Annotated in this window: 810 protein-coding genes, 4 tRNA genes, 1 other RNA gene, 15 pseudogenes, 2 riboswitches and 4 other annotated features; of the genes and pseudogenes, 517 read left to right on the plus strand and 313 right to left on the minus strand. The window is 68.3% G+C overall.

Features of this window, described 5'->3' with window-relative positions:
* Entirely contained in the window at positions 1 to 1,620 is a 1,620-nt protein-coding gene (dnaA, locus tag ACE11G_RS00005; protein WP_375003265.1) for a chromosomal replication initiator protein DnaA, read from the minus strand.
* A gap of 309 nt (positions 1,621 to 1,929) precedes the next feature.
* Here dnaA and rpmH point away from each other — a divergent pair, with 309 nt between their 5' ends.
* The 9 genes from rpmH (at position 1,930) to ACE11G_RS00050 (ending at position 8,918) form a co-directional block, all read left to right on the plus strand.
* Positions 1,930 to 2,073, plus strand: coding sequence for a 50S ribosomal protein L34 (gene rpmH / locus ACE11G_RS00010; protein WP_006896767.1), 144 nt, complete (start codon positions 1,930 to 1,932; stop codon positions 2,071 to 2,073).
* Between the two features lie 25 nt (positions 2,074 to 2,098).
* Positions 2,099 to 2,521, plus strand: a complete 423-nt coding sequence (gene rnpA, locus ACE11G_RS00015) for a ribonuclease P protein component (protein WP_062367451.1) — start codon at positions 2,099 to 2,101, stop codon at positions 2,519 to 2,521.
* Positions 2,518 to 2,835 carry a membrane protein insertion efficiency factor YidD gene (gene yidD, locus ACE11G_RS00020; RefSeq protein ID WP_082781294.1) on the plus strand — a complete coding sequence of 106 codons (318 nt, stop codon included), beginning with the start codon at positions 2,518 to 2,520 and terminating at the stop codon, positions 2,833 to 2,835. Before rnpA ends, yidD begins: the two co-directional genes overlap by 4 nt.
* A 3-nt stretch (positions 2,836 to 2,838) precedes the next feature.
* Positions 2,839 to 4,014: a membrane protein insertase YidC gene (yidC, locus tag ACE11G_RS00025; RefSeq protein ID WP_006896764.1), complete on the plus strand. Its 1,176-nt coding sequence runs from the start codon at positions 2,839 to 2,841 to the stop codon at positions 4,012 to 4,014.
* Positions 4,015 to 4,059: 45 nt separating this feature from the next.
* Positions 4,060 to 4,614 carry a R3H domain-containing nucleic acid-binding protein gene (locus ACE11G_RS00030; RefSeq protein ID WP_006896763.1) on the plus strand — a complete coding sequence of 185 codons (555 nt, stop codon included), beginning with the start codon at positions 4,060 to 4,062 and terminating at the stop codon, positions 4,612 to 4,614.
* A 628-nt stretch (positions 4,615 to 5,242) separates the two neighbouring features.
* Positions 5,243 to 5,947, plus strand: coding sequence for a 16S rRNA (guanine(527)-N(7))-methyltransferase RsmG (gene rsmG, locus ACE11G_RS00035; protein WP_062367449.1), 705 nt, complete (start codon positions 5,243 to 5,245; stop codon positions 5,945 to 5,947).
* A gap of 71 nt (positions 5,948 to 6,018) precedes the next feature.
* Positions 6,019 to 6,963: a ParA family protein gene (locus tag ACE11G_RS00040; RefSeq protein ID WP_081598115.1), complete on the plus strand. Its 945-nt coding sequence runs from the start codon at positions 6,019 to 6,021 to the stop codon at positions 6,961 to 6,963.
* A complete protein-coding gene (locus tag ACE11G_RS00045) occupies positions 6,960 to 8,045 on the plus strand; it encodes a ParB/RepB/Spo0J family partition protein (RefSeq protein WP_006896760.1) in 1,086 nt (361 codons plus the stop codon). The genes ACE11G_RS00040 and ACE11G_RS00045 overlap by 4 nt, the downstream gene beginning before the upstream one ends.
* A 111-nt stretch (positions 8,046 to 8,156) precedes the next feature.
* Positions 8,157 to 8,918: a hypothetical protein gene (locus ACE11G_RS00050; protein ID WP_045537124.1), complete on the plus strand. Its 762-nt coding sequence runs from the start codon at positions 8,157 to 8,159 to the stop codon at positions 8,916 to 8,918.
* Here ACE11G_RS00050 and ACE11G_RS00055 read toward each other — a convergent pair.
* The 5 genes from ACE11G_RS00055 to sigM form a co-directional block, all read right to left on the minus strand.
* Positions 8,873 to 10,024, minus strand: a complete 1,152-nt coding sequence (locus ACE11G_RS00055) for an N-acetylmuramoyl-L-alanine amidase (RefSeq protein WP_045537103.1) — start codon at positions 10,022 to 10,024, stop codon at positions 8,873 to 8,875. The two genes, ACE11G_RS00050 and ACE11G_RS00055, sit on opposite strands and share 46 nt — an antisense overlap.
* Before the next feature lie 163 nt (positions 10,025 to 10,187).
* The gene (trxA, locus tag ACE11G_RS00060) at positions 10,188 to 10,523 is read right to left on the minus strand and encodes a thioredoxin (protein WP_006896757.1); all 336 of its coding nucleotides are present in this window, start codon (positions 10,521 to 10,523) and stop codon (positions 10,188 to 10,190) included.
* A 48-nt stretch (positions 10,524 to 10,571) separates the two neighbouring features.
* Positions 10,572 to 11,516 (minus strand): thioredoxin-disulfide reductase, encoded by a 945-nt coding sequence (gene trxB / locus ACE11G_RS00065; RefSeq protein ID WP_006896756.1) that lies wholly within the window; start codon positions 11,514 to 11,516, stop codon positions 10,572 to 10,574.
* A 154-nt stretch (positions 11,517 to 11,670) separates the two neighbouring features.
* Entirely contained in the window at positions 11,671 to 11,946 is a 276-nt protein-coding gene (locus ACE11G_RS00070) for a hypothetical protein (RefSeq protein ID WP_375003271.1), read from the minus strand.
* A 105-nt stretch (positions 11,947 to 12,051) separates the two neighbouring features.
* Positions 12,052 to 12,615, minus strand: coding sequence for an RNA polymerase sigma factor SigM (gene sigM / locus ACE11G_RS00075; protein ID WP_006896754.1), 564 nt, complete (start codon positions 12,613 to 12,615; stop codon positions 12,052 to 12,054).
* 179 nt (positions 12,616 to 12,794) lie between these two features.
* On the opposite strand from sigM, the gene ACE11G_RS00080 reads away from it, so the two are divergent.
* Complete coding sequence (locus ACE11G_RS00080) at positions 12,795 to 13,115, plus strand: hypothetical protein (RefSeq protein ID WP_006896753.1); 321 nt, start codon at positions 12,795 to 12,797, stop codon at positions 13,113 to 13,115.
* A 21-nt stretch (positions 13,116 to 13,136) separates the two neighbouring features.
* On the opposite strand, the gene ACE11G_RS00085 is transcribed toward ACE11G_RS00080, so the two are convergent.
* On the minus strand, positions 13,137 to 13,826 hold the full coding sequence (locus ACE11G_RS00085; RefSeq protein WP_045537099.1) for a TetR/AcrR family transcriptional regulator: 690 nt from the start codon (positions 13,824 to 13,826) through the stop codon (positions 13,137 to 13,139).
* A 121-nt stretch (positions 13,827 to 13,947) separates the two neighbouring features.
* On the opposite strand from ACE11G_RS00085, the gene ACE11G_RS00090 reads away from it, so the two are divergent.
* Positions 13,948 to 14,835 (plus strand): sterol desaturase family protein, encoded by an 888-nt coding sequence (locus ACE11G_RS00090; RefSeq protein ID WP_375003273.1) that lies wholly within the window; start codon positions 13,948 to 13,950, stop codon positions 14,833 to 14,835.
* 4 nt (positions 14,836 to 14,839) lie between these two features.
* Here ACE11G_RS00090 and murJ read toward each other — a convergent pair whose 3' ends face one another.
* Genes murJ through ACE11G_RS00105 form a run of 3 tightly spaced genes read right to left on the minus strand, consistent with a single transcriptional unit; the run spans position 14,840 to position 22,201 of the window.
* Complete coding sequence (gene murJ, locus ACE11G_RS00095) at positions 14,840 to 18,490, minus strand: murein biosynthesis integral membrane protein MurJ (protein WP_375003275.1); 3,651 nt, start codon at positions 18,488 to 18,490, stop codon at positions 14,840 to 14,842.
* Positions 18,487 to 21,117, minus strand: a complete 2,631-nt coding sequence (locus ACE11G_RS00100; protein ID WP_174302290.1) for a DUF6049 family protein — start codon at positions 21,115 to 21,117, stop codon at positions 18,487 to 18,489. Before ACE11G_RS00100 ends, murJ begins: the two co-directional genes overlap by 4 nt.
* A complete protein-coding gene (locus ACE11G_RS00105; RefSeq protein WP_346074745.1) occupies positions 21,107 to 22,201 on the minus strand; it encodes an NUDIX hydrolase in 1,095 nt (364 codons plus the stop codon). Before ACE11G_RS00105 ends, ACE11G_RS00100 begins: the two co-directional genes overlap by 11 nt.
* Before the next feature lie 104 nt (positions 22,202 to 22,305).
* On the opposite strand from ACE11G_RS00105, the gene ACE11G_RS00110 reads away from it, so the two are divergent.
* The 4 genes from ACE11G_RS00110 (at position 22,306) to ACE11G_RS00125 (ending at position 27,012) form a co-directional block, all read left to right on the plus strand.
* Positions 22,306 to 23,757, plus strand: coding sequence for a CCA tRNA nucleotidyltransferase (locus ACE11G_RS00110; protein WP_082083886.1), 1,452 nt, complete (start codon positions 22,306 to 22,308; stop codon positions 23,755 to 23,757).
* A 32-nt stretch (positions 23,758 to 23,789) separates the two neighbouring features.
* Entirely contained in the window at positions 23,790 to 24,881 is a 1,092-nt protein-coding gene (locus ACE11G_RS00115) for an aminotransferase class V-fold PLP-dependent enzyme (RefSeq protein ID WP_375003278.1), read from the plus strand.
* Between the two features lie 56 nt (positions 24,882 to 24,937).
* On the plus strand, positions 24,938 to 25,573 hold the full coding sequence (locus tag ACE11G_RS00120) for a DedA family protein (RefSeq protein WP_006896745.1): 636 nt from the start codon (positions 24,938 to 24,940) through the stop codon (positions 25,571 to 25,573).
* Positions 25,574 to 25,827: 254 nt separating this feature from the next.
* Positions 25,828 to 27,012, plus strand: a complete 1,185-nt coding sequence (locus tag ACE11G_RS00125) for an MBL fold metallo-hydrolase (RefSeq protein WP_375003280.1) — start codon at positions 25,828 to 25,830, stop codon at positions 27,010 to 27,012.
* 13 nt (positions 27,013 to 27,025) lie between these two features.
* Here the strand turns inward: ACE11G_RS00125 and ACE11G_RS00130 are convergent, their stop codons facing one another.
* Positions 27,026 to 27,616: a YqgE/AlgH family protein gene (locus tag ACE11G_RS00130; RefSeq protein ID WP_045537089.1), complete on the minus strand. Its 591-nt coding sequence runs from the start codon at positions 27,614 to 27,616 to the stop codon at positions 27,026 to 27,028.
* Between the two features lie 70 nt (positions 27,617 to 27,686).
* On the opposite strand from ACE11G_RS00130, the gene ACE11G_RS00135 reads away from it, so the two are divergent.
* Positions 27,687 to 28,985: an MFS transporter gene (locus ACE11G_RS00135; protein WP_222110773.1), complete on the plus strand. Its 1,299-nt coding sequence runs from the start codon at positions 27,687 to 27,689 to the stop codon at positions 28,983 to 28,985.
* Here ACE11G_RS00135 and ACE11G_RS00140 read toward each other — a convergent pair.
* Genes ACE11G_RS00140 through ACE11G_RS00150 form a run of 3 tightly spaced genes read right to left on the minus strand, consistent with a single transcriptional unit; the run spans position 28,928 to position 30,946 of the window.
* The gene (locus tag ACE11G_RS00140) at positions 28,928 to 29,389 is read right to left on the minus strand and encodes a hypothetical protein (protein WP_222110772.1); all 462 of its coding nucleotides are present in this window, start codon (positions 29,387 to 29,389) and stop codon (positions 28,928 to 28,930) included. The genes ACE11G_RS00135 and ACE11G_RS00140 overlap by 58 nt on opposite strands.
* 47 nt (positions 29,390 to 29,436) lie before the next feature.
* Positions 29,437 to 30,423 (minus strand): bile acid:sodium symporter family protein, encoded by a 987-nt coding sequence (locus tag ACE11G_RS00145; protein WP_006896740.1) that lies wholly within the window; start codon positions 30,421 to 30,423, stop codon positions 29,437 to 29,439.
* 4 nt (positions 30,424 to 30,427) lie between these two features.
* Complete coding sequence (locus tag ACE11G_RS00150) at positions 30,428 to 30,946, minus strand: SdpI family protein (RefSeq protein WP_006896739.1); 519 nt, start codon at positions 30,944 to 30,946, stop codon at positions 30,428 to 30,430.
* A gap of 128 nt (positions 30,947 to 31,074) precedes the next feature.
* Between ACE11G_RS00150 and leuS the strand changes: the two genes are divergently transcribed.
* Positions 31,075 to 33,942, plus strand: a complete 2,868-nt coding sequence (gene leuS, locus ACE11G_RS00155) for a leucine--tRNA ligase (protein ID WP_375003284.1) — start codon at positions 31,075 to 31,077, stop codon at positions 33,940 to 33,942.
* A 13-nt stretch (positions 33,943 to 33,955) separates the two neighbouring features.
* Here the strand turns inward: leuS and ACE11G_RS00160 are convergent, their stop codons facing one another.
* Positions 33,956 to 35,011, minus strand: a complete 1,056-nt coding sequence (locus ACE11G_RS00160) for a DUF2804 family protein (protein WP_375003286.1) — start codon at positions 35,009 to 35,011, stop codon at positions 33,956 to 33,958.
* Between the two features lie 67 nt (positions 35,012 to 35,078).
* Complete coding sequence (locus ACE11G_RS00165) at positions 35,079 to 37,232, minus strand: FUSC family protein (RefSeq protein WP_375003288.1); 2,154 nt, start codon at positions 37,230 to 37,232, stop codon at positions 35,079 to 35,081.
* A gap of 71 nt (positions 37,233 to 37,303) precedes the next feature.
* On the opposite strand from ACE11G_RS00165, the gene ACE11G_RS00170 reads away from it, so the two are divergent.
* Entirely contained in the window at positions 37,304 to 38,494 is a 1,191-nt protein-coding gene (locus tag ACE11G_RS00170) for an acyl-CoA dehydrogenase family protein (RefSeq protein WP_062367442.1), read from the plus strand.
* 23 nt (positions 38,495 to 38,517) lie between these two features.
* On the opposite strand, the gene ACE11G_RS00175 is transcribed toward ACE11G_RS00170, so the two are convergent.
* Positions 38,518 to 38,859, minus strand: coding sequence for a YnfA family protein (locus ACE11G_RS00175; RefSeq protein ID WP_006896734.1), 342 nt, complete (start codon positions 38,857 to 38,859; stop codon positions 38,518 to 38,520).
* Positions 38,860 to 38,993: 134 nt separating this feature from the next.
* Between ACE11G_RS00175 and ACE11G_RS00180 the strand changes: the two genes are divergently transcribed.
* The gene (locus ACE11G_RS00180) at positions 38,994 to 39,389 is read left to right on the plus strand and encodes a nuclear transport factor 2 family protein (RefSeq protein ID WP_062367441.1); all 396 of its coding nucleotides are present in this window, start codon (positions 38,994 to 38,996) and stop codon (positions 39,387 to 39,389) included.
* 23 nt (positions 39,390 to 39,412) lie between these two features.
* Here ACE11G_RS00180 and ACE11G_RS00185 read toward each other — a convergent pair whose 3' ends face one another.
* From ACE11G_RS00185 to ACE11G_RS00200, 4 genes are all read right to left on the minus strand, one after another.
* The gene (locus tag ACE11G_RS00185; RefSeq protein ID WP_062367440.1) at positions 39,413 to 40,099 is read right to left on the minus strand and encodes an SDR family oxidoreductase; all 687 of its coding nucleotides are present in this window, start codon (positions 40,097 to 40,099) and stop codon (positions 39,413 to 39,415) included.
* 45 nt (positions 40,100 to 40,144) lie between these two features.
* Entirely contained in the window at positions 40,145 to 41,383 is a 1,239-nt protein-coding gene (locus tag ACE11G_RS00190) for an MFS transporter (RefSeq protein WP_045538192.1), read from the minus strand.
* Positions 41,380 to 41,820, minus strand: coding sequence for a MarR family winged helix-turn-helix transcriptional regulator (locus ACE11G_RS00195; RefSeq protein ID WP_375003291.1), 441 nt, complete (start codon positions 41,818 to 41,820; stop codon positions 41,380 to 41,382). The genes ACE11G_RS00190 and ACE11G_RS00195 overlap by 4 nt, the downstream gene beginning before the upstream one ends.
* Positions 41,821 to 41,967: 147 nt before the next feature.
* Positions 41,968 to 43,989 (minus strand): TPM domain-containing protein, encoded by a 2,022-nt coding sequence (locus ACE11G_RS00200; RefSeq protein ID WP_375003293.1) that lies wholly within the window; start codon positions 43,987 to 43,989, stop codon positions 41,968 to 41,970.
* A 53-nt stretch (positions 43,990 to 44,042) separates the two neighbouring features.
* Here ACE11G_RS00200 and ACE11G_RS00205 point away from each other — a divergent pair, with 53 nt between their 5' ends.
* The gene (locus ACE11G_RS00205) at positions 44,043 to 45,452 is read left to right on the plus strand and encodes a phytoene desaturase family protein (RefSeq protein WP_375003295.1); all 1,410 of its coding nucleotides are present in this window, start codon (positions 44,043 to 44,045) and stop codon (positions 45,450 to 45,452) included.
* A gap of 27 nt (positions 45,453 to 45,479) precedes the next feature.
* Here ACE11G_RS00205 and ACE11G_RS00210 read toward each other — a convergent pair whose 3' ends face one another.
* Both ACE11G_RS00210 and ACE11G_RS00215 read right to left on the minus strand, forming a co-directional pair.
* The gene (locus ACE11G_RS00210; protein ID WP_375003297.1) at positions 45,480 to 47,132 is read right to left on the minus strand and encodes a hypothetical protein; all 1,653 of its coding nucleotides are present in this window, start codon (positions 47,130 to 47,132) and stop codon (positions 45,480 to 45,482) included.
* Positions 47,133 to 47,196: 64 nt separating this feature from the next.
* The gene (locus tag ACE11G_RS00215; protein WP_006896726.1) at positions 47,197 to 47,991 is read right to left on the minus strand and encodes an LLM class F420-dependent oxidoreductase; all 795 of its coding nucleotides are present in this window, start codon (positions 47,989 to 47,991) and stop codon (positions 47,197 to 47,199) included.
* 96 nt (positions 47,992 to 48,087) lie between these two features.
* Between ACE11G_RS00215 and ACE11G_RS00220 the strand changes: the two genes are divergently transcribed.
* Together ACE11G_RS00220 and dinB are read left to right on the plus strand one after the other, a co-directional pair.
* Positions 48,088 to 48,714, plus strand: coding sequence for a bifunctional 2-polyprenyl-6-hydroxyphenol methylase/3-demethylubiquinol 3-O-methyltransferase UbiG (locus tag ACE11G_RS00220; RefSeq protein ID WP_006896725.1), 627 nt, complete (start codon positions 48,088 to 48,090; stop codon positions 48,712 to 48,714).
* A gap of 63 nt (positions 48,715 to 48,777) precedes the next feature.
* Positions 48,778 to 49,989: a DNA polymerase IV gene (gene dinB, locus ACE11G_RS00225; protein ID WP_375003300.1), complete on the plus strand. Its 1,212-nt coding sequence runs from the start codon at positions 48,778 to 48,780 to the stop codon at positions 49,987 to 49,989.
* A gap of 35 nt (positions 49,990 to 50,024) precedes the next feature.
* On the opposite strand, the gene ACE11G_RS00230 is transcribed toward dinB, so the two are convergent.
* A complete protein-coding gene (locus tag ACE11G_RS00230) occupies positions 50,025 to 50,963 on the minus strand; it encodes an NADP-dependent oxidoreductase (RefSeq protein ID WP_006896723.1) in 939 nt (312 codons plus the stop codon).
* Between the two features lie 36 nt (positions 50,964 to 50,999).
* On the opposite strand from ACE11G_RS00230, the gene ACE11G_RS00235 reads away from it, so the two are divergent.
* From ACE11G_RS00235 to ACE11G_RS00265, 7 genes are all read left to right on the plus strand, one after another.
* Positions 51,000 to 52,301 carry a TrpB-like pyridoxal phosphate-dependent enzyme gene (locus ACE11G_RS00235; RefSeq protein ID WP_006896722.1) on the plus strand — a complete coding sequence of 434 codons (1,302 nt, stop codon included), beginning with the start codon at positions 51,000 to 51,002 and terminating at the stop codon, positions 52,299 to 52,301.
* A gap of 171 nt (positions 52,302 to 52,472) precedes the next feature.
* The gene (gene gndA, locus ACE11G_RS00240) at positions 52,473 to 53,921 is read left to right on the plus strand and encodes an NADP-dependent phosphogluconate dehydrogenase (protein WP_006896721.1); all 1,449 of its coding nucleotides are present in this window, start codon (positions 52,473 to 52,475) and stop codon (positions 53,919 to 53,921) included.
* Positions 53,922 to 54,243: 322 nt separating this feature from the next.
* Positions 54,244 to 55,659 (plus strand): argininosuccinate synthase, encoded by a 1,416-nt coding sequence (gene argG / locus ACE11G_RS00245; protein ID WP_006896720.1) that lies wholly within the window; start codon positions 54,244 to 54,246, stop codon positions 55,657 to 55,659.
* A 5-nt stretch (positions 55,660 to 55,664) separates the two neighbouring features.
* Positions 55,665 to 56,312 carry a LuxR C-terminal-related transcriptional regulator gene (locus ACE11G_RS00250; protein ID WP_006896719.1) on the plus strand — a complete coding sequence of 216 codons (648 nt, stop codon included), beginning with the start codon at positions 55,665 to 55,667 and terminating at the stop codon, positions 56,310 to 56,312.
* Positions 56,309 to 57,514, plus strand: a complete 1,206-nt coding sequence (locus ACE11G_RS00255; RefSeq protein ID WP_006896718.1) for a sensor histidine kinase — start codon at positions 56,309 to 56,311, stop codon at positions 57,512 to 57,514. The genes ACE11G_RS00250 and ACE11G_RS00255 overlap by 4 nt, the downstream gene beginning before the upstream one ends.
* Positions 57,514 to 58,554 carry a hypothetical protein gene (locus ACE11G_RS00260; RefSeq protein WP_006896717.1) on the plus strand — a complete coding sequence of 347 codons (1,041 nt, stop codon included), beginning with the start codon at positions 57,514 to 57,516 and terminating at the stop codon, positions 58,552 to 58,554. The genes ACE11G_RS00255 and ACE11G_RS00260 overlap by 1 nt, the downstream gene beginning before the upstream one ends.
* 132 nt (positions 58,555 to 58,686) lie before the next feature.
* Positions 58,687 to 59,313: a helix-turn-helix transcriptional regulator gene (locus ACE11G_RS00265; protein WP_375003304.1), complete on the plus strand. Its 627-nt coding sequence runs from the start codon at positions 58,687 to 58,689 to the stop codon at positions 59,311 to 59,313.
* Positions 59,314 to 59,396: 83 nt separating this feature from the next.
* Here ACE11G_RS00265 and ACE11G_RS00270 read toward each other — a convergent pair whose 3' ends face one another.
* Both ACE11G_RS00270 and ACE11G_RS00275 read right to left on the minus strand, forming a co-directional pair.
* Positions 59,397 to 60,596, minus strand: a complete 1,200-nt coding sequence (locus tag ACE11G_RS00270) for a cation:proton antiporter (protein WP_222110765.1) — start codon at positions 60,594 to 60,596, stop codon at positions 59,397 to 59,399.
* Between the two features lie 58 nt (positions 60,597 to 60,654).
* Positions 60,655 to 61,710 (minus strand): DUF475 domain-containing protein, encoded by a 1,056-nt coding sequence (locus ACE11G_RS00275; protein WP_006896714.1) that lies wholly within the window; start codon positions 61,708 to 61,710, stop codon positions 60,655 to 60,657.
* A gap of 764 nt (positions 61,711 to 62,474) precedes the next feature.
* Here ACE11G_RS00275 and ACE11G_RS00280 point away from each other — a divergent pair.
* The 7 genes from ACE11G_RS00280 to ACE11G_RS00310 are packed head-to-tail and all read left to right on the plus strand — an operon-like array spanning position 62,475 to position 69,532.
* Positions 62,475 to 63,590 (plus strand): DnaJ domain-containing protein, encoded by a 1,116-nt coding sequence (locus ACE11G_RS00280; protein WP_006896713.1) that lies wholly within the window; start codon positions 62,475 to 62,477, stop codon positions 63,588 to 63,590.
* 42 nt (positions 63,591 to 63,632) lie between these two features.
* Positions 63,633 to 65,153 (plus strand): Hsp70 family protein, encoded by a 1,521-nt coding sequence (locus ACE11G_RS00285; protein WP_222110764.1) that lies wholly within the window; start codon positions 63,633 to 63,635, stop codon positions 65,151 to 65,153.
* 11 nt (positions 65,154 to 65,164) lie between these two features.
* Positions 65,165 to 65,644, plus strand: a complete 480-nt coding sequence (locus tag ACE11G_RS00290; RefSeq protein ID WP_006896711.1) for a nucleotide exchange factor GrpE — start codon at positions 65,165 to 65,167, stop codon at positions 65,642 to 65,644.
* Positions 65,637 to 68,369, plus strand: coding sequence for an FtsK/SpoIIIE domain-containing protein (locus ACE11G_RS00295; RefSeq protein WP_346074764.1), 2,733 nt, complete (start codon positions 65,637 to 65,639; stop codon positions 68,367 to 68,369). Before ACE11G_RS00290 ends, ACE11G_RS00295 begins: the two co-directional genes overlap by 8 nt.
* On the plus strand, positions 68,366 to 68,983 hold the full coding sequence (locus tag ACE11G_RS00300; protein ID WP_222110762.1) for a hypothetical protein: 618 nt from the start codon (positions 68,366 to 68,368) through the stop codon (positions 68,981 to 68,983). Before ACE11G_RS00295 ends, ACE11G_RS00300 begins: the two co-directional genes overlap by 4 nt.
* A 16-nt stretch (positions 68,984 to 68,999) precedes the next feature.
* Complete coding sequence (locus ACE11G_RS00305) at positions 69,000 to 69,260, plus strand: hypothetical protein (RefSeq protein WP_006896708.1); 261 nt, start codon at positions 69,000 to 69,002, stop codon at positions 69,258 to 69,260.
* Entirely contained in the window at positions 69,260 to 69,532 is a 273-nt protein-coding gene (locus ACE11G_RS00310; RefSeq protein WP_006896707.1) for a hypothetical protein, read from the plus strand. Before ACE11G_RS00305 ends, ACE11G_RS00310 begins: the two co-directional genes overlap by 1 nt.
* A gap of 229 nt (positions 69,533 to 69,761) precedes the next feature.
* Here ACE11G_RS00310 and ACE11G_RS00315 read toward each other — a convergent pair whose 3' ends face one another.
* Positions 69,762 to 70,856 (minus strand): inositol-3-phosphate synthase, encoded by a 1,095-nt coding sequence (locus ACE11G_RS00315; RefSeq protein ID WP_006896706.1) that lies wholly within the window; start codon positions 70,854 to 70,856, stop codon positions 69,762 to 69,764.
* Entirely contained in the window at positions 70,849 to 71,502 is a 654-nt protein-coding gene (locus tag ACE11G_RS00320; protein ID WP_006896705.1) for a PadR family transcriptional regulator, read from the minus strand. Before ACE11G_RS00320 ends, ACE11G_RS00315 begins: the two co-directional genes overlap by 8 nt.
* 149 nt (positions 71,503 to 71,651) lie before the next feature.
* Between ACE11G_RS00320 and ACE11G_RS00325 the strand changes: the two genes are divergently transcribed.
* From ACE11G_RS00325 to ACE11G_RS00335, 3 genes are all read left to right on the plus strand, one after another.
* Entirely contained in the window at positions 71,652 to 72,044 is a 393-nt protein-coding gene (locus ACE11G_RS00325) for a DUF5318 family protein (protein WP_006896704.1), read from the plus strand.
* An 89-nt stretch (positions 72,045 to 72,133) separates the two neighbouring features.
* Positions 72,134 to 74,392, plus strand: a complete 2,259-nt coding sequence (locus ACE11G_RS00330) for a transglycosylase domain-containing protein (RefSeq protein ID WP_006896703.1) — start codon at positions 72,134 to 72,136, stop codon at positions 74,390 to 74,392.
* Positions 74,392 to 75,900 carry a glycosyltransferase family 87 protein gene (locus tag ACE11G_RS00335; protein ID WP_045539790.1) on the plus strand — a complete coding sequence of 503 codons (1,509 nt, stop codon included), beginning with the start codon at positions 74,392 to 74,394 and terminating at the stop codon, positions 75,898 to 75,900. Before ACE11G_RS00330 ends, ACE11G_RS00335 begins: the two co-directional genes overlap by 1 nt.
* On the opposite strand, the gene ACE11G_RS00340 is transcribed toward ACE11G_RS00335, so the two are convergent.
* Positions 75,886 to 77,889, minus strand: a complete 2,004-nt coding sequence (locus ACE11G_RS00340) for a GNAT family N-acetyltransferase (RefSeq protein WP_006896701.1) — start codon at positions 77,887 to 77,889, stop codon at positions 75,886 to 75,888. The two genes, ACE11G_RS00335 and ACE11G_RS00340, sit on opposite strands and share 15 nt — an antisense overlap.
* Positions 77,890 to 78,050: 161 nt before the next feature.
* Here ACE11G_RS00340 and rpsF point away from each other — a divergent pair, with 161 nt between their 5' ends.
* From rpsF to rplI, 4 genes are all read left to right on the plus strand, one after another.
* Positions 78,051 to 78,332, plus strand: a complete 282-nt coding sequence (gene rpsF, locus ACE11G_RS00345; protein WP_006896700.1) for a 30S ribosomal protein S6 — start codon at positions 78,051 to 78,053, stop codon at positions 78,330 to 78,332.
* A 110-nt stretch (positions 78,333 to 78,442) separates the two neighbouring features.
* On the plus strand, positions 78,443 to 78,997 hold the full coding sequence (locus tag ACE11G_RS00350) for a single-stranded DNA-binding protein (protein WP_006896699.1): 555 nt from the start codon (positions 78,443 to 78,445) through the stop codon (positions 78,995 to 78,997).
* 40 nt (positions 78,998 to 79,037) lie between these two features.
* Positions 79,038 to 79,292: a 30S ribosomal protein S18 gene (gene rpsR / locus ACE11G_RS00355; RefSeq protein ID WP_006896698.1), complete on the plus strand. Its 255-nt coding sequence runs from the start codon at positions 79,038 to 79,040 to the stop codon at positions 79,290 to 79,292.
* A 20-nt stretch (positions 79,293 to 79,312) separates the two neighbouring features.
* Positions 79,313 to 79,762: a 50S ribosomal protein L9 gene (rplI, locus tag ACE11G_RS00360; protein ID WP_006896697.1), complete on the plus strand. Its 450-nt coding sequence runs from the start codon at positions 79,313 to 79,315 to the stop codon at positions 79,760 to 79,762.
* 87 nt (positions 79,763 to 79,849) lie between these two features.
* On the opposite strand, the gene ACE11G_RS00365 is transcribed toward rplI, so the two are convergent.
* A complete protein-coding gene (locus ACE11G_RS00365) occupies positions 79,850 to 80,428 on the minus strand; it encodes a hypothetical protein (RefSeq protein ID WP_051999650.1) in 579 nt (192 codons plus the stop codon).
* 397 nt (positions 80,429 to 80,825) lie between these two features.
* On the opposite strand from ACE11G_RS00365, the gene dnaB reads away from it, so the two are divergent.
* A complete protein-coding gene (gene dnaB, locus ACE11G_RS00370; RefSeq protein WP_006896695.1) occupies positions 80,826 to 83,039 on the plus strand; it encodes a replicative DNA helicase in 2,214 nt (737 codons plus the stop codon).
* Positions 83,040 to 83,305: 266 nt separating this feature from the next.
* On the opposite strand, the gene ACE11G_RS00375 is transcribed toward dnaB, so the two are convergent.
* Complete coding sequence (locus tag ACE11G_RS00375; protein ID WP_006896694.1) at positions 83,306 to 84,124, minus strand: hypothetical protein; 819 nt, start codon at positions 84,122 to 84,124, stop codon at positions 83,306 to 83,308.
* Positions 84,125 to 84,362: 238 nt separating this feature from the next.
* Between ACE11G_RS00375 and ACE11G_RS00380 the strand changes: the two genes are divergently transcribed.
* The 8 genes and pseudogenes from ACE11G_RS00380 (at position 84,363) to ACE11G_RS00415 (ending at position 95,530) form a co-directional block, all read left to right on the plus strand.
* Entirely contained in the window at positions 84,363 to 85,025 is a 663-nt protein-coding gene (locus tag ACE11G_RS00380) for a TnsA-like heteromeric transposase endonuclease subunit (RefSeq protein WP_228461459.1), read from the plus strand.
* Between the two features lie 377 nt (positions 85,026 to 85,402).
* Positions 85,403 to 87,217 (plus strand): DDE-type integrase/transposase/recombinase, encoded by a 1,815-nt coding sequence (locus tag ACE11G_RS00385; protein ID WP_020173033.1) that lies wholly within the window; start codon positions 85,403 to 85,405, stop codon positions 87,215 to 87,217.
* Positions 87,218 to 87,300: 83 nt separating this feature from the next.
* Complete coding sequence (locus ACE11G_RS00390; protein WP_223259049.1) at positions 87,301 to 88,272, plus strand: TniB family NTP-binding protein; 972 nt, start codon at positions 87,301 to 87,303, stop codon at positions 88,270 to 88,272.
* A gap of 32 nt (positions 88,273 to 88,304) precedes the next feature.
* Positions 88,305 to 88,643 (plus strand): annotated as a pseudogene (locus tag ACE11G_RS00395) (TniQ family protein); the annotation flags it as partial.
* A gap of 480 nt (positions 88,644 to 89,123) precedes the next feature.
* On the plus strand, positions 89,124 to 89,834 hold the full coding sequence (locus ACE11G_RS00400) for a hypothetical protein (RefSeq protein WP_223291355.1): 711 nt from the start codon (positions 89,124 to 89,126) through the stop codon (positions 89,832 to 89,834).
* A 63-nt stretch (positions 89,835 to 89,897) separates the two neighbouring features.
* Positions 89,898 to 90,275, plus strand: a pseudogene (locus tag ACE11G_RS00405) (TniQ family protein); the annotation flags it as partial.
* A gap of 1,443 nt (positions 90,276 to 91,718) precedes the next feature.
* The gene (locus ACE11G_RS00410) at positions 91,719 to 95,129 is read left to right on the plus strand and encodes a helicase-related protein (protein WP_006896687.1); all 3,411 of its coding nucleotides are present in this window, start codon (positions 91,719 to 91,721) and stop codon (positions 95,127 to 95,129) included.
* Positions 95,129 to 95,530: a hypothetical protein gene (locus tag ACE11G_RS00415; RefSeq protein WP_006896686.1), complete on the plus strand. Its 402-nt coding sequence runs from the start codon at positions 95,129 to 95,131 to the stop codon at positions 95,528 to 95,530. Before ACE11G_RS00410 ends, ACE11G_RS00415 begins: the two co-directional genes overlap by 1 nt.
* A gap of 15 nt (positions 95,531 to 95,545) precedes the next feature.
* Here the strand turns inward: ACE11G_RS00415 and ACE11G_RS00420 are convergent.
* Positions 95,546 to 96,792 (minus strand): IS3 family transposase gene (locus tag ACE11G_RS00420; RefSeq protein ID WP_223291304.1). Its coding sequence is split into 2 segments (ribosomal slippage): positions 95,546 to 96,507 and positions 96,507 to 96,792, totalling 1,248 coding nucleotides; the frame shifts between segments, so codons are not numbered across the junction.
* Positions 96,386 to 96,514 (minus strand) — a sequence feature (AL1L pseudoknot). It overlaps the preceding gene by 129 nt.
* Positions 96,793 to 97,136: 344 nt before the next feature.
* On the opposite strand from ACE11G_RS00420, the gene ACE11G_RS00425 reads away from it, so the two are divergent.
* Together ACE11G_RS00425 and ACE11G_RS00430 are read left to right on the plus strand one after the other, a co-directional pair.
* Positions 97,137 to 97,718, plus strand: coding sequence for a TetR/AcrR family transcriptional regulator (locus ACE11G_RS00425; RefSeq protein ID WP_020173037.1), 582 nt, complete (start codon positions 97,137 to 97,139; stop codon positions 97,716 to 97,718).
* Positions 97,719 to 97,839: 121 nt separating this feature from the next.
* Positions 97,840 to 100,881 carry an RND family transporter gene (locus tag ACE11G_RS00430; protein WP_006896682.1) on the plus strand — a complete coding sequence of 1,014 codons (3,042 nt, stop codon included), beginning with the start codon at positions 97,840 to 97,842 and terminating at the stop codon, positions 100,879 to 100,881.
* Positions 100,882 to 100,921: 40 nt separating this feature from the next.
* Here the strand turns inward: ACE11G_RS00430 and ACE11G_RS00435 are convergent.
* Positions 100,922 to 102,087 (minus strand): IS3 family transposase gene (locus ACE11G_RS00435; RefSeq protein WP_371308121.1). Its coding sequence is split into 2 segments (ribosomal slippage): positions 100,922 to 101,800 and positions 101,803 to 102,087, totalling 1,164 coding nucleotides; the frame shifts between segments, so codons are not numbered across the junction.
* A gap of 69 nt (positions 102,088 to 102,156) precedes the next feature.
* Positions 102,157 to 102,423: pseudogene (locus ACE11G_RS00440) on the minus strand (transposase); the annotation flags it as partial.
* On the opposite strand from ACE11G_RS00440, the pseudogene ACE11G_RS00445 reads away from it, so the two are divergent.
* The 4 genes and pseudogenes from ACE11G_RS00445 to ACE11G_RS00460 form a co-directional block, all read left to right on the plus strand.
* Positions 102,422 to 103,495: pseudogene (locus tag ACE11G_RS00445) on the plus strand (IS256 family transposase); the annotation flags it as partial. The pseudogenes ACE11G_RS00440 and ACE11G_RS00445 sit on opposite strands and share 2 nt — an antisense overlap.
* A gap of 49 nt (positions 103,496 to 103,544) precedes the next feature.
* Positions 103,545 to 104,767 (plus strand): IS3 family transposase gene (locus tag ACE11G_RS00450; RefSeq protein ID WP_085948520.1). Its coding sequence is split into 2 segments (ribosomal slippage): positions 103,545 to 103,824 and positions 103,824 to 104,767, totalling 1,224 coding nucleotides; the frame shifts between segments, so codons are not numbered across the junction.
* Positions 103,814 to 103,947: a sequence feature (AL1L pseudoknot), on the plus strand. Its footprint overlaps the gene before it by 134 nt.
* 32 nt (positions 104,768 to 104,799) lie before the next feature.
* Positions 104,800 to 105,189, plus strand: a pseudogene (locus ACE11G_RS00455) (ATP-binding protein); the annotation flags it as partial.
* A 395-nt stretch (positions 105,190 to 105,584) separates the two neighbouring features.
* Positions 105,585 to 106,340 carry an ATP-binding protein gene (locus ACE11G_RS00460; protein WP_003937311.1) on the plus strand — a complete coding sequence of 252 codons (756 nt, stop codon included), beginning with the start codon at positions 105,585 to 105,587 and terminating at the stop codon, positions 106,338 to 106,340.
* A 126-nt stretch (positions 106,341 to 106,466) separates the two neighbouring features.
* On the opposite strand, the gene ACE11G_RS00465 is transcribed toward ACE11G_RS00460, so the two are convergent.
* Complete coding sequence (locus tag ACE11G_RS00465) at positions 106,467 to 107,468, minus strand: AraC family transcriptional regulator (protein WP_008382041.1); 1,002 nt, start codon at positions 107,466 to 107,468, stop codon at positions 106,467 to 106,469.
* A gap of 120 nt (positions 107,469 to 107,588) precedes the next feature.
* On the opposite strand from ACE11G_RS00465, the pseudogene ACE11G_RS00470 reads away from it, so the two are divergent.
* Positions 107,589 to 107,705: pseudogene (locus ACE11G_RS00470) on the plus strand (2Fe-2S ferredoxin); the annotation flags it as partial.
* 27 nt (positions 107,706 to 107,732) lie between these two features.
* Here ACE11G_RS00470 and ACE11G_RS00475 read toward each other — a convergent pair.
* A protein-coding gene (locus tag ACE11G_RS00475) for an IS3 family transposase (protein ID WP_233500136.1) occupies positions 107,733 to 108,955 on the minus strand; the annotation gives its coding sequence in 2 pieces (ribosomal slippage) (positions 107,733 to 108,676 and positions 108,676 to 108,955; 1,224 coding nt in all).
* Positions 108,553 to 108,686 (minus strand) — a sequence feature (AL1L pseudoknot). It overlaps the preceding gene by 134 nt.
* Between ACE11G_RS00475 and ACE11G_RS00480 the strand changes: the two genes are divergently transcribed.
* From ACE11G_RS00480 to ACE11G_RS00525, 10 genes are all read left to right on the plus strand, one after another.
* Positions 108,893 to 109,210 carry a 2Fe-2S iron-sulfur cluster-binding protein gene (locus ACE11G_RS00480; protein WP_375003317.1) on the plus strand — a complete coding sequence of 106 codons (318 nt, stop codon included), beginning with the start codon at positions 108,893 to 108,895 and terminating at the stop codon, positions 109,208 to 109,210. The genes ACE11G_RS00475 and ACE11G_RS00480 overlap by 63 nt on opposite strands.
* Positions 109,211 to 109,233: 23 nt before the next feature.
* Positions 109,234 to 110,622: a cytochrome P450 gene (locus ACE11G_RS00485; protein ID WP_003937314.1), complete on the plus strand. Its 1,389-nt coding sequence runs from the start codon at positions 109,234 to 109,236 to the stop codon at positions 110,620 to 110,622.
* Complete coding sequence (locus ACE11G_RS00490; RefSeq protein ID WP_003937315.1) at positions 110,619 to 111,821, plus strand: NAD(P)/FAD-dependent oxidoreductase; 1,203 nt, start codon at positions 110,619 to 110,621, stop codon at positions 111,819 to 111,821. Before ACE11G_RS00485 ends, ACE11G_RS00490 begins: the two co-directional genes overlap by 4 nt.
* Positions 111,822 to 111,892: 71 nt before the next feature.
* Positions 111,893 to 113,353, plus strand: coding sequence for a cytochrome P450 (locus ACE11G_RS00495; RefSeq protein ID WP_003937316.1), 1,461 nt, complete (start codon positions 111,893 to 111,895; stop codon positions 113,351 to 113,353).
* Positions 113,350 to 114,075, plus strand: a complete 726-nt coding sequence (locus ACE11G_RS00500; RefSeq protein ID WP_003937317.1) for a transglutaminase family protein — start codon at positions 113,350 to 113,352, stop codon at positions 114,073 to 114,075. Before ACE11G_RS00495 ends, ACE11G_RS00500 begins: the two co-directional genes overlap by 4 nt.
* Entirely contained in the window at positions 114,072 to 115,601 is a 1,530-nt protein-coding gene (locus tag ACE11G_RS00505) for an aldehyde dehydrogenase family protein (protein WP_003937318.1), read from the plus strand. Before ACE11G_RS00500 ends, ACE11G_RS00505 begins: the two co-directional genes overlap by 4 nt.
* Positions 115,598 to 116,434 (plus strand): SDR family oxidoreductase, encoded by an 837-nt coding sequence (locus tag ACE11G_RS00510; RefSeq protein ID WP_003937319.1) that lies wholly within the window; start codon positions 115,598 to 115,600, stop codon positions 116,432 to 116,434. Before ACE11G_RS00505 ends, ACE11G_RS00510 begins: the two co-directional genes overlap by 4 nt.
* A 49-nt stretch (positions 116,435 to 116,483) precedes the next feature.
* Positions 116,484 to 117,551: a BtrH N-terminal domain-containing protein gene (locus ACE11G_RS00515; RefSeq protein ID WP_003937320.1), complete on the plus strand. Its 1,068-nt coding sequence runs from the start codon at positions 116,484 to 116,486 to the stop codon at positions 117,549 to 117,551.
* 74 nt (positions 117,552 to 117,625) lie between these two features.
* The gene (locus tag ACE11G_RS00520; RefSeq protein WP_003937321.1) at positions 117,626 to 119,257 is read left to right on the plus strand and encodes a long-chain fatty acid--CoA ligase; all 1,632 of its coding nucleotides are present in this window, start codon (positions 117,626 to 117,628) and stop codon (positions 119,255 to 119,257) included.
* A 531-nt stretch (positions 119,258 to 119,788) separates the two neighbouring features.
* Complete coding sequence (locus ACE11G_RS00525) at positions 119,789 to 120,349, plus strand: integrase core domain-containing protein (protein WP_003937322.1); 561 nt, start codon at positions 119,789 to 119,791, stop codon at positions 120,347 to 120,349.
* Between the two features lie 47 nt (positions 120,350 to 120,396).
* Here the strand turns inward: ACE11G_RS00525 and ACE11G_RS00530 are convergent, their stop codons facing one another.
* Complete coding sequence (locus tag ACE11G_RS00530) at positions 120,397 to 121,083, minus strand: TetR/AcrR family transcriptional regulator (RefSeq protein ID WP_008382024.1); 687 nt, start codon at positions 121,081 to 121,083, stop codon at positions 120,397 to 120,399.
* Positions 121,084 to 121,270: 187 nt separating this feature from the next.
* Between ACE11G_RS00530 and ACE11G_RS00535 the strand changes: the two genes are divergently transcribed.
* Positions 121,271 to 122,752, plus strand: coding sequence for an MFS transporter (locus tag ACE11G_RS00535; protein WP_050792883.1), 1,482 nt, complete (start codon positions 121,271 to 121,273; stop codon positions 122,750 to 122,752).
* 24 nt (positions 122,753 to 122,776) lie between these two features.
* Here ACE11G_RS00535 and ACE11G_RS00540 read toward each other — a convergent pair.
* Positions 122,777 to 123,999 (minus strand): IS3 family transposase gene (locus ACE11G_RS00540; protein WP_233500136.1). Its coding sequence is split into 2 segments (ribosomal slippage): positions 122,777 to 123,720 and positions 123,720 to 123,999, totalling 1,224 coding nucleotides; the frame shifts between segments, so codons are not numbered across the junction.
* Positions 123,597 to 123,730, minus strand: a sequence feature (AL1L pseudoknot). It overlaps the preceding gene by 134 nt.
* 264 nt (positions 124,000 to 124,263) lie before the next feature.
* Between ACE11G_RS00540 and ACE11G_RS00545 the strand changes: the two genes are divergently transcribed.
* Positions 124,264 to 124,605 carry a Pycsar system effector family protein gene (locus ACE11G_RS00545; RefSeq protein WP_223291356.1) on the plus strand — a complete coding sequence of 114 codons (342 nt, stop codon included), beginning with the start codon at positions 124,264 to 124,266 and terminating at the stop codon, positions 124,603 to 124,605.
* Positions 124,606 to 124,866: 261 nt separating this feature from the next.
* On the opposite strand, the gene ACE11G_RS00550 is transcribed toward ACE11G_RS00545, so the two are convergent.
* Complete coding sequence (locus tag ACE11G_RS00550; protein WP_006896937.1) at positions 124,867 to 125,325, minus strand: hypothetical protein; 459 nt, start codon at positions 125,323 to 125,325, stop codon at positions 124,867 to 124,869.
* Positions 125,322 to 125,996, minus strand: a complete 675-nt coding sequence (locus ACE11G_RS00555; protein ID WP_006896936.1) for an RNA polymerase sigma factor — start codon at positions 125,994 to 125,996, stop codon at positions 125,322 to 125,324. Before ACE11G_RS00555 ends, ACE11G_RS00550 begins: the two co-directional genes overlap by 4 nt.
* Positions 125,997 to 126,078: 82 nt before the next feature.
* Between ACE11G_RS00555 and ACE11G_RS00560 the strand changes: the two genes are divergently transcribed.
* The 11 genes and pseudogenes from ACE11G_RS00560 to ACE11G_RS00610 all read left to right on the plus strand — a co-directional run.
* The gene (locus tag ACE11G_RS00560) at positions 126,079 to 126,573 is read left to right on the plus strand and encodes an Asp23/Gls24 family envelope stress response protein (RefSeq protein WP_062367185.1); all 495 of its coding nucleotides are present in this window, start codon (positions 126,079 to 126,081) and stop codon (positions 126,571 to 126,573) included.
* Complete coding sequence (locus ACE11G_RS00565; RefSeq protein WP_006896934.1) at positions 126,573 to 126,914, plus strand: Asp23/Gls24 family envelope stress response protein; 342 nt, start codon at positions 126,573 to 126,575, stop codon at positions 126,912 to 126,914. The genes ACE11G_RS00560 and ACE11G_RS00565 overlap by 1 nt, the downstream gene beginning before the upstream one ends.
* Positions 126,907 to 127,089, plus strand: coding sequence for a hypothetical protein (locus ACE11G_RS00570; RefSeq protein ID WP_006896933.1), 183 nt, complete (start codon positions 126,907 to 126,909; stop codon positions 127,087 to 127,089). Before ACE11G_RS00565 ends, ACE11G_RS00570 begins: the two co-directional genes overlap by 8 nt.
* On the plus strand, positions 127,082 to 127,567 hold the full coding sequence (locus tag ACE11G_RS00575; protein WP_006896932.1) for an Asp23/Gls24 family envelope stress response protein: 486 nt from the start codon (positions 127,082 to 127,084) through the stop codon (positions 127,565 to 127,567). The genes ACE11G_RS00570 and ACE11G_RS00575 overlap by 8 nt, the downstream gene beginning before the upstream one ends.
* Complete coding sequence (locus tag ACE11G_RS00580) at positions 127,564 to 128,148, plus strand: DUF6286 domain-containing protein (protein ID WP_006896931.1); 585 nt, start codon at positions 127,564 to 127,566, stop codon at positions 128,146 to 128,148. Before ACE11G_RS00575 ends, ACE11G_RS00580 begins: the two co-directional genes overlap by 4 nt.
* Positions 128,145 to 128,699: a hypothetical protein gene (locus ACE11G_RS00585; protein ID WP_062367187.1), complete on the plus strand. Its 555-nt coding sequence runs from the start codon at positions 128,145 to 128,147 to the stop codon at positions 128,697 to 128,699. Before ACE11G_RS00580 ends, ACE11G_RS00585 begins: the two co-directional genes overlap by 4 nt.
* A gap of 33 nt (positions 128,700 to 128,732) precedes the next feature.
* Positions 128,733 to 128,933 (plus strand): CsbD family protein, encoded by a 201-nt coding sequence (locus tag ACE11G_RS00590; protein ID WP_006896929.1) that lies wholly within the window; start codon positions 128,733 to 128,735, stop codon positions 128,931 to 128,933.
* An 85-nt stretch (positions 128,934 to 129,018) separates the two neighbouring features.
* Positions 129,019 to 129,573, plus strand: a complete 555-nt coding sequence (locus ACE11G_RS00595; RefSeq protein ID WP_006896928.1) for a TetR/AcrR family transcriptional regulator — start codon at positions 129,019 to 129,021, stop codon at positions 129,571 to 129,573.
* The gene (locus tag ACE11G_RS00600) at positions 129,570 to 129,917 is read left to right on the plus strand and encodes a multidrug efflux SMR transporter (protein ID WP_006896927.1); all 348 of its coding nucleotides are present in this window, start codon (positions 129,570 to 129,572) and stop codon (positions 129,915 to 129,917) included. The genes ACE11G_RS00595 and ACE11G_RS00600 overlap by 4 nt, the downstream gene beginning before the upstream one ends.
* Entirely contained in the window at positions 129,914 to 130,225 is a 312-nt protein-coding gene (locus ACE11G_RS00605; protein ID WP_006896926.1) for a multidrug efflux SMR transporter, read from the plus strand. Before ACE11G_RS00600 ends, ACE11G_RS00605 begins: the two co-directional genes overlap by 4 nt.
* 226 nt (positions 130,226 to 130,451) lie before the next feature.
* Positions 130,452 to 130,739, plus strand: a pseudogene (locus ACE11G_RS00610) (ester cyclase); the annotation flags it as partial.
* A 70-nt stretch (positions 130,740 to 130,809) separates the two neighbouring features.
* Here the strand turns inward: ACE11G_RS00610 and ACE11G_RS00615 are convergent.
* The gene (locus tag ACE11G_RS00615; protein ID WP_006896924.1) at positions 130,810 to 132,006 is read right to left on the minus strand and encodes an acyl-CoA dehydrogenase family protein; all 1,197 of its coding nucleotides are present in this window, start codon (positions 132,004 to 132,006) and stop codon (positions 130,810 to 130,812) included.
* Positions 132,007 to 132,119: 113 nt separating this feature from the next.
* Here ACE11G_RS00615 and ACE11G_RS00620 point away from each other — a divergent pair, with 113 nt between their 5' ends.
* The 4 genes and pseudogenes from ACE11G_RS00620 to ACE11G_RS00635 all read left to right on the plus strand — a co-directional run bounded on the left by ACE11G_RS00620 (position 132,120) and on the right by ACE11G_RS00635 (position 133,932).
* Entirely contained in the window at positions 132,120 to 132,347 is a 228-nt protein-coding gene (locus tag ACE11G_RS00620) for a hypothetical protein (protein ID WP_039867638.1), read from the plus strand.
* Positions 132,348 to 132,470: 123 nt separating this feature from the next.
* Positions 132,471 to 133,163, plus strand: a complete 693-nt coding sequence (locus tag ACE11G_RS00625) for a GntR family transcriptional regulator (RefSeq protein ID WP_372452473.1) — start codon at positions 132,471 to 132,473, stop codon at positions 133,161 to 133,163.
* A gap of 95 nt (positions 133,164 to 133,258) precedes the next feature.
* Positions 133,259 to 133,309 (plus strand): annotated as a pseudogene (locus ACE11G_RS00630) (hypothetical protein); the annotation flags it as partial.
* Positions 133,310 to 133,322: 13 nt separating this feature from the next.
* A pseudogene (locus tag ACE11G_RS00635) lies at positions 133,323 to 133,932 on the plus strand (nitroreductase).
* 22 nt (positions 133,933 to 133,954) lie between these two features.
* On the opposite strand, the gene ACE11G_RS00640 reads toward ACE11G_RS00635, so the two are convergent.
* Positions 133,955 to 134,281, minus strand: coding sequence for a hypothetical protein (locus tag ACE11G_RS00640; protein ID WP_006896920.1), 327 nt, complete (start codon positions 134,279 to 134,281; stop codon positions 133,955 to 133,957).
* Between the two features lie 85 nt (positions 134,282 to 134,366).
* Between ACE11G_RS00640 and ACE11G_RS00645 the strand changes: the two genes are divergently transcribed.
* The 3 genes and pseudogenes from ACE11G_RS00645 to ACE11G_RS00655 all read left to right on the plus strand — a co-directional run bounded on the left by ACE11G_RS00645 (position 134,367) and on the right by ACE11G_RS00655 (position 137,889).
* Positions 134,367 to 135,422, plus strand: coding sequence for a hypothetical protein (locus ACE11G_RS00645; protein WP_375003327.1), 1,056 nt, complete (start codon positions 134,367 to 134,369; stop codon positions 135,420 to 135,422).
* 70 nt (positions 135,423 to 135,492) lie between these two features.
* Complete coding sequence (locus ACE11G_RS00650; RefSeq protein WP_006896918.1) at positions 135,493 to 136,641, plus strand: acyl-CoA dehydrogenase family protein; 1,149 nt, start codon at positions 135,493 to 135,495, stop codon at positions 136,639 to 136,641.
* Between the two features lie 23 nt (positions 136,642 to 136,664).
* Positions 136,665 to 137,889, plus strand: a pseudogene (locus ACE11G_RS00655) (acetyl-CoA C-acetyltransferase).
* A 243-nt stretch (positions 137,890 to 138,132) separates the two neighbouring features.
* Here the strand turns inward: ACE11G_RS00655 and ACE11G_RS00660 are convergent.
* Genes ACE11G_RS00660 through ACE11G_RS00680 form a run of 5 tightly spaced genes read right to left on the minus strand, consistent with a single transcriptional unit; the run spans position 138,133 to position 142,306 of the window.
* The gene (locus ACE11G_RS00660) at positions 138,133 to 138,588 is read right to left on the minus strand and encodes a MaoC family dehydratase (RefSeq protein WP_006896916.1); all 456 of its coding nucleotides are present in this window, start codon (positions 138,586 to 138,588) and stop codon (positions 138,133 to 138,135) included.
* A complete protein-coding gene (locus ACE11G_RS00665; protein ID WP_062367367.1) occupies positions 138,585 to 139,508 on the minus strand; it encodes a MaoC family dehydratase N-terminal domain-containing protein in 924 nt (307 codons plus the stop codon). The genes ACE11G_RS00660 and ACE11G_RS00665 overlap by 4 nt, the downstream gene beginning before the upstream one ends.
* Before the next feature lie 2 nt (positions 139,509 to 139,510).
* Entirely contained in the window at positions 139,511 to 140,257 is a 747-nt protein-coding gene (gene fabG, locus ACE11G_RS00670; protein ID WP_375003330.1) for a 3-oxoacyl-ACP reductase FabG, read from the minus strand.
* 55 nt (positions 140,258 to 140,312) lie between these two features.
* Positions 140,313 to 141,134 (minus strand): CoA ester lyase, encoded by an 822-nt coding sequence (locus ACE11G_RS00675; protein ID WP_062367202.1) that lies wholly within the window; start codon positions 141,132 to 141,134, stop codon positions 140,313 to 140,315.
* Positions 141,131 to 142,306 (minus strand): acyl-CoA dehydrogenase family protein, encoded by a 1,176-nt coding sequence (locus tag ACE11G_RS00680; RefSeq protein ID WP_006896912.1) that lies wholly within the window; start codon positions 142,304 to 142,306, stop codon positions 141,131 to 141,133. The genes ACE11G_RS00675 and ACE11G_RS00680 overlap by 4 nt, the downstream gene beginning before the upstream one ends.
* Before the next feature lie 191 nt (positions 142,307 to 142,497).
* On the opposite strand from ACE11G_RS00680, the gene ACE11G_RS00685 reads away from it, so the two are divergent.
* Genes ACE11G_RS00685 through ACE11G_RS00695 form a run of 3 tightly spaced genes read left to right on the plus strand, consistent with a single transcriptional unit; the run spans position 142,498 to position 145,726 of the window.
* Positions 142,498 to 143,328 (plus strand): enoyl-CoA hydratase/isomerase family protein, encoded by an 831-nt coding sequence (locus ACE11G_RS00685; protein WP_062367205.1) that lies wholly within the window; start codon positions 142,498 to 142,500, stop codon positions 143,326 to 143,328.
* Positions 143,325 to 144,512: a CaiB/BaiF CoA-transferase family protein gene (locus ACE11G_RS00690; protein WP_062367207.1), complete on the plus strand. Its 1,188-nt coding sequence runs from the start codon at positions 143,325 to 143,327 to the stop codon at positions 144,510 to 144,512. Before ACE11G_RS00685 ends, ACE11G_RS00690 begins: the two co-directional genes overlap by 4 nt.
* Positions 144,509 to 145,726: a CoA transferase gene (locus tag ACE11G_RS00695; protein ID WP_375003333.1), complete on the plus strand. Its 1,218-nt coding sequence runs from the start codon at positions 144,509 to 144,511 to the stop codon at positions 145,724 to 145,726. Before ACE11G_RS00690 ends, ACE11G_RS00695 begins: the two co-directional genes overlap by 4 nt.
* Before the next feature lie 24 nt (positions 145,727 to 145,750).
* Here ACE11G_RS00695 and ACE11G_RS00700 read toward each other — a convergent pair whose 3' ends face one another.
* Positions 145,751 to 146,641 (minus strand): universal stress protein, encoded by an 891-nt coding sequence (locus tag ACE11G_RS00700; RefSeq protein WP_006896908.1) that lies wholly within the window; start codon positions 146,639 to 146,641, stop codon positions 145,751 to 145,753.
* A 402-nt stretch (positions 146,642 to 147,043) separates the two neighbouring features.
* On the opposite strand from ACE11G_RS00700, the gene ACE11G_RS00705 reads away from it, so the two are divergent.
* Complete coding sequence (locus tag ACE11G_RS00705; RefSeq protein ID WP_045538555.1) at positions 147,044 to 147,913, plus strand: SDR family NAD(P)-dependent oxidoreductase; 870 nt, start codon at positions 147,044 to 147,046, stop codon at positions 147,911 to 147,913.
* Positions 147,914 to 147,948: 35 nt separating this feature from the next.
* On the opposite strand, the pseudogene ACE11G_RS00710 reads toward ACE11G_RS00705, so the two are convergent.
* Positions 147,949 to 149,432 (minus strand): annotated as a pseudogene (locus ACE11G_RS00710) (DUF222 domain-containing protein).
* Between the two features lie 215 nt (positions 149,433 to 149,647).
* Here ACE11G_RS00710 and ACE11G_RS00715 point away from each other — a divergent pair.
* Both ACE11G_RS00715 and ACE11G_RS00720 read left to right on the plus strand, forming a co-directional pair.
* The gene (locus ACE11G_RS00715; RefSeq protein WP_006896904.1) at positions 149,648 to 150,373 is read left to right on the plus strand and encodes a hypothetical protein; all 726 of its coding nucleotides are present in this window, start codon (positions 149,648 to 149,650) and stop codon (positions 150,371 to 150,373) included.
* Entirely contained in the window at positions 150,373 to 152,382 is a 2,010-nt protein-coding gene (locus ACE11G_RS00720) for a YhgE/Pip domain-containing protein (protein WP_006896903.1), read from the plus strand. The genes ACE11G_RS00715 and ACE11G_RS00720 overlap by 1 nt, the downstream gene beginning before the upstream one ends.
* 56 nt (positions 152,383 to 152,438) lie before the next feature.
* Here the strand turns inward: ACE11G_RS00720 and ACE11G_RS00725 are convergent, their stop codons facing one another.
* The 3 genes from ACE11G_RS00725 to ACE11G_RS00735 all read right to left on the minus strand — a co-directional run bounded on the left by ACE11G_RS00725 (position 152,439) and on the right by ACE11G_RS00735 (position 154,412).
* Positions 152,439 to 153,275 (minus strand): endonuclease domain-containing protein, encoded by an 837-nt coding sequence (locus tag ACE11G_RS00725; protein ID WP_062367215.1) that lies wholly within the window; start codon positions 153,273 to 153,275, stop codon positions 152,439 to 152,441.
* A gap of 195 nt (positions 153,276 to 153,470) precedes the next feature.
* Positions 153,471 to 153,824 carry a YidH family protein gene (locus tag ACE11G_RS00730; RefSeq protein ID WP_062367218.1) on the minus strand — a complete coding sequence of 118 codons (354 nt, stop codon included), beginning with the start codon at positions 153,822 to 153,824 and terminating at the stop codon, positions 153,471 to 153,473.
* A 42-nt stretch (positions 153,825 to 153,866) separates the two neighbouring features.
* The gene (locus ACE11G_RS00735; protein ID WP_062367221.1) at positions 153,867 to 154,412 is read right to left on the minus strand and encodes a DUF1697 domain-containing protein; all 546 of its coding nucleotides are present in this window, start codon (positions 154,410 to 154,412) and stop codon (positions 153,867 to 153,869) included.
* A gap of 32 nt (positions 154,413 to 154,444) precedes the next feature.
* Here ACE11G_RS00735 and rnhA point away from each other — a divergent pair, with 32 nt between their 5' ends.
* Complete coding sequence (rnhA, locus tag ACE11G_RS00740; protein ID WP_062367223.1) at positions 154,445 to 154,906, plus strand: ribonuclease HI; 462 nt, start codon at positions 154,445 to 154,447, stop codon at positions 154,904 to 154,906.
* A gap of 56 nt (positions 154,907 to 154,962) precedes the next feature.
* Here the strand turns inward: rnhA and ACE11G_RS00745 are convergent, their stop codons facing one another.
* The 6 genes from ACE11G_RS00745 to ACE11G_RS00770 all read right to left on the minus strand — a co-directional run bounded on the left by ACE11G_RS00745 (position 154,963) and on the right by ACE11G_RS00770 (position 163,702).
* Positions 154,963 to 156,891, minus strand: a complete 1,929-nt coding sequence (locus ACE11G_RS00745; RefSeq protein ID WP_062367225.1) for an ABC transporter ATP-binding protein — start codon at positions 156,889 to 156,891, stop codon at positions 154,963 to 154,965.
* The gene (locus ACE11G_RS00750) at positions 156,888 to 158,621 is read right to left on the minus strand and encodes an ABC transporter ATP-binding protein (RefSeq protein WP_006896897.1); all 1,734 of its coding nucleotides are present in this window, start codon (positions 158,619 to 158,621) and stop codon (positions 156,888 to 156,890) included. The genes ACE11G_RS00745 and ACE11G_RS00750 overlap by 4 nt, the downstream gene beginning before the upstream one ends.
* Before the next feature lie 63 nt (positions 158,622 to 158,684).
* Positions 158,685 to 159,482, minus strand: a complete 798-nt coding sequence (locus tag ACE11G_RS00755) for a family 1 encapsulin nanocompartment shell protein (RefSeq protein ID WP_006896896.1) — start codon at positions 159,480 to 159,482, stop codon at positions 158,685 to 158,687.
* Positions 159,483 to 159,586: 104 nt separating this feature from the next.
* Positions 159,587 to 160,594, minus strand: a complete 1,008-nt coding sequence (locus ACE11G_RS00760; protein WP_006896895.1) for a Dyp-type peroxidase — start codon at positions 160,592 to 160,594, stop codon at positions 159,587 to 159,589.
* 96 nt (positions 160,595 to 160,690) lie between these two features.
* The gene (locus tag ACE11G_RS00765; protein WP_006896894.1) at positions 160,691 to 161,647 is read right to left on the minus strand and encodes an alpha/beta hydrolase family protein; all 957 of its coding nucleotides are present in this window, start codon (positions 161,645 to 161,647) and stop codon (positions 160,691 to 160,693) included.
* A gap of 282 nt (positions 161,648 to 161,929) precedes the next feature.
* Positions 161,930 to 163,702 (minus strand): long-chain-acyl-CoA synthetase, encoded by a 1,773-nt coding sequence (locus tag ACE11G_RS00770; RefSeq protein WP_006896893.1) that lies wholly within the window; start codon positions 163,700 to 163,702, stop codon positions 161,930 to 161,932.
* A 211-nt stretch (positions 163,703 to 163,913) separates the two neighbouring features.
* Here ACE11G_RS00770 and ACE11G_RS00775 point away from each other — a divergent pair, with 211 nt between their 5' ends.
* Positions 163,914 to 165,590, plus strand: a complete 1,677-nt coding sequence (locus ACE11G_RS00775; protein ID WP_006896892.1) for an FAD-binding dehydrogenase — start codon at positions 163,914 to 163,916, stop codon at positions 165,588 to 165,590.
* Positions 165,591 to 165,638: 48 nt separating this feature from the next.
* Here ACE11G_RS00775 and ACE11G_RS00780 read toward each other — a convergent pair whose 3' ends face one another.
* Positions 165,639 to 167,183 carry a DUF3068 domain-containing protein gene (locus ACE11G_RS00780; RefSeq protein WP_006896891.1) on the minus strand — a complete coding sequence of 515 codons (1,545 nt, stop codon included), beginning with the start codon at positions 167,181 to 167,183 and terminating at the stop codon, positions 165,639 to 165,641.
* A gap of 42 nt (positions 167,184 to 167,225) precedes the next feature.
* Positions 167,226 to 168,614, minus strand: coding sequence for an AarF/ABC1/UbiB kinase family protein (locus ACE11G_RS00785; protein WP_006896890.1), 1,389 nt, complete (start codon positions 168,612 to 168,614; stop codon positions 167,226 to 167,228).
* Between the two features lie 179 nt (positions 168,615 to 168,793).
* Here ACE11G_RS00785 and nadB point away from each other — a divergent pair, with 179 nt between their 5' ends.
* From nadB to ACE11G_RS00845, 12 genes are all read left to right on the plus strand, one after another.
* Positions 168,794 to 170,419, plus strand: coding sequence for an L-aspartate oxidase (gene nadB, locus ACE11G_RS00790; RefSeq protein ID WP_375003341.1), 1,626 nt, complete (start codon positions 168,794 to 168,796; stop codon positions 170,417 to 170,419).
* Between the two features lie 35 nt (positions 170,420 to 170,454).
* Positions 170,455 to 171,543 (plus strand): hypothetical protein, encoded by a 1,089-nt coding sequence (locus tag ACE11G_RS00795; RefSeq protein ID WP_062367236.1) that lies wholly within the window; start codon positions 170,455 to 170,457, stop codon positions 171,541 to 171,543.
* Positions 171,544 to 171,729: 186 nt separating this feature from the next.
* Positions 171,730 to 172,065: a metal-sensitive transcriptional regulator gene (locus ACE11G_RS00800; RefSeq protein ID WP_045538118.1), complete on the plus strand. Its 336-nt coding sequence runs from the start codon at positions 171,730 to 171,732 to the stop codon at positions 172,063 to 172,065.
* Between the two features lie 64 nt (positions 172,066 to 172,129).
* Positions 172,130 to 172,336 carry a heavy-metal-associated domain-containing protein gene (locus tag ACE11G_RS00805; RefSeq protein WP_045538116.1) on the plus strand — a complete coding sequence of 69 codons (207 nt, stop codon included), beginning with the start codon at positions 172,130 to 172,132 and terminating at the stop codon, positions 172,334 to 172,336.
* Positions 172,337 to 172,356: 20 nt separating this feature from the next.
* Positions 172,357 to 172,503 carry a hypothetical protein gene (locus tag ACE11G_RS00810; RefSeq protein WP_197078061.1) on the plus strand — a complete coding sequence of 49 codons (147 nt, stop codon included), beginning with the start codon at positions 172,357 to 172,359 and terminating at the stop codon, positions 172,501 to 172,503.
* The gene (locus ACE11G_RS00815) at positions 172,500 to 174,761 is read left to right on the plus strand and encodes a cation-translocating P-type ATPase (RefSeq protein WP_045538114.1); all 2,262 of its coding nucleotides are present in this window, start codon (positions 172,500 to 172,502) and stop codon (positions 174,759 to 174,761) included. Before ACE11G_RS00810 ends, ACE11G_RS00815 begins: the two co-directional genes overlap by 4 nt.
* A 157-nt stretch (positions 174,762 to 174,918) precedes the next feature.
* Positions 174,919 to 175,407 (plus strand): ferritin, encoded by a 489-nt coding sequence (locus ACE11G_RS00820; RefSeq protein WP_082083933.1) that lies wholly within the window; start codon positions 174,919 to 174,921, stop codon positions 175,405 to 175,407.
* Between the two features lie 125 nt (positions 175,408 to 175,532).
* Complete coding sequence (locus ACE11G_RS00825; RefSeq protein ID WP_045538111.1) at positions 175,533 to 177,017, plus strand: FAD-binding protein; 1,485 nt, start codon at positions 175,533 to 175,535, stop codon at positions 177,015 to 177,017.
* 258 nt (positions 177,018 to 177,275) lie between these two features.
* Entirely contained in the window at positions 177,276 to 178,808 is a 1,533-nt protein-coding gene (locus ACE11G_RS00830; protein ID WP_045538109.1) for a Re/Si-specific NAD(P)(+) transhydrogenase subunit alpha, read from the plus strand.
* A gap of 6 nt (positions 178,809 to 178,814) precedes the next feature.
* Positions 178,815 to 180,263 carry a Re/Si-specific NAD(P)(+) transhydrogenase subunit beta gene (gene pntB / locus ACE11G_RS00835; RefSeq protein ID WP_006896880.1) on the plus strand — a complete coding sequence of 483 codons (1,449 nt, stop codon included), beginning with the start codon at positions 178,815 to 178,817 and terminating at the stop codon, positions 180,261 to 180,263.
* Positions 180,264 to 180,414: 151 nt separating this feature from the next.
* The gene (locus ACE11G_RS00840) at positions 180,415 to 182,178 is read left to right on the plus strand and encodes an HSP90 family protein (RefSeq protein ID WP_045538107.1); all 1,764 of its coding nucleotides are present in this window, start codon (positions 180,415 to 180,417) and stop codon (positions 182,176 to 182,178) included.
* The gene (locus ACE11G_RS00845; protein WP_045538105.1) at positions 182,175 to 184,991 is read left to right on the plus strand and encodes a hypothetical protein; all 2,817 of its coding nucleotides are present in this window, start codon (positions 182,175 to 182,177) and stop codon (positions 184,989 to 184,991) included. Before ACE11G_RS00840 ends, ACE11G_RS00845 begins: the two co-directional genes overlap by 4 nt.
* Positions 184,992 to 185,010: 19 nt before the next feature.
* Here the strand turns inward: ACE11G_RS00845 and ACE11G_RS00850 are convergent, their stop codons facing one another.
* Complete coding sequence (locus ACE11G_RS00850; RefSeq protein WP_045538103.1) at positions 185,011 to 185,760, minus strand: metallophosphoesterase; 750 nt, start codon at positions 185,758 to 185,760, stop codon at positions 185,011 to 185,013.
* 64 nt (positions 185,761 to 185,824) lie between these two features.
* Positions 185,825 to 187,060, minus strand: coding sequence for a helix-turn-helix domain-containing protein (locus ACE11G_RS00855; RefSeq protein WP_045538101.1), 1,236 nt, complete (start codon positions 187,058 to 187,060; stop codon positions 185,825 to 185,827).
* 168 nt (positions 187,061 to 187,228) lie between these two features.
* On the opposite strand from ACE11G_RS00855, the gene ACE11G_RS00860 reads away from it, so the two are divergent.
* Positions 187,229 to 189,067 carry an NAD(P)/FAD-dependent oxidoreductase gene (locus ACE11G_RS00860; RefSeq protein WP_006896875.1) on the plus strand — a complete coding sequence of 613 codons (1,839 nt, stop codon included), beginning with the start codon at positions 187,229 to 187,231 and terminating at the stop codon, positions 189,065 to 189,067.
* Between the two features lie 28 nt (positions 189,068 to 189,095).
* Here ACE11G_RS00860 and ACE11G_RS00865 read toward each other — a convergent pair.
* Together ACE11G_RS00865 and ACE11G_RS00870 are read right to left on the minus strand one after the other, a co-directional pair.
* Positions 189,096 to 190,409 (minus strand): annotated as a pseudogene (locus ACE11G_RS00865) (DUF222 domain-containing protein); the annotation flags it as partial.
* A gap of 114 nt (positions 190,410 to 190,523) precedes the next feature.
* Positions 190,524 to 191,138: a TetR family transcriptional regulator gene (locus ACE11G_RS00870; protein ID WP_006896873.1), complete on the minus strand. Its 615-nt coding sequence runs from the start codon at positions 191,136 to 191,138 to the stop codon at positions 190,524 to 190,526.
* 231 nt (positions 191,139 to 191,369) lie between these two features.
* Between ACE11G_RS00870 and ACE11G_RS00875 the strand changes: the two genes are divergently transcribed.
* From ACE11G_RS00875 to ACE11G_RS00925, 11 genes are read left to right on the plus strand one after another with little or no spacing between them, the layout of a single operon-like run.
* A complete protein-coding gene (locus ACE11G_RS00875) occupies positions 191,370 to 193,145 on the plus strand; it encodes a GMC oxidoreductase (protein ID WP_006896872.1) in 1,776 nt (591 codons plus the stop codon).
* Positions 193,142 to 193,915 (plus strand): ABC transporter permease, encoded by a 774-nt coding sequence (locus ACE11G_RS00880; protein WP_006896871.1) that lies wholly within the window; start codon positions 193,142 to 193,144, stop codon positions 193,913 to 193,915. The genes ACE11G_RS00875 and ACE11G_RS00880 overlap by 4 nt, the downstream gene beginning before the upstream one ends.
* 33 nt (positions 193,916 to 193,948) lie before the next feature.
* Positions 193,949 to 194,812, plus strand: coding sequence for an ABC transporter permease (locus tag ACE11G_RS00885; protein ID WP_006896870.1), 864 nt, complete (start codon positions 193,949 to 193,951; stop codon positions 194,810 to 194,812).
* Positions 194,809 to 195,975, plus strand: a complete 1,167-nt coding sequence (locus ACE11G_RS00890) for an MCE family protein (RefSeq protein WP_006896869.1) — start codon at positions 194,809 to 194,811, stop codon at positions 195,973 to 195,975. The genes ACE11G_RS00885 and ACE11G_RS00890 overlap by 4 nt, the downstream gene beginning before the upstream one ends.
* Entirely contained in the window at positions 195,972 to 197,009 is a 1,038-nt protein-coding gene (locus tag ACE11G_RS00895) for an MCE family protein (RefSeq protein ID WP_006896868.1), read from the plus strand. Before ACE11G_RS00890 ends, ACE11G_RS00895 begins: the two co-directional genes overlap by 4 nt.
* Positions 197,009 to 197,998, plus strand: a complete 990-nt coding sequence (locus ACE11G_RS00900; RefSeq protein WP_039867628.1) for an MCE family protein — start codon at positions 197,009 to 197,011, stop codon at positions 197,996 to 197,998. The genes ACE11G_RS00895 and ACE11G_RS00900 overlap by 1 nt, the downstream gene beginning before the upstream one ends.
* Entirely contained in the window at positions 197,995 to 199,116 is a 1,122-nt protein-coding gene (locus ACE11G_RS00905) for an MCE family protein (protein ID WP_006896866.1), read from the plus strand. Before ACE11G_RS00900 ends, ACE11G_RS00905 begins: the two co-directional genes overlap by 4 nt.
* Positions 199,116 to 200,216: an MCE family protein gene (locus tag ACE11G_RS00910; RefSeq protein WP_006896865.1), complete on the plus strand. Its 1,101-nt coding sequence runs from the start codon at positions 199,116 to 199,118 to the stop codon at positions 200,214 to 200,216. Before ACE11G_RS00905 ends, ACE11G_RS00910 begins: the two co-directional genes overlap by 1 nt.
* On the plus strand, positions 200,213 to 201,625 hold the full coding sequence (locus ACE11G_RS00915) for an MlaD family protein (protein ID WP_006896864.1): 1,413 nt from the start codon (positions 200,213 to 200,215) through the stop codon (positions 201,623 to 201,625). The genes ACE11G_RS00910 and ACE11G_RS00915 overlap by 4 nt, the downstream gene beginning before the upstream one ends.
* Entirely contained in the window at positions 201,598 to 202,173 is a 576-nt protein-coding gene (locus ACE11G_RS00920; protein ID WP_039867627.1) for a hypothetical protein, read from the plus strand. The genes ACE11G_RS00915 and ACE11G_RS00920 overlap by 28 nt, the downstream gene beginning before the upstream one ends.
* The gene (locus tag ACE11G_RS00925) at positions 202,170 to 202,781 is read left to right on the plus strand and encodes a hypothetical protein (protein WP_006896862.1); all 612 of its coding nucleotides are present in this window, start codon (positions 202,170 to 202,172) and stop codon (positions 202,779 to 202,781) included. Before ACE11G_RS00920 ends, ACE11G_RS00925 begins: the two co-directional genes overlap by 4 nt.
* Positions 202,782 to 202,809: 28 nt before the next feature.
* Here ACE11G_RS00925 and ACE11G_RS00930 read toward each other — a convergent pair whose 3' ends face one another.
* Entirely contained in the window at positions 202,810 to 203,424 is a 615-nt protein-coding gene (locus tag ACE11G_RS00930; RefSeq protein WP_006896861.1) for a CHAP domain-containing protein, read from the minus strand.
* 126 nt (positions 203,425 to 203,550) lie between these two features.
* On the opposite strand from ACE11G_RS00930, the gene ACE11G_RS00935 reads away from it, so the two are divergent.
* Positions 203,551 to 203,781: a hypothetical protein gene (locus ACE11G_RS00935; RefSeq protein WP_006896860.1), complete on the plus strand. Its 231-nt coding sequence runs from the start codon at positions 203,551 to 203,553 to the stop codon at positions 203,779 to 203,781.
* 146 nt (positions 203,782 to 203,927) lie between these two features.
* Here the strand turns inward: ACE11G_RS00935 and dps are convergent, their stop codons facing one another.
* From dps to ACE11G_RS00950, 3 genes are all read right to left on the minus strand, one after another.
* Positions 203,928 to 204,482 carry a DNA starvation/stationary phase protection protein Dps gene (dps, locus tag ACE11G_RS00940; protein WP_006896859.1) on the minus strand — a complete coding sequence of 185 codons (555 nt, stop codon included), beginning with the start codon at positions 204,480 to 204,482 and terminating at the stop codon, positions 203,928 to 203,930.
* A 55-nt stretch (positions 204,483 to 204,537) separates the two neighbouring features.
* Positions 204,538 to 204,867, minus strand: coding sequence for a hypothetical protein (locus ACE11G_RS00945; RefSeq protein WP_006896858.1), 330 nt, complete (start codon positions 204,865 to 204,867; stop codon positions 204,538 to 204,540).
* 63 nt (positions 204,868 to 204,930) lie between these two features.
* Entirely contained in the window at positions 204,931 to 205,518 is a 588-nt protein-coding gene (locus ACE11G_RS00950; RefSeq protein WP_006896857.1) for a type 1 glutamine amidotransferase domain-containing protein, read from the minus strand.
* Between the two features lie 136 nt (positions 205,519 to 205,654).
* Between ACE11G_RS00950 and ACE11G_RS00955 the strand changes: the two genes are divergently transcribed.
* Entirely contained in the window at positions 205,655 to 206,077 is a 423-nt protein-coding gene (locus ACE11G_RS00955; protein ID WP_006896856.1) for a nitroreductase family deazaflavin-dependent oxidoreductase, read from the plus strand.
* A 7-nt stretch (positions 206,078 to 206,084) separates the two neighbouring features.
* Here ACE11G_RS00955 and ACE11G_RS00960 read toward each other — a convergent pair whose 3' ends face one another.
* Both ACE11G_RS00960 and ACE11G_RS00965 read right to left on the minus strand, forming a co-directional pair.
* Positions 206,085 to 206,399, minus strand: a complete 315-nt coding sequence (locus ACE11G_RS00960) for an AzlD domain-containing protein (protein WP_006896855.1) — start codon at positions 206,397 to 206,399, stop codon at positions 206,085 to 206,087.
* Positions 206,396 to 207,109 carry an AzlC family ABC transporter permease gene (locus ACE11G_RS00965; RefSeq protein WP_039867626.1) on the minus strand — a complete coding sequence of 238 codons (714 nt, stop codon included), beginning with the start codon at positions 207,107 to 207,109 and terminating at the stop codon, positions 206,396 to 206,398. The genes ACE11G_RS00960 and ACE11G_RS00965 overlap by 4 nt, the downstream gene beginning before the upstream one ends.
* 18 nt (positions 207,110 to 207,127) lie before the next feature.
* Here ACE11G_RS00965 and ACE11G_RS00970 point away from each other — a divergent pair, with 18 nt between their 5' ends.
* Entirely contained in the window at positions 207,128 to 207,709 is a 582-nt protein-coding gene (locus ACE11G_RS00970) for a helix-turn-helix domain-containing protein (RefSeq protein ID WP_375003353.1), read from the plus strand.
* 6 nt (positions 207,710 to 207,715) lie between these two features.
* Here ACE11G_RS00970 and ligD read toward each other — a convergent pair whose 3' ends face one another.
* Entirely contained in the window at positions 207,716 to 209,680 is a 1,965-nt protein-coding gene (ligD, locus tag ACE11G_RS00975) for a non-homologous end-joining DNA ligase (protein ID WP_375003355.1), read from the minus strand.
* Positions 209,681 to 209,742: 62 nt separating this feature from the next.
* Between ligD and ACE11G_RS00980 the strand changes: the two genes are divergently transcribed.
* From ACE11G_RS00980 to ACE11G_RS00995, 4 genes are all read left to right on the plus strand, one after another.
* Entirely contained in the window at positions 209,743 to 210,603 is an 861-nt protein-coding gene (locus ACE11G_RS00980) for a Ku protein (protein ID WP_006896851.1), read from the plus strand.
* Between the two features lie 119 nt (positions 210,604 to 210,722).
* The gene (locus ACE11G_RS00985; protein ID WP_375003357.1) at positions 210,723 to 212,189 is read left to right on the plus strand and encodes a flavin-containing monooxygenase; all 1,467 of its coding nucleotides are present in this window, start codon (positions 210,723 to 210,725) and stop codon (positions 212,187 to 212,189) included.
* A 50-nt stretch (positions 212,190 to 212,239) separates the two neighbouring features.
* Complete coding sequence (locus ACE11G_RS00990) at positions 212,240 to 212,716, plus strand: DUF4334 domain-containing protein (RefSeq protein WP_045538085.1); 477 nt, start codon at positions 212,240 to 212,242, stop codon at positions 212,714 to 212,716.
* A 65-nt stretch (positions 212,717 to 212,781) separates the two neighbouring features.
* Positions 212,782 to 214,068 carry an alpha-hydroxy-acid oxidizing protein gene (locus tag ACE11G_RS00995; RefSeq protein WP_045538083.1) on the plus strand — a complete coding sequence of 429 codons (1,287 nt, stop codon included), beginning with the start codon at positions 212,782 to 212,784 and terminating at the stop codon, positions 214,066 to 214,068.
* An 18-nt stretch (positions 214,069 to 214,086) separates the two neighbouring features.
* Here ACE11G_RS00995 and ACE11G_RS01000 read toward each other — a convergent pair whose 3' ends face one another.
* Positions 214,087 to 214,950 carry an oxygenase MpaB family protein gene (locus tag ACE11G_RS01000; RefSeq protein ID WP_375003360.1) on the minus strand — a complete coding sequence of 288 codons (864 nt, stop codon included), beginning with the start codon at positions 214,948 to 214,950 and terminating at the stop codon, positions 214,087 to 214,089.
* A gap of 76 nt (positions 214,951 to 215,026) precedes the next feature.
* Here ACE11G_RS01000 and ACE11G_RS01005 point away from each other — a divergent pair, with 76 nt between their 5' ends.
* From ACE11G_RS01005 to ACE11G_RS01020, 4 genes are all read left to right on the plus strand, one after another.
* Positions 215,027 to 215,689 carry a TetR/AcrR family transcriptional regulator gene (locus tag ACE11G_RS01005; protein WP_045538079.1) on the plus strand — a complete coding sequence of 221 codons (663 nt, stop codon included), beginning with the start codon at positions 215,027 to 215,029 and terminating at the stop codon, positions 215,687 to 215,689.
* Between the two features lie 4 nt (positions 215,690 to 215,693).
* Complete coding sequence (locus ACE11G_RS01010; RefSeq protein ID WP_045538076.1) at positions 215,694 to 216,293, plus strand: TetR/AcrR family transcriptional regulator; 600 nt, start codon at positions 215,694 to 215,696, stop codon at positions 216,291 to 216,293.
* A gap of 91 nt (positions 216,294 to 216,384) precedes the next feature.
* On the plus strand, positions 216,385 to 217,593 hold the full coding sequence (locus ACE11G_RS01015) for an acyl-CoA dehydrogenase family protein (RefSeq protein ID WP_375003363.1): 1,209 nt from the start codon (positions 216,385 to 216,387) through the stop codon (positions 217,591 to 217,593).
* Entirely contained in the window at positions 217,590 to 218,609 is a 1,020-nt protein-coding gene (locus tag ACE11G_RS01020) for a phosphotransferase family protein (protein WP_375003365.1), read from the plus strand. The genes ACE11G_RS01015 and ACE11G_RS01020 overlap by 4 nt, the downstream gene beginning before the upstream one ends.
* 595 nt (positions 218,610 to 219,204) lie before the next feature.
* Here ACE11G_RS01020 and ACE11G_RS01025 read toward each other — a convergent pair.
* Positions 219,205 to 219,870, minus strand: a complete 666-nt coding sequence (locus ACE11G_RS01025; protein WP_006896842.1) for a histidine phosphatase family protein — start codon at positions 219,868 to 219,870, stop codon at positions 219,205 to 219,207.
* Positions 219,871 to 220,220: 350 nt separating this feature from the next.
* Here ACE11G_RS01025 and ACE11G_RS01030 point away from each other — a divergent pair, with 350 nt between their 5' ends.
* Positions 220,221 to 221,492: an ROK family protein gene (locus ACE11G_RS01030; RefSeq protein WP_375003367.1), complete on the plus strand. Its 1,272-nt coding sequence runs from the start codon at positions 220,221 to 220,223 to the stop codon at positions 221,490 to 221,492.
* Positions 221,493 to 221,516: 24 nt separating this feature from the next.
* On the opposite strand, the gene ACE11G_RS01035 is transcribed toward ACE11G_RS01030, so the two are convergent.
* From ACE11G_RS01035 to ACE11G_RS01045, 3 genes are all read right to left on the minus strand, one after another.
* Complete coding sequence (locus ACE11G_RS01035) at positions 221,517 to 222,260, minus strand: substrate-binding domain-containing protein (RefSeq protein WP_006896840.1); 744 nt, start codon at positions 222,258 to 222,260, stop codon at positions 221,517 to 221,519.
* 61 nt (positions 222,261 to 222,321) lie between these two features.
* Positions 222,322 to 223,221, minus strand: a complete 900-nt coding sequence (locus ACE11G_RS01040) for an adenylate/guanylate cyclase domain-containing protein (protein WP_375003369.1) — start codon at positions 223,219 to 223,221, stop codon at positions 222,322 to 222,324.
* On the minus strand, positions 223,214 to 224,392 hold the full coding sequence (locus tag ACE11G_RS01045; RefSeq protein ID WP_375003371.1) for a TetR/AcrR family transcriptional regulator: 1,179 nt from the start codon (positions 224,390 to 224,392) through the stop codon (positions 223,214 to 223,216). Before ACE11G_RS01045 ends, ACE11G_RS01040 begins: the two co-directional genes overlap by 8 nt.
* A 125-nt stretch (positions 224,393 to 224,517) precedes the next feature.
* On the opposite strand from ACE11G_RS01045, the gene ACE11G_RS01050 reads away from it, so the two are divergent.
* The gene (locus ACE11G_RS01050) at positions 224,518 to 225,729 is read left to right on the plus strand and encodes an acetyl-CoA C-acetyltransferase (RefSeq protein WP_006896837.1); all 1,212 of its coding nucleotides are present in this window, start codon (positions 224,518 to 224,520) and stop codon (positions 225,727 to 225,729) included.
* Between the two features lie 34 nt (positions 225,730 to 225,763).
* The gene (locus tag ACE11G_RS01055) at positions 225,764 to 227,962 is read left to right on the plus strand and encodes a 3-hydroxyacyl-CoA dehydrogenase NAD-binding domain-containing protein (protein WP_006896836.1); all 2,199 of its coding nucleotides are present in this window, start codon (positions 225,764 to 225,766) and stop codon (positions 227,960 to 227,962) included.
* Positions 227,963 to 228,041: 79 nt separating this feature from the next.
* Here ACE11G_RS01055 and ACE11G_RS01060 read toward each other — a convergent pair whose 3' ends face one another.
* From ACE11G_RS01060 to ACE11G_RS01070, 3 genes are read right to left on the minus strand one after another with little or no spacing between them, the layout of a single operon-like run.
* The gene (locus ACE11G_RS01060; protein WP_062367266.1) at positions 228,042 to 228,875 is read right to left on the minus strand and encodes an ABC transporter permease; all 834 of its coding nucleotides are present in this window, start codon (positions 228,873 to 228,875) and stop codon (positions 228,042 to 228,044) included.
* On the minus strand, positions 228,872 to 229,861 hold the full coding sequence (locus tag ACE11G_RS01065; protein ID WP_045538072.1) for a daunorubicin resistance protein DrrA family ABC transporter ATP-binding protein: 990 nt from the start codon (positions 229,859 to 229,861) through the stop codon (positions 228,872 to 228,874). Before ACE11G_RS01065 ends, ACE11G_RS01060 begins: the two co-directional genes overlap by 4 nt.
* 24 nt (positions 229,862 to 229,885) lie before the next feature.
* The gene (locus tag ACE11G_RS01070; RefSeq protein WP_222110831.1) at positions 229,886 to 230,728 is read right to left on the minus strand and encodes an SGNH/GDSL hydrolase family protein; all 843 of its coding nucleotides are present in this window, start codon (positions 230,726 to 230,728) and stop codon (positions 229,886 to 229,888) included.
* 132 nt (positions 230,729 to 230,860) lie between these two features.
* On the opposite strand from ACE11G_RS01070, the gene ACE11G_RS01075 reads away from it, so the two are divergent.
* The 5 genes from ACE11G_RS01075 to ACE11G_RS01095 are packed head-to-tail and all read left to right on the plus strand — an operon-like array spanning position 230,861 to position 234,275.
* Complete coding sequence (locus tag ACE11G_RS01075; protein ID WP_006896832.1) at positions 230,861 to 232,108, plus strand: alkane 1-monooxygenase; 1,248 nt, start codon at positions 230,861 to 230,863, stop codon at positions 232,106 to 232,108.
* Entirely contained in the window at positions 232,105 to 232,272 is a 168-nt protein-coding gene (locus ACE11G_RS01080) for a rubredoxin (protein WP_006896831.1), read from the plus strand. Before ACE11G_RS01075 ends, ACE11G_RS01080 begins: the two co-directional genes overlap by 4 nt.
* A gap of 1 nt (position 232,273) precedes the next feature.
* Entirely contained in the window at positions 232,274 to 232,462 is a 189-nt protein-coding gene (locus ACE11G_RS01085) for a rubredoxin (protein WP_006896830.1), read from the plus strand.
* Positions 232,459 to 233,643: an NAD(P)/FAD-dependent oxidoreductase gene (locus ACE11G_RS01090; RefSeq protein ID WP_222110832.1), complete on the plus strand. Its 1,185-nt coding sequence runs from the start codon at positions 232,459 to 232,461 to the stop codon at positions 233,641 to 233,643. Before ACE11G_RS01085 ends, ACE11G_RS01090 begins: the two co-directional genes overlap by 4 nt.
* Entirely contained in the window at positions 233,640 to 234,275 is a 636-nt protein-coding gene (locus tag ACE11G_RS01095) for a TetR family transcriptional regulator (RefSeq protein WP_222110833.1), read from the plus strand. The genes ACE11G_RS01090 and ACE11G_RS01095 overlap by 4 nt, the downstream gene beginning before the upstream one ends.
* A gap of 16 nt (positions 234,276 to 234,291) precedes the next feature.
* Here ACE11G_RS01095 and ACE11G_RS01100 read toward each other — a convergent pair whose 3' ends face one another.
* Positions 234,292 to 235,149 (minus strand): alpha/beta fold hydrolase, encoded by an 858-nt coding sequence (locus tag ACE11G_RS01100; RefSeq protein WP_045540643.1) that lies wholly within the window; start codon positions 235,147 to 235,149, stop codon positions 234,292 to 234,294.
* 52 nt (positions 235,150 to 235,201) lie between these two features.
* On the opposite strand from ACE11G_RS01100, the gene ACE11G_RS01105 reads away from it, so the two are divergent.
* Both ACE11G_RS01105 and ACE11G_RS01110 read left to right on the plus strand, forming a co-directional pair.
* Positions 235,202 to 235,513: a hypothetical protein gene (locus ACE11G_RS01105; protein ID WP_039867616.1), complete on the plus strand. Its 312-nt coding sequence runs from the start codon at positions 235,202 to 235,204 to the stop codon at positions 235,511 to 235,513.
* A 121-nt stretch (positions 235,514 to 235,634) separates the two neighbouring features.
* Entirely contained in the window at positions 235,635 to 236,741 is a 1,107-nt protein-coding gene (locus ACE11G_RS01110; protein ID WP_231650334.1) for an Ig-like domain-containing protein, read from the plus strand.
* Between the two features lie 17 nt (positions 236,742 to 236,758).
* On the opposite strand, the gene ACE11G_RS01115 is transcribed toward ACE11G_RS01110, so the two are convergent.
* Positions 236,759 to 237,727, minus strand: coding sequence for a R2-like ligand-binding oxidase (locus ACE11G_RS01115; RefSeq protein ID WP_062367376.1), 969 nt, complete (start codon positions 237,725 to 237,727; stop codon positions 236,759 to 236,761).
* 111 nt (positions 237,728 to 237,838) lie between these two features.
* Between ACE11G_RS01115 and ACE11G_RS01120 the strand changes: the two genes are divergently transcribed.
* Positions 237,839 to 238,423 carry a DUF3592 domain-containing protein gene (locus ACE11G_RS01120; protein WP_375003377.1) on the plus strand — a complete coding sequence of 195 codons (585 nt, stop codon included), beginning with the start codon at positions 237,839 to 237,841 and terminating at the stop codon, positions 238,421 to 238,423.
* A 32-nt stretch (positions 238,424 to 238,455) separates the two neighbouring features.
* Here the strand turns inward: ACE11G_RS01120 and ACE11G_RS01125 are convergent, their stop codons facing one another.
* The 3 genes from ACE11G_RS01125 to ACE11G_RS01135 are packed head-to-tail and all read right to left on the minus strand — an operon-like array spanning position 238,456 to position 243,321.
* The gene (locus ACE11G_RS01125; RefSeq protein WP_375003379.1) at positions 238,456 to 240,534 is read right to left on the minus strand and encodes an MMPL family transporter; all 2,079 of its coding nucleotides are present in this window, start codon (positions 240,532 to 240,534) and stop codon (positions 238,456 to 238,458) included.
* A gap of 59 nt (positions 240,535 to 240,593) precedes the next feature.
* Positions 240,594 to 242,576: a M13 family metallopeptidase gene (locus tag ACE11G_RS01130; protein ID WP_062367281.1), complete on the minus strand. Its 1,983-nt coding sequence runs from the start codon at positions 242,574 to 242,576 to the stop codon at positions 240,594 to 240,596.
* Between the two features lie 19 nt (positions 242,577 to 242,595).
* On the minus strand, positions 242,596 to 243,321 hold the full coding sequence (locus ACE11G_RS01135; RefSeq protein ID WP_197462929.1) for a pirin-like bicupin family protein: 726 nt from the start codon (positions 243,319 to 243,321) through the stop codon (positions 242,596 to 242,598).
* 130 nt (positions 243,322 to 243,451) lie between these two features.
* On the opposite strand from ACE11G_RS01135, the gene ACE11G_RS01140 reads away from it, so the two are divergent.
* Complete coding sequence (locus tag ACE11G_RS01140; protein WP_045540028.1) at positions 243,452 to 245,083, plus strand: NTF2-like N-terminal transpeptidase domain-containing protein; 1,632 nt, start codon at positions 243,452 to 243,454, stop codon at positions 245,081 to 245,083.
* Here ACE11G_RS01140 and ACE11G_RS01145 read toward each other — a convergent pair.
* From ACE11G_RS01145 to trmB, 5 genes are all read right to left on the minus strand, one after another.
* The gene (locus tag ACE11G_RS01145; protein WP_006896818.1) at positions 245,070 to 245,483 is read right to left on the minus strand and encodes a DUF3054 domain-containing protein; all 414 of its coding nucleotides are present in this window, start codon (positions 245,481 to 245,483) and stop codon (positions 245,070 to 245,072) included. The two genes, ACE11G_RS01140 and ACE11G_RS01145, sit on opposite strands and share 14 nt — an antisense overlap.
* 34 nt (positions 245,484 to 245,517) lie before the next feature.
* A complete protein-coding gene (locus ACE11G_RS01150) occupies positions 245,518 to 246,696 on the minus strand; it encodes a YbhN family protein (RefSeq protein ID WP_006896817.1) in 1,179 nt (392 codons plus the stop codon).
* A 33-nt stretch (positions 246,697 to 246,729) separates the two neighbouring features.
* Positions 246,730 to 249,840: an MMPL family transporter gene (locus tag ACE11G_RS01155; protein ID WP_375003382.1), complete on the minus strand. Its 3,111-nt coding sequence runs from the start codon at positions 249,838 to 249,840 to the stop codon at positions 246,730 to 246,732.
* 95 nt (positions 249,841 to 249,935) lie between these two features.
* A complete protein-coding gene (locus ACE11G_RS01160) occupies positions 249,936 to 250,589 on the minus strand; it encodes an NYN domain-containing protein (RefSeq protein WP_045540559.1) in 654 nt (217 codons plus the stop codon).
* Positions 250,586 to 251,374 carry a tRNA (guanosine(46)-N7)-methyltransferase TrmB gene (gene trmB, locus ACE11G_RS01165; protein WP_062367287.1) on the minus strand — a complete coding sequence of 263 codons (789 nt, stop codon included), beginning with the start codon at positions 251,372 to 251,374 and terminating at the stop codon, positions 250,586 to 250,588. The genes ACE11G_RS01160 and trmB overlap by 4 nt, the downstream gene beginning before the upstream one ends.
* A gap of 148 nt (positions 251,375 to 251,522) precedes the next feature.
* Here trmB and ACE11G_RS01170 point away from each other — a divergent pair, with 148 nt between their 5' ends.
* From ACE11G_RS01170 to ACE11G_RS01185, 4 genes are all read left to right on the plus strand, one after another.
* Entirely contained in the window at positions 251,523 to 252,299 is a 777-nt protein-coding gene (locus ACE11G_RS01170) for a hypothetical protein (RefSeq protein WP_375003385.1), read from the plus strand.
* Complete coding sequence (locus ACE11G_RS01175; RefSeq protein WP_062367291.1) at positions 252,296 to 253,438, plus strand: hypothetical protein; 1,143 nt, start codon at positions 252,296 to 252,298, stop codon at positions 253,436 to 253,438. The genes ACE11G_RS01170 and ACE11G_RS01175 overlap by 4 nt, the downstream gene beginning before the upstream one ends.
* An 8-nt stretch (positions 253,439 to 253,446) precedes the next feature.
* Positions 253,447 to 253,830, plus strand: coding sequence for a DUF6802 family protein (locus ACE11G_RS01180; protein WP_231650293.1), 384 nt, complete (start codon positions 253,447 to 253,449; stop codon positions 253,828 to 253,830).
* 119 nt (positions 253,831 to 253,949) lie between these two features.
* Positions 253,950 to 255,782: a phosphoenolpyruvate carboxykinase (GTP) gene (locus ACE11G_RS01185; protein ID WP_006897427.1), complete on the plus strand. Its 1,833-nt coding sequence runs from the start codon at positions 253,950 to 253,952 to the stop codon at positions 255,780 to 255,782.
* Positions 255,783 to 255,877: 95 nt separating this feature from the next.
* On the opposite strand, the gene gluQRS is transcribed toward ACE11G_RS01185, so the two are convergent.
* The 6 genes from gluQRS to ACE11G_RS01215 all read right to left on the minus strand — a co-directional run bounded on the left by gluQRS (position 255,878) and on the right by ACE11G_RS01215 (position 265,685).
* Positions 255,878 to 256,783, minus strand: a complete 906-nt coding sequence (gene gluQRS / locus ACE11G_RS01190) for a tRNA glutamyl-Q(34) synthetase GluQRS (protein ID WP_006897426.1) — start codon at positions 256,781 to 256,783, stop codon at positions 255,878 to 255,880.
* Positions 256,784 to 256,785: 2 nt separating this feature from the next.
* A complete protein-coding gene (locus ACE11G_RS01195) occupies positions 256,786 to 258,288 on the minus strand; it encodes a DHA2 family efflux MFS transporter permease subunit (RefSeq protein ID WP_375003389.1) in 1,503 nt (500 codons plus the stop codon).
* Positions 258,285 to 258,908 (minus strand): PadR family transcriptional regulator, encoded by a 624-nt coding sequence (locus tag ACE11G_RS01200; protein ID WP_375003391.1) that lies wholly within the window; start codon positions 258,906 to 258,908, stop codon positions 258,285 to 258,287. Before ACE11G_RS01200 ends, ACE11G_RS01195 begins: the two co-directional genes overlap by 4 nt.
* 99 nt (positions 258,909 to 259,007) lie before the next feature.
* Positions 259,008 to 260,978: an alkaline phosphatase family protein gene (locus ACE11G_RS01205; RefSeq protein ID WP_375003393.1), complete on the minus strand. Its 1,971-nt coding sequence runs from the start codon at positions 260,976 to 260,978 to the stop codon at positions 259,008 to 259,010.
* Between the two features lie 58 nt (positions 260,979 to 261,036).
* The gene (locus tag ACE11G_RS01210) at positions 261,037 to 262,134 is read right to left on the minus strand and encodes a Glu/Leu/Phe/Val dehydrogenase (RefSeq protein ID WP_375003395.1); all 1,098 of its coding nucleotides are present in this window, start codon (positions 262,132 to 262,134) and stop codon (positions 261,037 to 261,039) included.
* Positions 262,135 to 262,169: 35 nt separating this feature from the next.
* Positions 262,170 to 265,685 carry an indolepyruvate ferredoxin oxidoreductase family protein gene (locus ACE11G_RS01215; protein WP_375003397.1) on the minus strand — a complete coding sequence of 1,172 codons (3,516 nt, stop codon included), beginning with the start codon at positions 265,683 to 265,685 and terminating at the stop codon, positions 262,170 to 262,172.
* A gap of 153 nt (positions 265,686 to 265,838) precedes the next feature.
* On the opposite strand from ACE11G_RS01215, the gene ACE11G_RS01220 reads away from it, so the two are divergent.
* Genes ACE11G_RS01220 through ACE11G_RS01235 form a run of 4 tightly spaced genes read left to right on the plus strand, consistent with a single transcriptional unit; the run spans position 265,839 to position 269,485 of the window.
* A complete protein-coding gene (locus ACE11G_RS01220; RefSeq protein WP_006897420.1) occupies positions 265,839 to 266,354 on the plus strand; it encodes an Lrp/AsnC family transcriptional regulator in 516 nt (171 codons plus the stop codon).
* A gap of 4 nt (positions 266,355 to 266,358) precedes the next feature.
* Entirely contained in the window at positions 266,359 to 267,312 is a 954-nt protein-coding gene (locus ACE11G_RS01225) for an alpha/beta hydrolase (RefSeq protein WP_045539243.1), read from the plus strand.
* A gap of 60 nt (positions 267,313 to 267,372) precedes the next feature.
* Positions 267,373 to 268,425: an ATP-dependent DNA ligase gene (locus tag ACE11G_RS01230; RefSeq protein ID WP_006897418.1), complete on the plus strand. Its 1,053-nt coding sequence runs from the start codon at positions 267,373 to 267,375 to the stop codon at positions 268,423 to 268,425.
* A gap of 1 nt (position 268,426) precedes the next feature.
* Positions 268,427 to 269,485: a DNA polymerase domain-containing protein gene (locus ACE11G_RS01235; RefSeq protein WP_045539230.1), complete on the plus strand. Its 1,059-nt coding sequence runs from the start codon at positions 268,427 to 268,429 to the stop codon at positions 269,483 to 269,485.
* 19 nt (positions 269,486 to 269,504) lie between these two features.
* On the opposite strand, the gene ACE11G_RS01240 is transcribed toward ACE11G_RS01235, so the two are convergent.
* Positions 269,505 to 270,272, minus strand: a complete 768-nt coding sequence (locus tag ACE11G_RS01240; RefSeq protein WP_045539232.1) for an AraC family transcriptional regulator — start codon at positions 270,270 to 270,272, stop codon at positions 269,505 to 269,507.
* Positions 270,245 to 270,637, minus strand: coding sequence for a VOC family protein (locus tag ACE11G_RS01245; RefSeq protein WP_006897415.1), 393 nt, complete (start codon positions 270,635 to 270,637; stop codon positions 270,245 to 270,247). Before ACE11G_RS01245 ends, ACE11G_RS01240 begins: the two co-directional genes overlap by 28 nt.
* 118 nt (positions 270,638 to 270,755) lie before the next feature.
* On the opposite strand from ACE11G_RS01245, the gene ACE11G_RS01250 reads away from it, so the two are divergent.
* From ACE11G_RS01250 to poxB, 3 genes are read left to right on the plus strand one after another with little or no spacing between them, the layout of a single operon-like run.
* Positions 270,756 to 271,844: an HtaA domain-containing protein gene (locus tag ACE11G_RS01250; RefSeq protein ID WP_375003400.1), complete on the plus strand. Its 1,089-nt coding sequence runs from the start codon at positions 270,756 to 270,758 to the stop codon at positions 271,842 to 271,844.
* A 59-nt stretch (positions 271,845 to 271,903) separates the two neighbouring features.
* On the plus strand, positions 271,904 to 273,049 hold the full coding sequence (locus ACE11G_RS01255) for an AI-2E family transporter (RefSeq protein WP_006897413.1): 1,146 nt from the start codon (positions 271,904 to 271,906) through the stop codon (positions 273,047 to 273,049).
* Positions 273,046 to 274,779: a ubiquinone-dependent pyruvate dehydrogenase gene (gene poxB, locus ACE11G_RS01260; RefSeq protein WP_045539236.1), complete on the plus strand. Its 1,734-nt coding sequence runs from the start codon at positions 273,046 to 273,048 to the stop codon at positions 274,777 to 274,779. The genes ACE11G_RS01255 and poxB overlap by 4 nt, the downstream gene beginning before the upstream one ends.
* 114 nt (positions 274,780 to 274,893) lie before the next feature.
* On the opposite strand, the gene ACE11G_RS01265 is transcribed toward poxB, so the two are convergent.
* Positions 274,894 to 274,979 (minus strand) — tRNA-Ser (locus ACE11G_RS01265).
* Between the two features lie 59 nt (positions 274,980 to 275,038).
* On the opposite strand from ACE11G_RS01265, the gene ffs reads away from it, so the two are divergent.
* The 4 genes from ffs to ACE11G_RS01285 all read left to right on the plus strand — a co-directional run bounded on the left by ffs (position 275,039) and on the right by ACE11G_RS01285 (position 280,023).
* Positions 275,039 to 275,135, plus strand: an RNA gene (ffs, locus tag ACE11G_RS01270) — signal recognition particle sRNA small type.
* A 59-nt stretch (positions 275,136 to 275,194) separates the two neighbouring features.
* Positions 275,195 to 276,466: an aminotransferase class I/II-fold pyridoxal phosphate-dependent enzyme gene (locus ACE11G_RS01275; RefSeq protein ID WP_006897411.1), complete on the plus strand. Its 1,272-nt coding sequence runs from the start codon at positions 275,195 to 275,197 to the stop codon at positions 276,464 to 276,466.
* A gap of 9 nt (positions 276,467 to 276,475) precedes the next feature.
* Positions 276,476 to 277,741, plus strand: coding sequence for a glycosyltransferase 87 family protein (locus tag ACE11G_RS01280; protein WP_062366364.1), 1,266 nt, complete (start codon positions 276,476 to 276,478; stop codon positions 277,739 to 277,741).
* Between the two features lie 41 nt (positions 277,742 to 277,782).
* Positions 277,783 to 280,023 (plus strand): DNA polymerase III subunit gamma and tau, encoded by a 2,241-nt coding sequence (locus ACE11G_RS01285; protein ID WP_346074834.1) that lies wholly within the window; start codon positions 277,783 to 277,785, stop codon positions 280,021 to 280,023.
* 85 nt (positions 280,024 to 280,108) lie between these two features.
* Here the strand turns inward: ACE11G_RS01285 and ACE11G_RS01290 are convergent, their stop codons facing one another.
* On the minus strand, positions 280,109 to 281,377 hold the full coding sequence (locus ACE11G_RS01290) for a class I SAM-dependent methyltransferase (protein ID WP_006897408.1): 1,269 nt from the start codon (positions 281,375 to 281,377) through the stop codon (positions 280,109 to 280,111).
* The gene (locus tag ACE11G_RS01295; protein WP_062366544.1) at positions 281,374 to 282,795 is read right to left on the minus strand and encodes an FAD-binding oxidoreductase; all 1,422 of its coding nucleotides are present in this window, start codon (positions 282,793 to 282,795) and stop codon (positions 281,374 to 281,376) included. Before ACE11G_RS01295 ends, ACE11G_RS01290 begins: the two co-directional genes overlap by 4 nt.
* 84 nt (positions 282,796 to 282,879) lie before the next feature.
* Between ACE11G_RS01295 and ACE11G_RS01300 the strand changes: the two genes are divergently transcribed.
* The 6 genes from ACE11G_RS01300 (at position 282,880) to ACE11G_RS01325 (ending at position 286,217) form a co-directional block, all read left to right on the plus strand.
* A complete protein-coding gene (locus tag ACE11G_RS01300; RefSeq protein WP_062366369.1) occupies positions 282,880 to 283,317 on the plus strand; it encodes an SRPBCC family protein in 438 nt (145 codons plus the stop codon).
* Positions 283,318 to 283,384: 67 nt separating this feature from the next.
* A complete protein-coding gene (locus tag ACE11G_RS01305) occupies positions 283,385 to 284,251 on the plus strand; it encodes a pseudouridine synthase (protein WP_006897405.1) in 867 nt (288 codons plus the stop codon).
* Between the two features lie 40 nt (positions 284,252 to 284,291).
* Complete coding sequence (locus ACE11G_RS01310) at positions 284,292 to 284,654, plus strand: hypothetical protein (RefSeq protein WP_039867793.1); 363 nt, start codon at positions 284,292 to 284,294, stop codon at positions 284,652 to 284,654.
* Positions 284,647 to 285,003 (plus strand): YbaB/EbfC family nucleoid-associated protein, encoded by a 357-nt coding sequence (locus ACE11G_RS01315; RefSeq protein ID WP_006897403.1) that lies wholly within the window; start codon positions 284,647 to 284,649, stop codon positions 285,001 to 285,003. Before ACE11G_RS01310 ends, ACE11G_RS01315 begins: the two co-directional genes overlap by 8 nt.
* Before the next feature lie 11 nt (positions 285,004 to 285,014).
* Positions 285,015 to 285,626: a recombination mediator RecR gene (gene recR, locus ACE11G_RS01320; protein WP_006897402.1), complete on the plus strand. Its 612-nt coding sequence runs from the start codon at positions 285,015 to 285,017 to the stop codon at positions 285,624 to 285,626.
* Positions 285,627 to 285,629: 3 nt separating this feature from the next.
* A complete protein-coding gene (locus ACE11G_RS01325) occupies positions 285,630 to 286,217 on the plus strand; it encodes a uridine kinase (RefSeq protein ID WP_006897401.1) in 588 nt (195 codons plus the stop codon).
* On the opposite strand, the gene ACE11G_RS01330 is transcribed toward ACE11G_RS01325, so the two are convergent.
* The 5 genes from ACE11G_RS01330 to ACE11G_RS01350 all read right to left on the minus strand — a co-directional run bounded on the left by ACE11G_RS01330 (position 286,214) and on the right by ACE11G_RS01350 (position 290,700).
* Complete coding sequence (locus ACE11G_RS01330; RefSeq protein ID WP_062366371.1) at positions 286,214 to 286,927, minus strand: type 1 glutamine amidotransferase; 714 nt, start codon at positions 286,925 to 286,927, stop codon at positions 286,214 to 286,216. The two genes, ACE11G_RS01325 and ACE11G_RS01330, sit on opposite strands and share 4 nt — an antisense overlap.
* Positions 286,924 to 288,228: a MurT ligase domain-containing protein gene (locus ACE11G_RS01335; protein WP_062366373.1), complete on the minus strand. Its 1,305-nt coding sequence runs from the start codon at positions 288,226 to 288,228 to the stop codon at positions 286,924 to 286,926. The genes ACE11G_RS01330 and ACE11G_RS01335 overlap by 4 nt, the downstream gene beginning before the upstream one ends.
* Positions 288,229 to 288,297: 69 nt before the next feature.
* The gene (locus ACE11G_RS01340; RefSeq protein ID WP_045537268.1) at positions 288,298 to 289,680 is read right to left on the minus strand and encodes an MFS transporter; all 1,383 of its coding nucleotides are present in this window, start codon (positions 289,678 to 289,680) and stop codon (positions 288,298 to 288,300) included.
* A complete protein-coding gene (locus ACE11G_RS01345; protein WP_062366374.1) occupies positions 289,677 to 290,237 on the minus strand; it encodes an isochorismatase family protein in 561 nt (186 codons plus the stop codon). The genes ACE11G_RS01340 and ACE11G_RS01345 overlap by 4 nt, the downstream gene beginning before the upstream one ends.
* 28 nt (positions 290,238 to 290,265) lie before the next feature.
* The gene (locus ACE11G_RS01350; RefSeq protein WP_062366376.1) at positions 290,266 to 290,700 is read right to left on the minus strand and encodes a MarR family winged helix-turn-helix transcriptional regulator; all 435 of its coding nucleotides are present in this window, start codon (positions 290,698 to 290,700) and stop codon (positions 290,266 to 290,268) included.
* 124 nt (positions 290,701 to 290,824) lie between these two features.
* On the opposite strand from ACE11G_RS01350, the gene ACE11G_RS01355 reads away from it, so the two are divergent.
* A complete protein-coding gene (locus ACE11G_RS01355; protein WP_156479396.1) occupies positions 290,825 to 291,862 on the plus strand; it encodes an alpha/beta hydrolase in 1,038 nt (345 codons plus the stop codon).
* A gap of 52 nt (positions 291,863 to 291,914) precedes the next feature.
* On the opposite strand, the gene ACE11G_RS01360 is transcribed toward ACE11G_RS01355, so the two are convergent.
* A complete protein-coding gene (locus ACE11G_RS01360) occupies positions 291,915 to 293,369 on the minus strand; it encodes an MFS transporter (protein ID WP_062366380.1) in 1,455 nt (484 codons plus the stop codon).
* Between the two features lie 129 nt (positions 293,370 to 293,498).
* Here ACE11G_RS01360 and ACE11G_RS01365 point away from each other — a divergent pair, with 129 nt between their 5' ends.
* A complete protein-coding gene (locus ACE11G_RS01365; RefSeq protein WP_006897393.1) occupies positions 293,499 to 294,476 on the plus strand; it encodes a YafY family protein in 978 nt (325 codons plus the stop codon).
* Between the two features lie 288 nt (positions 294,477 to 294,764).
* Positions 294,765 to 296,264 (plus strand): Ig-like domain-containing protein, encoded by a 1,500-nt coding sequence (locus ACE11G_RS01370; protein WP_045537277.1) that lies wholly within the window; start codon positions 294,765 to 294,767, stop codon positions 296,262 to 296,264.
* A gap of 103 nt (positions 296,265 to 296,367) precedes the next feature.
* On the opposite strand, the gene leuA is transcribed toward ACE11G_RS01370, so the two are convergent.
* A complete protein-coding gene (gene leuA / locus ACE11G_RS01375) occupies positions 296,368 to 298,215 on the minus strand; it encodes a 2-isopropylmalate synthase (protein WP_045537278.1) in 1,848 nt (615 codons plus the stop codon).
* Between the two features lie 227 nt (positions 298,216 to 298,442).
* On the opposite strand from leuA, the gene ACE11G_RS01380 reads away from it, so the two are divergent.
* Positions 298,443 to 298,613 carry a hypothetical protein gene (locus ACE11G_RS01380; protein ID WP_156150441.1) on the plus strand — a complete coding sequence of 57 codons (171 nt, stop codon included), beginning with the start codon at positions 298,443 to 298,445 and terminating at the stop codon, positions 298,611 to 298,613.
* Positions 298,614 to 298,698: 85 nt separating this feature from the next.
* On the opposite strand, the gene ACE11G_RS01385 is transcribed toward ACE11G_RS01380, so the two are convergent.
* Positions 298,699 to 300,216: an MFS transporter gene (locus ACE11G_RS01385; protein WP_045537279.1), complete on the minus strand. Its 1,518-nt coding sequence runs from the start codon at positions 300,214 to 300,216 to the stop codon at positions 298,699 to 298,701.
* A gap of 223 nt (positions 300,217 to 300,439) precedes the next feature.
* Here ACE11G_RS01385 and ACE11G_RS01390 point away from each other — a divergent pair, with 223 nt between their 5' ends.
* Complete coding sequence (locus ACE11G_RS01390) at positions 300,440 to 301,609, plus strand: ABC transporter substrate-binding protein (RefSeq protein WP_375003410.1); 1,170 nt, start codon at positions 300,440 to 300,442, stop codon at positions 301,607 to 301,609.
* 13 nt (positions 301,610 to 301,622) lie between these two features.
* Here ACE11G_RS01390 and ACE11G_RS01395 read toward each other — a convergent pair whose 3' ends face one another.
* The gene (locus ACE11G_RS01395) at positions 301,623 to 302,810 is read right to left on the minus strand and encodes a hypothetical protein (protein ID WP_006897387.1); all 1,188 of its coding nucleotides are present in this window, start codon (positions 302,808 to 302,810) and stop codon (positions 301,623 to 301,625) included.
* A gap of 139 nt (positions 302,811 to 302,949) precedes the next feature.
* On the opposite strand from ACE11G_RS01395, the gene ACE11G_RS01400 reads away from it, so the two are divergent.
* The 10 genes from ACE11G_RS01400 to ACE11G_RS01445 all read left to right on the plus strand — a co-directional run bounded on the left by ACE11G_RS01400 (position 302,950) and on the right by ACE11G_RS01445 (position 312,791).
* Positions 302,950 to 304,215 carry an aspartate kinase gene (locus ACE11G_RS01400; RefSeq protein ID WP_039867782.1) on the plus strand — a complete coding sequence of 422 codons (1,266 nt, stop codon included), beginning with the start codon at positions 302,950 to 302,952 and terminating at the stop codon, positions 304,213 to 304,215.
* 12 nt (positions 304,216 to 304,227) lie between these two features.
* Complete coding sequence (locus ACE11G_RS01405) at positions 304,228 to 305,253, plus strand: aspartate-semialdehyde dehydrogenase (RefSeq protein ID WP_006897385.1); 1,026 nt, start codon at positions 304,228 to 304,230, stop codon at positions 305,251 to 305,253.
* A 94-nt stretch (positions 305,254 to 305,347) separates the two neighbouring features.
* Complete coding sequence (locus ACE11G_RS01410; RefSeq protein ID WP_006897384.1) at positions 305,348 to 306,646, plus strand: lipase family protein; 1,299 nt, start codon at positions 305,348 to 305,350, stop codon at positions 306,644 to 306,646.
* 60 nt (positions 306,647 to 306,706) lie between these two features.
* Entirely contained in the window at positions 306,707 to 308,116 is a 1,410-nt protein-coding gene (locus tag ACE11G_RS01415; protein WP_082083891.1) for a hypothetical protein, read from the plus strand.
* Positions 308,117 to 308,158: 42 nt separating this feature from the next.
* A complete protein-coding gene (locus ACE11G_RS01420) occupies positions 308,159 to 308,824 on the plus strand; it encodes a hypothetical protein (protein ID WP_006897382.1) in 666 nt (221 codons plus the stop codon).
* A 78-nt stretch (positions 308,825 to 308,902) separates the two neighbouring features.
* The gene (locus ACE11G_RS01425; protein WP_006897381.1) at positions 308,903 to 309,334 is read left to right on the plus strand and encodes an Ohr family peroxiredoxin; all 432 of its coding nucleotides are present in this window, start codon (positions 308,903 to 308,905) and stop codon (positions 309,332 to 309,334) included.
* Positions 309,335 to 309,367: 33 nt separating this feature from the next.
* Positions 309,368 to 309,826 (plus strand): hypothetical protein, encoded by a 459-nt coding sequence (locus ACE11G_RS01430; RefSeq protein WP_045537280.1) that lies wholly within the window; start codon positions 309,368 to 309,370, stop codon positions 309,824 to 309,826.
* Positions 309,823 to 311,289: a hypothetical protein gene (locus tag ACE11G_RS01435; protein ID WP_006897379.1), complete on the plus strand. Its 1,467-nt coding sequence runs from the start codon at positions 309,823 to 309,825 to the stop codon at positions 311,287 to 311,289. Before ACE11G_RS01430 ends, ACE11G_RS01435 begins: the two co-directional genes overlap by 4 nt.
* An 18-nt stretch (positions 311,290 to 311,307) precedes the next feature.
* Positions 311,308 to 312,663 (plus strand): DUF2252 domain-containing protein, encoded by a 1,356-nt coding sequence (locus ACE11G_RS01440; RefSeq protein ID WP_375003415.1) that lies wholly within the window; start codon positions 311,308 to 311,310, stop codon positions 312,661 to 312,663.
* 54 nt (positions 312,664 to 312,717) lie between these two features.
* Positions 312,718 to 312,791: transfer RNA gene (locus tag ACE11G_RS01445), tRNA-Pro, on the plus strand.
* A gap of 564 nt (positions 312,792 to 313,355) precedes the next feature.
* Here the strand turns inward: ACE11G_RS01445 and ACE11G_RS01450 are convergent.
* The 3 genes from ACE11G_RS01450 to ACE11G_RS01460 are packed head-to-tail and all read right to left on the minus strand — an operon-like array spanning position 313,356 to position 317,131.
* Positions 313,356 to 313,655, minus strand: a complete 300-nt coding sequence (locus ACE11G_RS01450) for a maltose acetyltransferase domain-containing protein (RefSeq protein WP_045537283.1) — start codon at positions 313,653 to 313,655, stop codon at positions 313,356 to 313,358.
* Between the two features lie 10 nt (positions 313,656 to 313,665).
* Positions 313,666 to 314,661 carry a metallophosphoesterase gene (locus ACE11G_RS01455; protein ID WP_222110847.1) on the minus strand — a complete coding sequence of 332 codons (996 nt, stop codon included), beginning with the start codon at positions 314,659 to 314,661 and terminating at the stop codon, positions 313,666 to 313,668.
* A 49-nt stretch (positions 314,662 to 314,710) separates the two neighbouring features.
* Complete coding sequence (locus ACE11G_RS01460) at positions 314,711 to 317,131, minus strand: transglycosylase domain-containing protein (RefSeq protein ID WP_051999668.1); 2,421 nt, start codon at positions 317,129 to 317,131, stop codon at positions 314,711 to 314,713.
* A gap of 287 nt (positions 317,132 to 317,418) precedes the next feature.
* On the opposite strand from ACE11G_RS01460, the gene ACE11G_RS01465 reads away from it, so the two are divergent.
* The gene (locus ACE11G_RS01465; protein WP_006897374.1) at positions 317,419 to 317,748 is read left to right on the plus strand and encodes a WhiB family transcriptional regulator; all 330 of its coding nucleotides are present in this window, start codon (positions 317,419 to 317,421) and stop codon (positions 317,746 to 317,748) included.
* Positions 317,749 to 317,808: 60 nt separating this feature from the next.
* Here the strand turns inward: ACE11G_RS01465 and ACE11G_RS01470 are convergent, their stop codons facing one another.
* On the minus strand, positions 317,809 to 318,909 hold the full coding sequence (locus ACE11G_RS01470; RefSeq protein WP_222110848.1) for an ArsA family ATPase: 1,101 nt from the start codon (positions 318,907 to 318,909) through the stop codon (positions 317,809 to 317,811).
* Positions 318,909 to 319,934 (minus strand): ArsA-related P-loop ATPase, encoded by a 1,026-nt coding sequence (locus ACE11G_RS01475; protein ID WP_006897372.1) that lies wholly within the window; start codon positions 319,932 to 319,934, stop codon positions 318,909 to 318,911. Before ACE11G_RS01475 ends, ACE11G_RS01470 begins: the two co-directional genes overlap by 1 nt.
* Positions 319,935 to 319,984: 50 nt before the next feature.
* Between ACE11G_RS01475 and ACE11G_RS01480 the strand changes: the two genes are divergently transcribed.
* Genes ACE11G_RS01480 through ACE11G_RS01495 form a run of 4 tightly spaced genes read left to right on the plus strand, consistent with a single transcriptional unit; the run spans position 319,985 to position 322,102 of the window.
* Positions 319,985 to 320,149 carry a DUF4177 domain-containing protein gene (locus ACE11G_RS01480; protein ID WP_006897371.1) on the plus strand — a complete coding sequence of 55 codons (165 nt, stop codon included), beginning with the start codon at positions 319,985 to 319,987 and terminating at the stop codon, positions 320,147 to 320,149.
* Positions 320,150 to 320,152: 3 nt separating this feature from the next.
* Positions 320,153 to 320,626 (plus strand): RidA family protein, encoded by a 474-nt coding sequence (locus tag ACE11G_RS01485; RefSeq protein ID WP_346074870.1) that lies wholly within the window; start codon positions 320,153 to 320,155, stop codon positions 320,624 to 320,626.
* Positions 320,623 to 321,237: a TetR/AcrR family transcriptional regulator gene (locus ACE11G_RS01490; RefSeq protein WP_006897369.1), complete on the plus strand. Its 615-nt coding sequence runs from the start codon at positions 320,623 to 320,625 to the stop codon at positions 321,235 to 321,237. The genes ACE11G_RS01485 and ACE11G_RS01490 overlap by 4 nt, the downstream gene beginning before the upstream one ends.
* Positions 321,238 to 321,265: 28 nt before the next feature.
* Entirely contained in the window at positions 321,266 to 322,102 is an 837-nt protein-coding gene (locus ACE11G_RS01495) for an MBL fold metallo-hydrolase (protein ID WP_006897368.1), read from the plus strand.
* Positions 322,103 to 322,189: 87 nt separating this feature from the next.
* Here the strand turns inward: ACE11G_RS01495 and ACE11G_RS01500 are convergent, their stop codons facing one another.
* Together ACE11G_RS01500 and ACE11G_RS01505 are read right to left on the minus strand one after the other, a co-directional pair.
* Complete coding sequence (locus tag ACE11G_RS01500; protein WP_006897367.1) at positions 322,190 to 322,864, minus strand: Crp/Fnr family transcriptional regulator; 675 nt, start codon at positions 322,862 to 322,864, stop codon at positions 322,190 to 322,192.
* 149 nt (positions 322,865 to 323,013) lie between these two features.
* A complete protein-coding gene (locus ACE11G_RS01505) occupies positions 323,014 to 323,268 on the minus strand; it encodes a hypothetical protein (protein WP_006897366.1) in 255 nt (84 codons plus the stop codon).
* A 193-nt stretch (positions 323,269 to 323,461) separates the two neighbouring features.
* Between ACE11G_RS01505 and nth the strand changes: the two genes are divergently transcribed.
* Genes nth through ACE11G_RS01525 form a run of 4 tightly spaced genes read left to right on the plus strand, consistent with a single transcriptional unit; the run spans position 323,462 to position 326,854 of the window.
* Complete coding sequence (gene nth, locus ACE11G_RS01510; RefSeq protein ID WP_231875670.1) at positions 323,462 to 324,163, plus strand: endonuclease III; 702 nt, start codon at positions 323,462 to 323,464, stop codon at positions 324,161 to 324,163.
* Positions 324,160 to 324,852 (plus strand): TlpA disulfide reductase family protein, encoded by a 693-nt coding sequence (locus tag ACE11G_RS01515; protein ID WP_045537286.1) that lies wholly within the window; start codon positions 324,160 to 324,162, stop codon positions 324,850 to 324,852. The genes nth and ACE11G_RS01515 overlap by 4 nt, the downstream gene beginning before the upstream one ends.
* The gene (locus ACE11G_RS01520) at positions 324,849 to 325,655 is read left to right on the plus strand and encodes a CoA pyrophosphatase (RefSeq protein ID WP_039867779.1); all 807 of its coding nucleotides are present in this window, start codon (positions 324,849 to 324,851) and stop codon (positions 325,653 to 325,655) included. The genes ACE11G_RS01515 and ACE11G_RS01520 overlap by 4 nt, the downstream gene beginning before the upstream one ends.
* On the plus strand, positions 325,652 to 326,854 hold the full coding sequence (locus tag ACE11G_RS01525) for a MarP family serine protease (protein ID WP_006897362.1): 1,203 nt from the start codon (positions 325,652 to 325,654) through the stop codon (positions 326,852 to 326,854). Before ACE11G_RS01520 ends, ACE11G_RS01525 begins: the two co-directional genes overlap by 4 nt.
* Before the next feature lie 36 nt (positions 326,855 to 326,890).
* On the opposite strand, the gene ACE11G_RS01530 is transcribed toward ACE11G_RS01525, so the two are convergent.
* The 3 genes from ACE11G_RS01530 to acs all read right to left on the minus strand — a co-directional run bounded on the left by ACE11G_RS01530 (position 326,891) and on the right by acs (position 330,423).
* On the minus strand, positions 326,891 to 327,826 hold the full coding sequence (locus ACE11G_RS01530; protein ID WP_006897361.1) for an alpha/beta fold hydrolase: 936 nt from the start codon (positions 327,824 to 327,826) through the stop codon (positions 326,891 to 326,893).
* A 15-nt stretch (positions 327,827 to 327,841) separates the two neighbouring features.
* On the minus strand, positions 327,842 to 328,366 hold the full coding sequence (locus ACE11G_RS01535; RefSeq protein ID WP_006897360.1) for a phage holin family protein: 525 nt from the start codon (positions 328,364 to 328,366) through the stop codon (positions 327,842 to 327,844).
* A 113-nt stretch (positions 328,367 to 328,479) separates the two neighbouring features.
* Positions 328,480 to 330,423 carry an acetate--CoA ligase gene (acs, locus tag ACE11G_RS01540; RefSeq protein WP_062366392.1) on the minus strand — a complete coding sequence of 648 codons (1,944 nt, stop codon included), beginning with the start codon at positions 330,421 to 330,423 and terminating at the stop codon, positions 328,480 to 328,482.
* A 209-nt stretch (positions 330,424 to 330,632) separates the two neighbouring features.
* Here acs and ACE11G_RS01545 point away from each other — a divergent pair, with 209 nt between their 5' ends.
* Entirely contained in the window at positions 330,633 to 331,382 is a 750-nt protein-coding gene (locus ACE11G_RS01545; protein ID WP_039867776.1) for a hypothetical protein, read from the plus strand.
* A 418-nt stretch (positions 331,383 to 331,800) separates the two neighbouring features.
* Here the strand turns inward: ACE11G_RS01545 and ACE11G_RS01550 are convergent, their stop codons facing one another.
* Positions 331,801 to 332,619, minus strand: a complete 819-nt coding sequence (locus ACE11G_RS01550) for an HAD family phosphatase (RefSeq protein WP_045537290.1) — start codon at positions 332,617 to 332,619, stop codon at positions 331,801 to 331,803.
* 356 nt (positions 332,620 to 332,975) lie between these two features.
* Here ACE11G_RS01550 and ACE11G_RS01555 point away from each other — a divergent pair, with 356 nt between their 5' ends.
* From ACE11G_RS01555 to ACE11G_RS01595, 9 genes are all read left to right on the plus strand, one after another.
* Positions 332,976 to 333,923, plus strand: a complete 948-nt coding sequence (locus tag ACE11G_RS01555) for a triacylglycerol lipase (RefSeq protein WP_062366396.1) — start codon at positions 332,976 to 332,978, stop codon at positions 333,921 to 333,923.
* A 68-nt stretch (positions 333,924 to 333,991) separates the two neighbouring features.
* The gene (ssd, locus tag ACE11G_RS01560) at positions 333,992 to 335,035 is read left to right on the plus strand and encodes a septum site-determining protein Ssd (RefSeq protein ID WP_375003424.1); all 1,044 of its coding nucleotides are present in this window, start codon (positions 333,992 to 333,994) and stop codon (positions 335,033 to 335,035) included.
* Positions 335,032 to 336,213: a TadA family conjugal transfer-associated ATPase gene (locus ACE11G_RS01565; protein ID WP_375003426.1), complete on the plus strand. Its 1,182-nt coding sequence runs from the start codon at positions 335,032 to 335,034 to the stop codon at positions 336,211 to 336,213. The genes ssd and ACE11G_RS01565 overlap by 4 nt, the downstream gene beginning before the upstream one ends.
* Entirely contained in the window at positions 336,210 to 337,010 is an 801-nt protein-coding gene (locus ACE11G_RS01570) for a type II secretion system F family protein (RefSeq protein WP_045538944.1), read from the plus strand. Before ACE11G_RS01565 ends, ACE11G_RS01570 begins: the two co-directional genes overlap by 4 nt.
* Positions 337,007 to 337,573, plus strand: a complete 567-nt coding sequence (locus ACE11G_RS01575; protein WP_006898135.1) for a type II secretion system F family protein — start codon at positions 337,007 to 337,009, stop codon at positions 337,571 to 337,573. Before ACE11G_RS01570 ends, ACE11G_RS01575 begins: the two co-directional genes overlap by 4 nt.
* Positions 337,574 to 337,673: 100 nt before the next feature.
* Entirely contained in the window at positions 337,674 to 338,240 is a 567-nt protein-coding gene (locus ACE11G_RS01580; protein ID WP_156479397.1) for a hypothetical protein, read from the plus strand.
* A gap of 120 nt (positions 338,241 to 338,360) precedes the next feature.
* Positions 338,361 to 338,582 carry a DUF4244 domain-containing protein gene (locus ACE11G_RS01585; RefSeq protein ID WP_062366405.1) on the plus strand — a complete coding sequence of 74 codons (222 nt, stop codon included), beginning with the start codon at positions 338,361 to 338,363 and terminating at the stop codon, positions 338,580 to 338,582.
* Positions 338,583 to 338,585: 3 nt separating this feature from the next.
* Positions 338,586 to 338,999: a TadE family type IV pilus minor pilin gene (locus tag ACE11G_RS01590; protein ID WP_082781251.1), complete on the plus strand. Its 414-nt coding sequence runs from the start codon at positions 338,586 to 338,588 to the stop codon at positions 338,997 to 338,999.
* A complete protein-coding gene (locus tag ACE11G_RS01595; RefSeq protein ID WP_062366407.1) occupies positions 338,974 to 339,345 on the plus strand; it encodes an Rv3654c family TadE-like protein in 372 nt (123 codons plus the stop codon). The genes ACE11G_RS01590 and ACE11G_RS01595 overlap by 26 nt, the downstream gene beginning before the upstream one ends.
* Before the next feature lie 20 nt (positions 339,346 to 339,365).
* Here ACE11G_RS01595 and ACE11G_RS01600 read toward each other — a convergent pair whose 3' ends face one another.
* On the minus strand, positions 339,366 to 341,678 hold the full coding sequence (locus ACE11G_RS01600; RefSeq protein ID WP_062366409.1) for a DEAD/DEAH box helicase: 2,313 nt from the start codon (positions 341,676 to 341,678) through the stop codon (positions 339,366 to 339,368).
* 306 nt (positions 341,679 to 341,984) lie between these two features.
* On the opposite strand from ACE11G_RS01600, the gene ACE11G_RS01605 reads away from it, so the two are divergent.
* From ACE11G_RS01605 to ACE11G_RS01620, 4 genes are all read left to right on the plus strand, one after another.
* Positions 341,985 to 342,188, plus strand: coding sequence for a cold-shock protein (locus tag ACE11G_RS01605; protein WP_006898129.1), 204 nt, complete (start codon positions 341,985 to 341,987; stop codon positions 342,186 to 342,188).
* 135 nt (positions 342,189 to 342,323) lie between these two features.
* Positions 342,324 to 342,899 (plus strand): hypothetical protein, encoded by a 576-nt coding sequence (locus ACE11G_RS01610; RefSeq protein WP_039868129.1) that lies wholly within the window; start codon positions 342,324 to 342,326, stop codon positions 342,897 to 342,899.
* 163 nt (positions 342,900 to 343,062) lie between these two features.
* Entirely contained in the window at positions 343,063 to 346,128 is a 3,066-nt protein-coding gene (gene topA, locus ACE11G_RS01615) for a type I DNA topoisomerase (protein ID WP_375003432.1), read from the plus strand.
* A gap of 146 nt (positions 346,129 to 346,274) precedes the next feature.
* Positions 346,275 to 347,297: a zinc-binding alcohol dehydrogenase family protein gene (locus ACE11G_RS01620; RefSeq protein WP_006898125.1), complete on the plus strand. Its 1,023-nt coding sequence runs from the start codon at positions 346,275 to 346,277 to the stop codon at positions 347,295 to 347,297.
* 3 nt (positions 347,298 to 347,300) lie between these two features.
* Here the strand turns inward: ACE11G_RS01620 and ACE11G_RS01625 are convergent, their stop codons facing one another.
* The gene (locus tag ACE11G_RS01625; protein ID WP_375003434.1) at positions 347,301 to 348,188 is read right to left on the minus strand and encodes a universal stress protein; all 888 of its coding nucleotides are present in this window, start codon (positions 348,186 to 348,188) and stop codon (positions 347,301 to 347,303) included.
* A gap of 106 nt (positions 348,189 to 348,294) precedes the next feature.
* Complete coding sequence (locus ACE11G_RS01630; protein ID WP_062366416.1) at positions 348,295 to 349,854, minus strand: adenylate/guanylate cyclase domain-containing protein; 1,560 nt, start codon at positions 349,852 to 349,854, stop codon at positions 348,295 to 348,297.
* A gap of 84 nt (positions 349,855 to 349,938) precedes the next feature.
* Between ACE11G_RS01630 and ACE11G_RS01635 the strand changes: the two genes are divergently transcribed.
* Together ACE11G_RS01635 and ACE11G_RS01640 are read left to right on the plus strand one after the other, a co-directional pair.
* Positions 349,939 to 351,210: a DNA polymerase III subunit delta' gene (locus tag ACE11G_RS01635; protein WP_039868125.1), complete on the plus strand. Its 1,272-nt coding sequence runs from the start codon at positions 349,939 to 349,941 to the stop codon at positions 351,208 to 351,210.
* A gap of 134 nt (positions 351,211 to 351,344) precedes the next feature.
* On the plus strand, positions 351,345 to 351,590 hold the full coding sequence (locus ACE11G_RS01640; protein WP_006898121.1) for a hypothetical protein: 246 nt from the start codon (positions 351,345 to 351,347) through the stop codon (positions 351,588 to 351,590).
* A 3-nt stretch (positions 351,591 to 351,593) separates the two neighbouring features.
* On the opposite strand, the gene ACE11G_RS01645 is transcribed toward ACE11G_RS01640, so the two are convergent.
* The 3 genes from ACE11G_RS01645 to ACE11G_RS01655 form a co-directional block, all read right to left on the minus strand.
* A complete protein-coding gene (locus ACE11G_RS01645; RefSeq protein ID WP_197462905.1) occupies positions 351,594 to 351,740 on the minus strand; it encodes a hypothetical protein in 147 nt (48 codons plus the stop codon).
* A 502-nt stretch (positions 351,741 to 352,242) separates the two neighbouring features.
* Positions 352,243 to 353,034 carry a dioxygenase gene (locus tag ACE11G_RS01650; protein WP_006898120.1) on the minus strand — a complete coding sequence of 264 codons (792 nt, stop codon included), beginning with the start codon at positions 353,032 to 353,034 and terminating at the stop codon, positions 352,243 to 352,245.
* 70 nt (positions 353,035 to 353,104) lie between these two features.
* Positions 353,105 to 353,698: a hypothetical protein gene (locus ACE11G_RS01655; RefSeq protein WP_045538958.1), complete on the minus strand. Its 594-nt coding sequence runs from the start codon at positions 353,696 to 353,698 to the stop codon at positions 353,105 to 353,107.
* Between the two features lie 223 nt (positions 353,699 to 353,921).
* Between ACE11G_RS01655 and ACE11G_RS01660 the strand changes: the two are divergent.
* Both ACE11G_RS01660 and ACE11G_RS01665 read left to right on the plus strand, forming a co-directional pair.
* Positions 353,922 to 354,073: pseudogene (locus ACE11G_RS01660) on the plus strand (IS481 family transposase); the annotation flags it as partial.
* 255 nt (positions 354,074 to 354,328) lie between these two features.
* Complete coding sequence (locus tag ACE11G_RS01665) at positions 354,329 to 355,528, plus strand: IS481 family transposase (protein ID WP_278125250.1); 1,200 nt, start codon at positions 354,329 to 354,331, stop codon at positions 355,526 to 355,528.
* Between the two features lie 43 nt (positions 355,529 to 355,571).
* Here ACE11G_RS01665 and ACE11G_RS01670 read toward each other — a convergent pair.
* The 3 genes from ACE11G_RS01670 to ACE11G_RS01680 all read right to left on the minus strand — a co-directional run bounded on the left by ACE11G_RS01670 (position 355,572) and on the right by ACE11G_RS01680 (position 357,770).
* Positions 355,572 to 355,644 (minus strand) — tRNA-Thr (locus ACE11G_RS01670).
* A 63-nt stretch (positions 355,645 to 355,707) separates the two neighbouring features.
* Positions 355,708 to 356,565 carry an arylamine N-acetyltransferase gene (locus ACE11G_RS01675; protein WP_375003438.1) on the minus strand — a complete coding sequence of 286 codons (858 nt, stop codon included), beginning with the start codon at positions 356,563 to 356,565 and terminating at the stop codon, positions 355,708 to 355,710.
* 47 nt (positions 356,566 to 356,612) lie between these two features.
* Positions 356,613 to 357,770 (minus strand): NADP-dependent malic enzyme, encoded by a 1,158-nt coding sequence (locus ACE11G_RS01680; protein ID WP_231875672.1) that lies wholly within the window; start codon positions 357,768 to 357,770, stop codon positions 356,613 to 356,615.
* Between the two features lie 393 nt (positions 357,771 to 358,163).
* Here ACE11G_RS01680 and ACE11G_RS01685 point away from each other — a divergent pair, with 393 nt between their 5' ends.
* The 3 genes from ACE11G_RS01685 to ACE11G_RS01695 are packed head-to-tail and all read left to right on the plus strand — an operon-like array spanning position 358,164 to position 360,961.
* Positions 358,164 to 358,802, plus strand: coding sequence for a GntR family transcriptional regulator (locus tag ACE11G_RS01685; protein ID WP_006897970.1), 639 nt, complete (start codon positions 358,164 to 358,166; stop codon positions 358,800 to 358,802).
* On the plus strand, positions 358,799 to 360,058 hold the full coding sequence (locus ACE11G_RS01690; RefSeq protein WP_375003440.1) for an MFS transporter: 1,260 nt from the start codon (positions 358,799 to 358,801) through the stop codon (positions 360,056 to 360,058). Before ACE11G_RS01685 ends, ACE11G_RS01690 begins: the two co-directional genes overlap by 4 nt.
* Before the next feature lie 48 nt (positions 360,059 to 360,106).
* Positions 360,107 to 360,961, plus strand: a complete 855-nt coding sequence (locus ACE11G_RS01695; RefSeq protein ID WP_006897972.1) for a hypothetical protein — start codon at positions 360,107 to 360,109, stop codon at positions 360,959 to 360,961.
* Here ACE11G_RS01695 and galE read toward each other — a convergent pair.
* Both galE and rfbB read right to left on the minus strand, forming a co-directional pair.
* A complete protein-coding gene (galE, locus tag ACE11G_RS01700; protein WP_045539640.1) occupies positions 360,946 to 361,965 on the minus strand; it encodes a UDP-glucose 4-epimerase GalE in 1,020 nt (339 codons plus the stop codon). The two genes, ACE11G_RS01695 and galE, sit on opposite strands and share 16 nt — an antisense overlap.
* A 17-nt stretch (positions 361,966 to 361,982) precedes the next feature.
* The gene (gene rfbB, locus ACE11G_RS01705; protein ID WP_006897974.1) at positions 361,983 to 362,987 is read right to left on the minus strand and encodes a dTDP-glucose 4,6-dehydratase; all 1,005 of its coding nucleotides are present in this window, start codon (positions 362,985 to 362,987) and stop codon (positions 361,983 to 361,985) included.
* A gap of 80 nt (positions 362,988 to 363,067) precedes the next feature.
* On the opposite strand from rfbB, the gene rfbA reads away from it, so the two are divergent.
* Together rfbA and ACE11G_RS01715 are read left to right on the plus strand one after the other, a co-directional pair.
* Positions 363,068 to 363,943 carry a glucose-1-phosphate thymidylyltransferase RfbA gene (gene rfbA / locus ACE11G_RS01710; RefSeq protein WP_375003443.1) on the plus strand — a complete coding sequence of 292 codons (876 nt, stop codon included), beginning with the start codon at positions 363,068 to 363,070 and terminating at the stop codon, positions 363,941 to 363,943.
* Positions 363,944 to 363,945: 2 nt separating this feature from the next.
* Positions 363,946 to 364,554 (plus strand): dTDP-4-dehydrorhamnose 3,5-epimerase family protein, encoded by a 609-nt coding sequence (locus ACE11G_RS01715; RefSeq protein WP_346076779.1) that lies wholly within the window; start codon positions 363,946 to 363,948, stop codon positions 364,552 to 364,554.
* Between the two features lie 73 nt (positions 364,555 to 364,627).
* Here ACE11G_RS01715 and ACE11G_RS01720 read toward each other — a convergent pair whose 3' ends face one another.
* Together ACE11G_RS01720 and ACE11G_RS01725 are read right to left on the minus strand one after the other, a co-directional pair.
* Entirely contained in the window at positions 364,628 to 365,986 is a 1,359-nt protein-coding gene (locus ACE11G_RS01720; RefSeq protein WP_375003445.1) for a M1 family metallopeptidase, read from the minus strand.
* A 75-nt stretch (positions 365,987 to 366,061) separates the two neighbouring features.
* A complete protein-coding gene (locus tag ACE11G_RS01725) occupies positions 366,062 to 369,940 on the minus strand; it encodes a Pls/PosA family non-ribosomal peptide synthetase (protein WP_375003447.1) in 3,879 nt (1,292 codons plus the stop codon).
* A gap of 234 nt (positions 369,941 to 370,174) precedes the next feature.
* Here ACE11G_RS01725 and fgd point away from each other — a divergent pair, with 234 nt between their 5' ends.
* The 7 genes and pseudogenes from fgd to ACE11G_RS01760 all read left to right on the plus strand — a co-directional run bounded on the left by fgd (position 370,175) and on the right by ACE11G_RS01760 (position 378,477).
* Positions 370,175 to 371,188: a glucose-6-phosphate dehydrogenase (coenzyme-F420) gene (gene fgd, locus ACE11G_RS01730; protein WP_006897979.1), complete on the plus strand. Its 1,014-nt coding sequence runs from the start codon at positions 370,175 to 370,177 to the stop codon at positions 371,186 to 371,188.
* Positions 371,189 to 371,404: 216 nt separating this feature from the next.
* Positions 371,405 to 372,682, plus strand: coding sequence for an amidohydrolase family protein (locus tag ACE11G_RS01735; protein WP_006897980.1), 1,278 nt, complete (start codon positions 371,405 to 371,407; stop codon positions 372,680 to 372,682).
* Between the two features lie 8 nt (positions 372,683 to 372,690).
* Positions 372,691 to 373,426 (plus strand): annotated as a pseudogene (locus ACE11G_RS01740) (ATP-binding cassette domain-containing protein).
* Position 373,427: 1 nt separating this feature from the next.
* Positions 373,428 to 375,308 carry a YhgE/Pip domain-containing protein gene (locus ACE11G_RS01745; RefSeq protein WP_006897982.1) on the plus strand — a complete coding sequence of 627 codons (1,881 nt, stop codon included), beginning with the start codon at positions 373,428 to 373,430 and terminating at the stop codon, positions 375,306 to 375,308.
* A gap of 48 nt (positions 375,309 to 375,356) precedes the next feature.
* Positions 375,357 to 376,739, plus strand: a complete 1,383-nt coding sequence (locus tag ACE11G_RS01750; protein ID WP_006897983.1) for a glutamate decarboxylase — start codon at positions 375,357 to 375,359, stop codon at positions 376,737 to 376,739.
* A gap of 77 nt (positions 376,740 to 376,816) precedes the next feature.
* The gene (locus ACE11G_RS01755) at positions 376,817 to 377,482 is read left to right on the plus strand and encodes a hypothetical protein (RefSeq protein ID WP_006897984.1); all 666 of its coding nucleotides are present in this window, start codon (positions 376,817 to 376,819) and stop codon (positions 377,480 to 377,482) included.
* Positions 377,479 to 378,477, plus strand: a complete 999-nt coding sequence (locus ACE11G_RS01760; protein WP_375003451.1) for a helix-turn-helix domain-containing protein — start codon at positions 377,479 to 377,481, stop codon at positions 378,475 to 378,477. The genes ACE11G_RS01755 and ACE11G_RS01760 overlap by 4 nt, the downstream gene beginning before the upstream one ends.
* Here the strand turns inward: ACE11G_RS01760 and ACE11G_RS01765 are convergent.
* The gene (locus ACE11G_RS01765) at positions 378,474 to 378,965 is read right to left on the minus strand and encodes a hypothetical protein (RefSeq protein ID WP_006897986.1); all 492 of its coding nucleotides are present in this window, start codon (positions 378,963 to 378,965) and stop codon (positions 378,474 to 378,476) included. The genes ACE11G_RS01760 and ACE11G_RS01765 overlap by 4 nt on opposite strands.
* Positions 378,966 to 379,267: 302 nt before the next feature.
* Between ACE11G_RS01765 and ACE11G_RS01770 the strand changes: the two genes are divergently transcribed.
* A complete protein-coding gene (locus ACE11G_RS01770; protein ID WP_006897987.1) occupies positions 379,268 to 380,338 on the plus strand; it encodes a helix-turn-helix domain-containing protein in 1,071 nt (356 codons plus the stop codon).
* Between the two features lie 18 nt (positions 380,339 to 380,356).
* On the opposite strand, the gene thiD is transcribed toward ACE11G_RS01770, so the two are convergent.
* A complete protein-coding gene (gene thiD / locus ACE11G_RS01775) occupies positions 380,357 to 381,169 on the minus strand; it encodes a bifunctional hydroxymethylpyrimidine kinase/phosphomethylpyrimidine kinase (RefSeq protein ID WP_062366550.1) in 813 nt (270 codons plus the stop codon).
* 47 nt (positions 381,170 to 381,216) lie between these two features.
* The gene (thiC, locus tag ACE11G_RS01780) at positions 381,217 to 382,908 is read right to left on the minus strand and encodes a phosphomethylpyrimidine synthase ThiC (protein ID WP_375003453.1); all 1,692 of its coding nucleotides are present in this window, start codon (positions 382,906 to 382,908) and stop codon (positions 381,217 to 381,219) included.
* Positions 382,900 to 383,013: riboswitch (TPP riboswitch) on the minus strand. It overlaps the preceding gene by 9 nt.
* 126 nt (positions 383,014 to 383,139) lie before the next feature.
* Between thiC and ACE11G_RS01785 the strand changes: the two genes are divergently transcribed.
* Positions 383,140 to 383,490 carry a GNAT family N-acetyltransferase gene (locus tag ACE11G_RS01785; RefSeq protein ID WP_006897990.1) on the plus strand — a complete coding sequence of 117 codons (351 nt, stop codon included), beginning with the start codon at positions 383,140 to 383,142 and terminating at the stop codon, positions 383,488 to 383,490.
* 28 nt (positions 383,491 to 383,518) lie between these two features.
* Here ACE11G_RS01785 and ACE11G_RS01790 read toward each other — a convergent pair whose 3' ends face one another.
* Genes ACE11G_RS01790 through ACE11G_RS01810 form a run of 5 tightly spaced genes read right to left on the minus strand, consistent with a single transcriptional unit; the run spans position 383,519 to position 386,648 of the window.
* Positions 383,519 to 384,301 carry an exodeoxyribonuclease III gene (locus ACE11G_RS01790; RefSeq protein WP_045540517.1) on the minus strand — a complete coding sequence of 261 codons (783 nt, stop codon included), beginning with the start codon at positions 384,299 to 384,301 and terminating at the stop codon, positions 383,519 to 383,521.
* A gap of 4 nt (positions 384,302 to 384,305) precedes the next feature.
* Positions 384,306 to 384,791 carry a barstar family protein gene (locus ACE11G_RS01795; protein ID WP_045540515.1) on the minus strand — a complete coding sequence of 162 codons (486 nt, stop codon included), beginning with the start codon at positions 384,789 to 384,791 and terminating at the stop codon, positions 384,306 to 384,308.
* A complete protein-coding gene (locus ACE11G_RS01800; protein ID WP_006897993.1) occupies positions 384,788 to 385,300 on the minus strand; it encodes a ribonuclease domain-containing protein in 513 nt (170 codons plus the stop codon). The genes ACE11G_RS01795 and ACE11G_RS01800 overlap by 4 nt, the downstream gene beginning before the upstream one ends.
* Before the next feature lie 30 nt (positions 385,301 to 385,330).
* On the minus strand, positions 385,331 to 386,047 hold the full coding sequence (locus ACE11G_RS01805) for a GCN5 family acetyltransferase (protein WP_101841518.1): 717 nt from the start codon (positions 386,045 to 386,047) through the stop codon (positions 385,331 to 385,333).
* Positions 386,048 to 386,057: 10 nt separating this feature from the next.
* On the minus strand, positions 386,058 to 386,648 hold the full coding sequence (locus tag ACE11G_RS01810) for a peptide deformylase (RefSeq protein WP_006897995.1): 591 nt from the start codon (positions 386,646 to 386,648) through the stop codon (positions 386,058 to 386,060).
* Between the two features lie 168 nt (positions 386,649 to 386,816).
* Here ACE11G_RS01810 and ACE11G_RS01815 point away from each other — a divergent pair, with 168 nt between their 5' ends.
* From ACE11G_RS01815 to ACE11G_RS01830, 4 genes are all read left to right on the plus strand, one after another.
* Positions 386,817 to 387,173 (plus strand): DUF3263 domain-containing protein, encoded by a 357-nt coding sequence (locus ACE11G_RS01815; protein WP_006897996.1) that lies wholly within the window; start codon positions 386,817 to 386,819, stop codon positions 387,171 to 387,173.
* Positions 387,174 to 387,230: 57 nt separating this feature from the next.
* Positions 387,231 to 387,752 carry a LytR C-terminal domain-containing protein gene (locus ACE11G_RS01820; protein WP_375003458.1) on the plus strand — a complete coding sequence of 174 codons (522 nt, stop codon included), beginning with the start codon at positions 387,231 to 387,233 and terminating at the stop codon, positions 387,750 to 387,752.
* 136 nt (positions 387,753 to 387,888) lie between these two features.
* Positions 387,889 to 388,491, plus strand: coding sequence for a superoxide dismutase family protein (locus tag ACE11G_RS01825; RefSeq protein WP_006897998.1), 603 nt, complete (start codon positions 387,889 to 387,891; stop codon positions 388,489 to 388,491).
* 25 nt (positions 388,492 to 388,516) lie between these two features.
* Entirely contained in the window at positions 388,517 to 389,647 is a 1,131-nt protein-coding gene (locus ACE11G_RS01830) for a glutamate--cysteine ligase (protein ID WP_006898000.1), read from the plus strand.
* A gap of 26 nt (positions 389,648 to 389,673) precedes the next feature.
* On the opposite strand, the gene mnhG is transcribed toward ACE11G_RS01830, so the two are convergent.
* Genes mnhG through ACE11G_RS01860 form a run of 6 tightly spaced genes read right to left on the minus strand, consistent with a single transcriptional unit; the run spans position 389,674 to position 396,226 of the window.
* Positions 389,674 to 390,006 carry a monovalent cation/H(+) antiporter subunit G gene (gene mnhG / locus ACE11G_RS01835; protein ID WP_006898001.1) on the minus strand — a complete coding sequence of 111 codons (333 nt, stop codon included), beginning with the start codon at positions 390,004 to 390,006 and terminating at the stop codon, positions 389,674 to 389,676.
* Entirely contained in the window at positions 390,003 to 390,263 is a 261-nt protein-coding gene (locus ACE11G_RS01840; protein ID WP_006898002.1) for a monovalent cation/H+ antiporter complex subunit F, read from the minus strand. Before ACE11G_RS01840 ends, mnhG begins: the two co-directional genes overlap by 4 nt.
* Entirely contained in the window at positions 390,260 to 391,045 is a 786-nt protein-coding gene (locus ACE11G_RS01845; RefSeq protein ID WP_006898003.1) for a Na+/H+ antiporter subunit E, read from the minus strand. Before ACE11G_RS01845 ends, ACE11G_RS01840 begins: the two co-directional genes overlap by 4 nt.
* Complete coding sequence (locus tag ACE11G_RS01850) at positions 391,042 to 392,679, minus strand: Na+/H+ antiporter subunit D (protein ID WP_006898004.1); 1,638 nt, start codon at positions 392,677 to 392,679, stop codon at positions 391,042 to 391,044. Before ACE11G_RS01850 ends, ACE11G_RS01845 begins: the two co-directional genes overlap by 4 nt.
* Positions 392,676 to 393,335 carry a Na(+)/H(+) antiporter subunit C gene (locus ACE11G_RS01855; RefSeq protein WP_006898005.1) on the minus strand — a complete coding sequence of 220 codons (660 nt, stop codon included), beginning with the start codon at positions 393,333 to 393,335 and terminating at the stop codon, positions 392,676 to 392,678. Before ACE11G_RS01855 ends, ACE11G_RS01850 begins: the two co-directional genes overlap by 4 nt.
* Positions 393,335 to 396,226, minus strand: a complete 2,892-nt coding sequence (locus ACE11G_RS01860; protein ID WP_006898006.1) for a Na+/H+ antiporter subunit A — start codon at positions 396,224 to 396,226, stop codon at positions 393,335 to 393,337. Before ACE11G_RS01860 ends, ACE11G_RS01855 begins: the two co-directional genes overlap by 1 nt.
* Before the next feature lie 83 nt (positions 396,227 to 396,309).
* Here ACE11G_RS01860 and ACE11G_RS01865 point away from each other — a divergent pair, with 83 nt between their 5' ends.
* Both ACE11G_RS01865 and ACE11G_RS01870 read left to right on the plus strand, forming a co-directional pair.
* Positions 396,310 to 396,729, plus strand: coding sequence for a hypothetical protein (locus ACE11G_RS01865; RefSeq protein WP_006898007.1), 420 nt, complete (start codon positions 396,310 to 396,312; stop codon positions 396,727 to 396,729).
* A gap of 156 nt (positions 396,730 to 396,885) precedes the next feature.
* The gene (locus ACE11G_RS01870; protein ID WP_375003463.1) at positions 396,886 to 397,479 is read left to right on the plus strand and encodes a hypothetical protein; all 594 of its coding nucleotides are present in this window, start codon (positions 396,886 to 396,888) and stop codon (positions 397,477 to 397,479) included.
* A gap of 123 nt (positions 397,480 to 397,602) precedes the next feature.
* Here the strand turns inward: ACE11G_RS01870 and ACE11G_RS01875 are convergent, their stop codons facing one another.
* A complete protein-coding gene (locus tag ACE11G_RS01875; RefSeq protein WP_375003465.1) occupies positions 397,603 to 400,875 on the minus strand; it encodes a (Fe-S)-binding protein in 3,273 nt (1,090 codons plus the stop codon).
* A 424-nt stretch (positions 400,876 to 401,299) separates the two neighbouring features.
* On the opposite strand from ACE11G_RS01875, the gene ACE11G_RS01880 reads away from it, so the two are divergent.
* A complete protein-coding gene (locus ACE11G_RS01880; RefSeq protein WP_346076807.1) occupies positions 401,300 to 402,712 on the plus strand; it encodes a hypothetical protein in 1,413 nt (470 codons plus the stop codon).
* Positions 402,713 to 402,949: 237 nt separating this feature from the next.
* Here the strand turns inward: ACE11G_RS01880 and ACE11G_RS01885 are convergent, their stop codons facing one another.
* Complete coding sequence (locus tag ACE11G_RS01885) at positions 402,950 to 404,359, minus strand: wax ester/triacylglycerol synthase family O-acyltransferase (RefSeq protein WP_278125208.1); 1,410 nt, start codon at positions 404,357 to 404,359, stop codon at positions 402,950 to 402,952.
* Between the two features lie 134 nt (positions 404,360 to 404,493).
* Between ACE11G_RS01885 and ACE11G_RS01890 the strand changes: the two genes are divergently transcribed.
* Together ACE11G_RS01890 and ACE11G_RS01895 are read left to right on the plus strand one after the other, a co-directional pair.
* Positions 404,494 to 405,120 carry a vancomycin high temperature exclusion protein gene (locus tag ACE11G_RS01890; RefSeq protein ID WP_278125206.1) on the plus strand — a complete coding sequence of 209 codons (627 nt, stop codon included), beginning with the start codon at positions 404,494 to 404,496 and terminating at the stop codon, positions 405,118 to 405,120.
* A gap of 64 nt (positions 405,121 to 405,184) precedes the next feature.
* Positions 405,185 to 405,886, plus strand: coding sequence for a hypothetical protein (locus tag ACE11G_RS01895; RefSeq protein ID WP_375003468.1), 702 nt, complete (start codon positions 405,185 to 405,187; stop codon positions 405,884 to 405,886).
* Positions 405,887 to 405,921: 35 nt separating this feature from the next.
* On the opposite strand, the gene ACE11G_RS01900 is transcribed toward ACE11G_RS01895, so the two are convergent.
* The 3 genes from ACE11G_RS01900 to ACE11G_RS01910 all read right to left on the minus strand — a co-directional run bounded on the left by ACE11G_RS01900 (position 405,922) and on the right by ACE11G_RS01910 (position 410,457).
* The gene (locus tag ACE11G_RS01900; RefSeq protein WP_375003470.1) at positions 405,922 to 407,136 is read right to left on the minus strand and encodes an acyltransferase; all 1,215 of its coding nucleotides are present in this window, start codon (positions 407,134 to 407,136) and stop codon (positions 405,922 to 405,924) included.
* Positions 407,137 to 407,237: 101 nt separating this feature from the next.
* Positions 407,238 to 409,388, minus strand: a complete 2,151-nt coding sequence (locus ACE11G_RS01905; RefSeq protein ID WP_375003472.1) for an acyltransferase family protein — start codon at positions 409,386 to 409,388, stop codon at positions 407,238 to 407,240.
* A 73-nt stretch (positions 409,389 to 409,461) separates the two neighbouring features.
* On the minus strand, positions 409,462 to 410,457 hold the full coding sequence (locus tag ACE11G_RS01910) for an alpha/beta hydrolase family protein (protein ID WP_375003474.1): 996 nt from the start codon (positions 410,455 to 410,457) through the stop codon (positions 409,462 to 409,464).
* Positions 410,458 to 410,648: 191 nt separating this feature from the next.
* Between ACE11G_RS01910 and ACE11G_RS01915 the strand changes: the two genes are divergently transcribed.
* From ACE11G_RS01915 to lon, 3 genes are all read left to right on the plus strand, one after another.
* Entirely contained in the window at positions 410,649 to 411,773 is a 1,125-nt protein-coding gene (locus ACE11G_RS01915) for an NDMA-dependent alcohol dehydrogenase (RefSeq protein ID WP_006898017.1), read from the plus strand.
* A 253-nt stretch (positions 411,774 to 412,026) separates the two neighbouring features.
* The gene (locus ACE11G_RS01920) at positions 412,027 to 412,701 is read left to right on the plus strand and encodes a hypothetical protein (RefSeq protein ID WP_006896043.1); all 675 of its coding nucleotides are present in this window, start codon (positions 412,027 to 412,029) and stop codon (positions 412,699 to 412,701) included.
* A 79-nt stretch (positions 412,702 to 412,780) separates the two neighbouring features.
* Complete coding sequence (gene lon, locus ACE11G_RS01925) at positions 412,781 to 415,153, plus strand: endopeptidase La (protein WP_375003477.1); 2,373 nt, start codon at positions 412,781 to 412,783, stop codon at positions 415,151 to 415,153.
* 54 nt (positions 415,154 to 415,207) lie between these two features.
* Here the strand turns inward: lon and ACE11G_RS01930 are convergent, their stop codons facing one another.
* From ACE11G_RS01930 to macS, 4 genes are all read right to left on the minus strand, one after another.
* Positions 415,208 to 416,152 carry a hypothetical protein gene (locus ACE11G_RS01930; RefSeq protein ID WP_375003479.1) on the minus strand — a complete coding sequence of 315 codons (945 nt, stop codon included), beginning with the start codon at positions 416,150 to 416,152 and terminating at the stop codon, positions 415,208 to 415,210.
* A 102-nt stretch (positions 416,153 to 416,254) separates the two neighbouring features.
* Positions 416,255 to 418,228, minus strand: coding sequence for a DUF2339 domain-containing protein (locus ACE11G_RS01935; protein ID WP_375003481.1), 1,974 nt, complete (start codon positions 418,226 to 418,228; stop codon positions 416,255 to 416,257).
* A gap of 84 nt (positions 418,229 to 418,312) precedes the next feature.
* Entirely contained in the window at positions 418,313 to 418,963 is a 651-nt protein-coding gene (locus tag ACE11G_RS01940) for a response regulator transcription factor (RefSeq protein ID WP_006896047.1), read from the minus strand.
* A complete protein-coding gene (gene macS / locus ACE11G_RS01945) occupies positions 418,960 to 420,156 on the minus strand; it encodes a MacS family sensor histidine kinase (RefSeq protein ID WP_375003483.1) in 1,197 nt (398 codons plus the stop codon). Before macS ends, ACE11G_RS01940 begins: the two co-directional genes overlap by 4 nt.
* A 134-nt stretch (positions 420,157 to 420,290) precedes the next feature.
* Between macS and ACE11G_RS01950 the strand changes: the two genes are divergently transcribed.
* On the plus strand, positions 420,291 to 420,881 hold the full coding sequence (locus ACE11G_RS01950; RefSeq protein WP_375003485.1) for a hypothetical protein: 591 nt from the start codon (positions 420,291 to 420,293) through the stop codon (positions 420,879 to 420,881).
* A 7-nt stretch (positions 420,882 to 420,888) separates the two neighbouring features.
* Here ACE11G_RS01950 and ACE11G_RS01955 read toward each other — a convergent pair whose 3' ends face one another.
* From ACE11G_RS01955 to ACE11G_RS01990, 8 genes are all read right to left on the minus strand, one after another.
* Positions 420,889 to 421,647: a nuclear transport factor 2 family protein gene (locus tag ACE11G_RS01955; RefSeq protein WP_375003487.1), complete on the minus strand. Its 759-nt coding sequence runs from the start codon at positions 421,645 to 421,647 to the stop codon at positions 420,889 to 420,891.
* A 126-nt stretch (positions 421,648 to 421,773) separates the two neighbouring features.
* Entirely contained in the window at positions 421,774 to 422,712 is a 939-nt protein-coding gene (locus ACE11G_RS01960; protein WP_375003489.1) for a hypothetical protein, read from the minus strand.
* A gap of 58 nt (positions 422,713 to 422,770) precedes the next feature.
* Complete coding sequence (locus tag ACE11G_RS01965) at positions 422,771 to 423,379, minus strand: signal peptidase I (protein ID WP_045539670.1); 609 nt, start codon at positions 423,377 to 423,379, stop codon at positions 422,771 to 422,773.
* A gap of 6 nt (positions 423,380 to 423,385) precedes the next feature.
* The gene (locus ACE11G_RS01970) at positions 423,386 to 424,036 is read right to left on the minus strand and encodes a SipW-dependent-type signal peptide-containing protein (RefSeq protein ID WP_045539672.1); all 651 of its coding nucleotides are present in this window, start codon (positions 424,034 to 424,036) and stop codon (positions 423,386 to 423,388) included.
* Between the two features lie 29 nt (positions 424,037 to 424,065).
* Positions 424,066 to 424,917, minus strand: coding sequence for a signal peptidase I (locus ACE11G_RS01975; protein ID WP_346077604.1), 852 nt, complete (start codon positions 424,915 to 424,917; stop codon positions 424,066 to 424,068).
* The gene (locus ACE11G_RS01980) at positions 424,914 to 425,450 is read right to left on the minus strand and encodes a hypothetical protein (RefSeq protein WP_045539676.1); all 537 of its coding nucleotides are present in this window, start codon (positions 425,448 to 425,450) and stop codon (positions 424,914 to 424,916) included. Before ACE11G_RS01980 ends, ACE11G_RS01975 begins: the two co-directional genes overlap by 4 nt.
* Positions 425,451 to 425,479: 29 nt before the next feature.
* Positions 425,480 to 425,989: an alternate-type signal peptide domain-containing protein gene (locus ACE11G_RS01985; protein WP_006896061.1), complete on the minus strand. Its 510-nt coding sequence runs from the start codon at positions 425,987 to 425,989 to the stop codon at positions 425,480 to 425,482.
* A gap of 184 nt (positions 425,990 to 426,173) precedes the next feature.
* On the minus strand, positions 426,174 to 426,824 hold the full coding sequence (locus ACE11G_RS01990; protein ID WP_375003493.1) for a hypothetical protein: 651 nt from the start codon (positions 426,822 to 426,824) through the stop codon (positions 426,174 to 426,176).
* 604 nt (positions 426,825 to 427,428) lie between these two features.
* Between ACE11G_RS01990 and dnaK the strand changes: the two genes are divergently transcribed.
* The 5 genes from dnaK to ACE11G_RS02015 all read left to right on the plus strand — a co-directional run bounded on the left by dnaK (position 427,429) and on the right by ACE11G_RS02015 (position 432,123).
* Entirely contained in the window at positions 427,429 to 429,273 is a 1,845-nt protein-coding gene (gene dnaK, locus ACE11G_RS01995; protein WP_346077607.1) for a molecular chaperone DnaK, read from the plus strand.
* Positions 429,270 to 429,881, plus strand: a complete 612-nt coding sequence (gene grpE / locus ACE11G_RS02000) for a nucleotide exchange factor GrpE (protein ID WP_006896064.1) — start codon at positions 429,270 to 429,272, stop codon at positions 429,879 to 429,881. Before dnaK ends, grpE begins: the two co-directional genes overlap by 4 nt.
* A 112-nt stretch (positions 429,882 to 429,993) precedes the next feature.
* Positions 429,994 to 431,172 carry a molecular chaperone DnaJ gene (gene dnaJ / locus ACE11G_RS02005; RefSeq protein ID WP_006896065.1) on the plus strand — a complete coding sequence of 393 codons (1,179 nt, stop codon included), beginning with the start codon at positions 429,994 to 429,996 and terminating at the stop codon, positions 431,170 to 431,172.
* A gap of 6 nt (positions 431,173 to 431,178) precedes the next feature.
* Positions 431,179 to 431,595, plus strand: coding sequence for a heat shock protein transcriptional repressor HspR (locus ACE11G_RS02010; protein WP_375003496.1), 417 nt, complete (start codon positions 431,179 to 431,181; stop codon positions 431,593 to 431,595).
* Positions 431,596 to 431,721: 126 nt separating this feature from the next.
* Positions 431,722 to 432,123 carry a DoxX family protein gene (locus tag ACE11G_RS02015; RefSeq protein WP_375003498.1) on the plus strand — a complete coding sequence of 134 codons (402 nt, stop codon included), beginning with the start codon at positions 431,722 to 431,724 and terminating at the stop codon, positions 432,121 to 432,123.
* A gap of 21 nt (positions 432,124 to 432,144) precedes the next feature.
* On the opposite strand, the gene ACE11G_RS02020 is transcribed toward ACE11G_RS02015, so the two are convergent.
* Complete coding sequence (locus tag ACE11G_RS02020) at positions 432,145 to 433,299, minus strand: FAD-binding oxidoreductase (protein WP_045539868.1); 1,155 nt, start codon at positions 433,297 to 433,299, stop codon at positions 432,145 to 432,147.
* 143 nt (positions 433,300 to 433,442) lie between these two features.
* Here ACE11G_RS02020 and ACE11G_RS02025 point away from each other — a divergent pair, with 143 nt between their 5' ends.
* A complete protein-coding gene (locus ACE11G_RS02025) occupies positions 433,443 to 434,558 on the plus strand; it encodes an amidohydrolase (protein WP_006896069.1) in 1,116 nt (371 codons plus the stop codon).
* A gap of 97 nt (positions 434,559 to 434,655) precedes the next feature.
* Complete coding sequence (locus ACE11G_RS02030; protein WP_006896070.1) at positions 434,656 to 435,525, plus strand: SDR family oxidoreductase; 870 nt, start codon at positions 434,656 to 434,658, stop codon at positions 435,523 to 435,525.
* On the opposite strand, the gene ACE11G_RS02035 is transcribed toward ACE11G_RS02030, so the two are convergent.
* Positions 435,510 to 436,085: a TetR/AcrR family transcriptional regulator gene (locus tag ACE11G_RS02035; RefSeq protein ID WP_045539864.1), complete on the minus strand. Its 576-nt coding sequence runs from the start codon at positions 436,083 to 436,085 to the stop codon at positions 435,510 to 435,512. The two genes, ACE11G_RS02030 and ACE11G_RS02035, sit on opposite strands and share 16 nt — an antisense overlap.
* Positions 436,086 to 436,175: 90 nt before the next feature.
* On the opposite strand from ACE11G_RS02035, the gene ACE11G_RS02040 reads away from it, so the two are divergent.
* Positions 436,176 to 437,015 carry a sulfurtransferase gene (locus ACE11G_RS02040; RefSeq protein WP_375003501.1) on the plus strand — a complete coding sequence of 280 codons (840 nt, stop codon included), beginning with the start codon at positions 436,176 to 436,178 and terminating at the stop codon, positions 437,013 to 437,015.
* Between the two features lie 5 nt (positions 437,016 to 437,020).
* On the opposite strand, the gene ACE11G_RS02045 is transcribed toward ACE11G_RS02040, so the two are convergent.
* Positions 437,021 to 438,658, minus strand: coding sequence for a (2,3-dihydroxybenzoyl)adenylate synthase (locus tag ACE11G_RS02045; RefSeq protein ID WP_045539862.1), 1,638 nt, complete (start codon positions 438,656 to 438,658; stop codon positions 437,021 to 437,023).
* A gap of 114 nt (positions 438,659 to 438,772) precedes the next feature.
* Between ACE11G_RS02045 and ACE11G_RS02050 the strand changes: the two genes are divergently transcribed.
* The 10 genes from ACE11G_RS02050 (at position 438,773) to ACE11G_RS02095 (ending at position 462,395) form a co-directional block, all read left to right on the plus strand.
* Positions 438,773 to 440,143, plus strand: a complete 1,371-nt coding sequence (locus ACE11G_RS02050) for a salicylate synthase (RefSeq protein ID WP_222111488.1) — start codon at positions 438,773 to 438,775, stop codon at positions 440,141 to 440,143.
* A complete protein-coding gene (locus ACE11G_RS02055; RefSeq protein ID WP_375003504.1) occupies positions 440,140 to 443,649 on the plus strand; it encodes an amino acid adenylation domain-containing protein in 3,510 nt (1,169 codons plus the stop codon). Before ACE11G_RS02050 ends, ACE11G_RS02055 begins: the two co-directional genes overlap by 4 nt.
* The gene (locus tag ACE11G_RS02060) at positions 443,646 to 444,962 is read left to right on the plus strand and encodes a SidA/IucD/PvdA family monooxygenase (protein ID WP_062366505.1); all 1,317 of its coding nucleotides are present in this window, start codon (positions 443,646 to 443,648) and stop codon (positions 444,960 to 444,962) included. The genes ACE11G_RS02055 and ACE11G_RS02060 overlap by 4 nt, the downstream gene beginning before the upstream one ends.
* Positions 444,959 to 445,585 (plus strand): GNAT family N-acetyltransferase, encoded by a 627-nt coding sequence (locus ACE11G_RS02065; RefSeq protein ID WP_062366506.1) that lies wholly within the window; start codon positions 444,959 to 444,961, stop codon positions 445,583 to 445,585. Before ACE11G_RS02060 ends, ACE11G_RS02065 begins: the two co-directional genes overlap by 4 nt.
* A gap of 834 nt (positions 445,586 to 446,419) precedes the next feature.
* Positions 446,420 to 447,193: a thioesterase II family protein gene (locus ACE11G_RS02070; RefSeq protein ID WP_062366509.1), complete on the plus strand. Its 774-nt coding sequence runs from the start codon at positions 446,420 to 446,422 to the stop codon at positions 447,191 to 447,193.
* Entirely contained in the window at positions 447,190 to 448,533 is a 1,344-nt protein-coding gene (locus ACE11G_RS02075) for a polyketide synthase (RefSeq protein WP_082781256.1), read from the plus strand. Before ACE11G_RS02070 ends, ACE11G_RS02075 begins: the two co-directional genes overlap by 4 nt.
* Positions 448,526 to 451,621: an SDR family NAD(P)-dependent oxidoreductase gene (locus ACE11G_RS02080; protein ID WP_062366511.1), complete on the plus strand. Its 3,096-nt coding sequence runs from the start codon at positions 448,526 to 448,528 to the stop codon at positions 451,619 to 451,621. Before ACE11G_RS02075 ends, ACE11G_RS02080 begins: the two co-directional genes overlap by 8 nt.
* A gap of 111 nt (positions 451,622 to 451,732) precedes the next feature.
* The gene (locus ACE11G_RS02085; protein ID WP_006896082.1) at positions 451,733 to 452,491 is read left to right on the plus strand and encodes a hypothetical protein; all 759 of its coding nucleotides are present in this window, start codon (positions 451,733 to 451,735) and stop codon (positions 452,489 to 452,491) included.
* A 77-nt stretch (positions 452,492 to 452,568) separates the two neighbouring features.
* Positions 452,569 to 457,878 (plus strand): amino acid adenylation domain-containing protein, encoded by a 5,310-nt coding sequence (locus tag ACE11G_RS02090; RefSeq protein ID WP_375003508.1) that lies wholly within the window; start codon positions 452,569 to 452,571, stop codon positions 457,876 to 457,878.
* A complete protein-coding gene (locus tag ACE11G_RS02095; protein WP_375003510.1) occupies positions 457,875 to 462,395 on the plus strand; it encodes an amino acid adenylation domain-containing protein in 4,521 nt (1,506 codons plus the stop codon). Before ACE11G_RS02090 ends, ACE11G_RS02095 begins: the two co-directional genes overlap by 4 nt.
* Positions 462,396 to 463,058: 663 nt before the next feature.
* Here ACE11G_RS02095 and ACE11G_RS02100 read toward each other — a convergent pair.
* Positions 463,059 to 463,376, minus strand: coding sequence for a GIY-YIG nuclease family protein (locus ACE11G_RS02100; RefSeq protein WP_045538273.1), 318 nt, complete (start codon positions 463,374 to 463,376; stop codon positions 463,059 to 463,061).
* Positions 463,377 to 463,771: 395 nt separating this feature from the next.
* The gene (locus ACE11G_RS02105; protein ID WP_231875673.1) at positions 463,772 to 465,484 is read right to left on the minus strand and encodes an FAD-binding dehydrogenase; all 1,713 of its coding nucleotides are present in this window, start codon (positions 465,482 to 465,484) and stop codon (positions 463,772 to 463,774) included.
* A gap of 297 nt (positions 465,485 to 465,781) precedes the next feature.
* On the opposite strand from ACE11G_RS02105, the gene ACE11G_RS02110 reads away from it, so the two are divergent.
* From ACE11G_RS02110 to ACE11G_RS02120, 3 genes are all read left to right on the plus strand, one after another.
* On the plus strand, positions 465,782 to 466,219 hold the full coding sequence (locus tag ACE11G_RS02110; protein ID WP_006896087.1) for an Hsp20/alpha crystallin family protein: 438 nt from the start codon (positions 465,782 to 465,784) through the stop codon (positions 466,217 to 466,219).
* 55 nt (positions 466,220 to 466,274) lie between these two features.
* The gene (locus ACE11G_RS02115) at positions 466,275 to 466,424 is read left to right on the plus strand and encodes a hypothetical protein (protein ID WP_156479406.1); all 150 of its coding nucleotides are present in this window, start codon (positions 466,275 to 466,277) and stop codon (positions 466,422 to 466,424) included.
* A gap of 306 nt (positions 466,425 to 466,730) precedes the next feature.
* Positions 466,731 to 467,069 carry a DUF1801 domain-containing protein gene (locus tag ACE11G_RS02120; RefSeq protein ID WP_006896088.1) on the plus strand — a complete coding sequence of 113 codons (339 nt, stop codon included), beginning with the start codon at positions 466,731 to 466,733 and terminating at the stop codon, positions 467,067 to 467,069.
* A 14-nt stretch (positions 467,070 to 467,083) separates the two neighbouring features.
* Here the strand turns inward: ACE11G_RS02120 and ACE11G_RS02125 are convergent, their stop codons facing one another.
* The 3 genes from ACE11G_RS02125 to ACE11G_RS02135 all read right to left on the minus strand — a co-directional run bounded on the left by ACE11G_RS02125 (position 467,084) and on the right by ACE11G_RS02135 (position 470,412).
* On the minus strand, positions 467,084 to 468,445 hold the full coding sequence (locus ACE11G_RS02125; protein ID WP_375003513.1) for a SagB family peptide dehydrogenase: 1,362 nt from the start codon (positions 468,443 to 468,445) through the stop codon (positions 467,084 to 467,086).
* Between the two features lie 4 nt (positions 468,446 to 468,449).
* On the minus strand, positions 468,450 to 469,427 hold the full coding sequence (locus ACE11G_RS02130; RefSeq protein ID WP_231650177.1) for an ABC transporter substrate-binding protein: 978 nt from the start codon (positions 469,425 to 469,427) through the stop codon (positions 468,450 to 468,452).
* 64 nt (positions 469,428 to 469,491) lie between these two features.
* Positions 469,492 to 470,412 carry a TIGR03564 family F420-dependent LLM class oxidoreductase gene (locus ACE11G_RS02135; protein WP_375003516.1) on the minus strand — a complete coding sequence of 307 codons (921 nt, stop codon included), beginning with the start codon at positions 470,410 to 470,412 and terminating at the stop codon, positions 469,492 to 469,494.
* 163 nt (positions 470,413 to 470,575) lie between these two features.
* Here ACE11G_RS02135 and ACE11G_RS02140 point away from each other — a divergent pair, with 163 nt between their 5' ends.
* The gene (locus tag ACE11G_RS02140; protein WP_375003518.1) at positions 470,576 to 471,790 is read left to right on the plus strand and encodes an oxygenase MpaB family protein; all 1,215 of its coding nucleotides are present in this window, start codon (positions 470,576 to 470,578) and stop codon (positions 471,788 to 471,790) included.
* A gap of 23 nt (positions 471,791 to 471,813) precedes the next feature.
* Here ACE11G_RS02140 and ACE11G_RS02145 read toward each other — a convergent pair whose 3' ends face one another.
* Complete coding sequence (locus ACE11G_RS02145) at positions 471,814 to 472,437, minus strand: TetR/AcrR family transcriptional regulator (protein WP_006896093.1); 624 nt, start codon at positions 472,435 to 472,437, stop codon at positions 471,814 to 471,816.
* Positions 472,438 to 472,556: 119 nt separating this feature from the next.
* On the opposite strand from ACE11G_RS02145, the gene glsA reads away from it, so the two are divergent.
* Genes glsA through ACE11G_RS02160 form a run of 3 tightly spaced genes read left to right on the plus strand, consistent with a single transcriptional unit; the run spans position 472,557 to position 475,217 of the window.
* On the plus strand, positions 472,557 to 473,585 hold the full coding sequence (gene glsA / locus ACE11G_RS02150; RefSeq protein ID WP_006896094.1) for a glutaminase A: 1,029 nt from the start codon (positions 472,557 to 472,559) through the stop codon (positions 473,583 to 473,585).
* The gene (locus ACE11G_RS02155) at positions 473,582 to 473,974 is read left to right on the plus strand and encodes an MFS transporter (RefSeq protein WP_006896095.1); all 393 of its coding nucleotides are present in this window, start codon (positions 473,582 to 473,584) and stop codon (positions 473,972 to 473,974) included. Before glsA ends, ACE11G_RS02155 begins: the two co-directional genes overlap by 4 nt.
* Positions 473,946 to 475,217, plus strand: coding sequence for an MFS transporter (locus ACE11G_RS02160; protein ID WP_006896096.1), 1,272 nt, complete (start codon positions 473,946 to 473,948; stop codon positions 475,215 to 475,217). Before ACE11G_RS02155 ends, ACE11G_RS02160 begins: the two co-directional genes overlap by 29 nt.
* On the opposite strand, the gene ACE11G_RS02165 is transcribed toward ACE11G_RS02160, so the two are convergent.
* Complete coding sequence (locus tag ACE11G_RS02165) at positions 475,214 to 475,807, minus strand: DUF4203 domain-containing protein (protein WP_375003521.1); 594 nt, start codon at positions 475,805 to 475,807, stop codon at positions 475,214 to 475,216. The genes ACE11G_RS02160 and ACE11G_RS02165 overlap by 4 nt on opposite strands.
* 288 nt (positions 475,808 to 476,095) lie before the next feature.
* On the minus strand, positions 476,096 to 476,428 hold the full coding sequence (locus tag ACE11G_RS02170; protein ID WP_039867294.1) for a hypothetical protein: 333 nt from the start codon (positions 476,426 to 476,428) through the stop codon (positions 476,096 to 476,098).
* A 41-nt stretch (positions 476,429 to 476,469) separates the two neighbouring features.
* Between ACE11G_RS02170 and ACE11G_RS02175 the strand changes: the two genes are divergently transcribed.
* Positions 476,470 to 478,494, plus strand: coding sequence for a LuxR C-terminal-related transcriptional regulator (locus tag ACE11G_RS02175; RefSeq protein WP_375003523.1), 2,025 nt, complete (start codon positions 476,470 to 476,472; stop codon positions 478,492 to 478,494).
* Positions 478,495 to 478,651: 157 nt separating this feature from the next.
* Positions 478,652 to 479,059 carry a hypothetical protein gene (locus tag ACE11G_RS02180; RefSeq protein WP_006896099.1) on the plus strand — a complete coding sequence of 136 codons (408 nt, stop codon included), beginning with the start codon at positions 478,652 to 478,654 and terminating at the stop codon, positions 479,057 to 479,059.
* 13 nt (positions 479,060 to 479,072) lie between these two features.
* Here the strand turns inward: ACE11G_RS02180 and ACE11G_RS02185 are convergent, their stop codons facing one another.
* Both ACE11G_RS02185 and ACE11G_RS02190 read right to left on the minus strand, forming a co-directional pair.
* The gene (locus ACE11G_RS02185) at positions 479,073 to 479,723 is read right to left on the minus strand and encodes an NAD(P)H-binding protein (protein WP_006896100.1); all 651 of its coding nucleotides are present in this window, start codon (positions 479,721 to 479,723) and stop codon (positions 479,073 to 479,075) included.
* An 87-nt stretch (positions 479,724 to 479,810) separates the two neighbouring features.
* Complete coding sequence (locus ACE11G_RS02190) at positions 479,811 to 481,058, minus strand: Glu/Leu/Phe/Val dehydrogenase dimerization domain-containing protein (protein WP_375003526.1); 1,248 nt, start codon at positions 481,056 to 481,058, stop codon at positions 479,811 to 479,813.
* 135 nt (positions 481,059 to 481,193) lie between these two features.
* On the opposite strand from ACE11G_RS02190, the gene ACE11G_RS02195 reads away from it, so the two are divergent.
* Entirely contained in the window at positions 481,194 to 482,126 is a 933-nt protein-coding gene (locus tag ACE11G_RS02195; protein WP_062366518.1) for a LysR substrate-binding domain-containing protein, read from the plus strand.
* Here ACE11G_RS02195 and ACE11G_RS02200 read toward each other — a convergent pair.
* Positions 482,108 to 483,082, minus strand: a complete 975-nt coding sequence (locus ACE11G_RS02200) for a D-2-hydroxyacid dehydrogenase (RefSeq protein ID WP_222111082.1) — start codon at positions 483,080 to 483,082, stop codon at positions 482,108 to 482,110. The two genes, ACE11G_RS02195 and ACE11G_RS02200, sit on opposite strands and share 19 nt — an antisense overlap.
* Before the next feature lie 77 nt (positions 483,083 to 483,159).
* Here ACE11G_RS02200 and ACE11G_RS02205 point away from each other — a divergent pair, with 77 nt between their 5' ends.
* The 3 genes from ACE11G_RS02205 to ACE11G_RS02215 are packed head-to-tail and all read left to right on the plus strand — an operon-like array spanning position 483,160 to position 488,869.
* On the plus strand, positions 483,160 to 484,446 hold the full coding sequence (locus ACE11G_RS02205; protein ID WP_222111081.1) for an aspartate aminotransferase family protein: 1,287 nt from the start codon (positions 483,160 to 483,162) through the stop codon (positions 484,444 to 484,446).
* A 4-nt stretch (positions 484,447 to 484,450) separates the two neighbouring features.
* Positions 484,451 to 487,372, plus strand: coding sequence for an FAD-binding and (Fe-S)-binding domain-containing protein (locus tag ACE11G_RS02210; protein WP_375003529.1), 2,922 nt, complete (start codon positions 484,451 to 484,453; stop codon positions 487,370 to 487,372).
* 24 nt (positions 487,373 to 487,396) lie between these two features.
* Entirely contained in the window at positions 487,397 to 488,869 is a 1,473-nt protein-coding gene (locus ACE11G_RS02215) for an NAD-dependent succinate-semialdehyde dehydrogenase (RefSeq protein ID WP_222111079.1), read from the plus strand.
* Positions 488,870 to 488,874: 5 nt separating this feature from the next.
* Here the strand turns inward: ACE11G_RS02215 and ACE11G_RS02220 are convergent, their stop codons facing one another.
* Complete coding sequence (locus ACE11G_RS02220; protein ID WP_375003531.1) at positions 488,875 to 489,579, minus strand: GntR family transcriptional regulator; 705 nt, start codon at positions 489,577 to 489,579, stop codon at positions 488,875 to 488,877.
* A gap of 14 nt (positions 489,580 to 489,593) precedes the next feature.
* On the minus strand, positions 489,594 to 491,066 hold the full coding sequence (locus ACE11G_RS02225; RefSeq protein ID WP_375003533.1) for an amidase: 1,473 nt from the start codon (positions 491,064 to 491,066) through the stop codon (positions 489,594 to 489,596).
* 106 nt (positions 491,067 to 491,172) lie between these two features.
* Between ACE11G_RS02225 and ACE11G_RS02230 the strand changes: the two genes are divergently transcribed.
* The 7 genes and pseudogenes from ACE11G_RS02230 to clpB all read left to right on the plus strand — a co-directional run bounded on the left by ACE11G_RS02230 (position 491,173) and on the right by clpB (position 500,611).
* On the plus strand, positions 491,173 to 492,570 hold the full coding sequence (locus tag ACE11G_RS02230; RefSeq protein WP_375004080.1) for a TrkH family potassium uptake protein: 1,398 nt from the start codon (positions 491,173 to 491,175) through the stop codon (positions 492,568 to 492,570).
* Positions 492,571 to 492,601: 31 nt separating this feature from the next.
* The gene (locus ACE11G_RS02235; protein ID WP_006896111.1) at positions 492,602 to 493,243 is read left to right on the plus strand and encodes a TrkA family potassium uptake protein; all 642 of its coding nucleotides are present in this window, start codon (positions 492,602 to 492,604) and stop codon (positions 493,241 to 493,243) included.
* Positions 493,244 to 493,675: 432 nt separating this feature from the next.
* The gene (locus ACE11G_RS02240; protein WP_006896112.1) at positions 493,676 to 494,317 is read left to right on the plus strand and encodes a hypothetical protein; all 642 of its coding nucleotides are present in this window, start codon (positions 493,676 to 493,678) and stop codon (positions 494,315 to 494,317) included.
* Positions 494,318 to 495,050: 733 nt separating this feature from the next.
* Positions 495,051 to 496,289, plus strand: a complete 1,239-nt coding sequence (locus tag ACE11G_RS02245) for a sensor histidine kinase (RefSeq protein WP_231650258.1) — start codon at positions 495,051 to 495,053, stop codon at positions 496,287 to 496,289.
* Positions 496,286 to 496,966 (plus strand): annotated as a pseudogene (locus tag ACE11G_RS02250) (response regulator). The gene ACE11G_RS02245 and the pseudogene ACE11G_RS02250 overlap by 4 nt, the downstream one beginning before the upstream one ends.
* Before the next feature lie 120 nt (positions 496,967 to 497,086).
* Complete coding sequence (locus ACE11G_RS02255) at positions 497,087 to 497,797, plus strand: hypothetical protein (protein ID WP_045538761.1); 711 nt, start codon at positions 497,087 to 497,089, stop codon at positions 497,795 to 497,797.
* A 261-nt stretch (positions 497,798 to 498,058) separates the two neighbouring features.
* On the plus strand, positions 498,059 to 500,611 hold the full coding sequence (gene clpB, locus ACE11G_RS02260; RefSeq protein WP_006896116.1) for an ATP-dependent chaperone ClpB: 2,553 nt from the start codon (positions 498,059 to 498,061) through the stop codon (positions 500,609 to 500,611).
* Between the two features lie 116 nt (positions 500,612 to 500,727).
* Here clpB and ACE11G_RS02265 read toward each other — a convergent pair whose 3' ends face one another.
* Positions 500,728 to 501,663: an alpha/beta hydrolase gene (locus ACE11G_RS02265; RefSeq protein WP_082781257.1), complete on the minus strand. Its 936-nt coding sequence runs from the start codon at positions 501,661 to 501,663 to the stop codon at positions 500,728 to 500,730.
* Positions 501,664 to 502,071: 408 nt separating this feature from the next.
* Here ACE11G_RS02265 and ACE11G_RS02270 point away from each other — a divergent pair, with 408 nt between their 5' ends.
* The gene (locus ACE11G_RS02270) at positions 502,072 to 503,427 is read left to right on the plus strand and encodes an HNH endonuclease signature motif containing protein (RefSeq protein ID WP_006896119.1); all 1,356 of its coding nucleotides are present in this window, start codon (positions 502,072 to 502,074) and stop codon (positions 503,425 to 503,427) included.
* 9 nt (positions 503,428 to 503,436) lie between these two features.
* On the opposite strand, the gene ACE11G_RS02275 is transcribed toward ACE11G_RS02270, so the two are convergent.
* Entirely contained in the window at positions 503,437 to 504,051 is a 615-nt protein-coding gene (locus ACE11G_RS02275; protein WP_045538765.1) for a hypothetical protein, read from the minus strand.
* Between the two features lie 311 nt (positions 504,052 to 504,362).
* Here ACE11G_RS02275 and ACE11G_RS02280 point away from each other — a divergent pair, with 311 nt between their 5' ends.
* From ACE11G_RS02280 to ACE11G_RS02310, 7 genes are read left to right on the plus strand one after another with little or no spacing between them, the layout of a single operon-like run.
* On the plus strand, positions 504,363 to 504,461 hold the full coding sequence (locus tag ACE11G_RS02280; protein ID WP_081598092.1) for a potassium-transporting ATPase subunit F: 99 nt from the start codon (positions 504,363 to 504,365) through the stop codon (positions 504,459 to 504,461).
* A gap of 12 nt (positions 504,462 to 504,473) precedes the next feature.
* Positions 504,474 to 506,162 carry a potassium-transporting ATPase subunit KdpA gene (gene kdpA / locus ACE11G_RS02285; protein ID WP_062366526.1) on the plus strand — a complete coding sequence of 563 codons (1,689 nt, stop codon included), beginning with the start codon at positions 504,474 to 504,476 and terminating at the stop codon, positions 506,160 to 506,162.
* Positions 506,162 to 508,258 carry a potassium-transporting ATPase subunit KdpB gene (gene kdpB, locus ACE11G_RS02290; protein ID WP_045538766.1) on the plus strand — a complete coding sequence of 699 codons (2,097 nt, stop codon included), beginning with the start codon at positions 506,162 to 506,164 and terminating at the stop codon, positions 508,256 to 508,258. Before kdpA ends, kdpB begins: the two co-directional genes overlap by 1 nt.
* A 4-nt stretch (positions 508,259 to 508,262) precedes the next feature.
* A complete protein-coding gene (locus tag ACE11G_RS02295) occupies positions 508,263 to 508,919 on the plus strand; it encodes a potassium-transporting ATPase subunit C (RefSeq protein ID WP_006896124.1) in 657 nt (218 codons plus the stop codon).
* A gap of 10 nt (positions 508,920 to 508,929) precedes the next feature.
* Positions 508,930 to 511,473, plus strand: coding sequence for a sensor histidine kinase KdpD (locus ACE11G_RS02300; protein ID WP_062366528.1), 2,544 nt, complete (start codon positions 508,930 to 508,932; stop codon positions 511,471 to 511,473).
* Positions 511,473 to 512,165 (plus strand): response regulator, encoded by a 693-nt coding sequence (locus ACE11G_RS02305; protein WP_006896126.1) that lies wholly within the window; start codon positions 511,473 to 511,475, stop codon positions 512,163 to 512,165. The genes ACE11G_RS02300 and ACE11G_RS02305 overlap by 1 nt, the downstream gene beginning before the upstream one ends.
* A gap of 29 nt (positions 512,166 to 512,194) precedes the next feature.
* A complete protein-coding gene (locus tag ACE11G_RS02310) occupies positions 512,195 to 512,572 on the plus strand; it encodes a PPOX class F420-dependent oxidoreductase (RefSeq protein ID WP_006896127.1) in 378 nt (125 codons plus the stop codon).
* A gap of 259 nt (positions 512,573 to 512,831) precedes the next feature.
* Here ACE11G_RS02310 and ACE11G_RS02315 read toward each other — a convergent pair whose 3' ends face one another.
* Positions 512,832 to 514,043: a M20 family metallopeptidase gene (locus ACE11G_RS02315; RefSeq protein WP_062366530.1), complete on the minus strand. Its 1,212-nt coding sequence runs from the start codon at positions 514,041 to 514,043 to the stop codon at positions 512,832 to 512,834.
* 69 nt (positions 514,044 to 514,112) lie between these two features.
* On the opposite strand from ACE11G_RS02315, the gene ACE11G_RS02320 reads away from it, so the two are divergent.
* From ACE11G_RS02320 to ACE11G_RS02330, 3 genes are read left to right on the plus strand one after another with little or no spacing between them, the layout of a single operon-like run.
* Positions 514,113 to 515,036: a hypothetical protein gene (locus ACE11G_RS02320; protein WP_006896129.1), complete on the plus strand. Its 924-nt coding sequence runs from the start codon at positions 514,113 to 514,115 to the stop codon at positions 515,034 to 515,036.
* 53 nt (positions 515,037 to 515,089) lie between these two features.
* Positions 515,090 to 515,656, plus strand: a complete 567-nt coding sequence (gene pyrE / locus ACE11G_RS02325) for an orotate phosphoribosyltransferase (protein ID WP_006896132.1) — start codon at positions 515,090 to 515,092, stop codon at positions 515,654 to 515,656.
* Complete coding sequence (locus tag ACE11G_RS02330; RefSeq protein ID WP_222111068.1) at positions 515,649 to 516,329, plus strand: RNA methyltransferase; 681 nt, start codon at positions 515,649 to 515,651, stop codon at positions 516,327 to 516,329. The genes pyrE and ACE11G_RS02330 overlap by 8 nt, the downstream gene beginning before the upstream one ends.
* Positions 516,330 to 516,359: 30 nt before the next feature.
* Here the strand turns inward: ACE11G_RS02330 and ACE11G_RS02335 are convergent, their stop codons facing one another.
* Together ACE11G_RS02335 and ACE11G_RS02340 are read right to left on the minus strand one after the other, a co-directional pair.
* Positions 516,360 to 517,238 carry a DUF559 domain-containing protein gene (locus ACE11G_RS02335; RefSeq protein WP_375003542.1) on the minus strand — a complete coding sequence of 293 codons (879 nt, stop codon included), beginning with the start codon at positions 517,236 to 517,238 and terminating at the stop codon, positions 516,360 to 516,362.
* A gap of 104 nt (positions 517,239 to 517,342) precedes the next feature.
* Positions 517,343 to 518,047 carry a DedA family protein gene (locus tag ACE11G_RS02340; RefSeq protein ID WP_006896135.1) on the minus strand — a complete coding sequence of 235 codons (705 nt, stop codon included), beginning with the start codon at positions 518,045 to 518,047 and terminating at the stop codon, positions 517,343 to 517,345.
* Between the two features lie 149 nt (positions 518,048 to 518,196).
* Between ACE11G_RS02340 and fbaA the strand changes: the two genes are divergently transcribed.
* Positions 518,197 to 519,231: a class II fructose-bisphosphate aldolase gene (gene fbaA, locus ACE11G_RS02345; protein ID WP_062366561.1), complete on the plus strand. Its 1,035-nt coding sequence runs from the start codon at positions 518,197 to 518,199 to the stop codon at positions 519,229 to 519,231.
* 92 nt (positions 519,232 to 519,323) lie between these two features.
* On the opposite strand, the gene ACE11G_RS02350 is transcribed toward fbaA, so the two are convergent.
* The gene (locus tag ACE11G_RS02350; protein ID WP_231875669.1) at positions 519,324 to 520,292 is read right to left on the minus strand and encodes a hypothetical protein; all 969 of its coding nucleotides are present in this window, start codon (positions 520,290 to 520,292) and stop codon (positions 519,324 to 519,326) included.
* Positions 520,293 to 520,532: 240 nt separating this feature from the next.
* On the opposite strand from ACE11G_RS02350, the gene ACE11G_RS02355 reads away from it, so the two are divergent.
* From ACE11G_RS02355 to ACE11G_RS02365, 3 genes are all read left to right on the plus strand, one after another.
* Entirely contained in the window at positions 520,533 to 520,976 is a 444-nt protein-coding gene (locus tag ACE11G_RS02355) for a DUF3151 domain-containing protein (RefSeq protein WP_006896138.1), read from the plus strand.
* 20 nt (positions 520,977 to 520,996) lie between these two features.
* Positions 520,997 to 522,151, plus strand: a complete 1,155-nt coding sequence (locus ACE11G_RS02360; RefSeq protein WP_006896139.1) for an aromatic acid exporter family protein — start codon at positions 520,997 to 520,999, stop codon at positions 522,149 to 522,151.
* 64 nt (positions 522,152 to 522,215) lie between these two features.
* Positions 522,216 to 523,148, plus strand: coding sequence for a cation diffusion facilitator family transporter (locus tag ACE11G_RS02365; protein ID WP_062366537.1), 933 nt, complete (start codon positions 522,216 to 522,218; stop codon positions 523,146 to 523,148).
* Between the two features lie 40 nt (positions 523,149 to 523,188).
* On the opposite strand, the gene ACE11G_RS02370 is transcribed toward ACE11G_RS02365, so the two are convergent.
* Together ACE11G_RS02370 and ACE11G_RS02375 are read right to left on the minus strand one after the other, a co-directional pair.
* Positions 523,189 to 523,968, minus strand: a complete 780-nt coding sequence (locus ACE11G_RS02370; RefSeq protein ID WP_006896141.1) for a site-2 protease family protein — start codon at positions 523,966 to 523,968, stop codon at positions 523,189 to 523,191.
* Entirely contained in the window at positions 523,965 to 524,624 is a 660-nt protein-coding gene (locus ACE11G_RS02375) for a hypothetical protein (protein WP_375004082.1), read from the minus strand. Before ACE11G_RS02375 ends, ACE11G_RS02370 begins: the two co-directional genes overlap by 4 nt.
* Before the next feature lie 89 nt (positions 524,625 to 524,713).
* Here ACE11G_RS02375 and ACE11G_RS02380 point away from each other — a divergent pair, with 89 nt between their 5' ends.
* Both ACE11G_RS02380 and ACE11G_RS02385 read left to right on the plus strand, forming a co-directional pair.
* Entirely contained in the window at positions 524,714 to 526,000 is a 1,287-nt protein-coding gene (locus ACE11G_RS02380) for an adenylosuccinate synthase (RefSeq protein ID WP_006896143.1), read from the plus strand.
* A 12-nt stretch (positions 526,001 to 526,012) separates the two neighbouring features.
* Positions 526,013 to 527,620 (plus strand): adenylate/guanylate cyclase domain-containing protein, encoded by a 1,608-nt coding sequence (locus ACE11G_RS02385; RefSeq protein WP_006896144.1) that lies wholly within the window; start codon positions 526,013 to 526,015, stop codon positions 527,618 to 527,620.
* Here ACE11G_RS02385 and ACE11G_RS02390 read toward each other — a convergent pair.
* On the minus strand, positions 527,542 to 528,183 hold the full coding sequence (locus ACE11G_RS02390; RefSeq protein ID WP_006896145.1) for a pyridoxamine 5'-phosphate oxidase family protein: 642 nt from the start codon (positions 528,181 to 528,183) through the stop codon (positions 527,542 to 527,544). The genes ACE11G_RS02385 and ACE11G_RS02390 overlap by 79 nt on opposite strands.
* 125 nt (positions 528,184 to 528,308) lie before the next feature.
* On the opposite strand from ACE11G_RS02390, the gene ACE11G_RS02395 reads away from it, so the two are divergent.
* The 3 genes from ACE11G_RS02395 (at position 528,309) to purT (ending at position 533,094) form a co-directional block, all read left to right on the plus strand.
* Positions 528,309 to 529,745 (plus strand): PLP-dependent aminotransferase family protein, encoded by a 1,437-nt coding sequence (locus ACE11G_RS02395; RefSeq protein WP_006896146.1) that lies wholly within the window; start codon positions 528,309 to 528,311, stop codon positions 529,743 to 529,745.
* 54 nt (positions 529,746 to 529,799) lie between these two features.
* Positions 529,800 to 531,278, plus strand: a complete 1,479-nt coding sequence (locus tag ACE11G_RS02400; RefSeq protein WP_375003547.1) for a DUF222 domain-containing protein — start codon at positions 529,800 to 529,802, stop codon at positions 531,276 to 531,278.
* A gap of 304 nt (positions 531,279 to 531,582) precedes the next feature.
* On the plus strand, positions 531,583 to 533,094 hold the full coding sequence (gene purT, locus ACE11G_RS02405) for a formate-dependent phosphoribosylglycinamide formyltransferase (protein WP_375003549.1): 1,512 nt from the start codon (positions 531,583 to 531,585) through the stop codon (positions 533,092 to 533,094).
* A 26-nt stretch (positions 533,095 to 533,120) separates the two neighbouring features.
* Here the strand turns inward: purT and ACE11G_RS02410 are convergent, their stop codons facing one another.
* Together ACE11G_RS02410 and ACE11G_RS02415 are read right to left on the minus strand one after the other, a co-directional pair.
* Entirely contained in the window at positions 533,121 to 534,185 is a 1,065-nt protein-coding gene (locus tag ACE11G_RS02410) for an iron chelate uptake ABC transporter family permease subunit (RefSeq protein ID WP_006896149.1), read from the minus strand.
* Complete coding sequence (locus ACE11G_RS02415; protein ID WP_006896150.1) at positions 534,182 to 535,168, minus strand: iron ABC transporter permease; 987 nt, start codon at positions 535,166 to 535,168, stop codon at positions 534,182 to 534,184. The genes ACE11G_RS02410 and ACE11G_RS02415 overlap by 4 nt, the downstream gene beginning before the upstream one ends.
* A gap of 176 nt (positions 535,169 to 535,344) precedes the next feature.
* On the opposite strand from ACE11G_RS02415, the gene ACE11G_RS02420 reads away from it, so the two are divergent.
* Positions 535,345 to 535,848, plus strand: a complete 504-nt coding sequence (locus ACE11G_RS02420; protein ID WP_006896151.1) for a hypothetical protein — start codon at positions 535,345 to 535,347, stop codon at positions 535,846 to 535,848.
* Positions 535,849 to 536,080: 232 nt separating this feature from the next.
* Here ACE11G_RS02420 and ACE11G_RS02425 read toward each other — a convergent pair whose 3' ends face one another.
* Positions 536,081 to 537,472: an FAD-dependent oxidoreductase gene (locus ACE11G_RS02425; protein ID WP_006896152.1), complete on the minus strand. Its 1,392-nt coding sequence runs from the start codon at positions 537,470 to 537,472 to the stop codon at positions 536,081 to 536,083.
* 203 nt (positions 537,473 to 537,675) lie between these two features.
* Between ACE11G_RS02425 and ACE11G_RS02430 the strand changes: the two genes are divergently transcribed.
* From ACE11G_RS02430 to ACE11G_RS02440, 3 genes are read left to right on the plus strand one after another with little or no spacing between them, the layout of a single operon-like run.
* Positions 537,676 to 538,158, plus strand: a complete 483-nt coding sequence (locus ACE11G_RS02430; RefSeq protein ID WP_045538260.1) for a hypothetical protein — start codon at positions 537,676 to 537,678, stop codon at positions 538,156 to 538,158.
* On the plus strand, positions 538,155 to 538,568 hold the full coding sequence (locus ACE11G_RS02435; protein ID WP_006896154.1) for a rhodanese-like domain-containing protein: 414 nt from the start codon (positions 538,155 to 538,157) through the stop codon (positions 538,566 to 538,568). Before ACE11G_RS02430 ends, ACE11G_RS02435 begins: the two co-directional genes overlap by 4 nt.
* 13 nt (positions 538,569 to 538,581) lie before the next feature.
* A complete protein-coding gene (locus ACE11G_RS02440; RefSeq protein ID WP_062366091.1) occupies positions 538,582 to 539,781 on the plus strand; it encodes an O-succinylhomoserine sulfhydrylase in 1,200 nt (399 codons plus the stop codon).
* A 2-nt stretch (positions 539,782 to 539,783) separates the two neighbouring features.
* Here ACE11G_RS02440 and ACE11G_RS02445 read toward each other — a convergent pair whose 3' ends face one another.
* Together ACE11G_RS02445 and ACE11G_RS02450 are read right to left on the minus strand one after the other, a co-directional pair.
* A complete protein-coding gene (locus tag ACE11G_RS02445) occupies positions 539,784 to 540,890 on the minus strand; it encodes an isochorismate synthase MenF (RefSeq protein ID WP_062366088.1) in 1,107 nt (368 codons plus the stop codon).
* 22 nt (positions 540,891 to 540,912) lie between these two features.
* Entirely contained in the window at positions 540,913 to 541,488 is a 576-nt protein-coding gene (locus tag ACE11G_RS02450; protein WP_231650172.1) for a hypothetical protein, read from the minus strand.
* Positions 541,489 to 541,786: 298 nt separating this feature from the next.
* Positions 541,787 to 541,900, plus strand: a riboswitch (SAM riboswitch).
* Between the two features lie 17 nt (positions 541,901 to 541,917).
* Between ACE11G_RS02450 and ACE11G_RS02455 the strand changes: the two genes are divergently transcribed.
* From ACE11G_RS02455 to ACE11G_RS02465, 3 genes are all read left to right on the plus strand, one after another.
* Positions 541,918 to 543,153, plus strand: coding sequence for an aminotransferase class V-fold PLP-dependent enzyme (locus ACE11G_RS02455; RefSeq protein WP_375003554.1), 1,236 nt, complete (start codon positions 541,918 to 541,920; stop codon positions 543,151 to 543,153).
* A gap of 152 nt (positions 543,154 to 543,305) precedes the next feature.
* Positions 543,306 to 543,782 (plus strand): MarR family winged helix-turn-helix transcriptional regulator, encoded by a 477-nt coding sequence (locus tag ACE11G_RS02460; protein ID WP_062366082.1) that lies wholly within the window; start codon positions 543,306 to 543,308, stop codon positions 543,780 to 543,782.
* Entirely contained in the window at positions 543,782 to 545,476 is a 1,695-nt protein-coding gene (locus ACE11G_RS02465) for an MDR family MFS transporter (RefSeq protein ID WP_006896161.1), read from the plus strand. The genes ACE11G_RS02460 and ACE11G_RS02465 overlap by 1 nt, the downstream gene beginning before the upstream one ends.
* A gap of 712 nt (positions 545,477 to 546,188) precedes the next feature.
* Here the strand turns inward: ACE11G_RS02465 and ACE11G_RS02470 are convergent.
* Complete coding sequence (locus tag ACE11G_RS02470; RefSeq protein WP_006896164.1) at positions 546,189 to 546,668, minus strand: inorganic diphosphatase; 480 nt, start codon at positions 546,666 to 546,668, stop codon at positions 546,189 to 546,191.
* A gap of 143 nt (positions 546,669 to 546,811) precedes the next feature.
* Between ACE11G_RS02470 and dacB the strand changes: the two genes are divergently transcribed.
* Genes dacB through tilS form a run of 3 tightly spaced genes read left to right on the plus strand, consistent with a single transcriptional unit; the run spans position 546,812 to position 550,231 of the window.
* Positions 546,812 to 548,158 (plus strand): D-alanyl-D-alanine carboxypeptidase/D-alanyl-D-alanine-endopeptidase, encoded by a 1,347-nt coding sequence (gene dacB, locus ACE11G_RS02475; RefSeq protein ID WP_222111792.1) that lies wholly within the window; start codon positions 546,812 to 546,814, stop codon positions 548,156 to 548,158.
* Positions 548,159 to 548,177: 19 nt separating this feature from the next.
* Positions 548,178 to 549,272: a zinc-dependent metalloprotease gene (locus ACE11G_RS02480; protein ID WP_062366076.1), complete on the plus strand. Its 1,095-nt coding sequence runs from the start codon at positions 548,178 to 548,180 to the stop codon at positions 549,270 to 549,272.
* Positions 549,273 to 549,277: 5 nt separating this feature from the next.
* Positions 549,278 to 550,231: a tRNA lysidine(34) synthetase TilS gene (gene tilS, locus ACE11G_RS02485; protein ID WP_222111789.1), complete on the plus strand. Its 954-nt coding sequence runs from the start codon at positions 549,278 to 549,280 to the stop codon at positions 550,229 to 550,231.
* A 1-nt stretch (position 550,232) separates the two neighbouring features.
* Here tilS and ACE11G_RS02490 read toward each other — a convergent pair whose 3' ends face one another.
* Together ACE11G_RS02490 and ACE11G_RS02495 are read right to left on the minus strand one after the other, a co-directional pair.
* Entirely contained in the window at positions 550,233 to 550,901 is a 669-nt protein-coding gene (locus ACE11G_RS02490; protein ID WP_222111788.1) for a hypothetical protein, read from the minus strand.
* 264 nt (positions 550,902 to 551,165) lie between these two features.
* Positions 551,166 to 551,909 (minus strand): hypothetical protein, encoded by a 744-nt coding sequence (locus ACE11G_RS02495; protein WP_222111787.1) that lies wholly within the window; start codon positions 551,907 to 551,909, stop codon positions 551,166 to 551,168.
* A gap of 250 nt (positions 551,910 to 552,159) precedes the next feature.
* On the opposite strand from ACE11G_RS02495, the gene hpt reads away from it, so the two are divergent.
* From hpt to ACE11G_RS02560, 13 genes are all read left to right on the plus strand, one after another.
* Positions 552,160 to 552,723, plus strand: coding sequence for a hypoxanthine phosphoribosyltransferase (gene hpt / locus ACE11G_RS02500; protein ID WP_006896170.1), 564 nt, complete (start codon positions 552,160 to 552,162; stop codon positions 552,721 to 552,723).
* A 217-nt stretch (positions 552,724 to 552,940) separates the two neighbouring features.
* Complete coding sequence (gene ftsH / locus ACE11G_RS02505) at positions 552,941 to 555,184, plus strand: ATP-dependent zinc metalloprotease FtsH (RefSeq protein ID WP_375003559.1); 2,244 nt, start codon at positions 552,941 to 552,943, stop codon at positions 555,182 to 555,184.
* A 50-nt stretch (positions 555,185 to 555,234) separates the two neighbouring features.
* Positions 555,235 to 555,885, plus strand: coding sequence for a GTP cyclohydrolase I FolE (folE, locus tag ACE11G_RS02510; RefSeq protein ID WP_006896172.1), 651 nt, complete (start codon positions 555,235 to 555,237; stop codon positions 555,883 to 555,885).
* A 53-nt stretch (positions 555,886 to 555,938) separates the two neighbouring features.
* Positions 555,939 to 556,784: a dihydropteroate synthase gene (folP, locus tag ACE11G_RS02515; RefSeq protein ID WP_045539927.1), complete on the plus strand. Its 846-nt coding sequence runs from the start codon at positions 555,939 to 555,941 to the stop codon at positions 556,782 to 556,784.
* Positions 556,777 to 557,175 carry a dihydroneopterin aldolase gene (gene folB, locus ACE11G_RS02520; RefSeq protein WP_006896174.1) on the plus strand — a complete coding sequence of 133 codons (399 nt, stop codon included), beginning with the start codon at positions 556,777 to 556,779 and terminating at the stop codon, positions 557,173 to 557,175. The genes folP and folB overlap by 8 nt, the downstream gene beginning before the upstream one ends.
* Positions 557,172 to 557,681 (plus strand): 2-amino-4-hydroxy-6-hydroxymethyldihydropteridine diphosphokinase, encoded by a 510-nt coding sequence (folK, locus tag ACE11G_RS02525; protein WP_062366066.1) that lies wholly within the window; start codon positions 557,172 to 557,174, stop codon positions 557,679 to 557,681. The genes folB and folK overlap by 4 nt, the downstream gene beginning before the upstream one ends.
* A complete protein-coding gene (locus ACE11G_RS02530) occupies positions 557,678 to 558,238 on the plus strand; it encodes a DUF3180 domain-containing protein (RefSeq protein ID WP_375003562.1) in 561 nt (186 codons plus the stop codon). The genes folK and ACE11G_RS02530 overlap by 4 nt, the downstream gene beginning before the upstream one ends.
* A gap of 62 nt (positions 558,239 to 558,300) precedes the next feature.
* A complete protein-coding gene (locus ACE11G_RS02535; protein WP_006896177.1) occupies positions 558,301 to 559,236 on the plus strand; it encodes a DUF6779 domain-containing protein in 936 nt (311 codons plus the stop codon).
* Positions 559,237 to 559,378: 142 nt separating this feature from the next.
* On the plus strand, positions 559,379 to 560,296 hold the full coding sequence (locus ACE11G_RS02540; RefSeq protein ID WP_052692387.1) for a Rossmann-like and DUF2520 domain-containing protein: 918 nt from the start codon (positions 559,379 to 559,381) through the stop codon (positions 560,294 to 560,296).
* On the plus strand, positions 560,293 to 561,186 hold the full coding sequence (gene panC, locus ACE11G_RS02545) for a pantoate--beta-alanine ligase (RefSeq protein ID WP_045537706.1): 894 nt from the start codon (positions 560,293 to 560,295) through the stop codon (positions 561,184 to 561,186). Before ACE11G_RS02540 ends, panC begins: the two co-directional genes overlap by 4 nt.
* Positions 561,187 to 561,193: 7 nt before the next feature.
* A complete protein-coding gene (gene panD / locus ACE11G_RS02550; protein ID WP_006896180.1) occupies positions 561,194 to 561,619 on the plus strand; it encodes an aspartate 1-decarboxylase in 426 nt (141 codons plus the stop codon).
* Positions 561,620 to 561,633: 14 nt separating this feature from the next.
* The gene (locus tag ACE11G_RS02555) at positions 561,634 to 562,440 is read left to right on the plus strand and encodes a type III pantothenate kinase (protein ID WP_006896181.1); all 807 of its coding nucleotides are present in this window, start codon (positions 561,634 to 561,636) and stop codon (positions 562,438 to 562,440) included.
* Positions 562,437 to 562,910, plus strand: a complete 474-nt coding sequence (locus ACE11G_RS02560; RefSeq protein WP_006896182.1) for a MaoC/PaaZ C-terminal domain-containing protein — start codon at positions 562,437 to 562,439, stop codon at positions 562,908 to 562,910. Before ACE11G_RS02555 ends, ACE11G_RS02560 begins: the two co-directional genes overlap by 4 nt.
* Positions 562,911 to 562,936: 26 nt before the next feature.
* Here the strand turns inward: ACE11G_RS02560 and ACE11G_RS02565 are convergent, their stop codons facing one another.
* The 4 genes from ACE11G_RS02565 to ACE11G_RS02580 form a co-directional block, all read right to left on the minus strand.
* Positions 562,937 to 563,524 (minus strand): TetR/AcrR family transcriptional regulator, encoded by a 588-nt coding sequence (locus tag ACE11G_RS02565; protein WP_006896183.1) that lies wholly within the window; start codon positions 563,522 to 563,524, stop codon positions 562,937 to 562,939.
* Positions 563,525 to 563,636: 112 nt separating this feature from the next.
* Positions 563,637 to 564,092: a hypothetical protein gene (locus tag ACE11G_RS02570; protein ID WP_375003567.1), complete on the minus strand. Its 456-nt coding sequence runs from the start codon at positions 564,090 to 564,092 to the stop codon at positions 563,637 to 563,639.
* Complete coding sequence (locus ACE11G_RS02575; RefSeq protein ID WP_375003569.1) at positions 564,067 to 565,065, minus strand: cytochrome c oxidase assembly protein; 999 nt, start codon at positions 565,063 to 565,065, stop codon at positions 564,067 to 564,069. The genes ACE11G_RS02570 and ACE11G_RS02575 overlap by 26 nt, the downstream gene beginning before the upstream one ends.
* Positions 565,062 to 566,831 (minus strand): chloride channel protein, encoded by a 1,770-nt coding sequence (locus ACE11G_RS02580; RefSeq protein WP_375003571.1) that lies wholly within the window; start codon positions 566,829 to 566,831, stop codon positions 565,062 to 565,064. Before ACE11G_RS02580 ends, ACE11G_RS02575 begins: the two co-directional genes overlap by 4 nt.
* 56 nt (positions 566,832 to 566,887) lie before the next feature.
* Here ACE11G_RS02580 and ACE11G_RS02585 point away from each other — a divergent pair, with 56 nt between their 5' ends.
* On the plus strand, positions 566,888 to 567,385 hold the full coding sequence (locus ACE11G_RS02585; protein ID WP_006896191.1) for a MarR family transcriptional regulator: 498 nt from the start codon (positions 566,888 to 566,890) through the stop codon (positions 567,383 to 567,385).
* A gap of 31 nt (positions 567,386 to 567,416) precedes the next feature.
* On the opposite strand, the gene ACE11G_RS02590 is transcribed toward ACE11G_RS02585, so the two are convergent.
* Positions 567,417 to 569,087 carry a TIGR03767 family metallophosphoesterase gene (locus tag ACE11G_RS02590; protein WP_375003573.1) on the minus strand — a complete coding sequence of 557 codons (1,671 nt, stop codon included), beginning with the start codon at positions 569,085 to 569,087 and terminating at the stop codon, positions 567,417 to 567,419.
* Between the two features lie 605 nt (positions 569,088 to 569,692).
* On the opposite strand from ACE11G_RS02590, the gene ACE11G_RS02595 reads away from it, so the two are divergent.
* From ACE11G_RS02595 to lysS, 3 genes are all read left to right on the plus strand, one after another.
* Positions 569,693 to 570,109 (plus strand): hypothetical protein, encoded by a 417-nt coding sequence (locus tag ACE11G_RS02595; RefSeq protein WP_375003575.1) that lies wholly within the window; start codon positions 569,693 to 569,695, stop codon positions 570,107 to 570,109.
* Positions 570,110 to 570,334: 225 nt separating this feature from the next.
* Positions 570,335 to 570,751, plus strand: coding sequence for a rhodanese-like domain-containing protein (locus tag ACE11G_RS02600; RefSeq protein WP_375003577.1), 417 nt, complete (start codon positions 570,335 to 570,337; stop codon positions 570,749 to 570,751).
* 46 nt (positions 570,752 to 570,797) lie between these two features.
* A complete protein-coding gene (lysS, locus tag ACE11G_RS02605) occupies positions 570,798 to 572,330 on the plus strand; it encodes a lysine--tRNA ligase (RefSeq protein ID WP_006896196.1) in 1,533 nt (510 codons plus the stop codon).
* A 57-nt stretch (positions 572,331 to 572,387) separates the two neighbouring features.
* Here lysS and ACE11G_RS02610 read toward each other — a convergent pair whose 3' ends face one another.
* Positions 572,388 to 572,786: a hypothetical protein gene (locus ACE11G_RS02610; RefSeq protein WP_101841655.1), complete on the minus strand. Its 399-nt coding sequence runs from the start codon at positions 572,784 to 572,786 to the stop codon at positions 572,388 to 572,390.
* 183 nt (positions 572,787 to 572,969) lie between these two features.
* Positions 572,970 to 573,842, minus strand: a complete 873-nt coding sequence (locus ACE11G_RS02615) for a LuxR C-terminal-related transcriptional regulator (RefSeq protein ID WP_006896198.1) — start codon at positions 573,840 to 573,842, stop codon at positions 572,970 to 572,972.
* 47 nt (positions 573,843 to 573,889) lie between these two features.
* Between ACE11G_RS02615 and ACE11G_RS02620 the strand changes: the two genes are divergently transcribed.
* Positions 573,890 to 575,425 carry an AMP-binding protein gene (locus ACE11G_RS02620; protein ID WP_006896199.1) on the plus strand — a complete coding sequence of 512 codons (1,536 nt, stop codon included), beginning with the start codon at positions 573,890 to 573,892 and terminating at the stop codon, positions 575,423 to 575,425.
* A gap of 60 nt (positions 575,426 to 575,485) precedes the next feature.
* Positions 575,486 to 575,839 carry a hypothetical protein gene (locus ACE11G_RS02625; protein ID WP_231650100.1) on the plus strand — a complete coding sequence of 118 codons (354 nt, stop codon included), beginning with the start codon at positions 575,486 to 575,488 and terminating at the stop codon, positions 575,837 to 575,839.
* Positions 575,840 to 575,858: 19 nt separating this feature from the next.
* On the opposite strand, the gene ACE11G_RS02630 is transcribed toward ACE11G_RS02625, so the two are convergent.
* Positions 575,859 to 577,403: a FadD3 family acyl-CoA ligase gene (locus tag ACE11G_RS02630; RefSeq protein ID WP_375003581.1), complete on the minus strand. Its 1,545-nt coding sequence runs from the start codon at positions 577,401 to 577,403 to the stop codon at positions 575,859 to 575,861.
* Positions 577,404 to 577,445: 42 nt separating this feature from the next.
* Between ACE11G_RS02630 and ACE11G_RS02635 the strand changes: the two genes are divergently transcribed.
* The 5 genes from ACE11G_RS02635 to ACE11G_RS02655 all read left to right on the plus strand — a co-directional run bounded on the left by ACE11G_RS02635 (position 577,446) and on the right by ACE11G_RS02655 (position 583,113).
* Complete coding sequence (locus tag ACE11G_RS02635) at positions 577,446 to 578,714, plus strand: acyl-CoA dehydrogenase family protein (RefSeq protein ID WP_375003583.1); 1,269 nt, start codon at positions 577,446 to 577,448, stop codon at positions 578,712 to 578,714.
* Positions 578,711 to 579,553, plus strand: a complete 843-nt coding sequence (locus ACE11G_RS02640) for an SDR family oxidoreductase (protein WP_222111778.1) — start codon at positions 578,711 to 578,713, stop codon at positions 579,551 to 579,553. Before ACE11G_RS02635 ends, ACE11G_RS02640 begins: the two co-directional genes overlap by 4 nt.
* A gap of 31 nt (positions 579,554 to 579,584) precedes the next feature.
* Complete coding sequence (locus ACE11G_RS02645; RefSeq protein WP_006896204.1) at positions 579,585 to 580,739, plus strand: acetyl-CoA C-acetyltransferase; 1,155 nt, start codon at positions 579,585 to 579,587, stop codon at positions 580,737 to 580,739.
* 156 nt (positions 580,740 to 580,895) lie between these two features.
* Positions 580,896 to 582,407 (plus strand): aldehyde dehydrogenase family protein, encoded by a 1,512-nt coding sequence (locus ACE11G_RS02650; RefSeq protein ID WP_006896205.1) that lies wholly within the window; start codon positions 580,896 to 580,898, stop codon positions 582,405 to 582,407.
* Positions 582,408 to 582,513: 106 nt separating this feature from the next.
* Positions 582,514 to 583,113 carry a TetR/AcrR family transcriptional regulator gene (locus ACE11G_RS02655; protein WP_006896206.1) on the plus strand — a complete coding sequence of 200 codons (600 nt, stop codon included), beginning with the start codon at positions 582,514 to 582,516 and terminating at the stop codon, positions 583,111 to 583,113.
* Between the two features lie 10 nt (positions 583,114 to 583,123).
* On the opposite strand, the gene ACE11G_RS02660 is transcribed toward ACE11G_RS02655, so the two are convergent.
* Positions 583,124 to 584,248, minus strand: a complete 1,125-nt coding sequence (locus ACE11G_RS02660; RefSeq protein ID WP_006896207.1) for a class I SAM-dependent methyltransferase — start codon at positions 584,246 to 584,248, stop codon at positions 583,124 to 583,126.
* A gap of 66 nt (positions 584,249 to 584,314) precedes the next feature.
* Between ACE11G_RS02660 and ACE11G_RS02665 the strand changes: the two genes are divergently transcribed.
* The gene (locus ACE11G_RS02665; protein ID WP_375003586.1) at positions 584,315 to 585,541 is read left to right on the plus strand and encodes a multidrug effflux MFS transporter; all 1,227 of its coding nucleotides are present in this window, start codon (positions 584,315 to 584,317) and stop codon (positions 585,539 to 585,541) included.
* A 15-nt stretch (positions 585,542 to 585,556) separates the two neighbouring features.
* On the opposite strand, the gene ACE11G_RS02670 is transcribed toward ACE11G_RS02665, so the two are convergent.
* Positions 585,557 to 586,435 carry a LysR family transcriptional regulator gene (locus ACE11G_RS02670; protein WP_375003588.1) on the minus strand — a complete coding sequence of 293 codons (879 nt, stop codon included), beginning with the start codon at positions 586,433 to 586,435 and terminating at the stop codon, positions 585,557 to 585,559.
* 71 nt (positions 586,436 to 586,506) lie between these two features.
* Here ACE11G_RS02670 and ACE11G_RS02675 point away from each other — a divergent pair, with 71 nt between their 5' ends.
* The 5 genes from ACE11G_RS02675 (at position 586,507) to ACE11G_RS02695 (ending at position 590,670) form a co-directional block, all read left to right on the plus strand.
* Positions 586,507 to 586,881 carry a nuclear transport factor 2 family protein gene (locus ACE11G_RS02675; protein ID WP_062366133.1) on the plus strand — a complete coding sequence of 125 codons (375 nt, stop codon included), beginning with the start codon at positions 586,507 to 586,509 and terminating at the stop codon, positions 586,879 to 586,881.
* A gap of 4 nt (positions 586,882 to 586,885) precedes the next feature.
* Entirely contained in the window at positions 586,886 to 587,416 is a 531-nt protein-coding gene (locus ACE11G_RS02680) for an MOSC domain-containing protein (protein ID WP_006896211.1), read from the plus strand.
* A gap of 109 nt (positions 587,417 to 587,525) precedes the next feature.
* Positions 587,526 to 587,966 (plus strand): VOC family protein, encoded by a 441-nt coding sequence (locus ACE11G_RS02685; protein ID WP_006896212.1) that lies wholly within the window; start codon positions 587,526 to 587,528, stop codon positions 587,964 to 587,966.
* Between the two features lie 51 nt (positions 587,967 to 588,017).
* A complete protein-coding gene (locus ACE11G_RS02690; protein ID WP_062366042.1) occupies positions 588,018 to 588,989 on the plus strand; it encodes a sigma-70 family RNA polymerase sigma factor in 972 nt (323 codons plus the stop codon).
* Positions 588,990 to 589,125: 136 nt separating this feature from the next.
* On the plus strand, positions 589,126 to 590,670 hold the full coding sequence (locus ACE11G_RS02695) for a DUF222 domain-containing protein (RefSeq protein WP_375003592.1): 1,545 nt from the start codon (positions 589,126 to 589,128) through the stop codon (positions 590,668 to 590,670).
* A gap of 36 nt (positions 590,671 to 590,706) precedes the next feature.
* Here ACE11G_RS02695 and ACE11G_RS02700 read toward each other — a convergent pair whose 3' ends face one another.
* The gene (locus ACE11G_RS02700) at positions 590,707 to 591,492 is read right to left on the minus strand and encodes a TetR/AcrR family transcriptional regulator (protein ID WP_006897352.1); all 786 of its coding nucleotides are present in this window, start codon (positions 591,490 to 591,492) and stop codon (positions 590,707 to 590,709) included.
* A gap of 142 nt (positions 591,493 to 591,634) precedes the next feature.
* Here ACE11G_RS02700 and ACE11G_RS02705 point away from each other — a divergent pair, with 142 nt between their 5' ends.
* From ACE11G_RS02705 to ACE11G_RS02725, 5 genes are read left to right on the plus strand one after another with little or no spacing between them, the layout of a single operon-like run.
* The gene (locus ACE11G_RS02705) at positions 591,635 to 592,852 is read left to right on the plus strand and encodes a DUF445 family protein (protein ID WP_346077371.1); all 1,218 of its coding nucleotides are present in this window, start codon (positions 591,635 to 591,637) and stop codon (positions 592,850 to 592,852) included.
* A 60-nt stretch (positions 592,853 to 592,912) separates the two neighbouring features.
* Positions 592,913 to 593,386, plus strand: a complete 474-nt coding sequence (locus ACE11G_RS02710) for a helix-turn-helix domain-containing protein (RefSeq protein ID WP_006897350.1) — start codon at positions 592,913 to 592,915, stop codon at positions 593,384 to 593,386.
* 9 nt (positions 593,387 to 593,395) lie between these two features.
* Positions 593,396 to 593,722, plus strand: a complete 327-nt coding sequence (locus ACE11G_RS02715; protein WP_006897349.1) for a DUF2516 family protein — start codon at positions 593,396 to 593,398, stop codon at positions 593,720 to 593,722.
* A gap of 19 nt (positions 593,723 to 593,741) precedes the next feature.
* On the plus strand, positions 593,742 to 594,518 hold the full coding sequence (locus ACE11G_RS02720) for a MerR family transcriptional regulator (RefSeq protein ID WP_006897348.1): 777 nt from the start codon (positions 593,742 to 593,744) through the stop codon (positions 594,516 to 594,518).
* Positions 594,515 to 595,594 carry an alpha/beta fold hydrolase gene (locus ACE11G_RS02725; protein ID WP_006897347.1) on the plus strand — a complete coding sequence of 360 codons (1,080 nt, stop codon included), beginning with the start codon at positions 594,515 to 594,517 and terminating at the stop codon, positions 595,592 to 595,594. The genes ACE11G_RS02720 and ACE11G_RS02725 overlap by 4 nt, the downstream gene beginning before the upstream one ends.
* On the opposite strand, the gene ACE11G_RS02730 is transcribed toward ACE11G_RS02725, so the two are convergent.
* Entirely contained in the window at positions 595,572 to 596,669 is a 1,098-nt protein-coding gene (locus ACE11G_RS02730) for a UDP-N-acetylmuramate dehydrogenase (protein WP_231875648.1), read from the minus strand. The two genes, ACE11G_RS02725 and ACE11G_RS02730, sit on opposite strands and share 23 nt — an antisense overlap.
* 24 nt (positions 596,670 to 596,693) lie before the next feature.
* Between ACE11G_RS02730 and ACE11G_RS02735 the strand changes: the two genes are divergently transcribed.
* The 6 genes from ACE11G_RS02735 to ACE11G_RS02760 all read left to right on the plus strand — a co-directional run bounded on the left by ACE11G_RS02735 (position 596,694) and on the right by ACE11G_RS02760 (position 601,476).
* The gene (locus ACE11G_RS02735) at positions 596,694 to 597,182 is read left to right on the plus strand and encodes a DUF2505 domain-containing protein (protein WP_006897345.1); all 489 of its coding nucleotides are present in this window, start codon (positions 596,694 to 596,696) and stop codon (positions 597,180 to 597,182) included.
* A gap of 22 nt (positions 597,183 to 597,204) precedes the next feature.
* Positions 597,205 to 597,717 (plus strand): DUF2505 domain-containing protein, encoded by a 513-nt coding sequence (locus ACE11G_RS02740; protein WP_006897344.1) that lies wholly within the window; start codon positions 597,205 to 597,207, stop codon positions 597,715 to 597,717.
* The gene (locus tag ACE11G_RS02745) at positions 597,714 to 598,502 is read left to right on the plus strand and encodes a hypothetical protein (RefSeq protein WP_006897343.1); all 789 of its coding nucleotides are present in this window, start codon (positions 597,714 to 597,716) and stop codon (positions 598,500 to 598,502) included. Before ACE11G_RS02740 ends, ACE11G_RS02745 begins: the two co-directional genes overlap by 4 nt.
* A gap of 107 nt (positions 598,503 to 598,609) precedes the next feature.
* Positions 598,610 to 599,479, plus strand: a complete 870-nt coding sequence (locus ACE11G_RS02750; protein ID WP_375003596.1) for a hypothetical protein — start codon at positions 598,610 to 598,612, stop codon at positions 599,477 to 599,479.
* 25 nt (positions 599,480 to 599,504) lie between these two features.
* Entirely contained in the window at positions 599,505 to 600,329 is an 825-nt protein-coding gene (locus ACE11G_RS02755) for a carbon-nitrogen hydrolase family protein (RefSeq protein WP_039867769.1), read from the plus strand.
* Positions 600,322 to 601,476, plus strand: coding sequence for an LmeA family phospholipid-binding protein (locus tag ACE11G_RS02760; protein ID WP_375003598.1), 1,155 nt, complete (start codon positions 600,322 to 600,324; stop codon positions 601,474 to 601,476). Before ACE11G_RS02755 ends, ACE11G_RS02760 begins: the two co-directional genes overlap by 8 nt.
* A gap of 31 nt (positions 601,477 to 601,507) precedes the next feature.
* Here ACE11G_RS02760 and deoC read toward each other — a convergent pair whose 3' ends face one another.
* On the minus strand, positions 601,508 to 602,185 hold the full coding sequence (deoC, locus tag ACE11G_RS02765; RefSeq protein WP_062366030.1) for a deoxyribose-phosphate aldolase: 678 nt from the start codon (positions 602,183 to 602,185) through the stop codon (positions 601,508 to 601,510).
* Between the two features lie 27 nt (positions 602,186 to 602,212).
* On the opposite strand from deoC, the gene purU reads away from it, so the two are divergent.
* The gene (gene purU / locus ACE11G_RS02770) at positions 602,213 to 603,100 is read left to right on the plus strand and encodes a formyltetrahydrofolate deformylase (protein ID WP_006897338.1); all 888 of its coding nucleotides are present in this window, start codon (positions 602,213 to 602,215) and stop codon (positions 603,098 to 603,100) included.
* A 17-nt stretch (positions 603,101 to 603,117) separates the two neighbouring features.
* Here purU and ACE11G_RS02775 read toward each other — a convergent pair whose 3' ends face one another.
* Complete coding sequence (locus tag ACE11G_RS02775; RefSeq protein WP_006897337.1) at positions 603,118 to 603,876, minus strand: SDR family oxidoreductase; 759 nt, start codon at positions 603,874 to 603,876, stop codon at positions 603,118 to 603,120.
* 81 nt (positions 603,877 to 603,957) lie between these two features.
* On the opposite strand from ACE11G_RS02775, the gene ACE11G_RS02780 reads away from it, so the two are divergent.
* The gene (locus ACE11G_RS02780; protein WP_006897336.1) at positions 603,958 to 605,091 is read left to right on the plus strand and encodes an ROK family transcriptional regulator; all 1,134 of its coding nucleotides are present in this window, start codon (positions 603,958 to 603,960) and stop codon (positions 605,089 to 605,091) included.
* Between the two features lie 270 nt (positions 605,092 to 605,361).
* Entirely contained in the window at positions 605,362 to 606,519 is a 1,158-nt protein-coding gene (locus ACE11G_RS02785; protein WP_006896665.1) for an IS30 family transposase, read from the plus strand.
* A gap of 339 nt (positions 606,520 to 606,858) precedes the next feature.
* On the opposite strand, the gene otsB is transcribed toward ACE11G_RS02785, so the two are convergent.
* The 5 genes from otsB to ACE11G_RS02810 are packed head-to-tail and all read right to left on the minus strand — an operon-like array spanning position 606,859 to position 611,504.
* Positions 606,859 to 607,623: a trehalose-phosphatase gene (gene otsB, locus ACE11G_RS02790; RefSeq protein ID WP_006897335.1), complete on the minus strand. Its 765-nt coding sequence runs from the start codon at positions 607,621 to 607,623 to the stop codon at positions 606,859 to 606,861.
* Complete coding sequence (locus tag ACE11G_RS02795; RefSeq protein WP_375003603.1) at positions 607,620 to 609,059, minus strand: trehalose-6-phosphate synthase; 1,440 nt, start codon at positions 609,057 to 609,059, stop codon at positions 607,620 to 607,622. Before ACE11G_RS02795 ends, otsB begins: the two co-directional genes overlap by 4 nt.
* Before the next feature lie 5 nt (positions 609,060 to 609,064).
* Positions 609,065 to 609,229, minus strand: coding sequence for a hypothetical protein (locus ACE11G_RS02800; protein WP_006897333.1), 165 nt, complete (start codon positions 609,227 to 609,229; stop codon positions 609,065 to 609,067).
* A gap of 23 nt (positions 609,230 to 609,252) precedes the next feature.
* Positions 609,253 to 610,044, minus strand: coding sequence for a MerR family transcriptional regulator (locus tag ACE11G_RS02805; protein WP_062366028.1), 792 nt, complete (start codon positions 610,042 to 610,044; stop codon positions 609,253 to 609,255).
* Positions 610,041 to 611,504 (minus strand): threonine/serine exporter ThrE family protein, encoded by a 1,464-nt coding sequence (locus ACE11G_RS02810; protein ID WP_039867752.1) that lies wholly within the window; start codon positions 611,502 to 611,504, stop codon positions 610,041 to 610,043. Before ACE11G_RS02810 ends, ACE11G_RS02805 begins: the two co-directional genes overlap by 4 nt.
* Positions 611,505 to 611,685: 181 nt before the next feature.
* Here ACE11G_RS02810 and ACE11G_RS02815 point away from each other — a divergent pair.
* A tRNA-Thr gene (locus ACE11G_RS02815) sits at positions 611,686 to 611,757 on the plus strand.
* A gap of 62 nt (positions 611,758 to 611,819) precedes the next feature.
* Here the strand turns inward: ACE11G_RS02815 and ACE11G_RS02820 are convergent.
* On the minus strand, positions 611,820 to 612,296 hold the full coding sequence (locus ACE11G_RS02820; RefSeq protein WP_006897330.1) for a GyrI-like domain-containing protein: 477 nt from the start codon (positions 612,294 to 612,296) through the stop codon (positions 611,820 to 611,822).
* Positions 612,297 to 612,371: 75 nt separating this feature from the next.
* Between ACE11G_RS02820 and ACE11G_RS02825 the strand changes: the two genes are divergently transcribed.
* The 6 genes from ACE11G_RS02825 to ACE11G_RS02850 are packed head-to-tail and all read left to right on the plus strand — an operon-like array spanning position 612,372 to position 618,309.
* Positions 612,372 to 613,943: a carboxylesterase/lipase family protein gene (locus tag ACE11G_RS02825; protein ID WP_006897329.1), complete on the plus strand. Its 1,572-nt coding sequence runs from the start codon at positions 612,372 to 612,374 to the stop codon at positions 613,941 to 613,943.
* A complete protein-coding gene (locus ACE11G_RS02830) occupies positions 613,940 to 614,374 on the plus strand; it encodes a RidA family protein (RefSeq protein WP_006897328.1) in 435 nt (144 codons plus the stop codon). The genes ACE11G_RS02825 and ACE11G_RS02830 overlap by 4 nt, the downstream gene beginning before the upstream one ends.
* Positions 614,371 to 615,567, plus strand: a complete 1,197-nt coding sequence (locus ACE11G_RS02835) for a winged helix DNA-binding domain-containing protein (protein ID WP_006897327.1) — start codon at positions 614,371 to 614,373, stop codon at positions 615,565 to 615,567. Before ACE11G_RS02830 ends, ACE11G_RS02835 begins: the two co-directional genes overlap by 4 nt.
* A 52-nt stretch (positions 615,568 to 615,619) precedes the next feature.
* Positions 615,620 to 616,327, plus strand: a complete 708-nt coding sequence (locus tag ACE11G_RS02840) for a response regulator transcription factor (protein ID WP_006897326.1) — start codon at positions 615,620 to 615,622, stop codon at positions 616,325 to 616,327.
* Positions 616,324 to 617,862, plus strand: coding sequence for a cell wall metabolism sensor histidine kinase WalK (locus ACE11G_RS02845; protein ID WP_006897325.1), 1,539 nt, complete (start codon positions 616,324 to 616,326; stop codon positions 617,860 to 617,862). Before ACE11G_RS02840 ends, ACE11G_RS02845 begins: the two co-directional genes overlap by 4 nt.
* Positions 617,863 to 617,883: 21 nt before the next feature.
* Positions 617,884 to 618,309 carry an HIT family protein gene (locus ACE11G_RS02850; protein ID WP_006897324.1) on the plus strand — a complete coding sequence of 142 codons (426 nt, stop codon included), beginning with the start codon at positions 617,884 to 617,886 and terminating at the stop codon, positions 618,307 to 618,309.
* A 17-nt stretch (positions 618,310 to 618,326) separates the two neighbouring features.
* Here ACE11G_RS02850 and ACE11G_RS02855 read toward each other — a convergent pair whose 3' ends face one another.
* Positions 618,327 to 620,423 (minus strand): ATP-dependent DNA helicase RecQ, encoded by a 2,097-nt coding sequence (locus ACE11G_RS02855; RefSeq protein ID WP_006897323.1) that lies wholly within the window; start codon positions 620,421 to 620,423, stop codon positions 618,327 to 618,329.
* A 107-nt stretch (positions 620,424 to 620,530) separates the two neighbouring features.
* Here ACE11G_RS02855 and ACE11G_RS02860 point away from each other — a divergent pair, with 107 nt between their 5' ends.
* The 6 genes from ACE11G_RS02860 (at position 620,531) to ACE11G_RS02885 (ending at position 628,368) form a co-directional block, all read left to right on the plus strand.
* Complete coding sequence (locus tag ACE11G_RS02860; protein WP_006897322.1) at positions 620,531 to 621,802, plus strand: bifunctional glycosyltransferase family 2/GtrA family protein; 1,272 nt, start codon at positions 620,531 to 620,533, stop codon at positions 621,800 to 621,802.
* The gene (locus tag ACE11G_RS02865) at positions 621,799 to 623,922 is read left to right on the plus strand and encodes a glycosyltransferase family 39 protein (RefSeq protein WP_006897321.1); all 2,124 of its coding nucleotides are present in this window, start codon (positions 621,799 to 621,801) and stop codon (positions 623,920 to 623,922) included. The genes ACE11G_RS02860 and ACE11G_RS02865 overlap by 4 nt, the downstream gene beginning before the upstream one ends.
* A 72-nt stretch (positions 623,923 to 623,994) precedes the next feature.
* Complete coding sequence (locus ACE11G_RS02870; RefSeq protein WP_169317722.1) at positions 623,995 to 624,912, plus strand: LysR family transcriptional regulator; 918 nt, start codon at positions 623,995 to 623,997, stop codon at positions 624,910 to 624,912.
* 93 nt (positions 624,913 to 625,005) lie between these two features.
* Positions 625,006 to 626,205, plus strand: a complete 1,200-nt coding sequence (locus ACE11G_RS02875; RefSeq protein WP_308128695.1) for a low temperature requirement protein A — start codon at positions 625,006 to 625,008, stop codon at positions 626,203 to 626,205.
* A 79-nt stretch (positions 626,206 to 626,284) separates the two neighbouring features.
* Positions 626,285 to 627,538 (plus strand): phosphoribosylamine--glycine ligase, encoded by a 1,254-nt coding sequence (gene purD, locus ACE11G_RS02880; protein ID WP_006897318.1) that lies wholly within the window; start codon positions 626,285 to 626,287, stop codon positions 627,536 to 627,538.
* A gap of 95 nt (positions 627,539 to 627,633) precedes the next feature.
* On the plus strand, positions 627,634 to 628,368 hold the full coding sequence (locus tag ACE11G_RS02885) for an LppP/LprE family lipoprotein (RefSeq protein ID WP_278124970.1): 735 nt from the start codon (positions 627,634 to 627,636) through the stop codon (positions 628,366 to 628,368).
* Between the two features lie 25 nt (positions 628,369 to 628,393).
* Here ACE11G_RS02885 and ACE11G_RS02890 read toward each other — a convergent pair whose 3' ends face one another.
* From ACE11G_RS02890 to ACE11G_RS02900, 3 genes are all read right to left on the minus strand, one after another.
* Positions 628,394 to 629,353 carry an alpha/beta hydrolase family protein gene (locus ACE11G_RS02890; RefSeq protein ID WP_006897316.1) on the minus strand — a complete coding sequence of 320 codons (960 nt, stop codon included), beginning with the start codon at positions 629,351 to 629,353 and terminating at the stop codon, positions 628,394 to 628,396.
* 276 nt (positions 629,354 to 629,629) lie between these two features.
* On the minus strand, positions 629,630 to 630,034 hold the full coding sequence (locus tag ACE11G_RS02895) for a DUF302 domain-containing protein (protein ID WP_006897314.1): 405 nt from the start codon (positions 630,032 to 630,034) through the stop codon (positions 629,630 to 629,632).
* 47 nt (positions 630,035 to 630,081) lie between these two features.
* On the minus strand, positions 630,082 to 630,342 hold the full coding sequence (locus ACE11G_RS02900) for a metal-sensitive transcriptional regulator (protein WP_006897313.1): 261 nt from the start codon (positions 630,340 to 630,342) through the stop codon (positions 630,082 to 630,084).
* A 110-nt stretch (positions 630,343 to 630,452) separates the two neighbouring features.
* Between ACE11G_RS02900 and purB the strand changes: the two genes are divergently transcribed.
* Genes purB through ACE11G_RS02915 form a run of 3 tightly spaced genes read left to right on the plus strand, consistent with a single transcriptional unit; the run spans position 630,453 to position 634,923 of the window.
* Positions 630,453 to 631,880 (plus strand): adenylosuccinate lyase, encoded by a 1,428-nt coding sequence (gene purB / locus ACE11G_RS02905; protein ID WP_006897312.1) that lies wholly within the window; start codon positions 630,453 to 630,455, stop codon positions 631,878 to 631,880.
* 9 nt (positions 631,881 to 631,889) lie between these two features.
* Entirely contained in the window at positions 631,890 to 632,786 is an 897-nt protein-coding gene (locus ACE11G_RS02910) for a phosphoribosylaminoimidazolesuccinocarboxamide synthase (protein WP_006897311.1), read from the plus strand.
* Positions 632,779 to 634,923 (plus strand): S9 family peptidase, encoded by a 2,145-nt coding sequence (locus ACE11G_RS02915; protein WP_006897310.1) that lies wholly within the window; start codon positions 632,779 to 632,781, stop codon positions 634,921 to 634,923. The genes ACE11G_RS02910 and ACE11G_RS02915 overlap by 8 nt, the downstream gene beginning before the upstream one ends.
* A gap of 76 nt (positions 634,924 to 634,999) precedes the next feature.
* Here the strand turns inward: ACE11G_RS02915 and ACE11G_RS02920 are convergent, their stop codons facing one another.
* Together ACE11G_RS02920 and ACE11G_RS02925 are read right to left on the minus strand one after the other, a co-directional pair.
* Positions 635,000 to 636,556, minus strand: coding sequence for a DHA2 family efflux MFS transporter permease subunit (locus ACE11G_RS02920; protein WP_006897309.1), 1,557 nt, complete (start codon positions 636,554 to 636,556; stop codon positions 635,000 to 635,002).
* Positions 636,557 to 636,568: 12 nt separating this feature from the next.
* Complete coding sequence (locus ACE11G_RS02925) at positions 636,569 to 637,072, minus strand: MarR family winged helix-turn-helix transcriptional regulator (protein WP_101841525.1); 504 nt, start codon at positions 637,070 to 637,072, stop codon at positions 636,569 to 636,571.
* A 57-nt stretch (positions 637,073 to 637,129) separates the two neighbouring features.
* Here ACE11G_RS02925 and ACE11G_RS02930 point away from each other — a divergent pair, with 57 nt between their 5' ends.
* The 4 genes from ACE11G_RS02930 (at position 637,130) to ACE11G_RS02945 (ending at position 639,939) form a co-directional block, all read left to right on the plus strand.
* Positions 637,130 to 637,630 carry a glutathione peroxidase gene (locus ACE11G_RS02930; protein WP_039867746.1) on the plus strand — a complete coding sequence of 167 codons (501 nt, stop codon included), beginning with the start codon at positions 637,130 to 637,132 and terminating at the stop codon, positions 637,628 to 637,630.
* Positions 637,631 to 637,710: 80 nt separating this feature from the next.
* Positions 637,711 to 637,950, plus strand: coding sequence for a phosphoribosylformylglycinamidine synthase subunit PurS (purS, locus tag ACE11G_RS02935; RefSeq protein WP_006897306.1), 240 nt, complete (start codon positions 637,711 to 637,713; stop codon positions 637,948 to 637,950).
* A gap of 7 nt (positions 637,951 to 637,957) precedes the next feature.
* Positions 637,958 to 638,638: a phosphoribosylformylglycinamidine synthase subunit PurQ gene (gene purQ, locus ACE11G_RS02940; protein ID WP_006897305.1), complete on the plus strand. Its 681-nt coding sequence runs from the start codon at positions 637,958 to 637,960 to the stop codon at positions 638,636 to 638,638.
* The gene (locus tag ACE11G_RS02945) at positions 638,638 to 639,939 is read left to right on the plus strand and encodes a M18 family aminopeptidase (RefSeq protein ID WP_375003614.1); all 1,302 of its coding nucleotides are present in this window, start codon (positions 638,638 to 638,640) and stop codon (positions 639,937 to 639,939) included. The genes purQ and ACE11G_RS02945 overlap by 1 nt, the downstream gene beginning before the upstream one ends.
* A gap of 10 nt (positions 639,940 to 639,949) precedes the next feature.
* Here ACE11G_RS02945 and ACE11G_RS02950 read toward each other — a convergent pair whose 3' ends face one another.
* Positions 639,950 to 640,807 (minus strand): SDR family oxidoreductase, encoded by an 858-nt coding sequence (locus ACE11G_RS02950; protein WP_375003616.1) that lies wholly within the window; start codon positions 640,805 to 640,807, stop codon positions 639,950 to 639,952.
* Positions 640,808 to 640,938: 131 nt separating this feature from the next.
* Between ACE11G_RS02950 and ACE11G_RS02955 the strand changes: the two genes are divergently transcribed.
* Positions 640,939 to 641,334, plus strand: a complete 396-nt coding sequence (locus ACE11G_RS02955; RefSeq protein ID WP_278124955.1) for a helix-turn-helix domain-containing protein — start codon at positions 640,939 to 640,941, stop codon at positions 641,332 to 641,334.
* A 13-nt stretch (positions 641,335 to 641,347) separates the two neighbouring features.
* Here the strand turns inward: ACE11G_RS02955 and ACE11G_RS02960 are convergent, their stop codons facing one another.
* A complete protein-coding gene (locus ACE11G_RS02960; RefSeq protein ID WP_375003618.1) occupies positions 641,348 to 642,658 on the minus strand; it encodes a hypothetical protein in 1,311 nt (436 codons plus the stop codon).
* 254 nt (positions 642,659 to 642,912) lie between these two features.
* Between ACE11G_RS02960 and ACE11G_RS02965 the strand changes: the two genes are divergently transcribed.
* From ACE11G_RS02965 to ACE11G_RS02975, 3 genes are all read left to right on the plus strand, one after another.
* The gene (locus ACE11G_RS02965; RefSeq protein ID WP_006897300.1) at positions 642,913 to 645,453 is read left to right on the plus strand and encodes an ATP-dependent Clp protease ATP-binding subunit; all 2,541 of its coding nucleotides are present in this window, start codon (positions 642,913 to 642,915) and stop codon (positions 645,451 to 645,453) included.
* Between the two features lie 361 nt (positions 645,454 to 645,814).
* Positions 645,815 to 646,546 carry a hypothetical protein gene (locus ACE11G_RS02970; protein WP_260868381.1) on the plus strand — a complete coding sequence of 244 codons (732 nt, stop codon included), beginning with the start codon at positions 645,815 to 645,817 and terminating at the stop codon, positions 646,544 to 646,546.
* 106 nt (positions 646,547 to 646,652) lie between these two features.
* Positions 646,653 to 647,555: an SGNH/GDSL hydrolase family protein gene (locus ACE11G_RS02975; RefSeq protein WP_278124949.1), complete on the plus strand. Its 903-nt coding sequence runs from the start codon at positions 646,653 to 646,655 to the stop codon at positions 647,553 to 647,555.
* A gap of 140 nt (positions 647,556 to 647,695) precedes the next feature.
* Here ACE11G_RS02975 and ACE11G_RS02980 read toward each other — a convergent pair whose 3' ends face one another.
* Positions 647,696 to 649,153, minus strand: coding sequence for an acyltransferase (locus ACE11G_RS02980; protein ID WP_082781236.1), 1,458 nt, complete (start codon positions 649,151 to 649,153; stop codon positions 647,696 to 647,698).
* 245 nt (positions 649,154 to 649,398) lie between these two features.
* On the opposite strand from ACE11G_RS02980, the gene ACE11G_RS02985 reads away from it, so the two are divergent.
* Positions 649,399 to 650,430, plus strand: coding sequence for an alpha/beta hydrolase (locus ACE11G_RS02985; RefSeq protein ID WP_375003622.1), 1,032 nt, complete (start codon positions 649,399 to 649,401; stop codon positions 650,428 to 650,430).
* Between the two features lie 24 nt (positions 650,431 to 650,454).
* On the opposite strand, the gene kstR is transcribed toward ACE11G_RS02985, so the two are convergent.
* On the minus strand, positions 650,455 to 651,081 hold the full coding sequence (kstR, locus tag ACE11G_RS02990) for a cholesterol catabolism transcriptional regulator KstR (protein ID WP_085950754.1): 627 nt from the start codon (positions 651,079 to 651,081) through the stop codon (positions 650,455 to 650,457).
* A 168-nt stretch (positions 651,082 to 651,249) separates the two neighbouring features.
* Here kstR and ACE11G_RS02995 point away from each other — a divergent pair, with 168 nt between their 5' ends.
* From ACE11G_RS02995 to ACE11G_RS03045, 11 genes are all read left to right on the plus strand, one after another.
* Complete coding sequence (locus ACE11G_RS02995; RefSeq protein ID WP_375003624.1) at positions 651,250 to 653,421, plus strand: acyl-CoA dehydrogenase family protein; 2,172 nt, start codon at positions 651,250 to 651,252, stop codon at positions 653,419 to 653,421.
* A gap of 116 nt (positions 653,422 to 653,537) precedes the next feature.
* A complete protein-coding gene (locus ACE11G_RS03000) occupies positions 653,538 to 654,629 on the plus strand; it encodes an acyl-CoA dehydrogenase family protein (protein ID WP_006897293.1) in 1,092 nt (363 codons plus the stop codon).
* Positions 654,620 to 655,786: an acyl-CoA dehydrogenase family protein gene (locus tag ACE11G_RS03005; RefSeq protein ID WP_375003626.1), complete on the plus strand. Its 1,167-nt coding sequence runs from the start codon at positions 654,620 to 654,622 to the stop codon at positions 655,784 to 655,786. The genes ACE11G_RS03000 and ACE11G_RS03005 overlap by 10 nt, the downstream gene beginning before the upstream one ends.
* A gap of 9 nt (positions 655,787 to 655,795) precedes the next feature.
* Positions 655,796 to 656,830: a bifunctional MaoC family dehydratase N-terminal/OB-fold nucleic acid binding domain-containing protein gene (locus tag ACE11G_RS03010; protein ID WP_375003628.1), complete on the plus strand. Its 1,035-nt coding sequence runs from the start codon at positions 655,796 to 655,798 to the stop codon at positions 656,828 to 656,830.
* The gene (locus tag ACE11G_RS03015) at positions 656,803 to 657,228 is read left to right on the plus strand and encodes a MaoC/PaaZ C-terminal domain-containing protein (RefSeq protein ID WP_045537494.1); all 426 of its coding nucleotides are present in this window, start codon (positions 656,803 to 656,805) and stop codon (positions 657,226 to 657,228) included. The genes ACE11G_RS03010 and ACE11G_RS03015 overlap by 28 nt, the downstream gene beginning before the upstream one ends.
* Entirely contained in the window at positions 657,228 to 658,406 is a 1,179-nt protein-coding gene (locus tag ACE11G_RS03020) for a lipid-transfer protein (RefSeq protein WP_375003630.1), read from the plus strand. Before ACE11G_RS03015 ends, ACE11G_RS03020 begins: the two co-directional genes overlap by 1 nt.
* Positions 658,407 to 658,446: 40 nt before the next feature.
* Positions 658,447 to 660,072, plus strand: a complete 1,626-nt coding sequence (locus tag ACE11G_RS03025) for an AMP-binding protein (RefSeq protein WP_006897288.1) — start codon at positions 658,447 to 658,449, stop codon at positions 660,070 to 660,072.
* A gap of 134 nt (positions 660,073 to 660,206) precedes the next feature.
* Entirely contained in the window at positions 660,207 to 660,575 is a 369-nt protein-coding gene (locus ACE11G_RS03030) for a DUF732 domain-containing protein (protein ID WP_045537488.1), read from the plus strand.
* Positions 660,576 to 660,610: 35 nt separating this feature from the next.
* Positions 660,611 to 661,024: an elongation factor Tu gene (locus ACE11G_RS03035; RefSeq protein WP_231650061.1), complete on the plus strand. Its 414-nt coding sequence runs from the start codon at positions 660,611 to 660,613 to the stop codon at positions 661,022 to 661,024.
* A gap of 572 nt (positions 661,025 to 661,596) precedes the next feature.
* Positions 661,597 to 662,292, plus strand: a complete 696-nt coding sequence (locus ACE11G_RS03040) for a hypothetical protein (RefSeq protein WP_006897285.1) — start codon at positions 661,597 to 661,599, stop codon at positions 662,290 to 662,292.
* Between the two features lie 135 nt (positions 662,293 to 662,427).
* The gene (locus ACE11G_RS03045) at positions 662,428 to 662,700 is read left to right on the plus strand and encodes a hypothetical protein (RefSeq protein ID WP_006897284.1); all 273 of its coding nucleotides are present in this window, start codon (positions 662,428 to 662,430) and stop codon (positions 662,698 to 662,700) included.
* Positions 662,701 to 662,710: 10 nt separating this feature from the next.
* On the opposite strand, the gene ACE11G_RS03050 is transcribed toward ACE11G_RS03045, so the two are convergent.
* The gene (locus tag ACE11G_RS03050) at positions 662,711 to 664,333 is read right to left on the minus strand and encodes an ABC-F family ATP-binding cassette domain-containing protein (RefSeq protein ID WP_375003633.1); all 1,623 of its coding nucleotides are present in this window, start codon (positions 664,331 to 664,333) and stop codon (positions 662,711 to 662,713) included.
* Between the two features lie 161 nt (positions 664,334 to 664,494).
* The gene (locus tag ACE11G_RS03055) at positions 664,495 to 665,133 is read right to left on the minus strand and encodes a TetR/AcrR family transcriptional regulator (RefSeq protein WP_006897282.1); all 639 of its coding nucleotides are present in this window, start codon (positions 665,131 to 665,133) and stop codon (positions 664,495 to 664,497) included.
* A gap of 117 nt (positions 665,134 to 665,250) precedes the next feature.
* Between ACE11G_RS03055 and ACE11G_RS03060 the strand changes: the two genes are divergently transcribed.
* Together ACE11G_RS03060 and ACE11G_RS03065 are read left to right on the plus strand one after the other, a co-directional pair.
* Positions 665,251 to 666,579, plus strand: coding sequence for a flavin-containing monooxygenase (locus tag ACE11G_RS03060; protein ID WP_375003636.1), 1,329 nt, complete (start codon positions 665,251 to 665,253; stop codon positions 666,577 to 666,579).
* Positions 666,576 to 667,718, plus strand: a complete 1,143-nt coding sequence (locus tag ACE11G_RS03065; RefSeq protein WP_375003638.1) for a serine hydrolase domain-containing protein — start codon at positions 666,576 to 666,578, stop codon at positions 667,716 to 667,718. The genes ACE11G_RS03060 and ACE11G_RS03065 overlap by 4 nt, the downstream gene beginning before the upstream one ends.
* Positions 667,719 to 667,725: 7 nt before the next feature.
* Here the strand turns inward: ACE11G_RS03065 and ACE11G_RS03070 are convergent, their stop codons facing one another.
* Positions 667,726 to 668,178, minus strand: a complete 453-nt coding sequence (locus tag ACE11G_RS03070) for a MarR family winged helix-turn-helix transcriptional regulator (RefSeq protein ID WP_006897279.1) — start codon at positions 668,176 to 668,178, stop codon at positions 667,726 to 667,728.
* Between the two features lie 97 nt (positions 668,179 to 668,275).
* Between ACE11G_RS03070 and ACE11G_RS03075 the strand changes: the two genes are divergently transcribed.
* A complete protein-coding gene (locus tag ACE11G_RS03075) occupies positions 668,276 to 668,659 on the plus strand; it encodes a DUF5313 family protein (protein WP_006897278.1) in 384 nt (127 codons plus the stop codon).
* Between the two features lie 5 nt (positions 668,660 to 668,664).
* On the opposite strand, the gene ACE11G_RS03080 is transcribed toward ACE11G_RS03075, so the two are convergent.
* The 3 genes from ACE11G_RS03080 to ACE11G_RS03090 form a co-directional block, all read right to left on the minus strand.
* On the minus strand, positions 668,665 to 669,267 hold the full coding sequence (locus tag ACE11G_RS03080) for a hypothetical protein (protein ID WP_006897277.1): 603 nt from the start codon (positions 669,265 to 669,267) through the stop codon (positions 668,665 to 668,667).
* A 100-nt stretch (positions 669,268 to 669,367) separates the two neighbouring features.
* A complete protein-coding gene (locus ACE11G_RS03085) occupies positions 669,368 to 670,219 on the minus strand; it encodes an SDR family oxidoreductase (protein ID WP_006897276.1) in 852 nt (283 codons plus the stop codon).
* A 58-nt stretch (positions 670,220 to 670,277) separates the two neighbouring features.
* Positions 670,278 to 671,825: an MFS transporter gene (locus tag ACE11G_RS03090; RefSeq protein WP_375003641.1), complete on the minus strand. Its 1,548-nt coding sequence runs from the start codon at positions 671,823 to 671,825 to the stop codon at positions 670,278 to 670,280.
* Between the two features lie 118 nt (positions 671,826 to 671,943).
* Here ACE11G_RS03090 and ACE11G_RS03095 point away from each other — a divergent pair, with 118 nt between their 5' ends.
* Positions 671,944 to 672,081, plus strand: coding sequence for a hypothetical protein (locus ACE11G_RS03095; protein WP_156150444.1), 138 nt, complete (start codon positions 671,944 to 671,946; stop codon positions 672,079 to 672,081).
* 39 nt (positions 672,082 to 672,120) lie between these two features.
* On the opposite strand, the gene ACE11G_RS03100 is transcribed toward ACE11G_RS03095, so the two are convergent.
* The 5 genes from ACE11G_RS03100 to ACE11G_RS03120 form a co-directional block, all read right to left on the minus strand.
* Positions 672,121 to 672,552, minus strand: coding sequence for a DUF6918 family protein (locus ACE11G_RS03100; protein ID WP_045537469.1), 432 nt, complete (start codon positions 672,550 to 672,552; stop codon positions 672,121 to 672,123).
* Positions 672,553 to 672,566: 14 nt separating this feature from the next.
* Positions 672,567 to 673,427, minus strand: a complete 861-nt coding sequence (locus ACE11G_RS03105; protein ID WP_062366007.1) for a MaoC/PaaZ C-terminal domain-containing protein — start codon at positions 673,425 to 673,427, stop codon at positions 672,567 to 672,569.
* A gap of 3 nt (positions 673,428 to 673,430) precedes the next feature.
* Positions 673,431 to 675,146: a 3-oxosteroid 1-dehydrogenase gene (kstD, locus tag ACE11G_RS03110; protein WP_006897272.1), complete on the minus strand. Its 1,716-nt coding sequence runs from the start codon at positions 675,144 to 675,146 to the stop codon at positions 673,431 to 673,433.
* Positions 675,147 to 675,280: 134 nt separating this feature from the next.
* Entirely contained in the window at positions 675,281 to 676,138 is an 858-nt protein-coding gene (locus tag ACE11G_RS03115; protein WP_062366005.1) for a class I SAM-dependent methyltransferase, read from the minus strand.
* Between the two features lie 48 nt (positions 676,139 to 676,186).
* Positions 676,187 to 676,984 (minus strand): VOC family protein, encoded by a 798-nt coding sequence (locus ACE11G_RS03120; RefSeq protein WP_375004085.1) that lies wholly within the window; start codon positions 676,982 to 676,984, stop codon positions 676,187 to 676,189.
* Between the two features lie 200 nt (positions 676,985 to 677,184).
* On the opposite strand from ACE11G_RS03120, the gene ACE11G_RS03125 reads away from it, so the two are divergent.
* Both ACE11G_RS03125 and ACE11G_RS03130 read left to right on the plus strand, forming a co-directional pair.
* Positions 677,185 to 677,808 (plus strand): ClpP family protease, encoded by a 624-nt coding sequence (locus tag ACE11G_RS03125; protein WP_006897265.1) that lies wholly within the window; start codon positions 677,185 to 677,187, stop codon positions 677,806 to 677,808.
* Complete coding sequence (locus ACE11G_RS03130; protein ID WP_006897264.1) at positions 677,805 to 678,392, plus strand: ClpP family protease; 588 nt, start codon at positions 677,805 to 677,807, stop codon at positions 678,390 to 678,392. Before ACE11G_RS03125 ends, ACE11G_RS03130 begins: the two co-directional genes overlap by 4 nt.
* A 2-nt stretch (positions 678,393 to 678,394) precedes the next feature.
* On the opposite strand, the gene ACE11G_RS03135 is transcribed toward ACE11G_RS03130, so the two are convergent.
* The 3 genes from ACE11G_RS03135 to ACE11G_RS03145 all read right to left on the minus strand — a co-directional run bounded on the left by ACE11G_RS03135 (position 678,395) and on the right by ACE11G_RS03145 (position 680,345).
* Complete coding sequence (locus tag ACE11G_RS03135) at positions 678,395 to 678,709, minus strand: helix-turn-helix domain-containing protein (RefSeq protein WP_006897263.1); 315 nt, start codon at positions 678,707 to 678,709, stop codon at positions 678,395 to 678,397.
* 86 nt (positions 678,710 to 678,795) lie between these two features.
* The gene (locus tag ACE11G_RS03140; protein WP_006897262.1) at positions 678,796 to 679,179 is read right to left on the minus strand and encodes a hypothetical protein; all 384 of its coding nucleotides are present in this window, start codon (positions 679,177 to 679,179) and stop codon (positions 678,796 to 678,798) included.
* On the minus strand, positions 679,179 to 680,345 hold the full coding sequence (locus ACE11G_RS03145) for a Rieske 2Fe-2S domain-containing protein (protein ID WP_039867754.1): 1,167 nt from the start codon (positions 680,343 to 680,345) through the stop codon (positions 679,179 to 679,181). The genes ACE11G_RS03140 and ACE11G_RS03145 overlap by 1 nt, the downstream gene beginning before the upstream one ends.
* A 157-nt stretch (positions 680,346 to 680,502) precedes the next feature.
* Here ACE11G_RS03145 and hsaA point away from each other — a divergent pair, with 157 nt between their 5' ends.
* From hsaA to ACE11G_RS03175, 6 genes are all read left to right on the plus strand, one after another.
* Entirely contained in the window at positions 680,503 to 681,687 is a 1,185-nt protein-coding gene (hsaA, locus tag ACE11G_RS03150) for a 3-hydroxy-9,10-secoandrosta-1,3,5(10)-triene-9,17-dione monooxygenase oxygenase subunit (RefSeq protein WP_375003646.1), read from the plus strand.
* 38 nt (positions 681,688 to 681,725) lie between these two features.
* Positions 681,726 to 682,640 (plus strand): iron-dependent extradiol dioxygenase HsaC, encoded by a 915-nt coding sequence (gene hsaC / locus ACE11G_RS03155; RefSeq protein WP_375003648.1) that lies wholly within the window; start codon positions 681,726 to 681,728, stop codon positions 682,638 to 682,640.
* Positions 682,641 to 682,766: 126 nt separating this feature from the next.
* Positions 682,767 to 683,342 carry a 3-hydroxy-9,10-secoandrosta-1,3,5(10)-triene-9,17-dione monooxygenase reductase subunit gene (gene hsaB / locus ACE11G_RS03160; protein ID WP_006897258.1) on the plus strand — a complete coding sequence of 192 codons (576 nt, stop codon included), beginning with the start codon at positions 682,767 to 682,769 and terminating at the stop codon, positions 683,340 to 683,342.
* Positions 683,333 to 684,529 carry a hypothetical protein gene (locus tag ACE11G_RS03165; RefSeq protein ID WP_375003650.1) on the plus strand — a complete coding sequence of 399 codons (1,197 nt, stop codon included), beginning with the start codon at positions 683,333 to 683,335 and terminating at the stop codon, positions 684,527 to 684,529. Before hsaB ends, ACE11G_RS03165 begins: the two co-directional genes overlap by 10 nt.
* A 26-nt stretch (positions 684,530 to 684,555) precedes the next feature.
* Entirely contained in the window at positions 684,556 to 685,338 is a 783-nt protein-coding gene (locus tag ACE11G_RS03170; protein ID WP_062366001.1) for an SDR family oxidoreductase, read from the plus strand.
* Entirely contained in the window at positions 685,331 to 686,467 is a 1,137-nt protein-coding gene (locus ACE11G_RS03175) for a sulfotransferase (RefSeq protein ID WP_062365998.1), read from the plus strand. The genes ACE11G_RS03170 and ACE11G_RS03175 overlap by 8 nt, the downstream gene beginning before the upstream one ends.
* 45 nt (positions 686,468 to 686,512) lie before the next feature.
* On the opposite strand, the gene ACE11G_RS03180 is transcribed toward ACE11G_RS03175, so the two are convergent.
* Together ACE11G_RS03180 and ACE11G_RS03185 are read right to left on the minus strand one after the other, a co-directional pair.
* Positions 686,513 to 687,997: a DUF222 domain-containing protein gene (locus ACE11G_RS03180; RefSeq protein WP_375003653.1), complete on the minus strand. Its 1,485-nt coding sequence runs from the start codon at positions 687,995 to 687,997 to the stop codon at positions 686,513 to 686,515.
* Between the two features lie 86 nt (positions 687,998 to 688,083).
* Positions 688,084 to 688,953: an alpha/beta fold hydrolase gene (locus tag ACE11G_RS03185; protein ID WP_006897253.1), complete on the minus strand. Its 870-nt coding sequence runs from the start codon at positions 688,951 to 688,953 to the stop codon at positions 688,084 to 688,086.
* A gap of 175 nt (positions 688,954 to 689,128) precedes the next feature.
* On the opposite strand from ACE11G_RS03185, the gene ACE11G_RS03190 reads away from it, so the two are divergent.
* A complete protein-coding gene (locus ACE11G_RS03190) occupies positions 689,129 to 690,355 on the plus strand; it encodes an Nramp family divalent metal transporter (protein WP_375003655.1) in 1,227 nt (408 codons plus the stop codon).
* Positions 690,356 to 691,024: 669 nt separating this feature from the next.
* Here ACE11G_RS03190 and ACE11G_RS03195 read toward each other — a convergent pair.
* The 10 genes from ACE11G_RS03195 to ACE11G_RS03240 form a co-directional block, all read right to left on the minus strand.
* Positions 691,025 to 692,182, minus strand: coding sequence for an IS30 family transposase (locus tag ACE11G_RS03195; protein ID WP_006896665.1), 1,158 nt, complete (start codon positions 692,180 to 692,182; stop codon positions 691,025 to 691,027).
* Positions 692,183 to 692,483: 301 nt separating this feature from the next.
* On the minus strand, positions 692,484 to 693,599 hold the full coding sequence (locus ACE11G_RS03200; RefSeq protein ID WP_375003657.1) for an acyl-CoA dehydrogenase family protein: 1,116 nt from the start codon (positions 693,597 to 693,599) through the stop codon (positions 692,484 to 692,486).
* Positions 693,596 to 694,561 (minus strand): acyl-CoA dehydrogenase family protein, encoded by a 966-nt coding sequence (locus tag ACE11G_RS03205; protein ID WP_375003659.1) that lies wholly within the window; start codon positions 694,559 to 694,561, stop codon positions 693,596 to 693,598. Before ACE11G_RS03205 ends, ACE11G_RS03200 begins: the two co-directional genes overlap by 4 nt.
* A gap of 3 nt (positions 694,562 to 694,564) precedes the next feature.
* Positions 694,565 to 695,767, minus strand: a complete 1,203-nt coding sequence (locus ACE11G_RS03210; protein WP_006895764.1) for an acyl-CoA dehydrogenase family protein — start codon at positions 695,765 to 695,767, stop codon at positions 694,565 to 694,567.
* On the minus strand, positions 695,767 to 696,678 hold the full coding sequence (locus ACE11G_RS03215) for an enoyl-CoA hydratase (protein WP_062365988.1): 912 nt from the start codon (positions 696,676 to 696,678) through the stop codon (positions 695,767 to 695,769). Before ACE11G_RS03215 ends, ACE11G_RS03210 begins: the two co-directional genes overlap by 1 nt.
* 59 nt (positions 696,679 to 696,737) lie before the next feature.
* Positions 696,738 to 697,187: a hypothetical protein gene (locus ACE11G_RS03220; RefSeq protein WP_062365986.1), complete on the minus strand. Its 450-nt coding sequence runs from the start codon at positions 697,185 to 697,187 to the stop codon at positions 696,738 to 696,740.
* Complete coding sequence (locus ACE11G_RS03225; protein WP_062365984.1) at positions 697,184 to 697,777, minus strand: metalloregulator ArsR/SmtB family transcription factor; 594 nt, start codon at positions 697,775 to 697,777, stop codon at positions 697,184 to 697,186. Before ACE11G_RS03225 ends, ACE11G_RS03220 begins: the two co-directional genes overlap by 4 nt.
* Before the next feature lie 5 nt (positions 697,778 to 697,782).
* Complete coding sequence (fdxA, locus tag ACE11G_RS03230; protein ID WP_006895755.1) at positions 697,783 to 698,133, minus strand: ferredoxin; 351 nt, start codon at positions 698,131 to 698,133, stop codon at positions 697,783 to 697,785.
* A 4-nt stretch (positions 698,134 to 698,137) separates the two neighbouring features.
* Positions 698,138 to 698,737: a DUF2249 domain-containing protein gene (locus ACE11G_RS03235; protein WP_006895753.1), complete on the minus strand. Its 600-nt coding sequence runs from the start codon at positions 698,735 to 698,737 to the stop codon at positions 698,138 to 698,140.
* Between the two features lie 77 nt (positions 698,738 to 698,814).
* Positions 698,815 to 699,696 (minus strand): IclR family transcriptional regulator, encoded by an 882-nt coding sequence (locus tag ACE11G_RS03240; protein ID WP_006895751.1) that lies wholly within the window; start codon positions 699,694 to 699,696, stop codon positions 698,815 to 698,817.
* Positions 699,697 to 699,747: 51 nt separating this feature from the next.
* Here ACE11G_RS03240 and cysD point away from each other — a divergent pair, with 51 nt between their 5' ends.
* Together cysD and cysC are read left to right on the plus strand one after the other, a co-directional pair.
* A complete protein-coding gene (gene cysD / locus ACE11G_RS03245) occupies positions 699,748 to 700,704 on the plus strand; it encodes a sulfate adenylyltransferase subunit CysD (RefSeq protein WP_062366114.1) in 957 nt (318 codons plus the stop codon).
* The gene (cysC, locus tag ACE11G_RS03250; protein ID WP_045539911.1) at positions 700,704 to 702,590 is read left to right on the plus strand and encodes an adenylyl-sulfate kinase; all 1,887 of its coding nucleotides are present in this window, start codon (positions 700,704 to 700,706) and stop codon (positions 702,588 to 702,590) included. The genes cysD and cysC overlap by 1 nt, the downstream gene beginning before the upstream one ends.
* A gap of 23 nt (positions 702,591 to 702,613) precedes the next feature.
* Here the strand turns inward: cysC and eccA are convergent, their stop codons facing one another.
* Entirely contained in the window at positions 702,614 to 704,407 is a 1,794-nt protein-coding gene (gene eccA, locus ACE11G_RS03255; RefSeq protein WP_375003664.1) for a type VII secretion AAA-ATPase EccA, read from the minus strand.
* Between the two features lie 164 nt (positions 704,408 to 704,571).
* On the opposite strand from eccA, the gene purL reads away from it, so the two are divergent.
* The 3 genes from purL (at position 704,572) to ACE11G_RS03270 (ending at position 708,941) form a co-directional block, all read left to right on the plus strand.
* Entirely contained in the window at positions 704,572 to 706,866 is a 2,295-nt protein-coding gene (purL, locus tag ACE11G_RS03260; protein ID WP_045539527.1) for a phosphoribosylformylglycinamidine synthase subunit PurL, read from the plus strand.
* Positions 706,867 to 706,941: 75 nt separating this feature from the next.
* Positions 706,942 to 708,639 (plus strand): alpha/beta-hydrolase family protein, encoded by a 1,698-nt coding sequence (locus tag ACE11G_RS03265; RefSeq protein WP_051999618.1) that lies wholly within the window; start codon positions 706,942 to 706,944, stop codon positions 708,637 to 708,639.
* A gap of 53 nt (positions 708,640 to 708,692) precedes the next feature.
* A complete protein-coding gene (locus ACE11G_RS03270; RefSeq protein WP_156479386.1) occupies positions 708,693 to 708,941 on the plus strand; it encodes a hypothetical protein in 249 nt (82 codons plus the stop codon).
* A 42-nt stretch (positions 708,942 to 708,983) separates the two neighbouring features.
* Here ACE11G_RS03270 and ACE11G_RS03275 read toward each other — a convergent pair whose 3' ends face one another.
* Positions 708,984 to 709,655, minus strand: a complete 672-nt coding sequence (locus tag ACE11G_RS03275; protein WP_062365982.1) for a TetR/AcrR family transcriptional regulator — start codon at positions 709,653 to 709,655, stop codon at positions 708,984 to 708,986.
* 55 nt (positions 709,656 to 709,710) lie between these two features.
* Here ACE11G_RS03275 and ACE11G_RS03280 point away from each other — a divergent pair, with 55 nt between their 5' ends.
* Both ACE11G_RS03280 and ACE11G_RS03285 read left to right on the plus strand, forming a co-directional pair.
* On the plus strand, positions 709,711 to 711,159 hold the full coding sequence (locus ACE11G_RS03280; RefSeq protein ID WP_006895743.1) for a carotenoid oxygenase family protein: 1,449 nt from the start codon (positions 709,711 to 709,713) through the stop codon (positions 711,157 to 711,159).
* Between the two features lie 41 nt (positions 711,160 to 711,200).
* Positions 711,201 to 712,280 (plus strand): diacylglycerol kinase, encoded by a 1,080-nt coding sequence (locus ACE11G_RS03285; RefSeq protein ID WP_039867120.1) that lies wholly within the window; start codon positions 711,201 to 711,203, stop codon positions 712,278 to 712,280.
* Between the two features lie 7 nt (positions 712,281 to 712,287).
* On the opposite strand, the gene ACE11G_RS03290 is transcribed toward ACE11G_RS03285, so the two are convergent.
* On the minus strand, positions 712,288 to 713,796 hold the full coding sequence (locus ACE11G_RS03290; protein ID WP_062365974.1) for a hypothetical protein: 1,509 nt from the start codon (positions 713,794 to 713,796) through the stop codon (positions 712,288 to 712,290).
* 72 nt (positions 713,797 to 713,868) lie between these two features.
* Here ACE11G_RS03290 and ACE11G_RS03295 point away from each other — a divergent pair, with 72 nt between their 5' ends.
* The 6 genes from ACE11G_RS03295 to ACE11G_RS03320 all read left to right on the plus strand — a co-directional run bounded on the left by ACE11G_RS03295 (position 713,869) and on the right by ACE11G_RS03320 (position 720,438).
* The gene (locus ACE11G_RS03295) at positions 713,869 to 714,735 is read left to right on the plus strand and encodes a PHP domain-containing protein (protein ID WP_101841659.1); all 867 of its coding nucleotides are present in this window, start codon (positions 713,869 to 713,871) and stop codon (positions 714,733 to 714,735) included.
* 80 nt (positions 714,736 to 714,815) lie between these two features.
* Positions 714,816 to 715,205 (plus strand): sterol carrier family protein, encoded by a 390-nt coding sequence (locus ACE11G_RS03300; protein ID WP_006895739.1) that lies wholly within the window; start codon positions 714,816 to 714,818, stop codon positions 715,203 to 715,205.
* A gap of 126 nt (positions 715,206 to 715,331) precedes the next feature.
* Positions 715,332 to 716,918, plus strand: a complete 1,587-nt coding sequence (gene purF, locus ACE11G_RS03305; RefSeq protein WP_375003669.1) for an amidophosphoribosyltransferase — start codon at positions 715,332 to 715,334, stop codon at positions 716,916 to 716,918.
* Positions 716,919 to 717,030: 112 nt separating this feature from the next.
* Positions 717,031 to 718,116, plus strand: coding sequence for a phosphoribosylformylglycinamidine cyclo-ligase (purM, locus tag ACE11G_RS03310; RefSeq protein ID WP_062365972.1), 1,086 nt, complete (start codon positions 717,031 to 717,033; stop codon positions 718,114 to 718,116).
* 193 nt (positions 718,117 to 718,309) lie between these two features.
* Complete coding sequence (locus ACE11G_RS03315) at positions 718,310 to 719,524, plus strand: trans-acting enoyl reductase family protein (protein ID WP_062365969.1); 1,215 nt, start codon at positions 718,310 to 718,312, stop codon at positions 719,522 to 719,524.
* Positions 719,521 to 720,438, plus strand: a complete 918-nt coding sequence (locus tag ACE11G_RS03320) for an oxidoreductase (RefSeq protein ID WP_045540954.1) — start codon at positions 719,521 to 719,523, stop codon at positions 720,436 to 720,438. Before ACE11G_RS03315 ends, ACE11G_RS03320 begins: the two co-directional genes overlap by 4 nt.
* Positions 720,439 to 720,465: 27 nt before the next feature.
* On the opposite strand, the gene ACE11G_RS03325 is transcribed toward ACE11G_RS03320, so the two are convergent.
* On the minus strand, positions 720,466 to 721,596 hold the full coding sequence (locus ACE11G_RS03325; protein WP_062365967.1) for a trans-acting enoyl reductase family protein: 1,131 nt from the start codon (positions 721,594 to 721,596) through the stop codon (positions 720,466 to 720,468).
* Between the two features lie 58 nt (positions 721,597 to 721,654).
* A complete protein-coding gene (locus tag ACE11G_RS03330; protein ID WP_062365965.1) occupies positions 721,655 to 723,256 on the minus strand; it encodes a succinic semialdehyde dehydrogenase in 1,602 nt (533 codons plus the stop codon).
* 82 nt (positions 723,257 to 723,338) lie between these two features.
* Between ACE11G_RS03330 and ACE11G_RS03335 the strand changes: the two genes are divergently transcribed.
* Positions 723,339 to 724,361 carry an AraC family transcriptional regulator gene (locus tag ACE11G_RS03335; RefSeq protein ID WP_062365963.1) on the plus strand — a complete coding sequence of 341 codons (1,023 nt, stop codon included), beginning with the start codon at positions 723,339 to 723,341 and terminating at the stop codon, positions 724,359 to 724,361.
* Here ACE11G_RS03335 and ACE11G_RS03340 read toward each other — a convergent pair.
* Positions 724,327 to 725,220, minus strand: coding sequence for an oxygenase MpaB family protein (locus ACE11G_RS03340; RefSeq protein ID WP_062365961.1), 894 nt, complete (start codon positions 725,218 to 725,220; stop codon positions 724,327 to 724,329). The genes ACE11G_RS03335 and ACE11G_RS03340 overlap by 35 nt on opposite strands.
* Before the next feature lie 164 nt (positions 725,221 to 725,384).
* Between ACE11G_RS03340 and ACE11G_RS03345 the strand changes: the two genes are divergently transcribed.
* Positions 725,385 to 725,960: a TetR/AcrR family transcriptional regulator gene (locus tag ACE11G_RS03345; protein ID WP_006895730.1), complete on the plus strand. Its 576-nt coding sequence runs from the start codon at positions 725,385 to 725,387 to the stop codon at positions 725,958 to 725,960.
* A gap of 136 nt (positions 725,961 to 726,096) precedes the next feature.
* On the opposite strand, the gene ACE11G_RS03350 is transcribed toward ACE11G_RS03345, so the two are convergent.
* The 3 genes from ACE11G_RS03350 to ACE11G_RS03360 all read right to left on the minus strand — a co-directional run bounded on the left by ACE11G_RS03350 (position 726,097) and on the right by ACE11G_RS03360 (position 728,504).
* On the minus strand, positions 726,097 to 726,276 hold the full coding sequence (locus ACE11G_RS03350; protein ID WP_006895729.1) for a DUF3073 domain-containing protein: 180 nt from the start codon (positions 726,274 to 726,276) through the stop codon (positions 726,097 to 726,099).
* A gap of 168 nt (positions 726,277 to 726,444) precedes the next feature.
* Positions 726,445 to 727,617: a folate-binding protein YgfZ gene (locus ACE11G_RS03355; RefSeq protein ID WP_062365959.1), complete on the minus strand. Its 1,173-nt coding sequence runs from the start codon at positions 727,615 to 727,617 to the stop codon at positions 726,445 to 726,447.
* 29 nt (positions 727,618 to 727,646) lie between these two features.
* Positions 727,647 to 728,504, minus strand: coding sequence for an SDR family NAD(P)-dependent oxidoreductase (locus ACE11G_RS03360; RefSeq protein WP_039867115.1), 858 nt, complete (start codon positions 728,502 to 728,504; stop codon positions 727,647 to 727,649).
* Positions 728,505 to 728,630: 126 nt separating this feature from the next.
* Here ACE11G_RS03360 and ACE11G_RS03365 point away from each other — a divergent pair, with 126 nt between their 5' ends.
* From ACE11G_RS03365 to cydC, 5 genes are all read left to right on the plus strand, one after another.
* On the plus strand, positions 728,631 to 729,485 hold the full coding sequence (locus ACE11G_RS03365; protein WP_045538368.1) for an aminodeoxychorismate lyase: 855 nt from the start codon (positions 728,631 to 728,633) through the stop codon (positions 729,483 to 729,485).
* A gap of 98 nt (positions 729,486 to 729,583) precedes the next feature.
* Entirely contained in the window at positions 729,584 to 731,143 is a 1,560-nt protein-coding gene (locus ACE11G_RS03370; protein WP_045538367.1) for a cytochrome ubiquinol oxidase subunit I, read from the plus strand.
* A gap of 12 nt (positions 731,144 to 731,155) precedes the next feature.
* The gene (cydB, locus tag ACE11G_RS03375) at positions 731,156 to 732,199 is read left to right on the plus strand and encodes a cytochrome d ubiquinol oxidase subunit II (protein ID WP_062365957.1); all 1,044 of its coding nucleotides are present in this window, start codon (positions 731,156 to 731,158) and stop codon (positions 732,197 to 732,199) included.
* On the plus strand, positions 732,196 to 733,923 hold the full coding sequence (gene cydD, locus ACE11G_RS03380) for a thiol reductant ABC exporter subunit CydD (protein WP_062365954.1): 1,728 nt from the start codon (positions 732,196 to 732,198) through the stop codon (positions 733,921 to 733,923). Before cydB ends, cydD begins: the two co-directional genes overlap by 4 nt.
* Positions 733,913 to 735,565 (plus strand): thiol reductant ABC exporter subunit CydC, encoded by a 1,653-nt coding sequence (gene cydC / locus ACE11G_RS03385; protein WP_062365950.1) that lies wholly within the window; start codon positions 733,913 to 733,915, stop codon positions 735,563 to 735,565. The genes cydD and cydC overlap by 11 nt, the downstream gene beginning before the upstream one ends.
* Positions 735,566 to 735,575: 10 nt before the next feature.
* Here the strand turns inward: cydC and ACE11G_RS03390 are convergent, their stop codons facing one another.
* On the minus strand, positions 735,576 to 736,193 hold the full coding sequence (locus tag ACE11G_RS03390; protein ID WP_006895720.1) for an FABP family protein: 618 nt from the start codon (positions 736,191 to 736,193) through the stop codon (positions 735,576 to 735,578).
* Between the two features lie 322 nt (positions 736,194 to 736,515).
* Here ACE11G_RS03390 and ACE11G_RS03395 point away from each other — a divergent pair, with 322 nt between their 5' ends.
* Entirely contained in the window at positions 736,516 to 737,211 is a 696-nt protein-coding gene (locus ACE11G_RS03395; protein ID WP_006895719.1) for a 3-oxoacid CoA-transferase subunit A, read from the plus strand.
* 50 nt (positions 737,212 to 737,261) lie between these two features.
* On the plus strand, positions 737,262 to 737,870 hold the full coding sequence (locus ACE11G_RS03400) for a 3-oxoacid CoA-transferase subunit B (protein WP_375004087.1): 609 nt from the start codon (positions 737,262 to 737,264) through the stop codon (positions 737,868 to 737,870).
* A 46-nt stretch (positions 737,871 to 737,916) separates the two neighbouring features.
* On the opposite strand, the gene ACE11G_RS03405 is transcribed toward ACE11G_RS03400, so the two are convergent.
* From ACE11G_RS03405 to ACE11G_RS03420, 4 genes are all read right to left on the minus strand, one after another.
* Positions 737,917 to 738,930 carry a hypothetical protein gene (locus ACE11G_RS03405; RefSeq protein ID WP_375003676.1) on the minus strand — a complete coding sequence of 338 codons (1,014 nt, stop codon included), beginning with the start codon at positions 738,928 to 738,930 and terminating at the stop codon, positions 737,917 to 737,919.
* A gap of 174 nt (positions 738,931 to 739,104) precedes the next feature.
* The gene (locus ACE11G_RS03410) at positions 739,105 to 739,410 is read right to left on the minus strand and encodes a DUF1416 domain-containing protein (RefSeq protein ID WP_045538354.1); all 306 of its coding nucleotides are present in this window, start codon (positions 739,408 to 739,410) and stop codon (positions 739,105 to 739,107) included.
* 48 nt (positions 739,411 to 739,458) lie between these two features.
* Positions 739,459 to 740,286, minus strand: a complete 828-nt coding sequence (locus tag ACE11G_RS03415) for a sulfurtransferase (RefSeq protein ID WP_006895709.1) — start codon at positions 740,284 to 740,286, stop codon at positions 739,459 to 739,461.
* 276 nt (positions 740,287 to 740,562) lie between these two features.
* Positions 740,563 to 741,477 carry a DUF2993 domain-containing protein gene (locus ACE11G_RS03420; protein ID WP_006895708.1) on the minus strand — a complete coding sequence of 305 codons (915 nt, stop codon included), beginning with the start codon at positions 741,475 to 741,477 and terminating at the stop codon, positions 740,563 to 740,565.
* Positions 741,478 to 741,569: 92 nt separating this feature from the next.
* Here ACE11G_RS03420 and ACE11G_RS03425 point away from each other — a divergent pair, with 92 nt between their 5' ends.
* The 8 genes from ACE11G_RS03425 to ACE11G_RS03460 all read left to right on the plus strand — a co-directional run bounded on the left by ACE11G_RS03425 (position 741,570) and on the right by ACE11G_RS03460 (position 750,308).
* On the plus strand, positions 741,570 to 742,295 hold the full coding sequence (locus ACE11G_RS03425) for a response regulator transcription factor (RefSeq protein ID WP_006895707.1): 726 nt from the start codon (positions 741,570 to 741,572) through the stop codon (positions 742,293 to 742,295).
* 37 nt (positions 742,296 to 742,332) lie between these two features.
* Positions 742,333 to 743,259 (plus strand): mycothiol synthase, encoded by a 927-nt coding sequence (mshD, locus tag ACE11G_RS03430; protein WP_006895706.1) that lies wholly within the window; start codon positions 742,333 to 742,335, stop codon positions 743,257 to 743,259.
* 135 nt (positions 743,260 to 743,394) lie between these two features.
* A complete protein-coding gene (gene pstS, locus ACE11G_RS03435; protein ID WP_045539831.1) occupies positions 743,395 to 744,465 on the plus strand; it encodes a phosphate ABC transporter substrate-binding protein PstS in 1,071 nt (356 codons plus the stop codon).
* Between the two features lie 113 nt (positions 744,466 to 744,578).
* Positions 744,579 to 745,541 (plus strand): phosphate ABC transporter permease subunit PstC, encoded by a 963-nt coding sequence (gene pstC / locus ACE11G_RS03440; RefSeq protein ID WP_231875653.1) that lies wholly within the window; start codon positions 744,579 to 744,581, stop codon positions 745,539 to 745,541.
* A gap of 11 nt (positions 745,542 to 745,552) precedes the next feature.
* Entirely contained in the window at positions 745,553 to 746,425 is an 873-nt protein-coding gene (gene pstA / locus ACE11G_RS03445) for a phosphate ABC transporter permease PstA (protein ID WP_006895703.1), read from the plus strand.
* A 2-nt stretch (positions 746,426 to 746,427) separates the two neighbouring features.
* Positions 746,428 to 747,204, plus strand: a complete 777-nt coding sequence (gene pstB, locus ACE11G_RS03450; RefSeq protein ID WP_006895702.1) for a phosphate ABC transporter ATP-binding protein PstB — start codon at positions 746,428 to 746,430, stop codon at positions 747,202 to 747,204.
* Between the two features lie 198 nt (positions 747,205 to 747,402).
* On the plus strand, positions 747,403 to 748,020 hold the full coding sequence (locus ACE11G_RS03455) for a TetR/AcrR family transcriptional regulator (RefSeq protein ID WP_006895701.1): 618 nt from the start codon (positions 747,403 to 747,405) through the stop codon (positions 748,018 to 748,020).
* Between the two features lie 47 nt (positions 748,021 to 748,067).
* Complete coding sequence (locus ACE11G_RS03460; protein WP_062365941.1) at positions 748,068 to 750,308, plus strand: CocE/NonD family hydrolase; 2,241 nt, start codon at positions 748,068 to 748,070, stop codon at positions 750,306 to 750,308.
* Between the two features lie 77 nt (positions 750,309 to 750,385).
* Here ACE11G_RS03460 and phoU read toward each other — a convergent pair whose 3' ends face one another.
* The 5 genes from phoU to ACE11G_RS03485 form a co-directional block, all read right to left on the minus strand.
* On the minus strand, positions 750,386 to 751,048 hold the full coding sequence (gene phoU / locus ACE11G_RS03465; RefSeq protein WP_006895699.1) for a phosphate signaling complex protein PhoU: 663 nt from the start codon (positions 751,046 to 751,048) through the stop codon (positions 750,386 to 750,388).
* Between the two features lie 99 nt (positions 751,049 to 751,147).
* Positions 751,148 to 753,373 carry an LCP family protein gene (locus ACE11G_RS03470; RefSeq protein ID WP_006895698.1) on the minus strand — a complete coding sequence of 742 codons (2,226 nt, stop codon included), beginning with the start codon at positions 753,371 to 753,373 and terminating at the stop codon, positions 751,148 to 751,150.
* A gap of 134 nt (positions 753,374 to 753,507) precedes the next feature.
* On the minus strand, positions 753,508 to 754,641 hold the full coding sequence (dusB, locus tag ACE11G_RS03475) for a tRNA dihydrouridine synthase DusB (RefSeq protein ID WP_197462897.1): 1,134 nt from the start codon (positions 754,639 to 754,641) through the stop codon (positions 753,508 to 753,510).
* Positions 754,642 to 754,736: 95 nt separating this feature from the next.
* The gene (locus ACE11G_RS03480) at positions 754,737 to 755,729 is read right to left on the minus strand and encodes an acyl-ACP desaturase (RefSeq protein ID WP_006895696.1); all 993 of its coding nucleotides are present in this window, start codon (positions 755,727 to 755,729) and stop codon (positions 754,737 to 754,739) included.
* A 263-nt stretch (positions 755,730 to 755,992) separates the two neighbouring features.
* Positions 755,993 to 756,505: a nuclear transport factor 2 family protein gene (locus ACE11G_RS03485; RefSeq protein WP_062365939.1), complete on the minus strand. Its 513-nt coding sequence runs from the start codon at positions 756,503 to 756,505 to the stop codon at positions 755,993 to 755,995.
* Between the two features lie 129 nt (positions 756,506 to 756,634).
* Here ACE11G_RS03485 and ACE11G_RS03490 point away from each other — a divergent pair, with 129 nt between their 5' ends.
* The 5 genes from ACE11G_RS03490 (at position 756,635) to ACE11G_RS03510 (ending at position 762,810) form a co-directional block, all read left to right on the plus strand.
* Entirely contained in the window at positions 756,635 to 758,419 is a 1,785-nt protein-coding gene (locus ACE11G_RS03490; RefSeq protein ID WP_062365937.1) for a serine/threonine-protein kinase, read from the plus strand.
* Positions 758,419 to 759,228: a hypothetical protein gene (locus tag ACE11G_RS03495; protein ID WP_062365935.1), complete on the plus strand. Its 810-nt coding sequence runs from the start codon at positions 758,419 to 758,421 to the stop codon at positions 759,226 to 759,228. The genes ACE11G_RS03490 and ACE11G_RS03495 overlap by 1 nt, the downstream gene beginning before the upstream one ends.
* A gap of 215 nt (positions 759,229 to 759,443) precedes the next feature.
* Positions 759,444 to 760,904, plus strand: coding sequence for a wax ester/triacylglycerol synthase family O-acyltransferase (locus ACE11G_RS03500; RefSeq protein WP_062365933.1), 1,461 nt, complete (start codon positions 759,444 to 759,446; stop codon positions 760,902 to 760,904).
* Between the two features lie 24 nt (positions 760,905 to 760,928).
* On the plus strand, positions 760,929 to 761,606 hold the full coding sequence (locus ACE11G_RS03505) for a nitroreductase family protein (RefSeq protein ID WP_006895691.1): 678 nt from the start codon (positions 760,929 to 760,931) through the stop codon (positions 761,604 to 761,606).
* Positions 761,607 to 762,042: 436 nt separating this feature from the next.
* Positions 762,043 to 762,810: an alpha/beta fold hydrolase gene (locus tag ACE11G_RS03510; RefSeq protein WP_062365931.1), complete on the plus strand. Its 768-nt coding sequence runs from the start codon at positions 762,043 to 762,045 to the stop codon at positions 762,808 to 762,810.
* Positions 762,811 to 763,003: 193 nt separating this feature from the next.
* Here ACE11G_RS03510 and ACE11G_RS03515 read toward each other — a convergent pair whose 3' ends face one another.
* Positions 763,004 to 764,587, minus strand: a complete 1,584-nt coding sequence (locus ACE11G_RS03515) for a GMC family oxidoreductase (RefSeq protein ID WP_062365929.1) — start codon at positions 764,585 to 764,587, stop codon at positions 763,004 to 763,006.
* 22 nt (positions 764,588 to 764,609) lie between these two features.
* Positions 764,610 to 766,313, minus strand: a complete 1,704-nt coding sequence (locus ACE11G_RS03520) for an aldehyde dehydrogenase family protein (protein ID WP_062365926.1) — start codon at positions 766,311 to 766,313, stop codon at positions 764,610 to 764,612.
* A 172-nt stretch (positions 766,314 to 766,485) separates the two neighbouring features.
* On the opposite strand from ACE11G_RS03520, the gene ACE11G_RS03525 reads away from it, so the two are divergent.
* The gene (locus ACE11G_RS03525; RefSeq protein WP_062365924.1) at positions 766,486 to 767,673 is read left to right on the plus strand and encodes a CdaR family transcriptional regulator; all 1,188 of its coding nucleotides are present in this window, start codon (positions 766,486 to 766,488) and stop codon (positions 767,671 to 767,673) included.
* 11 nt (positions 767,674 to 767,684) lie between these two features.
* On the opposite strand, the gene ACE11G_RS03530 is transcribed toward ACE11G_RS03525, so the two are convergent.
* Both ACE11G_RS03530 and ACE11G_RS03535 read right to left on the minus strand, forming a co-directional pair.
* Positions 767,685 to 768,596: an oxygenase MpaB family protein gene (locus ACE11G_RS03530; RefSeq protein WP_062365923.1), complete on the minus strand. Its 912-nt coding sequence runs from the start codon at positions 768,594 to 768,596 to the stop codon at positions 767,685 to 767,687.
* A gap of 468 nt (positions 768,597 to 769,064) precedes the next feature.
* Entirely contained in the window at positions 769,065 to 770,126 is a 1,062-nt protein-coding gene (locus tag ACE11G_RS03535) for an o-succinylbenzoate synthase (protein WP_006895682.1), read from the minus strand.
* A gap of 243 nt (positions 770,127 to 770,369) precedes the next feature.
* Here ACE11G_RS03535 and ACE11G_RS03540 point away from each other — a divergent pair, with 243 nt between their 5' ends.
* The 9 genes from ACE11G_RS03540 to ACE11G_RS03580 are packed head-to-tail and all read left to right on the plus strand — an operon-like array spanning position 770,370 to position 777,484.
* Positions 770,370 to 771,707, plus strand: a complete 1,338-nt coding sequence (locus ACE11G_RS03540; RefSeq protein WP_062365917.1) for a cytochrome P450 — start codon at positions 770,370 to 770,372, stop codon at positions 771,705 to 771,707.
* Positions 771,708 to 771,709: 2 nt separating this feature from the next.
* A complete protein-coding gene (locus tag ACE11G_RS03545; RefSeq protein ID WP_006895680.1) occupies positions 771,710 to 772,300 on the plus strand; it encodes a TetR/AcrR family transcriptional regulator in 591 nt (196 codons plus the stop codon).
* Between the two features lie 50 nt (positions 772,301 to 772,350).
* A complete protein-coding gene (locus ACE11G_RS03550; RefSeq protein ID WP_375003688.1) occupies positions 772,351 to 773,232 on the plus strand; it encodes an SDR family NAD(P)-dependent oxidoreductase in 882 nt (293 codons plus the stop codon).
* Positions 773,233 to 773,250: 18 nt separating this feature from the next.
* Positions 773,251 to 773,841, plus strand: a complete 591-nt coding sequence (locus tag ACE11G_RS03555) for a hypothetical protein (RefSeq protein WP_375003690.1) — start codon at positions 773,251 to 773,253, stop codon at positions 773,839 to 773,841.
* Positions 773,838 to 774,347, plus strand: coding sequence for a hypothetical protein (locus tag ACE11G_RS03560; protein WP_006895677.1), 510 nt, complete (start codon positions 773,838 to 773,840; stop codon positions 774,345 to 774,347). The genes ACE11G_RS03555 and ACE11G_RS03560 overlap by 4 nt, the downstream gene beginning before the upstream one ends.
* A complete protein-coding gene (locus ACE11G_RS03565) occupies positions 774,344 to 774,955 on the plus strand; it encodes a hypothetical protein (RefSeq protein WP_062365915.1) in 612 nt (203 codons plus the stop codon). The genes ACE11G_RS03560 and ACE11G_RS03565 overlap by 4 nt, the downstream gene beginning before the upstream one ends.
* On the plus strand, positions 774,955 to 775,551 hold the full coding sequence (locus tag ACE11G_RS03570) for a hypothetical protein (RefSeq protein ID WP_062365913.1): 597 nt from the start codon (positions 774,955 to 774,957) through the stop codon (positions 775,549 to 775,551). The genes ACE11G_RS03565 and ACE11G_RS03570 overlap by 1 nt, the downstream gene beginning before the upstream one ends.
* Positions 775,548 to 776,768 carry an NAD(P)/FAD-dependent oxidoreductase gene (locus ACE11G_RS03575; protein WP_375003693.1) on the plus strand — a complete coding sequence of 407 codons (1,221 nt, stop codon included), beginning with the start codon at positions 775,548 to 775,550 and terminating at the stop codon, positions 776,766 to 776,768. The genes ACE11G_RS03570 and ACE11G_RS03575 overlap by 4 nt, the downstream gene beginning before the upstream one ends.
* Positions 776,765 to 777,484: a DNA alkylation repair protein gene (locus ACE11G_RS03580; RefSeq protein WP_006895673.1), complete on the plus strand. Its 720-nt coding sequence runs from the start codon at positions 776,765 to 776,767 to the stop codon at positions 777,482 to 777,484. Before ACE11G_RS03575 ends, ACE11G_RS03580 begins: the two co-directional genes overlap by 4 nt.
* A 21-nt stretch (positions 777,485 to 777,505) precedes the next feature.
* Here ACE11G_RS03580 and ACE11G_RS03585 read toward each other — a convergent pair whose 3' ends face one another.
* The 3 genes from ACE11G_RS03585 to mftR form a co-directional block, all read right to left on the minus strand.
* Positions 777,506 to 777,892 (minus strand): hypothetical protein, encoded by a 387-nt coding sequence (locus ACE11G_RS03585; RefSeq protein WP_006895672.1) that lies wholly within the window; start codon positions 777,890 to 777,892, stop codon positions 777,506 to 777,508.
* 58 nt (positions 777,893 to 777,950) lie between these two features.
* Complete coding sequence (locus tag ACE11G_RS03590) at positions 777,951 to 779,009, minus strand: ferredoxin--NADP reductase (protein ID WP_006895671.1); 1,059 nt, start codon at positions 779,007 to 779,009, stop codon at positions 777,951 to 777,953.
* Between the two features lie 154 nt (positions 779,010 to 779,163).
* Entirely contained in the window at positions 779,164 to 779,775 is a 612-nt protein-coding gene (gene mftR / locus ACE11G_RS03595) for a mycofactocin system transcriptional regulator (RefSeq protein WP_006895670.1), read from the minus strand.
* A 140-nt stretch (positions 779,776 to 779,915) separates the two neighbouring features.
* Here mftR and mftA point away from each other — a divergent pair, with 140 nt between their 5' ends.
* The 4 genes from mftA to mftD all read left to right on the plus strand — a co-directional run bounded on the left by mftA (position 779,916) and on the right by mftD (position 783,239).
* On the plus strand, positions 779,916 to 780,008 hold the full coding sequence (gene mftA, locus ACE11G_RS03600) for a mycofactocin precursor MftA (protein WP_101841532.1): 93 nt from the start codon (positions 779,916 to 779,918) through the stop codon (positions 780,006 to 780,008).
* Positions 780,008 to 780,379, plus strand: coding sequence for a mycofactocin biosynthesis chaperone MftB (mftB, locus tag ACE11G_RS03605; RefSeq protein WP_006895669.1), 372 nt, complete (start codon positions 780,008 to 780,010; stop codon positions 780,377 to 780,379). The genes mftA and mftB overlap by 1 nt, the downstream gene beginning before the upstream one ends.
* A 4-nt stretch (positions 780,380 to 780,383) precedes the next feature.
* On the plus strand, positions 780,384 to 781,673 hold the full coding sequence (gene mftC, locus ACE11G_RS03610) for a mycofactocin radical SAM maturase (RefSeq protein ID WP_006895668.1): 1,290 nt from the start codon (positions 780,384 to 780,386) through the stop codon (positions 781,671 to 781,673).
* Between the two features lie 348 nt (positions 781,674 to 782,021).
* Positions 782,022 to 783,239: a pre-mycofactocin synthase MftD gene (gene mftD, locus ACE11G_RS03615; RefSeq protein ID WP_045536379.1), complete on the plus strand. Its 1,218-nt coding sequence runs from the start codon at positions 782,022 to 782,024 to the stop codon at positions 783,237 to 783,239.
* 103 nt (positions 783,240 to 783,342) lie between these two features.
* Here mftD and ACE11G_RS03620 read toward each other — a convergent pair whose 3' ends face one another.
* From ACE11G_RS03620 to ACE11G_RS03630, 3 genes are all read right to left on the minus strand, one after another.
* Positions 783,343 to 784,635 (minus strand): alkane 1-monooxygenase, encoded by a 1,293-nt coding sequence (locus ACE11G_RS03620; protein WP_006895666.1) that lies wholly within the window; start codon positions 784,633 to 784,635, stop codon positions 783,343 to 783,345.
* Between the two features lie 206 nt (positions 784,636 to 784,841).
* A complete protein-coding gene (locus tag ACE11G_RS03625) occupies positions 784,842 to 785,642 on the minus strand; it encodes a mycofactocin-coupled SDR family oxidoreductase (RefSeq protein WP_006895665.1) in 801 nt (266 codons plus the stop codon).
* A gap of 135 nt (positions 785,643 to 785,777) precedes the next feature.
* Entirely contained in the window at positions 785,778 to 786,890 is a 1,113-nt protein-coding gene (locus tag ACE11G_RS03630; protein WP_045536410.1) for a CaiB/BaiF CoA-transferase family protein, read from the minus strand.
* A gap of 184 nt (positions 786,891 to 787,074) precedes the next feature.
* On the opposite strand from ACE11G_RS03630, the gene mftE reads away from it, so the two are divergent.
* From mftE to ACE11G_RS03650, 4 genes are all read left to right on the plus strand, one after another.
* A complete protein-coding gene (gene mftE, locus ACE11G_RS03635) occupies positions 787,075 to 787,788 on the plus strand; it encodes a mycofactocin biosynthesis peptidyl-dipeptidase MftE (RefSeq protein WP_039867067.1) in 714 nt (237 codons plus the stop codon).
* Positions 787,785 to 789,200: a mycofactocin biosynthesis glycosyltransferase MftF gene (gene mftF, locus ACE11G_RS03640; RefSeq protein ID WP_278124821.1), complete on the plus strand. Its 1,416-nt coding sequence runs from the start codon at positions 787,785 to 787,787 to the stop codon at positions 789,198 to 789,200. The genes mftE and mftF overlap by 4 nt, the downstream gene beginning before the upstream one ends.
* Before the next feature lie 18 nt (positions 789,201 to 789,218).
* Complete coding sequence (gene mftG, locus ACE11G_RS03645; protein ID WP_006895661.1) at positions 789,219 to 790,529, plus strand: mycofactocin system GMC family oxidoreductase MftG; 1,311 nt, start codon at positions 789,219 to 789,221, stop codon at positions 790,527 to 790,529.
* 200 nt (positions 790,530 to 790,729) lie between these two features.
* Entirely contained in the window at positions 790,730 to 791,569 is an 840-nt protein-coding gene (locus ACE11G_RS03650; RefSeq protein ID WP_006895660.1) for a PIG-L deacetylase family protein, read from the plus strand.
* Here ACE11G_RS03650 and ACE11G_RS03655 read toward each other — a convergent pair.
* From ACE11G_RS03655 to ACE11G_RS03680, 6 genes are all read right to left on the minus strand, one after another.
* Positions 791,548 to 792,213, minus strand: a complete 666-nt coding sequence (locus ACE11G_RS03655) for a vitamin K epoxide reductase family protein (protein ID WP_006895659.1) — start codon at positions 792,211 to 792,213, stop codon at positions 791,548 to 791,550. The two genes, ACE11G_RS03650 and ACE11G_RS03655, sit on opposite strands and share 22 nt — an antisense overlap.
* Positions 792,214 to 792,219: 6 nt before the next feature.
* Complete coding sequence (locus ACE11G_RS03660) at positions 792,220 to 792,969, minus strand: thioredoxin domain-containing protein (RefSeq protein WP_006895658.1); 750 nt, start codon at positions 792,967 to 792,969, stop codon at positions 792,220 to 792,222.
* Between the two features lie 138 nt (positions 792,970 to 793,107).
* Positions 793,108 to 793,599, minus strand: a complete 492-nt coding sequence (locus tag ACE11G_RS03665; protein ID WP_045536388.1) for a hotdog fold domain-containing protein — start codon at positions 793,597 to 793,599, stop codon at positions 793,108 to 793,110.
* Between the two features lie 43 nt (positions 793,600 to 793,642).
* A complete protein-coding gene (locus ACE11G_RS03670) occupies positions 793,643 to 795,073 on the minus strand; it encodes a wax ester/triacylglycerol synthase domain-containing protein (protein WP_045536390.1) in 1,431 nt (476 codons plus the stop codon).
* Between the two features lie 14 nt (positions 795,074 to 795,087).
* Positions 795,088 to 796,251, minus strand: a complete 1,164-nt coding sequence (locus ACE11G_RS03675) for a peptidoglycan bridge formation glycyltransferase FemA/FemB family protein (RefSeq protein ID WP_231875644.1) — start codon at positions 796,249 to 796,251, stop codon at positions 795,088 to 795,090.
* Between the two features lie 150 nt (positions 796,252 to 796,401).
* On the minus strand, positions 796,402 to 797,769 hold the full coding sequence (locus ACE11G_RS03680) for a wax ester/triacylglycerol synthase domain-containing protein (protein WP_375003702.1): 1,368 nt from the start codon (positions 797,767 to 797,769) through the stop codon (positions 796,402 to 796,404).
* 452 nt (positions 797,770 to 798,221) lie between these two features.
* Here ACE11G_RS03680 and rpsJ point away from each other — a divergent pair, with 452 nt between their 5' ends.
* From rpsJ to ACE11G_RS03755, 15 genes are all read left to right on the plus strand, one after another.
* Positions 798,222 to 798,527, plus strand: coding sequence for a 30S ribosomal protein S10 (gene rpsJ / locus ACE11G_RS03685; RefSeq protein WP_003938093.1), 306 nt, complete (start codon positions 798,222 to 798,224; stop codon positions 798,525 to 798,527).
* 16 nt (positions 798,528 to 798,543) lie between these two features.
* Positions 798,544 to 799,200: a 50S ribosomal protein L3 gene (rplC, locus tag ACE11G_RS03690; protein ID WP_006895652.1), complete on the plus strand. Its 657-nt coding sequence runs from the start codon at positions 798,544 to 798,546 to the stop codon at positions 799,198 to 799,200.
* Positions 799,197 to 799,856: a 50S ribosomal protein L4 gene (rplD, locus tag ACE11G_RS03695; protein WP_006895650.1), complete on the plus strand. Its 660-nt coding sequence runs from the start codon at positions 799,197 to 799,199 to the stop codon at positions 799,854 to 799,856. Before rplC ends, rplD begins: the two co-directional genes overlap by 4 nt.
* Before the next feature lie 2 nt (positions 799,857 to 799,858).
* Positions 799,859 to 800,164 (plus strand): 50S ribosomal protein L23, encoded by a 306-nt coding sequence (gene rplW / locus ACE11G_RS03700; protein ID WP_006895649.1) that lies wholly within the window; start codon positions 799,859 to 799,861, stop codon positions 800,162 to 800,164.
* 32 nt (positions 800,165 to 800,196) lie between these two features.
* Positions 800,197 to 801,033 (plus strand): 50S ribosomal protein L2, encoded by an 837-nt coding sequence (gene rplB / locus ACE11G_RS03705; RefSeq protein ID WP_006895648.1) that lies wholly within the window; start codon positions 800,197 to 800,199, stop codon positions 801,031 to 801,033.
* 17 nt (positions 801,034 to 801,050) lie between these two features.
* Positions 801,051 to 801,332, plus strand: coding sequence for a 30S ribosomal protein S19 (gene rpsS, locus ACE11G_RS03710; RefSeq protein ID WP_006895647.1), 282 nt, complete (start codon positions 801,051 to 801,053; stop codon positions 801,330 to 801,332).
* Positions 801,333 to 801,334: 2 nt separating this feature from the next.
* On the plus strand, positions 801,335 to 801,742 hold the full coding sequence (gene rplV / locus ACE11G_RS03715; protein ID WP_006895646.1) for a 50S ribosomal protein L22: 408 nt from the start codon (positions 801,335 to 801,337) through the stop codon (positions 801,740 to 801,742).
* Positions 801,743 to 801,745: 3 nt separating this feature from the next.
* Positions 801,746 to 802,552: a 30S ribosomal protein S3 gene (gene rpsC / locus ACE11G_RS03720; protein ID WP_006895645.1), complete on the plus strand. Its 807-nt coding sequence runs from the start codon at positions 801,746 to 801,748 to the stop codon at positions 802,550 to 802,552.
* Between the two features lie 4 nt (positions 802,553 to 802,556).
* The gene (rplP, locus tag ACE11G_RS03725; protein ID WP_006895643.1) at positions 802,557 to 802,973 is read left to right on the plus strand and encodes a 50S ribosomal protein L16; all 417 of its coding nucleotides are present in this window, start codon (positions 802,557 to 802,559) and stop codon (positions 802,971 to 802,973) included.
* Positions 802,973 to 803,206, plus strand: a complete 234-nt coding sequence (gene rpmC, locus ACE11G_RS03730; protein WP_006895641.1) for a 50S ribosomal protein L29 — start codon at positions 802,973 to 802,975, stop codon at positions 803,204 to 803,206. Before rplP ends, rpmC begins: the two co-directional genes overlap by 1 nt.
* Entirely contained in the window at positions 803,203 to 803,484 is a 282-nt protein-coding gene (gene rpsQ / locus ACE11G_RS03735) for a 30S ribosomal protein S17 (protein ID WP_006895639.1), read from the plus strand. The genes rpmC and rpsQ overlap by 4 nt, the downstream gene beginning before the upstream one ends.
* Positions 803,485 to 803,692: 208 nt before the next feature.
* Positions 803,693 to 805,183 carry an ATP-binding cassette domain-containing protein gene (locus tag ACE11G_RS03740; RefSeq protein WP_045536400.1) on the plus strand — a complete coding sequence of 497 codons (1,491 nt, stop codon included), beginning with the start codon at positions 803,693 to 803,695 and terminating at the stop codon, positions 805,181 to 805,183.
* Positions 805,183 to 806,001, plus strand: a complete 819-nt coding sequence (locus ACE11G_RS03745; protein WP_006895637.1) for an ABC transporter permease — start codon at positions 805,183 to 805,185, stop codon at positions 805,999 to 806,001. The genes ACE11G_RS03740 and ACE11G_RS03745 overlap by 1 nt, the downstream gene beginning before the upstream one ends.
* Positions 806,002 to 806,048: 47 nt before the next feature.
* Positions 806,049 to 806,858 carry an ABC transporter permease gene (locus ACE11G_RS03750; protein ID WP_039867095.1) on the plus strand — a complete coding sequence of 270 codons (810 nt, stop codon included), beginning with the start codon at positions 806,049 to 806,051 and terminating at the stop codon, positions 806,856 to 806,858.
* Between the two features lie 202 nt (positions 806,859 to 807,060).
* Positions 807,061 to 850,344, plus strand: coding sequence for a non-ribosomal peptide synthase/polyketide synthase (locus tag ACE11G_RS03755; protein WP_375003731.1), 43,284 nt, complete (start codon positions 807,061 to 807,063; stop codon positions 850,342 to 850,344).
* A gap of 50 nt (positions 850,345 to 850,394) precedes the next feature.
* Here ACE11G_RS03755 and ACE11G_RS03760 read toward each other — a convergent pair whose 3' ends face one another.
* Complete coding sequence (locus ACE11G_RS03760) at positions 850,395 to 851,273, minus strand: glycosyltransferase family 2 protein (protein ID WP_062365893.1); 879 nt, start codon at positions 851,271 to 851,273, stop codon at positions 850,395 to 850,397.
* A 211-nt stretch (positions 851,274 to 851,484) separates the two neighbouring features.
* Entirely contained in the window at positions 851,485 to 851,808 is a 324-nt protein-coding gene (locus ACE11G_RS03765; RefSeq protein ID WP_006895632.1) for a hypothetical protein, read from the minus strand.
* A 357-nt stretch (positions 851,809 to 852,165) separates the two neighbouring features.
* Here ACE11G_RS03765 and ACE11G_RS03770 point away from each other — a divergent pair, with 357 nt between their 5' ends.
* The 5 genes from ACE11G_RS03770 (at position 852,166) to ACE11G_RS03790 (ending at position 856,981) form a co-directional block, all read left to right on the plus strand.
* Entirely contained in the window at positions 852,166 to 852,390 is a 225-nt protein-coding gene (locus ACE11G_RS03770; RefSeq protein WP_006895631.1) for an MbtH family protein, read from the plus strand.
* 67 nt (positions 852,391 to 852,457) lie between these two features.
* The gene (locus tag ACE11G_RS03775; RefSeq protein ID WP_045540000.1) at positions 852,458 to 853,657 is read left to right on the plus strand and encodes a sensor histidine kinase; all 1,200 of its coding nucleotides are present in this window, start codon (positions 852,458 to 852,460) and stop codon (positions 853,655 to 853,657) included.
* 41 nt (positions 853,658 to 853,698) lie between these two features.
* Complete coding sequence (locus tag ACE11G_RS03780; protein WP_308128707.1) at positions 853,699 to 854,712, plus strand: hypothetical protein; 1,014 nt, start codon at positions 853,699 to 853,701, stop codon at positions 854,710 to 854,712.
* Positions 854,709 to 855,869 (plus strand): ATP-binding protein, encoded by a 1,161-nt coding sequence (locus ACE11G_RS03785; protein ID WP_375003735.1) that lies wholly within the window; start codon positions 854,709 to 854,711, stop codon positions 855,867 to 855,869. Before ACE11G_RS03780 ends, ACE11G_RS03785 begins: the two co-directional genes overlap by 4 nt.
* On the plus strand, positions 855,854 to 856,981 hold the full coding sequence (locus ACE11G_RS03790) for a hypothetical protein (RefSeq protein ID WP_375003737.1): 1,128 nt from the start codon (positions 855,854 to 855,856) through the stop codon (positions 856,979 to 856,981). Before ACE11G_RS03785 ends, ACE11G_RS03790 begins: the two co-directional genes overlap by 16 nt.
* Positions 856,982 to 857,020: 39 nt before the next feature.
* Here ACE11G_RS03790 and ACE11G_RS03795 read toward each other — a convergent pair whose 3' ends face one another.
* Both ACE11G_RS03795 and ACE11G_RS03800 read right to left on the minus strand, forming a co-directional pair.
* The gene (locus ACE11G_RS03795; RefSeq protein WP_006895626.1) at positions 857,021 to 857,530 is read right to left on the minus strand and encodes a hypothetical protein; all 510 of its coding nucleotides are present in this window, start codon (positions 857,528 to 857,530) and stop codon (positions 857,021 to 857,023) included.
* Between the two features lie 57 nt (positions 857,531 to 857,587).
* A complete protein-coding gene (locus tag ACE11G_RS03800; RefSeq protein ID WP_278124784.1) occupies positions 857,588 to 858,346 on the minus strand; it encodes an acetoacetate decarboxylase family protein in 759 nt (252 codons plus the stop codon).
* Between the two features lie 170 nt (positions 858,347 to 858,516).
* Between ACE11G_RS03800 and ACE11G_RS03805 the strand changes: the two genes are divergently transcribed.
* From ACE11G_RS03805 to ACE11G_RS03845, 9 genes are all read left to right on the plus strand, one after another.
* Entirely contained in the window at positions 858,517 to 859,209 is a 693-nt protein-coding gene (locus ACE11G_RS03805; RefSeq protein WP_375003740.1) for a response regulator, read from the plus strand.
* 227 nt (positions 859,210 to 859,436) lie between these two features.
* Positions 859,437 to 859,721 carry a LuxR C-terminal-related transcriptional regulator gene (locus tag ACE11G_RS03810; protein ID WP_085950743.1) on the plus strand — a complete coding sequence of 95 codons (285 nt, stop codon included), beginning with the start codon at positions 859,437 to 859,439 and terminating at the stop codon, positions 859,719 to 859,721.
* Positions 859,722 to 859,786: 65 nt separating this feature from the next.
* Positions 859,787 to 860,965 (plus strand): ATP-binding protein, encoded by a 1,179-nt coding sequence (locus ACE11G_RS03815; RefSeq protein WP_375003742.1) that lies wholly within the window; start codon positions 859,787 to 859,789, stop codon positions 860,963 to 860,965.
* Positions 860,962 to 862,050, plus strand: coding sequence for a hypothetical protein (locus ACE11G_RS03820; RefSeq protein ID WP_222111233.1), 1,089 nt, complete (start codon positions 860,962 to 860,964; stop codon positions 862,048 to 862,050). Before ACE11G_RS03815 ends, ACE11G_RS03820 begins: the two co-directional genes overlap by 4 nt.
* 243 nt (positions 862,051 to 862,293) lie before the next feature.
* Positions 862,294 to 862,662 carry a 50S ribosomal protein L14 gene (gene rplN, locus ACE11G_RS03825; RefSeq protein WP_006895620.1) on the plus strand — a complete coding sequence of 123 codons (369 nt, stop codon included), beginning with the start codon at positions 862,294 to 862,296 and terminating at the stop codon, positions 862,660 to 862,662.
* A gap of 3 nt (positions 862,663 to 862,665) precedes the next feature.
* Positions 862,666 to 862,983 (plus strand): 50S ribosomal protein L24, encoded by a 318-nt coding sequence (gene rplX, locus ACE11G_RS03830; protein ID WP_006895619.1) that lies wholly within the window; start codon positions 862,666 to 862,668, stop codon positions 862,981 to 862,983.
* Between the two features lies 1 nt (position 862,984).
* Positions 862,985 to 863,563, plus strand: coding sequence for a 50S ribosomal protein L5 (gene rplE / locus ACE11G_RS03835; RefSeq protein ID WP_006895618.1), 579 nt, complete (start codon positions 862,985 to 862,987; stop codon positions 863,561 to 863,563).
* A 16-nt stretch (positions 863,564 to 863,579) separates the two neighbouring features.
* On the plus strand, positions 863,580 to 863,765 hold the full coding sequence (locus ACE11G_RS03840) for a type Z 30S ribosomal protein S14 (RefSeq protein ID WP_006895617.1): 186 nt from the start codon (positions 863,580 to 863,582) through the stop codon (positions 863,763 to 863,765).
* Between the two features lie 125 nt (positions 863,766 to 863,890).
* Positions 863,891 to 864,544: a DUF6629 family protein gene (locus tag ACE11G_RS03845; RefSeq protein ID WP_045537140.1), complete on the plus strand. Its 654-nt coding sequence runs from the start codon at positions 863,891 to 863,893 to the stop codon at positions 864,542 to 864,544.
* Between the two features lie 169 nt (positions 864,545 to 864,713).
* Here the strand turns inward: ACE11G_RS03845 and ACE11G_RS03850 are convergent, their stop codons facing one another.
* Entirely contained in the window at positions 864,714 to 864,953 is a 240-nt protein-coding gene (locus tag ACE11G_RS03850; RefSeq protein WP_006895614.1) for a hypothetical protein, read from the minus strand.
* A 161-nt stretch (positions 864,954 to 865,114) separates the two neighbouring features.
* Here ACE11G_RS03850 and ACE11G_RS03855 point away from each other — a divergent pair, with 161 nt between their 5' ends.
* The 4 genes from ACE11G_RS03855 (at position 865,115) to moaA (ending at position 867,763) form a co-directional block, all read left to right on the plus strand.
* Entirely contained in the window at positions 865,115 to 865,792 is a 678-nt protein-coding gene (locus ACE11G_RS03855; RefSeq protein ID WP_006895613.1) for a trimeric intracellular cation channel family protein, read from the plus strand.
* A 62-nt stretch (positions 865,793 to 865,854) separates the two neighbouring features.
* Positions 865,855 to 866,340, plus strand: coding sequence for a molybdenum cofactor biosynthesis protein B (locus tag ACE11G_RS03860; protein ID WP_039867092.1), 486 nt, complete (start codon positions 865,855 to 865,857; stop codon positions 866,338 to 866,340).
* Positions 866,337 to 866,765, plus strand: a complete 429-nt coding sequence (locus ACE11G_RS03865; protein WP_045537144.1) for a molybdenum cofactor biosynthesis protein MoaE — start codon at positions 866,337 to 866,339, stop codon at positions 866,763 to 866,765. Before ACE11G_RS03860 ends, ACE11G_RS03865 begins: the two co-directional genes overlap by 4 nt.
* The gene (gene moaA / locus ACE11G_RS03870; RefSeq protein ID WP_375003747.1) at positions 866,762 to 867,763 is read left to right on the plus strand and encodes a GTP 3',8-cyclase MoaA; all 1,002 of its coding nucleotides are present in this window, start codon (positions 866,762 to 866,764) and stop codon (positions 867,761 to 867,763) included. Before ACE11G_RS03865 ends, moaA begins: the two co-directional genes overlap by 4 nt.
* A 16-nt stretch (positions 867,764 to 867,779) precedes the next feature.
* Here moaA and ACE11G_RS03875 read toward each other — a convergent pair whose 3' ends face one another.
* The 5 genes from ACE11G_RS03875 to glp are packed head-to-tail and all read right to left on the minus strand — an operon-like array spanning position 867,780 to position 870,535.
* Positions 867,780 to 868,016, minus strand: a complete 237-nt coding sequence (locus ACE11G_RS03875; RefSeq protein ID WP_006895609.1) for a MoaD/ThiS family protein — start codon at positions 868,014 to 868,016, stop codon at positions 867,780 to 867,782.
* Positions 868,013 to 868,258, minus strand: a complete 246-nt coding sequence (locus ACE11G_RS03880; protein ID WP_082083889.1) for a DUF6457 domain-containing protein — start codon at positions 868,256 to 868,258, stop codon at positions 868,013 to 868,015. Before ACE11G_RS03880 ends, ACE11G_RS03875 begins: the two co-directional genes overlap by 4 nt.
* Positions 868,255 to 868,842, minus strand: coding sequence for a molybdenum cofactor guanylyltransferase (locus ACE11G_RS03885; RefSeq protein WP_045537148.1), 588 nt, complete (start codon positions 868,840 to 868,842; stop codon positions 868,255 to 868,257). The genes ACE11G_RS03880 and ACE11G_RS03885 overlap by 4 nt, the downstream gene beginning before the upstream one ends.
* A complete protein-coding gene (moaC, locus tag ACE11G_RS03890) occupies positions 868,839 to 869,312 on the minus strand; it encodes a cyclic pyranopterin monophosphate synthase MoaC (protein WP_006895606.1) in 474 nt (157 codons plus the stop codon). Before moaC ends, ACE11G_RS03885 begins: the two co-directional genes overlap by 4 nt.
* Positions 869,309 to 870,535, minus strand: coding sequence for a gephyrin-like molybdotransferase Glp (glp, locus tag ACE11G_RS03895; RefSeq protein ID WP_375003750.1), 1,227 nt, complete (start codon positions 870,533 to 870,535; stop codon positions 869,309 to 869,311). Before glp ends, moaC begins: the two co-directional genes overlap by 4 nt.
* Before the next feature lie 181 nt (positions 870,536 to 870,716).
* Between glp and ACE11G_RS03900 the strand changes: the two genes are divergently transcribed.
* Genes ACE11G_RS03900 through ACE11G_RS03915 form a run of 4 tightly spaced genes read left to right on the plus strand, consistent with a single transcriptional unit; the run spans position 870,717 to position 873,847 of the window.
* Positions 870,717 to 871,127: a molybdopterin-binding protein gene (locus ACE11G_RS03900; RefSeq protein ID WP_006895604.1), complete on the plus strand. Its 411-nt coding sequence runs from the start codon at positions 870,717 to 870,719 to the stop codon at positions 871,125 to 871,127.
* Complete coding sequence (gene modA, locus ACE11G_RS03905; protein WP_006895603.1) at positions 871,127 to 871,885, plus strand: molybdate ABC transporter substrate-binding protein; 759 nt, start codon at positions 871,127 to 871,129, stop codon at positions 871,883 to 871,885. The genes ACE11G_RS03900 and modA overlap by 1 nt, the downstream gene beginning before the upstream one ends.
* Positions 871,886 to 871,931: 46 nt before the next feature.
* Positions 871,932 to 872,717: an ABC transporter permease gene (locus ACE11G_RS03910; protein ID WP_045537156.1), complete on the plus strand. Its 786-nt coding sequence runs from the start codon at positions 871,932 to 871,934 to the stop codon at positions 872,715 to 872,717.
* Complete coding sequence (locus ACE11G_RS03915; RefSeq protein WP_375003752.1) at positions 872,714 to 873,847, plus strand: sulfate/molybdate ABC transporter ATP-binding protein; 1,134 nt, start codon at positions 872,714 to 872,716, stop codon at positions 873,845 to 873,847. Before ACE11G_RS03910 ends, ACE11G_RS03915 begins: the two co-directional genes overlap by 4 nt.
* On the opposite strand, the gene ACE11G_RS03920 is transcribed toward ACE11G_RS03915, so the two are convergent.
* Genes ACE11G_RS03920 through ACE11G_RS03945 form a run of 6 tightly spaced genes read right to left on the minus strand, consistent with a single transcriptional unit; the run spans position 873,815 to position 882,252 of the window.
* On the minus strand, positions 873,815 to 874,144 hold the full coding sequence (locus ACE11G_RS03920; RefSeq protein WP_006895600.1) for a cupin domain-containing protein: 330 nt from the start codon (positions 874,142 to 874,144) through the stop codon (positions 873,815 to 873,817). The two genes, ACE11G_RS03915 and ACE11G_RS03920, sit on opposite strands and share 33 nt — an antisense overlap.
* Positions 874,141 to 875,376 carry an MFS transporter gene (locus ACE11G_RS03925; RefSeq protein ID WP_062365881.1) on the minus strand — a complete coding sequence of 412 codons (1,236 nt, stop codon included), beginning with the start codon at positions 875,374 to 875,376 and terminating at the stop codon, positions 874,141 to 874,143. The genes ACE11G_RS03920 and ACE11G_RS03925 overlap by 4 nt, the downstream gene beginning before the upstream one ends.
* Positions 875,377 to 876,123: a respiratory nitrate reductase subunit gamma gene (narI, locus tag ACE11G_RS03930; RefSeq protein ID WP_045537162.1), complete on the minus strand. Its 747-nt coding sequence runs from the start codon at positions 876,121 to 876,123 to the stop codon at positions 875,377 to 875,379.
* A complete protein-coding gene (gene narJ, locus ACE11G_RS03935; RefSeq protein WP_045537163.1) occupies positions 876,120 to 876,827 on the minus strand; it encodes a nitrate reductase molybdenum cofactor assembly chaperone in 708 nt (235 codons plus the stop codon). Before narJ ends, narI begins: the two co-directional genes overlap by 4 nt.
* Positions 876,824 to 878,500, minus strand: coding sequence for a nitrate reductase subunit beta (narH, locus tag ACE11G_RS03940; RefSeq protein ID WP_062365880.1), 1,677 nt, complete (start codon positions 878,498 to 878,500; stop codon positions 876,824 to 876,826). The genes narJ and narH overlap by 4 nt, the downstream gene beginning before the upstream one ends.
* Positions 878,500 to 882,252, minus strand: coding sequence for a nitrate reductase subunit alpha (locus ACE11G_RS03945; protein ID WP_045537167.1), 3,753 nt, complete (start codon positions 882,250 to 882,252; stop codon positions 878,500 to 878,502). Before ACE11G_RS03945 ends, narH begins: the two co-directional genes overlap by 1 nt.
* A gap of 412 nt (positions 882,253 to 882,664) precedes the next feature.
* On the opposite strand from ACE11G_RS03945, the gene rpsH reads away from it, so the two are divergent.
* The 9 genes from rpsH to map all read left to right on the plus strand — a co-directional run bounded on the left by rpsH (position 882,665) and on the right by map (position 888,217).
* A complete protein-coding gene (rpsH, locus tag ACE11G_RS03950) occupies positions 882,665 to 883,063 on the plus strand; it encodes a 30S ribosomal protein S8 (RefSeq protein WP_006895594.1) in 399 nt (132 codons plus the stop codon).
* Positions 883,064 to 883,076: 13 nt separating this feature from the next.
* Complete coding sequence (rplF, locus tag ACE11G_RS03955; protein WP_045537169.1) at positions 883,077 to 883,613, plus strand: 50S ribosomal protein L6; 537 nt, start codon at positions 883,077 to 883,079, stop codon at positions 883,611 to 883,613.
* A 3-nt stretch (positions 883,614 to 883,616) separates the two neighbouring features.
* Positions 883,617 to 884,015, plus strand: coding sequence for a 50S ribosomal protein L18 (gene rplR / locus ACE11G_RS03960; protein ID WP_006895592.1), 399 nt, complete (start codon positions 883,617 to 883,619; stop codon positions 884,013 to 884,015).
* Between the two features lie 37 nt (positions 884,016 to 884,052).
* Positions 884,053 to 884,697 (plus strand): 30S ribosomal protein S5, encoded by a 645-nt coding sequence (gene rpsE, locus ACE11G_RS03965; RefSeq protein ID WP_006895591.1) that lies wholly within the window; start codon positions 884,053 to 884,055, stop codon positions 884,695 to 884,697.
* Positions 884,698 to 884,700: 3 nt separating this feature from the next.
* Positions 884,701 to 884,880, plus strand: coding sequence for a 50S ribosomal protein L30 (gene rpmD / locus ACE11G_RS03970; RefSeq protein WP_006895590.1), 180 nt, complete (start codon positions 884,701 to 884,703; stop codon positions 884,878 to 884,880).
* Between the two features lie 2 nt (positions 884,881 to 884,882).
* The gene (rplO, locus tag ACE11G_RS03975) at positions 884,883 to 885,323 is read left to right on the plus strand and encodes a 50S ribosomal protein L15 (RefSeq protein WP_006895589.1); all 441 of its coding nucleotides are present in this window, start codon (positions 884,883 to 884,885) and stop codon (positions 885,321 to 885,323) included.
* Between the two features lie 215 nt (positions 885,324 to 885,538).
* Positions 885,539 to 886,870, plus strand: a complete 1,332-nt coding sequence (secY, locus tag ACE11G_RS03980) for a preprotein translocase subunit SecY (protein WP_006895588.1) — start codon at positions 885,539 to 885,541, stop codon at positions 886,868 to 886,870.
* Positions 886,867 to 887,415 (plus strand): adenylate kinase, encoded by a 549-nt coding sequence (locus tag ACE11G_RS03985; RefSeq protein WP_006895587.1) that lies wholly within the window; start codon positions 886,867 to 886,869, stop codon positions 887,413 to 887,415. The genes secY and ACE11G_RS03985 overlap by 4 nt, the downstream gene beginning before the upstream one ends.
* 7 nt (positions 887,416 to 887,422) lie before the next feature.
* The gene (gene map / locus ACE11G_RS03990; protein ID WP_006895586.1) at positions 887,423 to 888,217 is read left to right on the plus strand and encodes a type I methionyl aminopeptidase; all 795 of its coding nucleotides are present in this window, start codon (positions 887,423 to 887,425) and stop codon (positions 888,215 to 888,217) included.
* A 182-nt stretch (positions 888,218 to 888,399) separates the two neighbouring features.
* Here the strand turns inward: map and ACE11G_RS03995 are convergent, their stop codons facing one another.
* The 4 genes from ACE11G_RS03995 to ACE11G_RS04010 form a co-directional block, all read right to left on the minus strand.
* Positions 888,400 to 889,665: a glycosyltransferase 87 family protein gene (locus tag ACE11G_RS03995; RefSeq protein WP_006895585.1), complete on the minus strand. Its 1,266-nt coding sequence runs from the start codon at positions 889,663 to 889,665 to the stop codon at positions 888,400 to 888,402.
* 64 nt (positions 889,666 to 889,729) lie between these two features.
* Positions 889,730 to 890,182, minus strand: coding sequence for a D-aminoacyl-tRNA deacylase (dtd, locus tag ACE11G_RS04000; protein ID WP_006895584.1), 453 nt, complete (start codon positions 890,180 to 890,182; stop codon positions 889,730 to 889,732).
* Position 890,183: 1 nt separating this feature from the next.
* Positions 890,184 to 890,348 (minus strand): hypothetical protein, encoded by a 165-nt coding sequence (locus ACE11G_RS04005; protein ID WP_156150438.1) that lies wholly within the window; start codon positions 890,346 to 890,348, stop codon positions 890,184 to 890,186.
* On the minus strand, positions 890,345 to 890,746 hold the full coding sequence (locus tag ACE11G_RS04010; RefSeq protein WP_045537174.1) for a phage holin family protein: 402 nt from the start codon (positions 890,744 to 890,746) through the stop codon (positions 890,345 to 890,347). Before ACE11G_RS04010 ends, ACE11G_RS04005 begins: the two co-directional genes overlap by 4 nt.
* A gap of 204 nt (positions 890,747 to 890,950) precedes the next feature.
* Here ACE11G_RS04010 and infA point away from each other — a divergent pair, with 204 nt between their 5' ends.
* From infA to truA, 8 genes are all read left to right on the plus strand, one after another.
* A complete protein-coding gene (infA, locus tag ACE11G_RS04015; RefSeq protein WP_005187701.1) occupies positions 890,951 to 891,172 on the plus strand; it encodes a translation initiation factor IF-1 in 222 nt (73 codons plus the stop codon).
* Between the two features lie 107 nt (positions 891,173 to 891,279).
* Positions 891,280 to 891,393, plus strand: a complete 114-nt coding sequence (gene rpmJ / locus ACE11G_RS04020) for a 50S ribosomal protein L36 (protein WP_009679193.1) — start codon at positions 891,280 to 891,282, stop codon at positions 891,391 to 891,393.
* Positions 891,394 to 891,564: 171 nt separating this feature from the next.
* On the plus strand, positions 891,565 to 891,933 hold the full coding sequence (gene rpsM, locus ACE11G_RS04025) for a 30S ribosomal protein S13 (protein ID WP_006895582.1): 369 nt from the start codon (positions 891,565 to 891,567) through the stop codon (positions 891,931 to 891,933).
* On the plus strand, positions 891,933 to 892,340 hold the full coding sequence (rpsK, locus tag ACE11G_RS04030) for a 30S ribosomal protein S11 (RefSeq protein WP_006895581.1): 408 nt from the start codon (positions 891,933 to 891,935) through the stop codon (positions 892,338 to 892,340). The genes rpsM and rpsK overlap by 1 nt, the downstream gene beginning before the upstream one ends.
* A 34-nt stretch (positions 892,341 to 892,374) precedes the next feature.
* Positions 892,375 to 892,980 carry a 30S ribosomal protein S4 gene (gene rpsD, locus ACE11G_RS04035; RefSeq protein ID WP_006895580.1) on the plus strand — a complete coding sequence of 202 codons (606 nt, stop codon included), beginning with the start codon at positions 892,375 to 892,377 and terminating at the stop codon, positions 892,978 to 892,980.
* Positions 892,981 to 893,078: 98 nt separating this feature from the next.
* Positions 893,079 to 894,131, plus strand: a complete 1,053-nt coding sequence (locus ACE11G_RS04040; RefSeq protein WP_006895579.1) for a DNA-directed RNA polymerase subunit alpha — start codon at positions 893,079 to 893,081, stop codon at positions 894,129 to 894,131.
* An 80-nt stretch (positions 894,132 to 894,211) separates the two neighbouring features.
* Entirely contained in the window at positions 894,212 to 894,706 is a 495-nt protein-coding gene (gene rplQ / locus ACE11G_RS04045) for a 50S ribosomal protein L17 (protein ID WP_045537180.1), read from the plus strand.
* Positions 894,707 to 894,760: 54 nt separating this feature from the next.
* Complete coding sequence (gene truA, locus ACE11G_RS04050; protein WP_062365878.1) at positions 894,761 to 895,648, plus strand: tRNA pseudouridine(38-40) synthase TruA; 888 nt, start codon at positions 894,761 to 894,763, stop codon at positions 895,646 to 895,648.
* Positions 895,649 to 895,664: 16 nt separating this feature from the next.
* Here the strand turns inward: truA and ACE11G_RS04055 are convergent, their stop codons facing one another.
* Complete coding sequence (locus ACE11G_RS04055) at positions 895,665 to 896,891, minus strand: AAA family ATPase (protein ID WP_375003763.1); 1,227 nt, start codon at positions 896,889 to 896,891, stop codon at positions 895,665 to 895,667.
* 243 nt (positions 896,892 to 897,134) lie between these two features.
* Here ACE11G_RS04055 and ACE11G_RS04060 point away from each other — a divergent pair, with 243 nt between their 5' ends.
* The 6 genes from ACE11G_RS04060 (at position 897,135) to ACE11G_RS04085 (ending at position 900,193) form a co-directional block, all read left to right on the plus strand.
* Positions 897,135 to 897,362: a hypothetical protein gene (locus ACE11G_RS04060; protein ID WP_231650027.1), complete on the plus strand. Its 228-nt coding sequence runs from the start codon at positions 897,135 to 897,137 to the stop codon at positions 897,360 to 897,362.
* A complete protein-coding gene (locus tag ACE11G_RS04065; protein WP_006895574.1) occupies positions 897,359 to 897,724 on the plus strand; it encodes a YbaB/EbfC family nucleoid-associated protein in 366 nt (121 codons plus the stop codon). Before ACE11G_RS04060 ends, ACE11G_RS04065 begins: the two co-directional genes overlap by 4 nt.
* A gap of 31 nt (positions 897,725 to 897,755) precedes the next feature.
* Complete coding sequence (locus ACE11G_RS04070) at positions 897,756 to 898,058, plus strand: hypothetical protein (RefSeq protein WP_278124724.1); 303 nt, start codon at positions 897,756 to 897,758, stop codon at positions 898,056 to 898,058.
* Positions 898,055 to 899,434 carry a hypothetical protein gene (locus ACE11G_RS04075; RefSeq protein ID WP_375003766.1) on the plus strand — a complete coding sequence of 460 codons (1,380 nt, stop codon included), beginning with the start codon at positions 898,055 to 898,057 and terminating at the stop codon, positions 899,432 to 899,434. The genes ACE11G_RS04070 and ACE11G_RS04075 overlap by 4 nt, the downstream gene beginning before the upstream one ends.
* Positions 899,435 to 899,473: 39 nt before the next feature.
* Positions 899,474 to 899,785 (plus strand): WXG100 family type VII secretion target, encoded by a 312-nt coding sequence (locus ACE11G_RS04080; RefSeq protein WP_006895571.1) that lies wholly within the window; start codon positions 899,474 to 899,476, stop codon positions 899,783 to 899,785.
* A gap of 111 nt (positions 899,786 to 899,896) precedes the next feature.
* Entirely contained in the window at positions 899,897 to 900,193 is a 297-nt protein-coding gene (locus tag ACE11G_RS04085) for a WXG100 family type VII secretion target (RefSeq protein WP_278124718.1), read from the plus strand.
* A 76-nt stretch (positions 900,194 to 900,269) separates the two neighbouring features.
* Here the strand turns inward: ACE11G_RS04085 and ACE11G_RS04090 are convergent, their stop codons facing one another.
* Positions 900,270 to 900,926 (minus strand): CE1759 family FMN reductase, encoded by a 657-nt coding sequence (locus ACE11G_RS04090; protein ID WP_278124715.1) that lies wholly within the window; start codon positions 900,924 to 900,926, stop codon positions 900,270 to 900,272.
* 1 nt (position 900,927) lies between these two features.
* Complete coding sequence (locus ACE11G_RS04095) at positions 900,928 to 902,070, minus strand: LLM class flavin-dependent oxidoreductase (protein WP_006895568.1); 1,143 nt, start codon at positions 902,068 to 902,070, stop codon at positions 900,928 to 900,930.
* A gap of 181 nt (positions 902,071 to 902,251) precedes the next feature.
* Here ACE11G_RS04095 and ACE11G_RS04100 point away from each other — a divergent pair, with 181 nt between their 5' ends.
* From ACE11G_RS04100 to ahcY, 3 genes are all read left to right on the plus strand, one after another.
* Positions 902,252 to 903,178: a cation diffusion facilitator family transporter gene (locus ACE11G_RS04100; RefSeq protein ID WP_006895567.1), complete on the plus strand. Its 927-nt coding sequence runs from the start codon at positions 902,252 to 902,254 to the stop codon at positions 903,176 to 903,178.
* 250 nt (positions 903,179 to 903,428) lie between these two features.
* Positions 903,429 to 904,943, plus strand: coding sequence for an APC family permease (locus ACE11G_RS04105; RefSeq protein WP_375004089.1), 1,515 nt, complete (start codon positions 903,429 to 903,431; stop codon positions 904,941 to 904,943).
* Positions 904,944 to 905,042: 99 nt separating this feature from the next.
* Positions 905,043 to 906,530 carry an adenosylhomocysteinase gene (ahcY, locus tag ACE11G_RS04110; protein ID WP_006895565.1) on the plus strand — a complete coding sequence of 496 codons (1,488 nt, stop codon included), beginning with the start codon at positions 905,043 to 905,045 and terminating at the stop codon, positions 906,528 to 906,530.
* Between the two features lie 107 nt (positions 906,531 to 906,637).
* On the opposite strand, the gene ACE11G_RS04115 is transcribed toward ahcY, so the two are convergent.
* Positions 906,638 to 907,270: a dTMP kinase gene (locus tag ACE11G_RS04115; RefSeq protein WP_375003770.1), complete on the minus strand. Its 633-nt coding sequence runs from the start codon at positions 907,268 to 907,270 to the stop codon at positions 906,638 to 906,640.
* 111 nt (positions 907,271 to 907,381) lie between these two features.
* On the opposite strand from ACE11G_RS04115, the gene mtrA reads away from it, so the two are divergent.
* The 6 genes from mtrA to secA all read left to right on the plus strand — a co-directional run bounded on the left by mtrA (position 907,382) and on the right by secA (position 916,165).
* Positions 907,382 to 908,068: an MtrAB system response regulator MtrA gene (mtrA, locus tag ACE11G_RS04120; protein ID WP_375003772.1), complete on the plus strand. Its 687-nt coding sequence runs from the start codon at positions 907,382 to 907,384 to the stop codon at positions 908,066 to 908,068.
* Positions 908,065 to 909,687, plus strand: coding sequence for an MtrAB system histidine kinase MtrB (gene mtrB / locus ACE11G_RS04125; RefSeq protein ID WP_006895562.1), 1,623 nt, complete (start codon positions 908,065 to 908,067; stop codon positions 909,685 to 909,687). Before mtrA ends, mtrB begins: the two co-directional genes overlap by 4 nt.
* On the plus strand, positions 909,684 to 911,405 hold the full coding sequence (locus ACE11G_RS04130; RefSeq protein ID WP_375003775.1) for an LpqB family beta-propeller domain-containing protein: 1,722 nt from the start codon (positions 909,684 to 909,686) through the stop codon (positions 911,403 to 911,405). Before mtrB ends, ACE11G_RS04130 begins: the two co-directional genes overlap by 4 nt.
* A gap of 62 nt (positions 911,406 to 911,467) precedes the next feature.
* A complete protein-coding gene (locus tag ACE11G_RS04135) occupies positions 911,468 to 912,172 on the plus strand; it encodes a ComF family protein (protein WP_278124703.1) in 705 nt (234 codons plus the stop codon).
* Positions 912,173 to 912,427: 255 nt separating this feature from the next.
* Positions 912,428 to 913,153: a ribosome hibernation-promoting factor, HPF/YfiA family gene (gene hpf, locus ACE11G_RS04140; RefSeq protein ID WP_006895559.1), complete on the plus strand. Its 726-nt coding sequence runs from the start codon at positions 912,428 to 912,430 to the stop codon at positions 913,151 to 913,153.
* Positions 913,154 to 913,393: 240 nt separating this feature from the next.
* On the plus strand, positions 913,394 to 916,165 hold the full coding sequence (gene secA, locus ACE11G_RS04145) for a preprotein translocase subunit SecA (RefSeq protein WP_006895558.1): 2,772 nt from the start codon (positions 913,394 to 913,396) through the stop codon (positions 916,163 to 916,165).
* Positions 916,166 to 916,168: 3 nt separating this feature from the next.
* Here secA and ACE11G_RS04150 read toward each other — a convergent pair whose 3' ends face one another.
* Entirely contained in the window at positions 916,169 to 917,245 is a 1,077-nt protein-coding gene (locus ACE11G_RS04150) for a 2,3-butanediol dehydrogenase (protein ID WP_006895557.1), read from the minus strand.
* Positions 917,246 to 917,301: the final 56 nt, after the last annotated feature.

Genomic DNA, 917,301 nt, shown 5'->3' on the forward strand with positions numbered 1-917,301 from the left:
TCAGCGGTTCGCGCGCTGCTTGATGCGCGCGGTCAACTCCTGCACTTGGTCGTAGATGTTGCGGTTCTCATGCATCTCCTTGCGGATCTTCTTGTCCGCATGCATCACCGTGGTGTGGTCGCGATCGAAGGTCTCACCGATCTTCGGCAACGACAGATCCGTCAGCTCACGGCACAGATACATCGAGATCTGCCGCGGCAGCGTCAGTGCACGGACCTTGCTCGGACCGCAGAGATCGTCGATCGAGAGATCGTAGAAGTCAGCGGTCACCGCCACAATGCTCGCGGCGCTCACGTCCATCGGACCCGAGTCCGGGATCAGCGCCTTGAGCACCACCTCTGCCAGGGTGATGTCGAGTTCTGTGTTGTTGAGCGAGGCGAACGCGGTCACTCGGATGAGGGCGCCCTCCAGCTCGCGGATGTTGCGCTCGATCTTCGACGCGATCAGTTCGAGGACGTCGTCGGGTGCCGCGAGCTTGTCCATCTGGGCCTTCTTGCGGAGGATCGCGATGCGCGTCTCCAGGTCCGGTGGCTGGACGTCGGTGATGAGGCCCCACTCGAACCGGGTGCGGAGCCGGTCCTCGAGTGTCGCGAGCTGCTTGGGCGGCCGGTCGGAGGAGACGACGATCTGCTTGTTCGCATTGTGCAGCGTGTTGAACGTATGGAAGAACTCCTCCTGGATGCCCTCCTTGCCCTCCAGGAACTGGATGTCGTCGATCAGCAGCATGTCGATGTCGCGGTACCTGCGCTTGAAGGCGACGCGGCGGTCGTCTCGCAGAGAGTTGATGAAGTCGTTGGTGAACTCCTCGGTCGACACGTACTTCACGCGCATGCCGGGGAAGAGTCGTTGCGAGTAGTGGCCCGCGGCGTGCAGCAGGTGGGTCTTGCCCAGGCCGGACTCGCCCCAGATGAACATCGGGTTGTAGGCGCGCGCCGGATTCTCGGCCACGGCCACGGCCGAGGCGTGTGCGAATCGATTCGACGCGCCGATGACGAAGGTGTCGAAGGTGTACTTCGGATGCAGTGAGGTGGTGCCGTTGTCTGGTGCGCTCGTCTCTCGCTGCTCGAAGTAGTTCGACCACTCGCGCGGTTCCACCGGACGCGACGGCGGCGCCGACTGCGGGTAGTTCAGCGCCGCGAGCTGCTCGTCGGACGGGATCGCGGGACTCGCGGGATAGGTCGGTGTCGGGATCGCCGGGCCGGCGGCGTTCGCGGCGTCGTACGGGGAGCTCGGAACGAATGGTTCCGGTGTGACGTTTGTTGCACCTGTGGCGCCTGAGTGTGGATGAGTATCCCCAGCCGCTTCCGCACCATCCACGGGCTGGGGAGAGATCTCCTCCGGCTCGGCGACGCGGACCGCGATGTCGACGCTCTGGCCGAGGTGTCGACTGAGTGTGAGGCGCACCGCGTCGCGCAGATTCCGTTCGATCTGCTCCTGCACGAGCGTGTTGGGGACGGCCAGCAGTGCGAATCCTTCGATCATCGTCAGCGGCTGGACCAGCGACAACCAGGCTCGTTGCTGTCGGGTGAGCGGCTCCACCTCGGCCGGACCGGTGTTGGCCGACAGATCAGCGACGACTGCGTTCCAGATGTCGGAGAATGACTCCCGGTCGCCGGTCACTGGCTCCCCCTCGTTTGGTCGAATCGGATCGTTTCAGACCTAGAGGGTGCCACGAACGCGGGTCTCGGCGCGAGTTGTCCACAAAGTTGTCCACACCTGTGGATTGTTCTGTGAACAAATCCCACAGGTGTAATTCGGGTCTGGAGATATCTGCAGGTAACCCGTCGTTTGATTTGGTTTCCGGGGGCCAGTACCCTCGAAAGGTCGCCTGTACATGGACTGCGGTAACGCGCGCTCATCACGAGCTCGGCCCCGGCCGATCCATGAGGGGCCGAAGACCGCCTGCAGTTCCAACACGAGGAGTTTCCAGTGGCCAAGGGGAAGCGCACCTTCCAGCCGAACAACCGTCGTCGCGCTCGCGTGCACGGCTTCCGTCTGCGTATGCGGACTCGCGCCGGTCGCGCCATCGTGAACGCACGTCGTTCCAAGGGCCGCGCCAAGCTGACCGCCTGAGTCGCGAATCCGGCCCGGGCAATCGGTGTCGGCCGACTCGGCGCGGATTTCTAGGAAGTCCGATTTCACCCGCACACTCTCCAAGGGTGTGCGGGTTTCGGCACGTGATCTGACAGTTCACGTGGCGCCGGTCGCACCGGCGTGGCCGGACGGGAGTCGATTGCGCCCGGACGTGGCCCTGCACGGTGGGCCGTGGCTCGGCCTGATCATCTCGAAGAAGGTCGGTAACGCCGTGATCCGTCACAGGACCGCACGACGCCTTCGTCGTGCCTTCGCCGAGAGTGCGCCTTCGGTGCTCCCGCCGGAGACCTTCGTGGTACTGCGAGCGCACCCCGGAATCGTGGATCGTTCGAGTTCCGAACTGGCCGAGACGCTGCGCGGCGCGTTCGCCCACCGCAAGGTGGCCGCTGCCTGTGCGCGTGCGGACCGGGGAACGGTCGTCCCATGAGTCTCGGACAGCGGCTCTATCGTCTCCCGCGGGCGAGCTTGATCTTCGTCATCGAGCTCTACCGGACGTGGATCTCGCCGACTCGAATGCCCACCTGTCGGTTCGAACCCACCTGCAGCGGCTACGCCGTCGAAGCGCTCGACAAACACGGATTCGTGTGGGGCTCGGTACTCGCGACGTGGCGCCTGCTGAAGTGCGGCCCGTGGCACAAGCCCGGTTACGACCCGGTCCCCGAACGAGGACCCGTGGAGTGGCTGCGCAGCAAGACTTCAAACAGTGGTGCCACCGCACCAACTTCAGATAGGGGTAAGTGAGCCGTGCTCAACTTCATCTACTACCCGGTGTCCTGGATCATGTGGGTCTGGCACTGGCTGTTCGACAGCATCATGCCGAACTCCCCCGGCTGGGACGGAATAGCGTGGGCCCTGTCGGTGGTGTTCCTGGTCTTCACCCTCCGCGCGATTCTGTACAAGCCGTTCGTCAAGCAGATCCGCACGACGAAGCAGATGCAGGAAATCAACCCGCAGATGCAGGCGATTCGCAAGAAGTACGCCAACGACCGGGTCAAGATGACCGAGGAGATGCAGAAGCTCCAAAAGGAGCACGGCTTCAATCCCCTCCTCGGGTGTCTGCCGATGTTCATGCAGATCCCGGTCTTCATCGGTCTGTTCCACGTGTTGCGTTCGTTCAACCGGATGGGTGCGGGCACCTCGATGCCGATCGGCGGTTCGGCCAGCGGCGGCATGACTGCCGAGCAGACCCGCAATACCGCCAACTACGTCTTCAGTGCCGACCAGGTGCAGAACTTCCTGGATGCGCGACTGTTCGGTGTTCCGCTCTCGTCGTACATCACCGAACCGGTCGACCAGTTCAAGGCGTTCGTCGATCCTGGCCAGCCCATCGACTTCTCGCGCTGGCAGATCGCCGCCGTGGTGATCCCGCTGATGATCGTGGCCTCGATCGCCACGCATATGAACTCGCGGGCCTCGGTCGCGCGGCAGAGTGCTGAGGCGATGGACAATCCTCAGACACGGATCATGAACAAGCTCGCACTGTACGTCTTCCCGCTGGGCATTCTGGTCACTGGTCCGTTCTTCCCGGTCGCCATCCTCCTGTACTGGGTCAGCAACAACCTCTGGACCTACGGCCAGCAGCACATCGTCTTCGGACGCATCGCACGTGAAGAAGAAGAGGCGAAGGCCGCGAAGGAAGAGCGGCTCAGGGCCGCAGCACCGAAGCCCGGCGCCCGACCCGACAAGACGAAGAGGGCACCGACCACGGTTGCGGTCGTCGACGGTGAAGTGGACGACGCGTCAGATGAGACGAAGTCCGCCGGCGGCAAGAAGTCGAGTCCAGCCAAGCGCCAGGGCACGACCAAGCCGGCGGCCAACAAGCCGTCTCCCGGGCAGAAGCCGAGTCAAGCGAAGCCGGGCGGAGCCAGGAAATCCGGCAGCAAGCGCAATAAGAAGAAGGGTCGGCCCGGCGGCCGTTGACGGCGCCGCGACTCATTCAGACGTTTCCATTAAGTGAGGTAGAAGATGACGGACCAGACTGTGTCGAGTGACGACACTGAACAGGTCGATCCTGTGGAGCCCATCGAGCAGGACGCTGATCTCGACGAGATCGATGAAGAGGATCAGTTGGTCGAGGAGGGCGAGATCGCCGGCGACTATCTCGAGCAGTTGCTCGACATTCTCGACTTCGACGGCGACATCGATCTCGACGTCGACGGTGACCGAGCGATCGTCAGCATCGACGGCGGCAAGGACCTGACCAAGCTCGTCGGTCGCAACGGCGAGGTGCTCGACGCACTCCAAGAGCTGACGCGACTGGCTGTGCAGCAGTCGACCGGTGACCGCAGCCGCTTGATGCTCGACATCAGCCGCTGGCGTGCTGATCGCCGCGACCGTCTCGCTCGCATCGGCAACGAGGTCGCCGAGCGTGTGCGGGATTCGGGCGAGAGTGAGTCGCTCGACCCGATGACTCCCTTCGAGCGGAAGATCGTGCACGACGCCGTCGCCGCGGTTGACGGAGTTTACAGCGAGAGTGAGGGGGCGGAGCCGAACCGCCGTGTGGTCGTCATCAAGGAATGACGACTCCCCTGATCCGGGGTTAGCCCCGGTTGGATATCCGCAGACGATCCCCGCAACGCTCTGACAACAGGGTGTCGCGGGGATCGTCTTTTCGACACAGTGACTTTATGGGTCCAGGGTCTAAGGCCTTGTCTGAAACTCTCCCATTCGGTTGTTTTGACTTACGTCAGTGTGATTCTCCGGGTCGGCGTCATCAGATGCTCTGAGCGCGTTTCACGTGAAACCCGCGCCCGCGTCCGACTGTCCAGCTCGATCAGCGCTGTTCGCGGCTGGCCCTGTGTTTCACGTGGAACAAGACCAGGGGCTGAAGCTCCGGTCGACGGGTGGCGTCAGGTTGTGGGTTAGATCGGCAACCTGTGGAAATCGGTTCCCGACGTCGGGTGGCGGGTCGGTGCGGACTAAACTGAATGAGGCTGTCCGGCTACGGTGCGAAGTCTGTCCTCAGATGTGTGCTTGCCCTGAGCGTGTCCGCTCCCCTAGCAGGGTGGCCGGTAGTTGTCTCGATCGTGGATCTGCTGCGTGCTTCAGGATCGCGGCTCGCGAGCGGAGCGGGTTTCACGTGAAACCACTCAACCGATCGGGCACCACAACGGCCGTGTTCCACGTGGAACATCGAAGGGATGAATAGATGTCAGAGGATGACCCGACGCCGGCGGCTGCCGAATCGACGCCGGAGATCGCTGCGGCCATATTCGGCGAACGACTGCCGCCGGCCGAGAAGTACGCGCAGATTCTGTCTGAGGAGGGCGTGGTCCGCGGACTCATCGGTCCCCGTGAACTGCCGCAACTCTGGACCAGGCACCTGCTCAACTGTGCCGTTGTCTCCGAGGAGATTCCGGATGGTGCGAGCGTCATCGACATCGGGTCCGGCGCGGGCTTGCCCGGTATCCCCCTCGCGATCGCTCGTCCGGACTTGGCGGTCACTCTCATCGAGCCGTTGCTTCGCCGGACCACCTTTCTTGAGGAAGTGGTCTCCGGGCTTCCACTCGACAACGTGACGGTGGTACGCGGTCGCGCCGAAGAGAAGGCGGTGCTGAAGGCCGTGGAGCCGGCGGATGTAGTCACGTCGCGGGCTGTCGCGCCGCTGGAACGGCTGGCGAAATGGTCCGCTCCCCTGATCCGAGGAGGCGGCAGATTGGTCGCATTGAAGGGGCAGTCTGCGCCTGACGAGATCGCTCGCGATTGGGAGAAGGTGATGAGGTCCGGGATCCGGGATCTGGCAGTGGCTCAATGCGGGACGATGCTGGAGACGCCGACCACGTTGATAGTCGGGCGGCGGAATGAGACAGCACGTGATGCGCGGGCGGCCCGTCGGGCTGCCCGCCGGAACTGATGGAGGCTCAAGAATTGGTGTCATTTCGCCGGAGGGCGCACAATGGAAGCACTGACCGAAGGAGTTCCGGGGTGCCCAACCACGAGCCCAGCGTTTCACGTGAAACGCCACCAGTACCGCCAGTGCAGAGCTACGACGACACCCCGATAGCGACCGCAGCAGCCCGCGCGAGCCAGGTTTTGACCCCCGGCGGCACCGGCAGGCTCCCCCGACCGCCACAGCCGCGGGTGATGACTATCGCGAACCAGAAGGGTGGAGTCGGAAAGACGACATCCGCCGTGAACCTTGCGGCCGGCCTCGCGCTGCACGGCCTCGGGGTCCTGGTCATCGATCTCGATCCGCAGGGTAATGCGAGTACGGCCCTGGGCATCGACCATCGCAAGCCGGGAATCGCGTCTGTATACGAGATGCTTCTCGACGACGTGCCGCTGCGGGAAGCGATCCAGAAGTCGCCGGCGAACGATCGGTTGTACTGCGTGCCGTCAACTCTCGATCTCGCCGGCGCCGAGATCGAGTTGGTTTCCGTCGTAGCGCGCGAGAGTCGCCTGCGAAATGCCCTCGATCCGGCCGTGCTGGCCGAGCTCGAGATCGACTACGTGCTGATCGACTGCCCTCCGTCGCTCGGGCTGTTGACGGTCAACGCGATGGTCGCGGCCCGTGAAGTCCTCATTCCGATCCAGTGCGAGTATTACGCGCTCGAGGGCGTGGGCCAGCTGCTGCGGAATATCGAACTCGTCCAGGCACATCTGAACAAGGAACTGCATGTGTCGACCATTCTGTTGACCATGTATGACGGCCGCACCAAGCTCGCGGATCAGGTGGCTGCGGAGGTTCGGAATCACTTCGGCGACAAGGTGCTGTCGACGATCATTCCCCGCAGTGTGAAGGTCTCCGAAGCTCCGGGCTTCGGTATGACGATCATCGAGTACGACCCGGGTTCACGTGGATCCATGAGTTATCTCGACGCCGCCCGTGAGCTGGCGGAGCGAGGCGCTGCTGTAGGAGGAACGGTATGAGTCAGCGAGACACTCAACGTCGCGGAGGTCTGGGACGAGGTCTGGCAGCACTGATTCCTACGGGGCCGAGCGATGACGATCACGGTGTGAATACCACGAAGATGGGTTCCGCCGCCGCGGACGTCGTCATCGGTGGCGGATCACCGAAGGTCGGTGCTGCGGTGGCGGAGAAGCCATCGTCGGATCTCCTCGCGCCGACCGGTCCCGCGCCCTCAGCGTCACAGGCCTCTTCCGCGAGCGGTGGAGCAGACGAGATCGGCGCCGTCTACCGTGAGATCGCACCGAGCGATATCGAGCCGAACCCGAAGCAGCCGCGCACAGTCTTCGACGAGGAGGCGCTCTCCGAACTCGAGCACTCGATTCGGGAGTTCGGTCTCATGCAACCGATCGTGGTGCGGGAGCTCCCCTCCCCCGGCGCGAATGGCGCGCGCTATCAGCTCATCATGGGCGAACGACGGTGGCGCGCCGGCAGCAATGTGGGCCTGGAGACCATCCCGGCCATCGTTCGGGAGACCCCGGATGGCGATCTGCTCCGAGACGCTCTGCTGGAGAACATTCACCGAGCACAGCTGAACCCACTCGAAGAGGCCGCCGCCTATCAGCAGTTGCTCGAAGAGTTCGACGTGACACACGAAGAGCTCGCCACTCGGCTCGGTCGATCACGCCCGGTGATCACCAACATGATCCGGCTGCTGCGGCTCCCGATTCCGGTCCAGCGCAGGGTTGCGGCCGGTGTCCTCTCCGCCGGGCATGCTCGCGCACTCCTCGCTCTGGAAGCGGGTGCCGACGCACAGGAGGCACTGGCGGCGCGGATCGTCGCGGAGGGACTGTCGGTCCGAGCCACAGAGGAAGCGGTCACTCTCGCGAATCGGGACGGCGTCGACGACAAGCCCGCCGCGAAGAAGCGGAAGCCGATGGAGATGCCGGGACTGCAGGATGTGGCGAACCGGCTGTCCGATCGTCTCGATACCAAGGTGACGGTGAGCCTGGGTAAGCGGAAGGGACGCGTGTCGATCGAATTCGGATCGGTCGACGATCTGGAGCGGATCGTCAACGTGATCGCCGAACAGACCGAAAAGTAGTCCCGCAAAGGGGTATACGAGAATACGCGGCTGTTTCGTCACTGTGACGGCGTCCCTGGGTGACGCGAAACCTTGACGATCTTCCGCCGCGAGAAGGAGGAGACCGCAGCGATGGGTCTGTCTGTGGTGCCACTGGAGCTCGAAGACTTCGAGACTCTGCCGCTGCATTCCCGTCGTTGCGTCTTCTGGGAGGTCGATCGGACCGGTGGGTCGCCCGCGATCGACACGGTGATCACCGGAGGTGATAGGCGCACCGACTCCGCCGGACCCGAGAGTGAGTTCGACAAAGAGGCGTGGCTGTCGGGACTGCTGCTGGAGTGGGGTGTGTGCTGTCAGGTCGCTGTGGAACCCACGACCGGACGAGTCGTCGGTGCCGCCTTCTACTCCCCGCCGGGACGGGTGCCCCGCGCGCAGCACTTCCCCACCGCCCCGGTCGGTGCGGATGCCGTTCTACTCACTACGATTCGCATGGAACCGGGCTTCGAGAGCGAGTCGACGGCGCTGCTCGACGCCGTCGTGGCCGACCTCGTCCGGCGCGGAGTGCGCGCGGTGGAGGCGTTCGGTTTCAGCGGCGACGACGAGTCCCTCGCGATGGATCTGGTGACGTTGCTTCTCGGCAGCGGCCTGGCCGCTGACGTGTGCCGCCGGTGCATTCTGCCGACCCGACTGCTGACGGACTTCGGGTTCGAGGTGGTCGCCGACGACCCGTACCTGCCGCGTCTGAGGCTCGAACTCGACGAGGGCCTGGGTTGGAAGAGCCAGGTGGAGCGTGCGCTCCGGAAACTGGTGGAGACCCCGCCGGCGGAAATGCTGGCGGACCCGATCAGTCAGCCGGTGACCTGTTCTGCCGCAAGGAGTTCGGCGAACGTGTAAGTTCCGGTCGGCCGGTCGTTCTCACCGAGCAGGTACAGTCGCTTGACTGCGACCAGGACGGCTTCGGCGATGGTGTCGCGGATGGCGGGGTCGCTCAGCTGCGCTGCGTCGTGAGGATTGGTGATGTAGCCGGCTTCGATCACGATGACCGGCATCCGCGTGGAGCGCAGGATGTTCCAGGTCCGCGGATGGCTGCGGCAGTCGAGGAAGCCGGTGCGTGCCACGATCTCCCGCTGGATGTACCCGGCGAGATTGCGCCCGATCGTGGAGTAGGAACCGTGCGTGTTGCCGAAGTAGAACGTCGCGAGCCCGCTGGCCTTCTCGTTCGGGTAGTGGCCGGTTCGCAACGAGATCATCAGGTCGACATCGGCGAGATTGGCCACCCGCACACGGTCGTCGTCGGTCGGAGTCGTCTTCGCGTCATGCGACAGGAATGTCTCCATACCCGCGGCGGACATGCGGCCCTCGAGACGGGCCGCCAGATCCCAGAGCAGGGTGTTCTCGTTCCCGATGGGGCTCTCGTCGCCGGGATCGATCAGAATGCGCTTGCCGGTGAGCTGCGGACCGGACTTGCGAACGTGCTCCTCCTCGCGGATCGCGTGCGGCGATCCGCCGGTGACGCGGGTGCCGAGACGTTCCAGTGATCGCAGCGTCGCGGGACCGCAGATGCCGTCGGACGAGAGACCGTACTCGGTCTGGTACAGGCAGACGGCGTGGTGCGTCACCTCGCTGAAGATTCCATCCACCAGTCCGTGGTAGTAGCCGAGATTCTGCAGGCGCGACTGGAGCGTGGCGACGTCGTCGCCCGTCATCGGCGCGGAGAGCCGGTAGAGCAGAATGCGGGCGCCCAGACGGTACGAGGCTTCGCGCAGGGCGGTGTAGGTGGCGTATCCGACGATCCCGTCGACGATCAGTCCGCGTTCCTGCTGGAAGGCGCGCACCGCACGGTCGCAGTCCTTGTCGAAGACCGCCTCGGGCGGCGACCAGGGGCCCTGCGTGGTGGACGGCGGGGTGGGTGCAGCGTCGGGCAGTAATCCACGGGTGGCCAGAATGGCCCTGATCTCGGCTACCGCAGAACCGTGGTCCCCCAGACGCAACACCTGCATACGTACTTCCCACTCTCTCGATACCGCCGACCCGGACCGAGGCATTGCTGATCCGAGACTCGCACCATTCTCTCAGCCAGCGCCGGGCGCGACAAATGATCGCGCCGTTCTGTGACGATCGGCCCACGGCCCGGGTGCGGGCGTGGGCCGATCGTCAGCGATGTCAGGCGAGGACGTCGGACAGTTCGCGAAGCAGAGCCGCCTTGGGCTTGGCGCCCATGATGGTCTTGACCGGCTTACCGCCGGAGAAGAGCATGAGCGTGGGAATGCTCATGATCTGGTACTCGCGGGCGACGTTCGGGTTCTGGTCGACGTCGACCTTCGCGACGGTCAGCTTGTCGCTGTTGTCGCGGGCGATCTCCTCGAGCACCGGAGCCACCATTTTGCAGGGGCCGCACCAGGTGGCCCAGAAGTCGACGAGGACGGGCTTGGACCCGGAGGCCTCGATCACGTCGCCGGCGAAGGTCGCGTCGGTGACTGCAACGGTGTTCTCAGACATTCTTCCTCCTGAATGGTCGTCGGCTCGGATGGCCGGCGTGAGGTTCGGTCAGGCGTGGGCCTGGTCGGCGAGCCATCGTTCGGCGTCGATAGCGGCCGAACAGCCGCTGCCGGCGGCGGTGATCGCCTGTCGGTAGGTGTGGTCGACGAGATCGCCGCAAGCGAAGACGCCGGGAAGGTTGGTGTACGTGGTGCGGCCGACGACCTTGACGTAACCGTCGTCGTCGAGCTGGACCTGTCCCTTGACGAGATCGCTTCGCGGATCGTGACCGATCGCGACGAACATTCCCGTCGCGTCGAGCGTCCGGACCTCTCCGGTCTCGGTGTCGGTGAGCTCCAGTTCGGTGACGGTGTTCTCGCCCTTGACCGCCGAGACGGTCGCATTGGTGATGAATCGGATCTTCTCGTTCTCGCGAGCGCGTTCGAGCATGATCTTCGAGGCGCGGAACTCGTCGCGGCGGTGGATCAGCGTGACCGACTTCGCGAACTTGGTCAGGAAGGTCGCTTCCTCCATCGCTGAGTCGCCGCCACCGACCACCGCGATGTCCTGGTCCCGGAAGAAGAAGCCGTCGCAGGTGGCGCATGCGGAGACACCGCGGCCGAGCAGTTCCTGCTCGCCCGGGACGTTCAGATAACGTGCCGCCGCCCCCATCGCGAGGATGACGCTGCGAGCCCGGTGGACTTCGCCTGCGACCTCGACCTCTTTGATCTCGCCCTCGAGCCGCAGGGCGTCGACCTCCTCCATGCGCAGGTCGGCTCCGAAGCGGAGCGCCTGCTCGCGCATCTCGTCCATCAGTTCGGGACCCTGGATCCCCTTCTGGAAGCCGGGGAAGTTCTCGACCTCGGTCGTCGTCATGAGGGCGCCGCCGAAGGAGATGCCCTCGAAGACCAACGGCGACAGTTCGGCCCGGGCAGCGTAGATCGCCGCCGTGTAGCCGGCAGGCCCCGACCCGACGATGATCACGTCATGGATCTGGTTCTGGTTGTCGCTCATCAATCCTCCGTTGTCGCGTAGTCCGCTCGGTGCGGCCTGCATCGTGCGATGACGCCGGGCAGACGCATCAGTCAACACCAGAGTATGGCGCGATGTTCCCGCGTGTGCGTTCCGGTGCGGCGCACCTCACCGAGGAGCCGTTCGGCGCGACGGTTCAGCCACCGATGAGTCGGTCGATCACCGAATCGAGACGGGCCGCGATCGCATCGGGCATCGGCGCCGCCGACTGCCCGTGTTCTCGCAGCTCGGTCTGCACGCGATCGAGCGCGGCGAGCACTTGAGCGGCGTGCGGATCGGCGGCGAGCCGACTCCGGACGTGTGCGGCGACCTCGGGCTCGAGTGCGTCCGCGTGCAGATCCGCCAGCAGCTCCGTCGAGTACGGCGGCTCAGGCGCGGGGCGGCCCGCCCGGTGCTTCGCTGAAGGAACCATGATCTTTGAGAATCGCCTATCGTCCGTCGTCGCCATCCACACTACTTAGACGCACGTGCCGACGAATCGGTTCCGGCGATGATCTCCGGTGAGTCGGTCGGAGCCCTAACAGTCATCGTCCAGATACTCGAGAACCATCGCGAGCTTGGCCCGGCCGCGGGAGCAGCGGCTCTTGACCGTCCCGCAGGCCACCGACAGGATCGCCGCGGCGTCACGGATCGAGTATCCGTGATAGTCGACGAGAATGACGGCGTCCCGCTGGTCGGGCGGCAGTACGTCGAGAGCTCGGCCGATCGACAGTCCGACGTCGATCCCGACCGTGTAGTCGCGTTCGTCGGCGAGCAGTGCCGACTCGAACTCGATGAGGGGCATGGTCTCGTGACAGCGGATGCGGCGCAGGCGGTCGAGGCAGGAGTTCACGACGATCTTGTGCAACCAGCTCGACACCGAGGCGTCGGCTCGGTAGGAGGTGGCCGTGCGGTAGATGGAGATCCACGCGTCCTGCATCGCGTCCGCGGCGTCGTCCTCATTGCCTGTGGTGCGTAAGGCGATGGCCCAGAGATGATTCCGGTGCCGTTCGTACAGTTCGCGGAACGCTCCGGCGTCGCCCCCGATGTGTGCGCGAAGCAAGTGCGCATCGGTCTTCTGATCGATGATCCCCCGAGTCATGCGACGACACTAAGCGCGAAACAGTGCCGGATTCGAGCTTTTCCTCACTTTGTGGATGGTTGTTGGCGAACCTGTGGACGAATCGCGCGGTGAAGCCGACTTATGCACATCAGAGTGTGTTCTCGAGGCTCTGTCCGCCTCGGTGCCGTTGTCGCCGCAGCTCTTACTAGGCTGGTCTCATGAGCGACGACAAGCCCTTGGCCGCTTGGCGGGCCGCCCGATCGATGGGCCGGATGGCCGTTCCCGGTGAGCTGGCGCTGACCAAGACGCACGTCGTCTTCGAGCCGAAGTCGAAGCGAGCCGCCGGCGCGCGGTTCTCGGTCGCGCTGAAGTTCGTGGCAGCCGTCGGGTCGGCGCCGGGAACCGGCAGACTGCTCTCCGGCGGCAAGGCCGATCGTCTGTGTCTCACCCTCGGTGATGGTTCGGAGTGGTTGTTCGTGATCGCGGAACTGGACGACGCGTGCACACGGATCCGTGAGCGTCTCACAGCGAACCGCTGACCGTCGCCCGATGCGACAGGCTCAGCCGAAGATCTTGTCGTAGGTGGCGACGAACATCTCGGTGACCACCTCGTGGACCGAGTCCACCTGGAACAGATCGGGGCCTGCCTGCTCGTTGATCGGGTCGGTCAGTGCCATCTGCCAGTCGACGAGCAACTGCGTGATGGCGCCGACGAGGCCGATGGCCGCGAGCTTCTGCTTCGGAGTGGTCGGCCGTCCGTTGCTCGCGAATCCGGCGATCAGATCGGCCCAGTCGTGAATGGCGCCGAGCCGCAACTTCTCGATCTCGGGTGCCACGCCGACCACCTCGATGAGGATGACCCGCGCCCGCCGCGGATCTTCCACGAGACTGTTGATGAAGCCGCCCAATGCCTCCTCGGCGAGGATCGGGATGACAGCCGCCGGAACCGGTCCGTCGGCCACGCCGGCACGATCGATGACCTCGGTGGCCGCGGCGATCGTCGCGCTGCGAGCGATGTCGACGCAATGCTGGTACACCGCTGCAAGAAGATTCACTCGGTCGGGAAACGACTCGTAGAAGTACCGCTGCGTCAGACCGGCTTCGTCGCAGATCTTCTTGACCGAGACGTTGACGTATCCCTCGGTGCCGAACAACTCCACACCCGCTTCGACGAGCGCGGATCGTCGTTGTTTCTGTCGCTCCGCGGCGGACACACCCCCGTATGTTCGCCCACCACTGTTTTTGTTCATCGAATCAGATTCTACCGCCGAGGCGATTCGGGCCAGGGGTTGGCACCGCATATCTGACACGGTACTGTGTCAAATAATTCGGACGAGAACAATCCGTCCGTGCGTTCTGGAGGGGTGGAGATTGCTGGACTTCCTGCCCGAACCGATGCGGGAGCCGACGGTGCTCGCGATCCCGTTCTTCGCGGTTCTGCTGCTGTTGGAGACCTACGCCGCGGCGAAGTTGGAGCGGGAGGACGGCGACGGCCGGCCGCCCAAGGGCGCCTATGAGCGCAGGGACGCGCGGACGTCGATCCTGATGGGACTCGTCTCGATCGGGACGTCGGCCTTCTGGAAGTTCGTCGCTCTGTTCGGGTACAGCGCGCTGTTCGCGTACGTCGCGCCGTGGCATCTGCCGGTCGACGCCTGGTACACCTGGGTGATCGGCTTCGTCGCCCTCGACTTCCTCTTCTACTGGGAGCACCGGATCGCCCACCGGGTACGCCTGGTCTGGGCCACTCACCAAGCCCACCACTCCAGCGAGTACTTCAATTTCGCGACGGCGCTCCGGCAGAAGTGGAACAACAGCATGGGCATCATCATGTGGGCGCCCCTCCCCCTGCTCGGCGTCCCGCCCGCGGTGGTCTTCGCCGTGTACTCGCTGAACCTCGTCTATCAGTTCTGGATCCACACCGAGCGAATCGACAAGATGTGGAAACCCTTCGAGTTCGTGATGAACACGCCCTCGCACCACCGAGTGCATCACGGCAGCGATCCGGAATACCTCGACCGCAATTACGGCGGCACCTTCATCGTCTGGGACCGGCTCTTCGGCTCGTTCCAGCCCGAACTCGACCGGCCGCACTACGGGCTCACCAAGCCCGTCGAGACCTACAACATCTGGACCCTGCAGACGCACGAGTACGTGAACATCGCCCGCGACGTACGCGAGGCCCCATCTCTGCGCGCCAAGCTCGGCTACGTCTTCGGTCCGCCCGGGTGGGCGCCGGCTCCGGAGAAGGTCTCGTCGTGAGCCGTCAGGAGACGCTGACCTTCGAGATCACGGCCTGGTAGTCGCCGCTCGGCCCCACGGGCAGAGTGGTGAGCCAGACGATGAAGTACGGCGCCGACGCCGGCTCGTCGACCTTGATCGTCGTGGACTTGGAGTCCACGGTTCCGCCGCCGACCTGCGTGGTCTGATCGAGGCTGGTCGGAGACCTCTGGTCCGACGTCCGCAGCTCCACTTGGAAGCCGGGAGTGGTGGTCGTGATCGTCACCGATCGCACGGTGTTGTCGCCGCCGGTGGCGAAGAGCAGCCCCATCCCCGACTTGAGACCGCCGAACTGCGGACTGCCACGGTAGGCGTCGGTCCGCCAGGCCGGCGGGGTGCCGGTGAGCACGTTCTGGATGTTCGGTGCGGAGTCGGGCGGTTCGCCGGACACGTCCAGGAGCGTCACCGACTTGAGGCTCACCGCCGGAGCCGCGGGAGTGCGAGCGGGTGCCGACGTCGCCGATGCGCTCTCACTCGGCAGGATCGAGTCGATATCGGACTCGGTGTTGCCCGAGCCGCCGAAGACGTTGGTCATCGCGACCACCACGGCGACGATCAGGAAGAGCACGAACAGACCGGCGCCCGCCAGCAGCGCGGTGTTGCGGCGACCCGCCTCACCCTCGCCCAGCAGGCGTTCCTTGCGCGTCCTCGACAGCGGCGCGACGGAGACCGGAGCCTCCCGGGACTCGACGCGCGGGATCATGTCGGTCTTGAGATCGACCACGGTCGCCTGGTCCAGGACGTGCTGGACGGTGGCCGCGGTGCGGATGCCCCGGTCGCCCTCGAGAGCGCGCGAGGCGACGGCCGAGATCTCGAACGGGATCTCGGGCTTCACCGCGCGCGGTGCGATCGGACGCGACGGATGCTCGGGATCGGGCTCGGCGGGCGGAATCCCGCCGACCGGCGCGGAACCCGCTGTCGCGACCGCACCGGTGGCGGCGTCGAGCGGCCAGCGGTTGAGCAGCAGTGCGTACAGGACCGCTCCGAGACCGCGGACGTCGCCGGTCCGGTCGTCACCGGGGATGACCGCCGGGAAGGCGAGGACCGCATCACCGTCGGTGCTGACGCGGATCCGGTCCGGATGGTCGATCGACAGGGTCGCACCGGTGCGGTGCGCTGCTTCGGCGCCCGCTGCCAGAGCCCGGACCGCGCGCGCGGCACCCATCGCCGACGGCGACGTGGCCGCGACCTCCTTGAGCGAGGAGCCGTGAATCCATTCGGTGACGATCACGCCGCCGGAGGCGCTGCGGACCACGTCGAGCACCCGGGCCACGCCGGCCGAGTGGAGCTGGCCGAGCCGACGGGTGCGATTCAGAATCGCGCGGGGACCGGTGTCGTCGTCGCGGTCGCCCGGCCGGATCGGCGGCGCCTTCTGTTCGGGGTCGACGAACGTGAGGCCGACTTCGCGGTCGAGTCCGGTGTCCTTGGCGCGCCAGAACTCCAGGCCGCGGGTTCCGCCCTCCTTCTCGAGGAGGCGGTAGCGCCCACCGGCGATGGCGGCGCCCGGAACCAGGCGAGGTCCGCGCGGCGGTCCCATGATGCGGGTGGCCTCACTGGACGGACCAGTCGGCGAACCGGCGGCCGGGCCGGTCGGACGGCCGCCCTTGTTGCCGTTCTGGCCCATCGGCGGAACTCCTCGTTGACGTGGTGGCCCGTAGGGCCGAGGTCGAGGACCGGGACCTCCCACAACCGGGAGGACCATGGTCTCGCCCACCGCCCCGCCGGACAACACCGAATACTCCTGCCACGTCGCGGTGCCTCGATCGAACCGGCGACGGACGTCTACTTGACCAGCGTACGGGACCGAATCGTCCGAGGTGATCCGCGGGATCTGGATGGTCATCGTCCGCGAGTCGGAGTCGTCGGCCGACGGTGTGGGTGCAGGGGCGAGTGCCGGAATGAACCGTCCGAGGAGACGCTGCACCGTGTTGCTGATGGTGACCATCTCGGGGATCTTCAGTGCGGTCAGCAGCAGGTAGGTGACGCCCAGGACGATGATCGCGGTGAATCCGAGATAGACCACCGAGCCGATCTTGCCCGCCTGCGTCGACATCTCGTCGAGTCCGGTGAGATCGGCGACGAGCCACACCGCGAGTGCGACGGCGAGCGAGACCCCGATCGCCTGATATGTCGTCCGAGTGACGTCGGAGAGCCGGGTGATGCCGAGGCGCTTGTGCAGCAGCATCTGACCGACGATCGCGCCCACCAGATAGCCCAGACCGTTGGAGAGCGAGAGCCACCGGACGATGAGCTCGGGATCGTCGAAGATCACCGGACCGAGATACGACGACGCGACCTTGACGGCCGTGATCCCGACGACCATGAGGGTCGGGGTCCAGGCGTCCTCGCGCGCATAGAACACACGCAGCTGCACGAGCGTCATCGCGTACGGAATCAACGTGAACGCGCCCCACGACAGCACCGACCCCAGCTGGGACGCGGTATCGGCGTCGAACTTGCCGAAATTGAAGATCGCGATGCCGATGGCCGGGCCGAAGAAGGTCATGAAGGCCACCGTCGGTACCAGCGCGATCATCGTCAGTCGTGTCGCGAGGGACATGTCGTCGATGACGGCGTCGGTGTCGTCGGCGGCCGCGTTGCGCGAGAGGCGCGGCATGATCGCGGTCAGGATGGTGACGCCGAGGACGCCGTAGGGCAGCTGGAGCAGTTGCCAGTGGGTCGCGTACACCGAGATTCCCGACGCGGTGGCGTGGGCGGCGATCCGGTAGGTGATCACGAGCCCGACCTGCAGTACCAGGACGTACGCGACGATCGCGACGGCCATGCCCCCGAACTGCCGCAGCCGGGCGTCGATACCCCACTCGAGCTTCAGGTGGACGCCGACCTTGCGGAGGAAGGGCATCAGGATCGCGGCCTGCATCACCACGCCGAGCGTGGTGCCGATGCCGAGGACGAGCAGTTTCGGCTCCGACATCCGGACCGGGTTCAGCGTCATCTCGCCCGGCATCGCCCAGTACAGCACCAGCGTGGTGATCTGAACGATGTTGTTCAGGACCGGCGCCCACGCACCGGGTTTGAACAGGCCCTTCATGTTCAGAATCGCGATGAACAGCGCCGACAGTCCGTAGAAGAGGATCTCGGGCAGCAGCAGATACGCGAGTGCGGTGGTCAGTGGCCGGTTCACCTGGCCGTCGCCGACGTTCAACAGGGTCAGCAGGGGCGCCGCGACGATCGCGATGAGACTGGCGACGCCGAGCAGCACCAGCGTCAGGGTGAAGATGCGGTTGATGAAGCCTGCGCCGCCGTCGGCGTCCTCGTTCTCGGCGCGCACCAGCACCGGGATGACGATGGCGGTCAGCACCGCGCCGAGGACCACTTCGGCGATCATGCTCGGGAGCACGTAGGCGGCCTGGAAGGCAGACGCGACCGCGCCGCCGAGCATCGCCAGGACCAGGACGGTCCTGATGAATCCGGTGATCCGGCTGATCAGGGTCGCGATGGCGATGGAGCCGCCGGTGCGCATGATGCCGACGTCGGAGTCGTCGGGCTTCACCGCCGGAGCGTCCGCTCCGCCGCCGTTCGCCGCCCCGGGGCTCACCGCCGCCGGCTCAGCCCTGGCGGCGCCCGGCCCGGCGTCGCGCGGATCTCCGGTGCGCTGGTTCGGACGATTGCTCATTCACGCTCCCCGCTGTCCCTCGGCCCACTGTCCCACGGCCCAGAGTCCCCCGCCGCGCGTTCTCCGGGCAACTCGCCGTCGAGTTGCCCCTCCGCGGCCCGTTCCGCCTCAAGTCTGTCCTGATAGCTCAGCGTCGCCTGTTCCAGGTCCTCCTCGTCCGGCTCCGGCCGGTCCTCGTCGGCGGGGTCGGGCTCGCCGCGGAACCGATGCCACAACCGGCGTGCGGTCAGCAGGATCAAGATGACGGCCGCACCGACGGTGATCCAGAACAGCGGCTTGCCGTACGCGTTCGCGTAGATCGAGAGTTCGATGGGCGTGCTCAGCGGCACGTCGCTGGAGGTGACCAGCGAGATGTGCACCGTCGCCGGTTCCGAGCTCGACGCGTGGGTGGGGATCTGGAGTTGCCGGGTTCCGGCGGCCGGGATCTCGACGGTGCCGACGTCGCCCACCTCCAGGGCGCTGGGTGCGTCGATGTCCAGCCGTACCCGGATCGGAAGCGCCAGATCGTTCCGGACCACCAGGAGCAGCGGGCTCCGCTCGGAGGCCAGGGTGTATCGGCCGCTGGGATCGAGCAGGGAGACCGCTTGCTGCATGTTGCCGAGAGTGATGCCCACCGCGGTCAGCCGATCGGTGCGCTGGCCGCGCGCCACCGCGTTATCGGTGGTCGACGCGCTCGACACCGCGCGCAGCAGGTCGTCGCGCAAGGGCGCCAGGTATTCGGCCGGCGTGGTGACGGTCTCGGCGTTTCCGACCAGGGCGGCCTGCATGTGGTCGATACGGTCCAGCCGCTGACGCACCGTCTCGGCGTCGCTCTGCGTGATCGGGTATCCCGCCGCCGCGTCGGGCGAGATGTCGCCGGGCACGTCGAGTTCGGCGGGGGTGGCAGCGGCAGGCAGCTCGTCCACCACGGTCGCGAGCGGCACCGGGCGGGCGGTGCCCGAAGACAGCATGAGCTCGGCGGTGTCGTGCAGTGCCTGTGCGTCCTGCACGGTCGGTGACCAATAGGTCGGCGGCATGATGAACGCCGACCGCCCGGTGGTCGGGAGCCTGGTCGAATCCGCTTCGGCCGACGCGGTGGGCGCCGGAGCGTCGAGCATCGGGAAGGCCAGGGCGGCGGCGGCCGCCTGCCTGCGGCTCACCGCCGACTCGCCCGAGAGGTTCGGCTGCTGCCAGTTGGGAACGATCGCAGGCACCACCGGCGTGAGCCCGGCGCCTCCGATGGCCGCGCTGATCGCGATGTCGTAGCTCTGCAGATGCGTCGCCTGGCTCCGGTAACGGCCGGACGCCGATCCCGAGGTGGGTGCGCGGTCGGCGCCGAGAGGAGTCAGCGACGTGGCTGCGATGGCCGCCGAGGTGACGCCGAGTTCGGACAGCAGATCGCGGCCGGCGTCGGTGAGCGTTCCGGTGGCGGGAATGGTGAGACCGCGCACGGTCTTGACGCCGAGGATCGCATCGACGGTGTCGTACGGATTCAGCACGGCGCGCCGCGCGAGCCCGGCGTCGTTGACGGTGCGGAGGGAGTCGAGGCCGGCCTGTGCGAAAGGCAGTGCGGTGACGCACATTCGGCTCGCGACCTGCGTGAGGCCGCGCAGCCACGACTTGGCCGCCGAGGCGCCCTGCCCGTCGTGGGTGCGGGCCTCGGGGTCTGCCGGATCGTCGGTGACGACGTAGCCGTCGGCCATTCTCGTGACTGTGAGCAGCAGGTCGGGGTCGACGGCGAGACAGGTCGAGTCGCGCACCGGGTCGTCGGGACTCGCCGCCGGTTCGGTGGTTCCGGGGCCGACGGTCGGCGGAGTGTCGGAGGACGCGGTGCCCGCGAGTTGCTCCAGCGCTTGCAACGACATCCCGAGGCGGCCGTCGGGCTGCAGGGAATGGCCCAGGGCGTCGCTCGTGAGCCGCAGCTCCGCGGTGCCGCCGCCGAGGATGCCCGCGGCTTCCTGCGGTGCGGCCGCGAGCGGCCAGATCATCGTGAACGGTGCGGGGCGGGAGGTGTTCGGCGCGATCGATCCGTCCCGGCCGAGCAGTGGAGCGCCGGGCGCACCGGTGGCCGGGTCGACGTAGTTCTGCGCGCGGGTGCGGCTGGCGGGCAGCGACAGCACCGGGAGCAGCGTGCGCGAATCCGCGATCGACACGGTGCCCGCGTCGCGCGGAGTGCCGATCACGTCGACCATCAGCGGATACACCCCGGCCTCGGTGAGATCGAGACCGGTGGGGCCGTTCACGGGGACCGAGATGGTGAAATCGGCCGACTCGCCGGTTCCCAGGGTGCCGGTGACGTGCCGCGAGGTGCTGCTCACCGAGTAGTCGGCCGAGGGTGAGGTCAGTGAGCTGCGCAGCTGGAAGGACTCGGTGAGCGCGTGACCGCGCTGCAGCCGCACGCTGACGTCGCTGATCGGTTTGCCCGCGGTGTTGACCACGCGACCGCGGACAGTCACACGATCGCCGGTGGAACTGGTGACGGTGGTCGGAGTGACCTCGGTCAGTCCGAGTGTGGCGTACGACGAGGTGGAAGCCGAATCAGCGTGCGCCACAGGCACTGCGCCGACGGTCAGGGCCAGCAGGACGGCGACCGCCGACAGCACGAACAGAAGTGACGAACGCCGCGACGGGATTCGGTCAGCTGTCACCGGATGCGGTGCGACGCGGGCGCCGCCGGCGTCGACGAGGTTTCGGCGCCGGCGGCGGCTCGTTGCGTCGCTGGTTGCGTGCGGCTGCGGCTTTCTCATAGTCGTTCGGCTCGGTGCGGAGGCAGCTGGCTTCTGACTGCGCCAACCGGTGTGGGTCGCTCTGCAGATCAGCGATCACCGATTCGGCCATCCGCGCCAGACGTCGCTCGTCAGAGTACGTCAGTCGACGGGGCAGCTCGCTCAACGGGACCCACGCCACGGCGCTGACCTCGTAGTCGGCGTCCGACAGCTCGCCGCCGGTGAATCGCAGGAGGTAGTGATGCACCGTCTTGTGGATGCGGCGACCCTCGCTGACGAACCAGTAGTCGATCTTGCCGAGCGGCGCGACGATGGTGCCTTCGATGCCGGTCTCCTCGGCGACCTCCCGGATCGCGGTCTGCTCAGCCGTCTCGCCGGTCTCGATATGCCCCTTCGGAAGCGACCACATCATGCGCCCGCGCCTGTCGATGCGGCCGATCAGCGCGGCCGACAGCTCTCCGAACGGAGCGTCGATGTCGGAGAGCACCAGGCCGCCGGCCGACGTCTCGCGGACCGTGTGCAGCCGCGGTCCGCCCTCGGCCTCGGGCTTGCGTGCGGTACGGCGCTTGGTGCGAGGCATGGCCGCGGGACTGTTGGACCCGCTGCGGCGCGCCCGGCTGGCGAGATCGGACGGCTTGGTCCGCCCGTCGTCGGCGCTCTGCTGCGACCCTGCCTTCGAAGTGAGGTTCTTCGGCGCCGCGTTCTTGGCGCCGCCGTTGCCCTTCGACCCCGCGTTTCGCGGTCCCGGTTTCGGTTTCGCCGATTCGCCGGACCCCCCTTCGGCCGCAGAGTCCGTGCTCTGCTGCTGCCCGCCTCCGCGTCCGGAACGCCTGCCGCGCCGGCGTCGGCCGCGCCGATTGTGCCGGGAACGTCCGGCCTGGGTGCTTCCGCCCGCGGCCTGCGCCGCATTATCCTGAGAGCCGGAGCCGTTCGGCCCGGAGGCACCCTCGGACACCGGAGCGTCGGAATCGACGTCCGGGCGCTGCAGCGAGGGTTCAGCGGACACACCCCGATGCTAGCCGCTTGTAACCGGGTGTTAGCCGAACAGGTTGAGCGGGTCGGCAGTCGGTAGTCTGTCATCCCATGACCGACACAGCGCCACGTGGACAGATGAGCGCCGCCGAGCGCTCCGAACGGCGTACGCGACTGCTGGCGTCGGCGGCGGTGACCTTGAACTCTCTCGGCGACGTCCTGACTCCGCTGGCGGACCGGTTCGCCGAGCGCGGGCACGAGTTGTATCTCGTCGGGGGCTCGGTGCGCGACGCCGTCCTCGGCCGACTGGCGGGCGATCTCGACTTCACCACCGACGCCCGGCCCGAGACGATCGCCGAGATCCTCTCGACCTGGGGGGACGCGGTATGGGACACCGGCATCGAGTTCGGCACGGTCAGCGCCGCGCGCGGGGGCGAGACGGTGGAGATCACGACCTTCCGCTCCGACATCTACGACCAGCAGAGCCGGAACCCCATCGTGACCTTCGGCGACACGCTCGAAGGCGATCTGATCCGCCGGGACTTCCGCATCAACGCGATGGCGGTCCGGCTGCTCCCAGGGGGCGGTCAGGAGTTCTGTGATCCGCTCGACGGCATGGCGGATCTGCTCGCCGGCGTCATCGACACCCCGGCCGCGCCGGAGTCGTCGTTCAATGACGATCCCCTCCGAATGCTGCGCGGCGTGCGTTTCGTCTCACAGCTGGGCTTCCGGCTCTCCGACCGCGTGCGCCGCGCCATCGGTGAGATGGCCGGGCAGATCGAGCGGATCACCGCCGAGCGGATCCGGGTGGAACTCGACAAGATGATCTGCGGCGAGCATCCGATCGAGGCCGTCGACCTGCTGGTGGACACGGGTCTGGCCGAGTTGATCATTCCCGAGATCCCGGGGATGAAGCTCACCATCGACGAGCATCACCAGCACAAGGACGTCTACCAGCATTCGCTCACGGTGCTCAAGCAGGCGATCGACCTCGAGACCGGCGACCCCGACCCGGTTCTGCGCTGGGCCGCGCTGCTGCACGACATCGGCAAGCCCGCCACCCGCAGGCACGAGGAGGGCGGCGGCGTCAGCTTCCACCACCACGAGGTGGTCGGCGCCAAGATGGTCCGCAAGCGGATGCGCGCGCTCAAGTACCCGAAGGCGGTCGTCGACGACGTCTCGCAGCTGGTCTTCCTGCACCTGCGCTTCCACGGCTACGGCGACGGCAAGTGGACCGATTCGGCGGTTCGCCGTTACGTCAACGACGCCGGTCCGCTCCTCGACCGGCTCCACAAGCTGGTGCGCGCCGACTGCACCACCCGCAACAAGCGCCGCGCCCGCCGTCTGCAGGAGACGTACGACGATCTCGAGCACCGCATCGCCGTGCTGCGGGAGGCCGAGGACCTCGATCGGGTCCGACCGGACCTCGACGGCAACGCGATCATGCAGCTGCTCGGTCTCCCGCCCGGCCCGGTGGTCGGTGAGGCCTGGCGGTACCTGAAGGAGCTTCGGCTCGACAGCGGGCCGATGAGCCGCGAGGACGCCGAGGCGGCCCTGCGCGCATGGTGGGCGGACCGCAACGGCGACTGATCGGGCCCGGAGCCACAGGGTAGATTCAAGGCATGTACTGCAGCGAACTCGGTGAACAGTGGCATGCAGCGAGAGTGGAACCCTCGATCGGGCATCTCGACGCCGCCTCGGCCGGGCGTTCGTCGAATGCGGTCATCACGACTCTGCACGAACACCTGATCCGCGAGGCCAGGAACGGTTCCTACATCGCCGCCGACGAACGCGCAGAGACCCTCGAAGCCGGCCGCCGCGCACTGGGCTCGCTGATCGGCCATCGCGCCGAGGAGATCGTCTTCCGAGACAGCGCGCGGTCGGCGCTGCGGGCGCTGCTCAACACCATGGCGCTCCCGCTCTCCCCCACGGTATGGGTCGCGAAGAATGAGTTCGGTCCCAACCTGCTGGAGTTCGAGCGCCGCGACTTCGCGGTCCGCACCATGCCCGAGGGCGACGTGTACGGGCACGTCGACGTCGACTCGCTGGAGAACATGCTGCAGTTCGAGCAGCCCGACTTCATCCATGTCTGCCACATCGGTTCGGCGAGCGGACTGGTGCAGCCGGTGGCGAAGATCGTCGAGGTGGCGCACAACGCGGGCGTTCCGGTGATCGTCGACATGGCGCAGTCGGTGGGGCATGTGCCCACCGTGACCGGCGCGGATGTGGTCTACGGCACCTCGCGCAAGTGGCTCACCGGACCCCGGGGCGTCGGATTCATCGCCATCCGGCCCGACTCGCGCATCGACGTGCGACTGCTGCCGTCGGAATCGTTCATCGCCGGTCAGCTGGCACTCTCGACGGCGGTCGCCGAGTTCCTCGACATCGGACAGCAGCGTGTGTACACCGAGTTGGCCGGTATCGGACGGATCGCGCGCGAACGACTGCACGGGATCGGCAGTTGGGAGGTCATGGAGCCGGTCGACGAGCCTTCGGCACTGGTGACCCTGGCGCCGCCGCCCGGATGGCGACCGGCCGACGTGCAGGCCGCGCGCGACCGACTGCGGGAGATCGGGCTTCTGGTCACGGCGGCGGACTCCTGGCGCGCGCCCCTCGCCGGTGAGGATTCGCTGCTGCGGATCAGCCCTCACCTCGATGTGCGCCCGGAACAGCTGGATCAGCTCGCCAACGCCATCCGGACCATGGGGTACTGAGCCGCCGGACCATTCGGCCGCTCGTCACGCGCGGTCTCGCCCCGAAAAGCGCGGATATGCACACATTGACCGATCGGCTGACCGATCTCGTCGACTCCGCCCCGGCATGGGCGGTCTACCTCATCGCGGGCGGGGTCGTCTATCTCGAGACTGCGGTCGCGGTGGTGGGACTGGTGGCCCCGAGCGAGGCGGTGCTCATCGCCGCGGGCGTGGTGGCGGCCGTCGGCAAGCCCGTCATCGGTGTGCTGATCGCGGTCTGCGCCGTGGCGGCCATCGCCGGCGACTCGACCGGCTACGCGGTGGGCGTGGTCACCGGCCCGCGGCTGGCCCGGACGCGGCTCGGCCGGAAGGTGGTCCGCCGCGCGATCGCCTCCGGCTATCGGGCGCCCGAGTCGGGCGACGCGGTCCTGGCGATCGCCTCGGCGCGCTGGGTGGGATACGTCCGGAGTGTGACGCCACTGCTCGCGGGGTCCCGGCGGATGAGATACACCCGATTCGCTCTCGCTTCCGCGATCGGCGGAATCAGCTGGACGATGACCGTGCTGCTGGTCTCGTACGGCGTGGGCGCCACTCTGGGCGCCGAGGTGGCATTGATCGTGGGTGTCGCCGTCGGTGTCGCGGCGTTCGGATTCCTCATCTTCCGCCGCGTCCGGGCCGGCCGGGCCGAACGCCGTCGGGGCAGCGGCGGCTAAGACATGGCTGACGATCGGAACTCGGCGGTGGGTCACCCCGCTCAGCGGTGATGCGGAACCGCACCGCAACATCGAAAACACCGGGAACTTTAGAAAGTCTCTTGACTATTCTAATTGTGACCGGGTACACATCATATGGGCGGCAGTACGGCGTCGAGGCCCTCCTCGTCCGCCCGGCACAGCACGCCCGCGACGCACGGACGCCGCTGTGACTCACGCCGTCTCTCTTCGCCACTGATCGAAAGGAATCCGCAATGAATTGCGGTTCACATCACGAGCACGACAGCCGGCCTGTGGCCGAGAAGGCTTCGTCGAATCTCGGCCGCCGGAACTTCCTCCGCGCCGCGCTCGCAGGCGGGGCGGCGCTTACCGGGGCCGGTCTGGTCGCCGCGTGCGGATCGACCCAACCGGCGGCCAGTTCGCCGACGCCGACGGCGATGCCACCGGATCTGCAGCAGTCGAAGTTGACGCTCGTTCTGCTCGGCACGAAGGCCGGACCGCCGCCGGCGACCGAGCGAGTGGGCATCTCGACGGCCCTGGTGGTGGACGGGAAGACTTACCTGATCGACTGCGGTCGCAGCTCGGTGACGCAGTACAAGAGGTCCGGACTGCACTACCGGGAAATGGCGGGAGTCTTCCTGACCCATCTGCACGCCGACCATGTCGCCGACTACTACAACTACTTCATGATGGCCGGTACCACCGGCGAGAAGAACGGAGACGTCGTCCCGACCGGTATCCCGGTCTACGGACCCGGATCCGCCGGAGGGCTTCCGGAAGCGCTGGGTGGCCGGCAGGTGACCACTGTCGCCCCGCAGAGTCCGACGCCCGGAACCCGCGAGATGACAGACAGGCTCCACGAGGCCTTCGCATACAACAGCAACGTCCTCATGCGCGATGCGGGTTTCCGTGACCCTCGCGACATCCCGGACATCCACGAGATCGCCATCCCGGCGGCAACCGGTGCGCGCTGGGACAACACTGCCCCCGACATGGCACCGTTCACCGTGATGGAAGACGATCGGGTCAAGGTGACGGCCACGCTCGTTCCACACGGCCCGGTGTTTCCCTCTTTCGCCTTCCGGTTCGACACCGACCACGGCGCCGTCACGTTCTCCGGCGACACTCGATACTCGGAGAACCTCATCAGGCTGGCGAACTCGTCGGACGTTCTCGTCCACGAGGCACTCCGCATCCCGCCGGATGCCGGGCTCACCGAGGACGTGATCGATCACCACCGCAAGTCTCACGTTTTCGTGAACGAAGTCGGTCCCATCGCCCAAAAGGCGAACGTGCCGTCTCTGGTCCTGTCACACATCGAAGAAACCGGGGGACGCACGATCGACCCCAAGGTATGGACCGAGGAAGCCCAACGCGGATACGACGGCCGGGTCACCGTCGGCGAGGACATGATGGTCGTCCCGGTGGCGAAGCGGTGACCGGCGACCTGCCCTAGTTCTCCTCGGGATGGCGAGGGTAGGTGGACAGCAGTGGCAGGGGCCACGGCTGCCGGGCGAGCACTCGCTGCCATACGTCGACGGAGGGTTCGGCCAGCAGATCGGTGGGCAGGCCCTGGGCGACGATCCAGCTGCCCTCCGCCAGTTCCTCGTCGAGCTGACCGGCATCCCAGCCGGCGTAGCCGGCGAAGATCCGGACCCCGGTGAGCACCTGTGCCAGTTCGTCCGGGTCGGCGTCGAGGTCGACCATCGCCACCGGACCGAGCACCTGGTGCAGACGCGGCTGCTTGCTGACGTCGACGCCGGTCTTCGCGACTCCGAGGCAGAGCGCCGACGAGGTCGCCACGGGACCGCCGACGAAGACCGCGCGAGGACTGGCGGCGAGCTCGGTCCACGCGGGCAGCACGTTGTACACCGCGGCGTCCGACATCCTGTTCAGAACCACGCCGAGAGTGCCCTGCTCATCGTGTTCGATCACGTAGATCACCGTGCGGGCGAACGTCGGCCCGGTGAGAGCGGTGGACGCTATCAGCAGGCTTCCCGCACTCACCTCGGGTTGATCGGTCAGATAGTCGGCGCCGGACACACCTCAATAATGACACTCAGCGCCCGGTGACGCCGCCACCCCGGCTCAAGATGAGCCGTAAACTCGACTGGTGAAGAGTTTGCAGTCGGTAACGCATGCCCCGGGGCTGTTCCGGCTGTTCGCGGTCCGTCTGCTGAGTCAGCTGAGCGACGGCGCTTTCCAAGCCGCGCTGGCCTTCTCGATCCTCTTCAACCCCGACAGGCACACCGATCCGATGGCGATCGCCGGCGGCTTCGCCGTGCTGCTGCTCCCCTACTCGCTCCTCGGTCCCTTCGCCGGCGCCCTGCTCGACCACTGGGATCGTCGACGCGTGCTCGTCTTCGTCAACCTGCTGCGGGCCGCGGCTGTGGTCGTGGTGGCGATCACCATGAGCACCGACACCGCCGAACCCGTCGTCCTGCTGTCGGCGCTGCTGGTGACCGGTTGCAGCCGGCTGGTGGCGTCGGGCCTGTCGGCGAGCCTGCCGCACGTGGCGCCGCCGCAACTGATCGTGGAGACGAATGCGGTGTTCACGACGGTGGGCGCCGCGATGCTCGCGGCCGGAGCGGGTGTCTCCGGTGCGCTGCGGATGATCTTCGGGGCCGACAACGGCGGTTCGGGCGCCACCCTGCTCGCGGGAGCGGTCTTCGCCGTGTGCTCGGCGCTGCTGGCCACCCGGTTCGCGGTGCGTCAATTGGGACCGGACCATCCAGACGGAGTCGGTCACACGGCGGCGTATTCGGTGGTCCGGGGGCTCTCGCACGGACTCGGCGCCGTGGTGCGCACGCCGAGTGTCGCCATCGTGCTGAGCGCGATCGGGACGCACCGGCTGGTGTTCGGGCTGAACACGCTGATGTTCCTCATGCTGGTGCGGAACACCGAACTCGGAGACGCTCTGGGCGCCGACGTTCGGGCCATCGCCATGATCGGCGCCTTCGTCGCTGTCGGAGCGCTGATCGCGGCCGGGACGACGCCGGTGTCGGTCCGGCGCGCCGGGCGTCGGGGCACAGTGGTCTGGGCCCTGCTGATCGGGGCGTTCGCGGAACTGATGCTGCTCTCGGTCCGTCCGGTCCCGGTGCTGATCGCGGCGCTGCTGGTCGGTCTCGCCGGACAGACGATCAAGCTCTGCGGCGACGTCGCGATGCAATGCGACATCGACGACTCTTATCGCGGGCAGGTGTTCGCGGTCCAGGACGCGCTGTTCAACACGGCCTTCGTGGCGGCGATCTTCGTGGCCGCACTCGTCATTCCGCCCACCGGCTTCAGTGTGCCGCTGATCTTCGCGGGTGCGGCGCTGTACGCCGTCGCCGCCGCCGGCGTCTGGCGGTCCGGTCAGCGGGCCGAGGGATCGGCTCGGCCCGTACTGCTGTCGGAGCCGGTGGCACGGTAGCCGACGCGCCGGTAGGCATCGGCGAAACCGTCGCCGTCGCCGTCGAGCAGGACGGTGTCGGGTCTGCCGTCGCCGTCGGTGTCGAGCGGTGTCTCGGCGGGAGGCCGGGCGGAGACGGCGCCGGTATCGGGCGGCGGGTCCGCGGCCGTCTCCCACAGTCCCCCGCCGCCGTCGGCGTAGAAGCTCTCGCGGACGCCGTCGTCGTCCAGATCGAGGGCTGCCAAGTCGGCGACGCCGTCTCCGTCGGTATCCCACATCGCATCGTCGCTACGACCGTCGCCGTCGAAGTCGAGAGCGACGGCATCGAGCCGGCCGTCACCGTCGAGGTCGAGGTCGGGCGCGGTCCACCAGTGTGTCGGCGGTGCGTGTCCGGTGCCGAAGCAGTACTCGATGACGGTGTCCATACCGATTGGACGCACCGGCGGCGACGCCGGTTCCGGGACACGCCGCCTCAGGCCTCGGTGACCGCCAGTGCCTGCTTCTCGTAACGGCTGGCCAGCATCGAGCACAGGATCAGCTGGATCTGATGGAAGATCATCAGCGGCAGCACGATGAAGCCGACGGCGCTTCCGGCGAACATCACCGATGCGAGCGGAAGTCCCGTCGCCAGTGACTTCTTGGTCCCGCAGAACTGGATCGCGATCGTGTCCTCACGGGAGAAGCCGAGACGTTTGGGCAACCAGCCGGTCAGAGCCAGCATGGCGATCACGAACACCAGCGACAGCAGGCAGACCGCGATCACGTCCCAGACGCTCACGATCGACCACATCCCCGAGACCACGCCCTCGCTGAAGGCGACGTAGACCACCACCACGATGGAACTGCGGTCCACGTACTTCGTCGGTGCCGCGTACTTCGTCAGGAATCCGGCCACCAACGGCCGGCACAGCTGACCGGCGATGAAGGGGACCAGGATCTCGAGCACGATCTTGGTGACCGACGCCGCGGTGATGTGGACGCCGGCCTCCGAACTCATCAGCAGTACCACCAGCAGCGGCGTCACGAAGACGCCGAGGAGGTTGGAGGCCGAGGCGCTCACGATCGCGCCGGCGACGTTGCCCCGGGCGATGGAGGTGAACGCGATCGACGACTGCACGGTCGAGGGCACCAGGGTCAGGTACAGCACGCCGTGTGCGAGCTGATCGCCGATGACCGGTGTCAGCGCGGGCAGCAGAACGAGCCCGATGATCGGGAACAGGACGAAGGTGAAGCTCAGAATCGTCAGGTGAAGGCGCCAGTGGGTGAGACCGTCGAGGGCCTCCCGCGGATGCAACCGGGCGCCGTAGAGGAAGAACAGCAGTCCGATCAGAATGGTGACGACCCAGTCCATGACGTCGGCGAAGGCGCCCCGCGCCGGGAAGACCGCGGCGACGACCACCGCGAGCAGTATCGACAGGACGAAACCGTCGATCGGGGAACGATCGAGAAGTCTGCGCATCGAGCTACCCGGCGTTGTGCGGGTTGTCCTCCGACAGGCACATGCCGCTCAGTGCGCACGTACCGCAGCTCGATTCGCCGCAGTCCGCGGCCGCCGCGTCGTCGTCGCCCGCGGTCTCCGAGCAGCCTCCCGCCGTCGTATCGGCGGCGCCGGAACAGCAGCCGCACCCGCCCGCGTCGGGCACCGGCACGCTCTGCGCGGCCTGGATGGCCATGCCCCCGACCGCCGAGATCACGCCGACCGCGACCACGATGCCGAACACCGCGAACAGCAGGCCCCAGCCGCCGAAGGCGAGTCCGAGACCGCCGGTGACGGCGAGGATCAGAGCGGCCCCGAGGAAGCCGGGCGCCGCGACCTTGTTGGCCACGGCGAAGGTCTCCTCCGACCGCAGCGTCTCCGGAGAACGCACACCGAGCCAGCGGTTGCGGCGGAGCGCACCGGTCAGGCCGGCTACGCCGACTCCGAGCCATCCGGCCGCAAGCACCAGCGCGAGAACTGAGACGACGGTGGACGCGATAGACACACGGTCACTGTACGACGGGCTCGTCGTCCGGGCGAAATGGATAACGGCGAGCGGGCCGCAGCGGGTTCACCTCGCGGTGGGCACTGGTCGCTTTTGGGCACCGGGACGCGAGGATTTACGCTGGTCGGGTGACTTCTGCTGATTCGACGAATCGTCCGGCCGACAGCGCCGCCCACCGGTACACCGCGCAGACCGCCGGCGAGATCGAGGCGCGCTGGCAGGAGTTCTGGACGCGGAACCAGACCTTCGCCGCCCCGAACCCGGTCGGCCCGCTGGCGGGCGACTTCTCGCACTTCTCCGGCGACTCCCCCGACGCCGAGGACAAGCTGTTCGTTCAGGACATGTTCCCGTACCCGTCGGGCGCCGGTCTGCACGTCGGCCATCCGCTCGGCTTCATCGCCAGCGACGTCTTCGCCCGCTACCAGCGGATGACCGGCAAGAACGTCCTGCACACCATGGGCTTCGACTCGTTCGGCCTGCCGGCCGAGCAGTACGCCGTCCAGACGGGCACTCATCCGCGCACCACCACCGAGGCGAACATCGAGCGGTACCTGCAGCAGATCCGCCGCCTCGGTCTCGGGCACGACGAGCGCCGCCGCGTCGCCACCACCGACATCGACTTCTACCGGTGGACGCAGTGGATCTTCCTGCAGATCTACAACGCCTGGTTCGATCCGGAGGCGAAGAAGGCGCGTCACATCTTGGAGCTGATCGAGGAGTTCGAGAACGGTTCGCGCGAGCTCGAGGACGGACGCGACTGGGTGGCGCTCAGCGCCGCCGAGCGTCGCGAGGTGCTCGACGAGTACCGCCTGGTGTACCTCAGTGACTCATTGGTGAACTGGTGCCCCGGCCTGGGCACGGTGCTGGCGAACGAAGAGGTCACCGCCGACGGTCGCAGCGAACGCGGCAACTTCCCGGTGTTCCGGAAGAACCTGCGTCAGTGGATGATGCGGATCACCGCATACTCCGACCGCCTGCTCGACGACCTCGAGCTGCTGGACTGGCCGGAGAAGGTCAAGACGATGCAGCGGAACTGGATCGGCCGCTCGCGCGGTGCGCAGGTTCAGTTCCCGGTCCCGGGGACGGACGCCTCGATCGAGGTCTTCACCACGCGGCCCGACACCCTCTTCGGCGCCAGCTACATGGTCCTGGCGCCCGAACACGAGCTGGTCGACGAGATCGTCGCCGACCAGTGGCCCGACGAGGTGGACGAGCGATGGACCGGCGGCGCGGCAACGCCTGCCGAGGCCGTCGCGGCCTATCGCGCGTCGATCGCCGCCAAGAGCGATCTGGAGCGTCAGGAGAACAAGGAGAAGACCGGCGTCTTCACCGGTGCGTTCGCGACCAACCCCGTCAACGGTCGTCGGGTGCCGGTCTTCATCGCCGACTACGTGCTCATCGGATACGGAACCGGCGCCATCATGGCCGTCCCGGCGCACGACACCCGCGACTACGAGTTCGCGCGCACCTTCGGGCTGCCGCTGCTCGAGGTGATCGGTTCGGAGCAGGGCATCGAGGAGTCGGCGTTCACCGGCGACGGTCCGCTGATCAACTCCGGCTTCCTCGACGGGCTCGGTGTGGACGAGGCCAAGGCCGCGATGATCGAGCGGCTGGAGACCGACGGCACCGGCACCGGCACCGTGCAGTACAAACTGCGCGACTGGCTGTTCGCCCGGCAGCGGTACTGGGGCGAGCCCTTCCCGATCGTGTACGACGCCCAGGGCGCCCCGCACGCGCTGCCAGAGTCGATGCTGCCGATCGCGCTGCCGGAGGTGGCCGACTACCAGCCCGTCTCCTTCGATCCCGACGATGCGGACAGCGAGCCGTCTCCCCCGCTGGCCAAGGCCACCGACTGGGTCACCGTGGAACTCGATCTCGGCAACGGTCTGCAGACCTACACCCGCGACACCAACGTGATGCCGCAGTGGGCGGGCAGCTCGTGGTACCAGCTGCGCTACATCGACCCGACCAACGACGAGACCCTGTGCGCCAAGGAGAACGAGGCATACTGGATGGGTCCGCGACCGGCGATCCACGGGCCGGACGATCCCGGTGGCCTCGACCTGTACATCGGCGGCGTCGAGCACGCGGTCCTGCACCTGCTGTACTCGCGCTTCTGGCACAAGGTCCTGTTCGACCTCGGCTACGTCACCAGCAGCGAGCCCTACCGCCGGCTGTTCAACCAGGGCATGATCCAGGCCTACGCGTACACCGATTCGCGCGGCGTCTACGTTCCGGCGGAGGAGGTCTCCGAGCGGGACGGCAAGTACTTCTACCAGGGCCAGGAGGTCACGCAGGAGTACGGGAAGATGGGCAAGTCGCTCAAGAACTCCGTCGCTCCCGACGACATCTGCCGTGACTACGGCGCCGACACCCTGCGCGTCTACGAGATGTCGATGGGTCCGCTGGACCAGTCGCGCCCGTGGGCCACCAAGGACGTGGTCGGTGCGCAGCGCTTCCTGCAGCGCGTCTGGCGCCTGGTGGTGGACGAGGAGACCGGCGGAGTCCGCGTCGTCGACGAGGCGCCGTCCGACGAGGCCAACAAGGCGCTGCACCGGACGATCGAGGGCGTGCGCGACGACTTCGCGAACCTGCGGACCAACACCGCCGGTGCGAAGCTGATCGAGCTGACCAACTTTCTCACCAAGAACTACCCCGGCGGCGCGCCGCGGGAGACGGTGGAGTCGCTGGTCCTGATGCTCGCTCCCCTCGCTCCCCATCTCGCCGAGGAACTGTGGAGCCGCTTGGGCCACGACGGTTCGCTGGCGCGGGGACCCTTCCCCGAGGTCGACGAGCAGTGGCTGGTGGAGGAGAGCATCGAGATCCCGGTGCAGGTCAAGGGCAAGGTCCGCAGCCGTATCCAGGTGGCCGCGGACGCCGACGAGCCGACGGTCGTCGGCGCCGCGCTGGCTGACCCGAAGATCGCCGCGCTGCTCGACGGCGAGCCGCGCAAGGTGATCTATGTGCCCGGCAAGATGGTGAACGTGGTTCCCTGACCGCGCTCGACGGTCACACCAAGATGCGCTTGGACTCCCCCACGCCGAACATGCCGTCGACCCTCAGCGTCGCATGCTGCGCGTGGATGGTGCCCTCGTACCACCCGTACGGCGCGTAGTATTCGGCGAGGATCTTGCGTGGTCCGACGTGCATCGTCGACTGCACGGTGGGTGTGAACGTCACGTCCACCGCGCCCCCCGAGTCGCGGATGTACCAGGTGCCCCATGGGCCGTCGGGGCGGTCGACGGTGACCGCGGGCAGGCGGTGCACCTGATCGCCGATCCAGATGGCGTTCTCGTTGTAGACACCCGGATTGCGGACCTGATTGTCGGTGAGGTTGAAGCCCTCGACCACGCCGGCGGGCGTGCGCCGGACACCGGTGACCCAGTCGTACTTCATCGGCCGGGGGTAGTCGCCGTGGTGGTCGTCGAGGATCAGGAAGCCGCGACCGTCGGCGAGACCCACGTCGGCTCCGCCGATCAGCAGCGAGCCCGACGCGGGCATCATCGCCTTGTGCGAGTACAGGGCCCGGTTCTCGTCGAAGGGATGCACGATCACCAGATGACCGGCCGCACCGGTCGCGCAGTCGCCCGTGATGTGCAGGTCGAGTTCGGGTGTCAGCGCGGTGCCGCGGTGCGTCGCGTCGACGGTGACTCGGCCGCCGGGGAGCTGGTTTCCGATCTCGATCTCCAGTCCCGCGAACTCCCCCTCGGAGACGGTGCCGTCGAGACCCCGCGCGACCGTCAGCAGCGGCGACGGGAGTTTGGTCTCCCAGCGCCGGATGGTCGCCGCGTGCTTGTCCACCACCAGGACCTGGAGCAGACCGAGGGTCTTCGCGTTGTAGACCGCACCCAGGACGAAGAGGTCGTCGTCCCCGAGTTGAAAGGCCTCCCACTCCTTCAACCCGAGGTTGCGCACGGCGCGCCGGGTGCCGGCGAGCGGACCGGAGCCGGCGGCGTCGAGCGGGTTGATGTCGGCGATCGGGCCGTCGTAGGTGCCGAAGTTGTATCGGCCGCGGGTCACCAGGGACGCGGGCGGTTCGGTGGCGACGGGCGGAAACAGTGTCATGGTCACCGATGATCGCGCAGTCGCCGATTCGTGGCAAAAGCCGCGACCCGATGACGAGGTCGAGGTGTCAGTCGCGCTCCCGCAGTCGTTCGATGTTCGCCATGGTGATGCTCAGATTCGACAGCGCCAGCATGGCCCGATACTGCGGCGTATGCGGTCGGCACGGAACCCGACGGACGGCGTCGAAGGTCTCGGACGCCTCGCTTTTGGCCGTATTGTCGCGTCTGCGGTGCAGCAACGAGCGGCATGCGGCGTCCGACTGGGCGACCACTGCGTCGATGCCGCGCCGCACCGCGTCGGCGGCGTCGCCGTGGAAGGCCGCGGTACCGCCCTCCTTTCCGAGGATCACCGATTCCTGGGCCAGCCGGTCGGCGTGAACACCGGCGTTCTTGAGCAGCGCGGTGGCCGATCGACGGAGGGTGCGGCGTTGACCGCCTGCGAAGGAGACCGCCATCGACGAGACGAAGGTCTCCAGTTCGCGGTGATCGGTGTCGAGCCGATGCGCCGCGTCGAGCACCGCCGTGGTCGGCCCGTGGCCGATGAGGACGTCGCCGGATCGGGTGAGGACCTCCTCGAGCGAGGCGAAGTATGCGCGGATGCGGGTGATCAGCTCGGGACGGGAACTGCTGGAGAAGATCAGGAAGGCGCACGCGACGCCGATCACCGCTCCGGTGAGGGTCTCCTCGAGCCGCAGTTCGAGGATGTGCCGGTTGAGGATCCCCAGAAGGCCGTACATGGACGACAGCAGGACGGTGACGAAGAAGGCCATCACCGCGTAATTGAGGGGCCCGAGGTACACCATGCAGAAGACGCTGACCGCGCACAGCAGCATGAGGGGCAACTCCGCGCCGTCGATCGCGATGCCGAAGCCGAAGCCGACGAAGACTCCGCAGACGGTGCCGATCACTCGGCGATAGGCCCTGGTCAGGATCGCGGCACGGGTGTTGACGCCCACGAACACCAGAAACGCCGTCAGCACCGACCAGTACCAGCGTGACGCCGAGATGGCCTCGCCGGCGACGGTGGCGAGGGTGGCCGCGAGCATCACCTGCACGGCCATCCGCGTGGTCGGAGTCCACTCGTGCCAGAAACGATGCGGACCGCCTCCGGCGTCTGGAGCCTCAGCGATCTCGGCATCGCGCGCGACCGCCGGTTCGGCGTCCGTCGGCTCGTCGCTCGAGACGTCCGTGTCGGGTTCGGCAGTCGCCGCCGGATGCGGTGACTCGAGCGCCTCGCGCAGAGCGATCTGCGATTCGACCGCGCGGGCGAGGAGCGCGACCGCGAATCGCCCGGGGACGTCGGGATCGACGGCCTCCAGCGTCCGGCGCGCGCGGGCGGACGCGGCCGACCGCTCGGACGCCGGCAGGTCCGTGTCCAGCACGCGATGCATGGCGTCCAGCAGTGCGGTCAGTTCCCGGTCGGCGTTCGGCTCTGGGACCTGCGCCAGATGCAGACATGCCTGCACAAGATCGGTGCGGGCGTCGAAGACCAACCGGGCCAGTTCGTGTGCTGTCAATCCGGTGCGGGCGGCGGTGTCGTATTGGCTCTGCCAGTCGGTGATCGCCATGGCGACGTCGCCGAGGCGGTCGAGCCGGGCCTGCAGTGTCGCGCGGGGCCGGCCGACGGAGCCTTCCGCCGCGCGCACGGCCGCGTCCCCGGCGCCGCGGAACTGGCGCATCAGCAGTCGCAGCGACCGGTCTGGTGCGTGCAGCAGTATGGTCGACTTGACGATCAGACTCGCCGCCACAGCGCCGACGCCGATGAGCAGCAGCGGGCCGAGATCGTCGACCGTCGGCCGCAGGAACAACGCGAAGAAGCTGGAGAAGAACGCGATCATTCCCACCGCCGACCAGCGCGGACCGAAGCGTCGCATCCAGGTGGCGACGCCGCCGATCACGACGAAGGCGGCGATCTCGACGTACCTGTTGTGTGCGAGCAATGTGGTGCCGGCGAGGCCGCCGACCACGGGAATCACCAACAGGGCCGTGGTGACGAGCCGGGCCGGCGCGGTGGCGTCGCGCACGCTCAGACCCGCTTGCATCGCGAGAAACGCTCCGACCGCCAGGTAGCCGCCGTCCGCGTGGGTCGCGTTCACGATCAGCCAGGCGCACCCGGTGCTGATCAGCACAGCCACCGCTACCCCGCTCGCGTTGAGCAGCCGGGTACGGCCGGGATCGGTCCCGGCGAGTGCACGCACGGGATTCGCCGTGAATCGGACCATTTCACGATTGTGCCGAAACGGGGAGACTGCAGACGCTTGGCAACGAACTTACTCAGTAGTAAGGTAGCGCCATGGCTATCAACCTTGAGCTCCCGGAGAAGCTGAACTCCACGGTCGAGCGCGCCCGTCTCGCTGCCGAGCACATCTTCCGGCCGATCTCCCGCAAGTACGACAAGGCCGAGCACGAGTACCCCGTCGAACTCGACGAGCTCGGGAAGATCGCCAAACAGGCCCGCGGGGGCGATAAGGACGCCGACAAGGCGGACGAGTCCGCGGAGGAGACCGTCAACGGCGCCAACCTCCGGTCAGTGCTCAACGCCCGCGAACTCGGTTGGGGCGACGTCGGTCTGATGCTGTCGATTCCGTACCAGGGCCTCGGAAACGCGGCGATCGCCGCGGTGGCGAACGACGAGCAGCTCGAGCGTTTCGCCGATGTCTGGGCCGCCATGGCCATCACCGAGCCGGGCTTCGGATCGGATTCGGCCGCCGTCTCCACCACCGCCGTCCTGGACGGCGACGAGTACGTGATCAACGGCGAGAAGATCTTCGTGACCGCCGGAAGCCGCGCCGACCACGTCGTGGTGTGGGCGACGCTCGACAAGAGCGTCGGCCGCGCCGCCATCAAGAGCTTCGTGGTGCCGATGAACGCCGACGGGGTCACCGTCGCGCGGCTCGAGCACAAGCTCGGCATCAAGTCGTCCGATACCGCGGTGGTCCGGTTCGAGGACGTTCGAGTGCCGGCCGAGAACCTGCTCGGCACGCCGGAGATCCAGGTGAAGACGGGTTTCGGTGGCGTCATGCAGACGTTCGACAACACCAGGCCGGTGGTGGCCGCGATGGCCGTCGGCCTCGGGCGGGCCGCTCTCGAGGAGTTGCGCCGGATGCTCGAAGAGTCCGGTCACGAGGTCGACTACGACCGTCCGGTCGCCGCTCAGCACGCCGCCGTCGCCGAGTTCATCCGGCTCGAGTCCGACTGGGAGTCGTCGTGGATGCTCACGCTGCGCGCGGCGTGGATGGCCGACAATAAGCAGCCCAACTCCACCGAGGCGTCGATGTCCAAGGCGAAGGCCGGCCGCACCGTCACCGAACTCACCAACAAGGCCGTCGAGATCGGTGCCACGGCGGCGTTCTCCGAGACCGAATTGCTCGAGAAGTGGGCTCGCGACTCCAAGATCCTCGACATCTTCGAGGGCACACAGCAGATTCAGCAGCTGATCATCGCCCGTCGGGTGCTCGGAAAGACCAGTGCCGAGCTGAAGTAGACCTGTTACGGCTGTGCCCCGGGCTAACCGTCCACCGCGCGCGGCATGTACATGATCACGGCGACGCCCACGAGGCAGATGAGCGCGCCGATGACGTCCCAGCGGTCGGGCCGGTAGCCGTCGGCGACCATCCCCCACAGCAGGGAGCCCGCGATGAAGACGCCGCCGTAGGCTGCGAGGATGCGGCCGAACTCGGCGTCGGGCTGCAATGTGGCGACGAATCCGTACACGCCGAGTGCGGCGACTCCGGCACCGATCCACAGCCAACCGCGGTGTTCGCGCACGCCCTGCCATACGAGCCAGGCCCCGCCGATCTCGGCGACGGCCGCTAGCGCGAACAGAATGAGCGAACGGGCGACGGTCATGGCAGTCGATCATGCCAGCGGACCGGGATCGGGGCTCGCGGACGCGGTCGCGGCAATCTTTCGCGGACCCTCGCGCCAGTGGGGCGCTCCTGTTAACCTTCCCACTAGAACATGTTTCAATTCAGGGAGTGGAAATGACTGCTGAGCAGCAGGAAACCGGACTTTCCGACAAGATCGCGGCCACCGTCGAGGCCTACATCGACGGCCTCAACTCGGGGTCGGCGGAGGACATCGTGAACCTGTACGCCGACGGCGCGACGGTGGAGGACCCGATCGGCGCACCGGTGCGCAGCACGCGTGACGAGCTCGTCGAGTTCTACAGCATCATCACCGGCCTCGAGAGCCGCGAAGCGACGCTGAAGTGGACCAAGATCGCCGGCGACACCGCGGTCTTCGAGTTCACGCTCGTGACCGGCACCGCGGGGATGAAGTTCGAGATCACCCCGGTCGACATCATGGTCTTCGACGCCGACGGCAAGATCGCCGGCATGCGGGCCGTGTGGGAGCAGTCGGACCTCAAGCAGCTGTAGGTCGGACGGTCGGCCGACGCCGGCTATCGGTTGCGCGGACCGCGCGGCCGGAGCACCACTTCGGTGGGGTGGGCGTCGGCCGGCGCGTTCACCGCTGACGCCACCGCCGCGGCGACGGTCTCCGCGCGCAGGTACTTCGACGGGTCGTACTCGGCGCCCTCGAAGGCGACGATGTCGCGCTGCATATCGGTGTCTATGCGTCCGGGGAAGATGGACGTGACCCGGAGTGCGGGTTCTTCGGCGCGCAGCCCGTCGGCCAGGGCCCGGAGCGCGAATTTGCTTGCGGCATAGGGCGTCCAATTGGCCCGCACGTTCATTCCCGCGCCGGAGTTGAGGAAGACGACGTGTCCGTCGGCGGCCCGCAACGCCGGGAGCAGCAGTCGGGTGACCTCGGCGGCTGCGATCACGTTGACATCCATCACCTGCCGCCATTCCTCGACGGGCGTGTCGGCGAGGGCCTCGAGGCTGCTCGCGACTCCCGCGCTGTGAACGAGCACATCGAGACGGGTGACGGTCTCCAGAGCGGTTTCCAGGGCGGCGTAATCGGTGAGGTCCACCGGAAGAGTCACGGCGCCGTCCAATTCCGTTGCTACACGGTCGAGTTCGGCCGACCCGCGGCCGCCCAGAATCAAGTCGTGGGTCGGTGCGAGCGCTTTCGCGATCTGCGCACCGACCCCACGACTGGCACCGGTGATCAAAGCGGTAGGCATACCGTCGATCCTATTGAATGCCGGCTCTGCATGACGTCTCTCGGCTCAGTACTCCTCGGCGCCGACCAGGACGGCCTCCGGGTCCACCGTGTGCTCGTCGGGCTTGCTGCCTCCGGCGAGCACCAGGGCGGCCACGGCCACCGCGCAGTAGCCTGCGGCGAACCAGAACGGGGCGGCCATGCCGAACCACTCGGCGAGGTAGGCGACCATCACCGCAGAGGCGGCGGCGCCCATCCAGCGCAGGAAGCTGTATCCGGCGCTGGCCACCGACCGCGGGGTGGAGTCGTCGGCGGCCGACATCGCGACCCCGGTGAACAGCGTGTTCAGCACACCGGAGGGAATGCCCGAGAGCACCACGGCCAGACCGATCAGCCACACCTGATGATCGACGACGCCGATCGCGGCGAGCACCATCGTCACCAGGTAGGCGCCGATGGCGGAGAGGACGCCGCCGCGAGCACCGATGGCCGAGGCGATGCGCGGCCCGACGAAGACGCCGGAGAGCGCGGTCAGCAGACCCCATCCGAAGAAGACCATTCCGGCGTAGATGGGGCGCAGGCCCATCGCGATCGGTGCCCAGGCGATGACGGTGAACAGTGCGCCGGTGTAGAAGGCCGAGCCGATCGAGTTGATGAGCAGGCTGCGGTTCTTCAGCGCCTTGATCGGATCGAGGAGTTTGACCGGTTGCCGCTGTTCACGAGGTCCGTCGGCGGGGAGCATGACGGCGCACAGGACGGCGCCCGCGAGCATGAGCAGTGCGGTGCCGGCGAACGGTGCGCGCCACGTCCACTCTCCGAGGACGGCGCCGAGCAGCGGACCGACGGCCAGTCCCGCTCCCAGTGCGGCCTCGTACAGCAGGATCGCTCCCTGCTGGCCGCCTGTGGCCTGTCCGACGATGAAGGCGAGCGCGGTGGCGATGAACAGTGCGTTGCCCAGACCCCAGATGACGCGCAGGGCGATGAGTTGGTCGATGTTTCCGGCGAAGGTCGACAGGCCGGCCGCGATGACGATGCACACCAGTCCGGTGGTCAGGGTCCGCTTGGGGCCGAACCGGTACGCGGACCATCCGGTCAGCAGCATGGCCACCACCTGGACGCCCATGTAGACGCCGAACAGCAGCGTGAGCTTGGTCTCGGGCGCGCCGAGCGCCTCGCGGATGGTGTTGAGGATGGGGTCGACGAGGCCGATCCCCATGAACGCGATGACCGCGGCGAACGCGGTCACCCAGACGGTCCGCGGTTGCCCTTTGAAGGCCGCGGTGAGGGAGTGGGAGTCAGTGCTCATGAAAGCTCCATTCGAGTCTGCAGTTCACGCAGGGCGGGCAGGGCGGCTGCCAGGGCTGCGCGGTGATCGTCGGACAGGGTCTGCAGTGCGCGCGTGACGCTGTCGTCTCGACGGGTCCGGATGTCGCTGACGATCTCGGAGCCGGTGTCGGTGGCTGCGATGATCACTGCCCGGCGGTCGTCGGGATCGGGTTCGCGGGATACGTATCCGCCCCGGTGCAGGCCGTCGATCAGTGCGGTCGCGGTCGGCATCCGGATCGATTCGCGTTCGGCGAACTCGCCCATCCTCATCGGCCCGTAGTCCACGAGTGAGGCCAGTCCCGAGGCCTGGGCGGCGCTGAGCTCACTGATGGGCGAGTTGCGTCGCAGGGTCAGGTACAACCGCGTCACCGTGTGCCGCAGTCCTGAGGCGAGGTCGGGGGCGTTCTCATCGGCCATACTTCGTAAGCCTAATACTTCGTAAGCCTAAATAAAAGACCGCGGAGCCATCGATCGCCCTGTGAACAGGGAGTTCACGTCAGGAAAATGGGGAACGTCACACGTCCGGGACACCTCGACCACCGGAGTGAGACGGACCGACGCCGGTCAGAAGCGACCGCCGGTCCCGATGCGGCCCGAACTCGACGACCCGCCGTAGGAACCGGGACTGCGTCCGCCGGAGCTGTAGCCGCCGAACGATCCCGGACGCATCGTGCCGCGCAGAACGCTGTCGACGAGGATGCCGGTGAGGACGGCACCGGCGATCGGAGGACCGGTCCGGTCGGCCGCGCCGGCCGCCCGTTGCTGGTCCTGCCAGGCGACGACGTCGTTCTGTGCCGCCATCAGCGCCTCGTCGGCGTTCCGGGACGCCTGCCGCGCCTGCTCCAGGGCCCGATCGGGGTCGGTGTCGGAGAGCCGAACCGCTTCGGCGCCGAGCTGCTGCGCCCTCGACAGGCGGGTCCGGGCGACGGAGCCGACGGCACCGCGCCGGGTCTCGATGAAGTCGGCCGCGGCCTGCGTCTTGGCTTCGGCCGTCTCGAGCGCATTGGTTATCAGCTGGGTGCGCCGCGACGTCTCGTCGGCGGTCCGATGTGCGGCGGCCAGTGCGGCATCGAGGTCCGCGTCGGCCTCCGAGAGGGCAGCGAAGGCGCCCAGCGGGTCGGTGTCGGCCTCCGAGTCCGCGGTGGCGAGCGCAGCCTTCGCCTTCCCGATCGCAGCCGTGAGATCGGATGGGGGAGCCGGCAGTCCCTCGGCCTGCGCCACCGCGGCCGTGACATCGGCCGTCAGCGGCGACAGGCCGTGACGAGCGCGGGCCAGGGTCGCGTCGGCCGAGTCGATCGCGTCGAGCAGTTTGGCAGCGGTCTCCAGCGCTCCCTCGGCCGACCGGATGTCGGCCACGACGGGTCCTTGCTGTCCGGCGGGCAGGGCGATCGCCTCGCGGCCCTGATCGGTGCTGTCCTCGGCGAACCGGAGTTGCTCACGCGCCAGGGCGACGTTCTGGCTGATCGAGGAGACCACGGTTCCGCCGTGCCGCTCGGTCAGCTCGGCCAGGGTGGCTTCGGATCGGGGCAGGCGGGCCGTGGTCTCCACGATCCGCCGTGTCAGCTCGTCGAGCCGTTCCTCGGCGTTGATCAGCAGGTTGCGCATGGCGTCGAATTTCTCCACCTGCTCGTCCAGCAGCGCATCCGCGTCCGAGCACGAGGTGATGATCTGCACCAGCATCGACCGCTGCTCGTCGGCGGTCTCCGGGATGTGATCGTCCAATCTCTGACGGAGAGCGAACGACGACGCCAGCGCGCGCTGGGCGGCGCCGAGCGCCGCGGTGAACGGCGCGGCGTCCGCCTCACCGAACTCGTCGATCGCGAGGACGAGTTCGTCGGCGCTGGTCTTGACGGCATTGTCGGTGTCGGTGAGCACCTCCCGCGACCATGCATGGAGTACTTCGAGGGGCTGCTCGGACAACTGGTCGACGGTCAACGAGTCGCCGGCTTCACGCAGATCGTCCACGTGCGCGGCGTGAGCCCGGCGTCGCCGCCTGCGGAGGTAGAGGAAGCCGCCGCCCGCGATCACGGCCGCGCCGCCGACCACCCCCGCGGCGATCGCTCCGGCGTGGGACTCATCGCCGGCCGCCGCGTCGATCTCGTCGACGGTGTCGAGCGCCGACGCCGCCCACCGTCCCCGCTTCAGATCCGGGACCAACGTGTCGGTGGCGATGCTGTTGATCTCGTCCTGGGTGAGACCGTCGATCGCGGCCGGCGCGGTGAGCCGGTAGCCGCGGTCCCCGGTGGCCACCGCCAGCAGTACGTCGCGGTCGCCGAAATCACTGAGGTCTTCGGTCTGGCGGGCCCAGTCGGCCGCCTTCATGCCGTCGAAGGAGTCGACGTAGACCACCCACATCTGGATCTTGTGGTCGTTATAGAGAGCGTCGATCGCGGAGGCGATCTTGTCGTGGTCGGCCTCACTGAAGACGCCGGCGGTGTCGACCACCTGATCGGCCATGCGCAGCGGCGCCTGAGCCCGAGCGCTGCCGGCCCCGGTGAAGAGCAGTGCCGCGAGGACCGCGAGAGCCGAGACCGTCACCATGAGTAGGCGGGCCCGGATCAGACGCTGGATGCTCGCGAAAACCATGGACTCAATCTAGCTTGTGAGTCTGACGGTTCTGGGTCGGTGAACGGGGCACGGTGGGTAACGAATGGGACGCGATCGTGATCGGTTCCGGTCCGAACGGATTGACCGCGGGAGCGGTGATGGCGCGTGCGGGCCGATCGGTGCTGGTCATCGAATCGGAGGACACGATCGGCGGCGGTTCGCGGACTGACGAGGCGTTCGGAACCGGAATTCGGCGCGACGTCTGCGCGGCCGTCCATCCGACCGGGTACGCGTCGCCGGCGTTCGCCGAACTCGGCCTGGCGGACCGGGTCGAGTGGCTGGTGCCGGAAGTCTCTTTCGCCCACGTCTTCTCGCGAGGTGATGCCCTGGGCGTGTACCGCGATCCGGTGCGACGGGCGAGTGAGCTGGGCGACGATGCCCGGGCGTGGCGTCGGACGGTCGCGCTCGGCACCGGGGCGGCGCATGACGCGTTACGGATGCCCGCGTTTCCCCGGCATCTGCCGCGAATGGCGCGTTTCGGTCCGCAGGCCCTGATGCCCGTCGACGCGTTGGTCCGGTGGGCTTTCCGTACCGAACGGGTGCGCACCGCGTTCGCGGCGGTGGCCGCGCACGCCATCCGGCCCTCGGACGCGCTCGGTTCGGCCGCCCCCGGACTTCTGCTGGGAACGCTGGCCGAGGCGGGTTGGCCCGTTGCCGCCGGCGGATCCCAGTCCGTCGTCGACGCGCTGGCCGCGATCATCCTCGGCAACGGCGGGCGGATCGAGACCGGCCGGCGAGTGCGCTCGGCTCGCGAATTGCCGACCGCCGGGCAGGTCTTCTTCGACGTCTCGCCCCGCGCGCTGGTGCAGATCATGGGGGAGCGGCTGCCGTCCCGGTATGTCCGGCGTCTCGAGCGTTTCGAGTACGGCGGCGGTGTCTGCAAGGTCGACTTCCTGCTGCGCGAGCCGATTCCCTGGTCGGGGGCGGGCGCCGAGGAATTGTTGTCGACGGCTACCTTTCACATCGCGCGCGACCGCGCGCAGATCAGCGGCGCGGAGGCCGACGTCGCGGCCGGCCGGGTGCCCGACCGACCGTGGGTGCTCGGCGGCGAACCCACGCGGGTCGATCCCTCGCGTGCGCCGGCGGGAACTCACCTGGCATGGGCGTACTGCCACGTCCCCGCGGGCTGCGGGAGCGACGTCTCCGACCGGATCGTCGCCGAGATCGAACGGTGCGCACCGGGTTTCACCGACACGATCGAGGGTCGGATCGTCACGACCGCGTCCGGCTACGAGGACTACAACGCCAACTGCGTCGGAGGCGACATCAATTGCGGCGCAGCCAATCTGCGGCAGCTGTTGGCACGACCGGTGCTGTCGGCGCGGCCGCATCGGACTCCGGTACCCGGCGTGTACCTGTGCTCGTCGGCGACGGCCCCGGGTGGCGGTGTCCACGGTATGTCCGGCTACCGCGCGGCGAAGACGGCGCTCCGGGACGGCTGATCCGGCGTCGCGGACCCGTGCGATGCCTCAGCGCACCACCAGGTCGGTGGTGGTGGCGCTCAGCGTGATCGGGGCGATCGACTTGCCTCGCATCCACGTGTCGACGAAGCGGCGCAGCTCCGGGTCCCGGTCGCGATTCGCGAAGGCCTCGCGGGGGATCTCCACGGCGCCGACCAGATGGCGCGGGGTGCGGGTGAGGCCGACGTGCCCGGGCGTCATCCGCATACCGTCGGCGGTGTGCAGGAGCACCGGAATCCGATGGCCGTCGGGAGTGGTGACGGTGGCCGGCCGAGTGGTGACCGCGGGATGGAAACTCGACACCGACAGTCGGTAGCCGGACGGCGCCGCGGTGAGTCCCACCTCGTCGAGCATCCGCGGGTCGATGACGCTGTACGGGATACCGATATCGATGAGTGTCTGCCCGTCGACGAGCGCGGAGCGGGAGGGGAGGGACGCCGACAGATTCCACGGCTTCTCGGGGGCGAGCGTCTCCGCGGACCGATCGCCGGGCGAGTTCTCCAGGAGCCGGCCCTGCAGCGTGCTGCCGGTCGGGGTGAACGTCCATGTCGAGGCGTGAAGGTCCTTGTGCCAGAAGCCCGTTCGGCCATTGCTCCGGCCTTCCACCCGGAGCTCGCGCTTCTCGGGGCCAGGACCGGTGGAGATCACGGTGATCGCGGAGGTGATCTCGCCGGGAATCTTGGGCTGGCGTGTCCAGTCGGGTGCGGGGAGCTGGACCGCGGCGGTCGACCGATCGAAGGCCTCGACCGTCAGGTTGGTGGCGCTGGGCTTCCCGGTCTGCGGGTCCCAGCTGTAGCGGAAGAACACCGAATCCGATCCGGAAGAGTCGAAATCAAAAGTGCGCGTGAACATGTCGCCGTACCGGTTGACGACGAAGGTGGTGGATCCGGCGGCCGAGAGGGCCACGGACTGAAACCGGCCGCCGAGCGGGCTGCCGATCTCGTAGCTGTCGTCGTTGGGCAGCCACGGATCGGCGTAGGTGATCCGGCTGCCGTCGCCGGTGAGCGCCGGGATCATCGTCATCTTCGCCTGACCGGAGGGGTGGACGCGGCCGGCGATATCCAGGTACGCCCGGTTGTCCGACGGCGAGGTCACGCTGAGCGCCCAGCCGCCGCGGCGGTCGTCCGGCAGCTTGCGGCCGGGCCCCGTCCACAGCATGGCGCCCCACGCGGAGGTCCAGTTCCACAGCAGAGGGGACTGGGTCACGTTGTCCATGGTGTAGATCCAGCCTTCTCGATCCACGCCGACCAGTTCGTCGTCGTCCAGTGAGATCGCGACGAGCCGTCCGCGCAGGCAGGACGGCAGGGGGACCGTCCGCCAGCGGCTGTCCGCTGCTGACCGCGGGGGACGCGGCCGGGTCACCAGCGTGCCGGCGTCGGTGAGTGCGAACTCCCAGAATCGATTGAACTGAGTCTTCTCGGTCCGCAGGTCCACGCGTGACGGCGCCTGCTTGCCCGTGTACTCGGCGAAGGTCGTCAGTCCGGTGCGATCACCGGTGGACGGAACGCCCGGCGGAATCTGTGCGGTGCCGAAGGGAACACACGACGCCGGTCCGGCGTGCGCGGCCGGGGCGCCGGACAGTGGCAGAACGATCGTCATGACGATGCCGGAGAGCGCCGTCGCCAGACGGATTCGGGAGAGCCGGTTCCGGGGTCGGGTCATGAATCCGGACTATATCGGGCGCGTCCCGGGCGGTGTCCGCTTCGGCCCATCGGGCCGGCACCGATTATGCGGTGCGCGAATCCCGCCAGCGCACCAGTTCCCGGACCGCCGTCAGGTCGTAGTCGGGTCCGCCGGTGGCGACCGTGAGGAGGGTGACGCCCTCGGCCGTGATGTCGTCGGCGAACCGAAGCATGGCGCCGACGTCGCCGTCGAAGCGGACCTCCGCCGACCGCTCGATCTCGGCCGGATCGCGTCCCACGTCGGCGCAGTGCCGAGCCAGGACACCAGACTTGTGGCGATAGGACTCGACGTCGACGAACCCGTGCCAGAGATCGGCGTGTTCGGCGATGAGCCGCAGTGTCTTCTTCTCGCCGCTGCCGCCGATCAGCAGCGGAATATGGCGCGTGGGTGCGGGATTCAGCTTCGCGAGCCGTTCGGTGAGTCGCGGCAGGGAGGCACCGAGGGCGTCGAGTCGGCTGCCCTTGGTGCCGAAGTCGTATCCGTACTCGGTGTAGTCGCGCTGGAACCAGCCGCTGCCGATGCCGAGGATGAGACGACCGCCGCTGATGTGGTCGACGGTGCGCGCCATGTCGGCCAGCAGCTCCGGATTCCGGTAGCTGTTACAGGTGACGAGAGCGCCGAGCTCGACGCGGGAGGTCTGCTCGGCCCAGGCGCCGAGCATGGTCCAGCATTCGAAGTGGGCGCCGTCGGGGTCGCCCGACAGCGGGAAGAAGTGGTCCCAGTTGAAGACGATGTCGACTCCCGCGTCTTCGGCACGCATCACTGCGTCCCGGATGAGGGAGTACTCCGGTGAGTGCTGGGGCTGGAGCTGGACGCCGATTCGGATGGGGTGACTCATGGCTCCAGTGTGCCGTGCGGTCCGCCGCGGCGCCGGTTCTTGCCGCGCGCGCAAGCCGCGTCGCGGCGTGGCCGGTGATTGTGGGAGCGTCGAGGAGTGAGTGAACATCAGCACGACCACGATCAGCAGCAGGCTCCCCGTCATCCCGTCTCCGCGGCCGAGTGGGACGAACTCTACGAGTCGTCGGACCGGCTGTGGACCACCAACGTGAACCCCGCGCTCATCGCGGAAGTCGGTGATCTGCCTGCCGGTTCGGCATTCGACCTCGGGTGCGGCGAAGGCGCCGACGCCCGGTGGCTCGCCGACCACGGCTGGACGGTGGTGGGAGCAGACATCTCCACCGTGGCTCTCAAGCGTGCGGCCGCGACTGATTCACGTGAAACAATCACCTGGCTGCCGTTCGACGTCACCGCAGATCAGTTCGACCGCACGTACGACCTGGTGGCCCTGAGCTATTTCCACATCGCGAGCGACGACGTCGCGGTCCTGCAGAAGATCGCCGATGCCGTGGGGCCCGGCGGCACGCTGCTCGTGGTGATGCACGACCCCGAGGGGATGCGCGCGCACGGGCGGAGCCCGGACGGGTTCCTCTGGCCCCGCGACATGGTACGTCTGCTGGGCGAGGGCTGGGAAGTGGTGACCGACGAGGCGCGCGACCGCGGCATCCCGGCGGGCGGCGGCCATCATGTGCGGGATGTGGTCCTCCGTATGCGCCGGGTCTGAGCTTTCCGCCGGTCGGTGGTGCCGCGGCGGGGAGATGTCGGACCCCGGTGAGACCCTCGCGGTATGAGAGTGGACGCGGGCACACGCAAGCAGGCATCGATCCTGCACGCCGACCTCGACTCCTTCTACGCGTCCGTGGAGCAGCGCGACGACCCGTCACTGCGCGGCCGTCCGGTGCTGGTCGGCGGCGGGGTGGTGGTGGCGGCGAGCTACGAGGCCAAGGCGATGGGTGTCCGCTCGCCGATGGCCGGCCGTGAAGCCCGAGCGCTCTGTCCTCGCGCGGTGATGGTGCACCCTCGGTTCGAGGCGTACACCGAGGCCAGCCGCGCGGTCTTCGCCATCTTCTCCGACTTCTCGCCGTTCGTCGAGGGCATCTCCGTGGACGAGGCCTTCCTCGACGTCGGCGGCATGCAGGCGATCGCCGGATCGCCCGTGCAGCTCGCGGCACGGCTGCGGGAGCGGGTGCGCCGCGAGGTGGGCCTGCCCATCACTGTCGGGGTCGCGAGCACCAAGTTCGTGGCCAAGGTGGCGAGCGCGGTGGGGAAGCCGGACGGTCTGCTCGAGGTCCCCGCGGGAGGCGAACTCGACTTCCTTCACCCGTTGCCCGTGCGACGGCTGTGGGGCGTGGGCGCCAAGGCCGAGCAACGCCTGGCCGACGCCGGGATCGAGACCGTGGGCCAGATCGCCTCGCTGGGCGAGGAACGGCTGTCGATGCTCCTGGGTCGCGGCCCGGGCAGGCACCTGTACGCACTGTCGATGGCTCGCGATCCACGGCGCGTTCAGACAGGCAGACGCAGACGTTCCATCGGGGCGCAACGGGCGCTGGGTCGTCGGTGGCGGTCGGAGGCGGATATAGAAGCAACACTCGTCGCGATCGTCGACGGCCTGGGCCGCCGTCTCCGGTCGGCGCAGCGGCTCGTGCGAACGGTGGTGCTGCGTCTGCGCTTCCACGACTTCGAGCGAGTGACGCGGTCGCGGACGCTATCCGAACCGACCGACCGCACCGATATCGTTCTCGCGGTGGCGCGGGGTCTGCTCGACGAGGCGATGCCGCTGATTCGTGAGCGCGGCTGCACGCTGATCGGGCTGTCGCTGACCAACCTCGCCGATCACGGCGCCGTTCAGCTCGCGTTACCGCTCGACGGCGCCGACCACGCCGGCGACCTCGACCTGGCCATCGACTCGCTGCGGTCGAGATTCGGGAAGGGTGCGGTGACGCGGGGAGTGCTAGTGGGTCGTCCACATCTGCCCGAGAGCCCGATGCTGCCGGATTGACGGCGCCCCGGTCTGGGGGTCACGGTCTGATGGGTTCACGGAATCAAGACCACTTTGCCGCCGGCGTGCCCGGCGGCCACCAGCCGCAGCGCCTCGACCGCACGATCGAGCGGGAAGGTGCGCGCGATCGGCACCGTCAGCTCGCCGGCCGCGAGCAGATCGAGGAGTTCGCCGCGCACACCGTCCCGGAACGCCGCGCTGGCGGGGTCGGCGCCCGAGAGCGCGTCGAAGCCGTACTCGCGCGCGGCTTCGCGGTCGACGACGGTGAGGATCCGATCGCGATCGGCCACCAGTTCCAGTGACGCGGCCGTCGCCTCTGGGCCTCCGGCCGCGTCGAGCGCTGCGACCACCGGACCGGGTGCGGCGTCGCGGACGCGCCGAGCCAGTTCGGGACCGTAGGTCACCGGAATACCGCCGAACCGTGCGACCGCGTCCGACCGACCGGGACCGGCCGTGCCGACGACGGTGACCCCGGCTCGACGCGCCAATTGCAGGAAGACGGCGCCGACTGCGCCCGAGGCGCCGTGCAGGAGCACCGTCTCGCCGGACACCGCACCGGACCGCGACAGCAGCTCGGCCGCCGTGCACCCCGCGAGAAGCAGCCCCGCGGCCTGGTCGTCGGGCACCGCATCCGCCAGGACGAAGGCCTTCTCGGCGGGGATGGTGATCGCCGACGCGTAGCCGCCGTGCACGCGGAAGGCCGCGACGCGATCGCCCACCGACACCGCCCCGGACCCGGCGCGGGTCCGCGGTCCCATGGCGGTCACCACCCCCGCGATCTCGTAGCCGATCGGCAGCGGCAGGAGAGCGGGGTCGGAGGCCCTGAGCGTGTGCTTGAGGTCGGCGGGATTCACTCCGGCGGCCGTGACGCGGACGGTGAGCTGTCCGGGGCCGGGAGCTGCGGGTTCGCAGGCGACGGCCCGGAAGTCGTCGAGCCCGCCGAAGCCGTCCGCCACCCACCTGATGCCCGTCATGACGTGCAGCCTACTGCGCACATTATGGTGACCTGCATGACAAGCAATGTTGACGCGTCCAACCCCGATCTGGTCACAGTGGACGTGCCCACCCACTGGTACAACCTCGCCGCGGAGCTCGACGAGCCGATTCCGCCGCACCTGCACCCCGGAACCAAGGAACCGGTCGGGCCCGACGATCTGGCCGCGCTCTTCCCCGCCGGTCTGATCGCCCAGGAGGTCTCCACCGAGGCCTACATCGAGATCCCTGAGCCGGTTCGTGAGATCTACCAGATGTGGCGGCCGTCGCCGCTGTTCCGCGCCCGCAGATTCGAGGAGGCGCTGAACACGAAGGCGCGGATCTACGTCAAGTACGAGGGCGTCAGCCCGGTCGGCAGCCACAAGACGAACTCGGCTGTCGCGCAGGCGTATTACAACAGCATCGACGGGGTCAAGAAGCTCACCACCGAGACCGGCGCAGGTCAGTGGGGCAGCGCTCTCTCGTTCGCGGGCGCGCAGTTCGGTCTCGACGTGGAGGTGTGGCAGGTGCGGGCGTCGTACGACTCCAAGCCGTACCGGGGCTTTCTCATCCGCACCTACGGCGGCACGCTGCACCCGAGTCCCTCCGACCTCACCGAGGCCGGACGCGCGATGCTGGCGAAGGACCCCGACACCACCGGCAGCCTCGGCATGGCGGTGTCGGAGGCGGTGGAGGTGGCGGCCGCGAATGATGACACCCGCTACGCGCTCGGCAGCGTGCTGAACCACGTCGTGCTGCACCAGAGCGTGATCGGCCTCGAGGCCGTCGACCAGCTGAACGCGGTGGAGCCCGGCGGCGCCGACGTCGTCTTCGGTTGCGCGGGCGGCGGATCGAACCTCGCGGGCCTGTCCTTCCCGTTCCTGCGCGAGAAGCTGCACGGCCGTTCCGATCCGCGGATCGTCGCGGCCGAGCCGTCGGCCTGTCCGTCTCTGACTCAGGGTGAGTACCGCTACGACCACGGCGACGTCGCGGGCCTCACGCCGCTGCTGAAGATGCACACGCTCGGTATGGACTTCGTCCCGGACCCCATCCACGCCGGCGGTCTGCGCTATCACGGCATGGCGCCCGCGCTCAGCCACACGGTGGAGCTGGGTCTGGTGGAGGGCGTCGCGATCGACCAGCGCGCCGCCTTCAGCGCGGGCATCACGTTTGCGCGCACCCAGGGCATCGTGCCCGCCCCGGAGTCGACCCACGCCATCGCCGCGTGCGCCGAGCACGTGGCGAACAGCGACAAGGAGGAGGTCGTCGTGATCGGGCTCTCCGGGCACGGTCAGCTCGATCTGCCCGCCTACGCGGAGTTCTTGAACGGCTCCTTCTGACGGCTGTCGGGCCCGCCGGTTCCGGATCCGGACGGGCGGGCCCGATGCGGTCCGTGCGCGTCCCGACTCCTGCGGTTCGACGAATGCTGAGACAATCGGGACGGTAGTACTGAGAGTGGTGGAATTGCCGGGTCGCCGCACGGCGCGACCGGGAGACAGAGAAGGAACTTCATGGTCGAAACAGGACAGCGTCTGGCGCAGATCGGCGTCACCGGGCTCGCGGTGATGGGCTCCAACATCGCCCGCAACTTCGCGCGGCACGGGCACACCGTCGCGCTGCACAACCGCAGCATCGCGAAGACCGATGCGCTCATCGAGGCGCACGGCGACGAGGGCGATTTCATCCGCACGGAGACCATGGAGGAGTTCGTCGGCGCGCTCGAGCGGCCGCGCCGCGTCCTCATCATGGTCAAGGCCGGCGACCCGACCGACGCCGTGATCGAAGAACTCGCGAACCTGATGGAGCCCGGCGACATCATCATCGACGGTGGTAACTCGCTGTACACCGACACGATCCGCCGCGAGGCGGCGATGGCCGCGCGGAACCTGAACTTCGTCGGCGCGGGCATCTCCGGCGGCGAGGAGGGCGCTCTCAACGGTCCCTCGATCATGCCCGGCGGACCCGCCGAGTCGTACGAGTCGCTCGGTCCGCTGCTGGAATCGATCTCGGCGCACGTCGACGGCGTCCCGTGCTGCACGCACATCGGTCCCGACGGTTCGGGCCACTTCGTCAAGATGGTGCACAACGGCATCGAGTACGCCGACATGCAGCTCATCGGCGAGGCGTACGACCTCATGCGCAACGTGCTCGGCATGGAGGTCGCCGAGATCGCCGACGTGTTCCGCGAATGGAACACCGGCACCCTCGACAGCTACCTGATCGAGATCACCGCCGAGGTGCTGTCGCAGGTGGACGCCGAGACCGGCAAGCCGCTCGTCGACGTGATCGTCGACGCCGCGGGCCAGAAGGGCACCGGCCGCTGGACGGTGAAGTCGGCACTCGACCTCGGCATCCCGACCACCGGCATCGCCGAAGCCGTCTTCGCGCGCGCCCTCTCGAGTTCGACGTCCCAGCGCGAGAGCGCGCGAGGGCTCGTCGCGGGCACCACCGGCGCGCAGGCCCCGGCCGACAAGGCGGCTTTCGTCGAAGACATCCGGAAGGCGCTGTACGCGTCGAAGGTCGTGGCGTACTCGCAGGGCTTCGACCAGATCGCGGCGGGAAGCGCCGAGTACGGCTGGAGCGTGGATCCGGGCAAGCTCGCCACCATCTGGCGTGGAGGATGCATCATCCGGGCCAAGTTCCTGGACCGCATCCGGGAGGCCTACGCCGAGAATCCGGAGCTTCCCGCGCTGCTGCTGGCTCCGTACTTCCGCGACGCGGTCGAGGACTCGGTGGAGAGCTGGCGGCGGGTCATCGTCACCGCGACTGCGATGGGTGTCCCGGTGCCGGCCTTCGCGTCGTCGCTGTCGTACTACGACGCGCTGCGGGCCGAGCGGCTGCCGGCCGCTCTGACCCAGGGGCTGCGGGATTACTTCGGTGCGCACACCTACCTGCGCGTCGACAAGCCCGGCTCGTTCCACACGCTCTGGAGCGGTGATCGCAGCGAGGTCGAGGCGTAGCGCTTCCAAGATCAGTCACTAGACGGGCCTTCGAGGGCAATGTTCCCTCGAAGGCCCGTCTGCGTCCTGAACTTGGCACAGCGGTCTCGGTATGCGTGCTGCCGGTGCGCTATGCCCACATCCCGTTCGTTGTCTCAGACCGCCCACAAGCGATCCTGCGCATCAACGGTGGACAGGTCATCGCGACAGCTTCGCCTGCCGGCGGATCACCCGGGGCGCCGATCCCAGCTCGTTCTAGCGGTTTTCGAATCGCTGCGCTTGCCTCGACCACCGGAGGGGACCGGGTTGTGACTGCGGCCGAAGTACTGTTTAAGCTGGACATATGTCGAAAGTGCTGAGCTCGTTGCCGAAGGGAGAGCGCGTCGGAATCGCGTTCTCGGGTGGTCTGGACACCTCCGTCGCCGTTGCATGGATGCGCGAAAAGGGCGCTATCCCTTGCACTTACACCGCCGACCTCGGCCAGGCCGATGAGCCGGACATCGCTTCGGTGCCCGGCCGCGCGGGTCAGTACGGTGCGGAGATCTCGCGCCTGGTGGACTGCCGCGCCGCGCTCGTGGAGGAGGGCCTCGTCGCACTGCAGTGCGGTGCCTTCCACATCCGCACCTCCGGCAAGACGTACTTCAACACCACGCCGCTCGGCCGCGTGGTGACCGGAATGCTCCTGGTCCGCGCCATGAAGGAGGACGGCGTCGACATCTGGGGCGACGGCTCCACCTACAAGGGCAACGACATCGAGCGGTTCTACCGCTACGGACTGATGGCGAACCCGAACCTGCGGATCTACAAGCCGTGGCTCGACACCCAGTTCGTGGAGGAGCTCGGCGGCCGCCACGAGATGAGCCAGTGGCTGACCGAACGCGATCTGCCGTACCGCGACTCCCAGGAGAAGGCGTACTCCACCGACGCCAACATCTGGGGCGCCACCCACGAGGCCAAGACCCTCGAGCACCTCGACCACGGTCTCGACGTGGTGGAGCCGATCATGGGCGTCGCCGCATGGCGGGACGACGTCGAGGTCGCCACCGAGGACGTCTCCATCCGATACGAGCAGGGCCGCCCGGTCGCCATCAACGGCGAGGTCTTCGACGACGCCGTCGCTCTCGTCCTGAAGGCCAACGAGATCGGCGGCCGCCACGGGCTGGGCGTCTCGGATCAGATCGAGAACCGCATCATCGAGGCCAAGTCGCGCGGTATCTACGAGGCACCGGGCATGGCACTGCTGCACATCGGCTACGAGCGTTTGGTGAACGCGATCCACAACGAGGACACGGTCGCGAACTACCACAACGAGGGCCGTCGCCTGGGTCGCCTCATGTACGAGGGCCGGTGGATGGACTCGCAGGCGCTCATGCTGCGTGAGTCGCTGGTGCGCTGGGTGGGCTCGGCCATCACCGGCGAGGTGACCGTCCGACTGCGCCGCGGCGACGACTACCACTTCCTCAACACCACCGGACCCGGCCTTTCGTACCACCCGGACAAGCTGTCGATGGAGCGCGTCGGCGACGCCGCGTTCGGTCCGTCCGACCGCATCGGCCAGCTCACCATGCGCAACCTCGACATCGCCGATTCGCGTGCGCGCCTGGAGCAGTACGCGCAGCTCGGCATCGTCGGTGGCGCGACCGCAGACCTGGTCGGCGAGCTGTCCGCGGGCGGTGCGCAGGCGATCGCCGGCGGCCAGCCGGAGGACGCGGCATCCGAGTCGCTCGACCGCGCGGCGATCGATTCCGGCGTCGACTAGCGCTCATGGCCGCCAAACGGATCGGGATCGTCGAAGATCACGAGTCGATGGTGCTGGGGGTCCGGGCGATGCTCGACGGCCACGTCGGCCTGTCGCTGATGGCGTCGTCGGACACCGTCGAAGGGCTGCTCGCGCAGCAGGTCTGCCTGGACCTGGTGCTGCTGGATCTGCGGCTGGCCGACGGGTCGTCGCCGACGGCCAACATCGAGGCCTTGCACGACGCGGGTCTATCGGTCCTTGTCTACACCGGTGCGGAGAACCCGTACCTGGTCCGTCTGGCGGCGAAGGCGGGGGTGCTCGGCATCGTGCGTAAATCCGCCCGGGTGGAGCGGGTCGTCGAGGCGATCGCCACGGCTGCGGAGGGCAACCCGGTCATCACCACCGAGTGGGCGGCGGCCGTCGACGGCGACCCCGACCTCGATGCCACCGGCCTGAGTCCTCGGCAGCAGGAGGTGCTCTCGCTGTACGCCTCGGGGGAGAAGGCCGACCGGGTGGGGCGCATGCTGGGGTTGTCGACGGAGACGGTCAACGACTACGTCGCGCGGATCCGGGCGAAGTACGCCGCAGCCGGTCGGCCCGCAGGCACCAAGGTGGATCTCTATCAGCGGGCCGTCGAGGACGGACTGCTGCCGATCCCCGAGCGCGACCAGTGAGCGGCGCCGTCAGATACGCCGCTCCCGAGCGGCGGCACGACAACCTGGACCGGATCAGGCGGATGTTCGCGTTGTTCGCGGCGGTCGGTTACGTGGGGTACTTGATCCTCCTGTTGCCGGCGATCCTCCAGCTCGCACCGCTGATGAGCTCCTGGTGGACGCCGGCGATGTGCGCGATCGTCTTCGTCCCCGGCCTGACGCTGGGAGTGACCGCTCTGATCGGCGTGCCGCGCTGGACGCGGGCGACGGCGGCCGTCGCCGCCCTCAGCTTCTTCGTCGCGGTCCTCACCTGGCCGATCGCCTGGGACGGCACCACCGTCCCGGCCGGCGACGGCGTATGGCTGGCGGCGTTTCCCGGGCTCGCCAGCATCGCCGCGGTGCTGGCGTGGCCGGCCTGGGCGGCCTTTGCGCACATGGTGTTCGGCTGCGTCTGCGTGCAGCTCATCAACTTCGTGATCCGCGGCGAAGTGGATCCGGGACAGCTCGCTCCCGAGATCGCCTTCGCAATCATGTTCTGCAGCTTATTCGTCGGTGCGGCCGTGATGGCGCTGCGCACCGGGAGGATTCTGGACGAGACCACCGATCGTGCCCATGCGGCGGCCGCGACCGCCGCAGCCGAGCGGGCCCGCGACACCGAACGCGAACGCTTCGACGCGCTGATTCACGACAGCGTGATGTCCACCCTGCTGACCGCCTCCCGGGGCGGGGCGCAGGAGCACGTGCCGCGGCTGGCGGCCGCCACCCTCGCCGAACTCGACGAGATCCGTTCGGGACTGCCCACCGACCGTCCGTTCGGCCTCGAGGCCGCCGTGGTGCACCTGCGTGCGACCACTACCGAGGCAGACCCGAGGGCGGAGTTCGCCGTCGACGCACCCGCTGCCGATTCTGATGCCGCACAGGCGGAGCTGCCGAGCGAGGCGGTGCGTGCGGTGAGCGCGGCACTGGCCGAAGCCCTGCGCAACAGTCGCCGACACGCCGGGGCCGATGCGCGGTGCACCGTGCGTGGCCGAGTGGACGCCGATTCGATCAGGATCGCGGCGACCGACGACGGCGTCGGTTTCGACCCGGGTGCGGTATCGGCCCATCGACTCGGCATCGCGGTCAGCATCCGGGCCCGGATGGACCGGGTCCCGGGAGGTTCGACCGCCATCGAGTCGTCGCCCGGCGCCGGAACCACCGTCCGACTGGGATGGACACGCTGATGGAGCAACTTCCGGCCGGCGGTGATATCGGTGATCTGATGGGCCTGCGGACCGCCGCCGCGAAGGCGCTCGTGGCGGTCTTCATCGGAACGTTTGCGCTGGTGGGAGTGATGACGCGCCCCGCAGGGAGCGGGGTGGCCGGATGGCTGGCGGAGATCGTCGCCTGGGGGGTGACGAGCGCTGCGGCAGTCGCACTGATCCAGGTGCCGGGAGATCCGTTACGGCGGTCGGTGACGGCAGTCGTCGCCGCCGCCGGCCCGGTGGCCACGGTGTCGGTGCTGCTGGTGGTCGACGATCCAGGGGTGCGCATCCTGACCTTCTGGCCTTTGTCGGCGACAACGGCGCTGTGCACCTACCTCTGTGTACGCGGCCGCACAGGCGTCGCGTGGCTCTCGATGCTGGTGGCGATCGGCGCGACCGCACTGTGGGCCGTCGGCATCGGCGAAGGCGCCGGGTACGGGATCTCGATCTCGCTGATCAACCTGGCGCCGCTTGTGATGTCGTCCTTCTTCGCCATCACGATCCGGCCGGCGGCGCGCGAGATCTTTCTGATGCAGGGGGCCGGCACCGAGGCCGCGGCTGCGGAGGCCGCGCGGCGCGCGGTCCTCGACGAACGCGACCGGCAACTCGGCCGACTCGACGACCAAGCGCGCCCCTTGCTCGAGCGGCTCGTCGACGCGGCGCCGCTCTCGGCGGACGAACGCGATGAGTGCAGTCTGGTCGAGGCGCGGTTGCGTGATTCGCTGCGGGCGCCGACATTCGACGTCCGCAGTGTTGCCGACGCGGCGCGGCAGGCACGACGTCGAGGGGTGGAGGTGATCTTGCTCGACGATCACGGGCTCGTCGGTGCGGACGATGACGTCCGCGAGCGGGTGATCGGCGGTGCCGTCACCGCGCTCGCCGCGGCTCGTGCGGGGACCGTCACGATTCGCATCCTGCCGCCGCGGCGTCGCGTGGTGGCGACTGTTCTGCAGGTCGCCGGCGACGTCGTCGTCCGCGAGGAGTACGACGGCGAAGGTCGTCTGGTCGGCAGCGACTGACCCCGGGAGCAGGCCTGACCTCTGTCGCCTCTTAGGAGGACAGAGGAATTGGGGTCTTTCTCGTGCGCCGATGTCGCCATACCGTCCGAAGGGAAGGCATGGCGGCGGGACATCGGCGAGGAGGCGAGGAGAATGACGGGCTCCGGGGCAGTGGCGCGGCAGTCGGGGACAGGCCAGTCGGTCGGGGTGTGGAGTGAGAATCCGTGGCAGCGGGAAGTGCTCATGGTGTGGATGAATCGGTTCGGGTATCCGGTGGTCGCTGTCGACACGGCCGGACTCCTGGCGGGGGCGACGCGCGTCGTGGTGGTCGGAGCCGGCGATCGTCTCGCGCTGCGTCGGTTCGGCCGCTCAATGGCCGGACGCGTCATCGTCGTCGGCGGTACGGTCGAGAAGGCCGATATCCGCTCCGGCGTTCATCATGTCACTGAAGGCCCAGACATCGACCACCGTCTTAACCTCCTGCTGACCAGAGCGCTGGGCCCGACGTCCGGCCGGACTCCGATGTCGGCGCGGGAACGGGAGATCCTGACCACGTATGTGATGGGTGCGACCGTCGAGGAGACCGCGACCCGGCATTTCGTCGCCGCCAGCACGGTTCGCACTCACTATCGGCGCGTCTCGGCCAGGTACGACGACGCCGGGCTGCCGGTGGCGAACAAGACCCACCTGTTGTTGCGGATGGTCGCCGACGGTTGGATTCAGCTCGACGGCGTGCTTCCCGAATCGGAGCCGGCCGCGTCCGCGGTCGAGGTGGCGTGAGGGGCGGGCCTCGACTGGAGTGAAGAGCCGACGGGCTCGATGACCGACGGGCGGCGTCAGGCACCCCCGCGACTAGCGGCGTCTCACTCTTCGACCACCGACGCCGCCGGACTCCGTTCGACCGACCCCGGGCGCAGTGCGCTCGCGGCGAGCGGGAACAGGAGCACCGACAGCACGCCGGCGCCGACGAGGACCGCTGCCTGCGTGCCGGTCAAGACGTCTTGGCGGACACCGATGTCGGTGGCGACCGCGATGATCGGAAGGCCGGTGGCGCCGTAGAGCCCGGTGGCGATTCGCTCGCGGCGGCCGGCGCCCTCGGGTGCGGCGAGCATCGAGGGCAGCCCGCGGACCAGGAGCAGAGCCACCAGGACGACGGGGATCCAGGCGAAGGCGAGCGGATGATCGAGCAGCGACTGCAGATCGAACTTCACACCCGTGTAGACGAAGAAGATCGGGACGAGGAAGCCGAACGCGACGGCGTCGATCTTGGCCTCCACCGACCGCTGCGTCTGTTCGTCGGCATCTCGGATGAGGAGCTTCCAGACGATCCCCGCGGTGAATGCGCCCAGCAGCATGTCGATGCCGAGCTGGACGGTCAGGAAGATCATCACGGCCAGAATGGCCAGCACGGTGCGGACGGCGAACTGCGCCGACGTGTGCAGGGTCGATTCGACGAAGGCGTGCAGGCGGCGATGAGAGGTGCGGCGCGCCCGGATCACGGCGGCCGCCGCGATGACGCCGAAGACCAAGAGCACCACGCTCGCCGTACCGAACGAGCGGCCGCCGAGGAATAGCGAGATGGCGATGATCGGCCCGAACTCGCCCGCGGCGCCGATCGCTCCGACGGCGACGCCGAACGGAGTGGTGAGGTCACCGGAATCGCGGAGGATCGGCAGCAAGGTTCCCAGAGCCGTCGACGCCAGACTGATCCCGATGATCACCGCGCCCAATCCGGGTGAGACAGCGAAGCCCGCCGCGATCCCGACCGCGATACTGATCAGCCAACCGAGCCAGGCGCGCCGAGCCGTGCGTCCGCGAACCGCCGACCGGGTGATCTCGGTTCCCGCGATGAAGAACAGCAGGTTGACACCGAAGTCGGAGAGCCGGCCGAACAGCTCCGATTCACCGACCCAGCCCAGCAGGGCAGGCCCGGCCACGACGCCGAGGCCGAGTTCGAAGACGACCACCGGAACCGCTGCCCAACGAGAGACGGATCTCGCCAGGAGCGGCGCTGCGAAGACCAGGAGGGGAACGACGAGCACGGTGGTCGCGGTGGGGCTCACCGGCTGATTCTAGAACGCGGTGACACGCGCGGGAGACGGTGCGGCGTCTGCGGTGGTCTCAGATGTGGACACCTTCGGTGTGGTTCCGTCGGCGGTACACGATGCTGGTCGCCAGGGAGGCGAGGATCAGCACCAGGCCGATGAGACCGGTCACCGTCTCGGGGACCTCGGTGCCGAGTGAGTACAGCAGAAGCAGCGCCAGCGCGCCGATCGCCCAGTGGGCGCCGTGTTCGAGGAAGACGTACTCAGACAGGGTTCCCCGGTGAACGAGGTAGATCGTCAGCGACCGCACGAACATCGCGCCGATGAGGCCCAGACCCAGAGCGATGATGATCGGGTCCGCCGTGATGGCGAAGGCCCCGATCACGCCGTCGAACGAGAACGACGCGTCCAGCACCTCCAGATAGAGGAACAGGAAGAAGCCCGCGCGCCCCGTCGCCTTGGCGAGTGCGGTCGGGCCGTCCCCCGACTCGGTCTCGATGTGGAAGAGACGGCCGAGCCCGTTGACCACGATGTAGGTGATCACGCCGAGGACGCCGGCAACCATCACCGTCGACGTATCGTGATCCGGCGCGACGAGCGTGGCCGCCAGCACCAAGATCGTCAACGCCACCACCACCGGTGCCTCGCGGAGCCGGCCGATGCGCAGCAGGGGCCGCTCGATCCACGACAGCCAGGTGAGCTCCTTGTCCTCGAACAGGAACCCGAGGAACAGCATGAGGAGGAACATCCCGCCGAACGAGGCGATCTGCGGGTGCGCCGCGGTCACGATGCTCTCGTAGGTCGGCGAGCCGTCCGTCGGCGGGTTGAGCGCGAGGTGAAGCGCGTCGACCGGGTCGAGGCCCGCGGTGAGCCAGACGATCCCCAGCGGGAAGGCCAGGCGCATGCCGAACACGGCGATGATGACACCGATCGTGAGGAACATCCGCTGCCAGAAGTCGCTCATCCGCTGCAGGACCGTGGCATTGATGACGGCGTTGTCGAAGGAGAGCGAGACCTCCAGCACACCCAGGACCAGGGTGAGCAGTACGGCCGTCGAACCGCCGTACAGGAACGCGGCGACCAGCGCCGCGATCGAGACGACGAACGACATCCCGAAGATGCGAAGCGTCACGCGGGGATCCCAACCTTCATGACAGGCAACGGTACCCGGGCGAGGCGTCGCTGGCGCTTCCCGGAGGCGAGCCGGCCAGGCCGTGGGGAAACGGGAACTGACTGACAGTTCGAGTCAGGAGGCACTCATGAAACTTGCGGCACTCAGTCCAGCAATCGGGCTCGGACACGCGATGGCATGCCTGGTAAGAAATTAATTGCTTTGGCCGACGCAATCTTCCGAGCTTTCAAAATATGCTTGTCTGACACCGAAGAAGGAGAATTGAGAATGGCTCAGTGCAACTGCAGTTGTGCATACTGCAAAGAGGCTAATGTGAACGACCGGAGCGTGCATCAGTGCAAGAACTTGCCGCGCTGTTCGGTTGCGTCCAAGAGCTGACGACCATGGCAGAGACTGGATCATCGTCGCGGTCAGGCGATTTCACGGAACCGCACAGATGCCGGAGTTGCAGCCGAGCTTTCTGGGGTAAGCGGTCGTGGAACCGGGTCACGGTGAACTGTCCGCACTGCGGCGCGGGGAACTGACGAATCGGAAGAATGGGCGGGTGTCGACCGAATGGTCGACACCCGCCCATTTTGCCTGGCAGTTGGATTGAACGTCTGACCCCAGAAATGGGACACGCGGTTCGGTCCACCAGAAACGGTTACTCGCAATGGACGACTGACACGGTCTGGGATGGCCGAATACCATCGACCGCGTATCTGATTTACCGGATTCTCCATGCGAACCGGAAGTCGTATCTCGAATTTGAGGAGAATTTCCTGATGGCAGTCAGTGTTGACTTCTATGCCGTGCTCGAGATCGCGCGCGATGCCGACGATGACACCATCAATGCGGCTTTGAAATCGAAACTGCGGTTGTGGCGCAAAGCGACGAACTCTCCGGACCTCAGTACTCGGCAGGAGGCGGAGACGTGGATGGCGCGGCTTCGTGAGGCCAGCGACACGCTGCTCGATCCGCAGCGCCGCGCGGCCTATGACCGCGAACTGCAGACCGCCGGCGTCGCGCAGCCGCAGACGCAGCAGGCGGCGGGCGAGGGCACGGACTGGGTGGCTCGGGCGCGGGAGGAGCTCGGCCGAGGCGATTACCACTCTGCGGCGTACTCGGCTCGCGAGGCCACTCACTCGATCGGCAACAGCGCGGAGTCGTGGGGTCTCCGCTCTCGCGCCAATGCCGGTCTGGGAAACCTTCAGGACGCTCTGTACGAGGCACGCCAGGCGACCACCATCGAGGCCAACAACCCGGAGTACCACTTCCAGCTGGGCATGATCTTCGAGAAGTTGGCGCAGTTCCAGGATGCGATCAACGCATACCAAGTGTCGATGCAGCTGGATCCTTCCGCGCCGCAGTACATGGTGGCGGTCGCCAACGTCATGTCCGACAACGGGCAGCTCGACGATGCGCTCGACTTCATCCGGCAGCACCTGCAGCGCTTCCAGGGCGCGCAGATCGTCTTCGACTACTACGCAACCCTCCTCGCACTCAAGGCGGAGAGCATCCCGCGATACAACGGGCGCGGTCAGTACATGATCACGTCGAAGTCCGAGATCGAGCAGATGCGACCGTTGATCGCCGAGGCGATGGCGCACAACCGAGATCCGGAGATGGCGAAGGAACTGGACAAGATCAGCCGCTTCCTCGATACCAGCGAGGAGCAGGTCTTCAGCGTCCCCGGCGACGGATGGGGTCAGAAGGCGCTGATCCTCGCCTCCCCGATCCTGTGCATCGTCATCGGCGCGATCATCGGCCTCACGGTGATCGGTGTGCTCCTCGCTGTCGCGGCCGGTGCGGGCATCTACTTCACCTGCTGGGTGCCGCGATACAAGGCCAACGACCGTGACGACCTGCGCAAGGGCTACCTGCAGGGATACATCGGCTGACCTGGCCGGCTGGGTACCGACTGCGACGAAAGGTTCATGGACATGGGTAGAGCCGTTGGAATCGACCTCGGGACGACGTACTCCGCGGTGGCAGCCATCGAGGCTGGGGCGCCGGAGGTGATCCGGAACGACGACGGCGACTACACGACGCCGTCGGTGCTGTACTTCGACGGCGAGGAGGTCTCCCTCGGCGTCTGCGCTGAGAACATGCGGGCGAAGGCGGAAGGCGATGTGGCGTCGCTCATAAAGCGCCAGATGGGCAACACCGACTTCGTCTTCGTTCCGGACAGCAACGACAACGAGTACCGCGCGGAGGACCTGTCCGCTCTGATCCTCACCAAGTTGGTCGCCAGCGCCGAGAACGTCCTGGGCGAGGAGATCACCGACGTGGTCATCACGGTGCCCGCGTACTTCGAGGACGAACACCGCAACGCGACGCGGACGGCCGCGGAGATCGCCGGCCTCACCGTGCTGCAGTTGATCAACGAGCCGACCGCAGCGGCTCTGAGCTTCGGAGTCGGTTCGGGATTCTCCGGAACCCTCCTCGTCTACGACCTCGGCGGCGGCACTTTCGACGTCACGGTGCTGCGCTGCCAGAACAATGACTTCACCGTCCTGGCCTCGCTCGGCGACCGCAACCTCGGTGGTTTCGACTTCAACAACGCCCTGTTCGGTGTGGTGAACGAGAAGTTCAAGGAGCAGACCGGTCAGCCGATTCCCACCGACCAGTATCTGCAGGTCATGGATGCCGTCGAAGACACCAAGCGCCGGTTGTCGCAGGCGGAGAAGGCGACCGTCTTCATCTCGACCCTGGGTCAGAACGTGAAAGTTCAGGTGACACGGCAGGAGTTCGAGTCGGCGGCGTCGTTCCTGCTCAAGACGACGGAGTTCCTGGTCGACGAATCGGTCGAGACGGCGGGGGTCTCGTACTCGGCGATCGACAAGGTCCTTCTGGTCGGCGGATCCACTCGTATGCCGATGGTCCAGAATCTGGTGGAACGGTTGACCGGTCAGACTCCGGACAAGTCGGTCCACCCGGATCAGGCGGTGGCGCTCGGTGCGGCGATCGTCGCCGACAAGGTGTCGGCGGACAGGGCCGGAGCGGCGCCGGACATGCCGGCCGGTGGCAGCATCGACTTCTCAGATGTCATCTCGCAAGGTGTCGGGGTGCTGGCGCTCAACGCCGCCTCACAGCTTGCCTACACCCAGTTGATCCCGCCGCAGACGTCCATTCCGGCTCAGGCGGAGCATGATTTCGGCCTACCCGTCGAGAATCAGCAGGAGATCAGGCTGCAGATCGTGTCGCATGACGTCGACGGGGTGCTTGAAGCGCAGGTCAAGAGTCTCGGTGAGAGCATGCTGAAGGTTCCGCCGGGCCGTGCAGCGGGCAGTGGCGTGCGGGTGATCTTCTCGGCGGACATCGACGGGATCATTCACGTCCAGGTCATCGATCTGACCGAAGGGATCAACCTCGGCGAGATGGAAGTGAAGCGTCCCGGCGAGATGGATCCCAAGCGGATGGCGCAAGCGCGCGAGCTGGTCGCGTCCGCGCAGTTCACATGATCGGAGAACCGGTGGATCAGACGCTCGCCGATGTCTCGAAGCGGCTCGACGACCTCACGGAGCTCTTCCGGAGACGGCTCCTCAACGACAACCGTGGCCAGGAGTTGCTCGGGGAGCTGCGGGCCAAGTCGGCGCTCGACGAGACCCTGCTGGTAGGGCGAGTGCTCCGGCCCGTCGCCACCCGGCTGATGAATGTCATCGACCGTGTCGACAACTGGGACGGTGAGGCGGACCCGCTCGCAGAGTCCGTTCGAGACGAGGTGATCCAGATCCTGGAGGACTTCGGGGTCGAGCAGATCGGCGTCGACGGAGATGTCGACCCGCGGAGGCATCGCATCGAGTCGGTCGTTGTCGCCGACGCCCCCGAAGGCGCTATCACCGGACGCACCGTCCGCGGTTTCGAACTGGACGGTCGCGTGCTGCGCCCGGCGGGCGTGGTCGTGGCTGCGGGACCGAGGGCTCCTGGACAGAACGGCGCGGCGGATGACTAGTGGCGGTACCGGCCGTGACGATCAGCAGGACGCTCGTCGCCGCCTCACCGACGCGATGGCCGCGACGATGGCCGAGGCCGGCGGCCTCACAGCCGAAGCCGGCAGGCTCCTCGGGGAGATCGACATCGCGCTGTCGATCACGCGGACAACGCTCGACGACGAGCTGGCGGCGCAGCGGCGTCGACTCCGGCGCGAGAAGGAAGAGGCGGAGGCGCAGCTGCAGGCTGATGCCGTGCGGCGGACGCGGGCTGTTGGGGCGGCGCTGCGGGCCGCAGCCGAGGAACTCGCGCCCGGTGCGGCCGGTGCCGGATGGGCTGCGCGGGCGCTGAGCGTGCCGCAGCCGGCGCGGGCGGTACCGTCGGCGGTCCGGGTCGGCACCCTCCCGGGTGGTGCGCCGGCGCTTCTTCCATTGATCGGCGTCTCCGGGTGGGTCGTCGGTGGCAGCGGTGCCGAGCAGTTGATCGCGGACACCGTGCTCAGACTGGCGCTGTCGGCGCCGCCGGAGTCCCTGCGGGTCTCGGTGTTCGATCCCATGCTCCGTGGGATCCTCGGCTTCACGTCGTTGTTCCGCGACACCGATCCGATCGGGTACCCGCCCGCGATCCAGACCGAGGACGGGTTGCGGAAGCTGTTGTCCGGGCTCATCGACAGAATCGGCCGGGCCGCGGAGTCGATGAGTACGGCGGGTGCGGCCGATCATCGGGACCTGCCGCTGTCGCAGGCGGGGCGTCTCGAACTCGCGGTCCTGCTCGACGCACCGAGCGGAGTCACCGAGACCGCCGCTGACGATCTCAATAGGATCGTCGAATCGGCGGCCGGGCGCGGGGTGTTTCTGCTGATCGCGAGCCCGGGGTACGTCGATGGCCCGATCCGCGTGAGTGATCGGGCACAGGTCGACGTCGACCGCGGGCTGGTCCGGGTCGACGCGGCCGGCGAGATCCGGTCGGATTCGTTCGCGGCGGTGCCCGGATTGACGGTTCGGGCTGATCCGTCGCCCACCCCAGCGGCGCGGAACAACTTGATCCACGCGAGGGCCGAAGCGATCGAGGCCGCGGCGCAGGGGACGATGACCTTGGAGGCGGTCCTCGCCGAGATCGATGCCGGATGGTCCGATCGCGGCGACGACGGGCTATCGGGCATCTTCGCGAGAATGCCCGGCGGACTCGGCGGCCTGGAACTCCGGAGTGCGAATCCGCCCGCGCCGAACGCGCTCATCGGCGGCGCCGTCGGCACGGGAAAGTCGAACCTGCTGCTCTGCTTGATCTACGGTCTCGCGAGCCGGTACTCGCCGCGGGAGGTTCGTTTTCACCTGTTGGATTTCAAAGAGGGCGTCGAGTTCGCGCGGCTCGCACCGATCGGCGACGAGACCTGGTTGCCGCACGTCGACTCCCTCGGCCTGGAGAGCGATCGAGCGTACGGAGTGGCAGTTTTGGAGCATCTCGCCTCCGAGTTCGACCGCAGGGCGGACGCTTTCAAGTCCGCGGGCGCGTCTTCGCTCGCGGACTATCGGGCGCTGACAGGTCGGGACATGCCGCGGCTGGTGTTGGTGGCCGACGAGTTTCAGGTGCTCTTCGAACCGGACGATGATGTCGCGCAACGAGCGGTGCAGCTGATCGAACACCTCGCTCGGAAGGGCCGCGCCTACGGGGTCCACCTGGTGCTCGCATCGCAGACGTTGTCTGGTATCCAAGCGCTCGCGCTCAAGCGTGACGCCATCTTCGGTCAGTTCCACAACCGGATCTCGCTGCGGAACACCGAACACGAGTCGGAGACGATCCTCGGTGCGGGGAACCTCGCCGCGGGAGATCTGCACGGGCGTGGTCAGGCGGTGTTCAACGATGATCTCGGACATCTGGCGGCCAATCGGATCGGTTCGGTGGTGTGGGCCGATCCCGCCTACCTGGACCGGCTGCAGACGGAACTGTTCAGCCGGGCGATGGCGGATGGCTTCACTCCCCGGCGTCCCAGCACCTTCGTGAGTTCCGCCTACGCCGAGTGGATCCCAGCTGACGATCGAGAGATCGCCACGGTCGGAGTCCCGATCAGCGTCGGTGGAACCGCGCAGGGATTCTCGCTGAAGCGCGGCCGACTCGGCAACGTCGCGCTGATCGGCGACGACCTCGACCGCACCAGGGCGGTGCTGTCGTCGATCCACGCATCCATTCGCGCGTCCGATCTCGCCTCCGCGCAGTGGACCGTCATCGACAGCTCGGGCGTTGGGCTCGATGACGTCGGTCCGTGGGCGAACGAAGCGGGAATCCAGCGGATCTCAGCGGAAGAGGCGGATAGCTTCCTGCGTACCCTGACAGCGCGGACGGCGGTGCCGAGCAGCCGCATCGAGCGGGTGATCATCCTCGACGACCCCGACGACATCGCGTCGCTGGTCGATTCAGACGAATACCCGCGTCCGATCGAGGCGGTGGAGCGCTTCATCAAGCGATCGATTGCCTGCGGCATGCTCTTCGTGATCAGGTTCCGCTCGATGAGCTCATACGACGCGAGGACGGCGGGCGAACTTCGCGACGGCTTCCGGACGATCGTCCTGACCGAACCCGGATCGCAGACCGACCTGCTGGCGCCGGGCACCGGGCGCATGGACTTCAGCGGACCGCGCGTCGTCGTCGTCGACAGGAGCAGCGGTCGGCAGGATCTGTTGGTTCCGTTCGATCCGGCTGCGTTGCCGCAGAACGGTATCGAGAAGACGGAGGTGAGCATCCCGATATGACGGGCACGGCATGGGACCGGTATCTGGGGGCGGTGAACGATCTCGCGGCGATCGACGGAGAGCTGATCGACGAGCGGCGGAGGTCGGATCACCTCTTCCAGGAACGGGAACGGAACGTGGCGGTCGAGGCTGCAGACCGCGAACAGTGCCTTGCCGGGCTCGACGGGCGCCGCGACGCACTGTCCGAGCAGCTGGATGCGGCGGCGCGGACGATCGGGCTCGATCGGGTGCCGGCCGCGGCCGTTCCACAGCAGGCCAGACACGCGCACGTGGTGCTGGCCGACCTCGAACTCGTCGTCGGCCGCCTCCAGAAGCACGCGTCGGTCGTGGAGGGGTACGAGCGCGCGAAGAAGCGAATCGCGCGAGACGAGACCGACCGGGCGGCGCGACGTGAAGAACTCACGGCGAAACAGGCCGAGCGCGAGCGAAAGCTCGCCGAGGCACGGGAACGTGCGGTCGACGAGCGCAGACGGCACGAGCCGACCCGCGTGGCGAAGCCGGTGGCCACCGATCCGCTGCCCGCACCGCCGGCACCGAGCCGTACGGGTGCGATCGTGGCGGGCGCGGTCGGGACGCTCATCGTTCTCATCATCGTGCTGGTCCTGATCCTTTAGAGACGATGGAGGCTTCATGAGTGAAGTACAGGCTGAACGACAGGCGGTCATGCAGGCGGTTTCGACGTTGCAGCAGTTAGAACGGCTGATTCGCAGCCAGCACGGGGAAGTCCGGAACCTGTCGAGCGAGGTCCGCAGGGTCGCCGGTTCGACCTCGACCAAGGCCGACGACCGGATGGTCAATGCTCTGCAGGCCAGTTCGGTGAGCCTGGATGCATTGCAGCAGCGCATCGCCGCTGCGATGCGGCAGGCCGAAGACATCGCCAGGAGGCTCTGATGTCGAAACACGAGGAACTCACCCGCCAGGTGAAACAGCTGGCACGGAAGTCGGAGGACGCGAATCGGCAGGCCGCCGGTCTGAAGCAGTCCCTGAACCGCAACATCAGACAGGTTCATGCGGTCCTCGGCCGCGGCGGTTCTGGGCCGATCGGACAACTCTCGTACGCGCTCGATCAGGCGAACCAGGACATCGACAGGCTGTCAGTGAACCTGCACAACACCAAGAAGGCCGCCGAAGAGTTTGCGCGGCACCTCGAATCGCTGAACTGAGGGGCGAGATTCACGTCGCGAAGCCATCTCCGCACGCCGCGGATCCGGGATCCTGTCCGCTCCTTCACGATCGCCGCAGTCCAGACCGGACAAGTCCGCGCAGGTCGCACATAGACCCCAGAGGAAGGAATCGAACACCGTCACCGTAGTACCCGACGGCCCGGAAGACGACGAAGGCCCGGCACTCCGAGGGGGAGTGCCGGGCCTTCGATTCGTCAGTACCGACGTCCTACTCGGCGCCGATGATGAACGCCTCGAGCTGCGCGCGCGCCTTGTCGTCGGCGATCTGCTCGGGCGGGCTCTTCATCAGGTAGGCCGAGGCCGGGAGGATCGGGCCGCCGAGGCCGCGGTCCTTGGCGATCTTGGCGGCACGGACGGCGTCGATGATGATGCCTGCCGAGTTGGGGGAGTCCCAGACCTCGAGCTTGTACTCCAGGTTCAGCGGCACGTCGCCGAAGGCACGGCCCTCGAGACGGACGTAGGCCCACTTGCGGTCGTCGAGCCACTGGACGTAGTCCGACGGGCCGATGTGCACGTTCTTGTCGTAGACCTTGCCGGCGAGCGGGCCGTCGAGGATCGAGGTGACGGCCTGCGTCTTGCTGACCTTCTTCGACTCCAGACGCTCACGCTCGAGCATGTTCTTGAAGTCCATGTTGCCGCCGACGTTCAGCTGGTAGGTGCGGTCGAGCTCCACACCGCGATCCTCGAACAGCTTCGCCATGACGCGGTGGGTGATGGTCGCGCCGACCTGGCTCTTGATGTCGTCGCCGACGATCGGGACGCCCGCGGCGCGGAACTTCTCGGCCCACTCGGGGTCGGAGGCGATGAACACGGGCAGGGCGTTGACGAAGGCCACGCCGGCGTCGATGGCGCACTGAGCGTAGAACTTGTCGGCCTGCTCGGAACCGACCGGCAGGTAGCTGACCAGGACGTCGACGTCGTTGTCCTTGAGGGCCTTCACGATGTCGACGCCTTCGCCGTCGGCCTCGGTGATGGTCTCGCGGTAGTACTTGCCGAGACCGTCGAGGGTGTGGCCGCGCTGGACGGTCACGTTCAACGGCGGGACGTCGGCGATCTTGATGGTGTTGTTCTCGCTGTTGACGATCGCCTCGGAGAGGTCGAAGCCGACCTTCTTGGCGTCGACGTCGAAAGCGGCGACGAACTCGACGTCACGGACGTGGTAATCGCCGAACTTGACGTGCATCAGACCGGGGACGGTCGCGTTCTCATCGGCGTCGCGGTAGTACTGAACGCCCTGAACCAAGGATGAGGCGCAGTTACCCACGCCAACGATGGCCACGCGCACTTTGTTGGTTTCACCCATGGTCGGGATCTCCTTCTTGTTGCAGCGGTACGGCGGAATGCTGTGCCGCCGAGTTCTTTCCTACTTCGTCCTGCGTCGTCGTCTCCGACGACGAGGAACGAAAATCCGGGGTGCCGACAGACCCGGAGGCCTCGTCGGCGATCAATTTGTTGAGCCACTGGACCTCGCGCTCGGAGGTCTCCAGGCTGAGCTCGTGCATCTGGCGCGTGTAGTGATCGTTCGAGCGCGTCGCACGGCCGAGCAGATCGCGCAGACCCTCGCGGCGTTCCTCGACCTGCCTGCGGCGGCCCTCGAGGATGCGCATGCGAGCCACCGCGGGCGTCCTGCTGAAGAAGGCCAGGTGCACACCGAAGCCGTCGTCGGTGTAGTTCTGCGGGCCGGTGTCCGCTACCAACTCGGTGAAGCGCGACTCGCCCGCCGGAGTGAGCCGGTACACGCGGCGTGCCCGGCGGACCTTGGTTCCCGTGGAGGTCTCGGGCTCGTCTTCGGCGATCAGCCCGTCGGCCTGCATGCGGCGCAGGGTCGGATACAGCGAGCCGTACGAGAACGCGCGGAACGCGCCGAGCAGCCCGGTGAGCCGCTTGCGCAGTTCGTACCCGTGCATGGGCGATTCGAGCAGCAGGCCGAGAATCGCCATTTCGAGCATGACTCGGCCCCCTTTCGATGCGTTATCGCGCCTTGATGCAGCATCTAATGTATCGCATCGATATAACTCGCAGTGAAGTTGCGAGTACGGCAGCGGCTTGATCTGCATCACAGGGCAGTCGTGGCGGGCTCGCGTCTAGGCTTGGGAACGTGCACCGGCAGATCGTGGACTACGCACTCGCGCGACGCGAGTGCCTAGCGCGTGTGCGGACGGGCCGCACGGCTCTGTCCCAGGTGTGCGACGCCGACCCCTACCTCTTGCGGGCGGCCAAGTTCCACGGAAAGCCGACCGACGAGGTCTGTCCCGTGTGCCGGAAAGAGCAGGTCACGGTGGTGTCCTGGGTGTTCGGAGAGCACCTCGGACACATCCACGGCTCGGCTCGTTCGGCGGGCGAGATCGAGGCCCTCGACGGGAGCGCCGGCGCCTTCACGGTTCACGTCGTCGAAGTCTGCCGAACCTGCCGGTGGAACTATCTCGTGCAGTCGTACGTTGCCGGATTGCCCGAGGGCGCCGGTCGACGGCGTCGCCGGGTCGCCAAGTGATGTGACCGGAGTTGGCGCAGCCGCAGCCATACGTCACAGTTGAGAGTGTTAGTTTCGTCCGCGCAACAGCGCAGAGAAGTGGGTGAGCGATGACCAGCGGTAAAGGTGCTGCGACGTCGGAGAAATCGACGGCGGTGAAGGCCACGGCGTGGACGCTGGGCATTCTTGCCGGAGCAGTGCCGCTGGTCGCCGTCTTCCTGGTGGTGGCCTTCCTGTTCACCTACTTGACGGTGGACGTGCCGTCGCCGGGCGACATCAAGCAGAACCAGGTCGCCACCATCACCGACAGCAAGGGCGGGACGATCGCCAAGATCGTGCCACCCGAGGGCAACCGGACCGACGTCAAGTACGAGGACATCCCGCAGTCCATGGTCGACGCGGTGAAGGCCGCCGAGGACCGAGACTTCGACTCGAACGCGGGTTTCTCGACCTCCGGCTTCACCCGGGCCGTGCTGGGCAAGGCCTTCGGCAAGTCCGGTGCGGGCGGCGGCTCCACCATCACCCAGCAGTACGTGAAGAACGCGATCGTCGGTGACGAGGTCAGCTACAAGCGCAAGTTCAAAGAACTCGCGATCGCCACCAAGATGTCCCGCCAGTGGTCCAAGGAAGAGATCATGGCGGCGTATCTGAACACCATCTACTTCGGCCGCGGCGCCTACGGCGTCGACGCCGCCGCGCGCGCGTACTTCAACAAGCCGCTCAAGAAACTCACCCCGTCGGAGTCGGCGCTGCTCGCGGGCATCATCCGCGGTCCGTCGATCTACGATCCCGCGGTGAACCCGGATCTGGCGGTCAGCCGCTGGAACTACGTGCTCGACGGCATGGTCTCGATCGGCGCACTCAGCAAGTCTGACCGCGACGCGCAGAAGTTCCCGAAGGTCGCGAAGGTCAAGGACCAGACGGCCGAGGCCAACGAAGGACCCAACGGCCTGATCAAGCGGCAGGTGCTGGCCGAACTCGAGAAGCTCGGCATCACCGAGCAGCAGGTGCAGACCTCCGGTCTGAAGATCACCACCTCGATCGATCCGAAGGTGCAGAAGGCGCTGGTCTCCGCCGCGCGCAACAAGCTCGACGGCGAGCCGAAGAACCTGCGCACCGCGTCGGTGTCCATCGATCCCGCGACCGGCGGCATCCAGGGCTACTACGGCGGCGAGGACGGACAGGGCTGGGACTACGCCTCGGCCGGCCTGCAGACCGGTTCGATCTTCAAGGTCTTCGCGCTGGTCGCGGCCCTGGAGCAGGACATCCCGCTCTCGAAGTACTACAGCTCGGCGCCGTACGAGGCGCCCGGCGGCCTGGTGGTCCAGAACTCCGACGGCGAGAGCTGCGGCAGCTGCAACCTGGCCACCGCGCTGAAGATGTCGCTGAACACCGTCTACTACCGGCTCATGATGGACCTGAACGGTCAGGCCGACGCGGTCGCCGACACGGCGCACCGGCTCGGCATCGCCGAGAGCTTCGGCGACATCCAGCACACCCTGCAGGAGAAGAACGGCCACAGTGAAGGCGGCGTGGTCCTGGGCCAGTACCCGTCCCGCGTGCTCGACATGGCCTCGGCCTACGCGACGCTCGCCGCGTCGGGCATCCACCGCGACCCGTTCTTCGTCCAGAAGGTCGAGACCTCGACCGGCGACGTGCTCTTCGAACGCCAGAAGGACAAGGGCAAGCGCGTGGTCTCGGAGGCCGTCGCGGACAACGTGACCTCGGCGATGATGCCGATCGCGGCCTACTCCAACGGCAACTCGCTGTACGACTCGACCTACGGGCCGCGGCCGTCGGCGGCCAAGACCGGTACCGCCCAGCTCGGCGACACGGGATACAACAAGGACGCGTGGATGGCCGGCTACACGCCGCAGCTGTCGACGGCCACCTGGGTCGGCACGGACAAGGGCGCGCCGCTGCGCAACTACTCCGGATCGTCGATCTACGGCAGCGGACTGCCCGCTCAGATCTGGAAGGCCTCGATGGACGCCGCCCTGGAGGGCGAGCCGATCGAGCAGTTCCCGACCCCCGAGGCGGTCGGCGGACAGGCGGGCGTCCCGTATGAGCCGCCGCCCACCACCTACACCCCGACCGAGACTCAGACCACCCGCGAGCGTCCTCGACTTCCGCGTCTGCCCGGGCAGAACGAGAACGGCGACGTGGTGATCGCTCCGGGCGTCACGATCCCGATCGGCGGCGGTGACGATGAGTCGCCCACCCAGGAGCCGGGCACCGGCGGTGACGACGGAACCGGAACAGGTCCGGGCAACGGAACCGGCAACGGCAACGGGACCGCGAACAACAATCGCGGCCGCAATCCGACCGATCAGCAACTCGCTCCAGCAGCACCGGTGCCCGCGACGTAGTGACGCAGCAGCCGACGTGGGACTCGCCGGAACCGCTCGCAGATGATCTGCGGGTGGAGACCGAGCGTGTGGTGCCGTCGTGGTCGAGCCCCCAGTTGGCGGCGGCCAGCGACTCGATCGGCGGGCCTGTCGGACTGCACGCCGCCGTCGGTCGCAGTCGGACCTGGACGCCGGTGCGGGTGGTCCTCCTGCTCGCCCTGGTGGGGCTGTCGATCAGCTGGTTCGGCAAAGCCGGCTGCATCCAGCAGGCGCCCGTCCAGGACGCACCCGGTCAGGTGCGTCTGAACTGGGACAACCAGCGGCAGTTCGTCGGCCTGTGCTACTCCGATCTGGTCGCGTCGTACGAGCAGGACAAGCTGACTCCCGCCGACCTGGCCAAGGGCGCCTTCCCGTACCGCACCCACTGGACGCAGAGCGACGGCGACGGCGCCCAGACCAAGGCTTATCTCGCCGAGCCGGCGCTGACTGGGCTGTTCATGTACGTCAGCGCCCAGGCCGCGCGGGGCTGGGGCCTGTTGGCCGACACCCTGGGGCTGCCGAAGACGCTCGACGTGGTGAACTACTTCAACATCAGCGCTGTGCTGCTGTCGCTGTTCTGGCTGCTCGCGGTGTGGGCCACGATGATGACCGACCGCCGCCGACTGTGGCTCGGCGCGCTGATGGCGCTCTCGCCCCTGCTGTTCTTCCACGCCTTCACCTCGACCGACGTCATCGCCATCGCGATGGTCGCCGTGGCGATGCTGTGCTGGACGCGCGGCCGCCCCGGCTGGACGGGTGTCTTCGCCGGCCTCGGCGCGGCCGCGGCGGTGTATCCGCTTCTGCTTCTGCCCGCGATCGCGGTCCTGTGCGTCCGGCAGCGAGAGCTCCGCAGGCTGGCGGTCGTCGTCGGAGCGGCGGCGGCGAGTTGGCTGGCGATCAATCTGCCGCTGATGATCCTGTACCCGACGGGATGGAGCCAGGCTTTCCGTGTCTGGCGCGACCGCGGCGTGGAACCGGACACCCTGTACCGCCTGATATCGATGGCGACCGGATGGAACCCGTCGACGGCCCTGCTCAACGGCATCGTCCTGCTGCTGCTGATCGCCGTGGTCGCCGCCGTCGCATACATCGGGCTGCGCGCGAGCGGCGAACCGACCCTGGCGCAGCTGATGTTCCTGCTGGTGGCCGGCTTCCTGCTGTTCGGAAAGGAATGGACACCGCAGTCGTCGCTGTGGCTGGTCCCGCTCGCCGTGCTGGCGGTCCCGTACCCGAGCGCGGTGCTGGCGTGGATGACCTTCGACGCGCTCGTCTGGATTCCGCGGATGGGCCTGTTCCTGGACCCGAGCCGCAAATGGCTTCCGCCGGACGTCTTCTACGCCGTCAACACGCTTCGCGGTGCGGTTCTGGTCGGCTTGTGCGCGGTGGTCGTGTGGCAGCTGCTCCGCGTCGACGACGACGAACCCTCATCGTCCCGGCTGATGCGTTCGCCGGTCGCAGGCGAAGCCGCGACCGGGTCACCGAGCGTCTGATCGAGCTCCGAGCCGCGCCGCGAGCAGATCCCGCGAGGCCGGCCAGTCGTCGTCGACGATCGCGAACTGGGCGGTGGTCCGCCATCCGCCGCGGAATCGGCGGTGCTTTCCCAGCTCGCCCTCCGGAACCGCGCCGAGTCTGGTGATCGCGGCGCGCGAACGGGCGTTCTCGGCGTGGGTGTGCCACACGATCCGCACCGCGTCGCACACGGTGAACGCGTACTCGCAGAGCAGGAGTTTGGCCGCCGGATTGACCGCGGTTCCCATCGCCGCGGGGCCGTAATAGGTGTAGCCGATCGCGAGGGACCGGTTCGCGGAGTCGACGTCGTAGAAGCTCGTGGTGCCGACGAGCCGTCCCTGCGCGTCGAGGACGGCGAACGGTATGCGCCGCGGATCCGAGAGCGCCGCGGTGATCCAGGCCGCGGCAGCTGCCGTGTCGCGCGGCAGGTCGCCGGTCCATTTGTACAGTTCGGGATCGCCGGCAACCCTGCCGAGCGCTTCGGCGTCCGCGGGCACGAGCGGTCGAAGGGTCACGTGCCGGTTGGCCAGCGTCGGCGCGCCGAGCCAGCTGCGGGCGCCGGCCGCATCGGCGACGGCGAGTCGGGTGAGCGGTCCCTTCGGCGGCACACCGCCGGTCAGATACGAGGCGAGCGGCTCGCGGGGCCGGGCTCTGACGAACACGAAGATGAGCGCCACGAGCAGGACGGCGTGGGTCCAGACGCCGAAGTTGACTCCGGCGAGGACCCAGGCGCGTGTGGTCGCCGAGTAGTTCATCAGGAGGTGGAAGATCGTCAGATCGAGGGCCGCGTCGGCCACCAGGTACAGCGCGATCAGCCACCAGCGGACCCGCTGCAGCACGAAGAACGGGAGGATCCAGAGGGTGTACTGCGGCGAGTGAACCTTGTGGAAGACCATGAATCCGGCGAGCATCGCGGCGCTGACGCCCAGCCACGGGAACACGCCGTCGCGCCGATAGACGCGCCACCCGAGCCAGCAGGCGAGGGCGAACGAGCCGATGATCAGCAGGGGTGACGCGACGTCGACGATGCTGTTGTAGGTCGAGGTCTCACCGCCGGTCAGGAAACGCAGCCCCCAGTACCAGATCGAGTTGGTGGAGAGATTCGCCTCGCGCTTGCTCTGGAAGTCGATTGCGGCCTTCCATCCCTCGTAGCCGGCGATCATGAACGGGACCTGCGTCACCGCGACCGTCACCACGGCCGACAGCGCCACATAGGCCGCACCGGCCCAGTCGAGCCCCCGCGGCCTGCGATCGGTCTTCTCTCCACGGGTGAGGACGTAGAGCATCAACGGCAGAACGAAGAGTCCGGGATAGATCTTCAGGGAGAACCCCACCCCGAGCGGGATCGCCGCCACGATCGCTGTGGTCCGCACCGACCAGCGTCGCAGGCCGGTCGCGGGATCCGCGGAGCCGCCCCAGGCCATGACGGCCACACCGGCTACCGCGGCGCAGACCACCGGGAGTTCCCAGTTGTGCAGGGCGTAGAGCATCAGCGGCGGGGTCGCGGCCCAGAGCAGCACCCACCAGCGCGTCATCAGCGCCAGGAGGATCGTCGTGATGAAGGCGAAGGGCAACAGAATGACGAGGCTGTGCCAGAGGAACTCGCGGTCGGTGTGGGCGCCGAGCGAACTGAACCACATGATCAGTCCCGACAGCACCGGGTACTCGACGACGCCGCCGAACAGTTCGCCGCTCGGCGTGATCCCGCCGTGGATGTACGGGAAGACGTGGTCGGCCAGGCCGCGGCCGTGCCACATCGTCATCAGATCCGAGTAGCAGGGGACGACGTCGTACGGGCTGCCGTAGAGCCATTCGCGTTTGGCGCCCGACGTCGGGGTGGTGCAGCGCACCTTCGTCGCATAAGAGGCCGCGGCCGACGCGGCGGTGAACAGCATCGCGGTCACGAGGATCACGGCGGTCTCACCGAAGTGAAGCCGCTTGGCGGCGAAGGCATTGCGGGCCGATGGCATGCGATGAGCCTAGTGCAGCCCGGTGACGTCCGCCGGTGCGGCCCGGCGGTGATTTCGCAGGTCAGTCCGCTCTCATGTATCTTTGACAGGTTGCCGACGCAGGCGACCCTCCTGCCACGGACCGTCCGTGGCCGAAAGCCCATAGGAGGTGATGTGGTCTTATGCGTCATTACGAACTGATGGTGATCCTCGATCCGAGCCTGGACGAGCGCACCGTCGCCCCATCCCTGGATACCTTCCTCAACGTTGTTCGCAACGAAGGCGGCAAGGTGGACGACGTCGAGATCTGGGGCAAGCGCCGCCTGGCCTACGAGATCGCGAAGCACAACGAGGGCATCTACGCCGTCGTTCAGCTGAACGCGACTCCGGCGACCGTGAGCGAGCTCGATCGTCAGCTGAAGCTGAACGAGTCGGTGCTCCGCACCAAGGTCCTGCGCAAGTAATCCACAGCCTGCGGAGCACGCTGACATTGTCGGTGCCCGCCTCTAGGGTGGTGTCAACCACTTCACAGGGCGCGCCAGTCAGCGTTCTTCGACACGATTAGGGGAGTCTCATGACGGACACGGTCATCACGGTCGTCGGAAATCTGACCGCCGATCCGGAACTGCGGTTCACCGCTTCCGGTGCGCCGGTCGCCAATTTCACGGTGGCCTCCACTCCGCGGACGTTCGACCGTCAGACGAACGAGTGGAAAGACGGCGAAGCGCTGTTCCTCCGCTGCAGCATCTGGCGCGACGCCGCCGAGAACGTGACCGAGTCCCTCACCAAGGGCACCCGAGTGATCGTGCAGGGCAAGCTCAAGCAGCGGTCGTACGAGACCCGTGAAGGGGAACGTCGCACCGTCGTCGAGCTCGAAGTGGATGAGATCGGTCCCTCGCTCCGTTACGCGACCGCCAAGGTCAACCGCACCCAGCGTGGTGGCGGCAACTACGGCGGTGGCGGCGGATACGGCGGCAATCAGGGTGGCGGAAACGCAGGCGGTGGCTTCGGCGCACCGCAGGGCGGACGCCCCCAGCAGGCCGCGAGCCAGCCGGCCGACGACCCGTGGGGCAGTGCGCCCGCAGCGGGCGGCGGCTTCGGTGGCGGGGACGACGAACCACCTTTCTGATTCCGGGCCGCCACCCGGAGACCATTGACTGGAGCAATACATGGCAAAGCAAAAGGGCCGCAAGCCCCGCGTGGAGAAGGTCACGAAGGCCAAGGCCTGCACCTTCTGCAAGGACAAGAAGACCGTCATCGACTACAAGGACACCGCGCTGCTGCGTCGTTTCCTCTCTGACCGCGGCAAGATCCGTTCGCGTCGCGTCACCGGCAACTGCGTGCAGCACCAGCGCGATGTCGCTGTGGCCGTGAAGAACTCGCGTGAGGTGGCGTTGCTGCCGTTCACGTCGACCGGACGCTGAGCGGGAAAGGACAGAAGACAATGAAGCTGATCCTGACCGCATCGGTTGAGAATCTGGGCGAGGCCGGTGACACCGTCGAGGTGCGTGACGGCTACGGCCGCAACTACCTGCTGCCTCGCGGACTGGCGATCGTCGCCACCCGCGGTGCGCTGAAGCAGGTCGAGGGCATCCGCCGCTCGCAGGAGGCTCGCGCGGTGCGCGACCTCGACCACGCCAACGAGATCAAGCAGGCTCTCGAGGGCCTCGACAACGTCTCGCTGACCGTCAAGACCCACGACTCGGGCAAGCTGTTCGGCTCCGTCTCGGCGTCGGACGTCGCGGGCGCCATCCGCGCTGCGGGCGGCCCCGTCGTCGACAAGCGCAGCCTGGAGCTGCCGAAGGGCCACATCAAGGCTCTGGGCGAGTACCCCGTCGTCGTCAAGCTGCACCCGAAGGTGGAGGCCAAGCTGAGCCTCGCCGTCGTCAGCTGACGTAGAGCATCGAAGGAGGCCGGTCACCCCACGGGGTGGCCGGCCTCTGACGTCGGTCCGGTGCGCCGCTCGCATCCGACACCGTCGTCACCGACGTGCGGGTTGCGGGTGACGTTTCGGGTTCGCGGAGTGCGCGGTATCGCCGGCGGGGTACAGGAACCGATGGCCGGCGCGGCTGAGGAGGAATCCGCGATTCCAGTTCCGGCATGCGACGACCCCGGCACGAGGCGCCGCGCAGGTGACGTTCGCGACCGTGATCCGGCTGCCTACCGGGAGCACGCGGGGCCGGTAGCCGCTCACCGGGCCCAGCTGGAACGACGTTCCCTTGCGCACCCAGTACGGACCCTGGCTCTCGCCGCTGACCGCCACGCCGATCGTCCCGGGCGGCGCGGTGGCGGGGCGTCCCCGGCAGGCCATCGCATTCGCCTGCGGACCGATCTGGCAGCGCCAGCCGCCCGCGGTGAAGTAGTGGCGTCCGTTGTCGACGTAGGCCACCGAGCGGTAGTCGTCGGCGTTCACCGAGCGGTACGGCGAGAAGTCGAAGTCCGACGCCCGCGGTGCCGCGTGTGCGATCGCGGGGACCGACGCGGCCAGCAGCGCGATCACGGCGACGACAGTCGCCCGGATGCTCGCTCGCGCAGGATGGGACACACGCACGTTTCCCATTTGAGCACGACAGCCCGTCCGGCGCGCGGAATCGGGCGGATCGCACCGGGTGCGCGACCGCGGATTCGGGTGCACGGTGGATCACCTGAAGTGCTGCTGGACGGTGTTTCGGCGTGGCGCAAGCCGACACGCCGGTGATTCCGCAGCCGGGTTCTGTGGATTTCGTCAACAAGCTCTGACCTGGGGTTACGACGTGAATTCCACGACATTTCCCCACCTGCTCCACAGGGTTGTGCACATGTCTTCCTGCAACGTCCACAGTTGTCCACACGGGCTCCACAGCCCTGTCCACAGGGGGTGGTTGGCAGCATCGCGCCCCTGGCCCTAACCTTTCTGAAGTGTTCGGTTTCCCTTGCGGAAATCACCGGTTGTCGTTGCTGTACCAGGGGGTGTGTGAGTGGCTATTGAGGCCGACCTCGGGCGCGAGCCCGATCTCCCGCCAGAACCTCCGACGGAGGAGTTCGGACGACAGCCACCGCAGGATCAGCAGGCCGAGCAGTCGGTTCTGGGCGGCATGATGCTGTCGAAGGACGCGATCGCCGACGTGCTCGAACGGATCCGTCCCGGCGACTTCTACAAGCCCGCTCACCAGGCCGTGTACGACGCGATCCTCGAGTTGTACGGCCGCGGCGAACCCGCCGACGCCGTCACCGTCGCCGCCGAGTTGGAGCGCAAGGGCGAACTGCGCAAGGTCGGCGGCGCGCCGTACCTGCACACGCTGATCTCGACAGTCCCCACCGCGGCGAACGCCGGCTACTACGCCGAGATCGTCGGCGAGAAGTCGATTCTGCGCAGGCTCGTGGAGGCGGGTACCCGCATCGTGCAGTACGGCTACGCCGGGGCCGACGGCCAGGACGTGGCCGAGGTGGTCGACCGAGCGCAGGCGGAGATCTACGAGGTCACCGAGCGTCGCACCACCGAGGATTACGTGCCGCTGGAGGAACTGCTCCAGCCCACGCTCGACGAGCTCGATTCGATCGCGTCGCGGGGCGGACTGTCGTTGGGCGTGCCCACCGGTTTCGCCGACCTCGACAAGCTGACGAACGGTCTTCATCCCGGTCAGATGATCATCGTGGCGGCGCGTCCGGGCGTCGGCAAGGCGCTGGCGCTCGACACGCCGCTGCCGACTCCGAGCGGGTGGACCACGATGGGCCGGGTCGCGAAGGGTGACCTGCTCCTGGGGGCCGACGGTCGTCCGACCACCGTCGTCGCCGCGACAGAGGTGATGACCCGCCGGCCCTGCTATGCGGTGGAGTTCGACGACGGCGGTGTGATCGTCGCCGATGAACAGCATCAGTGGGCCGTGGAGGTCGACGGCGAGGACCGGCTGCTGACCACCGAACAGCTCCAGATCTACGGCGGCCGCGCCAGCATCGCCAACGCTGCGCCGCTCGAACTGCCGTACCGCCCGCTGGCCTACGGCCCGTACACCGTCGGCGCGCTGGCCGGAATGGCGTATGACGACCCGGAGATCGGCGCGCGGATCGAGGCCGAGGGTCCGGTCGACGTCATGACGTTGATGACGGATCTGGGCGGCCGCATCCCGCACGAGTACCTGCGCGGTTCGGTGCCGCAGCGGCGCGCGCTGCTGGCGGGCATCCTGGACTCCCGCGCGCGTGTGGACGACGACGGCTGGATCACCGTGCCCGCGGCCACCAACCACATGTCTTCCGTGGTCGGGGATCTCGCCGCCGGCCTCGGCTACACCTTCCGCCGGGCCAGCAGCGGCTGGATCCGGCTCAACGCGCCCGACGACGTGTTCACCGTCTTCGAGAAGGCCCAGCGACACAAGGAACTGCGCAGCAGCGTGCGGGCGCGGCGGGTGGTGTCGGTGCGCTCGGTGCCGAGTGTCCCGGTGCGGTGCGTCGAAGTCGACAACATGAGCCACCTGTACCTGGCGGGTGAGGCGATGGTGCCGACTCACAACTCCACCCTCGCCATGGACTGGCTCCGTTCGGCGTCGATTCATCACGGGCTCACCTCGGCCATGTTCTCGCTGGAGATGAGCAAGACGGAGATTGTCATGCGACTGCTGTCGGCCGAGGCGAAGGTGAAGCTCGGCGACATGCGGTCGGGCAACATGAGCGACGACGACTGGAGCCGGCTGGCGCGCCGCATGGGCGAGATCACCGAGGCGCCGCTGTTCATCGACGACTCGCCGAACCTCACCATGATGGAGATCCGGGCCAAGGCCCGACGGCTGAAGCAGAAGCACGATCTCAAGCTCGTCGTCATCGACTACATGCAGCTGATGACGTCGGGCAAGAAGGTCGAATCACGTCAGCAAGAGGTCTCGGAGTTCTCGCGATCGATCAAGCTGCTCGCCAAGGAGCTCGAGGTGCCGGTGGTGGCGATCAGCCAGCTGAACCGTGGCCCCGAACAGCGGACCGACAAGCGTCCCCAGGTCTCCGACCTGCGCGAATCGGGATCGCTGGAGCAGGATGCCGACATGGTCATCCTGCTGCACCGTCCCGACTCGACCGAACGCGACGACCCGCGCGCGGGTGAAGCGGACATCATCGTCGGTAAGCACCGCAACGGTCCCACTGCGACGATCACGGTGGCGCACCAGTTGCACCTGTCTCGGTTCGTCGACATGGCGCGGGGCTGAGCTGTCGAGATGCAGCGAAGATTAGCAAGGTGGTCCCGCTTGTTTAACAAGCCTGATCACGGCGTAAGAATCGCCCTGACTAGGGCAAACATGGTCAGGCGAGCGTTGCCCGTAGCCCGCGTTTCGGTATGATTTCCTGCTAATTTTGCCGGGGAATCTATTCCTGGAAATCGCCGAGTGCGCGGGTGAAACCGGGCGACGAAGGGGCTGAAGTGACCGGCGGCTGGCGGCAGGCTATCGGCGATTGGCTTGTGGGATGAGCTCGTCTAATTCGCAGATGACGTTGGTGCTGGTTTTGGGGATGTGCTCGGCGGATTCGACGCTTGCTCGGTGACTCCGTGACCGGGCTTGGTCAGCGGAAGGGTTGCGAGGTGCTTCTGGAGCCGCTTCGACATCGGCATGAACGTGACGAAGGTCAGGCTTCCCGAGACAACCGCGCCTACCAGCGGCACGACCTTGGCTGCGCTCTTGGCGAAGACCTGCTTGGTCATCTGAATGCCCAGGAGCCCTGCAACCTTCTTGACCACCGGATATATCGCACCCTTGGTGAGAGCCTTCTGCGGCAGCTTCCTGGCCACTTCACTTGCGATCAACTTCGAGACTTGCGCCACGCCGGCCTGGGCCGCGTTCACGCCAAACATCACGCCGATGAACAGCGTGAGCATGCTTTCGGTCGCGGAGTCCATTCCGTCGGCGCTGTCGTCGAAGAGCTCCGGCCAGCTGTAGATGTAGGCGAGCTTCTGGACGACGCGAAGAAGGTGCCCATAGTACTGCGCGATATCAGCCGGGACCGTGCCGATCGCTGCGAGGCCTCCAGGGATGCCGGCTGCCGTGGAAAGTGTCGTCACCTTGCCGGTCTCGAACTTGATCACGCTGTTGGCGATCTTGTCGATCACTTGAGGTGTTACGCCTGCTTCGGCCGGTGTTGTGGCGATAGCGAGTTTGATCTGCTCGTCGGTGCAGTATCGCTTCAGCTCTCTGCGGAGGAAGGCCTCCCGGTTGATCTGCACACCCGGCAGCTGAGCCGATGCCTGCAGCGTCTGCTCGAACTTCGTCGACGGAGCGACCTGATTGCCTTTGGCCATGGGAGCAACCTATCGCAGCCTTCCGACACGGACCGCTGATGGGGCGAAGGAGACGTCGGCCTATCACCCGAAATGCCTCGCTGACCGATTGTCGACTTGCTCCCTTAGTAGCCCTTCGACCTCGATTTCTTGCTAGATTTGGTGCTAATTCCTGCGGAAGCGGAGGTGTCACTTGACCGAGAGTTCCCGCGCGGCGGTGACGTGGCGGTTCCGATTCGCTGGCGACAAGGTGTCCCGCGTGTTGAACTGGCGGTCCGACGGTCCGCCGGATCTCGCACGTGTAGTTCCGATTCGCAAGCCTCGATCCTCGGAACGTCACCGGCACATACCTGTCACTGCGTATTCACTGACCATGCGCGACCACCTAGAACTCGAGTCGGGCCTCGAGCATGACCTCTTGCGACGCCTGGACCGGCTCAACGATATCGTCGCGCTGATACCGCAACCGTGTCAGCTGAAGCGGGGCGGATCGTCCTCGGCGAAAAACACGCCCGACTTACTCAGCCTTGACGACACCGGGGCGGTAACGCTCTGGAATGCACGCCTGCCGCACAAGATGGACGACAAATTCAAGCTTCAGGTCGCAATGGTCGAGGCCGCCTGCGCGAATGTGGGATGGCGTCACGAGGTATTCAACGGACTCGACCGCGTAGAACGCCTAAACCTTCTGTGGCTGCACGGCTACCGCCGAAGGCCTTCCTGGTATGACCAGGTGGCTGGCGAGATCGGGAAGGAAGCAAGTAACGACGCCGCGACTCTGGGCTCCCTATTTCGTCTGGATACCGGAAACGGGGAGGCCATCGCCGTGGTCTGGCACATGGTCTGGTCCGGTGAGCTGGATACCAACCTCTCGAAGCGATTGACGATGGAAACGCCAGTGCGCGCGGGACTGGTGGCGTAGTGGACACAAGTCGCACAGTGGTTGAGGTCGGTGGCCGACTTCTGACTGAGTGGGGAACCGGTCTGGTGACAGCGGTATCAGCGGCCGGCGTAGACCTCCGCACCAGCGTCGGCGATTCCTTGCACGTCGATTGGCCCGAACTCGCAGAGGTGCGAGTCGTGGTCGATGGCGATGTAGCGCCAATCAGACCGGCGCTCCGCCCGTACTGGGATGGCCTGTCTGAGGAAACGCGCCGAGCCGCCCTCGACAAACTTGAAATCGTGCATGAGATACTGACCGGCTACCGGGACGGTCACGCCGAACTCGCGCGCGATGGCGAACCGCGCCCACCCTTCGGCGAAGGCTTCGGCGTCTCCGAGGCGGCGCGCTGTCGCGCGATGGCGGTCGCGTTGCAGCAAGAAGCTGTGGGAGATCGTGCCCTACAACGCCGCATCGCGAACGGTGAGATCAAGCGATCGGCTCCGGTCGACAGCACCATCCGCAACTGGGTGCGTGCATGGAAACGCGACGGACTACTCGGGCTCCTCGATGCCAGATCCCTGCGTCGCGAACAGACGTGGGAGCGAATCGATGAGCGCTATCGGACTGTTGCTGAGTTGGTCTTCGCCACCCTGGACGGAGATCGGGCGGACGCCAACATCAGCGAGCTTGATCGGCGGATCAAGGTTGAGCTCAAGCGTGCAGGGCACGTGGATGTCTCCACGCCGCAGCGTCTGACGGCAGAGTATCTCGCGCACCTCAAACGGGGCGCGGGCGCAACAACCCGCACCCAGAGAAGCCGGTCGCTACAGCGCGTGTCGGGCAAAGAGCACTTCCCCGCAATCAGGCCTGGGCAAATAGTCGCCATCGACGCCACGAGGGCGGACAACCTCGTATACGACCCGCTTCTCGGGCGACCCTTCAGCGTCGAAATCCTCACTGCAATCGACGTCGCCACCAGAGTGGTCCTCGCACTGCGCGTGGTGCCGAAGAGCGCCGATGGAATCGATGCCGGGCTACTTCTCTACGACATCTGCCGCCCGTTCTCGATGATGGTGGAGGGCACCACCATCAGTCACTGGCGCTGGGCCGGTTTGCCCCAAGTCGTCGACGCTTCTGATGTCGCGGTCAACGTTGGGCGCAGAAGTGTTGCACCCGATTTCACTACGCTTCAAGGAGAGCACCACATCCCTGGCGTCATGCCGGACGCGATCCGCGCCGACCACGGTTCGATCTTCGTGTCCGATCACTTCCGCGCGATTCTGCGCGACTTCGGGATTGACTTGTTGCTCAGTCGCGGGAAGAAGCCAACGGACAACCCCCACGTTGAACGCTGGCACGAGACGCTACAACGGGCCGTTCAACAGCTCCCCGGCTACAAAGGTCGCAATACCTCGGAGCGCGGTCGATTGGTCGCCGAGGAGGCATTGGTCACGGCCGCCGAACTGGAAGAACACCTTCGGCGATTCGTCGCCTTGGACTACCACCGGTCGTGGCACACAGGCTTGGTTATCGGTGGTGAGCCCACCGCTCGCACCAGTCCTTTGGAGCTCTGGGACATCATGCTCGACGTCACCGGCCGTATCGACGTACCGCAGCGTGCAGACATGATCTATCAGATGCTTCCGGTCAAGTGGGGCACAGTCGGAGTCGCAGGTGTCGAGTTTGCTGAGATGGTCTACGACGGCAAGCTGCTCGATGATTTTCGGAATGTCGCACGGGGCCAGTTCAGGGACGACGACAACAAGGTTCCCTTTCTTGTCGACCCGCACGACTTGTCGAGCATCTGGTTCCCGCACCCCGAGACCGGCCGTGTACGCCCCGTTGCGTGGCGAGGATCTTTCTTCACTGACGCGCCGATGACCGATACGATCGTTCAGGCTGTTAGGCGGCGCGTCCGCGAACGCGGCGGCAACCACATTCTGAGTCGGGGCTCAGCGCAGCGGCAGATCCTCGACGAGCTCACGGAACTCACCTCTGGGCCCGTTCCAACTGACTGGACTGCCAAACTGTCAGCCGCGCACCGCAGAGTTGAACAATCGCGCAAAGACCACGAAGAAGCTCAGGCAGCCCAAGGTGCAACCCGCGACGAAGCCACTCAGTCGGGCGGCAACGAAGCACGCACCAAGACGCCCCATACCGATTCACCCCAGGACGACGTTCCCTTGGACATCCTCGACGTCCCGTGGCCGACGATGCGGGCCGACTCCTGATGGACTCTCTCGCTTGGCATTTGGCTTGCACCAAAACGGAGTTGCCAGAACCACCTCTGTACACGTCGGCTGGTTGGGACAGGATGACATCCGAGGACCGCTCGCGGGCGGTCGATGCGCTGCGTCAATGGATGAATGGACTCTACGTCGAAACGGCCGAGACCCGCGCAGTCGCAGACCGACTCACTGAGATCGTGCAGGAGAATTCTGAAACGGGCCCCGGTGCGAAGGCAATAGCGTCGGTCACAGGCGCAAGCACGCTCGGGAAGAGCACGGCGGTCCGCCGCTGGGCCACAAGGAAATACGTGGAATGGATCGTAGGCGCACCGAAAGGCCCTGCAGAACTGCCCACGTGGAACCCTCAGCCAACGATCGACGCAGACCTATGCCCCGTCGTTTGGGTCAACCTGCAATCTGGCTCGATGGTCAAAGGATTCAACTCCCAAGTCCTTGACTTCTTCCGCTTATCCGCCAGCGGCGCCGCCCACCAGACGTCAACCGCCGCGGTCAGGGCATTGGCACGCCACGGCGTGCGCACCCTTCTCATCGACGACTTCCATCTACTGCGTACCAACTGGAAGGGCGGCCGGGAGGTCCTCGATCACGTGAAGTACATGAACACCGAGCTCGGCGAATTCAACGCCAGCTTAATTCTGGTTGGGACAGACCTCGAATCCAGTGAAGCCATGAGCGATGCCCAGCTTATCGGCCGCCTCCAGCCAATGAGCTTCAGTCCTTACGGAATCGAGACTTCGGAGGAGCAACACGCGTGGCAGCAACTGCTCTACGGGCTGGAAGGTTATCTCCTTCCGCATCTCCCTCGGGCAAGCGAAGGGCTTCTCACTTCACAGCTCGCGGGGCCCATCTGGAAGCGATCTCAGGGCTACGTCGGTGACGCGACACGCCTCCTCCGCATTGCGACACTTGCAGCGATCGCCGACGGCACGCACACGATCAACCCAGAACACCTGAAGGAAGTCCGCCTCAGTAAACGAGCGCACGCAGCAGAGGCGGAAATCGATCTTCGGCGCCGCAGCAAGCAGAGCAGGGTGTGATGTCACCGGCAGACAACGGAAGGGGGCTATCCATGCGAGAGCCTCGTATCGGCTATCTGCCTGCTCGACCGATTCCAGCCGACGATGAATCGCTGGAGTCCTTCGTATTGCGCGCGGCGACGGCGAATTGCACCACCGTCACCAAGATCCTTGGTCGAAGTCAGTTATCGCGATCAGCGTCTGACTACGAGCCGATTCTGCGGCACCTGGCCACGCTGACGCGCCAGCCATTCTCGCGCATTTCGGCGATGACCCTTGATGACTGCCATAGTCGAGTGCTCGCGAAGGAAGGCTGGCTGGCAAGTGAGTGGGGTCAGCATTGCCGTTGCGCCCCAAACGGAGTGGCACGGCGAGAGTGGGCTTTGGCTCTGTCTCCGGTCTGCTTCTACTGCGGGCACCTCATCGGGATGCCCGGTAGTGGCACTGCGCAGTTGACCAGAGTTCCCAATCGGATTCTGTCGGTCTGCAAGGAGGTCTCGTCCGCTGCACACAGATCTACGACTGACTTCGATGCACTCGACCGACTTGAGTGTCTCCGTGCGGAACTACCCTCGGTGGCTCGTCGGCTCAGTCGAGGATCTGCACACTGGATCCCAGCTGATGCTCAGTTGGTGACCACTGCGACGGCAGATCTTGCGACGAGTCACGAGTCCGAGGAAGAGCTACCGCGATCTCCTGCCGTTCGTGCACTGGCCATCGCAATGGCCTGGGAAGAACAGCGAACGTGGCTGACACCACGAGTATCTCCACATCCACGTCCCACTCCTGTCCGACCAGAGAATTCTGAAATACCCGATTCGCAGGTCTTCACTCGACGGGTACTCCGCACAGGCGCGAAGACTGTCAAGACCATGCGGTTACCGAAGAGCTCAGTCCGCCATCCACGCGGCGAAGATCTGATGCGGCTGGCGCTTGGCCATACGCAATTGACGCTTGACCACATCCCAGGGATCTACCGGCAAGAAGGCGAACCGTTCGTGCTCGACCCCGCCCAGTGGTTGTGGCGTTCCAGAGTCGCGCTACTTCTCAGTCAATGTGTTCGGTTGCGCGATCATTGGAGCCTTGCCGACGAGCCGACCTACCGTCTGACGAAAGCTGGTAGCTACTCGATTTGCATAGGGGCGTGGCCGAAATGGACTCCGATCTTCCACCGCGAGAGCGACATTGCCCATGCGATGAATCTGGCGCGAGCTCTATGCCTCGACGAGCTCGTCAACTACCGTGAGCGCCGCGACGCGTTAAGACGGATTGAAGCCGCCCCGCCGGACCTGGTCGGCACCCTGCCCGCAGCCGCCCGGAACTTCGATGGCTGCGCCCGGCTCGCCGCATCTTGGATGTGGTTCGATGCAACCTGTGATAGCCCGCGTACATGGCCAGACGCCGAACACCTGAAAGCATTTGACGCTGCGCTCAACCCCGAAGGCCGTCTCATCCTCCGCAGTGCCGCCGAAGCGATCTGCGTCGCCGACGAAGATCTTGTGCGTCAGGTTGGGAGTGGAGACTTCGGTGTGGTGGATTCGGACCGAGTCTCAGAAGAGGACCGGACTCGTGTGGGCGCGTGACTTCCAGTCGCTCGCCCACTGCGGGCGCTACCAAACCGCGACGGCGATGGAGCCTCTGAGCTAATGCTCCCCGCTCGAGTTGCAATCGATCCACGCGAGTCGCTTGATTCGTACCTCGAGCGGATTGCACTTGTGAACGATCTGACGACCAAGAGTCTTGTCCGCATGCTCAAGGAGAACCGGGACGGATCGTCGGTCTCGACGGCTTTCATGCTGGTCCGGCCTAGCGATGAGCTCGTCGGCCGAATAGTGGATCTCACTGGGCTGGGGGCATCGGCCGTCGAGAATTCGACCTTGTTGCGTTACGACGGAGGCGCGCCACTCAACCTCGACGGCTTCGACCCGCTCGATCGGGCGAGCTACCGCGCCATCGTTTGCCAGGGGTGGTTCCCGCAGCATGGGACGCAACTATGCCCACTCTGCCTATCGCACGACGGAATCTGGCAGCTGTCGTGGAAGCTACCGGTGTCGACAGTGTGTCCCGACCACGGCGTCTACCTGGTCGCTGAGTGTTCAAGATGTAGCCGGCGCTTTCGAACGCGACACCACAGTCCGCTGCGTCCTCGGCTCGATGAACACCAGCCGTGCGGGAATCCGCTCGGATTCTCGGCTCCCTGCCGACACTCCATCCTGAGAGAGAAACCGACGGCTGCATCCGAAGGTGCAATTCGGACCGCAACACGGGTTACGGCCGCTATCCAAGGCGAAGAAACGAGCGTTCTCGATGGCGCTCTCGCGCCCCCCGCGTACCTCGCAGAAGTCCGAAACTTAACCACTCTTCTACTTCACCTCGCATCCCGGTCTCGCGCAAGGGGTTTCGTCGAATGGGCCGGAGATCTCCAAGCCGAAGCCGCTGGTCGCACAACTGAGCTTCGAGGGCCTCGGTGGGGTATTCAGCCGCCGACAAGTGCAGTCACCCGCGGTGAAGCACTGGCGGAGGCGGATGGGATTCTGTCCAGTCCGGAGAGTGCGGACGCCGTCGCACGGTTGGCCGAGTGGTTCGATCTGATCCCGGACGTCCCGGGCGGCCCGAGAGGATGGATCGTCAATCGCGCGGCAAAGAGTCCGGTGTTGAGCTGGCTGGTGGTCCAGGTGCTTTCAGCCCGCCGCCATGTCGGCCTGCAGATCGATCATCACGACGCGTTGATCGATCTGCCGCTGTCTGCGATCCCTCAACTCCTCGATGAGCACACCTACCGTCGTCATTTCGCTGGGATGCTGACAACGCAGGAAAGCACGGGGCGGCTGTACGCCTCCCTGTGTATTGCGCGCGCACAACGGCCAGGGTCGACGTGGTCCACTGCTGCAGCGAGTATCGAACTCGACCCGGACATTGGCAGACGGACATCGCGAGCGGCGAGCACGCGACTGGCCGCGAGTCCTTCAGAGATCGCGGCAGCCGCCAGCGCGGCAGCGAGGGAACTATCGCGTCGACGGGATTTTCGGGCGCTCGAGCGACGAGTCATCGAGCTCGCGAGTACGCCCGACACGTGGTTCACCGATTGGGCGCGGTCGGCGAGTCCGAGGAGGCGCGCGGCCGCACTCCCGTACGCGGTGACATGGATGTGGTGCGAGGTTGCTCAGGGGGGGTTGGACACCAGCCCGGCGTGGCCGCCGCCGGTGACCCGACAATCGAAGGCGGCTTATCGGGTGTTTCGTGACACGCTTCCGGAGGAGTTGGGGCGAGCATTGCGCGAACTCGCCGATGGGAACTCGAGGTGACGGGCGTCGGGCGGCACCTCAGCGAAGTCTTCGACAGCTTCTCAGCAAGCGTTCGAAGGCCTGGCAATGCCACTCGGCTTGGTCTCGTTGAATTCCTGGCGATGGCGAACCTGTCAGTATCGGCGGGTAGCGTTCGAGGGCTGGCAATGAGGAGGTCCACGCGTGCAGCTTGAAGAGTTGAAGCCCGGTCTGCGAGTCGAGGGTCTCATTCCCGCAGAGGTGATCACTGTCATCGCTGCTCAATGGCATGGCACGGACGCACTCGCACTCACTTACCAGAACGGCTCAGGTGGACTTGGCCAACAGGTTGTGTTCCGCAAGGACCAGGACAACCTCAGCGTCGCCACCAGCGGTAGCCGCGCGTTTGACGCCACCGCCAGCGACTTCAAGCTCGTCGCCGAGGCCCAACGTATCTCGCTGGCCGGCCTTTTCGATCCAATGCTGGCCGTCGCCACGAGCGACGTGCAGCCGCTGCCGCACCAGATTCGCGCGGTGTACGGCGAACTCCTACCGCGGACCCCGCTTCGGTTCCTTCTCGCCGACGACCCCGGTGCCGGCAAGACGATCATGGCCGGCCTCTACATCAAGGAGCTGCTGCTCCGCGACGACGTCAAGCAGTGCCTGATCATCGCTCCCGGTGGACTGGTCGAGCAGTGGCAGGACGAACTGTTCTTCAAGTTTGGGCTGCGGTTCGACCTGCTGACCAACCAGCTCATCGATGCCAACATCAACCTCAACGTCTTCGAAACGAACCCACTCGTGATCGCACGCATGGATCAGCTCTCCCGCAACGAGGCACTCCAGGCCCAACTGAAGGAGACGGAGTGGGATCTGATCATCGTCGACGAGGCACACAGAATGGGAGCGCACTACTTCGGCGGGAAGCTGGAGAAGACCAAACGCTTCCTGCTGGGGGAGCTGCTCGGCCAAATTACCCGCCACCTCCTGCTGATGACCGCGACTCCACACTCGGGCAAGGAAGAGGACTTTCAGCTCTTCCTCACTTTGCTCGACCGCGATCGGTTCGAGGGCAAGCAGAAGAAGTCTGTCGACGTCACCGGAATCATGCGGCGCATGGTCAAGGAAGACCTGCTGACGTTCGAAGGTAAGAAGCTCTTCCCTGAACGCATCGCCGAAACTGTGCCCTACGAGTTGACCGAGCGGGAGAAGGGCCTCTACGAGGACGTCACTCGCTACGTCCGCGAGGGCATGAACCGTGCCGACAGGCTTGGCGGCAAGCGTAAGAACACTGTCGGATTCGCCCTGACTGTCCTTCAGCGCAGACTCGCCTCCAGCCCTGAGGCGATCTACAAGAGCCTCGTCCGCCGCACCGAACGGCTGGAGCGCAAGAAGACCGAGATCCTCAACGGCACCTACAAGGAACCCGACGACGTCATCGGCTCGGGCGACTTCGACGAAGATGAATACAACGCCGAAGAACTGGAGCAGCTTGAGGAAGACGTGATGGACGCGGCCACCGCCGCCCAGACCGTCGAGGAGCTCAACGCAGAACTTGTCGAACTCGCCGATCTGATTGCGACCGCCAAGAAGGTCCGCGAGGCTGGCACCGACCGCAAGTGGACCGAACTCTCCACGATCCTCCAGGACAATGCGCTGGTCACCGATTCGAACGGTTGGCCACGGAAGTTCATCATCTTCACCGAGCACCGCGACACCCTTGACTATCTCCAGTCCAAGATCGGCTCTTTGCTCGGCAAGCCCGACTCGGTCAAGGCGATCCACGGTGGCGTCCGCAGAGGTGAGCGGCGCGTGATCACCGAGGAGTTCACCAAGAACCGCGACGTCCAAATCCTCATCGCAACCGACGCCGCTGGAGAGGGGCTTAACCTTCAGGCCGCGCACCTGATGGTCAACTACGACCTGCCGTGGAACCCCAACCGCATCGAGCAACGCTTCGGCCGCATCCACCGCATCGGCCAAGAAGAGGTCTGCCGACTCTGGAACCTCGTAGCCTCCAACACCCGCGAGGGTGAAGTCTTCACCCGCCTGCTGGAGAAGCTCGACCAGATGCGTCAGACATACGGTGGCAAAGTCTTCGACGTCCTCGGCGAGGCGTTCACCGAGACCCCGCTGCGCAACCTCCTGCTCGATGCCATCCAGCACGGCGAGCGCCCCGACGTCAAGGCTAAAATGCATGAGGTCATCGACGCGTCGGTCGGGGATGGACTCAAGGATCTCCTCGACGAACGGGCATTGGCGTCGGAGAACCTGGCCGAGGCCGACCTGCATGCACTGCGCGCGGCAATGGACGAAGCACGCGCCCGCCGCCTTCAACCGCACTACATCGAGATGGCATTCAAGGCCGCCTTCGCCCGCCTCGGCGGCCGCATCGTGAGGCGCGAACAGGGTCGCTACGAGATCGCGAACGTGCCCCAGCAAATACGCGCCGCAGGCACAGGGCCGATCGCAACCAAGTACGACCGAGTCACGTTCGATCTTGGCAAGGTCCACGCCGACGAACTCAGCCGCGCCGACCTTCTCGCCCCGGATCATCCGCTGCACGACGCGGTCATGGACGAGTCCGTGCGACAGTTCGGTGGTTCCCTCAACCGAGGCACGATCTTGGTTTCCTCGACGCTGGAGGAGACACACCTGCTCGTCGGCGTGATCGAAGAGGTCGCCGACGCGACCGGAGAGTCCGTCGCACGCCGCTTCGGCTACGCATACGTCGACAGCTTCGGCACCGTGACGCCTGCCGGCCCCGCGCCCTACCTGGACTGCGTGGCGGCACCCGAGAACGCTGTCACCGATACAGCCCGCACCCTCCCGTGGCTGGCAGGTGCTGAAGACAAAACCACGAGCTGGATTATCGCCAACCAACTCCCCGACTACCTCGACGACGTTCAGCCGAGGCGCCTCGCGGAGTTGAGTAAGGCACGTGACCTGGTCATCAAGCGGCTCGAAGGTGAACGCGACCGCCTCATCCTCGATGCCGCCGTCGCGGCGGAAAAGGAACGCGCCGGTGAGAAACCGAAAGAATCATCGGAGAGCCTGAATCGTAAAGCCGTCGAACTCGACGCCCGTCTACGCAAGAGGCTCGCACTGCTTGACCACCAGCAGCTTATGTCGACCAAGCCACCACGCATCGTCACCGCAGCACTGGTGCTCCCCGTCGGGATACTGGAGACCGACCTACCCGCGACCGCGCCCATCCACGCGAAGGAGACCAAAGAGGTCGAACGCCGCGGTGTCGACTTGGTGATGGCCCGTGAACGTGAACTCGGACGCAAGCCCGTCGAGCAGGCCTTCAACAATCCCGGTTTCGACATCCTCTCCACAGACGCCAAAGGCGACACCTACCGCATCGAGGTCAAAGCGCGTATCGAAGGAGCGACCGACTTCTTCGTCACCCACAACGAGGTGATGGTTGGTAAGAACGCCGCCCCGCGTTACCGCCTCGCTCTCGTCCGCGTCGACCCGCGTGGCGCCCAGCACGACGAGGTCCGCTACCTCGACAACCCATTCGCCACCACCGACCTCGGTGACTTCAACGCCACCGGCATCCGAGGCGATTGGTCCAAGCAGTGGGCAAAAGGGAAGGCGCCGTTTTGATGGCATCCAAGTCCTCCCGAAAACGGCGGAACAAGAAGCGCCGCCAGGACGCTACTAAAGCCGGGCACGCCGACCAACACGTTCAGGTAGTGCTGGAGCGCGCCTTCGATACTGCTGGGTTGCTTTCAGACGTCTCGAAAGCGACCGACCCTGCAGCGGAGGTTGAGCGGCGCATCGATGATGCGGCGACGCAGTTCGTCGAGGGGTTCGCTGGCTACGACCCTCTGGGAACGCTTGAGGCCATTCGCATGATGACGTTGCCGTTCGCCCCGGCGGGCGTCTCGCCGCCCGCCAGCGCGCAGAGCGGCCCCGCTGTCGCAGAGGTCTTGGCCGTTGTGCTCCGGTGTGCGGAGTCAGAGATGGATTCCGGTGTCGAACCCAAGCGGGTCGATCAAGACTGAATCGCCCCGGGTTTGTCAGAGGCTCGCAAGTGCCGCGTCGGCGGGTACCGGTGCGGGGTGGTTGTGATGATAGGTGTCCTCGAGCTCGATGGGCGGGATCATGCCGATCTCGCCGTGCAATCGCCGGTGATTGAACCAGTCGATGTATTCCGCGGTCGCGATCTCGAGGTCGTCGATATTCTTCCAGGGCCCGCGGTTGCGGACCAGCTCGGCCTTGAACAGCGAGTTGAAGGCCTCGGCCAGGGCATTGTCGTATGAGTCGCCGGTGGAACCGACCGAGGCGGCCGCGCCAGCCTCGGCAAGACGCTCGGTGTAGCGGATGGCGACGTATTGAACGCCCTTGTCGCTGTGGTGCGTGAGCCCGGTGACCGACTGGCCTGCGCGATCGCGGGTCCAGATGCCCATCTCCAACGCGTCCAGCGCAAGGTCGGTCCGTAGCGACTTCGAGAGCTGCCAGCCGACCACGCGGCGAGAGAACACGTCGATGACGAACGCGGCATACACCCAGCCGACGAAGGTGCGGCAGTAGGTGATGTCCGCGACCCACAACTGGTTCGGAGCGGTTGCAGTGAAGTCGCGATCGACCAGGTCAGGCCGACTATCCGGGCCGCGACCGGAGATCGTGGTGCGCGGGCCCTTGGCTCGGCTAATCCCTCGTAACCCCGCAACGCGCATGAGCCGCTCGACCGTGCAGCGCGCGACGACGACGCCCTCGCGACGCAGTTGGGCGTGGACCTTCTTCGCCCCGTAGACGCCAAAGTTCGCCGAGTGGACGCGGTGGATCTCGATCAGCAGTTCCTCGTCGCGCAGTGCTCGCTTCGAGGGTGGTCGGGTCTTGAACGCGTAGTACGTGCTCGGCGCGATCTGCGTGCCCGCTGCGGTCAGCGTCCGACAGATCGGCTCGACGCCGAACTCATGCTTGTACTGGTCGATGTATTCCACGATCAACGCTGTGGGCGGTCGAGCTCCGCCGCGAAAAAAGCCGAGGCCGACCTCAGGATCGAGTTCGCCCTGCGCAGCTCACGCACTTCCTTCTCCAGCTCGACCAGGCGCTGGGACTCGCTGGTCGTGGTCCCGGGACGGTGCCCCTCGTCGACCTCGGCCTGCACAACCCAGTTCCTCAAAGTCTCGGGATTGATCCCCAGTTGCTCGCCCACACGGCGGAACGTGCCCGACCTCGTCGATGGATCGCGCCGTGACTGAACAGCCATCCTCGTGACTCTCTCCCGAAGCTCGTCGGGGTACTTCCTCGGTGCTGCCATGCTCCTCATCCTCCCGTGGATTCAGAGCCTCCACCAGACCCGGGGCGATTCACCCTTCAGCAGTACCCACCCCAGCCCTGCCGCCAAGCCCCGAATTGATCTACCAACCCTTCGCCGAAGGTACCCCGGAGGCGGGCACCGTGGCGCCGACCTTCCTGCCGGGTCGGGGTGTCGAACAGGTGAATTGCACGACTAGCCCGGCGGACACTCCTCGACTTTCGCTATTATCAGTAGCACTTCGTGCGAACCAAGATCGCCAGGCGCCCGAGAGCAGTCTCGGGGATGGGAGTGTGGGTGCGGTGATGGCGGCCAGGCGCGGCGCGGGTCCTCGGTCCAAGGACGTGATGGATGACAAAGACCCGCGTTTGGTTCGTTCACGCAACCGGTTGGTTGATGCGGCATCTGCCCTGTTGAAGACCGGCGGGGTTGATGCAGTCACGGTCGGGGCGGTCTCCCGGATGTCGCGGGTGGCTCGAACGACGTTTTACCGGCATTTCGACGGCACCACCGATTTGTTGGCTGCGGCGTTCGAACGATTGTTGCCCCACGCCGACGTCCCTGACGCGCACGGACCAATCCGCGACAGTTTGGTGCGGTTGGTCCGTGCTCAGGCTGCGTTGATCGAGCAGGCGCCACTGCAATTGACCGCCTTGGCGTGGCTGGCGATGGTGCCGGAGGAGCCCGGGGAGCAGCAGAACACCCTCGCGCCGCTGCGCGCTCGTGTCATCGCGCAGTACCGGGAACCGTTCGATCAGGTGTTGCAGAGCGCCGCCGCCCAGAAGGAACTCGACGAGTTCGATCCCGGCGTGGCCATCACCCAGCTCGTGGGCCCGCTGGTCTTCGCGCGGCTGTCCGGCCTTCGCTCGATGAGTGGCGCGGACTGCGAACAGCTTGTCGACGACTTTCTCGCCGCCCACCGCCGCTGATCCGATAGTCCCGCGTCGCCGAACAATACATTCCTTTCGCTACATGCTGTAGCGTAGTGATACCGATTGATTCATTTGTCGAAGGGTGTGCGATGCCAACGCAGCGATGGATGCGTGAGCAGTGGTGAAGCTTCGGCGATCGACCGGTCGCGGTGAGTACAGCCGGTCGCTGGGGCAGGTGGGACGCTTCGTCTTGTCGCACAAAGCGCTGGTAGCGGGCGTCTGGGTGGCTGTTGCCGTGGTGTTGGCTGTGCTGTTTCCCCAGTTGGAAACAGTTGTGCGCCAGCAATCGGTGGACCCAATTCCTAAGGGCGTGCCGTCGTTTCAGGCGCTCGATCGCATGGGCGAGGCGTTCGACGAAAAGGGCGCGAAGACCACGGTGTTCGTGGCAATGGAAGATCCGGCCGGACTCACCGAGCCCGCCCGCCAACGCTATGACGACCTCGTGGTCCGGCTCCGCGCCGACCGCGATGATGTGCAGGCCGTACGCGACCTGCTCGCCGACCCGATCACTGCCCGACAAGCGCTCAGCGAAGACGGCAAAGCCTGGTACTTGCCCGTCGGGGTCAGCGGCAGCCTCGGCGGGCCGACGGCGGCCCACGCTGTGGAATCGATCCGCGAGACCGCAGCAGAGGTCTTTACCGGCACCAGCACGACAGTCCACGTGACCGGACCAACAGCGACCTTCAGCGACCAAATCGTCACCGCTGAAAAGGATCTGGTGGTCATCACCATCGCCACCGTCGTGCTGATCGCCATAATCTTGCTGATCGTCTATCGGTCGGTGTTCACTGCGTTGCTACCGCTTCTGGTCATCGGTATCAGTCTCGCCGTAGCCCGCGGAGTCATGTCTGCGTTAGGCGAACTGGGCATGCCAGTCTCGCAATTCACCGTTGCGTTCATGACCGTCATCTTGCTCGGCGCCGGTGTGGACTATTCGGTCTTTGTGATCAGCAGATACCACGAAAGGCTGCGCCAAGGCGCCGCCGCGTCCGACGCTCTCATCGATGCCACCGCCACCATCGGACGGGTGATCCTTGCGTCGGCAAGCACTGTTGCTCTCGCGTTCTTAGCCATGGTCTTCGGGCAGCTCAGCGTCTTCGCCACCCTCGGCCCCGCCTGCGCAGTGGCGATCCTCATCGGATTCCTCGCCACCGTCACGTTGTTGCCGCCAGTGCTGCTGTGGGCTGCGCGATGGGGGTGGGGTGCCCCGCGCAAAGACCTCACGCGGCGCTACTGGAACCGCATCGCGGTCCTCGTCGTACGCCGCCCGGCGCCGTTGCTGGCCGTCAGCCTCGTCGGATTGACGATCCTGAGCGTCACCGCGCTGGGCATTCAGATCACCTACGACGACCGAGACGGTCAACCCACAACCACCGACAGCAACGAAGGTTACGCACTGCTCAACCGGCACTTCCCGCAAGACATCACCATCGCGGAATTTGTCGTCGTGGATTCGCCCACCGATCTGAGAACAACCAACGGACTTGCCGACCTTGATCAGATGGCAGCTCGGATTGCGCAGATCCCCGGCGTCACCCGTGTGGTCGGTGTCACTCGCCCGACCGGAGCCAAACTCGAACAAGCCCAACTCTCCTGGCAGAACGGGCAGATCGGCGATCGGGTGGCCGGCTCAGTGGGTGAGGGCCAAGCCCGCAAAGGTGACCTCGAACAATTGCGTTCTGGTGCAGACCAACTCGCCGACGGCCTCGAACAACTCGACATACAGATCCGCACCAATCTCACCCCACTGGCTGGCATTCTTAACCAAGTCACCACCATCGGGGCCGAAATAGGTCAATACCAACCACTTCTACAAACACTGACCGCCGCCGCACCCCAACTCGACCAAGCCGCGCAGAACGCCCCTCAGCTAGCAGCCCTGGCCGAACAGTCATCAGCCGCCATAGCCACAATCACCTCAGTGCTCCCGTTACTGGATAACTCAGCGCTGTGCACTCAACTACCCCAATGCAGCACCCTGCGCCAACAAGCCCGCGATCTCGCCGCACTCCGCGACAGCGGGTTCTTCACCCAGATCACGACACTGTCCACCCAGCTCGCGCAGATGGACACCCCCCTCACCGCGGTCACCAACCAACTCAACGCCACCGTCGCCACCCTCGAGACCACGCTGGGAACCATCGGGGCCCAAGACCTGCCAACCAAACTCGCCCAACTGCAGACCGGGGTCTCCCAACTCGCCGCCGGCTCGCGAACACTCGCCGAAGGCGTATCTGCACTCGTCGACAGCAACCTTCAACAACTCGCCGGCATGGCCACGCTCGCCGCCCAACTACAGACCACCGCGCGCGAAACCCGCGGCTCGGACTCGGCCACCGGCTTCTACTTACCCAAAGATGCTTTCGCTGACCAGCAATTCGCCGACGTTGCGCGCCAATTCATCTCCCCGGACGGACACACCGTGCGCTACGCCGTCCAGACAAGCTTCGACCCCTACAGCGCGGACGCCATGCGCCTGGCCAGCACCATCGCCACCGTCGCCAACGACGCAAAACCCAACACCACCCTGACCGACTCCACCGTCTCCGTCGCCGGCTTCCCCGCTATCAACGCCGACCTGCAACGACTGCTCACCAACGACTTCCGCCTCCTGGCCCTGGCCACCCTGGCCATCGTCGGCATCATCCTGATCATCCTGCTGCGCTCACTGGTCGCACCCATCTACCTACTCGGCACCGTCGTACTCAACTACACCGCAGCATTGGGCATAGGCGTCCTGATCTTTCAGCACATACTCCACACCGACATCGCTTGGCCTGTGCCCCTATTAGCGTTCATCGTCCTGGTAGCCGTCGGCGCCGACTACAACATGCTGCTGGTCTCACGATTGCGCGAAGAATCACATCACAACGTCCGAGTCGGAGTGCTCCGCACCGTCACCAACACCGGCTCAGTTATCACCTCAGCAGGCCTCATCTTCGCCGCCAGCATGTTCGGCCTCATCGCCGGTTCCATCGGCATCATGACCCAAGTCGGACTCATCATCGGCGTAGGCCTTCTCATCGACACCTTCATCGTCCGCACCATCGTGGTACCAGCCATCGCCACACTCCTCGGCAACGCAAGCTGGTGGCCCCAAAAGCCAACGACCCCTCCCACCCAACGCCGCCACCGACCCCACCCCGCAAAGCAAACATAAAGCCGGGGGACTGCTGCACGACCAGGTGACAGTTTCGGTGTCATGCCGCTGAGGCGGCTGTGTTGATGATCGTCTCGTATTCGATCGGGGTCAACCGGCCGAGGCGGGCCTGACGACGGCGTCGGTGGTAGGTCCGTTCGATCCAGGTGACGATCGCGATCCGCAACTGCTCGCGGGTGCTCCAGCGGTGCCGGTCCAGGACGTCCTTCTGGAGGAGCGCGAAGAACGATTCCATCGCTGCGTTGTCGCCGGCGGCACCGACTCTGCCCATGGACCCAACCAGGCCGTGTCGGTTGAGCGCGGACACGAACTTCCGCGACCGGAATTGAGAGCCCCTGTCCGAATGGACAATACAACCCGAAACATCGTCCTCTCGGCGGGCAACAGCGTTGTCCAGAGCGGTCACGGCGAGACGGGACTTCATCCTGGAGTCGATGCTGTAGCCGACGATCCGCCCCGAGCAGGCGTCTTTGATCGCGCAGAGGTAGAGCTTGCCCTCGTCGGTCCAATGCTCGGTGATATCAGTGAGCCACACTTGGTCCGGTGTGTCGGCGGTGAAGTCGCGTTCGACCAGGTCGTCGTGCACAGGCGGGCCCGGCTTCTTACCGTTCTTCCCACGTTTCTTGCCGAAGCTCGACCACCACTGGTTGGCCGAGCAGATCCGCCATGCCGTCCGCCCGCTCATCGGCTGACCAGCAGCTTCGGCTTCATCGGCGAGGAAGCGGTACCCGAATTCCGGGTCATCACGATGCGCGTCGAACAGGGCGTTCGCCCGCTCCGCTTCGACCCAGTCTGCCGCGGTGACCGCGTCCCTGAGCCACCGGTAGTAGGGCTGTCTGGAGAGCTTGAGTACCCGGCACGTCACCGTGACGGGGATTCCGTCGGCGGCGAGCTCTTTCACGAGCGGGTAGAGCCTTTTCCCGGAAGGTTCGCCTGCGACAGATATGCCGCAGCCCGTCGCAGGACCTCGTTCTCCTGCTCCAACAACCGATTCCGCTTCCGAAGCTCTCTCAGTTCGGCAGATTCGGTCGACGTTGTTCCAGGCTTGTGTCCGTCGTCGATGGCGACGCGGCGCATCCACTTGGCCAGGGTCATCTCATGGATCCCGAAGTCTTTCGCGACCTGCGCGAGTGTCACGCCAGGTTCACGGTCTCGGGCTACCCGGACCACATCGTCGCGGAACTCCTGCGGATAAGGCTTAGGCACGATAGTCATCCTTCCAGGCCCACCCTCGGGCAAGCCAGATCAGATGTCACCTATACGTGCAGCAGTCCCGTTAGCCCGCTTCAATTCAGTGTTCTCGCGTCTGAGTCGCTTGAGTTCGGCCGATTCCTCAGTCGTTGTTCCCGGCCGCTGGCCAGCATCGACCTCGGCCCGACGACACCACTTGCGGACCGTTTCTGGCGTACCTATCCCGAGTAGCTCAGCGACCTTGCCCATCGCTGCCCACTCCGAGTCATCCTCAGCCCGAATCTCAGCGACCATCCGGATCGCCCGCTCACGCATCTCGGCCGGGTACCTCTTCGTCCCACTTCCTGACATGACTCCATCCTTCCCAACGAACAGAGTCTCCGGACACGCCGGGGCGATTCACGATGAGGATGGGCGCCGGCTGGTGGTGCGTAACGGCTACCACAACCCGCGGGAGGTGATGACCGCCGCCGGTGCGGTTCCGGTGCGGGCACCAAGGGTCAACGACAAACGGGTCGACCCTGAAACTGGTGAACGCCAACGGTTCTCGTCGGGGATCATCCCGGCCTGGGCACGTAAAAGCCCCGAGGTCAGCGCGGTGTTGCCGCTGCTGTACCTGCACGGGTTGTCGTCGGGAGATTTTGGGCCGGCGCTGGAGCAGTTTCTTGGCTCGGGTGCGGGGTTATCGGCGGCCACGATCACTCGACTGGCCAGCCAGTGGCAGAAGGAAGCGGCCGCCTTCGACGACCGCGACATCACCAGCGATTATGTCTACCTCTGGGTCGACGGCATCCACCTCAAAGTCCGGCTCGAGCAGGAGAAGCTGTGTCTGCTGGTGATGATCGGCGTGCGTGCCGACGGCCGTAAAGAGCTCGTCGCCCTGGCCGATGGGTACCGCGAATCCACCGAATCATGGGCCGATCTATTGCGGTCGTGCCGACGCCGCGGCATGGCGGCCCCGAACCTGGCCGTCGGGGACGGGGCGCTGGGGTTCTGGGCTGCGCTGCGCGAGGTGTTCCCGGACACCCGAGAGCAGCGGTGCTGGTTTCATAAACAGGGCAATGTGCTTGCCGCACTGCCCAAGTCGGCCCATCCGAATGCGATCAAAGCGATGCAGGAGATCTACAACGCCGAGGACATCGGCTACGCCCGTAAGGCCATCGCCGCCTTCGAGAAGACCTACGGGGCGAAGTATCCCAAAGCGGTCGCCAAGATCGTCGACGACGCTGATGTGCTGCTGGAGTTCTACCACTACCCGGCCGAGCACTGGACCCACCTGCGCACGACCAACCCGATCGAGTTGACCTTCGCCACCGTGCGGTTACGGACCAAGGTGACCAAGGGACCCGGCTCCCGAGCCGCGGGACTGGCGATGGCCTACAAGCTCATCGAAGCCGCACAAGTGAAATGGCGAGCCGTCAACGTGAAGCGCCCTGGGTTCCGTTCCGAGTCTCAGCAAGGAGAATCGGAGTATGCCCAAGAAGTTCAGTCCAGAGCTGCGTGAGCGTGCCGTGCGCATGGTCTACGACCGCCAAGCCCGCGAGGGCGGCCCTCGCGCAGCATCGATCCGTGCCGTCGCGCCGCAGCTCGGTGTCGGCACAGAGACGCTGCGGATCTGGTGCAATCGCTACGGCGCCACCGAGCCGGTCGGACCGGGAGAGCCGCTCGAGGAGGAGAATCGCCGTCTCCGGCGGGAGCTCGCCGAGGCGCGACGTGCGAACGAGATCCTGAAGGCCGCCTCAGCGTTTTTCGCAGCGGAACTCGACCGCCCCACGACGAAATGATCGCGTTCGTCGACATGCATCGCGAGAAGTTCGGGGTCGAGGCCATCTGCCGCATCCTCAGTGCGACAGAATGTGGGTTCATCACCTCCCGCGGATACCGCGCTGCCAAGAACAGGCCGGCCTCCGCTCGCAGCGTTCGGGACGAGATGCTGGCGGAGGAGGTGCAGCGGATTCATCAGGCGAACTACAGCGTCTATGGGGTCCGGAAGATGTGGCACGCAATGCGCCACGCAGGATGGAACGTCGGTCGCGACCAGGTCGCGAGGCTGATGAAGATCGCCGGCCTGCAGGGCGTTCGCCGAGGTCGAAAGCCCGTCACCACCTGCTCCGCAGACGGAGATGACCAGCGCCCGGACCTCGTTGAACGGCGGTTCGTCGCGGATCGACCGCAGCAGCTTTGGGTCGCCGACATCACCTACGTCCGGATGCTCTCCGGGTTCTGCTACGTCGCATTCGTTACCGATGTCTTCAGTCGCAGAATTGTCGGCTGGGCGGTCGCGCCCACGCTCCACACGGAGTCTCTGCCATTGCTCGCACTGGAGCATGCACTGCAGTCCACCGGGGTGAGCAGGAACGAAAGCGGATTGATCCACCATTCCGACAGGGGTAGTCAATACGTTTCGCTCGCCTATTCGGACGCTCTGCTCGCCGCGGGAGTTACGGCTTCAGTAGGTACCGTCGGCGATAGCTACGATAACGCGCTGGCCGAGACAGTGAACGGCCTATACAAGGCGGAGTTGATCTACTCCAAGCGGATCTGGGAGTCAGTCAGCGAGGTTGAGCTCGCCACGATGGGCTGGGTCCACTGGTGGAACACCTCCCGGCTCCACGAAGCTCTCGGCTACCGCACCCCGGCGAACGTCGAAGCGACCTACACTCACACCACGACGACCGCGCCCGCGACCGTGTAACCACGGAACGAAACCCAGGGCGCTTCAGGCTGGGGATCGCCGCAGTGCACGCCGGGCACAAAGTGCGGTACTTCACCGCCGCCGACCTCGTGGAGACCCTGTATCGCGGACTGGCTGACAACACCGTCGGCAAAACCATCGACACCCTGCTACGCCAAGACCTGCTCATCCTCGACGAGATCGGATTCGCCCCGCTCGACGACACCGGCACCCAACTGCTGTTCCGGCTCGTCGCCGGCGCCTACGAACGCCGCTCCCTCGCGATCGCCAGTCACTGGCCCTTCGAACAATGGGGACGATTCCTGCCCGAACACACCACCGCCGCCAGCATCCTCGACCGGCTCCTACACCACGCCACCATCGTCATCACCGACGGCGATTCCTACCGCATGACACACCGAACGGAGGTACCACCCACCTAGAACATCCCGCACAGGGTGGGGACTTTTACCTGGCCACCAGCGGGGACATCAAACTGGCCGTTGACAGAGGCCCAGGGCTACCGCTCGTGCCAGAACATCCTCGCCCTGGGGAAGAGCGACAAACAACTCCTCGAGCGGGCTTGCGGGCAACTTGTCTCCGAACAGACCCGACGGGCGATCTCCTACACCGCGGTCAAGCAACGCCTGGCGGCGCTGCGGGCCCAGGCCGCCGCACGACCGACCACCGCGGCGGAACCAGCGACTGCTGCGTCGGTAGCGCCACCGGCGGGACAGCGCGACACCACCGGGGCGCATCTGGCCGGGCCCGAGCAGTTCAGCCTTTCTGCCTTGACCGGAGCCACCGGAGCCGACTTGACGGATGAGGGAGGGGCCAAGTGATCGATCGTCACCTCACCGACGCGGACATGCCGTTGTTCACGCAGCTGCGTATGACCGCGTTCGGGCAGACCGTCATCGAGCTGGCCAACGATCCCGCCTGCGACGAGTGGACCTTCTCCCAGAAGATCTTCCACGCGCTGGATAAGGAGATCACGGCCAGACAGGAACGTCGGACCCAGAAACTACTCAAGGCCTCCAGAACGCCAAACCCTGATGCCTGCGTAGAAGAGATCCGTTATCTGGCTGACCGCAACCTCAATCGGGAGCTAATCGCACGGCTTTCCAGCTGTCAATGGATCGAGTCGACCCGCAATCTTGTCGTGCTCGGTCAGTCCAGCGTGGGCAAGACCTATGTGGCTCTGGCACTGCTCAATGCCGCGTGCCGAAAGTACTACAGCGCGAGGTTCTTCCGGCTCGACGATCTGGCCAACCGGCTCGCCGTGTTGGAACCGACCTCGCAGCGGCGGTTGGATTTCCTGACGGATCTGCACAACTGTGACCTGCTGGTCCTGGATGACTTCCTGACGACGCCGGTGGCTGCGCACACCGCGGCCGAGTTGCTCAACATCCTGGCCGCTCGTGAAGGTCGAGGTTCGACTCTGGTGACCTCGCAGTTCGATCCGCCGGACTGGTACAAGTCGCTCCAGGACGCGGTCATCGCCGAATCGATCCTCAACCGGATCGTCGCCGGCGCCGAGATCATCGCCCTGGACGGGCCGAACATGCGCCGACATCTGGCGGACAGCCGATAGTTGGGCGCCGCGGTCGGGCAAGCTAGTATTCTCAATATGACTCGCTGATCACTGTGCATGTTCGAGGCTGATCCGAAGTCCACCACTTCGCGCAGCCTTTTTTATACCAGCGGCGGGACGGGTAGGTTATTCGTGCCGAAATTCGCGTGGAGAGCGACCAGTCCACCGCTTGAAGGCGTGAGAGAAGTTGGCGAGGTCGCTGTATCCGAGATCCGCAGCGATCTCACTCACCGACATCGATCGGTCGAGCAGCCGCAGCATCGCACGATCACGCAGGAATGATTCGCGCAACTCGCGAAAGGTGGTCCCCTCCTCGGACAGGCGCCGCTTGAGTGTGCTACGGGATATCGAGAGCTCGTGTGCGACCCAGTCGTTACTTCGTTTGCCGGGATCCTCCTCCAGGAGCCGTCGCACCTTCTCCGAGAAAGACGTGGTTCTGCTTCGCTGTTCGAGGGTTTGCTGCAGATCAACGATGGCGAGGCGATAGGCGACGGGATCGGAGAACCTACATACCTCGTTGAGGGTATCCGCGGGGACACGAAGGAATGACGTCGGAGCGTCGAAGTACAGGCGCCCAGCTAGGGCGTCCTCATGATTGGCCAGAAAGTTCGGCGCCGACCAGCTCAGATGGAGGGTGACGGTCGGCACATCGCCAGCGAGCATGTCAAGCAGGCGCAGGAGCGCCGACCCGCTGTACGCGACGACCAGGCAGTTCAGGGCCGGATCGCCTGTATGTGCGCTGAGCCCCACAGTAAGCCCCTCGTCTCTTGGGTGGAACTGTGGGCTGAGGGCCGTCGAGATCAAAGGCAGATAGGTGAGCAGCTCGACGATCTCGGCTACCGAACCTGCACTGACCAGAGGAAAGCTCAACGGGCCAAAGGACGTCAACTGAGCCTGCTCGGCGAACGCGAAGCCGAGCGTAGTTGCCTGGTCGACATCGAGTGCGGGGTACACCTCGCGAAACCACCGTATCGGGGCCTGGATGTTCCGCTGGATCAACGTCGTCTCGTCGATTCCTTCGCGAGCCATGATGTTGCGAAGCCGCGCGACAGCGTCTGAGTCGAGTGCTTGGCTCTCGAGCAATTGCGCGAACATGAGTGGAGGCACACCCTCCTCGTTGAGGTTCACCCTGGTCCCCTTTGAGCCGAATTCACAAGTTTCTGACTCTGCCGAACATAGCCGCCGCGCTCGTCTTCGACAACACTTTGACCAAGTTCACATTGAAGACGACGTATCCAGGAGTTGGCTATGGCAGTTGTCACCTTTGTCTCCCACGATGGCCAGAAGCACGAGGCGCCCATCGAGGAAGGGCAGTCGCTGATGCAGGTCGCGACCAACAACGCGGTGCCCGGCATCGACGGCGACTGAAGCGCCCTGGGTTTCGTTCCGTGGTTACACGGTCGCGGGCGCGGTCGTCGTGGTGTGAGTGTAGGTCGCTCCGACGTTCGCCGGGGTGCGGTAGCCGAGAGCTTCGTGGAGCCGGGAGGTGTTCCACCAGTGGACCCAGCCCATCGTGGCGAGCTCAACCTCGCTGACTGACTCCCAGATCCGCTTGGAGTAGATCAACTCCGCCTTGTATAGGCCGTTCACTGTCTCGGCCAGCGCGTTATCGTAGCTATCGCCGACGGTACCTACTGAAGCCGTAACTCCCGCGGCGAGCAGAGCGTCCGAATAGGCGAGCGAAACGTATTGACTACCCCTGTCGGAATGGTGGATCAATCCGCTTTCGTTCCTGCTCACCCCGGTGGACTGCAGTGCATGCTCCAGTGCGAGCAATGGCAGAGACTCCGTGTGGAGCGTGGGCGCGACCGCCCAGCCGACAATTCTGCGACTGAAGACATCGGTAACGAATGCGACGTAGCAGAACCCGGAGAGCATCCGGACGTAGGTGATGTCGGCGACCCAAAGCTGCTGCGGTCGATCCGCGACGAACCGCCGTTCAACGAGGTCCGGGCGCTGGTCATCTCCGTCTGCGGAGCAGGTGGTGACGGGCTTTCGACCTCGGCGAACGCCCTGCAGGCCGGCGATCTTCATCAGCCTCGCGACCTGGTCGCGACCGACGTTCCATCCTGCGTGGCGCATTGCGTGCCACATCTTCCGGACCCCATAGACGCTGTAGTTCGCCTGATGAATCCGCTGCACCTCCTCCGCCAGCATCTCGTCCCGAACGCTGCGAGCGGAGGCCGGCCTGTTCTTGGCAGCGCGGTATCCGCGGGAGGTGATGAACCCACATTCTGTCGCACTGAGGATGCGGCAGATGGCCTCGACCCCGAACTTCTCGCGATGCATGTCGACGAACGCGATCATTTCGTCGTGGGGCGGTCGAGTTCCGCTGCGAAAAACGCTGAGGCGGCCTTCAGGATCTCGTTCGCACGTCGCGCCTCGGCGAGCTCCCGCCGGAGACGGCGATTCTCCTCCTCGAGCGGCTCTCCCGGTCCGACCGGCTCGGTGGCGCCGTAGCGATTGCACCAGATCCGCAGCGTCTCTGTGCCGACACCGAGCTGCGGCGCGACGGCACGGATCGATGCTGCGCGAGGGCCGCCCTCGCGGGCTTGGCGGTCGTAGACCATGCGCACGGCACGCTCACGCAGCTCTGGACTGAACTTCTTGGGCATACTCCGATTCTCCTTGCTGAGACTCGGAACGGAACCCAGGGCGCTTCAGACTGCGGAGGCGAAGCCGCGTGCGGTACCTGTCATGTGATCGTCGATCCGCAATGGTCCGAGCAGGTCGGCCTCTCGGGTCCCGAGGAGGAGGAGATGCTCGCGATGAACCCCGAGCGCCAGCCGACCTCCCGGCTGTCCTGCCAGATGGCGGCGTCGGCGGCGTGGGACGGCTTGATCGTCGAACTACCCGAATTCCAGATGTGACGGCGAGAAACGGTTAAGACCTGATGAAGATTCCTGAAGCAATCACCGCCAAGGTTCAGTCGACCATCCCGATGGATCTGCAGATCCAGGGCGCGCATCTGTATGACAAGACCCGGCGATGGGTGACCGGGACGAACGGAGAGAAGCTCTTCGTCGAGAGTCCTATCCCGCCGGTCGAGGACGTCGAGCTCGCCGACATCGACCTCAGCAACCCTTTTCTCTATCGCCAGGGGCGCTGGCAGTCCTACTTCGAGCGCTTGCGCAACGAGGCGCCGGTCCACTACCAGCCCAACAGTGCGTTCGGTCCGTTCTGGTCTGTCACGCGGCATGCCGACATCGTGGCCGTGGACAAGAACCACGAGCTCTTCTCCGCCGAGCCGTTCATTGTCATCGGGGCCCCGCCTCGTTTCCTTGATATCGCGATGTTCATCGCGATGGATCCGCCACGCCACGACGCGCAGCGGGCCGCTGTCCAAGGCGTTGTTGCGCCGAAGAACCTGCGTGAGATGGAGGGGCTGATTCGATCGCGTGTGCAGGAGGTGCTGGACGACCTGCCCGTGGATCAGCCGTTCGACTGGGTGCAGAACGTCTCGATCGAGTTGACCGCTCGGATGCTTGCCACCCTTCTGGACTTCCCGTACGAGCAGCGTCGCAAGCTCGTCTACTGGTCAGATCTCGCGACGTCGCTGGAGCAAGCCAACGGCGGGCCCTCGGACAACGACGAGGTGTTCCCCGGCATGCGCGACATGGCGCGAGGTCTCAGCGCTCTCTGGCACGACAAGGCAGCGCGGATGGCTGCCGGGGAGGAACCCGGCTTCGATCTGATCACCATGTTGCAGAGCAACGAGAACACCAAGGACCTGATCGACCGCCCGATGGAATTCTTGGGCAACCTCGTGCTGCTGATCGTCGGAGGCAACGACACGACCCGCAACTCGATGAGCGGCGGTGTTCTTGCGCTGAACCGCTTCCCCGATCAGTTCGAGAAGCTGAAGGCAAACCCCGACCTGATCCCCAACATGGGCTCGGAGATCATCCGGTGGCAAACCCCGCTGGCTTATATGCGCCGGGTCGCCAAGGCCGACACCATTCTGAACGGGCAGTTCATCCGCAAGGGCGACAAAGTAGTGATGTGGTACGCCTCGGGCAACCGCGACGAGCGCGTGTTCGAACGGCCCGATGAGTTCATCATCGACCGGGCCAACGCCCGCAACCACATCTCCTTCGGCTTCGGCGTCCATCGTTGTATGGGCAACCGGCTGGCCGAGCTCCAGCTGCGGATCCTGTGGGAGGAGTTGCTTCCCCGTTTCGACAATATCGAGGTCGTCGGCGAGCCAGAGTACGTGCAGTCCAATTTCGTGAGGGGCATCAGCAAGATGATGGTCCGCCTCACCCCGAAATCCAGCGCATGACCTCGCAGCGGGCCCTCATCGTCGGGGCCGGCCATGCCGGGGCCCAACTCGCGGCCAGTCTGCGCCAGGAAGGGTGGACCGGTGAGATCGTCCTCATCGGCGAGGAGTCGGCGCTGCCCTATCAACGCCCGCCGCTGTCGAAGGGTTACCTGGCGGGGAAGAGCACGCTCGACGAACTCGCGATCCGCAGCGCCAAATTCTACACCGAGCAGGGGATCCAACTCCTGAATGCGAAGGTGGAGGCGATCGACCGCTCGGCTGGTCATCTCGTGTTGAGCACCGGCGACGCGCTGCCCTACGACAAGCTCGCGCTGTGCACTGGGGCCCGCCCTCGACGGCTTTCCATCCCGGGGGCCGACCTGGTCGGCGTCTACTACCTACGCACCGCTGCGGACGTCGAGATGATCCGAGAGGCCACCAGCCCCGGGTGTCGGGCTGTGATCATCGGCGGCGGCTACATCGGACTGGAGACGGCCGCCTCATTGCGTGCGCTCGGTCTGGAGGTCACTGTACTCGAGGCGACCGAGCGCGTCCTCGAACGGGTCACCGCCCCCGCTGTATCGGCGTTCTTCGACCGGATCCACCGGGAGGAGGGCGTGAACATCCGGACGGGCGCGCTGGTCGAAGCTCTATCAGGTGACGGCAGGGTCCGCGAGGTGTTCCTGTCCAGTGGCGAATCAATTCCCACCGACCTCGTCATTGTCGGTATCGGCGTTGAGCCGAACACCGAGCTCGCCGCCGCCGCGGGTCTGGTCGTCGACAACGGCGTCGTGATCGACGACCAGACCCGGACCAGCGACCCCGACATCGTGGCGGCTGGGGACTGCGCCAGCCATGACATGGCCCGTTACGGCCGTCGCATACGCCTGGAGTCCGTGCCGAGTGCGGGTGAGCAGGCCAAGGTGGCGGCCGCGACCGTCTGCGGCAAGTCCAAGATGATCGCGGCGCTTCCATGGTTCTGGTCGGATCAATACGATCTCAAGCTCCAGATCGCCGGTCTCAACACCGGGTACGACGAAGTCGTCCTCAGCGGCGACCCGACCCGGGACCGCGACTTCACCTGCTTCTACCTGCGTGCGGGCGAGCTCATCGCCGCCGACTGCATCAACCGGCCCCGTCACTTCATGTTCAGCAAGCGGGTCATCACGCAGCGACTCCCCATTGGCCGGACCGAACTGGTGCTCGCAGGCTCTGTCTGAGGTGATCGGTCCCTTGGCGGCGATGGTACGACAACAGCGAGTACGGGCCCACATTTCGGAAAGGAACGTCAGTGACGAACATCATCCAGCTCCCGCTGGCGAAGGGTCGTGAGCGGCTCTCGTCGGTATTCCTGGCACCATTGCCGAGTCGGGCCGACGCGACCCTGCTAGGGGTCAGCGACCAGTGGCCTGTTCGTGAGCTCGCCCCGCCCCCGGCGGGGTCGGGGCTCGAGCCCGTCCGAGGGACCGCGGGCATGCCTCTGCTCGGTCACACCCTGGACTACATCAGGTTCGGCTCCAACTTCACCCGGGCCAGGTACCAACGCTTCGGACCGGTCTGGTGGATGGGCGCCTTCGGCACGAGAATCGTGATGGTGGCGGGCGCGGATGCCACACAGGAGGCGCTGACGACCAAGGCGAAGTCGTTCTCCCAGGACGGGTGGACCTATCTCATCGATGCTTTCTTTCACCGGGGCCTGATGCTGATGAGCTTCGACGAGCACAGGATGCATCGGCGGATCATGCAGGAGGCGTTCACCCGCGACCGGCTCGCCGGCTACGTCGACCAGCTCGGCCCGACGCTGGAGACCAGCATCCGCAGGTGGACAGCGGGCCGGTCCACGCGCATCTACCCACTGTTGAAGGCCCTGACTCTCGACGTCGCAACGGAGGTCTTCATGGCAGGTCGGGGAGGGAGCGAGGACACTGACGCCATCAACGACGCCTTCGTGGCCACCGTGCGCGCAGCCAGCTCGATCATCCGTTTCCCGCTGCCGGGGACTCGGTGGCGCGCCGGAGTCCATGGGCGCACGCTCCTGGAGGACTACTTCACCCGGCATCTGCCGACGGCTCGAAGTGCCCAGGGAGACGACCTCTTTGCGGGGCTGTGCCATGCGCGCACGGCCGACGGTGAGGCGTTCACTGATGAGGACGTCGTCAACCACATGATCTTCTTGATGATGGCGGCCCACGATACCTCGACCATCACCACCACCGCTGCCGCCTACTTCCTCGCCAAGCACCCAGCCTGGCAGGAACGGGCTCGGGCCGAGTCCGACCGACTCGGTGAACGCCGCCCCGACATCGACGACCTGGACTCGATGGCGACTCTCGACCTGGTGATCAAGGAGACGCTGCGCCTCGTGGCGCCCGTGCCGATCGTGATGCGCAAGACGATCGAGAACGTGGAGATTGCCGGACGCCACATCCCGGCGGACACCCTGGTGGCCGTGGCTCCTGCGGTGAACCACTTCGACGAGTCGTGCTGGACCGAGCCCGACACCTTCGACCCCGACCGTTTCAGCGAGCCGCGCCATGAGGACCAGAATCACCGTTTCGGGTGGATCCCCTTCGGCGGAGGAGTGCACAAGTGCATTGGTCTGCACTTCGGCACCCTCGAGGTCAAGGCGATCCTGCACCACATGCTGCGCACTTACACCTGGTCGGTCCCCGACCAGTATGAAGTGAGATGGGACAACACCTCGCTCCCCATTCCTGTCGACGGGTTGCCGATCACCCTGGAGCGCAGATGAATCCGGCACCGGTGGCGTTCTTGGGGGCGACCGACTTCCTCGACATCGAGCACGAGTCCGTCCGGGCATTCACCGCCGCCGCGGTTGGGGATGCGAGCACCGACCGGGACAAGGCCAATCGCCTCTTCACCGCCGTCCGTGACCAGATCTGGTACGACCCCTACACGGTGTCGGACAATCCCGCCCACTATCGAGCCAGCTTCGTCCTCGAGTCCGGGCGCGCCTATTGCGTCCCGAAGGCGGTGCTCTTGACCGCGGTGTGCCGAGCGGCAGGGATTCCGGCGCTGCTGGGTTTCGCTGACGTCCGCAATCACCTGCAGACCGAAGCGCTGCGAGCGCTCATGGGCGGCACAGACCTGTTCGTCTATCACGGCTACAGCCGTCTCTACATCGACGGCCGGTGGTTGAAGGCGACGCCTGCGTTCAACACCGAGTTGTGTGCGCGTTTCGGTGTGCCGCCGGTGGATTTCGACGGTGATCGCGACGCACTCCTGCACGCCTTCACCGCCGACGGAGCCCAGCATATGGAGTACGTCCGCGAGCGCGGCATCTTCGACGATCTGCCTTTGAACGCGATCCTGACCGAGCTTCGGCATACCTATGGACCGTTGATGTTCAAGCGCGCTGACGTGATCGCTGACGCTTTCACCGACACACCCACCAGCCGCACCCAGCCCGACGGGATCTCCGGTGGGTTCCACTCACCCCTGGAGGACCGATGAGCACGGCGACCGCAGCGGACGCCTTGGACGTGTGCAACCCAGCCGATGGCCGGCTGATCGCAACCGTCCCTGTGGATGATCGCGAGACCGTGAACGGTGTCGCGGCTGACCTCCGCTGCGCCCAGGTCGGGTGGGTCGAGGCTGGCCCGCGGCAACGCGCCAGATGGTTGCATCGCTGGCGGGACTGGATCCTGGCTCACACCGACGAGCTCACCGATCTGCTGCAAGCCGAAACGGGCAAGGTGCGCCCAGATGCCCTCGTGGAGACGACCGCGTCGTGCGAATTCATCACCTACTACGCTGACAACGCCGAGAGGTTTCTCGCTGGCGAGCAGGTCAGGTCCTCGAGTCTGTTGAGTCTGCCGAAGCGGCTGTCCAAGACCTACCACCCATATCCGGTTGTCGGGCTCATCACGCCCTGGAACTTCCCGATCACCCTCTTCCTCATGGATGCAGCGCCCGCGTTGGCTGCCGGATGCGCGGTCCTGGCGAAGTCCTCGGAGGAGACGCCACTGACGTGTGCGCGGGTCGTCGAGGGCTGGCACGAGATCGGCGCCCCTCCGGTCTTGGCCCATGTTGTGGGTGCCGGCGAAGCGGGTGCGTCGGTGGTGGACGCCGCTGACTTCGTGCAGTTCACCGGCTCGACAGCCACCGGGCGTGCGGTCGCGATCCGCTGCGCCGAGCACCTGAAGCCGGTGAGCCTGGAGCTGGGCGGTAAGGATCCGGCGATAGTGCTGGAGGACGCCGACCTTGCTCGTGCGGTGGAGGGGATCGCGTGGGGCGGTCTGTTCAACGCAGGGCAGGTCTGCATCTCCGTCGAGCGGGTATACGTGGTAGCTGAGATCTACGACGAGTTCGTGGCCCGGCTGACGCAGAGGGTGCGCTCCCTGGCCCAGGGTGCGGCGACAGGTGACGACGTGGGTGCGATGGTCACTGCGAGGCAGGTCGAGATCGCCGATCGCCACGTCAGCCAGGCGGTGGCGGCGGGTGCGCGGGTCCTGGCCGGCGGAACCCGGAGTGCGGTCGGGAACTACTACGCTCCGACCGTCCTGGTCGGTGTCGACCACACGATGGCTTGCATGACCGAGGAGACCTTCGGCCCCACGATCCCGGTGATGCTGGTCGCGGATGAAGACGAGGCCATCCGTCTGGCCAACGACTCGGCGTACGGCCTGTCTGCGACGGTGTGGACCCGCGACCACGCTCGGGCACAGCGCATTGCGAAACGCCTGGACGCGGGTGCGGTCAACATCAACGACGTCTTCAGCAACCTCTTCGCCACCACACTGCCGCACAGTGGATGGAAGGCATCGGGTATCGGTGCGCGGCTCGGCGGTGCCTACGGGCTGCACAAGTACTGCCGGGTCCAGGCGGTGACCGAGCCGCGGATTCCTGTCCCGGCACGAGAACTCACGTGGTACCCGTACACCTCCCGGCGTGCGGCCATCGCCGAAAGAGTATTGCGCGCGGCAGCCGGCCGCGGCCTGTGGCAACGCCTCGGCCTGAACAAGGAGAACAGCAAGTGACGACGCACATCCCCCACACTGCCGCCAAGACTGTGGCGATCACCGGCGGAGCCCGCGGCATCGGCTACCAGACCGCGAAGGAGCTGATCCGACGAGGCCACCGCGTCGCCATCGGCGACGTCGACGAGGCACGTGCCAAAGAGGCCGCCGTCGAGCTCGGGGTGAAGGTCGTCACCCGCCTCGATGTCACCGATCCCGACTCGTTCCGCGAATTTCTCGACCTGGTCGAGGGGGGCCTCGGCCCCCTCGACGTGCTGATCAACAACGCGGGCATCATGCCCACCGGGCACGCCCACGAGGAAGCCGACGCGGTGACCCGGCGGCAGGTCGAGATCAACGTCCTGGGAGTCATCTTCGGGACCAAACTCGCCCTCCAACGGATGCTGCCGCGGCGTGCCGGGCACATCATCAACACCGCATCACTGGCCGGTGAGCTCGCCGTACCCGGTCTGGCGACCTATTGCGGCACCAAGTTCGCGGTCATCGGGTTCACTGAGGCAGCACGACAGGAATACCGCAAGTCCGGGGTCCAGCTGTCCACGGTCCGGCCTACGTTCACCAACACCGAGCTCGTCGCTGGGACGGCTGGGGCCAAGGGACTGCGCAACGCCGAGCCCGAGGAGATCGCTCGAGCGACAGCCGATCTGATCGAGAATCCGCGTTCTTTCGTGCGTGTCACCCGCCTCGCCGGCGGCATGGTCGCCGCGATGAAGTTCGTCCCCGGTCGGTTGGCTACCTGGCTCGGATCGGCCCTGGGCACGGACTCGGTGTTCCTCGACGACGTCGACATGAGGATACGCCAGGCCTACCTGGACAGAATCCGGAGCAACTGATCCAGTCTTCGAACCCCGTCGTGCGCCGATCCACCGAAGAGGAACTCCTATGCCCCGCAGAACCCTGATCAAGGACTACCCGCATCGGATGGCGGGGCATTGCGGCTCTGGCGCGATGCGCGATCTTCTGCACTGGCATGGTCTGGGGTGGGATGGACCGCCCGACGAAGGTCTGGTGTTCGCGCTCGGTGGCGCGGTGGGGCTATCCTACCTCCGGTCGAGCGACCTCGTCCCACCGCTGTACCTGGTGGGACGAGGTGCCGACTTCGAAGTCGATCTACCCCGCCGACTCGGCGGACAGGTCCACGTTCTCACGACCGACGATCCTCGCGAGGGATGGTCATGGGTTCTCGACGAGATCGAAGCAGGCAGACCCAGTCTGGTGTGGGGCGACATCGGTGAGTTGCCGTACCTGCGGGTCCAGTTGCGGATGAGTCGCCACGATATCGTCGTGATCGGTCACGACGAGGCCGAGGGGATCGCTTTTGTCGTGGACAATGACCGCGCCGAGGTGCAGGAGGTCCCGCTCGATGCGCTGGCTCGGGCGCGGTCCTCGAAGTCTTTCCCGGAACCGACGCGCCACTGCACCTACCGCATCATCTGGCCGGACGCGCTGCCAGACGTGGCGGAAGTAGCGGCAGAGGCATTTCGCCAGTCCGCGGCCAGTATGCGCCGCCCGTCGCAGCCCGGGATCGTCGATCTCACGACAGCGGCGGCCGGGGCCGAGGGCCTAGCTGCGGTCGTACAGCTGGCGGCCGACGTTCGGACCTGGGCCGATCTTCCGATAGACGACCTCGAGATCCTCCTGTTCAGCCTGAGCGCTTTTATCGAGAAGGCAGGTACCGGCGGCGGGCTGTTCCGCCGATTGCTCGCCGATGGCTGCGCGGATGTCGCACGCCTGACCGGCGACTTCGCCACCGCTCAACTCGCCGTCTCCGCCAGCCGTTGTGCGCAGGCATGGACCGAGACTGCACGTGCCGGTATCCGGCGCGACGTTGATGTGCGAGCGCGCGCGGCCGGGATGTCTTTGGCGGCTAGCCGGCTGCCAGAGCTGGAGTTGGACCTGGTCGAGTCCCTGGAGTCTGCTTCAAGCTCGCTTATGGCTGCAGATCGCTGACAGCCCCACTTTTCCCCGGACGCTCGGTCTCCGGATCGCTGTGTTCGAAGGCAACTCTCTCAACAAGGAATGCTATGCAGAGCACGATGATGAACGTCCCGTTGACAACTGCGGCGATTCTGCGCCACGGCTCGAGTGTGCATGGCTCGGCAACCGTGCGGACCTTGCAGCCCGACGGGAGCGTGAAGGTCGCCTCGTTCGCCGAGATCGGACGGCGGTCCGCCCAGTTGGCCAACGCGTTGCGCGGTTGCGGGATCACAGGCGATGAGCGCGTCGCAACCTTTATGTGGAACAACCAGGAACATGTGGAAGCCTACTGTGCGGTGCCCTCGATGGGCGCGGTACTGCACACTCTCAATCTACGCCTCGCCTCAGATCAACTCGTCTACATAGGCAACCACGCCGAGGACCGGGTCGTGATTCTCGACGGAAGCCTGGTCCCGCTGCTGGCCCCCGTGCTGCCGCACATCACCAGTGTGCACACCGTCGTCGTGACCGGGGGGGTGGACCTCACCCCGCTGCACCGTGACGGGCTCACAGTCGTGGGTTACGAGGAGTTCATCTCCGCTCAGCCCGAGACGTTCGACTGGCCTGACCTCGATGAGCAGTCAGCAGCCGCCATGTGTTACACCTCCGGTACCACCGGGACCCCCAAAGGCGTCGCCTACAGCCACCGGTCGACCTACCTGCATTCGATGGCGGCCTGCGCCGCCGACGGACTGCGAGTCGGCTGCGATGACCGGATCCTCGCTATTGTGCCGATGTTCCATGCCAACGCCTGGGGACTGGTCTATGCCGCCCTCATGGCAGGTGCCGACCTTCTCATGCCTGACCGGTTCCTGCAGGCCGAGCCGCTGGTACGGCTCATCGATGCCCAGAAGCCAACCGTCGCAGGCGCGGTCCCGACGATCTGGAACGACGTGCTGAACTTCGTGGAGGCCAACCCCAGCTACGACATCTCCTCTCTCGGCCTGGTTGCCTGCGGTGGCTCCGCCGTGCCCGTTCACCTGATGGAGATCTTCGAGGAGAAGTACGGCGTACAGGTTGTCCAGGCGTGGGGAATGACCGAGACCTCGCCGCTGGCCACCGTCGCGCGTCCGCCGGCATCGCTCGACACGCAGGAGCGGTGGCGCCTGCGAGCCACTCAAGGCCGTCCGGTTCCAGGTGTGGAATTGAGGATCGTCGGCGACGCGGGCAATGAGCTCCCGCACGACGGCGAAGCCGTCGGCGAGCTGCAGGTGCGCGGACCTTGGATCACCGGCTCGTACATCGGCGAAGAGGATGACGGGGAGAAGTTTCAGGACGGTTGGTTGCGCACCGGCGACGTCGGTCGGATCGATGAACGCAGTTTCGTCACGCTGACCGACCGCACAAAGGACGTGATCAAGTCTGGCGGGGAGTGGATCTCCTCGGTCGAGCTCGAACTGCTGCTCGCCGGACACCCCGATGTGCTCGAGGCATCTGTGATCGGGGTGCCGGACGAGAAGTGGCAGGAACGTCCCCTCGCGGTGATCGTCGTACGTGACGGGCGCGAGCCCACACCTGCCCATCTGCGTGACTTCCTCGTTGGCAAGGTCGCCAAATGGTGGCTGCCCGAGCGTTGGTGCTTCGTCTCCGAGGTGCCCAAGACCTCGGTCGGCAAGTTCGACAAGAAGCGCCTGCGCTCCCTGCATGCCGAAGGAGAGCTTGCCGTCGTCGAAATCTAGGAATCCTCTCTAGATCATCGAGCACGGGTCCCTGCTCACATCGTGGGGTTAGGATCCGCGGCGGACAGTCCGACTTCGAGTACCTTGCCCGGCCTTAGTGGTCACGCCTCTCTTCAGTCACGCCGCGAACGCAGACCGGGTGGTGCGACATACCCCACGCTGAGTCAGCCGAGAACCTCGCAGGCCAAACCTCGACTGCCGCGCGATCGCGGCCACTTGGCGGCCCTGGATACTTCCTGCTGGTACCTGCGAAAATTCCCACCTGCAGTGCTGGCGGCGGTCCGGTTCGACCATCGCAAGGTGTGGGCGATGTGCCGTTGCGACGGGCACCCGGTGTCGCAGGCGACCGTGCTGCGGTGCCTGCGAGACGAGGGTCTGCTGCCGCCAGCCGCAAGGCTGCGTTCGCCGCCGAGCCCACCGGCCCGAATCAGGTGTAGCGTTTGGACTTCAGTGAGTTCGAGACCACCGCTGGCGGGACGTGGCGTATCGCGGATTGCCGGGACTACTGGAGCAAATACGAGCATCCCTGGCATGTGTCGCCGACGGCGAACCAGCACGAACGCGATCACCGCGATCGAGCGCGCTTTGGCCGACTACGAGCAGTCGTACGACCACCCGCTGGCCGAAACGTGCCCACGCGAGCCCGGCCGTGGTCTCGAGCCCGCGGCGACGATCGTGACCTACAACGGCGGCCCGTTCCGGTCGTTCCGCTTCGAGGCGTTCGTCACCGCACACCCCGAACTGCGCCACGTCGGTACCCGAGTCAGGTCGCCGGGCCAGAACGGCTCGCGCGAACGCGGTTTCGGGTCGCTGAAGTACGAGCGACTGTTCCTCGAGGAGATCGATGACGTCTTGGCCGTGGTGAAGCACGCTGACGCCTACCGGGTCGAGCACAACACCGTCCGGCCGCACGAAGCCATCGCTTGGAACCGGCCGATCCAGATCCACCCTGGCCTGGTCGGCCCTCGGATCCCCAACTTTCCCCGAGACCGAAAACCTGCCAACTACTTGACACGGGACACGACGACGCAGCAGCGGCCTCGTCCAGGAGTGTTCGATCAACGGCTCTGGTATCCCTCACACCCGAATTGAGCCAGAGCCGTTGACCCGACCTCCGTACGTGCGGGCTTTTGTCGGTTTTACTTGCGGGTGTTGTGGTTGTGGTGGGCGGTGAGGAAATCGTCGACCAGGCGTGCGCAGTCGTGGTGGTCGATGCTGTGCAGCCCGGTGAGGCGAGCGAAGACGATCGGGCCCAGCAGCTGGATGATGACGAAGGTGGTGTCGAGGTCGCCGAGGTGGGCGCGGGCCTCAGGGCTGGTGAGGATGTGGTCGAACGGTTCGCGGTAGCGGCGGATGACCTGGGCGCGCAGGGAGGTGACCGCGCCCGAGTCAGGGGGTGCGCCGGGGTCGGGGGTAATGGATCCCATGGCCAGCCAGGACAGGGTGGTCAGCTGGAGGGGAGCGTTCTCGATCAGGTCGGCTTGGGCGGTGAGCAACGCGATCAACTGCTCGCGCACGGGCCCGTCGTCGGGTGGGGTGTCCACGCGTGGGAGTAGGCGTTCGAAGGTGGCCGCGAGCAGGTGGGTGCTGCTGCCGAAGTGCCGGTAGAGGGTGGTGCGCGCGACTTTCGAGGTGCGGGTGACCGCGTCGATGGTGACCGCGTCGATACCGCCGGTGGCCAGCAGATGGGTGGCCGCGTCGAGCAACCGTGCCCGCGAGCGCGCCAACCGCGGATCGGCCTGATCGAGATCCGCGTCCTGCTCGCCGGTGGCGGAGTGGGGCGCGGCGGGTCCGGTGCGGGTGTCGGCCTGGTCGCGGGTGGTCATGGTCGGGAAGACCTCCAAGGAAACGGGCGGCGGTGAATGTGTCCGATTTCGACTCTATCGCAACCACTCTCGCCTGTGATACTCATGGTAGCGAAGCGATACCGATGGTTTCGTCGGGTGGGAGGTGCCGGTGAACGCACCGGAAACGACTGACGGTCACAGTGTGCTGGCGCGGGCCGAATGGTGGATGCTGACGGTGTCGTGCCTGGCGGTGGCGCTGGTCGTCGCGGCGATGGCTGCACTGTATTCGGCGTTGCCGCTGATCGCGGTCGCGACCGGGGCGACCCAATCGCAGCTGACCTGGATCGTCGACGGCTACACCCTGATCCTGGCGTGCCTGGTCCTGCCCGCCGGCGCGGTGGGTGACCGCTACGGGCGCCGCGTCGTGCTGATCGCGGGCCTGGCGGTGTTCTCCGTGGCCTCGGCGCTGCCGCTGCTCATGTCGGGGCCGGTGTGGCTGATCGCGGCCCGCGCGGCGGCGGGCGCGGGCGCGGCACTGGTGATGCCCTCGACCCTGTCGATCCTGACCGCGGGGCTGCCCGAAGCGCATCGCGGGCGCGCGGTCGGGGTGTGGGCTGGGGTCGCCGGGTCCGGTGCGGTGCTCGGGATCCTCGGCTCGGGACTGCTGCTGGCGCGGTGGTCGTGGGAATCGGTGTTCGTGGGACTGACCGTGGCCGGGGTGGTGCTGGCCGCGCTGGCGTGCACCATCGCCGAATCCCGCGAGCGGGAACACCCGCCGGTGGACTGGGTGGGCGCGGTGGCGGTGGCGATCGCGATCGCGGCGATCGTGTTCGCCTGCGTCGAGATCCCCGCGCGCGGCTGGCTCGACCCGCTCGTGACCCCCACCCTCGCGCTCGGTGTCGCCGCGGCGGTGGTGTTCGTGATCATGGAGTTGCGGGTCGCCGCGCCGCTGCTGGATGTGCGGTTGTTCGCCCGGCGGGGGTTCGGGGCCGGGTCACTGTCGGTGACCATCCAGTTCCTGGTCACCTTCGGGGTGTTCCTGCTGCTGGTGCAATACCTGCAATTGATCCTCGGGTACGGGCCGCTCGGTTCGGCGCTGGGCCTGGTGCCGATGGCGGTGCCGCTGGTGGCGATCTCGGTGATCGCGCCGTGGCTGTCGAGCCGGGTCGGGCTGCGGGCGATGACCGTCACCGGGCTGCTCGCCATCGCGACCGGACTCTTCCTGGTGAGCCGGTTGACCCTGGCCGCCGACTACCCAGACCTGTTGTGGCCGTTGCTGATCCTGAGCGCCGGGCTGGGATTGTGCACCGCCCCGGCCACCTACGCCATCGTCGCCGACACCCCCGTGGCCAAACACGGTGTCGCCGCCGCCGTCAACGACGCCGCCCGCGAGATCGGCGCGGCCATCGGAATCGCCGTATCCGGCAGCGTGCTCGCCGCCGGATACACCCACCACATCCAACCCGCCCTGCCCCAGCTGCCCGAACCCGCTCGCGGCCCGGTCGCCGACTCCCTCGCCGCCGCCCTGCAGGTCGCCGACCGCGCCGGACCCGCCGCCCAGCCACTGGCCGAATTCGCCAAGACCGCGTTCGTACACGGCAGCACCCAGGCCGCGCTCGCGCTGGCGGCCATCACCGCGGCCGGAGCACTCGCGCTGGCCATCCTCGCCCCCGGACGCACACCCCGGCCCACCCCCACCACGACCTGAAGCGCCCTGGGTTTCGTTCCGTGGTTACACGGTCGCGGGCGCGGTCGTCGTGGTGTGAGTGTAGGTCGCTCCGACGTTCGCCGGGGTGCGGTAGCCGAGAGCTTCGTGGAGCCGGGAGGTGTTCCACCAGTGGACCCAGCCCATCGTGGCGAGCTCAACCTCGCTGACTGACTCCCAGATCCGCTTGGAGTAGATCAACTCCGCCTTGTATAGGCCGTTCACTGTCTCGGCCAGCGCGTTATCGTAGCTATCGCCGACGGTACCTACTGAAGCCGTAACTCCCGCGGCGAGCAGAGCGTCCGAATAGGCGAGCGAAACGTATTGACTACCCCTGTCGGAATGGTGGATCAATCCGCTTTCGTTCCTGCTCACCCCGGTGGACTGCAGTGCATGCTCCAGTGCGAGCAATGGCAGAGACTCCGTGTGGAGCGTGGGCGCGACCGCCCAGCCGACAATTCTGCGACTGAAGACATCGGTAACGAATGCGACGTAGCAGAACCCGGAGAGCATCCGGACGTAGGTGATGTCGGCGACCCAAAGCTGCTGCGGTCGATCCGCGACGAACCGCCGTTCAACGAGGTCCGGGCGCTGGTCATCTCCGTCTGCGGAGCAGGTGGTGACGGGCTTTCGACCTCGGCGAACGCCCTGCAGGCCGGCGATCTTCATCAGCCTCGCGACCTGGTCGCGACCGACGTTCCATCCTGCGTGGCGCATTGCGTGCCACATCTTCCGGACCCCATAGACGCTGTAGTTCGCCTGATGAATCCGCTGCACCTCCTCCGCCAGCATCTCGTCCCGAACGCTGCGAGCGGAGGCCGGCCTGTTCTTGGCAGCGCGGTATCCGCGGGAGGTGATGAACCCACATTCTGTCGCACTGAGGATGCGGCAGATGGCCTCGACCCCGAACTTCTCGCGATGCATGTCGACGAACGCGATCATTTCGTCGTGGGGCGGTCGAGTTCCGCTGCGAAAAACGCTGAGGCGGCCTTCAGGATCTCGTTCGCACGTCGCGCCTCGGCGAGCTCCCGCCGGAGACGGCGATTCTCCTCCTCGAGCGGCTCTCCCGGTCCGACCGGCTCGGTGGCGCCGTAGCGATTGCACCAGATCCGCAGCGTCTCTGTGCCGACACCGAGCTGCGGCGCGACGGCACGGATCGATGCTGCGCGAGGGCCGCCCTCGCGGGCTTGGCGGTCGTAGACCATGCGCACGGCACGCTCACGCAGCTCTGGACTGAACTTCTTGGGCATACTCCGATTCTCCTTGCTGAGACTCGGAACGGAACCCAGGGCGCTTCAACGCACCCCACGTCGTCGCCCTCGTCCGAGCCGGCAAGACCTTCGAGAAAGGCAAACTCGTCGAATCCGACACCCCATCAACATCGCAAGAGGAGGCCGCCTGAAACAACCTCATCCACAGGTCTTGACAATATCTCCGATACGAAGGCGCCATTTGCACTGACAATTGAGACCGCGCTCCTCGTGGGAGTTATCACGCTGTCGGGCGAGGGGCGGGTGCTCCATGACCTTGGGGGCTGGGCCGTAGTCTGGTACGTCGTTGGCATCCTCCTCTTAGTAGCTAGCGTCCTATGTGCGGCCTGGGTTGTGCGTCCCCGGCTACGGGCCTCCAACCTCGAGGTTGAGGCGCCGGACAACTTTGTCTATTTCGGACACCTGCGGCACCTGACGCCCGAAGCCGTTCAGGATCGGCTCGAGGGCCCGACTCTTCTTCCGGTACTGTCGAAACAGCTCGTGGAGATGAGCAAGATAGCGTGGACAAAGCACCGGCTTGTGCAGTTGTCTATGAGTCTTTCTCCGATTGGCGTTATGGCACTTGGCATATGTGCGACATGCTGACTTGTGTGAGGCGATGCTCGGTCGTCAGAGCAGAGGGGTTGCCGCTGCATGGGCGCCGCAAGAGATCGATCTACGCCAAATGTTCGCCGAAAGTGACTTGGATGGCCGACCACATGGAGAATCAAAATTGACACGACTCATCGAGGCACGCATGTTCTGTCAGACTTCCGGGGGTAGCGCTGCTAATCTCCGCTGCATCTCGACATGAGCGGCGCGGCGCGACGCGGGTTGTCGGGCTTGAGCCTCGCCCCAACCCCCTTCTCAGTTCAGCCACTCCCGGCTGTACACGTCCTGCCAACGGACATGCACCTGGGCGCCGGCCCGCCGTGCGCGGTCCGGGCCGAGGGTCTGGCCCAGAACCTGTTCGACGGCGTCGCGGACTCGGTCGGCCTCGGCGTGGAGGTCGTCGCGGTAGCGGGCGACGAGCCCGATCGTGAGGCCGGTGAGTTCATCGTCGTCGCCGTCCAGCCGGACGTGGACCACCAGGCGGCCGACGGCGTTCCGCACCCGCGTGGCCAAGAGTTGCTTGAGGACGCGGTCGTTGACGCGGACCCTCGGGTCGTCGGTGGCGAGGTCGCGGCCGGGCCGACGGAGCCGGGGCAGTCCGGACGCGATCGCCGAGACCAGGCGTGCGACGTCGCCGGTCGGCTCATCGAGGCGGCGGCTCGCGTCCACCAGCCAGGCGTCGGTCGGATCTCCGCCTACAGCCTCTGAATTCATGTCCGCGTCCTCCTCTCTCGACTCTGTCGCTGTGCTTCGGGTTCGCCGATGCGTTCCTCCGGGCTCGGCATCCCGCTACTCCCAGGCTTCCACGGCGCGAGGCGAGTGGTGAGGAAGGTCCGACTGCGCTGGAGGTGCCCACGCACCGAACCGTTGCTGATCTTCAGTACCGACTCGATCTCGCCGAGAGAGAGGCCCTCGACCTCCCGAAGCCACCACACCGCCCGCGGTACGGGCGGCAGGTGCGTCAGTTCGGTGCGGAGTGCTTCGACCAATTCGGCTCGCTCGGCGGCCTCGCTCGGCAGCGGCTGGGCCGACTCGAGGTCGGCGAATTGCTCGTTCTCAGTGGGCAGTTCCCGGCGGCGGCGATAGTGGTCGATCACCTTGCGATGAGCGATGCCGAGCACCCAGGTGCGGACCGCGCTGCGGAACTCGAAGTCCGGCAGTGCGCGCCACACCGCGATCATCGTCTCCTGCGCGACGTCCTCGGCGACCTGCGGATCGTCGATCATGCGCCGGACGAATCGCAGCAGGAGCGGCGCCGTTCGGCCGATCAGGACGTCGAAGGCCTCCGGATCACCGGCACCTGCGGCGGCGGCCAACTCCTCGTCGGAGAAGTCGTCCAGACCTGGGCTCGCCCGGTGACCGTTGGTGTGATTCAGATCATTCACCGATTCGCGTGCAACTTTCTGTTCGGCTGCGACTGACTATATACAACCCCGGAACCGACGGGGTCCCTTGGAAAGGACCAGCATGAGCGAACAGACCACCGCGAAGTCGACCGACGCAGGCACCGACACCGACGGTCCGCGCACCACCGGGCGCGACGTCCAACTGGCCCGGAACTCGACGACCGCGCTCAACGGCAGCCTCGGCACCACGTCGATCGCGGACGTCGTCGTCGCCAAGATCGCGGGAATCGCCACCCGCGAGATCGACGGTGTGTACGACCTCGGCGGTACCACGGAACGCGCTGTCGGCAAGGTCCGCGACGTGCTGCCGGGTACCAGCACCAGCGTGACTCAGGGAATCGACGTCGAGGTCGGGGAGCGGCAGGCCGCCATCGACATCTCGATCGTCGCCGAATTCGGCGTGGCCATCCACCAACTCGCCGGGGCCATCCGCCGCAACGTGATCAACGCGATCGCGCAGATGACCGGCCTGGAAGTGACCGAAGTGAACGTGACCGTGCACGACATCCACTTCGACGACGAGGACCAGGACTTCGGCGAACCGCGGGTCCAGTGATGGCGCCGCCTTCGGCCGACGACGCGCTGGTGAAGGACATCGCCGCCGCCGTGCTCGCGGTACCCGGAGTGGTGGAACTCGACGGCGGAATGTTCGGCGAGGTCGCCACGTATCTCCCGGGCGAACGGGTCAGCGGCATCCGGCTCTCCGACGAGGAGGGCTCGGTGCACATCGTGGTCGATCTACGCCACGACCTGCGCGAGGTGGCGGCGCAGGTGGCGGACACGGCCAGTGAGATCAGCGGCCGCCGGTTCTCGGTGACCATCGAGGACGTCACCACCGGAGAACCCGCCGCCGCCGGGACCGCGACGACCGAATCTGAAGGAGAACTCGATGACTAAAGCTGCGACGATCGGCCTGTTCGCGGGCCTGCTGCTGGCGTTGGCGGCCACCACCGGCGGATTCGGCGGTCTGATCCTGGCGCTGATCCTCGGAGCCGTCGGGCTGATCGTGGGCCTGCAGGTCGACGGCACCATCGATGTGCGCGCGATCGCGCGCGGACGCAGCCGTGGCTGACGTCTCGGCCCCGTCGGCCAACGTGCCGGACACCACCGCGCCCGGTCGGCTGACGATGGCGGACAGCGTCTTCGAGAAGATCGCGTTGGCCGCCGCGTTGAGCGTCGACGGCGTGGTCCGTCACGACGGATCGATGGCGGGTCGGCTGGGCGCGTTCGTCGGCGGTGAGGCGACCGCGGGCTCCGACTATCCCCGGGTGCGGGTGGAGAGCGCGGGCGGCGCCGCCCATGTCGTGGACCTCACGTTGGCGCTCGCGTGGCCCTCACCGATCTCCGCCACCTGCTCACGGGTGCGGCAGAAGGTCGGCGACGAACTCGACCGGCTCACCGGGAACCGCCCGGTGCGCGTGAACGTCGCGGTGGAGGCGGTGGTGCCCGGAGCCGCCGCGAGATTCAGGAAGAACGGCTTCGTGCAACTGCCCGATCCCGACGACGGGCCCGCTGCAGGCGAAGCCGTTGACGAAGGGGGAAGACCATGACACCGTCGGCCGCCGAAGACCGTGACGACGAGTTGCGGGACATCAGCGATGAACCGATTCGCGATCCGGCGGGGTTCCCCGGAGCCGCCATCGCCGGCGGGCTGCTCGGGGTGGCGCTGCTCGTGCTGTGCGGGGCGATGATCCGGGACTTGCTGGTGACCACCGGCGCCGTCTCCGGGGAGACCTGGACTCACCGTGCCGCCGACAATCTCGGGTCGTCCACCTGGAGCGGTTGGATGTGGGCGATCCCCGCCGTCTGCGCCGTGGTCGGCCTCGTCCTGCTCTGGCTCGCGGTGAAGCCCCGCCGGCGAACGCACCTCAACGTCGACGGCGTCCGCGTGGTGTGGACCCGCCCGGTCGACGTCGCGCGCCGCGCGAGCGCGGCGGTCTCCGAGGTGCCCAACGTTCGGCATGCGCTGACGACGGTGGGACGCCGCCGCATCAGGGTGACCGTCCGCACGTCCGGGCCCGTCGACCGCGATCGCATCGCGCAAGTGGCCGATGACGCGGTCGGGGCGGTGAGTTCCGGCAAGCACGTGGTGGTGAAGGTCCGGGGGCCGAGGAAAGAGTTCGTCGAATGAACCGCGGAGCCGCAGCCCTGCACCGACTGTCGATCGGTGTGATCGGGCTTCTGTGTCTGGTACTGGCCGCAGGGGTGATCCTGCACCAACTGTCGGTGCACCCGGTCGAGGGGTGGGTGGACCGAATCGACACCGGAGGCATCCGTGACGCGACCGCCGCCGGTTGGTTCGCCGCCGTCCTGGTCGCCGTCGCACTGCTCGCGTTGTATTGGGGCTGGAGGCTGATCCGGACCACGATCGCGCCGCGCCGACCCGAACTCCTGGTGCTGAACGGCAGCGGGCCCGAGGGGATGATGACGGTCTCGCTCAAGCAGGTGGCCTCGGCCGTCGAAGAACAACTCGCCACACAGACTGTCCTGCGCCAGGTGCGCGTGCAGGCGATCGACGACCGCGGCGAGGCGATCATCCGCATCACGGTCGACGTCGCACCCGAGCGCTCGTACGACGAGATCGTCGGCATTGTGACGCCGACGATCGAAGACCTCCGAATCGCGCTGGGGGATTCGGATGTGCACGTCCAGGTCTTCATTCACCTGGACGCGCTGCAATAACCGAAGTGAAATCCGAGAAGAGGAGTTGCCGCAATGGCGATGGAAGACAAGATGAGCAACAAGGCCGACGAGCTCAAGGGCAAGGCCAAGGAGGCCGGCGGCTCGCTGACCGGCGATGACGACCTCAAGAACGAGGGCAAGGCCGATCAGGCCGCGGCCGCGGTGAAGAAGGGCGTCGAAGAGGTCAAGGACGCGGCCGCCAAGGTGAAGGACAAGCTCACCGGCGACAAGTGATCGCACGCCGGCCCGTCGGGAACTCCCCGGCGGGCCGGCGCTTCTTTGTGTCCGCACTTTACCTTCTGGAAGGTAAAGTGGCCGGATGGAGTCCGAGACGCGGGTGCGCATCCTGCAGGCGGCCAAGGAACTGGCCCAAGAGAGCGAATCGGTGCAGGGGGTGACGATCTCCCTGGAGTCGGTCGCCGCTCGTGCCGGGATCACCAAACCCGGCCTGATGTACCACTTCCCGACCAAACGGGAACTCATGCTCGGTCTGGTGGAATACGCTGCGCGCCACTGGGACTCGCTGTTGCGCGCGCACGCCGGAGCCGGTCCCGCCGACCTGGCCGTCTTCGACCGCTACCGCGCGTACGTCACCGTCGCCACCACCGCCGACGTATCCCGGGCCGACTACTGGATCTTCACCGATGCGCTCTACCACCCCGAACTGACCGAACCCTGGGCTCGTGTCCTCGGACCGTGGTTCGCACTCGAGGACGTGCCCGTACCGGCGCGGGCACGGCTGACGGCCGCGCGTTTCTGCGCCGACGGGGCGTGGATGTCGGAGGCCACCGGCGTGTTCCCCGCCGACGATCTTCCCGCCGTCCGACGCCACGCGCTCGCGCTGATCGACGCCGCCGAGGGGGCGGAGCGGTGAAGTGGCTGCTGCTGGGCGGCGCCATCGCCGCCGAGGTGACCGGGACGCTCACCCTGCGCGCCACCGTCGACCATCCCGGCTGGATTCCCGTGGTGATCGTCGCCTACTGCGCGGCTTTCGCTCTGCTCGCGCAGACCCTGCGCGCCGGTATGCACATCGGCGTCGCCTACGGGATCTGGGGTGCTTCCGGCGTCGCACTCGTCGCAGTGCTCGGCGTGGTGATCTTCGGTGAGACGCTCGGGGCGCGGGCGATCATCGGAATCGCGCTGATCATCCTCGGTGTGGTCGTGGTGGAGACGGGGGCGAAGACCGTCGGCGCCGCGAGCGAGGAGCAGGTGCTGTGAGCTGGGTGTGGCTGCTGCTGTCGATCGCCTCGGAGGTCACCGGCACCTTGGGCTTGCGTGCGGCCGGTGCCGGTCGCCGTCGCTGGCTGATCCTGGTGGGGATCGGATACACCTGTGCCTTCGTCTTCCTCGGCTTCGCCCTCGACGCCGGCGTGCCGGTCAGTGTCGCGTACGGAATCTGGACCGCCGTCGGCATCGTGGCGATAGCGACGCTCGCCCGCGTGATCTGGAAGGACCCGTTGACCGGCCGGATGCTGCTGGGCATGGCCCTCATCATCGCCGGCGTGCTGCTGGTGGAACTCGGCTGACGCTCGTTTCGTCGACGTCCAGAATCTTGGACATTTCGCGTGCGGACTACCCGCGCATAGTGGGTTCACTCTCAATCAGCCAATCGAGGAGGACTCCTATGACCGCGTTATCCGACCATATCGTCGATGCCCACAACCGAGGACTTGCAGAGAAGGATATGGAATTGTTCGGCAGCATCTTCGCCGATGACGTCGCCGTGGAACTGCCGGGCGGGACGAGTTTCGAGGGCCGCGACGGGATCGTGCAGACAGCCGTCGCGTTCTACACCGCCTTTCCGACATCCGGCTCACGCCGCGCCAGATCTGGGCCGACGACAACGGCGTCGTGGTGGAGCAGGTCTTCACGGGGACGCACACCGGCCCGCTGGCCACGCCGAACGGGGAGGTGCCGCCGACCGGAAAGAAGGTGGAGTTCGGACTCATCGACACCTTTCTCGTCACCGACGGAAAGGTGAGCGCGCACCGCGTCTACTACGACAATCTCGCACTCCTGGGACAGCTCGGGCTGGCCTGACGGACAGACACGACGGCGGGGCGGATCACGGCGGTGTGCCGGGTCCGCCTTCCGCGTGTTCCGGAGCCCGTCACCGTTCGGAGTAGTTCTCCAGCAGCCGCCGGCCGATGATCATCCGCTGGATGTCGGCGGTTCCCTCGCCGATCAGGAGCATGGGGGCCTCGCGGTAGAGGCGTTCGATCTCGTACTCCTTGGCGAAACCGTATCCGCCGTGGATCCGGAAGGCGTCCTCGACCACGTCGCGGCAGTACTCGGAGGCCAGGTACTTCGCCATTCCGGCTTCGAGGTCGTTCCGTTCGCCCGCGTCCTTGACGCGGGCGGCGCGGACCACCATCTGATGCGCGGCTTCGACCTTCGTCCCCATCTCCGCGATGCGGAAGAGGACGGCCTGGTGCTCGGCGATCGGCTTGCCGAAGGTCTCGCGCTGCTGGGCGTACGAGGTGCCGAGCTCGAAGGCGCGGTGGGCGACGCCGACGGCGCGTGCGGCGACGTTGACGCGGCCGACTTCGACGCCGTCCATCATCTGGTAGAAGCCCCGGCCCGGCTCGCCGCCGAGGATCTCGGCGGCGTCGATCGAATAGTCGTCGAAGAGCAGTTCGGTGGTGTCGACGCCCTTGTACCCCATCTTCTCGATCTTTCCGGGGATCGTGAGGCCAGGTGCCGCCTCGCCGAATCCGGGCGTCTTCTCGATGAGGAAGGTCGTCAGGTTCTGATGCGGACGGTCGCGCCCCTCGGGAGTGCGGACCAGGACGGCCACGAGTGACGAGCTCGCGCCGTTGGTGACCCACATCTTCTGGCCGTTGACGGTGTACCGTCCTCGGCCGTCGGGGGTGGCGGACGTCGTGACGGCGGCGACGTCGGACCCCAGACCGGGCTCGGACATGGAGAAGGCGCCGGTGAGGTCGCCGGCTGCGAGGCGGGGAAGGTACTTCGCCCTCTGTTCCGGTGTGCCGTGCTGCTGCAGCAGGTAGGCGACGATGAAATGCGTGTTGATGATGCCGGAGACGCTCATCCAGCCACGGGCGATCTCTTCCACGACCAGCGCATAGGTGAGCAGCGACTCGCCGAGTCCGCCGTACTCCTCGTCGATGGTGAGGCCGAAGAGCCCCATCTGCTTCATCTGCGCGACGATCTCCGTCGGGTACTCGTCCGCGTGTTCCAGATGGGTGGCCATGGGCAGAATCTGCTGGTCGACGAAATCCCGGACCGTCGCGAGGATGTCTCGCTGTTCGGTGCTGAGGTTCTCGGTCGCACACAACTTGCCCATGGGTCCTCGTCTCTGTTCGCGGGCCCAACCATCGTGCATAATATGCGGTTCTGCCTCGGGGTGAGGCGGATCTGGTGACGTACGCCGCCCCGGAAGCTCTTCGACCTGCCGTGATGTCACTGGCAGAAGCGCCGGTGCACCCGCATCTCGTGGCACGTGAGACCTTCGTAGAAGTGGAGGGCGTACCGCAGCCGGCGCCCGCGCCGCGGTTCAGTCGGACGCCGGGCTCCATCTCGCGGCCTCCGGCCGAACCGGGTGAGCACACCGACGAGGTACTGACCGACTGGGGCTTCGACGCCGAGCGCCTCGCCGCACTGCACGCATCGGGTGCCATCAGCTGAACCGCGCACGGGTCAATCAAATTGCAACGCACGACGCGCCGGACACTCGAGTGCCCGGCGCGTCGTGCGCATTGTGTGAAAGATATTATCCAGGTGACAGAACCGACACCAGTGAGGCGGCAGATCATCGTGAGTGCACCCGTGTCGAGCGGCCGTGGACGGCATAAGCAGTTGCCGGACGCGGTCACGAGCTACGTCCGTGAACAGATCATGTCGGGCAACCTCAAGCCGGGCGAGTTCTTGCGGATGGAGCCGATCGCGGAGACGGTCGGCGTCTCGATCACTCCGGTGCGCGAGGGTCTGCTGCGCCTGTCGAACGAAGGATTCGTCACGGCCGTGCCCCGCCGTGGTTTCGTGGTCGCCGAGTTCACGCGGCAGGACGTGCGCGATCTGTTCTGGGCGCAGGCACAGTTGTCGGGGGAACTCGCCGCGCGTGCGGCCGAGCGGATCACCGATGTCCAGCTCCAGCAGCTCGAAGAAGTGATGGCGCAGTGCGATGCCGCGGTGAGTTCGGGCAATACCGAGGCCATCGGGGACCTCGGACACCAGTTCCACCGGCTGATCAATCTCGCGGCCGACTCCGACCGGCTCGCTCGACTGCTGGCGTCCATCGTCAAGCACCTGCCCAACTCGTTCTACGCGTCGATCGAGTCGCATGTGCGCACGGTGACGCCCGAACACCATCAGATGCTCGACGCGCTGACCGCGCACGACGCCCAGCGCGCACGCGAGATCACCGAGAAGCACATCGTCAACAGCGCCGACTACGTGGTCCAGATGCTCGAGGAGCGCGGACTGTGGAAGGACGCGGAGTAGGCGTTGCCGGTCACGACGTCCGTCGAGGCGTCCGCGCCGGTTGACATTCAAGTAGGTCGAAGCCGGATGATGTCCGGGTGGCAGATTCCAGGTTGATGTCGATCGGATCGTTCGCGCGGCGGAGCGGTCTGACGGCGAGTGCGTTGCGTTTCTACGCTGATGCAGGTGTGCTTCTGCCTGCACAGATCGATCATTACGAAACCCGGCACCGCGACGCTCGAGTCGCCGGACGAGGACGGTCGCGTCCTCGAGGCGCTGCTCGACAGCCGCTGGAGCTGCCGCGGCTATCAGGAGGGCCGGCAGGTTCCGCGTGCGGACATCGAGCGGCTGCTGTCGATCGCTCAGCGGTCGCCGTCGTGGTGCAACACGCAGCCGTGGCAGGTCATCGTCACCCGAGGGCGAGGGAACGGAGCGATCCCGCGCGGCTCTGACCGAGTGGGATCGGCGAAGCAGGCGATGGAGAACTTCCGGCTCTTCGGTGCGCCGCACGTCGCGATCGTGACGACCGACGCGGTGCACGATGTGTACGGTGCCGTCGATTCCGGGCTCTACGTGAGCAACTTCCTGCTGGCGGCGCGGGCACTCGGTCTCGGCGCCATTCCGCAGGCGGCCCTCGCGATGGCGTCTCCGCTGATCCGGTCGCATTTCGCGATCGCCGACGATCGCAAGGTCCTGCTCGGCATCTCGTTCGGCTACGCCGACCCCGACCAACACCTACCGCACCTCGCGTGCGGAGCTGTCGGACGTGGTGCGCTGGGTCGACGCCTGAGAGAGGCCCGGATGCGGCCCGCTCACTGCGCGGCCGCGCCTGCGTCGCGCTCGACCGGTGCGACCTTGACGTGATCCGGCCGCTTCAGCGTGCCCTCGCCGATCAGCTCCACATCGGCCTTGATGTTGAGGGCCGAGCGGATCCGGTCCTCGATGGCGGCCTTCACCTCGGGGTGGCGTGCGGGGTCGACGGCGTCGGCGACTTCGGCCACCACAGGCAGTGGACGCTGGGTGGAATGACCCTCGAAGTCGGGGCGGATACGGATGTGCCCGGTGGTGAGCGGCGCCATCTCCTCCACGAGTTGCTTCACCGCTGACGGGAACACGTTGATGCCGCGGACGATGAGCATGTCGTCGGTGCGCCCGACACACCGAACCTTGTATCCGGTCCGACCGCAGGCGCAGTCGGTGGCGGTGACGACGACGTGATCGCGGGTGCGGAAGCGCAGCAGCGGCGACGCCCGACGCCCGACGCCCGAGGGCGGTGTACACCACTTCCCCCTCGACGCCGGCCGCGGGGGCGAGCACCTGCCCGTCGGCGGGATCGATGATCTCGGCGATGATCAGATCCGGCGAGTGGAAGTGCATGCCCTCCCCGGCTTCGCATTCGCCCCAGTAGATGCAGCCGAGGTCGGTGCCGCCGAGCATCTCGCGCGAGGTGGCGCCCCACAGCGACTGCAGCTTGTCGCGGATCGCGGGCAGTCCGCCGCCCGGCTCGCCGCCGACGCTGATGCTGCGGACGCCCAATTCGGCGGCGGGCACACCGACGATGTCCGGCGCCTGTTCGGCGAGGTAGGCGAGGAAGTTGGGCGTGCCGATGAGCGCCTCCGGACGCTGGTCGGCCTGTACGCGCAGCAGACGCTCGGCACCGGCCTCCGCGCCGATAGGGATGTCGACGATGCCCATGTGCCTGGCGATCTGGACCACCGGGAGCCCGCCCACGAAGCCTTTGCTCATGCCGAATCCGTGCAACATGCGGTCGCCCGGCCGGAAGCCGTTGGCGTACAGGGCCCGGGCGCCGAGTTCGCTCCAGATCGTGATGTCCGATTCGGTGAGGCCGACGTACGACGGGCTGCCGGTGGTGCCCGACGACGCCTGGATCTGGACGATCTCCGACATCGGCGCCGCCACGTGCGAGCCGAGCGGAGGATGCTCCGCCAGACTGTCCCGGAGCTCCTGCTTCTCGGTGAAGGGGAGATCGGCCAGGTGGTCGAGCGTCGTCACTCGGTCGATGTTCACCGAGTGCTCGGCGAATTTCGCCCGGTAGAACTCGCTGTTGGCGGCGAGGTACGCGAGCTGCTCGGCCAGCCGCGACTCCTGCATCGCCCGCGCCTGGTCGGGGCCGATCACCTCGACGGCGCTCCAGTAGTCGGCGGAGAACGGTCGGGTGCTCATGCTGTCTCGGCTCCTCTTCAACGCGATCCGGGTCGATGCGATCCGGCCGGCGCACCGGGGCTGCTGCTGTGTCCCGGGCCACTGGGTCATCGGTAGCATAATATATTATGCTACCGATGATGGACGTGATCCAGACGACGATCCCGGCTAGAAAGGCTTTCAGCTCATGGCACTGACCAAGGACGAACAAGAGATGGTGTCGTTGGTCCGCGACTTCATCGACCAGCGGGTGGCCTCGCGTGTTCGGGAGTTCGAAGCCGACGACATCTATCCCGAGGAATTCATCGAAGAGATGAAGGAACTCGGCTTCTTCGGTCTGCTCGCGCCCGCCGAGTACGGCGGCGTCGACGTCAGCATGGCGTGTTTCGCCCGGGTCTGCGAGGAACTGGCGCGCGGGTGGATGAGCCTCGCCGGCGCGATCGGCGGACACTCGGTGATCACGTATCTGATCAAGACCTTCGGCACCCAGGAGCAGAAGGACAAGTACCTGGCGGAGATGGCCGAGGGCAAGATCCGCGCGACGATGGCTCTCACCGAGCCCGGCGGCGGCAGCGATCTGCAGGCCATGCGCACCTACGCGGCGCCCGGCGAGGACGGCTTCACCATCAATGGATCCAAGACCTGGATCTCCAATGCGGCGCACTCCGGACTGTTCGGCCTGCTGTGCATCACCGACCGTGACGCCAGCCCGGCCCACAAGGGCATGAGCGTCATCCTCGTGGAGCCGGGCGACGGCTTCACCGTCTCCAAGAAGCTCCCGAAGCTCGGCTACCGCGGCGTCGAGGCCTGCGAGCTGGTCTTCGACGGCATGAAGGTGCCCGCCGACGCCGTCCTCGGCGGAGAGCCGAACAAGGGCTGGGGCCACATGATGCGCGGCCTCGAGGTCGGGCGCATCCAGGTGGCCTCCCGTGCGCTCGGCGTCGGTCAGGCGTCGCTCGAGGCGGCCACCAAGTATGCGCAGGAGCGCGAGTCGTTCGGCAAGCCGATCTGGAAGCACCAGAGCGTCGGCAACATGATCGCCGACATGGCGACCAAGCAGCAGGCCGCCCGCCTGCTCACCGTCGACGCCGCTGAGAAGCTCGACCGCGGCGAGCGCGCGGACCTCGAGGCCGGAATGGCCAAGCTGTTCGCGTCGGAGACGGCGATGCAGCTGGCTCTCGACTCGATCCGCGTCCACGGCGGCTACGGCTACTCCAAGGAGTACGACGTGGAGCGCTACTTCCGCGACGCACCGCTGATGATCGTCGGTGAGGGCACCAACGAGATCCAGCGCAACGTCATCGCCGCGCAGCACATCGCGCGCAACAAGATCTGATCGAGAAGGAACTGGACTTCACCATGACTCAGCAGACCCTTCGCCGCGCGGCCATCGTGAGTCCGCTGCGCACCCCCCGTCGGCACGTTCGGCGGTTCCCTCAAGGATGTGCCGGTCGAGGATCTCGGCGCCGGCATCATCAACGCGGTCGTCGAGCGTTCGGGTATCGACCCGGAGCGCCTCGACGACGTGGTGTTCGCGCAGTCGTACGCCAACTCCGAGGTGCCGTGCGTCGGCCGATGGCTGGCGCTGAACGCCGGCCTGCCGATCGCCCTGCCCGGAATGCAGCTGGACCGTCGATGCGGCGGCGGACTGCAGGCCATCGTCACCGCGGCGATGATGGTGCAGACCGGTGCCGCCGATGCCGTGCTCACCGGCGGCATCGAGTCGATGAGCCGGATCGAGTACTACTCCACCAGCAATCGCTGGGGTTCGCGCGCGGGCAACTCGGTGCTCTACGACCGCCTCGACCGCGGCCGCGAGCGCAGCCAGCCCGAGCATCGCTTCGGCAAGATCTCCGGAATGATCGAGACGGCCGAGAACCTCGCGAAGGACTACGGCGTCTCCCGCGAGGCCGCCGACGCCTACGCGGCCCGCAGTCATCAGCGTGCGCACGCGGCGTGGGAGGCCGGGAAGTTCGACGACGAGGTGGTCCCGGTGACCGTCCCGCAGCGCAAGGGCGATCCGATCGTCTTCGCCCGCGACGAGGGCATCCGTCCCGGTTCCACCGTCGAGACGCTGAGCAAGCTGCGCACCGTGAGCCCGGGCGGCACCGTCACCGCGGGCAACGCCAGCCAGCAGAACGACGCGGCGGCGGCCTGCATCATCGTGGCCGAGGACAAGCTCGACGAGCTGGGTCTGGAACCGCTCGGCTTCCTCACCGGCTGGGCCGCCGCGGGCTGCGATCCGGCGCGCATGGGCATCGGTCCGGTACCCGCGGTCCAGCGGCTCGCCGCCCGGACGGGCGTGTCCGTGCACGAACTGCTCGACGCGCTCGATGTGGTGGAGCTCAACGAGGCGTTCGCGGTCCAGGTCCTGGCGGTCCTGGAGGGCTGGGACTGGCGGGACGAGGAGCGCGTCAACGTCAACGGCTCGGGCATCTCGCTGGGGCACCCGATCGGTGCGACGGGCGTCCGGATGGTCACGACGATGCTGCACGAGTTGCATCGCCGCGGCGGAGGCAAGGGCCTCGCGACCATGTGCATCGGCGGCGGCCAGGGCATGGCGGCCACGTTCGAAGCGGTCTGACAGAGCGGTTCCCGGGATTTCGGTCCCGGGTTCCGTTCCTTATTGTATATAGTATTATCAAGCTGTCATTGGGGATCGTCATGCAACAGCCGCCCCTCGAAGGCATCCGAATCCTGGAGATCGGCGGATACAAGACTCCAGCCTCTTCGACGTCCGAGCCGCCCACGGACTCAAGATGGTCGGCTTCACGGCGGCGGCGGGATCGGAGGCGGCACGTCGGCTGCCGCTGAGCGGATTCGCCGATCAGCCGGTGACGACCACCAGGAACTCGGCGATGCACGAGGGTTTGGCGGCGCCCTCCGCGGTGATCACGTACTTCGCGGTCACCGTCGCACCGGCCGGTCCCTCGGCGATGTCGGTGAACGTCACCGTGGCGGTCAGCGAGCTGCCGACCGGGACCGGCGCCGGAAACCGGACCTTGTTCAGGCCGTAGTTGAGTCGGGCCGAGCCGAACTCGATCGAATACAGATCCCGCCCGAAGAGCGGGATCAGCGAGAGCGTCAGGAATCCGTGAGCGATGGTCGTGCCGTACGGGCCGTCGGCGGCGCGCTCGGTGTCGACGTGGATCCACTGGTGATCGCCGGTCGCATCGGCGAAGGCGTCGATGCGCTCCTGTTCCACGACGAGCGGCGCGCTCGGGCCGATCTCCTCGCCGAGGGCGTCGCGGAGCTGATCGAGCGACGAGAACACGCGGGTCATGACCAGGCTCCCTGGTCGGTGGTGGTTCCGGTGGCGAAGGCGAGGTCGATCGCGGTGTGGACGTCGCCACCGGCGCCGACGAGTTCCACGCGGGCGTCGATGCCCGTGCCCGAGTACACCAGCGCGGCGTCGTCTCCGCAGAACAGCGGCTTGGAGTTGCGATGCGAGACGGTGTCGACCACGGTGCCGTCGGCCAGCAGGCGATGAGTCTCCGCCAGCGACAGCGTCATCAACGGTCCGTGCACCACCAGTCCCGGATAGCCCTCCACACGGGTGGCGTACGGCCAGTCGTAGTGGATGCGATGGGCGTTCGCGGTGGCGGCGGAGAACCGCATCAGGAGCGTCGGGTCGGTCAGGAAATCCCACCGGCGGGTCTCCGACGGCACGATCGGGCTGCCGACCGGGACGAAGGCCGAGGCCGGAGCGGGGTCGGCCGCCGGCTGCGCGGAGACGGGTGCCGCTTCCCGGTAGATGAGGTTCTGCTTCTCGCGCACCGCGGCGGTGCCGTCCGGCGCGTACAGCGTGGTGGCGACCACCACGATCACCAGCCGGCCGCTGCGACCGGTCTTGTCGGTCACCGACTCGACGGTCGACTCGCGGGTGATGGTGTCGCCGACCCGGATGGTTCCGGGGAACGAGACCGTGCCGCCGGCGAACATGCGCCGGGGCAGACCGACCGGCGGCAGGAACGAACCGAGCCGCGGGTGTCCGTCGAGACCGAGGCTGCTCGAGACGGACCACTCCGGGAGCGCGACCCAATGCCACAGCGGGGGCAGCGGATCGCCGATCTGCGGTACGGGCAGACCGTCGTCGAACAGATGCGCCAGGGCGCGGACCCGGCCGGCGTCGACCACTTCCTCGGTGGTGACGGTGTGAGCGGTCCAGCCCTCGAAGACGGGAGTGTCGGCGGTGCCGGTCATGGTCACATGAACCGCCCGCCGGTGACCTCCATGACCGTTCCGGTCATGTACGAGGACAGGTCGGAGGCGAGGAACAGCGCCACCTTGGCGATCTCGTCGACCTCGCCGGCGCGGCCCATAGGGATCTCGACCATCTTCTGATCCCAGACCTTCTGCGGCATGGCCTCGGTCATCGCCGTGCGGATGAGGCCCGGCTGAATCGCGTTGACGCGGATCCCCACGTGGGCGAGTTCCTTGGCGGCGGCCTTCGACAGACCGACGATGCCGGCCTTGGCGGCCGAGTAGTTGGTCTGGCCGGCCAGACCGATCTTGCCCGACAGCGAGGACATGTTCACGATCGCTCCGCTGCCCTGCTCGCGCATGATGGTGGCGGCCAGGCGGGTGCCGTTCCAGGTGCCCTTGAGATGCACGTTGATGACCTGGTCGAACATCTCCTCGGTCATCTTGCGCATGGTCGCTTCGCGGGTGATGCCCGCGTTGTTGACCATGACGTCGAGGGAGCCGAAGGTGTCGACGGCCGTGCGCACGAGCGTCTGGACGTCGTCGGAGGAGGTGACGTCGCCCGCGACGCCCACGGCGACCTCGGGACCGCCGAGCGCCTCGGCGGCCTTGGCGACCTGCTCGGGGTTGATGTCACCGAGCACCACGCGGGCGCCTTCGGCGATGAAGCGCTGAGCGATCGAGTAGCCGATGCCCTGCGCGGCACCGGTGATGACGGCGGTCTTGCCTTCGAGAAGTGGTCCGGACATTTTGCGGTGCTCCTGTGGGTTGAGGTTTGTCGAGTTTCGAGTTCGAGGTCGGGCGCTACGCGCGGTCGAGGATGCTGCGCGCGCGATCGACGACGGGTTTGTCGACCATCTGGCCGTCGACCACGGCTACGCCGTCGGTTCCCAGCGCTTCGATGATCCGCCGCGCCCACGCGATGTCGTCTGCGCTGGGGGCGAACGCCGACGAAGTGGGGTCGAGCTGCTTCGGATGAATGACGAGCTTGCCCGCGAAGCCGAGACGTCGCGCGTACGCGACGTCGGCGCGGACCCGGTCGGGATCGTCCACCGATCCGGTGACGCCGTCGACGGGACCGGTGAGACCGGCGGCCGCCGAGGCCAGGACCAGCGCGCCACGGGAGGCCGCGAGGGCTTCGGTGTCGGTCGGGTCGACGCCGAGTTGCGCGGCGAGGTCGAAGGTACCGATCGCGAGACGGACCACGCCGGGAGCCGATGCGATCGACGCGGCCGCCAAGACGCCGCGCGCTGTCTCGATCAGGGCGATCACCGCGCTGCCGGTGGTCTCGGTGAGCCGCGCGGCCGCCGCGGGATCCTCGGCCTTGGGCAGCATGATCGCGGCACCGCTGCCCGCGAGGGCGGACACGTCCGCGTCGAAGTGCTCGGTGTCGGCGGCATTGATCCGCACCGCGCACGTGTGACCGGCGGCGATCCACGCCGCGGCCTCGGCACGAGCCTTCGCCTTATTGGCCGCGGGCACGGCGTCTTCGAGGTCGACGACCACGAGATCGGCACCCGCGGCGGCGGCCTTCTCGAACCGCTCCGGGCGGTCGCCGGGGACGAACAGGAGGGTGTGAGCGCCGCGGGCGAGGTCGCCGGCGGCGTGGTGCGCAGCTGTCGTCACTGCTTCGTCGCATCCTTCTTGGCCTGGCGGACCAGCCCGCCGCCGATGATGAGGCGCTGGATCTCGCTGGTGCCCTCGTACAGGCGCAGCAGTCGGACGTCACGGTAGATCCGCTCCACCGGCATCTCCCGCATATAGCCGCTGCCGCCGTGGACCTGGACGGCCTTGTCGGCCACCTGGCCGACCATCTCGGTGCAGAACACCTTGGCGACCGACGGCGAGATGCGGCGGTCCTCGCCGCTGACGTACTTCGCGGCGGCGTCGCGCACCAGCGCACGACCGGCGGAGATGCCGACCTGCATATCGGCGATGTGGGCCTGCACCAGCTGGAAGTCGCCGATCGGGGTGCCGCCCTGGGTGGTCACGGCGACATGGCGCAGGGACTCGTCCAGCGCGCGCTGCGCCGAGCCGACGGCGAGGGCGGCGATGTGCACGCGCCCGCGGGCGAGGGAGGTCATCGCGGCCTTGTAGCCGACGTCGACGTTGCCGCCGACGAGTGCCGACGCAGGGACGCGGACACCGTCGAAGTGGACGTCGGCGGTCCAGGCGCCCTCCTGGCCCATCTTGCGGTCGTGCTCGGCGACCGAGACGCCTGCCGTCTCGGCGGGCACCAGGAACACGGCGATGCCGGGACCGTTCTCGTCGGCGGGACGGACCCGCGCGAAGGTGACGAACAGATTCGCCAGCGGTGCGTTGGTGATGAAGCACTTGGCGCCGTCGATGACCCAGTCGCCGTTCTCCTGCTCGACGGCCTTGGCGCGCAGACCCGCGGGGTTCGACCCGGCGCCGGGCTCGGTGAGTGCGAACGAGGCGACCACCTCGCCCGAGGCGATGCGCTCGAGCCACGCGGCCTTCTGCTCGTCGGTGCCGAAGTTCACCAGTACCTGTCCGGCGATGCCGTTGTTGGTGCCGAACATCGACCGGAGCGAGAGTGCGGTGTACCCGAACTCCTGCGCCAGTTCGACGTCCTGCGTCAGGTCGAGGCCGAGGCCGCCCCACTCCTGAGGAATCGCGTAGCCGAACAGTCCGATCTCCTTGGCGGTCGCGACCAGATCAGCGGGAATCGCGTCGTTGTCGGCGATCTCCCGTTCCCGCGGTACCACCCTGGTCCGGATGAACTCGTGAACAGCGTCCTTGATCTGGGCGAAGTCCTCGGGACTGACCTGTGACATGAAATCTCCTCGCGCTCGTTCGTGGCGACTGCCACCTACGCATAATATATTATTGATGATCTGAGTGGTAGGGCCGACGCGGCGCAGTCGCCGCTCGATGGTCCCGCGTCAACGCATAATGCATAATCCATAATCATGGCTCCGGGCGCAGTTCCCGGCCCCCTCACCTATAGCTGGAAGGTCGTCGGCCCATGCAGACGTATGACGATTTCGAATCCCTGACCATCGACCGCCCGTCGGAGGGCGTGCTCCGCATCGTGCTCGACGGGCCGGACATGCACGCGGTCGGCCCGCAGCGGCACAGCGACCTCGCCGACATCTGGACGCGTATCGCCCGCGACGAGTCGGTCAAGGCCGTGCTGATCCGCGGCGAGGGCGACCGGGTCTTCTCCGCCGGCGGCAGCTTCGACCTCGTCGAGGACATGGTCGGCGACTGGCACGACCGCACCCGCGTGCTCCGCGAAGCCCGCGACCTCGTCCGCAATCTCATCGACCTGCCGCAACCGTTGGTCTCGGCGATCAACGGTCCCGCGGTCGGCGCCGGCCTCGTGACCGCCATGCTGTCGGACATCTCGGTGGCGGGCCGTCGAGCCAAGATCATCGACGGTCACGTCCGCCTCGGGGTCGCTGCGGGCGACCACGCGGCGATCACCTGGCCGCTATTCGCGGGCATGCCGAAGGCCAAGTACCACCTGCTCCTCAACGAGGTGATGACGGGCGAGGAGGCCGAGCGACTCGGCATGGTCTCGCTGTGCGTCGACGACGACCAGGTGCAGGACAAGGCGATGGAGATCGCCGAGCGGCTGGCCGGCGGCTCGGCATCGTCGATCCAGTTCAGCAAGCACGCGCTGAACAACTGGTATCGACAGAACTGGGCGATCTTCGACGCTTCGCTCGGCTACGAGTTCTACGGATTCGGCGGACCCGACGTGCAGGAGGGCGTGGCATCGCACCGCGCCAAGCGCGATCCCGACTTCAACGTCCCCGGTCCGCTGTTCACCGGCAAGGTGGAGCGTCGATGACCGCGACTCGCTCGGAGGCGCCGCTCGCCGGGATCACCGTGGTGACGATGGAGCAGGCCATCTCCGCGCCGCTCGCCACCCGTCACCTGGCCGACCTGGGCGCGCGCGTCATCAAGGTCGAGAACCCCGGCTACGGCGACAGCACCCGGCACTACGACAGCGTCGTCAAGGGCACCTCGGCGCACTTCACCTGGCTGAACTACGGCAAGGAGTCGGCGGCGCTCAACCTCAAGGATCCCGCCGACGTGGAGATCCTCGTCGCCATGCTGGGCCGGGCGGACGTGCTCGTCAGCAACATGGCGCCGGGGGCCCTCGACCGGCTCGGCCTGGGCATCGACAGTCTCGCGGAGCGGTTTCCGCGGCTCATCATCGCCGACGTCTCCGGTTACGGCAAGGGCGGTCCCGCCGATCACAAACGCGCCTACGATCTGCTGATCCAGGCGGAGACCGGATCGTGCGCCATCACCGGCACCGAAGGCGCCCCGGCCAAGCCCGGCATCCCGATCGCCGACATCGGCACCGCGGTGTACGTCTACTCGACGGTCCTGGCGGCGCTCTACGATCGCGACCGCACCGGCGCCGGGGCGGTCATCGAGGTCTCGATGCTGGACGTGGTCTCGGAGTTCATGGGATTCGCGCTCAATCAGGTGATCCACACCGGCGTCGAACCGATCCCGGTCGGCATGGGATCGCCGATGATCGCGCCCTACGGCGCGTACCCCACCTCCGACGGTCAGACCGCGGTGCTCGGCACCACGAGTGATCGCGAATGGCAGCGGCTGTGCGAGATGATCGATCGGCCGGATCTGGCGGCGAACGAGACCTACGCGCACAACGACGACCGCGTGGTGCACCGGGCCGAGCTCGACGAGGCCGTGGCCGCGTGGACGCGGGAGCACACGCTGGACGAGATCGCCGCCGCGGGCGATGCCGCAGGCATCGGCAACGCGCGGTTCAACACCGTCGGCGATCTGGCGAAGCATCCCCAATTGTCCGAACGCGGACGCTGGCGCACCATCGGGACGCCGGGCGGCGAGGTTCCGGCGCTGCTGCCGCCGGCCGCCGCCCGCTCCTGGCCGCGACTGTCCGGGTCGGTGCCCGCGCTCGGCGAGCACACCGACGCCGTCCGCGGCGAGTTCAGCCAGGCCGCCGCGTCCGCGACCACTTCTGGGGAGGAAGCATGAGCACCGCTCTCGCACGTCCGCTCGACGGTATTCGAGTCGTCGAATTCGCGAGCTTCGTCGCCGGCCCCAGCGCCGGCATGGCACTGGCGCAGCTCGGCGCCGAGGTGATCCGCGTCGATCCGATCGGCGGAAACGCGGACTTCAAGCGCTGGCCGCTGTCGGTGCGGTCGGACGAGAGCCTGTACTGGAACTCGCTCAACCGCGGCAAGAAATCGGTCTCACTGAACCTGCGCCCCGATGCGGGCCGGGACCTGCTCCTGGCGCTCGCCACGGCCCCCGGTCCGGACGCGGGCATCGTCGTCGACAACGCCGTCGGACGCAGCTGGTTCTCGTACGAGGCGCTCGCCGCGCGTCGCGCCGACGTGATCGCGGTGCGGGTGGAGGGCCGGGCCGACGGCTCGGCCGCGGTCGATTACACGGTCAACGGCGGTTCGGGCGTGGCCTCACTGACCGGTCCGGCCGACACCGATCGGCCGGTCAACCACATCCTTCCCGCGTGGGATCTGCTGTGCGGGCAGGAAGTGGTGACCGCGGTACTCGCCTCGCTGCGCCGTCGTGACCGCACCGGTCAGGGCGCGCACGTGCAGATCGCACTCTCGGATGTCGCGATGGCGGCGGTCGCCAACCTCGGCTGGTTCTCCGAAGCGGCCGAGCGCGGCCCGCGCGCCCGCCACGGCAATCACCTGTACGGCAGTTTCGGCACCGACTTCGCCTCGTCCGAAGGCGACCGGGTGATGATCGTCGCGCTCACCCCGCGCCAGTGGAGCGCCATCGGGGCGGCGACCGGCACCACCGAAGTGCTGGCCGCCCTGGAGAAGTCGCTCGGCGCCGACTTCAACACCGACGAGGGCCGCTACGCCCATCGTGAGCTGATCGAAGCCGTCCTGCGGCCGTGGTTCGCGGCGCACACCACCGAGCAGGTGCACGCCGGCCTCTCGGCCGCCGGCGTCCTGTGGGGCCCGTACAAGACCACCGCCGACGTCGCCGCCGAATTCGCCGAGGACCCCTCGGCCGAGCCGGTCCTCACGGCGATCGACCAGCCGGGGATCGGTGAGGTCATCTCGGCGAACGCCCCGGCCCGCTGGGACTCCGAGTACTCGGGCACCGCGCCGGCGACCGACCTCGGACACGACACCGACGCGGTCCTCTCCGAGGTCCTCGGTCTCGACGCGCCCGCACTCGCCCGTCTGAGGGAGGACGGCGTCATCGCGTAGCCCTGGCCCGAGATCAGTGTGCGATCAGCGGTCTTCGTGAACGACCATCACCGGGCATCCCGCCACCTGCAGGACCGCCTGACTCGTCGAGCCGAGGAGGAGACCGCGGAAGCCTCCGTGACCGCGGCTGCCGATCACCACCAGCTGAGCATCCGCTGCAATCCGGTTGATCTCATCGGCGGGGGTGCCGGCGGTGATCACGGTGGTGGTCTCGACGCCGGGGAAATCGTCGGCGTAGGCGGCCAGATGCTCTGCCAGCGTCTCGTCGGCTTCCGTACGGGCGCGCTCCAAGACGCTGGGGTCGTCGTAGAACTCCTCGCCGGTCAGTCCGCCGTAGGCATGCACTGCGGTCAGCGAGGTGCCCAGCGACGCGGCTTGATCGAAACCGTGCGCGATGACCGCCTCCGACAGTGGGGAGTCGTCGACGCCGACCACGACGGGCCCGGTGCCGGGGCGGTCGTCCACCGCGTCGTCCCTGCCGGGCACGACGACCACCGGGCAGTTCGCGTGCGCGGTGATGTCGGTGCTCACCGAGCCCATCAGCAGCCCTTGGACTCCGCCGAGGCCGCGGCGTCCGACGACCAGCAGGTGCGCCCGCGTCGAAGCATCGCGCAGGACCAGCGCGGCCCTGCCCTCGACGATGTGCCGATGAGCGGTGACGTCAGGCGCGACCTCCGCCGCGAGGTCGGTCGCGGTCTGCGTCGCGGTCTCGGCGAATGCCCGGGCGGCACGGATGGCGGCGTCTTCCGCGGAGAGGCCGGCGAAGCTGAACTGTGGGCTGAACGGGTGGACGGCACTGACGATGTGCAGGTCGCGGTGCAGGCGAGCGGCGGCCAGTGCGGCCCAACGTGCGGCGTTCAGGGCCTCGACGGAACCGTCGACGGCGACTACGACGGGGGCATCGGCTGACGACATCTCGACATCCTCTCCTCTATTCTCCACCTCCGCCGGGGGCTGCGGCGGTGCTCGGACGACTCAGCAGCTTGACGTCGTCTCGCTTCGACTCTACTGACGGCCGATTGGCTGGGGCGGTGCCGTCGCAGCGAACGTCGGGTCAGGAATCAGCTGGCGCGTGGAGACAGATCGTCCTGGTGTTCTACGCGGTGACCGCGCAGGCGCCGGCCGGCGACACGATGAAGGTCTTCCGAGGTCTGTCGAACTCGAGGTGAGCCGACCGGCCGGGCTTCGAGTGTCCGAGAAGTGTCCAATTTCTTGGACAATCCGGTGCGGTCGGTCTCTTGAAGAATGGTGCCGTATGCGCGGACGCACGACCAGCGGCGTTCCGGCGAAGATCTCATCCGATTGGGAGGATTACCAATGCTGAGATTCGACGGCAAAGTCGCACTGATCACGGGTGCCGGTCGCGGCCTCGGACGGTCGCACGCAGAACTGCTCGCCGAGCGGGGAGCCGCTGTGGTGATCAACGACCTCGATTCGGCTGCGGCGCAGGAGGCCGTCTCCGCGATCACCGCGGCGGGCGGACGCGCGGCAGTGGCGACGGGCGACATCACCAAGGACGCGGAGGCGGTCGTGAACGCGGCGGTCGACGCCTTCGGGCGGCTCGACATCGTGGTGAACAACGCGGGCGTGGACAGCCCGTCCCCGTTCGGCCCCACGGCGGTCGACTCGATCAGGCGGCACATGGAGATCAACTTCCTCGGAACCGTCGCCGTCACCGCGGCGGCATGGCCGCACCTGGTGGCGAACAGCGGTCGGGTGGTCAACACCTGCTCGCCGACGCTGTCGGGCTGGGAGGGCGAGAGCGCCTACGTGGCGTCGAAGGGGGCCGTGTACGTCTTCACCCGGACGGTGTCGATCGCGGCGCTCAAGTCCGGAGTCCGCGTCAACGCGATCGCCCCGACCGCGTACACCCGGATGGCGTCCGAGGCGGATCTGCCGGATGCGCTGAAAGAGAACCTCAAAGCCAACTACACGACAGCGATGGTGTCGCCGGTAGTCGCCTACCTCGCGCACGAGGAGTGCAGCATCAGCGGAGAGACGATCCTTGCGCAGGGCGGACTGATCCAGCGCTTCTCGCTCGCGATGAACGACGGCTACACGAACACGGAGATCACTCCGGAGGACGTGAAGGATCATCTCGAGGAGATCCTCGACGACAGCTCGGCGAAGCCGCTCGGTGTGGTGGGGTCCGAGAGCGAGACCTCGCTGCTCGATCTGTTCGAGTGAGCTGTCCCCGTCACGACGTCGGCGGGGCAGTAGCGTCAGGCGGCGGTGAGGCGGGCCAGGTAGCCCTCGATGCGGGAGTCCTCCGGTCCGGGCGGGGCGTGTGGACCCTGATCGGGGAGCAGCTCCGCGTGGTGAATGTGGTTGACCCGCCACGCTTTCCGCCCGTGGCCAGTCGTGATCGGACGCCAGGCGACGCGTCCGGCGTGCGGGCCGTCGTTCAGGATCATGGTCTCCCAGTCGCCGAGCATCTTGCCGACCGACCGATTATGCCGTCCGCACGCGGCGCCGAGGTGATCGATGTTCGTCGGGCCGCCGTCGGCGGAATCCGGGAAATGATGGGCTTCTGTTCGCGCGAACGGCGCCGTGCAGCCGGGTGCGGTGCAGCCGCGGTCGCGGGCGAACAGCATCAGACGTTGAGCCTTCGAGGCGAGGCGCCGTCCCCGACCCAGGTAGAGCGGCTGACCCTGGCGTGGGAGAACACCGCCAGATGCGGCGTCGCGCCGGATGCCGCCTCGACCAGCTCGGCCACCGGCAACCTTGTTCCGGTCGCGGTGAGTGCGATTCCGGCGTGTTCGCGGAGTTCTTTGTCGGTGACGGTGATGACCAGCTGCGACGACAGCCGCCCACCGCCGGTGGTGCCTGCGGCGGTGAACGCCCGCTCAGCATCCAGCAGGGTGACGAGCGCGTCGTGGCCGCGTTGCCCGGCGGTGCGATCATCGCGCTCGGCGGCCGCGGCGAGCGCTGCTGGGTCGGCTGCCTCGCGTGCGCCGCATGGGGAGTCGGGGTCGGCGGGGTTGTTCATGCCGGGCGCGGCCCAAGACTCGAGCGTTACCTCCAACTTGGCCCGCAGAGCCGGGGTCAGGGAGGCGGTGACTTTGCTCATCAGCTGCCGGTCCTGCGGCATGAGCGCGAACTTCCGCCGGCGTTTGCGGTCCCGCTCGTCAGTGAGTGACCCGTCCGGGTCGAGATGGGCCAGGAGTCGGTGTCCGGCGGTGCGGACTCCTTCCGGGGTCAGCTCCCGGGCCACCGAAGCCAACTGGACTTCGGCGAGTTTGCGGGTCTGAGTGTCGACGGCGGCGGGGATCTTGTCCATGATCGCGTCGATCTCCAGCACATGCGCGGTACCGATGGCTCCGGCATTGACCGCCTCGGCCGTGGCCGGACACGCCGGCGTGAGAGTTTGGCCTTGCATGCCGGTGAATCGGCCGATCGCCGCGACAGAGGTCCGCCGACGACGGGCTTCACCGTCGCCGAGGTGAAGCCCCGACGACAGGTATTGATGCAGTGACAGGAAGCCGTCTTTGCGGTAGGCGCCGCGGTCGGAGACTTCCACCAGCAGGGCCGCGTCTACCCCGTCCAGCCGGCGATGCACGTGCTCGAGGGCTTCGGCGGTCTCCAGCAACTCGCGTTCGGTCACGGCGGCGAAGCGAGCGGCGGCGAGCCGGGTCGTAGCGGCTTCGATGACCGCGGCTAGCGCGGCCGGGTCCTCCGGCAACACCAGCGACGACTGTGCATCCATCCTGCTCACCGCCTCCCCGTGGTGCTCGACGACTGTGTGATCGTCGGTATGGGTGAACACTATCCCGGCCCTACGACAAAACGGCCTGACCTGCGTATGCACGGACCACCGCATCGCGTGGCCCTCGCCACAGCACCATCTGATAACGTGTGTTTGCACACTCGCGTGAGTGTGGAGACCTGCGAAGTGCTGCCATCCGACTACGCTCCTGGTTCATGACTGACTACCCCGAGACGGCCGCCATGGCCGTCGTCGCGCGCGGAATCGCCCAGAAGGGCCCGTGGGGACAGGTGTACGGTCCCCTCGACCTCGACATCCCGATGGGCGGGCTCACCGTATTGCGCGCCGAGCCGGGTCCCGGACGCACGGCGCTGCAGATGACGATCGCCGGCCGGATGAAAGCCAAGACCGGGCGGCTCGACGTGCTCGGCCGCACGTCCGCGCGAGCGATCTTCAAGGTCGCCTCGCTCGCGGGGGTCGCCGCCCTCGACGACGTGTACGCCTCGGTCCGAGTGGTCGACCTGCTGACCGAGAAGATGCGGTGGGACGCGCCGTGGTACCGGCTGATCCGGAGATCGACCGAACAGGATCTGGAGCGGATCTGCCGTCCGGTGTTCGGCGACCTGCCGTTGCCGGATCTCACCGCATACGTCGAGGAGCTCTCCGAACTCGACGGCCTGCTGCTGCGCGTCGCCCTGGCCAACACCCGGCGGCTCCCGTTGCTGGTGGTCGGCAACATCGACCAGGTGTCCAGCGACGACGATCAGCGCATCCTGATCTCCCGTCTGGCCGAGCTGGGAACCGGACAGACGGTCGTCACGACCACGGTGAACCGCATCGATCCCGCACTCGGGTACCGGGCGTTGATCGACGTTCCGTCGATGCTGCCGAGAGAGACTTTCCACGCGCCCGCAGGCGCCGACTCCGAGGGGGAGATCTGATGCTGGCGGGAATGTCGCTGGGCACCGAGCTGAAGCGCTACTCGAAGGGGGCGATGCCGCGCATCGCCATCGTCACGATCATCCTCATGCCGCTGCTCTACGGTGCGATGTACCTGTGGGTGTTCTGGAATCCGTTCGACGAGGTCTCGAAGGTCCCGGTGGCACTGGTGAACGAGGACCAGGGCGTGAAATCGGGCGCGTTCGAGATCAACGCGGGCGATCAGGTCGCAGACCAGCTGCTGACCTCCGGACAGCTCGACCTGCACGAAGTGAACGCCGATGAGGCGGCCACGGGCCTGGCCCACGGAGACTACTACTTCACCATCACCATCCCGCACGATTTCACGTCGGCGATCACGTCGGCGACCACACCGAATCCGCACAAGGCGAAGATCGAGTTCACCTTCAACGACGCCAACAACTACCTAGCGGGCATCATCGGGCAGAACGCCGCGGCGCAGGTGACCCAGGCGATCAACGACAAGGTCGGCCAGCAGGCGGTGGACCAGGTGCTGGTCGGACTCACCACGGCGGGCAAGGGCATCGAGAAGGCGGCGGACGGATCGGCGCAACTCGCCGACGGACTGCACACGGCGAACTCCGGCGCACACGAACTGGCCTCGGGATCACGCGAACTCGCGACCAACATGGTCACCGCCCGGGACGGCTCCGCCGAACTCGCCGCGGGGACGGCACAACTCGCGAACGGGATCGACGCGGCCACCACACCACTGCTCGGATTGCTCAACAGCGTGCAGTCGTCGGGGGTGAAGCCCTCTGCGTACGCGAACGACGCCGCGAAACTGTCGTCGGACCTCTCCGGCGTGCTCGACCTGATCAGCGCTGCCGGTGCCGGACAATCGCAGGCGGAGAAAGCCGTCTCACAGGTCGCCACCGCTCTCCGCAACAGTTCCGACCCCAACATGCGCGCCCTCGCGAACGGGCTCGCGCCGGTTCAGGACTTCCTCCGAACCCAGGGTGTGACGCCGTCGACCACCGCGACCGTGAATCGGTTGGCGAAACAGTCCGACGCCCTGTCGGCCCAGCTCGGGGACGCGAACTCACCGTTGCGCAGCACCTTGGCGATGCTCGAGAACGGCGGTCTGGCGAGCAAGGTGGGCGAACTGCGTGACGGTGCCGGACAGCTGAAAACCGGTGCGGCGCAACTGCACAGCGGACTCATCCAGCTCACCGACGGCAGTGAACGCCTGGCGACCGGGGCCGGTCGACTGGCCGACGGCACCACCGAACTGTCCTCGGGTGCCGACGAACTGTCGAGCGGGCTCGCCGACGGGGTGAAGCAGATCCCGAACTTCGGCGGCACCGAGCAGCGGCTCAAGACCGCGTCGAATCTGTCGCAGCCGGTCGCGCTGAGCACGTTCACCGAGAATCGCGCGCCCACCTTCGGCACCGGCTTCGCGCCCTTCTTCCTGTCGTTGGCGATGTTCATCGGCGCCATCATCATCTGGATGATGCTGAAGCCGCTGCAGTCGCGGCCGGTGATCGGCGGCCTCGGCGGTCTGCGATCGGTCCTCGCGTCGTACTGGCCGGCAGTGCTGATCGCCGTCGCGCAGGTCGTGGTCATGTTCGTGGTCGCGCACTTCGCGGTCGGACTCGACGCCTTCCATCCGCTGGGCATGGTCGGTTTCATGCTTTTGGTGTCGGTCACCTTCCTGGCGATGATCCAGATGTTCAACGCGGTCCTGGGAGCGGCCGTCGGCCGGGTGGTGTCGCTGGCGTTCCTGATGGTGCAGATCGTCGCGTCGGGCGGCATCTATCCGGTTGAGACCACAGCGACACCGGCTCAATGGTTCCACCCCTACGACCCCATGGGCTACGCCGTCACCGGTCTCCGCCAGGTCGTCAGCGGCGGCATGGATCACCGGCTGTGGGTGTCCGTGGCGGTCCTGGCCGGGGTGACGGTGGTGTCGCTCGCGATCAGTTCCTGGGCGGCCAGACGCAACCGGCAGTACACCATGACGCAGTTGTATCCGCCCATCGAAGTGTGAGCCGGGCCAGATTCCCCGGTGAGACGCGGCGTAGCTCGTGTCGAGGTCGCCGGTCCTCATCGGGGAATCTGATCCGTGAAGTGGCTGCGAAGGTGCGCGCCGCGGCGGATTGCCGTCATGATCCGGGCGTTGGTCTCCGGCCAGCGGAAGACCACATCGTCATAGGTGAATCGCAGTGGGTAGTAACCCAGTTCGAGAGCAATGGCATCGCGGGTTCGGTCGTTCTGGAAGTGCCTTCGGTCGCTGTGGAACTCCCATCCGTCGATCTCGATGCTCATCCAGCGGCCCACTAAGAGGTCCACGCGCCCCAGACCGTCGATCGTCACCTGTATCCGGACCTTGACGTTCTGGCTGTGCAGCCGGAATCTCGTCATCGTCTCCGGTCCTGACTCGGCCCGGCCGTCGCAGCGGTCGATGAGTTTCGTGATGTGCCGGGGCGCGGCGCGGAACTGATACTCGATCTGTTCGGCGGTCATGAGACGCTTGTTGAGAATCGAATCGCAGACCACGACGAAGCCCTCGTCGTCGAGGCATCGCGCGGCATGCCGGAGGGCAGTGGGGACGTCGTCGACGAGTCCGCACTCGGGCTCGGGCCGACCGAACTGGCGGCAGAACGGTCCCTTTCGGTTCCGGACCGCCGAGCTGTTCCCGCGGACATGGAACCGATGGTCCTCGGGCGTCCAGACCCCGTGCCGATTCAGTGCGGTGACGCAACTGATGACGCCGCCTCGCCGCACTGCGGCGATATCGGCGGCAGCGGGCTCGCCGACCGCGTACCAGCCGTGCCGTACTCGCCGCGCGGTCTTCTCGCGGATGAGGATGTCGAGGTCGGCGCGCCCGAGCATCGCGAGGAGATCGCGGTGCGGATACACCCCGTCCGGAATGCGTTCCATGTCGCCACGATCATCCGAATACGGATGCGGTACATGGCTTTCGGCCGCTCAAATGCAGATTGTGGACCGATCGGGGCTTCTCCACAGCATCGTGCCGGGCGGATCAGGTTCCCCGCTCAGCGGCACCATGCCCGTAGGGGAGGTGGTAGCGCTGAGCGGGGAAATCGGTCCGAGCCAACCCTGAACGGCGCGGGTTCAAACGAAGATGACGAAGCCCGCGGCGATCACGACCATGGCGACCGTGAGTGCCCACACCGCGGCGGGACCGGGCATCTGTCCGCCGTTGTCGAGGACGTGGTTGACCCGCTGCCACCGCCACGCACCGGTCAGGGCTGCCAGTGCGCCGAGGACGACGAGCGAGACGCCCAGGGCGGTCTTGGAACCGGTGACCCCGAAGTCGTCCACGATGTGCAGGACCGCGACGCCGGCCGCGATGAGTCCGAGCGCGGTACGGAGCCATGCGAGCATGGTCCGTTCCGCGGCGAGGGTGAAGCGTGCGTCGGTGGCGCCCGGGGGCGGCGGCGAGGGGGTTCGATCCTGCTCAGTCATAGCGGTGCCGGTTCATCATTCCGTGACGTCGTGGTCGTGATGTCACTGTCTTGACGTCTGCTGTGCGAGTTCGATCAGCTTCGCCGTCGTCCGAAGATTACGTCCGGTGCCGGTGACACCGAGCCCTTTGGCGATGCGCGCGGGCGTCAGCTTGGAATTGCCCACGCCGGCGGGCGCGGGATAGTCGATGTGAAGATCCCTGCCGATCACTCGCATGCGTTCGCCGTTCCCGAAGTCGCGGGCGCAGAACTCGGCGGCGGCGTCCGGATCGGGTACTCCGGTGAGGAAGTAGATGAGTCCGTGCGGCGGGTCGCCGAACGGATAGTCGGCCAGTGCTCGGGACATCTCGTCGGGGGTGCGGCCGATGGCTTCCCGGAAGTACCCGAATTCGTCGGAGATCGCCTGCTCCAGGGCGCGGTCGAACCCCTCGGGATCTCCCGGCGGTGTGCACAGGAGATTGCCGGAGGCGATGTACGTGCTGACGTCGTCGGCACCGAGTGCGGTGGCGATCTCGCGCAGGCGCGCCATCGGCAGCTTGGCGCCGCCGACGTTCACGGCGCGGATCAGAACGATGCGGCCAGCGGCCATTCGGATCTCCTCACCCGGTAGCGTTGGACGTCATGAGCGACGCCGGAACCACTTCGAAGATAGTGGAGATCTCGACTGATGGTGCGTGCCTCGGAAACCCGGGCCCCGGGGGCTGGGGAGCGATCCTGCGCTACGGCGACATCGAGAAGGAGATCTCCGGCGGCGAGGCCGACACCACCAACAACCGGATGGAGCTGACCGCGGCGATCGAGGCGCTCCGTGCGCTGAAGCGACCGTCGACCGTGATCCTTTACACCGACTCCAGCTACGTCCGGAACGGGATCACGAAGTGGGTCGCGGGCTGGCAGCGCAATGGCTGGAAGACGGCGAGCAAACAACCGGTCAAGAACGCCGACCTGTGGCAGGAGCTCATCGCCGCCGAGGACGTGCACACCGTCGAGTGGCGCTGGGTGAAGGGCCACGCCGGCGACAAGTACAACGAGATCGCCGACACCCTGGCCACGAGTGCGGCCCGAAGGCTGCGGGACGGCTAGGACAGGACCCCGCACCTCACCGCACCACACGAGGGAACGAAGAACGACGAGAGCGCTCACACGGGAGCGTCCACATCCTCGATCGGCGCCGAGAACTGGGCGTTGTACAGCCGGAAGTACGCGCCACGACGCTCCAGCAGCGACTCGTGGTCGCCCTGTTCGACGATCTGCCCGTTCTCCATCACCACGATCAGGTCCGCGTTGCGGATCGTCGAGAGCCGATGCGCGATCACGAAGCTCGTGCGGTCCTTGCGGAGATTCGCCATCGCCTTGCCGATGAGCAGTTCTGTGCGGGTGTCGACCGAACTGGTGGCCTCGTCGAGAATGAGGATCGTCGGCTTGGCGAGGAAGGCGCGCGCGATGGTGATCAGCTGACGCTCACCCGCGCTCACTCCGCCGCCCTCGTCGTCGATCACGGTGTCGTACCCGTCCGGCAGGGTGCGGACGAAGTGATCGACGTGGCTGATCCAGGCCGCCTCCATGACGTCCTCACGGCTGGCGGCGGGATCGCCGTAGGCGATGTTGTCGTAGATCGTGCCGCCGAACAGCCACGAGTCCTGCAGCACCATGCCGGTGCGCTCCCGCAGGTCATCGCGGGTCATCTCGGACGAGTCCACACCGTCGACGAAGATGGTTCCGCCGTCTATCTCGTAGAACCGCATGATGAGGTTCACCAGGGTCGTCTTGCCGGCACCGGTCGGTCCGACGATCGCGATCATGTCGCCCGGCTTGGCCTCGAGTGAGAGGTTCTCGATCAGCGGCTGGTCCGCGCGGTAGCGGAACGAGACGTCGTCGAAGACGATGTGTCCCTCGTCCACCGCGGGAGTCTTGGGCGCTGTCGGATCCGGCTGCTCCTCGTCCTCGTCGAGAACGTCGAAGATGCGTTCGGCGGAGGCGACGCCGCTCTGCATGAGGTTGAACATCGAGCCGATCTGGGTGAGCGGCTGGGTGAACTGGCGCGAGTACTGGATGAACGCCTGCACCTCGCCCAGGCTGAGCTGTCCGGAAGCGACGCGCAGACCGCCGACCACCGCCACCGCCACGTAGTTCAGGTTCCCGAGGAACATGATCGTCGGCATGACGATGCCGGAGATGAACTGAGCCCGCCACGACGAGGCGAAGAGCTTCTCGTTCCGGTCGTCGAAGACGCGTTCGACCTCGGCTCGCCTGCCGAAGGCGGTGACCAGTTCGTGGCCGGTGAAGGCCTCTTCGATCTGCGCGTTGAGGGCGCCGGTACTGGTCCACTGACCCACGAAGTGCGGCTTGGACCGCTTGGCGATCAGCGCGGTGGCGATCGCCGCGACCGGAACGGTCGCGATCGCGATCAGCGACAGCAGCGGCGAGATCGTCAGCATCATGATCAGAATCGCGACCACCATCAGCAGGGAGTTGAGCAGCTGGCTGATGGTCTGCTGCAACGACTGCGACAGGTTGTCGAGGTCGTTGGTGACGCGGCTGAGCAGATCGCCGCGCGCCGAGGCATCGTAGAACGACAGCGGAAGTCGGTGGATCTTGCTCTCCACCTCGGCTCGCAGCTTCGTCACGGTTCCGACGACGACCTTGTTCAGAAGGTAGGCACCGAGCCAGCCGAGCACCGCCGAGGCCGCGTACAGGGCCAGCACGGTCGCCAGAATCCGGCCGACGGCGGTGAAATCGACTCCGTGGCCGGGGATCACGTCCATCGACGAGACCATGTCGGCGAAGGTGTTCTGTCCCTTGGCGCGCAGGCCTTCGACAGCCTGCTCCTTCGAGATGCCCGACGGCAGTCGCGCCCCCACCACACCGGCGAAGAGTTCGTCGGTGGCGTCGCCGAGGACCCGCGGAGCGTACGCGGTCAATGCGACGGATCCCACGATGGAGCCCAGGACCACGAGCATCTTTCCTCGATGATCACCGAGACGACGAACGAGGCGCTTCAGCGACGGTTTGAACGACTTGGCCTTCTCCAGCGTGGGAGCGGCTCCGGGAGGTCCGCCGCGGGTCATGCGCCTGCTCCGATCGACAGCTGAGACTCCGCGATCTCAGCGTAGGTGGGACACGACTGCAGCAACTCGGTGTGGGTGCCCAGACCGACGATCGTTCCGCGGTCGAGGACCACGATCTGGTCGGCGGCGGTGATCGTCGAGATGCGCTGTGCGACGACGACCAGCGCCGCATCGCGGGTGGCGGGCACCAGGGCCTCGCGCAGACGCGAGTCGGTGGTGAGATCGAGCGCCGAGAACGAGTCGTCGAACAGGTAGATCGACGGCTTCCGGATGAGTGCTCGCGCGATCGCCAGCCGCTGACGCTGACCGCCGGAGACCGTGGTACCGCCCTGTGCGACCGGAGTGTCGAGACCGTCGGGCATGGCGCGGACGAAATCGGCGGCCTGCGCGATCGTCAGGGCCTCCCACATCTCGTCCTCGGTGGCATCCGGTTTGCCGTTCCGGAGGTTGCTCGCGATGGTGCCGGAGAAGAGGTAGGGGCGCTGGGGGACGAGACCGAAGTGCCTGCGCAGTGCGTCGGGGTCGGCGTCGCGCAGGTCGGTGCCGCCGATCGTGATGGATCCGCCGGTCACGTCCAGCATCCGCGGCAGGAGGTTGATCAAGGTGGTCTTGCCCGATCCCGTCGATCCGACGACGGCGGTGGTGGTGCCGGGCGCGGTCTGGAAGCTGATCCCGCTGAGCACGGGCTCGTCGGCGCCCGGGTAACGGAATTCGACGTCGTCGAGGCGCAGGACGGCCGGATCGCCGACGATCGGTTGCGGGGCGGCCGGCGCGGTCACGGTGGTCTCGGTGTCGAGGACCTCGCAGATGCGGTCGGCGCAGACGCCCGCCCGAGGCGCCATCATCGCGAGGAACGAGGCCATCATCACCGACATCATGATCTGCATGACGTAGCTGATCATGGCGGTGAGCGCGCCGATCTCCACCGATCCGTCGTTGACCGCGTGCGCGCCGAACCAGAGCACCGCGACCAGCGTCAGGTTGGTGATGAGCATGACGGACGGGAACATCAGCGCCATCATGCGGCCGACGCGGAGGGACGCCTCGGCGAGGTCGTCGTTCGCGCTGCCGAAGCGTTCGGTCTCGTGCTGTTCACGGACGAAGGCACGCACCACGCGAATGCCGGTGACCTGCTCGCGCATGATGCGGTTGACGTTGTCGATGCGCGTCTGCATCGCGCGGAACCCGGGGATCATGCGCGAGATGATGAGGCCCATCGTGATCCCGAGAACCGGGACGGCCACCACCAGCACCCATGAGATGGGCGCTGCCACCCGTACGCCCATCACGATGCCGCCGATGCCCATGATCGGAGCCGTCACCAGGATCGACATCGCCATGACCGCCAGCAGCTGTACCTGCTGCACATCGTTGGTGGTGCGGGTGATGAGCGAGGGGGCACCGAACCTGCCGACTTCTCGGGTGGAGAATCCGTTCACCCGGTGGAGCAGATCGTGCCGGATGTCGCGGCCGCCGCCGAGCGCGGCCCGCGAGCCGAAGTACATCGCGGCCACCGAACCCGCGATCTGCGCGAGCGACACCAGCAGCATCCAGCCTCCGGTGGAGAGGATGTAGCCGGTGTCGCCGTTGGCGACGCCGATGTCGATGATGTCGGCGTTCAGGGTGGGCAGATACAGCATCGCGGCGGTCGCCACCAGCTGGAGGCAGACCACCGCGACGACCGCGCCACGATAACGGAGGACATACGTCCGCAGTAGGCGAATGAGCACGGGTCCACATTACGTGCGGTGTGTGACACGCGCGATCGGGATTCGCGCGCCGCCCGTGCGGCGCTACGTGAGCGCGACCGCAGCCTCCGGGGTGTATGTCAGGTACGTGAAGGACTCGAAGAAATAGAGGTTCACCGTGTCGGCGTCGTGCGAGTCGTAGCCGATCGACACGTCCTGACCGATCGACAGTTCGAAGTCGCCACCCCGGGTGCTCAGCAGGAAGCCGCTGGAGATGGCCGGCGCCCAGACGATCTCGCCGTCGACCAGGATCCGGCGCAAGTGGTCGCGCACCGGGTTGCCGTGATCGGAGGTCTCGTTCACCTGCGTGTAGTGCTCCGCCGACAGCGCGAGCGAGTACGGGCCGTCGACCGACTCCAGACGCAGCTTGCTGATCGCCTGGCTGATGGCCTCCGGGTAATCGCGGACGTCGTCGGGCAGCGCGATCGAGTTCACGCCGGACTCGTGGGCGATGCCGTTGATCTTGGCGGCCGCGTAACCCTCGAAGATCGCGCGGTCCTCGGCCAGAGCCAGTTCGCGCGCGGCGCGAACCACGGGGTCCCAATCGGAATCGGAGGCGCCGCGGTCGACGTTGTCGATCGCCTCCCGGGTGACGGTGAACGGCACCTTGAACTCCACCAGCGGCTGAGTGTGGCGCAGGAAGGCGGTGATCCCGTCGGCCGGCGAGTCGATCTTGGTGCGGTGCCCGCGGGTGACGGAGTCGACGTCCAGTCCCAGCGGACCCTTCACGTCGACGAGACGACGACCGGCGATGTTCCGCTTGAACGAACGGGACGCCTCCTCCTCGATCTCGGCCCACGCAGCGGCGGAGATGGGAGCGAGTTCGCGGTGCAGATTGTTCATCGTGTTTCCTAACTCGGTGTGGTCGTGCGGTGGTCGGAGGGAACTGGGACTGTGGGAACTGTGACTGGGAACGCTGACCGGCCCGAGCGGCCGGTGATCGCCGGCTATCGGAGGGAGCCGATTCCGAGCGAGCCGTCCGACCGGGCGTCGGGCTGTTCCGGGGCGGTCTCGGGGACCGGGCCGGGGGCGGGCGGCTGTTCCTCGAGGAAGTCGCGGGTGGGCACGAAGAACTGCGCTCCGCTGACCGCGGTGGTGAAGTCGAGCAGACGATCGTAGTTGCCCTCGGGCTCGCCGATGAACATCCGGCGGAGCATCTCCTCGCTCACATCAGGCGCGCTCGAGTACGCGATGTAGAACGTGCCCTTCTCTCCGCTTCCGGAGATGTCGCCGTACGGCATGTTGTCGCGCACCACGTCGATCTCGTTGCCCTCGTCGTCGGTCACGACGTTGAGCGCGATGTGCGAATTGGCCGGCTTCACATCGTCGTCCATCTCGATGTTCTCGAGTTTGGTGCGGCCGATCGCGTTCTCCTGCTCGGGCACCGGGAGACCGTTCCACGACTCGAAATCGGTGACGTACCGCTGCGTGACGACGTAGCTGCCGCCGGCGAAATCCGGATCCTCGTCGCCGACGGTGATGGCGTCGATCGCCTCCTGCCCGACCGGGTTCTCGGTGCCGTCGACGAAACCGATGAGGTCGCGCATGTCGAAGTAGCGGAAGCCGTGAACCTCCTCGACGGTGGTCACGGCGTCGCCGAGGCGTTCGGTCCAGCGCTGGCCCACTTCGAAGCACAGGTCCATGCGGTCGGCCTTCACGTGCAGCAATAGGTCGCCCGGGGTGGCGGGCGCCGAGTGCACGGAACCGGCCAGCGCGGTGAACGGCCGCAGCGACTTCGGGCGCGGGCCGGCGAACAGCCGATCCCATGCCTGCGATCCGATTCCGACGATCGCCGTCAGCGCCGACTCGGGGGCGCGGGAGCCGACCGCCGTCGACAGTCCGGGCAACTCGGCCAGCGCGTCGCGCACCGCGGCCTCGCCGCCGTCGTTGACGGTGAACACGAGAAAGGCGGCGGCGCCGGTCTTACGGGTGAGGATCGTCTGAGGCGTGGGCACGGAACCAGCCTAACGCGGCGATCGGACAGTTTCCGGCGCAGACTCACGATGGCCGGCACCCTGGCGGGTGCCGGCCATCGTGAGCGGTGTGTCCGATCAGAAGAACGCGGGGCGGAACGTGGTGGCCCACGACTGCTTGAAGCGGTCCTGCCAGTAGTCCCACCAGTGCGCGCCGTCCGGAGTGATGTGCGTGGTGAGGTGCACGCCGGGGACGGTGGCGACGCGGGCGATGTACAGCTGGGAGCTGGTCGACGCCGCGACCTCCAGCGGAACCATCTGGGCGAACTTGACGGGGTTGAAGCTGCCGCTGCCCGGAGTCAGGCTCGAGTCGTACTTGCTGCCGACGCCGGTCCCGGAGGAGACGTACACGTAGTGCCCGGCCAGGTTGCCCGCCGACAGGAACGGGTCGTTGGCGAACCACTCGCCTGCGGGGTAGAAGCCCCACATGTTGGTCGGGTTGCCGCCCATCTCGGCCACCGAGGCCTGGATGCCCTGGGTGAAGCCGGGCATGGTGACGGTCGGGTAGCCGCTGTAGGACGCGACCGCCTTGTAGAAGCTGGGGTGCCGCGAGGCCAGGTTCAGGGCCGCGGTCCCCGACATCGACAGGCCGGCGATGCCGTTGCGTCGGTTGTCGCTGTTGTGGTGCTTCTTCATGTACGCGGGCAGCTCACGCGTCAGGAAGGTCTCCCACTTGTTGACGCCGAGCTTCGGGTCGCGCTGCTCCCAGTCGGTGTAGAAGCTGCCGCCGCCGCCGAACGGGATCGCGACGTTGGTGCCCTTGCCGACCATCCAGCTGTCGACCCTGGTGTTCTGCAGCCAGCCGCTGGTGTTGTTCGGGGCGCGCAGGCCGTCGAGCAGGTAGAGCGTCGGCTTCGGGCCGCTCCCGCCGCCGTCGACGATGCGGACCGGGACTTTGCGGTGCATCGCGTTCGAGTACACGTACTCGGTGGTGCCTGCGGCCTGTGCCTGCGGCGTGACGGAGACTGCGGTGCCGACGAGGGTCGCCAGGGCGGCGACCGCGATCGTCAAGCGCTTGCCGACGCTCTTTCGCATATGAATCCTTCGGTCTGTTCGGTCGCGGGAGCGACTGTCGTGTCACCGGATCGGGGCCGGAGCGGTGCCCCGATCTCGATCCGTGAGCCGATCGGCCCGAGTCGCTGCGGGTCGATCGACCCGCAGCACCCCCGCACGAGTGGTGAGATTAACGGACTCCCGACGCTGCTGCAAAGGCAAGAGGGCGATTCGGTGCTGGTCGTAGCCGTTTCGGGACCCGTTTGCGGCGGTCAGGTCACAAATCGATAAACCCCGCGGGATTTGTCGGCGACGGCGCCGGATTCAGGCCATCCGGACGTAGCCGTCATCGCCGAGCTCGTACACGGGGTCCGCGCCGGTATTCGCGTAGCCCTCCTCGCGGAGCGCAACGCGCTGATTCTTGAAGGTCGACGTGCGGGCCAGCGCCGGCACCACCCGGAGGTACAGCGGCACCGCGTAGTGCGGTAGCCGGGCGCGCAGCTCGGCTGCGACCAGCCGGGGGTCGAAGTCGTCCTCGACGACCACCGCGGCCATCCCGGCGCGACCGTCGGCACCCGGCACCGCCACCCCGTAGACCACCGACTCGGCGACGCCGGGCACCGCGTTCAGTGCGGCCTCCACCTGGGTGGTCGCCACGTTCTCGCCCTTCCAGCGGAAGGTGTCGCCGAGGCGGTCGACGAAGGCGACGTGCCGGAACCCGACGTCGGCCACCAGATCGCCGGTGTTGAAGTAGGAGTCGCCGTCCTTGAGGGCGTCGCGGACGATCTTCTTCTCGGTGGCGGCGGGATCGGTGTATCCGTCGATCCGGGCCAGCCGGGTGATCTTCCCGAGCAGCAGTCCGGGTGTGCCCTTCGGGACCTCGATCACGCGGCCGTCGGGGCCGCGGACCGGCAGTCCGGTCGCTTCGTCCGCTTCGACCACGATGTACGGCAGGGGACAGAAGCCGACGGTCTTGCGCTGATCGAGGATGTTGACGAACCCGATGTTCGATTCGCTCGCGGCGTAGAACTCGACGATCCGGTCGATCCCGAACCGGTCGGCGAATTCGTCCCAGATCTCCGGGCGCAGGCCGTTGCCCGCGGCCAGCCGGATCGAATGCGCGCGGTCGGTGGGCCGGGGCGGCTGAGCCAGCAGGTAGCGGCAGAGTTCGCCGATGTAGCAGAAGGCCGTCGCCTCGTTCTCGATGGCCTCGTCCCAGAAGCGGCTCGCCGAGAACTTCGGACTGATGGCCAGGCAGGCGCCGGCCGCGAGCGCCGTCGCGACACAGACCGTCAGCGCGTTGTTGTGATAAAAGGGCAGCGTGACGAACAGGACGTCGTCGGACCGCAGCCGCAGGCCCATCGAGAATCCGTTCATCGCGGTCTGCCAGCGCCCGTGGCTCATCACGCTGGCCTTGGGCCAGCCGGTGGTACCCGAGGTGAAGATGTAATACGCGGGGTCGTCGGCTCGCACATCCGCGGTCGCACGCGGGTCCGCTTGCACCGCGGGATTCCGGGCCGCGAGCGCGGAGCCCCGCGCGTCCATCTCGGCCAGGGCGATCGGATCGGTGTCGACGCCGGTGAGGGCGCCGAGTTGCTCGCCGCATTCGTCGTCGTGGAGTACGACGAGCCGGGCGCCGCGGCGGTTCGCGTCGTCGAGCACACCGAAGCTGTGATCCAGGGCGTCGCCCGGCTGCGTGTGGTTCACCATTCCCGTCACCGCGCCGAGCTTGACGATCGCGAGCATCGCGATCACGCATTCCGGACTGTTGTGCGCCATCACCGCGACCACGTCGCCGCGGCGGACCCCGTGCTCGGCCAGCACGGCCGACCACCGGTTGGCGCGGCGGTTGCACTCGCCGTACGTGTGGACGGTGCCGCCGGTGCGGAGGAAGGGACGATCGGGATGGCGTGCCGCCGCCGCGGCGAAGGCCCGGCCCACACTCCATCTCCGGTGTTCGTCGAAATGAATGAGCGACGGCCGTTGCCGGGCCAGGACCGGAACGTCGCGCAGCAGCCCCAGGACGCCCCGCGCCATCGACGCCCAGGTGACGGGATCGGCTGCCGCGGAATGAACGGTCGGGGTCGGTGCGGCCACGGGTGCCTCCTCGTCAGACGAATCGTGCGTGTCGTCTCAGTATCGGGCCGTGCGCGCCGCGGCGTGGCGAGTTCGGTCGCCGCGGGACGTCCCCGCTCTCGCCCGGTGCGCGTGGGACTTCCGCCCGTCGGCGGCCCCGGCCGGCGCGGGTAGTGTCAGTCCCGACGGCCTGTGCGATGGGCCACACATCTTCGCGGAGAGGACGAGTCGGGTGTTGAAGCAGACGCAAGCGGCGGACGCCATTGTGGTGGGCGCGGGGTTGGCGGGACTGGTCGCCACCTACGAACTGACCAAGGCGGGGCGCACGGTGGTCGTCGTCGATCAGGAGAATCGACAGAATCTCGGCGGCCAGGCGTTCTGGTCACTGGGTGGACTCTTCCTCGTCGACAGTCCCGAACAGCGTCGGCTCGGCATCAAGGACTCGCCCGACCTCGCTCTCCAGGACTGGATGGGATCGGCCGGCTTCGACCGCGACGACGAGGACTACTGGCCGCGGCAGTGGGCGCGGGCCTACGTCGAGTTCGCGTCGACGATCAAGCGGCAGTACCTGCACGATCTCGGTCTCCGTTTCACACCGGTGGTCGGATGGGCCGAGCGCGGGGGCGGATTCGCCGACGGCCACGGCAACTCCGTGCCGCGGTTCCACCTCACCTGGGGCACCGGGCCCGAGGTGGTCCGCATCTTCGCCGAGCCGGTACTCGAGGCGGAGAAGCGGGGACTGGTCACCTTCGCGTTCCGGCACCGGGTCGATGAACTGATCGTTGAGGACCGTGCGGCGGTCGGGGTGCGTGGGCGGGTCCTCGAGCCCACCGACGCCGAGCGCGGCGTACCGAGCTCTCGCACCGAGGTCAAAGACTTCGAGCTGCGGGCGGGGGCAGTGATCGTCACCTCCGGCGGCATCGGTCACAACCACGACCTCGTCCGCGAGAACTGGCCCACCGAGCGGCTCGGCCCCGCGCCGGAGTTCATGATCGCGGGCGTTCCCGACTACGTGGACGGACGCATGCTCGGGATCACCGAGGCCGCGGGCGGAAACATCGTCAATCGCGACCGGATGTGGCATTACACCGAGGGCATCATGAACTGGAACCCGATCTGGTCCGACCACGCCATCCGCATCATTCCCGGCCCCTCGTCGCTGTGGCTCGACGCGAACGGAAATCGTCTCCCCGCGCCCAACTTCCCCGGTTTCGACACCAACGCCACCATGAAGGCGATTCTGGACACCGGCTACGACTACTCGTGGTTCGTCCTCACCAAGTCGATCATCGAGAAGGAGTTCGCGCTGTCGGGATCCGAACAGAACCCCGACATCACGGAGAAGTCGCTGAAGACCGCGGCGAGGAGCCGCCTGGCCAAGGGGATGCCGGGGCCGGTGGAGGCTTTCACTCGGCACGGAGTCGACTTCGTGGTCCGCGACAATCTCTCGGATCTGGTGGCCGGGATGAACGAGATCGGCCGCGGTGGCCACGTCGATCTCCAGTCCCTCGAACGGCTCATCTCCGCGCGAGATTCACAGGTAGAGAACTCCTACAGCAAAGACGCGCAGATGATGGCGGTGCACAATGCGCGGAACTACCTGGGCGACAAGGTGGTCCGCGTCGCCAAGCCGCACCGTCTACTCGATCCCGCACACGGCCCGCTGATCGCGGTGCGCCTCAACATCCTCACCAGGAAGACGCTGGGCGGTCTCGAGACCAATCTCGACTCGCAGGTGATGCGTCCCGACGGCAGCGCCTTCGACGGTCTGTACGCCGCGGGCGAGGTCGCCGGCTTCGGCGGGGGCGGCGTTCACGGCTACAACGCGCTCGAAGGAACCTTCCTCGGCGGCTGCATCTTCTCCGGGCGCGCCGCGGGACGGGCGGTGGCCCGACAGTCGCGCCTCTGATCGCCGCCGTCCGGCCGGATCACGCATCCGGCCGGACGGGGCCGTCGGTCAGCGCTCGTGCCGGCCCGGCTGATCCTGGTCGGGGGTGCGGTAGCGCTCCACGTCGGGCATCGGGCGCGTCGGATCGGCGAACGGATAAGGCGAACCGGACTGCGCGCCCTCAGATCCCGGGATCGGGGCGAATCCGTCGGCGGGAGCCCCGAACGACTGGGTCTGGGCCTCATCCATCGGTGACGAGATCGCACCGTAGCCGCCGATGGCCTGGGTGGACGGCTCCTGCGGAGTCTGCGGCAGCACCGTCGTCGTCTCACCGGCGGAGTACTGCTCGTACGGCCCGCCCTGCGGCGTCGGAATCACCGTGGTCTGGGCCTCCGGGCTCGCGGCTTCGCCCGCACCACCGTCATCCGGCGTCGGCTCGTCGCCGCGGGTCTGGTCGGCGTCGTCCGGCCCGTCGCCGCGTCGGCGCCCCAGCCACACCAGCACGGCCCAGGCGATCAGGAACAGCGCACCGAGCACACCGAGGATGATCGGCGTGATCGTGCCGCCCCACTTGAGCTGGTCGAGGTAGCTCTGGGCCCGCTGCGCCTGGTGCGAGACCGTCTCGTCGTTCCACTTGAACGTGCCCTTCAGCGCATCCATGCGGAAGTCGCGGACGGCGCGCGGCGAGTCGTCGCTGTCGTCCGGCGACTTGAAGTACTGCTCCTGGTCCTCTTCGCCGTAGACGATGGTGCCGGTGACGGGCTCCACGTACACATTGCGCGTGGCCTTGGCGTAGCGGTGCATCGTGACGATGTCGTTCGGCTTGACGCCCTTGCCCTTGATGCCCCACCACTTGGCAGGCATGTCCAGGATGGTGCCGAGCGGTGCGTCGCCCTGCGGATTCGGGAGATTCGAGAGGTCGGTCTCGGGAACGTCGGCGACGAAATGGTAGGTCTTGACGCCGTCGATGGTCTTCTCGCCGACGTACTTGGCGATCGCGTCCTGACGGGTGGTGGTGTCGTAGTAGTAGTACTCGCGCTTGCCGACGTCGAATCCGAACTTGTACTGGAAGCCCTTGCGGTCCTCCAGCTTCACCGAGGCCTCCTCGACGTTGCCGCCCTCCGGGACCGCCTCCAGCTGCAGTTCGCTCACTGCACCGTTGGGCGCGGATGTCTTGCGATTCACCGACACTCGGTCGACTGTCGCGTTCAGCAGGCCGTCGTTGCACTTGCGGTCGGCGTCGCTCGACGCCATCGTCGGGTCGCTCTCCTTGCCCGCGGCGTCGCGGACGCGGTCGATCTGGACCGTCTGGCCGGACTGCACCGTCGCCTGGTCCTTGTTCGACGGCTCGACGATGACCGACCGCCGCTGCTGCGTCAGATGAGCCTCGAGAGTCGCAGCCTTGGACTTGGTGACCGAGCAACGGTCGAAGATGGTGGCCGGGAAGCGGTTCGCCGAGTCACCGTCGGTGGGAACGGTGGTCGCGACCGACGTGATGTCGAGGTCGAGGGGCACCACCTTCAGCCTCGGCACCAGGTAGGTGGGGACGGCGATGGCCGCGACGATGCACGCGACGCCGAGGAAGGCAAGCAATGCCAGCGCGGCACGTTTCATATCGGGTCGTCTCCTCTGTATCGGTCGATCTGCGTGCTTCGGTCAGCTCTTCGTCGTGTCGGACGCCGGCCGGCGACCACGTCGGTCGCGTTCGGCTTCCTTCATGATTCCCGCCATGTAGCCGTAGATCTCGCGATCGGAGATCGCCTTCCAGCGCGGAGCCAGCAGCTTCATGTATTTCTCTACATACAACAGTTGTTTGCCGACGAGCACCAACTCCCGCGGAAGCCGCGCGTCGTGGGCTTTCGCGACTGCGGCGAGCCGGCGCCCCAGATCGGTGTACGACATCGAGGCCATGTCGGTGGCAGACAACGGTGCGGCCACCTTCTCGATGTCGGCGCCGCCCTGGGCCGTCGACCCCGGATTGTGCACCGCGCCCAACAGGAAGATCGCGCGTCCGGCGGCATCGTAGTCCTGTTTGACGATGAGGTCGACGACCAGTTGCCGGAGGATGCGGCGGGTGCGCGCGTCGAACCGGCCGACGATGCCGAAATCGAGCATCACCAGCTTCCCCTGGTCGTCGACGAGGACGTTCCCCGCGTGCAGATCGCCGTGGAACAGTCCGCCGTGGAATGCCGAATCGAGAAGTGAGAGGAGCAGATTGCGGCACAGTGCCACACCGTCGTGCCCCGCGGCCCGGACGGCGCGGACGTCGTCGATCCGGGTGGCGTGGATCCGCTCCATGGTCAGCACCCGAGCGGTGGTGAGCTCGCCGTACACGCGCGGGACCCGGACTCGGTCGCCGAAGGGACCGGGCTGCAGACATTCGAACCACTCGGCCATGGTGGCGGCCTCGTTGCGGAAGTCGAGCTCGGAACCGAGTCCGTCGGCGAAGTCCTCGACCACGTGGCGCGCGCTGAGCATGCGGCCGTACTCGGACATCTCCACGAGCCCGGCCAGACGTTCCAGAATCGCGACGTCGGGCGCCAGCCGGTCGGCGATGCCCGGTCGCTGGATCTTGACGACCACCTCTTCGCCCGATGCCAGCGTCGCGGTGTGGACCTGGGCGATCGAGGCCGACGCGATCGGTACCGGATCGAACTGCGCGAAGACCGCTTCGGGCTCGGCGCCGAGTTCTTCGACGAAGACCTGCCGCACCAGCGCGGGGTCGGCCGGTCGGACTCGGTCGAGCAGGGTCTCGAATTCGTCGGCCATGGTGTTGCCGAACACTCCCGGGCTGGACGCGATCAGCTGACCGAGCTTCACGTAGGTGGGACCGAGGTGCTCGAACGTCCGGCGCACCTCATGGGCGACGTCGGAGGTGCCCGGCGGGCGCCCGCGCAGCAGTCCGGTCACCGCGCCGAGCGCCAGCCGCCCGGCGCCGGCCGCGGCGTGGCCGGCGGTGGTGGTGAAGCGGGTGACCTCGGTGACCGCCGAGACGCTGGGCAGGCCGGGGCGTGCCTGCGCGCTGGGGGATTCCTGATTGGTCATCACAGTTGCCCAAGTGTAGTGGGCGAATGGGCGCCGACCGCCGGGCCGACGCGGCGGTCGTCGTGTCGGGGTCGAGGCAGGGGGCCACTAGTGCTCCGGCTCACGGCGGCGTAGTCTCGACCGCATGTTTTCGATCGACAGTCGATAACCTGTCGATCGCCTTTCGTTGGGAGCTCAGCATGGTCGAGGAGAGTCGCGCCGACCTCGTGGTGGTCGGCGCGGGTGTGGCGGGGCTGACGGCTGCGCTGACGGCTGCGGCCCGCGGGCTGACGGTGACGGTGCTGACCAAGGGGCGTACATGGGCGCAGCCGGGCGCGGAGCACTCCGCGTCCACCTTCTACGCGCAGGGCGGCATCGCGGTGGTGGAGCCCGGGAACCCCGGCGACTCGGTGGCCCTGCATCTGGCCGACACACTGGCCGCCGGTGCCGGACTCACCGATCCGGTGGCGACGGAGCCGATCCTGGCCGGGGGCTGGCCGGCGGTGACCCAGTTGGTCGGCTGGGGCGCGGAGTTCGACTTGGGGGCCGACGGCCGGTTCCTGCGGACCAGGGAGGGCGGCCACAGCGTCCGTCGCATCATCCACGCAGGCGGCGACGCCACCGGCGCGCGGGTGCAGCAGGCGCTCGCCTCCGCGGTCGCCGCGGCGCCGATCCGAGTCATCGATCACGCCTCGGCCACCGCGATCCTCACCGGCGACGGTCGCGCCGCGGGGCTGGAGTTCGTCACCGCCGGCGGTCGCGGGGTGGTCCGGGCGCCGGCGGTGCTGCTCGCGACCGGCGGTCTCGGTCACGTGTACTCGGCCACCACGAACCCCGCTGCGTCGACCGGTGACGGTGTGGCGCTGGCGCTTCGGGCCGGAGCACAGGTCGCCGACCTCGAATTCGTCCAGTTCCATCCCACCATGCTGTACGTGCCCGGGACGCGGGGCAGGCGCACGCTGGTCAGCGAGGCCGTGCGCGGGGAGGGCGGCGTGCTGGTGGACGACCACGGCGCCCCGGTGACCGCCGGCGTGCACCCGCAGGGCGATCTCGCCCCGCGGGACGTTGTCGCACGGGCGGTCACCGCGGCGATGCGGCGGACCGGTCGGCCGCACGTCTGGCTCGACATCTCGGGAGTGGAGGACTTCGAGCGCCGGTTCCCGACTGTCACGGCCGGTGTGCGGGCCTCGGGGCTCGACCTCGCGGGCGGGCGGCTGCCGGTGGTCCCCGGCGCGCACTACCTCTGCGGAGGTGTGGTGACCGACAGCGACGGTCGTACCAGCGTGCCGGGTCTGCTCGCGGCCGGGGAGGTGGCGCGCACAGGGTTGCACGGCGCCAACCGGCTGGCGTCCAACAGCCTTCTCGAAGGGCTGGTCATGGGCCGGTCGGCGGCACTGGCGGCGGTCGAACTCGCGGCGGTCGAGCCGCCGCGAGTGCCGGCCTGCGCGCCGCCTGTCCTGCCCGCATGCGACAGGATCGAGTTGCAGGACGCGATGTCGGAGGCGGCCGCGCTCGACCGGAACGCCGAGGGCCTGGCGTCGGTCGGTGCGCTGCTCGAGGCCGCACCCCTTCGCGGTCTCGCGACCGTGGCCGACATCGAGGACGCCAACCTCACCCTGGCGGCGCGTGCGGTGGTCGCAGCCGCGCTCGAGCGCCGGGAGTCGCGCGGCTGTCACTACCGTTCGGACTTCCCCGGGAGCGAGGAGGCGCCGCAGCCGCGGTACTTCGCCCTCGTCGAAGGCCGGATGCGCAGCGTCCCGCGCCTCCGGCCGGTGACCTGTGCCGGATCTGCCGAGCCTATGGCCAGTGTCGGAGGGGCTCCGTAGACTCGATCGGGGAACTCACGGGAAGGTGATGTGCAATGCGCGGTGGTGGTTGCTGGTCGTCGATCGTCGCCACTCCCGATGAGCGCTCCGCACTGCATCTGACGCCCTCCCACGATTGGCTCGTGGCCTGCGTGCTGCCCGCCGGTCATGACGGCGCCCACGGATCCGACGGCGCGCAGAGCCATTCCGGTCGCCGTCGCTGGCTGATGTGGGACGACTACGCGCGCGGTGCGCAGACCCTCGCCGAGGAGTTCGAGTGTCCCTCGCAGGCTCTCGACGGTGCGCCGTGTCTGTTCTTCGCCGGTCACGGCGGTCCGCACCGGTACGCCGCGCCGGTGGGCCGCGACTTCCCGGCCGAGCCGGTCGTGGACAGCGCGCCCGCACCGGCGCCTGTGCCGGAGCCTCGGTCCGCCCCGGCATCACCGCCGCCGCTGCCGCCCGAGGACGAGTCGTTCAGCGTCTCGGCGCTCGACGATCTCTTCGCGGGGATGCCCAGCCTCCGGGATCTGCCGACCACGGATCTGCTGGTCTTTCCCGAGAGCAGTTTCCACCCGGCCGCACCCGCATGGCCGCAGTCGCGCGGTGACTACGTCGCCGAGCACCGTCCGGACGGTCCGCGCGCGCCGGAGGCGGTGGTCTCCGGTCCCGCGCGCTTCGAACCGGCGGAGCAGGTGATCGATGCGGAGGTGGTGGAGGCGCCGGACGCCGAACCGAAGCGGGGGCGTCGGCGGCGGCTGCGTGAGGACGCGGATCCGGCACCTCGGCCGGCCGAGGCCGGCCGCAGCAGGCATCGGGCGGCGCACGATGCGGAGGACTCCGCCGGTGCGGCCACTGTGGACCCGAACATGCTCGAGGTCCGGCCCGGCGCGGCCTCGGTGCTCACCACCCCGATGGTCGAGGTGATCTCCTCTAGTTGGGATCCCGTGCGGATGGGCATCCCGGTCGCGCGCCGACCACTGCCGGGCGACTCCGACGTGTGGTCGGTGGCGGAAGTCGTCGAAGACGCGGCCGCGCACGTGCGGTCGCTTCCCGAGGCCGCTCAAGACGGCGAGGTGTCGGCGGCGCTCCTCGATGTCGCCGAATCGCTGGGCCGTCTCGCGGACGCGCTCAAACCCTCCTGCTGAATCGACTCCGGCCCGTCGCCGGATTTTTTGGCTCCCGCACCGTTCTGTCAGCCCGGTCCGGAAGCCAAAGTTTTCGTGTACCGCGCGCCCTCCTGAAATTCGATACCCCTAGGGGGTAGATGTACGCCGAATTTCGGAGTAGAACTGTGACTGAGATACCCACCGGGGGTATCGAAGGGAGGCGGGATGACCACCGACGAGACGGCGACCGCCCACGACCATGCAGGCGGTGGGCACACCGGTCACGGATACCTGCCCGAGAAGGACAAGTTCATCCGTCGGCTCAAGCTGATCGAGGGTCAGGCCCGAGGTCTTCAGCGAATGGTCGAGGAGGAGGCGTACTGCATCGACATCCTCACGCAGGTGTCGGCGATGACCAAGGCGCTCGAGTCCGTGGGGCTCGGGCTGCTGCACGACCACATGAACCACTGTGTGGTCGAAGCCGCACGCGAAAGCGACGAGGCCGCCGCGGCCAAGGTCGATGAGGCCATGAAGGCCATCACCCGCCTGGTCAAGTCCTGACCGCGGCCGAGTCCGTTTCCCGACGGACGACATCAACCAGATCAGACAAATGAGGAGAGAATCCATGAGCACCACCACCACTGTCACCGTCACCGGCATGACCTGCGGCCACTGCGCAGCCTCGGTCCGGGATGAGATCTCCGAGATCGCAGGAGTGGAGAAGGTCGACGTCGATGTGGCCAGCGGTCGCGTCGACATCACCAGCGCCGCCCCGCTCGATCCGGCCGCCGTCGGCGCTGCTGTCGCCGAGGCCGGCTACCGGGTCCAGTGACCGCGTCGGCGAGACCGGGCGTGCGGATCGTCGCATTCGCAGCCGGTCTCGCGGTGGTCTTCGGGGCGATGTTCGGCGTCGGCCGGGCCGTCGGCCCCTGGGACACCGCGCCGCAGCCGTCCCACGGCACCCAGATGCAGCACGACCAGGAGGGAACGCACAGATGACGCAGCCTATCGCCGCCGACCGGGAACTCGATCTGGAACTGATCGGGATGACGTGCGCCTCGTGTGCCAACCGGATCGAACGCAAACTCAACAAACTCGACGGAGTCACCGCCACCGTCAACTACGCCACCGAGCAGGCGCACGTGGAATACGACGGCGACGTGACCTCCGACGATCTCATCGAGGCGGTCCGGGCGGCCGGATACGACGCCGAACCGGTGCGTCCGGTGGCCACGGACGCCGAGCAGGCCGATGAGGATCCGGCGCCGTCGCGGGCCGAGGCCGAGCTGGCGGCACTGCGCCAGCGCCTCATCGTGTCGGCGGTGCTGACGGTTCCGGTGATCGCGCTGGCGATGGTTCCCGCATGGCAGTTCACCTACTGGCAGTGGCTGTCGTTGACCCTCGCGGCACCCGTGGTCGTGTGGGGTGCGCTGCCCTTCCATCGGGCGGCGCTCGCCGGAGGCCGGCACGGCACCACCACCATGGACACCCTGGTCTCGGTCGGCACCCTCGCCGCTTTCGGGTGGTCGATCTACGCCCTGTTCTGGGGTGATGCCGGCGTCCCCGGCATGACCCACGGCTTCGACTTGATCGCCTCCCGCGGCGACGGATCGTCGAACATCTACCTGGAGGCCGCGGCGGGAGTCACCACCTTCCTGCTGGCGGGCCGCTATTTCGAGAAGCGCGCCAAGCTCCGCGCGGGTGACGCGCTGCGCGCGCTCGCCGAAGTCGGCGCCAAGGACGTGACCGTGCTGCGCGACGGGCGTGAGATCACCGTGCCGATCGGTGAACTGCAGGTCGGAGAGCGATTCGTGGTCCGGCCGGGTGAGAAGATCGCGACCGACGGCCGGGTGGTCTCGGGAGCTTCGGCTGTCGATCAGTCGATGCTCACCGGCGAGTCGATCCCCGTCGAGGTGGCGGTGAGAGACAAGGTCGTCGGCGGCACGGTGAACGCGCACGGCCGCCTCGAAGTGGAGGCGTCGGCGGTCGGCGCCGATACCGCACTCGCCCACATGGCGAAGATGGTCGCCGACGCGCAGGCGGGGAAGGCGCAGGTGCAACGATTGGCCGACCGGATCTCGGCGTACTTCGTCCCGGTCGTGATCGCGATCGCGGCGGGCGTGCTCGGTTTCTGGCTCGGTGTCGGCGGCGGCGCGACGCTGGCGCTGACGGCCGCGGTGTCGGTGCTGGTCATCGCCTGCCCGTGCGCGCTCGGTCTCGCGACTCCCACCGCGCTGATGGTCGGGACCGGCCGGGGAGCCCAACTCGGCATCCTGCTGAAGGGGCCCGAGGTGCTCGAGTCGACTCGCCGAGTCGATACCGTGGCGCTGGACAAGACCGGCACCGTGACGACTGGCGAGATGGCCGTCCGCGACGTGATCACCGCCGACGGCGTGGATGCGGACGATCTGCTGGCGCGGGCCGCGGCGGTGGAGTCCGGATCGGAGCACCCGATCGGCCGCGCGGTCTGCAAGCACGTCGCCGAACTGGGGCTCGACGTTCCCGAGACGGCGGACTTCCGCAATCTCGCCGGTGCGGGCGTGACCGCGTTCATCGACGGACTGCGCGTCACCGTGACCGGCCCCCGTGACGTCCCCGTTCAGCTCGGTGAGCGGATGCGTGAACGGATCGCCACGGCCTCGGCGGAGGGGGCGACGCCCGTCGTGGTCACCTATCTCGACGCGGTGGCAGGCGTGATCGTGGTGGCGGACACCGTCAAGCCCACGTCGGCGGCGGCGATCGCCGAACTCAAGCGGATGGGGCTGCGCCCGGTTCTGCTGACCGGCGACAACGACGGTGCCGCGCGGCATGTCGCGGCGCAGGTCGGCATCGACGAGGTGATCGCCGATGTGACGCCGGACGGGAAGGTGGACGCGGTCCGCCGCCTGCAGGAGTCCGGCCGCGTGGTCGCGATGGTCGGCGACGGTGTCAACGACGCCGCGGCACTGGCCTCGGCCGACTTGGGGTTGGCGATGGGAACCGGCACCGACGTCGCTATCGAGGCGGGCGATCTCACGTTGGTGAGCGGTGACCTGTGGGCGGTGGTCGACGCGATCGCGTTGTCGCGCAAGACACTCAGCACCATCAAGGGGAATCTGTTCTGGGCGTTCGCCTACAACGTGGCGGCGCTGCCGTTGGCCGCCGCAGCTCTGCTCAATCCGATGATGGCCGGTCTGGCGATGGCCTTCTCCTCCGTATTCGTCGTCGTCAACAGTCTGCGGCTGCGCGGATTCCGGTCTCGTCGCGTCTCCGCGTAAGCCGTAGTGGTTGTCGACAGAGTCTTAGGATTACCAAACCTCAGATCATTTCGGTAACCCTTTCCTCGCTGGTCAGAGACGGTTTACGGGCCTATTGTGGAATCATCGCGGCGAAGGTCTCGCCGAGGAATTCATATGCAGGGGAGCGGATATGAAAATGAATGAGGAACTCGAAGTCGAGTTCAGCAAGCAGATCACCCGGGAATTCGAATCGGCGATGCTCTACCGGCAGTTGGCAATCGAGTTGGAACTGCGCGACCTTCCCGGAATGGCTTCGTGGATGCGCAGTCATTCCTCGGAAGAACTCAGCCACGCCGACCGCCTCATCGAGCACATGACCAACCGCGACAACCGCCCGCTCATCGGCGACATCACGATTCCGTCGGTCAAGGCCGACACGGTCACCGAGATCTTCGAGGTGGCGCTCGACGCCGAGCGCGACGTCTCGGAAGCGATCCGCGCGCTGTACCGGCTCGCACAGGAGCAGGGCGACATCGACTCTCGGCCGACCATCGACTGGTTCGTCTCCGAGCAGGTCGAAGAGGAGGCGACGGTCGGCGAGATCGTCGGTCGCCTTCAACTGGTGAACGAGGACGGCTCCGGCCTCCTTCGGATGGATGCGGAGCTGGCGTCGTCGAACGTCTGACAGATGAACGAGCCGATGGCCCGGCGCCCCAACGGGGTGCCGGGTCATTCCGCTTATATAGGGGCCCGGAACCGGCCGGGCCAAGTCTCTAGAACACGTTCTATTTCTGGTCTAGGCTGTCTCCCATGAGTGGACTGGACCTCCCTGAAATCGTGAATGCCTCCGACGTCGCCGAGTACAGCGACACCGTCGACGTGCTGGTGATCGGCGCAGGCATCGGCGGCTGCTGCGCGGCGCTCGAAGCGGCGGAGGCCGGAGCGTCGGTGCTGGTGCTCGAGCGATCGGCCGCGGCCGGCGGCACCACCTGCATGGCGGGAGGACACTTCTACCTCGGCGGTGGCACCGCGGTGCAGACGGCCACCGGACACCAGGACAGCGCGGAGGAGATGGCCAAGTACATCACCGCCGTCTCGCGCGACCCGGAGCCGGACAAGATCAAGGCCTACTGCGACGACAGCGTGGAGCACTTCGGCTGGCTCGAGTCGCTCGGCTTCCAGTTCGAGCGTTCGTACTACCCGGAGAAGGCGGTCATCCAACCGCAGACCCAGGGACTGATGTACACCGGCAACGAGAAGGTGTGGCCGTTCTGCGAACAGGCCGTCCCGGCGCCGCGCGGTCACAAGGTGCCCGTGCCCGGCGACACCGGCGGCGCGGGCATGGTGATCGAGCTCCTGGTGAAGCGTCTCGGCGAGCGGGGCGTGCCGATCCGCTACGAGGTCGGGGCGCGCAGGCTCGTCGTCGACGACTCCGGTGCCGTGGTCGGCGCCTACTGGAAGGCCGGCGGCGAGGACGGTTTCATTCGCGCCTCCGCCGTGGTGATCGCCGCGGGCGGATTCGTCATGAACCCCGACATGGTCGCCGAGTACGTCCCGCAGCTCGCGGAGAAGCCGTTCACGCTCGGCAGCACCTACGACGACGGTCTCGGAATCCGAATGGGCGCCTCGGTGGGCGCCGGACTCAAGCACATGGACCAGGCGTTCATCACCGCGCCGGTGTACCCGCCGTCGATCCTCCTCACCGGCCTGATCGTGAATAAGGAGGGCAAGCGGTTCGTCGCGGAGGACTCCTATCACTCGCGGACGTCCGGATTCGTGATGGACCAGACCGACCGCGCCGCCTTCCTCATCGTCGACGAGGCGCACATGCAGCGGCCAGAGTTCCCGCTGGCGCCCTTCATCGACGGCTGGGAGACGGTCGACGAGATGGCCGACGGCCTCGGCCTCGATCGGGCCACGCTGCACGCGACCCTCGATCGGTACAACGAGTACGCCGCCAAGGGCGAGGATCCGGACTTCCACAAGAGCCCCGAGTTCCTGGCGCCGCAGGACACCGGGCCCTGGGCGGCGTTCGACATGAGTCTCGGGAAGGCGCTGTACGCCGGGTTCACCGTCGGCGGCATGGCCACTTCGCTGGACGGCCAGGTGCTGACCGAGGAGGGTTCCGTGATCGACGGACTGTACGCCGCCGGAGCCTGTGCGGCGAACCTCGCGCAGGACGGAAAGGGCTACGCCAGCGGCACCCAACTGGGGGAGGGCTCGTACTTCGGTCGCCGGGCGGGGCGTCACGCGGCACATGCAGCGACCGTGCGAAATCGGGTTACTGTCCGGTAAGTGACGTATCTAACCGGCCCCTGGTCCGCGTGGCAGGGCGTGCTAACGTCATGCCACGTTTTCCATCAGCAGGGTCGGTCACGTGGCCACCTGCGGCGTGTCGCGCGAGTTCGATGAAGCACTGGCCGACGCAGGCTTAGACGCCCGTACATCCCGTGGGGCTCCCGCCTGTCGTCTACAGCGTTGGCGTCGAATCATCGTGCGCCATGTTCTGTAAGACAAGGTGAAGCTGAATATGAGTGTGGGAGAGGCAGTGAAATGCTGATCGGTATCCCCCGGGAATCAAAGGCGGGCGAGACTCTCGTCGCCGCCACCGCTAAGACGGTGGCGCAGCTGCAGCAGCTCGGCTACGAGGTGATCGTCGAGGCCGGCGCCGGTGACCGCGCCGAGCAGCCGGATGCGGCATTCGCTGAGGCGGGCACCCGTGTCGGTTCGGCCGACGAGGTGTGGGCCGCTGACGTCGTGGTCAAGGTCAACGCCCCGACGGACGACGAGATCGCGCGTATGCGGCGCGGTGCGGTCCTCATCTCGATGATGGCTCCGGCCCGTAATCCGGAACTGCTGGAGAAGCTGCGCAGTGCGGGCATCACCGCGCTGGCGATGGACGCGGTACCTCGTATCTCGCGTGCGCAGTCCATGGACGTTCTCTCGTCGATGGCCAATGTCGCGGGTTACCGCGCAGTGGTCGAGGCCGCACATGAGTTCGGCCGGATGTTCACCGGTCAGGTGACCGCGGCGGGCAAGATTCCGCCCGCGCGTGTGTTCGTGGTCGGTGCCGGCGTGGCCGGTCTGGCGGCGATCGGTGCCGCTTCGGCGATGGGCGCCGTGGTGCGTGCCTTCGACGTGCGTCCCGAGGTGGCCGAGCAGGTCGAGTCGATGGGCGCCGAGTTCGTCAAGGTCGACTTCGAGGCGGAGAAGTCCGAGGACGGCTACGCCAAGGAGATGACGGCCGAGCAGGAGGCCGCGACCGCCTCGATGTACGACGAGGAGGCCCGCGCCGCCGACATCGTCATCACCACCGCGCTGATCCCGGGACGTCCGGCACCGAAACTGCTGAGCGCCGACACCGTCGCCGGAATGAAGAACGGTTCGGTGATCGTCGACATGGCGGCGGCCAACGGCGGCAACGCCGAGGGCACCGTGGCCGACGAGAAGGTCGTCACCCCCGGCGGTGTCACGATCCTCGGCTACACCGATCTCGCGGGCCGGCTGGCCGCGCAGACCTCGCAGCTGTACGGCACCAACATCGTCAACCTGCTGAAGCTCCTGACGCCGGAGAAGAACGGTGAGCTGACGCTGGACATGGACGACGTCGTCCAGCGCGGCATCACGGTGACGCGCGACGGCGAGGGCATGTGGCCGCCGCCCCCGGTGCAGGTGTCGGCGGCACCGAAGGCCGCCGCCGCGGAACCGGCCGAGGTCGCCCCGCCCAAGGAGCCGATGTCGCCCGCCAAGAAGGTCGCGCTCTCGCTGGTCGGGATCGTGATCTTCGGTCTGGTGGTGGCCTTTGCGCCGCCGCCGATCCCGCAGCACTTCACGGTGCTCATGCTGGCGATCGTGATCGGCTACTACGTCATCGGCAATGTGGCGCACGCGCTGCATACGCCGCTGATGTCGGTGACCAACGCCATCTCCGGTGTCGTCGTGGTCGGTGCGCTGTTGCAGATCGCGTCCGACAATGTGACCGTTCAGATCCTGTCGACGATCGCGATTCTGGTCGCATCGATCAACATCTTCGGTGGCTTCGCGGTCACCCGTCGCATGCTCGCCATGTTCAGCAAGGGGGCGTGATCACTCATGGGAATCACTGCAATCACCGTTGCGGCGTATGTCATCGCATCGCTGCTGTTCATCCTTTCGCTCGCCGGACTGTCGAAGCATGAGTCGGCCAAGAGCGGTCTGACCTACGGCATCGTCGGCATGGCGATCGCGCTGGTCGCCACCATCGTCCTGGTCCTGAAGAACATCGTCGACCTCGACTCGCTCGACATGAAGTGGGTGCCGATCGTCCTGATGTTCGGCGCCGTGGTCGTCGGCGCGCTGATCGGTCTGTGGCGCGCCAAGATCGTCGAGATGACCGGCATGCCCGAGCTCATCGCGCTGCTGCACTCGTTCGTCGGTCTGGCCGCCGTGCTCATCGGCTGGAACGGGGCGATCGAAGGCTTCGACGTCACAGGCGTCGATCCCGGAAACGTGCGGTCGCTGACCAACATCCACGAGGCGGAGATCGCGATCGGCATCTTCATCGGTGCGGTCACCCTCACCGGTTCGATCGTCGCCAACCTGAAGCTGTCGGCCAAGATGAAGTCGGCTCCGCTGATGCTTCCGGGCAAGAACTTCATCAACGTCGGTTCGCTGGTGGTGTTCGCGGTTCTGACCGGCGTGTACGTCGCGTCCGACACCCACGACAACACCACGTCGATGATCCTGCTCGCGGTGATCACCGCTCTGGCGCTGTTCCTCGGATGGCATCTGGTCGCCTCCATCGGCGGCGGCGACATGCCGGTGGTCATCTCGATGCTGAACTCGTACTCCGGTTGGGCCGCCGCGGCCTCGGGCTTCCTGCTCGGCAACGATCTGCTGATCGTCACCGGTGCGCTGGTCGGCTCGTCGGGTGCGTACCTGAGCTACATCATGTGCAAGGCGATGAACCGGTCGTTCATCTCGGTCATCGCCGGCGGTTTCGGCATCGAAGCCGGGCCGGCCGACGACACCGACTACGGCGAGCACCGCGAGATCAACGCGGAGGCTGCCGCAGAGCTTCTGTCCGGCGCCAAGTCGGTGATCATCACCCCGGGCTACGGCATGGCGGTGGCCCAGGCGCAGTACCCGGTCGCGGATCTGACGTCCCGGCTGCGCGCGAAGGGCATCGATGTCCGGTTCGGCATCCACCCGGTGGCCGGTCGTCTCCCCGGCCATATGAATGTGCTGCTGGCCGAGGCGAAGCTGCCGTACGACATCGTGCTCGAACTCGACGAGATCAACGACGATTTCCCCGAGACCGACGTCGTGCTGGTCATCGGCGCCAACGACACCGTGAACCCGGCTGCCGCGGAGGATCCGGGCTCGCCTATCGCGGGCATGCCGGTGCTGGAGGTCTGGAACGCCAAGGACGTGATCGTCTTCAAGCGTTCGATGGCGGCCGGCTACGCGGGCGTCCAGAACCCGCTGTTCTTCCGTGAGAACACGCAGATGCTCTTCGGCGACGCGAAGGACCGCGTCGAAGACATCATCGCTGCTCTGTAACCGGGCACCGAACCCGAGCACCCCGTCGATCCGTGCGGATCGGCGGGGTGCTCGTCGTCCCGGGGCGGTGCGGCCTCGGCTCGCCCGGGCGACTGGATTCGCCGATCCCGGGGCCCGGGAGTGTCACCGGCGACCCCTACCATCGACAGACATGGAGCAAACTGGGGTCTTCGATGTGGACCTGCGCGGACTCATCGATGTACTGGGGAACAATCTGTACACCAACCCGGGCGTATTCGTCCGGGAGCTGCTTCAGAACGCGATCGACGCCCAGACCGAGCGCCCGAGCGTCGATCAACCCATCGTCATCACGGCCGACGGGGCCGAGTTCGTCGTCTCCGACACCGGCGTCGGGATGCGGGCGGACCAGATCGCCGAGCTGCTGGGGACCATCGGCCGCAGCTCGAAACGGGACGAGCTCGGATTCTCCGAGCAGGCGACGATCGGCCAGTTCGGCGTCGGGCTGCTCAGCGGATTCCTGACCGGAGACCGGATCGAGGTCTCGTCGAAGGCCGAAGGACACGACCCGGTCCGGTGGGTGGGTGACGCGTCCGGAACCGTCGAGACCGGACCGGGAGACCGGAGCGAGACCGGCACCACCGTGCGGATCTGCGCACGTCCGGGTTTCGAGCAGTGGCTCGATCCCGACCGCGTGGCCTCGCTGGCCGCGCGATACACCGCCCTGCACCCGACCCCGGTCATGGTGAACGGGCGCCGAGTCAATCCACCGGTCGAGGTCTTCGCGGCGGAGGCGGGCCGCCGGATCGCCGCGCAGGTCGCCTACTGCCAGGACGAGTTCGGATTCACTCCGCTCGACACCTTTCAGGTCGACATCCCCGAAGCGGGTCTGCGCGGCGTCGCCTTCGTTCCGCCCAGCGGCGGAGACCTCGTGGCACGGTCGGAGCACCGCGTCCACGTGAAGGGACTCCTGGTCGGCGACCTCGCGGAGCTGCTCCCGGAGTGGGCGTTCTTCGTACGGGTCGTCGTCGATGCCACCGGACTGACTCCGACCGCGTCGAGGGAGAGCGTGGTGCGCGACGATCTGTTCCACGACGTCGTCGAGTCGCTCGGCGCGCAGGTTCTGGCCTGGCTCGCCGGGCTCGAGCAGCGGCCGGCCACACGAGCGAAGTTCCTCAGCGTCCACGAGCAGGGGATCAAGGCGCTCGCGGCCCACCGGCCGGAACTGCTGGGTTTCGTCGACCGGCACTGCGTCTTCGAGACCAATTACGGGCCGATGCCGCTCGCGACCTTCCGAGCGAGATTCGGCGACCTGCGGTACACCGGCAGCGTCGATGACTTCCGCGTCCTCGGCGACATCCTGGGCAGCCGGGGTTTCGGCCTGGTCAACGCCGGCTACGCCTTCGAGACAGGCGTGGTCCGCGCGTTGATCGCCGCCGACCCCGACATCACCGGCGAGTACGTGACGCAGGAGATGCTGCTGACCGCGCTGGGAGACGTCGGTGACGATGTGCGGACGCGGTTCGCCGGTGCCCTCGCCCTGGCGGGAACCGCGCTGGCGCCGTACGGCTGCGACGTGGATCTGACGGCCATCGAGCCCGGCGAACTCTCGGGTGTGCTGCTGACCGATGACTCGGCGAAACTCGCGGGCGACCGTCGCGAGATGCTGTCGGAGGTCGCCGGGGACCCCGACGCGTGGTTGGCCGCGGTCGCGGCGGTCGACGCGCACGACCATCAGGTGCCGAGCCGGCCGGTGCTGCTGCTGAACGTGGCGAACACGCTCGTGGGACGGTTGCCGTCGATCACCGATCCGACGGTGGCGGGCGCCCTGGTCCGGACGGTCTACAGCCAGGCGTTGGTGCGAGCGCACCGATCGTTGTCCTCGGATGCGGCCAGGGACGTGGACGAAGCCGTGATGCTGCTGGCGGATCTCGCTACGCGGGCGGGCGCCAGGTGACCGACCAACCGACGCACGATCCGCGTCTGGAGAGTTTCGTCAACGACCTCTGGCACGCGCGGTACGGGGATCCGCGGTTCGGCCATGAGGATTTCGGGGCCTTTCCCGCGCTGATCGCCCGGGCCGACGAACTGGGCGACGACTACTGGCGGTTCGTCGTCCGGCTCGAGGCCTCCTACGCCGCGCTGTGGTCGGGGACCGCGGCCGATGTGCTGACTCTGCTGGCGTGGATGCTCCGGGCCCACGACCGCCGGGCGGCGACGCTCGATTTGGAGCCGACACAGCTCGAACAGCTCAACACCACGCTCGTCGACTTCCTCGAATCGGTGCCCGACGTCCCCGAACTGTCGCTCGACCAAGTGCGAGATCTGCTCGACGACTGGATCCGGCGGACCCGCGGGACGGGCTACGAGTCGGATGCGCTGGTCGCGGTGGTGCGCGCGAAGATCGCACTGCACCGCGGCGACCCCGACGCGGCCCGCCGGTTCCTCGACGAGTGCCGGGACTTCGCTCCGCCGGCCGGCACCTGCCGGGAGGGTGCGCGAGCGATGGTCGCGGCGCTCTACAGCCGGTGCGGCGATCACGCGCGAGCGCTCGAGTTGTCGGAGCCGGATCTAGTGGACGACGGCGAGCGATGCGGGTTCTTCCCCGCCGAGACGCATGTCGCGCTGATCGGTGCTTACGCCGCCGCCGGCCGGCGCGACGACGTCGTACTGGCGGCCGAGCACATCGACCGGATCTACGGCGAGTTCCCGGGCTCCACCGGCCACGCCGAAGCCATTCCCGCGCTGTTGCGCGTCGGTGAGCTCGGGCGGGCACGGGATCTGGCGGTGAGCCGCCTGCCCCATCTGGACGCCTGCTTCACGCCGCTCGACCGGGCGCGGCTGGCGGCGGCGCTGTCGGCGGCGTTCGCTTCGGCGGCAGCGGTCGACGGGGACGCCGTGATCTCCCATCACACCGATCCGGGGCGTCCGGCCCGGTCCCGACCGGCGGCCGATCTGGCGGCCGAACTCGCCGATGTGGCGCACGACATCGCCCGCGGGTTCGACATCCGCAACGGCAACGGCGCGGTCTCGACGTGGGTCGAGCAGACCCTGGCGCTCCGCGCCGCGGGCCAGCCCGACGACCGGGTGAAGCCGGTCGCCGAACGGACGGCCCAGGAGTTGATGAGCGGTATGGCCGTGTTCTCCATGGTCTCGAGTCGCAGGGCGCAGGCGTGCGCCGAGGCACTCGCGGGCCGGATCGGCGAACTCACCGGCCGCAGCCTGGCGCGGGCCCGGATCATGCTGGCGTCCGACCTGCGCCGCAGCGATCGTCACGCCGCAGAGGCGGCACTGCGGGAGGCTGCGGCCGCGGCGCGCGCGGAGTATCCGGCCATGGCGGCGCAGGCCGAACTCATGGCCGATGTGGAGGCGGCGGCACAGGGCGTCCTCGATCCGCAGCGGCTCCTGTCGGCGCCGGACCCGGATCCGGCGTGGGCGGCGCTGTCTCAGGCGAACTACTGGCGTTTCGTCGCCGTGGCGAGCGAACCCGTGGACGGTGAGCGAGCCGGCCGTGCGGTGGACGCGGGGATCGAGACGCTGCGACGCGGCTTGGCGGGCGAGATCCGCCTCGTGGAGGACGAGACGGCGTCGCGCCCGGGCTCGGCGGAGGCCGATGCCTACTCGATCGCAGCGGCGCTGCACATCATGGCGGCGTCGATGCGGGCCGCCGCCGGATACTCTCCCGACGCCGAGATCGATGCGGCGCTCGTCGCAGCCCGCCGGATGGTCGCGGCCGCCTCGACGCCCGACCAACGCCTCGAAGCCCACGCCCAGCTGGCCGGCGTCCTGGGATTCGCCGCGCAACTGCAGTCGATGAGCGACGAGCAGGCGGCGTTGCGTCTGCTGGACGAGGCCGTCGAGAACTCCCGGTACGCGCAGCGTGCGCCGCTGCTCGCGCAGCGGGCCGAACTCCGGATCACGGCGGCCGAGGACTTCGACGGTGCGGTGACCGATCAGGAGCAGGCGATCGCCGTCTGGATGGTGGAGGGCCTCGATCATCAAGCCGATGCCGCGTTGATCGACTTGGCCCGGATGCAGCTCTCGCGAGGCGACGACGCGCGGCGGGTGATCGAGGCGGTACGGCCGGTGATCGACCGGATGTCCGAGCGCGGCGACGAGGATGCCGTCGCTGCCGGTCTCGCGGTGCTCGGCCGAGCGCAATCGTCGGCTCGGCTCCCGGACGACGCGGTGATCTCGTTCTCCCGAGTGCTCGACACGGTGGTGGGCGACGAACATCCCGGGTACCTCGCGCAGCTGTATCAGGCGCGTGCGGGCGAGCTGATGGATCTCGGACGGCACCCCGAGGCGATGGCCGACTTCGACCATGCAGCGGAGTTGTTCGCCGAGTTCGGCGCGCAGCACGATCTCGGCGAGGTACTCAGATCCGCCGCTCTGGCCGCTCACTTCGGGGGCGACGACGCCACGGCCGAGAGCCTGTTGGAGCGCGCCGAGCGCGTCTACGACGAGCTGAGCGTCGACGGTCCGGTCGATTTCGAGCGAACCCGGCTCGATCTCGCTCGCGCCGACATCCTCCGGTCCACGGACCCCGAGCGCGCCGAGTCGCTGCTGCAGTCGGTGGTGGAGCGGTCGTCGGCGGCCAACTGGCTTCCGCTGGCGTTGAGCGGACTGAATCTGCAGGCACTCATGGCCGTGGAGGCGGGCGGCGACGACGGGCGCGCACGGGCGTGGGACCTGGTGCTCGAAGGACTACGGCTCGACCCCGAGCATCCAGGGCTCAACCAGCTGGCGTTCGAGTTGAACGACGAGTGATCCGCGGTGGGCCGACGAGCTACACCGGCACTCCGCGGAAATGGGTCGTGAGCCGGTGGTCGTCGTCGATCAGGTGGAAGGCGACGCCGGGACGCTGAGCGATGTTGAGGACGTCGGTGCCCTCGAATGGAAGGTTCAGGGTCGAGGCGACGCCGGGTGCGATGACGTGCGGCCGCCCGGCGAAGGTGGTCACGGCCGGTGTGTGCGCGTGCCCCGCCACGCAGCCGACGATGTTCGGGTGCTCGCCGACGAACTCCGCGAGCAGGCCGGGATCGAGCTGTCTGCGGTCGTCGATGAACGGTATCCCGACCGGGACCGCCGGGTGGTGGAAGGCCACCAGCACATCGGTGCCCGGGCCGGCTTCGGCTATCTGCGCGCGCGCCCAGTCGAGGGTGCCGCGGGAGATGTAGCCGTCGGAGCGGCCGGGGATCGACGAGTCGAGCGCGAGCACCAGGAGTCCGGACAGACGGAGCGCCGAGTTCACCGGTTCACTGCACTCGGTCCCGGTCACCACCGAGTTGTACGCGGCGCGTTCGTCGTGGTTGCCGAGGGTCATCAGAGTCGGAATGTCGGTGACGAGCGCGTCGAGGGCCTCGCGGTATTCCTCGGGGAGCCCCTCGTCGGCGATATCGCCGGTCACCAGCAGTGCGTCCACGTTCCGCGGGCCGCCGCAGCGACCGTTGAGATAATCCATCAGCGCGGCCACCCGCCTGCGGTGGTCGGGGCTGCCGTCGAAGTGGAGATCGCTTATCTGTGCGATGACGAACATGCGTCTCCTTTGGGCATCGGCCGATACCTGATCCAGGCTAGACGACCGATGCACCTGAGTCAGATCACGCCGGCGCCGGTGACACTTCCACACTCACGATGTCGGCGAAACGGTACGGCGAGGCCACCAGCAGCCCGCCGAGCTTGCGCCGCAACCGGGACATCTCAGCGCGGACCGTGACGGTTCGATCCGCGGTTCCGAACAGGTGCGCCGACAGTTCGGCCGCGCTGAGTCCATCGGGATGAGTGGCGAGGAGCCGGAGGATCTGAAGATGCCGCGGTGACGGATGGAGAACCCATGCCGCATCCGAGGAGTCGACATGTACTGTCGCGGGCCTGTCGGTGCTTTCGACGAGGACGACATGCGTGACGGCGGCGGCCGTTTCGTCCGGATCGGTGACGCGCAGCAGCCACCCGCCGGGAAGGGGCTCGACGTCGCACGGTCCCAGATCCCCGATGTGTGCGCGCCCGGCGCTGAAGTCGCGCGGAAGCCAGACGCGGGTGCGGGGAGGCAGTCGGTCGACGGCGGCGACCCACCCGTGGGGGTCCACCGCGAGGGCCGGTGCTCCGGCGCGGGCCAGAATCGGTGCGGCGACGCTGCGGAGCAGGTCGAGGCGGGTGCGGTGGGCATCACGCAGTTGCGCTTGCGCGAGTCGTGCCACCGAGTCGACCAATGCGAGGGTCGCGGGATGAATCGACGGAGCAGGGCCGCTGACGTCGACGACGCCGATCACGTCGCCGGTCCGCGGATCGCGGATCGGCGCACCGGTGCACGTCCAGGTGTGGTGGGTGCGGACGAAGTGTTCGGCGGAGAACACCTGGACGGCTTGGCGTGAGACCAGCGCCGTTCCGATCGCGTTGGTCCCCACATTCCGCTCCGACCACGACGCTCCTTCGGTGAACCCGAGTCGGTCGGCGCGGCGCAGGACCTGCGGCCCGCCCGACCGCCAGAGAACGTGGCCGGAGGCGTCCGCGACCACGAGGAGATTCTCCCCGCCGGAGATCAGGACGTCGAGGTTGCCGGTGACCGATTCGAGGACGTCGGCCAGTCCGGATTCGGCGCGACGGCATTCCACCTCACCCGGATCGAGCGGGTCGTGTCCGGCTCCGCGATCGGGATCGACGCCCGCGGTGGTGACCCGGTCCCACGACTGCCCGATCACCGACCTCGGCCGGGCGGGCAGTCTGTCGCCCGATCGTGCGGCGTCGTACACCGCGCGGAGCACGGCCGCGAACTCGCGGGGATCGTCGCCGGAGGAGATCGCCGGTTCCGGCACCGGCCGGGTCGTCGCGTTCGACATCGGACTCCCTCATGCCGCTGTGGTGGTCGTCACATGACGGATTCAGCTTCGCCCCCACCCGCGCGGTCGTCAAGCCGGTTGCAACCCCCTGCAACGCTTGTCGGCCCCAACGGGAAGGAGTGTGCTGTGCATCACAACTTGGAATGACCGCAGTGAGAGGACACAGTCATGACGCAGACCATGGATCGGCCGGTGGACACCGGGCGGCGCACCCCGTCCGAACGCATCGACGCCTGGCTCGAGAAGTTCGATAGAGCCCTGGCCTCGGGGGATCCGGAGCAGGTCGCCTCGTTGTTCGTGACGGACTCGTTCTGGCGTGATCTGGTGGCGTTCACCTGGAACCTGAAGACGGTCGAAGGACACGACGAGATCGTCGCGATGCTCGCCGCGCGTCAAACGGATGCAGCGGCCGGCGGCTTCGCGCGCACGGACGAGGCGAATGAGGCCGACGGGGTTGTCGAGGCGTTCATCGAGTTCGAGACCCGGGTGGGTCGCGGTGACGGTCACTTGCGCATCAAGCAGGACGACGACGGCGTCGACCGAGCGTGGACCCTGCTCACCACCCTGCAGGAGTTGAAGGGCTTCGAAGAGCCCAGCGGCGTGCGCCGGCCGAGGGGCGCGGTGCACGGCAGTGACCCGGACCGCCGGTCGTGGGCGGAGAAGAAGGAGGACGAGGAGGCCGAACTCGGCCGAGCCGTCCAGCCCTATGTCCTCGTGATCGGCGGCGGTCAGGGCGGAATCGCGCTCGGTGCGAGGTTGCGGCAGCTCGGCGTTCCGTCGATCGTCGTCGACAAGCACGATCGGCCCGGCGACCAGTGGCGTGGCCGGTACAAGACGCTGTGCCTGCACGATCCGGTCTGGTACGACCACCTGCCGTATCTGCCGTTCCCGCCCAACTGGCCGGTGTTCGCGCCCAAGGACAAGATCGGCGACTGGCTGGAGTTCTACACCAAGGTGATGGAGGTGCCGTACTGGAGCAGGACCGAGTGCACATCCGCCGCCTACGACGAGGCGGCCGGACGCTGGACCGTCGAACTCGTCCGCGACGGTGAGCCGATGACACTGCACCCGACGCAGTTGGTGCTCGCGACCGGAATGTCGGGCAAGCCCAACGTCCCCGAGTTCCCGGGACAGGACGTGTTCGCCGGCGAGCAGCACCACTCCAGCAGACATCCGGGACCCGATGAGTATGTGGGCAAGAAGGTGGTGGTGATCGGCGCGAACAATTCCGCCCACGACATCTGCAAGGCGCTCGTGGAAGCGGGAGTCGACACCACGATGGTCCAGCGGTCGTCGACGCACATCGTGAAATCGGACTCGTTGATGGAGATCGGTCTCGGGGCGCTCTACAGCGAGCAGGCAGTGGCCGACGGGATGACGACCAAGAAGGCCGATATGACCTTCGCATCGTTGCCGTACCGGATCATGCATCAGTTCCAGATCCCGTTGTACGACCAGATCCGGGAGCGTGACAAGGACTTCTATGCGCGGCTTGAGGCCGCGGGATTCGACCTGGACTTCGGCGACGACGGCTCGGGTCTGTTCATGAAGTACCTGCGCCGCGGTTCGGGTTACTACATCGACGTCGGGGCGTGCGAGCTGGTGGCCGACGGGACCATCAAACTCGCCAAGGGCGGAGTGCAGGGTCTCACGGAGAACTCGGTGATTCTGGAGGATGGGACCGAACTTCCGGCCGACGTCGTGGTCTACGCCACCGGATACGGTTCGATGAACGGCTGGGCGGCGGATCTGATGGGCCAGGAAGTGGCCGATCGCGTCGGCAAGGTGTGGGGTCTGGGCTCGGACACCACCAAGGACCCCGGCCCTTGGGAGGGCGAGCAGCGGAACATGTGGAAGCCGACGCAGCAGCCGGGACTCTGGTTCCACGGAGGCAACCTGCATCAGTCGCGCCACTACTCGTTGTATCTGGCGCTGCAGTTGAAGGCACGGTTCGAGGGGCTGGACACACCGGTGTACGGACTGCAGGAAGTGCATCACCTGAGTTGAGCGGAACGACGGCGCCGGCGGCTCCGGGTCAGGCCGCACGATGCGGCGGGGCGCGGCGACCGGGTGCTGCCCGTGATGCGGGCGGTGGGTGCAGGTGGTGTGCCTGTCCGGCGTGGTGGGTGGGGTTCAGGCGCCACGGCTCGCTGCCTGTGGCCGGTCGCCAGGCCATGCGTCCGGTGTCGGGTCCGTCGGTGAGGACGGTGGTCTCCCACTGTCCGCGGCTGGTGCCGACGGCCCGATTGTGGCGTCCGCACGCGGCACCGAGAGCATCGATGTCGGTACGACCACCCGCGGTGATCCAGTCCGGCGAATGATGAGCCTGAGTCTGCGCGAACGGGCGGTCGCAACCCGGCGCCGTGCAGCCCCGATCACGCGCGAACAGGGCCAGTCGTTGCGCCTTGGCGGCGAAGCGTGCTCCGCGGCCTTGGTAGAGCACCTCGCTGGTGTGATTCCGGAACACGGCCAGGTGCGGCACCGCGTCGGCGGCGAGGCTCACGAGTTCACCGATCGGAACGCGGGTACCGGTCGCGGTCAGGGAGATCCCGGCGTGTGCGGCGAGTTCTTGATCGGTGACGGTGATGACCAACTCCGCCGGAATCCGGTCCGGCCGACCTAACCCCACGTGACCGAGTACCCAGTCGCACAACGCCAGCAATGCATCGTGGGTGCGCTGTGCGGCGCTGCGCAGGTCCCGGCTTCGTGCGCCAGCCAGAGCATCAGCGTCGATGTGGTTGCTGTCGATGGCTCCGGTGGGTGACTCCGGATCGGCGGGATTGTTCATCCCGGGCGCCGCCCACGCGGTCAAGATCACTTCGAACTTGGCCCGCAACTCCGGAGTCATCGCACCGCGAACCCGGCTCATCAACTGCCGATCCTGCGGAAGGATCGTCAACCCGCGCTGGCGTTGCCGGTCGACGTGATCGGACTCCTGCCCGTCCGGATCCAAATGCGCCAGCAGCCGGTCACCGACCTTCCCCAGATCATCCGGGTTCAACCCACTGGCGGCCGCGGCCAACTCCGCCTCAGCCCGCGCTTTGACCTCCGGCGAGATACAGCCCGGCACCTTCGCCAGCACCGCCGAGATCACCAGGGCATGCTCGGCACCGATGCAACCATCGGCGACCGCCGCGGCGGTCGCGGGTTTGCGTGGCGGCAGCGTTTCACCCTGAAAGTTCGAGAGGCTGCCGATGTTCTCGGTCAGGCGCACCCGACGTCCGGCTTCCCGCGTCCCCAACCGCAGGCCCTGCGACAGATACTGGTGCGGATTCAAGTAACCGGCGGTGCGATGCGCATTGCGGTCGGAGACCTCGACCAGCAGTCCGGTGGAGATGCCGTCCCAGCGTCGGCCAACAGTTCGGCGGGGGAATCCGGCAGCGTCAGCGAGTGGTCCATCACTGCCACCTCCCCCGAGTGTTTCAGCTGTTCACACCTTGTTTTGTTGATTGTCTGAAAGGTATCAGGCGCCTCTGACATCGAAGGTGGACATCAGACCGCAGACGGTGGAGCGGATCTGATCGACGGCGGCGCCGTGGTCGCCGCGGGGCTGCAGCAGGTGGCTCACGGTGAGACGAACGTACACCTCGACGAGTGTCGCCCGATCCTCGTCGCGCAGTCCGGGAGCCACTGCCCGCGACTGCTCCGCCACCGCTTCCATCGCTCGCCCCAGCACCGTCTCGGAGTCGACCGCTACCAACGACAGGAGTTCGTTCTCGCGAGCGCGGGAACCCTCGCTGACTACGGACAGCAGCAGGCGATTCTGTTCGCCGGTCGTGAGTGTCGCGGCTGCGGCGGCCGCGAGCCCCTCCACCAGGTCCGGGGCGTGCGCCGAGATCGCATCGGTGACGCCGGTGAGGAACCGATCGGCTTCGCGGGCGACCAGTGCCGCCGCGAGGTCCCGGCGAGTGCCCATCTCGTTGTAGAGGCCGGCCCGGCTGATCCCGACCTCGCGCGCCACCCGGGACATGTTGACCGAGGACCATCCCTGGTCGATCACGAGATCTCCGACGGTGTCGAGTATCCGGTTCCGAAGCAGGGTGCGGACCTCGCTGTGAAAGGTCCGACTCTCGCCCATGGCGTCAGTGTACGTGCGGACGCGCCTCCCACGATTCGGGCGAACGGCCCGATTCTCGATGACCCAATGCCGTTGACAACTATCGAACAACTGGCGATGTGATTGACATATGACGCTCGCATGTATAAACAATGTGCAGTACAAATCACAGTGTCTATGACCGATAGCGCAGATCACCTCATCCGATGAGGCCGCCAGCCCCGGCTTCGATCACCCCAGACGGAGACGCCCATGCCTGAACCGCGACAGTCCGCTCAGTCCGAACCGACCGCCGCCGTCGACCGGACCGATCACGCCAGTCGGACCGAATACGACGTGCTCGTCATCGGCTCCGGCTTCGGCGGAAGCGTGACCGCTCTGCGGCTGTCGGAGAAGGGCTACCGGGTCGGCGTGCTCGAGGCCGGACGGCGATTCGAAGACTCCGACTTCGCGAAGACGAGCTGGGATCTGCGGCGGTTCCTCTGGGCGCCGAAGCTGGGTGCATACGGCATCCAGCGGATTCACCTGCTCCGCGACTGCGTCATCCTCGCCGGTGCGGGCGTCGGCGGTGGCTCGCTGAACTACGCGAACACTCTCTACAAGCCCTCGGGCGCCTTCTTCGAAGATCCCCAGTGGGCTCACATCACCGATTGGGAGGACGAGCTCAGCCCGTACTACGACCAGGCGCGGCGGATGCTCGGCGTGGTCACCAATCCGCACATGACTCCGGCCGATGCGATCGTCAAGTCGGTGGCCGACGATATGGGCGCCGGCGACACCTTCATCCAGACACCGGTCGGCGTGTACTTCGGTGAGCCGGGCCGCACCGTGGCCGATCCCTACTTCGGAGGCGTCGGTCCGGACCGCACTGGATGCATCGAGTGCGGTGAGTGCATGACCGGGTGCCGGCACGGTGCGAAGAACACCCTTCTCAAGAACTATCTGGGGCTCGCGGAGAAGATCGGTGCGGTGGTCCATCCGCTCACCACCGTCACCGACCTTCGGCTGGCCGGGGACGGTACGTGGGAGGTGCACACCGTCCGGACCGGTGCGTGGATGCGCAAGCGCCGCCGGGTGTTCACCGCGCGCAACGTCGTCCTCGCAGCGGGCACGTGGGGCACGCAACGGCTGCTCCACGACCTGAAGGACTCCGGGCGCCTGCCCGAGTTGTCGTCGCGGCTGGGGGAACTGACCCGGACCAACTCCGAATCCATCCTCGGCGCCATTCGCTACAGCGTCGACGAATCGCTCGACCTGACGCGCGGGGTCGCGATTACCTCGTCGTTCTACCCTGCCGCGGACACTCACATCGAACCCGTCCGCTACGGAAAGGGATCGAATGCGATGGGCATGCTCCAGTCGCCGATGACCGACGGCGACCAGCGGCTGCCGCGCTGGCTGCGTTTTCTCGGCATCATGCTGCGGCACCCGATCGCCACGGCCCGGATTCTCGCGGTCAAGGGGTGGAGCGAGCGCACGATCATCGCGCTCGTGATGCAGAACCTCGACAACTCGATCACCACGTTCACCCGGCGCGGACTGTTCGGCCGGCGGCTGTCGAGCCGCCAGGGCCACGGCCGACCGAACCCGACGTGGATCCCGGCGGGTAACGAGGCCACCCGGCGCATCGCGGAGAAGATCGGCGGCGTTCCGGCCGGCACCTGGGGTGAGGTTTTCAATGTGCCGATGACCGCGCACTTCCTCGGTGGTTGCGTGATCGGCGAGAATGCGTCGACCGGGGTGATCGATCCCTATCACCGCGTGCACGGGTATCCGACGCTCAGTGTGGTCGACGGTTCGGCCGTCTCGGCCAACCTCGGCGTCAATCCCTCGCTGACGATCTCCGCGCAAGCCGAGCGCGCGGCGGCGCTGTGGCCGAACAAGGGCGAGACCGACAGCCGCCCGGCTCAGTACCTCGGCTACCGGCGGGTGGAACCGGTACAGCCGGCCGCACCGGCGGTACCGGAGTCGGCACCGGGTGCGCTGCGTCTGCCCATCACGCCCGTCGGGCGTCCGGTGAATCGATGACGACGGCTTTCGCTCCCGCAATCGGGAAGGCGCGCAACGGCGTTCAGACGGTCGGTTCCTTCTTCCTCACCTTCTGGGAGATTCTCAAGGCCCTGCCGCGCAGACCGTTCCAGTGGCGCGAACTCGTCGCCCAGGCATGGTTCATCGCCAGCGTCTCGATCGTCCCGACGATGCTGATGTCGATTCCGTTCTGCGTCATGGTGGTCTTCCAGATCAACGTGCTGCTCAACGAGATCGGCGCCATCGATCTGAGCGGAGCGGGCGCAGGCATCGCGGTCATCCGCGAGATCGGCCCGATCGTGACCGTGCTGGTCGTCGCGGGAGCGGGTGCCACCGCCATCTGCGCCGATCTCGGCTCCCGAACGATCCGGGAGGAGATCGACGCCATGCGGGTTCTCGGCATCGACCCGATCCAGCGTCTGGCCGTGCCCCGCGTCATCGCCTCCTGCGTGGTGGCGGTGTTCCTCAACGGGTTGGTCACTGCCATCGGTCTGACCGGCGGATATCTGTACGGAGTCTTTCTGCAGGGGGCGACGCCCGGTCAGTACATCACCGCCATTCCCATCCTGACCGGCACCTCGGATCTGCTCATCAGCGAACTGAAGGCGGGGATCTTCGGACTCCTCGCGGCCGTCGTCGCATGCCACCTCGGTTTCAAAGCGGGCGGCGGACCCAAGGGCGTCGGAGACGCCGTCAATCAAACGGTCGTGCTCAGCTTCGTGCTGCTGTTCCTGGCGAACGCCGTCATCACGACCCTGTCTCTGCACTAGGCGGGCACCGGTGAATCGGAGGACCACATCATCATGACGAGTGCACCAACGCGGGAACCCTCTCGCGCACGGTTCGAACGGCTGGCGCCGGGGCGGCTCCTGACGCCCGCCGACCGCTTGGGACGTCAACTGGCGTTCTACGGCGCGTCGTTGCGCGCGGTACCGCGCGCCTTCACCCACTACCGCCGGGAGACGATTCGTCTGCTGGCGGAGGTCTCGCTCGGCGCGGGCGCCCTCGCGGTGATCGGCGGCACCGTCGTCATCATCGGCTTCCTGACCGCGGCCGCGGGCTACGAGGTGGGCCAACAGGGCTCGAGTTCACTCGGACGCGTCGGTGTCGAGGCGATGTCCGGCTTCATCTCGGCCTTCTTCAACACCCGCGAAGCGATCCCGGTGATCGCCGGAGTCGCGTTGACGGCCACGGTCGGCTCGGGTTTCACCGCGCAGCTCGGGGCCATGCGGGTGAGCGAGGAGATCGACGCCCTCGAGGTCATGTCGGTCCAGTCCCTGCCGTACCTGGTCTCGACGCGAATCGCCGCCGGTCTGGTCGCGATCATTCCGCTCTACGCCATCGCACTGTTCACCGGATACGCGGCGACCAAGTTCGTCAGCGTCTTCCTCTCCGATCAGTCGCCCGGCACCTACGACCACTACTTCCAGTTGTTCCTGCAGCCCAGTGACGTGGCGATCTCGCTGCTGAAGGTCATCGTGATGGCGGTGGCGGTGATGGCCGTGCACTGCTACTACGGCTACAACGCGAGCGGCGGACCGGCCGGGGTCGGGGTGGCGGTCGGCCACGCCGTACGGACCTCGCTGATCATCATCATGGTCGTCGACTTCGTCGTCGGCATCGCGCTCTACGGCGGCGTTCACGCGACGGTGCGGGTGTCCGGATGATCGAACACTCCCGCGTCCGCCACCTGCTGTACGCCTTCACCGCGGCGGCCGTCGTCGTCGCTCTCGTCGTCCTCGCGCTGATGTCGTACCGCGGCGACTTCCAGAACACCAAGACCGTCTACCTCAATGCCCCGCGGGCCGGACTCCTGCTGCTCCCCGGATCGGACGTGAAACTCCACGGCGTGGTCGTCGGGCGAGTGTCCGAAGTCACCGTCGCCGACGAGAAGGCGCGGATCCGCATGGAGATCGACTCCGGCGTGACCGGCGAGCTGCCGACCAACGTGCTGGCCGAAATGGAGCCGACGACCCTCTTCGGGCGCAAGTACGTCGCGCTGTCGATCCCGTCCGCTCCGGCTGCCGGCAGGTTGACCGAGGGCTCGACGATCGACACGTCGAAGACTCCGGTCGAGGTCTTCGACACCTTCGACCTGCTGGTCAAGATCCTCAACCGAGTCGATCCGGCCCGAGTGAACGCGACGCTGGCCGCGGTGCAGACGGGTACCGTCGACCGCGGCGGAAAACTCGGCGCCGTCATCGATGATGTGAACCGCTACCTGGCCACGTTCAACGGATCGCTGCCGACCCTGCAGCGCGACCTCCGACTCGGCGCCGACAATCTCGAGACGTTCGCCGCGATGACACCCGACCTGATGACGACGGTGCGGAATCTGACCGTCACCTCGAAGACCGTCGTCGACGAGCAGACCGAGCTGACCGCGTTCCTGCTGAGCTTCACGCGGTTCGGGAACACCGGCGACCGGTTCCTGACCGGTGCGGGGACGCCGCTGGTGAAGGCGGCCGAAGCGCTCGCGCCGCCGACGCAGGTCCTCGGCGATTACGGCCCGATCCTCCCGTGCTTCCTCTCCGGACTCAACCTCGGGCGCAAGTACTTGGAGCGCGCCTTCGGCGGGGCCCGCGCGGGCCTGGACATCGTGGGCACGCTCATCATGGGCGATCCGCCCTACCGTCCGGGAGTCGACGCCCCGCGCACCAACGCCGGTGCCTCGGGCCCCAGTTGTTACGGGTATCCGCGCGGGCCCGGAGCAAAGGCCCCGGGACATGTGGACTTCGACGACGGCAGTCACGCCTACCGCGATGTGAAGACCCCGGAGGACGTCATCGGCAACCCGTTCGCCTCCATGATCTACGGAATGACTCGATGAACGTGACCGGGCCCGCGATCAAGCTGGGCATCTTCCTGCTCGTCAGCGCACTGATCACCGGAGTGCTGTTCGTCATCGTCGGCGACCTCCGGTTCGGTCCGACGAAGTCGTACCGGGCGGTGTTCACCTCAGCCTCCGGACTGCGCACCGGAGACGATGTGAAGCTCGCGGGAGTCGTCGTCGGCAAGGTGACCGATGTGACGGTGGTGCGCGAGGAGAGCACCGGACCGGGCCTCGGCGCCGAGATCGCCATGGACGTCGACTCCGACATCGCCGTCACCGAGGCGACCGACGTGAGCATCAAGTACAAGAACTTGATCGGCGATCGCTATGTGGAGCTGAAGACGCCGTCGACGCCCGTGGCGCCGGAGCGGCCGGAGGGGTCGGTCATCCCGGTGGCGCACACGCGACCGGCCCTGGACATGGACGCCCTGGTCAACGGCTTCAAGCCGCTGCTCACCGGCGTGGACCCGGACCAGACCAATCGCCTCTCGGCGGCCCTGGTGTCGGTCCTCAACGGCCGCACCGACGACATCGGCGAGGTCATCACCCAGCTCGGGCAACTCGGCAAGACCATCGCCGACCGCGACGCGACCATCGGTTCGGTGGTGACCGACCTCAACACCGTGCTCGGCACGGTCGACGAACGGAAGGCCGCGTTCAGCTCGATGATCGGCCAGATGCAGCGACTGGTCTCGGGGCTCGCCGCGGACCGCACGACCATCATGGACGGTCTCACGCACATCGACTCGGCGACCTCGCAGCTCGACAGCCTGCTGTCGCAGGTCCGGCCGGATCTGACCGCGGACATCGCGCACCTGCGCGGGCTGGCGGCGAACCTCAACAAGAACACCACGACGATCAACATGCTCCTGAACAAGCTGCCCGAGGCCTACCGATTGCTCGGCCGGTCCTCCGGCTACGGCAGCTTCGTCAACTTCTTCGTGTGCGGTCTGGCCATCCGGTACCCGACGCTCGACGGCGGGCACCAGGACACTCCGATGATCCAAGTCCCCGCTCAGAGGTGTAAATGATGAGACCTGACGACTCCTCCCGTGCCGTCCGGGCCGGGATCATCGGCACCGCGGCGATCCTGGTGGTCCTCGCGCTGGCCTTCAACTATCGGTCGCTGCCGTTCTGGCCGGGCACCACCACCGTCGTCGCCGAATTCGCCGACGCCAGCGGCCTCAACGTCGACGACGAGGTGCACGTGGCCGGCGTCGCCGCAGGCAGCGTCACGTCGATCTCCCTGGCGGACGACCACGTCGACGTCGGGCTCCGGCTCACACAGGGGTGGCGGGATCTCGGCTCGCAGACGCGTGCCGCGATCAAGGTGGAGACCGCGCTCGGCCGTCGCTACGTGGAACTGACGACCGGCGGGAGCGGTGAACTCGGCGACCGCATCCCGCGTTCGCGCACCACCTCGGGATTCGACCTGACCGATTCGCTGAACCAGCTCACCGAGCAGGTAGGCGACACCGACAAGAAGCAGGTGACCGATGCGGTGCAGAGCCTGAGCCAGGTGCTGAAGGGGCTCCCGGACGATCTCGGCGGTTCGCTGGAGAACGTCGCCGACGCCGCTCGGACCGTCTCGCGCCGCGACGCGGGGATCCGCACCCTGCTGCAGCACACCGATTCGCTCTCGGGCGTCCTCGCCGAGCGGAAGGGAAACCTGACCCGGCTGATCGACGACGGCGATGCGCTCTTCGCGGCACTGAACGACCGCGCCGCAGTCATCCGCCGGGTGCTCGTCAGCCTGCGCGGCGTCGCCGATGAGATCGAGCGGGTCACGGTCGAGAACCGCACTTCGACGCCGCCCATGCTCGAGGAGCTCCGGAAGGTCACCGACACGTTGAACGCGAACTACACCAACCTCGACAAGTCGATCGCCGGCATGCGTCCGTACGTCATGCAGTTCACCGACGTCCTCGGCAGCGGACCGTTCTTCGCCGTACTGCTCGAGAACATCACGCCGGCGAACCTGCGCGGACAGCAGCCGGGCAGCCCGGGAGGCGGACGATGAACGCAGTCAGAAGGCTGGGCGTCCCGGCGCTCATCGTGATCGGCATCGTCGTGACGGCGATGGTGGCTTTGACGGTGTCCGTGGTCTGGGAACGCACCCACACCGCGCGGGCCACACTGCACTTCACCGACGCCACCGGGCTGTTCCCCGGCGATCCGGTCAAGATGCGCGGCGTGGCGATCGGGACGGTCGAATCGGTGGCACCCGCGCCGAGCGATGTGACCGTCGAGGTCTCCTACGACGACTCGGTCTTCGTCTCGGCATCGGCCCGCGCGGCGATCGTCTCGCCGACCCTGGTGTCGGGACGGTACGTCCAGTTCGTCAATCCGGAACCGCTCGATCCGGAGGCCTCGCGCGGGGCCGCGCTGGCCGACGGCGCGGTCGTCGGTCTCACGCGGACCGCGGTGCCGGTCGGGTACGACGAGATCAAGAAGCAGGTGACCGATCTCGCCGCTCAGCTCGGCCCCACCGCGGACGATCAGAAGGGCACGCTCAGCCGGTTCGTGGACACCTCCGCGTCGGTCCTCGGCGACAACGGACAGTCGCTCCGGCATGCGGTCGATGCGCTCTCGGATGCGGCGAGCACCCTCGCGGCCGGCGGTCCGGACCTGTTCGGCACGGTGCGGAACCTGCAGAAGGTGGTGACCGCGCTGCGCGCCTCCGACGATCAGATCGTGTCCTTCTCGGCACAGCTCAACGACGCGTCGGCACTGCTGGACGACAATCGAACCCAGCTCGACGCCGCGGTCGGTGCGCTCAACGGCATGGTTCCGGATCTGCGCGAGTACCTGTCGGAGAACCGCGACGCGCTGAGCTCCGACGTCAAGGAGCTGACCCGGGTCTCGCGGTTGCTCGTCGACCGCGAGGACGATCTGGCCCAGATCCTCCACACGGCGCCGACTGCCCTGTCGAATCTCTACAACATCTACGACCCGGACTCGAACTCGCTGACCGCCGGGCTGGCGATCGCGGACTTCCCGGACCCCGTCTCGCTGATCTGTGCGCTGCTGACCACGGTCGACGCACCCAAGAAGGAGTGCCAGAAGGTGAACACCACACTGACTCGCGTCCTCACCTCTGAGCTCGCGCGCGCGTCGACCCAGACGGGAGGCCGGTGATGAGGCGCACCCGGATCACGGCAGTGCTGGCCGCACTCCTGGCGGTGGTGTCGACGGCACTCACCGGCTGCCGGTTCGACGGCGCGAACTCGCTGTCCCTGCCCGGTGACGCGATCACCGGCGACCCGTACCGCGTCACGGTGCACCTGGCCGATGTGCAGAACCTCGTGTCGAACTCGCTGGTGAAGTACGACAACGTGACGGTCGGACAGATCGGATCGATCTCGGTGGTCCGATCGGTCGCCGCCGTGGAGGTCGATCTGTCCGAAGGCGTCGAGATCCCTTCGAACGCCACGGTGAAGCTGGCCCAGACCTCGGTTCTCGGTGCCCAGTACCTCGAATTCGTTCGCCCGGAGCGGCCGGCCGCGGGCCACCTGCTGCCCGGCGACACGATCGACGTGAACTCGTCGTCGGCCTACCCGTCAACCGAGTCGGTGCTCGCGGCGCTGTCTCTCGTCCTCAACGGGAGCGGACTCGAACAACTCAGGTCGATCATGACCGAACTCAACACCGCTACCGACGGCCGGACGGCCACGGCGAACGAGGCGATCGGCCGACTCAAGACGCTCGTGACCCGGCTCAACGAGCAGCGTGACGACATCGGTCGGGCGATCGACGCGCTCGGTCGGCTCAGCGGTTCGCTCGCCGATCAGAACTCGACGATCGCCGCGGGAATCGACGGACTCGAGCCGGCGCTCACCGTCCTCGCCGACCAGCGGGAGAACCTCACGACGATGCTGGGCCGCGTCGGAACCTTCGGTGAGAAGGTGTCCTCGGTGCTCTCCCGGAGCCATGACGATCTGACCGCGATCGTCTCCGAACTGCGGCCCGCCCTGAACGGACTCGAGCAGTCCGGCGACGACCTGGTCGGTTCGCTGCTCGTCGGTCTGACGATTCCCTTTCCGGTCACCACGATCGACAAGGGAATGAAGGGCGACTTCCAGAATCTGTTCCTCACGCTCGACCTGTCGGTCGGCGCCATCCGGGACAAGGTGATCGGCAGCCTGCCGAAGATCGATGTGGAGAAGATGATGCTGTCCCGACAGGCGGCCGACCCGCTGCGTGCGCCGTTCGCGGCGCCGAAGGGAGGCCGGCGATGAGACTCACGCGCCTGGTCAAATGGCAGCTGATCGTGTTCGCTCTGCTCACCGTGGTGAGCGTGGTCTACGGAGCGATCACCTACATCGGCATCGGGCGGGTCACCGGTCTCGGCACCTATCGGGTGGTCGCCGAGTTCGGTGCCGCGGGCGGGGTGTACGAGAGCGGACTGGTCACCTATCGCGGCGTCACCGTGGGACGAGTCGACAGCGTCGACCTGGATCTGGCGAACCCGTCGGCTCCGGTGCGGGTCACCTTGCGCATCGACTCCGACCGCAAGGTCCCGCGCGACAGTTCCGCGCACATCAGGAGTCAGTCGGCGGTCGGCGAGCAGTACGTCGACCTCATTCCGCGCTCCGCAGACGGTCCGTCGCTCGAGGACGGCGACGTCCTGCCGGCCGCCGGCAATGTGACGCCGACCCCGACCAAGGACGTGCTGGGCCGGACGATGAATCTGGTGGCGGCGCTGTCACCGCAGAATCTGGAGACCACGATCGACGCGGTCTCCGACGGCTTCGGGCAGTCCGGGGACCGGCTGGCCCGCCTGATCGACTCGTCGCAGCAACTGCTGCGGCTCGCCCAGATCGACCTCGTGCCGACGACCACGCTGATCGGCGACGCGGATCCGCTGCTGCGCACCGGCAACAAGGTGGCCGCCGACCTGCGGTCGTCGGTGGCCGACCTGGCCTCGTTCACCGACCAGCTCGCCATGAGCGACGGCCGGATCCGGACCCTGCTCGAAGACGCCCCCGCAGCCGCCGACGAGGTGTCGACCACCCTGGGCGAACTCACGCCGACGCTGCCGACCCTGCTCGCGAACCTGCAGACGGTGGGACAGGTGCTGCGGGTCAATGTGCCGGGCCTGCGCCACATCCTGACCGTGTACCCGGCGTTCACGTCGGGAACGCTGTACTCGGTCAAGGACTTCGCGCTGGGGGAGAGCCCGCAGGCACCGCTCGACGTGAAGCTGGGCAACACGCTGAACCCGCCGCCGTGCACGGAGGGCTACGGCCGCACGCAGCGCCGCGATCCGTCGGATATGCGCGAGGTCCCGGTGGTCCCGGACCAGTACTGCGACGTCCTCGCCGCCAACCCCAAGGTGGCGCGCGGCGCCCGGAACGTGCCGTGTGCGACCGACCTCTCGGTGCGGACCGCACTCGTCGCCGACTGTCCGCGCGGGCTGCCCTCGACGTGGCCCGAGATGCTCGCGCGGCCGCATTCGGCGAGCGCAGGCGACCCGCCGAGCCCGCGCCGGCGCACGTCCGCGGCGGCGAGCAGGCCGATTCCCTACTCGGAGAAGACGGGCGGATTCCGAGGACCCGACGGGGTGACCTACTTCGTCGGCACGCCCACCAGCACAGCATCCGGAAAGGGGAACGCGACATGGCAGTCGTTGCTGATCAAGTGGTAGACGCCGACCACGAGGAGGATGACGGGCAGTCCGATGGCGGGCAGCCGGCGCCCGGGGCTCAGTCGCGGCGTTCGGCGGTGGTCGTGGTGTGGTCGCTGGTGATCGCCGCCGCGGTCGTGCTGACGATGCTGGGAGTCAAGGGCGTCGATCTGTACCACGCGAGACGGGACCAGAGCCGCGATGCCCAGGTCCTCGATGTGACACGCGAGGTGGTCGCGGGGTTGGTGAGTCTGGACTACAAGCGGTCCAAGGCCGATCTGGACCGGATCTCAGCGGTGGCGACCGGCTCGTTCCAGAAGCAGTTCGGCCAGCTGGCCACGTCCTTCGAACAGGTGCTGGCGTCCGGCGAGGTCCGCTCCACGGGCGCGGTGAAGGAGGCCGGGATCGTCGAAGCCGACGACGACTCGGCGAAGGTCCTGGCGGCGGTCAGCTCGGTGGTGAAGAACACCGAGGCGCCCGACGGGCAGCAACGCGTCTACCGGATGCTGGTGGACCTCGAACGGCAGGGCGACGACTGGAAAGTCGGGAATGTGGAGTTCGTGTCATGACGACGACTGAAGCGGCGACCGAAGCGGCGACCGAGCCGGCCGGTCGGGAACCGGACGTCGCCGAGACGGGTACGCGCCGACGACTGCTGCACCGCGTGCTGTTGTGGCCCGCGGGCCTGACGGTGCGCATGCGCCGGATCGTCGTCGGCGTCCTGGCCGCGGTGACGATCGCCGGCACCGGGACGCTCGGCTACGTGTGGTGGGCCGCGGCGAGTGCCGACGCCGACGTCGCGGCCGGCCAGTCGGCGCTCGCGTCGGCCCGTCGCGACGTCCCGCAACTGCTCAGCTACGACTACCGCACGATCGATCAGGCGTTTCCCGAGGCGGCCAAGACCCTGCTGACCGGCAAGTTCCTCACCGAGTACACCGAGTTGGGCGCCTCGGTCATCCAGCCGGCGGCCAAACGCGATGACATCGTCACCAAGGCCGAGGTCGTCGAAGCATCGGTGGTGTCCGCGAAGGCCGATGCGGTGACCGTCCTGCTCTTCGTCAATCAGACCACCACCAGCAAGGGGATGGAGGGTCCGCGCCTGGACGGCAGCCGCGTCCGGGTGGACCTGACGAAGGACGGCGACTCCTGGAAGATCTCCGAGTTCGTCCCGGTCTGATCGTCGAGGCGCGTGGTCGATGACACCGTCACTCGGCCGCGCGCTTCGACGGCAGGACGCCGTAGCCGACCAGTCCGACGTATCCGCCGATCCGGAATCGGTTCACCTTCACGTGTCCGCCCCACTCATTGCCTCCGACGGTGGTGACCTCCCCGTCGGAGTAGTCGAGCACGATGTTGGTGTGCTGACGGAAGAAGCTCTTCGTGGAGTAGAGCATCACGTCGCCCAGAACGGGACGGTAACCCGAGTCTGCGGCGCGGAAACGTCCCTGCGACTGGAAGTACTCGGTCAGGGTGTACACCCCCGGGATCCGCCAGTGCCCGGAGAACGGATTCTCGAAGGGCACGCCCGACTCGCGCATCACCCAGCTGACGAAGTCGGCGCACCACTCCTCGTCGACCCCTTCGGAGTACTTGGTGCCCGGCGGCTGGGCGTCGAACTCCGCGCGGGTGACGGTGACGATGCGCTTCTGCGTGGGGCCGAGAGCAGTGGTGTCCAGGTCCGGATAGGCGCGGTCGCGGTTGTTCCACCAGGTCCGGACGAAACCCACTGCGCCTTCGTGGACGGCCACGGCGGTCGCGCCGCCCAGGAGCACGACGACGACTGCGAGCCAGATTGTGAGCCTTCGGCGGCGGGGTGACATTCGGCCAGCGTATCCGCCGCCCGGGCCCATGTTTCGGGGCCTCGGCGATCGGGAACCCGATCGATGTCCGGAACGGAGTTCGCTTCCGGACGGACGAATACCGACTATGTGAAGGGAGGACGCGGCATGTCTGCAAGCACCGAGTCCGGGGAAGTGACCGGAACACGCGACAAGACGTACAACTTGATCTGGTACGTGGAGAAGTGCCTGTCGAACGCGCTTCGGATGGACACTTTCATCGCCGACGCCGAGCGCGACGGCGACCACGAGACGGTGGAGTTGTTCACGAAGGCGCAGAGCGACAGCCTCAAGGGCGCAGAGATGGGCAAGAAGTTGCTGCGCGCGAGGCTCGTCTGAGGTCACTGGACGCGTTTCGCCAGATCGCAGTCCGGCTTCCGGAACCAGCGAGATGAACCAGCGAAATCGGCGGCGCTGCCCGAGCAGCGCCGCCGATTCATGTGCCTCTGTCTCGTTTCTACCGAGCTGCTGAGCGAGCGACCTCCTCAGCGAGCTGCGTCGGCGGCGCCGAGTTCGGTATGCGACCCCGCGTGTGCCAGTTCGCCGGAACGGTCTTCCAGATGGGCGCGCAGGAACCACTGGAACTGCTCGAGTTCGCGCGTCTGGCCGATGAGGACGTCCTCGGTGATCGGATCGATCATCCCCGCCTCGGCGATGGCGTCGCGATGGGACTTGACGACCCCGGTGTAGACGAGGTCGAGGGCCGCGAGATGCGCCTGGACGGTGTCGCGGCCGAGATCGTAATCGTCCCAGTCGCGATTCTTCGTGATACCCGCCGATGTCCCGCTCGGCGAGCCGCCCAGCGTCGCGATGCGTTCAGCGAGCACGTCGGCGAATCCGCGGACCGTGGCGGTCTGCGGGTCGAGCATCTCGTGGACTCCGATGAAGTTGGGGCCCACCACGTTCCAGTGAACATGCTTGAGCGTGAGATGCAGATCGATCAGGGAACTGAGCCGGTGCTGCAGGATCGAGATCAGTGCATCGGACTCGGTGTGCGAGAGACCGCCGATCTCCGGCTGATGGGTGTTGATGAGTGACATGGTGCCTCCTCGTCTGTCGGGTCGGCCGTCGCACGGGCGGGTGATCGCTCGGCGATCATGCCCTCCTGCGGCGGCCGCGTGGATGATGCAGGTGCTCGTACTCGTCGGCCTCCTCGGCCGTCGTCTCCGGGATGAGCGGGTCGTGCTGGGGACGGTCGAGCGCGCGATGGGACCGCAACCTCACCCGCGACCAACCGAGGCATCCGACCGCGGCCACAGCGCAGACCACCGTCGCCACGATCCACGGTGCGAGCGCGTCGTCGGCCGCCGCGGTGGTCAAGGTCACGGCGATCAGCACCAGGGCGATCAGGAGCAGCCCGTAGCCGATCAGCCCGAGCGCCTTCAGTGGACGAACGGTCGCGGCGCTCAGATGGTCTCCGGTCATGGGCGGGCCTCCTCCCGGCGTGGATTCGCTGCGTCTCATGTGAACCTCCTTGAACGAAAGGCATCAGGGCCGGCCCGTGGCCGCGACCGAGAACCGGTGCAGCAGAGCCTCGTCGAAGGCGGGCAGATCGTCCGGCGCCCGGCTGGTGATCAACGGACCCGGGCCCGAGTCGCACACCACCACCGGCCCGTCCTCCCACGTGGCGCCCGCGTTGCGCACGTCGGTTCGGAGGCTGGGCCAGGCGGTGAGCCGGCGACCCCCGATCAGACCCGTCTCGATGAGCAGCCACGGCGCGTGGCAGATCGCGGCGACGGGGCGGCCCGACTCCAGGAACCGCGCCGCGAACTCGACAGCGCCGGGAACGGTCCGCAGATAATCCGGATTCGCGACACCGCCGGGAAGCACCAGCGCATCGAAATCCGTGGAGTCGAGATTCTCGACCACCTCGTCGACCGGGTATGAGGCGGCGCGGTCCAGGTGGCGGAAAGTCTGTACCGTTCCGCCGACGGTCGACACGAGAGTCGGAGTGCCACCGGCCTCGCGCACGGCCTGCCACGGGTCGGTGAGTTCGCGCTCCTCGGCGCCCTCCGGCGCGACCAGGAACGCGACGGCCCGTCCGCTCAGGTCGGGGTCGTGATGGTGCACTGTCATGGCGAACTCCCTCCAGCTGTGCTGCGGCGGACATGCAGTGCCGGGATACCCCGTCCATGCGGCTCTCAAACGTCGAGTCGGTCGAACCTGCCGATGTCGACGCCCTGCCGCGGGCGATCGCCCTACCATCGGGACCATGAGTGATTCCCCCGAACTGAGCCCCACCGACTGGGTGCGCGATCAGACCGAGAAGATCCTGGCCGCGGGCACGACCGACGTCGCGGACATCAACGGCATGAGAGTGGTGCTGTTCACCACGCTCGGCGCCAAGTCCGGCAAGCAGCGGTATGTCCCGCTCATGCGGGTCGAGGAGAACGGCAAGTACGCGATGGTGGCGTCCAAGGGCGGCGCGCCGTCGAACCCGTCCTGGTACTACAACGTGAAGGCACACCCCGAGGTCACCGTGCAGGACGGCACGGAGGTCTTCCACCTCACTGCGCGCGAGGTCTCCGGCGAGGAGCGCGAGCACTGGTGGAAGCTGGCGGTCGAGGCATTCCCGCCGTACGGCGAGTACCAGCAGAACACCGACCGTCAGATTCCGGTTTTCGTCCTGGAGTGACCCGCCGTCACAGCACCAGTCGCAGTGCCGCGGTGGTCGCTGCCGCGACGACGATCACGACGGCCAGCGGCGCGCGCAGCAGGGCCGCCACCGCACCGGCTGCGACTCCGATCGGACGGGCGGGATCGCTCAATTCGGTGCCGGCGAACAGGGCGCCGGTGAGACCGACGGCGATCAACAGGATCATCGTCGACCGTTCCAGCAGGGTCTCCACCGCCGGTGAGACGGTGATCCGGCTGCGCAGCCGCACGCCGGCGACCCGGATCAGATAGGTCCCTCCGGCGAGGATCGCGACGCCGCAGGCGAACTCCCAGCCGGTCACGACGGCACGCTCTCCGGCTCGCGACTCCGGTCAACGCGCGGGCGGCCGGTCACCATCAGCCCGAGCGGAATTCCGAACAACGCCAGCACAATCGGCAGTCCGGCGGCCACGAAGCCCGCCGTCGCCAGCGCGATGGTCCCGCCGAACAGGGCCGCCCAACGCGTCTCCCGGTCGCGCAGTGCGGGAAGCGCCAGGGCGATGAGCAGAGCGGGGAAGGCGGCGTCCAGCCCGAGCGTCTCGGGCGAGGCGATCACCTGCCCGACCATCGCACCGGTGAGCGCGCCGAGTGGCCATGCGATGACGACCGCGGTTCCGCAGATCACGAAGGCCGACCGTGCGGCCGTCACATCGCGGTGACCGGCCGAGTAGACGGCGGTCTCGTCGTTCACCATGTGGGCTGCGGCGTATGCCGATCGGTCGTCCCGGAGGAATCGGCCGGCGGAGAGCCCGTACGAGAAATTGCGCAGGTTCACCAGCAGGCCGGCCAGTGCGCCGACCACGGGCAGCCCGCCGCCGGCCACCACCGACACGAAGACGAACTCGGACGATCCGGCGAGTACGACGCAGGCCATCAGCAGGACCTGCCACCATGCCATGCCGATCCCGTGTGCGGCGGCGCCGTACGAGACGCCGACGATCCAGAGGGAGAACGCGATGGCGATGATCTCGCGGGGCGCGCGCCGCACGAGTGTTCTCCATGATGAACGCATGTCCACTATGATGAACCTATGGAAGAGGTTCGTCAAAATGAACGTTCGTCCGCTCTGTCGAACGATGTGAGTCCGCAGAAACTCGTCGCGGCGGCACTGAAGAGAGAGCGGGCGCGGGCGGGCATCTCCTTGGCCGAACTCGCGCGCCGTGCCGGAATCGGGAAGTCGACTCTGTCACAGCTGGAGTCCGGGGAGGGAAACCCCAGCGTGGAGACGCTGTGGGCACTCAGCGTCGCACTCGGAATCCAGTTCTCGGCGTTGGTCGACGCGCCTCGTCCGACCGTCGAAGTGATCCGGCTGGGCGAGGGTGCGACGATCTCCGCCGACTACAGCGCCACCCTGCTGTCAGCGGCGCGGCACGGCACGCGCCGCGACGCCTATCTGATCCGCGCCGAGCCCGGCCGTCCCCGAGTCTCCGAACCGCACGCCAGAGGAGTCGTCGAACACGTCGTGCTCTGCTCGGGCCGGGCGTCGGTGGGGCCGACGGAGGCGCCCGTGGAACTGTCGCCCGGCGACTACGTGAACTATCCCGGCGACATCGAGCACATCTTCGACGCTCTCGAGGAGGGGACGATCGCGGTTCTGCTCAGCGAGTCCTGAGAGCGCTCACAGGTCGCCCGGCAGCTTGTCACGGCGGATTCCGCGCCAACTCGGATGGCGCAGGTGCCCCGTTGACGTCCAGTCCATGAACTGCACGTCCGCGACGATCTTCGGCAGCACCCACGTCGCGCTGCCCGCGACGGGCTTGTCGATGTCGTCGATGAACGGGCACATGCTGATCCGCAGGGGCCGGAGTTCTTCGAGCAGTGCGTCGAGTTCGGCGTCGCTGAAACCGGTGCCCACCCGGCCGAGGTAGCGCAGGCCGCGCTCGGCGGGCAGGCCGACCAGCAGTGATCCGATCTTCGACTCGGAGCCGCGACCGGGCCGATAGCCGCCGATCACCACTTCGATGTCGTTCCAGTTCTTCTGTTTGCGCCAGTCGGGGCTGCGGCGTCCGCTCGCGTAGGACGAAGCCCGCCGTTTCGCGATGACCCCTTCCCACCCCCGGTCCCGTGCGGTGCGGATCGCGGTCTCCGCCGGCCCGGGAAGCAGCGGCGGCACATCGATCAGCGGTTCGCCGTCGAAGTAGTCGAGGGACTCCAGGATCTCGCGCCGCACCTCCCACGGCTGCTCCCACACTCGGACGCCGTCCAGGTACAGGACGTCGAAGAGGTGCACCCGGAGCTCGTGCGGCTCGGCTCTGCGCCTCCGCGATGCGAGCAGCGAGAAGTCGGTGAGCCCGGCGTCGTTGATCGCGACGATCTCACCGTCGAGCACGGCGTCGACCGGTCGGCCGCCGGAGACCAGGAGGTCACCGAACACGGACAGTTCCGGGAAGTCGCCGGTGAGGTCGTTGCCCGACCTCGAGATCAACCGGACCCGGCCGCCCACCACCCTGATCACTGCCCGGAACCCGTCCCACTTGCCCTCGTACGCCCAGTCGTCGGTCAGGGACTCGATCGGGTCGTCGGTGGCGAGCATCGGGCGGAGTCCGACGAGACCGGGCAGCGGATCGTCGACCTCGCTGTCGCGGGCGGGCGCACTCTCTCGCGGAGGCGGCGCGACGCTCTCCCTCCGAGAGCGTGAGGACCGTTTCTTCCGATACTCGCCGAGATCGACGACCGCGTCGCCGGGAACGGTGGTCGTCTGGACCGGCGGGCTCGCCTCCGACAGTCCGGCGAGCAGATCGCCGTCGTTCTCGTAGCGGTCGAGGACCTCGGTGCAGAGCAGATGGGCGAGTCCGGACTCGGACAGTTCGTCCCACGACCGCGGCGCCGCGACCCACGGCCGTTCGCGTCCACGCAGCGAGTACGGCGCGAGTGTCGTCTTGGCGGCGGTGTTCTGGCTCCAGTCGATGAAGACCCGGCGCTCGCGCTCGGCTTTCGCCATGGTCGCGGTGACGGTGCGGGGGTGCGCCTGCGCCAGGGCGGTCGCGATCTGGCGGGCCACGGTGCGCGCCGATTCGGACCGCACGGGCGATGCGAGGCGCCCGTAGACGTGGATCCCCTTGGAACCGCTGGTGACCGGGAACGACTCGAGACCGGCGTCGGTCAGCATGGCGCGGATGTCGAGGGCCACGGCGGCGCAGTCGTCCAGTGTCACGCCGGGCCCGGGATCGAGGTCGAGCACGATGCGGTCGGTGCGGCGCTCCTCGTCGTCGGACAGGTCGATGCGCCACTGCGGCACGTGGAGCTCCAGCGCGGCCACCTGGGCCAGCCACACCAGATCGGCAGTCGACCGGACCACCGGGTACACCGTCCGGCGCTCGGAGTGCTCGATCGTGAAGCGGGCCACCCAGTCGGGTGCGCCTGCGGGGAGGGTCTTCTCGAAGAACGGCGCCGACTCGACTCCGCCCGGCCAGCGTTTGCGGGTCACCGGGCGCGAGGCCATGTGCGGCACCATCGCGTCAGCGATCCGGATGTAGTAGTCGACGACGTCGAACTTGCGAGTCCCGGTCTCCGGATACAACACCTTCTCGAGGTTGGTCAGCACAATCCTGCGCCCGTCCACGTCGAGATGCGATCGCGTCATAGGAGACCATTGTCCACGCGCACACCTGCCTCTCGGCTCTCTTTCCTGGCACAATGACGGACATGCGCTCGATCTGGAGAGGTGATCTGAGCTTTGGTCTGGTGAACGTGCCGGTCAAGGTGTACTCCGCCACGGAGAGCCACGACCGCAGTTCGCATCAGGTCGATTCCGCCGACGGCGCCCGGATCCGGTATCGGCGGGTGCGGGAGGGCACCGATACCGAGGTCGAGTTCTCCAAGATCGCCAACGCCTACGAGTCCGAGAGCGGCGAGCAGGTGGTGCTGACCAAGGAAGACCTCGCGACCCTGCCGGTCAACAAGAGCCCGGAGATCTCGATCCTCGAGTTCGTGCCGATCGACCAGGTGGACCCGATCTACTTCGACAAGCCGTACTACCTGGAGCCGGCGTCCAAGTCGCCGAAGGCGTATGTGCTGCTCGCGAAGGCGCTGGAGACCACCGAGCGTCTCGCCATTGCGAATTTCACGCTCCGGAACCGGACACGGCTGGCAGCGCTGCGGGTCATCGACGGCGTGATGACCCTGCAGACGCTGCTGTGGCCGGACGAGGTCCGGGTGCCGGACTTCGACTTCCTGAACGCCGACGTCGAGATCCGCGATCAGGAACTGGACATGGCGTCCTCGCTCATCGAGACGATGGCCTCGGACTTCGACCCCAGCCAGTTCGAGGACACCTATCAGGTGGAGCTCGGAAAGCTCATCGAGGCGCGAGCCGACGGTGGCCAGGCATTCTCGGAGACCGAAGAGGAAGCGCCCGACGACGACTCGGAGGTCGCGGACCTTCTCGCGGCGCTGCGGGCGTCGGTCAAGAGCCGCGGCCGGGAGGTCGAGGACGAGAAACCGCCCGCGAAGAAGGCGGCGAAGAAGGCTCCGGCCAAGAAGGCGGCCAAGAAGAAGTCGGCCTGAAAACTTTGGCTCCCGGAACGGTCTCTCAGGCCGTTCCGGGAGCCGAAATCTCCGCGGGACACCGATCTGTACAGTGATGCACATCATAGATGTCGCTCGGGTGATGGAGGATGGCGGAAATGGCTGATGCGCAGCGTGGCGGGTCGACTGACCAGCCGCTCGACGTGCTGATCGTCGGAGCGGGACTGTCCGGAATCGATGCCGCCTACCGGCTCCGGGATCGGAATCCGGGGCTGGACTACCGGATCGTGGAGCGTCGGTCGCGGATCGGCGGCACGTGGGATCTGTTCCGGTACCCGGGCGTGCGTTCGGACTCCGACATCTTCACCCTCAGCTTTCCCTGGAATCCGTGGCGAGGCTCGCGGACGATCGCCGAAGGCGACCAGATCCGCGACTACCTCGAGCAGACCGCCCGCGACTTCGGCATCTTCGACCACATCACCTTCGACGTCGACGTGACCGGCGCCGACTTCGACACCTCGACCGATCTGTGGACCGTGGACGCGCTGATCGGCGGGGTGCCGCAGACGATCGTCACCCGCTTCCTCTACATGTGCACCGGTTACTACAAGTACGACGCCCCGTATCGGCCTGACTTCCCCGGCGAGGAGACGTTCACCGGGACCTTCGTGCATCCGCAGTTCTGGCCCGAGGATCTGGACTACGCGGGCAAGAAGGTGGTCGTCATCGGTTCCGGAGCCACCGCGGTCACGCTCATTCCGGCGATGGCGCCGACCGCAGGCAGTGTGACCATGCTGCAACGCTCGCCGACCTACATGTTCCCGTACCCGTGGGAGGACGGGATGACGAAGCTGCTGCAGCGAGTGCTGACGCCGCAGCTCGCGCACGATGTGATCCGGTGGCGGAACGCCTTCATCACCCTCGGCCTGTACCTGTTCTGCCGGAGCTTCCCCAAGCTCTCGCGGCGGCTCATGCGGCGGATCGCGAAGTCGATGCTGCCCAAGGGATTCGACGTCGACACTCATTTCCGGCCCAAGTACGAGCCGTGGGACCAGCGACTGTGCGTGATCCCCGACGGCGATCTGTACCGCGCCGTCAAGGCCGGCGACGCCGACGTCGTCACCGACACCATCAAGCAGATCACTCCCACCGGCATCGACCTCGACTCGGGCCGTCATCTGGAGGCCGACATCATCGTCACCGCGACCGGTCTGGACCTGGTGACCTTCGGCGGCGCCTCACTGTCGGTGGACGGCGAGCACTTCGAGGCGGGCGACAAGTACGCCTACCGCGGATACATGCTGAACGACGTTCCCAACCTCGCGTGGTCGGTCGGGTACACCAACGCCTCGTGGACGCTGCGGGTGGACCTCACCAGTCAGGCGGTCGCCGAACTGCTGGCGTACATGCGCCGGAACGGGTACACCCGCGCGGTGCCGTCCCTGCACGGCGCGAAGCCTCAGACGCACCCGTTGCTCGAACTCGACTCGGGCTATGTGCGGCGCGCCGGGGCCCGACTGCCGAAGGCGGGCGACCGTGCACCCTGGCAGGTGCGCCATAACCTGGTTCTGGACGCGATCGACGCGCGCAAGTACGACGTGACCGAGGAGATGACCTTCGACTGAACGACGGTCGACGGGTTCCGTAGCAGGAGTTTGAGACGTACAGTGCATTCATGTCTCAGCTGACGCGCGACGAAGCCGTCGCCGATTTCTTCCGTCGTGCCGAATCTCAGGAGGTGAGCGACCCGGCCGACCTCGACCGGATCTGGGCCGCTCTTCCGGTGGTGCAGGTGGACGAGTTGATCGGCTCGTGGCGGGGTGGAGAACTGCCCTCGGGGCACCCGATGGACGGCCGGTTGGCCGCGGTGAGGTGGCACGGGAAGACCTTCCACTCGTGGCACGACGTGAAGCCGATGGTGTGCGTGGCCGACGACGGCTCGCTGTACTCCGACACCGAGATCGGCAAGGGCGAGGCGAGCGCGTGGATGGTCGGTTTCCGAGGCGAGTCGACGGCCTCGATGGTCTACGACGGTCAGCCGGTCATCGACCATTTCAAGCGCGTCGACGAGCGGACGCTGATGGGGATCATGAACGGGAAGACGTCGCTGGTCCGCGACCGGCACTTCTACTTCTTCCTCGTCCGGGAGTGACGCCGCACAGCCGCCGATCCGGCCTGCTCGGTGTGCGGGAGCCGTCTGTGGGGAACAATGGCCGCATGGTTTCGATCGGCTTCGGCAGGGCTCGGCAGAACGACATCTACACCGCGGGGGTACACGGGCGGAAACCCACGGTCCCAGCGGATTTCGCGGAACTGGAGCGTCGCGCCAAGGCCGTGATGAGCCGGCGCGGCTGGGCGTACATCGCCGGAGGTGCGGGCGAGGGCCGAACGATGGAGGCCAACCGGGACGCGCTCGACCGCTGGGCGATCGTGCCGCGCATGCTGCGCGACACCTCGCAGCGCAACCTCGAGATCGAACTCTTCGGGCAGAAGCTCAGCGCACCGGTCCTGTTCTCCCCGGTCGGCGCGGGCGCCCTCGCCCACCCGAACGCCGACGTGCACATCGGCGAGGCCGCCGCTGAACTCGGTGTCCCGTACATCTTCTCCAATCAGGGCTGCGCGCCGATGGAAGACGTCGCGGCAGCGATGGAATCGGTGCGACCCGGCGCGCCGCGGTGGTTTCAGCTGTACTGGTCGACCGACGACCGCCTGGTCACCAGCCTGATCGACCGCGCCGAGCGGATGGGCGCCGCGGCTCTGGTCGTCACCCTCGACACCACGATGCTCGGATGGCGGCCCCAGGACCTCAACCTCGGTTCGCTGCCCTTCGCCCGCGCCGAGGGCATCAGCCAGTACACCTCGGATCCGTCGTTCTGGGAGATCGTCGCCGAGCGGATCAAGGCTGCCACCGCGGAGAAGCCGGAGATCTCGGTGGGCGCGATCAAGACCCTGTTCTCGATCGCCCGCAACGTACCCGGCGACCTCCGCACCAACCTGACCGCACCCGAACCGCGCGCGGCGGTGCAGACCTTCCTCGACATCTACTCCCGCCCGTCACTGAACTGGGACGACATCGCGACCCTGCGCGACCGCACCTCGCTGCCGATCGTCCTCAAGGGGATCCTTCATCCGGACGACGCTCGCCAGGCGGTCGACTCCGGAATCGACGGCCTCATCGTCTCCAATCACGGCGGTCGGCAGGTCGACGGCTCCATCTCCTCGACCGATGCGCTGGTGGACGTGGTCGACGCCGTCGACGGCCGCGCGAAGGTCCTCGTCGACTCCGGCTTCTACACCGGGTCGGACGTGTTCAAGGGGCTGGCGCTGGGAGCGGACGCGGTGTGCATCGGGCGGCCGCACATGTACGGACTCGCACTCGACGGCACGGCCGGAGCCCGCGACGCGGTGGCGAACATCATCGGCGAACTCGATCTGACGCTGGGACTGTCGGGCCACCGGGACGTCGCCGACCTGGACCGCAGCGCCCTCAAGCACCTCGGCTGACGCGGACGGGCCGGCGGGTCAGACCAGCGGCCGGCCGGTCCGCATCCGCCACCGGACGTCGGCGAGCAGCAGGTTGAACGGGAAGGCGGTCAGCGGGCGGGGCAGGATCCGGAGGACGCGCCGGGCGATCGCGTTGTGGGTGTTGAAGAGCAGTTCCTGCCGTCGCGACATCCGCACGCCCATCTTCTCGCGGAACTCGGGCGGCAGGAAGCCGAGGGTCATGGCCTCCGACCACCAGCCCGCCATCAGCGACACCGGACGCGGAAGAAACTCCATCCGCACGATCTTCAACAGGTAGTCGCGGATGGTGTCGTCGATCTCGATGCCCTCGACCGTCTCGTTCCAGTAGGCCTCGAAGTCGGCTCGGGTGGCGGGCCACATCTCCGGCGGCATCTGCAGGGTGGTTCCCATCACCGCGCCCTGGCGATAGGCGTCCTCGGTGATCTTCGACGGATCGCCGAAGAATCGCTGGGTGTCCTCCCACCCGCGATACAGACATGCCGCCACCCACAGCTGCAATTCGGGATCGAAGGCGTTGTACTTCACCGGGCTGTCGTCGGTGGAGCGCACCTGGACGTGCGCCTTGTTCACCGCCTGCCGGTACCGACGGCGGTCGTCCGCGGTGCCCATCGCCGCGACGGCGAGGTAGGTGAGTGTGGTCCGGGTTCGCTTCACCGGGACCTTGAAGAGGTTGCCCGACTCCACCTTGCTCTCGTAGACGCCGTATCCGACCGCGGGGACGGCCAACTGCATGATGACGTTCGCCGGGCCCGCGAGCAGAGCCAGGCCGAGCATGTCGAGGTCGTCGACGGTCTGCGCATCGAGTTCACTCCGCTTCGAATGACGTTCCGCGACTGAAGGATCGAGTGCTTCCGCGGTCATGTTCGCCTCCCGGGCGGATAAACTGATAACGACTGTTTCCCCTTTGATTCAACGCCCGCGTGGCCGAGGTGTCAAGATGTGTGTCGTGACTGAATCCGACGACGCTCCGGGAGGGCTGCGCGATTACGGCGGCGAATCCGGCGACGCCCGGGTGGCCCGCCGTCGTGCCGCCCTCATCGACGCCGCACTCGACATGCTCGCCGAGTCCGAGCCGGGCGCCGTCACCGTCCGCGGCATCTGTGCCCGCGCGTCGCTCACGCCGCGCTACTTCTACGAGAGCTTCGAGAACGCGGACGCGCTGGTCGGCGCCGCGTTCGACATGATCATCGAGCAGATCGCCGACCGCGCCCTGGCCGGTTTCAATGCCGGCTCGAGTGCGCGGGGGAAGGTCGTCGGTGCCGTCGAGGCGATCGTCGACGTCATCGAGGGCGACCCGCGGAAGGGGAGGGTGATCTTCTCCGACACCCTGCGCAGTCCGGTGCTGGTGCGCAAACGCCTCGAGATGCTGAAGATCTTCACCGAACTCACCTTCCAGAGTGCGCCCGCGGTCGCGAACGTCAGCGGAGGTCAGCAGACTCTCGCCGCGGCGCATTTCCAGGTGGGCGGCCTCGGCCGGCTGCTCGCGTCGTGGACGGAGGGGCTGATCGATCTCGACCGCCCGGCGCTCGTCGACATCTGCGTCCGGATGCTGCTTCCCGAGAGTCGCGCCGCGGATGCGTCTGGGGCCCGGCTAAGTTGAGTGCATGACGAACTGGCGTGACTACGGCGAGCCCGACCTTCCGGCGCCGTTGGCCGCGGCGCTCGACGCGTTCGTCGAGCACGGCTATCACGGCACCTCGGTCCGCGACATCGCCGCGCGTGCGGGGTTGTCGGTCCCGGGGCTCTACCACCACTATCCGTCCAAGCAGTCGCTGCTCCAGGGGCTGCTCGAATTGACGATGTCCGACCTCCTTCGCCGGTCGGAGGAGGCGCTGGCCGCCGCGGGCGACGATCCGCTGGCGCGCTTCGACGCCGTGGTGGAGTCGCTCCTGCGATTCCACATGTACCGGCGTGAGCAGGCGTTCGTCGGATCCACCGAGCTTCGCAGTCTCGATCCCGAGTACCACCGCGTCTACATCGGTCACCGGATCCGGCAGCAGCGGATGGTCGACGAGGTGGTCGAGGACGGCGTGGCGTCCGGCGCGTTCACGACGGATGCGCCGAAGGGTGCGGCCCGGGCGGTCGCGACGATGTGCGTCGGTGTCTCCACGTGGTATCGAGTCGACGGGCCGATGAGCGCCGACGAGTTGATCGCTCAGAACCTGGTGTTCGCCCGGTCGATCGTCGGACATGTGGCGGGCTGAGGGGCGATCGCCGAATGCTTGACGTCGTGCGGGGCCGCATGACAACCTAGCCCTGACCGAACGTTCGCTCGGTATGAACACGGAGGCTCAGATGGCTGTCGATCTCGCATACAGCGCGCAGGTGCGCGACCTCGTCGAACGGACCTCGGCGTTCATCGCCGAGGAAGTTCTCCCCATCGAGAACCGTTTCGCGGGCGACGTCGCCGCGGCCGGCGGCGACGACCTGCGCCGGGAACTGAACGCGAAAGCCAAGGCCGCGGGCGTCTTCGCGCCGCACGCGCCGGTGGAGTTCGGCGGACTGGGCCTCAACATGAGCGACCGCGCACCGGTGTTCGAGGCCGCGGGAGCTTCGACGTTCGGGCCCGTCGCACTGCACATCGGTGCACCGGATGAGGGCAACGTGCACATGCTCGCGCACATCGCCACGTCGGAACAGAAGGACAAGTACCTGGCGCCGCTCGCCACTGGGGAGGTGCGCAGCGCGTTCGCGATGACCGAACCCGCCCCCGGCGCAGGCTCCGACCCGAACGCCCTGTCGACGACGGCGGAGAGGGTCGCCGGCGGATGGAAGATCAACGGCCGCAAGCAGTTCATCACTGGAGCTGACGGTGCCGGATTCTTCTTCATCATGGCCCGCACCGTCGGGCAACGGGGCGACCGCGGTGGTGCGACCATGTTCCTCGCGCCCGCGCACACCGAGGGCATCGAGGTGGAGCGGCACATCCACACCACTGACAAGTCGATGATCGGCGGGCACTGCGTGGTCGGTTTCACCGATGTCTTCGTACCCGACGAGGACGTCCTCGGCGCCCCGCACGAGGGCTACCGGTACGCGCAGGTGCGGCTCGGCCCGGCGCGCATGACTCACGTGATGCGCTGGATGGGCACCGCGGTCCGCGCGCACCGGATCGCCGTCGACTACGTCGAGCAGCGCGAAGGCTTCGGCGGGCGACTCGCCGACCTCGGCATGATTCAGCAGATGATCGCCGATAACGAGATCGACCTCGCCGCGGCGCGGGCGCTGCTGGTCCGGGCCTGCTACGAACTCGATCTCGGCGAGCACGCCTCGGACTCGACGTCGATCGCGAAGACCTTCGGTGCGGAGGCGTTCTCGCGCGTCGCCGACCGGGCCGTGCAGATGTGCGGAGGCCTCGGAGTCTCAGAAGACCTTCCGCTGGCGCGGCTCGCCGCGGAGCTACGACCGTTCCGGATCTACGACGGCCCCAGCGAAGTCCACCGGTGGGCCATCGCGAGGCGGGCGGTCGGACGCGCACGCAGGGCTCGAGAGGCGACGAGGTGACGGCGGATCATCCCGGTCTGGGCGCGGATAGCCTGCGAAAGCTGTTGGCGGCGAACGGTATCGATGTCGCGGGTGAGTTGCGGATCGACTTGATCGGCGGTGGCCGGTCGAACCTGACCTTCGACGTCCGCGACGACGGCAGCCACTGGGTGGTCCGACGGCCCCCGATGGGCGGGCTCACACCGTCGGCGCACGACATGAATCGCGAATGGAACGTGACCTCGGCGCTGGCGGCGACCGATGTGCCGGTGCCGCGGACCGTCGCGATCGACCGTGACGGCGAGTACATCGGTGCTCCGTGCACCGTCGTAGAGTTCGTCGACGGCGCCGTGATCCGCTCGGTGGACGACCTCGCGACACTCTCCGACGCCGAGGTGACCGCGAGCGCCGACGCACTGGTGCGGACGCTCGCGGCTCTGCATTCCGTTGACTACCAAGCGGTGGGCCTGGGCGATTTCGGCAGGCCGGACGGATTCGCCGGCCGGCAGGTCAAGCTGTGGGCTCGTCAATGGGCGCTGGTCAAGACGCGTGAGCTCGACGACGTGGAGCGCCTGGCGACGGCGCTCTCCGAGCTGGTGCCGGCGCGGACCCGGAACTCGATCGTCCACGGCGATTTCCGGATCGACAACACCATCCTGGCTCCCGGTGACCCGGGCACCGTCGCTGCGGTCGTCGACTGGGAACTGTCCGCGCTCGGCGATCCGATCACCGACATCGCGCTGATGTGCGTGTACCGCGAGCCGGTGTTCTCGTCGGTTCTCGGATTCGATGCGGCGTGGACGAGTGACCGGTACCCCGATGCGGACGGACTGGCCGAGCGCTACGTCGCCGCGACCGGTGCCGACCTGGGCGACTGGGCCTTCTACCTCGCCCTGGCGAATCTGAAACTCGGCGTCATCGCGGAGGGGATCACGCACCGAGCGCTCTCCGGAGGCTCGTCCGGATCGGCGGGCGCCGAACGCGCCGCCGAAGCCACCGCCGAGTTCATCGCCGCGGGTCTGCGCGCGCTGAGGTAGAGGTCGGCCCTGCCTGCCGGTTGAGCCGTCCGGAACGTAGTGGGGGTGTCGGGTGGTTTCGACTCGCTGCGCTCGCTCAACCAGCCTGTGGGGGCTGCTCGACGAGCCTGCGGGGGGCCTCGCTCGACGAGCCTGGGGTGGTCTCGCTCGGTGGGCTTTGTCGCTGGGTCGGTTCTTGTCGGCTGGTTGAGCCGTCCGGAACGTAGTGGAGGGCGTGTCGAAACTTGGTGGGGTTTGGTTTCGACTCGCTGCGCTCGCTCAACGAGCCTTGTGAGGGGGCTGCTCAACCAGCCTTTGGGGGCTGCTCGACGAGCCTGCGGTGGGGCCTCGCTCGACGAGCCTGGGGTGGTCTCGCTCGGTGGGCTTTGTCGCTGGGTCGGTTCTTGTCGGCTGGTTGAGCCGTCCGGAACGTAGTGGAGGGCGTGTCGAAACTTGGTGGGGTTTGGTTTCGACTCGCTGCGCTCGCTCAACGAGCCTTGTGAGGGGGCTGCTCAACCAGCCTTTGGGGGGCCTCTCAACGAGCCTGGGGAGGGCGCTCGCTCAACCAGCCTTGTGGGGGCCGCTCAACGAGCCAGGGGACGAGCATCGGGCGGCGCTAGCGGTAGGTCAGGAGGCCGGAGTCGAGGGCGGCGAGGTGTTCGTGGGCGTTGAAGGAGACCAGGGTCAATCCGCTGCGGCCGGCGAGGATCTTGGTGATCGAGGTGTTGACGAAGGTGCGCGACATCTGCGGCCACGACTGCGGCGGGATGTCCCACAACTGTGCCACCAACTGGGTGATGGAACCGGCCGACGACACCACGAGCACGTTCTTTCCCGACCCGGCCGCATCAGCGGCACGGTCGGCTGCGGCGCGGGTCCGCTTGGCGTACATCGCGTACGTCTCGGGGCCGATGTCGGCGCCGTCGACCCATTCGTGCAGGGCGCTGGTGATGGCGTCCTGGAAGGGTCTGCCGCCGTCACGGTAGATGTCGTCTCCCTCCGGGAGGGGCGGCGTGACGTACTCGTTCCAGTCGGGATCGATCGTCGGCGCTGCGGCGTCGGGAAAGGCTTCGAGGACGCCGGCCATCGTCGCGCGCTGTCGGGGGAGATCGCCGCAGAACATGGCATCGAACCCGGTCACCTGTCGGGCGAGCGCTCGGCCGGCGGCGCGAGCCTGAGCGAAGCCGAGCTCCGTGAGGCCGGGGCCGCTCACGGCGTCGGCGTCGGGTCCGTAGGCGTGCGCCGGAGCCTGACCGTGCCGGACGATGTACAGAACTCCCACGTCATTCCTCGCTGCCGAGCCGTGGCCCGCGAACCGCGAGCCGGAACCGATCACACCGTCTCGCGCCCGGGGCGACTGAGGCGGCTGCCACATTCTCAATCTATCGGGTGCTCCTCACTTGCACGCGGACAGGGTGCTTGCTACTTTTGGCGATCATGACCAGTCAGCTCGCCGCCATCGGGGAGGTCACGTATGTGACCACCGCTCTCGGATGCCGCCTGCCGCTGGCCCGGGTCCTTTGTTGTTGCCGAATGCGCTGACCCAGCTCCGCCTCGCGCTGATCTGCGCGAGACCACTCGCGGCGTGACCGCCTCTGCCGGTCCGCCCAGGCAACAGGACTCCAAAGAAACATGACTTCTGCTCTCGACCGTCCGATCCTGTCGAAATCCGCTCCCGTCGGCGTCGTGGTTCGCCCCGTCGCGGGCGCCGCCTCCCGACCCGTTGCGAAACCGTCTGTCCCGCACGTCACCACGGCGAAGCTGCAACTCTCCACCAAGGCCGCCGCGCTGGTGCTGCGCACGGCGCGGGTGTCCGGACCGGTGTTCCGCGACGACGCCGCCGCCCTGACGGGGTTGTCCATCTCCACCGTCAACCGTCAGGTGAGCGCACTGCTCAAGGCCGGCCTCATCCGTGAGCGCGCCGATCTGACCCCGCCCGGTGCGGTCGGGCGTCCGCGAGTTCCGTTCGAGATCAACACAGACGGATACCTCACGGTCGGCATCCACATCGGCTACAAGGTCACCTCGATCACGACCCACGATCTCCAGCATCGGGTGGCCGGTGCGATCGCGATTCCCACTCCCCAGGCCGACGACCCCGAGGCGGTCGTAGCTCAGATCGGTGCCAGCGCCCGCCGGTTCGCCGACCGCTGGGTGGGCAAGCGCCTGTTGTGGGCCGGCGTGGCCATCGGTGGTCGCGTGGCCGACGGCGGCTTCGTCGACCATCCCCGTCTGGGCTGGGAGGGCGTCCCGGTCGGCAGGCTGATCGCCGAGTCGCTCGGACTGCCGGTATCGGTCGCATCGCACGTCGAGGCCATGGCCGCAGCCGAACAGGTCGTCAATCCCGCCGACCAGAGCCAGAACTTCCTCTACTTCTACGCTCGCGAAATGGTGGGCATCGCGTTCAGCGTCGACGGTGCCGTGCACACGCCGGCCGCAGGCCCGCCCACCATCGGGCACTTCCCGACCGGTCCGACCACCCTGCTCGATCCCGACCGCACCGGACGCCTCGAGCCGACGGTCAGCGATTCGGGCATCCTCTACGCGGCCCAGCGAGCCGGACTCGAGGTCGATTCCCTCGACGAGCTGCGGACGCTGGCACGGACCGGGAACACGGTCGCCAACGACATCCTGACCGAACGCGGCGAGGTGCTCGGCCGCACGGTGGCGCTGATCTCGGACATCTTCAATCCCGACCACGTCATCCTCGGCGGACAGGCCTTCACCGACTACCCGGAGGCGCTGCCGGCCGTGAGCAAGGCGCTGCGCGCCACCACGGTCATCACCCAGCGCGACGTCCGCGTGGCACGTTCGGCCATCACGGTGCAGCAGAAGGCGGCGGGTGCGGTCGCGCTCGACGCGATCTACGCCGACCCGCTCGACGCGCTGTCGTACACCGCGTAGCCACCCGACGCCGCGGCGCGCGGCCTACCCGGACGGCGGACCGAAGCCCTCACGGGAGAGGACTTCGCCGCCGGTGGGACCGATGACCGTCTTCACGAAGTCTTCGGCCAGCGACTTGTCGTCACTGGACCGGACGACGGCGATCGGATATCTGTTGATCGCCTTGGCGAACACCGGATCGTCCACCGTGGAGACGCTCACGCCGAGGCCGGGGCGAGCCTGCGTCTGGTAGGCGAGAGCGGCGTCGGCGCGCCCGGACGCCACGTACGCGACCGCGGCCTCGCCGGAGTCGACGTGGATCGGATCGGTGAGCGCGGCCGACTCGATCCGTTCGACGTCCACCACGGCCGCACCGCACGGCAACCGGTCGGAGCACACCGCCACCCGGAGACCGGAGCGCGCGAGGTCGGCGAACCCCGTGACATGGCCGGGGTTTCCCGGCGGAACCACGATGACCAGCGAGTTGGAGGCGAAGCGCCGGGGGCCGATCACCCGCCGGCCGAGCCTGTCCATCGACGCCTCGTCGTCGGTCGCGATGACATCGGCCGACGCAGCCGAGGGGCCGGCGACGGTGACCCGGGCGCCGGGGTGCTGTTCCTCGAACTCGGTCGCGATCGCCGCCATCACGGCCTGCAGCGACGACGGAGCCGACACCGTGATGGAGGAGTCCTCCGTGCCTGGCGAGCATGCGGTCGTCACGCCCGTGAGCAGGAGCGCGGCGGCCCCCGCCAGTGCGCTGCGGCGCGGGGTGGAACTCCGGGTCCTCATGCCTTCAGACCTTAGAAGGTGCGGCGCCGGCGGTCCGGCGCACCCGGCCCATCCGGCCGCCTCACGCCGTCCAGTTGCGGTCGCGCACGAGCTTGTACGCGCGCAGCTTGCGGTAGCCGCGTACCGAGAGCGACGGGATCGGCCCGACGTGTGTCGCGGCGTTGTCGCGGAGTGCGGTGGCGAGGGCCCCGTCGATCAATGTGGTGCCCGACCGCGCCGCGCTCGCCAGCCGGGAGGCGATGTTCACGGGCTCGCCGAAGACATCGCCCATCCGCATCAGCACGTCGCCGCGGGCCATGCCGATGCGCAGGCTCGGCAACTCGCCGTCGGTGCTGAGACGGTGCAGTCCGACGGCGATCTCCGCGGCCGCGCCGGCGTCGATGACGGTGAACAGCACCGCGTCGCCGATCGTCTTCACGATCTGACCACCGTGGTCGGTGATGATCGTGTGCGCCGCGGACTCGAAGGTCTCCAGCAGCGTCTCGAGTTCGGCCATCCCGAGACGCCGGGACAGTGAGGTGTAGCCGACGATGTCGGCGAATCCGACGACCACCTCGGTGTGCTCGGCTGCCCGGCCGGCGTCGGTGAGCCCCACCGCCAGATGCCGCCGCCAGACGAGATCCTGCACTCGTGCGAGCGCCTCGACCATCTCCTCGGCCGTGGCGTCGACGGTGGGGTCGGCCGCCAACCGAGTGATCTCCTCGGCCTGCCACTGCGCCAGTCGCGCGGTGGCCTGTCCGATCGCCCGCGCCGCGGCGAGTTGGGCGGTGGAGTCCATGGCCTGATCGTTGCCGGCGAAGACGCCGAGCGCGGCCAGGTCCTCCTCGGAGAAGCGCTGACCCGAGCCGCCCTCGCCGCGGGCGAAACCGAAGGCGTTCCAGAACCGCTGCGCGTACTCCGGATCGAGCCGCAGGGCGGTGATCAGTTCGTCCCGCGAGTACTCGAGCGGAGGGTCAGACACCCATCACACCTTTCATGAGGTAGGCCATGCGGGCGGCGAACTCGGGGCGCGGTGTGCTGCGCGGCAGCCGGACCGCATCGTTGACGATCGCCAGCGCTGCATGCACCGCCAGGACCGCCGATCCTGGCGGCCGGTCGGCGTCGATGTCGGTGAGCAGCTGCACCCAGCGTGCCACGTAGCGGCGCTGCACCGCCAGCAGTTCGGCGGCCTGCGGTTCGCCCGCGAGGACATAGGAACTGACGAAGCCGACGAGCAGGTCGGGAGAGGAGGTGACTGCGTCGACGTAGTGGTCGACCAGTGCGTTCAGCCGCCCCGCCGGATCGGGTGTGATCGCGTACGCGGCCATCACGCCGGCCTCCAGTCGCATGGCGCTGCGCTGGCTGATCCCGACGAGGATCGCCAGCTTCGACGGGAAGTGCTTGTAGACGCTCGGACCGGTGATTCCGACCGCCGCGCCGATCTCGTCCATTCCCGTTCCGGCGAAGCCGTGCTCGGCGAACAGGCGGGCGGCGGCGTCGAGGATCTCGTCGCGGCGGGTGGGGGCGTCGTCGCCCGGCCCGGCGGTCTGGCGCAGGGGGACGGCGTGGCTCGGCGTGAGCCGGATGGTCTGGCGGACCAGTGCGAGGACCATCTCCTCCATCTCGTGCGCACCGCTGCGAACGGCACGCCCGGCGCCGCTGCCGACCACGCTGAGCACGGCGCCGGCCAGATACATCGACTCGCGTTCGGTGAGCTCGGGTCGGTCGGCGCGGATGGCCGAGGCCCACTGTCGGAGCACGGCGCGGGTGCGGCGGACCACATCGGCGTTCTCGTCGGCCGACAGGTGCTGTCCCGACCAGCGCCACAGCGATGTGGCATGCGGGTTGGAGATGCTCAGCTCGGTGACGCTGGCGGCGAGGGCGTCGGCCGGATGGTCGCTGCTCGCGAGGTCGGCGCCCGCGGTGCTCTCCTCGAGCTCGTCGACGCGGGTCTGGACCGCCGCCAGCAGCAGCGCCTGCTTGTCGGCGAAGTGCCGGTACACCGTCGGCGCGCTCACGCCCGCCCGGCGGGCGATGTCGGTGACCGACACATGCGGGTAGCCGCGCTCGGCGAACAGCACTGTCGCTGCATCGATGAGCTGGCGGCGCCGATCCGTCGACCGCGTGCGCCGGGTCGCCTTGGTGGTTGTCATGATGAACCGACCATAGCCGATGGATGGCTGTATATGAACCACTTGACCACTGGGTATAGCCAAATACGTTATTGCGGGTTAGCCTACGAGGGAAACCATTCTCGGTTCGTGTGAAAGGAACACCTGTGTCCGACGAAGCATTCATCTACGAGGCGGTCCGTACGCCCCGTGGCAAGCAGCGCGGAGGCTCGCTGCACAGCGTCAAGCCGATCGACCTGGTCTCGGGTCTGATCGACGGACTGCTGACCCGCCACAGCGATCTCGATCCGAAGGACATCAACGACGTGGTCCTCGGCGTCGTGTCGCCGGTCGGGGAGCAGGGTGCGGTCATCGCGCGTACCGCCGCCCTCACCTCGGGTCTCGGCGAGAGCGTTCCGGGCACCCAGATCAACCGCTTCTGCGCCTCGGGCCTGGAGGCCGTGAACCTGGCCGCGGCCAAGGTCCGCTCGGGCTTCGACGATCTGGTCCTGGCCGGCGGCGTGGAGTCGATGTCGCGTGTGCCGATGGGCAGCGACGGCGGTGCGCTCTTCATGGACCCCGCCACCGCGTACGACAACTACATCGCTCCGCAGGGCATCGGCGCCGACCTGATCGCCACCATCGAGGGCTTCTCGCGTGAGGACGTCGACGCCTACGCCGCCGAGTCGCAGCGTCGCGCCGCCCAGGCATGGGACGAGGGCCGCTTCGCGAAGTCGATCATCCCCGTCAAGGACATCAACGGCGTCACTCTGCTCGACAACGACGAGCACCGCCGTCCCGGCACCACCGTCGAGAGCCTCGGCAAGCTGAAGCCGGCGTTCGCGGGCTTGGCGGCCATGGCCGGATTCGACGACGTCGTGATGCAGAAGTACCCGAACGTCGAGCAGGTCAACCACGTCCACACCGGCGGCAACAGCTCCGGCATCGTCGACGGCTCGGGTCTGGTCCTGGTCGGTTCGGAGGAGGCGGGCAAGCGCAACGGCCTCACCCCGCGCGCCCGCATCGTGTCGTACGGCGAGGTCGGCAGTGAGCCGTCGATCATGCTCACCGGTCCCACCCCGGCCACCGAGCTCGCGCTCAAGCGCGCCGGCCTGACCGTCGACGACATCGACGTCTTCGAGCTCAACGAGGCGTTCGCGTCGGTCGTCATGAAGTGGATGAAGGACCTCAAGGTTCCGCACGAGAAGGTCAACATCAACGGCGGCGCCATCGCGCTCGGTCACCCGCTCGGCGCCACCGGCGCGATGATCATGGGCAGCACCCTCGACGAGCTCGAGCGCGTCGGCGGCCGCTACGGCCTGGTCACCCTCTGCATCGGCGGCGGCATGGGCGTCGCGACCGTCATCGAGCGTCTCTGATCGCCCCGGAACTAGAAGGAAAAAGACTCATCTCATGACTGCGAACATGATCACGTGGGAGAAGGACGCCGACGGCGTCGTCATCCTCACCATGGACGACCCGAACCAGGGCGCCAACACCATGAACGACCTCTACATGGAGTCGATGGCGGCGACCGTCGATCGCCTGGAGGCGGAGAAGGACGACATCACCGGTGTCGTCCTGACCTCGGCGAAGAAGACCTTCTTCGCCGGCGGCGACCTCAAGGACATGACCGCGGGACGCGGCGACAAGTCCAAGGAGGAGATCGCCACCGAGATCACCGAGCGCACCAACGCCATGAAGGCCGTGCTGCGTCGCCTGGAGACCCTCGGCAAGCCGGTCGTCGCCGCTATCAACGGCGCCGCACTCGGCGGTGGCCTGGAGATCGCGCTGCACTGCCACTACCGCGTCGCCGCGGATGTGAAGGGCAACCAGCTCGGCCTGCCCGAGGTGACCCTCGGTCTGCTCCCGGGCGGCGGCGGCGTGGTCCGCACCGTACGCCTGCTCGGCTTCCAGCAGGCGCTCATGGGCGTTCTGCTCCAGGGCCCGCGTCTGAAGCCGGCCAAGGCCAAGGAGATCGGCCTGGTCAACGAGGTCGTCGGCTCGGTCGAGGAACTGATCCCCGCCGCCAAGGCCTGGATCGCCGCCAACCCGGAGGCCCAGCAGCCGTTCGACGTCAAGGGCTACAAGATGCCCGGTGGCGCTCCGACGAACCCGTCGGTGGCCGCCAACCTGCCGGCGTTCCCGGCTCTCCTGCGCAAGCAGATCAAGGGCGCCAACATGCCGGCTCCGCGCGCCATCCTGGCCGCTGCCATCGAGGGCGCGTACGTCGACGTCGACACCGCCGATCTGGTCGAGACCCGCTACTTCGTGTCGCTGGTCACCGGCCAGGTGGCGCAGAACATGATCAAGGCGTTCTTCTTCGACCTCCAGCACATCAACGGCGGCGGTTCGCGGCCGAAGGGCTTCGACAAGTACCAGGCCAAGAAGGTCGGCGTCATCGGTGCGGGCATGATGGGCGCGGCGATCGCCTACGTCTCGGCCAAGGCCGGCATCGAGGTGGTCCTCAAGGACATCGACATCGAGGCGGCCAAGCGCGGCAAGGGCTACTCGGAGAAGCTCGAGGAGAAGGCTCTCTCGCGCGGCAAGACCACCGAGGAGAAGAGCAAGGCTCTGCTCGACCGCATCACCCCGACCGTGGACGCCGCCGACTTCAAGGGCGTCGACCTGGTGATCGAGGCCGCGTTCGAGTCGGTCGAGGTCAAGAACAAGGTGTTCCAGGAGATCCAGGACATCGTCGAGCCGGACGCCGTCCTCGGCTCCAACACCTCGACCCTGCCGATCACCATCCTGGCCGAGGGCGTCAACCGTCCCGAGGACTTCATCGGCATCCACTTCTTCTCGCCCGTCGACAAGATGCCGCTGGTGGAGATCATCTGCGGTGAGAAGACCAAGGACGAGGTCCTCGCCAAGGTCATCGACTACACCCTGCAGATCCGCAAGACGCCGATCGTCGTCAACGACAGCCGCGGCTTCTTCACCTCGCGCGTCATCGGTACCTTCATCAACGAGGCCATCGCGGCCGTCGGTGAGGGCATCGAGCCCGCGTTCATCGAGCAGGCCGGCAGCCAGGCGGGCTACCCGGCTCCGCCGCTGCAGCTGTCGGACGAGCTGACGCTCACCCTGATGCAGAAGATCCGCAAGGAGACCGAGGCCGGAGCCAAGGCCGCGGGTCAGGAGTTCCCGTCGCACGGCTCGTACGCCGTCATCGACAAGATGGTCGACCTGGGCCGCACCTCCAAGAAGGACGGCGCGGGCTTCTACGACTACGCCGACGGCAAGCGCGGCCTCATCTGGCCGGGCGTGCGCGAGAACTTCGCCTCGGGCACCAACGAGATCCCGCTCGAGGACATGAAGGAGCGCATGCTCTTCGCCGAGGCCCTCGAGACCGTGAAGTGCTTCGACGAGGGTGTGCTCACCTCCGTCGAGGACGCGAACATCGGCTCGATCTTCGGCATCGGCTTCCCGGCGTGGACCGGTGGCGTGGTGCAGTACATCAACCAGTACGAGGGCGGCCTCAAGGGCTTCGTCGACCGCGCTCGCGACCTGGCGTCGAAGTACGGCAGCCACTTCGAGCCGCCGGCCTCGCTCGTCGAGAAGGCGGACGCCGGCGTCGAGAAGCTGACGAACGAGAACCTCGTCAAGAAGTGACGCGCTAGCGGCACACGACGCGAGAAGCCCCGGTGAACTGGCGTTCACCGGGGCTTTCGGCGTGGATCGGCAGATGCGTTCAGTCCGCCGTGCGGCGCCGGAAGGCGCGCAGTGCGAAGGGGGCGAAGACGGCGGTCAGCGCGACCGACCACAGAATGGTCGCCAGAATCGGGTGCTGAAGCGGCAGCGCGGAGGCGTCGGTGGCGTGCGGTCCGTTGCCCCACAGCTGCCGCATCGCCTGGACCAGCGAGGACACCGGGTTCCATTCGGCGATGGTGCGGAGCCAGGTGGCCATGGGAGCGGTCGGGACGAAGGCGTTCGACAGGAAGGTCAGCGGGAACAGCACGGTGAACATGAACCCGTTGACGGCTTCGACGGACTTGAGCCACGACCCGACGAGGATGCCGAACCAGATCATCCCGAAACCGAACACCAGGACGAGGACGAATCCCAGCACCCCCTCGAGCAGCGAGGTGTGAATGCGCCAGCCGATCGCCAGGCCGGTCAGCGCCATCACCACGATCCCGATCGACGAGTGCATCAGCGACGCGATCGCCCGGCCGAGCAGATACGACGTCCGGTTGATGGGGAGAGACCTGAAGCGGTCGACGATCCCCTTGTCGACGTCCGCGGTGATGCCGTTGGAGACGATGAAGGCGGTGAAGACGATGGTCTGGCCCATGATGCCGGGCAGCAGGTACTCGCGATAGCTTCCGCCGCCCGGCACCGGCATGGCGGGACCGAAGACGAACGCGAACAGCACCACGAACATGATCGGCTGGACGGTGACGTCCGACAGCATCTCCGGCATGCGCTTGGTGTGGATCAAGCTGCGCTGCACCATGATCGACGTCTGACGCCAGAGAGACGGCGGCCGGGCCGCGATGGTTCGGTCGAGGGCGGGGGCGCTCATGCGTCGGCTCCTTCGGAGTCGGCCTCCGGAACGGACTCCGCGCGGTGTCCGGTGAGGCTGAGGAATACGTCGTCGAGGCTGGGCCGAGACAGGCCGAGATCGTCGATGGCGATGCCGGAGTCGTCGAGAACCCGCGCGACATGCGTCAGGTCCGCGAGGCCGCCCGCGGGCAGGGTGAGGGTGCGCGCGTGCCGGTCGACGAACAGGTCGTCGGAGATCGGCGCGAGCAGTGCCTGCGCGGCCGCGAGGTCGGCGGAATGGGTGACGGTGGCCACCAGACTCGCCGCTCCGGCCTGCTGCTTGAGCTCGAGCGGGGTGCCCTCGGCGATGATCTTGCCCGCGTCGATCACGACGATCCGATCGGCGAGCTGATCGGCCTCTTCCAGATACTGCGTGGTCAGCACCAGGGTGGTTCCGTCGTCCACGAGACCGCGCAGCACCTCCCACAACTCGTTGCGGCTGTGCGGGTCGAGGCCGGTGGTCGGTTCGTCCAGGAAGAGCACGGGCGGTGACGCCAGGAGGCTCACCGCGAGGTCGATGCGCCGGCGCATGCCGCCGGAGTATTCGCGGACGGTCTTGTCGCCCGCGTCGGTGAGCGAGAACTGTGCGAGGAGCTGCTCGGTCCGTTCCTTGAGCACGCGGCGGCCGATACCGTACAGCCCGCCGATCATGCGCATGTTCTCCCGGCCGGTGAGCAGTTCGTCGACGGTGGCGGCCTGGCCGGTGAGGCCCATGCTGCGGCGGACGCCGTCCGGCTCGTCGAGGACGTCGAAGCCGTTGATGCGCGCGGTGCCCGAGGTGGGTGCACTCAAGGTGGTCATCATGCGGACGGTGGTGGTCTTGCCCGCGCCGTTGGGCCCGAGCATGCCGAGAACGGTTCCGGTGGGAACGGCGAAGCTGATCCCGTCGACCGCGGTGAAGTCACCGAACTTCTTCACCAGGTCCACGGCTTCGACGGCGATCGAGTCGGTCAGTCGTCTGCTCACTCGATCACCGTACGACGAGATGCCTCACGCCTCCATCGGGTTTTCCGCGGCGACGTCCGCGTTCGGGACCACGCGGATGCTGAGTGCGTCCGCCGCGGCGGCCGGAGGCGCCACCGGCGTCAGTTCCGGCCGCTTCGGCAGTCGGCCGTCGCCGAGGGAGCGTCCGCGCACCTTGCGGATGAACCACGGCGTGAAGAACTCGACGAACCAGCGCGCGTCGCCGAGGGTGCGCAGCACCCGGTTCGGATCGCCGGCCGGAGGCAGCGGCCGTCCCCAATCGGGTGAGCTGTCGGGCAGACCGAGCGCGTGCGCGGCTCCGGCGGCGAAGCGGTCGTGGCCGAGGGGCGAGGCGTGCAGGCGGTCGGGCGACCACGACCGGAGGTCGGAGAGGACCGGCGCCGCATGCAGGTCCACCAGGACGAAGCCGTAGGCGTCGGCGAAGTCGCGCATCATCTGGTTGATCGCTGCGAGCCGCGTTTCGATGCGGCCGGAGAACGGGATGGTCTCCGCGATGTTGGGAAAGGTCGAGACCACCACGTCGGCTCCGGTACCGGCCAGCCGCCGGTAGATGTAGTCGAGGTCGGTGTGCACCTCGCCGAGATCGATCCGGCCGATCACGTCGTTCATGCCGAGCGGTGCGGCGATCAGGTCGGGCTCCAGCGCGAGGGCCGGTTCCAGCTGCTCGTCGCGGGTGTTCCGGGTGTTCTTGCCGCGGACCGCGAGGTTGGCGTACCGCAGGTCGGGGTTGTGCCGGGCGAGGTGCTCCGCCAGACGGTCGGCCCAGCCTCGGTAGCCGCTCGCGGGGTCGCCGTCGCACATTCCTTCGGTCTGGGAGTCGCCGATCGCGACGAACCGTGAGTAGTGCATGCGGACGATCTTATTCCGGCGACGGAGGTCGGGTGCCCTGGGCGACTTTACAAAATTATTGTGAATGTCTAGACATCGTACGTAACAACATCTAATGTCAACGTCACTAGTTCGCTGGACGAGGAGGAACACATGGCGAACCCGACGATCGACCGGAGCACCGCCGAGGTGGTGGAATGGCGCGACAAGAAGCGATACCTGTGGTTGCTGGGCCTGGTCCCGCCGACCGCGGTGTTCATGGCCACCGGTCTGGTGGCACTGTTCAACTGGGCATCGGACGCACTCGGCTGGAGCTGGGTGTCGACGGTGTCGCCCGTCTGGTGGTGGATCGGCCCGCTGCTGCTGTACGTGCTGCTGCCGATCCTCGACATCTTCTTCGGTCCGGACGGCCAGAATCCGCCGGACGAGCTGATGGAGCAGCTGGAGAACGACAAGTACTACCGGTACTGCACCTACGCGTACATCCCGTTCCAGCTCGCGAGCGTGGTCCTGGCCTGCTACCTGTGGACGGCTGACGACCTGAGCTGGCTCGGCGTCGACGGAGGCCTCGGGCTCGTCTCCAAGATCGGTCTGGCGCTGTCGATCGGCGTCATGGGCGGCATCGGCATCAACACCGCCCACGAGATGGGACACAAGAAGGTCTCGCTGGAGCGCTGGCTGTCGAAGGTGACGTTGGCGCAGACCTGCTACGGACACTTCTACATCGAGCACAATCGCGGCCACCACGTCCGCGTCGCGACCCCGGAGGACCCGGCCACCTCCCGATTCGGTGAGAGCTTCTGGCGATTCCTGCCGCGCAGTGTGTTCGGCAGCCTCAAGTCCGCGTGGGAGCTGGAGGCGACCCGTCTCAAGCGTCTCGGGCGTCCGGTCCTGCATCCGAGCAACGACGTCCTGAACGCCTGGGCGATGTCGATCGTGCTGTGGGGCGTGCTGACCGCGATCTTCGGATGGCAGATCCTGCCCTTCGCGGCACTGCAGGCCGTCTACGGTTTCTCGCTGCTCGAATCGGTGAACTTCCTGGAACACTACGGACTGCTGCGGCAGAAGAACGAGCGCGGCCGCTACGAGCGCTGCACGCCGGAACACAGCTGGAACAGCGACCACATCTGCACCAACATCTTCCTGTACCACCTTCAGCGGCACAGCGATCACCACGCCAATCCGACGCGGCGGTACCAGACGCTGCGGAGTTTCGACGGTGCGCCGAACCTCCCGAGCGGATACGCCAGCATGATCGCGCTGACCTACTTCCCGCCGGTGTGGCGCGGAGTCATGGACCATCGGGTGCTCGAGCACTACGACGGCGACCTCTCGAAGATCAACATCCAGCCCGGCAAGGAACGGAGGGTCCAGGCCCGATACGGAAAGGCATCGGCATGAGCGCCTACCGCTGCGAAGTGTGCGAGTACGTCTACGACGAAGCCGAAGGCGCTCCGCGCGAAGGCTTCCCGCCCGGTACCGCGTGGTCGGACGTCCCCGATGACTGGGCCTGCCCTGACTGCGGCGTCCGCGAGAAGATCGATTTCGAACTGATTGGACAGTGACATGAGCACCACCGACTACAAACTCTTCCGTTGCATGCAGTGCGGCTTCGAATACGACGAGGCCGAGGGCTGGCCGGAGGACGGCATCGCCCCCGGCACCCGCTGGGACGACATCCCGGACGACTGGAGCTGCCCCGACTGCGGGGCGGCCAAGGCCGACTTCGAGATGGTCGAGGTCGCCCGCCCATGACCGGGCAGACCGCATCCGATGCGGGCGTCGTCGTGGTGGGAGCCGGCACCGCCGGCGTCACCGCGGCGGCGACGCTGCGGGCCGAGGGGTACGACGGACCGGTCACGCTGATCGGCGCCGAGCCCGGCACGCCGTACCGGCGGACCGCGCTGTCGAAGGATCTGCTCGGCGCGGACCTCTCCGAGTCCCGGATCGCCCTGCAGAAGCCCGACTTCTGGGCCTCGCGCGGCATCGACATCCGCACGCGGGTCAGCGTCACCGCGATCGACACCGCGGCGCGGACGGTCGCACTCGACGACGGCACCCGGCTCGACTACCGGGCCCTCGTCCTGGCGACCGGCGGCCGGCCGATCCGCCCGTCATGGCTCGCCGCCGACGTGCCGGCCCTGCGCACGCGCGACGATGCGATCGCGATCCGCGACGGTCTGAACGACTCGCAGCGGCTCGTCGTGATCGGCGGCGGGCTGATCGGCCTGGAACTGGCGGCCTCGGCCGCGGCTCACGGCATGTCGGCGACGGTTGTGGAGGCGGGCGGGCGCGTGGCGTCGCGAGTGATGCCCGCCGTGGTCTCCGACTACCTGCAGCGGCTCCACGAGGGCAACGGGGTGCGACTGCACCTCGGGTCTGCGGCGCATTCGGCGACCTCCGAGCGGGTGCAGTTATCAGGCGGGGCCGAGCTGGCGGGCACCGTCGTCGCGGCGATCGGCGCCTCGCCGGAAGTGGCGCTGGCCGCTGCCGCCGGCGTGCCGACCGGCCCGGCCGGGATCGTCGTCGACTCGACGCTGGCCACCGAGGTTCCAGGCGTGTTCGCGGCGGGTGACGCCGCCGGACCGCCGGACCTGCGGACCGGACGGCCCGCTCGCGGCGAGCACTGGTTCGGCGCCACCGATCAGGGCAGGGCGGTCGCGCAGTCGGTGCTCGCCGGACTGCGCGGCGAGCCGGCGGCACCGTTCGTCGAGGTGCCCCGGGCGTGGACCGTGCAGTACGGAGTCAACGTCCAGATGGTGGGGTGGCCCACCGCGGAGAGCGAGGTGGAGCTCGACGGCTCCATCGACGACGCCGACGCCACCGTCCGCACGGTGGTCGACGGAGAACTGGTGGGCGCGGTCACCATCGGTCGGGCGGCGGCGGCCCGCGCGTGCCGCTCGGAGATCGCGGCGGCGCTAGTCTCGAAGGTGTGAGTGCCCCAGCCCAGTCCTCATCCAGCTTCGCGGTCGCGAGCAAGCAGCTGCTGCGTACGACGCTGCTGGACGGTCTCCGCACTCTGCTGCGAGAGAAGGACTGGGCTCGGGTGACGATGGCCGACGTCGCCCGGCAGGCCGGTGTCAGCAGGCAGACCGTGTACAACGAGTTCGCCTCCCGCACCGGCCTGTCGCAGGCCTACGCGCTGCGTTTGGCGGACGAGTTCACCGGCGAGATCGGCGCGGCCGTGGCCGCGAACGTCGGAGACGTGACCGGTGCGCTGCGATCGGGTTTCGCCCGCTTCCTGGCCAGTGCCGCCGACGACCCGATGATCCAGTCGCTGCTGTCGGGCGAGGCCAAACCGGACCTGCTGAAGCTGATCACCACCGACGCCGCGCCGATCATCGCCGCGGCGAGTGACCGCCTCGAGGTGATCCTCGTGGAGTCGTGGATCGCCATCGACGCGGAGACGGCCGGCCGGATCGCGCGGATGATCGCGCGCACGGCACTGAGCTACGTGGCCATGCCGCCCGCCCCAGACGCCGACAGCGACGTCGCCGACGACCTCGCGTCGGTGCTCGCACCGGCCGTGATCGCGGCCCGCGCGTCCGAGCGCGACGGCGCGTCCTGAGCCGCCGCGCCCGGCGTCAGCGGGCCAGGAAGGCCCGAACGGTCGACTCGAAGGCGTCCTTGGCTTCGATCATCACCCAGTGGCCGCACTGGGGGAAGACGTGCAGTTCGGCTTCCGGGATCAGCCGCATCGGCGCCATCGACATGTCGGGCGGGCTGACGCGGTCGTCGCGGCCCCAGGTCAGCAGGGTGGGGCACTTCACCTTGTGCATCATCGCCCAGTAGGGCGGAGTGTCGGCGTTCGCCTGGTACTGCTGCATCATCTCGAAGGCCTTCGACCCGTACATCATCGCGGCGGTCTTCTGTGCGGCCGGATCGTTGGCGGCGGCCCACCGCTCGTCGATCAGGTCGTCGGTCACCAGCGCGCGGTCGTAGACCATGGAGTTGAGCCACCGGACCAACTTGTCGCGGTCGGGTGCGTCGGTGAACTCCTGGAGCAGACGGATCCCCTCCGACGGGCTGGGGCTGAAGATGTTCGGCCCCACGCCGCCGATGGTGATCAGCTTCTCTACTCGGTCCGGATACTTGATCGCGAGGTTGATGCCGACGACGCCGCCCATCGAATTGCCGATCATCGCCGCCGAGGCGATGCCGAGGGCGTCCATGAACCGGATGACGGATGCGCCCGCGGTCAGGACGGGATGGCCGTCGACGGGATCGGAGACGCCGAACCCCGGGAACTCGATGATGTAGCAGTGGTGCGTCTCGGCGAAGAAGCCGAGATTGCCGCGGTAGTTGCGCCAGCCGTTGACGCCGGGGCCGGATCCGTGAAGCAGGATGAGCACGTCGTCGTTGTGCTCACCGGCCTCGTGATACCGGATTACTCCCTCGTCGGTGCTGATCTCGCGTCTGGTTCCCTCGTAGGTCACGTCCATTCCGCCATAATAGAACGTGTTCTAGTTGCTGGTTGGACGTATCCTGGAGCGCGTGAAGATCGATGTCTCAGTTCCGCTCGTCGCCGCAGGTCTGATCGGCGGGTTCGCCGCCGCCCGATACTCCGGGATCCGTCCCCTCGGCGGTGCCGTGCTCGCCGCCGCCGGCGTCGGCGCCGGCCGCAGCTGGCTCCATCGCGGCGCGGCCGTTACGGGAGCTTTGTCGGCAACGTACCTCGGTGCGTTCGGAATCTCACACCCGCTGGCGAAGAAGCTGGGCGCATGGCCGTCCGTGCTGGTCGTGACGGGTGCGGCCACAGGTGTGACGGCGGTCGCCTTGACGCTCGCTGACAGATCGGCTCAGTGATTCACAGGAAGTCGGGGGAGAATCGTCGAGTGGTGCACGGCACCGCTCTTTGCTCTCGAGGGGATAGATGGTGATTCGACGTAATTCCGCCGCGCTGGTGTCATGCCTGGTGGGCGTGGCGATGGTGCTCGCCGCGTGCAGCGGTGGCACTTCGGCCCCGCCTCCGGCTCCCGCGGCGATCGGCGTGCCCGTGGCGAACGGCAAGCCGATCAATCCGACGACGCCGATCGTCGTCGACGCGACCGGAGGAGAACTCACCGCTGTGACGGTGACCAACGCGGCGGGTAAGAAGGTCGACGGAAAGCTCGACGCCACCGCGACGCATTGGACCACCTCCGAGGACCTCGGGTACGGCGGGACCTACACCGTGGACGCCACAGCGGTCAACAGCGACAAGAAGCCGACTACGAAGTCGTTCACCGTCACCACCATCACCCCCGACGACACCGCGTACGCCAACGTCGTCCCGGCACCGGACGTGGTCTCCGACGTCGGCATCGGCGTCGGTCAGCCGATGGTCTTCCAGTTCACCAAGCCGGTGAAGGACAAGGCCGAAGTGACCAAACACCTCAAAGTGACGACCACACCCGCTCAGCCGGGTGCCTGGTACTGGATCGACGACCAGAACGTCCACTACCGCGGCCCCGAATACTGGAAGCCGGGCACCAAGATCCACATCGAAGCCGACGTCTACGGCGTCGATCTCGGCGGCGGCGTCTACGGCGCCGAGGACAACGCCGTCGACTACACCGTCCACGACTCGTGGGTGGCGAAGGCCGACGGTGCCACCGAACTGCTCACCGTCTTCCACAACGGCGAGCAGGTCAAACAGATGCCGATGAGCCTCGGCGAGCCGAACAATCCGTCGCACACCGGTCCGCACGTCGTGTCCGAGAAGGCCGCGCAGACCGTCATGGACTCGTGCACCTTCGGTGTCTGCCAGGGCGATCCCGGCTACTACCGCGAGACCGTCTACAACGATCTGCGGATCTCGAACGACGGTGAGTTCGTGCACTCCGCGCCGTGGTCGGTGGGTCAGCAGGGCGCCTCGAACGTCTCGCACGGCTGCGTGAATCTGAGTCCGGCCGACTCGCAGTGGATGTTCGACCACTTCGGTCTCGGCGACGTCGTCGAGATCACCAACTCGGGCGGCCCGCCGCTGCCCGTCTGGGACACCTACGGCGACTGGGAACTCAGCTGGGATCAGTGGAAGGCGGGCAACGCCTGACGAGCTGACGCCGGCGCTCAAGTCTCGGTGTCGCCACCGAGCGAGGCCTCGTCCTCCGCGTTGAACGTCTCCTCCAGCGTCGCCGGACTGTAATCGACGTCGATGTCTTCGACGTTCCTTCCGCGCGCGGACTCGATCGCGTGCAGCCTGCGCTGCGCGCGATCTGCCGCGTACTCGAGGAAGTCGTCGTTGTCGATGCCGAACGGCGGTTCGTCGAACTGATCGTCGACCCAGGCGATCATGCCCATCGCGAGGGGGATCAGTTCGCCGAACCTGTCGGTGACCACCTGCCAGAGCGAGTCGTCGGCCGCCACGTGCCTGCGGCAGGTGAACGTGCCCCAGGCCATATGCCTGGTCTCGTCCTCGGCGATTCGGCCGATCAACTGCTGCATTCCCGGCAGGATCTCGGTTTCGACGCAGATGCGCCGCCACGCGTAGTAGCCGGTGAGCGCCAGGCTTCCCTCGATCACGTGGTTGTAGGTGACGCTGGCGCGGACCTGGTTGACCGGCGACGGGTCGGCGGAGAGCACCCGTAGCGACTGCGGCAGCTGTTCGTAGAAGAGCTGCCGGTAGTAGGGGTTCTCGGCGACGTACGGGTGCAGATCGCCGGTGAGGCCCACGGCGTCCATCCAGAGTCGGAAACCCTGGGCGTGCTTGGCCTCCTCGAGGCAGAACTGCGACAGGTACATCTCGTCACCGAACCGGTCCTCGGACGCCATCGCGTCCATGAAGGGCCGGATGTCCTGGGTCACCGCCTCCTCTCCCGCGACGAACTGCGAGACGAGGTAGGTGGCGCTCCGGCGTTGCTCGTCGTCGAGCGCGGCCCAGTCCTGCGCATCTCGGGAGAAATCGATCGCCGCGGGATTCCAGGTCTTGGCGTTGCCCTTGGTGAACAGTCGGAGCGGGAACGACTGCCAGTTCATCCCGCCCGCTCGCAGTGAGGTGAAGTCATGGCGCACATCGGATTCTGGGGAGGCAGCGGTCACGGGAATCACTTCCGGAGGTCGTATCGGCTGGGTGCTGCCGACGCTAGTGCGTTCCGCACGGGATCGAAGCGGATTCGGTGTCCGATCGGTCGGGATCGTTAGTCTGGGAGCATGTGGCCTCGTCCCGAGACGATGACGCGCACCCTGGTGGTGTCGGTGAGCGCTGCCCTGTGGTGCTCGGTGTGGTGCGCGATCTTCGCCGCGGGGATCCGGGGATCGGAGAGTCTCACGCTGGCGACGGTGGCACTGCTCGCCGCGATCGCAGGCGGGTTCGCGATCCCGACGGCGTGGATGTCGTTGACCGTCGGCGCGCTGGGCGTCGGAGCGGCGATCGGCGCGGCGGCCGGCGGCGTGCCGTGGGTCGCGATCCCCGCCGCCGCGGTCGGAGTGATCTGCGTCGTGATCTGGCTGTTTCGGGTGGTTCCGCGGATCTGGCTCTATCGGCAGGGGACGCGGGTCCGCGGAACAGTGGTCGAGTCCGACGGCGACCGTGCCGAGGCGATCGAGAGCACCCACGCCACCGTCCGCTACCGGATCGAGTATCGGGACGCGGAGGGCCGAACCCATCAGTTGACCGGCAGAGACGAGTTCCCCCTCGGCGCTCGGCCGTTGGTCGGCGATACGGCCGAGGTGTACTACGCCGAGGCGAAGCCCGAGCGGGCCGTGGCGGTCTTCGGGACGACGCCGCGCGACTGACCCCGCGCCGGGCGGTTCGCGCGAGGAGCGCGTCAGTCCGCGGTGCGCGCGTCCTGGGACGTGTCGGCGGCGATGGCGCCCGGCCACCAGATCCGCGGTCCGATGTCGAGGGTGAGCGCCGGAACCAGCAGCGATCGCACGATCAGCGTGTCGACGAGGACGCCGAACGCGACGAGGAAGGCCACCTGGGCCAGGAACAGCAGCGGGATCACCGCGAGGGCGCTGAACGTGGCGGCGAGCACCAGACCGGCTGCGCTGATGACGCCGCCGGTGCCGGTGAGGGCTCTGATCATCCCGTCGCGGGTGCCGTGTGCCTGCGCCTCCTCCCGGGCCCGGGTCATCAGGAAGATGTTGTAGTCGATGCCGAGCGCCACGAGGAACACGAACGCGAACAGCGGGACGACGGGATCGGCGCCGGGAAAGCCGAACGGGCCGTTGAACATCAGTGCCGCGACGCCCAGCGCGGTCCCGAACGACAGAACCGTGGTCGCGAGCAGGATCAGCGGTGCGAGAAGGCTCCGCAGCAGGACGACGAGGACGGCGAGGACCACAGCCAACACGATGGGGATGATGACGTTGCGGTCGCGTTCGGCGGTGGTCCGGGTGTCCAGGTCGACAGCCGTGGCGCCGCCGACCTCCGCGTCGGCACCGGGGACGGACGAGACGGCGTTCCGGATCCGCACCACGGTGTCCTGTGCGGCGAGGGAGTTCGGGTCATCGCTCAGCGTCACCTGAATCGCCTGCCTCCCGTCGTGGGTGACGGGACCCGATGCGGCGGCGAGGATCTCGGCGGCTGCGACGCCGTCGACCGCACGAACCCGTTCCGCGGTTCGGACCGCGGCCGCATCGTCGGTGATCACCCAGGTTGGGGTGCCCGACCCGGCGTCGAAGTGCCTGCCGTGCATCTGCGCGCCGGTCACCGATTCGGTCTCACCGAGGAAGAAGTCGTCGGTGGAGACGCCGCCGGCGCGGAACGCGGGGGCGAATGCGGCGCCGATGACGAGCACCAGGAGGGTGAGCGCCCAGATCTTGCGCGGCGAACGGGCGACGAATGCGGCGACCCGTTGCCAGATCCGGTGCGTCGAACCGGTGGCCGGCCCCGGCCGGCGCGGCCAGAACGCGGTGCGTCCGATGAGCGCGAGGGCGGCCGGGAGGAAGGTGATCGAGACGAGCAACGAGGCGGCGATGCCGATCGCCGCGATCGGGCCGAGGCTGCGATTCGAGTTCAGGTCGGACAGCAGCAGACAGAGGACGCCCAGGATCACGGTGGCAGCCGACGCGCAGATCGGCGGGAGGGTGGCGCGCCACGCGGTGCGCAGGGCCGCGCGTGCGTCCGGTTCCGCCGACAGCGCCTCGCGGTAGCGAGCCACCAGAAGCAGGGCGTAGTCGGTGGCGGCGCCGAAGACCAGGATGAACAGGATTCCCTGGCTCTGCCCGTTGAGTTCCAGGGTGCCCGCGGACGCGAGCCAGTAGACCGCGCCCGACGCCAGTGCGAGGGCGAAGACTGCGGAGAGCAGCACCACCAGCGGCAGGATCGGCGAGCGGTATACGACGATCAGGATCGCCAGCACCACCGCCCCGGCCACCAGCAACAGGACGCCGTCGATGCCCGCGAAGGCGTTCGAGAGGTCGGCGGCCTGGGCGGCGGGGCCGGTCACGGCCACTGCCACTCCGGGCGGTGGATTCGCCAGCGCATCGCGCAGCTTCCCGATCTGCTCCTTCGGTTTCCCATCAGTGGAGACCGGGACGAACAGTTGGACGGCCGCACCGTCCGCCGCCCCGATCGCGGGAGAGAACTGCGGTGCGAAGCCCGGCGTTCCGGCCAGTGGAGTCACGGCGTCGGAGACGAAGGCGGTGTCGGCCGCAGTCATCGGCCCGCCGTCCTGCTTCTCCGCGACGACGATCGCCGGGAAGTAGCCGGTGTCGGTGAACGCGGGCAGCTGCTCGGCCACGCGGGTCGACTCGGCCGACGAGGGCAGGAACGCGCTCGCGTCGTCGGTGGTGACCGTGCTGAGCTTTCCGGCCAGCGGTCCGGTGGCCCCGGCCACCCCGAGCCAGATCAGCACGAGCACGGCGGGCACCAGCGTGCAGGCGAGCCGCGAGGAGGTCATGGCCTCCATGTCTACCGGCTATGCGGTGTTCGCACCATCGAGAGCGCCGGTCGGCTGCCTCACCAGATGCGGACGCGATCGGCGGGCGGCAGATACAGCGCATCGCCGGGGACGACGTCGAACGCTTCGTAGAAGGCGTCGACGTTGCGGACCACACCGTTGCAGCGGAACTCCGGCGGCGAGTGCGGGTCGATGGCCAGACGCCGGATGGCTTCCTCGTCCCGGGTCTTGGTACGCCAGATCTGGGCCCAGCTGTAGAAGACCCGTTGCCGTCCGGTCAGTCCGTCGATCACCGGCGGCGTGGCGCCGGACTTCTCCTGCGCGATCTCGTACGCCACCAGGGCGATCGACAGCCCACCCAGATCGCCGATGTTCTCACCGAGGGTGAACTCGCCGTTCACCTTGTACTTCTCGTCCAGCCCGTGAGGCGTGAACTCGCCGTACTGCGCTGCCAGTGCCGAAGTGCGCTTGCCGAACTCGGCCCGGTCGTCGTCGGTCCACCAGTCCACCAGGTTGCCGTCGCCGTCGTACTTCGCGCCCTGGTCGTCGAAGCCGTGGCCGATCTCGTGGCCGATCACCGCGCCGATGCCGCCGTAGTTGGCCGCGTCGTCGGCGTTCGGATCGAAGAACGGGGGCTGCAGGATCGCCGCCGGGAAGACGATCTCGTTCATCCCCGGGTTGTAGTAGGCGTTCACCGTCTGCGGCGTCATGAACCACTCGTCGCGATCGACGGGGCGGCCGATCTTGCGGAGCTCGCGTGCGGTCTCGAAAGCCGCGGCGCGGCGGGAGTTGCCGACGAGGTCGGTGCGGTCGACCTCCAGCGTCGAGTAGTCGATCCACTTGGCCGGGTAGCCGATCTTGGGGGTGAACTTGTCGAGTTTCGCCAGGGCCCGGGCGCGCGTCGCCTCGGTCATCCAGGGCAGATCGCCGATGTTGCGGCGATACGCCTCGACGAGATTGGCGATCAGTTCGTCCATCCGGGCCTTCGCCTCGGGCGGGAAGTGTCGCTCCACGTATAGTTCGCCGACCGCGAAGCCTGCCGCCTGCTCGACGAAACCGACACCGCGCTTCCATCGGTCGCGGATCACCTCGGCACCGGTGAGGGTCTTGCCGTAGAACGCGAAGTTCTCGTCGACGAAGTCGCTGGAGAGATACGGTGCGACGGTGCGCAGCAGCCGCCAGGCGAGCCAGCTCTTCCATGAATCGAGCGGCTGCGAGGTGAGCAGTCCGGCGCTCGACTCGATGAACGACGGCTGACCGATCACCACCTCCGCGAACGTCTCGCCCGCGTCGAGACCAGTCAGCCAGCCGGCGAGATCGAAACCGGCGGCGAGATCGCCGAACTCCGCGAGGGTCCGCAGGTTGTAGGCGGCCTCGGCGTCGCGTCGCCGCACCACGTCCCAGTGATGCGATGCGATCGCGGTCTCGAGGTCGAAGATCGCCGTCGCCTGCCGTTGTGCGTCGGCGACACCGGCCAGTCCGAGCATCGCGGCGATGTGAGCGCGATAGGCCTCGCGCACGGCGGCGTGATTGTCTTCGCGATAGTAGGACTCGTCGGGCAGTCCGAGACCGCTCTGGGTGATGTGCACCAGGTAGCGGTCGGACCGTCGCGCATCGGTGTCGACGTAGAAGCCGAACAGGCCGCCCACCCCCTCGCGCTGCAGACGCCCCATCAGAGCGGCCAGTTCGGAGGTGTCGGAGACGCCGGCGATCTCCTGGAGCTGATCGGCGATCGGTGCGACCCCGAGTTCCTCGACCCGATCGACGTCCATGAACGACGCGTAGAGGTCGCCGATCCTGGCTGCGGGCGTGCCCGACTCGGGGGAGCCCTCGGCGCACTCCTCGACGATCGCGCGGACGTCCTCCTCAGCGTTGTCGCGCAGCACGTGGAACGCTCCGTCGATGCTGCGATCGTCCGGAATCCGGTGGCTGGCAAGCCATTTCCCGTTGACGTGGGTGAAGAGGTCGTCTGCGGCGCGTACGGATGGTTCGACCCACTCGAGGTCGAGCCCGGAGGTCTGCTCGATAGTCACGTCCTCCATAGTGACATCACGCCGGGGTTTATTCCCCGAGCCGCGCATCCATCGACCAGACGAGCAGTTCGCAATCGGTGGCCGCCCGGACGACGGTTCCGCCGAAGTCGGTGGCGCGCAGGGCGTCGGAGGCCTCCAGCGTCTCGCCCTCCACCTGCGCGGTGCCGCGGGTGACGAACAGGTGTGTGAAGCGGGACGACGGCACCGCGATGGTCTGTCCGGGAGTGAGTCTGGCCGCGGAGAGGGTGGCCCCGCGGTTGGCGATTCGGATCGCGGAGTCGTGGCGGGGGGAACCGGAGGCGACGGTGACGAGGCGTCCCGGTCGCAGTTCGCCCGAGATGTCGAGTTGCTCGTAGCCCGGTGTGATGCCGTACTCGTCGGGCATCACCCACATCTGGATGAAGTGCACCGACTCGTCCGCCGACTCGGCGTCGTCGTTGCGTTCGGAGTGCAGGATGCCGGTGCCTGCGCTCATCCGCTGTGCGAGGTCGGGATAGATGACGCCGCTGTGTCCTTCGGAGTCCTGGTGGACCAGCGATCCCGACAGCACCCAGGTGACGATCTCGGTGTCCGCGTGCGGATGTGTGTCGAAGCCCTCACCGGGCGAGATCACGTCCTCGTTCTGCACCAGGAGCACGCCGTGGTGGGTGTTCGCCGGGTCGTAATGGTCGCCGAACGAGAAGGAGTGGGCCGAGTCGAGCCAGCCGGTGGTGGTGCGCGCGCGGTCCGTGGAACGCAGGATGGACGTGCTCATGGAGTCCATTGTCCTCCGTCGCCCGGAACGGATGCCGTGAGCGGCGCGTTGTGCGATTGTGACCACATAGTTCCCGGAATGCGAGCTTGTGGCCAGAGAAACGGGTGGGAATGAAGTGATAATTGGGACTATGGTTTCGCGGGTTGGAAGAGCGGTGTTCGCTGTCGTCGCTGCGCTGGCCGTGGTTCTCGCCATGGTCTCGTGCTCTTCCGACGACGATTCGGATGCTTCGCGTGCGGTCTCGGCATTCGCGGACGCGATCAGCAGGCAGGACACGCAGGGAGCGGCCGACCTGACGACGTCGCCGAGTCAGGCGGCCGAGCTGCTCGGCGTCACGTTCGCGGGAATGCATCCGCGTGAGGTGTCCGTCGACACCGGGCGGCTCGTGGAGTACAGCGACGGCAGCGCCTCGTTCACCCTGACCATCACGTGGAACTGGGCGGGCGACCGGAGTTTCCAGACCAAGACCTCGGGGTCGGCACGCCGGCTCTCCTCCGGCTGGAAGGTCCAGTGGGATCCGGGGCTGCTGTACACCGGCCTCACCCCGGACGGCCGACTGCAGGAGGTCCGCACCGACGCCACTCCGGCGCCGGTGGTGCGCAGCGCGTCGGGCAAGCCGTTCATGCAGATGGAGCCGGTCAACGAGATCACCATCGACCCGGCCGCGACCAAGGATCTCGACAAGTCGGTGCGAGCGCTGGCGAACGCGGTGGCTCCGGTGGCCCCGATGGTGACGGTGAAATCGATCGACGACAAGCTCGCCGCTTCCCAGGGACGGCAGGTGGTCGCGGTGACGCTGCGCGACTCCGACATGCAGATTCTCACTTCCGATCCGGCTCGGATCGCGGGAGTCAACGTCAACAAGTCGGGCATGCTCGTGATGACCGACCGCCGGCTGTCGACCCCTCTGAGCGCCGGTCTGACGAACTACTGGAACGCGATCCGCGACGCCACCGCCGGCTGGCAGGTGCAGCTCGTGGCGCCCGGGGCGCCGCCGCAGAAACTCGCCGGGCATCAGGGCGGGGCGGGCCCGGACATCGTGACGACGATCGACCCGAACGAACAGCTCACCCTGGGCGACGCCGCCGTCGAGGTGGCGCAGCCGGCGACGATCATGACCCTCGACGCCGCCACCGGAGCGATCCGCGGGATGGCGCAGAACGACGCCGCGGCCGCCAAGAACATCGAGGCGGGCATCGCCTATCCCGTCGGCAGCACCCTCGACCCGGTGTTCGACGCGATCGCCGCGGAGGGCAAGGGCGCCGATCAGCACAGCGCGGAGTCGGTGCTGCACTCACTCGGGTTGGGCCTGCAGTTCACGGTTCCGGGAATGAGCCTGCCGAGCGGCACCGCGCCCAAGGTGTCCGCCGCCGCGTACCACCCGAAGGATTACACGGCGTCGATGATCAACATGGCGGCCCTGGGAGTCGCCCTGGAACGAGCCGGCGGTGACCGGACCGCGGCTCCGCCGTTCGTCATCAAGGGGTCGAAGACCAAGGTCACCGGGGGCCAGTTGGGCAAACTCGACGACGGCGTGGTCCGGCGGATCCAGGCGTCCATGACGACCACGGCGAAGACCGGCGACGCCAGTGATCTGACCCGTGCTCCCGGGCTCAAGGCGCTGGTCGGCACCAACGGGCCACAGGGACCCGGTTGGTTCGTCGGCTCTCAGGGCGGCAAGATCATCGTCATCTACTGCGAGGGCGACAAGTCCGGTACCGCGGCCCTTCAGGTGGCGCAGAAGTACTTCACGCTGAAGTGACGCGGCGCCGCGTCACCAGACCGGCGACGGCGCGCCAGCCCAGCAGCAGGACACCGGTCGCGATGGTGGCGACGATGCAGAACGAGAGGGCCGTGCCCTGCCCGGAGACCACGCGCAGCAGCATCCCGACGACGACGGTCGAGACCCAGACCGCGACGCCGGCGGGCCAGAGTGCGGCGGGCGCGAGGTCTCGGCCCCGGGTGGTCGCGGCGGCGATCGCCCAGCCGGCGATCGCTCCGACGAGGAACGGCCACAGGGTCGTCAGAAATCCGGTGAACGAGCCGGCCTCATCGTGGCTGCTGCGGCCGACGGCGACGAACACGCAGATCGCCGCGAAGTCGGCGACGGCGGGGAGGACGAGACGTCGCTGAACCGGCGCGACGGATACGGGTGCGGTCATGTCCCCACCGTATCCCCGGACCGGCCGGCCTTCCCTACCCTGTGTTCGGCGTCTCGCCGGCACCGGGATCGCGACCGTCGTCGGACCGTCGATCCAGCTGTCCGGGGTCGATGACCGGATACTTCTGCGTCGTGTCTTCGGCGATCTCGTCGTCCAGACTGCGCCGGGACTTGAACGCACCCCGGTACCGCACCGCGATGACGACCCAACCGATCAGTGCGATCAGGATGTAGCTGATGATGCGGTAGATCAGGACGGCGGTGAGCGCATCCGCGGCGCCCATGCCCGCGGAGGCGAGGGCCGCGACCAGGACGCCGTCGACGACGCCGATGCCGGCGGGCAGCAGCGGAACCGCGGTGCCGACCGCCTTGCCCGCGGCATAGGCGACCATCAGACCCGAGATCGAGGGATGCGCGCCGATCGCATAGCAGGCGGCGGCGAGACAGAGAACGTCAGCGACCCAGTTGAACAGGCTCCAGCTGAACGCCTCGACGGCGTTGCGCCGGTCGAGCTTCACCGCCTGCAGCTGGGTGATGATCTGGTGGAGTCGGTCTGTCCCGTAGTCGGCGGGCTTGTCGCGCAGCTCGTTGAACCAGCCGAGCAGCCGGGCGGCGATGGTCTCGAGCACCTGGGGATGACTGGCCATGTACTGCACGACCGCCACGAACACGACGAACAGTGAGACGCTGAAGATCACGGAGAACGGACTGGTCTTGGCGCCGGCGAGCAGGGCTCCGCCGAGACCGAGCAGCGCCAGTCCGGCGCCCGCCAGCAGCCCGGACATCACCAGCTGCCAGGAGGCGACCACCGGTGTCGCGCCCCAGCGCCGGCTCTCGCGGTAGATGAACGCCGGAGCGAGGACCTGTCCGCCGGGCAGGGTCTGGGACACCGAGTTCGAGGCCAGGATCACCGCCAGTGATTCGCGCTGCCGGACCCGGACGCCTGCCGAACGCATCAGGACGCGCTGCACCTGGCCGTAGCTGTCCATCGACAGCAGAGCAGCCACGATGGAGACGAAGACCCACTGCCACCGGAGCTCGCCGATGCGCGCCCAGGTCTGTGTGAGCTTGGGCCAGACGATCACGCCCTCGGTGACCAGAATGGCGACGACGAGGACGATCAAACCCCATCGGAGCCAACGGCGCCACGGTCGCGAGGACCCGCCCTCGGGCGTCGGGTCCGCGGCGACGTGGTCGGCGTCGTCGTTGGGCATGCGCTACAGCGTAACTGCCCGGTAGCGAGGGACCTATTCCCCGTCCTGCTGTGCCCGACGGCTCCGGCGCAGCAGATCCTGCACGCTGATCTGGGTTCCCTCCTCGCCGCGGTCGGCGCGGAGCTCGCGCGAAGGGGCCTGCGGCTCGGGTGCCGCGGGCTCACGGGCCGGGGCCTCCGTTGCCGGTGCGGTCGGGCGCGGGGGCGGTGTCGGTGCCGGGGGAGTGGCCCGGGCGCGGCGCGGCGCGGGAGCCTGCGGCTGGTCGGTCGCCGGGCGAGGAGCCACGGGCTGCGGGCCGCTCTGACCCGGTACCACCGGGCGCGGCGGAACCCGGCGCGGCGGTACCGGCGGTGCACCGATCGGGCGGCGCGCGGTCGCCGGGGCGGTGGGAGCGGGTCCCTGTGGCCGTGCAGCGGGCGTCGCACCGCCCGTCGTCGGTGCGATCGGCGTCCGCACCGGACGCGGCTGCGGTGCAGGCGGTGCGGTCTGCGGTCGTGCCGACGGGGCTGCCTGCGGTCGTGGGCGCTGATCCGGGCTCACCTGGCGGACGCCGCCGAGTCCGAGCTTCCACGAGCCGGTGTCGGGGCCGGAGCCGCGGCGGTCGGTGCGCGCGGCGGACGGCGCGACCACCTCGTCGTCGACGAGTTCGTCGAGCGTGCTGTCGGCGGTGGGCTGGGGTCCGCTGTCGGACTCACCCGGCGTCTCGTGCCGCGAGAGCGCGCGGCGGGGCCCCGTCGGCTCGGCCCGTCCGGCCACCGGACGTTCGGCCACTCCGGACGGTACCCGCATCGCGGTGGTCGGTGCCTCCGCCGCGGCCACGACACCGCCCGAGGTGCCCGCCGGCACCGCGTCGAAGTAGTCGGGGCGCTTCTGGCTCGGGTCGTCCTCGAGGATGGTCTCGCCGAGGCCGATCTTCTGCTGCAGTCGTTGCATCCAGCGCGGCGACCACCAGCAGTCGTCGCCGAGCAACTTCATGATCGACGGCACCAGCAGCATGCGGATCACCGTCGCGTCGAGGATCAGCGCTGCGATCATGCCGTAGGCGATGTACTTCATCATGACGATGTCCGACAGGCCGAACGCGCCGGTGACCACCACCAGGATGGCCGCGGCCGCGGTGATGATGCGGCCGGTGTGCGCGGTGCCCACCCGGATCGCCTCGGTGGTCGACGCACCCTGCTGCCGGGCCTCGACCATGCGGGAGAGCAGGAAGATCTCGTAGTCGGTCGACAGGCCGTAGATGATCGCGATGATCAGAACCAGCACCGGCGCGAAGAGCGGGCCGGGAGTGAAGTTCGCGATCGACGAGCCGTGACCGTCGATGAAGATCCACGTCAGGATCCCGAGCGTGGAGCCCAGACCCAGCGCGGTCATCAGTGCCGCCTTGATCGGCAGGATGACCGAACCGAACGCCAGGAACATCAGCAGGCCGGTGACCAGGACCAGCAGGATGGCCATCCACGGGAGCAGCTTGATCAGCGCGTCGATGGAGTCCTGGGTCAGGGTCGGGGTGCCGGCGACGTAGACGGTCATGCCCTGGTCGTCGATCTCGCGGAGCTTCTTGATCGCCTCGGGTGCGGTGTTGCGGTCCACCAGACCGGCCGACATCTGCGTCACGCCGAGCCCGGTCTCGTCGTCGCCGTACACGCCTTCGAGGGCTCCGCCGTCGGCCGTGGGCGAGAACTGCTTGGTGAACCCGGGGATCTGGTTGGCCTCGTCGGCGATCCGCTGAATCTTGCCCGCCGCGTCGTCGGTGTTCTGGTCGTAGGTGACGATCAGCTTGAGGTCTTCGGTGCGCTCGGTCGGGAAGTACTTGTCGAAGTCCTCCTGCGCGACGCGGTTCGCGTTGTCGGGCGGGAGATAGGCCTCGGTCATGCCGCCGAACTGGATGTTGCCGAACGGGATGATCAGCGCCAGCAGCAGCAGGACCGTGGGTGCCGCGGTCTTGACCGGGTGCTGCATCACCCATCCGGACAGGCGGCCCCAGAATCCGGCCTCGATCTCTTCGCGCGTCTTGGTCCGACGCAGGAAGGGCAGGCTCAGCGCGTCGATCCGGCGGCCCAGGATCGCCAGGATCGCCGGGAGGACGGTGATCGACAGGATGGCGGCCAGACCGACCGACGCGATCGCCCCGTACGCCACGGATTTCAGGAAGGCCTGCGGGAACATCAGGAGACAGGCCAGCGCGGCGACGATGATGGTCGCCGAGAACACCACGGTCTGGCCCGCGGTCATCACGGTTCTTCGGACCGCGGCTTTGACCGTGTATCCCTCGGCCAGTTCCTCTCTGAATCTGCTGACGATGAACAGGCCGTAGTCGATCGCGATGCCCAGACCGATCAGCGTGACCACCGACTGGGCGAAGATGTTCAACTCGGTGAGCTGCGCCAGCACCTTCATGATGCCGAGGGAGCCGGCGATCGTCAGACCACCGATGAAGACCGGCAGCACGGCCGCCACCACGCCGCCGAAGACGAACAGGAGCATGATCGCCACCACCGGTAGCGCGATCAGCTCGGCACGCGAGATGTCGTCTTCCATACCCTTGCTCATCGCGGCCGCGATCGGTTGCAGACCGGCCAACTGAAACTTGGTTCCCGGTAGGTCGTACCGGTCGGCGAGCCCGTCGAAGAACGGCTCGATGGTCTTGTAGTTGTTCAGGATCGTGGTGTCGTTGTCACCCGCGACGCCGATGGACACGAAACCGTGTTTTCGGTCGGCCGTCCACATCCGGGACTGCTTGATCTCGGCAGCGGTCTGACCGGCGCCCGCGTCGGCCTTCTCGAACGGATCGATGATGCCAGCGTGCCCGTCGCCGGACTCCCGGCTGACGATGTCCGGATGCTCCTTGACCAGGTCGTCGACGATGTTCTCGGTCTTGGCGCTGAACGCCGGATCGTCGACCTTGGTCCCCGCAGGCGGCGTGATCAGCAGGATCACGTCGGACTTGTGGTCTCGCCCGAGGGCGGTGTCGGCGATGACGGATCCCTGGGCCGACTCCGAGCCCGGGTCGAACCATCCGCTCTGGGACAGGTACTGCGGCAGGTTGATGCCGTACAGCCCCAGACCGCCCATCAATGCGACGAGGACGGCGATGACGGTATAGCGCATTCGGTAGACGAATGAGCCGATGGATCCGAACACGCCGGTGTCCTTCCTACTTGCGGGTACCGAAAGTGCGATTCTCGCAGCCTAAACTGAGAAAACCTGCGCACGGCTTCAGGTCTCTGAAGACCTGTCTACTTGAGCAACGCCGTGAGGGGACGGAACGGGGTGAGCCAGGCACCCTCGTCCGGCAGCGAGTCGAGACTGATCCGCGGCAGCGGTTCGCGGAACACGCCGGGGATCTCCTCGAGATCGATGAACTCGATCTCTTGGCAGGTCAACGCCCAGCTCGCATGCTCCCGGAAACCGATGACGGTGACCGGCACGCCTTCGGCCGCGATCTCCAGCAGCGGTTCCCGGAAGGCCTGGCCGTCGGCTGAGGCGACGATCACACCGGCGAGGCCGGGTGTATGACGTCGCACCTGGATGTGGTCGAGCATGTCGGCGTCGACGTCGCTGTCCTCGGTCAGCTTCGGCTTGGCGAACACCGCGTAACCGACGTTCCGCAGCGCCTCCACCCACGGGCGCACCACGTCGGCGCTGCCGGGCACGATGTTGGTGAAGACGGTGGCTTCGGGCTCGACCTCGGCGTGCAGACTCGCCGCCAGAGCGGCGTTCCGCTTGAGAATCCAGCGGCCCAGGGCGTCGAACCGCGGCCGGTGCGCGGCGGTCGGGCGGCCGCCGAGGATTCCTCCGAGACCCATGTCCATATTCGGGGCGTCCCACACCAGCAGCAGTCGGCGAGCACTGCTCGCGCCGGAGATCGTCTCCGCGAACTCGGGGCTCATGCGTCGTCCTCCCTGGTCTCCGTGCGCGTGGGTTTGGGATGCGGCTTCACGTAGACGAACTCGTTGACCTCTCGGCCCTCCTCCTGGGCGCGGCCCTCGAACTTGGTGGTCGGGCGGTCGAGCAGAATCGGCGAGTCGAAGGTCAGCGGCACCACATGCGGCCGGTCCGGACGCTGCGTCGCCAGCAGTTCGGCGATCCACAGCGCGTAATCGGCGTGATCGGTCGCGATGTGCAGGACGCCGCCGGGCTTGAGTCGATCGGCGATCAGTTCGATGGTGCCCGACTGCAGGAAACGCCGCTTGTGATGGCGCGACTTGGGCCACGGGTCGGGGAAGAACACGCGGACGCCGGTGAGGGTGTCGGGACCGATGAGCTCGGAGAGGACGACGGTCGCATCGCCGCGGACCATGCGGACGTTGGTCAGTCCGGCTCGGTCGACGAGGCCGACCAACTGCGCGAGCCCGGGCTGGTACACCTCCACGGCCACGACGTCGGCGTCCGGCTCGGCCTCGGCCATCGCCGCGGTGGAGATGCCCGTGCCGCTGCCGACCTCGACGATGAGGGGAGCCTGCCGTCCGAACCACTCCGCCGCCTCGAGCGGTGGCTCGTCCGCGCGGTCGGGTCCGGTGCGCAGGTCGCGACCCAGCCGGGGCCACAGAGTCTCCCAATTGCGCTGCTGTCCGGGGGTCAGAGTCCCGCGCCGGAACCGGAAGCTGGTGACTCTCGGGTAGAGGCGGGAGCGGTCGGTGTCGGGCGCCGATCCATCGGCGGCGTCGGTGTTCACCGTTCCATGGTGTCCTATTTACGGTGCTCGCTCACAACGGACACCCCGATCAGCCGCCTCGGACCGCCCGATTCCGGCGACCGCCGCACAATGTCGGACCTGCGGGGTAGGTTCAGTGCACGCAGACACCTTGGGGGAGGTGGACGGGGTGGAACCCATTCTCAGCGGCCTCGCATTCGACGGGCCGGACTTCGCACGCACACCATTGGTGGTCGACGTCTCCGGGGCGCCCGGCGCGGGCAGTTCGACGATGGCCGCCGCGCTCGCCGCGCGCTTCGGAGTGGTCGCCAGACCGGTCGGTCAGGACCGGGGAGACGGTCCGGATCACGACCGGCGCCTCGACGACCCCGCGGATCTGCTGATCCGGGTCATCGGCGCACAGGCGCGGGCCTGTGATCGCGCCGCGATCCGGGCAGCGGAGGTGCTGGTGGTCGTCGTCGCCGCGAAGGCCGACACCCGGCCCGACGCCGACCGCCTCGCCGCGAACGCGAGCGAGGATCTCGCCTGTCCGGTGCATCCGGTGTCCGCACTGCCGGCCGCGGCGCGGATCACTTCAGCTGACGTGGACGTCCTACGGTCGTGGGCGGCCGCCGGGGTCCGCGTTCCCGAGTCCGCTGCAGCGTTCGCCGCAGCCGCGCCCGACCAGGGCTCCGCAGCGCGGCTCCTCGCATTGCTCGGTCGCGCCGGTCTCGTGGAGTCGCTGGCCGCCGTATCGACCGACCCCGACCTGGACGCGCAGGCGCTGGCGGTGCGGCTGCGGCAGGCGAGCGGTCTGGACGCGCTGGTCGCGCCGATCGCCGCCGCTTCCGCGGAGATCGCGCGCGGTCGCCGGGTGCGCAGACTCTCGGGGCTGCGCCTGCATGCGGCCCGCGGCTTCGACCGCGTCGCGGTCGAACGGCGTCTGGCGGGGGAGCGGGTCCGATGACTCTGCTGATCGCCGGAACCGCCGGAGCCGATCCGGCGGGACTCGCCGCTGCACTGGCGGCCGCCGGGCTGCGGGAGGAGATCCTCGTCGCGGGCAGCCCCGCCGACGCCGCGTCGCAGGCCGCGCGGGCGCGGACGGCCGTGCTGGCGATCGACTCGTCGATGCCGGCGTGCGAAGAAGAAGACCTGCTGCTGGCCGAACTCGCCGCGGCGGGCCTGCCGACGGCACTCGTGGCATGTCGCGTCGACGCCTTCCCGGCATGGCCGAAAGCGCTGGCCGAGACGCGGCGCCGCCTGGATCCGCAGCGCGGACTTCCGGTGTTCGCGACCTCCGCGGCGCTCGCGAGCGCGTCCGGTTCCGCGTCGGGTGTCCCGGAACTGGCACGCTGGTGCCGCGATCGGGCCGACGGTGAAGCCGTTCCCCGGGCTCCCGCGCGGGCCGAGAACGGACAGGCCGAGAGCGGACAGAGGGCGCAGCCGCCCTCGGAGTCGGTCGCGCTGATCCGTGCCGATCGGCTCGCCGGACTGCGAGCGGGCATCGTCGCCTCCAGGGCGGAGGCGATCGAATCGTTGCGGGCCGCGACGTCCGATGTGCATCGCTGCGTGCCGGACGCCAGCGCCGCTCCCGGTTTCACCGACTGGCTGCCGTCGTTGCTCGACGCGCTCGAACACCGGGTGATGGACCACTTCGCGCAGCGGCTCGATCAGGTACGGGCAGCGGCCGTCGGCGGACTGGCCGGCGGCTCGTCTCCGCCGTCTCCGCCCGAGCCGTTCGGGAACGGCACGCGGGTCGTGCCTCGACCGCAGGGCGGTCGCCGCACCGAGGACGTCATGGTGCTGCTCCTCGGCGCATCGATGGGTTTCGGAATCGGCCGGATGGTGATCGCGCCGACCCTGCAGTGGGCCGGACTGGGCATCGCCGGGACCGTGCTCACCCTCCTGGGCGGCGTCGCGCTCGCCGCATGGGTGGTGTCCGTCCGCCGCGCATCCGCCGATCGCGCGCGGCTGGAACGGTGGGCCGCTGAGGTGATCGCGTCGAGGCGGCTCGGCATGGAACACCGCATCGGCACCAGGGCCGGCGCGGCCGAAGCTCAGTTCACGAGAGAGGTATGGAACCGGACGCGACCCGCTCGCGTCTGATGGAACCGATGGACGAATTGACCGGAGGACTCGCCGGAGACAGTGAGGATGGTCTCATCTCCCCGGAGGGAGGGGTGCACCACCTGTCCGGCTTCGGTGTGATGTCCGACGCTGAGAACTCGCCGGGTGTCGATGTTCACGACCACCTGTGGTGGTACTCGGACGGTGCCCTGTGGGACCTCGGGCCCGCGGAGTTCGATGCGAACGGAGACGGTGTCCGTGACTCGCTGACCTGCGAGGTCGATGGTTCCCCGGCGATCGTCGCCGATACCGACGGGGACGGGCGAGTGGACCGGGTGTCCGTTCTGCGAACAGATTGCCGAGTCGACGCGGGGGCGTTGGGCGAGCATGACGCCGAGTGGAGTCCGACGACGCTGGGCCGACTCGAATAGCCGCTGGTCGCGATGCCCGGGGGTTCGGTCCACGGCGTATGGGGCGTATCCTGGGGCCAGTATGCGTTCGCACAGCCACTGCGCGCAGGCACCCGTGAGTTTTCGATGAGGAGATCCGCATGACCGCTGCGACAATTCCGGGCGTCGAGCCCGGGAGCGCCCCTACCAAGCACGCCGGGCTCATCGCCTGGGTGGCCGAGGTTGCCGAATTGACGCAGCCCGACCGAGTTGTCTGGTCGGATGGCAGCGACGAGGAGTGGGATCGCCTCACTGCGCAACTCGTCGAGTCCGGCACCATCACCAAGCTGAACGACGAGCGCAAGCCCAACTCGTACCTGGCGCTCTCGGACCCCGCGGACGTCGCCCGCGTCGAATCTCGCACCTTCATCTGCAGCAAGACCGAAGAAGCCGCAGGCCCCACCAACAACTGGGTGGAGCCCTCCGAGATGCGTGCGACCATGACGGAGCTGTACCGCGGCTGCATGCGCGGACGCACCATGTACGTCATCCCGTTCTGCATGGGTCCCCTCGGATCGGACGATCCCAAGCTCGGCATCGAGATCACCGACTCCGAATACGTCGTGCTGTCGATGCGCGTGATGACCCGCGTCGGCCCCAAGGTGCTCGAGGCGCTCGGTGAGGACGGCTTCTTCGTCCAGGGCCTGCACTCGGTGGGCGCCCCGCTGGAGCCGGGACAGACCGACGTGCCGTGGCCCTGCAACACCGAGAAGTACATCGTCCACTTCCCCGAGGACCGGGTGATCTGGTCCTACGGCTCGGGCTACGGCGGCAACGCGCTGCTGGGCAAGAAGTGCTACGCGCTGCGCATCGCCTCGGCGATGGCGCACGACGAGGGCTGGCTGGCCGAGCACATGCTGATCCTGAAGCTGATCAGCCCCGAGGACAAGGTCTACTACGTCGCCGCGGCGTTCCCGTCGGCGTGCGGCAAGACCAACCTCGCGATGATCCACCCCACTCTCGACGGATGGCGTGCGGAGACCGTGGGCGACGACATCGCCTGGATGCGCTTCGGCGAGGACGGCCGGCTGTACGCGGTGAATCCGGAGTTCGGCTTCTTCGGCGTCGCACCGGGCACCAGCTACGATTCGAACCCGACGGCGATGAAGACCGTCGAGGCAGGCAACACGATCTACACCAACGTCGCGCGCACCGACGACGGCGACGTGTGGTGGGAGGGCATCGGCGGCGAGACCCCGGCGCACCTGATCGACTGGAAGGGCAACGACTGGACCCCCGAGTCCGGGACCAACGCCGCCCACCCGAACTCGCGCTACTGCACCCCGATGTCGCAGTGCCCGACGCTGGCTCCCGAGTGGGACGATCCGCAGGGCGTGCCGATCTCGGCGATCCTCTTCGGCGGTCGCCGGAAGACCACCGTGCCGCTGGTCACCCAGGCCCGCGACTGGGAGCACGCGGTCTTCATGGGCGCGACCGTCGGTTCCGAGCAGACCGCCGCGGCCGAGGGCAAGGTGGGCACCGTCCGCCGCGATCCGATGGCGATGCTGCCGTTCCTCGGCTACCACGTCGGTGACTACTTCAAGCACTGGCTGAACATCGGCCGCAAGGAGGGCGCGCAGCTCCCCGCGGTGTTCTACGTCAACTGGTTCCGCCGCGGCGAGGACGGCCGCTTCCTGTGGCCGGGCTTCGGCGAGAACAGCCGCGTCCTGAAGTGGATGGTCGATCGCATCGAGGGCAACGTCGAGGGCGTCGAGACCCCGATCGGCATCGTCGCGGCGCCGGGCGAGCTCGATCTCACCGGACTGGACGTCTCCGAGGCCGATCTCGCCGAGGCACTCGCGGTGAACGCCGACGAATGGCGCGACGAACTGCCGACCATCGAGGAGTGGTTCGAGTTCGTCGAGGACGGCAAGGACAAGCTCCCCGCCGAGCTCGCCGACCAGCTCAAGCACCTGCGCGATCGCCTGGGCTGACGCTCAGAGTCCGCTGACGAGAGGCCCGACCGGTTCGCCCGGTCGGGCCTCTCGTCGCAGCGGTCGGCCCCGGGAAACGCGGCCGGGACCGCCGTTCACTCCGGCGGGACGAACACCCAGGGTGTGCGAACCAGCGTGGACGGGTCGAATCGCTCCGCCAGAACGCTCAACGTGACCGGTTCACCGGCGGCGGCCAGTCCCAGCGACTCCGCCATCATCGACAGCGCCGATGCCGCGTCCACCCCGTGGCCGGCGAGATCGGTCAGGGTGACGGCGCCGTCGCGCTTCGCGAGGCGGGCACCGGAGCGGTTGAGGACCATCGGCACGTGGGCGTATTCGGGCGGGCGGTGACCGAGCAGAGTCGCGAGGAAGGCCTGCCGGGGTGCGGAGCTGAGCAGATCGTCGCCGCGGACCACCTGGTCGACACCCGTGGCCGCGTCGTCGACCACCACCGCCAGGTTGTACGCCGGGGTTCCGTCGTTCCGGACCAGGACGAAGTCGTCGACGTCGCCGGTGAACTCGCCGTACAGCAGGTCATGGACGGTGAACGACGAGACCTCGGCGCGCAGGCGGATCGCGGCGGGCCGCTCCGACCGTCGTTGCGCGCGCTGCGCCTCGCTGAGGTCGCGGCACGTTCCGGGGTAAGCGCCCTGCGGCGCGTGCGGTGCGCTCGGCGCTTCGAGGATCTCCCGGCGAGTGCAGTAGCACTCGAACGTGCGTCCGGCGGCCACCAATTCGTCGACCACGGCGCGGTACTCCTCGAGCCGCTGTGACTGGTAGACGACAGGCTCGTCCCAGCTGAGGCCGAGCGCCGCGAGATCCCGCAGCTGCCGGACGTCCGATCCCGGTCGGACGCGGTCGAGGTCTTCCATCCGGATCGCGAAACCGCGGCCCGTGGCATGGGCGAACAACCATGCCAGGACCGCGGTGCGCAGGTTTCCGATGTGCAGATCGCCCGACGGCGACGGTGCGAAGCGGCCCGCGGGGCTCGGCGGCAGCATGTCTACACGGTAGTGTCGACCGCCGCCGTCGTCTCCGCCCGGTACCCCGGCCTCGTGCTCTCCGGCCGGACCAGGAAGAGCGCCGCGACCACGCCGACTATCAGGATCGATGCGGGCAGCAGCATCGACTGCGCCATGGCGGTGGAGAACGGCGCCACCAGGAAGTCCGGCAGTTGCCCGACGCCCACCGAGCCGCTGTCGCCCGCGCCGGGCACGTTGGCCTCCAGCCGGGACTGCATGCCGGCGGCGATGGCGGCCGACCCGATCACCGACCCGATCTGTCGAGTGGTGTTGTAGATGCCGGCTCCGGCGCCGGCCTGCCGCGGCGGGAGATTGCGGGTGGCGGTGGTCGCCAGCGGTCCCCACATGCCGGCGTTGGCGATGCCCATCAGCGCGGCGGGCAGCAGGAACATCGGAATGGCGGTGTCCGCGTTCATCATCGACGCATACCAGAACAGCGAGACGCTGTAGAGGCCGAGGCCGGGTACCAGCAGGAATCGGGGATCGGTCCGGTCGAGGAGCTTGCCGGCGAGCGGGGCGAGCACCCCGGCGAGGACGGCCATCGGAATCAGCAGCAGCGCCGACTTCGTGGGGCTCAGTCCGCGTGCCACCTGGACGTAGAACATCATCGGGAGCGTCATACTCGTGACCGCGAAGCCGACGACGGCGATGCCGAGGTTGGAGATGGAGAAGTTCCGGTCGCGGAACAGTGCCAGCGGAACCAGCGGTTCGCTCGCGGTGCGGGATTGCTGCCAGAGGAACAGCGCCATGATCGCCACACCGCCGATCACCATCGTCCACACCCAGGCGGCCCAGTCGTACTTCTCGCCCTCCTGGAGACCGAAGACGATGAGGAAGAGACCGATCGTGCTGATCGTCACGCCGACGACGTCGAACCGGTGCTGGTGGGTCTCGAGGCGGGGAACCAAGCGCCACGCCGCGGCGAAGCCGATGACGCCCACCGGGACGTTGATGATGAAGATCCACTCCCAACCGGCGTGATCGACCAGCAGACCGCCGGCCAGCGGGCCGACCAGCATCGCCACACCCGCCACCGAACCCCACAGACCCATCGCCGCGCCGCGCTGATGCGCCGGGAACGTCCTGGTGATCACGGCCATGGTCTGCGGGGTGATCATCGCGGCGCCGAGACCCTGGACGGCGCGGAACGCGACGAGCATGGCCAGGGAGTTCGACAGACCGCAGCCCAGTGACGACAGGGTGAAGACGGTGATGCCGATGAGGTAGAGATTGCGGGGACCGAAGCGGTCGCCCATCCGCCCGGTGATCAGCAGCGGCACGGCGTAGGCGAGCAGGTAGGCGCTGGTGACCCAGACGACGTTGTCGAGATTGTCGGTGTCGGGGTCGAGCGCCTCTTTGATGGCCGGATTCGCGACCGACACGATGGTCGTGTCGACGAGGACCATGAAGAAGCCGATCACCAGTGCCCACAGTGCGGGCCACGGGCTCCGCTGCGAGTCGGCGGTGCCGGACGAGACTGTCATTTCGAGTCCTTCGAGTCGGTGCGGAGCACGGGTGTCGGTGATGTCGCGGAGTCGACGCCCCACGCGTAGTCGGGATCGGCGAGGCGTTGGAGCAGGCGGTCGGTCCAGCGGAGATCGGTCTCGATCAGATCGGCCTGACGATCCACTTCGATGAGGAACTGCGATTGCACACCGCGGCCGGTGGCATCGCTCAGGCCTCGGCGGTGGACCTCGAGATCGGCGGCGAGCCCCTCGCGCCGCAGCGTCAGGAGAGTGATCACCTCGTCGCGGTCGAGGTTGTGGGCCTCGGCGAGAGCGACCCGGAATTGCGCCGTGCGGTCGCTCCGGGGCAACTCTCGGCGAACCCACTCGGTGACCGCGTCGCGCCCGGCGTCGGTGAGTCGGTACGTGGTCCGCTCGGGGCGGTTGCCCTCGCGGTCCACTCCGACTTCGACCAGGAGTTCTTGTTGATTGAGTCGGTCCACGGTGTGGTACAGCGTGCCGTTCGTGATCGACACCATGCGGTCGTCGCGCCGTTGCCTGAGCAGGCGGACCATCTCGTACGGGTGCATGGCGCCCTCGCGCAGCAGCGCGAGGACCATCACACCGAGCGGCGTGAGCCGCGGTTGTTCAGCCGACATCGAATGCTCCAGATCAATTAGTCCATGTGGACTATATGACGCTGGGTGGTCTCGGTCAATCGGATGGTGTGGGCGGTGGAGGCTGTCTCGACGGTTCGACTAGCCGGGTGGGCGGCGCAGGGGACTCGTACGGGTGACGGCTCCGCTCTCGAGGCGGCCGGTGAAGTACTGCCTCCCCTCGGGGCCGACCACGGTCACCTCGTACCAGCTGCCGTGCACGCGCGTTGCGGTGACGTCACGCCCGTCGACCGACACGCGCCCGCGGTCGTGGTCGGGCATCACCTGCGCCGACGATCCTCCCGGGCGGAGGGACAGATCGCGCAGGAAGCGGTCGGGACCGGTGACGACGACCCGTCGCGCGCGCTGAGGAAGAGGGACCCGGCGGCGTCCGAGCACCGTGTGATGAGCGGCGTCGCCGTCTGCGAAGACGCCGAAGACGGCGGCGCGACGGCCCGTGTTCACCAGTTCCAGGACACCGTCGACCACGTTCGCGGACAGCCGGTACGGCGTGGGCAGCGCCGTGGCGGTTCCAGTCTCCTGCGTCGGAGCGGCGCCGCCCGGCCGAGCCGTCCAGCGGCGACGGAAAGGTGGCGGCGGTGCGGGCTGTGCCGGAACGCGCAGTCCGTCGGTACGGCCGAAATCGAAGGTCGACACCAGATCTCCGCACACCGCGCGGCGCCACGCGGAGATGTTGGGGCAGCGCACGCCGGTGACCGCCTCCATGAGCCGGATCACCGACGTGTGGTCGAAGACCTCGGAGCAGACCCGGCCGCCCACGGTCCACGGGGACACGATGGTCATCGGCACCCGGAATCCGAGCCCCATCGGCTTTCCCTCCCACCACTCGTCGGCCTCCCCGACCGGCGGCAGCGGCGGAACCACGTGATCGAAGTAGCCGTCGAACTCGTCGTAGTTGAGCAGCACCACCGTCTTGCGCCATACCTCCGGGTTCGACGCCAGCGCGTCGAGCAGTCGGTAGGTGATGCCCGCCGATTGGACCGGCGATGAACTGCGGGGGTGTTCGGAGTCGGCCTCGGAGGTGACGATCCACGACACCGCCGGGAGTCGCCCGCTCTCGACGTCCCGGCGGAAGCGCGGGACCAGAGTGCCCGGTTCGCTGCGATACAGCGCGCGATCGTAGAGCTCTGCGGCCTGTTCGCCGAGGCCGCGGGCGGCCCGATGCACCGCCCGTGCCCGGGAGCGTTGATCCGCCGACGGGACCACGTTGCCGTGCGCGTCCTTGGTCCCGGTCTCGATCAGCAGAGTGTAGAAGCCGGTGAGATCCACTCCGGGTTGTCCGGCGCGCGCGACGGCGTCGCGTCCAATGCCTCGGAAGTGCGCGAAGAAGTCGAGGTTGTTGTCGGTGAAGTTGTCCCATTCCTGGTACACGCGCCAGTCGACGCCCTCGCGGTGCAGCGACTCGGCGTACGTCTCCCAGGTGAGACCGGGATGGACGGGTGCGTACATCTCGTTGCCCACCGACCTCGCGCCCCACGGTTCGAATCCGCTGGTGCCGGAGAACAGGTAGTTGCGGTTGGTGCCGGTCCCGGTCGGCGACGATGCGAAGTAGCCGTCGCACACGGTGAACGTCTCGGCCAGCGCGTGGTGGAACGGGATGTCGCGGCGGTCGTAGCAGGCCATCGTGGCCTTGCCCTTCGCCGCGACCCAGCCGTCGCACCGCCCGCCGGCCAGGGCCTGCTGTCCGTCGGCCCACTCGTGAGGCAGAGATGCGAGGTACTCCACCGACAGGGAGCCGCGATTGGCGGCCTCGCGGGCGAGGAACGGGTGGACGCCGCTCTGCAGGAAGACCCCCGGCTTCGCCGAATTGTCGGCGAAGCCGCGGACCCCGCGCATCGTCCCGAAATAATGGTCGAAGGAACGGTTCTCCTGCATCAGGACGACGATGTGCTCGACATCCTCGAGCGATCCCGCAGGCCGGTCCTGTGCCGCTGCCGACACCAACGAAGGAGGAAGAAGCGTTGCGGCGCTTGCGATTCCGGCCGCGCTCGCGGTCAGGCCCAGGAAGTGCCTGCGGGAGTACTCGGAGATCCGTTCGGGAGGAGTCGCCATGAGTGCGCAAGTGTATCGCCCGGCGTCTCCTCCCGGCTCCCGTTACGGGAGCACGGCACTACCGTGCCTGCGACAGCCGTTCGGCGACGATCAGCCGGGCGGCGTCGCCGCAGGTGATCTTCTTCGATGCCGCGGTGTCCAGGACGTGGCCCGCACGGTCGTGCAGCGCCTCCACCTTCTCCTGGGCGCGGTCGCGGGTCCAGTTCTGCTGCTCGCCGAAGGCCTGGATCACGCCGCCCGCGTTGGCGATGTAGTCGGGAACCCAGGTGACGCCGCGTGCGCCGAGAACCTGCTCAACCGACGGGCTGGTCAGCTGGTTGTTCGCCGCGCCGCAGATGATCGCCGCGGCGGTCTCGCCTGCGAGCGTCTCGGTGACGGTGCCGCCCATCGCGCACGGCGCGTACACGTCGAGCTGCGCCGAACGGACGTCGTCGACGATGCGCGCCTGCGGGAAGCGGGCGGCGAAGGCCTCGCGGGCGGGAGCGTACGGATCGGCCGCCAACACGGTCGCTCCGGCACCTGTCAGCAGTTCGGCCAGCTGGACGCCGACCTTGCCGACGCCCTCCACGCCGACCGTTCGGCCGGTGAGATCAGCCGAACCCCACACGCGTTCGGCGGCCGCCAGCAGTGAGTAGAAGACTCCGAGAGCCGTCATCGGCGCGGTGTCGCCCCAACCGCCGCCCGCGACGGTCTTCGACGCCACATACGAGGTGCCCTCGCCGATCAGGTCCATGTCGTCGGAGGTGGTGCCGACATCGCCGGCGGTGATGTAGCGCCCGCCGAGGGTGTCGACGAACCGGCCGTAGGCGCGGAGCAGATCCGGCGACTTGTGCACCGCGGGGTCGCCGATGATGACCGCCTTCCCGCCACCCAGGTCGAGTCCGGCCGCGGCCGATTTGAAGGTCATTCCGCGCGAGAGCCGCAACACGTCGCCGACCGCATCGGCTTCCGCGGCGTAGGGATACATGCGCGTTCCGCCGAGCGCCGGCCCGAGGGCGGTGTTGTGCACCGCGATGATCGCGCGCAGTCCGGTCTCGGCGTCGCGGCAGAACACCACTTGCTCGTGCGGGGGATCGATCGACATGTCCGGGTGCGAGAAGACGCTGGTCTGGGCGAGGACGCGAGTGGCTTCCGACGATGAGTGCGCAGTGGTCATGGTGGTTCCTCCGGGGCGGTTGAGACGGTCGGTTTTCAGCGGATGGGGGTGGTGTCGACGCCGAGTTCGGCGAGACGCGCGCGGTAGCGGTCGATGTTGCGGAGCTTGACGTCCTCGTAGCCGACCACCAGTTCGGGGGCGCGGGCCACGTCGACGGCGGCCGCGTACCGCTGCTCGTCGAACTGAGCGGCGGTGAGGCCGGCGACCAAGTCGGTCACCAGATCGCGGTAGTGCGCGAGCAGGCGGCGCTCGATCTTGCGCACCTCGGCGTAGCCGAACGGGTCGAGCTTGGTGCCGCGCAGGAACTTGCCCTTGGCGAGCACGCGGAGCGCGACGTGCGAGCGCGGACCGAGACCGATCTTCTTCTCGCGGCCCATGGCGCGCAGCACCGGCGGATGCAGCTTGTAGGTGAGGCCGGTGGCACCGGGGATCTCGGCGGCGACCGAGTCGATGAACGCCTGGTCGGTGAGCATGCGCGCCACCTCGTACTCGTCCTTGTAGGCGGTCAGGCGATGCAGGTTCTCGGCGACGGCGGCCGACAGCTCGGTGCTGTCGGTGACCGCCCGCTCACGCTGCCACACCAGCTCCACATCCCGGACGTACCGAGCGGCGGCCCGCTCTCCGGAATGCGCCATCAGCTGCGCCGCGCGCCGCTGAACCAGTTCGAGGACGGTCCCGGTGAGCGTGGTGCGGGTGAACAGATGCGTGGGCACCACGGTGTCGCTGCGCGAGACCACCTCGGCGGCCGCGGTGGCCGCGGCGAACGCCTCCGGATCGGCGACGGCCACCCGGCCCCAGCGGAAGGCCGTCTGATTGGCCTTCACCGCGACGCCGTTGACCGCGATCGCCTCTTCGATCGAGGCGGCCGGGATCGGCAGGGCACCCGCCTGGTAGGCGGCGCCCACCAGCAGGAAGTTCGCCGCCGCGGTGTGGCCGAAGATCGCCTCGGCCGCGCTCAGCGCGTCGAACGAGACCACTCGTCGCGCGTGGTCGGAGACGCGGCGCAGCAGCGTGTCGTCCTCGGGGTAGGCGACGTTGCGGTCGTAGACCATCTCACCGGTCGCGACCGCGCTGGTGGAGGCCACCGTCAGGGTGCGCTCGGCGTCGCCGACGCCCACGTGCTTCGCGTCGGCGGCGGTGAGCAGATCGAACGCCAGGACGCAGTCGGCCGAGGCCGGGCTGATCCGGTTCGATCCCGCGCCGGCAGTCGTCCGGGCCGTTCCGTTGGACGCGGTGTCGTCACTGAGCCGCAGGTGCGAGGTGACCGGACCGGCCTTCTGACTCAGGCCGGTCTGGTCCAGGCCCTCCACGTGGAGCCCGGCGCGCAGGGCGGCGGTGCCGAGCACCTGGTTGACGGTCACGATGCCGGTGCCGCCGATACCCGCGAGGAAGATGTTGTGCGTGCCGCGCAGGGTGTCGACCTCGGGGTCGGCGACCGCCGGCGGCACCGGCGCCGGCTTGCTCGGCGCCTTCGCCCCCGCGCCGTCCTCGGGCAGTTCGACGGTGACGAACGACGGGCAGTCGCCGTCGAGGCAGCTGTAGTCGGTGTTGCAGCTGGTCTGGTCGATCCGGGTCTTGCGGCCGAACTCGGTGTCCACCGGCTGCACCGACAGGCAGTTCGACTTCACGCCGCAGTCGCCGCAGCCCTCGCAGACCGCCTCGTTGATGATGACGCGGGTGCGACGCGTCGGCAGGGTCCCGCGCTTGCGCTTGCGGCGCGCCTCGGCCGCGCACTGCTGGTCGTAGATCAGGACGGTGACGCCCTTGACCTCGCGCAGCAGTCGCTGGGCCTCGTCGAGCCGGTCGCGGTCCCACAGGAGCGTGCCCGCGGCGAGCGAGCCCTTCGGGTGGCGAGACGGATCCTCCGCGCACACGATGATCTTGGCGATGCCCTCGGCACGCAGCTTGTGCGTCAGCTGTCCGACGGTGAGACCGCCCTCGGCGTCCTGCGCGCCGGTCATCGCGACGGCCGCGTTGAACAGGATCTTGTACGTGATGTTGACCCCGGCGGCCACACACGCCTGGACCGCGAGCTGGCCGGAGTGGAAGTACGTGCCGTCGCCGACGTTCTGGAAGATGTGCTCGACGTCGGTGTACGGCGCTTGGCCGATCCACTGTGCGCCTTCGCCGCCCATCTGCGTGAGGCCGGTGACCTGGGAGTCGGTACGCGAACTCATGGTGACGAGGGTGTGGCAGCCGATGCCGCCACCCGCGAGGGAGCCGTCGGGCACCGCGGTGGAGCGGTTGTGCGGGCAGCCCGAGCAGAAGTAGGCCGTGCGCTTGGTGTCGAGGAGAGTCAGCTTCGGCGGTGCCGGCTTCGGCACGGTGATCGTGACGCGCCCGTCGAGCACCCGGCGCAGCGGCGCGAGCAGACGGGCGGCGGTGAGCTCGCCGTCGGCGGGCACCAGCGGCCGGCGGTCGGCGTCGCGCTTGCCGAGGATCCGGGGCGCGTCGGCTCGGCCGTAGAGGATGTCGATCACCTGGGACTCGACGAACGAGGTCTTGTCCTCGATCACGAGAACGCTCTCGACGCCGTCGGCCAGACGACGCACCTTCTCCGAGCCGAGCGGGTAGGGCATGCCCACGCGCAGGATGCGGATGCCGGCGTGGAGGAGGTCGTCCTCGGTGAGTCCGAGTTCGCCGAGTGCCTCGCGGACGGAGTCGTACGCGGTGCCGACGGCGACGATGCCGAGCCAGGCGTGCGGCGGATCGACCTCGATGCGGTCGATGTCGTTCGCGGTGGTCATCTTCTCGACCATCGCCCAGCGCGGGCCGTACAGGTCGGCCTCGGCCAGGACGCTGTCGGGCGGCGCCGCCATGACGCGCTGGCGGTACGTCCACGGGCGGCCCTCCCACTCCAGGTCGGGAACCTCGATGTGCAGGTCCGCGAAGTCGCGGTTCAGGGTCCACAGGCCGTCGCACACATCGGCGACGAGCTTCATCGCAGGCCAGCAGCCGGAGGCACGCGAGAGTTCGATGCCGAACATGCCGAACGAGATGATCTCCTCGGCGTTGCGCGGGAACAGGACCGGCATCGAGAGCGCGGCCAGGGAACGTTCACTGGCGGCCGGCACGGTGGACGATTTGGCGGCCGGGTCGTCGCCGACCATCGCCAGGGCGCCGCCCTTCGGGTGCGCGCCGTACATCGCGGCGTGGCGGAAGGCGTCACTCGCGCGGTCGAGACCGGGGCCCTTGCCGAACCAGACGCCGACCACGCCGTCGTGGGTCCGCTTGCCCTTCGGCAGCTCCTGCTGGCTGCCCCAGACGGCGGTCGCGCCGAGTTCTTCGTTCAGGCCGGGGACGAACCGGATTCCGTGCCCGGCGAGATCGGGTACCTCGCCGAAGACCTTGTCGACCGCGGCCAGCGGGCTGCCCTGATAGCCGGAGACGAAGGCGGCCACGTCGCGGCCGGCGCGGCGCTCGCGTTCGTGGTTCTCGATCAGCATGCGTGCCACGGCCTGGACGCCCGTCAGCAGGACCGGTCCCGAATTGGGGCGGTACTTGTCTGCCAGATCGAACGTCGGTGCCTGCGGTTCGGCGACGGAGGTCATATGGGCCACCAATCTGTCGGTCCGCATCTGTGAGGCGGATCACCGGATGATGCTTAAATGGTGGCCATCGGGTGGCAAGGTGGTCAACTGATCGATCTACAACTGGTAGATTTGTTCAGTTGGTGACGTGGATCTCAGTGAGAGGTGACGAATATGCTCAGCATCGACGAGCTCGACGTGGAGTTGTTGAAACTGCTCGAGCGGGATGCCCGCCAGGGCGTGGCGAGTCTGTCGACGACTCTCGGGATCTCGAGGAACACGGTGCAGTCGAGGATCCGGCGGCTCGAAGAAGGCGGCTTGATCGCCGGCTACCGTCCACAGATCGACCTGGCGCAGGCGGGTCTGGTGGTGCAGGCCTTCCTCGCGCTGGAGACCGAGCAGGGCAGCCTCACCAGAATCGCGCGCGAGGTCACCGAGATACCGCAGGTGATCGAGGTGCACACGGTGACCGGGCGGGAGGATCTGCTCGTGCGAGTCGCGACAGCCACTCAGCCCGAGCTGCTGGAGCTGATCGAGACCATCGTGGGGTACCCCGGCGTGATCCACTCCACCACCTGGCTCACCTTGACCGAGCCGCTGCCGCGCCGTGCGGTGCCGGCGCTGGCGGAGTTGGCGAAGGGGACGGGTTGGGGTCGATCGACTCCGCCGCGCGCAGGTGGGGGAGGATGAGACGATGCCGTTGGTTGAACACGATGAGCGAGACGCCCGTTCCTTCCTGGTGTTCTGGCTCTGTCGATTGATCGTCAAAACGCTCATGCGCATCATTCCGGCGACGCCCTCCACCCTCCGCCGGCTGGCGGTCCTCGATCAGTGGGCGGCGCGGAACGCCCGCCCGATCCGAGGCGTCGTCGTGACGCCGGAGACGATCGCCGAGGTTCGCGTCGAGCGCATCACGCCGGACGGGATCGAGGATTCGCGGATCGCCGTGCTGTACACGCACGGCGGCGCGTTCCTGGCGGGCGGCCTCGACACCCACCGGCCGATCGCCGCCGCGATCGCGCGGGCGGTCGGAGCGCCGGTGGTCAACGTCGCCTACCGGCAGTGCCCCGAAGTCGGCGTGGGCACGTCGGTGCGCGACGGCTATGCGGTGTACCGCGAACTGCGGCGGTCGGGCGAGTTCGACGCCGTGGTGGTCGCGGGCGACTCGGCGGGCGGCTACATCGCGGCCAAGATCGTCGAGTACGCCGCGCGGGACGGCCTCGCCTGCCCCGACGCGTACGTCGGGCTGTCGCCGCTGCTCAACCTCTCGCCGGGCGCCGATCGGACGAGCCGTCACGACGCGATGCTGCCGATCAAGAAGATCGAGAAGCTGCGACAGTTCTACGACCAGGGCCCGGAGGTGCTGGACGGCGAGCTGAACGTGACGCTCGACGCGGTGGCGCGGCTGTTCCCGCCCGCGATCGTCGTCTGCGGTCGCGGCGAGGCGCTGCAGAAGGACGCGATGGACCTGTGCGCCGCCCTCGACCGCGCCGGGGTGACCAACGAACTCCACCTGTACGCCGGTCAGATCCACGCCTTCCCCGCCGCGGTCCCCGGTTCGGCGCAGACCAGGGACGCTGTGGCCAGGGTGGCGGAGTTCGTCCGGCGAGCAGTGGGCGCCGGGCGGGAACGCGCCGACATCGCCTGAGCCGTGCCGCCGACGGCCGGGGTGATTGCCAACCACCGGTTGCTCGGCGACGATGAACGGGTGGACCTCCCGGTGAACCCGCCCGTGCAACCGATGCTGGCCAAGGCGGTCACCGCCGTGCCCGACCAACCCGGCGGCGAGCCGGTGTGGTCGTACGAACCCAAGTGGGACGGCTTCCGGGCCTTGATCTTCCGGGACGGGGACGAGGTCGTGATGTCCTCGCGGGGCGGCAAGGATCTGGCCCGCTATTTTCCGGAGCTGGTCGACGCGGCGCATGCGGTGCTTCCCGAGCGGGTGGTCCTCGACGGCGAGGTCGCCGTCGCCCGGCCCATCGGCGGGGTGAACCGGCTCGACTGGGATTCGCTCTCGCAACGCATCCACCCCGCGGCGTCGCGCGTGGCGAGACTGGCGGAGGAGACACCGGCCGTGTTCATCGGCTTCGACGCCCTGGCCACCGACTCGATGGACCTGACGGCGGAGCGATTCGAGGTCCGGCGCAGCGCGCTGCTGGACGCCGCTGCCGAATCCGGAGACGACCGCATCCAGGTCAGCCGCGTCACCCGGGACTCGGCGGTCGCGACCGACTGGTTCACCGCGTTCGAGGGCGCCGGGCTCGACGGCGTCGTGGGCAAGCGGCTCGACGGCGTCTACGTCCCCGGGAAACGGGAGATGGTCAAGGTCAAGCACAAGCGCACCGCCGACTGCGTGGTGATCGGGTATCGCATTCACAAGTCGGGCACCGGACTCGGGTCGATGCTGCTCGGGCTGTACGCCGAGGGGGAACTGCGGATGGTCGGCGGTTCCAGTGCGTTCTCCGACAAGAAGCGGATCGAACTGCAGGAGATGCTCGAGCCGATGCGGCTCGATCCGGATCGCGTCGCACAAGGCGAGGTGAGCCGCTGGCGCGCGGCGGGCAGCGGCGAGTGGATTCCGATCCGGCCGGAGCTGGTGGCCGAGTTCGCCTACGACCAGATGGAGAATCAGCGATTCCGGCACACGGTGAAGTTCCTCCGGTGGCGCCCCGACCGGGAGCCGGAGAGCTGTGGCTACGACCAGCTCGACGTGCCCCTGACCTACGACGTCTTCGACGTTCTCGTGACCGGAGGACAGTGACATGCCGAAACCGAAGCCGGTCCTGCTCGACGTCGACGGGATCGAGGTGAAGCTGAGCAACCCCGACAAGATCTACTTCCCCGAACTGGGCGAGCACGGCGGTCGCAAGGCCGATCTCGTCGAGTACTACCGGAGCGTGGCGCTCGCCGGACCGCTGCTGAGCGCGATCGGCGGGCGCCCGACCTTCCTGCAGCGCTTCCCGGACGGCGTGGACGGTGAGCAGATCTATCAGAAGCACCTGCCGAAGCATCACCCCGATCATGTGCAGTCCACGCGAATCGTGTTCCCGTCCAAGCGGACCGGCGACGCCTTCTGCCCCCGGATCCCGGCCGACGTCGTATGGGCCGCCAACCTCGGGACTGTCACATTCCACACCTGGCCGACGATGGCGCCCGACAACGACCATCCCGATCAGCTTCGGATCGACCTCGATCCGCCGGACGGCAAGGGTTTCGACGACGTCCGCCGGGTGGCGCTCGATCTGGTCAGACCGTTGCTCGACGATCTCGGGATGACCGGGTACGTGAAGACCTCGGGCAGTCGCGGGGTGCACGTCTTCGTACCGATCCGCCCGGAGTGGGATTTCATCGCCACGCGGCGCGCGGTGATCGCGTTCGGTCGCGAACTGGAACGGCGCGACCCCGCCGCCGTGACCCTGTCGTGGTGGAAGGAGGAGCGCGGCGACCGCATCTTCATCGACTACAACCAGAACGCGCGCGACCGGTCGATGGCCTCGCCCTACTCGGTGCGCAAGTCCGCGCGCGCCCGCGTCTCCGCACCGGTGACGTGGGAGGAGTTGGTCGACGTCGATCCCGATGATCTCACCGTCGCCACCGTCCCGGCTCTGGTGGAGCGGCGCGGCGATCCGTGGTCGGGCATCGACGAGCACCCCTCGGGGCTCGAGCGCCTGCTCGAGATGGTCGAGCGCGACGAGGCGAACGGTCTCGGCGACATGGTCTACCCGCCGAACTACCCGAAGATGCCGGGCGAACCGCCGCGCGTCCAGCCGAGCAAGAAGGTCGCCGAGCATTGGGATGAGGCGGGGAACCGGGTGGAGTGACCGGCAGTCGGAGCAGCGCTCACGCGAACTCCTCGGCCCTGCGCTTCAGCAGGGCGCGCGGCGAGTATCCGGTCAGTTCGGTGAACTCCCGTGACATGTGGGCCTGGTCGGCGTAACCGCACGATGCGGCCACGTCCACGGCCCGGCGCCCGGACTCCAGCCGTGCGCGGGCGGTCTCGAATCGGGTGAGGCGGGCCGCCTGTTTGGGGCCGATGCCGAACTCTGCGTTGAACATCGCGGTGAGGTGCCGCGCCGACCAGCCCGACGATTCGACCAGTTCGGAGACGGTGACATCACCGCGGCGGCGGGCGATCACCTCCCAGACCGACAATGCGTCCGACCGCGGTGTGTCCTCGGAGACCGTCTCGGCGAGCATCGCGGCGCACACCGCGCCCCGCTCGCCTGCCGGAGTCTGCGCGAGTCGTTCGTGAAGTCGGCGGGCGAACGCGGTGTCGATCTGTGACAGTTCCACCATCTGCCCGGCCAGCTCGCCGGCGGGCATCCCGAGCAGTGCGCGTACCGCCTCCGGCGAGAGGTCGAGCTGCACGCCGCGTTGGACGCCGTTGTGGTGGATCGTGACCGGTCGCAGGTGGATCCCGGCGATACAGCACCGGAAGGTGGTGGTGACCGGGCTGTCGCCGGAACTGAGGACGAGGCCGTCGGCGAGGTCGACGACCAGGGTGGCGCTGGTGCCGGGCAGCCCCAGGTGCTCGCCTGGAGCGCTGCCCGTCACGTCGTAGGGGACGATCCCGACGCCGGTCAGCCCGCGTAGGTTCCGAAGCTCCATGTGTTCCCCTCCGGGTCGGCGACGGAGAACCCTCGTGATCCATAGTCCTCCTCCGCCATGTCGCGGACCAGTCGCGCACCGATCGCCGTCGCCTTCGCGTACACGGCGTCGGGGTCGGTGACGACCACGTAGAGGGAGGCCGATCCGACCGGAGTGGAGAACGTCGTGTCCTTCTTGCACGCGGAGTGGACCATGACCCGTCCTCCGTCGGGCCAGAGCATCTCCGAATGCAGGACCTCGCCGTCGCCGTCGCCCTCCACGAGGATTCCGGGTTCGAAGCCGATGGATTCGAGCCATTCGCGCAGTGCGACGGGGTCGTCGGAGGTGATGCCTGCCCAGATGTTGGTGTCTTTTCTCTCGTTCATGTCTCCAGTGTCGGCCCGTGCGTCGCCGTGTTCTTGAAGAAATCGGCACGCGGTGCAGTCTCGGTCGCGGGACTTAAGCCCCATTCGACCGGAAGTGGACATAGGTTAGGCTCGGCTCATGAACAAGCTCCTTCGGGTGGCCGTGCTGTTCGCCGTCGGCCTGACGGCACTGTCGCTGACCGCATTCTGCGTAGGGACTGCCGACGCCAAGACGTGGAAGCCCGCCATCGAGGTGTTCCTCGCCGACGGGGTCACCCCGGCCGGCGCGACGCGACTGCACCCCGGCGATCAGGTGGTCGTCAAGGGCACCGGCTTCGATCCGCGCGCCAACACCTCCGGTCTTCCGGTTCCGGTCCCGCCGGGCGTGCCGCACGGGACGTTCGTGACCTTCGGTGCGTTCGCGCCGGATTGGCGGCCGTCGCAGGGAGCTCCCGAATCGTCGCGGACCACCGTCCGAGCCCAGACCAAGTGGGTGCTCTCGCGCGACGCGCTCGACCGGGTGCCCGACGTTCCGTTCGACATGCGCCGCACCGTCCGGCAGCAGTGGGTGCCGCTGAGCCGCAGCGGCGAGTTCACCGCCCGCATCACGCTGGCCACGCCGAAGACCTCGCCGGCCGGCGGCCGCTGGGGCATCTACACCTTCGGCGCTGCGGACGCGGTGAACGCGGCCCAGGAGCTGTCGGTGCCGCTCGACTATTCGACGCAGCCGGGCCCGAACACGCCTCAGCCCGCACCGAAGAACCTGGTGTGGGCGTATTCGCCGAGCTTCGCGCAGACCGTCCGCGGCACCACCTCGGGTGCGCTGTCGGGGAGCGGCGGCGCGGGGGTGGACGACGCGGGAGCGATGTCGTTCGCGCTCGCCGAGAACACGGTCCGCAACGGGCGGGGAGAACTGCGGTACCGCGGAACCGTCGTCGCGTCCACGAAGTTCCACCTGCTCGAGATCGCGCTCGCCGATCCGATCATCCGCGTCGACGGCACCCGCGCGGTGCTGAGCATGCGCACGTCCACCACCGACATGAACGGCGACGACGTTCTGCGGCGCGTCGATGTCGCCGATCTGACGCTCACGCGGTCGCAGGTGGAGCGGCTCTCGCGCGGTGAGGACGTCACGGCGATCGCCGCCGCTTTCCGCTCGGGGATCACTCCCGTCTCCCTCGCCGCGCTGTCGCTGGGGCAGGCGTCGCCGGTGACCGTGCGGTTCTGACGGCGGATCGGCGGCCTCGACACCGCTCGCGGATCGCCGAGCCCAAGTAAGCTCGCCGTGTGAGCGCCGAACCGGGCGACCGCCCGTCCCCGAACGACCCGTCGTGGGCCGCAGCACAGGTCCATCCGGGCGTTCGCGCGGCCGCCGCGTGGACCTGGCGTCTGTTGATCCTCGCCGCGGGGCTGTACGCGCTCGGCAAGCTCTTCCTCTTCGCACAGGAGGTCTTCGTCCCGGTCGCCGTCGCGATCCTGCTCTCGGCGCTCCTCGTACCGTTGGTGGGATGGCTTGAGCGGCACCGGATCCCGCGATCAGTGGGGGTTCTCACCGCGGTGGTCGCGACCTTCGCGATCATCGCCGCCGGACTCACCTTCGTCGTTCAGCAGCTGATCGTGGGCATCCCCCGGATGTCGGGCGACATCGCCGATTCCATCTCCAAGACCCGCAACTGGCTCGAGACCGGGCCGCTGCACATGGACTCGGAGAACCTGCGCAACGTCAGCAACGACATGATCGACTGGCTCAAGGCTCACGAGGCCAGCATCGCGACCGGAGCCCTCGACACCGCAACCGTCGCCACCAAACTGGTGACGGCCGCACTGCTGACGGTGTTCCTGCTGATCTTCTTCCTGTACGACGGCCACCGCATCTGGGAGTTCGTGACGAGGATCGTGCCGTCGGCGCACCGGGAGCACGTGCGCGGGGCGGGCGACGCCGGCTACCGGACGCTGCAGTCGTACGTCCGCGCGACGGTGCTGGTGGCGTTCATCGACGCCGTGTTCATCGGCATCGGCCTGGCGATCCTGCGGGTGCCGATGGTGATGCCGTTGATGGCGCTGATCTTCCTCGGCGCGTTCATCCCGATCGTCGGATCGGTCGCCGCGGGATCGCTCGCGGTCCTCGTCGCGCTGGCCACGCACGGCTGGTTCACCGCGGTGCTGGTGGTGGTCGTGCTGATCGTCGTGATGCAGGTGGAAGGGCATGTGCTGCAGCCCTTCCTGCTCGGGCGTTCGGTGAAGCTGCACCCCGTGGCGGTGATCCTGGTGATCGCGATCGGCCTGATGGTCGCGGGAATCGTCGGCGGCCTGCTCGCCGTCCCGCTGCTGGCCTTCGCGAACACCGCGGTGAGTTTCCGGCCCCAGGAGGGCCTCGATCAGGACTGGCTCCTGGAGGAGCCCGTCGACGTCTCCGGAGGGGAGAATCCATGAGCTACACGGTCGCAGACCTCATCGTCGACACCATCGCGGCAGCCGGGGTGCGACGGATCTACGGCATCCCGGGTGACTCGCTGAACGGCTTCACCGACGTCCTGCGGACGTCGAAGGACGTGACATGGACGCATGTGCGTCACGAAGAGGGGGCCGCTTTCGCGGCGGCGGGTGAGGCCGCGATCACCGGCGGGCTCGCAGTGTGCGCCGGCAGCTGCGGTCCGGGAAACCTCCATCTCGTCAACGGCCTGTACGACGCGCATCGGTCGCGGGTGCCCGTACTGGCGATCGCGGCGCAGATCCCGGCGGGCAATGTGGGGACGCGGTACTTCCAGGAGACTCATCCCGAGCAGATCTTCGCCGAATGCAGTTCTTTCTGCGAGACGCTGAGCACCGTCGACCAGCTGCCCTACCTTCTCGACATCGCCGTCCGGACGGCGGTGGAGGAGCGCGGCGTGTCGGTCCTGGTGATTCCGGGCGAACTGTTCCTGAAGAAGATCGACAGGCCGGACCGTGTGTCCCGGATTCGGGCGGCGGGCACCGTGATGCGCCCGGACGACGAGTCGCTGCAGCTCGCCGGCGTCCGGCTCAACGAGTCCGAGCGCGTGACCATTCTCGCCGGCGCGGGAGTGGCGGGTGCCCACGACGAGCTCGTGGCGCTGGCCGAGGCGTTGCGGGCGCCGATCGTGCATGCGCTGCGCGGCAAGGAGTTCGTGGAGTACGACAATCCCTACGACGTCGGCATGACCGGCTTGCTCGGCTTCTCGTCGGGTTACCGCGCCATCGAGCACTGCGACACGCTGTTGATGATCGGCACCGACTTCCCGTACTCCCAGTTCCTGCCGTCGAAGGCGTACACGATTCAGCTCGACGTCCGCGGCAGCCAGATCGGTCGGCGCTGCCGTGTGGATCTCCCGCTCATCGGATCCGCGGCCGACACACTGCCCCTGCTGACAGCGCTCATCTCCGGCGGCCGCAGCGACGAGCACTTGACCACGGCACTCGACCACTATGCGCGCACTCGCGCCGGGCTCGACGAACTGGCGACGTCGTCCGCCGACGGCGATCCGATCCATCCGCAGTACCTGACGAAGCTGCTGTCGGAGATGGCCGCCGACGACGCCGTCTTCGTCCCGGACGTCGGGTCGCCGGTGGTCTGGGCGGCCCGCTACCTGAAGATGAACGGCCGGCGTCGTCTCATCGGATCGTTCAACCACGGATCGATGGCCAACGCGCTGTCGCAGAGTGTGGGAGTCTCGGCGGTCGACCCCGCGCGTCAGGTGATCGCGATGGCCGGTGACGGCGGACTGGCGATGCTCCTCGGCGAGCTGTTGACGCTGGTCCAGAATTCGCTGCCGGTCAAGGTGGTCGTCTTCGACAATTCGTCGCTCAACTTCGTGGAGCTGGAGATGAAGGCGGCGGGCTTCGTCACGTTCGGCACCGATCTGGAGAATCCGGACTTCGCCGCGCTGGCCGAGTCGGTGGGGATTTGGGGCCGCCGCGTCACCGATGCCTCGGCCCTGCCCGCCGCGGTGCGCGACTTCCTGGCGCACGACGGCCCCGCCGTCCTCGACGTCACCACCGCGCGGCAGGAGCTGTCGATTCCGCCAGCGATCTCCGCCGCTCAGGCGAAGGGCTTCGCACTGTACGCGCTGCGGACCGTGATGTCTGGCCGCGGCGACGAACTGGTCGACCTCGCCGAGACGAACCTGCTCAAGCGGCTCTTCTGAGCTAGCGCCAGAATCTTGTCGAGTTGAGTACCTGAGAGGGTGCCGACTCGACAGGATTCTGCGCGCGAAATTCAAGTGGTCCCCTGCCCGGAAACGGGCAGGGGACCACATCTGCGGAGGATAGGGGATTCGAACCCCTGAGGGCTGTTAACCCAACCCGCGTTCCAGGCGAGCGCCATAGGCCACTAGGCGAATCCTCCAGGCAGAACGATCGTAGCGGGTGGGGTGCATGGAACCCAAAACGACCCGCTACACTGTTCTACGGATCCCGCGCGGCGTGCATCCTGTGAACTCCCCCAGGGCCGGAAGGCAGCAAGGGTCAACGGGCTCTCTCGGGTGCGCGGGGTCCGCTTAACTTTTTTCGCGCGTTACATCTGCAGCCGCCGCGAGGCCGCGTCTGTGGGAGAGGTTCACGTTGAACTTTCACTCGATGAGTGTCGACCAACTCCGCACCACCCAAGACGATCTGCGAAAGCGCTACGAGGTCCTCCGGGCAGCCGGACTCAAGCTCGATCTGACACGCGGCAAGCCGGCCCCCGACCAGCTCGACCTCTCCAACGAGATGCTGTCGCTGCCGGGGCAGACGTACACCAGCCCGGACGGCACCGACTGCCGCAACTACGGTGGCGTCACCGGTCTGCCAGGACTCCGTGCGATCTTCGGCGAACTGCTCGGCACCGGCGCCGACCGCACCCTTGCCCTCGGCAACGCCAGCCTGCAGATCATGCACGACATCACGGTGCACTCACTGCTCGGCGGAAACCCCGACTCCGACAAGCCGTGGTCGGCCGAGCCGATCAAGTTCCTCTGCCCGGCTCCCGGCTACGACCGCCACTTCGGCATCACCGAGCGGTACGGCATCGAGATGATCACCGTCCCGATGAACCCCGACGGCCCCGACGTCGATGCCTGCGCGGCGCTGACCGCCGCCGATCCGTCGATCAAGGGCATGTGGCTGGTCCCGACCTACTCGAACCCCACCGGGTACTCGGTGTCGGAGGAGGTCGCGCGCAAGCTGGTCGCGATGCCCGCCGCCGCCGACTTCCGCATCTACTGGGACAACGCATACGCGGTGCACACGCTGGTCGAACGCGCACCCGAACCGCTGCCGATCCTGGATCTGGCCGCCGAGGCCGGCAACCCGAACCGCGTCTACGTCTTCGGGTCCACCAGCAAGATCACCTTCGCCGGCGCCGGCGTGGCGTTCTTCGCGTCGTCGAAGACCAACCTCGACTGGTTCACAAAGAACGTCAGCGTCTCGACCATCGGTCCGGACAAGCTCAACCAGCTGCGGCACCTGATGTTCCTGCGCGACGCCGACGGCGTGCGTGAACTGATGGCCCGGCACCGCGAGCTCATCGCACCCAAGTTCGCGAAGGTGCTGGAGATCCTCGAGGACCGGCTCGCCGACAGCAAGATCGCCTCATGGACTCACCCCGAGGGCGGCTACTTCATCAGCCTGGACGTCATCGACGGCACCGCGAAACGCACCATCGAGCTGGCGAAGGATGCCGGCATCGCGCTGACGGCCGCCGGATCCACCTTCCCGTACAAGAAGGATCCGCGCGACGAGAACATCCGTCTCGCCCCGACCTTCCCGTCGATCGACGAGCTCGCCACCGCAATGGACGGCGTCGCCACCTGCGCGCTGCTCGCCGCGACCGAGGTGCTGCTGGGCTCCGAGTAGCGACTCCCGGTGAAGCTCGAACGGTCGACGCCGGCGGTCGTCGGATTCCTCCTCGCCGGGCTGCTCTCGGTCTGGGCACAGCACTCCCTGATCCCCTTCACCGAGCCGTACTGGGGGCTGTTCCAGAACTTCCTCGATCTCGACGTGTACCGGGCGGGCGCCCAGGTGGTGCTCGACGGCGGTGATCTCTACCAGGCCAAGCTGCTCGGCCAGATGGACTTCACCTATGCGCCGCTGTCGGTGGTTCTCTTCGCTCCCTTCGCGTGGATGGCGGCGGGCCCGGCGCACCTGGTCTGGACCATCGCGATCTTCGTCGCGCTGTATCTGGTGGTGGTGCTCGGGTTCAAGAGTCTCGGACACGAGGTCACCTGGCGGCTGCGTGCGATCGCGGTGTCGATCGTGCTGCTGAGCGCGCTGCTCGAGCCGGTACGGTCGACCATCTGGTTCGGACAGATCAACGTCTTCCTGATGCTGCTGGTGATCGCCGATCTGGCGCGGCCCGAGGGCAGCCGGCTTCGGGGCGTCGGCGCCGGTATCGCCGCGGGCATCAAGCTGACACCGCTGATGTTCGGTGCGTACCTCCTGGCGATCCGGCAATGGCGGACCGCGGCGAGCATGGCCGCCGGCTTCGCGGCGTCGGTGGTGCTCGGGTTCGCCCTCATGCCGTCGGCGTCGAAGGACTTCTGGTTCGGCACGATGTTCGACTCCGACCGGGTCTCCTCGCCGCAGACCTATGGCAACCAGTCCATTCGCGGCGCGATCGCCAATTTCACCCACACCGACCACCCGAGCACCCTGCTGTGGCTGGTGCTCTCCGCCGCGCTGGTGCTGCTGGCGGGCCGTGCCTGCGTCCTGGCGCATCGGCACGGTCAGGAACTGCTGGCGCTCTCCATCGTCGGAATGACCTCGTGCGCGGTTTCCCCGGTCGCGTGGTCGCACCACTGGGTGTGGCTGGTCCCATTGCTTGTGGTCGCGATCCACCAGATCGCCGAACGGATCCCCGGCCCGGGCGCCTTCGCGCTGGCCGCGCTCACCCTCGGCGGGTTCGCATCCGCGATCGCCTGGCGGACGCACTTCGCCTTCCCGATGTGGTACGCCAACCGCAGCGTGGAAGAGGCGTACCTGACGGGCCTGTTCTTCAAGCACCCCCCGCCGTTCGACTGGTTCACCACCCAGCCGTTCACACTGATCCTCGTCGTCACCTCGGTGGTGACGATCGTGGCGTATCGACGGCCCGGACCCGGGCGACCGGCGCCCGCGGCCGGCCGGTCGTGAGCGCCGGCACGGCTGTCGGGGCTCGCCGGTAGTCTTGCGTCGTGGCTCTCTATCGCACCTATCGCCCGGCAACCTTCGCCGAAGTCGTCGGCCAGGAGCACGTCACCGCGCCTCTGAGCCGAGCCCTCGATACCGGCCGCATCAATCACGCCTATCTCTTCTCCGGTCCGCGCGGCTGCGGCAAGACCTCGTCGGCCCGCATCCTGGCCCGCTCACTCAACTGTGAGCAGGGCCCGACGTCGACCCCGTGCGGCACATGTTCGTCCTGCGTCTCGCTCGGTCCCGGCGGACCGGGCAATCTCGACGTGGTGGAGCTCGACGCGGCCAGCCACGGCGGCGTGGACGACACCCGCGATCTCCGCGACCGCGCGTTCTACGCGCCGGCCGAGTCGCGCTATCGCGTCTTCATCATCGACGAGGCGCACATGGTGTCGTCGGCCGGCTTCAACGCGCTCCTGAAGATCGTCGAGGAGCCGCCGGAGCACTTGATCTTCATCTTCGCGACCACCGAGCCGGAGAAGGTGCTGACGACCATCAAGTCGCGGACGCACCACTATCCGTTCCGTCTGCTCGCGCCGCCGGTGATGCGCGGTCTGTTGGAGAACATCTGCGCCAAGGAGGGCGTGGTGGTGGCGCCCGAGGTGTATCCGCTGGTGATTCGCGCCGGCGGCGGCTCCCCGCGCGACAGCCTCAGCATCCTCGATCAGCTCCTCGCCGGTGCGGGTGACGAGGGCGTCACCTACGACCGCGCGCTCGCCCTGCTCGGTGTCACCGACTCGGCGCTGATCGACGCCGCGGTGGAGGCCCTCGCGGCGGGCGACGGCGCAGCGTTGTTCGGCGTCGTCGAGCGGGTGGTCGACGCCGGGCACGATCCGCGACGCTTCGCGATCGATCTGCTCGACCGTTTCCGCGACCTCATCCTGGTGCAGGCGGTGCCGGACGCCACCGAGCGCGGGCTGGTGGAGGCCCCCGAGGATCAACTGGCCGCGATGCGCGAGGCCGCGGCCGAACTGGGGCCCGCGACTCTGACGAGGTACGCCGAGGTGGCGCACACCGCGCTCGGCGAGATGCGCGGCACCACGTCGCCGCGCCTGTTGCTGGAGGTGATGTGCGCCCGTCTGCTTCTGCCTGCGGCCTCGGCCGACGACGCTGCGCTGCTGCAGCGAATCGAGACGCTGGAACGGCGTCCCGCGGGAGCATCCGCCCCGGGCTCCGTGCCCGTCGCGGTGACGGACGCTCCCGCCGCCCCCGCCGCGGACGAGCCCGCACCGCGCTTCGTCCGGCCTTCGCAGCGCAAGGCCGTCGAAGAAGCGCGTGCGGCCGTCGACACGGCCGATGCGCCTGCGCCGGCATCCGAGCCCCGCGCGCCTGAGCCTCCCGCTCCGCGGCCGAGCACGCCCGCACCCGAACCCAGCGCACCCGAACCCAGCACTCCCGCCCCCGAGTCCGCTGAGGCGCCGCGCGCCGAGGAGCCCGCGGTCTCGGCTCCCCATCCGCCGGAGGTGTCTGATCCACGGGCTCCGGAGCCGCCGCAGCAGCGCGAGCCCGTCGGACGCGAGCACACGCAGCGCGAACAGGTGCAGCGCTCCGCCGCGGACGAGGAGATCCCGCCACCGCCCGAACCGCCGATGGACGCCGATCAGCTCCCGCCGGCGGACGAGCCGCACCAGCCCGATCCCGCGTCCGAACCGGCCCCCGAACCGGAACCGCAGGCCCCGACAGGACTCACGGTGGACGCCGTCTCGGCTCGGTGGCCGGACATCCGTGCGGCTGTGCGGACGCAGAGCACCGTCCTCGAAGCGATGCTCTCGGCCGCTTTCGTACATCAGGTCGACGGCACCCAGGTGGTGCTCGGACATCCGCATCCCGCGCTGGTGGGACGCCTGTCCGACGATCGCGGACTGCGTGCCCTGACCGCCGCGGTGGTCGAGGTCTTCGGCGAGGGCTTCAGCGTCGCCGTCGTGCACGCCCAGCCCGGGTCGGCACCGGCGGCGGCGCCGACCCCGCAGCGCACCCCGGAACGGGAACAGCCCCGCCGTCAGACGTACACCCGGCCGAGCCGGCCACGGTCGGAGCAGACGCACGGTGAGCAACCGGCCCCGCCGCCCGCGCCGGAGGAACCCGAACCGGAGCCGCCGGTGCCCGACGAGGAGCTGACCGACGCCGAACGTGACGAGATGGTGGCGCAGGCCCAGTCGGGGACCCCGGACGACCGTCTCGACCCCGACCAGGTGGCCCTGGAACTGCTCAAGTCGGAGCTCGGCGCTCGGCCGGTCGAGTAGCCGCGCGTAGACGAATCCCCGACCCGCCGACTACTCGGCCGCGCAGGCCGGACGGCGAATCGGGGATTCGTTCACGAACTCGGACCTACGGCTGCCACCAGGGACGCAGCGGTAGATTCGTGGTTCCGTCGAGCTGCATCTTGGTCGCCAGGACGTGGTGCAGCTGCACGATGTCCCGTTCGAAGCCGATGCGGCATCCCGCCATGTACAGCCCCCACAGGCGGGCGGTGCCTTCGCCGACCTCGGCGACCGCCTCGTCCCAGTTCGCGACGAGGTTGGCGTTCCAGTCGCGCAGCGTCATCGCGTAGTGGTGGCGGAAGTTCTCCTCGTGCAGCACTTCGAGGCGCGAGACGTCCTGCATCTTCGAGATGATGGTGCCCGATCCCGTGAGTTCGCCGTCGGGGAACACGTAGCGGTCGATGAACGGGCCGGCCTTGCTCCGCGAACGGTTGTCGGGGCGGGTGATCGAATGGTTCAGGATGAGGCCGCCGGTGCGGACCTTGTCGCGCATGAATCCGAAGTACTTCGGGTAGTTGGCGACGCCGATGTGCTCGGTGAGTCCGATCGACGAGATGGCGTCGAAACCCGTTTCGGTGACGTCGCGGTAGTCGCTGAAGCGGACCTCCGCGAACTTCGACAGCCCCTGCTCCTCGATCGCCTGCTGCGCCCACTTGGCCTGCTCGCTGGAGAGGGTCACTCCCAGTGCGTGGACGCCCTGGCGCGCGGCGTACCGGACCATCCCGCCCCAGCCGCAGCCGATGTCCAGGAGACGGTCGCCGGGCTGCAGGTTCAGCTTGTCGAAGATCAGCCGGTACTTGTTCTCCTGTGCCTCCTCGAGGGTGGCGTCGGCGTTCGGGTACACCGCGCAGGTGTAGGTCATCGATTCACCGAGCACCAGCTCGTAGAAGCGGTTCGAGACGTCGTAGTGGTAGTGGATGGCCTCGGCGTCACGCTCGCGGCTGTGTCGCAGCCCCTCGGCGAACCGGCGCCAACGGGGCAGGCTCTCCTGCGGGGGCGGCGGGATCAGCTTGAAATGCTCGAGCCCGATGGCCCTCGCCACCTGAGCCATCTCCAGCGGGCTCGGCTTGGAGAACTTCAGATCGGCGGCCAGTGCCTGCAGTGCGCTGTACGGGTCGCCGGGATGCGCACCGATCAGCTCGAGGTCGCCGGAGACGTAGGCCCGGGCGAGCCCGAGGTCGCCGGGCGCCGTCACGAGGTACGTGGTGCCGCGCGAGGTCTTGAGATTCAGCCCGTACTCGGCGTCCTCGGGTCCCGCGGTGCTGCCGTCGTATGCCGTGATCCGTACGGCGAGATCGTCGCCGACGAGGGTTTCGAAGATCTGGGCCAGCTTCATGCGCGTTTCACCGCTTTCTCGTAAAGGCCGAGCAGACGGCCGCGGGGATCGTAGCGACGCTTGAGATCGTCGTACGCCTCGCCGCCGTAGAGGTCGTCGAATTCTTCCGAGCCGTAGAAGGATTCGGAGTAGAGGGACTTGTGTCCGCCCAGCTCGCTGACTTTCTGCTCGATGATCCGGTTGGTGTGCCCGGGCCGGCCGGGGGTGACGGGCACCCCGGACCAGAACCCGATGTTGACGTAGAACTTCCCGCGCTCCAACGGATACAGGGTCCACGGCTGGACGGTCTCGTCGTCGCCGGCGACGGCGATCGGCGACGGCTCGGCCAGTTTGAGCGGACAGAGCCAGATCGGTTCGATCGGGATCTCGTCCAGGAACCAGTCGACGAAATCGGCCGTTCGCTCGATCGGGACCTCGATGTCCTGAACCACCCGCTCGGTGGGCGGCAGACCTTTGACGGCGTTCAGCTTGTCGCCGATGTTCCACCGCTGGTCGTGTCCGATCAGCTTCCAGTAGAAGCTGCTGCGCAGGTACTTGGCGGGCCAGAACCGGCGGATGCGCGGATTCTGGGCACCGAATGCGCGGGAGCACCAGAACCAGTCGGTGTCCCAGCGCCAGAGATAGTCACGGATGGTCAGCCGATCGCGTTTGGGTTCGGCGCCGTCGTGCTGGATGGATCGGTAGAAGATGTTCGCGTCGGTGTAGTCGCTCACCGGGCCGGGCTCGTCGGTCTGCCGTCCGAGCACGGCGTACGCCTCGTCGGAGGTGAAGACGACCCCGTCGAGATAGTCGACGCGCTCGCCGCGGTATTCGCGGTCGGTCGCGACCCGGTCGAGCAGATCCTGGAGCTCGCGGGTGCTGTGCACGCGAACGTGACGCAACTCGACGAAGGGCGGAACCGGTTCGAGCCTGATCTTGAGTCGGACCGAATACCCAAGCGTCCCATAGGAATTGGGGAATCCGAAGAACAGGTCGCGGTGCTCGTTGTCGGGTGTCGCGACGATCAGTTCGCCCGATCCGGTCAGGATCTCCATCTCGAGCACCGACTCGTGCGGGAGACCGTTGCGGAACGAGGTGCTCTCGATACCGAGCCCGGTGACGGCGCCGCCGAGGGTGATCGTCTTGAGCTGCGGGACCACCAGGGGCACGAGTCCGTACGGCAGAGTCGCATCCACGAGGTCCTCGTAGGTGCACATCCCCGCGACCTGCGCGGTCTGTTCCTCGGGATCGACCGAGATCACGCGATGCAGTTCGGAGACGTCGAGACCCGGAGCGGACGTCTCGGCCCTCTTGCGGAACAGATTCGACGTCTTCTTCGCCAGTCGCACAGTGGCGCCGTCGGGGATAGCTCGGTAGCTGTCGAGAAGTTTCTGCTTGCCGCGCGCGAAGGCGGCATCGTCGTACTCGGATGCGTTCAAAGCCACATTCCTACCGTAGCCTGATCGCCGTACGGTGAACGAAGTGAATCGGACCCAAGACGAGTTCAGAAGGAGCCTTCCGACGTGGGACAGCTAACAGCCAGCGCAGCAATCCAGATCAACGCCGCTCCCGAGGCCGTCAGTGCGGCCCTGGCCGACTACGCGAACGTGCGCGAGGGCATTCTTCCCGAGAACTACCGCGACTATCGCGTCGACGAGGGCGGCAACGGTTCGGGAACGGTGGTCCACTGGATTCTGCAGGCCACCGAGAAGCGCAAGCGCGACGTGCTGGCCGACGTGACGGTCGCGGGCGACACGATCACCGAGACCGATCGCAATTCGACGATGGTCACCACCTACCGCGTCACTGCCGAGGGCACCGGCTCGCGCGTCGAGACCACGACGAGTTGGAAGGGCGCGGGCGGCATCGGCGGGTTCTTCGAGAAGACCTTCGCCCCGAAGGGACTCAACCGCATCCAGACGGCCCTTCTCACCAATCTCAAGCAGCGTCTCGAGAGCTGAGCTGAGCCGCAGGGGACGCCGCCGCGTCAAACCGCTGACCGCCCGGGACGGCATCGATGCCACCCGGGTGGTTCTGCGTCTGCCGGACGGCCCCGGCGGGTGGTCGGTGCGTGAGGCGCTCCTCGCGGCTCCGGTCCTGACCGGCGTCACTGCGGCCGATCTGGAGTTGCGGTCGCGCACCGGTGAACTGGTCGACGCCGACGGCCGTCCGGTCGATCTCGATGCGCCGGTGCTCCGACCGGTTCCGGTGTACCTGTACCGCGACCCGCCGCGGGAGCCGCCGGTGCCCTTCGACATGCCGATCCTGCACCTGGACGACGATCTCGTGGTGGTCGACAAACCGCACTTCCTCGCCACGATGCCGCGCGGAGCGCATGTGGCGCAGACGGCGCTGGTGCGGTTGCGTCGCGAACTCGGCTCCGACGACGTGGCCCCGGCACACCGGCTCGACCGGTTGACGGCGGGCGTGCTGCTGTTCACGCGCCGCCGCGAGGTGCGGGCCGCCTATCAGGAACTCTTCGCGCAGCGGCGCGTTCGCAAAGAGTATCGGGCGATCGCGCCGGCGGACGACGCTCTGGCCGGCGGCGTGCGGATCGAGAACCGGATCGTCAAGACCGCGGGCGACCTGCGTGCCCGCGTCGTCGAGGGCGAGGTGAACGCGATCAGCGACATCGAACTGTCGACCCGGCTCGGCGACGGGCTGGCCGAATACCGTCTGGCGCCGCACACCGGCCGCACCCACCAGCTCAGGATGCACATGGCTCAGCTCGGCGTCCCGATCGTCGGCGATCCGCTGTACCCCGAGGTCGACGCCGACCTGGCGGCCGCACCGGATCGTGGTGACTTCTCCCGGCCCCTCCGGCTCGTCGCCGCGGCACTGGAGTTCACCGATCCGTTCAGCGGTGAGCGCCGGGAGTTCCGCACCGCCCGCTGAGCGGCGAGCGCAGGGGTCTCCGGCGCGTATCCTCGCGGTCGTGGCGATCATCGGATCCTTCGAACGGCACCCGGACCTCGGCTGCGAGGGTGTGGTGTTCCTCGACGAGGACTCGGACGCCTGCTTCCAGTTGCTGCGCGATCTCCCCGGTGGTCCCCGGGCCGGTGAATACTGTGTGACCACGGGCGCGAGCGCCCCGGTGTACGGGGGCGTCGTGCAGTGGCGCCGCGTCGGTGACGACCGTTTCGAGTTCGCGCTCGCACCGCGAGCGGCTCGACTCTTCGGCGACGAGGTGCTGTCGTTCCGCGTGGTACCGGGTTCGGGCACCACGGTCGCCGAACTCGCCGAACACGTCGAGCGTCTCCTGGCCGGTCCCGGCGACTACCCTGGGAGTCGTGACTGACGCATTCGACCCCAGTGCGCTGTTCGGCGGCGCCGGCGGCGACAACCCGATGGCCGGGCTGATGGCCCAGGTTCAGCAGATGCAGACCCAGATGGAGACGGCGCACGCGGAGATCTCCGCGACGTCGGTGGTGGGGTCGGCGGGCAACGGACTGGTGACGGTGACCGGTGACGGCGCCGGGACGGTCTCCGCCGTCGAGATCTCGCCGGAGGTGGTCGATCCCGCGGACGTCGAGACGTTGCAGGATCTGATCGTCGGTGCGTTCGCCGACTTCGTGGCTCAGCGCGATGCCCTGGTCGCGGAGAAGATGGGGCCGCTGGCGGGCGGCGGACTGCCCGGCCTGGGCTGACGGACTGGCGCATGTACGAAGGCCCGATCCAGGATCTGATCGACCAGCTCGCGAAACTTCCCGGGCTGGGTCCCAAGGGTGCTCAGCGGATCGCCTTCCACCTGCTCGCGGGCGAGAACGTGGAGATCGACCGGCTGATCGCCGCCCTCGGACACGTGCGCGACGACGTCACCTTCTGCGTCGAGTGCGGCAACGTCGCCGCCGATCGGCTGTGCCGCATCTGCGGCGACCCCCGCCGGGACGTCACGAAGATCTGCGTGGTCGAGGAGCCGAAGGACATCTACGCGATCGAGCGGACCAAGGAGTTCGACGGCCGCTACCACGTCCTCGGCGGTGCGCTCGACCCGCTGTCCGGCATCGGCCCCGACCAGCTCCGGATCCGCGAACTGCTGCGTCGTCTGGGCGACCAGCCCGACGGCCAGGACGTCTCCGAGATCATCGTCGCGACCGATCCCAACACCGAGGGCGAGGCGACGGCGACATATCTGCTGCGCATGCTCAAAGACTTCCCCGGGCTGTCCGTGACCCGTCTGGCGTCGGGACTTCCGATGGGCGGCGACCTCGAGTTCGCCGACGAACTGACCCTCGGCCGCGCGCTGTCCGGTCGGCGCATCCTGGTCTGAGCGTTGGCCGACGACCACCTTCCACCGGCGGAGCGCGATCCCTCACCGCAGGACTGGGCGTGGCTGGCCGACGAGATCGCGGTCCGCGGAGGGCTGACCGACGCCATGGTGGCGATCGACGGTCCGTCGGGGGCGGGCAAGAGCACGTTCGCAGCGCAGCTCGTCCGTGCGCTCGCCGAGCGCGGCCGCGCCTCAGTGCTGGTCAGCACCGACGACTACGCGACGTGGGACGACCCCGCCTCGTGGTGGCCGGAACTGGTTCACGATGTGATCCGCGCCTACGAACGGCGTCACGACTACTTCTATCGGCCCCGGGTCTGGGTGGACGGCCGACCGGAGGTGGGGCCGGAGGTCTGGATGCGGTGGCAGCCGATTCTGATCGTCGAGGGCGTGACGTCGGCGCGGCGCTGCACGGCCGATCGTTTCACGCATCGGTTCTGGATCGACGGTCCTCCCGCCGCCGACCGGTTGCGCCGAACCGTGCAGCGTGACGGCGAGGCCGAACGCGATCATCTGGCCCGGTGGCAGGACTTCGAGGAGGGCTGGTTCGCGGTCGACGACACGCGGGCGAGGTGCCGGGTGCTCGGTTAGCGAGCGGCGGCGAGCCGTTCCCGGCGCAGCCGGTCCACCTGCGGCAGGTCGAGAGGCTCCAGTTCCGTGCCGACCGCCTTCGACAGCAGATAGTCGGCCAGTTCGGGATTTCGTGCGAGGACCGGGCCGTGCATGTAGGTGCTGACGACACTGCCTTGCACGGCGCCTTCCACGCCGGCGCCGGCGCCGTTGCCGACACCGTGGCGGACCCGGCCCAGCGGTGCGGCCGCGGCGCCCAGGGAGGTCGCGCCGCGGTGGTTCTCGAACCCGGAGAGCGGTTGGCTGAGACCGTCGATGATCGGTGCGGTCACGAGCTCGCCGATCGCCCGGGACTGCCTCGGAGAGGTGGTGAGGTCGAGCATGCTGATCCCCGCGACGCGCTCGCCCGCAGCGGTCTCGTACCAGTGACCCAGCACTTGGATCGCCGCGCAGATCGCGAGCACCGGGCGTCCGGCGTCCGCCGCGCGCTGCAGCCCCGGATACCGCTGCAGATGACGGGTGGCGAGCCGCTGGGCGTAATCTTCGGCGCCGCCGAGCGTGTAGACGTCGAGCGACTCGGGTACCTCGTCGTCGAGCGTGATCGAGACGATCTCGGCGTCGATGCCTCTCATGCGCGCACGCTGTCGCAGGACGAGGGCGTTTCCGCCGTCGCCGTAGGTGCCCATCACATCGGGAAGCACCAGACCGATCCGCAGGGTCGATTCGCTCATCGGGCGTTGTCCTCCACAGTGTTCTCGACCGGCCGGGCTCCGGCGCGTTCCAGTGCGACGCCGAGGTCGCGGAATGCGGTGTAGTTGGCGAGCACTTCCACTCGGCCCGGTGGACAGGCGGCGATCGCCGCGAACGGATCGTCGGTCACCGTGTGCTCGGCGCCCGCGTACAGCAGACGCACCGAGAGGTCGGCGGCGCGCTCGCCCGAGGCGACCACCTCGACCTGCTCGAACTCTTCGAAGCGCACGTCCCAGAGCCACGAGAGGTCTTCCCCGTCGGGGACCTGCCCGTTCACCGCGATCACCAGACTGTCGGCGTCGGTGTCGATCATCGCCAGGGCCTCCTGCCAGCCGGCCGGATTCTTCGCCAGCAGGGTCCTGATCCGATGGTCGCCCAGCTGCACGGTCCCGTATCGGCCGGCCACTTCGCCGACGGTGCCGACGGCCGCGACGGCGTCCGCGGGGTCGGCGCCCATCGCGACGGCGGTCGCGACGGCCTGGGTGGCGTTGCCGCGATTGGCCCGGCCCGGCACCCTCAACGCCATCGGTGCGACGAACCCGTCCGGGCCGTAGATCTTGTCGTCGTCGAACCACCACTGCGGGGCCGGGCGCCGGAAGCGCTCGTCGCCGGTCGAGTACCAGTCCTCACCGTGGCGCACGATCGGCTCTCCCGACCGCGGGCAGCTCACCGAGTCGCCCACCCAGCCGGCCCCCGCGGCCACCCACACCACGTTCGGAGCGTCGAAGGCCGCCGAGGTGACGAGCACGTCGTCGCAGTTCGCGACCACCACCGCGTCCGGGTGGCGGGCGATTCCCCCGCGCAGACTCTGCTCGATGATGTTGATCTCGCCGACGCGGTCGAGCTGGTCGCGGGAGAGGTTCAACAGGGTGAAGACACGCGGCGACGTGTTGTCGGCGACGTGGGCCACGTGCAGTTCGTCCACTTCCAGCGCGGCGACCGGGGCGTCGGGCTGGAGGCTGAGCGTCGCGATGATGCCCGCGTCCATGTTGGCGCCGTCGGCCTGGGTCGCCACTTCGCCGAGCCCGGCGAGGGCGGCGGCGGTCATGCGGGTGGTCGTCGACTTGCCGTTGGTTCCGGTGATCAGCGCGATCTCGCGGCCGGCGGCGAGCCGGAGCATGATGCGCGGATCGATCTTCTCAGCGACGAGGCCGCCGATCATCGAGCCCTTCCCACGGCCGGCGGCACGCGAGGCCCAGCGGGCCGCGGCAGCGGCGGTGAGTGCCACGCGAGTGCGGACGGGCGGGCGCGGACGGTCAGGGATGCGGCGGGCTTCCGACATTCCACGAGTTTCCCATATCCGGGGAGCACGATCGCCCGGCGCCGACTGTGAGGGCGGTGACAGCCCAGCTCACGCGTGTCGCGGCAGCGTGCGGTCGGTCAATGTCAGGGTCGCCGCGCACAGGCCGATCGCCATGGTGGCCCATCCGACGATGTGGAACCCGGCGTCGGTGGCCCGACTGCCGAACGCCGCGGCGATCAGGCCCGCGGAGGTGATGGCGCCGATGTACGCGAAGGTCCGGTACAGGCCGGATGCGACGCCCACCTGGTCGGCCGGGGACTGCATGAAGAGGGCCGCCTGGTTGGCGAAGCTGTTCAGGCCGTTCGCCAGACCGACCAGCAGCGACATGGCGAGGATCGCCCAGACCGGGGCGTCGTGGCGCAGCGCGAGCATCACGGCTCCGGCCGCGCAGAACGCCATGCCGGTCGCGATCAGCGGGCTGCGGACGGTGCTGCGCCGGGAACAGACGGCGGCGACGACGATACTCGTCGCCGACATCGGAGCGAGGAGCATGCCGACCTGCGTCGGCCGGTAGCCGGCCGCGTCCTCCATCCATTGGCTGACGCCGTACATGGTCGTGTACATGCCGAGCGAGGCGAGCGTCTGCCGCAGATAGGTGCGGATCAGCGGGCGGTTCGACACCAGCATCCGGACGTCGATCAACGGAGTCGAGAACCGGCGTTCCCATCCGATGAGGACGGCGGTCGCCGCCACGGCCACCGCCGCGAGCCACCACGTCGACGCGCTGGGCGAGTCGATGAATTGGAGTGCGCTGACGATCGCCACGGCGAACGCCACGATGCCCAGAGGGTCGACGGCGGTCAGAGTCCGACGCAGGTCGGTCGGCCAGGCCACGGTGTCCTTCGGCACACCGGTGAGCACCAGGAGCAGAGCGGCGAGGGCGGCGGGAACATTGATGAAGAACACCGCTCGCCAGCCGAAGACGCCGGTGAGGACGCCGCCGATCGGCAGTCCGACCATCGCGATCACCTGTCCGGTGATCGAGAAGACGCCTAGGATCCGGCTGGGCACTCCGACGCCGGCGGCGTCCGACCGCTTGCGGATCAGCGACATCGCCATCGGATACGCGGCGGAGGTGCCGACGCCGAGCAGTGCGCGGGAGGCCACCAGCGCCCCGAACGACCAGCCCGCTGCGCCGATGACGCCGGCGGTCAGCACGAGCCCGATCCCCGCGATCATCACGCGCCGCTCGCCGAACAGCGGGCCCAGCTTGCCCATGGTGGGCTGGGCGACGGCGCTGCACAGATAGAGCACCGAGATCAGGATCGCGGTGTCGGCGGGGCCGCGGTGGAAGTCGACGCCGATGCCCACCATCGCGGTCGCGATCAGCGAGCTGTTGATCGGGTTGAGGACCGACGCCAGGATCAGCGGCGCGGTGAATCCGATGCCGAACGGATGGGCGTCGAGGCGGCGGTCGGTGTCTGTTCTCACGCCCGGGTCAGCGCAGCGATGACGTCCGCGGCCGATCCCGTCTCGGCGACCTTCGGCAGGACGGAGGCGGCGCTGTAGGCGTGCCGCGACCCTTCGCTGTCCGAGCAGGCGTCGAGGGCGACGGTGACGTTGTATCCGAGCTCGTAGGCCTGCCGCGCGGTCATCTCGACGCCGATCGACGTCGACACGCCGACCACCACCACCTGGGTGACGCCACGCTCGCGCAGCAGTCGGTGCAGGGGCGTCTCGGTGAAGGCGCCCGGCGACCGCTTCGTGACGCGCCACGCGTCCGGGGCGTCGGAGAAGGGTGCTACCGAGTCGCTCCAGCCGGAGGGGAACTCCATGGGCGGGCCGGAGAGGTCGGTGCGGCCGGGCGGCACGGCGTCGACGGTGACGATGACCACCGGCAGCCCTCGCGCGCTGAACGCGTCGGTCAGCGCCGCGGAACGCTCGACCACGTCCGCGAAGCTGTGCGGTGCGAGGTCGCGGCCCGACAGCCCCTTCTGGAGGTCGATGACGATCAGTGCGGCGTCGCGGTCGACTGCGGTGACAGGCATGGTGATCCTTTCGTGGGGCGGAGGTGCTTCAGGGCTGGTCCGCGATGCGGCCGAGCAACTCGATCGCATCGGCCAGGCGGGCCACCTCGTCCGGAGTGAGGGCCGCGTCGACGGCGTGCGCGAGCCAGTCCGCTCGCTGGAGCCGTCCGGTGGTCAGTTCCGTGCGGGCGTTCTCGGAGAGGGCGAGCAAGGTGCGGCGGCGATCGGTCGGATCGGGGGAGCCGACCACCAGGCCGGCGTCGGTGAGGGCGGCGACGATCGCGGCCATCGACTGCTGACGCACACCGTGCGCACGGGCGAGATCGGCTGTGGAACAGGCGCCGTGGCGATCGAGGTAGCCGATCACGGCCGACTGCGAACGGGTGAGGTCCAGGACCGACGAATTGGCCCTCAGTTTCCGGTTCAGCTCGGCGATCGTTGCGCGCAGACGGTTTCCGACTTCGGCGGACGAGTGCTGGACCATGAGTGCAACTCTAGCAATTAGACAGCTAACTGCACAGTCAACTGTTCTTATCTGAGGGGTGACCCGATGAGTTGACGGTGATAAGTTCTGCACTGTGAGTCGCGCAACAGCAGTCGAACTGCCCATGTCATTCAAGATCCAGCGGACCGCGCTCAAGGCGTCGGCCAAACTGCCCGCACCCGTGCGGAAGGCGATGAGCCGCCTGACGACGGTGAACGGCGACGGTGATCGTCTCGACCCGATGCTCGCACTGGTCGTGACCGCGGCGGCCTACATTCCATCGTTGGCGCTGGTCGGCGATCTGGTCTCCCGATCACGGCAGTCGATGGACTATCACAGCGCGATGATGGCGGAGGCCTTCGAGCCGTTCGCCGTCGAAGAGGATCTGGTGATCGACACCGACGCCGGAGGCGTGCCCGTCACGCGATACAGCCTCGAGGGCAAGGGCCGAGGACTGATCGTCTTCTATCACGGCGGCGGGTTCGTCCTGGGCAGCCGGGCCAGCCACGACTCGGTGGTCCGGGCGCTCGCGATCGCCTCGGGCGCCGACGTGCTGTCGGTGGATTACCGGTTGGCCCCCGAGCACCTCTTCCCGGCGGCGGTCGACGACTCCGTGGCGGCTTGGCGCTACGCCGTCGAGAAGGCGCCGGACTGGGGCGTCGATCCGCGTCAGATCGCGGTGGCCGGTGATTCCGCGGGAGGCAATCTCGCTGCGGTCGTCGCACAGCAGGTGCGTGGCGAGGAGATCACCCCGTGTCTGCAATTGCTGATCTATCCGGTGGTCGACATGTCGCGGAAGCGGCCGTCGGTCCATGAGTTCTCCACCGGCTACTACCTCACCGAGGAACAGATCGACTACTTCTGCGACACCTACCTGGCTTCGCGCGACCAACTGTCCGATCCTCGGGTCTCGCCATTGCTTGCCGAAGATCTCTCCGGGTTGTCGCCCGCCCACGTGGTGGTCGCCGGGTTCGACCCGCTGCGGGACGAAGGCCTCGAGTACGCGGCTGCGCTCGAACAGGCCGGCGTCCCGGTGACCGTGGAACGCGCCGGGACGATGATCCACGGATTCGCGAATATGGCGCTGCTGAGCCCGGACGCGCAGGCCACCGTCCGGCGGATGGGCGAGGCTGTGGCGAAGGCGGTCGCCTCGGCCGGATAGAGGGTCCGCCCGGCGCTCCCGCCGGGCGGACGTCCTCGCCCCGCCTGGGCCGCTACACCGCGATCCGCACGGGCTTCGGCATCAGTTGGGCGGCCGCTGCACCGACCGCGACCAGTCCGATCATCACCAGGAACGAGACCCGGTAGCCGGTGGCGAGGCCGTATGCGCTCGACACCGACGAGTACACCGTGCCGATCACCGCCGCACCCGTCGCCACCGACAGTGCCTGCACGGTGTTGAACACGCCGGACGCCGCGCCGGCGAGCCCGACCGGCACGTCGTTCAGAACCAGCAGGCCGGCGGCCCCGACGATGAGTCCGAAACCAGCGCCTGCGACGATGAGTGCGACGGTGAACCACAGGGCCGGATGGGCCGAGCGGTCGGCGACGATCATGGACGTCATCCCGACGATGAACACCCACGCTCCGCCCTGCAGGACGTGCTTGCCGAATCGGGCGGCCAGGACAGTCGCGGACAGACCGGCGAAGACGGGTACGGCGATCGAGAACGGCACCCACATCAGGCCGGTGTGCAGGACCGACCAGCCGTGCGCGGCCTGGACGTGCAGGGACTGGACGAGGAAGTACCCGCCGGTCGGGATGCTCAGTGCGGTGAACGCGGTCAGCCCCGCGGTGAACGAACGAGACCGGAACACCGCGGGCGGAACCAGCGGTGTTCCGCCTGCGCGAGCAGTGATGACCTGCCGCCGAGCGAAGAGTGCAAGGCCGGCGACGCCCGCCGCCATCATGACGAATCCCCAAGCGGGCCAATCATTCTCCGGTCCCAGTGTGACCGGCGCCATCAACGCTGCCAGCGAACCGCCGAGCAGCGCCGCGGAGATCGGCGTGATGGGCGCGGGACGGGAAGCGTAAGTCTCCGGGATGAAGACGCGCGCCGCGACCAGGGCGAGCAGCGCCACCGGGACGTTGATGAGGAACACCGGCCGCCACGAGAGTCCGAACCAGTCGCCCGAGGTGATGACGGCGCCCAGCACCGGACCGGCCACGGCGGCGATCCCGATGACGGAGGTGAACAGTCCCATCGCGCGGCCGCGTTCGGCGGGTGGATAGAGCACCTGGATGTTGGTCAGCACCTGCGGGATCATCAGTGCCGCCGCGGCACCCTGCAGGATCCGGAACACGACGAGTTGCGTCGGCGTGTCGGCGAGACCGCAGGCCAGTGAGGTGACGCCGAAGGCGACGAGACCGATGAGGAACAGTCGGCGTCGACCGAACCGATCTCCCAGACGGGCACCGAGCACGAGCCCGGTCGCGTAGGCGAGCGGATAGCCCGCGACGATCCACGACATCGCGGTCGGCGACGCGCCGAGATCGGCACTCATCGTCCGCAGTGCGACGTTGACGACCGTGGCGTCCATCAACTCCATGAACGACGCCGCCAACAGGCAGACCAAGGCGACGGTCCGGGCGCGCCCGACGATCGGCGGACTGTCCAAACTCCTCGTGGACGCGGTTGCCAGGGGAGGGGGCTCGGCTGTGACGGTCATCGGGAACTCCTGTGGTGATGGGGGTCTGTTGCACCGATGACGCTACGAACCATTGCGGACGATTCCCGTCCGGAAGAGCGGCGGATAATCCGGTCAGTTTCTGTCCGTTGTTTGGGGCATGATGCAGTCATGGCCGATACGACGACGCGGACGCTGAAGCTGCTGGCGCTGCTCCAAGCGCACCGCCTGTGGTCGGCGGTGGAACTGGCCGACCGTCTGGAGACCACCGAGCGGACCGTGCGCCGCGACGTCGAACGGCTTCGGGATCTCGGCTATCCGGTGCAGTCGGTGCGGGGCAGCGGCGGCGGATACCAACTGGCTCCCGGCGGGTCGCTGCCGCCGCTGGTGGTGGACGAGGAGGAGGCCGTCGCGATCGTGAGTGCGCTGCGGACGGCCGCGCACGGTTCGGCCGCCGGTATGGCGGAGGCCTCGGTGCGGGCGCTGGCCAAGGTGATGCAGGTGCTGCCGCCTCGGCTGCGCCGGCGTGCGGATGCGCTGCGGGCCATGAGCGTGTTGCTCCCCGGCGAACAGCAGGCGCCGGCCGTGGACGCCGAGACCCTGACGACAGTGGCATTGGCGTGCCGGGACGCGACGGAGCTCACCTTCGATTACGCGCCCGCACCGCGGGCCGGACGTGCGTCCGGCACTCGCCGCACCGAGCCGCTGCGGTTGATTCCCGTCGGTCGCCGATGGTACCTGCTCGCGTACGACCTCGATCGTCAGGACTGGCGCACGTTCCGGCTCGACCGGCTCAGCGCTGCTCAACCGCAGAAGCGGCGGTTCGCGCCGCGTGCGGTGCCGGGCGGCGACCCCGCGGCCTATGTGCGTGAGAGCCTGCGCGGAGGCCGGGACCAACTCCAGGTGCGCGCCGTGGTTCACGCCGAGCCGGAGGCGGTGCGCGGCCGCATCGGCCGGTGGTCGGAGGTCACCGAGCACCCCGACGGCTGCCTGGTCACCATGCAGACCGACGATCCGGGGTGGATCGCGCTGGCGCTCGGCGGACTGGACGCCGACTACGAGTTCGTCGAGGTTCCGGCCGACGTCGTGCGCGCGTTGCGTGGACGCAACGTGCGGGAGGCTCGGGCGCTGTACCTGTCGGAGCGATAGCTTCCGGTCAGCGAGCGAGCCAATCCAGGTACGCGGCGCCTCGCGGTGAGATCTCGCAACCGACCTCGTGACTGATCGTCAGGCCGTACGGCCCACCGGCGAGCCACGGCGGCGGATTCGGTGTTCGCACTCGCACTGTTTTGACCAGTTCTGTCGTCTATTCGGACGACGACCCGCCGGTAAAGAGGACTTTTGTGCCTCTGGTCACATTTCGCGATTCCCGGCCACGGCTTTCCTGACATACCTGTCCTACGAACGTTGTCAATCATCCCAGTGAAGGATTCTTGAATGAGACTGTCCACCAGCCGAGTGCTCGCCGTGGCGAGCGGATCGGTACTTCTAGCCGGAGCGATGGTGGTCGTCGACGCGCCGGCCTCGGCGGCGACGACCGACACCACCTTCCAGTCGATCTGCGTGGCGAGTTCGATCGTGACGGTCAAGAAGCCTGTCGGCAACACGATCACCGTCGACGCTCCGGAGTCGGTGTCCGAGGGCGAGAAGTTCACGATCCGGATTCAGCCGAACCCGTCCTCGTTCCCCGACAAGGATTCCGGTGCCACCACCACCAACCTGTCGCGTTTGAAGTACGACTTCGCCGTCCCGGCGAACTCCACCTTCGTCAGCGCCGATGTGGTGGCGGGATCGTCCGTCGGCCTCAGTGGCGTGGCGCCGAATGTTCTGCTGGTCGACAACAGCGGGAATGTGAGCCCGACGGGCTCGGTCATCAGGCTGTCGGGCAACAACCAGGTCATCGCGAACAGCCCTACGTCGAGCACGAACAGCGAGGGCGGCATCGTCATCCCGAAGACGAAGAAGAACCTCGACGGCACCACCAATTCGAGCGGTGAGACGTGGTTCCGCATGCCGGCGATCGACGTGACGCTGAAGGCGGGCACCGCCGGCGTCATCGAGCCCACCGTGCGGATCGCGGGTAACGCCGCGAACCAGAACGCGAACGAGAACTTCAGTACACAGTTGGCGAAGGCCAGTCTGTTCGGTACTCAGTGGGCCCCGACCCGTTGCTCGCCGCGCGACAGCGACGGTGGCCCGACCAATGCCGGCGCCGGTCCGCTCGCCACCATTCGCGTGGATGCCGCGCCGGTGGATGAGGACACGGTGACCACCTTGTCGGTGCCGGGCGCCGCGACGACCGGTGACGAGGTGACGTTGTCGGCGTCGGTGTCACCGAATCCGGGTGGGGGCACTGTGCAGTTCAAGGCTGATGGAGCGAATCTGGGTGCTCCGGTGGCTGTCTCCGGCGGTGCGGCTGTGCTGAAGCATTCGTTCGCCTCGGCCGGGGACAAGGAGGTCACCGCGGTGTTCTCGGGTGCGGCCGGGTTCTCCGGCTCGACGTCGGAGGCCAAGACCATCAAGGTCTCCGATCCCGAGCCGAGCGAGACGGAGACCAGCGTGAAGGTGATCGCTCCCGCGACCGCGAAACCGGGTGCCGCAGTGGAGCTCAAGGCGGAGCTGACGCCGGCCGACCTGACCGGCGGGACAGTGCAGTTCAAGGTCAACGGCGACGACGTCGGCGGGCCCGTGACGGTCTCCGGCGGCGCGGCGAAGCTGCAGCACGCGTTCGCGGCCGCCGGAGACTTCACCGTCACCGCGGTTTACAGCGGCACGGCGGGCCATTCCGGTGCTATCTCCGGTCCGGTCATCGTCTCGGTGAATGATGACGCCGATCCTCCGACTCCCGGAACTCCCGACGGCGACGGAAGCCTCGGCAGCAGCAGCGGCAGTCTGGGCGGCGGTGTCGTCTCCGACCTCGTCCGAGGACTCTTCTGACAGCCGGGCACCGGGCGTGAACGCACCGAACCCCGCGAGCTTCGGTTCGCGGGGTCCGGTGCGTTCGGGGTTCAGTGCTCGGTTCGGCTGCGACGCGGGCGCGTCAGGGAGCCCACGTGCGGGCGCCCTCGGCGGCGGTCTCGGCCGGCGTCTCGGTGCGGAAGGCCCGGTTCACCGCGGAGACGACGGCGCGCAGGCTCGCGGTCGTGATCGACGAGGCGATGCCGACGCCCCATACCGTCTCGCCGTTGATCTCCGCCTCGACGTAGCTCGCGGCCTCGGCATCGCCGCCGGCCGTCATCGCGTGCTCCGAGTAGTCGAGGACCCGGACGTCGTACCCGATGGTCGACAGAGCGTCGACGAAAGCGGCCAGCGGACCGTTGCCCGATCCGGAGATCTCCTTCTCGGCGCCGTCGACGAGAACCGTCGCGGTCACCGAGTCCTCGCCGTCGTCGGTCTCGGCAGCCGAAACCTGTTGCCGCACCCGCTCGAGTGGCTTCACGGGCTCCAGGTACTCGCGGGAGAACACGTCCCACATCGCCTTCGGGTTCACCTCGCCGCCCTCGCCGTCGGTGATCTTCTGGATCTCGCGGCTGAACTCGATCTGCAGTCGACGCGGCAGATCCAGTCCGTGGTCGGCCTTCATGATGTACGTGACGCCGCCCTTGCCGGACTGGCTGTTCACCCGGATCACGGCCTCGTAGTTGCGGCCCACGTCCTTCGGGTCGATGGGCAGGTAAGGGACCTGCCACAAGATGTCGTCGACGTCCTTGTCGGCTTCGTCGGCGTCGACCTTCATCTGGTCGAGGCCCTTGTTGATGGCGTCCTGATGGCTGCCGGAGAACGCGGTGTAGACCAGGTCGCCGCCGTACGGGTGCCGCTCGGGAACGTTCAGCTGGTTGCAGTACTCGACGGTCCGGCGGATCTCGTCGATGTCCGAGAAGTTGATCTGCGGGTCGACACCGCGGCTGAACAGGTTCATGCCGAGAGTCACCAGGCAGACGTTGCCGGTGCGCTCGCCGTTGCCGAACAGGCAGCCCTCGATCCGGTCCGCGCCCGCCATGTAACCCAGTTCGGCGGCCGCGACGCCCTCGCCGCGGTCGTTGTGCGGGTGCAGGCTCAAGATGATCGAGTCACGGCGCGCCAGATTCCGGTGCATCCATTCGATGGAGTCCGCGTACACGTTGGGCGTCGTCATCTCGACGGTCGCGGGCAGGTTGATGATCAACGGCTTGTCGGGGGTCGGGGCGATCACCTCGGAGACGGCGTCGCAGACCTCCTTGGCGTAGCTCAACTCGGTGCCCGTGTAGCTCTCGGGGGAGTACTCGTAGCGCCAGTTGGTGTCGGGGTACTTCTGCTCCTCGGCCAGGCACAGTTCGGCCGCGTCGGTGGCGATCTTGGTGATCGCGGCCTTGTCGGCGCGGAATACGACGCGGCGCTGCAGGACCGACGTGGAGTTGTAGAAGTGGACGATCACGTTCTGCGCGCCGGCGCAGGCCTCGTAGGTGCGGGCGATCAGTTCCGGACGGGCCTGGGTCAGCACCTGGATGGTCACGTCGTCGGGGATGGCGCCCTCGTCGATGATCTCGCGGACGAAGTCGAAGTCGGTCTGGCTCGCGGAGGGGAAGCCCACCTCGATCTCCTTGTAGCCCATGCGGACCAGCAGATCGAACATGCGTCGTTTGCGGGCCGGGCTCATCGGATCGATCAGAGCCTGGTTGCCGTCGCGCAGATCGACGGCGCACCACATCGGTGCCCGGTCGATCACCTTGTCGGGCCAAGTGCGGTCGGGCAGCGCGATCTTCTCGACCTCATCGGCGAAGCTGCGGTAGCGGTGGACGGGCATCGCCGAATTGCGTTGCGGGTTCCAGCTGGGCTGGCCGTCCGGGATGGGTCCGTTGGGCTCGACGATGCGGCTCGGACCGGAGGTGAAAGCGTCTGCTGGTGCCATGAGGGGTCAATCTCCTGATCAAAAGAAGGGGTTTTGACCGGCGCGTGAAGAGGCCCCGCGACGGAGGGCCGGTCGGATCAGACCCCGCCGCGGCAACCGAGGAGGAGTGCACGCTGCATGACATCAACGATAGCACTTGAGTCCGGCGATGCCGGGGCCGGTTGCCATCACAAAAAGTTAGGTTAGGATCACCTTGTTTACAAACTCTTTAGAGAAATGGAGACGAGATGGGCAGCAGCAGCGGAAGCGTGCAGTGGCATGAGGTGCCGATCATCGGCGACCTCGGGGTCGCCTTCGCACAGTCCGATTTCTACAACAGCGTCTGGCTGCCGGTGTGGGACGGATTCGCCATGGGTGTGAATGCGATTCTCGGGCAAGAGATTCTCTGGCACCGCTGATTCGTGAACGGATGCGCCGAGTAGGCGCACTCCTGCGGCAGGGCGCGGGTCTCGACTGTGGACGTCGGGGCCCGCGTCTTCGTCGTCACACCTCGACGGCTGCTTCGGCGCGGTGCTCGCGGCGGCGCATCGCGAGGACGGTGACGATGCTCAACACCGCGAGCAGCAGTCCGCTCACCAGTGTGGTCGCGTGCAGTCCGTCGACGAAGGCCTCTCGCGCGGCCGTTGCCAGGGCGTCTCCGCCGGTGCTCATGGCGTCGGCGCGGACGAGGGTCTCACCGAGCGATCCCGTCACCCCGCTGTCGCCGCCGCGGGACAGGAAGACCGCGGTGGCCAGCGAGCCGAAGAGAGCCAGGCCGAGGGCGGTTCCCAGTTCGAAACAGGTCTCCGAGATGCCCGACGCGGCACCGGACTGCTCCGGCGGCACGGCGCCGACCACCACGTCGGTCACCAGCGAGAACTGCACACCGTATCCGATTCCGGCGAGAGCGCTCAGGGCCATGTACACCAACAGCGACGACGTGGTGCCCAGTGCGATGAATCCGAGATTCGCCGTCGCGGCGACCACCAGCGAGCCGGCCAGGGCGTACCGCTTTCCGACCAGTCGGGCGATGCGATCGGCGACGACGGAGAAGACGGCGATCGTCACCGCCATCGGGAGTCCGGCGAGCGCCGCGGCCAGAACGTCGTGGCCCAGCACCGACTGGAGATAGACGTTCGAGAGATAGGCGATGCCGCCCTCGGCCATCATTCCCACCAGCGCGATGGCGAGGCACACGCTCACCGTGGGGTTGCGGAACAGGTTCAAGTCCAGGAGGGGATCTCGCGTGCGCGCCTCGTGGCGGAGGAATACTGCGAACATCGCGATGCCGACCAGACCCGCCGTCGCCGCAAGCGGCGAGACCCCCTCGGTCGCGAGCGCCTTGACCGCGTAGACGGCGGGGAGGACGCCGAGCAGTGACAGCGCGACACCGACGACGTCGAACCGACCGGTGCGGGCCGATCGGTACTCGGGGAGGACGAACGGCCCCGCCGCGAAGAGCACCGCGAGCACCGGCACGTTGATCAGGAACACCACTCCCCACCAATAGTGGTGCAGCAGAAGGCCTCCGAGAACCGGGCCAATAGCGGCACCGCCGGCGAACGCCGAGGTCCACACCCCGATGGCGCGAGCGCGTTCGTGACTGCGCGTGAACATGTTGGCGATCAGCGCGAGGCTCGCGGGCATCAGCGTCGCACCTCCCACGCCCATCAACGCGCGGGCCGCGATCAAAGCCCCGGCACCGGGCGAGAACGCGGCGAGCACCGACGCACCGCCGAAGACACCCGCGCCGCACAGCAGAATCCGCCGTCGCCCGATCCGATCGCCGAGGTTGCCCATCGTGATGAGCAGCCCGGCGATCAGGAACCCGTAGATGTCGAGGATCCACAACTGCTGTGTGGCCGACGGGTCGAGCGCCGCGGTGATCGTCGGCATCGCCAGGTACAGCACTGAGAAGTCCATCGAGACCAGCAGTACCGGCAGCATCAGAACCGCGAGCCCGAACCATGTCTTCCGATCGGCCGCGGGTGCGGTGCCGGTGGGCGGCGGGACCGAGGGCATGCGTGCGGGCTCCAGATCTGTGAGGTGTGGATCGCGGGCGCGGCCGGCGATGCAAGCGCGACCGCGGCCCGTTCAGGCTACGCCGGATATGCGGTGGTCAGCGACCTCGTTTCCGGCCGATCGACATCAGAAGCACACCGGTGATTCGATCGCGGACCGCGACGGTCCCGGGTGGAGTACAACGGGCTGTGGAGGCCGCCCACGGCCGCCGGCAAGGAGAGGCGTGGCCACGATCGGCAGGCTGGCCGCCGCGACGATCCTCGTCGCGGCGACCGCACTCGTGGCCGGTTGCGGCACCGCCGGTCCCGGCCCGGTGCCCATGCGATCGGTCCTCGGTCCGGCAGAGCGCGTGCTGAACGTCCTGGCATGGCCGGGCTACGCCGAGGACGGGAGCAACAACCGGTCCGTGAACTGGGTGCAGCCGTTCCGGGACCTGACCGGCTGCCAGGTGGAGGTCAAGACCTTCGGCACCTCCGACGAAGCGGTGTCCTTGATGCGGACCGGTCAGTTCGACGTGGTCTCGGCATCGGGCGACGCGTCGCTGCGGTTGATCGACGCCGGTGACGTACAGCCGATCAACACCGCGCTGGTCCCCTCGTACTCCGACATCTATCCCTTCTTGAAGGGCAAGCCGTGGAATGCGAAGAACGGGATCACCTACGGCGTGCCGCACGGCTGGGGTGCCAATCTCCTGATGTATCGCACCGACGTCGTGCGACCCGCGCCCACGTCCTGGCGGGCCGTGTTCGAGGACGCGCCGCGCTATGCGGGCCGGGTGACCGCTTACGATTCGCCGATCTACATCGCCGACGCCGCGCTGTATCTGATGCGGCACCGGCCCGATCTCGGCATCACGAATCCCTACGCGCTCGACCGGAGGCAGTTCGACGCGGCCGTCGCGCTGCTCGAGGAGCAGCGCAGAGCGGTCGGCGAGTACTGGAACGACATCGTCCGCGAGGTGCAGGCGTTCAGCGCGGGCTGGAGCGTGCTCGGTTCCACGTGGCAGATGGCGGCCAACCTCGCCCGCGACGGCGGTGCTCCGGTGGCGACGGTGCTGCCCGATGAGGGATCGACGGGGTGGTCGGACTCGTGGATGATCAGTTCCCGGGCCGAGCATCCGAACTGCGCGTACCGCTGGGTCGACTACATCGTGAGCGCGCGGGTCAACGCGCGCGTCGCGGAGTACTTCGGCGAGTCACCCGCGAACGCGCAGGCGTGCGAGCTGATGCGGGACCGGACGCACTGCGCGGTGTACCACTCCGCGGACCCCGAGTACGCCTCGCACATCTGGTACTGGACCACGCCGATGCGCGACTGCGTCGACGGTCGCAAGAACGTCGAGTGCGTCGGCTACGACGGGTGGTCGAAGGCGTGGCTTCAGATCAAGGGATAGCCGCGCGCCGTCGTCAGATCGCGTACTGGAAGACGGTGAGCATGCGGGCACCGAACCAGCCGGAGAACAGGGCGGCGACTGCGAGGAAGGCGATGATCTCGGTCCGCGGCCGTCGCGCGATCCGCACGGCCACCGGGATCAGCAGGACGAACGCGGGCAGGAGCAGTCGCGCACGGCTCATCATCAGGCCGTCCGACAGCAGGATCGACGCCAGCACGGCCGCCGCGTAGACGAGCACCGGCCACGGCACGCGGTCGGCGACCGACCAACCGAACAACACGAGCACCGAGATGATCAACAGGGCCGTTGCGATCGCTGAGAAGTCCGATCCGCTGCCGAGCGTCTGGGTGAGGAATCGCCAGGTGGCCGCGCCGCCGTCGAATGTGGTGTTCCACCCCGTCGTCTGGATCTGAAACCAGCCCGTCGCCGAGCCGGTCTGCGCCCACACCACTGCCAGGTAGCCGAGGTAACCGAGCGGCGCGAGAATCACGGCGGCCCACGCACGAGGGCCGTCGCGCCGGGCCACGATCGCTGCGAGCATCACGGCGGCGATCACCGCGACGCCGGTCGGCCGGACGAGTCCGGCACCGAGGGCGCAGAGTCCGGCGAGCAGCCACTGCCGCTCCAGGACTCCGACGAGCGCCCAGCCCGCGAGTGCGCAGAACACCGCCTCGGTGTAGGCCATGTTCAGCACCACCGACATGGGCGTGGCGGCGAAGAGGCCCACCAGGACCAGTCCGGCCGTCGAGGCTTGGTCGGGCGTCGACCGAACCGAGGAACGGATCCGCCCGGAGCAGATCACTCCGATACGACCCACCGCCACCGCGGCGAGGCATCCCGCGACCACGTTGACGATCATGGCCGCGGCGAACGGCGACAGGCCGGGGACCAGGGCGACGGTCCGCACCGTCATCGGATAACCGGGGAAGAATGCGTACGCGGTGAACTCCGTGTGGACGCCGTTTCCGTCGGTGAACCACAGGGGGATTCCGCCGTAGCCGTGCTGGGCGATGCCGAGCATCCACTCGCCGTCCCACATGGACAGCAGCGCGGTGAGACCGGTGTGGTGGAGTCCGGCGAAGACGGTGAGGATCACGATGCCGACGACGCGAATCGTCAGGTACACCCCGACGCATCGAAGGGCGAACTCGTGGGTGATGCCGAAGCGTCGCATGGTGGACATCGGGCGCACGGTAGTCATCGGAGGTGATCCTACGGTGGCCTCCGCGAAATGTGCCGCGCCAGGTCCGGCGGGTAAGGTGAACCCCGCGCGATTCCCGCAGAAGCTGCAGAAGCTCATGTAGACGAGACAGCTGTACAGATAAGGAAGGTTGCACGACGTGGCACTGGTCGTCCAGAAGTATGGCGGATCCTCGGTGTCGGATGCCGAGCGCATTCGCCGGGTCGCCGAGCGCATCGTCGAGACCAAGCGCGCAGGGAACGACGTGGTCGTCGTCGCCTCTGCGATGGGTGACACCACCGACGAACTGCTCGATCTGGCAGAACAGGTGAACCCGAATCCCCCCGACCGTGAGATGGACATGCTGCTCACGTCCGGCGAGCGCATCTCCAATGCGCTGCTCGCCATGGCGATCGAGGGCCTCGGGGAGAACGCGCAGTCGTTCACCGGCTCGCAGGCCGGCGTGATCACCACGAGCAGCCACGGCAAGGCCAAGATCATCGACGTGACTCCGGGCCGGGTCCGCAGTGCGCTCGACGAGGGGAAGATCGTCCTCGTCGCCGGTTTCCAGGGCGTCTCGCAGGACACCAAGGATGTGACCACGCTGGGCCGCGGCGGATCGGACACCACCGCCGTCGCCCTCGCCGCCGCTCTCGAGGCCGACGTCTGCGAGATCTACACCGACGTCGACGGCATCTACACGGCCGACCCGCGCATCGTCAGCAATGCCAAGCACCTCGATCACATCTCTTTCGAGGAGATGCTCGAGATGGCCGCATGCGGCGCGAAGGTGCTGATGCTGCGTTGCGTGGAATACGCCCGCCGATACAACGTTCCAGTTCATGTGCGCTCGTCGTACTCGACTAAGCCCGGCACCGTTGTGTCCGGCTCGATGGAGGACATCCCCGTGGAAGAAGCAATCCTCACCGGCGTCGCCCACGACCGCAGCGAAGCTCAGGTCACCGTGGTCGGCATCGAAGACAAGCCCGGTTACGCGGCGAAGGTGTTCCGCGCCGTCGCCGACGCCGAGATCAACATCGACATGGTCCTGCAGGGCGTGTCGGCGGTGGAGACCGGGAAGACCGACATCACCTTCACGCTGCCGAAGGAGCTCGGCGAGGTCGCCGTGGCCGAACTGGGCAAGCTCAAGTCGGAGATCGGCTTCCGCGAGGTGGTGCTCGACGACAACATCGGCAAGGTGTCGCTGGTCGGTGCGGGAATGAAGAGTCATCCGGGGGTCACCGCGACCTTCTGCGAGTCGCTCAGCGACGCGGGCATCAACATCGAACTGATCTCCACCTCCGAGATCCGGATCTCGGTCCTCGTCCGTGAATCCGATCTGGATCCGGCGGTCCGCGTTCTGCACGAGGCCTTCGGTCTCGGCGCCGACGAGGACGCCGTGGTCTACGGCGGCACCGGACGATAGGAGGACGCTCAGATGGGTATTCGACTCGGAGTAGTCGGCGCCACCGGCCAGGTCGGCGGCGTCATGCGTCAGATCCTCGAAGACCGGAACTTCCCGGCCGACGAGGTGCGGTTCTTCGCGTCGCCGCGGTCGGCGGGCAAGAAGCTGCCGTGGCGCGGCGGTGAAGTGGTGGTCGAGGACGCGACGACCGCAGATCCGGCGGGGCTCGACATCGCTCTGTTCTCCGCGGGCGGAACCATGTCGAAGGTGCAGGCGCCGCGGTTCGCCGCCGCCGGAGTAACGGTGATCGACAACTCGTCGGCCTGGCGCAAGGATCCCGATGTGCCGCTGATCGTGTCGGAGGTGAACGGTGAGCTCGCGAAGAACCCGCCCAAGGGCATCATCGCGAACCCCAACTGCACCACGATGGCTGCGATGCCGGTGCTCAAGCCACTGCACGACGCCAAGGGGTTGCGCCGGCTGATCGTCTCCAGCTATCAGGCGGTCTCGGGCAGCGGGCTGTCGGGCGTGCAGGAACTCGCGGGGCAGGTGCGCGCCGGCGTCGACGGCGCCGAGCAGCTCGTCTACGACGGGCACGCCGTCGATCTCGGCGAGAAGATCAATTACGTCGCGCCGATCGCGTTCAACGTGGTGCCGCTCGCGGGCAACCTCGTCGACGACGGCAGCGGTGAGACCGACGAGGACCAGAAGCTGCGCAACGAGTCGCGACGCATCCTCGGCATCCCCGAGCTGTTGGTCAGCGGAACCTGCGTCCGCGTCCCGGTCTTCACCGGCCATTCGCTGTCGATCAACGCCGAGTTCGATGAAGCGGTGACCCCCGAGCAGGCACGCGAGATCCTCGACGGCGCGCCCGGGGTCCGGCTCGCGGACGTGCCCAACCCGCTCGACGCGGCCGGCGGCGACGTCTCTCTCGTCGGGCGTATCCGTCAGGATCCGGGCGCTCCGGAGGGGCGTGGCCTCGCGCTCTTCGTCTCCGGAGACAACCTGCGAAAGGGTGCCGCGCTCAACACGATCCAGATCGCCGAACTGCTGGTCTGACGACGCGCGCCTGGCGGCGGGCGGGTTCGCTCGTCGGCGGCGAACGTCGAAATCGGGACTTACCAAGCGGTAACTTATGGCGTAGATTACTCTCGTGAGAAAAATTCGGGGATTCGTCTCGTCCAGAAGTTCATCCGTTTCCAGCGTCGTCAGGCGCACCGGTTCGATCGCCGTCGTCGGTGCGGTCGCGGCCTCCGGGCTCGTCGCCGGCACCGGCGACGCGGGTGCCGTCGGCGACTTCTATCGCCCTCCCGCTCGGTTGTCGGAGGCCCCGGGATCGGTGGTTCGCACCCAGCCCACGCAGCTCCTGCTGCAGATCCCGGGCGTTCGCAACCAATGGCCGGGGACCGCGACCCGCATCATGTACACGACCACGCGGCAGGACGGGAAGCCGACGGCCGTCACCGGCGCAGTGGTCGAGCCGACCGCGCCGTGGCACGGCAGGGGGCCGCGGCCCACCGTCGTATTGGCGCCCGGCACCGTCGGACAAGGCGACCAGTGCGCGGGGTCGAAGATGCTCTCGCTGCCGATGTCCATCGACCCGACCAAGCCGAGTCTCGGCGTCAACTACTCCGGGCTCGAGATGAACCTCTTCCTGCTCAACGGCGTGCGGGTGGTGCTCACCGACTACGTCGGCATGGGCACGCCCGGCATCCACACGTACGTGAACCGTCTCGAGTCCGGTCGGGCCGTGCTCGACGCCGCCCGCGCCGCACTCAAGGTGGCCAAGGCCCCCAAGGACGCTCCTGTCGCCTTCTCCGGCTACTCCCAGGGCGGCGGTGCGACCGCGTCGGCAGCCGAGCTGGCGTCCACCTACGCCTCCGACCTCAACGTGAAGGCCACCTACGCCGGTGCGCCTCCCGCGGATCTGTCCAAGGTGATCGGCCAGATCGACGGCACCTTCATCTCGGGCGCGATCGGCTACGCCATCAACGGACTCGTGGCGCGGTATCCGGCGCTCGACCCGATCCTGAAGAAGGAGACCAGCGCGACCGGGCGCCGCGCCCTGAAAGACGTCGCGACGCAATGCATCGCCGACACCGGTCTCACGCACGGATTCCAGCGCACCGACCAGTGGACTCGCAACGGGAAGTCGCTGAGCGCGGTCATCAAGAAGTACCCCCGCGTCCAGAAGATGCTCGACGACCAGCGGATCGGCCGCCTCAAGCCGAACGCACCGGTGCTGATCTCCACCGGGGTCAGTGACGACGTCATCCCGCACGGACAGGTGGTGCAGCTGTACCGCGACTGGAAGGCCCAGGGGGCGGACGTGCGGCTCGACAACGATTTCACGCCGCCGATCTTCCCCGGGCTGGTCGTGAATCACGCACTGCCGATGCTGGCCAAGATGCTGCCGGCGACGAGTTTCATCCTCAGTGAGTTGAACAGCTGACCAGTCGGTCGTGTGCAAGTGGTCGCCCGTGATCGGCGATCATGTGATCGACTACTGGTCATGACTGACATGAAGCGCTTCCTGATCGCCCTGTCGGCGGCGGTCATCGGGCTCGTCACGGTGTCGACGACGACTGCCGTGGCGAGCCCGGCCGTTCCCGGCGTCGGCCCGGCCTCCACTTCGCTGATGCACGGTGATCCCGAATCGACCGACAGCACCGTCCTGCGCGGGCCGGGCAAGACCGGGCATGTCGCGGCGTCGAGCGTTCCCGGCGGTGTGTGCGCCGCGACTTTCGTGGGCTCGGATGGCTTCCCGGTCTCGTTGTGCACGGCCTACGTCGCGGGTACCCCGCCGCAGTTCGCCACTCCGGTGGTGACCATGTTCGATCCGCGGACCGCCCAGGTCGTCGCGCGGCTGCCGCTGACCAAGGGCAAGCTCCTCGGCGGGGTGTACGGGTTCCTCGACGACCGGAACCGGGTGGTGGTGGCCGACGGCTCGGGCAAGATCCTGCGGGTCGGTCACCACCGGACGCGGTCCGGCTGGGCGCTGCGCGTCGACGAGAGCACCGACGTGTCGAAATACCTCGGCGGCGACGGCGTGACCGGGTTGGCCCCCGACTATCAGGGGCGCACCTGGTTCGCGACCACCGAGGGCGTCATCGGCACCGTGCTGCCCGACGGCCGGGTCGGGGCCACGCGCCTGCCGAAGGGCGAAGAACTGGGCAACGGGCTCACCGTCCGTCGCTCCGGTGCGTCGGTGCTGACCACGCACGCACTCTACGAGATGCGCGCGGACGCCGACGGCGTGCCGCGGACGGTGTGGCGGCGCGCCTACGATCGCGGTGCCGCCCGCCGGCCGGGACAGCTGACCTGGGGATCGGGCACCACGCCGACCTACTTCGGTCCCGGCGGCGACGGCTGGGTCGCGATCGTCGACAACGCCGCGGTGCCGAACCTGATCGTCTACCGCTCCGACGACGGTTCGCAGGTATGCCGGACGCGGGCCTTCGCATCACCGAACCAGGGGACCGAGAACTCCCCGATGGCGTGGGGCGACAGCCTGGTGATCCCCAGCACGTACGGATTCCAGTACCCGCCGATGGCGGTGAGCGGTGGGCCGAGCGATCCGGCGTTCGCTCCCTTCCGCGGCGGTATGACGCGCATCGACGTCCGCGACGGGGCGTGCACGAGAGTATGGGAGAACACCACCGACCGAATGGCCACGCTGCCGCGGCTGTCCCGGGCGGACGGTCTGATTCACGGTCTCGCCTACGGCCCGTACGTGCCGGGACCGCAGCAGTCGGGACCGGTCGACTACGTCGCTGTCGACTTCCAGACCGGTCGACGGGTGGCGACGCGGCGCGTGGGGACCGCGCCGATCGACGAGCCGATGCAGCTCACCGGCATGATCGCGCCGGGCGGAACACTCTGGCAGGGCACCGTGACCCGGATGCTGAAGATCTCCGGCTAGTGCCCACCGGACCGGCGTGCGCGTCGTGCCATCATCAATGACATGACCACTCCCGGACCGTTCGACGACGACGCCGACCGCGATCGGATTCCGACGCAGGCCGAACTCGACGCCGAGGACCTCGCCGAGATCGCGCGGCGGTCGAAGGACAGCGATCTCAGCGGCAGGTATCCGGCGCGTCCCGTCGACCCCGGCCCGCCGCCGGTCGCGCTCGTCCGTGACGCGCGCGTGGTCTGGGCGATCGCCGCGGTGGCGTGCCTGGCGTGGGTCGTGTACGGATTCGCCAATCTCTCCTGGCTCGAGGGGTTGATGGCCGAGCGTCTGCAGCCAGGTCTGCAGAACGTCCCGGGGGTGGATCCGGGAGAGAAGGCGGCCTCGATGGCGTCGTTCTGGACGCCCGCGCTGCTCGTGGGCATCCCGCTGTTCACGGCACTGGGATATCCGCTGCTTGTCGGTACCGCGCGGGCGCACAGCCGCAATCTGCGCAGCATCTATCTCTCGGTGATCACCGTGACGGTCCTGTTCACCGTCGTCGGTGCGGATCTGCTGTTCCACTATCCGGAGGTCTCGGCGTCGCTGCGAGTGCTCGCGTGGGTGCAATGCGGGGTGCTCGTCCTCTCCGCGCTCATCACCCTGCGCAGGCCGATCAACGAGTGGCTGCCGAAGTCGATGGCCATGAAACCCTTCCGGCGCGCCTCCGGCGGGTAGCTTGGGGACAGCGGGTCCGGTTCGGCCATGCGCCTGGAACCGTTCCCGTTTCGAGTTGACCGAACTAAGGAGAACGCAATGACCGTCACCCCCGTGTACCACGTCTCGTCGACCTCGACCGGCGGCGGCCGCGACAGCGAGGTGGTCTCCGAGTCGGGCCGGATCGACCTGGTGCTCGCTCCGCCCGTCGAGATGGGCGGCAACGGCGAGGGCAGCAATCCCGAGGAGCTGTTCTCCGCGGGCTATGCGGCGTGCTTCATGGGTGCGCTCCGGCACGTCGCCAAGAGCAAGGGCGCCACTCTCACCGACGCCACGTCGGTGAAGGTGAACATCGGCATCGGCAGCGACGACGCCGACGGCGGCTTCGGACTCACCGCCGACATCGAGGTGTATCTGCCCGGGCTCGACACCGCCGAGGCCGCCGAACTGGCACAGGCCGCGCACGCCTTCTGCCCGTACTCGAAGGCCACGCGCGGCAATATCGCGAGCACTGTCACATCGCGCGTGTGATTCGCGGCACGGGGCCCGGTACGGTGAACTCTCGTGAACAACTGGGCTATCGTCGCCGCCGCCGCAGTGCTGGCGGCCACCATCGCGACCATCGCATTCGTGCGATACCGGCAGAATGAGACCGCGGTACTCAAACGCGACGCCGAACTCGCCGCGTCGCTGCGCGAGCTGGCGGGCACCGACGCCGTCCGGCTCGCCGCGGTAGAAGAGTTCGAGACAGCGGTTTACGAGCGGCTGTTCTTCAGCCGAGCGATCGGTCCGCGCATTCGATCGGCCGTCTGGGCCCTGCTCGGGGGCGTCCTCGCGGCGTCCGCGGTGCTGCTCCTGGATGGGATCGACAGTGCTGTGGGCGTCGTGGCCTGGGCCGCCGCGATCGTCTTCGCCATCGGATTCACCCTCGCCGCGGTGGTGTACGCCGCTGTGGCGGGATACTCGGCGCTGACCACCCCGCGGGTGTCCTTCGCGGACTCGTACGAGTCCGACGAGGAATGACGCCGGCTCGCACCACCACGGGCCGCGCTCGTCTGTTCTACATCACAGTCGTCACGCTGGCGGTCGCCGCACTGGTGACGGCATCGGCGATTCCCGTGGTCGGAGACCCCGCGGCCGTGGCGTTCGCGAGAGGGTCGATCCGCGTCGTCGACGACGCCGGTGCGCCCGGATCCGTCCTCGTGAGTCGCGAACTGTTCGCCTCGTCGCCGACCGCGGTCGTGGTCGCTCCGACGGCACGAGAGTCGGAGCGCCGCGCCGCGGCGGAGGCCGCGCGCGTCAATGGCGTGCCGGTCTTCGCGGTCGATGACACGAATTCCCGCACTGTCGCAGCGGAATTGGAGCGACTCGGTGTCGAGCGCGCGGTCCGGGTCGGCCGCGTCCCGGCACTGCCGGTTCCGGTCACCGACGACGTCCGGTTGCTCGCCGGCGGTGCCGCGACGCGCGGTGAGGGCACCGTGGTGCTGCTTTCGGCGGCCGGCGACGACGCGATCGCGACCGCCGAGGCGGCACACGCGGAGGTCGCGGCCGTGCCGTCGCCCGATCCGAGAAGCTCCGGGCGCGCAGTGAACCTCGTCAAGGCGCGGCCCGGGGCGCCGATCCTCGCGGTGGGATCGGGATTCGGCGACCCCCGGCTCCTGGCGCGCCGCGTCGAACTCGCGCGGAGCCTCCCGGAACTCCCCGGCGGCGGACAGTTGATGTTCCCGGGGCGCCGCGTCGTCGCGCTCTACGGATCGCCCGGTGCGCCCGAACTGGGGCCTCTGGGCAGGCAGAGCATCAGTGCGTCCATCCGGCGCGCGAAAGCCGTCGCAGCGCAGTACGACCGCCTCTCGCCCGTCCCGGTGGTCCCGGGCTTCGAGATCATCGTGACCGTCGCGTCCGCCGATCCCGGCCCGGGCGGCAACTACACCTCGGCGCTCGACGTGGCGGCGGTGCGGCCGTGGGTCGACGCCGCGCGCAAGGCCGGCGTCTACGTCACCCTCGACCTGCAACCGGGCCGGATGGACTTTCTCGACCAGGCCAAGATGTATCGGGAACTGCTGCTGCAGCCGCACGTCGGCCTGGCCCTCGACCCGGAGTGGCGGCTGAAGCCGAATCAAGTCCACCTGCAGCAGATCGGGTCCGTCTCGCCCGCGGAGGTGAACCGGGTCTCGACCTGGCTCGCCGACCTGGTCAAGAGTCGGAATCTGCCGCAGAAGGCCTTTGTCCTGCACCAGTTCGACGCCGACATGCTGGGTGACAGATCGAAGATCGACACCTCGCGCACCGAACTCGCGTTCCTCGTTCACGCCGACGGCCACGGTGTGCCGAACGTCAAGATGCAGACGTGGAACCGGATTGTCGCGGGCCTGCCTCCCCGGACGTGGCTCGGGTGGAAGAATTTCTACACGGAGGACAAGCCCATGTTCTCTCCACGCCGGACCATGAACGTCGACCCCGTTCCCTGGTTCGTCTCCTATCAATAGAGAGAAGGGAACCGGCCAATGGCTTTGCCCGTCGACCAACTGGCTGCGGTGCCGGAGGCCGCGACCCGCAGGGACTCGCTCGAGATCATCCTCGAACAGGACCGTACGCGGCTGCAGGAACTGACGCCGGTGCGACATCAGCGGATGTCGGCCACGCCGTTCACGTTCTATCGCGGTGCGGCGGCGGTGATGGCCTCCGACCTCGCGGCGACTCCCAGCACCGGCATCGTGACGCAGTTGTGCGGAGACGCGCATCTGAGCAACTTCGGCTTGTTCCGCTCACCGGAACGCGCGATGGTCTTCGACCTCAACGATTTCGACGAGACGCACCCCGGCCCGTTCGAGTGGGACGTGAAGCGCCTCGCGGCCAGCATGGTCATCGCGTCGCAGGCGAACGGCTTCGACGAGACGACGGGCCGCAGCATGGCGCGCCTCGCGGCCAAGGCGTACCGGAAGACGATGATCGCCAGCGAGGCCAAGCCCGCCCTCGAATGCTGGTATGCGCGGGTCGACGCCGACGAGGTGGTCGCCGATCTCGGTGACCGCTTCGACACCGCCGCGTCGAAGCGGACGCAGAAGGCGCTCCGGAAGGCGCGGCACCGGGACAGCGCGCAGGCGCTCGAGAAGCTCTGCTACGTCGATCTCGCGGGGGCGCACATCAAGAGCGATCCGCCGCTGCTGGTGCCGGCGTCCGAGGTCGCGCCGTCGATGTCGAAGGTCCAACTCGACGACTACTTCGGTGAGGCCTTCGCACGCTACGCGCGCACCCTGCCCGCGCACGTCGCCGAGTTGTTCTCGCAGTACTCCTTCATCGAGGCGGCGCGAAAGGTCGTCGGCGTCGGCAGCGTCGGCACCCGGTGCTGGATCGCGCTCTTCGGCGGGGCGCGGGGGACCGATCCGCTCTTTCTTCAATTCAAGGAGGCGTCCGAATCGGTCCTCGCGCCGTTCGTGCCGGGCTGCGAGTACACCAATCAGGGACAGCGTGTCGTGTTCGGTCAGCAACTGTTGCAGGCGTCGAGCGACATCTTCCTCGGATGGGTCCGTGCCGCCGGCGCGGAGGCGAGGGTCGACACCGACTTCTACGTGCGCCAGCTGCGCGACGGCAAGGGGTCGGTGGTCGTGGAGTCGCTGCTTCCGGCCGGGATGGAGTACTACGGGGCGCTGTGCGGCGAGGTGCTGGCGCAGGCGCACGCGCGTACCGCATCCCGCCACGAGATCGCGGCATACCTGGCCGACGCGGGAAAGGCCTTCGACGCGGCGATCGCCGACTTCTCGGTGGAGTACAGCCGCATCAACATCGGTGACCACGGACGCCTCGATGCCGCGGTCGCCGACGGGTCGGTCAGCTCCGGTGCCCTCGAAAACCCGGCCTGACCTGACGATTTAGTAGTTCGGCCGAGCTCGTTGTACGCTATTGCAGGTCATACACGGGGTATGGCGCAGCTTGGTAGCGCGCTTCGTTCGGGACGAAGAGGTCGTGGGTTCGAATCCCGCTACCCCGACGCTTTGGTTGAGAAGCAGTTGAGGCCCCCGGCCTGCAGAGATGCGAGCCGGGGGCTTCCTCGTATCGTGCGTGTCCGTTCTGCTCAGGTGTCAGATCGTCGTTGAGACCCGGCCTTGCGGTAGAGGTCAGGCTTCCGCGAGCTTACTGCTCAAGCAGATCGTGCCGACCCCGACGCTCGATACCGCGGCGTAACTGTTCCATCGGAGTTCTCTCGGTCAGTGATCGTGCTACGGCCGCCTTCTGGGCGGATTCGGGCTGACGGCGGACGCCCGGCCAGTTCATCAGCGATGGGACAGGCACCCACTCGAGTCGTTCAGAAGGAGGACTCCGGTGGCAGTTCACGCACCCAGTCTTGTGTTGAACTCGTGAGCCTGATTCACTTGAAAAAGTCCGTTGCTAACTGATGCAAGCGGACGCCGCCCCGTCCGGCGGTTGCTCTGGGGAGGGTAGTGAACCGGACGGGTGCGATGACGCGGTCCGTCCCGCTCCTGTCTAAGGGGAGGGAGCCGGACGGACCGCCCTCGAATAGCCGGTCTCGTGCGCCGGGAACTACGCCGCGACCTCAAGCCTCGATCGGCAACTCGCGGATCACTCGCGCGGGATTGCCCGCGGCGAATACATGGTCGGGGAGATCGCGAGTGACGACGCTCCCGGCTCCCATCTGACGCGGCATCACCCAGCTGCCCTCGCCGAGGCCGCCCAGCAATTCACGCAGCAGTGCGTCGCGCACGCCGTCCTCGTCGGCGGCGGTCGCGTTGAATCGGTCCAGCAGCCGCGCGCAGGCCTTGCGCAACCCGACCAATTCGGGATCGGCGTCGCGGTACAACTCGCCGGCCAGCATCCGTTCCCGGTCGGTGGTCATGCCGTCTCGGTCAGCTGAACTGGTCGGCGAGCTGGGGCAACGACTGCTGAACGCTGTCGACGTCGCCGCCGTTCGACACCGCGGTCAGCGTCAGCAGCGACGCCTCCGGGCGGCAGCAGAACCGGGCGGGCGCGTACGGCGAGGTACCGAGGCCCGCGCTGACGTGCAGCTTCATCGTCGAACCCCAGTTGGAGACGCCCTTGACCCGCGAACGATCGAGATGGCAGTTGGTCACCAGCGCGCCGTAGCCGGGCAGGCACAGCTGACCGCCGTGCGTGTGGCCCGCCAGCACGAGGTCGTACCCGTCGTCGGCGAAGGAGTCGAGCACGCGGGGCTCCGGTGAATGCGTCAGCCCCAGCCGCAGTTGCGCGAGCGGGTTGGGTCGCCCGGCGATCGCCTCGTAGCGGTCGCGTTCGATGTGCGGGTCGTCGACGCCGGCCGCGACGATGCGCACCGAGCCGACCTCGAGTTCGCGCACCGTGTGCGTGGCGTCGAGCCAGCCGCGTTCGGTGAAGGCCGCGCGCAGATCCTGCCACGGCAGCGGCTCGCCGTGCGTGCGTGTGTGGTTCTTCTTGAAGTACTTGAACGGGTTCTTCGGTTTCGGGCCGAAGTAATCGTTGGAGCCGAAGACGAACAGGCCGGGGCGCGCGAGCAGCCCGCCCAGTGCCTGCACCACAGCGGGGACCGCGCTGGGATGGGCGAGGTTGTCGCCCGTGTTGACCACCAGGTCGGGCTCGAGTCGCTCCAGCTCGGAGATCCATGCCTGCTTGAGATGCTGGTTCGGCATCATGTGGATGTCGCTGATGTGCAGCACGCGCAAGGGCGACGATCCCGGCTCCAGCACCGGCAGTGTCGCGTGACGCAGGGTGAATGCGTTGCGTTCGATCACCGTCGAATACACGAGACCGGCGGCGGCCGCACCGGCGACACCGGCCACGACGCGGGTGAGAGCTGAGGCGTCACGTGTGGTGCGCGAGGGCGCACCGAATCCGGGAACCGAGACCATGGACTTCAGGATACGCGCCGAAGACGCCCGCCGACCCCGCGCTGCGCCGTCAGCCGCCGGGCACCTCGATGACCACCGGACCCACTCCCGGCACCTGCACCGTCTTCTCCGCCGGTTTGTCGGACGTGCCGTCGCCGGAGGTCTTGCCGCGGCCGTTGCTCACGTACATCGCGATGGTGCTTCCCGGCATCGCGCTGTCGGAAGGAGCGGTGAAGACGACGGTGCCCTTGGGGCGAGTGCTGTCGACTTCGAGTTCGGTGACCTTGAAACCGGCCTCCTGCAAGCGCGAGGTGGCCTGGCTGGCGGGCAGTCCGCTCACTTGCGGGATGCGTCCGCGGTCACTGCCCGCGACGTACTGCGGATCCACGGGAGGCAGCGCGACCGGACCGAACTTGGTCGCGATCGGTCCGATCGCCGAGAACCACGTCCGTGCCGGCTCGAAGCCGCCGTATAGATTTCCGTCGCCGCACTGGCGCAGCGGCGAGGTGCAGATGCCCGCCGGGTGCGAACCGTCGTTGTAGGTGTAGACGGCGGCGGCGAGGCGGTTGGTGAATCCGAGGAAGGCCGCCGAGCGGTGCGCCTCGGTGGTGCCGGTCTTGCCCGACAGCGGCAGGTTCCAGCCCGCCGCCGAAGCCGCGGCCGCCGACGTGCCGCCGCCCTTGTCGTCCTCGCTCATCGCGTTCGCGAGCGTGTTGGCCAGCCCGGACTCGACGACCTGTTCGCATTTGGGCGGGTTGAACGGGACGTTGACCATCGCGCGCTGTCCGTTCTGGTCGAGCACCGCGTTGCCGTACTGATCGCGCTTGACCTGCTGGATCGACGCGATCGGGTTCGGCGGACACCACGTGCCTCCGGAGGCGAGGGTCGCTGCGACATTGGAGAGTTCGAGCGCGTTCACCGCGAACGGGCCGAGCGTGAACGAGCCGAAATTGCCCTTCTTCACATACTCGGCGAGGCTCTGATCGCCGACGCCCGAGGTACCGGGCTCGTTGTACGAGCGCAGTCCGAGCCGCACCGCCATGTCGACCGCGGGCTTCACCCCGACCTGCTGAAGCAGCTGGACGAAGGTGGTGTTCGGCGACGTGGCGAGGGCCTGTGTCACCGACGCCGACGGAGGATACGCGCCGGCGTTCTTGACGCAGTACGCGTTCACCGGACAACCGAACGCACCGTTGCTGTCGCCCATGCCGTACACCGCGACGCTCGACGGGATCGGCAGCACGCTGCCCGTGCCCAACCCCTTCTCCATCGCCGCGGCCGTGGTGAACAGCTTGAAGATCGAGCCGGCGCCGTCGCCGACGAGAGAGAAGGGCTGCGGTTGAACTGTCTCATCGCGCTTGGCGTCGAGGCCGTAATTGCGGCTCGAGGCCATCGCCAGCACGTCGTGAGAGTCCTTGCCGGGAGCGACGATGCTCATCACGGTCGCGATGCCGTCGGTGTCCGGAGCGGTGTGCTGCTGCGCGGACCGCACCGCATCGGCCTGGACCTCGGGATTCAGGGTGGTTCGGATGAGGTAACCGCCCCGCATCACCTGTGCGCGCGGGATGCCGTTGTCGGCCAGGTACTGCAGGACGTAGTCGCAGAAGAAGCCGTTGTTGTGCGCGGAGATGCATCCCTGCACGGGGGTCTTCGGCGCGGGCAGCACGCCGAGCGGCTTCTTCTTCGCCGCCTCGAGTTCGGCGCGACGTTCGGGGAAGTTCTCGATCATGGTGTCGAGCACGGTGTTCCGCCGCGCCATGGTGGCCTGCGGATCGGTGTACGGGTTCAGCCCGGAGCTCGACTGGACCATGCCGGCGAGCATGGCCGCCTGTTCCACCGTCAGCTCCTTCGCGGAGTGACCGAAGTACGTCTGGGCCGCGGCCTCCACACCGTAGGCGTTGTTGCCGAACGGTACGACGTTCAGGTAGCGGGTCACGATCTGCTTCTTCGCGTCCTGCTTCGCGGCGGCGTCGTCGAGTCCCTTCTCACGCTTGGCCTGATCGGTGAGCGTCTGCTCCAGAGTCAGGGCCATCCGCACCTCCCGCAGTTTGCGCGCGGGTGTCGTCTCCGTGGCGGCTTCGCGCTCGGCCTCGGTCCGGGCCAGAACCAGCAGTTGGTAGTTCTTGATGTACTGCTGATCGAGCGTCGAGGCACCCTGCTGCACCTCGCCCGACGACGAGTTCTTCAGGGCCGCACGGATAGTGCCCTTCCAGTCGACGCCGTCGTGTTCGAGGAAACGCCGGTCCTCGATCGAGATGATCGCCCGGATCATGTCCTGCGAGATGTCGTTGTATCCGACCTGGTAGCGGTACTGGTCGTAGAGGAGCGCAATCGGTGTGCCGTTCGCGTCGGTCACCGTGGTGACTTCGGGGACGGTTCCGCCCAGCAGCTCGGACGACGAGTTCTCCATCGTGGCGGCGGCCCGGTTCGAGAGCACGCCCATTCCGGTGGCGACGGGGAACAGGAGTCCGGCCACGAGGACCGCGGCCATCACGACGGCGACGGCCAGGCCTGCGAGGTTCGAAGTCTTGCGCACGATGGCCAGGATACGTGTGATTCGTCGCGGGGCGCCGTATCCACCTGCGCGGATGTCGGCCCGACCTGCGTCGAACTCAGGACCATAGCCCACCGACTTGCGTTGCATCGGCCGCCTCAATAGATTGGAAACGTGAGTTACCTAACAAAGAAACTCATTGGTAGGTACGAATCACAGCAGGATCTTATGCATGCGCTCAACCAGGGGCATGTCGATGGGTTTGTGAAAGGCGGGATTGCGCAATGACTCTGGCGCCGTTGACCACCGTTGACTCAGAGGCTCGACTGGCTTGGGTTTCCCAGGCGCGTTGTCGTGGAGGTGACCCGGACGATCTGTTCGTCCGCGGAGCTGCTCAGAGGAAGGCTGCGACCATCTGCAGACACTGTCCGGTGCAACTCGAGTGCGGTGCGGATGCGCTCGACAATCGCGTCGAGTTCGGCGTCTGGGGCGGAATGACCGAGCGGCAGCGTCGCGCGCTGCTCCGTCAGCATCCCGAAGTGACGTCGTGGGCGGCGTTCTTCGAAGCGCAGCGCCGACGACAGCGTCTCGGCGCAGTTCCCGACCAGAACTGAACGACGAGGAGCCCGGCACGCGCCGGGCTCCTCGTCGTCTGGGGCTGTGCGGTCCTTCGGTCAGCCGCGGCTGGTGATCTGTTCGGCGACTGCGCGCAGGGCCGACATGTCGGCCACCTCGAAGGGCAGCGCCGGCACACCCACCAGCGGAACGCTCGGGTGCGACGAGGTGAACCGCTGAAGCAGGCGCACCTCGCGCTTGGCGGTGGCGGCGCGCTCGGTGTGCACTTTCAGCACGCCGCGCGTCAGTTCATCGTCCATGCCGGTCATCGCGGTCTCGGCCGCAGCGGCCGTCATGGAGGTGAGCGTCGGGTGGGTCCGGTTCACGATCAGGCCGGTGAGTGGCATCGAGTCCTTCGACAGCCGTTCGACGAAGAACGAGGCCTCGCGCAGGGCATCGGGTTCGGGTGCGGCCACCACGACGAACTCGGTTCCGGGCTGCTTGAGCAGTTCGTAGGTGCGGTTGGCGCGCTCTTGGAATCCGCCGAACATCGAGTCGAGGGACTGTACGAAGGTCGCCACATCGCGCAGGATCTCCCCGCCGACGATCGTGGAGATGCCTCGCATCGCCAGGCTCATCGCCCCGGTCAGCACGCGGCCGACGCCGCGACCGCCGCCGACGAGCATGCGCATCAGTCGACCGGACAGGAACGAGCCGAGGCGCTGGGGGGCGTCCAGGAAGTCGAGCGCATTCCGGGAGGGCGGCGTGTCGACGATGATCAGATCCCACCGCTGCTCGTCGAGGAGTCGGCTCAGCTTCTCCATCGCCATGTACTCCTGCGTGCCCGAGAACGACGACGCCACTGTCTGATAGAAGCTGTTGTTCATGATCGACTCGGCGCGCTCCGGCGTCGAGTGTTCGATCACCATGTCGTCGAAGGTGCGCCGCATGTCGAGCATCATCGCGTCGAGACTGCCCGCGCCGTCGACCCTGTCGAGGGGAACCGGCTGCGGTTCGTTGGTCAGCTCCGACATTCCCAGCGACTGGGCGAGGCGACGTGCCGGATCGATCGTCAGAACCGCCACTCTGCGGCCGCGCTCGGCGGCGTGCAGGGCCATCGCCGCGGCGGTCGTCGTCTTGCCGACGCCGCCCGACCCACAGCACACCACGACGCGGGTTCCGGGGTCGGCCAGCACCGCGCCCATCTTCAGGTCGGGCATTACGCTCCAGCCTCCTTGAGCACGGCGGACAGTTCGTACAGGGCGCCGAGGTCGACACCGTTCTCCACGGTCGGCAGTTCCACCTGCGCGGCGTCGACGTCGTCGAGTTCGGCGCGCGCGATCTGCTGCGCCTGAAGCCGTGCCGCGTAGTCGATGGTCTCGGTCAGCAGACCGGCCAGATCGTCGTCGGACAGGTGGACGCCGGCCTCCGCCAGGCTCTTCTCGATCCGTGCCGAGTCGATGCGGCCTTCGGCGATGGCGTCCGCCTCGGCCTCGGGAAGATAGGACGGGTTGACGCGATTGACGACGATGGCGCCGATGTTGAGGTTCTTGGCACGCAGTTCGGCGACTGCCTCGATGGTCTCCTGCACCGGCATGGCTTCCAGGAGGGTGCATAGGTGTATCGCGGTCTCCGGCGAATGCAGCAGTGCCGCAACACCTTCGGACTGATTCCGAATGGGGCCGCTCTTCGCCAGATCGCGCATCGCGGTGGTCACGTCGAGGAAGTTGCCGATTCGGCCGGTCGGAGGTGAGTCGACGACGATCGCGTCGTAGGTCCGCGCGCCGTTCTTGTCCGTGGCGATGACGCGTTCCTTGATCTTGCCGGTCACCAGGACGTCCTTGAGTCCGGGTGCGACGGTCGTGACGAAGTCGATCGCGCCGACCTTCTTGATCGCCCGCCCGGCGAAGCCGAGGTTGTAGAACATCTCCAGATACTCCAGCAGGGCGTGCTCGATCTGAAGTGCGAGCGCCCACACCGAGCCACCGCCGTCCATCCCGACCAGTTGAGTGTCGGTGGGCGGAAGCGGGGGGACGTCGAAGAGCTGGGCGATGGCCTGCCGTTCCTCGCACTCGACGAGCAGGACCTTCTTACCCTCGGAGGCGAGGGTGAGTGCCAGCGCTGAGGCCACCGTCGTCTTTCCGGTGCCGCCTTTGCCCGACACGAAATGCAGACGCGCGCTCGCCGCCTGCGCCGGCCACGCCCCGGGACCGTCCTTGCGAACTTCGTTGACCACGCCGATCACCTTATCGACCGTGTCTACTGTGACCGCGGTTAACCGTTAAGGTTGGCACCATGAGTGAAGTCACCGCCTGGGAATACGTCACCGTTCCGCTGCTCACGCATGCGACCAAGCAGATCCTCGACCAGTGGGGCTCGGACGGCTGGGAACTGGTGAGTGTTCTGCCCGGTCCCACCGGGGAACAGCACGTCGCATACCTCAAGCGTCCGAAGGCCTGACCGATGAGCGGGCAGTGGTCGAAGCGCTTGGCGGAACTCGGAATCGATCTTCCGACGGTGGTCGCACCGGTCGGCAGTTACACCCCCGCACTCCGCGTCGGCGATCTCGTGTACACCTCGGGACAGATCCCGGTGGCCGACGGTCAGGTGAGCGTCACGGGGAAGGTGTCCGAGGGCGCGGAAGGCATCGTCACGCCGGAACAGGCGAACGCGGCGGCTCGGCTCTGCGCGCTCAACGCGCTCGCGGCCGTGCACGCCGAAGTCGGCATCGACTCGATCGTCCGGGTGGTCAAGGTGGTCGGATTCGTCGCCTCGGCACCCGGATTCACCGGTCAGCCCGGCGTGATCAATGGAGCGTCGGACCTGCTGGGTGAGATCTTCGGCGAGGCCGGCGTCCACGCGCGGTCGGCCGTCGGGGTCGCCGAACTCCCCCTGGGCGTGCCCGTCGAGGTGGAAATCGTCGTCCAGGTGAAATGACCCGACCGGGGAGCGGTGCCCGGAGGCTGCGGACCAGCGTGCGTCCCGAGGAACAGGAAGCGGTGATCCTGGCGGCGGCGCGCCGCGAGTTCGCGGAGGTCGGAGTGCGGCGGGCCGGCATGGACGCCGTGGCGCGCGCCGCGGGCGTCTCGCGCAGCACGCTGTACCGGCGTTTCCCGAACAAGGACGCATTGCTCGCGAAGGTCGGCGAGGCGATCGCACTCGCGACCATGCGGCATCTCGCCGCGGCCGTCCGCGGCCTGCCGCCGCGCGAGGCGGTGGTCGAGGCCTTCGTCGAATGCACGCGGATCGTCGACGAGGATCCGCTCGTGCGCCGACTGCTGCTCGACGAGCCGGACGTCGCCGACGTTCTGGTGAGCCAGACCTCCCGTACCGCCGGAGAGTTCCTGGAAGCCTCCGGCGCCGCGGTCGCGGGCACGCTGCGTCGTGCGGGCGCGACCATGCCCGACGACGATCTTCTGCTGGTGTCGGAGCATTTCGTACGCGTCGCGCTGTCGCTCACGCAGATCCGGACCTCGCGTCTGGACATCGCGGACGTCGAGACCGTCCGGGCCTACGCCACGAAGTTCCTGGCACCGGTGGTGTGGTGACGCGGCGGTCGCTCGGTAGGCTCGGTGAATGCCCCTTCATGCCGACGCTTCCGCCGACGACAAGCCGGTCCATCCCGCATACGGCGTAGTGCGTGAGGTGACGCCGTTCGCCTCTGTGCTGCTGTGTCACAATCCCGGCTCGTTCGAACTCGACGGCACCAACACCTGGATCCTGCGAGCGCCGGGTTCGTCGACCGCGGTGGTCGTGGATCCGGGACCGACCAAGCACGGCAAACACGTGCGGGCTGTCGCGGCCGCGGCCGGGGAGGTCGAACTCGTCCTCATCAGCCATCGCCATCACGATCACGTCGGTGCATGCAAGAGGATGCGCAAACTCGCGGGCGCACCGCAGCGGGCCTACTCAGACGAGTACTCGGTGGGCGCCCCGCGGTTGCGGGACCGTGAAGTCATCGAGGCGGCGGGCGTGACCATCACGGTGATGCACACCCCGGGACATACGGCCGACTCCACGAGCTTCCTCGTCGAGTGGGAGGGGCAGCGTGCGATCCTGACCGCCGACACCATTCTCGGTTTCGGCACCACCGTGCTCGATCCGTCGGACGGTTCGCTGAAGGACTACTTCAACTCGCTCAATCGGCTGCTGGTGGAGGCCTCCGACGCGGTCGTGCTGCCCGGACACGGCCCCGACCATCCGGAGCTGGAACCCATTGCGCGCTACTACAAGTCGCATCGCGAGGAACGTCTCGCGCAGATCGTCGCCGCGCTCGACGAACTCGGTGTCTCACCGGAGAAGGCCAAGCCGATGAAGGTGGTCCGGAAGGTCTACTCCGACGTCGATCAGAAGCTCTGGCCGGCCGCGAAGATGTCGGTGAAGACTCAATTGGAGTATCTCCGCACGCTGTGAGCGCGTGCGGCGGAGATCAGGACTGACAAACAGGTCCGAGGGCGAAATGCCCTCGGACCTGTTTGTCGGTACTGATTTTGCGCTTGCTCAGCGTGCGCGGCGCGCGAGGCGCTCGGAGTCCGCGATCAGGACACTCTTGCCCTCGAGTCGCAGCCATCCGCGCTGTGCGAAGTCGGCGAGCGCCTTGTTGACGGTCTCGCGCGAGGCGCCGACGAGCTGGGCGATCTCTTCCTGCGTGAGGTCGTGCGTGACGCGCAGTGCGCCGCCCTCCTGCGTGCCGAAGCGCTGCGCCAACTGCAAGAGCTGCTTGGCGACGCGACCCGGGACGTCGGTGAAGATCAGGTCGGCGAGGTTGTTGTTGGTGCGGCGCAGGCGACGTGCCAGCACGCGGAGCAACTGCTCGGCGATCTCCGGACGGTCCTTGATCCACTTGCGCAGCGCGTCGCGGTCCATGGTGACCGCGCGGACCTCGGTGACGGTGGTCGCCGACGAGGTGCGGGGGCCGGGGTCGAAGATCGACAGCTCACCGAACATGTCCGACGGACCCATGATGGTCAGCAGGTTCTCGCGACCGTCCGGCGAGCGGCGGCCGAGCTTCACCTTGCCGGACAGGATGATGTAAAGACGGTCGCCGGGTTCGCCCTCGTGGAAGATGACATGACCGCGCGGAAACTCGACCGGCTGAAGTTCCTTCGCGAGAGCTGCGACGGCGGTGGGTTCGACACCCTGGAAAATGCCGGCCCGTGCTAGTACTTCTTCCACCTAAAGAACCTCTCTCAAATGCTTTTGCCGCGTCCAGTGATAAAGACTACGTGAAAGATCATAGATGTTGGATTGATCACTGTTCGCATTAGTAGGCAACTAGCGCGCGTCGTACCTGCGGCTCGGGCCGCCTGCACGCTCACCGGACTTCAGGACGCGCGACTGGATTCCGGTTCGTCTGTTTCCGCGATCGGCTTGCTGCGCCGGCTCCGGAGCTCGTCGAGTGCGGCGGGCAGCCCGTCTTTCGCGAGGTTGCTCACGTCGGTCTCATCCGCGGCTTCCAGGAACTCCTCGACGTGGGCCGGGCCCACCGACAGTCGGTCGAGTCCCGCCTGCACCCTCTCCATCGCGAGTGCGAAGAGCATCAGCACAGCGGGGAAGAGAAGTCCGGCCAGTCCTTGCATGAGGAACAGTAAACACCGGGGCCGTGGGGGTGCCGCAAACCCAGACGGCTCTCGTCACCGAGTTGTGACCTGCGGTTACCCGGGCCGGCGAGGTCAGCCGACCGCGCGGCCGGGGGCACGGCGGCTAACCTGGTCTGTTGTGAGTAGACGCAAGGAGGAGACCAGGCTGGGCCTGGTCCGGCGGGCGCGGCGGATGAACCGAGCGCTGGAGGCGGCCTTCCCGCACGTCTACTGCGAACTGGATTTCACAACGCCGCTGGAACTGTCGGTCGCGACGATCCTGTCGGCACAGTGCACCGACGTGCGCGTGAACCAGGTGACGCCCGCGCTCTTCGCCAGGTACCCGGACGCGCGCGCATATGCCGAGGCCGACCGGACCGAGTTGGAGGAGATGATTCGGTCCACCGGCTTCTATCGGAACAAGGCCAATTCGATCATCGGCCTGGGGCAGGCGCTGGTCTCGCGGTTCGGTGGCGAGGTGCCGGCGAATCTCAAGGATCTGGTGAGCCTTCCCGGCTTCGGGCGCAAGACGGCCAACGTCGTCCTGGGCAACGCCTTCGGCGTGCCGGGGATCACCGTCGACACGCATTTCGGCCGGCTGGTCCGCCGCTGGGACTGGACTCGGGAGACCGACCCGGTGAAGGTGGAGCACGCGGTGGGCGCGCTGTTCGAGAAGCGCGACTGGACCGACCTGTCGCATCGCATCATCTTCCACGGTCGGCGCGTCTGCCATGCGCGCAAACCGGCGTGCGGTGTCTGCGTGCTCGCCAAGGACTGTCCCTCCTACGGTGAGGGGCCCACTGACAAGGGCGCGGCGGCGGCACTGGTGAAGGGGCCGGAGACCGAGCATCTGCTCGCCTTGGCCGGAGTCGAGCAGTCGGGAGCGGCTCAGTGAAGATCCTGAAGGAGCCCGCGGCCCGGGCCACGCTGGCATTCGTCATCGTCGCGGTCGCGCTAATCGTGGCGCTCTGGCCCCGTGGCGGGCCCGACGACACCGCGGGCGGCGGTGGGACGACGGCGGCGACCTCCACCTCTGGTGTGACCGATCAGCAGGTGTCCGAGGACGAGCTGAGCAAGGAGCGCGCGGCGGCCGCACTGCAGCCCTGTCCCGACGGCACGGGGCCGGCCGGCCCGCATTCCGTCCTGGCCGGTGTCACGGTTCCGTGCATGGCCACCGGCGCACCGGTGGACCTCGGCGTGACCACGGCGGGAAAGCCTCTGGTCATCAACATGTGGGCGGTGTGGTGTCTGCCCTGCCGTCGTGAGCTGCCGATCTTCGACCAGTTCTCCAAGGACGCGGGCGAGAGCCTGAACGTGCTCGCCGTTCACGCAAGCCAGGGCGGCGACAAACCGTACTTCGTCCTGAAATTCCTGCAGGAGGTCGGGGTGCATCTTCCGGTGGTCACCGATCCGAACGGTGCGGTCGCCAAGGCGATCGGGGCGCCTCGGGTGTTCCCGTCGACCGTTCTGATCCGGTCGGACGGCACCGTGGCCGATGTGCTGCCGCGAGTGTTCGATTCGGAGGCGCAGCTCGCAGAGGTGGTCCGTGAGAAGCTGGGTGTCGACGTAGGGGGAGCGCAGTGAGCGGAGTTCCGGTGGGGCCGCTCGTGTCCCGGGACCAGATCCCGCCGTGGCTGCGCCCGGTGACCGACGACCCCGAGGTCGTCAACGAGAAGGTGCTCAGCCGAGGCGGCGGTCGGGCACGGCTCGTCGCGGGCCTGCGCGGACACCGTGCCGCGGCCGTTCTGGTGCTCTTCGCCGGGTCGTTCGCCGCCGACCCGCTGGCGGCCGGAGGACTGCCCGCCGACGCGGACGTGCTGCTCACCGAGCGCGCCGCCACCCTGCGAACGCACAGCGGACAGATCGCCTTTCCGGGCGGCAGCCGCGATCCCGGCGACGACTATCCCGTCGGCACCGCGCTGCGAGAGGCGCGGGAAGAGACCGGCCTCACCGACGACGGCGTCAAAGTGCTGGCGAATCTGCCCGCCTTCCCGGTGCCGACCGGTTTCGAAGTGCACCCGGTGCTCGCACACTGGGAACGCCCCAGCCACGTGTACGCCGTCGACCACGGTGAGACGGCGAGGGTCACCAGGGTGAACCTGCGCGAACTCCTGGCACCGGAGAACCGCTTCCAGGTGAGTCGGTCCCTCGTGGGAACCACCGTGTACAAGGGCCCGGCGTTTCTCTACGACGGCATGCTGGTCTGGGGATTCACCGGTGGACTGCTGGCGGCGATCAGCGAAGCCGCGGGCTGGGACGTCCCCTGGGACACCGACGACGTGCGCCCACTGGAGCAGATGATCGCCGAGACCGGCGGTCGGCAGGTGTCGGGGTTCTCCGACCCCCGGGACGGCGGCCTCGCCGCCGACGTGAACGGAGATCGATGAGCGGATCGGTGTGGGTCGACCTGGTGATCCTCGTCGTCGCCCTGCTGGCGGCGCTGAGCGGATACCGCCAGGGTGCGGCAGCGTCCGCACTGGCCTTCTTCGGCGTGGTCCTGGGTGCGGTCGCGGGAATTCTGCTGGCTCCCGTCGTCATCGAACGCTTCGACGACGCTCGGCTTAGGCTGTTGATCGGCGTGGTGCTGATCGTCGTGTTCGTCATCATCGGCGAAGTCGCGGGCATGGTCCTCGGCGGTGCGGTGCGCAGCAGTATCCACTCCCCGGGACTGCGGCGCGTGGACAGCTGGATCGGTTCGGTGCTGCAGGTGATCGCCATCGTGATCGCTGCGTGGCTGCTCGCCTTCCCTTTGCGGAGTACGGACGAATTCCGTCTCTCGTCGGCGATCGACGGCTCGAAGGTGATTCAGACGGTCGACAAGGTGGCCCCGCAGTGGGTGCGTGACCTGCCCGACGAGTTCACCGGTCTGGTCGACAGTTCCGGGCTCAAGGAGGTGATCGGGCCGTTCGGGCAGACGCGCGTGGCGAACGTCGGTCCGCCCGACGCGGCTCTGGTCGACCAGCCCGCGGTGCGCTCGGCGAAGCGGAGCGTCGTCAAGATCAGCGGTGTGGCTCGCAGTTGCGGCCAGGCGCTGGAGGGCAGTGGATTCGTGGTCTCGCCCGAGCGCGTGATGACCAACGCGCACGTCGTGGCGGGTACCGACACCGTGAGCGTTCAGACGTCGGCGGGCGGCGATTACGAGGCCACCGTCGTCTGGTTCAACCCGCGCAACGACGTCGCGGTCCTGGACGTGCCGGGACTGCGCGCGCCGGCCCTCGAGTTCGCCTCCGGGCAGGCGCAGACGGGCGACGACGCCATCGCTCTCGGCTACCCCGAGAACGGGCCCTTCACGGTCACGCCGCTGCGCGTGCGGAATGTGGTGGAGCTCAACGGGCCGGACATCTATCAGAGCCCGCGCCAGGTGCAGCGCCAGGTGTACACGGTGCGCGGCAACATCCGTTCGGGCAACTCCGGCGGTCCGATGATCTCCACCGACGGCAAAGTCCTCGGCGTGGTCTTCGGCGCCGCAGAGGACCCGACAGAGGACACCGGCTTCGTCCTCACCGCGGAACAGGTTCAGCGCGATCTCGCGGCTTCGGAGCAGAGCGATTCCGAAGCGGCGACGCAGCAATGCGTCTCGGGCTGATCCGGGATCGATCGGACTCTCGAGCGGCGGCGTTCGTCACCGGCCGAGGAGCTGCAGCAGCAGCGCGTTGAACTCCCCGGGTGCTTCCTGGTGTGCGAAGTGCCCGGTGTCGGGAATGATCCGGTAGTCCATGTCGGCTGCCCAGTGGCGGCTCTGGACCATCACCGAGTCGAGGATGTACTCGTCGTCGTGGCCGCGCACGGCGAGGATGGGGATCGGCAGCCGCTTGTCCATGAGATCCATGAAACGCCGGCCGTCGTTGCGGAACTGCGACCGGAACGCCCACCGCCGGTACTCCAGGCTGCAGTGGGCCACGCCGGGGATCTGAATGGCGAGCCGGTTGCGGGCGATCGTCTCGGCGAAGTCGGGGCTCTGCTGCCAAGCCGGTCCGGAGCGTTCCCGGAAGTACTCCTCGATGAAGGCTCCGTCCGCCCGGGTGAGGCGACGCTCGCCCAGGCGAGGCAGCTGGTTGTGCAGGAACAGCGGGAGAAACGCCGACCGCTCCTCGGAGTTGAACAGGACGCCGCGCTTGAGCGCGCGCGGATGTGGCGACGACAGCACCGCCACCCGCTCGACGACCGCGGGATGCAGTGTGGCCGTGGCCCAGCAGACGAGCCCGCCGTCGGCGTGACCCACCAGCGTGGCGCTCGTGTGGCCGAGTGCGCGCACGAGTGCGTTGGTGTCGCCGGCCAGCGTCCACCCGTCGTATCCGCGGGGCGGCTTGTCGGAGTCGCCGTAGCCGCGCAGGTCGACGGCGACGGCGCGGTAGCCGGCCTCGGTCAGTGCTTCGAGCTGGTGCCGCCACGACCACCAGACTTCGCCGAAGCCGTGCAGCAGCAGCACCAACGGACGGTCGGCCACGAACCGCTGCGTCTCCACGGCATGAAAGCGCAGACCGTTGGCGCGGACGTCGAAGTGCCGCCACGGTCCATCGAAGCGGACCAGGGTCGGGTCCGGAGGAGTGCTCGTCAATCTGGCGGTGATGGATCAGTTGCGCATCGGGTCGCGCGCAGGCGGGATCTGCGGGTGCGCCATACCGCCGGTCGACTCGTGGTGACCGGGGATCACGGTCGCCAGCTCGTTGACCGATTCGATCGTCTTCTCCGGCGCTCGAAGCCGTTTCAGGAACACGTACCCAGCGACTATCAGGGCGATCGAGACCACCAGGAGCACCAGGAAGACGATGCCGAACGCAGCCCAGGTCGGCAGCCAGATGTCGAGCAGGAAGCCGAGGAACACGAAGAAGAACAGGCTCGCGTACAGCAGCAGCACGGCCGCCACGATCATCAGTCCACCGCCGGCGCCGGCCTTCTTGGCCTCGCGGACCAGCTCGGACTTGGCCAGCGCGATCTCGGCGCGGAACAGGGTGGAGGCGCTCGCGGCGGCGTCCTTGACCAGATTGCCGATCGTCGGTTCGCCGCTCGGTCCGAGGTTCGCGTCCGACATGGGGATCGACGGAACGCGGGGAGCGTTGCTCGGTTCACTCGGCCAGGTGTCGGAATTTCCGCTCACGAATACTCCCTTGAAGATCGTTGGTCGGTCTCATGTTGCCATGTCGGGTCGTACCGCGAAACGACACCGCCGACCCGGGCAGGTCGGCGGTGTCGATGCGGACGGTCCGGCGATCAGCTCTTGCGCGACCGGATGGCTTCGAATACGGACGGATCGACGAGGGTGGAGGTGTCGCCCAACTCGCGGCCCTCGGCGACGTCCTTGAGCAGGCGCCGCATGATCTTGCCCGACCGCGTCTTGGGAAGCTCCGGGACGATGTTGATCTCCCGGGGCTTCGCGATCGGCGAGATGTCGACCGACACCTGTTCGCGGAGTTCGGCGATCAGCGAATCGCCGGAGGCGTCGGCGCCCTCCATGAGGATGACGAATGCGACGATGCCCTGACCGGTGGTCTCGTCCGCGGCGCCGATGACGGCGGCCTCGGCCACGGCTGAGTGCGCCACCAGCGCCGATTCCACTTCGGACGTGGAGATGCGGTGCCCCGACACGTTCATGACGTCGTCCACTCGGCCCAGGACCCACAGTGCGTGGTCCTCGTCGTACCGCGCGCCGTCGCCGGCGAAGTACCAGCCCTGCTCGGCGAAGCGCGACCAGTAGGTCTCCTTGAACCGCTCGTCGTCGCCCCAGATGCCGCGCAGCATCCCCGGCCACGGACGGTCGAGAACGAGGTAGCCCTGCTCGCCGTCGGGCACCGGATTGCCGTTGTCGTCCACCACATTGGCGCTGATGCCGGGCAGGGGGCGCATGGCCGAGCCCGGCTTGGTCGCGGTGACGCCGGGGAGCGGGGAGATCATGATGCCGCCGGTCTCGGTCTGCCACCAGGTGTCGACGATCGGGCAGCGGCTGCCCCCGATGACCCCGTGATACCAGCGCCAGGCCTCGGGATTGATCGGCTCGCCGACGCTGCCGAGGAGGCGCAGCGACGAGAGGTCGTGCGCATCGGGGATCTCGCGTCCCCACTTCATGAAGGTGCGGATGAGGGTCGGCGCGATGTAATAGATCGTCACGCCGTACTTCTCGATCACCTGGAAGTGCCGGTGCTCGTTGGGAGTGTTCGGCGTGCCCTCGTAGATCACCTCGGTGGCGCCGTTGGAGAGCGGTCCGTAGACGAGGTATGTGTGTCCGGTGACCCAGCCGATGTCGGCGCCGCACCAGAAGACGTCGCGGCCCTCCTTGTGGTCGAAGACGTTGTGGAAGGTGTAGTTGGCCTGAGTGAGGTAGCCGCCCGACGAGTGGACGATGCCCTTGGGCTTGCCGGTGGTGCCGGAGGTGTAGAGCAGGAAGAGGGGATGCTCGGCGTCGAAGGCCTCGGGCTCGTGATGGGGAGACGACTCGCCGACCGTGTCGTCCCACCAGACGTCGCGGCCCTCCACCCAGTTCAGGTTCGGGTCGTGGTTGGTGCGGCGCACCACAAGCACCTTCTCGACCGACTTCGCGGCGTCGTCGCCGGTGCCGAGGGCCTCGTCGACGGCTTCCTTGAGCGGTGCCGGCTTGCCGCGTCGGTACTGGCCGTCGGTGGTGATGACGACCTTGGCCTCGGCATCGTCGACTCGCGACCGGAGGGCGGTGGCGGAGAAGCCCGCGAAGACCACCGAGTGGGTCAGGCCGAGCCGGGCGCAGGCGAGCATCGAGACGACGGCCTCGGGAACCATCGGCATGTAGATGGCGACGCGGTCGCCTGCCTGCAGCCCGATGGACGCCAGATAGTTCGCGGCGCGTGAGACCTCGTCCTTGAGCTGGCTGTAGGTGATGTCGCGCGAGTCCCCGGGCTCGCCGACCCAGTGGATGGCGACGCGATCACCCTTGCCCGCGGCGACATGACGGTCGACGCAGTTGTAGGCGACGTTCAGCCTGCCGCCGACGAACCACTTGGCGAACGGGGCGTTGGACCAGTCCAGGACCTCGCCGAATGGAGTGTCCCAGTCGAGGCGGCGTGCCTGCTGCGCCCAGAACTCGAGCGGATCGGCCTCGGCGCGGTCGTACAGCTGGGCCGTCGCATTCGCGTCGGCAGCGAATTCGGGAGACGGCGGGTAGACCTGATTTGCGCTCGAAGACATCGTCGTTTGCCTTTCCTCTGTTCGTTCATCGACTCCGGCCACACGGTGAGACCGGAACGGGTCTGCAGGGCGAAGAGACTTCCATTGTGAAGGTAATCACTACCGTCTGACAGTGTGACGGCGGGACGGTTGCATGCGGGTTGCGAGCGATGAGCGGTCGGTCGTCAGCGGTCGGCGGCGCTCGCGCAGGTGCCGCTACTGTTGAACGCGTGAGTTCAGATCCGTTGTCGCCGCTGCTCGACCTGCCCGGCGTTCGCGAGGCGTCCGACCGGGCCCGCGACGCGGTCAGCGCGGCACATCGTCATCCGATCAACCTGCGGCAGTGGGACAAGACCTCCCGCGAGGCCTCGTGGCGGGCCGGGCGGTCGTCGGCAGCGATCGACGGCGGCACCACGGACATCTCACGGTCGGATCTCGGTGACCCGATCGCCGCCGGCGCGGTCCGGGTGGCCCAGTCGCTCGACAGCGATGCGATCGATCAGGCAGTCGCGGTGTTCCGGCGCGCGCCCGCCCAGTCGCTGGCCCGCCTGCACACACTCGCCGCCGCCGACCTGCTCGACGATCCGGAGCTGCTCGGCCGTCCCCGCCCCGAGCCGCATATCGCACAGCGTCTCGACCTGCTCGGGCAGTTGATCACCGGCGGCACGTCGGCGCCGGCTCCGGTGCTGGCCGCCGTGGTGCACGGGGAACTGTTGGCGCTGGCACCCTTCACCGAGGCGAACGGAGTGGTCGCGCGCGCCGCGTCGCGACTGGTCTCGGCGATGACCGGGCTCGACCCGCATCTGCTCGGCGTGCCGGAGGTGACCTGGCTCAAGCGTCTCGGTGAGTACCGGGAACTGTCCGCACGCTTCGCTACCGGCGATCCGGAGGCGATCGGTGCGTGGATCGTTCTGTGCTGCGAGGCGATGGAGGCGGGCGGCGCAGAGGCCACGGCGATTGCCGATGCGGCCCGCGGCTGATCGGCGGTGTCACCGACGGATCGCCGTCAAGAGTAGGAGCCGCACACATATTTGCGGGCGGCCCACCGATCGGATCTCCGATCGGTGCGGCCGCCCGCAAGCACGGGCCCAAGTGACCAGGCGTGCATATGTGGGTTGTGGTACCCGCCTCGGCGAGGGACTGCTGGCATCTCGTCGTGAATCGAACGTCGGGTTGTCGGCCCAAAAGAGATTTCGCGAATGATGCCCGCAATGTCGCAGGCGCACAACACTTGTGCCAATGCGGCGCGCTCCGCGTGGGTGCTTGCCGCCCGTGCTGGGAGCTTGCCGGTCCGGGGGCTTCTGCCCTTCTCTTCCGGGAGAAGCTGGGCCGTCCGGGGCTCCGTAAGTCATTTGTACATGGTGATGCCCATCACATCAAGCCCTTCGTGAAAAATCTTCACGCGGCCTCTGACCTGGCGTTTTTCGAGTGCCGAAGCTGATAGACGATCGCTGCCGCGGCGGCGGCGCCAATCCCCGTGGCGCACAGCGCCGTACGCGTCACCGTGGCCTTGGACGACCACGGCGATGCGGGTAGCGGATTTGGGAAATCGAATATCTCCCAACCGTTCTCGGTCGCGTGGCGACGGAGCGCCCTGTCTGGATTCACCACGGCGGGGTGGCCGACCGCGGTCAGCATCGGCAGATCGGTGCTCGAATCGGAGTATGCGTAACACTCGTCCAGGCGGTAGCCGCGTTCGTCGGCGAGTGACCGCATGGCGATCGCCTTGGCCTCGCCGAAGCAGTAGAACTCGAGTTCTCCCGAGTATCGACCGTCGACCACGCGCATGATGCTCGCCCGGACCACATCGGCACCGAGGAGGCGGCCGATCGGTTCCACCATCTCGATTCCGGAGGCGGAGATGAGCACGATCTCGTGGCCTGCGCGTCTGTGTTGTTCGATCAGGGCTGCGGCCTCGCTGAAGATCGCTGGCCGGACCACCTCCTCGAGTGTCTCGGAGACGATCTCGCGAACCAGGCCGGCGTCCCAGCCGGTGCACATGTCGGTCACATGTTTGCGGAGCCGCTCCACCTGATCGTCGCCGGTGGAGGCGAGCAGGAATTGCAGCTGCGCAACCGCCGACCTCAGCATTGCGCGACGGGTGAGCAGCCCGCCGTCGAAGAAGGGGCGGGTGAATGCGAGGGCGCTGGATCGGGCGATCACCGTCTTGTCGAGGTCGAAGAATGCGGCGATCCGATCCGATGACGTCGAGGTCACAGGCCGAATCCTAGGTGGAATCCGACGCCCGGGGAAGGGTGCCGGGAAGTGTGACGTAGAAAACACTGGAACCAGATAGTTGGTATTGCAATGTTCGCGTCTACGCGTGTAGCTTGTAGTTATCCGGTTCACGCCGGTAGCTTTCAGCCCGACCCCCCGGGGCTGAAACGCTGATGACCCCGGCCTCCTCCCCCCTGGCCGGGGTCGTCCCATTTCTGCGGTCGGATCTTCCGTTCGAACTCCACCCAAGCGAGACGAACATCCTCGATTGTCTCACCACGGTGTGGGCGTCGCGGTAGCTTCAGAGACCAGTGCACCCCGGAGGCGGGTGCGTGTCGTCTAGAGTTTGGACCCTCATGAAGCCCTTCGGACGTCTCGTCCTCGCGATCTGCGCGGTGCTGATCGGTGCCACGGCCCTGGTGGCGGCACCTGCTCAAGCCGCCCCCGCCCAGCCCGAGAACTACAACTTCTTCGGCGGAATCCCCTACGAGCTACAGCACCCGGGCGGTTCGTTGCCCGGATCCAACGACTTCCGCTGCAAGCCGACTGCCGCACATCCGCGCCCAGTGGTCCTGGTGCACGGTACCGGCGGAGCACGCACCACCAACTGGGGAGCCTATGTCCCCATGCTCAAGAACCGCGGATACTGCGTCTTCGCACTGACTTACGGCGCCTTGCCGGGCATGCCGTGGCCGCTGACCGCGGTGGGCGGCATGGACCGGATCGAGGTCAGCGCGGGGCAATTGCAGAAATTCGTCGCACGCGTGCTGGCGGCCACCGGCGCGAAGACCGTCGACATCATCGGCCACTCGCAGGGAACCTACATGCCGGAGTACTACGTCAAGTACCTCGGCGGCGCCGACAAGGTGACCAACTACGTCTCCCTCGCGCCCCTGTGGAAGGGGACCGGGTCGGTGAGTCCGTCCATGAATCAGCTCGGTCGGTTGCTCGGCGACGTCCCGATGCCGATGTGCATCGGATGTGGCGGCATGCTTCGCGGATCGTCGATGAACAAGAAGATCTGGCGCGGCGGAAGCCCGTATGTGAAGGGTGTGCACTACACCAACATCATGACCAGGTACGACGAGTTGCTGGTGCCGTACACCGCGGGCTTCGTCCCCGGCCGCCGGGGCGAGTCGGTGGACAACATCGTGGTTCAGGACAGCTGCGCACAGGACTACAGCGACCACCTCGCGATCGCGGGATCCCGCCGGGCGGCGTACCTGGCACTGAACGCGCTGGACCCGGCACACCCGGTCACGGTGCCGTGCGAGTTCGTGCCGCCGTTCACCGGGCAGTCGTAGCGACTGCGCCGCCGGGACCTGTGGACAACGCGATTTCCTGACTCGGCGCCTGCGGGCACGCTCGGAGCATGAGCGATGTGCTGCTGGTCCTGGCTCAGGAGTCTCTCCACGACGATCTCGCGCGGTGCAGTGCGGCCGCCGGCTTCGCGATGGTGGTCGGCGATCCGGCGCGCTGCAGACACCAATGGCTCAGAGCCGCCGCGGTCGTCGCCGACTCGGCGGCTCTCGACGTCCTCGCCGGGCAGGAGTTGCCGCGGCGCGACGGGCTGTTCGCGGTCAGCGGCGCCGGCGACGACGCGCGGCTGTGGCGGTCGGGCCTGGTTCTCGGCGCCGACGGCGGTTTCGTGCTCCCCGAGGAGGAAGCCGAACTGGTCGCAACGCTGTCGCGGGCGCGCGAACCGCGTCGGCATCCGGCGCGTGCGGTCGCGGTGGTGCCGGGGCACGGCGGTGCCGGGGCCAGCACGCTTGCCGCGGCGGTGGCGCTCGTGGCCGCACGGACGACCGGCGTGCTGCTTCTCGACGTCGACCAGGCCGGTGCGGGTGCGGATCTGCTCTTGGGTATCGAATCGGAGCCGGGCCTGCGGTGGTCGGACGTCAACGGGGAGACCGGTTCCATCGGCGGCGCGGCGTTGCGGTCGGCCGTGCCGCGCACGCGCGGTGTGGGGGTCCTCTCCGCCGGTCGCGAGCAGCCCTCGAGTCTGCGCCCGGAGACCGTGCTCGCGGCGCTCGACGCGAGCCGCGGTGCAGGAGACGCGGTGGTGGCCGACGTGGGACGGGAACCGGGGCCGGTCACGGCCGGGATCGTCGACTCCGTCGACCTGACCGTCGTGGTGACCACGGCGACGGTCGCCGCCGTCGCGGCCACCCGCCGCACACTCGACCGTCTGCTCCGTGAGCGCGAACCGCTGCTGCTGGTCCGCGGCCCGTCGCCGAGCGGACTGACCGCCCCTCAGGTCGCCGATGCCGTCGGACTGGAACTGCTCGGCGGTTTCCGAGCCGACGCATCGTTGCCCGGTCGATGCGAGGCGGGCGGGCTCACGCTGCGCCGGTTCTCCCCGCTGACCCGAGCAGCCGAAGCCGTCTGCCGTCGCGCACGAGTGGGTGCCCGGTGACCGGCGTCGACGCCGAGCTGCTCGAACGGGTCCGGCATCGTCTCGCGGCCGAGGCGGGGCCGGGAGCGCCGTCGCCGGGACCGGAGATGATCGCGTGTGCGATCCGTGCTGAGTCCGGCGGGCTGCTCGGCGACACCGACCTGCTCGCGGCGTTGCGTTACCTGCAGACGGAGATGGTCGGCGTCGGACGTCTCGAAGTGCTGCTCGCCGACCCCGCGGTGACGGACGTACTGGTGGTCGGACCGCGGCAGGTGTGGGCCGACCGCGGTGACGGTCCGCAGCTGACCGACGTGGTGTTCGACGACGAGGCGAGCGTGCGCCGCCTGGCCGCGCGGCTGGCGCTCAGCGCGGGCCGGCGGCTCGACGACGCCCAGCCGTGGGTCGACGGCCGGCTCACGGGAGTCGGCCGCAGCGGTTCGCATCTGCGGCTGCACGCCCTCATTCCCCCGCTGGCACCCGACGGAACCTGCATCTCGCTGCGCGTGCTGCGGAGTGCCACACACGATTTCGAGGCGCTCGTCTCGGGCGGCTCGATCGACGCCGAGGTGAGAGACCTGGTCGCAGGCGTGATCGCGGCTCGGCTCGCCTTCTTGGTCGTCGGAGGGACCGGGGCGGGCAAGACCACTGTGCTGGGGAGTCTGCTGGGTCTGGTCGACCCGAGTCAGCGGATCCTGTGCGTGGAAGACGCGCCCGAACTGGAGCCGTGCCACCCGCACGTGGTGCGCCTGGTGGCTCGCGCGGCCAACGTCGAAGGCGTCGGTGAGGTGACGGTCCGGATGCTGGTGCGGCAGGCACTGCGAATGCGACCCGACCGGATCGTCGTCGGGGAGGTCCGGGGCGCCGAGGTGATCGATCTGCTCACCGCGCTCAATACCGGGCACGACGGCTGCGCGGGCACGCTGCACGCCAACTCGATCACCGAGGTCCCCGCCCGGATGGAAGCGCTCGCGGCCCTCGGCGGGATGGCGCGCGACGCTCTGCACAGCCAACTCGGTCCCGCGATCCAGGTGATCTTCGGAATGGCCAGGACCGCGGGCGGTCGACGGTCGATGACCGAGATCGGAGTGGTGGAACGGGATCGAGCCGGGCTGGTCCGGGTGGTGCCCGCGTGGCGGGCCGGAACCGGTTTCACCGACCGTCGGGAGACTCTCGTGCGGCTCATCGGGAGTCGGTCGTGACCGTGGTTCCGCTGCTCCTCGCGGCAGCGGCCGCCGTCTTGCTGTGGCCGGCGCCGCAGGCTCACCGCAGACTCGAGGAACTCTGCGGTCGTGCCGATCGGGGCTCGCGCCGGCGGACCGACCCCTGGCTGACGGTCTGGGCGCTGCCCGCGGGCGCGCTGATCGTGTTCGGCGTCGCACCCGGTGTCGCCGGGGCGCTGGTGGCCGGTGCGATTACCCGGCAGCGGAGGCAGACGCGACGGGACGCTGCGCGAGATCGCGACATGGGCGAGCTGATCGCCGCGCTCGGAGTGATGGGAGCCGAACTGTCGGTCGGTGCCCCTGTGGTCCAGGCGTGTCGCGCCGCGGCGTCCGACCTGCTGCAGTCCGGGTCATCCGGACCGGTCGCGGACGAACTGGCCCGGATGGCGGCCCGGGCCGAACTCGGCGGCGATCCGGGACCACCCCCGTCAACCGCGTCGAACCCGGTCCGGCGTCTGGCGCAGGCATGGGCCATGTCGCTCGAGTTCGGGCTGCCCATCGGTGAGGTGCTCGCCGCGCTGCGGTCGGATCTCCTGTCGAGGCAGGACTTCGCCGCGCGGACCAGAGCCGGGCTCGCGGGGCCACGAGCCACCGCGGCGGTTCTCGCAGGTCTGCCGATGCTCGGACTGGTACTCGGACAGGCGATGGGAGCCGATCCGGCTCGAGTGCTGCTGGGCACGGGGACGGGCGGTGTTCTGCTGGTGATCGGCACGCTGCTGGCGGTCGCCGGACTCGCATGGGCCGGGCGGATCACGAATAGGGCGGTGGCGCCGTGAGTGCGGCGCTGGTGCTTCTGGCGGCGGCATTGCTCGCGTGGCCACCGCCCGGGTGGGTGCTCGCCCGGGTCCGGGAGTCCGAGCAGACCGGTGCGGGGGACGAGGCCGGAGGATCGCCGGATCCCTTCGACATCGCAGCGGGCTACGACACGCTGGCGGTGTGCCTCCGGTCCGGACTGCCGCTGGCGACCGCGGCGGCGGTCGCGGCCCGGACGTCGCCGCCGGTGCTGGGCAGGTCGCTCACCAGAGCCGCGGAACTCCTGGCGCTCGGCTCCGATCCGGACCAGGCCTGGGCAGCCGCAGAGTCCGACAGCCCGGAGTTCGCGGAACTCGCGGCGCTGATCAGGAGGGCATCGCGAGCGGGTTCAGCGGTGGCCGACGTGGTTTCGGGATTCGCCGACGGCACACGGCGGCGTGCGGAGAACGCCGCTCTCGAAGCGGCCGAACGTGCGGGAGTCAAGATCAGCGGACCGCTGGGGCTGTGCTTCCTTCCCGCGTTCGTATGTCTGGGCATCGCGCCGGTGGTGATCGGCCTGGCGTCGGGACTCCTCGCGGGCGTGTGACGGAGGCGTGCGCCGGCGCCGGGCGTCCCGGGTCATTCAGACGACAGAATTCGGTTCTGCCGCTCTTTCCTCTTCTCGCCCGGACGCGCACGCTTCGTACATGGATACACGTGCAGTCACCCGATGGATGGCCGTGGCGGCCGGAGCGGCGCTGCTGGCGGTCGGAGTCGCGTCTTGCGACAACGGCGACCGCGCCGTGCGGCAGAGCGCCTCGTCGACGGTCGTCACGGTCACGAAGTCGGTCGCGCCCGTGACCGACAGTGGGTCGCCCACGGTGACGGTCATGCCCACTGAGTCGACGGAGACGACCGAGGCGGCCACGGAGACCTCTCCCAGGTCGGATCTGTCTAGCTATTATGGGGAGTGGACCGGGCACGGACGGCAGATGACGCTGCAGCCGGATGGGACCGCATTGGTCACCCTGGCCTCCGGCGCCGCGAATGTGGAGAAGTGGACCGCCACGTGGGGAGCGCACGGCAACGGCATCGTCGTCACGCTGGACACCATGACCTGGCACACGGGCGAACCGCTCGGAAACCAGCCCGGCACGTCGTGGACCGCGGTCCTGGCGCCGTCGGCGGAGGACGGTGTCACGGTGCTCCACATGCCCGGGTTCGCCGACTGGTGCTCGACGAGATTCGGCCAGTCGGTGGTGTGCGGGGCGTGACCGGCCGACGTCGGCCTGCGCGCAGTTCTTAGCCGACACGCCCTACCGCCGCCGTCGGAACCGGTCCGGACTTTCGCGCGTCTAAGTGATGCAGGGTTTCATCGACGAAAGGGAGACGTCATGACGATTCCGGGGACCGCGCGGCAACGCTGGACGGAGATTCGGGAGTTAACGATCCGGCTCGCGGCCGAAGAGGAGGGCATGTCGACGGCGGAGTACGCGATCGGCACGATCGCGGCGGCGGCGTTCGGGGCGCTTCTGTACACGGTGGTCACCGGCGATTCGGTGCTCTCGGCGCTGACCGGAATCATCGGCAAGGCACTGAGCACGTCGGCGGGGTGAGCCGTGCGTGGCCGGACGGTCGCGCTGATCCGGCGGTGCGCCCGCGACGAGTCCGGGATGGTGACCGTGGAGGCGGCGTATGCACTCGCGGCGATAGCGGCGTTTCTGCTCATCGGCCTCGGAGCGGTGGCCGCGGTGTCGGCGCAGATCCGGTGCACCGATGCGGCACGCGAGGTGGCGCGGCTGACGGCCGCGGGGGACGACTCGGCCCGCAGCGTGGGCGCGGAGGTGGCGCCCGCCGGTGCGGGAATCGCGGTGTCCGGTGAGAACGACCGGGTGGTGGTCGAGGTGTCGGCGGACGTCCCGCTGCTTCCTTTCGTCAGAGTCTCGGCGAAGGCGGTGGCCGCTCGCGAGCCGACCGGCGATGAGGCGGGCGGACCGGGGCACGGCGATGAGCGTTCGGGGGACGGAGGGTGACGAGGGATTCTCGACCGTCGCCGGAGCCGCGGTGATCGCGGGGTTGGGGTTCCTGCTGGTGGCGATGCTGTATTCCGGTGCAGCGGTGGTGGCGAGGCATCGGGCGCAGTCGGCAGCGGACCTGTCCGCACTGGCGGCCGCTGCGGTGCGGGTCAGTGGAGACGGGGAGGCGTGTGCGGCCGCGCGGCAGCTGATGTCGAGGCAGGAGGGGGATCCGAGGATGACCGGTTGCGTGGTCGACGGCGACGACGTGCAGCTGTCCGTCGCGGTCAGGGTTCGGTTGGGTCGCTTCGGTATTCGTGAGGCGCGTGCGGTCGCGCGGGCGGGGCCGGTCGAGTCGCCGTAGGGCCGCGGGTCGGCCCGGAGCTACGTGTGCAGACGGCCGATCAGGCGGAGCAGTTTGATCGCGTGCTCCTTGTCCAGCGGTTCGTTGCCGTTGCCGCACTTCGGGGACTGCACGCACGACGGGCAGCCGGTGTCGCAGCCGCATGAGGAGACGGCGGCCTCGGTGGCTGCGACCCACTCGGTGAACGCCTCGTACCCGCGATCGGCGAAGCCCGCCCCGCCGGGGGAACCGTCGTAGACGAACACGGTCGGCAAGCCGGTTCCCGGATGCAGCGCGGTGGAGAGTCCGCCGATGTCCCAGCGGTCGCACGTCGCGACGAGCCCCAGCATTCCGATGGCCGCGTGCTCGGCGGCATGCAGTGCGCCGGGGAACTTGTCGAGTGCGATGCCGGCGTCGATCATCGCCTCGGGCGTGAGCGTGTACATCACGGCGCGGGTCTCGAGTCGGTGCTCCGGCAGGTCGAGCGGAACCGAGTCGAGGATCTCGCCGCTGAGCGACTTGCGGAGGAAACCGACCACCTGACTGGTGACGACGACCGATGCGAGAGCGACGGTGAGGGGACCGAACTCGCGGCGGTCCACGGTTTCGAGGATCGACACGTCGCTGACCTCGCGAGCCGACGTCGTCCAATCGGGTTCCTCGGGGTGACTCAGTGCGAGGCCGTCGTCGAGATCGAGTTCGTCGACCACGAAGCTCTCGCCCTGGTGCAGGTACACCGCTCCCGGGTACACCGAAGTCATGGCGCGGGCGGTGTCGACGGTGCCGAGCAGACGGGAGGACGTGACATCGACGATCAGCACCTGTCCGCCGATGCCGCCGCGCAGATCGATGTCGCCGTGCGGGTCGAGCCCGGGTGCCGCGTACCAGCCGGCCTTGCGTCGTTTGAGCTTGCCCTCGGCGGCGAGGTCGGCCACCACCTGCTCAGCGGAGAAGGCCGCGACTTCGGCCTCGGTGAGCGGGAACTCGGTCGCCGCGCACAGCATGTGCGGACCGAGGACGAACGGGTTGGTTGGGTCGGTGACGGTGGCCTCCACCGCGCGCTCCAGGAGCGCCTCGGGGTGGTGCACCAGATAGGTGTCGAGCGGATCGTCGCGGGCCACCATCACGACGATCGACCCCTCGCCCCGCCGACCGGCGCGTCCGGCCTGCTGCCAGAAGGAGGCGACCGTTCCGGGGTAGCCTGCCACCACCACGGCGTCGAGCCCGGAGATGTCGACGCCGAGTTCGAGGGCGTTGGTGGTCGCGACACCGAGCAATTCGCCTTCGGAGATGGCCCGTTCGAGCCGGCGCCGATCATCGGCGAGGTATCCGGCGCGGTACGCGGCGACGCGGTCGACCAACTCCGGTGCCGTCTCGGCCAGGATCTGCCGGGCCCGCACCGCGGTCACCTCGACGCCGCGCCGGCTGCGTACGAAGCACAGGGTGCGTGCGCCTTCGATGACGAAGTCGGCGAGCAGTCGTGCCGCCTCCGATCCTGCGGAGCGGCGTACCGGAGCCTCGTTCTCCCCGGTGACCTCTTCGAGGAAACCCGGCTCCCACATGGCGACGGTCCGTTCACCGTGGGGCGAGGCGTCCTCGGTGACGGCGACGACGTCCTCGCCGATCAGCCGAGACAGGGCCTGCGCCGGGTTCGACACGGTCGCGCTGGCCCCGATCACGACGGGGTCGGCGCCGTACTTCCGCGCGATCCGCAGTGCCCGCTGCAGCACCAGCGCGGTGTGCGAGCCGAAGACGCCGCGGTAGTGGTGGCATTCGTCGACGACGATGTAGCGGAGCTTCGCGAAGAACGGCCGCCATCGGGGATGGGTCGAGGTGATGCCGATCTGCAGCATGTCGGGATTGGTGAAGATCCAGCGGGAATGCTGCCGCGCCCACTGACGCAGCTCCGAATCGGTGTCGCCGTCGTAAGCGCACGGCTGCAGGTGCGCGAACTCCGGCCGGCCGGCGATCAACTGTGCCACGGACCGGAGCTGGTCGGTCCCGAGAGCCTTGGTCGGGGACAGGTAGAGCGCCGTCGAGTCGGGGTCGTCGGCGAAGGTGGTGAGCACCGGGAGCTGGTAGGCGAGGGACTTTCCCGATGCGGTGCCGGTGCAGACACAGACGTGGCGACCGCCGGCGGCGAGGCTCGCGGCCTCGGACTGGTGACGCCAGGGACGCTGCACTCCGCGTTCGACGAACGCCTCGCGCACCGCCGGGTGCACCCAGTCGGGCCAATCGGTGAACTCCGCGCCGCGGGGATCGATCACCGACATGTGCGTGAGTCCCGCGGTGCCCTCCGGCGTTCCCTCGAGGGTGCGGCCGAGAAGTTCGCTGCCGTAACCACGCTGCGACATGCCGTGTTCTCGCCTCACTGCCCTCAATTCGTCTTGCCCGAAGCACCCATGGTACGCAGGGACTTTGGCGCCTTCTCCGGCGTGTCGCCGAACGACCTGCCGAATGAGGGTGTCATTGGCGTGAGGAACGTGATTAGCTTAAGGCGGTCGCATGCTCCGATCTGATCGAAGTTCGTTGCGGCCGGTGTACTGCAGTTGGTTTCATCGCCCTACGGCGAGGCTTGTTGAAGTATGGCGGTCGGAACAGGCCCCCGTCGCGGCTCCGTTGCGATGGGTGATGCAATGCAATGTAAAGGAATGCAGTAAATGGCACAGGGAACTGTGAAGTGGTTCAACGCGGAGAAGGGCTTCGGCTTCATCGCGCCTGACGACGGCAACGCCGATGTTTTCGTGCACTACTCCGAGATTCAGGGCAACGGCTTCCGTACCCTGGAAGAGGACCAGCGCGTGGAGTTCGAGGTCGGTCAGGGCACCAAGGGCCCGCAGGCCACCGGCGTTCACGCCCTCTAGTCTTCTCTGAGCCCGCCAGGGTTCGACACAAGACTTCACTGGACTCCCGGACCGCTTCGGCGGCCGGGAGTCCGGTCTTTTCGTCCCGCGTCGGCCGGAGACCTCACTGTCACATTCGGGCCGTACCATGGTCGTGTGAGTCAGATGTCGCTGTTCTCTGCGGAGATCGAGGACCCGGCCATCGCGGACCTCGCCGGATTACTTGCGGCACAGGGTCAGTCGGTGCACACGAGTTGGGGTGCACGCGTCTCCGTGGTGGTCGGGGAGCAATGGCGCGCGGAGGAGATCTGCGCGGAGATCCGCGGCGCCGGTCTCGAAGCGGAGATCGTGACCTCCGAGGAGGGCCGCCCGATCGCACGGACCGAGGCCAATCCGCGGATCACCGCGCTGCACCGTGCATGGTCTGCCGGTGCCGTGAAGGCGGTTCCTGAGGGGTGGACGCCGACCCCGCACGCGCTGCGCCTGTGGACTCTCGCGTCCGGTCGCCCGGACGGCGCTCATTACCTGCTCGGCCTCGACCCGAGTGCCCCCGACACTCACGCGCCGCTGTCGACCGCGCTCATGCGGGTCGGCATCGCACCGACCCTCGTCGGAACGCGCGGGCCGCACCCGGCGCTGCGGATCTCCAGTCGCAAGCGGGTCACCCGGTTGCTCGAGACCGTCGGCATCGCACCGGACGGGGCTCCGGAAGGTGTGTGGCCTTCCCCATAGGCCGTGAGGTGCGGCGACCCCACCGGATGTCGTCCGTTCGGACTACCCGACGTGTGTCATTCGGGACCAACGTCCCGACCCCACAATCCGAGGTGACGTGCAGAAGACGCGTTATATAAGGTACAACGGCATCGAGCAGCAATTCTCTGACTGAAGGGCACCCGTGGCCGCCTCCGACAACGCATCCTCAGCCGTCCGGCGTCTCGTCATCGTCGAGTCGCCGACCAAAGCCCGCAAGATCGCGGGCTACTTGGGCGGGAACTACGTCGTCGAATCGTCTCGCGGCCACATCCGCGATCTGCCGCGCGGTGCAGCCGACGTCCCCGCCAAGTACAAGGGCCAGCCCTGGGCTCGCCTCGGCGTGAACGTCGACGACAACTTCGAGCCGCTGTACGTGGTGTCCGCCGACAAGAAGTCGACTGTCTCCGAACTCAAGTCGCTGATGAAGGACGTCGACGAGCTCTACCTCGCGACGGACGGTGACCGCGAGGGGGAGGCGATCGCCTGGCATCTGCTCGAGACGCTCAAGCCGAAGATCCCGGTGAAGCGCATGGTGTTCCACGAGATCACCGAGTCGGCGATCCGCGCCGCCGCCGAGAATCCGCGTGAGCTCGACATCGACATGGTCGACGCGCAGGAGACCCGCCGCATCCTCGACCGGCTCTACGGCTACGAGGTGTCGCCGGTGCTGTGGAAGAAGGTCATGCCGAAGCTGTCGGCGGGCCGGGTGCAGTCGGTCGCCACCCGGATCATCGTCGAGCGCGAACGTGAGCGCATGGCGTTCGTCTCCGCCGACTACTGGGACATCGCCGCCACCGTGGACGCCGGCGAGTCCTCGTCGCCGCGGACCTTCGCCTCCCGCCTGGTGAACATCGGCGACGACCGCGTCGCCACCGGGCGCGACTTCGGTGCCGACGGCCAGCTCAAGAAGGCCACCGGGGTCACGGTGCTCGATCAGGCGCGCGCGAGAGCCCTCGCGACCGCACTGGAGGGCGCGTCGCTCACGGTGACGTCGGTGGAGGAGAAGCCGTACACCCGCCGTCCCTACGCGCCGTTCATGACCTCGACGCTGCAGCAGGAGGCGGGCCGCAAGCTGCGGTTCTCGTCCGACCGCACGATGAGGATCGCGCAGCGGTTGTACGAGAACGGTTACATCACCTACATGCGTACCGACTCGACCACGCTGTCGGAGTCGGCCATCAACGCCGCCAGGTCGCAGGCCCGTCAGCTCTACGGCGACGATTACGTCCACCCGACGCCGCGTCAGTACACGCGCAAGGTCAAGAACGCGCAGGAGGCGCACGAGGCGATCCGCCCGGCGGGCGACTCGTTCCGCACCCCCGGCCAGGTGGCGTCGGCGCTCGACACCGATGAGTTCCGGCTCTACGAGCTGATCTGGCAGCGCACCGTCGCCTCGCAGATGGCCGACGCACGCGGTACCACCATGAGCCTGCGGCTGACCGGGCACGCGACCGCCGGTCCCAGCCCCAGCGGTGAACAGGTCACCTTCGCCTCGTCCGGCCGCACCATCACGTTCCCCGGCTTCCTGTCGGCCTACGTCGAGACTGTGGACGCGCTGGCCGGCGGCCAGGCCGACGACGCCGAGAACCGGCTGCCGAACCTCCGCGAAGGGCAGACGCTCACCGCCGCGTCGCTCACCGCCGACGGACACTCCACCAACCCGCCGGCCCGCTACACCGAGGCCTCGCTGGTCAAGGTGCTCGAAGAGCTGGGCATCGGCCGGCCGTCGACCTACGCGTCGATCATCGGCACCATCCAGGACCGCGGCTACGTGGTGAAGAAGGGCAGCGCGCTGGTTCCGTCATGGATCGCGTTCGCCGTGGTGGGGCTGCTGGAGGGCTACTTCAACAGCCTCGTCGACTACGACTTCACCGCGTCGCTGGAGGACGACCTGGACCAGATCGCGTCGGGCAACGCCGACCGCACCCGCTGGCTCAGCGAGTTCTATTTCGGCGCGGACGAGGCTCAGCACGACGACGACGGAGACGCGGCGGGCGCGATGGCCCGCGTCGGCGGACTCAAGAAGCTGGTCGGAGTGAACCTCGAAGGCATCGATGCCCGCGAGGTGAACTCGATCAAGCTGTTCGATGATTCGCAGGGCCGTCCGGTGTTCGTGCGGGTGGGCAGGTACGGCCCGTATCTGGAACGCAACGTCGCGGGACCGGACGCCGAGCCCGATCTGCAGCGCGCCAACCTGCCGTCGGACATGACGCCCGACGAACTGACGCTCGACGTCGCGGAGAAGCTGTTCGAGACACCGCAGGAGGGCCGTGTGCTGGGCGTGGACCCGGCCACCGGACACCAGATCGTCGCGAAGGAGGGCCGATTCGGCCCTTACGTCACCGAGATCCTTCCGTCCGAGGACGACGAGGACGAGGACCCGGGGACGTCGGCGCCCGTCCCGACCATTCCGGCCGGGCCGACACCGCGCGGCGGCGCGGACGAGGTGGTCTCGCTCGACGACGTGCCGAGCGGCGGATCAGGCGGTGTCGCGACCGCGACGACCACGACGACGGCCAAGAAGACCGCGAAGAAGACGGCGAAGAAGGCTGCCAAGAAGGCCGGACCGAAGCCGCGCACCGGCTCGTTGTTCAAGGGCATGGACATCTCGACGATCACGCTCGACGACGCCCTGAAGCTCCTGTCGTTGCCGCGCGTGGTGGGTGTGGACCCGGAGAGCAAAGAGGAGATCACCGCCCAGAACGGCCGGTACGGTCCGTACCTCAAGAAGGGCACCGACTCGCGGTCGTTGACCAGCGAGGAGCAGCTGTTCACGGTCACGCTCGACGAGGCGCTGAAGATCTACTCCGAGCCGAAGCGCCGTGGTCGTGCGGCCGCAGCGCCGCCGTTGCGCGAACTCGGCAACGACTCGGTCAGCGAGAAGCCGATGGTGATCAAGGACGGCCGATTCGGTCCGTACGTCACCGACGGCGAGACCAACGCCAGCCTCCGCAAGGGAGACGAGGTGGCGACCATCACACCCGAGCGGGCGATGGAACTGCTCGCTGACCGCCGTGCCCGCGGTCCGGCCAAGAAGACGGCGAAGAAGACCACCAAGAAGACCACGGCCAAGAAGACCACAGCGAAGAAGACGGCTGCGAAGAAGACGGCTGCGGCGAAGAAGACCACAGCGAAGAAGACCACAGCGAAGAAGACGGCTACGAAGAAGACGGCCGCCAAGAAGACTGCGCCGAAGACCGAGGACTGAGCGGGGCCCGAGGCTGCCGGGGCCGGCCGATCGAGGCATTGCGACCCTTGGCCGGGACCGGTCGGCCGGGGGACACTGGACTGGTGGACTCCCGATCGACGCCTCCGGATCACAGTGCCCCCGACCGCGCTGCCCGACCTGCGACGATGCGGGTCTGGCGCGTGACCGACACCGGCCCGGTGTCGACGACGTCGCCGATCGAATGGACGCGGGAACCGGTCCCGACGCCCTCACCGGGCGAGCTGCTGATCCGCGTCGACGCGTGCGGCGTGTGCCGCACCGACCTCCACGTGGTGGAGGGCGATCTACCGGTGCACCGACCGCATGTCGTGCCCGGTCACGAGGTCGTCGGCACCGTGGTGGAGATCGCGCCGGGCACGACCACCGAGTTCCGGGTGAACGATCGAGTCGGGGTCCCGTGGCTGCACAGCACTTGCGGTCGGTGCGTGTACTGCCGGCGCGGAGCAGAGAACCTGTGCCCCGACTCCACCTACACCGGATGGGACGCCGACGGCGGATACGCCGAGTTCGCGGTGGTGCCCGCCGCCTACGCGCTGCGCCTGCCGACGGGCTACAGCGTCGACGAGCTGGCGCCCCTGCTGTGCGCCGGGATCATCGGCTTCCGTGCCCTGCGCCGCGCCGAACTCCCGCCCGGCGGGCGACTCGGTCTGTACGGGTTCGGCGGCAGCGCACATCTCGTCGCGCAAGTCGCGATTCATCAGGGTGCCCGCGTTCACGTTCTCACTCAGGCTCCCCACGCGCGTCGACTGGCCGCCGATCTGGGAGCCGTGTCCGTCGGCGGCGCCTACGACAGCCCGACCGAACCGCTCGATGCGGCTATCATCTTCGCGCCGGTCGGCGAACTGATCCCCACGGCACTCGAGGCGCTCGACCGCGGCGGAATCCTGTGCCTCGCCGGGATCCATATGAGTGCGACCCCGCCGCTGGACTACCGCAGGCATCTCTTTCACGAGAAGGAGATCCGGAGTGTGGAGGCCAACACTCGCGACGACGCCGTCGCCTTCCTCCAGTTCGCCGACGACCACCGCCTGCAGGTGACGACGAGGCCGTACCGGCTCGACGAGGCGCTGCACGCGTTGCGTGACCTGAAGGCCGGCCGGTTCGCGGGGGCTGCGGTGCTGCATCCGGCCGTCGAACCGGAGCCGTGACGCCTACGGGACGACGAGCACCGGGCACCGCGCGTGATGCACCAGGTTCTGGCTCACCGATCCCATGAACGTGCCCGCCACCGACCCCATCCCGCGTGAGCCGACGATCAGGAGCCGGGCGGACGACGATGCGCCGACCAACCCTCGTGCCGCGGACGAGTCGCCATACACGATGTCGACGTCCACCTCCGGGAACTGCTCGCACGCGGGAGCGATCCGACGCCGCAGCCGTGCGATCCCGTCCTGCTCCACCAGGCTCCAGTTGACGAGGTTGAGCGCGTATCCGGCGCCGATCATGGCGGCGGCCGGGAAGTAATAGGCGACGGTGAGCTCTTCACCGAGAGCCCGAGCCTGATGCAGAGCCACGGTCAGCGCGCGGTCGGCGTGAGGTGAACTGTCGTATCCGACCACCAGTCCGTCGCGATCACTGTCGGCGGGATCGTCCTCGCGCCATGCGAGGACCGGACACGACGACGATCGGATGACCCCCATCACCTGGCTGCCGAGCAGGACGTCGCGAATGGGACCGGACCGCGTCGATCCGATGACCACCATCGACGCCCCGGAGGAGTACTCGGCGACGTGGTCGGCGAGGGTGCCGCTGTAGACCGGGGTGGCGATGTCCAGGTCCGGTGCGACCTCGCGGGCAGCGGCCAGGGCTTCGGTGAGCACCTTGGTCCCGGCTGTGTTCGCCTCTCGGCGGAGCGCTGGGTCGACGCACATCGCGAACGGATCGTGGGCGGCGAACCACACATCGTCCGGAACGGCGTACACGAGCCGGATCGGAGACCGCGTGCGGGCACACCACTCCGTAGCCCATCGGGCGGCTCCGAGCGCGCGCCGGGACCCGTCCACTCCGACGATCACGGGTCGGTCGAGGGTGTAGCTCATCGACCCATCCTCGCGCGTCGAGTCCCATCGCCGACAGTGCCGAACAGGACCGGAGACCACGTGACCAAGGACTGCCACCCCGGGTGACCTCGGGCCCGCCCCGGAACTACTCCAGCGTGGACGTCGGCTCGGCGACGTCGATGTCGGGGCGGGCGAGGAGGGTCTCGATGCCGCGGCCGCGCAATTCGACGCCCTCGCCGATCCGCCAGTGCTCGGCCTCGCCCTCGCCGGCGAGGAAGACGGCGCGGGCGGAGCCGAGCACGCGGGTCGGCTCGTCCTTCGCCAGTTCGGTGAGGCGTGCCGCCTCGTTGACCGGATCGCCGATCACCGTGTACTCGAGCCGCTGCTCCGCGCCGATGTGGCCGGCCACCGCCTTGCCCGCGGAGACGCCGATACCCATGTCCACGTCGCCGAGCCGTCGCGCGAGCTCGACGCGCAGGTCGCGTGCGGCGGCCAGCGCCGAACCGGCGAAATCGTCCTGCTCGAGGGGCGCGCCGAAGATCGCCAGCGCGGCGTCGCCCTGGAACTTGTTGACGAATCCGCCGTGCCTGCCGACCACGTCGACGACCACCTTGAAGAATTCGTTGAGCAGTTCCACCACCTCGCGCGGCGGCCGGTTCACCGCCAAACGCGTCGACCCGACTATGTCGACGAACAGCACGCCGACGTAACGCTCCTCGCCGCCGAGTTCGGTGCCCGTCTCGATCGCCCGACGGGCGACGTCCTCGCCGACATAGCGTCCGAACAGGTTGCGCAGCTGCTGGCGTTCGCGGAGGTCGGAGACCATCTCGTTGAAGCCCGCCTGCAGCAGACCGAGGTCGTTGCCGTCGTAGATCTTCACCGCGACGTTGAGGTTGCCGGCGCGGACCTGATTCAGCGCGACGCGCAGCTGTTTCACCGGATCGGTGATGGACCGGACGAGGCGGGTGATCGCGAGCAGCCCGAACACCAGGGCGGCCGCGGCCATCCACAGGATGGGCCGCTGCAGGCCGACGGCGTCGGTGTCGATGACCGCCGTGCGCTGCAGGATGATGAGCGCGGCGATGATCGTCATCGGCACGGCTACCGACACCACCCAGAACACGGTGATCCGAGTGGCGATGCCGGGTGCGTTGGAGTTGTCCGGGTCGTTGGCCATCGCGGCCACGGTGATCGGCCGCAGTACCTTCTCCGCCTGCATGAAGCTCAGCACGCCCGTGACGAGGGCGCCGATCAGGCTGGCGATGATCACGACGACGAAGTCCTTCATCGACGTGCGCAGGTTGATGACCGCGAGGATCACTCCGCCGATGCCCCACAGGCCGAGGTTCACCGCGGTCAGCAGAGTCGGGAGGTTCAGCGCCCGTTTGCGTGCGGCGTCGTCGTCGAGTCTGGTCCGCCGACGGTGCCAGATCAGCACCGGCATGCTCAGCTGGATGGAGAGATACGCACCGACGATGATGGCGATGAACAGGTACAGCCCGAAGGCCACCTGATTCTGGGCGTTGAACTCGCTGATCGAGATCGAGTCGACGCGCGGCATGCCGAAACGCAGGAAGGCGAATGTGAACAGAGCGCCGATCAGGTTCGCGCGAAGCATATCGAGTGCGAGGACCGGCCACGGTGTGTGTGCCAGCCAGCGCAGGGTGTGCGCTGCTCTGGACAACCACGACCGTCGTCTTACCATGTCATCCAAGGTAGCGGCATGCTTGCAATTGTTAAACAGCGTGCGGGATGCGTGTTGTCTGAACTGGCCTTTAGGCTGGCTGATGTGACAAATGTCTTTGACCGGATGATCGGGCAGCAAGCGCTGATCGAAGAGCTTCTGGCGGCCGCGACGTCGGCGCGGTCGGTGGCCGCTCGACTCGACGAAGCGGACGCCGGGGCGGTGTCGATGTTCGACGAGGGCCCGGGATCCGAGTCCGAGGCGGGTCCGCGCGAGTCGATGACCCACGCCTGGCTGTTCACCGGTCCTCCCGGCAGCGGCAGGTCGGTGGCCGCGACCTGCTTCGCGGCCGCGCTGCAGTGTCAGGCGGCCGACGAGGTGGGCTGCGGTGAATGCCGTGCGTGCACCACCGTGCTGGCCGGGACTCACGGCGACGTCCGGCACATCGTTCCCGAGGGGCTCACCATCTCGGTGGCGCAGATCCGCGACATCGTCCAACTCGCGGCCCGCCGCCCGACCACCGGTCGCTGGCAGATCGTGGTGGTCGAGGACGCCGATCGGCTCACCGAACAGGGCGCCAACGCGCTGCTGAAAGCCGTCGAGGAGCCGCCGGACCGCACCATCTTCCTGCTCTGCGCGCCCTCGGTGGCGCCGGAGGACATCGCGATCACGCTCCGGTCGCGGTGCCGGCATGTGGGACTGACCGCGCCCGCGGCCGCCGACATCGCCCGCGTCCTGGTGGACCGTGACGGGATCGACGCCGACCGCGCGTCCTGGGCGGCATCGGTGTCGGGCGGGCACGTCGGCCGGGCCCGCCGCCTCGCCGTCGATGGGTCGGCACGCGCACAGCGCGACCAAGCGCTCGGCCTGGCTCGGGCAGCCACCCGCGATTCCACCGCGTTCGCGGCGGCCGAGACGCTCGTCAAGACGGCGACCGAGGCAGCGAACCAGATCAGTGCCGAGCGCGACGCCGCCGAGACCGAGGAACTGATGACCGCCCTCGGTGCCGGCGGAACCGGCAAGGGCACCGCACGGCCGCCCCGCGGAACGGCCGGTGCGGTGAAGGAACTCGAGAAGCGGCAGAAATCGCGCCGCACCCGGACGATGCGAGACGTGCTCGACCGCGCGCTCGTCGACCTCGCGGCTCTGTTCCGCGACGGGCTCTCGCTGTCGATGGGAGCACAGGTGACACTGATGCACCCGGACAAGGCTCAGGACCTGACCGTCCCGATGGCGCGGCACGCGTCTCCCGAACAGCTTCTGCGGTGCCTTGAGGCGGTGCTGGAGTGCCGTGAGGCACTCGAGACGAATGTGAAGCCCAAGTTCGCCGTCGACGCCATGGTGGTGCGGATCGGCAGGCAGCTGGCACGCCGCTGAACGCCCGAAGGCGGGCTCCACCGGAGCCGGTTTCTCCGGACCGGAGAAATTCTTCAGTCCTTTGACCAGCAGGTTATCCCGATTCTCGGATCCGGCGATTTCATCCGTCACGCGCGGGCGCGTGAAATGGTTGCATGCTCACTTGGGAGAACTTGGAGGACCGGATCGGCCGGAACTGGGCCATCGTGTCCAGGCTCGTGCTGGCCACAGTCCTCTATTACGCGGTCTCCGTCCTGTACCACGGGACGGTCGGCTACGCCGGCGGCGAGGTGTTCACTCGTCCGCTGACGGGGACTGCGATCTTCGCGGGCATCATGTGCATCCCGGCCGCGGCCGGGTGGTACGTGTCGCGACGGTTCGCTACGGCGGGGGACGCCTAGCGATCAGTCGTCGCCGTCGGCGGCTTCCGCCTCGTCGTGCTCGGCGAGCGGATCGTCGCCGCCGGCACCCTCCAGCACTGTCAGCTCATTGTCGATCGCCGCGGAGACAGCTTCGGCCTTCTCTTTGATCTTGTCGATGAAGTCGGGCATATGAGTCTCCTCGGACGGTGCGGAACCTGCCTCAACTATAGGTGCGCAGGGGAGAGGGACGAGGGTCAGCCGCCGGGGAGCAGCGGCCGGCCTGTCGGGGCTTACGCCCACGGCGCGCTATGAGAGGGGTTAGCGCGTCGGGGCGTGACGTCGAGGAGGCGTCGGAGAGACTGACGGTCGGCACACGACCGTCGGCGTGACGGCCGGTGTGCCGCTCGCACTGTCGGGGATGCGAGCGGCACGCCGGCTGTCGCGTTGAGCGAGCGTCTGGTTCTTAGGCCAGTTGGGTGAGCGTGTGGTTCTTAGGCCGCTTTAGTTCTCAGGCCGGTTGAGCGAGCGGAGCGAGTCGAAACACAGCCAGCGGGAGTTTCGACTCGCTTCGCTCGCTTAACAAGCCTGGGTGGTGACTGCTCGCTCAACGAGCCTGGGTGGTGGCTGCTCGCTCAACGAGCCTGTGCGACTGCCCGCTCAACGTCCGGTACCGGCAGGCAGAGGGCGCGGGTCACGCGGTGACGATGCTGCGCTTGGCCAGTCCCATCCAGAAGCCGTCGATCGGCTGCTCGGGTACGGCGTCGGCCCGGGTGGCGGCGCCGAGGGTGACGAACAGCGGCGCGAAGTGCTCGGTTCGCGGGTGCGCGTACGGCATACCGGGTGCGCGGTGCGCGAAGTCGAGGAGACCGTCGACGTCGCCGGCGGCGAAGCGTTCGCGTGTCCATTCATCGAAGTCGACCGACCACTGCGGGGGCGTCGCGCCGGGCGACGGATCGTCGAGGAAGGGCAAGCCGTGAGTGGTGAAACCGGATCCGATGATGAGCACGCCCTCGTCGCGCAGTTCGGTGAGCCGCTCGCCGAGACGCATGAGGCGCGCGGGATCGAGGGTCGGCATCGACATCTGCAGCACCGGGATGTCGGCGTCCGGGTACATGATCGTGAGCGGCACGTATGCGCCGTGGTCGAGCCGCCGCTCGGCGTCGCGATGCACCTGCTCGCCCGACGGCATCAGCCCGGCGACCCGATCAGCGAGATCGGGTGCGCCGGGCGATGGGTACGTCGTTCGGTAGTAGCGGTCCGGGAATCCCCAGAAGTCGTAGGTGAGGGGGACTCTCGAGTCCGTGGCTCCGATGGTCAGCGGTGCGGCCTCCCAATGAGCGGAGACCACCAGGATCTGCCGCGGTCGCGGAAGGTCGGCGGCGAGTCGTTCCAACTGGCCGACCCACCGTTCGTCGTCCACCAGGGGAGGAGCGCCGTGGCTGAGGAACAGTGCGGGCATGCGGTCGGCGGTCGGAGCGTTCATGGCTTCACAATCTCATCTGCGGTGTGACTGCGAATGGAACGTCGGCCAGCCGCCGGGTATTCCGCCCGCGTCAGCTGGCCGAGAGCAGGCTGAGGATGCTCGCGAAATCGGAGCTGCCGACGCCGGACTGCATCGCCAGGCTGCCGAAGTCCAGGACCGAGCCGATGCTGCCGATGCCGCTCGGGACGATCACCGGACGCACGGTGACGCCGACATCAGTCGGGTCGAGCAGGGTGCCCAAACCGCCGCACGTTCCGAGGAACAGGTAGACGCCGTCGCCGACCTTGACGTCCGTGGAGTTGCTGTTGGGTCCGGGACTGATCAGGTTGTTGCTCGCGGCGGGGCCGAGTCGGGAGCCGGAGGTGGCCATGATCTTGATGATCGTCAGGTAGTCGCCGGCGTTGAACGCGACGAAAGCCTGCAGCGCCTGAGTGCCGTCTAGCAGCAGGGAGGTACAGCTGCTCCCCAACCCGGTGGCGGGGTTCGGATTGGTCAGTGTCAGCCGCACGTTCTTGCCATCGAACGAGCCCTGCTCCGATTTCAGGGTCGGACCCTGGTAGCGGTCGGCGGCGGCGGCCTCGCCGGGAGTCGCGACGGTCACACCGGCGACGGCCGTCAGCGCGACCGCGGCGGTTAGTACGAGAGTTCGGAGATTTCGGAGCATTCGGGGCACGTCCTGTCGGGTCCGGAACGGGGAGTTCGCCTGAAATATAGCCACCGAAGGCGGATTCGGCGTCATCGACGACGGTTCGTGGCACGGATCTGCACATGGCCGGAGAGTTTCGCGGAGCCGCCTGGCGTGTGAGACTGCGACCTCGGTGGCAGTGACCTCGACGCGGTGAGCCGATGCCACGATCGGGCATGACAACCGAAGACAAACGACTCGCGAAGGACCCGCAGGGCTGGCGCGCCGGGCTCACGAGCTCCCCGTCATCGCCCCGGAACGACCCCGGCAGTGATCACCGACCGAATCATCGCACTGCGCCGACAACTGACCGCCGAAGGCGAAGACGCCGGACCAGTGACCATCGGGTGGCACCGACAACCCGCGAACCCCCGGAAAAGCAATGAGTCGCGACATCGTGTGTAAACGATGTCGCGACTCATCACAGCGGAGCCGCCTGGGGTGTGTGAGACTGCGACATCGTTGACACGTCTCATCGGGGGTTTTCCGCGCACATCGTTGACACCTGCGGCGCGACATCGTTGACGTTTTGGCCGCGGACATCGTTGACACCTGCAGCGCGACATCGTTGACAGTGACCTCGACGGTGAGCCGATGCCACGATCGGGCATGACAACCGAAGACAAACGACTGGTGATCGTCCGCGCGGTCCGCGACCAACACCTCACACCGACACAGGCTGCCGCGCGTTACCGAGTGTCCCGGCAGTGGGTGTACGAACTCCTCAAGCGATACGACCGCGAAGGACCCGCAGGTCTGGTGCCGCGCTCACGAGCTCCCCGTCATCGCCCCGGAACGACCCCGGCAGTGATCACCGACCGAATCATCGCACTGCGCCGACAACTGACCGCCGAAGGCAAAGACGCCGGACCAGAGACCATCGGATGGCACCTGCACAGGGAAGGACTGCAGGTGCCTGCGGCCTCGACGATCCGCCGCATCCTGCACGCCGCGGGCCTGATCACCCCAGAACCCCGCAAACGGCCCCGCAGTTCCTACATCCGCTTCGAAGCCGACCTGCCCAACGAATGCTGGCAAGCCGACATCACTCACTGGTACCTCGCCCACGGAGACCGGGTAGAGATCCTCGACTTTCTCGATGATCACTCTCGATTCCTGCTCCACATCAGCACGCAGAACGCATACACCGGAACAGATGTCGTCACCGTCATGAACGCACTGATCAACCAGTACGGGGCACCGTCATCGACCCTGACCGACAACGGGATGGTGTTCACCACCCGACTCACCGCACGCAACGCCGGCCGTAACGGCTTCGAGAAACTCCTCGAAGCCCACCACATCACCCAGAAGAACGGCTCACCCGGACACCCGCAGACACAAGGCAAGATCGAACGCTTCCACCAAACCCTCAAACGGTGGCTCCGCGCCCGCCCCCGACCCACCACCATCGAGGACCTACAAGCACATCTCAACGACTTCCGCACCTGGTACAACACCGACCGTCCGCACCGTTCGCTAGGCCGCCGCACACCCTGCCAGGCCTACACCGCGCTGGCGAAGGCACATCCGCAGACCACCACTGAACCAGAGTGGCGTACCCGGACCGACCGGATCGACAACCACGGCAAAGTCAGCCTCCGCTACGCCGGCCGCCTACGACACCTCGGAATGGGCCGAGCCAACATCGGCCAGCCAGTACTCATGCTGATCCACGACCACGACGTCATCACCACCCACGCAGAGACCGGCACAATCATCGCCACCCACCACATCGACGACACCCGCGACTACCAGCCGCCAGACAAGAACACACCGACAACCCGCGAACCCCCGGAAAAGCAATGAGTCGCGACATCGTGTGTAAACGATGTCGCGACTCATCACACGGAGCCGCCTGGGGGAATCGAACCCCCGACCTATTCATTACGAGTGAATCGCTCTGCCGACTGAGCTAAGGCGGCGTGCCGTCTGACGACAGCGCTCATGATGGTACCGAGTCGTCAGCCTCGCAGGCAAAACGGGTGCTAGGAGGCCGATTCCGCGATGCGTCGGGTCTCCGCTGCGATCACCGCGCGACAATCGTCCGGGTCCAGGACCACGCCGAAGACGTCCGCGAGCAGGACCGGGAGCTCCGCGGGTTCGACGTCGCGGACCTGTGAGAGGCCGTCCGGTTTCTCCGTGGTCCAGGTGACCCCGTCGAGGGTCTCGTGTGTGCGTTCGTCGAAGCGCTGAACGAAGGATCGGGTGACGAACGGTGACCGGGGTGAAGTGGAGACGAAGTGATTGCCGACCGCGTAGTCGATCGGGAACTGCGGATCGAACGTGAACGCGTTGCGAGGGATCCACTCTTCGGCCCGCTGGGCGAGGACCCAGCGTGCGGTACCGAACAGGTCGCCGACCGGTGAAGAGGTGAGGCGGAAACCCCAGCCGTCCTGCTCCACCTCCGCGCCGTTCGCCAACGGGATCGGCTCGAGGGGGCCGCGGCCGAAGCCGACGTCACACAGGTATCGACTGCCGTCGTCGAACTCGACGGCGAGGAGCGCATGCGTCGCAGGCCGCGTCTCGGGGTCGCCGCCGAGAATCACCCGCCCGGACAGGGCTGTGAAGCGAAACCCGAGGCGTTCGAGTGCGGCGGCGAACAGCGCGACGTGCTCGAAGCAGTAACCGCCGCGCGCTTGCTCGACCAGCTTGCGCTGGACGGCAGCGATGTCGAGCGGAATCGGTCGGCCGACGATGATCTCGAGGTTCTCGAACGGGATGGACGTGACGTGGGCGCGATGGAGCTCGCGCAGCGCGTCGAGCGTCGGTACGGGCGGTGCGGCCGCACCGATCCTGTCCAGATACGCCGTGAAGTCGAGGCCGTCGCTGCACCAGAGGGACATGCGTCCCAGTCTGCCGGTGCGGCGACGGCCTCGGCCAGTGGATTTCGCTATCCGGCGACGCCCTCGGCGCGGGCCGCGGCGGCGACGGCCGCGGCCACAGCGGGAGCCACCCGCTCGTCGAGTGGGCTGGGCACGATGCGGTCAGCGGCCAGATCGTCGCCTACCACCGAGAGGATCGCCTCGGCGGCGGCGATCTTCATGCCCTCGGTGATACGGCGGGCGCCGGCGTCCAGCGCTCCGGCGAAGACGCCGGGGAAGGCGAGGACGTTGTTGATCTGATTCGGGAAGTCGCTGCGTCCGGTCGCGACGATCGCCGCATACTTGGCGGCCACGTCCGGATGGATCTCCGGGTCGGGATTCGACATCGCGAAGACGATCGCGTCGTCGGCCATCGAGGCGATGAGCTTCTCGTCGACGGTCCCCGCGGAGACGCCGAGGAAGACGTCGGCGCCGTCGAGGGCTTCGGCGACACCGCCGGTGAGCCCGCGCGGATTGCTCCATGCGGCGACCTCGTTCTTGTACTCGACCATGTCGGTGCGGTCGGTGCCGACGATGCCCTTGGAGTCGAGCACCACGATGTCATCCACGCCCGCGGCCTTGAGGATCTTGGCGCACGCCACCCCGGCCGCGCCGGCGCCCGAGACGACCACCTTGAGTCCGGCGAGCTCACGGCCCAGGAACCGGACCGCGCCCTTGAGGGCGGCGAGGACGACGATCGCCGTGCCGTGCTGGTCGTCGTGCATCACCGGGCAGTCGAGCGCCTCGATGACGCGGCGCTCGATCTCGAAGCAGCGCGGCGCGGAGATGTCCTCGAGGTTCACCGCGCCGAAGCTGGGCCGCAGCCGGACGAGCGTCTGGACGATCTCGTCGGGGTCGGTGGTGTCGAGAACCAGGGGGATAGAGTTCAGGCCCGCGAAGGTGCGGAACAGGGCGGCCTTGCCCTCCATGACCGGCAGCGAGGCGCGCGGGCCGATGTCGCCCAGCCCCAGGACGGCGGTGCCGTCCGACACCACCGCCACCAACCGGTCGGTCCAGGTGTAGTCGTTGACGAGTTCGGGTTCCCGGTGGATCGCGCGCGATACCTGCGCCACGCCGGGTGTGTAGGCGATCGAGAGATCGCGCTGGGTGGCGATGGGGGCGCTCAGTTCGACGGACAGTTTGCCGCCGCGGTGCGCGTCGAAGATCTCGTCGTCGGTGATGGGCATGTCGGTGGTCTCCGGCTCGCTCGGTGCAGCGATCGTCTCGTCTGCCGTACTGGTCACTGTCTCTCCTCGATGCGGACGCCGTTGTCCGTTGTCAGATCTGCTCCGCGGATGCTGCCGACACGCGCAGAGGTGAAGGGCGCCGCGGAGTGTGTGCAGCGTATTCGTCTCGGCGGCACGGTGGCGCCGAACAGTCGCGTCGTCGCGCAAGTCACATCGCGGGGAGGGTCGCTCGGCCGTCGACGGTGGCGGTGACGCCCGCGTCGAAGAGGATGGAGCCGACGCGGCACGGATGAGATTGTGCCATCGGCGCGCACGACCGGTGCACGCGCCTGCGGGGTCGCCTCCCCGATGCGGCCGTCGAGGCCGCCGAGTGCTAACATACAACTTGTGTCTATGACGTATTCATCTGCGGACCGAGTGTACGACGAGGTCAAGGAATTGATCCTGACCTGCGACCTTCCCGGCGGGGAGATGATCAGCGAGGGCGAGGTCGCCACTCGGTTCGAGGTGAGTCGCACACCGGTCCGCGAGGCCTTCCTACGGCTGGCCGCCGAGGGCTGGATGCGTCTGTACCCGAAGCGCGGCGCGCTCATCGTCCCGATCGGCGAAGGCGAGGCCCGGGACGTCCTCGACGCCCGTGTGCTGCTCGAGACCCACGCGATGGAGTCAGTGTCGGGCGACACCGTGGCCATCGCCGCACTGGTCGGCCGACTGGAGGACAACCTCTCGCAGCACCGGCTGGTGGATCCGGCCGACGCGTCGGAGTTCGCGCGGCTCGACGCCGAGTTCCACCAGCTGATCGTCGCCGCCGGGCGCAACGGGCTGTTGGCCGACTTCTACGTCTCGCTGGGCGAACGGCATCGTCGGATGACGGCCGAGCGACTGCGTCACGATCCCGGAATCACCGAACGCATCGTGGCCGATCACGCCGACCTCGCGCAGGTGGTCGGAGCGGCCGACGCCGCCCGTTTCGCGTCGCTGCTGACCGCACACCTCACCGGTGTCCACGGCACGGACGGAAGCGCGGCATGAGCGCGGCCGAACACGCACGCGGCGCGGTCGCCGGGTGGCCCGCGGTCTCGCTGGCGGTCTTCACCGCGGCATGGGGCGGCAATGAGTTCACACCGCTGCTGGTCATGTACCGGACCGCATCGCAGATGTCGGCGGTGGTGGTGGACGCCCTGCTGTTCCTGTACGTGTTGGGCATCGTCCCGGCACTGCTGGTCGGCGGACCACTGTCGGATCGGCTCGGCCGCCGCGCGCTGATGCTGCCGTCGCCGGTGATCGCGGCGGCCGGGTCCATCCTCCTGGCGCTCGGCGAGCACTCGGTTCCGCTGTTGGCCGCCGGCCGCGTCCTGAGCGGTGTGGCGCTGGGTCTGGCGATGGCGGTCGGCGGAACGTGGATCAAGGAACTGTCGGACCGGGCGGGCGATCCGCCGTCGGCCGGTGCCCGACGCGCCGCGTTGAGCCTGACCGCGGGCTTCGGGGTCGGTGCGGGCCTGGCGGCCGTGCTCGCGCAGTGGGCTCCGCTGCCGGGACAATTGTCGTACCTGGTCAACGTCGCACTCGCGGTGGCCTCGCTCGGTCTGATCCTGCGGACGCCGGAGACCCGGCCGCGTGCCTCGGACGGTCGGCTGCGGGACGCGATGCGCATTCCCTCGGCGATGAAGCCGCGGTTCTGGCTGCTCGTGGCGCCGGTGGCGCCGTGGGTCTTCGGCGCCTGCGCGATGGCTTATGCGGTGATTCCCGCGATGATGACCGAACACACGCCCGGCACCGCGATCGCGTTCGCCGGTCTCTGCTGCGTCGCGGGACTCACGGCGGGCTTCTTCATCCAGACCCTCGGCAAGCGGATCGACCGCCCGGGGTCGGTGCGCACCCTGCTCGTGGCACTGGGTCTGGTGGCGGTGGGGATGGCGCTGGCGATCGTCGTCGTGCTGCACCCGTCGATCGCGCTGGCGGTGGTGACCGCCATCGTCCTGGGCTGCGGCTACGGCATGGCGCTCATCTCGTGCCTCATGGAGGTCCAGCGTCTCGCCGGACCCGACGATCTCGCCGGGCTCACCGCCGTCTTCTACACCCTGACCTATCTGGGATTCGCCTCGCCGGCTGTGATGGCTTGGGTCGTCGAGCGTTTCCCGTCGATCAGCTACCCCGAGATGTTCGGAGCGGGAATCGCGATGACCGCACTCGGGGCCGCGGTGGTCTCCCTCGCGAACCGCACGCGAGCGGCCGGTCCGCAGACCGTGGAGCCGGCCGAGCAGACCGTGGACCTCGAACGCGTCTGAGCCGGCTCCCGTACCCGCCCCCGGGAGAGGGGTGACATGATTTCGCGCATGGTTCCGACCAAGATCACCGGACCGCTGAACGCGGTGCTCGCGCGTCTGCCGGAGAGCGCCGCAGATCACCTCGTCCTCGGGTACCGGATGGTCCGCGCGATAGCGGTCAGCAATGTCAGCGACCGTGCGATGACCCTCGCGGCGCAGGCGTTCACCTCCATCCTCCCGGTGCTGTTGCTGCTGACCACGATTCCCGGAGACGGCGTCCTGGACCGAACGATCATGATGTTCAGCCTCGACGGACTCGTCCTGGGACACCCGGATTCGCCGGGGTCGTACGCGTCGTTCGGCATCGCGGGCGCCTTCATGACCATCGTGTCCGCGACTTCGCTCGCCCGCGCCCTCGACCGCATGTACGTCGGCGTCTGGGGTGTGCGGTCCACCGGGCTGCGCGGCTGGTGGCGGTGGCTCACCGTGGTCGCGGTACTCGCCCTCGCGACCACGGCGCAGGCGGTCGTCGTCCTCGACTACAACGAGGACGGCGGACGCATGGTGTTCGCGCTGATCTGGACCTTCGTCATCTGGATGCTGGCGTGGACCGCGGTCCCGCGGATTCTGACGGTGCGACAGCTGGCCGCACCCGACCTGTGGAGCATCGGCGCCCTGGCCGGCGCCGGACTGACGGTCTTCATGGCGATCACGCAGATCGGCTACGCGCAGGTCTTCCACTCCGCGCGCGCCTCGTTCGGATCGCTGGGCATGGTCTTCGCGGCCATCGGCTGGCTGTTCGTGTTCACCGCGATCGTCGTCGTCGCGACAGTTCTGGCACAGGTGATCCGCACGCCGAACGACGCGGACGACGCCTTGGTCGAGGAACCGGTGGAGCTGCGCTCCGACTACGCGTCCGGATAACCGTTCGGATTCTGCGACTGCCAGCGCCAGACGTCGGCGCACATGTCGTCGATGCCGCGGCCGGCGTGCCAGCCGAGTTCCCGATTCGCTTTCGACGGATCGGCCCAGTTCGCCGCCAGATCGCCCGGCCGGCGTGCGACCACCTCGTACGGAATCGTCCGGCCGCTGGCGCGCTCGAAGGCCGCGACCAACTGCAGCACCGACACCGGCTCACCGCTGCCCAGGTTCCACACCGACAGCGCGTCGGCGGTCTCACCAAGCCGGTCGAGTGCGGCGATGTGGCCGGCGGCCAGGTCCTCGACGTGGATGTAGTCGCGGACGCCGGTGCCGTCGACGGTGTCGTAGTCGTCGCCGAACACCGACAGCTTCTCCCTGCGTCCGACAGCCACCTGTGCGACGAAGGGCATCAGATTGTTCGGCAGCCCGTTCGGGTCCTCACCGATGCGGCCGCTGGCGTGCGCGCCGACCGGATTGAAGTAGCGCAACAGGGCGATCCGCCAGGAGTCGTCGGCGACGGCGAGATCGCGCAGCACCTGCTCGATCATCACCTTGGTCCAGCCGTACGGATTGTTCGCCGACGTCGGCATGTCCTCGGTGCGCTGGAGCACCGGGTTCTCGCCGTACACCGTGGCGGAGGAGGAGAAGACGAACTTCCGCACGCTGCGGGCGTCCATCGCGCGGAGCACGCTGAACGCGGTGTCGAGGTTGTTCCGGTAGTACTTCAGCGGCTCGGAGACCGATTCCCCGACCGCCTTGAATCCCGCGAAATGGATGACGGCGTCGATGTCCTCGGCGGCGAAGATCGCGGCGGTGGCCGCCTCGTCGGTCAGGTCCACGCGGTGCACCTTGATCGACTGTCCGCTCAGTTCCTCGAGCCGGTCGATCACCGCGGGCTTGGCGTTGCTGAAATCATCGGCGATCAGGACGTCGTGCCCCGCCGCCAGTAGTTGCAGGACGGTGTGCGAACCGATGTAGCCGGCGCCGCCGGTGACGAGTACGCGCATGAGTGTCGGGTCTCCGATCAATCGAGGATCTGCTGAGTCCGGGCGTAGGCGGCTTCCACGCCCTCCTTGTGCGGCGCCCACCAGTCGCGGTTCTCGCGGTACCACGCGATCGTCGCGGCGAGGCCGGAGGCGAAATCGGTGTACGCCGGCCGCCACCCGAGTTCGGTGCGGAGGCGGTGGGAGTCGATCGCGTACCGGCGGTCGTGGCCGGCGCGGTCGGTGACGAAGTCGAAGGCGTCGGCGGGCTGTCCGAGCGCGGTCAGAATCGCCTCGACCACCGTGCGGTTGTCGACCTCGCCGTCGGCGCCGATCAGATAGGTCTCACCGATCCGACCGCGGTCGACGACGGCCCAGACGGCGTCGTTGTGGTCGTCGACGTGGATCCAGTCGCGGACGTTGCGCCCGTCGCCGTAGAGCTTGGGCCGCACCCCGGTCAGCACGTTCGTGATCTGGCGCGGAATGAACTTCTCGATGTGCTGATACGGCCCGTAGTTGTTCGAGCAGTTCGAGATGGTGGCGGCGATGCCGAACGACCGGACCCACGCGCGGACCAGCATGTCGCTGCCGGCCTTCGTGGAGCTGTACGGGCTCGACGGGTTGTAGGCCGTCTCCTCGGTGAAACGCGTCGGATCGTCGAGATCGAGGTCGCCGTAGACCTCGTCGGTGCTGATGTGGTGGAGGCGCACGTCATGCCTACGGACTGCTTCGAGCAGCGTGTACGTGCCGACGAGGTTGGTCTGGACGAATGCCGACGGGTCGGCGAGCGAATTGTCGTTGTGCGATTCGGCCGCGAAGTTCACCACGAGATCCGATTCGGCGACGAGCGGATCGACGGTCGCGGCGTCGGCGATGTCGCCGCGGACCACGCGGATCCGGTCGGCCACCGGTTGCAGCGTCGACGGGTTCGCGGCGTAGGTGAACTTGTCGAGAACGGTCAGCTGGGCGTCGGGCCGGGTGGCCAGTGTCCGCAGCACGAAGTTGGCTCCGATGAAACCGGCTCCGCCGGTCACCAGCACTCGCATACGGGTTCCCCCGGATCCGGGCATCGCTGCCCCGTGGCTTCGAAATCTGTCGCGGCCAACTGTACCGATAGGCTGATCGCATGCGCGGAATCATCCTCGCCGGCGGCACCGGGAGCAGGCTTCACCCGATCACGCTGGGTGTGAGCAAACAGCTGGTCCCGGTGTACGACAAGCCGATGATCTACTACCCGCTCTCGACGCTGATGCTCGCCGGGATCCGGGACATCCTGGTCATCACCACGCCCGGCGACCGCGCCGCCTTCGAACATCTCCTCGGCGACGGCGAGCGGTTCGGCGTCTCGATCAGCTACACCGTTCAGCCCGAACCGGAGGGCCTCGCGCAGGCCTTCCTGCTCGGTGCCGATCACATCGGCGACGATTCCGTCGCGCTGGTCCTCGGCGACAACATCTTCTACGGTCCGGGGCTGGGTTCGCAGCTCAAGGGGTTCGATGGGCTCGAGGGCGGTGCGATCTTCGCCTACCGGGTCGCCGATCCCAGCGCGTACGGTGTCGTCGAGTTCGACTCGGCGGGGAACGCGGTGTCGTTGGAGGAGAAGCCCGCGAGGCCGAAGTCGCGCTACGCGGTGCCGGGGCTGTACTTCTACGACAACGACGTGGTCGACATCGCCGCCGGCCTACGGCCCTCCGCGCGCGGCGAATACGAGATCACCGACGTCAACGCGGAGTACCTGCGGCGCGGAAAGCTCCGGGTCACGGTGCTGCCGCGCGGCACGGCCTGGCTCGACACCGGCACCTTCGACGGTCTGCTCGACGCGGGGAACTTCGTCCGGACGGTGGAGCAGCGGCAGGGGCTCAAGATCGCGGTGCCCGAAGAGATCGCTTGGCGGCTGGGATACCTCGACGAAGAGCGGCTCCGCGCGACCGCCGTACCCCTTGTGAAATCCGGTTACGGAAGTTATCTGCTCGACCTGCTCGAGCGCGGACGGGAGTTGTGAGCGTGGATGTACGACCGCTGAGCATCGACGGCGCGTGGGCCTTCACCCCCGTGCTTCACGGCGACGATCGCGGAGTGTTCCTGGAAGCCTTCAAAGCCGACGTGGTCGCCGAGACCATCGGCCGACCGTTCCAGCTCGCCCAGGTCAACACCTCGGTGTCGGCGGCGGGCGTGGTCCGGGGCATCCACTTCTCCGATGTGCCGCCGAGTCAGGCCAAGTACGTGACCTGCTCTGCGGGGGCGGTGCTCGACGTGGTCGTCGACATCCGCGTCGGCTCGCCGACCTTCGGCCGCTGGGACGCGGTGCTGCTCGACGACAACGACCGCCGCGCCGTCTACCTGTCGGAGGGATTGGGCCACGCCTTCTGCTCCCTGCAGGACGGATCGGTCGTCACGTATCTGTGCTCCACCGGATATCGGCCGGGCAGCGAGCACGGCATCGACCCGATGGACCCCGAACTCGGCATCGAATGGCCGAAGATCGCGCGCGACGGCTCTCCGCTGGAGTACGTGCTGTCGAAGAAGGACTCCGCCGCGCCGGGCCTGTCGCAGGCTCGGGAGTCGGGATTGCTGCCGAGTCTCGATGACGTGCGCGAGTTCCTGACGGACTGAGCTCGAGTCAGGAAATTTTGGCTCCCGGAAGGGTCTGAGAGACCGTTCCGGGAGCCAAAATTTTCGGCGGAGGTCAGCCCAGGGACGGGAATGGCGGGAGCGCGGGGGTGAAGAGCCAGTCCTGCCAGATGTCGTTCAGCGACGATGTGGAGAAAGTGGAGGCGAGCGCGATGAAGTCCTCGGTGGTCACGCAGCCGTAGGCGTACTTCTCCGTCCACCGGCGGAGGAGAGCGAAGAACTCGCCGTCGCCGATCCGCAGACGCAGCGCGTGCAAGGTCATCGCGCCGCGCTTGTAGACCCAGTCCTCGAACATCTCCTCGGCGCCGGGGTCGGCGAGCGGGACGCGGACCGGCGCGGCGGCGAGCTTGGCGTAGTAGTGCCGCGCCCACTCGTCGGCCGACCTGCCGCCGGAGTGCTGGCTCCACAGCCACTCGGCGTAGCAGGCGAAGCCCTCGTGCAGCCAGATGTCGCGCCAGCGCGCGACCGTCACCGAGTTGCCGAACCACTGATGCGCGAGCTCGTGCGCGACGAGGCGCTCGTGTTCCCGAGTGCCGTCGCAGTGGTTGGCGCCGAAGGTGGAGAGGCCCTGAGATTCGAGGGGGATGTCGAGGTCGTCCTCGGTGACGACGGCAGTGTATTCGCGGAACGGATACGGGCCGAACATCTCGATGAAGGCGCGCATCATCTGCGGCTGCCTGGCGAAGCTCACGTCGAACCGAGCGCGGAGCGTGGGCGGGACCAGCGCATGCACCGGCACCGGTTCCTCCGCCATCGTCCGGTGTTCGTACTGTCCGATCTGAATAGCGGCCAGGTAGGTCGCCATCGGCTCCACCTGTTCGTACACCCAGGTGGTCTGCGCGGCGCGGCGGCGTTTGGACGCGAGCCGGCCGTTCGCGAGTGCAAAGTACGGGCTGTCGGTGGTGATCTCGATGCGGAACGGCGCCTTGGCCTCGGGATGGTCGTCGCAGGGGAACCACGACGGCGCGCCGTTCGGCTGATTGGCGCACAGCGAGCCGTTGTCGAGTTCCTCCCATCCGACGTCGCCGAAGGGACCCCGTATCGGCCGGGGACTGCCGCGGTAGCGCACCTCCACCGTCAGCGCACCGCCCGGCGGCACCGGCGCCGGCGGCGTGATCGACAGCTTGCCGAGCCGGTGGGAGAAGCGTGCGCGCCGGTCGTTGACCGTCACGCGGTCCACGCGCATGCCCGTCGCGAGGTCGAGGCTGAAACGGCTCAGCTGCTGGTACGACGACGCGGTGATGACCGCGGTCCCGGACAGCCTGTTGCTGCTGACCCGGTACTCGAGGTGCAGATCGTAGCGGGAGACGCGGTACCCGAGGTTGCCGTTGCGGGGAAGGTACGGATCCAACTCATGGGAAGCCGCACTGAGTTTGGGGGTGTGCCACGCGGACTTCTCGATCTTGCCTGGCACAGACAGCCTTCCCGTTGGTCGATTGGCGCGGCAGTTCGAGCCTACCGCTGAACCTGCGACGCCGCGTGACGACGGTCAGCGCGGCCACGGCGTGATCGGATTGCCCTGCCAGCGCGTGTGCGCCGGAACCACGTCGCCGCGCATCACGAGCGACGCGGGCCCGACCGTCGCCGACGTCTCGATGCCGGAGGCCGGCAGCGCCACGCAGTGCGGGCCGAGTGTGGCACCCGCCGCGAGGGTCACCGAGTCGATCGCCATCACGCGGTCGTGGAACAGATGCGTCTGCACCACGCAGCCGCGCTGGACTGTCGCGCCGTCGCCGAGCGTCACCAGGTCGGCTTCGGGCAGCCAGTACGACTCGCACCACACGCCGCGGCCGATGCGCGCGCCCAGCGCCCGCAGCCACAGGTTGAGCACCGGGGTGCCGGCCGCGGCGTTGGCGAACCAGGGGGCGGCGACCGTCTCGACGAAGGCGTCGGAGAGTTCGTTGCGCCAGACGAACGAACTCCACAGCGGATGCTCCGATGCGCGAATGCGCCCCACGACCGTCCATTTGGCGATCGCCGCGATCACGCCCGCGACCGCTCCCGCCGCCAGCAGGATCAGCCCGCTGCATGCGGCGGCCACCAGCACGTTCGTCGTCACGGCCAGCGACTGCAGCGCGAACAGCACCCCGACCCCGATACCGAACGAGACCATCACCGCGATGATCCGCAGAGTCTCGACCACCCCGCGCGCCACGCGGAGCCGGGTGGGCGGGGCGAAGGTCCGTGACGTGTCGGACTCCGACGCCGTCCGCCGCAACCGCACCGGCGGGCTGCCGAGCCAACTCGACCCGCTCTTGGACTTCGTCGGCGCGGACGACAGCACCGCCACCAGCGAATTCTTCGGCAGCTTGCGCGAGGGCGCCACCATGCCGGAGTTGCCGAGGAAGGCTCGCTTGCCGACCTTGGCCTCGCCGACGCGCATCCAGCCGCCCCCGAGTTCGTACGACGCCATCAGCGTGTCGTCGGCGAGGAACGAGTCGTCGCCGACACTGGTGAACTTCGGGATCACCAGCGCGGTGGAGATCTCCGTCCCCCGGCCGATCCGGGCGCCCAGGGCGCGGAACCACCAGGGGGTGAGCAGGCTCGCGTACAGCGGGAACAGGTAGGTTCGCGCCGAGTCCATGAGCCGTTCGGTGGCCCACACCTGCCACCCGATGCGCGACCGGACGGGGTACACCCCGGCGCGCATTCCGATCGACAGCAGCCGCACCGCCACCAGGATGAGCAGCGCGAACGCGGCCATCGCGGCCACGGCGGCGACCGGCGCCATCGCCAGGCCGCGTGCCGCGGCGGCGCCCATCGAGTCCGCGGGCAGCGCCCAGGAGCCGATCACGGTGAGCCCGACGGCCAGCGACACCAGCGGTATCCCGGAGATGAGGAAGGCGCTGCACGCATATACCGGCACCCACCGGCGACGCCGCGGGGGCCGGTGCTCGGGCCAGTCGGCTTTCGCTTTGCCGACTTTGGCGGCCGGCGAGCCCGCCCACCGCTGTCGCGACTTCACCTTCCCGCGCACCGCCGATCCCGGGTCGACGATCGCGTCGCGTCCCACGGTGGCGCCCGGGAACAGCGTCGAGCGCGATCCGACGGTGGCGCCGGGCTTGATCGCGATCTCGCCGATCACGAGCTCGTCTCCGTCGATCCACCAGCCCGCGAGGTCGACCTCCGGCTCCACGGCGGCGCCGTCGCCGATCTCCAGCAGCCCGGTGACCGGCGGCAGCGAGTGCAGGTCGACGCCGCGGCCGATGCTCGCACCGAGCGCCCGTGCCAGCGTCGGGAGCCACGGGGCTCCCGAGAGATTGTGGGCGCCGCTGGCCTGCATCAAGCGTTCGGCGGCCCACAGGCGCACGTGGACGGATCCGCCGCGCGGATACGTGCCGGGACCGACCCCCGCGAGCAGGGCGCGAGCTCCGGCGGCGGCGATCACCAACCGGCCGAAGGGGGTCACGAACACCAGGAACGCGACGATCAGCAGCCACCAGTTCACCGACGCCAGCCACGGCGCGGAGTAGCCGAGGGCGTCGGCGGCGGCGCGACCGACGTTGTTCGCGACGCCCAGCCAGGTGATCCACTGGATGCCGGTGAGCGTGGCGAGTGGGATGGATGCGGCCGCCTGCGCGAATCCGGTGGACCGCGGCACCGGCGTCACCGACCGCGGTGCGACGGTGGCCCCGGGTGCCAGGGAGTCGAGGAGCTCGGCCAGCGAGCCGAGCCGGGGGTGGTCGTAGAGGTCGGCGACGGTGATCTCGGGGTAACGGGCGCGCAGTGCCGTCACCAGTTGAGCCGCGGAGAGCGATCCGCCGCCCTCGGCGAAGAAGTCGGCTTCGGCCGAGGCGACACCGACGCCCAGCACCGCCGTCCACTGTTCGGCGAGCCACGCCTCGGTGGGTGTGAGATCGCCGCCCCCGTCCGAGGAGTCCGTGCCCGGCACCGGCCAGGGCAGCGCGTCGCGGTCGACCTTGCCCGAGGTGCGGGTGGGCAGCTCGTCCATGAGGACCAGCCGGGGCACCAGCGCGGCGGGCAGGTCCTCGCGCAGCAGCGCTTGCGCGGCCGCGACGTCGAAACTCGGGTCGGCCGACGCGAGATAGCCCACCAGCAGGGCGTTCCCGGTGGCTGTCTTGCGGACGGCGGCCGCCGCACCGCTGACCCCGGGGAGATTCTGGAGCGCGTTGTCGACTTCGCCGAGTTCGATGCGCCGACCGCCGATCTTGACCTGATCGTCCGCCCGGCCGACGAAGTCGAGACCGTCGTCGCACATCCGCACCAGGTCGCCGCTGCGATAGGCGCGATCCCAGCCGAGCGAGGGCATCGGCGAATACTTCTCCGCGTCCTTGACCGGGTCGAGGTAGCGGGCCAGCCCCACGCCGCCGATCACGAGTTCGCCAGTCTGCCCCGGCTCCACCGGCTGTTGGTCGGCTCCCACCACCGCGAGGTCCCAGCCGCGCAGCGGCAGACCGATCCGCACCGGCCGTCCCCGGTGCATCTGCGCGGCGCAGGCCACCACGGTGGCCTCGGTGGGCCCGTAGGTGTTCCACAGTTCCCGGTCGTCCGTCGCGAGACGGTCGGCCAGTTCGGGAGGGCACGCCTCACCCCCGAAGATCAGCAGACGGACGGCTTCGAGGGCCTCGGCCGGCCACATCGCCGCCAGGGTGGGGACGGTCGAGACGACGTTGATGTCGCGCTTCACCAGCCACGGACCGAGGTCCATTCCGGAACGGACGAGCGCCCGCGGCGCGGGTACGAGGCAGGCGCCGTTGCGCCACGCCAGCCACATCTCCTCGCAGGACGCGTCGAAGGCGACCGAGAGGCCGGCGAGCACGCGGTCGCCGGGTCCGAGCGGTTCGTCCTGCAGGAACAGCTGGGCCTCCGCGTCGACGAACGCGGCGGCGTTGCGGTGGGTCACCGCCACGCCCTTCGGCTTCCCGGTGGAGCCGGAGGTGAAGATGATCCACGCGTCGTCGGCGGTGGTCGCCGGGGACGACAGGAGTGCGGGGTCGTGATCGGTGCGGGTCTCGCGGTCGGTGCGCCGATGGACGCCGTCGGCGTCGATGATCGCGTCGACGTCGGCCTCGCCGAAGACCAGTCGCGCGCGTTCGTCGGGGTCGTCGGCGTCCACCGGCACGTAGGCCGCGCCCGCGTACAGGGTCGCGAGAATCGCGATGTACAGATGGCGATCGCCCGAGGGCATCCGGATACCCACCCGGTGCCCGCGTCCGATGCCGATCGACGCGAGCCTGCGGGCCACTCGACGCACCAGGACGGCGAGTTCGGAGTACGAGACCATGCGGTCGCCGTCGTCGACGGCCGGCGCGTCCGGGTACCGCTCGGCGGTGGCGGCGAGGATCTCGCACAGGGTGCGCGGAGCCGGTGCCTGGGACGAGAGCAGGTACTCGGGCGGGATCGGCACGGGTGATGGACCTCCGGGAGGCGACGCGAACGAGCAACGGGCCACCACGGCACGTCGAGGTAATTGTGCAACAGGGCGAACGGTCGCGCTGGGCGGCACACTGCGGGTCCGAGCCGGTTTCGCCTGCTCGACGAGCTCACCGGAGCGGACCGTAAGCTGGATCACGTCGGGCCGGCGACGCTCGATCACCGGCACGTATCGATGCTTGTATCACCAGCGCTCAGGAGATGAAACATGGCGGCACCGCTCAAACTCGGACTGAAGGCGTCGGCGGAGCAGTTCGACCCGCGCGAACTGGTCGAGGTCGGCGTGATGGCGGAGGAGTTCGGTCTGGACTCGGTGACGGTCAGCGACCACTTCCAGCCGTGGCGGCACAACGGCGGACACGCCCCGTTCTCCCTCGCGTGGATGGCCGCGGTCGGCGAACGGACGCAGCGACTGCAGATGGGCACCTCGGTGCTCACCCCGACCTTCCGCTACAACCCCGCTGTGATCGCCCAGGCGTTCGCGACGATGGCGTGCCTGTACCCCGGCCGGGTGATGCTCGGCGTCGGCACCGGTGAGGCGCTGAACGAGTACGCCACCGGGTTCCAGGGCGACTGGCCGGAGTTCAAGGAGCGCTTCGCGCGCCTGAGGGAGTCGGTCCGCCTGATGCGCGAGCTGTGGACCGGCGAGAAGGTCGACTTCGACGGCGATTACTACCGCACCCAGGGCGCCTACATGTACGACATCCCCGCCGAGCCGGTGCCGGTGTACATCGCGGCGGGCGGTCCGGTGGTGGCCCGGTACGCCGGACGGGCCGGCGACGGTTTCATCTGCACCTCCGGCAAGGGTATGGAGCTGTACACCGAGAAGCTCATCCCGGCGGTGAAGGAGGGCGCCGCCAAGGCCGAGCGGGAGTTCACCGACATCGACCGGATGATCGAGATCAAGATCTCCTACGACCGCGACCCGGAGACGGCCCTCGAGAACACCCGCTTCTGGGCGCCGCTGTCACTGACCCCGGAGCAGAAGCACAGCGTGAACAGCTCGGTGGAGATGGAGCGGCTCGCCGGCGAACTCCCGATCGAACAGGTCGCCAAGCGGTGGATCGTCGCGTCGGATCCGGACGACGCGATCGCGCAGATCAAGCCCTATCTCGACGCCGGGCTCAACCATCTGGTCTTCCACAACCCCGGGCACGACCAGCGCCGGTTCCTCGAGTCGTTCACCGCCGACGTGGTGCCGAAGCTGCGCGCGCTGGCCTGACCGGCCGAGGCGTTCCGGGGCACAGACGCCGAACCGTGCCGTCTGTGTCCCGTTTCGTGCCACTGGTCCGATACTCCCGCTTGGTCGGACCTGTGGCGACGATGAATGTTTGCAGGTAGGAGGATTTTTCCGGGGCCGACGGTTCTCGTTGGAGGCCCGATTTGAGAAAGTGCATTGCCTCCCGCGGGGCAAGGCTCTCGGATAGCGTTCCGAAATATGGGCAATGCGAAGGATTCTCGTAGAACTCTTATCAAGAATGCACGGGTGTTCGACGGTCTCGCCGACCGAGCCGCGGACGGAGTCGACGTCCTGATCGACGGACGCACGATCGCCGCGGTGTCCACCGATCCGATCGATGCGCAGTCGGCCGACGCCACGGTGATCGACGCGGGCGGCAAGTTCCTGATGCCCGGTCTGTCCGACGCGCACGTGCATCTGATGGGCAATGCGAACGGCTACCTGGACTTCGTGGCCGGGCCCACCGGCAGCCTGTACACGAACACCCTCGCCGAGGCGAGGCGTATGCTGCACCGAGGGTTCACCACCGTCCGCGACATGGGCGGCGACGTGGCGCCGATCAAGACCTCCATCGACCGCGGCGACTTCGAGGGCCCGCGGATCTTCCCCAGCCAGGCGATGATCTCGCAGACCTCCGGTCACGCCGACTTCGCGTTCGTCTATCAGACTCCGCAGGAGTTCGGCGGCGGCCCCTCGCGGACCGATGAGATCGGCTTCACGCGGGTGGCCGACGGCGTCGACCGGGTGCTGGCCGCGGTGCGCGAGCAACTCCGCAAAGGCGCGAGCCAGATCAAGCTCACCGTCGGAGGTGGCGCCGCGTCGATGTACGACCCGCTGTACACCCTGCAGTTCACGCCGGACGAGATCCGCGCCGCCGTCGCCGCGGCCGCCGATTACGGCACCTATGTGGCGACCCACGTCTACACCGTCGACGGAGTGCGCCGGGCGATCGAGGCCGGTGTGCGGTCCATCGAGCACGGTCACCTGGCGGATGAGGCGACCGTCGCGCTCATCGGGGAAAAGGGTTTGTGGCTGTCGATGCAGCCCTTCGCCGAGGCCGATCACCACTATCCGGACCCCGCGAGAGCAGCGAAGAACACACAGATCTGCGCGGGCACCGAAGCGGTGTACGGCTGGGCGCGCAAGCACGGTGTGCAGGTGGCCTTCGGCACCGATCTGCTGCTGGAGCCCGAAGCGGCGCCCCGGCAGAGCGTGATGGCCGCGCGGCTGGGCGACTACTACTCGAATGTCGAGGCGCTGAAGATGCTCACCTCCGGCAACGCCGCCCTGTTCGAGATGGCCGGTCCGCGCAATCCGTACGCGTCGGCCCGGCTCGGCGTGATCGCCGAGGGCGCGTGGGCCGACCTGCTGTTGATCGACGGCGATCCGATCGCCGACCTCTCGGTGATCGCACAGCCCGACGAGAAGTTCGTCCTGATCGTCAAAGACGGCGTCGTCGTCAAGAACGCGGTGTGAGGACGGACGTGACGATCCAGTACGAGACCGCGGCGTTCGACACCGATCCGCTGCTGCACGGCATCGACCTGGGGGTCGACGCGTCGTGGGGACACATCTACGGTCCCGTCGAAGTGACGGTGCCACGCGGCGGCGTCACCGTTCTGCAGGGGTCGGGCGGCCGCGGCCGGACGGCGTTGCTGCTGACGCTGTGCGGGCGGATGCGCCCGACGAAGGGAACGCTGACGGCCTTCGGCCGCACCGACGACGCCCACCATCTGTTCAATCACTCCGCGATGGCGTTCATCGACGAGGTCGACGGCATCGAGCAGACGATTCGCGTCCGGGACGTGCTCACCGAACAGCTGCGCTGGCACGCGCCCTGGTACCGCTGGGTGAAACAGGCGCGTGAAGACGACCTGGAACGGATCTGCCGTCCGGTGTTCGGGGACGATCTGCAACTGCCGCCGCTGATGTCGTACGTCGAGGAACTGCCCGAGCTGACCGCGGCGCTCTTCCGGATCGCGGTCGCGAACATCGGGAGGTCGGAGCTGCTCGTGGTGGGCGGGGTCGACAACCTGACGCGGGTGGAGAACTCGAACCTGTTGCTCGACCGGCTCGTCGCGCTCGGGCGCGAACAGACGGTGGTGACGGCCGACGTGAACGGCGCGCCGGCGCACCGGGGACTCGTCCGAGTGGAGCGAGTCAGACAATCTGACGGACCGCGAATTCGTCCGGCTCGAGCCGGCAGATCGGAACATCTGACATGCTCGCCGCCTTTTCGCCGGGAAGCGATTTCAAGCGTTACTACCGCGGGCGGATGCCACGGCTCGCGCTGGCCGTCATCATCCTGATGCCGCTGCTCTACGGTGCGCTCTACCTGTGGGCGTTCTGGAACCCGTTCAACGCCGTCGACAAGATCCCGGTGGCTCTGGTGAACCTGGACAAGGGCGCCGAAGTGATGGGGAACAAGCTCGACGCCGGCGACCAAGTGGTGCAGGGGCTCATCGACTCGAAGCAGCTCGACCTGCACGTGGTGTCCGAGGAGGAGGGCGCCCAGGGTGTCGCCGACGGCAAGTACTACTTCTCGATCACCCTGCCCGAGGACTTCAGCGCCAAGGTGGCCTCGCCGACGTCGAGCGAGCCCGGCTCGGCCGAGCTGATCTTCACCTACAACGACGCGAACAACTACCTCGCGACCATCATGGGCCAGGACGCCGCGCAGCAGGTGGTCAACAAAGTGTCGGCGCAGGTCGGTTCCCAGACCTTCGAGATCGTTCTGAACGACGCGGGGTCGATGGTCGGGAAGCTGACCCAGGCGGCCGACGGGGCCAACGAGCTGAGCGCCGGACTGGTCACCGCGCACGACGGCTCGGCGAAGCTGTCGTCGGCGTTGAACGAACTCAACGACGCGATCGTCGAGGCGACCGATCCGCTGATGGCGCTCTCGGAATCGCCGGGCCGCGGAATGAGCGCGGCCGAGTTGAGCGCGGCGGCCGACCGGATGAGTCGGACGGCGGCCGGACTGAGCACGATCAGCGGCGGCGCGGCCACCGCGGAGAGCGACGCCTCGCAGGCTCTCGCCCGCGTCACCGCGCAACTGAAGGGACATCCCGACCCCGCGGTCCGCGCTGCAGGTCAGGCGCTCGAGGGCGTGCGCCGCCAGCTGGCGACTCCGCAGCGACCCGATCTGCCGAGCTCGGCTGAGCTGGCGCAGTTGAGCACCGACACCGCCGCGGTCAGCCGCGAGCTCGCCGATCCGTCGAGTCCGGTGCGCATGGCGATGACTCTTCTCGAGCCGGGCGTCATGCACGACGATCTCGTGAAGGTCCGCGCCGGATCGGCCGAACTCAGTTCCGGCGCCGACCAGCTCACCGCCGGTCTCGTCGAACTGTCCTCCGGCTCCAAGGAACTGGCGTCGGGCCTGAACCAGGGCGTCGAAGCGATACCGCACTGGTCCGCCGCGCAGAAGAAGGAACTGGCCGACACCCTCGGGCAGCCGGTCAAGCTCACCGAGAACACCGAGCACGAGGCCGCGACCTTCGGTACCGGTTTCGCACCGTTCTTCTTCTCGCTCGCGCTGTTCGTCGGCTGCATCATCGCCTGGATGCTGTTCACCCCGATCCAAGCTCGGCCGGTGGCGCAGGGACTCGACTCGCTGCGGGTGGTGCTCGCATCCTATGCGCCGACCTTCGCCGTCGGTTTCCTCCAGGCGGCGATCCTGTACGCGGTGGTCGTCTTCGCGATCGGGATGCGCCCGGCGTATCCGGTGGCCACATTCGGCTTCATGCTGCTGATCGTCGCGATGTTCCTGGCGATGATCCAGATGTTCAACGCGCTGTTCGGGCCGGCCGTCGGGCGGGTGGTCACGCTCGCGTTCCTGATGATCCAGCTGACGTCCGCGGGCGGCATCTATCCGGTGCCGACGACGACCCTCCCGTTCCAGTACATCCACTGGGTGGACCCGATGACCTACACGGTCAACGGTCTGCGCCAGCTGACGCTCGGCGGAATCGACCATCGACTGTGGATCGCGATCGCCGTGGTGGCGGGCCTGACCGCGCTGTTCATGGCAGGGTCCACATGGGCGGCACACCGCAACCGCCAATACACGATGGACCGCTTGTATCCGCCAGTCGAGGTCTGACCGGCGCCGAGTTCCCGCGCTGTACCCACCGCTGTTGAAGGAGAAGAGATGCCCAACTCGCGTTCGACCGACTCGATGATCGTCAGTCCCGTGTTCACCCGCGGGGGAGAGGCGACCGAACTGCCTCGGTTCGAGATGCCCGACGAGATGATGCTGCCGGAGACGGCGTATCAGATCGTGCACGACGAGGCGATGCTCGACGGAAACGCCCGGCTCAACCTGGCGACCTTCGTCTCGACCTACATGGACAAGGAGGCGCAACTCCTGTACATGCAGACGGTCGACAAGAACATGATCGACAAGGACGAGTACCCGGCGACGGCGGCGATCGAGGACCGCTGCTGGCGGATCCTCGGCAACCTCTGGCACAACCCCGACGTCGACCAGGCGATCGGCACCTCGACCATCGGGTCGTCGGAGGCCTGCATGCTCGGCGGCTTGGCGCTCAAACGCCGGTGGCAGGCCAAGCGCAAGGCCGCGGGTGAGTCGATCGAGAAGCCGAACCTGGTGATGTCGACAGCGGTGCAGGTGTGCTGGGAGAAGTTCTGCAATTACTTCGAGGTGGAGCCTCGCTGGGTGCCGATCACCGAGGAGCATCTGTTCCTCGACGGCTATGAACTCGAGAAGTACGTCGACGAGAACACGATCGGCGTGGTGGCGATCATGGGCCAGACGTACACGGGCGCGTACGAGCCGGTGAAGGAGATCTCCGCCAAGCTCGACCAGATCCAGAAGGACACCGGCCTCGACGTGCACATCCACGTCGACGGTGCCTCGGGTGCGATGATCGCGCCGTTCTGCCAGCCGGATCTGGAGTGGGACTTCCGCGTCGACCGTGTCGCATCGGTCAGCACCTCCGGCCACAAGTTCGGTCTGGTGTATCCGGGCGTGGGCTGGATCGTCTGGCGCGACGCCGAGGCGCTCCCGGAGAGCATGATCTTCCACTGCAGTTACCTGGGGGGAGACATGCCGACGCTCGCGCTGAACTTCTCGCGGCCGGGCGCCCAGGTGCTGCTGCAGTACTACCAGTTCCTGCGGCTGGGGCGGGCGGGCTATGCCGCCGTCCAGCAGGGTTCGCTCGACGTGGCGCAGTACCTGTCGTCGGCGATCGCGGAGATGGGCCCGTTCGAGTTGATCAGCAAGGGCGACACCATCCCGGTGTTCGCGTGGCGGCTCACGAAGGACGCGAACCCGAACTGGAACCTGTACGACCTTCAGGACCGGCTTCGGATGAAGGGCTGGCAGGTGCCCGCCTACCCGCTGGCCGACGATCTCGCCGACATGACGGTGCAACGGATCGTGGTGCGGGCCGGGCTCAGTCACGATCTCGCCGACAAGTTGCTCGACGATCTGCGCGCGGAGGTCGACTTCCTCGAGAAGCTCGACGCGCCGATGCCGCGTGAGGGCAACAACTCGCACTTCCACCACTAGACGTCCGTGGTCCGCTGCTCGTCTCCTCAATGTGGGAGGCGAGCGGCGGGGAGTCGCTCAGGAGACACGTACCGTCCATGACCAATCGCAACGCCACCACGGCGCTGACGAGCCGGATCCTGACACCCTCGGTGGTTCATCAGTGCATCGGCTTCATGATCGGCTCTGCGCTGTTCGCGATCGGCTCGGCTCCCGGTTTCGGGAACTGGGCCGGCGCGTCCGTCGTGAACATCTGCTATTTCGCCGGCTCCTGGTTCTTCACCGGTGCGGCGTTCATCCAACTGGTGCTCAGCGGCAGTCCCACCGTCCCCGTCTCGTATGCGCCGGGGGTGATGGTTCGCGCCGAGTGGTTCGCGGCGGCGACGCAGTTCTTCGGCACACTGCTGTTCAACGTCAGCACCGGCGGGGCGCTCATGACGCACACCATCCGCGGCGAGAAGCATCTCGTCTGGACTCCGGACGCGGCCGGCTCGGTGGCGTTCCTGGTGAGCGGGTTCTTCGTCCTCGTCGCCTTCTCCCACGCCACGGGACGGATGTGGGCGCCCGGTGACCGGAACTGGTGGTCGGGCCAGATCAACTTCATCGGGTGCGTGGCATTCGGCGTCTCCGCCGTCGCCTCCTACATCACGGTCGGCGGCATCACCGTCGATGCCGTGGCCGCCAACGTGGGCACCTTCGTCGGCGCGATCTGCTTCTTCCTGGCCTCGGCCGTCGTCCTCCCACGGGCATCGGCGGCACGATGACTGCCCGGCCCGCCCCGGACGAGATCAGGGACTGGAGCCGGTCGGTCGGCGTGTGCGACGACGATCCGCCGCTCGTTCTCGGCGGGCGGCAGGGACTGGCGGCCTACCGGGACATGGTGGGCGTCGACCGGCTCGCGAGCGCTGACCCGGAGACTTTCGGCGCAGCGATCCACCAGCGCAGGCTGTCGGTGGTGACGGCCACACGGGCGCTGCGCACACCGCTGACGTGGCACGCGGAGGTTTCCGAACCCCCACCGGACGGCGACTTCCTGTTGATCGCGATGCCCGACGCCGCGGGATCGTCCGGCGACCACGTCGTGGTCGTGACCGGCGGCTCGCCGGAACCGCCGTCGTCCGGTGACCTGGCGGACGTGGCCGCGCTGCGGATCCCGGCCGACGAACTGGGAGTCGGGGCGAGGACGCTCGCCACGGCCGGTGTACTCATTCCCGACACCCTGTTGGCGGCGGTCGCGGCGCGCAGTGTCCGCGGGTTCGTCTCATCGGTCATCGCGCGCGATGTGCGGACGCCGACCCTGGCCGCCGAGATCGCGATGATCGACATGCTCTCCGCTGTGGTCGCCGAGACGGGCTGCCGGACCGGTGACGTGTCCGGCACCACCGCCTACGTCCGGGAGCAGACTCACGAACTCATCGAGCGGCACTTCCGCGATCCGTCGCTGTCACCGGCGGTGTTGGCCGGGCGCCTTCACCTGTCCCGGCGCCAGTTCTACCGCCACTTCGAGGACTGCGACCGGAGCGTCGCCGAGATGATCGCCGACCGGCGACTGCAGGCCGCGCGGGTGCTGCTGATATCGAACCCGGCGGCGTCGATCGCCTTGGTGGCACGAGCGTGCGGGTTCGCGTCGCTGGGCGCCTTCCGCTTCCGGTTCCGCCGCGCCTACGGTCTGGGCCCCAATGAGTTCCGTGATCGGCTGGCGCAGTCGAGGGCGGGAGGGGCGCCCGCGTCCGCGGAGACCTCGCGTCCGGTGGGCTAACCCGACTTCGCAGGCGGGGCGACGGTTTCGGTCACCGTCTTGGTGTCGGTCTCGGTCCGGGTCCTGGTGACCGTGTCGGTCACGGTGCGCGTGGCCGTGGCGTTCGACGTCGCTGTCTCGGTCGCGGTCTCGGTCACGGTGTCGGTCGCGGTGCGCGTGGCGGCGCTGCCGGTGGTCGTCGAGATCACCGTGGTGGTGTCGACGACGGTCTCGGTGACCGGAGCCTGGCTGTCGGACGATCGGCTCTGGCCGACGAGGAAGAAGCTGACGATGACGAGAGCGGCGGCGAGGCAGGCGACCGCGGTGATGATCCGCCAACGCCGGACGGCCGCGGTCTCCGCGGCGGCGGCCGTCACGGGTTCCGGAGGGCCGGTCGGCGGGCCGTACCCCGCGGGCTGGTTGCTGTAGGCGGTCTGTCCCGCGGACGCCGGGTACTGCGGCTCGCTCGACGGGGGTGTCGTGGGGCCGTCGTTCGGCGGCTGGGTCACGGGCGCTCCTAGGACGAGACGATGCGGGCCGCGGCGGGTCGACGCGCCGCGGTCTCCCAGAACAGTACCGCGCCGGGTATGCCGCGATGCCGGCCTGCTAGCAGTTACCCCCAGGTAGTGACAGTTGCGACGCAAGTTTGCCGATCGGACCCGCCCGATGTGACCCGAATATCACCTTGGCGCTTTTGGTGATTCGCTCGACACTGATAATTGGGTGTGCAAGTATGTCAGATGAGAAAGCAAGGCTCCCTCCCAAAGCCAGGCCCATCTCGCCATGTCCCCCATGCGTAGAAGGTCTCCTCATGCCCCATAGTGCAACCCTGCCCAAGACAAGTCTGTCCAATACGCGCGCTTCGTTCCCTCAGGCGGCACGTCCCGGACTGGCGACCCGGCTCACTCCGCGCACCGTCGCCGAATGGGAAGCGCGGCTCGGCGTCGGCAGTGTCCCGACGCGCCCGCGTCCGGACCGGTTCACCGGCCATTCCGGCACCACCGCCTACAGCCCGACGGTCGACGTCCGCATCGCGGAACCGGAGACCTTTCATGCGATGCGCTTCGCACAGAGTCTGTCGTCGATCGTGACCTACTGCGCACTGCAGCCCGCGATGACGATGGAGCGCACGGCGGAGCGGGTGCGGAACGAGCCGTCGGACTCTCTGGTGGTCAGTGTCAGCGGTATGCGCGGACAGTCACTCATCCGGCAGAACGGCCGGGAGTTCGTCTACGGCCCCGGCGACCTGGTGTTCGTCAGCAACGCGACCCCGTACAGCCTGGTGACCAACGCCGTGGCCGACCCGTCCGGACTGCTCATCCCGTTCAATCGGCTCGGCAAGCACCGCCACATCGCCGAGCGGCTGCAGCGTCCCATCGCGGCCAACACCCCGCTGGCCCGCGCGGCCGCGGTCTTCGTCCGCCGATTCGCCGCCGAGACCTCGGCGCTCAATGCGGGGCAGGCGACGGGCACCGTCTCGGAGCAGGCCGCCGTCGATCTGATCGTCGCCGCGCTGTCGGAACTCGACGGTTCTCCGACCGGCACCGAGGACAACGCCCTGTTCGTCCAGGAGGCCGCTCGCGACCTCATCGACCGCCACCACCGCGATCCCAGCTTCTCCCCGGACGCGATCGCCGAGCGGCTGCACCTCTCGCGCCGCCAGCTGTACCGCTACTTCGAGAACTGCGACACCTCGCTCGCGAGCCGGATCGCCGATCGCCGGCTGCAGACCGCCCACGAGATGCTCATGCAGAACGCGGGCGCCTCGATCAGCACCATCGCGCTCTCATCGGGCTTCCCGACGGTCGCGACCTTCCGGAACCGGTTCAAGCAGCGCTACGGCGTCGGACCGGTGGAGTATCGCCACCGCGTGCGCGGATAGCGGCGGGGCCGGCACCGGTCACGGCGGGGAGTCGGCCGCCGGATCGAGCCGCCACAGCGGGTTCACCGGGCCGTGGCCGGCGCCGAGCGGATAGGCGGCGGCCAGGCCGCGGGTGACCCACCGCTTCGCGAAGGCCACGGCGTCGGGCACGCGGTAGCCGTGGCCCAGCGCGCCGGTGATCGCCGCGGCCAGGGTGTCGCCCGCACCGTGGTCGTGCGGGGTGTCGATGCGTCTGCCCGGGAACTCCAGGAACTCTCGGCCGTCGTACAGGATGTCGGGGCTGTGTTCGCTGCCCCGCAGGTGGCCGCCCTTCACCAGGGCCCACCGGGCGCCCGTCTCGCGCAGTGCCGCGGCGGCCGCCCGTTGGCTCGCACCGTCCACGACGTCGATCCCGGTCAGTAGGCGCACCTCGTCCAGGTTCGGCGTGACGACCGTGGCGAGCGGCATCAACCGCTCGGTGAGCGCACCGAGGGCGTCGGACGCCAGCAGGGGATCGCCGTGCATCGACGCGCAGACGGGATCGACCACCAGCGGCACTCCCGTGTCACCGCCGATGCCGAGCTGCGTCGCGGCCTCGGCGATCGCCGTGATGATCGGATCGGAGGCCAGCATCCCCGTCTTGACCGCACAGACGCCGATGTCGGGAACCACCGAGTGCATCTGCGCCGCGACCACCGCCGGATCGATCTCCTGGATTCCGGTGACCCCGGTGGAGTTCTGCACGGTCACCGCGGTGACCGCGACGCAGGCGTGCAGGCCGAGCATCGCGAAGGTGCGCATATCGGCCTGAATGCCCGCGCCGCCGCCGGAATCGGAGCCGGCCACGGTCATCACCCGGACCGGGGTGACGCCGGGGCCGGCCTGCGGAAGCCGCAGGGTCACGGCGCGGCGGCCTCGGAGATCGGCAGGTACACCTGGTTTCCCGCCGCCGCGAACTCGGCCGATTTGGCCGCCATGTCCTGTGCCAGCCGCGCGTCGATGTCCTCCTGCGTGACGAGCCCGTTCTCCTGTGCATAGGTGCGGACGTCGGCCGAGATCCGCATGGAGCAGAACTTGGGGCCGCACATGGAGCAGAAGTGCGCGGTCTTCGCCGGCTCGGCGGGCATCGTCTCATCGTGGTACTCGCGTGCCGTGTCGGGATCGAGCGCGAGGTTGAACTGATCGGTCCAGCGGAACTCGAAGCGCGCCTTGCTGAGGGCGTCGTCGCGTTCCTGGGCGCGCGGATGACCCTTGGCGAGGTCGGCCGAGTGTGCCGCGATCTTGTAGGTGATGACGCCGACCTTCACGTCGTCCCGGTTCGGCAGCCCCAGGTGCTCCTTCGGCGTCACGTAGCAGAGCATCGCCGTGCCGGCCTGCGCGATCATCGCGGCGCCGATCGCGGAGGTGATGTGGTCGTAGGCCGGCGCGATGTCGGTGGCGAGCGGGCCGAGCGTGTAGAACGGGGCCTCCTCACACAGCTCTTCCTCGAGCCGGACGTTCTCGGCGATCTTGTGCATCGGGACGTGCCCGGGGCCCTCGATCATCACCTGTACGCCGTGGCTCTTGGCGATCTTCGTCAGCTCGCCCAGGGTCCGCAGTTCGGCGAACTGCGCCTCGTCGTTCGCATCGGCGATGGACCCGGGGCGCAGGCCGTCGCCGAGCGAGAAGGTGATGTCGTACCGCGCGAAGATCTCGCACAGCTCGTCGAAGTGCGTGTACAGGAACGACTCAGTGTGGTGGGCCAGACACCATGCGGCCATGATGGAGCCGCCGCGCGAGACGATGCCGGTCACCCGCTTGGCGGTCAGCGGGACGTAACGCAGGAGCACGCCGGCGTGCACGGTCATGTAGTCGACGCCCTGTTCGGCCTGTTCGATGACGGTGTCGCGGTAGATCTCCCAGGTCAGGCGCGTGGGATCGCCGTTCACCTTCTCGAGCGCCTGGTAGATCGGCACGGTTCCGACCGGGACGGGGGAGTTGCGCAGGATCCATTCGCGAGTGAGGTGGATGTCCTTGCCGGTCGAGAGATCCATGATGGTGTCGGCGCCCCACCGGGTGGCCCAGACCATCTTCTCCACCTCTTCGGCGATGGACGAGGTGACGGCAGAGTTGCCGATGTTCGCGTTCACCTTCACCGCGAAGGCCTTGCCGATGATCATCGGCTCCGACTCGGGGTGGCGGTGATTGACCGGAATCACCGCGCGTCCGGCGGCCACTTCGCTGCGGACCAGCTCGGCGTCGGCGCCCTCGCGCGCGGCGATGTATCTCATCTCCGGCGTCACGATCCCGGCGCGTGCCCAGGCCAGCTGGGTGGCCGCGTCGTGCCCGCCCACGGGCACCGGTGCCGGCCGTTCCCAGGAGTCGCGCGTCTTCGCCAGCCCCTTCTCGAGGTCGATGGTCGCCGACGAGTCGGTGTACGGACCGGAGGTGTCGTAGAGGTCGAGGTGCTCGCCGTTCGTCAGATGCACTCGACGCTGGGGAACGGCCATGCCGTCGACGTCGAGGTAGACCTTGCTGCTGCCCTCGATGGGGCCGCAGGTCACCTCGGCGGTGGCGTCGTCACGTGTGGTTCCAGGCATGGATGTGCCCATGATGATCCTCCCTACGCCGGCATTATCCGGACAGGTTCAGGCGGTCGACGACCGCCTGTCGCCATCTCAGCCCCCGGTTCCGTGGGAGCCCCCGCGTGTGAAGTTGTGCGGTGCCCACCATACTCACGTCGTCCGGTCGCGTCGCATCGTGATGCAGATGTGACAGATGTGACTTGCGTCTCCCCGTCGAACGAACGTAATCTTGTGACGCTGGTCACAGGAGGTCAACGAATGCATCGCAAAGTCCGTCACTCGCATCCGCCGCAGTCGGCGCGCTCGCTGCTGCACCAGATCTCCGAGGTGTCCCACAATCCGGAGCGGGAGCGCTTCGAGTTGCGGGTGGGCGGCGACCTGGTCGGCGTGCTCGGCTATCGCATCGACGACGGTCCCGACGGCGAGGTGGTGACGATCCTCCACACGGTCCTCTACGACGAGTACAGCGGCCACGGGCTGGCCACTCGGCTCACCGGCGGCGCCATGCAGTACATGCGCGACAACCAGCTCAAGGTGCGGCCGCTGTGCACCTTCACCAAGCACTTCCTCGACGCCCATCCCGGCATGGTGGCGATGGCCTCCGCCTGAGGCGGACCGACCGGCGCACCCGCCGGGATCAGCTCAGGTCGAACACGAGGGGGGCGTGATCGCTGGCGCCCTCCGCGGCGCGGGCGTCGCGGTCGATGAAGGCGTCGTGGATACGGTCGTCCAAGGCGGGGGAGCAGAGCGCGAAGTCGATGCGCATGCCCTCGTTGCGGGCGAAGCGCCCGGCCTGGTAGTCCCAGAAGGTGTAGGTCCCCGGACCGGGGGTGAAGGGGGCCGCGCTGTCGACGAATCCGCCTTCGACGAAGCGGCGGAAGGCGGCGCGCTCCTCGTCGGAGGTGTGCGTGCGGGACGCGAAGTACTCGGGGTCCCACACGTCCTCGTCGGTCGGCGCCACATTCCAGTCTCCGGCGAGAGCGACCTGGGCGGCGGGATCGTGCGACAGTTCCAGCGATGTGACATCGGCGAGGGCGCTGAGCCAGTCGAGTTTGTACTGGAAGTGATCGTGTCCCGGCTCGCGCCCGTTGGGGGCGTACAGGCTCCAGACGCGCACGCCACCGCAGGTCGCCGAGATGGCTCGCGCCTCCCGTTCACCGGCGTAGAGCGGCTGCCCGTCGAATCCGATGTGGATGTCGTGCACCCCGATCCGGGACGCGATCGCGACGCCGTTGTATCCGCTCGACCCGTGGAACGCGACGTCGTAGCCGTGGGCCAGAAAACTCATCACCGGGAACTGATCGTCGGTGCACTTGGTCTCCTGCATCGCGAGCACATCGATCGCATGCCGATTCATCCATGCCACGACCTGCTCGGATCGGGCGCGGATCGAGTTCACGTTCCACGTCGCCAGGCGCATGGCGTCAATCCTGCCGCAACCGCATCAGGGGCGCACCGGCACCCTCCCATCGGCCTGCGACGGCGGCCGCGTCGTCGGCGGACGTGAGCAGGACGAGTCCGAAGCGGCGGCCCGATCGGCGCAGCCGCTCCCGCCAGTGCGCGGGGGAGGTGGCGAACCACTCGAAGTCGCCTTCCGGAGCGTCGGCCAGGAGTCGGCCGGCATCGGAGACGACGGTCAGCAATGCCGTCGCCCGAGCGCCGGTGGGGGTCCGCAGACCGGTGGGGAGGTCGCCCATGCAGTCGTCGAACGCGTCTTTGTTGTGCCCGAAGTGGCCGGGGAAGTCCCATGCGGCGGCGAAGAGGTCGTACAGTCCGTCCAACGTGCGCATCCGGTCGCCCGGCAACCGCCGGACCGCTGCGCCGGTGCGGTAGGTGGTGACGTCGCCGATCGCGAGCGCTGTCGCCGGGCCCTCGCCGGCGAGGAATTCGGTCAGGGAAGCGGTGGTCACGCCGACGGCCCCCGGATCTGGACGAAGGTCCGATAGTGGTCGAGGGTGTACCAGGCGGACCCGTCGCTGCCGGTCACGATGCGTTCGGCGTCACGTCCGCGTCCCGGCTTCTTGGGGTTGACGTCCCATTCCTTGTAGACGATGCGCCGCCCGTCTGCGGACTTGACCGGCAGCTTGCGCTCGTTGTTCCGGAAGGTGTCGCCGCCGTGGGTGCCCGGGGCGTTCGCCGCCTCCGGCCACCGGCCCGAATCGATCTCGTTCAGCGTCTTGGTGACCCGGGTGGGAGCGTCGCCGCCCCTCGCCTCGACCGTCGCCGGGCCGGGCGCCGCCGTGGACGTGCCGAGGAGCGGGCCGGCGGCCGTGGACGTCGGTGCGGACGACGCGTCGTCGGGGCTGTCGCGGCCGTCGATCCACCACGTGAACGCCGCGATGGCGAGCAGCGCGATGACGGCGAGCGCCGAAGCGATGATTCGTCGCCTGGTCAGGTCGGGGTCGGTGGAGTTCGGCATCGCCGTCCACCGTAATTCATCGCGCCGCCGCTACAGAGCCAGCAGGCGGCACGTGTGGTGCAGTTCGAAGTCCAGTGCTCGCCACGCCGCGCGGGCCGAGTCGTCGGACGCCGCCACCGTCACCGCGACCACCCCGTCGGCGATCGGCGCCCAGTCGCCGGGCGGGGTGGGGCCCGTCGGCTCGGGGCCGATCAGCACCTCGTAATCGGCCGAACTCGCGATCGCCGCACCCAGCGAGGCGACGCGCATCAGCCGGTCGGCGACGATCACGCGGCGCGGCAGCCCCCGGCCGTCGAGCCAGCGCAGCGCCGCGGGCAGACCGGCCGCGGTGGAGCCGAAGTCGACCGGTGCCGCGGCTCCCGACCGCAGAGAGTCGCCGGCGCCGTTGACGAGCCAACCGTCGGTCTCGGTTCGCTCGGCGGCCGGTGCGGCGCGCATCAGCGCTCGCTCCACGCCGCGGATCTCGGAGTTGCGCACCACCCGTCGCGAGAGCAGTCGCACCGACGTGATCGCATCGGTGCGGATGCGGTGGCGGACGCCGTCGCGCTCGACGACGATCGCCTCGCCGGTCCGCTCCCGGAGCAGCCCGGTGATGTCCGACAGGCTGGGGGAGCGATCGGTCGGGGGATTGGGTGAGGCCCGCCAATCGGCGGGCGCGTCGGCGCCGAGCCGGTACCGGACCACCACTCGATCGCCGACCGCGGGCTGCGGTCCGCGAGAGACGGGCGACGGGTCCGGCGACGGCACGGCGGGCGGGTCAGTCGTCGTGGCCGAACGGATCGGTGACGGTGCCCGGCAGCCAGGTGAGGCCGGGCACGCCCCAGCCGTTGCGCTTGATCGCCTTCTTGGCCGCCCGCGCGTTGCGCCCGATCAGCACGTCGACGTACAGGAATCCGTCGAGGTGTCCGGTCTCGTGCTGCAGCATCCGGGCGAAGAATCCGGTGCCCTCGATCTCGACGCGGTCGCCGTTGCGGTCGGTGCCGACCACCTTGGCCCAGTCGGCCCGCCCCGTCGGAAAGCCCTCACCGGGCACCGAGAGACAGCCTTCGTCGTTGTCGTCGGGATCGGGCATCGTCTCGGGGATCTCGGAGGTCTCCAGGATCGGATTGATCACCTCGCCGCGCCGGCGCGCGCCGGCATCGGGGCAGTCGTAGACGAACATCCGGAGCGGCCGGCCCACTTGATTCGCCGCGAGTCCGACGCCGTTGGCGGCGTCCATGGTCTCGTACATGTCGTCGAGCAGAGCGACGATCTCGGCCGAGGGCTTCGAGTCGGCGTCGAGCTCGACCGGGGTGGTCGGCTGGTGCAGCACGGGTTCGCCGATGATGCAGATCGGGAGAATTGCCATGACAGAGCAGTCTACTGCGCGAGAGGTCCGGTTTCGCTGCGGTGCGTCGGCACGGACGGCGGCCGCGATCGTGGTTAGATGTTCGACGGAACCACACTGATGTCATTCGTGCGCCGAGGCGGCGTGCGAGCCGGTGTGAATGCACGGTCCAGCTGTTTGAGGAGCGAGATGAACGGCGCAACGGCGAGTAGCCCGCAGGGCGACGACCCCTCGGCGATCGACGGAGCCCGCGACCAGGCTGCGAACCTCGACCCCCACGAGGTGGGTCCCGACGGACTGACCCGGCGTGAGCGGGAGATCCTGAACTTCGAGCGGCAGTGGTGGAAGTACGCGGGATCCAAGGAAGACGCGATCAAGGAACTGTTCAACCTGTCCGCGACCCGCTACTACCAGGTGCTGGGGGCACTGGTGGACCGCCCGGAGGCGCTCGCCGCCGATCCGATGCTGGTGAAGCGTCTGCGTCGGCTCCGCGCCTCGCGCCAGAAGGCCCGCGCGGCACGACGGCTCGGGTTCGAGATCACCTGACGCGGGCACGGCCTGCGCACGGGCTGCGCGGGTGGCCGGTGGGTTAGAGTTGCCGTGATGAATGCTGAGCGAGAGAACAACCGACTTCCGCTGCGTGCGGGTGCCATGCTGCTGTTGGCGATCGCGGTCGTCTGCCTCGGCCTCGGCATCCATCAGTTGACGACCAGCGGTGAAGATCCCGACGCCGGCCTCAAGGCCGCCGGGCAGAGCGCACAGGCCGCCGCCGAGTCGGAGAAGCAGCAGGAGCAGGCGACGTCGAGCAAGTCTCCGTCCAGCAGCACCGCGCCCGCCGCGGACACCGAAGGCGTGCCCGAACTGTGCGTCCTCAATGCCGGCAACGTGACCGGTCTGGCCGGTTCGGTCAGCAAGGAGCTCACGGCCGCCGGATTCAAGGTCGGTGAGACGGCGAACCTGAGTACGTCCAGCGTCAGCGAGAACACCATCTTCTACTCCTCCGAGCAGGAGGAGGCCGCCAAGAAGGTGGCCGCGGCCGTGCCGGGCGGTGCCGCCCTGAACCCCCGGCCGACGGCTTTCACGCGTTGCCCGGAGGGCCTGCCGGTCGTGGTGGTGAGCCGGTAGCACGCGGACCGGACGCACCCGTCATAATCATTGGCGAACAGTAAACATCAGCGAACACGGCAACAGCCCCAACGTGCACGCGAAGCGGATGGAGATCCGCCCAGCCGACCACAGCGCCGACGACTAAGGAGCACACATGACCGTCCGTAGCACCAATCGCGCTTCGACCGTCCGGGTCATGGCGGCCGTGGCCGCCGCGGGCGGCGCGGCCCTGGCACTCTCGGCCTGCACCCCGAACGAGCAGCCGAGTGACGTGCCCGGCACCACCCCCGCGGTCGTTACCGGCGACCAGGTGGCTCCCGGCGACGTCGTGAACGCCGACGGCATCCCGGCGAGCGCGCAGTCCGCGTCAACCACTCTGGTCAACAAGGACGGCAACCGCGTGGGCTTCGTCAGCTTCTCGCAGGAGGGCGAGGCCGTGAAGGTGTCGATGCGGGTGGCCGGTGTGAAGCCGGGCGAGCACGGCATCCACATCCACACGGTCGGTAAGTGCGAGCCCGCGACCGGGTTCTCCACCGCCGGCGGTCACTTCCAGGCCGACGGTCACACCGGCAAGCCGGAGTCGGGCGATCTGGCCACGCTGAACGTCCTCAAGGACGGCACCGCCAGCGCCAGCACCACCACCGACGCGTTCACCGTCCAGGACATCCGCGGCAAGGCCGTCATCCTCCACGATCTCGCCGACGGCGGCTCTGAGGCACCGCGCCTGGCCTGCGGCGTGATCTCGCAGACCAGCTAGCGCCGACCCGAGGCAAGGAGCCGCGGTGACCACTCCGGCGGCGATCCCGTTCCACGGGTCGCCGAAGCCGACGCTCGGGGTCGAGTGGGAACTCGCCCTGGTCGACAAGTCGAGTCGCGACCTGTCGAACGCCGCAGACCGGCTCTTCGAGCTCGTCGACGCGCGCGCCGGCGATCAACGCGACAAGATCCATCGCGAACTGCTGCGCAACACGGTGGAATTGGTCACCGGCATCTGCACCACCGTCGGCGAGGCCATGGACGATCTCGGCGGGTCGCTCGACGTGGTGCGCGGGCTGTGCGACGAGATCGGCATCGATCTGTACGGGGCGGGAACCCACCCCTTCGCGGAGTGGTCCGCGCAGCAACTCACCGAAGGCCACCGATACGCCGAGTTGATCGAGCGGACGCAGTGGTGGGGCAGGCAGATGCTGATCTGGGGCGTGCACGTGCACGTGGGCATCGACAGCCGCGACAAGGTGCTGCCGATCCTGTCGTCGCTGCTGAAGTTCTATCCGCATCTGCTCGCGCTGTCCGCGTCGTCGCCGATGTGGGCCGGACGCTCGACGGGGTATGCGAGCAACCGCGCGATGATGTTCCAGCAGTTGCCGACGGCGGGGCTGCCGTTCCAATTCGAGTCGTGGTCGGAGTTCGAGGGCTTCGCGCAGGACCAGAAGACCACCGGGATCATCGACCACCTCAACGAGATCCGCTGGGACATCCGGCCGTCGCCCCATCTGGGAACCATCGAGGTGCGGGTCTGCGACGGAGTGTCGAACCGGCGTGAACTCGCGGCGATCGTCGCCCTGACCCATTGCTTGATCGTCGACCTCGACCGGCGCCTGTCGGCGGGACAGACGCTGCCGCAGATGGCTCCGTGGCTGGTGCAGGAGAACAAGTGGCGCGCCGCCCGCTACGGGCTCGATGCGATCATCATCCAAGACGCCGAATGCTCGGAGCGCCTCGTGACCGAGGACCTCGCCGAACTGCTGGTGCGTCTGGAACCGGTGGCGGCGTCGCTGGGCTGCCTCGAGGAACTGGGTACGGTCGCCGACATCATCGCCGGCGGCGCCAGCTACCAGCGGCAGCGCCGGGTCCTCTCCGAGACCGGCGACATGCGCAAGGTGGTCGACTCGGTGGTCGCCGAACTCGGTTAGCGGACGCGTCCGCGACCGCGGTGGCGCTACCCGCCGTTTCGCGAGGACAGTTCGTCCTCGTCCAGAACGTCCTCCCCCAGGGCCTGCTCGCGATACACGAGGCGGCCGACGCGCTGGGCGACCACCGGCGCGGTGATGAGTGCGAACAAGCCGGTCAGGACCAGCATTCCGCCGTCCGGGTGGCTGTCGAGCCTGATGAAGGTGCCCGCGAGCACCAGGATCATGCCGAACGTCTGAGGCTTGGTCGCGGCGTGCATCCGGCTCAGCGTGTCGGGGAATCGGACGATCCCGATGGCGGCGGTGAGGGCCAGCAGAGAGCCGAGCAGGATCAGCGCCGCGGCCACGACGTCGAGGATCACTGGTCGTCCCTCACTCGGAAACGGGCCACGGCGATCGACCCGATGAAACCCACCAGGCTCAGCGCCACGATGCCCGGGACCACGGTGGTGTCGGTGGTGTAGGCCACCCACACCGACAGACCGGAGATCGCGATGGCGACCAGCGCGTCCACGCCGACGAGCCGATCGAGGGTCGAGGGCCCGCGAAGCGTGCGATAGACGGTCAGGAGCACGGCGGTGAGCAGCATCGCGGCACTGATGATCCAGACGACGGTCATGCCTTCTCCTTCCGTGAGCGCTCCTGCTCGACCACCCGACGGCGGTCGGCGAACGGGACGTGATGGTAATCGTCGTCGATTCCGTGGAACGGACTCGGATGCCACTCGTCGTCGCGCTCGAAGGTCTTGATGAACTGTCGCTCCACGTAGGCCATCTGCTTCAGGAACTCGTCGATGTACTTCTGTTTGCGCACGTCGAAGACGTGGATGTACAGCATCCGCTGGTCTTGATCGATCTCGACCACCATGGTGCCGGGCACCAGGTTGATGTAGTCGACGGCCAGCGTGAGCGTGAGGTCGGATTTGATGGCCATGTGCACGCGGACCACCGCACCGAGCGGCGGATCGCCCGGCTTCACCGCGGCCCACGCCACCTGAGCGCTGGAGAGGAAGAAGTTGTAGATCATCGTGCCGACGAGCTTGAGCGCCGAGAGCGGGTGAAACCGACCCTCCACCGGCACCCGCGGCAGCGGCAGCAGGACCATCACCAGCAGGGCGATCAACGCGCCGACCACGATGTTGGCCCAGGTGACGTCGCCCCAGAGAAGCACCCAGACGAAGGTGAGCCAGGCGAAGCCCCACAGTCGCAGGCCGAACTCGCGCAGCGAGCCGCCGGCCCAGGCCGGTGCGTGCAGGTTCTCGTTCAGCCAGACGTAGGTCCGGACCGCGGGCCAGGCCAGGTGCACCAGGGTGACCCGCCACAGGTTGCCGAAGAATGCGGCCACCGGGCGCTTTCCGACGGGTTTCGCGTGCGGCTTGTCTGGGAACGGCGTGTTGCTCATGGCCGGCCTCCGTCGGTGGCGTGCGCGGGGTCGGGCCCGTGCAGAACCGTCGAGATGTACTCGCTGCGGTCGAGGACGCCGTGTGCGGCGTCGTCGGTGAAGTGGAAGATGGGCCCGCCCCACAGCGTCAGCGCCAGACCGGCGGCCACCATCGCCATCGTGGGCAGCACCATGGCCACCGGCATCCGGCCCACGTCCTCGCGTTCCTCGAGCAGGACGTCGGTGCCCTCTTCGATGAGCGCGGACGCGGTGCTCGACGCCATGGCGCCGTCGGGCGCGTCGGCGCGGGCCCGCCAGAACGCCTTGGTCCAGATACGGGCCATCACGTACAGGGTGAGCAGGCTGGTGACGACCGACCCGGCGACCAGCACCCACGCCAGCACCGATCCGTCCTGGGCACCGGCCTCCAGCAGCGCGACCTTGCCGATGAATCCCGAGAACGGTGGAATGCCGCCGAGATTCAGCGCCGGGATCATGAACAGCCCGGCCAGCAGCGGACTCGCGATGAGTCCGCCGAGGCGCCGCAGCGACGCCGACCCCGCCTGCCGTTCGATCAGTCCCACCACCAGGAACAGCGTGGTCTGCACGAGGATGTGGTGGGCGACGTAGAAGATCGCCGCCGAGGTGGACAGCTCGGAACCGACGGCGATGCCGAACACCATGTAGCCGATGTGGCTCACCAGCGTGAACGACAGCAGTCGCTTGATGTCCGACTGCGCTATGGCGCCGAAGATGCCGACGAGCATGGTCAGCAGTCCCGCGATCATGAGCACGTTGTCCATCGATCCGCCGGGGAACAGCAGGGTGTGCGTGCGGATCAGCGCGTACACGCCGACCTTCGTCAGCAGACCCGCGAACACCGCGGTCACCGGGGCCGGAGCGGTCGGATAGGAGTCGGGAAGCCACGTCGAGAGGGGGAACACGGCCGCTTTGATGCCGAAGGCCACCAGCAGGACCGCGTACAGCGCGTTGCGGGTGCCGTCGGGCACGTCGTCGAGCCGGACGGCCATCTCGGCGAGATTGAGGGTTCCGGTGGTCGCATAGGCGAAGGCGATGCCGGCCAGGAAGATCAGCGACGACACCATCGACACCATGATGTACGACGCGCCGGCTCGCACGCGCTCGGCGCTGGCGCCCAGGGTGAGCAGGACGAAGCTCGCCGCGAGGAGCACCTCGAACGAGACGTACAGGTTGAACAGGTCGCCCGCGAGGAACGAATTGCAGACGCCCGCGGTCAGGATGAGATAGGTCGGCAGGAAGATCGACACCGGCTGCTCGGTGGTTCCGTCCCTGATGCCCTGCCCGATCGCGTAGACCACGACGCACAGCAGCACGGTCAGCGAGATGACCAGCATCAGTGCCGCGAGGCGGTCGACCACCAAGGTGATGCCGAGCGGCGTACCCGCGATGCCGCGGCCGTCCCAGCCGCCGACGTTGACCGCGAAGGTCCCGTGTGCGCTGGTGAGGTAGAGCATCAGGCCGGACGCGATCAGCGCGACGCCGATGGCGGACACCGAGACCGCGCGCTGGATGGTGGGGCTCCGGCCGGCCAGCAGCGTCACGGCGGCCGCCAGCAGCGGAACCATCGTCGGCAGCACGATGAGGACCGGGATCCAGGACGTCTGCGGCGTCATCGTGCCCCCTTCGCGTGCCCGTCGTCGTTCGGTTCGTCCGCGTCCCGCGGCATCTCGTCGCCGTCGTAAGGCAGGTACTCCAGGACCTCGGCGTCCTCGGGCATCAGGTCCGGCTCGTGGACGTTGATGTGCGCCGCGATGAACTCCTCCGGCGTCAGCGGGTTGCCGTACTTGTCGAACAGGTCGCCGGCGACGGTGTCGGCGCCGGTGGCCGGATCGTCGCTGAGATCGCGATCGGGCTGGGACTCGGGTGTTCCCGTGAGGATCTTGATGTCTTCCTCGTCGTCGCCGAGTTCGTCGTCGGTCGCTGCCTCCGCGCCCGGCGGCAGCTTCTCCTCCTCGGCGGCCTGATTGATCTTGAAGAGCCGGTAGGTGACGGCCAGGACGAAGGCCGCGATGCCCAAGGTGATGACGATCGCGGTCAGGATCATTCCCTGCGCCAGCGGGTCGGTGTCGAAGCTCGCCCCGTCGGATTCGCGCCCGCGGATCGGCGGATGGCCGGGCGGACCGGCGAGGACGAGGATCATCAGATTCAACGCGTTGCCCGCCAGCAGCAGGCCGAACAGCATGCGGATGAGGCTGCGCTCGGTCAGCAGGTAGACGCCCGCGGCGGCCATGGCTCCGGCCACGATCAACAGGCCCAGGTTCACCGACATCACCTCACCTCCTCGGGCTCGGGAGCGGCCGGTTCGGCGGGCTCCGGCGGGGCGTCGGCCACGTCGAGCCGGGCGCCGAGGCTCCGGAGGATGTCCAGGACCAGCCCCACCACGATCAGGTAGATGCCGAGGTCGAAGAACAGGGCGGTGACGATGTGGAACTCGCCGAAGACCGGCAGGCTCAGATCGATGACGGCGGACGAGAGCGCCGGAGCACCGAGCGCCAGGGACACCGCCGCGGTGGTCGCCGAGACCGCGAGCCCGGCGCCGAGGATGGTGCCTGCCTCCACTCTCATCGCCTCGCCGAGTTCGTAGCGTCCGCCCGCGAGGTAGCGGAGCACCAGGGCCAGGCCCATCACCAGACCGCCGGCGAACCCGCCTCCCGGTGCGTTGTGTCCGGCGAAGAAGAAGTAGACCGAGAGCACCACCAGGGTCGGGAAGACGAGCCGCGTGGTGGCCTCGAGGATCAGCGACCGCTGCGCCGGATCACGCATCTCGCTGCCGCGCAGCCACGTGGTGCGCCCGTGTGCGGCGTCGTCCCCGTTGCGGCGCTGAGCGAGTGCCGAGTCGGTGACCCGGGGGACGGCGCCGAACCGGCGGCTCCGGAACACCATCGAGGCCACTCCGGTCGCCGCGACGATCAGGACGGAGATCTCGCCGAGGGTGTCCCAGGCGCGGATGTCGACGAGCAGGACGTTGACCGCGTTGGCTCCGTGACCGAACTCGTACGCGGCGTCGCCGAGGTAGACGTGCAGTGGCTCGGTGGACCGTGCCGCTGCGGCGAACAGCCCGATCACCACCAGCATCGCACCGAAGGCGACGGAGATCGCGATGCGGATGGGGCGATGACCGGTGCGCAGCTTCGGGGTCGCCTCCGACGGAAGTTTGCGCAGGACCAGCACGAACACGACCAGTGTCAGGCTCTCCACCAGAAACTGGGTCAGTGCGAGATCCGGGGCGCCGTACATGGCGAACAGGGCGCCGCAGCCGTATCCGGTGATGCCGAGGGTCAGCAGGCCGGCGAGGCGGTTGCGCAGCACGGCCGTCGCGATCGCCGCGGCGACCATCACGAAGCCGATGACGATCTCTTCGACGGTGTCGAATCCCGCCAGGTGCAGCGACTGCCTGCGTCCCAGGAACAACACGCTGACGGGCAGGATCACCGCGGTCGAGAGGATCACGCCCTGGGTGATGGGCAGTGAACCGCGTTGGGTGTTGCGGGTGACCCAGAGGGAGACGGTGTCGGCGGTGCGCAGCGCGCCGTCGTAGATCCGGTCGGCGTTGAGCCGCGGCGGATGAACGAAGACGTGCGCGCGGCGCGCACGCAGGAACAGGAACAGGCCGGCGCCGCCGGCGACGACGATGATCGAGAAGACGACCGGGAGACCGAAGCCGTGCCACTGCGCGAGATGCTCGATCTCCTCGCCGTAGGCGGGCAGCGACTGCGCATAGGGCTCGAACAGCGAGCCGATCCATCCCGACGCGAACGCCGCGACCACGCCGGCCGCCGACAGCAGTGCGGGAGGGACGAGGAACATGACGGCGGGCTGGTCGAGCTGTGCGACGGCCCTGGTCGGCAGGCGGCGGACCTTGCGTCCGAACGCGCCCCACAGGAAGCGCGTGGTGTACGCGAACGTGATGACCGAACCCACCAGCAGCACCACGTCGACTGCGTGCCGCTGCATCGGGGAGAGCGCGCCGGTGTCCCAGACGCTGCCGAAGGCGGTCTCCTTGCCGACGAAGCCGAAGGTGAACGGCAGGCCGGCCATGCTGGCGCCGGCCACCGCGGCGACCGCGGCGAGCCCGGGCAGTCGTGCGCCGAGGCGTGCGAGCTTGCGGATGTCGCGGGTTCCGGTGGACTTGTCGATGATGCCGACCACCATGAACAGGCACGCTTTGAACATCGCGTGCGCCACCACCATGGCCAGGCCGGCCATGGCGACGTTGGCGTCGCCCACACCCACCAGCACCGTGATGAAACCGAGCTGCGACACCGTGCCGAAGGCGAGGACGAGTTTGAGGTCCAGTTCGCGCAACGATCGCCATCCGCCGAGCACCATCGTGAGCAGACCGAGTCCGATGACCGGTATCTGCCAGCTCAGAAGGGGTGCGAAGGCCGGTGCGAGCCGCGCCACGAGGTACACGCCCGCCTTCACCATGGCCGCGGCGTGCAGGTACGCGCTGACCGGGGTGGGAGCGGCCATCGCGCCGGGAAGCCAGAAGTGGAACGGGACGATGGCCGACTTCGAGAGGGCGCCGATCAGCACCAGGATCACGGCGACGTCGATGTAGACGCTGCCGGCCGGCGGATGGGCGACGAGGTCCGACAGCAGGTAGCTTCCGGTCCGCTCGCCCAGCATGATGATGCCGACGAGCATCGCCAGCCCGCCGAAGGTGGTGACCAGCAGGGCCTGGGTCGCGGCGCGGCGCGAGGTGGCGCGAACCGTGTTGAATCCGACGAGCATGAACGACAGGACCGTCGTCGCCTCCCAGAACACGTACATGACCAGCGTGTTGTCGCTGACGACGAGGCCGAACATCGCGCCTGCGAAGGCCACGAGTTCGCCGCCGAAGACCGCGACTCTCCGGCGCATCTGCTGGAAGTAGTTGGCGCAGTAGATCAGCACCAGTGCGCCGACGCCCAGGATCAGCACCGACATGACGGCCGACAGAGTGTCGAACCGCAGCACGATGTCCATCTGCAGGCTGGGGATCCACTCGATCGTCTCCACGCGGGGCGGTGCGCCCGGGGCCGGCCAGTTGGCGACCACCCATGCCAGCCCGGCCGCCGGAGCGAGCGCCAGGACGTAGAAACCGCGGGAGCCGAGAGTCTTGATGATCGGTGGTGAAATGAGCGCACTGACGGCCAGGGCGATCAATACCAGGATCAAAATGGCACTCCGACTTGTGTCGAGGACGGGCGGGCGGGGTGTCGTGGTGACGAGAACTTGAGGTCTACCTTACCGTTTTCGATATGAAGGATTTTCGCAGACTGCTGGCAGCAGCGCTGATCATGGTGTGTGCGGGTGCGCTGTTCGTCGCATGCGGTTCCGATGACGAGCCGTCGCGGCCGGGTGTCGCGCTGCCGTCCGACTTCCCCGAATCAGACGTGCCGATGGTCGACGGAGCGGTGCTCACCGCATCGGGCGAATCGCCCCAGTGGCAGGTCACGGTGCAAGCGCACGCCTCCGACGGCAACCCGTTGACCAACGCGGTCACGAAGCTCACCGATGCCGGTTTCGCGGAGTCCTCCCGGGTCGACGACCCCCAGTCGAAGTCGGTGCTGCTGAGCAAGGACGTCGACGGCAGGCAACTGTGGGTCAACGTGGGACTGTCGTCGACGGCATCGGCCGGGGCCTCGACAGTGATCTATCAGGTGAGCTTCGCCGGCTGAGCGCCGTGCGGGTGAGGGCGGTATCGGTGCGGGCCGCGCCTCGCCGAACCCGAAGCGAACCGGTACGGGCGTCCCAGCGACCTCACAGATTCGGCGGGTTCCCTCGATGGTCGACGGCGACGACTGCGTCGCCACCGGAGACGAGGATCGACCAGGATGACTGACCCCAACCGAACCCAGCACGACGACTCGGAGGCCCCCGGCGGGCAGACCGAGCCCCAATCCGAGCACCAGCCCGACCCGCAGGCCGGACCGGACCCCACGAGCACCACGGCCCCGACCGAGCCGATCGCACCGGTCGCCGGAACGCCGCCCGCCGACCCGGCGGCCGCGCCGGGACAGCCCGGGGCGGCCCATCACCGGCCGCCTCTGGTCGCGGCTCCGGCATCCACCGGCCCGCAGACCGTCGAGGTGCGGCGCAAGTGGCTCGTCGGGGGAGCGGTTGTCGGAGCCATCGCGTGTCTGGGACTCGCCTTCGGTGCCGGCTACGTCACGGGTGACCACACCGGCGGCCACCACAGGCAGAACGAGGCGCGATACGAGCGCGGCGCGACCATGCGCGGATTCATGGGGCAGGAGCGCAACGGTCTCGGTGGTCAGCGGTGGCGCATGAGGCCGCCGGGATCGGCTAACGGCGACGGCCAGACGCCGGGGCAGCAGAACCAGACCCCCGATCAGAACCAGACTCCCGGGCAGCAGACGCCGGGCCAGTCGGGATCGGCGACCACGACGCCGGGAACCTCCAGCTGAACCGACGGCCCGCACGGGCCCGCGGCGAGACCGCACAGACGACGATGGCGGCGTCGGCACCCCTCGGGGTGGCCGATGCCGCCATCGTTCTGCGGTCGTCGCCTCGGCGACTCCCTGCCGGAATTACTTGCCGGGGCGCTTCTTCCCGGCGGCCAGACCGAAGCCCTTGGCCTTCGACGCACCGGTCTCGGTGATCGTCCGGCTGTCGGACGAGCCGGCCGCCGGAGCCGGAGCCTCGGCGGGCTCGTCGGTCTGAGCGGCGGTCTCGCCGGCCGCCGGCGCGGCGGGCTCTTCCGGCGCAGCAGGCTCCGGTGCGGGTGCGGTCTCCGCGGGGGCCGAGGGCTCCGCCGCCGTCGCTGCAGCCTTCGGGGCGCCGGGCTTCTTGGCGCCCGGCTTCTTCAGGCCTGCGGCCATGCCGAACCCCTTGGCCTTGCCCTCTGTGCCCGACGTGGTGGCAGCGGCAGCGGGGGCCGCCGTGCCGGTGTCGGCGCTGGTTGCATCGGCCGGGGCTTCGTCGGCCGGCTCGGTCGCAGCCGACTCGGTCGCCGCGCGAGCCGTCGGCTCGGCCGGTGCTGCGGCTGCGGGCTTGGCCGCGCCCGGCTTCTTGGCTCCGGGCTTTTTGAGCCCGCCGGCCATGCCGAAGCCCTTGGCCTTGCCCTCGGTGGCCGTGGTCTCGACCGGCGCCGCTGCCCCGCTCGTCGCTGACTCGGTTGCCGCTGACTCGGTCGCAGCGTCGTCGGTCGCGGGTGCCGCCGATGCCGCTGCCGCGGGCTTGGCCGCGCCCGGCTTGGGAGCGCCGCCGGGCTTCTTGAGTCCGCCCGGCTTCTTCAGCCCGCCGCCCATGGCCAGTCCCTTGGCGGGAGCTGCCTGGGTGGTCTCGGCCGCCGGTTCGGCCGGGGCCGTGGCACCGCCGGGCTTGGGGGCACCGCCGGGCTTGGGGGCGCCGCCGGGCTTCTTGAGTCCGCCCGGCTTCTTGAGCCCGCCGCTCTTCGGCGCAAGACCCACCGCGGGCTTCGCTTCGGTCGGAGCCGCGGTGGCGGCCGGAGCTGCGGGCTTCGCCGCAGCAGCGACCGGCTCGGGCTCGGGCTCGGGGGCGCGCTCGGTCTGAATCGGCCCGAGGAAGTTGCCGCCGCGCTTGACCTCCGGACGGCCGCGCTTGACGCCCTCCAGGATCAGCTGGCTGACGTCCACGACCTCGACCTGCCCCTCGTCCTCGGTGCCCGAGGTCTGAGCGGTCACGCCGTCGGTGAGCATCACGCGGCAGAACGGGCAGCCGGTCGCGATCTTGCGGACCTGCTTGTTGCCGTCCGCGTCGGTCGGCCGGGAGTTCAGCGTGCTGAGCGCCTCGTCGACGCGGTCGACGTTGATGCGCTTGCCGATCTGCTCCTCCATCCACATCCGGGCGCCGCCGGCGCCACAGCACATGGAGCGTTCGCCGTGGCGAGGCATCTCGGTGAGCGTGGAGCCCGAGGACTCCATCAGTTCGCGCGGAGCGTCGTAGACCTTGTTGTGGCGGCCCAGGTAGCAGGGATCGTGGTACGTGACCTGCTCGCCCGCCGGTGCGGCGACCGGCACCAGACGCTTCTCACGCACCAGCCGGTTCAGCAGCTGGGTGTGGTGGACCACCTCGTACTTGCCGCCCACCTGCGGGTACTCGTTGCCGATGGCGTTGAAGCAGTGCGCACAGGTCACCACGATCTTCTTGCGCTGCTCGGGCGCGGTCGCGAACACCTCGTCGAAGGTGTCGATGTTCTGCTGTGCCAGCATCTGGAACAGGAACTCGTTGCCCGCACGACGAGCGGAGTCACCCGTGCAGGTCTCGCCCTGGCCCAGCACCATGAAGTCGACGGCCGCGATGTCGAGCAGTTCGGCAACGGCCTTGGTGGTCTTCTTCGCGCGGTCCTCGTAGGCGCCTGCGCAACCGACCCAGAAGAGGTACTCGTAGCCCTCGAACGAGTCGACGTCCTGGCCGTAGACCGGGATGTGGATGTCCATCTCGTCGATCCAGGCAGTGCGCTGCGAGGCGTTCTGGCCCCACGGGTTGCCCTTGTTCTCGAGGTTCTTGAACATGCCCGCGAGCTCGGACGGGAAGTCCGACTCGATGAGGACCTGGTACCGGCGCATGTCGATGAAGTGGTCGACGTGCTCGATGTCCACCGGGCACTGCTCCACGCAGGCGCCGCAGGTGGTGCAGCTCCACAGAGCCTCGGCGTCGATGACGGCACCGGTGGTGCCCTCGGACTCGCCGACCAGCTTGCGCTCGGCCTCGGCGCGAGCGGCCGCGGGGACCTTGTTCAGGCGGGCCTCGTCGACGTTGCCGTCGGCGTCGACGATGCCGACCTCGTCGCCGCCCATGTCCTTGCGGCCGCCGGCGAACAGGTACGGCGCCTTGGCCTGGCCGTGGTCGCGCAGCGACATGATCATCAGCTTCGGCGACAGCGGCTTGCCGGTGTTCCAGGCCGGGCACTGGCTCTGGCAGCGACCGCACTCGGTGCAGGTGGTGAAGTCCAGCCAGCCCTTCCAGCTGAAGTCCTCGATCTTGCCCGCGCCGAACGCGTCCACGTCCGGGTCGGCCGTCTCCATGTCCAGGACCTTGCCCTGGCTCATCATCGGCTTGGCCGCACCCAGTGCGACGCCGCCGTCGCTCTCACGCTTGAAGTAGATGTTGAAGAAGGCCGCGAAGCGGTGCCAGGCCACACCCCAGTCGATGTTGAGGCCGACGACGGCGAGCCAGACCATGCCGCTCATCAGCTTGACGACGGCCGCGGCGGTGACCCAGTAGACGGAGCTGCCCTCGAAGAGCTGGGCGAAGTAGTGCGTGAAGAACGAGGTCCAGACCGGCGGGTTCTCGATGCCCGACGAGATCTTGAAGGTCTTCACGAAGATCATGCCGAGACCCTCGATCAGGACCACTGCCTCGACGAAGTAGGCGGCGCCGAACCGCGAGCCCGAGAAGCGCGACAGCCGGGCAGGGACGCGGGGATGGTTCAGCTGACGGATGACCATCAACACCACGATGCCGATGACGGTGGCCAGACCCAGGACCTCGTCGGCGAAGATGTAGATGTTCCAGGCGCCGATGACGGGCCAGTGGAACTCGGGATCGAAGATCTGACCGTACGCCTCGAACCAGAAGACGAAGCCGATCAGGAAGCCGAACATCACCAGCCAGTGGGCCCAGCCGACGGTGCGGAACTTGACCATGCGGGTGTGCGCGACGAATTCCTTCATCATCGTCGCGAAACGCTTCCCGGGGTAGGCGAACCGCGAGGGCTCCACCTTCTGGCCCTGGGCGATGGATCGGACCATCGTGCCCACGCCGCGAAGGAAGAGCGCCCAGCATACGAGGCTGAGTAATACGGCGATGGTTCCGATCACGGCGGTAGTCGTCGTCACTGGAAGTACCGGCCTTTCTGTCCAGGTCGTACCAAGACGTCAAAGCGCTCGGGTCATAGCACTCCGCGTCAACCTTTATTCCCTGGTTACCGTAAAGGTTCGACCCTGCTCGGGTCTGCCAAGGTTTGCCTAACTTCGCCTGCAGATCGGCCGTCACGGTTACCGTTCACCGGTATGTTACTCGCGAGTAATAAGAGGGTCCAGTCCGTGTCGGGAGTGTGCTGAGGCGCACGAATCTGAGTCGACACGCCGAATTCGTGCCGTGATTCTGTGTCACCTGATCGGTTGAAAGTGGTGCTTATCACTCGAAAGTTACCGTTCGGTACGAGTCCGGCGGCGGGAGGCGGCAGCCCCGCGCGACGGGGGTGCCGGGCTCCTGTGTGAGCCATTCCCTTCGATTAGAGAAGAGTCCCAGGTGACCTCGATGGATACCCGATCTCGAAGCCGTCGGCAGCGACGCACCCGTCTGACGACGGGCCTCACCGCGGTCGCGGCGTCGGCCGCACTCCTCGCGGGCGGAGTCGGCGCCGCGCCGGCGAACGCCGCGAACGGCCTTCCGGATTTCCCCTCGTACAAGTGTGCGCCGGGGCAGCAGACCGCGCCCAGCCCCGTCGGCGACACCGTCGACTGCGGGGCTGCCCACCCCGCGGTGCTCGCGAAGATCGGCGACGGCCTGATCGGCCTGGTGCTGCCCGATCTGGGCCTGAACCTCGCCGATATGAATTCGGCCACTGCCATCAGCCTGGCGCCGCTGTTCGGCACCTCGTACCCGGGCGCCGCGACGATCGCGGGCACCGGTCTGGCGTCGGCGCTCGCCGTCGGCGGCACCGCCAACGCGCAGGCCGACGCCTTCCTGTCCGGCGCCATCTCGGTCGGCAGCCTCGGCGCGGTCTCCGATTCGCGGGCCACCGGCGGCCTGGGGCTGTCGATCGGAGCGGGAGTGTCGGAGACCTCGGTCCGGGCACTCCCGCTCGGCGTCGCGATCGCGATGGGGCTGGGCGAGAACGCGACCGCCACGGCGCTCGGCGGCGTCGCGGTGGCGACTGGTTTCCTCGACGGCATCGCGAACGCGCCGGACCCGACCAAGAGTTCGGTGGTATGCACCGCGCTGTATGGAAAGGCGCAGGTCACCGACGGGGAGACCGGAAAGAACTACTCGTCGTGCACCAGCGTGGCGTTCATCTTCCAGAAGTCGCAGCAGGGCGACGGGCCGGTGGTCTACTCGATCAAGAATCCGTTCTCGCTGACGCTCGGCTCTCCGCTGGCGCCGATGACGACCCTGCTCGACATGGTGGGTGCGCTCGGCATTCCGGCGCCCTTCCCGGACTCGGTGACCGGCATCCTCACCGGCAATGTGATCCCGACCTTCTCGCAAGACCTCATTCGTATCGTGATGACCGACCATGGGCCGCGGATCGAGACCGACCTGTTCGCCAAGAAGTCGGCTCCGACCCCGCCCGTGACCGAGCCGTCCACCGCATCGACCGCGGCACGGGTCGCCGATGTGCAGGCGACGAGCACCTCCGCGGCAGCGGACTCGGCGCAGACGACCGTTGGTTCGGACGCGACTGAGAACACCTCCGCTGAGACCACGGCACCGTCCGGGGAGTCCTCGGCCACCGAGCCCGCCCCGGCGGTCGACGCCGCGCCCGAGCCTGCGCCGACCGCCGAGGCGCCGGCCGTCACCGACGAGCCCGCCGCCGAGCCGTCGCAGGATTCAGCGGCCGAGCAGCCCTCCGACGATCAGTCGTCGGAGCCCGCCGCTGAGCCGTCCGCGAACGAGATCGTCGCTGACACCGCGGATTCCGCGCCGGCCGCCGAGGCGCCCGCGGCGTGACCGATTCGGGCGATTGGCTGTGATCACCGTCACTGCGAACTAGCATGACGGTGTCGCAAACCGTCCGCGTTGGAGGGAGCAGTCCGATGATGAACAGCTGGAGCAGAATCCGCCGGAGCCTCGCCGAGTACTTCGCGACGGGATCGGCTGTCGCACTGATCACCAGCGGACTGACCTGACTCGGTAGCGCGATCAACAGCCCGCCCCGCCACCGCGGGGCGGGCTTCGCGCTGCCGGTCACCGTGCCGGAGGCAGTGCCTCCAACTCGGCCAGCGACGTCTCCAGGTGGGCAAGTATGCGCTGGAGGCTCGGCAGCTGGGCCCGCGCACCGATGACGCCGAACCCGGCCTTGCCGCCGATCGTCGTGACGGTGATGTTCATGGCCTGCCCCTCCATCGGAATGGAGACCGGGTACGAGCCGTCCAGCCGGGCGCCGTTCCAGTACAGCGGCTCCTCCGGTCCGGGAACGTTCGAGATGATCAGATTGAACGCGCGCGGTGTGTACTCGACGAACCCGGGGACCGTCGCGAAGGCCAGCGGCCAGATGGTCGCGGCGCCCAGGGCGAGAGCCTGCAGCGGTTTGAGCCCGCGCACCACGTTCTTGGCGCCGTGGGTGGACGCCTTGATGGCAGCCACCCGGTCGGCGGGCGACTCGATGTCGGTGGCCAACCGCACGGTGATCGCGGTGACCGCGTTCCCGTCGGAGTCTCCGTCGCTGTGCAGCGACACCGGCATCATCGCCACCAGTGACTCGTCGGGCAGGCCGTCGTGATCGCTCAGGTAGCGGCGGAGTGCTCCGGAGCACATGGCGAGGATGACGTCGTTGAGCGTCATCTGCTGCGCCCGAGCCACCGCGCGAAGCCTGGTGACCGGCCAGTCCTGCGCGGCGAAGCGGCGCGCCGAGCCTATCGACTGGTTCAGGATCGTCGACGGCGCCATCTGCATCGGGGCCACGTAATCCTTGTCGAAGACGCCCGCGGCGGCGATCCGGGCGGCGGCCGGCGCCATGCCGACCACCTGGCCCGCGGTGTCGGCGATCGCTCCGGCCACGCCCGTCACCGCACCGAGCAACCGCGACGAGCCCTTCGGCGGCCGTTGCTCCCGCCGCCGGCGGCGCCGTCGACGCACCAGCTCCATATCCCAGAAGGCGGTACCGGAACGGTCGTCGGGATCGGTGGAGAGGGAGCGCTGCAGCAAGCGCAGGGCGGAGACGCCGTCGACGATCGAATGATGGACCTTCGTGTAGAGCGCCACGCGGCCGTCCGCCAAGCCCTCGATGATGTGGATCTCCCACATCGGGCGACGGCGGTCGAGGAGGGCGCCGTGATTCAGCGACACGTAGCGGAGCAGGTCTTTGATCTCACCCGGACGGGGCAGAACGATGTGTCTGATGTGATAGTCGAAGTCGACCTCGTCGTCCTGCGTCCACGCGGTGTAGCCGGCGATCTGGGCGGGTGTGGCCGGGCGCTTGAGGAACATCGGCGAGACGTCGGTCGCGGCGTGGAAGCGTTCGGATATCTCGTCGGCCAGATCCTCGGCCGACTGGCCTTCGCGGGGTACGAACAGTTGCAGTCCGCCCACGTGCATCGGCTGATCTCGCGTCTCGGCGATCAGGAACATCGACTCGGTCACCGGCATGTACTGCATCGGCGTCTCCCCTCCCTGCGCGACCGCGCGTCCCGCTTGCGAGAGATTGTGACAGCCTTCCGGTCGGGATGACCGGGGGACCCGGGACCGGGTCGGTGTGCCCGGGTGGCCGGCGCTGCGTCTAGGTTGGACCGGTGCCCCTGCGTTCCCCCGCGATCCGGCGTCTGATTCCGGTGATTCTGCTGTCAGTGATCGCTGTCGAAGCGGTCGTCACGATCGCGTCGGTGTGGATGGCAGTGGGCGCGCGGGGACGAGTGGTGCAGGCCTCCGAGATCCCGGACGACGCGCCCCGCACCATGATCGTGCTCGGAGCCAAGGTCCGCGACGGGCAGGTCGGCGACTACGTCGGGCCGCGGCTCGACGTGGCGGTGAACGCCTACCGGTCCGGCCGCGTGGACCGCATCGTCGTATCCGGCAACGACGCCGACTCCGCGGGCAACGAGGTACGGGTGATGCGCGCGTACCTCCAGGCCCACGGAGTGCCGTCGACGAGCATCGTCGACGATCCGCTCGGGGTGAACACCAACGCCACATGCCGCCGGGCCGCGACGATGTACGACGTCCGCTCCGCGATGATCGTGACGCAGAACTTCCACGTGGCGCGCGCGGTGACGCTGTGCCGCGCGTGGGATGTCGACGCGCTGGGCGTGGTGGCGCCGTGCGACCGCTGCTCGCCGCTGAGCCTGGTCCGCAACCAGCTCCGCGAGGCGCTCGGCTCACGGCCGCGCGCGGTGATCGACACCGTCCGCGCACGCCGCTGAGCCGCGGGCTGCGGCGGTCATTCGGACGGCGTATCGCCGCCGTTGCCGGCCGTAGCGTGAGTCCATGCCTGACAACCCCGCCCGCAGCGGCGCGAGTGCGGCCGCCGCATCGGCCGGCCAGGTCCGGGTCTCGGGTCTGGCGGTCGCGACCGGCGCGTCGCACGACCGCCGTCTCGGACCGGCGCACGCCGCGCTCGGCGACGCGGGGCTCGAGGTCCGCGACGTGGTCGCGGTGATCCACGTGAAGCCGCCGGCCGGCGACACCTGGTCGGCCGAGCGGGTGCGCGACGAACTGGGACTCGGGGGAGCCCCTGCGGTGCGCGCACTCGATGTGGTCGACGACGGCTGCGGGGTGCCGTCGTCGATCGCGGTGGGATCGTCGATGCTGGCGCAGACGCACGGCGCGGTGCTGGTGGTGGTCGCGGGAGCGGCCGCGGTGCTCACCGGCACCCCGCAGCCAGGACACCGCCGCGGCGACCGGAACGGTTCGGCTCTGCGGTCGAGCGCCGACTCGGACGGTACGCATGCCGCAGTCGAGCGGGTGCTGACCGCGGTCGGCGACGATCTGCCGATCGTGGCCGTGGCGCCCGGAGGCATCCGGCTCGCGGCCGGCCGTCGGTTCGTGGCGACGAGCCTGTCGACGCACGCCGCCGCACCGATCGAGGGGCTCATCGACGCGCGCGCCGGCGGGCACTCGGAGGTGGTGCTGGTGACCGCGAACGGGTCGGGCCACGCTGCCGCCGTGGTGTGCCGGTTGCGCGACTGAGTCCGAGCCGCGCCGACGACGGTCGGTCCGGCGGGTCAGATCGTCGGCCGGAACGGAAGCCGCGGGCGTCCGGTGAGGTACAGCGACCCCGGGAGTCGGCGCAGCACTTCGACGACGGCGAGCGAGATCGCCAGTGTGCTGACGTACACCGTCAACGTCGCGAGCGGCTGCGGGATGTGGGCGACGAGCCACTTCTGGCCGTCGTCGGTGACCGGGCGCAGCAGGAAGAACAGCACCATCACGTGTACCAGGAACACCGGGAACGACCGGTTGGACGCGTAGGCGACCACTTTCGCCATGATCGGCGTCCGCTCACGGTGGAACGTGGCCCAGTGCAGTCCCGTCGCGTACACGCTGATGGCCGCGACCACGATGAACGGGAGCAAGGTGAGCTCGAACGGACTGCCCGGATCGTTGATCGGCGCACCGGAGAACAGCACCCGGTGCACGTAGGCGCCGACGGCGAGCAGACCCGTGCCCAGCAGGAGCCAGCCGAGCAGTTCGCCGCGCCCTCGCAGCCACTGCCCGATGCGTTCCCGGTGGTCGGCGGCCAGCGCACCGAGGATGATGAGCAGCTGGTAGGGCACCACGGTGGCGTACAGATGGCTCCACAGCTCGGCCATCCCGGTCGGCGGAGTCCAGTAGCAGATGAGACTGAAGACGGTGATCTGGAGCGCCGCGCTCGCGCCGAGCAGCCACCAGTGCCGGCCGCGGGTACGCGCCACCAGCCGGCGGATCAGCGGGAACAACAGGTACACCTGCAGCATCACGAACAGGAAGTACAGGTGGTAGGCGGCCGTCCCCCATTTGATGCGGTCGAACAACTCGTCCAGGCTGCCCGGGACGTCACCGAGGCGTCCGCTCGCCCACATTCCCTCGATTGTCCAGTACAGCACCGACCACACCAGGTAGGGCACGATGACCAGCTTGATCCGGCGCCGCCAGAACGACGTGGCGCGGAAGTCGGGACGGTCGAGGTACTGGTACATGAGCACGAAGCCGGTGAGCGCGAAGAAGATGTTCCGGGTGGAGTGGAACAGCAGCGCGGTCCCGTTGGTGCCCATGCTGGTGAACTCGGCGGTCGTCGACGTGAGCGTGTGCACGAAGATGACCAGGGCGAACGTCATCGTGCGCACCAGGTCGACGTGATGCAGGTAAGGGCGTTTGGCCGGCGCCGGCGCCGGCGGCGCGGAGCCTACGGCGGGAACGGTCGGGGTAGCCGCCTCGGGGAGGACAGCTGTGGACGACATCGGGTGACCTCACGGTTGCGGGGGAGCGGATCAATCGGACACGCTAACAGCCCACCCTGTGCACTCACTGTGTGCCCGCTGCCGGGCCGGTGTCGGTCCCGCTACCACCAGCCGGTGGCTTTCTGCAGGTCACGGTCGAGGAACGGCGCCAGGCTGCGCATGAAGGCGGTGGAGACGTGGTGGTAGTCGTGCCACACCAGGATGTTGCCGACCACAGCCGGGCAGTAGGTGTCGTTGCAGAAACCGTCGCTGTAGTCCAGGAAGGTCATGTTCGGGAAATCCGGGATCAGCGCGTCGGCCGGGTTCACCGGCGACAGCGCCCGTGACCGCTCCACGCCGCACACACGCGGAAGCTTGCCGGAAGCGATGCACTCCGGAGGTGAGAGCGGTCCGTGCGCCCATGGGGTGTCGCGTACGGCGACCACCTTCTGCCCGCGGTCGCGGAACTCCTTGAAGTAGTCGACGTAGCCGCGCGGCACCACGTCGCCGTTCTGCCCGGTGGGGGCGGGCCGGGTGGCGGTGGTGAAGACGACGTCGGGCCGGTCGACGGCCAGCTTGTCGACCACCGCCCGCGACCACTCGTTGCATTCGGTGAGGGTGCGGCCGTCGAGTTCCACCTCGGCCTCGGTCGAGAGCGCGCAGCCCGCCTTCATGTACGTCGTGACGCGGAAACCGCGGTTCTTGCCGATCTTGTCGAGCGCGGTCATCCAGTGCTCGGAATGCGAGCCGCCGACCACGGCGACGGTGTGCGCGCCCTGCGGATCGCCGTACACGCCGACCTTGATCGCGGGATCGCCGAAGTTGGAGAAGTGGTCCCAGTGGCTCAGCGGCCAGTCCTCGGCGGCGGCCTCCGGCGACGGCGCCACCGGCACGGCCGGACTCGGCGCACCCTCCAGGAGGGCTCGGGCACCGGGATACTCGCGGGGGTCGAGATTGGTGGTGTCGACGATCATCTGACTCTGGCGGTGCTGCCAGTAACCGGCACTCGCCACGGCGAAGACCGAGGCGACGATGAGGATCGCGGTGAGCCCGCGCCGGTAGCCCGCCGAGAAGCCGCCGCCGCGTCCCGCGCGCAGCGGCGTCTCGACGAACTTCGTCATCAACCAGGCGAGAATCACCGAGACCACCAGGATCGCGGTGCCCTCGGCGAAGTTCACGTCGTCGACGAATCGCCAGTTCATGTAGAAGATCAGCAGCGGCCAGTGGATCAGGTACAGCGAGTACGCGATGGAACCGAGCCAGACGATCCACGGGTGGGCCAGGACCAGGCCGCCGGGGCTCAGGTCGTTGCCGGGGACCGCCCGCGTCGCGGTGGCCGACGAACCGACCCAGATCAGCAGGAGCGTCGATCCGACCGGCACCAGCGCCATGACGGCCGGATACTCCTGGACGCCCGCGATCCAGAATCCGGACGAGGCGATCATCGCAACGGCGAACACCGTCAGCAGCGTGCGCAGCCAGTTCGTCAGGCGCAGCCTGGGCATCCAGACGGCGAGCAGACCGCCGGCCAGCGGCTCCCACATGCGGGCCACGGTGTCGTAGTAGTTGAACGGCTGGTTGATCCCGTGCCGGTAGTTGGCCCACGCGAAGGACACGAGCGTCACCGCGAGCAGCGACGTCCCGACGATCGCGCGGATCACGTTCGGGCGCGCCAGTGCCTCCCAGCGTGCGACACCCCGTTTGAGGAGGCCGCCCAGGGCGAGCGCGGTGAGGAGGGTCAGAACGAAGAACTGGCCCTGCATCGACATCGACCACAGATGCTGCATCGGGCTGATCGCGGAGTCGGCGGCGCCGTAGTCCTGCGAGAGGAAGGCCAGGTGATAGTTCTGGTAGTAGAAGGCCGAGGCGATGATCTCCTCGCCGAGCGGACCCCAGCGGGTGCTCGGCATGAGCCACCAGACGCCTGCCGCGATGAAGGCGAGCAGCAGGAACATCGCCGGAAGCAGGCGGCGCAGCAGCCGGCTCAGCCGGGGCCACGGATCCACCGCCGCGCGCCAGGAGACATCGGCCGGCTGGGTTCGGATCACGTGCTTGAGCAGCGAGGCGACGAAGAAGTAGCCGGACAACGTCAGGAAGACGTCCACGCCGCCGGACACGCGGCCGAACCAGACGTGGAAGACGGCGACGAGGAAGATCGCGATGCCGCGCAACCCGTCGAGGTCGGGCCGGTAACCGGAGGTGTTCCCGGTGGCGGCGTCTTCGTTGTGTCGAGTCGGCGGTCCCGCCGTAACGTCGGTTCCAGCAGACTTCACACGCCGGATGCTACTGGGATCGTCCCGGCGATTTCCATTCGCAACGCGCGGCGGCGGCCGGCTGCGCCAGCGGTCATGGACGAAGCGCTTCTGCGGCGATCAAGTCGATCAGTGAACGGTAGGCCGCCGAATGCGCCTCGAACATCGATGTGTGCGTCGCACCGGGCAGCAGTTGCAGTCGACCGTGCCCCCGGTGCAGCAGGTACTCGGCGACGAATCGTTCGGAGTTGACCGCCGACACGAGTCGGTCGGCCGTGCCGTGCACCGCTACGATCTCGGGCGCGGACGCCTCGTCGCCATCAGCGGCCAGTTCCAGCGGGTCCACGGCGCGGTAGCGGTCGGCGACCGCGCTGGGCGGTCCGCCGAGGGCGCGGATCACACGGGAGTCGCCGTGCGTGGCGGAGAACACCATGTCGAGCGGCCCGGACACGCTGATGACCGTCGACGGCCGCCAGCGCGGAGGGCCGAGACCGAGACCGGGATCGTCGGCAGTGCGGAGTGCGGACCACACCGCGAGTTGGGCGCCGGCGCTGTGGCCGGCGAGCACCGAGTTCCGCAGGGTGATCTGCGGATGCGCGCGGATCACGGCGGGCAGATCGTCGAGAGCGGCAGCGACGTCGGTGAACGTGGCGGGCCAGCCGCCGCCGCTCCCCAGGCGCCGATACTCCACGTTGTAGACGGCCAGGCCGCGGGCGGTGAGGTCGCGTGCCAGACGGTCGAAGCTGTGCGCACCGACACCGCGCGCCCAGGCGCCTCCGTGCACCAGCACCACCAGCGGAAGCCTCGGGTGGGCAGGTGAGACGGTCGGCAGATAGAGGTCGGCGTAGTTCTGAGTGGGGTCGGCGTGCGCGGCCGGATACGCGATGCGCTGGAGGAAGGGCTCGGCCGACGTGACGACGGCTCGATGCGCCGCCGGGGTGATGGTCGAGTGGCTTCGGTGCGCTGCCGGTGCGCCGTGCGGCGATGAGCCGGGCCCCGCTTGCCACAGCAGAACGCCGAGCAGCGCAGCCGCCGCGAGCAGAGTGGAGACCACGCCGACGATGACGGGGTGGTCGCGCTTGAACTTCATCGCCTCGATTCTCTGCGTCGCCGCTGACAGTTCGCAGACGAGTACCTCTCGTCCCGCAGGAGATCGCGGAAGAATCCGCAGTCGTTACCACCGAAACGCCCAATCTCGCCTGACGGCACCGAGTCCGACGCACCATGGAGTCAGCCGCGCGCAGGTGACGCGCGGCACAGTCGAGAAGAAAGCGTGACGCGATGAAGACGAAGGCCGCGGTTCTGCACGGTGTCAACGAGGACTGGAAGATCGAAGAAGTCGAGCTGGGCGACCCCGTCGCGGGTGAAGTCCAGGTCCGGCTCGTCAGTTCGGGACTGTGTCACTCCGACCATCACCTGCGGACCGGCCAGAGTCCGGCGCCGATGCCGGTGGTCGGAGGCCACGAGGGTGCGGGCGTCGTCGTGAAGGTGGGAGAGGGCGTCACTCGTTTCGCGGAGGGCGACCACGTGGTCACCGCTTTCATCCCCGCCTGCGGTGTGTGCGGACCGTGTTCGCGGGGCCAGCAGAACATCTGCGACGAGGGAGCCGGCCTGCTCACCGGCAAGGCGATCTCCGACAAGACCCACCGGGTGACGATGAACGGTGAGGGCCTCACCCAGATGTGTCTGCTCGGCACCTTCTCTCCGTACATCACCGTCAATCAGGCGTCACTGGTCAAGATCGAGGACGACATCCCGCTTCAGCAGGCCGCGCTCCTCGGCTGCGGCATCGCGACGGGCTGGGGTTCGGCCACCGAGATCGGCGGAACCAAGGTCGGCGACACGGTGGTCGTCGTCGGCATCGGCGGAGTCGGAATCAACGCCGTCCAGGGCGCCAGTGCGGCCGGCGCCCGGCACGTCGTCGCCGTCGACCCGGTGAAGTTCAAGCGAGACATGGCCGAGAAGCTCGGCGCCACGCACACCTTCGAGAGCATGGAGGAGGCGATCCCGGCGGTCGGAGAGATGACATGGGGAACCATGGCGAACACGGTCATCCTCACCGTCGGCGAGATCAAGGGCGAGTACATCGCGCCCGCGATGGCCATGACCGCCAAGGGCGGCCAGACCGTGGTGGTCGGCATGGGCGACTTCCAGGCGATGGACGTCAAACTCAACCTCTTCGATCTGACGCTGATGCAGAAGCGGGTGCAGGGGGCCATCTTCGGCGGCGCCGGCCCGCGCACTCAGGTGCCGAAGCTCCTCAACGAGTACCGGGCGGGCAAGCTGAACCTCGCCGACCTCGTCACCCAGACCTACCGCCTCGAAGAGATCAACAAGGCCTACGACGACATGCTCGAGGGCCACAACATCCGCGGCATGGTGGTCTTCGACGAGGCCGACTGGTAGTCGCGGCTCGTTGAGCGAGGACCCTCTCAGGCCGGTTGAGCGAGCGCCCTCTCAGGCTGGTTGAGCAAGCGGTTCCCTGAGGCTGGTTGAGCGAGCGGTTCCCTGAGGCTGGTTGAGCGAGCGCCCTCTCAGGCTGGTTGAGCGAGCGGAGCGAGTCGAAACCACCACCGCCGCCCCGCTCCGCCCACCCGCCCCACCCCATCGAGCAGTTTTCGAGAAGCATCGCGAACCGTGCACTCGTAGCGTCAGTCGTATGACGAACATCAACACACTCACCCTGCAGGTCGCCGACGTCGAGGCGGCGAAGTCCTTCTACGACGAGGCGTTCGGGATCGGCGACCGTCTGCGCTTCGAACAGGCCACGCCGCCGACGTCGGGCTTCCGCGGATTCGTGATCTCCCTCGTGGTCGCCGACCCCGCGGTCGTCGATTCCTTCATCGAACCGGCGATCACGGCGGGCGCGCGCGTCGTCAAGCCCGCCAAGAAGTCGTTCTGGGGATACGGCGGTGTGCTTCAGGCACCGGACGGCACCCTGTGGAAGATCGCGGCGTCGTCGAAGAAGTCCACCGGTGCGCCCTTGCGCGTGGTCGACTCCCTGGTACTGCTGCTCGGCACCTCCGACATCACCGCCAGCAAAGCCTTCTACGTCGACCACGGGCTCACGGTGGCGAAGAGCTACGGCCGCAAGTACGTCGAGTTCGAGGCCGCCGACGGCGCCGTCACCCTCGCCCTGTACGGCAGGAAGGGCGCGGCGAAGGACGCGGGTGTGCCGCCGGAGGGCAGCGGTTCGCACCGGCTCGTCGTCGGTTCCGATGCCGACGCATTCGTCGATCCCGACGGTTTCGCCTGGTCACCGGCGAGTCTGACATCGGGTCAGCCGCTGTCGGCGCAACCTCGCCGTGCCGACGCCGGAGGGGCCACGGCCTGATCGCCCAGGGCGAACACCGTTCCGGAACAAACAAAGGGCACCCTCGGTTGAGTCGAGCAGACTGAACTTTGGAGGTGTGATGTCTGAGAACATTTCCGTTCCCGTGCTGTTCGTTCCCGATCTCGTGGTGCTGCCCGGGATGGTGGTGCCCGTGCCGCTCGACGATGCCGCGCAGGCCGCCGTCGACGCGGCCCGCGCGAGCGACAGCGCAGAACCCGGTGCGGGCAAGATCCTGATCGCCCCGCGCCTCGACGGCCACTACCCGACACACGGCGTGATCGCCTCGGTGGTGCAGGTCGGTCGCATGCAGGGCCGAGACGGCCACGTCGCGGTGATCCGCGGCGAGCAGCGCGCACACATCGGTGCCGGAACCACCGGTCCGGGTGCGGCGCTGTGGGTGGAGGTGGAGCTGGTTGAGGAGACCGAACCCACCGAGACCACCCGCGAACTGGCCGCCGAGTACCGCAAGGTGGTGCTCGCGATGCTGCAGCGCCGGGAGGCGTGGCAGGTGATCGACGCCGTCAACCGCCTCACCGATCCGTCCGCGCTCGCCGATACCTCGGGCTACGCGTCGTGGATCAGCGATGAGCGCAAGCGTCGGTTGCTGGAGACCGAGAACGTCGACGAGCGGCTGCGGCTGTTGATCGACTGGACCGGGGAGCACCTGGCGGAGACAGAGGTCAGCGACAAGATCGCGGCCGACGTGCGCGAGGGCATGGAGAAGACGCAGAAGGAGTTCCTCCTGCGCCAGCAGCTCAACGCCATTCGCAAGGAACTCGGGGAGGACGAGCCGGACGGTGCCGAGGACTACCGGACTCGCGTCGAGGGCGCCGATCTGCCCGAGAAGGTCCGTGAGGCCGCTCTTCGGGAGGTCGGGAAGCTCGAGCGAGGAAGTGATCAGAGCCCCGAATCCGGCTGGATCCGGACCTGGCTCGACACGGTGCTCGACCTTCCGTGGTCGGTCCGGACCGACGATTCGACCGACCTGATCGAGGCAAGGGAGATCCTCGACGCCGACCATCACGGTCTGGAGGACGTGAAGGACCGGATCGTCGAGTACCTGGCGGTCCGCGCCCGGCGTGCCGAACGCGGATTGTCGGTGGTGGGCGGTCGCGGTTCCGGTGCGGTGATGGTGCTGGCCGGACCTCCCGGGGTCGGTAAGACGTCGCTCGGCGAGTCGGTGGCCCGCGCGCTCGGTCGCAAGTTCGTCCGCGTGGCGCTCGGCGGTGTCCGCGATGAGGCCGAGATCCGCGGTCACCGCCGCACCTACGTGGGCGCGCTGCCCGGACGGATCGTCCGTGCCATCGGCGAAGCCGGTTCGATGAATCCCGTCGTCCTGCTCGACGAGATCGACAAGGTGGGCTCTGACTACCGTGGCGACCCCGCGGCGGCGCTTCTGGAAGTCCTGGACCCGGCGCAGAACCACACGTTCCGCGACCACTACCTGGATCTGGACCTGGACCTGTCGGACGTGGTCTTCCTCGCTACCGCGAACGTGGTGGAGAACATTCCGTCGGCGCTGCTGGATCGTATGGAGCTGGTCACGATCGACGGCTATACCGAGGACGACAAGGTCGCCATCGCGCGTGACTACCTGGTTCCGCGACAGCTGGAGCGGGCTGCGCTCACGGCGGACGAGGTGAGTGTCACCGAGGGCGCCTTGCGTGAGATCGCCGCGAACTACACCCGTGAGCCGGGTGTTCGGCAGTTCGAGCGGATGCTGGCGAAGGTGGCGCGGAAGGTCGCGGTGCAGGCCGGCGCCGGGAGCGAAGCGAGCGGGCCGATCGTCGTCGACGAGACTGCGCTGGTGGAGTACCTCGGGCGACCGCGGTTCACTCCGGAAACCGCCGAGCGCACCGAGGTTCCGGGCGTCGCCACCGGTCTGGCCGTGACGGGAATGGGCGGCGACGTGCTGTTCATCGAGGCGCTGAAAGCGGCGGGCACGTCGGAGAAGGGCGAGCACGCGGCCGGACCACAGCTGAAGCTGACGGGCCAGCTGGGTGATGTGATGAAGGAGTCGGCGCAGATCGCGCTCTCGTACGTGCAGGCGCACGCCGCCGATTTCGGCATCGATCCGGCTGATCTCAACGGCACGGTGCACATCCACTTCCCGGCCGGTGCGGTTCCTAAGGACGGACCGTCCGCGGGTGTCACGATGGTGACCGCGTTGGTGTCGATGCTGACCGGCCGGCGGGTGCGCAGCGATGTCGGCATGACCGGCGAGGTGACCCTGAACGGGCGCGTGCTGCCGATCGGCGGCGTGAAGCAGAAGCTGCTCGCCGCGCAACGGAACGGGTTGAAGACGGTCTTCATCCCGCAGCGCAACGAGGCCGATCTGGACGAGGTTCCGGCCGAGGTGCTCGAGGCGCTCGAGGTGAAGCCGATGACGGATGTCGCGGTGATCGTCTCGGAGGCCCTTGAGCCTGTGGAACAGGCGCGCGCCGCGGCGTGATGAGAATTTTGGCTCCCGGACGGGTCTCACAGACCTGTCCGGGAGCCAAAGTTTTCAGAGGAGTTCGGCGCGGCGGGCGGCGAGGGCATTGGCTAGCTCGTGCATGCAGTCGCCGGGCGCCAGATTGAGCTGCTTCCACGAGTAGGCCAGCGGGATCCAGCCGAGGCAGGCGATCGAGTTCGCCTTCGCGAGATCGCGGTTCCACCGGTCCTCGTGCCGATGGAAGGCGTAGCCGTGGATCTCCACGCCGACGCGCTCGGCGGGCCAGGCGAAGTCCCACGGCCGACCGCAGATCGGGAACTGCTGCTTCCATCCGGTGATCTGTTCGCTGCGGAGCATCCGCACGAAGAGTCGTTCGGCCTCGGACTCCGAGCCGTCGGCGGAGACACCCAGCAGCTTGCGAACTCGGGCGAGTCCGTGGACGCCGCGGTTCCGGTCCAGCGCGGCGACCAGTTCGGGCACGGTCACCACGCGCTTCTGAATCATCCGATCGAGGAAGACCAGACCCTCCTCGTGTTCTGACGCCGCGCCGAGAACCGAGAGCGCGGTGCCGGTCACCTGGATTCCGCGGACCTCGGTGATGTCTTCGTGCGGGTAGGTGCGCCGCTTGAGGTCGGCAGCCACCCCGCAGGTCGCATTCGGCTTCGCCGAGCGCGGCACCGCGGCGGTGATCGGTCCGGGAACGTCCCGGACCAGGCCGTGCCACCAGGCGGCAGCGGTGCGATCGATGGTGGCCGCCCTCGCGTGCGCGACCACGCGTATTCGCGCGGCGGCCTCCAGCGGGTGGGCGAGGGAGAGGAAGACTTCGCGGGCCTGCCGTATCCACAGGCCTCGCTCCACCTGCGAACGGATCTGGCCCACGGTGAGTCCGCAGGCCAGTGCTTGTCCGGTGGTGATCACGCCGTCGTGAGCGGCGAGATGGTGTGCGACCGCGATCTCCGGATGCTCCGACCACCGGCTGTTCGCCCGACGATCGGCTGTCGACTGTGCTTCCCCCACCTTCAATTAGACGCACGTGCCGGGCTATCGGTTCCGGTCTGCAAAATTTTGGCTCCCGGAACGGTCTGTGAGACCGTTCCGGGAGCCAAAATTCTCCGCGGGTCAGTGCGCGGGTTCCTCGGAGGTGAATCGCTGCGCGTAAGCCACGCCGAGCGAGAGCAGAACCAGTCCGGCGACGATGAAGGCGATCACCCGGAACATTCCGTCGAGGGTGGCGAGATCGAACAGGAAGAGTTTCGCGACCGCCGCGGCGATCACCGACAACCCCGTGGCGAGGGTGAGGGTGCGGCTCGCTCCCTGCAGCCGCCGCGCCCACATCAGGGCCGCGGCGGCGGAGCCGAACCAGACGAGGGTCGCCGCGAGGTGACCGGCGCGGAATCCGGTGGTCGAGCCTCCGGTGGCGACTCCGGCGACGCCGACGCACAGTTCGGTGGTGAGCCACAGGCCGATGAGGCCGCCGATCAGCCAGATCTGTTGTGCGCGGCTCGGCGCTGCGGTGCCCCATTCGCGGGCCAGCACCATGGTGGCGGCCAGGCCGAGGAGTGAGCCGACGAGGAGGGTCGCGTGGACCGAGTCACTGAGCCCGCCGGGATACAGGAGCTGTTGCGCCCCGCCCGTCTCCAGCAGCGACGACAGTCCGAGGCCCGCGAACACGGTGGCCGCGATCCGCACTGCGCCCCGCAGATCGTCGGCCCAACGGGCCGCGAGACCCATGATCACCGCACCCGCCAGGAAGCCGAGCGAGACCGTGGAGGCGTCGAGTGCGACCCCGAGCGCCATCGAGATCAGCACCGCTCCCGCGGCCAGCCACACCACCCGGCAGACGAAGGGCACCGACGCCGGTCCGCGGGTAGCCACCGCGGCGACGACGAACAGCACGGCCCCCAATCCGATCACCGCCGTCGACGATCCGGCCCCGGCGGTCCACTGACCTGCGATCATCGGCAGTGGGATCGCCGCGGCCACCGAAGTGAGTCCGAGCACCACGGCGCGACTGCTTGCGGCCGCCAGCATGATCGCCGAGCAGAGCGCCAGGGCGAGCCCGGTGAGCGCGGTGACCGCCAGGAACCACGCAGGGCCGTCGCCGATCACCACGAACACGGTCATCGGAAGCGTGGTGGCGACAGTGTTGACTACGAACAGCGAGGTCCAGTCCCGACCGGCCTGCAGCCACAGGGTGGCCGCCGCGTACGTCAGCATGAAGCAAACCAGGAGTTCGTCGACGCCGCCCGCGACCACCGGCGCGAAGACCAGTAGCGGCACCGACACCATGAGTGCGAGCGCCTGACTGTCCCACCGGTGCGCCGACCACAGTCCGCCGCCGCCGATCAGTGCGCCGGCGACCAGCGCTGCCGACTCCGGCAGCCAGCCGTAGATCGCGGTAGCGGCGAGGACGTCGAGTAAGGCCGCGGCGACGCCGGTCGCGATCAGGGCGACGGCGCCGGGACGCTTCTCGGGTCGGCGTCCGACCCGCCATCCGACGGCGACCAGTGCGGCGGCGAAGACCGCGCCGCCGGCGACGCGAAGCTCGGGCCGGAGCAGACCGGCCTGTGCTGCCAGAACCAGCAGCAGTACGATCCCGATCAGCGTGATCGCGACGCCGACCGCCGCCAGAACCCGGCCGACCAGCCCGCGTTCGGCGGCGTCGGAGAGTCGTTTGCTGAGGCTGGGCGCCGGCGTGGCCGGCGGTGCCGGGAACGGGCGCGGAGCGTACGACGGCGGGCCGTATGGATGAGGCGGGTAGGGCTGCGGGGCGTACGACGGGACACCGTACGACTGGGGACCGAAGGGCTGTCGCGTGAACGGCGTGCCCACCGTCGGCGGCACCGTCGCGTACTGCAAATGCGGCTGCGGCTCAGGCTGCGGCTGGGGCTCAGGCTCAGGCTGGGGCGCGGGCTGCGGTCCCGTCGCCGCGACCGGGGGCGCATCCGCGTCCTGCGGCGTCTCCGACTCTCGGGCGAGCGACGCGGTGAACGCCTCGAAGTCGGCCGACACCGCCGACATCCGGCCCGCGATGCTCTTCAGCTCGTCGCCGAGGCGGGCCGCCGCGACTGCTGGATCGTTGTTGTTCGTCATGCCTTCCAGCGTCGCGGTGCGGCGCCTCGCGGACATGCGCAGAATTACGCAGAATGTGTGGGGAGTTGGCCGTGGGGTCGGCGGTTACTCCTGGTCGAGGCCGTGCTCGATCGCGTATCGCGCCAACTCCACCCGGTTGCCGAGCTGCAGCTTCCGCAGCGCGGCGCCGACGTGGTTCTCGACGGTGCGCGGACTGATCGACAGCCGCGTCGCGATCTGCCGCGACGACAGTCCCTTCGCGACATGCCGCAGCACCTCCGTCTCGCGCTGCGTCAGCGTCGGTGCGTCGGGCTCGGGCGAGCGGGCTATCCTCCGGTACTCGCCGAGCACCAGTCCGGCGAGTCCGGGAGTGAACACGGCCTGCCCGTCGCCCGTCGCGCGGACGGCCGCGACCAACTCCGACCGCTGCGCGCTCTTCACCAGATACCCGGTGGCCCCGGCCTTGATGGCCTCGAGAACGTCGTCGCGCTCGTCGGACGCCGAGAGGACCAACACGTGCGCGCCGGGGTGCGCCGCGAGGACGGCCGCCGTCGCTTCGGCACCGGAGCCGTCGGGCATCTGCATGTCCATCAGGACGACGTCGGGCCGCACCGCCGCGGCACGCGCGGCCGCGCTCGCGCAGCCGTCGGCGGTGGCGACGACGTCGAAGCCCTCCTCCGACAGGTCGCGCGCCACGCCCTCTCGCCACATCGGGTGGTCGTCGACCACCATCACGCGCAGTGCGGCATCGCTCATCGGGACTGCGCCTCTCTCTCGCCGGCCGGGACCGTCAACTCCCATTCTGTCCCGGCACCGGGCGCCGACTCCAGCCGAGCGGTGCCGCCGAGTGCCTCGATCCGCCCGATGATCGACCGCGAGATCCCCATCCGCCCTTCCTTCACCGCCGCCGACAGCCGGCCGGGCTCGATCCCCGCACCGTCGTCGCGGACGCTGACGACGATCTCGGTGTCGAGGTCTTCCAGCAGGACGAAGGCGTGCGCGTCGCCGCCCGCGTGGCGTTCGACGTTGTCGAGGATGTTGCCGACCGCGGCGAGCACCTCGCCGGCGACCGCGGCGTCGATCAGGACCCGCTCGCCGGGTGTGCTGACCCGAACACGGTCGGTCGCCAGGGCGCGCAGGCCCGGTCCGAGGTCGAGGAGGGCGCCCCCGTCTGCCACCGGCGCGGGCGTCGCCGCGATGAGCTGCCGCAGCACGCGTTCCTGTTCGGCCGCCAGACTCGCGAGGTCGTCAGTGGGACCGCCGATCTCGCGCCCGCGACGAGCGATCAGTGCGAGGACCTGCAGCACGCCGTCGTGCACCTCGCGGGCGAGCCGTTCGCGTTCGGCCGATGCCGCGGCGAGTTCGACGGCCGCGGTGAGCCGGGAGTGCATCAGTCGGGCGCGGGAGGCGGCCATGCCGAGGGCGATCGACGCGGCGGCGAGCAGGATGGCCGTCGCGTTGCGTCCGAAGTTCAGCAGGAATTCGCCCTTGACGTAGTAGTTCGTCAGTCCGATCACCGCTGCGGCCGCGAAACCCCAGCGCGCCCCGCCAAGCAACGCCGCGGACAGTGCCGCGTTGGTCATCCAGAGAGTGGTGGGCCAGGTCTGGTTGTCGGCGATCCACTGGCCGGAGGCGACGAACTCGGTCGAGAGCATCATCGCGGCCGACACGATCACCTCGCTCGCGACGAACCACCGGCGGCGTCCGAATCCGGCGAGGTAGCCGGTGGTCCACCAGACGTTGGCCGCGGTCAGGACGGCGAACAGGATCCAGGTGACGGCGGGATGTTCCAGGTCGCCGTTGATCGCGACCTGGAAACCGAGTGCGTAGACGAAGGCGACGAGACGGAAGATCTGCGCCGCCCGCCACATGGGGCCGACTGGGTCGGCGTCGTCCAGACCCCGCCAGAGGGCGGTGGGATCGGCGGCGGGCAGGGCGCGGCGGTCCACGGTTCAGAACTGCCGGTCGCGGAACGGGGACGTCGTCATGGCTCCATCTAACAAGGGGCGCGTCACAGCGGCGACGGCTCTCGACGTTTCGTCGGCCGGAGGCGACCTCCTGATCGATGTCCTACGCTCGGCACGTGATCTTCTGGCCGCGACGACGGCGCCGCCCGCCGGCGCAGCAGCCTTCGCGGGTGCCGTTACCCGGACTGTGGTCGCGCGGCGTGGAGTTCGGCGACGACGCCCTGACCTTCGTCGACTACGTTCACCCGGCGGCCTCGGTGTGTGCCGAGCCGGTGCTGTCGGTGAGCGGCATCCGCGACGTCGACCCGGCTGGATTCCCGCCGGAGATCCGCACGACGGCGGGCGAGACGCTGTTCGTGTCCAAGCTGCGTGAGGGCGACCTCCGGCAGTTCGCCGAGCGTCACCGGATTCCGCAGATCGCCCGCCCCGACATCTGGATGCGGCTGCTCGAGCCCTTTCTCGACACCACGATCGGCCACGGTCGGCAGGCCGATACCGACGGCTGGCTGCGGGATCGCGGGTTGTCGGAGGCGGAGATCGCTCGGGCCCGCGCCCGCGTGGGACCGATGATGACCGCCTACAACGAGCTCCTGTGGGAGTGGGAGGATCTGAACCTCTCCGACCTCGTTCTGGCCTCCGCATCCAGCCCCGACGCGGGTCTGTATTGGTGGGCGATGGGGATCGCCGACCGCGCGGCCGTCGAGTAGGGCGGGTTCAGCTCGCCACGTACACCTTCATCGCGACGATCTGCCTGCGTTCGAAGGTGGCCATCGCCACCGCGTGTTCTTCGCCGCGCGTGAGGCTCACTGTCACGTATCGTCCGGCAGCCAGGCACTTGCTGGTCCGCCAGCCGTCCAGTTCGTCGCGCAGGTCTGCGACCGGCCCGACGCGCCCGGCACCGTACTCGACTCGTACGTCGGACCCGGACCGCCCTCCGCACGCCGCGTCTAGGAACGCGAGCGTCCGCCGCTTCTCCGCGGCGCCCGCGCGAACGAACCCTCGGGCGAAGCCTGCGGCTCCGCCGAGTCCCTGGTTCCGCAGCAGCGCCCCGGTCAGCCGCGTCGAGATCGGGAGTGCGTCGACTCCTTCGGCAAGGAGTTGTCGCACCATGGTCGGCAGTTCCCAGTGGGCGAACAGGCCCGCGATCAGATCGGCCGACGCCATCTCATACCGCAGGTGCACAGGCACCGTCAGCGTCACGGCGTCGCTCATGCGGATCTCCAGCGTGAGGTCGCGGATCACGGTGTCGCCGCAGACGATGTCGTGCGCCGGATGGAAGACGATCGTGTTGGGAGCGATGAAGGTGTCGTAGAAGCGGGAGAGGTGCTCGTCTCCGCGGTGCGGGCTCGACCCCACCGGGTCGTTGACTATCGCGTCCGGCGCGAACAGCGACAGCCACCGCTGTTTGTCGTGCGCGGCCACGGCCGCCGGCGACCCTTCGACGGTGGCCAGCATCTGCTCTCGCAGTCCCATCCCACTCCGTTCCTGAGTCGACCATCGCAATAGAACGTGTTCTAGTCTAACCGTCGGTCCGTCGTCCGGAAATGGGGAAGGCGCGTCCGGGTCGGGGTGCACCGGACGCGCCTTCGCATGGGTGGGTCAGGAGACTGCGCAGGTCTCCGTGTCGACCTTCTTCACCGTGGTCCCGTTGGTGATCGAGACGGTATTGGTGGCGGAGTTGACGCTCGGGACGTCGTCCTCGGCCAGCGGTGCCCGGCACTTCTCGACGCCGTCGTGGAAGAGGATCAGCGTCGACTTACCGGCTGCCGCCTCGACACCGATGGTCACCTCGGCCGGTTTTGCCTCGGCAACTGGCTCGCTCGTGCTCGACGGGGATCCGGTCTCGTCATCCGCGGAGGGCTCGCTGGAAGCCGGAGTCGAGGGCTCCGTCTCAGCAGTCGTAGACGACGTGGGTGAGGCGTTCTCCGGCGTGGTGCTCGCGGACGGTGAATCCGTGGAACTCGCCGAAGGCGAGGCAGCCGCCGGGCTATTCAGTTTGCGGGACCGGCTGAACTCGCTGGCACCGTCAACGGCTGGCGCTGCGGGTGTAAAGCTCGATTGATCCTCCCAGGTCGCGTTCGCCTGGACTCCCGCACCTCCTTGGCATGAACCGTTTCGCTGTGCGTTGCTCCCCACGGTGATTTTGCGGTAGCCGGATGAGACCAGCCGGGAAGCGTCAGTCGTACCGCTCGCCACGTTCACAGTCTGAACTGTCAGAACGTAGTTCCCCCAGGCGAGGTCGTAGTTCACCGCGAGGACCCACGTGGTGCCGGTCTGATATGCGGGCGCACGCTCGATGCCGCTCATCCCGTCCTTCCACAGGGTGACGCGGTAGCTCATCCCCGGGCCTGCGCTTGGCCATGACACGTTGGCCTTGTGGAAGCCCAGACTGCCACTTTCCGAGCATGAAATAGATGACGGCAACGGCGTCGGAAAGAAGTTCTCTGTCGCGATCTGAGAGACCTTTGCGGCTGCCGCATCGGTACTCGCCGCCATGGTGTCGGTGGTCTGTACGACGCCGAGGGCGACTGCGGTCACGCCGCCGAGCGCAAGCAGCACACGCTTGGCCGGGATCTTGGATCGGACGGACTGGAGATTAGGCACGGTCGGCCTCCTGGTACTGCGGCTCGCGGTGATCGGCGGGCTCGTCGGATGAATGTGTCTGGGATGCGTCGCCGGTGTCGGGCGTCGAGCCGTCCGTTGATCGTCGGATCGGGCCGAACGCCAGCATCAGCAGTGCGCCGGCGAGAATGCCGCCGAGGAATATCGCGGTCTTGCTCGACAGCCACGCGGCGGCGTAGCCGAGGATCGGCACGTGAGCGACGATGCGGTCGGCTTCGGCGACGGTGTACGGCGAGGGATCGGGCGCACGATTGGCGTCGCCCTTCAGAGTCAGCGACACTTCGCCGCCGCCGATCGGGTTCACCGCGACCACGCGGTGAGAGATGCGCGTGCCCGCCTCGTTCTCGACGCTGACCACGTCACCAACGTGCACGTCGGTAGCGGGTACGGTCCGCGCAAGCGCGAGGGAACCGGTGGGGATCTGCGGCGACATCGATCCTGAACGGAACACCAGCGGGGTGATGTTGAACGCCATCGAGGCGATCGCGGCGACGATGCAGATCAATCCGATCACGGCACCGGCGTTGAGCGCGAGCTCACGCCGGGACCGTAGTCCGGACTGATCGTCGGGGTGCTGGCGCATCGTGGATCAGGCCTGAGTGGCTGCGAACTGGAAGTTGATCGAGAGCGCAGACATCCGGGCTCCGATCGGCGCAGTCGGGCTCACGCTCGCCTGAATGCACAGATCGTCCGCGGCCGAGACATTCACCTGCCGCGCCGCGGTGATCATGTCGACCGTGCCGATGGACAGCTTCTGCGGCGCCAGGATCTGCGTTCCGCCGCTGCACGTGGACCCGTCGCTCGTTCCGCCGCTACGGATCTCGATCGTCAGATTGTCGGCGAACGTGGCTGCGTTGGCACTGCCGTAGGTGGCGGTGCCGGCGTCGGCGACCAGTGCCTTCATCGTGTACTTGAAGTCGTCGGAACCGGTGTTCTGAACCGGCAGAACTCCGGCGGTGGTGGCCCCGCGCGCGAGGTTGATCTTGCTGAGCGCGGCGAATGCATAATTCGGACGCTGGCCGTTGAGCTTCATCTCGATGTTCACCGCGCTCGTCGAGAACATTCCGGTAGTCGCGGTCGCGGTGTCCGACCACGCGGCCATCGTGCCGACGGCGCCGAGACCGAAGACCATTCCGAGTGAGGCGATCGCTCGGGCGCGCGTCCAACCGGTGTCGCCGAGGCGCCCGCGCAGTCGCGACCCCGACCGCTCGCGGTCGTGAGTTTCGTTGGATGAGGACATCTGTTTCTGCCTAATCATTCGGGAGGGAGTCACTTGATGAAAGGAATCGGTTGGGTGATCTCGGCACTGGGGATCACCGGCGTCGCCGACGGCGGGTCGGGGACCGCCGAGTAGGCGAGCGGCGGACGTCCGGACTGATCGGCACCGCACGCATAGCAGCGGTTCTCAGATCCTGCGGAGTGCCGGCCGCCGACCTCGGCGTGCGCCGGAACCGCCTGCGTGGGAGCCGGCGGCATCGGCGGATCGGGCGGAGCGGCGCCGGGCTCGGGGTTCTCGGGAGGCTTCGGCTTCTTGCGGTCGCGGATGCTGCTGATCCACATCCACAACGCGTACGCACCGAGACCGCCGGCGATCACGAACACCGCGATGCTCCGCGACGAGCCGGAGATCAGGGAGTTGATCCGGCCGAGGTAGGGAACCGAGTACAGCAGTCTGCCGCGGACCTGCTCTTCGACGAGTTGGACCGGGTCCGTCGCATTGTTGGCATCGCCCTTGGTGATGAACCGGCGCTTACCGCTCGCGTCGTAGACGATGCTGATGATCCGATGCGTCGTGACCGACGGATTGCCCGACTCCGGCTGGAACGTGATGACGTCGCCGGCCTTCAATTGATCGCCCGGCGTCGGCTTCACCACGATCAGCGTTCCCGGCGGGTACGTCGGCTGCATCGACCCGGTGAGCACCGTGTACGCGGTGGAACCGGTCAGCCGCGGAACCACCACGAGCACAGCGAGCACGCCGACCGCGACGAGCAGCAGCGTCCACGAGGCGATCGTCTTCACCCACCAGATGGGTGGAGTCGCGTCGGAGTTCTCCGCGTCGCTTGCGGAGGGAAGCGCCTCCGTCTCGCTGGTGTGATGGGTTCCGCGACTGAACATCATGAGTTGCTGACCGACTGGGCGCCGAAGGTGAACGTCGCGTTGGCCGACTGCGACGTCGATGCGTTGGTCGCGATGGTGGTACGCAGGCACAGCACTTCGGTAGTACCCGCCGCGACGTTGCGGGCTGCGGTGGCAGCGGTGTTCATCGCACCCGAGTAGATCTCGTCACCGACATCGCCGGTGGGGGTGCATGCGGCCTCGCTGCCGACTACTGCGACACGCAGCTGCAGCGGGGTGGTGCCGTTGACGGCCACCGAGTTCAGCTTGTACTGCATCGTCACGTTGCCGGAATTGATGACCGGCAGCGGCTTTTGGACGCTGTCACCGGGGTTCGCGTCAGTCAGCGTCAGGCCGTCGAGCGTGAACTGCTTGACGCCGCCCTGGTTCACCGAGATGTCGAGCTTGCCTGCGGTGATCGTGCCACCGTTGCTCGTTGCTTCCGAACGCCAGAGGGCGCCGGTCTGCTGGAGGGAGATGAATCCCACCAGCAGAACCGCCGCCGCTGCGAGCGCCCATTTGATTTGGGGCTTCACGAAATCCTCTTAATCACGGGAGGAGTGGTTTAGTTCTGCTGCAGAGTGACCGTGGCGCCGGAGAGGTCAGCGGTCTTGTCCTGTCCGTCCTTGTTGCTTGTGTCTGCTCTGAATGTGATGTCGGTCGAGACCTTCTTGGTCGTGTTGTTGTCGGCAGGGGTCACAGTGATTCCGGGGCCACCACCTGCGGTCGTCGGATCGAGGTACTGTGCGAGATCGCCGGAGACACCGCCCACACTGGGAGTCAGGGTCGCCGTCAGGTTGGTTCCTACGGCCGTGATCTTGTAGCTGGCCGTGTACCGGACGGTGTCGCCCGGCACGAGACGGTCGGTGCCAGGGTTGAAGGTATCGCCATCCTTCGTGCCGCCGACCCACGTCCAGGTACCGGTGTCGACCGCGGTGAGGTTCAGCTGACCGGCGGTGACAGTGCCGCCGTTGGTGTTGACGTTGCTGTTCCAAGCCGCCATGGTGCCTGCGCCACCGGCGAGGATAGCTGCGCCGGCGGCTGCGGCGAGAGCGCCCTTCGTAACCTTGTTCATGTCTTCCCTTAATTGAATCGGGACACCCGAAGGTGTGGGAGAGGGTGACCCGCGCGGCGGGAGATGCCCGCGCGGGGGCGGTCACCGAAGTGACCGTCTACGGCCGGGATTCACCGGGGTGGATGGCCGAAGTCTGTGTGATCGGCCGGCGTACGACGGGTGCGCGAGCCGGCCGATCCGCCGTTCAGCGCCCGCCGGCGTGGATGGCCGGGGCGTTCAGGCTCACCTGAACGCTCTTGGCGGCATCACTGCTGCCGCCTCCGAGGCTGCCGAACATGCTGCCGAGCGAACCGGAACCGAGCGAGCCCGAGTCGAGAGATCCGGAACCGCCATCACCTCCGGGATCAGTCGGGTCCACGGGATCCACTGGAGCGTCGCCTGCGACCTCTTCGAGAGAGGTGCTCCAGTCAGGTTTGATCGTGAAGTTCTGTTCGGTCTCCCCTTGTGGAATGCCGACGAACAGTTCCACGTCGATCGGTGTGTTCTGGATGAGCCGACCAGTCTCGACGACGAGGATTCCGGGGCCGCCTGCCAGGCTGTGCTTGCTTCCCTTCACCGAGCCGGCGTTCGCGCGGACGGTGGCCGAACCTCCGCCCGGGAGTTCCCAGTTGCCGGCGAACACCTGGAATTTGGCGGGCGTGTCGCAGGAGTTCTTGATCTTGAACGAAGCCTGCTTCACCTCGTGGCCCGGGACCGGGCGGTCGGTGTTCCACGAGAGGACGTCCAAATTCCCCCACGTGGTTCCGCCGTCCTGCGAGTACTTGGTGCAACTCTGGTCGAGATTCTCGCCGACCGCAGCATGAGCGCTGCCGGCGCCGATGGCAGCGAGCGACACTGCCGCTGCTCCGGCGGCAGTGACGACGACTGCGCGTCGAGCGGTTGAGGTCAATCGTGCGATGGGTGCCATGCCGAGAATGATGGGACGCCGCAGCGCCCCACGGTGCCACTAACTCTGGGGACACAGTGCGAGGGAGCACTTCTGTGCCGGAAATGCGGCGTCGCGGGCGAATGTGTAACGAGGGATGTTTCCGCAGGTCGACGGGATCGAGGGGCCTCTGCTCAGGTCGTTCTCAGGTATCCGGTGACGCGCGTCACCATCTGTTCGTATGAATGGAACAGGTCATGGTTTTGACGCTCGATACGTGCCCGGCTGGTCTGCCGATGGCGCAGATGCTGACTTCACGTCCGACCGTCTCCCTGCGGTGACGGACATCACCCAGGATTGAGTCAACTTCGCTCAACTCTCCGGAATGAATCGTCCCTGCGTACAGTTGAACCCATCGAGAAACTTGAGTGAAAGCGGCTCAACAAGGTTGACGGGGTGAACATCCTCGATTAAACCTGAGTCGAAGGCGCTGAGGTTTCACAGACCAACAAGGCCCTCCCGGCCCAAAGAACTACCCGGCCCCACCAGCAAGCCGGAACTAGGAGGAACACACATGTCACGTGCTGTCGGAATCGACCTCGGCACCACCAACTCCGTGGTGTCGGTTCTCGAAGGCGGCGAGCCCGCCGTCATCGCCAACGCTGAGGGGTCGCGGACCACTCCGTCGATCGTCGCGTTCGCGCGCAACGGCGAAGTCCTCGTCGGACAGCCGGCCAAGAACCAGGCCGTCACCAACGTCGACCGCACCATCCGCTCGGTGAAGCGCCACATGGGCGACACCGATTGGACCGTCGAGATCGACGGCAAGAAGTACACCCCGCAGGAGATCAGCGCCCGCACGCTGATGAAGCTGAAGCGCGACGCCGAGGCCTACCTGGGTGAGGACGTCACCGACGCGGTCATCACCGTGCCGGCGTACTTCAACGACTCGCAGCGTCAGGCCACCAAGGAGGCCGGCCAGATCGCGGGCCTCAACGTTCTGCGCATCGTCAACGAGCCCACCGCGGCCGCTCTGGCCTACGGTCTCGACAAGGGCGAGAAGGAACAGACCATCCTGGTCTTCGACCTCGGTGGCGGCACCTTCGACGTCTCGCTGCTCGAGATCGGCGACGGAGTCGTCGAGGTCCGTGCCACGTCGGGCGACAACAACCTCGGTGGTGACGACTGGGACGAGCGCATCGTCGAATGGCTCGTCGACAAGTTCAAGGCCAGCTCGGGCATCGACCTGACCAAGGACAAGATGGCCATGCAGCGTCTGCGCGAGGCCGCTGAGAAGGCGAAGATCGAACTCTCGTCCTCGCAGAGCACCTCGATCAACCTGCCGTACATCACCGTCGACGCCGACAAGAACCCGCTCTTCCTCGACGAGCAGCTCTCGCGCGCTGAGTTCCAGCGCATCACGAGCGACCTGCTCGAGCGCACCCGGACTCCGTTCCAGGCCGTCATCAAGGACGCGGGCATCGCGGTCAGCGACATCGACCACGTGGTGCTCGTCGGCGGTTCCACCCGCATGCCTGCCGTGACCGACCTGGTCAAGGAGCTCACCGGTGGTCAGGAGCCCAACAAGGGCGTCAACCCGGACGAGGTCGTCGCCGTCGGCGCCGCCCTGCAGGCCGGCGTCCTGCGCGGCGAGGTCAAGGACGTGCTGCTGCTCGACGTGACCCCGCTGTCCCTCGGCATCGAGACCAAGGGCGGCGTGATGCACAAGCTGATCGAGCGCAACACCACCATTCCGACCAAGCGGTCGGAGACCTACACCACCGCTGAGGACAACCAGCCGTCGGTGCAGATCCAGGTGTACCAGGGTGAGCGCGAGATCGCCTCGCACAACAAGCTGCTCGGATCGTTTGAGCTCGGCGGCATCGCGCCTGCACCGCAGGGCGTTCCGCAGATCGAGGTCACCTTCGACATCGACGCGAACGGCATCGTTCACGTCACCGCGAAGGACAAGGGCACCGGCAAGGAGAACAGCATCCGCATCCAGGACGGCTCGGGTCTGTCGAAGGACGAGATCGACCGGATGATCAAGGACGCCGAGGCTCACGCCGAAGAGGACCGCGTCCGCCGCGAGGAGGCCGAGACCCGCAACCAGGCGGAGTCGCTGGTCAACCAGACCGAGAAGTTCCTGAAGGAGAACGAGGACAAGGTCCCCGCCGACGTCAAGGACAAGGTCAACGCGGCCATCACCGGAGCCAACGAGGCGCTGAAGGGCACCGACACCGGCGCCATCCGCAGCGCGATCGAGAAGCTGTCGGAGGAGTCGCAGGCCATGGGCCAGGCGATCTACGCGGCGGCTCAGGCCGAGGGCGAGGCCGGTGCGACCACCGGTGACGCCGGAGCCGACGACGTCGTCGACGCCGAGGTCGTGGACGATCCCGCCGAAGGTGAGAACAAGTGACAGCCGGTAACAACGCCGGGGAGAACACCGCCGAAGAGCCGGTGACGGTGACCGACAACCGCCGCGTCGACCCGGAGACGGGTGAGGTGCGCGACGGCGCGGGAACCCAGCAGGCTGAAGCCGCCGCGGACGACGCGGCGGCCCAGCCGGCCGGCGACCAGGCCACCCCGGCCGATGCGCAGGTGGCGGAGCTGACCGAGGCCCTGCAGCGGGAGCGCGCGCAGTTCGCGAACTTCCGGCGCCGCAGTGCCGAGGAGCAGCTGCAGGCCGTCGACCGCGGTAAGCAGATCCTCGTGGAGAAGCTGCTGCCCATCCTCGACGACCTCGACCGCGCCCGGGACCACGGAGACCTCGACGAGGGCCCGCTGCGGGCGTTCGCCGACAAGCTGGTCGACGTTCTCTCGGGTGAGAAGCTGGCGAAGTTCGCGGAGCCGGGCGAGGAATTCGACCCGGAACTCCACGAAGCCATTCAGAATGATGGCAGCGGGGACACCCCTGTCATCGGCAACGTCTTCCGGACGGGCTACCGCCTGGGAGACAAGGTGATCCGTCACGCCATGGTGACGGTCACCGACCCGGCGCCGAGCGACGCTGCGCCGGAGCAGTGATGCGAGCGCGGGGTCGCCGTTGCACGGCGGCCCCGCGGCCCCACTGCCACCGTGTGTCCGGACAGGAGCGACACATGACAACCACAGACTTTTTTCAAGGAGGTGACGCCTGATGGCTCCCCAGCGTGAATGGCTGGAACGCGATTTCTACGCAGACCTCGGCGTTTCTTCCGACGCCAGTGCCGACCAGATCAAGAAGGCTTACCGGAAGCTCGCCCGTGAGTTGCACCCGGACGCCAACCCGGGCGACACGGCGGCCGAAGAACGCTTCAAGAGAGTGTCGGAGGCGCACAGCGTGCTCTCCGACGAGACCAAGCGCCGCGAATACGACGAGGCCCGGACCCTGATGGCCAGCGGCCGGTTCCGCGGCGGCAACGGTTTCGGCGGCGGAACGCCGGGCGGTGCCGGCGGATTCGACTTCGGCGACCTGTTCGGCGCGGCCGGCGGTGCGGGCGGGGGCGGTGGCCTCGGCGACATGCTCGGCGACCTGCTGGGCGGACGCGGCGGCGGCTTCGGCGGGTCGGCCGGCGGACCCCGCCAGCGGCGCGGCAACGATCTCGAGACCGAGACCACCCTCGCATTCCGGGACGCGGTGCAGGGAACCACCGTGACGCTGCGCGTCACCAGCCCGTCGCCGTGCACCAAGTGCCACGGCAGCGGCGCACGGCCGGGCAGCAGCCCGCGCACGTGCCCCACCTGCAACGGCACCGCCTTCGTCACCCGCAACCAGGGGCACTTCGGATTCTCCGAACCCTGCCCCGACTGCCAGGGCACCGGCACCAAGATCGACGATCCGTGTCCGGACTGCCAGGGCACCGGCATCACCGTGCGCCCGCGGACCATCAACGTCCGCGTCCCGCAGGGCGTCGAGGACGGTCAGCGGATCCGGCTCGCCGGGCAGGGCGAGGCCGGGATGCGCGGCGCGCCGTCCGGCGACCTGTACGTGACCGTGCACGTGATGGCCGACAAGGTGTTCACCCGCAGCGGCAACGACCTCAAGGTCTCACTGCCGGTGTCCATCTCGGAGCTGATTCTCGGAGCGACCATCTCGGTTCCGACGCTCGACGGTTCCGTCGGCGTCAAGATCCCGGCGGGCACCTCCGACGGACGGACCCTGCGGCTGAAGGGCCGCGGTGTGCCGAAACGATCCGGCGGATCCGGTGATCTGCTGGTGACGGTGAAGGTCGCGGTGCCGACCAAGCTCGACGACGCGGCGACCGAAGCGATGAAGAAGTATGCGGAGGCCGAACGGGCCAGTGGATTCGACCCCCGCGCAGGATGGGGGCGGTGATGACCCATGGCAGTCGACGATCGAGGAGACCAGTCGCGCAATGACGACGTCGGCGACGCCGCCACGTTCATGATCTCGGTGGCGGCGGAGCTGGCCGGCATGCACGCCCAGACCCTCCGGACCTACGATCGGCTGGGTCTGGTGACCCCGCAGCGCACGCGCGGCGGCGGGCGTCGCTACTCCAACCGCGACGTCGAGATGCTTCGCGAGATCCAGCGGTTGTCGCAGGACGAGGGCGTGAACCTCGCGGGGATCAAACGGATCATCGAACTCAGCGACGAGGTGGAGGCCCTGCGCCGACGGGTCAGTGACCTGACTCGGCAGATGGAGTCGGCGTCGCGGGCACGTCACGGAGAACTGGTTCCGGTGCCCCGCACCAACGCCCTCGTGGTGTGGCGGCCGCGGGGAAAACGGAGCCGCTGACGCGGCAGCACCACGACGCGATAGAGCCACAAGGCCGCCGACTGCCGTCGGCGGCCTTGCCCGTTTCGGTTCCACTATCCTCGGCGGCGTGTGCCCCGAGCACCCACCGTCTATCGAGAGGTCCCCATGAAGCTGATCCACGCCGCAGGCCGTGCCCTCACCGGCATCCCGTACATGATCCTGGGCTACGACGCCGCCACGGCGCCGGGTGCCCGCGTCGAAGCGGCGTCGCCGCTGCTCGACAAGATCCGGACCGTGATCCCGCTGCCGACCGACAACGAGACGATCGTCCGGGCCAACGGTGCCGCCCAGGTGCTGGGCGGCGCGATGATCGCCACCGGCCTCGGTGCACGGCCCGGTGCGGTCCTGCTGGCGGCGTCGCTGGTTCCGACCACCTTCGCCGGGCACGCCTTCTGGGAGATCGACGATCCGATGCAGCACAAGATGCAGCAGATCCAGTTCCTGAAGAACGTGTCGATGCTCGGCGGTGCGTTGGCCGTGCTGGTCGCGTCCCGGCATCAGTCGTAGGCAGTGCCCGGTCCCGGGCGGTCAGTTCAGCGGGTCGTGCTGGATCGCGTCGGGATCCACGCCGGCGGCCCGTAGTCGCAGCGCGGTGTGGAAGACCATCGGGGCCGGGCCGGACAGCAGCACCTGGCGGCCCCGCCAGTCGGCGTACGTCGCGGCCACCTCGCCGACGCGGCCGTAGCGCACTTCGAGCCCCCAGCCGCGCGGATCGGTGCCGCCGGTGAGCCACCACGGGTCCTCGGTGTTCTCCGTGACGGCGGTGACGCGCAGCCACGGATTCGCACCGGCCAGCTGTGCGAGCACGCCGAGCTCGTACAGTTCGCCGGGATTCTGTGTTCCGTAGAAGAGGTGGACCGGAGCCGGCTCGCCGAAGCGGGCGTGGTCGATCAGCAGCGCGCGCAGGGGAGCGAGCCCGGTACCGCCGGCGATCAGCAGCGCCGGTCGCGCCGGATCGATGTGCATGGTGCCGTGGCGCTGTGCGAAGGTCCACACGTCTCCGACTGCGGTGTCTCGCACGATGGAGCCGCTGACCCGGCCGCCCGGCACGGCTCGGACGTGGAACTCCAACTCGCCCTGCGGGTTCGAGGGAATGGCCGGGGAGAAGTTGCGCCAGGTCCGGGGCCACTGCGGGATCTGCGTCTCGAGGTACTGGCCGGCGGCGTACGGCGGGTGCGGTCCATCGGCGATCAGCCGGATCACGGCCCGTTCGCGCGTGATCCGGAACTTCTGCACCACGCGGGCGTGCCAGCGCGGGGGACCCTCGGCGCTTTCCGCGGCGCCGCGCATCACACCGGTGGTCAGGAGCATCGCCTGCCCGACGGTCTCCTCCACCTCCGGTGTCCAGCGGTTGCCGAAGGCGAACTGGAACTCCGACATCAGGGCGTCGTAGATCAGCCAGTAGTGCTCGCTGACGACGCCGAACTTGCGGTGGTCGCGGCCCAACTGCGCGAGGAACTCGACCAGCTCGCCGTGGCCGTCCGGTGCCCCGATCGCGTCGAGCACGTGGTCGATCACATCCACGAATGAGGCTCGGAGAGTGCCCATCTCGGCCGGAAACAACTCTCGGAGGCTGGGCCGCATCGCGAACAGCCGGGCGAAGACGCTGCTCGCGAAACGGTCGGGATCGCTCGCCAGGAGTGCCCGGGTCTGCGCCAGGATCGGCTGCTCGGGCTGAGTCACGCTTCCTGCTCGCTTTCCGCGTCGTCGCTGGTGTTCACGGGCCGCCCGGTGCCGGGCGTGGTCCACTGTAGTCGGCGTGACCGACTGGCCCCGATATTGTTCGGCGTGCCGCTTGTGGGTTGTGGCACGCTAGCGGTGTGACGATGCTCGGTGGACTGCTCCCTGGAATCGTCGACGCGCACGTCCACTACTTCAACCCCACCCGGTCGTCATGGGCGCTCGCCCGCTTCGCGCGGCTGTCGGCGCCCCGGCTGCGACGGTTCGTGCCCACGCCGGCCCTCTCGCTCGCCGCCCGCGTGGGCACCAGCGCCGACCGCCTGTACGGTCTCGATTCGAGCATCCTGACCTCAGCCTACGAACCGGCGCAGTATTCCAGCGACGCCGTCGCACTGCTCTCCATCGCGGGCGTCGGTGTGGAAAGCGTGGTTCAAGTGGAGTCGCACTGGCGGCCGGCGAGGGACCCCGAGTCGCTGATGAACTCGTCGTTCGACGAGCTGAAGTACCTCACGGCGCTTCCGCACGGTCAGAAGGGTCCGGCGCTCGGTGCCACGGTCACGGCAGCCGACCCGCGACATCCCCTGTTCGGCGCCGCTCTCGACCGTCAGCTCGCGTACTCCGACCGCGTTCGCGCCGTCCGGTTCAAGTGGGCGCGGCACGCCGATCCCGAACTGCCGGACTGGTGCGACGAACCGGATGTGGTCGCTTCGACCAGCTTCCTCAAGGGCTTCGAGGAGCTCGCCGAACGTGATCTGGCGTTCGTCTCGGTGGCCTACTCCCATCAGCTCGGGCAGCTGGACATGCTCGCCCGGCGGTTCCCCGACACCACGATCATCGTCGAGCACATGGGGATGCCCGCGGGTGCGTTCGGACCGGTCGGCGCGCAGACCGGCATGACGGCTGCCGCGCGTGCCGAGATCCTGAGTCTGTGGCGCGAACGCACCGCCATGATCGCGAATCGGCCGAACGTGGTGGTCAAGGTCTCGGGACTGGGCCTCGCGCTCCTCGGCTACGGCCGGGAGACGTCGGGCACCATCGCCAGCCGAGCGGTACTGGCCGACATGGCCGGGCCGCTGGTACTGCATCTGGTCGACCGGTTCGGTCCCGACCGCGTGATCTTCGGCTCCGACTCCCCGGTCGACCGCCCCAACTCGCCGATCGGCATGACGGTCGGCGCACTGCTCGACGTCCTCGGCGACCGCGGCGACCACCTGTTGACGCAGCTCTTCGCGGGGAACGCCAAGCGCATCTATCGATTCTGAGACGTCAGCCGGCGCGTCGACGAGGTGCCGAAGGGTGTGCCGCCGGATAGAACGTGTTCTAGAGTCGGGAGCGAGATCGCACCTGAGAGAGGTATTCGTGGGCAAGTACGTGGTGACCGGCGCGGCGTCGGGAATGGGACACGAAGTGGCGCGACGCCTGCGGGCGGACGGGCACGAGGTGATCGGCGTCGACCTCGCGGACGCCGACGTGGAGGCGGACCTCTCGACGAGCGCAGGCCGGGCACATGCGGTTCGCGCGATCATGACCCGGGCCGGCGGCAGGCTCGACGGCGCCGTGTTCGCCGCCGGGGTGGGCGCGCTGCGCGGCAAGGAACGGCTGACCGTCGAGGTCAACGTGCTCGGCGTCACCGAACTCCTGATGGGTCTGCAACCCGAACTGGCCGCGGCCGACAAAGCCAAGGTGGTGGTGTTCGGGTCCAATTCGACGACGTCGACGCCGTTTGTGCCGCGCCGGGCCGTCAGACTGCTGGAGGCGGGCGAGACCGAGAGAGCCGTGCGCATCGTGCGCCGGATGGGGCCGCTGTCGGGACCCGCGGCGTACGCGGCGTCGAAGATCGCGGTGAGCCGCTGGTGCCGGCGGCACGCGGTGTCCGATCAGTGGGCCGCCGCCGGTATCCGCATCAACGTCATCGCTCCGGGGCCGGTGCTCACGCCTCTGCTGCGCAAACAGCTCGCCAGTTCGACGGCCGCTCAGGTGCGCTCGTACCCGGTGCCGGTGCGTGAGTACGGCACGCCCGAGCAGATCGCTGACTGGGTGATGATCATGCTCTCGCCCGCGGCCGACTTCATGACCGGTTCGGTGGTCACCGTCGACGGCGGCACCGAGGCGCTGCTGCGGACCGACGACTGGCCCGCCCGTCTGCCGCTGCGGCGCGTCCCGCGGATGCTGTCGGCGTTGCGCAACGCACCGAGGAAGGGGCGGGTCGCGGACTACTCCGACGTCTGATCGGCCTTGCGCGGAAGACTGAGAGTGCGGTCGACGATGCGGCGCATCGCCCATTCGAACTCTTCGGGCCCGGCATCCGAGCACTGGTAGCCCACCAGGACCATCAGCGAATGCGCGGCGATCTGCTCGGGCTCGTCGGGGTCGGCGATCAGGTCGCCGACGAACTCGGCGACGGCCTCGCGCCGGGTCCGGTCCACCTCTCGTACCGCGGCGGCGACGTCGGGGTCTTTCGACGACCAGACGCGCAGCGCCCGCTCGGTGTGGTGCGGCAGATTCCGCGACGCCTCGACCACTGCGAGTATCCGGTCCACCGGGCTGCCGATGGTGCGCAGCTGTGCCACCACGTTGGCCGTCGCTTCGGTCTTCCAGTGCTCGATGAGCGCGGTCTCGAAGTCCCTCCAGCTCTTGAACGAGTGGTAGAAGCCACCGGTGGTGAGACCGGTCTCCGCGCACACCGTCGACTGTTTGAAGCCGCCGTAGCCGTCGCGGGCGAGGACGCGCAGGCCGGCGTCGAGGAACCGGGAACGGAGCGGGTCGAGCGCGGACGGTGATTCGGACATGGCCCGATTGTCGCACGTCGCCGGTGCCCTACAGTCGTGGTGACCTCGGCCGTACGACGGCCGCACCCGCAGGCGAAGGGAACCGCAGCGATGACTTCCGACCACCGAGGCCAGGTATTCACCACAGTCGAGGACCTGGTGGAGGCGATGCTGTCGTCACGGCCGCCGGTGGTGCTCGACGTGCGCTGGCAACTCGGCGACGACGCCGGCCACGACCACTACCGGGCCGGGCACGTGCCGGGCGCGGTGTACGTCGACCTCGACACCGAACTGGCGGCACCGCCCTCGCCTGCCGCGGGCCGACACCCGCTGCCCGACCTCGCCGACCTGCAGGCCGCGGCCCGTCGGTGGGGCATCGACGTCGGGTCCCGGGTGGTGGTGTACGACGACTGGGAGGGCAAGGCGGCGGCGCGCGCCTGGTGGCTGCTGCGCTGGGCCGGGCTGGCCGACGTCACCGTTCTGGACGGCGGTCTGGCGGCATGGAAGTCCGCGGGCATGCGCGTCTCCACCGGAGATGCGACCCCCCGCGTCGGCAATGTGGTGCTGTCGGGCGGGCATCTGCCGGTCGTGACGATCGACGAGGTCGCGGCGCGCGACGGTTCGGCCGTCCTGCTCGACGCCCGTGCGCCCGAGCGTTACCGCGGCGACGTCGAGCCGGTGGACCCGAGGCCCGGGCGCATCCCCGGTGCGGTGAACGCCCCGGCGGGCGCCAACGTGACCGCCGACGGCAGATTCAAGCCGTACGGCGAACTCGCCGACCACTTCCGGGCACTCGGCGCCGACCGGGACGCCGTCGTCTACTGCGGCTCGGGCGTCACCGCCGCGCACACGATCGCCGCCCTCGCATCGATCGGGGTGTCCGCGGCGCTGTATCCGGGGTCGTACTCGCAGTGGTCGGCCGATCCGGACCGCCCGGTGGAACGCGGCTGAGCGCGCTATCGCGCCTGGCTCGCACCCGCCAGGCGCGAACGCAGTGCACTCTTGTCGATCTTGCCCACCGAGGTCACCGGTAGGGCGTCGACGGTGTGCAGACGGTCGGGCAGCTTGAACGACGCGAGGCCGCGCTCGGAGAGGAAGGCGCGGACGTCGGGCAGCGAGGGTGCGGTGCCGTCGCGCCCGGGCACCACCACCGCGCAGATGAGTTCGCCCAGCGCGTCGTCGGGCAGGCCGACGACGGCGGTGTGCGCGATCCGCGGATGCGCCAGCAGGTGCTCTTCCACATCGTCGGCGGCCACGTTCTCGCCGGCTCGGACGATGGTGTCCTTGATGCGACCGGTGACGGCGAGGTGCCCGGACGGAAGCCGGCGCACCAGATCTCCCGATGAGTAGAAGCCGTCGTCGGTGAACGACCGCAGGTTGTGTTCGGGCGCCCGGTAGTAGCCACGGATCGTGTACGGTCCGCGGACCTGCAGTTCGCCCTCCTCGCCGTCGGGCACCGGCCGGCCGGCGTCGTCGACTATCCGGACCTCGTCGAGCGGACTCATCGGCAGCCCCTGGCTCACGTGCACCAGATCGCGTGGATCGTCGGCCCTCGTGTAGCAGATCAGACCCTCGGCCATGCCGAATACCTGCTGCACCACCGGGCCCATCGCGGCGTCGATCGCGGCCGCATCGGGTGCGGCGAGTTTGGAGCCGCCCACCTGCAGCAGTCGCAGCGAGGAGATGTCGGCGGGCTCCCATTCGGTTGCCGCGCACCACAACTGGGCCAAAGCGGGGACCAGCGCGGTGACCGTGACCCGGTATCGCTCCACCACGCCGAATGCCGAGTCGGGGCTGGGATCCTGGGTGAAGACGGTGCGGCCGCCCGCTGCGATCATCCCGAGCAGTCCGGGGCAGCAGAGGGGGAAGTTGTGCGCTGCCGGGAGCGCCGCGAGATACACGTCGTCGGCCGTCAGCTCGGCGACGGTGGCCGAGGTGGCCGCGTTGAAGGCGTAGTCGTTGTGCGTGCGCGCGATCAGCTTCGGCAGTCCGGTGGTGCCGCCGGAGACCAGGAAGAGCGCGGGCAGATCGGGATCGACGGTGACCGGCGGTCGGGCGTCGGCATCGGGCAGCGGGGAGAACACGCCGGGATCGCCGTTGACGAAGACGTGCTCGACGGACGGGACGCGGTCGCGCAGATCGGCGGCGAGCCCGCGGTAGTCGTAGCCGCCGCGAACGTCGTCGCACAGATACGCGCGCGCCCCGGAGCCTGCGGCGAGATGAGCGATCTCGGTGATCCGGTGGGCCGGCAGCGCCATGACGGGCACGATGCCCGCGCGCAGGAGGCCGAACGCAGTGGCGGCGAACTCGACGGAATTGTGCAGCTGCAGGACGACGCGCTCTCCGGGCTTCAGACCCGCGCCGATGAATCCGGCCGCACGGCGGTCGGCGGTGGCGAGCAGTTCGCGGTAGGTCAGGGTGAATCCGGTGGCCGCGTCGGTGACCGCGGGGCGGTCGGGATCGGTGGCGGCGCGGTCGGCGAGCGGTGCCCACAGGGGGAGATCGTCGAAGACGCCCTCGGCGCGGTAGAGGTCGGCGCGATCGGGCCGATGGGGTGCGAACCCGGTTTCGAGAGTGTCCGCTGAAGATGGCATGCTCGGTCCTAGCTCTAGTTGACGAGGGCAGCCTAACCTACGAGTCGCGGGTGATGTAGATTAGCCTCACCTAATTTTCTTGCGGATCTCCGCTGTGAACGATGGGACTGAACAATGGTTGTGGCACCTGCTTCTCCGGTGGGGGACGCGCCCGTCGACGACGATCTGGCCGCGCGGGCCGCCGCGGTGTGCGGCGCATGGGCGTCGTCGGGTGAATTCGGTGAGTACGTCGTCTACGAACGAGACGGACGCTGGACGTTCGCCGCTCGTCCGCAAGCACGCATCATCCTCACCAAGACCATGGTCATCGTCGATCCGGCGCCCGGAGACGACCACTGCACGCCTCGTGAGATCGCCTGGGACGGCGAACCCGCGGCGGCACTGAACCAGGCGCTCACCGGGCTGGGTCTGCCCCGGTGGCGGCTGTACGGCTGGGTCGGATTCGACTACTGCGCGCCGCACTACGGCCTGCTCGACCGCGTCCGTGACGACGTGGTGCTCGCCCATCTGATCGTGCCCGGGCTCGAGGCCTTCGTGGACGCGGACGGGATCTCGGCGCCCGGCGCCGACGAGGCCACTCTCGCGCGACTGCGCGAACTCGCCGATCTGCCGGTCCACGCCGGCGGGGAGGAGTCGATCCGCCGGGCGGAGCCCGTGGAGATCGATGTCTCGGCCGACCCCGACGACTACCGCGGCCGGGTCGCGACGGCCGTGCGCGAGATCAACGACGGCCGATACCAGAAGGTGATTCTGTCCCGCAGTGTCGATGTGGGCTTCGACGTCGACATCCCCGCGACCTACGTCCGCGGCCGCAAGGGCAACAACCCCGCGCGGTCGTACCTGCTGCATCTCGGCGGACTCGAGGCCGCCGGCTTCAGCCCCGAGCTGGTGGTCGCCGCCGACGGGCTCGGGTCGGTGGTCACCGAACCGCTCGCGGGCACCCGTGCCTTCGGCCGCTCGCCGGAGGCGGACGCCGCCGCCCGCGAAGACCTGCTCTCCGATGAGAAGGAGATCGCCGAACACGCGATGTCGGTGCGCGCCTGCTTCAGCGAGATCGAATCGGTGGCGCTGCCCGGCACCACCGCGGTGAACGAGTACATGGTGGTCCGCGAACGCGGCAGCGTGCAGCATCTCGCGTCCACGGTCTCCGGGCGGCTCGACCCGGACGCCGGACCGTGGCGGGCGCTGGGCGTGCTGTTCCCGTCGATCACCGCCTCCGGCATCCCCAAGGCACCCGCCCTCGAGGCGATCTACCGTCTCGAACCCGCACGTCGCGAGCTCTACTCCGGCGCCGTCCTGATCGCCGATTCGAGTGGCGAACTGGAGGCGACGCTGGCGCTGCGCACCATCTTCGCCGAGGGCGACCGCGCGTGGCTGCGCGCCGGCGCGGGCATCGTCGGGCAGTCGCGCCCCGAGCGGGAGTTCGAAGAGACCTGCGAGAAGCTGGGCAGCGTGGCCCCGTACGTCGTGCGGGCGGCGCGGTGAGCGCGCCGACCGAGCGGCCGACGGCCGCCGCAGTCCGCGAGGACGTCGCCGCGCTGCTCGACGTCGATCCGGCCACCATCGCCGACACGGACGACCTCATCGGTCTCGGCCTGGACTCGATCCGGATGATGCGGCTGGCCGGCGGCTGGCGCAAGAGCGGACACGACGTCAACTTCGCCGACCTCGCCGCCCGCCCGACCGTCGCCGACTGGGCGGTCATGCTCGGCGCAGACCCGGCGGACGAAGCGGCTTCCGCGCCTGCCGAGTTCGACGAGTCGGCGTGGTCGGAGGCGGCGTTCCCGCTGGCGCCCATGCAGCACGCGTACTGGGTCGGACGCACCGGTGCCGCCGACCTCGGCGGTGTGGCCGCGCACCTGTACGTCGAGTTCGACGGCGCGGGTCTGGACCCCGACCGGCTCGCCGCGGCGGCGCAGGCGCTCGCCGCCCGCCACGGCATGCTCCGCGCACGGTTCCGTTCCGACGGACGCCAAGAGGTGCTCGACACTCTGCCGCGACCGGCGCTGACGGTCGACGATCTGCGCGAGGCCGCACCCGGCGAGATCGACCGGATCCTCGAGCAGCGGCGCGAGGCCAAGAGCCACCAGGTCCTCGACATCGCTGCCGGACAGGTCTTCGACCTCACGCTCACTCTGCTTCCCGGCGGTCGCCACCGTCTGCACTTCGACATCGACATGCTCGCCGCGGACGCGATGAGCTACCGCACCCTGCTGCGCGACCTGGTCTCGGCCTACGACGGTGCGCAACTGCCGCCCCTGGCCATCGAATACCGCGACTACCTGCGGCATCGGGCCGAGCATCCGGATCCGGCACGCGCCGCCGACCGCGAGTGGTGGACCGCGCGGCTGCCTGACCTGCCGGGCGGACCGGTCCTGCCGACCCGCCCGCCCGGGCAGTCGCAGAGCGCTGCCCCGCGGGTGCGGCGGATGAACCACTGGCTCGACGCTCGGGCCCGCGAACGTCTTCTCGCGGCAGCACGCGAGCGCGGAGTGACGCCGGCGGCGGTCGTGGGAGCGGTGTACGCCGCGAGCGTCGGCGCGTGGTCTGCCACACCGCGTTTCCTGCTGAACGTGCCGCTGTTCCAGCGAGTGCCGATGCACGACGAGATCGAGTCGGTCTCCGGAGACTTCAGCTCCTCGATCCTGGTGGACGTCGACCTGAGGACGCTGACCGAACCAGGCCGCGGGTCGGTGCTCGACCTCGCGCGCGAGGTGCAGCGACGGATGCACGAAGCCGGTGCGCACAGCGCGTACGGCGCGCTCGAAGTGCTTCGCGACCTCGGCCGTCTGCGCGGCGAGACGGTGCTGGCCCCGGTGGTCTTCACCAGTGCGCTGGGGCTCGGCGAACTCTTCGCCGACGAGGTCTACGACCGGCTCGGCGAGCCCGCGCACATCGTCTCGCAGGGCCCGCAGGTGTTGCTCGACGCCCAGGTCACCGAGGTGGGCGGTGGCCTGCTGACCAACTGGGACGTCCGCATCGACCAGTTCCCAGACGGCGTGGTGGAGGCCATGTTCGAGCACTTCACCAATGCGCTCGACCGGCTCGCCGCCGCCGATTCGACGGCGGGCTGGCTGGCCGAGGCGCTGCCGCACCTGCCCGCTGCCCAGCGGGCGGTCCGATGCGAGGTCAACGACACCGCGGCGCCGACCTCCGGGCGTGTGCTGCACGAAGGCTTCTTCCAGATCTCGGCCCAGCACCCCGATCGCACCGCGCTCGTCTGGCGCGACGGGAGCGCCACCTACGGTGAACTCGCGGCACAGGCGCTCGCCGTGGCGGCCGCGCTGCGGTCGGCGGGAGTGCGGCCGGGCGATGCGGTCGGTGTGCAGATTCCCAAGGGCTACCGCCAGGTGATCGCGACGCTCGGCGTCTACGCCTCCGGTGCCGTGTGGGTTCCGGTCACCTACGATCAACCCGCTCCGCGGCGTTCGGCCATTCTGCGGACCGGCGAGGCGTCGCTGCTGCTGACCGACGGGGTCGCGGCACCAGACGCACTGGACGTTCCGGCGCTGGAACTGAGCGACGCGATGGCGGCGGCACCGCTGTCGGGCCCGTACCTGCCCGACCCCGAGGCGGTGGCATATGTGCTGTTCACCTCGGGTTCCACCGGTGCCCCCAAGGGTGTCGAGGTGCCGCACCGGGCGGCGATGAACACCATCGACGACATCAATCAGCGTTTCGGTGTCGGCCCCGACGACCGATCGCTCACGGTCGCGGCACTGGAGTTCGACATCTCGGTGTACGACATCTTCGGCTTGTACAGCGCGGGCGGAGCGGTGATCGCCGTCGACGCCGACGACGCCAAGGACCCGGCGGCGTGGCGCGAACTCCTCGTGACCCACCGCGCGAGCATTCTGACCTGTGTCCCCAGCGCGCTCGACATGTTGTTGACGTTGGCGGAGACGGAGGCCGACGGTGCGGCGCTGGGTGATTCGCTGCGCGCGGTGCTCCTCGGCGGCGACTGGGTGGGCGCCGATCTCCCGGACCGACTGCGCGCACTGGCCCCGCGGGCCCGTTTCGCCGGTCTCGGCGGAGCCACGGAGATCGCGATCCACGGCACCGTGTGCGAGGTGACCCGGGCGCCGGACCACTGGACCAGCGTCCCGTTCGGGACACCGTTGAACAACGTGGCCTGCCGAGTGGTCAGCGAACTCGGTGCCGACTGCCCCGACTGGGTGACCGGCGAGCTGTGGGTGGGCGGCGACGGCGTCGCGCACGGCTACCGAAACGAGCCGCAGCGCACCGCGGAACGGTTCGTGGAGTTCGAGGGCCGCCGGTGGTATCGCACCGGTGATCTCGCGCGCTACTGGCCCGACGGCACGATCGAGTTCCTGGGCCGCGCCGACAATCAGGTGAAGATCCGCGGGTTCCGCGTCGAACTCGGCGAGATCGAAGGTGCTCTGCGCTCGCTGCCCGACGTGCGGCATGCGGTGGCGGTGCTGATCAAGGGGAACGGACCGGTCACGCTGGCCGCCGCGGTGGCACCCGAACCGGGTGCCGCGCCGTCACCGGAGGGCCTGCTCGCCGGGCTGGCCGGACTGGTTCCGGCGTACATGGTTCCGGCGGTGCTCCAGGTCCGGGACGAGCTCCCGCTGACCGGCAACGGGAAGCTCGACCGCGCGGCCATCACCGCGAGTCTGAGCGGCGCGTCCGACGTCGACGCGCCCCGGCGGTCGCCGGAGACCGATCTGCACCGCGCTCTGCTCGACATCGTCGCCGGTGTCCTCGGCGGTGATCGCGAACTGGGCATCGACGACGACTTCTTCGCCGCGGGCGGCGACTCGGTGCTCGCCACCACCGTCATCGCACGGATCCGCGACCTGCTCGACGCGCCGCAGGCCGGGGTGGCCGACATCTTCGCGGCGCGGACCGTGGCGGAGCTGGCGCGCCGACTCGACGCCGCCGACGAGCGGGCGGGACGGCTGGAGCGCGTGGCGACGATCTACCTGGAGATCGCCGCGATGGACGATGAGGAGTTGATGGCGCAGTGACCGTGAACCGCCCCGACGCCGGAGCGTCCGACGCCTTCTCCGCCGGCACGCTGGTGGCGATCGGCGCCGGACCCAAGTCGCTGTCGGTGGCCGCCAAGGCCAAGGTGATGGCCGATCTCGGCCTGCCCGCGCCGCGCGTGGTGATCGTCGACCGGTACGGGGTGGGCGGCAACTGGCTTCCGCTCGGCGGCTGGACCGACGGTCGTCACCGGCTCGGCACCAGCCCGGAGAAGGACCTCGGCTTCCCGTACCGCGGCGCGCCGCACCGCACTCATGCCGCGCAGATCAACGCGGGAATGCTGGAGTACAGCTGGATGGCGTTCCTGGTGGCGCATCAGACGTACACCGAATGGATCGACCGCGGCCGGCCCAACCCGCACCATCACGTGTGGGCTCGCTATCTGGACTGGGCGGCGGCCAAATCTGGGGCCGAACTGCACATCGGCACGGTGGAGCGCGTCCGCGTGGTCGACGGCGGATGGAGCGTCGACTTCCGCACGTCGGACGGCGGTCTCGACAGCGTCGACGGCGACGGACTGCTGGTGACCGGACCGGGTTCGAGTGACGAGCCGCTGCTCGACGATCCCCGCGTACTGTCGGTGGCCGGTTTCTGGGATGCGGTGTCGCGCAGGGCGATTCCGGCGTCATCGCGGTCCGCGGTGATCGGCGGCGGTGAGACCGCGGCGTCGGCGCTGGACGAGTTGGTCCGGCACGAGGTGATGTCGATCTCGGTCATCTCACCGGCGCCGACGATCTACACCCGCGGCGAGAGTTACTTCGAGAACTCGGTGTTCTCCGATCCGACGGGGTGGCCGTCGCTGTCCGCGGCGGAGCGGCGCGATGTGATCCGCAGGACCGACCGCGGCGTGTTCTCGGTGAGCGTGCAGGAGAACTTGCTGGCCGACGAGCGGATCCACCACCTGCGAGGCCGAGTGACCGCCGCGCGACGGGTGGGGGAGTCGGTGGCGTTGACCCTCGGCAACCCAGGCCGGTCGGCGGCCGAGCACTCGTTCGATCTGGTGGTGGACGCGACCGGCGGTCGGCCGCTGTGGTTCCTGGACCTGTTCGACGCCGAGAGCGTCGACGAACTCGAGCTGGCGCTGGGCGGACGGCCCGACCTACCGCGTCTGGAGACGGCGATCGGGCACGATCTGGCGGTCGAAGGGTTGTCGCAGGCGCTGTATCTGCCGAATCTGGCCGGCTTCGCGCAGGGCCCGGGATTTCCGAATCTGAGCTGCCTCGGCGAGCTCTCCAATCGGGTATTGCGCAGTGCGGTGGATCGGTCGGCGGCGCGGACGGGAGCGAAGCGATGAGTGCGTCCGACACGGGATACCGCATCGAACGCGAGCTGACCGACGTCTCGGACGCGGTGCGCGAGGCGGGCGCCCCGCCGGTGCCGTCGACGATCGGCGCGTTCGCATTGCGCACGGTGGAGCCAGGGGGAGCCGACCCGGCGCTGCTGGAGGAGTGGTTCGCGCGGCCGCACCTGGTGCAGACCTGGGAACAGGAATGGTCCGCGGCACGCTGGCGGGACGACGCCCGGTATCGCCTCGACGGCGACTACTCGCGGCCGATCATCTTCTCCCGCAAGGGCGTTGATGTGGGGTACCTGGAGATCTACCGCGTGGCGCGCGACGAGATCGCCCGCCTGTATCCGGTGGACCCGCACGACCTCGGACTCCACGTCGCGACGGCTGATCCGGAGTTGCTCGGCCGCGGGGAGATCTCGGCGTTCATCCGTGAACTCGCCGACGCACTCTTCGCCGCCGATCCCGACTGTCGTTGCATCGCAGTGGAACCCGCGTCGTCGAACACTCCCATGCGCCGGGCCCTGACCAAGCGCGGCTGGACCGATCACGGCGAATTCCAGGTCCGCCCGGACCGCCGCATCGCCCTCCACCTGCTCCCCCGCGAGAGGAGCTCCCCCCATGCCTGAGCACCCCTCACCCAGGCTTGTTCAGCGAGCGAGCCCCAGCAGGCCTGTTGAGCGAGCGAGTCCCCCCAGGCTTGTTGAGCGAGTGCAGCGAGTCGAAACGATCACTCGCGCAGGCTGGGACCGCCCCGCGTGTTGTGGACTCAGCCTGCGCCCGGTGGTTTCGACTCGCTGCGCTCGCTCAACCAGCCTGGAGGGTGGCTCAACCGGCCTGGGCTTGAGTGTTCGTCCAGCGGGCAGCGTGGCTCTCTCCAGGTTTATTGAGCAAGCGAGTCTCCCCAGGTTTGTCGAGCAAGCGAGTCCCCCGAGGTTTGTTGAGCGAGCGCAGCGAGTCGAAACGATCACTCGCGCAGGCTGGGAGTGCTCCGCATTTTGTGGACTCGGCCTGCGTCCGGTGGTTTCGACTCGCTTCGCTCGCTCAACCAGCCTGGAGGGTGGCTCAACCGGCCTGGGGTTGAGTGTTCGTCCAGCGGGCAGCGTGGCTCTCTCCAGGCTTGTTGAGCGAGCGAGTCTCCCCAGGTTTGTTGAGCGAGCGAGTCCCCCGAGGATTGTTGAGCGAGCGCAGCGAGTCGAAACGATCGCTCGCGCAGGGTGGGACCGCTCCGCGTTTTGTGGACTCAGCCTGCGTCCGGTGGTTTCGACTCGCTTCGCTCGCTCAACCCGCCTGGAGGCTCGCTCAACAAACCTGGAGGGTGGCTCAACCAGCCTGGCGGCTCGCTCAACCAGCCTGGCAATGAGGGCTTGCTCAACCAACATGGCGATGAGGACTCGCTCAACGGGCCCCGGCATGAGGACCTGCTCGACCACTGAAACACCGCACGACTTTGGGAACAAGAGATGACTACACCCGCGACCACTCGCAAGGCACCCGCACTCCGGGCGTTTCACAAGCCGGCCGACGCCGACGCGCCGATCCTTCTCGTCTTCCCCCACGCGGGCGGGGGAGCGTCGTCGTACCGTGACCTGTCGGGGCGGTTGTCGGCTCACTTCGACGTCCGCGTGATGCAGTATCCGGGACGGCAGGACCGGATGCGCGAGGACGCCGCGACCGGACTCGGAGAGTTGGCGACCGAAGCCGCGGAGGCCTTCACCGCCACCGCCGACTTCGCCGACCGTCCGGTGGTGGTGTTCGGGCACAGCATGGGCGCGATCGTCGCCTTCGAGTTCACCCGACTGCTGGAGGCGCAGGGCACGACACCCCGACGGCTCATCGTCTCAGCGGCTACCGCGCCGAGCCGAGTGGCTCAACTGCCGAAGCATCCCGACTCCGACGAGGACCTGCTGGCACATCTGACGGGCCTGCAGGGCACCGGCGGCGCGGTGATGGGCAGCGATTCGGTGATGCGGATGGCGCTGCCGGTGCTCCGAGCCGATTACCGGGCGTTCGACGCCTACGACTGCGCCGCCGACGTCCAGGTGTCGACCCCGATCCAGGTGGTCGGCGGAGCGGACGATCCAGTGATCCGGCCGTACCAGCTCCACTCGTGGTCCGACCACGCCGACGAGGTGGAGGTCAGCCTCGTCGACGGCGGCCACTTCTACCTCAACGAACATCCGGACGCGCTCGTCGACCTGCTGGTGCGGACCGCGACGGGCGGAGGAACCCGGTGACCGCGCACCACCCGTACGTCGCCGGAGGCGCGGATTCGGCACCCGACGACGCCGTCGTGATCGCGGGCATGGCGGTCGAGGCGCCGGGCGGCATCGACACCCCGGAGGACTTCTACGCAGCCCTCGCCGCCGGTGAGGACTTGATCGGGCCGATGCCCCGCGACCGCGGCTGGCCGGTGGACCAACTGCTTTCCCTTGACCGCGTTCCCGGTTGGGGTGCCGTGCCCGACGCCGGTGGATTCCTCGACGGCGCAGCCGAATTCGACCCCCAGTTCTTCGGGCTCAGCCCGCGAGAGGCGACGGCGATGGATCCGCAGCAGCGGGTCGCGCTCCGGGTGGCCTGGCGGGCCGTCGAGAACGCGGGCGTCAACCCCGCCGCCCTCGACGGCCGGGAGATCGGAGTCTTCTTCGGAGCTTCCGGCATGGAGTACGGACCCACGGTGGCAGCCGTGAACGACTACTCCGGCCACCGGATCGCCGGAACCGCACTGGGTTCGGTGTCCGGACGGATCTCGCACGCCCTCGGACTGACGGGCCCGGCGATCACCGTCGACACCGCGTGCGCGTCGTCGCTCACCGCCGTGCATCAGGCGGCCGCAGCGATCCGCTCCGGCGAATGCGACTGGGCGATCGCCGGCGGCGTGTGCGTGATGGGGTCGCCGGGAGCGTTCTTCGAGTTCTCCCGCAACAACGCGCTCGCCGCCGACGGACGGTGCCGCTCGTACTCGTCGGGGGCCACCGGCACCGTCTGGGGCGAGGGCGCCGGCGCGGTGATTCTGGAGAGCGCCGGCTCCGCCCGGTCCGCCGGACACCGCATCTACGGAGTGGTGGCCGGATCGCGGGTGAACCACAACGGTTCCGGGGCGCCGATCGTGGTGCCGAGCGCGGACGCCCAGCGCCGGGTGATCGCGGGCGCACTCGCCGCCGCCGGCGTGGACGCGGCACAGATCGACCTGATCGAGGGGCACGGAACCGGCACTCTGGGCGACCCGATGGAACTCGACGCGCTCTCGGCCGTCTACGGCGCCGCCCGGGCCGACGACCGTCCCGCCGCCGTCGGATCGGTGAAATCGAACGCCGGACACGCGCAGGCGGCGGCCGGAATCCTCGGTCTCATCAAAGTCCTGCAATGCGGCCGGAACGGCACGATCGTCGGCACGCGGTTCGCCGACGAGCCGACCGACAAGATCGACTGGGACACCGCCGGGCTGCGACTGCCCGCCGCCACCGAACCCTGGCCGGCGCGCGACGGCCACCGTTTCGCCGCCGTCTCCAGCTTCGGCGTGTCCGGAACCAACGCCCATCTCATCGTCGACATGCCGGAGGCCCCGAATGCCTGACACGCCTCAGACCGGTGCGCAGTACCTCTTGCCCGACGGTCGCATCCCGGTGGTCGTCTCCGCGGACGCCGAAGACCAGCTCGGCCGGTTCGCGGCCTCCATCGCGCGCTATCTGCGGGCGCATCCGGCCGTCGACGCGCAGCGGGCGGCCGCATATCTGCTCGACGCCCGGCCGGTCCGCCGACACCGTGCGATCGCGGCGGTCGCCGACCGCGATGAGCTGCTGGGCGCACTCGATGCGCTCGCCGCCGGCCGATCGCACCCCGCGGTGGTCCGCGGGACCGCCGCCGCACACCGCTTCGCGTACGTCTACCCGGGCCAGGGCAGCCAGCGGCCCGGCATGGGTGCGGTGGACTACGACCGCTCCGCCGCCTACCGCGCCGCCGTCGACGAGTGTCACGCCGCCTCGCTCGACCTCTTCGGAACGTCGCCGATCGACTACGTCCTCGGCCGCGGCGACGCGGAACAGACCGACGACGTGCGGGTGGTGCAGCCGGCGCTGTTCATGCACATGCTGGGTCTGACGGCAATGTGGGACGCGGCGGGCGTCCGACCGTCGATGACCGTGGGACACAGTCAGGGCGAGATCGCCGCGGCGGTGCGCAGCGGCATCGCCAGTCTGCGCGACGCGCTGATCGTGGTGACCGTGCGGGCACGCGCGGTGGACGCGGTGGCGCCCCGCGGGTACACGATGGCCGTCGTCGGAATCAGTCTCGACGAGGCCGAGGCGCTGCTGGCCCGCAATTCCGGATGGATGGAATTGTCGGTGGTGAACTCCGAGCACATCCTGTGCGTGTCGGGGGAACGGCAAGCGGTGCTCGGGCTGATCGCCGCGCTGGAGGCCGAGGGCAAGTTCGCCAAGGAGATCCGCGTCGCCTACCCGGCGCACACCAGCATCGTCAGCAAGTTCGCCGACGAGTTCCAGACGGCGTTCGACGCCTACGGTCTCGGCCGGACGTTCACCGATCCCCGGATCCCGTGCATCGGCGCCACGCTCGGGGAGGCGATCGAGCCGTCGACCCCGGTGCGCGACTACTGGTTCTGGAACCTGCGCAACCGCGTCCGGTTCGACCGAGCGGTTCACACGGCGGCAGACGCCGGAGCCGACGTCTACATCGAGATCGCCGAGCATCCGACGCTGGTGCTGGCGTTGTCGGAGACGCTGGCGGGCTCGCCCGATGCCACGATCCTGAGCACCCGCCGCCGCGAGTGCACCGATCACACGCTCTTCACTCGCAACGTCGTGACGGTCGCGGCCACCGACCTGACCTTCGACTGGTCGAGCTGGGAGGTGCGCGGGCGCACTCGCGGGCTCCCGCTGGAGGCCTTCCCGAACTCGCCGATGCGCAAGACCCGCCTGTGGGCCAGGCCGGACGCCGGCGTCGGAGACGCCGTCAACCGCCCGGGGTGGGCCGCACCGCCCGCCGACCACGACGTGCGTGTGCTCGACGTCCGCTGGCAGCGTCCGGCGAGCCGGCGCTCGGCTGCCCCGCAGCGCATGGCGGTGCTGGCGCTTCCCGGATCAGATCTGAGTCTCGCCGCCGGCATCTGCTCGGCCGCGCCGCAGCACGGCGCCGTGGCCTGGCAGGTACCCGACGGCGGTGCCGAGATCGGTGAGGTCGACGCCGCACTGGTGCTCCTGCCCGCGCGCGGCGACGACGTCGAAGCCGAGCTCGCCGCGGTCCTGGCGGGTTCGGCCTGGCGCGGCGGTCTCGCGGAACTCCCGCCGACCGTGTGGATCGTCAGCACGGGGGCGGAGACGGCAGTGGACGGCGACGTCGCCGACCCGGTGCACGCCGCGGCCGTCGCCGGACTGCGCTGCCTGGCCACCGAGCAGTCCGGGGTGCGCGTCGCGCAGCTCGATCTCCCTGCGCGGCAGCCGGTCTCGGCTGACGATGTGCTAGCGGCCGTCCATGTCGCGGGCGAGCCGGCGATCGCACTGCGAGACGGCGCGGTACTCGTCAAGCGACTGATGCCGACGGAAGCGGGGTCGGTCGCCGACCTCGATCTCACGCACGCCGTCATCACCGGCGGCACCGGGAAGGTCGGACTCGCCGTCGCCGAACGCTTCGCGCGCGACGGTGCGCGCCGGATCACCCTGCTCAGTCGTTCCGGCGGCGACGAGACGGCTCATCGCGTCGCCGCCCGGTTGTCCCGGCGTCACGGAGTGGACGTAGACCTGCGGCGCTGCGACCTCACCTCGGACACCGAGCCGGCGCAGCTGGCGGATCTGCCTCCGGTCACCACTCTGGTGCATGCCGCGCTCGACTACGTCGAGCGGCCGCTGTCGGAGATCACCGAGGCCGATGTGCGGCGCGCCGTGGATGCGAAGGTGAGCGGACTCGCCCGGGTTCTCGACGGGATCGGGGGCGCACCGCGGGTCGTGCTCTGTGCGTCGCTCGCAGCCACCCTTGGAGGCCGGGGACAGGCGCTGTACGCCGCCGCGAACCGTCTCCTCGAGGTGGAGGCCGCCCGGCTGCGGACGACCGGGGTGGACGCCGTCGCGCTCGCCTGGGGCTTGTGGGCGGTGCAGGGACCGCTCGACGCCGACGGGCTGGCGCGCGTCACGGCGACGGGCGTGGTGCCGATGGCGCCGACCGCGGCACTCGACGCGGGTCTCGCCGTTCACGGGGGCGATGCCGTGGTGATGGCGGCGTCCTGGCCGGACCTGCGCCATCTGTTGGAGATGACCGGGTCGGGCGTGCTGATCGAGGAGGTGCCCGATCGCGTCGGCGCACCGGAATCGGGACACGAAGAGGAGGCCGCGGCAGCCGACGCCGCGGTCGAGACGGAGCACACCGAAGAAGCCGAGACGGCGCCGGCCGAGGTACCGGAGACGCCGCCGGCACCTGCTCGATCGGGCGACTTGACGGCGAACCTGATCGACGAGTTGGCGGTCGCGATGGGTCTCGCGGCGACGGACATCGATCCCGCTGCGCCGCTGGTGGCGCTGGGTATGGACTCACTGCAGGCACTCGACTTCCGCAAACGGGTCCAGACCGCGCTGGCGTGCGACCTTCCGGTGGAGGCGATCCTGGGCGGCGCCAGCCTCGATGAGGTGGTTGCGTTGATGGACGAGGCCGCGTAGCGCTCGCGTCATCTTCCGGGTGTGGGGCGCGCAGCGAAACGGACGAATCCGTGACCAGGGTAACCGTACTAAGGCTAGACTTACCTTCTTAAGGTTTGGTTCAATTACCGCATGTATGACGAAGAGCAGGTCACCCAGCCGATCGCCGCTGAGCCGGCGCCGGCGGCCGAGGAGTCGGGCACGTCGATCAACTGGCCCACGGTGATGATGGCGGCGGGCATCTCGGCGGTCGTCTCGGCGATCGTGCTCTCCATCGGACTGGTCGGTCTGATGCTCAGCGACGTCGGCGGCAACCGTGCCGCGGCGCAGGAGGCCCCCGCCACGGTGGTGAATCTCGGTGCGCAGCAGACGCAGCCGCACGCCGCCGCCCCGGCGTCCGACAGTGCCGCCCCTTCGTCGGACGCCCCGGCCGCCGACGCTCCCGCCGCCGATGCGCCGGTCGCCGATGCGCCCGCCGCGGACGCTCCGGCGGCGCAGGCTCCGGCTGCTGCTCAGCAGCAGACGCCCACCGCGCAGGGGCCGACGAAGCCGACGGCCGCGCAACTGCAGGCCGAGATGGACTACCTCGCCTCCGGTGCCTCGAACGCGCAGAAGGCTCAGCGCCTGGAGGGCGGGGCCCGCGCGGTGAACCAGGCGCAGGGCATCCTCGGTCTGGCCGCGAAGTTCAAGCCGATGGGGCTGACTTACCGGATCGTCGACCCGGTGACGGTCAACGGCAACATCGCCAGCGCGCGTCTCAAGCTGTCCTCGCCCGGATACCAGCCCACCTACATGACGATGAAGTGGGTGTGGAAGGACGGGCGCTGGAAGCTCACCAACTCGTCCATCTGTGAACTCGGTTCGTACGCCAACATTCCCTGCAACCTGTAAGGACCGTTGGACCAGGAAGGACCCGGGGCGATCGCCCCGGGTCCTTCCTTTAGGTAAGGCTAGGCTAAAATCGACCCATGACGAGTGACCTGGCCGCCCGCCGACGTGAACTCCTCCGCAAGCGTCTCCAGGAGGAGAGTCTGACTCACCGTGGCGCCGCGGAGGCGGTGCCGGCCCGGGCCGACGGTGCGCGCACGCCGCTGCCCATCGCGGCTCGCCGGCTCTGGTTCGCCGGCCACCGCGATCCGGACGACACCTCGCTCAACATCTCGGTGGCCTTCGCGCTGCACGGGGAACTCGATGCCGAGCGTCTCCGCCGCGCCGTCGAGTCCGTGGTCTCGCGACACGAGACGCTCCGCGCCCGCTACCTCGCGGGCGAGGACGGCGAGCCGGTGATGCAGCACCGCGTCGGCGCCCCGATCTCCTGGACCACCGCCGACCTGACCGAACTGTCCGGCTCGGCGGCGCAGCGGCGCCTGCAGGTGCTGGCCGCGCGGGAGGCGCGGACGCCCTTCCGGCTCGCCGACGACGCTCCGCTGCGAGTCACGCTCGCCGCGCTGGCACCCGAGCACCACGTGCTGCTCCTGACCGTCCACCACATCGCCTGGGACGACGACTCGTGGGCGGTGTTCTTCGCCGACCTCGCCGCCGCCTATCGGGAGACGGAGACGGCGGCGCTCGCGCGGGCGTACGCCGACGTGCCCGACCCCTCTGACGACCGACTCGACGCCGACCTCGCGCACTGGGCGCAGGTGCTGCGTCCCGCACCCGAACCGCTCGACCTGCCCGCCGCGACCGGCGCCACCGGCAGCGGTCGCGTGCACCGCCGCTTGGCGCCGGAGATCGAGGCTGCGGCAGCCGAACTCGCACGAGCTGCGCGCACCACCACGTTCGCGGTCCTGCTCGCGGCCACCCAAGCCTTCCTGCATCGCGTGTACGGCGCCGACGACGTGGTGATCGCGGTGCCGACCACCGTGCGCCCGGCCGGGGCCGAGGATCTGATCGGTTACTTCGGCAACACCGTCCTGCTGCGCGGCGACGTCGACGCGCGGTCGTCGCTGACCGAGCTGATCGGCTGTTCCCGTGAGTCGTTGGCCGCCGGGCTCGCCGCCTGCCGCGTTCCGATCGACCGAGTGGTGGCCGAGTTCGCGCCCGACCGCCGCGCCGGTCTGGCCGGGCTGGTCTCGGCGAGCCTGTCGCTGCGCCGTGATCTGTCCGGGCTCGGGCTCGACGGCCTCCGCGTCGAACACCTCGACCACCTCCACGCTCCCAACGCCCAGTTGCCGTTGGAGTTCGCGATCGTGTCCGGTACCGAACCCGTCCTGGAACTGCAGTATCAGTCGTCCCGCTTGCGCGATGCGGAGGCGCAGGCGCTGCTCGCCGCGTACGCGACCTTCCTCACCGACGTCCTCGGCCGGCCCGACGCGCCCATCCGGGACGCACGACTGCTCGATGACGAGGCGCTCTCGGCGGTGGTCTCCGCGGCCGCCGGACCCGCGGTCGACGATGTTGCCGACACCCTCGTCGGCATGTTCGAGGCCGCGGTGGCGCAGCGTCCCGCCCACCCGGCGATCGTCACAGACGACCGCTCGATCACTTACGCCGAACTCGGCACCGCCGTCGACGTACTCGCGGCCCGGATCGCGCACGCCGCGGGCCCGGCGCTGGCGGCGCCGGACGCCGTGGTCGCGCTGCGCATGTCCGCGAGCGAGGACTTCGTGGTCGCCGCGCTGGCGGTGCTCAAGACCGGCGCCGCCTACCTGCCGGTGGATCCGGACTACCCGGCCGACCGCACCGCCTTCCTGCTCGAGGACGCCCGTCCGGTGCTGGTGCTCGACGCCGCCGAAGTGCAGCGGCTGCGCGCCGAACCCGAAGAGGCGCCGCGGCGTCTCGACCTTCCCGGGCCCTTGCCGGAATCGTTGGCCTACATCATCTACACCTCCGGATCCACCGGCACCCCGAAGGGCGTGGCCGTGGAGCACCGGGCGATCGCCGAGCATCTGCGGGCATTCGGCGCCACCAGCGTCGTCGGCTCCGACGACCGCCTCGTGCAGACCTCGTCGGTCAGCTTCGACGCGTCGATGTTCGAGATCTTCGCGACCCTGACCGCCGGCGCCACCCTCGTGATCCCGAAGAAGGGCGCGCTCACCGACATCGCCTACCTGGCCGACCTGCTGGTCCGCGAGCAAGTGACGGTGATGCACATGGTGCCGAGCATGCTCTCCACGCTGTTGCTGATCCCGGAGGTCAAGCAGTGGACCACGCTGCGCACCGTGCCGGTGGGCGGCGAGGCGCTGCCGGGTGAGGTCGCCGACGAGTTCACCACCGCGTTCACCGCAGACCTCAGCAACAACTACGGGCCCACCGAAGCCGTCGTCGCGGCCACCCATCACCGGGTCGACGGACCGCGCGGCGGCGCGGTGGTGCCGATCGGCCGTCCCAATCCGGGGGTCGTGGCGCACCTGCTCGACGCCGGCCTGCAACCGGTGCCCGACGGAGTGGTCGGCGAGCTGTACCTCGGCGGACGTCAGCTGGCGCGCGGCTACCTGCGCCGCAGCGGACTGACCGCCGCGCGATTCGTCGCGGACCCCTTCGGAAAGGGTGAACGTCTTTACCGCACAGGCGATCTCGCCCGGCGCGGCGGAGACGGGGAGCTGCAGTTCGTCGGCCGCTCCGACGACCAGATCAAGGTCCGCGGCTTCCGCATCGAACCCGGTGAGATCGAGGCGGTGCTCGCCGCGCACGAGGACGTCCAGCGTGCCCTGGTTACCGTGGTCGACGACCGGCTGCTCGCGTACGTGATCGGCGAGTCCGGCGCGGTCCCCGACCCGCAGGCGCTCCGCGACCACGCCGCGCAGACACTTCCGTCGCACATGATTCCGGACGCCGTCGTCGTCATCGACGAGGTGCCGATCACCGTGCACGGCAAGCTCGACCGCGCTGCGCTTCCGGTGCCGGCCACCCAGGCCGCGGGTTTCGTGGAGCCGGCGACGCCCACCGAGCGGCGGGTGGCGGCGGTGTTCTCGGAGCTGTTCGGCGGCCGGACCATCGGGTCCGCGGACTCGTTCTTCGATCTCGGCGGCCACTCGCTGCTCGCGGCCCGCCTGGTGACCGCCCTCTCGGCCGAGTTCGGGCTCGACGTCGACGTCCGGGCACCGTTCGACGCCCCGACGGTGGCCGGGCTGTCCGCACTGCTGGTCGAGAAGGCGCGCGCCGAGCTCGGCGTCGACCTCGACGCGGACCCGGACCAGGACGGCTGGGCGGACGGCGCCTGGACAGAAGGCGGCGCGGAGGGGAGCGACTGGGCCGACGGGGACTGGACCAGCGCCGACTTCGGCGGGATCGCCCTGGGAACGCCGGAGCCGCAGCACACCGAACCGGTCCGACCTCCGCTGGTGGCCGGCGACGAGGTCGAGCGGGCGCCGCTGTCGTTCTCCCAGCTCGCCATGTGGTTCAACGAGCGGTTCGGCGGCGCGAGCGCGGAGAACAACATCGTGCTGACCCTCGCCGTCGAAGGGCCGGTGAACGACGACGCTCTGCGCGGCGCGATCGCGGACGTGGTCCGGCGGCATCGCTCGCTGCGGACCTCGTTCAGCGAGATCGACGGACTGCCGGTCCAGGTGATCCGCGACGACGCCGACATCGAGGTGCCGCTGAGCATCACCGAGGCCACCGATGCCGACGACCCCGTGCGCATCGCGGCGCAGACCGGGGAGCTGATCTTCGATCTGGCGGCGGCGCCGCTGGTGCGCGCACACCTGGTGCGGGCCGGGTCGTCGTCGGTGCTCGCGCTGGTGATTCATCACATGGTGGTCGACCACGGCAGCACCGACATCATCATTGCCGACCTCGCCGCCGCCTACCGTGCGCGGATCGGCGGTCCCGCCCTCACTCCTCGGCCGACCGGACCGGAGTACACCGACGTGGCGCGCTGGCAGCACTCGATGTTCGGTCTCGACGCCGACCCCGACAGCGACGCCGGCCGCTACGGGCGTGCCCAGATCGACTTCTGGCGCGACCGGCTCGAAGGACTTCCGGACGAGATCCTGGTGGCGGCCGACCGGCCCCGCCCCGAGGGCCTGAGCCACCGCGGGGTGATCGTCGACTTCGATATCAGCGCTTCGCGCTACGAGCGGCTCAAGACCGTCTTCCGCGGCAGTGCGGTCAGTGACTTCATGGCGCTCACCGCCATGTGGTCGGCTGCGCTGCATACGCTCGGCGGCGGCGTCGACATCGCGATCGGCACTCCGTCGGCGGGGCGGGCCGACCCGGCGACCGCCGACATCGTCGGGCTGCTCGCGAACATGGTGGTTCTGCGCACCGATCTGGCCGGCGAGCCGACACTGAACGACGTTCTGCACCGCTCCCGCGACGCCGTGCTCGACGCCTTCTCCCACCAGGATCTGCCGATCGAACGCCTGGTGGAGGCGCTGAACCCGCGCCGCACCCGGGCCCGGAACCCGCTGTTCCAGAGCATGGTCCACTTCCGCGATACGGCAGGCGAGCCCGTGGTCCAGCTCGCGGAGGGCACGTCCATGCACATCCTCCCGATGGAGGTGGACACCTCCTACCTCGATCTGAATCTGATCGTGACCACATGCGCCGACGGCAGCCTGAGCGGCCGGCTGGTCGCGAGCGCAGACCTCTACGACGAGGACACCGCGCGCGGTATCGCCGACCGATTCACGACGCTCCTCGACGCTCTGGCGGAGAATCCGCAGCGACGGCTGTCGGAGGTGACGGTCCGGCCGATACCCGATGCACTCGACGCCTCCATGCACGGTGAGGATCCCGCCGTGCTCGCCGAACTCATCGCCGCCCGGTCGCCGCGACGCGTTCAGGCGCGGCCCGCGACACTCGCCGGCCTGCCGCACGCGGGCCTGACGCACTGCGCCTCGGTCGCGACCTGGATCGTCGACGGTCCGGGTGCCGCCACCGCACTTCCGGAGACGCTGCGCGCGCTCTCGCCCGCGTCGCTGGTGATCGACAACTACGCCGCCGCACCGGCGGCCGCGCCGGTCGCCGAGGTGTACACCGCCGGCGGCGGCACCCAGACGCCGACCGAGCGGGCACTGGTGACCATGCTCGAGGAACTGCTCGGGGTCACCGGGATCGGGCGCGACGACAACTTCTTCGCGGTCGGCGGCGACAGCGTCATCTCGATCCAGTGGTCGGCGCGTGCGGCGGCCGCGGGCATCGCTCTCGATCCGCAGCAGATCTTCGACCACTACTCGATCGCCGAACTGGCCGAGGCGGTCGACGCCGCGCGGGCCCGGAACGACGACACCGTCGAGCCGCAGCCGGTCGATGCGTCGCCGATGTCGGCGTCGGGGCTGTCGAGTGACATGCTCTCGGCGCTCGGCTCGGCGTGGGAGGCGCAGCAGTGAGCCCGGAGCAGCAGTCGAAGCCGGCCATCGAAGACGTCCTCGCGCTCTCGCCGCTGCAGGCCGGGCTGTTCTCGCTCTCGGAGATGGCCGGCGACGGCCTCGACGTCTACAGCATGCAGTTCGTCGTCGAGATCAGCGGACCGCTCGACGCCGCGGTCTTGCGCCGCAGCGTCGCCGCCGTCCTCACGCGGCACCCCAATCTCCGTGTCAGTCTGTGGGATCAAGGCGTTCCGCACCCGGTGCAGATCGTGCCGACCCAGGTCACCGTGCCGTGGCGCGAGGTGCGGACCCATCCCGACGATTTCGACGCTCTCGCGCTCGCCGAACGCTCGCAGCGGTTCGACCTGCGTCGCGGCCCGGCGATGCGGGTGGTGCTCGCCGCACTGCCCGAGGGCAGGCACCGGCTGCTGCTCACCGCACACCACATCCTCATGGACGGCTGGGCGATCGCGCTCTTCTTCCGCGAACTGCTGGCGATCTACGGCGCGGGCGGCAGCGCCGACGGACTGGCGCCGGTGAAGCCGTACCGCAACTACATCGCGTGGCTGGCGGAGCAGGACACCGCCGCGGCGCTCGACACCTGGACGTCGTATTTGGACGGGGTGTCGCCGCTGTTGATCGGTGCCCCGGGGACCCCGGCCACCGAACCGGTGCGGCACCGGCGAACGCTCGACGCCGCGGAGACCTCGCGCGTTCTGGGTTGGGCGCGCCGGGCCGGACTGACTCCGGCGGCTGTGACGCAGTACGCGTGGTCGGTGGTCCTCGGCCGGCTCGCCGACCGGACCGACGTGGTCTTCGGGACCACCATCTCGGGCCGACCGCAGAGTCTGCCGGGGGCCGGCGAGATGGTCGGGCTGTTCATCAACACCGTCCCCGTGCGCGTCGACCTGCGAGCTCAGCCGACCGTCCTCGAGGCCTGCACCGCACTGCAGCGGTCGTCGGCCAGGATGCGCGACCTCGGATTCCTCGGCCTCGCGGACATCGCGCGCGCGGCCGGTACCCCGAACCTCTTCGACACGCTCTTCGTCTACGAGAACGCTCCGATCGGTTCGGCGACCGAACCCGTCACCGCGCCGGACGGCACCCGCTTCCTGCCTCTCGCGATGGAGTCGCTGTCGCACTACCCGCTGACCGTCGTCGCCTACGAGCTCGACGGGGAGCTGATCGTGATGAGCGAGTCGGTCGCCGAATCGCTGGGACCGATCGATCCGGCGCAGGCCGTCGAACGGGTGCTCGCGGTGCTCCGGGCGCTGCCCGACGCCGCGGACGCTCCTGCCGACACGCTCGACGCGCTGCTCGATCACGAGAGGGAATGGGCGGCACGGCCGTCGCGCGGTACGCCGCTGCCCGCCGGAACCACGGCGATCGGGCTGTTCTGCGAACAGGCACGGACCTCTCCGGCGTCCGTCGCGCTCGTCGCCGACGACGGCACGTGGACCTACGATCAGCTCCACCGCTGGTCGCTGGCGGTTGCGGGGGACCTGCGGTCTGCGGGAGTGCGACGCGGTGACGTGGTGGCGGTGGCGCCGCGACGGTCGGGCCGGACGGTCGCGGGCGTGCTGGGGGCGATGCTCGCCGGTGCCGCGTACGTGCCGATCGACGTGTCCATGCCGGTCGCCCGGATCGAGAATCTGCTCGACCAGTCCCGTGCGGACGTGGTTCTCACCGACCCCGAGTTCGTCGATCTGTTCGCGGGGCGCACCGTCGTCACCGATTGGGACGGCGGGGATCGGCATGGCGGGGAATCCGTCGAGGTGTCCCCGGCCGATGCGGCGTATCTCATCTTCACCTCCGGCTCCACCGGCGAGCCCAAGGGAGTGATCGGCACGCAGAGAGCGCTGGCCAGCTATGCCCGCGATCACCGCGACCGCGTGCTGTCGGTCGGCCGCCGGCGGCTCGACCGCCCGTTGCGGGTGGCGCACGCCTGGACGTTCTCCTTCGACGCGTCGTGGCAGCCGCTGGCCGCCCTGCTCGACGGCCACGAGGTCCATCTGTTCTCCGATGAGCAGACGCGCGACGCCACGCGTCTGGTCGCGGCGCTCGCCGAGCGCCGGATCGACATGATCGACACCACGCCGTCGATGTTCGGCCAGCTCTCGGCGGCCGGGCTGGTGTCCGGGGAACCGGGTCGGCCGACGTTGACGGTGCTCGCACTCGGTGGCGAGGCGATCGGTCCGGCGCTGTGGGACCAACTGGGGTCGTTGCCGCGGACGGCCGTCTTCAACTGCTACGGACCCACCGAGACCACCGTCGAGGCGATGGTCGCGCGCGTGTCGGAGTCGCCGGTGCCGACGATCGCCGGACCCACCGACCGGATGAGTGCGCGGGTGCTCGACTCCCGCCTGCGGCCGGTTCCCGACGGGGTGATCGGTGAGCTGTACCTGACCGGGGACCAGGTCACTCGCGGCTATCAGGGGCGCCCGGGGCAGACGGCGGCAGCCTTCGTCGCCGACCCGATCCGATCTGGGGAGCGCATGTACCGGACTGGAGACCTGGTGCGCCGCAACGCAGTCGGCGACATCGTCTTCGTGGGACGCGGCGACGACCAGGTCAAGATCCGCGGCTACCGCATCGAGGTGGGCGAGGTGGAGGCAGGACTCAGGGCGGTGCCCGGGGTTCGCGAGGCCGCCGTGGTGGTGGTCGATCGGCCGATCGGTGCGGCGCTGGTCGGATTCGTCTCGGGGGCGACCAACGGGGCGGCTCTCGACGCCGCCGTCGTCCGCGGCGAACTGGCGCAGAAGCTGCCGTCGCACATGATCCCGACGAGGATCGTCGTGCTGCCGGTGCTGCCGGTGAACCGTAACGGCAAGCTCGATTCGGTGCTGCTGGGGGAGTCGGCGCGCGCGGCGCTGGCCGGCGGCGGGGAGACGGGCCGACCGCTCGACGAGGTGGAGGAGCGGGTGGCCGCGGCCGTCGAGGGCGTGCTCGGCACCCGTCCCGGTCCCGACGACGACTTCTTCGACCTCGGCATGGACAGCATCGTCGCGATGGCGTTGGTGACCGCGCTGCGTGCGGGCGGCGACGAGATCGCGGCGCGCGACGTCATGGCCTTTCCCACCGTTCGCGACTTGGCCGACGCGGTCCGCCGGGGCGAGCGTCTGGCGCGGATCGCCGCCGAGCGCGAGTACGGCGAGGTGCCCGCGCTGCCGGTGGTGGAGTGGATGTACGAGGGCGGCCGGTGGCGGCGGTTCACGCAGACGGTGCTGTTCCGACTGCCCGACGGGTGCACGGACGCCGAGGTGGTCCAGGTGCTGCAGGCCGTGCTGGATGCGCACGACATGCTGCGGTCCACCCGGGAGAGCGGAGTGCTCGTGACCCGCGAACCCGGTGCGGTGGACGCGGCGAGTCGATTCTGGGTGATCGACGGGGAGCCGGGGCAACAGTTGGGCACGCTCATCACCATCGCCGCCCGCCAGGCCAACGAGGCCGTCGATCCCGATCGCGGAGACATGGTGGCCGCGGTTCGCGTGGTGCCGAGCGGGGGCGGCGATGTCCTGCTGCTCGCGATCCACCATCTCGCGGTGGACGCGGTGAGCTGGCAGATCCTCTTCGGTGACATGGCCCAGGCCGGCGCGGCCGTCGCCGCGGGCGCGCCGCCGGCACTGCCCGCGGAGTACACCGACTACCGCGCGTGGAGTCGTCGAATGCTCGCGAGGTCGGGAACGGAAGTCGTTGCCGCACAGCGGGATTACTGGCGGTCGCAGGTGCGTGCCGACGACCCGGTGATCGGTTCGCGTCGACCGGAGATCGGCCGCGACACCTGGAGCGAGTTGACGTCGGCGCCCGTCTTGACCGACGTCGCCGTGACGGCCGAGATCCTGGACCGGATCGATCAGCGGATCGGGATGCGTGAGTTCCTGCTGACCGCGCTGACGGCGACCTTCGCATCCTGGCGCGCCGAGCGCGACCAGGACCCGTCGGCGGGAGCGCTGATCGCGCTCGAAGGTCACGGCAGAGAGGATGCGACCGTCGGGGACGACATCGACACCGGGCGCACGCTCGGCTGGTTCACCACGGTGTTCCCGGTGCGGCTGGCCGCGGGCGCGACGGTCACGGTCGACGCATTGGAAGCGGACTCCGGCGAGGGGCGACGTCTGTTCGAGCGTGTCACCGCAGAGCTGGAGGCGGTCCCGAACCGGGGTCTGGACTATGGGCTGCTGCGCTATGCCGATCGCGACGCCGACCTGGTCGAGGGCGTCGAACCGCAGGTGGAGTTCAACTATCTGGGCCGCTTCGACCTGGGTGTCGCGGGTGAGGATCCGGGCGCGTGGCAGCCGGTCGTCGACCTGGAGTTGAACGAGCATCTGCCGACCGATCCCGAGCCGGATCTTCCGCTGCGATACGCGCTCGACGTGGTCGCCGTGGTCCGCGCGACCGACGACGGCCCTCAGTTGGTGACGAACTGGCGTTATTGCTCCACGGTCCTCTCGCCCGCCGACATCGCCCGCCTCTCCACCCTCTGGTCCCGCTCCCTCTCCGCCCTCTCAAGCGCCGAACCCCCAAAGCCTCTCGAGTAGCGGAGGAGCGGACCGAGACGGGGCATCGCACTGGCCCGAGGTGCCCCAGGTTTGTCGACCTCTGGCCTGTCGAGTAAGCGGAGGAGCGAAGCGACGAAGCGCATCGAGACGAACGGGTCTCCATGCGTCCTCGCCCTACTCGCCTGTCCTGGGCCGTTCTATCAGGCCTGTCGACCCCACAGGTTTGTCGAGTAAGCGGAGGAGCGAAGCGACGAAGCGCATCGAGACGGGCGAGTCTCGATGCGTCCTCGGCTTGCGCCTCGTCCTACTCGACGGTCTTGGGGGGTTCTATCAGGCCTGTCGACCTCACAGGTTTGTCGAGTGAGCGGAGGAGCGGAGCGACGAAGCGTATCGAGACGCCCGGGGTCTCGATGCGTCCTCGGCTTGCGCCTCGTCCTACTCGACGGTCTTGGGGCGTTCTGTCAGGCCTGTCGACCTTAAAGGTTTGTCGAGTGAGCGGAGGAGCGGAGCGACGAAGCGCATCGAGACGGACGTCGCCCGGGGTCTCGATGCGTCCTCGGCTTGCGCCTCGTTCTACTCGACGGTCCTGGGGCACCGTTCAGGTTTGTCGAGTAAGCGGAGGAGCGAAGCGACGAAGCGTATCGAGACGTTGCCGCCGACGGGGTCTCGATGCGCCCTCGGTTTACTCATAGGCCTGGGCGATCACTCCTGCGGCCTCGACGGCGGCGTCTGGCCCGGGCGGAAGCCCTTCTTCGCCGCGCGGCGCAGCGCGTCGAAATCGCCGGCGATCAGCGCCTCTCGTTTCGCGCGCGACCACTTCGACACCCGTCTCTCCATCGCGTACGCATCCTCGATGGAATCGAACTCCTCGCAGAAGACCAGCTCGACCGGACAGCGATTCCGGGTATATGCCGAACCGCGACCTGACTGGTGTTGCTCGAACCGATGCTCGATATTCCGCGTGCTCCCCACGTAGTAGCTGCCGTCCGCGCATTTCAGGATGTACATGAAGCCGTGCATGAGTTGACTGTTGTGGGCGTCGGGGCGGGGTGCAATGCGGGTATCCACAGCGTGTGACGACGGGTCTCGATGCGCTTCGTCGCTTCGCTCCTCCGCTTACTCGACTGACCTGGGGGGCGCTGCGCTCCTGTGTGTTTGGGGGTCTCGGTAGGTCCTCGGCTCGGCTCGACCGCCGACCAGGTGATCGCCGGGTACAAGAACATCATCGCCCGCCTGAAGGCCGACGGCGTCCGTGTTCACGTGGCGACGATCCTGCCGGCGTCCGACTCGCTCTTCAGCGGCTACGCCGCCCCGCGGGCCGATTCGGAGCGCCAGCGGGTCCGGCCGGCTACCGCACGATGGCCGAGGCCGTCGACCTCTCGATCTTCAGCTGAGCGGCCGCGGCCGGTCGCGCATCACAGCAGGCGATGGGCGGCCCGGCCCGCGGTGCGGCCGGTGAACAGGCACCCGCCCAGGAAGGTCCCTTCGAGTGCTCGGTAGCCGTGCACGCCGCCGCCACCGAAGCCGGAGGCCTCACCGACGGCCATCAGCCCTTCGACGGGCCGGCCGTCCGCGGACAGGACCCGGCCCGACAGATCGGTCTGCAGTCCGCCGAGGGACTTCCGGGTCAGGATGTTCATCTTGATCGCGATGAGCGGTCCCGCATCGCGGTCGAGGATTCGGTGCATCGGCACGGTGCGCACGAGGTTGTCGCCGACGTAGGCCAGCGACCGCCGGATGCTCTTGATCTGCGGATCGGTGCTCTTCGGGTTGAAGGCCTCACGGTCGCGGTGCGCGATCTGCTTCTTCAGAGAACCCGGATCGACCAGATCGGTACCGACAAGGGCGTTCATCTTGGCCGTCAGCGCTTCGACGCTGCCCGCCGTGACGAAGTCCGGTCCGCGATCGAGGAAGGCCTGCACGGGTTTCGGAACGTCGTCGGTGGCGCGGTGCACCAGGTACAGCGGGAGGTTCTTGGCGGTCAGCTCCGGGTTCTGTTCGGAGCCCGAGAGCACGAACTCCTTCTCGATGATCCGCTTGTTCAAGACGAACCACGAGTAGTCGTAGCCGGAGCGCTGGATGAGTTCGAGGGTGCCGAGAGTGTCGTGGCTGGGGATGCCCGGTTCGCCGAATCGGCGACCGGCCGCGTCGAACCACATCGACGACGGGGCTCCGAGCACCCGGATACCGTGTCCGGGCCAGATCGGCGAATGATTCCGCAGGCCCTCGGTGTAGTGCCACATGCGGTCGCGGTTCACGAGCCGGGCGCCTGATCGTTCGGCGATGCCGAGCATCCGGCCGTCTACGTGCTGCGGGACGCCGGTGACCATGAATTCCGGCGCCGTTCCCAGCCGTGCCGGCCAGTTGCGGCGCACCAGGTCGTGATTGCCTCCGATGCCGCCCGACGCCACGATCACCAGTGGGGCGTGGAGTTCGAAATCCCCGATCTGCTTGCGGGAACTGGCTTTTCCTCGCGGCAGCGAACTCGGTTCGAGGACGCAGCCGCGGACGCCGACCACGGCTCCCTGCGCGGTGATCAGTTCGTCGACCCGATGCCGGAACGCGAACCGGATCCGTCCGCGGCGCTGCGCCTCGCGCACCCGCCGGACGAACGGTTCGACGACTCCCGGACCGGTGCCGAGCGTGGTGTGGAATCGGGGGACGGTGTTGCCGGGAGTGCCCGGAACGCCGTTGCCCCGCTCGGCCCATCCGACCACGGGGACCCACGAGACGCCCATTCCCGCCAGCCACGACCGCTTCTCTCCGGCGGCGAATTCCAGGTACTTCTCGGCCCATCTCCGAGCCCAGTAGTCCTCGCCGTCGACGCTGTGCGGCGAGCGGTCGAAGCCCGCGGTGGCGAACCAGTCGCGGTGTGCCCGCTCGTGCGAGTCGCGGATGCCGGCGAGACGCTGCTCCGGGCTGTCGATGAAGAACAGTCCGCCCAGACTCCAGTGCGCTTGGGCACCGACGTTCTGTCCCGACTCCTGATCGACGATGAGCACCTTGCGTCCGCGATCGGCGAGTTCGGACGCCGCGACGAGTCCGGACAGTCCGTGACCGACGATGATGACGTCGGCGTCCGGTGACGGCCCGGCCGCTGCCGCGATCCCGTGACCCGGCGCGACCAATGCGGCGGCGACGGCCGCGCCGCCCGCGGCGAGTGCCTGGCGACGAGTGATGGTCGGATTGAACTCAGCGGGCACGGGTGACCTTTCGATGTCGTGAGGGTGGTATCGGTCGTGTTCTCAGACGGCCTGCACCAGACTGACCGGGCGCGGGCCGCAGCGCGCGCGGTATCGCCGAAATCTGGCACAAGAGACACGAAAATCTGGCACTCGATGATCGAGAGTGCTAAATTTGGTGGTGCACAGTCGACGATCATCAGTCGAACCGGCTGGTGACAAATGAATAGGAGGTGTGGTGCTGTGCTTCGCTTCGATCCATTCAGCGACTTTGACGCCCTCGCCCGTGGCCTGCTCTCCGGCCAGGCAGGAACTGCGCGGACTCCCCGATTCATGCCGATGGACCTCTACAAGGTCGACAGTCACTACGTTCTCGCTGCCGACCTTCCCGGCGTCGACCCCGGATCGATCGACGTCAGCGTCGACAACGGCGTGCTGACCCTGTCGGCTCACCGGACCGTGCCGTCCGAAGACGCCAAATGGCTGGCCAGCGAACGCTTCTCCGGAACCTTCAGGCGCCAGGTCACCCTCGGTGAGGGAATCGACACGTCCGGAATCAATGCGCAGTACGACAACGGCGTACTGACGGTCACCATCCCGCTGTCGGAGAAGGCCAAGCCCCGCAAGATCGAGATCGAGCACAAGGGCGAGCCGCGGTCGATCACCGCTGCGACGGAGTGACCCGCTGACAGCCGCCGCAGGCGTCGCGCATTCTCTTCACCGAAGGAGGTCGTCGATGACGAGTGTCTTGGAAGTCGATCCGATCGACTGGCTGGAACAGCAGCATCCGGTCGATGCGGACGGCGCCGAACCTGACGACTACCCCCACACCGTGCGGGGAGCGGCGCAGGCCGACGCACTCCCTCACCGTTCCGAAGTCCCGTAACCGAACCGTGTGCCGGGCGTCCCGGGGAGAAACCCCGGGCCGCCCGGCACCTCACGATCTCTCATGAGAACGACGATCAGAGCATTTCGATGACTGCAGTCCTGCCTCCACGGGAGTCCGCCGCGCCGCGGCCCACGAGTGAGATCCGATGTTCCCGATGCGAGCGCGCCTACTGGCTCCGATGCCGGTCGGGCGCCGCCGCCGTCGACTTCGCCGCAGCCGACGGCTGGGTGATCGAACCCGGGCAGACGTTGTGTCCGTGCTGTGCGGCGATCGGAGACGGCCGCAATCGATTACCGTGAGCCCATGAGCAGCGATTGGCGGGCGACCCGCGTCGACGAGATCCGTTCACTGATCCACCGCGCCGCACCCGGTGTCGTCGAAGAGGCGAAGTGGAAGAAGCCCTCGAATCCCGACGGAGTGCCGACCTTCTCGCTCGACGGTCTGATCTGCACCGTCGAGACCTACAAGGCGAAGGTCAAAGTCACTTTCGCCAAGGGCGCGTCGCTGCCGGATCCCGCCGGGCTGTTCGTCCCCGCGACCGGCGGAACCCGCCGTGCCGTCGACCTCGCCGAATCGGACGATCTCGACGCGGACGCGTTCGTGGCGCTGGTCCAGGCGGCGGTCGCGCTCAACCGGGACTGAGGCGCAGGCCCGGCTCAGACGCGGGGACGGCCCACCACGAAGGTCCCCACATTGCATTCCTCCAACTCGTCGCGGCCGGTGGCCGCGGCGAATGCCGCGGTGTCGCCGTATCCCTGCGCGACCCCGCCGAGACCCATCGCCGTGGCGGTGAGATACAGCGTCTGGGTCAGCACGCCGACGTGTTTGAGGATCACCGCGTACGCCATCTGCTCGTACGTCCACATCATTCGGCCCGCCCGAGCGGCCAGGGCGAGCATCACCTGCGGCAACTCGCCGTCGGCGAGGGTGAGAGCGGCGGGCGAGAGCAGCCGATTCACGGCGGGGTCGTCGATGTCGGCCACCCGGCGCAGTGCGTGCCGGTACGAGTCGTAGTGGTACATCCCGGGTGCGACGCCGTCGACGGTGCGGATCACCGGGTAGATCTCGAGTTCGTAGAGCGAGCCGCCGGAAGGGTAGGGGCGAGAAGGAAGCTCGGTGACGGCGGTGCCGGAACGCTCGAGGGTGGCCACGTTCCGAGTTCGGGCGCAGCGATACAGCAGCTCGCCCAGCTCCGCGACGGTCATCGGTGCGGCGTCGTCGAAGCTGCGGACGGACACCCGATCCTCGACGACGCGCGCCAAGGGAACGTCCGACTGCGACAGGCGGTCGAGGTCGGGCACGGGCAGCGGGATGCTCTCGCCCGGGTACGGTTCGGGCGACGCGGGGACCGGCGCGAAGTGCCCGTCGGCCCAGCGGGTGGGGCCGAAGTGGGCCCAACTGGTGCCGCGGTCGCCGACGGTGCTCCGACGGTGGAACCAGAGTTCGTGGGGACTCCACGCGGCCGCTGAGAAATCGGACTCCTCGCCGTCGGCGTCGAGAACGGCGTGACCGGTCCACAGCAGATCCGACCACAGCGAGTCGGCGACGAGGTCGTCGTCTCGGCCGCCGGCCAGGATCGCGGCCACCGAAGGGGCGCCGATCACCACGTCGCACCAGGAGCGCGGGTTCTCGGCGACGACCTCGCCACCCGTCCTGCGGAGCACCGTGAATCGAGACAGCACCCCGTCGGCGTGACGCGGCTCGGGGCGCGTGGAATCGACGGAGCGGAACGGCCGGAGGCGGTACAGCTCGGTCTCGCCGCGGGAGACGGCGAGTTCGAGTGCACCGGCCGACAGCAGATCGCGCAGCAGATAGGCGACCGGCGGAGGCGGTGCCGCGTCGAAGGCGACCGGGCCGGCGTTGAGTGCTTTGAGTACGCCGCCCTGCATGGGCACCAGTCCGGTCAACCGGCGTTTCGCCGGCAGAACCGTAGCGGTCCCGGGAGCGCCGAGCACGGCTTTGCTCCCGGGACGCCAGGTGTAGACGTTGCGCAGGGCGGTCCGCGAGGGACCCGTCATCCGATCAGGCCGTCGCCTTCTGGAAGGCAGGCTTCAGCTCGTCGAGCAGGTACGGGATCGCCAGCGGCGTCGGCTGATTGAGTCCGCTGATGTCGGCGACGGACAGATCGGCGACGGCCCCGCTGCGGACCGACTCGAGCTCCGAGTATCCCGGCAGCTTGCGCAGCGCGCTCTTGAGAGCCGGGGTGTTCGCCGTGACGATCAGGACATCGGCGTCGAGCATCGGGACGTTCTCGGTGGAGATCGGGAAGCGCGGGTTCTTCGTCTTCTCGAACTGAGCGAGCAGCTTGGGCGCGACCTTCATGCCGAGTTCGTTGAACAGGTACGCGGCGCCGTCGTTCGGATCGGCCATCACCTGGATCTGATCGGCGGAGTACATGTACGCCATCGCGTACGTCTTGCCCGCCAGACCCGGGAGCTCCTTCTTGAAGTCGGCGATCTGGTTGTTGACGCCGGCGGTGATCTCCTTGGCCTTGCCGTCCTGACGCAGCAGGGTGCCCATCAGCGCGACAAGGTCCTGCCACGGGTCCACCTGCTGACCGGTCACGCCGGGGATGGTGGGCGCGATCTTTCTGATCTTCTCGAAGTTCTCCGGCTGCGACTTGGGCATGTAGCCCTCGGCGAGGATCAGGTCGGGCTCGGCCTTGGCGATCTGCGCCACCAGGTTCTCCGGATCCAGTGCCGTCGATCCCTGCAGCTTGTCACCGGTCCAGGGCGACGGGCTGCCGGTGAGGATCTGGATGTTGTCGAGGTAGGCAACGGGCTTGACGCCGAAGGCCAGTGCGGTGTCGATCCACTGCGCGCCGAGGGTGACGATCCGCTTGGGAGTGCCCTTCACCGTCACCGGTCCCTGCGCGGTGTTCACCTGGATCGGGCCGCCCGAGGCCTCGTCCTCGTCGGGAGCGCTGCACGCGGACACCGTCAGGACGACGGCCAGCAGACCCGCCACCAGTGCCAGGACGGTCTTCATAGTCGACTTCATGAGCCGAATAGTAACCCAGGCTCACCTAACTTTGCTTAGTCGGCCCTGGGTTGGGAGTCGGACATCACGCATCCAGCGTCCGCAGGAGAGCGCGCGTGCGGGCGCGCGTCTCGCGGTCGCGATCGAACAGTATGCCGACGAACTCGTCGACGCCGAAGGCTCCCAGCTCCCGGACGCGGTCGGCGACGGTGGCCTCGTCGCCGACGATCGCGGCGTCGCCCGGACCGGTGAAGCCCTCGCGGTCGAGCATCGCCTTGTACGAGGGCAGGTTGTCGTACATGGCGAATTGCTCGGCCGCGGCGGCGCGGGCGCCGTCGGCGTCGTCGGTCACCGAGACCGGCAGCATCGCCACCACGCGCACGTCGGAGGCTGAGCGTCCCGCGGCCTCGGCGGCTGTGCGCAGGGTGGGGGCGATGTGATCGCGCAAGGTCTTGGGCCCGGTCATCCAGGTCACCGTGCCCGCCGTGCGACTGCCCGCGATGCCGAGCATCTTCGGTCCCAGCGCGGCCAGGTACACCGGCGGCGCGGGAACGTCGGCGATCGTCAGAGCGCCCCGTGTCGTCACGAGTTCGCCCGCGCTGCTGACCTTTTCGCCGTTCAGTAGCGGGAGCAGGCCGTCGAGGTACTCGTTGGTGCGCTGGACGGGCCGCTTGTAGGAGACGCCCCACATGCCCTCGGTGACCACCTGATGGCTCAGGCCGAGTCCCAGATGGAGGCGCGGGCCGATGATCGCGTTGGTGGTCAGCGCGCGTTGCGCCAGGAGCATCGGATGCTGCACCTGCATCGGCAGCACGCTGGTACCGAACTCGATCTCCGGCACCTCCCATCCCGCGACCGTCAGCATCGTCAGGGCGTCGGGCTCATTCGGCATCTGGGTGCACCAGACTCGGCGAAAGCCCTCCTCCTGGATCTCCGCGAGGCTCTCGACGGCCTTGTCGACGGAGGCGGTGCGGGCATTGATGGTCCAGACGACGCTGACATCCATGGGTGCTCCTGAGTTCGGGACGGTCGACGTCGATCCTATGCTTCGTCGCCGACGCGCGTGGGTGGCTCGGGACCCCGCCGCGGGGAGCTGGTGCGCGTGCAGCCGGTGAGACGATATAGTCAAACAGTCTCACAGTGGTGCGTTCATCTCTTACTCTTGCCGCATGGAACTGGTCGTGTCGCCCGCGCATCTGCGGTTGCGGAATCGAATCGAGCGGATCACGGGGGTGGATCTGTTTCCCGGCGACGACGTGCGCTCGGCGTTCGCTGCGGGACTTCTCGCCGGCGACCCGACGGCGGAGGCCTTCGTCGCCGAGACCTTTCACGGTGAGATGGGCGGCGCGGCGGCGCGCGAACTCCTCGACGAGGCGCTGCGAGTGGGGATCGACAACGTTCCCGACGCGCCCGAATCGATGCGGGCTCTCTTCGCCGAGTTCGAGACGGTCCCGGACTGGGTGGATCCGGACCTGGTGGAGCAGGGCGCGGCGGTGTGGCGACGCTGGGGCTACAACCTCGGAGCGGTCGGGAATGCGGGCACGATGGACACCTACACCGAGGCGTCTCTCGCGGTGCCGCTCTCACTCGCCGGCGGATACGCGGGATCGAGTGCGCTGAACCGATATCTCGAGACGAGTCGGTGGTGGCTGGAGGTCTGCCGTCCGGGGGCGGTGCTCACTCCCGGGTCGACGGCGCGCGCCATCTCGCTGCGAGTCCGCGTGATGCACGTGTCGGTGCGGGCGCGCGTCTTTGCGCATCCGGAGTGGGACGCCGAACGGTACGGTCTGCCGATCAGCCAGAGCGAGATGATGCTGACCCTCCTCGGCGGCAGCGTGGGTCCGGCTTTCGGGCTGACCGCGCTCGGCTTCCTGACCAGTCCGTCGGAGGTCCGCGCCGTCCTCCATTTCAATCGGTATCTCGGTCACCTGGTCGGTTGCCGGGTGGACGAGATGTATCCGGATACCTATGCCGACGGCCTCCGGCTGCTCTACTACTTCGACGCCACGCGCAAACACGACTCCGGCGGTCTCGGTTCCGAACTGGTGGAGTCGTTCGTCCCCGCGTTCGCGCCGCATCCGGGAATGCGCGGCCCGGGCCGGTTGCGTGCCCTGTTCCACCTGCATCTGCAGGCCGGCTACACGCGGCTGTTCATGCTGCCCTGGAACCGGCGCGCCCACCGGCTCCCGAGCGGGCTGCCCGGCGTCGCGATGCTGATCGGACGGGCGCCCTTCATCGCCGTGATCGAAGTGGCGCGCCGCGTACTGCCGGGTGTGGATCGGTGGTGGCAGGCCGGGTCTATGAGACGGTGGCGGCGCTGGCACGCCTGGCACAGCGGGAGCCGTGTGGAGGCGTTCGACGCCACGGCCCCGTTGCGCCGCTGACCGCCCGAGCTCGCGCAGCGGCGTCAGACGGCCGTCCGCAGTGCGCGGTACACGCTCTCGCCCAGGAATTCGGCCAATTCGTCCGGCGCCCAACGAGAATCGGCGAGCAGGGAGCGAACGGCGCCCTCGCTGGCGGAGACCCACAACTCCACCAGCGGGTACAGCTTCTTGTCGATGTCCGCCTCCGGCATCCCCCACGCCGCCAGGGTCGGCCGCAGCAGATCGGTGCAGCGGGCCACGGCGTCGGCCCGTCCCCGGCCGAAGAACTCCGCGACTTCGGAGTCGGGGGAGCCGTACACCAGCCGCCAGGTCTTGGGCTGTTCGGCGACGGTGTTGAGCAACGCGCGGAAACCGTCGATGAAGACCGTCGCGTCGGCGTCGACGGCTCGCCTGCGGAGCACGGTCGTCATCGATTCGCGCAGCCGGCCCTCCTCGCGCTGGACCAGTTCGGCGATCATGTCGACGCGGTTGGCGAAGCACGCGTAGATCACCGGCCGGGTGACGCGCAGCCGCTCGGCCACCGACGCCACGGTCACGGCCGAAACGCCTTCGGAGACGGCGATGTCCAGCGCGGCGTCGAGGATCTGGGGCCGACGACGCTCGGGGCCGAGATGCTCGGCGCGCGGCCGGTGGGAGTTGGCAGCCATTGCGCTAAGAGTTTAGAGGTTCGAGACTCTCGTCGACGCTGAAAGCCGGTGTGCGGCCCGGAACGTGCGGAACCTGCGATGACCGGACGACGAAGTGCGCGTCGACGAGAGGAACGCCGGTGGACAGAACCGTGAACGATGTGGCTCAGCAGGTCTCGACCGGCGCCATGCCGGGATGGGACCGCGTCGAGGCCCTGGCCGTCCAGGCGCATGCGCGCTACGCGTCCAATGCCGACGGGCACGTCGCCGACTACATCCCGGGGCTGGCGGCCGCCGACCCGGAGTTGTTCGGGCTGGCGGTCGGAGAGATCGACGGATCGGTCCACGGCGCCGGCGCGTGCGAGACGCTGTTCTCGATTCAGTCGATCTCCAAGGCCTTCGTCTATGCGATGGTCTGCGACGCCGTGGGCCACGGCGTCATCAAGGATCGGGTCGGCGTGAACAACACCGGCTTGTCGTTCAACTCGGTGATCGCCGTCGAACTCAACAACGGTCACCCGATGAATCCGATGGTGAACGCCGGCGCCATCGCCACCACGGCGCTGGTCCCCGGAGCCACGCCGGCCGAACAGTGGGAGGTGATCCGGACGGGGCTGTCCCGGTTCGCCGGACGGCAACTCGAACTCGACGGCGAGATCTACCATTCGGAGATGCGAACCAACCAGCGCAACAGGGCGATCGCACAATTGCTCGAGAGCTACGGACGCATCGACATCGATCCGTCGGACGCGGTCGACACCTACACGCGCCAGTGCTCGCTCCGCGTCAGCGCGCGCGACCTCGCGGTGATGGGCGCGACGCTCGCCGACGGCGGAGTCAACCCGGTGACCGGTGAACGGGTGGTCTCCGACCAGGTCTGCCGCGACACCCTCGCGGTGCTGGCGTCGACCGGCATGTACGAGCGTTCCGGCGAATGGCTGTTCGAGATCGGCCTGCCCGCCAAGTCCGGGGTCTCGGGCGGCATCGTCGCGATCGCCCCGGGCAAGGGCGCGATCGGCACCTTCTCGCCCCTCCTGGATTCGGCCGGGAACAGCGTTCGCGGCCAGTTGGCGACCGCGTATCTCTCACGTGCACTCGGCTTGAACATCTTCGCCTCGGCTCCCGCCCACCACTCTTCGGCACCAGCCGCCCGAAAGGATGCAGTATGACGACCACCGCCGTCCCGGTCAGCGAGGAGCGGCGCTCGTGGCTGCCGCTCATCGGACTGTTCTTCGCGCAGGTCCTGATGTCGTTCAACGTCGCGGCGCTGCCGGTCTCGATCGGCGGGATGGTCGACGACTTCGACGCCACGCCCACCGCCGTCGGCACCACCATCGTCATGTACGGGCTGGCCGTGGCCGCATTGGTGATGCTCGGCGGCAAACTCGGTCAGCGCGTCGGATGGGTGATGATCTTCCGGATCGTCGTCGTCACCTTCGCCTGCTCGTCGCTGATGATGATCTTCTCGCCGTCGGTCGGGTGGGCGATCGCCGGACAGGGCCTGGCCGGAGCATCCGCGGGCCATCATCGTGCCGTCGCTGGTCGCATTGATCGCTGAGAACTACGTCGGCGACCAGCAGGCGACGGCGGTGGGATCGCTCGGCTCGGCTCGTGCGGTCTCCGGCATGAGCGCCTTCTTCATCGGCGGTGCGCTGGGTGCGTCGGTGGGCTGGCGGCCGGTGTTCGGCATCGTCCTGGCTGTGGCGGTCATCGTCTTCGCGCTCAGCTTCACCCTCCGCTCGGACAAGGGTGACCCGAGTATCGAGATCGACGTGATCGGCGCGGTGCTGATCGGTGGCTCGGTGGTGCTGCTGACGCTCGGCTTCAACAACCTCAACTCGTGGGGCCTGTTCTTCGCCGACGCCGGTGCGCCCTTCGACGTCGGCGGAGTCTCGCCGGCGCCACTGATGATCGTGCTCGGTCTCATCGTCGGCCAGGGCTTCTTCGTCTGGACCCGGTCGCGGATGAAGGCGGGCAAGGTTCCGCTGGTCGATCTGTCGGTGCTCGGCAGTTCGCGTGAGCGTGCCGCGGTGTACGCCATGTTCATCGTCGTCTCGCTGGAGGCCGCACTGAACTTCACCGTGCCGCTGTACATCCAGATCGTTCAGGGCCGTTCGTCGTTCGACACCGCGATCGCGATGATTCCGTTCAACCTGACGGTGTTCGTGACCGCGCTCCTCGTGATCAGGTTCTACCGGCGCTACAGTCCCCGCACCATCGGCGTCTTCTCCTTCGGCCTCACCACCGCGGCACTGCTGTGGCTCTCATTCGTGGTGAGCAACAACTGGGAGACGGCGGCGACGATCATCGGGCTCATCGTGTTCGGCATCGGGCAGGGCGCCCTCGTCACCCTCGTCTTCAACGTGCTCGTGACCGCGGCTCCGACGCGTCTGGCCGGTGACGTCGGATCGGTCCGCGGCACCACACAGAATCTGGCTTCGGCGGTGGGCACGGCGGTGGCCGGCGCGCTGCTGGTCACCATCCTCGGCTTCACGGTCGCATCGTCGGTCGCGAGCCACCCGGAACTGCCCGACTCGCTGGTGGAACAGGTGAATCTCGATAACGTCAACTTCGTCAGCAACGACAATCTGCGGACCGCTCTCGAGGAGCAGACGGACGCGACCCCGGCACAGATCGACGCCGCGGTGGAGGTCAACGAGGACACGCGTCTGCGGACCCTGCGATTCGGACTGCTGTTCCTGGCCGCCGTGAGCGCGACCGCGATCATTCCGGCCGGCCGACTGCCGAACTACCGCAGGGAGGAGATCCCCGCACCCGGAGACGACGAAGGCGCGGCCTAGGCCGCGGCCTCGCTCTGGCGGGGTTTGATGCCCAGGCGGTCGGTGAACAGTCGCCGCTGGATGATCCAGCCCGCCACCGACAATGCGATCCACAGCGCGTTCGAGGTGATGCTGGCCGCTGCCGAGTCGGGACTGTCGACCCAGTTCAACGGCTCGAAGGCGCGCCCGACGCCGATCAGGACCATGCTGGCGCCGCCGATGGAGGTGAGCCACAGCAGTGCGCGTGCGCGGTACTTGTCGGCGCAGAACGCGGCCGCGACCGCGATGGCGACGATGATGATCGCGCTGGCCGCCCACGAATTGTCGCCGGGCTGAACCAGGTCGGCGAGGCGTGCGCCGCCCACCGCTCCGGTCAGGCCGCCCACGAAGTACGCGGCGAACCGGAAGATCAGCGAGCAGACCACCCAGGCCGACACCGCGCCGATCAGGCCGAACAGGAACATGGTCAGACCGCCGGCGTTGAACAGGCCGCTGACGATCCAGCCCAGACCGAATCCCGCGGCGATCACGCCCAGATGCACTGACCGCACCCCGTAGAAACACAGCAGCGCGCCGACTGCCAGGATCACCAAGCCGTTTGCATCAAACATCCTCGAGCCCTTCCGGTTCTGCCGTCGCGTCCGGCCGGACGCGATCGGCGCCGCGCCCGCGGTGGACAGGAACGTCAGAGTAGTCGAGAATCCCCCAGCCCCGAGCCGGATACCGCTGACGAGTCTTCCGTCTGACGGTAGGCGCGGAAATTACCGTAAATGGGTGAAATCGCCCTCGAAATCGGCTCTGCCGCAGAACAATGGGCGAATGGCGTGGTTCAGGGACGGGCAGGCGGTGAGACCGTTCGACCGTCCCGTCGTCCGCAATGCGTTGCCGCGCCGCACCGTCTACGCACTGCTCGACGAGTACCGGTCGACGCCGGTCACCGTGGTCTGGGCCCCGGCCGGGTACGGCAAGACGACCGCGGTCGCCGGATGGCTCACCGACCGCCGGCATCCGGCGGCCTGGGCCGATCTCGCCCGTGTCGGCGCCGACCCGGCCGCGCTCTGGTCGGCGGTGGTCACCGCCGTGGCCGAGATGGGCATCGGTGATCCCCGTGCGCTCGCCGCGATGATCGACTTCTCCGCGTGCTCGCCGGCGGAGGTGCCCGCGCGGCTGGCGTCGTGCCTGGCCGACTCCGGGCCCCTGCTGCTGGTGCTCGACGACCTGCACTCGGTCACCGGGCCGCGCGCACGAGCAGTTGCTGGAACTGGTGGACCGGATGCCCGACAGCGTGCGCATCGTCGCGGTGACGCGCCACGATCCGCCGTGGCCACTGCACCGCATGCGGGTGGAATCGGTGCTGAGCGAGGTCCGCGTCGACGAGATCCGGTTCGGTGTTCACGAGGCGGCGGCGCTGCTGGCGGATGCGTCGGTGACCGTCGGTCCGGACGACGTGGAGCGGCTGGTCGAGCGAACCGGAGGCTGGGCCGCCGGTCTGCGCCTCGCGGCCATCGGTCTGGCTTCGGCGGCCGATCCGCACGCGTACGCCACCGAGTTCTCCGGACGGGACGGATACGTCGCCGACTATCTGATGCGAGAGGTATTCCTCGGCGCACCGCTGCAATGGCGCTACTTCCTCACCAGGGTCTGCGTCGCCGACGAAGTGTGTCCGGAACTGGCCGCTGCTCTCGGCGGAGGTGAAGACAGCGGTGAGCGGCTGGCCGAACTCGCCGGTCTCAACATGTTCGTCCACGAGAGCGCAAACGCCCCCGGCTGGTACCGGCTGCACCCGCTCCTGCTCGATCTGCTCCGTTCCCGGATCACCGACCGGCGCGATCTGGCCACTTCGCATCGGGTGGCCGCGCACTGGTTTCGTGAACAAGGCATGCCCAGACGGGCGCTGGAGCATGCGATCGAGGCGAACGAGTGGGAGGCGGCCTCCGAACTCGTCGGCACCCACATCATCGCGTGGGCGATGGCGCGCCCGCCGGACTGGCTGTCGGCGACGTTGAGCCGAGTTCCGCGGGACGCGGTTCTCACTCATCCCGGGTTGGCGATCGGGGTGGCGACGGCCGAGGCCATGACGGGCCGGACCGCCGACCTGGACGAGTTGGCAGCGGCGGCGCACGGTCGCGTCTGCCGCCTCGAGGGCCGCAGGCGTCGCCGGTACGAGTTCCTGTTGGAATTGGTCGAGTTGGGATTGCGGCCGTGGATCGACGATCCGGCGGGGTTGCGGGCACGCTGCGATCGACTGCACCGGAACCCAGAGGCGCTGGCGACTTCCGGACTGGCGGACTGGGACGTGATTCGGACGGCGCTGGTCGGCAACCTCGGAGCCTGTGAGCTCTGGTCGGGGGATCGTGTGGCGGGCCGAGCCGATCTCGCCGACGTGCTGCGGTATGAGGGCGGCCCGCGGATTCTGCTTCCCGTTCTCAACGCCCGCGCGAACCTCGCGCTTCTCGAGTGGCAGGACGGAGACTTGTCGCCGGCTGAAACTCACGCCCGCCGCGCGGTCGCAGATGCCGACGAGCTCGGCAGTCCTCTCGCCGTCCAGGCCGGGGCCGCACATCTGGCGCTTGCGGGCATCGCGCTCGACCGGGATGACCTCGACGATGCGGCGACGTGGCTCGATTCGGCGTCCACATCGGTCCACAGCCCCCACGCGACCGTGGTGCTGGTGGTCCTCCAGGCGCGGCTGATGATGGCGCGACGAGCCGTCGCCGAGGCGCTCCGGTTCGCCGACGAGGCACTTCGCGCGGCGTCGGTCCCGGGCGTTCCGGACTCGTTGGTGACCGTAGCGATCGGCACCCATGCGGTGCTGAGTCGGAACCGCCACCGCAGACGTGTCGGCATCCGCTTCGCGGGCGACGCGGACTCGATCCGGGGAATGGTGGCCGAGTGCCTCGACGTCGCGGCGAACAGCGGCGGAGGGTCGAGCAGGGATCAGCGACTGCGGGCCCTCGACCGAGCCCTGGGCATCGCCGCCGGTCATCGGCTTCGCCGGCCGTTCCTCGAACGAGGAGTCCACTTGCGCGAACTGCTGTCCGACCGGGTCGCCGGCGGCACGGAGCACAGCGGCTTCGCACTCGACCTTCTCAATCGGATTCCGGTCCGTACCGGCGGGCTCGTCGACGAGGCGGGCCGGCTGGTTCCGCGGCTGAGCGCCCGCGAGATGGATGTCCTCCGGCATCTGCTCGGTGCCACGACCACCGCCGAGATCGCCGATCGGCTGTTCATCTCGGTGAATACCGTCAAGACGCATCAGCGCGCGATCTACCAGAAGCTCGGGGCGCGGCCGTCGTGACGCGATAACGCGGGCGCGGGAGCTGAGGCTGATCTGACCGGGACCGAGCACGCCGGATTCTCCCGTGCCGTCGGAATCACTCGCAAAGGGTGTTGTGCGAGGGATGGCCGAGCGCGATGATGGGGGCGTAGACGATCAACACGATGGGAGTTCTCTCATGTCCGTTCCCGATCAACGCGAATCGCATCCGGTACGGCAGGGCCTCGCAGGCGGAGCCACGTTCGCCGCTGCGATCCTGCTCTTCGTCGCCGGTCTTCTCGGTCTGTTCCAGGGTATTTCGGCGGTCGTCAACGACGACCTGATCGTCGTCGGCCCGCAGTACGTTTACCAGTTCGACACCACCGCGTGGGGCTGGATCCACATCGTGGTGGGCGTCCTCGCGATGATCATCGCGATCGGCATGTTCACCGGTGCGGTGTGGGCGCGCGTCGCGGCCATCGTCATCGCATCGCTGTCGATCATCGCCAATTTCCTCTGGCTGCCGTACTACCCCTGGTGGTCCATCTTGCTCATCGCCCTCGACCTGGTCGTCATCTGGGCGGTCGCCACCTGGAAGTCCGCTTGATCGGCGGTAGGTGTCAGCGCACCGCTTGATCGACGGGTACGTCGCCGTCGGTGAACGCGATGTCCTTTCCTGTCGTCGACGGTGTCGCGAGGACCGCGGCGGCGACCAGTGCGACGTTCGCCCGCGACGTACCGGGATTGTCGGGTGAGCGCGTCGCGCCCGGGTCGATCGCGCCGGTCGGTTCGTCGAGCGTCAGCCGGCCGGGCATCAGAATTGTCCAGTCGAGGTCAGCCGAGCGCAGAGCCGTGTCAGCAGCGGCTTTGGCCTCGGCGTACGGGAAGAACGAGTCGCTCTCGGGCACGCCGTGATCGGGGCCGGCGCCGAGGTAGGAGACCATCACGAAGCGCCGAACACCCGCGGACTGCGCGGCGTGCATCGTGGCGATTGCCGCATCGCGGTCGACGGCGTACGTGCGTGCCGGGTCGCCGCCGCCCGCGCCCGCGCTGAAGACCACGGCGTCGGTGCCCGTCAACGCCTCGGCGATCTGACCCTCAGTCGAGTTCTCGATGTCGAGGATCAGTGCCCGTGCGCCCGTCGCCTCGACGTCTGCGGCATGGTCCGCGTTGCGGATGATCGACGTGACCGCGTCGCCACGCGCGATGAGCAGGGGAGCCAGGAGTAGGGCGATCTTTCCGTGACCGCCGATGATCGCGATGTGAGCCATGCACTCGACCGTACGCGTGCGTTACGCTCGCCGCCGGGTCGCGCGGCGTCGGGCGTCACCCCGCCGACGCGCCTACGCGGAGTCGGGCTACGGAACCACCAGCGGCTCCGCGGAGCGCGAGCGCGCGGAGACGTCGGCGGCCCAGCGGATGGGGCCGGCGGACGGTGTCCACCCGGTCAGCAATGACGAGACCTTCGCATCCATCCGGGTGCGCAACCGGTCGAACGAGTCGCGGTAGTCCTCGCCCACCTGGCCGAGCAGCAGCCACCACGCCCAGGCGACGGCGCCGGCGTTGGCGATGAAGTCGGGGATCACGGCGATACCGCGGGCGGTGAGATCCAGTTCGGCGTCGGCGGTGGTCGGAGCGTTCGCGGCTTCCACCACGATCCGTGCTCCGACGTCGCCGCAGCCCGTGCCGGTGATCGCGTACGACACGGCCGCGGGGACCAGGATGTCGCACGCGGTCGCCAGAACGGCCTCGCGAGGCAGGCGCATCACCCGCGACGGCACCGCGGTCCGATCGATCTCGCCGTACTCATCCCGTGCGTCGAGCAGCCCGGGGACGTCGAGCCCGTCCGGGTCATAGAGCGTCCCCGCGGCATCGGCCAAGGCCACCACGCGCGCACCGGCTTCGTGCAGATAGAACGCGGCGCCGCCGCCCATCGTCCCGGCGCCCTGGACCGCGATCGTCGTCTCCGGCACCGCCCAGCCGCGAACCCCGGCCGCGGCCAGAGCGGCCTGCGCGACGCCGTAGCCACCGATCACGTCGCCGAGGCGTCCTCCGGGCGCGTAGGCGTTGAGACCGGCGAAGACGCGGTCGGCGGTCGCGCGCGGGTCCGGCGACCGCTCGATCGCCGCGTGATACGACTGCCGCATTCCGAGACGGGCGAAGACGGTGTCGATCCGCTCCTGCGACACTCCGAGATCCTCGGCGGTGACCCAATGGCCGTCAAGGAAGGGGCGCATCGCCTCGCAGTAGCGGGTGAGCACATCGACGGCCCGCGGATCCTTGGGATCGAAATCGATGCCGCCCTTCGCGCCGCCGACGGGCAGGTCGAAGGCCGCCGTCTTGTTCGACATTCCGCGTGCCAGATCGGCCACCTCGTCGACGGTGCAACCCGCGCGCATGCGAGTTCCGCCGGTCGCCATCCCGTGCACCAGAGTGTCGATCACGAGGTAGCCCACGGCGCCGGTCTCGTCGTCGACCCATTCGATGCGCAGATACGGCGGTCGACGCCCGCCGGAGCCGGGCGCGGGCAGGACGGTCTCGCGCAGAACGCCCTCGGTCGGGGGCAGACCGCCTGCGGCAGCCGGGTCGGTCGGGGTGAGCGTCATGGCCGGTCCCTCCTCACGGTCGATCTCGCGGGTGCGTACATCCGCCGTCGTCCTCATCATCGGATTCCGGATGCGCCCGGGTCCATGTGGAATTTGTGAAGACGACCGTTCAGCTTTACCGATTAGGCTCGATGCATGGAGGTCTCGCTGCACCGCCTGAAACTGCTTCGGGAGCTTCGGTACCGCGGCACGGTCACCGCGGTGGCCGACGCCCTCCACTATTCGGCGTCCGCAGTGTCCCAACAGCTTTCGCTCCTGGAGCGGGAGGCGGAGACTCCGTTGTTCGAACGGCACGGACGCCGCATCTCACTCACCGAGGCCGGCATGGTGCTCGCCGATCACTCCGAGTCGATCCTCGACGCGGTCGAGAGCGCGGGCAACGCGATCGAATCACTGCGCGGTGCCTCGTCCGCCACGCTCCGCGCCGGCGTGTGGGCGTCGGTGGCGACGGGGCTCCTGCCGACCGGACTGGCGATTCTCGAACGGCGAGCGCCGGGAGTCTCGGTGCGGTCGGTGGAACTGGCGCCCGAGGCGGGTTCCGATGCGGTGCGCGACGGTTCGCTCGACCTCTCGTTCGTCATCGACTACTCGAACTACGCGATGCCGCGGATCCGCACCCTGGAACGGCAGACGATCGCGGTGGAGCGGATGTACGTCGCGGCGCCCGCGGGTGCCGCCGGTCCCGACCCGATCGATCTCGCGGGACTGGCTGCCGACGCATGGATCCTCTCCGACTCGCGTTCGCACTTCGGGCGCGCGGTGCGCCTGGCATGCCGAGAGGCCGGATTCGAACCGGATGTGCGGCACGTCGTCGGCGAGCAGTCGACCGCGCTGGCGCTCGTCGCCGCCGGTCAAGGTGTGACGCTGGTGTCCGACCTCGGTGGGATGACACCGCCGCCGGGCGCGGAGCTGACGCCGCTGGCCGGGAGATTCGAGCGCAACCTGTCGATCGCGTACCGCACCAGGGACTCGGATCGATCGTCGCTGCAGGCGTTCATCGACGCGATGGCCGAGGCCGCGGTGGAAGTGGGACTCCGGGCTCCGGGCGGTCAGCGGCCGGGAACGTAACCGCGTTCCTTGTCGACGGCGGGCCCGGGATCGCGCCCTGCGGCATAGTCGGTCAGCATGCCGAGGAACTGGTCGGAGAGCGTGCCGCGCCAGCCGATCACGTCGCCCGACATGTGCGGGCTGATGTGTGCGCCGGGCAGCGTCCACAGCGGGTCACCGGCGGGAAGCGGCTCGGTGTCGAAAACGTCGAGATGCGCCGAGAGCCGTCCGGCCGCGATCTCAGCGGTGAGCGCGGACTGATCCACCAGGGCGCCTCGCCCGACGTTGACGACGTGCGCGCCGTCGGGCAGCGCCGCCAACTGCCCGGCGCCGAGCATCCCCCGAGTCGTCTCCGTCAGGGGCGCGACCATCACCAGATGGTCCACGTCGGTGAGGTGGGCGGCGAGGTCGGCCGAGTCGACGACCACGCCGAAGTCGGGATCGTCCTCGCGGGGCCGTCGGCCGGCACCGCGCACCTGCAGCCCCCCTCGCCGCAGCAGCCGGGCCGTGGCTCGCCCGATGCCCCCGGTTCCGACCACCAGCGCACGGCGGCCGGCGACGCGCCGGGTCTCCCGGTGCACCCACCGCCCCTCGCGCCTGAACTCCTCGGTCTCATGGAGGAGCTTGTCGTGCGCCAGAATGCAGGCCAGCACATATTCGGCGATCGGCTCGTCGAAGACGCCGCGCGCATTGGTCACCCGTACGGACGACGACCGAAGTCCGTCGAACAGGATCGCGTCCACGCCGGCCGCGGCCACGTGCACCCATCGCAGCGCGTCCGCCGCGTGCCAGGCGCGCGACAGGGCGTCGGAGAAGATGTCCCAGACCAGCAGGACGTCGGCGCCGGGTAGCGCGTCGGCGAGGGTGCCGTCCGTCGCGGTGCGGATCTCGGCGATCCGGGCCATCGCGTCGAGGTCGGCAGGCGGCTCGACTCCGTCGGCGGTGAGCAGGACGACGATGGGTCTGCGGTCGGACATGGTTCCACCGTAACGGTCGCCAGATTGTTGACAATCCTACCGTTGACAGTCGATGTGCGGAGGGACACACTGACCACATGAGCAGCGCGTCCCTGTCTCCGGTTCTGAAGCAGGCGACTCCGGTCGTCGTCGACCACGCGTCCGGATCGTGGATACACGGCACGGACGGCCGCCGCTATCTCGACTTCACCACGGGGATCGGTGTCACCAGCACCGGTCACTGTCATCCCGACGTGGTGGCCGCCGCGCAGGAGCAGTGCGCCAAGATCATCCACGCGCAGTACACGACGGTGATGCACCAACCGCTGTTGCGGCTCACCGAGAAGCTCGGCGAACATCTGCCGGACGGGATCGACTCGGTTTTCTACGCCAACTCCGGGTCGGAGGCGGTCGAGGCCGCGGTCCGGCTGGCGCGGATGGCGACGCGGCGTCAGTACATCGTCACGGTGCAGCGCGGATTCCACGGCCGCACCGTGGCCGCCGCCTCGCTCACCTCGGCGGGCACCAAGTTCTCGGCCGGGTTCGGACCGCTGATGGCCGGTGTCGCGACCACCCCGTTCCCCGACGCCCTGCGGCTGGGACTGTCGGAGGACGAGGCCATCGACTACGCGCTCAAGGAGTTCGACTACCTCCTCGGCACTCGGATTCATCCCGACGAACTGGCCGCGGTTCTGATCGAACCCGTCCTCGGCGACGGCGGATACCTCGCGGTCCCGCCCGTATACCTCGCCGGCCTGCGCGAGCGGACCCGACGGCACGGCGCGCTGCTGGTGCTCGACGAGGTGCAGGCGGGCGTCGGTCGCACCGGACGATTCTGGGGGCATCAGCACACCGACGGGCTGGTGCCCGACGTCATCATCACCGCCAAGGGCATCGCCTCGGGGTTTCCGATCTCGGCGATCGCGGCGCCCAAGGCGATCATGGCGAAGGCCTGGCCGGGGTCGCAGGGCGGGACCTACGGCGGCAACGCGGTCGCCGCCGCCGCCGGCGTGGCCACGCTCGAGGTGATCGAACGGGAAGGGCTGGTGGAGAATGCGCGCGTACGCGGCGCGCAATTGCTCGACGGCCTGCGCGCAGGGCTCGACGGCGTCGATGAGATCTGCGACATCCGCGGAACCGGACTGATGCTGGCCGTCGAATTCGGCGATCCGACGGCCAATGCGGGGAGCCCGGACTCGGCCGAGGCGGTGCGGCTGGCGGGCGCCGTGCAGCGGGCGTGCATCGACGAGGACCTGCTGACCCTCACCTGCGGACCCATCGGGGCCATCGTCCGGATCATCCCGCCGCTGACCGTCACCGCAGACGAGGTCGCCACCGGCACGGAGAGATTCATTCGCGCCGTGGAGCGTGTAGTGGGAGGCTGATCTCATGACAGTCCCCGCCGCGCTGATCGATGCACTCCGCGCGGAAGGACTGGCCCCGGAGTCCTCTCCGCGGCGTATCGCCGAGTACTCCTACGACGCCTCCAACTACCGCGTGGTGCCCGCGGCGGTGCTCTTCCCCCGGTCGGAGGGAGAGGTGTCCGCGGCGCTCACCGTCTGTCACCGTCTCGGAGTGCCGGTGACCGCCCGCGGAGGCGGCACCTCGATGTCGGGCAACTCGATCGGTGACGGACTGGTCATCGATCTCTCGCGCCACATGAACCGGGTGCTCCGCGTGGACGAGGAAGCGGGTACGGCCACGGCACAGGCCGGGGTGGTGCTCACCGCGCTGCGGGCAGCGGTGCACGCGTCCACCGGCGATCGCCTGACCTTCGCCCCGGACCCGTCGAGCCAGACCCGTGCCTGCCTCGGCGGGGCTGTCGGCAACGACGCCTGCGGCAACCACTCGGTGCGCTACGGCCGCACCGCCGATCACGTCGTCGAACTCGCCCTGGTCACCGCCGACGGACTGCGGGTCACCGCCACTCGCAACGGAATCAGGGCCACCGATCCCGCCGACACCCAGGCCGCGGCGCGCGCCGAACACCTCGAGTCGGAGTTGCGCGCGCTGGCCGCCGACCACCTCGCCGCCATCAGGACCGAGCTGGGACGCATTCCGCGGCAGGTGTCCGGCTATCACCTCAGGCATCTGCTTCCCGAGGGGGGCTTCGACGTCGCCCGTGCGCTGGTCGGCAGCGAGGGAACGTGCGGCGTCATCACCTCGGTCACGGTCGCGCTGGTGCCGCGGCCGGCGACCACCTCGCTGATCGTGGCCGGATACGCCGACATCGTCGACGCGGCGCGCGACGTGCCGTTGCTGCTGCGTCACGAACCCACCGCCGTCGAAGGGGTCGACGAGGTGATCGTGGAGACGATGCGCCGCCGGCGCGGCGCCGACGCGGTGGCCGATCTGCCCTCCGGGCACGCATGGCTGTTCATCGAGACCGACCGCGGTGCCGACGCGGCCGATGAACTGGTGCACGAGCTGCGGACCGCCGGACACACGGTCGACGTCCGCCAGGTGCACGATCCCGCGGAGCGCGCCGACCTGTGGCGCGTACGCGAGGACGGCGCCGGACTCAGCTCGCGGCTCACCGATCCCGCGACGGGCGAGACCATCTCCACCTGGCCCGGCTGGGAGGACGCCGCCGTGCGGCCGGACCTGCTGGCCGACTACCTCGCCGACTTCCGCGACCTGCTCGGCCGGCACGGTCTCACCGGCGTCATGTACGGCCACTTCGGCGCCGGATGCATGCACATCCGAATCGACTTCGATCTGCGGACCTCGCAGGGGCGCACCGTGTTCCGCGAGTTCTGCACCGATGCCGCGCACCTCGTGGTGCGCTACGAGGGCTCGCTCTCCGGGGAGCACGGCGACGGACGCGCGCGGTCGGAGCTGCTGCCGATCATGTACTCCGACGAGATGCTGACGGTCTTCGACCGCTTCGCGTCGATCTGGGACCCTCGGGGCCTGCTCGCGCCGGGCGGACTCCGGGCCACCCGGCCGATCGACGCCGACCTCGCGCTGGCCGACGTCGACCCGCATCCCGCCCAGTCGTGCATCGGCATCGGACGGTGCCGGACCCACTCGGGCGGAGTGATGTGTCCGTCCTACCGGGCCACCGGCGACGAGAAGGACTCCACGCGCGGCCGCGCGAGGGTGCTGCAGGAACTGGTCCGGGGCGGTGCCGCCGCGGACTGGGACTCACCGATGGTCGCCGAATCGTTGGAGTTGTGTCTGGCGTGCAAGGCGTGCTCGTCCGACTGCCCGACGGGTGTGGACATGGCGGCGATGAAGTCCGAGGCGCTGCACCGCAGATATGCCCGACGGCTGCGGCCGCGGGCGCACTACACGCTCGGTCTGCTGCCCACGTGGCTGCGGTTCACCCCGTACGCCGCCGGACCGCTGAACCGGCTGCTGGCCTCGCGGGCCGGCCGCGCCGGTGCGCGGCTGGGCGGTCTGGCGCAGGGCCGGGTGCTGCCGCAGTTCGCGTCCGCAGCGCGGCTGCGCGCCGAACTCGGACGCGCTCCGGACAGTGTCGGCGCGCCCGGACCGGCCGAGGTGGTGCTGTTCCTCGACTCGTTCACCCGGGGGCTGCGTCCGGAGGTGGCCGGTGCGGCTGTCCGGGTGCTCGGCGGCGTCCACTCCGCGGTCGCCTGCAGCGAGCACCACTGCTGCGGGCTCACTCAGATCACCACCGGTCGGCTCGACGCCGCCCGCAGGACATTGCGGCGCACGGCTCGGCATCTCGACGCCCTCGACCCGGAGGCGCCGATCGTCGTCGTGGAGCCGAGCTGCGCCGCGGCGCTGCGCGAGGATCTGCCGCGACTGCTCTCGGAGGAGACGGTGGGTGCGGCCGATGCGGAGCGGGCACGCCGCGTGGCGGCGCGCGTACGATCGGTGGCGGTGCACCTGGGGCGCCTCGCCGAGCAAGGGCGTGCGCCACAGTGGCCGGACGGACCACCCGAGGCGGTGGTGCTTCAGACTCACTGCCACGAATACGCGACCTTCGGAAACCGGGTCCAGCGTGCGACGCTCACCGCACTCGGCGTCGGCAGCATCGTCGAAGCGGCCGGGTGTTGCGGTGTGGCAGGCGATTTCGGTTTCACCGCCGGTCATGAGGAGGTGTCGGACGCGGTGGCTGAGCAAGCGCTGGCGCCCGCACTGCGGCGTCATCCCGACACTCCGGTGCTCACCGACGGCTTCTCGTGCGCCACCGCGATCCGTCGCCTCGCCGTCACCGATCCGGCCGCCGGCGGAGCCACGGGCGCCGACCGGCGAGGACGGCATCTGCTGGAACTGCTCGACCCGGACCCACTCGAATCGCACTCCGCCGACCCCGCGGCCGGCGGGGGAGGACCCCGATAGCTCAACCATCACAGGAGGTATGTCATGACCCGTTCCGTCGCCGACATCATCGCCGGTCTAGGCACCGGCATCCACATCGACGGACGCTGGCGCCAGGCGTCTTCCGGCAGCACGTTCGACGTCGAGAACCCGGCCACCGGAGAGGTGCTGGCGACGCTCGCCGACGGTGGCGAGAGCGATGCGGTCGCGGCGATCGACTCGGCGGCGGCACACCAGCGCGAGTGGGCGGCGACCCCCGCGCGCGAGCGGTCGGAGATCCTGCGGAGAGCGTACGAACTCCTCACCGAACGGGCCGACGAGGTCGCGGCGGTGATGACCGCGGAGATGGGCAAACCGCTGGCCGAGTCCCGCGGCGAGGTGGCGTACGGCGCCGAATTCTTCCGCTGGTTCGCCGAGGAGGCCGTGCGGATCCGCGGCGATGCGCGGCGCAGTCCCGACGGCAAGTCGCGGATCATCGTCACCCAGGAACCGGTGGGGCCGTGCATCCTGATCACGCCGTGGAACTTTCCGCTCGCGATGGTCGCGAGGAAGATCGGGCCGGCCATCGCCGCCGGTTGCACGATGGTCTACAAGCCGGCCAGCCTCACCCCGCTGACCTCCCTGTACGTCACCGATCTGCTGCGCGAGGCGGGGCTGCCCGACGGAGTCCTGTCGGTGGTCTGCACCTCGTCGGCCGGCTCGGTCGTCGAGCCGTGGATCGATTCGGGCAAGGCGCGCAAGCTGTCGTTCACCGGCTCCACCGGCGTCGGCAAGTCGCTGCTCGAACAATGCGCCCGCGGAGTGCTGCGGACGTCGATGGAACTGGGCGGCAATGCCCCGTTCATCGTCTGCGAGGACGCCGATCTCGACGTCGCGATCGAGGCGGTCCTCGCGGCCAAGATGCGGAACATGGGCGAGGCGTGCACGGCCGCCAACCGGATCCTGGTGCACCGTTCGGTGATCGGAGACTTCGCCGGGCGGCTGACTACCCGGATGTCGGAGCTGACGGTCGGAGACGGGGCGGTCGACGGCACCGATGTGGGTCCGTTGGTGAACCGCGCCGCCGTCGACAAGGTCGACGATCTGGTGCGCGACGCCGTCTCCCGCGGTGCGGAGGTACTGTGCGGCGGCGAGCGGCCCGAGGGTCGCGGATGGTTCTACCCGCCGACGGTCCTGACCGGCGTCGCGTCCGACGCCGAGATGGTGCGCACGGAGATCTTCGGGCCGGTGGCCGCGTTGGTGCCGTTCGACTCCGACGACGAGGCCGTCGAACTCGCGAACAACACGGAGTTCGGTCTCGTCTCCTATGTGATGACCGAGTCCGCGGATCGCGGCTTCTCCATCGCCGAGCGACTGGAGACCGGGATGGTGGGATTCAACACCGGGCTGGTCTCGAATCCCGCGGCACCGTTCGGCGGCGTGAAGCAATCGGGTCTCGGCCGGGAGGGCGGATTCTCCGGCATCGACGAGTTCTTGGAGACCAAGTACGTGGCGATGCCGGTGCGGAACGCGACCTAGGCCCGCTACGGCAGGTGGCCGGCGGCCGGTTCGGCTGTGCCGCCGGTCAACCGGGCCAGCCCGTCGCGCATGTGCGCTTCCAGGACGGCGACCGCACGAGTCCGGTCGCCGGCGCGAACGGCGTCGGCGATCTCGCGGTGCTCCGACACCCGGTCCGAGCCCGGAGCGTATGTCGGCGCCATGGCCCGAAGACACATGCTCGTCTCGACGATCACCGTCTCGTGCACCCGCGAGAGCCGGTCGCTCTCGGCGGACTCCACGAGAGCGCGGTGGAACTCCAGATCGGCGGCCATCATCGCAGGGGAGTCGCGTCTCGTCGCAGCCGCCGACATCCGCGCGACCACGGCGTCGAGACGGTCGGCGCATGACGGCCCCGTTCCGGCCGCGAGGATCCGCTCCACCGCGGCGCGTTCGATCGTCGTACGCAGCAGGTACATGTCGGCGACGGCGTCGGCGGTCAGTTCGGGAACGAACAGGCCCCGATTGCGGCGCGAGATCAGGAGTCCCTCCTGGGTGAGCCGCTGCATCGCCTCGCGCAACGGTCCCCGGCTGACTCCGAGTTGCTTCGCAAGCGTGGCCTCGCCGAGTTGGGCGCCGGGAGGGAACTCTCCGGCGGAGATCGCCCGGCGCAGGGCGCGGGCGATGATCGCGGGCGTCGATTCCTGGACGACGGGCTCCAGCGAACTCGGCGGACGGTCGCTTCTCGTCATCACGCTTTCCGTCTTCACGCTTCTTCGGAGCACGCGTGGATCCGCGGTCGCGGTACGCGGTCGGCGACTGCCGCCTGCAACGCGGCTCCCGCCCGCATCACCAGCAGATCGGCGAAGCGCGGTCCGATGAGCTGAGCGCCGACCGGAAGGCCGCTGTCGGTGACGCCGCAGGGCACCGACAGCGCGGGTTGCTGAGTCATGTTGAAAAGGTAGGTGTACGGCGTCCACGAGGTCCAGTCGTCGTCGGACCATCCCGGAGGAACGTCGCTCCCGGCCGGGAACGCCGGGATCGGAGTGGTGGGAGTCAGCAGCAGGTGGTAGTCGCGGTGCAGTGCGCCGAGTTGGACCCCGAGTGCCATCCGCACCGCCACCGCGTCGAGGTAGTGCTGCGCGGTGAACTCCGAATGCCGGTGCAGGGCCGCGCGAAGGGAGGGGTCGATCCGGTCGGACACATCGTCGCCGAACGGCTTCAGAACGGCCGCTGCTCCGGCGAACCAGAGGACGTGGAAGGCATCGGCCGGGTCGGCGAGTTCCAGCGTCACTTCCTCGACCCGCGCGCCGAGGCTCTCGAGCGTCCGTGCCGCGGCGCTCACCTCTCGCTCGACGTCTCGATGGTTGGTGCCGAAGCCGAGGTCGCGGCTGTACGCGATCCGCAGGCCGGAAAGCGGGCGGTCGACGCGGGTGCCCTCGAGCACGGCCGCGAGAAATCCCCCGGGCTCGGGGGCCGTCGCCCGTGCCGGCACCGCGGACCAGTCGCGGTAGTCCGGCCGGACCAGCGCATCCATGTACGCGGCGGCGTCCGTGACAGTTCGGGTCATCGGACCGGCGTGCGCGAGGGTCCCGAACGGGCTGGACGGGTACATCGGCACCACGCCGTAGGTGGGTTTCAGCGCGACCGTTCCAGTGAAGGAGGCGGGGATCCGGACCGACCCACCGCCGTCGGTGCCGACCGACAGCGGGCCGAGTCCGGCGGCGACGGCGGCCGCCGACCCGCCGCTGGATCCACCGGGAGTCAGTGCCGGGTCGTAGGGGTTCCGCGTGATCCCGGTGAGCGGAGAATCGGTCACCGCTTTCCACGCGAACTCGGGTGTGGTGGTCTTACCGAGGACCACGCAGCCGGCATCGCGCGTCGCGGCCACGGCGGGGGCGTCGTCGGTCGGAGGGGCGGCCGCCTGCCCGTCCGCCAGCAGTCGCGAGCAGCGGAGTGTCGGGTGGTCCGCGGTGAGGAAGATGTCCTTGATCGTCACGGGTACGCCGTCGAGCGGGCCGAGCGGATCGCCGTGCCGGTAGCGTTGCTCGGCGGCGCGCGCCGCGGCACGGGCTCCCTCGGGATCCACCAGGCAGAAGGCGTTCAGCGCGGGGTCGAGGCGGGTGATCGCAGCAAGAGCTTCTTCGGTCGCCTCCACCGGCGAGAGGGTGCCGGCGCGATAGGCCTCGGTCAGCTCCAATGCGGTGAGTGCGCAGGTGCTCGCGTGCGGTGTGCTCATGACATCGACCGTCTCTCTCGATCGCGGTCTGTTGATTGTCGACAATCCTACGCAGGCGAGTCGGTTCGTCAAGGGTCTCCGGCCTGTGCGGGGTAGTCTTCTGAAAATGCTGCCCGCCGCGGGCCGGCGACGCCCGGCGCTACGACCTGCACTACGACCTGCACGTCTGATCCTGATCGGCTTCGTTCTCGTCATCGTCGCCGGAACCGTGCTGCTGACGCTTCCGACGTCGTCGGCCGACGGACGGGGCACGGGCCTGGTGGCGGCGTTGTTCACCGCGACGTCGGCGACCTGTGTCACCGGGCTCTCGGTCGTCGACACCGCCGAGCACTGGTCGGGCTTCGGCCAGGTGGTCATCCTGGTGTTGATTCAGGTGGGCGGACTCGGGGTGATGTCGCTGGCGACGATCTTCGGTCTGCTCATCGCACGGAGGGTGCGGCTGCAGACACAGATGGCGGCGCAGCGGGAATCGAAGTCCACGGTGTTCGGCGACGGCCGGCGGGTGATTCTCGGGGTGATCGGCACCACGGTGGTGATCGAGGCCGTGGTCGCGGCGATTCTCGCGGTCCGGTTCGCGACCGGCTACGGCGAGTCGACGGGGCGTGCCGCCTACCTCGGCGTCTTCCATGCGGTCTCGGCGTTCAACAACGCCGGGTTCGCCCTCTTCAGCGACAACCTCGTCGGCTTCGTCGGCGATCCGTGGATCATCGTGCCCGTTTCGGCGGCGCTGATTCTCGGCGGACTCGGTTTCCCCGTGCTCTTCGAGCTGGCGCGCGAGATGCGCCGCGCCGGACTGAGGCTGCGGGGTGTGGGCCGCGCCGCCCGGCTGCGGCTGTCGTTGCACACCCGGATGACACTGGTCACCTACGCGGCGCTGGCCGTGGTCGGCGTGGTGGCGCTGACCGCCACGGAGTGGACCAATCCGGCCACGCTGGGCCATCTGGGACTCTCCGACAAGCTGCTCGCCGGCATGTTCTCCGGAGTCTCGCCGCGCACGGCCGGATTCAACAGCGTCGACGTCGGCTCGATGAAGTCGAGCTCGCTGCTGGTGACCGACGTCCTGATGTTCATCGGCGGCGGCAGTGCGGGTACCGCGGGCGGCATCAAGGTCACCACCTTCGCGATCCTCGGCTACGTGATCTTGAGCGAGATCCGGGGTGAGCCGAGCGTACATGCGATGAGGCGGCGGATCGGGCCGGACGTCCAGCGGCAGGCGATCACCGTCGCGCTCCTCGGCGTCGGCGCGGTCGTCGCCGCCACGCTCGCGCTGATGTACCTCACCGACTACACCCTCGATACGGTGCTGATCGAGACGGTGTCGGCGTTCGCCACCGTCGGACTGTCGACGGGGATCACGCCGGATCTTCCCGGCGCGGCGCAATTGTTTCTGGTCGGGTTGATGCTGCTCGGCCGCCTCGGTCCGATTACGCTGGGATCGGCTCTCGCGCTGCGGGAGAAGGCCCGCAGATTCGAACGACCCGAGGAGCGCCCGATCGTTGGCTAGGTTCAGAAGGACTCGCGACGACGAGCGGCGCGTGGCCGTCATCGGTCTCGGCCGGTTCGGGGCGTCGCTGGCGATCGAGCTCGTGAATCAGGGCGTCGAGGTGCTCGCGATGGACAGCGATCCGGCCCTCGTGCAGCGATACTCCGACGACCTGCCGAACGCCGCGGTGATCGATTCGACGGATCCACAGGCGCTGCGCCAGTTGGGCGTCGAGACGTTCGATCACGTGATCGTCTGCATCGGGGCCGACCTCGAGGCCAGTGTCCTGACCACGTCGGTGCTCGCCGATCTGGAGGTTCCCGACATCTGGGCGAAGGCCTTGTCGCGTCAGCACGGGAGCATCCTCACTCGCGTCGGCGCCCATCACGTCGTGCTGCCGGAGCACGAGATGGGCGAGCGAGTGGCGCATCTCGTCATCGATCGGCGGCTGCTCGACTACGCGGAGTTCGACCACGAGTTCGCGATGGGGAAGTCGTCGGTACCGCACGACCTCGTCGGTCTCGATCTCAAGTCGAGCCGAGTGCGGAGCACCTACGGCGTCACCATCGTCGCGATCAAGAAGGGTGACGGCGCGTTCGAGTTCGCCGGCGTCGACACCGTGGTTCATGAGGACGATGTGTTGATCGTCGCGGGTCCGAGGCGGGCCGTGGAGCGGTTCGCGGACAACAAGTGAGCCCAGAGCTCGAAATTCGCCGATTTCTCCCATAACTCCTGGTCGGGCCGGGTATTCACGGCGAACGCCGACAACTGTCCAGATAACGGTTTTGTAACGAAAATCCGTCATTCTGTGATGGATCTGACACGAGGGCGCAGCGTGATTAACGCGTTCGGTTGACAACTGATCGGACGACCTCCCCGATAGAGAAAAGAGTAGAAAATGGCAGACGGCCCGCTTCGCCTCGAAATCGACTTCTTGACCCCGATCCTGGACGCTCTCGGTTCCAGCGGCGGCAGCAGCGGTGGAGACACCCCGGCGACGCCGTAGTTCGAGACGACGTAGCTCGATTCGACGAGAGGTCGCTTCGCTCATTGCGAAGCGGCCTCTCGGCTTTCTTCCGGCACCCGGTGCGGTCGAGCACCGGATCGCAGCGATGGGACCGCATGAATGACCGAGATCGTCACCCTTGATGACACCGACCTGACCGAGGCCGTGCGGCTCGCCGCCCACGGGATCCGGGAGATTCCGCTCTACCAGTGGTTGCTGGGCGAGCACGTCGGCGATTCGGACAAGCGGGAGTGGCTCGCTCGCCTGCTCCTTCGTCCGTTGCTGAGAGTCGGGTGTGTCACGGGCGCCCGCAGCGACGGGCGGCTGGTCGGAGTACTCGTCTGGCAGCCGCACGACGTCGATCTGTCGCCAGACGGTGAGCCGCCGCTCACTCCCGCGGACGTCGAGGTGGCGGCACGTACACCGGGTCTGCGCGAGAGGTTGGCCGAGCTCTGGACACAGCCGCCGCTGTGGTCGCCGGTCGAGGACGCGGTCAACTGCACCCTCACCACGGTCGAACCCGGGGGACGCGGCGGTCGCACGCTCATCGACATGATGCGGGTCGTCGAGCGATACTGCGCCGAGCGCGACAGGCCTTTTTACGCCTGGACCGGCTCGCCGGAATTGCGGGACTGGTTCGTGGCGGGTTGGGCGGCCGAGCCCTTCGCGACCACCGATTGGCACGGTAGGACGATGTACGGAGTCCTGTCCGGTCGTCCCCCGGTTCCCGCGGCGGTGCCCCGTGAACGCGACGCGGTGTGACCGGTACGGACCGCACCGTCGTCTGCCGGCAGCAGGATCACGTCCAGCAGCAACGCGGCGGACGCCATCAGGAGTGCTGCGTCCAGGTAGTGGCACGCCATCGCGCCGATGTAACCGGGTCCGCCCCAGGCGTTGACCGTGAAGTTCGGGTCGAGCCCGCCGATGACCTGGACGCCGGCGCGGTATACGCAGAACACGAGCAGTGCGGTGGGCGGGAGGGCGGCCGCGAGGCGCCAACGGCTCTGCCCCGCGGCTGAGGCTCTGAGCGTGCGTCGGACACGAAGAGCCGCCCGTCGTCCGAGAGGCAGCAGGACCGCCGGTCTGCGGCGACCCGTGCGACGGCGATGGATGCCGACGGCCATCGCGAGAGCGGCCGCGAGCCCGGCCAGTACCGCGTGTTGCCACCACGCCGATGTACCGGCCTGATGCTGCTCGTGGACGGGCGAGCGCCCGGCGTAGAGGAGTGCACCGTGAATCAGTCCCGCCACGAAAGCGGAACCGAACAGGGCTGCCGACAGCGACGAGATGTGGGAACGACTGCTGCAGGGACGTGAAGTGGAAATGGTCATGACTCAACGGTGCCGCCGGCGGTCTCGGCTGTCGTCGGCTTACGAGCCGGTTTCTCGGCGGTACTCCGAGACGATCCGCTAGCCGGGGTGGTACCGGGGGAGGACGTCAGGCGAGGACTCCGGAATGACGCGGCCGGAGTCTCATCCTTTCTAGATTGAGAGACATGGCAGATCCCGTGCATCCGTCGACAGTGCCGTCGGCGCGACCGCCGTGGCACGTTCGAATCGAGAACCGGTTGGGCGCCGGCGGATTCGCGATGCTGGTGGATCTGACGATCGCAATCACGTGCTTCGCGCTGTTCACCGGGCCACTGCTGCTCGGGGTGGTCGACCGTCACGGGTCTCCGGCCGCGCAAGCCGCGTTCGGGGCGCTGGCCGCGGCTCCGCTGATACTTCGACGGCGACGCCCCGTCGCGGTTCTGTGCGTGATCACCGCGGTGTCGGTGGCCGCGATGCTGTTACGCGTGCAGTTCACGCCGTTCGTATCCGATGCCGGGCTTGTGTTCCCGATCGCCGTCTACACGGTTGCGGACCGCTGCGCGCGTCGGCTGTCGGCGGTGGTCACTGCGGGCGCGGTGTTGGTCGTCTCGCTCGGCGGAGCGGTCGCCTTCTCGCTGCACCCCGAGATCGAGCAGGACGCGGTTCACCTGCTTCTCGCCGTCCCGGCCTGGATCATCGGCGACGCGACGCGGAGCCGACGGAAGTTCCAGGCTCGGGTGCGGGAACAGGAACGGCTGTCGGCGCTGGAGCGGCAGCGTCGATTGCGAGCCGAGGACCATCTCCGCCTCTCGCGCGAGGTCCACGATGTCGTCTCGCACGGGCTGAGCATGATCGTCGTCCGTGCCGGGATCGGCCGAGTGGTCTTCGACGAGCAGCCCGAGGAGGCACGTCGCGCACTCGCGACCATCGAGACTGCGGGCCGCTCGGCACTGTCCGATCTCCGCGGACTGTTGCGCGAGATCCGCGAAACTGCGCCGGACGACGCGGCTGCGGCCCCCGGGTTGGCCGACCTCACCGCGCTCGCGGCGCAGATCAGCGACGATGGGGTGGTCTCGGTGAGTGTCGTCGAGGACGGACCGCCGAGGTCGTATCCGCCCGCGGTGGAACTCTCCGGATATCGAATCGTTCAGGAGGCCGTCACGAACGCCGTCAAGCATGCTCCGGGCGCCGCGGTGACCGTCCGGCTCACCCACCGTCCGGACCACCTGTTGCTGACCGTGTCCGACGACGGCGGACACGGGGTGCCGTCCGATCCGGTCGGTGCCGGGCTCGGCCTCGCCGGAATCGGTGAGCGCGTCGAACTCCTCGGCGGGGACGTCGTCGCCGGTCCAGATCCGGACGGTGGATTCACTGTCCGGGCACGACTGCCCGTGCGGGTGACGGACGCGGCGGGCGCGCCGTGAACGATCCCGCGGACACGACCACCGTGCTGGTGGTGGACGACGAACAGCTCGTGCGCGCCGGATTCCGGCTGCTGATCGACTCGGCGTCCGACCTGACCGCTGTCGGTGAAGCCGGGGACGGAGGCGAGGCGGTCCGCGCCGCCCGCCGGCTTGCGCCCGACGTGGTGGTGATGGACATCCGGATGCCCGGCATCGACGGAATCGAGGCCACCCGTCTGATCGTCGCGGACGACGCCGCGGCCCGAGTGCTGATCGTCACCACGTTCGACGACGACGAATACGTCTTCGCCGCGCTCCGCGGCGGGGCCAGTGGGTTCCTGCTCAAAGACACGCCGCCGGAGCAGATGCTGGAAGCGATTCGCACCGTCGCCCGCGGTGATGCGTTGCTCTCGCCGTCGATCACCAGGCGACTCATCACCGAGCTCGGGCGTTCGCCGGAGCGGCCGGCGGTGCGCAGCGGTGAACTCGACCGTCTCACCGACCGCGAGCGGGACGTGTTCGAACTGGTCGCCGCAGGACTGTCCAATGGTGAGATCGCCGACCGCCTGCACCTGGGGATCACCACTGTCAAGACTCATATCTGACGACTGCTCACGAAGCTCGATGCCCGCGACCGCGTGCACTTGGTCATCTGCGCGTATGAGAACGGCGTCGTCGCGGCGCAGCGCGAACGGTAGAGGTCGGCGTTGCCGCATTCGACTGCATAGTTTAGCCTTGCCTAAATTGTGTCGCGCGGTGGTGCGCGATCGGACAGCCGGGCAGACGGTCGTCCAGGGGCGATCAGGAGTGCAGGAAGAATGAGTCGGAGAACAGGTCAGTCGGGTACCGGTGTCAATTCGCCGACGGTGATCGCCGCGGCCGGTCTGGCTGCCGTGATCTCGTCCCTGATCGTCGTGGTCGGCGTGGTCGCCATGATGCTCAGCGGTGCCGCTCCCACGACTGCTGCGCAATCGCCTGCCACCGTGGTGAGTCTCGGTGACACCCAGCAGGCCCCTGCGGTCCAGGGCGGAACGCAGACCCCGGCGGCCACGGCCGACGCGTCGGCGTCGGTCGCCGAAGACGCGCCGGCGACCGACGAGCCCGGACTCGCACCCGGAGCCCCCGTCGTCGCCACCAGGCAGCAGGCGCCGACGACCGCTCAGTCGCAGGGATCCGGTCCCACTCCGCCGACGCTCGCCGAGTTCAACAGCCAGTTGACGACGCTGTCCGGCAATTCGTCGTCCGCTCAGAAGGCGAAGCTCCTCGAGGGCGGTTCCCGCGCGGTCGGTCCCATCTCGAAAGTGCTGTACCTGGTGAAGCAGTATTCGTACACCGGCTTCCGGTACCAGGTGGTGGGCCCGTTGACGCAGAACGGCACCACGGCGAACGCCCGACTGCAGATGACCCTTCCGGGGTCGGGCTCGCGCTATATCCCGCTGCGGTGGGTGTGGAAGGACAGCGCATGGAAGCTGTCCGACAAGTCGGTGTGCGACATCTCCGCGTACGCACAGATGCCGTGCAGCTTGTGACGGTGTGACGCGGCTGGAAGCGCGATGCGTGCTCCGGACGAAACGTTCGTCGAAGCGCGGCGTCGAAGACTCGTCGACGTCGGACGACAGTTGCAGGTGGGGCTACATTCGACCTGTGTCCTGTATCACTGACAACCCCTGGGGTTTAGTGGAATGGACTCAACTTTCAGATAGTTGAACTACTCGAGAGGCAAACCTGAGCCTCGTAGACTTAGGTTCGGCAGTGCCGAACCGGACAGCTCAACAGAAAGGCGAATGTCAGTGGACAGCTTCACCCCCACCACCAAGACACAGGCTGCACTGCAGGCTGCCGTCCAAGACGCGGCCGCGGCGGGCAACCCCGACGTGCGGCCGGCCCACATCCTCGTCGCACTCCTCGAGCAGACCGACGGCATCGCATCGCCGCTGCTCAAGGCGGTCGGCGTCGACCCCGTGCGGATCCGGAACGAGGCCAAGACCCTCGTCGACCGGGCTCCGACCGTGTCGAGTGCGAGCGCGCAGCCGCAGCTGAGCCGCGAGTCCATCGCGGCGATCACCGCTGCGCAGAAGCTGGCCACCGAACTCTCCGACGAGTACGTCTCGACCGAACATTTGATGGTCGGACTGGCCACCGGTGAGTCGGAGACTGCACGACTGCTGGCCGGCGCAGGCGCCACGCCGGAGGCACTGCGTGACGCGTTCGTGTCCGTCCGGGGCACAGCGCGCGTCACCAGCGAGAACCCGGAAGCGACGTACCAGTCGCTGGAGAAGTACTCCACCGACCTCACCAAGCGCGCTCGCGAAGGCGAGCTCGACCCGGTGATCGGCCGCGATTCCGAGATCCGCCGCGTGGTCCAGGTGCTCTCGCGCCGTACCAAGAACAACCCGGTGCTCATCGGCGAGCCGGGCGTCGGCAAGACCGCCATCGTGGAGGGTCTGGCCCAGCGCGTGGTGGCCGGCGATGTCCCGGAGTCGTTGCGCGGCAAGACCGTCATCTCGCTCGACCTCGGTTCGATGGTCGCGGGCGCCAAGTACCGCGGCGAGTTCGAGGAGCGGCTGAAGGCGGTCCTCGACGAGATCAAGGCGTCGGACGGACAGATCATCACGTTCATCGACGAGTTGCACACCATCGTCGGTGCCGGTGCGACCGGTGAGTCCGCGATGGACGCGGGCAACATGATCAAGCCGATGCTCGCCCGCGGTGAGCTGCGGCTGGTCGGTGCCACCACGCTCGAGGAGTACCGCAAGTACATCGAGAAGGACGCGGCCCTCGAACGCCGGTTCCAGCAGGTGTACGTCGGTGAGCCGTCGGTGGAGGACACCATCGGCATCCTTCGCGGACTCAAGGACCGGTACGAGGTGCATCACGGCGTGCGCATCACCGACTCGGCTCTGGTGGCTGCCGCGACGCTCTCCGACCGCTACATCACGTCGCGGTTCCTGCCCGACAAGGCGATCGACCTGGTCGACGAGGCCGCGTCACGGTTGCGGATGGAGATCGACTCGCGTCCGGTCGAGATCGACGAGGTGGAGCGCATCGTCCGGCGCCTGGAAGTGGAGGAGGTCGCCTTGGAGAAGGAGACCGACGCCGCGTCCAAGGAACGACTCGAGGCATTGCGCCGCGAGCTGGCCGATCACCGCGAGAAGCTCAACGAGCTGTCGGCCCGTTGGCAGTCGGAAAAGACCGCCATCGACGCCGTCCGCGATGTGAAGGAGGAACTGGAGCGTCTGCGCGGCGAGGCCGAGCGGGCCGAGCGCGACGGTGATCTCGGGAGGGCCGCCGAGCTCCGGTACGGCCGGATCCCCGGCCTCGAGAAGGAGTTGGAGGCCGCGATCGAGAAGAGCGGCACCGATCCCGACGAGGACGTGATGCTGCAGGAGGAAGTCGGTCCCGACCAGGTCGCCGAGGTGGTCTCGGCGTGGACGGGCGTGCCCGCGGGCAAGATGCTCGAGGGTGAGACGGCCAAGCTGCTGCGCATGGAGGACGAGCTGGGCAAGCGAGTCATCGGTCAGCTCGAGGCGGTCAAGGCCGTCTCCGACGCGGTCCGACGCGCTCGCGCGGGCGTCGCCGATCCCAACCGTCCGCTGGGCTCGTTCCTGTTCCTCGGTCCCACCGGAACCGGCAAGACCGAGCTGGCGAAGGCCCTGGCCGAGTTCATGTTCGACGACGAACGAGCGATCGTCCGGATCGACATGAGCGAGTACGGCGAGAAGCACAGCGTCGCGCGGCTCGTCGGTGCGCCTCCCGGGTACGTGGGGTACGAAGCCGGTGGCCAGCTGACCGAGGCGGTGCGTCGTCGTCCGTACTCGGTGGTCCTGTTCGACGAGGTCGAGAAGGCTCACCCGGACGTCTTCGACGTGCTGCTGCAGGTGCTCGACGAGGGGCGGTTGACCGACGGTCAGGGACGCACGGTGGACTTCCGCAACACCATCCTCATCCTGACGTCCAACCTGGGCGCCGGCGGTGACAAGGATCAGGTGATGGCGGCCGTCCGCGCGGCGTTCAAGCCGGAGTTCATCAACAGGCTCGACGATGTGGTCATCTTCGACTCTCTCTCGCCCGAGCAGTTGGTCCGGATCGTCGACATCCAGCTCGACAACCTGGCCAAGCGTCTGCACCAGCGTCGTCTCGAACTGGAGGTGACGCCGAAGGCCAAGGAATGGCTGGCCGAACGCGGATTCGATCCGCTCTACGGTGCGCGTCCGCTGCGTCGCCTGGTGCAGCAGGCCATCGGCGACCAGCTCGCGAAGGCGTTGCTGGCCGGCAGGGTACGCGACGGCGACACCGTCCCGGTGGACGTCAGCGGCGACGGTGAGACCCTCGTGGTCGGCTGAGCCGAGCCTCGTTGAATCTCATCGGTTGAGTTCCGCCGGTTGAGCGGTACCGATGGAATCGCACAGAGGTCCCGCACTCGGGTTTCGAGTGCGGGACCTCCGTCGTGTGGGATGGATCAGAGGTTCGCGGCCAGGAAGGGAATGACCTTCTCCAATGCCGCACCCGCACCCCGCGGCTGGTCGTACAGGTCGTAGTGCGAGACGCCGGGGAGCACCACCAGTTCCTTGACCTCGGACGCCGCGCGGCGGTTGATCTCGAATCCGTCGCGGTAGGCGCCGAATGCTCCGGGCTTGTCGCCGACGACGACCATGATCGGCTGGGTCAGCAGCGTCTCGGCGAAGGCGAAGGCGTCCCACACCATGGCTGACGCGCCGTGTGCGACGTCGAAGATCGCCTTGCCGTTCGCGGACTGTCCGCGCGGGGTGCAGTAGTAGTCGTAGGCCTCGACGACGTCGATGTCGCCGATCTGCTGCGCGGCCTCGGCCGATGGCGGCAGAGCAGCACTGATCGCGCCCTCGGCTCCCGCGGCCTCGGCGGTGCGCTGCTCGGCGATCTGCTTGAGCGCGGCCACCGGGCCGCCGGCTGCCGCCGCGTTCTCGCGGACCATGCGACCGTAGTTCACGCCGGTGATCGAGACGACTGTCTTGATCCGCTTCTCACTCTGCGCCGAAGCGAGCACGTATCCGCCGCCGCCGCACACACCCAGCGCGCCGATTCGGTCGGTGTCGACGTAGGGGAGCGTCGTGAGGTAGTCGACCACCCGGCGGAAGTCCTCCACACGCTGGGTCGGATCCTCGATCAGCCGTGGGGTGCCGCCGCTCTCACCCTGAAAACTGGCGTCGAAGGCGATGACCACGTAGCCCTCGTCGGCCAGGCGCGTGGCGTAGATGTTGCCCGCTGTCTGCTCCTTGCAGCTGCCGATCGGATGCGCGCTGATGACGGTCGGGTACTTCTTGGATTCGTCGAACGACGGCGGAAAGTAGAGGTCCGCCGCGATCTCCCAGAACATGTCCGGGTTCTGGAACTTGATGTGCTTGATGTCGTTGGACACGTGCTCGCCTCTCTGTCGATTCTCGGCCGATCATGTGATGGGTATGTCTCTGTCGGCCGCTGCATCCAGTCTTCCCACTTCTGTTGACGTGGCCCAGGCCCGGTAGTTGCCTAGGAATAATCCTTCCTGGGTACGAGTCCGTGGATGAGACCCCCACCCGACGAGTCGAACACTTGTACTATCTAGAAGTCGAATGTAGCATAGATCACAGATCGAGCGTGAAGGTCTCTTCGGGACGCTTCGAGTTCTTTGAGAATCGAAAGTGCAGATGGGGTCGGTGCCGGTCCGGATTCGTCGGACCGGCACCCGGCTCGGGGGTGACTGTTGAGCGACCCTGGCGTGCTTGTTGCGTGATGCAGTGCGTTGCGACTCGATCGCGACGAGGGAGGCCGTGCGAAAGGGGGAATCATGAATCTGACTGAAGCTGTGAAGGAGTTCGCCGATCGTCTGTCGGACGAGTTGTCTCCGGCAATGGGAGGCGAGCCGGGAGGTTCGCTCGCGCGACTGATCGACTCGGTGGCTCGCGCCGGCGTCGACGACCGCGAACTCCTCGTGTTGATGGCGGAGTTGACCCGCCTGCTGAATCTGACGACGACGGCGTTGGCTGGAGTGTCGGAGGCTGCCGCGCGATCGGGGCTTCCGACTCGCAAGCGAGTGAGATCGGTCGTCGACCTGTTGAAAGGACTCGGTCACTCGCCGGCGGCGGCACATCGTCTCGCTCGGGTGGGTGGCGTCGCGGCGACGCTCCCGTCGTTGTCGCGGCAGGCGCGCGCAGGCGGGGTCTCAGTGGAACACGTCGATGCCGTCGGACGCGGGATCGCGTTCGTGGAGAAGCGGATCCCGCTCGACTCCGCGGCGCGTGAGGATCTGGCTCGGCGGCTGACGGTGCAGGAGACTCCGGCGGATGTGGCTCGCCGAGCGCGGGAACTCGCGCTCGAATGGGCTCCGGAACTCGATGAATCCGATCCGGACTCGGTGCCGGTCGCGGAGAACTCGGAGCTCAATGAGATGAGTCTGGCAGTCGGGGCCGACGGTCGGATCTCGGCGACGCTCGACGTGGATGTGCTCACCGGAGAGGAACTCAGCGCGGCGCTGGATCGGTTGTGCCGACCGGTGCCGCTGCCGGACGGCTCACCCGATCCGCGCGCGGTGGGACGGCGGCGTGCAGATGCGTTCGGGCAGATAGTCCGCTCCTTCCTCAGCGGACGCGATCGCCCGTCGAGCGGCGGCGTCCTTCCGCACGTCACTCTGGTCGTGCCGAGTCGCACGGAGGAACGTGTGAGTGGCAGGCGGTCGGAGGCGGAGCAGAGGGTCTCGTCGCTCGGCTACACCGGGCCGGTGTCGTCCGCGACGGTGGGTCTGGTTCTCTGCGATGCGGCGGTGCGGCGCATCGTGGTCGACGGCGAGTCGGTGCCGCTGGACGTCGGCCGTGAACAGCGGCTGGTCACGGCGGGGATCAGAAGGGCACTCGAAGTGCGAGATCGAGGGTGCGCATTCCCAGGGTGCGGCCGGCCCGTCGGATGGACCGATGCGCATCACTGCATTCCGTGGTCGCAGGGTGGAGAGACGTCGCTCGACAACAGCGTTCTGCTGTGCCGGATGCACCACACGCTGATTCATCAATCGGGGTGGGAGGTGTTCATCGGCCACGATCGGTATCCCTGGTTCCGTGAGCCTGCGGACACCGACCAGCCGCACCGGCCGCGAAGGGAGTTGCGGTCGAACGCGCGCAGGACGCTCACGTCGGCGCCGGCAGCCGCGTGACTGCGGCGGCTACCGCGGGCAGAAGGTCGTGGCGATCTTCATGACGGTCTCCAGCGGTGCGCCGCGGAGGCCGAGATCCCACGACACACCCTTGACGATCTGCAAGCACTGCGCGTAGTTCGAGTTCACCGAGTTGTCGACCTTCACGACGACCTTGTTGGTCCCGCCGAGGAGGTTGGTGGTGATCTGCTCGCCGGTCTCGGCGGCGTCGGACTTCGCTTCTCCGGACTTCGCGTCTCCCGGCTCGTCCGACGGCTCGGTCGCCTTGGTTCCGACGCAGGTGCCGGAGACGGTGTAGTCGGTCTTGTTGAACATTCCTGCGAAGTTCGCGATGCCGGTGTGCTGGTTCAGTGCGTTGAGCTTCACGGTGCGGGTCAACGTCTTGGTGCCGGTCTTGGCGTCCTTCCGGGTGGCGGTGACGGTGCACTGGTCCGCGTCCTTGCGGTTGATCACCATCACGTTGATCTCGTTGGTCCCGGAGGTGATCGAGACGGCTCCGGATGCCGGCTGCTGGTACCCGCCGACGACGCCGGCCGCGGCGTCGCCCGGGGCGAATGCGACCCCGACGGTCGCGGCGAGAGCGGCGGTCGCGCCGACGGTGGCCAACTGGATGCTGCGCTTCACGTGAAACTCCTCAGGGTGAGCTGGACCATGCAACTACACCGGAGACGGCGGTCCGCGCGCAAATCGCCGAGCGTGGGGGCATGCGGTGTGAACGGAGCCGTCAAGATCCTCGGCGCCGCCGTATAGATCGCGTTAAGGCATCTGGCGCAGCGCATCTCGTGCGACGAGCGTGAGGTCCGAGCCCGCCGGACCGGCGGGCCGTCGGATTGAGGAGGCCGGGAGATGGCTGACGTCGTAATGGTCTGCATCGCCGTGCTCGCGATAGCCGCGTGCGCTGGACTGCTGTTCGCACTGGAGCGGGGGACCGGGCGATGACCGGGGCTGGCACGGTGTCGGTGGTGCTGTTGATCGCCGCAATCGGCGTCGTCGGATATCTGGTGGCAGCGCTGCTGTACCCGGACAAGTTCTAGAGAGTCGGGGCATTGACTGATCTTTCGGCCGGCATTCTGCAGCTGGCAGCTGTTCTCGTCGTGCTCGCGGTGGTGTATGTGCCGCTGGGCGACTACATGGCGCGGGTGTACGAGTCCGTGAAGGACTCTCCGCCGGAGCGTCTGCTCTACCGGGTGATCGGCGTCGATCCGCGGGCGAATCAGACCTGGCGCGGCTACGCGCTGTCGGTCCTCGGATTCTCCGGTGTCTCGATCCTGGTGCTGTACGCGTTGCAGCGTCTGCAGGGGCATCTCCCGTGGTCGGACGGAAAGCCCGGCATGTCTCCGGCGGTCGCCTTCAACACCGCGATCTCGTTCGTCGCCAACACCAACTGGCAGTCGTACGAGCCCGAGACCGTCATCAGCAACCTGTCGCAGATGCTCGGCCTGGCGGTTGCGAACTTCCTGTCTGCGGCGGTCGGCATGGCCGTGGCGATCGCGCTGATCCGGGGCATCGTCAGCCGCCGGGGCAACGGAGTGCTCGGCAACTTCTGGGTCGATCTCGTGCGGGGCACCGTCCGGATTCTGCTGCCGCTGGCGCTGCTCGTGGCGACGATCCTGGTTTTCCAAGGGGCGGTCCAGTCGTGGCACACGGCAGCGGAATTCACCACTGTGGACGGGACCGCGGGACGGGTCCCATTGGGTCCCTTCGCGTCCCAAGAGGCGATCAAGCTTCTCGGCACCAACGGCGGTGGAACGTACGGGGCCAACTCGGCGCACCCCTTCTCCAACCCGACGCCACTGACCAACGTGGTCCAGGTGCTGGCGATCCTGATCATTCCGGTCTGTCTCACCCGCACTTACGGCACGCTGGTGCGTGATCGCCGACAGGGGCTCACGCTGCTGGGCGTGATGGCCGTCATCTGGGGCGCGATGCTGGCGCTGGTCTGGACCTTCGAGTCGCGGACCGACGGGATCGCGTCGCAGGCCGCGGGCGCCATGCTGGAGGGCAAGGAGTATCGGTTCGGGATTCCGGGCTCCGCTCTCTTCGCGGTGTCGACCACAGGCACGTCGACGGGTGCGGTGAACGCCGCTCACGACAGCTTCGCCGCAGCATCGGGCGGAGGGCTGCTCTGGAACATGCTGTTGGGCGAGGTCGCCCCCGGAGGCGTCGGCTCGGGCCTCTACGGACTCCTGGTGCTCGCGATCATCACGGTCTTCGTCGGCGGCCTGCTGGTGGGTCGGTCGCCGGAGTTCGCGGGCAAGCGGATCGGTCAGAAGGAGATCACCGTCGCCGCGCTCTACGTACTGGTGATGCCGGCGCTGGTGCTCGCGGGGTCCGCGGTGACTGTTCTTCTCGGATCCACACCGGAGGCTCTCGGCAACGACGGTGCCCGCGGCAGTGACAGTGCGATCCACGGGTTCAGCGAGATCATGTACGCATACGCGTCGGCGGCGAACAACAACGGCAGCGCGTTCGGCGGACTCGCCGCCACCAACGACTGGTTCCAGATCTCGTTGGGGCTGGCCATGCTGTTCGGCCGGCTGGTGCCGATCGTCCTGGTGCTCGCATTGGCCGGACTGCTGGCCAGGCAGAAGCCCAAACAGAACGAGACATCGGTCTCGCTGCTGCCCACCAGCGGAATCCTTTACGGCTCACTTCTTCTCGGCACCACGCTGCTGGTCGCCGGACTGACCTTCTTCCCGGCGATGGCGCTGGGACCGATCGCGGAGGCACTGTGATGACTGCGACGCAGAGCGACGAGAGTGCGAACGACACGAGCATGGCGGGGACCGGTGCATTCGACGTGAGGCAGCTCGTGTCGTCGCTGCCCCAGGCGCTGCGCAAGCTCAACCCGCGCGATCAGGCTCGCAACCCGGTGATGTTCGTGGTGTATCTCGGTGCGGCGATCACCACCGTGCTGGCCATCGTCTACCCATCGGTGTTCGCGTGGACGGTGGTGGTGTGGCTGTGGTTCACGGTGATCTTCGCGGGTCTGGCCGAGGCAGTCGCCGAGGGGCGCGGCCGAGCGCAGGCCGACAGCCTGCGGAAGGTGAAGCGCGACACCGTTGCCCGGGTTCTCGGCGACGACGGCGCCATCAGCCGGATCCCCGGGGCGGAGCTGAAGCCGGGAATGCGGATCGTGGTCGAGGCGGGCGAGACCATCGCCGGGGACGGCGATGTGGTGGAAGGCATCGCGACGGTCGACGAGTCGGCCATCACCGGGGAGTCCGCGCCGGTGGTGCGGGAGTCCGGCGGCGACCGGTCGGCGGTCACCGGGGGCACCGTCGTGCTGTCGGACCGCATCGTCGTGCAGATCACGGCCGAGCCGGGCAGCACCTTCGTCGACAGAATGATCGCGCTCGTCGAAGGTGCGTCGCGCAAGAAGACTCCCAACGAGATCGCGCTCGACATCCTGCTGACGGCGCTGACCATCATCTTCCTGCTCGCGGTGGTCGCGATCGGTCCGATGCAGAGCTATGCGGGACAAGCCGCCGACCCGGTGAAGCTGATCGCACTCCTGGTGTGCCTGATTCCGACGACGATCGGGGCGTTGCTCTCGTCCATCGGCATCGCAGGCATGGACCGGCTGGTGCAGCGCAATGTCTTGGCCATGTCGGGGCGCGCCGTGGAGGCGGCGGGCGACATCGACACCCTGCTGATGGACAAGACCGGCACCATCACCTACGGCAATCGCCGGGCCACAGAGTTCCATCCGGCAGACGGAGTGGAACTCGTGGAGCTGGCGGGCGTCGCGTACCGGTGCAGCCTGGCCGACGACACCCCGGAGGGCCGCAGCATCATCGACTTGGCGATCGAACGCTACGAGGTGACCCCGCTCGACGAGGTCTCGCTTGCCGCGGCGAGATCGGGCGCCGATCCGGGTATCACCGTGGTGCCGTTCACGGCTCAGACGCGGATGAGCGGCGTCGACGTGGACGAGAACGGGCGGCTCAGCGAATACCGCAAGGGTGCCGCAGATGCGGTCGAGAAGTGGGTCGGCGAGCTCCCGGCGCAGGTGCGCACCGACGTCGACACCATCGCCACCCGCGGCGGAACGCCGCTGGTGGTCGGCATCCGGCGAGGGCTGCGGTCGCATGTGCTCGGTGTCATCGAACTGTCGGACGTGGTGAAGCCGGGGATGACCGAGCGCTTCTCGCAGTTGCGCGCCATGGGTATCCGCACCGTGATGGTGACCGGCGACAACCCGCTAACCGCCAAGGCCATCGCCGACCAGGCGGGCGTCGACGACTTCATCGCCCAGGCCACTCCCGAGGACAAGCTCGACCTGATCAGAAAGGAGCAGTCGGGAGGCCGACTGGTCGCGATGACGGGCGACGGCACCAACGACGCTCCCGCGCTGGCTCAGGCCGACGTGGGGCTGGCGATGAACACCGGAACCATGGCGGCCAAGGAGGCCGGCAACATGGTCGACCTCGACTCCGATCCCACCAAGCTGATCGAGGTGGTGGCGATCGGAAAACAACTGCTGATCACCCGCGGCGCCCTGACCACGTTCTCGCTGGCCAACGATCTCGCGAAGTACTTCGCGATCCTGCCCGCATTGTTCAGCACGGTGTACCCGCAGCTCGACGCACTCAACATCATGCGGTTGCATTCGGCGCAGTCGGCGATCGTCTCCGCGGTCGTCTTCAATGCGCTGATCATCGTCGCGCTGATTCCGTTGTCGCTGAAGGGCGTGCGCTATCGGGCGACGAGCGCGGCCAATCTGCTGCGCCGCAACCTGCTGCTCTACGGGCTCGGCGGCGTGGTGACGCCGTTCATCGGCATCTGGCTGATCGATCTGCTCGTCCGGCTGCTGCCGGGGATGGGATGAGGACATGAAGAACGTCTTGCTCGGCCTGATCCGGCAGAGCGGTGTGGCGCTGCTCGCTCTGGTCGCGTTGGCCGTCGTCGTGGGCGGCCTGTACCCCGTTGCGGTCTGGGGCATCTCGCGATTCCACACGACTGCTGCCGAAGGGTCGTTCCAGTCCGACGTGCACGGTTGCCGAGCCTCCGACCTGCTCGGCGTCGACCAGCGGCCCGCGCCCGGACAGCCCGACCCGTTCCTGCACAACCGGGTCGCCGGCGGCGTCGACGACCCGATGGCGCCGGGCGATCCGGCGGCGTCGGGGGCGAGCAACCTCGGCCCGAACAGCCCCGAACTGGTCAAGATCATCGACGCCCGCCGCGCGGCGATCGCCGAGCGCGAGGGCGTGAAGCCGTCACAGGTGCCCGCCGACGCCGTCACCGCCTCGGGCTCGGGACTCGACCCCGACATCAGCCTGGAGTACGCCGCTCTGCAGGTGCCGCGGATCGCCCGGGCGTCGGGTCTGGCGCCGGAGGAGGTCCGCGAGATCATCGCCGACCACACCCGGGGCCGCCAGCTGGGTTTCCTCGGGCGGGAGCGGGTCAACGTCCAACAGGTGAACCGCGACCTGCAGAGCGCGCGCGAGACGCGGGCCGGGACAGAGCCGCATGGCACCGCCTGCCGATAGCATCGGCGACATGCCATCAGCTGAGGAACCACGGGGCCAGCTCGAGGTATTCCTCGGCTGTGCCCCGGGCGTCGGCAAGACGTACGAGATGCTGGCGCGGGCCCGCACACTCGCCGACGAGGGCGTCGATGTGGTGGTCGGGGTGGTCGAAACCCACGGGCGAGCGGCGACGGCGGCACTGCTGGACGGGCTGGAAGTGATCGATCGTGTGCCCGTCGAATACCGCGGGACCGTGCTCCTCGAAATGGATCTCGACGCGGTGCTCGCGCGTGAGCCGGAACTGGTGCTGGTCGACGAACTCGCGCATTCCAATGCGCCGGGCATGCGCCACGAGAAGCGGTGGCAGGACATCGAGGAACTCCGGGACGCGGGAATAGACGTGCTGTCCACCGTCAACATCCAGCATTTCGAAAGCCTCAACGACGTCGTCGCCCGCATCACCGGCGTCACCCAGCGCGAGACGGTGCCCGACGCGGTGGTCCGCGGCGCCGACCAGATCGAGCTCGTCGACATCGAGCCGCGTGCGCTGCGGCAGCGACTCGCCCAGGGCAAGGTGTACGACGCCGGGCGGATCGACGGCGCCCTCGCCAACTTCTTCCGGCAGGGCAATCTGACGGCGCTTCGCGAGCTGGCTCTGCTGTGGCTCGCCGATCGCGTCGACGACAAGCTCGCCGCCTACCGTGCGGCCAACGCCATCACCGAGACCTGGGAGGCGCGCGAACGGGTGGTGGTGGCGGTCACCGGCGGACCGGAATCGGCCGGGCTGATCCGCCGGGCCGGGCGGATCGCGTCGCGGTCGAGCGCCGAGTTGCTGGTGGTGCACGTGGTGCGCGGCGACGGTCTGACGAATCGGGGAGCCGCCGACGTCGGCGGCCTGCGGCAGGTGGCGGCGGGCATCGGCGCGCGCCTGTATTCGGTGGTCGGTGACGACGTCCCGGAGACGCTCCTGGAGTTCGCGCGCGCGATGAACGCGACGCAGTTGGTCCTCGGCACGTCGAGGCGGTCGCGGTGGCGGCGGCTGTTCGACGAGGGCGTCGGCGCGGCCGTGGTGCGTGACAGCGGGCGCATCGACGTCCACATGGTGACGCACGAGAAGGCTGCGGTGCGGAATCGTCTCGACATCCGCGACACGCGATTCCACCGGCCCGGCAGCTGGATTCTCGCGGTGCTCGCGCCGCTCGCACTCACCGGGGTGCTCGCGCTGACGAACGAATACCTTGGCTTCACCAGTCAGAGCGCACTGTTCTTCGTGGTGATCCTCGCGGTCGCGCTGCTCGGCGGAGTGGTGCCCGCGGCGCTGTCGGCGGTGATGTCGGGCCTGCTGCTGAACTACTTCTTCGCCGCGCCCACCTTCACGTTCACCATCGCCGAACCGGACAACATCATCACCCTCGCGGTGATGCTCATCATCGCGGTCGCGATTGCGGCACTGGTGGATTCGGCGACGGTCCGACGCAGGCAGGCACAGCGCGCAGGTCGTGACGCCGAGCTGCTGGCGCTCTTCTCCAGCGCGGTCCTCGACGGGGCGGGGGTCTCCGGGCTGCTGCAGCGGGTCCGCGAGACGTACCAGCAGACCGCGGTCGCGGTCGCGCGGAAGGACGACCGCACCGAGACGGTCGCGCATTCGGTGGGGGAGAACCCGCCGCTGACCGCGGCTGAAGCCGACACCGTCTGTCCGGCCGCCGGCGGCGAGTACCAGCTGCTGCTGCGCGGACCCGAAGTGGGAGCCGCCGACCAGCGGGTACTCGCGGCCGTCGCCAGCCAGGTGGCCGCGGCGGTCGAGCGGGACCGGCTCGAGGCCGAGGCCGCGGAGGCTGACGAGTTGGCGCGCACCGATGAGCTGCGGCGCGCGCTGCTGGCCGCGGTGAGCCACGATCTGCGGACGCCGCTCGCGGCGGCGAAGGCGGCGGCGTCGAGTCTGCGCAGCCCGGAGGTGGTGTTCAGCGAGGAGGACACCGCCGAACTGCTCGCGACGATCGAGGAGTCCGTCGATCAGCTGGCCTCGCTGGTGGGCAACCTGCTCGACTCGTCGCGGCTGGCCGCGGGAGTGGTCCGTCCCCGGCGCACCCGCACCTACTTGCCGGAGGTGATCCACCGCGCGGGCGCCGCCGTGTCGCGTCGGGCGCCGGGGACTCCGGAGATCACGGTCGACATCGGATGCGACTGGGCGGTCACCGACGCCGGACTCCTGGAGCGGGCGCTGGCCAATCTGATCGACAACGCGCTGCGCCACGGCGGCGACGCGATCGAGATCCGCACCGAGTCGGTGCCGGCCGACGACTCCGACGAGCGCCGGTGCCGAATCCGGGTGATCGATCACGGTCCCGGTATCCCGGCGGAGGAGCGGTCGCGCGTCTTCACTCCGTTCCACCAGTACGGCGACCAGAACCGGCAGACGTCGGGTGTCGGGCTCGGATTGTCGGTGGCGAGCGGGTTCGTGTCGGCGGTCGGAGGAACGCTGGCGGTGGCGCAGACTCCCGGCGGCGGGACGACGATGGTCGTGGAACTACCCGCGGAGCACGACCCGGCCGACGACCCGGAGGGAGGCGCGTGATGGCCGAACACGGGCACGTCCTCGTGGTGGACGACGAGCCGCAGTTGCTTCGAGCCTTGCGAATCAACTTGCGCGCCAGGGGCTTCGACGTGACCACGGCGGCTACCGGCGCACAGGCGCTGGAGGCGGCGAGCAAGCGGACCCCCGACGTGGTGGTCCTCGACCTCGGGCTGCCCGACATGGATGGGTTCACCGTCCTCGCCGGCCTGCGCGGGTGGACGTCGGTGCCGGTGATCGTGCTGTCGGCGCGCACCGACGCCGCCGACAAGGTGCAGGCTCTGGACGCGGGTGCGGACGACTACGTGACCAAACCCTTCGGCATGGAGGAGTTCCTCGCCCGTCTGCGCGCGGCGATCAGGCGGGGCAGCGTCGCCGGAGCACCGGCCGAGAGCCCGGTGGTGCGCGCCGGCGCGCTGGAAGTCGATCTCATGGGCAAGCGGGTCCTGCGCGACGGTGAGCCCGTGCGGCTCACACCCACCGAATGGGGTGTGCTCGAACTGCTCGTGCGCAGCGAACCGAATCTGGTGAGCCAGCGGGAGATCCTCACCACCGTGTGGGGGCCCACATACGTGAACCAGACCAACTATCTCCGCGTCTACCTGGCTGCGCTGCGGCGCAAGCTGGAGGCCGATCCGTCGCATCCGCAGCACCTCATCACCGAGGCGGGAATGGGGTATCGCTTCGTCCGGTGACGGCCGGAGATCGGCAGTACCCTCGTGCCATGACCGCCACCGTCGCCCAAGTCGCCGCCGCCAAGTACGTCATGCTGACCACCTACAAGAAGGACGGCACTCCCGTGGCATCGCCGCTGTGGGCGGCGCCCGACGGTGACGACATGTTGCTGTGGACGGTCGGCGATTCGTGGAAGGTGAAGCGGCTGCGCCGCAACAACAACGTGCTGGTCCAGGCGTGCAACGCGAGCGGGCGCAGCACCAGCGGACCTCAGGTGGCCGGGCTCGGCGAGATCGTAGACCGGCAGCGAGCCGTCGACGCGATCATCCGCAAGTACGGGCTCATCGGCCGGCTGACCATCTGGGGATCGTCGTTGCGCCGGGGCGCTTCGGCGACGGTCGGGATCCGCGTCCGCGACGTGCTGTAGATCCCCGAAGGGCCTGTCGTGCGAGCGTGCCCCAGGCCGGTTGGGCGAGCGTTCTCCAGGCTGGTTGAGCGAGCGTTCTCCAGGCTTGTTGTGCGAGGGTGCCCCAGGCTTGTTGAGCGAGCTTTCCCCAGGCTTGTTGAGCGAGCTTTCCCCAGGCCGGTTGAGCGAGCTTTCCCCAGGCCGGTTGAGCGAGCTTTCTCCAGGCCGGTTGAGCGAGCTTTCTCCAGGCTTGTTGAGCGAGCGAAGCGAGTCGAAACCCTCACCCGACCCGCGCCAGCAACGACAGCGTGACCCGCACATACGCCTGTGCGGCCGTGACGAGTTCGGACAACGACACCGATTCGTCGGGCTGATGCGCCTGCCCGTTGATGTCGCCGGGCCCCATCACGACGGTGGGGATGCCGAGGGCGGTGCTGATCCAGCCGCCGTCGCACGCGGCGGTCCAGCCGCCGACACGGGTGGGCGCCCCGGAGTCGGCGACGGCCTGCGCGGTGGCGTCGACGATCGGATCGTCGGCCGGGGTGGCGAAGCCGGGCAGATACATCGTCGGAGTCACCGAGACGGCGACACCGTCGGACTCGATGCCCGCGGCGCGGATCTCCTCCGACAGGCGCCTGCCGATCTCATCGACGTCTTCGCCGGGCATCAGCCGACGGTCGACGCCCATCGCGCAGGTCGGGGCCACCACTGAGATGCCCTGTCCGCCGTCGATGGTCCCGACGTTCCACGTTCCGTAGCCGAGCAGCGGATCCGGGTCCGCGGCCATGCGGCGCTGGTCGGCGTCGATCAGCTCGATCACCCTCGCCGCGGCGAGGATCGCGCTCGCGCCGTCGCTGGGGCGGCCGGAGTGCGCCGCGCGGCCGGTCACGGCCACATCGAAGTACGACGCGCCACGGCAACCGCGAACCACCTCGAGCCGGGTGGGCTCGGCGACGATGCATCCGAGGTACTCGCCGGAAGGCGGATCGGCGACCAGATGCCTCACCCCGACCCCGTGTTCCTCCTCGTCGACGGTCACCACCAGGCGGACCGGTCCGGAGACCTCGACGCCGTCGTCGACGGCACGCGCGACGACCTTCATCGCCGCCACAACGGCGGCGATGCCGCCCTTCATGTCGGTGGCGCCGCGTCCGACGATCAGATCGCCGTCACGACGTGGCACGAACGGATCGCCCGTCCAGCCGGGCCCGGGCGGAACGACGTCGGAGTGCCCCAGGAACATCAGACCCGGGCCGGCGGCGTCGCCGTTGACCGTCGCGATCAGATTCGGCCGGCCGGGCGCGGCTTCGGAGACCTCGACGTCGAACCCCGCTTCGCGGCACGCATCGGCCAGAACCGCGACGGTCGACTCCTCGCTGCCACCTGGGTTGACGCTCGCCTCGGCGATCAGCGCACACGTCAGCGCCTCGACCTCGGCGGCGTCGACAGCGGCTGCCAGAGCGTCGACGACGTCTTGACTGACAGTCCTCATCGTCGGCCTTTCTCCTTCAGCTTCGAGTCGTCGGGCGCACAGGGAGCCCTCGATAGTAGGCTATGCCCGATGGCCATTGTGTATTTCGTGATTGCGGTGCTCGCGCTGTTGGGTGCGGGCGCCCTGTTGTGGCTGGACCGGAACCGGTCGCAACAGGTTCACCACCAGCGTGCTGTGTGGGGCGAGACGCATTCCTTCAAGTTCCGCGAGACCGACAGCAAGCTTCGCACCGTGTTCCATCGTGCCGCGATGGACGTGCCGGAGCACGTCCGGGTGCGCGATGTCGCCTACGGCGTCTACGAGGGTGCCGAAGCCGTGGTCTTCGACCTCGAAGACACGTCGACCATCGTCGCGGTGCGTCGTCCGGCCGCGTCGGCGGTGACCGTTGACCTGCGCTACGAGGATGTGCTCGCGCCCGCGGAAGACGATGTGGATCTGCTCGGCGCGATGGGATCGCGCGTCATGTTCGCGAGCAATCTCGACGCCGCACGCCGGATCTGCGACCGCCGCATGGTGACACTCGCCACCGACACCCCGGCCTACGTCGAGATCCTGTGGAACGAGGGCAACTGGGCGCTCGGCGCGATGCCGGTGACAGTGGAGGACGAGCGTCTCGACGTCGCACTCGACGCCGTTCGCCGCTTCGCGGATCTGCTGCGCGTACTGCCGCCCGCCGTGGTGCCGCAGGACGCGCCCGACCCGCGCGATCCGCACGGTCCCACCAACGAGGAACTGGCCGACGAGAAGACCGAGTCTCTGCGCGACAAGGAGCGTCGTCGCCGCATGGAGGCATCGGCATCACAGCCGGCCCCGCGGCCGGAGCCGCGCCCGTCCCGGCTGGACGCGACACCGCGCCCGCCCGACTCCGCGGGCACTTCGCGGATCGAGCCGATCCGGCGGCCTGCGCCGCGACCGGTCGCCGATCCCCGCACGTCCCGGGAGCGTTTCGCTCCGCCGGACCTTCCGCCGCTGAACGACCCGCGCGAACGCTGATCCGGCAGCCCGGACCCCTGACCTCTCGAAGCCCTCTTAGGAGCTGGTGACCCATGTCGGCATCCGATGCCACCCCCGCCGTCGACGGCGCCGCACGCGCCCGCCTCGCCGAACTGGTGACCGAACTGGCCGTCGTGCACGGCAAGGTCACGCTGTCGTCGGGCAAGGAAGCCGACTACTACGTCGACCTGCGTCGCGCGACGCTGCACTCGGAGGCCTCACGGCTGATCGGTCAGCTGATGCGAGAGCTGACCGCGGACTGGGACTACGCCTCCGTCGGCGGACTCACGCTCGGCGCGGACCCGGTCGCGACGTCGATCATGCACGCCGACGGTCGGGCCGTCGACGCGTTCGTGGTGCGCAAAGCCGCCAAGACGCACGGCATGCAGCGCCGGATCGAGGGCCCGGACATCGCGGGGCGTCGCGTGCTGGTGGTCGAAGACACGTCGACCACCGGTGCGTCGCCGTCGCAGGCGGTCGAGGCCGCGCGCGAGGCCGGTGCCGAGGTGGTCGGGGTCGCGACCGTGGTGGATCGTGCGACCGGCGCAGATGATGTCATCACCGCGCTCGGTGTGCCGTACCGGTCGCTCCTCGGGCTGGCCGACCTCGGCCTTGCCTGACCGGCCCGACGACGCCGTCGGGCCCACCGAGTGGGTCACCGGTGTCGGTCCAGCCGTCGGTGTCGGCCCGTGGCTCGAGGAATGCGAGGGACCGCTGCCCGGTGACCCCCGCTACGACCGCACGCTCCTCGCGGAGGGGGATCGGCGCAACGTCGTCGACGCCTACCGCTATTGGACCCGCGAGGCGATCGTCGCGGACCTCGACACGCGTCGCCACGAGTTCCACATCGCCATTGAGAACTGGGGGCACGACGCCAACATCGGCACGGTGGTGCGGACCGCGAACGCCTTCCTCGCGGCCGAGGTGCACATCGTCGGGCGCCGCCGCTGGAATCGGCGCGGTGCCATGGTCACCGACCGCTACCAGCATCTCCGGCACCACTCCACCGTCGCCGACCTCATGGAGTGGGCTCGCGCGGAGCATTTGACGGTGGTCGCTGTCGACAACACACCCGGCGCGGCGGCGCTGGAACGCACCGAACTCCCGCGGCGGTGCGTGCTGGTGTTCGGCCAGGAGGGACCCGGCGTCAGCGACGAGACGCAGGACAGCGCCGATCTCACGGTCTCCGTCGCGCAGTTCGGGTCCACCCGCAGCATCAACGCGGGCGTCGCCGCGGGCATCGTCATGCACGCGTGGATCGCCCAGCACGCCGACCTCGATCAGGCGTGGTGATCGGCTTCCGGTTCGCCGTTCATCCGCGCTTCAGACGGGGTGGTTCAGCGCGTCGATCACCTGCTGGATGCAGTCGGACGGGCGGTCGTTGATCATGTGCCAGTTGAACTGCAGTTCGCGCCACCCGAGTGACTGAAGGTGGTTCGCCTTGGCGAGGTCGTTTCCGTGGCGCCGCGGATCGCGGTGAAAACTCCAGCCGGAGATCTCGACGGCCAGCCGGTGGTCGGGCCAGGCGAAGTCGAGTCGCCACCCGCCGGTCGGGAACTGCTGCACCCACCCGTCGAGTCGCCACTGCCTGAGTAAACGTGCGAAGAGTCGCTCGGCCTCGGACTCGCTGTCGGACCCCGCGATGCGGACGAGCCCGCGGGCTTCGCGGATCCCGACCAGACCGGCGTGGTCGGTGAGCGCGCGCTCCAGGTCGGCGAGCCGGACCTGCCGGGTCTGCAGCATGCGGTCGAGGAATGCGGTGCCCTCGGCGAGTTCGACAGCGGTCATCAGTGCGGTCAGCGGCTTGTGTGTCAGCGACAGCCCGCGGACCCGGGTGAGCGATTCGGGACGGTACACGCGGCGCACGGCACGGACGCCGACCGGCCACTCGAGGGAAGGCGCCTGCGACCGGCACGAGAGGGTGAGATGCGTCGGCAACTGATCCACCATGCCGTGCCACCACGCGGCGGTGGTCCGGTCGGCGACGCCGCGGTGCGCGAGAACCGCTGCGCGGACCATCGCGGCCTCAGTGAAGTCGTTCGCCGCCGATCGGTAGACGCCCCGCGCCAGGGCGGACCACTCGCCGCGCTCGATCCTGCCCTGGATCTGCCTGCGGGTCAGCCCCAGCTCGATCGCCTGCGTTGCCGTGATGACGCCGTCGTGCGCCGCCAAGTAGGCCGCGACGTCCCCTGTATCCCCCACATCTGATTAGACGCGGCGGAGTGCCGTTCGGTTCCACTGCGAATCCTGTCGAGTTGGTACCCGCCACGGGTACCAACTCGACAGGATTCACGGCTCGGCCGAGATCAGTCGAGTTCGACCGGGCTCTCGCTCTTCTGGATCCGGCGACGGCGCAGCCACTCGAAGACCATCGGCAGCACCGAGATCAGCACGATCACGATGAAGATGGGCTCGATGAGCTTCTGGATGATCTCGAACTGGCCCAGCCAGTAGCCGAGCAGGACGATGCCCGCGCCCCAGACGATCGCGCCCACCACGTTGTAGATCGTGAAGACGGCGAACTTCATCCGCGCGGCGCCGGCGACGATCGGGGCCAACGTGCGCACGATGGGTACGAAACGCGCCAGGAAGATGGTGATGGGTCCGTGCTTCTCGAAGAACTCGTGCGCCTCGTCGAGGTAGCGCTGCTTGAGGAAGCGCGCATCCGGCTTGAACATCGACGTCCCCGCGTAGCGGCCGATCCAGTAACCCACCTGGCCACCCAGGATGCCCGCGATCGGGACGCCGATCAGCAGAGGCCACAGGGTGAGGCCCGAGTCGGCGACCTTGGCTGCGTTCTCGCCCGCCTCGCCTGCGGCGATCAGACCAGCGACGAACAGCAGCGAGTCGCCCGGCAGCACCGGGAACAGGACGCCCGACTCGATGAAGATGACGAGGAGCAGACCCCAGAATGCGGCCGCTCCGAAGTACCCGATCAGATTGAACGGATCCATGAAGCCGGGCATCAGTGCCACGTTCGTCGTGGTCTCGGCAAGCAGAGTGTCGATCACAGGCCCCGATCCTACCGGCAGTCGCTTCGAGAACCCTTAACGATGTCCTTGGCAGGGGACCGGCCCGGCCCGGCGAGGCAACCGTCATACTGGATCGGACAGCTAACAATCGAGTGGAAAACATCCACTGGCTCTCTTAGGACGTGAGAATGCCTATCGCAACCCCCGAGAAGTACGCCGAGATGCTGGCCAAGGCCAAGGCGGACGGTTACGCGTTCCCTGCCATCAACTGCACCTCGTCGGAGACCGTCAACGCGGCCATCAAGGGATTCGCCGATGCCGGCAGCGACGGCATCATCCAGTTCTCGACCGGCGGTGCTGAGTTCGGTTCGGGTCTGGGTGTCAAGGACATGGTCACCGGTGCCGTCGCCCTCGCCGAGTTCGCCCACGTCGTCGCCGAGAAGTACGACGTCACCATCGCGCTGCACACCGACCACTGCCCCAAGGACAAGCTCGACGGCTTCGTCCGACCGCTGATCGAGATCTCCCGCGAACGTGTCGCGAAGGGGCAGAACCCGCTGTTCCAGTCGCATATGTGGGACGGCTCGGCCATCCCGATCGACGAGAACCTCGAGATCGCGAAGGAACTGCTCGCCAAGACCAAGGAGGCGAACATCATCCTCGAGGTGGAGATCGGCGTCGTCGGCGGCGAAGAGGACGGCGTCGAGAACGCCATCAACGACAAGCTCTACACCTCGGTCGAGGACTTCGAGAAGACCGTCGACGCGCTCGGTACCGGCGAGAACGGTAAGTACCTGCTCGCCGCCACGTTCGGCAACGTCCACGGCGTCTACAAGCCGGGCAATGTGAAGCTGCGCCCCGAGGTCCTCAAGGAGGGCCAGGACGCCGCGGTCGCCAAGCTCGGTCTCGACGCGTCGGCCAAGCCCTTCGACTTCGTCTTCCACGGCGGCTCCGGCTCGCTCAAGAGCGAGATCGAGGAGGCCGTCGGCTACGGCGTCATCAAGATGAACGTCGACACCGACACCCAGTACGCGTTCACCCGCCCGGTGGCCGGTCACATGATGACCAACTACGACGGTGTGCTCAAGGTGGACGGTGAGGTCGGCAACAAGAAGGTCTACGACCCGCGCAGCTACCTGAAGAAGGCAGAGGCCTCGATGGCCGAGCGCGTGGTCGAGGCGTGCAACGACCTCGGGTCGTCCGGCAAGTCGATCGGCCGCTGACCGGCCGGGCCGCACGCGCCCGATACGAGATGAGACGGTCCCCCGGAGCGATGCTCCGGGGGACCGTCTCGTGAAGTGCGGGACCGCGGGCGTTACGGCTTCAGGCAGACCTTCCATTCACCGTCGATCTGGTGAAGCGTGATCTGCGCGGGCGCGGTCTTCGAAGGATCGTTGCTCGGGTACATGTCGACGCCGACGCGTGCGGTGTCACCGTTGATCTGGACGGCCTTGACGTCGTCGAAGGTCATCAGCTCATTGCGGTTCTTCTGGGCTTCGAAGGCCTTCTGGAAGTCGGCGTCGGAGACCTTGGAGTAGTACGCGTAATCCGCGCCGCAGGTCACCTCGCGCAGCTTGCCGAGGTCACCCGAGGTCATCGCGCTCCGGTAGTCCTTGGCGGCGTCGGCCACCTTGTGCTCCGGTGAGCTGCCGACCAGCGCATACCAGAGGCCGACCGCGATCGCCGCGATGACGATGACCGCGGCGACGAGGAGGCCGATCAGCTTGCCACGGCTGCGCTTGCGCTGCGTTTCGGCCGGCGCGACCACCTGCGGCGCGGGCTTGGCCTGTGCGGGCCGACCCGCAGGTGCGGCGGCACCGGCTGCTGCGGCTCCGGCTGCGACAGCCGCGGGCACCGCCATCTCGGTGGTCGGCGCCTCCGATGCCGGCACCTCGACGGGCTGATCGGCCGGGGCGGCGACCTCGACGGTCGGGGCCGAGGCTGCATCCGTGTCGGAGGGCGCCTCGTCATCGGTGGCCGTCGGCGTCGCGGACTGATCGTCGGCGGGCAGGTCGATGGACTGCTCCACCAGATCGGCCTTCACCAGATCGACCTTCGCGTCGGTGCCGGCGTCCACCGCGTCACCGGTGGCCGCGTCGCCGGCCGAGAGCGCGTCTCCGACAACGGTCTCTTCGACGAGTGCGCCCTCCGCCTGCGGCGTCGCTCCCTGCGGGGCGGCCTGAGCCGGAATCTTGAAGGCCTTGGTGGGCGTCTCGGAATTGCCGCCGCCCTGAGGAGCCGGGGCGTCCTCGAGCTTCTTGACCGGGGTCGGCTCTGCAGTCATCTGTGCGTCTGTTTCCTTCGTGTCTGTTTCCTTCGTATCCGCTTTGCCCTGCTCGCGCTGGGCACGGAAAGCACCGACCACCTTGTCGATGGCAGCCGAAGTGTCTTTGTCCGAATCAGACATCTGCTCAATTTCCAATGTTCGTCGGGGACAGTACTGCTAGACGCGCAGCGTCAGGATATCGGACCTGTCGGTCTCGAGCTTCTCCGGAGCGTCCCACTCAGGTGATTGAATGATTACGTGACGTCATTTGGAGATCTCCTCGGACCCCCGCCCACCCTGCTGCCGGGAGACGACGAAGCGGAGTCGGCTCTGCTGAACGGAACCGATCCTGCGGCCGTCGCCGCCGCGCACCCGTCGGCCTCGATCGCCTGGGCCCATCTGGCCGAGGCGGCGCTCGACGGCGCGTTGGACGGCCCCGAACCGGACATCGCACGGGTCGTGGCCGCATACGCCTACGCTCGCACCGGTTACCACCGCGGCCTCGACCAACTGCGGCGCAACGGCTGGAAGGGTTTCGGTCCCGTCCCGTGGAGCCATGAGGAGAACCGTGGCTTCCTGCGCTGTGTGGGGGCGCTGGCACGTGCCGCGCAAGCCGTCGGCGAGGAGGACGAGTACTTGCGGTGCCTCGACCTGTTGAACGACAGCGATCCCCGCGCGATCGCCGAACTGGGGCTGGACTGACACCGACGGTCGTGGTGTGAGTGCACGAGGCCGCTGAAGAACCGGAGTCCAAGGCGTCGTTCCGCGACCTGGGGTCGCAGGGCGTGCAGCGACTGCCGTCGGTCCTGCGCGTTCGGGTGCGCAGACTGTGGCTGTCGCTGGTGCCGATCGCGCAGTGCGCCATCGCCGCGGGGCTGGCCTGGTTCGTGGCCTTCGACCTACTTCACCACGCTCGGCCGTTCTTCGCGCCGATCGCGGCGGTGGTGTCCCTCGGGCTGTCGCTGGCCCGCCGCTGGCGTCGTTCGGCGGAGCTGATCGTCGGGGTCTCCATCGGGATCCTCGTCGGCGACCTGGTGGTGACCCAGATCGGATCCGGTGCGTGGCAGATCACGGTTGTGGTCGCGGCGGCGATGGCCCTCGCGGTGTTCGTCGACGGCGGCCCGATGCTCCCGACCCAGGCGGCGTCGTCGGCGGTGCTCATCGCGACACTGCTGCCGCCCGGCGGTGCGGCGAGCTATCAGCGTGCGGTCGACGCGCTGGTGGGCGGCTGTATCGGCCTGCTCGTGGGGGCGCTGGTGCCGGTGAATCCGGCTCGGCGGGCGCGCCGCGACGCCGCGGGCATTCTCAACACGCTGCGCGATCTGAGCCACGACCTCGCCGAGGCGCTCCGCGCGCGGGACGAGGACGCGGTCTATCGGGTCCTTGCGGCGGCCCGTGGCACCCAGCCCGCCGTCGACGGCCTCCGGGCCGACATTCTGGCCGGGCGTGAGGTCGGGACCCTCTCACCGCTGTACTGGGCTTCGCGCGACCGCTTGCGCAAGATCGCCGCGACCGCCGATCCGATCGACAACGCGGTCCGCAACTTCCGCGTGGTCACGCGGCGGGCGCTGGGGCTGACGCAGCGCGGGGTGGCGGTGGAAGAGCCGATGATCGACATCATCGAGGACATCGGCGGACTGTTCGAGACCCTGCGCGCGATGATGCTCGCCGAGCCCGGTCAGCCGCCGGATCCGGCAGACGCCGCGCGCGAGGTGCGCTCGGTGGTGCGCAGAGCGCGCACGTCGCTGGCCGACCACGTCGAGGACCTCTCGGAGGCCGCGCTGCTGGTGGAGTTGCGCTCGCTTCTGGTGGATCTGTTGATGGTCGCCGGACTCAAGCGTTCGTCCGCCATCGCGCAGTTGCACCTGAACAAATGAGTACTCGAGATCACCAGACGCAGCACTCTTGTCATATATGCGAAAGTTCGCATATATTGAGGTCATGGGTACTGATCACGAACACGGCCACAGTCACGGCCCGACCGCGGCAGACCTGGCACGACCGGACGCGGGGCACCGGCGGATCTGGCCGCTGGTGGTGTCGCTGGGCCTGATCGGCACGTTCTTCGTCGTCGAACTGGTCACCGGCCTGCTGTTCGGCTCGCTCGCCCTCGTCGCCGACGCCGGGCATATGGCGACCGATCTGGTGGCACTGACGATGGGGCTGGTGGCACTGTTGCTCGCCCGCCACGGCCGGGTGACCGACGGCCGCAGCTTCGGCTGGTACCGCGCGGAGGTGTTCACCGCGGTCCTCAACGCCGTGCTGCTGCTGGGCGTCGGCGTCTACGTGCTGTACGAGGCCGTCGTCCGACTCGGGACGAATCCGGAGGTGCCCGGCGGGCCGATGATCGTGGTGGCGCTGCTGGGGCTGGCCGCCAACGTGATCGTCATGTACCTGTTGCGGGCCGACTCGGGCACGTCGCTCGCGATTCGCGGGGCCTACCTGGAAGTGCTCGCCGACGCGGTTGGCAGCGTCGGGGTGCTCATCGCCGGTGTGGTCGCGATGACCACCGGCTGGGGATATGCGGACCTGATCGTCGCGGTCTTCATCGCCCTGTGGGTAGTGCCGCGCGCGGTGAAGCTCGCGCTCGACGCACTCAAGATCCTGAACCAGCAGGCGCCGTCCCACGTCGACCTGGACGAATTGCGTGCCGACCTCGCCGCCCTGCCCGAGGTGCAGGACGTGCACGACCTGCACGTGTGGTCGGTGACGACCGGCATGGACGTGGCGACGGTGCATCTGAGCAGCACCGGAGATCACTGTGCCGCGCTCACTGCCGCGCAGCGGGTCTTCGCCGAACGCGGCCTCGAGCACGCCACAGTCCAGGTGGAACGTCCCGGCGACCGCTCCCAATGCGAAAGTCTCACCTGGTGAGAGCGGACTGAACGTCTCGACCCGAAGTGCGGAGCAGCGCCTACAGCCAGAACGCGAACAAGCGGATCCCGTACGAGACGAACGCCGGGCTGATTCCGAAGGCCTCGAACGCGTGGTAGACGAGGCCGAAGAACGCGGAGTTCAGCTGCGGGATGAACAGCAGCAGGAACAGGATCAGGAAGCCGAAGGGTGCGATCTTCTCCGCCGCCTGACGGACGTTCGCAGGCAGATGCGGTTCGAGCGCGCCGTAACCGTCGAACCCGGGCACGGGCAGGATGTTGAGCAGCGTCGCCGACAACTGCAGGAATGCCAGTGCGGCGGTGGCGGCCCAGAGGTTCAGGTTCGCGGTGGTGGGAGTGGTCGACGCGAGTGCCGCCAGAAGCGCCAGTCCGAGGACCAGGTTGGTCGCCGGGCCGGCCAGCGACACCTTGGTGCGCTGCGCGGGGGTGAAGGCCGCGGTGTTGAGGTAGACCGCTCCGCCGGGGAAGCCGATGCCGCCGAGCGCGACGATCAGCAGCGGCAGGGCGATCGACAGCCCCGCGTGGGTGTACTTGCGCGGATCGAGAGTCAGATACCCGCGGACTTCGGCCGACCGATCGCCGTAGCGGAAGGCGGTGAACGCGTGCGCGAACTCGTGCAGAGACAACGAGATCACCCATCCGCTCAGCACGAAGAGCAGGGCGCCGAACATGCCGAGGGCGCTGCGTTCCGCGCCGGACCGCAGCAGCAGGTACACGCCGACGGCGAAGGCCGCGCACAGCCCGAGGAACACCGGTCCGGGTCGAACGGACTTGAGGGCCGCGGTGGTCGGGGTGGTCACGGTCGCACCAGTCTCCAGTCGATGTGATGCCGATAGAAGGTGGATCGCTTCACGACGCGGTCGGTCAGTTCGCCTTCGCGCTCGACCACGAGGTTGGTGCCTCCGGTCTGAACCGCCCGGCCGCTCTTCCATCCGCCGGGCAGCGCCCGGGCGCGGCGGCCGCGGACTCCGGGTTCGACGGTCAGTGGCTCGATCTCCACCGCGCGGACGGTGCCGTCGAAGATCGTCGCCGAGTCGGCGATGCACTCGCCGTGCAGCTTCTCGCCCGCTGCCCCCAGATGTCGTGCCCGTCCGACGAGGACTGTCGCGGCATCGTCTCGGATGAGTGGAAGCTGCTGCGCCGTACCGGTTTCGGCGAGACGCATCGCGGCATCGCCGTGCGGTAGACCGTAGTTCCCGGTAGCGGCGGTGACGTGCGGTGCGACGTAGGCCACCTCGACGTCGAGACGTTCGAGCTTCATCAGGGCGGCGACGACCCGCGCTAAGAACGCGTCCGGCGCCATCGCATCGGAGTCGGTGGGGGCCACCACGATCCGGGGGGCGGCGCCGGCGGAAGCGGTGGCGGCGGAGCCGGCCGACGGGTCGTCGAGCAGGCCGGCGAGGCGGCGGGTCAGGGCGGACGGTACTTCGTCGCCGGGGCTGACCGTGATCAGCAGAGAGGGCACCTACCCAGGCTATACGGCAGCGGGGACCAACATTTCGACCGCGACCCAGTAGGGTGGGCACGTTAGGAGGAGCACCTGATATGGCTGCGATTGTGCTGATCGGCGCCCAGTGGGGCGACGAAGGCAAGGGTAAAGCGACGGATCTGCTGGGCGGGAAGCTGCAGTGGGTGGTGCGCTACCAGGGCGGAAACAACGCGGGACACACTGTGGTCCTGCCGAACGGCGAGCAGTTCGCGCTGCACTTGATTCCGTCGGGGATTCTGACGCCCGGTGTCAAGAACGTCATCGGCAACGGCGTCGTCGTCGACCCGAGCGTTCTGCTCACCGAGCTCAAGGGGCTGGAGGACCGCGGCGTCGACACGACTTCGCTGATGCTGTCGGCCGACGCGCATCTGCTGATGCCGTACCACGTCGCCATCGACAAGGTCACCGAGCGCTTCCTGGGCAACAGCAAGATCGGTACCACCGGTCGCGGCATCGGGCCCTGCTACCAGGACAAGATCGCCCGCGTGGGCGTCCGCGTGGCCGACGTGCTCGACGAGAAGATCCTCGCGCAGAAGGTCGAGGCCGCGCTCGAGATCAAGAATCAGATCCTCACCAAGATCTACAACCGCAAGGGTCTCGACCCGCAGCAGGTGGTGGACGAGACGCTGGAGCTGGCCGAGGGGTTCAAGCACCGGATCGCCGATACCCAGCTGTTGCTGAACCAGGCGCTCGAACGCGGTGAGACCGTGCTGCTCGAAGGTTCGCAGGGCACGCTGCTCGACGTGGACCACGGCACCTACCCGTACGTGACGTCGTCCAATCCGACCGCCGGCGGCGCGTCGGTGGGCGCGGGCATCGGGCCCACCAAGATCACGACGGTCCTGGGCATTCTGAAGGCGTACACCACGCGCGTCGGTGAGGGCCCGTTCCCCACGGAGCTCTTCGACGAGTGGGGCGAGTACCTGGCCAAGACCGGCGGCGAGGTCGGCGTGACCACCGGACGTGCCCGTCGCTGCGGTTGGTTCGACGCCGTCATCGCGCGGTATGCGACCCGCGTCAACGGCATCACCGACTACTTCCTCACCAAGCTCGACGTGCTGTCGAGTCTGGAAGAGGTCCCGATCTGCGTGGCCTACGAGGTCGACGGCGAGCGGGTGGAGGACTGGCCGATGACACAGACCGGCATCCATCACGCCAAGCCGATCTACGAGACGATGCCCGGTTGGTGGGAAGACATCTCCGGCTGCCGTACCTTCGACGAACTGCCCCAGAATGCGCAGAACTACATCCACCGGCTCGAGGAGCTGTCGGGTGCGCGCATCTCGTGCATCGGCGTCGGCCCCGGGCGTGACGAGACGATCGTCCGGCATCAGCTCGTCTGACCGGCGACCTCGATGAACGAGCCGCGCGGGCTCAGTCGCGACTACGGGTCGACGCTGCTCGGTGCGGTCGATGAGGGGCCGCGCAGGCAGCGCATCCGGATCCAGCTGCTCCTGACGACGACCATCGTCGGGGCGCAGTTGATCGGGATCGTGGTGGCGATCTCGCTCGCGCTGGTCGGTATCCCCGACCCCTCGTTCCTGCGCGGCGATCTCGTATGGGTCAACTTCCTGGCCCTGCCGGTGTACATCGTGTGTTCGCTGGCACTGGGCGTGCTGGTCGGCACGGTGATGACGGTCCGGTCACTCAAGTGGTCGATGCGCGACCAAGTGCCGACTCGGGACGACGCGCGGCGCACCGCGTGGGCGCGCCGTCGGCTGACTGCGCTCCAGGCACTCCTGTGGGTGGGTGCCGCGGTGATGCTGGGTATCTGGTACGGCGTGGTCGACCCGATCCTCATCCCGAAAGTGGTGCTCATCGTTCTGATGAGTGGCATCGTCGTGATCGCCATCGTCAACATCTTCGTCGACGTGCTGCTGCGGCCGGTGTACGCCAAGCTCATGCAGGCGGGTTTCTCCGTGCGCGGCAGCTCCGTCCGGTCGCGAGCCCTCAGTGCGTGGCTCATCGGCACCGGCGTCCCGCTGAGCGGCGTGTTCATGGTGGTGCTGTTCGCGGCCACCAGCGGTCGCTCGTCGTTGGTCGGCGTGTTCGTTTCGGTGACGGTGCTGGTGGCGGTGGCTGCCGCAGTCGGCCTGCTCGCGATGTTCCTGTTCTCCTGGGATGTGACCGGACCGATCCGCAACGTTCAGGCCGGAATGAGCAAAGTCCGCGGCGGAGACGTCAGTCCGGCCGTCGACCTCGTCGTCTACGACGCCTCCGAACTGGGGGAACTGCAGTTCGGGTTCAACAGCATGGTCGCGGGACTGCGCGAGCAGGAGCGAGTGCGCGACATCTTCGGACGTCACGTCGGCCGCGACGTGGCCGCGCAGGCGCTGCGAAGCGATCCGGAGCTCGGCGGCGCCGAGCGGACCGTCGCGGTGATCTTCGTCGACGTCATCGGCTCGACGACACTGGCCACCGAGCACACACCGACCGAGGTGGTAGCGGTGCTGAACCGCTTCTTTCAGCAGGTTGTCGAGGCGGTGGAGACGCACCGGGGCCTGGTGAACAAGTTCGAGGGAGACGCGGTCCTGGCGATCTTCGGCGCGCCCCTGGAGATCGACGATCCCGCGGGCGCAGCGCTGGCCGCGTCGCGCGAGATCGCCGATCGTCTCGCCCGCAACGTGCCGGAGTTGAAGGCGGGTATCGGGGTGAGCTTCGGGACCGTGGTGGCCGGGAACGTCGGCGCGATTCAGCGGTTCGAGTTCACGGTGATCGGCGACCCGGTGAACGAGGGCGCACGACTGTCGGAGGCCGCCAAAGAGGCTCCGCACCTGCCGTTCGCGTCGGAGCGGGCGGTGGCGGCGGCAGGGGACGACGAGGCGCGTCTATGGTCGCCGCGCACCGCGCTCGTCCTGCGCGGACGGTCGGCTCAGACACGGATCTACACTCCGACCAGCCGGCGCACCGACTCCGGCAGCGGACGGTCGGAGGACCATTCGGCCGCGCGCGGCACCCCGTAGCCGCTGGTGAACGGAATCACGCCGCACCACGCGGTGACCTCGTCGTCGGGGCGGACGACGCCCTCGCCGGCATTCGCCTTGTAGACCCACTCGCCCTCCTCGATCCGCAGAACCGTCACATTGGTGGCCGCGATCTCCCGTTTCGTCATCGGACGTACCTCGTCGTTCCGGCCGGGTGTGAGTAGGTCGGTGAACCGGGTCAGCAGTTCGGCGCGGTCGTCGGCCCGTGCGTTCTCCAGTCGGCCGTAGACCACCGCCGAGCGGAAATGCACGGTGGAGTCGAATGTCGAGTTCGCGAGGACGAGGGCGTCCATCGCGGTGACGCAGAAGGCCGAGCGCTGATCGGCGGGGCGGCGTGATCCCATCACTCCGGCACCGGTGGATCCGTGCAGGAGGATGCGGTCGCCGTCGCGCACATGCAGGGTGGGCACGCTGCGTACGGCGGCGGTGCCTCCCTCACCGAAGGCCGTGGACAGCACTCCCCACCACTGCTGGTCGAGGAGACGGTCGAGGCTGTCGCGGTCGGTGCTCTGGCGGTCGCGCTTGCGGGTCAAGTTCTCCATGACTCCAGTACAGAGCCATACTGGACTTGAGAGAAGATCCAGAATCGAGCAATTCTGGAGACCAGTATCGATGGTGGTCGGGCCTCGGATGTCAGAGGTCGGTCGCCGGAAGGCGAGGTGACGTCGTGGCGCGGACTCCCCGGGACGTCCATCTGCCGATCAGTCTGCCCACGCCGGTGCGGAGCAGACGATTGGTGGATGAACTCCTCGCCGCAATCGTCGACGGCCGGCTCGCCGAGGGCGACTGGCTGCCGTCCACCCGAGTGCTGGCCCGGCAACTGAGCTGCTCGCGATCGGTGGTGACCGGTTGCTACGACGAACTGATCGCGGCCGGCTTCCTCGACGGGATCCCCGGTGCGGGCACACGGGTGCGTGCCGGTGCGCGCGCGGCGGTACGGCTCGGCGCGAGATCGCATGTGACGGAGGAATCGGCGCCCGTCGTCGTGCGTGGGGAGGGTGCGGTTCCGCGGATCATCGGAGATCTGCGGCCCGGGGTGCCGGACGGTTCGCTGATCGACGCGCGTCGGTGGCGCAGCTGCGTGCGGGCGGCGACGTGGACGCCCGAGCCGTCGACGGCCGGGACGACGGCTCTGACGGCCGCACTGGGGGAGCACCTGCGCAGGCATCGAGGGGTGCACGCCGAAGAGATCCTGCTGACTCCCGGATCGTCATGTGGGTTCGCACTGCTCGGCGAGGCGGCGTGGGACTCGGGGATTCGGCGCGCCTTCGTCGAAGCGCCCGGATACGCGGAGGCGCAGCGGGAACTCGCGCGCGTCGGTTTCTCGGTGGAACCGGTGGAGGTGGACGCGGACGGCGTGTGTGTCGGCCGGCTGCCGGACGATCGCTGCCTGGTGTACACGACGCCTGCGCACCAGTATCCGCTCGGCCACCGGATGTCGGTGGATCGACGCGCGCGATTGGTGGAGTGGGCGCGCCGGACCGGCTCGGTGATCATCGAGGACGACTACGACGGCGAGTTCCGGTACGACGTTCCGCCGCTGCCCGCTCTGCAGGCACTTCCCGGTGCGCGCGAATTCGTGGGGTATGTGGGCACAGCGTCGAAGACGCTCACTGTCGGGTTGGCGGTCGCGTGGACGGTGCCGCCGGGCGTGCTGTCCGACGCCGTAGGGCGGAGGTACGCCGAGCGTGCGTGGTCGGTGGCGGAGCCGGTGGCGGGCACCCTCGCGGAGTTCATCTCCCGCGGCCACCTCGCGACGCATCTGGCGAAGGTCGCCCGCACCTATCGTGATCGACGAAATGCGTTGTCGGCGGCGGTGATTGAGCGCTGTCCGGAGATGCCGATCATCGGCGTCGACGCCGGGCTGCACGCGACGATCGTGATCGACCGCGTTCCGGGAGCCCAGGTGCGTGATCGACTGGAACGATCGGGATGGCTGGTGCGCGCCGTCTCCGACTACCCGTTGGCAGACAAGCAGTCGGTGGACGGGGTCGTCGTCAGCTACGCACGATTGACGCCGGCGTCGGCGGTGAGATTCGCCGAGGCGCTTCGGCGGGCTGTGCCAGAGGTTTTGTCAGAGGGCGGCGGTATGATTCGAACATAGAAGCACAGCAGAAGTGTTTTCGGACACTGTGCAGGTCGAAAGGGGGTGGGTTCGATGGTCACGTCGGAGGTGCTGCTGCCGGACGATCCGGCCGCTCTCGCCCGCCTGTTGGAAGCTGCGGCAACCAAGTTCGCGTCCCTGCCACTGTCCGCGGTCCCCGAAGACACCCTGCTGGAAACCGTCGAGACATTGGAACGTACTCATCGTCGTCTCGACGGTGTCGACGCCGCGGTGCTGGTGGAGGTCTCCGACCGCGGCGCCTATCGCAAAGCCGGATACCTATCGGTGCACCAGTACCTGGCGCAGGGGTTACGGCTCGGTGACGGTGCCGCCCGATCCCGACGCGTCAGCGCCGCCGGCATCGGACGATTCACCGACCTACAAGGCCAAACCCGCCCACCGGTACTGCCGGCGACCGCGGTCGCGGTCGGCGAGGGAGCGATCGCCCCCGACCACGTCCGCGAGATCGACGCCGTCATGGACAAAATCCCCACCGCCATCGACGCGCAGACCCGAGCACGCGCCGAGGCACAGCTGGCGTGGGTCGCCCGCGAGCTGAGTCCGGCCGGAGTCCGCACCGCCGGCATCCGACTGCTCGCACACCTCGACCCGGACGGAACCGTCACCGACGAACGCGACCGCAAACGCCTGCGCGGCTTCACGATCCTGCCCCAAGATCTGCGGCTGATGAGCAAAGTCCGCGGCTACCTCACCCCGGCCCTGCGCGCGGAAATGGAAGCCGCACTGCCGTCGTGGGCCGCACCGGGAATGAACAACCCCGACGACCCCGACTCCCCATCCGGGACCGTCGAATCGGCCGACCCGGCCGCCCTCGCCGCCGCCGTCAAACGCGATACCCGCACACCCGCGCAACGCACCCACGACGGTCTGCAAGCGCTGCTGCGCACCTCCCACACGGGTGTTGGGGGTGGTCGGCGGTCGGGTGATCTGGTCATCACTGTCACCGACCACGAGTTGGCCGAGCGGGCCGGGATCGCGTTGACCGCGACCGGGACCCGGCTGCCGGTGGCGGAGTTGATCGAGGTCGCCGCCACCGCGACCCCGCACCTGGCCGTCTTCTCCGCCCACACCGGACAAGCCCTCTACCTCGGACGAGGACGCCGGCTCGCGTCGCGGGCACAGCGATTGATGCTCTTCGCCCGCGACCGCGGCTGCACCGCCCCCGGCTGCGCAGCCCCGTTCACCCGGACGCAGGCCCATCATTTCCCGGACTGGGCCGACGGCGGACCCACCGACATCGACCACCTCGGCGCCGCATGCGGACGTCACAATCGCTCCGTCGGCCCCCGCCGCGGCCAATGGCAGACGATGATCCTGATCGACGGACCCCACGCCGGCCGCGTCGCCTGGCGACCCAGCGACAACACCAGCCGCGGCGGGACAAGACCGCCCGGATGGCGGATCAACCAGATCCACCACGCCGAACTCCTCCCGGACCACCAACCCCAACCGCCGCCCGAACCCAGCGAATCCCGCATCGAGAACTACCTCGACACACTCCTGGCCGCCTGACCGGACACACCCGGCCCGGGAGCATGCGGCCAGCGGCCTCAGCGGAACTCGGCAGCAGTGAATGAAGTTCCTCCGACGGCACGATGATCTGGGTTGCAGTCGTTCGGTATTACGAGCCGATCCTGCTGCGCTGCCACCAGCAGGCTCCAGTGCTCCTTGACCCCGGCGGCCGCGCGAGGTGCACGCCAATCGGTCATGCACCCAGCGTAGAACGTGTGCGTTCGGTGCACCGCCCGCTCACGAGGTCATTCGGCCGAGCGAGCGCCGACCGTCTCCGGAGCTGTGCACCCGTAGAATCCGGGGCATGGTTGCAAAGGTGATCGGAACTCCGCTGAGTCCGACCGCGGTGAAGGTGTTGCTGCTCGGATCGGGCGAACTCGGCAAGGAGGTCACGATCGCGCTGCAGCGGTTCGGCGTCGAAGTGATCGCTGTTGATCGCTACGCCGACGCCCCGGCGCACCAGGTGGCGCACCACGCCGAGGTGATCGACATGATGGATCCGGACCAAGTGCGCGCGGTGATCGACAAGCATCGCCCGCACTACGTGCTCCCGGAGATCGAGGCCATCGCAACCGAAGCCCTGGAGCGAGTGGAAGCCGAGTCGATCGCCGAAGTGATCCCGAGCGCGAAGGCCGTCTCCGCGACTCTCAATCGCGAGCGCATCCGGCGGCTGGCCGACGAAGAACTCGGCCTGCCGACGTCCCCGTACCTTTTCGCGGGATCGCTCGAGGAGATGCGCGCGGCGGCCGGGAGCATCGGATTCCCGTGTGTGGTGAAGCCGGTGATGTCGTCGTCGGGCAAGGGGCAGTCGGTCCTTCGCGGCCCCGAGGACGTCGACGCGGCGTGGGAGGCGGCCCGGACCGGAGCCCGAGTCAACAACGACCGCGTGATCGTCGAGGGGTTCGTCGAATTCGACTACGAGATCACCCTTCTCACGGTCCGCGCCGTCGACCCGGCCACCGGGCGACTGGCCACGTACTTCTGCGATCCGATCGGCCACCGCCAGGTGGACGGAGACTACGTCGAGAGTTGGCAGCCGCAGCCGATGAGCCCGGCCGCCTACGACATAGCGCGTTCGATCGCGGCCCGGATCGCGACCGCGATGGGCGACGGGGTCGCCACCGGCAGGGGAGTGTTCGGCGTCGAACTCTTCATCAAAGGCGACGAGGTCTACTTCTCGGAGGTGAGCCCGCGCCCGCACGACACCGGTCTGGTCACCATGGCCACGCAGCGCCTGTCGGAGTTCGAACTCCACGCTCGAGCCGTCCTCGGACTGCCGGTGAACACGATTGCCCGTGCGCCCGGCGCCTCGGCGGTGATTTACGGCGAGCACGAGGACACGGCCATCGGATTCGCAGGCGTCGCCGACGCCCTCGCCGATCCCGACGTGGATCTGCGCCTGTTCGGTAAGCCCGAGAGCTACGCGCGCCGGCGGATGGGGGTGGCGGTGGCGACCGCACCCACGATTGAGATCGCGCGCGAGAAGGCCACGCGCGCAGCGGGACTGGTGACGCCTCTGCGCGCGGACCACGACGCGGAGACGCCGACCGAGATCAAGCCGATTCCGCAGACCGCGCCGTCGCCCGCCGACGACACCGATACCGAGGCGATGGAGGCGGGAACTCAGGCGATCCGGGTTCCGGAGCGTCCGATTCGGCGCGAGGCGCCCCCGATGCCCCGACCGCCGATGCCTCAGGGACCTCCGCAACGTCCCGGACCGATGGCGCAGCCGGGACCGCGCGGACCGGTGGGGCCCGGTGGCCAGCGACCGGCCGGACCCCGCCCCCTCGACCCGGGCGGATCCCGCCGGGTATGAGCTGATCCGCCGGCACCGACGATCCGCTACACCGAGGACTTGCGTGCCGCCTGCACGATCATGAAGACGAGGAACGGTCCGCCCACCGCCGCGGTGACCACGCCCACCGGCAGACCGTCGGGCAGGACCGTGCGGCACACGATGTCGGCGGCCAGGACGATGCACGCCCCGACCACGCCCGAGAACACCGGCGTGGGTTGAGAACTGCGGGCCAGGCGGACGGCGATCTGCGGCGCGGCCAGGCCCACGAAGGCGATGGGCCCGGCCGCCGACACCGCGAGCGACGCGACCACCACGGCGGTGAGCAGCGTTCCGTAGGTGACGACGCCGAGACGTACGCCGAGCGCACGGGCCACGTCGGGCCCGAGGCCGCTGACGGCGAGCGTGCGCGCGATGATCGCGGTCCAGATGATTCCGATGGCCGCGGCCACCGCCACCGGCGGCACCGAACTCCAGCCGGTGTTCGCCAGCGAGCCGATGATCCACGTCTGCGCGCTCGCGGCGTCGTGCAGGTCCGCACGTGACATCAGGTATCCGACCGCGGCCTGCATCATCCAGGTCATTCCGACACCGATGAGGATGAGGCGCAGTGTGCTGGTGACCACCTGGCCCTTGGTCCAGGCCAGCACGTACATCAGCGCCGCGGTCGCGAGGCCGCCGATCAGCGCCGACAGCGGCACGCCGAGGTTCGCGAAGAAGCCGCCGAATCCGGTGCTCGCCGAGGTCAGGGCAAGTACGGCACCGGCACTCGCGCCGGTGGTGATGCCCAGCATGTCCGGGACGGCGAGCGGGTTGCGGGTGATCACCTGTGTGAGGCAACCGGCGAGACCGAGGCCGAAGCCGGCCAGCGCCGCCACGAGCACACGCGGCAGCATGTCGTCGAAGATGACGATGTTCTCGGCGACGCGGCCGCCGCCGAGCAGGATGCGCGCCACGTCGACGGGCGTGGTGAACCCCACCGACAGCCCGATCAGGAAGAGGACCAGCGCGAGCAGGGCGCCGGCGAGGGAGCAGGCCGCGAGTCTGCGGCGGACGACCCATCGGGCGCTGCCGACGCCGATCGTGATGGGCGGGCGAACGGTGGCGGTCATACGGTCGGGAGCCTCCTGCGTCGGACCATGATCATGAGCATCGGCCCGCCGATCAGCGCCAGCACCACGCTCACCTGTGCCTCGCCCGGCCGGGCGATGACCCGGCCGATGACATCGCAGACCAGGATCAGAAGTGCGCCGGCGAGTGCCGAGTAGGGGACGATCCAGCGGTAGTCGGGCCCGGTGAACGCGCGAGCGATATGGGGAACGATCAGCCCGAGGAACACGATCGGCCCGCACGCGGCGGTCGCGGCCCCGGCGAGGAGCGCGATGCCGATGATGCCGGTGACCCGGATGAGACCGACGCGACCGCCCAATGCCGTCGCCATGTCGTCGCCGAGGCTCATCAGGTTGAGGAACCATCCGCCCGCGAAGGCGAGAACCAGTCCCACCACGATGAAGGGCAGCGTGGTCCACAGCACGTCGGCGCCGCGGCCCGAGACGGCTCCGACGTTCCAGAACCGCCAGGTGTCGAGGGTGGCGCCGTCCGAGAGGACGAGTGCGGAGGACACCGCCGTGAGACACGCGCTGAGCCCGGCTCCGGCCAGCACGAGTGTCAGCGGCGACGATCCGGTGACCGTCGACAGCCCGAACACCGCCGCCGCGGCGACGAACGCGCCCGCCAGCGCCAGGACGGTGTTGGCCAGAGGGCCGGAGGTACCGAAGACGAAAACCCCGGTGACCACCGCGCAGGCAGCGCCCGCGTTGATCCCGAGCAGACCGGGGTCGGCGAGCGGATTGCGCGTATGCCCTTGCGCGAGTGCGCCGGCCGCGCCGATCGCCAGTCCCACCACGAGACCGAGCACCGTGCGGATCAGCCTGCTGTGGACCAAAACTCCGAGCCCGTCGGGACTGCTCGATCCGTGCAGCAGTGCGTTCAGGACCTCACCCGGCGGCACGTCGCGTGTGCCGATCGCGATCGATGCGACGAACGCGATGCCTATGGCGACCACCAGAACGACGGCCCCGATCACCTTTTTCACAAAGGCATACCTTACCTAAGTCATGGCGCCGAACCCGGCCCGGGGCAGGTCTGCCGATGGTTTCAATCCTGTGCGTCTCCTGAACGATTGGGTAACAAAGGTCTGTGCGAGCCCCGATACACGAGTAAGGGTGGGACCAGTCGACCTACCGACCGACGACACGAAAGGCTCTTGACATGAAGAAGTCCCTGACACGGATGGCGGCGGCGGTAGCTGCCGCCGGCGCGATCGGCGCGGGTTCTCTGGCTGCGGTTCCGCAGGCGCACGCCGGCACCCCCGGCGACCTCCAGATCATCGGCGGGATCTCCTGCACCTTCAAACTGTGGGGTCCGAATTGGTCCGACGGTCCCGTCTGGCAGATGCATCGCTGGATGGGCGTCACGAACATCGGCGGCTCGACCATGACCGGTGTGACGGTGACCGAGTTCGGCGGTGCCAGCAAGTGGGTTCCGCAGACGAAGGACAAGGACGGCAAGATCACCAACAAGCTCGGTGAGCTGAAGCCGGGCAAGACCTTCGTCGCCTTCGACACCACATGGAAGGGCTGCTGGCCCGCGTCGATCTCCGGCTACACCATCGGGCAGCAAGTCGAGAACCCGATGAACAACGTCGGGTTCTGGCAGAACGTGCGTCGAGCGCAGCCGAAGGACAAGTCCACCACCGTCGGCAACGGCTCGTAGAGACCGGCGACGGCGGTGAACTGACGTCGCAGACGCGAAGGGAGGGCGACCGGGATCGGTCGCCCTCCCTTCGGTTTTCGGGTGTGGTGGGTGACGGTGGTTTCGACTCGCTGCGCTCGCTCAACCAGCCTGGGGGGTTGCGCTCGCTCAACCAGCCTGGGGGGTTGCGCTCGCTCAACCAGCCTGGGGGTTGCGCTCGCTCAACCAGCCCGGCGGCTGGGCAGCGCGGCCGTCAGCCCCGGTTCACCTTGTGGGGTTCGGAGGCGGCGAGCATGTCCTCGCGCTCGACCACCTTGACGCGGTCGCGGCCCTGCGCTTCGCCGAGCTTGCGCTCGTGCTCGTCGAGCCGGTACCAGCCGTCCCAGGTGGTGAACGGGATGCCGCGCGATTCGAGCAGATCCACGACGGAGGCCTCGGAGGCGTCCTCGACCTCGTTGAGGACACCATTGCGCATGTCCTCGAGGATGCACTCGACGGTCTCGTTCGCGTCGCCCTTGGTGTGGCCGATGAGGCCGACCGGACCGCGCTTGATCCAGCCGGTGGTGTACAGGCCGGTGAGGTGCTTGCCGTCGTCGAAGATCCGGCCGGCCTCGTTGGGGATCACGCCCGCCTGGTCGTCGAACGGGATCTCCGGCAGATTGTCCGACAGATAGCCGACCGCCCGGTAGACGGCGGTGACGTCCCAATCGCGGGTCTTGCCGGTGCCCTTGACGTTGCCGGTTCCGTCGAGCTCGGTGCGCTCGGTGCGGAGTCCGACCACCTTGCCGTCCTCGCCGAGGATCTCCGTCGGGTTCTCGAAGAAGTGCAGGAAGAGCTTGTGGATCGCACCCTGCTTGGGCTCGCGGATCGCGTAGTTCTCGATGATCGTCGCGACCTGGTCGGTGATCTTGCTGGAGCGGCGCGCGACGGCCGATCCCTCGTCGTACTCGATGTCCTCGGGATCGACGATGACCTCGATGTTCGGCGAATGGTCGAGTTCCTTGAGCTCCAGCGGAGTGAACTTGGCCTGGGCGGGGCCGCGGCGTCCGAAGACGTGCACCTCCACCGCCTTGTTGGCCTTGAGCCCCTGATAGACGTTGTCCGGGATCTCGGTCGGGAGCAGCTCGTCGCCGGTCTTGGCCAGCACGCGGGCCACGTCGAGGGCCACGTTCCCGACACCGATCACGGCGACCTTCTCCTCCTCCAGCGGCCATTCGCGGGAGAAGTCCGGGTGGCCGTCGTACCAGGCCACGAACTCGCCGGCGCCGTAGCTGCGCTCGAGGTCGACGCCCGGAATCTGCAGAGCGCGGTCGTCGGTGGCGCCCGTGGAGAAGACGACGGCGTCGTAGTGCTTGCGCAGGTCGGCGAGGGTGATGTCGGTGCCGTAGTCGATATTGCCGAGCAGGCGGACCTGGGGCTTGTCGAGCACCTTGTGCAGAGCGGTGATGATGCCCTTGATGCGCGGGTGATCGGGTGCGACGCCGTACCGGATGAGACCGAACGGGGCGGGCATGCGCTCGTAGAGATCGATGCTCACGCCGCGCTCGGACGCGGTGTCGGACTTCATCAGTGCATCGGCGCAGTAGATGCCGGCCGGCCCGGCACCGACGATCGCGACCCGCAACGGGCGGCTGTTGTCACTCATTTCCAGGTGCTTCCTCAGCTGGTTGGACAGGGATACCTCTACGTTATGTCTTGTGAGGTCGCCGCCAAAATTTCGATGTGAGGTATACCTCAGTCGAAGATCGGGTGCCGAAAACTATTGACGAATCGCGCCCGGTGAAGGTGGCCCGTCGCCGGACGGCACGGTTGAAAGTCCCTGGACATGGGCCGATACACTCGGCTGTCATGAACGAAGACCAGCCGGCGTCTCACGACCTCCCGGAGGACGACCAGCCGCGGTCGTGGAAAGCGGCGCTCCCGATGATTCTGGCCGGTGCGCTCGTGGTGGTGCTGCTGGCGTGGGTCCTGATCGCCGCCCTGGTGAATCCGCCGGAGGAACGGCTCAGCGACTCCGCTCAGGTGCAGCACACGGTCAACGACATGTACAGCGCGATGGGCACGCTCAACTACGACCAGTACGTCGGCTCGTTCTGTCAGGCCGATGTGGACGCCGCCGACTTCCCGAAGTCGGTCCAGTTCGCGGAGCAGAACCGCGCCGAGAACGAGGCCAAGGGCAAGATCGTCGTGCCGAACATGGACGTGGAAGTCACCGGCGACAGCGCCACCGTGAAAGCCCATTGGAACCGCGAGAACACCGCGGACGACGAGCAGACGACCTCGCTGCGGCTGATCCGGGAGAACGGTGAGTGGAAGGTGTGCAACCGATGACTTACAGCGGCGACGTGACGTGTGAGCAGGCATGGCAGCGGCTCGCGGAGAATCCGAAGGCAGTCCTCATCGACTGCCGCACGCAAGCGGAATGGAACTTCGTCGGAGTGCCGGACACCGAATCGCTCGGCAAGCGCACGCTGTTCGTCGAGTGGATCGACTACCCGAACGGTGCGCCCAATCCGCGCTTCGTCGACCAACTGCGCGAGGCCGGCGTGGAGCCGGACGACGAACTGCTGTTCCTGTGCCGCTCGGGCCATCGGTCCATCGGTGCAGCGGAGGCCGCGGTCGCCGCCGGATTCGGGCAGGCGTACAACATTCTCGACGGGTTCGAAGGCCCGATCGACGCCGACGGGCACCGTGGCGGGGCCGGTTGGCGCGCCGCGTCGCTGCCCTGGCGACAGTCATGAAGGAGTCTGTGAAATGAGCCGAGAGCTGCCCGACTGGGTTTCTCCAGAGACCGTCGCCGTGCGCGGTGGGATCCTTCGCTCCGGCTTCTTCGAGACCTCCGAAGCGCTCTACCTCAACAGCGGATACGTCTACGAGTCGGCCGAGGCGGCCGAACGCGCCTTCACCGGCGAAGAACAGCGTTTCGTCTACACCCGCTACGGGAATCCGACCGTCGCGATGTTCCAGGAGCGGCTCCGCCAGATCGAGGGGACGCAGGCCTGCTTCGCCACGGCGAGCGGCATGGCCGCGGTCTTCGTGGCACTGGGTGCGCTGCTGAAGAAGGGCAGCCGCCTCGTCGCGGCGCGCAGCCTCTTCGGTTCCTGCTTCGTGATCTGCAACGAGATCCTCCCGTCCTGGGGCGTCGAGACGGTCTTCGTCGACGGAGAAGACCTCGACCCGTGGGAGCGGGCCCTCGCCGAGCCGACGGACGCGGTGTTCTTCGAGACGCCGTCGAATCCGATGCAGACGCTGGTCGATGTCCGCAAGGTGTCGGAGATGGCGCACGCGGCCGGCGCGACGGTGGTGCTCGACAACGTATTCGCGACCCCGCTGCTGCAACGCGGTCTGGACATGGGCGCCGACGTCATCGTGTATTCGGGGACCAAGCACATCGACGGCCAGGGCCGGGTGATGGGCGGTGCGGTGCTCGGCACGCAGGAGTTCATCGACGGCCCGGTGCGGGAACTGATGCGTCACACCGGTCCGGCTCTCAGTCCGTTCAACGCGTGGGTGATGCTCAAGGGCCTCGAGACGATGAAGCTGCGGCTCGACCAGTCGGTCGCCACCGCGCTGCGAGTCGCCGAATTCCTCGACGCCGATCCCCGGGTGGCCAAGGCGATCTATCCCTTCCTGTCGTCGCACCCGCAGTACGAGCTGGCGCGCTCGCAGATGTCCGGCGGGGGAACGGTCATCACGTTCGAACTCGCCGACCGGCCGGGTCTTTCCGGCAAGGAGCGGGCCTTCGAAGTGCTCAACGGACTGCAGATCATCGACATCTCCAACAACCTCGGTGACGCCAAGAGCCTCATCACGCATCCGGCCACCACCACCCACCGGGCGATGGGGCCCGACGGCCGTGCGGCGATCGGTCTCACCGACTCGATGGTCCGGCTGTCGGTGGGTCTGGAGAGCGCGGACGATCTGCTGCGCGATCTGGACGCGGCGCTGGGCTGAGCTCAGGCGTCGGCACGCACCGGGCGGTCCGCGTCGGCCAGTGCACTGAGCACCGTCTGGAACTTCGCCGTGGTCTCGGCCACCTCGGCGTCGGGGTCGGAGCCGGCGACGATGCCGCCTCCGGCCCAGGCGCTGACCTTCGTGCGTGACGAGTCGAGCTCGAGACACCGGATCGAGACCACCCATTCCCCGTCGCCGGCGGCGTCGCACCAGCCGACGGTTCCGGCGTAGAACTCCCGCGGTCCTTCGACCTCCTCGATGATCCGCGCCGCGGCTTCGGTCGGTGTCCCGCAGACGGCGGGTGTGGGGGAGAGCAGCGCCGCCAGTTCCAGCGCCGTGATCGTCGGATCGGCCAGCTCTCCGGTGATCGGCGTCGCCAGATGCCAGACGTGGTTGGTGGAGATGGTCTGCGGCCGGTCGGGGATGGCGATACGGCTGCACAGCGGTTGGAGCAGGTCGCGCAGATAGTCGACGACGTACGCGTGCTCGCGCAAGTCCTTCGCCGAACGGCTGAGTTCCTCGGCGGCGTTCGGAACGGGACGGCCTGCGGCGTCGAACTTCGGGGCCGACCCCGCGTAGGGAACGCATTGGAGGATGGAACCGCGTTTGCGGAGCAGGAGTTCCGGACTCGCGCCGATCAGCCAGTTGCCGTCGTGTCCCGGCGCAGCGCTCAGATCGGCGGCGAACACCGTCGACCCGCCGGCAGTGGCCGTGAATCGGCCGATCAGTTCGGCCGGCTCGACGGCCCGGGTGAGCGACGCGTCCAGGCTGCGAGCCACGACCACCTTCTCGGCGGCGCCCGACGCGATGGCGTCGAGTGCGCGGACGACTCGCTCGCGGTGCACCGAGTCCGGGGTCACCGAGACCTCCGCGACCACCGAGCCGTCGACCGTCGCGGGAGTGGCTGCGGGGGAGAAGTCGACCCGTTCGGGGGTGATCAATGATGCGGGACCGCCGGTGTCGAAGCCGAGGGCGCCGCCGACGAAGTCGACGGTGCCGGCGGCGAGGGCCTCTCGCGCCTGCGCCACGGAGCCGAACGCGGCGCGCACTCCGAATCCGCGGGCGTTGAGATCGGTGTTCGACAGCAGAAACGACAGACCGGCAGGCACCTGGCCAGGTTACCCGCGAGAGCTAGACGGACTTCGTCGCTGTGATGCGCTTCTCCCTGATCAACCGCTTGAGGAGGTCGCGGCCCGCGGATCCGGCGGAGACGGGGTCGGCGCCCGCGTCGGCACCCGACATGTTGACGCAGGTGCGACCGTCGACGCTCGAGGTCGCGTACAGCCACTGCTCGGTGTGGCCGTTCGCGGAGTCGTCACGGCTCTTGGTCTTCCACTCGCCGACCGAGGCGGTTCCGGAGCAACTGTCGGCGAACACCACCACCGTGTGCACCGGGGTGCCCGAGCCGGATTCGCCGAGCGAGGTGAGGTCGTCGGACATCTGCGACAGCACCCGGTCGTCGTCGGCGGCCCGCAGCACCACGACGGGCGCGCCGTCGTTGGTGTCGGTGACGGCGGTCCAGCCGGCGGGCACCCGGACCTCCACGGACGTCCCGCCCTTGAGCGCGAACGTCCGCGTGGTCTCCGGCGCCGCACCGGTGTCGCGGTCGGAGTCCCAGGGGGCGAGGATCAGCAGCGTCGTCAGTCCGGCGACCACCAGTGCGGTCACCGCCACGATGCCGAAGAACATCGGCTTCGGACCCTTCACCGGCGGCTGCTGCGGCCACGGGCCGGGCGGGAAGGGGTTCGGTGCGTACGGCGGCTGCGCGGGTCCGTACCGGTGGGGCGGCCCGTACGACGACGGCTGTGGCGGTTGTGGCAGGGGCGGTTGTGGCAGGGGCCGGCCGGGAGCGCCGCTCGGATACTGCGGGTCGGACGGATGAACCACGGGAGGCCTTTCTGAACAGGGATGTTGAAACCACGCTAACTGCGGATCCGCCGGTGATTACACCCGCCGTGGTTTTAATGCTTTCCGCGAATGACGCGTACCGGCATCCTTGACGGCGGGTCACGAGAACCGGTGCGAAGCCCTGGCTGGCCGGTCGGCAACCCTCCACCGCGGTGGGGTGCTCCAGGTGACGACCCGGCCGGCGTCGACCGACGTCCGGCAAGTGCGGAGATCTACTGGAGTCGTGTCATGACCGCAATCCTCGACCGGGCCGTGTGCCCGGCACCCATTCGTCCCCTCGCGCCGGTGGTCGGTGCCGACACCACGGTGCCGACCACCGCAGGGGGCGAGACCGTCTACGCGAACCTCGACTACGCGGCATCGGCCCCGGCTCTCGTGTCTGTCGCGGAACGGCTCTCCGGCGCGTTGACCGAGTATGCGAGCGTGCATCGGGGCGCGGGCCATCTCTCTCAGGTCACGACAGCGCGATACGAGCAGGCTCGGGAGACTGTCCGGCGGTTCGTCGGCGGTCGAAGCGACGACACGGTGGTGTTCACGCGCAACACCACCGACGCCGTCAATCTCGCCGCGCACGTCACCCCCGGCGACGTGGTGGTGCTCGACATCGAGCACCACGCCAACCTGCTGCCCTGGACCCGGACCGGCCGTGCTCGCGTGGTGCCGGCGGCCCGCACCGTCGAAGAGACGGTGGGGCGGCTCGAAGCAGAACTCGCTGCCGCGCCCGCCGCGTTGCTCGCGATCACCGGTGCGTCGAACGTGACCGGCGAGGTGCTGCCGATCGGACGGCTGGCCGCGGCGGCGCATCGGCACGGCGCGCGCATTCTGGTGGACGCCGCGCAACTGGTCCCGCACCGCGCCGTCTCGATCGCGTCCTGGGGCATCGACTACCTCGTCTTCTCCGGCCACAAGCTGTACGCGCCGTTCGGTGCGGGCGCGCTGGTGGGCCGCGGCGACTGGCTCGATGCGGCGGAACCGTACCTGGCCGGCGGCGGCGCCACCGCCGACGTCGACCTCGACGGCCGGGTCGCGTGGCACACCGGTGCCGCTCGTCACGAAGCCGGATCTCCCAACACGCTGGGGGTGGTGGCGCTCGCAGCGGCGGCGCAGGCCCTGCAGGACATCGGTTTCGAGGAGATCGGCTATCACGAGCACCGGTTGCAGCAGCGTCTCGACGAGGGGTTGGCGCTGCTGCCCGGCGTGCATCCGCTGCGGGTCTTCGACGATGCGGCCGACCGCGTCGGCATCGCCGGCTTCACCGTGGAGAACCATTCCCCGCGCAGTGTCGCCGAATATCTGTCGGTGACGCGGGGGATCGGCGTGCGCGACGGCAAGTTCTGCGCGCATCCGCTGCTGCGGAAGCTGGGTTACCCCGACGGTGCGGTCCGGGCCAGCTTCGGTCTCGGGACGTCGTCGGACTATGTCGATCGTCTGCTGGCAGCGCTGTCGGATCTGGTGCGGCGGTAGATTTCTCGTCGCTTTCACAGCGGGTGCGGTGGGGTTCGCCGGGCGCGGGACGTACGTCCATTTATGCCGAAATTTCTCAGTTGCGGCCGGGAGTCGGCACCTCTCATACTTGCAGAGCGCAATTAGTTGATTGCAGACTGCAACGAAGAGGGATGAGAGTGAAAGCGACGCCCGAACAGCTCGACGAGATGTTCGTCGCCCTCAGCCGATACACGCGGCTCAGGGATCGGGCGCTGCACACCGGAATCTGGAACGGACGCAATGGCTCACTCGAGACCGCCGCGTACCGAGCGCTCTTCGTCCTGCGGAACGGCCCGATGCGCTCGCGCGACCTCGCCGATCGGCTGGTGACAGACCCCTCGACCACCAGTCGGCACGTCGCGCAGTTGGTGAAGGAAGGATTCGTCCGGCGCGAGGCGCACCCCGAAGACGGGCGTGCGTCGCAGCTGGTCCTCACCGACGACGGCCGGGAGAAGGTCTGCGAGATCGCCGAGTCGAGACGACGACTCGTCGGCGAAACCGTGGAGGACTGGTCCGCGGAGGAGTTCGAGATATTCGTCCGCCTCCTCGGCCGGTTCGTCGACGCGGTCGAAACCCGAATCTTCCCCTGCACCACGAAAGCTGATTGATGAGTTCACCAACTGCCGCCGCCGACTTCCCCGGCCGGAACCTGACGCATCGTCAGGTCCTCACGATCATGAGCGGACTTATGATCGGCATGTTCCTCGCCGCGCTCGACCAGACGATCGTGTCGACGGCGATCCGCACCATCGCCGACGACCTGCACGGATACGACCTGCAGGCGTGGGTCACCACCGCTTACCTGGTGACCTCGACGATCGTGACGCCGCTCTACGGCAAGCTGTCGGACATCTACGGACGCAAGCAGTTCTTCCTGCTCGCGATCACGATCTTCATCATCGGGTCGCTCCTGTGCAGCATGTCGACGTCGATGTACGAGCTGGCCGGCTTCCGTGCGCTCCAGGGTCTCGGCGCGGGCGGTCTGTTCACACTGGCGATCACCACGATCGCCGATATCGTCGCACCGCTGGAACGCGCCAAGTACCAGGGTTACTTCCTGGCGGTCTTCGGCACGTCCAGCGTGCTCGGCCCGGTGCTCGGCGGTTTCCTCGCCGGCGCGAACTCGATCCTGGGCGTCTCCGGTTGGCGCTGGGTGTTCCTGGTGAACGTGCCGATCGGCCTCATCGCGCTGGTGGTGGTCTACAAGGTGCTGAACTACCCGCAGCAGAAGCTGACCGGACACCGCACCGACTACTGGGGCGCTACCGCTGTCGCGGTGGCCGTCGCGCCGCTGCTGATCGTCGCCGAACAGGGCCGTGACTGGGGCTGGACGTCGCTGAACAGCGTCATCTGTTACCTGATCGGCGCCGCGGGTATCGCCGCGTTCATTGTGATCGAGAACAAGATGGGCGACGAGGCGATCATCCCGCTCCGCGTCTTCAAGAACCGGGTCTTCGCACAGGGCATCCTCGTCTCCCTCATCGTCGGTGCGGTCATGTTCGGCGGTATCTCGATGCTGCCCCAGTACTTCCAGGTGCTCCGTGGCTCGAGCCCGATGGTCGCCGGTCTGCAGATGCTGCCGATGGTGGCCGGCATGATGATCGGTTCCATCATGGCCGGCCAGCTGATCTCGCGTACCGGGCGATACAAGGTGTTTCCGATCATCGGCTCCATCCTGATCACGACGATGTCGTTCCTGCTGCACTTCGTCGACACGCAGACCCAGCTGTACCTCGTGATGCTGGCGGCAGCCGGACTCGGTTTCGGCCTCGGCAACCTGATGCAGCCGCTCATGCTGGCGATGCAGAGCATCCTGCCGGTCCGCGACACCGGTATGGCGACCGGCACCGCGACCTTCTTCCGGCAGATCGGCGGCACGCTCGGCGTCGCGGTCTTCTTCTCGCTGCTGTTCTCGACGATGGGCCCCAACATCGCCGATCAGCTCAAAGACGCGTCGGGCACTCCTGAGTTCACCGCGGCCGTCCAGCAGGCGGCTACCAGCCATGATCCGCAGGTGGCGGCCTTCGGTCACTCGTTGATCACCGCGGCGGAGGACCCCGGTGCCGGCGGCGGCGCCGGGGCGACGATGAAGGACACCTCCGTCATCGAGAAGCTCCCGAAGGAGTTGTCGGAGCCGATCAAGCGCGGCTTCGCGGACTCGATGGACAAGGTGTTCCTGTCGGTCTCGATCCTGTCGATCCTGTCGATCATCGGCACGGTGACGTGGTCGGAGGTCTCGCTCCGCCGTCCGCCGTCGCCCGAGAGCAAGAGCGACGACCCGAAGCCGGTCGCGGCCGACTGACCGGAGCGAGTCGCTGCGTGTTGCTGGGTCTCGATGCGCGTGCTCGCTGCGCTCGCTCGCTTACTCGATGAGCCTGGGGCTGGGTGGCTGTTCGCGGGCTTGTTGAGCGAGTGTTCTCACCAGGCTTGTTGAGCGAGCGCAGCGAGTCGAAACGGTGCTTTGTCTCGATGCGCGTGCTCGCTGCGCTCGCTCGCTTACTCGATGAGCCTGGGGGCTGGGTGGCTTTTCTCAGGCTTGTTGAGCGAGTGTTCTCACCAGGTTTGTTGAGCGAGCGGAGCGAGTCGAAACTGTGTGAGTTCTCGATGCGCGTGCTCGCTGCGCTCGCTCGCTTACTCGATGAGCCTGGGGGCTGGGTGGCTTTTCTCAGGCTTGTTGAGCGAGTGTTCTCAGGCTTGTTGAGCGAGCGCAGCGAGTCGAAACGGTGCTTTGTCTCGATGCGCGTGCTCGCTGCGCTCGCTCGCTTACTCGATGAGCCTGGGGGCTGGGTGGCTTTTCTCAGGCTTGTTGAGCGAGCGCAGCGAGTCGAAACGGTGTGGGGTCTCGATGCGCGTGCTCGCTGCGCTCGCTCGCTTACTCGATGAGCCTGGGGGCTGGGTGGCTTTTCCCAGGCTTGTTGAGCGAGCGCAGCGAGTCGAAACGGGGACGGGCCGCAGACGGAAGAGGAGCAGGGCGCGGGTGCGCTCTGCTCCTCTTCGGTCTGTGCGGGGAGGGATCAGCCCTGGTAGCGGTCGACAGCCGCCTGGGCCACCTTGGCCGCCTCGGCCTTGCCGACCCAGCCGCCGGGGGTCACTTCCTTGCCCGGCTCGAGATCCTTGTAGTGCTCGAAGAAGTGCGAGATGGCGTTGAGTTCGAACTCACTGACATCGTCGATGTCCTGGATGTGGTCCCAGCGCGGGTCGCCGGCCGGAACGGCGAGCAGCTTGTCGTCGCCGCCTGCCTCGTCGGTCATCGTGTACATGCCGACGATCCGCGCCTTCACGATGACACCCGGGAACACCGACTCCGTGAGCAGCACCATCGCGTCCAGCGGATCGCCGTCCTCGCCCAGGGTGTGGTCGATGTAGCCGTAGTCGGCCGGGTAGCCCATCGGCGTGTACAGGTAGCGGTCGAGGTAGACCTTGCCCGTCTCGTGATCGACCTCGTACTTGTTGCGGCCACCCTTGGGGATCTCGACGGTGACTTCGAACTCCATGCTGCCTCCTGGCGTTGCTGACGGACTGTCCGGAAATTGCTTCAACGGCTGTCAAGGATACTGTTAACACCGTCGAACGCAGACCGCAGACCGGAGGATACGTGGCCCAGCCGACAAGTCCCGCCGCCCGGCGGCCGCGCAGAGTGCTGCGCTGGATCCTGATCGTCGTGCTGGTGATGGTGCTGGTGGCGGGCGCGGGCGTCGGTTGGTGGCTCTACCAGAACCGGGCCGATCCGGTTCCTCCCGGAACCCCGGCTCGTCCGGCTGCGGCATCGCTGGACCCGGCCATCGTCCCGGTGTCGCCGAACGCGCCGGTCCCGACGGCCGCGGGAGTCGCGAAGCAACTGGCGAAGCCTTTGAAGGATCCGGCACTGGGCAAACTGACCGGGCAGGTGTCCGACCCGCTGACCGGCAAAGTGCTGTGGTCGCAGGGAGCCGACGAACCACGTGTGCCCGCCTCCAACGCCAAGATCCTCACCGCATCGGCCGTGCTGCTGGCCCTGCCGCACGATTCGCGCGTCACCACCGAAGTGGTCTTCGGCGCGAACGGTGAAGCGATCCTGGTGGGAGCGGGCGATCCGACTCTGACGTCGACGCCCGCGGGCGAGCCGTCGTTCTACTCCTCGCCCGGCCGGATCTCCGATCTGGCCGAGCAGATCAAGCGGAGCGGCAGGCACGTCACGTCCATCGCCGTCGACACCTCGCTGTTCACCGGCCCGACGATGCAGAAGACCTGGGACCGTCGGGACATCGAGGGCGGCGACATCACGCCGATCGAGTCGCTGATGGTCGACGGCGGCCGACTCAAGCCGAACGACGAGTACTCGCCGCGCACCGACCAGCCGGCGCTCGCCGCCGGCCGCGCACTCGCCGAGGCGCTCGGACTCAACAGCCCGGTCGCCGAGACCACGGCCCCGTCGGGTGCGCCGGTGATCGCCTCGGTGAAGTCGGCACCGTTGACGGTCCGGGTCGGCGACATGATGCGGTACAGCGACAACGTTCTCGCCGAGTCGCTCGGCATCGAGCTGGCGGAGGCGACCGGCGGTGAGCCGAGCATCTCGGGCGGAGCGCAGGCGGTCTTGAAGACCCTCCGCACCAACGGTTTCGATGTGGGGGATGCGACGCTGGTGGATTCCTCGGGCCTCTCGTACTCCGATCGCGTGCCCGCGTCGCTGCTCGACGAACTGATGTCGGCGGCCGCCGGGGACGGGCGGCCGAAGCTGCGCTCGCTGCTCGACTCGCTGCCCGTCGCTCACGGCACCGGAACCCTGGCCGACCGGTTCTTCCCGGCGTCGACCGACGGGGCGGGATGGGTTCGCGGCAAGACCGGAACACTGACCGGCGTCAGTTCGTTGACCGGAACAGTGCAGACAGTCGACGGCAGAGTCCTGGCGTTCGCGATGATCTCCGGCGGGACCTCGCCGGCCGACGCGCGTCCGGCCGTGGACGCGGTGGTCGGGGCGCTCCGCGACTGCGGCTGCCGCGGCTGACCGACCGGAAGGAAGATCAATGAACGTTCCCGAGCACTCGGCTTCCGACGAGTCCTCCGCCACGCCGGTTGAGAACATCGACTGGGGCCTGGCCGCCACGGTGGGTAAGCGAGTCGCCCGGCCCGGCCCGCGGATCACGCGCTACACCTCCGACCAGGCGTACGCCGAACTGTCGGACGCGGCGGTGCGTGCGGAGGGCCCGGTACGGGAGGTCACGGGGCTGGCCGACGGACTCGCCGTCCCCGCCGCGCAGATCCTGGACCGATCGGGGTGGATCGACGCCGCCGCGCGCTCGATGCCGGCGATGCTCGGTCCGGACGATGCGGCCACGCGGCAACCGGAGGTCCGCCCGCACCGGCCCGGTTTCACCGGACGGATCGCGGGAGTGCAGGCCGGAGGTCTGCTGGCCTTCCTCTCGAGCGCGATTCTGGGTCAGTACGACCCATTCAGCCTCGATCCGCAGACCGGGGAACCGGGCGTGCTGATGCTGGTGGCTCCGAACATCATCGCGGTGGAACGTCAGCTCCGCGTGGACCCGTCCGACTTCCGGTTGTGGGTCTGCCTGCATGAGGTGACCCACCGGGTGCAGTTCTCGGCGAACCCGTGGCTCGCCGACTACATGAGGACCAACGTCGGAGCGCTCACCGGCGAGGGGGACGAGTCGGTGGCCGAGCTCGTCACCCGCATCACCGAGTCGGTCCGCAGCGGCAAGCCGCGCGAGAAGGGCGTGATCGGCCTCATGCAACTGCTGCAATCGCCCGAACAGTACGCTGCGTTCGAGCGGGTGCTGGTGCTCGGAACGCTGCTCGAAGGACACGCCGATCACGTCATGGACGCTGTCGGTCCGGCGCAGGTGCCGACGGTGGCGACCATCCGCGCGGCCTTCGACCAGCGTCGCAAGGCGCCCCGGAATCCGCTGCAGCGGCTCATCCGCGCGCTGATCGGGATGGACGCGAAGATGGCACAGTACGTGCGGGGCAAGGCTTTCGTGGACCATGTGGTCGACCGCGTCGGAATGGACCGGTTCAACACCGTCTGGTCGTCGCCCGAGACGATGCCGCTGATGTCGGAGATCGACGCGCCGGACGACTGGATCGAGCGGGTGCTCGGCTAGCGGCGATGACCAGGCGAGCGCAGCAGACGCTGATCGGCGCGGTCCGCGGTTTCGCCGATCGTCACCTGGACGACGACGCGGTGTGCGTCGCGCTGTCCGGCGGTGCGGACTCACTCGCTCTGACGGCCGCCGCGATCCGGGCCGGCCTCACCGTGCACGCGGTGGTGATCGACCATCGGCTGCAGACCGGCTCGGCCGCCGTGGCCGCGCGAGCCGCCGAGACGGCCCGCGAACTGGGTGCCTCGGCCGAGGTCCGCGAGGTGACCGTGGAGGGTGCGGGGGGACTCGAGGCGGCCGCGCGTCGCGCGCGGTACGCGGCGCTCGGTGAGGCCCGCGACTCCCGGCCCGTACTGCTGGGCCACACGCTCGACGACCAGGCCGAGACGGTCCTGCTCGGGCTGGCCCGAGGTTCCGGGGCCCGGTCGATCGCCGGGATGCGGGAGTGGTCCGCGCCCTGGGGACGGCCGCTGCTCGGAGTGCGGCGTGCGGACACCCGCGAGGCCTGCGCCGGGTGGCGACTCCCGGTCTGGGACGATCCGCACAACGATGATCCCCGGTTCACCAGGGTGCGGATCCGCAAGGAGGTGCTGCCTCTGCTCGACGAGGTCGTCGGAGGCGGTGCCGCCGAGTCACTCGCGCGCACCGCGTCGCAGCTGCAGGACGATGCCGACGCACTCGACCCACCGGCCACCGAACTGCTGGAAGAGTGTGCCTACGGCCGGGTGCTGGACGTGGAACCGCTGCGCTCGGCCCCGGCCGCGCTGCGGACCCGCGTGCTCCGCGGGTGGCTCCGATCGGTGGGGGCGAACGACCCCGTCTACCGGGTGGTCCGTACCGTGGACGCGCTCATCACGGACTGGCGCGGACAGGGGCCGGTCGCGGTGGGCGGCGACAAGCGAGCCCGCCTCGTCGTGACGAGGCGGGCTCAAGAGCTCACGGTGAAGCGAGTACCGAGATGAGTCAGATGTTGCAGACCTTCGGCTTGAACGGGCTGTTGATGGTCTTGAAGTAGCGGGCGAACGTGCCATTGATGGCGGCACCCGCGACCGCGCCTCCTGCACCGAGCAGTGCGCCGACGGGGCCCGCGATGAAGGCGATCCCCGGATTACCGGCTCCGAGGATGAGGCCGAGGACCGCGCCGATGATCGCGCCAGCGATGCCGCCGATGGTGGCCGCGGTGCCGAGCTCGGAGTTCATCTGGTCCAGCGCTTCCTTATCGCGCTGCTTGCGGGTCTGCGGTCCGCAGATGACCCGCTGAGCCGGCCTCTTACCAGCTTCCAGGACGCTCGCCGGTGTGGTCGTCGACCGCGCCTCGTCCTTCGACGGCACCAGCGTGGCGACGTCGCCCTTGACCGTCGCGTCGATCGGGTATGTGCGGGCGTCCTTGCCGACGTAAGTCAGCGGAACCACGTCGAGCGCTTTGCCGGACGCGTTCCGGAACACCAGGTTGCCGCCCTCCACGGCGACCGTTGCCCCGAAGACTTTGACGGTGACGTCGTCAACGTTGCGCTGGACCTGTGCGCGTGGCTGCTGCGGTGCGGCATGCGCGGGCGACGCCAGGAACGGCAAGGCCGTGGCGAGCGCGAGTAAGGCGATGAAGACGCTGCGTAGTGATGTGCGAAGAGACATGACTCCCTCTCATGTGACTGGCTGTGAGCCCGGAACCCCCGATCGTGACCCCGGCACCGGAAGTGACGGTCTCGACGCCGGATCGCAACTGAGCTGAGAGAAAACTAAGACTTCCCCGACAAATATGTGCCAGAACGGCACACACTGTGACTTATGTGACGGGGGATACGCCAAAAGGGTTCCTTCGGACGACGCGGAGCGGCCCGCCCGGATAGCCGGGCGGGCCGCGGTCGGCTCGGCGGTCGCCGAGTCAGTGCTGACGGATCAGTGTTTGGAGGGAGTGGCCGACGACGCGCGTGCCGTTGTGGAGGGCGACGTGGACGTCGGCGGCGTGAGGTCCTTGAAGGGCCGGTTGACGGTGTCGAAGTAGTGGAGCACGGCCGCCCCGGCGACGCCGCCCGAGATGATCACACCGAGACCGGCGCCGGCGGTCGCGCCGAGCGGCACTCCGGCGAAGAAGCACCCGAGCGGTCCCGCCGCGAGACCGAACAGGCAGCCGGCCGCACCTCCGAGGACTGCGCCCAAGGCGGCGCCGATCACGGTCGAGACGGTGGCGCCGGTGGTCACTTCGCGGCTCAGGCGCGACAAAGCGGCGTCGTCGCGTTCGTCCTTGCTCTTGTAGCCGTTGGCGTCGGCGACGCGGACCTTCTCCAGAAGCGCCGCGTCGGTCCGCGACGACCGCGCGAGGTCCCTGGACGGGGTCAGTCGCACGGTGCGTCCGGAGACATCGGCGTCGATGGGGTACGTGCGGTCATCGGGCGCGATGAACGTGAGGGGGAACCGTTCGAGCACCCGTCCGGAACGGTCTCGAAGCACAAGGGTGTGGTCCTCGCGGCTGACCGAGGCGTTGGCGACTGTGACGATGACGTGGTCGCGGCTCGACTGCACTCGGGCGTGCGGCCGAGGCTCGTTCGGCGCCGCGTGCGCGGGCGCGGCGAGGAAGGGGAGTACCGCGGCGACGGCAGCGATGACCGCGATGATCGCCCGCGGTGCGTTTCGGACAGACATGCTCGTACTTCTTTCCAGGTGGTTCGATGACGTCGCGGCCACGAGGCTCGGTCGCGACAACGTTCCACTACTAAGGGCGCGAACAGGGCGATCCGGACCAGATGTGCGCAGAATGCGTGAGAAACGCGTCACTTGTGTCACGGAATCGCCGCTGCGGACGCGCTCCGGACCTCCTCCCACCCTCACTTCCACAGTTCGCTCATCGAGAACCCGGACTCACCGGCGCCGCAGGCCGTGCGAAGCTATAGGGGTGGAGCGCGACGACAGCTATGGCGACGACATCGAAGAAGTCCTGATCACCCAGGAACAGATCCGTGCTCGAACGGTGGAGATGGCCCGTGCGGTGGGCGACCGGTATCGGAACGCTCCGGACGATCTGGTCCTGATCGGAGTCCTCAAGGGCGCCGTGATGTTCATGACCGACTTCGCCCGCGCCCTGCCGATCCCGTCGCAGCTCGAGTTCATGGCCGTCTCGAGTTACGGTTCGTCGACCTCCTCGTCCGGGGTGGTGCGCATCCTCAAGGACCTGGACCGCGACATCACCGACCGGGATGTGCTGATCGTCGAAGACATCATCGACTCGGGCCTCACGCTCTCGTGGCTCATCAAGAACCTCGCGACGCGTTCGCCGCGTTCGCTCGAGGTGGTGACGCTGCTCCGCAAGCCCGACGCGGTGCGGGCCACGCTCGACGTGGCCGACGTCGGCTTCGACATCCCCAACGAGTTCGTCGTCGGATACGGACTCGACTACGCCGAGCGCTACCGCGACCTGCCGTACGTCGGCAGGCTCCATCCGTCGGTCTACTCGTCCTGATCGGGTGGCCGCGGCACGGTCGGCGGAACAACCGGACCACCTGCGAAGTTGAGTCTTCAGCCGGCAACCCGGGCCGGGGCTCGACGGAGCAGGCCGTACGGCGGCGACGATCCGGCCCTCTACAGGTAGCCTCGTATTTCGAGCCGACGGGAAGGACAAATGGGCACGGCGGCGTGGTGAACACCGAACACAACGACCCGCGCCCACGCGTACACGCATGAATCGCAAGACACTGTTCCGGAATCTGGCCATCGTGGCCGTCATTCTGTTCGCCATCTGGGGCTTCAGCATGATGCGGAATTCCGATCGCGAGTACACCGATGTCGACACGTCGGTCGCAATGGCCCAGCTGGACAAGAAGAACACCAAGTCGATCCAGATCGATGACCGGGAGCAGCGGCTCCGCATCGAACTGAAGGATCCGATCAAGGTCGGGGACTCCGAGGCCAGCAAGATCTCGACCCAGTACCCGGCCGGCGTCACCAGCCGGATCTTCAACGCCGTGGTCGACACCGGGTCCGAGTACCAGACGAACGTCACCAAGGACTCCGGGATCTGGCAGTCGATCCTGATCTTCGTCCTGCCGATGGTGATCCTCTTCGGGCTCTTCTTCTTCGTGATGAGCCGGATGCAGGGTGGACGCGGCGGGGTGATGGGCTTCGGGAAGTCGAAGGCCAAACAGCTCAGCAAGGACATGCCGAAGACCACCTTCGCCGATGTGGCGGGTGCGGACGAGGCCGTCGAGGAACTCGACGAGATCCGCGACTTCCTGCAGAACCCGGCTCGATACCAGGCACTCGGCGCCAAGATCCCGAAGGGTGTGCTGCTGTACGGTCCGCCCGGCACCGGTAAGACGCTGCTCGCGCGCGCCGTGGCCGGCGAGGCCGGCGTGCCCTTCTTCACGATCTCCGGCTCGGACTTCGTGGAGATGTTCGTCGGTGTCGGCGCCTCGCGTGTGCGTGACCTGTTCGAACAGGCCAAGCAGAACAGCCCGTGCATCATCTTCGTCGACGAGATCGACGCGGTGGGCCGACAGCGCGGCGCCGGGCTCGGCGGCGGGCACGACGAGCGCGAGCAGACGCTGAACCAGCTGCTCGTCGAGATGGACGGTTTCGGTGACCGTTCCGGCGTCATCGTCATGGCCGCGACCAACCGGCCCGACATCCTCGACCCGGCGCTGCTGCGTCCCGGCCGCTTCGACCGCCAGATCCCGGTCGGCAACCCCGACATCGCCGGGCGCAAGGCGATCCTCGCCGTGCACGCGAAGGGCAAGCCGATCGCGCCGGACGCCGACCTCGACGGGCTCGCCAAGCGCACCCCGGGCATGTCCGGTGCCGATCTCGCGAACGTCATCAACGAGTCGGCGTTGTTGACGGCGCGCGAGAACAAGACGGTCATCACCGGCGAGGCGCTGGAGGAGGCCGTCGACCGCGTGATCGGCGGCCCGCGCCGCAAGAGCCGGATCATCAGCGAGCACGAGAAGAAGGTCGTCGCCTACCACGAGAGCGGTCACACGCTCGCCGCGTGGGCGATGCCCGACCTCGATCCGATCTACAAGGTCACCATCCTGGCCCGCGGACGCACCGGCGGCCACGCCCTGGCCGTTCCGGAGCAGGACAAGGACCTGATGACCCGATCGGAGATGATCGCCCGGCTGGTGATGGCCATGGGCGGTCGTGCCGCCGAGGAGCTCGTCTTCCACGAGCCCACCACTGGAGCCAGCTCCGACATCGACCAGGCCACCAAGATCGCGCGGGCGATGGTCACCGAGTACGGCATGAGCGCCAAGCTCGGCGCCGTCCGCTACGGCCAGGAGCAGGGCGATCCGTTCCTCGGCCGCGGCATGGGGTCGACACCGGACTACTCGGTGGGCGTCGCCGCGGAGATCGACGACGAGGTACGGAATCTGATCGAGGCCGCGCACACCGAGGCGTGGTCGATCCTGAACCAGTACCGCGACGTGCTGGACGTGCTGGCCGGCGCTCTGCTGGAGAAGGAGACCCTGGTCCGCAAGGATCTCGAGGCGATCCTCGGGGAGGTGGGCAAGCGCCCGCGCATCACCAAATTCGACATCTTCGGTGAGCGGATCCCGAGCACCAAACCGCCGATCAAGACTCCCGGCGAGTTGGCGGCCGAGCGCGGCGAGCCGTGGCCGCCGGTGGAGGAGCCGGTACCGGTTCCCGCCCGCCAGGCCGATCCGGCGGCGCCCGCTTTCGGTCAGCCGGTGCAGTACGGTGCTCCGCCTCACGCGCAGGCACCGCAGTACGGCACGCCCTACGGTCAGCAGCCGTCCGGGCCGCCGGAACCGCACGTGCCGCACCAGAACGGGACGCCCGGCTCCGAGCACCAGCCCGGACCCGGGCAGGGGCACGGCCACGGGACTCGGCCGGATTACGGCGCCCCCCGCGACTGGTCGGCACCCGGTTGGCCGCCGGCAGATGATTCGCGCGACGGTCAGTGAAGGAGACGCGAGTTGAACGCCGGAGTCCAGTGAACGGAGAGCAGGGGGAGATGACCACCAGCAGCATCGATCACGACGGTGATCTGAACGAGCACGCCGTCGACGCGCTGGGCGTACCGGCGGCGGCCGGCGAGCGGGTCTTCGATCAGGCCCGCGCCGAGGCCGCGGTTCGGGAACTGCTGCTCGCCGTCGGCGAGGACCCGGACCGCGAGGGGCTCAAGCGGACGCCGACGCGTGTGGCGAACGCCTACCGCGAGATGTTCGCGGGCCTCTACACCGATCCCGACGAGGTGCTCGCGACGGTCTTCGACGAAGACCACGAGGAGCTGGTGCTGGTCAAGGACATCCCGATGTACTCGACGTGCGAGCATCACCTGGTCTCCTTCCACGGTGTGGCGCACGTCGGCTACATCCCGGGCGATACCGGTCAGGTGACGGGGTTGTCGAAGCTGGCACGCGTTGTCGACCTGTATGCCAAGCGCCCTCAGGTGCAGGAACGGCTCACCAGTCAGATCGCCGACGCCCTGGTCCGCAAGCTGAACCCGCGCGGCGTCATCGTGGTGATCGAAGCGGAACATCTGTGCATGGCGATGCGCGGCATCCGCAAGCCGGGCGCCCGGACCACCACGTCGGCCGTGCGCGGCCTGTTCAAGACCAGTGCGGTCTCCCGCGGCGAAGCACTCGACCTCATAACGCGGTGAGTCCGCAGCGTCCGGTGAGTTCGGAGACCGACGAGCTCGATCGCACCCTCATCATGGGGGTGCTGAACGTGACCGCCGATTCGTTCTCCGACGGCGGCCGCTATCTGCAGCGAGACCGGGCCGTGGCGCACGGTGTGGCTCTGCTCGAGGCGGGCGCGGACATCATCGACGTCGGTGGCGAATCGACCAGGCCGGGAGCGGTTCGCGTCGATCCGGCCACCGAGTCGGCCCGCGTCGTACCCGTGATCCGCGAGCTGGTCGCGGCCGGTGCGCGGGTGTCGGTCGACACGATGCGCGCGGCAGTCGCCGCCGATGCGCTCGAAGCCGGTGCGGCGATCATCAATGACGTCTCCGGCGGTCGCGCCGACCCGGACATGGGCGCGGTGCTGGCCGAGGCGGGCGTGCCCTGGATTCTCATGCACTGGCGCCCGGCCGACGACGCACCCGGCGACGATCGCCACTTCACGCATCGGGTGGACGAGGCCGGCGGATACCGCGATGTGGTCGCGGAGGTCTCCGGCGAATTGTTGGGCCAGGTGGACGCGGCGGTCGCGGCGGGCGTCGATCCCGATCAGATCGTCCTCGACCCCGGACTCGGTTTCGCCAAGACCGCCGATCACAACTGGGCGCTGCTGCACGCGCTGCCGACGCTGGTGGGACTCGGCTTCCCCGTCCTGATCGGCGCCTCCCGCAAACGTTTCCTCGGTTCCCTTCTCCGGCGCGACGGCGTCGACCGTCCGCCGAGCGGCCGCGAGGTGGCCACCGCGGCGATCTCGGCGCTGTCCGCCGCGGGCGGGGCGTGGGGAGTCCGGGTGCACGACGTCGCCTCCAGCCGCGACGCCATCGAAGTGGCCCTCGCCTGGCGGGGCGGCGGCCGGAGAGGCAGGGACCATGGCTGATCGCATCGAATTGCGCGGACTGCGTGTGCGCGGCAACCACGGGGTCTTCGACCATGAGCGCCGCGACGGTCAGGAGTTCGTCATCGACGTGACGCTCTGGCTCGATCTGCAGGCGGCCGCGGCCAGCGACGACCTCGCCGACACCGTCGACTACGGTGCGCTGGCGCAGTTGGCGCACGACATCGTCGCCGGCCCGCCTCGGGATCTCATCGAGACCGTCGGCGCGGAGATCGCCGACGCCGTCATGAAGGATGGGCGCATATCGGCGTGCGAGGTGACGGTGCACAAGCCGTGCGCGCCGATTCCTCTGGCCTTCGACGATGTCGCCGTCGTGACGCGCCGGTCGGTGAAGACTCGATCGGTGGCCGCCGCGAGACAGGGGACGTCGTGACCTCGCGCGCGGTTCTGTCGGCCGGATCCAACATCGGTGATCGCCACGCGCACCTGCGGAGTGTGATCGAGGTGCTCGGTGCCGATCTGCGCGGCGTGTCGGGGGTGTACCTGACTCCGCCGTGGGGCGGCGTGGAGCAGGACGATTTCGCGAACATCACCGTGGTGGCGGAGGGCGCCCGCACCCCGCGGGAGTGGCTGGAGCTGTGCCGACGGCTCGAAGAGTCCGCGCAGCGGGTGCGCGAGGTGCGCTGGGGGCCGCGCACGCTCGACGTGGACGTCGTCTCGGTGGACGTGGACGGAGAAACGGTCGTCTCCGACGACCCGGAGTTGACGCTGCCGCATCCGCGGGCGGCCGACCGCGCGTTCGTGCTCGTGCCGTGGCTGGAGGTGGAGCCGCAGGCGCGGCTGTGGACCTCCGACGGTGTGCGGGCGGTGGCCGATCTGGTCTCCGCGCTCGATCCTGCCGAGGTCGCGGGGGTTCGGCGAGCGGGAGATCTCGGATGACGCTGCCGAACCCCCTCGGACCCGATCCGTCCCACAGCGACGACGACGGCGAGCGTCACAAGCTCGGCTTCACCCGAATCCGCGATCTGGTGCTGGTCGCCGTGGTCGCCGGAGTGGCCCTCTGGATCCTCATCCACTACAACTACGGGGCCTTCCCGAGCCTGCAGTGGCCGTCGGGCATCTCGTTGTACGTGCTCGCGGCGCTCGAAGGTGTGATCGGTTTCGTCGTCCGCAAACGGGTGGCGGAGAAGGAGGTCGGCCCGGCCAAGGGGCAGTTGCATCCGATCAACGCCGCGCGTCTCGTGGCGCTGGCGAAGGCGTCGGCGATCCTCGGCGCCGTCGCCACCGGCGGTTGGACCGGAATCCTGGTATTCCTCCTGCAGAACGGGATCCTGGAAGCGGCGCGCGCCGATCGGGTCGGAGCCATCGTCGGGCTGGTCGGGGGCGTGGTTCTGGTAGCCGCGGCACTGTGGCTGGAACACTGCTGCCGAGCGCCGGACGACCCGTCCGCCGACAATGCCGAGACCGCACCCGACAGTCCGCCCGCACCGGCCTGATTCTCCGACACGGGCCACCCGGTGACGGCTGTCGGCGTGTCAAGGGCGGTAAGTTTGCCTTCATGACCACTAAGGAACGATCCGAAGAGGCCGCCAAGAGACGACCGTCGTCGGCCGGACAATGGCTCATCGGTTTGTTCGTCGTGCTGGCGCTGGTCGCCAGCCTGCTGATGGTGATCGGTGATAATTTCTCCGTTCCCGCCACGTTGGCCGTGATCGCGGCGCTGTGGGCCGCGGTGATCGGCGCCGTGCTGGTGACGAAGTACCGGCGGCAGGCCGACGTCGCCGAGTCGCGCAGCCGGGACCTGCGCCTGGTCTACGAGCTTCAGCTGGAGCGCGAGATCGCGGCGCGCCGCCAGTACGAGTCGGATGTGGAGACCGCGATCCGCCAGGAGATCGCGGCCGAGTCGAACGTCGAACTGGAAGAACTCAAGGCGCAGGTGCTCGCACTGCGCGCGAGCCTCGAACAACTGCTCGGCACCCCGCTGCCCGACATGCGTGCGGCGATCGGCCTGGAGCGCCCGCGTGAACTGGGATCGGGACTCGCCGGAGCGGGCTACGCGGCGGCTTCGGCCGACGATCGCGTGGCCGCTGAGCGCGACTTCGCGACCACCGCGCCGCCGTCGGACCCGGGCAGGCATGTGCCGGAGGAGCCGCAGGACGTCGAAGAGGTCGATCCCGGCGAGCTCACCGAGATCATCCCGGTGGTCACCGACGATCCGGCCGACGCGGCCTCACCCGAGCCGCAGACCGAGACCGGACCCATCGAGCGGGTCGCCTACGGCGCCCAGGCCTACGAGCCGCCGGCAGTCCCGCCGACGGCGCCGCAGCAGCCCGCCGCACCCGAGCCGGAACCGCAGCCGCAGGGCCGCCGTGCGGCACCGTCGAGCGACGACGGTGCGCACTCGGCGGGACGTCCGGCCAGTGAACTCCTGAGCCAGCTCCGCGCGAGTTCGGCGGAGAACCGCGGTCGCGGGGGCCGACGCCGCCGCGACTGAACTTCACAGCCGGCGCCGATCCGGTGAAAGTTGTCACACCGCGTAGCCTCGACCGTCGTGGCGCGCCTATCGTTGTGGCGAACGTCTGGTACCCGAGGCTCCGAGATCACGAGCCGGGACTGGAACGAATGGAGGAACGGCGGTGAGTTCACCGATGGCCCCGGCGCGCCTGCGCGTCGGAATCATTTCGGCCGGTCGTGTCGGCACCGCACTCGGCGAAGCCCTCGCCTCCGCGGGCCACGATGTCGCCTCGCTGACCGCACGGTCTCCCCAGTCGCGCGATCGCGCTGTGCTCCGCCTGCCGCGAGCCCGCGTGCTCGATCTCCCCGGCGTCGTCGCCGGTTCACAGCTTCTGATTCTGGCGGTTCCGGACACGGAACTGCCCGGCGTCGTCGACGCCGTCGCCGCCGCCGGTCCGCGGCCGGGCACCATCGTCGCGCACACCGCGGGGGCGCACGGAGTGGCGATCCTCGAACCGCTCGCCCGCCTCGGTCTGGTCACCGTCGCGCTGCACCCCGCCATGACCTTCGTCGGCACGTCCGACGACACCGCCCGGCTGGCGTCGGCGTGTTTCGGAATCACCTCTGCCGACGAGATCGGCGACGCCATCGCCGCATCGCTGGTGCTCGAGATGGGCGGCACTCCCGTCCGCATCGCCGAGGCCGACCGAACCCTGTACCACGCCGCTCTCGCGCACGGAGCGAACAATCTGATCGCGTTGGTCACCGATGCGTTGACCGCACTCACCGCGGCCATCACCGGGCCGGCGGGGGAGCGGAGCGCCACCGCCACCGTCGACGGGCCCGACTCCGGGATCGCGGAGCGAGTGCTCGGGCCGCTGGTCCGCGCCTCGCTCGAGAACGTGCTCGAGATGGGCTGCGACGCGCTCACCGGTCCCGTGGCGCGTGACGACACCGAGGCGGTCCGTCGCCATCTCGCCGCGCTGGCGGCACTGCCCGACCGTCATCTGGTGGACGGCTACCGTGCGCTCTCGGCGCGGGCCGCCGTTCAGAGCGGCGCGAGCCGCGAACTGCACGAGCTCCTGGAGGAACACGCGTGACCGCATCCGATCTCTACGCTCCCGGCCGGACGACGGTGCATCGCGACCCGGCCGAGTTGCACCGCGTCACGAAGGCGCTGCGCGCCGCGGGCAAGCGTGTCGCGCTGGTGCCGACGATGGGGGCGCTGCACGAGGGGCACCTCCAGCTGGTGAAGACCGCGAAGCTGCGGTGCGACGTCGTTGTCGTCTCGATCTTCGTCAATCCGCTGCAGTTCGGTGCCGGCGAGGACCTCGACGCGTATCCGCGCACCTTCGACGCCGACTGCGCCCTGCTGGAACCGCTCGGAGTGGAACTCGTCTTCGCGCCCACGGCGTCGTCGATGTACCCGACCGGCCCGCGCACCACGGTGCAGCCCGGCGAGACGGGGGCGATCCTCGAGGGTGCGTCGCGACCCACGCATTTCGCCGGCATGCTCACCGTCGTCAACAAACTGCTCAACATCGTCGCACCGCACGCCGCGTACTTCGGAGAGAAGGACTACCAGCAGTTGGTGCTGATCAACCAGATGGTCAACGACCTGAACATGGACGTGGAGATCATCGGGGTGCCCACCGTGCGCGAGGCCGACGGCCTCGCTCTCTCGTCGCGCAATCGCTACCTGTCGGCAGAGGAGCGCGAACTCGCGACCGTGCTGTCGGCGGCACTGCTGGCGGGAACGCACGCGGCCGAGGGCGGCCGCGAAGCGATCCTCGCCGCGGCACACGCAGTCTTGGCCACCGCCCCGCAGATCGAGGTCGACTACCTCGAACTGCGTGGGCGGGGTCTGGAAGAACCGCCGGAGGAGGGTGACGGCCGACTTCTGGTCGCCGCCCGCGTCGGACCGGCACGACTCATCGACAACGTCGGCGTCGCCATCGGCACCGGCTTCACGCAGCGAGAAGAAGGGTAAGGACACTATGTTCCGCACCATGATGAAGTCGAAGATCCATCGCGCGACCGTCACCCAGGCCGACCTGCACTACGTCGGCTCGGTGACCATCGACGCCGATCTGCTCGACGCTGCGGACCTGATGGAGGGCGAGCAGGTGTGCATCGTCGACATCGACAACGGCAACCGGCTCGAGACCTATGTGATCGCCGGCGAGCGCGGCAGCGGCGTCATCGGGATCAATGGTGCCGCAGCGCACCTGGTCCATCCCGGTGACCTGGTGATCATCATCGCCTACGGCATCATGAACGAAGCCGAGCTCGCCGAGTACGCGCCGCACGTGGTCTTCGTTGACGCCGACAACCGCCCGGTCACCTTGGGCGACGATCCCGCCGACGTTCCGGAGGGCTCCGGGCTGAAGGACCCGCGCCGGCTCGCGACTGCCGCGGTCTGAGGTCGGCGGACCCCGTGCTCCTCACCGTCACCGTCGGGAACACGAACATCCATCTCGGGGTGTTCGCGGGTTCCGGCGACCACGCGGAACTGATCCGCGACTGGCGGATCCACACGCAGCCGCACATGACTGCCGACGAGTTCGCCTTGCAGCTGCGCGGGCTCCTCGGGCCCGACATCGAGCAGGTGACGGGCGTGGCCGGTCTGTCGACCGTGCCGTCGCTGCTGCGTGAGATGCGGGAGATGCTGCCGCGATACTTCGGGCGCGGTCCGCATGTTCTGCTCGAACCGGGGGTCCGCACCGGTGTGCCGCTGCTGGTCGACAACCCGAAGGAGGTCGGGACCGACCGCGTGGCCCACAGTCTGGCCGCGCACGAGAACTATCCGGGCGGACCGTGCATCGTGGTCGCCTTCGGCACCGCGACCGTGGTGGACGCGGTCTCGGCCAAGGGCGAGTTCCTCGGCGGGGTCATCGCCCCGGGCGTCGACCTCTCCGTCGAAGCGCTCAGCGAGCACACCGTCACCGTCCGCAAAGTAGAGCTGATGCCGCCGCGCAGCGTCATCGGGAAGAACACCGTCGAGGCGTTGCAGTCGGGCATCATCTACGGCTTCGCGGGTCAGGTCGACGGTCTGGTGGAACGCATCCGGCGCGACGTGCCGGGTTTCGACGGCCCCGACGTGACCGTTGTGGCGACCGGATTCATGGCGCCGCTGATGGTGGGCGAGTGTCGCACCATCGCCGAACATCACCCGTACCTCGCGCTCGACGGACTGCGGCGCGTCCACGAGCGCAGCCGCCGCATCGGAAGGGGGCGGGCATGACCGCTGAGACCGGCAGCCGGACCGTCGCGTACGGTCGCGACATCGAGGTCGGGCGGGTCTATCGGCTCGGGGAGTACACCCTCACCGCCGACGACCTGGTCGACTTCGCGCAGCGCTGGGATCCCCAGGGATTTCATGTGGACGAGGACATCGCCGCCTCGAGCCCCTACGGCGGCCTGATCGCCAGCGGTGTGCAGAGTTTCGCGATCATGCAGCGCCTGAGTGTCCTGGCCGTCTACGACCACTGGGCGGTGATCGCGGGCAAGGAGATCCGCGACGTCGCCTTTCTCCGGCCCGTGCGTCCCGGCGACGTGCTGACCGGGACACTCACCGTCACCGGCGTCACCTTCGACGACCGCGACCGGGCATTGGTCGAGGTCGACACCGAGCTGACGGTGGAGGGGAAGCCGGTCCTGCGCACGCACTCGGCGTCCTATCTGCACGCGCGTCCGCCGGCACCCGCCGACTGAACCCTCCGCCGCCCGGCGTACGCGCCTCAGTTTCGGGCGTCGACCGTGAGCGCGGGCTTCGCGTCGTCGGCCGGACCGTCGACCAGCTGGCCCCACATCGCGTCGACCATCGGCTGCAGGAACAGTTGTCCGACGTTGCGGACCATCATGGCCACGGTCTGTTCCGCGACGCTGCGCCGCGTCGAGGCCAGTCCGGCGTCGCGCATCTTACTCACCTCGTCGCGTGCGAGTTCGGTCAGTTGGCGCAGCAGCGTCGTAGGGCTGTTCGGGTCGAGGAGAACGCGGCGCATGTAGCCGACGACGACCGGATTGTCGTTGAGCATCGCGCGTACGGCGGCGTCTCGTGCCGCAGCCACTTCCGCCGGCGTGCCGTCGTTCGGCACGCTTGCGATCGCCGCGCGGTGGTATTCGACGATCAGTTCTTCGACGGCCCGCCGCAGACCGTCTTTGGTCTTGAAATGGTGTTGGACCAGTCCGACGGTGACTCCGGCGGCAGCGGCCACGGCTCGCATCGACACCCGCTCCTCGCCGTGCTCGGCGTACAGATCGAGTGCCGCGTTGCGGATCTTGGCCTTCGCAGTCAGGTCCGCTTCGCCCGCCCTGGGATCGCTCATCGTCTCCTCCTCGTCCGCCGCAGATTCTACGATGCCGACGCGTCGTCGTTACATCTGCAATGCGTACGGTACGAACGTATAGCAGAGGGCGGGGGAGGCAGCGCTGATCGGCCTACTCGACGGCCATGGTGGTCAGGTGCTCGTACTGAGCGCGGGCGTCGGCCGGCGTGGCGGACGGCAGAGTGACGACGATGTTCTCCACGAGGAACGTGTCGGGGTGGGTCTGGTGATAGGTGGTGGCCTCGCGCGTGGTGCTGAACTGCATCACCGTGACCTGGTCCGTTGCGGCGGCAGCCTGACAATGGGCCTCGCCGCAGGCGGTCGCGGTCGTGTCGTGGTCGTTCGAGACCTGCAGACCTCCGCGACGGTAGGTGTCGATGATGGATTGGGGCGACGCGTCGTTCAGGATCGCGGCCTCGTTGGGCGGTGGCGGCGGGGCGGCGTCGTGTTGCTCGGTGCCGCCGCTGGAGCAGCCGGCGAGCAGCGGCAATGCGCACAGCGTGAGGCATGCGTACCGCAGCCGGGTTCCGCAGGCCGGGCGGTCAGCGGCGATGTGGTCGATCGTCATGGACGGACTCCTCTGATTGGTGGTGTGGCCGTGGCATGTGGTGCAGTGCGGCGAGCCTGGCGTTGTAGGCGTCCAGAGCGGCGGCGTCGTCGTCGAGCGCGGCGGTGTTCGCGCCGATGGTCGCGCGGGCGCGGACTCCGTCGAGCCAGCCGCCGAAGCTCGACTCCCTCGTCGCCACCCATTCGCGGGCGATGACCAGGATGAGGATCATCATCAGTCCGTCTCCCGCGACCCACATGATCGCTCCGGCCGCGGTCTGGTCGGCCAGCGCGGTGGGTCCCCAGTCGGGGCGCGATCGGCTGTACGCGGGGGCGATGATGTGCGGCGACATCATCAATGTCACTCCGACGATCGCGTCGGGGACCATGCACGCGATGATCGTGGCGGCGCGCAGCGGGAAGACCAAGTGGCGGCCGACGTACTCGTTGCCGAGCAGAGGAAGCAGAAGCAGATAGCCGGTGACGAGGTAGAGGACTGTCTCGGCGTGATGGATCCACATGTGCTGGGCCATGGCCTGCTGAAATCCGGTCAGGTGGGTGGTCACGAGCACGGCCGCGTACAGCGGGACGGTCACAGCCGGCCTAGTGAGCAACTGGAACGGAGTACTGGACACCGCTGACGTGACGGCCGTCCGTGTTCTCGCCGAACTCGAGCGGATCAGCCGGATCGGTGCCGCGGCGACCAGCAGCGCCGGAATGACGGTGATCAACAGCAGATGCACGATCATGTGCGCCCAGAACAGGTTGCCCGAGTACGTGGCCAGCGGGCTGTTCAGCGCGACGATCGTTGTGGCGACCGCGGCGAACCACCACAGCAGGCAGGATCGCGACCATGGCCGTCCGTCGCGCAGTCGGACCAGGACGCACAGAACATATGCCGCGGTCAGCACCGCGATCAGCGCTGTGGCCACGGGGGTCGCGGTCCAGACCGTCAGCACCTGGGGCCAGGCCGGGGGAGGCGCCGCCGTTCTCATGTCTGCGCCGGGGGTGATGAGGCATGGAGCACGTCCTTATGCGTGAGCCACCCGGCCAGCCGGGCTCCGTCGGCCGAGATCACCGGTACGCCGATGGCGGGGGCGGCGTCCAGTACGGGCATGGCCTGGCCGAGGGGCGCGTCGGCCGTCACGGTCGGGCACGTCGTCACCATCTCGCGGACGGTGGTCGGACCGTATCCGCGAGTGAGTGCGTCCGCTATGGCCTGCGCGCTGAGGATGCCGCGGTAGACCCCGGAGTCGTCCACGACCGGTACCGCGCCGACCTCTGTCCGTTGGAGGGCCTCGGCTGCCGTTGCCAACGTGGCCGTCTCATGCAGCGTCGTCGGTGGCGAGCTCACGACGTCCGCGACCCGGACGGTCGGAGGGCGGTGACGCTGCCCTGAGACGATGTCGACCCCGCGACGGGTCAGTTTGCGCGTGTAGATCGTGTCTTTCGAGAGGAGCTTGCCGACACCTGTGGACACGGCGACGGCGGCCATGAGCGGGAGGATGATCGAGTACTCGCCGGTGAGCTCGAAGATGATGACGACCGCCGTGATCGGAGCCCGGGTGGCTCCGGCCAATGCGCCGGCCATGCCTATCAAGCCGTAGGCCCCCGGCGAGCCGGTCATCGATGGCAGCAGTCCGTGAACGGCCGCGCCCACGGCGGTGCCGCCGACGGCCCCGATGAACAGGGTGGGGGCGAACACTCCACCGGACCCGCCGATACCGATGGTCAGGCTGGTCGCCAGCATCTTCCCCACCATCAGCGCAATCAGCAATGCCACCGTGTATCGGCCGGCGATGGCGTTCTCCAGCACGGGGTATCCGACGCCGTAGAGCTGCGGAAGCACCCACAGCACGCCGCCGAGCAGGAGCCCGCCGACGGCGGGGCGGAGCCATTGGGGGCCTCTCCACGCCCAGTCGCAGACGTCTTCGATGAGGTAGAGGACTTTCGAGAAGGCGACACCGACGAGCCCGAGAACCGCGCCCGCAACGATGAACAGAAGATATTCCACGCCGCCGTGCGGAGTGAACGAAGGCAGTGTCAGAAACGGACTGTCGCCCAGAAGCGACCGGCCGACGACACTCGCGGTCACACTGGCCAGGACCACCGCGGCGAATGATTCTGCGGCGAAGTCGCGGAGGATCAGTTCCATCGCGAAGAACGGCCCGGCCAGCGGGGCGTTGAACGTCGCCGAGATCCCCGCCGATGCGCCGCATGCGACCAGCAACCGCATGCGAGGAGTGTTCAGTTTCAGCAGTTGCGCCGCCGTCGAGCCCAGTGCGGCGCCGATCTGGACGATCGGTCCCTCACGGCCCACCGACCCTCCGCCGCCGATGCACAGGGCCGACGCCAGTGACTTCACCATCGGGATCCGTGCCGGTATGTGGCCGCCGCGCTCGGCTACCGCGAACATCACTTCCGGCACCCCGTGGCCGCGCGCCTCCGGCGCCAGCCACGACACCAACGGCCCGTAGACGAGCCCGGCGATCACCGGAGTCAACACGACGAACCAGAAGCCCAACGCCGGTACACCGTTGTGCCCGACCCGGCCCTGCGCCGAGAAGTCGGTGTAACCGGTGAACAACATCGTGGCGCCGACGATGAGCCACCGGAATCCGACGGCGGCCACACCGACGGCCACTCCCACCGAGACCGCCACCGGGACGATGCCGGTGGACGACTCGCGCAGCCATGTCGGGAACGGCGTCCGGCGCGGCATGATCGCGCCGTTCGGACTTCCAGAAGTGAACGCAAGCACGATTGCAGTATGCAACAGTTGCATCGGCTAATCGATGGGTAGGGTAGTTTTCTCTTGTGACGGCAGCAGCAGGACGCCCCGCGGACGGACATTCGATCAGCGTCGACGACGTGGCCGACGCCGTATTGACCGCCTCGCGTCTTCTGGTCTCGCTATCGGCGAAATCTATTGCTCAAGTGGATGATTCGATCACCATCGCCCAGTTCCGCGTCTTGGTGCTGCTGTCGAACAGTGGCCCGATGAACCTCTCATCGCTGGCGCACAGACTTGCGGTCCAGCCGTCGACCGCATCGCGGATGATCGACCGGCTCTCTCACGCCGGGCTGGTCGAACGGACCCCGAGCGAACAGACCCGGCGCGAACTCATCGTCACGCTGACCTCTCACGGGGCGGCGACGGTGCGGGAGGTCACTGATCGCCGACGTGCCGAGATCGAGCAGGTCATCAGCCGCCTCACCGCGGAGCAGCGGCATGAACTGGTCCGCGCACTCACGGCATTCTCCGAGGTCGGCGGCGAGCCCGCGGTGTCGCGGGCTCAAGACCTCTGGGCTTAGCGATCTCGGGGAAGGTGTTCGGGGCGCGGGCTCAGTGCAGCGGGTTCGGCAGCAAGAGCTCGCAGTTGCGGTCGTTCGGGGCGCCGAGCAGCGCGTCGTCGCGGTGGATGTCGTTGTACGACAGTTCGCGGTAGAGGCTGGCCAGCCCCGCAGGTGACAGGTCGGACGGGTCGGCGGTGTAGCGGCTGTCGGCTTTGATCAGCGGTGTGAAGATGCTGAGTGTGCCGTCGCGATTGTCGGCGACCTCGATGATCCGGGCCAGCTGCGGGTAGTCGATGTGGCTGGCGGTGTTGATCTCCCAGAAGCTGTTCTTCGGCGTGGCGCCGCGGTGGGCGATCATCTCGTTCCGGTGCGTATGGCCGTTCACCCACGCGATCACGTTGGTGTGCCGGTGGAGCTGCGCGACGAGGTGGTCGCCGCCGTACTGCTGCTCGCCGGGAGTCTCCGGGTTGGGCAGCTTCGCGGTCATCGTCTTGGATGTGTGATGGCTGAACACCATCACGAGCTTGTCGCGGTTGGCGGCGATGGTGCGGTTCATCCAGTCGAGCTGCTTCTGGCTGATCGACCCGTCGGCGATGCCGAGACTGTTCGTCGTGTTGAGTGCGAGTCCGAGGACGTTCTCGGAGATGTCGAATCGGTACCAGGACGGCCCGTCGGGATCGGCGAAACCGTGCCCGAGCGGACCCGCGCCCTTGATCGCGGGGTCGAAGTGCCTGCGGATGAATTCCCGCGGCGAGAACGGCCGTCGGCCGGCGTCGGCCGTCACCGGGATCACGGGGCCGGTGGTGCGCAGTTTCGCGAGCAGCGGACCGAGCGCCGCCGGGTCGATGCTCAGCGCCCTGCCGATGGCGGCCGCCGTGGGATCGGTGTCGGGGAGGTCGTACTTGACGTTCGAGTGGTACAGCCAGTCGACGATGTTGTTCGGCACGGTGCCGAGCAGCTGATCGTCGTGGTTGCCGAACACCGCGTACCACGGCATGTCGAGGCCTGGGCTGGAGTGCGTCTTGATCGCGGCGTGAAGCAGGCCGGGGATCTGGATGAAGCCGCGGTCCTTGTAGATGTCCCACGAGTCGAGTTCGGGACGGTAGTAGAGCGACGACCCCAGCGCCTGCAGTCCTTCGAATCGGTTCTTCGCCCCCGTGTTCGGGGTGATGGAACCGCCCGACAGGATGTGCTGGAACCAACCGAGCTCCACGATCTCGTGGTTGTCGGTGTTGTCGCCGGTGGAGACGACGCAGTCGAACGACCTTCCGGTGAACGGCCCGCGCGCCAGAGCGTTGATGCGCTTCACCAGCGCGACGGCGCCCTGTGTGCCGAGCGCCTCGTGCGGGCGGAAGGCCGGGGCCTGCACGGGATGGACGTACTCGAACCGCGCGGGGCTCTGCACGTCGGCGATGTGGATGTCGGTGAGCTGGACGAACGAGGCGAGGGCGCTCCGGGCCGTCTCGCGTCCGGGCTTGGCAGCCGCCAGCTCCTGCCGGATGAACAGCGGCCAGCCTTTGCCCGCGACCAGCTGCCGGTAGCCGCCCTTGCGAGCCCGCCCCGGAGCCGCGACCTGCGCGAGGGTGGTACCCGCGGTGTTCGCGGCGGAGGCGGGGTCGGCGTGGACGTGTCCGGCCAGGACACTGCCCGCGGCGACGGCTCCGGCGGTCGCTGCGCTCGCACGCAGGAACTGGCGGCGGGACAAGCGGTTCGACGGCATGGCAGACACTGTAATGCGGAGCACACTCGGATTATGCGTCTGCGACGAATTCGTGTCAGAAGTAGTTGACCGGGCGTTCGCCTTACGCCGTACTTCCTGACCCGAATCGGGTAACGGCGTACGGCACATGGCTTTCGGGTCGCCCGTTGTCCACAGGCGACCCGAACGTCGTCCGTGGCGACCGGGCCCGGCTCACACTCGACGGATGGGGGAATCGGGGGATCGACCACGGGTGGCGCTCACACATCTGCTGGCGAATCAGGAGGGTGTGGTCGCGCGACGGCAGGTCCTCGAGTGCGGACTGACGTCCGCGTTCGTCAGGCAACGCTTGCGGAGCCGGGACTGGGTCGCCGCATGCCCCGGTGTCTACGTGACGCACACCGGACCGCCGACTGAGCGGCAACGCCAATGGATCGCGGTGCTGTGGGCGATGCCTGCGGCACTGAGTCGCGAGTCGGCGATTCTCGCCGCCTCGTCGTCGACCGCCTCGGGTCCGATCCATGTCGTCGTGGATGCCCGACAACGGCTGTCGAGTCGGCCGGGCGTGGTGGTCCACTACAGCCGTCACCTGGCGGAGCGGGCGCTGATGCACACGCACCCGCCGCGTGCGCGGCCCGAGCACGCGGTACTCGATGTGGCCGGCCGGGCGCGAACCGACTCCTCGCGGCGCTGGCGAGCAGGCAGCGGACGAGCGGCGGGATTTCCTCGAGCGTGTGCTCTTCGACGTCCGCGACGGCACGTGCTCGGTGCTCGAACACTGCTATCTACGCGATGTGGAACGGGCCCACGGACTGCCGGCGTCGGTGCGGCAGACGCCGACCGGCGTCGGACGACGCGGGTTCCGCGACCTCGAGCGCGACCTGGACGCGATCGCCTATGGCCGCAAGCGGACCATCCGGCTCGGATGGGGGCAGACGGTCGACCGCCCCTGCCGCACCGCGGCCGGCATCGGCGCGATTCTCGCCGCGCGCGGCTGGCCGGGAACCGTGGTCCGCTGTTCCGCCGACTGTCGGCTCGAGTGAGCCTGTGCCGTATTCGATTACCCGATTCAGGTAACGCAATACGGCATAAGCGCAGGCAGCGAATTTAACTCACGACTGCGCCGAGTCTGGTCAACGGCGCGAAGCTGTGGCAAACTCGTCGTCGTGATCAAGAGCTGTCAGGAGTGTTGTCGAGGCTGACACCGCGCTTACGCGGTCGGCCGATTTCGCCAACCCCCGCTCGTTCGATCACAGGATCACCTCTCCATGACTCTCGCATTCTCTGCACCCGTCACCACCTCGTACACCGACGCTCCGCTGTCCCTGCAGGCCGAGGAGTACCTCGCGACGCTCGCCGACGGCGCCGTGGCCGTCGACCTTCGCAGCGCCGTCGCACGATCGGCCGCCGGCGCACTCGTGGGCGCGATGGCGCTCGACGTGGACGACGCCCTCGATCTGCTCTCCCCGGACTCGCCCGATCGCCTGCGCACGGCCACCGTCGACGCGCGGTGGGTGCTGGTGAGCGACGACGGATACGACGCCGAGATGCTGGCATGGCATCTGCAGGCGCGCGGCGTCCTCGGCGCACGGTTCGTGGTCGGCGGGCACGCCGCGCTGCGCGAGCGCGGGATCAACGGTTCCGTCGGCGCTGACGTGCTCGGACTGTTCGATACGCCGCAATGACCCGCTGATTGGTCTTGCCCCTGGTGGGCCGCTTAACCTTGGGTGCGTGAGTGACCAGGTTTCCAGCGCGCCGACCACCAAGACCGCAGCCGCCGACCAGACCCCCGAGCAGGTGCGGGTCCGTCAGGAGAAGCGTGAGCGCATCCTCGACGAGGGGCGGCAGGCGTATCCGGTCGCCGTCGCGCGCACGCACAGCCTCGCCGAGATCCGTGCGGAGTACCCGGATTTGGAAGCCGGCACCGAGACAGGGGTCGAGGTGGGCGTCGCCGGCCGCATCATCTTCCTCCGCAACAAGGGCAAGCTCTGTTTCGCGACCCTGCAGGAGGGCGACGGCACGCAGTTGCAGGCGATGGTGAGCTTCAACGGCGTCGGCGAGGAGTCGCTCGCGCGGTGGAAAGCCGACACCGACCTCGGCGACATCGTCTTCGTCCACGGCGAGGTGATCAGTTCCCGCACCGGCGAGCTGTCGATCATGGCCGACTCGTGGGAGATGGCGTCGAAGGCGCTCCGACCGCTGCCGGTGGCGCACAAGGAGATGAACGAGGAGTCGCGCGTCCGCCAGCGGTACGTCGACCTCATCGTCCGTCCCGAGGCGCGGGCCATCGCGCGCACCCGGATCGAGGTGATGGCGCAGCTCCGCAAGTTCCTGACCGACCGCGGCTTCCTCGAGGTCGAGACGCCGATGCTGCAGACGCTGCACGGCGGAGCGGCGGCACGCCCCTTCGTGACCCACTCCAACGCCTTCGACATGGATCTGTACCTGCGTATCGCGCCGGAACTGTTCCTCAAGCGCTGCGTGGTCGGCGGCATCGAACGCGTCTTCGAGGTGAACCGCAACTTCCGCAACGAGGGCGCCGATTCCACGCACTCGCCGGAGTTCGCGATGCTGGAGACCTACCAGGCCTACGGCACCTACGACGACGCCGCCGTGATGACCCGCGAACTCGTCCAGTCGGTGGCGATGGGCGCGCTCGGCACCCTGACGCCGACCATGCCCGACGGCAGCACGTACGACCTCTCCGGCGAGTGGACCTCGCTGTCGATGTACCCGTCGCTGTCGGAGGCCCTCGGCGAGGAGATCGTCCCCGCCCAGACCTCCGTCGAGGAACTGCTGGCTATCGCCGACCGGGTCGGGCTCGAGGTGCCGAAGGACAAGGGCTACGGACACGGCAAGCTGGTGGAGGAGCTCTGGGAGCACCTGGTGGGCTCTCAGCTCGACGAGCCGGTCTTCGTCCGCGACTTCCCGGTGGAGACCTCGCCGCTGGTGCGCTCGCACCGCACGGTCCCCGGCGTGGTCGAGAAGTGGGACCTGTACGTGCGCGGCTTCGAGCTGGCGACCGGCTACTCCGAACTCGTCGACCCGGTGATTCAGCGTGAACGCTTCGTCGACCAGGCGCGGCTGGCCGCGGCCGGCGACGATGAGGCCATGGTCCTCGACGAGGAGTTCCTGGCCGCGATGGAGCACGGCATGCCGCCCACTGCGGGCACCGGCATGGGCATCGACCGGCTGCTGATGGCGCTGACCGGCCTCGGAATCCGCGAGACGGTGCTGTTCCCGCTCGTCAAGCCGATTCAGTAGCGGCAGTCACCGGCCGCCGGGATCGCGTCCCGACCGGCCGGCGACCGACGCACGCGGTCAGCGCTCCATGTAGCTGATCCACGGTTCGTTGGAGACCACACCTCCGTTCGGGCCGGTGATCAGCAACCGGTCGCGGTGCACGTGGTAGGTGTAGCCGTTGTTGTAGGCGTGGAAGCCGTAGCCGTTCTGGGTGGCTCCCCACAGGTCGATGGTGTTCCCGGTGACCTTGCCCTTCCCGCTGTACTCCCAGCCGGTGGGTCCCTGAACCGGGCAGATCGCGACCTGCGACCATGCCGATTCCGCGAGCACCTTCGCCGGGCCGTTGCAGTACGGTCCGTTCGGGAAGCCGTCGGCCGCGGCCTCACCGGCGCTGACCGCTCCGGCTCCGACCGCTACGGATGCGGCGATGGCGACCGCCGCGGCGATCCGTGTCGTGCTGCGAATGGGATTTCGCATCATGACCACTCCTCTCGCAGGTGCAGCGGCAGCGGCCGGGCCGCGGTGTCGTCCTGCGTGTGTCGGTGTATGTCGACCGCTACCCGGAATGTCACGAGGGATCGGCGAACCGTTAGCCCGTCGGTCGGTCGAACGAATGACGCTTCAGTCGCGGTGAACTGCGATTTCACTCACACGGCGCAGTCAGGGGAGGAGACGGATTCGACGGGCGTTGACGACCGCTTCGAAGCGGGAGTTCGCGTCGAGCTTCACCAGCAGCGACTTCACGTGGCCCTTGACCGTGTGCAGTCCGATGCCGAGCCGCGCGGCGATCGCCGGATTGGTGAGCCCCGCGCCGAGGAGACTGAGCACGTCCTGTTCGCGGGCGGTGAGACGGACGGGCAGTTCCTCTGCGGGCGCCTCGCCCGCCAACTGCGCGGCGATCTCCAGCATCCGTGCGCGCACCGAGGCGTCGCCGATGTCGGCCGCGAGGGTCCGCAGTTCGGTGTACGAGGCCTGCACGCGGCTCCGCCACGCGGTCAGCTCACGCTCCTCGTCGTCCGTGCGGATCGCCCCGAGCACCTCGGCCACGGTGAGTTGTTGCTCGACGGCGCGGGCCTCGTCGGTGACGACGTCGAGTGTGGCGTCGAGCTGATCGTGCCGGCTCCGACGCGCCGCATACAGGACTCCGATGTGCTTGCGGCCCACGATGATCGGTGCGGCGACCATCGAATACAGCTGTTCGGCGCGGATGATCGCGTCATAGGTGTGCGTGATCAGCGGCGACTGGACGTAGTCGTGCACAGCGGTGGCCCGGCGCCTCGTCAGGACCCGTCCGCCGAGACCGTGACCGTAGTCGAGCTGGACTCCCCGGAGCGGACCGACCACGTCGCCGTCGAAGTAGCTGAGCTCGACGGCGTGCCCGTCGCCCGAGGCGGCGTCGGGCACCACGCGGCCGGCGAAGGCGAGACTGGCGCCGGTGTGCCGGCGGAGCCGCTCGAGCGGGCGCCGGAGCTGCCGAGCCAGCTCGTCGTGGGGCGCACCCCTCTTCGGAGGGTTGTCGGTGTCACGGGTCACAAGAATGATTGTCCCAAATCATGCCGTCGACACGAGTGGAGAGTCGTATGAATGCAGAGCAGCAGACCCGGGCCTGGCTCGAGGAGTACCGGGCGCCGGACGCGAGTGCGGCCCACTTGCTCTGCGACAGGCACGATCCGGAGGGTGTCGCGTTCACGCTCGTCGAGCCGGACCTGACCTTCGAGTCGATGACCTGGGCCCAGCTCGCCCACGAGTCTCGCGCGATGGCGACCGTGCTGGCCGGGCGGGGCGTGCGGCGCGGAGATCGGGTGCCGGTGCTACTCGGCAAACGTCGTGCGCTGGTGGTGACGCTGCTCGGGCTGTGGCGGCTCGGCGCAGTGCACGTGCCGCTGTTCACCGCCTTCGCGACCGGGGCCATCGAACTGCGGACCGAGGGCTCGGGCGCCCAGTTCGTGATCACGGACGCCTCGCAGCGCGACAAGGTGGATCCGATCGATGCGGTGACGGTCCTCGACGTCGACGAGCTGGTCGCCGAATCGGTCTCGGCCGAGCCGTTGGCCGAGTCGGTCGCCATCGGCGGCGACGCCACGCTGGCGCAGTTGTACACCTCCGGCACCACGGGCAAGCCCAAGGGTGTCCCGGTTCCGCTCTTCAGCCTCGCGGCGTTCCAGACGTATCTGCACTACTCGCTCGACGTGAACGCCGACGATGTGTTCTGGAACGCCGCCGATCCGGGGTGGGCGTACGGCCTCTACTACGCGCTGCTGGCGCCCATGGTGGCGGGCCGGACGAGCCTGCTGCTGAACCAGGGCTTCACCCCTGAGTCGACCGTCGCCGTCATCCGCGAGTTCGGCGTCACCAACTTCGCGGCGGCGCCGACCATCTATCGCGCGATGCGTGCGAGTGCCGACCTCGACGGGATCGTCCTGCGACGGGCGTCGTCGGCGGGGGAGCCGCTGACGCCCGACATCGTGTCGTGGGGAGTCGAGAACCTCGGCTGCGAGGTGCGCGACCACTACGGGCAGACCGAGCTCGGCATGGTGATCGGCAACCACTGGCATCCGGAACTGGCCGAGCCGCTCAAGCCGGGCTCGATGGGGCAGGCGATGCCGGGCTTCACCGGCGGCATCGCCGAAGGGCAGATCGCGCTCGACGTGCAGGCCAGCCCGCTGCTGTGGTTCTCCGGCTACGACGCGGCTCCCGAGAAGACCGCCGAACGATTCACCGCCGACGGCAAGTGGTACCTGACCGCCGACACCGGCAAGGTCGACGACGAGGGCTACTTCTCTTTCACGTCGCGCGACGACGACGTGATCCTGGCCGCCGGCTACCGGATCGGCCCCTTCGACGTCGAGAGCGTCCTCGCGGGCCATCCCGCGGTGAACGAGGTCGCGGTGGTGGGCCGGCCGGATCCGGAGGGGATCCGCGGTGAAGTGGTCGAGGCCTTCGTCGTGCTCTCGGAGGGCTACGCCGCGGGCGACGCTCTCGCGACCGAGCTCAAGAACCTGGTCCGCGACGAGTACTCCAAGCATGCGTATCCGCGGACGGTGCACTTCGTCGACGCGCTCCCCAAGACGCCGAGCGGAAAGATCCAGCGCTTCGTCCTGCGCCGTGAGGGGTGATCACTCGCCGAAGATGGAAACGTACCGGTTGACCGGTTTTGGATGTGGCACAGTTGTCATGTGCAGAATGTCTGGATTCGGACCGGTATCGCCGCGTTGTTCGGATCAGTGGTCGGAGCCATCGCGTCGGTGGGCGGCCTGATCCTGATGGACGACGGGGTCGATCGCTGTCTGCCGGCTCTGCAGGATTCGCATACCGATGCCGCGGCGCGCGGGGCGTGGATCGCGTGGACGGCCTATCTCGCCGTCGTCGTGGTGGGGTCCCTGGCTGCGGTCTCGCTGTCGCAGCGCACGCGGACGTGGGTGATCGTCGGTGTGGTGACACTGATCGCGATGGGCGTCGCCGTCCTCGGGATGCACGACTTCGGCGTCTCGATGTGCGAGACGGAGTTCTCGCGCTCGCAGCGCGGCTGACCGGCCGCGCTGCGAGCGGTCAGTGCATCTCGCGCTTGAGGATCTTGCCCGCGGCGTTGCGGGGGAATGCGTCGACGATCTCGATGACGCGCGGGACCTTGAAGTTCGCGAGGTGCTCGCGAGCGAAGGCGATCACCGCCTCGGGCTCGACCGACGCTCCGGGGCGGACGGTCAGGAAGGCCTTGCCGACCTCGCCGAGGCGCTCGTCGGGGACACCGATGACGGCGGCCTCGGTGACGTCGGGGAACCGTGAGAGCAGTTGTTCAACCTCCGCGGGGTACACGTTGAAACCGCCGCAGATGTACATGTCCTTGAGGCGGTCGGTGATGGTGAGATTGCCGCGGTCGTCGAGGGTGCCGATGTCGCCGGTGTGCAGCCAGCCGTCGGCGTCGATGGTCTCCGCCGTGGCCTCGGGGTTGTCGAGGTAGCCGCGCATCACCATGAGTCCGCGGGTGAGCACCTCGCCCTGCTCCGACAGTGTCACCTCCATGCCCGAGAAGGCGCGGCCGCAGGTCTCGGCGACGGTCTGCGCGTCGTCGTCCGGGCGGCAGGTGGTGATGAATCCGCTCGTCTCGGTCTGGCCGTACGCGGTGATGACGGTGTCGACGCCGAGGTCGGACTGCAGTCGCTCCACCAGCACCACGGGAACGATGGTCGCACCGGTCACGATGAGCCGCAGGCTCGAGAGGTCGAAGTCCGCGCGAGCCGGGTCGTCGAGAATCGTCTGGAAGATGGTCGGGGCGCCGGGGAACACCGTGATCCGCTCGCGTGCGACTGACTCCATGGAGGCGCTCGGCGAGTAGACGGCCAGGGGGAACATCGTGGCGCCGAACAGGATCGACGGCAGAATCCCCGCCTTGTAGCCGAAGGTGTGGAAGTACGGGTTCACCATCAGGTAGCGGTCGGTGTCGCGGAGGCCGCCGTTGTCGCCCCAGGCATGTGATCCGTGCAGCGTCTGGCGGTGCTCAGCCATCACGCCCTTCGGGGCCCCGGTGGTTCCGGAGGTGAACAGGATGTCGGAGAGGTCGTCCTCCCGCACGGCCTCAGCCCTTGCCCGGGCCTGTCGGACGAGGTCGTCGGTCGCGGACTCCAGCAGCGACTCCCACGGCACCGCGCCCGGACTCTCGGCAGCGTCGCCGAGCGGGATCGAGATCACGGTGCGGCCTTCGGGGATCGACGACGACAGCACTTCGCCGAGGCGGTCGATGCCGGCGAACTCACCGGAGACGACGACGACGCTCGCGCCGGAACGGTCGATGATGTCACCGGCCTCGCTTGTGGTGTAGCGAGTGTTCAGCGGGACCAGAACGGCGCCGGCGTACTGAATTCCGAGCGCGGCGATCGGCCAGTGGTGACTGTTGGGCGCCCATACCGCGACCCGGTCGCCGTGTTCGACGCCGAGTCCGATGAGGCCCGCCGCGAACCGCCGGACGCGGTCGGCGAACTGCGGCCAGGTCAGCGAGACGCGCTCGCCCCACTGGTCGTCGACGATCGCGACGCCGTCGGGCCACTGCCTCTCGGCGCGATGCAGGGCGGCGGGAGTGGTGAGCGGATTCGGGAGCATATCCAAAACCTAGCAAATGCTTGGTAGGTTAAGCTAGCGGTCATGACGACGATCAATCTCGCCGATCGCAGCGTCGATCTGGGCGAATGGGCAGCGGCGACGCCGAACGCCGCGGAAGTCTTCGCGGCAGCGGTTCGGGACTGGCTCGAAGCCAATCTCGTCGGCGACTTCGCCGAGCTCCGCGGTCGCGGCGGCCCCGGAAGCGAACACGAGTTCTTCGCCGAGCGGCTGGAGTGGGATCGCCATCTCGCAGCGGCGGGCTGGACGTGCCTCGGCTGGCCGGTGCGCCACGGCGGCCGCGGCGCGACCATCGAGCAGCGCATCATCTTCCACCAGGAGTATGCGCGTGCCAACGCTCCGGCGCGGGTGAACCATCTCGGCGAGGAACTCCTCGGCCCGACGCTCATCGAGTACGGCACACCGGCCCAGCAGGCGCGCTTCCTGCCCGGCATCGTCGACGTGACCGAACTGTGGGCGCAGGGCTACTCGGAACCGGGCGCGGGCAGCGACCTCGCCGGGGTCGCGACCACCGCGGTTCTCGACGACGCGTCCGGCGAGTGGGTGGTCAACGGCCAGAAGATCTGGACCTCGCTGGCGCATCTGTCGCAGTGGGCGTTCGTGATCGCCCGCACGGAGAAGGGCTCGACGCGACACCAGGGACTGAGCTTTCTGCTCGTCCCGCTCGATCAACCGGGCGTCACCATCCGGCCGATCCAGCAGATCACCGGCACCTCCGAGTTCAACGAGGTGTTCTTCGACGACGCGCGCACCAGCGCCGACCTGATCGTCGGCGAACCCGGCGACGGATGGAAGGTCGCGATGGGACTGCTGCAGTTCGAGCGCGGCGTCTCCACACTGGGTCAGCAGGTCGGCTTCCGGAGGGAACTCGACGACATCGTCGCCGTCGCCCGGGCCAACGGGTCGATCGACGATCCGGCCGTCGCCGAACGGCTGCGCCGGGCCAAGGTCGGCCTCACCGTGATGGAGGCCAATGCGCGGCGCACGCTCGCCGGCGACATCGTGTCGGAGGCCGGCGCGGCGTCGGTGACCAAGCTGCTCTGGGGCAACTGGCATCGCGACCTCGGCGAGCTCGCGGTCGCGGTGGTCGGTGCGCCCTCGTTGATCGGTCCGCCCGCCACCACCGAGGGTCGCGCGAACGACATCACCGACCCCGAGAACGTCGAACTCGACGAGTGGCAACGACTTCTGCTCTTCACCCGCGCCGACACGATCTACGGCGGCTCGAACGAAGTGCAGCGCAACATCATCGCCGAGCGAGTGCTCGGCCTTCCCCGAGAGGCACGCGCATGAGTGACACCCGACCCGTCTCGCCGCTGGCGACCGCGCCCGAGGAGGTCGGCGGCCACGGCCTGCTGACGGGCAGAAAGGTGATCGTCACCGCGGCCGCCGGCACCGGTATCGGGTTCTCGACCGCACGTCGGGTCCTGCTCGAAGGCGCCGACGTCCTCGTCTCCGACTTCCATGAGCGCCGCCTCGGCGAGACGGTGGAGAAGCTGTCGGCCGAGTTCCCCGACCAGCAGGTGGCCTCCTTCGTCTGCGACGTCTCGAGCACCGAACAGGTGGATGCGCTGGTCGCCGATGCCGCCGAGCAGTTGGGCCGCATCGACGTCCTGGTCAACAACGCCGGCCTCGGCGGCGAGACACCCGTCGCCGACATGACCGACGAGCAGTGGGACCGCGTCCTCGACATCACGCTGAACAGCACGTTCCGCGCCACGCGCGCCGCACTGCGCTATTTCCGCGACGCGGCGCAGAACGACGCGGCGCAGTCCCGGTCGCCTCGGGGCGGGGTGATCGTGAACAACGCCTCAGTCCTCGGCTGGCGGGCGCAGCGCGGCCAGGCCCACTACGCCGCGGCCAAGGCCGGCGTGATGGCGCTGACCCGCTGTTCGGCCGTCGAGGCCGCCGACTACGGAGTCCGCGTCAATGCGGTCTCGCCCTCGATCGCCAAGCATCCCTTCCTGGCGAAGGTCACCAGCGACGATCTCCTCGATGAACTCGCCGCGCGGGAGGCCTACGGCCGCGCCGCCGAGGTCTGGGAGATCGCGTCGGTGATCGCGATGCTCGCGAGCGACTACACCACGTACATGACCGGTGAGATCGTGTCCGTCTCCAGCCAGCGTGCCTGACCCGACCCCGTGATTCTCTAGGAGCTCTCCCATGACCACTTCCGCTTACATCGTCGACGCGGTCCGCACTCCCGTCGGCAAGCGCAACGGCTCACTCGCCGCCGTCCACCCCGCCGACATGGGCGCACATGTCATCAAGGCGATCGTCGACCGCACCGGCATCGACCCCGAGGTGGTCGATGACGTGGTCTTCGGCTGTGTCGACACCATCGGTCCGCAGGCCGGCAACATCGCACGTACCGCATGGCTCGCGGCCGGACTGCCGCTGGGAGTCCCCGGCACCACCGTCGACCGCCAGTGCGGCTCGAGCCAGCAGGCCATCCACTTCGCCGCACAGGGCGTGATGAGCGGGACGCAGGACGTCGTCATCGCCGGCGGTGTGCAGAACATGAGCGCGATCCCGATCAGCCAGGCGATGATCGCCGGTCAGCCGTTCGGCTTCACCACTCCCACGGCCGAGTCGAAGGGCTGGACGCAGCGCTTCGGCGATCAGGAGATCAGTCAGTTCGTCGGAGCCGACATGATCGCCAAGAAGTGGGACATCAGCAGGCGGGAGATGGAGGAGTTCGCGCTCGCGAGCCATCAGCGCGCCAAGACGGCCATCGCCGAGGGTCGCTTCGACAACGAGTACGTGCCGCTGGGCGACTGCGTGGTCGACGAGTGCCCGCGCGAGACCTCCCTGGAGAAGATGGCCTCGCTCGACGTCCTGGCCGAGGGGTCGCAGCTCACCGCGGCCGTCGCGTCGCAGATCTGCGACGGAGCGTCGGCCACTCTCGTGGTGTCCGAGCAGGCGTTGAAGCAGTACGGTCTCACGGCCCGCGCGCGCATCCACCACATGTCGGTGCGCGGCGACGATCCGGTGATGATGCTCTCGGCGCCGATTCCGGCCACCGAGTACGCGCTGAAGAAGACCGGAATGAGCATCGACGACATCGACGTCGTCGAGATCAACGAGGCCTTCGCGCCCGTCGTCCTCTCGTGGCTCAAGGAGACCGGAGCCGATCCGGCTCGGGTGAATCCGAACGGCGGCGGGATCGCGCTGGGGCATCCGCTCGGCGCGACCGGAGCCAAACTGTTCGCCACCATGCTGAACGAGTTGGAGCGCACCGGCGGCCGATTCGGACTGCAGACCATGTGCGAGGGCGGCGGTACCGCCAATGTCACCATCATCGAGCGCCTCGGCTGAGCCGAGACGGCGCACGGCGACCACTCACCCGGCGCGACAGTCGCTGACCGGCGCCGTACCGCCCGCCCTGTGATTCGCGCCACCCGGTGGCTACACTTGGGATGACTACGAGAATTTGTCTCACAGAACGTCAGTGACTCACGAGTGGAGAGTGGTATGACCAAGCCGGCAGATGTGGCAGTGCGTGCGGGAGACAAGGTGTCGTCCGAGGCGCACACCATGGAAGAACTGGTCGACATCCAGAAGGCCGCATTCCTGCGCGACGGCATTCCGGATGCGAAGACGCGCATCGACCGGATCAATCGCCTGGGCCAGTTGCTGCTCGACCACGCCGACGAGATCACCGCCGCCCTGACCGAGGACTTCGGGTCCCGGCCCGCAGATCTCTCGATCGCGGCCGACGTGGCCGGCTGCATGATCGACCTCGCGCACCAGCGCCGCAGTGCCGAGAAGTGGATGCGTGAGACCAACGTGGCGAAAGTGGCCGGAATGGTCGGATTCACCCAGCGGCTGCGCCGCGACCCGCTGGGTGTCGTCGCGATCATGGGGCCGTGGAACTTCCCGCTGCAGCTGACGATCGTGCCCGCCGCGTCCGCGTTCGCCGCGGGCAACCGTGTCCTCATGAGGCCGTCGTCGATCACCGCGAAGACCACCGACGTCATCGCCCGGGTGGCCCCCGACTACTTCTCGATCGAGGAGCTCGCGGTCATCACCAGCAAGCACGGCGGCGGTTCGGACTTCGCGAAGCTGAAGGTCGACCACATGTTCTTCACCGGTTCGCCGGAGGTCGGTTCGTCGGTGGCGCAGGAGGCCGCGAAGAACCTCGTGCCGGTGACTCTGGAACTCGGCGGCAAGAATCCGGCGATCGTCGACCGCGGCACCGACATCACCAAGGCGGCGCACTTCCTGGCCGACGCCCGCATGATCAACGGCGGCCAGGTGTGCCTGTGTCCCGATTACGTCTTCGTACCCGAGGACAAGGTGGGCGAGTTCACCGACAAGGTGATCGCGCGGTGGACGGCGAACTTCCCGACGATCGTCGGGAACGGCGACTACACCTCCACCATCAACGAGAAGAACTACCAGCGGATCGTCGGCCTCATCGACGACGCGGTCAGCCTCGGCGCCACCAAGCGGCAGGTGGTGCCCGCCGGCGAGGAACTGCCGAACGCGCAGGAGCGCAAGATTCCGCCGACTCTGCTGACCGGAGTGAAGCCCGGAATGAAGATCGAGGACGACGAGGTCTTCGGCCCGGTCTTGACTGTCTACCCGTACCGCGAACTGTCGGAGGCGATCGACAAGATCAACTCGGCGGGTCACCCGCTGACCCTTTACTGGGCCGGGGACGACAACGCGAATCTGCGGACGGTCGCCGACAACACCCGCAGCGGTTCCATCTCCGGCAACGACTTCGGACTGCACATGCTCTCGCAGGGCCTGCCCTTCGGCGGCGTCGGACGGTCGGGCATGGGCAACTACCACGGTGAGTTCGGGTTCAACACGTTCAGTCATGCCCGCGCCGTCACCGTGTCGTCGCTGCCGATCTCCTTCGCCGAGGTCATGACTCCGCCGTTCACCAAGCGGGACGCGCGGATGACCGCGATGCAGATGAAGGTGTGGCGGTTCCTCAACCGTCGCGCGATCAAGAAGTCGAACAAGAAGCGCTGAGCCGGCGGCCGCGCGCGCAACGTGTTCGCGCGCGGCCGTATCCCGGCGACGTTCCCCAGCCAAACAAGCACTTGCTAGGGTGGGGGAAGTCGTACGAGGAGGCACGTTGGCGTCGAAGACATCCACGACCGGACCCACCCGCCGCGACGAACTGCTCGGGATCGCCGGTCAGCTCTTCGCCGAACGCGGGCTCCGCTCGACGACGGTCCGTGACATCGCCGACGCCGCAGGCATCCTGTCCGGCAGCCTGTACCACCATTTCGACTCCAAGGAGTCGATCGTCGACGAGTTGCTCCGGAGCTTCCTCGACGCGTTGTTCGCACGCTATCGGGAGATCACCGAAGCCGGGCTGTCCGCGACAGATACTATCCGTCGGCTCGTGATCGTGTCCTTCGAGGCCATCGACTCCCAGCACACCGCCGTGGCGATCTACCAGAACGAATCCCGGCAACTGATCGGGCAGGAGCGGTTCGACTACATCGCCGAACGGAATGTGGAGTTCCGCGCCCTGTGGGCGGCGGTCCTGCGGCGCGGCGTCGAGGAAGGTGACTTCCGCGAAGACCTCGACGTCGAACTCGTCTATCGGTTCATCCGCGACACGGTCTGGGTGGCGGTGCGCTGGTACCGGCCGGGGGGTGCCAAGACCGTCGAGCAGATCGCCGACCAGTACCTGTCGATCGTGCTCGACGGAATCCTTCCGCGCTGAATCGGGCGGGTCAGCGCGCTACCGACGCGGTGACGGTGAACTTCGGATTCCGCGCGATCTGCCTGGTGGGGCCGACGATCCGTTCGAGTGACCGGCGGTAGCGCAGGTGCGAGTTCCACACGCACCACAGTTCGCCACCGGACCGCAGGGCGCGGGCGGCCTCCGCGAAGAGGTGGTGGGCGATACCCGTCGAGAGAGCGGCGTCGCTGTGGAACGGCGGATTCAGCACCACGAATTCCTCGGTCCCGTCCGGGGTCGTCTCCAGACCGTCGGCCTGAACCGCGAGGACGCGGTCGGCGAGGCCGTTCGCTTCGGCCGTCGCTCGTGCGCTCGCCACCGCGGCGGCCGACCGATCGGTCGCGAGAACGGTGAGTCCGGGCCGCGACCGCGCGAGCGCGGCGCCGACCACGCCGTTGCCGCAGGCGAGGTCCACCGCGGTGGCCGCATCGGGTCGTGCGCCGTCGAGTACCGAGAGCAGGAATCGAGTGCCGACGTCCACGCGGGCTCCGGCGAACACGCCGCCGTGGGCCGCGACGGTGAGACCGAGGTCGCCGTCCCGCCGGGTCTGCGGCCACGAACGGGCTCGTTCGTCGGCGAGCCGGGCGCGCGGTCGGCGGGCGAACAGAACTCGCGACTTCTGCCGGGCGTGGCTGACGTCGACGCGATCGAAGAACTCGCCGAGCACGTCGTTCATCGCGACCGACATGTGCTTGATCCGGCCGCCGGCCACCAAGGTCACGTCCGCGTCGGCGTGGGCGGCGATCAGCGCAGCCACCTCGGCGAGCCGGTCGAGGCCGCGGGGCAGTCGTACCAGCACCACCCGGGCGTCGGCGACGGCGTCGGCGACAGAGGGCAGACTGCGGATGTCCGCACCCGCACCCATCGCCTCGGCGTTGCGCTGCAGAGCGCGTTCGCCGGTGATCAGGTCCTGATGACTGCGGACGTCGGTCGCCCCCGCGTCGACCGCGCCGAGTGCGAGGGCGCCGTAGGCGTCGTCGATCACCGCCACCGTGCCGTCCGGTGCGGCCGCGAGCAGATCGGCCGCCTCGTCCAGGATCAACCGGTCGGCGGCATCGGCTGCGACGAGACCGGGGCCTTCGACGTCGGGGGCACGTCGCAGCAGGGAGAAGTCCACGCCCGCAGGTTACCGGCCCGCGGCGGCGGGTCCGGCATCGCCGGCCGTGGCCGGTAACTTCGACTCATGGCATCGGATACGTCTGACCGGACGTCCCGCCTCGACGGTGCGAGCGCTCCCGGCAGCGGCATCGGTCTGGCGATGCTGCTCAGCCTCGCCCTGCTGTCGGCCATCGCTCCGCTCGCGACGGACATGTATCTGCCCGGACTCCCGCGGGTGGCGGACGATCTTCAGGCGTCGCCGTCGTCGGTTCAGCTCACGCTCACCGCCTTCATGCTCGGGCTGGCGGCGGGGCAATTGCTGGTGGGACCGCTCTCGGACGGACTCGGACGCCGCAGGCCGCTGATCGTCGGTACCGTTCTGCTGGCCGTCGCGGGGCTCGGGTGCGCACTCGCACCGTCGATCATCGTCCTCATCGCCTGCCGCTTCCTGCAAGGAGTCACCGGCGGGATCGGTGTCGTGGTCGCTCGTGCAGTGATCGCGGACCGGACCTCGGGGGACCGCTCGGCGAAACTGTTCAGCGTGATGATGATCATCACCAGCGCGGCGCCGGTGGTCGCGCCGCTGCTCGGCGGAGCGCTGGTGGGGCCGATCGGGTGGCGCGGTGTGTTCTTCGTCCTCGCCGGCCTGGCGGCGGTGATGCTCATGGCCGTCGTCGCCTTCGTCCCCGAGACGCTGCCCGCGCCGCGCAGGCATCCGATCGAGCCGCGGGCGATCGGATGCGGCATCGGGGCGGTTCTCGGCAACCGCCGTTACCTCGGCTACACGTTGACCTTCGGCATCGGGTTCGGTGCGATGTTCGCGTACATCTCGGCCTCGCCGTTCGTGATCCAAGAGGTGATGGGATTCTCGCCCGGGATGTACTCGGTGCTGTTCGCCGTGAACGCGGTGGGCATCGGTATCGCGGGGTGGACCAACAACCGGCTTCTCGGGCGGTTCCGCCCGCACGCCCTGCTCGCCGCGGGAGTGGCCGTGCTCTCGGCTGTGGGCGTCGCGATGCTGGTCGTCGCACTGGCCGTGCCCGGCGTCCACTGGCTGCTGCTCGTGCTGATGTTCTGCCTCACCTCGAGTTTCGGTTTCACTGCGGGCAACGCGACCGCGTTGGCACTCGGCGAGGTCCGGGAGCGCGCGGGCACCGGCTCCGCGGTCCTCGGGTCCCTTCAGTTCACGGTCGGTGCGATCGTCTCGCCTCTGGTCGGTATCGGTGGGGAGGCCAGCGCGACGCCGATGGCGATCGTCGTGTTCGGCTGCACCGTTCTGGCCGCAGGGTCGTTCGCGACTACGATCCGCTGACCGCCGGGTCGCAGATCACTGCGCGGGGGTGAGCCGGCGGGCGAGCGCTGCGGTCATGGCCCGGGCTGCCGCGGAGGGGTCCGGTCGGCGGGCCAGCGAGAGCGACGTCCGCCGCGAGCGCGCCACCGGGATCGCTACCACCCCCGGATGGCCGGCGGCCATCGACGCGGTGAGCAGTCCGACGCCGCTGCCGAGTTCGGCGAGCGCCAGCACCGCGGAGGGCGAATGCGCTGCCACGGCCGGAACGATGGGCACCTGCTCGGCTGCGGCGGTCTCGGCGAGGGCCGCCCGGACACCGGTGCCCTCGGGGAGCGAGAGCACGGTGACGTCGGCGAGTTCCGACAGCGGGACACGGTCGTAGTCGGCCCACGGATGACGGTTCGGAACCACGGCCGCCAACGGCTCGCGAATCAGGGTGCGAGGTCCGAGGGCGGCCGGCAGCGGTGCGGCGTGCGCCACCACCGCGACGTCGAGCCGGCCGAGTTCCAGATCGGCGATCAGCCGGTCGGAGCTGTCCTCGGTGACGGTGACCGAGACGTCGGGGTGGGCACTCCGGAAGTCGGCGAACCCACGCAGGTAGCCGGGGATGGTGCAGCCGATCACGGTGCCCAGCCGAACGTGCCCGCGGACGAGACCGGTGAGCTCGTCAGCGGTGGTCCGGACCGCCTGGACCGCCCGCGCGACTGCGCGCGCGTGGACCAGGATCTCATCGCCTTCCGCGGTCGGGACGACGGTCCGGCCGGAGCGGTCGAGAAGGCGATGCCCGAGTTCCTTCTCCAGCTTGGCGACCTGGGCGCTGACTCCCGATTGGCTGACCAGCAACTCCTCGGCGGCGGCGGTGAACGAGCCGTGGTCGGCGACCGCGACGAGATATCGCAGCTGGTGCAACTCCATAATCAGTGATTCTAGTTCGCAGAAGTACCAGCTGTTGGACGTATACCCGTATGCGGGCGGACAGTGAAGACATGACTGATACATCATCTGCCGTCCCCGCACGCACTCCGCTCCAGATCGCGGAACTCTACGTCGACTGCTGGCGGCGCAAGGACTTCTCCGACCTGCGGCCTCATCTGGCGGATGACTGCGAGTTCGTCGGAGTTCTCGGCACGGCATCCGGACCCGATGAGTTCCTGCAGGGGCTGAACGGCATGGCGGCCGGGACCGACAGCCTCGAGATCCGCAAACGGCTCGCCGACGACACCGACGTCATCACCTGGTTCGATCTCGGCATGGCCGGGGCGCCTCCGACCGCGGTCGCGAACTGGACGCATGTCGAGGCCGGCCTCATCACTCGTGTGAACGTCACCTTCGATCCCCGGGAGATCCTCGCCGTAGGCTGACCGCATGGCCGAAGTCACCGCGATCTGCGTCGTAGCAGCCCTGCATCCGGATCCAGGCAGTGTGGGGACCACGGCCATCGACAAGCGGCCGGTCAGCGGGCCGGTCCGGATCGGCGAATACGGGGCGTTCGCCGATGTGCAGGCCGATCGCAAGCATCACGGCGGCCCGGACAAGGCGCTGTACGTCTATGCGCAGGAGGACGCCGACTACTGGGCGGCCGAGCTCGGCCGGGAGATTCCGCCCGGCTTCTTCGGGGAGAACCTGCGGACGGTCGGAATCGATGTGAACGGTGCGCGGATCGGTGAGCGATGGCGTATCGGCGAGAAGGTGATCGTCGAGGTCACGTCGCCGCGGATCCCCTGTCAGACGTTCGCACGATGGATGGGCGAAGACGGCCGCGGGTGGGTGAAACGATTCGCTCAGGCCCGCCGCGTGGGGCCCTACCTGCGCGTCGTCGAGCGAGGAACGATCACCGCGGGCGATCCGATCGAGGTGCTGACCGTCCCGGACGCCCCCGCGATCCGGGATCTGTGAGCTCTTCGCGGAAATAGATCTCGCGTCGACCGATCAGTTCTGCCGGGCCGGGCTGTCTATCTCTATGACGGCCTCCGAGAGGGACGCCGCAGACTGCAAGGAGACCCCGATGCACAAGATGATCTTCGTGAACCTGCCCGTCGCCGACCTGGACGCGTCCCGGGAGTTCTTCGGGAAGATGGGATACACGTTCGACGACCGCTTCACCGATGAGAACGCCGCCGCGATGGTGCTGGGCGAGACCATCGTCGCGATGCTGCTGCGCCGCGACTTCTACCAGAGTTTCGTGCCCACCAAGCAGATCATCGACGCCACGACCACCAGCGGAGCGATCCTGTGCCTGAGCGCGGAGAGCCGTGAGGAGGTGGACGGCATCGTGAGCAAGGCCCTGGAAGCCGGTGCGACGGCCGGGGACGTGGAAGACCACGGGTTCATGTACGGAAGCTCGTTCTACGATCTCGACGGCCACGGCTGGGAGATCATGTGGATGGATCCGGCCGCGGTGGAGACCGGACCTGAGGCGTACGCCGCGCAGCAGCAGGCGCAGTGACGACCGGGACACCAGTGACCGCTCAGGAGCGGCGGAGGAGTTGACGAGGCGATGACCGACGACCGTGACTTCGAAGCGGCCACCAGTGCCCTGCGCGCCGAGCTTCTCGTGCACTGCTATCACATGCTGGGATCGGCCACCGACGCCGAAGATGTGCTGCAGGACGTGTATCTGCGTGCGTGGCAGGCCTTTCACAGCTTCGAAGGACGGTCGTCGGTCCGCACGTGGATGTATCGGATCGCGACCAACACCTGTCTCAACGCCCTGGAGAGCCGGGCGCGGAGGCCTCTGCCGAGCGGGTTGGGCACCGAGGCCTCCGATCCCCGTGAACCGGTGATCCCGAACCATGAGATCCCGTGGCTGCAGCCGCTGCCGGACGGCGCGCTGGGCGATCCCGCGTCGACGGTGACGGCGCGGGAGTCGGTGGGGCTGGCGATGGTCGCCGCCATGCAGGAGCTTCCGGCGCGTCAGCGCGCGGCGTTGATTCTGCGCGACGTGCTCGCGTTCAGTGCGGCCGAGACCGCCGAAGCACTCGACATGACAGTCGCGGCGGCCAACAGCGCGTTGTCGCGCGCACGCAGGGCGGTCGGCGAGGGCACCCGGCTAGAGGGCCGGCGCGTCGCGGAACTGTCCGACCACGAGCGGCAGGTGTGGGACGAGTTCTGCGCTGCTTTCGAGCGGCACGACATCCCCGGCGTGGTGGACGTGCTCGCCGCCGATGCGGTGTGGGAGATGCCGCCGTTCCCGGGCTGGTATCTCGGCGCCGAGAACATCGGAGTGCTCACCCTCAGCCAGTGCCCGGCCAAGGAAGCCGGCGACATCAGGATGATCAAGACGTCCTGCAACGGGTTGCCGGCGGCCGGGATGTTCATGCGCGACGGCGACGTCTGGCGTCGTTTCCAACTCGATGTCCTGACGATCGTCGACGGTCGGGTGGCGCACGTCGGTGCCTTCTTCGAGCCCGAACTGTTCTCGCTGGCGGGCCTGCCGGAGACGCTGTCGGGCGCCGCTGAGGACCGGTGAGGGTGGGGACTGGCTGAGGCAGATTGGCACATATGATCGATTCCCTAATGTGTTCTGTCATACCCCGTTGGTAGAGTTCTGGTAGGTCAAGAAAACATGGTTTGACCAGCTGAAACACTCGGGGGAGGTGGCAGCGATGACCGATCCGATCACCGATTCGATCGCGACTGTCGTCGCCACCGGTGCGCTGCCGGAGCAGCCCGCCGAACTACTCGCCCTGATCGATGCCGCGGCGGTCAAACTCGCCGAGACCTCCCTGTCACCGGAGACCGAACCGGAACTGCTGGCCCACACACAGACCGCCGAACGCATCCGGCGACGCTGGGACGGCATCTCCGCGGCACTCCTGGTGGAGGTCTCCGACCGCAACGCCCACCGCACCGCCGGCTATCTGAATCCGCACCAATACCTCTCACAGGGCTTGCGGCTGGGGACCCGGGAGGCGGGTCGGCGGTTGCGGATGGCCGAGACCATCGGCGAGTTCTCGAACTTCCAAGGGCAGACCCTGCCTCCGCGGAAGCCTGCGACCGCCGCAGCGGTGGCGGCCGGGACTGTCGGCGCCGAACACGCGTTGGTGATCTCGGCCGTGTTGGCGAAAGTGCCCGGCTGCATCTCGCCGGAAGTCAAAGCCCGTGCCGAAGCCGAACTCGCTCAGGCTGCGGCTGGGTTGAATCCGGATGATCTGGGCAAGGTCGGTGACCGGCTGCTCGCTCACCTGGACCCCGATGGTCAGGAGAGCGATCACGTCGACCGGCAACGCCAACGCGGAATCACGATCCTCCCGCAGGATCGGCAGTTGATGAGCAGAGTCCGCGGCGCGATGACCCCGGAGTTGCGGGCCAAGTTCGAAGTGATCTTGACCGCCTGGGCCGCACCCGGGATGAACAACCCCGCCGACCCCGACTCACCCACCGGAACCATTGACGCCGACGGCATCGACGCCGAGGCTCTGGCGGCGGCGCGGGGCCGGGATCTGCGCAGCGCCGCCCAACGCACACACGACGCACTGCTGGCCCTGTGTGATTACGTTCTCGCCCACGGCGGGCTGGGTGCACCGAGCCGGATACCGGCCGAGTTGGTCATCACCGTCACCGATCAAGAACTCGCCGCCCACGCCGGAATCGCGCTGACCGCGACAGGTAGCCGTGTTCCGATCGGTGAACTCGTGCGGCTCGCTGCCGAGGCTGTGCCGCATCTGGCGGTCTTCCGGAATCACACCAGCGAAGTCCTCTACCAGGGTCGTGGTGCGCGGTGTGCGAGTAGAGCGCAGCGGTTGGCGTTGTTCGCCCGCGACCGCGGTTGCACCGCCCCCGGCTGCGACCGCCCCTTCGCGCAAACTCAGGCCCATCACGCACCGGACTGGATCACCCCGGCCGGACGCACCGACATCGATGCTCTCGGCGCCGCGTGCGGGCGCCACAACCGCGCCGTCGGCACCAACCGCGGCCAATGGGAGACCACCATCCTCCCCGACGGACCCGATGCCGGACGCATGGGCTGGCGACCGGCCACCACCGATCACTCCTGGCGCCTGAACCCCGTCCACCACGCCGGGCAGGCACGGCACCTGCACCCACGGGAGGATCAACAAGTTCCCGTTCCGCATCGCCGCGAGCATCCGCCGCCGGAGGCCGCGGCCCAACCCGATCGCGAGTCCCGGCCGGGACACGCGGCGGCCTGAGCCGTGGTCGCGGAGAGCCTCCCGGTCTGCGCCCGGTCACCCGGCGGGCGGATGCCCTTCGTCCGGAGGGAGCTGTGGGGGATCGGCTGCGAAGCAGGCCGGATCGCCACCCGCGCCCACCACGCCGACGATGCCGCCCCAGACGAGCATCGTCAGTTCCTCGGCCAGATCCTGCGAGGTCCGGTCCGGGACGGCGATCCACTCCTCAACGGCGACGGTGGTGGCCCCGACCATCGCGCGTGCCCAAGTGCGGGCGCCGCGAGTCTGGGCGCCGCGGGCCGCGAATCGCGCCTCGAGCGTCGATTCGAGGGCCCCCGCGAAGATCTTCTCGGCCTCGGCGGCGACCGGACGGCTGCCCGACGGCCGCGCCATCGTGAACCGGTAGACATTGGGATCCGACGACACCGTCTCCACGTACACGCTGATGACGGCCTGAACCAGGCGGTAGTCGCCGATGTCGCCCGACAGCGCGTCGATGAGTCGCGGCATCACGGTCGTCTCCACATACCAGAGCGTGACGGCGGCGGCGAGGTCGTTCTTGTCGGCGAAGTACCGGTAGAGCACGGTCTTCGACACCCCGATGTGGCGGGCGATGTCGTCCATTCCGACCTCCGGGCCGAGAGCCCGGATCGCTTCCACCGTGCCCGCGGTCAGCTCGGCGCGTCGCTCCTGCTTGTGCTTCTCCCAGCGCTGCTTACGGCCGTCGGAGGCGACGGCTTCCACCGCAGGCGTCAGGATGCGTTGTTCGAGCTCGCGCGTCAGCGTCGCCGCCGCGTTGACGGCGGCGCGCGCGGCACTCGTGGGTATCGGAGGGTTCGGCATCACCTGGAAACCCTAGTAGCTCGTACGGAACACTGGACGAGTGTCGTCAACCTTGGACCATCGACAGCGCACCCCGAAGTCTCCGGCGGTGCCCGCGGGACTGACGCAGGCGGACGCGAAACGAGCCCACGACCTGCGGCGGATGAAGATCGTGGCGACCGGCCTGCTGGTCGGCGCCGCGGTGATCTACTTCTGCATGCGCTGGCTCGAACACCGGGACGGAGCGGACGTGGCCGCGTGGGTCGGATTCGTCCGCGCCGCATCCGAGGCCGGAATGGTCGGTGCGTTGGCCGACTGGTTCGCGGTCACCGCGCTGTTCCGTCAGCCGCTCGGACTGCCGATTCCGCACACCGCGCTCATCCCGCGGAAGAAGGACCAGATCGGCGACCAGCTCGGCGGCTTCGTCCAGGAGAACTTCATGACCCGCGAGGTGATCGAGGATCGTGTCGCCTCGCTCGACCTGCCGCGCAGAGTCTCCACGTGGTTCGCCGACCCGGCGAACAAGCCGCGGGTGAACGACGAGGTCTCGAGGATCTTCAAGCTCTGCTCGGAGATGCTGCGCGACGAGGACGTCGAACGCCTCATACAGGCCGCCCTCAAATGGGCGGCGGAACCGCTGTGGGCACCGCCCGCCGGGCGCATCCTCGAGCAGCTCGTCGCCGAGAACCGTCTCGAACCGGTGATCCAACTCGCCTGCGACCGCGCGCACGAGTGGGCGCTGGGCAGTCAGCCGCTCATCGACCGCGTGGTGGACCGCGACGGTCCGGCGTGGGCACCGCGCTTCGTGACCCATCTCGTCGGCGACCGGATCTACCGCGAACTGACCGAGTTCACCTACAAGGTCCGCGCCGATCCGCAGCATGAGCTGCGGATCGCCATGCACGATTTCGTCGAGGACTTCGCCCGGGAACTGCAGGAGGACGAGGCGACGATCGCCAAGTTCGAGAACCTCAAAGAGGAACTCCTCGGACGAGACGAGGTGACCGGAGCGGCGTCGACCGCGTGGCAGGCGGGCAAGGCGGTCATCGAGCAGATGCTCGACGACCCGGAGTCGACGCTGCGTACCTCGCTCTCCGACGCGGTGGTGCAGTTGGCGGAACGGATCCGCGACGACGAACCGCTGCAGGCCAAGCTCAACGGCTGGGCGGTGCGGGCGGCCCGTCACGTGGCCGACAACTACTCGGCGGAGATCATCTCGGTGATCACCGAGACGGTCCGGGGATGGGATGCCGCGGAGACCAGTCGCAAGATCGAACTGCAGGTCGGGCGTGATCTGCAATTCATCCGCATCAACGGCACGGTGGTCGGATCGCTGGCCGGCCTGGCCATTTACACGGTCTCGGTTCTGCTGTTCCCCTGACGCGCTTGCACTTGTTAGCGCCCGGTGCGGATAATGGAATCCGGGAGGCACGAGTTTCGTATGACATCCGAGCATGATCACCAGGACGGCCAGTCCGAGACGGGAACCGTCGAGGCCATGGCCACCGCTGCGCAGGACATCGGCGAGTTCATCCGCAGTCAGCGGCTGTCCGCCAAGGTCTCACTCCGGCAGCTGGCCGAGCGAGCGGGCGTCAGCAACCCGTACCTCTCTCAGATCGAGCGCGGGCTGCGCAAGCCGTCGGCCGACGTGCTCTCGCAGATCGCCAAGGGACTCCGCGTCTCCGCGGAAGTGCTCTACGTGCGCGCCGGAATCCTGGAGGCGCGGCCGGCGAGCCCGGTGCGCGACGCACTGCTCGCCGACAGTTCCATCAGCGAGCGGCAGAAGCAGATGCTGCTGGAGATCTACGATTCGTTCCGCCGAGAGAACGGAGCGAGCGAGCAGTCGGACGGAGCGTCCGCGGCCGGCACGGTCGACGTCCTCCGGGCCGATTCGGCCGAGCCGGCGCGTGATTAAGGTGGAGTCGTGAGCGCAGCGAGTTTCGTCATCTACGCCCAGCAGTACATCCTGCTGGCCATCACCGTCATCGCGGGCGTCACCGCGGCCGTGGCCCTGGTGCACGCCGCGATCACGCGACCCGACGCCTTCACCGCCGTCGACGCGCAGACGAAGACCTTCTGGGTGGCCGTCCTCGCGGTGTCGACGCTGCTGATCTGGCTGGTGCAGGCATCGCTCGGCTTCGGACTGATGTTCTTCCTCGCCGCGATCACCGCGGTCCTCGTCTACGTCGTCGACGTCCGGGTTCGGACCGACGAGATCCTGGGCCGCTCGTGGTTCCGGAAGAACGCGTAGGGACGCGGGGACCCCACCGGTGAGCGAATACCGCATCAACGACCTCGCGCAGGTCTCCGGAGTCAGCGTCCGGAACATCCGCGTCTATCAGGACCGGGGACTGCTCCCGCCGCCGACGATCCGTGGGCGCACCGGCTGGTACTCCGACGAGCACCTCGTCCGGCTCAACCTGATCTCACGCATGCTGGAACGCGGCTACACGTTCGCGACGATCAGCGAACTCCTGCACGCCGCGCATTACGGAATGAAGGTGGAGCACGTGCTGCGCGCGGCTCCGAAGGGCGGAAGGTTCCGCAACATCAAGCGGGCCGCCACCATCACCTTCACCGAATTGAAGAAGACGCTGGGCGCCGACGAGCGGTCGATCAATCTCAGTCAGAAGCTGGGACTGCTCACGAAGGACGGCGCCCACTACGCAATCCGCAATCCGGAGCTGCTCGAAGGCGCCGAAGTGCTGGTGAAGGGCGGCATCGACATCGATGACCTGCTCGATCGATGGATGCGAGTCGAGTCGGATCTGACCGATGTCGCTCGGAGCTTCGTATCCATCATCACCGACAAGTACTTCGACGAGAATCTGCCGAACCTCGGCGAGGAGAAGCTGGCGAAGATGGCCGAGCTGATCCAGACCGTTCGGCCGATGGCCCACGAGATCGTCGAGACCACCTTCAGCCGGGCTCTCGACAAGGAGATCTCGCGGGCGATCGGCGAGGCCAGTACCTATTTCGATGCGACGCAGCAGCAGTCTGCGCAGAGCAGCCGGGCGACCGGCGGCCAGACGGAGGTCGACGAATGACGACGAAGAACACATGGACGCGAGCGCGCCGTTGGGCGACGATCGGCGCGGTGGGCGCCGCTGGAGTGGCGGCTGCCGAACTGGCGGTCGCCGGCGGATTCATGGTCCGCGAGGTGTTCAAGTACCCCGATCCCGTTCAGGACGGCCCCGACCCGATGCTCGCTCCGCCGACGCACCCCATGCGGTCGTCGGTGGTCGGCACCCCGGACGGCACGCTGCTGCACGTGGTGGCCTCCGGTGACGTCGAGGACGCCGACGAGATCGTCGTGCTGATTCACGGCTGGACCTGCAACACCGGATTCTGGAACGCACAGTTCAACCACTTCGGCAGCGGCCGCCCGATGGTGGCCTACGACCAGCGCGGCCACGGCCTCTCGGAGATGGGAACGGCCGCGGCGACCATCGAGATGCTGGGTCAGGACCTGCAGGCAGTCCTCGAAGCGATGATCCCCGAGGGCAAGCGCGCGGTGCTGGTGGGACACAGCATGGGCGGCATGACGATCATGTCGTGGGCCAAGCAGTTCGGTGCGGGCATGGAGGACCGGGTCTCGGCCATCGTCCTGTGTTCCACGGCTGCACGCGGAGTGGTCCAGCGACAGCATCTGATCCCCGAGGACATGCCGGCCGTAGCCGGTCCGGGCAAGCGAGTGCTGGAGCGGACCTTCACCTCCTCGCGGCTGCCCCTGCCGAGCAACTCGTTGACCGAGAAGTTCTCCCACTATGTGACGACCGGTCCCGTCGCCCGCCAGGCCCACGTCGACTTCACCGACGAGATGATCGCTTCCTGCTCGCCGAAGGCGCGCGGTGCGTGGGGCTCGGCGATGTACTCGCTCGACGTGCTGTCCGGACTCGACAAGGTGACGGTCCCGACGGCGGTGGTCGTCGGCAGTGCCGACCTCCTGACGCCGGTGGAACACGCCCAGGAGATGGCCAAGGTGCTGAGCCGACGCGGTTTCCTGTACTCGTACAACGTGTACGAGGGTGCGGGACACATGGTTCCCTACGAGCGGTCCGCTGAGTTCGACGCACTGCTCGGCAATCTGCTCTCCGGGGTCAGCGCGGCAACCGGCAGTTGACGAAGACGGGTTCGGGGTGCAGTTCGACGCCGAAGACGTCCCGCACCCCGTCCCGCACCCGCCCGGCGAGTTCGAGTAGATCCGCCGTGTCGGCGCCGCCGCGGTTGGTCAGCGCCAGCGTGTGCTTGGTCGACAGCCGGACGGGCGCTCCGTCGCCCGGGAAGCCCTTGGTGAAACCGGCGCGTTCGATCAGCCACCCCGCCGACAGCTTCACACCGGCGTCCGCCGGATAGCGGGGGACCGCGACGTCGGCGCCGACGTGCGCCGCGATGCGCTCGAGAATCGCCTCCACACGCTCTTCGGGAACGATCGGGTTGGTGAAGAACGATCCCGCGCTCCAGGTGTCGTGATCGGCGGGGTCGAGCACCATGCCCTTCGCGGCGCGGAGCCCGAGCACCCGGTCGCGCACGTCGCGGGCGCCGGCGGTGCCGCCCTCGTCCACGCCGAGCGTGCGGGCCAGTTCGCGGTACCGGATCGGCGCCGACACGCCGCCCGGATTGAGCCAGAACGAGACGGCCAGCACCACCTGATCGTGGCGGCCCTTCAAGTCGCTCGTCCGGTAGGCCAGGCCCAGTGTGTCGGGCGCGGCCCAGCGGATGTCTCCGGTGGCGCGGTCGAGCAATCGCACGCTCCGCAGAACGTCGGCGACCTCGACGCCGTAAGCGCCGACGTTCTGAACCGGTGTGGTGCCTGCGGCGCCGGGGATGCCCGAGAGGCACTCCAACCCGCCGAAGCCCGCGGCGACGGTGTCGGCGACCAGGGAGTCCCAATCGGTTCCGGCCTCAGCCGTCACGTACGGCCGTCCGTCCTCGTCTCCGTACTCGATTCCGGCGCTCGCGATGACGACCGCGGTGCCCTCGAAACCGTCGTCGCCGATCACGAGGTTGGAGCCGCCACCGATCAGCAACACCGGCTCGCGCCGGGCGTCGAGACCGGCGACCGTCGCGACCAGTGAGTCGGTCGTCTCGCACCGGACGACGGCGCGTGCGGGTCCACCCAGCCGCAGGGTGGTGAAGTCGGCCAAGAGGACGCTCGAGGCGTCGCGCACACGGGTGGTCTGCTGTGGGTCGGTCACGTCAGTAACGGTAACCTGGCTGCCATGTCGAGCAAGTTCGAGCATTCGGTCAGCTATCCGTTCTCCGTGTCCGCACTGTGGTCGCTGATCAGCACCGAACAGTACTGGCGGGACCTGGTGCAGGCGACCAACGCCGGGCACGGCTCGATCGAGTCGTTCGCACTCGACGGCGATCAGGTGACAGTGGTGAGCAAGCAGGGCGTCGGTGCGGAGAACCTGCCGTCCGTCGTGACCGCGGTCCGGCCCGGCGACCTGGAGATCCCGCGGACCAGCGTGTTCCGGCTGGCCGGCGAGCAGATCACCGGCTCGATGGAGGCGGCGGTCTCCGGTGCTCCGGCGAAGATCCACGGTGACATCGTCATCAGCGGGGACCCGGCGGTCGCGCGGTATTCCGGACAGGCCGATGTCTCGATCCCGTTCGTCGGCGGCAAGATCGAGAAGGCGATCATCGAGCAGGTCGGACTGCTGCTCGACGCCGAACGTGACGCATCCGTCGAATTTCGGCAGGGTTGAATCTGACGTTACGCTGTCCCACATGGCACGACGGCTCAGCTACTCAGCTCGGTACCCGCACTCGGCCGAGAAGATCTACCAGGCACTGTCGCAGAAGAAGTACTGGGAAGATCTCATGGTCGAGTTCCGCGAGCTGACCCCGATCTCGAACGTCGAGGAGTTCGAGACCGGTGACGACGGGATCCGCGTGGTCCTGCAGCAGACCATCACGCGGGACATGCTGCCGCCCATCGCCCAGACCGTCATGCTCAAGGACATGATGATCACGCGCACGGAGAACTACGGCGTGTTCGATCCGGTGAACACCGACGGCAGCTACAGCGCGTCCATCCCGGCCGGTCCGGGTTCGCTCACCGGGCGTCAGGAACTGTTCCCGACCGACACCGGGTGCACCATCCGCAAGACGACCGAGGTGAAGGTGTACATCCCGTTCGTCAACGCCAAGCTCGAACAGCTGATGCTGGTGAATCTGGTGGACCTGTTCCGCGGCGAAGCCGAGTTCACGTCGACCTGGGTCGAGGACAACCTCGCGTGAGAGGCGCCGGCCTCGCGGCCGGACGACCCAGCGGGCGCATCACCCGCGGTACCACGAACATCAATCGGCTCCGTCGCGTCGACCGCGCGATGGCCGCCGACCCCCGTGTCCGTGCCGCCTGCGACGTTCCGCGGCCGCTGGCCGTCGACCTCGGATACGGCGGCCGCCCCGACACCGCGGTGGAGATGGCGATCCGGCTGCGCCGGGTGATACCCGACCTGGACCTCGTCGGCCTGGAGATCGACCCCGCCCGGATCGTGGAACCGCGTCACGGGGTGCGCTTCGCGCTAGGCGGCTTCGAACTCGCGGGTATGCGGCCGCATCTGGTTCGGGCGTTCAACGTGCTCAGGCAGTACGGCGAGGACGAGGTGCATGCGGCGTGGGCGCAGATGCGGAGCGCGCTGGCCCCGGGCGGCCTGATCGTGGAGGGCACCTGCGACGAGATCGGCCGCCGATGCTGCTGGATCCTCCTCGACCGCGACGGACCGATCGAACTGACTCTCGCGTGGTCGCCCGCACACACCCGCCGCCCGTCGGAGCTGGCCGAACGGCTGCCGAAGGCACTGATCCACCGCAACGTGGACGGTGAGGCGATCCATCGGCTCCTGGAGACCGCCGATCAGTGCTGGGACCGGGCGGCCGGGCGCGAGGTCTTCGGCCCGCGCGACCGCTGGCGGTACGCGCGTGACATGCTCCGGGACTCGGGGGTCGACGTCCGCGTGCCTCGCGGCCGTCGCGTGGACAACCTGCTGACCGTGCCGTGGGGCGCCGTCGCTCCCGCTTGACCTGACGAGTTCCGCACGCGGCGGAAGCCCCGAGGCCACGCGCTGCGACTGTCGTCCGTTCGGTCGGGTTTCCCGAAGATGTCGGAGTTCGCCGATACGCTTCCGGCATGTCCACAGATGGCCGGCCGGATGACCCCGCACGGAATGACCCCGCACGGAATGACACCGCACAGACTGCGCCCGACGTCGATCACTACGCCGAGACGATGTCGCGGCCGGTGCCCGACCCTCCGTCGGTGCCGCCGCTGCGGGAGCCGACCAGAACCTACGACACCCCCGGTCTCGAGGACCCGTACCGCTCGGGTCCGCACTACGCCGGCCCCGCATCCTCGGGACCGCTCTACGCTCCGACGCAGTATCCGAGCGGCCCGTATCCGCCGCCCGGCTACGGACCGGCACCGGCCGGCGGGGCGGGGCGTGCGGTCCTTCTCGGTCTGGCGATCGCCTGCGTGATAGGTCTGGCGGTGGCCGCCGTCGTCGTCTGGATGAAGGTCGTGAACGCCCCCGACGAGAAGACCGCGGACCCGGCCCCGACGGTCGTCACGCAGGCACCTCCCACGCACACCGTGACATCGGTGGTGGCCGATCCGGAGACCGATGCCGCCGGGCGCCTGCGCGATCAGGCGACGGCCGACGCCGCCGATTTCCGCGGTGCCCTCGCCGATCGCTGGGCTGCGCAGATCAGTGCGAAGCGCCCGGGCCTGTACGCCGACGGCCGTACTTGGGACAACCAGACCATCCTGGCGGAGTTCGAGTCGTCTCGGTCCCGGTACCCGCAGGTGCGGCTGCTCGACTCGAGTGAGTGGCCGGTGTTCTCCGAAAGCGGCTGGTGGGTGACGGTGTCGGCCCAGGGCTTCGCGAGCGCGGACGACGCACTGGCCTGGTGCCGCGGAAACGGGCTCGACAAGGACCACTGCTTCGCCAAGCTCATCAGCAGCAGCCGCGGGCCGGAGGGATCTACGCTTTATCAGAAGTGATGTTCTCGTGCCCGAGGGAGACTGCATGCGACTGGCGATGGCCCAGATGAGTTCCACCGACAGCCCGGACGCCAATCTGGAGATCGTGCTCGACGGCGTGCGGGACGCCTCCGCGGCCGGAGCCGACCTGGTGGTGTTTCCAGAAGCGGCCATGTGCCGGTTCGGAGTCTCCCTCCGCGATGTGGCGCAGTCACTCGACGGCCCGTGGGCATCGGCGGTCGCGGCCGCCGCGGACGCTCACGGAGTCGCGGTGGCGGCGGGGATGTTCACGCCCGCGCCCGACGGCCGGATCCGCAACACGGTCCTGGTGGCACGACCCGGACGCGCACCCCTCGCTTACGACAAGATCCACCTGTACGACGCCTTCGGCTTCGCCGAGTCGCGGACCGTGGCGCCGGGACACCGGCCGCTCGTCTTCGACGTCGGTGACTGCACGGTCGGCGTCGCCACCTGCTACGACATCCGGTTTCCCGCGCTGTTCACCGAACTCGCCCGACGCGGAGCACAGATGATCGTGGTCCCCACGTCGTGGGGTTCGGGACCCGGCAAACTCGAGCAGTGGGAGATCCTGACTCGCGCTCGGGCGCTGGACTCCACCGCCTACGTCGCGGGCGTCGGTCAGGCCGAACCCTCCGACCCCGCCATCAGAGACTCCTTGGCTCCCACCGGGATAGGTCATAGCCGACTCTCAGATCCATTCGGTAGCGTGATCGCCGACTATGACTCCGCGGTGCAGATGGGTGTCCATGACATCGATCTCGCCCTGACAGACAAGGCGCGCAGCGCGTTGGCCGTGCTGGCCAATGCCCGTGACATTCCCCGCCTGGATCGGACGAACCCGCATGACTGACTCTCCGCGCTCGTCGCATTCCTCCGACGACGAAGCCTCCGACGAGGCCGCCGTCGGCGAATCCGAGACCCGAGAGCACGTCGCTCCGGAGTCGGATGCGGCGGGGGAGCCCGCCCAGGCCGCGGGGTCCGACGAGTCCACAGGGTCCGAGGAGCCCGCGGCGACGGGCAAGCACAGCGTCCCGGACACCGACGGCGCTCTTCCCGACGACACCCCGACCGGGGAAGTCATCACCGGGCCGATCCGCTACACCTCGGACCCGGCCACGCACGCCTACTCGGAGTCCGGCAAGCCGCCGACCAAGCAGATGGACGCATTCGACTCGGGGGCGTTCACGCCGGTCGCGGCAGCTCCGCCGCCGCCACCGCCGTCGTCCGGTGCGCCGGTGATGTCGTCGCCGTCGGCCAAGCGCGGACGCGGCCGGACGATCGGCCTCATCGTGGCCGCCGTGGTACTGCTCGTGGTGATCGCCGGCGTCGGATCCGAACTCTACGTCCGGCACAAGGTCACCAGCTGTCTGCAGACCTCCTTCGAGAACCTGACCGGAACCGGAACCGACGTCTCGGTGTCTCGGCGACCGATGCTCATGTCGGTGGTCGACGGCGACGTCCCGTGGGTCCAGGTAGACACCACCGGTGGCGGCGACTCCACCATGCAACTGCACGCCCGGGCCGAGGGGATCAGCACCGACGGCGGCACCGTGCAGTCGCTGCAGGGCAACGGGTTCCTTCCCTACGAGCGCATTCAGACGATGAGCCAGGAGGGCCAGAACGGCAGCCCGACCATCGAGTCCATCAGCGCCGATCCGTCTGCGGGGACCATCAAGATCTCCACGACGGTCAACATCACGATCATCCCGATCCCCGCCACCGTGACGCTCAAGCCGGTGGTGAAGGACGGTGCGGTCTCGTTCGAGGTGAAGGACGCGACGGCGCTGATGTTCGGTCTCCCGTCCGACTTCGCTCAGCCGATCGTCGATCAGGTCACCGCGGCGATGTTCGGTCCGCTGTTCAAGCAGATCCACGTCACCAAGCTCGACGTCGGCAAGTCAGGCATCGACTTCGCCTTCGCCGGCGACGATGTGAACCTGAAGTCGGCCGCGGAGTCGACCAACGCGTCCAGCGGTTCCGGAGGCTGCGCGGTCTAGCCGTGCCGCTCGGCAGCCGTACTGCCGCGGCCTACTCGGCGAAGCCGTCCAGCACCGCGCGGGTGCCCGACAGCCCGAGGCGATTCGCGCCCGCGGCGATGAGATCGGCGGCTGCTGCCGCCGTGCGGATGCCGCCGCTGGCTTTGACACCGACGCCGTCGCCGACTGTCGCTCGCATCAACTCGACCGCGCGGACGCTCGCACCGCCCGCCGGATGGAAACCGGTCGAGGTCTTGACGAAGTCGGCGCCCGCTTCGACGGCGCGCCGGCAGACCTGCACGAGACAGTCGTCGCCGACCGCGTCGAGCAGGACCGCGGACTCGACGATCACCTTGAGCACCCGGTCGCGGCCGATCGCCTCGCGGACGGTCAGGACGTCCGCGAAGACCTCGTCGTACCGGCCGTCGACCGCGGCGCCGACGTCGATCACCATGTCGATCTCATCCGCACCGGAATCCACAGCGAGGCGTGCCTCGGATGCCTTCACCAGCGAGTGATGCTTGCCCGACGGGAATCCCGCCACGACGCAGGTGCGCGCGGACCCGGTGTCGATGGGCAGCATCGACGGTGACAGGCAGATCGAGTACACGCTGAGCTCCAGACCGTCGATGATGGTGGCCTGCGCATCGGCCCGGGTCGCTTCGGGCTTCAGCAGCGTGTGGTCGACCATCGCTGCGACATCCGCTCGGGTCAGGTTGGTGTTCGTCACGGAATCGAGCTTGGCACACTGAGAACTGTGAGCAACTCGCAGATCTCCTCCGGCGACGACCGTCGCTTCGTCCTGACCCTCGGCTGCCCCGACCGCACCGGCATCGTCGCTGCCCTCTCCGGCTTCCTCGCCGGCGTTGGCGGGTGGATCACCGAGGCGGCGTACCACTCGGATCAGACCACCGGCTGGTTCTTCACCCGGCAGGCCGTCCGTGCCGATTCGATCGGGATGCCGGTGGAGGAGTTCCGCAGCCGTTTCGCCGAGGTGGCCGCGATGTTCGGGCCCGAGGCCGAATGGCAGGTGTCCGACACCGGTGCCGAGAAATCAGTGGTGCTGCTGGTCAGCAAGGACAGTCACTGTCTCACCGATCTCCTGTCCCGTGCCGAGCGCGGCGAGTTCCCGGCTCGGGTCAGTGCGGTGGTCGGAAATCATCGGGACCTGGAGACCATGACCACGCGATTCGGTGTTCCGTTCCACCACGTGCCCTTTCCCGCCGGTGGCAAGGAAGAAGCGTTCGCGGACGTGCGGGCGATCGTCGACGGTTACGACCCCGACGCGATCGTGCTCGCGCGCTTCATGCAGATCCTGCCCGCCGACCTGTGCGAAGCCTGGGCCGGCAAGGCCATCAACATCCACCACAGTTTCCTGCCGAGCTTCGTGGGGGCCCGGCCGTACCATCAGGCGTTCGACCGCGGGGTGAAGCTGATCGGCGCCACCTGCCACTACGTCACCGCCGATCTCGACGCCGGCCCGATCATCGAGCAGGACGTCAGCCGGATCAACCACGAGTACTCTGCGGCCGACATGGTGCGTCAGGGCCGAGACATCGAGACGCTCGTGCTCGCCCGCGGCGTACGCTGGCACCTGGAGCACCGCGTTCTGGTGCACGACCGCAAGACGGTCGTCTTCCAGTAGTCCGCGACTCCCGGCGCCTACCCGGTCTTGATGTTGCGGCGCGAGGTGGCCTGATCGCGGGGGCGGACGACGATCTGGTCGAGGTCGACGTGCGACGGCCGGGACGCGGTGAAGGACACGATTTCGGCGATGTCCTCGGCGACCATCGGCGTCAGCCCCTCGTACACCGACTCGGCCTTCGCGGCGTCGCCGCCGAAGCGGACGAGGGAGAACTCGGTCTCGACCATCCCGGGGCAGATCTCGGTCAGCCGGATGGGCTTGCCGAGCAGTTCCAGGCGCAGCGTCCGGTGCAGGACGCCCTGCGCGTGCTTCGCAGAGGTGTAACCCGCGCCGTTGTCGTACGCTTCGAGTGCCGCGGTGGAGGTGATCGTGATGATGAGACCGTCGCCCGATGCCTCGATCTTCGGAAGCAGGGCCTTGGTGACGCGCAGTGTGCCGACCACGTTGGTCTCCCACATCCAGCGCCAGTCCTCGAGGTCCGCCTCCGCCACCGGGGCCAGGCCCTTGGCACCGCCCGCATTGTTGACCAGGACGTCCACGCGGTCGAGCGTCGCGGCGAAGCGTTCCACCGAGGCGGCGTCGGTGACGTCGAGGTACCTGGCGCGGCCGCCGATCTCCTGGGCGAGCGCGTCGATGCGGTCGACGCGCCGCGCGCCCAGCACCACGGTGTAGCCATCGCGGGCCAGGCTGCGCGCCGTCGCCGCACCGATACCCGAACTCGCCCCCGTGACGACCGCGATCTTGCCCTTGCTGCTGGAACTCTCGGAGCTAGTCATGGCATCGAGTCTAGTGGCGGCGGGTGCCGGCGATGCCCGGAGTCCGCGGGCCCCGAACTCGTCTGCTGATAGGTTCGACGCATGACCATCGCCGGCGTGGTGGCCGCGCCACTTCGTTTCGGATCCGGCCCTGCCGCCGCCGTTCTCAACGCTGTCCGTATCAGTGCTCCGGCGACCCGGGACCGACTTGTCGCCGACACCGGGCTCTCGGCCGCCACCGTCAACCGGCAGGTGAACGCACTCCTGGAGGCGGGCCTGGTGATCGAGCGACCCGATCTGCTCGGGCACAGCGGAGTCGGACGGCCCAAGCTGCCACTGACCCTGGACCCCGACCGGTTCTGCGTCGCGGGCATGCACATCGGTGCCCGCCGGACGGCGCTCGTCATCGCCGACGTCGGAGGCCGCACGCTGTACAGTCACGCGATCCGTACGAAGGAACTCGCGAACGCCGACGCCGCGTCGGCCGTCGATAGATTGTGCGAACTGCTCGCCGAACTCGCGGGGCGCTTCTCCGGTCGGCGGGTCCTCTGGGCGGGCGCAGCGCTCGGTGGGGTGGTCGACGACGCCACCGGCCTCGTCGACCACACGATCCTGCGCTGGCATCGGCAGCCGCTGGGGGAGCGTCTGCACGCGGCCCTCGGCGTGCCGGTGTCGGTGGCCGAACACGTTCAGGCGATGGCGGCCGCGGAATTACTGTTGGCGTCGACCGTTCAGCGCAGCGGATCGAGCCTGTTCTTCTACGCCCGTGAGACGGTCGGCATGGCCCTGATCATCGACGGCGAAGTACACCAGCCCGCGCACGGCGCGGGGACCATCGCCGGGCTCCGGGTGGAACCGGGGGTGCTGGCCGTCGAGCCGGTGGCGCCGTTGCAGTCGGTGATCGGCACGGCGGCGGTCAAGGCCGCGGCCGCCCGGCTGGACGTGGACGAGTCGGCCGGCGTGGTCGCCGACGATCGCGCGCGTGTGCTCGGCGAGGCGGTGGCGATGATGCGTGATGTGTTGAATCCCGATGCGATCACGGTGGCCGGCGACGCCTTCTCGGCCCATCCGCACGGGCTGGCTCCGGTGCAGGCGGCGTTCGACGCGGCCAGCCTGTTGCCGAGACCGCTGGAGATCGTCCCGACCTGCTTCGGGGTGCACGTACCCGAGGCGGCGGCCGTGGCCGTGGCGCTCTCCGCGGTGTACGCCGATCCACTGGGTGTCGTCGGCGGCTGAATTCATCCGGCTCGTCGAGTAGGCCGTATCAAGACTGCCTGTCTGGGGTTTCGACTCGCTGCGCTCGCTCAACGGGCCTGGAGGGTCGCTCGGTGGTGTTTGTCTGTTGAGGGTTGTCGAGTAGGCCTGTGAGCGTAGCGAGCATGCCGTATCGAGACCGTCTGTCTGGGGTTTCGACTCGCTGCGCTCGCTCAACGGGCCGGCGGATTCAAGCGGTCAGTGCAACGAGTCCTGTGAGATGAGGCAGTCACTGATCACAGGAGGATCCGGATGCAGGGCAAGCACGGTCATCTCAGTCGGGAGCAGAAGCGGCTGGCACTCAGGCTGCATGCGAGGGGTTGGCGGCTGGTCGACATCGCCAAGGAGATCGGCTGCAGCGCGCCGATGGTCGGGATCATGGCCCGCACCGGCAGGCACGCCGACGCCAAGCCGTTCGGCTGGGAGCCACGCCAGGGCTGCCTGACGATTGACGAGCGCGAGCAGATCCTGGTGGGGATCAATCGTGGCGACACCTTCACCGCGATCGCCGAGCACCTGGGGCGCGCGGTGTCGACCATCAGCCGCGAGGTGAAGCGCGGCGGTGGTCGCTGCGGCTACTCGGCATGGCATGCGCACGAACGCGCTCGCGATCAAGCTCGTCGGCCGAAGTCTTTCAAGCTCGCGTCAGGCCGGTTGCTCGAGGAGGTCTCCAGCCGGCTGGAGCAGTTGTGGTCCCCCGAGGAGATCGCGGCGCGCCTACGGTTGGATCACGCCGATGATCCGGAGATGCGCGTGAGCCACGAGACGATCTACCAGTCCCTGTTTGTCCAGGGCCGAGGCGAGTTGCGCCGCGAGTTGGCGCGGTGTCTACGGTCCGGAAGAGCGGCCCGAAAGCCCCGCGGCACCACTGACGGCCGCGGCCGGATCCCCGGCATGGTGATGCTCAGCGAACGCCCCGCAGAAGCCGACGACCGCGCCGTGCCCGGACACTGGGAAGGCGACCTCATCCTTGGCGAGGGCAGCCGCAGCGCGGTCGGGACGCTCGTCGAGCGATCGACGCGGATGACGCTGCTGTTGCACCTCCCAGATGGCAAGACAGCCGAGCAGGTCGAGGCAGCGATGCGCGCCGCGATCAGCAAACTACCGTCCTCGTTGGCCAGAACGATCACCTGGGACCAGGGCGCGGAGATGTCGCAGCACGCGGCGTTCACCACTGCCACGGGTATCCCGATCTACTTCTGCGATCCCCACTCGCCCTGGCAGCGCGGGAGCAACGAGAACACCAACGGCCTGTTGCGTCAGTACCTGCCCAAGGGCACCGACCTGAGCGCCGTCACCCGCGAGGAGTTGGACGCGATCCAGGACAGCCTCAACAGCCGACCGCGCAAGACTCTGGGCTATCTGACACCATCAGAGAAGCTCGCAGAGCTTCTTGCGCCCACCGCTTGAATCCGCCGCCTGAAAGGTCGCTCGGTAGCTGTTTCCAGGGTTGCCGTATCGAGACTGCCTGTGTGGGGTTTCGACTCGCTGCGCTCGCTCAACGAGCCTGGAGGGTCGCTCGGCAGCTGTTTCAGGGTTGCCGTATCGAGACTGCCTGTTTGAGGTTTCGACTCGCTGCGCTCGCTCAACAAGCCTGAAAGGTCGCTCGGTGGTCTGTTTCAGGGTTGTCGAGTAGGCGTGTGAGCGTAGCGAGCATGCCGTGTCGAGACCGCCTGTTTGGGGTTTCGACTCGCTGCGCTCGCTCAACCAGCCTGGGGGAGGGGCGCTCAGTGCGCCTTCGCACGACCGTCAGCGGCGCAGAGCGGCCACGGTCTCCAGGACTGTCGCGACCCCGTTCGGATCCGCGACGCGGAAGTGCGCCGCCGTCGGGCCGTCTCCGACCTTGACTCCCACATCGTCCGGACCGAGGCGCGCGAAGGCCTTCTCGTCGGTCACGTCGTCGCCGAGGTAGAGCACGGCGTCCACCTCGAGCGCCGCGCGCAGGCGGTCGAGGGCGTGTCCCTTACTGGTCTCGATCACCGCGAGTTCGATGACCGCTTTGCCGTGGGTCACCTGCACCCCGTCCCACGACGCCGGACCGGACTCGGCGAGAGCGAGCGCGGCGTCGGCGTCGGCAGGGGATGCGTTGCGCACATGAAGGGTGGTGCTGACCGGCTTCACCTCCACCGAGGTGCCGGGGAACCGGGCACTCAGACCGCGGAACTCGGCGACGATCCGCCGCAGCAGTTCGCGTTGCCCGTCGGTGACCGGATCGTCGAAGCCTTCGGCGAACTCGGCGCCGTGGCTGCCGACCAGCGTGATGTTCTCACTCGCACCGGAGAGCGCGCGCAGGTCGGCGCGGGCCCGGCCGGACACCAGTGCCGCCGCGGTCCGCGGCGCCGCGGCGCACTGCTCCAGCGCCGCCATCGAGCGCGGTTCGGGGACGGCGTCCTCGGGCCGCGCCACGATGGGTGAGACGCACCCGTCGTAGTCGGAGGCGACGAGCACCCGCGGACGGGCGGCGAACGCTTCGAGCGCGGCCCGCAGGGCGTCGTCGAGCATCGTCTCGGTCATGCGTCGGCGGCGAGGGTGTCGAGGAAGCTGGTGGCCCACAGATCGACGTCGTTGGTCATCACCTGATCGTGGAGGATGCGCATCCGCTCACGGCGGACTTCGGCGGGATCGGTGACGGCGGCCTCGATCGCGTCGTCGACGTCGCGGTCGTCGTACGGATTCAGCAGGTAGGCCTCGCCGAGTTCGGCTGCGGCGCCGGTGAACTCGCTCAGGACGAGGGCGCCGCCGAGATCCGCGCGCGCGGCGAGGTACTCCTTGGCGACAAGGTTCATCCCATCGCGCATCGGGGTCACGAGCATGACGTCGGCCGCGCGGAAATAGGCGAGCAACTCGTCGCGGGCCACCGGCTGCAGCAGGTAGCGGATCGGCGGGCGCGCGACGGTCCCGTATTTGCCATTGAGGTGACCGACCATCTGCTCGATGCGATTGCGCATGTCGATGTAACTGTCGACGCGCTCGCGGCTGGGGCTGGCGAGCTGCACCATCACCGTCTTCGCGGGATCGAGCCGGCTGGAAGCGAACAGCCGCTCCAGCGAGGCCAGCCGGACGTCGATTCCCTTGGTGTAATCGAGCCGGTCGACGCCGAGCAGGAGCACCTCGGGGTCACCGAGTTCGGCGCGGATCGCGACCGCGCGGTCGGCGGCGGCCGTGGCCTGCGCCGCCACATCGGCCGAATCGATGGAGATGGGGAACGAGCCGACCTTGACGGTGCGGCCGTCGTACTCCACCGCTCCGAAATCCTCCCGCGCGGTGATCGGGCCGTTCGAGGTGCGAGTGCCGAGGAGCCGGCGCGCGAGTGTCAGGAAGTTCTCTGCGCCTCCGGGCAGGTGGAAGCCGAGCAGGTCGGCGCCCAGCAGGCCCTCGAGAAGATCGGTGCGCCAGGGGAGCTGGCTGAACAGCTCGGTCGGCGGGAAGGGGATGTGCAGGAAGAACCCGATCCGCAGGTCGGGACGCGTCTCGCGCAGCATCGCGGGGACCAGGAGCAGCTGATAGTCCTGAACCCAGACCATCGCATTCGGGGCCGCAGCACTCGCGGCGGTCTCCGCGAACCGGCGGTTCACCCGGACGTACGCCTCCCACCAGTCATGCCGATACTCGGGCTTGACGAGTAGATCGTGGAACAGCGGCCACAGAGTGGCGTTCGAGAACCCCTCGTAGTAGTCCTCGACCTCTGCGGCGCTCAGCGGCACCGGGTGGATGTCGATGCCCTCGACGTCGGGCTTCTCCTCGGGGGACCCGTCCTGCGACGCGCTGCCCGACCACCCCACCCAGGCGCCCGACCGGGTCTCCAGGGTGGGGGTCAGTGCCGTCACGAGTCCGCCCGGCGAACGCTTCCAGACCACGGAGCCGTCGGGCCGAACCTTCTTGTCGACCGGAAGACGATTTGCGACGACGACGAAATCCGCACCCGTCGCAGGGTGCCCGGGGGCCGTCATCCGCGTCAGGCGGACTCGCCGGGAGCGATTCCGAGCATCGACAGCAGCATGCGGCATTCGTCGGCGTCGGTGGCGTAAGCGGCCACCACGCGGCGGGCCTTGTGTGCGGTCTCGTCGGTCACCGGCTCCAGTTCGTCATCGGCGATGTCGTCGGTCGTCTTAGCTGCCATGGCCGGGATTCTACCCGAGCCGATCAGCGGTGCCGGTCGGCGTTCGCGACGATCGCATCCCGTACGTACCGGGCCAGTCCGGGCTCGATCTCCTCGTACGACGCGGTGAACCGCGGGTCGCTCACGTACATCTCGCCGAGGCAGGTGTGGAACTCGTGGCTGCACTCGTAGAAGCGCTCGTCGATGTGCTTGCGCGCCCGTTCTGCGGCGTCCATGGCGGCCGTGCTGTCGGCGGGTTCGCCCGCCCGCATGGCCGCGGCGAACGCCGCGTGGATCGCGTCGGTCTCCGCCTTGATCTGTTCCCAGTCCGCCTTGGTGTAGTCGCGAGTGCGGCGGGCCGACTGCTTCCACGCGTCGGTCTGCCCCCACCGCTCCTCGGCTTCGGCCTGGTACTCGTCGCGGAATCCGTCGCCGAAGATCTCTCGCATCTCTTCGGCGGTCGCTGGTCGTTGCTGCATCTGCGTCTCCATCGCTCGATCGATGGCTGCGACGAGTTCGGTCAACTCGCCCAGCCTGGACACGACGGCCTCGCGTCGCCTGCGCAGGTGATCGACTGGGTCGCCGTCGCCGTCGAGCAGTGCCGCGATCTCGTCCAGCGGCATCTCCAGCCGCCGGTAGAGGACGATGCGCCAGAGCCGGTCGAGGTCCGCCTCGGTGTAGAGGCGGTAGCCGGCTCCGGTGCGCTTGGCGGGCGACAGCAGTCCGATCCGGTCGTAGTGGTGCAGAGTGCGCACCGTGACTCCGGTCAGATCGGCCAGACGTCCCACCGTCCAGGTGGTCGTCCCCGTGCCGTCGGCCCCGTTCGTCGCCGTCATGGATTCCAGCGTGGAGGCTTACGTCGCGTGAGGGTCAAGCCGTGCGGCCGGCCGTCGCGCAGCGCGTCGCGTTGGCGCGCCAGCGCCGCGGGCAGCCGGGGCCGTTTGAGCGTGCGTGCGATGAATTCGCCGAGGGTGACTCCGGCGGCGATGGAGCAGCCGACCGCGATGGCTGTGGCCAGCTCGCCGAAGCCGGCCAGCGTCTCGCCGCTCATCACACCGTAGAGACCGCGGTACATCGCCAGACCGGGCAGCAGCGGGGTGATGCCGGCGACGGCGACCACGAGTGGCGGGACGAGGGCTCGACGAGCGGCGAGACCACCGATGAGGCCGACGACGATCGCGGCGACCGCACCCGAGACGATGGCTCCCGCGTCCGTGAGCGAGAGCCCGCTGATCACCCCGGAGGCCAGCACACCCGCGCCGAGCGCGACCGGGATCGCGCGACGCTCGGCGTAGCTGGCGAGTGCGAAGGCGCCCGCGGCGATCGCTCCGCCGATCACGGTCGCGGCCACGTCCGACGGTCCGAACGGAGACGTCGTCGTCAGGCCCGGCAGACTCCCGCCCAGCGCCTCGACCAGCCGGATCGCCATGGCCACGCCCGCCAGGATCCCGCCGGTCATCAGCACGACCTCGGAGAATCGGGCGGTGCCGGTGATCGGCGCCCCGGTGATCGCGTCCTGCACCGAACCGACCAGCGACAGTCCCGACAACAGCGCCACGATCCCCGCCGCGATGATCTGCGACGGCGCGAAACTCACGTCGAGCGCCTCGCGCCAGTGGTACAGGCCGGCCGCGGGGAGCACGGCGATGAACCCGCCGAGCATCTGCTGGAAGAAGATCGGGGTTCCGATGCGGGCCAGCCGCCGGTTGAGAGCGACGATGACGACGGTGGTCAGGAAAGCCGTCAGCACCACCAGCGTGGTACCGCCGAGAAGGATCGAGATACCCAGCGCCAGAACGCCCCAGGCCAGATTCGCGAGCCAGTACGGGTAGGGGTGAGGGGCGCTGACGATGCCGTCGACGATCCGGTGCGCGGTTCCGGGGGTGATGGCCAACTGCCGGATGCGCCGCACCAGGCGGTCGACGTGCGCGAGCCGGGTGAAGTCGAGCGACCGGTAGTGGACCGTGCGCACGGTGGTGACCGGCGGCAGCGTGGGGCCCCGCCGGGCGCTCACCAGGATGCGGTTGAACGTGACGTCCACGACGACGTCCTCGAGACCGTAAATGCTTGCGACGAAAGCGATCTGGTTACCGGTGTCGATGGCGCCGGTACCCGAGTCGAGGAGCACCGCGCCGATACGTGCGGCGAGATCGAGGACTTCGGTGATCGCGGCCTCGTCGTCGAGCGGGATCGGTTTGCGGGGTGCGACGACGATGCTGCCCGGCTCGATCGTGTCGATCGTGGCCGTGGCGTCGCCGAGAATCTTGTCGAGTCCCTGACGGAACATCGCTTTCACACGCACCCTGCCTCCTCACAGGTCAGTCGCGGAGGCGGTCCGGTGGGGCCGCCGCCTTCGATCGTGGCATCGCACGCACCGGCCCGCGAGGGTTGTCCCGCGGAGGTGCCCGAGGTAAGTCGTCGGCCCGGGGACCGGGCGTTACTGGTTCGCGGTGTGACCCTATATACTTCCGCCGCAGGCCTCCTTAGCTCAGTGGTAGAGCACTCGCCTTGTAAGCGAGCGGTCGTCAGTTCAATCCTGACAGGGGGCTCCGCCGCGGGCCTGACGCATCCGATGCGTCGGGCCCGCTCCACTCTCCCGGCGGTGCGGTCCTCAGAGGAGGACCAGCAGATCGGTCCGCAGGTCGTCGTGTGCGACGACGCTGGGATCGGTCACGTAGATCTCGACCACCGCGCGGGGCACCGCACCCCCTTTGGCGAAATGGGTCTCCATGAGCAGCTCCCACGCCGACCCGAGACCGTCGAAGCCGCCGAGGTGCGACATCACCAGGGCGCGGCCGGTGGGGAAGGTCCCGTTGTCGATGCCCTCGAGGTCGGTGGGCTCGGCCACGGGGAAACCGATCGTGACGTCGAACTCGTCGGTGACGTCGCCCTCGTAGACGGCGAAGCCCGGTCCGATCGGCCGAGCCTGCGCCAGCAGGTGGAAATGGCCGTCGAAGATCTCCGGCAGGTCGTCCATGCGGACCTCGGGAAATTCCATGGTCACCACCCGCACCGCGTCCGGCAGGGACACCTCGGTGGCTTCGAAGAACGGCTCCTCGCGCAGGATCAGGGGCAGTGAACTGGTCATGAATCCATGCTACGGCCGCGCGGCCCGGAGTCGGCACATGCTGCACACCGGTCCATCGCCCGGCAAGATGGAGGCGTGACTGACACCGTTCACGTCGTCGACACTGTCTACGGTCCGCTGCGGGGCACCAGCACACCATCGGCCGACCTGTGGCTGGGAGTCGCGTACGCGGCTCGTCCGACCGGGCCGCGACGCTGGCTGCACGCGCAGCCGCCCCGTGAGCGCAGCGAGGTCATCGACGCCCGCAACTTCGGCCCGGTGTGCCCGCAGCCGGTGATGCAGGTGATCGATCTCGGGCCGGAGGCCTTCGCCAACGAGGACTGCCTCTATCTGAATGTCGGGACGCCGCGCGGCGTGGCCGGCACCGACGCACGCCTGCCGGTGATGGTGTGGGTCCACGGCGGCGCCTACCTCTGCGGATCGGGGTCGCAGCCGCTGTACGACCCGGGGTCCCTGGTGCAGTCGTCCGTCACCCGCGGGACGCCGACGATCATCGTCACCCTCAACTACCGGATGGGCGCGTTCGGGTTCGCCGATCTGCGTCATCTCTCGTCCGGCGACGAGACCTTCCAGGCCAATTGCGGTCTCTCGGACGTGCTCGCCGCGCTGGGCTGGGTGCGCGACAACATCGAGCGTTTCGGCGGAGATCCGGGCAACGTCACGCTGTTCGGCGAATCGGCCGGCGCCGGTGTGGTGACCACGTTGCTGGCCTCGCCCGCGGCGAAGGGACTGTTCCATCGGGCGATCGCCCAGAGTTCCCCGGCCACCACCGTGTACGACGCCGAGCGTGCCGAGCGTTACGCGAACATGCTGCTGGCCGAGCTCCCGCCCGAGTACGTGCGGCCGAGCGAACTGCGCCGGACGCCTGCGCTGGATCTGGTGAACGCGTCGTCGGCGATCTTCAACCTGGTACCCAACCGGTTCCCCGGCACCATCGCGTTCGCCCCCGTGGTGGACGGCGATCTGGTGCCGCTGGATCCGATGGAGGCCATCGTCTCGGGCGAGGCGCACCGCGTGCCGCTGCTCATCGGAACCAACCGGCACGAGACCTCGCTGTTCCGCTGGATGTCGACGCCGCTGCTTCCGGTGAAGAATGACGGTGTGGACGCGATGTTCACCCTGATCGGCACCGAGCGGCCGACGCTGCGCGTCCCCGAACCCGACCGCCTCGACTCCTCCTACCGTCACGTGCCCTCGGGAGTGCGCAGTATGGCCATCTCCCGCGACATCGGATTCCGGATGCCCGCGGTGTGGATCGCGGAGTCGCACGCCCAGGTGGCGCCGGTGTACCTGTACCGGTTCGATTGGGCCACACCGCTCCTCCGCGTCCTCGGCTACGGTGCCGCGCACGCCACCGAGGTGCCGTACGTGTGGGGCAACCCGGCGTCGAGCCGGCGTGATCCGATGTACGCGCTCGGCGGACGGGCCACCGGCGAGAAGGTGCGGCACCGGATGCAGTACCGCTGGCTCGGTTTCGCCGCGGACGGCGACCCGAACACCGGGGAGGACGGCGACGCGCTCTGGGAGGCGTACGTGCCGCAGCGCCACAGTTCGCTGTTGATCGGCGGCACCGAGGACACCTCGGTGACCGGACTGGACGACAGCACGCTGCGCGCGTGGGGAGACGAGGTGCTGAGCTTCCGATGACCGAACCCGAGTACTTCCGGTCCGCGACCCTGCACGACGGCGGATTCGCCTACGGCGCACAGACGGCACCCGGAGCGCTGATCTTCACCGCGGGAATCTCGCCACTCGACGCCGACGGCGCGATCGTGGGCGCGAACGACCCCGAGGCGCAGGTCCGCCGCGCCGTCGAGTGTCTCGACGTCCTGCTCGCGGAGCGGGGCGCCGCGCGATCGGGAATCGTGAAACTGACCGTCTACGTCGCGGCCGCCGGTGCCGACGAGCTCGGCGCCGTGTGGCTCGCGCTGGACACCGCGTTCGACGCGACTCCGCCGTCGATAGTCCTCGGGGTGTCGGCGCTGCCCTACCCGGGGCAGCGGGTCGAGATCGAGGCGGTCGTCGCGGTCTCGGGCGGCCACATCCCGCACGCCCCGGTCGAGCGGGGCTCGGTGTGACCGCCCGACCGCGCGTCGGCGACGGTCAGCGGCGCGCTCGGCTGCTGCGTCGCCATCTGCTGGACGGCTCCGCCGGACACCGGGTCACCGAGGTCGCCGACGCCGTCATCGGACTTCATGCCACCGTGCCGTCGACGGTCCACCTGGCGGCGTGGGCCCGGGGTGCGGCGCCCGACCCGCAGACGGTGGAGACCGCGTTGTACGACGAGCGCTCGGTGGTCAAACAGCTCGTGATGCGCCGGACGCTGTTCGTGATGACCCGGCCGGTGCTCGCCGAGGCGGTCGGCGCGATCGGGCCCCGGGTGGCAGCTTCGGAACGGACGAACATCCTTCGCGATCTGCGTCGCGACGACGGTCCGGACCATCCGGAGGCCTGGATCGAGCGGGCGCGCGAGGCGATTCTCGCGGAGCTCTCCGACGGGGCCGCACTTTCGGCACCGGAGTTGCGGAGACGGTTGCCGGAGTTCGACATCGAGATCATGCGCGACCACGGCAAGTCGTACGGCGGACCGTCGCCGATGCTGCCCCGAATGCTCAACCATCTGGCCGCGCGGGGAGAGGTGGTGCGCGGCCCGAACGCCGCCGACTGGCACCGCTCGCGGCCGTCGTGGACGTCGATGTCGTCGTGGCTGGGGGCGCCCCTGCCGCATGTCGACGAGGCGGCGGGGCACGTCGCACTGGTGGAGCGGTGGCTGCGCCGGTACGGTCCGGGCACCGAAGCCGATCTGGTGTGGTGGCTCGGCACCACCAAGACCGCGGTGCGCGCCGCACTGGCATCGCTGCCGGTGACCGAGGTGGAACTGGACTCGGGTGCCACGGGCTATCTGATGTCCGACGATCTCGCGGAGGTGGAGCCGGTGCCGCCGCGGGCACTGCTGCTGCCCGGCCTGGACCCGGCCACCATGGGCTGGCGGGAGCGCGACTTCTATCTGGGATCCCACGGTCCGGAGTTGTTCGACCGCACCGGCAACGGAGGACAGACGGCCTGGTGGGACGGGCGGATCGTCGGCGGCTGGGTGCTGACCGAACAGGGGGTGAGGGTGGTTCCGCTCGAAGACCTTCCCGCCGAGGCCCGCGACGCGCTCGCCGAGCGGGCCGACGAGCTCACCCGGTGGCTGGGGGACGATCGGCCGGCGCCGGGATTCCCGTCGCCGCTGATGCGGCAGCACGGCCGGGCGCGACCCTCACAGTGATCTCCCAGGTTCTTGCCAGTCGGACCGCCGGAGGGGCAGGCAAGCTGGAACCATGACTTCTGCTGACAAACCCGCCAAGGTCCTCGTCGTCGACGATGAGGAGAACATCAGGGAACTGCTGTCGGTGTCGTTGAAATTCCAGGGATACGAGGTCGTCGCCGCCGCCGACGGACCGCGCGCGCTCGACGTCGTCCGTACCTTCAGGCCGGACGTCCTGGTCCTCGATGTGATGATGCCGGGGATGGACGGGTTCGGCCTGCTCCGGCGCCTGCGGGCCGACGGTGTGGACGCCCCGGCCCTGTTCCTCTCGGCCCGGGACTCGGTGGAGGACAAGGTGAACGGACTCACGATCGGCGGCGACGACTACGTCACCAAGCCGTTCAGCCTCGAGGAGGTGGTGGCGCGGCTGGCCGTTCTGCTGCGGCGCAGCGGCTTCGGCGAAGGCGAGGCGGAACCGACCCGAATCGTCTTCTCCGATCTGGAACTCGACGACGAGACGCACGAGGTGTTCAAGAACGGTGAACTGGTCTCGCTCTCACCGACCGAGTTCACCCTGCTCCGGTACTTCATGGTCAACGCCGGGACCGTGCTGTCGAAGCCGCGGATCCTCGACCACGTGTGGAGCTACGACTTCGGCGGTGACGTGAACGTCGTCGAATCGTACGTCTCCTACCTGCGCCGCAAGATCGACACCGGGCCCAAGCGGCTCATCCACACGCTGCGCGGCGTGGGATACGTGATGCGTGAGCCCCGCGAATGACGATGAATCCGCCCGGCGTCGGCCCCGCTCCGCAACCGCCCGGCCCACCCCCTCCGCATCCGCACCTGCCGCACCGTGGCGGGCGCCGCGGCGTGCCGCTGCGGATCTCGCTGGTGGTGCTGACCGCCGTCCTCGTCGCCCTCGGTCTGGTGTTCTCCGGTTTCGCGGTCACCTCGGCGATGCGCGGCAACCTCATCTCGCGTACCGACGCCGGGCTGGACGACGCCGTCAACGGCTGGGCCCGGCCCCGCGATCTCTCCACCGACCACCGGACCGGCCCGCCCGGCCCCAAGCGCCCGCCGTCGCAGTACTACGTGTCCACGGAACTGCCGACCGGAATGACCCTGACGATCAGCGACTTCTCGTCGAGCCCGGACCTGAGTTCACTGCCCGACGGCGACGCGGCGCCGACGACCGTCGACTCCGCCGGCCCGGGGCCGCAGTGGAGGGTCATCAAGCGGCAGTCGGACTTCGGGTCCACGGTGGTGGCGATCCCGCTCACCGACGTCCAGGAGACGATGAACCGTCTCATCTGGCTGCAGGTGGGGATCGGCGCCGTCGTGGTGATCGTGATCGGCGTGCTCAGCTCGCTGCTCGTACGGTCGAGCCTGCGCCCGCTGCGCCGCGTGGAGGAGACCGCGCACGCGATCGCGGGAGGCGACCTGCACCGGCGAGTCGCCGAAGCGCCGGAGAACACCGAGGTGGGCAGTCTGGGCCGGTCGGTGAACGCCATGCTGACGCAGATCCAGGCGGCCTTCGCGGCGACTGCCCGATCCGAGCAGCAGGCCCGGCGGTCGGAGGAGAAGATGCGCCGGTTCGTCGCCGACGCATCGCATGAGCTGCGGACACCGCTCACGTCCATCAAGGGGTTCTCCGAGCTGCTCTCGATGGGCGCGGTGGACTCCGGCGACGCGGTCCGCCGGATCTCGTCGGAGGCCGACCGGATGAGCCTGCTCGTGGAGGACCTGCTGATCCTCGCGCGGCTCGACGCCCAGCGCCCGCTGAACCGCGGCGAGGTGGAGATCGTGCCGTTGGTGGCCGACGCCGTCGAGGGGGCGCGGGCCGGCGCGCCCGGATCGGACATCGCCTTCGACGTTCCGTCCGCCACCGGCGATCCGGTGGTGGTCGGCGACGTCGCCCGGCTGACACAGGTGGTGCGCAATCTGGTCGGGAACGCCGTCGCCCACGCGGGGCCGGACGCGCACATCCGGGTGGTCGTGGAATCGTCGCCGTCGGACGTGCGGGTCACGGTGGCCGACGACGGACCGGGAATGACGGCCGAGGACGCCGAGCATGTCTTCGAGCGCTTCTACCGGGGCGATCACTCCCGCCACCGAGAGGTCCCGGGGGCCGGGAACGGACTCGGCCTCTCCATCGTGGCGGCGCTCGTCGACGCCCACGGCGGCCGGGTCGGGGTCGACACCGCACCGGGCGAGGGCGCGCGATTCTGGTTCATCCTGCCCCGGATCGACACCGCGGGATTCGCCGGCGCCGCCGGAACCGACGAGCCGGACCACCCGCCTGCGGAGGTCTGAGGCTCATCCTACACTCGGGTCATGCCTTCGGTCTTCACGCACATCATCAACGGCGATCTGCCGGGCCGCTTCGTCTGGAAGGACGGCGTCTCGGTCGGCTTCATGACCATCGCGCCGGTCACTCCGGGGCACGTGCTGGTGGTGCCGCGCAAGGAGATCGATCACTGGGAGCAGATCGACACGCCCACGTTCACGCATATGACCGACGTGTCGCAGAAGATCGGCCGAGCGGTCAAGGACGCCTTCGACGCCCCGCGGATGGGCATGCTGATCGCCGGTCTGGAAGTGCCGCACCTGCACATCCACGTGTTCCCGGCGCACTCGCTGGAGTCGTTCGATCTGACCAAGGCCGACCAGAATCCCTCGCCGGAGTCGCTCGACGACGCCGCCGAGCGGATTCGCGTCAGCCTGCGCGCGCTCGGCTACGGGGAGAACGTCCCGGACTGAGGCGTCGCGGCCGCGCCTCACGCGGTCTTGTGGACCACCAGCGGCAGGACGGCGGAGGCCCCGGACTCGCGCAGTGCCGCGGCGGCGAGGGTGACCGGCCAGCCGGACCCGGTCTCGTCGATCACCAGGAGCACCGCGCCCGACACAGCGGGCATGGGCCCGAGGTGGTCGCGCCAGTACGCCGCCTCGTCCGCGCCGGTGGCCTCTCGACCGGGCCGCGGGCCGGGCCGCACCGGGAGCGCGTCGCCGGTGCGGCGGCCCACCTCGCGCAGTCGTTGAGCGAGGGTAGCGGCCAGCGTGCCGCCCGTGAGGTCGAGCGAGTAGATCACGTCCGGCCGCACTCCCGACGACCGTCCCCACTGCGCGACCACGGTCACGGCGGCTTCGGCGAGAGCGCTCGACGCCTCCGAGTCGCCCGCCTTCGCGGCGTCGAGGACATCGCGCCACTGGGGTGCGTCGGCGAAGGCCAGCACCCGTCCCGGTTCGGCCATGGCGCCGGGCGGGATCCGGCCGCGGCTGCCGAAGGCGCCGCCCGGCCACATCTTGCGGGGTTCGAGGAGTTCGGCGTCGCGCCGCAGCACGGCTCCGACCTCGGCGACGATCCGGGTCTCCGGTGCCTCGGCGAGCCCGGGGGTGATCTCGCCCCGGCACACCGAGCAGCGCCCGCAGTCCTGGGAGCGAGGATCGTCGAGGGACTCGGTTAGCAGACGCATGAGGCACTTCTCGCCGCGGATGAACGAGCGCATGATGTCGGCCTCGCGACGCCGGACGGCGAGGACGCCCTCGTAGTGCTCGGCGTCGTACACCCAGGGCTTCCCGGTGACCGACCACCCCTCGCTCGATCGCTCGACCACTCCGTCGACCGCCAACTGTTTGCACATCAGTTCCACGCGGCCGCGGCGGATACCGGTCGCGGACTCCAGGCCCGGGACCGTCATCGGGCCGTCGGCGTCGCCCAGCGTCTGCAGCAGTCGTTCCATGCGCGCCGGGTCGGGGATCGTCGCGGTGGCGAAATGCTCCCAGATCGCGTCGTCGAGCCGGGAGGCGAGGAGCATCACCACCGCCTCGTCGAGCGCACGGCCGGCACGGCCCACCTGCTGGTAGTACGAGACCGGAGACGGCGGTGCTCCCACATGCACGACGAACCCCAGATCCGGTTTGTCGAAACCCATCCCGAGCGCCGACGTCGCGATGAGAGCTTTGACGCGGCCCGCGAGCAGATCGTCTTCGAGGCGATGCCTTTCCTCGGCGGGCAGTCCGCCGGTGTAGGCCGCGACCGCGAGTTCGTCCCCGTGGACGGCGCGGATCGCCCGGACAAGGCGATCGGCGTCCGCGACGGTGAGCACGTAGACGATTCCGGAACCGGGAAGCATCGGTAGTTCCTGTGCCACCCAGGCGTACCGCTGCAGTGGGTCGAGTCCATCGATCACGTTGAGATGCAATGACTTCCGTGCCAACGGGCCGCGCAGGACAAGCGTGGCGTCGCCGAGCTGCGCCGCGACGTCGTCGGTGACGCGGGCGTTGGCGGTGGCAGTGGTCGCCAGCACGGAGGTCTGCGGATTCAGCCGCTGAAGCACGTCCGACACGCGCCGGTAGTCGGGACGGAAGTCGTGTCCCCAGTCGGAGATGGCGTGGGCCTCGTCGATCACGACCAGGCCGAGCCGCCCGGCGAGAGCTTCGAGCACGCGGCGACCGAAACCCGGATTGGCGAGTCGTTCGGGCGACACGAGCAGTACGTCGAGCGAACCGTCGAGCAACGCGCCCTCGATGGCCGACCATTCGTCGATATTCGCCGAATTCACTGTGGCAGCACGCAGTCCGCCGCGCGTGGCCGCCGCCACCTGGTCGCGCATCAGCGACAGCAGTGGCGAGACGATGAGGGTCGGTCCGCCGCCGGCCGCACGGATGACGGCCGTGGCCGCCCAGTACACGGCGGACTTGCCCCAGCCGGTGGCCTGCACCACGAGCACGCGGGCGCCGGGCGCGGCCAGGGCTGCCACCGCAGTCTCCTGGTCCGCCCGCAGCCGGGCGTCGGGGCCGGCGAGCGAGGTGATGACCTGATCGGCGATCTCCCGCTGCGGGGGAGTGAGCTGCTGCGGTGGGGACGTGACCATGGCGCCCAATGTATCGCCGCTCCCGGACTGTAACGACTCCGTCATCCACAGGAATCTCCCAGCAGTGGCCCAGGGCCGCGGGAGCGAACCGCACGATTCTCGTAGCCATGACAGAAGTTCTGAGCCGGGCATCGACCGAGGGCGAGTCGGTGCCCGACCGACCGGTCCTCGATGTGGTGATGCCGGTCTACAACGAAGAAGACGATCTGGAGCAGTCGGTTCGCCGGCTGCACCGCCATCTGGCCGACAGCGTGCCGTATCCGGCGCGGATCACCGTGGCCGACAATGCGAGTACGGACTCGACCCTCGCGATCGCGCTGAGGCTGCAGGCGGAGATCCCGGGCGTTCGCGTGGTCCACCTCGACTTGAAGGGGCGGGGGCGGGCGCTCAACCACGTCTGGCGCGACAATGACGCTCAGATCGTCGCGTACTGCGACGTCGATCTCTCCACCGACCTCAATGCGCTGATGCCGCTCATCGCCCCCTTGATCTCGGGGCACTCCGACATCGCGATCGGCACTCGGCTGTCGCACTCGTCCCGGGTGATCCGGGGCGCCAAGCGGGAGTTCATCTCGCGCTCGTACAACCTGATCCTGCGCACCGCGATGGGCGCCCGCTTCTCCGACGCGCAGTGCGGCTTCAAGGCGATGCGCACCGATGTGGCCCGCGGACTGCTGCCGTACGTCGAGGACACCGGATGGTTCTTCGACACCGAACTGCTGGTTCTCGCCGAACGCGTCGGTCTGCGAATCGCGGAGGTTCCGGTGGATTGGATCGACGATCCCGACAGTTCAGTCGACATCGTCGCCACCGCGATCGCCGATCTGCGCGGGTGCGCACGCGTCGGCTGGGCGCTCGCCACCGGTCGGATCCCGGTGGCCGAACTGCGCAAGACACTCGGACGGGATCGATTGCCGGGGCCGGTGATCGACGGTGTGCCGCACGGAATGGTCGGTCAGCTGGCCCGGTTCTGCGCCGTCGGCCTGGTGTCGACGGTGGCGTTCGCGCTTCTGTATCTCCTGTTGCGGCCGGCCGGTGCACAGGCCGCCAACTTCCTGGCGCTGGCGATCACCGCGGTGCTGAACACCGCGGCCAACCGCCGCTTCACCTTCGGCGTCCGCGGGCGCCAGGACCGGGCGCGGCACCACCTGTTCGGGTGGGGTGTGTTCCTCTTCGGCTGGGCGGTGACGGCGGGTTCGCTCTTCGCGTTGCACCGCTGGAACCCGGATGCCGGCCGCGCACTGGAACTGGCCGTCCTGGTCGCCTCCAACCTCGTCGCCACCGCGACACGTTTCGTCGGGCTGCGGTGGGTGTTCCGCCGGCGCCCCTCCGTCGCGGCGCCGGCCGAGCAGACCTCTATCGAACGGAGTGCCGCATGACTGCGACCGTCCTCGATCGGCCGCAACCGGCCGAACCCCTGCCCGATGATCCCGACCGGACGCGCAGTGCGCTGTGGCGCCGGCTGTCGCTGGCGGCGCTGCTGGTGGGGACCACCGTCCTCTACCTGTGGAATCTCTCGATCAACGGTTGGGCGAACTCCTTCTACACGGCTGCGATCCAGGCGGGTTCGCAGTCGTGGAAGGCGTGGTTCTTCGGGTCGTCCGACATGGCGAACTCGATCACCGTCGACAAGCCGCCCGCATCCCTGTGGATCCCCGCGCTGTCGGTGCGAGTCTTCGGCCTCAACTCGTGGTCGGTGCTGGTCCCCGAGGTGCTGATGGGTGTCGGGTCGGTGGCGCTGCTGTACTTCATCACCCGCCGCTACTTCGGCCACTGGGCCGGCATCGGTGCGGGCGCCGTGTTGGCGCTGACCCCAGTGGCCGCGATGATGTTCAGGTTCGACAACCCCGAGGCCCTGCTTATCCTGCTCATGATCGCGGCGTGCGGCGCGGTGCTGCGCGCGATGGAGCCCGGCGCGAAGAGCGTGTGGTGGATGGTCGCGGCAGGCACGGCGGTCGGATTCGGTTTCCTCACCAAGCAGCTGGAGGTGATGCTGATCGTTCCGGCGATGGCCGTGACCTACCTGGCGTTCGGTCCCGGACGGTGGCTGCGTCGCATCGGGCATCTGTTCGCCTCACTGGGTGCGCTGATCGTGAGTGCCGGCTGGTGGGTCCTGGCCGTGGAGCTCTGGCCGGCGTCGAGCCGTCCGTACATCGGCGGTTCGCAGAACAACTCGATCCTCGAGCTGACGTTCGGCTACAACGGTCTCGGCCGGCTCGACGGGAACGAGAAGGGCAGCGTGGGCGGTGGCGGACGCGCTCGCGAGATGAGCGGCGCGGCAGCCGAGATGTTCGGCCAGGGCGGTCCGGGGGGTCCCGGCGCCGGCGGCCCGGGCGGCGGCATGTGGGGCTCCACCGGCTGGCTCCGGATGTTCGAGCCGGCGCAGGGCGGTCAGATCGCCTGGCTGATCCCGTCGTCCCTGATTCTGGGAGTGGCGGCGCTGGTTCTGATCGGGCGGGCCTCACGTACCGATCTGCGGCGTGCCTACTTGAGCGTCTTCGGACTGTGGATGCTGATCATGGTCGGCGTCTTCAGCTTCATGGCGGGCATCTTCCACAGCTATTACACGGCGGCCATCGCTCCCGCTCTGGCGGCGGTGATCGCGGTGTCGGCGGTCGTGTGCTGGCGCGAACGGGCCGCGTTGTGGGTTCGGCTGGTGCTGGCCGCCGCGACGTGGACCGCGGCGATCTGGGGATTCGTGCTGCTGAACCGCTCGGCCGATTTCGTCCCGTGGCTGCGGTTCGTCGTCCTCGTCGTGGGGATCGTCGCGGGAGCGCTGATGCTGGGGGCTCAGCGTGGCGTGCTCGCCGCGGTCGCAGCGTCGCTCGCGGTTCTCGCCGGCCTGGCGGGTCCGCTCGCCTACACGGTCGACACGGTGACCACGGCTAAGCAGGGCTCGATCATCAGCGCCGGTCCCCAGGTCGAAGGCGAATTCGGGCCGGGGGGCGGGCACGGTCGGCACGGCCGGTTCAACGGCGCGTTCGGGCCACTGGGAGCGGGCCGGACGCAGGCCGGTGCACGTGGCGGATTCCCCGGCATGGGCGGTGCGCCGGGCATGGGCGCCCCGGGCCAGGCGGGCGGAGGTCCCGGAGCCTCACCGGCGGGCGGCCTGCTGAACGGATCCACGCCGTCTGACGAGATGGTCGCGGTCCTGCGGAACGACGCCGATCGGTACACGTGGGTCGCGGCGGCAATCGGTTCCAACGAGGCCTCCGGCTATCAGATCGCCAGCGGATACTCGGTGATGCCGATCGGCGGGTTCAACGGGACCGACCCGTCGCCGACCCTGGACCAGTTCAAGCAGTACGTCGCCGACGGCAGGATTCACTACTTCATCTCGGGCGGCCGGGGTGATCGCGGTGGTGAGGGCTTCGGCGGAATGCCCGGCATGGGGGAGAGCGGGACGTCGTCGGAGATCAGTTCGTGGGTCAAGGAGCACTTCACCGCCACGACGGTCGACGGTGTGACTCTTTACGACCTCACGTCGCCGAAGAACTGACCGATGGTGCTCCGGGGACGCCGCGTCGCCGGAGCACCGTCGTTCTTCTCGCCCGGGTGGGACGATGGTTGTGTGTCGTCCACCAGACGCCTCTCGCAGGATCACCTGCGCACGATGCTGGCCGTGTACCGGTCGGGGTCGTTTCATGCGGCCGCTCGGCACCTGGGGGTCTCGGCACCGACGGTCGCCAACCACATCCACCTGGTCGAGGACCATTTCGGCGTCCGGATGTTCGAGCGGAGCGCCGACGGCACGGTGCCGACGGTCGCGGCTCACGAGATCGCCGCACAGATCGCGACGCATCTCGACGAGATCGACCGCCTGATCGCCGGTGATCTGCGTCGGTCTCCGACCGGCGGTCTCATGGTATCGCTGGGCGGACCGTGCGAGTTCGTCACCGAGCAGTTGCTTCCGGCGCTCGCCGGCGACACTGTGCGTCTGCCGCGAATCGCCTTCGAATTCGGTGATTCGCGGCGGATGCTTGCCGAACTCGACGCCGGGCGGCTCGACCTCGCGGTGGTCTCCGGGATCCGGCCGACCGGAGCCGGAGTCCGGGCGTGGCCGGTGGCCCGGGAGCGGTTCTGGCTGGTCGCGGCACCGGGACTGACCGACGGGACCGAGCCGCCCGCCGAACTGGATGCGGCCGGTCTGATCGCTTACGACGATCACCTCCCGCTGCTGCGGCGGTATTGGAACACGGTGTTCGGAGTCGATCCGCGGTTCGATCCGACGATCGTCCTGCCCGATCTGGTGGCGATGAAGGCCGCGGCGCTCGCCGGGCTCGGCGTCACCGTCCTGCCGAGCTATCTGGTTCACGAGGAGGTCCGGAGCGGGGCCCTGGTGCGACTGGACCGCCGTCGGGACCCGCCGAGCAGCACGGTGTTCCTCGCCGCGGGCGAACCCGCGCTCGCGGCTCGCCCACCACTGCTCCGGTTCGCCGAACTCCTGGTGGATCGGATCACCGGGTACCAGGAGAACGTGACGCAGTAGCGCGATCGGCGGATGCGGGGGCGACCGCGCGCGGCGCGCAGTCGCTCCGCCGGTTCCTTGGCCCCCGATGCGGTGGGCTCTACGGTGTTCGACGTGAGCGTGTCGACCACCATCCGGCGCATGTCCGGACGCGATCCGGCCGAGGACGGCCGGGCCGCCAGCGATCTGGAGGTCTTCTACGACCTCGTCTTCGTCGTCGCCTTCTCGATCGCGGGCGCCCAATTGGCGGAGTACCTCGCCGAGGGGCACTACCGTGCGGCCGTGATCGGCTACGCCATCGCCACCTTCGCCGCGGTGTGGGCCTGGATCAACTTCGCCTGGTTCTCCTCCGCCTTCGACACCGACGACTGGGTGTACCGGCTGCTGACACTGGTGCAGATGGTCGGCGTGGCGATCATCGCGATCGGGTTGCCGCCGGTGTTCGCGTCGATCGACGCGAACCGCCACGTCGACCTCGCGGTGGTGGTGATCGGCTACATCGTGATGCGCGCCGGAATGATCGTGCAGTGGCTGCGGGCGGCCGTACAGGCTCCCGAATACCGCGCCACGTGTCTGACGTACGCGCTGATGACGACCGTCGCGCAGGTGGGCTGGGTGGCGGTCGCCGCGGTCTCGATGACGCTCGGGCCCACGCTCATCGCGATCGCGGTGTGCATGGTGGCCGAACTGCTGGGGCCCGCGATCGCCGAGACGCGGTTCCGGGCCACTCCCTGGCACCCCGGGCACATCGTCGAACGGTATTCGACGCTGGTGGTGATCACCCTCGGCGAAGGTGTGGTCGGGACGGTCGCGGTGTTGCAGGCGGTCATCGGACGAACCGGCTGGAGCACGGAGACCGCGGTGCTGGGCCTGACAGCGATGGGCGTCACGTTCGCCATGTGGTGGCTGTACTTCCAACTCGAGGTGGGGCGCCCGCTGGCGGCGCGGCCGGGAATGGCCTTCGTTTTCGGCTACGGCAGCATGCCGATCGTCATCGGCTGCGCGGCCGTCGGCGCCGGCCTGCACGTGGTGGCGATGTGGCTGGAGGGCGAGGCCGAGATCTCCCAAGCTGCGGTCTACGGTGCCGTCGCGGTGCCGTTGGCGGTGTTCTGCCTGGGTACGATCGTCATGTTCTATCTGCTGGCCGGCGCCGACCGGCTGCTGATCCCGCTGTTCCTCGCGGCGTCGGTGCCGCTCATCGCCGGCGGGGTGCTGGCCGTGTCCGGCGTGGGGCTGCTCGCCTGCGTGGTGGTGGGGTGCCTGACTCCGGTCCTGCCGTTGCTGTTGGTGGAGGCGTCGGCTCGCCGACGCTGATCCACCCGGTCGACGGCATCGCGCCCCCGTCGCCGGGCGGTGGCATCGCCGTCGGGCCGGACCCACTACCCTGAACGGCGTGCGCGTACTCGTGATCGGCTCGGGCGGCCGCGAACATGCCCTTCTCCTCGGACTCGACCGCGATCCGTCGGTGACGCAGTTGCATGCGGCGCCCGGCAACGCCGGTACGGCCGCGCTGGCCACCAACCACTCCGTCGACGTCGCGTCGGCCGACGCCGTCGTGGCACTGGCTCGGGAGATCGACGCGGATCTGGTGGTGATCGGCCCCGAGGTCCCGTTGGTCCTCGGGGTGGCCGATGCCCTGCGCGAAGCAGGCTTCGACACCTTCGGTCCGAGTGCCGCGGCCGCGCAGATCGAGGGGTCCAAGGCCTTCGCCAAGGACGTGATGGCCGCGGCGGGCGTGCGCACCGCCCGAGCGGAGATCGTCGACAACCCCGCCGACCTGGATGCCGCGCTGGACCGCTTCGGTCCCACCTGGGTGGTGAAGGACGACGGTCTGGCCGCAGGCAAGGGCGTCGTGGTGACCTCCGACCGCGATGCGGCGCGTGCCCACGCGGCCGACTGCCTCGAACACGGACATCCGGTGCTGCTCGAGAGTTTCCTCGACGGTCCCGAGGTGTCGCTGTTCTGCCTGGTGGACGGTGAGACGGTGGTCCCGCTGCTGCCCGCGCAGGATCACAAGCGCGTCGGCGACGGCGACGCCGGACCCAACACCGGCGGAATGGGCGCGTACACGCCGCTTCCGTGGCTGCCGCAGTCGATGGTCGATCGGATCGTCGACGAGGTGTGCGAACCCGTCGCCGCGGAACTGGTCCGGAGGGGCACGCCGTTCTCCGGTCTGCTGTACGCCGGCCTGGCGATCGGCTCCGACGGGCCCGCAGTGGTCGAGTTCAACTGCCGCTTCGGCGACCCCGAGACACAGGCGGTGCTCGAACTGCTCGAATCGCCGCTGGGCGAGGCGCTGGCCGCGACCGCTCGCGGTACGCTCGCCGATCTGCCGCCGCTGCGGTGGCATGACGGTGCGGCCGTGGTGGTGGTCCTCGCGGCGGAGAACTACCCGGGCCGCCCCCGGACCGGCGACGCGATCACCGGCGCCACAGCCGAAGGCGTGCTGCATGCGGGAACAGCGGTCTCCGCCGACGGTCGGATCGTCTCCTCCGGGGGGCGTGTGCTGTCGGTGGTCGGCCGCGGCGCCGATCTGGCGTCCGCGCGGGCGCAGGCCTACGAGCGGCTGGCCGGAGTGCGGCTGCCGGGCGCGCATTTCCGGACCGACATCGGCAAGGCCGCCGAAGACGGACTCATCTCCATCTGATCGCGCCGCGTCCACCGCCCGAATGACGCGGGGTCACGCCGCTTCGCATGCCGTCGATCTATCCCGTGAGGTCGGGAGATTCGAGGGAGGCGACGATGAGGATCAGTCAATCGGTGCGAGGGGTGACCGCGGTGGCGGCGCTCGGCCTGGCATTGACCGCATGCACCACCGCCGGCACGGCGACCGACGCGGCACGCTCTGCGACCACCGCGGAGTCGACGGTGCCGAGCCAGTCGCGACACGGTTCCGCCCCGAAGCCGGATGCACAGCAGCCGACCGCACAGCAGCAGGAGACGGTCGACGAACCCGGCGTGCAGCCGCCGGCGGGGTCCGACCGGGACGTCCGGAGCACGCCCGTCGCCCAGACCACATCGGTCGCCGATACCGATTCCGATACCGACGCCGGCCGGCCGGGCAGTGGTCACGGGCTGTGCTTCGACCTGAACTCGGCGCTCGCCCGGGATGCGATCGCGACGCTGGGACCGGACTCGAACGGCGGATCGTGGGTGCCGCGGGGTGCCAGCGAGCACCCGCTGGCGCACGGCTGCGGACTGGACTGGATGCTCGTGGACGGCAGCGGATTCAACGACGCCACCTACACCTCGAGGGTTCTGCTGTTCGCCGGCGGCCAGTATCTGGGGACCGTGGAGCCGCACGAGTACTCGTACACCTCGGTCGCCGGCGACACCCTGAACTCGGTCACCGTCCGGTACCGGTGGCTGCGCGACGACGATCCGTTCTGCTGCCCGCAGGGCGGTCCGACCGATGTGACCGCGACACTGTCCGGCGGGGCAGTGGTTCGAAGCGGCCAGTTCCCGCCCTCGGTCTGACGCCGGGGCCGCTCGTCGATCTCGATCAGCGCGCGAGATTGCGGCCGAGGAACTCCACCTGATCGGGCAGCACCGACCGCCAGAACCGGTTGGTGTGTCCGCCGGGCGTGGTGGAGAAGGCGGCGGGAGGATGCAGGTCTGCGGCCCATTGCCGGGTGTAGGTGTAGAACTGGTCGGCCATGCCGATCGAGATCATCAGCGGGATCTTGCTGAACGCGTGTTGCTGCCCGAACAACGAATTGGCCTGGTAGTCGGCGTAGGAATCGAACGCCCGGGGCGGGAAGTTCGCGGGGTCGGCCCACATCGCCGGGGAACTCACGGCGATCGCCGCGACCCGCGGTGCGCCGATGAGAGCGCCGAGTCGGAGCGCGCCGTATCCGCCCATCGACCAGCCGTAGAGACCGATGCGGTCGGTCCGGAGGTTCAGCCGCTGGTCGCCGTCCAGCATCGGAATGAACTCGTCGACGATCATCGCGGCGCCGTCGGTGCCGTCGGTGCGAGCGTGGAAATAGTTGCGTGCCACGTCGACGCTCGCCACCGCGAACGGCGGGTTCCCCGCGTCCACGTACTGCTGAACCACGCCCTGGATGTTGAGCGCCTTGCTGAAGATGCTGCGCTCGTCGGTGTTCAGCGCGTGGGCCACTACGACCACCGGGAGTTCGCCGGTCACACCGTTGGGGCGGCTCACCGCCCACCGGGTGTCGCGGCCGGCCATCTTCGTCGAGACGAAGCTGCCGGTCAGTACGGGCGGATCGTTCGGGATCTCCGGGGGATCGGTCTGCACTGGAAGTCGGTCGTCGCCGCCGACGTTCGCGGCATCGCGAGGGACCAGCGGATCGGAAGTGCTGCAGGCCGCGACCCCGCCGAGCGCGGCCAGCCCGGCGACCCCGGTCAGCAGCGAACGCCGGGACAGCGCACGCCGCGACGTCGCCGAATCGTCGGCGACAGTCGCGGCGGATTGGCGGGAGGGATCGCGCAAGACCATGTCGGGAAGCGAGTCTACCGCGTGGGGCGACTCGGTTCCGACGACGAACGAGCGGTCCCTCCCAGCCCTCGGCGCTCGGACGCGGGCCGGCTCAGTGAGCGGCCGACCGCGGATCGGGGCAGGTGCAGCGGCGGTCGGCGGGGACCGGGCCCATCACGTCGGCGACGTGTTCACCACAGCCGTCCCAAGTGATCTTTCCGCACTTACCGCAGGTGACGGGGAAACACATGTCGAGTCCTTTCAGGGGGTGTCTGCTGATCGTTGACTACTGCTCGTTCAGGCGCCGGCCGACAGCGATTCGACGGCGGCGGTGAGCCTGGCGGTCGCCTCGTCCGCAACGTCGGCGAGGCCGGGGTTGTCGACCACGGTCACCATCAGTTGCGGGTTCATCGCCTCGACGATGCTGCGTCCCGGATCGTCGGTGTCGGCGCGGACGACGACGTTACAGGGCAGGAGGAGCCCGATCTGCCGCTCGGCGGTCACCGCTCGGTGGGCGAGGGGAGGGTTGCACGCGCCGAGGATCACGTAATCCTCCATCTCCGCGCCGATCTTCGTCTTGAGGGTGGCCGCCATGTCGATCTCGGTGAGGACGCCGAAGCCCTGGGCGGACAACGCTTCGCGCGTTCGGGCGACGGCCTCGTCGAGCGGGGCGTCGACGGTGGTGGAGATGGCGAGTTTCATGTCTTCCTCCGGGGTTCGGTCGGTGCGGTCGGGGCAGGGCGGGTAGTTCAGGCGAGGGTGAGGAAGAGCTTCTCGAGGGTCTCCATGTCGGGAGCGTCGTCGTTCTGGTCGCTCAGGCACTCGCGCAGGTTGGTGGCGATGATCTTGAAACCGGCGCGGTCGAGGGCGCGGGAAACCGCTGCGAGTTGCGTGACGATGTCCTTGCAGTCGCGCCCGTCCTCGATCATCGCGATCACGCCGCCCAACTGTCCCTGCGCGCGGCGCAGCCGGTTCAGTACGGCCGTGGTCGACTCGTCGTCACTGCGCATGCTGTTCTCCTGGAGTCCGGTTGAGTACCGTCTCCAGCATACCCCGAGGGGTATCTGTCGTGCACTGTCGTTTTCCGGGGGCGCCCGTCCGGGCACTACACTGCGTAGACGTGGGTAAACCTGCCATCAGCAATGTCCTGGCCAACCGTTACGCGTCTGCGGACCTCGCCGAGATCTGGTCGCCGCGCAACAAGATCGTTCTCGAGCGCCGCCTCTGGATCGCCGTGATGAAGGCGCAGCGCGACCTCGGGATCGACGTCCCCGCCGAGGCGATCGCCGACTACGAACGAGTGGTCGGCGACGTCGACCTCGATTCGATCGCCGACCGCGAGCGGGTGACCCGCCATGACGTGAAGGCGCGGATCGAGGAGTTCAACGCGCTCGCCGGTCACGAGCAGATCCACAAGGGCATGACCAGCCGCGACCTCACCGAGAACGTGGAGCAGCTGCAGGTGCTCGTCTCGCTGCGCCACGTCCGCGACCACGCCGTCGCCACCCTCGCGCGCATCACCGAGCGGGCCGCGCAGTACTCGTCGATCGTGATGGCCGGCCGCAGCCACAACGTCGCCGCGCAGGCCACCACCCTCGGCAAGCGGTTCGCCAGTGCCGCGGACGAGCTGATGACCGCGCTGACCCGCCTGGACGAGCTGATCGCGCGGTACCCGCTGCGCGGAATCAAGGGCCCGATGGGTACCAGCCAGGACATGCTTGATCTGCTCGACGGCGACGCCGCCAAGCTCGCCCGTCTCGAAGGGGAGGTGGCCCGGCATCTCGGCTTCGCGAACGCCTTCACCTCGGTGGGCCAGGTGTACCCGCGTTCGCTCGACTACGACGTCGTCTCCGCGCTCGTGCAACTGGCGGCCGGGCCGTCGTCGCTGGCCACCACCATCCGCTTGATGGCCGGCCACGAACTGGTCACCGAGGGCTTCCAGCCCGGCCAGGTGGGCAGTTCGGCGATGCCGCACAAGATGAACACCCGCAGTTGCGAGCGCGTCAACGGTCTCACGGTGATCCTCCGCGGCTACGCGTCCATGACCGGCGAACTCGCGGGCAACCAGTGGAATGAGGGCGACGTCTTCTGCTCGGTGGTCCGCCGTGTGGCGCTGCCGGACGCCTTCTTCGCGATCGACGGGCTGATGGAGACCTTCCTGACGGTCCTCGCGGAGTTCGGCGCGTACCCCGAGGTGATCGCCAACGAATTGGACCGGTACCTGCCGTTCCTCGCGACCACCAAGGTGCTGATGGCGTCGGTGCGCGCGGGCGTCGGCCGCGAGACGGCGCACGAGGCGATCAAGGAGAACGCCGTCGCCGTGGCACTCGCCATGCGCGAGGAGGGCCGCGAACCGGATCTCCTCGACCGGCTGGCCGCCGACGACCGGATCCCCCTCGACCGCGCGGCACTCGACGAGCTCATCGCCGACAAGTCCGCCTTTGTCGGTGCCGCGGAGGCACAGGTCGCCCAGGTGATCGCGAACGCCGCGGCCTGGATCGACGCGAACCCCGCCGCCGCGGCGTACACGCCCGCCCCGATTCTCTAGGAGCCCCGCATGCGTCCCACCCTCGCCGACTACCGGCACATCGCGTCGGGCAAGGTCCGTGACATCTACCAGATCGACGACGCCACGCTGCTGCTGGTCACCTCCGATCGCATCTCGGCGTACGACTTCATCCTCGACACCCCGATCCCGGACAAGGGCCGGATTCTCACGGCGGCCAGCTTCTTCTGGTTCGAGCACCTCGGGGTGCCGAACCATCTCGACGGCGGTCCCGCCGACGAACGCATCCCGGCCGAACTCGTCGGCCGGTCGATGGTCGTCAAGAAGCTGCCGATGGTGCAGGTGGAGTGCGTTGCTCGCGGCTATCTGACCGGTTCGGGCCTGGCCGACTATCAGGCCACCGGCGCCGTCTGCGGCGTGCGGCTGCCCGCCGGGCTCGGTGAGGCCGACAAGCTCCCGGAACCGATCTTCACCCCGGCCACCAAGGCGGCCGTGGGTGACCACGACGAGAACGTCAGCTTCGACCAGGTGGCCGAGACGGTCGGCGCCGACCTGGCGGAACGGCTGCGCGACGCGACCCTCGACATCTACGGCCGCGGATCCCAGCTGGCCGCTGAGCGCGGAATCATCCTCGCGGACACCAAGTTCGAGTTCGGACAGGCGGCCGACGGCTCACTGGTCCTCGCCGACGAGGTGCTGACCCCCGATTCCTCCCGCTACTGGGACGCCGCGACCTACGCGCCGGGCAGGGTGCAGCCGAGCTTCGACAAGCAGATCGTCCGCAACTGGCTCACCGGACCGGATTCGGGTTGGGACCGCACGGGCGAACAGCGGCCGCCGGCCCTGCCCGCCGACGTCGTCGAGCGGACTCGGGCGCGGTACATCGAGGCGTACGAACGGATCTCGCAGCAGAGTTTCGCCGATTGGCCGGACGCCCAGCATGGCTGATCGGGCGGCCCCGCCGGTCGCGAAGAAGGTTCCGACGCAGCGCGTCCACCACGGTGACGTCGTCGTCGACGATTACGAGTGGATGCGCGACAAGGAGGACCCGGAGGTCATCGCCTACCTGGAAGCCCAGAACGCGTTCGTCGAGCAGGAGACCGCGCACCTGGCGCAGCTCAGGCGCGACATCTTCGGCGAGATCAAGTCGCGCGTCCAGGAGACCGACATGAGCGTGCCGACGCGCAGCGGACGCTTCTGGTACTTCACCCGGACCACCGAAGGACAGCAGTACGCCGTCAGCTGCCGCTGCCCGATCGCCTCGCCCGACGACTGGACGCCGCCCGAGGTGACTCCGGGCGTCGCGCTGCCCGGCGAGGAGATCGTCTTCGACGCCAACGCCGAGGCGAGGGGTCACGACTTCTTCAGCCTGGGCGCCACGTCCGTGAGCCACGACGGCGACTGGCTCGCCTACAGCACCGACGTCAAGGGCGACGAACGCTACACCCTCCGCATCAGGAATCTGGTGACCGGGGAACTCCTCCCGGACACGATCGCCGGCATCGCGGCCGGCGCCACCTGGTCGCGCGATGCGAGGTACGTCTTCTACTCCACGGTCGACGACGCCTGGCGTCCTGACACCGTCTGGCGCCACGAGGTGGGATCGGCGGAGCCGGACGTGCAGGTGTTCCACGAACCCGATGAGCGCTACTGGGTGGGCATCGGCACCACGCAGAGCGAGGACTACCTCGTGCTGAGCGTGGGCTCCAAGGTGACGTCCGAGGCGCTGGTCCTGAGTGCGGACGATCCGACGGGCGAGTTCGTGTCCGTGGCGGGGCGTACCGACGGAGTCGACTACTCGGTCGAGCACGCGCGGATCGCGGGCCAGGACTGGTTCGTCATCGTCCACAACGGCGAGCGCGACGGCGTCAAGGCGATCGACTTCGCGGTCGACCTCGTTCCCGTGGGAGACTTCGGCGCGCGCCGGGAACTGATCCCGCACCGTCCCGGCCGCCGTATCGAGGACGTCGACTGCTTCCGCGACTACCTCGTGCTGTCGTACCGGGCGGACGCGCTGCCGCGACTGGCCATCGCCGACCTGCGGCGGGTGGACGGCATCCCGGCGCCCGACGACTTCGTCGAGGTGACCTTCCCCCAGGAACTGCGTTCGGCAGGGCTCGGCGCCAACGCCGAGTGGGACACCCCCCGGTTGCGGATCGTGTACACCAGCTACGTGGATCCGGCCGAGGTGTTCGACCTCGACGTCGCCACCGGTGAACGGACACTGCTGCGGAGGCAGCCGGTGCTCGGCGGGTACGACCCCGACGACTACACCGCGGTCCGGGAGTGGGCGGTGGCAGGCGACGGCACCCGTGTGCCGGTCTCGCTGGTGTTCCGCCGCGACCTCGACCGCTCCGCGCCCGCGCCGATGCTGCTGTACGGCTACGGCTCCTACGAGACCTGCCTGGACCCCGGTTTCTCGGTGGCACGGCTGTCGATGCTCGACCGTGGAATGGTCATGGCCTTCGCGCACGTGCGGGGAGGCGGCGAAATGGGACGGCTCTGGTACGAGAACGGCAAGACGCTCTCCAAGAAGAACACCTTCACCGACTTCATCGACGTCGCCCGGCACCTCATCGACACGGGCTGGACCTCGCCGGACCACCTGGTGGCAGAGGGCGGCAGTGCCGGCGGTCTGCTCGTCGGTGCCGTGGTGAACCTGGCTCCCGAACTGTTCAACGGAGTACTCGCCGCGGTGCCCTTCGTGGACGCTCTCACCTCGATCCTCGATCCGTCGCTCCCGCTGACGGTGATCGAGTGGGACGAGTGGGGCGATCCGCTCCACGATCCCGAGGTGTACGCGTACATGAAGTCGTACTCGCCGTACGAGAACGTCGCGCCGCGGCCGTATCCGGCGATCCTCGCCGAGAACTCTCTGCACGACACCCGCGTCCTCTTCGTCGAGGCCGCGAAGTGGGTGGCGCGATTGCAGGAGTGCACCACGTCGGAGAACCCGGTGCTGCTCAAGACCGAGATGACCGCCGGCCACGGCGGCGTCTCCGGCCGGTACAAGCAGTGGGAGGAGACCGCCTTCGAACTGGCCTGGATCCTCCAGCAGTCGGGGGCGCCGGCCGGTCGAGGCTGACACCGGCCTGCAGGGTCCGCAGACGAGTGACGCCCCCGGTCTCCCGGGGGCGTCACTGTCGGTCGGCTGATCGCGATCAGTGGAGCGCGACCGGCACCGGCTGCTCCTCGGTGTCGGCGGCGACCATCTTCTTGCGGGGCAGGAAGAAGGCGGGGATCAGAGTCAGGGCCACCAGCGCCGTCGCCACGATGAACGTGTTGCCGTACGTGGACGCGATGTCGGAGATCACGTTCTGGCCTGCCGCGCCGACCGCGGCGGGATCCCGCACATCGACGCCGTTCTCGATCATCGCGTTCATCGTCTTGGTCTGGTCGCCTCCGGCCTGCATGATCGCCCGCGACAGCGGGGCGAGCATGGTGGTGAAGATGACCGTGATGACGGCGGTGCCGATGGACGACGAGGTCTGCTGAATCGCGTTCATCAGAGTGGAGCCGTCGGCGATCTCCGAACCCCGCAGGGTGGCCAGCGACGCCGACATGATCGGCATCATCGTCATGCCCATGCCGAGGCCCTGGACGAACAGCGCGAGGCACAGGAACCAGTACGAGGTGTCGGTGCCCAGCGTGATGAACGCTGCCACGCCGACGGCGATGAGGACCAGGCCCGCGAGGACGAACTTGCCGGGACCGATCTTGTCGGTCATCTTGCCCGCGATCGGCATCGTCAGCATCGCGCCCAGGCCCTGCGGCGCCAGGAGCAGGCCCGCCATCAGCGTCGACTCTCCTCGCACCACGATGAAGTACTGCGGGTACAGCAGCGACGCGCCGAAGAAGGCGATCGCGAACAGCGACATCGTGATCACCGATACGCGCAGGGTGGAGTTGCGGAACAGGCGCAGGTCCAGCAGCGGGTTGGTGGTGCGGAAGGCGTGCCAGACGAAGGCGATGATCAGAATCGCGCCGACGATCATCGGGCCGTACACGCGCGGCGTGCCGAAGGTCCGCTCCTCGGCGCTCGAGGAGACGCCGAACAGGAACAACGCCAGACCGGGCGAGAGCATGAGAAGGCCGGGGAAGTCGATCTTCTTGCCGGGCTCGGCGCCGCCGCCGGGCAGCGCGAAGAAGGCGTACACGAGGGCGATGACACCGATCGGGACGTTGATCAGGAACACCCAGTGCCACGAGGCGATCTCGATCAGCCATCCGCCGAGGATCGGGCCCATGATGGGGCCGAGCAGCATCGGGATGCCGAGAACTGCCATCACCGAGCCGACGCGCTCGGGCCCGGCCGCGCGGGTCATGATCATCATGCCGATCGGCATGAGCAGACCGCCGCCGAAGCCCTGGAGCACGCGGAACGCGACGAGCGAGCCGATGTTCCAGGCCATCGCGCACAGGACCGAGCCGATCAGGAACAGGATGAGCGAGGCCATGTAGACGCGTTTGGTGCCGAAACGCGATGCGGCCCAGCTGGCGGTCGGGATCACCGCGGCCAGCGCCAGGGTGTAACCGGTCATCGACCACGCGGCACCGGCCGAGGTGGTGTCGAACTCGGACATGAAGGTGGGCTGAGCGACGGCGACGACGGTCACGTCGAGGATCGACATGATCGCTCCGAGCACCACCACGCCGGCGACGATGAAGACGTCACGTCCCAGCTTGTCGCTCGCGGTCCCCGGTGGGGATGAGGTCATGAGGTTCTCTTTCTAGGTTCGTGAAGAGTCGGCGAAGGATGGGGTGGGAGGAAGCGCATCCAGTGCGCTCGACAGCGCCGAGGCGAGGTCGCCGCGGACGTCACTGGGAATCTCGGCGACGAGGTCGGCGAGGTCGTCGTCCCGCATCCGGAACTGAGTCGCGATCATCTCGCGCCCGTGATCGGAGAGGGACAGGCGCTTCACCCGGCGATCGCACTCGTCCTCCCTGCGGGTGACGAGATCGAGCACCACCAGCCGGTCGGCCCCGCGGCCGGCCGCGGCGAGCGACAGGCCGACGGCGTCGGCGAGTTCGTTCACCGACAGGTCGTGATCGCAGCGGGACAGGACCATCAGCATCCGGAGCTGCGAGAGGGTCATGTCGGTGGCCGCCACGCGGTCGACGGTGTTGCAGGAGGCGCGTGCCGCGACCCGCTCGAGAAATGCCACAAGAGCTCGGGTGCAGGCCTCGACGGAAGTATCGGATTCGGACACCTCGAAGAACTTACGCTGGCGCAACTATTGCTGCAACGCAATGAGTGGTGAGTTGCCTCACCGGTGTTTAGGCTGTGGGACATGGGTCACTCCAACATCAAAGACATCCCCGTCCGTGCCCTCGACGGCAGCGATTTCAGCCTCGCCGGCCTGCCCGGCCCGCTGCTCGTGGTGAACGTCGCCTCCAAGTGCGGTCTCACTCCGCAGTACACGGCGCTCGAACAGTTGCAGAAGGACTACGGTCCCCGCGGGCTCACCGTGGTCGGCGTCCCGTGCAATCAGTTCATGGGTCAGGAGCCCGGCAGTGCCGACGAGATCGCGACCTTCTGCTCCACCACGTACGGCGTCACTTTCCCGCTGCTGGAGAAGACCGACGTGAACGGCGCCGATCGGCATCCGCTGTACGCCGCGCTGACCCAGACACCCGACGCGGACGGCGAATCCGGCGACATCCAATGGAACTTCGAGAAGTTCCTCGTCGACGCCGACGGCACGGTGCTGCGCCGCTTCCGTCCGCGCACCGAACCGGGCTCCCCGGAAGTGATCGGGGCCATCGAGGCGGCGCTCAGCGACGCCTCTTGAGCCAGGTAGAGTAGGCGCGTAACCGTTCCGCCCCCGTGGGTGGAACATTCGAGACCATCGGTGTGAGGAGCAGTGCCCGAATGGCGCGTGTAGTGGTCGATGTGATGCCCAAGGCCGAGATCCTGGACCCGCAGGGCCAGGCCATCGTCGGAGCGCTGGGGCGCCTCGGATTCGCGGGCGTGGCAGACGTCCGTCAGGGTAAGAGGTTCGAGCTGGAGGTGGACGGCACCGTCGACGACGCCGCCCTCGAGCGGATCGCCGAAGAGCTCCTGACCAACACGGTCATCGAGAACTTCAACGTCACCCGCGTCGCGGAGTAGCGGCCACATGACTGCTCGCATCGGAGTCATCACCTTCCCCGGCACCCTCGACGACGTCGATGCCGCTCGCGCGGTCGACGCGGCCGGCGGCGAGGCCGTGAGCCTGTGGCACGGCGACGCCGACCTCAAGGGGGTCGACGCCGTCGTCGTTCCCGGCGGCTTCTCGTACGGCGACTACCTGCGCTGCGGGGCCATCGCCAAGTTCGCCCCGGTGATGGGCGAAGTGGTGGAGGCCGCTCAGCGCGGCATGCCGGTCCTGGGGATCTGCAACGGTTTCCAGATCCTCTGCGAGGCCGGGCTCCTGCCGGGAGCGCTCACCCGCAACGAGGGACTGCACTTCATCTGCCGGGACCAGTGGCTCCGTGTGGAGTCGAACACCACGGCGTGGACCTCGCGCTACGAGGTCGGCGCTGAGATCCTCATTCCGCTGAAGTCGGGCGAGGGACGCTACGTCGCATCCCAGCGCCAACTCGAAGAACTCAAGGGTGAGGGCCGGATCGCGTTCACGTATGCCGGCGACAACCCGAACGGTTCGAGCCTGGACATCGCGGGCATCGCAAGCGCCGACGGTCGCGTGGTGGGTCTCATGCCGCACCCGGAGCACGCCATCGAGGCGCTCACCGGCCCCAGCGACGACGGTCTCGGTCTCTTCTACTCGGCACTGGACGCGGTGCTCGCGGCCGTCTGATGACGGTCGACACGACTGCGACGGCGGCGGGGCTCGGTGACTTCATCGACGCCTCGCCGTCGCCTTTTCACGTCTGCGCGACCGTCGCCGCGACCCTGGACGCCGCCGGGTATCAGCGGCTGTCGGAGACCGATTCCTGGGCCGCACCGGACGGAGCCGCGTCGAATCCCGCCTCGGGCAGGCACTATGTGGTCCGCGGCGGCTCGATCATCGCCTGGGATGCCTCGGCCGCCGCTGACGACCCGCGCTTCCGGATCGTGGGCGGCCACACCGACAGCCCCAACCTGCGCGTCAAGCAGAATCCCGATCGCGTCAGCGCGGGTCTGGCGACCGTCGCACTGGAACCGTACGGCGGCGCCTGGCTGAACTCGTGGCTCGACCGCGACCTCGGTCTGTCGGGCCGGCTGGCCTACGACGCCGGCGGAACGGTGGCCTTCGAGCTGGTCCGGATCGACGAGCCCATCCTGCGCGTCCCTCAGTTGGCGATCCATCTGTCGGAGGACCGCAAGGGCGTGAGCCTGGACCCGCAGCGGCATGTCGACGCGATCCGCGGCGTCGGAGAGGCGCAGCCACTGCTGGCCTTCGTCGCGAACCGTGCCGGGCTCGACGCCGACGCGGTGCTCGGCTGGGAGCTGATGACGCACGACGTCGCGCCGTCGCGGATCGTCGGTGCGGCGGGGGATCTCCTGAGCGCGCCGCGACTGGACAATCAGGGCACCTGCTACGCCGGACTGCGCGCACTGCTCGACGCGGGATCGGGCGAGCGGTCGGGTGCGATCTCGATGCTGGCTCTGTTCGACCACGAAGAGGTCGGCTCGGGGTCGGAGCGCGGGGCGTCGTCGGACTTCCTCGTGACGGTGTGCGAACGGATCGTCGCCGCGTCCGGAGGTGATCGCGACGACTTCCTCCGCACGATGGCCGCCAGCGTCTGCGTGTCGGGCGACATGGCGCACGCGACGCATCCCAATTACCCCGATCGCCACGAACCGTCGCACCGCATCGCGGTCAACGGCGGTCCGGTGCTCAAGGTGAATCAGAATCTGCGGTACGCCTCCGACGCCATCGGGGAGGCCGAGTTCGCGCTGGCGTGCCGAGACGCCGGCGTGCCGCTGCAGCGATACATCCATCGCGCGGACCTCCCGTGCGGTTCGACGATCGGGCCGCTCACCGCCACGCGTACGGGGCTGCTGACCGTCGACGTCGGCGCACCTCAGCTCGCGATGCACAGCTGCCGCGAGTTGATGGGCGCCGACGACGTTCCGATGTATTCGGCGGCGTTGGCGGCCTTCCTGCGTCGGTAGCCGCCCGGGCTCAGTTCAGTGCGGCCTCGATGACCTCGGTGAACGGTGTGCCGGGTCGGCCTCGGAGGTCGGCCAGATCCGTCGAATCGGAGTCGAGGGCGCCCTTGCCCGCCCCGGTGTCGGAATCGGCGAGGACGGCGGCGAATCCGGCCGGAACGCCGGCCGATTCCAGCGCCGCGGCGTATTCGGCCTCCGGGAGATCCCGGTAGGTCACCGGGCGACCGGAGACCGCCGCGAACGTCGCCGCGATGTCGGCGTACGTGAGGTGCTCGCCGCCGGCGAGTTCGTACACCGCGCCCGCCGGAGCGTTGATCAGCGCCGCGGCAGCGGCGTCGGCGTAGTCGGCACGCGCCGCGGGTGCGACCACACCGTCTCCGGCGCTGCCCGCGAAGACTCCCGACTCGACGGCGGGCGCCAGCGAGCGCGCATAGTTCTCCGAGTACCAGCCGTTGCGCAGCAGCACCGTGTCGATACCGCTCGCCGCGAGGAGCTTCTCGGTCTCGCGGTGTTCGTCGGCCAGGACGAGTGGTGACGAGTCGGCGCGCAGGATGCTCGTGTAAGCGATCAAGCCGACCCCGGCGTGCGTGGCCGCCTCGATCACGTTGGAGTGTTGCGGCAGGCGTCGACCCACCTCCGAACCGGACACCAGCAGCAGCTTGTCGACGCCCGCCAGCGCGGTGCGCAGGGCCGGCGGATCGGCGTAGTCGGCGACGCGCACGGTGACGCCCGCAGCCGCCAGGCCGCTCGCCTTCGTCTCGTCGCGGACCACGGCGACGATGTCGGAGGCCGTGACGCCTCGCTCGATCAAGGAGTGGACGGCGGCGGAGCCGAGTCCGCCGGTCGCGCCGGTCACTGCGTAGCTGGTCATGGGGAGTCCTCTCGTGGTCGGCGTAATGACGACGCCGATGAATTTGCGCTGTCATTTCATCATGCACTTACGAAAAGTAATGTGCAATGGTGATGGTAAGCACATAGCGTCCAGGAGGGTAGAATGGCCGCATGAACGACGCGCAGCCCACGGAGAACATCGTCGACCCGTCTCTCGAGGCCGACGTCTTCTCGCGGAACTGCTCCTCGCGCGAGATCCTCCAGAACGTCACCAGCAGGTGGGGCCTGCTCGCACTGGTGGCGCTGCTCGACGGCGAACTCCGATTCAACGCGCTCCGCAGGCGGGTGGACGGCGTCAGCGAACGAATGCTGTCGGTGACACTGCAATCGCTCGAGCGAGACGGCTACGTGCGGCGGGAGATGCTGCAAGCCATTCCGCCGCGGGTGGAGTACTCGCTCACCGAGGCGGGCACGCAGGTGGCGCAGCGGCTCTCCGGGTTGATCGAACTCGTGGAGGCGCAGGTGGACGAGGTCGCCGAGGCGCGTGCCGCCTACGACGGGCGCTGAATCCGCGTCGACGTCAGTTCGGTCGCAAGGCGGTGAGTGTCGCGCCCTCGCTCAGCACGATGTAGCCGTCGACGTCACGGGCCGATCCCAGCACAGTCCGGTTCCAGAGCTGCGCGCCCGAGTCGATGTCGTAGGCCGTCAACTGGTTGGGGTTCGCGAACACGGCCACATCGTCGGAGGCGCCCACGCAGGAGGAGGCGTCGATGGCGGCGTCGGGATCATCGAGCGCCGGGGGCGGCATCGCGCCGCGCCGTGCGCCGTCGGCGAGGTCGAAGAACACGCGTGAGCGATCCTTGCGCGCCACTGACAGCACTCGGCCGCACGGCCGGGCGTTCGCCTTCGACAGTTCGGGGTCTCCGATCTGCCAGAGCCCGTCGCCGGTCGCCGGATCGACGATCTCGTAGTGCCCGGCGGCGTCGAGAGACGACCCCTCGCCGGCGGGGGCGATCACCGGGAGCGTCGACGGTCCGCGGAGCACACGCATGCGCCGCGCCGTTCCGACGGCCTCGTCGCTGACGCCGGCCTCGGTGAAGGGATGGAACGAGACCGACTCGGCGCCGTACGCCGTGTCGGTCACCGCGATGCCGGATTCGAAGACGTCGACCGTGCACTGGGTGCAGGAGATCCGGTCGGTCCCGTCGGCGGGGTCGATGACGTGATGAGCGTCGTCGGAGGTGTCGACGATGAGAGCGCCGTGCGCCTTGCGGACCTCGGCGGCGCCGGCGAAGGTGCGGCTCCACGCGGTGGCGCCGTCCGGTGATCGCAGACTGACCTGGTAGCCGCTCTGATTGACGTGCACGAAGTCGGGACCCAGGCCGAGAACCGCGGCGGTGTCGTCGCCGTCGGCGGTGCGGGTGAGGGATCCGTCGTGTTGATCGACGAGGTAGAACCCGTTCTCCGGCCCGTCGATGCGCAACCGAACGGCGCAGCCGATCTGACGGCGGTCGTTGATCGAGCAGTCGCCGAAACCCGCGTCGACCGGGGAGTCCCACTGCGGCTCGCCCGACCGTGCGTCGATGAGCATGAACTCGTGCTTGATGCCGACCGGGTACGAGATCAGCCAGCGGTGGCCGTCGGTGGCCGCGACCGTCGCCGGCCCGCTCATTCCCGGCAATGCACCGTCGTCGAGCGTCCACGCCGCGTCGGGTTCGGCGGAGTACGAGCGCAGCACGCCTTCGATCGAGGCGTCCGGTGCGGATTCCGGGGTACCGGAAAGGACTACCCCGGCGGTGACGACCAGCGCCGCGGCGCTGAGGGCTGCGACCGCCGCCATGCCTCCGGGCAGGTGTGGCAGGCGGCCCGCGAACGAGGAGCGCGAGGACATGCAAGACAGTCAATCACGGGCTCCGGCCGGGTGGTCGGAGCACCGTTCGCTCAGGGCGTATCGGGCCGGGAACATCCCCCTTGAGCGTTGCGTTGTCAACCACAGAACCCCGTCGCAGTACACAGCCGAGGACTGAGGACAGATGTAACTGCCTCGTCGCCTCCCGGGACCACTACAGTGAAGGCAGGGCTGGTCGCCGGAGTACGTCACACTTTCGTGACAGCGGCCGGGGCGCAAGCAATAGAGGGAGAACAATGTTCGAACGGTTCACCGACCGCGCACGCCGGGTTGTCGTCCTGGCGCAGGAAGAAGCGCGGATGCTCAACCACAACTACATCGGTACCGAGCACATCCTCCTGGGACTCATCCACGAGGGTGAAGGCGTCGCGGCGAAGGCGCTCGAGTCGCTCGGCATCTCGTTGGAGGCGGTTCGCAGCCAGGTCGAGGAGATCATCGGCCAGGGCCAGCAGGCGCCGTCGGGTCACATCCCGTTCACTCCGCGCGCCAAGAAGGTGCTGGAGCTGAGTCTGCGCGAGGCCTTGCAGCTCGGTCACAACTACATCGGCACCGAGCACATCCTGCTGGGTCTCATCCGCGAGGGCGAAGGCGTCGCCGCGCAGGTGCTGGTGAAACTGGGCGCCGACCTGAACAAGGTCCGCCAGCAGGTGATCCAGCTCCTCTCGGGCTACCAGGGCAAGGAGCCGGCCGAGGCGGGTACCGGCGCGCGGTCGTCGGAGTCGGGCACACCGTCGACCTCGCTGGTCCTCGATCAGTTCGGCCGCAATCTCACGACCGCCGCGAGCGAGGGCAAGCTCGATCCGGTGATCGGCCGTGAGAAGGAGATCGAGCGGGTCATGCAGGTCCTCTCGCGCCGCACCAAGAACAACCCGGTGCTCATCGGTGAGCCCGGCGTCGGCAAGACCGCCGTGGTCGAGGGGCTGGCGCAGGCGATCGTCAACGGCAACGTCCCGGAGACGCTCAAGGACAAGCAGCTCTACACGCTCGACCTCGGGTCGCTGGTCGCGGGCAGCCGCTACCGCGGCGATTTCGAGGAGCGCTTGAAGAAGGTGCTGAAGGAGATCAACACCCGCGGCGACATCATCCTGTTCATCGACGAGTTGCATCAGCTCGTCGGCGCGGGCGCAGCCGAGGGCGCGATCGACGCCGCCAGCATCCTGAAGCCGAAGCTGGCGCGCGGCGAACTGCAGACCATCGGTGCCACCACTCTGGACGAGTACCGCAAGTACATCGAGAAGGACGCCGCGCTCGAGCGCCGCTTCCAGCCGGTGCAGGTCGGCGAGCCGTCGGTGGAGCACACCATCGAGATCCTCAAGGGTCTGCGCGACCGCTACGAGCAGCACCACAAGGTGTCGATCACCGACGGTGCCCTCGCGGCTGCGGCCACCCTCGCCGATCGGTACATCAACGACCGCTTCCTGCCGGACAAGGCCATCGACCTCATCGACGAGGCCGGCGCGCGGATGCGCATCCGCCGGATGACCGCTCCGCCGGACCTGCGCGAGTTCGACGACCGCATCGCCGAAGCGCGCAAGGAGAAGGAATCGGCGATCGACGCCCAGGACTTCGAGAAGGCGGCGAGCCTCCGCGACAAGGAGAAGCAACTGGTCGCCGAGCGCGCCGAGCGCGAGAAGCAGTGGCGGGCGGGCGACCTCGACGTGGTCGCCGAGGTCAACGACGAGGAGATCGCCGAGGTCCTCGGCAACTGGACCGGTATCCCGGTGTTCAAGCTCACCGAGGAGGAGACCACTCGTCTGCTCCGCATGGAGGACGAGCTGCACAAGCGGATCATCGGCCAGGAGGACGCCGTGGCGGCGGTCTCGCGTGCGATCCGCCGTACTCGTGCCGGACTCAAGGATCCGAAGCGTCCGTCGGGCTCGTTCATCTTCGCCGGACCGTCGGGTGTCGGTAAGACCGAGCTGTCGAAGGCGCTCGCGAACTTCCTGTTCGGTGAGGACGACGCACTCATCCAGATCGACATGGGTGAGTTCCACGACCGCTTCACCGCGTCGCGACTGTTCGGAGCCCCTCCCGGCTACGTCGGTTACGACGAGGGCGGCCAGCTCACCGAGAAGGTGCGCCGCAAGCCGTTCTCGGTGGTCCTGTTCGACGAGATCGAGAAGGCCCACCCGGAGATCTACAACACGCTGTTGCAGGTGCTGGAGGACGGTCGCCTCACCGACGGTCAGGGCCGGACCGTGGACTTCAAGAACACGGTGCTGATCTTCACGTCCAACCTGGGCACGTCCGATATCTCCAAGGCTGTCGGCATGGGCTTCAGCAAGGACGACGGCCGCGGTTCCAACTACGACCGGATGAAGCAGAAGGTCAACGACGAGCTCAAGAAGCACTTCCGGCCTGAGTTCCTCAACCGCATCGACGACATCATCGTCTTCCACCAGCTGACGCAGGACGAGATCATCAAGATGGTCGACCTGATGATCGGCCGCGTGGAGGCGCAGTTGAAGAACAAGGACATGGATCTGGAGCTGACGGAGAAGGCCAAGAACCTCCTGGCCAAGCGCGGATTCGACCCGGTGCTGGGTGCGCGGCCGCTGCGCCGCACCATTCAGCGCGAGATCGAGGACCAGCTGTCGGAGAAGATCCTCTTCGAGGAGATCAAGGCCGGCCAGATCGTCGTCATCGACGTCGAGGGCTGGGACGGAGAGGGAACGGGCGAGGACGCCACGTTCACCTTCACCGGATCCGACCGCCCGCGGGCGATCCCGGATGCCCCGGCGGAACTGACCGAGGCAGCCGACGGCGAGGCGGGCTGACAACCGTCTGATACAGAATTTCGGCTCCCGCACGGGTCTCACAGACCGGTGCGGGAGCCGAAATTTTTGCGTCCGCGGCCTTACGATGATGCGAAAGCCGCGACATCAGTCGCAGACATCAGGGGAGCTCATGACTTTCTGACAGCAGCCGTTCCAACCTCCGCAGCCGCCGCCCGCACAACCCGCCTCACCGGTGGCCGCGTTGCTGGCACCGACGGCGCCGCCGTCGTCGACTCGGACGATCGTGGGTGCTGTCGCCGCTGTCGGGGCTCTCGTTCTCATTGTCTGCAGCTTCTTGGCGTGGGTCTCGGGGTCCGCTAAGAGCGAGCAGAGCCTCGGTACGGCGAGGATCGCCGTGGGAATGGACTTCACGGTGACCGGCATGGGCTCCGGTGACGCGTCGTTGTACGTCATCGAAGCGCCCGACATCGCCCGCGCCGCGATGGAGAACCAGATCTCGGCGCAAGAGGACTCGTTCTCCTCCGATGCCGATGAGAAGGCGAAGAAACCGGGTATCTGGATGATCGTCTTCGGAGTCATCGTCGCGGTGGGCGCGGTGCTGCTGCTGATCGGGCGCTACTCCGGCATCGGCGCGCTGGTGGCCGCGGTGGGCGGTCTCGCGGCCACGATCGCGGGCATCGTGTTCGTCGCCGACCCGACGGGCGCGGTCGGGATGAAGACGAGCAGCGAGATGCCGCCCGGCGCCGAACTCGGCGCTGCGTACGGGTTGTGGCTCGTGCTCGCGGGCGCGTTGGTGACGTTGGCGGCGGGGGCCGCTGCGGTGCTGCTCACGATCCGTCCGGGCCTGTTCGGCGGTAAGCCCGCCGCAGGCGCTGCAGGTCCGGCACAGTCTTTCGGCCAGCCCCAGTATGGGCAGCCCCAGTACGGTCAGCCCCAGCAGCCCGGACCCCAGCAGCCGGGACCGGGGCACTACGGGCAGCCGCAGCAGGGCTACGGACAGGCTCCGGGTGGATTCCCGCCGCCGCAGCCCGGCCCGTACCCGCCGGTGCAGCCGCCGCAGCCGGGCGCGTATCCGCAGCAGCCGCCGCAGACACCGCCGCACGGACAGGGTGGCGTTCCGCCGCAGCAGTAGAGCCCGGACGTCTGATGACGAACCGGGGGTGGGATTGCTTACACGGAACGGCGACAACCGGATCCGATTAGGGAATTCCACAGCTGAATATGTGAAACTCTCCTCCATGCGCTCTTCGGTCAATCGTCCCGCGGCGGTCGCCGCTGTGGTCGTCGCGGTCGTGGTGACCGCGGTGGTCGGATTCGCCCTGTCGAACTCCCGGGGAGCGGCCGGCCCGAGCTCGGCATCGGTGGTCGGAACGGCAGGTCGTACCGCGCCGCCGGTCAACTACGTCGCGATGGGCAGTTCCTTCGCGGCGGGCCCGGGTGAGGGGCCGGTGGTCGATCGGCGTTGCCTCCGTACCGGCGACAACTATCCGCACCAGGTGGCCGCACGGCTCGGTATGCGCCTGATCGACGTGACGTGCTCGGGTTCCACCGCGGCGGAACTGGTCACCGGACCGGTGCGTAAGCACGGCAAGATCCGTCCGCAGGTGGAGGCCGTCGATCACAACACCCGCTTGGTCACCATCACGACGGGCGGCAACGACATCGACTTCGTCGGCCGCATCATCGCTCAGGCCTGCAATAACATGCGTGCGCTCGGACTGGCTCACTGCGGGTCGGGACGGATGCCTCCGCCGCCGCCCGGCCCGGCCGACTTCGGCCGTCTCGAGCAGTCGCTGGTGAACGCGGTGGAAGCGGTGCGGGCGCGCTCTCCGCTGGCTCGCGTGGTGCTCGTCGACTACACGCCGGTGGTGGCGATCGATGCACCGCCCTGCCGGCTGTTGCCGCTGCTGCCGTGGGAGGTGGAGCAGGACGCCCAGATCGCCGCTGAGATGTCCGCGGTGAATCAGCGGGTCGCCGACCGTACCGGCGCCCAGCACGTCACGACCGCCTCGCTCGCGCCCCTGCATTCGGCCTGCGCGGCCGAACCGTGGATCCGCGGCTACGGCAACAAGATGGTGTTTCATCCGAATGCCGCGGGAAAGACCGGCATCGCCGATCTCGTGGCCGCGGCCGTGCGTTGACTCGTGATGACCACGATGTGGGCGCACCCAGCGTGAACGCCCGGGGGAAGCGGGAACTGCCCGTTCAGTGAAGAACGTTCAGCGAAGAAGGACCCCGGCTCGCCGAGCCGGGGTCCTTCTCGATGCAGTGGATCAGGCCGTCAGGGACGCGCGGGCTTCGCGTCGTGCGCCGCGTTGCTCTGCTTGACGCCCACGACGATCGCGGAGAGCAGCAGCAGCGCGCTGGTCGCCGTGATCAGGACGCCGAGTTCGGTGTTCACCGACTCGTACACGCCGAACCCGATCGCTCCGCCCACCACTGCGACGAACGACGACCGGCCCCAGCGCTGGATGCGCCAGTCGATCCGTTCGCGTCCGGTGGTGATGAGGCTGATCGGACTGCGGCGGAGTACCTCGACGAGGTAGACGGTGCCGAGAACGGTGACGAGGTAGGTCAGCAGGAGATTGATCCACAGCGGGGCGTCGAGGTGCTCGCGTGAGCTGACCAGGACGGTCGAGAGCACGATGACGTGCGCCAGATAGATGCCGAACGACCGGTCCGCCGCGGTTCGCATGAACCTGTCGGCGATCGAGCCCGAGCTCCGCCTGTCCTGCCAGATGGTTCCGCAGACGTACAGGATCACGATGATCGCGACGAAGGCGAACGCGTTGTGCACCATGAAGACGTTGGTGGCGCGGAACATCTCTTCGCCCTGGTCGACGTTGTAGACGAAGTACACCAGGGTCACGATGATCGTCACGAGGGCGACGAGCACCAACGGCCGGCGGAAGCGCCTCATGAAGCCGCTGAAGGCCTCGTAGTGATACGCGGCCAGGCAGCCCGCGAGGATGAAGAACTGATACGGGAACAGCGTGACGCCGAGGTAGCGCCAGATCAGGCCGGGCACACCGCTCTCGAAGAAGGAGAGCGGTGGACGCACCATGTGGAACAGCAGCCAGATGTGGAACGTCAGGCTGGCCGCGAGCAGGTACCGGTGGTATCCCCAGGTCCGCTTCAGAACCCACAGGACCGCCGGGAACACCAGATAGATCTGCATGCTCACGGACAGGAAGTACAGGTGGTAGGCGGCGTTGCCGGTGATCAGGTCGTACGCGAGACTCTTGAGTGCGAGGCGCTCGGAGGCGCCGTCGGTGAAGATGCCGCGGATCGCGTCCCAGCCGCCCTGCTGGTAGTGGCGATTGGTCCAGTAGAACAGCGACCACACCACGAAGGGCAGGCCGATCAGCTTGTAGCGTCTGCGCCAGAAGGTCGGTGCGTGCAGTTCGCGGTTGCGGTACTGGTAGGTGAGGACGAAGCCGGTGAGCGCGAAGAAGCAGTAGCGCGTGTACCGCAGGAGCAGACCCAGACCCTGGGCCGCCATCGCCGTCGCGGGGGCGAGCCCCAGGATGACGTGGTCGAGGATGACGCCGCCGAAGGTGAAGAGACGGACGAAGTCGATCTGGTAGAGATGCCCGTCTTTCTTCTTCTTGACGGGGGCCGGCACCTCAGCGGTGTCCGCGGGCTGCGGTGTCTGCGTGTCCGTCGGCGCCGAAGGCTCCTCGATTGCGTCGGGCCGACGCTCGGGCGCGTCGTCGATCTTCGGTTGGGCGTTTACCACCTGGCTACCCTGTCTTGTCGTTCATTCACCTGGCTCTGGTGCTGCTGCTGTGGCGAGGGTACTAGCCCAGGCTGGGTAGACACACATCAGCAACGGCGTCGATGTCCGTTCGGTCACGTTCGCCGGGCCCGTCCCTGGGGATTTGCAACGTTCTGATTCCGAAACGTCCGCCCAGGGTTTCGGTATGTCGGCCATGACGGGATACTCTGTGACAGAAGTGATTGGTGGGGCAAAAGGGGTTTGCAGTGCGACGATTCAGTTCACGAGCCGCGGTGGTCGCGGGAGTCTGCGCTCTCTTCTTGACGGGCGCCGGGGTGGCCTCGGCCGATCCGGCGACGTCCGCACCGAAGGAACCCGCCACGGCTCAGCTTCCCGCGCGTGTCGTGTCGCTGACGAACGTGGCACCCCAGGAGTCACTCCTGGAGGTGTACTCCGCCGCGATGGGGCGGACTATCTCGCTCAACGTGCTCCGGCCCGAGGACGATGCCCCGGCGCCGGTCCTGTATCTGCTCAACGGTGCGGGAGGCGGCGAGGACAGCGCCACCTGGCGCGCCAAGACCGACTACAAGAAGTTCTTCGCCGATAAGCGGGTCAATGTCGTGACGCCGGTGGGCGGGGCCTTCTCGTACTACACGGACTGGCAGCGCGACGATCCCGTGCTGGGCCGGAACAAGTGGCAGACCTTCCTCACGGAGGAACTGCCGCCGCTGGTCGACAAGGCCTTGAACACCAGCGGTGCGAACGCGATCGCGGGCATCTCCATGTCGGGGACCTCGGTGTTCAACCTCGCGATCGCGGCGCCCAAGCTGTACCGGTCGGTGGCTGCGTACAGCGGATGCGCACGGACCAGCGATCCGCTGGGCCAGGCGTACATCCGCACCGTCATCGGCGACCGCGGCCGCGGTGACATCACCAACATGTGGGGACCGCTCGACGGGCCGGGATGGCGGGCCAACGACCCCTACCTGCACGCGGCGGCACTGCGCGGTGTGAAGGTTTACATGACCTCCGGCAGCGGACTGCCGGGCCGGTACGACACCCTGGATGCGAGACTGATCAAGGGGGACCCGGCGGTTCTGGTGGATCAAGTGGTGATGGGCGGCGTCATCGAGGCCGCGGTCCGCAGCTGCACCGTGCAGATGGAGCAGGCGCTCAAGACGGCCGGCGTCGACACCGAGGTGATCTCGCGGCCGCTGGGCACCCACTCCTGGGAGTACTGGCAGCAGGATCTGCACACCACGTGGCCGATGATCGCCAAGGATCTGGGAGCGGCCTGATCGGCACGAGTGTGTGACGCGGTGTCAGTCGCGGTCGAGTAGCAATCGGACGGTCAGTTCCATCCGGTTGGTGACGTCGGTGGCCGATGCGCGCCGGGTCAGCCACTGCACCAGATTCGACATCCACACGTCCGAGATGACGCGGGCGATCGCGAGATCCTGGGCGGTCGGCTCGGCCGCCGGGTCCGCGTCGTCGATCATCGCGCCTGCGAGCAGTCGGTCGATGATGGTGGCGACTCGGTTGACCTCGCTGGTGGCCGAGGCGTCGGCGAACATGAAGGCCCGCGTCATCGCTTCGGTGAGCAGCGGATCCTTCTGCATCGCGAACGTGATCATGTCGAGGACGAAGCGCAGTCGCTCCACGGCGGTGTCACCCTGCAGGACGCTGCGGTCGGCGCGCGACTCCACCTTCTCGAGTTCGCGGGCGAGTGCGGTCACCAGCAGGTGCACCTTGGACGGGAAATAGCGGTACAGCGTGCCGACGGCCACGTCGGCCTTGTCGGCGACGGCTCGCATCTGGACGGCGTCGTATCCACCCTTCGATGCGAGCGCCAGGGTGGCGTCGAGGATGCGCCTGCGTCGTTCACGCTGTGCGGCGGATCCGACCTCGGCACCGGACAGTTGAGCGGGGGCTGGAGGCGGTGCCGGCATATCGGTCTCGGTCTTCGTCGTTCCCGCGCCAGCCATAGGTTTCCGTCTCCTCCGTTACGTCACGTCCATCGGCCGCCAGTTGGCAGCCGCCCTCCGATGGTGTACACCCAATGGATATTAGAACAGGTTCTAATTGACGTTACCAACAAAATCTCGGAGGAGGTCTCGGTGACAATCGCCACGTCAGCGGACCAAAGGGTTGTAAGTGACAGTATCGCTGCTTGGGCTCAGGCGCGCGATGTTCGCTCCGCGGTGCGGGGCGATCTCGACCACTCGGCGGACTCCTGGCGTCCGCTGTGGACGCAGATCGCGGACCTCGGGCTGTTCGCCGCCGGTGTTCCGGAGAGTGCGGGATGTGCAGGCGGCAGCGTCGAGGACGTCGCCGTGATGTTCTCCGCCTGCGGTTCGGAGCTGGTTCCCGGTCCGCTTGCGCCGACGATGGCCGCCGGATACGTGCTGGCCACGCAGGGTGCGGAACTCGCCGACGAGGTGATGGCCGGACAGCGCCCGGTGGTGGTGCCCGCCACCGCGGTCGCCGAGTCCGCGGGCTTCGGCGTGGTCGACGGCTCAGTGGACCTCGGTCTGATCCCCGCGTACGTGTCCGACGCACTCGTCGCCGCACCGCTGACATTCGACGGCGGCACCGTGCGGTGGCGCCTCATCGATCCGGCGTCGTGCCGCATGGAGACCGACGCGGTCGCCGGGCCCCTGGACGGCACGGCGGTCCCGGTGCGGGTGCGGGTGTCGGAGCTCTCGGAGGAGGAGACACTCGCGCTGGACGACGGTGAGCTGTTCGTGGCCCTCCTGCACGTCGGCGTGATCGCCTATCAGGCCGGGGTCGCCGCGCACGTCCTGGACCTGGCGGTCGAGTATGCGAAGGTCCGCACCCAATTCGGTGCGGTGATCGGGTCGTTTCAGGCGATCAAGCAGATCTGCGCGGACATGCTCTGCCGGAGCGAGCAGCTCGCCGCCGCCGCATGGGACCTCGCTCGCGCGCTCGACGACGCGCGGACCGGTACCGGTGATCAGGATCGTGACCAGGTGGAACTGAGCAGACTGGCGGCCGCGGTGCTGACCGCGGATCTCTCGCCCGCCAACGCGAAGGACGCCATTCAGGTCCTCGGCGGCATCGGCTTCACCTTCGAGCACGACGCGCACCTGTATCTGCGTTCCGCGCTCGCCGCGCGCACGCAGCTCGCCGCCGGGGAGCCCCAGCGCGCGGCGTTGGCCGAACTCGGCCGTGCCGGCGGCCGCCGAGAGTTCTCGCTCGACCTCGCCGACGCCGAGGCCCGCAGGCCCGCGATCGCGGCCACCGCCGAGGCGATCGCGGCGGTACCGGAGTCGGAGCGACGCGCCGAGCTCGCTCGCACCGGATTCCTCGCCCCGCACTGGCCGGAGCCCTACGGATTGTCGGCCGATCCGGCGTTGCAGCTGCTCATCGACGCGGAGCTCGACCGGGTCGGCGTGGTCCGCCCCGACCTGGTGATCGCCGGATGGGCGCTGCCGACCATCCTGGAGCACGGCACCGACGAGCAGCGCGAGAAGTTCGTCTCGCCCACCCTCGCGGGCGAGATCCGCTGGTGCCAGCTGTTCAGCGAACCCGAGGCGGGCAGCGATCTCGCATCACTGCGCACGCGCGCGGTCCGCACCGACGGCGGCTGGCTGCTGACCGGACAGAAGATCTGGACGTCGGAGGCGCACATGTCGCAGTGGGCGGTGTGCCTGGCGCGGACCGATCCGGACGTGGCCAAGCACAAGGGCATCACGTATTTCCTGGTCGACATGTCGGCACCGGGCATCGACATCCGTCCGCTGCGGGAGCTGACCGGCCGGGCGATGTTCAACGAGGTCTTCCTCGACAACGTTTTCGTGCCCGATTCCATGGTGGTCGGCGACGTCGGAAACGGCTGGCGCCTGGCGCGCACCACCCTCGCCAACGAGCGTGTCGCCATGGGCGGGTCCGGGCTGGGCAAGGAGGTGGATGCGCTGCTCCGGCAACTCGACAGCAGCGGCGCCGAACTGACCGGGGCCCAGACGCTCGAACTGGGCCGGATCATCGCCGACGCCCACATCGGACGGGTGCTCGACGCGCGGTCGGTGGCTCAGCGGCTCAGTGGCACCGACCCGGGCGCCACGTCGAGTGTCCGGAAACTGATCGGTGTGGTGCACCGGCAGTCGGTGCCCGAGTTCGCCACCGATCTGCTGGGGTGCGAGGGGCTGGGCGCGACCGCCGCCACCGACCTGCTGCTGCTGAATCGCTGCCTCTCGATCGCCGGTGGAACCACCCAGATCCTGAAGAACGCAGCGGCTGAACGGATTCTAGGTCTACCCCGCGGGTGAGCGGGAAACGCGTCGACAACGGCACGAAAATCGCAGGGCATCGGCAAGATGTGACACCGGTCTCTGGGTCTCTGATAAACTAGAACAAGTTCTAATACTGCTGGAGGAGGAGCCGGGTGGATTTCACCCTGGAGCCCACCGCTGCTGCGGTCCGCGACGTCGCCGACGAGGTGATGCGCCGACTGCAGCCGGACTGGGAGAGCAAGTTCACCGAAGGAGCCGGCGGCTTCGATGCCGCCGCATGGGAGGCGCTCACCGGAGCCGGAGTCACCGTGCTTCCGCTGCCCGAGTCGCTCGGAGGCGACGGGCTGGCGATCGATTCGCTGGTGCCGCTGCTGACCCGCGCGGGTCACGACGCCGTCGTGGCTCCGCTGATCGGGACCCTGGTCTCCGGACTGGTGCTGGCTCGGTCGTCCTCGGCGGCCGAGCACGCTCGCGCCATCGCCGAGGGCGGCTGGCACGCCGTCGCGATCGGCGAACGGGGTCGCGCACTGGGTGAGGCCCCGACGGTCACGCTCACCGACACCGTCGACGGGGCCCGGCTCGACGGCGTCAAGACCGGCGTGCTCGCGGCCGAAGGCGCATCGGCGCTGCTGGTGGTGGCCGACAGAGGCGTCGCCGTGGTGACGCCCGACGCCGCCGGCGTCGAGATCAGCCGCACCACCGCGTCGTCGGGCTGGGGCGAGTACACGGTCGTGTTCGACGGTGTCGCCGTGCCGCACTCGCACGTCGTCGCCGACGATCCCCGCCCGGCCGTCGACGCGTACCGGGCGCTGTTCGCCGCGTACGTCGACGGACTGGTGGCCGGTGCTGTCAAGCGGACCGCCGAGCACGTCTCGACCCGCCACCAGTTCGGCAAGCCGATCGCCGGATTCCAGGCCGTCGGCCAGCAGTTGGCGGACGTCTATGTGATCTCCCGGACCATGAATCTGGTCGCCACGGCGGCGGCGTGGGACATCGCGAACGGAGTCGATCCCGAGCAGGATCTCGCCACGGCGATGTATTGGATCGCCGCCGAACTGCCGGCCACTCTGCGCACCATGACGCACCTGCACGGCGGCGTCGGCGTGGACGTGACCTACCCGCTGCACCGCTACTTCTCACTGGTCAAGGACGCCGCTCGTCTGGCGGGCGGCGCACACGCCACGCTCGACAAGCTGGCCGACGAGACCGTTCCCGCCGGACAGGAGGCGCTCGCATGTTCGTAGCGTTCACCGACGAGCAGATCGCCTTGCGCGACGAATTGCGCGCCTACTTCGCCGGCCTCATCAGCCCGGACGAGGAGCGCACGATGCGCACCGAGCGGCACGGTCCGAGCTACCGCAACGTCATCTCCCGCATGGGCGCCGACGGCTGGCTCGGTGTCGGCTGGCCGAAGGAGTTCGGCGGCAAGGGCTTCGGCGAGATCGAACAGCAGATCTTCACCAATGAGGCGGTGCGGGCCGACGTTCCGCTGCCGTCGGTGACTCTGCAGACCGTCGGCCCCACCCTGCAGCGTTACGGGACTCAGGAGCAGAAGGACTTCTTCCTGCCGAAGATCCTCGCCGGCGAGGTGCACTTCGCGATCGGCTACACCGAACCCGACGCCGGTACCGACCTCGCCTCGCTGACCACGCGGGCCGTCGTCGATCCGGCCACCGGCGACTACATCGTGAACGGTCAGAAGATCTTCACCACCGGCGGCCACGACGCCGATTACATCTGGCTCGCCTGCCGCACCGATGCCGAGGTGCCGAAGCACAAGGGCATCTCGATCCTCATCGTCGACACGAAGGATCCCGGGTTCACCTGGACGCCGATCATCACCGCCGACGGTGCGCACCATGTCAACGCCACCTACTACAACGACGTCCGCGTGCCCGCAAGCATGCGCGTCGGGGAGGAGGGCGACGGCTGGAAGCTGATCACCACCCAGCTCAATCATGAGCGCGTCATGCTTGGGCCGTCGGGGCGCATCGGCGGGCTGGAGGACCGGCTGCGCGCGTGGGCCCGGTCCGCCCAGTACGAGGGCGCCCCGGTGATCGAGCAGGAGCAGGTGCGACGGCTCCTCGCGCAGATCGGCGCATACGAGCGGCTCAACGAGCTGCTGAACTGGCAGGTCGCGTCGAACGGAGAGATCTCCATGGCGGATGCCGCGGCGACGAAGGTCTTCTCCACCGAGCGGCTTCAGACGATCTACCGGCTGATCGACGAGGTCGTCGGACGCTTCGGCGACTTCACCGAACCGGTCACGTCGGAGTTCGCCGAATGGCTCGACATGCAGGCGAAGCGCAACGTCGTCATCACCTTCGGCGGCGGTGTCAACGAGGTGATGCGCGACATGATCGGCACGGCCGGCCTCGGCCTGCCGCGGACGAAGCGATAAGGGGGCGGGATGACGATCACCCGAGAGGCGATCACCGGGCAGTCGACGCCTGAGCAGATCCGTGCCGCGGCGGCTGAGATCGCCGCCCGGGGCGCCAGCGCTCCCCGGACCGGCCGGGACCCGATCAACCAGCCGATGGTGAACAACTGGCTGGAGGCGATGGGCGACGAGAACCCCATCTACGTCGACGACACCGCAGCGCGCGCCGCCGGTCATCCCGGCGTGGTGGCGCCCCCGGCGATGGCGCAGGTGTGGACGATGCGCGGGCTGCACGGTGTCCGTACCGACGACGATCCGCTGGGTCTGGCGACTGAACTCTTCGACGCGGCCGGTTACACCTCGGTGGTCGCCACCAACTGCGACACGGTGTACCACCGGTACACCCGTCCGGGTGAGGAGGTGACGATCACCTCGGAACTGACCGAGGTGGTGGGGCCGAAGCAGACCGCGCTCGGGGAGGGCTGGTTCTTCACCACGCGCAACACCTGGCGTGTGGGCGAGGAGACCGTCGCCGAGATGGACTTCCGGATCCTCAAGTTCCGTCCCGCCGCACCGGTGTCGGAGACACCGCGGGAGCAGACCGCCGACTTCGCCGGTCTCGATCCCACCAAGCTCATTCGACCGTCGGCCTCGCGCGACACCCGCTTCTTCTGGGACGGCGTGGCCGCCCACGAACTGCGCATTCAGAAGGTGCAGGACGGCTCGCTTCGGCATCCGCCGATTCCCGCGGTCTGGACCGAACGCGGCGCCGACGGCGAGTACCCCGACACCGACTACGTGGTCGCGGCCGGGACCGGCACCGTGTACAGCTACGTCGTCCACCACGCGCCGCGGGTCCCGGGACGAGAACTGCCCTTCGTGGTGGCGCTCGTGGAGCTCGACGAGGGTGTCCGCATGCTGGGACAGCTGCGCGGCGTCGATCCGGACGCGGTGCGGATCGGAATGCCCGTCGAGGTGGAGTTCCTCGATTTCCCGGGAGACGACGACTCCGGCGGCGAGCCGTGGTCGCTCTATGCATGGCGAGCGAAGGAGACGGCGAAGTGACCGTGCAGACCATCCAGGTGGGCCAGACGCTGCCCCCGCTGGTGATCGACGCGTCGCCGACCTTCGTCGTGGCATCGGCGATCGCCACCCGCGACTATCAGGACGTCCATCACGATCGAGACCTGGCCCAGCAGAAGGGCTCGAAGGACATCTTCGTGAACATCCTGACCGACACCGGTCTGGTGGAGCGCTTCGTGACCGACTGGGCGGGTCCGCGGGCGCGGATCGGCGCCATCGAACTCAAGCTCGGGGTGCCCTGGTACGCCTACGACACGCTCACCTTCACCGGTGAGGTGACGCAGGTGGACGACGTCGCCGTCACTGTCGCGGTGACCGGCACCAATTCTCTTGGCAAGCACGTGATCTCCAAGGTCACCTTCACCCGCGAGGAGGCGTGATGACGGACCGGGCGCTCTCCGGCAAGGCCGCGATCGCCGGGATCGGCGCCACCGACTTCTCGAAGAACTCGGGCCGCAGCGAACTCCGGCTGGCCGCGGAGTGCGTGAACGCGGCCCTGGCCGACGCCGGCCTGTGCGCCACCGACGTCGACGGCCTGGTGACCTTCACGATGGACACCAATATGGAGATCGCGGTGGCGCGGGCGACGGGCATCCCCGAACTCAAGTACTTCTCCCGCATCCACTACGGCGGCGGCGCCGCGGCGTCGACGGTGCAGCAGGCGGCGATGGCGGTCGCCACCGGCGTATGCGAAGTGGTGGTCGCCTATCGCGCCTTCAACGAGCGGTCGGGCAACCGATTCGGCCAGGTCAACGCGGCTGTCGCCAACCAGGAGAATTCGTCGGGCACCGACAACGCCTTCTCGTACCCGCACGGACTCTCGACGCCCGCGGCGTTCGTCGCGATGGTCGCGCAGCGGTACATGTACGAGTACGGGGCCACGAGCGAGGACTTCGGGCGCATCGCGGTGGTGGACCGCAAGCACGCGGCGACCAATCCGAACGCCTTCTTCTACGGCAAGCCGATCACCCTCGAAGACCATCAGGCCTCGCGCTACATCGCCGAGCCGCTGCATCTGCTCGACTGCTGCCAGGAGTCCGACGGCGGCGTCGCCATCGTCGTCGTGTCGCCCGAGCGTGCGAAGGACCTCAAGCAGAAGCCGGTGACGATCGCCGGTGCCGCATCGGGCAGCGGTACCGACCAGTTCATCATGACCAGCTACTACCGGGACGCGCTGCCCGAGCTGGCGGAGATGGGACTGGTCGGGCGGCAATTGTTCGCGCAGTCCGGACTCACGACGTCCGACATCGACATGGCGGTGCTGTACGACCACTTCACGCCCTACACGCTCATTCAACTCGAGGAACTGGGTTTCTGCGGACGCGGCGAGGCGAAGGACTTCGTCTCACAGCCCGGTGCACTCGAAGTGGGCGGTGTGCTGCCGCTCAACACACACGGCGGCCAGCTGGGCGAGGCGTACATCCACGGTATGAACGGCATCGCCGAAGGGGTCCGTCAGCTGCGCGGTACCTCCGTCAACCAGGTCGACGGCGCCGAGCACGTCCTCGTCACCGCGGGCACCGGCGTGCCCACCTCGGGCCTGATCCTGTCCGCCTGACCCCGACCCCGTCGGTTCCCTCCCAAGGAGATCAACAAAGATGAAGTTCAACCTCGCAGACGTCTTCGAGACCGTCGTCGACGCTGTTCCCGAGCGCGTGGTCCTCACCTGGGAGGGCCACGACTACACGTACGCCGAGCTCGACAGGCTCGCCAATCAGGTGGCGCATCACTTCGCCGCGCACGGGGTCGGCAAGGACGACAACGTCGCGCTGTTCCTGAAGAACAGCGTCGAGCACGTCACCTCGCTGATCGGCCTCATCAAAGTCCGTGCGGTGCCGGTGAACGTGAACTACCGCTACACCGACTCCGAGCTGGAGTACATCTTCGACAACTCCGACTCGGCCGCCATCGTCGTGGAGCTTCCCGAACATCAGCGCAGCGTCGCGAACCTGATGGCTTCGCTGCCCGAACTGCGTACCGTCTTCGTGATCGGAGAGGCGGTGGACGAGCTGACCGCCGCGGCGGCCGCCCTCGACGGCCGCACCGTCGAGATCGTCGATTTCAACGGCTACATCGCCCGGTCCACCGAGCGCGACTTCGAGAAGCGGACCGGTGAGGAGCTGTACCTGATCTACACGGGCGGCACCACGGGTTATCCGAAGGGCGTCATGTGGCAGCATGACGACTTCTTCCGCAAGCCGATCTCCGGCGGCAACCCCTACGGACCGCCGCGCGCGGATCTCGCGGAGCTGGCCAAGGAGGTCCAGAACTTCCCGTCGCTGTCGTTCCTGATCGCCGCGCCGCTCATGCACGGAGCCGCCTCGTACTCGCTGTTCACGTTCATTTCGCTGGGCGGGCGTCTGATCCTGGAGCGCGACTTCGACGCCGCCAAGATCGTTCGCAACATCGGCAGGGACAAGACGCAGATGATTCTGATCGTCGGCGATGCGATGGGCATGCCCTTGGCCGACGAGATGGAGAAGCAGAAGGACACCGCCGACTTCTCGACCCTGTTCTCGATCACCTCGGGCGGCGCGCTGTGGAGTCAGAGCGTCCGGGAACGGATGCTCGCGGTGAAGCCGGATCTGATGCTGCGTGACAATTTCGGCGCCTCGGAGTCGGGCAACGACGGCGAGATCAAGATGGACGAGAACGGCAACCTCATGGTGCCGCCGACCGACCGGATGATGGTGGTGGACGAGAAGTTCAACAAGATCACCACTCCCAACGAGGTCGGTCACATCGCCCGCATCGGCAACATCCCGATGGGGTACTACAAGGATCCGGAGAAGACCGCGCGGACCTTCCCGACGCTGGCCGACGGCACACGCATCTCGGTGCTCGGCGACATGGGGTACCTGCGCGAGGACGGCAGCATCGTCTTCCTCGGCCGTGGCAGCCAGTGCATCAACACCGGCGGTGAGAAGGTCTACGCCGAAGAGGTCGAAGGCGCTCTGCACGCGCATCCGGCCGTGGCCGACGCCCTCGTGGTGCCTGCACCGGATCCCAAGTACGGCCAGCGCGTCGCCGCAGTCGTGTCGCTGAACGAGGGCTTCGACGAGCCGTCTCTCGAGGAGATCCAGGAGCACTGCCGCCAGACGCTGGCCGGCTACAAGGTTCCGCGCACGGTGGTCTTCGTCGACGAGGTGAAGCGGACGCCGGCCGGCAAGGCCGACTACAAGTGGGCCAAGGCCACCGCCGCTGAAGAAGGCGCGGCCGTCTAGCTCTTTTCGTCGGTCAGCGGACCCTCATGCCTCGTCCTCGATGCGGTGTGAGGGTCCGCTGACGTGAGGCCTGTCGGGCGATACTGTTCAAGACGACCGCTCGATGCACCCACCCACGACCGAACGGACTGTTCATGCGACTTCGATACCTCGTCATCGCCCCGCTGGTCGCGGGCGCGGTCTTCCTCTCCGCGTGCAGCGGCGATGACAGCAGCAACAGCAGTTCCAACGAGTCGACGTCGGAGGCGCGGACCAGCGTCTATCTCCAGGTGGTGAAATCGTCGGGGTCGTCGTACAAGGACGACGACGCGGCCGTCGCGGCAGGCAAGAAGGCGTGTTCGGAACTGGCGTCGGGCAAGTCGATGATGGAGGTCATCGATTCGATGAACACCGAGGCGGGAGGCAAGGGGCAGGCCGCCGCGGTGGTCGGCGCAGCCATTCCCGCGTTCTGCCCGGATCAGAAGGACAAGATTCTGCCGAGTCAGCTGCGACCCAGCAGCTAGTTCCTCGCGGCGTCTCGGATCGTTAGGGTCGGAGGATGCGATTCTTCAACCGGCAGTCGGAGTCTGCGGCAGCCCAAGCGGACGTGGTCGGACCGTTCCAGTTCCGGATCGAGGACATGTTCACCGTCACGGGCAAGGGACGGCTGTTCACCGGGACCGTGGAGTCCGGGACGGTGGTGACCGGTGCGGCGGCCTCGCTGGTGATCGGCGACAGCGTCGTGTTGGTGCAGGTGGCTCGGGTGGAGACTCGGCGTCGCCGTGCGCCGGCCGTTCTGGAGGAGGGGACGGCCGGCGCGATCGGGCTCGACGGACTGCGGATGGATCAGCTTCCCACCAAACCGTACGGCGGTCAGGTGATCGTCGACATCGATGCGCTCAAGGGCGGCGTGATCCGATCGAGGCTGGCCTCGGACGTCCCGCCCGCCGGGGACGTCGCTGACGGTCAGTGAAACCGGGGGGGAGCGTTCGGGGTAGGCGGATCGGCGATCGGACGGCGAACTGTCTTTCATGTCGCCCACATCTACGACTCACAGGTCATCGTTCCCTTCGTAGGGAAGCGCCGCATCCCTACGATCCTCTGATATGTCCGTCTTGACCAGGAGTAGTCGCCCAGGAGGAATTACGCCTGGGTAGAATTGGTAGCCTTGCGTCGATGTGAGCAACTGCGAATCGTCCACGCCTTCGACCAGCCATATGTCGACAGGGCGCGTTTACGCGGGCCACGAGCCATCTCGGTGAGGGCATCGTCTCCATCGATCACTATGGAAGTGAAGGCGTAGTCAACGTTTCGTGAGGATCCACGCGCGATCTGCCGGCCAGATTAATGCACGCCGCGTCGAGAACCTCTGCGCAGCACGCTCGACGTCGGCGCGGTTTCTCCGGCGTCGATAACGTCTCGTTCACCGGCTCCACTCAAGAGGGCAAGGCCGCAGCCAGTAGCCGAGTTCTCGCTCCCAAGCGGACAAGTCCGTACTCGAATCGGACTACGCTCCAAGTAGACAGTTGCCGAGGGGAGTAGCCAATGGCTTCTGAGTGGGCTCGAGATGAAGTGATTCACGATACCGAAGTGGCTGAATGGGTTGACTCGCTGCTCTTTCAGCCATACTCGGGCACTGTCGGATCACTTGTCCCCGGCGGATACGAGAGGTATCTTCGTGTGTTGCACCCAGCGGAAAGGGTCGTCAACGGTGCTCTGATCGGGAACTATCGATGGTCCGACGTTGCGCGAGTCAATGGCAAGGTAGCTCATGCCGAGATGCAATGGTCAAAGATCTCGCAGGGTGAATTCGAACCCCGCGGGGGATGGTGGAATGAAGGCCCTCATCGAATTAACTCTCTTCGGCCGATGGTGACCGACGAGATCGCACATCATCTGGGGCGCGGACTGAACACCCGTTGTGTATTTGCCTTCTGGGAAGGAAATACGGCGTTTCAAGAGATTTCGTCGATGTGTCCGACCGTCCGGATCGGTGCATTCAACTACTACCTCACCATGGGGGATGTGGGCCGTGCGTCAGAGGTACTTGAAGGGATCCGTCCGAACATGTGGTGGGCCGTCGACCAAAGTTGGTTCGTATGCTCGAACGTCGAGCTGGACTCGACGTATATCGGCGCAGATTCGGCTCGTGCTGAGGAGATTGTTCTCAGCCGTTCTCTTGAGTCCTGGCCCACCCTGCGAAGCCATCGAATCACGATAGACGGCGATCGGTTCAACTGAATGCACCAACGACGGGCTGATTACCCGCGGCATACCTGGTTCGCTCGTACCCGAGGTCCCGGGATCGCTTGGGCATGGCTGTTTGCACTCTTGCTGGCTACTCTTACCGCTGTATTCGCGGCAGCAGAGCCCCTGATGCAAGTCACCGACTGTGAGGTATGGAACGCGAGCGATCCCGATTGCAAGGGAAGCGTTCTCGATTTCTACGGCGGCTACTTCCTTGTCAGGGCCTCTGTGCCGCCATTGGCATGCGTGTTGGCGCTGGGGATCCGAACGCCCGCGTTCTCCGTCATCGCCTGCCTCGTCATCGGGTCCAGCATTCTCATTGCTTCATTCATGCTCTACTTCCTCCCAGTCCTTCTCGTCGTCGCGTGCCTCGCCGGGTATCAGGTGGTCGTGTCTCATTGAGGATCGAGTCTCACTCCGGCAGATCGTCCCGCTGCCTCAGGGTCCCGTCCCCGGGCAGTTCCACGACGGTGTCGAGGCCGAGCCTGTTCAGGAACGGGTAGTCGTGGCTGACGACGATCAGGGCACCGCGGTAAGCATTGAGAGCGTCGGCGAGCTGGTCGACGCTCGTCGTGTCCAGATTGTTGGTCGGCTCGTCGAGAACGAGCACCTGGTGCGGAGGATCGGCGAAGAGCAGCTTCGCCAAGCAGACGCGGAACCGTTCGCCGCCCGAGAGCGTCGACACCGGCCGGTCGACGGTGTCGCCACGCAGGAGGAGCCGCGCAAGGTGATTCCGGATCTGGCCGGTGGCGGTGCCGGGTACGGCGGCTTGGAGGTTCGCGAGTGCCCCGGCACTCTCGTCGAGACCGTCGAGCCGCTGGGGGAGGACGCCGACACGGTCGGTGAACAGGCGTCCGCCGGGGCGGCCGGCAGTGGGTTCGGCGCCGCTGATCATGTGCCCGAGCAGCGTCGACTTGCCCGACCCATTCGGTCCGACGATGGCCAGGCGTTCGGGTCCCTGGACGAACACCGACCGCTCGCCGGCGGTGAGTTCGGCGATGCGCCTGCTTCGCGGGACCGCCGGGTCGGGAAGGTCGAGACTGATGCGGTCGTCGTCGCGAACCCGGGCGTCGGCCGCGTCGAGTGCGGCCTGCGCGACCCGGACCTTCTGGTCGAGTACCGAGCGCATGGCACCGGCCGATCCCTGCGCGCTGTCGGCGAGCATGCCCGCGACGATCCTCGGGACGCCGCCGTCGCGCTGGGCCTTCTTCGCCGTCCGCTCACGCCTGGCCAGCTTGGTCTCAGCCTCCGCCCGCTGCCGCTTCTCCGTCTTCAACACCTGTTGCGCCGCTCGGGCGGCCTGTACTGCGGCAGCCTGCTCCTGGTCAGCGTGAGCCTTCCACGCACTGTAGGGACCGCCGAAGGTCTCCAGCACGCCGTCGTGCAGTTCGGCGGTCGCATCCATGTGTTCGAGGAGTTCGAGGTCATGGCTCACCACGATCAGTGCACCCGGCCAGTCGTCGATCATCTCAGCGAGGCGAGCGCGCGTCGGGCGGTCGAGGTTGTTCGTGGGCTCATCGAGCAGAGTGATGGCCGTGCGGTGCATCCGCAGACCGGCCACCGCTATCAGCATCGCCTCCCCGCCGGACAGTTCCGCGACCGAACGGTCGACGTCGGCGGCGGAGAATCCGAGACGATCGAGCGATTCGGCCGCGCGCGCTTCGACGTCCCAGTCATCACCGATCGTCTCGAAGTGGCGCGCATCCGCGTCGCCGGACTCGATCGCTCGCAGCGCTTCGAGTACGTCGGCGATGCCGAGGAGTTCGGCGACGGTGCAGTCGCCGGTCAGCGTGAGGGTCTGCGGCAGGTAACCGACGTCGCCGGCGGTCTCGATCCGGCCGGACGACGGCGTGAGCCTCCCGGCGATGAGCCGGAGCAGGGTGGATTTGCCGGAGCCGTTGCGGCCGACGAGACCGGTCCGGCCGGCGCCGAACGAGCCGTCGACGCCCGACAGCGCGACGCTGCCGTCGGGCCAGGAGAACGAGAGCGAGACGATCGTGACGGACGATTCAGGCGTGGTGGATGTGTGAGGCATGGTGGAGCTCGATTCACGAGAGTCGCCGCGCGAGGTGATGCGCCGGCGAGGCGGATGAGGACACACTGGTGCCGGAGAACCGGCTTCAGGCCCTGTCGACCTCGATCTCGCAATCCACGACGGTGAGGCTACTCGTGTCGGGTGCTCGGCGCATCCGAGATTCAGCGGGTGCCGGGAGGCTGGAGCGCCGGGTACCAGATGTCGGTGAGGACGTCGGCGGCTCGGTCCGGCGCGAACTCGATGGTTCGCTGGACGGTGGAGCGTGTGAAGTACCGCTCCAGTTGGGTCACGAGCAGTTCGATGCGGAAGCGGGCCTCTTCCCGGCGGTCGTCCGGCCACCGCGACAGGTAGTCGGGCATCGCATCGGTCAACGCGGTGATCGACGCGCGGCCCACGCTCCGGAACTCGGGATCGGCGGAGAGGGCCTCGTCCCAGGCCGGGAGGATGTCGCGATTGGCGTCGAACCACTCGAGGGCCCGTTCGATCCACGCGGTGAACGCCGCTCGTGAACCGTCGCGGAGGACGGCGTCCAGGTCGCCGTACACCGACGCTGCGCGCTGCTGCATGGTCTCGGCGCTGATCCTCGCCAGGATGTCCGTCTTGTTGGTGAAGTGCAGGTAGAACGTGGCACGACTGCATCCGACCGCTCGGGTGATGTCGTCGACGGTCACGTCGGCGTAGCCGTTCTCGGTGAACAGACCGCGCGCGGCCTCGAGCAGGGCCAGCCGGGTTCGGCGTTTCTGTTCGTCCCGCAGATTGGGCCGCTGCGCCCCGACCGTGTCCTCCCGCATGAAGACCATGATGCTCGCCGCTCATCTCGATTGACAATGTGACCACTGACTAGACACGTGTCAGTGAGATCCCTACGGTGGGTCTGTGACGGTCGACACGTACGGCCGCTGACGAGAGGACAGAGCATGACACGCGATCGCGTCGCCATCATCGGTGCCGGCTGCTCCGGCTTCACCACGGCCAAGCGACTCAAGGACGAAGGCATCGAGTACGACTGTTTCGAGATGTCGGACGACGTCGGAGGCAACTGGTACTACGACAACCCGAACGGAATGTCGGCCTGCTACCAGTCGCTCCACATCGACACGTCCACCAGCCGGCTGGAGTTCGACGATTACCCGGCGCCGCGCGACTGGCCGCATTTTCCGCACCACACGCTGATGCACCGGTACTTCCGCGACTACGTCGACCACTTCGGGCTGCGCGAGACCATCACGTTCAACACGGCGGTGGAGAAGGCCGACCGTGAACCGGGCGGCGGCTGGACGCTGACCCTGAGCACCGGGGAGCGCCGCGAGTACGGTGCCCTGGTGGTCGCCAACGGTCACCACTGGAATCCGTTCGTCCCGGAGTACCCCGGCAGCTTCGACGGGCAGATCATCCACAGCCACGACTACCGCAGCCCTTTCGCTCCGATCGACATGCACGGTCAGCGCGTGATGGTGGTCGGGATGGGCAACTCGGCGCTCGACATCGCCTCCGAACTCTCCAACCGCTCCGTCGCCGAACACGTCTGGGTCTCGGCGCGGCGTGGCGTATGGGTGCTGTCGAAGTACCGCGGCGGCAAGCCCGCCGACAAGATGATGATGCCGCCGTGGATGCCGAAGAAGCTGGGTCTGGCGATCGCGCGACGGTCGATCAAGAAGTCGATCGGCAGGATGCAGGACTACGGTCTGCCCGAGCCCGATCACGAACCGCTGTCGGCGCACCCCTCGGTGAGCATCGACTTCCTGGCCAAGTCCGGTTCCGGTGACCTGACCTGCGTACCTGCGATCGAGCGTCTCGACGGTGACGCCGTGATCCTGACCGACGGCCGCCGGGTGACGGTCGACGTGATCGTGATGGCGACCGGCTATCGCATGGCGTTCCCGTTCTTCGACGATCCCGCGCTGATGCCCGATGCGCAGCATCGTTTCCCGTTGTTCAAGCGGATCGTTCATCCGGACGTCGACGATCTGTACTACGCCGGCCTGGCGCAGTCGTCTCCCACGATCGTCAATCTGGCCGAGCAGCAGAGCAAACTGATCGCCGATCATCTTCTGGGCCGGTATGCGTTGCCGTCCCGCGCCGAGATGCGGAAGGCGATCGTCGACGACGAGCGTCGTCACCTGGGGCAGTACTACAACGCGCCGCGCCACACGATTCAGGTCGATTTCGCGCGGTACAAAGTGGATCTGCTGGCCGAACTCGCGGCCGGGCGAGAACGCGCCAAGCGCCCGGTGGCCGCACGATGACGGTCTCGGGAACGTGCGTGTCCGCATTCGAGCCGGTGCGGGATCTGTTCGCCGCCAAGCTCGAGTCGGGCGATGAGGTGGGTGCCTGCCTCGCTGTGGTGTCCGGTGACGACATGGTCGTGGATCTCTGGGGCGGCACGGCCGACGTGCCCTCGGGACGTGTGTGGGAACGCGACACCCTCGCGAACACGTACTCGCTGACCAAGACGATGACGGCGCTCGCGGTCCTGCTGCTCGCTGATCGCGGGGAGGTGGATCTCGATGCGCCGGTCGCCCGCTACTGGCCGGAGTTCGGGGCGGCGGGCAAGCAGAACGTCCTGGTCCGGCAGGTGCTGGGACATACGAGCGGCGTCGCAGGCTGGGATGCGAACATCAGCCTGAGCGACATCTACTCGCACGAGGAGGCGGCGGCACTGCTGGCCGCGCAGGAGCCCTGGTGGACGCCCGGCGCGGGTTCGGGCTACCACGTGCTCACCTTCGGGACCCTGCTCGGGGAGGTGGTCCGGCGTGTCACCGGCTCGAGCCTCGGACGGTTCTTCGCCGAGGAACTCGCCGGTCCGCTCGGCGCCGACTACCGCATCGGAGTGACGGACGAGGCGCCGGAGCGGTTCGCCTCGATGGTCGCTCCGTCATCCGCGGCGGCGGACTACTCGTCGATTCCGCCCGACAGCCTGATCCGCCGAACGCTCCTGAACCCGGCGTTCGCGCCGTCGATCGTCACCGACCCCGATTTCCTCGCGGCCGAGATCGGAGCGGCGAACGGCCAGGGGAACGCCCGGTCGGTGGCTCGGCTCGCGTCGCTCGTCTCCGGAGGCGGTGCCGTCGGCGGGCGGGCGGCGCTGTCGCGCACCACTCTCGAGCGGATCTTCGACGTCCAGGCGGACGGCGTCGACAGAGTCCTCGGTGTACCGGTGCGTTTCGGTCTCGGCTGGGCGCTTCCGGGTGCGGTGATGCCAGGCGTCCCGGAGGGACGGGTCTGCTGGTGGACCGGGTTCGGCGGTTCGGTGGTGGTCGCCGATCTCGACCGCGACCTCGCCGTGGCCTACGTGATGAACAAGATGTCGCCGGAACTCGTCGGCGCTGCGAAGCCCAACGAGTATCTGGCGGCGGTGTACGAGTGCGTCGGTCGCGGTCGGTGATCTCCGGTCACCTGGCTTCGGCGGCCACCGCGGCCGCGTTCACCTTGGTCAGAACGGCGTGGAGTTCGCCGAGCAGTTCCAGGTCTCCGCCCAGGGCGTCGACCACCTGCGGCGGGATGTCGAGTGCCTGCTCGCGCAGTGCCACACCGGCCTCGGTGAGATGGATCTCCACCTTGCGTTCGTCGTCGTCGCTGCGTCGTCGTTCGATGACGCCGTCGGCTTCGAGGCGCTTGAGCAGCGGGGACAGAGTCGCCGAGTCGAGCTGCAGTAACCGGCCGATCTCGTTGACCGGCAGCGGTGCGTGCTGCCACAGCGCCAGCATCACCAGGTACTGGGGGTGGGTGAGGCCGAGCGGTTCCAGCAGCCGTCGATACACCCGGAGCACCGATCGGTTGGCGAGGGCGAGCGCGAAGCAGACCTGCCGTTCCAGCAGGAGGGGATTACCGGGGATGTGGGCCATGACACGAGTCTACGACTATTTCATAGGGCGCTATTGAATCGCGTGATAGATAGTGCAATATTGAGTAGTGCACGATCTAAAGACGGAGGTTTTCAGGATGAGCGGTCGCCCGAATCCGATTCAATGGGTTGTCTACGCCTACGGGGGCACGCTCCCCGAGTCGAAGCGCGAGTGGGTGCGCAACGATCTCACCGGCCGGACCGCGACCCTCCGTCACCTGATCCGTTCGCAGTTCTGCTTTCTGCCGCTCTACCTCGTCATGTTCTTCGCGTTCGGCGGCGAGATGTGGATCCGCGGCCTGATGGTTTTGCTGGCGGTGCTGCTCGCGCTGATCTTCTCCGCGTCGTACATGGATCAGAACCGGGTTCTCCGCATGCGTAAGCACGGGCTCGGCAACTCACCGCTGACCCAGCGACAGCAGGCGCGAGCCGATCGGGAGAAGGAGCGCTACGAGGCCGTCTACGCCGACCGCCGTGGCTGATCCGCTCAGGACGTGGTCAGCACGCCGTTCGCGACGGTGAACCAGCCGTCCGGTGAGGTGCACGTGATCGCGTCGCCGGGCAGCGCGGTGCACGAGAGGTCGCCGAAGGTCAGCCGGTGTCCGGCCGTCAGCGCGGGGGCCGGGGTCGGCCCGCCTTCGGTGATCGTCGGTTCGGTTCCCTGCGCGGTCAACGTGATCGCGTTCGGTGGCCCGTCGAATGCGCCGATGCGGATACTCGGCGCGTCCTCGGGGTAAGGGGCGGCGCAGGTGATGCGCTGCGGCAGGCGGGACCCCGCCGGCTGCAGTACGCATTCGCGAAGGGGATCTCGCGCATAGCTCCATCGGTAGCTTCCCGGTTGCCCGGAAACGGCGTAGGGGGCCGTGTCGACGGTGGTGGCCGACGAGGTGGTCTCGCCGGTGAGCGGGATCGACGTGACGATGACGGTGGAGGTGCGCGCCGGCGGCGGTGCGATGGCCGAGATGCCGCTCAGCGAACTGGTCGGTGCGGACTCGTCGCCCGGTGTGCATGACGACAGCGCCGCTGCCGTCAGGAGTGCCAGTGCGGTGATCGTGAACGCTCGCGCGTCGGCCGTGAAGGTGCACTTCATCCGTGCCCCCTGAAGGTCGGTGCCCCTGCGATGCCCGTCAGATTACCCGCAGGAGCAGGTCGATTCGGACGATCCTCTCCGTCATGTCATCGGCCGGACGTCACTCGCCGTCCGTGAGCGGCTTCTCGTACGCCGACCGCACCGAGGATCCCGTCACCGCGGCGACCTGGTTCGGCACCGTGGCACGCAGGGCGCGGTCGCGCACCGATTGCGGCAGAACGCCGGAGATCGCGACCAGGGCTCCGACGGTCCGCGGCACCCATACCTGGAAGCGCCTGGTCTCGATCGCCGACACCACCGCGGCCGCGACGTCGTCCGGACTCAGCCGCTTCACCGATCCCGAGGAGGTCCCGGCCGCCAACTCGGTGTCGACCACGGTCGGCATCACCGCGGTGATCGCGACGCCGGTGCCGCGCAGTTCCTCCCGTACGCCGGTGAGGTAGCCGAGAACCCCGTGTTTGGTTGCGGCATAAGAGGATTCGCCCGGCGGAGCGAGACGCGACGCCGCTGAAGCCACCGTGACGATGTGGCCGCGTCCGCGGTGCCGCATCTCCGGCGCGGCCAGGCGCACACCGCGGATCACTCCCAGCAGGTTCACCGCCACCATCCGCTCGGCGGCGATCGCGGGTTCGGTGTCGAAGGGGCCGACCCACATCACGCCCGCGTTGTTGACGAGCACGTCGATCGGACCGAGGTCGGCTGCCGCATCGGCCAGGAAGGCGGCGAACGAGTCGTCGTCGGTGACGTCCAGGCGGTAGCCGCGGGCGGTTCCGCCGAGTCTGTCCGCCGCACGGTGAGCCGCGTCGGCGTCGAGGTCGCCGATCGCCACGCGAGCGCCGAGGGCCGTCAACCGGTCGGCGATCGCGAAGCCGATACCCCGCGCGGCGCCGGTGATCGCCACGGTGGTGCCTGCGATCTGAACGGGTCGGTGCCGGCGGAACGAGAAGCGCATGAGTCCAGTCTGCCCCTCGGCGACCGTCGAAGCGAGAGGCCCCGGCGGACGGAGGTGCTCAGTCGTCGAGGCGGGGTTCGGGTGCGAGGACCGCGCGAGGAGCGAACCAGCCGAGGAAGGCCGCGCCCGCGAGCAGGATCGAACCGAGCACCAGACAGGCGGACTGCAGCGGAGGCAGGAACGCCGCATACGCGCCCTCGGTGATCTTCTCGGCGAGCGAAGACGCCTGCGGTGGCAGGTGACCGGCCACCTCCACGGCACCCGCCAGCGAGCCGCGCACCCCGTCGGCGGCGCGTTCGGCGGCGTCCGGGTCGATCGTCGCCAGCTGGTCGTGGACGTCCTGCGCGGTGCCGGTGATGCGTCTGTCGTACCCGGCCGCCAGGATGCTGCCCGCCAGGGCGATACCGATCGCCGCACCGAGTTCGCGGGCGGTGTCGTTGACAGCCGATCCGACGCCTTGGTTCTCCAACGGGGTATTGGACATGATCGCGGTGGTGGACGGGGCCGTCGCCAGCCCGATACCGACAGCGCACACGCCGAGCATCACGCCCAGCTTCCAGTACACGTCGGCGTCGACGATCCCGAGCGCGAGCACGCCGGCCGCGGCGATCGCGATGCCGGTGGCGAGGACTGCGCGCAGCGAGTAGCGGACCGCCACGAGGTTCCCGATCATGGCGAAGACGCCGACGCCGACCACCATCGGGAACAGCGCGACCGCCGACTTGAGTGCCGAGTAGCCGAACACCAGCTGCAACTGCAGGAGCAGCAGATAGAAGACGCCGAAGGAGGCGAGGAACTGCAGCGCCACCGACAGTGAACCGGCGGCGAAAGCGCGGTTGCGAAACAGGTTCACGTCGAGCAGAGGCGAGGATCTGCGCAGTTCGATCACGATGAACGCGGCGATCATCGCCGCGCCACCGATCAGGCAGATCAGGATGAGCGGGTTCGTCCATCCCCGATGCGGCGCCTCGAGCAGGCCGTAGACGACGGCGGCGATCGCGGTCATCGACGTCAGCGAGCCGATGTAGTCGAACCGTCCCGGGGCGTCGTCCTTCGAACTGCCGATCGTGACGGTGAGCAGGAGGGTGGCCACCGACGACGCCGCGAACGTGATGAAGACCGAATGCCATCCGAAGAAGTTGAGCAGAACCCCGGTGACGAAGAAGCCCATTATCGCGCCGGCCCCGGCCACGCCGGCCCAGATGCTGATCGCGAGCGCGCGCTTCTCACGGGGGACACCGGCCGTGATGAGCGACAGTGTGGCCGGCATGATCATCGCGGCGCCGACGCCGGCGACCACGCGGGTGAGAATGAGCTGGGTGGGGGTGTCCACCCAGACCGCGGCCAGTGAGCCGATTCCGAAGACCGCCAGACCGATCATCAGAACCGGCTTGCGTCCGATCCGGTCGCCGATCGCACCCGCGGGCAGCAGCAGCGCGGCCAGTACCAAGGTGTAGCCGTCGATGATCCACGTCATCTGCGCGGTGGTGGCGCCGGTGGCGCGGGCGATGTCGGGCAGCGCGGTGTTGAGCGCGGCCATCGCCGCCACCACCAGGCTCACCGCCAGACAGGCGACGAGGATCAGCCACGCCGTCGCGAAGGTCATCGAATCGTTGCTGGTTCTTTGCCCGACACGCACAGTCTGTTCATCGCCTTCTTTTGTAACTTGTGACACATTGGTCACACGGACAACAGATCACGATCTCGAGGGAGAGTTGATCACCATGGCTTCCAACCAGCTGACGTCCGGCGTCACCGAGATCCGGCAGGGCCGAATCCACATCTGGCGTCTGCTCGCGATGGTCGCGGTTCTCGCCGCGATCCTCACCGTCCTGCTCCTGATAGTCGCAAGCGCGGCTTGATCGTCTTCACGATCAAGCCGCGCTCGCGTCGTCACTGAACTAGCCCGCGTACTTCTCGACGACCGCGCCCACCGGGTACAGAGCGTCGATGACGTGGCCCTTGGCCTTGCCACGGACGCTCTTGTACGCCTTGGCGAGGACCGACGGGGCGCTCTGCGCCTGTCCGTCGGTGACGGCGAGCAGCGCCTCGGCGGCCTGGTCGCCGTTGGCTGCCAGGTGGGCGCCGAAGGGCGTGCCCGCGGGCTTCGAATCCCACAGCGGCGAGAGCGCGCTCATGAAGTCGGGCAGCATCTTGTTCGTCGCCACCTGGACCACGCCCGGCTTGAACTTCTGAGCCGCCGAGTACGCGGTCTTGATCGCCGCGCCCGACAGGCCGGACTGCTTCTTCACCTCCGCGTCGATGACGTCGGCGAAGTCGGAAGCCATGGCTTCGCGGTTGGCGTCGAGCAGGGGCAGGAGCGAGGCGGTCATGCAGAGCCTTTCGGTCAGGATTCGATGAACACGACGTTGCTCAGGGCCGGTGCGTCGTCGCGGTCGACGACGGTGGTGGCCACGAGCAGTCGGTCGCCATCTTCCCAGGCGCGGACTCGGAGCGTCTCGCCGGGGAACACAACTCCGGCGAAGCTCACACCGTAATCGGCCACGGCCGAGACGTCGCCGCCGAAGACCTCGTCGACCACGGCCCGGCAGACGCTGCCGTACGTGCACAGCCCGTGCAGGATCGGCCGCGGGAAGCCGGCCTCGGACGCGAATTCCGGATCGCTGTGCAGGGGGTTTCGATCACCGCACAGTCGGTAGAGGAGCGCCTGGTTCGGCTGGGTCGGCACCAGGATCTCGCGGTCGGCGGCGCGGTCGGGGAGATCCACCCGGGTCGACGAGCCGCGCTCGCCGCCGAATCCGCCCTCGCCCTTGGCGAAGATCGACGATCGTGCCGTCCAGAGCGGCTCGCCGTTCTCGTCGCGAGTGACCGATTCCTGGATGACGACCGCGGCCGAGCCCTTGTCCTGCACCTCGGCGATGCGCGTGCGGGTGGTCGCGGTGCCGGTCGCGGGCAGCGGCCGGTGCACCCGCACCTGCTGGGCGCCATGAACCACCTTCGACAGGTCGATGTCCACTCCGGGGAACGACACCTTCGGTGCCTCGGTGGCGTTGAACGTCGCCGCGACGGTGGCGAACGACGGCAGTACCTTCGGCTCCGAGTCGTGGACGTACTGCAGACCCGCGGTGTCCAACGGGTCGTGGGCCCCGCCCACGGCGAGGTTGTAGAGCGCCACTTCGCGCGGCGTCCACGAGAACGTCACTTCACCGAGGTCGGCGCCGGCGGCGACTGAGGGATCGATGGGCATGAATCAGGCTCCTGCGTGCGAGACGGTGGCGTTCTTGGCCTTCTCGACGGCGTCGAGCGCGGCGAGATATCCGAACACCATGGCCGGGCCGATCGTGGCGCCGGGACCGGCGTAGGTATGGCCCATCACCGGCGCGCTGGTGTTGCCCGCGGCGTAGAGGCCTTCGATCACGCTGCCGTCGGCTCGCAGTGCGCGTCCCGCGGTGTCGGTGTTGACGCCGCCCTTGGTGCCCAGATCGCCCGGAACCATCTTCACGGCGTAGAAGGGCGCCTTGTCGACGACGCCGAGGCTCGGGTTGGGCTTGTTGGTGATGTCGCCGTAGTAGTGGTCGTAGGCGCTGTCGCCGCGGTGGAAGTCCTCGTCCTTGCCGCTGCGGGCGAATCCGTTGAAGCGCTCGGTGGTGGCCTGCAGCTTGTCCGCGGGCAGGCCGGTCTTCTCGGCGAGCTCGGCGATGGTCGTGGCCTTCACGACGACGCCCGACTTGAGCCAGCTCTTCGGCAGCGGCTGTCGTGCGGTGACGCCTGCGAACAGGTATCGGTTGCGGCAGCGCTGATCGAAGATGAGCCAGCCGGGCACGTTCTCGCCTGGGCCGTCGCCCTGGCCGAACTGGCCGCCGTACATCTGGTGGACGGCCTCGACGTAGGGGAGCGATTCGTTCATGAAGCGCTCGCCCCGGGTGTTCACGATGAAGGTGCCCGGCACCGAGCGTTCCGAGAGCGCGAACCACGGACCCTTGGGCAGCGGAATGGTGGGTCCCCACCAGGCGTCGTCCATCAGGGAGACGTCGGCGCCGACCGCGAGCGCGGCGTTGATGCCGTCGCCGGTGTTGGTCGGTGCACCGGTGGTCCACTCGCTGCCGATCGGCGCGCGCTGGTACTTCGCGCGCATCTCGGCGTTGTGCTCGAAGCCGCCGCTGCCGAGGATCACACCGTAACGGGCACGCAGTTCGGTGGCGGCGCCGTCACCCGTCCCTACCTTGACTCCGACCACGGCGCCGTTGTCGGTCACCAGATCGGTCAACGGAGTGTTGAGCCGGATGTCGACGCCCGCCTGCCGGCAACCGAGCAGCAGCTCCGCGGCCAGGGCGGCTCCCATGGCGATCATCTTCTTGCCGCGGCTGCGGGCCCAGAAGAAGCGTGCACCGACCTTCGCCATTCGGACGGGGCCGCGCCAGTGCCGGAATCCGGTGTTGAGCCAGCGGTAATCGGACTGCAGGACGACCATGTTCAGCGGTGCCTTGGTGTACTGGGGATGCAGCGTCGCGAGATCGTCGCCGAGGCGTCGGGCGTCGAACGGCTTGGGCTCCACCGAACGTCCCATCGCACGACCGCCGGGGGCCTCGGGGTAGTAGTCCGAGTATCCCTTGACCCACTCGAGTTCCAGTGGTGCATGGGCGATCAGATAGTCGAGAGCCTCCGGTCCGCGGTCGATGTAGGTGTCGATCCGCTCGGCGGGAGCGTGCTCGCCGATGATGGCGTGGGCGTACTTGCGTGCTTCCTCGGGGGTGTCCTCGACGCCGTCTCGGCGCAGGATCGAGTTGTTCGGAATCCAGACGCCACCACCGGACCGCGACGTGGATCCGCCCCAGTACGGCGACTTCTCGATGAGGACGGTCTTGAGGCCTTTGCTGGCCGCGGTCAGCGCGGCCGCGAGACCGGCGCCGCCGGCACCGACCACGATGACGTCGAACGTCTCCGGCTCGCCGGCTTCGGTGTTCATGGCTTCGGTGGTCATTTCCTGCCCTTCGTCTGCATGCTGCGCTCATCGCGCCAAAGTAGAACGTGTTGCAGAACAGCCTAAACTAGAACACGTTCGCACTGAAAGGGCGGCTCGAGACTGACGGTGGCCGTGACTCAGGCGGCGGCCGTCACCAGCCAGCAGTGATTCGGGTGCTTCACCGCACCGTCGACGAGGTTGGCGCGCAGATCGGCCCGGACGCGGTCGAGGAGTTCGGCCCAGCCCGCCTCGCCGAGCGTGCCGCGGACTCGGTCGGAGACGAGTTGTCCGCTGCTGGTGGCGAGGATGACGGCGAGACGTTCTTCGACCCCGTCCGTGCGACCGCCCGCGCCGTCGGGAGTCGAGTAGTCGCTCTCGAATGTGAAGGGGTCGATGGAGATCTCCGACCAACTGGAACCGTCGAGAATCGATCGGAGGTAGTCGCGGTCGTCGAAGGCCAGCGGGCCCGGAGTGCCCGGCGCCGGACGTTCCGGCGGCTCGTCGAGCGCGGAGACGAGTGTCTTGGTCCCGAGACTGAAGATCCGGTTGCTTGAGCCCTCCTGCCAGCAGATGAACGCGAGTCGACCGTCCGGCGCCGCCGCTCGGCGGATGTTCTCGAACGCTTCGACCGGACGGTCGAAGAACATCACGCCGAATCGCGACACGATGCGGTCGAAGCCGCGGTCGCCGATGAGCCCGCGCAGATCCGCGGTCTGCGCGTCGGCGACCACAGCCCGTGCGCCGGGAACCCGACGGTTCGCTGCGTCGACCATCGCGGGCGAGATGTCGACGCCGACGGCATCCGTGCCTGCGGCGACCGCCGCCTCCAGGAGCGTGCCTCCGCCGCATCCCACATCGAGAACGGAGCCGGTCAGGTCGGCGGCTTCCACGAGCGCTCGGGTGGCCGGAGCGAAGATCGCATCGAAGATCGCGTCCTGTTCAGCCCACGCCGCCCCGTGCTGAGTCCAGTCGGGTTGCAGAGAGTCGTTCGCCATGTCTGGGACGCTATCGGCGGCGACACTCGGTCCGCAACGGATCGTGAGTCACATCCCGGCGGGCGGGGTCGCGACGCAGATGGCGGCGCCCATCGGGTCCTTGAACGAGGCGAGGACGCCGTACGGCGTGTCATCGGCGGGCATCAGGATCTCGCCGCCCAGCCTCCCGACAGCGGCGAGCGTGGCGGGGACGTCGTCGACGGTGATGTACACCTGCCAGAACGACGGGTGCCCGTCGCCGAGCATCCCGGCCGCGTCCATGATCCCGGCGGTGCCTTCGCGGCCGTCGCCGCCGGTCACCATCACCTGCGCGTAGCGGCCCGGCCCGTCTGAGCCGCCGCCGATCTCCTCCAGTTCCCAGTCGAATACCCGCGGGTAGAACGCCGATGACGCGGCGTAGTCCATCGACATCTCGTCGAACCAGTACGGTGTGCCGGGCTCGCCGCGCCGCACGAAGCCGGGGTGCGTTCCGGGCTGCCAGACGCCGAACGCCCCGCCCGCCGGATCGAGATACACGGCCATGGTCCCCATGTCGCCGACCGGCATCGGCGGCACGACCACGCTGCCGCCCGCCGCGGTCACCGAGTCGGTGGTGGCACTAGCGTCGTCGCTGCGGAAGTACACCGACCAGACATTCGTGGGCCCGTTGTCGGAGCCGCTCATGGGCATCAGGCCGGCGACGCGCGACCCGCCGGCGGTGAAGTTGCGGTAGCCGCCGAAATCGGTGGACGGCTCCTCGATCGACCAGCCGAACAGCGTGCCGTAGAAGTCGGAGGCGCGGTCGACGTCGCTGGTCATCAAGTCGAACCAGATCGGGGCGCCGGGCGCGGCGGAATAGGAGGGCATGACGGTCTCGCTTTCGTTCGCGGTGGCTGTCGCTGAAATGGACGTCACCTGTAGATCCTTCTCCATCGCCGCTTCGGTGTCCACGGTCACGCTGTCTCGCCTTGCGTGCCGACGGTCGCGGGGGCCGGTTCCGCCGTCGGCGGATCCGCTGCGGGCAGATCCGCATGTACCGGCACCGTCCGACGGCGCACGCTGGTGCCATGACGAAACCCGATGAATCCCAACACTTCACCCGCGACGACCGCCAAGACCTGTATCGGCGGCGGGTCGTGGTACTCGACGGCCAGTTGGACGACGACAACGGCACCCTTCTCGCGACGCAGATGCTCTCCCTGGCCGCGGCCGACGACAGCGCCGACATCTCGCTCTGGATCCACTCACCCGGCGGGTCGGTTCCGGCGATGCTCGCGATCCGGGACGTGATGAACGTGGTGCCGTGCGATGTCTCGACCCTGGCTCTCGGGATCGCCTGCAGCGCGGGACAGTTCCTGTTGTCGGCGGGGGCCCGGGGCAAACGCCGGGCCATGCCGCACGCTCGCATCCTCATGCACCAGGGGTCGGCGGGTATCGGCGGAACCGCTGCCGATGTGGAGTTGCAGGCCGACGACCTGCGGTACACGCGGGACACGGTCCTGGGCCTGATCGCCGAGGACACCGGCCGCCCGCTGGAACAGATCTTCGAGGACTCGATCCGCGATCGGTGGTTCAGTGCGGAGCAGGCACGCGACTACGGTTTCGTCGACGAGGTGGTCGGGAACTTCACGGACGTGGTCCCGCACGCCGATCGGACCGGTTTCGGCCTCACGGGGAAGGCTGCGCGATGAGCTCCTACCCGATCCCGAACGTCGTCGAGCGGACGCCCGCCGGCGAACGGTTCACCGACGTCTACTCGCATCTGCTCGCGAGCCGGATCGTCTATCTCGGCACTCCGATCGACGCGGGCGTCGCGAACGCCCTCGTCGCGCAGTTGATCTACCTCGAAGCCGACAACCCCGACCGGGATATCGAGCTGTACATCAACTGCGAAGGCGGCGACCCGGCGGCGATGCTCGCGATCTACGACACCATGCAGTACATCCGGCCGCCGGTGGCCACGACGTGCGTGGGGCAGGCGGTGTCGGTGGGAGCGGTGCTCCTCGCGGCCGGGGCGCCGGGCAAGCGGTCCGCGACGCCGCATTCGAGGCTGGTGCTGCATCAGCCTGCGGCGGAGGGACGCGGCACGATCCCCGACTTGATCATCCAGGCCGACGAACTGGTGCGCGTGCGATCGCAGATGGAGCGAATCCTGGCGCGCCATACCGGGCACGACGAGGCGGAACTGCGCGCCGACACCGATCACACGCGGGTGTTCACCGCCGCCGACGCTGTCGGCTACGGGTTGATCGATCAAGTGGTCGACGAGCGGTGACCTCAGGCCGCGCAGGCCAGCGCGGTCGGACGCGACGGCGCCGGGGCCGTCGCGGTCGGCTGCGTCTCGCGGAGGTGCTCGCCGACCGCTACGGTCACGTCGCCCAATGTGGTGTCCAGGGCGCCGACCACGGCGGCGATCATCTCACTGGAGGGATCCTTTCGTCCGCGCTCGATCTCCGACAGATACTGCACCGACACTCCGGCGCGGGCGGCGGTGTCGGCCAGACGTTCGCCCCGCCGGAGCCGAAGGCTGCGCAGATGTTCTCCGAGCGCTTCCCGGAGCAATGGTGTGCGGACGATCGCGACGACTCCCATGACTCCAAATTAGGCCAGGCGGCGAAGACGACGCCGCCGACTCTGCTCAGAGCAGAATCGGCGGCGTGGCTGTGGGGAGACCGACCTCACCAGTAGCCGTCGGGATCCTCTTCCGGGGACTCGCTCGGGATGATGCCCTCGGCGACCCCGTGATCGATGCTCGCCGACAGCCGCGGGCACGTGGGCAGCAGTGCGGCATTGCCGCCCGAGGCCCGGATCTCGGAGATCTGCGAGCACCGGGCCAGCGCGTCGTCGTTCCACTGGACGCTGGTGTGGTGCGCGCTGGTCTTCTTCACCATCACATGTGCGTGGCATGTGCGGCACTCGATGTCCGTCATGCCGCCGGTGAGGTAGTGCTTGCGGTCCCGGGCGGTGGCGTCGGCGATCGCGGCGACGCGCTCGGGATCGCCGGCCCACTGCGGGGCCTTCGCCCAGCCGGGGACCGCGGCCCGCTCGTCGGCGCGAGTCATCAGACCGACGCGCCCTCGGAATCGTTGGCCTCGGCCTCCGCGGCCTCCTTCTCGGCCTGGATCCGCAGGTTCTCCTGGACTTCCTTGTTCCAGGTCTCCTGAGCCTTGGCGGTGTCGATCTCGTACTCGAAGCGGCCCGTCATCTCCTCGGTGACGTCGGCGACGTCCACGTAGAACTGCTCGTACCAGCGTCGCAGCTGGTAAACGGGTCCGTCCTCCTCCACCAGCAGCGGATTGTCGATGCGGGTCTTGCGCTTCCAGATCGCGACGTCCTGCATGAACCCGACTTCGACGCCCTTGGTGATCGTCTTGACCATGCCGTCGGTCTGCTCGGGCGAGAGCCCCTGCGGGATCTTCGCCATGACGCCGAACATGAGGACGAACGAGTTCGAGTCGATGGGGTAGTGGCAGTTGGTCAGAATCGTCTCGACCGAGTACTTGCCGTAGTACTGCACCATCGGGTTCAGCATGTAAGACGGGCCGTAATACGCGGCGATCGACTCCAGGCGGGTGTCGCCGTAGGCGGTCGAGATGCCGACGTCGGGTCGGCCGTGGCTGTTCATGTACTGCGCCGCGGTCTCACCTTCGAAGACGTTCTTGAAGTAGTCCGGCAGCGCGTAGTGCACGTAGAAGAAGTGCGCCATGTCGACCACGTTGTCGATGATCTCGCGGCAGTTGGAGCCCTCGATCACGAGCTTGTTCCAGGTCCACCCGGTCCACTCGTCGGTGCCGAACTCGGCGAGTTCGGGAATGATGACGTCCTCCGGCGGCGGGTTGCCCTCGGGATCGTTGTAGACGAAGACCTGGCCGTTGCGGATCATCGTCGGCCACGTACGGGTCTTGGCCAGCTTCGGGTGCCGCTTCGCGTAGGGCACCTCGGCGCAACGCCCCTTGCCGTTCCACTGCCATCCGTGGAACGGGCACGCCACGTTGTCGCCCTTGACGGTGCCCATGGACAGGTCGGCGCCCATATGGCGGCAGTAGGCGTCCAGAGTGTGGATGTCGCCCTTGCTGTCGGCCCACACCACCAGCTTGGTACCGAAGATCTCCAGCGAGTGGGTCTCGCCGTCGTTGTACTCGTCCACCAGGCCGATGCAGTGCCAGCCTCGCGCGAATCGGGTGGGGGGCGTGCCGGTGTCGATCTCCCGGATGTCGGTGTCAGCCATCTTCTCGGCCTCCTCGTCGGTCTCGTTTCGGGCTCTGACCCGTCTGACTCGATAGTAGAACATGTTCCACTAGAATGAGAACGTGTTCTAGTCCAAAACGAGAACGTGTTCTAATATTGGTCGTAAGTCGATGACGGCACACGAACAGGAGTGACTCATGTCAGCACAGCGGAGCGAAGCCGCGCAGCAGGTTCTGGACAAGATCGATGCATTGCTGCCGGATCTCGCGCAGCGCGCGCAGTCCACGGAGGATGCGCGACGCATCCCCGCGGAGGTCGCGGACATGCTCCAGGAGACCGGCTTCTTCAAGCTCCTGCAGCCCGCGCAGTGGGGCGGTCACGAGACCGACCCCGTCACCTTCTACGAGGCGGTGCGCCGTCTGGCCACGGCCTGCGGTTCCACCGGGTGGGTCGCGGGCATCGTCGGTGTCCACAACTGGCATCTCGCGCTGTTCTGCCAGCAGGCGCAGGAAGACGTCTGGGGCGAGGATCCCAATGTCCGCATCTCGTCCTCGTACGCACCGATGGGCATGGGTGAGGTCGTCGACGGCGGCTACAAGGTCAACGGCTCCTGGGCATGGTCGTCCGGCTGCGACATCGCCGACTGGGTGGTCGTCGGCGGACCGGTCATCAAGAACGGCAAGCCGGTCGACTTCGTCAGCTTCCTGATCCCGCGGACCGACTACAACATCAAGGACGTGTGGAACGTCGTGGGTCTGCGCGGCACCGGATCCAACACCATCGAGGTCAAGGACGTCTTCGTTCCCACGCACCGGGTTCTGAGCTTCGGCGTCATGAGCAAGGGTGCCGCTCCCGGGCTCGAGCGCAACACGGCGCCGGTCTACAAGATGCCGTGGGGCACCATCCACCCGTCGACCATCTCAACCCCGATCGTCGGCATGGCCTACGGCGCCTACGCCGCCCACGTCGAGCATCAGGGCAAGCGCGTCCGCGCCGCCTACGCGGGCGAGAAGGCCAAGGACGATCCGTTCGCCAAGGTTCGCATCGCCGAGGCCGCCTCGGACATCGACGCCGCGTGGCGTCAGCTCTCGGGCAATCTGCAGGCCGAGTACGACCTGATCGTCGCCGGTGAAGAGGTGCCGATGGAACTGCGTCTGGCCGCGCGCCGCGACCAGGTCCGAGCGACGTCGCGTGCGATCGACTCCATCGATCTGCTCTTCGAGAACTCCGGCGCGCACGCACTGGAGAACGGGACGCCGATCCAGCGTTTCTGGCGCGACGCCCACGCCGGCCGCGTTCATGCGGCCAACGACCCGGAACGGGCCTACCAGGCCTTCGGCAACGGCGAGTTCGGCATCCCCATCGGCGACACGATGGTATAGCGCGACGGCCCGACTACTTGACGAGGAACGACGAACACATGACTGACGACCAGAGCCCGATCCGGTCTCTCGGCTACATGCGGATAGACGCCACGGACATGGACGCGTGGCGTGAGTACGGGCTGAAGGTGCTCGGCATGGTGGAGGGTTCGGGGTCCATCCCGGGCGCCCTCTATCTGCGGATGGACGACTTCCCGGCGCGCCTGGTGATCGTGCCCTCCGATCGCGATCATCTCGCGTGCTCGGGCTGGGAGTGCGCCACCGCGGCCGGGCTGCAGGAGGTCCGTGACCGGCTCAGCGCCGCGGGCGTCGAGTTCCGGGAGGGTACCCCGGAGGAGATCGCCGACCGCCGCGTCGACGAGTTGATCGTCTTCTCCGATCCCGACGGGAACGTCCTCGAGGCCTTCCACGGGGTGGCGCTGCAGCATCGCCGGGTGGTGAGCCCGTACGGCCACACCTTCGTCACCGGCGAGCAGGGCCTGGGTCACGTCGTCCTCACCACCACCGACGACGCGCGGGCGCTGATGTTCTACCGGGACGTTCTGGGCTTCCGGCTCCGCGACTCGATGCGGCTCCCGCCGCAGGTGGTCGGGCGTCAGGAGGGTGAGGAGCCGGCGTGGCTGCGGTTCTTCGGCTGCAACCCTCGGCACCACTCGCTGGCGTTCCTGCCGATCCCGAACAGCACCGGCATCGTGCATCTGATGGTCGAGGTCGAGAACTCCGACGACGTCGGCCTGGCCCACGACCGCGCGCTGCGCAGGAAGGTGCCGATGTCGGCCACGCTCGGTCGCCACGTGAACGACCTGATGCTCTCGTTCTACATGAAGACGCCCGGCGGCTTCGACGTCGAGTTCGGTTGCGAGGGCAGGCAGGTGGACGACACCGACTGGATCGCCCGCGAATCGACGGCGGTCAGCCTCTGGGGTCACGATTTCACGATCGGTATGAAGTAGGTCCGAGCCCGTTCCGCCGGTCGAGCGAGCGGAGTGAGTCGATTGCCCACTCCGTCCGCTCGGCCCGATCATCCGGCCGCACTGCACCCGACCCACTGCATCCGACCCCACCGAAGGGAAACCGACATGACTCCGCACTCCCCGTACGGGACCGACGACTTCGACTCCCGGCAGTTCCGGACCGCGATGGGCCAGTTCTGCACCGGGGTCACGGTGATCACCACGCTCGACGAGGAGGAGAAGCCGGTCGGCTTCGCCTGTCAGTCGTTCGCGGCGCTGTCGCTGGACCCGCCGCTGGTCCTGTTCTGTCCGCAGAAGACGTCGCGAACCTGGCCGGTGATCGAGGCGCGGGGGCAGTTCTGCGTCAACGTGCTGTCGAACCGGCAGCAGGATGTCAGCGCGACCTTCGGCGCGCCGGGAGCCGACAAGTTCAAGTCGATCACCTGGGATCCGTCGCCCGCGGGGCTGCCGGTGCTGCGGCACAGTCTCACCTGGGTGGAGTGCTCGGTGGACTCGGTCACCGACGGGGGCGACCACTGGATCGTCATCGGGCGGGCTCAGATCCTCGGCGACGTGCTGCAGGACAAGCCTCTGCTGTTCTATCGCGGCGGCTACCTGTCCACCGAGCATCCGCGGGTGACGCCGGCTCAGGCCGAACTCGACAACTTCCTCACCTGGACCGGAGGCGACACGTGGCTGTGACCGAGCCCGCGGAGTCGGTCACCGGGCCGTTCACCGCGGCGATCGCCGAAGCCGAGGCGCTGGTGCGCAGTGCGGACTTCGCCGAGACCGACGCCGAGCGCGCGGAGGGTCTCGACTATCTGGCGGGCGGCATCTCGTCGATTCTCCAGGTGGCACGCGCGGGGGAGAAGACGCATCCCTATTTCGTGACTTCCACGGGGCCGTACTCCAAGATGGGGCTCGACAACCCGGACACGCTCTATTACCACGCGACGGTGGTTCCCGAGGCCACGTACGTGGTGCGGGGCGTGCGCGGCACCACCGCTGATCTGGCCTTTCAGGTGATCCGGGGCAATTACACGGCGGATGAGGTCCCCGGCGGAGAGACCGCCTTCGACGATCGCGTGATCCCGATCGCCGACGACGGGAGTTTCGAGATCACGTTCGGGCCGGAGCGGCCGGGAGCGCCCGACGGCACCCACTTCGTGCTGGGTGAGGGCGCGACCATGCTCTCGGTCCGGGAGGTGTACAGCGACTGGGCCGCCGAGCAGAAGGGTTCGATCACCATTGAGCGGGTGGACACCGTCGGACTTCCACCCGCGGAACTCTCCACCGACCGGATCGCCAAGCGCTACGCCGTGGCGGCGAAGATGCTGACCTCGCGCGTGAACACATGGTTCAACTTCCCCAAGTGGTTCTACCTCGGTGAGCCGGTCAACACCTTCACTGCGCCGCGCACCACGCCGGGCGGGTTGGCGACTCAGTACTCGTCGGTCGGTCACTTCGATCTGCCCGCGGGCCGGTCGATGGTGGTGACCGTGCCGTGCTCCGATGCGCCCTACCAGGGCTTTCAGCTCGGCAGCATGTGGTACATCTCGCTCGACTATGTGAATCATCAGACGTCGCTGAACTCGGCTCAGGCTCAGGTGGACCCGGACGGAATGATCCGGATGGTGATTGCGGCGAACGATCCGGGAATCGCGAACTGGGTGGAGACCACCGGCCGGCGGCGCGGCATCCTGCAGTTCCGGTGGCAGCGGACCGATGCGCCGATCACTGCCGAGCAGGGTCCGACGGCAGTGGTGGTGGACGATGCCGACGTTCCCTCGCATCTGCCGTACTACCGGGACAACCGGATCGACGCCGCCGGCTGGGCAGAGCGGATCGCGGTCCGGCAACGGGCATTCGCCCGCCGGATGCTCGGCTAGACAGGCTCGGATAGACAGGACGGGTAATGGCAGGTCTTCTCGACGGAAAGATCGTCGTCGTCTCCGGAGTGGGTCCGGCGCTGGGCCGTGCGGTGTGCGTGCGTTCCGCGGCCCAGGGGGCTCGCGTGGTGCTCGCGGCACGGACCGAGTCGCGGCTCGCGGAGATCGCGGCCGAGATCCGGCAGGCGGGCGGCGAGGCGCTGACCGTCCCCACCGACATCACCGACGATTCCGCGGTGGCGAACCTCGTCGATCGCACCGTGGCCGAGTTCGGCGGGGTCGACGTCCTGGTCAACAACGCCTTTGCGGTCCCGTCGATGAAGCCGCTGGGCCGCACCGACTTCGACCAGATCACTTCCGGTCTCGACCTCACCGTGCTCGGCACACTTCGAGTCATCAAGGCGTTCACGCCCGCGTTGAGCGAGGCGAACGGGTCGATCGTGAACGTCAACTCCATGGTGATCCGGCATTCGGAGCCGCGTTACGGCAGCTACAAGATCGCTAAGTCGGCGCTGCTGTCGATGTCGCAGACACTGGCCACCGAGCTCGGCGGCGAGGGGATTCGGGTCAACAGCGTCGCGCCCGGATACATCTGGGACGACCAGCTGAAGTGGTACTTCGGCGAGGTCGCGAAGAAATACGGGATCACCCCGGAGCAGGTCTACGAGCAGACCGCGTCGCGCAGCGATCTGAAACGGCTGCCGGAGCCGGCGGAGATCGCAGACGCGGTGCTGTTCCTCGCCTCCGACCTCGCGCGGGCGATCACCGGACACACTCTCGACGTGAACTGCGGTGAATACCATGACTGAGTCCCGAACCACTGTCGGCACGGTCGACGAACTGCACGAGGCGGCGATCCGCGCCGTCGGCCTCGACGACTTCGGCGACACGGACTACCTCGAAGGTCTCGAGGTGCTGCTGTCGTCGTACGCGCAGTCCGCCGATCTGGAACCGTTGGGCAGCAAGATGTTCCGCTACTTCCTCAAGGGCGCGCTGATCGCACGGCTGCTCAGCGAGGCGGGGTGGAAGAACAACCCGGATTACGTGCGGGTGCCGGTGGAACGGCCGGTGTTCGTCACCGGACTGCCGCGGACCGGCACCACCGCGTTGCACAGGCTGCTGGCCGCCGACCCCGCCCATCAGGGGCTGGAGATGTGGCTGACGGAGTTCCCGCAGCCGCGGCCTCCGCGCGAGACATGGGACGCGAACCCGGTCTTTCAGCGGATAGACGCCGGGTTGTCGCAGCATCACGTGGAGAACCCGGAGTTCATGGGGCTGCACTACATGGGCGCGGCCGAGGTGGAGGAGTGCTGGCAACTGCTGCGGCAGTCGCTGATGTCGATCTCGTACGAATCGCTCGCGCACATTCCCGAGTACTCGGAGTGGCTCGCGCAGCAGGATTGGACGCCCGCCTACGAGCGCCACCGGCGCAATCTCCAGCTCATCGGCGGCAACGACGTCGATCGGCGCTGGGTGCTGAAGAACCCGAGCCATCTCTTCGCGCTCGACGCGATCATGGAGGTGTATCCCGACGCTGTCATCGTGCAGACACATCGCGCGCCGGAGACGATCATCGGATCCATGTGCAGCCTCGCCGAGCAGGCGACGGCGGGCTACTCGCGTGCGTTCACCAGGGACCGGATCGGGCAGACGCAACTCGATCTGTGGTCGCGCGGTCTGCACGCGTTCTCTCGGGCGCGCGAGAAGTACGACCCGGCGCAGTTCGTCGACGTCGACTTCACCGATCTGAGGGCGGACCCGTTCGGAACCGTGGAGCGCGTGTACGACGCGATCGGTGCCGAGTTCACCGACGCCGCCAAAGGGGCGATGACCGCGCTCGACGAGGATTCCAAGTCGGGCGACCGCCGGCCGCAGCACAAGTACGCGCTCGCGGACTACGGGCTCACCGCAGATCAGGTGCGCAAGGCGTTCGCGTAGGAGCGGTCCACGCTCAGATCCTCGGGGCGCGCGGTGCTCCGCCGGTCAGGCGGCGATGAGGCGGGCGAGGTAGGCCTCGCCGCGGGAGTCGCCCGGTGCGGGCGGGGCGTGCGGACCCTGATCGGGCAGGAGTTCGGCGTGGTGGATCTGGTTGACCCTCCACCCTTTCCGAGGGTACCGAGCAGCGACGGGTCGCCACGCGATGCGCCCGGCGTGTGGACCGTCGATGAGAAGCATCGTCTCCCAGTCGCCGAGGGCCTTGCCCACTGAGCGATTGTGACGGCCGCACGCGGCCCCGAGGTGGTCGACATCGGTGGGGCCGCCGTCCGCGTAATCGGGGAAGTGGTGGGCCTGGGTGCGGGAGAACGGGGCTGCGCAGCCGGGGGCGGTGCAGCCGCGGTCGCGGGCGAAGAGCATCAGCCGCTGGGCTTTCGACGCGAGGCGTCGTCCCCGACCCAGGTAGAGGGCCTGGCCGGTGTGGTGAGAGAACACCGCCAAATGCGGAGTCGCGTCGGCAGCGACTTCGATCAACTCAGCGACGGGCAGCCGAGTACCCGTCGCGGTCAAGGCGACACCCGCGTGCTCGCGCAGTTCTTTGTCTGTGACGGTGACGACGATCTGCGACGACAGCCGGCCGTTCCCGGTGGTTGCGGCGGTCAGTGCGCGTTCGGCGTCGAGCAGCGCGACGAGGGCGTCGTGGCCGCGTTGTCCGGCGGTGCGGTCGTCGCGCTCGGCCGCAGCGGCGACCGCGGCGGGGTCGGCGACTTCGCACGCCCCGCGTGGAGACTCCGGATCTGCCGGGTTGTTCATGCCGGGTGCGGCCCACGAACCCAACAGGAGTTCGAAGCGGGCCCGCAGCGCCGGGGTCAGGGACGCAGTCACTTTGCTCATCAGCCGCCGGTCCTGCGGCATCAAGGCGAACTTGCGGTCCCGCTCGTCGGTCAGTGATCCGTCGGGGTCCAGGTGCGCTAGCAGCCGGATCCCGGCGGCTCGGACGCCGTCCGGGGTCAGCTCCCGCGCCACAGCAGCCAACTGGGCCTCGGCCTGTTCACGCGTCAGTGGGTCGACGGCGGCCGGGATTCTGTCCATGATCGCATCGATCTCCCGGACGTGGGCCGCACCGATGACCCCGTCGGTGACCGCATCGGCGGTGGCCAGGCGCGCCGGTGGGAGGGTTTGGCCCTGTAGTCCGGTGAAGCGGCCGATCGCGGCAACGCTGGTCCGTCGGCGGCGGGCCTCACCGTCGCCCAGACGCAGTCCCGAGGACAGGTACTGATGCAGTGACAGGTAGCCGTCCTTGCGGTAGGCGCCGCGGTCGGAGACCTCCACCAGCAGCGCGGCGTCGACGGCGTCGAGCCGGCGGTGCACTCGCTCGAGAACCTCGGCGATCTCGAGGAGCTGTTCCTCGGTGGCGGCGGTGAACCGGGCAGCGGCGAGTGCAACCGTCGCCCCCTCGATCATGGCGACCAGGGTGGCCGGATCTGTTGGCAGCGCCGTTGACGGCTCGGCTTCCGTCTGATCTGCATCCATCCGACTCACCCCCTATCCGTGTCGTCGATCACTCACTATCCGATTGTATGTACGAAGTCTATCGCGGGGGTACGACAAGGCCTGGGTTACAAACCGCTACGGTCCAGGAATCCCTCGATCGCCGCGGCGAAGACCTCGTTGTCGTCTCCGGCAACCATGTGGCCTGCGCCGCTGACGTCGGCGGTCTCCGCGTGGGGGATCAATGCGCGCATGTGCTGCACGCCGGCGTCGCTCACAACATCCGACTTCCCGCCGCGGACGATGAGCGTCGGAACGGTGACGTTCCGGGCGGCCTCGGCCAGGCGTTCGGGATCGGTGTGCCGGCGCGGTTCGTCGCCGTCGCCCGACCGGATGAACTGCGGGTCCCAGTGCCAGTACCAGCGTCCGTCGTCGCGGCGTCGCACGTTCTTGCGCAGTCCGTCCAGGGTCGCCGGACGTGTTCGTGCCGGGTTGTACGCCGCCACCGCGTCGGCCACCTCCTCCAGGCTCGCGAATCCGTCGACGTGATCGGTCATGAACGCCTTGATGCGGTCGATGCCCGTCTGCTCCACGTTCACCACGATGTCCACCAGCACGAGCGCCGCCGCGGCCGACTGGTCCTCGCCCGCGGTGCAGAGGCCGGTGATGCCGCCGAGTGACGCACCGACGATCACGGGGGCGCCAGACAGTGTCGGCAACACGCCGCGCAGGTCGGAGACGAACGCCTCCAACCCGTAGTCGTGGTCGCGCGCCCAGTCGCTGTCGCCGTGTCCGCGCAGATCGATGGTGTAGACATCGCGTCCGCGCGAGACCAGGGCGGAGGCGGTGCGGTCCCACGAATGGCGGGTCTGCCCTCCGCCGTGCAGCAGCAGCGCGGGAGCGGCCGCGGGGCCGGAACCGTTCGCGCGCCAGCGGTCGCCGCGCAGTGTGAGGTCGCCGACTTCGACAGCGAAGGACTGCGGGACTGTGACGGTCATGATGGCGGCCTTCCGATGCGACGATTTCCTCTCTTGTGGGTACTACATATCGGAGTCGTCCGCGTGGGTGGGGTGTCGTGCGCGCCGGAATCGAGCAGGTGTCGACGCCAGTGGTGAGCATCCGCACATTAGAGTTCGGTTGACCGAATTATTTGTGAACGCCTAGCCTCATTACATGCTTCGCACAAGGGGTTCGGGGACTCGTCTGCGCGCCGTGGGCCTGCTGGGACCGGCGTTCGTCGCGGCGATCGCCTACGTCGATCCCGGCAATGTCGCGGCCAACATCACCGCTGGCGCGAAGTACGGGTATCTCCTCGTCTGGGTACTGGTCGTCGCCAACGTGATGGCGGTGATGGTGCAGTATCAGTCGGCCAAACTCGGGGTGGTGACCGGGAAGACGCTGCCCGAGACGTTGGGGCGGCGCCTGTCGCGGCGGTCGCGTCTGCTGTTCTGGGCCCAGGCCGAACTCGTGGCGGGAGCCACCGACATCGCCGAGGTGATCGGCGGTGCGATCGCCCTCAACCTGCTCTTCGGACTGCCGTTGCCGATCGGCGGAGTGATCGTCGGCCTGGTGTCGATGGCGATCCTCTCGATGGCCGATCGACGCCGACAGCGGCGATTCGAAACTGCGATCGTGGCGCTGTTGGCCGTGATCGTCTTCGGTTTCCTGGCCGGACTGCTCGTGAATCCGCCCGACGCCGGCGGGATCATCAACGGCATGGTTCCCCGGCTCGACGGCGCCGAGACTGTGCTGCTCGCGGCATCGATGCTGGGGGCGACGGTGATGCCCCACGCGATCTATCTGCATTCGTCCCTGGTGATCGACCGGCACGGTCAGCCGATCGGCGCCGGCCGCACGCGCAGGCTGCTCGCGGTCACGCGGATCGACGTCGTCATCGCGCTCGTGATCGCGGGCACTGTGAACATCGCGCTCCTGGTCCTCGCTGCGTCGAGTCTGTATGGACGCGAGGGCACCGACAGCATCGAGGGGGCGCACGATGCGGTGCGCGATGCGCTCGGGCCGGTGGTGGCGGCGGTGTTCGCCGTCGGTCTGCTCGCGTCCGGTATCGCTTCGACGTCAGTCGGCGCGTACGCCGGTGGCGCGATCATGGGAGGGCTGCTCAAGCGGCGGATTCCGATTCTCGTACGCCGCGCGGTTACGCTGATCCCGGCGGTCGTCGTCCTGGCGCTGGGTGTGAATCCGACGATGGCGCTGGTCATCTCGCAGGTGGTGCTCAGCTTCGGGATCCCGTTCGCAATCGTTCCCCTGCGTCGCTACACCGCGGACCGGGCCTTGATGGGCGAGTTCGCCGACGGCCGCCCGTTGCGCTGGGCCTCCGCTGTCGCCGCAGTCGCCATCGTCGTGCTCAACGTGGTGCTGATCGGTCTGACGTTCGTGTAGGTGCGCTGTCTGGGCGGGTCTGCGCGCGGTGGTTGGGGACGCTCGCCGTCGTCCCCAGGCCTATGAGTAGGCGTGTGAGCGTAGCGAGCGCGTCGTATCGAGACATGGTGTGTAGCGGGTTGGTTTCGACTCGCTTCGCTCGCTCAACGAGCCTGGGGGCTCGCTCAACCTGCCTGAGAGGGGCGCTCGCCGTCGTTCCGAGGTTTGTCGAGTGGGCGTGTGAGCGTAGCGAGCGCGTCGTATCGAGACATGGTGTGTAGCGGGTTGGTTTCGACTCGCTTCGCTCGCTCAACGAGCCTGGGGGGGCTCGCTCAACCGGCCTGGAGGGGGCGCTCGCCGTCGTTCCGAGGTTTGTCGAGTAGGCGTGTGAGCGTAGCGAGTGCGGCGTGTCGAGACATGGTGTGTGCGGGTTGGTTTCGACTCGCTTCGCTCGCTCAACCGGCCTGGAGGGGGCGCTCGTCGTCGTTCCGAGGTTCGTCGAGTAGGCGTGTGAGCGTAGCGAGTGCGGCGTATCGAGACATGGTGTGTGCGGTTGGTTTCGTCTCGCTTCGCTCGCTCAACGAGCCTGGGGGGTCGCTCAACGAGCCTGAGAGGGACGTTCGCCGTCGTTCCGAGGTTTGTCGAGTAGGCGTGTGAGCGTAGCGAGTGCGGCGTATCGAGACGGCGGATTCAAGCGGTGGGCGCAAGAAGCTCTGCGAGCTTCTCTGATGGTGTCAGATAGCCCAGAGTCTTGCGCGGTCGGCTGTTGAGGCTGTCCTGGATCGCGTCCAACTCCTCGCGGGTGACGGCGCTCAGGTCGGTGCCCTTGGGCAGGTACTGACGCAACAGGCCGTTGGTGTTCTCGTTGCTCCCGCGCTGCCAGGGCGAGTGGGGATCGCAGAAGTAGATCGGGATACCCGTGGCAGTGGTGAACGCCGCGTGCTGCGACATCTCCGCGCCCTGGTCCCAGGTGATCGTTCTGGCCAACGAGGACGGTAGTTTGCTGATCGCGGCGCGCATCGCTGCCTCGACCTGCTCGGCTGTCTTGCCATCTGGGAGGTGCAACAGCAGCGTCATCCGCGTCGATCGCTCGACGAGCGTCCCGACCGCGCTGCGGCTGCCCTCGCCAAGGATGAGGTCGCCTTCCCAGTGTCCGGGCACGGCGCGGTCGTCGGCTTCTGCGGGGCGTTCGCTGAGCATCACCATGCCGGGGATCCGGCCGCGGCCGTCAGTGGTGCCGCGGGGCTTTCGGGCCGCTCTTCCGGACCGTAGACACCGCGCCAACTCGCGGCGCAACTCGCCTCGGCCCTGGACAAACAGGGACTGGTAGATCGTCTCGTGGCTCACGCGCATCTCCGGATCATCGGCGTGATCCAACCGTAGGCGCGCCGCGATCTCCTCGGGGGACCACAACTGCTCCAGCCGGCTGGAGACCTCCTCGAGCAACCGGCCTGACGCGAGCTTGAAAGACTTCGGCCGACGAGCTTGATCGCGAGCGCGTTCGTGCGCATGCCATGCCGAGTAGCCGCAGCGACCACCGCCGCGCTTCACCTCGCGGCTGATGGTCGACACCGCGCGCCCCAGGTGCTCGGCGATCGCGGTGAAGGTGTCGCCACGATTGATCCCCACCAGGATCTGCTCGCGCTCGTCAATCGTCAGGCAGCCCTGGCGTGGCTCCCAGCCGAACGGCTTGGCGTCGGCGTGCCTGCCGGTGCGGGCCATGATCCCGACCATCGGCGCGCTGCAGCCGATCTCCTTGGCGATGTCGACCAGCCGCCAACCCCTCGCATGCAGCCTGAGTGCCAGCCGCTTCTGCTCCCGACTGAGATGACCGTGCTTGCCCTGCATCCGGATCCTCCTGTGATCAGTGACTGCCTCATCTCACAGGACTCGTTGCACTGACCGCTTGAATCCGCCGACATGGTGTGTGCGGTTGGTTTCGTCTCGCTTCGCTCGCTCAACGAGCCTGGGGGGTCGCTCAACGAGCCTGAGAGGGGCGCTCGTCGTCGTTCCGAGGTTTGTCGAGTAGGCGTGTGAGCGTAGCGAGCGCGGCGTGTCGAGACATGGTGTGTGCGGGTTGGTTTCGACTCGCTTCGCTCGCTCAACCAGCCGGGGGAGGGCTCGCTCAACCGGCCTGGGGAGGACTGCCTCAACCTGCCTGGGGAGGCTCGCTCAGACTCACCCGGGCCAGCGCGTGATGCGGCTGGCCGAACAGCTGGGCGTCGGCCTGGGCACGTTTGAAGAACATGCCGATGTCGTGTTCCCAGGTGATGCCGATGCCGCCGTGCAACTGGACGGCGGAGCCGGTGACCGACATGTAACCCTCCGAGCAGTAGACGTGAGCGGCGGCGGCGAGTTCGGCCGCGTCGTCGCGGCCCTGGACGAGCGCATCGATCGCCGCGGCGGACATCGACCGCATCGCCTCCACCTTCACGTACATGTCGGCCATCGCGTGCTTGAGCGCCTGGAACGAGGCGAGCGCCCGCCCGAACTGCTTGCGCGAGGTGGTGTGCTCCACCGTCAGTTCGAGGGCCCGGGCGGCGCCGCCAACCTGCTCGGCCGACAACATCGCCCAAGCCAGGGTGCGGATACGCTCGGCGACGTCCGGTGGCGACGCGAGGGTCGTCGACGACACCTCGTCGAAACTGACGCGAGCCAGCGGTCGCGTGGGATCGAGCAGCGGCAGCGGGGTGACGGTGACGCCCTCGGCATTCGCGTCCACCTCGTGCAGCGTCTGAGCAGCCCCGGCGTCGCCCGGCCGACCGGCCACCACCAGGAAGACATCGGCCGACTCGCCGTCGATCACGTATCCGGCGGTCCCACTGAGCAGGCCCGCCTCGGCGACCACACCGGGCGTCGACCACCCTGCGGCGTCGGCCCAGCACAGGGCGCCGATGCGTTCGCCCGAAGCCAATCCAGGCAGCAGCCGGGCGGCTGCGTCGTCGTCGCCGGAGGCGAGGACGGCACCCGCGGCCAGAACCGCGGACGAGAACACGGGCACCGGAGCGAGTGCGGCGCCCACCTCCTCGACGGCCAAGGCGGTCTCGGTGAGGGCGGCGCCGGCACCGTCGTACTGCTCGGGGACGGCGAGGGCCGCGACTCCCACCTCGGTGCAGAGTGTCTCCCACACGGCGCGGTCCATGCGGCCCTGCGTGCGGATGGCGGCGCGGACCGAGGCGGAATCGGATCGGCGGCGCAGCACGTCGCGGATCGACTCGGCCAAGGCTGCGCGGTCTTCGGCGCTGATGCTCTCGTGAGTGCTCACAGGGTCTCCAGGATCAGGGCGCGGTGCTCGGCGGGAGTGCCCCACGCCGACACGAGCGCACGGGTCTTGGTCAGGTACAGCGAGAGATCGTGCTCGGCGGTGTATCCGATGGCGCCGAGCACCTGCAGACTCCGGCGTGAGGCGAGGTACGCCGCATCCGCCGCGGCGACCTTCGCAGCGGAGACGTCGCGCGCCACATCGGTGTCCGCCGGTGCGTTTCCATCGAGACCCACCGCTGCACCGTGGACCAGGGGCCGGGCCATCTCGATGGCGATGGCGACGTCGGCCAGGTGGTGTTTGACGGCCTGGTACGAGCCGATGGCGCGGTTGAACTGTTTGCGCGCCTTGGCGTATTCCGAAGCGATGTCGAGCATCGCACCGCCCAGCCCGATCAGCTGCGCGGCCGTCGCCAGCGCGCCGAGATGCGCGACCGCCCTCTCGTCCGCGGTCCCGAGCTCGGTTCCGGCCTCGACGTCGGCCACTGTCCGGGTCGGATCGACCGACGGGTGTTCGGCGACGACGGTCCCCGAAGAGAGGGCCCCGTCGCGCAGGACGTAGACGTCCGCGTCGACCGGCGCCGCGGCGCGACCGGCGGTGGCCGACGTCGCGATGGTGGCCGGACGGCCGTTCAGCAGCGCCGCCAGCGCATCGGACGCGCCCGCAGCCGCGAGCGCGCAGGGGACGGCGGCGAAGGTCTCGGCGACCGGGCCGGGCAGCGCGAACCGGCCGATCTGCTCTGCGGCGACCACCATCTCGGTGGCACCGGCACCCGAGCCGCCCAGATCGTCGTCGACGAGCAGACCGGTGATTCCGGCCTCGGCGAGCCGGCCGTAGACGGTGAGGGCGGGGGTGCGGTCGCCCTCCGACCATGCGCGTGCGACCGCTGCTCCGCCTGCCTTCTCGCCGATGGCGGCGACGGTGGACGCCAGGTCGGTGTGGATGTCGTTGAGGAGGAAGTCCATGGTCTATCGGTCTCCGCGGGGCAGGCCGAGGAGTCGCTCGGCGATCACGTTTCGCTGGATCTCGTTGGTGCCGGCGTAAATCGGTCCCGACAGCGAGAAGAGGTAGCCGTCCATCCAGGGGTCGGCGAGTTCGGCGTCGGCGCCCTGCAGGTCGAGTGCGGTCTCGTGGGCGGCGATGTCCCACTGCGACCAGAACACCTTGTTGATCGACGACTCCATGCCGAGCTGTCCGCCTGCCGCCAGCCGGCTGACCGTCTGATACGTCGACAGTTCGTAGGCGCGTGCACCGATCCAGGCGTCGGCGACGCCCTTGTCGGTGGCGGCGGTCGACGGTGCGTCGGCGCCGCGTTCCTTCCACAGTCTCACCAGACGATCGGTGGCAGCGAGGAATCGGCCCGGCGACCGCAACGACAGTCCGCGTTCGTTGGCCGCGGTGCTCATCGCGACCTTCCACCCGTTGTTCACCTGGCCGATGACGCCCGAGTGGGCTGGGTCGTCGGGGTCGTCGGGCACGAAGACGTTCTCCAGGAAGAGTTCGGCGAACCCCGCCTCACCGTCGAGCTGAGCGATCGGGCGCACGGTCACGCCCTCGCTGCGCAGGTCGAACATGAAGTACGTGATGTTCCTGTGCCGGCCCGATTTCGCCCCGCTCGCTTCGCTCCCGGCGGCGGGCGCCTCCGGGTCGGTGCGGAACAATCCGAACCCCCAGTCGGCGAAACTCGACCGGGAGCTCCAGGTCTTCTGCCCGTTCAGCAGCCAGCCGCCGTCGGTGCGGGTGGCGGTGGACCGCAGCGACGCGAGGTCGGACCCGGCCTCCGGCTCACTCCATGCCTGCCCCCAGATGTCGTCCGCACGAGCCATGCGCGGCATGATGCGGGCGAGCTGTTCCGGACTCGCGTGCTCGAAGAGGGTCGGGGCGAGCAGGAAGATGCCGTTCTGACTCACACGGCCAGGCGCCCCCGATCGGTAGTACTCCTCTTCGAAGATCAGCCAGTGCAGCAGCGGCTCGTCGCGTCCGCCGAATTCCTCGGGCCAACTGACCACCGACATCCGGTCGGCCGCCATCTCGGCCTCCCACGCGCGGTGCGCTTCGAAACCTTCGGCGGTGTCCATCGAAGGCAGCGGGTCGGCGGGCACGTGCTCGGCCAGCCAGGCGCGGACCTCGGCGCGGAACTTCTGGGCGGCGTCGTCGAACAGCAGGTCCATCAGGCCTCACCCTTCTGCGCGGCGTCGCGCATGCTGCGCGCGTCCATGCCGCCGAGCGAGTCCCCCGAATCGGCGTCGTTGGCCGCATGCGCGAAGTGATGCCAGCCGAACACCGAGTCCATGGCATTGCGCATCCCCATCTGGTCTTCGCAGATGTTGACGGCCTTCTTGCTCAGGAACAGTCCCTGCATCGGCATCTCGGTCATCTGCGCGCAGAGCTCGTCGACCTTGGCGCTCAGACCCTCGCGCGGAACGACGTGGTTCACCATTCCCCAGTCCAGCGCCTGTGCTGCGGTGAAGCGCTGGCCGGTGAACAGGATCTCCTTGGCGCGCCGCGCCCCGAGGACGTACGCGTGCGCGAAGTACTCGACGCCGGGAATGCCCATCCGGGCGACGGGGTCGGAGAAGAAGGCGTCGTCGGAGGCGACGATGAAGTCGGCCGACCACGCGAGCATCAGGCCTCCGGCGATGCACGCGCCGTGCACCTGAGCGATGACGGGCTTCGGGATCTCCCGCCAGCGGCGGCACATCCCCATGTACACCTCGATCTCGCGGGCCAGTCGCTGGTTGCTGTCGAGCGGCTCGCCGTCGCCGCGCGTGTGATCCCAGTGCAGCGTCGCCACATTGGGATAGAACGTGTCGAAGTCGCGTTCGGGGGTGCCGATGTCGTGGCCCGCGGAGAAGTGCTTTCCGTTGGCGCGCAGCACGATCACCTTGATCTCGGTGTCGTCGACGGCTTTCCGGAACGCCGCGTCCAGCGAGTACGTCATCACCGAGTTCTGCGCGTTGCGGTAATCGGGACGGTTCAGCGTGACATAGGCGACGGCGCCGGCGGTCTCGTATGCGACGGGCGATGTGTCGGTGCCGAGGTCGTCGGGCCCCAACGGGGGAGGGATGACGGCGTTGCTCATACCTACAGACTCTAACCTAGCAAGTGCTTGGTTGGTAGGCCGGGCGCCGGCGCGGGCCGTCAGCGGGAGGCGAGAACCATCCCGATGGGCACGCTCACGATGAGGACCGTCAGGACCGCGAGGTAGGCGTACGCCGCCGGCGCCTTCGACCCCAGAAGGCGCAGGCCGGCCCGCCACGTGGCGGCCAGGACGACGAGCAGCAGGATCGACCCGACGTCGACCACGGCCGGTGTGTCGGTCAGCGAGCCGGCGATCACCAGGGCGTTCGCCGCGATCCACCCCGTCAGCTGTGGTGCGTGGAAGCGCGCGCTCATCGGCTGCGGGGCACGTTGCTGTGCGATGCCGATCGCGATGAGGGCGACGCCGCAGACGAGCACCAGGTAGGCCGCCAGCCAACTGCCCTTCGCCAGATCGAGCGGGCGCGCCACGGCGGCCACCAAGCCGCCGGCGATGACAGCGGCCGACCCCGTCGCAGTGAAGAGGTCGATCTCCACGCTCAACCGGCTCACCGGCGGCCTCCCGCCAGGACCGCCAAGCAGTGGTCGCCGTCGACGAAGGCGTCCAGCCGCTCGAGGCGGAGGTCGGTGTGGTGCCTGCTGAGCACGCCCTGCACGATGCCCCGGTGCACCGAGCAGGTCAGCGCCGGCTGTCGTCGTGCGAGTTCGAGGAACGGGCAGCGGTTCAGGCGGATCCGGTCGCCCGCCGCTTCGGGTGCGAAACCGAGATCGTCGAGTACGGCGAGCAGATCCTCGACCGGTTCGTCGGAACCCGAGCTGCCGGCCGCCCCCCATTCGCGACCGGCGGCCACCGCACGCGCGGGCGCGTCAGGCGTGTCGGCCAGCGTTCGGAGCAGCACCTCGGCCAGGACCCCGTAATTGCGAGGGCCGGACGGGTCCATCGCGGGGCGCGCCCGATAGAGGAGCCGGGGCCGGCCCGGCCCGTCGTGGGCGGCGGTGTCGACGACGATCAGCCCGTCCGCGGTGAGTGCGCGCAGATGAAAGCGGACGGTGGTCTGCGGAATGTCGGTCGCCTCAGCCACTTCGGCGACGGTCATCGGCGCGGCCGCCGCGCGGAGGGTGTCCAGGATCGTGGTGCGCATGGCGGTCAGTGGTCGGTGCCCTGCGGCGGGAGGGAGGCCACCAGCGGTGCGTCGGCCCCGGTGGGCCCGAGCTTCATCGCGCCGCCGGGTGAGCCCAGCGGTGCGTCGCGGCCGGGCAGGGTCTCGACGAAGAAATCCGCGTTGTCGGTGATGTACGGCGTCCATTCGTCGGGGACGTCGTCCTCGTAGAAGATGGCCTCCACCGGGCATACCGGCTCGCAGGCGCCGCAGTCGACGCATTCGTCGGGGTGGATGTAGAGGCTGCGGCCGCCTTCGTAGATGCAGTCGACGGGACATTCCTCCACGCACGCCCGGTCCATCACATCGACGCAGGGGAGCGCGATCACGTAGGCCATGTCGTCACCGCCCGGTGCCGAGCGGCTCGATCGTGAGCGTGGGCTCGCGGTGGGTGTGGACGGTGAGATAGCTGAGTCCGTCGGGACCGGCGGTGAACGATCGCTCCGACCGCCGGGGCAACCAGAGCAGATCGCCCGCGGACACCGCCACATCGCCGGTCTCGGTGCCGACGGTGCCCGACCCCGCGACCACGTGGATCAGGACGTCCACCTCCGCTCCCCGGTGCGTGTCGATACCGCCGCCCGGGGCCAGCCGGATCAGGTTGGAATCGAGCCCGCGGCCGTCGAAGTCGAGTTTCCACGCCACGCCTGCGGCGTCCACCGGTCCATCGGTGAGCTCGGCGGTGTTGCCGAGCAGGCGGGGCGGCGGGGCCGCGGTTGTCTTGCTGATGCGGATGCGGTAGTCGCGCTTCTCGCGCACCAGATAGTCCCAGCCGTATCCGCCGGGCAGTCGCTCGTCGAACTCGTCGTGCAGATGCCGCGGATCGTGGTCGTTGATCAGGATGATCGCCTCGCCGACGTCGAGTGAGTCGAAGATGCCGAAGATCTTGGGGTGGCGCTGGGGCTTGGGGATCTCGCGGACATCCAGGGTGACGTCGGGCATGACCAGTCCTCCTAATAAAAACAATGAAGTCTTGTAAAAAATCTAGCGCGATTCGTGACGTGGGGCAACGCCTGGGTTCAGCGGCGGACGGCGGCGCTCACCGCGTCGGCGGCCGCACGGGTCGCGGCACCGAGCCCTGCGACCTCGTCCGCGGGCATCGTCGAATCGGGGCAGGAGACGATCGCGCCGATCGCGGTTCCGTCGGCGTCGAAGATGGGGGCGCCGACGCTCACCGCACCCACCTCGCCGGTCAATTCCGCGGGCAGGTAATCGATCGCCGACAGTTCCGACACGAGTTCCGACATCCGCGATCGCAACTGGGCGGGCATTTCGTCGAGATTGCCCAGGGTGTCGATGATGGCGCGGTGGTGTCCGGTGATCCGCTCGATCGAATAGCCCCGATCGCGGATCGCGTCGAGGACGGCGGCGAGGCGGGCGCGCTGGTCCGCGGACGCCTCGGCCAGCCAGTCGGTGCGCTCGGGCTCGTCCGACCATGCGATGAACTCGCGGCACAGCGGCGGTCGGAGGTGGACGCGGCGCAACGGCGGCACCCAGGAATCGGGAGCGGTCTGCGGGACGACCTGATCGGCCACGGTCACCAGATCGCCGGTGCGGCGCGCGAGGAACGCCGGCACTCCGGTCTCTTCGACGAGGGTCTGCATCGCGGGGATCGCGCTCGCCGCCACCAGGTCCAGACGTGCGGCGCGCCGGGACACGGTGAGGAACTCGGGGCCGAGTGAGAAGGAGTTGTCCCGCCGCCTGGACAGCCAGCCGAGTTCGCACAGCTGAGTGGCGATCGCGTGTGCGGTCCCGCGGGGGATGCCGGTCACTCGCACGACCTCTGCGAGCGTGAGGGAATCGCCCGCGCGCTCGACGAGGAGCGACATCACGTCCACCACGCGGCGCGTCGGCGGGGACGATTGACGCTCGGGGCGTCCGTCACCTACCGTTGCTGTCATATTGCCAACACTAAGTGTCGAATATTCGACAAGTCAAGGAAAGTGGCGTCGATGATCACATCGCCCGACGGGACCCGTCCGGCCGCCCCGGCCGGAACCGGCCGACGGTACGAGCTGACGACTCTCGAGGAACTGGAGGCCGAGTCCGTCCACATCTTCCGCGAAGTGGGCGCCACCTTCGAGCGCCCCGCCATGCTCTTCTCCGGGGGCAAGGACTCGGTGGTGATGTTCCATCTGGCGCGCACGGCGTTCTGGCCGGCGCCGGTCCCCTTTCCGCTCATGCACGTCGACACCGGACACAACTTCGACGAAGTGATCGAGTACCGCGACCGGGTGGTCGAGCAGACCGGGGTGTCGCTGATCGTCAGCAGCGTGCAGGACGACATCGACGCCGGCCGGGTGGTCGAGCAGACCGGGCCGGGCACGTCGCGCAATCGGCTGCAGACAGCGGCGCTGCTGAGGGGGATCGCGGAGCATCGGTTCGACGCGGTGTTCGGCGGTGCGCGACGTGACGAGGAGAAGGCACGCGCCAAGGAACGGTTCTTCAGTTTCCGCGACTCGTTCGGAGCGTGGGACCCGCGCAACCAGCGGCCCGAACTGTGGAACCTGTACAACGGCCACTGCGCGCGGGGTGAGCACATCCGGGTGTTCCCGTTGAGCAACTGGACCGAGCTCGACATCTGGAACTACATCGCCCAGGAGGGCATCGAACTCCCGTCGATCTACTACGCGCACGAGCGTGAGGTGGTGCCCCGTGACGGCATGCTCCTGGCGAAGACGCGCTTCCTGGAGACCTATCCGGGTGAGACCGCACACGTCGAGCGCGTTCGTTTCCGCACGGTCGGCGATGCCACCTGCACCGGTTGTGTCCAAAGCGAGGCTGACACCCCGGAGAAGGTGATCGCCGAAGTCGCCGCCACTCGGGTCACCGAGCGGGGCGCCACGCGAGCCGACGACCGGATCTCCGAAGCCGGCATGGAAGACCGCAAGAAAGAGGGCTACTTCTGATGCGCACCGACAACCGTGCGGCCGGCCCGGCCGACACCGAGGTGATCGCTCCGGCGGAACTGCTCAGGATCGCCACCGCGGGCAGCGTGGACGACGGTAAGTCGACTCTGATCGGCCGGCTCCTCTACGACTCGAAGTCGATCCTCACCGACCAGCTCGAAGCGATCGAGCGCACCAGCGCCCAGCGCGGAGACGAGTACGCCGATCTGGCGCTGCTCACCGACGGGCTGCGCGCCGAGCGCGAGCAGGGGATCACCATCGACGTGGCGTACCGCTACTTCGCGACGCAGAACCGGAAGTTCATCATCGCGGATTCGCCGGGACACGTGCAGTACACCCGCAACATGGTCACCGGCGCGTCCACCGCCGACCTCGCGATCATCCTGATCGACGCTCGCAAGGGCGTGCTCGAGCAGACTCGCCGCCATGCCTTCCTATCGTCGCTCCTGGGGATCCCGCACTTGACGGTCTGCGTCAACAAGATGGATCTCGTCGACTACTCGCAGGAGCGGTTCGAGGAGATCTGCGACGAAGTGGTCGCGTTCGCGGCCAAGCTCAACGTCGGCGACATGAGTTTCATCCCGATCTCGGCTCTGCGCGGTGACAATGTCGTCGACCGGTCCGAGGCGATGCCCTGGTACACCGGCCGACCGCTGCTCAGCCATCTGGAGAACGTGTACATCGCCTCCGACCGCAACCTGCGCGACGCGCGGTTCCCGGTGCAGTATGTGATCCGACCGCAGCGCAGCGACGGCCTCGACCACCGCGCCTTCGCCGGCACCGTCGCCGGAGGGACGTTCGCGGTGGGCGACAAGGTCGTCGCGCTGCCCGGCGGATTCGGGACCACGGTGAAGCAGATCTGGGGACCCGGCGGCGTTGAACTCCAGGAGGCGTTCGCCTCCCAGGCGGTCTCGATCGCGTTGGACGACGAGATCGACATCGTGCGTGGCGACATGCTGGTGCGGCCCAACAATCGCCCGCACGTGGGACGTGAACTGGACGCGATGGTCTGCTGGTTCTCCGAGAGCACCGCTCTCGCTCCAGGCAACACCTATGTGATGCTCTGCGGAACCCGGGAGACGCGCGTGCGCGTGCAGGGACTCAACTACCGGCTCGACGTCAACACTCTTCATCGGGACGAGGACGCGACGGCCCTCACGCTCAACGAGATCGGCCGGCTGTCGTTGCACGCGCAGCATCCGGTGATGTTCGACGAGTACCGCCGCAACCGCGCCACCGGCAGTTTCATCCTGATCGACGAGACCACCAACGCGACAGTGGCCGCGGGCATGATCAGCGCACCGCTCGCGCACGACAGCCACGTGGTGTGGCAGTCGAGCAAGGTGACGCGCGCAGGACGGTCGCATCGCGGCGCGACCGTATGGCTCACCGGCCTCTCGGGGTCCGGTAAATCGACCATCGCCACCGAGTTGGAGCGGCGGATCGTCGCCGAAGGCAGGCCCGCCTACCTGCTCGACGGCGACAATCTGCGTCACGGGCTCAACGGCGATCTCGGCTTCAGCGACGACGACCGGCGCGAGAACATCCGCCGGACCGCGGAGGTCGCGTCGCTGTTCGCCGATTCCGGAGCGATCGCGTTGGTGTCGCTGATCAGCCCGTTCGCCGCAGAGCGGCAGCGGGCCAGGGAGATTCACGAAGCGGCTGATCTGCCGTTCTATGAGATCTTCGTCGACACTCCGCTCGACGACTGCGAGGCACGTGACCCGAAAGGCCTCTACGCGAAAGCCCGGGCCGGCGAGATCACCCAGTTCACCGGCATCGACTCTCCGTACGAAGTGCCCGAGAGCCCGGACCTGGTGGTGCGCCCGGGCGATGGGTCACCGAAGCAGATCGCCGACCGGATCATGCGCGACTTGGGGCTGTAGACGGCTGTTCGTCGGCTGAAAGGCTACGCGAATCGGTCATCCGGGTCGTCGTCGGTGGGGGCGACCCGGATATCGTTGAACTGGGCCAGTGCGGCGCGCATGTCGGCGCCGGTCACGGTCATCAGATCCGATTCGGTCAGCATCGCGAGCTCGGCGGTCCGGGCGAGCCGCAGCTCGCGTTCCTCCTCGGCGGCTTCGACTACGTTGCGCACGAAACGGGCGTTGCCCGCGGTATCCGATGCGCGGCGGCCCTCACGGATCAGGCCGTAGAGGTCGGCGAACTCTGTTTCGAGCATCGCCGTCGCCTCCGCCGACAGCCGGGCGTCCCGGTGCTGAGCGATCGATTCGGCGATCCGGATCAGCTCACCCGGTGTGTACGAGCTGAATCGGATCCGGCGGGCGAAGCGGGACGCCAGACCCTCGTTCGCGGCCAGGAGTCGGTCGATGTCGTCGTCGTAGCCTGCGATGATCACGACCAGGCGGTCCCGGTCGTTCTCCATGCGAGCGAGCAGCGTGTCGACGGCTTCGCGGCCGAAGGCGTCGCCGCCGGCGAGCCCCTCCTGAACGAGGGTGTACGCCTCGTCGATGAACAGCACACCGTCGAGGGCGGAGTCCACGACCGCTGACGTCTTCGGTGCCGTGGCGCCCAGGTGCTGTCCGACGAGGTCTTTTCGACTGACTTCGACGACCGTGTCCGTCGACAGCAGACCGAGCGCACGGTACAGCCGCGCGACCAGACGCGCGATCGTGGTCTTACCGGTCCCCGGCGGTCCGGTGAAGGCGAGGTGCAGACTGCGCGACTGTGTGCGCAGTCCCTTCTCCGATCGCAACTGCGCGAGGGTGACCGCCGCGCGCAGCCGCTCGACCTGTTCTTTGACCGGCGCCAGCCCGATCTGAGCGGCGAGTTCCTCGGACACCTCCCGCAACGCGAGTTCGTCGACGCCGCGCCCCCGTTCGGCGCGAGGGCCGCCGGCGGGCTCGACCGCGCGATCGACCGTCAGCTGCAGCGACGGATCGGCGAGCGCGCGGGCGGCGTCGGTGAGCCGTGAGTCCAGGGCGTAGGCCTCTTCGAACGCAGACCGGGCAGCGGACTCGTCGCCCTGTGCGCGCAGGGCCAGCCCCATCGTGAAGAGGGCCTGCGGCCGGCAATTGGTGAGCGCCGAGTCCCCGGCGCTCGACAGTCTGCGCAGCCCCTCCTCGAACAGGCCCAACTGCACACAGGCCGTTCCGATCATGAAGTCGGCTGCGGCGCAGAGATACTCGTCGTTCCACGTGCTTGAGACGGAGAGTGTCCGCAGGACATCGCGCCAACGGCGCTTGCGTAGCTCGACAATGCCGCGGCAGAAGTCGGCGGTCGAGTCGGCGTGCTCGATCTCGGCCAGTACGTCCTCGGCGCCGGCCACGTCTCCGCCGGCCAGCAGGGACGCCGCATATGCCGCGGCGGCGTCCGCCGGTCCGGTGATCGGCAGGTCGATGAACATCCCGCTCGGCAGATGCCCGGCCAGCACACCGGTCGGAAGTCCCAAGCGGCGTTGCTCGGCGCCGATCGAATCGCGCGCTCGGTACAGCCCCAGCAGCACCGGACCCGATCGATCGCCGACGGCGACCCGTCCCAGCCAGGCGTCGCCGAGTGCGCCGTCGAGCTCGGTGGCGCGGGTGAAGGCCGCCTCGGCTCGTTTCGGATCGGGCGGCCCGCCGCCGGTCAGGAATCCGGCAGCCGTGAGCCCGGCGATGAAGTACTCGCGGGCAGGCGACTTGCCGTCTGCCGCTCCGCGCGTGGATAGAGCGCGCGTGTAGAGAATCTGCCCCTCGGCCATGTGGTCCCCCCGAACCTGGTGTGCGCAAACTGTATCCATACCCTCCGACAAGCGGGGCCGGACCGCGCGAACTCCCAGCAGAGGGCACCCGCGCGCCGCATCCCGGTGGTGCTCGCGCACCCCGGCCGGAGGCGTGGCCGTCCACCCACGTGACCTCGCATAGAATGGTCGCCGTGAGCGCCCAGGTCGATACCGTTTCCCACGCCGCCGATACCCCCGATCAGCCGCAGCCCTATGCCGAGCTCGGTCTCAAGGACGACGAATACGCCCGGATCCGGGAGATCCTCGGCCGCCGTCCCACCGACGCCGAACTCGCCATGTACTCGGTGATGTGGTCTGAACACTGCAGCTACAAGTCGTCGAAGGTGCACCTGCGCTACTTCGGCGAGACGACCACCGAGGAGATGCGGGCGGGAATGCTCGCCGGCATCGGCGAGAACGCGGGCGTGGTCGACGTCGGCGACGGATGGGCCGTCACGTTCAAGGTCGAGTCGCACAACCACCCGAGCTACGTCGAGCCCTACCAGGGCGCGGCGACCGGCGTCGGTGGCATCGTCCGCGACATCATGGCGATGGGCGCGCGGCCGATCGCGGTCATGGACCAGCTCCGATTCGGTGCGGCCGATGCGCCCGACACCCGGCGCGTGGTCGACGGCGTGGTCCGCGGCATCGGCGGCTACGGCAACTCCCTCGGTCTGCCCAACATCGGCGGCGAGACGGTGTTCGACCCCAGCTACCAGGGCAACCCGCTGGTGAACGCGCTGTGCGCCGGCGTCCTGCGCGTGGAGGACCTGCATCTGGCATTCGCATCGGGCACGGGCAACAAGATCATCCTGTTCGGCGCCCGCACCGGACTCGACGGTATCGGCGGCGTCTCGGTCCTGGCGTCGGAGACCTTTGACGACGACGGCGGCAACGGCCCGAGCCGCAAGAAGCTGCCGAGCGTGCAGGTCGGCGACCCGTTCACCGAGAAGGTGCTGATCGAGTGCTGCCTGGACCTGTACAAGGCAGGTCTCGTCGTCGGCATCCAGGACCTGGGCGGTGCCGGACTCTCCTGTGCCACCAGCGAATTGGCAGCGGCAGGCGACGGCGGCATGCACATCGAGCTCGAGAAGGTGCCGATGCGAGCCGAGGGCATGACCCCGGCGGAGGTGCTCTCGTCGGAGTCGCAGGAGCGCATGTGCGCGGTCGTGACCCCGGAGAACGTCGACGCCTTCATGGAGGTGTGCCGCAAATGGGACGTCCTCGCCACGGTGATCGGCGAGGTCACCGACGGCGAGCACCTGGAGGTGACGTGGCACGGTGAGACCGTGGTCGACGTGCCGCCGCGCACCGTCGCCCACGAGGGACCGGTGTACGAACGACCCGTCGCACGCCCCGACTGGCAGGACGACGTGGTCGCCTCGACCACCGAGGGTCTGGCGCGCCCGCAGACCTCCGACGAACTGCGCGCCACGTTCCTCAAGTTGCTCGCGAGCCCGGCGCTGTGCAGCCGCAAGTTCATCACCGAGCAGTACGACCGCTACGTGCGCGGCAACACCGTCCTGGCCGAGCACGCGGACTCGGGCATGATCCGGATCGACGAGGAGACCGGTCGCGGCATCGCGATCGCCACCGACACGTCGGGTCGCTACACCTATCTCGATCCCTACGCCGGCGCCCAGCTGGCACTGGCCGAGGCCTACCGCAACGTGGTGGTCTCCGGTGCCGGCCCGCGCGCCGTCACCAACTGTCTCAACTTCGGTTCTCCCGAGGACCCCGCCGTGATGTGGCAGTTCAGCCAGGCCGTTCGCGGTCTCGCAGACGGCTGTGCGCAACTCGGCATCCCAGTGACCGGAGGTAACGTCAGCTTCTACAACCAGACCGGTTCCACCGCGATCCTCCCGACACCGGTCGTCGGCGTGCTCGGTGTGATCGACGACGTCCGCCGGCGCATCCCGACCGACATCGGCACCGAGCCGGGCGAGACGTTGATCCTGCTCGGCGACACCCGTGACGAGTTCGACGGCTCGATCTGGGCACAGGTGGAGCACGATCATCTCGGCGGCGTGCCGCCGAAGGTCGACCTCGAACGCGAGCGTCTGCTCGGCGAGATCCTGGTCGCCGCATCGCGTGACGGTCTTGTCTCCGCAGCGCACGACGTCTCCGAGGGCGGTCTGATCCAGACCGTCGCCGAAGCCGCACTGGCGGGCGAGACCGGCTGCCGCATTCTGCTGCCCGAGGGCGCCGACCCGTTCGTGACGCTGTTCTCGGAATCGGCGGGGCGCGTCCTGGTGGCCGTGCCGCGCACCGAGGAGTCGAGGTTCTGCGCGATGCTCGACGCCCGGCAGATGCCGTGGACGCGCATCGGTGTCGTGGATCAGGGCAGCGACGCGCTGGAGGTCCAGGATCACTTCGAGGTCAAGCTCGACGAACTGCGCGAGGTGCACGAGGGAACGCTGCCCCGGTTGTTCGGGTAGCCGTTGGGTCACGGTGAGCGACTGACGAAGGCGGCGCCGCGGAGAACTCCGCGCGCCGCCGTTCGTCATTCGTCGATGTGGTTCGGATCGGCGGTGACCCGGACGATGCGGGTACTGCGCATCGACGCGCCGGGGCTGGCGATCGGGACCGTCTTCTACATCTGGTCGCTGACGCCCTCGCTGCTTCCTCGGCTCTGGGCGTTTCAGGGTCTCATCGGCGGCATCGCCGCGGCGACCGGCTACGCGGTCGGCTCGCTGCTGGCCTTCGCGATCGGGCGGCTGGTTCTCTCACGCGTCGCCTGGTGGCCGCCGCCGGCCCGCGTTCGTCGCGTTTTGCGCATCGGCGTCCCCATCCTGTGCGCGGTGGCCTCGACGGTCGCTCTGTACTACGGCGTGCGGTCGCAGGCCCAGCTCGCCGACCTGATGGGAACCGACCCTCCGTCGTACCTCGGCTATCTGCGGGCGATGGCGTTGAGCCTGGTGATCGCGGTCGCGATCGTCGCGGTGTTCCGGGTGCTTCGGGACGTCGGCCGGTGGCTGGCGCGCACCATCAACCGGATCTTCCGCATCCCGCGGCGGGTGGCGGGGGTGATCTCGCTCATCGTGATGCTGGTCGTGACGTACACGCTGATCGACGGCGTCGCGCTGCGCGGCAGTTACGCGGCGATGAACGCCGTCTTCAGCGCCACCAACGACACCACGCGCGACGGCGCGGTGCAGCCCTCCCTGGCCGAGAAGTCGGGGAGCCCGCAGTCCGCGGCACGGTGGGAGACCCTCGGATTCGAGGGCCGGAACTTCGTCTCCGGAGGCATTCGAGCGGCCGAACTGGCCAAGTACAACGGCCGGCCCGCGAAGGAGCCGATCCGCGTCTACGCCGGTCTGGAGTCGGCGGACGGCCCGGACGCGCAGATGAAGCTGGTAGTCGACGAATTGGAGCGGACCGGCGCCTTCGATCGTCAGACGCTCGTGATCATTCCGACCACCGGCACCGGCTGGGTCAATCCGACCGCCGCGCAGACTTTCGAACTCGTCGCGAACGGCGACAGTGCGTTGGTCGCGGCACAGTACTCGTACCTGCCGAGCTGGGTCTCGTTCCTCGCCGACCGCGAGAAAGCCGCGGAGGCCGGACGCCGCCTGGTGACGGCGGTGCACGACAGGTGGCTGACCAAGCCGCCCGGTCACCGGCCGAAACTGTTCGTCTACGGCGAGAGCCTCGGCACGCAGGCGGGTGAGGGGGCGTTCGACGATCTGAATGCGATCCGCTCGACGGTCGACGGTGTGCTGTGGGTCGGGCCGCCCGACTCGAATCCGTTGTGGCGCGCGCTCGTCGACCGTCGTGACCCGGGCACCCCGGAGGCGGAGCCGACTTACGCGAACGGGCTGGTGGTCCGCTTCGCCAACGACGCGGCGGCCATCGGCCGCAATCCGGATCCCTGGCTCGCGCCGCGGGTGCTGTACATCCAGCACCCGTCCGATCCCGTGGTCTGGTGGTCGCCCGAGTTGCTCTACCAAAAGCCGGACTGGCTTTCCGAGCCCGCCGCCGGCGACCGCAGTCCCGCGATGCGGTGGTACCCGATTGTCACGTTCTGGCAGGTCAGCGCGGACCTGGGCAATGCGGCCGGAGTACCCGACGGACACGGACACAACTACGGCACCGTCATCCTCGACGGTTGGATCGCAGTGACCCAGCCCGCGGGCTGGACCGATGCGGACACCGCGCGGGTGCGGTCCGCGCTGCTCGATCTGCGAGGCCACGACGGTCCGGAGAAGTGAAGGCGGACAGGCGAGTCGGGCGATTACGGCAGTAGGTCGTTCGGTCGACACGGTTGTGTTGTGGTCGTACCGCCGGGCTGCTGCAGTTGTTCTTGGGCGGGTTCGGCATCGGACGCTGGTACATCGGCACCCACGGCGTCGCCGCGGGACAACTCGTGCTGTGGTTCCTGGCGTTTGTGACGTCATTCATCTTCGGTATCGGACTGGTGCTCTTCGTCGGTCTCGGAATCTGGGTGTTGGTCGACGCGATCATGATCTTCACCGGGTCCGTTCGCGACGGCGACGGGCGAGTGCTCCGATAGCGGAAGCCCCATTTCGGCGCGCAGCCGCCGTTCCTTCCGCGGTCAGCCGTCGGCCATCCGCGCCATCGCGGCGTCCAACGCCCGCTCGGCCTCTTCCCGCGGCGTCCCGCCACCCACGGCGAGCGAGATCAGCGCGCCTCGGGCGACGAGATCGTGCGCGCCGGTCAGGTGCCCGGCGATCGACAACATCGCGAGGCCGTGCACGGTGCTCCAGGCGACGCCGGATCGGATGAGAAGTGCGGCGTCGTCGGTCTCCGGGGTCGCGACCCGCCGGATCGTCTCGGCCATCACCCCGAATGCCGCGCGGCCCATCGGGGAGTCGGTCGGATTCCCGTGCTGCAGCAGCGCCTTCCGTTGCGAGGCCGCCCACTCGGGCGAGGAGTACTGGAACATCAGGGTGTAGAGCAGCGGATGGTCGGTGGCGAACTGCAAATAGGCCAGACCTTGGCACATCAGGTCGGTCAGCGGTTCGTCGGTGCGGCCGGCGGCCGAGAGCGCATCGCCGAACTCCGCGAATCCGCGCTCGCAGACCTCGGCGGCGACGGCCCCGATGCTGCCGAACCGCGAGTACACGGCCATCGTCGAGGTGCCTGCCTCCTGGGCGAGTCTGCGCACGGTCAAGGCCTCGACACCCTGCTCTGTCACCAGTCGGTAGGCGGCCGCGGACAGAGTCTCGCGCACGGGATCGGGACGTGCCTCTTCACTATTGCTCATAACAGCGTTATTATCGCGGTATAACAATGTTATAGTCAACCTGGAGGTGACGGGAATGACCACGAACCGATTTCTCGACGGCGAGTACGCACCGGTGCGCGCCGAGTTGACCGAGCACGCGCTCCCGGTGACGGGAACGCTGCCGGACTGGCTCGACGGCCGGTACCTGCGCAACGGTCCCAACCCGATCGCGGACGTCGACCCCGACACGTACAACTGGTTCACCGGTGACGGAATGGTGCACGGCGTCCGGCTCAGCGGCGGCGACGCTCTCTGGTACCGGAACCGCTGGGTCGATTCGCCCGCCACCGAACGCAGACTGAACAGGCCCGCACCCGACTCGGCCGGCCGGGCCTTTCTGCACGGCCTCGGCGCGAACACCAACGTGATCGGGTTTCAGGGGCACACCTTGGCGCTCGTGGAGGCGGGGCTGCCGTGCGCGGAACTGTCCGAAGAACTCGACACTCTCGGTGTCTGGGACTTCGACGGCACGGTCCGCAGCGGCTACACCGCGCACCCGCTCGAAGATCCGGCGACCGGAGAGCTGCATTCGGTCAGCTATCACTTCGGGCTCGGGAACAAGGTCCGATACTCGGTGATCGGGGTCGACGGTCGCGAACGCCGCCGCGTCGACATCACCGTCGGCGGCAGCCCGATGATGCACGCGTTCTCGTTGACCGAGTCGACGGTGGTGATCTACGACCTTCCGGTGACCTTCGACGTGGAGACGGCGGCCTCGTCCGCCGTTCCGCGCAGGCTCCGGCCGATCGCCGAACTCGCGATGTCGGCAGTCGTGGGGCGAGTGCCGATGCCCCACCTGCTGTCGGAGCGTCTGCCGCGGAATCGGGCAGGGTCTCTGCCGTACAGCTGGGACCCCGACTACCGACCTCGGGTAGGGCTGATGCCGCGCGAGGGCGGCGACGCCGACGTCGTCTGGATCGACGTCGACCCGTGCTTCGTGTATCACCCCATGAACGCGCACGAGGAGAACGGTGCCGTGGTGATCGACCTCGCGGTGCACGACCGCACCTTCGATCGGGACCGCACCGGGCCCATCGACGGCGGGCACCGCATGGAGCGGTGGACCCTCGACCCGCTGCGCCGGACCTGCCGTCGGGAGCAGCTGTGGGACGCCGCCGTCGAGTTCCCCCGAGTGGACGACCGCTTCGTGGGCCGGGCCCACGACTGCGGGTGGGTCGTCGGAGACGAGGGCGGCGGGCTCTTCGGTTCGCTGTTGGCCCGGATGGGCGGCAGGCTCGGCGAGCCCGTCGTGCGCAGGTTCGGCGACGGCGTGTTCGCCGGCGAATTCACCTTCGTGCCCCGGAGTTCCGACGCCGCACAGGGCGACGGTGCCGTCATCGGACTGGTGACCGACATGGCGAACGAATCGACACGGCTCGCCGTCCTCGACGCGCAGACACTCGAGGACATCGCGTACGTGGACCTGCCGCAACGCGTGCCCGCGGGCTTCCACGGGAACTGGCTGCCCACCGCGTCTTCCTGAACGGGGTCCGCGCGGCCGGGCCGCCGCCTACCCTGGCGCGCATGGCATTGCGAGTCGTGGAATGGTCGACCGGAACCGTGGGCAGGCACGCGATCGCCGGCATCGACGCGCATCCGGACCTGGAACTGGTAGGTGTGTGGGTGTCGGACCCGGCCAAGGTCGGAGTGGACGCCGGGCGGCTGGCCGGTCTCGATCGCGACCTCGGAGTCGTCGCGACCTCGGATCGTGACGCGCTGCTGGCGCTGCGTCCCGATGCGATCGTCCATACGGCGATGACCGACGATCGGGTGGCCGAGGCGATCGCCGACCTCACCGCCTTCGTGGCCGCCGGAATCAACGTCGTCTCCTCCGGGCCGGTGATCCTGCAGTACCCGTACGGTGTCCTGCCCGATGCGATGGTGCAGTCGGTGGTCGACGCCGCCCGGACCGGCGGCGCGAGCCTGCACGTCAACGGCATCGATCCCGGATTCGCGAACGACGTCCTGCCGCTGTCACTCACCAGTCTGTCGCAGGAGATCGACGAAGTCCGATGCCTGGAGATCGCCGACTACTCCACGTACCGGCAGCCGGTGGTGATGGGGGAGTTGTTCGGCTTCGGCAAGCCGATGGATGATCAGCCGATGCTGTTGACGCCCGGAGTGCTGTCCCTCGGCTGGGGCAGCGTGGTCCGGCAGATCGCCGCGGGCCTGGGACTGACGCTCGACGAGCCGCTCGTCGAACGCCATGAGCGGATCGCCGCCGACCGGGACTACGAGACGGTGTCGGTGCCGATTCCGGCGGGCACGATGGCCGCCCTGCACTTCGAGGTGATCGGTCAGGTGGACGGCGTCGACCGAGTCGTCCTCGAGCACTACACGCGCACGCATCCCGAACAGTGTCCGGACTGGCCGCGTCCGGCCGACGGCGACGGCTGCTACCGCATCGTGGTGAGCGGCGAGCCGGAGATGAGGGTGGAAGTCGCGCATCACGCGCGCCACGGCGACCACAACGTCTCCGGCATGATCGTGACCGCCATGCGGTTGGTGAACTCGGTACCCGCCGTGGTGGCCGCCGAGCCGGGGCTCGTCACGGCGCTCGACATGCCGCTGGTGACCGGACGAGGGCTGGTGAGCCGGGGCTGAGCGGGCGTCACACCGGCCAGTTGTGCACCGGCTCGCCCTCGTGCATCAGCGACGCGTAGTCGCGGACCATTCCGCGCAGAGCGGCCGAGCGCGACTCGCCGGCGTCCTCGCGGGCCCGGACCGCCGCTCGTTGCCAGACCGATCCGGACTGACGTGTGGCGGCGCGCCCCTCGATCACTCCCAGATAGCGTCGCCTGGCCCGATCGGAGACCCCGTAGGCGATGAGTCCGCGTTCCGCGATCGGCAACAGACGACGCAGGACCAGTTCGTCGGGTCGTACCCATCCGATGTTCGGCCAGTACAGCTGTGCGCCGAATCCCCAACGCGCTCCGGCCGCGAGGTTCTCCCTGGCGGCGTCGAAGGACATCTGTGACCACACCGGCAGTTCGCTCTCGACGAGTCCGCGCACCAGACCGTAGTAGAACGCGGCGTTGGCCATCACGTCGACGACGGTCGGACCGGCCGGCAGCACCCGGTTCTCGACGCGTAGGTGCGCGCGGCCGTCGATGACGTCGTAGACCGGCCGGTTCCAGCGGTACACGGTGCCGTTGTGCAGGCGGAGCTCCTCGAGTTCCGGAATGCGGCCGGCGTCGAGTTCGACGAGCGGATCGACGTCGGTGGACACCGGGAGCAGAGCGGGGAAGTATCTCGTGTTCTCGGCGAACAGGTCGAAGATGGTGTTGATCCAGCGTTCTCCGAACCACACCCGCGGCCGGACCCCCTGGTTCCTGAGTTCGAGGGGCCGGGTGTCGGTCGCCTGCTCGAAGACCGGGATGCGCGTCTCGTGCCAGAGCGCCTTCCCGTCGAGGAACGGTGCGTTGCCCGCGATCGCCACCTGCACGCCCGCGATCGCCTGCGCGGCGTTCCAATGGGTGGCGAAGTCCTCGGGCGCCACCCGCAGGTGCAGTTGCAGAGAAGTGCACGCGGCCTCGGGGAGGATCGAGTCGCTGGTGGTGGCCAGGCGTTCGGCGGGTCCGCCGATCACCATCGGGACGCCGGTGATGTCGAGCTCCAGATCCTCTCCGCGTGCGGCGAAGATCTGCTCGTTCAGCAGGCTGTAGCGCGGGTTGGTGGAGATCCACTGGTGCGCGAAGTGCTCGCGGCCGAGAGTCGGCAGCATGCCGACCATCAGGAGATGATTGCCGGTCGAGGCCGCGCGTGCCTCCGCGCGGTTCAGCGATGCGCGCAGCCCCTGCTCCAGCCCCACCGTGTCGGCGCCGACGAAGGGCCGGGGCGAGACGTTGATCTCGATGTTGAACTGGCCGAGTTCGGTCTGATAATCCGGATCGGCGATCGCATCGAGCACCTCGGCGTTCGCCATCGCGGGCTCGGCGTTCTCGTCGATCAGATTGAGTTCCACCTCCATGCCGAGCAGCGGCTCGGGTGGCCGGCCGTGATCGGTGAACAATCCGTCGGTCAGCATCCGCGCGATGGCCTCGGTCCCCCGGGACACCTGCGCCCGGAAGCGCACGCGATCGGCTCCACTGAACTTCTGATGGCTCACTTCGGCGCCCATGCGGCAATCGTGCCGGAGACGGCCCCGGTGCGCGAGGGTTCGGGCCATTCGACCGCTGACTACAGTGTTCGCATGGCACCCGAGATGACCGCCGACCTGCACACCCACACCGCGTTCTCCGACGGCACCGACACTCCGGAGGAACTGCTCGCGGCCGCACGGGAGGCGGGCCTGCGGACGATCGCACTGACCGACCACGACACGGCGGCCGGCTGGGACGAGATCGCGGCCCGGGTTCGGTCGGGGATGCGCGTGCTGCCGGGCGCGGAGTTCTCGACCAAGCATCCGCGCGAGGACGGGAGCCTGGTGTCGGTGCATCTGCTCGGCTACCTCTTCGATCGCGACGACGCGGGGGTCGCCGGCGAGTGGCAGCGGATGAAGGACGAGCGCGCGGGCCGCGGTGCGCGGATCGTGGAGAACCTCGTGACCGCCGGTTACCCCATCACGCTGGCGCGCGTGCGGGAGATCGCCGGAGTCGGCAGTATCAGCCGCCCGCACATCGCGAGGGCGTTGATGGAGGCGGGAGTCGTCGCGTCGGTCGGGGAGGCCTTCGATGAACTCCTGCACGACGGCAGTCCGCACTACACCGCGCTGCGGTCGACCTCCCTGGTGGAGGGAGTCGAGATGATCGCCGCGGCGGGCGGTGTCCCGGTGATCGCTCATCCGCGTGCCCGGGCCGCGGCGACGGTGTTGACCGCCGACGTGATCGAGTCGCTGGTCGCGGTCGGACTCGCCGGCCTCGAGGTCCGCCATCCCGACCACGACGATGCGGCGCGCGCCGAACTGGCCGACATCGCGTCGAACCTGGGACTGCTGGCGACGGGCTCGAGCGACTACCACGGCGCCAACAAGACCCTGCGGATCGGTCAGGAGCGGACCGACGACGAGGTGGTGGAGCAGATCGTGGAGCGCGGAACGGTGGCACCCTTCACCGCGTGACGGCGCCGTTCACCGTGTGACGGGGGCCGCGGGCGGGCGGTCCGGGGAATGGTCGCCGGCTCGTCGGCGTTGGTGATGCCGTGGCACCACGAGACAGAGCTGATCCGGCGCAGACACGCGCGGCCGTCCTCGCCGTCGCGGACTGGCTGCGCGACGAGACCGCGCCCGCGCCGGGGCGGTCGGCGCTGGCCGCGGCCGTGCGGCTCACTGCGAGGACCGTCGCGCAGGAGGCTCCCGGCAACTCGGTGGAACTGCGCGTTCCTCCGTTCGTCGCGGTCCAGTGCATCGAAGGGGTGCGGCACACCCGCGGCACCCCGCCGAACGTGGTCGAGTCGTCGCCGCGCGAATGGCTGCTGCTGGCCACCGGACTCCTCGACTTCGACGACGCGCTCGCCGCGCACCGGATCAGCGTCTCCGGACACCGCGCCGGCGACGTCGCGAGCAGACTGCCGGTGGTCCCGCTGAACTAGCGGCTCCCAGCGCGGCGCTGCAGCGCGCGCCGCGCTGGATTTCGAGTTGTCCCGAGCGAAGCCGTAGACTGTGGTAACGGTAACGCCCGCCCAGCCCACGAAACCGGAGCGTATTACGTGACCGAGATGTCGATTCACTCTCCGAACCTGCTGAATCAGACCGGATGTGGCGGACCGTCGCACCCGAGCCCCGATGCGGATCAGCCCGAGAACGAGCCCCGCGAGGAATGCGGTGTCTTCGGTGTCTGGGCACCCGGGGAAGACGTCGCGAAGCTGACGTACTACGGCCTCTACGCTCTTCAGCACCGCGGTCAGGAAGCAGCCGGCATCTCCGTCGGAGACGGCTCGCAGGTACTGGTCTTCAAAGACCTCGGGCTGGTGAGTCAGGTCTTCGACGAGCAGACCCTTGCCTCGATGGTCGGTCACGTCGCCGTCGGTCACTGTCGGTACTCGACCACCGGATCGACGACGTGGGAGAACTCCCAGCCGATCTTCCGCAACACCGCGGCCGGCAGTGCGGTGGCGCTCGGTCACAACGGCAACCTCGTGAACACGGCCGAACTCGCCGAACGGGCACGGGAGTTCGGGATCTACGGCAGCGGGCCGCACGGCACGGCCACCTCCGACTCCGACATCCTCGGCGCATTGCTCGCGCACGGCGCGACCGACAAGACGCTCGAGCAGTCGGCGATGGAACTGCTGCCGACTGTCAAGGGCGCGTTCTGCCTCACCTTCCAGGACGAGAACACGCTGTACGCGGCACGCGACCCGCACGGGGTGCGGCCGCTCTCGCTCGGCCGCCTCGACCGCGGGTGGGTCGTCGCCTCCGAAACCGCGGCGCTGGACATCGTGGGAGCTTCCTTCGTCCGCGACATCGAGCCGGGCGAACTCCTGGCCATCGACGCCGACGGCGTCCGCAGCCGGCGCTTCGCAGAGCCGACCCCTGCCGGATGCGTTTTCGAGTACGTCTACCTGGCCCGGCCCGACAGCGTCATCCACGGACGTTCGGTGCATTCGACGCGAGTGGAGATCGGACGCCGGCTGGCCCGGGAACGTCCGGCCGAGGGCGACCTGGTAATCCCGGTCCCCGAGTCGGGTACGCCCGCGGCCGTCGGTTACGCGCAGGAGTCGGGCATCCCTTACGGGCAGGGCCTGATGAAGAACGCCTACGTGGGACGCACCTTCATCCAGCCCTCGCAGACCATCCGCCAGCTGGGCATCCGCTTGAAGCTGAACCCGTTGCGCGAAGTGATCCGGGGTAAGCGGCTCGTCGTGGTCGACGATTCGATCGTGCGCGGCAACACCCAGCGCGCGCTCATCCGGATGCTGCGCGAGGCCGGCGCCGCCGAAGTCCACGTGCGCATCGCCTCTGCGCCGGTCAAATGGCCGTGCTTCTACGGGATCGACTTCGCCTCGCCCGCGGAACTGATCGCCAACGGCTCGGACTCCAAGGAAGCGATGGTCGAGAGCGTCCGCCAGGCCATCGACGCCGACTCGCTCGGGTACATCAGCATCGACGAGATGATCAACGCCACGGAACAGCCGCGTGCCCAGCTCTGCGCCGCGTGTTTCGACGGCCGCTACCCGATCGCGCTGCCGCAGGAGACGACGATGGGCAAGGCCGTGCTGGAGAGCATGCTCAAGGGCTCGATGAACGGCGCCGATCCGCTGACGGCATCGAATGACAACGTCAGCGCAGTGATGCGGCCCTGACCTTCGGCGCCTCGCAGCGCTCCCGGATCCCCTCTGCACTCAGGTACCGTGAGTGCGTCCCACCGCCCGAACGGCTGACTGTCAGCTGCAGAATTTCAGGAGAATCAAGAATATGACCGACGGGTCTGTCGACAAGCCGACGGCCGGCGCATCTTATGCGGCAGCGGGCGTGGACATCGATGCCGGCGAACGCGCCGTCGAACTCTTCGCACCTCACGCGAAGCGCGCGACCCGTCCCGAGGTCCTCGGCGGGCTGGGCGGCTTCGCCGGCCTGTTCTCCCTGAAGGACGACTACCGCGAGCCCGTTCTCGCGGCCTCGAGCGACGGCGTGGGGACCAAGCTGGTCATCGCACAGGCGATGGACAAGCACGACACCGTCGGGCGCGATCTGGTCGCGATGGTCGTCGACGACCTCGTGGTCTGCGGCGCCGAGCCGCTGTTCCTGCAGGACTACATCGCCGTCGGCAAGGTGATCCCCGAGATGGTCGCCGACATCGTCAAGGGCATCGCCGACGGCTGCGTCGACGCCGGATGTGCGCTGCTCGGCGGCGAGACCGCGGAGCACCCGGGTGTGATGGAGGACGGTCACTACGACATCTCCGCCACCGGCGTCGGTGTGGTCGAGGCCGATTCCATCCTGGGACCGGATCGTGTCCGCGCGGGTGACGTGGTGATCGCGATGGGTTCGTCCGGCCTGCACTCGAACGGCTATTCGCTGGCGCGGAAGGTGCTGCTCGACTGGGGGCACATGGATCTGGCCGGTCACGTCGAGGAGTTCGGTCGGAGTCTCGGTGACGAATTGCTCGAGCCGACCCGCATCTACGCCAAGGACTGCCTGGCACTGGCTGCCGAGAGCGACGTCCGCACGTTCGCGCACGTCACCGGCGGCGGCCTCGCCGACAATCTGGCGCGCGTGCTTCCGGCGGGCCTGTCCGCTGAGCTGGAGCGCAACACGTGGAGCCCGGCCCCGATCTTCTCGTTGATCGCCCAGCGCGGCCGAGTGGAGCGGGCCGAGATGGAACGCACCTTCAACATGGGCGTCGGCATGGTCGCCATCGTCGCTCCCGAGGACACCGACCGTGCGCAGGCGATCCTCACCGCGCGTCATGTGGACAACTGGGTGCTCGGCACCGTCAAGCGCGGCGAACCCGGGGCTCGCGGCTCGGTGGCTCTGGTCGGCGATCACCCGAGGTTCTGAACTCGGCGCCGGTCCGGCGGACGGTTGTGAGGAACGGCACTTCATATGTTGACGCCGTTAACCTAGCGGGTTAGTCTCGCGTTGTCAGTGTAAACATCTTCTGGTGTTCCGCCGTGCCGTCGGTGTCGATCGCAGACGGTGCTGCGCTGACGGGATCCGCACGCACTCGACCGTCAACAGATGGAGATCGACGATGCCCGACCTTCCCCAGAACCGCCGATTCGACCTGGTGCTCTTCGGCGCCACCGGATTCACCGGTGAACTCACCGCGGAGCACCTCGCGGAGCATCTGCCGGACGGGGCGCGGTGGGCGCTCGCCGGCCGGAACCGGGACAGACTCGATGCCGTCCGCACCCGCTTGGCGGCGGTCGCTCCCGCGGCCGCCGAGCTCGAACTGCTCATCGCCGACACCACCGACCCCGAATCGTTGCGCGCGGTGGCCGAATCGGCTCGGGTCGTCATCACCACCGTCGGCCCCTACCTCCAGCACGGCGCGCCGCTCGTCGCAGCGTGCGCGGCCGCCGGTACCGACTACGTCGACCTCGCCGGTGAATCCGAATTCCTCGATCGGATGTACATCGCTCATCACTCCACGGCGGTCCGGACCGGTGCCCGTCTGGTGCACGCCTGCGGATTCGACTCCATCCCGCACGATCTCGGTGCATTCTTCACGGCCAAGCAACTGCCCGACTCCGCGCCCGCGACCGTCCGCGGTGTGGTCCGCAGCAATGCGATGATCTCCGGCGGGACGCTGCACTCCGGACTCGGCCAGATCGCGCGGCCGCGGCAGATCCGTCGGGCCGCGGCCGACCGTGCCAGGCTCGAACCGCCGACGGTCGGGCGCCGCGCACGGGTGCGGGCCGGCGCTCCCCGCAGGGACGGTGTGCTCGGCCTCTGGCTCCTGCCACTCCCGACGATCGACCCCCAGATCGTCAAGCGTTCGGCTGGTGCGCGCGATGAATACGGGCCCGACTTCACGTACTCCCACTACGCGGGTTTCCGCAGGCTGGTGATGCTCGCGGCCGCGGCCCTCGGCGTCGCGACAGTTGCCGTCGCCGCGCAGATCCCGCCGCTGCGCCGCCTCATCGGCGCCTGCCTTCCCCAGGGCACCGGACCGTCGCCGGCTCGCCGCGCACGCTCCTGGTTCTCCGTCGACTTCATCGGTGAAGGCGGTGGCCGGACGGTTCACACGCAGGTGCGGGGCGGCGACCCCGGCTACGGTGAGACCGCGAAGATGCTGGCCGAATCGGCCATGTGCCTGGCCTTCGACGCCAATCCGAAGGTGAGCGGCCAGGTCACCACGGCCGCGGCGATGGGCGACAACCTGGTGCGGCGCCTGACCGATGCCGGGATGACCTTCGCCGTTCTGGACACCGACGGCGCACCGGTCGACGGGGTGCGATCGTGAGCTGGTCGACCGCGGACATCCCGTCTCAGTCCGGTCGGGTCGCGGTGATCACCGGGGCCAACGGCGGACTCGGGCTGGCCACCGCTCGAGCGCTGGCAGGGAAGGGCGCCCATATCGTGATGGCAGCCCGCAACCAGAGCAAGGCGCGCGACGCCGAGGAGACGATCCGGCGAGCCGCACCCGGTGCGTCGGTGGAGATCGTTCCCCTCGACCTCGCGTCGCAGGCGTCGGTGAAGCAAGCCGCCGAGACGGTCCTGGCCGGTCACGATCGCATCGATCTGTTGATCAACAACGCTGGAGTGATGGCGACACCGGAAGGCCGGACGGTCGACGGCTTCGAGACCCAGCTGGGCACGAATCATCTCGGACACTGGACGTGGACCGCGCTTCTGCTCCCCGCGGTGCGCCAGGCTCCGGCCGGGCGGGTCGTGACGCTTACCAGCATCGCCCAGCACCAGGGCGGCAACCTGGACCCGGCCGATCCGCATCTGCACCGCCGCTACCGTCCGTGGAAGGCGTACGGCAACTCCAAGCTTGCGAATCTGCACTTCGCGATCGGCCTCGACCGCAGGCTGCGCGCCTCCGGCGACCGGGCGATCGCGCTGTCGGCGCATCCGGGTCTCACCGACTCCGAACTGCAGTCCACCACCCATGCTTCGGGAGGCGGGGGAATCGCTGGGTGGCTCGGTGATGTGGGAGCCGACCTGGTCGGGATGACGACCGACCGCGGTGCGCTCAGTCAGTTGCGGGCCGCCACCGATCCGACGGCGCGCGGCGGAACCCTCTACGGTCCGGCCTTCGTCTCCTTCGGTCCGCCCGTGCGCAAACCGCTCTTCCCGTTCGGCGTCGACGCCGGGATCCGCGCACTGTGGGAGATCTCGGAACGCGAGACCGGGGTGCCGATCCGGCTGTGAGGCCGGTCGACACTCCGGCGGGTCCACTCACACCGGTCGCCGTGACCGAGGGTCTGCGCCGACGGTCAGCCCCATCTCGGCTCCCGCGGCGAGGAGCGTGTCGAGGCCGAATGCTTCGACCGGTCCGACGACGCCCGGCTGCTCGCCGTGGCCCGAAGCGAGACGGTCGGCCGCCCACGCCATCAGCTCAGCGGTGAGGTCGTAGACGTTCGGGCCAGTGGCGTGGACCTCGGCCAGCACGGCGCCGCCGCGGTCGCGCGCCACCGCGACGGTGTGCGCGCCGCTGCGGGAACGCTCGGCGGCGTCCGGACCGCCGGGCGCTCCGCCGGAGCGGCCGGTCACGGCGGCGACGAGTCGTCGGCCGGGTTCGATGCGGACCGCGGTGTTCACGACGGCGGACAGCAGGCTCATGGCCCGGCTGAGCTCGGGGAACCAGCCGTTGTACACCTCGACGGATTCGAGGTGCGGAAACGCCGGAGGCAGGAACAGCACCTCGGTGCCGGTGGCGAGCATCGCCGCCTTGCGGCGAGCGCCGGCGCCGAAGGTCAGCACTCGGCTCGCGGCCCGCTGGTCCTCCAGCCGCCCGTTCTTCCAGACGGTGACCGGCAGCGTGATGGCGTCCGACATCGTGGCGCGGGTGCCGGAACTGAGACCGCGTCCGCGGCGCAGTGAGCCGTCGACGAAGTAGCCGATGTCGAGCGACCGCGCGGAGTCGCCGGCCTCCCGGGCGGCGACGGCTCCGGCCAGGACCCCCGGTACGTAGTCGTTGCCGAAGGCCGGAACCATGACGGCGCCGGTCTTGCGGGCCACGGCGTCGTGACGTTCGTGGATCGCGCGCACGAATCCCACTTCGCCAGTGGAGTCGACGTAGTGGGCACCCTGCTCGGCTGCCGCACGTGCGGCAGCGAATCCGAGCCGCTCGAACGGTCCGACGGTGGTCACGAGCACGTCACCCGGTTCCACCAGAGCCCGCACGCTGTCGAAGTCGGTGACGTCGGCGACCTGGGTGTCGAGTCCGCCGAAGCGTTCGGCGGTGGCGGCCAGCGCCTGCGGCCGCAGGCCGGCGATCACGGGTCGGGCGCCGCGGCGGACGAGCGCCTCCACCGCCAGCCCGCCGGCATAGCCGGTGGCGCCGAGTACAACGATTCTTCCGGTCATGTGAGCCCTCCTCGGGGGGATGGTAGGTCGCGGTCATCCGCCGGCGCGGGTGAACCGGTCAACGAACGCCGATTCTCTTGAGGGTCTTCAGTGCGACCGTCAGCATCGTCGCCCACGCCCGGTGAGAGATGCCACGCGGGGGAGTGAAACCCAGAACTCGCTGGTGAGCGATGGTTTGCGCTTCGGTGTACTTGAGCAGGCCCTCGGATCCGTGCCTGCGCCCTACGCCGGAGTCACCCATGCCGCCCATCGGCGAGTCGATGCTTCCCCATGCCGCGGCGAAGGCATCGTTGACGTTCACGGTGCCGGCGTGCAGGCGTGACGCGACGGCATGGCCGCGGGCCGCATCGCGGCTCCAAACGCTGGCGTTGAGTCCGTACGGTGTGGCGTTCGCGCTCGCGATCGCCTCCTCGACGTCGCTGAAGGAGTAGATCGAGACGACCGGACCGAAGGTCTCGTGATCGTAGAGCGTCATCTCCGAGGTGACGTCGGTCAGAATGGTCGGCTCGTAGAACAGCGGTCCGAGATCCGGGCGGGCCCGGCCGCCGGCGAGGACCGTCGCGCCTTTCGCGACCGCGTCTTCGACGTGCGTTGCGACGGTCTCGAGCTGCGACTGCGTGGTGAGGCAGCCGACGTCGCTCCGGAAGTCGTAGCGTCCGCCGAGTTCCAGTGCGCGGGTGCGCTCGACGAATGCGGCGACGAATTCGTCGCGGACGCTCTCGGCGACGTAGAGGCGTTCCACCGACACGCACAGCTGCCCCGTGGATGGGAAGCAGGCGCTGACGGCGCCGTCGGCGGCACGGGCGATGTCGGCGTCGTCGAGCACGAGCATCGCGTTCTTCCCGCCGAGTTCCAGCGACGCTCCGATCAGTCGCTCGCCGGCCTCTCGCGCGATGTGCCGGCCTGCGGCGGTGGAACCGGTGAACATCATGTAGTCGGCGTTGCGCATCAGTGAGTCGCCGATGGAGCTGCCGCGTCCGACCACCATCTGCCAGAGGTCGTCGGGCAAGCCGGCCTGATGCATCAGATCGAGGGCCCACAGTGCCGTGAGCGCTGTCTGGGTGTCCGGCTTCTGCACGACGGCGTTGCCTGCGAGCAGTGCCGGGATCGCGTCTCCCGCGGCCATGCTGAGCGGGTAGTTCCAGGGCGAGATGATGGTGACCACGCCCTTGGGATGGCGGAGTTCGGTGGTCCGGGTCAGCAGGGGGATCGCGCCACGACGACGCGCGGGTGCGAGCAGTCGGCTCGCGCTTCGCGCGTAGTACCGGGCGGCGATGGCGATGTCGGTGACTTCGAGGAAGGCGTCGCGCCGGGTCTTGCCGCTCTCGGCTTGGATGAGGTCCATGACCTCGTTCCGGCGGTCGAGGACGAGGTCATGGAAGCGCAGGAGGATTCGCTTGCGTTCGCTGACGGGAGTCGCGGCCCACGAGGCCTGGGCGCGCCGGCCGCGGGTGAAGGCCTCGTCGACATCGGACGGCGTGGAGACCGGCAGGTCGGCGAGGGGCGCGCCGGTGTAGGGCATCGTCGTACCGACGCGCGCGGCTGTCGGAGCCGCCGCGATACGGCTCGTCAGGTGCGCGATGCGGGACGGCGTCAGCGATGCGGGCAGTCCGGAGACTGCGGGTTCGGACGTCGCGGGCGAAGATGAACGGACTGTCATCGGTGGCTCCCATTGAAGGTTATCGGCGTTAACATACGAAGGTAGCGATGGATGTTAGCACTGTCAACAAGGAGGGTGGGCTGTGGCTGATCCGGCGTGGAGAAGTCTGCGGCGCGGCACGTCGGGCGGCGTCGCGAGTCTGGTGGAACTCGGCGAGGGTCATGGGCTCGATCCGGCTGACTGCCTGCAGGGAAGCGGACTGCGACAGAGTGACCTGCGTGTCGACGGGGCGGTGGTCCTGGCGGAGCAGGAACTGGCAGTGATCGCCAACATCGTCTCGCTGCTGAACGACCCGCCCGGTCTCGGCATCGAGGCCGGGCGGATGGTGAATCTGGGAAATCTCGGCATCTTCGTGTTCGCGATGCTCTCCAGCGAGACGCTCGGGGACGCGCTGGAGGTGGCGACGACGTTCGCGAGTCTGACCAATACCTACTCCGACCTGTCGGTGACCTACGACGAGAGCGGCTCGGACGTCCGGCTCGAATGCTCGTTCGGCGACGTGAACGACGACGTCCGACCCTTCATCCTCGAGCGCGATCTGACGGTCATCGCCGGTCTGGTGCCGATGGTGCTCGGCGACGTCGTCCTGCCGCGGGTGGAGGCGGAGGTCGATCGGACGCGTGGGGCTCTCGTCGCCTCGGTGCTGCCGACGGAGGAACTCGTCTGCGACGCGGGACGCACGGCGCTCGTCGTGCCGCGCGAATGGATGAGCCGCGGCCTTCCCCACGCGAACGCCGAGACCGCACGCCGGTGCATCGCCCAGTGCGAGCAACAGCTCGAGCAGCGCCGCCTCGGTGCGCGGTCGCTCGTGTGGGCGAGGCTGCACGGCAGTGACGAGCCGGTGCAGTCGCTGACCCGACTGGCCGGCGAACTGCACGTCGATCGCCGGACCCTGCAGCGCCGTCTCGCTCGCGAGGGCACCACGTTCCGGGCGTTGCTCGAGGAGTCCAGACGGATCCGCGCCGCCGAGGCGTTGACCGGCACCGACCGTCCGGTGGCGGAGATCGCGGCTGGGCTCGGAGACGCCGAGACCGCGGCCTTCACCCGCGCCTTCACCCGGTGGTACGGCGTCACGCCGACCCGCTACCGGGCGCGGAACGCGTGAGCTCGCCCGCGGAACCTGCGGGCCGGACCGCGGTGTGACGATCGGGGAGCACTTCGCGGACCATGAAGAACGCCGCCCGGACCACGGCTCGCATCGTCGTCGTCACGACGGGCCGCGGCTTCGGCAGGCCGAGCGCCTCGAGTACGTGGTCGTCGTGCAGAGAAAGAATGAGAGGCTTTGCGAGCCAACGGAACCCGCGCGGGAAGACCCGTTCGCCGAACTGTGCGACGAGGGTCTCGCTCACCCGGTGGCCGGCTTCGGAGGGAGCGAACCAGGCGGGGTCGGCCTCGTAGGCCCGCATCGCCCGGATCATGCCGTCCCATGTCTCGGGCATGTCCCGGACGCCCAGATACTCGCCGATCGTCCGCCAGTGCCGCACTTGAGCTTCCTTCTCCACGTCGGTGAACCCGGGCGCGCCGACGATCTCGGTGAGGCAGTCGATCTGCACGGTGAAGTAGGCGATGGTGTGGATGAAGGTCTCGTTCGACATCGAGTAGTGCCGCGCGTAGCTGTCGTGGATGCGCTTGATCTCGGCGGCGGAGCTGCGGGCCTGCGGGCTCCCCGCACCGTCGTACATCCATCCGGTGAGATAGCGGATGGTGTCGTCGGTGCGCCGGTCGCCGTGGTGGTAGACCTTTCCCTTCCCGTCGCGATCGACGGCGGCGGCTCCTTCGAGCTCACCCATCACCCGCATGAGGGACACGGTGAACAGCAATTCGAGGAAGACCCGTTCACCGACGGGCGGAAGCAGCGACTCGAGCGTCAGTCGGACGATCCGTTCGCTGTCGGCGACCGGGTCGAGGGTCGCGATCTCGCGGCGTATCCATTTGCGGGGAACTGCTCGGCGGGTGTTCGTCATGTCAGTCGACGCTAGTGGCGGCCGGGGCGGCACTGAAGGCTGCGAGGCGACCGGTATTTGATACTTTGCGACACTCCGTGACGCTCGCGGCGGTGCCACGGCCTGCGGTGGCCGGGTCAGGCACAGACGAGTCGAGACCGCGGCGATTGTTAGGGTTGTTGACTGTGCCGACCTCGTACCACCACGGTGACCTGCCCGCAGCGCTCGTCCGGGCGGCGGTGGAGATTCTGGAGGAGGGCGGTGCAGGCGACCTCTCGCTCCGCGCGGCGGCACGGCGCGCCGGCGTGTCGAACGCGGCACCGTACCGTCATTTCGCCGATCGGCGCGCCCTTCTGTCCGCCGTGGCCGCGGTGGGATACCGGGACCTGGCGATCGAACTGGCCGCAGTTCATCCCGCGCCCGCATCCGCGGACGATCTGGCCGACGTCGGGATCGCATACGTACAGTTCGCGCTGTCGCGGCCGGGCCTGTTCCGGGTGATGTTCGCCGAGCCGTGCGACCCGGCCGATGAGGAACGGACCTCGGCCGCCGAGACCATCAACGCGTACGTCGAATCCATCGTGGCGCGGGTCTTCCCCGATGCCGAGCCCGAGCCGATGGCCGTCGCAGTGTGGGCGCTCGTGCACGGCCTGGCGTTCCTGTATCTCGACGGCAAGTTCGATTCCGGAACGCCGGGCGACGTGGACGAGCGAGTGCGCGCGGCGGTTCACGCGGTGCTCTCGGCGACCCCGCGGACATGACGACCGCGCGGGTCGGCGCGACGCGAGAAACCCCGCGTCGCAGGACGACGCGGGGCTCTACGAATGTCAGGCCATCAGTCTGGGCATGAGCGCCCGGGCTGACCGCCCGTACGAGCGGGTGCGTGCGACAGCGCCGTCAGGCGTGTCGCCACTCCTCTTCACTGTTCCAGCTCTCGCTGTCCGACCACGAGTCGTGGGACTCTTTCCTGCCACCAGAGAGTTCACGCTGGAGACTATCGAAGTCGGTACTCGGAGCGGAGTACTTCAGCTGACGTGCAACCTTCGTCTGCTTTGCCTTTGCCCGGCCGCGGCCCATGTGGGACCCCCTCGCACAGTGACGGGGCGGCCATCGGTGTGGCGGCCCCGTTCTATTCGTTAATAGTTTTCGTACCGACAGTCTAGCGCGGAGTACGGATTAAGTCTCATCGCCTGACCGTCGAACATCGAAAACGCTCGAACCAGCGGCTTCCCGTGGCCGCACGTGTCAGCCGCGGCCCCGCAGACGGTCGACGGCGGCGCGGCCGGGCGGCACTTGGTCGTCGGGCGTGTACAGCACGGGGTCGATGCGGGCGGTCGCGGAGGTGTCGGGCGAGGCGGCATCGCCGACGACGAGTTCGGCGTCGGCCGGAACGTTGCGCTTCACCAACGCGAGCGCGATGGGACCGTTCTCGAAGTGATCGACGACGGTGCCGACCCGGCCCACGGTCCGGCCGCCGGCGCTGACCTGATCGCCGGTAGCCGGGCGGTACGCGGAGCTGCCGTCCAGATGCAGCAGCACCAGCCGCCGCGGCGGGCGGCCCAGGTTCGCGACGCGGGCGACGGTCTCCTGACCGCGGTAACAGCCCTTGTCCAGGTGCACGGCGCCGGCCTCGTCGGGGCCGCCGATCCAGTCCACCTCGTGCGGAATCGTCCGCTCGTCGGTGTCGATGTGCAGGCGCGGCCGCAGGACGTTCACCCGCAGCGCTTCGTAGGCCCACATGCCGGCCGGCGCGGCGCCCGCCTCGGTCAGCAGTCGCCACCACTCTCGGAGATCGGGTTCGGGGACGATGAGATCGACCACAGGTGTCGAGCCGTTCTCACCGATCCGCGGCATCACGCGCCAGAAGCCGAGCGGCTCGTCGTCGTGACGGAGCTCGGGCAGGTCGCCGGCCTGGTAACGCTCGGCGTCGGGCGGGAGCGCGATCGCCTCGGCGACCGGGCCGGTGAGGATGTCGGGACCCAGCAGGGTCAGCACCGCCATGTCGGGGCGCGCGGTCGGCGTCACCTTGGCCCAGAACACCATTCTGGTCAGGAACTCGGTGAGCGCCTGTCCTCGCTCGGCCTCGGTGTCGATCCATGTGGTCTCGTCGATGTCGGTGAGGACGAAGTGGTCCTCCACCCGTCCGTTGCCGTCGAGCGAGAGGTTCTCGGCACTGCGCCGATCGCCGAGCGCGGTCAGATGCTGCGAGGAGATGGTGTGCAGCCAGGTGAGCCGCTCCGGGCCCGACAGTTCGATCACGGCGCGATCGGAGCGGTCGACAATGGCCGCGCCGCGTGTCGCCGCCCGTTGCTCGCCCAGCGGGTCGCCGTAGTGCCAGGCCACGCCGGGACTCGGGTCTCCCTCCGGAGTGGGGACGGCACTGGGATGCGAATTGAGGATCGGCGACACGGAGGTCATGTCCCGAGTGTACGAGGCCGCCCGCTGGTTCAGTCGATGACGGCAGAGGAGAATTCGGGTGGGTCGCCGAGGAAGGGCCGATGCGACGGGGGAGTGCTGCCATCGACGTCGGTGATCCCGTACTCCTGCGCGAGCTCCGCAGCCACCAGCACCCGCCCCGAGTACTTCATCCGGTCCCGATCGCGGGACAGTGCGTCGATCACGCGTCCCGGGAACTCCACCGACTCGGCGGTCGCGACCAGCCCGTCGTAGAGGTCGGGCCGGGCACTGAAGGCGGCCATGTTCACCTCGGTCTTGAGCAGCCCCATCCACAGCGAGACGACGGCGACGTCGAAGGGCTTGAAGTCGACAGCCATGTCGTGCGCCATCTTGTCGACGGCGGCCTTCCCGGAACCGTAGGCCGGACCGTGCATGTAGCAGGTGCCGCCGAACGAGGAGGTGTTGACGACGAGCCCGCCGCCGGACTCGGTGAGGAGCGGCGCCGCGTAGTAGGTGGCGACATAGGTGGAGCGCAGGCCGACGCCGTGCAGGCTCAGGAGGTCGAGTCCCTTGGTCCAGAACGGTCCCTTGTCGGTGAGCCCGGCGGGCAGGGCGATGGCATTGTTGACCAGGACGTCGAGCCGTCCGTGGTCGTTGCCGATCCGGTCGAAGAGGGCTTGGACCCGAGTGTCGTCGTCGTGGTCGACGGCCACCGCGATTCCCGTCCCGCCGCGCTCATCGATCTCAGCCGCGGTCTGGGTGATGGTGCCCGGCAGACTGGTCTGCCCGGCGGCCGTGGTGCGTCCGGTCACGTAGACGGTGGTACCCGGCTGTGCGAGCGCGAGGGCGATTCCCTTGCCCGCTCCCCGGCTGGCGCCGGTGACGACGACGATCCGTTCATTGCTCATCTGTCGGTGGTACCCGGTGTCGGACGCATTCGCCAAGGGATTCTCTCGATGAGCGGAATGTCGGCACGCAGATTCCGGCGCGCGGAATTCAGCCGGCCGCACGCCGTTCCATGGCATCGTTGTCGCATGCCAGTCGTCCTTGTGTCGCCTGAGGGCGAGGTCGCTGACCCGGATTCACCCGTCCTGCACGCGGACGATCTCGGAATCGTGCACGGCGACGGGCTCTTCGAGACCATGCTCGTGCGCGAAGGGCGAGTCTGCGGGCTCGACCGGCATCTCGCGCGGCTCACGGCGGCCGCGCCCGTCGCCGGCCTGCCCGCACCGGATCCGGGGCGGATCGAGGCGATGGTGCGCACGGGCGTCCGCGAGTGGCGGTCGGTCCATGCCGGTGAGGGCATGCTGCGGCTGGTGTACACGCGTGGACGCGAACACGATCCGTCGGGTGATCCGACCCTGTACCTGACGATCGCGCCCGTCCCGGACCGCGTCGAGTCCGCTCGGCGGCACGGCGTCCGCGCGCTGACGCTGCCGACCGCGTATCAACCCGGGCTCGCCGCCACGTCGCCGTGGCTGCTCTCCGGGGTCAAGTCGCTCAGCTACGCCGCCAACATCGCGGCCCTGCGTCACGTCCGCGGACTGGGCGTCGACGACGCGATCTTCGTCTCGGCGTCGGGCACGGTGCTGGAGGGTCCGCGCAGCACGGTGGTCGCGGTGATCGACGGCGCACTCGTGACGCCGCCGCGCGACGACGGCGTGCTGCCCGGAACCACACAGGACGCACTGTTCGAACTCGCCGAGAGCGAAGGGATCGGGACGGACCAGCGGCCGTTGACCGTCACGGAGCTGTACTCCGCCGACGAGGTGTGGCTGCTGTCGTCGGTCACCCTCGCCGCGCGTGTGCGCGAACTGGACGGGCGGGCCTGCGGAGCCGGATCGGTGATCGACGTCGCTGATCTGGTGCACAGGTCAGCGGGGTCATAGGCCCAAAGGCCGTTGCCTGCATCACGCACGCTTTACAACTGAACAAGGTCTACTACCGTGTGTAGTAACGCCCATCCTCGGGACGAATTGAGGTCGCAGTGAGTGTTGTAGACATATCCAGATGGCAGTTCGGTATCACCACCGTCTACCACTTCATTCTGGTGCCGCTGACGATCGGCCTCGCGCCGCTCATCGCGATCATGCAGACGGTGTGGCACCGCACCGGCAACGAGCAGTGGCTCCGGGCCACCAAGTTCTTCGGCAAGATCTTCCTCATCAACTTCGCCCTCGGCGTCGCGACCGGCATCGTGCAGGAGTTCCAGTTCGGCATGAACTGGAGCGAGTACAGCCGGTATGTGGCCGACGTCTTCGGCGCACCGCTCGCCCTCGAAGGGCTGATGGCCTTCTTCCTCGAGTCCACGTTCATCGGTCTGTGGATGTTCGGCTGGGGACGGCTCTCGCGCCGGCTCCATCTGGCGTGCATCTGGCTCGTCGCGATCGGTGTCAACGCCTCCGCCTACTTCATCATCGCGGCCAACTCGTGGATGCAGCACCCGGTCGGCGTCGAGTGGGATCCCGAACGCGGACGGCCCGCGATGAACAACTTCATCGCAGTGATCACCAACAACACCACGCTCGTCGCGTTCCCGCACGTCATCATGGGCGCCCTGCTGACGGCGTCGACGGTGGTCGCCGTGGTCGGTCTCTGGTGGATGGCGCGCAACACCTACCGCGCGTCGAAGATCGAGGAAGCCGCCAAGATCGGTGACGAGTCGATCATCCCGGCGACCACGTCGCCGAGCCAGGTCGGTGCGTCGCCGGAGAAGCTCCGCCACGACAACGCCACCCTGTGGAGACCGGTGAGCATCTTCGCACTCTGGGTGATCATCGGCTCGGGACTGGGATTGTTCATCACCGGCGACATGCAGGGCCAGCTCATGTTCAAACAGCAGCCGATGAAGATGGCCGCGGCCGAGTCGCTCTGCGAGACCGAGACCGGAGCGTCCTTCTCCGTGCTCAGCATCGGACGGCAGAACAACTGCGACAACATCGAGCACATCATCACCATTCCGAACATGCTGTCGTTCCTGTCCGACCACAGCTTCGACTCCGAGGTGAAGGGCGTCAACGAGCTGCAGAAGCAGTACCAGGAAGCGCTGAACATGCCGGGCCAGAACTTCGCGCCCAACCTGTTCGTCACGTACTGGAGCTTCCGCGCCATGATCACCTGGGCGCTCGGCTCAGTGGTCGTCGCCTTCGGCGGACTGTGGTTCCTGCGGAAGAAGCGCACGGAGGTTCCGAGGTGGTTCGGGCGTCTGGCGCTGTGGATGCTGCCGACTCCGTTCCTGGCGAATGCGTCCGGCTGGATCTTCACCGAGATGGGCAGGCAGCCGTGGGTGGTCGTCCCCAACTGGGCCGACGCCGACGGAGATCCGCTCAGGATCCACATGCTGGTGCAGGACGGCGTCTCGAACCACACACCGCCCATGGTGTGGGCCACGCTGATCGGGTTCACGCTGCTGTACGGCGCGCTCGGGGTGGTCTGGTTCTACCTCGAACGGCGCTATGTGATCGAAGGTCCCAGCGACAAGGACGCCGCAGCGCCCGACGTCGGCTCGGACGACGACGAATCCGCCGAACTCTCGTTCGCGTACTAAGAGGAGCATCCGATGAGTCTTGAGAACTTCTGGTTTCTGGTCATCGCGGTCCTGTTCACGATGTACTTCGTCCTCGAGGGCTTCGACTTCGGCGTCGGCATGCTGATGTCCTTCCTCGGACGACGCTCCGAGCCGGACGGCGACAAGCGCAGGCGAGTGCTGCTGAACACCATCGGACCGGTGTGGGACGGCAACGAGGTGTGGCTGCTCACCGGCGGCGGCGCGCTGTTCGCGGCCTTCGGCGGCTGGTACGCGACGATGTTCTCCGCGTTCTACCTGCCGCTCTTTCTGATCCTGATCGGCCTGATCGTGCGCGTGGTGGCGATCGAGTGGCGGGGCAAGATCAACGACCCGCGCTGGCGCTGGTGGTGCGACTTCGGCATCGGACTCGGATCGTGGATCCCGGCGATCCTGTGGGGCGTGGCATTCGCGAACGTGGTGCGCGGACTGCCGATCGACGCCGACCACCAGTACACGGGTGGCTTCTTCAACCTGCTGAACCCGTACGCGTTGCTCGGCGGCGCGACCACCCTGCTGGCCTTCCTCACTCACGGTGCGGTCTTCGTCGCGCTCAAGACCGCCGGGCAGATGCGTCACGATGCGCAGACCTTCGCGGCCCGGCTCGCCGTGCCGACCGCCGTGGTCGCAGCGGTGTTCCTGATCTGGACGCAGCTGGCGTACGGGCACGCCTGGACCTGGGCGATCGTCGTGGTGACCGCTGTCGCGGCGGTGGGCATGGTGATCGCGACGGCCGCACGGCGCGAGGGCTGGGCGTTCGTCGCCACCTGCATCGCCATCGCCGGAACCGTGGCGATGCTCTTCGCGTCGCTGTTCCCCGCGGTCCTGCCGTCCACCACGGACGCCGCGTACGACCTGACGATCGCGAACACGTCGTCGAGCCACTACACGCTGGTCATCATGACGTGGGCCGCGGCGATCATGACACCGGTGGTCATCGCCTACCAGGCCTACAGCTACTGGGTCTTCCGCAAACGGCTGTCGGTGGACCAGATCCCGCCGTCGGTGGGCCTGCCGCTGCAGAGCTCCGGTAAGTGACCGAGCCCCGGACCACGTCTCGTCGCCGCCCGCCGCTCGACCCGCGACTGCTCCGCGCGTCGCGGTCGGCGCGGCGGTACGTCGTGGCCTCGGCGGCGTTCGCGATCGGCAACGTCGTCGCGGTGGTCGCCTCGGCCATCGCCCTGGCCGGCCTGCTGTCGGAGGTGATCACCGATCCGGCGGCGCGCGGGTTCGCTGCTCAGTCGGTGCACCTCACGGTGCTCGCGGTGGCACTGACCGCCCGCGGCGCGATGAGCTACTTCGGTGATCGGGTGAGCCGGCGCGCCGCTCACGCGACCATCGACGAACTGCGCGTCGCAGCGCTCGACACTCTCACCGATCCCGGGCAGACGAGTCCGCGGCGGTTGCTCGACGAGCGCGAGCACGCGCTGACGGTGGTGCTGCGCGGACTCGACCGGCTCTCCGACTACCTGTCGGGGTATCTGCCGGCCCTGCTGTCGACGGTCGTCATCACCCCGCTCATCGTGGTGGTGGAACTGTGGACCGACCCGATCTCCGGCGTCATCATCATCGTGACCCTGCCGCTCATCCCGGTGTTCATGGTGCTCATCGGACTGGTCACACGAGACCGCACCCGGCGGAAGCTGGCGGCGATGAGCCGGCAGAACGCACAGCTGGTGGACCTCATGACCGGATTGCCGACGCTGCGTGCGCTCGGTCGTGCACAGGGGCCGGCGGGGCAGGTCGCCGAGCTGGGGGAGCGTCTGCACCGCAGCACGATGGGTTCGCTGCGGATCGCCTTCCTCTCCGGGGCCGTCCTGGAACTTCTCGCCACCCTCAGCGTGGCCCTGGTCGCCGTCAGTATCGGATTGCGGCTCGTCTTCGGTGAGATGAGCCTGTATGCGGGAGTGCTCGCATTGGTGCTGGCGCCCGAGGCCTACCTGCCTCTGCGCCAGATCGGCGCGCAGTTCCACAACGCCGAGGACGGTGTCGCGTCGGCGGATGACGTTCTCGATCTCATCGAGTCCGGACGCGCTGCTTCACGTGGAACAGCGCGCGCAGCCGCGAGCGGCGAGGCCGAGGCGAGCAGTCGGCCCGGTGAGGTCGGCGTCACGGTGGAACTCGATCGGCTCGGCATCCGCGGCCGCGACGGCTGGGCGCCGCGGGGCCTGTCGGCGACGGCGCGGCCCGGAGAACTCACCGTCTTCACCGGCCCCAACGGCGCGGGCAAGTCGACCGTGCTGGCCGCGGTGCTCGGACTTCACACGCCCGACGAGGGGCGGGTGCTGATAGCCGGTCGCGACCTCGCCTCGCTCGATCGGGACGCCCACTACGGTCGGCTGGTGTGGCTGCCGCAGCATCCGGTGATCGTCCCCGGAACCGTGGCCGAGAACCTGGATCTGTTCGGCGAGCTGCCGAAGGAAGCCGTCGCCGAAGCGATGCGCGCCTCGGCCTTCGACGAGATCCTCGCCGATCTGCCCGACGGAATGGACTCGGTGCTCGGCTCCGGCGGCGCCGGACTGTCGGCGGGCCAGCGACAGCGACTGGCGCTGACCCGAACGCTGGCCTCACCCGCGCGGCTGCTGTTGCTCGACGAGCCGACGGCGCATCTCGACGAGGGCACCGCCGGCCGGGTGATCGCCGCACTCGTCGACCGCGCGAGAGCAGGCGACACGGTGATCGTCGTCTCGCATCAGAAAGGCGTTCTGTCGGCGGCCGACGCGGTGGTCGACTTCGCGAAGGAGCTCTCCGATGGCCGCTGACCGCTCGCGCGATCCGATGCTCGCCGCCCTCGCCTTCACCGGGATGCGCGGGCGCGTTCTGGTGATCCCGATCCTGCTCGGCGCCGCCGGAGCGCTCTCGGCGCTCGGGCTGGCGGCACTGTCCGCCTGGCTGATCACGCGCGCGTGGCAGATGCCACCGGTGCTCTACCTCTCTGTCGCGGTCACCGGGGTCCGGGCGCTCGGCATCTCACGCGGCGTGTTCCGCTACGTCGAACGGCTCGCCACGCACGACGTGGCACTGGCGGCGATGGCCGACGCACGCACACGGATGTACCGGGCGCTGGCGCAGGGCTCGCCGGGCTACACCGTCGGCCTCCGGCAGTCGGAGCTGATGGCGCGTACCGCCGACGACGTCGATGAGATCGGCAGTGCGGTAATCCGCGGGCTGGTCCCGATGGCGGTCGGGGCGGTGACATCGGTGTCGGCCGTGGCGATCATGGCCTTCGTCTCGATTCCCGCCGCGATCGTGCTCGCGGTCGCATTGCTGGTGAGCGGTGTGCTCGCGCCTTGGCTGGCCGCGCGCGGGGCGGCCGATAAAGTCGCTGCCGCCGCGCGCGCCCGCGACGATGTCGTCGAAGCCACGTCGTCACTGCTGTGGCACGGCCCGGAACTGGCGGTCGCGGGGGTGCGCCGATCCGTGCTGGGGACGGTCGCCGCAGCCGATCGCCGTGCCGCGGACGCCGAGAACGCCGGTATGCGCCGGCAGGCGGCGGCCCAGGCGGTGACGCCGATCTCGATGGGCGTGAGCGTGGTCGCTGCGGCGATCATCGCGGTGCAGCTGGCGTCCGGGCTTCCCGGATCGCTGGCCGACGTCGCGTCGGGCACGGGTGTGACGCCGATGGTCTTCGGCATCCTGTTGCTTCTGCCGTTGTCGTCGTTCGAGACGACCGCACCGCTCACCGAAGCCGGCATGGCGTGGGAGAGCGGCCGCCAGGCCGCTCGGCGGGTGCTGGCACTCGTCGACGGCGCATCCGACGGTGACCGCGAGGCCGCCGACCCGGTCGTCGACCCGCGTCCGGTGACCCTGACTGCGGAGTCACTGCGGTGGGGATGGACCACCCCGCTGGGGGAGACGGACGACTTCCGCGTGGGCCCCGGGGAGCGTCGGGTGGTCGTCGGACCGAGCGGTGTCGGCAAGTCGACGCTGCTGATGACCTTGGCGGGGCTGCTCCCGCCGCTGTCCGGGACGGTGAGCGCCGGCCCCGGGGAACTACGCGAGCACGTCTGCTACTTCGCCGACGACGCGCACGTCTTCTCCACCACCGTCCGGGAGAACCTCCATGTGGCACGCGGCGACGTCTCCGACGACGAGATGCGCGCAGCGCTCGAGAGGGTGGGGCTGGGTGAGTGGCTCGGCGGTCTGCCAGACGGGTTGGGAGAGAAGCTGACCGGTGGGGGCGGAGCGTTGTCGGGCGGTCAGCGGCGCCGACTGCTGCTGGCGCGGGCCCTGCTGCACCCGGCTCCGGTGGTGCTGCTCGACGAACCGACCGAACACCTGGATGCGGGCGATGCGGAGCGACTGCTGTCGCTCATCTGCGGTGATCTCTTCGGCGAGCGCGCCGTGGTGGTGGTGACGCACCAGGACGTGTCACGGATCGACGTGCCGGTGGTGCGGTTGTGAGACCCGAGGGTCAGCCGACGACGCGGCGGAGCTTCGCGGACAGTCGCGGCGTCAGTTCGCCCTCGGCGTCGACGCGCTCCTCCACGTAGGCAAGGTCGCCGTCGGGGACCAACCCGAACAAGCGCTTCGCTCCGCCGGTGTGCGACCCGGTCTCGGAGCGGATGGTGACGTCGGTGGTGAGATTCCACGACGTCTGAGTGAGCGGACGGCCGTAGTAGAGCTCGATGGAGCCCTCGGCATGGGTCAGCAGCAATTCGATCTCGTCGTCCTCGCTGATCCGCCAGAAGCCGGACTCCCGGAGGTCGGGCCGCACGTACGCGCCGTCGTCGTCGATGACCCAGGATCGGGCCTGCCAGACGAGGTAATTGCCGCCGTCGTGCGAGACGATGATCTGCTGACCGAACTGATAGTCGTCGCCGGTCACCGGATCGTGCCCTTCGCCCTGTCCCTCCCAGACGCCGACCATCGGCAGGAGAGCGAGCAGGCCGGAATGGAGATCGGGACCCTCGCGGAGGTTGGCGGTGTCCGGAGGAACGGGCAGATCGCCGACCGGCGTCAGGTTCTTACCTGCGGTCTGCTGAGCGCGTTGCTCGGCGTCGGAGATCGCTTCGTTCCCGGAGCGCGTCATGACTCGTCGTTGACCAGTCGGTAGACGGTGTACAGCGCGAACCAGATGATCAGCAGCGAGGCCAATCCGAGCAGGATTTCAAAGAAGAGGACCACGCTGCCGATAGTACCGCGCGCCGGTGGCGTCACCGAAACGAGTCGTCCGACTGCTTCCTAGATCACAGTGGTCGCCACGCTCGCCGAATAGTGAAATCCATCAGATATCAATAGTGCCTCAATGAGTAATTGCCGGTCTGAATCGGGAGGCATAGCGTCGTAGGGGTAGCACTCGGACCGCCGGAACGGAACGCGTCCCGACGGCCGACCGACCGAGGAGGGCACCAGTGAGCGCCACCGTCTTCTGCGGAGACGTCGACGAAGCCGTGGCCGGCATCGCCGACGGGTCCACCGTTCTGATCGGCGGATTCGGACTGGCGGGTATGCCGTTCGATCTGATCGACGCGCTGATCCGGCAGGGGGCCACAGACTTGACGGTGGTGAGCAACAATGCGGGCAACGGCGACCACGGACTCGCCGCGCTGCTCGCGGCCGGCCGGGTCAGGAAGATCCTCTGCTCCTTTCCCCGGCAGTCGGACTCCTGGGTCTTCGACCGCCTGTACCGCGCGGGCGAGATCGAGCTCGAAGTGGTGCCGCAGGGCAACCTCGCCGAACGGATGCGGGCGGCCGGTGCGGGCATCGGTGCGTTCTACTGCCCGACGGCGGTCGGCACTCCGATCGCCGAGGGCCGGGAGACCCGCGAGATCGACGGTCGGACGTATCTGCTGGAATACCCGATCAAGGGCGACGTCGCTCTGATCGGCGCGCACCGCAGCGACCGCGCGGGCAACCTCGTCTACCGGAAGACCGCACGCAACTTCGGGCCGGTCATGGCCGCGGCCGCCGCGACCACCGTCGTCCAGGTGGACGAGGTGGTGCCGGTCGGCGGCATCGATCCGGAAACCGTCGTGACACCCGGCATCTACGTCGACCGGGTGGTCGCGACTCCCACTCGCCGATTCGCCGTGGAGGGCGCACGATGACCGATCGACTGATTCACGCTTCCGGGGCGCTTCGGATGGCCGACGCGCCGATGACGAAGGAGCGTCTCGCCGCGCGTATCGCCGCCGACATCCCGGCCGGCTCCTACGTCAACCTCGGCATCGGTCAGCCGACCCAGATCGCCGACCATCTCGACCCCGGCGCCGGAATCACCCTGCACACCGAGAACGGGATGCTCGGGATGGGGCCGCAGGCGACGGGTGACGATGTGGACCTCGACCTCACCAACGCGGGCAAAGTACCTGTCACGGAGTTGCCGGGCGCCTCGTACTTCCACCACGCCGACTCGTTCGCGATGATGCGGGGCGGTCACCTCGACGTATGCGTCATGGGCGCCTTTCAGGTCTCCTTCGGCGGCGACCTGGCGAACTGGAGCACCGGTGCGCCGGACGCGATCCCGGCGGTCGGCGGAGCGATGGACCTCGCGATCGGCGCCAAGCAGGTGTTCGTGATGATGACTCTGTTCGCCCGCAACGGTGATCCGAAGATCGTGCCGCAGTGCACGTACCCGCTGACCGGACTGTCGTGCGTCGATCGCGTCTACACCCCGGAGGCCATCATCGACGTCGGGGACGACGGCGCACAGATCGTCGAGACCTACGGTGTCGATCCCTTGGAGCTGCTGGACCGGTTGACGTAGCTCTCGTCGGAGAGTGCGGCTGTCCGCTCAGTTCGCGCGGGTCCGCTCAGTCGCTCACCGAGCGGAAGCCGCTCGCTTGAGCGGATTCCCATTCGCGTACACCGTAGGTCGGTAGGTGCTGCTGGAGGAGCCGCACCAGCGTGCGCTTCTGAAGATGCTCCCATCGCCATCGGACGACGCCGAGGCCCAAGCCGCGAAGAGCATCCTCTCTGATCTTCTCGCGGATCACGATGTCGCCCGCGTCCTCGTCCGTGTCGATGACCTCCCTGCGGTACTTGCCGAATCCGTCGAACTCGCCGATGACCAGTCCGTCCCAGTCGTAGTCGCAGATCGCGAGATGCCCATCGGGCAAGACGTACTCCGACTGCAGCTTCGGCGCGGGGACACCGGCTTCGATCATCTGTGCCCGGCTCCACGACTCCCCGGGGTTCGCTGACAGCCCGCTCGCGAGGCTCAGTGCGAATCTGGCTCTGGCGACACCGCGCCGGGGCATCGCGAGTCGTCGTTCCAGGTCGGCTCGGGACACTCCGGCGCGTAGCGCACCGTCGAAGACCGTCAGGATCTTGGCGAAGTCGGTCTGGCTGAGCGCGACGTCGACGGCGGTGCGGGGGAGATTCGTCAGGCGCAGTCGGCCGATTTCGATGACGTCGTCGTCGGCGACCAGACCCGAATGGATCATCCGTTCCCTGGTGCTGTTGCCGCCGCCGCTCCGGCCGTTGGTGAGGTGAACGAGCCGCCGATCGGGGAGCAGCAGGTCCAGCCCGAGGATCGCCGCGGCCGACTGATGGCTGACGACTCGACCGTCGCTTTCGCGACGGGCCGCTGCGGCTCCTGCCGCCAGACATCGGAACCGATAGTGCTGACGGGCCGCTGCGCTGGGCTCGGCGGGATACGCGCTCGCCAAGGCGAAAGCGCCGCGCCCGACGTCGTAGATCCGGCGTTCTCGACGGGCCTGTCTCAGCTCCAGCTCGGTGACACCGCAGTCGAGGGCGTCGGCACGCCAGATCAGTCCGTGTTCGTCGATAGGCCACATATGAATTGGACGCAGGCGCCGACGCATCGGTTCCGTTGTTCGCGACGTGGCGGGGTATTCGCTCAGTTGAGCGGTGAACGCGCGGTGAGGGAGCGAGCGTCGGCCGGTGAACTGAGCGGATGCTGCGTAGATTGCCGCACAGACGACGAGGCCCCGGTCAGCAGCAGCGGACCGGGGCCTCGTCGAACAGCTACGCGCGAATCACTTCGCGACGGTGACGTCCTGGTTGTGGACGCCCGGCCCCTCGGGCGAGACGGTCACGTCGCCGTTGCCCTGCGAGCTCAGCGCGCGCAGAGTCCAGGTGCCCGGGGCGGCGAAGAAGCGGAAGTCGCCGGTGGCCGAGGCGACGACCTCGGCGGTGAACTCGCCGGTGCCGTCGAGCAGACGGACGAAGGCGCCCGCGACGGGGTTGCCCGAACCGTCCACGACCTGACCGGTCAGGACGGTCTCCTTCTCAGTGTCGACGCCGGCGGGGAGGGTCTGACCCTGCTTGGGTGCTGCGCACATGTCACTAGTCCTCTCAGAGACTGTCGATGGGGGAGTTTGCGGGGCGGCTCAGCGCTCGATCGGAGCGCCGACCAGCGAGCCGTACTCGACCCAGCTGCCGTCGTAGTTCTTGACGTTCTTCTTGCCGAGCAGTTCCTGAAGGACGAACCAGGTGTGGCTGGAGCGCTCGCCGATACGGCAGTAGGCGATGGTCTCCTTGGCGTCGTCGAAGCCCTTGTCCGCGTACAACGCGGTGAGATCTGCGTCGGACTTGAAGGTCCCGTCCTCGTTGGCGGTGGTCGACCACGGGATGTTGATGGCGCCCGGAACGTGACCGCGCTGCTGCGCCTGCTCCTGCGGCAGGTGCGCCGGAGCGGCGATCTTGCCGGAGAACTCGTCGGGGCTGCGGACGTCGACGAGGTTCTTGGAACCGATCGAGTCGATCACCTCGTCGCGGAAGGCGCGGATCGAGTTGTCGGCGGCCTGGGCGACGTAGTCGGTGGCCGGGCGGGTCACAGCGTCGGCGCTGAGCGGACGGCCGTCGAGCTCCCACTTCTTGCGGCCGCCGTCGAGCAGACGGACGTCCTTGTGACCGTAGATCTTGAAGTACCAGTACGCGTACGCGGCGAACCAGTTGTTGTTTCCGCCGTACAGGACGACGGTGTCGTCGTTCGCGATCCCGCGCTCGCTGAGCAGTGCGGAGAAGCGCTCGGCGTCCAGGAAGTCGCGACGCAGGCCGTCCTGCAGGTCCTTACGCCAGTCGAGGCGGATGGCGCCCGGGATGTGGTTGCTGTCGTAGATCGAGGTGTCCTCATCGACCTCGACGAACACGACCTTGTCGGTGTTGAGGTTCTCTTCAGCCCAGTCAGCGCTGACGAGCACATCGGAGCGTGCCATATTTCGGTTCCTTTCGAAATGATCACCGCGCGCGGCGTGAGGCCGCGCCAGACGGCGAGTTCGTCGCACTGGGCGACGGGTGTTCCGGGCCGGGGACGGCGGTCGTCTGCGACGAGACGGTGGAGGATGCGGCTGAGATCGTCAGCGGTGCATCACGCCCGGTGCGTCACCGGCAAGCGACAGCAGCAGTCGACGACGCGACAGAGGTCGATCGCCAGTCGGCGGGTGAGCATCAGCCCACGTCGGTGCTGCATGGACCCGACCCTACAACAGAAATCAGGGCCTGCTCGGGAGCGGTTTCGCGTAGTCGACGGCGCGCACCGACACCGGTCCGGTCTCGCTGACGGCCACAAGGTCGCTTCCCCTGCTCAGGGCATGTTTCGCGGTGGTTCCCCAGGCCATCTGGAGGGCCGGAAGAGTGGTTGAAAACCTTTTTAATACCGCTGATCGAAATTCCTCTGGGACGTCGGCGGAGTAGTGCTCCTCGGGTCCGGTGTAGAAGTCGGTGGCTTCGATGCGGACACGGCCGTCGACCACCGACACGCGAGCCTTCACGCTCACCTTGACCTTCGGCGCGGTGTACTTCGCGGCCGACGGGGGATAGCCGTTCTGCGTCTCCGGCGAGCCGGGCAGAGGGACGGTTCCGCTCAGCATGATGCCCTCGGTGCGCTCGAGCAGGCCGTCGCCCGGCCCGCCGCCGCCCACTTTGTCCTCGGGAGCCGGGGTGTTGATGTAGAGATCGACGATCCCCATCAGGCGTCCGAGGGTGGGGGAGTTGATTCGTGTCTCGGTCCGCATCGACTGCGCCCGCAGCTCCGTCCGCGGGCCCAGATCGCCGGTGGGGCCGAGGTCGGTGCTCTGCAGCCGAGCGTCGACTGTCGAGGTGCACACCGGCACGCCGGAGCAGCCCTCGATCGGGACGCCGTCGGCGCTGATCAGCACCGAGCTGAAGTTCCCCTCAGAGCGGTGCGCGAGGAACGGGAAGCCGGCCATGATCACATCCGGTTCGAAGGGGACTCCGGGTGAGGCCTGGACGGCGCGTGCGAGGCGGTGCTCGGCGCGGGACGCCGCGAAGTCGTCGGCGATCAGCGCCAGGACGCCCACGACGACGAGGACGACTGCGATCCAGGCACCGATTCGCAGGTACCGGCGGGACGCGGGTTTCGGGGGGTCGTGGGCGGTGAGGAGCATCGGCGCTATTCTGTCATCTGATAACCGGGTGCTGCGACCAGCGTCGATCGACAGCCCACAGTGCTGAGGCCACGACGAGATCGGAGTGGTGTGTGGACCTGTTGCTGCTGACCGAAGAGCAAACTGCCGAAGCCGTCCTGGGATCGCTCTCCCTGCTGTCCCATCAGGTGGCCGTGCTGCCTGCCCAGACGTCCTCGCTGGTGCAGCTGGGCGAACCACAGGTGATCCTGGTGGACGCGCGCAGCGATCTCGCGGGTGCGAGAACCATGTGCCGGCTGGTGTCGGACACCGGCACCGCCCCGGTGGTGGCCGTCGTCGGCGAGGGCGGACTGGTCGCGGTGAACGCCGATTGGGGCGTCGACGACTTCCTGCTGCCGACCACCGGACCCGCGGAGCTCGACGCCCGGCTGCGCCTGGTGTCGACGCGCGTGACCGGTGGCGTGGACGAGCAGCCGGACAAGGTGACGCTGGGCGAGTTGGTGATCGATGAGTCCACCTACACGGCCCGATTGCGGGGCAAGCCGATCGATCTCACGTACAAGGAGTTCGAGCTGCTGAAGTTCCTCGCGCAGAACGCGGGCCGGGTCTTCACCCGAGCCCAACTGCTGCACGAGGTGTGGGGTTACGACTACTTCGGCGGCACCCGCACAGTCGACGTCCACGTCCGGCGTCTGCGAGCCAAACTGGGCAGTGATCACGAGTCACTGATCGGCACGGTGCGCAACGTCGGCTACAAGGCGGTGCGGCCGACGCGCCGGGGCGACCGCGACGGCGGCGACACCGCCGGCGACGACACCGAGCAGGACGAGACAGGGTAGGACGAGTGGTCGCCGGCTGCCGATACATTGGACTGTGATGAATGAGCAGATCCGGCACCGCGTCGTCTCCGACTCCCTGACCGCCGACGACTCGGCGTTCGCGCGCGAGGTGTGCGAACGCGCCGAACGCGTCGACGGTATCGCGCCGCTCGCCGAGCAGGCGCGCCTCGCGATCGACTCGGGGGCGGACCTGCATGTCCTCACCGATCATGGATACGCCAACGTCCTCGCGGCGCGCGACGGCGGCGCGGCGATAGTGGAAGCGGTGGTGGACCCCGACCACCGGGGCCACGGGGAGGGTCGTGCTCTCGTGGACGCCGCCCTGACCGCCGCCGGCGATCTGCCGGGCTCGGAACCGCCGCAGGTGTGGGCGCACGGCGACCTGCCCGCGGCCGCCGCCGTCGCCGCGGCACTCGGTCTGGTCCGTGCCCGCGAACTGCTGCAACTGCGCAGGCCCGTGGCACAGCCGCTGCCCGATCTCCCCCGGCGCGAGGACATCGCGCTGCGTACGTACGCGGGACCGTCCGACGACGCGGAGATCCTCCGGGTGAACAACGACGCCTTCTCCTGGCACCCGGAGCAGGGCGGATGGACGCTGCGCGACATCGCCGCCCGCACCGGCGCGGACTGGTTCGATCCCGACGGTGTATTCCTGGCGTTCGACGCCGCCGACCCGGACGTCCTGCTGGGATTCCACTGGACGAAGATCCATCCCGCCGCCGACGGAGCCGCGCCCCTCGGCGAGGTGTACATCGTCGGCGTCGACTCCGCCGCGCAGGGCCGTGGCCTCGGCGCGCTGCTGACGCTCGCCGGCCTGCGCTATATGGCCGACCTGCGCCCCGGCGGCCGCGGGCTCGACGAAGTGGAGTTGTACGTCGAGGGCGACAACTCTGCGGCGTTGCGCACGTATTCGCGGCTCGGATTCACCCGGTACACCGCCGACATCGCCTATCGCCGGGGCTGAACCCGGCGTCAACCAGCCGTTCATTTTCGTGCCCGGACTGTTACCCGGGCCGTCACTCGCCGGTCGCTCTGTCCTAACCGGGCGTCGATAGTTTCGCCTCGATACCTGAACAGATCGAAAGGCACCCCGACTCCCATGAGCGCGTCACCGAAGCTCGTCCGCACCGCAGGCGCCGCCGTTGCCGGCATCGCCGCGGCCTCCCTCGTCCTCACCGCGTGCGGTGACGGCGACTCCTCGTCCGGCACCGTCACCGGTGAAGGGTCCACGGCCCAGCAGAAGGCCATGGAGCACTTCTCGCAGGTCCTCACCGACAACGGCGGCGTCATCCTCGACTACACGGGCTCCGGCTCCGGCGACGGAATCAAGAAGTTCATCTCGGGCGACGTCGACTTCGCCGGCTCCGACTCGCCGCTCAAGCCGGCTGAGGCCGCCGACGCCAAGAGCCGGTGCTCGGGCAACGAGGCCTGGCACCTGCCGCTGGTCGCGGGGCCGGTCGCGATCGCGTTCAACCTTCCCGGTGTGGAGAAGCTGAACCTCAACGCGCCCGTACTCGCGAAGATCTTCGACTCCAAGATCGCCAAGTGGAACGATCCCGCGATCGCCGCGCTCAACCCGGGCGTCAAGCTCCCGGCCACGACCATCGTGCCGGTGCACCGCAGCGACAGCTCCGGCACCACCGACAACTTCACGCGCTACCTGAACACCGCCGCACCGGCCGACTGGCCGTACGAGCACAGCAAGGAGTGGGCCGGCCACGGCGGCTCGGGTGCCTCGAAGTCGACCGGCGTCGGCGACACGGTCAAGAAGACCGAGGGCTCGATCAGCTACGTCGAGTGGGGTTTCGCCACCGAGAACGAGCTGAGCGTGGCGGCCGTCGACTTCGGCGCCGGACCCACTCAGCTGACCAAGGACACCGCCGCGAAGGCTCTCGACGCGGCTCAGTTCGTGGACCCGTCCAGCAAGAACCTGGTGGTCGACACCGACGCCCTCTACCGACTCAAGGAGACCGGCGCCTACCCGCTGGTGCTCACGACCTACGAGATCGTGTGCTCCACCGGCTACTCGGACTCGGCGGTCTCCGACAACCTGAAGTCCGCGTTCACCACGATCCTGGACAAGGGCCAGGACGGCCTCGACAAGCTCGGTTACGTCCCGCTGCCTGAGGCCTTCCAGGCCAAGCTGCGCGGAACGATCAACGCGCTGTGACTCGCTCGGACACTCCCGTGACCTCCCGCGCAGATGCCGACGGGGACCCGGCCGTGTCCGAAACGCCCGTGGTCGGCGGAACCCCGTCGCCGCGGGCGGCCGGTGAGCGATCGCTGACTGCCGAGTCGGGCCCCGCGTCCGGCTCGGCGGTCAGCCGTCTCGGCGACCGCGTCATGTCGTCGCTCGCCACCGGCTCGGGCCTGTTGGTCTCGATCGTCATCGGGCTGATCGCGCTGTTCCTGCTCATTCAGGCGGTCCCTGCGCTCGCGAAGAACACCGTCGGCTTCTCCACATACACCGGGTCGTGGGTGGTGGCGGGCAGTGAGATCAAGTTCGGCATCCCCCAGCAGCTCTACGCGACGGTGCTGGTGTCGGTGATCGCACTGGTGATCGCGATGCCCGTGGCGCTCGGCGTGGCACTGTTCGTCAGCGAGTACGCGCCCAAGCGGCTCGCGACGGTGATCGCGTACGTCGTCGACCTGCTGGCCGCGATCCCGTCGATCGTGTACGGCCTGTGGGGAATCCTGGTGCTCGGTCCGGCGATGGTGGGGCCGAACCAATGGCTGGTCGATCACCTCGGCTTCCTCCCGTTCTTCCGGCAGCCGGCGAACGTCGCGAACATGTCGACCGGCGGCACCCTCCTCACCGCGGGCATCGTGCTGGCGATCATGATCCTGCCGGTGATCACCGCGGTCACCCGCGAGGTCTTCGCGCAGACGCCGCGAAACCAGCGTGAGGCCGCCCTGGCCCTCGGCGCCACCCAGTGGGAGGTCGTGCGATACGCGGTCCTGCCCTTCGGCCTCTCCGGCTACATCAGCGGCGCCATGCTCGGACTGGGCCGTGCGCTGGGCGAGACGATGGCGCTGCTGCTGATCATCTCCACGGCCGGACCGATCAACTTCAACCTGATGGAGAGCGGTCAGACGCTGGCGACCGTGATCGCGAACAACGCGGCCGAATTCGACTCGCCGATCAAGACCGGCGCCTACATCTCAGCCGGTCTGGTCCTGTTCGTCTTGACCTTCCTCGTGAACGCCGCGGCCCGCGGTGTGATCGCGCGCAGGGTTCGAGGCTGAGGAATCACGATATGGAACTGACACAACTCTCGCCGCGCCGGAAGGTCGCCGACACGACCGTGCGCGGCGCGGTGATCGCCGCGGTGGCCGTGGCGGTGCTTCCGCTCGGCTGGCTGGTGTACACGCTGATCGCCCGCGGCATCGGACCGGTGCTCGACATCGACTGGTGGACGCGATCGGAACGCTACGGCGGCGCGGCCAACGCGATCGTGGGGACGCTCGTACAGACGGCGATAGCGGCGGCCGTCGCGATCCCCTTGGGCGTGCTCGTCGCCGTCTATCTCGTGGAGTACGCGGACACCGGGAAGAGGCGCGGACGGTTCTCGCTCGTGCGCGTCACCACCTTCATGGTCGACGTGCTCTCGGGTGTGCCGTCGATCGTCGCCGCGTTGTTCATCTACGCGGTCTGGCGGACCACCCTCGATCTTCCTCGTTCCGGCTTCGCGGTGGCGCTGGCGCTGGTGCTGCTGATGGTGCCGCTGGTGGTCCGGTCCACCGAGGAGATGCTCAAGATCGTCCCGCAGGACCTTCGCGAGGCCGCATACGCGCTCGGCATCCCGAAGTGGAAGACGATCCTTCGGGTGGTGCTGCCCACGGCGATGTCGGGGATCATCACCGGGATCATGCTGGCGGTGGCCCGCGTCATGGGCGAGTCGGCTCCGGTGCTGATCCTGGTCGGCGCCACCCGGGCGATGAACCCGAATCCGTTCTCCGGCAACCAGCAGTCGTTGCCGCTCATGATGCTGCAGGAATACAACAAGGGGCCCAGCGGCTACGAGACCGTCTGGGGCGCCGCGCTGACGCTGGTGATCGCCGTCGCGATCGTCTACGTGCTCGCACGAGTGCTGTCACGGTTCACCGGGCCCCGAATGGAGAGAAGCTAGACATGGCCAAGAGTCTGACCATCGAGGATCTGAACGTCTACTACGGCGACTTCCACGCAGTGAAGGATGTCTCCCTGACGATCGCGCCGAAGTCGGTGACCGCCTTCATCGGTCCGTCGGGGTGCGGTAAGTCCACCGTCCTGCGCACACTCAACCGGATGCACGAGGTGACGCCAGGGGCGTACACCACCGGGTCGGTGAAGCTCGACGAACTCGACCTGTACGGCAGGGGTGTGGACCCGGTGGGGGTGCGAACCACCGTGGGCATGGTGTTCCAGCGGGCGAATCCGTTCCCGACCATGTCCATTCGCGACAACGTGGTGGCGGGGCTCAAACTGGCGGGCGTGCGTGACAAGGCCAGACTCGACGACGTGGCCGAGGCCAGCCTGCGCGGGGCCAACCTGTGGAACGAGGTCAAGGATCGGCTCGACAAGCCGGGCGGCGGACTGTCCGGCGGCCAGCAGCAGCGGCTGTGCATCGCGCGGGCCATCGCGGTGTCACCGCAGGTGCTTCTGATGGACGAGCCGTGTTCGGCGCTCGACCCGATCTCGACCCTCGCGATCGAAGATCTGGTGGCCGAGCTGAAGAACAATTACACGATCGTGATCGTCACGCACAACATGCAGCAGGCGGCGCGGGTGAGCGATCAGACCGCGTTCTTCAATCTCGCCGGTGCGGGACGGCCCGGGGAACTGGTGGAGGCCGGCGCCACCGCCGACATGTTCTCGAATCCGGTTCGGAAGGAGACCGAGGACTACATCTCGGGACGGTTCGGATGACGGTGCGCGTGCGCGCCCGGTACGGCTCTCGAGGCAGCATCCCCCGGATCTGACATCGACCGGTCGGATCTCACACCGACGGATACGACGGCGACCCCGGCCACTCTCCGCAGATAGTGGCCGGGGTTGCCTTTTGCCTAGCCGGTGACTACGGTCACCACGGAACAGTTTCGATCAATTGATCAACTTCGAGGGCAGATGGCGCGACTGACGGTGGAACAGCGGCGCGAAGCAGCGATCGACGCCGCGATGCGGGTGATCGCCCGCGACGGCGTCGAAGCCGCCACTACGCGTCGGATCGCTCTGGAGGCCCAGGTCGGACAGTCGAGCCTGTTCTACGCCTTCGCATCCCGCGACGATCTGCTCGCCGCGGTCGTCGAGACCGGGATCGCGCAAGAGCTGGCCGGCATGGGCGAATGGCTCCGCGAGGCGTCGGCGATGTTCACCACCTCCCAGATGAACATCGCGGATGTCGCGCGGGCCGCATTCGACTCCTTCATGCACGACCTCATCGAGAATCGGGACCGCGAATACGCGTTGGTGGAGCTGGCGCTCTACGCCCGACGAACCGAAGGTCTGGAGCACCTCGCCGAGAGTCTTTACCGCGGCTACAACGAGCTCGTCTCCGGACTGCTCGTGGTCGCGGCCGAGACCACCGGTGTCACGTGGACGCTCCCGGCCGAGGAATTGGCCACGATCGTCGTGGCCATGACCGACGGCATGACTCTCAGCTATCTGTCCACCGGCGACCGTGAAGCGGTCCGACGGATCGCGGACGGCGGTGTGCAGCTGCTGCTGGGTTACGTCGCGCAGTGACCCGTGCGCTGCGGGAGCGCCGGGAGAAGAACAGAATCGGGGATCAGATGTTCTCAGGAAGACGCGCGTTGCGCCGGACCGCGGCCGCGGTCGCCGCGGCGACCGTGCTACTCGCCGCGGTCGGGACGGTGGGCGAATCCGCCGCGGCACAGCCAGTCCACGTCGGCGGCGGGGTGTCGCAGGCGTATCTGACCGACGCGCGGCCGGGTACCGCGCTGACACTCGTCGACGACGCGGGCAATCGTGCGGGCTCGGGCGTCGCCGATTCGCTCGGATCGTTGATCGTGCGCGACCTGCAGCCGGGGCGCTACCGCTTCGTCGGGGCCGGGATCAAGAGCGCGCCGGTCGAGGTGACCGGCAAGGACTCTCCGCCGCCCGCGCCGTCGCTGTACGGGCAGACCCTTCACGAAGGGCTCAACTACATCACGATGCGCGACGGGGTCTCGCTCGCCGCCACGGTTCGGCTGCCGTACGGCAAGAAGCTCTCGGACGGGCCCTTTCCGACCGTGATCGAGTACTCCGGCTACCAGAACGCCGCACCGGACGACCTGGTGGTCGGCGCGGTCGGGGAGAAGGTCGGCCTGAAGGACCCGCAGGCCCCCGACACCTCCGTGATCGTCGGCTCGACGCTGGCGACGCAGATGCTCGGCTTCGCCTCGGTGAGCCTTCAGATGCGGGGAAGCGGTTGCAGTGGAGGAGACTTCGGCCTCTTCGACAATGTCGCGGCGTTCGACGCGTACGACGCGATCGAGACCGTGGGACGCCAGCGATGGGTGTCGGGGCATCGCGTCGGCATGGTCGGCATTTCGTTCTCCGGCATCTCGCAGATGTTCGCCGCGGGTACGCGACCACCCCATCTGGCCGCGATCGCGCCGATGAGCACCACCGATGACCTGTACTCCACCGGTCTGCCGGGCGGCATCTACAACAAGGGTTTCGCGAACTCCTGGCTCCGCGAACGGGTGCAGCAGGCGCAACCCGGGCCGGCAGGCGGACAACCGTGGGTGCGGGCGCGCATCGAGGGCGGCGACAAGACCTGTGCGAACAATCAGAAGCTCCGCCGTCAGACGCAGAACGTGTTCAAGCTGATCCGCGACAACCCGACGCGTGCGGCGAAGGTGTACCAGGAACGCTCGATCCCGGACTGGGCCGACCGCATCGACGTCCCGGTGTTCCTGGTCGGTGCCGCACAGGACGAGCAGACCGGACCCAACTGGGTCAATCTGATCAAGCATCTCGATCACAACCCGAACGTCTGGGTCAACATCATCAACGGGCATCACTTCGATTCGCTCGGACCGCAGATCCTCTCGCGCTGGGCGGAGTTCCTGCAACTGTTCGTCGCGAACCAGGTGCCGCACACGCCGCCGAACATGCAACCGCTGGGCACCGTCGTGTTCCCGGCGGCCACCAATGCACCCGGCCAGCAGATCCCGCCGGTGCGCTTCAGCGATTCGCGCACCGTCGCCGCTGCGAAAGCTCGTTTCAAGGCGCAGACGCCGCGACTGTGGGCGCTCTTCGACAACGGCGGTGGCGCAGCCGGTCCCGGCGGGCTCTCGTCGGCGTGGCAGCGATCGCTGTCCGCGTGGCCCACGAGCACCGAGCGGATGTTCCTGAACGACAAGGGCCGGCTCGGTTCCCGGCCCGCCGGCGGAACCGTGTCGTTCGCACCGAATCCGCTCAACCGGCCGCTGAACACGCTCAAGAACGCCTCCACCGACACGGCGGCGGCCTGGGGCATCCACCCGGACTACGATTGGCGTCCCGCACCGGGCCGCAGCGGGCTGGGCTTCATCAGCGCTCCGCTTTCCCGTGACAAGGTGGTTCTCGGGAACGGTTCGGTGACCCTCCGGCTGAAGAGCACGGCGAAGGTCACCGATCTGCAGGTCACGGTCTCTGAGGTGAACGGCAGGGGACAGGAGACATCGGTCGGGACCGGTGTGCTGCGCTCGAGCTTCCGCGGCGACGGCACCGCCCCCGATTTCACCACTCAGACGCCGCTGGCCGACGGATTCAACCAGATCACGATCCCGATCAACCCGTTGATGCACGGGTTCCGAAAGGGCTCACGGATCCGGGTCACGGTCTCCGCACCCGGCGGCGACCTTCCCTCATGGCAGTTCAGCACGCCTGCCACCGGCGGCAAGGTGATCGACACCGTCGACCTGAGCAAGTCGTACGTCACGATCCCGGTGATCGCGGGCGAGGTGCCCGGCGCCGGACCGGATTGCGGCTTCCTGCGCGGTTCGGCCTGCCGCGCCTACAAGCCGGCCTTCAACGGCGGCTGATCGCGCGGAGTGCATTCGTGCGCGAAAGCGCCCTCCGGCTCCGCTGATGCGGATCGCCGGAGGGCGCTTTCGTCGGGTCAGCTCGCCTCGAGCAGTTGTTCGGGAGTCTTCCCGGTGGCTTGGAAGACGACGCGGCGGGCGATGAGGACCGCGTGGTCGGCGAACCGCTCGTAATAGCGGCCCAGGAGAGTGACGTCGACCGCTGCGGCGACACCATGCGACCACTCGCGGTCCATCATGACGGTGAACAGATGGCGGTGCAGATCGTCCATCGCGTCGTCGTCGTCCATCAGGGTCAGCGCGTCGTGGTAGTCCTGGTTCTCGAGCACGCGGCGTGCGTTCTGCGCGAGCTCGACGGCGAGCCGGCCCATCTCCTCGAAGTACCCCGCGACCTCGTCCGGCAGGACCTTGGCGGGGTGGCGGCGGCGCGCGACCTTCGCCACGTGCAACGCCAGCGCCCCCATCCGGTCGATCTCGGACACCAGCTGGAAGCCGCTCACCACCGAGCGCAGATCACCCGCGACCGGCGCCTGGAGCGCCAGCAGCTGAAAAGCCTGATCCTCTGCCTCGGCCGACTTCTCGGCGACCGAGTCGTGGTTGGAGATCACTTCTTCGGCCAGTTCGAGATCGCCCTCGAGCAGTGCCTGGGTGGCCTGAGCCATCGCCGCACCCACCTCGTCGACCATGTCGCCGAGAGCCTTGTTCAGTGCAGCCATCTGCTCCTGATAAGCGTCACGCATGCAACCCAGCTTACGTAAACCGGCCGGCCTCGCCCTTCACCGACGGTGAAGTCGGCGTGAACACTCGGCGCGCAGGTTGTCGCAGCGGTGGCCGACGGGCTACGCGCAGGTCGTGTCGCCTGCGTTGGTGACCGAGAGGTCGTTGGGCAGGTCGCTGTTATCGGTGTTGGCCGGCAGTTCGCCGACGGAGAGCACCGAACCGGCGGTCGGGACCGAACCGATGGTCTGCGTGCCGCCGAAGTCGGACCCGACGATCACCTCGACGCCGGCCTTCACCGTGCTGTCCTCCTGGATCTGCGCTCCGGGGAACATCTTCGCGATCGTCGCCGCGGAGTCCTTCTCGCCCGGACCGTAGCGGACGACCGTGTCGGTCCGCTTCTCCGAGGAGTCGGCGATGCCGGACACGTCGATGCCCTGACGGACCAGTTCCTCCATCACGGACCCCGCGACGCCCGACTCGTCGGTGCCGTTGAGCACGCGCACGCTCATGTTGGACGCGTGCTGAGCGGTGAGTTCGGTCCTCGGCGCCGGGGGCTTCGGGGAAGCGGAGGGCTTCTTGGTGCTCGACGGCTTGGCCTTCTTCTCGCCGGGCAGCGGCTTGTCGTCGATGATCGCGTTGAAGATCGCGTCGATGTCGTCCATCCGCGGGATCTCGTTGTTCTGTCCGTCGGTGGACGTGCCCGAGGTCGGAATGGTCAGGAACGTGACACGCCCGGCTTCCATGCCCTGCATCGACTCGGCGAGCTGGATCAGCGAGTCGGTGTCGACGTTGTCGACGTAGCTGTTGGCGATGAACGAGCGCGCCACCTTGTTGAGCTTCGACGGGTTCGACAAGACGTCGCCCGACAGCGACGACCGCAGCAGCGACGACATGAACAGCTGCTGCCGCTTGATGCGACCGTAATCGCCGTTGCCCTCCGCGGAGATGTGCCGAGCGCGGACGTAGTTGAGGGCCTGGCGGCCGGTGAGCTTCTTGGTGCCGGCCTTCTTGAGGATGGTCCCCAGCTCGTAGTCGTAGAGCGGGACGGTCGAGCACACCTGGACTCCGCCGACCGTGCGGACCACGTCCTCGAACCCGGAGAAGTCCATCGCGATGAAGTGATTGATGTTCAGCCCGCTGATCTGCGTGAGCGTCTTCACCAGGCAGTTGGGGCCGCCGTCGGCGTAGACGCCGTTCAGCTTCACCGAACTCGCGGCCTCGAGCGTCCCGGAGTACTTCTGCGTCGAGTTGTCCCAGTTCTGGCATTCGGGACGGTCGACGGCGAGGTCGCGAGGCCACGACACCGCGACCACCCGGCTGCGGTCGGCGGGGATGTTGACCAGCAGGACGGTATCGGAGCGGGCGCCCTCGACGACGTCGGCGTCGCCCGCGCCGAGCTTGGAGTTCTTTCCCGCGCGGGTGTCGGTGCCGACGATCAGGTATGTCTCGTCGCCGGTCTGATCGCCCGGTTTGCGGACGTTGGAGTTCTCCGGGTCCAGGGCGTTGACGATGTTCCAGCCGCCGTTGATGCTGCGCATCATGTTCCATGCGTAGCCGGTGCCGACCAGCGACAGCACGCAGGCGAGGCCGAGCAGGATGCGCCCGGTGTTGGTGGCGATTCGCGTCGTGCGTTCCTTGCCGGTGGGCTTCGTCCGGCGACCGCCGCGCACGCGGGACAGCGCCGCGGTCAGATCGGGAGTCGGCTCCAGCGGGCGCTTGCGAGTCGGTTCGCCGTTGCCGGGATCGGTCGACGCGCCGCTCGCGGCGGCACCCGCGGCGGCCGCCGGGCTGCGAGGAGGCGCTGGCGCCGGAGTGGCAGCCGGAGGCGGGGGGACGGACGGGCGTTGCGCTCGGGACTCCTGAGACAAGCGCGCGGCCGTAGTGGTGTCTGAGAGGTCGACCGCCGACGAATCGGCGACCGGCGGGATCATCGCCGTGACCTCGGAGGCCGTCGGGTCGTCAGTGCTCGTCCGGGACGGCTGTGCGGGCGGGGCCGGCGGCTGCGGACGTTGTTGCGGCGCCGGGCGAGGGCTCGGCTGCGCGCGGCGCGGGGGCTGCGGCTGTGCGGCCCGTGCCGGCCCGGAGGCGGTCTCGTCCACCCCCATCTGCTCCATCAACTGGCGGACGGTCAGCCGGCCCCGCGGACGGACGTATCCCTCGCGGGACGACGGCTCCCGCAGACCCTCGGCGCGCTGACCGGCCGCACCGGGCTGTGACGGAGCGGCGTCGCCGAACCGTTCGCGGAAGTCGTAGGCACCGGATGTCCGGCCCGCCCGACGGGGTCGCCGGGGCTGTGCCGACTCGTCGTCATCGGGCTCGGGAGAGCCTGGGCGGTCAGAACTCACAGTGCTTCTTTCGTATGCGGCAGTGGTCTCGCAGTGGTCGCCGGGCAGGCCCGGAGTGCACACGCCACGCGTGCTCGGCACATCTTAATGCCGAGACCTGAGAACTCTCTGCGGTGCGCCCCGTCGGCGAGGGCTCAGCCGCCCGAGTGCATGATCTCGGCACCCTCGGGGACGACGTCCTCTTCGGGGTCGTCGAGCCATCCTTCGGGCAGCGCCACCGACGCGGGCGAACCCTGGCGGCCCCGCGGGCCATGACCGTCAGCGGGAAAGGGGACGTCGGAGGGCAGCTCGGCGACGAGTTCGCGCAGGTCGTCGAGGGTTTTCACCAGAGAGAGCGAGGAGCGCAGGTCGGAGCCGGCTGGGAAGCCGCGCAGATACCAGGCGACGTGCTTGCGAATCTCCCGCATGCCCTTGTCCTCGCCGTGGTGCGAGGCGAGCAGTTCGCCGTGCCGGATCATGATTTCGCCCACTTCGCCGAGGTCGGGCGGAGTGGGCGCATTCACACCGGCCAACCGTGCTGACAGCTCGGCGAACAGCCACGGGCGGCCGAGACAGCCGCGGCCGATGACCACGCCGTCGCAGCCTGTCTGCTCCATCATGCGGACGGCGTCCTCGGCCTCGAAGATGTCGCCGTTGCCGAGCACGGGCACGGTGGTGACATGCTCCTTCAGGCGCGCGATCTCGTCCCACGCCGCCGTGCCCGAGTAGCGCTGCGATGCGGTTCGGGCATGCAGCGCCACGGCTTGGGCGCCTTCCTCGGCGGCAATCCGTCCGGCGTCGAGATGCGTGTGGTGCTCATCGTCGATGCCGATGCGGAACTTGACGGTGACCGGGATGTCGGTGCCCTCGGTGGCGCGCACGGCGGCGGCGACGATGTTGCGGAACAAGCGTCGCTTGTAGGGGATCGCCGACCCGCCGCCCTTGCGGGTGACCTTCGGGACCGGGCAGCCGAAGTTCATGTCGATGTGGTCGGCGAGATCCTCGTCGACGATCATCTTGGCCGCGCGGTAGGTGTATTCCGGATCGACCGTGTAGAGCTGCATCGATCGCGGTGACTCGCTCGGATCGAAGGTCGTCATGTGCATCGTGACCGGATGCCGCTCCACGAGCGCCCGCGCCGTGACCATCTCGCAGACGTAGAGGCCGGAGACGGTTCCGGTCCGTGCGAGTTCGAGCTCACGGCAGAGCACGCGGAAGGCCACGTTGGTGACGCCGGCCATCGGTGCCAGCACCACCGGGCTGTTCAACTCGATCGACCCGATCCGCAGCGGGGTGCGATCAGTGGACGGACGCTGGAGAGACGACGGCGCACCGGCGCCCTCGGAGGTCTCCGAAGGCGCCGGTGCAGTCAGTGCGGTGGTACTCAGGATGCTTGCTTCTCCCGCTTGGCCGCCTCGCGAGCGAGCGCGCGGTCGCGCATCTCCTCGAAGCGGGTCGCGTCCTTGTCGAGCTGGTCGAGGAAGGCCGCGAGCTCGTCGCGGGTCTTCTCGCCGGCGGGGCTGAAGTCGTTTCGCTCGAAGACGTTCCATTTCCGGAGAACCGGCTGGACGACCTCTTCGAGGTGCTGGCGCAGATCGTAGATGCCGTGCTTGGCCATCAGCACGCCGTGGCGCCGGAAGTTCGGCATACCCGCTCCGGGCATCTGGAAGTTGGTGACGATGTCGGTGACCGCGCGCAATGTCTGGTCGGGCGCCAGATCCATGCCGGCCCCGCAGATGTTGCGGTAGAAGATCATGTGCAGATTCTCGTCGGCGGCGATGCGCTGCAGCATCCGGTCGGCGATCGGATCGTTGCACGCCTTACCGGTGTTGCGGTGGCTCACGCGGGTCGCGAGTTCCTGGAAGGTGACGTACGCGACCGAGTGCAGCAGCCCGATCTCCTCGCCGTTCGCCTTCATCTCGTCGGCGCGGTCCGCAGCCGCGAGCATCGGATCGTAGCCGTTGGTCATGTGGATCATGCGCGCCTCTTCGAGGGCCACCGGGTCGACGCCGCGGGTCACGACCAGGTAGTCGCGCATCACGATGCCGTGACGGTCCTCCTCGGCGGTCCAGCGACCGACCCAATGGCCCCAGGCGGAGTCCATCGAGAAGTTCTCGGCGATCACGCGGTGGTACGAGGGCAGGTTGTCCTCGGTCAGCAGGTTGGTGATCATCGCGGCCTTGGCGACCTCGTCGAGCTGCGAGTCCTCGGGCTCGTAGTCCCTGCCGCCCAGAGCCGCGTAGTTCTTGCCCTCGTCCCACGGCACGTAGTCGTGCGGGTTCCAGTCGCGTGCCGTCTTGAGGTGGCGATTGACGTTGGCCTCTGCCGTCGGCTCCAACTCCTTGAGGAGTTCGAGTTGTGTGAGTTGACGTGCCATCGGTGTTCCTCTGGTCGGGTTCAGGTCGTGTCGGGTCGCGGCCGAGCACCGCCGCGACGTGCCCGACATGCATATTCGGACTCCAGGCTACGTCACATGGACGCATGCCCCAAGTCTCCGCGCGCCCTGTGGGGGCGCTGAGAAACCGCAGCCCTCGGTGCGTAGATCGTCTGCCCGGGGCAGATCCGTTAACGTGCGGCCCGGTGGGTTACGTCACCGTAGGTTACCGCGAGGTCGGTAGTGAGGAGCGGTCGAAACGCCGGTCACCGCCGACCGAACATCGGGCCGGTCTTCTCCAGCCACCGGCGTCCGGCGTCGTCGAGCGTGCCCAGTTCGGCGGCGCGGTCACACCACGCCAGAGCCATCTGAGCGAACTCCATCGGGTTGTAGACGTCCTCCTCGCAGCTCCACAGCCCGTCGCCCGCGTAGGTGAGGATGGTGATGTTGGTGGCCGTGAACACCGAACCGTCGCCCGGATCGATCATCGGGTTGTCGATCTCGCAGATCACTCGGCCGGTCGCCGGATCGGCGACGTGCCAGAGCGACGGGTACTCGGCCATGTGGCTTCCGGGGAACGAGTGCATCGTCTTGTTCACCCAGGTGCGGATCGCCTCGCGGCCGTCGAATCGGCCGTAGGCGTGCTCGATGTACGTCGCGTCGACGGTGAACTGATCGGCCCATCGATCCCAGTCCTTACTGATCGCCACATCGGCGACGGTCTGCTGGAACTGAGCGAACGCGGTGTCGAGCTCGTCTGCGGAGAAGGATGCGGTCATGTCGGCCGATGGTAGGGGCGGGGTGCGGCGGACGGCCGTCATTCGGCGGGGATAGGCGCACATCTGATCTCCACGCCGCGCAGGTAGCATTCGGCGCGAACGGCAGTCACCTGGTGAAACGGCGGAGGAATGTTCGGAATCGGCGACGACATCGCGGGCTACCGCGTCCAAGCGGTGCTCGGCGCCGGAGGGATGGGCGAGGTCTATGAGGCGGCCCACCCGCGCCTGCCGCGCAGCGATGCGATCAAAGTGCTCCGGTCGGCACACGGCTCCGATCCGGTGGTGCGCCGGCGGTTCGAACGCGAGGCCGATCTGATGGCGCCGTTGACGCACCCGAACCTCGTGCGCGTCTACGACAGGGGCGGATTCGGCGACGTCCTGTGGATCGCGATGGAACTCGTGCCGGGCACCGATGCGTCGAAGATATCGAAGGCGTCGCCCGCCGGGATGGATCCGCGGCTGGTCGTCAACATCGTCAACGGCGTGGCCGCCGGCCTCGACGTCGCCCATCGTCACGGTGTACTCCACCGTGATGTGAAGCCTGCGAACATCCTGATCACCCCCGGCGGAGATCCGGTGAACCCGGAGGCGGTCAAAGTGACCGACTTCGGCATCGCTCAGGCGCTCGGCGAAGCGGGAGCGGGACTCACCAGCACCGGAACCACGGTCGGCACCATGCGGTACTGCTCGCCGGAACAGATCGACGGCCGTCGGGTGGACGCCCGCAGCGACATCTACTCGCTCGCGGCCACCACGTTCGAACTGCTGACCGGCAGCGCACCGTACGACTCGACCAGTCTGCAGGGACTGATGACGGCACATCTGTTCGCCGAACCGCCGCGGGCGTCCGAGCGGACGCGCTCGCTGCCGCCGGCCGTCGATGACGTGTTGCGAGCGGGCCTCGCGAAGGATCCCGCCGCCCGGCCACCGACGGCGACGGCTTTCGCCTGCGCGTTGTACTCGGCGTTCACCGGAGGACCGGTGAATGTGACGCCCAGCGGGCCGATGTTCGCGAACACTCCCGGTGCACCCGTCCCCGGGCCACACCGGGCGGGTGGCCCGTCCGGCCCGGCACCGGTGCCCACGGGGAGCCCGGACCGCTCGCACGGGGATCACTGGTACCGGCGGACTCCCGCGCTCGCGACCGTCGCGGTCGTTGCGGCACTGGCCCTGGGGGTGGGTGGAGCGTTCGCGTGGAACAGTGCGTCGGGCCTGTCGACACCGTCGTCGCCGGAGGCGAAGATGACCGCCGAGGGTGTCGACCTGTCGTGGCCGGCGGTGAGCGGGGCCGAGCAGTACCTGATCAAACAGGACGACGACGTCATCGACGTCACCGACGACAATTCCTATGTGGTCCGATCTCCGGTCCCCGGCGAGCACTCCTACTCGGTGGCGGCGCGCTCGACGTCGTCGGGCGGTTCGGCGTTCTCCGACCGGGCCGAGCTGACGGTCACCCAGACGTGGGGCGAGTTCCTCGACATGGCGAAGCTCTATCCGGAACTCGTACCGGCCACCCCGGTGAATTCGAACGGCTTCGAATCGCTCTGGTGCCGCGGACTGGGGCCGTACCCGGTGGACGACGACCAGAAGACGTCCCGGCTGATCGTGTGCGACAAGATCGACGGCGCCGATCGGCAGTACTCGGTGCAGATCGCCGCGTACGCGAACAGTGATGATGCGGGGACGGCCGCCGTAGGCCAGTTGCCGATCACGGCTCCGACCGACTTCGGCTTCAAGACCGCCCAGGGCACCAAGGGGCGGCTCTCGACGGGCGTGCAGAGCTCCGAGGCGAGAGCGGTATTCGTCTATTCCAGTTCGGACGATCCGCGCGCGCGTACCTACGTCGAGGTGGCCGTGCCGGACTCCAAGGACCCGAAGCAAGCGCGGGCGATCATGGAAAGGCTGCCGTTCTGATGAACGAACCGAGCGCACCCGGACGTGCCCGGACACCCGCCAGGCCCGTGCTGATCATCGCCGCGGTCGCCGTGCTGGTGCTGCTGGCATCGTTGTTCGCCGTGCGGGCGATGCTGGGCGGTTCGGCGCCGGACTCACCGGGCGGACTCAGTCTGTCGGCGGACGGCGGCGAGGTGAAAGCGGTCTGGAACGGCGTCTCCGGTGCGGACGAGTATCTGCTGATCCGGGACGACGGGGTGGTCGTCTACTCCGGGCCCGACACCACCGCGGTCGATCGGACCGCGGGCACCGGCGACCATCGCTACCGCCTGCGCGCCGCGGATTCGGGCCGGTGGTCGGCCGACGGTGCCGAGAGCAAGGTGACGGTGGTGTCCGGCTGGGGCGAGCTCGGCCCGCTGGCCGCACAGTTCCCCCGGCTGCTTCCGCAGACACCCGAGGCGACGGGATGGCAGGACCTCACCTGCCGCTCGATGGTCCGGGCGATGCCCGCCGAGCGCGGCCCGTCGAACACCGGATCGGGGCGAGCGCTGGTGAAGAGCCGCATGCACTGCTTCAACTCGGAAATGGTGATCCAGCCGGCGTGGATGACGTCGAAGGACGCCACCGACCAGGTGTTCACCGACATCTCGAAGAACGCCTCGCCGGAGTCGATCGGCTGGCGTCACGGTACCGGCTACGTGGTCGAATCCGAGCATGCGGCGTACCTGCGTCTGGCCGACCGCGACGACGTCGTGTTCACCGTTCTCCTCGACCGGGGCGGCAGGAGGGAACTGCTCGACGTCGCCAACCGACTGCCGATCGACGAGTAGCAGTCCGGCCGCGGTCGGTGATCGGGCAGGCCCCGCCCGGGCGGCGCCTGCCTTCGTGCACGCACTGTCGGTCCACGGCGCTACTGTGAATAAGCACCTGTGAGAACTCGTTTCAGGCGCTCGGGAACAGTGGAATACAGGACAGTGGCATACAGAACAGTGGCAGACACGGACTGTGGCAGACACGGACTGTCATACAAGGATTGGGGGCCGTCGTGCAGAGGTTGAGCGGTCTGGACGCGTCGTTCCTCTACTTGGAGACGCCGTCTCAGGTGATGAACGTCGCCGCCATCGTGGAGGTGGATCCCTCGACCATCCCGGGCGGATACACGTTCAATTCGCTGCGGCTGGAGATGGAGCGCCGGGTCCGCGGTCTCCCGATGCTGCGCCGCCGGCTCGCCGACTCGCTGACCAATGTGGACCACCCGGTGTGGGTGGAGGACGAAGACTTCGACATCGAGCGGCACGTCCACCGGATAGCGGTGCCCGCACCCGGAGGCATCGAGGAGATGGCGGCCCTCTGCGGGCACCTCGTGGCCCAGGTGATGGATCGGAAGAAGCCGCTGTGGGACCTGTGGGTTCTGGAGGGATTGTCCGAAGGGGCGATCGCGCTGGTGCTGCGCATGCACCACGCCTGCGTGGACGGTGCCACCGTCGCCGAGATCCTCGGCGAACTCGCGACGTCCACTCCCGAACCACCCGCGCTGGACGCTGCTCGGGTGAAGGAGAGCGCCGGAGGCGCCTCGCGACCCGGCATGGCTTTCGGCGGTGCGGTCAACTTCTTCGTGCAGCGTCCGATCGCAGCGATGAAGCTGATCCCGAAGACGCTCCCGGTGCCGTTCGAATGGTTCAAACGAGTACGGTCCGGCGACGGCATGCCCGCACCCTTCCTCGCTCCGCGGACCCGGTTCAACGGGCCGTTGACTCCGCGCCGGAACCTGGCCTTCGCGCGGTTGCCGCTCGGTGACGTCAAGCGTGTCAAAGACCACTTCGGTGTCAAGGTGAACGATGTGGTGCTGGCGATGGCGGGCGGCGCGCTCCGCGAGTACCTCCAGACGCGCGGCGAACTCCCCGAGGAGCCGTTGGTCGGGCTCGTCCCGGTCTCGGTGCGCGGGGTCACCGAGGACGATCTCATCGAGACCGGCACCAACAAGGTCACCGGTATGTTCACCCGTCTCCCGACGTCGGTGGCCGATCCGGTGGAGCGCATTCGGCTGGCGGGCAAGTACGCCAGGCAGGCGAAGGGGCATCACCAGGGCATCGATGCGAATCTGCTGCGCGCATACGCGGAGTTCGCGCCGGGCAACACCCTCGGCGCTCTGATGCGCCTCTACTCCGACCGCCGTCTCTCCGGCCTGCACCCGCCGATCTTCAACGCGGTCATCTCCAACGTCGCGGGGCCGGACTATCCGATGTACCTGCTCGGCGCGAGAGTGAAGGCGGTGTACCCGATGGGGCCGATCTTCCACGGCCTCGGGCTCAACATCACGGTGATGTCGGTGGACGGCGAGCTGAATGTCGGGCTGCTGTCGTGCCCGGATCTCTCACCGGATCTGTGGGACCTGGTCCGCGGATTCGGGACGCAGCTCGAGGAACTGGTGGCCGCGGTCGAGGCCGATGCGAACGGCGATTCGTCCGACGACGGCCCGTCGGATACCGGCCGACAGAGCGAGTAGAACGAACCCTCGCGGGCGACGGCAATGGAATTCGACGACGTGGTCAAGACGACGTTCGCAGCGCGCAGTTTCACCGACGATCCGGTTCCGGACGAGCGGCTGTCGGAGATCCTCGACATCGCGAGGTTCGCGCCGAGCGGCGGCAACCGACAGGGTGTGCGCGTGATCGTGGTCCGGGATCCGGGTACGAAAGCTCAGTTGGCCGAGTTGAGCAAGCCCGCGGCTCGGCGGTACCTGGCTCAGCGCTTCGCGGGAGAGAACCCGTGGAACCCGGTGCACCCGAGTGCCGTCACCGCGACCGATCTCGCTGAGACGCCCGGAGTCGACGAGTTCGTCGCGCCGATCGCGGCTGCGCCGGTGGTCTTGGTGGTGGCCGTCGACCTGGCGGTGGTGGCGGCCACCGATTCCGAACTCGACCGGGTGGGCGTGGTCTCCGGAGCGTCGGTGTATCCGCTCGTGTGGAACATCCTCACCACCGCCCGGTCGCGGGGATACGGCGGGACGATCACGACGATGGTCAGCGCGCAGGAGCCCGCGGTGCGCGAACTGCTTGGCATCCCCGAGACCTTCGCCGTGGCCGCCGCCGTACCGATCGGCCGGCCGGTGAAGCAGCTCACCCGGCTCCGGCGACGGCCGGTGAGCGATTTCGTCACCCTGGAGCGCTTCGACGGAACGGCTCTGGCCGGCCCGGCGGATCGGTGACCCCGCGACTCCCGCTCTGACTCGCGACTCCGCACGGCAGCCGATCGCACCGGGGAACGTGCGACGAGGGGCGCGCGGACATGCCGCGCGCCCCTCGTCGTCAGCTGGAACTAGTCGCTGCTGCCGCCGCCGAGCAGGCTGGAGAGGCTGCCCAGGTCGCTGGAGCCGCCGCTGCTGCCGCTGTCGCCGCCGCCGAGCAGACTGAGGATGAGGTTGATGATCTCCATGCGAATGTCCTTTCGAGACAAGTGAATTGGGAGGGTGAGGACGATTGCGTCAATCGCCGACGGGTGTGACACTACGTACTCTCACAGCAGTTAGTGAACTGCATCACGGAATGTTTCACGCGATCGGGCGACATATGGCGGCACGGAATCGACGTTTCGCGTGTCGGGCGTCCCGAATCTGGCTTCTGTCTGGGGCCTATCCTGGTGCGATGCGCGTGATTCACAGTGCCGACCCGGCGGAACCCGACCTCGCGGTCGACGTCTCGGGGTGTCCGACCGCCGGTGGGCCGCCGGTGGTCCTGGTACACGGAATGGGTGGCGACCACACCACGTGGCATTCAACGGTTCGCACGCTACGTGCCACCTGTCGTGCCACCGTGGCCGTGGACCTGCGCGGTCATGGGCGCAGCGGGCGCGCCGCGGACTATCGCCTCGACGACTTCGCGGCCGATCTCGGACGCGTGGTCGATGAACTGCGCCTGGTCCGGTTCGACCTCGTCGGGCATTCCCTGGGCGCGCACACCGCACTGCGCTATGCGATGGACCGGCCCGACCGCGTCCGTCGCCTCGTACTGGAGGAGATACCGCCGATGCCTCGCGATGAGGCGGATCTCGCCGAACAGATCGCACCGACCGCGACTCTGGGCGAGCGGATCCGCGGTGTCGGCGCGCTGCTCGCACGTCCGGGCCCGTTTCTTCGCTTCGACCGTTCGCTGCCCGACACCGTGCTGCGGCAGTTCGACGTCCCCGAACCCGAATGGTGGGCTCGGCTCAACACTGTGCCGGCGTCGGCATTGGTGATCTCCGGAGGCGCCCGCAGCTTCCTGCCGGGCCGGCATCTGCAGTCTCTCGCTGATGCGTTGCCGCGTGGCCGAATGGTCACGATCGATGCCGGGCACAGTGTTCACCGCGACCGCGGTCCGGAGTTCCTGTCCGCGCTGGTGGCGCATCTCGATGAGCCGGACGGGCAGGACTGACGCAGTCGGCGCGATCGAGCGATCCGAGTGTCAGCCGCGCAGGGCGGAGGCGAGGATTCCTGGAACCAGGGAGTGATCGAGCGTGTCGAGATCTGCATTAGTGTTGTTGTCGGACAGGTAGTTTCGACTCGCTGCGCTCGCTCAACCGGCCTGCGGGGAGACCCAGGGTAATCGAGCGGTCGGGGAGGCCGGGTCAGCCCTTGATCAGATCCGCGGCGCGTTCGCCGATGACGACCGTCGGCGCGTGGGTGTGGCCGCGGACGATCTTCGGCATCACGGAGGCGTCGGCGACGCGCAGACCCTCGACGCCGCGGACCTTGAGGTCGGGCGTCACGACGCTGGCACTGTCCGAGCCCATCCGGCACGTGCCGGTCGGGTGGTAGAGCGTGTGCGAATGCCAGGTCAGCGCATCTTCGAGAGTGGCTTCGATGGTGTCCAGCTCCCGCTTCGGCTGCAGGAACCGGCCGATCTTCGACGCCAGCGGCTCCGACGTCGCGATCCGGTGGGCGGCGCGCAGACCTGACATCAGGGCCGCGCGGTCGGCGCCGTCGGCGTCCGACAGGTAGCGCGGGTCGATGAGGGCCTTGGCGGTCGGGTCCGACGACGCCAGTGAGACTGTGCCGCGACTGCGTGGGTCGACGAGGATCGGACCGAGACCGATGCCGTGACCTGGCGCGTCCCCGATGCCCTCGTCGTAGAACGGCGCCGGACCGAAGATGATCTCGATGTCGGGCAGCTCCAGGTCGGGGCGGCTGCGGATGAAGCCGTAGGCCTCACCGACATTCGAGGTGAGCATGCCGCGGCGGCGCGTCAGATAGTTGAGCAACTCCAACGGCTTCTCGGCGCCGTAGAGGGTGTCGGAGTCGACGGCGAAGCCGATCAGCGACATCAGGTGATCACTGAGGTTGCGGCCGACCTCGGGCAGATGCTGTGCCACGGCGATGCCGTGCGCGCGCAGTTGCTCTTGATCGCCGATGCCCGACAGCAGGAGAAGCTGCGGCGTGTTGATCGCGCCGCCCGAGAGGATCACCTCCTTGCGGGCGCGGACGGTGTGGGTGACGCCGTCCTTGAGGTACTCGACGCCCACTGCGCGCGAGCCCTCCAACAGCACCCGGGTTGCGTGCGCATCGGTGAGCACCGTCAGGTTCCGGCGCGACCGCGCGGGCTTGAGGTACGCGTCGGAGGCGCTCCAGCGCGACCCGTTCTTCTGGCACACCATCGTCTGCGTGAAGCCTTCCGGCTGAGGCAGATTGGCACGTTCGCGCTTGAATCCAGCCTGTTCGGCCGAGGCGAGGAAGTCGGACGTCCAACCGCGCGGGCTGCGCTGGTGGGCGACGTTGAGCGGCCCGTCGCGTCCCTCGTCGCCCTCGACGGCGCCCTCGATCGACTCGATGCGCTTGAAGTACTCGACGACGCTGGCGAACGACCATCCGTCGCCGGCCTCCAGCGCCCATGCGTCGTAGTCGGCGGCGTATCCGCGCACCCACATCATCGCGTTCATCGACGACGATCCGCCGATCATCTTGCCGCGCGGGAAGAACACCCGGCGGTCGCCGAGCTCTGGCTGCGGCTGGGTGAGGTAGTTCCAGTCGAGGTCGGTCTGGAACTGCTTGGAGAAGGCGGCGGGAATGCGGACGGACTGGCTCTTGTCCTCACCGCCGGCCTCGAGTGCGACCACCGTGTCGGCCGACCGCTCGCTCAGACGGGCAGCGACGACGGCTCCGGCGGAACCGGTGCCGACGACGACGTAGTCGGCGTCCATGGAAGTGGTTGTCATTGAGTCCCTTTCAGTCGAACGGTCAGCCGCGCAGGGCGGAGGCGAAGATTCCGGGCAGACGACTCGCCCGCGGATCGGCGGCGAACTCGGTGAGCCGCTTGCCGGTCGTCGCGGCGGTCTTGTTGTTCACGAACCATGGCGGCTTCGGCGACAGTGCGAGTTCTCCGCGGATCACCGATCGCGGGGCGGGGCGGAACGGCCCGCGGACCACGGTGCGCTCGATTCCGTCCATCAGCCAGGCGTTGTGCACCACGCCGATGCCGCTCTGCACGTCGTCGATGGTGTGGCCGGGGTACGCGCCCCACGACGCGGTCGGCGTCAGGTAACCGACGCCGGTCCAGGCGTTGATGGCGATGGTTCCGTAGTGGAGATCCTCGACGAGGTCGTCGAACGCCGCGCCGAGTTCCTTGACGCTGGCCGGCGCCGCGATGATGTTGACGCCGAGGGTGCCTGCGAAGACCTCGTTGGCCGTGCGCGCCGCGGCACCGGTGAAAGCCGCACCGGTGCAGGGGATCTCGACGACGCCGTAGACCGGTGAGAAGTACTCGCCGGACAGGATGGGTTCGGTCGCATCGGGGCGGACGTCGTCGACCAGCAGGCGACCGCCGCCCGGGCCCAGGCGTTCGGCGTTCGGGTACGACTCCAGCGCGCTCGCGACGCGGTCGTCGCTCCCGGGGTAGTAGGCGGCGCGCTCGGGTGCGGCGGCGATGGCGTTGCGCACCTCGGCGAGGAACCGGTCCTTCTGATCCCAGTCCGACGAGATGATGAGGGCCTGCGATGCGACGCAGTTGTATCCGCCGTTGTGCAGACGCTGAGTGGCCACGTGCTGTGCCTGGAACTTCAGATCGGCGTTGCTCCACCGGCCGGGGATCACGATGGTGGGGGAGACTCCGCCCAGCTCGCTGGTGACCGGCTTGGTCAGCTTGGGGTCGCCCGCGCGCTTGCGGTCGACGGCCTCGTCCCCGACACCCCACACGATGGCGTCGTGGGTGCGTGCACTGCCGGTCATGTGCACGTGGTTCACGAGATCGTGCTGGACCAGCGTGCCGCCGACCTCGGCCCCGCCGGTGACGATGCGGACCGCGCCGACCTCGATCAGCGGGGCGAGGACCTTGCCGAAGACGGGAAGCAGCGGATCGGTGATCGGGTTGAGCTTGAGCACCACCACGCGGTTGTGGGCGATCAGCTCGTACAGCACGTCTAGCGGTGCGATCGACATGATGTTGCCTGCGCCCAGCACCACGCCGATGCCCGCGGTCCGCGACGGGTCGAGCTGCGCGAGCCCGGCCTCGGCCTTTGCTGCGGCGCGACTGACTCCCCGGCGCAGCCACACCTCGGCGCTGAAGCCGCTGAGCAGCAGCCCGTCGTAGACGCTGGTCGGCAGGACGTTGACGGCGACGCGGTCGCGGACGTCGTGGAACTTGACGTCGGCGAGCGGACTCCGGCCCTGTGCGAGGTGGTCGAGGGTGTCGGCGAGGACGCCGAGGCTGGCGGCCATCACATACGGTCCAGACATCCATTCCTCGCCGACCAGCGGCGAGTTCGGGTCGAGGCCCTTGATCTGCACGGCCGTGTCGACCCACTCCTGGGCGTGGGCGCCGGTCAGATCGCGCATGCGCATCAGGAGGTCGCGACGCTGCTCGAGCGTCGTCGTCGCCCAGCGGCGTTCGCCGTCGACGAGGTCGGTCAGCGCGGACTCGACCGCCTGCAGTTCGAGGTCTTGCATTTCTGCTCCATTCGCCAGGTGAGCGTGCACGCTCGGCAGTGATCGCTCCATTGTGTGAGTGGGGTCACCGACGGTGCCAGGTATGGCGGCACAGGGTTGATCCGGCCGACTTTGTGCCGGTGCACAATGGCCGCGTATCGTGGGTCACACTGCGACGATTGGACATGCACGCGTGAACTCCCCGACCACTCCGCGGTTGAACTCACCCGCGCTTCTGCTGCTCAGCGACGTCGACTCGGTGGCGGAGGAGTTGGCGGTCCGCATCACCCAGGCCGACCGTTTCTACGTCGACGGCGGCCCGCTGGCGGAGGAGGAGTTGCGGGGCGCGTGCCGGGACAATCTGGCGGAGATCATCCGGGCGCTCGCCGGGGCGGAGCCGAACCTCAAGCCGGCGCTTGCGGTCGGCCGGCTCAAAGCCGAGCGAGGGGTGCCCCTGGCGGCGCTGCTGCACGCGTTCCGGCTCGGCGGCCGACTGATCTGGGAACAGCTGACGGCGCTGTCGAAGGGGCCGGGCGACCCGGAAGTCCATGAATGCGCGACCCTGCTCTGGGAGCTGATCGACGCATTCTCCGACGCCGCGGTCGAGGCGTACCGGGACACCGAGACGCTCCTCGCGCACTCCGACGCGCAGGCGCGCTACCGCCTGATCAGGATGCTCTTCGACGACCACGCCGACGGTTCGGTGCGTTCGCTCGGTGCCCTGCGAACGCTCGGGGTGCCTGAGGACGGCGTGTTCCAGGTGGTGGTGATCATTCCGGCGGATCCGGGCCAGGCGCTGCCGGCACCGGTCACGTCATCCTTGCGCGACGCCGGGGCTCAGACGGTCTGGGACAGCCAGGCGGACGTGCACATCGGGCTGCTGCGCACCGCGTCGTCGCGAGAGGCGGTGCGGGCGGTCGACAGACTCGGGCAGGCTGTCGCCGGGCGGATCGGCGTCAGTGCGGAGTTCGGTACTCCGCTGGGGATTCCGGAGGCTCTCGGACAGGCCCGGCTGGCGGCGCGCAGCACGCCGCCGGGCACGGAGGGGCTGGTGCGGTTCGGCAGTGACCCGATGGCCCATCTGCTGGTGACCGCGTCCGGCGCGGCGCGAGTGTTCACCGAGTCGGTGCTGGGCGGTGTGCTTCGACTGCCCCCACCCGACCGCGACGATCTGCTTTCGGTGCTGGCGGAGTGGTATCGCTGCCACGGGGCGGCCGGCGACGTCGCCGAGGCGCTCCACTGCCACCGGAACACGGTCCGCTACCGATTGCGCAAGGTTCGGGACCTCACTGGACGCGACGTGACCGACCCGGTGCAGTCGGCCGAACTGTACGCCGCATTGCGGTCAGTTGAAGTGCTGGGGATCGTGGCAGATGAGTGACCGGCGCTCGCTCACCCGTTGTGGATCCGGCGCGGATCCACGCCGGTGCGTTCCCAGCCCTCGGCCGCCCACGGTGTGTACAGCAGCCGGATCGGAAGCCGGTTGAACAACGGGTTCGCTGCGCGCATCCCCGCTGCGAAGCGATCGAAACGGCGCTGCTTCCGGTCGTCCCAGTCGAGTCCGCACACCTCGCGCATCTGGCGGGGGAGGGTGCCGACGATGACGGTTCGTAGAAAGGCGTTGATCGGGGCGGAGATCACGCGCCACAGCGGCCGGGGCATCCAGCGCGGTCCGGGAACGCCCTTACGCAGGTACCCGGTGGCGTAAAGGATGGTCCTGGTGGGGACGAACTTGTCGCACATCGTCTCCCAATAGACGCAGAAATCCTCGTAGGTCTCCGGCTGGCTGCGCGCGGAGACGCCGTACAGCTGATACCACGTCTTGCTCTCTTCGAAGATCTGCTCCTTCTCCTCGTACGACAACCGCCGGATGAATGTGTCTGTGATGGTCAGGACTTGATCGACGAAGGTCGCGTGCGCCCAGTAGTAGAGCTCGGGGTTCAGCGCGTGATACCGCGAGCCGTCGGGCACCGTTCCCTTGATGTCGCGGTGGAAGTCGCGGACCCGTCGGCCCCACTGGTGCGGCTGGTCGGAGTACACGGTCCGCATGATCGGCGGGCCTGTGCGCCGGGCGCGGCCGAGGAAGTCGGAGAAGATCACCGAGTGGTCTTCCACGCCCTGCGCGAGTTGTTCGATGCAGTTCTCCGTGCCGGCCAGACGCTGGAAGCCGAGGACTCCCCGGATGTCGCCGTAGAACTTCCACACCAGGGAGTCGGCGCCGAGGCGCAGATCGATGGAGTCGATGTCGACGTAGGCGGGTTCGGCCTCTCCGACGCCCGCCTCGAACACGTCCGGTGAGTTCATGCGGTCTCCTATGACGCGTGCGGCGTGATGACGTCGACTGTAGCGCCGCGGTGGAACAGATGTAAATATTTGTGTCAAAGTTTGCGAGGAGACCTCAGGGTTATCGAGCCGGGAGGCGCCGCAGGCGCCGAGCGTGTCGAGATGGGCGTGACTGTTATTGCCTGGCGGGTGGTTTCGACTCGCTGCGCTCGCTCAACCGGCCTGGGGGGAGACCTCAGGGTGATCGAGCGTGTCGAGATTGCGTGAGCGTTGCCTGGCGGGTGGTTTCGACTCGCTGCGCTCGCTCAACCGGCCTGTGGGGAGACGCCAGGGTTATCGAGCCTGTCGAGATGGGCGTGACTGTTATTGCCTGGCACGTGGTTTCGACTCGCTGCGCTCGCTCAACCGGCCTGTGGGGAGACCCCAGGGTTATCGAGCCTGTCGAGATGGGCCTGCGAGGCGACCCCAGGGTGATCGAGCGTGTCGAGATCAGCGCCGGGTCAGCAGGTCGTGGCAACGACGCAGGCGCTCGTGCCACCATCGAGTCCGCTCAGCGGACGCCAGCGGAAGGTCGATTCCCGGCTCCACACGTCGCGGCCGAACCGTGCCGTGTTCGATCCGGAACGACCGTGCGACGTCGCGGACGAAGAACTCGCCGGTACCCAACCCGCACGCGCGGTCGAGGTCCGGGAGTGCGGCGGCCGCTCCGATTCCGGCGGCCATGCCGACGGCGGTGTCGAGGGCGCTGGAGACGACCACGTCCATCGGGAGCCGTTCCGCCAACGCGACCAGCGCCCGCATACCTCCTAGTGGCGCCACTTTGAGTACGGCGATGTCGGCGGCGTCCAGCGCGGCCACCCGCATCGGATCGCCGGCCCGGCGGATGGACTCGTCGGCCGCGATCGGGACCGAGACGGCGCGGCGCACCTGCGCGAGTTCCTCGACCGTCGCGCACGGCTGCTCCACGTACTCCACGTCACCGATCGCGGCGACGGCCTCGATCGCCTGTTGCACGCTCCAGCCGCCGTTGGCGTCGATCCGGACGGTGCCGACGAGGTCACGGGCGGCCGCGACCCGCTCGACATCGTCGGCCAGACTCTGTCCCGGTTCGGCGACTTTCACCTTCACCGTGTCGACGCCGGGATACCGCGCGATTAGGCCGGCCACCTCCTCGGCGGGAACCGCGGGCACCGTCGCATTCACTCGCACCGAGTCGCGAACGGGCGCCGGCGGACCGAGGTAGGCGGCCTCGATGCCCGCCGCGAGCCAGGTCTTGGCCTCCGCGTCCTCGTATTCGACGAACGGGGCGAACTCGCCCCAGCCCGCGGGACCGGAGAAGATCAGCGCCTCGCGGACCTTGACCCCACGGAATCGGGTGTGCATCGGCAGCGCGACCACCTTGGCCGATTCCAGCAGGTCGTCGGCCGACGGCATGCTCGGCGGCGGCGGGTTCTTCGGCTGCAGCCGGAAGGTCGGCACACCCTTCTTCCGGTCGTCCGACGTACCGAACGGCGACTGCTTGTTACGGCCGGTTGGCGAGGAGAAGACCATGTCGGCCAGCGTATCGCCCGACTGCCCCTCGGTTCCGCGGGAAGTGTCGGGGAGACGGTTTCGGCTCGCTGTGCTCGCTCAACGAGCTTTGAGGGCGGACGCCGGCCTGAAGTGAGGGGACGTCCACGGCGTGCGACGGATTCGCAAATATGTCCCACGAACTATAGACACAGATCTACCTATTTGTTTCAATCGAGATATGGGCCGGATCACAACTGAGGCGGCCGGTATCGAGGAGGAACGATGGTTGCAGTGCTCGCCCAGCCGGAGGCCGGCAGCGATCTGAAGGCGGTGCCGCTCAGCGATCGCAATGGAGTGCTGGAGATCCTTCAGATGCGACGGGATCCGTTCGGCTACTCCGACCGCAAACGTCTGCAGTACGGCGACGTCTCGGGAATGAACGCCTTCGGCGTCCGCATCGTCACGTGCATGGGCGCCGAGGCGGCGAACGAGATCCTCATGAACAAGGACCGCGCGTTCGCGAACGCTCCGGCATGGAGCTACTTCATCGGACCGTTCTTCAACCGCGGCATCATGCTGCTCGACTTCGAGGAACACCGGAACCACCGGCACATCCTCCAGCAGGCTTTCACGCCCAAAGTCCTCAAGGGCTACATGGACGAACTCCAACCGATGGTGGCCGACCGCGTGTCCCGGTTCCCGACCGGCCGAGTGAAGCTGTTCTCCGAACTCAAAGCGCTCACGCTGGACGTCGCACTCGAAGTATTCCTCGGGCTCGAACTGCCGCAGCACGAGGCGGACCGGCTGAACAAGGCCTTCATCGAGACCGTCCGCGCCGGCGTCGCATACGTCCGCAAGCCGGTCCCGGGCGGTCGCTGGTGGAAGGGCGTCCGCTCGCGCAAGGTCCTCGAAGACTTCTTCTACGAGCACATCGCCGCCAAGCGGGCCAACGCGACCCCCGACCTCTTCTCCGTGCTCTGCCACGCCGAGGGCGACGACGGCGAGACCTTCACCGACGAAGACGTGGTCAACCACATGATCTTCGTGCTCATGGCGGCGCACGACACGTCGACCATCACGATGACCCAGATGGCGTACTGGATGGCGAAGTACCCCGAATGGCAGGAGAAGGCCCGCGCGCAGTCGTTCGAGTTCGGACCCGACCTCGATTACGCAGACCTGAGCGGGTTGACCGTCTTGGACTCGATCATGAAGGAGTCGCTGAGACTGTGTCCGCCGGTTCCGGCGCAGCCGCGCATGGCAGTCAAGGACACTCAGGTCCAGGGCTTCTTCATCCCGGAGGGGACGATGGTCTCGGTGCCGCAGCTGATCAATCACCGCGACCCGCAGTACTACACGCACCCGGCGATGTTCGACCCCGAGCGCTTCTCCGCCGAGCGCGCCGAGGACAAGGGGCACCGGATGGCGTGGATGCCCTTCGGCGGAGGCGTGCACAAGTGCATCGGACTGTACTTCGGCCAGATGGAGATCAAGACCGTGATGCACCACCTGCTCCGCGGCTACGAGTGGTCGGTCCCCGCCGCGTATCAGGTGCCGATGGATTACAGCGCCCTGCCGGTGCCGAAGGACAAGCTCCCGGTGCAGATGCGGAAGCGGTAGTCGTGCCTGCGACGCGAAAGGCCAGGATCACCGCCTCGGTGTCCGAACAGGAACGCGACATCCTCGACGCTGCGGCCGCGGAGTTCGCCGCTGTCGGCGTCCGGAAGGCGGGGATGGACGAGGTGGCGCGGGCCGCGGGAGTGAGCCGGTCGACGCTCTACCGTCGTTTTCCGAACAAAGAGGCGTTGTTTCGGGCGGTCGCGCTGGAGACCTTCGAGGCCGGCCTGTCACGTCTCGAGGAAGCCGTCGAGGGGATGCCGCCGCGAGAGGCGGTCGCCGAAGCCTTCGCGCGCGGGGCCGAGATGGTGCAGACAGATCCACTCCTGCGACGGGTGGTTCACGAAGACCGGACCGTACGCGAAGTGACCTCCGGTGTCAGCGCACTGTTCATCGAGATGGTCACCGCGAGGATCGCCGCGACCCTCCGTTCGGCCGGCGCCACGATGGCCGACGACGACCTGCTGCAGGCCGTGGAGATCCACGTGCGCGTCGTCATGTCGTATCTCGAAGTCCCAGCGAGCGACCCGGCTCACTCGACCTCCGACTACGCGCGTGCGGTGGCTCGCAAGCACCTCGCGCCGATGATCCACTGAGTACCCATCGGGCATCCGGCCGGATGCCGCCCCTCGCCCCAGGAGCACCCATGTCTGTTTCGCTGACCAGCCGGTTGTCGCGTGATCGACGGCGCACGGCGCGTCTGGCCCGGATCCGCGCGCGGCTGGCGGGGAAGGTCGTCGCGATCACCGGCGGAGCACGCGGCATCGGCTTCGAGGTCGCGACTGAGCTCCTCGACGCGGGTGCGAAGGTGGCGATCGGTGACGTCGATGTCGATGCGGTCGGTAAGGCGGCGGCAGATCTCGGCGTGGAGGGAATCGAACTCGACGTCACCGACCGCTCGTCGTTCGAGAACTTCCTGGACACCGTCGCCGACCGGATCGGTCCCGTCGACGTGCTGGTCAACAACGCCGGAATCATGCCGGTGGGCCCCTTCCTCGACTACCGCGAGACGCTGATCCGGTCGACGCTCGACGTGGACCTGCTCGGGGTGATCCTCGGCAGTCAGGCTGCGGCGACTCGCATGGTGGCCCGCGGACACGGCCAGATCGTCAACATCTCGTCGGTGGCCGGACGTCTGCCCACACCGGGGTTGACGGTGTACAACGCGGCGAAGGCAGGCGTCATCGAGTTCTCGGAGGCACTCGATTCGGAGCTCGCCGGCCACGGTGTGCGGGTCGGAGTGGTGATGCCGACCTTCACCCAGACCGGACTCATCGACGGGCTCGCGACCAACTCGATGGTCACCTCCGTGAATACAGCCGTCGTCGCCGAACAGGTGCTCGCCTCCATCGCCGGCGTCCGGGTGCGTGCCGCTGCCCCGCGCTCCATGGGCTGGGTGAACGCCTACCCGATTCTGCCGCGGAGCCTGAAACGCGCCTTGCTGCGCACCACACGCTCGGGCGAGATCTTCATGAACCCCGATGCCGAGTCACGATCCGCTTACAGCAGACGGATAGGCCAGAGCTGAATCAGTACGCTCGACCGGGTGGGGTTCAGATCAGACGACCGCCTCAGACAATGGAGGCGCGCGCGCAGCGAACTGCGCAGTGCGCGTGACGATTTGGCGGAGGCCGAGGCGTCGGCCGGGTTGCGTTCGCGGATGTCGCGCCGCACGCGGTGGATTCTCGCGACGGTCGCCGTCCTCGCGCTCGCAGCTGCGGGGGCCGGAATCTGGTACGCAGCGGCAGCACCCCAGCGGTATTCGGACGAGGACTATCTGAAAGCGGCGACGGCCGAGGTGGAACTGCTGCTGGACGTCGACGCGAACGACCCCGCACGTGCCAAGCGCATCCTCGCCGGCGCCACCGGCTCCTTTCACGACGCCTTCGCGCAGTCGGCGGACGCCTACAGCTCATATGTCAAGGACGCCGGCGCCCACGGCCAGGGCCGCATCGACGCGGCCGCCGTGCAGTCCAGTTCGGCCGACGGCGCCGAGGTGATGGTCGCCGCCAGTGTCCAGGTCGGCGACCGTGACACCGAGCAGGACGCGGCCCCGCTGCAGAATCTGCGCCTGGTCGTCAGCCTGGTCCCCGAAGACGGAGACCTCAAGGTCGACGGGTTGGTGATGGTTCCGTGAACCGCTTCCTCACCTATCTCGAGAAGCCGATGTCGACGTGGGGAACGGTGCTCCGACTCGGCGTGACCGCCGTCGTCTTCACCGCGGGGTTGATCTTCTGTATCAGCGGACTCGACGACCACGCTGAACAGCGCGACGCCGCGCAGGCGCGGCAGACGCTGCAGGAGAAGGCCGGAACCATCGTCGCCGACGTCTTCTCCGTCGACTCGCGAACCTGGGCCGGCGACCGGAAGACCGCGCGCAGCCTGGTGGCGCCACCGCTGTCGATCGCGTCGGGCCCCGCACTGAACGGGCCTCCGCCCGACGGCACCGCGTCGGTGAGTTGGGTTCCGCAGAACGTCGCCGTCTCCTGGGCCGACGGTGACGCGGGAGAGGCGCTGGTGATCGTGCAGGTCACGGTGACCTCGCGCAGCGGGCACAGTGAGAGCAGAACCAAGGCGGTCCAGGCGTCGTACGTCCGCTCCGACGACCGCTGGCTGCTGAGCGGATTGGAGGAACTGCAGTGACCGACGACGCCGCCGACACCCGACGACTGCAGCAGGCCCGCGAGCGGTACGACCAAGCCGTCCGGTCGGAGCGGCTGGCGCGGGCGGCCGCTGAACCCGCGCTGGTCAGGCGCTCCCATCGCCGGGCCGCGGGGGTCCGATTGGCTGTGGTCGCCGCGGTGATCGCCGCGCTCGGACTCATCGGCGTGGGCTGGTGGGCGCACAGTTCGGCGGACTCGATGGCGACTGCGGCGAGCGAGGAGCAGGCGGCGCGCGAGGCCGCCGAGCACGCGATCGTCACGATGCTCACCTCCGATCCGGCGCACGCCGACCGATATGTCGGCGACATCCTGGCAGTCAGCACCGGCGACCAGCGGATCCGGATTCAGGGCGCCCGCGAGCAACTCCAGTCGACGGTGGCGTCGCAGCCGCGCCCCAGTTCCGGTCAGATCCTCTCCTCGGGCGTCGTGGGTACCGAGGACGGCAAGACGTCGGTGCTGGTGGTCGCGCAGGCCACCAGCCCGGAACTGATCGGCGGTGATCCGTCGCAGAGCCGGGTCGGTGTCAGCGTGACGATGGCCGAGGTCGACGGGCACTGGCTGGTGCAGCAGACGGAGGCGGTGTCCTGATGGGAACTCACTCGAGGGACGACGCGGGCGTGGGTGCCGTCGCCGAACCCGAGCGTCCAGCGGCCGGGTCGGGCCCCTGGTCGCGGTGGCGGGCGCAGGTGCCCGGTGATCGTCGGTGGCAGACGGCGTGGGCGCTGGTGACGGCCGCGGCGCTGGTGGTCGCGGTCGTCGGATGGATCGTCGGAGTGCAATCGCGTGCCGAACCCGTCGTACCGGACCATACGGCCGTGCGTGCGGCGTCCGAGGGCGTGGCGGCTCTGATGACCTTCACCCCGGACGACTCCGCCGCGCAGCGTGCCGAAGTCCAGAAACACCTGACCGGCGCGCTGGCCGCAGACTATGCTGCTCGCGGCCCCGACGTGGTCTTTCCCGACGCGGTCTCCGCGAAGGTCTCGATGCGAACCACCGTCTCGAGCGCGGCTCCGGGGGAGCGGCACGACGAACAGATGTCGGTGCTGGTGTTCGCCACTCAGGAAGTGACGGTGGGCAAACAACAGGACTATCCGACGAGAACGGGTATCGCACGATGGGCCACGGTCACTAGAGTGGGCGATGTTTGGCGGTTGTCGCGGGTGGAGAACGTTTCGCCGCAATGAGATTGGGATGTGACGTAGTGGTCGAGGCACCAGTGGTGGTCGTGGGGGCGGGACTCGGCGGGGTCCGCCTGGCGGAGAACCTGCGCAACGGCGGATACGACGGGCCGATCACGCTGCTCGGGGCCGAGCAGCATCCGCCCTACGACCGTCCGCCGTTGTCGAAGACCGTCCTCACCGGCGACGACGAACGCGTCGACCTCAAGCCCGCGGAGTTCTTCCGGGACTCGGACATCGATCTGCGCACCGGTACCCGGGTGGTCGCCGTCGACCCGTCGTCCCACACGGTCTCCGTGGAATGCGACGGAACCGTCGAGCCGTTGCCGTACGGCACGTTGGTCCTGGCGACCGGGCTGGCCGCACGGCGCTTCCCGGGGTCGGAGGGCGTCGCCGGAGTGCACGTCATCCGGACCGTCGAGGACGCGCTGGCACTGCGGGCGGAAGCGACGTCGGCGAGCCGCGCGGTCGTGATCGGCGCCGGGTTCATCGGCTGCGAGGTGACCGCGAGTCTGCACTCGATGGACATCTCGGTGACTCTGGTGGAACCCACGCCGGCGCCGCTCTCGGGGCCGCTCGGCCCCCGGATCGGTGAGATGGTCACCCGCCTTCACGTGGAGGCCGGGGTCGACCTGCGGGTGGGCGTGGGCGTCGACGAGATCGTGACGGAGGACGGCCGCGCGGCGGGCGTCGTCCTGTCCGACGGCAGCCGGGTGGACGCGGATCTGATCGTGGTCGGCATCGGCGGCTACCCGGAGCTGGAGTATCTCGAGGGATCGGGTATCGAACTCGCGGACCGTGCGGCCGGTGGCGGCGTCGCGTGCGACGGTGTCGGCCGCACCGGGGTCGCGGACGTGTACGCCCTCGGCGACTGCGCCAACTGGCACGACGTGGACGGTCACGGCCACCGCGTCGAGCACTGGACCCACACGGTCGATCAGGCCGCGATGGTGGCCGCGCACCTGTTGGGTCACGCGATCCCGCATCAGACAGTGCCGTACTTCTGGAGTGACCAGTACGGGCTCAAGTTCCAGATGCTCGGCACGCCGCGCCCGGACGACGAGGTGCATCTGGTGGACGACGACGGCCGCAAGTTCTTGGCGTACTACAGCCGGGAGGGGCTGCTGACCGGCGTCGTCGGCGCCGGCCGAGTGGGCAAGCTGATGAAGGCACGACAGTTCCTGCTCACCCCTACGCCGATCTCCACGCTGCTCGGCGGATGAACGCCGACTCCGGTGCCTCTGAGATCGTCTCGGCCGTCGAGGCGCTCGGGGATCCGGAGCGCGCGGCGTCGTCGCAGCGATTCTTCAAGACCGGACCGGGCCAGTACGGAGAAGGCGATCGTTTCGCCGGTGTGCCGGTGCCGAAGCTTCGGGCCCTGGCCCGGAGTCTGCGTGGACTTCCGCGGTCGGTGATCGTCGACCTCCTCGGCGACCGGACCCACGAGGTCCGTCACCTCGCACTGTTGATTCTGGCCGACAACTACTCGCGCGAGAGCGGCGATCCCGAACGGTGGGTGGACGTCTATCGGGACGCCGTGCGCGGCGGTCGAGTGGACAACTGGGATCTGGTCGACGTCTCCGCGTACGCGATCCTCGGGGATCGGTGCCTGCGCTCGGGCGACTGGTCGGAATTGCTCGAGTGGGCAGCATCGGACGATCTGTGGCAGCGCCGCGCCGGTATCGTCGCGACGTTCGCGTTCATTCGGGCGGGGCGCTGGGAGCAGATCGAGGCGGTGGCGCCGTTGGTGATCGACGACCGGCGCGATCTGATCCAGAAGGCGTTCGGCTGGATGCTGCGCGAGGCGGGCAAGCGCGCCGACGAGCAGACGCTGCTCCGCTATCTGGAGGTCAACGCCTCGTCGATGGGCCGTACCGCGCTGTCGTACGCCGTGGAACGACTGTCGACGGAACGCAGGGCTCACTTCCGCTCGCTGTGAGCGGGATCGGAACGCTACCCCTCACTCAGCGGCGGCGCGGCGCGGCGCACCCCGTCGTACCAGGAGAGCGAGGGCGATGAGCGGCACCTGCAGGGGCAGGCGGGCCCATGCGACAGCCTTCAGCGCCGGGCTCTTGTCGACCCACAGACGCACCATGTTCACGTTCGCGGGAAAGACGGCGATGAACAGCATCGCTGCCAGTCCAGCTGCGGTGCGTCGGGTACGCGGAGCGAGAACCGCTGCGCCCAAACCGATCTCGGCCATGCCCGAGGCATAGGTCCACGCGCGCGCGTCGCCGGGCACCTCATCGGGAACGATGGCGTCGAACGGCTTCGGCGCGGCGAAATGCAGTGCGCCGGGGACCAGCAGGATCAGCGACAGGACTCGGGCCAGACGTTCGTTCGTCATGGGCCGAGTCTAGTGCCTGACTCCGGCGGGCCGGTCGCGCGAGTCGGTTCCCCGCGAGTCAGAACTCGATCTTGAGCTTGTCTGCGGTGGGCCGGGCCTGGCAGCCGAGGATGTAGCCGTCGGCGATGTCGTCGGGATCGAGGGCGCCGGTGACCTCCATGTCGACCGTGCCCTCGACGAGCGTGCAGGCGCACGAACCGCACTCGCCCTCCTGGCACGAGTACGGCGCGTCGAGTCCGGCGGCCAGCATGATGTCGACCAGGGTGCGCGACCGCGGCCACGCGAGGGTGTGCGTCTCGCCGTCGAGTTCCACTTCCACTTCGGCGGCGGCTGCGGCCTCCTCGGCCGAGACCTCGCCCAGTTCGACGTCCGCGAACGGGTCGCCCGAGAGCGAGTTGTAGATCTCGACGTGCACCCTCTTGCTGTCGAAGCGGGCCTTGATCAGGGCGCTGTGGGCGGCGTCCATGAACGGGCCCGGCCCGCACATGTACGCGGTGTGCGTGGCCGACATCGGGGCGAAGAGCGTCGCCAGGGTGCGGTCGCTCGGCAGACCCTGTACCGATTCGAGCCAGTGCAGCACCGTCAGCCGGGCCGGGTACTTGGCCTGCAGCCGGCGCAGTTCGTCGGCGAAGATCACGTCGTTCTCGCTGCGGTTGGCGTAGAAGAACGTGATCTGACCGGTTCCGGTGAGCAGGGCGTGCTTCAGAATCGACATCACCGGGGTGACGCCCGACCCGGCTGCGATCAGCAGCAGCGGGGTGTGGAAGTTCGCCGGGGTGAAGACGCCCGAAGGCGGCAGTGCCTCGATCTGCGAGCCGGCCTCCAGGTTGTCGCAGATCCAGTTGGATCCGTAACCGTCGGCGGTGCGCTTGACGGTGACCTTCGGCAGTTTGTCGTGGCGGGGCGCCGACGACAGCGAGTAGCACCGCGCCACGGAACCGGTCTGATCGCTCGGGATCCGCAGAGTCAGGAACTGCCCGGGCAGGTAGTCCTCGAACTTCTCCCGGTGGGTGTCGGGGATGTCGAAGACGATGCTGCGCGCGTCGGCGGTCTCATCGATCACCTCGGAGACGGTGAGGATGGCGCTGCGCGCGCTGTGCGGGGTCAATTCGGTCATCGGTTGACTCTCTGTGGAATCGGGCCCGGCGCTCGGCCGTGGCAAAACTGAAACGTGTTCTATTTAGGATATCAGCGCTTCGAAGTCTGTCACAGACCTCGTTCCGGATGGCGGGAGCCGGGTGTGCGGCGGCGAGTCCGCCGGGGCGGTCGGGCTACGTCTGCGTGAGTGACGCGACCCCGTCGATCAGGATGCGGCTGCCCGATCGCAGCAGGTCGGTGAGGTCGGCCGACGGGTCCGGGAGCCATTGGTCGTATGCGGCGAGCGCGGTGCCCAGCGTCTGCCAGGCGATGGTCTGCGGAACGTGCGACGCGGGGGCGAGTCCGAGTCTGGCACCGCAGTGGTCGGCGATGACCTGTCGCCAGTCCTGGTACATCAGCATCGAGTGGGCCTGGAGCGCCGGTACGCCCAGGAGCAGTGCCATCCGGCGGCGATGTTTGTCGATCTCGGATGCCGGGACGGTGTTGAAGGCGATCAGCGCGTCGCGGAGGGTGGCGCCGAGCGGGACGTCGTCGGAACTGTTCCGCAGAAGGTCCCGGAGACCGTCGAGGTGCTCGTTGAACTCACCCCAGGCCAGAGAGTTCTTGGACGGGTAGTAGCGGAACAGCGTGCGGCGGGCGATTCCGGCGGCGGCGGCGATGTCGTCGACGCTGGTCTCGTCGAAGCCGTGCTCGGTGAACAGATCGATCGCGATGGCGCTGAGTCGGCCGCGTGTGGTTGCGGCCGGCCGGCCGCCGAGCACTCCCGCACGCCCAGATCTGGTCATCGCTCATCATCTCCGATCCAAGAAACCGCCGGTCACGATCTTACGACGCACAATTCTCGCCAACCCCTAGAGATTCTGCACCCAGTGCCATTATGGTGTGAAGCGAACCACATCAGTACTCGTGAAGGAGGATGGTTCATATGGCCGATCAGGCGAATGCGACTCAGCAGGATCTCGTGGCTGAGTCTCTGGTGGAGGAAGTGTCCATCGACGGGATGTGTGGCGTCTACTGATGACGACGGCATCGACCACTGTTCCCGGCGGCCCTGCGGCCGCCGGGAGCGGTACCCCATTCGACGTATCGCGTGCGTGGCGGATGAATCCGAAAGTCGCTCTGCGACCGGAGCCGTTCGGCGCGCTGCTGTATCACTTCGGGACGCGCAAGCTCTCGTTTCTGAAGAACCTCGAGGTGGTCCGGCTGGTCCAGTCTCTGGACGACCACGACAGTGCCGACGCTGCGATGACCGCGACCGGCATCGGCGACGGCGATCGCCCGCTGTATCTGCAAGCCCTCTCCGCGCTGAGCGAGTCCGGAATGATCATCGAACGGCAGGCCCCGGACGCCGCCTCTCGACCCGCGCCGGCGCACCCGACCGAGGAGTGACCCTGTGACCACCCTGGAATCCCGCCCCGGCGCCGAGGCTCTCGGCATGCCGTCCCTCACGCCGCCGCTGACGGTGCCCGCGCCGCCGAAGGTCGGGCGCCTCGTCGACCAGTTCGAGCGGGGGCTGGACGCGCCGATCTGCCTCACGTGGGAACTGACGTACGCCTGCAACCTGTCGTGCGTGCACTGCCTGTCGAGCTCGGGCAAGCGTGATCCGCGTGAGCTCTCGACCGAACAGTGCAAGGCGATCATCGACGAGCTGCAGCGCATGCAGGTGTTCTACGTCAACATCGGCGGCGGCGAGCCGACCGTGCGGCCCGACTTCTGGGAGCTCGTCGACTACGCGACCGATCACCAGGTCGGCGTGAAGTTCTCGACCAACGGGTTGCGGATCACTCCGGAGGTGGCGGCGCGGCTGGCCGCGTCCGACTACGTCGACGTCCAGATCTCGCTCGACGGCGCCAACGCCGAGGTGAACGACGCCGTCCGCGGTCCGGGGTCGTTCGACATGGCGGTCCGCGCGCTCGAAAACCTCGCCGACGCGGGATTCCGCGACGCCAAGATCAGCGTCGTGATGACCCGTCACAACGTCGCGCAACTCGACGAGTTCAAGGCTTTGGCCGACAAGTACGGTGCCACGCTGCGCATCACGCGCCTGCGTCCCTCCGGGCGCGGCGCCGATGTGTGGGACGATCTGCACCCGCTTCCCGAGCAGCAGCGCGAGCTCTACGAATGGCTGGTGGCCCATGGCGACCGGGTGCTCACCGGAGACTCGTTCTTCCACCTCTCGGCGTTCGCCGGAGCGGGTGGCAGCGGTCTGCCGGGTCTGAACCTGTGCGGGGCCGGCCGGGTCGTGTGCCTCATCGATCCGGTGGGCGACGTGTACGCCTGCCCGTTCGCGATCCACGAGAACTTCCTCGCCGGAAACATCACCACCGACGGCGGATTCCAGGAGATCTGGCAGCGGTCGGAGCTGTTCACCGAGCTCCGGGAACCGCAGAGTGCCGGGGCATGCGCCAGCTGCAACCACTACGACGCGTGCCGCGGTGGATGCATGGCGGCGAAGTTCTTCACGGGACTGCCGCTCGACGGTCCCGACCCCGAGTGCGTCCAGGGCTACGGTGAGTCGCTGCTGGCCGGCGAACGGTCGAAGCCGACCGCCAACAAGGACCACTCCCGCGGGGTGCCGCTGACCTTGATGACGCGCCCGCCGTCGCGCGACTGCGACGAGAACCCGCTCGCCGGATTCATGCCGACCACCGCGACCGGCTGCTCGTCGTCGGGCTGCTCCTGAGCGATTGCCTTTTGCGCCAGTTGAGCGAGCGTCTTCCCCCAGGCTTGTTGAGCGAGCGAAGCGAGTCGAAACATCGGCGAGCTTCCAGCGGGCACGCGGGCGGTTTGCCCTTTCGACTCGCTTCGCTCGCTCAACTGGCCTGAGAAGGACGCTCGCTCAACTGGCCTGGGGGAGGCGCTCGCCCAGCAAGCCTGGGAAGGACGCTCGCTCAACTGGCCTGAGAAGGGCGCTCGCTCAACTGGCCTGAGAAGGACGCTCGTTCAACTGGCCTGGCGAGACGCTCGCTCAACAAGCCCGCCCAGCACAACGCGAACTCTCACATCATTCACAGCAGGAAAGAGACTGATCATGTCCAAGTTCTCCGAACTCATGGAGAAGAACCCGTGGCGTCAGAACCCGTGGTTCGAGACCATCGGCGAGGCGCAGCGTCGAGCCAAGAAGCGGTTGCCGAAGACGGTCTACTCGTCGCTGATCGCCGGCACTCAGGCCGGTATCACCGTCAACGACAATGTGGACGCCTTCGGGGAGCTCGGGTTCTCGCCGCACGTCATCGGGGTGAAGCCGGAGCGCAATCTCGCCACCCGCGTCATGGGGCAGGACCTCCCGTTCCCGGTGATGATCTCGCCCACCGGTGTGCAGGCGGTCAATCCCGACGGCGAAGTGGCGGTGGCGCGAGCCGCGGCCAACCGCGGAACCGCGATGGGACTGTCCAGCTTCGCGTCGAAGCCGGTGGAGGAAGTGACCGCGGTCAACGACAAGATCTTCTTCCAGATCTACTGGCTCGGCAGTCGTGAGGACATCCTGGCGCGCGCCGAGCGCGCCCGCGCGGCCGGCTGCAAGGGCCTGATCGTCACCACCGACTGGGTGTTCAACGTCGGGCGCGACTGGGGCAGCCCGGAGATCCCCGAGCAGGTCGACTTCAACGCCGTAGCCAAGCTGGCGCCTGAGATGATCACCAAGCCCCGGTACGCGATGAGCTGGTTCCGCGACGGCAAGCTCATCATCCCCGACCTGAGTGCGCCGAACATCGCGCACAAGGGCGAGCCGGGACCGACCTTCTTCGACGTCTACGGCCAGTGGATGAACACTCCGCCGCCCACCTGGGAGGACATCCAGTGGCTGCGTGAGCAGTGGGGCGGCGAGTTCATGATCAAGGGCATCACCCGAATCGACGATGCGCGCCGCGCGGTCGACATCGGCGCCACCGCGATCTCCGTCTCCAATCACGGCGGCAACAATCTCGACGGCACGCCGGCCACGATCCGCGTCCTCGGACCGATCGCGGACGCGGTCGGCAACGAGGTCGACGTTCTGCTCGACGGTGGCATCCGCCGCGGCAGCGACGTGGTCAAAGCGCTCGCACTGGGCGCCAAGGCCGTCATGATCGGCCGCGCCTACCTGTGGGGTCTTGCCGCCAACGGGCAGACCGGCGTGGAGAACGTCCTCGACCTGCTTCGCATGGGCGTCGACTCGGCGATGATGGGTCTGGGTAAATCCGACGTCGCCGATCTCTCGCGAGCCGACCTGATCATCCCCGAAGGATTCGAGCAGATTCACGGCGCGTGAGTCACGGGGCGACCCGTCGACGGCGATTCGGCCGGCGGCCCTGATCGGGGCCGCCGGCCGATCACATTCGCCGAGTCACCGTCGTCAAGTCATCGCCTGGCCGTCACGTCTTCGCGTGAGTGAACCGACCCCATACGGTGTCGACGACGCCGACCGCGGGCCGCGGCGTCACGCCCCGCGGCTTCTCCCGGCCCTTCGACGGAGGTGCGATCGCGGCAGCCCGTTCGGTGGCGGGCGGCGGGAACCTCCGCAGGAGCCGCTCGCGTCGCGACGGCTGCACGTTGGCGCGCATCACGTCGCCGCGGTAGTGAGCCACCACGCGCGGGTCCATCACGCGTCGCCACAGGGGAGGCATCAGTGCCAGCAGCAGCATCGCCGCGTAACCGGCCGGCATCTGCGGCGCGGTGTCGTACGACCGCAGCGCTTGATAGCGGCGCCGCGGATTCGCGTGATGGTCCGAGTGGCGCTGCAGATGGTAGAGGAACAGGTTGCTGCAGATGTAGTCGCAGTTCCAGCTGTGCTCGGGAAGAATCTTTCCCGGACGTCCGTTCTCACCGACGGGCCGGAGGAGTCCGTAGTGCTCGATGTAGTTGACGCCTTCGAGGATCAGTGCCGAGATGGCTGCCTGCAGGACGAACCAGGGAAGAACGCCGGGGCCGAAGGCGATCGCGACGGCCGCTGCCAGCACCGCGGTGAGCAGCCAGGTCTGGACGACGTCGTTGCGCAGCGTCCAGAAACCCTTGCCCTGCCGCCGGAGCCGGTCGCGCTCGAGCCGGATACCCGAGCGCAGCCCGCCGAAGATCGCGCGGGGCCAGAACGCCCACAGCGATTCGCCCAGCCGTGCGCTCGCCGGGTCGCCGGGTGTCGCGACCAGGACGTGATGTCCGACGTTGTGCTCGATGTAGAAGTGTCCGTATGCGCTGGGAGCGAGCGCGATCTTGGCCAGCGACTTCTCCAGCCGCGGCTTCTTGTGACCGAGTTCGTGCGCCACATTGATCGCGATGGCGCTCGAGACCGCGATCGTCATCGACATGGCGATGCGCTCACCGGTGGCCATCGGCGCGTGCGCCAGACACCAGAAGCCGAAGAAGAATCCCGCGTACTGGACCGGAAGATAGGCGTACACGCACCAGCGGTAGTACGGGTCCGCTTCAAGACGCGCCAGAACCTCGTCGGGCGGATTCACTTGATCGAGCCGGACGAGTAGATCGATCAGAGGAATCAGTACCACGAAAACGAGGAAACCGACGGCCCAGAAGATCCCCCACGACAGATAATGAACCAGCAACCACGCGATGCCGGGGCCGAAAGCCGCCACGATGCCGAGAGGCCAGAGATAGCGTTTGCGGTCGCGCCATCGGTCGGCCTGATCCGGTTGCCGCCCCTGTCGTCGCATACCCCTCGCCTCCCCACCGCTGCCCCCGACGGCCGGTGATTTCAAGACTTACTTCACATCGGCGTCGGATACTCGGATATCGACGAGGAAAGCAGGTTCGTTATCCGGTTTTCACGCCGATGATGACCGCAGGCACGGATCTGACCGACACCGTCTTCGCATGTCAGACGAATGAGACATGCTCGGCGGACGCGGCCGCGATCGAGTCAGACCTTCGAATGACCCATGTCGATCTGGAACTCGGCGCCGGTGACCGACTGGGCCGTCGAGAGGTACAGCACGGCGTCGGACAGATCGTCGAGGCTGGCGACCGGGTAGTGGCCGAGCATTGACGGGAAGTGCATGCCGTACTCCTCGAAGGCCTTCATCGCGGAGGTGTCTTCGAGCCCCATCGGGGTGTGCACCGCGTACGGGTGGACGGTGTTGACGCGGATGCGCTTGGGCCCGAGTTCCTTGGCGGCGGTCTGCGCCAGGCCGCGCAACCCGAACTTGGACGCCGAGTACGACGCCTGCACCGGCATCGCCTTGAGGCCGGCGACGGACGAGATGATGGTGATGCTGCCGCCGTTGCCCGCGTCCAGGATCGCCGGAATGGACGCCTTCAACGTCTTCCAGGTGCCGACCAGGTTCACATCGATCACATCGGTGAACTGCTCCTCGGACAGTTCCCACGTGAGGCCCCAGGTGAGAATGCCGGCGTTGGCCACGACATGGTCCAGGCGACCGAACTGTTCGACGCCGTCGGCCACGAGCTGCTCCTGGAAGGCGAGGTCGCGGGTATCGCCCTGCCGCGCGAGGATCTTGCCGCCCGCTTCTTCGACGAGCCGGACGGTCTCGGCGAGGTCGTCAGCGGTCGACGGCGGGTAGGTCATGTGGTCGGCCACCGGGCCGGCGAGGTCCATGCCGATGACGGACGCGCCTTCGCGTGCGAACCGGACCGCGTGGTTGCGCCCCTGGCCGCGTGCGATGCCGGTGATGTAGACGACCTGACCGTCGAACTGTCCCATGCTGGTATGCCTCTCGTCACAATGCCCTGAGAGCCAAACTGTAACACGTTCTAGTCAATCGGAAACGGCCGGGACGCACGACGCCGGAGGGCGTGCGTCGTGCGTCCCGGCCGTCGGGCCGAGTCGGAGTAGGTCTCAGTCCTGCCAGACCGTCGCCGGGTCGGTGGCCTCACGTGCGGGGCCGACGGGGGTCTGCGTGGCCGATCGCTGGAACCGCGGTGCCACCTGCGCCTGCGTGACGCCGTCGATCTCGACGAGCGTGCCGCGGGCGGCCAGGTGCGGATCGTGAGGAGCCTCGGTGAAGTCGAGGATCGGGGACGTGCAGGCGTCGGTGCCGTCGAAGATCGCCGCCCACTCGTCGCGCGTCTTGGTCTTGAACGTGTCGGCGAAGATCTGCTTCAGCTCGCCCCACTTCGCGGTGTCGAGCTGATTCGGCAGCGACGCCGGGTCGAGTTCGAGACCTTTCAGGAGTTCGGCGTAGAACTGCGGTTCGATGGCGCCGACGGCCATCCACTTGCCGTCGGAGGTCTCGTACACCTCGTAGAACGGGGCGCCGGTGTCCAGGAGGTTGACTCCGCGCCGGTCCTGCCAGAGTCCGGTGCCGCGGAAGGCCCACATCATCTGCCCGAGGACCGACGCTCCGTCGCACATCGCGGCGTCGATGACCTCGCCCTTACCTGAGGCGGCACGCTCGACCAGTGCGGCGAGGACGCCCATGACCAGGAACATCGAGCCGCCGCCGAAGTCGCCGACCAGGTTCAACGGCGGGGTCGGCTTCTCGTTCGGGCGGCCGATGGCGTGCAGCATTCCGGTGAGCGAGATGTAGTTCATGTCGTGTCCGGCGAGGTCGGCGCGCGGACCGTCCTGACCCCAGCCCGTCATCCGGCCGTAAATCAGCCCGGGGTTCACCGCGTGCAGATCGTCCGGACCGAAGCCGAGCCGCTCCATGACGCCGGGGCGGAAGCCCTCGATGACCACATCGGCTTTGGCGACCAGGTTGAGAATGGTCTCGCGATCGGCCGGGTTCTTCAGATTGGCTTCGATGACGCGGCGGCCGCGCAGCAGGGCGTCGGCGTTCCGCTCCGGAGACGGCAGTTCGCCTGGCCGCTGGACGCGCACGACGTCGGCGCCGAGGTCGGCCAGCAGCATCGCGGCGTGCGGTCCGGGGCCGATGCCCGCGAACTCGATGACGCGGATGTCGGCGAGGGGGCCGGAACGTCCGGACGGCCGGCGGGTGGGAGTAGACACGGGGAGGACTCCGTTCACAGGTATCACCACGACCTGACGGCGTGGTCTGGGTCACGTGCGGTCGTCACTATACACGTGTACCGGATTCGCACTGATGGTGTCAGTGGTTCGGATGAGGCGCGCAGACCGGCAAAAGGGCCCCAACGGTTCCCTAGCCAGGGGGCACGTCGGTAACGTTGTCGCAATGACACCGGCGACCGAATTGGCGTCCCGGACGTGGCATGAACTGGTCGGGGCCGAGCCGACGTTAGTCGTGCCGGTCGGGGCTGTCGAACAGCATGGCCCGCATCTGCCGCTCGACACAGATGCGCGCATTGCAGACGCCGTGTCGCGCGAAGCGGTTGCCGCACTGGATGATTCGTCGGATGTTCTGGTGGCGCCGTCGATCTCGTACGGCGCTTCGGGCGAGCACGAGGGCTTCCCGGGGACCGTCTCGATCGGGCGTGAGGCCCTCCGACTGCTGGTTCTCGAGTACGGGCGCAGCGCGATGCGCTGGGCCGGTCGGCTGCTGTTCGTGAACGCCCACGGCGGCAACGCGCACGCGATCGCGGACGCCGTCGCGCGGTTGCGCTACGAGGGACGCGACGCGGCCTGGTTTCCCTGTGCGTTCCCGTCGGCCGACGCGCATGCCGGCCTCACCGAGACGAGCGTGGTACTGGACCTCGCGCCGGAGTCGGTCCGCCGGGACCTGCTCGCGGCCGGGAACACGGCGCCGATCGCCGAACTGCTCGATCCGATGCGAAAGGGTGGCGTCGCGGCCGTCTCGGCCACCGGAGTGCTCGGCGATCCCACTGCCGCGAATCCGGCGCTCGGTCGTCGGCTCCTTGCGGACCTGGCCGGGCAGTTGGCGGAATCGGTGCGTGCCTGGGACGTCGACGAGGCGGGGAGGCTTCGGTGACGCCACCGGTGAACGCCGACCTCCCGGTAGGGTTCCAGGTCCAGATCGATCCGCGCTGCGTTCGGCGCGGCGACCTCCGCAACCTGGTCGGCGGCTCGCCGCTGCGGGTGCTGAAGCTCTCGGATGCAGCGCTGGGGATGACTTCCGCGGACGGTCGGATCGAAGTCAGCGACGCCGGGACGCGCAGCCTCGCCCGAACCCTGCTCGACGCCGGAATCGCACACCCGCGCCCGATGGTCGGACCCAAGGAGTGCGAGGTCACGGTGGTGATCCCGGTGCGCGACAATCAGGCGGGTGTGGACCGACTCGTCGAAGCGCTTCCCGGGCTGCGGGTGATCGTGGTGGACGATGCCTCGTCGCGGCCGATGACTGTTCCCGACGACGAACGCCTCCGTGTGATCCGGCTGGAGGTGAACGCGGGGCCCGCGGCCGCGCGCAACGCCGGTTTCGACGCCGCCGACACCGAGTTCGTCGCCTTCCTCGACTCAGACACCCGCCCGTGCGGTGAGTGGCTGACGATGCTGCTGAGTCACTTCTCCGATCCCGCGGTCGCGATCGTCGCACCGCGGATCGTCGGACTCGGCGACACCGCGGGCCGCGACGGACGGACGCCGGTGGCGGCCTACGCGAACAGGTACTCCTCACTGGACATGGGGCCGAATGAGGGCCCGGTGCGGCCGGGCACTCCGATCGCGTACGTGCCGAGCGCGGCGATGGTGGTGCGTCGCGCCGCCTTCGCCCGGTTCGATGAGTCGCTGCGTGTAGCTGAGGACGTCGATCTGTGCTGGCGCACGCACGCGGCCGGTTGGGTGGTCCGATACGACCCGGTCGCGCACGTCGCACACGACCATCGGCAGTCGCTCCGGGCGATGCTCGACCGCCGTCGCTTCTACGGCACCGGCGCGGCTGAACTCGCGAGTCGGCATGATCGGTTGGCCGCTCCGGTGATGACGAGCATTCCGCTGGCGGTCGCGGTGGTGTCGCTGCTGACTCGGACCAGGATCGGCCTGGGAGTGGCGATGCTGGTCTCCGGCTGGATCTTCGGTCGCATCCGGAAGCCGCTCGCAGGCGTGCCGGCGCGTGACCTCATCGCAGCGCGCAACGTCGGCCGAGCGCTGGGCTACGGTGTCCTGCAGATCTGGTCGGCGGCCCTGCGTCACTACTGGCCGCTGTCGCTGCTCGGTCTGGTGGTCTCGTCGCGATTCCGACGGTGGTTCCTTGAGGCCGCGGTGGCCGAGGCTGCGGTGATGTGGTTGCGATCCCGGATCGCCGAGCCGTCGTCGCCGATGGTGGAACCGGTGGGGTACTCGGTGATCCGGCGGCTCGACGACTTCGCCTACGGACTCGGCCTGTGGCAGGGTGCGGTGACCAATCGCGACTGGTCGGCGCTGCGGCCTGTCGTCACCCGCTGACACGGACCGCGTGAGGCGATGAGCGGCCACCGGGCGCGTGCCGTCGAGACCGCCGACGTGGTCGTCGTGGGAGCGGGCAGCGCCGGGTGCGTGGTGGCCGATCGGCTGTCGCGCGATGCTGGCAGGAAGACCCTGCTTCTCGAGGCGGGGCATGCCCTACCTCCGCGTACGGCGGTGACCGCGATGAGCCGGCTGCCGATCGCGCCGGGAAGCGAGCGCGTGCGGCGAGTGCGGGAGCGGCGCGGACGCGATGTGGTGCGCGGCTATGGCGCCGGCGGGTCGTCCGCGGTCAACGGCGGCTATTTCCTGCGCGGACACCGCGACGACTATGCGGCGTGGCCGTGGCCGGCGAGCCGGATCGACGACGCCTTCGACGTGCTCGACGGCGGTGCCGCCGGGGGCGGGGTGATGCGCGTGCGGGAGGTTCTCGACGGCGAACTCGGTCCGGCGGGGTCGGCCTTCGAGACTTATTGGCGAACCCGCGTGGCCGCGGGACCCGAGGGCGCTTGGCCGGTGGTCGGCGTGAATCGGGTCCGCAGCAACAGCATCCGCGACGGGGGAGTGTTACGGCGGTGGACGGCGATGGAGGCCTTCGCCCCCGCGGTCCGAGGCGGGAGCGAGGTGATATCGCTGGCCTCTGCGGGTGGACGGGTGACGGGAGTGCACACCGCCGCCGGGCGCATCGACGCCGCCACCGTGGTGCTCACCGCGGGCACGCTGGGCACGGCAGAGCTGGTGTTGCCGCTGCTGGGCGGGGAACTGTCGGTGTACGAGCATCCCGAATCGCTGGTGCGCTTCGCCGCTCGGCGCCCCCTCCGGACGCAGGTGCTGCTGCCGACCGTGGTGCACACCGCAGACGGCCTCGAAATCCGCTGCTACAGCGATGATTTCGCGTCGTTCATCGATGGGATTCCAGCCGGGGGCGTCCCGATCGGAGTCGCGGACATGACTCACGGCACCACCGGGCGCATCGGCATCGAGGGCGATGAGGTGGTGATCGATCTCGGTGTGCCCGACGCCGGCGGTCTCGAGCGGTTGTCGGAGGGAGTTGACGAGGTGCTGGAGATGCTGCACTCGCCGGCGTTCGACGGCCTCGTCGAGCCGGGATCGGTGACGGTGGATCCGGTGGTCGGGCTGTCGTCACATGCCTGGGGGACGCTCCCGCTGGGGGCGACCGTGGCACCGGACGGTTCCGTTCACGGCGTTCCCGGGCTCCACGTCGCCGACGGGTCGGTGCTGCCCGCGCCGCTGCGTTCGGGGCCGCACGCGAGTGTGATGGCGACGGCGGCGCTGATCGCCGAGGAACTGGTGGCGGGCGAGTCGGTCTGATCTGCCCGCGCCGAGTCGGGCGATCAGATGAAGTTCGTCGCGCCGCTTCCGGAAGGTCGGAGAAGGTCGGCACCGGATCGGCCGGAAACCGCAGTTCACGGGGGTTCTCTGCTGTAAAATCCGTTGGCCTGCCTGGTCAGCGCATTATCCGGCTGAACGACCGATTCTGATGGTCCACACCGGCCATTAGCGTCGGCGCGATGATGAGTGAGCGCGATTACCAAGAGCGGTCGCTGGCGGCGGTGATGAGCGGTGAGGCGAGGTGTGCCTTCCTCTTCGCACACTACGACGACAGCGTCTTCGACGCCTTTCACGCCATGGCGCATGCGAGCGGCGGAGCCATCGACATAGTCCTGTGCACCGAGTGCCCACGGGGTCGATGGGGCGAGTTCCGTCGACGATCGCTGCCGCCGGCGCTTCGCAACTCATTGCCGGTGAAGGTCGCGGCCAGATTCGTGGGCCGTCCGGTATTCGCCGAGTGGGACTACTACTGCGGACTCGCACTGACACCGGCCGAAGTGATCGACGTGCGCAGAGCCGAGCACGCCGCGGCGTGTGCAGCGGCGGGCGTACCGACGTTCGCCCTGGGCGATTACGAGGTGCAGTACTCGCGGTCGAGCCGCACGCGCTATCGACACGCGGTCGACGCGGCGACGGCACTGCTTCGGGATCACGATGTTCAGACGATCGTCACGCACCCCGCCTCCGCTCGTCATCCGGATCACCGACGCACGCATCGGTTGGCGCAGGAATGCCGCGAGCGCACCGGCGTCGATCTGGTGACGGTGTGCGAGCGGCCGTACACGGTGTGTTCGGAGGCCGACGGGTGCCGGGAGGTCGAGACCGACTCGGCGCTCGTCGCCTCACTGCTCCCGCTGGCGGATGAGGAGTGGGCGGGAAAGCTGGCCGCGACCAACGAGTACCGTACCCAGATCGGCGGACTCGAGAAGACCTTCGGATCGGCGTGGATGGACCGTGACCGACTCGGCGTCGAGTGCTATCACAGCCTCTGCGGCTCTCAGATCAGCGTGCGCCAGTAGTCCCAGAACTGGACGGTGATCATGGCGATCACGACCACGTAGTAGACGGGCAGCGCGATCCACAGCCACTCGCGGGCCGACCGGCCGCCGCGCGAGTCGGGCAGCACGCGCGAGATGCTGAGGATCAGCACCACCGGCATCAGCGTCCACACCACCATGCAGTACGGGCACAGCGCGTGAATGCGGTAGAGGCTCTGGAAGATCAAGTAGCCGACGAAGACCTGGCCGAGTGCCGAGACGACGGCCTGTCCGGCCCAGTACCAGCGTGGCAGTCGGACTCGTGCGATCGACAGCACGGCGGTCACCAGGATCACCGCGAAGGCGGGCAGGCCGAGCAGCGGATTCGGGAATCCGAAGAACTTGCCCTGATCGGTCACCATCACCGATCCGCACGAGATGATCGGATTGATGCTGCACGCGGGCGTGAACGACGGATCGATGAGCAGTTGGATGCGGTCGAGCGTCAGTGCGACCGCGGCAGCCATCCCGAGAACACCGCACACCAGCAGCACCCAGGCGGCCACCACGGGCACCGGGCGACGCTCTCGCCAGAAGCCCCGGGGGGCGGGCGGTGCGGTCTCAACGTCGCTCGCCGTGACTACGGGCGAACCGTCCTCGATCTCGGCCGGCGTCTCATCCGTCATGGCGGGCTACTTCGCGAGGGCCGCGTTGACGGCGTCGGTCAGGCCCTGCGGTCCCGCCTGCGGGTCGAACTGCTGTCCGTTGATGCGGATCCACGGAGTGCCCTGGAACTCGGGATTGCTTGTCGTGTCGGCGGTCTGCTTGGCCACCCACTGACCGAACTGGTTGTTCTCGATGCAGTCGGTGATGCCTTCCGCGCCGGCCTGCTTCGCGAGCGAGATCAGTTCGCTGTCCGGGAGTCCGGCGCCGCCCTCCTCGGGCTGGTTGGTGAAGAGGAGATTGTGGAACTTGAGCCAGATGCTCCAGTCGCCGTTCTTGGCGGTCGATTCGGCGACGCACGTGGACGCGTTCATGGCGCGGCTGGAGTAATTCGTGGTCGACATCCGGTCGAGGAATGCGATCGGGTGGTAGTCGACAGCGACCTGCGGGTTCTTCTCGAGTTCGGCGAGGGTGCCGCCGAAGCTCTGCTCGAAGGCACGGCACCCGGGGCACTGGAAGTCCTCGACGGTGGTGATGACGACCTTGGGCTCCGTGCCCGCCGGCGCACTGGTGATCCGGATGGAGCCGTCCGGCCGCATCACGGTGGGCGTGTCGGAACCGCCGGTGGTCGAGGCGCTGTCCTTGTTGTGGTTGATCGCCCAGAACGTGACGCCGACTGCGATGACGATCAGCACCACCGCCGCACCGATTTTGTAGATGAGGGAACGGCGGCGCTCGGCCTGCCGAGGATCGATGACGGTCCGGTTCTTCTGGGCCACGATTCTCTTCCTCCGCTATCGCTCAGCGAGTCTCCGGCCACCCTGTGTGTCCGGCGGTTACGAGTGCAACCCTACTGGCAGTCGACTGAGAAACTCATTACAGACCTGCGGAAAGGACCAAGGGCGTGCCTGATTCGGTCACTTCGGCGTCACCCAGGTGGTGATGTCGCAGTGGACCACCTCGGTTCCCGCAGTATCGAGGATCCGGATCGTGACCATCACTTCACGACCCTCGGTGATGGTCGAGAAGTCCACCGGTTCGGCCAACTCCGCGTGGGCGGTCAGTCGCGTGGTGGCCTTGGCGAGGTACTGCGTGCTCATCGCCTTGGGGATCCAGCGGTGCCCCGTCGGCACGGTGGCCTCCATCAACATCCCCATCGCGGTCTCGGCGAGATTGCAGGCCGCGATGGCGTGAAAGGTTCCGAGGTGGTTGTGAACGCCGAACCAGTTGGGCGCCGAGACACGGCAGTATCCGGGTTCCATCTCCTCGACGAGCGGGAGAATGGTGCCGAAGTACGGCACGCGCGCGACCATGCCGAGCGAGAACAGTGCGTTGCCGAGCCGACCACCGGGCAGACGCTTGCGGAGGGAGTGCGTCGCACTGTTGGTGTTACCGGGAGTTGCAGTCATGAGTCCCGATGCTATCGGGCTGGACTCGGGTCGATCGTCGATGCTATCCGGCAGTGGTGCCGAGGGTGGCGTTCCGGAGATCTGCGTACGCTGCGTCGAGCGCTGACGCGTACACGGACGGGTCCGGTACGAGATCGGTGTCGCACAGCGCCGTGACCCCGCACCAGTCGTCGCCGGCACCGTGCGCGTGGGAGATGCCCGTGCCGTTGATCGGCCCGAATCCCAGCCCGCAGGCCTGCCGACAGTCCAGGAGACGGAGTTCGAACGGCAGCCGGTAAGCGGTCATCACCGACGTATTGAAAGGTCGGTCGTCGGGCTCGGCGCGCCGTGGATAGCCGCGGGAGTCTTCTGTTCGTCGTCGCAGTGCCCGGACCAGGAAACCCGGCGGTACGTAACCGACGGTCGCATCCGCGGAAGCCTCGGCACTATGGCTGAGTCTGAGGCGCTCGCCCAGCACTGCGTCGTGGACCGCCCGGAGTCGAGTGATCGGGTCCGGTTCGGTGCTGTGGAGGTCGACCGTCATCATGACGAATCGGTTGTTCCCTCGTCCGTTGTCCTCGGCCACGGTGCCGTCGGCTTCCCGTGGCCGGACCGTCATGGGAACCGACGCCACCAGTGAGCCGTCCGGCGGGCTGCCGACAGCGCAAAGATAATCGTGCATCGCCCTGCCGATCACGGTGAGAACAAGGTCGTTGACGGTGGCCGCGCCGACACCGCGACGGATCTGTCGGATCTCCGCCCACGGCCAGTAGACGACGGCCACGCCGCGCTTGGGTCCGACGGGACCGTCGACCGGGGTGACGGTCCGCTCGGCTGTCGGTACGGTGTAGCGCGCCGTGGCGCGCACCTTGTCTCTCTCATCGAGCGCACCCCGATAGTTGCGAGCCGCCCGACGGAATTCGGTGAGAGCCCGAGAAACCTGCATGAGCGCGGCGCCGCGCGTGTGGCTGTCGGACGCCTGCGGCACGTCCGGTTCAGAACTCTCGACCGATGGCTCCGGCCCGAACAGACTGGCGAGGATCGCTTGGAGCGCGATCCCGTCCGCAGCGGCGTGGTGGATGCGGACGGCCACGGCGAAGCCCTGGTCCGCTATCGGGCCGAATCCGTCGGGGCACCGGCTCACATGGATCTCCCACAGTGGACGGGACAAATCCATAGCGGATTCGGCCAGTTCTCCGAGGAACTCGAGGAAGCCGTCCGAGGTCATCGGGTCGTGCATGAACAAATGGCGATCGAGACGGAAGTCGTCGTCGTGCACCCAGACGGGGTACTCGAGGTCGAGCATCGACCGTCGGAGCCTGCGACGAAAGAGTGGCCCGCGCGTGCGTGCGGCGAACCACTCGTGCACGGCGGACTCCAGCGGCAGGTCGTGATCAGCGGCGCTCACGAAGAAACCACAGCACACGGTGATCTGACGAGATCGCGGTCCGTCGGTGTAGACGAACATCGCGTCCTTGGGCTGTAGGCGTTCCATCGTGGGACCTCGGTTCAGTGGCGCAGCAGTGCGCGGACGGAGTTCGCCGGAGCCCACCGAAACCAGTCCAGGTCGGGGTTGGCGATGACAGGACGGCGGCGCAATGCCGCTATGCCAGGCGACCGGGCCATCGTCATGAGGACGTGGTCGGCGGTGTCGAGCAGCACGGTGCGGAGCCTGCTGACGGGACGTTGGTAGCAGCCGACGTAGTCGACGACGTTCTTGCTGAAGCTGAGCTTGAATTGACCCACCCCGTGGAGTGGGTGCTCGGGTGTGTCGAGATGAGCGCGAGAGGGCGACCCGTACAAGTCGTACTCGGTGCAGCCGTTCTCGCGCGCCCACCTCATGATCTCCCATTGGACGGCGTGCCCGGCGCCGGTGGTCCCGAGGCCGCTCGAGGAACTGTCGTCCGATGCACTGCGCACGGAGGCGCCGGTCAGGTAGAGGGCGCGATGACCGAATCTGAGTGCGAAAGCCGTGGCGACCACCTCTCCTCGCCGGCGGGCGAAGAACAACTGACCGGCGCCGGACTTCTGCAGGTGCTGGTACGTCGTCGTCGCAGTGTGGAGATCGGGTATCCCGAATCGTCCGTTCGCGGTGGATCGGAGGAGATCGAAATTGATTCGGCAGTTCGCATCGGTCGCCTCGACCCGCTCCACCACCACATCCTCACGGGTCGCACGCTTGATCCATCGCCGGGCCCGCGTGCTGAATCTGGCCAGGACATCCTCGTCCGTGCCACTCAGATCGACCAGGATGGTGTGCTCGATGGTCCAGGTCATCGTCCGACTCAGACCGTGTGCGATCAGGGTAGCCTCAGCCTGCTCGGAGGCGGGAATATACGGATCGACGCGAATCGTCATCACGCCGAGTTCAGCAGCCAGCGGGGTGAGTGAATCGACGACGAGAACGAGGTCCTCGACCGAGGTGACACCCGGACCGGGGATCTGCCAGTAGTCGCCGAGCGTCGGGACAGTCGCGACCACAGCCAACACAGCCAGGTCGCCGACCATCAGATATTCGACGTGATGCCCTGCGAGCTGCTGGGTGTGTGCGAACGCGCGAGACCGGAAGACCGAACCTCCATCGGGGTTGGCGCGGATCAGGTCGTCCCATCGCTCGATCTCGCCGGCTGTCGCCTGTCTGGCCTCGCCGAGGGCGAACGTCGCGTTCTTCACATCTGTATCCGACTTACACATCCCGCGCTTCTCGGTGCTGCTCCTCTTTCTGAAAACGCATGAGAATGCAGCCTATCGCCGCCCTGGGTACGCGGTCAGTCGCACGTTCGGCCCAATTCCGTCCGCGGAGACGGGGCGGGCGCCCGGAGTTCAGTGGATGGTGTTCACGCAGGCGTCGGTGAGAACGGCAGCGTGATGACGGAGCTTGCCGAGGTAGTCGTCCAAGTCGCGCAACGCGCTGAGGTCTGCCGTCACGTTGATCGTCAGCCGGTCGCCGAGCGAGGTGACCACATGCTGCAACGTCATCCGATCGCCGATGTTGAGCCACATCAACTGGTCGATCACCGGATCACCGAGGAAGGTGGCGTCGACGAGATCGCTGCGGACGTTGGAGATCAGCGTGGCGGCGGTGCTCGCGGCCGGGGAATCGACGCCTGCTTCGGCGACGCCGGATCGCTGAGCCCGTTTCCTGGACAGACCGAGGACAGTCGGTGCGAGCCGAGTCTGCAAGGCGCGGAAGGCGATCGCATCCTCACTGCGGACCCGCGCCTTGGCAGCCGCGGTCGAGGCATGTACTCGCCGGAGCCGCTCGATCGGGTCGGATTCGTCGCCGTGCAGTTCCACGATCTCCTCGGAGAACGAGTTGGCGTCAGCGGTCAGATCGTCGGCCTGGAAGGGCGACGCGGCGTACAGCGGCACCGCCGGCTCGCCGCCGTCGAGCTCCGTCAAGGTCTCGAACAGCGCCCGGCCGATGATCGCGGTGACCGCATCGTTGACGGTGGCTCCCGGAACAACGTCGCGGACCGCGCGGACCTCGCGCAGACTCAACGGCACCGAACCGATGTGAATCGGTCCGCGCAGAGCTTTGTTGAAGCGCGTTCCCCGGGGGAGTTCGACTGACTTCAGGTTGGCGGCGTGCCGCGACAGACGCGGCAGCGCCGCGAGATGACGCACCAGTGCGGCCGGGATCGACAGCGCCGATCTCAGGTTCCCGGGCGGCCGGTGGCCGGGGACGGCCGGAGCGGGCACCGGCTCGTCGCGCAGCGCGCGGCGCATGACCGCGGCGATCTTGGTTCCGTCACCGGCCGCGTGATGGGTGCGCAGCACCACCAACGTGACCGGTCCGGGGTAGTCGAGATCCATGCCGGTCACGCCGGTGATCACCGTCAGATCCCACGGCGGCCGCGACAGATCGACCGGCGACGAGACCAGTTCCGCCACGATCCGTTCCGCGCCCGCCGGCTCGCCGCCGTCGACGACCCGGATGTGCGCGGCGACGTCGACAGACGCGTCCGTGACCCAGTGCGGCAGGCCGGCGTGGCCCCATGAGTGCCGCAGCGTGCGGGTGAACATCGGCCAGCAGTCGAGTCGTTCCCTCATCCAGGCGGCGACACGGGAGACGTCGAGTGACTCCCCGGTGGTGGCGACGACGTCGCAGTGGATGACGGACGTGACGGCGGGGGTCAGAGCGACGGTGTCGCGGACGCTCAGCGGGACAGCATCATGAATGTCGGTCATGCAGACGACAGTAGTGTCGTCTGTTCGGACTATCTCGCGAAGTGCGGGACGTCAGTCGCGAGTCACCCACGGAATCGGGCGCGTCGGCGGATTTGAGCTCATCGGCGGGGTGGTGCATACTATTCAGGTTGCCTCGCGTAGGGGCGAACAAACTTCCAGGACCGCAAAGCGCGGATCCGGGCGTGTAACGCGGGACCCACAGTGTGGGCTCGGATGAATTCTCATCCGGGGAACCGGACCGACACGCCCGACCGCGGGTGCCGGAGGCGAAGCCGACGAGAGTCGGCAGCCGGACGAGAGTTCGGCACCGTACAACGACAGTAGAACAGCGTCGATCCGCCAAATGTCAAGGCGTGGTCATGTGGCATCAGTTGCCGCCCGTGAGTGATCTCGGGTGTGGAGTCACGCGGTGTTGTGCTGTCGAGAGATGAACAGACGGAAGAGGACACAGCGTGGCGGGACAGAAGATCCGCATCAGGCTCAAGGCCTACGACCACGAGGCGATCGACGCTTCTGCGCGCAAGATCGTGGAGACCGTGACCCGCACGGGTGCGCGCGTGGTCGGCCCGGTGCCGTTGCCCACCGAAAAGAACGTGTACTGCGTCATCCGTTCGCCGCATAAGTACAAGGACAGCCGCGAACACTTCGAGATGCGCACGCACAAGCGACTCATCGACATCCTCGACCCGACGCCGAAGACGGTCGACGCGCTGATGCGCATCGATCTCCCGGCGAGTGTCGACGTCAACATTCAGTGACGGGGGATTGGATCAAATGAGCAATCAGAATGCAACCAAGGGCATCCTGGGCACCAAGCTCGGCATGACCCAGGTTTTCGACGAGAACAACCGGGTCGTCCCGGTGACCGTCATCGCGACCGGCTCCAACGTCGTCACCCAGCTGCGCACCGCAGACCGTGACGGCTACACCGCCGTTCAGCTCGCGTACGGCGCCGTCGACCCCCGCAAGGTGAGCAAGCCGGTCGCCGGCCAGTTCGCCAAGGCCGGCGTCACCCCGCGCCGCCACCTCACCGAGATCCGTGTCAACGACATCTCGGAGTTCGAGGTCGGCCAGGAGCTGGGTGCCGACATCTTCGCCGAAGGCGTGAAGGTGGACGTGACCGGTACGTCCAAGGGCAAGGGCTTCGCCGGTGTCATGAAGCGTCACGGCTTCGCCGGTCTGGGTGCCAGCCACGGTGCGCACCGCGTGCACCGTTCGCCGGGCTCCATCGGTGGCTGCGCCACGCCGGGTCGTGTCTTCAAGGGCACCCGCATGGCAGGCCGCATGGGCTCCGACAAGGTGACCACGCAGAACCTGACCGTCCACAAGGTGGACGCCGAAGCCGGTCTGCTGTTGATCAAGGGCGCGATCCCCGGCCGCAAGGGCGGCATCGTGGTGGTCCGCGACGCAGTGAAGGGTGGCGCCAAGTGAGCACCGAAACCGCAACCAAGCTGACGCTCGACGTCCGCAACGCCGACGGCACCACCAATGGCACCGTCGACCTGCCGGCCGAGCTCTTCGACCAGACCGCGAACATCGCGCTCATGCACCAGGTGGTCGTGGCCCAACAGGCCGCCGCCCGCCAGGGCACGCACTCGACCAAGACGCGTGGCGAGGTCTCCGGCGGCGGCGCCAAGCCGTACCGCCAGAAGGGCACCGGCCGCGCTCGTCAGGGCTCGATCCGCGCTCCGCAGTTCACCGGCGGCGGCACCGTTCACGGTCCGCAGCCGCGTGACTACACGCAGAAGGTCAACAAGAAGGTCAAGGCCGCTGCGCTGCGCGGCGCCCTGTCGGACCGTGCTCGCAACGAGCGCATCCACGTGGTGACCGAGCTCGTCGCCGGCCAGACCCCGTCGACCAAGGCTGCTCGCGAGTTCCTGGCGAAGCTGAGCGAGCGTCGCAAGTTCCTGGTGGTGCTGTCCCGTGAGGACGTCACCGCGTGGAAGAGCGTCGCCAACCTGGGCAACGTCCTGCCGATCGCGCCGGATCAGCTCAACACCTACGACGTCCTCGACTCGGATGAGGTCGTGTTCAGCGTTGAGACCCTGAACGCCTTCATCGAGCAGAACCAGAAGAAGGAGGCCTAGGAATGGCTACGCAGGCAGACCCGCGTGACATCATCCTGGCGCCGGTGATCTCGGAGAAGGCTTACGGGCTGATCGAAGACAACGTGTACACGTTCCTGGTGCACCCGGATTCGAACAAGACTCAGATCAAGATCGCCATCGAGCAGATCTTCGATGTGAAGGTCTCCAGCGTCAACACCGCCAATCGTCAGGGCAAGCGCAAGCGCACCCGTTACGGCTACGGCAAGCGCAAGAACACCAAGCGCGCCATCGTGACGCTGTCCGCTGACAGCAAGCCCATCGAGATCTTCGGGGGAGCGGTCTCCTGACCGCCCGCGAAGAAGAGTAGGGACTAAGACTCATGGCAATTCGTAAGTACAAGCCGACGACGCCGGGCCGTCGCGGATCGAGCGGTGCCGACTTCTCCGAGGTCACCCGTTCGCATCCGGAGAAGTCGCTGGTTCGTCCGCTGCACAGCACCGGCGGACGCAACGCTCACGGCCGGATCACCACCCGCCACAAGGGTGGCGGCCACAAGCGCGCCTACCGTCTGATCGACTTCCGTCGTAACGACAAGGACGGCATCAACGCCAAGGTCGCACACATCGAGTACGACCCCAACCGCACCGCGCGCATCGCGCTGCTGCACTACGTGGACGGTGAGAAGCGCTACATCCTGGCGCCGAAGAACCTGAAGCAGGGCGACGTCGTCGAATCCGGACCCAACGCCGACATCAAGCCGGGCAACAACCTGCCGCTGCGCAACATCCCGACCGGTACCCAGATCCACAACGTGGAGCTGCGTCCGGGCGGCGGCGCCAAGATGGCTCGTTCGGCCGGCGCCTCGATCCAGCTGCTGGGCAAGGAGGGTCCGTACGCGACCCTGCGCATGCCCTCCGGTGAGATCCGCCGCGTCGACGTGCGCTGCCGCGCCACCGTCGGCGAGGTCGGCAACGCCGAGCAGAGCAACATCAACTGGGGCAAGGCCGGCCGTATGCGCTGGAAGGGCAAGCGCCCGACCGTCCGCGGTGTCGTCATGAACCCGGTCGACCACCCGCACGGCGGTGGTGAGGGCAAGACCTCGGGTGGTCGCCACCCGGTGAGCCCGTGGGGACAGCCTGAGGGCCGCACCCGCAAGAACAAGGCCAGCGACAAGATGATCGTCCGTCGCCGTCGTACCGGCAAGAACAAGCGATAACTAGGAGGAGGTAAAAAATGCCACGCAGCCTGAAGAAGGGCCCGTTCGTCGACGACCACCTCCTGAAGAAGGTGGATGCACAGAACGAGAAGGGCACCAAGCAGGTCATCAAGACCTGGTCGCGCCGCTCGACCATCATCCCCGACTTCATCGGTCACACCTTTGCGGTCCACGACGGTCGCAAGCACGTGCCCGTGTTCGTGTCCGACTCGATGGTGGGTCACAAGCTGGGCGAGTTCGCTCCCACCCGTACCTTCAAGGGTCACATCAAGGATGACCGGAAAGCGAAGCGCCGGTAACCATGACTACTGAGACTGAAAACGCAGTGCAGAGTGCACGGGCGACCGCGAAGTTCGTTCGCGTGACCCCGATGAAGGCACGCCGCGTCATCGACCTGGTTCGCGGAAAGAACGTGGACGAGGCTCTCGACATCCTGCGGTTCGCCCCGCAGGCGGCCAGTGAGCCGGTCTACAAGGTGCTCGCCAGCGCGGTCGCGAACGCTGAGAACAACGTGGGCCTGGACCGCCGGACGCTCGTCGTCTCGGAGGCCTTCGCCGATGAGGGCCCGACCCTGAAGCGGTTCCAGCCGCGTGCACAGGGCCGCGCCTTCCGCATCCGCAAGCGCACCAGCCACATCACCGTGGTCGTCGCCGCTGCGGAGAACGGCGGACGTGCTCGTTCGCGCCAGCAGAAGAAGAAGGGAGCCTAAACAGTGGGCCAGAAGATCAACCCGCACGGCTTCCGGCTGGGCATCACCACGGACTGGAACTCACGTTGGTACGCCGACAAGCAGTACGCGGAGTACGTCAAGGAAGACGTCGCGATCCGCAAGCTGCTGAGCACCGGCCTCGAGCGCGCCGGCATCTCCAAGGTGGAGATCGAGCGCACCCGTGACCGCGTCCGCGTCGACATCCACACCGCTCGTCCGGGCATCGTCATCGGCCGCCGCGGCGCCGAGGCCGATCGCATCCGCGGCGACCTGGAGAAGCTGACCGGCAAGCAGGTGCAGCTGAACATCCTCGAGGTCAAGAACCCCGAGGCCGACGCACAGCTCGTCGCGCAGGGCGTCGCCGAGCAGCTCAGCAACCGTGTGGCGTTCCGCCGCGCGATGCGCAAGGCCATCCAGTCGGCCATGCGTCAGCCGGGCGTCAAGGGCATCCGAGTCCAGTGCTCGGGTCGTCTGGGCGGTGCCGAGATGAGCCGCAAGGAGTTCTACCGCGAGGGACGCGTGCCGCTGCACACGCTGCGCGCCGACATCGACTACGGGCTCTACGAGGCACGTACCACCTTCGGCCGCATCGGCGTGAAGGTGTGGATCTACAAGGGCGACATCGTCGGCGGCCGTCGTGAACTGGCCGCAGCCGCGCCCGCCGAGGATCGTCGCGGACCGCGTCGTCCGAGCCGTCCGCGCCGCGACGCGCGTGGTGGCCAGGGCGGTCGCAGCAGCGACGCTGCGCAGGCTCCGGCCGCCGACGCCACCGCGTCCGCTCCGGCGTCTGCAGAGAACCAGGAGGGCTGAGGCCATGTTGATCCCTCGCAGGGTCAAGCACCGCAAGCAGCACCACCCCAGCCTGAAGGGCCGGGCCAAGGGCGGAACCAAGGTCACCTTCGGTGACTACGGCATCCAGGCTCTGGAAGGTGCGTACATCACCAACCGTCAGATCGAGTCTGCTCGTATCGCGATCAACCGCCACATCAAGCGTGGCGGCAAGGTCTGGATCAACATCTTCCCGGACCGCCCGATCACGAAGAAGCCCGCCGAGACCCGCATGGGTTCCGGTAAGGGCTCGCCCGAGTGGTGGGTGGCCCCGGTGAAGCCGGGCCGCGTGCTGTTCGAGATGAGCTACCCCAATGAGGAGACCGCTCGCGAGGCACTGCGCCGCGCACAGCACAAGCTCCCCATGAAGACCCGAATCGTGACCCGAGAGGAGCAGTTCTGATGGCACTCGGAGTCGCTGCTTCTGAGCTCCGTGAGCTCAGCGATACCGACCTGGTCGCGCGCCTGAAGGAGTCGAAGGAAGAGCTTTTCAACCTTCGCTTCCAGATGGCCACCGGTCAGCTCGACAACAACCGTCGTCTGCGCACCGTGCGCCGCGAGATCGCGCGTGTCTACACCGTGATGCGTGAGCGCGAGCTGGGCCTCGCGTCCGGACCGGAGGGTGAAGACGCATGAGTGAGGACCAGAAGGTGAACACCGAAGATCGCGCCAGCCGCAAGGAGCGGATCGGCTACGTCGTCAGTGACAAGATGACCAAGACCATCACGGTCGAGCTGGAGGATCGTACGCGTCACGCGCTGTACGGCAAGATCATCCGCACGACCAGCAAGGTCAAGGCGCACGACGAGGAGCAGATCGCCGGCGTCGGCGACCGCGTCCGGATCATGGAGACCCGACCGCTGTCGGCGACCAAGCGCTGGCGTCTGGTCGAGGTGCTCGAGAAGGCCAAGTAGGCCCGATCGGCGCTTCGCGTACGACGAACATACGACCGCCCGTCCCGGGATTCCAGGGCGGGCGGTCGTCGTCGGAGTGGATGATCGTTCGCGTCGATCTGGCGGCGCCGGCCGATACCGTGGTGCACTGTCGATATACTGCGCCGGGTACCGCTTAGCGGCACCGGGCATCGACAGCCGATTGCCGCAACCGACTAGTTAGGACACCATGCCGGACGCTGGCCACAGGCGTGACGACGAATCGAATGCTCTTCGAAGCGGCGCGGAGCCACTGACGTCTGGCTCGGATGAGCTGTCCGACGTGCCCGGATGGGGATCCGACGAAGACGATCCCGTCGCCGAACAGTTGCGGGCATGGCGCTCCGAACTCGGTACGGGGACGGCCGGACCCGCGCCGTCGGCTGAGCGGGCGACTCCGACCCCGGTCCCGCGCGACGAGCCGCAGGAGACGGTGCACGAGGCGCGTCACTCCACGCCGAAGGAGGAGTGGACGCAGAATCCGATGACGGCGCCGTGGCTGCTCAACGGACTCGGCTTCCGCAAGGAGGAGCCGGAACTGGTGGAGCAGCGGCCGCGCCGCGCGCCGCGGATGCCCGAGGGCCGCAGCGCCGCGTGGGACGTCATCTCCGCGCAACAGCCGGTGGTGAAGCCGGCCGAACCGGAGATCAGCCCGGAGGAGGCTGCGCTCTCCGCTGCCCGTACGGTCTCGTTTCCGGCGCTCGACATGGTGCCCATCGGGGAGAAGGCCGGTCCGGTCGAATACGCGATCGAGGTCGATGGCCTGCGCAAGGTCTTCAACGACATGGTCGCCGTCGACGATGTGAGCTTCAAAGTGCCCAAGGGCAAGATCGTGGCACTGCTCGGACCCAACGGCGCCGGGAAGACGACCACGGTGAGCATGCTGTGCACCCTGCTGCGACCCACCTCGGGTACGGCGACCGTCAACGGATACGACGTCCTCAAGGACGCGGCGCAGGTCCGGCGGTCGATCATGCTCACCGGGCAGTTCGCCGCGCTGGACGAGTCGCTGACCGGGCGTGAGAACCTCGTGCTGTTCGGCCGGCTGATGGGACTGCGGAAGCCCGCGGCTCGGGCCCGTGCCGACGAGCTGCTGGAGTTCTTCTCTCTCGTCGCGGCGGCCGACAAACGGGTGGGCCAGTACTCCGGTGGCATGCGGCGGCGCATCGACATCGCCTGCGGGCTCGTCACCGAACCGAAGGTGGTGTTCCTCGACGAACCGACCACGGGCCTGGATCCGCGCAGTCGGCAGGACGTGTGGGAACTGGTGGAACAGCTGCGCGATTCCGGCGTCACCATCTTGCTGACCACCCAGTATCTCGAGGAAGCCGACATGCTGTCGGACAACATCGTGGTCATCGACAAGGGCCGGGTGATCGCCGAAGGCACCTCGGACGAGCTCAAAGCAGCGACCGGTGCGGCCTACTGTGAGGTGACACCCGCGCACCCGGCGTACCTGCCGCGGCTGCGGGCCCGCCTGGCCGATCTGCTCGGCGCCAACGCCAAGGACGACGGAGAGACGATCTCCGTCCCTGCGCCCGACGGTCCGGACACGCTCGCCGAGGTGATCCGGCGGACCGAGGCGGCACGGATCCCGCTGGCCGACATCGCCTTGCGCCGGCCTTCGCTGGACGAGGTGTTCCTGGCGCTGACTGATCCGAACAAGGACCGGGGCGCCTGATGGCCCACGAGGCGACCGTCGCTCCGCGGTTGTTCGGTCCGGACGGCGCGACCGCGCAGATCAGTCCGGTCCAGCAGTGGTGGACGCTGACCGGACGCGGACTGCGCAAGGTGGTCCGCAACGGCGAGATCGTGCTCGCCTTCCTCTCGCCGGCGCTGCTGGCGCTGTGCTTCTATCTCCCGCTGCGCAAGATCATGAATGCGCAGATGGACATGAACTATGCGCAGTACCTGATGCCGATCATCTTTCTGCAGTCGCTGGAGTTCACTGCCTCGTCGGCGGCGATGCGCTCGTCCTTCGACGGCTCGGAGGGCGTCAACACCCGCTTCCGCGCGATGCCGATGCGACCCGCGGTGCCACTGCTGGCGCGCACGGCCACCAATGCCGTGCTTCTCACGGTCTCGCTCGTGTGCGCCACCGTCGCGACCCTCATCATGGGGTGGCGGCCCGGCGGGGGAGTCACCGGAACTCTCGCGCTCTACGGAATCGGGGCGTTGATCGGTCTGCTGCTGGCGACGGTGGCCGACGGCATCGGCCTGATCGCGGGCAGCCCGCAGGCCACCAGCCAGACGATGGGTCTGCCGACGCTGATCCTGGGCATGCTGTCGACGGGATTCGTTCCGGAGGAGCGGTTCCCCGAGTGGATCCGGCCGTTCGCTCGAAACCAGCCGATCTCCCAGTTCGCGGGAGTGATGCGTTCGGCCGACGACGGCACGCTGACGTGGCACCAGTTGTTCCCGTCGGTGTGCTGGATGATCGGGCTCGCGGTGGTCGCGGCCATCCTCCTCGGGATCTACATGCGGAGGAACGCGCGATGACCGATCAGTCGAGCACGGCGCCGGACGCCGGGGAGACACAGGAAGCGATGGAGTTCCCGCCGGTGCAGTCGCCCGCGGAGACATCGCTGCGCGCCTGGATCACGCAGTCGGCGATCCTGACCGGCAGGCAGGTGATGGTGCTGGCGCGAGACATTCCGACACTCACCCAGATCCTGCTGTTCCCCGCGCTGAGCATGATCATGTTCAAGGTGGTGCTGGGCGACGTGATCGGTCAGGCGACGGGACAGAACAGCGCGTACGGCACCGTGCCGCTGGTGGTCCTGGTGGCGGCGATGTTCGGTTCGGTGGCGTCGGCCACCCGGCTCAACGTGGAGCGGCGCAGCGGGTTGCTGAGCCGGTTGTACGTGATGCCGATCAACCGATCGGCGGATCTCGCATCGCGGGTGGCCGCCGATTCGGTGCGAGTCCTGATCACTTCGGCGATCCTGCTCGCGGCGGGCCATCTCATCGGATTCCGGTTCACGCAGGGTGTGGGACCGGCCGTGGGACTGTTCGTGGTCGCGATGGCCTACGGCGCCGCGTACGGGATGCTCGCGCTCGCCTTGGCGGTGAACGCCGCCCCCGGTGCGCCGCTGGTGCCCTATCTCGGACTGTTGTCGAGCCTGCTGATGTTCTTCAATTCCGGATTCTCGCCGGTGGAGGCGTACCCCGATTGGCTTCAGCCGGTGGTGCAGAACCAGCCGATGACGCCTGCGATCGAACTGATGCGTTCGCTCGCCGCGGGCGGGCCGCTGATGGACAACGCGATCAAGGTGGCGTGCTGGGTGATCGGCATCTTCGCGGTCACGATTTATCCCGCTTTGCGCGGGTATCGCAAGGCTGCGGTGGGACACTGAGCGGTGTCGTGAGACGCGAGGCGGCCGACTCCGGCCCGGGGGTGGAATCCAGGCGGTTTCCGTCTACGCCGTAGGCGGGCTTAGAATTGACCACTTTGGGTACGAATATTTACGAGGTGATGCGCTAGTGACGGGCGATGCTCATGAGACTGACGACACACGAACAACTGTTCGTGCGGGTCAGGATGATGCTGCGGCCGGCATGGGGGAGTCGGCGCCCGGGCAGCGGGGTGTGCCCGCCGGAGCGTTCCCACTCTCCGCAGCGCAGTTCGGGCTGTGGCTGTCGCAGCAGCTGCATCCCGAAGTGCCGATCAACATGGCGCAGTACGTGGAGCTGCGCGGTCAGCTCGATCTCGACCTGCTCGAAGAATGCCTGATCGCCACCGGCAAGGAGATCGGATCCGGCTACCTGCGGATCATCGACGTCGACGGCCGCCCGTACCAGCTCGTCGACCGCGACATCGAGCAGTCGCTGGTCCGCGTCGATCTCTCTGAACGCCCCGATCCGGAGGCCGCGGCGCACGAGTGGATGCGCGCCGAGTACACGGCGCCGATCGATCTCGAGACCGGTCCGCTCTTCTGCTGTGCGGTCATCACGATCGGCCCCGACCACCACTACTGGTATGCGCGAGTGCACCACGTGGCGCTCGACGGCGTGGGTGCCATCACGTTGATGACCCGCGTGGCGGAGCTGTACACGCAGGCGCTCGACGGCGCGCCGCTGCCGTCCGATCCGGCGGACCACCTGCGCGAGCTGTACGAGGTGGAGGACGCCTACCGGTCGTCGCGCCGATTCGAATCCGACCGCGAGTACTGGGCGCAGGTCGTCGACGACATGCCCGAACCCGAGTCGTTCGCTTCGCGTCACGCCGCGCCGCAGGCGCTGAGCACCGTCGCGAGCACTGCACTGCCGCGCGATCTGGCCGAGGCGATGACGACCGACGGAGCCTCCTTCGCACCGGTCACCATCGCCGCGTTCGCGGCGTACTTCGGCCGGCTGACCGGAACCGACGACGTCCTGCTGTCGCTTCCCGTCTCGGCGCGCACCACCGCGCTGATGCGCCGGGCGGGCGGCATGGTCTCGAATGTGGTGCCGCTCCGGATCGCCGTGCCCGCGGACGCCACTGTCGACGCCCTCGTCGAATCGGTGCAGGTCCAGCTGGTGGGCGCGCTCCGCCACCAGCGCTACCGCACGGAGGACATCCGTCGCGACGCCGGTTCGCTCGGCGCGGACCGCGCCTATTTCGGCCCGGTCGTCAACATCATGATGGGTCTGGGCGACCTGCGCCTGGGCGCCATCGAATCACGACTGCACGTCCTCTCGTCCGGTCCGGTCGACGACCTGATGCTCAACCTGTACGAGACGGGTACCGGCAGCACCCACATCGACTTCATCGCGAACCCGGCCCGCTACACCGAGGCCGAGAACGAGCGCCACCACGCCCGCTTCGTGGACTTCCTCAAGCGTTTCGTGGCTGCCGGAGCCGACACCGCGATCGGCGACCTCGAGGTCCTCGGCGCCGGCGAGCGCGAATGGCTGCTCTCGCGCGAGGGCGGCACTGCCGCGGAGCCACGCGGTTTCGGCGACATCCTGGCCGCTTCGGCCGCGGTGTACCCCGACCGGGTGGCCGTCGAGTTCGGAGGCACCGTCTGGACCTACCGGGAACTCGACGAACGCTCGAACCGCCTGGCACGTGTCCTGATCCGGCGAGGGGTGGGACCGGAGAGCCTGGTGGCGCTGGCGGTCCCGCGCTCGCTCGAATCGGTGCTGGCGATCTGGTCGATCGCGAAGGCCGGAGGCGCCTACCTGCCGATCGATCCGGGCTATCCGTCCGACCGCATCGCCCACATGGTGACCGACTCCGGCGCGGAGCACGGTCTGACGACCATCGCGAACCGCGCCGCCCTCCCGGACGGCGTCGATTGGCTCGCGCTCGACTCGCTGGAGGCGACCACCCTCGCCGACGCGGAGTCGGCCGCGCCGATCACCGACGCCGAACGGCTCGCCCCGGTCCGGCCCGACAACCCCGCTTACGTCATCTACACGTCCGGTTCCACCGGACTGCCGAAGGGCGTCGTGGTGCCCAACCGCGGGTTGTCGACGCTCGCCGAGGACCTGCGAGTGGTGTACTCGGTCTCATCCGACGCCCGGGTTGCCCAGTTCGCCTCCCCGAGCTTCGATGCGGCATTCGGTGAGATGCTCGCCGCGTGGGCTCATGGCGGAGCTCTCATCGTCGTACCGCCGACCGTGACCGGCGGCGACGAACTCGCGGGACTGCTCGCGGCCGCACGCGTGACCACGCTGGTCTCGACCCCGCCCGCCGCGCAGACGCTCGACCCGACCGGCCTGGACTCGATGCGCCGGGTGGTGACCGGCGGCGACGTGCTGCCCGCCGAACTCGCGGCGCGGTGGGACGGCCGGTTGCGCAACGCCTACGGTCCCACCGAGACCACGGTGATCGTCACGATCACCGAGCCACTGGCCGCCGGGACGCCGATCACGATCGGCGCGCCGATGAGCGGGGTTCGAGCGCTGGTGCTCGACCACCGCCTGCGGCCGGCGCCGGTCGGTGTCGCGGGCGATCTGTACATCGCCAATCCCGGTACTGCGCGCGGCTACCACGCCCGCCCGTCGCTGACCTCCTCGCGCTTCGTCGCCGATCCGTACGGCCCACCCGGCAGCCGCATGTACGCCACCGGCGACGTGGTCCGGTGGACCGACGACGGCGAGCTCGACTACATCGGGCGCTCGGACTTCCAGGTCAAGATTCGCGGCTTCCGCATCGAACTCGGCGAGATCGACGCCGTGATGGAGAACTGCCCGGGCGTCGACTTCGCCACTACGCAGGTCCGTACCGGTTCAGCCGGTCAGCCACAGCTGGTCACCTACGTGCTGGCCGAGGACGGCGTGGATCTGGACCCGTCGGGTCTGCGGATCGCCGCCGGACAGGTGCTGCCCGAATACATGGTGCCCGCCGCGGTGGTCGTGCTCGACGAGGTGCCGCTCACGGTGAACGGCAAGCTCGATCGCGCCGCCCTGCCCGATCCCGACTTCAGCGCGAGCACGGCGGAGTACCGCGAGCCGTCGACCGAGCTGGAGAAGCGGATCGCCGAGGTCTTCGCCGACGTCCTCGGTCTCGACCGTGTCAGCGCCGACGCGAGCTTCTTCGAGCTCGGCGGCGACAGCATCATCTCCCTGCAGTTGGTGTCGCGGGCCAAGAACCTCGGCATCGTCTTCACCGCGCGCGAGGTCTTCGAACAGCAGACGGTGGCCGGTCTGGCCCAGGTGGCGCGGACCGCCGACTCGGCAGAGGCGGAGCTGACCGAACTTCCGGGCGAGGGCGTCGGGCCGATGCCGCTGACCCCGGTGATGCACCAGATGCTCGAACTCGGACGCTACGAGGCGTTCGCACAGGCGCTGACCCTCGTCCTCCCGGCGGGCGCGAGCGATGAGGGCGTCGCCGCCACCATCGCCGCCGTCGTGGATCATCACGACATGCTGCGCGCGGTGCTGCGCGCGGACGGCCCCGAACCCGTCATCGTCACGCGACCGGCGGGCAGCGTGGACGCGACATCGCTGATCTCGAACGTTCCCGCCCGGGGACGCGCCGGATCGGCCGAGCTCGCGGAGCAGATCGGCCGAGTCGCGGCCGAGTCGGCGCGCCGCCTGAGTCCGGACACCGGTGTCATGGCGCAGTTCGTCCGACTCACGGGATCGGGCGAGACCGACGGAGACCGACTGGTCGCCGTCGTGCACCACCTCGCCGTCGACGGTGTGTCGTGGCGCACGCTGGTCCCCGACTTCGCACTCGCGTGGGTGAGCGTCTCCGCCGGCGCGACCCCGTCCCTTCCGCCTGTCGGAACCTCGATGCGCCGATGGGCGCACGGACTCGCCGAGGCCGCCCGCCGCGCCGACCGTGAGGCCGAGCTCGAGCACTGGCGGCGGATCGTCGCGGACGGCGACCAGCCGGTGGGCCGGCGCCCGCTCGATCCGCGGGTCGATGTGGCCGCCACTGAACGGCGGCTCGAGGTCCGGCTCAGCCCGGAGACCACGAGAGCCGTGCTCGCGGTGATTCCGCGGCAGTACCGTGCGGGCGTCAACGACGGTCTGCTCGCGGCGCTGGCGCTGGCGGTCGCCGCATGGCGCGGCGCGGACGGGCGACGCAGCATGCTCGTCGATCTCGAGGGCCACGGCCGTGAGGAGTCGGCGGTGCCCGGTGCCGATCTGGCACGGACCGTCGGCTGGTTCACCAGCGTGTACCCGGCTCGGCTCGACGTCGGCGACGTGGATCTGGACGCCGCGTTCGAGGGCGGGCCGAGTACGGCGGCGCTGCTCAAGACGATCAAGGAACAGCTGCGGCGGATTCCGGGTGAGGGCGTCGGCTACGGCCTGCTGCGGCACCTGAATCCCGATTCGCGCGCCGAGATGATGCAATGGCACCGCCCCGAGATCGCGTTCAACTATCTGGGCCGGCTGTCGTCAGGTGAGATTCCCGCCGAACTGCGCGCCGTGGGCTGGCTGCCCGACGGCGAGATGCTCGGCGCGGGTGCCCAGCGTCACGAGGACATGCCGCTCTCGGCCGCGCTGACGATCGATGCGATCGCCGCCGAAGACGGAGATGGCGTCGCACTCACTGCGACCTTCAGCTACGCCTCGGAGCTGCTCAGCGAGACCGAGGTGGCCGAACTCGCCGATCTGTGGGCGCGCGCCCTCGACGCGATGGCATCGCTGTCGCAGTCGCAGACCACGGGCGGCTTCACGCCCGCGGACCTTCCCCTGGTGAACCTCTCGCAGGAACAGATCGATGCGTGGGAGCGCGACTTCGAGTCGCTGACCGACATCTGGTCGCTCTCACCGCTGCAGGAGGGTCTGCTGTTCCACGCCGGCCTCGCCGAGCACTTCGTGGACGTCTACACCGCGCAGATCGTGCTCGACCTGAGCGGCGAGGTCGACGCCGAACGCATGCGCGCGGCGGGCCAGGCGCTCGTCGACCGGCATCCCAGCCTGCGTGCCGCCTTCGTCTACGACGACACCGGCGTCCCCGCTCAGATCATCGTCGACGACGCGCGGCTGCCCTTCGAGTCGACGGATCTGTCAGACCTCGACGAGCAGGAGGCGCAGCGGACGGCGCGCGATCTGGTCACGTCGGATCGGGAGACTCGCTTCCGTCTCGACCGGCCGCCGCTGATCCGGATGCGGCTGATCCGCTTCTCGGACGGCGCGTACCGTCTGGCGCTGACCAATCACCACCTCCTGCTGGACGGCTGGTCGCTGCCTCTGGTGCTGACCGACCTTCTGGCGCTGTACGGCGCCAACGGCAACGGCTCGGGCATGGCCGCCGCGCCGAGTTACCGCGCCTATCTCGACTGGCTGTCGGGCCAGGACCCGCAGGCCTCGCTGGACGCGTGGTCGCGGGCCCTCGCCGGCCTCGACGAGCCGACCGTCCTCGCCCCGCAGTCGAGCGAGCTCGCGATGCCGACGCCCGAGGAACTTCTTCTGGACCTCGACGAGGATGTCGAGGCGGCGCTCGCCGCCGCCGCCCGGACGCTCGGTGTCACGGTGAACACCGTGGTGCAGGCCGCGTGGGGTGTGCTCCTGGCCCGCCTGACCAGTCGCTCGGACGTCGTGTTCGGCGCCACGGTCTCCGGCCGGCCGCCGCAGCTGCCGGGCGTGGAATCCACCGTCGGTCTCTTCATCAACACCGTTCCGGTCCGGGTTCGGCTCGACCGCACCGAATCGATCCGCGATCTCCTGCGCCGGGTGCAGGTCGAGCAGGCCGACCTGCTCGACCACCACTACACCGGACTCACCGATATCCAGCGGGCGGCGGGTCTCGGCCCCCTCTTCGACACGTTGACCGTGTTCGAGTCCTACCCGATCGACCGCTCGGTGCTCGCCGACGTCGACGCGGTCGCGGGCATGAGAGTGGTGGACGTCGAAGTCAACGATGCCACCCACTACCCGTTGACACTGGTGGCGCTGCAGGACCCGCGACTGCGGTTCAAACTGAAGTTCCTGCCGACGGCGTTCAGCGCCGAGGCCGCCGACCGACTGCTGACGAGGCTGGTCCGGGTGCTGGCGACCGTCGCCGCGGACCTCGACCGACCGGTCGCGTCCATCGACGTCCTCGACGAGGGGGAACGCGCGGCCCTGGCACCGATGACCCGGATGCCGGCGTCCGTCTCGGACACCGGGTTCGACCTCTTCGACACGGTCCGCAACGAACACGCCGACCGCCCCGCGGTGCGGTTCGACGGCGAAGAACTGACCTACCGGGAACTGTCCGGCCGCGCGGCGCGACTGGCACGGGCACTGCTCGACCGCGGCGTCGGCCCGGAGAGCTTCGTCGCCCTCGCGCTGCCCCGTTCGCTCGACTCGGTGGTCGCGATGTGGGCGGTGCTCGAGTCCGGAGCGGCCTTCGTGCCGGTGGACCCGAGCTATCCGGCCGACCGCATCGAGCACATGCTGACCGACTCCGGTGCGAGTGTCGGCATCACCGTCGCCGCACACGCCGCCGATCTTCCCGATGAGAGCACCGACTGGCTCGTGCTCGACGACTCCGTGCTGCGGGTGGAACTGGTGGGCCGATCGGCCGAACCGGTCACCCCCGCCGAGCGCGGCGGGGCATGCCGCCCGGACCAGGCCGCGTACATGATCTACACCTCGGGCACCACGGGTCTGCCCAAGGGCGTCATCGTGCCGAGGCACGGTCTGGAGAGCTTCGCGCTCGAACAGCGCGAGCGCTACCGCGTCACGCCCGATTCGCGGGTGCTGCACGTCGCCTCACCGAGCTTCGACGCCTCCGTCCTGGAGTTCGTGATGGCCTTCGGTACCGGCGCGCTCCTGGTCGTCTCACCGCCGACCGTCTTCGGCGGCACCGAACTGAGCGACCTGATCACACGCGAATCACTGAGCCACGTCTTCCTCACACCGTCGGCGCTGGCCACCATGGACCCCGAGCCGTTGGGCGAGCGTCCCGAGATCCTGGTGCTCGGAGGCGAAGCCGTCTCCGACGACCTCGTCGCCCGCTGGGCTCCCGGCCGCCAGGTGTTCAACGCCTACGGTCCCACCGAGACCACCGTCGTGGCCGCCGGCACCGACGCGCTGGTCGCGGGACGCCCGGTGACCATCGGCGGACCGATCCGCGGCACCGGCCTGCTGGTGCTCGACGAGGATCTGCGTCCGGTGCCGGTGGGAGCGGTCGGCGAACTGTACGTGACCGGCGCCGGTCTGGCTCGCGGTTACCACGCGCAGGCGGCACTGACCGCCGCTCGTTTCGTGGCGAACCCGGTCGGTGCTCCCGGCGACCGGATGTACCGCACCGGCGATCTGGTGCGGCCGAACGCCGACCTCGAACTGGAGTACATCGGCCGTTCGGACTTCCAGGTCAAGGTGCGCGGCCTGCGCATCGAGCTCGGGGAGATCGACGCGGTCCTCGCCACTCATCCGGACGTCGACTTCGTCGCGACCCTCGGGGTGGACGACGAACGCGGACAGACACAGCTGGTGGCGTACGTGCGGCCGGTGGGCGGCCGCGACGTGGACACCGCCGAGCTGATCGACCATGCGGCCCGTTCCCTCACCGGATACATGGTGCCGTCGGCGATCGTGGTCCTCGACGAGGTGCCGCTGACTCCGGTGGGCAAACTGGACCGGCGTGCGCTCCCGAAGCCGGAGTTCGAGTTCGCGGTGTCCGAGTACGTGGCTCCGGTGACGCCGCCCGAGGAGATCGTGGCGGCGGCCTTCGCCGACGTGCTCGGCCTCGACCGCGTCGGCGCCACCGATGAGTTCTTCGACCTCGGCGGCAACTCGCTGATCGCCACGCGGGTCATCGCCCGGGTGAACGCCGAACTCGGCACCGACATCGGCGTCCGCGATCTGTTCGAGGCACCGACGGTGGCCGCACTCGCCCTACGCGCCGAACGGTCGGCCGCCGGGGCGGGCAGGCTCGCGCTCACGGCGATGGAGCGGCCCGCGCACATTCCGCTGTCGCTCGCGCAGCAGCGCATGTGGTTCCTCAACCGCTACGACCCGGCCTCGGGGAACTACAACGTTCCGCTCGCCATCCGTCTGACCGGAGAACTCGACGTCGACGCGCTGCGTGCCGCGGTGCGCGACGTGATCGAGCGCCACGAGTCGTTGCGGACGGTGTTCCCGGATTCCGACTCCGGCGCCTACCAACAGGTGCTCGACGCCTCGCAGGTCGCCTTCCGGCTCGATCCGATCGCGGTCTCGGAGGACGAACTCGCCTCGCGCGCACTGGAACTCGGTGCGACTGGCTTCGACGTGACCGCTCAGGTCCCGATCCGCACGGCGTTGTTCCGGATCAGCGACGACGTTCACGTCCTCGCTCTGGTGATGCACCACATCATCGCCGACGGTTTCTCGATGGCGCCGCTGGCGCGCGATCTGGTCATGGCGTACACCGCCCGGACCCGGTCGAGTTCACCCGGCTGGGCCCCGCTGGAGGTCCAGTACGCGGACTTCGCGATCTGGCAGCGCGCGATGCTCGGCGACGAGTCCGATCCGCACTCGGTCGCGGCCGCCCAGATCGGATTCTGGCGCGAGGAACTCGCCGGTGTCCCCGAACTCCTGGAACTTCCGGCCGACCGACCGCGGCCCGAGGTGGCCTCGGGATCGGGCGGGCGCACCCGCGTCCGGATCGACGGGGCCCTGCGCGCCCGAGTCGAAGACGCCGCACGGCGTCACGGCGCCACTCCGTTCATGACCCTGCACGCCGCGCTGGCCGTCCTGCTCGCACGCGTGTCGGGGGAGAGCGACATCAGCGTCGGCACCCCGGTCGCGGGCCGCGGTGAGCGGCTGCTCGACGACGTCGTCGGCATGTTCGTCAACACCCTCGTCCTGCGGACACGAGTCGACGGCGCCGATTCGTTCAGCGACCTGCTAGCGAAGGTCAAGCACACCGATCTGGAGGCCTTCGAGCACGCCGACGTGCCGTTCGAACGGCTCGTGGAGATCCTCAACCCGGCCCGATCCACCGCGCACGCCCCGCTGTACCAGGTGCAGTTCGCCCTGGAGAACTTCGAGACCCCGACAGTGGACCTTCCGGGCTTGACCGTGGAGGCCGAGGGCATCGAGACCACCGTCTCCAAGTTCGACCTCGAGGTCACCGTGACCGAGCGCGCCGCCGGCTACGACGTGACGTTCGTCTACGCGACCGATCTCTTCGACGAGGACACCGCCGCCGGGTACGCGGAGCGATTCGTCCGCGCCCTCGACGCGCTGATCGCGGCACCGGACCGGCCGGTCGGCGACGTGGACCTGTTGCGGCCTCGCGAGCACGAGTTGCTCGAATCGTGGACCGCTGGACCGCAGGCACCTGCGCGCGCGACGCTCGTCGAGCGGTTCGAGGAGCAGGCCGCCCGGACTCCGGACGCCGTCGCCCTGGTGACGGGCGATGAGGTCCTGACCTACGCGGAGTTCGCGGCACAGGTGCACCGCCTCGCGCGGGAACTCCTCGCGTCGGGCGTGCGACCGGGCGACCAGGTCGGTCTGGCGATGCGCCGGTCCCGTCACCTGGTGGTCGGCATGTACGCGATCCTGGCGGCGGGCGGCGCCTACGTCCCGCTCGACCCGGCCCACCCAGCCGAGCGCAACGCGCATGTGATCGACACCGCCGATCCGCGGCTGATTCTGACCACGTCCGCCGACTCGGCCGCGCTGCCCGTCGATCGCGAGCTGCTGCAGATCGACGGACTCGACCTGGGCGCACACCCGGACGGGCCGCTCACCGACGCCGAGCGCGGCGGTGTGCTGCGTCCCGAGTCGGCGGCGTACACGCTGTTCACCTCGGGTTCCACCGGGCTGCCGAAGGGCGTCACCGTGCCACATGCGGCGGCTGCCAATCAGCTCGACTCGATGCAGCGCGAATACCGTCTCACCGCAACCGATGTGGTGCTGCAGAAGACACCGATGACGTTCGACGCGTCCGTGTGGGAGTTCTTCTGGCCGCTTCAGGCGGGCGCACGACTGGTGCTGGCGGGGCCCGACGGTCATCGGGACCCGGCTCAGCAGGCGCAGTTGGCGGCCGAGCACTCGGTGACCGTGGTGCAGTTCGTGCCGTCGATGCTGCCGCTGGTGGTCGAGACCTTCGCCGAGCGCGCAGTGACCTCGTTGCGGCTGCTGTTCTCCGGCGGCGAGGTGCTGCCGGCATCGGTCGCAGAAGACGTCATGGAACGCCTGCGCACCGAGGTGCACAACCTGTACGGCCCCACCGAGTCGGCGATGCAGGTGACGCGCCGCGCGGCCGGTGCCGGAGCCGGTTCGGTGCCCATCGGTTCGCCCGTCGAGGGCGTGCGCGTGCACGTGCTCGACACCCGGCTGCGTCCGGTCCCGGTCGGCACGCCCGGCGAACTGTACCTCGCGGGCGCGCAGCTGGCTCGGGGCTACGCGGGCCGTCCCGACCTGACGGCCGAGCGATTCGTCGCCGCACCGTACGACGCGGCGGGCGAGCGGATGTACCGCACCGGCGACCTGGTCCGGTGGACCGCGGACGGCGAACTCGAGTTCCTCGGCCGCACCGACGACCAGGTGAAGCTGCGCGGCCTGCGCATCGAGCCGGGCGAGATCGAGGCGGCGCTGGCCGCCCATCCCGGAGTCGATCAGGCGGTGGTGACCCTGCACCACGGGGAGCACACCGGCGATGCGCTCGTCGCATACGTCTCGGCCGCTCCCGGTACCGAGCGGGTGACTCAGGAAGATCTGAAGTCTCATGTGTGCGCTCGGGTGCCCGGCTACATGGTGCCGTCGCTGTTCATCGTGCTCGACGAACTGCCCGTCGGTGCCAGCGGCAAGATCGACCGCCGTGCGCTCCCGGCACCGGAGCTGGTGCTCAGCGCCGGGGTGTACGTGCCTCCGCGCAACCCGGTCGAGGAGATCATCGCGACGATCTTCGCGGAGACGATCGGCGTCGAGCGCGTGGGTGCGACCGACGACTTCTTCGCCGTGGGCGGCAATTCGCTCGTCGCCACCCGGGTGATCGCGCGACTCAACGACGCGTTGGGCACCGACCTCGGAGTCCGCGAGATCTTCGAGGCCCCGACCGTCGCCGAACTCGCCGTGGTGGCCGAGCAGCGGACGGGTGCGGTACGGCCCAAGCTGGTGGCGCGCGAGCGCACCGAACCGGCACCGTTGTCGCTGGCTCAGCAGCGCATGTGGTTCCTGAACCGATTCGATCGGGATTCCGCGGCCTACAACATGCCCTTCGCCATCCGGTTGACCGGTGCGCTGGACGTGTCCGCGATGCGCGCGGCGATGCTCGACGTCTGCGAGCGTCACGAGGCCCTGCGCACCGTGTACCCCGATTCCGCCGACGGACCCCGACAGGTGGTGCTGCCGGTGCGAGATGTGGCGGCGACCGCCGACCTCGTCGAGGTGGCGGTCGCGGAGGCCGACCTCGAAGCGGAAGTCGTCGCGCTCGCGACGGCACCCTTCGACGTCACCGCCGCACCGCCGGTCCGCGTGCACCTGTTGGCCGTGGGCCCCGACGAACACGTCTTGGTCTTCGTCCTGCACCACATCGCCTTCGACGGGTGGTCGTCGGCTCCGCTGGCCCGCGATCTGATGATCGCGTACGTCGCACGGACCGCCGGACAGCCGCCGGAGTGGTCGCCGCTGCCCGTGCAGTACAGCGACTTCGCCGTCTGGCAGCGGGAACTGCTCGGCGACGAGAACGATCCGGCATCGCTGGCCGCGCAGCAGCTGGCCTACTGGCGCGCCGAACTCGCCGATCTTCCCGACGTGCTGGAGCTGCCGACCGATCGGCCGCGGCCGGCACAGCAGTCGTTCCGAGGCGGAGACGTCGCCTTCACCTTGAGCCCCGAACTGCATGCGGCGCTGCTCGAGGTGGCTCGCTCCACCGACACGACGCTCTTCATGGTGGTCCATGCGGCACTGTCGGCGCTGCTCGGACGACTCTCGGGCAGTGACAACATCGCGATCGGCACGCCGATCGCCGGCCGCGGTGAAGCCGCGCTCGACGATGTGGTCGGCATGTTCGTCGGCACCCTGGTGCTGCGCACGGAGATCGACGAGAACGCGGCCTTCACCGATCTGCTGGCGCAGGTGCGCGAGCGAGACCTGGGTGCCTTCACCAACACCGAGATCCCGTTCGAGCGTCTCGTGGACGCGCTCAACCCGACCCGGTCCGCGGCGTACCACCCGCTGTTCCAGGTCTCACTGTGGTTCCAGAACATCGCGCGCGCCGAGCTGGAGCTTCCCGGGCTCACCGTCTCCCCCGCCGAGTTCGAGACCGGTCTGTCGCGGTTCGACCTGCAACTCACCGTGACCGACCGGACCGACGCCGAAGGCGCGCCGGGGGAGATCGACGTGGTGCTCACCTACGCCGAGGATCTGTTCGACAGGTCGACGGCGGAGCGTTTCGGCGACCGATTCACGTCGGTGCTGACACAGGTGGCGGCCGATCCCGCGGTGGTGGTCGGCGACATCCCGATCATCGGCGACCAGGAGCGGACCCGGGTCCTGGAGACCTGGAACGCCACCGATCACCGGATCGAATCCATCGATGCGGACAGCGACACGCTCGTGTCCCTCTTCGACGCGCAGGTGGCGCGATCGCCCGAAGCCACCGCCCTCGTATACGAGGGCGAGCAGATCACGTACGCGGAGTTCGACGCGCGAGCCAACCGTCTGGCACGGCATCTCATCTCGATGGGTGTCGGTCCGGAGTCGTTGGTCGGCCTGTCGATCCGCCGTTCGATCGATCTGCTCGTCGGCATGTACGGCATCCTCAAGGCCGGCGGCGCCTACGTGCCGCTCGATCCGGACCACCCCGCGGAGCGCAACGGATACGTTCTGGAGAGCGCCTGCCCGGTGACGGTCGTGACCACGACCGCCGACTCCGGAGCGGTCCCCGCGGACGTGCCGACGCTCGAGATCGACGTCCTCGACCTGTCCGGCGTCGCGGGCACCCCGGTGACCGACGCGGACCGCCGTTCGCCGCTGCGCCCGCAGAATCCGGCGAACCTGATCTACACCTCCGGCTCCACCGGCCGTCCCAAGGGCATCGCGGTGCCGCATGCCGGTCTGGTCAATCAGCTGTGCTGGATGCAGGGCGAATACCAGCTGACCGCCGACGACGCGGTGATGCTCAAGACCCCGATGACCTTCGACGTCTCCGTGTGGGAGTTCTTCTGGACCCTGCAGACCGGTGCCCGCCTCGTCATCGCCCGTCCGGACGGCCACCGGGACCCCGAGTACCTGTCGACGCTGATGCGCGAGCAGAACGTCACCGTGGTCCAGTACGTCCCGTCGATGCTGGCGATGTTCGTGTCGAGCTCGTCCGCGCGGATCCCCGACACCGTCCGCGCCGTGATCGCGATCGGCGAGGCGCTGCCGATCGAGACCGCCGAGGCCTTCCGCGAACTCTCCGCCGCGCCGCTGGACAACCTGTACGGACCCGCGGAGGCGTCGCTGGCCGTCACCTACTGGCGTCACACCGAAGCCGACCAGGGCGTGGTCCCGATCGGCGTCCCGATGTGGAACACCCGCCTGTACGTGCTCGACTCGCGCCTGCAGCCGGTGCCTCCGGGCGTCGCGGGAGAGCTGTACCTGTCGGGCGTCCAGCTGGCGCGCGGCTATCACGGTCGTCCCGACCTGTCGGCGGACCGGTTCGTCGCCGATCCGTTCGGCGCCCCGGGCGAGCGGATGTACCGCACCGGCGACCTGGTCCGGCACCGCGCCACCCCGGACGCCGACGACGCGGGGGTCCTCGAGTACATCGGCCGCACCGACTTCCAGGTCAAGGTGCGCGGAAACCGCATCGAGCTCGGCGAGATCGAGGCGGCCCTGCTGTCCGCGCCCGGCGTCACGCAGGCGGTGGTGCTGGTGCGCCACGACCCGCACACCGGCGACCAGCTGGTCGGCTACGTGGTGGCGCCCGCGGACGTGACCGGCGAGTCGGTCGCGGCGCATGCGGCGGGATCGCTGCCCTCGTACATGGTCCCGGCGGCCGTGGTGGTGATGGACGAGTTCCCCCGGAACAGCAGCGACAAGCTGGACCGGAAGGCGCTGCCCGAGCCGTCCTTCGACCTGCTCGCCGCCGAGTACGTGTTTCCGCGCGACCCGGTCGAGGAGATCATCGCGGGCGTTTTCGCCGGCGTCCTCGGTCTGCCGCGGATCAGCGTCGAGGAGAGCTTCTTCGACGCCGGCGGCAACTCTCTGATCGCGACCCGAGTGATCTCGCAGGTCAGCGACGCACTCGGCGTCGACCTCGGGGTACGCGACCTGTTCGACGCGCCGACGGTCGCCCAACTGGCCGCCCGCGTGGAGCAGAGCGGGGGCGCTTCGCGGCCCGCACTGACCCGGGCCGACCGCGGCGACACCGCACCGCTGTCGCTGGCACAGCAGCGGATGTGGTTCCTCAACCGGTTCGATCCGGCCTCGCCGGCCTACAACCTCCCCCTGCCGGTCCGGATGACCGGTCCGCTCGATGAGCCCGCTCTGCAGGCCGCAGTCCGCGACCTCCTCGACCGGCACGAGTCGCTGCGGACCCGGTTCCCCGACTCCGACAGCGGTCCGTACCAGCAGATCCTGCCGGTCGGCGACGCGGTGCCCGACCTGCGCCCGATCGAGGTCACCCGGGACGGCGTGCAGCAGGCGGTCGCGAAGGCCGTCATGACCGGATTCGACGTCACCGCCGAGGTGCCGCTGCGGGTTCGGCTGCTCCGGGTCACCGACGGTGACCCGCGCGGCGAGCACGTGCTCGTCCTGGTGCTTCACCACATCTCCGGCGACGGTCTGTCGATGGCGCCGCTGGTGCAGGACGTGATGGTGGCCTACGGCGCGCGGGCGGCCGGCGAGCAGCCGGCCTGGGCGCCGCTGGAAGTGCAGTACGCCGATTACGCGATCTGGCAGCGCGACGTGCTCGGCGATCCCGCGGACTCCTCGTCAGTGGCCGCCGCCCAGATCGATTACTGGCGCGAGACCCTCGCCGGGCTGCCCGACCGCCTCGAACTGCCCACCGATCACGAACGCCCGCAGGTGCAGTCGATGCGCGGCGCCATCCATCGCACCCCGATCGGCGCCGAGCTCTACTCCGCGATCGGCGCGTACGCCCGCGCCCGGGGCGTCACGCCGTTCATGGTCCTGCACGCCGCCTATGCGACCGTCTTGGCCGGGTTGACGGGTACCGCGGACATCGCTGTCGGCACCCCCGTCGGCGGTCGTGGCACGCGTGCGCTCGACGACCTGATCGGCATGTTCGTCAACACGCTCGTGCTGCGCACCCGGGTGCGTCCGGACGAGAGCTTCGATGCGCTCGTGGCTCAGGTCCGCGCCGCGGACCTCGCGGCCTTCGAGCACGCCGAGGTCCCGTTCGAGCAGCTGGTCGAGGTTCTCGACGTCACGCGCTCCACCGCGCATTCGCCGCTGTTCCAGGTGGCGCTCGCACTGCAGTCCGAGGCCCCGACGAGCTTCGAGATGGCGGGGCTGGACGTCGAGGCCGTCGACGTCTCGACCGACACGGCCAACATCGATCTCCAGCTCACGGTGCGCGAGAACACCGAGGTCGGCGCCGAAGCCGTCTTCACCTACGCCGCCGATCTCTTCGACGAGCCGACCGTCGAGTCGTTCGGCGACCGCCTGGTCCGCATCCTGCGGGCAGCGGTCGAGGCTCCCGAGACCGCCGTCGGCGATCTTCCTCTCCTCGGCGACGCCGAGCGCGCCGACCTCGTGGACCGGCGCGGCGGGGACGCGGCGGAGCCGCGGACCCTCGCCGATCTGTTCGGCGCCACCGCCGGGCGGCACGCCGACCGCGTCGCTGTCGAGTTCGACGGGCAGAGCCTGACCTACGCCGAGCTCGCCGAGCGCTCCAACCGGCTGGCGCGACGGCTGATCGACCACGGTGCCGGCCCCGACACGGTGGTCGCCCTCGCCATGACCCGATCGATCGACGCGATGGTCTCGATCTGGGCCGTGGCGGCCGCCGGAGCGGCCTACCTGCCGATCGATCCGAAGCTGCCCGCCGACCGCATCACGCACATGGTCTCCGACTCCGGCTCGGTGATCGGTCTGACGCATTCGGCCACCGCCGACACCCTGCCGTCGCAGGCGCGGCCGGTCGACGGCTGGACCCTTCTCGACGACGCAGCGCTGGCGGAGGATCTGGCGGGCCGCTCGGGCGCACCGCTCACCGATGCGGACCGGCGTGCGCCGCTGACCGTCGACGACCTCGCCTACGTGATCTACACGTCCGGCACCACCGGTCTGCCCAAGGGCGTCGCGGTGCCGCACCGCGGGCTGTCGACGCTGGCCGACGACGTCGTCGGGTACTACGAGACCTATCCGGGCGCGCGGATGCTGCAGTTCGCGGCGATCAGCTTCGACGCCGCCGTCGGCGAGATCCTCGCGACCTTCTGCGCGGGTGCGACGATGGTCATCGCCCCGACCGACCTCTACGGCGGTGCCGAACTGGCGGGCTTCATCCGCGATCAGCGGATCACGTCCTTCGTCGGCGCGCCGAACGCGGTGCAGACGGTCGACGCGAGCGAACTCGACCTGGTGACCCGCGTGGTGGTGGGCGGCGACGTGTGTCCGCCGGAACTGGTCGCCCGCTGGGGCGGGAGGCTGCGCAACGCGTACGGGCCCACCGAGACCACCGTGATCGTCACGATGACCGATCCGCTCGCCGCGGGCGAGCCGATCACGATCGGCTCGGCGATGAGCGGCGTGCACACCCTGGTTCTCGACGACCGGCTGCGGCCGGTCCCGGTCGGGACGCCGGGCGAGCTGTACATCACCAACGCCGGCCTCGCGCGCGGCTACCTCGGCCGGCGCGGTCTCACCGCCGAGCGGTTCGTCGCGAACCCGTACGCGGTGGGGAAGCGGATGTACCGCACCGGCGACGTGGTGCGCTGGACCGCAGACGGCGAACTCGCCTACATCGGCCGATCCGACTTCCAGCTGCAGATCCGCGGCTTCCGCGTCGAACTCGGCGAGATCGACGCCGCGCTCACCTCGCACCCCGACGTGGCCTTCGCCGTCACGTTGGGTGTCCCCGGACCGGCCGGCGACACCGTGCTGGTCGGCTACGTCCAGCCGGTGGCCGGAGCTGTCGTCGACACCGATGCGCTGGCGGCGCACGCCGCGCACCGGCTGCCGCCGTACATGGTCCCCGCGGTCATCATGGTGATCGACGAGGTGCCGTTGACCCCGATCGGCAAGGTCGACCGCAAGGCGCTGCCCGCACCGGAGTTCACCCGCGCGGCGGTTCACGTCGCGCCGGTGGGCGAGGTGGAGGTCGGCGTGGCCGAGGTGGTCGGCCGGGTGCTCGGTGCCGAGCGCGTCGGCGCCACCGACGACTTCTTCGACCTCGGCGGCAACTCGCTGATCGCGACGCGCGTCGTCGCGCAGATCAACGCCGAGTTCGGCTCCGACCTGGGAGTGCGGGATCTTTTCGAGGCACGGACCGTCGCCGAACTCGCCACCCGCGTGTCTCGAGGCTCGGCCGACGGCCGCCCGGCGCTGACGCCGCGTGAGCGGGCGGCGCGGGCACCGCTGTCTCTGGCGCAACAGCGAATGTGGTTCCTCAACCGGCTCGACCCCTCGTCGGCGGCGTACAACATCCCGCTGGCGGTCCGGCTCACCGGTGAGCTCGACGCCGATGCCTTCGGCGCCGCGCTGGGCGACGTGGTCGCGCGGCACGAGACGCTGCGCACCGTCTACCCCGATGCGGGGGACGGCGGGCACCAGCAGATCCTCGACGCGGAATCGGCGGGACTGGACCTGATCCGTGACCGGGTCGGCCCGGACGAGGTGGCGGGCCGCGTCGCGGCGCTGGCCACCGAAGGCTTCGACGTGACCGCCGAGGTCCCCATCCGCGCCGCTCTGCTGCGGGTGGCGGAACCGGGCGAGGACGTGACCGATCACGTCTTCGTGCTGGTCCTGCACCACATCGCGTCCGACGCGTCGTCGCTGGCACCGCTGGTCCGCGACGTCATCACCGCCTACACCGCCCGCGCAGCGGGTCACGCCCCGGACTGGGCGCCGTTGCCGGTGCAGTACGCCGACTACGCGATCTGGCAGCGTGAGCTCCTCGGAGACCTGGACGACCCGCACTCGCGCGGTGCACGCCAGCTGGCCTACTGGACCAAGGCGCTCGCCGGGCTCCCCGATCAGCTCGACCTGCCCACCGACCGGTCGCGCCCGGCGCGTCCGTCGATGCGCGGTGGCCGTGTGGAGTTCACCATCGACGGTGAAGTGCATCGCGCGGTCACCGAGATCGGTCGCGCGCACGGCGCGTCGACGTTCATGGTGATGCATGCGGCGCTCTCGGTGCTGCTGGCCCGACTGTCGGCCACCACCGACATCGCGATAGGCACCGCGGTCGCCGGCCGCGGGGAACCCGAACTCGACGGGCTCGTCGGCATGTTCGTCAACACCCTGGTCCTGCGCACCGTGGTGGAGCCCGAAGTCGACTTCGCCGGTGTCCTCGCTCAGACGCGCGCCACCGACCTGGCCGCGTTCGGGCACACCGAACTGCCCTTCGAGCGTCTGGTCGAGGCGATCAGCCCCACCCGCTCGCAGTCGCACCATCCGCTGTTCCAGGTGGCGCTCGACTTCCAGAATGCGGGCGAGGTCGCGGTGGAGCTGCCGGGCCTGGCCATCGCGCCGGAGCAGATCAGCGCCGACGTCGCGAAGTTCGACCTGCAGCTGACGGTCGCCGAGACCGTCGACGAATCGGGTACTCCGGCCGGGATGCGGGCCTCGTTCGACTACGCCACCGACCTCTTCGACGCGTCGACCGTCCAGGTCTTCGCGGAGCGGCTCGTGCGCATCCTGTCGACCGTGGTCGTGGACCCGACGGTGCCGATCGGCGACGTCCCGATCCTGTCGCCGACCGAGAGCGACGAGTTGAGCGCGGTCGCCGGCCCGGCGTCCGTGGCGCCCCGCACCTTCCCGCAGATCCTGGCCGACGCCGTCGCCGACGATCCGAACCGGATCGCGGTGGAGGAGGGCTCCGCGGCGCTCACCTATCGTCAGCTCGACGAGCGGTCGAACCAGCTGGCCCGGCTGCTGGCCGAGCGCGGCATCGGCACCGGCGATTACGTCGCGGTCGCCATGCCGCGATCGATCCGCACCGCGACTGCCGTCTGGGCGATCGTCAAGACCGGCGCGGCGTTCCTGCCGATCGATCCGAGCTATCCGGCCGACCGCATCGCGCACATGCTGACCGATTCGGGTGTACGGATCGGTCTCACGACGTCGACCGAGCGTCCCGAGCTCTCCGGTGAGGTCGACTGGATCGTCTTCGACGAGATCGATGCGCTGCTGGCGGCCGAGTCGGTCGCCGAGGTGACCCCGGTGCGCCGCATGCGCGTGGACTCGCCGGCCTACGTCATCTACACCTCCGGGTCCACCGGTCTGCCCAAGGGCGTCGTGGTGACCCATCGGGGACTGGCGAACCTGGTCGCGGAGCAGCGCGCGCACATGCAGCTGGTCCCCGGCTCGCGGTCGCTGCAGTTCGCGTCACCGAGTTTCGACGCCTCGGTGTTCGAGATGATGATGGCCTTCGGCAGCGCGTCGACGATGGTCGTCGCGCCCGCGGGGCTGCTGGGCGGCGTGGAACTGTCGGACTTCCTGCGCGCGAACCGGGTGACCCACGCCTGCATCACGCCGGCCGCGCTGGCCGCGGCCGATCCGCAGGGACTGGACGACCTGCGCGTGCTGGCCGTGGCGGGCGACGCCTGCCCGCCCGAACTCGTGGCCCGCTGGGCACCCGAGCGCACCATGCTGAACCTGTACGGACCCACCGAGACCACCGTCTGGTGCACGGTGTCCGAGCCCCTGCGTGCGGGTGCGCCGATCACGATCGGCGCACCGACGCGCGGCTTCCGGCTGACCGTGCTCGACGGCCGCCTCCGGCCGGCTCCGGTGGGAGTGGCCGGTGAGCTCTACCTCGCCGGACCGGCCTTGGCCGCCGGCTACCACGATCGCGCCGGGCTGACCGCCGAGCGATTCGTCGCGAACCCGTTCAGCGAGGGCGAGCGGATGTACCGCACCGGCGACGTGGTCCGGTGGACGCGCGACGGGCGGCTCGAGTACGTCGGCCGCTCGGACTTCCAGGTCAAGGTCCGCGGCTTCCGCATCGAACTCGGCGAGATCAGCGGCGCGCTCTCGTGCCACGACAGCGTCGGATTCGTCACCACGGAGGGCGTCACCGCACCCGACGGCGGCACCGCGCTGGTGTCGTACGTGCTGCCCGCTCCCGGACACGTGGTCGACGAGGTCGCGCTGAAATCGTTCGCGGCGGAGTTCCTGCCCGCGTACATGGTTCCCGCTCAGGTCGTCGCACTCGACGAGGTCCCGCTCACGCCTGCGGGCAAGCTGGACCGCCGGGCACTGCCCGCGCCGTCGTTCACCATCGAGGAGGGCGACTACCAGGCGCCCCGCAGCCTCACCGAGGAGATCGTCGCAGGCGTCTTCGCCGAGGTCCTCGGCCTCGAGCGCGTCAGCGTCAGCAGCGGGTTCTTCGACCTCGGCGGCAACTCGCTGTCGGCGACGAAGGTCACCGCGCGCGTCGGCGCGGCGCTCGGCGTGCGCGTCGGGGTCCGCGACCTGTTCGACGCCCCGACGGTGGCCGAGTTCGCCGCCCATCTGGAGACGGCGACCGCCGACGAGCGGCCTCCGCTCACGGCCCGCCCGCGTCCGGATCGGATTCCGCTGTCGCTGGCCCAGCGCCGGATGTGGTTCCTCAATCAGTTCGACACGGAGTCGGCCGCGTACAACGTGCCCCTGGCCGTGCGGTTGAGCGGCGAACTCGACGTCGCCGCCCTCGAACAGGCAGTGGAGGACGTGCTCGCGCGTCACGAGGTGCTCCGCACCGTGTACCCGGACTCCGCCGACGGTCCCTACCAGGAGATTCTCCCGGCCTCTCGCGTGGACATCACGCCGATCCCGGTGACCGAGGCCGAGGTCGTCGCGCGCGCGGTCGACCTGATCTCCGAGGGCTTCGACGTGACCGCGCGGCCGCCGGTGCGGATCGCGCTGCTGGAGCAGAGCCCCCGCGAGCACGTGCTCGTGGTCACCATGCACCACATCACGGCCGACGGTGCGTCGGTCGCGCCCCTCGCCCGCGACATCATGGTCGCGTACACCGCGCGTGCCGCCGGTGCGGCGCCGCAGTGGTCGCCGTTGCCGGTCCAGTACGCCGACTACGCGCTCTGGCAGGGCGAGACGCTCGGCGACGTGGACGATCCGGAGTCACTGCTGGGGCGCCAGCGCGATTACTGGACCGATCGCCTCGCCGGTCTGCCCGAGGTGCTGGACCTGCCGATGGACCGGCCGCGTCCGGCGGTCCAGTCGACGGCCGGTGCGGGCAGCCCGTTCACGATCGACGCCCGCCTGCACAGGCGGCTCCTCGAGGTCGCGGAGGCGCACGACGCGACCCTGTTCATGGTGCTGCACGCGGCCTTCGCCGCGCTGCTGTCCCGGTTGGGCCGCGAATCCGACATCGCGATCGGCACGCCCGTGGCCGGGCGCGGCGAGCAGTCACTCGACGAGTTGGTCGGCGTGTTCGTCAACACCCTGGTGCTGCGTACCCGCGTCGACGGCGGTGCGAGCTTCGCCGACCTGCTGGCGCAGGTCCGGCAGAACGATCTCGCCGCGTTCACCCACGCCGACATGCCCTTCGAGCAACTCGTCGACGTGCTGGCGCCGTCGCGGTCGACGGCGGTCTCGCCGCTTTTCCAGGTGATGTTCACCATGCAGAACAACGCCCCGGCGAGCTTCGACCTGCCGGGTCTGTCGGTGAGCGGACTCACCTCCGACTTCGATGTCGCCAAGTTCGATCTGCAGCTGACCGTGACCGACCGGCGGGACGCCGACGGGTCGCCCGCCGATCTGCCCGCGACGTTCAGCTACGCCACGGCGCTGTTCGACCGGACGACCGTCGAACGCTTCGCCGAGGCCTACCTCGCGGTCCTGCACGGGATCTGCGACGACGCCGACCGCATCGTCGGCGACGTGCCCGTCACCTCCGCGCAGGACCGAGCCGACCTGGCCGCGGTCAACACGACCGCTGCTCCGGTGGAACCGGGCACGCTCGCGGGAGTGTTCGCCGCGCAGGCCGCGCGCACTCCGGACGCCACGGCGCTGGTGTTCGGCTCCGGCGCCTCCCGGCAGAGCCTCACCTACGCGGAGTTCGACGCCCGGACCAACGCGCTCGCACGGATGCTGATCGACGCGGGCGTGGGACCGGACGTCCCGGTGGCACTCGGCCTTCCGCGGTCGCTGGAACTGCTCACCGCGATGTACGCGATCGTCAAGGCCGGCGGCGCCTACGTCCCGGTCGATCCCGACCATCCCGCCGAGCGCACCCTGTACGTGCTCGACTCCGCCTCGCCCGCCGTGCTGCTGACGGCGTCGGACACCGACCTTCCCGCGCCCGACGGGTTGCCGGTGTGGACCGTCGACACGGTGGACCTCGACGGATGGTCGACAGCGCCGATCACCGATGCCGAGCGGTCGGCGCCGCTGCGCGGGACGAACACCGCGTACGTCATCTACACCTCCGGTTCCACCGGCCGCCCCAAGGGCGTCGCGGTGCCGCATTCGGCGATCGTGAATCGCCTCGCCTGGATGCAGCACGAGTACGCGCTCACCCCGGACGACGTTGTGGCGCAGAAGACCCCCGCGACCTTCGACGTGTCGGTGTGGGAGTTCTTCTGGCCGCTGCAGGTGGGCGCGTCGCTCGTCATCGCGCAGCCGGACGGGCACCGCGACCCGCTGTACCTCGCCGAGCTGTTCGAGGCGGAGTCGGTCACCACCGCGCACTTCGTCCCGTCGATGCTGTCGGCGTTCACCGGGGCGGTGGCTCCGGGATCGGTCGGCTCGCTGCGCCAGGTGTTCTGCTCGGGCGAGGCACTGACGCCGCGGGCCGCGCAGGCCTTCGCGGCGTTGAGCGATGCGCGTCTGCACAACCTCTACGGCCCCACCGAGGCGGCCGTCGACGTCACCTACCACGAGGTCACCCCGGCCGACACGGCCGCCGTGCCGATCGGCGCCCCGGTGTGGAACACCGGAGTCCACGTCCTCGACGACCGTCTGCATCCGGTGCCGGTCGGCGTGGCAGGCGAACTGTATCTCGCCGGCGTGCAGCTGGCGCGCGGTTACGTGGGACGCGCGGACCTCACCGCCGACCGCTTCGTGGCGAACCCGGCGGCCGACGGGGAGCGGATGTACCGCACCGGCGACCTGGTCCGATGGGTCCGGACCGACGGCGGGCTGGAACTGGACTACATCGGCCGCACCGACTTCCAGGTCAAGCTTCGCGGTCTGCGCATCGAGCTCGGCGAGATCGAGGCGGCGCTGCTCGATCAGCCGACGGTCGCGCAAGCCGTCGTGGTGGTGCGCGAAGACGTTCCGGGCGCACAGCAGCTCGTCGGCTACGTCGTCGGCGACGTCGCGTCCGGTGAACTCGATGTCGACGCTCTCACCGAGGCGATCTCGGCTCGCCTGCCGGAGTACATGGTGCCCACGGTGCTGATGCCGCTCGACGAGTTCCCGTTGAACGCCTCGGGCAAGCTCGACCGCAAGGCGCTGCCCGCGCCCGACCGGACCGAGTCGGTCACGCAGTACCGCGCACCGGCCGACCGTGTCGAGACCGTGCTCTGCGATCTGGTCGCCGAACTGCTCGGTCTCGACCGCGTGGGTGTGGACGACTCCTTCTTCGCGCTGGGCGGCGACTCGATCATGGCCATTCAGCTGGTCTCGCGCGCCAAGCGCGAGGGCATCGTCCTGCGTCCGGCCCAGGTCTTCGAGCACCGCACCGTCGCCGCGCTGGCGCGGGTGGCCGCCGCCGAGGCCGCAGCCGGCCTGGACGAGCTGCCGGGAGGCGGGGTCGGCGAGGCACCGCTGACGCCGATCATGCACTGGATGATCGAAGACCTCCGTGCGTACGACGAGTTCTCCCAGGCCGTGCTCCTGACGCTCCCCGAGTCCGTCGAGGAGTCGGATCTGGCGGCCGCGATCGCCATGCTGCTCGACCACCACGACGTCCTGCGCGCCCGCCTCGTCACGAGTACCGGAACCGCTGCCGACGCCACCGGTCTGTCCATCGGCCCGGTGGGCTCGGTTCCGGCGGCCGGACTGCTGACCCGCGTCGACGTCGACGCCGCTCCCGGAACCGAGGCCTTCGCCGCGGCCGCGGAGGAACAGATGCGCCGCGCCGGTGCCCGGCTCGATCCGCGGTCCGGCGTGACGACCCAGTTCGTCTGGCTGCACCGCACCGACGGCGGGCGCGACCGTCTGCTGGTCCTGGCCCACCACCTCGTGGTGGACGGTGTCTCGTGGCGGTCGCTGGTTCCCGACCTCGCGCTGGCCTGGTACCGCGTCACCGAGGGGGCCACGGCGGAACTGTCGCCGGTGGCGACGTCGTTCCGCCGCTGGGCCCACGCCCTCGCCGAGGCCGCACCGTCGCGGGCCGGGGAACTCGAGTTCTGGCGTTCCACTCTGACCGGCGACGATCCCGCGCTGGGTGCGCGGTACGCCGACCCCGAGATCGACACCGTCGAGACCGTCGATGACCTGCGGATCGAGTTGCCGCCGCAGATCGCCGAGGCCGTCCTCGGCCGGGTACCGGGAACGGTCCACGGCTCGGCGACCGACTCCCTGATGACCGCGCTGGCACTGGCCGTCGCGGCGTGGCGAGCGGCGCGGGGAGTCCACGCCCCGAGCGCACTCGTCACGCTGGAGGGGCACGGCCGCGAAGAGCAGGCCGTCCCCGGCGCCGACCTGTCCGGCACGGTCGGCTGGTTCACCAGCTCGTACCCGGTGCGCGTCGACCTCTCGGGACTCGACGTCGACGACGCGCTGGCCGGTGGTCCGGCGGCCGGCGCCGCGCTCAAGCGGGTCAAGGAGCAGTTGCGCGCGGTGCCCGACAACGGCATCGGCTACGGCATGCTGCGCTATCTGACCGAGGAGGGGCGCTCGGCGCTCGCCGGACTGCGCACGCCGCAGATCGGCTTCAACTACCTCGGCCGCGTCTCCGCGGGCACCGGGACAGTCGACGACGCCCCGTGGCAGCTCGACGGCGACTCCGGAAGCCTGGGCGGCACGCGTGATGCCGCGATGGCCCTCCCGGCCGCGCTCGACATCAACGCCTCGGCGGTCGACTCCGCCGACGGCACGCGCCTGGGCGCCACTTTCTCCTACGCCACCGGTGTCTTCACCGCCGAACAGGTCCGCGAGATCGCAGATCTGTGGGTGGAGGCGCTCACGGCTCTGACCCGGTACGCGGACGCGCCCGGTGCCGGCGGTCTCACCCCGTCGGATCTGCCGCTGGTGCGGCTCGACCAGCGAGCCGTCGAGGCCGTCGAGGAGCGTCACGGCGACGTGGCCGACATCTGGTCGCTCTCGCCGCTGCAGGAGGGACTGCTCTTCCACGCGCAGTTCGCGGGTGACGAACTCGACGCCTACATGGTGCAGACCGTCCTCACGCTGGAGGGCGTGGTCGATCCCGCCCGCCTCCGCGCGGCGGGCGAGGCACTGCTGCGCAGGCATGCGAACCTCCGGGTCGCTTTCGACTCGATCGACGGACTGCCCGTCCAGGTGGTGCCCGCGGCCGTGAGGCTGCCGTGGGCCGAGGTGGACCTCCGGGCCGCCGCGGACCCGCAAGCGGCCTTCGACGATCTGCTGGCCGCCGACCGCCGGCGCGGCTTCGACATGGCGACGCCGCCGCTGCTGCGGTTCACCCTCGCCCGACTGGGCGAGTCCGACTACCGGATGCTCTCGACCAACCACCACGTCCTGTTGGACGGCTGGTCCACACCGCTGCTGCTCAAGGACCTGCTGTTCCTGTACGCGGCCTCCGGTGACGGCTCGGCGCTGCCCGTCGTCGGCGAGTACCGCGAGTTCCTCGTGTGGCTCTCGCACCGCGACCACCGGTCGTCGCTGACCGCCTGGGCCGCCGCGTTCGACGGACTCGACGAGCCGACACTCGTCGCCGGCGAGGCGACGGCGGCATCGGCCGACTCCGCCGACACCGAACGGCTGCTGCCCGCCGGGTTGACGTCCACCCTCGGCGCACTGGCGCGGGCTCACGGCATCACCCTCAACACCCTCGTCCAGGCGGCGTGGGGTCTGGTGCTGTCGGCGCAGACCGGTCGCAACGACGTCACCTTCGGTACCACCGTCTCCGGCAGGCCCGCGGACCTTCCGGGCGTGGAATCGATGATCGGCCTGTTCATCAACACCCTGCCCGTGCGTGTCACGGTGCGTCCGGGGGAGTCGGCGCAGGAGTTCCTGCGGCGCCTGCAGGCCGAACAGGCGGCACTGCTCGACCACCACTACCTGGGTCTCTCGGAGATCCAGCGCGCGGTGGGCGCGGGCGCGGGATTCGACACGCTGAGCGTCTTCGAGTCGTACCCGGTCGATTCCGAGGCCCTCGCGCAGGCCGCCGACATCGACGGCATGCGGGTCACCGGACTGCGCGGCATGGACTCCACCCACTACCCGCTGACGCTGGTGGCGAGTTCAGCCGACCGTCTCCACCTGCAGCTCAAGTACCTGACCGATCTGTACGACGCCGCCGCGGCGGAGACCGTGCTCGACCGCGTGGAGAGGGTGCTCACCGCATTCGCCGAAACGCCGGAGGCACCGATCGCGTCGATCGGCGTGCTGAGCGACGCCGAGCGTTCCGACGTGCTGGGACTGGGCTTCGTGCCCGGTGTCGCGCCCACGGCCGACACGCTGGCCGATGCGTTCGCCGCGCAGGCGGCGGCCCACGCCGACCGGACCGCCGTGGTCGCGGGCGGCGAGCGGCTGACCTATGCGGAACTGGCCGGACGGGTCGACCGTCTGGCCCGGGTGCTCATCGCCGAGGGCGTCGGGCCCGAGTCGCTGGTCGCGGTCGCCATGCCGCGGACGGCCGACCTGGCCGTGGCGTTGCTCGCGGTGGTCACCGCGGGCGGCGCATACGTGCCCGTCGACGTCACGTACCCGCAGGACCGGCTGTCGTACATGCTCGCCGACGCCCGTCCGACGGTGGTCGTGTCCACCGCCGCCGACGCGGAGTCCCTGCCCGCGCACGAACTGCCCGTCCTGCTGCTCGATTCGCCGGACCTCGCCGAGCGGATGGCGGCGCAGCCGGAGGGCCCGGTGACCGACGCCGACCGACTGGCACCGCTGCGCCCGCAGCATCCCGCGTACGTCATCTACACGTCGGGGTCCACCGGGCGACCCAAGGGCGTGGTGATTCCCCACGTCGACGTGCTGACGCTGATGGCCGACACCCAGCTCGACTTCGGCTTCGACGAGACCGACGTGTGGACCATGTTCCACAGCTACGCCTTCGACTTCTCCGTGTGGGAGCTGTGGGGCCCGCTGCTGCACGGCGGCGCCCTGGTGATCGTCGACTACCTGACCTCGCGTTCGCCGGACGAGTTCCTCGAACTGCTGCGTCGCGAGCGCGTCACGGTCCTCAACCAGACGCCGTCGGCCTTCTATCAGCTGGCCGAAGCCGACCGCGTCGCGGGCGCGGGGGAGGAGTCCGTTCCCGATCTGGCGCTGCGCTACGTCGTCTTCGGCGGCGAGGCGCTCGACCTCGCGCAGTTGGAGCGCTGGTACGAGCGGCACGACGACCAGGAGGTCGCGCTGGTCAACATGTACGGCATCACCGAGACCACGGTGCACGTCAGCTATCTGCCGCTCGACCGCGAGTTCGCCCGCGCGTCCAAGGCCAGCGTCATCGGGCGCGGACTGCCGGGCATGGGCGTCTACGTCCTCGACTCCCGGCTGCAGCCCGCACCGGTGGGCGTCGTCGGCGAGATGTACGTCCACGGCGGCCAGCTGGCGCGCGGCTATCTCGGCCGTCCCGACCTGTCGGCCGAGCGATTCGTGGCGGATCCGTTCGGTGCGCCCGGCGAACGCATGTACCGCTCCGGCGACCTGGCCCGCTGGAACGCCGACGGACAGCTGGAGTATCTGGGCCGCAGCGACTTCCAGGTGCAGTTGCGCGGATTCCGGATCGAACTCGGTGAGATCGAGTCCGCGCTGATGCGGTATCGCGGTGTGGCCGCCTCCGCGGTGGTCGTGCACACCGACGAGCACACCGGCGACCGCCTCGTCGGCTACGTGGTGCCCGAGGCCGGCGCCCACGTGGAGCCCGGCGCGGTGCTGGACCACGTCAGCGGATTCCTGGCCGCGTACATGGTCCCGTCGACGATCGTCGTGCTCGACGAGTTCCCGCTGACGGCCAACGGCAAGCTCGACCGCCGAGCGCTGCCCGCCCCCGACACGGCAGGTGCCGCGACGGAGTTCGTCGCCCCGCGCGATGCGGTCGAGCAGGCGATCGTCGACGTCTTCGCCGAGGTGCTCGGAGTCGACCGCGTCGGCGTTCACGACGGCTTCTTCGATCTGGGCGGCAACTCGCTGGTCGCGACCCGGGTGGTGGCGCGCGTCAACGCGGCGCTCGACGCCGAGTTCGGCGTGCGGGACCTGTTCGACGCGCCGTCGGCCGCCGAGTTGGCCCAGTGCTACGAGCGGACCGGCCGGACCGCCGAGCGCCCGGCGCTGGTCGCCGGGCCGCGACCGGACCGGGTGCCGCTCTCGCTGGCTCAGCAGCGGATGTGGTTCCTCGCGCAGTTCGACCCGTCGTCGCCCGCATACAACATTCCGATGGCGATTCGCCTCACCGGCGATCTCGACGTGGATGCCCTCGCCGCCGCGATCACCGACGTGCTGGAGCGGCACGAGTCGCTGCGCACCCGCTTCCCGGACTCGGCCGACGGGCCCTACCAGGATGTGCTGCCGACCGCGGCGGTCCCGGTGGACCTGACACCGGTCGCCGTCGACGCGGCGGATCTGCTTCCCGCGGTCGCGGACGTCCTCGGCTCCGGCTTCGATGTGACGGCCGCTCCGCCGGTGCGGGTGCGGCTGCTCCAGGTGGCCGACACCGACGTCGCCGAGCACGTGCTGGTGATGGTGGTCCATCACATCAGCGCCGACGGCATGTCGATGGCACCGCTGGCGCGGGACGTGATGGTGGCCTACACGGCGCGCGCCGCGGGCGAGGCGCCCGGCTGGTCGCCGCTGGAGGTGCAGTACGCCGACTACGCCGTCTGGCAGCGGGCGGTCCTCGGCGACGAGAACGATCCGGAGTCGGTGGCCGCGCGGCAGATCGGCTTCTGGCGGAGCGAACTCGCCGGCCTGCCCGACGCACTCGACCTGCCCACCGACCGTCCGCGTCCGGTGGAGCAGTCGATGGCCGGAGCCCGGCACGTGTTCGAGATCGGCGAGGACGTGCGCCGAGCGGTGGCCGACCTGGCGGCCGCGCATCGTGCGACGCCGTTCATGGTCGTGCACGCGGCGCTGGCGGTGCTGCTCTCGCGGCTGGCTCGGGAGACCGACATCGCCGTCGGCACTCCGATCGGCGGCCGCGGCGAGGCCGCGCTCGACGATCTCGTCGGCATGTTCGTCAACACCGTCGTGCTGCGTTCGCAGATCGACGGCGACGAGACCTTCGCCGGATTGCTCGATCGCGTGCGCCAGTCCGACCTCGCGGCGTTCGGGCACGTCGACGTGCCCTTCGAGCAGCTCGTCGAGGCGCTCAATCCGGTGCGCTCGACGTCGCATCACCCGTTGTTCCAGGTCTCGCTGTCACTGCAGAATCAGCAGCGGGCCGAGCTCGAACTGCCCGGGCTCACGGTCGGTGCGCTCGACCCGGGCGTCGAGGTGACTCAGTTCGACCTCGACCTGACACTCGGCGACGCCGTCACCGAGGACGGCGAGCCGAATGGGATGTACGCCTACTTCGTCTACGCCACCGAACTGTTCGACGCCTCGACCGTCGCGACGATCGCCGAGAGGTTCGTCCGGCTGCTGACGTCGCTGACCGCCGATCCCGAACAGCGGGTGGGCGACGCGGCCTGGCTGTCGGAGGCAGAGCGCGCCGCGGTGCTCGCCGACGGCGCGGGCCCGGCCGTCGAGGTCGCCGAGCGGACTCTGCTGGCGCGCTACGAACGTCAGGTGGCCGCCACCCCGGATGCGGTCGCGGTCGTCTACGAGGGCCGCGAGATCAGCTACCGGGACTTCGACGCGCAGGCCAACCGCTGGGCGCGCCGGCTCATCGGCGCCGGCGTGGGACCGGACACGGTGGTCGCGATCGCCGTGTCGCGGTCGGTGGAGATGCTGACCGCGATGTACGCGGTCGCCAAGGCCGGCGGCGCCTACGTCGCGATCGACCCGGAACAGCCGCGCGAGCGTTCGGCCTACGTGCTCGACTCGGCCGAGCCGGCCGTCGTGATCTCCACCGAGGCCGACCGCGGGGCACTGCCCGACGGCGTCGAGCCGATCCTCCTCGAGGACGAAGCGGTCGCGGGTCTGTCGCCGGAACCGGTGACCGACGCCGACCGGATCGTTCCGCTGCGCGGCGACCACCTCGCGTACCTGATCTACACCTCCGGCTCCACCGGCCTCCCCAAGGGCGTGGCACTCACCCAGCAGGCGATCGCGAACTACCTCGCGTGGATCGTCGACCGGTACTCGCTGGACGAGTCGTCCCGAGTGGTGCAGAAGGCTCCCGCGACCTTCGACGTCTCGGTCTGGGAGACGTTCGCGGTCACCCAGGTGGGCGGTCGCGTCGTCGTGGCCGCTCCGGGCGGACACCGCGACCCGGACTATCTGGCCCGACTCATCGCCGAGCAGCGGGTCACCGTCGCGGAGTTCGTTCCGTCGCTGCTCAGCGCGTTCCTCACCGCGGGCCACGCATCCGCACTCGACTCGCTCGAGTACGTCGTGGCGGGCGGCGAGGAACTGTCGGCCGGACTCCTGAAGGAGTTCACCGCGGCCACCGGCACCGTCATCGACAACACCTACGGTCCGACGGAGACCACCGTCGGCATCCTGTTCGAGCCAGCGGTCCAAGCGCTCGGCGAGGTCGCGACGGTGCCGATCGGGCGTCCGTCGTGGAACGCCGGCGCTCTGGTGCTCGACGACCGTCTGCACCCGGTTCCCGTGGGCTCGGCGGGCGAGCTGTACCTGACCGGCGTCCAGTTGGCCCGCGGGTACCTCGGCCGCCCCGATCTGACGGCCGAACGGTTCGTGGCCGATCCGTTCGCGGCCGACGGCACCCGGATGTACCGCACCGGCGATCTGGTGCGATGGAACCACGCCGGACGGCTGGAGTTCCTGGGGCGCACCGACTTCCAGGTGAAGCTGCGCGGCCTGCGCATCGAGCTGGGCGAGATCGAGGCGGCGCTGGCGAGCCACCCCGAGGTGGACCAGACGGCCGTGATCCTCCATCACGATGACCACGTCGGCGATCAGCTGGTCGCGTACGTGGTCGCAGCCGGCGTCGAGGCTCTCGACGCGGGCGAACTGAAGACGTACCTCGGGACGCGACTGCCCGCGTACATGGTGCCCGCCGCATTCGTCGCGCTCGACGAGATGCCGCTGGGCGCCAGCGGCAAACTCGATCGACGCGCTCTCCCGGCGCCGCACCTCGAGGCGGACGCGGGCGAGTACGTGGCTCCGCGGTCGCCGGTCGAGGAGGTCGTCGCGGGAGTGGTGGCCGAGGTGCTCGGCCTCGATCGGGTCGGCGTCACCGACGACTTCTTCGCGCTCGGCGGCAACTCGCTGGTCGCCACCCGGGTGATCGCTCGGGTCAACGAGGCTCTCGGCTCCGACCTCGGCGTGCGCGCCCTGTTCGACGCACCGACCGTCGGCGGGCTCGCCGAGACGGCCGAGCGGACCGGCACCGGCCGGACCCGCCCCGCACTGGCGCCGCAGCCGCGCCCGGAGCGGATCCCGCTCTCGCTCGCGCAGCAGCGCATGTGGTTCCTGAACCGGTACGACCCGGAGTCGGCGGCGTACAACGTCCCGCTGGCCGTGCGATTGTCGGGCGAACTCGACACCTCGGCGATGGCTCAGGCCGTCCGGGACGTGGTGATCCGGCACGAGTCGATCCGCACGGTCTTCCCGGCCGGAGACGACGGCCCCTACCAGTCGATCCGGCCCGCCGACGAGGTCCTCGGCGACCTCGCACCGGTCGACGTGGCCGCCGGCGAGATCGCCGGTGTCGTCCGAGACTTCGCGCTGGCGCCCTTCGACGTGACGGCTCAGGCCCCGCTGCGCGTGGCCCTGTACCGGATCGCCCCCGACGAGCACGTGCTGGCGTTCGTGGTCCACCACATCGTCGGCGACGGCTCGTCGACGGCGCCGCTGGCACGTGACGTCATGGTGGCGTACCTGGCGCGCTCGGCGGGCTCGGAGCCCGGCTGGGCGCCGCTGCAGGTCCAGTACGCCGACTTCGCGATCTGGCAGCGGTCGCTGCTGGGGGCGGAGGACGACCCGGCGTCGCTGGCGGCACAGCAGGTGCAGTACTGGCAGAGCACGCTCGCGGGCCTTCCCGAGGTTCTCGACCTGCCGACCGACCGGCCGCGTCCGGCGGACCGGTCGCAGCAGGGCGCGAGCGTCGGCTTCGAACTCGACGCGCGGGTCCACGACGGCCTGCGGAACATCGCGTCCGAGGGCGGCGCCACCATGTTCATGGTGGTCCACGCGGCGCTGGCGACACTGCTCGCGCGACTGTCGAGCAGCTCCGACATCGCGATCGGCACGCCGATCGCGGGCCGCGGTGAGCGCGCCCTCGACGATCTGATCGGCATGTTCGTCAACACCCTGGTGCTGCGCACCCAGGTGGAACCGGACGCCGGCTTCGCCGATCTGCTGTCGCAGACCCGGGGTGCCGACCTCGGTGCCTTCGCCAACGCCGACCTGCCGTTCGAGAGGCTGGTCGACATCCTCGATCCGGTGCGCTCCAGCGCGCATTCGCCGCTGTTCCAGGTGGTGCTGTCCACCGAGGACATCGGCGAGGAGCGGTTCGAGCTCCCGGGGCTCACGGTCACCGGGCTGGCCGACGACACCCACGTGGAGAAGTTCGACCTCGAACTGTCGTACCGTGAGCGCTTCGACGACGACGGTCGTCCGGCCGGGCTCGCGCTGACCTTCGGCTACGCCACCGACATCTTCGACGAGAGCTCCGTCCGGGCGTTCAGCGACCGCCTCACGCGCATCCTGGCCGCGGTGGCTGCGGACGCCCGGGTGCGGATCGGCGACATCGAACTCCTCGAGGACGCCGAGATCGAGGCGCTCGCACCGGTCCGCGGCGCCGCACCGGCCGGACCGGCGACCCTCGCCGAGATGCTCACGTCCACGGCCTCGGCGAACTCCGCGTCCACCGCACTGGTGCTCGGCGACGAGGCCATCGGCTACGCCGAACTCGACGAACGCTCCAACCGGCTGGCGCGGGTGCTGATCGCCCGCGGCGCGGGCCCGGAGACCGTGGTCGCGCTCGGCATGGCGCGCTCGATCGACTCCGTCGTGGCCATGTGGGCCATCGCCAAGTCCGGCGCGGCCTTCCTGCCGGTGGACCCGGGATACCCGGCCGACCGCATCGCACACATGCTGACCGATTCCGGTGCGGTCCTGGGCGTGACGACATCGGCCTGGCGCGACGCCTTCGGCTCCGTCGGCCGATGGCTCACACTCGACGACGCGGACACCGCGAGCGCGGTGGACGCGGCCTCGGCCGCGGCGATCACCGATGCCGAGCGCACAGCCGCGCTGCACGTCGCGCAGACCGCCTACCTCATCTACACCTCCGGCTCCACCGGTCTGCCCAAGGGCGTCGCGGTGACCCACGAGGGCCTGATGAACTTCGCGACCGAACTGCGGGAGCGCTGCGGAACCAGGCCGGGTTCGCGGGTCCTGCACTTCGCATCGCCGAGCTTCGACGCGTCGGTGCTGGAGTACCTGCTGGCCTTCGGGGCCGGTGCCACCTTCGTGATCGCACCGACCTCGGTGTACGGCGGCGACGACCTGGCCGAGCTGCTGCGGCGTCACGATGTGACGCACGCCTTCATCACTCCGGCCGCGCTCGCCTCCGTCCACGAGACGGGCATGGACCAGCTGGAGATGATCGGCGTCGGCGGCGACGTCTGCCCGCCCGAACTGGTCGCCCGCTGGGCGCCCGGGCGCCGCATGTTCAACATGTACGGTCCCACCGAGGCGACTATCTCGGTCACGATCGACGGGCCGCTGCAGCCCGCCGAACCCGTCACCATCGGGTCGCCGAACCGCGGTGTGGAAGCACTCGTGCTCGACGCCCGGCTGCGGCCGGTGGCCGTCGGCGTGCCCGGTGAGCTGTACGTGGCGGGGCCGGCTCTGGCGCGCGGCTACCACGATCGACTCGGTCTGAGCGCCGAGCGATTCGTCGCGAACCCGTACGGCGGGAACGGGGCGCGCATGTACCGCACCGGCGACCTCGTTCGCTGGGTCGAGGCTGAGCGCGGACTGTCCCTGGAGTACCTCGGCCGCTCCGACCAGCAGGTCAAGGTCCGCGGCTTCCGTATCGAACTCGGCGAGATCAACGCCGTGCTGGCCGCCCACACGGCGGTGGAGTTCGTGCACACCAGCGGTCACGTCACCGACGGCGGCGACACCCTGCTCGTGTCGTACGTGCTGCCCTCGAACGGCGAGGAGCTCGCAGTGCGTGAACTTCTGGCGTTCGCCGGCGAGCGGCTGCCGGGCTACATGGTGCCCGCCGCGATCGTGATTCTGGACGAGATTCCGCTGACCCCCGCGGGCAAGCTCGACGTCCGGGCGCTGCCCGCCCCCGAGATCACCGAGACGGCCGGAACCTATGTGCCGCCGCGCACCCCGACCGAGGAGATCCTCGCGGGCGTCTTCGCCGAGGTGCTCGGCGTGTCCCGCGCCGGATCGACCGACGGGTTCTTCGATCTCGGCGGCAACTCGCTGTCGGCCACGCGCGTCACGGCGCGCGTCAACGCGGTGCTCGGCGCCGACCTCGCGGTTCGCGACGTGTTCGACGCACCGACGGTGGCCGGTCTGGCCGCGCTGATCGACGCCCGGCGCGGCTCGGGAGCGGACCGCCCCGCGCTGGTCCCGGTCCATCGCCCGCACCGGATCCCGTTGTCGCCGGCGCAGCGACGGATGTGGTTCCTGAACCAGTTCGATCCCGAGTCGGCCGCGTACAACATCCCGCTCGCGGTGCGTCTGACGGGCGAACTCGACGTGGACGCGCTGCGTGCGGCGATCGCCGACGTGGTCGCGCGGCATGAGACGCTGCGCACGGTGTACCCGGCTGTCGGCCGGGAACCGCATCAGGTGATCCTGCCCGCCGACACCGTTCCCGATCTGCCGGTGATCGAAGTGTCCGCCGACCGGATCGTCGACGAGGTGACCGCGTTCGCGGCCCGCGGCTTCGACGTCACAGCGGCGCCGCCCCTGCGGATGGAACTGCTGGAGGCGGCACCCGACGAGCGCGTGCTAGTGGTCGTGATCCATCACATCTCCGGCGACGGCTCGTCGACCGCACCGTTGGTGCGCGACGTGATGGTCGCGTACGCCTCCCGTGCCGCGGGCATGGCGCCGCAGTGGACGCCGCTTCCGGTGCAGTACGCGGACTTCGCCGTCTGGCAGCGGGAACTCCTCGGCGATGAGCGCGACCCGCAGTCGCGTGCGGCACGTCAGCTGGCCTTCTGGACCGAGGCACTCGCCGATCTGCCCGCGCAGATCGAGCTGCCCGCCGATCGGCCGCGCCCGCGCGTGCAGTCGCTCGACGGCGGCGCGGTGGCGGTCACCGTCGACGCGGACACCCACCGCGGCCTGATCGAGGTGGCGCGGGATCGCGGGGCGAGCGTCTTCATGGTCGTCCACGCCGCGCTGTCGGCGCTGCTCGCGGGGCTGTCGGGGTCGTCGGACATCGCCGTCGGCACCCCCACCGCGGGCCGTGGAGACGCCGCGCTCGACGATCTCGTCGGCATGTTCGTCGGCACCCTGGTGCTGCGTGCCCAGGTGGAGCCCGGCATCACGTACGCCGAGTTGATCGACCAGGTTCGCGAGTTCGACCTGGCGGCGTTCGGCAACGCCGACATCCCGTTCGAACGTCTGGTGGAGGTTCTCGATCCCGAACGGTCGACCGCGCACTCGCCGCTGTTCCAGGTGATGCTCTCGTTCCAGAACCTCGAGCGCGAAGACCTGGAACTGCCGGGCCTGACGGTCTCGGCGGTCGGCTCGGGACCGGAACCGGCGAGGTTCGATCTGTCGATCGGCGTCGAGGAGGGATACGCCGACGACGGCAGCCCGGCGGAGATCGCGGTCTCGTTCGGCTACGCGACGGCGTTGTTCGACGAGTCCACCGTGCGCGGTTTCGGCGACGCCTTCGTCCGGGTGCTGCGGGCACTGGTCGCCGATCCGGACGCGGCGGTCGGCGATGCGCCGCTCGCCGGCGAGGACGACCGTTCGGCACTCGCCGCGGTCAACGCCACCGGGCACGATCTCGTCCCCGCGACGCTCGCGGACCTGTTCGACGCGCAGGTCGCGCGGACGCCGGACGCCGAGGCACTGGTCTTCGAGGGCCGACGACTGTCGTACGCGGACTTCGACGCTCAGGCCAATGCCCTGGCGCGGAAGCTGATCGACGCCGGTGTGGGACCGGACGTGCACGTCGCCCTGGCGGCGCGCCGCTCGCTCGACCTGCTGGTCGGCATGTACGCGGTGATCAAGGCGGGCGGTGCGTACGTGCCGGTCGACCCGGACCACCCCGCCGAGCGAACTCAGTACGTCCTCGAATCGGCGGCACCGCAGGTGGTGCTCGCCGGCACAGGCGTGGACCTCGAGGTGCCCGACGGTGTCCCGGTGTGGACGCTGGGTGCGATCGACGTCGACGGCTACCCCGACGGTCCGGTGACCGATTCCGAACGGCTCGCACCGTTGCGCGGAACGAACATCGCGTACGTGATCTACACCTCCGGGTCCACGGGGCGCCCGAAGGGCGTCGCGGTCCCGCACTCCGGTGTGGTCAACCGGCTCGCGTGGATGCAGTCGGCCTACCCGCTGACCTCGGACGATGCGGTGGTGCAGAAGACGCCGTCGACCTTCGACGTGTCGGTGTGGGAGTTCTTCTGGCCCTTGCAGGTCGGTGCGTCCCTGGTGATCGCCCGGCCGGACGGCCATCGCGACCCGCAGTACCTCGCCGATCTCATCGAGGCCGAGTCGGTGACGACTGCGCACTTCGTGCCGTCGATGCTCTCCGCGTTCACCTCGCTCGTGGAGCCCGGTCGGGTTCCGTCGCTGCGGCAGGTGTTCTGCTCGGGTGAGGCGCTGACCCCGCAGGCCGCACAGGCCTTCGCCGCGCTGAGTCCGGCGCGACTGCACAACCTGTACGGTCCCACCGAGGCGTCGGTGGATGTGACGTTCCACGAGTACACCGCCGCAGACACGGTGACCGTGCCGATCGGCCGGCCGGTGTGGAACACCCGACTGCACGTGCTCGACGCACGCCTGAACCCGGTGCCGATCGGGGTGGCCGGTGAGCTGTATCTGGCGGGCGTGCAGTTGGCCCGCGGTTACGTCGGACGCCCGGATCTGTCGGCGGACCGCTTCGTGGCGGACCCACATGCGCCGGGCGAGCGGATGTACCGCACCGGTGACCTCGTCAAATGGGTGCGGACCGCGGACGGTGAGGGCATCGAGTTGGTCTACATCGGGCGCACCGACTTCCAGGTGAAGCTGCGCGGACTGCGGATCGAGCTCGGCGAGATCGAGTCGGTCCTGCTGGAGCAGCCGGGTGTGGCACAGGCCGTGGTGCTGGTGCGCGAAGACATCCCCGGCGCTGCGCAATTGGTCGGCTACGTGACGGCCGCTGCGGGGGAGAGCCTCGACGTCGACGCGCTCACCGCGGCACTGTCGGTGCGGTTGCCGGAGTACATGGTTCCCGCGGTGCTCATGGTGCTGCCGGCGTTTCCGCTGAACGCCTCGGGCAAACTCGACCGGAAGGCGCTGCCTGCACCCGACACGCAGTCGCGGTCGCAGACCTACCGTGCGCCCTCCACCCACACCGAGGCGGTCCTGGCGCAGCTGATCGCCGAACTCCTCGGCGCCGAGCGAGTCGGTGTGGACGATTCGTTCTTCACCCTCGGCGGCGACTCGATCATGGCGATCCAGCTCGTGTCGCGGGCCAAGAGCGCGGGGATCCTGCTCACGCCGAGGATGGTCTTCGAGCACCGCACGGTGGCCGCGCTGGCGGTGGCCGCCGAGGCGGCGGAGCTGGTGACCCTCGACGAGTTGCCGGGAGGCGGGGTCGGCGACGTTCCGATGCCGCCGATCGGCCGGTGGATGATCGAGCACGGGCGCAGCTACTCGCGGTTCTCGCAGGCCGAAGTGTTGGCGCTGCCGCGCACCGCCGCGTTCGAGGATCTGACCGCGGCGCTCGGCGCGGTCGTCGACCATCACGACATGCTGCGTGCCCGTCTGGTGGACGCCGACGGCGTCACCTCGCTGCACGTGGCGGAGGCCGGGTCGGTCGATCCGTCCGGCATCCTGACGCAGGTGCGGTACTCGGGAGAGTTCACCGCCGCGGCGTCCGCCGCACTCGAGGCGGCCGGCACCCGGCTCGATCCATGGGCCGGCCGGATGGTCCAGGCCGTGTGGCTGGTCGGCGACGACGCCGACGGGCTCGGCCACCTGCTCGTGGTGGTCCACCACCTCGCGGTCGACGGGGTGTCGTGGCCCATCCTGGCCGCCGACCTCACGGTGGCCTGGGGGCGCATCGCGAGCGGAGAACCGGTGCAGTTGCCCGAGGTGGGAACCTCCTTCCGGCGCTGGATGCACGGACTCGCCGACCTCGCCTCGACCGACGATGCGGCCGATCGCGCCCACTTCTGGGAGTCGGTGCTCGAGGGCCCCGACCCGGATCTGGGCTCGCGCCCGCTCGACCCGGCGCTCGACCTCGTCGAGACCGTGGAGGAGTTCCGCGTGGTGGTTCCCGACGACGTCACCGACGCCGTTCTGAACCGGGTGCCCGAGGCCTTCCACGGATCGGTGGACGATTCACTGCTGACGGCGCTGGCCCTGGCGCTGGTCGCCTGGCGAGCCGAACGCGGTGTCGACGAGTCGACGGCACTGGTGACGCTGGAGGGCCACGGCCGCGAGGAGCAATTGCTCCCCGGCGCGGACCTGTCGCGGACCGTGGGCTGGTTCACCTCGCAGTATCCGGTCCGGCTCGACGTCTCCGGCATCGACCTGGACGACGCCTTCGCCGCGGGACCCGAGCTGGGACGGGCGGTGAAGGCGGTCAAGGAGCAGTTGGCCGCCGTACCCGATCGAGGCGTCGACTACGGTCTGCTGCGCAGGATGAACCCGGAGACGGCGGCACGTCTGTCCACGCTGCGCACACCGCAGATCGGGTTCAACTACCTCGGACGGCGCGCCGGCGAGACACCGCAGGCAGCCGAGCAGCGGGGCGAGGCCGTGAATCTCGGCGGCACGCGCAACCCCGACATGGTGGTGCCTGCGCTGCTCGACGTGAACGCGGTCGCGGTCGGTTCGTCGCTGACGGCCGACTGGGCGTACGCCGGTGGCGTCCTGACCCGCGACGAGGTGGCGCGCCTGGCCGATCTGTGGGTGGCGGCGCTGACGGCTCTCGCGCGGCACACCGACCGGGCCGACGCGGGTGGGCACACCCCGTCGGACTTCGACCTGGTGTCGGTGAGCCAGCGTCAGATCGACGCCTGGGAGAGCGCCTACGGCGGCGTCGACGACGTGTGGTCGCTGTCGCCGCTGCAGGAGGGTCTCGTCTACCAGTCGCAGATCGCGACCGACGACGAGGACTTCTACCAGGTCCAGATGGTGCTGAAGCTCGGTGGCCGGGTGGACGCCGACCGGCTCCGCGCTGCGGGGCAGGCGATCCTGGACCGCTACCCGAACCTGCGCGTGGCCTTCAGCTACGACGCGGGTGTCGCGGCACAGGTGGTGCTCGACGGAGTGGAACTGCCCTTCCGATCGGTGTCGATGACGCAGGTGCCCGAAGCCGAACGGGATGAGGCGCTGCGGCGTCTGCTCGACGACGACCGGCGGAGCGGATTCGATCTGTCCCGGCCGCCGATGCTGCGCTTCACCCTCGTCGAGATGGCCGACGGCGATCACCGGCTGGCGGTCCTGGTCCATCACGCACTGGTCGACGGCTGGTCGACGCCGCTGTTCCTGCGGGAGCTGTTCGTGCTCTACGCGACGCACGGCGACGCGACCCACCTGCCGCCCGCGCGGTCGTACCGGGACTTCCTGGTGTGGCTCTCGAAGCAGGACCGCGCACAGTCGCTGTCGGTGTGGCGGGACGTCCTCGACGGCGTCGACGAGCCGACCCTGGTGGTCGGCGACGCGGTCGACCACGGATCGTCGTCCCGTGAGCTCGCGGTGACGCTGGACGCCGAACTGTCGCAGCGACTCAACGCCCTGGGCCGCGACCGCGGGTTCACGATGAACACCGTGGTGCAGGCGGGATGGGCACTCGTGGTGTCGGCGCTGACCGGACGCGACGACGTCGTCTTCGGCGCCACCGTCTCGGGACGGCCACCGCAGCTCGACGGCGTCGAGGAGATGATCGGCCTGTTCATCAACACCCTGCCGGTGCGGGTTCGCATCCGCGGCGGGGAGCGGCTCGAGGATCTGCTCGCACGCATCCAGACCGAACAGACCGATCTGCTCGACCATCACTACGTCGGCATGCCGGAGATTCAGGCGGTCGCCGGGCCGGGCGCCGGGTTCGACACCCTCGCGGTGTTCGAGTCGTACCCCGACGTCGAGGCGGGCGAGGGCGGCGACATCGACGGAATGACGGTGGAGGGTCTGACGGGCACCGACACGGTCCACTACCCGCTGGCGCTGGCCGCGGAGTACACGGACTCGCTGGTGCTGCGGCTCAAGTACCTCGACGGCGCCTTCTCGCCGGAGCGGGCACAGGGCGTGATGGACGTCCTGGTGGGGGCGATCACCGCGTTCGCCGAGCAGCAGACGGCGCGAGTGGTGGAGCTGGACCTGATGGACCCGGCGCAGCGCGCCGCCCTGGTGCCGGCGACCGGACGCGCGGCCTACCCGTACGCGTCGATGGCGGACATGTTCGCCGCCGCCGCGGCGGTCGACCCGGACGCGCTCGCCGTCGTCGCGCGGGAGCGCTCGGTCACGTACCGCGAACTCGACGAGTACTCCAACCGGCTGGCCCGCGAGCTGATGGCACGCGGCGTCGGTACCGAGGACGTCGTGGCGATCGCGATCGGCCGCTCGGTGGAGTCGGTGGCCGCGGTGTGGGCCGTCGTCAAATCGGGCGCGGCGTACCTGCCGGTGGACCCGAACTATCCGACCGACCGCATCGAGCACATGCTCACCGACTCCGGATCGGTCCTCGGGCTCACCGTGACCGCGCATCGGGGCGGCCCGAGCGGCGGACTGGAGTGGATCGTCCTCGACGATCCCGCGCACCACGCGCAGATCCAGGGCCGGCCGGCCGGTCCGGTCACCGACGAGGTGCGACTGCGGCCGATCCGGCCGGAGACCGCCGCGTACATGATCTACACGTCCGGGTCGACGGGTATGCCGAAGGGCGTCGTGGTGGTCCATCGGGACGTGGCCGGATCGGCGCAGGACGCGCGGGTGCGGATGGCGATCGCTCCGGGCGACCGGATGCTGCACGTCATCTCGCCGAGCTTCGACGGTTCGGTGGGCGAGTACCTGATCGCGTTCGGCGCGGCCGCGACAATGGTCGTCGCCCCGCCGGAGGTGTTCGGCGGAGCCGAACTCGCCGACCTCCTGCGCGCCGAGCGGGTGACCCACCTGCTGATGACTCCGGGTGCGCTGGCCTCGGTGAACCCGGCCGGACTCGACGATCTCCGCGTCGTCGCGGTGGGCGGCGAGGCGTGCCCGCCGGAGCTGGTGGAGCGCTGGGCGCCGGGACGCCTGTTCGTCAACGTGTACGGCCCCACCGAGGCGCTGGTCTGGTCCAACTGGATCGCCGTGGAGGCCGGGCAGCGAGTCACGATCGGTGCGCCGCGTGCCGGTTTCGGGGCAGTGGTGCTAGACGCGAACCTGCGGCCGGTGGCCGCGGGCGTGGTCGGCGAGCTGTACCTGATGGGGCCGGGTCTGGCGCGCGGCTATCACCGGCGCCCGAGTCTGACCGCCGAGCGGTTCGTGCCGAATCCGTTCGGAGAGCCGGGTGACCGCATGTACCGCACCGGCGACGTGGTCCGTTGGATTCCGGGCGGCGAGCTGAGCGGAGACGAGTGGGTGCTCGACTACGTCGGGCGGTCCGACTTCCAGGTCAAGATCCGAGGGTTCCGCATCGAGCTCGGCGAGATCGAGTCCGCGCTGAGCGCGCACCCGAGCGTCGACTTCGCACACGTCATCGGCGTTCCCGGACCGGGCGGACAGACCGTGCTGGCCGCCTACGTCCTGCCCGTGGAGGGGGCGGCGGTGGATCCCGACGCCCTGTCCGAGTTCGTCGCCCGCACGCTGCCCGCGTACATGGTTCCGGCGGCGGTGGTCGCGATCGATCACGTGCCGCTGACCGGTGCGGGCAAGATCGACCGGAAGGCTCTGCCGGTGCCGGAGTTCGCCGAACGTGCGCCGTACGTCCCGCCGTCCACGGACGAGGAGCGGATGCTGGTGGACGCGTTCGAGCGGGTGCTGGGCACCACCGAGGTCGGAATCGACGACGGCTTCTTCGATCTGGGCGGTCATTCGTTGCTCGCGACCAGGCTCGTCGGTCTGATCAGCGACGAACTCGGCCTGCGGGTGCCGATGCAGTGGATGTTCGCCGATGCGACACCGCGCCGGATCGCCGAACGGCTCTCGGAACTCGACGCCGAGGACACCGGTGACGATCTGCAGGTGCTGCTCCCGCTCCGGACCGAGGGCCGGGCCGCCCCGCTGTTCTGCGTCCATCCGTTCATCGGCCTGTCGTGGTCGTACGGCGGGCTGACCGGATACCTCCCCGACCGTCCGGTGTACGGCATCCAGTCGCCGGTGCTGTCCGGCGGTGAGATGCCGCAGACCGTGGAAGAGGTGGCGGCGCTGTACCTGGCGAAGATCCGCGAGGTGCAGCCGGAGGGTCCGTACCACCTGCTCGGCTGGTCGCTCGGCGGTGTCATCGCGCACGCGATGGCCGTCGCACTGCGGGCCGACGGTCAGCAGGTGGCGACCCTGGCGATGCTCGACAGCCACCTGTCGCTGTCGGAGGTCGGTGAGGCAGCCGCCGCGGACAACATGGGCGAGGTGCTCGCCGGACTCGGCTTCGATTCGTCGATGCTCGCCGGACTCGAGGGTGTCAGCACCGAGCGGTTGTTCGAACTGCTTCCGCAGATGCCGGGCCTGCCGCCCTCATTGGTCGGCAAGGACCTGCGGGCGATGCTGCCGGACACCGATCTGGTGGCGCGGCAGATCGAGTCGTACCGCCCGCAGCTCTTCGACGGCCGGGTGGACTACTTCGCGGCGCGTCAGGGCCGGCTGCGGCGGGACGATCCGAGCGAGGACTGGACCGATGCGGCCGAGGCGATCGTGGTCTTCGACGTGGACGCGAGCCACAACGACATGACCACACAGCACGCGCTGGCACAGATCGGGCCCATCCTGGCACGGCTGCTGGAGGGACGCCCGTGAGACGAGTCCGCCGGGGATCGTGACCCGATCCCCGGCGGCGCCGCTCGGATTCAGACGCGGGCGGTGTCGCTCGGGTCGTCGCTTCGGAAGATCCGGCGGAACGACATCGTCCCGGTCTTCGCGTCGTACGCGCGGGTCGGCAGCCAGGTGAACAGGTGCAGGACCCGGTTGTTCAGCACCTGCAGGCGGCTCTTGCGGGCTTCGCCGTGCAGCCCGTGGATGCGGTAGGTCTCCGGCAACTGCCGCATGTACCGGCCGTAGGAGCGCGGGCTGCTGCGGAAACGGCGTGCCGAGCTGTCGGCGGCCATGCCGACGATGAAGGCGATCCGGTAGCCGGCCTCCCGGCAGCACAGCGACAGATCCAAGTCCTCGTACACGTCCGGGCGGTCGGAGACGGCGTCCCGGATCGTGGGCCACACCGCGGTGCGCAGAACGCTGTTGCCGCCGGTGGCCATGTGCAGACCGACGATTCCGCGCGGGTCGTCGGACTTGGCCCGCACCCGCGCGATGAGCCGCTGATTCGACTTCTCGAAGGTCTTCTTGAACGGAGAGTCGAACGGGGTGAGGGGGCCGGTGGCGAGCACCACGTCGTCGGGCATGTCGGCGAAGAACTCCCGGATGGAGCGGGCCCAGCCGGGGTGCGGAACCGTGTCGGCGTCCAGGCGCGCCGTCAGTTCACTCGTCGAGGCCTCGAATCCGGCGTTGCGCGCGAATATCAGTCCGGGGCGGGTCTCGCTGACCAGACGGATCCGCGGCTCCCGCGCGCTGCACTCGCTGACGATCTCGGCGGTGCGGTCGGTCGAACCGTTGTCGACCACGATGATCTCGTTGAGGTCCTCGATCTGTTCGCAGAGACGGGTCAGCGTCTGCGCGATCGAATCCTCCTCGTTGAGCGCCGGAACCATGACGGAGAGAGTTGGGTGAGTCACAAAGCCGAACCCTACCGCCCAATGCGGACAGTTCGGAGTTTGTCGGCGGACAGATCTGGGTGTGTCGGCGTTTCAGATGAATCTGCGATCAGATCCGTCGAATCGGACACGCTACCCGCCCCAAGTCGTGTGTGATCTATATCGCAGACTCAACACTCGCGATGTGGATCGGAAGCTGTAACAGAATGATCGGGGTCGGCCGATAGTCCGTTCAGCTGACAGATTGAAGGCGCCGCTCTTCAACGCCCGTGCCGTGGTACGCGTTGAGCCAGCGGATGGCCGAAGAGACGATGCGAAGGTCCTCATGGGGCCCGACGGTGCGGAGGCGATAGGGGAGAAGGTTCATGAGCGCGGCGAACAGCGCGGCGTTCGCCGAGTGGTCGGAGTAACCGCCGGCCTCGAGGCGGCAAGCGATCTCGTCCGCGAGTTCGGCATAGGTGACCGGCTTGCCCGCGAGGCGGACGGCGACGAGCCGCGGCATCGTGATGCTGCGGTCTTCGATGCGTTCGAGCAGATCGCTACTCATGGTGATCACCTGTACTTCTCTAGCTGCCGCTGTGGTCGTGCGTTTGAATGAGTATGTCCTGCTGACAACGGTCCGCGATAGGGGTTAGTTCCCAGAACTGCTCGCGATCGGTCCGAACGTATGTGCAGGCGGTCCGGTTTGCCGCTGTTTTTGCAGGTGAGCGCGGTGCTGCGGGGCCTCTGTGGCCAAAGTTGCAATTGTTTAACAAAGCACATCGCAGCGCGCGCCCGGCATGTTTTTGCGGAATCGGCCGCCGGGCTGCGATTATCGTCAGGTGTGACCGGTTGACTGGCCGGAGGATGAGGCCCGCCGGGCTCTGCTGTGTGGGCCGCCGCACCGGACTGCGGCGGCCGGAAGGAATGAGTGATGACCAACCCGTTCGACGATGAAGACGGCCGGTTCTACGTTCTGGTGAACGCGGAGAACCAGCATTCGCTGTGGCCGACGTTCGCGGACATCCCGGCCGGCTGGACCAAGGTGTTCGGCGAGGACAGTCGAGAAGCGTGCCTGGAGTACGTGGAGAAGAACTGGACCGACTTGCGCCCGCAGAGTCTGATCGACGCGATGGAAGCAGACCAGAAGAACGCCTGACCGGCCCGTTCGGGCGACGTTTCACGCTTGGGGAAACCGCGGTCTCGCCGGGTCGGGAGAGGGAGCGATGCCGGCTAGTCGATCGGTGCCGTCGGTGTCGGCGCGGATGCAGGCGACCGGCACCACCGTATTCGGCTTCACCTATCTCGGTATCTTCTTCCTCGCGCCCGGCGATCTCGACCGCTACTTCGCGCTCACCGGCCACTGGTGGCGGTGGCTGGGCATCGCCGTCGTCCTGGCTTCCGCGCTCGCCGTCGTCGCCGTCGGGGTCACCCGCCGGATCGATCGGCTCGAACCGGTGGCCGTCGGCTGTGCCCTCGCCTTCCTCGCGCTGATCGCCGCCTGGTTCGCCGGGTGGGACGGGCACGTGGGCCAGGTTCCGGCGAACGGGTTCGATCACGGCATCGTCTTCATCCCCCAGATCGCGAGCTGCCTGCTGGTGTTGTGCGGCAGGCTCGGCTTCGCGGTCGCGAACCTCGTGGTCGCCGGCGGGCTCAGCCTTCTCGTCGCCTCGATCGCCTCGGGAGGCGTGGCCTGGGTGGACCTCGCCGCGGGACTGTGGGTTCTGGCCCTCGCCGGAATCTATCTGGGCATCTGCTGGGCGGTGATGAGCGCAGCGCACCGGTTCGACGAACAGCGGCAGGAGGCGGCCGCGCGAGCCGTGGCACTGCTGCGGAGCAACGTCCGCGACGCCGAACGGCGCCGGATCGACGCGATGGTGCACGACCGCCTCATCGCGCTCCTGACGGCTCTGCGACCCGGGCCGCTGTCCGTGGGCTTTCGGCAGAACATCTCGGGTGTGCTCGACGAACTCGCGAACTGGTCGACCGAGGTGGAGCCGGGCGCGGAGCGGATCCGGGCGACCGAGTTCCTGCAGCGACTGCGTCTGTCCGTCGACGATCTCGGTTCCGGGGTCGAGGTGGAAGCCGTGGTCTCCGCTCCGCCGGGCACCGAGTTCCCGGCCGCGGCGGCCGACACCGTGATCGAAGCGGTCGGGGAAGCGGTACGCAACTTCCATCGGCACGCCGGCCCCGAGGCGTCCGGCGCCGTGCTCTGCGGCGTGGGGCCCGACCGGATCAGCGCGGTGGTCGTGGACGACGGAGTCGGATTCGACCCGGAGGCGATTCCTGCGCACCGCATCGGGGTGGCCCTCGGGATTCTGGAACGGATGCGCCAGCTCGACGGCGGCACCAGCCGGGTGGTCAGTGCTCCGGGCGCCGGAACCCGAGTGGAACTCGGCTGGGCCGATCCGGGCGCTGACCGGTGAGCGCCGCTGTGGAGCCCAGAAGAACGATCACCGAACCTGCGGTGCGTCGTGCACCGATGGTGGTGGTGTTGGCCGGATACCTCGTTGCGCTGGGCATTCTGATGGCGGTCCGCGGTGCGGTGGAACCGCGGGGCTTCGCGTACTGGGTCGGCGCCGGCTGCGGGCTGGCGCTCTACACCGCGGCTTTCGCGGTGACGCTCTCTCCGCCCCCGGGGCGATTCGGCCGTAGCCCGGCACTGGTGGCCATCGGTCTGACGCTGGTGGCGCAGGCGGTGGTGTGGGTGGCCGTCGCGGCCGACGGTGTCACCGACGCCCACGCATACCTGCCGATGTTCGTCACGGCCTTCGTGCTGGAGACACTGCTGGTGTTCCGCAGCCGGGCCGTGATCGCCTGGGTGGGTGCACTGAGCGGCATCGCCCTCGGTCTGGTGCTCGGCGCGGTCACCGGCGCGACCCACTGGTGGAGCACCGTCCAGACCACGACGGCGGTGCTCCTCGCCGCAGCCACGGCGGCCACGGCGATGCTGTCGCCGCTGTTCCGGGAACTCGACGCGCTGGCCGCCAGACACGAGCGCGCCTCCGACGAGGAGGGCGCGGGGAAGGCTGCGCTGCTGGCACGTGAGGAGCGGATCGCGCGGATCGACGGGAGGGTGCGTCCGCTGCTGGAGAACGTGCTCGACGCCGATCAGGTCACCGGAGCCGACGTCCGGACCGCACGGCTGATCGAGGCCCTCCTGCGCGATGGCATCCGAGCGCCGTCATTCGACACCTCCGAGGTCCGCAGGGCGGTGTGGCGCGCGAGAGACCGCGGCGTGTCGGTGACCCTGCTCGACGACGGCGGCCTGAGCGAGGTGACCGTCGACGAAGCCGCAGTGATCCTGGCGCAGGTCTCGACGGTCCTGTGCGCCGAACTCGACGCATTATCCGAAGGCGAGGTGGTGGCCCGCGTGGCGCCGCCCGGCCGCTGCCCGGTGGCATCGGTGACGGTGGCGCACGGCGGCACTCGGCGGCGGGTCGAGTTCAGCGGCGGACGCACCCGGGTGGTGGAGTCGTGAACGAACTCCGGATGCGGCGCGGCGCCGCGGTCTGCATGGCGATCACGTCGCTGTTCGTGCCGACCCTGATGCTCGCGTACTACGACCAGGTGGTGGTCCTGGTGGAGGCGTGGTGGCTCCCGGTCAGCATCTCGCTCGTCGGCGGATCGGCGATGGCCCTGCTCCTGGACGCGTCGTTCGGGAACGGGCGCCGCGTAGGTCCGCTCTCCCTGCTCCTCGGCGTCGCCAATGCGGCCGCCGTGGTGCTGTGGCTCGTCGCGTGGAAGGGCGGTGCGGCGCCGTCGACGTACGGGTCGCCGCCGATCTGGCCCGCCAACACCGTGGTCCTGCCCGCCGTGGTGATGGCGACGGTGTACCGGCCCCGGGTGACGGTGACGTATACGGCATTCGTGCTGATCCTGCTCGCGACCGCGCAGCAGTACGTGAAGCAGGGGCAACTCGGCACCATCGGCTATGCGAACTCGTTGCTGACCGCCACACTGGTCGGTGTGTTCCTCACGGTGGAGTACTCGATGATGCGTGCGCTGCGCGAGACCGATGCGCGCCGGGACCGAATCCTGGCGGCGAGTGCGAATGCCGCGAGTCGAGCCGCCCGGACGGCTGAGCGAGAGCGGCTCGACGCGGTGGTGCGCGACGGAGTGGTCGCGATGCTCAGACTGGTGTCGGAGAACCCGGCCGACGCCGAGACGAGGAGGGAGGCGGCCACGGCGCTCGCCGACCTCGACGGCCGTTCGGCCCCCTACCGGCCGCCCCTGCACGTCTCGGCTCGCGAGTCGGTCCTCCGGCTGCGAGAGGCGGTGAACGCGATCGGCGACGACACGATGATCGACCTCCGGGTCGACGATCCGGAGATCGAGTACCCGCACGTGCTCGTCGAGTCACTCGTCGACGCGGCCGCCGAAGCGGTCGCCAATGCGGTCACCCATGCCGGGCCGGGATCCTCGCACGCACTCGTCGGTGTCTTCGACGCACACCTCATCCGTCTCCGGATCGTCGACGACGGCGTCGGCTTCGATCCGGACCGCGTGCCGCCCGACCGTGCGGGCATCGAACTCGGAATCCTCCGCCGCATGCGCGAACAGCCCGGCGGCGGCGCCTGGATCGATTCCTCGGCGTCCGACGGAACGATAGTGTCGCTGGAATGGCGCAGGCCGTGACCGCGACGGTCCGCCGCGCCCCGCACCCGTCCGGCGACGCGCGGCCCGGCCGGGGACCGGAGACCATGGGGGAGATGCTCGGTCTCGGCCGCCCCGGACTGCGGGTGGCCGTGGGAGCGGTGATGGTCGCGTACGTGGTGGTGGAACTGTTCCTGCCACGGCTCGACCTCAGCTTCGCACAGCTCACTGCGATGGTCGTCGGATCGATCGGTCTGGCCGCATCGTTGTGTCTGGCGACCTGCGGTGTGGACGACCCGCTGTCGCGGCCGGCGGCGATCGTCGTGGTCTGTCTCGGCGCGGCCTCGGGCGCGGTGGTGTGGTGGTCGATTCCGGTGGGACCGGCCAACTGGGTGCGCCCCAGCGCGCCGATGATCGCGTACGCGGTCGCGATGTGTCTGCTGATCGTGCGCGGCCGGGCGAGGTGGGCGTGGTTGGGGTTCGTGCTGGTGATCGGACTGTCGTGGGTGGCGGTGGCGGCGTGGGGCTGGCGTCCGGGCACGGCGGTCCCGGTGGCGCTGCGCATGCTCGCGGCGATGGTGCCGGCCTCGCTGATGATGCTCTACGTCCGGCCGCTGCTGGCGTTCGCCCGCGTGCTCGACCGCCGCGAGGTCGCGGCCGTCCAAGCGAGCGCCGCGCACGAGGCGACGCTGATTCAGCGGCGCGCGCAGCTCGACGCCCTCAACGAGGAGGTCCGGCCCTTTCTGGAACGACTCTCAGTGGGTGACGGGTTCTCGCCCGGCGAGGTGATGCGGGCGCGACTGGTGGAGGCCGAGCTGAGGGATGAGGTCCGCGGCCGCGGCTGGATGTCGCAGCCGGTGCGGGACGCCGCGGCTGCGGCGCGGGAGCGCGGTGTCGATGTCCGGCTGTTCGACGACCGGCGGGTCGACGCGCGGGGCGGGGTCGCCGACGGCCCCCTCCACGCCGAACTCGTCGCGGTGCTCACCCGGGCGCGGCGGGGCGGGGTGACCGCCCGTCTGCTTCCCGCCGGCCGGGACGTGGTGGCGTCCATCGGCGAATCCGACGGCACCCGTACGCGGCGGCGCGTGTGCGCGGTCTCGACCGCCGGTGAACTGGCCTGGAGAGACGACACCGGCGGCGCACCCTCGGACTGAGGAGCGCCGCCGGTGCGGAGACTGAGTCGAGATCCCCGGTCAGTGCTTGGGCATCATCGAGGTCAGCGTGGTGACCGAGGCGCCGGCCAGCTTCCACTGTCCGTCCTGCTTCACCATCGCGAGCTGGATGTCGACCGGTGCCGGAGCGTGCGGCGACTTGACGGCGGTCACGGCCACCGCCTTGTTCTCACCGTCGGCCTTGACCGACTTCACGGTGTAGGCGTCGGGGGTGTAGCCGGCCGGACCGGAGGCCTTGGCGAAGGCGTTGAGCGCCTCGGCCGACCCGGGAGTCGAGGTGTCGACCACCTTGGAGAGGTCGTCGATCGAGGTGTTGCCGTCGACCGCGGTCCGGATGATCTCCTGTGCCTTGGCGTTGTCGAGGCCTTCGACACCGGCCATGGCGCTCGATTCGACGCTCGCCGACTGCGAAGCGGAGGCGGTGCTCGCGGTGTCGTCGTCGGAGTTCGAGCATGCCGCCAGCAGTGCGGTGGTGGCGGCGACGGCCGCGAGCGCGGCGGCGGGGCGACGGAGGTTTCGGATGGCGGTCATGGCTCTCCTAGTGGTCAGACGGGATTATTTAGGCAAGCCTAACAGCAGATGTCGCCGTCAGGGTGCCGGGGTGAGCACGGTCGCATCGTCGAAGGTCATCGACAGGTCGGCCACCGACGACGCCATCAGCGCGCGCCGGGACAGATCCAGGCGCCGCAGTTCGTCCGCGATCGGGTGGTCGCCCAGCGTCAGGCGCGCGCCACCCAGTCGGGTCCTGGTTCCCGAGGTGGAGGTCAGACGCCACGGGGTCCGGCGCGCGACGCCGTCGAGTTGCGAATACGCCTGCAGAACGGTGTCGCGCGCGCTGTCGGGAACCGGGACGCCGCGGCTCACGGTGAGGTCGGCGATGAGCCTGCCCTCCTGGCTGACGCGTCCGTGCTTCACCGCCGAGTCGTGGTCGACCTCGAAATCGGCGAGGATCTTCGGGAAGCCCCAGATCCCGCGGCCGGCCGCCAGAGTGAACTCGCCGTCCACCGGCAGATCGTGGATCAACGCATGAGCGTCGGCCGACGCCAGGGATCGCATCGCGGACAGCGTCGAGGCCTGCCGCCCGGGCGGCTGCATGAGGAAGCAGACGCCGAACTCGTTGTACGGCCCGAGGTCGCCGTCCCGGTAGTCGACGAAGACGAGCATGCACAGTGCTCGTCCGCGGCGCACCTGCAACGGTGCCAGGTCCAGGTCGCCGCGGCGGCGGACGGCGGCGCGCACGGCTTCGGTGTCGGCGGTGAACCCGGCGACGAAGCAGCGTGCCGACCGGATCCGTACGGGCATCTCGACGTCGACGCCCAGAACGTCGTGAACTCGCATGTCAGTCATCTGTCTCACGCTACGTCGTGAGTCTGGCGTTGCGGGTGAGTTCCCTGGTGAAGGAGATGGCGCATGTCACGGACTTTGGTCCCCCGAACGAAGGAACACCGAGATCTTGTCGGAGGCGTTCGATAGTTTGAAGACGTCCGAGATGTTCGTATCGGACAGGGGATGGGGAGATGACGAAGCACATGGACGACGACGGCGGTCCGCGGACGCCCGAGTCCGGGGTCGTTCGCGTCGGGATGGTCGACGACCACCAGTCGCCGGTATGGGGGATCGAAAGGATTCTGGAGCGTCAGGACGACCTCGAACTCGTCGGCTCCGCACCCACCGTGGCCGAGCTCCTGGACAAGGCGACGGATCTCGACGTCGTGATCCTCGACCTGCGTCTCAATGACGGAACCACCCCGCGGGAGAACGTCAGCACGCTCGCCGATCACGGCATCGTGACGGTCGTCTACACCTCCGGTGAGCATCCGGACCTGCTGCGCTCGGCTGCCCGCGCGGGGACGCTCGCGGTGGTTCTCAAGTCCGCCTCCGAGGAGGAGATCCTCGCCGCGATCCGCGCCGCGGCCGGCGGCGAGGAAGTGCTGACCACCGAGTGGGCGGCCGCCATCGACGGTGACCCGAACCTCGATGCCGTCGACCTGAGTCCGCAGCTGCAACGAGTGCTGACGCTGTATGCGTCCGGCGGGACGTCGGTCAGCGTCGGACAGGAGTTGGGTGTCACCCCGGACACGGTCAACGAGTACCTGAAGCGGATCCGGCAGAAGTACGCCGATGCGGGCCGTCCCACGCGCACCAAACTCGACCTGTTCAAACGTGCGGTCGAAGACGGCTGGCTCCCGATGCCGCTCCGGGACTCCTGAGGGGCCTTCTCCGCTGCTCACATGCCGTGCGTCACAGCGCGCGGAACGCCCGAAGATGTCCCTATTTCTGGGTCTACCGGGGCGGCGACGCCGTTCGTAACGTTGATTGTGAGCCTGGGCGATTCCTGTTCAGGTGCCAACCACAGCCGGTCGGGGATTTGACAGGAGGATCGCCTGTGAGCGTTGCCGAACTCGAGGTCGGAATCAACGATGGGCGGGTGCCCCGCATGACGGCGCCGGTGGTCGATGCAGCAGTACTGCCGCATCTGGTCGTCGCACCTCCGTCGCGACCCGCACTGTCGACACGTGAGGTCGAAGTGCTCCTCGCGTGGATGGCGGCGGAGTCGAAAGAGGACGCCGCGAACAAACTCTTCATCTCTCAGTCGACCGTGAGCACGCATATTTCGCGGATTCGTGCCAAGTACGCGGCCGTCGGCCGCCCGGCACCGACGAAAGCGCACCTTCTCGCTCGCGCATTGCAGGACGGGTATACGACACTAGAGGAGTGGTGACCCGGACTTTCATCAGAAGTCGCCGCCCGCTGTCCGGATCTCCGGACGGCGGGCGGCGACATTCGATGGGAACGGTTCTCGGCGGCGACCCTCAGCGTGACCGCGTCCGAACCTCCCTGGCCAGGTTCGTCGGCATCGGCTATCTCATCTACGCGGTGATCGCGCTGCCGCAGATGGCGTCTGAAGCCGATGGACGGCTGCCGCAGTGGTACCCGGTGGCCGCCGCCCTGCTCGCCTTCGGCCCGGGCTTCGCACTGTTGGCGGCCTCGCTGGTGAGAGCCTGGCATCGCGGCATCGCGGCCCTTGCACTCTCGTGCGCGATCGGCCTGTTCGCCGCGGCGGTGCTGTGGCTGGCGCTGTGCCGCGCCGAGACACAGAGCCCGGCGTTCTGGATCCTCGACTTCGCCGGCCTGGTGGGCATGGCAGCGGTCCTGGTGCGGCCGGTCCGCGAGGCGATCGCACTGCTGGCCGTCGCCAAGCTTCTGGGTGCGATGGTCGCGGTCTGGTACGTCACCGGCGCCGATGTGTGGTCGGCGGTGGAGGAGGCGCTCTTCGGGATCGTGTTCACGTCGGTGTGTGTTCTGTTGGCCCATCGGGTGCTGCGGCTCGGCGCGGAACTCGACGAGTCCCGATCGAAAGCCGAATCGGCAGTCGCTCAGGGAGTGGCAGAGGTGGAGGCGGCGCGGGTCGACGCCCTCATTCACGACTATGTGCTCTCGACCTTCGTGGCGGTGGCGGCCGACCGGGACGACCCACGAGTGGCCGACCAGGCCGCCGGTGCCCTCGAGGCGCTGGACCGGCTGGCCGATGAAGCGGGAACGCCCGACGACGTGGGCGCCAGGGAGGCGGTGGCCCGGCTGCGGGCGGTGATCGCTCGGATCGACGGCGATCTGCCGGTGACGGTCGAGATCGACGACCACGCGATCGCCTGTCCCGACACGGTGATCTCGGCGTTGGCCGAGGCAGCCGCCGAGGCCGTGCGTAACAGCGTCGTCCACGCCGGCGCCGCGGCTGCGACGGCGGTGTTCATCGGAATCGGGCCCGACCTGATCCAGATCGTGGTGACCGACGACGGGGTGGGCTTCGATCCCGAAGCGGTGTCTGCGGACCGCCTCGGGCTGGCGCTGAGCATCCGCCATCGCGTCGGCGTGCTCCGCGGTGGAGAGGCCGTCGTCGTCAGCAGGCCGGGACAGGGCTGCACTGTCCGTCTGCGCTGGTCACCGGCGGCGGTGAGCGTCGGATGACCGCGCCGGATCGGGTTGCGGCAGACCGCGCCGCCCAGCAGGGGAGTGCCGACGTCGCGACCGTGCTCGGTCTGCGGAGCCGGGGCGCGGCGCTGGTGGTGGCCTGTGCTTGGACGGCGTTCGCCGCACTCGGTCTGGCCAGCGGCGACGTGCGGGCGCCGGCCGCGTATGTCGGCGGGTTCGTGATCCTGGGCGCCGGCTGGGTCGCCGGACTGCGCTCGCCGTCCGACCCGATGCGGCCGTGGCACGCGGTCGCCGTGGCGGCGTCCGGCGTGGCCGCGTCCGGGCTGTCCGTCTGGGCGGCCGAGGTGAGCGACCGTGCGGCAGTCTTGTCACTCGGCGGCGCCGTGGCATTGACGTCGCTGGTCCTCGCGGTGCGCGGGCAGATCGCGATCGCTTGGGCGGGCGGACTCCTGGGCGTGCTCGCCACGGCCGTGGCGGCCCAGGCTCGCGACATCGACTTCGTGACGGCGGCGCAGATCGCGGTGCCCGGGAACATCGGGATACTGGCAGCGGCCACCTTCTTCGCGATGATCATCCGGCCACGCGTCCGGCAGATCAGTGCCATGCGCAGGCTGCGAGAACGGGGCCTGCGAGAACGGGGCCTGGGGGAACGGGGCGGGGCGGACGGGGAGCCCCTGGCGGTCCGCGGCGACCGCATCCGACAGCTGCAGGACCGGGTGCGGCCGCTGCTCGAGCGCATCGCCTCGGGTGAACCGCTGACCGACCGGGAAGTGGCGATGTGTCTGCTCGTGGAGGCCGGCTTGCGCGACCGCATCCGGGCTCCGGGGCTCGATGTCCCCGAACTGGCCGAGGCCGCGTGGCAGGCGCGAGCACGCGGCGTCCGCGTGCTGCTGCTGGACGACCGGAAGGCGGCGCCGGTCCTCGACAGCACCGTGCTGCACGACGTCCGGCAGGCCGCCGTCGGGGTGCTGACTGGGGCGCGCGCCGGCGCGCAGGTCACGGTGCGGCTCCTGCCCGAGCGGCGAGACCGGTACGCCACGATCGCCGTCGCCGAGGACGGTTCCGCCCGCAGGATCGACTTTCCACCGGAGCCCGCCGAAGGCGGACGGCCGGCGCGGTGAGCACTCGCAGGCGAGGTTTCCCCAGGTCCCGGCGCTGAACTGATTTGGCTGCAGCAGGGGGATCGGCCTACACTAGAGCGGTTGCCTGCGGCGTGTGCGCCGCGAGTCGAGCCGCGAACCCACTGCGGCGTCCTCCGGAATCCGGGGAACGCCCAGGCAGGCGCGGGTTTCGATGGTGACAGACCGTGTGCGTCGGGTCGGAAATCCGGCGGACATAAGTATCCAGGTCAAGGAGACTACGCAGTGATTCAGCAGGAATCGCGGCTGCGCGTGGCCGACAACACCGGTGCGAAGGAGATCCTCTGCATCCGTGTTCTCGGTGGATCGTCGCGGCGCTACGCCGGCGTGGGTGACGTCATCGTCGCCACCGTCAAGGACGCCATCCCCGGCGGAAACATCAAGAAGGGTGAGGTCGTCAAGGCCGTCATCGTGCGCACCGTCAAGGAGCGCCGTCGCCCGGACGGCTCGTACATCAAGTTCGATGAGAACGCGGCCGTCATCCTCAAGAACGAGAGCGACCCGCGCGGTACCCGCATCTTCGGCCCGGTCGGCCGCGAGCTGCGTGACAAGCGCTTCATGAAGATCGTTTCGCTCGCACCGGAGGTGATCTGACCCATGAAGATCCATAAGGGTGACACCGTCATCGTCATCGCGGGCAAGGACAAGGGCGCCAAGGGCAAGGTCATCGAGGCCTACCCGAAGCGCGAGCGCGTGCTCGTCGAGGGCGTCAACCGCATCAAGAAGCACACCAGCGCCTCGGCGAACGAGCGCGGTGCGGAATCCGGCGGCATCGTGACGCAGGAGGCTCCGATCCACGTCTCGAACGTGATGATCGTCGACGCCGACGGCAACCCGACCCGCGTCGGTTACCGCCGCGACGAGGAGACCGGCAAGAACGTCCGCATCTCCCGCAAGACCGGGAAGGACATCTGATATGACCACTTCTGAGAAGGTCCAGCCTCGCCTGAAGCTCAAGTACCGCGAGGAGATCAAGGGCAAGCTGAACGAAGAGTTCAACTACGCCAACGTCATGCAGATCCCCGGCGTCGTCAAGGTCGTCGTGAACATGGGTGTCGGCGACGCCGCCCGTGACGCCAAGCTGATCAACGGTGCCGTCGCCGACCTGGCGCTCATCACCGGTCAGGCTCCGGAGATCCGCCGCGCCCGCAAGTCCATCGCGCAGTTCAAGCTGCGTGAGGGCATGCCGATCGGTGCGCGCGTCACCCTCCGCGGCGACCGCATGTGGGAGTTCCTCGATCGCCTCGTGTCGATCGCCCTCCCGCGTATCCGCGACTTCCGCGGTCTGAGCGACCGCCAGTTCGACGGCAACGGCAACTACACCTTCGGCCTCAACGAGCAGTCGATGTTCCACGAGATCAACATCGACTCGATCGACCGGCCGCGTGGCATGGACATCACGGTCGTCACCTCGGCCACCACGGACGACGAAGGCCGTGCGCTGCTTCGCGCTCTGGGCTTCCCGTTCAAGAGCAACGACGCAGCCGCGAACTGAGATAGGGACAACTGAGATGGCAAAGAAGGCTCTGGTCAACAAGGCCAACAAGAAGCCCAAGTTCGCAGTCCGGGGTTACACCCGCTGCAACAAGTGCGGACGCCCGCACTCGGTGTACCGCAAGTTCGGCCTGTGCCGCGTCTGCTTCCGCGACATGGCGCACGCCGGCGAGCTGCCGGGTGTGCAGAAGTCCAGCTGGTGACTTCCCGCCGATAGGCATGTGACGAGGACCCGTCTCCTTCAAGGAGGCGGGTCCTCGTCCGTTCTGCGGCGCGGCCGAGGGTGAATGTCCGCTGCCGTGCCCGCGCGAGTGGCAGGATTCGACGCATGTGCTTCAGCGCGACTGCGAGTTTCGTGGGCGCCGGTGTGATCACCGCGGTGGGCGCCACCACCCTGTGCCTGGTCCGGGATGTGCGGCAGCTGCCCTTCGCGGCGCTGCCGTTGCTCTTCGGGGTGCATCAGGCGCTGGAGGGATGGACTTGGCTGGCGCTCGGCGACCGCAGCGAGGCGCTGCTCTCCGGCGCAGGCGTGCACATGTGGGTGATGTTCGCGTGGGCCGTGCTGCCTGCCTACATCCCGTGGGCCGTGTGGCTGATGGAATCGGAGCCACACCGGCGCCGGTTGCAGACGGTTCCGCTGGGAGTCGGCGCGGTGCTCGCGGTGTACATGCTGTATCTCGCGATCCAGCCCGGTATCAGCGTCGCGGTGGTCGACGGTAACCTCGACTACCGGCTCGGCGTCCCGTTCAGTGCTGCCTGGCTGGCCGTTCCCTATGTGTTCGCCACCTGCGTCGCGCCGATGTCGAGCTCGCACCGCTACGTCGTCGCGATGGGAGCGGGCAATCTCGTCGCGATGAGCGTCGCCGCGGTGATGAACGCCGCGGGATACGCCTCGATCTGGTGCACCTTCGCCGCATTCCTCAGCTTGATCGTGTTCGCACACTTCGCGGTGGAACAGCGGAACCGGAGGCTCGCCGCGTAGCGTCCAGACACCGATGGCCCCACCGTATTCGGCGAGGCCATCGGGTTCGGGACGGGATGCGGCGCATCCGTGGTTCGCAAGGGTCCGGCGGATGTCGGATGAGTCCGATCTCGCAGCCGGTCCGGTCAGGTGCACTGACAGCGTACGGCGCGTCGGCTCCGACCGCAGGCTAATGCGATTCGGACGGGGTGCGCTTGCGCCCGGCGAGCAGGTACACGGTGGGCAGGAGCCCCGCGGAGTTCACTCCGCCGAGCACCACGGTCCAGACCAGTTTCGGGCCGTTGACCTGGCTCTTGTCGCGTGACCGCAGATCGCGGATCGCCCAGACGCGCAGGCCCGCGTCGACCGCGGCCATCGAGATGATCCCCGCACGTGCGGCGGGTGAGAGTTCGGCCCACTTCTTCCTCATGTCTCCAGTCTGCCAGGCTCCGCGGACCCGCGGAGCCGGCGACGGGGATTCCGCTGCTCACCAGGCGCGGTGCCTGCGCTAGATTCACCTCGGGCTGATCGGGCCTCGGACGCCTCACGCGTCTGCCGCATGCAGGTCGAAGACGGACTCGGAGGTGGTCGATGTCGGTGTGGCTGTCCTCGAACCTCGACAACGCCGCGTCGCTGGTCCACCACGGCGGCGAACTGGCGGGGATCGTGGCCTTCGCGGCGTCCGGTGCGCTGCTGTCCGTGCGGCGCGACCTCGACGTCGTGGGCATCGTGCTGCTGGCCGCGGCGACCGCGCTCGGCGGAGGCATCATCCGCGACGTGATCATCGGGAAGACGCCTCCGACGGCCTTCACCGACCTGCGTCTGGTGGCAGTGGCCGTCGCGACCGCGCTCGTGATCTTCGTGTGGCACCCGCCGGCCCGGCTGACCCGATGGCCGCTGGAGGTGGCCGATGCGGTGGGTCTCGGCCTGTTCGCGGTCACCGGCACCGTGACCGCCTACGAGCACGGGCTCAGCGCGCCCAGCGCGGCGATGCTCGGTCTGACGACGGCGATCGGCGGCGGCATCATCCGGGACGTGCTCTCCGGATCGGTGCCCGCGGTGCTGCGGTCAAACGAGCATCTCTACGCGATTCCGTCGCTGGTCGGCGCGGCGGTGACGGCGCTGCTGCTGCACCTCGGCGTCTATCGGCCGTGGGTGGGGTTGCTGTGCGCGGCGCTGGTGACCGTGGTTCGTCTGGCGTCGCTGCGCTACGGCTGGCACGGTCCGCGCCCCTGGTACACCAAGACGGCGCGGCGGGACGATCGATGAGCACCGGAATGAAACGGCCGTGCGGTTCACGCCGCGGCATCGGACGTGGCACGCTCGAAGGTGTGGATTCCAAGCAGAAGCGCGCGACGGTGATCACCGTCTCCGACCGGTCGTTCGCCGGCGAACGCGAGGACGTCTCCGGTCCGCTGGCGGCCGATCTCCTCGGGGAGGCGGGCTGGAGCGCCGAGGTGATCGTCGTCCCCGACGATCGCGACGCGATCTCGAGTGTGATCGTCGAAGTGGTGGAGGCCGGTTCGGGTCTGGTCGTCACGACCGGCGGCACCGGCGTCTCGCCCCGCGATGTGACGCCCGAGGCCACGGCACCGCTGCTGACGCGTGAACTGCCCGGCGTGGCAGAGGAGATCCGGCGGGTCGGCATCGCGGCACTGCCGCACGCGATGCTCTCCAGGGGCGTCGCGGGCATGCGGCGCGGTTCCCTCGTGGTGAATCTGGCGGGGTCGACCGGCGCGGTGCGCGACGGTGTCCCCGTGATCGTGCAGATCGCCGAGCACGCCGTCGCTCAGGCCGCCGGAGGCGATCACCGATGATCGTCCTCGCCCGGATCAGTGACGTCGACCTCGACGTCGCGGCCCATGTGAACGCCGTAGCGGCACCGGATGCGGGCGCCACCGCGCTGTTCGTGGGGACGGTGCGCGACAACGATCCCGACGCGCGCGGGCAGGTAGTGGAACTGGAGTACAGCGCTCACCCCGACAGCGAGCGCATCCTGCGCGAGATCGCGGAGCGCGTCGACCGACCCGGAGTGCGGATCGCGGTCAGCCACCGGGTCGGCCGGCTGCCGGTCGGCGGCGTCGCGATCGTCGCAGCGGTCTCGTCGGTGCATCGCGGTGACGCCTTCGACCTCGATCGCGATCTGGTGGAGACGGTGAAGGCCGAACTGCCGATGTGGAAGAAGCAGATAGAGAGCGACGGCTCGCACACGTGGGTCGGCTTGGGCCGGGTCGCGACATGACCGGCCGCGAGCTCGTCGATCGATTCGGCCGCGTGCACCGAGATCTCCGGATCTCCCTGACCGACCGGTGCAACCTCCGGTGCACCTACTGCATGCCCGCCGAGGGCGTGCCGTGGATCCCGCGTCCCGAACTGCTGACCACCGACGAGATCATCCGTCTGGCGTCGGTCTTCGCGTCGCTGGGGATCGTCGAGGTACGGCTGACCGGGGGCGAGCCGCTGCTTCGACCCGACCTGGCGGACGTGGTGCACCGGCTCTCGCCGATCGAGGGCGCGGACGGACCGCTGCGCGTCTCCATCACCACCAACGGGATCGGACTGGACACGCGGGCTCGGGAACTGGCCGATGCGGGTCTGGAGAGGTTCAACATCAGCCTCGACACGCTGCGACCGGACCGGTTCGCGACGCTGACGCGCCGGGACCGGCTCGACGACGTGCTCCGCGGGATCGCCGCCGCACAGGCCACCGGCCTCACACCGCTCAAGATCAACACCGTCGCGATGCACGGCGTCAACGACGACGAGCTGACCGACCTCGTCCGTTTCGCGCGCGAGCACGGCGCTCAATTGCGATTCATCGAGCAGATGCCGCTCGATGCCGGGCACACCTGGTCCAGGGCGCAGATGGTCACCGGTGACGACATCCTCGCGGCCCTGTCGGCGGAGTTCGCCCTCAGCGCGTGCGACGACCGCGGCTCGAATCCGGCACAGCTGTACACGGTCGACGGCGGGCCCACCACCGTCGGGGTCATCGCCTCGGTGACCGCGCCGTTCTGCGGTTCATGCGACCGGGTGCGACTCACCGCCGACGGACAGCTCCGGAACTGCCTGTTCGCACGCGGTGAATCGGATCTGCGCGCGCTGCTGCGTTCCGGGGCACCGGACGAACGGATCGAGTCGGCCATCCGCGAGTCGGTGACCGCGAAGCTCGCCGGACACGGCATCGACGATCCCGGCTTCCTGCAACCCGACCGTCCGATGTCCGCGATCGGCGGGTGAGCCGGAGCCGGTGCCGTCAGCCGCCGGCGAAGGGCGGCAGGACGTCCACGGTGGCGTCGGCCGCCGCGACCGTCTCGTCGGTGGCGCGGACCCCGTCCACCAGGATCGAACAGCAGCTCAGCACTCGCTCGAACTCGGGGCCCAGTTCTCCGGACAGCCGAGCCTTCAAGTCGCCGACCGCCGCGGAACCGTCAGCGGTCTGCTCCGAACGGCCCGCGGCCTCCGCGGCTCCCGCGAAGTAACGGATGATCATTCGGCCGATCTCTTCTCCACCAGTTCGTGCACCCGTGCGGCCGCATCCTCTGCCGACATGCCGTTCGCGACGGCGAGGCCGATCAGATAGGTCGTGATGGGGCCGGCCGGGCGCAGGATCGAGTGAGCGACATCGCGGGTCACATCCAGCAGCAGCGCGGTGGGCACCTCGGCCTTATTCAGACCCAGGGCCGGGGCGAGTTCCTGCGCCCAGCGGTCCAGTCCGGGGGGATAGGCGGTCACGATTCGTCCTCCGTATCGACGGTTCGGGTGGTCAACCGATAATCGCGCACGTCGTCCCAGGTGTCGAGGTCGATCGCGGCGCCAGCTCGGTCGACCACCGTGCGCAGCGACAGCCCCGCGGTCAGCGCCCGCATCGACGCGTCGCGCGCACTGGTCAGCGCGGCGACCGCCCGGCGAAGCGACGCCGTCCGGTACCGTCCCGCCAGCCACTGGATCCGGCCGTCGGCGTCTTCCAGGACCACCGCGTCGTCCACGGCGGCGAGAGCGACGTCCCGGAGTTGCGCGACCACCGCCTCGGCTCGGGGCAGGTCGCAGGCGAGCAGCCACACCTCGGCGCTGTCGCCGACGGCCCCGAGTGCCGCGGCCAGTCCGGCCACCGGACCGCCGAACGGGGGATCCTCCCGGATCACCTGCACACCCGGCCGGCCCACGCTCTGCGGTCCGACCGCGATCACCGGGTCGGCGCCGGCGAGTGCGTCGTACACGGCGTCGATCAGCGTGCGCCCGCCGATGTCGATGCTCGCCTTGTCGGCACCGCCCATGCGGGCGGCACGACCTCCGGCGAGCACGATGGCCGCGGTCATCGCACCCAGTCGCCGCTCTTGCCGCCGGTCTTGCGCACCAGCCGGACGTTCTCGATCTCGACCGATTTGTCGAGGCCCTTCACCATGTCGACGAGCGCCAGCGCGGCGACGCTGACGGCGGTGAGCGCCTCCATCTCCACCCCCGTGCGATCGGCGGTGCGGACCGTCGCAGAGACGGTGACGCCGTCGTCGACGATCGCGAGGTCGACGGCCGCGCCGTGCACGCCGATCACATGGGCCAGCGGCAGCAGTTCCGGAGTGCGTTTGGCGGCCGAGATGCCCGCGATGCGCGCCACCGCCAGCACATCGCCCTTAGGGACCGCGCCGTCGCGGAGGGCGGCGACGATCTGCGGCGAGCACCGGACGAAGCCCTGCGCGGTCGCACTGCGGACCGTCGGATTCTTCTCGGTCACGTCGACCATGCGTGCCTGGCCCGCATCGTCCAGGTGAGTGAAGGGGCCGCCGCTCATGACAGCACCATCACGGTGACGGGATCTCCCTCGAATATCTCCACCACGTCCGCGGGCACGATCGCCAGCGCGGAGGCGTCGGCGAGCGAGGACACCAGGTGTGAGCCACTGCCGCCGCGGGAGGCCGGCCGGACGGTCTGTGCGTCGGCCACCGCGGGAAGGATCTGGACCCGGTCGGCGCGGCTGCGCCAGCCCGTCGCGGCTCGCCGGACCACGCGCGGCCGATCGAGGTCGGTGTGCCCGGCCATCTTCCGCAGGGCCGGCCGCACGAACATCTCGAACGACACCGCGACGCTGACCGGGTTGCCGGGCAGGCAGAACACCGGGATTCCCGTGCGTTCGGCGCTCGGGCCGCGCACTCCGAGCAGCCCGAAGCCCTGCGGTTTGCCGGGCTGCATCGCCACGGTGGTGAACTCGATGCCGCCCACCCCGTTCAGGACCGCTTTGACCACGTCGAACGCGCCGACGCTGGCGCCGCCGGTGAGGACGACCGCGTCCACGTCCGGATCGGCGAGAGTCCGCCGGAGGGCTTCCTCGTCGTCCTCGACAGTCGCCGTCCAGCCCACTTCGGCGCCCGCCTCCGCCACCGCGGCCGACAGCAGCACGGAGTTGGATTCCGGGATCTGCCCGCGGCGGGGCGTCTGCGAGGGTTCGACGAGTTCGGTTCCGGTCGAGATCACCGCGACCCGGGGCCGGCGGTAGGCCAGGACCCGGTCGTGTCCGGCCGACGCGATCGCCGACACCTGCCACGGGCCGAGAACCGTGCCCGCCGAAACGGCGACGGCGCCCGCCGGTGCGTCCTCGCCGGATCGCCGGATGTGGGCGTGCGGTTTCGGTTCCACCGTGACGGTCACGCTGTCCGGGGGCGTCGCCAGGATCTCGGTGCCGAGATCCGTGTGCTCCAGGGGGACGATCGCGTCGGCGTCGGTGGGAACCGGCGCGCCGGTCATGATCCGGACGGCCTCTCCGGCGCCGATCGGCGGGTCGTCCGGACTGCCCGCGGGAACGTCGGCGACCACCTTCAGCGTCGCGCCCACCGCTGCGTCGACGCGCCGGACGGCGTAACCGTCCATCGCGGAGTTGTCGAACAGCGGGACCGGCCACCGGTTGGTGACGTCCTCGGCGAGGACGAGCCCGGCCGCACTGTGAATGGAGAGGATGGTCGCGGGCAGGCGCGACACGGTTGTCTGAATCCGGGAGCGGTGCTCGTCGACGGTGATCACTCGGGACTCCGGTCCGCACGCAAAGGCATGGCCTCAGCCTATCGGCTCGGGATCGGTCGGGTGCGCAGCCCGGGAGCGCAGGCGCCGGTCGCGGTCGGCGGAGGGCCCGGGCGATCGCGAGTCCTCAGATGCGCACCGCAAGGCGAGCGAGCTGCCGCAGATGCGTATAGATTCAGTCGTTATGACCGTGTTTCGGATTCGGCAAGCCGCGGACCTCCTCGGCGTCAGCGACGACACCCTCCGCAGATGGATCGAACAGGGCCGGATCGCATCGGGGACCGACGACTCGGGCCGCGCCACTGTCGACGGTGCCGACCTCGCAGGCTTTCTCGCCTCCGCGGAATCGGGGCGCCACGATCCGGTGACGCGCGGCACCAGCGCCCGGAACCGCTTCGTCGGGATCGTCACACATGTTCAGTCCGACCCGGTGATGAGCCAGGTGGAGATGCGCAGCGGCCCGCACCGGGTGGTGTCGCTGATGTCGACCGAGGCGGTGAGGGAACTCGGATTGGAAGTGGGCTCCCTTGCGACCGCGACGGTCAAAGCGACGGCGGTGGTCGTGGAGACCCCGTCGGGAAGGAGTGCCGTCTGATGAAGAAGTTCGTGGCCGCAGTGCTCGGACTGATGCTGCTGGTAGCCGGATGCAGCAGTCAGGAGCAGGCGTCGGCCGGTGCCTCGGCGCCGATCAGGATCTTCGCCGCGGCCTCGCTGCAGGGATCGTTCGACGAACTGGCCAAGTCCTTCACCGCGGCGCACCCGGAGTACTCGGTGGCGCCGATCGTGTACGACGGCTCGCAGGCCCTCGCGACCCAGATCGTGGAAGGCGCCGACGTCGACGTCATCGCCTTCGCGGACCAGTCGAGTCTCACGCCGGTCACCGACGCCGGTGTCACCGACGCGGGCACCGTCTTCGCGACCAATACGATGCAGATCGCCGTCGCGCCGGGCAATCCGAAGCACGTCACCAGCCTGGCCGACCTGACGAAGCCCGGAGTCACCACCGTGCTCTGCGCTCCGGAGGTGCCCTGTGGCAAGGCCTCGCGCAAGCTGCTCGCCGCCGCGCACGTCGACGTCTCGCCGGTCAGCGAGGAGACCAACGTGACCTCGGTGGTCAACCGCGTCGAGGCGGGCGAGGCCGACGCCGGTCTGGTCTACAAGACCGATGTGGCCGCCTCGAACGGCAAGCTGATCGGCATCACTCCCGCCGACGTTCAGGTCGCGGTCAACCGTTACCCGATCGCGGTGTCGAAGAAGGCTCCGTCGCCGGCGGCCGCCGCTGCCTTCACCGCCTACGTCCTCTCGCCCGCGGGACAGAAGATCCTGGCGAAGTACGGTTTCGGCGCGCCGTGACCGGTTCCCGGCCCGAGGCCGCCACGTCGCCACCGAGGCCCCGGTGATGCTGCCGAAGGCGCTGTACGTGCCCGCGCTGGTCGCGCTGGCTCTGTTGGTCGCGCCCATCGTCGGGTTGATCTCGCGGGTGCGGTGGGAGACGCTCGGCGCCGACCTCTTCTCGTCGGCATCGCTGACGGCACTGTGGCTGTCGCTGGTCACCGCGGCCTGTGCGACCGCCGCGTGCGCTGTGATCGGCACCCCGCTGGCCGTGGTGATCGCCCGCGCGCCGCAGCGCTGGGCGTCGGTGCTGCGCGCGACGGTCCTGATCCCCCTGGTGCTGCCGCCGATGGTCGGCGGACTGGCGCTGCTGTCGTTGCTGGGTCGGTCGGGGCTGGTCGGCAAGCCGGTGTTCGAGGCGACGGGCTACAGCCTGCCGTACACCACCGCCGCGGTGGTGGTGGCGCAGACTTTCGTCGCCATGCCGTTCTACGTCATCGCGGTCGAGGGTGCGCTGCGAACCGCAGGCGACGGCTACGAGCAGATCGCCTCGACCCTCGGAGCCGGCCGTTGGCGCGTGCTGTCGCGGATCACGCTTCCGCTCGTGCTGCCGGGTCTGGCCGCCGGTGCGGCGCTCGCCTTCGCACGCGCGCTCGGCGAGTTCGGGGCGACGGCACTGTTCGCGGGGAACTCTCCGGGCGTCACCCGGACCATGCCTCTGGCCATCTACACCGCCTTCAACGGGGTGGGCGTCACGCAGGATTCGGCGGTCGCGCTCTCGTTGCTGTTGCTGGTGAGTACCGCGGTGATCGTGCTCGGGCTGCGGTCGTGGCGAACGGACGCGGTCCGGTGAGCGGGCAGCCGCTCACCGCGCGCATCGAGATCCGCCGAGCGCAGTTCACCGTCTCGGCCGCGTTCGAGGTGCCGGGCGGGGAGTGCCTGGCGGTACTGGGACCGAACGGTGCGGGCAAGTCGACGCTCCTGGGCGCGCTGGCGGGTCTCATCCGGCCGACCGCGGGCGAGATCCGCCTGGGTGGACGAGTCCTCGACGGCCGCGGCCACGTCCCGCCCGAGCAGCGCAGAGTGACCTTGCTCGAGCAGAAGCCCCGGCTCTTCCCGCACCTGTCGGTCGTCGACAATCTGGCCTTCGGGCCGCGTGCCCAGGGCCGATCCCGGCGGCAGGCGCGCGCGGTCGCTGAGGGCTGGCTCGATCGGATCGGTCTGCCCGATGCGGGCGGGTGGAAGCCGCATCGCCTCTCGGGCGGCCAGCAGCAGCGGGTCGCGATCGCCCGCGCGCTCGCCGCCGAACCCGAGGTGCTGCTGCTCGATGAGCCCTTCGCCGCGCTCGATGCGGCCAGCGCTCCGCAGATCCGGCGGATGCTCTCCGACGAGCTCGCGCGCACGGCGACCACCAGCGTCCTGGTGACACACGAGTTGGCGGACGCGTGGCAGTGGGCGAGCCGGTGTCTGGTGATCGAGTCGGGCACCGTCGTCGAGGAGACGACGCCGGCGCAGATGGCCGCGGCGCCGGCTCATCCGTTCAGCGCAGCCCTGGCTGGATACGCGGTGGTGCACGGCGTCTGGAGTGAGGGCGCCCTGGTGACCGGGGACGATGTGCTGCCGGCGGTCGCGGTCGAGGACGTCGCGGACGGGGCCCGGGCGTTCGGGATCGTGGTTCCGCACGAGGTCACGGTGTCCCGGACGTCGGGCGCGGTCCGGAGCCGGGTGCGTTCGGTGTCGGTGCACGCGGGCCGGGTACTCGTCGAGAGCGACGGAGGTCTGGTGGCGCAGACTCCGGTGGGTGTGGTGCCGCCGGGTGTCGGAGAACAGGCGTGGTTCACCCCGACCGGGATGCGGGTTCGGCGCTTGCGCACGCCCGATGAGATTTCGGCTCCCGGACGGGGCTGTGAGCCCCGTCCGGGAGCCGAAATCTCCGCCGGCCCGCCGAGGTCAGCGCAGGGCGACGGTCAGCAGGACCGCTGAGTCGTCGTCGGCGACCAGTCCGTGCCGGGTCGGGGGAATATCGGTGAGGGCGCCGGCGCCCCCTTCCCAGTCGCCGTCCTCACAGGTCAGCCGAACGCGGCCATGGAGGACCTGGAGGGTCGCCTCGCCGGGACTCTCGTGGTCGGACAGTTCGGCGCCGGCGCGAAGCGCGATCACGGTGTGCCGCAGCCGGTGGTCGCTGTGACCGCGCACCGTGCGTCCGGCGCGGCCGGAGTGCGCTTCGCGCGCCTCGGACAGGAGTTCCTCGACCACTTCGGGTAACGACACCGCGCTCATGCCGCCGCCTCCGCCCGCTCACGCTCGGCCTCACTCTTCGGGATGCCGAAGACGGTGAACAGACACGCCGCCGCCGCGAAGGCCACCAGGAGCCCGAGGCCGATCGTGTACGAGTGCTCCACCGCGTTGTAGGTCGCGCCCATCACCAACGGCGGGAAGAAGCCGCCGAGGCCACCCGCCGCACCGACCAGGCCGGTGACCGCGCCCACGCGTGCGGGCGGTGAGGCCAGCGACACCCAGGCGAAGACCGAACCCGATCCCATGCCCATCATCATCGCCATCAGGATGAAGTCGACCGCGGCCAGCCCGCTGCCGAGGTCGGGCTTGGTCATCATCCACACGGCCAGCACTGCGGCGCCGCCGCACGAGATCGCGGTGATGATCCGCGGCCCGAACTTGTCGGAGAGTGCACCGCCGACCGGTCGCATCACCACCGCTGCGATGGCGAATCCGGCGGTGCGGGCGCCGGCCGACTTCAGGTCGGTGATGTCGTAGACGTCGTTCAAGTACGTCGGCAGGTAGGTGGAGAAGGCGACGAATCCGCCGAACGCCGCCGCATACAGGAAGGACATCTGCCAGGTGATCGGCAGCTTGAGAGCGCCGACGAGCTTCGGCACCGCCGACTCGGTGTTCGGCTCCCACGCCGGGGCCTCGCGCATGAACATCCAGCAGGCCACCGCGACCACCACCAGCGCCACCGCGATGATGATGTGCGTGGGGAAGTAGCCGAACCATTCGCGGAACCGCGGCGTGAAGAACGCCGAGAGCGCCGTCCCGCCCATCCCGGCGCCGAAGACGCCGGTCGCGAAACCGCGGCGACTGGGTTCGTACCAGCTGTTCAGGAACGGGATGCCGACGGCGAAGGTGGTGCCCGCGATGCCGAGGAAGAAGCCGATCACCAGCAACATCGGGTACGACTTCAGCTCACCGGCCACCGCCACCAGAATCACGAAGGGCGCCGAGATCAGCAGCAGCGCGGTGAACATGATGCGGCCGCCGTAGCGGGGCGTCAGCACGCCGACGACGATCCGGCCGAGGGAGCCGACGAGGATCGGCACCGCGACGAGCACGGACTTCTGCGTGGAGTCGAGATCGAGTTCGTTCGGTCCGGCGTAGAACACGCCCAGCGGAGCGATCAGGTTCCAGGCCCAGAAGCTGATCGCGAAGGCGACGGTGGCGAGAACGAGATTGCGGGTCTGGGCCGATTTGTCGATTGTCACGGGCGCGGTCATTCAGTCACGGTCCTTCACACCGATGGGAGCCCAGCCGCGGCGGCTCGGCGCGTTGCCCGGGGCCGGGCGCGTGTCTTTGCTGCGGTAGACGATGTACGGGCGGAACAGGTAGTGGATGGGAGCGGTGAAGATGTGGACCAGCCGCGTGAACGGCACCAGCATGAACATGACCATGCCGATCACGACGTGGATGTGGAAGCGCAGTGGGGCCGCCTCCATCGAGGAGATGTCGGGCTGGAAGTAGAAGACCGAGCGGAACCACGGGGAGACGGTCTCGCGGTAGTTCACGCCCTCGCCGTGGGGATCGATCATGCCGACGAGGGTGATGTAGCTGCCCGCGATCAGCGCCGCGACCAGGACCGCGTACATCAGCTTGTCGTTGCGCGTCGTCGCCATGAAGACCGGACCGGTGGTGCGCCTGCGATAGATGAGGATGCCCACCCCGAGCAGCGTCGCGGCGGCGGCGATGATGCCGCCGACCGCCGCCACCCAGTGGTACATCGTCTCGGTGATCCCGACCGCGTCGGTCCATGACTGCGGGATCACCAGACCGATGGCGTGGCCGGCGATCACCGCGAGGATCCCGTAGTGGAACAGCGGCGAACCGAACCGCAGCAGCCGGGACTCGTAGAGCTCCGACGAGCGGGTGGTCCAGCCGAACTTGTCGTACCGGTACCGCCAGATGGTTCCGCCGATCACGCTGATCAGCGCGATGTACGGTAGGACGCCCCACAGAAAGATGTTCATCGGTATGCCTCTTCGCCGGAGTCGGTGAAACCGTTGCTGGTGAAGTCGTCGGTGGTGAACAGGGGAAGCAGTCGCGCGTCGTACGGCTCGAGGCCGACGGTCTCGACGGCGCGCTCGGGACCGGCCATCGCGAGTGCGGATGCGCGGTCGGGCGGCGACTGTCCGGGCAGTGTCGCGCACACCGCCGCCAGAACGTCCGCGTACGGGGAGCCGGCGTCGACCAGCGACAGGCGGATCAATTCGAGGGACGGACGGTTCTCGGTCAGGACCTGAACGCCGCGTTCGGGGTCCGCGAGCGCCGCGAACTCCAGGACCACCGGCAGGTGGTCGGGCAGTTCGCCGTGCAGATCCACCACGAATCCGCTGTCGCGGTAGAGCTGTTTGAAGTCGGTGAGAACCGATCCGCGACGCCGTGTGTCGCCGGCCGACCAGTAGGACAGGTACAGCGTCTGCTTGCGCGAGAGATCGAAGACGTCGGTGTAGTGCTGCGCGAGTTGCGAGGGGTCGGCCGATGCGGCGTGATCGAGGAACCCGCGCAGGGCGTCGGCGGACTCACCCGCGGCCGTCTCGTCGAGCGCCGACCTCATCAGGTCGATGCGGCCGAAGAACTCGGCGTCGGGGTAGCCGAGACTCCACGCGGCGATCTGATGCACCACGCGGGCATCGGTGCGCGCGGCGGCACGTCGGCGGGGCAGCAGCCTCATGATCCGGACCCGTGTTCGGCGGACTGCTGCGGGAACATGCCCTCCGGGACGCCGTTTCCGTCCCAGTTCAACAGGTTGGTCCGACCGCGCAGAGTCGCGTCCCCGGCGGGCATGTCCGTGGTCTGCCGCTGCTTGAGCGCCTGGAAGGTCTCCACCGACACCGGGATCGGCCGGCCGCTGGCCTCGCCGAAGGAACCGGACTCGTACATGCCGGGTCCGCCCTCCTGATCGAGGGAGCAGGCCATCTCGTCGAGCTTGACGGCCTGCTCGTGATGGGCGGTCGGAATCACGTAGCGCTCGTCGTACTTGGCGATCGCCAGAAGCCGGTACATCTCGTAGACCGATTCCTCGGTCATGCCGACCGAGCCCGGGATGAGCGGGTTGGTCTCACGGCCGAGGTTGACGTCGCGCATGTACGCGCGCATGGCGGCCAGTTTCCGGAGCACGTCCTCGACGACGCCGGTGTCGCCCGCGGTGAACAGTTCCGCGAGATACTCCACGGGGATGCGCAGAGAGTCGATGGCGCCGAAGAGATTGCCGTGATCCTCGCCGTCGTGTCCCTGCTCCGACAGCAGGTCGACGATCGGCGACAGCGGCGGGATGTACCAGACCATCGGCATCGTCCGGTACTCCGGATGCAGGGGCAGTGCCACCCGGTACTTCTTCGCGAGCGCGTACACCGGCGACCGGCGCGCGGCGTCCATCCAGTCGTCGGGGATCCCCGCGGCGCGGGCCTGCGCGATCACCTCCGGATCGTCGGGGTCGAGCATCAGATCGAGTTGGGCCTCGTAGAGGTCCTTGTCGTCGGGAACCGACGCCGCCGCGGTCACGGCGTCGGCGTCGTAGAGGAAGATGCCGAGGTACCGGAGCCGTCCGACGCAGGTCTCCGAGCACACCGTGGGCTGACCCACCTCGATGCGCGGATAGCACAGCGTGCACTTCTCCGCCTTGCCCGAGCGGTGGTTGAAATAGATCTTCTTGTACGGGCAGCCGGTGATGCACTGGCGCCAGCCGCGGCAGCGGTCCTGGTCCACCAGGACGATGCCGTCCTCCTCGCGTTTGTAGATCGCACCGGACGGGCACGACGCCATGCACGCCGGATTGAGGCAGTGCTCGCAGATGCGCGGAAGATAGAACATGAAGGTCTGCTCGAAGGAGAACTGGATCTTCTCCTCCGACTCCTTGCGGATCTTCTCGACGATCGGGTCCAGATCGCCGTACTCCGTCGACCCGCCCAGGTTGTCGTCCCAGTTGGCCGACCACGTGACCTTGGTGTCCTCACCGGTGATCAGCGACTTCGGCCGTGCGACCGGGAAGTCGTCTCCCAGCGGGGCGTTCACCAGCGTCTCGTAGTCGTAGGTCCACGGCTCGTAGTAGTCGCTCAGCGTGGGCTGGACCGGGCTGTGGAAGATGGTGAAGAGCTTCTGCAGGCGCCCGCCGGTGCGGAGCCGCAGATCGCCCTTCTTATTGAGGTGCCATCCGCCCTTCCACTGCTCCTGGTCCTCGTACCGCCGCGGATATCCCTGGCCGGGACGGGTCTCGACGTTGTTGAACCACACGTACTCGGTGCCCGCACGGTTGGTCCACGCCTGCTTGCACGTGACCGAGCACGTGTGACAGCCGATGCACTTGTCGAGATTCATCACCATCCCGACCTGAGCCATGACTCGCATCAGTAGGTCACCTCCTGGCTGCGCTTGCGGATGGTCGAGACGATGTCGCGTTGATTGCCAGTCGGCCCGAGGTAGTTGAACGCGTACGTCAGCTGCGCGTAGCCGCCGATCAGATGTGAGGGCTTCACCAGCAGACGGGTCGCGGAGTTGTGGATGCCGCCGCGGCGGCCCGTGGCCTCCGACTTCGGGACGTCGATGGTCCGCTCCTGGGCGTGGTGGACGTAGCAGACCCCGACCGGCATGCGGTGGCTGACGATGGCGCGTGCGACGTAGACGCCGTTGGCGTTGACGCACTCGATCCAGTCGTTGTCGTGCACATCGATCGACGCCGCGTCCTCCGGCGACAGCCACGCGGTGGGACCGCCGCGCGAGAGCGAGAGCATGAACAGGTTGTCCTGGTACTCGGAGTGGATCGACCACTTGTTGTGCGGCGTGAGGTAGCGGACGGTGATCTGCTTGCTGCCGTCGGGGCCGAGCTTCGGTTCGCCGAACAACCGATGCATGTCGAGGGGCGGCCGGTAGATCGGCAGCGCCTCCCCGATGTCGAGCATCCAGTCGTGGTCGAGGTAGAAGTGCAGACGCCCGGTGAGCGTGTGGAAGGGTTTGTCGCGCTCGATGTTCACGGTGAACGGCGCGTACCGTCGTCCGCCGCTCTCCGAACCCGACCACTCGGGTGAGGTGATGACCGGCACCGGTGCCGACTGCGTGTCGGCGAAGGTGATGCGCTTCTCCTCCGAACCCTCCGCGAGATCGGCGAGGCGCTTGCCGACGCGGCGTTCGAGTTTGGTGAAGCCGTCCACGGCCAGTTCGCCGTTGGTGGTACCGGAGAAGGTCAAGATCGCTTCGGCGAGCTTGGCGTCGGTGTCGATGGCGGGACGTCCGACGCCCGGTCGGTCGAAGTCCGGCCCGCTCGCGCCGTCGCCGGGCCGGGGCGGCATCACTCCGTTGGACGCCGCCAGTTTGGGGATCTGCGAGGCGATGTCGTAGTTGACGTCCTTGACGGTGAAGCCCAGCTTGTCGGCGAGCGGCCCCACGGTGGCCAGCTTGTCGGCGATGGCCGTGTAGTCGCGTTCCACCACCTGGAACGAGGGCATGTTCGCGCCGGGCATCGCCGGTGCGCCGTCGCGCCAGTCCACCACCCGGCCGTGCGGCTGCGCGGTCTCGCCGGGGGTGTCGTGCTGGGCGGCGGTGGCGACGAGGTCGTAGCGGGTGCCCAGGTGGGTCCGCGCCTGCCGGGACAACTCTGCGGCCAGCAGGTGGAACAAGTCGAAGTCGCTCTTGGCCTCCCACGGCGGATCGATCGCCGGACTGAAGGCGTGGACGAACGGGTGCATGTCGGTGGAGCTGAGGTCGTGCTTCTCGTACCAGGTCGCTGCGGGCAGCACGATGTCGCTCAACAGCGTCGTCGACGTCATGCGGAAATCAGCAGACAGCAGCAGGTCGAGCTTGCCCTCGGGCGCCTGCTCGTGCCACTTCACCTCCCGGGGCCTCGGGGCCTCGGGATTCTCGCTGCCGAGCACGTTGTGATGGGTGCCGAGCAGGTGGCGCAGGAAGTACTCGTCGCCCTTGGCCGACGAGCCGAGCAGATTCGACCGCCACAGCACCAGCGTGCGCGGCCAGTTCTCAGGTGCGTCGACGTCGCTGATCGCCGGCGTCAGCCCGCCGTCGACCAGCTTCCCGGCCACGTACGACGCGGGATCGGTCGCGTCTCCCGACTCGACCGCCGAGCGGGCGGCGTCGGCCACGTCGAGCGGGTTGTCGGAGAACTGCGGATAGAAGGGCATCCATCCCAGCCGCGCCGACTGCGCGATGGCGTCGGCGGTGTGCATTCCGTCGAGCGTGCCCGATGACAGCGGTGAGGTCAGGGCCGACGTGGAGTAGCCGTCGTTGCGCCACTGGTCGGTGTGCATGTACCAGTACGAGGTGCCCGGCTGGGTACGCGGGGGACGGGTCCAGTCGAGGGCGTTGGCGAGTGAGATCCAGCCGGTGATCGGACGGCACTTCTCCTGGCCCACGTAATGGGCCCACCCGCCGCCGTTGCGGCCCATGCAGCCGGTGAGGATGAGCATGGCCAGGATCGCCCGGTAGGTGGCGTCACCGTGGAACCACTGGCAGATGCCCGCACCCATGATGATCATCGACCGGCCGCCGGACTCCTCGGCGTTGGTGGCGAACTCCCGGGCGATACGGATCGCGGATTCAGCTGGGACGCTGGTGATCTCGGCCTGCCACGCGGGCGTGTAGGGACTGGAGGCGTCGTCGTAGCCGGTGGGCCACTGGCCCGGGAGGCCATCGCGGCCCACCCCGTACTGGGCCAGCAGCAGATCGTAGACGGTGGTGACCAGACCCCCGCCGAATCGCCGTGCGGGCACTCCGCGGGTGATGACCGAGCCGCTGCCGTCGGGGGCGTCGAAGGAGGGGAACGAGACCTCGACGGCCTCCGCGCCGGTTTCGCCGAGCAGGGTGAGCCGTGGGGTGACACCGTCCAGATCGAGGTTCCACCGGCCTTCGCCGGACGGTGAGTACCGGTCGCCCAAGGTGCCGTTCGGGACCATCGGCTCGCCCGTCGCGTCGTCAATCAGGACCGTCTTCCAGACGTCCTCGGTGGGGCCGCTCGCCGGGTCCGGTCGCAACTCCTCGGAGGTCACGAACTTGCCGGGGACCAGCGTGCCGTCGCGCTCGTCGAGATGGATGAGGAAGGGGAGGTCGGTGTACTTGCGGGTGAAGTCGGCGAAGAACGGGGTCGGTCCGCCTTCTCGGCCGACGTAGAACTCCTTGAGGATCACGTGACCCATCGCCATCGCGAGCGCCGCGTCGGTGCCGGCCTGGGCGGGCAGCCACTCGTCGGCGAACTTGGAATTGTCGGCGTAGTCGGGCGAGACGCTGACCACCTTGGTGCCGCGATAGCGGACCTCGGTCATCCAGTGGGCGTCGGGCGTCCGGGTCACCGGGACGTTGGATCCCCACATCATCAGGTACGACGCGTCCCACCAGTCGCCCGACTCGGGCACATCGGTCTGGTCGCCGAACACCTGCGGGCTGGCCACCGGGAGGTCGGCGTACCAGTCGTAGAACGAGGTCATCACGCCGCCGATGAGCTGTATGAACCGCGTTCCCACGCAGTGGCTCACGATCGACATCGCAGGGATCGGGGAGAAGCCCGCGCAGCGGTCGGGGCCGTAGGTCTTGATGGTGTGGACATGCGCCGCGGCGGCCATCTCGATCGCCTCGTCCCACGTGACGCGGACCAGACCGCCCTTGCCGCGAGCCCGCTGGTAGGAGCGCCGGCGCAGCGGGTCGCCGACCACGTCGGCCCACGCGAGCACGGGATCGCCGGTGCGGCGCTTGGCCTCCCGGTACATCTCCAGGAGCACTCCGCGCGCATAGGGGTGGCGGACCCGGGTGGGCGAGTAGGTGTACCAGGAGAACGAGGCGCCGCGCGGACAGCCGCGCGGCTCGTACTCCGGCCGGTCGGGGCCGACCGACGGATAGTCGGTCTCCTGTGTCTCCCAGGTGATGATGCCGTCTTTGACGTACACCTTCCACGAACACGAGCCCGTGCAGTTCACCCCGTGGGTGGACCGGACGATCTTGTCGTGACTCCAGCGGTCGCGGTAGAAGATGTCGCCCGCACGACCGCCGTCGCGGAAGACCGCGCGTCTGTCGTCGGTCTCATCCCATTTGGTGAAGAAGCGGCCGACGTCCAACAATGCTTGTGCTGCCGGGCCCTGAACCGAGTCAGACGCTGTCATACGGCTCACTGTAAAAAGGGATGTGATGCCGCGCCGGGCGAATTCGGAGGGCGCCGAATTCTCGCGACGCACGGCCGGACGATCCGGGTACGACGGCCATGTGATATGAGGACCAAAGTCTCTAGCCGGACATGCGCGCGCCGCGGGCCAGAGATGAGCTCTCGGCCCGCCGCGGTCGATTTGGGTTCTGCCAGCGCGTTCACTACACTGTTTCAGGTTGCCTGGGTGAAGTGTGCCCCCAGGGCCCACAACTTCATACAGCTTGACGGTGCCGGTGAAAAGCCAATGGCATCTTCAGGCGTTGAACAATGCACAACTATCCACTTCGTGGAAGGCCCACCAGTGCTGATCGGCAGCGATGCCGGTGACACCGCTGTATGGGAACCGCTACGAGAAAGGTTGACGGTCAACCATGACCATGACTGACCCGATCGCAGACTTTCTGACGCGTCTGCGTAACGCCAATTCGGCGTACCACGACGAGGTTTCGCTGCCTTCGTCGAAGATCAAGGTGAACATCGCCGAGATCCTCAAGCGCGAGGGCTACATCACCGACTACCGCGTCGAAGACGCCGAGGTCGGCAAGAAGCTCACCGTGACCCTGAAGTACGGCCCCAGCCGCGAGCGCAGCATCGCCGGCCTCCGCCGCGTTTCGAAGCCGGGTCTGCGTGTGTACGCAAAGTCCACCAACCTGCCCAAGGTTCTGGGCGGCCTCGGCGTGGCCATCATCTCCACGTCGTCCGGTCTGCTCACCGACCGCCAGGCAGCAAACCAGGGCGTGGGCGGCGAAGTCCTCGCTTACGTCTGGTAGGGGAGCGTAGAGAATGTCGCGTATTGGTAAGAATCCCATTGAAATCCCCGCCGGCGTCGACGTCGCGATCGACGGCCAGGACGTCAAGGTCAAGGGCCCGAAGGGCGAACTGAGCCTGACGGTCACCTCGCCGATCGCGGTGGCGAAGGAAGACAACGCCATCGTCGTCACCCGGCCGAACGACGACCGCGAGAACCGTGCCCTGCACGGTCTGAACCGTTCGCTGCTGAACAACCTCGTCGTCGGTGTGACCCAGGGTTACACCACGAAGATGGAGATCTTCGGTGTCGGTTACCGCGTCCAGGCCAAGGGCAAGGACCTCGAGTTCGCCCTCGGCTACAGCCACCCCGTGCCGATCGAGGCTCCGGAGGGCATCACCTTCGCGGTGGAGTCCCCGACCAAGTTCTCGGTCTCGGGAATCGACAAGCAGCTAGTCGGCCAGATCTCGGCGAACATCCGCCGCCTGCGTCGTCCGGACCCCTACAAGGGCAAGGGCATTCGCTACGAGGGTGAGCAGATCCGCCGCAAGGTCGGAAAGACGGGTAAGTAAGCCATGAGTGAAACAGCAACCGTTCGCAAGCCCATCGGCAAGGACGTCTCGACTCGCCGTCGCACCGCGACCAACCGTCGTCACTTCCGCCTGCGCAAGAAGATCAACGGCACCGCCGAGCGTCCGCGCATGGCCGTCAAGCGCAGCAGCCGTCACATCCACGTCCAGGTCATCGACGACCTGACCGGTCGTACCCTGGCCGCCGCCAGCAGCATCGAGGCTGACGTGCGCGCCGCCGGTGGCGACAAGTCGGCTCAGGCCGCCAAGGTCGGCGAGCTCGTCGCAGCCCGCGCCAAGGCTGCAGGCATCGAGGCCGTCGTCTTCGATCGCGGAGGCAAGGCGTACCACGGCCGCATCGCGGCTCTGGCCGACGCCGCCCGCGAGGGAGGACTGCAGTTCTGATGATGACCACCAAGATGATTAACGGAGGCGACCTCTGATGCCCGGACGTCAGCGTGATGGCGGCAACGGACCCGCCGGAAACAACAACAACGACAACCGCGGTGAGCGCCGCGGCCGCGGCGATCGTCGCGACAACCGCAACCGCGAGCGCGAGGAGAAGAACCACCTCGAGCGCGTGGTGACCATCAACCGCGTGTCGAAGGTCGTCAAGGGCGGTCGTCGCTTCAGCTTCACCGCTCTCGTGGTGGTCGGCGACGGCCAGGGCATGGTCGGCGTCGGCTACGGCAAGGCCAAGGAAGTCCCGGCGGCGATCCAGAAGGGCGTCGAAGAGGCTCGCAAGAACTTCTTCCGCGTCCCGCTGATCGCGGGCACCGTGACCCACCCGGTTCAGGGTGAGGCCGCAGCCGGTGTCGTGATGCTCCGCCCGGCCAGCTCGGGTACCGGTGTCATCGCGGGCGGCGCCGTGCGTGCCGTCCTGGAATGCGCCGGTGTCACCGACGTTCTCGCGAAGAGCCTCGGCTCGGACAACGCGATCAACGTCGTCCACGCCACGGTCGCCGCACTCAAGATGCTGCAGCAGCCTGAAGAGGTCGCTGCTCGTCGCGGGCTGACCGTCGAAGAGGTCACCCCCGCCGGCATGCTGCGCGCACGCGCGGCCGCCGCAGCGAACAAGGGAGCATAAGCCATGGCTGAGCTGAAGATCACCCAGATCAAGGGCACCATCGGTACCAAGAAGAACCAGCGTGACAGCCTGCGCACCCTTGGGCTCAAGGGCATCCGCCAGACGGTCACCCGCGAGGACACCCCGATCAACCGCGGCCTCATCAACGTGGTTCGTCACCTCGTGACAGTCGAAGAGGTTTAGTCATGACCATCAAGCTGCACCACCTTCGCCCCGCTCCGGGCGCGAAGACCGAGAAGACCCGCGTGGGTCGCGGTGAGGGCTCCAAGGGTAAGACCGCCGGTCGCGGCACCAAGGGCACCAAGGCGCGCAAGAACGTTCCGGCCCGCTTCGAGGGCGGCCAGATGCCGATTCACATGCGCCTGCCGAAGCTGAAGGGCTTCACCAACCGCAACCGCGTGGAGTACCAGGTCGTCAACGTCGGCGACATCTCGCGGCTGTTCCCGGAGGGCGGCACCATCGGCGTCGCCGATCTGGTCGCCGCGGGCGCCGTCCGCAAGAACCAGCTCGTGAAGGTTCTGGGCGACGGTGAGCTCACCGTGAAGGTCGACATCACCGCCGACAAGTTCACGGGCTCCGCCAAGGAGAAGATCGCCGCTGCCGGCGGCACCGCGACGCAGGCCTGAGCCTTCGCCGCATGCAGAACTGCCGAACCGGTCAGGTGTTGCGACGCACGACTATTGAGTCGTTGCGCCGCTCACCTGACCGGTGGCGGTTCTGGGGCTGTTAAAGTTTCACCGAGGGCGTCCGGCTGAGGACGCCCCGGTCATTTCCGAGTCGACCGCCAATGCACGATGAGGCGCACGTGCCCACCGAGTCTGCGGTGCTATAGGAGGAGTTAGTGCTTTCCCCCCTCGTGGCGACCTTCAGGACGCCCGACCTGAGGAAGAAGATCTTCTATGTCCTCGGCATCCTCATCCTGTACCGTCTCGGCACGACGCTCCCGTCGCCCGGCGTGGACTTCAAAGAGATCGAAAGCTGCGTCGATGCGGCCAGCCGCGGCGACTCGGGCCAGATCTACTCGCTGATCAACATGTTCTCCGGCGGCGCACTGCTGCAGCTGTCGGTGTTCGCGATCGGCATCATGCCGTACATCACGGCCAGCATCATCGTTCAGCTGCTCACCGTCGTCATCCCTCGGTTCGAGCAGCTGCGAAAAGAAGGCCAGTCCGGCCAGACCAAGATGACGCAGTACACCCGCTACCTCACGGTGGCGCTGGCACTGCTCCAGTCGACGGGCATCGTCGCGCTGGCGGCCACCGGCAACCTCCTGCCGTCGAACGGGGCCGACTGCAACGCAGACGCAATCCTCAACGACACCAGCGTCTTCGGCCTGTCGATCATCGTCCTGGTGATGACCGCGGGCGCCTGTCTGGTGATGTGGTTCGGCGAGCTCATCACCGAGCGCGGTGTCGGCAACGGCATGTCGCTGCTGATCTTCACCGGCATCGCCGCCCGCATCCCGGCTGAGGGCCGGACCATCCTGCAGCAGCGCGGCGGCCTGGCCTTCGGCCTCGTCTGCGTGGCGATCGTGCTCATCCTGGTGGCCGTGGTGTTCATCGAGCAGGGCACCCGCCGCGTGCCGGTTCAGTACGCCAAGCGCATGGTGGGCCGCAAGATGTACGGCGGTTCGTCGACGTACATGCCGATCAAGGTCAACACCGCGGGCGTCATCCCGGTGATCTTCGCGTCCTCGTTGCTGTACATCCCGCAGTTGATCATTCAGCTGACGAACAGCAACGACGGCGAGGCCGCCGGCTGGAAGCTGTGGCTTCAGGACAACCTGATCAACCCGTCCAGCTGGTTCCACATCGTCACGTACTTCCTGCTGATCATCTTCTTCACGTACTTCTACGTCGCCGTCACGTTCAACCCCGAAGAACGAGCCGACGACATGAAGCGGTACGGCGGCTTCATCCCGGGCATCCGCCCCGGCCAGCCGACCGCTGACTACCTGAGCTACGTGCTCAGCCGGATCACGCTGCCCGGCTCGCTGTACCTGGGCATCATCTCGATCCTCCCGAACCTGTTCATGGACATCGGCGGCGGCAGCGCCTCGAACATCCCGTTCGGCGGTACCGCGCTCCTGATCATCGTGGCCGTCGGCCTCGACACGATCAAGCAAGTGAACAGCCAGTTGATGCAACGCAAGTACGAAGGGTTCCTGAAGTGAGACTCGTCATCCTCGGACCGCCCGGAGCGGGCAAAGGCACACAGGCCGAACTGATGTCGGAGGCCCTCGGCATTCCGCACATCTCGACCGGCGACCTGTTCCGCGCGAACATCTCGCAGGGCACCCCGATCGGCGTGGAGGCCAAGAAGTACCTGGATGCGGGCAATCTGGTCCCGCCGGAGATCACCATCAACATGGTCCGCGAGCGGGTCGCGGAGCCGGACGCGGCCAAGGGCTTCATCCTCGACGGCTTCCCGCGCTCCACCGAGCAGGCGGTCGCGCTCGAGGGCATTCTCGACGATCTGTCGACCAAGCTCGACGGCGTGCTGTCGTTCAAAGTCGATACCGACGTGGTGGTGGAGCGGATGCTCGCCCGCGGTCGCGCCGACGACACCGAAGAGGTCATCCGCAACCGCATGGCCGTGTACGACGCGGAGACCGCGCCGCTGCTCGACCACTACGCCGGTCAGGTCACGGAGATCGACGCCGTGGGCTCGGTCGACGAGGTCCACCAGCGCGTGCTCGCGGCTCTCGGCAAGGCCTGATCCACCGGTGGGTTTCCGCAAGCCGAAGGCCGTTCCGTTTCGGAGCGCGGGCGAGCTGGACGCGATGGAGGCGGCGGGCGCCGTGGTCGGCGCCGCCCTCGTCGCTGTCCGGGCCGCGGCCACCGCGGGGATGAGCACCCTGGATCTGGACGAGATCGCCGAATCGGTGATCCGCGAAGCCGGTGCGGTGCCGTCCTTCAAGGGCTATCACGGCTTTCCCGGCTCCATCTGCAGCTCGGTCAACGAGGTTGTCGTGCATGGCATTCCGTCCAAGGACGTGGTGCTGGAGCAGGGTGATCTGGTATCGATCGACTGCGGCGCCATCCTCGACGGCTGGCACGGCGACTCCGCGTGGACGTTCGGCATCGGCGAACTCTCCGTCGCCGACGCCGAACTGAGCGAGGCGACCCGACTCTCGATGGAGGCGGGGATCGCTGCGATGGTCCCCGGCAACCGCCTCACCGACGTCTCACACGCGATCGAGAACGGGACGTACGCGGCGGCCGCGAAGTTCGGCCGCGAGTTCGGGATCGTCGCGGGATACGGGGGACACGGCATCGGTCGGGAGATGCACATGGACCCGTTCCTGCCCAATGAGGGCAAGCCGAATCGCGGGCCGCGGCTCGTGGTCGGATCGACTCTGGCGATCGAACCGATGCTCACCCTCGGCACGGCGGACACCACGGTGCTCGAGGACGACTGGACCGTCGTCACCGACGACGGCTCGCGGTCGGCCCACTGGGAGCACACGGTCGCCGTCACCGAGGACGGTCCGCGAATCCTCACTCCGCGCCCCGCCTGACGCGTAGTCACCTCTGACAGTGCCGCCGACCGTTCGGGTCGGCGGCACAGTCGTCTGGTCAGTGGTTTCGACACGCTCGGCGCCAGGGCGCCTCGCGGCTCAACCAGCGGGCGGGTGGGCACCGGCTCCGGTCTTTATCGCTGGTTGGGCGAGCGGTCCTGTCGCTGGTTGAGCGAGCGGTCCTATTGCTGGTTGAGCGAGCGCAGCGAGTCGAAACCCCCGTCACACCCGCTGCGACCGGCGTCGGCATCGCAGACCTCCACCGATGCGGTCGACCGCCAGCGCGCCGCACCGACGGCGAGCACGACGAAGGTGAACCACACGTACGCGTCGCCGACGATGCTCTGCCACCAACTCCAGCCGAGTTCGGTGTCGTGACCGCTCGGCAGGAGCCAGTGCGGGCCCACTGCGAAGATCACCGCCGCCAGAACGGTGGCGGCCACGAGCATCCCTCCGAAGCGTCTGGTCCAGATCGCGTAGACCGCGATCAGAAGCGCCGGCGCCACCCAGGTCCAGTGATGCGACCAGCTCACCGGGGACACGAGCAGTACCGCTGCGGCGTTGACCAGCAGCGCGGTGGCCTGCTGCCCGGCCGCCAGGAGGCGGCTCATCCAGACCGCGGCGAGCACGACGGCGACGACCGACAGGACGAGCCACGCGGCGGTCGAGACACTGTCGCTCATGCCGAACCGGAACACTGCGCCCTTGATCGACTGATTACCCGCGTAATAGGCCGCGCCGATGCGTTCGGTCTCGCCGAGAGTGTGAAACCAGTACTTCGCCGAATCGGCGGGCATCACGAGCCAGGCGACGGCGACGGCGCCGACCGTCCCCGCGACCATCGTCGCCGCCCCGCGCCAGTCGCGGCGAAGGAGGAAGTAGAGCAGGAAGCCTGCCGGCGTGAGTTTGATCGACACCGCGATGCCGATGAGGAGCCCGCGGGGCCACTTCGGATTCCGGCAGAGGACGTCGAAGGCGATCAGCGCCATCAGGACGGCGTTGATCTGTCCGTAGCTCAAGGTCTGCCTGACCGGTTCGACGAACTCGGCGATCGCGGTTGCGCCGATCACCAGTGTGGCGCGGTCGATTCGGTCCAGCTTCGGTGCGAGCCGAGCCAGGACCAACCAGAGCGTCAGTGCGACCGCCGTGAGGGTCAGCGCGAACATCACGGCGTCCGCGGCGAACGTCGGCAGCATCGCGAGCGGACTGAAGACGATCGCCGCCAGCGGGGGATAGGTGAACGGCAGGGCGTGCCCGTCCACCAGAGGCGTGGGGCCGTACAACGACTGACCGTCGAGCCACAGCCGTGCGCCCATCCGGTACACGTGCAGATCCAGGTAGCTCTGCCAGCGAATGCCGATGACCGTGCTCAGCGCGAGAAGCGCCACTGCCAGGCCGAGAAGGCGACCGTGCCGGGCGGTGATCGTTCGGCTCAGCGGGTTCGGCACCGCGTCAGCGTATCAGCGCCGCGGGGGAGTGGATCGAGCCGAGGCGGCGGGCGGTGTCGCCGATCTAGACGTCGAGGATCAGCGTCACCGGGCCGTCGTTGACCAGATCGACGTGCATGTGCGCGCCGAAGCGTCCGGTCTCGACGGTCGCGCCGAGCGCGCGCAGGGCGTCGACCACCTCGTCGACCAGTGGTTCGGCGACCGGACCCGGGGCGGCCGCACTCCACGACGGTCGCCGGCCCTTGTCGGTGTTCCCGTACAGCGTGAACTGGCTGATCACCAGGATCGGGGCGTTCAGATCCGCCGCCGAGGCCTCGCGGCGGTCGTCACCTCCGTCGAGGATCCGCAGACGCCAGATCTTGTCGGCGAGCTTGGCCGCGGCGGCCCGGTCGTCGTCGTGGGTGACGCCGACCAGTGCGACCAGACCGAGTGCCCCGCCGGACAGGTCGAGGGCGCCGACGGTCTCACCGTCGACGGTGACGGACGCGGAACTGACGCGCTGGATCACGGCCCGCATGTCAGAGCAACTCGTACACGCCGGACACCGATGCGCCGACCCGCCGTTGGCCCCCGGCGCCTGCCGAGGCTCCCATCGCCGCGACACCGAGGTCGATCCGCAGTCCATGGCAGCGCGCGGACGTCTCACCGAGGCCGCAGACCGCCACGGTGCGGCGCTCACTCACAGATTCTCGACGCTGTCGCGCATCACCATGGCCGTCAGCCATCCGACCACCGAGACGACGATCGCGCCGAAGATCGCCGCCCAGAAGAAGCTGTCCACCACGAGACCGTGGTGGAAGACGTTGTGGGTCAGCCAGCTCGTGATCTCCAGCATCAACGCGTTGATGATGATGTGGATGAGGCCGAGCGTGAGGATGTACAGCGGAATCGAGAGGATCTGGATGATCGGCTTGATGAAACCGTTCACGAGCCCGAAGACCACCGCGACGAAGAAGACGATGCCGACCTTCGCCCACCACGACTCGATGTCGCCGAACTCGAAGTGGACGCCGGGGACGATGAGGGTGGCGATCCACAGGGCCACGCCGGTCAGGGCGCTGCGGATGAGGAATGCACGCATGCCTCCAGTGTGGCACGCCGTTTGGAACGAACGCCGCAACTGGCGTAGACTCGATCGTCGGTGCGTCGTGCGGTCACGCATGCCCACGCCCGGTGCCTCACAGCACCGGACCGGGGTGACCGTTCGATAACGCCACCGTAGCGGATAGACGAAGCTGGAGTCGGCGGACACGGTAAGGCCGGTCGCCGGAGAATCGCGGAGGATATGGCGAAGAAAGATGGGGCCATTGAGGTCGAGGGACGCGTAGTCGAGCCCCTGCCCAATGCGATGTTCCGCATTGAGCTGGAGAACGGACACAAGGTCCTCGCCCACATCAGTGGCAAGATGCGGCAGCATTACATCCGCATCCTGCCTGAGGATCGAGTCGTCGTGGAGCTCTCGCCCTACGACCTCGGCCGCGGACGCATCGTCTACCGGTACAAGTAACCCTCGTACGGGCGGTGCCGGAGCGATGCGTCGCTTCGTGGTGCCCGGACACCGTGCTGCCGAGTCCTACGGCGGCACGCCACAGGAGAACAAAGGGAGAAGCTGACGTGAAGGTCAAGCCGAGCGTCAAGCCGATCTGCGAGAAGTGCAAGGTGATCCGCCGTAACGGTCGGGTCATGGTGATCTGCGACAACCTGCGTCACAAGCAGCGTCAGGGCTGATCAGCTTCTTCAGGTCGCTTGAAGACACATAACTGAACATCGTTATCGAAGAACTCCCAGAACCAGCATTCGCAGACGCGCGGATGCCGACCCCCGGCGCAGAGGCCGGGGCCCGGCGCAGAGTCCGGGGCGGGCTGGGAGCAGACCTCTGAATATGTAAGGAATCGCCACATGGCACGTGTTGCAGGTGTGGATCTCCCCCGCGAGAAGCGGCTGGAGATCGCGCTCACCTACATCTACGGGGTGGGTCGCACCACCTCGAAGGAAATCCTCGCCGCCACCGGCCTCTCGGCCGATCTGCGCGCCAAGGACCTGACCGACGCAGACGTCGCGAAGCTCCGCGAGTACATCGAGTCCTCGGTCAAGGTCGAGGGTGACCTGCGCCGCGAGGTGCAGGCCGACATCCGTCGCAAGATCGAGATCGGCTGCTACCAGGGTCTGCGCCACCGTCGCGGCCTGCCGGTCCACGGTCAGCGCACCAAGACCAATGCCCGTACTCGTAAGGGCCCGAAGAAGACCATCGCCGGGAAGAAGAAGTAATGCCCCCCAAGTCACGTAGCGCAGGCCCGAAGAAGGGCACCCGTCGTCGCGACAAGAAGAACGTTCCGCTGGGCCACGCCCACATCAAGTCGACGTTCAACAACACCATCGTCTCGATCACCGACCCCGAGGGCAACGTGATCAGCTGGGCCAGCTCCGGCCACGTCGGCTTCAAGGGCTCGCGTAAGAGCACCCCGTTCGCCGCGCAGCTCGCTGCCGAGAACGCTGCCCGCAAGGCGCAGGAGAACGGTGTCAAGAAGGTCGATGTGTTCGTCAAGGGACCGGGTTCGGGTCGCGAGACCGCCATCCGGTCGCTGCAGGCCGCCGGCCTCGAGGTCGGCACCATTTCCGATGTGACCCCGCAGCCGCACAACGGCTGCCGTCCGCCCAAGCGGCGCCGGGTCTAGCGGGACCCGGAATAGAGACAGAAGGAAGTAGAACATGGCTCGCTATACCGGCCCCGCAACCAAGAAGTCCCGTCGTCTTCGCGTCGATCTGATCGGCGGAGACCAGGCGTACGAGCGTCGCCCGTACCCGCCCGGCCAGCACGGTCGCGCGCGGATCAAGGAGACCGAGTACCTGCTCCAGCTGCAGGAGAAGCAGAAGGCCCGCTTCACCTACGGCGTCATGGAGAAGCAGTTCCGCCGCTACTACGAGGAAGCCAACCGTCGCTCGGGCAAGACCGGCGACGTGCTGCTGCAGATCCTCGAGTCGCGTCTGGACAACGTCGTGTACCGCGCCGGACTGGCCCGGACTCGTCGTCAGGCCCGCCAGATGGTCAGCCACGGCCACTTCACCGTGAACGGTGTTCGCGTGGACGTGCCCAGCTACCGCGTCAGCCAGTACGACATCATCGACGTCCGTCCGAAGTCGCTGCAGACCACGCCGTTCCAGATCGCCAAGGAGACCCTGGGCGATCGTCCGACCCCGGCCTGGCTGCAGGTGGTTCCGTCGACTCTGCGCATCCTCGTGCACTCGCTGCCCGAGCGCGCACAGATCGAGGTTCCGCTCACCGAGCAGCTCATCGTCGAGTACTACTCCAAGTAGTCTCACCCGAGCTTTCGCGAAACCTACTGAGCAGCATCAGCTGCCCGGTCCACCTCGACGCCGTCAAATAGTGGGCGGCCGAAGGAGAATCCCACCACATGCTCATCTCACAGCGACCCACTCTGTCCGAAGAGGTCATCGCCGAGAACCGCTCGAAGTTCACCATCGAACCCCTCGAGCCGGGCTTCGGCTACACCTTGGGCAACTCGCTGCGGCGCACGCTGCTGTCGTCCATCCCGGGCGCGGCGGTCACCAGCATCCGCATCGACGGTGTCCTGCACGAGTTCACCACCGTTCCCGGCGTGAAGGAGGATGTCACCAACATCATCCTGAACCTCAAGGGACTGGTCGTGAGCTCCGAAGAGGACGAGCCGGTCACCATGTACGTCCGTAAGCAGGGCCCGGGCACCGTCACCGGTGCGGACATCGTTCCGCCTGCCGGCGTCACCGTGCACAACCCGGACCTGCACATCGCGACCCTCAACGACAAGGGCAAGCTCGAGATCGAGCTGGTCGTCGAGCGGGGCCGCGGTTACGTGCCGGCCGTGCAGAACAAGGCCACCGGCGCCGAGATCGGCCGCATCCCGGTCGACTCGATCTACTCGCCGGTCCTGAAGGTGACCTACAAGGTCGAGGCCACCCGTGTCGAGCAGCGCACCGACTTCGATCGGCTGGTGCTCGACGTGGAGACCAAGAACTCCATGACCGCGCGTGACGCCCTGGCGTCGGCCGGCAAGACCCTGGTCGAGCTCTTCGGCCTGGCTCGGGAGCTCAACGTCGAGGCCGAGGGCATCGAGATCGGCCCGTCGCCGCAGGAGGCGGATCACATCGCCGCGTTCAGCCTGCCGATCGAGGATCTCGAGCTGACCGTCCGTTCGTACAACTGCCTCAAGCGCGAGGGTGTCCACACCGTCGGCGAGCTGGTTGCGCGCACCGAGTCGGATCTGCTCGACATCCGCAACTTCGGCCAGAAGTCGATCGACGAGGTCAAGGTGAAGCTGCACAGCCTGGGTCTGGCCCTCAAGGACAGCCCGGCGAGCTTCGACCCGTCGCAGGTCGCCGGCTACGACCCGGCCACCGGCACCTGGTCCGATGATGCGTCGTTCGGCGACGACGGTGGCGAGGATTACGCCGAGACCGAGCAGCTGTAGGGCTCGCAAAGAACCACCTGGTTTTTCCAGACCAACGGACTTCCGGTCGCGAGATCGTGAGTCGCTCCTAGGAGAAAGACATGCCCAAGCCCACCAAGGGTGCCCGCCTCGGCGGGTCGGCCAGCCACCAGAAGGCGATCCTGGCGAACCTCGCCACGGCTCTCTTCGAGCACGGCCGAATCACCACCACCGAAGCCAAGGCGAAGCGGCTGCGTCCGTACGCCGAGAAGCTGATCACCCACGCGAAGGCCGGCCAGCTGGCCAACCGTCGCGAGGTCATGAAGGACATCCGCGACAAGGATGTCGTTCACACCCTGTTCGCCGAGATCGGCCCGCACTTCGCGGAGCGCAACGGCGGATACACCCGCATCATCAAGACGCTGCCGCGCAAGGGTGACAACGCCCCGATGGCCGTGATCGAGCTGGTGCAGGAGAAGACGGCGTCGTCGGAGGCCAACCGTGCCACCCGCGCCGCCGCGTCCAAGGCCAAGGCGGCCGAGGAGGCTGCTCCGGCAGAAGCCGCTGACGAGGCTCCGGCCGCCGAGGCCGCTGCCGACGAGGCACAGGACCAGTAGCCGCTTCGCTCGCCGGTGACCTGACGGTCGCCGCCGAGCGAGAGGTGACACTCCATGACGACACAGCCCGTCCCCATCATCGATGGGGACGGGCTGTGTCGTCTTCGGCTGCTGATCGGCTACGACGGCACCGACTTCTCCGGCTGGGCCACGCAGCCCGGTCGACGGACGGTCTGCGAGAGTCTCGAGCAGATGCTGAGCACCGTGCTCCGCGCGCCGATTCGGCTGACTGTCGCGGGCCGGACCGACGCCGGTGTCCACGCCGCCGGGCAGGTGGCGCACTGCGACGTCCCCGTCGCGTCGTTGCAGACCAGGTCCATCGACGGGGACCCGTCGCGACTGGTTCGCAGGCTCGCCAAGATGCTCCCGGACGATGTGCGGGTGAAGCGGATCGAGACCGTTTCCGCAGACTTCGATGCGCGTTTCTCCGCACTGGCGCGCACGTACGAATACCGGCTCACCGACGCCGCGTGGGGCGCCGAGCCGACCCTCGCCCGCACCACCGCCGATTGGACCCGGCCCCTGGACGTCGAGGCCATGAACGCGGCCTCGGCGGCTTTGGTCGGGCTCAATGACTTCGCGGCCTTCTGCCGCTACCGGCCGGGCTCCACCACCATCCGCGAACTCCAGCGCTTCAGTTGGCGGCGAGACGGCGACGTGCTGGTCGGCACCGTGGTGGCCGACGCCTTCTGCTGGTCGATGGTCCGGTCCCTCGTGGGCGCGGTGGCCTCGGTCGGCGACGGTCGCCGCGGCGTCGACTGGTGTGCCGGGCTGTTGTCTGAGCGCGCACGTTCCGCGCAGGTGCCCGTGGCGCAGGCCCGTGGCCTGTGCCTGACGAGCGTGAGCTACCCGCCGCCCGAGGAGTGGGCGGCGCGCAACGAACGGACGCGGGACGTCCGCGACGCCGGTGATCTCGGGTGTGCGGGTCCGGTCGTGGAGTAGTCCGCCGCGCCCTCGGTCACCCGCCGGTTCCGCGCCGCGGGGGATTGGCGAAGTCGTCGGCGATGGTGGCGGCCAGTTCGACGAACGACCGGCGGGTGGACTTGCTGAGGAGTTCCAGATCGATGTCGGCGCCTTCGGCGAGGTGATCGTCGAATCCGATGGTGTGTACCGCCCGGCAGCGGGTCAGGAAGTGTTGTGCGAGCTGGTCGACGTCGATGGTCGACGAACCCGGTCGGGATGAACTGAGCACCACCACGCTGTGCGGGATGAGGTGGCCGTAGCCGTGTCCGGCCAGCCAGTCCAGCGTGGAACCGGCGCTGCGTGCTCCGTCGAGTGCGGGAGAGGAGACCAGGACCAGAGCGTCGGCGGTGTCGAGGACGCCGCGCATCGCGTCGGCGCTCATTCCGGTGCCGCAATCGGTGAGGATCACGTTGTAGAAGCGCTGGAGAATGTCGACGACGCCGCGGTACTCCCGTTCGCTGAACGCCTCGGCGGCAGCGGGGTCGCGTTCTGAGGCCAGCACTTCGAGCCGGCTGGGGGCTTGCGAGGTGTGCGCCCGGACATCGGAGTACCGGTGCACCGCGGTGTCGGCGAGCAGGTCGCGGACCGTGGAGGCGGTCTGCTGCGGAATGCGCTGCGCGAGGGTTCCGAGATCCGGATTGGCGTCGACCGCGATCACCCGGTCGCCGCGGAGCGATGCGAACGTGGAACCGAGTCCGATCGTCGTGGTGGTCTTGCCCACGCCGCCCTTCAACGACAGCACCGCGATACGGTAGTCGCCGCGAATCGGGCGCCGGAGTCGTTCCAGCAGCTGCTGGTACTCGATTTCGGCGGGCGACTCGCCGGGGTTCACCAACCCGGCGGTCACCGCGTGCACGGCGCGCCGCCATCCGCGCACGGGGGCACGCCGTGCCTTGCGCAGGATCGCGACTTGATCCAGGGCTGGACCGGCGGGCGGGAGCGGTGCGGCCGGTGCGGCCGGGACGAACCCGCTGACGGGCGGCCCGAGCGGCGCGGGTGCCGGTGGCACCGGATACGGCATCGGTGCGGGATGGACCGTCGCGTCGATCTCCGGTGCGGCGCGCAGCGGTGCAGCCTCATCGGGCTCTGCGGAGGCGTGCTCTGCGGAGATGGGCGGCGAGAGACCGATGATCGCGGACAGATCGATGTCCGGCCGCGGTTCGTGCGGCTGATGGTCGAGCCAGGGCGGAGTGTCGCTCATCTGGACTTCGGATGGTGTCATGTGTCCCCCTCGGGTCGCTCGCAGCGACGATGCTGCGGTCGGGGTGGAACGTTAGACGTCGCCGACCCAGACACGCCCGCGTTCGAATCGATGGAACCGAAAACGAGTCACGCGCGTCTAAGTCACATGGCAGAAGAGAATCGACATCAGGATTCCGACACGGAGCCGGCGGGGCTGACCACTGTCGCATCGAGATCCGGGGCCATCTCCGTCACGTGCACGGCCGCGGGACTGCCGGTGGGGATGACTATTTCGTCTCGGGCGATGCGGCGGTCTCCGGCGGCACTGGCGCGCGAGATCATGGCGCTGTGCACCCTCGCGAGCACGACAGCGGGAGTGCAGGCCAGGCACCGGTTGCGGGGTCGCGGTGTCGATGAGGAGGCACTCGATCTGCTCGGGCTGCCGTCGCGCAAGGAGTTGGTGAACGCCGAGGCGGCAGCGGATGCCTCGAGTGCAGGACGGAATCGGTGAACCCCGAGATGGACGCCGTCGCCGATCGGGCGCAGCGGCAGCTGGGGGCGCTGGAGGACGTGCACCGGAGACTGCAGCAACTGCGCGCGACCGGAGTCGGCGACGACGGTCGCGTGCGCGTGACGGTGAACGGCAACGGAGCCCTCATCGAGTTGGAGATCGCCGCCGGCGCCGGCGGCGGAAAGGGCGCACGACTGTCGGAGGAGATCGTGGGTGCGGCAGTGCGCGCCGCGACGGATGCCTTCGCCGAGCGCAGCGAGATCATGCAGTCGTTCTGCGGCGAGTTCGCCGCACTGACCGGAGTCGACGACTCCGGCGCGGCGGTGGAACCGAACCGGGATCCGGTGCGTCCAATTACATGAGGGCTCGATTCTTCAAGCATCAGGGGGAGACGTGAACGAGACGATGGTGCACCCGGAAGCGGTGCAGACGTTCGGCGCCACATCGGCGGCGCTGGGAACGGCGACGGCCACTGCCGGAGCGTTCGACACGGCGGCGGTGGGGGCCGCAGTGACGGCGGTATTCGGTCTGATCGGGCAGGAGTTCGCCGCCGCCTACTCGGTGGCACAGGCCAATCACCTCCGCGGAGTCGGGCTTCTCGCCGCCGCGCATGCGGCGACCGCAGCCGCGGTGTCGGCCGGAATCGCCTCGTTCTCCGACGCCGACGGCACCGGTGCCTGCGGGGTCCGAGTGTGAGCCGGCACCGAACCTCCGACGATGCGGGGCCGGCGTCCGGACCGGATGCCCACACGTGCGGGAGCCCCGAGGTGGCCACCGCGGCGGACTGCGGCGCGGGGGACGCGCTCGCGAGATTCGGGATCGCGCCGGTTCAGGCACCGTTGAACGTGCACCTGCCGGCGAGCCTTCCCGAGTTGCCGGTGCTGCCCGCGATCGATCCGGCGATGTTGCTGAAGCCGATCACCGATCTGCTCGCGACATTCGGTACCGGAAGGCTCGGCGGAATCGGGAACCCCGCAGCCGCCCACAACGATCTCGCCGGCCTGCTCGACGGCGGCGTGACGCTGCTGCTCAACGCTGCCCGTTCGGTGGATGGCGGATGGGTGGGACAGGCTGCGACATCGGCGGTCACGGCTGCGTCGCGGTCGGCGTCGGAGTCCGGCATGCTGGCGACGCAGGGAGCGGCGATCTCTGCCGATCTGCAGGCCGCGGCAGCGGTGGTGGCCGCCGGTCTGACTCAACTGCAGGGAGTAGTGGTGAAGACGGCAGGGGCGCTCGCCGCCGCACTGCCGACGCTGGCGACCCCACCCGGGCAGCTCGCGGCGCTCGGGATCGCGGCGGAGGGGCTGGCAGAGGGGCTCTCGGTGGTCGCGGCCACTCGCACTCAGCTGGCCGGTCCCACGGCGCACATGGCGGCGAACGGCAGGCCGATACCGGTCACCGCGGTGCCGGGGCCGGGCGGCGACGGATTCGCGGTGGCGGCGAAACTGCTGGAGTCGGCGCTCCCGATGGTCCAGGCGGGAACGACGCTCGCTACGAAGCTCTTGGCGGGTACGGGGTCGGACGGTGCACCGGAGGTCCCGGCTCCGAACCCGAACCACCGGGATGCGCTCGGAACCCCCGCTGCCGTGCCCGCACCCTGTCCGTCGGCCTGCGACCGCGGACCGGCGACGCCCGGGGCAGCGTCGGCCGGATCATCCGGTGCTGGCGCGCCGGCGGTCGGAGGCGCGGGTGCCGGTGGACCGGCGGTCAGACCGGCAGCCTCCGTTCCCGGCGCCGCTGTGAGTGCGATGACCGCCTCGGTCGCCGCGGAACCGGTGTCGCTGGCCGATCGGCCCATGACCACCAACGCCGCGGTGGTCGGGGCAGCGCAGGCGACTGTGTCAACGGACTCGGCGGCGGCGCCCGCCGTGCCGCTGGCACCGGTCGTGCCGGCCACGGCACGTCAGTCCGCGGACGGACCGCGGATCGTGCCCGCCGCCGTAGCGCCTGAGCCCGCTAGCAGCGAGGCGGTGGACCGGGACTGGCTCACGGCCATGACCGCGGAGTCGCTTGACTTCGACGTGGCGCTGGAGTTGGGACTGGGCGGCCAGAAGCTCGCCGGATCGGTGTGATCCGGGGATCGAGAAGAACACCAAGGAAAGGACTGCGACATGCAGGCTCTCAAACTCGACGTCGCCGCCGGACAGGCCTCGGCGGCGTCGATCAAAGGAGTGGTGGACGAGATGCAGCGCATCGTCGGCCAGATCCAGAAGTCGGCGGTGAACGGCAAGTCGGGCTGGGACGGCAAGGCGTCCACCGCGTTCGAGACCACGCATACCGATTGGCACGGGGTCGCGACCAAACTGCAGGGCGCGCTGGACGAGATCGAGTCGAAGCTGACCGCCGGCTTCCGCGGTTACGACGACGAAGACGTGACGGTGGCGGGCCAGCTCACCGGCCTGCAGGGACATCTGTCGTTGTAGCGGGGCCGCCGCGGGGGAGCGGTGGCGCGGCTCGCTCGTCGCAGACGCACGAGCTCGACGCGCACATCTTCGACTGACACATCCGATTCAACACACTCACAGGGGGATGACATGAGCAACGGACTCATTCGGTACGACTTCGCAAGTCTCGGAACGCTTTCGGGCGACTTGCGTGGACAGTTTCAGCGGTTGGAAGAGCTGTCGGGTCAGCTCAAGCGCCAGGTGACGGCGCTCGCCGCGCACTGGGACTCGGGAGGCGCCGCGTCGTACCAGCAGGCGCAGGGCAACTGGGATCGGATCTTCGCCGACGCGCGCGCTCGGCTCGACTCGCTCGGCACGGGAGTCGAGAAGGCCGCCACGCACATGCGGGAGACCGACGTCCGGGTGGGCAAGACCTTCGCGGTGTGAGACACGGTCGCCCCGGGCGGCAGTCGCATCGGCTGCCACTCGGGGCGCACACCGAGCGAGGACGGTGCCTGATCGGTCAGTCTCCGGTGTGGCCTCGCAACAGCTCGGCGAAGGGAGTCACCTCGCCGAGGTCGTTCGCCCCCGCCGATCGACGCGGCCGGGTCTCGAGGTCGGTGGGGCCGCCGAATCCGGCGACCGCGGACGCACCGACGAGCCGCTGTGCCAGCTCGCCGGCGGCGCGGCGGACTCGGTCGCCGAGCTCGCTGCTGCCGAAGTCCTCGGTGGCGGCGAAGACCGCGGTCGGCACCGTGTCGGCCCGCAGGTAGCTCATCAGCGGGCGCACGGCGTGATCGAGGACCAGACTGTGCCGCGGAGTGCCCGCCGTTGCCGCCACCAGAACCGGGACGCCGGTCATCGCGTCGGGGTCGAGCACGTCGAAGAACATCTTGAACAGTCCGCTGTAGGAGGCGGTGAAGACCGGGGTCACGGCGACGATGCCGTCGGCGGCGGCTACCTCGTCACGGGCGGCGCTGACCTCCGCTGTCGCGACACCGGTCGTCACCGTGGTGGCCAGACCGGCGGCGAGCGGCGCCAGCTCCAGAACCCGCACGTCGACGCTCTCGCCCCGGGCGGTCACTCCCGCGGTGACGGCGTCGGCGATCTGGTCGGCCAGGAGCCGCGTGGACGACGGCGTCGAGACGCCGGCGCTGATCACGAGGAGACGTCGCGCCATCTCAGTTCTCTCCCTTCGCCGCCGCGGTCGCGACGGATGCGGCCGGAGCGACCCGGCGGTGCGGTGAGCCCGGGCCGGCGGCCACCAAAGACTCGTGGGTGGGCGGATCGGAGGGCACGTGGGCGGGTCGGCGGCGGTCGAATTCCGCACGCAGGACCGGCACCACCTGAGTGCCCAGGATCTCGATCTGCTCGAGCACCTGCGGCAGGGGAAGTCCGGCGTGGTCGACGAGGAACAGCTGCCGCTGGTAGTCGCCCGCGTAGTCGGCGAATGAGAGGGTCTTGTCGATCACCATCTCCGGCGTGCCGACGGTCAGCGGGGTCATGTCGGTGAAGTCTTCGAGCGACGGACCGTGGCCGTACACGGGCGCGTTGTCGAAGTAGGGACGGAACCGGCGCTTGGCCTCGTTCTCGGTGTCCGCCATGAAGACCTGACCGCCGAGACCGACGATGGCCTGATCGGCGGAACCGTGGCCGTAGTGCTCGAAACGGCGACGGTACAGGTTCACCATCTGCTCGGTGTGCTCCTTGTTCCAGAAGATGTTGTTGTGGAAGAAGCCGTCGCCGTAGAACGCGGCCTGCTCGGCGATCTCCGGGGAGCGGATGGAGCCGTGCCATACGAACGGCGGAGTGTCGTCGAGGGGAGCGGGTGTGGAGGTGTAGCCCTGCAGCGGCGTCCGGAACCGGCCCTCCCAGTCGATGTTCTTCTCCCGCCACAGGCGCCGGAGGAGGTGATAGTTCTCGACGGCGAGGGGGATGCCCTGCCGGATGTCCTTGCCGAACCACGGGTACACCGGACCGGTGTTGCCGCGACCGAGTGTCAGGTCCGCCCGGCCTCCGGACAGGTGCTGAAGCATCGCGAAGTCCTCGGCGATCTTGACCGGGTCGTTCGTGGTGATGAGCGTGGTCGCGGTCGACAGCCGCAGTTTCTCGGTGCGAGCCGCTATCCAGCCGAGCATGGTGGTCGGCGAACTGGGGACGAAGGGCGGGTTGTGGTGCTCACCCGTGGCGAACACGTCCAGACCGACCTCCTCGGCCTTCAGAGCGATCGCGGTCATCGCCTGAATCCGCTCGTGTTCGCTGACCGTGGTGCCGGTGGTGGGGTCGGTGGTCACGTCACCGACGCTGAAGATTCCGAACTGCATCGAACGCTTCCTTCCTGGTGGGTCCGCTCGCCGCGGCTTTCACACAGAGTAACCGGACCGTGGTCCGGTTAATTCCCGGCCCTCGTTCCGCGTGCCGCTGGACGGTCGGGCCCGCCGCCACCGATTAGTCTTCCTGTGCGGCCGCCCGGCCGACACCACGTGCACAGACGGAAGGTCCTCCATGTCCGCAGAAGGGTCGACACGCGCGATCGTCGCCGCCCTGGCCGCCAACGCGGGAATCGCCGCGGCCAAGTTCGTCGGCTTCGCGATCACCGGTTCCTCATCGATGCTCGCCGAAGGCGTCCACTCCGTCGCCGACACGTCGAACCAGGGCCTGCTTCTGCTCGGCCAGAAGAGCGCGGCGCGCAAGGCCGACGAACTGCATCCGTTCGGGTACGGCCGCAGCAGGTACTTCTACTCGTTCATCGTCGCGCTCGTGATCTTCACCCTCGGCTCGATGTTCGCGCTCTACGAAGGCGTCGAGAAGATCCGCCACGCGGGCGATCACGGGCTCGACTCACCACTGGTCGCGGTGGTGATCCTCCTGGTCGCGATCTGCCTCGAGGGCTACAGCTTCCACACCGCCCGGAAGGAGTCCAGGCCACTCAAGGGCGGGGCGTCCTGGTGGCAGTTCATCCGCACCTCGCGCAATCCCGAACTGCCGGTGGTCCTGCTCGAGGACAGCGGCGCGCTGATCGGTCTGGTGCTGGCGCTCGCGGGCGTCGGGCTGACGATGATCACCGGTGATGCGATCTGGGACGGCATCGGCACCCTCTCGATCGGCGTACTGCTCGGCCTGATCGCGATCGTCCTGATCGTCGAGATGAAGAGCCTGCTGATCGGCGAGGGCGCGACCGAGGCCGAGTCGGAGACGCTGCGTTCGGTGATCCCGGGGCAGGACGTCGATCGCGTCATCCATATGAAGACGCAGTACCTCGGACCCGAGGAACTCCTGGTGGCGGCGAAGATCGCGATCGCGCCGGGTCTGGGGGCCGTCGAGATCGCTCGGGCGATCGACGGGGCGGAGGCCCGGGTGCGGGCCGCGGTGCCGCAGGCCCGGGTGATTTACCTCGAACCGGACATCGACAGGGGTGAGAACGCTTCGTGACCAACTCCTGACCTGGATGCGGCCTACGGGAACGCGTCGATGCGCTAGCCTCTGAAACCGCAATGAATGTGGAGGGGATCACATCGATGGTGTCAGCTCGGGCGAGGCCACAGGGCTACTCGACGAGGGCGCACACCCTGGCGCAGGCACCACGCCCCGACCGTTCATCCCGCAGCGGAAACCCCGCGAATCAGCAAGGAGAACCTACGTGACCACTTTCTTCGGTCGTGTGAAATCGGTCGAGCAATCGATGGCCGACACCGACGAGCCCGAAACCAAGCTCCGGAAGGACCTGACGGCCTGGGACCTGACAGTCTTCGGCGTCGCCGTGGTCGTCGGCGCCGGCATCTTCACCCTCACCGCACGGACGGCCGGCAACGTCGCGGGCCCCTCGGTGTCTCTGGCCTTCGTCCTCGCCGCGATCGCCTGCGGTCTGGCAGCTCTCTGCTACGCGGAGTTCGCCTCCACGGTCCCGGTGGCGGGATCGGCCTACACGTTCTCCTATGCGACCTTCGGTGAATTCGTCGCCTGGATCATCGGTTGGGACCTCATCCTGGAATTCGCGCTCGCCGCCTCCGTCGTGGCGAAGGGCTGGTCGTCGTACCTCGGCAACGTGATCGGTGCGGGCAACAACGTCTTCGTCATCGGCGGGCACACCTACGACTGGGGTGCGGCGGTGCTGATCGCGGTGCTCATCACCCTGCTGGTGCTCGGTACCAAGCTGTCGTCCCGGGTCTCGGTGATCATCACCGCGATCAAGGTGGCCGTGGTGCTGCTCGTGATCATCGTGGGCGCCTTCTACATCACCGGCAAGAACTACTCCCCGTACGTGCCGCCGGCCAAGCCGGGCGAATCGACCGGGACGGGAATCCATCAGACGCTCTTCTCGTGGGCCACCGGTGCCACCGGCAGCCAGTACGGCTGGTACGGACTGCTCGCCGCGGCGTCGCTCGTGTTCTTCGCGTTCATCGGCTTCGACGTCGTCGCGACCACCGCGGAGGAGACCAAGGACCCGCAGAAGTCGCTGCCGCGCGGCATCCTGGGATCGCTGGCCATCGTCACGATCCTTTACGTCGGCGTCTCGCTGGTGCTCACCGGAATGGTTCCGTACACCGACCTCGCGGATAAGAAGCTGCCGAACGGGACGGTCGAATCGTCGACGCTCGCCACGGCCTTCGAGGCGCACGGCATCACCTGGGCGCAGTGGGCGATCAACATCGGTGCGCTGGCGGGTCTGACGACAGTCGTGATGGTGATGCTCCTCGGACAGACCCGAGTCGGTTTCGCCATGGCCCGCGACGGACTGCTCCCGCGCGGACTGGCCAAGACCGGCAGCCGCGGCACGCCGGTGCGCATCACCCTGATCGTCGGCGTGGTCTCCGGCGCGCTCGCCTTCTTCTTCCCGATGGGCACGCTCGAAGAGATGGTCAACATCGGTACCCTGTTCGCGTTCGTCCTGGTGTGCGTCGGTGTCGTGGTGCTGCGTCGCACCCGGCCGGATCTCAAGCGCGGCTTCTCCGTGCCGTTCGTACCGCTGGTGCCGATCCTGGCGGTCATCGCCTGCTTCTGGCTGATGATCAACCTGTCGATCGAGACCTGGTTGCGATTCGTCGTCTGGATGATGATCGGCATCGTCGTGTACCTGACCTACGGTGCCAAGCACTCCGTGCTCGGTATGCGTGAGCGCAAAGAACTGCCCTCCTACGACACCGTCACCACTGATTCGGCCGACCGGCCGGACGGTGGTCCGACCGGCAGTGCGTGAGCGCGATAGCGTAGAAGGACCTAGGGCACTGGTACCGGCCGCCGAATCGGCGGCCGGTACCGTCGTTCACGATCAAAGATGTCAATCGAGAGGGACCAGATGACCGCGCCTTCCAGCGCTCTGACCACCGAAACCCGCAACGGCGTCGAGTTCAGGGTCGCCGACCTCTCCGAGGCCGAGTACGGCCGCAAGGAGATCCGCCTCGCCGAGCACGAGATGCCGGGTCTGATGGAGTTGCGCCGCGAATACGCCGACGTCAAGCCCCTCAAGGGCGCTCGCATCTCGGGGTCGCTGCACATGACCGTGCAGACCGCCGTCCTGATCGAGACGCTCGTCGATCTGGGCGCCGAGGTCCGCTGGGCCTCGTGCAACATCTTCTCCACCCAGGACCACGCGGCCGCGGCCGTCGTCGTCGGCCCGTACGGAACCGTCGAGGAGCCCAAGGGTGTGCCGGTCTTCGCCTGGAAGGGCGAGACCCTGGAGGAGTACTGGTGGGCGGCCGAGCAGATGCTGACCTGGCCGGACGTCGACGGCGAGCCGCGGCGCGCCAACATGATCCTCGACGACGGCGGCGACGCGACCATGCTGGTCCTGCGTGGCGCGGAGTTCGAGAAGGCCGGCGTCGTTCCGCCCGCCGACGACAATCACCCCGCCGAGTACAAGGTGTTCCTGGAACTGCTGCGCCGCTCGCTGGCCGCAGACCCGGGCAAGTGGACGGCGATCGCCGAGTCGGTGCAGGGCGTCACCGAGGAGACCACCACCGGTGTGCTCCGTCTGTACCAGTTCGCCGCCGCCGGTGAACTCGACTTCCCCGCGATCAACGTCAACGACTCGGTCACCAAGAGCAAGTTCGACAACAAGTACGGCACCCGCCACTCGCTGATCGACGGCATCAACCGCGGCACCGACGTCCTCATCGGCGGCAAGAAGGTGCTGATCTGCGGCTACGGCGACGTCGGCAAGGGCTGCGCGGAGTCGCTGGCGGGGCAGGGCGCCCGTGTCCAGGTCACCGAGATCGACCCGATCAACGCACTGCAGGCGATGATGGACGGCTACGACGTCGTCACCGTCGATGAGGCGATCGGCAACGCGGACATCGTCGTCACGGCCACCGGCAACCTGGGCATCATCACCTTCGAGCACATGAAGAAGATGAAGAATCAGGCGGTGCTGGGCAACATCGGTCACTTCGACAACGAGATCGACATGGCCGGACTCGAGTCCGCCGAAGGAATGACGCGGATCAACATCAAGCCGCAGGTGGACCAGTGGGTGTTCCCCGACGGCCACAGCATCATCGTGCTGTCCGAAGGGCGACTGCTGAACCTGGGCAACGCCACCGGCCACCCGTCGTTCGTGATGAGCAACAGCTTCGCCAACCAGGTGATCGCCCAGATCGAGCTGTGGACCAAGGGCGACGAGTACGACAACGAGGTGTACCGCCTGCCCAAGCATCTCGACGAGAAGGTCGCGCGCATCCACGTCGAAGCGCTCGGCGGCAGCCTGACCAAGCTCACCAAGGAGCAGGCCGAGTACATCGGCGTCGACGTCGAGGGCCCCTACAAGCCCGAGCACTACCGCTACTGACGCACCGAACCGGCTGGATGCACCGCACCGCCGCCGGTCGGGGAGCCGAGCTCTCCCGACCGGCGGCGGTCGTTCGTTGCGGCCGGCTCCCTGCGGCCGGCTCCGGACTACCCGAGCTGTGCGAGAACGGCGTCGACGGCCGCGTCGCCGTCGGCCCACGACCAGGTCGACATCCACTGTGCTTGCACGAGTTCGCCGTAGACGCGGTAGACGGCGTGTTGCAGGTCGGCGTCGCGCTCGTAGGTGTCCACGGGTCGGTCGGCCTCGGTCTCCGCGCGACCGCTGGCGCGGTCCATCGCGACTTCCGGCGGCACTCCGAGGAGCAACTGGTGGTCGGGAACCGGGAGTTGAAACCGTCGGAACTCCAGGTCGGCGACCCAGTCGACGACCTCGGACGCGGCGCCCGCGCCCAGGCGCGCAGCGCTGTAGGCCGCATTCGACGCGGTGTAGCGGTCGCAGATGACGAGGTCGTTCCCGGCGAGGGCGTCGTGCAGTTGACGCCGTGCCGCGGCCCGGTCGAGGGCGAAGAGCAGGGCCATCGCGTAGACGCTGTCCCGGAGATCACCGTGCCGTCCGTGCAGCGCCTCCGAGGCGAGGTCCGCGGTGATCGATTCGCCGTAGCGGGGGAACGCGAGCGTCCGGACCGACGCGCCACGGTCGATCGCAGCGGCTTCGAGGCGTCCGACGATGGTGCGTTTGCCCGCACCGTCGAGACCTTCGACAGCAACCAGAATGCCCACGCGGACAGTCTAGGCAGTCGCCTGCGTCACGTGGATGCGGCGCGCCGCACGCCGTCCGGACCTGCGCGGCAAGGCGTGTCGCACCGCGCTATCCGCGGCAGAAGTGACACCATGGCAGGCATGAAGCCACGCATCCTGGTCGTTGACGATGACGCCGCTCTCGCCGAGATGCTCACGATCGTTCTGAAGAACGAAGGCTTCGAGCCGTTCGTCGTCGGAGACGGGACGCAGGCGCTGACCGCGGTGCGCGAGGTTCGACCCGACCTCGTCCTGCTCGACCTGATGCTGCCGGGAATGAACGGCATCGATGTCTGTCGGGTGCTCCGCGCCGACTCCGGTGTGCCGATCGTGATGCTGACCGCCAAATCCGACACCGTCGACGTGGTGCTCGGCCTGGAATCCGGTGCCGACGACTACATGGTGAAGCCGTTCAAGCCGAAGAAACTCGTCGCGCGCATCCGAGCCCGGCTGCGGCGCACCGAGGACGATCCGGCCGAACTCCTGGCGATCGGTCCGGTGGAGATCGACGTCCCGGCGCACAAGGTCACCCGCGACGGGGTGCCGATCTCGCTGACTCCGCTGGAGTTCGACCTTCTGGTGGCGCTGGCGCGCAAGCCCCGTCAGGTGTTCACCCGTGACGTCCTCCTCGAACAGGTGTGGGGCTACCGGCATCCCGCCGACACTCGTCTGGTGAACGTCCACGTCCAGCGGCTGCGCGCCAAGGTCGAGATCGATCCGGAGAACCCGGAGATCGTGCTCACCGTGAGAGGGGTCGGTTACAAGGCCGGTCCGCCGTGATCGGTGGCCGCCGGATTCACCGGGGGCCGATCGAACGCCTCATCACAGCGGTCCGGCGCGCCGCGGCGACCGTCGGACGGGTGGCCGGACAGATCTGGCGCCGCTCGGTTCAGACGCGAGTCATCGTCTCGACGCTGGTTCTGTCCTTCGTGGTCTTGCTGATTCTCGGTTTCGTCCTGATCAGTCAGATCACCGGGCGCCTGTTGGACGCCAAGGAGGAAGTCGCCACCGACGAGATCGCGCGGATGCGCGCGGTGGTGGAACGGGTGCTGAGCAGCGGGGAATCGAACACCGCTGTGCAGAATCGGCTGGCCCGAGCGCGATCGTTGCTCACCGACCAGGACACCGAGTCGCCGCAGACGTCGTCGGTCGCCGGCTCGTTCGACTCCGTGCTCGTGGTTCCCGGCGAGCCGAACGAGCAGGAGATCGCGGTGGGGCCGGTGCGCGACGTGCCGACCGCCCTGCGCAAGATGGTGGCCGGGGGCCAGGTCGCCTTCCAGTACACATCCATCGATCAGGCCGGGGACACCGTCCCCGCGCTGGTGATCGGCTCCCCGGTGGAGAGCCCGATCCAGGGGCTGGAGATCTACCTCGTATTCCCCCTGGGCACCGAGGAGAACACGGTGTCGCTGGTGCGCGGAACGCTGCTGACCGGTGCGGTGGTGCTGCTCGGTCTGCTCGCAGCGATCGCCTGGCTGGTGACCCGACAGGTGATCGCACCGCTGCGGTCGGCGACCCGGATCGCCGTGCGTTTCGCCGACGGCCGTCTCTCCGAGCGGATGCCGGTGCACGGCGAGGACGAGTTCGCGCGGCTGGCGGTCTCGTTCAACGACATGGCCGAGAGCCTCTCCCGTCAGATCAACCACCTCGAGGAGTTCGGCGGGCTGCAGCGGCAGTTCACCTCCGACGTCAGCCACGAGCTGCGAACGCCGCTCACCACGGTCCGGATGGCCGCCGACCTTCTCTACGACAACCGCGAGGGCCTAGACCCGGTGCAGCGCCGTTCGGTGGAACTGCTCGACAAGGAACTGAACCGGTTCGAGACGCTGCTGACCGAGCTCCTGGAGATCTCGCGTCACGACGCGGGGATGGCGGAGCTGGCGGCACAGAAGCTCGACATCGCGGTGCCCATCGACGCGGCCGTCTCCACGGTGGCTCCACTGGCCGCCGAGACGGGCAGCGACCTGATCATCGACATGCCGACGGAGCCGGTGATGGCCGAGATCGATCCGCGCCGGGTGGAGCGGATCCTGCGTAACCTGCTCGCCAACGCCATCGATCACGGCGAGCACAAGCCGGTCACGCTCACCATGCGCTCCGACGGCGACGCGGTGGCGATCACCGTCCGCGACCACGGGATAGGCCTGCGTCCGGGAGAGGAGAAACTCGTCTTCAACAGATTCTGGCGATCGGATCCGTCGCGTGTGCGGCGCTCGGGCGGCACGGGCCTCGGCCTGGCGATCAGCATCGAGGACGCCCGTCTGCACCAGGGCCGACTGGAGGCCTGGGGAGCGCCGGGGGAGGGCTCCTGCTTCCGCCTCACGCTGCCACTGGTTCGTGGCCACAAGCTCCTCGGCAGCCCGCTGCCGTTGAAGCCGATCGGGGAGACGCCCCGATGAGGCGGGTCGCGGTGCTGGTCGCGCTGCTGCTGTCCGCGACGATGGTTCTCACCGGATGCGTCGACATTCCGGACTCCTCGTCTCCGCAGCCCATCCAGGCGTTCGACCGCAAACGGCCGACCAACATCGTGCCCTCGCCCCGACGGGGCGACGACCCGGAGACCGTCGCGCGCAACTTCGTGAAGGCGATGTCCGACCCCACCGCCGGGCATCGGGCGGCGCGCAAGTTCCTGACCGCGGGCGCCAGCCAACGATGGGACGACCAGGGAGACATGACCGTGGTCCGCGACGTCGGCGTCACCGTCGACGAGCGCACCGACGACGCGGTCCGACTCCGGGTCACCGGCGAGAAGACGGGAGTGCTGTCGCCCGGCGGTACGCTCCGGCCCGTCACGGGCGACTGGGTGATGGCGCTGTCGCTGGAGCAGAGCGGCGGGACGTGGCGGATCAGCGGCGACCCGCCCGTGGGATCGGTCACCGACTCGTCGCAGTTCCTCACGGCGTATCGGCAGGCCGACCTGTTCTTCCCCGATCGCACGCTGAGCCGGCTGGTGGCCGACCCGCGCTGGCTGTTCGGTCCCGAACTCGATGCGAGCGTCCTGGTCAACCGGCTGCTGGCGGGTCCGGCGCCCGAACTCGCCGGTGCGGTGAGCCAGGGGGCGGCGCGCGGCAGCGCCGCCGCCGGGCCGGTCACCACCAAGGGCGACGTCGTGACGGTTCCGCTCGGCAACGTCGCCGACGGCGACCAGAGGGCGCGAACCACTCTCGCGGCGCAGATCGTCTGGACCCTCGATTACGCCGGGTTCTCGGGCACATACCGGATCACCGCAGACGGCGCTCCGCTGGTTCCCGGCCGCGACGAGGGCTGGCACACCGCCGATGTCAGCACGTTCGAACCCGAGCCGGAGAAGCGCGCCGTCGACCCGGTGCACCTGGTGCGCGACGGGGGCCTGGCCAGGCTCACCGGGAACCGGGCGGTACCCGTCGACGGCGCACTCGGCGCCGCCCACGACCTCCAGTCGGCGGCCATCTCCGCGGATATGAGCCGAAGTGCCGCCGTCGCCGACCGCGGCGGTCGCCGGGTGCTGCTGGTGGGGCCGTACGGCGGCGATGCCGTGGAGGTGGCCGCGGGCGCCTCGGTGACGACGCCGTCCTTCGGGCCGGATCCCGCCACCGGATACGCGGTGGTCGACGGCCGTCCGATCCATTGGATGTCGGACGGCGACGGCACGCGGATCGAGTCCATCGACACCGCGGAGGTCCGCGCGGTGGCGCCGGGGCCGATCACCGGTCTGCAGGTCTCACCGGACGGCGTGCGCGTGGCCCTGGTGGTCGGCGGCCGGCTCCTGCTCGCCGTGCTGTCCGTGAACGATGTCGGCGTGCCGGCACTGACCGGCGTCTACCTGCTGGCGCCGGAGGTGGCGGGCACCGGCATCGGTATCGCCTGGTCGTCGTCGAAGACGATGTACTTCGCGGTGAACGGCGGCGACAGCCCGGTGTGGAAGGCGTCGATCGTCGGCACGCAGCCGGTCGCGATGGTCAGCGGCAACCTCAAGCCGCCGCTGGTGGACGTCGCGGCATCGTCGACCACGGTGTACGTCTCGGACAATCGCGGTATCCAGCAGATCGGCACCGGCCAGATCCGGCCGGATCAGTACTGGACCGCGCTGGGCCCCGATGCCGGACCGGGAACGAGGCCGGTGATCCCCGGCGGCTGACCGGCGGTCGCTGTGGAACAACCGGGTGACAGTCCGGCATCGCAGGAGGACGATGCTCGGGCATGGCGGGTGATCGGGCACGCTCCCGAGCCGTGTTGGCGGCCTTGGCGGACCTCGCGGTGCCGCGGGAGTGCGGCGGGTGCGGGCGCCCGGGAACGCCGTGGTGCGACGCTTGCCGGGCTCGACTCGACGATGTGCCGCGGCAGCTGTCTCCGCGTGTGGATCCGGGTGTGCCTGTATGGGCGATGGCCCGGTACGGCGGACCGATGGCGTCGGCCGTCGTGAACCTCAAGGAGCATCGCCGACGCGATCTCGCGCCCGTTCTGGGCCGCGTGCTGGCCGACGGGATCCTCTCGCTCGCACAGTGGGGTGAGTTGCCCGCCTCCGATCGACTCGCACTCGTCCCCGCACCCACGCGGGCGTGGGCGGCCCGGAGCAGGGGAGGCGACACCGTGACCGCGCTCGCCCGCGAGGCCGCGGACGTCCTCGGCGGCCGCGTCCGAGTGGTGCCGGCGCTGGTGACCGCGGCCTGGACGCGAGACTCGGCGGGGCTGGGGGCCGGGGCGCGCGGCGCGAACCTCGCGGGAGCGGTGCGATTGCGCCGCCCACTGCCGTCTGCGCTGGTCGGCGCCGGTGCCGGGCCCGCCGTACCGGTGGTGGTGGTCGACGACGTCCTCACCACCGGTGCGACCGTCGCGCAGGCGGTGAGACGCCTTCGGCGTTCCGGTGCCGCTGTGACCGGAGCGGTGGTTCTGGCGGGTGCATGATCGGCAAAACGTGGCCGGAACCGGAGTTTGCGGATACCTTCGGAAGTGGCAGTGATGAACATCGAGTGCCGGGAGGTGAGGAAGCCTTTTCCACCGCGCCGATGTGTTCACGAGCGCGGTAGATCCTCCGCTTCAGCTCAGCGGGTCACTGCCCATCGCGCCAAACCGCTACCTGAATGTGGTTGCGCGACTAGCGAATTGGTACCCCGATCCGGTCTCGATTCCGGACGGGAGCAACCTGAGGAGGATGTCGATATGACGGTCGTTCACCGCAAGGGACAGCGCGAGTCGAAAGCCGCACCCGCTGAACGCGTCGACCTCAAAGCCGCTTTCGAGCTGCCGTCCACCGTCGACACGTCGGACGCGGGCGAGTTGAAGGCGGAGCTCGTCATGAGTGGCCGGAACGTGGAGATACCGGATCACTTCCGGGTCTACATGAGCAGCAAGCTCTCCCGGCTCGAGCACTTCGACCCCACGATCTTCCGCTTCGAAGTGGTCCTGTACCACGAACCGAATCCACGGCAGTCCAAGAGCGCCGAGATCGTCGAGATCACCGGCCGTGGCCGCGGTCCGGTGATCCGCGCACAGGCCGCCGGCGAGAACTTCTACGCCGCCAGTGAGTTGGCCTTCGACAAGCTGCACAAGCGGCTGCGCCGCGCCAAGAGCCGGAAGCGGATCCGCAAGGACGGGATGCACCGTCCCACCTCGCTCGCCGAGGCAGCGGCCGACGCGCCGCACCTGCTTCCCGAGACGCCTGCGCCGTCCCCGGATCCGTTCGAGGACAGTGTCGAGGACCACTCGCCCGGTCAGGTGGTGCGCGTGAAGGATCACCCGTCGTCGCCGATGTCGGTGGACGAGGCGCTCTACGAGATGGAACTCGTCGGTCACGACTTCTACCTGTTCCATGACTGCGAGACCGACAAGCCGTCGGTGGTCTATCGCCGTCACGCATTCGACTACGGACTCATCAGGCTCGCCTGAGGTCTCGTCGCAGCAGCGGTGGCCGTCGCCCTGACCGGGCGGCGGCCACCGTCGCGTTCACCACGCGTCGCCGAGCGCGTCAACAATCGTTGACGTCAGGTGCGATGCAGTGCCGGTCGGACATGCCTGCATACGGCGTCGTCGACGACGGACCCGTACCATGGACCGAGGTCTGTCCGCCACGTCGACGGTTCGGCGGGGCGCGACGGTGAATCGAAACGTGAACCCAGAGGATTGCCGGTGCTCAACAAGCTGCTCAGACTGGGCGAAGGCCGCATGGTCAAGCGCCTGGACGCTATCGCGACGAGCGTCGAGGCGCTCTCCGACGAGATGGAAGCGCTCTCAGACGACGAACTGCGGGGCAAGACCGTCGAGTTCCGCGAGCGGCTCGAGGGCGATGAGACACTCGACGATCTGCTGCTCGAGGCCTTCGCGGTGGCTCGTGAGGCCGCGTGGCGCGTCCTCGACCAGAAGCACTTCCACGTGCAGATCATGGGTGGCGCGGCGCTGCACTTCGGCAACATCGCGGAGATGAAGACCGGTGAGGGCAAGACGCTGACCTGTGTTCTCCCGGCGTACCTGAACGCGCTGAACGGCAAGGGCGTGCACGTCGTCACCGTGAACGACTACCTCGCCAAGCGCGACGCGGAGTGGATGGGCCGCGTGCATCGCTTCCTCGGTCTCGAGACCGCGGTGATCCTGACCGGCATGTCGCCCGATCAGCGTCGTGAGGCGTACGCGGCCGACATCACCTACGGCACCAACAACGAGTTCGGCTTCGACTACCTGCGCGACAACATGGCGCATTCACTCGAAGACCTGGTGCAGCGGGAACACGCCTACGCCATCGTCGACGAGGTCGACTCGATTCTCATCGACGAGGCCCGCACCCCGCTGATCATCTCGGGCCCGGCCGACTCGTCGAGCAAGTGGTATGCCGAGTTCGCGCGCATCGCGCCGCTGCTGGAGAAGGACGTCCACTACGAGGTCGACATCAAGAAGAAGACCGTCGGCGTCCACGAGGCCGGCGTCTCCTTCGTCGAGGACCGGCTCGGCATCGACAACCTCTACGAGCCGGAGAACTCACAGCTCGTCGGCTACTTGAACAACGCGATCAAGGTCAAGGAGCTCTTCCACAAGGACAAGGACTACATCGTCCGCAAGGGCGAGGTGATGATCGTCGACGAGTTCACCGGGCGTGTGCTCGACGGCCGGCGCTTCAACGAGGGCCTGCACCAGGCGATCGAGGCCAAGGAAGGCGTCGAGATCAAGGCCGAGAACCAGACTCTCGCCACGATCACCCTCCAGAACTACTTCCGCCTGTACAAGAAGCTCGCAGGCATGACCGGTACGGCCGAGACCGAGGCCGCCGAGTTCCAGCAGATCTACAAGCTGGGCGTGGTGCCGATCCCGACCAACCGTCCGCTGATCCGCAAGGACCAGACCGACCTGATCTACAAGACCGAAGAGGCCAAGTTCTACGCGGTGGTCGACGACATCGCCGAGCGCAACGCCAAGGGCCAGCCGGTCCTGATCGGTACCACGAGCGTCGAGCGCTCGGAGTACCTGTCGCGGCTGCTGACCGAGCGGGAGATCAAGCACACCGTCCTCAACGCGAAGTACCACGAGCAGGAGGCACAGATCGTCGCCGAGGCCGGTCGGCTCGGGGCGGTCACGGTGGCCACCAACATGGCCGGCCGAGGCACCGACGTCGTGTTGGGCGGCAACCCGGACGTCATCGCCGACACCCGGCTGCGCAAGGCGGGACTCGACCCCGTCAACACTCCCGAGGAGTACGAGGCGGCGTGGGACGAGGCGATCGAGATCGCCCGAACCGAGGCCGCCAAGGAGGCCGACGACGTCCGTGAGGTGGGCGGACTCTACGTCCTCGGCACCGAGCGTCACGAATCGCGCCGCATCGACAATCAGCTGCGTGGCCGGTCCGGCCGCCAGGGCGACCCCGGCGAGTCCCGGTTCTACCTCTCCCTGGGCGACGAACTGATGCGGCGGTTCAACGGCGCCGCGCTCGAGACCATCATGGCCCGCCTCAACCTGCCCGACGACGTCCCGATCGACGCCAAGATGGTCACCCGCGCCATCCGCAGTGCGCAGACGCAGGTGGAGGAGCAGAACTTCGAGATCCGCAAGAACGTCCTCAAGTACGACGAGGTGATGAACGAGCAGCGCAAGGTCATCTACGGCGAGCGCCGCGAGATCCTCGAGGGCGAGGATCATCGGGATCAGGTGCGCGAGATGGTGCGCGACGTGGTCGGTGCCTACGTCGACGGTGCCACGGAGGTCGGATACGCCGAGGACTGGGACCTCGAGACGCTGTGGGAGGCGTTGTCGAAGCTGTACCCGATCGCGCTCGATCCCAAGCGGGTCGTCGGCGAGAACGAGTACGGCGAACGCGACGACATCTCCCGCGAGCAACTGCGCGAGGTGCTGGTCGACGACGCGCTCGCCGCCTACGACCGCCGCGAGAAGGAACTGGCGGAGATCGCCGGCGACGGCGCGATGCGTCAACTGGAACGGTCGATCCTGCTCACGGTCATGGACCGCAAGTGGCGCGATCATCTCTACGAGATGGACTACCTCCGCGAGGGCATCCACCTGCGGTCGGTCGCTCAGCGCGACCCGGTGGTGGAGTACCAGCGCGAGGGCTACGACATGTTCCAGGGCATGTTGGAGGGCATGAAGGAAGAGGCCGTCACCTACATCTTCAACGCACAGGTGGAGACGCAGGCCCCGGCTCCGGCGCTGGGCACGTCGGTCAGCGACATGCTGGCCGGAGCGGCCTTCGGCGGCGACGAGGCCGCCGACGGCGCCGAACCGGCGATGACCTACAGCGGGCCGTCGGAGACCGGCGACGCGGAGGTGCTCTCCGAGGTCGAGGAGCACGCCTCGGGAACTCCGTCGGAGGTGCTCGGCAGCCGTCGCGAACGGCGCGCCGCCGCCCGTTCGGGCGCCAAGCCGTCGAACAAGCCTCCGAAGTCGCGCAAGAAGCGCTGACGGTCACACTCCCGCGCCGGACGGCGAGACCAGGATCTTCACGGCGGTCTCGTTGCGGTGCAGCAGGGTGTCGTAGCCTTCGGTGACCAGATCGGCGAGGTCGATCTTGCCCGTGATGAACGGGGCGAGATCGATCTCGCCGCTCTCCACCAGCGCGATCGTCTCGGGATGAGAGTTCACGTAGGCGATGGTGCCGCGCAGGTCGATCTCCTTCAGCACCAGCTTCTGCATGTCCAGTCCGGCGGGGCTGCCCCAGATCGACACCACCACGACGACCCCGGTCGGCTTCACGGCATCGAGCAGGGTGTCGAACGCGGGCTGAACCGATGTGCATTCGAAACCGACGTCCGCGCCGCGTCCGGAGGTGAGCTCCGATACCCGGGCGACCACGTCCTGCGCCGCGGGATCCAGCACGTGATCGGCGACTCCGGTGTCCGCGGCCTTGGCTCGGCGCAGCGGGCTCGGCTCGCTGATGATCACCGAGATGCCTCGCGCCCGGCAGATGGCCGCGGTGAGCAGTCCGATCGGTCCGGCGCCGGTGATGAGCGCGATCGCACCCGACTGCGCGCCGCTGCGCTGTACGGCGTGGAAACCGACCGCCAGCGGCTCGATCAGCGCGGCCTGGTCGAGCGGTACCGATGCGTCGATCCGATGCACCCACCTCCGTTTCACCGCGATCTTCTCTGCGAGTCCGCCACCGCAGCCGCCCAGTCCGATGAAGTTCATGTCTCGCGACAGGTGGTAGTCGTGGCTGTGCGGACCGGTATCGACGTCGTCGGCGAGGATGTAGGGCTCCACGACCACGTGATCGCCGACCGCCAGATCGGTCACGCCGTCGCCCACCTCCGAGACGACGCCCGACATCTCGTGTCCGATCGTGACCGGAGCGCTCTCGCCGCTGATCGGCTGCGGATGTCCGGCCGGCGGGATGAAGATCGGGCCGTCGGCGTACTCGTGCAGGTCGGTGCCGCAGATGCCGCACCAGGCGATGTCGATGCCGACCATGCCGGGCCCGACCTCCGGCGGGTCGATCTCTTCGATGCGGACGTCTCCGCGGTCGTAGTAGCGTGCGGCTCTCATCGGTGCTCCTTCTGAGCGTCGGAACGGGAAGTGTGGACTGTGATGTGAGTCACCTG

Source organism: Gordonia sp. PS3, assembly GCF_041950545.1.
Lineage (GTDB): Bacteria > Actinomycetota > Actinomycetes > Mycobacteriales > Mycobacteriaceae > Gordonia > Gordonia sihwensis.

Excerpts from the sequence above, each read along its gene's own strand:
- yidD (WP_082781294.1), top strand. The coding sequence starts at position 2,518 with ATGAGTCTCGGACAGCGGCTCTATCGTCTCCCGCGGGCGAGCTTGATC.
- ACE11G_RS00030 (WP_006896763.1), top strand. The coding sequence starts at position 4,060 with ATGACGGACCAGACTGTGTCGAGTGACGACACTGAACAGGTCGATCCT.
- rsmG (WP_062367449.1), top strand. The coding sequence starts at position 5,243 with ATGTCAGAGGATGACCCGACGCCGGCGGCTGCCGAATCGACGCCGGAG.
- ACE11G_RS00045 (WP_006896760.1), top strand. The coding sequence starts at position 6,960 with ATGAGTCAGCGAGACACTCAACGTCGCGGAGGTCTGGGACGAGGTCTG.
- ACE11G_RS00050 (WP_045537124.1), top strand. The coding sequence starts at position 8,157 with ATGGGTCTGTCTGTGGTGCCACTGGAGCTCGAAGACTTCGAGACTCTG.
- ACE11G_RS00055 (WP_045537103.1), bottom strand. The coding sequence starts at position 10,024 with ATGCAGGTGTTGCGTCTGGGGGACCACGGTTCTGCGGTAGCCGAGATC.
- trxA (WP_006896757.1), bottom strand. The coding sequence starts at position 10,523 with ATGTCTGAGAACACCGTTGCAGTCACCGACGCGACCTTCGCCGGCGAC.
- trxB (WP_006896756.1), bottom strand. The coding sequence starts at position 11,516 with ATGAGCGACAACCAGAACCAGATCCATGACGTGATCATCGTCGGGTCG.
- ACE11G_RS00070 (WP_375003271.1), bottom strand. The coding sequence starts at position 11,946 with ATGGTTCCTTCAGCGAAGCACCGGGCGGGCCGCCCCGCGCCTGAGCCG.
- sigM (WP_006896754.1), bottom strand. The coding sequence starts at position 12,615 with ATGACTCGGGGGATCATCGATCAGAAGACCGATGCGCACTTGCTTCGC.
- ACE11G_RS00080 (WP_006896753.1), top strand. The coding sequence starts at position 12,795 with ATGAGCGACGACAAGCCCTTGGCCGCTTGGCGGGCCGCCCGATCGATG.
- ACE11G_RS00085 (WP_045537099.1), bottom strand. The coding sequence starts at position 13,826 with ATGAACAAAAACAGTGGTGGGCGAACATACGGGGGTGTGTCCGCCGCG.
- murJ (WP_375003275.1), bottom strand. The coding sequence starts at position 18,490 with ATGAGCAATCGTCCGAACCAGCGCACCGGAGATCCGCGCGACGCCGGG.
- ACE11G_RS00110 (WP_082083886.1), top strand. The coding sequence starts at position 22,306 with ATGAGCGCCGCCGAGCGCTCCGAACGGCGTACGCGACTGCTGGCGTCG.
- ACE11G_RS00115 (WP_375003278.1), top strand. The coding sequence starts at position 23,790 with ATGTACTGCAGCGAACTCGGTGAACAGTGGCATGCAGCGAGAGTGGAA.
- ACE11G_RS00120 (WP_006896745.1), top strand. The coding sequence starts at position 24,938 with ATGCACACATTGACCGATCGGCTGACCGATCTCGTCGACTCCGCCCCG.
- ACE11G_RS00125 (WP_375003280.1), top strand. The coding sequence starts at position 25,828 with ATGAATTGCGGTTCACATCACGAGCACGACAGCCGGCCTGTGGCCGAG.
- ACE11G_RS00140 (WP_222110772.1), bottom strand. The coding sequence starts at position 29,389 with ATGGACACCGTCATCGAGTACTGCTTCGGCACCGGACACGCACCGCCG.
- ACE11G_RS00145 (WP_006896740.1), bottom strand. The coding sequence starts at position 30,423 with ATGCGCAGACTTCTCGATCGTTCCCCGATCGACGGTTTCGTCCTGTCG.
- ACE11G_RS00160 (WP_375003286.1), bottom strand. The coding sequence starts at position 35,011 with ATGACACTGTTTCCGCCCGTCGCCACCGAACCGCCCGCGTCCCTGGTG.
- ACE11G_RS00165 (WP_375003288.1), bottom strand. The coding sequence starts at position 37,232 with ATGGTCCGATTCACGGCGAATCCCGTGCGTGCACTCGCCGGGACCGAT.
- ACE11G_RS00170 (WP_062367442.1), top strand. The coding sequence starts at position 37,304 with ATGGCTATCAACCTTGAGCTCCCGGAGAAGCTGAACTCCACGGTCGAG.
- ACE11G_RS00175 (WP_006896734.1), bottom strand. The coding sequence starts at position 38,859 with ATGACCGTCGCCCGTTCGCTCATTCTGTTCGCGCTAGCGGCCGTCGCC.
- ACE11G_RS00180 (WP_062367441.1), top strand. The coding sequence starts at position 38,994 with ATGACTGCTGAGCAGCAGGAAACCGGACTTTCCGACAAGATCGCGGCC.
- ACE11G_RS00185 (WP_062367440.1), bottom strand. The coding sequence starts at position 40,099 with ATGCCTACCGCTTTGATCACCGGTGCCAGTCGTGGGGTCGGTGCGCAG.
- ACE11G_RS00190 (WP_045538192.1), bottom strand. The coding sequence starts at position 41,383 with ATGAGCACTGACTCCCACTCCCTCACCGCGGCCTTCAAAGGGCAACCG.
- ACE11G_RS00195 (WP_375003291.1), bottom strand. The coding sequence starts at position 41,820 with ATGGCCGATGAGAACGCCCCCGACCTCGCCTCAGGACTGCGGCACACG.
- ACE11G_RS00200 (WP_375003293.1), bottom strand. The coding sequence starts at position 43,989 with ATGGTTTTCGCGAGCATCCAGCGTCTGATCCGGGCCCGCCTACTCATG.
- ACE11G_RS00210 (WP_375003297.1), bottom strand. The coding sequence starts at position 47,132 with ATGACCCGACCCCGGAACCGGCTCTCCCGAATCCGTCTGGCGACGGCG.
- ACE11G_RS00215 (WP_006896726.1), bottom strand. The coding sequence starts at position 47,991 with ATGAGTCACCCCATCCGAATCGGCGTCCAGCTCCAGCCCCAGCACTCA.
- dinB (WP_375003300.1), top strand. The coding sequence starts at position 48,778 with ATGAGAGTGGACGCGGGCACACGCAAGCAGGCATCGATCCTGCACGCC.
- ACE11G_RS00230 (WP_006896723.1), bottom strand. The coding sequence starts at position 50,963 with ATGACGGGCATCAGGTGGGTGGCGGACGGCTTCGGCGGGCTCGACGAC.
- ACE11G_RS00235 (WP_006896722.1), top strand. The coding sequence starts at position 51,000 with ATGACAAGCAATGTTGACGCGTCCAACCCCGATCTGGTCACAGTGGAC.
- gndA (WP_006896721.1), top strand. The coding sequence starts at position 52,473 with ATGGTCGAAACAGGACAGCGTCTGGCGCAGATCGGCGTCACCGGGCTC.
- argG (WP_006896720.1), top strand. The coding sequence starts at position 54,244 with ATGTCGAAAGTGCTGAGCTCGTTGCCGAAGGGAGAGCGCGTCGGAATC.
- ACE11G_RS00250 (WP_006896719.1), top strand. The coding sequence starts at position 55,665 with ATGGCCGCCAAACGGATCGGGATCGTCGAAGATCACGAGTCGATGGTG.
- ACE11G_RS00260 (WP_006896717.1), top strand. The coding sequence starts at position 57,514 with ATGGAGCAACTTCCGGCCGGCGGTGATATCGGTGATCTGATGGGCCTG.
- ACE11G_RS00265 (WP_375003304.1), top strand. The coding sequence starts at position 58,687 with ATGACGGGCTCCGGGGCAGTGGCGCGGCAGTCGGGGACAGGCCAGTCG.
- ACE11G_RS00280 (WP_006896713.1), top strand. The coding sequence starts at position 62,475 with ATGGCAGTCAGTGTTGACTTCTATGCCGTGCTCGAGATCGCGCGCGAT.
- ACE11G_RS00285 (WP_222110764.1), top strand. The coding sequence starts at position 63,633 with ATGGGTAGAGCCGTTGGAATCGACCTCGGGACGACGTACTCCGCGGTG.
- ACE11G_RS00295 (WP_346074764.1), top strand. The coding sequence starts at position 65,637 with ATGACTAGTGGCGGTACCGGCCGTGACGATCAGCAGGACGCTCGTCGC.
- ACE11G_RS00300 (WP_222110762.1), top strand. The coding sequence starts at position 68,366 with ATGACGGGCACGGCATGGGACCGGTATCTGGGGGCGGTGAACGATCTC.
- ACE11G_RS00305 (WP_006896708.1), top strand. The coding sequence starts at position 69,000 with ATGAGTGAAGTACAGGCTGAACGACAGGCGGTCATGCAGGCGGTTTCG.
- ACE11G_RS00310 (WP_006896707.1), top strand. The coding sequence starts at position 69,260 with ATGTCGAAACACGAGGAACTCACCCGCCAGGTGAAACAGCTGGCACGG.
- ACE11G_RS00315 (WP_006896706.1), bottom strand. The coding sequence starts at position 70,856 with ATGGGTGAAACCAACAAAGTGCGCGTGGCCATCGTTGGCGTGGGTAAC.
- ACE11G_RS00320 (WP_006896705.1), bottom strand. The coding sequence starts at position 71,502 with ATGCTCGAAATGGCGATTCTCGGCCTGCTGCTCGAATCGCCCATGCAC.
- ACE11G_RS00330 (WP_006896703.1), top strand. The coding sequence starts at position 72,134 with ATGACCAGCGGTAAAGGTGCTGCGACGTCGGAGAAATCGACGGCGGTG.
- ACE11G_RS00340 (WP_006896701.1), bottom strand. The coding sequence starts at position 77,889 with ATGCCATCGGCCCGCAATGCCTTCGCCGCCAAGCGGCTTCACTTCGGT.
- rpsF (WP_006896700.1), top strand. The coding sequence starts at position 78,051 with ATGCGTCATTACGAACTGATGGTGATCCTCGATCCGAGCCTGGACGAG.
- ACE11G_RS00350 (WP_006896699.1), top strand. The coding sequence starts at position 78,443 with ATGACGGACACGGTCATCACGGTCGTCGGAAATCTGACCGCCGATCCG.
- rpsR (WP_006896698.1), top strand. The coding sequence starts at position 79,038 with ATGGCAAAGCAAAAGGGCCGCAAGCCCCGCGTGGAGAAGGTCACGAAG.
- rplI (WP_006896697.1), top strand. The coding sequence starts at position 79,313 with ATGAAGCTGATCCTGACCGCATCGGTTGAGAATCTGGGCGAGGCCGGT.
- ACE11G_RS00365 (WP_051999650.1), bottom strand. The coding sequence starts at position 80,428 with ATGGGAAACGTGCGTGTGTCCCATCCTGCGCGAGCGAGCATCCGGGCG.
- ACE11G_RS00375 (WP_006896694.1), bottom strand. The coding sequence starts at position 84,124 with ATGGCCAAAGGCAATCAGGTCGCTCCGTCGACGAAGTTCGAGCAGACG.
- ACE11G_RS00385 (WP_020173033.1), top strand. The coding sequence starts at position 85,403 with ATGGCGGTCGCGTTGCAGCAAGAAGCTGTGGGAGATCGTGCCCTACAA.
- ACE11G_RS00390 (WP_223259049.1), top strand. The coding sequence starts at position 87,301 with ATGACATCCGAGGACCGCTCGCGGGCGGTCGATGCGCTGCGTCAATGG.
- ACE11G_RS00400 (WP_223291355.1), top strand. The coding sequence starts at position 89,124 with ATGCGGTTACCGAAGAGCTCAGTCCGCCATCCACGCGGCGAAGATCTG.
- ACE11G_RS00415 (WP_006896686.1), top strand. The coding sequence starts at position 95,129 with ATGGCATCCAAGTCCTCCCGAAAACGGCGGAACAAGAAGCGCCGCCAG.
- ACE11G_RS00425 (WP_020173037.1), top strand. The coding sequence starts at position 97,137 with ATGGATGACAAAGACCCGCGTTTGGTTCGTTCACGCAACCGGTTGGTT.
- ACE11G_RS00485 (WP_003937314.1), top strand. The coding sequence starts at position 109,234 with ATGAAGATTCCTGAAGCAATCACCGCCAAGGTTCAGTCGACCATCCCG.
- ACE11G_RS00490 (WP_003937315.1), top strand. The coding sequence starts at position 110,619 with ATGACCTCGCAGCGGGCCCTCATCGTCGGGGCCGGCCATGCCGGGGCC.
- ACE11G_RS00500 (WP_003937317.1), top strand. The coding sequence starts at position 113,350 with ATGAATCCGGCACCGGTGGCGTTCTTGGGGGCGACCGACTTCCTCGAC.
- ACE11G_RS00505 (WP_003937318.1), top strand. The coding sequence starts at position 114,072 with ATGAGCACGGCGACCGCAGCGGACGCCTTGGACGTGTGCAACCCAGCC.
- ACE11G_RS00515 (WP_003937320.1), top strand. The coding sequence starts at position 116,484 with ATGCCCCGCAGAACCCTGATCAAGGACTACCCGCATCGGATGGCGGGG.
- ACE11G_RS00520 (WP_003937321.1), top strand. The coding sequence starts at position 117,626 with ATGCAGAGCACGATGATGAACGTCCCGTTGACAACTGCGGCGATTCTG.
- ACE11G_RS00525 (WP_003937322.1), top strand. The coding sequence starts at position 119,789 with ATGTGTCGCCGACGGCGAACCAGCACGAACGCGATCACCGCGATCGAG.
- ACE11G_RS00530 (WP_008382024.1), bottom strand. The coding sequence starts at position 121,083 with ATGACCACCCGCGACCAGGCCGACACCCGCACCGGACCCGCCGCGCCC.
- ACE11G_RS00535 (WP_050792883.1), top strand. The coding sequence starts at position 121,271 with ATGCTGACGGTGTCGTGCCTGGCGGTGGCGCTGGTCGTCGCGGCGATG.
- ACE11G_RS00550 (WP_006896937.1), bottom strand. The coding sequence starts at position 125,325 with ATGAATTCAGAGGCTGTAGGCGGAGATCCGACCGACGCCTGGCTGGTG.
- ACE11G_RS00560 (WP_062367185.1), top strand. The coding sequence starts at position 126,079 with ATGAGCGAACAGACCACCGCGAAGTCGACCGACGCAGGCACCGACACC.
- ACE11G_RS00565 (WP_006896934.1), top strand. The coding sequence starts at position 126,573 with ATGGCGCCGCCTTCGGCCGACGACGCGCTGGTGAAGGACATCGCCGCC.
- ACE11G_RS00570 (WP_006896933.1), top strand. The coding sequence starts at position 126,907 with ATGACTAAAGCTGCGACGATCGGCCTGTTCGCGGGCCTGCTGCTGGCG.
- ACE11G_RS00580 (WP_006896931.1), top strand. The coding sequence starts at position 127,564 with ATGACACCGTCGGCCGCCGAAGACCGTGACGACGAGTTGCGGGACATC.
- ACE11G_RS00585 (WP_062367187.1), top strand. The coding sequence starts at position 128,145 with ATGAACCGCGGAGCCGCAGCCCTGCACCGACTGTCGATCGGTGTGATC.
- ACE11G_RS00590 (WP_006896929.1), top strand. The coding sequence starts at position 128,733 with ATGGCGATGGAAGACAAGATGAGCAACAAGGCCGACGAGCTCAAGGGC.
- ACE11G_RS00595 (WP_006896928.1), top strand. The coding sequence starts at position 129,019 with ATGGAGTCCGAGACGCGGGTGCGCATCCTGCAGGCGGCCAAGGAACTG.
- ACE11G_RS00615 (WP_006896924.1), bottom strand. The coding sequence starts at position 132,006 with ATGGGCAAGTTGTGTGCGACCGAGAACCTCAGCACCGAACAGCGAGAC.
- ACE11G_RS00620 (WP_039867638.1), top strand. The coding sequence starts at position 132,120 with ATGTCACTGGCAGAAGCGCCGGTGCACCCGCATCTCGTGGCACGTGAG.
- ACE11G_RS00640 (WP_006896920.1), bottom strand. The coding sequence starts at position 134,281 with ATGCTCATCGTCCGCGGCATCAACGTGTTCCCGTCAGCGGTGAAGCAA.
- ACE11G_RS00650 (WP_006896918.1), top strand. The coding sequence starts at position 135,493 with ATGGCACTGACCAAGGACGAACAAGAGATGGTGTCGTTGGTCCGCGAC.
- ACE11G_RS00660 (WP_006896916.1), bottom strand. The coding sequence starts at position 138,588 with ATGACCCGCGTGTTCTCGTCGCTCGATCAGCTCCGCGACGCCCTCGGC.
- ACE11G_RS00665 (WP_062367367.1), bottom strand. The coding sequence starts at position 139,508 with ATGACCGGCACCGCCGACACTCCCGTCTTCGAGGGCTGGACCGCTCAC.
- fabG (WP_375003330.1), bottom strand. The coding sequence starts at position 140,257 with ATGTCCGGACCACTTCTCGAAGGCAAGACCGCCGTCATCACCGGTGCC.
- ACE11G_RS00680 (WP_006896912.1), bottom strand. The coding sequence starts at position 142,306 with ATGTCACAGGTCAGTCCCGAGGACTTCGCCCAGATCAAGGACGCTGTT.
- ACE11G_RS00685 (WP_062367205.1), top strand. The coding sequence starts at position 142,498 with ATGCAGACGTATGACGATTTCGAATCCCTGACCATCGACCGCCCGTCG.
- ACE11G_RS00690 (WP_062367207.1), top strand. The coding sequence starts at position 143,325 with ATGACCGCGACTCGCTCGGAGGCGCCGCTCGCCGGGATCACCGTGGTG.
- ACE11G_RS00695 (WP_375003333.1), top strand. The coding sequence starts at position 144,509 with ATGAGCACCGCTCTCGCACGTCCGCTCGACGGTATTCGAGTCGTCGAA.
- ACE11G_RS00700 (WP_006896908.1), bottom strand. The coding sequence starts at position 146,641 with ATGTCGTCAGCCGATGCCCCCGTCGTAGTCGCCGTCGACGGTTCCGTC.
- ACE11G_RS00705 (WP_045538555.1), top strand. The coding sequence starts at position 147,044 with ATGCTGAGATTCGACGGCAAAGTCGCACTGATCACGGGTGCCGGTCGC.
- ACE11G_RS00715 (WP_006896904.1), top strand. The coding sequence starts at position 149,648 with ATGACTGACTACCCCGAGACGGCCGCCATGGCCGTCGTCGCGCGCGGA.
- ACE11G_RS00720 (WP_006896903.1), top strand. The coding sequence starts at position 150,373 with ATGCTGGCGGGAATGTCGCTGGGCACCGAGCTGAAGCGCTACTCGAAG.
- ACE11G_RS00725 (WP_062367215.1), bottom strand. The coding sequence starts at position 153,275 with ATGGAACGCATTCCGGACGGGGTGTATCCGCACCGCGATCTCCTCGCG.
- ACE11G_RS00730 (WP_062367218.1), bottom strand. The coding sequence starts at position 153,824 with ATGACTGAGCAGGATCGAACCCCCTCGCCGCCGCCCCCGGGCGCCACC.
- ACE11G_RS00735 (WP_062367221.1), bottom strand. The coding sequence starts at position 154,412 with ATGGCCGCTGGCCGCATCGTTCTGATCCGCGCCGTGAACGTCGGCGGC.
- rnhA (WP_062367223.1), top strand. The coding sequence starts at position 154,445 with ATGAGCGACGCCGGAACCACTTCGAAGATAGTGGAGATCTCGACTGAT.
- ACE11G_RS00745 (WP_062367225.1), bottom strand. The coding sequence starts at position 156,891 with ATGACCCGCGGCGGACCTCCCGGAGCCGCTCCCACGCTGGAGAAGGCC.
- ACE11G_RS00755 (WP_006896896.1), bottom strand. The coding sequence starts at position 159,482 with ATGAACAATCTGCACCGCGAACTCGCTCCCATCTCCGCCGCTGCGTGG.
- ACE11G_RS00765 (WP_006896894.1), bottom strand. The coding sequence starts at position 161,647 with ATGCGAAAGAGCGTCGGCAAGCGCTTGACGATCGCGGTCGCCGCCCTG.
- ACE11G_RS00780 (WP_006896891.1), bottom strand. The coding sequence starts at position 167,183 with ATGAAACGTGCCGCGCTGGCATTGCTTGCCTTCCTCGGCGTCGCGTGC.
- ACE11G_RS00785 (WP_006896890.1), bottom strand. The coding sequence starts at position 168,614 with ATGACCAATCAGGAATCCCCCAGCGCGCAGGCACGCCCCGGCCTGCCC.
- nadB (WP_375003341.1), top strand. The coding sequence starts at position 168,794 with ATGGTCGAGGAGAGTCGCGCCGACCTCGTGGTGGTCGGCGCGGGTGTG.
- ACE11G_RS00795 (WP_062367236.1), top strand. The coding sequence starts at position 170,455 with ATGCGCGGTGGTGGTTGCTGGTCGTCGATCGTCGCCACTCCCGATGAG.
- ACE11G_RS00800 (WP_045538118.1), top strand. The coding sequence starts at position 171,730 with ATGACCACCGACGAGACGGCGACCGCCCACGACCATGCAGGCGGTGGG.
- ACE11G_RS00805 (WP_045538116.1), top strand. The coding sequence starts at position 172,130 with ATGAGCACCACCACCACTGTCACCGTCACCGGCATGACCTGCGGCCAC.
- ACE11G_RS00815 (WP_045538114.1), top strand. The coding sequence starts at position 172,500 with ATGACGCAGCCTATCGCCGCCGACCGGGAACTCGATCTGGAACTGATC.
- ACE11G_RS00820 (WP_082083933.1), top strand. The coding sequence starts at position 174,919 with ATGAATGAGGAACTCGAAGTCGAGTTCAGCAAGCAGATCACCCGGGAA.
- ACE11G_RS00825 (WP_045538111.1), top strand. The coding sequence starts at position 175,533 with ATGAGTGGACTGGACCTCCCTGAAATCGTGAATGCCTCCGACGTCGCC.
- ACE11G_RS00830 (WP_045538109.1), top strand. The coding sequence starts at position 177,276 with ATGCTGATCGGTATCCCCCGGGAATCAAAGGCGGGCGAGACTCTCGTC.
- pntB (WP_006896880.1), top strand. The coding sequence starts at position 178,815 with ATGGGAATCACTGCAATCACCGTTGCGGCGTATGTCATCGCATCGCTG.
- ACE11G_RS00840 (WP_045538107.1), top strand. The coding sequence starts at position 180,415 with ATGGAGCAAACTGGGGTCTTCGATGTGGACCTGCGCGGACTCATCGAT.
- ACE11G_RS00850 (WP_045538103.1), bottom strand. The coding sequence starts at position 185,760 with ATGTTCGTCATCGCACAGATAAGCGATCTCCACTTCGACGGCAGCCCC.
- ACE11G_RS00855 (WP_045538101.1), bottom strand. The coding sequence starts at position 187,060 with ATGTCGAACGCGACGACCCGGCCGGTGCCGGAACCGGCGATCTCCTCC.
- ACE11G_RS00860 (WP_006896875.1), top strand. The coding sequence starts at position 187,229 with ATGACGCAGACCATGGATCGGCCGGTGGACACCGGGCGGCGCACCCCG.
- ACE11G_RS00870 (WP_006896873.1), bottom strand. The coding sequence starts at position 191,138 with ATGGGCGAGAGTCGGACCTTTCACAGCGAGGTCCGCACCCTGCTTCGG.
- ACE11G_RS00875 (WP_006896872.1), top strand. The coding sequence starts at position 191,370 with ATGCCTGAACCGCGACAGTCCGCTCAGTCCGAACCGACCGCCGCCGTC.
- ACE11G_RS00880 (WP_006896871.1), top strand. The coding sequence starts at position 193,142 with ATGACGACGGCTTTCGCTCCCGCAATCGGGAAGGCGCGCAACGGCGTT.
- ACE11G_RS00885 (WP_006896870.1), top strand. The coding sequence starts at position 193,949 with ATGACGAGTGCACCAACGCGGGAACCCTCTCGCGCACGGTTCGAACGG.
- ACE11G_RS00890 (WP_006896869.1), top strand. The coding sequence starts at position 194,809 with ATGATCGAACACTCCCGCGTCCGCCACCTGCTGTACGCCTTCACCGCG.
- ACE11G_RS00895 (WP_006896868.1), top strand. The coding sequence starts at position 195,972 with ATGAACGTGACCGGGCCCGCGATCAAGCTGGGCATCTTCCTGCTCGTC.
- ACE11G_RS00900 (WP_039867628.1), top strand. The coding sequence starts at position 197,009 with ATGAGACCTGACGACTCCTCCCGTGCCGTCCGGGCCGGGATCATCGGC.
- ACE11G_RS00905 (WP_006896866.1), top strand. The coding sequence starts at position 197,995 with ATGAACGCAGTCAGAAGGCTGGGCGTCCCGGCGCTCATCGTGATCGGC.
- ACE11G_RS00910 (WP_006896865.1), top strand. The coding sequence starts at position 199,116 with ATGAGGCGCACCCGGATCACGGCAGTGCTGGCCGCACTCCTGGCGGTG.
- ACE11G_RS00915 (WP_006896864.1), top strand. The coding sequence starts at position 200,213 with ATGAGACTCACGCGCCTGGTCAAATGGCAGCTGATCGTGTTCGCTCTG.
- ACE11G_RS00920 (WP_039867627.1), top strand. The coding sequence starts at position 201,598 with ATGGCAGTCGTTGCTGATCAAGTGGTAGACGCCGACCACGAGGAGGAT.
- ACE11G_RS00925 (WP_006896862.1), top strand. The coding sequence starts at position 202,170 with ATGACGACGACTGAAGCGGCGACCGAAGCGGCGACCGAGCCGGCCGGT.
- ACE11G_RS00930 (WP_006896861.1), bottom strand. The coding sequence starts at position 203,424 with ATGTCACCCCGCCGCCGAAGGCTCACAATCTGGCTCGCAGTCGTCGTC.
- ACE11G_RS00935 (WP_006896860.1), top strand. The coding sequence starts at position 203,551 with ATGTCTGCAAGCACCGAGTCCGGGGAAGTGACCGGAACACGCGACAAG.
- dps (WP_006896859.1), bottom strand. The coding sequence starts at position 204,482 with ATGTCACTCATCAACACCCATCAGCCGGAGATCGGCGGTCTCTCGCAC.
- ACE11G_RS00945 (WP_006896858.1), bottom strand. The coding sequence starts at position 204,867 with ATGACCGGAGACCATCTGAGCGCCGCGACCGTTCGTCCACTGAAGGCG.
- ACE11G_RS00950 (WP_006896857.1), bottom strand. The coding sequence starts at position 205,518 with ATGACAGTGCACCATCACGACCCCGACCTGAGCGGACGGGCCGTCGCG.
- ACE11G_RS00955 (WP_006896856.1), top strand. The coding sequence starts at position 205,655 with ATGAGTGATTCCCCCGAACTGAGCCCCACCGACTGGGTGCGCGATCAG.
- ACE11G_RS00965 (WP_039867626.1), bottom strand. The coding sequence starts at position 207,109 with ATGCGTTCATCATGGAGAACACTCGTGCGGCGCGCGCCCCGCGAGATC.
- ACE11G_RS00970 (WP_375003353.1), top strand. The coding sequence starts at position 207,128 with ATGGAAGAGGTTCGTCAAAATGAACGTTCGTCCGCTCTGTCGAACGAT.
- ligD (WP_375003355.1), bottom strand. The coding sequence starts at position 209,680 with ATGACGCGATCGCATCTCGACGTGGACGGGCGCAGGATTGTGCTGACC.
- ACE11G_RS00980 (WP_006896851.1), top strand. The coding sequence starts at position 209,743 with ATGCGCTCGATCTGGAGAGGTGATCTGAGCTTTGGTCTGGTGAACGTG.
- ACE11G_RS00985 (WP_375003357.1), top strand. The coding sequence starts at position 210,723 with ATGGCTGATGCGCAGCGTGGCGGGTCGACTGACCAGCCGCTCGACGTG.
- ACE11G_RS00990 (WP_045538085.1), top strand. The coding sequence starts at position 212,240 with ATGTCTCAGCTGACGCGCGACGAAGCCGTCGCCGATTTCTTCCGTCGT.
- ACE11G_RS00995 (WP_045538083.1), top strand. The coding sequence starts at position 212,782 with ATGGTTTCGATCGGCTTCGGCAGGGCTCGGCAGAACGACATCTACACC.
- ACE11G_RS01000 (WP_375003360.1), bottom strand. The coding sequence starts at position 214,950 with ATGACCGCGGAAGCACTCGATCCTTCAGTCGCGGAACGTCATTCGAAG.
- ACE11G_RS01005 (WP_045538079.1), top strand. The coding sequence starts at position 215,027 with ATGTGTGTCGTGACTGAATCCGACGACGCTCCGGGAGGGCTGCGCGAT.
- ACE11G_RS01010 (WP_045538076.1), top strand. The coding sequence starts at position 215,694 with ATGACGAACTGGCGTGACTACGGCGAGCCCGACCTTCCGGCGCCGTTG.
- ACE11G_RS01015 (WP_375003363.1), top strand. The coding sequence starts at position 216,385 with ATGGCTGTCGATCTCGCATACAGCGCGCAGGTGCGCGACCTCGTCGAA.
- ACE11G_RS01030 (WP_375003367.1), top strand. The coding sequence starts at position 220,221 with ATGACTTCTGCTCTCGACCGTCCGATCCTGTCGAAATCCGCTCCCGTC.
- ACE11G_RS01035 (WP_006896840.1), bottom strand. The coding sequence starts at position 222,260 with ATGAGGACCCGGAGTTCCACCCCGCGCCGCAGCGCACTGGCGGGGGCC.
- ACE11G_RS01045 (WP_375003371.1), bottom strand. The coding sequence starts at position 224,392 with ATGACAACCACCAAGGCGACCCGGCGCACGCGGTCGACGGATCGGCGC.
- ACE11G_RS01055 (WP_006896836.1), top strand. The coding sequence starts at position 225,764 with ATGACTGCGAACATGATCACGTGGGAGAAGGACGCCGACGGCGTCGTC.
- ACE11G_RS01060 (WP_062367266.1), bottom strand. The coding sequence starts at position 228,875 with ATGAGCGCCCCCGCCCTCGACCGAACCATCGCGGCCCGGCCGCCGTCT.
- ACE11G_RS01070 (WP_222110831.1), bottom strand. The coding sequence starts at position 230,728 with ATGCACTACTCACGGTTCGTCGCGATCGGCGACTCCCAGACCGAAGGA.
- ACE11G_RS01075 (WP_006896832.1), top strand. The coding sequence starts at position 230,861 with ATGGCGAACCCGACGATCGACCGGAGCACCGCCGAGGTGGTGGAATGG.
- ACE11G_RS01080 (WP_006896831.1), top strand. The coding sequence starts at position 232,105 with ATGAGCGCCTACCGCTGCGAAGTGTGCGAGTACGTCTACGACGAAGCC.
- ACE11G_RS01085 (WP_006896830.1), top strand. The coding sequence starts at position 232,274 with ATGAGCACCACCGACTACAAACTCTTCCGTTGCATGCAGTGCGGCTTC.
- ACE11G_RS01090 (WP_222110832.1), top strand. The coding sequence starts at position 232,459 with ATGACCGGGCAGACCGCATCCGATGCGGGCGTCGTCGTGGTGGGAGCC.
- ACE11G_RS01100 (WP_045540643.1), bottom strand. The coding sequence starts at position 235,149 with ATGGACGTGACCTACGAGGGAACCAGACGCGAGATCAGCACCGACGAG.
- ACE11G_RS01110 (WP_231650334.1), top strand. The coding sequence starts at position 235,635 with ATGGTGCTCGCCGCGTGCAGCGGTGGCACTTCGGCCCCGCCTCCGGCT.
- ACE11G_RS01120 (WP_375003377.1), top strand. The coding sequence starts at position 237,839 with ATGTGGCCTCGTCCCGAGACGATGACGCGCACCCTGGTGGTGTCGGTG.
- ACE11G_RS01125 (WP_375003379.1), bottom strand. The coding sequence starts at position 240,534 with ATGACCTCCTCGCGGCTCGCCTGCACGCTGGTGCCCGCCGTGCTCGTG.
- ACE11G_RS01130 (WP_062367281.1), bottom strand. The coding sequence starts at position 242,576 with ATGGAGGACGTGACTATCGAGCAGACCTCCGGGCTCGACCTCGAGTGG.
- ACE11G_RS01135 (WP_197462929.1), bottom strand. The coding sequence starts at position 243,321 with ATGAGCACGTCCATCCTGCGTTCCACGGACCGCGCGCGCACCACCACC.
- ACE11G_RS01140 (WP_045540028.1), top strand. The coding sequence starts at position 243,452 with ATGGTTTCGCGGGTTGGAAGAGCGGTGTTCGCTGTCGTCGCTGCGCTG.
- ACE11G_RS01145 (WP_006896818.1), bottom strand. The coding sequence starts at position 245,483 with ATGACCGCACCCGTATCCGTCGCGCCGGTTCAGCGACGTCTCGTCCTC.
- ACE11G_RS01150 (WP_006896817.1), bottom strand. The coding sequence starts at position 246,696 with ATGCCCAACGACGACGCCGACCACGTCGCCGCGGACCCGACGCCCGAG.
- ACE11G_RS01160 (WP_045540559.1), bottom strand. The coding sequence starts at position 250,589 with ATGAGCCCCGAGTTCGCGGAGACGATCTCCGGCGCGAGCAGTGCTCGC.
- ACE11G_RS01175 (WP_062367291.1), top strand. The coding sequence starts at position 252,296 with ATGACTCTGCTGATCGCCGGAACCGCCGGAGCCGATCCGGCGGGACTC.
- ACE11G_RS01180 (WP_231650293.1), top strand. The coding sequence starts at position 253,447 with ATGGACGAATTGACCGGAGGACTCGCCGGAGACAGTGAGGATGGTCTC.
- ACE11G_RS01185 (WP_006897427.1), top strand. The coding sequence starts at position 253,950 with ATGACCGCTGCGACAATTCCGGGCGTCGAGCCCGGGAGCGCCCCTACC.
- gluQRS (WP_006897426.1), bottom strand. The coding sequence starts at position 256,783 with ATGCTGCCGCCGAGCCCCGCGGGCCGCTTCGCACCGTCGCCGTCGGGC.
- ACE11G_RS01195 (WP_375003389.1), bottom strand. The coding sequence starts at position 258,288 with ATGACAGTCTCGTCCGGCACCGCCGACTCGCAGCGGAGCCCGTGGCCC.
- ACE11G_RS01200 (WP_375003391.1), bottom strand. The coding sequence starts at position 258,908 with ATGTCGGCTGAACAACCGCGGCTCACGCCGCTCGGTGTGATGGTCCTC.
- ACE11G_RS01205 (WP_375003393.1), bottom strand. The coding sequence starts at position 260,978 with ATGGCGACTCCTCCCGAACGGATCTCCGAGTACTCCCGCAGGCACTTC.
- ACE11G_RS01210 (WP_375003395.1), bottom strand. The coding sequence starts at position 262,134 with ATGACCACTGCGCACTCATCGTCGGAAGCCACTCGCGTCCTCGCCCAG.
- ACE11G_RS01215 (WP_375003397.1), bottom strand. The coding sequence starts at position 265,685 with ATGACCTCCGTCGCCGAACCGCAGGCACCGACGTTCGATCTGGCAGAC.
- ACE11G_RS01220 (WP_006897420.1), top strand. The coding sequence starts at position 265,839 with ATGCTCAGCATCGACGAGCTCGACGTGGAGTTGTTGAAACTGCTCGAG.
- ACE11G_RS01225 (WP_045539243.1), top strand. The coding sequence starts at position 266,359 with ATGCCGTTGGTTGAACACGATGAGCGAGACGCCCGTTCCTTCCTGGTG.
- ACE11G_RS01235 (WP_045539230.1), top strand. The coding sequence starts at position 268,427 with ATGCCGAAACCGAAGCCGGTCCTGCTCGACGTCGACGGGATCGAGGTG.
- ACE11G_RS01240 (WP_045539232.1), bottom strand. The coding sequence starts at position 270,272 with ATGGAGCTTCGGAACCTACGCGGGCTGACCGGCGTCGGGATCGTCCCC.
- ACE11G_RS01245 (WP_006897415.1), bottom strand. The coding sequence starts at position 270,637 with ATGAACGAGAGAAAAGACACCAACATCTGGGCAGGCATCACCTCCGAC.
- ACE11G_RS01250 (WP_375003400.1), top strand. The coding sequence starts at position 270,756 with ATGAACAAGCTCCTTCGGGTGGCCGTGCTGTTCGCCGTCGGCCTGACG.
- poxB (WP_045539236.1), top strand. The coding sequence starts at position 273,046 with ATGAGCTACACGGTCGCAGACCTCATCGTCGACACCATCGCGGCAGCC.
- ACE11G_RS01290 (WP_006897408.1), bottom strand. The coding sequence starts at position 281,377 with ATGAAGCTGGCCCAGATCTTCGAAACCCTCGTCGGCGACGATCTCGCC.
- recR (WP_006897402.1), top strand. The coding sequence starts at position 285,015 with ATGTACGAAGGCCCGATCCAGGATCTGATCGACCAGCTCGCGAAACTT.
- ACE11G_RS01330 (WP_062366371.1), bottom strand. The coding sequence starts at position 286,927 with ATGAGCGAATCGACCCTGCGGATCGGTCTGGTGCTTCCCGATGTGATG.
- ACE11G_RS01335 (WP_062366373.1), bottom strand. The coding sequence starts at position 288,228 with ATGTCGGAAGCCCGCCGCATCCCTGACCGTCCGCGCCCGCCCGTCCGC.
- ACE11G_RS01345 (WP_062366374.1), bottom strand. The coding sequence starts at position 290,237 with ATGCCTGTCACCGCAGTCGACCGCGACGCCGCACTGATCGTCATCGAC.
- ACE11G_RS01350 (WP_062366376.1), bottom strand. The coding sequence starts at position 290,700 with ATGGTCCAGCACTCGTCCGCCGAAGTCGGAAACCGTCTGCGCGCAACG.
- ACE11G_RS01355 (WP_156479396.1), top strand. The coding sequence starts at position 290,825 with ATGTCATTCAAGATCCAGCGGACCGCGCTCAAGGCGTCGGCCAAACTG.
- ACE11G_RS01360 (WP_062366380.1), bottom strand. The coding sequence starts at position 293,369 with ATGACCGTCACAGCCGAGCCCCCTCCCCTGGCAACCGCGTCCACGAGG.
- ACE11G_RS01365 (WP_006897393.1), top strand. The coding sequence starts at position 293,499 with ATGGCCGATACGACGACGCGGACGCTGAAGCTGCTGGCGCTGCTCCAA.
- ACE11G_RS01370 (WP_045537277.1), top strand. The coding sequence starts at position 294,765 with ATGAGACTGTCCACCAGCCGAGTGCTCGCCGTGGCGAGCGGATCGGTA.
- leuA (WP_045537278.1), bottom strand. The coding sequence starts at position 298,215 with ATGGCACCAGCAGACGCTTTCACCTCCGGTCCGAGCCGCATCGTCGAG.
- ACE11G_RS01380 (WP_156150441.1), top strand. The coding sequence starts at position 298,443 with ATGGGCAGCAGCAGCGGAAGCGTGCAGTGGCATGAGGTGCCGATCATC.
- ACE11G_RS01385 (WP_045537279.1), bottom strand. The coding sequence starts at position 300,216 with ATGCCCTCGGTCCCGCCGCCCACCGGCACCGCACCCGCGGCCGATCGG.
- ACE11G_RS01395 (WP_006897387.1), bottom strand. The coding sequence starts at position 302,810 with ATGACTACCGTGCGCCCGATGTCCACCATGCGACGCTTCGGCATCACC.
- ACE11G_RS01405 (WP_006897385.1), top strand. The coding sequence starts at position 304,228 with ATGGGTATTCGACTCGGAGTAGTCGGCGCCACCGGCCAGGTCGGCGGC.
- ACE11G_RS01415 (WP_082083891.1), top strand. The coding sequence starts at position 306,707 with ATGACTGACATGAAGCGCTTCCTGATCGCCCTGTCGGCGGCGGTCATC.
- ACE11G_RS01420 (WP_006897382.1), top strand. The coding sequence starts at position 308,159 with ATGACCACTCCCGGACCGTTCGACGACGACGCCGACCGCGATCGGATT.
- ACE11G_RS01425 (WP_006897381.1), top strand. The coding sequence starts at position 308,903 with ATGACCGTCACCCCCGTGTACCACGTCTCGTCGACCTCGACCGGCGGC.
- ACE11G_RS01435 (WP_006897379.1), top strand. The coding sequence starts at position 309,823 with ATGACGCCGGCTCGCACCACCACGGGCCGCGCTCGTCTGTTCTACATC.
- ACE11G_RS01440 (WP_375003415.1), top strand. The coding sequence starts at position 311,308 with ATGGCTTTGCCCGTCGACCAACTGGCTGCGGTGCCGGAGGCCGCGACC.
- ACE11G_RS01450 (WP_045537283.1), bottom strand. The coding sequence starts at position 313,655 with ATGACCACCGACCGGGAACGGATGCTGGCCGGCGAGTTGTACCGCGAC.
- ACE11G_RS01455 (WP_222110847.1), bottom strand. The coding sequence starts at position 314,661 with ATGGTCTCGGTTCCCGGATTCGGTGCGCCCTCGCGCACCACACGTGAC.
- ACE11G_RS01460 (WP_051999668.1), bottom strand. The coding sequence starts at position 317,131 with ATGGCCGCGGTCCTCGTGGCCGGACTCCTGTTCCCCGTCGCCACCGGA.
- ACE11G_RS01465 (WP_006897374.1), top strand. The coding sequence starts at position 317,419 with ATGACTCTGGCGCCGTTGACCACCGTTGACTCAGAGGCTCGACTGGCT.
- ACE11G_RS01470 (WP_222110848.1), bottom strand. The coding sequence starts at position 318,909 with ATGCCCGACCTGAAGATGGGCGCGGTGCTGGCCGACCCCGGAACCCGC.
- ACE11G_RS01480 (WP_006897371.1), top strand. The coding sequence starts at position 319,985 with ATGAGTGAAGTCACCGCCTGGGAATACGTCACCGTTCCGCTGCTCACG.
- ACE11G_RS01485 (WP_346074870.1), top strand. The coding sequence starts at position 320,153 with ATGAGCGGGCAGTGGTCGAAGCGCTTGGCGGAACTCGGAATCGATCTT.
- ACE11G_RS01490 (WP_006897369.1), top strand. The coding sequence starts at position 320,623 with ATGACCCGACCGGGGAGCGGTGCCCGGAGGCTGCGGACCAGCGTGCGT.
- ACE11G_RS01495 (WP_006897368.1), top strand. The coding sequence starts at position 321,266 with ATGCCCCTTCATGCCGACGCTTCCGCCGACGACAAGCCGGTCCATCCC.
- ACE11G_RS01505 (WP_006897366.1), bottom strand. The coding sequence starts at position 323,268 with ATGCAAGGACTGGCCGGACTTCTCTTCCCCGCTGTGCTGATGCTCTTC.
- nth (WP_231875670.1), top strand. The coding sequence starts at position 323,462 with ATGAACCGAGCGCTGGAGGCGGCCTTCCCGCACGTCTACTGCGAACTG.
- ACE11G_RS01525 (WP_006897362.1), top strand. The coding sequence starts at position 325,652 with ATGAGCGGATCGGTGTGGGTCGACCTGGTGATCCTCGTCGTCGCCCTG.
- acs (WP_062366392.1), bottom strand. The coding sequence starts at position 330,423 with ATGTCTTCGAGCGCAAATCAGGTCTACCCGCCGTCTCCCGAATTCGCT.
- ACE11G_RS01555 (WP_062366396.1), top strand. The coding sequence starts at position 332,976 with ATGAAGCCCTTCGGACGTCTCGTCCTCGCGATCTGCGCGGTGCTGATC.
- ssd (WP_375003424.1), top strand. The coding sequence starts at position 333,992 with ATGAGCGATGTGCTGCTGGTCCTGGCTCAGGAGTCTCTCCACGACGAT.
- ACE11G_RS01580 (WP_156479397.1), top strand. The coding sequence starts at position 337,674 with ATGGATACACGTGCAGTCACCCGATGGATGGCCGTGGCGGCCGGAGCG.
- ACE11G_RS01585 (WP_062366405.1), top strand. The coding sequence starts at position 338,361 with ATGACGATTCCGGGGACCGCGCGGCAACGCTGGACGGAGATTCGGGAG.
- ACE11G_RS01595 (WP_062366407.1), top strand. The coding sequence starts at position 338,974 with ATGAGCGTTCGGGGGACGGAGGGTGACGAGGGATTCTCGACCGTCGCC.
- ACE11G_RS01600 (WP_062366409.1), bottom strand. The coding sequence starts at position 341,678 with ATGTCGCAGCGTGGTTACGGCAGCGAACTTCTCGGCCGCACCCTCGAG.
- ACE11G_RS01605 (WP_006898129.1), top strand. The coding sequence starts at position 341,985 with ATGGCACAGGGAACTGTGAAGTGGTTCAACGCGGAGAAGGGCTTCGGC.
- ACE11G_RS01620 (WP_006898125.1), top strand. The coding sequence starts at position 346,275 with ATGCGGGTCTGGCGCGTGACCGACACCGGCCCGGTGTCGACGACGTCG.
- ACE11G_RS01625 (WP_375003434.1), bottom strand. The coding sequence starts at position 348,188 with ATGAGCTACACCCTCGACCGACCCGTGATCGTCGGAGTGGACGGGTCC.
- ACE11G_RS01630 (WP_062366416.1), bottom strand. The coding sequence starts at position 349,854 with ATGGTAAGACGACGGTCGTGGTTGTCCAGAGCAGCGCACACCCTGCGC.
- ACE11G_RS01640 (WP_006898121.1), top strand. The coding sequence starts at position 351,345 with ATGCTCACTTGGGAGAACTTGGAGGACCGGATCGGCCGGAACTGGGCC.
- ACE11G_RS01645 (WP_197462905.1), bottom strand. The coding sequence starts at position 351,740 with ATGCCCGACTTCATCGACAAGATCAAAGAGAAGGCCGAAGCTGTCTCC.
- ACE11G_RS01650 (WP_006898120.1), bottom strand. The coding sequence starts at position 353,034 with ATGAACGCTCCGACCGCCGACCGCATGCCCGCACTGTTCCTCAGCCAC.
- ACE11G_RS01655 (WP_045538958.1), bottom strand. The coding sequence starts at position 353,698 with ATGCTCCGAAATCTCCGAACTCTCGTACTAACCGCCGCGGTCGCGCTG.
- ACE11G_RS01665 (WP_278125250.1), top strand. The coding sequence starts at position 354,329 with ATGACAACCGAAGACAAACGACTGGTGATCGTCCGCGCGGTCCGCGAC.
- ACE11G_RS01675 (WP_375003438.1), bottom strand. The coding sequence starts at position 356,565 with ATGTCCCTCTGGTGCAGCGACGGCCTCGACTTCACGGCGTATCTGGAC.
- ACE11G_RS01680 (WP_231875672.1), bottom strand. The coding sequence starts at position 357,770 with ATGCCCATCACCGACGACGAGATCTTCGACGCGCACCGCGGCGGCAAA.
- ACE11G_RS01685 (WP_006897970.1), top strand. The coding sequence starts at position 358,164 with ATGACGTATTCATCTGCGGACCGAGTGTACGACGAGGTCAAGGAATTG.
- ACE11G_RS01690 (WP_375003440.1), top strand. The coding sequence starts at position 358,799 with ATGAGCGCGGCCGAACACGCACGCGGCGCGGTCGCCGGGTGGCCCGCG.
- ACE11G_RS01695 (WP_006897972.1), top strand. The coding sequence starts at position 360,107 with ATGGTTCCGACCAAGATCACCGGACCGCTGAACGCGGTGCTCGCGCGT.
- galE (WP_045539640.1), bottom strand. The coding sequence starts at position 361,965 with ATGCGCGTACTCGTCACCGGCGGCGCCGGCTACATCGGTTCGCACACC.
- rfbB (WP_006897974.1), bottom strand. The coding sequence starts at position 362,987 with ATGCGAGTGCTGGTGACCGGCGGAGCCGGTTTCATCGGAGCCAACTTC.
- rfbA (WP_375003443.1), top strand. The coding sequence starts at position 363,068 with ATGCGCGGAATCATCCTCGCCGGCGGCACCGGGAGCAGGCTTCACCCG.
- fgd (WP_006897979.1), top strand. The coding sequence starts at position 370,175 with ATGGCGGCACCGCTCAAACTCGGACTGAAGGCGTCGGCGGAGCAGTTC.
- ACE11G_RS01735 (WP_006897980.1), top strand. The coding sequence starts at position 371,405 with ATGGGCAATGCGAAGGATTCTCGTAGAACTCTTATCAAGAATGCACGG.
- ACE11G_RS01745 (WP_006897982.1), top strand. The coding sequence starts at position 373,428 with ATGCTCGCCGCCTTTTCGCCGGGAAGCGATTTCAAGCGTTACTACCGC.
- ACE11G_RS01750 (WP_006897983.1), top strand. The coding sequence starts at position 375,357 with ATGCCCAACTCGCGTTCGACCGACTCGATGATCGTCAGTCCCGTGTTC.
- ACE11G_RS01755 (WP_006897984.1), top strand. The coding sequence starts at position 376,817 with ATGACCAATCGCAACGCCACCACGGCGCTGACGAGCCGGATCCTGACA.
- ACE11G_RS01760 (WP_375003451.1), top strand. The coding sequence starts at position 377,479 with ATGACTGCCCGGCCCGCCCCGGACGAGATCAGGGACTGGAGCCGGTCG.
- ACE11G_RS01770 (WP_006897987.1), top strand. The coding sequence starts at position 379,268 with ATGCCCCATAGTGCAACCCTGCCCAAGACAAGTCTGTCCAATACGCGC.
- thiD (WP_062366550.1), bottom strand. The coding sequence starts at position 381,169 with ATGACCGTGGCCGGCTCCGATTCCGGCGGCGGCGCGGGCATTCAGGCC.
- thiC (WP_375003453.1), bottom strand. The coding sequence starts at position 382,908 with ATGGGCACATCCATGCCTGGAACCACACGTGACGACGCCACCGCCGAG.
- ACE11G_RS01785 (WP_006897990.1), top strand. The coding sequence starts at position 383,140 with ATGCATCGCAAAGTCCGTCACTCGCATCCGCCGCAGTCGGCGCGCTCG.
- ACE11G_RS01790 (WP_045540517.1), bottom strand. The coding sequence starts at position 384,301 with ATGCGCCTGGCGACGTGGAACGTGAACTCGATCCGCGCCCGATCCGAG.
- ACE11G_RS01800 (WP_006897993.1), bottom strand. The coding sequence starts at position 385,300 with ATGCCGAACTCCACCGACCCCGACCTGACCAGGCGACGAATCATCGCT.
- ACE11G_RS01810 (WP_006897995.1), bottom strand. The coding sequence starts at position 386,648 with ATGGCAATTCTCCCGATCTGCATCATCGGCGAACCCGTGCTGCACCAG.
- ACE11G_RS01815 (WP_006897996.1), top strand. The coding sequence starts at position 386,817 with ATGAACGGCGCAACGGCGAGTAGCCCGCAGGGCGACGACCCCTCGGCG.
- ACE11G_RS01820 (WP_375003458.1), top strand. The coding sequence starts at position 387,231 with ATGAATGCTGAGCGAGAGAACAACCGACTTCCGCTGCGTGCGGGTGCC.
- ACE11G_RS01825 (WP_006897998.1), top strand. The coding sequence starts at position 387,889 with ATGACCGTCCGTAGCACCAATCGCGCTTCGACCGTCCGGGTCATGGCG.
- ACE11G_RS01840 (WP_006898002.1), bottom strand. The coding sequence starts at position 390,263 with ATGACCGTCGTCTGGATCATCAGTGCCGCGATGCTGCTCACCGCCGTG.
- ACE11G_RS01845 (WP_006898003.1), bottom strand. The coding sequence starts at position 391,045 with ATGAGCAACACGCCGTTCCCAGACAAGCCGCACGCGAAACCCGTCGGA.
- ACE11G_RS01850 (WP_006898004.1), bottom strand. The coding sequence starts at position 392,679 with ATGACGCCGCAGACGTCCTGGATCCCGGTCCTCATCGTGCTGCCGACG.
- ACE11G_RS01855 (WP_006898005.1), bottom strand. The coding sequence starts at position 393,335 with ATGTCGGTGAACCTGGGCCTGTTGATCGTGGCCGGAGCCATGGCCGCC.
- ACE11G_RS01865 (WP_006898007.1), top strand. The coding sequence starts at position 396,310 with ATGAAGGATTTTCGCAGACTGCTGGCAGCAGCGCTGATCATGGTGTGT.
- ACE11G_RS01870 (WP_375003463.1), top strand. The coding sequence starts at position 396,886 with ATGACTGACCCCAACCGAACCCAGCACGACGACTCGGAGGCCCCCGGC.
- ACE11G_RS01880 (WP_346076807.1), top strand. The coding sequence starts at position 401,300 with ATGGATACCCGATCTCGAAGCCGTCGGCAGCGACGCACCCGTCTGACG.
- ACE11G_RS01885 (WP_278125208.1), bottom strand. The coding sequence starts at position 404,359 with ATGCAGTACATGCCGGTGACCGAGTCGATGTTCCTGATCGCCGAGACG.
- ACE11G_RS01895 (WP_375003468.1), top strand. The coding sequence starts at position 405,185 with ATGCCTGACAACCCCGCCCGCAGCGGCGCGAGTGCGGCCGCCGCATCG.
- ACE11G_RS01900 (WP_375003470.1), bottom strand. The coding sequence starts at position 407,136 with ATGTCGTCCACAGCTGTCCTCCCCGAGGCGGCTACCCCGACCGTTCCC.
- ACE11G_RS01910 (WP_375003474.1), bottom strand. The coding sequence starts at position 410,457 with ATGAAGTTCAAGCGCGACCACCCCGTCATCGTCGGCGTGGTCTCCACT.
- ACE11G_RS01915 (WP_006898017.1), top strand. The coding sequence starts at position 410,649 with ATGAAGACGAAGGCCGCGGTTCTGCACGGTGTCAACGAGGACTGGAAG.
- ACE11G_RS01920 (WP_006896043.1), top strand. The coding sequence starts at position 412,027 with ATGACGAACATCAACACACTCACCCTGCAGGTCGCCGACGTCGAGGCG.
- lon (WP_375003477.1), top strand. The coding sequence starts at position 412,781 with ATGTCTGAGAACATTTCCGTTCCCGTGCTGTTCGTTCCCGATCTCGTG.
- ACE11G_RS01935 (WP_375003481.1), bottom strand. The coding sequence starts at position 418,228 with ATGACGAACAACAACGATCCAGCAGTCGCGGCGGCCCGCCTCGGCGAC.
- ACE11G_RS01940 (WP_006896047.1), bottom strand. The coding sequence starts at position 418,963 with ATGAGCGATGCCGCACTGCGCGTGATGGTGGTCGACGACCACCCGATG.
- ACE11G_RS01955 (WP_375003487.1), bottom strand. The coding sequence starts at position 421,647 with ATGGGACTGCGAGAGCAGATGCTGGCCACCGTCGAAGGGTCGCCGGCG.
- ACE11G_RS01965 (WP_045539670.1), bottom strand. The coding sequence starts at position 423,379 with ATGCGCCAGCACCCCGACGATCAGTCCGGACTACGGTCCCGGCGTGAG.
- ACE11G_RS01970 (WP_045539672.1), bottom strand. The coding sequence starts at position 424,036 with ATGTCCTCATCCAACGAAACTCACGACCGCGAGCGGTCGGGGTCGCGA.
- ACE11G_RS01975 (WP_346077604.1), bottom strand. The coding sequence starts at position 424,917 with ATGATGTTCAGTCGCGGAACCCATCACACCAGCGAGACGGAGGCGCTT.
- ACE11G_RS01985 (WP_006896061.1), bottom strand. The coding sequence starts at position 425,989 with ATGAACAAGGTTACGAAGGGCGCTCTCGCCGCAGCCGCCGGCGCAGCT.
- dnaK (WP_346077607.1), top strand. The coding sequence starts at position 427,429 with ATGTCACGTGCTGTCGGAATCGACCTCGGCACCACCAACTCCGTGGTG.
- dnaJ (WP_006896065.1), top strand. The coding sequence starts at position 429,994 with ATGGCTCCCCAGCGTGAATGGCTGGAACGCGATTTCTACGCAGACCTC.
- ACE11G_RS02010 (WP_375003496.1), top strand. The coding sequence starts at position 431,179 with ATGGCAGTCGACGATCGAGGAGACCAGTCGCGCAATGACGACGTCGGC.
- ACE11G_RS02015 (WP_375003498.1), top strand. The coding sequence starts at position 431,722 with ATGAAGCTGATCCACGCCGCAGGCCGTGCCCTCACCGGCATCCCGTAC.
- ACE11G_RS02025 (WP_006896069.1), top strand. The coding sequence starts at position 433,443 with ATGCTCGGTGGACTGCTCCCTGGAATCGTCGACGCGCACGTCCACTAC.
- ACE11G_RS02035 (WP_045539864.1), bottom strand. The coding sequence starts at position 436,085 with ATGTCCGAATCACCGTCCGCGCTCGACCCGCTCCGTTCCCGGTTCCTC.
- ACE11G_RS02040 (WP_375003501.1), top strand. The coding sequence starts at position 436,176 with ATGACTTCCGACCACCGAGGCCAGGTATTCACCACAGTCGAGGACCTG.
- ACE11G_RS02045 (WP_045539862.1), bottom strand. The coding sequence starts at position 438,658 with ATGCCATCTTCAGCGGACACTCTCGAAACCGGGTTCGCACCCCATCGG.
- ACE11G_RS02050 (WP_222111488.1), top strand. The coding sequence starts at position 438,773 with ATGGTTGTGGCACCTGCTTCTCCGGTGGGGGACGCGCCCGTCGACGAC.
- ACE11G_RS02065 (WP_062366506.1), top strand. The coding sequence starts at position 444,959 with ATGAGTGCGTCCGACACGGGATACCGCATCGAACGCGAGCTGACCGAC.
- ACE11G_RS02070 (WP_062366509.1), top strand. The coding sequence starts at position 446,420 with ATGACTACACCCGCGACCACTCGCAAGGCACCCGCACTCCGGGCGTTT.
- ACE11G_RS02080 (WP_062366511.1), top strand. The coding sequence starts at position 448,526 with ATGCCTGACACGCCTCAGACCGGTGCGCAGTACCTCTTGCCCGACGGT.
- ACE11G_RS02085 (WP_006896082.1), top strand. The coding sequence starts at position 451,733 with ATGTATGACGAAGAGCAGGTCACCCAGCCGATCGCCGCTGAGCCGGCG.
- ACE11G_RS02090 (WP_375003508.1), top strand. The coding sequence starts at position 452,569 with ATGACGAGTGACCTGGCCGCCCGCCGACGTGAACTCCTCCGCAAGCGT.
- ACE11G_RS02100 (WP_045538273.1), bottom strand. The coding sequence starts at position 463,376 with ATGCACGGCTTCATGTACATCCTGAAATGCGCGGACGGCAGCTACTAC.
- ACE11G_RS02115 (WP_156479406.1), top strand. The coding sequence starts at position 466,275 with ATGACGAGTGTCTTGGAAGTCGATCCGATCGACTGGCTGGAACAGCAG.
- ACE11G_RS02120 (WP_006896088.1), top strand. The coding sequence starts at position 466,731 with ATGAGCAGCGATTGGCGGGCGACCCGCGTCGACGAGATCCGTTCACTG.
- ACE11G_RS02125 (WP_375003513.1), bottom strand. The coding sequence starts at position 468,445 with ATGACGGGTCCCTCGCGGACCGCCCTGCGCAACGTCTACACCTGGCGT.
- ACE11G_RS02130 (WP_231650177.1), bottom strand. The coding sequence starts at position 469,427 with ATGAAGTCGACTATGAAGACCGTCCTGGCACTGGTGGCGGGTCTGCTG.
- ACE11G_RS02135 (WP_375003516.1), bottom strand. The coding sequence starts at position 470,412 with ATGGATGTCAGCGTCGTCTGGACCATCAATGCCCGCACCGCCTCCGTC.
- ACE11G_RS02140 (WP_375003518.1), top strand. The coding sequence starts at position 470,576 with ATGGAACTGGTCGTGTCGCCCGCGCATCTGCGGTTGCGGAATCGAATC.
- ACE11G_RS02145 (WP_006896093.1), bottom strand. The coding sequence starts at position 472,437 with ATGGCTGCCAACTCCCACCGGCCGCGCGCCGAGCATCTCGGCCCCGAG.
- ACE11G_RS02155 (WP_006896095.1), top strand. The coding sequence starts at position 473,582 with ATGACGACCACCGCCGTCCCGGTCAGCGAGGAGCGGCGCTCGTGGCTG.
- ACE11G_RS02165 (WP_375003521.1), bottom strand. The coding sequence starts at position 475,807 with ATGTTTGATGCAAACGGCTTGGTGATCCTGGCAGTCGGCGCGCTGCTG.
- ACE11G_RS02175 (WP_375003523.1), top strand. The coding sequence starts at position 476,470 with ATGCCCGACAGCGTGCGCATCGTCGCGGTGACGCGCCACGATCCGCCG.
- ACE11G_RS02180 (WP_006896099.1), top strand. The coding sequence starts at position 478,652 with ATGTCCGTTCCCGATCAACGCGAATCGCATCCGGTACGGCAGGGCCTC.
- ACE11G_RS02185 (WP_006896100.1), bottom strand. The coding sequence starts at position 479,723 with ATGGCTCACATCGCGATCATCGGCGGTCACGGAAAGATCGCCCTACTC.
- ACE11G_RS02190 (WP_375003526.1), bottom strand. The coding sequence starts at position 481,058 with ATGACGCTCACCCCGACCGACCCGGCTGCCGCAGGCGGTCTGCCCCCG.
- ACE11G_RS02195 (WP_062366518.1), top strand. The coding sequence starts at position 481,194 with ATGGAGGTCTCGCTGCACCGCCTGAAACTGCTTCGGGAGCTTCGGTAC.
- ACE11G_RS02200 (WP_222111082.1), bottom strand. The coding sequence starts at position 483,082 with ATGTCCGACCGCAGACCCATCGTCGTCCTGCTCACCGCCGACGGAGTC.
- ACE11G_RS02205 (WP_222111081.1), top strand. The coding sequence starts at position 483,160 with ATGAGCAGCGCGTCCCTGTCTCCGGTTCTGAAGCAGGCGACTCCGGTC.
- ACE11G_RS02210 (WP_375003529.1), top strand. The coding sequence starts at position 484,451 with ATGACAGTCCCCGCCGCGCTGATCGATGCACTCCGCGCGGAAGGACTG.
- ACE11G_RS02215 (WP_222111079.1), top strand. The coding sequence starts at position 487,397 with ATGACCCGTTCCGTCGCCGACATCATCGCCGGTCTAGGCACCGGCATC.
- ACE11G_RS02220 (WP_375003531.1), bottom strand. The coding sequence starts at position 489,579 with ATGACGAGAAGCGACCGTCCGCCGAGTTCGCTGGAGCCCGTCGTCCAG.
- ACE11G_RS02225 (WP_375003533.1), bottom strand. The coding sequence starts at position 491,066 with ATGAGCACACCGCACGCGAGCACCTGCGCACTCACCGCATTGGAGCTG.
- ACE11G_RS02230 (WP_375004080.1), top strand. The coding sequence starts at position 491,173 with ATGCTGCCCGCCGCGGGCCGGCGACGCCCGGCGCTACGACCTGCACTA.
- ACE11G_RS02240 (WP_006896112.1), top strand. The coding sequence starts at position 493,676 with ATGACCGAGATCGTCACCCTTGATGACACCGACCTGACCGAGGCCGTG.
- ACE11G_RS02245 (WP_231650258.1), top strand. The coding sequence starts at position 495,051 with ATGGCAGATCCCGTGCATCCGTCGACAGTGCCGTCGGCGCGACCGCCG.
- ACE11G_RS02255 (WP_045538761.1), top strand. The coding sequence starts at position 497,087 with ATGAGTCGGAGAACAGGTCAGTCGGGTACCGGTGTCAATTCGCCGACG.
- ACE11G_RS02270 (WP_006896119.1), top strand. The coding sequence starts at position 502,072 with ATGAATCTGACTGAAGCTGTGAAGGAGTTCGCCGATCGTCTGTCGGAC.
- ACE11G_RS02280 (WP_081598092.1), top strand. The coding sequence starts at position 504,363 with ATGACCGGGGCTGGCACGGTGTCGGTGGTGCTGTTGATCGCCGCAATC.
- kdpB (WP_045538766.1), top strand. The coding sequence starts at position 506,162 with ATGACTGCGACGCAGAGCGACGAGAGTGCGAACGACACGAGCATGGCG.
- ACE11G_RS02295 (WP_006896124.1), top strand. The coding sequence starts at position 508,263 with ATGAAGAACGTCTTGCTCGGCCTGATCCGGCAGAGCGGTGTGGCGCTG.
- ACE11G_RS02300 (WP_062366528.1), top strand. The coding sequence starts at position 508,930 with ATGCCATCAGCTGAGGAACCACGGGGCCAGCTCGAGGTATTCCTCGGC.
- ACE11G_RS02305 (WP_006896126.1), top strand. The coding sequence starts at position 511,473 with ATGGCCGAACACGGGCACGTCCTCGTGGTGGACGACGAGCCGCAGTTG.
- ACE11G_RS02310 (WP_006896127.1), top strand. The coding sequence starts at position 512,195 with ATGACCGCCACCGTCGCCCAAGTCGCCGCCGCCAAGTACGTCATGCTG.
- ACE11G_RS02315 (WP_062366530.1), bottom strand. The coding sequence starts at position 514,043 with ATGAGGACTGTCAGTCAAGACGTCGTCGACGCTCTGGCAGCCGCTGTC.
- ACE11G_RS02320 (WP_006896129.1), top strand. The coding sequence starts at position 514,113 with ATGGCCATTGTGTATTTCGTGATTGCGGTGCTCGCGCTGTTGGGTGCG.
- pyrE (WP_006896132.1), top strand. The coding sequence starts at position 515,090 with ATGTCGGCATCCGATGCCACCCCCGCCGTCGACGGCGCCGCACGCGCC.
- fbaA (WP_062366561.1), top strand. The coding sequence starts at position 518,197 with ATGCCTATCGCAACCCCCGAGAAGTACGCCGAGATGCTGGCCAAGGCC.
- ACE11G_RS02350 (WP_231875669.1), bottom strand. The coding sequence starts at position 520,292 with ATGACTGCAGAGCCGACCCCGGTCAAGAAGCTCGAGGACGCCCCGGCT.
- ACE11G_RS02365 (WP_062366537.1), top strand. The coding sequence starts at position 522,216 with ATGGGTACTGATCACGAACACGGCCACAGTCACGGCCCGACCGCGGCA.
- ACE11G_RS02380 (WP_006896143.1), top strand. The coding sequence starts at position 524,714 with ATGGCTGCGATTGTGCTGATCGGCGCCCAGTGGGGCGACGAAGGCAAG.
- ACE11G_RS02385 (WP_006896144.1), top strand. The coding sequence starts at position 526,013 with ATGAACGAGCCGCGCGGGCTCAGTCGCGACTACGGGTCGACGCTGCTC.
- ACE11G_RS02390 (WP_006896145.1), bottom strand. The coding sequence starts at position 528,183 with ATGGAGAACTTGACCCGCAAGCGCGACCGCCAGAGCACCGACCGCGAC.
- ACE11G_RS02400 (WP_375003547.1), top strand. The coding sequence starts at position 529,800 with ATGGTCACGTCGGAGGTGCTGCTGCCGGACGATCCGGCCGCTCTCGCC.
- purT (WP_375003549.1), top strand. The coding sequence starts at position 531,583 with ATGGTTGCAAAGGTGATCGGAACTCCGCTGAGTCCGACCGCGGTGAAG.
- ACE11G_RS02410 (WP_006896149.1), bottom strand. The coding sequence starts at position 534,185 with ATGACCGCCACCGTTCGCCCGCCCATCACGATCGGCGTCGGCAGCGCC.
- ACE11G_RS02420 (WP_006896151.1), top strand. The coding sequence starts at position 535,345 with ATGAAGAAGTCCCTGACACGGATGGCGGCGGCGGTAGCTGCCGCCGGC.
- ACE11G_RS02425 (WP_006896152.1), bottom strand. The coding sequence starts at position 537,472 with ATGAGTGACAACAGCCGCCCGTTGCGGGTCGCGATCGTCGGTGCCGGG.
- ACE11G_RS02430 (WP_045538260.1), top strand. The coding sequence starts at position 537,676 with ATGAACGAAGACCAGCCGGCGTCTCACGACCTCCCGGAGGACGACCAG.
- ACE11G_RS02435 (WP_006896154.1), top strand. The coding sequence starts at position 538,155 with ATGACTTACAGCGGCGACGTGACGTGTGAGCAGGCATGGCAGCGGCTC.
- ACE11G_RS02440 (WP_062366091.1), top strand. The coding sequence starts at position 538,582 with ATGAGCCGAGAGCTGCCCGACTGGGTTTCTCCAGAGACCGTCGCCGTG.
- ACE11G_RS02455 (WP_375003554.1), top strand. The coding sequence starts at position 541,918 with ATGACCGCAATCCTCGACCGGGCCGTGTGCCCGGCACCCATTCGTCCC.
- ACE11G_RS02460 (WP_062366082.1), top strand. The coding sequence starts at position 543,306 with ATGAGAGTGAAAGCGACGCCCGAACAGCTCGACGAGATGTTCGTCGCC.
- ACE11G_RS02465 (WP_006896161.1), top strand. The coding sequence starts at position 543,782 with ATGAGTTCACCAACTGCCGCCGCCGACTTCCCCGGCCGGAACCTGACG.
- ACE11G_RS02470 (WP_006896164.1), bottom strand. The coding sequence starts at position 546,668 with ATGGAGTTCGAAGTCACCGTCGAGATCCCCAAGGGTGGCCGCAACAAG.
- ACE11G_RS02480 (WP_062366076.1), top strand. The coding sequence starts at position 548,178 with ATGAACGTTCCCGAGCACTCGGCTTCCGACGAGTCCTCCGCCACGCCG.
- tilS (WP_222111789.1), top strand. The coding sequence starts at position 549,278 with ATGACCAGGCGAGCGCAGCAGACGCTGATCGGCGCGGTCCGCGGTTTC.
- ACE11G_RS02490 (WP_222111788.1), bottom strand. The coding sequence starts at position 550,901 with ATGTCTCTTCGCACATCACTACGCAGCGTCTTCATCGCCTTACTCGCG.
- ACE11G_RS02495 (WP_222111787.1), bottom strand. The coding sequence starts at position 551,909 with ATGTCTGTCCGAAACGCACCGCGGGCGATCATCGCGGTCATCGCTGCC.
- ftsH (WP_375003559.1), top strand. The coding sequence starts at position 552,941 with ATGAATCGCAAGACACTGTTCCGGAATCTGGCCATCGTGGCCGTCATT.
- folE (WP_006896172.1), top strand. The coding sequence starts at position 555,235 with ATGACCACCAGCAGCATCGATCACGACGGTGATCTGAACGAGCACGCC.
- folP (WP_045539927.1), top strand. The coding sequence starts at position 555,939 with ATGGGGGTGCTGAACGTGACCGCCGATTCGTTCTCCGACGGCGGCCGC.
- folB (WP_006896174.1), top strand. The coding sequence starts at position 556,777 with ATGGCTGATCGCATCGAATTGCGCGGACTGCGTGTGCGCGGCAACCAC.
- ACE11G_RS02530 (WP_375003562.1), top strand. The coding sequence starts at position 557,678 with ATGACGCTGCCGAACCCCCTCGGACCCGATCCGTCCCACAGCGACGAC.
- ACE11G_RS02535 (WP_006896177.1), top strand. The coding sequence starts at position 558,301 with ATGACCACTAAGGAACGATCCGAAGAGGCCGCCAAGAGACGACCGTCG.
- panD (WP_006896180.1), top strand. The coding sequence starts at position 561,194 with ATGTTCCGCACCATGATGAAGTCGAAGATCCATCGCGCGACCGTCACC.
- ACE11G_RS02560 (WP_006896182.1), top strand. The coding sequence starts at position 562,437 with ATGACCGCTGAGACCGGCAGCCGGACCGTCGCGTACGGTCGCGACATC.
- ACE11G_RS02565 (WP_006896183.1), bottom strand. The coding sequence starts at position 563,524 with ATGAGCGATCCCAGGGCGGGCGAAGCGGACCTGACTGCGAAGGCCAAG.
- ACE11G_RS02570 (WP_375003567.1), bottom strand. The coding sequence starts at position 564,092 with ATGACGATCGACCACATCGCCGCTGACCGCCCGGCCTGCGGAACCCGG.
- ACE11G_RS02575 (WP_375003569.1), bottom strand. The coding sequence starts at position 565,065 with ATGAGAACGGCGGCGCCTCCCCCGGCCTGGCCCCAGGTGCTGACGGTC.
- ACE11G_RS02590 (WP_375003573.1), bottom strand. The coding sequence starts at position 569,087 with ATGCCGTCGAACCGCTTGTCCCGCCGCCAGTTCCTGCGTGCGAGCGCA.
- ACE11G_RS02600 (WP_375003577.1), top strand. The coding sequence starts at position 570,335 with ATGACTCTCGCATTCTCTGCACCCGTCACCACCTCGTACACCGACGCT.
- ACE11G_RS02610 (WP_101841655.1), bottom strand. The coding sequence starts at position 572,786 with ATGCGAAATCCCATTCGCAGCACGACACGGATCGCCGCGGCGGTCGCC.
- ACE11G_RS02620 (WP_006896199.1), top strand. The coding sequence starts at position 573,890 with ATGAATGCAGAGCAGCAGACCCGGGCCTGGCTCGAGGAGTACCGGGCG.
- ACE11G_RS02630 (WP_375003581.1), bottom strand. The coding sequence starts at position 577,403 with ATGCTCCCGAATCCGCTCACCACTCCCGCCGCCCTGCATCGCGCCGAG.
- ACE11G_RS02635 (WP_375003583.1), top strand. The coding sequence starts at position 577,446 with ATGACGACGATCAATCTCGCCGATCGCAGCGTCGATCTGGGCGAATGG.
- ACE11G_RS02640 (WP_222111778.1), top strand. The coding sequence starts at position 578,711 with ATGAGTGACACCCGACCCGTCTCGCCGCTGGCGACCGCGCCCGAGGAG.
- ACE11G_RS02645 (WP_006896204.1), top strand. The coding sequence starts at position 579,585 with ATGACCACTTCCGCTTACATCGTCGACGCGGTCCGCACTCCCGTCGGC.
- ACE11G_RS02650 (WP_006896205.1), top strand. The coding sequence starts at position 580,896 with ATGACCAAGCCGGCAGATGTGGCAGTGCGTGCGGGAGACAAGGTGTCG.
- ACE11G_RS02665 (WP_375003586.1), top strand. The coding sequence starts at position 584,315 with ATGGCATCGGATACGTCTGACCGGACGTCCCGCCTCGACGGTGCGAGC.
- ACE11G_RS02670 (WP_375003588.1), bottom strand. The coding sequence starts at position 586,435 with ATGGAGTTGCACCAGCTGCGATATCTCGTCGCGGTCGCCGACCACGGC.
- ACE11G_RS02675 (WP_062366133.1), top strand. The coding sequence starts at position 586,507 with ATGACTGATACATCATCTGCCGTCCCCGCACGCACTCCGCTCCAGATC.
- ACE11G_RS02680 (WP_006896211.1), top strand. The coding sequence starts at position 586,886 with ATGGCCGAAGTCACCGCGATCTGCGTCGTAGCAGCCCTGCATCCGGAT.
- ACE11G_RS02685 (WP_006896212.1), top strand. The coding sequence starts at position 587,526 with ATGCACAAGATGATCTTCGTGAACCTGCCCGTCGCCGACCTGGACGCG.
- ACE11G_RS02690 (WP_062366042.1), top strand. The coding sequence starts at position 588,018 with ATGACCGACGACCGTGACTTCGAAGCGGCCACCAGTGCCCTGCGCGCC.
- ACE11G_RS02695 (WP_375003592.1), top strand. The coding sequence starts at position 589,126 with ATGACCGATCCGATCACCGATTCGATCGCGACTGTCGTCGCCACCGGT.
- ACE11G_RS02700 (WP_006897352.1), bottom strand. The coding sequence starts at position 591,492 with ATGCCGAACCCTCCGATACCCACGAGTGCCGCGCGCGCCGCCGTCAAC.
- ACE11G_RS02705 (WP_346077371.1), top strand. The coding sequence starts at position 591,635 with ATGAAGATCGTGGCGACCGGCCTGCTGGTCGGCGCCGCGGTGATCTAC.
- ACE11G_RS02710 (WP_006897350.1), top strand. The coding sequence starts at position 592,913 with ATGACATCCGAGCATGATCACCAGGACGGCCAGTCCGAGACGGGAACC.
- ACE11G_RS02725 (WP_006897347.1), top strand. The coding sequence starts at position 594,515 with ATGACGACGAAGAACACATGGACGCGAGCGCGCCGTTGGGCGACGATC.
- ACE11G_RS02735 (WP_006897345.1), top strand. The coding sequence starts at position 596,694 with ATGTCGAGCAAGTTCGAGCATTCGGTCAGCTATCCGTTCTCCGTGTCC.
- ACE11G_RS02740 (WP_006897344.1), top strand. The coding sequence starts at position 597,205 with ATGGCACGACGGCTCAGCTACTCAGCTCGGTACCCGCACTCGGCCGAG.
- ACE11G_RS02750 (WP_375003596.1), top strand. The coding sequence starts at position 598,610 with ATGTCCACAGATGGCCGGCCGGATGACCCCGCACGGAATGACCCCGCA.
- ACE11G_RS02755 (WP_039867769.1), top strand. The coding sequence starts at position 599,505 with ATGCGACTGGCGATGGCCCAGATGAGTTCCACCGACAGCCCGGACGCC.
- ACE11G_RS02760 (WP_375003598.1), top strand. The coding sequence starts at position 600,322 with ATGACTGACTCTCCGCGCTCGTCGCATTCCTCCGACGACGAAGCCTCC.
- ACE11G_RS02775 (WP_006897337.1), bottom strand. The coding sequence starts at position 603,876 with ATGACTAGCTCCGAGAGTTCCAGCAGCAAGGGCAAGATCGCGGTCGTC.
- ACE11G_RS02780 (WP_006897336.1), top strand. The coding sequence starts at position 603,958 with ATGACCATCGCCGGCGTGGTGGCCGCGCCACTTCGTTTCGGATCCGGC.
- ACE11G_RS02785 (WP_006896665.1), top strand. The coding sequence starts at position 605,362 with ATGCAGGGCAAGCACGGTCATCTCAGTCGGGAGCAGAAGCGGCTGGCA.
- otsB (WP_006897335.1), bottom strand. The coding sequence starts at position 607,623 with ATGACCGAGACGATGCTCGACGACGCCCTGCGGGCCGCGCTCGAAGCG.
- ACE11G_RS02795 (WP_375003603.1), bottom strand. The coding sequence starts at position 609,059 with ATGACGGCCCCCGGGCACCCTGCGACGGGTGCGGATTTCGTCGTCGTC.
- ACE11G_RS02800 (WP_006897333.1), bottom strand. The coding sequence starts at position 609,229 with ATGGCAGCTAAGACGACCGACGACATCGCCGATGACGAACTGGAGCCG.
- ACE11G_RS02805 (WP_062366028.1), bottom strand. The coding sequence starts at position 610,044 with ATGACGGCGACGAACGGGGCCGACGGCACGGGGACGACCACCTGGACG.
- ACE11G_RS02820 (WP_006897330.1), bottom strand. The coding sequence starts at position 612,296 with ATGACCAGTTCACTGCCCCTGATCCTGCGCGAGGAGCCGTTCTTCGAA.
- ACE11G_RS02830 (WP_006897328.1), top strand. The coding sequence starts at position 613,940 with ATGACCGAACCCGAGTACTTCCGGTCCGCGACCCTGCACGACGGCGGA.
- ACE11G_RS02840 (WP_006897326.1), top strand. The coding sequence starts at position 615,620 with ATGACTTCTGCTGACAAACCCGCCAAGGTCCTCGTCGTCGACGATGAG.
- ACE11G_RS02845 (WP_006897325.1), top strand. The coding sequence starts at position 616,324 with ATGACGATGAATCCGCCCGGCGTCGGCCCCGCTCCGCAACCGCCCGGC.
- ACE11G_RS02850 (WP_006897324.1), top strand. The coding sequence starts at position 617,884 with ATGCCTTCGGTCTTCACGCACATCATCAACGGCGATCTGCCGGGCCGC.
- ACE11G_RS02855 (WP_006897323.1), bottom strand. The coding sequence starts at position 620,423 with ATGGTCACGTCCCCACCGCAGCAGCTCACTCCCCCGCAGCGGGAGATC.
- ACE11G_RS02860 (WP_006897322.1), top strand. The coding sequence starts at position 620,531 with ATGACAGAAGTTCTGAGCCGGGCATCGACCGAGGGCGAGTCGGTGCCC.
- ACE11G_RS02865 (WP_006897321.1), top strand. The coding sequence starts at position 621,799 with ATGACTGCGACCGTCCTCGATCGGCCGCAACCGGCCGAACCCCTGCCC.
- ACE11G_RS02885 (WP_278124970.1), top strand. The coding sequence starts at position 627,634 with ATGAGGATCAGTCAATCGGTGCGAGGGGTGACCGCGGTGGCGGCGCTC.
- ACE11G_RS02890 (WP_006897316.1), bottom strand. The coding sequence starts at position 629,353 with ATGGTCTTGCGCGATCCCTCCCGCCAATCCGCCGCGACTGTCGCCGAC.
- ACE11G_RS02895 (WP_006897314.1), bottom strand. The coding sequence starts at position 630,034 with ATGAAACTCGCCATCTCCACCACCGTCGACGCCCCGCTCGACGAGGCC.
- ACE11G_RS02900 (WP_006897313.1), bottom strand. The coding sequence starts at position 630,342 with ATGCGCAGTGACGACGAGTCGACCACGGCCGTACTGAACCGGCTGCGC.
- ACE11G_RS02910 (WP_006897311.1), top strand. The coding sequence starts at position 631,890 with ATGCGTCCCACCCTCGCCGACTACCGGCACATCGCGTCGGGCAAGGTC.
- ACE11G_RS02915 (WP_006897310.1), top strand. The coding sequence starts at position 632,779 with ATGGCTGATCGGGCGGCCCCGCCGGTCGCGAAGAAGGTTCCGACGCAG.
- ACE11G_RS02920 (WP_006897309.1), bottom strand. The coding sequence starts at position 636,556 with ATGACCTCATCCCCACCGGGGACCGCGAGCGACAAGCTGGGACGTGAC.
- ACE11G_RS02930 (WP_039867746.1), top strand. The coding sequence starts at position 637,130 with ATGGGTCACTCCAACATCAAAGACATCCCCGTCCGTGCCCTCGACGGC.
- purS (WP_006897306.1), top strand. The coding sequence starts at position 637,711 with ATGGCGCGTGTAGTGGTCGATGTGATGCCCAAGGCCGAGATCCTGGAC.
- purQ (WP_006897305.1), top strand. The coding sequence starts at position 637,958 with ATGACTGCTCGCATCGGAGTCATCACCTTCCCCGGCACCCTCGACGAC.
- ACE11G_RS02945 (WP_375003614.1), top strand. The coding sequence starts at position 638,638 with ATGACGGTCGACACGACTGCGACGGCGGCGGGGCTCGGTGACTTCATC.
- ACE11G_RS02950 (WP_375003616.1), bottom strand. The coding sequence starts at position 640,807 with ATGACCAGCTACGCAGTGACCGGCGCGACCGGCGGACTCGGCTCCGCC.
- ACE11G_RS02955 (WP_278124955.1), top strand. The coding sequence starts at position 640,939 with ATGAACGACGCGCAGCCCACGGAGAACATCGTCGACCCGTCTCTCGAG.
- ACE11G_RS02960 (WP_375003618.1), bottom strand. The coding sequence starts at position 642,658 with ATGTCCTCGCGCTCCTCGTTCGCGGGCCGCCTGCCACACCTGCCCGGA.
- ACE11G_RS02965 (WP_006897300.1), top strand. The coding sequence starts at position 642,913 with ATGTTCGAACGGTTCACCGACCGCGCACGCCGGGTTGTCGTCCTGGCG.
- ACE11G_RS02970 (WP_260868381.1), top strand. The coding sequence starts at position 645,815 with ATGGACTTCACGGTGACCGGCATGGGCTCCGGTGACGCGTCGTTGTAC.
- ACE11G_RS02975 (WP_278124949.1), top strand. The coding sequence starts at position 646,653 with ATGCGCTCTTCGGTCAATCGTCCCGCGGCGGTCGCCGCTGTGGTCGTC.
- kstR (WP_085950754.1), bottom strand. The coding sequence starts at position 651,081 with ATGCCGGCACCGCCTCCAGCCCCCGCTCAACTGTCCGGTGCCGAGGTC.
- ACE11G_RS03005 (WP_375003626.1), top strand. The coding sequence starts at position 654,620 with ATGTTCGTAGCGTTCACCGACGAGCAGATCGCCTTGCGCGACGAATTG.
- ACE11G_RS03010 (WP_375003628.1), top strand. The coding sequence starts at position 655,796 with ATGACGATCACCCGAGAGGCGATCACCGGGCAGTCGACGCCTGAGCAG.
- ACE11G_RS03015 (WP_045537494.1), top strand. The coding sequence starts at position 656,803 with ATGGCGAGCGAAGGAGACGGCGAAGTGACCGTGCAGACCATCCAGGTG.
- ACE11G_RS03020 (WP_375003630.1), top strand. The coding sequence starts at position 657,228 with ATGACGGACCGGGCGCTCTCCGGCAAGGCCGCGATCGCCGGGATCGGC.
- ACE11G_RS03025 (WP_006897288.1), top strand. The coding sequence starts at position 658,447 with ATGAAGTTCAACCTCGCAGACGTCTTCGAGACCGTCGTCGACGCTGTT.
- ACE11G_RS03030 (WP_045537488.1), top strand. The coding sequence starts at position 660,207 with ATGCGACTTCGATACCTCGTCATCGCCCCGCTGGTCGCGGGCGCGGTC.
- ACE11G_RS03035 (WP_231650061.1), top strand. The coding sequence starts at position 660,611 with ATGCGATTCTTCAACCGGCAGTCGGAGTCTGCGGCAGCCCAAGCGGAC.
- ACE11G_RS03040 (WP_006897285.1), top strand. The coding sequence starts at position 661,597 with ATGGCTTCTGAGTGGGCTCGAGATGAAGTGATTCACGATACCGAAGTG.
- ACE11G_RS03045 (WP_006897284.1), top strand. The coding sequence starts at position 662,428 with ATGCAAGTCACCGACTGTGAGGTATGGAACGCGAGCGATCCCGATTGC.
- ACE11G_RS03050 (WP_375003633.1), bottom strand. The coding sequence starts at position 664,333 with ATGCCTCACACATCCACCACGCCTGAATCGTCCGTCACGATCGTCTCG.
- ACE11G_RS03055 (WP_006897282.1), bottom strand. The coding sequence starts at position 665,133 with ATGGTCTTCATGCGGGAGGACACGGTCGGGGCGCAGCGGCCCAATCTG.
- ACE11G_RS03060 (WP_375003636.1), top strand. The coding sequence starts at position 665,251 with ATGACACGCGATCGCGTCGCCATCATCGGTGCCGGCTGCTCCGGCTTC.
- ACE11G_RS03065 (WP_375003638.1), top strand. The coding sequence starts at position 666,576 with ATGACGGTCTCGGGAACGTGCGTGTCCGCATTCGAGCCGGTGCGGGAT.
- ACE11G_RS03070 (WP_006897279.1), bottom strand. The coding sequence starts at position 668,178 with ATGGCCCACATCCCCGGTAATCCCCTCCTGCTGGAACGGCAGGTCTGC.
- ACE11G_RS03075 (WP_006897278.1), top strand. The coding sequence starts at position 668,276 with ATGAGCGGTCGCCCGAATCCGATTCAATGGGTTGTCTACGCCTACGGG.
- ACE11G_RS03080 (WP_006897277.1), bottom strand. The coding sequence starts at position 669,267 with ATGAAGTGCACCTTCACGGCCGACGCGCGAGCGTTCACGATCACCGCA.
- ACE11G_RS03085 (WP_006897276.1), bottom strand. The coding sequence starts at position 670,219 with ATGCGCTTCTCGTTCCGCCGGCACCGACCCGTTCAGATCGCAGGCACC.
- ACE11G_RS03090 (WP_375003641.1), bottom strand. The coding sequence starts at position 671,825 with ATGACCTTCGCGACGGCGTGGCTGATCCTCGTCGCCTGTCTGGCGGTG.
- ACE11G_RS03095 (WP_156150444.1), top strand. The coding sequence starts at position 671,944 with ATGGCTTCCAACCAGCTGACGTCCGGCGTCACCGAGATCCGGCAGGGC.
- ACE11G_RS03100 (WP_045537469.1), bottom strand. The coding sequence starts at position 672,552 with ATGACCGCCTCGCTCCTGCCCCTGCTCGACGCCAACCGCGAAGCCATG.
- ACE11G_RS03105 (WP_062366007.1), bottom strand. The coding sequence starts at position 673,427 with ATGCCCATCGATCCCTCAGTCGCCGCCGGCGCCGACCTCGGTGAAGTG.
- kstD (WP_006897272.1), bottom strand. The coding sequence starts at position 675,146 with ATGAACACCGAAGCCGGCGAGCCGGAGACGTTCGACGTCATCGTGGTC.
- ACE11G_RS03115 (WP_062366005.1), bottom strand. The coding sequence starts at position 676,138 with ATGGCGAACGACTCTCTGCAACCCGACTGGACTCAGCACGGGGCGGCG.
- ACE11G_RS03120 (WP_375004085.1), bottom strand. The coding sequence starts at position 676,984 with ATGCCCTCCTATTCCGCCGCGCCCGGCGCCCCGATCTGGTTCGACTTG.
- ACE11G_RS03125 (WP_006897265.1), top strand. The coding sequence starts at position 677,185 with ATGACGAAACCCGATGAATCCCAACACTTCACCCGCGACGACCGCCAA.
- ACE11G_RS03130 (WP_006897264.1), top strand. The coding sequence starts at position 677,805 with ATGAGCTCCTACCCGATCCCGAACGTCGTCGAGCGGACGCCCGCCGGC.
- ACE11G_RS03135 (WP_006897263.1), bottom strand. The coding sequence starts at position 678,709 with ATGGGAGTCGTCGCGATCGTCCGCACACCATTGCTCCGGGAAGCGCTC.
- ACE11G_RS03140 (WP_006897262.1), bottom strand. The coding sequence starts at position 679,179 with ATGACTCGCGCCGACGAGCGGGCCGCGGTCCCCGGCTGGGCGAAGGCC.
- ACE11G_RS03145 (WP_039867754.1), bottom strand. The coding sequence starts at position 680,345 with ATGGCTGACACCGACATCCGGGAGATCGACACCGGCACGCCCCCCACC.
- hsaA (WP_375003646.1), top strand. The coding sequence starts at position 680,503 with ATGTCAGCACAGCGGAGCGAAGCCGCGCAGCAGGTTCTGGACAAGATC.
- hsaC (WP_375003648.1), top strand. The coding sequence starts at position 681,726 with ATGACTGACGACCAGAGCCCGATCCGGTCTCTCGGCTACATGCGGATA.
- hsaB (WP_006897258.1), top strand. The coding sequence starts at position 682,767 with ATGACTCCGCACTCCCCGTACGGGACCGACGACTTCGACTCCCGGCAG.
- ACE11G_RS03170 (WP_062366001.1), top strand. The coding sequence starts at position 684,556 with ATGGCAGGTCTTCTCGACGGAAAGATCGTCGTCGTCTCCGGAGTGGGT.
- ACE11G_RS03175 (WP_062365998.1), top strand. The coding sequence starts at position 685,331 with ATGACTGAGTCCCGAACCACTGTCGGCACGGTCGACGAACTGCACGAG.
- ACE11G_RS03180 (WP_375003653.1), bottom strand. The coding sequence starts at position 687,997 with ATGGATGCAGATCAGACGGAAGCCGAGCCGTCAACGGCGCTGCCAACA.
- ACE11G_RS03185 (WP_006897253.1), bottom strand. The coding sequence starts at position 688,953 with ATGACCGTCACAGTCCCGCAGTCCTTCGCTGTCGAAGTCGGCGACCTC.
- ACE11G_RS03190 (WP_375003655.1), top strand. The coding sequence starts at position 689,129 with ATGCTTCGCACAAGGGGTTCGGGGACTCGTCTGCGCGCCGTGGGCCTG.
- ACE11G_RS03195 (WP_006896665.1), bottom strand. The coding sequence starts at position 692,182 with ATGCAGGGCAAGCACGGTCATCTCAGTCGGGAGCAGAAGCGGCTGGCA.
- ACE11G_RS03205 (WP_375003659.1), bottom strand. The coding sequence starts at position 694,561 with ATGGACTTCCTCCTCAACGACATCCACACCGACCTGGCGTCCACCGTC.
- ACE11G_RS03210 (WP_006895764.1), bottom strand. The coding sequence starts at position 695,767 with ATGGACCTGCTGTTCGACGACGCCGCCCAGAAGTTCCGCGCCGAGGTC.
- ACE11G_RS03215 (WP_062365988.1), bottom strand. The coding sequence starts at position 696,678 with ATGAGCAACGCCGTCATCCCTCCCCCGTTGGGGCCCGACGACCTCGGC.
- ACE11G_RS03225 (WP_062365984.1), bottom strand. The coding sequence starts at position 697,777 with ATGCGCACCACGATCCTGGACACCCTCCGCGCGGCGGCCGCGCCGATG.
- fdxA (WP_006895755.1), bottom strand. The coding sequence starts at position 698,133 with ATGGCCTACGTGATCGCGCTCCCCTGCGTCGATGTGATGGACCGGGCG.
- ACE11G_RS03235 (WP_006895753.1), bottom strand. The coding sequence starts at position 698,737 with ATGCCCGACGTCACCCTGGATGTCCGCGAGATCCCCAAGCCCCAGCGC.
- ACE11G_RS03240 (WP_006895751.1), bottom strand. The coding sequence starts at position 699,696 with ATGACAGCAACGGTAGGTGACGGACGCCCCGAGCGTCAATCGTCCCCG.
- cysD (WP_062366114.1), top strand. The coding sequence starts at position 699,748 with ATGATCACATCGCCCGACGGGACCCGTCCGGCCGCCCCGGCCGGAACC.
- cysC (WP_045539911.1), top strand. The coding sequence starts at position 700,704 with ATGCGCACCGACAACCGTGCGGCCGGCCCGGCCGACACCGAGGTGATC.
- eccA (WP_375003664.1), bottom strand. The coding sequence starts at position 704,407 with ATGGCCGAGGGGCAGATTCTCTACACGCGCGCTCTATCCACGCGCGGA.
- purL (WP_045539527.1), top strand. The coding sequence starts at position 704,572 with ATGGTCGCCGTGAGCGCCCAGGTCGATACCGTTTCCCACGCCGCCGAT.
- ACE11G_RS03265 (WP_051999618.1), top strand. The coding sequence starts at position 706,942 with ATGTGGTTCGGATCGGCGGTGACCCGGACGATGCGGGTACTGCGCATC.
- ACE11G_RS03275 (WP_062365982.1), bottom strand. The coding sequence starts at position 709,655 with ATGAGCAATAGTGAAGAGGCACGTCCCGATCCCGTGCGCGAGACTCTG.
- ACE11G_RS03280 (WP_006895743.1), top strand. The coding sequence starts at position 709,711 with ATGACCACGAACCGATTTCTCGACGGCGAGTACGCACCGGTGCGCGCC.
- ACE11G_RS03285 (WP_039867120.1), top strand. The coding sequence starts at position 711,201 with ATGGCATTGCGAGTCGTGGAATGGTCGACCGGAACCGTGGGCAGGCAC.
- ACE11G_RS03290 (WP_062365974.1), bottom strand. The coding sequence starts at position 713,796 with ATGGGCGCCGAAGTGAGCCATCAGAAGTTCAGTGGAGCCGATCGCGTG.
- ACE11G_RS03295 (WP_101841659.1), top strand. The coding sequence starts at position 713,869 with ATGGCACCCGAGATGACCGCCGACCTGCACACCCACACCGCGTTCTCC.
- purF (WP_375003669.1), top strand. The coding sequence starts at position 715,332 with ATGTCGATTCACTCTCCGAACCTGCTGAATCAGACCGGATGTGGCGGA.
- purM (WP_062365972.1), top strand. The coding sequence starts at position 717,031 with ATGACCGACGGGTCTGTCGACAAGCCGACGGCCGGCGCATCTTATGCG.
- ACE11G_RS03315 (WP_062365969.1), top strand. The coding sequence starts at position 718,310 with ATGCCCGACCTTCCCCAGAACCGCCGATTCGACCTGGTGCTCTTCGGC.
- ACE11G_RS03325 (WP_062365967.1), bottom strand. The coding sequence starts at position 721,596 with ATGACCGGAAGAATCGTTGTACTCGGCGCCACCGGCTATGCCGGCGGG.
- ACE11G_RS03330 (WP_062365965.1), bottom strand. The coding sequence starts at position 723,256 with ATGACAGTCCGTTCATCTTCGCCCGCGACGTCCGAACCCGCAGTCTCC.
- ACE11G_RS03340 (WP_062365961.1), bottom strand. The coding sequence starts at position 725,220 with ATGACGAACACCCGCCGAGCAGTTCCCCGCAAATGGATACGCCGCGAG.
- ACE11G_RS03350 (WP_006895729.1), bottom strand. The coding sequence starts at position 726,276 with ATGGGCCGCGGCCGGGCAAAGGCAAAGCAGACGAAGGTTGCACGTCAG.
- ACE11G_RS03355 (WP_062365959.1), bottom strand. The coding sequence starts at position 727,617 with ATGACCTCCGTGTCGCCGATCCTCAATTCGCATCCCAGTGCCGTCCCC.
- ACE11G_RS03360 (WP_039867115.1), bottom strand. The coding sequence starts at position 728,504 with ATGAGCAATGAACGGATCGTCGTCGTCACCGGCGCCAGCCGGGGAGCG.
- ACE11G_RS03365 (WP_045538368.1), top strand. The coding sequence starts at position 728,631 with ATGCCAGTCGTCCTTGTGTCGCCTGAGGGCGAGGTCGCTGACCCGGAT.
- cydB (WP_062365957.1), top strand. The coding sequence starts at position 731,156 with ATGAGTCTTGAGAACTTCTGGTTTCTGGTCATCGCGGTCCTGTTCACG.
- cydC (WP_062365950.1), top strand. The coding sequence starts at position 733,913 with ATGGCCGCTGACCGCTCGCGCGATCCGATGCTCGCCGCCCTCGCCTTC.
- ACE11G_RS03390 (WP_006895720.1), bottom strand. The coding sequence starts at position 736,193 with ATGACGCGCTCCGGGAACGAAGCGATCTCCGACGCCGAGCAACGCGCT.
- ACE11G_RS03400 (WP_375004087.1), top strand. The coding sequence starts at position 737,262 with ATGACGAAGGAGCGTCTCGCCGCGCGTATCGCCGCCGACATCCCGGCC.
- ACE11G_RS03405 (WP_375003676.1), bottom strand. The coding sequence starts at position 738,930 with ATGCGTCGGCGCCTGCGTCCAATTCATATGTGGCCTATCGACGAACAC.
- ACE11G_RS03410 (WP_045538354.1), bottom strand. The coding sequence starts at position 739,410 with ATGTGCGCAGCACCCAAGCAGGGTCAGACCCTCCCCGCCGGCGTCGAC.
- ACE11G_RS03415 (WP_006895709.1), bottom strand. The coding sequence starts at position 740,286 with ATGGCACGCTCCGATGTGCTCGTCAGCGCTGACTGGGCTGAAGAGAAC.
- ACE11G_RS03420 (WP_006895708.1), bottom strand. The coding sequence starts at position 741,477 with ATGCTCCTCACCGCCCACGACCCCCCGAAACCCGCGTCCCGCCGGTAC.
- mshD (WP_006895706.1), top strand. The coding sequence starts at position 742,333 with ATGAATGAGCAGATCCGGCACCGCGTCGTCTCCGACTCCCTGACCGCC.
- pstS (WP_045539831.1), top strand. The coding sequence starts at position 743,395 with ATGAGCGCGTCACCGAAGCTCGTCCGCACCGCAGGCGCCGCCGTTGCC.
- pstA (WP_006895703.1), top strand. The coding sequence starts at position 745,553 with ATGGAACTGACACAACTCTCGCCGCGCCGGAAGGTCGCCGACACGACC.
- pstB (WP_006895702.1), top strand. The coding sequence starts at position 746,428 with ATGGCCAAGAGTCTGACCATCGAGGATCTGAACGTCTACTACGGCGAC.
- ACE11G_RS03455 (WP_006895701.1), top strand. The coding sequence starts at position 747,403 with ATGGCGCGACTGACGGTGGAACAGCGGCGCGAAGCAGCGATCGACGCC.
- ACE11G_RS03460 (WP_062365941.1), top strand. The coding sequence starts at position 748,068 with ATGTTCTCAGGAAGACGCGCGTTGCGCCGGACCGCGGCCGCGGTCGCC.
- phoU (WP_006895699.1), bottom strand. The coding sequence starts at position 751,048 with ATGCGTGACGCTTATCAGGAGCAGATGGCTGCACTGAACAAGGCTCTC.
- ACE11G_RS03480 (WP_006895696.1), bottom strand. The coding sequence starts at position 755,729 with ATGGCACGTCAACTCACACAACTCGAACTCCTCAAGGAGTTGGAGCCG.
- ACE11G_RS03485 (WP_062365939.1), bottom strand. The coding sequence starts at position 756,505 with ATGACCGCATCCTTCTCCGCAGACGAGCTCGACACCGCGTTCGCTCAG.
- ACE11G_RS03490 (WP_062365937.1), top strand. The coding sequence starts at position 756,635 with ATGTTCGGAATCGGCGACGACATCGCGGGCTACCGCGTCCAAGCGGTG.
- ACE11G_RS03495 (WP_062365935.1), top strand. The coding sequence starts at position 758,419 with ATGAACGAACCGAGCGCACCCGGACGTGCCCGGACACCCGCCAGGCCC.
- ACE11G_RS03505 (WP_006895691.1), top strand. The coding sequence starts at position 760,929 with ATGGAATTCGACGACGTGGTCAAGACGACGTTCGCAGCGCGCAGTTTC.
- ACE11G_RS03510 (WP_062365931.1), top strand. The coding sequence starts at position 762,043 with ATGCGCGTGATTCACAGTGCCGACCCGGCGGAACCCGACCTCGCGGTC.
- ACE11G_RS03515 (WP_062365929.1), bottom strand. The coding sequence starts at position 764,587 with ATGACAACCACTTCCATGGACGCCGACTACGTCGTCGTCGGCACCGGT.
- ACE11G_RS03520 (WP_062365926.1), bottom strand. The coding sequence starts at position 766,313 with ATGCAAGACCTCGAACTGCAGGCGGTCGAGTCCGCGCTGACCGACCTC.
- ACE11G_RS03530 (WP_062365923.1), bottom strand. The coding sequence starts at position 768,596 with ATGAACTCACCGGACGTGTTCGAGGCGGGCGTCGGAGAGGCCGAACCC.
- ACE11G_RS03535 (WP_006895682.1), bottom strand. The coding sequence starts at position 770,126 with ATGGTCTTCTCCTCGCCAACCGGCCGTAACAAGCAGTCGCCGTTCGGT.
- ACE11G_RS03540 (WP_062365917.1), top strand. The coding sequence starts at position 770,370 with ATGGTTGCAGTGCTCGCCCAGCCGGAGGCCGGCAGCGATCTGAAGGCG.
- ACE11G_RS03550 (WP_375003688.1), top strand. The coding sequence starts at position 772,351 with ATGTCTGTTTCGCTGACCAGCCGGTTGTCGCGTGATCGACGGCGCACG.
- ACE11G_RS03570 (WP_062365913.1), top strand. The coding sequence starts at position 774,955 with ATGGGAACTCACTCGAGGGACGACGCGGGCGTGGGTGCCGTCGCCGAA.
- ACE11G_RS03575 (WP_375003693.1), top strand. The coding sequence starts at position 775,548 with ATGAGATTGGGATGTGACGTAGTGGTCGAGGCACCAGTGGTGGTCGTG.
- ACE11G_RS03580 (WP_006895673.1), top strand. The coding sequence starts at position 776,765 with ATGAACGCCGACTCCGGTGCCTCTGAGATCGTCTCGGCCGTCGAGGCG.
- ACE11G_RS03585 (WP_006895672.1), bottom strand. The coding sequence starts at position 777,892 with ATGACGAACGAACGTCTGGCCCGAGTCCTGTCGCTGATCCTGCTGGTC.
- ACE11G_RS03590 (WP_006895671.1), bottom strand. The coding sequence starts at position 779,009 with ATGACCGAATTGACCCCGCACAGCGCGCGCAGCGCCATCCTCACCGTC.
- mftR (WP_006895670.1), bottom strand. The coding sequence starts at position 779,775 with ATGACCAGATCTGGGCGTGCGGGAGTGCTCGGCGGCCGGCCGGCCGCA.
- mftA (WP_101841532.1), top strand. The coding sequence starts at position 779,916 with ATGGCCGATCAGGCGAATGCGACTCAGCAGGATCTCGTGGCTGAGTCT.
- mftB (WP_006895669.1), top strand. The coding sequence starts at position 780,008 with ATGACGACGGCATCGACCACTGTTCCCGGCGGCCCTGCGGCCGCCGGG.
- mftD (WP_045536379.1), top strand. The coding sequence starts at position 782,022 with ATGTCCAAGTTCTCCGAACTCATGGAGAAGAACCCGTGGCGTCAGAAC.
- ACE11G_RS03620 (WP_006895666.1), bottom strand. The coding sequence starts at position 784,635 with ATGCGACGACAGGGGCGGCAACCGGATCAGGCCGACCGATGGCGCGAC.
- ACE11G_RS03625 (WP_006895665.1), bottom strand. The coding sequence starts at position 785,642 with ATGGGACAGTTCGACGGTCAGGTCGTCTACATCACCGGCATCGCACGC.
- mftE (WP_039867067.1), top strand. The coding sequence starts at position 787,075 with ATGACACCGGCGACCGAATTGGCGTCCCGGACGTGGCATGAACTGGTC.
- mftG (WP_006895661.1), top strand. The coding sequence starts at position 789,219 with ATGAGCGGCCACCGGGCGCGTGCCGTCGAGACCGCCGACGTGGTCGTC.
- ACE11G_RS03650 (WP_006895660.1), top strand. The coding sequence starts at position 790,730 with ATGATGAGTGAGCGCGATTACCAAGAGCGGTCGCTGGCGGCGGTGATG.
- ACE11G_RS03655 (WP_006895659.1), bottom strand. The coding sequence starts at position 792,213 with ATGACGGATGAGACGCCGGCCGAGATCGAGGACGGTTCGCCCGTAGTC.
- ACE11G_RS03665 (WP_045536388.1), bottom strand. The coding sequence starts at position 793,599 with ATGACTGCAACTCCCGGTAACACCAACAGTGCGACGCACTCCCTCCGC.
- ACE11G_RS03670 (WP_045536390.1), bottom strand. The coding sequence starts at position 795,073 with ATGGAACGCCTACAGCCCAAGGACGCGATGTTCGTCTACACCGACGGA.
- ACE11G_RS03680 (WP_375003702.1), bottom strand. The coding sequence starts at position 797,769 with ATGACCGACATTCATGATGCTGTCCCGCTGAGCGTCCGCGACACCGTC.
- rplC (WP_006895652.1), top strand. The coding sequence starts at position 798,544 with ATGAGCAATCAGAATGCAACCAAGGGCATCCTGGGCACCAAGCTCGGC.
- rplW (WP_006895649.1), top strand. The coding sequence starts at position 799,859 with ATGGCTACGCAGGCAGACCCGCGTGACATCATCCTGGCGCCGGTGATC.
- rplB (WP_006895648.1), top strand. The coding sequence starts at position 800,197 with ATGGCAATTCGTAAGTACAAGCCGACGACGCCGGGCCGTCGCGGATCG.
- rpsS (WP_006895647.1), top strand. The coding sequence starts at position 801,051 with ATGCCACGCAGCCTGAAGAAGGGCCCGTTCGTCGACGACCACCTCCTG.
- rplV (WP_006895646.1), top strand. The coding sequence starts at position 801,335 with ATGACTACTGAGACTGAAAACGCAGTGCAGAGTGCACGGGCGACCGCG.
- rplP (WP_006895643.1), top strand. The coding sequence starts at position 802,557 with ATGTTGATCCCTCGCAGGGTCAAGCACCGCAAGCAGCACCACCCCAGC.
- rpmC (WP_006895641.1), top strand. The coding sequence starts at position 802,973 with ATGGCACTCGGAGTCGCTGCTTCTGAGCTCCGTGAGCTCAGCGATACC.
- rpsQ (WP_006895639.1), top strand. The coding sequence starts at position 803,203 with ATGAGTGAGGACCAGAAGGTGAACACCGAAGATCGCGCCAGCCGCAAG.
- ACE11G_RS03740 (WP_045536400.1), top strand. The coding sequence starts at position 803,693 with ATGCCGGACGCTGGCCACAGGCGTGACGACGAATCGAATGCTCTTCGA.
- ACE11G_RS03745 (WP_006895637.1), top strand. The coding sequence starts at position 805,183 with ATGGCCCACGAGGCGACCGTCGCTCCGCGGTTGTTCGGTCCGGACGGC.
- ACE11G_RS03750 (WP_039867095.1), top strand. The coding sequence starts at position 806,049 with ATGGAGTTCCCGCCGGTGCAGTCGCCCGCGGAGACATCGCTGCGCGCC.
- ACE11G_RS03755 (WP_375003731.1), top strand. The coding sequence starts at position 807,061 with ATGGGGGAGTCGGCGCCCGGGCAGCGGGGTGTGCCCGCCGGAGCGTTC.
- ACE11G_RS03770 (WP_006895631.1), top strand. The coding sequence starts at position 852,166 with ATGACCAACCCGTTCGACGATGAAGACGGCCGGTTCTACGTTCTGGTG.
- ACE11G_RS03775 (WP_045540000.1), top strand. The coding sequence starts at position 852,458 with ATGCCGGCTAGTCGATCGGTGCCGTCGGTGTCGGCGCGGATGCAGGCG.
- ACE11G_RS03790 (WP_375003737.1), top strand. The coding sequence starts at position 855,854 with ATGGCGCAGGCCGTGACCGCGACGGTCCGCCGCGCCCCGCACCCGTCC.
- ACE11G_RS03795 (WP_006895626.1), bottom strand. The coding sequence starts at position 857,530 with ATGACCGCCATCCGAAACCTCCGTCGCCCCGCCGCCGCGCTCGCGGCC.
- ACE11G_RS03800 (WP_278124784.1), bottom strand. The coding sequence starts at position 858,346 with ATGACTGACATGCGAGTTCACGACGTTCTGGGCGTCGACGTCGAGATG.
- ACE11G_RS03805 (WP_375003740.1), top strand. The coding sequence starts at position 858,517 with ATGACGAAGCACATGGACGACGACGGCGGTCCGCGGACGCCCGAGTCC.
- ACE11G_RS03810 (WP_085950743.1), top strand. The coding sequence starts at position 859,437 with ATGACGGCGCCGGTGGTCGATGCAGCAGTACTGCCGCATCTGGTCGTC.
- ACE11G_RS03815 (WP_375003742.1), top strand. The coding sequence starts at position 859,787 with ATGGGAACGGTTCTCGGCGGCGACCCTCAGCGTGACCGCGTCCGAACC.
- ACE11G_RS03820 (WP_222111233.1), top strand. The coding sequence starts at position 860,962 with ATGACCGCGCCGGATCGGGTTGCGGCAGACCGCGCCGCCCAGCAGGGG.
- rplX (WP_006895619.1), top strand. The coding sequence starts at position 862,666 with ATGAAGATCCATAAGGGTGACACCGTCATCGTCATCGCGGGCAAGGAC.
- rplE (WP_006895618.1), top strand. The coding sequence starts at position 862,985 with ATGACCACTTCTGAGAAGGTCCAGCCTCGCCTGAAGCTCAAGTACCGC.
- ACE11G_RS03840 (WP_006895617.1), top strand. The coding sequence starts at position 863,580 with ATGGCAAAGAAGGCTCTGGTCAACAAGGCCAACAAGAAGCCCAAGTTC.
- ACE11G_RS03845 (WP_045537140.1), top strand. The coding sequence starts at position 863,891 with ATGTGCTTCAGCGCGACTGCGAGTTTCGTGGGCGCCGGTGTGATCACC.
- ACE11G_RS03850 (WP_006895614.1), bottom strand. The coding sequence starts at position 864,953 with ATGAGGAAGAAGTGGGCCGAACTCTCACCCGCCGCACGTGCGGGGATC.
- ACE11G_RS03855 (WP_006895613.1), top strand. The coding sequence starts at position 865,115 with ATGTCGGTGTGGCTGTCCTCGAACCTCGACAACGCCGCGTCGCTGGTC.
- ACE11G_RS03865 (WP_045537144.1), top strand. The coding sequence starts at position 866,337 with ATGATCGTCCTCGCCCGGATCAGTGACGTCGACCTCGACGTCGCGGCC.
- moaA (WP_375003747.1), top strand. The coding sequence starts at position 866,762 with ATGACCGGCCGCGAGCTCGTCGATCGATTCGGCCGCGTGCACCGAGAT.
- ACE11G_RS03875 (WP_006895609.1), bottom strand. The coding sequence starts at position 868,016 with ATGATCATCCGTTACTTCGCGGGAGCCGCGGAGGCCGCGGGCCGTTCG.
- ACE11G_RS03885 (WP_045537148.1), bottom strand. The coding sequence starts at position 868,842 with ATGACCGCGGCCATCGTGCTCGCCGGAGGTCGTGCCGCCCGCATGGGC.
- moaC (WP_006895606.1), bottom strand. The coding sequence starts at position 869,312 with ATGAGCGGCGGCCCCTTCACTCACCTGGACGATGCGGGCCAGGCACGC.
- ACE11G_RS03900 (WP_006895604.1), top strand. The coding sequence starts at position 870,717 with ATGACCGTGTTTCGGATTCGGCAAGCCGCGGACCTCCTCGGCGTCAGC.
- modA (WP_006895603.1), top strand. The coding sequence starts at position 871,127 with ATGAAGAAGTTCGTGGCCGCAGTGCTCGGACTGATGCTGCTGGTAGCC.
- ACE11G_RS03910 (WP_045537156.1), top strand. The coding sequence starts at position 871,932 with ATGCTGCCGAAGGCGCTGTACGTGCCCGCGCTGGTCGCGCTGGCTCTG.
- ACE11G_RS03920 (WP_006895600.1), bottom strand. The coding sequence starts at position 874,144 with ATGAGCGCGGTGTCGTTACCCGAAGTGGTCGAGGAACTCCTGTCCGAG.
- ACE11G_RS03925 (WP_062365881.1), bottom strand. The coding sequence starts at position 875,376 with ATGACCGCGCCCGTGACAATCGACAAATCGGCCCAGACCCGCAATCTC.
- narI (WP_045537162.1), bottom strand. The coding sequence starts at position 876,123 with ATGAACATCTTTCTGTGGGGCGTCCTACCGTACATCGCGCTGATCAGC.
- narJ (WP_045537163.1), bottom strand. The coding sequence starts at position 876,827 with ATGAGGCTGCTGCCCCGCCGACGTGCCGCCGCGCGCACCGATGCCCGC.
- narH (WP_062365880.1), bottom strand. The coding sequence starts at position 878,500 with ATGCGAGTCATGGCTCAGGTCGGGATGGTGATGAATCTCGACAAGTGC.
- ACE11G_RS03945 (WP_045537167.1), bottom strand. The coding sequence starts at position 882,252 with ATGACAGCGTCTGACTCGGTTCAGGGCCCGGCAGCACAAGCATTGTTG.
- rpsH (WP_006895594.1), top strand. The coding sequence starts at position 882,665 with ATGACCATGACTGACCCGATCGCAGACTTTCTGACGCGTCTGCGTAAC.
- rplF (WP_045537169.1), top strand. The coding sequence starts at position 883,077 with ATGTCGCGTATTGGTAAGAATCCCATTGAAATCCCCGCCGGCGTCGAC.
- rplR (WP_006895592.1), top strand. The coding sequence starts at position 883,617 with ATGAGTGAAACAGCAACCGTTCGCAAGCCCATCGGCAAGGACGTCTCG.
- rpsE (WP_006895591.1), top strand. The coding sequence starts at position 884,053 with ATGCCCGGACGTCAGCGTGATGGCGGCAACGGACCCGCCGGAAACAAC.
- rpmD (WP_006895590.1), top strand. The coding sequence starts at position 884,701 with ATGGCTGAGCTGAAGATCACCCAGATCAAGGGCACCATCGGTACCAAG.
- rplO (WP_006895589.1), top strand. The coding sequence starts at position 884,883 with ATGACCATCAAGCTGCACCACCTTCGCCCCGCTCCGGGCGCGAAGACC.
- dtd (WP_006895584.1), bottom strand. The coding sequence starts at position 890,182 with ATGCGGGCCGTGATCCAGCGCGTCAGTTCCGCGTCCGTCACCGTCGAC.
- ACE11G_RS04010 (WP_045537174.1), bottom strand. The coding sequence starts at position 890,746 with ATGCGTGCATTCCTCATCCGCAGCGCCCTGACCGGCGTGGCCCTGTGG.
- infA (WP_005187701.1), top strand. The coding sequence starts at position 890,951 with ATGGCGAAGAAAGATGGGGCCATTGAGGTCGAGGGACGCGTAGTCGAG.
- rpsM (WP_006895582.1), top strand. The coding sequence starts at position 891,565 with ATGGCACGTGTTGCAGGTGTGGATCTCCCCCGCGAGAAGCGGCTGGAG.
- rpsK (WP_006895581.1), top strand. The coding sequence starts at position 891,933 with ATGCCCCCCAAGTCACGTAGCGCAGGCCCGAAGAAGGGCACCCGTCGT.
- rpsD (WP_006895580.1), top strand. The coding sequence starts at position 892,375 with ATGGCTCGCTATACCGGCCCCGCAACCAAGAAGTCCCGTCGTCTTCGC.
- ACE11G_RS04040 (WP_006895579.1), top strand. The coding sequence starts at position 893,079 with ATGCTCATCTCACAGCGACCCACTCTGTCCGAAGAGGTCATCGCCGAG.
- rplQ (WP_045537180.1), top strand. The coding sequence starts at position 894,212 with ATGCCCAAGCCCACCAAGGGTGCCCGCCTCGGCGGGTCGGCCAGCCAC.
- truA (WP_062365878.1), top strand. The coding sequence starts at position 894,761 with ATGACGACACAGCCCGTCCCCATCATCGATGGGGACGGGCTGTGTCGT.
- ACE11G_RS04055 (WP_375003763.1), bottom strand. The coding sequence starts at position 896,891 with ATGACACCATCCGAAGTCCAGATGAGCGACACTCCGCCCTGGCTCGAC.
- ACE11G_RS04060 (WP_231650027.1), top strand. The coding sequence starts at position 897,135 with ATGACTATTTCGTCTCGGGCGATGCGGCGGTCTCCGGCGGCACTGGCG.
- ACE11G_RS04080 (WP_006895571.1), top strand. The coding sequence starts at position 899,474 with ATGCAGGCTCTCAAACTCGACGTCGCCGCCGGACAGGCCTCGGCGGCG.
- ACE11G_RS04085 (WP_278124718.1), top strand. The coding sequence starts at position 899,897 with ATGAGCAACGGACTCATTCGGTACGACTTCGCAAGTCTCGGAACGCTT.
- ACE11G_RS04090 (WP_278124715.1), bottom strand. The coding sequence starts at position 900,926 with ATGGCGCGACGTCTCCTCGTGATCAGCGCCGGCGTCTCGACGCCGTCG.
- ACE11G_RS04095 (WP_006895568.1), bottom strand. The coding sequence starts at position 902,070 with ATGCAGTTCGGAATCTTCAGCGTCGGTGACGTGACCACCGACCCCACC.
- ACE11G_RS04100 (WP_006895567.1), top strand. The coding sequence starts at position 902,252 with ATGTCCGCAGAAGGGTCGACACGCGCGATCGTCGCCGCCCTGGCCGCC.
- ACE11G_RS04105 (WP_375004089.1), top strand. The coding sequence starts at position 903,429 with ATGGCCGACACCGACGAGCCCGAAACCAAGCTCCGGAAGGACCTGACG.
- ahcY (WP_006895565.1), top strand. The coding sequence starts at position 905,043 with ATGACCGCGCCTTCCAGCGCTCTGACCACCGAAACCCGCAACGGCGTC.
- mtrA (WP_375003772.1), top strand. The coding sequence starts at position 907,382 with ATGGCAGGCATGAAGCCACGCATCCTGGTCGTTGACGATGACGCCGCT.
- ACE11G_RS04130 (WP_375003775.1), top strand. The coding sequence starts at position 909,684 with ATGAGGCGGGTCGCGGTGCTGGTCGCGCTGCTGCTGTCCGCGACGATG.
- ACE11G_RS04135 (WP_278124703.1), top strand. The coding sequence starts at position 911,468 with ATGGCGGGTGATCGGGCACGCTCCCGAGCCGTGTTGGCGGCCTTGGCG.
- hpf (WP_006895559.1), top strand. The coding sequence starts at position 912,428 with ATGACGGTCGTTCACCGCAAGGGACAGCGCGAGTCGAAAGCCGCACCC.
- ACE11G_RS04150 (WP_006895557.1), bottom strand. The coding sequence starts at position 917,245 with ATGAGAGCCGCACGCTACTACGACCGCGGAGACGTCCGCATCGAAGAG.